This is a genomic window from Roseibium limicola (assembly GCF_017313085.1).
Taxonomy (GTDB): Bacteria; Pseudomonadota; Alphaproteobacteria; order Rhizobiales; family Stappiaceae; genus Roseibium; species Roseibium limicola.
In genome coordinates, this window is record NZ_JAFLNF010000001.1 from 173014 (window position 1) to 864887 (window position 691874).

Here is a 691874-nt window from a genome sequence, read left to right on the forward strand (position 1 = left end):
ATCCCGTCGACTTCCGACTTGGCCGCCCCGACGCAGGTCAGATGCGCTGCCGGAAGCATCCCCGTTTCCTTCAGGATCCGGTCCACGGTCCTATGGGTCCGCTCACGCGTCGACCCGCCCGCACCATAGGTGACGGAGACGAAAGAAGGCTTGAGAGCCTCCAGACGCTGAACGGTCGCCCATAGCGTCTCAGCCATTTTGTCCGACTTCGGAGGGAAGAATTCAAAGGAGGCAGTGATATCGGGCCCGGTCTTCTCACGGGAGCGGCGACGGGTGTGTGCTTCGCTCATGGCTCAGGCAACCTCTCGGTTCGGATCGACCACGGGCATGTCGGTGATGACACGCTGATCTCGGGCCAACCACAATGTGACTGTCAGTTTTTGGGTTTCTTGCGCCGTAGGCGCCAAATCGGTGACCTGTTCCAATTCCAGGTCTAGTCCTTCAAGCCAGCGTTGCATCTGCTCATGGGCAAAGCCCAATCGCCGATGCGCGTGCTCATCGCGCAGGAACTCCAGTCCATGCGGCGCAAAATCAATGATCAGAAGCCGCCCACCGGGACGCAGCGCGCGTGCTGCCTCAGCCAAAGCACGAGCAGGCTCATCGAGGAAATGCAGCACCTGATGCACCGCCACGACATCGAAAGAACGTGGCGGCACGCTCAAGGCATAGATATCGCCGTGACGCACCTGCGCCTTGCTCAGGCCGTTGCGCGCCAGATTGGCACGTGCCACGGCCAGCATGTCATGCGACGCGTCGATGCCAAGAGCCGTCTCGTAACGACTGGAAAGCAACTCCAGCAGACGTCCAGTTCCTGTTCCAAGATCAAGGAACGAACGGAAGTCCGCATCCCCAAGCGCCCGTAGCATGGCCTCCTCAACTTCGTGATCCGCCGCATGAAGGGAGCGTTCCTGATCCCAGGTCTGGGCTTTTGAAGCAAAATAAGTCGCGGCCTCTTCGGCCTTGGCTTTCCGCAGAGCCTCAAAACGCGCCTGATCGGCAATCAGCACCTCATCGTGCTCGCTCAACCGGGCGACCAGATCCCGGGCGAACGCACCTTCAGCACCTTCCGACAGCCGGTAATAGACCCAGGAGCCTTCCGGATAACGCTTGATCAGCTGCGCTTCGGCAAGAAGCTTCAAATGCCGGGAGATGCGCGGTTGGCTCTGACCGAGGATCGCCGTCGCATCTTTCACCGTCAGCTCGCTCTTCGCCAGCAAGGCCACCAGCCGCAAACGGGTTTCCTCCCCCACAGCCCTGAGGGCTGCGAGGCCGGTCTCCATGGAAAATGTTCCTTGCTCTGCCATTGAGCGTCGCGCCATCCGTGTGTTCGAAATTCGATATAAAGATATCTTTATACGAAGACAAATCACACTTCAAGCCCATCTCCCAACTCTTCGTCCAAAGCTCCTTCGGAAGACGCCGCTCAGTCAGACGCTGCTTGTCGGCCCAACCAGTCCAGCAGCACTTGCACCTTTGCCTTGCCTCGCCCGCGCTCTGTCACGATGGCCCCAAACCCTTTATCGACGGTGTGAAAGCCAAAAGGCGCTACAAGTCCCCCTGTCGCCAACTCCTCAGCCACCAGGCGCCGTTCGCTCATGGCCGCGCCAAGTCCGGCGACGGCCCCCTCCAATGCCAGAAAGGTATGCGGATAGGTTTGCTCCTGATCAGCAGACACCTGCACTCCGGTCAGCGCGCTCCAGGCATCCCACGTCCCCGGCGCCACCTGTTGCAAATAACGCTTGGCGCAATGATAACCCACGCCATCCTGCACAAGCTCAAAGCCCGGTGCATGCACCGGGCCGAACGCCACGTCTCCAAGCCGCACAATATCAGAACGGGTATAATATCCCTCGATCCAGCTGAGCCTATCAAAGGTCAATGCCACGTCGATCTCATGGTCCGGAATGATCTGGGAACCGGTCATGCGGAAGCTCAACTCCATTCCCGGCACTTCGAGGTAAAGGCTCGGCATGCGTGGGATCAGCCACCGCATCGCCAAAGTCGCACTAAGCCCGATCTCAATTACCTGCTCTTGCCCCTTCAGGCGGATCCTATCTCGCGCCTGTGCCAGCCGGTCCAGTGCCCCCGAGACGGATTGAGCGAACTCTTCCCCCTCTCGGGTGAGCCGGATGCCGACCCCTTCCTTGCGAAAAAGCGCGACACCCAGGTCTTCGGCCAGCGTTGCGATCTGCTTGCTGACAGCCCCGTGAGTACGACCCAGCTCTTCCCCTGCCGCTTTCACCGAACCAAGCCGGGCCACGGCTTCAAAAGCCGGCAAAGAAGACAGAGGAGGAAGCCGCCGCATCAATACGTTCCTTTTGCTCACCAATAGGAGGAAATTACTCGATTTCCAGAAAGCCTGAACTGGCGCATTCTGCAAGTCAAAAGGAGACCTGAAATGGCACTACCATTAAGAAAAGAAAACGATTCACAACCAGTCCTTCAACAGGCCAAGATACTTTCATTCCCGATTCGGGCCTTACAGGGCAGATGCGATGAGAAGAGCTTTCCTCACGAAACTCGGCAACCGGACATGCTCGTTGGCCATCTGAAGGTCTGGCGGCAGCGGCATCTGAAACGACGACTTCTCCGGCAAGAACTGCGGGATCAGCCCACCTCGGTGGTGCTGGATGCGGGATACTCTCCCAAAAGCCTCGCACAGGAACTCGCCAAACCGTTCTGGAGGGCCTGAGTAAACAACAAAAAACGGCAACCCGTTTCCAGGTTGCCGCTGTGAATTCATACAGGAAAACAGTCAGTTAATTGAGATTCCGTTCCAAAGCGCCAACTTTTGGCGCGCGTCGGAAATGCTCATCCGATCGAAGGCTGCCACCGCATTGCGACGCTCAGCCGGTGACAGGCGATGACGCCATGGTCCGATATTCAAAAGCTGATTGACAGTGATAGATGTCAGGCCATTGGCACGCGCCACCACAAGGAACGGTTCCGGATCCGGACGCACCATCCAGTGTCGAACCTCTTCCAACCCGCAATGTGAGATCCAGGCGAAAGCAGCCACAACCTCTGCGAACCGGTCTTCGTTGGCAAAGCGTCGCAAGGCACTCTCGTTGATCATTCCACGTTTCGCCAGAACAAGCACTCGGTTCTGCGCCGTCTCGAAATCGTAACGGCCAAGCCAGTACTCGTTGCTCATGTTCAGTGCCAACGTATCGACAGCTTCGCTCAAGCGGCTTGCTTCTTCAGGACGCCCGCGCTGGAGCAGCTTGCACCGCACCTTGTCTCCCGCCACTGAGATCAGCTGATGGATATGCCCATCGGCAAGATCCAGACGATCGCTCAGGATTTCCTGCATGCTGGCATCGGAGGCTGCATCGTGAATCAGAGCGCAAAGAGTGCCGTCATTAAAGAGAGCGCCAGCATTCTTGGCGACCGTTCGGCGCACCAGGATGTCCCCACGTCGCACCAGAACATCGGTCACTTTCTCGGAAAGAACCTCCCTCTGGGCAATGGCCATCCGATGTCTGTCGCCCTGACGGTCCGCGATCGACACAAGGTCCAGATCACGCAGCATGGGGCTGTCGCGCAAGATCGGAGCCGCAACCTCAATCTGATCGCCTGCCAGCAGTCGCAGTGTCTCTTCCGGTCCACGACGAAGCTGAGACATCTTCTCGGCCACAAACTGTCGAACCTCCACTTCAACCATCCCCACAAGGCGATAGAGCACCTTGTCATAGGTATCGACCTGCTCAGCGGAACAGCGGTCGGATGTATAGGAGAAAAGGGTCGCGACCTGACGCGCCAGCTCGGAGGAGCGAGAAGCATTCTTCTCTGCGTCCAGGGCCTTGAAGTTGACCAATTCGGTTTTCATCGCTTCAGTCATGTTGGCATCCACATTCGATTACTTTGTGCCGAGAATGCCTGCGAGCTTTAAAGAAGCCTTGAACCAGAAAATACGGAATAAAATTAGATTCATTTAAATATTTCATAGAACTGTTCGAAACCCCGATAAAAAAGCCTTAAACTATTGTTTTCGTAATGATAATTCACGAGCAAGAATGCATAGAACGCCCTAATTTCCGTTCGGGAAATCGTTAAAAAATCACGGGAGAACCTTTATGTGAAATCACTCGCCGCAACCGGAGATCGGCATATTTCCTAAGCCAGGAAACAAAAAGGGCGACCTCTCGGCCGCCCTCTCTGATGTCAGTGGATTTGAAGCTTAAGCTTCGAGATCGAAGCGATCGGCGTCCATCACCTTGGTCCAGGCTGCCACGAAGTCGTGTACGAACTTTTCCTTCGCATCATCCTGCGCGTAGACTTCCGCATAGGCTCGCAGTACCGAGTTTGAACCGAACACAAGATCCATCCGGGTCGCCGTGAACTTGACTGCATCCGTCTTGCGATCACGGATTTCATACAGGTTCTTGCCAGCCGGCTTCCAAGTGTAAGCCATGTCAGTCAGCGTCACGAAGAAGTCGGTCGTCAGAGCACCTTCGTTGTCTGTGAACACGCCGTGCTTGGATCCACCGTGGTTGGTGCCGAGCACACGCATGCCACCGACCAGAGCCGTCATTTCATGCGCAGTCAGACCCATTAGCTGGGTGCGGTCCAGCATCAGCTCTTCCGGGCTGACGACATAGTCCTTTTTGACCCAGTTACGGTAACCGTCGTGAATTGGCTCCAGCGAAGCGAAGCTGGCTGCGTCGGTCATCTCGTCGGTGGCATCGCCACGACCCGGAGCGAACGGAACAGTTACCTCGACGCCAGCAGCAGCGGCGGCCTTTTCCACGCCGACGCTCCCCGCCAGAACGATGGTGTCAGCAATGGAAGCACCGAATTCAGCCGCCAACGGCGCCAGAATACCGAGAACCTTCGCCAGACGGGCAGGCTCGTTGCCTTCCCAATCTTTCTGAGGAGCCAGACGGATACGGGCACCATTGGCACCGCCACGCAGATCAGATCCGCGGAATGTACGGGCACTGTCCCATGCCGTGGATACCAGCTCTGAGATCGTCAGACCGCTTTCGGCGATCTTGGTCTTCAGGCCACCAATGTCGTAGGTGGTGGTGCCAGCTGGAACCGGATCCTGCCAGATCAGGGTTTCCGTCGGCGCGTCCGGACCATAGTACCGAACATTCGGCCCCATGTCGCGGTGGGTCAGCTTGAACCAGGCGCGGGCAAAAGTGTCGTTGAAGTAAGCCGGATCAGCCATGAACTTTTCACAGATGGCGCGATAGGCCGGATCCATCTTCATGGCCATGTCGGCATCCGTCATCATCGGCATACGGCGGATCGACGGATCGGTCGCGTCCACCGGCATGTCTTCTTCTTTGATACCGATCGGCTGCCACTGCTGGGCACCTGCAGGGCTCTTGGTCAGCTCCCATTCGTACCCGAACAGCAGCTCGAAATAACCCATGTCGAACTTGGTCGGTTCGGTCGTCCAGGCGCCTTCAATACCGGAAGTCACAGCACCGCTGGCCTTGCCGGCCTGATGCGGGTTGGACCAGCCAAGTCCCTGATCGGTGATGTCCGCAGCTTCTGGCTCAGCGCCGAGAGCTGCAGCATCGCCATTACCATGTGCCTTGCCGACAGTGTGACCACCAGCGGCCAGCGCTGCGGTTTCTTCGTCGTTCATGGCCATACGGGCAAAGGTCTCACGCACCTGAGCAGCCGTTTTCAACGGATCCGGAGTGCCATTGACACCTTCCGGATTCACATAAATCAGACCCATCTGAACGGAAGCCAGCGGGTTTTCCATGGTTTCCGGCTTTTCTACGTCGTCGTAGCGGTTATCGGACGGCGCAAGCCATTCCTTTTCCGCACCCCAGTAGACGTCCTTTTCCGGATGCCAAATGTCTTCACGACCGAAGGCGAAACCAAAGGTCTTCAGACCCATGCTTTCATAAGCAGCTGTCCCGGCCAGGACGATCAGATCGGCCCAGGAGATCTTGTTGCCGTACTTCTTCTTCAGCGGCCACAACAGACGACGCGCCTTGTCGAGGCTGACGTTGTCCGGCCAGGAGTTCAGAGGCGCAAAGCGGATGTTGCCTGTGCCACCGCCACCGCGGCCATCAGCCAAACGGTAGGAGCCGGCAGAGTGCCAGGACAGCCGGATCATCAGGCCGCCGTAATGGCCCCAGTCAGCCGGCCACCATTCCTGGCTCTCGGTCATCAGCGCATGCAGGTCGGTCTTCAGCGCGGCAATGTCGAGCTTCTTCAGCTCATCGCGATAATTGAAGTCTTTGCCCAGCGGGTTGGTCTTGGTGTCGTGCTGGTGCAGAATGTCCAAGTTGAGCGCGTTCGGCCACCATTCGGTGTTTGTCGTGCCGGTCGCAGTCATGCTGCCGTGCATGACCGGGCACTTGCCCGAACTGTCATTCACTTCTTTCAGCTTGGCGTCCATCTCTCTCTCCGATATTCTTTCAAATTGTCTTTTTGGGGCTATAGCCTGCGCGCTCATCTCCCGAACGCATACGCCACCCTCTGCGCGCCGCCAGACCGCACTTCTGTGAGCACCTGTCCCTGGCAAGCGAATCCTATGGACCTTGTAACTGACTTCCGTGTGACGTTGCTATCGGCAGCATCATTGCGGAAGTTCGCAAGGCATCCTGCGTTTCACTGCAGGTTGGGCACACTATGACGAGAGAGATTGATCAGGTCCAATTGTATTGATTCTAAACTGTGATCAGTTTTTCTGATTACGAGCAGTCCGCCTGAAATGAGGCTTTTATCGCAGTGGCCATTCAAAGAACGTGAATCGGAGAAATCACGCCAGAGGCAATTCGCAAAAGAAGGGCGATCATGCCGCCCCTCCTCTTGATCCAATACCAGCCTTATTCGGAGGCAATTGTGGGTTCGTGCGGGGTCTCGTCCCCGGCCTCATGCGGTGTATCACCCGTGATCGGCAGCCCGTTCGGATCGTAGCCCGCCTCAGCGGACTTCTCTTCCCACTTGGCCCGCACACCGGCTTCATAATCCGGATGCACCTGTTTCAGGTGTCCCATCCAGCGCTCGACGATCTCGGTTGGCACGCCAACAAGAGCGCCACCCATATTGCCGTGCAGCCGGTCACGTTCATCCTGGGTCATGACCTTTTCATACAGCGCCCTTGGCTGACTGTAGTCATCATGACCAGTGCGGTGATCGTAACGCTCCGCATCACCGGAAACGCGCAGCGGCGGCTCCTGAGCATCGCGCTGCTCGACCGGACCATTGAACGAGTTAGGCTCATAGTAGGCGTTCGGATTTCCCGTCTTCATGCCGCCATAAACATTCATCTCTCCATCCTTGTGGTAGTGATGGACGGGACATTTCGGCCGGTTCACTGGAATCTGGTCATAGTGCGTGCCCAAACGATGGCGATGGGCATCTGCATACGAGAAGATACGCGCTTGCAGCATCTTGTCAGGCGACCAGGAAATACCCGGCACAATATTCGATGGCGCAAAAGCAGCGGTCTCCACCTCAGCGAAATAGTTTTCCGGATTGCGATTCAGCTCAAAATAGCCAACGTCCATCAACGGAAAATCCGCATGCGGCCACACCTTGGTCAGGTCAAACGGATTGAACGCGCAGTTCTCCGCCTCCAGTTCCTCCATCACCTGGATCTGCATTTTCCAGCGTGGAAAATAGCCATCCTTGATAGAATTGAACAACTGCTCCTGATAGCCTTCGCGCGTGCGCCCGACGATCCGTTCGGCCTGCTCGTTTGTATAGGTTTTGTTGCCCTGCTCGGTCTTGAAGTGGAATTTCACCCAGTAGCGCTCGCCCTTGTCATTCCACAGCGAATAGGTGTGCGATCCATAGCCGTTCATATGCATCGGCGATACTGGCAAGCCACGATCCGACATGAGGATCGTCACCTGATGCAGGCTCTCCGGCGATAGTGACCAAAAGTCCCACATGGCCGTCGGCGAGCGCATGTTTGTCTTCGGATGCCGCTTCTGTGTGTGAATGAAATCCGGGAACTTGTAGGCATCGCGAATGAAGAACACTGGCGTGTTGTTTCCCACCAGATCCCAGTTGCCCTCTTCTGTATAGAACTTCAGCGCAAAGCCACGCACGTCGCGCTCATGATCGGCTGCGCCGGATTCGCCGGCAACCGTTGAAAACCGCGCCAACATTGGCGTTTCAGCGCCTGCCTGCAAGGCCTTGGCCTTGGTGTATTTGGACAGATCGGCGGTGATCTTCAGTACCCCGTGGGCGCCCCATCCTTTGGCGTGGACTGTTCGTTCTGGAATACGCTCGCGATTTTGATGCGCCAGCTTTTCCAGAAGCTGATAATCCTGCATGAGGAGCGGGCCACGCTCCCCTGCAGTCACGGAATCCTGATTGTTTGGCCACGGCGCTCCGGACGTCGTCGTCAATTTTGGATTGTTGCTCATGAAGGTCTCCTTTCCCATTCTCTCAACAGAAAGACGGCTGGGCGGAGCAATCGTTCCTATAACAATTGATTGTATTGATTTACCAACTTGATCAGTTATTCTGATGATCATGATCTCCTTGCGCCAACTTCGCTATCTCGATGCCCTCGCCTCGCATTTGCACTTCCGCAAGGCAGCGGAGGCTGTCGCTGTGTCACAGCCCGCCTTGTCCATGCAGATCAAGGATCTGGAGCAAGACCTCGGGGTAAAACTGTTTGAGCGCTTGCCCAACATGGTACGGCTGACCCGCGAGGGTGAGGAAATTGCAGCCCGTGCCCGCGCCATTCTCACAGACGTTCAGGATCTGACGGATTTTGCCCGCCAGGCGGCAAAGCCACTCTCGGGCCCATTGCGCCTCGGTATCATTCCGTCCATCGCCCCCTATTTGCTGCCGCGTATCCTGCCTGTGTTGACCAGTGCACATCCTGACTTGCGCCTTACTATTCGCGAGACCATGACCCAGGCCCTGACCGGCGAACTGCAGGAGGGTAAGCTCGACGCCGTCATCATCGCCCTGCCGACGGAAAACGCCGGTTTCATTTCCGAACCCCTGTTTATCGATCGCTTTCTGCTGGCCCGCGAAGCGACGCCCGGCAGGGATCCTGCCCACCGAGTTCATCCCAAAGAGCTGGAGAGTGAAAACATCCTGCTGTTGGAAGAAGGCCACTGCCTGCGCGATCAGGCCTTGAACTACTGTCAGAACATTTCGACCGCCGGTGGCAACACGCTCGGCGCCACATCGCTTGCCACGGTCATGCAGATGGTTGCCGCCGGCTACGGCGTCACTCTACTTCCAGAGATTTGCGCCGACTTCGAAGTTCGCGACGACCGCGTCGCCCTGCAGCGCTTCGCAGACCCTCAGCCTGCCCGCACAGTTGGCCTCGTTTGGCGCAAATCCTCCCCCCGCGCTCAGGATTTTTCGATCCTGCTGGACACCTTGCGGGAAACAGTCGGCAAGGCTGGCTGTCGTTTGGCAGGGTAATGTAGCGATGCAAGCTCGCGGCCTCTGAAATCTCTCGCTACAAGCACCACACCACCTTTCTCGACATCACCACCATTCCAACAAAGCACCCAGGCCGAAAGACCCCGCCAATGTCCCAAGACGCCATCACAGGCTATGAGCAAGTTGATGAAAGCTGGATCAAGGCAACGGAAGCCATCGATCCAACAAAGCTTTACGCGTATGTGCTCGACCTGTTTCCAATAAACTTCAAGGGATTGAAGATACTGGATCTGGGGGCTGCGTCCGGGCGGGATGCAGCCTGGCTCGCGGCACAGGGGGCTCGCGTGACGGCAGTGGAACCAGCTGAGAACCTCCGCTCTGCCGGACAGAAGCTTCACCGGGGCATCCCAATCACCTGGCTCGACGACCGCCTGCCGGATCTGGAAAGTCTCGAAGATGGCAACCTGTTTAACCTGATCCTGGTCACCGGCGTCTGGCAACATCTCGATGAAGCTGACCAGGCCTTAGGATTCCAGCGGCTTGCCCAGCTGCTGCGGTCCGGTGGACGGATCATCATGGCTTTGCGCCACGGTGCACCGGCCAATCATCACATCAATTTCCCAATCGAAACAGACGCTTTGCTGAGCTGGGCCAACGCACTTGGACTAAGAGTTTTACGCGCCAAGGCCGCCCCATCTCAAGGTGACTGGAACAAGGCAAACGGCGTCTCCTGGACCTGGCTCGTTCTGGAAAAACCCGCAGCCTCCTGATTTTCGCGTTTACCACCAGCCCGAAGAGCAAGGCCTCAAACGTACGGAACAAACGAGCTTACATACCTGCATGGCTTCAGGCTCACCGATCCCGCATCTCCGCTTTCGTTGCGTGCGGAATAACGGTCGAGGATCTCGTGTCTGAGAGCATCATCAGCCACTGTCTACCTGCCCACTCTTCGTTATCCCGTCAAAGCGCAGCGCTGAGTTGGGATCGGTGAGCCGAAGGGCCGCTTGGTGGGCCCGCAATGCGATGCGACACGACTACGCGTCACCATCAATAGTTCAGGCGGCAGCCAGGTTCTTCTGGCGCACCTTATAGACACAGCGATGGTTGCCGCTGAGAAGATGCTCGGTGCGTTGCAGCTCAACGCCGTCGCCCAGAACATCCTGAAAGAGGCGCATCTCGGACCTGCAGAAGCCTTGGCAAGCACTGGCGGCAGCGCAGATGGAGCAATGGTTTTCAATCAACAGGAAGCTTGATGCCTCCCCTTCCACCGGCAGCACCTCGGCCATATAGCCTTCGCTGGAACGAAGCTCAGCCAGCGCCTGAAGCTTGGCCTCAAGGTCGGGCTGATCGGAGACCGCCTGTGTATAGGCCACCTGCATCTCCCTCTCCCGGTGTGTAATCAGCGCTTCGACCCCCGCCTCCCCGTGCTGGGAGCGCAGACCGTCCAGCAAACTGAGGATCAAGCGTGAATGGTTGTCGGGAAACTGCTGATGACCGGCTGATGTCAGCCGCCAGATGCGCTTGGGGCGCCCGACCCCCGACTTCACGTCCCGAAATTCCACCACACCTTCTTGCTGCAAGCTGTCGAGATGTTGGCGGGCTGCCACAGCTGTAACGGACTGGCCCTTCGCCAGATCCGCAGCAGTTTGTGGTCCGGAGGTTTTGAGGGCCGTCAAAAGGCGCGTTTTGGTTCGATCAGACATGAGCTCTTGTAGCATGCACGCCCTCATAAAAAAAGTTTTTGCTTTTCATATTGCCAGGCACGGAGAAGCCTGCGCAGAATTAGAAAAGAAAAAACTTATCTAATAGGAGAACGTCATGCCCTGCCCGTCATCAGCAGGAAGCGAGTTCAAGTCGCTCTGCGGTCATCTGCGCCCTGGTGGCACTTTGGGCTGGAGCGCCCGTCTCTTTAAGATCATCAGGGCATACCTGAGAGCCCGTACAGGTCGCAGGGCCTTTCAGTCTCTGCCGCCAGATCTGCTGGAGGACGTGTTGGGGCAGGATGCTGCGCGACACTATCTTCAACAGCGGAAAAACACCCTGGCACACTGGACATCAATCCACGGCCGGTCGAGGCTGACGCTCAGAAATACCAATTTGAAACGGATAAGATGAGCGGAACCAAACGTCAGAAGGACATGCGCAAGGCCCTGCGAGCCCTTCTTCCCCGCGTGCCCATGGCTGACGCGGAGCCTATTCTGGAAAAAGCCTTGGCAGCACATTTGCGCCATTTGCCCCCGTCTATCGCCATCTGGCAGGCAACGACGTCCTACATCCGCCATGTCCATACCGATTATGACCAGCTTCTGGACGATGACTATGACCGGGACTCAGCCCGATTCTTCGTCGTCGACGACATGAATGATGTGCTGCTGGGGTGGGGCAGCTCTCGACAGTTGGAGCTGGAAGAAGAGCCTGGAAGTTGACCTGCCCCCCAACCCGCTCCACTGGCATACCAAGGAGCCTAGGACTCCGGCTGATATATCCATTGCTCGGGAATGTGCGCCGTCACCTCTTCACCAGGTAAAATCGTACCCGGTTTTTCCACATAGCCGACAAGCCCGCGCAGGCGCCGGGCGAGCTTTGGAAAAGCAAGGTCCAAACCACTTCGGTCGGCAAACTGGGCCGCAATCGACTTCCCGGCACTGCGGCAAGGGACATTGTCACCATCGACCCGCACAACAGCACCGCCGGCAAACACTAGGCGTGTCCGCGGCGGGATCAGACTCAGATGCGGCATTCCTTCAATGACGATGTTTCCACCAATCCACCCCGCTTCCAGCCGGTCGATATCCATCCGTTCAGCAATAAGCCCAAGTTCGTCTGGTGCCAGAATCGAAAGTTGACGCTCGTTGCACATCTCCGTACCGCGCGGATAGTAGGGCTCGCGTCCGCCAGAAAAGCGTGAGAATCCGCCATGCCGATCCCCGGTTATGCCCTCCAGCCCCAGCTCAAGGCTATCGCACGCAAAGGTGTTGAAATCATCAGGCTTGGCTGTTTGCAACACCTCCGCCACGCGCCCGACGAGGCGCCACGCCGGAATAATATTCAACGCACCCAGCGCGGCATCCATATCTTTGGAAGACGCATCGACAACACTCATTCGGGAGGCTCCTCAGTCGGCTGACTTTTGCCTGTTCTACCCCCTTGTTCCTCCGTCTGAAAAGCCAAACCTCGAAATAGCCACATCATCACCCTGAACTAAGAGATGTATTTTCAAGAACAGTCGCATCACCGATCACGCCAAACCCTGCTGAAGCGTCCTATCGAGGATGTAATGCTGGACAAGGAGCTTCTCGGATGACGATCACCATTTCCCTCAAGGATGATAGCGGCCTCGGCGACGTCGCCTCAGCCTGGGTTGCCGGCTGGATCAACGCCTCTTCGGACAATTTTGCCGTCCTCCAGCCCGACGGCACATTCGTGGTGAAAACCCCGCTCGCCACGACCGTACCGTTTCTCAAGGTCTCAACGCTTCCCAACCTCACGCTGAACGTTGCAACCAATGGCAATGATCGACTGCTTTTTGTTATTGCTCCAAACCAGCCGACGGCTCTGACAGTCAGCAGCAAAGCACCCGTCGCCTACACGCAATATCCCTCGCTTGTGACACCTGGCGTTGCCGCTCCCGGTCCATTTGATGTCTTTGAATTCGGGATGAATGCCCAACTCGACCTGAGCGCCGTCAGCGGCTTCGGCCTAAACCTGCGTTTCTCGACATCCGACACGGAAGGGGCTGGAGCTTCAGCAGGCGAGGAGAACCCATCAACCGACTATGGCGTTCGAGAAAGCGTCTCGAGGGCGCAGATAGCAAAGGCGTTCAAGGCATTTGTCGCTCAGGAAGCGGAGGCCTACCCGCAAGCTGCAGGTTACAGTGAATTGCTTTATGACAAGGCCCTGTCCGGCGGGAGTTACACCCCGCCATTGATCGACAAACAGTATTTTGCCATCTGCGATCCCAACGACATGCTGGCAAGCAAGTCGCAGAATTATACCGTGACGACGGATGACCCGCTGGAAGCATTCTGGGACAGCACCTTGGCTGACGTCTTCAAGGCCGGCAACATGCTCAGCATCAATCTGGGTTCAGCCGCCGTCCCGAATATTTATTCAGGAAGCTGTGCGCCCGCAACCAATCCCATGACAAATTTCACCACGACAGCATTCAGCCTGAGCAACGGCGTCGACAGCTATCAGTTCTATTGCCCGATCCCAGGACTTCAGAGTGCGCAATATGTCTTCCAACAAGCCTTTGGCGACCTGACACCGGCAGGCAGCAGCGGCGACGCCGGACTTCTGCAGGATTGCATCTGGGAAGCGATCTGCCGCGGTGTTGCCCTGGCCGGAGTGGCTGTCGCAGACATCAGCCTGACGGGCGACAGCGGCTTCAGCACCACCGCCTGGAACGATGCCTCAAGCTGGTATCCGGCCGGAGCGCCAACCCATGTCTACGCCAAGTTCCTGCATTGCAGCGATGCACAGGGCAACGACTCGCGCCTGTCCGGACAACAACCGATCTTTTATGGTGGGGCAGCCTACGGTTTCAGCATGGATGAGAACCCCATCGGCCCCTACTCAGGCCCCAATGTACCGTCCAAGACGATTGGCAACATTTCAAGCGGAACGGTTACAGTAACTCTGGGCGCCTGGAGTTCATCCTGAGCTCTGTTCGGTTCTCTGGTCGAGCTTGAGAGCCCGCGTTTATGACGCGGGCTGGCTTTAGCTGTCTTCAAACATACCGCTCGGAAATCCATCGAGACTGGTCTGGTTATTGAGTCTTTGGTAGGCTTCAAGTTCCTCCGCCGACTTCGCGTTTGACCAGTTCTCAAGGGACGCGCGCTCGTTCTGGTAGTCAAAAAGCGGCACGCCATAGCCACAGGACGTCTGCACCAGATCAAAATCAATCCGGACAATCTGTCGGGCGCCCGAGGGCTCTTCGCCGCCATAGGCCGATGCCAACAGATCCTCATAAGCGGCACTGCCCCTCGACAGAACCTCCGCCGTCCCGAACAGTCGAAGGATCGACGGCGGACCTTCAACAGCGCAAAACATGATCGTTATCCGATTGAGCTGGCGAATGTGAGCGGCCGTTTCGTTGCCGCTGCCGGTGCGATCCAGATAGGCCGCCTGATTGGGACCGAGTACGCGAAATGAAGTTGTTGGTCGTGGCGAAATATTCACGCGTCCGGAAGGCGCCGCCGTAGCCGTGAAAAAGATATGCTGCCGTTCGATCCAGTCACGCAAGCCGTCCGACAGGGTCTCAAACCGTTTGGCCATAAAATGTCTCCCTCTTGAGGCCCACAGAGTGCTCCGGAGGAATGTCCTGGTCAATTTCCAAAAACTCAACTGATCAAAAACAAAAACCCCGAAGCGCTGCTCCGGGGTTTTCAAATCGCTCAACTTTCAAGCCATTACCGTGTCAGCGGCTTGTACTTGATGCGACGCGGATCGGCGGCATGGGCACCGAGGCGACGGACCTTGTCCTTCTCGTAGTCTTCGAAGTTGCCCTCGAACCATTCAACATGGCTGTCGCCTTCAAAAGCGAGCATGTGTGTGGCGAGGCGATCGAGGAACATACGGTCATGCGAGATGACCACGGCGCAACCGGCGTAGTTTTCCAAGGCGTCTTCGAGAGCCGCCAGGGTTTCCGTATCCAGATCGTTTGTCGGCTCATCGAGCAACAGCACGTTTGCGCCCTGTTTGAGAACCTTGGCCAGATGCACACGGTTACGTTGACCACCGGAGAGATCGCCCACCTTCGCCTGCTGGGCTGGGCCCTTGAAGTTGAAGGATGAGCAATAGGCCCGGGAGTTGATTTCCTTGTCGTCGAGGTAGATCACCTCTGCGCCACCGGAAATTTCCTCCCAGACGTTGTTGTCTGGGTTGAGAGCATCGCGCGACTGGTCAACATAGCCCAGACGCACACTCTCACCGACGATGACCTCGCCTGAATCCGGCTTTTCCCGGCCAGTCAGCATCTTGAACAGGGTCGACTTACCGGCACCGTTCGGGCCAATCACGCCAACAATGCCACCACGTGGCAGCTTGAATGACAAGTCGTCGATCAGCAGGCGGTCTTCGAAGCCCTTGGAAACACCTTTTACCTCGATGACGTTGGCGCCAAGACGCTCGCCGACCGGGATCAGAATCTGTTCGATGGACGGTACCCGCTCTTCCTGAGCCGACAGAAGATCATCAAACGCCTTGATACGTGCCTTGGACTTGGTCTGACGGCCTTTCGGCGACATGCCCATCCACTCGCGCTCGCGGGCGATAGCCCGGTTCCGGGCCATGTCTTCGCGGCCTTCCTGGATCATGCGCTTGGACTTCTTCTCCAGATAGGCGGAGTAGTTGCCCTCGTAAGGAATACCCGACCCACGGTCGAGTTCGAGGATCCAGCCGGTGACGTTGTCAAGGAAGTAGCGATCATGGGTGATGATCAGTACGGAGCCCTTGAACTCGCGCAGGTGGCGCTCCAGCCAATGCACGGTTTCAGCGTCCAGGTGGTTGGTCGGCTCATCGAGCAACAGAAGGTCCGGCTCGGACAGCAGCAGCTGACACAGCGCGACACGGCGGCGTTCACCACCAGAGAGGTTGGCGACGCCTGAATCGGACGGCGGGCAGCGCAGAGCTTCCATCGCCATCTCAACCTTGCTGTCGAGGTTCCACAGGTCTTCGCTGTCGATGATATCCTGAAGCTTCGCGCCTTCATCGGCGGTCTCATCAGAATAGTTCATCATCAGTTCATTGTAGCGATCGACGATGGCCTGCTTGTGGGCAACGCCCTCCATGCAGTTTTCGAGAACCGTCTTGCTCTCGTCCAGCTTCGGCTCCTGCGGCAGGTAGCCCACGCGGGCACCTTCGGCAGCCCAAGCTTCACCCTGGAAGTCCGTGTCGAGACCGGCCATGATCTTGAGCAGGGTCGATTTACCGGCGCCGTTCGGGCCCAGAATACCGATCTTGGCGTCCGGATAGAACGACAGATGAACGTTATCGAGGACCTTCTTGCCCCCGGTGTAGGACTTGGACAGTCCGTGCATGTGATAGATGAATTGGCGCGCCATGGGGCTCCGCGTCTCCGTCGTTTGAAACTGTCGGGATTCTTAGGATTTCTGGCCGGAGTTTTAGGCGAGTTTGGATGCCGGGGCAATGGCAGCCGACAATATTTGCATCGGCATCCAAAATGACTCTTCAGCCACCGGACCTGTTTCATCAGACCCACCCCGGCGCCAACCTTTTGCACATCTTCGAAACAGAGCGTGTCACTGCCAATCCCGATGGCGCTTGTGCCCGCCACCGGCTTCCAGGCGCAGGTTAGACAGCCAACTGAAACACATTCTCTTCGCCAGCAGGATGACGCGCCGGACCTGATAGGCTAGCCATAGAAGCAGAGGAAACCGAGGAAGGACAAGGCAATGACTGATCAAAGCATTTCAATGAAGGGCGCTTGTCGTTGCGGCGCGACCACTTTTGAGGTTTCCGCCCCGCCAATGGTGACGTCGGCCTGTCACTGCAAGGGCTGTCAAAAGATGGCGTCGAGCGCCTATTCCCTGACTGCAATCTTCCCCGCACCGGCCTTTCAGGTCACACAAGGCACGCCGGTCAAGGGCGGCATGAAGAGCGACGAAAACGCGCATTTCTTCTGTCCGGACTGCATGACATGGATGTTCACCCGCATCAGCGCCATGCCGGAAATCATCAATGTTCGCTCGACGTTGCTGGAAACTCCCGAGTGGACCAAGCCATATATGGAAACAATGACCTCGGAAAAACTTGGCTGGGTGCAGCTGCCTGTCGAACGTAGTTTCGAGGGTTTCCCTGGACAGGACGACATTCCCTCCCTGCTGGAAGGTTTTGCGACCTCTCGCTAAAGTCTGTTTCAAGACATTTCCTTTACCTTCAGACACAGTTCGCACCAACCAGCCCTTGCGGCAGCCAAGACACATCCGTAGATTTCCGGAGACTCATGTCGGGCCGACAAAAAATTACGGGAAGAAACACCATGACCAACCACACCGGCGCCCCCCTTACCGCCTCCGATATACTGCCGTTGGATGAGAATGCCCTTCTGATTGGTCGCGTCTGGCGCAAGGATGTGGACGGCCCCTCGCCGGTTCTGGTTGACGGCCTTTCCCTGCGGGATCTCAGCGGTCTTGCCCTGACGACCTCGCAGTTACTGGAGCTGCCAGACCTGGCAGTGACACTCACAGACATGAACCGGTTCCCGGTCATCGGCACACTGGACGATTTCATCTCTGGCAAAGCTGGCAGTCTGCTGGCTCCCTGCGACCTGCAGGCCGTGAAAGCTGCTGGCGTAACCTTCGCTGATAGCATGGTGGAACGGGTGATCGAGGAACAGGCCAAGGGAGACCCGGCACGCGCCGAGGAAATCCGTGGCAAACTGAAGCCCATCATCGGGGAAAACCTGAAGGGGGTTCAGGCTGGCTCGGAACAGGCAGCCGAAGTGAAGCGCCTGCTTCAAGATCTGGACCTCTGGTCACAATACCTGGAAGTCGGCATCGGCCCAGATGCGGAAGTTTTCACCAAAGCGCTCCCGATGTCTTCGGTTGGCTGTGGAGCAGAAGTCGGCATCCACCCGATCTCCGACTGGAACAACCCGGAGCCGGAAGTGGTTCTGGCCATTCGCTCAGACAGCACCATCGTCGGTGCGACCTTGGGCAACGACGTCAACCTGCGCGACGTCGAAGGACGTTCGGCTCTGCTTCTTGGCAAGGCGAAGGACAATAATGCGTCTTGCGCCATCGGTCCCTTCATCCGTCTGTTCGATGCCAACTTCACACTGGAAGATGTTGGCAAGATCGAAGTCTCTCTGAAGGTCACCGGTGAGAGCGACGGCTTCGAAATGGAAGGCGTGTCGCAGATGTCGGCGATCAGCCGCAGCCCGGCAGATCTGGCCTCGCAAACCCTGAACATTCATCACCAGTATCCGGACGGGGCAATGCTCTTCCTCGGCACGATGTTTGCGCCGGTAAAGGATCGGCGCGCTCCCGGCCAGGGCTTCACCCACGAGATCGGCGATCAGGTCAACATCTCATCGCCAGCGCTTGGCACCTTGGTTAACTGGGTCGACCACACAAATGCGATTGCACCCTGGACATTCGGCACTGCCGCATTGTTTACCAATCTCGCAAAGCGTGGCCTGCTCTCTTAGCAGTCCAGAAAATGCCGTCTGTTGGCGCCAGGACCCTTGAAAATGCCTCATGTTCTCGACCGTCCCGTCTGGAGCGCCCTGGAAAGTCGACAATTTGGCCTTTCCACCGGCGGTACGGCGGCAAAACGCTTTCTCGCTGAAGTCTCACCATTTGCCGCGACTTCGGACGATGCGCCGGAAAGCTATGCAGCGCTCGGCGATCTGCTCGACCCCAAGGATCCAGATGATCAAATCTTCCTGATGCAAGTACCAACCTGCCTGATCCCGGAATGCTGCCATATATCCTTGCAAGCCCAAGGCGTCCAGATGCTCAAGTCCCGCCCCGCAGTGGGTGTGAGTCCGCGCACCGACATCGCCGCACTCGGCCTAGATGATCGGGCTGAGATGACCGCATTGGCCGCGCTGACAAAGCCTGGCCCATTCCGTGCGCGCACGCCGGAGATGGGGCAATTCTGGGGTGTGCGAATTGATGGGCGTCTGGCCGCAATGGCGGGCCAACGCTTGGCCTTGCCGGGGTACGTGGAAGTCAGCGGCGTTTGCACTCATCCAGATTTTCGCGGACAGGGACTGGCAGCCGCCCTGTCCGACTATGTCGCAGCGCAGATCCTGGCACACGGTGACAGGCCTTTCCTGCATGCCTGGGCCGACAACGACGGCGCCATCAAGTTGTACAAGCGTCTGGGGTTCGACCTGCGCACCAAGCTGACAGTGACCGTTCTGACGTCAGTTCAGGCTGCCGAGTAGGTCAGCTGCTAGCGGTCTTTCCAACCGTAGTACCAGTAAGCCCCTTGCAGGTAGAGCTGACGCAGAGCTGGGAACGGGAACTTGGAAAACGGCTTGCTGATCACACCCGGCAAATCGTCGGCGCGGATCTTGCCAAGGATCATGTCAGCTACTTTTTCGCCGGAGAGCGAGGCCATAGCCACGCCGCTACCGTGATAGGCCATCGCGCCAAAGACGCCAGCCATCTCCGGGATCGGCCCAACGTAGGCTGTGAGATCCTTGGCCAGACAGACATGCCCATGCCAGGCATGCTCCGTCTCCACATCCGCCCAGGACGGGAACATCCTCTCGAAATCAGCCCGTCCACGCTTTTGCATCGTCTTCATCGCTTCCGGCGTCTCGAAGATGCCCCCACGTGTACCGAAGAGAAACCGGTTGTCAGGCATCAGACGGAAGTAATGCAGCAGGATTCGGCTATCGGCAGACATCATGTCACTGGTCCAGCCCTGGGCTGCCAGTTCATCATCACTCATAGGCCGGGTCACCATCACCGAAGACATGACCGGCATCAGCCGTCCGCCCAGCCACTCCGGCACCTGTTCGCGCGAATAGCCGTTGCCGGCCAGCACCACCCGTGTGGCGCGCACCCCGCCGAAGCGCGTAGACACCCGCCACTCGTCGCGCTCTTCCGCCAGCCCCAGAACCTCCGTGTGAGAATAGATCCGCCCCCCCGCATCGCGCACGGCCTGCGCCAGAGCCTGAACGTATTTCATTGGATTCAAGGCAAACCCATGCGGCATATGCATCCCGCCATGGAATTCCGGACCGCAGATCCCCTCCTCGTTCAGCTCATCGACGCCGAGAACCCGCACCCCAAGCCCAAAGGTCTTGTTGAGATAGTCCGCATCATCCTGAAACCCGGCAGCGTCCCGAGGCCGGTGCGCCAAGATCATCTCTCCGGATGAGTGGCGGTCGACATCCATGCCAAACCGGTTGAGCCGGTCTGATACAGTCTCGATGGCTTCCAGCTGATAGGCGACGAAACGTTTCGCTTCGTCCTCGCCGAATTTACGCACCATCTCTTGTTCGGAGAGTTTGGTGCCGCCGAAACAGCAAAAGCCGCCATTGCGACCTGACGCACCCCAGCCAACGCGACGCGCTTCAAGCACGCAAACGGATGCTCCGGCTTCTGCCAGCTTCAGGGCAGCGCTCAGCCCGGTGATACCTGCACCGATAACCGCCACATCAAACACCGCCTCGCCAACCAGCTGACGATCTTCCTTGATCTGCCCGACGCTTGCTTCCCAGAAGCTGCCGATGGAAATGTCTTCACGTTCACCGACCGTCATGCATTCAAATCCCAAGCTTGTCGCGCAGGGCAAACCAGCTCATCGCCAACATCAAGATAGGATGGCGAAGGTTTGAACCGCCTGGGAAGGACGGCAGTTTCAGATCTGCAAAGGCATCGAAGCGCGACGCCGTCCCGTCAATGGCTTCAGCCAGGACCTTGCCGGCAAACGTCGCCATCGCCACGCCGTGCCCGGAGTAGCCTCCGGCGCTCAGAACGTTTGGTGCGACGCGTGAAAAATACGGCATACGCTTCACGGTAATCGCCAGGGTTCCGCCCCAACCATAGTCGAGGCGAACATCCTTCAACTGCGGATAAATCTCGCACATCGGCTTGCGCACGAAGGAGCGTATGTCATCGGGGAACTTGTAGCCATAGCTTTCTCCACCACCGAAAAGCATGCGTCTGTCCGCAGACAGGCGGAAATAATTGATCACGAACTTGCTGTCGGCAACTGCAACATTATCCCGGATCAATGCCTTGGCATCGTCTTCCGACAAGGGTTCGCTGGCCACGATAAAATTGTTGATCGGCATCACATGGGCAGCAGTCTTACGGTCCAGCTTTCCCAGGTACCCATTGCAGGCCAAGACCAAATGTTTCGCTTTCACCGTCCCGCCTGCAGCCGTCACCATGACGCCATCGCTAGAGGTTTCATAGCCCTCAACCCGCGTCATCTCATGCAGGGTTGCCCCGGCTTTCTCTGCTGCAGCCCCCAGACCCAGCGCAAGATTGAGCGGATGAACATGGCCTGAGCCCATATCGAGAGATCCACCGTGATAAGCCGGGCTCCCGACCATCTGATGCATCTCGTTTTCGTCGATGAAACGAATCTTGTCGTAGCCATAGACGCTCTGCAGGCGCTCAACATAGTCGCGAGTCTCGGGAACGAAATCCTTGCGGTGGTCCGCATGCAACACACCCGGAGTGTAATCACAGGCGATGCCATGACGCTTGATCAGGTCCATGGTCACATCCATGGAGTCCAGTCCGAGCTGCCACAACACCTTTGCCTGGTCCAGGCCGTGGCGTTTCTCCAGAACCGTCTGATCGACGCGCTGTCCCGTCCCGACCTGACCGCCATTGCGCCCGGACGCGCCCCAGCCGATGCGGTTTGCCTCGAGCAACACCACCTTATATCCCCGCTCGGCAAGATGCAGCGCGCTGGACAATCCCGTATAGCCCCCACCAATCACGCAGACATCACAAACGGTGTCTCCGGCAAGCGCAGGGTGATCAGTTTGGCGGGTGGCGGTTGCCGCATAGTAGGAGGCAGCGTGCTGCCCCTTGCGGTCATTGGCAGTGAGAAGATCTAGGGACAAGGACATGGATTGAGTAACTCAAGAAGAAGCTAGGGTTTCCGACCAACGCAACAGGGCCCGACAATCGACGGAAAGCTTTGATGTTTCAAGACCAAAACATAAAAATTAGGCACTTAGCCAAGTGACTAAAATTTTGCCATAAAGGTGACGCAGCGGCTTTCTAGGTGAAGCTTTGGGGGGCCTTGCAATCTGGTGGTCCAGAATGCAAGCTCGCGCCCCTTGCGATCAGCAGTAGCGCTCGCGAATTCAACGATCAGGAACCGGAACGTCCATGAAAGACAGCGAACACCCCTTCTTCCGTCCGCTCTGGCGCCGAATTGCCGTGGTTGTTATTTGCGCCGGTTGGGCCTCGTTCGAGTTCTATATGGGAAACACCACCTGGGGCTGGATCACAGCGGCCATCGGAGGCTATGCGATTTGGACGTTCCTGATCACATACACCGGACCTGTCGAGCCGAAGCAAGAGCGCATCTCCTCCCCCGAAACCGACACGACGAAACCTGAGTGAGGTCCAGGGTCTGTCGCGCACTCAGCGGTTCAGACGAAAAGCCTTGTGACAGCCTGAGCAAGAACTTGCCGCTTGGCCGAAGGCGGCTTTGACGTCATCGGGCAACGATGTTGCATTCGGCTGCAGCGCAGCAGCCGCGGCAATTCCCTTACCGGCAGCCTGAAGCTGATCGGCGAACTGTGCAAAGCGATCCCAATCGGTCCAGATCTCCTCCCGGGCTTCACTGGGTCCTTCAAGACTGCCTTCCGGGAACAGATCGGTCAAAGCATTCCCGCCATGCGCATTAAGGCTTTCGCCGGCGATCATGGCCTCCTCGGCATTATAGCTTGTCTTACCGCGTGCCATGCCGCCAAGGCTCTTCATCGCCTTGCCCAGGTCTCCCATCAGGTCCATGCGTGCCTTGACGACACCTGTTGCGCCGCCATGAGCAAAACCCGGTGCAGACAGCAGCGCAAGACTGCCACCCAGAACAGTGGCACAGCAGCAGGCTCCTGCGATCCAATTCGCAAATTTCATTTCAGATGCTCTCCCTCAAGCAAATACGTCCGATTTCGCGACCAACGATGCCTCAGAGCTTCACCCGTCGCAACCGCAACGCATTGGAGATGACCGAGACCGAAGACAGGCTCATCGCCCCGGCCGCCAACATGGGCGAGAGCAGAGAGCCCGTGAACGGATAAAGGACCCCTGCAGCGATTGGCACCCCGATAGAGTTGTAGACAAAAGCCAGAAACAGGTTCTGACGAATGTTGCGGATCGTCGCCTCTGCCAGATGACGCGCTTTCAAAAGGCCCGTCAGATCGCCTTTGAGAAGCGTCAGCCCAGCACTTTCCACAGCTACATCCGCTCCGGTCCCCATCGCCAGCCCGACATCAGCAGCAGCCAGTGCAGGTGCATCGTTCACCCCGTCGCCAGCCATGGCAACAATCCTGCCCTGCCCTTTCAACTCGTCGATCAGTGCCTTCTTGTCTGCAGGCAGCACACCCGCACGCACATCATCCAGCCCCAGCTGATCCGCAACGGCCTGAGCCGTCCGCTGCGTATCGCCGGTCGCCATGACCATCCGAATACCGGACTTTTGCAATTCACGAATAACCTCGACCGCGGTCTCCTTGATACGGTCCTGCACCGCAACCACCCCGGCCAGCTGCCCATCGACAGCCAGATACATGGCTGTCTTGCCGGCCTGCGCCAGATCATCCGCAGCACCTTCCAGCGCACTGGCGTTAATGCCGAGATCCCGCATCAAGGTTGCGTTGCCCAGCGCCACGGACTGTACTCCGATGCGACCTCGTACGCCCTTGCCGGTCAGCGCTTCAAAATCCTCGACCTTGCTGAGATCCACACCCCGCGCTTTCGCTCCACTGACGATGGCCTCGGCCAGCGGATGCTCGGAGGCAGCCTCCAGAGAGGCCGCCAATCCGAGGATTCTCGCTTCATTCTGCCCGGAAACCGTGACGACGTCCGTCAACTCCGGGCGGCCTTCGGTCAGCGTTCCCGTCTTGTCGACCACAAGCGTATCAACGGCCGCAAAGCGCTCCAAAGCGGCTGCATCCTTGATCAGAACGCCTGCCCTTGCCCCACGCCCCGTCGCCGTCATGATCGACATGGGTGTCGCCAGACCGAGCGCACATGGACAGGCAATGATCAAAACCGAGACAGCAGCAAGAATGCCGTGGGTCAAGGCAGGCTCCGGCCCCACCAGCACCCAGATCAAAAATGCCAGGACTGCGACACCGACGACAGTGGGCACAAAATAGCCCGCGACCTTGTCTGCCAGCCCCTGGATCGGCGCGCGAGAGCGCTGCGCGGCCGATACCATGGCGACGATCTGCGACAACAGGGTTTCCTCGCCGACTTTTTCTGCTGCCATGACGAAAGCGCCGCTCTTGTTCAGTGTACCGCCAGTCACTTTGTCACCCGGTGACTTTTCGACGGGCAGCGGCTCTCCCGTCACCAGACTTTCGTCGACGGAGGATCCCCCTTCCAGCACACATCCATCCACCGGAACACGATCTCCCGGCCGGACCCGCAGATGATCCCCAGTGATGATATTTTCCAGCGGAGCGTCATATTCGTCGCCTTCAGGCGTCACCCGCCGAGCGGTCTTCGGCGCAAGGTCCATCAAGGCCTTGAGCGCGTCACCGGTTTTTTCGCGGGCGCGCAATTCCAGCACCTGCCCGACGAACACGAGAGCAATGATCACCACCGCCGCTTCGAAATAGACAGGCACATGCCCGCCCTGCGAACGCAGCGTTTCAGGGAAGAGGCCCGGCAGAAAAGTTGCCACAGTGCTATAGGCATAGCCTACCCCGACCCCAAGCATGATCAGGGTCCACATATTGAAGTGCCGGGTTTTCAGCGACGTCCAACCGCGCTGAAAGAACGGTGCTGCGGCCCACAACACAACAGGCGTCGCCAACAGGAATTCGGCGATAATGGCCGCTCGCTCGCCCATCCACTCGCGCACAGGCAGACCGATCATCGGCCCCATGGTCAGAAGAAGCAACGGAACGGCCGCTGCAACACTGACCCAAAAGCGGCGGGTAAAATCAATCAACTCGTGATTTGGCTCATCGGAGACACCACTCATCGGCTCCAGCGCCATACCACAGATGGGACAAGTGCCGGGCCCTTCCTGCACGATCTCCGGATCCATCGGGCAGGTAAACAACGCATTGTCCGGTGCCTTCTTGACCACCCTCTTGCTGTTCCCCGAAAGATAGAACCATGGGTCCGCGTCAAACCGGTCGTGGCAACCAGAGCTGCAGAAATGATAATCTTCGCCTTTGTAGGTCAGGCTTGGCTTGCCGATACCAAGTTTGACCGTCATGCCACACACCGGATCGGTCGCGGCATCTGCGCCTTCAGGCAAGCTACCCTTACCGTGACCTCCACAACATGGGCCGCCAGTAACGTTAGAGGAAGAAGCGGGCGATTGGCTGGAAACGGTCATTTAACCACCGGTCGGTTTCTGGGACACCACAGGATCATGACGCATGGCACGTCAGGCGTCAGAGGATCATTATCTATCTAGGTTTTAATACCCTAGACGCAACCAATACCAGCTCCCCGTTGTCGCAGCCTCCGCGCTTGAAGGCGGGGTGACAGGAGCTGTCTGTGACCAAGACAATCGAGCAGGCCAATTCAGCCCATCGCGAAAATCCAATAAGAACCAAACGTGTTACGGTGCAACGCCAGCAGCATGCAATGCGTTCACTTTTTAGGAAAAGGCCTTTTCGGGCGTCCGCCTGTCCAATGTCTCACGTGAGCACTGCCGAACGCCTAGTTGCAATTTCGCAGCGCGAAACAGATGGAACATCATGCGCATAGATATTGAAGTCACCATGGACTATCAGCTCTCCGGTGGGGAAGCCGTTCTGCTGACCTTGGAAGCCGCCCAGACAGACGAGCAATTTATCCATCTGAGCGAACTGGAAATAGAGACTGCCGTACTGCAGCGGATCGACGGAGAAGGCATGGTAGGCCAGAGAGTCTGGGCCTTCGTCACCAGCGAACGGCTTAAACTCCACTACCGCGCCAAGGTCGATGTAACCCGCTCCACCTCCGTGCTGGAGTCCCTTCCAGCAATGCCTTGGCATTCCCTTACAAGCGACGTCCTGACGTATTTGCGTCCCTCGCGCTTCTGCCCGTCGGACCTGTTCACGGAATTTGTCGAACAACAGTTCAGCCATCTCAGCGGTGGCGCCAAGGTGGCTGCGATGGTCGATTGGGTGGCCACGGAACTTACTTATGTCCCCGGGAGCTCAAACTCCGAGACGACCGCGATTGATACCTTCGCGACCCGCCAGGGGGTCTGTCGCGATTATGCCCATTTGGTTTGCGCTCTGGCGCGCGCAGCCAGCATTCCGGCCCGCTACACCTCCGTTTACGCTGCCGAAGTCAGCCCGCCGGATTTTCATGCGGTCGCCCAGGTTTGGCTGGACGGGGCATGGCATCTGCTGGACGCCACGCGGATGAGCTCTGCTGCAGGGCTGGTGGTAATCGGAGCAGGCAGGGACGCTGGTGACGTCGCCTTCATGGAGACTGATCGACGGGCAGATACGATTTACCAGAGCGTCAGGGTTTCTCAAGAATAGCCAGAAACGCTCAGGAAACTCGCCCCAAAACCAAGAGAAAAACACCTACAAATACCAAGTAAAACTAATTAAACGATTTATCGAAAATATAATTTATTAAAAAATAGACATTCGCACATTTTTACACCATTGTGGAATTGAGAATTAGCATGTAATTTTCAAATAATAACGCCACCTAAATTTAGTTAAGAACTAAATTTCCCGTCAGTTCAAATATTTTTACTGACGGGAACAAAAAGGCGTTCGTGAAAATTTCGAACATACTTCAAGACATCACAGCATCTCGCCTCTGACAGGAATGCCTGCAGATGCGTGTTCAGCTGTATCCGCTGGTTTGAAACGGCATTCAGCTCAGATGCAAAACCGCGTCTTCCGGCAAGTAACCTTGGAGCAACGGGTCATTAGGGCCGCGTTACCAACTGCCTGACGGCGAACTCGCAAGTTCACGAAATTTACTTCAAAAGCCCCTTCGCAGTGTCCTCCAGACACGCCAAGGCGCCAGTGGTCCTTCGCAAGCCTCTCAGGCTGAAGACCCTCATTCAGGAGAAGTCATGACGAAAGTTCAAAACATCATGTCCGAAGGCTCCAGCAAGGTCATCAACCTCCCCTTCACGAAGGTCGTTGATCCGGCGTCCAGGACCGCACTTCGCCCAGAAAAGCCCGCCACGACAGCAATTGTCTATTGTGAAGCCAACTTCGGTTTGCCAGACGGCAAGACAGCCAATGGGCTCGTGCGCCATTCAGAAAAATACAAGATCCTGTCGATTATCGACAGCCAGAACGCTGGCCTGGACGCTGGCAGCGTTCTCGACGACAAGCCCAACGCAATCCCAATTCTTCACGATCTCAATGCAGCACTTGAGCATGCTGGCAGCGTGCCGGACTACTTCATCTATGGAATGGCGCCAGCAACAGGACGCCTGTCCACAGCTGAACGTGCAATCGTCCTGGACGCGATCAGCCGCGGCATGAACATCGTCAACGGCCTGCATGAATTCCTCAATGACGACCCGGAGTTTGTCGCAGCATCCGAAGCCGCGGACGTCAAGATCCTGGATATTCGCAAGCCACGCCCCAAGAACGACCTGCGCCTGTTCACCGGTCGGATCAAAGATATCACCTGCCGCCGCATTGCGGTGCTGGGGACAGACTGCGCCATTGGCAAACGGACCACGGCAAACATTTTGACCACGGCTCTGAACGAACAGGGCATCAAAGCCGTTTTGGTCACCACCGGGCAAACCGGAAAAATCCAGGGATCGCTATACGGTGTAGCACTTGATGCCGTGCCGTCTCAGTTCTGCTGCGGCGAACTGGAAGCAACCATCATCGAGGCTTTTGAAGGGGAAAGCCCGGACGTCATTGTCATCGAAGGACAAGGCGCGTTGAGCCATCCTGCTTTCTGCACATCGGCATTCATCCTGAGAGGCAGCGTGCCTGACGGGGTCATTTTACAGCATGCGCCGCGCCGGTCACATCGCTGCGACTTTGAAGAAATGGCGATGCCGACACCGCGGTCCGAAATCGATTTGATCGAAGCATTTTCCGACACAAAGGTCATTGGTCTGACGATCAACCATGAACACATGCTGGACATGGAAGTAACCGCCGCCATAACCGCCTATGAAGCCGAGCTCGGCATTCCGGTGAGCGACGCCCTGACCCGCCCCACAGACCATCTCGTGGACATGGTCCTTGCGTCCTTTCCTGAGCTTGCAAGAACGCAAGTTGCGGCGACCAAGTGACGTCGCCAAGGCTGGAAATTGATCTCGACAAAATCCAGTACAATGCGTCAGCCTTGGTTTCACGACTTGGACATCGTGGCATCTCCGTCACTGGGGTTACCAAGGCTTGCATGGGGGAGCCTCGGTTCGCCAGAGCATTACTCTCCGCTGGCGTTAAAACCCTGGGCGACTCTCGTATTGAAAATATCGAGACACTGCGCCTCAGCGGCATAGCCACGCCGGCGGTTCTGATGCGGTCGCCCATGCTCAGCCAGGTCGAGCGAGTCGTCAGGCACGCAACTATGAGTTTCAATTCCGAACTCGATGTGATCAGCGCACTTTCGACCGCAGCCCGAAAGGCCAACCGAAGACACGGTGTCCTGCTGATGGTGGAGCTGGGAGACCTCAGAGACGGTATCATGCCGGCAGAGTTGGTCGAAACCGTGCGCCAGACACTGCGTTTCCCGAACATCGACCTCAACGGGATCAGTACGAATCTCGCCTGCCGAAGCGGAGTATCGCCCGACAGCAGAAACATGGGCGTGCTATCACGGTTGGCCGACGTGATCGAAACAGAATGCGGTTCAGCCATGCGCATGGTCTCAGGCGGCAACTCTAGCAATCTCCAATGGGCATTATCAGGAGCAAGCATCGGCCGCATCAACAACATACGGCTGGGCGAGGCAATCTTACTCGGACTTGACCCGCTCCAACGACAACCTATCCCCGGCCTCTACACCGATGCCATCGCTCTGGTCGCAGAAGTCATCGAGTCCAAGAAAAAGCCCTCTCAGCCCTGGGGAACAATCGCACAAACCACCTTTGGCAGCAGCGCCACTTTCCAGGACATCGGCACAATCACCCAATCGATTGTAGCGATTGGCCACCAGGATGTTGACCCACAGGGCCTCACGCCCCCTCCGGACATCGACATACTGGCCGCCAGTAGCGATCACCTCATGCTGAACACCAGCAAACATGAAGTAAAGATCGGCTCAGAAATCAGCTTCCAACCCAACTACAGCACATTGCTCCGAGCCATGACATCACCCTTCGTCGCCAAGGCCTATACAGAAACCAAGCAACAGACGATACCCTGCCCGGATTTCAGAGACCAGCACCAGCCGAAGGGCGAAGCCCCGAGATGGCATTAGGCGTTAGTTTGCAGCCCTGATGCGGCCTCTGTCATCGGCACTCGATCCCCGATATGGGTAACCCGCCCCCTGCTGAGTCAAGGTTGCGGTCAACAGAATCGCGCTCACCCATGCAGGGCCCAGCAAGGTAGAAATGGTGTTGCATTGGTGAAGTGTGCGAACCCGCCAGAGGCTATCGCCGTTTGCCACGAAACTCGGGGGTCTTGTTGCCGCGAGGGCCGGATTTCGTCACGGTGTTATCGCGGTTTTCCTCGACGAGTTTTCGCCATCTGGACAGGCGCTCCGCATCGAGCGTGCCAGCCGCGACCGCAGCCTGGACGGCACAGCCCGGCTCCTGCGTGTGACTGCAATCTCTGAAGCGGCACTGGGGCGCAAGTTCCGTGATCTCTGCGAACAGAATATCCAGACCGACCGCGATTTCACCGACATGCAGTGTGCGCATTCCTGGCGTGTCAATCAGCCAGCCGCCTCCGACGATCGGGTGCAGCGAGCGCGCTGTTGTTGTGTGACGGCCTTTGTCGTCGCCCTTGCGAATGCCGCCCGTGGCCTGTGCTGCCTCCGGCGACTTGGCTGCCAGGGTGTTCAGCAGCGTTGATTTGCCCACCCCTGAGGATCCGACCAACGCAACTGTCTGCCCTGCGCCGCACCACGGCGCCAAGGCGGTCATCGCCTCATCCGATTTCGCGTTCAATGCCACCACGGGAAGCGCGCGTTGCAGTTCTGCAGCCTTTTGCAGAAATGGCGCCGCATCATCTATTTGGTCGGCCTTGGTCAGAACAATGACCGGCGTCGTTCCGGCCTCATTCGCCAGCACGAGATAGCGCTCCAGCCGGGCGTGATTGAAATCTTCGTTGCAAGACGTGACGATGAAAAGCGTGTCCACATTCGCAGCAATCAACTGCGGCGTATGGGAGCCCTCAGTCTGGCGCTGCAGCAGCGTTTGGCGCTCCAGCCGGCGCACCAGCATGTGCGTCCCCGGCTCAATCAGCACCCAGTCCCCGACAGCAAAGCCCGTTGTGTTTCTCTGGACAGGAAGACCCAGCTTCACAAGGCCGATTTCCGATTGAGCCGTCATGCGAGACCGATGGACGGTCGCGACACGCGCCCGGGCAAGGCCCGTTTCGTCAGGCCCAATCTGTTCGTCAAAGAACGCGGACCAACCGAGTTCGGTCAGAGACAGGGGCGAATGATTGAATGAATTTGACACAAAGCCTTCATGCCCACTCCTTCAGCAGAGTGCAAGACATTCCGCCCGATCCCTGAGAATTGCCCACGGACCCGAGCAAAGGCCGACCCTCACCTTAATGGCCACAAGCCCGAGCCGCGAACGGATCGGGCTCCATCACGAAAATCTCACCGGCCTGTCCGGTGCCAGTGTCGATACGTCGATCGTAATTCCAAACCGGGCCATCATCTTCGGCGTCTCGACCCTAACCACGACGACCATTACAGGTGCCAGCTCTTACGACTGCGGGGTCTCGGGTGAGACATCCAAGTTCGGCGGATCACTCGAGATTGCGGAAGGCTCCAACAATGCAGGGGTGATCGGGCCGCAGGCGTTCTATTCGGATACGCAGGTCAGGCTGACGGCCAATAGCGGGAACTTTACCGGCGACGCCGTGAAAGTGGTGCTGCACTATTTTCTGCCGATAGTGCCGCAGGAGAAAGAAATTAGGTATTGGCGCGACAGCTGTCCTTGGTGCATGCCACAGCTAATGACTGCTTCGAGCCCAATGCCGACGTTGGCAGGATTTGGCAAACAAGAAGTCAAATACAAGGGCTGTATTGCACCCCATTGCGGTGCATGCAGGGATGCCGATGACCGCGCTCGGAATCGCGGCCAGGTAATCAAGTCTAGCCATTCTCTTGCTAGGTGTTCTCTCGGCAGAGTTTGTATAGCGCAGCAAGTTTAGAAAATTGCTCGTCAGTCGGATCTGTTATCCACTTCACTATGTTTTGGCCAATGGCTTCAACCACCCGTCCTTCTTGCGACATCCGATTGTAGGATTCTGCCAGATCGTTCACTTGACTTGCGGCGTCTTGCCCGAGAAGGTCGATTATCACTATGCTCGACACCATCTCGAACTGCGCGCCTATCATGTATGAAACATGATTGCTGACTACGAAGGCAAATATTCCCGCTACAAAATTGTCATCTTCGTTGCCATTGACGCCAATTGGAACGCCTGCTTCTTTTGCAATGAGACGCACGATGGCGGCTGAAGCATGAATGGAATATTGGTGATTGTCTTCTTTTGGAGTTAATTGAACTCCTTCACTCCCCAACGCACGGTTTATTTTGGCGCGACTGTCGCCTTCAGCAGCGGCACGTATGAGGCCTTCCATGAATTCGAGTTCTTGCTGCTTTCGCCGTTTAAGAAACCCAAACATGTTTCACCTGTCCCTAGTTGAACGCCCTAACAGCTTACCAAGCCAAGTTCGATTGTCGACCAGTGTTAACGTCATGATGCGAAGGAGGTCTACGGTTTCGTTGTTTAGGCGCTCTCACAGGTCACCTAGGCATATCGTGGGCGGAAAAATCGAGCTTATCAAAAAGGCGCGTTGTCTGGCCCGAGGCGCGCCTTCGTTTTATCGCAGCGAATATCTTTTGTCCGTATTCATCTGATGCTTCAAATAGCGATTTAGCGTGGTTTAAAGAATCTTCAAGCGCTGTTCGAAAAACGCCTCAGCAACGGCCCTAAGGCCGGAAAATGGGTAGTGAAAGGCTGATTTCACCGCCCAGCGCAGTTAAACCACCCAAAAAAGTGAAAATTCCAGTTCGCCGTGTCAAACATTCCAGTTTTGCGTGGCGAGCTACAGGCAAATAAGGCATTGATTTTAAAGGAAATGGTGGGCCCGGAGGGACTCGAACCCCCAACCAATCCGTTATGAGCGGACGGCTCTAACCAGTTGAGCTACAGGCCCTGAGCGCAGTTGCGGCGCATTGCGCGCACGGCGGTCAGAAAAGTCCCTACACCAAAGCCGCAATTGCCTGCAAGGGATTTGCCGGAAAGAGGCTGCGAAGATCCGTCGGAGCTCACAACAAACTGCCTCAACAAGGGCAATTCTCCATATAGGCGCCCTCCATGAAACCGGACGGGCCCTTCGATTGCCCCCCACTTGTTTTCTTGTCTCTAGTGTCGCTGACCGTTGCTCGCGGGTTCATGATGAAAAGGCACTGGAAAAGACGGCAGGGATCGACGGCGATTGCGCAGCACCCAACTGCACAGCGCCCCCTGCCCGCCAGTCTCAATGCCACCACGGCTCTGCCGGATCGGGGCAAACGTCATCCAACTACCTGATCCACGCCCCTGAACCGGGGACTGAGCACCGGATGCAGCCCCCGCCACGGGCTTGCCGCAATCATCAGAATAAGGTGAGGTCACTCTTTTGAATTTAGGCTTTAGACCCCGCGAGGCAAAATGCAGGTCCGCTTTCCCTACTCCCCCCCGCCACAAAAACAGCCCACGGCCGCCGCAGAGACCACGCTGGAGCGCATACGCGCTCGGATCACGCCATTCGCCGTGGCAACGGGCCTGACCGTCATCGCCTTCGCCGGCCTTCTCAATCAGGCACAAGCCGAAGCAGCAACTGCAACAGCCAGCCCGAGCATCCTCGTCACCGGTCAGGGAACCGCCAGCCTGGTGCCCGATATTGCAGCCCTCAACCTGCGTGTCGTCACGCCTGGAGACAGCGCCCCGGAAGCACTCGATGCCAACTCCGAGCAGCTTTCGAAAATCATCGCCAGTCTGACGAAAATCGGACTGGAAGAGCGCGATCTGCAGACCAGTGGCTTTTCCATCAACCCACGCTATGCCGACCGCCGTGAGACCCCCGATGCGCCGCTGAAGATCATCGGATACGAAGTGCGCAATGGCCTGACCGTCAAGGTGCGCGACCTTGCCAAGTTGAGTTCTGTGCTGGATCAGGTGGTCAAGGCCGGCGCCAATGAGATGGGCGGCATTTCGTTTGAAGTGTCCAACCCGGAAGCACCGCTGAATGACGCCAGAAAGGCCGCCGTCAAGGACGCACGTGCCAAGGCGGAGCTCTATGCGGAAGCCGCAGGCGCGCAACTGGGCAAGATCCTGTTGATCACCGAGCAGAGCGCAGGCGGTGGCCCGGCCCCCATGTACAAAGCCGAAATGGCCATGATGCGGGCAGATGTTCCCATCCAGGCCGGCGAGGAAACCCTCTCTGCCAGTGTCACCATACGGTTCGAGTTGATCCAGCCCAAATAAGACCGGGCATCACACCAAGTCATAAAAAAGGCGGCTCCTTTGAGGGCCGCCTTTTCTGATAGGTCCAGCCTGTTTGACTGCTCTAGAGTTCCCGCATCCAGACCTGCATCGGCTTCTCGGTTTCGTCCGCTTCCCCGACATCCTTCCAGGGGAAATGAACCCGAACGCCATTCAGTTTGTCATAGCCACGTTTTTTCCAGAACGGATCAAGCGGCTGATAGTCATCCGGCTTCAGAGGATGATTATCCGGGCGAATGACGGCGCAGAAGGCTGCTTCGGTGAACCCCAGCTTGCGCGCATGCGCCTCCCGCTCATCAAAGAAGCGATGCCCTATACCCTGGCCACGAAAATCGGGTAGCAAAACGGATTCCGCCATATAGAAGATGGTCGCCGGGTTCAGCCCCTTGTCCTCAAACGGGCCACGGAACTGAATGACTTCCGCCTCCAGCGGTTCGCCCGTCGCAGCCCCAACCAGCCGCCCATCGCTGAAGGCCCCGACGATAACCGCGCCTGAGGTCTTCTCATAGCGCTCAATGTAGCCCTTTTCGTAGTCCATCGAGCCCTCATAGAGGTAGGGCCAGGCGCGGAAGACCTCGATGCGAAGGCGAGCCAGATCCTCGAGAGCCTCGCTCAGCGCATCGCCGGTCAGGATCCTGATTTCCACTGACATGATCTTACATACTCCCAAACTCCTAGCTTTGAGCGAGGGGCATAAAAAATCAAGTCGTCAGAGGGCAGAAATCAATGAAACCAAAGTCTTCCGTCGAAAACCTGCCCTTAAATACCAGATCGAGAGCTTTTCCGAAAAGGATCAGTCTCGCGCTTCAAGCCAGATACGCGTGGTTTCCAAGTCATTGTCCAACAGGCCACGTGCCACCTTCTGGCCGACAACAGCGCCAAACTTGTAGCCATGACCGGAACAGGCAGAAACAACACTCAGGCGGGCGCCGGGACGCATGAAGAAATGCTCATCACTGGTAAAAGTGTAGGCGCAGGTCACCACGTCCAGAGACTTGTACTCCTGAATGCGAGCAACTGGCGGCGCAAAGAGATCACGCACCACGTTGCCCTCCCCGGGGGTCGGCGCGCGGTTGTCGTTCGGGCCAGAGGCGAATTTATGATACCCGGCACCGAACTTGAGACCCGTGCCGGAAACCGGCGGCAGAATGTAGCCATCGACCTTGCCTCCGATGTCGAGCACAACAGGCGCAACCTCCCAGTGGGCTTTAAGGTCCGCCGGCGGCTCCAGATAGACAACAGCCGTGCGATAGGTCGTCAGGGTCGTAGCAAGCTCCGGCAGAAACCCCAGAACCCAGGCGCCAGCCGTAACAACCACATGATCGCCACGGAACTCTTCGCCGGTTTCCGTGCGCACTGCGCCAGCGTCTGCATCAAGAGAAACGACCCTTGTGTGCTCACGCACATCAGCGCCTTTGGCCATCAACCAGTCACGCAAACCTCTGGCAATCTGCTGACACAGCAGCACGCCACCTTCTGGATGATAGGCACCAAAACGCAGTGACGCAGCCTCCAGGAACGGATAGCGCTCAGCCGTCTCTGTGGCAGTCATTTCATCCAGCTTGTAGCCTTCGGCCAGCAAGCCATCACGGTATTCTTCGCCCTCGTCGCCCGCAACCTGAGAAAGTAGCAGAAAGCCCGTGTCGACCAGGTGACGGGCCCCCAGATCGTGCCACATCTCGTCCCAGGCTTCATAAGCCGACGAGATGCGCCGCTGATAGCCGCCCTGCCCGCCATAGGCTCGACGGATGATCCGGTGCTGATCACCGGAAGCCGACAGCGGGTTCGGAATTGGCCCCTGCTCGAGCAACGTGACGTCCACGCCCTGTTTGACAAGAGACCAGGCGGTGGACAGGCCGGAGATCCCGGCGCCGACGACAACGACTTTCATGAAGATGCCCAAATGATAGAATGTGAAGTGGAGAACAGGCTAACGCTTTCGCCTCAACTGGCAAGCGCCATCCTGTCACCACGTCATTCTGTCACGGGGGTCTTCAACAGCCTTCAACCCTTCACCTGCCCAATCCAGTCCTCCAGATTGTAATAGGTGGTGATGCGGGAAATCTTGCTACCGGATATCTCAAAGAAGGAGCCCGCCGGCAATTGATAAGTCTGGCCATCGGCCTCCGGCAAGCCTTCATCCGTGGCAAGATAAGCCCCATTAACGGTAAACTCAGCCGCTGCACGTGACCCGTCTTCGGCAACCATCGTGACGATGTCAGTCAGGTTTTCCTTGTAGCAGCGGGTCATATGCGCGTTGAACTCAACAAACTTCGCCTTGCCTGTTCGGCGATCACCCTGATTGACATCATGAGCGATATCATCGGTGACCAGGGCTTCCATGGCGGCAACGTCACCGGCATTGAAGGCCGCGTAATATTGATCGAGAAGGCGGCGCGCATCATTCTGTGACATCTATTTCAGGGCTCCAGGGAGAGGTTTCAATTCGGCAAAGTGCCGGTTTGGGAAGCCAAAGAGTGCCCTCAACCGTGCCGGCAGACAAGCACAGTGCTGCGGCATTCCTGATGTTCTTTTGGGCGGCGTTCTGATCTTTAGAGACGCCTCTCGGTCGGCTGACCGGGCAATCAGCTTTGCCGGGCGAAAGGCTGATGCATAAACCCTTCCGTCATCTGAATGGTCAGACCATCTCCGCCAACGCGGCTCATCAGGCCATCATCGCCGACCCAGACCGGCTCCGCGAGAAGCTTTGTATCGCTTACGCCAAGCTTCTTGAAACTCAATCCCATTGAATGAAACAGCGCCACCCGGCAGCCGGGCTTCGGATTCAATCCAGCCACCACGGGGCTCTTTCCCAGTTTCAGATGATGCGCGATGTCCCATTCCTGAACCACGCCGTTGAAGCGGCTGACCACCCAGCAATGCATGTCGACGCAAGTCCCGGATTTCTCCGCTGGAAAAAAGTACCCGGTGACATAGCCCGCCTCAATACCTGCCGCACGCAGGCACGCCACCAGATAGGTGTTAATGTCGACACACGATCCTTCGGTCACCCCACAAGCCAAATAAGGGATCTCGTCAAGGCCATCGTTAAAACGCACCTCGGGGTGGCCATACACAAACCGCGCATGGACTGCAGCCACGACCTTGGCCACCGCCTCCTGGCCCGCATTGCGCACTGCCTTCTCGGTTGCCTGCAAAAGATCTGCTGCCACGCGCGAGAATCGGCTGTCGTGGGCGCGAAAGAGGCTCTCGGGATACTGCGATGGGTGACATCCGAAGCGGTAGTCCAGCGTGACTGCCGTTGCATCTGGTGCTGGTCGGATCAAGCCAACCCGCTGCCCGGTATTGCCTTCCGTCGTCAGCGACAAATGACCATCTGAAACTTCCAGCCCAAGCGGCTGTTGATCAGGCGTAGAAATCCCCAGAGGTACCAGGAGGTTTCGGGTTTCACCCGGCGCTACATTCACTTTGACCCGGACTGCAGCACCTGAGGTCAAGTCGGTCTGGATGTTCATCGCTCACACTACCATTTGAAAAACAATACCGGACAGAACCGCCCCGACCACGCCAAGGCCCAGGTATGCCGCAAACACCGAAGGGCGCACCAGAGACCAGACCGCCGCCATGGCAGGGATGGAGCTGACAGCCCCCGCAATCATGAACGCCATGGCGGCCCCGACACCCATCCCTTGATCGATGAGACCCGACAGCAATGGCGGCGCGACATAGGAGTTCAGATAGGCCGGCATCCCGACAAGAGCCGCAATCACGATGGTGCCGAACCCCTCACCGCCCACAACCTGCGCAATCAGGTCAGCCGGAACATAGGCGACCAGCAGCGCTTCCAACACGTAGGCGAAGGCCAACCATTTGATCAGGAACGCCGCATTGCTGCGAATTTCAGTGCCAAACGTACGACGACGCACTGCGTCGCTCCAAAAGCCCCAGACAGGACGGCCTGTAATCGGCGAGGCACCACATCCGCAAGCACTGTGCGTGGTATTGCGTGATGGAGAGGCAAACGCCCCTGCCCGCGTCCCGAAGGCGATAATCGCCCCGCCAAAAAGGCCAAGGGTAACGGCAAAGATTGCCTTCCCAATTGCGAACGACCAGCCCAATGCCCCAGCGGTGATCAACAGTGTCGGAGGATCAATCAGCGGAGACGACAACCAGAATGCCATGATCGCCGACAGAGGAGCCCCGACGGCCAGAAGTCCGGCAACAAACGGAATGACCTCGCACGAACAGAATGGCGCAAGGCCGCCAAAAAGCGCTGCCAGCACAATTGCCTGCGTCTCGCGCCCTTCGAAGGCCCTGGCGATATAAGCCTCAGCACCGGCGGCCTTCAGCCAGCCAATCAACGCCACCGCAAACACCACATAGGGCAGCGTGCCAAGAAAAGCATTTACGGCAAATTGCCCAATGTCAGGAAAGCGCGGAGCATCGAGGATTAAGACGGCGACCAGAATGACAACGATCAGCCCCCACGGCGAGCGTGCCATCCGCAGTGCCGTGCGTAGTGACGTAGCAAGCATAGAATGCAGCGATCGATCTGCACTGGCCTCAGCTTGCGCAGCCCCTGTTGAAGCGCCGCAACACGGCGTCTCGGCTCTTGCCGAAATCGAGACCGGGGATTTCTCAGCACAACAGGCGTTTCCATTCGACGCGATACTCATTGATCGTCTCCATGCTCTGTCTCGCCGCACTTCTGCTCGTCGGCGCAGCATTCCTTCAGCAGGTACCCGCCCAGCGCCGCCAGGTGATCAAACGACGCCCTGTTCACAACTGACCGCCCCTGCTTTTCCTGCAGGATCAAGCCACCCTGAGAAAGAAAGCGAAGGTGATGCGCCAGAGTTGAAGGCGCCATCCCGGTGCGTTCTTGAATATCCCCGATGGTCAATCCCCCAGTGCCGGCTTTCACCAGACAGAGAACAACTGCCAATCGCGCTTCCGACCCAAGGGCAGCAAACCCTTGCGCCACTTCTTCAAGGCTCAAATCAACGGGGATAGCCAGAGGGTCAACCAGAACATTTGCTTCTGCGCTCACAACCAGAACCCCCACTTATAATCGATAAAACTAGTTTTATAGTTATATATGAAATTCTGCAAGCTCTCATTTGCTCCTCAGGCCTCAGCAGGCATCACCCAAACAAAAAACCCCGCGTTCCCGCGGGGCTTTGAGACCTCTTATATTCGGCAGTTCAGACTGCCAGTTTGTTCATGGTTCTGGAGCCTTAGGCGCGACCCAACATCCGATCAAGGCTTACCGGACCTGGGCCCGCAGCGGAGATGTAGAGGAAGGCAAAGCAATAAACCAAAGCCAGCTCGCCACCGTTCAGGATTGGATAGAAGTTCTGCGGAAAATGAGCGATGAAATAAGCAGCCGCCATGGTTCCGCTGGCCAGAAACGCCGCTGGACGCGTCAGCAGTCCGAGCACGATCAAGGCACCACAGACAAGCTCGATCATTCCGGCCACGCCACCCATGGAGAACGGATCAATGCCGGACATTTTCGTCGGCGGCAAGCTGAGATACTTACTCGTTCCATGCTGCAGGAATGCAGCCCCGACGACAATGCGGAACACACTGAGAATGAGAGCAGAATGGGGTTTCAAGAAGGTCACGACATTATACCTCAGGCAAAGAGAATCAGACCGGCCTCACGGCCACCAAGTGGAAACATCCCACATGGAACAAAGCCAGCCAATCCATATGATGTCAGGCATCCATCCTGCCCCGGCACTTGCCTCGCCTGAGGCTTTTCTTCTAACTGCAGGCAGAACAGTCCTGGATAGAGACCGATGCCCCTTTCATCTGCCAACCTCTCAGCGCTTGTCGCACTCCGCCACGATCTTCATCAGCATCCCGAGGTTTCAGGCCAAGAAGAGCAGACGGCTCAGCGCATTCGCGCATTCCTGACAACCCTCACCCCCAACAGGCTCGTCGGCCAACTGGGCGGGCACGGTTTGGCAGCGGTCTTTGAAGGCAGCGCGCCTGGCCCGACCATTTTGCTGCGCTGTGAGCTGGACGCCCTGCCGATCCAGGAAAAGTCAGATGTTGCCCATCGATCCACGATCTCTGGAAAGGGTCATCTCTGTGGCCACGATGGCCATATGGCGATACTGGCAGCAGTCGCGATGACCCTCGCCGAAAGACGCCCTGCCAAGGGCCGTACGGTCCTGCTGTTTCAGCCAGCGGAAGAGGATGGCTCTGGCGCCGCAAAAGTCTTGTCCGACGAGGCTTTCGCGCTTCTCGCGCCAGACCTTGCCCTCTCTCTGCACAATTGCCCCGGATTGCCGATTGGAAGAGCCGCCTTGAAGAGCGGCCCGGTCAACTGCGCATCTCGCGGGCTGAAGATCGAATTCACGGGCAAGACGGCACATGCCTCGCAACCCGAGACCGGTCTTTCTCCGATGCCGGCGGTCTCAGCCCTAATGCCAATTCTCAGCGGGTGTTCCAAAGGCACGCAAGCGGATCCGGATTTTCGCCTGGTGACCATCACCCACGCCCAGCTCGGCGAACCGGCCTTCGGAATTGCCCCGGGCGATGGGCAAGTCTGGGCAACCTTGCGCACGCTCACCGATGACCAGATGGAAGCTCTGTGCCAGGAGGCAGAGGCAGCAGCCCGCAAACAAGCCGAGATCTCAAACCTTGAAGTATCCTTCAGTTATCACGACGTTTTTCATCACTGTGAGAACGCTCCAGAGGCCACAGCCGTGCTGGCACGTGCCATGGACGCCTGCGGCGTAAACTGGGACAGCACCGGCCTCCCTTGGCGCCCATCAGAGGACTTCGGTCGCTTCCGGCGCCTCTGCCCATCTGCCATGCTGTTTCTTGGTGCTGGAGTGTCCTGTCCGGCTCTGCACAATCCAGACTACGACTTCCCGGATGAACTGATCCCCCTCGGCGCAGAGATTTTCCTCAATGCCCTGCGCGAGCTACTAGGCTGAGTAAAGAAAGACTCAGTTCGCAGGAAGCCCACGCTCGACCCATTCGGACGGATGGATCGGTGGGCCAATTCGAAACGAGAAGGTTTCCACCCGGGTAACGTCCCGATCCGCTTCGCATCGAAACCCCAGATCATACCAGGTGCCACGCGAGCGATAAGCCGCGCGTATCGGTTCCAGTACATTTCCTCCTTGCGGACGGAACGAGGGCAGCATGTCCGGCGGGCGAGAAGGGTCAAAGCTTTTTAGCTGGGCCTGAAGCTCGGTCATGCAGAGAAGGTTTAATCGTTGCTCCGGGGACATGCCGCGCATCGCGGTCTGGGTGCGAATATCGCCGAGAATCTGATTGGAGAACAATTCCCGTGCCCGCGCCAACGGTGGTTGCCCGCCACGGTCCTGCCTGCCGGCAGTCTGCCCTTCTGACGTCCCGGCCGAGCCCGAGGCGTTCTGCGCTGTTCCAGAAACAGACTTAGGCCGCTCTGAGACCACCGGCTTTTTCGGCGGGCTAATCCCAATGAGCTTAGCCGCAAGCTCTTCGGAAATCTGCGACTCCCCTAGCGGCACCGGCGTCTCAGAGGTGCCATCCATCGCTGCTTCGTCTGGCATTTCTGGCACTTCAAGCGTCTCGACGCCCTCCTCTACCTTGGCCTCCTCGGCTTCAGCTGTAGCGACGTCTTCAGCTGGCTCTACCTCGGCCAGCTCAGGCTCCACTTCAGCGTCGAGATCGCCCTCCACCTCAGCAGGGCTTCCCGGCGCCTCATCGGTCTCAGTGCCTTCTTCCGTCGATTCCTCAAGCGGCTCATCGGACGGGTTCTCTGGCGCATCTTCTGCAAAGTCCTCTGCAGGGATCTCCTCACCCTGCGGATCCACACCCTCAGTCACCGCATCCGCTGCAAGATCTTCCTCGCCAAATTCCATCACTGGTTGGAAGACGCGTTCTGACTGCGGCGGGGCACTTGCAGCTTCTGCCGGCGCGGCTTGTGGTTCTGAGACAGTATCAGGCTCTGGCTCTTCAGGAGCAGGGGCCGGCTCTTCTTGCACGTCAGGCGGCACTTGCTCGGTTGTCTCTTCCGGCGTTGGCTCTTCCGGAATTGGCTCAGGCGTAACAAGTTCTTCCGGCCGCTCTTCTGGCAGCACTTCTGCTTCAGATGGAACCGGAGGCTCTACCAGTTCGACCACAAGAGATTTCGGAGCCCGGTGGGACATAGGCTCCGCCACATCATTCATCAGCGCGAAACCAACGACAGTGTGCAAAAGCAGGGACACGCCAAGCGCCACCGGAAACAGCCACCGGTTTGCAGACGCTGGCTGCGGAGTATGTTCCTCCGGCTCGAGACTGACAGTCGACAAGGATGCCTCGGAGGACAAGTTGGCCATTCTCTCTTTCGTGCCATTCCGGGCCAGCTACGCGTTTGTTCCATGCGTTCGACACCCGGATGGTCAGCAGCCCCCGCTGTTCCCATCCACATAGACCTAAACGAAAAACCCGGCGAAATCGCCGGGTTTTTCTAACTTTTCTATGGCTGACCGACAGATCGCTTAGCTATCGAGGAACGACCGCAGCTTGCGGGACCGGCTCGGGTGCTTAAGCTTGCGCAATGCCTTGGCTTCGATCTGACGAATACGCTCGCGGGTCACGGAGAACTGCTGACCAACCTCTTCCAAGGTGTGGTCGGTGTTCATGCCGATACCGAAGCGCATGCGCAGAACGCGCTCTTCACGCGGGGTCAACGAGGCAAGCACGCGGGTCGTGGTCTCGCGCAGATTCGACTGAATCGCTGCATCGATGGGCAGAACTGCGTTCTTGTCCTCGATGAAGTCGCCCAGATGGCTGTCTTCCTCGTCGCCGATTGGCGTTTCGAGAGAGATAGGTTCCTTGGCAATCTTCAGGACCTTGCGAACCTTTTCCAGCGGCATCTGCAGCTTTTCAGCCAGCTCTTCCGGGGTAGGTTCACGACCGATCTCGTGCAGCATCTGGCGTGATGTCCGGACGATCTTGTTGATCGTCTCGATCATGTGCACCGGAATACGGATTGTACGCGCCTGATCAGCGATCGAACGAGTGATCGCCTGCCGGATCCACCACGTAGCATAGGTGGAGAACTTGTAACCGCGACGATACTCGAACTTGTCGACCGCCTTCATCAGACCGATGTTGCCTTCCTGAATGAGATCCAGGAATTGCAGACCACGGTTCGTGTACTTCTTGGCGATTGAAATCACGAGACGCAAGTTGGCCTCGACCATTTCCTTCTTGGCGATACGTGCCTCGCGCTCGCCCTTCTGCACCATGGCAACAATGCGACGGAACTCGATGATTTCGAGACCTGTCTCGGTTGCCAGCGTCTGGATATCCTGACGCAGATCCCGGATGTTATCCTTTTCCTTGGCAACGAAGTTCTTCCACCCACGCGAGGAAAGATTCGCAACCTTGCGCAGCCAGTTTGGATCAAGCTCCGAGCCCTGGTACTGCTTCAGGAAGTCGGTGCGGTCGACCTTGTAGCTATCAGCCAAACGCAGCAGACGGCCTTCGTAGCCCATCAGACGCTTGTTGATGTCATAAAGCTGAGCCACCAGGGCATCGATACGATTCTGGTTCAGCGACAGGCTCTTCACATCAATAACGATGTCGTCCTTGAGCTTCTTGTAGCGACGCTCTTGAGAAGGAGACAGGCTCTTGTTGGCCAACTTGTTTTCGACCAGCTGGTCCTGCAACTTGCGCAGCTTCTTGTAATTATCGGCGATGTTGTCGAAGGTTTCGAGAACCTGCGGCTTCAGTTCCGCTTCCATCGCGGACAAGGAGACATTGGCTTCGAACTCGTCGTCGTCCTCGTCGTCGTCGCTGTCCTCGCCAGAGGTCTGGTCTTCGCCATCCTCGGACTTCTTGCCTTCGGAGAACTCACCGTCTTCGCTGTTTTCTTCATCGTCGTTGGCGCTTGGGCCGGCCTTTGCATCAGGTCCGGCATAAGTCGCTTCAAGATCAATGATGTCACGCAGAAGAACCTGAGCTTCATTCAGCTCATCGCGCCAAATGATGATGGCCTGGAACGTCAGGGGACTTTCGCAAAGCCCGGCGATCATCGCCTCTCGACCGGCCTCGATCCGCTTGGCGATGGCGATTTCGCCCTCGCGCGACAGCAATTCCACAGATCCCATCTCGCGCAAATACATGCGCACGGGATCGTCCGTCCGGTCAGCCGGTTCTTTTGTCGTCGTCGTTTTCGCTACCGCGGTCGGACCCGCCGTCGCCAACTCGCCACCGTCAACTTCCTCGGCAGCGTTCTCGTCAACTTCGTCGGAATCGATCACGTTGATGCCCATGTCGGACAGCATCGACATCGTGTCTTCAATTTTCTCGGAAGAAACCTGCTCGGAGGGAAGAACTTCGTTGAGCTCGTCATAGGTGACGTACCCACGCTTCTTCGCCGCCTTGATCATCTTCTTGACGGCTGCATCAGACAGATCCAGAAGCGGACCATCTGGACCGTCCGCAGCATTTTCCGGGGTGTCTTCCGACTGCGTCGCCTTCGATACCATATTTTGCTCCAACTCGCGGCCCGCGCCGCCGCGTCGCGTCAAAAATTCTGCTCAAAACCCTGGCCGTCAGCGCGCACGCATCATTAAGCTGCGCAAGCCGTACGGACCGTCTCGTCAAGTCAGGTCTGAGAATGGGTTGTAAGCCGTGTCCCTTAAGTCCCAATTAACCGTGAAAATTTTTCCTACCAGATACAGATCACCCGGATGCTCACACGGTTTCGCTTCCCAAGCGTGCCAATTGGCAATGCCTGGTCGTTCTTCTATGGGTTTGCAGCCTGGTCAAGACTTCTGGCCGGGGGCTCTATAGCCTGTCCTCGGCGCAATGTGCTGCAAATGTCTATTTAGCTCGCCTTTCGGGATTCGCAAGGGCGATTCGCGATTCGTCAATCAGATTGGCTCAAAAACTTCCTCAATTGGGTATATTTACCTGCCTAAGGACCCTCAAGACGGGAAATCTCGCTCCACTCAACGTGAGCGTCTCAGGCCAGCTTCAAGAAATCAGTAGAGAATCTATCGCCGCCGACCCACGCACGACGATCACCAACCCGGTTTTTGTGTCCCTCAAAATGGGGGGGGGATATCGGCAAAAGCCGGACCGACGCTCTCGTTGGACTTGGTATCCCCTTCACCAGAAGCGTTTGGGCGCGGCGCAGCCCCCTCCTCCTGAGAATCGGGGAAATATTCAGCTGGATAATCCCCTGCATAATCACCGTACTGATCAGCCGGATAGTCTCCAGAATAAGCTTCCGGGTAGTCACCTGAATAATCTCCAGGATATTCTCCTGCAGGCGCGACGGCACGACCTTGTTGGGCGTCGGAGGGATGCCCAACCGTTGCAGCGTGAACGTTAAGCCCCCCATGACTGCTGGCTTGCGCGCGGCTAGCTAAGTTTACGGACTGCTGCATCGGCGCAGCAGCAGCCGGTTTCTGCCGCAGCTTCTTGCCCCGTTCTGCCAGCTCGCCTTCGTCACGAGTACATTCCTCGCGACTTCGATTAAGGTCCTGAGACAAGCCCTGAATGCGCAGCCAACCCGTCTCATCAAGATCGGCCTCGGCCGCCTGCATTTCCTCTTCCAAGACCTTCTCCAGACGCTTCAGCTCCAGAACGTCCAGAAAATGCAGGAAGACAGCTTCAACGAAATCTTCCGGCGGATCATTTTTCAACAGTGGAAACCGTTGCACGAGAGCAGAGAAGCCAGTCGGGCGGGCGCGTCCGTCTTCAGCTGAAACTTCCGTCACCTCCGCCAGCAATTGCTGCAGTGGCTCATCGAACTCGCGCAAGGCTGCTTCGGCACTCAATGCCTGCGCTGGATCGGCCATTCGACACAAGACATCCCGAAACCGAGCGTGGAGTTGGTCTGAGAACCCGATCCCGGCCACGCGCTCCAAATGTTGATCGAGCAGATACGGGTACTTGAGGCACAAGCCACAAATCATCCGTTCCGTGCCGTGATGCGGCCCAAGCGGGACCTGCACACGCCCACCACCTGGCAGATGAGAACCGCCCACAGCCTGGCCGGTGCCATATGGTTTGCCCTGACCAAACGACTTGTTCTGTCCGTAGCCCTGCTTGCCGCCGCCATTGCCGCCAGTTCCACCGAACTGCCGCTGTGCTCGCGCAGCCTGAAAGAACAGGTTCGACAGCTTGAACTTGATGTCGAGCTGATAGCCACGACGCACCAAAGGATCATTTATCGCGCCGGTCAGCTCCCCGAAACGCTTTTCCAGAGCCGCCTTGCGCTCGGGCGTATCAAGGCGTGCAACGGAAACCTCCCTCTCCCATACCGCTTCAAACAGCGACTGAGCCCCGGCCAGTTCTGCTTCAAAGCCTGCGAGCCCCTTTTCCTTGATCAAATCATCAGGATCCATTCCATCCGGCAAAAAGCTGAACTGGAACGAATGCCCGCTGGAGAGAACAGGTAAAATGCGGTCGATCGCACGATGAGCTGCAGACACGCCTGCAGCATCTCCGTCAAAACAGACGATAGGTTCGGGCGCAAATTTCCAAAGACGCAGAATCTGATCTTCGGTAAAAGCCGTGCCCAGACTGGCCACCACCTCGTGGACCCCTGCCTGATGCAATGCGATGGCGTCCAGATAGCCTTCCACCACAACCGCCCGGCCAGACTTGTAGGCAGGTTCCCGCGCCCTGTGGGCATTGAACAGCATGACCCCCTTGTGAAACAGCGGCGTTTCGGGAGAATTCAAATACTTGGGCTGGCCATCGGGCTGCAGCGTCCGGCCACCGAAGGCGACCACACGACCGCGCTCATCCTGGATAGGGATCATCAAACGGCCACGAAACCGATCATAAGACGGGCGCCCGCCTTCCGGCTTGATCGCAAGCCCGGCCTCAATGATCATCTCCTCAGGAACATTCTTTCCCAGCAGGTATTTTTTCAGGCCATCACGACTATCCGGCGCAAGACCGAAGCGGAATTCCGATAGGGTTTGCGGTGTAAGCCCGCGCTTGTTGACGTAAGTCCGCGCCTCCACACCTCTCGGTCCGGCCAGCTGCTCCTGAAAATAACGGGCCGCCAGTTCGCAAACGTCAACAAGGCTCGCTCGCTTGTGCTCACGTCGAGCCGCCTGCGGATCGGGTGCCGGCATGGCAACACCAGCCTGCTCAGCCAGCCGCTCAACCGTTTCCGGAAAGCTCAGCCCTTCCGTTTCCATGACAAAGCGAAAGTGGTCACCAGACGCCCCGCAACCAAAACACTTGTAACGGTTGCGTCGATCATCGACGTGGAAGCTCGGGCTCTTTTCCTCATGAAACGGACAACACGCCCAATAGTCGCCCTTGCCCGGTTGAGTTTTACGCCGATCCCAGCTCACCCGGCGACCGACCAGATCTGACAAGGTCAATCTGGCGCGAATGTCATCGAGAAGGCGGTTATCAAAGCGCATAAGGTCGGTCTCGGCAGCCGAAGCCGCAATCATGGATCTAGGGACAAGGTGCGAAGGGCTGCTTATAGATGCGATGATCGCACCAACACCAGCCCCCTCGCAACCACTCTGGACAAACAGCCAAAGCAGAGCCACCCAATCAAGAGGCGGTTATTGTCAAAAAGAAGGAGAAAGGCTGGTATAATCCACGAGTTGAGACCCGTGGTGAATAACTTGGCAGGAATTTTAAGAGAGTTTTCCACTCTCGTCGCCATCCCCTGCCGGACGGGTGTCTGCGGCTCCATTTGAAGCGAGGGCAGACCCATTACTTCCCACACGCAACAGATCCCGCACGACGCAGGACGCCTTGACGAAATCCATCTGGCCTGGATATCGGGTTTTCAGCGCGCTCATGCAGCGCCCTATATCTCGTAGGCCGTGAGCGTCCAGATCAGTAACGGTTTCCGCACAGAGCGCCTGCATGGCATCTCCCTCGACTTGTCGGGGCAGAAACTCACGAATGATCTGGCTTTCACGCTTTTCTTGCTCAGCAAGATCCAGCTGCCCCATTTCCTCGAATTCGCGCGCGGAAACATCACGCTGCCGAACCATGGTCTGGAGCATTTCAACGATATCACTGTCCGCGACGCCATCACCTCCATGGGCTTTGGCCGCCTCGTCACGATCTCGAATTGCGGCCTGGATCAGCCGCAAAGTCGTCAAACGGCACTTGTCCGTACCGACCAGCGCTTGCTTGAGCGCACTGCTAATTGTATCGCGCTTCAACATATTTCCACCCAGCCGCATATCGCGACACTAGTGTGCAATTCGCTGCACCGCAACCCGCAATATAACAAGTTATTGAAAGTAAAAAGCTAATTTTAAATCAGCCAATGTTGACGATTTGCCTGCATTCCAATAAAGTCCGGCACTTAATGCAGACGGCATCCTTGGACGGGCTTTTAAGGCCCGAGCGCTCCCGCCTCTCTGCAGCGCATGATGTCACCAACAAATATCGGAAACAAGACATGACGACTGCCGACGCATGGTCCGTGAAACCAGCGACCGCCCTGCTTGTGCTCGCCGATGGAAGCGTTATTGAAGGCGAAGGCCTCGGCGCCACGGGCGACGCGGTCGGGGAAGTCTGCTTCAACACCGCAATTACCGGTTATCAGGAAATCCTGACCGATCCGTCTTATGCCGGTCAGATCATTACCTTCACTTTTCCGCATATCGGAAATGTAGGGACCAATGATGAAGACGTTGAAACCGTCGATATGGCTGCACAGACCGGCGTACGCGGCTGCGTCATCTGCGCCAGTATCACCGATCCATCCAACTATCGCTCCGCAAGTCATCTGGACGCTTGGCTCAAGGCACGCGGCCTGGTCGGCATTTCCGGCGTTGACACCCGCGCACTGACCAAGCTGATCCGTGAGAAAGGGATGCCCCATGCGGTCATCGCTCATTCACCAGATGGAAAGTTCGACATCGACGCCTTGAAACAGAAAGCCGCCGGGTGGGCTGGCCTGGAAGGCCTCGACCTTGCGAAAGACGTGACGGCCAAGGGCGCCCATGGCTGGACCGAGACCCCCTGGGTCTGGGATGCAGGCTACGGCCAGTCAGAAGCCGCCGAGTTCAACGTCGTCGCGCTGGACTTCGGCGTGAAGCGGAACATCCTGCGGCTCTTGTCGAACGCCGGCTGTAAAGTCACCGTCATGCCAGCAAGCTCTTCTGCAGATGAAGTTCTGGCCCAGAAGCCGGATGGCGTCTTCCTGTCCAACGGCCCGGGAGATCCGGCTGCGACGGGCGCTTATGCCGCCCACACGATCCGTGGCGTTGTCGATGCTGGTGTCCCCACCTTCGGCATTTGCCTCGGACACCAGATGCTTGCCCTGGCGCTCGGCGCCAAGACGATCAAGATGCATCAGGGACACCATGGCGCCAACCACCCGGTGCATGACTTCACAACAGGCAAGGTGGAAATCACCTCGATGAACCACGGCTTTGCGGTCGACACCGAGACACTGCCCGCCAACGTGGAAGAGACCCACAAATCCCTGTTTGATGGCACCAACTGCGGCCTGAAGGTCAAAGACAAGCCGGCCTTTTCGGTCCAGTACCACCCGGAAGCATCCCCAGGACCGCGCGACAGTCATTACCTGTTCCAGCGGTTCACCGACATGATGCGCGAGCACAAGACCAACGCTTGAGGCAGACCAACAAGCCCGGTCACTGATTGAACGACAAAAAAGCCCGGCTTCCTGAGAGGCCGGGCTTTTTTGTCTGAGCGCACCACCACCTAAGAGGATGGGCTACGCTTTTCGTACTCTACGGTGCCGGTATGCGACACTTCAGGAGGCAGCGCTCTTGCTGGCGGTTCCCCGGCAACGCCCCCCGACCGAAGCTGGCCTGGAAAGCGCCCCCCCCCAAACAGCCGATCAGCCAGCGTGAACCAACCGGTCCAGAGAGACCAGAAGCTCATCAACTTCCGACACCTGCTCATCGAGCAGAACCTTCTGTTCATGCAGCAAACTTTGCTGAGTTTCGCAGATCGTTTTCAATTCTTCGAACTGAGACTGACGCGGCTTTTCACCTTCTACCAGGCTGATCACCTTGCGGATTTCAACCAGCGTCAACCCGATCTTTTTTGCCTGCAGAATGATCCGCATACGCGATACTTCAGTCGCCCCGTAGAAGCGACGTGCGCCACGACGAATAGGGGTCAGAAGCCCCTTCTCCTCATAGAAGCGTAACGCCCGCAGCGTCACGTCAAAGAGGTCCGACATTTCAGAGATGGACAGAACCTGTCCCTCTTCCGGCCGATCGATGACAGGGCCTGCAATATCAGGCACCACCACCATGTTGGTTGCTATAGAGTTCATATTTTTATTGCCCGAGTTTTTTCGTTTTGGTGACGCGACGATCTGAGCATCTCCCGCTCATCAACAAGGGCCCACCTCCCCATTGACGAGCTCCCACCGGGAACATCGCCTCAATCACACTCCCGCCACGTTTTCATCAGCGGAAGTTTGACCGAAACATTCAGCCATCACGTAAAGTTTATTATGCCACTACCTTACTACCTTGTGGTTCTCAATCCACGCCATTTTTTGTGCATTTCGTTCGTAGAGAGCTAAAAACGCGGCTAAATTGCAATATTCGCGCAACCCAACTTTGCTAAAAAGTAATATTTATATAATCCTTTGCCAACCTAACGCGACGGATAATACAAGAGAAACATACAGAAATATTAATTATCAATATTATTGAAGGTCATTCTATTAAATTATACTAAGTAATAAAGAGGAAATCACAAAACAAACCTGAAGGAAATCAGCACCTCCGGATAAATATCACGAGGAGAATACTCAGGATTTATAGGGTTAGATTGTCGCCAAACCCAGCTTTATTCATAAAAATTGAATACAATCTAAGCCGCCAGCATGCTGTGTCAACTGACCTCAGTGCGTAACTGGCGCCTGAGCCTGCCGCCACCGCTTCGGAGACTGTCCAAACCACCGTTTGGCTGCGCGCGTAAAGTTCCCGACCGCAGAGAAGCCAACACGATATGAAATTTCAGAGATCGGCACCTCTGTATTGCGCAACAGCTCACTTGCCAACTCTCGACGCATGCGATCGTAGAGCCCCTGGAACGTCGCCCCGTTCTCCGCAAGTCTGCGCTGCAAGACACGTGGGCTCATTCCGATTTCCCGGGCCACCCATTCCAGGTTCAGATCCACATTCTCGATCTGCGCCAGGATCACATCACATACCTGCGTGACGAAATCCTTGTGCTGCTGCATGTCAGCAAGCCGACGAACCACAAGCTCTGTCAGAGCATCGAACAGCAACGCATCCGCACCGGCGCGTGGACGCGAGACCACCTCCAAATCAAAGACCACACGATTGCCACGAGTGCCAAACTGCACTGGAGCCCCCAGGACATTCGCATAGTAGCCACGCGGTTCCGGCCTCGCACGACACACTTCAACTCTCAGCGGCCCAAAGCCCGAACGCGCACCTTCACTGCGAAAACAGTTAGCGATCTCCGTTGCCACGCAATCGCTCAGATGCTCCGGACGAACCACAAGCGGAGAAAAGGACCAGACGAACGAGACCTCCCGCCCCTCCACCTGCACCTCACACTGCTTGAGATCGAGAGCTGCCGACATGAAATGCGCGATCAGCTGAAGGGAATCGAGCGGTGTCTGCGCATATCGAGCCGCCAGCCCAATCAACCGACCACGAAAAACCGGACTGCGCGTGCACCAGTGCAAACCCACATAAGGGTCATGCAGGCGTCGCGAGATGAAATCGAGAAGTTGAGAGAAATCAATCAGGGAAATGAATTGCTGCTGCCACTGGGAGGGAGCTCCAAAGCTCAAACCCAACTCATTGACGAGATCGTTCAGATCAAATCCCAACGGCCTGACATACGCATCAAGAGCCAACAGAACGCCGCCGTGGATTCGAGCCCCGGCGGAGCCGCCGCCACAACCTGCTGTGCTCTCTATGCGGGAAAGCTCTTGAAGCCCTTGCAGCATTTTCGTTATTTCGCTTTATAAGACAGCGCGTTAAGCCAATCCCTAACCGCAACCACTTGAACTTTTAGTCCTGAAAACTCGAAAAGAAAACCACAATTTACGATGTGCTAACCAAATCATTTCCTATGGTTAGCAGAGCGGGTCTTCATCGGGATTTATGACAATGATAATTCTAATAATGTCCTTGGCAATCTTTTTTCCCCATCGGCCTGACGTAGCCTGCACTCGCCCTCCCGTTGCGACGCCTACTTGCACACCGCAGGAGCTTGACCTCAAATACAGAGCCGACGAAATGAGCCAAAACACCACGTCCGATGAAAGATGCCATGCCTTCAATTGCCGACACTGTCATGACACCGGAACAATTTCGAACCTGGCGTAAATCACTTGGATTGAAGCAAAAAGATGCAGCCGATCTTCTGGGACTGAAAAAACGGATGATCCAGTATTATGAAAAAGGCCGACGAGATGGTCGCCCGGTGGAAATCCCCAAACCAGTTCGCCTGGCATGTTTCGCCTTGAGTGAGGGAATCGGAGATTTCGATGGAAAGCAGCCTCTCCCGCTAAACTTCTCGGGGTAAGGCCTCTGAAAAGCGGGCCTTGAAACAGCGTTTTTGAGCGAAGCGGCGCCCTTTAAGCGGACTTTTTGCCAGCAACCCGAGTTCTAGACAAAATATCCGCCTCCTTGGGGTTCCTTCCCGGGACTTCTTTGCATATAAGACGCGCTCAGCCAACAGTGTCACTCATCCAAGAACTGCGCCGATCCCTACAGGGGGCTCCTGTAAGGTGCCGGCCGCTGCGAGCCTCTATGCCCAAACGCACAGACATCTCCTCCATTCTCATCATCGGCGCCGGACCTATCGTTATTGGTCAGGCCTGCGAGTTTGACTATTCCGGGACCCAGGCCTGCAAGGCTCTGCGCGAGGAAGGCTACCGCATCATTCTGGTGAATTCGAACCCCGCGACGATCATGACTGATCCGGACTTGGCCGATGCCACCTACATCGAACCGATCACGCCGGAAATCGTCGCCAAGATCATCGAAAAGGAGCGCCCTGACGCGCTGCTCCCGACGATGGGCGGCCAGACGGCTTTGAACTGCGCCCTCGATTTGGAAGAAATGGGCGTACTGGAAGAGTTCGGCGTCGAGATGATCGGTGCCCGCGCTGATGTCATCGAAAAGGCAGAGGATCGCGAAAAGTTCCGCGCCGCGATGGATGCCATCGGATTGGAAAACCCACGAGCGACCATCGCCTCTTCGCCGGCCATCCGGAATGAGCAGGGCAAGATCACCGGTTACGATCGCGCCACCGGCATTATGGAAGCGCTGAAGGCCATTGACGACATCGGATTGCCAGCAATTATTCGCCCCGCGTTTACACTCGGCGGCACCGGTGGTGGCGTGGCTTATAACCGGGAAGAGTTCGAGACCATCGTACGCTCCGGCATCGAGGCCTCCCCTGTCGGTCAGGTGCTCATCGATGAAAGTCTACTCGGCTGGAAGGAATATGAGATGGAAGTGGTCCGCGACAAAGCGGACAACTGCATCATCATCTGCTCCATCGAAAACGTCGACCCGATGGGCGTTCACACCGGCGACTCGATCACCGTCGCACCAGCGCTCACCCTGACCGACAAAGAATACCAGATGATGCGCGACGCCTCGATCGCGGTTCTGCGTGAAATCGGTGTCGAGACCGGTGGTTCCAACGTCCAGTTCGCAGTGAACCCGGACGACGGACGACTCGTCGTCATCGAAATGAACCCACGCGTCTCGCGATCATCTGCGCTTGCTTCCAAGGCCACAGGCTTCCCGATCGCCAAAATCGCCGCCAAGCTCGCGGTCGGTTACACCTTGGACGAGCTGGAAAACGACATCACCGGCGGCGCCACTCCGGCATCCTTCGAGCCATCCATCGATTATGTCGTCACCAAGATCCCACGCTTTGCTTTCGAAAAGTTCCCGGGATCCGAACCGACGCTAACCACGGCCATGAAGTCTGTCGGCGAAGTCATGGCCATCGGTCGAAACTTTTCTGAGAGCCTGCAGAAGGCCCTGCGCGGTCTCGAAACTGGCCTGTCCGGCCTCGATGAAGTCGAAATTCCGGGACTCGGCCAAGGCGACGATTCCAACGCGATCCGCGCGGCTATCGCGACCCCGACCCCCACCCGTCTGCTCAACGTGGCGCAAGCCATGCGCCTTGGCATGAGTCTGGAAGAAATTCACGAGGCCAGCGCAATCAACCCATGGTTCCTGGAAGCCATGGCGCATATCGTCGAGATGGAAGAAAAGGTTCGCCAGCACGGCCTGCCGACAAATCAGACCGCCCTGCGCGAGCTGAAATCCATGGGCTTCTCCGATGTTCGCCTGGCTTCACTGGCAGATACGGACGAAAGCAAGGTAGCCAAGCTGCGGGCGGACATGGATGTGCACCCGGTTTACAAGCGCATTGATACCTGCGCTGCCGAATTCGCATCGCCGACGGCCTATATGTACTCGACTTATGAGACGCCATTCATGGGCGTCCTCAGCTGTGAATCCGAGCCGACCGACAAGAAGAAGGTTGTCATTCTCGGTGGTGGCCCGAACCGCATCGGTCAGGGCATCGAATTCGATTACTGCTGCTGTCATGCCGCCTTCGCTCTGGAAGAGGCCGGCTATGAGACCATCATGGTCAACTGCAACCCGGAGACCGTCTCCACCGACTATGACACGTCCGACCGTCTGTACTTTGAACCACTAACGAGCGAAGACGTGCTGGAAGTCCTGCGCAAGGAACAACAGAACGGCACCCTGCACGGCGTCATCGTTCAGTTCGGTGGACAGACGCCGCTCAAGCTGGCCCAGGCTCTGATGGATGCCGGCGTTCCGATCCTCGGCACATCACCGGACATGATCGATCTGGCAGAAGACCGCGACCGGTTCCAAAAACTCCTGGTCCGCAAGGGCCTGAAGCAACCTGAAAACGGAATCGCTTATTCGGTTGAACAAGGTCGTCTGATCGCCGGCCAACTCGGTTTGCCACTTGTGGTACGCCCCTCATATGTTCTGGGTGGCCGTGCCATGCAGATCATCCGCGACGAGGAAGCCCTGAACTCCTACCTGCTCGGCACGCTGCCAGAGCTGGTACCGGGTGACATTCGGGCCAAGTACCCGAACGACAAGACCGGCCAGATCAATACTCTGCTCGGTACCAACCCGCTGCTCTTCGACCGTTACCTTGAGGGAGCCACGGAAATCGACGTGGATGCCCTGTGCGACGGCAAGGACGTCTTCATCTGCGGCATTATGGAGCACATCGAGGAAGCCGGCATTCACTCCGGTGACAGCGCCTGTTCCTTGCCGCCCTTCTCACTGTCGGCGGAGATGATTGCAGAACTGAAGCGTCAGACCGAGATCCTCGCTCTTTCGCTGGAAGTCGGCGGTCTGATGAACGTGCAATACGCCATCAAGGATGGTGAGATCTACGTGCTGGAAGTCAACCCGCGCGCCTCGCGGACAGTGCCTTTTGTTGCCAAGACCATCGGCCAGCCAGTTGCAAAGATTGCCAGCCGCATCATGGCCGGCGAGAGCCTGGCATCCTTCGGTTTGACGGAGCCAAAGCTGAACCACATCGCCGTCAAGGAAGCCGTTTTCCCCTTCGCGCGGTTCCCGGGTGTCGACACGATCCTCGGCCCAGAAATGCGCTCTACCGGCGAAGTCATGGGCCTGGACAGCAAGTTCTCCACCGCCTTCGCCAAGTCGCAGATTGCTTGCGGCACAGGTGTGCCGGAATCCGGCACCGTCTTCGTCTCGATGCGAGATCAGGACAAGGAAGGCGTGGTCGAAGCTGTCCGCTCGCTCGAAGATGCAGGCTTCATGATCATTGCCACCAGCGGAACCCAGAAGTTCCTGAAGGAACAGGGCATTGACTGCGCCAAGATCAACAAGGTTCTGGAAGGCCGTCCGCACATCGTGGATGCCATCAAGAACGGCCAGGTCTCCCTGGTTCTGAACACGACGGAAGGTGCTCAGGCATTGGCCGATAGCCGCTCCATGCGACGTGCCGCCCTCTTGCAAAAAGTTCCGTATTATACGACGCTTGCCGGGTCGGTAGCCGCCGCCAAGGGAATTGTCGCCTATAAAGCCGGGTCCCTTGAAGTGAGGCCTTTGCAATCTTACTTCGGCTAAGGTTATTATCATCCAACTCCGGTCAGGAAAGTGCGTCTTTCCCGGCTGGGTTGTTTTTTGTTGAGCGGTCCTTTTGAAAAGCAGGACCCAAGGAACTGAAGGTCTGTGACCAATGGAAAAAATTCCGATGACCGCTGCCGGATATGCAAATCTTCAGACTGAGCTGAAGGAACGCACATCTGCAGAGCGCCCGCGCATCGTGGAAGCTATCTCCGAAGCGCGTGCCCATGGCGACCTGTCGGAAAACGCTGAATACCACGCAGCCAAGGAAGCGCAGAGCCACAACGAAGGCCGCATCGTTGAGCTGGAAGACAAGCTCTCGCGCGCCGAGATCATCGACGTGAGCAAGCTCTCCGGTGATGTTGTGAAGTTCGGCGCCACCGTGACCCTCATTGATGAGGACACGGAAGAAGCGAAGAAGTACACGATCGTTGGTGACGTGGAATCCGACGTGAAGCAGAACCGGATCTCTATCTCTTCCCCGATTGCCCGTGCCCTCATCGGCAAGTCCATCGGCGATAGCGTGGAAGTCTCGGCACCAGGCGGTGCACGCTCCTACGAAATCGAAGACGTTCAGTTCACCTGATTTTTGAATCTTCTCGTTCGAAGAAATCATTCTAATCAGCCAAGCCAAATGTCTGAAAAACGCAAAAGCGCCGCTCTATAGCGGCGCTTTTATGCATACAAGGGACACGATTGGCTAGATGTAAGCCTTCAACTGCTCAGCAAGAGCTGTCGGGTTGAAAGGCTTGTTAATCGCGCCCTGGGCGCCGATAGAGCGAAGGTAGTCAAACTCCCGCTCGCCCTTGGCTGTCAGGAAAACAACCGGAACATCAGCCATTCTGGCCTTTTTCCTCAGCATCTTCAGCGTTGTCGGGCCGTCCATCTCGGGCATCATGACATCGAGAATGATGAGGTTGGGAACCCACTCCTCGACCACATCCAGCGCTTCTTTGCCACTATCGACCCAGCGCACTTCATAGTCCCCAGACATCTCCAAGCCCATCTGGACCAAAAAACCGATATCCTCATCGTCGTCGACATGCAGCGCTTTAATAGCCATAAACTTACACCTTGACCCTAAATATTAGCTACCCCCCCCTGACTACTAGAAACAAAAACATCAAACCAAGCGCAATGCAACTTAGCGCAATTACTTACAAAAAAACGTTGTTGCCCCTGAGTTATATTTAAAGTTATTTTACCCCTTAGAAACAAATCTGCGGTTTAGATAGCAAGAAGAGCAGGTATAGCTTGCGCTTTGAATGGCAAGCGAACAGGGGCGCAGAGCGTGCAAAGTCAACGGAAGCCGACAATTACCATCGCAAACGGCGACCATCTAACCCTTCTGTCGCCGCTCTTCCGGTTACCCCTCTGGGGTCGATTGCTGCTCGTCGGCGGAGGGTTCTGTCTTCTTGCAATGTCAGGCATTCTGCTGACCCGCGAAAGCGGTCGCATTGCCATGATCTGGTTTCCGAACGCCCTTTTGCTCGGCGTTATTCTGCAAGCACCGCTCAAAGACTGGCGGAACTATTTCCTCGCCGCATATGTCGGAAATCTTGCCGCCAACCTGCTGTCGGGAGATACCCTCTTGATCGGCATAGGCCTGTCCTTGATGAACACGCTGGAGATTTTGGTCGCAGCCGCGGTCATATGGCGTATCAAACCAGCTCTAGATATCGGCAAAACTCTAGAAACACTCATATTTGTCGGAAGCGCCGGAATCCTGGCCCCTGCCATCTCGGCCATGGCCGCCTCCGTTTTCCTGCACTTCGCGGTTGGTGCCTCGATACCTGACGTCCTCAAGATCTGGTATTGCGCCGATGCTTTGGGGCTTCTGGTTTTTACCCCCTTCCTGATTGCGCAATTTCCGGCAAACACGTCGGACGAGGAATTTCTCTCGATCAAACAACCAGTATTCTGGGGCCTGCAGACCTTCAATCTGGCTGTCTCCATCGCGATCTTCAGCCAGCAAGGGTTGCCGCTTCTGTTCCTGGCATTCCCCCCCCTGCTCATCGCGTCATTTTATTCAGGTATACTGGGCGCTGCGATCTCCAGTCTGACAGTCGCCGCTGTTGCGATCGCTTTCTCCATCAAGGGAACCGGGCCAGTCAATCTGGTTGACGGCAGCCTGCCGGAACGCATCTATGTGCTGCAGGCGTTTATCGCAACCTGCGTGCTGTTCGCCCTTCACAGTGCGTCTGCCGTCACGGAACAACGTCGCCTGCAGGCCCGCCTCAAGCGTCTCAGCATAGAAGCGGAGCGCGCCGGCAGGGCCAAAACCGAGTTCCTGTCGACAATGAGCCACGAGCTCAGAACGCCCTTGACGGCAATTACCGGAGCACTTGAGCTGCTTCAATACAACTTCCGGGATAGCCTGCCCCCGCCAGCCCAGCAGCTCGTCGGCATTGCTTCCAACAATTCCGAACGTCTGTTGAAAATGATCGAAGATATCCTGGATCATGAGCGCATCGATTCCGGGAAACTGAAAATCTCGATGGTAGCGACCAGACTGTCACCAGTCATCGATATGGCCATCGAGTCCCTGCGAAGCTACAAGCCGGAAAAAGGCATTACGCTCGAGTTCGCTGACGATGTGCCAAAGGCCAAGGGGCATATCGACCCTCTTCGCCTGGAGCAGGTACTTTCGAACCTGTTATCGAACGCCATCAAGGCGTCCTCCGATGGCAGCAAGGTTCGCATTACGTCTAGTCGCTCTGGTGAGGGCCTACTCCGGATCGAAGTCAAAGACACCGGACCCGGAATTTCCGAAGATCTGGAGCCGCGCTTGTTCAAGAAATTTGAACAAGGTGACACGGGAAACACACGCAAGTCCACTGGCTCCGGCCTTGGCCTTAGCATTTCCAAAGCCCTTATCGAAGCTATGGACGGCAAGATCGGCTATGAGCGTCGCGGCGGTCAAACAACCGTCTTTTTCGTCGAGATCAATGAGGTCTAGAAGGCGATGACAGGCCCCATGCGAAACACACAGCAAAGGGCATTCAGCTTCAGCCCGGTGTCCCGTGACACCGAAAACCAAACTAGTCCTTGATCGGAACGAGGGCTTCGTCCTTCGTCCGGCGGATCGTCAAGGCGGTACGAACGCTATCGACATTGGCGGTCGCAGTCAGCTCACGAATGATGAAGTTCTGAAAAGTCTGCAGGTCGGGAGCCACGCACTTCAGCAAAAAGTCCACTTCCCCTGAAAGCATGTAGCTCTCACGTACGATCGGCCAACTGTTGACCTGACCTTCAAACGCCTGCAGATCAGCCTCCGTCTGTGAGTGCAACCCAACCATGGCAAAAGCCGTGACATCGTAGCCCAGCTCTTTCTCGTCAAGCAGCGTGCGATATCCCCGAATAAGGCCTGCCTCTTCCAGCGCGCGAACACGGCGCAGGCATGGAGGGGCCGAGATACCGACCCGGCGCGCCAGCTCGACGTTTGTCATGCGCCCATCCTGTTGCAACTCTTTCAAGATATGCCAGTCGATGGTATCGAGCCGTGCTTTCACGGATGGTACTCCTCTTGAGTTCCTCGGCGACGGGTTCGTCACACGAGGCAGTAATTCCCGTCTGCTAGGGCGTGAGGACATCTCACGCACAAAGAAGACAAACGGCGCTCAGGATTTAACTCCGACAAGGAACTGAAGACCGATTGACAAAGATCAGTTATGGTTTTTTGCGTCTTTGTGCAAGAGTCTAACAAAATTGCGCACGAAATGGAAAGATCGCATGCTTTTTCGTCTGACCGATGCCCAGACACCCCCGGCCGGAAACGGATGGGCCACCCCCGCCCTCACTTCAGCTGCAGCGTGGGGTCGCGCGTGACGGAAGCAAGTACCTCCAGCCGCCGTTCGCTAACCTGCTGGGTCGTGACCGATGGAAAAGCCGGTGACGAGGGCCAGTGCATCGGCGTCGCCCAGGCACTTCATTCCGACTATGCGCTGAAGCACGTGTCTCCCCGCCCGCCATTTTCCTGGTGGTTGCCGTTCGGACCGATTGATCCGCGCGAACGTCCAGGCAGCGTCAACAGCCCGTTTCAGCCACCCTGGCCGGATGTTGCGATCGCCTCTGGTCGACGTGCTGTAAGATATTTGAAGGTGATCAAGCAGGCCAGCCGTGAACACACATTCACGGTCTGCCTCAAGGATCCACGCATTGGCACGAAAACCGCAGACCTGATCTGGGTTCCGGCGCATGATCCGCTGCGCGGGCTCAATGTGCTTGTCACACCCACAGCACCGCACAGGTTCACCGCCGAAAATCTGAAGACCTTGCGGACCTCCGCTCCTCCGGAAATCGCGGCACTGAAAGCTCCTCGTGTCGCAGTTCTGGTCGGTGGAGACAGCCGACATCACCAATTCCCGCTGGAGGTTCAAAGGGCGCTGCTCGAGGCCCTGACACGACTAGGAGCCTTGGAAAGCACCGGACTGATGATCACCACATCACGGCGCACACCGCCGGCGCTGCACACAGCACTGGTACAGTTTGCCCATGAAAACGGTCATCTGTTCTGGGACGGAACTGGCACCAACCCCCTGCCCCACTATCTGGCCAATGCCGATGCCATCGTCGCCACGGCGGACAGCACCAATATGATTGGCGAGGCCGCCGCCACGGGGAAACCAATTCATGTGTTTCACCCCACCGGCGGCCATCCGAAAATCGACCGGTTTCTGGGGACTTTACGTGATTTAGGCGTTATACACCCCTTTCCGGGGCCCATTAAAACCACTACCTACGACCCAATGGATTCAACACCGCTGATCGCAGCGGCCATAAGAACCGCCATGCCCGGCAAGCGCTGATCCCTCAGCAGGCCCGCTGGCAGCTCCCTTGACCGTTTGCGCAAGCGCGCGGACTGACGACAAAAAGGCTTGAACGCATGACGACCGAACACTCCAGGCTCCTTATTATCGGGTCCGGCCCGGCCGGCTACACTGCTGCTGTTTATGCAGCTCGCGCCATGCTCAAGCCGACACTCGTGGCCGGCATCCAGCCCGGCGGTCAGCTGACCATCACCACGGACGTCGAAAACTACCCGGGCTTTGCTGACCCAATCCAGGGCCCATGGCTGATGGAGCAGATGCAGAAGCAGGCGGAAAACGTCGGCACCAACATTGTCTATGACACCATCACCAAGGCGGACCTGTCGAAGCGCCCTTTCACATTCCAAAGTGACAGCGGCACCATCTTCACCGCCGATTCTGTCATCATCTGCACCGGCGCACAGGCGCGCTGGCTCGGATTGCCTTCAGAAGAAGAGTTCATGGGCGCCGGCGTTTCAGCCTGCGCAACTTGCGACGGTTTTTTCTACCGGAAGCGTGATGTTGTCGTCGTCGGCGGTGGCAATACGGCCGTTGAAGAAGCCCTGTATTTAGCCAACCTCGCCTCAAAGGTGACCCTTGTTCACCGTCGAGACAGTCTTCGGGCAGAGCGCATTCTGCAGGACCGCTTGTTCAAGCACCCCAACATCGAGGTTGTCTGGGATAACGCTCTCGACGAGATCCTCGGCGGCGGCATGCCGAAAGGGGTGACAGGCGTGCGCTTGAAGAACACCAAGACCGGCGAATTGAGCGAGCTGAAAACCGACGGCGTCTTCATCGCCATCGGCCACGCGCCCTCCGTAGACCTGTTCCGCGATCAGCTCACCCTGAAGTCAAATGGCTATCTGGAAACAGCGCCGGATTCCACCCGGACCAACATTCCAGGCGTGTTTGCTGCCGGCGATGTCACCGACGACATCTACCGTCAGGCCGTCACAGCAGCGGGCATGGGATGCATGGCCGCGTTGGAGGCCGAGAAATATCTGGCCGAACATGACCTTGAGAGCCAGACTGCGGCTGAATAAGGTAAGATACCCCTCGGGCGCGGTCACATTCGCAACAGTACGCGCCCGATTAACGCCCGACTGACAGGGACCTCACGATGGACTGGGACAAACTGCGAATTTTCCATGCCGCAGCGCAAGCCGGCAGCTTCACCCATGCTGGTGATACGCTGAACATGAGCCAGTCCGCCGTGTCCCGCCAGGTCAGCTCCCTGGAGATGGACCTCGGCGTTCCGCTGTTCTACAGGCATGCGCGTGGGCTGCTACTGACCGAGCAAGGCGAACTTCTGTATCGCACCGCGCGCGATGTCCTGATGAAGCTTGAGGCCGTTCAGGGCCGCCTGACTGACAGCAAGGAAAAGCCCTCGGGGATTTTGCGTGTCACAACGACAGTCGGCCTAGGGTCAACCTGGCTGACTTCGCGGATCAAGGATTTCGTCGATCTCTTCCCCGATGTCGAGTTGCAATTAATCTTCGACGATGACGAACTCGACTTGGGCATGCGGGAAGCCGACGTGGCAATTCGCCTGCGTCAACCGACACAGCCTGACCTGATCCAGCGCAAGCTCTTCACCGTGCACTTTCACGTCTTTGCCTCTCCGAGCTATCTCAAGGCCTTCGGAACGCCCTCCGACATGGAGGACCTGGACAAGAACCACCGCGTCGTCACCTTTGGCGAGCAGGCCCCCGCCTATCTGAGAGAAATGAACTGGCTGGAAAAGGCCGGGCGTCCGGCTCTCGATCCGCGCCGCTCGGCCCTGAAGGTCAACAACCTGGTGGCCATCAGGCGCGCCGTTCAGGAAGGCGTCGGCGTCGCTATTCTTCCCGATTATATCATCGAGAAGGACAGTCAGCTGGTGCAGGTTCTGACCAATGTGAAAGAAAAGGTCCCATCCTTCGATACCTACTTCGTCTATCCCTCAGAGCTGAAAAACACGGCCCGGATTACCGCCTTTCGCGATTTCCTCGTCAGCGCTGCTGAAAACTGGTCCTACTGACCCCGCGCTTTGACAAAGCCCACCGTTCAATGCTTTCCACCTCAAGACTTGCGCTGGGCGCGCACCTGCGGGCTTGTACCGGTCGCGGAACATCAAGTCATCTGACAAAGACGATTCGCTCTTTGAAGCCTTGAAACTTGACGACTTTCGATTGCCCACACCCGGATTCGACCTGAAAAGACCGTAAGGCGTTAATTTAAACACGCCCATTTCGTAAGCATTTTGCTTTGCACAAATAGGCAATTCAGACACTGAAATCGGCACAAATTGTTGAAATTACTGATACGGCTACATCACATAACCGTTACAAATCGGCCATTTCGCATACCTCCCAACGAGCTATTAACTTTTTGCATAGCAGGATTGCGTGGGTGCCTCTTGTTTGCACAGCTTGTGCACCGCATATAGGCATCACTGTTGGTTCACAGGCAACACACCTCCTCCCAGTGTTGCCTTACCAGCTGTTCCCCTCTGGAAGGTGATTCCTCTGCTTCGGCAGAGAATCAATTCAAACTGCCGGACCCTCGGGTCCGGCTTTTTTTTTGCAAATACACCTCTGGCTCGCAAGCACCATGACCGAACCAACAGACGACGCGGCAATCGCCGCGCGGGCAGGTTCGGACATTCCTGCACACGACCTCATGCGCACCATGCACCCACCTCCCCTGCGGACATAGCCCATCGCACAACACCTCCTTCCCGGGAAGCATGACGCTAAACCTTGCCGATATTTAATCTTGAGACCACTGGAAGTGAGCGGGTGAAACACCCAGATCATGGGAGCACGGCAAGACGTGCACATCCCCCGATGCGAGGCAGGTACGCCCCCCTCCCTGCACTCGCTCAAGAAGGCCGGTTCCCCCAGGAGCCGGCCTTTCTTTTTAGCTCTTAAATCACCAGACAGATTTGCTGCGCTTCCACCTCAACGGTACAGGCTCATGTCCGTCTTCCATTCAGGATAAAGCGCCGTCACCTGTTCTGCGTAGCCATTGAACATCAGCGTGTCGCGACGCTCGCTGGTACCCAACAGACGTTCAGAGGCCTGGCTCCAGCGCGGATGCGGAACGCCTGGGTTCACATTGGCCCAGAAGCCATATTCGGACGCCTGAATAGCCTCCCACATGCCCACAGGCTGCTCCTCGACAAAGGAGAGCCTGACGATCGACTTGATGGACTTGAAGCCGTACTTCCAAGGCAGAGCAAGCCGCAGCGGCGCGCCATACTGCTTTTGCAATGGCTTGCCGTAGATCCCAGTGGCCATGAAGGCCAACTCATTGGTCGCCTCTGCCAGTGTCAGACCTTCCACATAGGGCCACGGATACCAGCCCTGGGTTTGCCCCGGCGCCATCTCCGGGTCCATGAAGGTTTCAAAGCGCAGATACTTCGCACTCGCCTTCGGGGACGCCATTTTCACCAATTCCGCCAGCGGAAAGCCGGACCATGGCACAGCCATCGACCAGGCCTCGACGCAGCGATGACGATACAGCCGCTCTTCCAGCGGCATCTTTTTCAACAGATCATCCATGTCCAGCGTCATTGGATTGTCCGCCAAACCATCAATGGTAACCGTCCAGGGGCGCGTCTCCAGCGCCTGCGCAGCGCGGTAGATTTCCTTGTGCGTCCCGAACTCATAAAAATTATTGTACTGGGACGTAATGCCTTCCGGCGTGATCTCACGGTCCAGGGTAAAGCCCTCATTACGTGGCACCGGATACAGTCCTGCGCTCGGGTCTTCCGCGGCCAGCCCACGCCTTGGTGTAAAGCCAATGCCTGCTCCGAAGGCCCCCACTCCCAACAGCCCTGCCGCGGCGCCCTTCATGAACGAACGGCGGTTGTGGAAGACATGTTCCGGGGTCGCTTCGCTTTCAGGAATTTGCCACGACGGCTTTTGGATCACATTCATCGGATAGAGCTCCTTGTTCAGGGCACAGGAAAAAGCAAAGTGATTTCAACTGCAAATAACGCGCTGGTGATCAACGTCCAGAGTGCCCCAGCATTTGGTGTCAGCCACATGCGGACACAAATCTCTCTTATCCGCGCCCCATTTTACAAGTACCTTCTGCCGAGTTGAGATAAATGGAGCTTGAATATGCGCCCCTCGCACCAAGCAAAGGTCCTAATGGCGCTAATCCTAGGGGTCGCTGCGATCATTGCCGGTCTGTCACTGGGGCTGGAGAGTGGTCAGGCCCAGAACACCTCAAAGGCGCGCGAGCTGTGGGGCATGACCTCGGACCCACGCACTCTGCTGCCAGACCCACGCAAACAGCTGGATGCAAACAAGCAACGGCAGATCGATAGTCTCAAGACCCGTCAGCTTGAGAATCAAAACGAGCGGCTCCAGCGGCAACAGAAAATCCAGTCCGACGCCACCACCTGCGACACGCACCAAGGCGCGTCTTGCTCACCTCAAAGATAGCTCAGTTCGTAACAAAAAAAGCCGGTCCATAAGGACCGGCCAAGTTGGACGGGAAACCCGGAACACTGTTCCGAGTTTCGGTCGTATAGGAAGTCCCAACAGGGTGGCTCGACCGGCACACGACCAAACCAACCTGCCTGGGAGCCGGATCGTTTTAGCTTACCGGCGTCAGCGACAGCTGACTGATACCGGCTGTGAGGTTCACACCCGTCTGAGTCTCGATACTTAGCGGGTTCAGAGCGATAGACTTGTCAAAGCCGCCGATCAGCGCATTGGCCTTCAGGCCCGCACCGATGCTTGCGCCTGCGGTCACGCCGCCGTACTTGCCGGCCAGAGCACCCGTTTCCATATCAGCGGACGGAGCAAGGACGCCCCAGACAAGGGTCGCTGAGTTTGTCGTGCCAATGTCGATGCCGAACTCATTCACGGTGCCGGTGTAGTATTCGACCGGACCGTTGACCGGCTGATAGCTGCAGCCCAGCGTGGCGCTGGAACCGATAACGAAATTGCTTTCGCCTTTAACGTCACAGGTCAGTTTGCCAACCTGAACGCCTGGAGCGCTGTCGGCAGCCATCGCCGGAACGGTGAGAGCGGAGGCTGCAGCCATGGCCGAGCCAGCCGTAAGGGTCAACGCAATCTTTGCGAAGCGGGTCATGATGTAATCTCCGGGTTGATTGGCCGGTTTTAGAATTGCCAAAATCAAATCCGACCAGATCTGACCTCGGCTTTGACACGAGACCTGTTCGATCCGCCGTGTCGTTGGTTGGAAAACCCAAACACCGGTTTTTAGTTCCGCATTTTTTTGAGATTGGCTTTCAGCTCGATCCGCACACAAAAAGGGGCGGATTGCTCCGCCCCTTTAAAACCATAGCGACTGAGGCCGCGATTATTTCAGATTACCGCAGAACCGCTGGATGCGTGTGCAAGCCTCTTCCAGCGCTTCGGTCGAAGTCGCATAGGAGATACGGAAGTTCGGACCAAGACCGAAAGCCGACCCGTGAACCACGGCAACGCCTTCGGTTTCCAGGAGCTCTGTGACGAAATCCTCATCGGATTCGATTTTCTTTCCGGATGGTGAGGTCTTGCCAATTGTGCCTGCACAGGACGGAAACACGTAGAACGCGCCTTCCGGTACAGGGCACGAGATGCCATTGGCCTGGTTCAACATCGAGACGACCAGATCGCGGCGCCCTTTGAAGATCTCGTTGTTCTTCGCGATGAAGTCCTGTGGACCATTCAGCGCTTCCACAGCAGCCCACTGCGAGATTGAACTCGGGTTGGACGTGGACTGAGACTGAACCTTGGCCATTGCCTTGATCAGCTCCGCAGGACCGCCCGCATAGCCGATCCGCCATCCGGTCATGGAATAGGCCTTGGAGACCCCGTTGATGGTCAATGTGCGGTCATACAGGCTTGGCTCCACCTGGGCCGGTGTGGTGAATTCGAAGTCGTCATAGACGAGATGCTCGTACATGTCGTCAGTCATGACCCAGACATTCGGATGCCGGAGCAGAACCTCGCAGAGCGCCTTCAGTTCGTCACGGCTATAGGCAGCACCGGACGGGTTGGAGGGTGAGTTGAACACCAGCCACTTGGTCCGCGGCGTGATCGCAGCTTCCAACGATGCCGGCGTAATCTTGAAGGTCTTTTGATCGGCCTCGACAATCACCGGCTCACCACCCGCCAGCAGCACCATGTCCGGGTAGGACACCCAATACGGGGTCGGAATGATGACTTCATCGCCCGGATTGATGGTCGCCACCAGAGCGTTGTAGATCACCTGTTTGCCGCCAGTGCCCACACTGATCTGGTTCGGCTGATAAGTGAGACCGTTTTCGCGGCTGAACTTGGCGCAGATTGCGTCCTTCAGTTCCGGGATCCCGTCCACTGCAGTGTATTTGGTCTTGCCGTCGTTGATCGCTGCAATCGCGGCGGTCTTGATGTTGTCCGGCGTATCGAAATCCGGCTCACCAGCCCCCAGGCCGATGACATCACGCCCAGCAGACTTCAGCTCGCGGGCCTTGTTGGTGACTGCGATGGTCGCGGAAGGTTTCACGCGCGCCAGCGCGTCGGCGATAAAGCCCATTTTATCCTCCATGGGAGACGGGAAATTCCAAGCGCGCGGACCGTAGTCCCACGGGACGGGGCTTGCAAGGGCAACAGATGGTGAACCGGCAAAAAGAGGACGCCGAGGCCTACCGCCGCGACGTCTCGTTTTCATCAAAAGAAACCTGAAGTTTGGCTTTTCGTCTGTCGAACCGTCAGGAGCGCGCCTCAAGCATCAGTTTCGGCACCTTGTCATCGTCTAGAAGAACCGCCTTGAGGCGCTTCTTCTTGGACTGACCGTTAAGCGCATTGACCACCACCGACTGCGGCACATCCGAGTTCTGCTGCGCCGTCTGCAACAACGTCGCATAGCTTTTGGGATGCAGCAGGGTTTCGGTGATCGGCTTGCCGTCCATCACCTCCTGGCTCAGATGGTAGGCCTTCATTGCAGATTGATTGGCCGCAATGATCATCCGGGTCTGGGTGTTGATCACCAACATAGGGGCGCTTGCAACATTAAAGACCTTGGCAAAGTCCATGTCTCCGCCGACTTGACCGGCCGAAAACAGCACGCCACCGAAACTGCCACCGATCCGGAAATGCATGGCGTTGTAGGAAAGCTCAAGCGTGTCGCCAGCCGGGAGCAGAAACTTGCCTCTCCCCGTCGCACTTGCACGGCGGGTCAGAGACGCCAGGCACAGCGAAACGATGGTTCGCCCTACCCGCTTCTGCACGTGAGCGATGTTGCGCCCCAGGATCAACTTGGCATCACCAACCCCGAAAGCCCGGATAAAGCCTTCGCTGGCATAGCGGACATACCCGAAATTATCGACCAGACAGACAATCCTGTTGGTACTGGCCACGAAGTGCTGAAGGATTGGTGCCAACCCAAGTGCGATATGTCCCGGATTTCCATCACTCTCACCGATCGATGGAAAGCAGATGGCCAACACCCGTCCGTCCGCAACCTGATAGCGATAGGCCATCAAGGGAATGCCGGGGATGCGATGATCCGCCCCGCCGCCAACGTCGAATGGTCCGGCACTGCCCTCACGGATAGCCCCTTGCACCAAACGCAAGATGGTTCGTTTGTCTTCCGGAGTCAGCAATCCCAGCGCCTCAGACAAAGGCGCTTCCTGCAGATCGCGTACTTCGCTGTCAAAGCTCTGAGATCCGATCTCATGCCAAATCAGCGACTTCCGGTTGATGTCTGCGATAAAGAATTGAAGACCAGCCAGCGTCAGGCCATGAGGCCGTTTTGATTGCGGCACGGCGACTTCAGCCGCTTCTTCTTCGTCAGCCTCGGTCTGCGGCAGACTGTTAGGCACCAATTGCATGGCTTTCCACTATTCCGATTGGGCGATCACCAGATCATTTTCCGATGTACAACTGTCTGCTGGAAAAGCAAAAAAGTTATGAATGCCACGCTCTCTTTTGTCCCAATTTGGAAAATTTCCACCGCAGATGCAGCCCTCCTGTCGTGCAAGCCGTTTTGCCGAAAGGTGAATTGCCAAAAAGCCAGCATTTACCTTTTAAAAACCAAGATGAAGACCGCCACATTGCGACCACAAAATGACACAGGTCCTGCCTGAAAGCGGTCTCTCAGCAGGCCAACTCCTCGCTCAATTTCCTATCTGTTCGATGCGACTTTCAAGTCCCCGTTCCCCGACCGACCCAAGGGGCGGCAGGAACTGGAGAGGCGATCAGAAAGGGAGCCACCATGAAAGAGAATTTACACGTCAGCCACACTGACACATCCCTCCGGCGCTCGCCCACATCCGGCGCGCGTCGGTTCGAGATCATTCTGGCCAGCGCCACATGTTGCGCGCTTCTCGCGCTTGCTCCTCTCACGATCTCGGTCAGTAACATGGAGACACCGCTTCTTCTCTCACTGGCTGCCGTTTTCGCGCTGATGTGCATCACAACATTTGTCCTCGCTTCAAAGGTCTTCCACGACCTGAGCCAGGCCGAAGCCAAAAGTGCCGAGATTGCCCGCAGCCGGCCGGCCCCACTACCCGAAGAAAGCCGGGCCGGAGCCCTGTAATGAGCCCGCGAACCGCTGCCAGAGCAACATCCTTCGAGGATCACGCCTGGGACACTCCGCTTCCACTCCGGGAAACCGATTTCCCAGAGGAGGCGCCTGAACAACCATCAGAAGATGCTTTAAGCAACATGACAGCAGCAGCCACCTTCCCGTCTGTCCTCAATTCCCAGGACGTTGACCTGACATCCAGCGCCGAGCGATGGATGCCAAAATCAGAAAGCGGCAAGCACAAGCCCGCACGTTCCAGACAGGCAACCGCTGAAATCGCCGACGCCCGCAAGCTCGTGGCAGCGATCGCACTAGGTCTGCTGATGGCTCTGGGTCTTACGTTGGCAGCAGCTTGGGGCACCGAGCCAGAAATGAGCCGACTCTCCTCGTCACCCGATCAACTGACCCCGGCTGCGATAACAGCGCATCTCAACGGCTAAACGCCTCGCGGAAAATCCACACAGTGTCTTGCATCTTTCAAGCGCTCAGCGAAGAAAAACGCGCTGGGTGGACTTTCCCCAACCTGCAGCCCCCCTATTCGCCCGGCCACCTTGAGACACGGCCCCACCAAAACGTGCGGTGGGGCAACCGTCCTGCAGTCGTGTCCATGTGGTGATGTTCAGATTCATCTCGCAACGGGCCATGAAATCCTGACCGTTGATCCGCAGACAGATCACCTGACCCAGCCCGTAGCGCTGCCCATCAGTTCCGCGGCACGTGCAGTCAGGCCCGGCAACAGCAGGCGATTCCGCCATCAGCAATGCAGCGGCGACAAGAGAAGCACCCCTCAGGGTGACATAAGACCAGCGTGCCGAACCCCTTTTCATGAGCTATAGTGTAGGCCTTGGTCGACTTTTGTAAATGCAGCCGTAAAAACCCAAGAATTCGAAAGCATTATGATTGGGAACCGACTTCTAACCCAATCATTTCAGCAGGGCAGAACCTTGAAACCCACTCGGGAGCAGACGATGGACATCACCCTCACCCTGTCTGCGGATTCCATCCGCTTCATGATCGAGAAGATCCGTATGGCCGCATCGAGCATCGATGACAGCTATGAAGACGGCCATGAAGGTGAAGTCGAATTCGATGCAGAAACTCTGACAGGAGCGCATCATCACGAAGGGCTGGCAGAAGAAGAAAACGATGACATGTCGGACGCGGAAGCGCGCGAGCTGATCGGGGACCTCAACGTTGATGAAGCTTCAGAGCTCATCGCAATTGTCTGGGTCGGGCGTGGCGATTACGAAGCCGAAGACTTCGCGCAAGCAGTTCTGGATGCGCAGGAACACCGTCAGGCCAATCGCAAACACAAGACGGCCGATTACCTTCTTGGCATGCCCCTACTTGCCGACCACCTCGAAGCCGGGTTGGACAGCCTTGATCTCTAGTCCTGCGGCAACGGGTCTTTAATCTCTGGAAAACTACTTAACTTTCCATTTACCATCTTTCACCGCCCAGCCCTTCAATCCACTCTTCCCTTAATGGTCGCATCTGGGCACTGTCCTTCAGGATCGGCCTGTCATCCCGCACGGACATTGATCAGGCTTCGCCTGGATCCGCCGTGTAATCGAAAGACGGAAGATTGAAGGAGCGGTGCTATCCATGCTTCAGGATCCGGCAAGACATGACGTTCTCTCCGCACGACGCGCCTCTCCCTGGCCGATGGTCATTGCGATCATCGGATGCATTGGGTTTCTCAGTATTCTCGTGTCCGCCTTCAACGGTTAGGACACCTCACAGCGCGCCTATCTCCAAGGGCCCACGCTGATGACGCATGTTAGCGATGGCAAGGCATTGCCCCCCCCTCACGGTGCGGACAACCGCTCCGGCAGGCTGGCGATTTTTGATGGTCTTCGCGGCTTCGCAATCCTGGCGATGATCGTCTATCACCTGTCGTGGGATCTCTCCTGGTTTGCTTATGTCAATTGGCAGGTCTCCAGCGATGCCAGCTGGCGCGCGTTTGCCGCTTCAATCGCCGGATCGTTTCTGTTCCTCTCTGGCGTTTCCCTGTCGCTGGCCAATGACGGCGGTATTCGCTGGCACAGCTTTTGGAAACGCGAAGTCGTTCTTGTCGTGGCTGCAAGCGCCGTCTCGGCCATCACCTGGTTCACCTTCGATCAGAATTTCGTACGATTCGGGATCCTGCATTGCTTGGCCGCAGGCAGCCTTCTGGCCGTTGTCTTCACCAGATTGCCCGCGTTCGTTACCCTGGTTGCTGCTGCGCTTGCCGGGCTTCTGCCACTTCTCATCGACACGCCACAGCTCGACGGGGATCTCTGGCTTTGGACAGGTCTGGGCACACCGGATCATGGCGCTGTCGACTACGTACCTTTGAGCCCCTGGCTGGGGCTGATCCTACTCGGCATTGGCTTGACCAGACTGCTGCGCGCCACAGATCTGTGGATCAGGCTTGCCGACATAAAACTTCAAGGCATCGCAGGCCGCCTGCTGATCTTCTTGGGTCAAAAATCCCTGATCATCTATCTCGTCCACCAGCCAATGCTTTACGGGGCGGTTTGGCTGATTGCTGCAACATTTGGAGCTCCGGACAGATCGGTCGAGAGCTTCATCGGCAGCTGCACGGCCAATTGCGCCGATCTTTATGGCGACGCGAAAACCTGCGAGGCTGCCTGTCGCTGCACTCAGACCGATCTGGCTGACGCCGGTCGCTGGCAACCGCTTGTCCAAACACCCAATGACCCGGCCTTGCGCGGCGCCCTGAACGACGCCTACGAGATGTGCCTGCGTCAACATCCGCCTGCTCTCACGCCTCTGCCTGAATAGACACCATTCAGGATACCGGCAATTGCTTCAGTCGGCTTTGCGCACGATCCCTCCGCGCTTCCGCGAATGCCAGAAAATCATCTGCATCGCTCCCCGCCTTGTGCTGCCCCAGCGCCCAGAGCATGGAAACAGTGTCGCAAACCACCTTGTAACGCTCGACCTCCTCAATCGGCGGCAACGGCGCCCGCACCGCGTAGGCTTGAAGAAACTGCATCTCCTCCTGCCGCGACATCTCATGTTCCAGCACGGCATAGGCGAGATCCCAGCCAGCCGGCGCCATGGCCGCATATTCAAAATCGATAAGGTAGAGGTCATCTCCACTGACCAGCACGTTGCCGGGTGACGGATCGAAGTGAGACGGCACCAGCGGGCATGTGTCCAGTTCAGCCAACAGCGCCTCGACCTGCCCACACAAAGGGGCACTCAAAGCCTGCAACTCCTCCGCTCCCGACAAGGCTGCTGCACGCTCTCTCAAATAGGAAAAAAGATCCCGCTCAAAGGCAAAGCTCACCGAACTGGCATGAAGCGCTGCGAGCAATCCCCCCAACGCTTCGGCTGTAGCATCTCCTTGCGTCTGGATGGCAGGCAGCAGCAAGCGTCCTGTTGTAGGGTCACAATACAACGGACGCGGCGTGACACCCAGGTCTGCAGCCGCCTGCAGATTGGCGCATTCAGCGTGTCTGTCGATTATTCCGGCCGCTTCCTGCCGAGGAAGCCGCAGCACAAACTCCCCATTCTCCGAAGAAATCCAAAACACCAGATTTGTCAGTCCTGCCAAGCGCTGAGCACTTAGAAGCGGCCCAAGATGTTGGCGCAACGGCATGTCATCAGACACGACTTTCCTGCAAAAAACGAGAAGGTCGTCGGCGTCTGCACTGACAGGAGCGTCAAAATATGCCAATCACATTCACCTTTCTATATTCCCCTCGAGGAGAACCCACATGGACAAGCTTGCCGGGCCCCATATCATTATCACCTACTGTCGCCAATGCGGATGGCTGCTCCGTTCCGCCTGGATGGCACAAGAAGCGTTGTCCACTTTCTCAGAGGAGATCGGAGCCGTGACGCTGATCCCCGGCACCGGGGGTGTTTTCACCATCACCTGTGACGGAACACCGGTCTGGGATCGCACGATCGACGGCGGATTTCCGGAAGCCAAAGTGTTGAAGCAGCGCCTGCGTGACCTTGTCTGGCCGGAGAAGGACCTCGGCCATTCGGATGGACACAAGACCAAGGGAGACCCAGCCGGCGGCGCAACCTGAGCTCACCCATCCTGCCCAAACAGGAAGTCGAGATGTCACTCCTTGAGATCTAAGCATTTTCATTGATCGGTTGATCAATAATGCTGTACTGCGTGGAGACGCCTTTCCACCCGCACGGAGCTTTCATGCACCAGCCCAGGAACATCCTCATTCTCATGGTCGATCAGCTGAACGGCACATTCTTTCCGGATGGCCCCGCTGAGTTTCTCCATGCACCAAACCTCAAGCGCCTGGCTGAGCGATCCACTCGCTTTCGCAATGCCTACACAGCTTCGCCCCTCTGTGCACCAGGCCGCGCCAGCTACATGTCGGGCCAGCTGCCACACCGCACCCGTGTCTATGACAATGCTGCTGAATTTGCATCAGACATACCGACCTATGCGCACCATCTGCGCAGAGCCGGATACACAACGTGTCTGTCGGGCAAGATGCATTTTGTCGGTCCTGACCAGATGCATGGGTTCGAAGAACGTCTCACCACCGACATCTATCCGGCCGACTTCGGCTGGACCCCAGACTACCGCAAGCCCGGCGAACGTATCGACTGGTGGTATCACAACATGGGGTCTGTCACCGGTTCCGGGGTCGCCGAGATTTCCAATCAGATGGAGTATGACGATGATGTCGCGTTTCAGGCCATTCGCAAGATCCACGACTATGGCCGAGGCAAGGACGAGCGTCCGTTCTGCCTGACTGTCAGCTTCACCCATCCGCATGATCCATATGTCGCGCGCAAGAAGTATTGGGATCTCTATAAGGACTGCGAGCACCTGCTACCGGAAATCCCGGCGATGGACTATGAGGCCCACGACCCACATTCCAAGCGGATCTTTGATGCCAACGACTGGCGCAGCTTCGACATCACCGAAGAAAACATCCGCAAGTCACGCCAGGCCTATTTCGCCAACATCTCTTATCTCGACGACAAGATCGGGGAAATCCTTGATGCTCTCACAGCCATGGACCTCGACGAGAACACCTCGATCTTGCTGGTTTCCGATCACGGCGACATGCTCGGCGAGCGCGGTCTCTGGTTCAAGATGAGCTTCTTCGAAGGATCGTCCCGGGTGCCTCTGATGATTGCCGCGCCGCAAATGCCGGCAGGTTTGGTGGAAGCTCCGGTCAGCACCCTCGACGTTCTACCGACATTGGCCGAGCTTGCTGGCATCGACATGAGCGAAATCATGCCCTGGACGGACGGTGAAAGCTTGGTTCCTCTGGCCAATGGCACCGTCCGCGAGACACCGGTACGGATGGAGTATGCTGCCGAGGCGTCCTACGCGCCTTTGGTCGGTCTGCGCCACGGGCCTTTCAAATACATCCATTGCGACCTTGATCCACCATTGCTTTTCAACCTTGATCAGGACCCGCAAGAACTCAACAATCTGATCGGAGACCCGGCTCATCTTGAGGTCGCCACCCGTATGGCTGCGGATGTGGAACACACATGGGATATGAAAGCCTACGACGCCGACGTTCGTCAGAGCCAGGCGCGCCGTTGGGTGGTTTATGAAGCACTACGCAACGGCGCCTATTTCCCCTGGGACTACCAGCCGCTTCAAAAAGCTTCCGAACGCTACATGCGCAATCACATGGACCTGAACGACGTGGAACACCGCCAGAGGTATCCTCGCGGCGATTAATCTTAGGGCACACTGTCTTTCAGCCCCAAAGCCAAGCCATGAAGCAAATTGTCTGCTGCCAAGCTTACATGTGCCCGGAATGCGGAAGTCCCCATTCCGGGCACACCTCCCCACGTCATCAACGTTCGGGCCCAGCATGACCGCTTCCAAATAGGTTATTTTACCTTACGTCAGCCTGAAAAATCAGCAAATTGACCAATGAAGCCTAAAAAATCGGCGAACTTTCAACGTTTTATCTTCGAAAGCTCCGAAACCTTTGGCGTTTCCTTTAGACTTTCAGCGCACCTTCTAAACCGGGAGAAGTCACACCTGTCTGCCGTAAGTGGGGAAGTAAAGTGCTATTCAAACGAAAGTCACGCGAAGTAGCCGTCGCCAAGTCGCACACGCCACCCGCTGTCGCCCAGTCTGGCTCAAAAGGCAAGTTTCAGCTTTCAGTGAGAACTCAGTTTCTGGGTGGTCTGGGGATCATGTTCCTGTGTGCGGCCGGCGTAGGAGCCAGCGGACTTTTCGCGGCCAGCCAGGTGCAAAATACGGTCCGCACCGCAAAAGAGGCCAGCGAAATCCAGGGGCAGTTGCCCGGCTTGCTGACGGACGTGAGCGACTTCGAACTGACCGGAACTCAAGCGTCAGCTGAAGCTGTCCGCACCAACATTTCCAAAATCACCAGTCAGACCGAAAACCTGGCGATCATTTCGCCCGACCAGACCTCCAGTCTGGCGGACCTGACCAGCGGCCTGAACACCTCCTTTGAAAACCTCGCCAGAACACGGCAGGAACGGGATCAGGCCGTAGCCGACCTAAACACCTTGACCTCCAACTTGGTGACCCACGCCAACACTGCCTTTGACCGCATCGGCAAGTTGCTGGAACGACGCAAGGCCGTCGCTATGGTCAACGAGGGAAGCCTGCACAAGCTGTCCGGTGTTGTTCCCCGCATGAGTAATCTGCGCGTTGGCGTCGTGATGTTGCAGAAGGACCTGCCCATTCTCGCCCTCCAGCCTGACGCCGCAATCGCCAAGACGGTTTTGGATCAGATCAGCCAGGTCGAGAAGGACGCCAAAGCCATTCGTCGTGCGGTAAAGACCGATGAAACCAAGGCCCTGGTCAAGGAATTGCAGACAACCACAAAGTCCCTGACGAAGGCCATTGCAGCCCATTCCAAAGCAGGCACCTCGTCCGCAGATGCCAACATGTTTGCGCGCGAACTTGCAACTCTGTCAGGACATATCAAGCAGCTTGCCACGGCGGTCGGTACGCCGATGAAGGAAATGTCGATCGATCTCAAGTCCTTCAATGACGAAAGCTCTGCGCTCGCCTACCTCTCGACCAACACCCAGACCTTGGCGCGCAGTGCCTTTTCCATGAAGAGCCTCTACGCCAATTACCTCAAGCAGCAGAATGCGACGACCGCCGAAGAGCTGGCCCAAGAAGCAGCCCTGATCAGCACGGTTAGTGAAAACATGGCCACGACCAAGTCGGCGACGCAGGTTGTCACCCATGACAGGGAAGTCGAAAACGCCCTAAAGGAAGCTGTCACCCCGTTGCTCGAAACCGCCAATCTGGTGTCGCAACAGCTTGGGGGGACCTTCGCACGGGTGGCTGAAGTGGAAACCCATCTGCAGAACGCCGATGAAGCCTTTACCAGCGCCGTCACCGGTCTGGCCGAAACAGCCCGTTTGATCAGTTCTCGGTCCGGTGAACTCGCTGTCAACTCCGGCCAGAAGGCACAGATTGAGATCGTCGCAGCCTTGATTGCAGCAGTCGTCATCAGTGCGCTGCTGGCCTACATGCTCTCCCGCAGCATTATATCTCCCCTGCGCAGCCTGACCACCGCCATGGGCCTTCTCCGCGATGGGCAGACAGATCTGACAATCCCGGCAGAACACCGCCAGGATGAGATCGGCGACATGGCCCGCGCTGTCGGCACCTTCTGTAAGCGCGAACACGAGCGCCATCGTCTGGAAGCTGAACAACACAAAACCGATGCCGCAGCAACAGCGCGTCAGGCTCGGATCGATGCGCTGATCACGTCCTTCCGCAGTGACATTGAACAGGGACTTTCCAGCGTTTCCAGCAACATGTCTCAGCTGGAAGCCACAGCTGAGACGTTGAGTGGCATCGCCACCAGCACATCGTCCAAAAGCGAGGAAGTCTCTGGAGCCTCACAGGAGGCGACCAGCAACGTTCAGACCGTAGCTGCTGCCACCGAAGAGTTGACCGCCTCCGTGCAGGAAGTTGGGCGCCAGGTGCACGACACACTGGATCAGGTTGAAAAAGCCACCGGCGCCACCCGCACCTCGACCGAGCAGGTACGTGGCCTGTCTGTTGCCGCCGACAAGATCGGCAGCGTCGTCTCCCTCATTCAGGAGATCGCCGAGCAGACCAACTTGCTGGCACTGAACGCCACCATCGAAGCGGCTCGTGCCGGCGAAGCAGGACGCGGCTTTGCAGTCGTCGCGTCTGAGGTAAAGGAACTGGCCACTCAGACCTCGAAGGCAACAGAGGAAATTTCCTCGCATATTACAGAGATCCAGTCCTCCACCCGCGGCGCCGTTGAAGCCATCTCAGCCATTATGAGCATGATGGACAGGGTCAACGAAACAGCCACTGCCATGGCCGCTTCCGTCGAGCAGCAGACAAGTGCCACCGCCGAGATCTCCGGCAGCATCACCCACGCTGCAGCACGCACCGCGAATGTGACCGACAACATCGGCATTGTGTCCCAGCAATCCGATGAGACACGCAAGTCAGCTGCACAGGTTGAACAAATCACCGATGATGCCAACGAACAGCTCAACGGTCTGACCCGAAGCATCGAAACCTTCCTGAAGGACGTTGCCGCCGCTTGAGGTCGAACAGTCATTCAAGGCGTCTCTTACCATCAAAACAACAAGGGCCCTTCGCGGGGCGCTTTTTTCCAACGCATAAGTCTTTGACACAGAAAGGTATTTACGTAGGCTATGTGATCTATTTTTCTAAGGTGCTCGATTTTTTATGGCAAACGCAGTTTTTTACCACAAGCCAGACAGCATTTATGATGACGACCCGGCTACCCAATATCATTTCCCGAAGCAATATCTCTCTCGTGTAGAAAAAACCGTCAACGACTGGATCATTTACGATGGTCCAATTCGGGAAAAAAGGTCGATATTATTCGGCAGTAGCACGAGTTACGTCGATCTATCGTGATCCGAACAAGATCAATCATTTCTATGCGAAACTTTCTGACTTTCTCGACTTCGATCAGCCAGTGGCTTGTTCGTTTAATGGTGGGTTCGAACCCAATTTCGTTTTGCCAAGTGGAGAAATTAACCCCGGATATCGAGTCCAAGCTGTTCGCATTATTGATACAGATGTTTTCACTGCGGTTTGCTCGGCCGGGCTCACAGAAAAAGAGCACTGGCCAGATCGACGAGACGATATTGATTTAGATGGTCAAGCGAACGAGGGCACCTTCTCCGGGTTTGGGGATCAACCGCAAGCGAAATTTGAAGAGTTGTCCGCGTACGAAGAAAATCTTCCGCTGGAAAGAATTACGATATCTCACCTGACGAACCGAAGGTTTCGAGATATCCGGTTTCGCAAACATATTCGTGAACTTTATGATCGGCGATGTGCCCTGATAGGGCTTCGACTCATCAATGGAAAAGGTCGTCCAGAAGTAGAGGCTGCACATATACGCCCCATCTCAGACGGCGGTAGTGATTCCGTCCAAAATGGCATTGCATTATCGGGGACGGTGCACTGGATGTTCGACCGAGGACTACTGTCACTATCCAATTCTTTTGATATCCTAAAATCGAGATATCTCAATTATGATGTTACTCATATTTTAAACAAGGACATGAAAGCTATCGTACCCTCCGAACCTTCGCTGCAGCCTCATTCAGAATATTTAGCTTGGCACAGAGAACGTATTTTCAAGCAATAATAACTTACGAAAAGAATTCGGATCAGAAAGATTAACCGCCCAAATTTCGCCTTAATTCAGGCGCTTCTTCTGTTTCAAGCGGATCAAACGCGTCCAGCGTAAGCCACTCTCCGGCAACCTCTTTTTTGATGCCCCCGCCATCGGAAAGGAAACCGTCAGAGGGACCCAAGCCGCTGCCATAGCCCCTCCCCTGAGATTCTCAGGGCAAGCTTGGCAGCCGCGCCCGAGACCGCCCTCCTGAAAAGCCATATCCTCCCGAACCAATCCTAAGGATTTCGGACATGACCCTTCGTGCGTTCTCGCAAGTCGGCCTGGTTGCCGCTGCTCTGCTCGTCTCTGGCCTGGCTCAGGCCGCAGACTTTGTAACCTCCCGCGTCAAGAGCTGGGATCCAGTCTCCCGCACGCTCGTGCTGACCGACAAGACCCAATTCCAGGCGATCCCATCCGACATCATCCTTCCGGACGCAATTCAGGCCGGGCAGACCGTCACAGTCAGCTACATCGGATCTGAAGACGGGGTCTCCAAGCTCTTGTCGATCCGTATTCAACCATAATCGGAGCCCGTCCCTCTTGGGGAGCACACGCCCTGAGCCTGCGCTTCCCAGCCCCCTTTACTTCTCTCGGCCCCACCTGCCCCTGTCCCATGCGGGATAGCTCCCGCGCACTCTTTCCTGGTTTGATCATGCCACTAGCTTCTCTTCATCAATCCGCCTTCGCACTGAAAAGCCTCATCACGTCTACCGCTTTGGCTTTAGTACTGGCCGTATCCGCAACAAGCGTCGCCCAGGCGGAAGAAATCACCGGCATCGTCGCCTCCGTCGACTATGAAGACGCAATCATCGTGCTGGAAGATGGCTCAACCCTCATCCTGCCGGAAGACACTGACACCGAAGCCTATGAACCTGGTCAGATGATCCAGGCCACCTATGAAATGGATTCTGACGGCAACCTCATCGTTCTCGAACTGGCGATTGCCGAATAACCCCCATCGATACCCATGCCAGTCTGCCTGCAGGCTTTAAAACCGCACGCACCCTTTGCCCGAGGGTCGACCAGGCGCCTGTGGACATTGCCTACAACTTGCCTCCTGACAGTCCGCTGTCAGGAGGCCTTTTCTGTTCAGGGAACAAAGGCGCAACACCCCCTTTTCTCCTGACACCTCATGTCCCATATTGCATTGCATGAGCAATAAGACCTCCTCCCCATCCAAGCCCAAGTCCGAAACGCCAGAGCCCAAGGGTTTCGGCGAAGCCCCACAGCCCCCCTTTGAGGGCGCCCCCTTGTCGGGCAGCATTTCCGATTGGGCGAAGGAATTGGAAGTAGACGCACAAAAGCCGGCCCCGAAGGCTGCCAAAAAAAACAGCCCGACAAAGACGAAGCCGGTTAAATCGGCCAGGGGCACATCCATGGGCAAGGCCGACACGGCCCGCGAGCGGGCCTCAGGGGGCCTCAACCCGGTCGCCGGCATGGATATGACCCTTGAAGAGGCCGAAGAGCTTGAGGACAAGCTCAAGGCCCACAAGAAAGAAACCAAGAAGAAGAGCCGAGCAGAATCGAAGTTCGGTGAATTGACCGGCAACCAGGGCGCGACAGCAACCGTCGAAGCCCTGTCTGCGCTGATTGAATCCGGCAACCCCCTACACAAGAACGGCAAAATCTGGACACCACACCGCCCCGAGCGACCGGAGAAGTCCGAAGGCGGTGTCACGATCCAGCTGAAATCGCAGTATGAACCTGCCGGTGATCAGCCAACAGCCATCGCCGAGCTTGTAGAAGGTATCACCACCGGCGAGCAAACACAGGTGCTTCTGGGTGTCACCGGCTCGGGCAAGACCTACACCATGGCGCAGGTGATTGAACGGACCCAGCGCCCGGCATTGATCCTTGCTCCCAACAAGACCTTGGCGGCTCAGCTCTACGGCGAGTTCAAATCCTTTTTCCCCGACAACGCGGTGGAATATTTCGTTTCCTACTACGACTATTATCAGCCGGAAGCCTATGTTCCGCGCACGGACACCTACATCGAGAAGGAATCCTCGATCAACGAGCAGATCGACAGGATGCGCCACTCCGCCACACGCTCACTGCTCGAGCGCGATGACTGCATCATCGTCGCCTCCGTCTCCTGCATCTACGGCATTGGCTCGGTCGAAACCTACACCGCCATGACCTTCGCCATCGAAGTCGGCGAACGCATTGACCAGCGCCAGCTCATAGCCGATCTCGTGGCTCTGCAGTACAAGCGCAATGATGCCGCCTTCCAGCGCGGCACCTTCCGCGTTCGTGGCGATACCATCGAGCTTTTTCCGGCCCACTATGAGGACCAGGCTTGGCGCATTTCCATGTTCGGCGACGAGATCGAGGCGATCACTGAATTCGATCCCTTGACCGGCAACAAGTCCGGTGAGCTGAAGCAGGTCAAGGTCTACGCCAACTCGCACTATGTCACCCCCAAGCCGACCCTGGATCAGGCCATCAAGTCGATCAAGAAAGAGCTGAAGGAGCGCCTGGTCGAGCTGAACAACCATGGCCGCCTGTTGGAAGCCCAAAGGCTCGAGCAGCGGACCCAGTTCGACCTTGAGATGTTGGAAGCGACAGGTTCCTGTCAGGGTATCGAAAACTATTCACGCTACCTCACAGGCCGCGCACCGGGCGATCCGCCGCCCACACTGTTCGAATATTTGCCGGACAACGCCATTGTCTTCGCAGACGAGAGCCATGTCACCATCCCTCAAATCGGCGGCATGTACCGAGGCGATTTTCGACGCAAGGCGACGCTGGCCGAATATGGTTTCCGCCTGCCGTCCTGCATGGACAACCGTCCACTACGGTTTGAGGAATGGAACGCCATGCGGCCCCAGTCCGTCGCTGTCTCGGCAACACCTGGCAGTTGGGAGTTGGAAGAAGCCGGCGGCGTTTTCGCCGAACAGGTTATCCGCCCCACAGGTCTGGTTGATCCGGAGATCGAGATCCGTCCTGCGACGTCCCAGGTCGATGATCTGCTGGGCGAAGTGCGCGAGACCGCAGCAAAGGGTTATCGCACACTTGTCACCACACTGACCAAGCGCATGGCAGAGGATCTGACCGAATACCTGCATGAAAACGACGTCCGCGTCCGTTACATGCACTCCGACATCGACACGCTGGAACGGATTGAAATCTTGCGAGATCTCCGGCTAGGTGCCTTCGATGTGTTGGTCGGTATCAACCTGTTGCGGGAGGGTCTCGACATTCCCGAGTGTGCGTTGGTCGCCATCCTGGATGCGGACAAGGAAGGCTTCCTGCGCTCGGAAACATCGCTGATCCAGACCATCGGCCGTGCGGCCCGTAACGTCGACGGAAAGGTCATCCTGTACGCTGACCGCATGACCGGATCGATGGAGCGCGCCATCGCCGAAACCAACCGGCGTCGTGAAAAACAGCAGGCCTATAACGACGAGCACGGCATCACACCTGAGAGCGTCAAGCGCAACATCGGCGACATACTGGAGAGCGTTTACGAGCAGGACCACGTCACAGTCGAGGCGGGCTTCGCCGACGGCGGCAACCTGGTCGGCCACAATCTCAAGGCCCATATCGACGACCTGGAGCGCCAGATGCGCGAAGCCGCCAGCGATCTCGACTTCGAAACCGCGGCCCGATTGCGAGACGAGGTCAAGCGTCTGCGTCAAACCGAGCTGGTAGTTGCCGATGATGCCATGGCACGACAGTCATCCATAGACAGTCAGACCGGCGGCTATCAGGGCGACAAGAAATTCGGCGCCGGTGGGACAAAATCAGGCGCTTCGGGCAAGAAGAAAGAAACGGCTGCGGACCGGGCAAAAGCAGCCAAGGCCAAGAACGCTGGCCTCGCGCCAAGCTCCAAGGTTCGCAAGAACTCCCTCGACGAAATGACTGTTGGCCGTACGGAAGTGCCTCTTTCCGACAAACCCATGCCGACCAAGCCGATCACCGTCATCCAGTCCGACGAAGACGTACAACCCTTGCGCCGCGGCAAGATCGGTACCGGCTCCTACGAAGACCCCGCAGACGAAAAGAAACGGCGGGGACGGCCGAAGAAGTCAGGAAGACCCGGGCAGTAGAGTTCGACCAGACTTTGGTTCACCCCTCTACTGCCCACTCTGATCAGCGCCTAACTCAACCAATGCCAGTCGCCTCTCCCGTCCCCCTCGTGTTAGACCAGTGCTGTTCGGGGATCCATGCCAATACAGCGCCGCGCACGTAGCCTTTCGATGTCGCATGGGAACGGTATGGATGCCATAGTCGAGCCATGGCATGACGGCGGGCTCGATTGGTAGCGAGGGGAGTAAACCCTTTAAAGATGATCACCTGTCCCGGCTGCGTCTTCAGATCAGAGTCTTCCGATCGTGCAATGGTCTCTCAGGCTTCCGGTTCGACCGTGAAATGCAGGGGGAAGCCTAATCGGCGAGCCGAGTTGATCGCGCGATCGGCCTTGGTTTCAGCCACATCGCGTGGATAGACAGAGACCATGCAGGCCCCCTTCTGGTGAGCCGTGACCATCACCATTTCAGCCTGTGAAGAATCCAGCCGAAACTCCAGCTTCAACACCGAGACAACAAAATCCCGGGGCGTGAAGTCGTCGTTCAACAAGACCACACGATACAGCTTTGGCCGGTCTGTCTTGATCTTCGCCTTCAGGCGAGGTTTGAGATTGATGTCGCTCATAGTGAGGTCACCTAATACTGCAGGGTTGCTATGGCCCGCACCGGCATAAGGCGGAGCGACAGCACCAACGATCAGCCAGTATGGCAAATTTGATGTCAGTCTTTCAATCAGTCTCATCACGGACGCCATGTTCGGCGTCAGTGGTTCGTGAGCTCGCAAAACGTCCACCACGCCTCGCAACTGAATTGCAAGTCACCGCGATGTCATCACGCCATTGCTCGAGCGATCCATTGCACCCTTGCGCCAATCAGCCCCCATCAGGGTGCCACCACTTCCGCGTCAAGGGCACCTGCTCAGCATGCGAGCTTTCGCTTATGCGATCAGAATGAAACACCTTGGACCAAATAAAACGTGATCGGTCCAATCGGCAACCAAACGCGTAGAAAAACATATTGTCCAAGACGCCCTGACATGAAACCAACAAGGAGCATTTCATGATGCAGTCTGTAAAACGCGTCTCCTCGCCGTCACAAACCACAGCGTATCCGAAACACCACAGAAGCTGGACAAGGTTGAGGGCCATACTGATCAGCCTGACCCTTGGTGCTTTCGCGGCGATTACGCCCGCGTCGGCAGATATCGGCTCCGCGGGCAAGAAGATCGTACCGTCGGCCCAACTGGTTGGCTCGGGCACCATGACGTTTCTCGGATTTCGCGTGTTCAAGGCCGAACTCTATGCGCCCGATGGCAGCTATGATCCGCAAAGCCCTTTTGCTTTGAAGCTGATCTATCAGCGAAATTTCAAAGGCAAGGATATTGTCGAACGATCCATCGATGAGATCCGCAGCCAGGGTGTCACCAATCAGGCCAAGCTGAACAGCTGGCGACAGAAAATGGAGGCCATCTTTCCAAATATCCAGAAGGGCCAGTCCATAACTGGGCTCAGAACCGGGAATGGCAGCGCACTGTTTTATTCCGGGAATCGCAAGCTTGGAGAAATCCGTGACCGGGAGTTTACACGCTACTTCTTTTCCATCTGGCTGGGGTCCCACACTCAGGATCAGCGACTGAGAAACAAGCTGATCGGGAAAAGCTCCTGACCCAAACTCATCCTAGAAGCCTGGAAAATCGGCATTTGAAACCTTCTCCAGTGCAGCTGGCCCTTCATGGAGCAATGGCTTTTCCGTTGGCCTTTGCCGGTTTACCAATCTATCTCCACGCACCAGACTTTTACGCCACCGCACTCGGGGTGCCATTGACAACCTTGGGCTTGGTGCTTCTGGTGCTGCGCCTGATCGACGCCGTGCAGGACCCACTGATTGGTCTGATTGGCGATCGCTATCCGCAACACCGCCAGCTTTTGCTGCTGAGTGGCGTCGTCGGGCTGGGCGCAGGCCTCACGATGCTGTTTCATCCGCATCACAGTGCGCCTATCACCTGGTTTGCGCTCTCCGTACTACTTTGCACGACTGGTTTTTCCATTGTCACCATTTTCCTGCAAACGCTTGGCGGCCTGTGGGATGTCGCAGAAGTCGAACGCTCACGGATTACCAGCTGGCGTGAGGCGATCGGGCTTCTGGGGCTTTTGACTGCTGCTGCAGGTCCAGCGCTGTTAGGGGTAAGCAGCAACCCTCAACGCGCCTTTCACCTCTACTCTCTGTACTATTTGCCCATTCTGGCTGTCGCGACAGCGGCATTGCTCTACTGGACGACACAGGTTCGTCTGCTCTCTCAGCAGCAGGATAAGAACGACCATGCCAAGAAGCTCCTTCGATGGCGGGACATCTTCAGTCATCCCTGGCGCCGTCGCTTCTTTGCCCTTTATGGCTTGAACACCCTGGCCAGTGCCATCCCTGCCGTACTGGTGTTGTTCTTCATACGCGACAGGCTGGAGGCAGAAGCGGCGACCGGCACATTTCTGATGATCTATTTTCTTTCCGGCGCTGGCTCGATGCCGATTTGGCACTTTGTCGCAACCCGGCTTGGCAAATATCGAGCCTGGGGTGGTTCCATGGGCGTTGCCATCGTCACTTTCATATGGGCCAGCTTCCTTGGCCCGGGCGATCTCTTCGCTTACGGCGTGATTTGCGCCCTATCAGGCCTGGCTCTTGGGGCAGACCTGGCATTGCCGCCCGCCATACTTGCGGATCACATCAATGACAGCGCCGGAAGCAGGGAAGCCTCACGGCTTTTTTCGGTTACCACGCTCACAACCAAAACTTCTCTGGCCTGTGCGACGGGCCTTGTTCTGCCGCTCCTCGGCTTCGCGGGCTATCAACCAGGCGAGGCCTTGCCAATGGGACTTGGCCCTTTGCTGAATATCACCTACGCGACACTTCCCTGCTGCCTGAAAATCCTTTGCCTCGTTATGCTACTGCGCTGGCAAGGCGGAGGCACAGCAAGAAGCGCGCTTTTCGACACACCGGTTTAGGCCGGGGAGCGGTTTGGCCAACCACCCTGTCTTCTCCAATTTCGAGTCTGTTTCCAGGGACCACGCCTTCGCGCAGGCCTTGCAGCAGCGCTCCGGTTGCAGCAATCCTTGTAATTCCGCCACAGGCTCCGGGCTTTCTCTCAACAGCCCTTTGTCATTCCCACTATCCCCAGAAGCCTTGCCATAAGCTGAGCCTTCTCCATGAGAGAGCTTGAAACGACCCTTGGGGAATGCTCTCTTTGCGCGGAATTTCTGTGAATCGAAAAAATGGGAGCATGGCATTGCCTTATCCGTGTCCCAGAACAAATACATGAGACAGCTGCCAGAGCAGATATGCAAGGCAGCATCCGGTCCACGCGGTAGAACGAACCGGCCCTTTGCCAACCATTGAACCCGCCGCCCTGGTCTAGTCAGGGTCAGGAGGAGTAATAATGCCTGCAGTGCGGAATTTCTTCGGTGCCATCTCGGCCCACATGTTTGTTGCACCAACCCGCCTTTTCGCAAGACGGTCCAAACGCCATCTGGTCTCAGGGCTTGCGATACTCTTTGGCGTCACCATGCTAACGATGGGCATACCAGGCGACTTCACTGTGGTTACGCCGGCGAGTGCTGCGGGAGAACGCATGGTCCCGGAGGGTAACCGCTATCGCTCCCAACCCAACATTCCCTCTGCCTCGGCGCGCCGCACCCAGGCCTTTGCCTCGAGCTACGATGCAAAATTCGAGAAAGTGGTCGCTGTCCTGCGCCGCGATCGCGGCCTGATCAACTCTATCAAGCGGGTCGCCCGCAAATACGGCATTGATCCAATTCACATGATTGGTGCCATCGTTGGCGAGCACACCTACAATTACAACACACTCGATAGCGCCCAGTCCTACTACATCAAGGCACTGTCCTACGCCGGACTGAACATCGAATTCGAGTATAATGGCGAGCACGTGCTCGATTTCGTTGAGAAATCCGAGTTTGACGGTTGCCGCAAAGGATCACCGGACAGCGATGGTCTCTGGAGCTGCTACGAAAGAACCTGGGACAGCAGCTTCCGTCGCCGCAAGGTGGGCGGGGAGCGCTACCCCAACAAAAGCTTCAACGAGACCTTCTTTCAGCCGCTGTTTGCCGGTCAGAGCTTTGGCCTGGGACAGCTCAGCCCGCTGACCGTTCTGAAGATGAGCGATCGCGTCAACAAAACCTCCGGCCTGCGCAAGCTGGACGCCCGCAACGCCTCTGATGTTTACAGTGCAACGATGGACCCGAGCAAATCGCTGCACTACATGGCAGCCATCATCAAGGATTCCATCGACGCTTATAAAAGCGTTGCCCGCGTGGATATCTCCGAAAACCCAGGTCTGACCGCCACTTTGTATAATCTTGGTGATCCATGGAGCAGAGCCCGCAAGTTCCGCAGCTCCGGCCGTCCCTGGCCGCGCGAGAATTATTACGGCTGGTTGGTCAACGAACGGATCAAGGACCTGGAAGAAATCCTTTGAACCGGCCGGGTCCTCAATCACCCATACGAAGAAGTTAGGACGAACTCGACCTAACGCAAAAACGGGTTGGTTTGGCGCTCTTCGCCGATCGTCGAAGCCGGTCCGTGGCCGGGCAGGAAGCTGACGTCATCGCCCAACGGCAACATTTTCTCCTTGATCGAACGGATCAGAGTATCGTGATCCCCTCCCGGCAAATCCGTCCGACCAACAGAGCCCTTGAAGAGCACGTCGCCGGAAATCGCCAGGCGCAATTCCTCATCAAAGAAAATGACGTGCCCCGGTGCATGGCCGGGGCAATGCAGTACCTGAAAGACCCGACCTGCCATTTCCAGGGTGTCGCCGTCCTTCAGCCACAGGTCCGGCTCTACAGTGCGCACATCTGGCATGCCGAACTGTTTTGCCTGATCGCTGACCCGCGCGAGCAACATTCGGTCAGCTTCATGCGGACCTTCCACAGGCACCTTGAGGGCCTCGGCCAGTTCTGCGGCACCACCAACATGGTCGATATGGCCATGGGTAATGACGATCTTCTCCACCTTGACACAATGTTCTCGGATCGCATCCTGGATCAACGGCACATCGCCACCAGGATCAACGACGGCCCCAAGCATCGTTTCCGGGTTCCAGATCAGGGAACAGTTTTGCTGAAAGGCGGAAACCGGGATCACAAGGATCTGAACCGGCGGCAAGGTCTCCTGCGACGGAGTGCCTTCTCCCTTGTTGGAATTCGACATTGAGAACGCTTCCTTTCGACAATAGACGTTGGCAGATCGACAGTAGCTGAGGGTAAAGACAGAAACCGCTCACCCTCTGACCGATCTGTCCTTTTCCTTCCGTGCTGGGTTTCGTACAAGAAGAAACGCTCGAACAATAGCCGCGAGCGATAGAAGGTTGCCAAACACCAATGTCACTCTGTCTCTTCCGCTCACTGATCCTCCTGGCCGCAATTGTTTGCGGGCCTGTGATCGTGGCCGCGGAGGAGACGACGGCTTCCCCTGTCAATCCCCCAGCCGCCAATCCCAAGCCGACCGCTTCAAAGTCAGCGCCCCCTCCTCCTGTCTCGGAACAGGGACAAGTAGCGACGTCCGGGACTGACGAACCGACCAACAAGCTTCGCCCACGCACTCCGCCAACGTTTGAGCGTTGGAGCGTTCACTGCACCAATTCTGGTCTATGCACTGCATCGACCTTCCTGCGTGACCAGTCCGTCTGGGTTGATCTGCGCATCGTCCGCGATTGGCCTGCCGAGGCACCGCCGCTTCTGCGCATCACGGCAAATGCCGCACTCAACGGCGAAAAGTCGATAAGCCTGTCCGTCGACGATCAACAAATTGACGAGATCCAAATCGCTCAACTCCGCGAGAGCCAGCAGGCCATATCAGCCCCGGCAGGATTTCGACCACTGGGCGGTGAAGGCTTCTGGTATCCGGCAGGCCCCACCACAAGCAGTCTGATCCGCGCCATGCTTTCGGGCACCACTCTGAGCATGGATTTGCCGATCGGCGACCAGAATGTCACCGTCAGGCTTCCACTTGCCGGGCTACATCATTCCTTGACCTGGTTGGATGAGCAGCAAAACCGTCAAAACACGCGCAATGCCATCATTCTGACAGGCAACTCAGCCGCAAAAAACGCACCCCACGCCTTGCCAGTTCTCGATCCTGCGAGCTTGCCTGCAGCCGTTAGCGAAGCCTGGGACGCCAACCGCTTCTGCTCCGACATAGATCCGACAATCTTTACCAATCTCGATGCAGTGATTGCCCCCATTGATGAAAAGACCAAGCTCTATCTGCTGCCTTGTGGCGCCCCCAACGCCTATAATACCCCATACGTCGCTTTGCATTCTGTCGCCGACGGCAAAACCCGGCAACTGCCGGTCGCACGCATGTCCGACCAAGGCCCCATCGCCACAGAGCTGATCTACAACCTTCGATGGAACGCCGCGACGCGCGAGCTGGATGGGCTTTACCGTGGCTCAGGCATCGGCGACTGCGGTGTCTGGAACCGTTGGCGCTGGACAAGCAGCGGCTTCGCCCTGATCGAGGAAGCCAGCCGTACCACCTGTGACGGCAAGGAAACTCCACTGCAAGACTGGCCGCTCACCTGGCCTGCCGTAACGGCAAGTAAATAGCGCCATTCTTGAGGATTCACTTGCGATTTTGACCAAGCCGCCGTTATTATAAAAGTGCAGTGGACTGGAGTGGGAGTTGCGGTGACGTATTGGCACCTAATCCTGTTTTCATGTGGGCGAGTGTGAGACTGCGCACGAGCCGGGGACACCCGTAATTTCCGGGTGAATTTCGACTTATTGTGCCGATGAGCGGAAGGCACACAGTTAAGGTGATTTGGTAATGCACGATGGTGATTCGGACCGGCGTTCGCGCGGACGTCGCGGCGGCAAGCGCGAGTTCGGTGGTCCGCAAGACTTCGGCAGTGATTTTGGCGGCGGTTTCCCTGACTGGAACAGCGGCAATCAAAGCGGTTACAACGACGGTGGCCGGGACGGCGGTTACGGCAGTGACCGTCGCGGCGGTCGGCGCGAAGGTGCCGGCGGTTATGGTGGCGACAGCCGAGACGGCGGCTACGGTGGCGGCAACCGTGAAGGCGGTGGCGGCTACGGCGGCCAGCGACGCGAAGGCGGCTATGGCGGTGGTGCTTCGGGTGGCGGTCGTGAAAGTGGCGGCGGTTACGGTGGTGGCAACCGCGAAGGCGGTGGCGGCTACGGCGGCCAGCGACGCGAAGGCGGCTATGGCGGCGGTGCTCCGGGTGGCGGTCGTGAAGGTGGCGGCGGTTACGGTGGCGGCAACCGCGAAGGCGGTGGCGGCTACGGCGGCCAGCGACGCGAAGGCGGCTATGGTGGCGGCGATCGCGAAGGTGGCTTCCGTCCACGGCCACCACGTCCCGAATTCGATACCCCTGCTGAACGTGGCCCGCGTCAGGCCGGAACGGTCAAATTCTTCAAGTCCGACAAGGGTTTTGGCTTCATCACCCCGGACAACGGAGAAAACGACGTTTTCGTTCATATTTCCGCGGTGGAACGCTCCGGCATGACGACGCTCGAAAGCGGCCAAAGGATCTCCTTTGAAACCGAGCCGGATCGGCGCGGCAAGGGCCCTAAGGCAGTCGACCTGCAGGTCGTTGAAGACGATGGCGCAGCTCCGGCAAGCGAAGCTTTCAGCAACGACGGCAGCGACGACGCAGCCTGAGTGTTGCCAATGCTGTTGCGGTCTTAAATCACATCCTTCCCGGACTGGCCTGCTCCGCAGGCTCCCCGGGAAGGATACCTGATTGATTTATTGAACCGTACGGAACCGGTTTCACCTTCCTTCAATTCGAACGCATCCATCCCCCAACACCCCAAGGCCTGACTTCCCCCTGGAGTGTCATGGTGCAAAAAAGCGCTGCGGTGTTCTTGAGCATATTCGCGATCAATCGCCTGAGACAGGTCTCGAAGCCACCGAGGCACCTCCTTCAGGACGGCAGCCGGTTGCGTGTCCTGTCGCTACCTTTGGCAAGCTCCCTCTTACGAAATCACTGGCCTTGAGCTGCCAGCCTGTGTAAACGGGACATTCTACAGCTCAACCAGCCAATATCGTGGCCGCAGCACTCTCCGCTCTGGGTGCGCACCCGCACCGGCAAGGCCGACTGTAGGACACCATGACCAGTCACCCGACCAGAGACACCTTCATGAGCCCGGCCTCTTCCGATCCGTCGTCCCCTGTTGCCGCACCTGCCGAGGGACTGTCCATCCGCGAGTATCGCACCGGCGACCTCGCCAGCCTGATCAGCATGAACAACAAGGCTGTTCCCGCCGTCAACGACCTTTCCGCCGAAGAGTTGGTCGACCAGATCGCGCAAGCCCGAACCTGTCTCGTCGCTGCCGAAGGAGAAGCCCTGCTAGGTTTTCTCCTGTGCTACGCCGAAAAAATGGACTACGACAGTCGCAATTATCTCTGGCTGAATGAACGACTGGACCGCTTTTTCTACACCGACCGCATTTGCGTCGATGAAGATCAGCGCGGCCGCCGCATCGGCGAAAAGCTCTATCAAGCTCTCTTCGCCAAGTTCGAGACCGAAGCTGTGCCGTTCTGCTGTGAAGTCAACACCCGCCCGGCCAACCCCGGCTCCCTGCGCTTTCACAAGCGCTTGGGCTTTGAGGAAATCGGCGAGGCGGAAATGGGCGACAAAGCCGTTGTCTATCTGAAACGCTGACGCCACAAATACAGCAAGTCGCCCCGACCATACAGGCCGCTGACCCGGACTTCATCCGGGCCCTGGAGACAACCATGAATTACCGCCACGCCTATCATGTTGGCAACATCGGCGACGTCCTCAAGCACGCGGTTCTAACCCGGCTCATCCTCTATTTTCAGCGCAAGGAAAAAGGCTTCCGTGTGCTGGATACTCACGCCGGTATCGGTCGCTATGACTTGACGTCCGTGGAGACAAGAAAGACCGGGGAATGGCAGCAGGGCATCGACAAAGTGATGGCCGCCGACTTTTCTTCCGCAGCGCAGGAGCTTCTGGCGCCTTGGTTGGACGTGATCCAGGCCGAAAACCCGAATGGTGAACTGAAAGTCTACCCGGGATCGCCCCTGCTTGCCCGCCGCCTGATGCGCAATCAGGACCGCCTGACACTGACGGAACTCCACCCCGCAGACTATGCAACTCTAGCGAAGGTTTTCGCGGATGACTTCCAGGTCAAGACGATCCATCTCGATGCCTGGCTCGCCCTCAACAGCTTTTTACCGCCAAAAGAAAAGCGCGGCCTGGTCATTATCGACCCTGCCTATGAAGAGACCGATGAGTTCGAACAGATTGCCAATGCCGTCGTCAAAGGCTGGCGCAAGTGGACAACGGGGACCTTCGCCATATGGTACCCGCTGAAGGACCTGCGCTCCATCCGACGTATGCATCAGACCTTCAAGGACGAAGGCCTGAAAGACGTTCTGCGGTTCGATCTGAGGGTCGCCCCGAGTAATCCGGACTCGACAATGATGGGCTCTGGAATGACGATCATCAATCCGCCCTTCACCCTGGCTAACGAGATGAACATCCTGCTGCCTGAACTTTGCGAAGTCCTCCGTACCACTCCAGGGGCGGGATGGTCGCTCGAGCAGATCATCGACGAATAGTCAAACCGGGCGCTGAGGCATCCCTGTTACACTCGGGGAATTTCCGACTCTCAACCGTACACACAGCACGAGGGTCGCCTTGACCGGCTCAATCCGGTGCGCCATCGTTGCGATCAATTCAGACCCTTGTCCGGTGCCCCTGCCGAAGCATTTTGTGGTCTATGGACAGCGCTCAGCAAGGCGCGACCGAAGTGATCCGAATTGGAGCGTATCGCATGTTCACTGCTGATTTTTCCGCAACACTGACGACAAAAGCCCTGCGAGCTGCAGCCCTAGCGGCATGTACGGCCATCGCCTTTGCCTTCCCCGCAGCGGCACACGCCGACTTGCCAGCGTGCGATACACCGTCTGTGATGTCGAAGGTCGAAGCGCAGCTCGCGCGCGCAGAACGCACCTACAGGGACACCAACACCCTGACCGTTCTTGAAAGCCCTTACGAGATGAGCATGGACGACAACAATCAGGCGAGCACTTTGAATCGCCGGTATTGCAGCGCCCGCATCGAAACAACGGCCAGTCGCAGCCGCACCGTTTACTATATGGTCGAGGAAAATGCCGGGTTCCTGGGGCTAACCTGGGGTGTTGAAGCCTGTCAGCCTGGCATGGATGATTGGCGTGTCTATGGTCGTCATTGCCAAACTGTCCGCCCGGACTGAGTTGCCATTCACAAACCCGATTTCAGGAAAGCAATCATATGCTCGTCGTGCGTTCATCCGCCGCCTCCCCTTTTGGCCGCAAGGTCAAAATCGCAGCTGACATCCTGAACCTGAAGCCCCTGCTTCAGGTGGAAGATACGAAAACCGCAGATCCCAATGATCAGATTCGTCAGCAGAACCCGCTTGGCAAGATACCAGCACTCATCCTGGAAGACGGCAGCGTGCTCTACGACAGCCGCGTTATCCTGGAATATCTTGACCACCGGGCTGGTGGGAACAAGATCCTGCCCGTCGGCGAAGCGCGCTTCCCGGTCTTGACCCTCCAGGCACTTGCCGATGGCATCATGGATGCCGGCATCCTGCAGGTGTACGAGAAACGCTTCCGCCCGGCAGACAAGCGCTTTGAAGATTGGCAGGTCTACCAGGCAGCCAAGGTCACCCGTGCGCTTGACGCGCTGGAAGCGTCTCCCCCGACACCGCTGAGCCGACAGTCCGATGCAAACATCGGCACGATCACGCTGGCCTGCGCGCTCGGCTATCTCGACGTTCGCTTTGCCGGTGAATGGCGCCAGAGTTATCCCAAGCTGGTCTCCTGGCTTGAGAGCTTCGAAGAGAACGTTCCGTCTTACGCTGCGACCAGAGTGCCGCCAGCACCGGTGGGAGATACCCCGGAAGCCTTGAAATAAGGCAAGATCAGCGATGGGCAAGATCTTTTGGATTGCCGCCCCCCTGAGAATTAAAAAGGCCAGATCCTCACGGATCTGGCCTTTTGCATTTCACCTGCGACATCAATCGGTTGGCTTACTCTGCCGGAACAGAATTGCCTTTGCGAGATCGACGGAACGGTATCTTGGCAAGCCTCCGACCAGATCGCAGCATCCGGCTGAAGTCATTCTGGATCGCCAACATCGCCGGCGTCACCAGGATCACCAGAAACAGACCAAAACCCAGACCATAGGCCAGGGTAATCACTGTCGGCAGCAAGAACTGAGCTTGTCGGCTGGTCTCGAAAAGCAAAGGCGCCAAACCGAAGACCGTCGTTGCGCTGGTCAGGATCACTGCTCGCAAACGATCACTGACCCCATCCACCACCGCAGCATGGAAGGGCTTTGTCTCGGCATATTCGTCAATGGTCGTTACAAGCACAATGCTGTCGTTGATAATGATCCCCGCCATGCCGATAAAGCCGACGATAGAGAACATGCTCAGCGGCAAACCATGGAAGTAATGCCCCCACAACATGCCAATCGCGCCAAATGGAATGATCAGCAAAATTACGAGTGGCCGACTCCACGAGGCGAAAATCCAGCAGAGGGTCAAGTAAATCCCACCAAGGCACATACCGAAACCCAGCAAGGCGTCAGACAGGAAGTCCCTCTCCTGCTCCGCCAGGCCACGCACCGCGCTATCGACATCAAAGCGGGCTTTGACTTCCGGCAGGATCGTGTCCTGTAACCGCGCAAGGATCCGGTTGGCTGCTTCCGGATCGTCTTCCGACACGCTTCCAGTCACTTTCAGCGTCCGTAAGCCATTCTGACGACGGACCGAAGCGAAGCCAAAACTGCTTTCGACACTAACGATCTCATTCAGAGCGACATAAGTGCCCGAGGGGGCACGTACGCGCGTTTCATAAATGAAGGCGCTGTCTGTTTCCTCGTCCGGTAGACTGACCTTCACCGTCGCTGTGCGCCGACCAACAGGGAATTCAGCCACCTCGATCCCCGACAGCCGATCGCGTAAAACACGGGCAACATTATCCGTCGTGAAACCCAGAGCCTCACCGCGAGGTGTCAGCTTCAGGTTCAACTCGGTCTTGTCGTAGGACAGGGTGTCTTCAAGTGCGCTGACACCATCGTAGGCACCAAGCACTTGCTTCAGATACTCCGCAGCGGCCTTCAGGTTCTCGGTTGAAGGACCATAAAGTTCGACATCGATCCCATCGCCACCAGGACCGGAACGTTCACCGCGCAGGGCCAGCGTTTCCAGCAAGGGAGACTGATGGATCTCCCGCTGCCAATCGCCAATCAGCTGAAAAGCCGAGTAGCTTCGCAGGTCCGGATCGATCAGCTCGATGGAAAAGCCGCCAAGCTGGTCCGTGTCCTTGCTTTCGGCAACCTTCAGGCCACGCCCCTCGTTGCCGCCAACCGTAGACAACGAGAAGATGACCGGCGACTGCCCGTAACGCTCTGTGTACTCGGCATCCACCGCATCCAGTGCACGCTGCATCTCCGTCACCATCGCCTTGGTATCTTCACGGGTAGCACCTGGAAGCATGGCGATATTGGCGGTGATCACACTGCGCTCGGGCGAGTTGAAGAACCGCCACTGCACCGTGCCATCGAGATACAGCAGGGAAGAGAGCAGCAACGACATGATCGCCAGCCCCATCACCAGATAGCGCACCCGGATCACCACCCCCATCAGTGGGCGAAAGCATTTACGGACAAACCAGTTGAAGCCGATGTTGAAGTATTTGTTCGGGAAATCGTACCAGTGGGTCTTGTGAGATTCCGACAAGGCATGGCGCATATGCGCTGGCAAAATGAGAAAGCTCTCCACCAGACTTGCAATCAGCACGACCGACACCACCCAGGGGATCGACGCAATCAATGTGCCAAAGAAACCGCCGATGGTGGTCAGACCGGAAAAGGCAATGACCGTGGTGATAGAGGCTGAAAACACCGGCGCCGCCATTCGCTTGGCCGACAAGGCTGCTGCTTCAGCCGGCGGATAGCCTTTGCGCGCCAGAAAGTCGGCATGCTCGCCCACCACAATCGCATCATCAACGACGATACCAAGACAGATGATCAAGGCGAAAACCGAGATCATGTTGAGGGTCAATCCGAATGCGAACATCAGCCCGACTGTCGCCGCCATCGCAACGGGTATGCCCATTGCCACCCAAAAAGCAGTTCTTGCAGACAGAAACAGAAAGAGAAAGCCAAGGACCAGAACCAGACCGAAAAGCCCGTTTTCGATCAGAATATCGAGCCGGTCGATAATACCTTGTGAGCGGGTTTCCGTCAGCCTGGAGACAACCCCTCGCGGCAACACTGTCTGGAAGTCGGCTACGACCTTTTCGACCTGGCGCTGGATGGAGATGGTGTCACCAGTCGCATTGCGGTCGACCCTCAGGACAACGGCAGGCATGCCCTTATGAAAATAAGCGCGTCCGGATTCCACACCTTCGGTATCCAGCGTGGCAACGTCTCGAAGTAGCAGCTTTTCACCCTGCGCTGGCGTACGGATCACGATATCACCAAGATCCTCTTCCGAGCGCCGTTCAAGCCCCGTGCGCAGACGCGCAGCACCGTTGTTGACCTCGCCGGCCGGAGTGGTGTCCATCTCGTTGGCCAGAACATTGGCGATATCTTGAAGCTGAAGGTCATGCCGGATCAGATCGCCTTCACGCGCCATCACCCGGATCACCGGATCAGCCGTGCCATAGATGCTGACGCGGGTTACACCTTCCTGAAACAGGCGGGTCTGCAGATCTTCAGCAAATTGCGACAACTGCTCCTCATCGACGGGGCCATAAATGACCACATTGGTCACCCGGTCGCGGAAGCTGCTGCGGGTAACCTCTGGTTCTTCCGCTCCTTCCGGCAGATTGGACTTGGCCTGATCAACCAGAGCTTTCACCTCGTCGGTGGCCTGGCCCATATCCCAGTCGGCTTCGAACTCCAGCTCGATGGAAGCCCGTCCCTCACGGGCAACCGAGGTCGCCTCACTTACACCTTCGACGCTGAGAAGTTGCGGCGCCAGAATCTCGATAACGGCGCGATCCATATCTTCCGGTCCGGCACCTGGCCAGGTCACGGAGACATCAACTTCCTCGCGAACGATATCGGGAAAGTATTGAGTACGAATGTTGAGACCGGCAGTAATTCCGCCAAAAAGCATGATGCAGAGCAGCAGGTTCGCCGCAGTGCGATGGTTGACCATATAGTCCAGAATGCCGGACCAGGATTTAGAGCTCTGCATGGTCGTCTCCTTAACCTGGCTGGCCACGACCACCACTTTCGAGGCGATCAATCAGGCTTTGGGGCACCATCGGACGGTTCAGCATTTGGAGGATTTCAGTCTTGCGCTCCGCCGGCATGTTCCGTCGGTTGACCTTGGAAATCAGTTCGTCTCGACGTGGAGCCTCCAGCGCAACCATCTGTTGTCCAGCAGAGCTCGTGTCGGACACCGCGGCAACGGGTCGGCGTCCACCCTCCCGTGAGGGCACGTCCTGTGTGTCTTCCGTACCGCGCGGCGCGACCTTCAGGCCTGGCCCAAGTTGCGGCAGGCGCTCGGAAACGTAGGTCGTTCCAAACGGCACATCGGCCAGCAGCACTTCATCACCAAGACGGCGTAGCAATTTTGCCTGAACGATGACCAGCCGTTGCTCGTCATCCAGGGTCAGCAGTTCCCCGGCAGCATTGATAGCCGCAGCCGGCACGCGGGCCACCTGCGTCAACTCAGGCTCTTGCAGGCGAACCGTCACGAAATCGCCTGGACGCAGGATGGTCCCGGCTTCCACAGTCAGACTTGCGAACATCTGACGCCCCGCATCCCCTTCGGCCACGACGGCAGCTGCCCGTTCCAGATGCCCAGAGACCTTGATGGATTTGCCCCCCAGATCCAGCTCAACTGTCACTGGCGCGTGGATCAACTTGCCCTGATCATCAAGAAAGCGGGAAAACTCGGAGGTGGAAAGAGTGAAGCTGGCTTCCAAAGCAGTCGAATCGATGAGAACAGCAAGAGCGTCATTGGTGCTGACGCGTCGACCAAGGGTGGCATTGACCTGATCGAGCGTGCCGGAAAACGGTGCACGGATTTCGGTTTCTTCCAAAGTTCTTTCCGCATCGCGCAGCACGTTATCGGCACGTTCCACAGTCAGATCCATCCGCCCGATGCGTTTGCGGGCCGTGATGATCGACTGCATGCGATTACTAAGAGACTGTTCCATGGCCGCCAGGGAAAGCTCCTCCTGCTCGACCTGCACCATGGTCGCATAGCCTTTCTTCAGAAGCTGGCGCTGGCGATCCAGTGACTGACGCCGAAGGTCCAACTGTTTGCGGGTCGCCTCCAGCTCTTGCTCGGCGGCAATAACGGCTTCTTCAGCTTCGGCTTTCTGAGAATCTGCATCGGCAAGCGCGGCTTTGGCGTCGAGCAGGCCAGACTTGGCATCGGCTGGATCGATCTTCACCAGAAGATCGCCTTCCTTCACCGCCTGACCGTCACGGAAATCTTCATCCACCTCGACAAGCCGGCCTTCGGAACTAGCGCGAACTTCGAGCTTCCGCCAGCTGCGGATCTGTCCGTACACCACTGTTGTCGGGGCAACGTCCTCAGCTGTCAGCTTGGCGACATTGACGGAATAGGAACGCTCCTGCACAGGCGGTCGGCGACGCACCTCGTCCCTGGAGACGCTCTCGACCACCCGATAGACACCAAACCCGATCGCGGCGAATGTCGCCGCGAAAAGCATCAGACCAATCAGGCCTCTCGCCAAAAACCGCATTCCTAACTCCCTCGGCCTCGCGGTCCGGAGATCTCCGGCAAATTGATCCGCTCAGGCATAGCCCTCAAGCCCGATGCACTTCTGTTTCCGGCTGCAACCAGAGTGTCTGCAGCAACACCGCTTAACAAGTGAAAATACATAGGGCTCTAGGCAACTTGTACCATTGGTGCGGCGCGAAAGTGGAGTGGAGTTGTGTATCTGAATGTAACAAGGCCCGGCGCTTCCGCACCGGGCCTTGTTACCACCTAAGTGGTTCATGATTTGTGGCTAGGGCGGTGCCCCGCCCTGCCCGCAAATATGCTTAGAATTTGTAGCTCATCCCGAAGCGAACGATATTGTCGTCCAGCTCGGACTGATACTGCGTTCCGCTGATGTTGAAATCCTCGGAACCGAAGTTCTGGTGAACGTATTCCAGACGCGCTGTAATGTTATTCGTCACAGCCCCTTCGACACCACCACCGAGTGTCCACCCGATTGCAGTCGCGTCGTCAGAGCTTCCTCCGACCTTCAGCGACTGGTCGGCGACAGCCAGACCACCAGCACCGTAGACGAGGAAACGGTCGAAGGTGAAACCAAGTCGACCGCGGATGCTCGCGTTCCAGTCAGAGCTGGTTTCGGCAGTCACGCCACCCAGTGTGCCCGTGTCCGAAAGGTCGGAAAGCTGGAAGTCAGCTTCGACACCCGCCAGAAAGTTCGGGGTGATCATGTAGTTGTAGCCAGCGTGTACGCCGCCCTGAACGCCATTGGCTTCAGTGTCGGCTGCGCCGGAATTTTCAAAGTTTCCCCAACCCCAGCCGACGTTACCGCCGACGTATGCGCCGGTCCAATCGAACCGCGCAGCCGCGACCGGGTCAGAATAGGTAGTCGGCGCCGGATCGGACGCATAGGGCAGATCAGCAGCAAGCGCCTGTGCGCTCAGCCCGCTGACAAGAGCCGTCATTCCTACAAGGGCAAGACGCTTCATATCGATTACTCCAGATGTACCAGTGTTCAGTTTGAGAGCAGGACAGCCATCTGGCATGTCCCCAACCTCACCCAACTTCGAGGTATGATCCGACTTTGTGGCGGATCCAGACTGGAATTAAGGAGTTTTAGTGATGAAATGTGGAGTTTCGTCGGCAGGATGAACAGCGGGTTAAGGTTTCGCAAGTTGCAAGGAAACAAAGTGAGAAATTCGCTCAACGATCTTTCGCTCTGCCCCTTGTCGGCGCCTTCCCCTCCTCCAATCTATTGCGTATAAGGCCAGCAACCATCCGGCCTCGCTTAAAAGACGGAAAGTCGGCGCTTTTCACCTCTAACCCTAATCGGATCCCGGAATGCTGTTAGACTATTTGAGCCTCGCAGGCGGCCTCGTTGCATTGATCTTCGCGGGCGACCTTCTTGTAAGGGGCTCTGTTTCTGTCGCGCAAAAACTCGGGATTCCGAATCTGGTGATTGGTCTGACGATCGTGGCCTTCGGCACATCCGCACCCGAGCTGGTCATTTCCCTCGGGGCTGGGCTCGAAGGTGCCGGCGGCATCGCCATCGGCAATGTGGTGGGATCCAACATCGCCAACGTCTTGCTGGTTCTCGGCATGCCCGCACTGATCGCCGCCACGCCCTGCGGGGAAAATGGCGCCACACGCAATGCCATTTTCATGGTTTTCGTCTCCGGCGTTTTCATCGCTCTTTGCTATCTTGGCACTTTGAACTGGGTTGCCAGCATCGTTCTGCTCGCGCTGCTCGCGCTGTTCCTGCTGGATTCAGCCCGCGTAACCCTATGCCATCGCCGCGAGATGAAGAACAGCGAAGCCAAGGCCTGTTCGCTCTCCAGTCCAGATACAGAATTGGAGGACGTCGACGGGGTACCGGAAAACACACTGCTTGCCGCTGTCTATATTGTCATCGGTCTGATTGGTCTGCCGATCGGCGCCCATTTCAGCATTGAAGGCGCGACCGGCATTGCCTCGGCCTGGGGCGTCAGTGACGCTGTCATCGCACTGACCGTAATTGCCCTGGGAACGTCTTTGCCCGAGTTGGCCACAACAGTCATGGCAGCAATCCGCCAACAGGGCGCAGTGGCGATTGGCAATGTCATCGGCTCCAACATCTTCAATCTGCTGGCAATTATCGGCATTACAACGGCCATCGTTCCGCTCGAAGTCCCTCGCGAAATTCTGAATTTCGACGTCTGGGTCATGCTGGCCTGTGCCGTGCTGTTGCTGGGTTTGGCCAACTGGCGGATCTGTCTGGGCAAGGCGACCGGCGCCGTCCTTTGCATCTGCTATGGTCTCTATATCTACGCGGTCTATTGCATGGGTCTGGCCAGCTGATCTGGCGCCCGACCAAACTGATCCAGCCTCTGCCGCGTAAGAAACGGCAGGTGTCCAACGTCGTGACAAACAGGACGTCGAACCCATTTGCCAAAATCGGGGCAATCAAGCCCCATGAGGTCGCATCCAAGAGTTTGCACGCATGAGCTCCAGTTCTGTCACTGCCGTTCTGACCGGCGCTTCCAGTCGTATTGGCAAAGTCATTGCCGAGGATCTTGCCGCACACGGTTGGCGCCTCGTCCTGCATGCCCACAAGGGCAGCGATCGGGTCGAAAGGCTGGCGCATCAAATCAAAGCAGACGGCGGCGACTGCCTCATCCAGATTGCCGACCTTACCGATGTTGATGCTCTGACAAGCTTCATGGACGTCACAACTGCGAAATTCGGGCCGGCAGATGTCCTCATCAATAATGCCTCGATTTTCGAAGACGACAGTCTGGGCTCGCTCAACCCGACGCTTTTCGACCAGCATTTTGCCATTCACACGCGCGCGCCGGTATTTCTGAGCGAAGGCTTGGCACGTCATCTGCCAACAGACCGCCGAGGCCTTGTGGTGAACCTGATCGACCAGAGGGTCTGGAAGCCGACGCCGCAAGCCCTGTCTTACTCGCTCTCCAAGGCTGCATTGTGGGATGCAACACAGCGCATGGCTCAAGCCCTGGCGCCGGCCGTCCGCGTCAATGCCATCGGCCCCGGCCCAAGCTTCAAGAATGAACGCCAATCGGACGTCGAATTCGACAAGCAGTCACGCTCCGTGCTTTTGCAAAGCGGTCCTTCTCCCTCCGAGTTCGGCCAGACCATCCGGTATTTCTGGGCCAGCACCTCCGTCACCGGACAGATGATCGCTCTTGACGGTGGCCAACATCTGGCATGGCGTACGCCGGATGTGACCGACGTCGGGGAATAATTCGGATAACTTCGTCCACGCGTCACCTCCCCGCATAGAATCGCCTACCTTGGCCAGGCCATAGCCACTCCCCATATTGGGGAGACGGCCGGACTGCCAACTCAGAAAAGCATGACAGAAGAAACCGACATCCCACAGACCACTTCGCTCGAAAGCCCCGGGACGGAAATGCCCGCGCCGGTGCCCAAGGGCGTAGAAGTGATCGCCGATCAGGTAAAACGCCTGCCGCTTGGGCCGGGCGTCTACCGGATGCTGGATGAAAATGGCGACGTTCTCTATGTCGGCAAGGCACGCAGCCTGAAGAAACGTGTAACCAGCTATACCCGGCTGCAGGGGCAATCGAACCGGATCATCCGGATGATCCTCTCGACTGCGAGCATGGAATTTGTGGTCACGCGAACGGAGACGGAAGCGCTTCTTCTGGAAGCCAATCTGATCAAACGCCTGCGCCCCCGCTTCAATGTGCTCCTGCGCGACGACAAGTCGTTTCCCTATATCCTGATCACGGGTGATCATGATGCGCCAGCAATCATCAAGCATCGCGGCGCCCGCAAGAGAAAGGGCGATTACTTCGGCCCGTTCGCCTCTGCGGGCGCTGTCGACCGGACCATCAATGCGTTGCAAAAGGCATTTCTGATCCGCAATTGCGCCGACAGCTATTACGAGAACCGCTCCCGCCCCTGCCTGCTTTATCAAATCAAGCGATGTGCCGGCCCCTGTACCAACGAGATCGATCCCGCCGACTACAGCGGCCTGGTGGCAGAAGCGAAATCATTCCTTTCCGGTCGCAGCGGCTTAATCAAGACCGATCTCGTCAAACAGATGGAGGCCGCCTCCGAAAACTTGGATTTCGAGCGGGCTGCGATCTACCGCGATCGTCTTTCGGCCCTTTCTCATGTCCAATCCCAGCAGGGCATCAACCCGCAGAAAGTGGAAGAAGCCGACGTTTTTGCCGTTCATCAGGAGGGCGGCCAAACCTGCATTCAGGTGTTCTTTTTCCGAACGGGCCAAAACTGGGGCAACCGCGCCTACTATCCCAAGGCCGACAAGTCCTTGGAGGAGGTTTCTGTACTGGAGAGCTTCCTCGCCCAATTCTATGACGACAAGCCTGCGCCTCGATTGATCCTTCTGTCCCACACTCTTGAGGAACAGGAGCTGCTTGCAACTGCGCTGAGCGAAAAGACAGAACGCAAGGTCGCCGTGCAAACCCCCCAGCGCGGCGAAAAGCGGGAACTGGTGGAACACGCCTTGACCAATGCGCGCGAAGCGCTTGGCCGCCGTCTGGCCGAAACCTCAAGTCAAACCCGGCTATTGGAGGGCGTTGCCGAAGCCTTCGGACTTGCAAAGACACCACGCCGGATCGAGGTCTACGATAACTCCCACATCATGGGTACCAATGCTGTCGGCGGAATGATTGTTGCCGGGCCGGAGGGCTTCGCCAAGGGCCACTACCGGAAGTTCAACATCAAGTCTCAGGACATCGTTCCCGGTGATGACTATGGCATGATGCGTGAGGTGCTGACCCGTCGCTTCTCGCGGCTATTGAAGGAGAACTCCGACGAGGCACCAGGGGCCATCCAGCCAGAGCAGATGACCGAGGGCACAGAGAAAGATGCAAGCGATGTTCCCGCATGGCCCGACCTGGTCTTTATCGACGGTGGCCTGGGACAGTTGAACGCAGTGCGCGAGACCCTGAAAGAGCTCGGCATTACCGGGGTTCCTCTCGTCGGCATCGCCAAAGGGCCTGACCGCGATGCCGGCCGGGAAAAGTTTTTCATCCCAGGCAAAGACAGCTTCATGCTGCCCGAGCGCGATCCTGTACTCTACTTCGTCCAACGTCTGCGTGATGAGGCACACCGCTTTGCCATCGGCACGCATCGCGCTCGACGCAAGAAGGACATAACCAAGAACCCTCTTGATGACATCGCCGGTATTGGCCCGACGCGAAAGCGGGCACTTTTACGCCACTTCGGCACCGCGAAAGCCGTGTCAAAGGCTGGTGTCGATGATTTGTCCAGCGTGCCTGGTATCTCCGAGGCAATCGCCAAACTTGTCTATGACCACTTCCACGAGTGAGCGTGGCGACTGCGCGCCCAAGACATGAACAGGACGACGTGCTAGGAACCCGAAAATACGGCCTTCATCGGCCAGACCGCCAGCCCTAGAGACAGCGCGCCGGAAATATGAAACAGCGAGCCCAAACTCCTTCTCTGAAAAGCTTTGTCGGCGCTGTGCTCGCGCTGTTGAGTTGGTTCTGCGTGCTTGGAGGGCTGGCGTCGATCGGCCTTGGACTCGCGCCCTTCATTTGGCCGCATGTTTGGTTGGCGGACAATCTCAGCTTCTTTCAGCCTTTATGGATGGCCATGGCCGTTTGCGGCTTCGGCGCCGGACTTCTGGGGCTGCTGGCGCCGCACAGGTTCGCGACGATCTACCGGACCGCTGTCACACTCATGGCCGCCGGCCTGATCGTATGGGCAGGCACCAGCGGATGGTGGATCTATTCACTCCCCAAAGCGTCGATAGCGACCCCATCCTCTGAACGAAAGCTCCGTGTTGTCAGCATCAATCTGGAACGCACCTATCTGAGAAGCCCTGCCTTGACGCAATTCCTGGGAGAAACCTTGCCTGATGTGCTCCTGCTTCAGGAAAGCGCCTGGGGTTTGCAGCGAAAAATGCTCGGCAACGACACGGGAAGAAACGACATTGCCGGCGAACCTCCCTACCCGCCCTTTCGCTATTCCGGCGCACTTGGCGACCTCACAGTCTTTTCAAGATATCCCTTGCAAGACCTGTCTGAGACACGGGTCTCCGGCGAGACTAGGAATCACTGGGAAACATCTGACCGGGAATACGTTAGTTTCAAGGTCGCCACAGGCAACGGGACGGTTCGACTGGTCACGGTCCATCCAACAAGCCCACGAACCCGCAGCCAGTTCCGTGATCGCCAGACCTATTTCGAGATGCTTTCTGGCGAACTTGAAGCGTTTGCCCTGGCCGGCGATAACACCCCGCTCCTGGTGATGGGAGACTGGAACACCGCGCCTTGGTCAGCTTTTTTCGTGGATTTTCTTGCTCGTCACGATCTCGGGACACGCTTTCCCGGCGGCTTTCCCCAAACCACGCGCTTTTTTTATGACTACCGCCTGCGCTGGCTCTTCGGAGCGAATGTCGACCACATTGCCACCAGCAGGGGCCTGAGCGTTTCCAACGTGAGGCTGGGACCCAATATCGGCTCCGATCACTTGCCTCTGATCGTCGATCTATTGCCCTGAAGATACGCGCCCGCTCGCCAGCCTGAACACCTGACGGCCCCAATTACCCTTGAATAACCCAAGACGACGATTGAGCCCTTCCCGTGAACGGGAAACACTCATGCCGTCTCGAATCTCAGGAATGCGCAAGGCTGATGGGCAAGCTCTACTTCAACTATTCCACCATGAATGCAGGCAAGTCGACCACCCTGCTTCAGGCCGCCTACAACTATCAGGAACGTGGCATGACCACGCTTCTGCTGATCGCTTCATTTGACGAGCGAGCCGGCCGTGGCCGCATCGGTTCTCGGATCGGCCTGACTGCAGAGGCGGATATCTTCCGCTCTGAGGATGACCTCTTCACCCATGTTCGCACCGCGCATTCAGATAGGTCTCTGGACGCCGTTTTCGTCGATGAAGCCCAATTCCTGACCGACAGCCAGGTGCGTCAGCTGGCGCGTGTGGCCGACGAGCTCAACATCCCCGTCATGTGCTACGGTCTGAGAACCGATTTTCAGGGTAAGCTCTTCCCCGGCAGTGCCGCGCTCCTTGCCCTCGCGGATAATCTCAAAGAGATCAAAACGATCTGCTGGTGCGGTCGGAAAGCTACCATGGTGGCCCGCCTCGACCAAAGCGGCCGCATTGTCGCCGAGGGTAAACAGGTCGTTATCGGCGGCAATGAAACTTACGTCTCCCTCTGCCGCAATCATTGGACCCAGGGCGATCTCGGTAAGTAAACCTGACAGTTGCAACGACATGAGAGGCATGCCCCCAGGGACTCTATGGGAACCATCCACATCACATTTTTGTGCTCGACGGTTCGCAGAGGCCTTAACCTGTACATTAAGACGACATAATTAAATTGATATTTTTCAATAAGTTAAATTAATACCGTAACGACATCTCATTGCATTTATTACAAAACTCCATCTTTTCGACACAATTTCACCCGAAGTACGCCATATTGTAAACCATACCGTTTACATTACTGTTTATCCGAAGGCCTGCCCCCGGCTTACCAATTCATACGGCGATCATATGACGAACCCTTCCGCACGCCTTGCAGATCAGGCCCTTGCGCTTCAGCACTCCGGTCAAATTGAGCAGGCCGCTGAACTGTTTCGGGAGGTTCTGCAGATCGACCCAAGGCATCCGCAGGCCAACTTTTCGCTTGGAATCGTGACGTATCAGGCTGGTGAACTGGGCCAGGCAATCAATCATTTCAGAACGGCAGCGGCGAAAGCTAAAAAGCACCCGCAGATCTTTCAATTGCTCGGACTGAGCCTGCTCCACGCCGGAGACTATGAAGAAGCTCAACGCGCTCTGCAGAAGGCCATTTCGCTCGCTCCGAAAATGGCCGAACTTTATGCCCAATTGGGCGAAGTGCATCGCATGCGCCGCAAACCAGTCATGGCACGCGCCAATTTCGAGACAGCCCTCAAGATGGACCCAAGCCAGGGCCATGCCCTCATCGGCCTGGGTCACCTAGAAGTCTCCCTTGGCAATCTTGAAACGTCCTACAAATACTACGAGAAGGCCATCGAGGTTGGCAGTGAATGGGGCGCCGCCTATCACCGCCTCGCGTTCCATCGGTCGCACAAGGAACGCCCGGATTTTCTCGACGACATCGAGAAGCATCTGGACAAGCCCGTCCCCCAACCTCCCCAGCAGCTTGCCGACTTGAATTGGGCCGCGGCCAAAATCCATTCCGACCTTGGTGATGTCCCGAAAGCCGTCGATCACTTCCGCGCTGCCCGGAAATTGCATTATGACGCATTCGATATCGGCGAATACCGCGAGCGCGTCGCCTTCATGAAAGAGCTCTTCACGCCGGAGTTCTTTCAGGAGCGCCAGGAAGCCGCCGCCAACGACAGCGACCGTCCGGTGTTCATTTTCGGCATGCCGCGTTCCGGAACCACCCTCGTCGAACAAATCATTGCTCGTCACTCCCAGGTGACCGCCGGTGGAGAACTGGGTTATTTCCGCCACGCTCAGGAAAGCCTTGGTCTCAAGGGTCGCCCCTCCGCAGCCCTTGCCCAAAACATCCGCAACTTGGGCCCACGCGAATTTCGCAAACTCGCTCGAGACTACCTGAAGGAACTCGATAGCATCGACAAACGCACCCGCCGCGTCACCGACAAGATGCCTCATAACTTCGAGATGCTATGGCTGATGACGTTGCTGTTCCCCAAGGCAACCTTCATTCACACGTTGCGCAGCCCCGCCGACATCTGCATTTCACTGCTGTCACATGCAATGTCGAAAGCTCACAACTATGCCCGGGATGAAAAATCAGCCGGCGAATACGTGCTGGAATATGCCAAGCTCGTCAGTCACTGGCAGAAGGTGCTTCCAACCCCGCCCAATAGCCTTGTCTATGAAAAGCTGGTCTATAATCAGGAGGAGGAAAGCCGCCGCCTGATCGACCTCTCCGGACTTGAGTGGCAGGAGGAGTGTCTGGCATTCTACCGGGGAGAAACGCCAGTCAACACCTTCTCCGATGTGCAGGTACGCCGACCGATTTTCCGCTCTTCTATTGGCCGCTGGAAAAAGTACCAACATCACATGGAAAGCTTATTCGAGGCGCTCGGACCATTGGCTCCGCGGGAAGTCCGCAGCGGTGATTTCACCTGCGACGGTTCTATCGACCTGCCCCCTTTTCCCGATATTAGCGCCGCCAACGATGGTCAGGACCTGACCTCTAGCGAGGCGCTGCAAGGAAGCTGAGCCAGCAAGACGGGTTCTTGCATGCAGCGCCCTTGAAGTGCCATCCTTGCCGGGATACATCACCCTGTAAGAAGTCGCATGGGTGCGACGCCTCGGCCAAAGGACCTGACCGACGATGTTGAAGAAGCTGCTCAAAGGGCTGTTTTCCTCTTCCGCTCCTACCGCGGAAAAACAGGACGTTAAGCCGGAAGTCCATAACGGTTTTCAGATCTTCGTGGAACCGCGCCAGAACGGCAGCCAGTGGCAGATCGCCGGCCGAATTGAAAAGGCCTTCGACGACGAAACCCGCAGCCATGCCTTTCTACGCGCTGACACTATGGGGAGCCGTGACGAGGCCGCAGAGCACACCTTGCGCAAGGCGAAACTGCTGATCGATCAGCAGGGTGACGCCATTTTCAACTAGTCTGGAGTGTCTCGCGACAGCCACGCCCCGCAGCGTTGACAGCCTCACCGCCTCATGCTTGTGTCCCCTTTAACCACACGACAACCGAGCTTGCCCCATAAAAGGCCTTCATGAAAAAGAGCGTCGTTCTCAGTCTGCCGAACATCCTGACCTACGGCCGGATCGCTGCTGTACCGGCTGTCGCAGCGTGTTTCTATTTTGAGGGTCACACGGCGCGCTGGATCGCCCTGGCCATCTTCATCATCGCCGCCATCACTGACTTTTTCGACGGATATCTGGCGCGCGCTTGGCAACAACAGTCTGCGCTCGGGCGAATGCTGGATCCGATCGCCGACAAGCTTCTGGTCTCGGTCTGCCTGCTGATCCTTGCTTCCGACGGCACGATCGGCGGCTGGTCTCTGGCCGCTGCAATTATCATTCTGTGCCGCGAAATACTGGTATCTGGTTTGCGTGAGTTCCTTGCTGAATTGCAGGTAAGCGTTCCGGTCACGCAGCTCGCAAAGTGGAAGACCACCGTGCAGCTGATTGCTATCGCCCTGCTGCTTGCGGGGCCTTCAGGTGAAGCTGTTCTGCCTGGCACCGTAATCGCCGGTCTGGTTGCTCTCTGGATTGCCGCGCTGCTGACCCTATATACAGGCTATGACTATTTCCGTGCCGGCATCGGCCATTTGATCGAGAACGACCAGTAAAGCGCCCTGGGTGCCTGAGGTCGTACAACCGGGTCTACTGGACTTGGAGGGAAAGACATGCAGATCAAATATTTCGCCTCAATCCGTGAAAGAGTCGGGCGCAATGATGAAACGCGCGAGCTGCCTCGCTCCATAACCACTGTCGCCGACCTTCTTGACCATCTGAGCGCCGAGGACGAAAGCTACGCCATTGCTTTTGCCGATCGTGAGACGCTTCGCGCTGCCCTGGATCAGGAACATGTGGAACTTGACGCCCCCCTGGGCGCAGCCCGGGAAATTGCACTGTTTCCACCGATGACCGGTGGGTAAAATGACGCAACAAATTCTCCCGGTCACTCCGGTGGTCCGTGTTCAACTCGAAGACTTCGATGCTGCCGCTGAAGCCCGGATACTGAGTGACGGACGCACAGACGTCGGCGCGCTGGTGAGCTTTGTTGGCCTGTGCCGCGATGAAGCCGGACGCCTGGACGCCCTTGAACTCGAGCATTATCCAGGGATGGCGGAAGCCGAACTCAGACGCTTGGCCGGAGAAGCGCTTGAGCGCTGGCCACTTACCGGGCTAACTGTTGTGCACCGACACGGAAAGATTCGTCCGGGAGAGCAGATTGTTCTCGTTGTCGCCGCCTCGAGCCATCGTCGCGCCGCGTTTGAAGCTTCTGATTTTCTTATGGATTTCCTGAAGACCAAGGCCCCTTTCTGGAAAAAGGAGCACTTGAAGGATGGAGCCGATGGAAGCTGGGTGAATGCCCGTTCGGTGGACCAAAAAGACGCTGACCGCTGGGTCGAACAGTAACGCTTCAGTCACAAAAGCCTCCTAATATTCGACAGTAGAAAAACTTATAAAAACAGCTCTGGGTTGGCCTGCGGCTTTAGCGCCTCAGTCTCGGCTCTTCGCTGATTGTGGGCCACTTCGAATCTGATTTCCGAACTAGTCCGTTTATCCAAACGTGTGCCCCAGGAGTAGGAATGTCCGCGCAGTCTGCACAGCCAGCCTCAACAAAAATGGCACTGCCGTTTGCCGAGTTCGTCGTGATGATTGCTGCGCTCATGGCTTTGAACGCCCTCGCGATGGATGTCATGTTGCCCGCCCTGCCAAATATTGGCCAGGCCCTGAACATCGTCGACCACAACGACCGTCAACAAATTCTCGTTGCCTATCTGATCGGTTTCGGCGTCGCTCAGCTGTTCTATGGACCCATTTCCGATGCCTACGGTCGCAGAACATTGCTGTTGGCCGGGCTGGCGCTCTACGCTCTTGCCAGTGTCGGATCACTTCTCTCCAATACGCTGGATCAGCTCCTGCTCTCGCGCCTCATTCAGGGCATTGGCTGTGCAGCGACCCGCGTGATCGCCGTTTCCGTGGTGCGTGACTGCTACAGCGGCCGACGCATGGGCCAGGTCATGTCTCTGGTCATGATGATCTTCATGGCGGTTCCGGTCATTGCACCGTCAATTGGTCAGGCCATTTTGCTGGCCTTCAGTTGGCACTGGATTTTCTCGCTGTTACTGGGTGCCGGCCTCATCATGCTCGTCTGGTGCTGGATCCGCCTGCCGGAAACCCTTCTGCCGGAGAACAGGCAACCGTTAAAGGTCCGCTCGATTGGCAGCGCTTATCTGAAGACAGTCTCCAGCCGCACCAGCCTTGGCTACATGCTGGCCATGACCTTCGTCTTCGGTGGCCTGTTTTCATTCATCACCATGTCCCAGCAGATCTTTGTCGATGTCTATGGACTCGGTGTCTGGTTCCCGCTGGTATTCGCATCGATTGCCTTGACCATGTCGGCAGCCTCATTCCTGAATTCACGGCTGGTGGGCGCAATTGGCATGCGCCGTCTTTCCCATGCGGCGACATGCGCGTTCACCCTGCTTGGCTTTGCCTTGCTGGCGACCTCCGTCACCGGTCAGGACAACCTGATCCTGTTCGTCATCATCTCAGCTCTTCTGATGTCCTGCTTTGGCTTCATCGGCGCCAACTTCAATACCATGGCGATGGAACCACTTGGCTCGATTGCCGGAACCGCGTCCTCCGTTCTGGGCTTCGTCACCACCCTCGGCGGAGCGATCCTCGGTTACATCATGGGCAAGCAGTTCGACGGCACGACGCTCTACCTGGGAATCGCTTTCTCGCTCTATGGTATGATCGCTCTCGGCTTTATCCTGATTGCCGAAAAGGGCCGCTTGTTCAATGCGCATCACGACGACGAAGATTCAGTCGCCGTAGAAGCAGTCCATTGATGCCCACGCCAAAGAGGCTGGGTGCGCACAAAAAAGGCGAGCCAGATGGCTCGCCCTTTGTCATTTCAAGCAAAGTCCGCCGTTCCGATAATCAGACAGCTGCAACCTGCTGTGCCGCGACACCGCCGCGAACTGTGGCATCATAAGCTTCCATCAGCGACTGAGTAATCGCGCCAACCTGGAAGTTATATGGCCCGATTTCTGAGACCGGGGTCACTTCAGCAGCGGTTCCTGTTAGAAAGCACTGTTCAAAGTCGGACAGTTCTTCCGGCATGATTACCCGTTCGATCACTTCCAGCCCCTGAGCCTTGGCCAAGCCGATCACCGTACGGCGGGTAATCCCATCAAGGAAACAGTCCGGCGTTGGCGTATGGATCTTGCCGTCCTTGATGAAGAACACGTTGGCCCCCGTTGCTTCTGCCACCTGGCCACGCCAGTCGAGCATCAGCGCATCGGCATATCCCTTGGATTCAGCCTCATGCTTGGACAGCGTGCAAATCATGTAGAGACCAGCTGCCTTCGCCTTGTACGGTGCTGTCCGCGGATCAGGCCGACGGTACGTCGCCATGTCCAGGCGGATACCCTTCAAACGCTCCTCGGGCTTGAAGTAGCTCGGCCAGTCCCATGCGGCAATCGCCGTGTGGATGGTGTTGTGCTGAGCTGAGACGCCCATCATTTCGCTGCCACGCCACGCGAAGGCACGCACATAGGCGTTGGTCAGGTTCTGACGCTTCAGCAGCGCTTCCTTGGCCTCGTTGATCTGCGCTTCGGTGAAGGGAATCTCGAAGCCCAAAACCGAGGCGGATGCATGCAGGCGGGTGGTATGTTCAGCCGACTTGAAGATCTTGCCTTCATAGGCGCGCTCGCCTTCGAAGACACAGCTTGCGTAATGCAAACCGTGGCTCAACACATGAAGCTTAGCATCGCCCCACGGCACGAAATTTCCGTCCAACCAGATGTCGCCATCCCGCTGATCAAAAGGCACGCCAGCCATTATCGTCTCTCCTGCCGGTATAAATCCGGTCTTGTTCATAAATCAGGCTGCGCTTCTTCCTCCAGGCCCGCTAAAAAGCTCAACACGGGTTTTGCACGGCGCAGCAAGTATCGGTATCGTGTCCCGACGCAATTGATTGAATGATTGGATTCGGCTCTGTTTCAAGGCCTAAATAGCCTGTAGCCGATCAAACATTTCGTTCAGGGCGTCACCGGAGTAACAATCGACCAGAAATAAGTCAATATGACTGACGTAAATTTCAAAGACTCACCGGACGCAGGGCTAGGCGTGCGAAACGGCTCAAACGTTTTCCCCAGAGAAGACGACAGTGAGATGCCTCACTGCGACCTGATTGAGTTGCTGTTTTATGCCTACCGTGATTTCACGTCGGATCCGGACGCGAAGCTTGACGCCTATGGCTTCGGCCGTGCGCACCACCGCGTGCTGCACTTTGTCGACCGCAATCCGGGCATGATGGTGACCGATCTGCTGGCAATCCTGCGCATCACCAAACAAAGCCTCGGGCGTGTCCTGAAGCAGTTGATCGACTCGGACTTCATTGAACAGAAGCCAGGACCGCTCGATCGGCGTCAGCGGCTGCTTTACACAACCGAAAGCGGTCATCACATCGTCAGCGCTCTGGCGGCCCCCCAGTCGGTGCGTCTTGAAAAAGCTCTTGCCTCCCTGCCCCAGGGCGGCAGCGACATTGTCCGCCAGTTTCTCTATGCCATGATCAATGATGATGTGCGCGACGAAGTCGCCAATATGATCTATAAGACGGATCGATATGCACGGCCGGGACAGGCGGCCCCATCCGAACAAAAGTGACGTCATGCGGCCCGACGACAATGCAAACCACATCCTGCTGGTCGATGACGACCAGCGCATCCGCGACCTTCTGAGCCGGGTCCTTATCGACGAAGGCTTTCGTGTAACAGCTGCAGCCAATGCTGGCGAAGCTCGCCAGTTCATGGAAGGGCTGAGCTTCGACCTGTTGATCCTCGACATCATGATGCCGGGTGAGACCGGGCTGGAGCTGGCCGCAGGGTTACGCAAATCCTCCCAGGTCCCGATCATCATGCTAACCGCTCGCTCAGAAGCAGGTGACCGCATTGCAGGACTGGAGGTCGGAGCTGATGACTATCTTGCGAAGCCGTTCGAACCGCGCGAATTGATGCTGCGCATCTCCGCCATCCTTCGGCGCGGTGGCCCGCAGAGGGCTGAGCCGCCAGCGGAAATCCACTTTGGCCCCTATGTTTACAATGCCGCGCGAGGCGAGTTGAAGAACGGCGAAACCCCCGTACGCCTGACCGACCGGGAAAAACAGATCCTATCGATCTTCGCAGAACTTCCCGGAGCTACGGTACCACGCCACAAGATAGTCGGTGACGACAGCGGCATGGGCGAACGAACTGTCGATGTGCAGATCAACCGACTGCGCCGCAAGATCGAGGATGATCCCGGCAACCCGCTATATCTTCAGACCGTGCGCGGCATCGGCTATCGGCTCGCTTGCGACTAGGCGAAAGGCCTTCATAGCCCATGGCGAACCTCAATCGCATTTTTCATGCCCTGCCCCGGCCGCTGAAGCCCATCGCTCTGCCATATCAGCTGATCGCCCGGGCTCTGCATGCAATTGGACCGAAGCGGCTATATACCCGTGCCCTGCTGATCATCCTGCTGCCAATCATCATTCTGCAGTCCGTGTTGGTCTTCGTGTTCATGGAGCGTCACTACGAACTGGTATCCCAACGGATGTCCGAAGCTGTGGTTCGCGAGATAGCGGCCATGGTCTATGTTCTGGAGAATTATCCGCAGGACGAGAACTACGCCCTTATCGAAAACATGGGGTCACGCGTGCTTGGCCTGTCGGTTTCAATCCTGCCATTGGAACCCCTGCCCTCCCCAGCACCCAAACCCTATTTCGACGTTATAGACTTCGGCCTCAGCCGGGCGATCAGCACCTCGATAGGCAAACCATTCTGGATAGATACGGTCGGCAACTCCCGGTTTGTCGAAATCCGGATCCAGCTGAAAGAGAATATCCTGCGGATTTTCGCCCGCCGCAGCCAGACATATGCCTCGAACTCGCACATTTTCCTGGTTTGGATGTTCACCACATCATTGGTGCTTGTCTCCATCGCAATGCTGTTCCTGCGCAATCAGATCAAACCTGTGGTTCGACTGGCCGAAGCCGCCGAGAGTTTCGGAAAAGGTCGCCCAACAGAGCGGCTACGCCCCTCCGGCGCTCGCGAGATCCGTCAGGCGTCGCAAGCCTTCATTGAAATGCGTCGGCGTATTGAACGGCAGATCGAGCAGCGAACGACCATGCTTGCCGGCGTCAGTCACGATCTGCGAACGATCCTCACCCGGTTCCGTCTCCAACTGGCTTTGCTGGAAGCAAATCCGGAAACTGACGGCCTACGCCGCGACGTCGACGAGATGAGCCACATGCTGGAAGACTATCTGGCCTTTGCCCGTGGAGACGGTGACGAAGAAGTTCAGGAAGTTGATGTGGCATTGATGCTGGAAGAGCTGGAAGAGGAAGCGGAAATTTCAGGGGTCGACATTCAGGCACGCTACGAGGGAGAACCGATGGTCCAGCTGCGTCGCAATGCCATCAAGCGCTGCCTCGCCAATCTGGCCACCAATGCAGCCAAATTCGGCGAAAAGGTTCAGGTCAACGGCGCCTTGAAACAGGGCTGGCTGACCATCACCGTCGACGATGATGGCCCGGGCATTCCTGCCGAACAGCGGGAAGATGCCTTCCGCCCTTTCCACCGGCTGGATCTGTCACGCAATCAGGATATGCCCGGCAGCGGGCTGGGATTGGCCATTGCTCGCGACATTGCGCGCGGACATGGCGGAGAAATCTACCTCGAGGACAGCCCACTTGGTGGCTTGCGGGCCCGTCTCAGATTGCCGATGTAAAGCCGACGCTTCAAATCTCCCCTAAACAACCCGAGGGTGACGGTAGACCAGATCCTTCGGGTCGTTTCTCTTAGCTGCAGGATCCAGAACTGCGCCAAGCCGCTCGGCAAGCCGTATCGATGGGCCATTGTCCTTGTCGACATAGCTCACCAACGTCAACAGTCCCAACGTTTCAAACGCCCATTGGCGCAACGTCTCCGCTGCCTCGGAGGCATAGCCTTTACCCTCATGTGGCTCATAAACCATCCAGCCGAGCTCTTTTTCCGGAAACAGCGGGCCGTGATTGATGCCGACCTGACCAACGCATGTTCCGCCGTCTTTCAGCGCAACCATAAGAGCGCCATGGCCAAACAGCTGCCATTGCGCCAGATCATGGCAAAACAGCGCCCATGATCCGAATTGATCAAATGGCCCGCCCATGAAGCGTGCCCGCTCCGATGTCATAAGCTCGAAATAAGCTGGCCAGTCGTCTGCCGTCTGAGGCCGCAGCACCAGACGCTCCGACTGGAGCGTGGGGATCAAGCTCATTCAAAACATCCTGCCGCCGATCGGAACATCCTTGTCCGGCACCAGCAGGACAACCTCGCCATCGTCATCCGGCACGCCCAGTGTCAAAACTTCCGACTGGATCGGGCCGATCTGGCGTGGCGGAAAGTTCACCACAGCCACGACGCGCCGACCGATAAGCTCTTCCGGTTCGTAGTGTTTGGTAATCTGGGCGGAAGATTTCTTGACGCCGAAATCCGGTCCGAAATCGATCATCATCTTGTAGGCGGGCTTGCGGGCTTCCTTGAAAACCTCAGCTTCGACGATCTGCCCCACCCGAATATCGACCTTCATGAACTCATCAAAAGTAATCGTCTCGCTCACTGTTCGCTCCGCAGTTGCCCATTTGCTCGGAGCAGACAATGACAAGGGCGCCCTGTGGTGACAAGACGCCCTTTCAAATAGCAGTTTGTGAGTGTGTCGAATGACAGCTAGACCGCAGGGGCTGCCTCGCCATCACCGGGAACGCCAGACCCCATGCCCGGGTTCGTTCCGGCTGCCATATCATCTTCTGCCCAGTCGGAACGTCGGCGTTGGCGCCATCGATCACCGGCTTTCTGCAACCGGCACCCAAGCGCCTGCAGCTTGCAGGCAAACTTCTCGGCGCGGCTGATCCGGCCGAGCCAGTCTTCCCCTTTGTCCAACTCGCGGTCCAGCTTGGCCATCGTCCGGGCAAGCCCCGGATCTGCATCATCCAGCCAGCTGCACAGAACCTTGGCAAAGGAGATGGCCAATCCTTGAGACACCAGCCTTGCGCGAACGCCGTTAAAATCGATCCCCGCGGCCGTCAGCATCCAGGTTTGAGAGCGTACAGCCACACTGTTGAGCTCCAGCGCCAAGGCAGGATCAGCGCGCACGGCAGCCATCAGCGTCTTCAGACCTGCTTTGTAAGCCTCCAGCTTATCCAGACGGGTCATCAGCACGTCGAACAGGCGGTCGCGCGCTGGCTGGTCCGCCATTTCCGGATCTCTTTCGTCCAGAACCTGCTGGTCGATCATCGAAGCGAAACCCGCAATCAGGTCGGCTCGCGAAGCAAAGTTTTCACGCACAGTGGCCAGAGATACATCTGCTGTTTCAGCAAGCCGCGACAGGGTGACATCGTTGTAATCATGCTCTCCGAGAAGAGCCATGTAAGCTGTCAGGATTTTCTGAGCTGTTTTGGCATTGGCCATTGCACGAACCTCCTTATTACACCCGGGAAAGGCCCGAGAAGCCTTGTAAAACAATAGGCCGCTCATCCTCGAAGGGAAGAGCGGCCTGAATAAGGCAAAAATCCGGCACCCGAAGATCTCAGTCGGCGGCCAGTTCTCTGGCACGACGCTGAGCTGCTTCTGCTGCCTTTTGCATCAAAGGCTTAAGGCCGTCTTCCGCCATGAGAACCTCAAGCGCAGCGGCTGTTGTGCCATTTGGCGAAGTGACGTTCTGCCGCAGGGTTGTTGGCGTGTCATCGGACTGATGCATCAGCTCACCTGCCCCGGATACCGTGGCATCAGCCAACGCGCGTGCGACTTCATTGGACAGGCCCAGTGCCTTGCCGGCTTCCGCCATGCACTCTGCCATCCAGAAAACATAGGCTGGCCCCGAGCCGCTGACCGCAGTCACGCTGTCGATCTGGTCTTCGTTGTCGAGCCAGACAACCTTTCCGACTGCCGCCAGCAACTCGTCGATGGTCTCCTTTTGAGCCTTCGTCACACGGTCGGTCGGATAGACTGCAGTGATGCCGCGCCCAACCATTGCCGGCGTGTTCGGCATAGCCCTCGCCACCGGGACCTGCCCGAAGGCCGTCTCGAAGACCGAGATCGGAGTGCCTGCTGCAACCGACAAAATAACCGTGTCGGATTTCACCACTGACTTGAGGCCCGGGAGAACCTTGCTCATCAACTGCGGCTTCACCGCAACCAGAATGATGGCCGGCTCCAGTCCCTCAGGAACGGAAGTGACGTGACCGATCCCCTTGTCGGACAGAAAAGCTGCCATCTCGGGCGCCGGCTGGGGATCACTGACAAGAATGGAGGCCGGATCGACGCCTTGCTTGATCCAACCCGCCAACATCGCTCCTCCCATTCGACCTGCACCAACCAGGAGGAACGGACGCTGTTTATTAAAAATCATGCTTCGCCTGCTGTTTCAAATAGTGCTGCTTCCAACGCTTCTGTAGCACTATTTCCAGCCCAGACCACAAATTGAAAAGATTGGTAGAAGCGTTCGCAGCTGTCCAGAGTGTTGCCCAAGAGGCCTTCAATCTGTGACGGATTAGCCTCGGCACCGCCCGCGAGCAGCAGAGATTGGCGGAACATCACCACCGATTCCTGGCTCCAGAGATCGAAGTGCCCCATCCACAGCTGTTCATTGACCAGCGCCATCAACGCCAATACTTCAGCCTTGCGCTGCTCGGTGACCTTCAAGTCAAAGGCCGCTGCCAGATGCAGGGCTTCAACATCTTCCATCCAGGAAAAGGAGACGTGATAGTCGCACCAGACGCCGCCCATCGATATGGTGATTTCATCATCGTCGGACCGCTCGAAGGTCCAGTCGTTGATGGTTGCGACGGTCTCAATGGTATCGACGGGATTGCCAGGTCGCTCGAAATCTAACTCGATGAGGCTCATACGGACCTCTCCTCTCGCGATCCGCTACCCTTTGGACACGGGGAGTGTCGTCCAAATGGCGGGCAGCCGGAAGTATCCCCTCGGCAGTCCGGCGGTGAACCCTGTGGCATTTCCCGCCGCGACGAATCCCTGTTGATTTTGAGTATAGGGCCAATTTTGAGCACCGAGATACGGCTCTGCAGAAATTAATTTGTGCAGAGCTGTGGAGGACGCGAGGTCGAATGGACATTCATGCGCACGACCGATTCTGCATTTCCTCACCACAAAGCTCTCTCGTGGCACTCTCCCTCTTTGCCACAACGCCAAAGGCCGCGACGGTTACGCGGCCCTTACAATTCAGCAAAGCGTCTAGGCAGATCAGCCGGCAGACTTATCTGCTGGCTTGGAGACGCGCCCAGCTGGTTTCTTCTCCAGAGCTTCCAGACGGGCTTCCAGGGCCTCGACCCGATCCAACGCCCGGACGGCCATGTCCTTGACGGCTTCATGCTCTTCCCGCGTTACCAGGTCCATGTCGGACATGAAACGCTCGGCCTGCGCCCGGAAGGCAGTTTCGACTTCGCGCCGGGCGCCTTGCGCAACACCTGCAGCATCCGTCATCAGCTTGGCAAAATCATCGAACATGCGGTTGGGTCCCTGTGTCATGGCACACTCCTCGCGAACAGGTCGGTTGAAGCCCCGCAACAGGGCCTTTCTTTCAGTAGAACACCTATGTGCGTTTGCAGCCAACTTCAAGCAGGCTTCGCCCTTGCAATCGCCTTCTTGCCAATTTATCGCAAGGTGAACTGATGTGGCCAGCGTCTCCCGGCATCTTCAAGGGGGACGCCAGTCGACGCCCCTAACCGCATCCGGCTGATGTCAACACTGCAGGAGCTCTTCCCACATGCCGCTCTACGTGCTCCCTTTCCCAATGATCGATCCGGCCATTTTCGAAATTGGCCCGTTTGCCCTGCGCTGGTATGCGCTGGCTTATATTGTCGGCATCGTTCTGGCTTGGCGGTACATGCGTTCGCTTGTGCTTAACGAGCGCTTGTGGGACACACGGCCTCGGCCAACTCCGCTGCATCTGGATGACTTCGTCGTCTGGGGCACTCTGGGCATCATCCTGGGAGGGCGTCTAGGATATGTTCTGTTCTACAATCCAGCCTATTACCTTGCCAATCCAATGCAAATTCCGGCGGTCTGGAGCGGTGGCATGTCCTTCCACGGCGGCTTCCTCGGAACCGTCGCAGCGATGACCTTGTTTGCCTACACCCGCAAGCTATCGCTCTGGCGACTGTTCGATCTTGCAGCAGCTGCCGCGCCGATCGGACTGTTTTTTGGCAGGATCGCAAACTTCATCAACTCCGAACTCTGGGGGCGCCCCTCTGACGTGGCATGGGCCATCGTCTTCCCCACCGGTGGACCCGAAGCCCGCCATCCAAGTCAGCTGTATGAAGCAGCACTGGAAGGTATCCTTCTGTTTCTCGTCATCCGGCTGCTGACGCACCGCTTTCAGACGTTGAAGTCACCAGGGTTCACAGCTGGGGCATTTGCATGCGGATATGGTTTGGCCCGCACCTTCGTCGAACTCTACCGCGTCCCCGACGAACAGATCGGTTATCTCTCCGGCTTCCTGACCATGGGGATGCTTTTGTCCCTGCCTATGGTTCTGGCCGGAGCAGCACTGATGATCTGGTCAAAGCGCCGTGCCGCTCAGGCAGCGTAACCCACCGCAAGAGTTCATTTCAGCCGCATGACCGATACACCGCTCAAAAAACGCCTGAAGGCCCGTCTGAAAGCCCACGGCCCGATGACCGTGGCCGACTATATGGCGACCTGCCTGGCAGACCCTGCCGACGGCTACTACATGACTCGACCGCCCTTCGGGCGCGACGGTGACTTCATCACCGCACCTGAAGTCAGTCAGATGTTTGGTGAACTAATCGGCGCCTTCCTCCTGTCGGCCTGGGAAGCCATGGGATCCCCCACTTCCTTCCAGCTTGTTGAACTTGGCCCCGGCCGCGGCACCCTGATGGCCGACGTGCTGCGCACCGCCCGCTTACGGCCTGCTTTCATGGCCGCCGCAAACCTGTGCCTGGTCGAAACCAGCGAAGAGCTGCGCCAGACCCAACGTCAGACGCTAGCCGATGCAGCCCGCTCACCGACCCACTACGATACGCTCGAAGCTCTGCCGGACGGACCGTTGCTGCTGGTTGCCAATGAGTTCTTTGATGCCCTGCCCATTCACCAGTTCATCAAGACCCCGGATGGCTGGCGGGAACGTTTGGTCGGGCTGAATGATAAAGATGAGCTGAGCTTCGGCGCAGGCACCTCGACACTGGACCAGAACTTTCTGCCGCCAATGCTGCGCACCTGCCCGCTCGGCACAATCGTTGAAACCCAGCCCAGCGCCAACGCCATTGCGCAGTCGATTGGGGAACGCATCTCTCTTTATGGGGGCACCGCACTCCTCATTGACTACGGCTATCTGCGAACTGCCCCAGGCGACACATTGCAGGCCCTGCACAAGCATCAGTTTGACGATATCTTCGCCCGCCCCGGGGAAGCGGACCTGACCGCACATGTCAACTTCGAGGCCTTGCAGCACGCGGCAACAGTGGGCGGCGCCCATGCGCAGCTACCTTTGGAGCAGGGAGAATTTCTCCTGCGTCTCGGACTGCTGGAGCGGGCTGGGGCGCTCGGCGCCAATCTTCCGCTTGAGGAGCAAGACGCCATTCGAGACGCTGTGGAACGCCTTGCGGCGCCGGAGCAAATGGGACGGCTTTTCAAAGTCCTGGCAATCAGTCAGACTGCCACCCGACTTGACCCGTTTTGATCAGCTGCTGAAGTAGCCGCATCATCCGGGTCGACCAGAGAGCAACGGCAGAACACCGTGCCGGTGAGACAAGATCAGGGAGACCGCACCAGAATGATTGTCGCTGAAGAGCTCGATCACCCTGGCATTCGCCATGCCTTTTTCACCCGTCAGGGCGGGGTTTCGAACGGACTCTATGCCGGCTTGAACATTGGCCTCGGATCCGATGATGTCCGTGAGCATGTTCTGGAAAACCGGTCCCGCGCCGCCGATCATTTTTCCCTGCCAGTTTCGCGGCTCATCACGCCTCATCAAATCCATTCTGCCGATGTCCTGACGGTCACCGCCCCCTTCGGCAGGGACGACAGCCGTCACGGAGATGCATTGGTGACCGACCGCCCCGGCCTGCTGCTCGGCATCGCAACTGCCGACTGCGGCCCGGTGCTCTTTGCCGACCCGAAAGCCCGCGTCATTGGCGCTGCACACTCTGGCTGGAAGGGCGCCATCGGCGGCATTGTTGAAAACACACTGACCGCGATGGAAGCCCTCGGAGCCCATCGAAGCGACGTAACTGCGGTTCTTGGACCCACGATTTCCAAAAAGGCTTATGAGGTCGGGCCAGAGTTCAGGGCCAGATTCCTGACTGACAACCTGATATTCGAACGCTTCTTTTCCCCTTCCGACAAAGCCGGACATTTCATGTTCGACCTTCCCGGTTTCATCCTCCATCAGCTACAGGAAGCTGGTGTCGGAGCGGCACGTGCACTCGGCCGTTGCACCTATGCAGAAGAGACCCAGTTCTTTTCCTACCGCCGCACCACCCATCGGGGTGAGCCGGATTACGGCCGACTGCTGTCTGCCATCACGCTGACAGGCAGTTAGTTCAGACACCCAGCCGACCCTATCGACACAGCGAGGCGCAATGGCACTGCATTTCTCCGATGAAGAATTTGCTGACCGGTTGGCCCGCCTGCGGGCTCGCATGCAAAGGGACAAGCTGGATTGTCTGCTGCTCTTCGCTCAGGAGAGCATGTACTGGCTGACCGGCTATGACACGTTTGGTTTCTGCTTCTTCCAATCCCTTGTCGTCACTCGCGACGGCAGTATGGTCCTACTGACGCGCTCTGCCGATCAGCGGCAGGCCCGTCACACCTCCACGTTGTCCGATATCCGCATATGGGTAGACCTTGGCGATGCCAATCCGGTCAGTCAGCTGAAGGATCTGTTGTTTGAACTGGACATGCTCGGCGGTCGCATTGGTGTTGAGTTCGACACCCATGGGATGACCGGATCTGTCGGCATCGCGCTGGCAGAACAGCTGAACAGTTTCGCAGAGTTGTGTGATTGCTCACCGCTGGTCCCAAGCCTGCGGGCAATCAAATCGCCAGAAGAACTTGTCTACATCCGCAAGGCCGCTGAACTCGCCGATCTGGCTTTCGAGAAAGCCCTCCCCGAAATTCACGGCGGCGCCGACGAAGCCCGCATACTCTCCATTCTCCAGGGCACAGTTCTTGAAGGTGGTGGCGATTACCCCGCGAATGAATTCGTCATCGGCTCGGGTCGCGATGCCCTGCTGGTGCGGTATCAGTCCGGCCGCCGTATCCTCAAGGAAACCGACCAGCTGACCCTGGAGTGGGCCGGATGTTATCGGCACTATCATGCGGCTCTGATGCGCACAGTTCCCATTGGCAGACCATCAGCCCGTTTTCAGGAAATGGAAGCGGTTGCCTGGAAGGCTCTGGCCGCTGTAGAGCAAGCCATGAAGCCTGGAAACACGTTTGGGGATCTGTTCAAAGCCCATGCCGACGTGATCGATGAGCATGACATGATGCCGCATCGATTGAACTCCTGTGGCTATTCGCTCGGGGCACGCTTTGCACCCAGCTGGATGGATCCGCCGATGGCCTACCGTGATAACAATGAGCTGATCGAACCCAACATGGTGCTCTTCCAGCATATGGTTTTGATGGATTCGTCTAGCGATACTGCCGTCACTCTCGGCCGCAGCTACCTGACCACGAATGGTAATGCGGAATGTCTTTCCCGACTTCCTCTCGACCTGCCGCTCAACTCGGGCTAAAGCTTTTAATGATTTCGCCAAGCTGCTGCCGATTCCCACGGCATCGGAACATGTTTTACTTGATCGGACCGGACCATTCGCGTGGCCTTGCCTAATACGACTCTCCTTCGCTGGACGGCTCTTGCCGCGACCGCTTTCGTTCTTGTTGCCTGTCAAAACCGGCCAGAGCCGCCCAAGCTGATCGGCACTCCGGCTCCGGCACTGCAGCCAGCCGGAGCGACGCCTCGTGCTTCGGACGGTCGCATGACCTTCGCCTTTGAACCCTTCACCGGCGCGCCCGGCAACATCGCCGATGAGCTGTCGCAAGAGATCGGGGAAGAAGCCCATCGCCAGGGCCTTGTTCTGGTTCGTCGCGTCGGAGCGAGTTCGACCTTCCGGGTCAACGGCTATCTCTCCGCCACCGGCGCCCCCTCCTACGCCACGCTGTTCTACGTCTTTGACGTGGTTGATGGCAGCGGCAAGAGACTGAAACGGATTTCGGGAACGGAAGTCGCCGACGGCGTTTCAGGCGATCCATGGCAAGCGGCCGACGGAGATGCTCTCCGGCGAATCGCAAAGCGTACTGTTGTGGAAATCAGCGCCTGGTTGAACAGCAGGTAGACTTAAAACGGTTCGTATGAACAGCGGATGGCCTTTGAGCCAGCTAACTGAGGTCTTCCGTTAATTAAAATCGTAATTCCGCCAATTCCGGCAAGACTCATGGTTGTCGGAGTGAGGCTGGGTTGTTAAAACGCGCCGCCCCACCAAGGCAGACCGGCGCAACAAAACGACGCACGGCATTAACTCATCAGGGATCCGGTCCGGCCGCCATCCGATCAAGCACGATTTAGGCGCCCGGTGTCGCACCAGAAGGACATGCGGCCAATGAAAATCGTCGCGGGCAATTCCAATCGCGCCCTCGCTGAAGAAATCTCGAAATATCTCGAAGTGCCGCTGGCCAAATGTCAGGTCCGTCGCTTCGCCGATCAGGAGATTTTCGTCGAGATTCAGGAAAACGTACGCGGCGAAGATGTCTTCGTCGTGCAACCAACCAGCTACCCGGCGAATGACCACTTGATGGAGCTGCTCATCATCATAGATGCGCTGCGCCGTTCTTCCGCTCGCCGGATTACCGCCGTCATCCCTTATTTCGGCTACGCCCGTCAGGATCGCCGCGCTTCCGGTCGAACTCCGATTTCCGCCAAACTGGTGGCAAATCTGATCACCGAAGCCGGTGCAGACCGTATTTTGACCCTGGATCTCCACGCTGGACAGATTCAGGGTTTTTTCGATATCCCGACCGACAACCTGTTTGCCGCCCCGGTGATGACACGCGACATCAAGGAGCGCTACGCTTCCGACAATGTCATGGTCGTCTCCCCGGATGTCGGCGGCGTGGTTCGCGCGCGTGCGCTGGCAAAGCGCATCGAGGCTCCACTGTCCATCGTCGACAAGCGTCGTGACAAGCCCGGAGAATCGGAAGTCATGAACATCATCGGTGAGGTCAGCGGTTTCGACTGTATCCTCGTCGATGACATCGTCGACAGCGGCGGCACGCTCTGCAACGCCGCTGAAGCCCTGCTCAAGCAGGGCGCCAAATCGGTGACGGCCTATATCACCCACGGCGTTCTCTCCGGGGGCGCAGTCGCACGCGTCTCGGCCTCCAAGCTGAAGGAATTGGTGATCACCAATTCCATCGAACCGACGGCTGCGATCTCGGCGGCTCCCAACATCCGGGCGGTCTCCATTGCCCCCCTGATTGGCGAAGCCATCAACCGGACGGCTCTCGAAAAGTCGGTTTCCAGCCTTTTCAGCTGAGACTGACAGCCCCACTTCGACGACAAAAAGCCGGCCCCAGTGGCCGGCTTTTTTTGTCCGTGTGGCGCTCAGGGCTCACGGATAGAGATAATATTGGTCCCATGAAGATCGCGGCACCTGTTTGCCCACTTCCAGCTCGAACTTCACTACCTTCTGATGATCGGGATCGGTCAAGCAATTGTAGGACAGCCGGAACCACTTCTGCTTTCGACGGAACGCCGCTCCTGGAGCCGTGACCGAATGGTCACTATAGACCGGATCCTCGAACGTATAGGCGATCACCTTGTCCGCGTTCAGCCGCGTCATGGCCTCAACATCGCATCGCTGTTCAAGCTGCTGCTGAGGCGTAATCAGCTCCATCCCCGAACTTGCATGCGCAGCAAGTATGCCCCCTGAGGGGATTATTACGGCAAAAGAAACCGCCAAACCAATTCCACTTGCTCGTTTCATGATGGCCCCTGTTTTAAGACGCTTCGCCCAGAGGTATGCGTCAGTTTCTATCAGATACCCAACGTGTCGTAGAAAAAGCGGGCCAGAAATGGGCAAGGATGCCCGCGCCCGTTTTTTTCGACCTTATTCCCCACTCACGGACGCAATCCTGACGATACAAGCGACAATAGATGGCAAGTCATCCGCAATTCTCTATCTTCATGCGCAAAAGTCGAACCGACCGAGCGCGTCCAAGCCAGTCCTTTTCCGAAAGATCACAGAGCAGCGCGGATCCCCAGAAGCTTGCACTCTCTCGGAGTTTCCGCTATAGGACCGCCTGCGTCTGCACCCCTGGAGGAGGCGCATCTGGACCGATTCCGGATCCGTGGCCTTTGGCCCACAGGATACGCCGGTCCATGTTTTATACATCCGAAGGAGTTTTGCCATGGCTAACGGCTACGAGCTGAAAGCAACGGCACGAGACCGGGTGGGCAAGGGGGCCGCTCGTGCATTACGTCGCGAAGGTCTTATTCCCGCTGTCATCTATGGTGACAAAAAGCCGGCACTGCCGATTACGATTCCTGCGAAGGAAACCACCCTTGCTCTGCATAAGGGCGGATTCCTGACGCATATCGCAACCATTGAGGTTGACGGTAAGAAGCACCAGGTTATCGCCAAGGATTTCCAGCTGCATCCAGTTCGTGACGAACTGGTTCACGTTGATTTCCTGCGCGTTACCAAGGGCTCTACCCTGACCGTTGAAATCCCGGTTCACTTCCTCAACGAAGAAACCTGCCCGGGTATCAAGAAGGGTGGCGTGCTGAACATCGTACGTCACACTGTGGAAATGAACGTTCCAGCAACGTCCATTCCGGAATCAATCGACTTTGACCTCTCGGCGTTCAATCTCGGCGATTCGATCCACATCTCTGCAACGACCCTGCCGAAGGGCTGTGAGCCAACCATTACCGATCGCGACTTCACTGTTGCAACGATCGCGTCTCCGGCTGGCCTGAAGTCCGACGACAATGACGACGCAGAAGAAACAGAAGCCGAAGGCGAGAGCGAAGCTTAATAGTGCGCTCCCCAAACGCTTTTCGTGGGAAGACGGTTCTCCGCCTTCCCACTTCCAGACCGCTGACCCGTCAGCGGTTTTTGTGTATTTGAAGACCTGCAAGAGGCATTGGGATGAAGCTGATTGTCGGCCTGGGTAACCCGGGCGCCAAATATGAGCACAATCGGCACAACATCGGCTTCCTCGCCGTCGATGAAATTCATCGGCGCAATTCCGGCTTCCCCCCCTGGCGGCCACGCTTTCAGGGCCAGGTCAGCGAAGGTCGTCTCGGATCTGACAAAGTTCTTCTTCTGAAACCATCAACCTTCATGAATGACAGCGGGCGCTCGGTCGGAGAAGCCATGCGCTTCTTCAAGCTTGAGCCGGCCGACATCGTCGTGATCCACGACGAACTGGACCTTCCGGCTGCAAAATTCCGCATGAAAGCCGGGGGCGGCCACGGCGGGCAAAATGGCCTGCGGTCGATCACCGCGCACATCGGCGCCGACTTCCGGCGTCTTCGCCTTGGTATTGGCCATCCAGGCGATAAAAAGCTGGTCTCCAACTATGTCCTCGGTGATTTCGCCAAGGGTGACCGGGAGTGGCTTGAACCGCTCCTGATGGAGATTGCCGACAACGCCGGGCTCCTCGCTGACGGTCAGGACAGCCAGTTTGCCAACAAGCTGACGCTGGTGCTGACACCGGAAAAAACCCGCCGCGAGAAAAAGCCATCCACCGACGAGCAACCCAAAACCGCTGAGAAGACGGCCACAGCAGCTGTCCCAAGCGCCACGCCGAAAAAGCCAAAAGCCCAGAGCCACATCCGGCAGGCACGGCAGCAGGTCACGTCCAACCTGCCAAAGTCCGGCCCTATGGCAGAGATGCTGAAAAAGCTGCTCAACAAGGATTGAACCCAGCTTCGTCTCGCCATTACGACACGTATGGCACACACTCCCGAAGGCCTAAAGCGGGGCTTTCGGAAATCAGTCGCAGGGAACTGCCATGACCTTCAAATCCACTTACTTGCTGAAGTGCCTCACCTTCGCCTGCGCTGTAGCCGCCCTCAGTGTGTCCCCGGGCCTGGCTCAGGTCAAAATGGACGGTTACATCCTGGCCAGCAAATCCTGCGAGGCCTATCAGTCCGCCAAGCGACGCAGCAACCCCGGCAAGGTGGAAACGGTTGAGGGCCAAATTTACCCTCTCCTCGCGCTCAACAAGCCTCAGGGCGAATTTTACCTCATCCGGATCCCCGGTGCGCCAGGAGAGGAGAAACGCTGGATCAGCACCGTCTGCGGGACGCCTCAAGCCTCACGCAAGGCAAGCATCACACCTGACACGAAGCGTCCCAGCAAGCAGGCCACCCCCGCGCGTGAATCGACCAACAATGTGCTCGTGTTGAACTGGTTGCCAGCATTCTGCGAGGACCGACCGCGCAAGCGTGAATGTAAGGCCCTGAACAACAACCGCCTTCCCAATGCTGCCCGTCGCTTTTCCATCCATGGACTGTGGCCACAGCCGCGCGACAAAGAGTATTGTAACGTTTCTTCTCGCGACAAGGCCCTTGATCGCTCGTCCTGGCGCAACCTGCCTGCGCCCGACATTGACCGAGCCACCGCAAAGAAGCTGGCCCAGCTCATGCCTGGTGCAGCCAGCGATTTACATAGGCACGAGTGGATCAAGCATGGCACCTGCTATCTTGCCGCAGGAGGGGCGGACGAGTATTTCGACGACATGATCCAACTCACCGAAGAGATAAACCATTCTGCGGTTGTGGATCTGCTCACCTCCAACATCGGCCGTGAGCTTTCAACCTCCACGATCCGCACAGCCTTCGACAAGGCATTTGGCCCAGGCACCGGTGATCGCGTCAGCATCAAGTGTGCAAATGATGGCAGAAGAGTTCTGCTGAGCGAGCTCTGGATCAACCTCAATGGCCATATTTCACCCGAAAGCGGTCTCGGCACGTTGACACGGAATGCGCGAAAAGCCCGCGGCGGCTGCAGAAGCGCGATCATCGACCCAGCCGGACAGCAGTAGCGCCCGCAGTCATCGCAAACTGGTCGCGAATCCAAGTTAACGCAAAGCAACGCCTTTAACTTGCACACGCGTCGCACTACAATCCAAGGTGTGTTACGTCGACAAACACGCGCTGGAAGGCAAAGTCATGCGATATATGGTGTTGTCCGTTAAGGTTTTTTTGGGACTGGTCACAGCCCTCAGTACTCTCGCAAACGCTCCAGCAACTGCCCAGTTCAAACTGGAAGGCCACTTCATTGCCTTCGAACCATGCGAAGCCTACCAGTCTAAAAACAAACTGACCAACCCCGGCAATGTCCTCACCATACCTCGCCACGCATACGACGCCGTGGGCCAGAACAAATCCAATGGCGACTTCTTTCTCGTCAGAATTCCCGGCGCGCCTGTCACTGAGGATCGATGGATCAGCGCGTCCTGCGGCAAGCATGTCGTCGCCTCGCAATTCAATCCAGCTCAGCCGGAAAGCCCAATCCCGTCTTCCGCTCTCCCCATAACAAATGGCGGAACGGAGTCGACGCAAAATCTGCTGACGTTGAGCTGGCAACCTGCCTTCTGCGAAACCCGCCCCTCCAAGACAGAATGTTTGGACCTCAACGCTGGCCTACTTCCTGCGGCAAGCCAACAGCTTTCAATCCACGGTCTCTGGCCGCAGCCGCGCGGCAAGGAGTATTGCGGCGTAAGCTCTCCTGTACGCGCCAGGGATACGCCCGCAACCTGGCACCAGTTGCCTGCCCCACAACTTGATCTTGATACGGCGGACGAACTGAGCGTGCTTATGCCAGGCACTGCCAGTCATCTGCATCACCACGAGTGGATCAAGCACGGCACGTGCTACTTCGGTGCGGGTGGCAGCGATGAATACTACGATGACACCCTCTATCTGACGAGCCTTATCAATGGATCAGCCGCCGTCGATCTGCTGACAGCCAACGTCGGACGCCAACTAACAGCCACCGCCATTCGCAACGCTTTTGATGAAGCCTTTGGGGGAGGTGCAGGGGAGCGGGTCACAATCAAATGCACCAACGACGGATCCCGCATCCTTCTGACAGAACTTTGGTTCTACCTGTCCGGCGAGATCGACGAAGAAAGCAGTCTGGGTGACTTACTACGCGCAGCCCCCACGGCACCTGCCGGATGCCTGGATGTTCTGATCGACCCCGCCGGCTTGCAATAGCCCCAGGATCGGCATTTTCACGTAACGATTACACTGATTTATCTCTTGTGATCCACAACGAGCAGGCTATCCTTTCGAAGAGTTTAACGAAACTCTGCCGCCGCCCTCCCAAGAACCTGATCAAGCTGGCAGAGACCGAACATCTGAAGGATTTTCCATGGACACAATGGATAGCGCAGTCGCGCAAGTCACCGTCTATTTGCCCTTGATCATCAGCGCCGTGAAAGCTGTCGTCGTTCTGGCCGTCGGCTGGATTCTGGCAGGCTTTGTCAGTCGCTTGATCAAGTCACGCGTCAATGCCAGCCCGAGGATCGACGATACGCTCGGGTCCTTTGCGTCTTCGGTCGCGAAGTATCTCATTCTCGTAATCACTGTCATTGCGGTGCTGCAGCTATTTGGTATCCAGGCAACGTCCCTCGTTGCCATTCTCGGTGCTGCGTCTCTGGCCATAGGTCTGGCGCTCCAGGGCACCCTCGGCGATCTCGCTGCCGGCGTCATGCTAATCCTGTTTCGGCCTTACAAGGTTGGTCAGTTTGTCGATATCGGCGGCACCACGGGCACGGTAAAGGACATCAACCTGTTCATGACCGAGCTTGCGACTGCAGACAACGTCCAGATCCTGATGCCAAACGGCAAGGCCTGGGGGTCGGTGATCACCAACTATGCTGTCCACCCGACCCGCCGCTGCGATCTCGTCTTCGGTATCGATTACAGCGATAACATCAACGAGGCTATGGAGATCATCCGCAAGCTTGCCGCAGAAGACGAGCGCGTCCATGACGACCCCGCTCCGTGGATCGGCGTCACCAATCTGGGTGACAGCTCGGTCGACATCTCGGTGCGCCTGTGGTGTGCCTCCGGCGATCTCTGGGGCCTGAAGACGGACATGATCAAAAAAGTGAAGGAAGCTTTCGACGCCGGTGGCGTTTCTATTCCCTTCCCGCACATGGTGCAGGTCCCCTCCAGCTGAGGCGGGTCACCTTGCCATCGCATACAATGTTGTCAGAGCCGCCTTCGGGCGGCTCTTTGCGTATCAGACCCCAAGCGATGCTTGACCTTGTCCCTTCCATCCGGCACATAGCGGCAAAGAAAAGCCCTCGAACCGAAAGCGATTACCCATGGGTTTCCAGTGCGGCATCGTTGGACTACCGAATGTCGGCAAGTCCACGCTCTTCAACGCGCTCACCAAGACCGCGGCTGCTCAGGCGGCAAACTATCCTTTCTGCACCATTGAACCGAACACCGGCGAAGTGGGCGTTCCGGATTCCCGCATGAACGCCATCGCCAAGATTGCAGGCTCCAAGGAAATCATTCCGACCCGTATCACCTTCGTTGATATTGCCGGGCTGGTTCGTGGTGCGTCGAAGGGCGAAGGGCTGGGCAACCAGTTTCTTGCTAATATCCGTGAAGTAGACGCGATTGCCCATGTGCTGCGCTGCTTCGAAGATGACGACATCACCCACGTCGAGGGTTCCATCGACCCTCTGGCCGATGCAGAAACCGTCGAGACCGAGCTGATGGTCGCCGACATGGAAAGCCTTGAGCGTCGCATTGCGCCGCTGAAGAAAAAAGCCAGCTCCGGTGACAAGGAAGCCAAGGCCACAGTGCCGATCATGGAAGCCGCTCTTGAGCTGCTGCAGGATGGCAAGCCGGTTCGCACCATGAAGCTGAGCGATCCGGACGAGCGCAAGATCCTCAACGGCCTCAACCTGCTGACATCCAAGCCAGTGCTCTATGTCTGCAACGTTGAAGAAGCGTCTGCCGACAAGGGCAACGCGCTTTCAGACAAGGTCAAGGCACGGGCTGAGGAAGAAGGCGCAGTTGCCGTCGTGATTTCTGCAGCGATTGAAGCCGAAGTCTCACAGCTCGATCAGGCAGAGCAGGAAGAGTTCCTGGAAACTCTCGGCTTGGAAGAACCCGGCCTGGACCGTCTGATCCGCGCAGGTTACGAGCTGCTGGGCCTGATCACCTACTTCACGGCGGGCCCGAAGGAAACCAGAGCCTGGACCATCACCGATGGCACGAAGGCACCTGGCGCTGCCGGCGTGATCCATACCGACTTCGAACGCGGCTTCATCCGCGCTCAGACCATTGCCTATGACGACTACGTCACTCTGGGCGGTGAAGGCCCGGCGAAGGAAGCTGGCAAGGCACGCGACGAAGGCAAGGAATATGTGGTGAAGGACGGCGATGTCCTGCTGTTCAAGTTCAACACCTAAGCTCTGCCAAAGCCTCAATATTTTTAAAACCGGCCGGGATACATCCCGGCCGGTTTTCTTTTGGCTCAGCGGCTGGCCGCGTAATAGGCGACCCTGCGTTCCATGTAGGCAAGGATCTCTGACACCGAGAAAGCCAAGGCAAAGAGCACGATCAGCACAGCCCAGAAATGTGACATCAGGAAGTTGCTCGCATAAAGCTCGAACAGTGCTCCGAAGCCGACAATCGAGATTAGAAGCTGACCGATGATCACGCCTTTCACCGCGCGGATGATCCCGATCCGAACCCCACCAAGGATCTCCGGCAACGCTGCCCAGAAATAGATCTTGTAGAAGGCAGCCAACGGCTTTGCGCCATAGCTATGCGCCATTTCCACCAGGGACCGGTTGATCTGCAGCACGCCTGCGCGTGTGTTCAGGATGATGATCCAGATCGCGAACAGTGTGGTCGTGATGATGATCGACTTCATGCCGAAGCCGAACAGCACCATGAGCACGGGCACCAGCGCCGTCAGAGGCGCGCTGAGGAACATGTTGACCCAAGGCAACAGCAACTCGTCCGTTAGCCTGTTCTTGCCCATCAGGATGCCGACAGGAATGCCGATCACCACCGCAAAGAACACCCCCATAGCAAAGGCATAGGCCGTTTCCGACAAGGCCTTGAGAAAGGAACTGGTGCCAATGACGCCTGTAAGCGTGACCACCACCTCGCTCAGCGGCGGGATGAAGAAGGTCAGGTCGAGCTGCCCGACGATCTCCCACAACAGCGCCCACAGAATGAGCGAGGACATGGCTGGCAGGCGAATACCAAAGACTGTCATGCTACCCTCCTATTCCACGTAGGAGCGCAAGGACGCCCAAATGCGATCAACGATATCCAGATACTCCGGATTACGGCGAATGGTGTCTGCATCCATTGACCTGAACCCGGTCGGGCGGATGATCTCCGACACCCGGCTCGGGCGCGGCAGCAGAATGGCAATCTGGTCGGAGACATAGACCGCTTCTTCGATCGAATGGGTGACGAAGATGAACGTCTTGTTCTCATTCTGAACCAGACGCAGCAGGTCCTCCTGGAACTTGCGCCGGGTCTGCTCGTCGACTGCCGAAAACGGCTCATCCATCAACAAGACATCCGCATCAACGGAGAGCGCCCTTGCCAGACCGACACGCTGACGCATGCCGCCGGACAGCTCATGCGGATAGCTTTTCTCGAAGCCTTTCAGGCCCACATCCGCAATATATTTCTCTGCAATGGCTTCGCGTTCCGACTTGGCAACACCGCGCAATTCCAACCCGAAGGCCACATTACGAATGACGTTGGCCCAAGGCATCAGTGCAAAGTCCTGAAACACAAACGCCCGGTCAGGACCCGGCGCGTTCACCGGCTTGCCGTTGACCTCGATCTCACCGGACGTCGGCTGCAGCAGCCCCCCGATGATCTTGAGCAATGTCGTCTTGCCACAGCCAGACGGCCCCAGCAGCGAAGTGAGCTGTCCTCGCGGAAACTCAAGAGACATGTTCTTGAGAGCTTCTACCTTGCCATAGTTCTTCGAAACGTTACGTGCGACCACCGCATTCTCGGTGCCGGACACGTCCAGCTGCATCACAGCTTCCTTAATCTGAGGCATAACCACGGACATTTCCTTCAAACAGATAAACCTCGATCCGTTCCAGCAGATTGAGGAACAGGACAGCGAGCATGATGATGGAGAAGATTGCCGCATACATCGCCGGATAGTCGGCAATCGAACGGCTGTAGGTGATGATGTCGCCCACCCCGGTTGGGGTAATCTTGAGCTCGGCCAGAATGGCCCCGATGAAGCCGGCAGAGACCCCAAGCCGAAGACCTGAGAAGATGACGGGCGAGGCCGACGGCAAGATGATCTTCGTAATGATATCCATGTCCGACCCCAGGTAGGACTTGCCCATCTCTTTGATCGACGCTGGTGTATTGCGCACAGCCCCCGCAGTGTTCAGCACGATCACCGGCATGGCCATGATGCAGACGACGAAAACCTTGGACGTGAGGCCAATGCCATAGGCCATCACCAGGATCGGGATCAGAGCCGCAAGCGGCGCGGCCTGCATCACGATGAAGATCGGCGAAAACAGCCAGTCGAACTTTTCGCTCAGCCCGATCCACAGACCGATGCCAATGCCGAAAATGGAAGAGATGAGGATCCCCACAACGAGCGGCTTGAGTGTCTCTCCGTAGGCCACAAGGAGCGTGCCGTCGAAGGCCATGCGCACCAACGCCACCATGGAATCTATAAAAGTCGGGAATGCATAGCTGACCGGGATGCGTCCGGCGATTTCCCAGGCGCCGAATACGATGATCGCGGACAGGATCTTGAGTTGCAGCGAACGGCTGACCATTGTGTTTCTATCCCTCCAGAACCGAATGCGGCCGGGGGCAACGCGCCCCCGGCGGTGAGGTTTACTGGGCCGCTGCGTCAAGCGGCGCGAGGTACCAGAAATCTTCGATATTCAAGGAAGCGGGATCGCCCTCCAGCTGTCCGGCTTGTGAATACCATTCCATGTCAGCCTGAGCTGCCTTGCGCCCACCACCATTGGGGTCATAGAGACCACCAGCGACAGCATCGGCATAGAAGGCATCCAGATCTCCGAGGATTTCAGGCGGTAGCTGGCCAATCGGCCCTTCAGGGTCGACCTCCTTGGCAATGATCGTCGGATCCTCGCTCATGTCCCGCCAGACGCTGGACAGCGCATCTACGAAGATCTGAACTTCCTTCTCGTTCTCCTGGATCCAGTTGAGATTGGCGAACAGCGCCTCGTCGCTCGCATCGACTTCGAACATCGGCAGAACATTGAAACGGTCGCCCGCCTGCTTCATCAGCTTGTTCTTGTTCGACAGATCGACAATCGTGGCGTCCGTCTGGCCAGCCATCAGGGCAACGATCCGGTTCGACGATCCCGGCACATAAGAGCGGTCGCCGAAAGTGATGCCGACCTTGTCCTCGATGACGTTGGCAATGGAATCCGTTCCGCCGCCACGTGAGTGCAGCATGATCGGTTCTCCATTCAGGTCCTCAAGTGCCTCGTACTTCTTGGAAGTGACCGGAAAGAACTTCAATTTGGAAAGCTGGAAGATGATGCGCAGCGGTGCCTTGGAGCGCTGCATGGCCGCATAGGGCGTGCCGAAACCGATATCCATCTGACCGCTTAACACGGCCTGGATTGCCAGTTCTTCATCGGAAAAGGCTGTCCATTCGTAGTCCAGACCCTGCTCCTTGGCTCGGTCCAGAGCTACGAAGAAGGCCGCCATTTCAGCAGATGGCGTTTCAGCAAGTGCAATATTAATCTTCGCGGCCTGCGAGGCCGTCCCCAGGCCGCAGGCAAGCGTAAGGGTTCCCAGCGCAAGGCCGAGTCGTTTAAGCAAGCTCGTCATAGTTTCCTCCCATGTTGCGGGTGCAGCCACCCGCGGGCTTTCAGAAAGGCCTCGGCTTTTCGCTCTTTCGGCTCTTTCCAAAACTGGTCGGGAAGTCAGTCCTCCCCGAAAAGCCGCGCAGACACCGAGCCGATGTGGCGGCGCATGGCGTCATAGGCAGCTTTTGAATTGTGAGCCTCAATCGCCTCTGCAATTGCGATATGTTCGGCAAAACTCGTGTGATCACGCGCAGGACGGACCGAAGACCTAACGACATTCGAAATGGCGACGGCCCGACGTACCCGGTTCAGTTGATCAAACAAGGACAGCAGCAGAATATTATCGGCGGCTTCGGCAATGGCCCTGTGAAACAGATCATCCTGAGTTTCATAGTCCTCCCAGGTTTCCGCTGCTTCAGAGCGCTCCATCGCCGTGCGAATACGAATGATTGCTTCGCGAGACGCGTTGAAGGCCGCCTCGCCCGCAAGAGCCGGCTCAATCGAAAGTCGTGCGCGGATCATCTTGACCGGCGACACCTGCTGCGCGAGACCGGAAAAGCTGTCAGGCCCTTCCGCACCAGCCTGAGAAGCGACAAACGTCCCCTTTCCTACATGGCGCCAGATCGCCCCTTCCCGCTCCAGACTATCGAGTGCCTTTCGCAGGGTTGTCCGCGTCATGCCAAGGTCGACAATCAGCTCCCGTTCCGCAGGCAAGCGATCGCCCGGCTTGAAGCTTCTTTCGACAATAAAGTCCCTGAGCGCGGTGATCGCTTCTTCTCGATCTGACTGTTCCGGTCGGGTTAGCACAAGCAATTTCCTCTATTGGTTGACCAATGTTAGGCATATGAGTCGATCAATTGCAAATAATAATCAGAAAATGGCAAAATCTGCTCATTTTAAAAAATTGGTTGCGATTGGTTTATAACTGACTAGAGTGCAAGAGCACCTGACAACTCGTATAAAAGGACAGGGGGAGACGTCTGTAATGAACGTAATTGAAAGCCCAAAGATTCCAGAATTGAATGTGATCGACGAGGGCGGCACCTTCCCGGTCCGTCGTGTCTATTGCATCGGTCGGAACTATGCCGCGCATGCAATTGAAATGGGTCATGACCCGGATCGTGACCCGCCGTTTTTCTTCCAGAAGAACCCTGACAACCTGGATCAGTCCGGTGAGTTTCCCTATCCGGAAAAATCCGAGGACGTTCATCACGAAGTTGAATTGCTGGTCGCCTTGAAATCCGGCGGCACCAACATTCCGGTCGAGAGCGCCCTGGACCATGTCTATGGCTACGCCGCATGCCTCGACATGACCCGCCGCGACCTGCAGGGCATCGCCAAGAAGATGGGTCGTCCGTGGGAGATCGGCAAAGCCTTTGAACGCTCAGCGCCCACCGGCCCGCTTTTACCAGTCGACAAGATTGGCCATCCGGATCACGGTCGCATCGCGCTAAACGTCAACGGCGAGCTGCGTCAGGAAGGCGACATGAACCAGATGATCTGGAAGGTACAGGAGATGATCTCCTATCTCTCGGATTACTTCGAACTGGCCGCTGGCGACGTCATCCTCTCCGGCACGCCCTCCGGCGTAGGCCCGGTTTCCCGCGGCGACAAGATGGAAGTTCAGATTGACGGTTTCCCGCCACTTGTCGTCAATGTCACCTGAGTGGCCGACGATCTGAAACCAAAGGGGCAGCGAAAACGCTGCCCTTTTTGTTACGATCCTGCGCGTCGGGCAATTGCCTTCAGATGAACGCCTTGGCGCCATCCCAGAACAGGCGCAAGCCGGCACTCGACCCTTGTGTCCAGACCACATTGCCACGCACCGGTCGCTCGAAACTGTCCACGTAGACGAGAACCTCCTCCGGCAGCGCCTCGAGCCCCTCCCCCTCAATACGGCAACCTGAGCGACTTGCATCCGTGATGACGCACTTCAGGCTCAATGTCCGCGACAGATCGCAAACTGTCGCGGTTGCCGTCACCGCATATCGCCGCTCAGCACGCTTTTCATGTTGAGGATGAACATCCTTGCGGAAGATAACGGTGATATACCCGTGCTTGCGCCCGGTCACCTTGCCCTTCTGAAACTCGTCCGCGCCCTCAAGCTTGACCGCAATATTCCGATTGAGAACACCGAGCCCAATTCCCGAGAGCCGGCATCCCCAGTCGGAGAAATTCTCCGCAGTCGTCTCGACACACTTCAGCGTGTCGAGGTCCATCGCAAGTACGGACAAAGCGCCTGCCTCAATCGGCTCTGCAATTTTCGCTTGCCTCATCGTCTCGCCATCGGTTCAGATAATCTCATCCCGCACCCTATACGGGAGAGGATGAAAATTACCTTACGTCGCATCCGCATTTTTACCGAGATCGAAGCCTGCAACGGACGACATTCGCTGACCACGCTCTAATCGGCAAGAGATGGAGCGGGAACGAAACGGCCATTAGAGAATTCACACAAGGGGCTAACTTCCTCAACACCAGACAACGGCGCTATGTTTCTCTGAAGCGCCGTGCCTTATCGCCTCGCAAACGCATTTCTTCCCCCTCAACTTCTTCCCATCCGGAGTTCGGCACACCGTGACATTCGACCAGATTGCTCTTTTCAGCCTCTTTGGCACGGTATTCGCTCTCCTTGTCTGGGGACGCATACGTTTCGACCTCGTTGCCTTTGCCGCTCTCATCGTGGCGGCATTGCTCGGCCTCGTTCCCGAGGAGGAGATGTTCTCCGGCTTTTCCAATCCGGCGGTCATCATCATTGCATTGGTGCTGATTGTCTCACGCGGCTTGATGAACTCCGGCGCAGTGGAATTTGCAGCTAAGTATCTGCTGGCCTTTTCCGGACGCCTGTCACTACATCTTGGCGCTCTTGGTCTCTTCGGCGCAGCACTTTCCGCCGTCATCAACAATGTCGCCGCATTAGCCCTCTTGCTCCCTCTGGATCTGGAGGCCTCAAAGAAGAACGGTCGTGCGCCGGGTGTCAGCCTGATGCCGCTGTCATTTGCAACGATTCTTGGCGGCATGATCACCATGATTGGTACGCCCCCCAACATCGTCATAGCCCAATATCGTCAGAGTTCGCTTGGTGAGTCGTTTTCGATGTTCGACTTTGCGCCAGTCGGCTTGATCGTTTGCGCGGCAGGCCTTCTCTATCTGACATTCATCGGCTGGCGCCTGTTGCCGAGCCGTTTGCACACAGCACCGGAAACCTTGGAAAAGTCAGACAGCCTCTATTTGGCCGAACTCAAGGTTGGCGAAGCTGCAAGTGAAGGCGACATCACGGTGCAGGATCTTTATCCTGCAGCCGACGAGAATGACCTCAATATCCTGGGTGTCATCCGGCATGGGCGCCGTCTGCGCGGCTTCGCCCGCCGCGAGGTCCTTCAGCCCGGAGATTATCTCGTGGTCGAAGGCAACCCGAAAGGCATCGAAGCTTTCATGGGCGCAGCAAAGCTTGATTTTGCCGGTTCTGAGCAGCACAAGGCGGGCTTGACAGGCAACAGCTTGTCCCTGCAGGAGGCCATTGTCCCCGACAGTGCCCGAATTGCGCACCAGAGCGCGCTCGACCTGTCCCTGCTCTACGGTCATGGCGTGACGCTCCTCGGTATCTCACGTCAGGGCCGCACGTTGCACAGCCGGGTGCGGCATATGCCCATCCTGCCCGGTGACGTACTTCTGCTTCTGGGGCCATCCGAACGGCTCGCTTCCGCCATCACATGGCTTGGCGTTCTGCCGCTCGAGGGCCGCACCACTGATGTTCTTCAACGTAACAAGGCCTTCCTGGCCATCGGCAGCTTCGCGGCGGCGATTGCAGCTTCGATAATGGGCTGGATGCACCTGGAGCTCGCGCTGGCCATCTGTGTCGGCGTCTTCGCCCTGTCGAAGCTGGTAAGCGGTCGTGAGGTCTATGAAGCGGTCGAGTGGAAGGTGATCGTCTTGCTTGGCTCTCTCATTCCTCTGGGGCTCGCCTTTGAGCAGTCAGGCAGCGCCCAGCTTGTGGCCAACTCCATTGTGCAGGCAACCGATGGCATGCCCAGCTGGGTCGCGCTTGCAGCTCTCATGGTCGTGACGATGACCCTCTCGGACTTCCTTAACAACGTCGCAACATGTCTTATCGCGGCACCAATCGCCGTGCAGGTCGCTACCGCATTGAATGTGAACCCCGACGCCTTCCTGATGGGTGTCGCCGTTGCCGCCTCCTGCGCCTTCCTCACGCCAATCGGCCACAAGAACAACACCATCATCATGGGGCCGGGAGGCTATCGATTCGGCGACTACTGGCGAATGGGGCTGCCACTGGAACTTTTGGTTCTGACCCTTTCCATTCCAGCCATCCTTGTCGTCTGGCCGCTTTGAGCACGGTCCACAGGGCTAAACACTTTCGCGTCCGAACGAGGCAACGCAGGTAGATATCTCCGCAGAATTACGCATGATGTACGCTCATCAAGGAGGAAACCGATTCATGTCAGGCCAAATCCGGCAGTCACCCAAACGCATTCTTTTTACTGGCGGTAGCGGCAAGGCCGGTCGTCATGTGGTGCCCTATCTGCTGGAGCAGGGCCACCGGGTCGTCAATGTCGACCTGACGCCTCTCGATCATCCTGGCGTCGACAATCTGACTGCCGACATCACTCAGTCGGGCGAGATGTTCAACGTGATGACCAGCTACGCCAATTTTGACGAATTGGAGCCGGGAACAGGCGTGCCGACGTTTGACGCTGTGGTGCATTTCGCAGCCGTGCCACGCATCCTCATCAATCCGGATAACAAGACCTTCCAGGTCAACACAGTCGGCACTTACAACGTCATAGAAGCCGCCGTGAAGCTCGGCATCAAGAAGATCATCATCGCGTCTTCCGAAACCACCTATGGCGTCTGCTTCTCAGATGGAACGACAGACCCGAAAGTCCTGCCGGTCGAGGAGGATTACGATGTCGATCCGATGGACAGCTACGGGCTTTCCAAAGTGTGCAACGAGGTCACCGCCCGCGCCTTCCAGAGGCGCTCCGGCTTTGACATCTACGCTCTCAGGATTGGCAACGTGATAGAGCCGCACGAATACGACATGTTCCCGAGCTTCTTCGAAAATCCGGAAGTCCGTCGCCGTAACATCTTCTGCTACATTGATGCCCGTGACCTCGGCCAAATCGTCGATCTATGCCTGGAGAAGGACGGTCTCGGTTTCCAGATCTTCAACGCTGGCAATGACACCAACTCAGTCAACATTCCCAACACGGAAATCCTCAAGCGCTTTTTCCCCGATGTGCCGCTGTCGCGCGAGTTGGGCGAACACGAGGCGCTGTTTTCAAACAAGAAGATCAAGGACGTCCTTGGTTTTGAGGAAGAACACGACTGGCGCAAATACGTGAAGGGCTGAACGGGCACCAAACAGACCAACGCGTACTCGGGAGGAGAAAACGCAATGACCAAACCTGTGATCGGCTTCATCGGCGTCGGACTGATGGGCCACGGCATGGCCAAGAACATCGTAGAGAAGGGCTATCCGCTCATTGTCATGGGGCACCGCAACCGCAAGCCCGTCGAGAACCTGATCTCCCTTGGAGCGAAGGAAGCCGCGTCGGCCAGAGAGTTGGCACAGGCCTGCGATATCCTGCATATTTGCGTAACGGGAACGCCTCAGGTTGAGGCTCTTGTGCGTGGCCCGGAAGGCATTCTCGCCTCGGGAAAGGCCGGACTGACAGTGATCGACTGCTCTACATCGGATCCCGTTTCCACGCTTCAACTGGCACAGGAGTTTTCGCAAGCAGGCATGCACTTTGCGGATGCGCCCCTATCCCGCACCCCGAAGGAAGCTGAACTCGGCACCCTCGACACAATGGTCGGGGCGGACGAAGAGACCTTTGCCCGGATCAAGCCTGTTCTGGAATGCTGGGCCGGGGTAATCAATCACCTGGGAGAAGTCGGCCTGGGCCACAAGATGAAGCTGATCAACAACTTCATCGCCATGGGTTATGCCTCGCTCTATTCCGAAGCCTTGGCCATTGCCCGCAAATCCGGCTTGAGCCCGGAGCAGGTGAACGCCGTGATTGCCCCAAGCCGGATGGCCAATGGCTTCTACGAAACTTTCATGAAGTGGACCCTGGAGCAGGATGAGAACGCACATAAGTTCTCGATCAGCAATGCCCACAAGGACATGCGCTATCTGTCAAGCATGGCCAATGCAGCCGGTGCTCTGAACCCCATGCAGGCGGTCATCAAGAACAACTTCGCCGCAATGGAAGCCATCGGCGAAGGCGATCGCTACGTCCCGATGCTGGCGGATTTCGTTGCCGCCCAAAGCGGTCTCACCCTATCTGCTGACAAGAACGACTAGGCGTCTTTTCTGACGGTGAGCAGACAACAAAAAAGGCCGGATTTCCGGCCTTTTTTTACGTTTCCAAGCTGTGCCCACCCGAACCGATCAAAGCTCGCGAGCGAACAGGATCTCGTCATGCAGCGGAATGCCATACTCTCCGCGTGTCGGGATCTCCGGCTTTAATTCACGCTCTTCGTCAATCACGCCCTGCGCGATCTTTTCAAAGCGGAAACCGCGACGCTGATAGAAGCGGAAAGCATCGAGGTTGTCATTGGAAAGACGCACCGTCAGCCGGGTAATACCGGCCTCGCGGGCATCGGCCACAAGCGCCTCCAGAAGCTCGGTGCCCGTGCCCGCCCAACGGCTGACGGAATCGAGCGTCAGGATTTCCCATTCCCCGTCCCTCTTGACCACTGTGACAAGACCCGCGATCTCGTCCTTGTTCAGGCCGATAAAGCCAGGCAACTGGGAAGCATCGACAGTTTCTCCTCCCAGAAGAATTTCGGGACCCGCCCACCGTTCCGTCAGGAACGAGTACATCAGGGAACGGTCTTCCGACGTCAGCGCTCTGATCAGAATGCTCATGAGATCTTCAAATTCCTCCACTGGGCTCGCCGGACATACCAAGGAACTGCCGATGCAAGCGCGTCAGCATACCGCGCTGTCCTTGTTCGGCAAGTTGTCAGATAGGTCAGCCCTAACCGTCCCTGACCAGACACGTGCCTAATCGAATTAGTGCCCGTCAAAGGCGACGAGTGTGCGAACCGGCACGTTGAGAGCTTCCAGCTTGGAGCGCCCACCGAGCTCCGGAAGATCGACTATGAAACACGCGGCAACAATGTCCGCTCCCATAGACTGCAACAGCTTGCAAGCGGCCTCGGCCGTGCCACCGGTCGCAATCAGGTCATCCACCACGATTACCTTGTCCCCCGGCTTGATCGCATCCTTGTGCATTTCCATCTCGTCGATCCCGTATTCCAGGGAATAGGCAATTCGGACCGTTTCATACGGCAACTTGCCCTTCTTTCGGATCGGCACGAAACCGCCGGAGAGCTGGTGTGCGACAGCGCCGCCCAGAATGAACCCACGGGCCTCGATGCCGGCAATCTGATCCACCTTGGAGCCTGCCCACGGCTGCACCAAAGCATCAACCGCACGGCGGAATGCCCGAGCATCGCCTAGCAGAGTAGAGATGTCGCGGAAAAGAATCCCTTCCTTCGGATAGTCCGGGATGGTGCGGATGGCGTCCTTGAGTTCGTCCTGGATGCTTTTGTCACTCATGGCTTCGCTCTCTATCGTTGGCGCGAAATGGCCTGAAACGACCATAACGCGCAATTTTCTCATGGCATCTGCTTTAGCGGCTTAGGCCATGGGCTGCAATCACATCGGACAGTTGGCAAGCGGCCGCCACATTCGTTCAGAGAGCAACCCGGGCCTGGCGGCTAGGGTCACATGCCCGCAGAACGCAAAAAGGCCGCCGGATTTCGGCGGCCTCTTCACATTTCACCCCGATCCGGAGATCGGCTTAATGTTCCACGTTCTTCCAGAGCTTCTTCTTTGTGAAATACAGAAGACCTGCAAAGAAGATCAGGAAGACCATCACGCGGAAGCCAATCTTTTTACGGGCTTCCATGTGCGGCTCTGCAGCCCACATCATGAACGCAGAAACATCCTTGGAATATTGCTCAAGGGTCTCTGGCGTACCGTCTTCATACTCCACCAGCTCGTCAGAGAGCGGCGGAGCCATGCCGATGGCGTTTCCGCTGAGATAATGCGGGTTGTAGTACTTGCCAGCCGGCACTTCCACGCCTTCCGGCGCTTCTTCGTACCCGGTCAGAAGACCGTAGATATAGTCCGGGCCGAGTTCCTGGTACTGCGTGAAGGCGTCGAAAACGAACCATGGAAAACCACGGTGTGCCGCACGGGCCTTCGCCAGCAACGAGAAATCAGGCGGATAGGCACCACCGTTGGATGCACGCGCAGCATTCTCGTTCGGGAACGGTGACGGGAATGCATCCGAGGAGACAGCCGGACGTTCGAACATGTCACCGGCATCATCCGGGCCATCTTCAACCGTGTACTCGGCGGCAATCGCCTTCACCTGGTCTTCGGAGTAGCCGAGGCCACCCTCTTCAGCCAGGTTGCGGAATTTCACCAGACGCAGCGAATGACAGGAAGAACAGACTTCACGATAAATCTTGAAGCCGCGTTGCAACTGCGCACGGTCGAAGGTGCCAAAGGGTCCAGCGAAGCTCCAGGACTGGCGCTCCACATGCGGGCCTTCGCCAGCGGCGAAGGCCGGGGCAGCAACAGCCAAGGCTGCTGCTGCTGTAAGAACCCGAACCATTTTGATCATGGTGCTCATCTTTTCAATAACTCCTGATCCAGCTCGAGGTCACTTGATTTCCGGGGCGGCAACCGCTCCGGCTGGCTTGCCCGATCCGCCTTTCAAGACAGCTTCGGATATCGAAGCCGGTAGCGGCAGCGGTTTTTCCAGAAGTCCAAGCAAGGGCAGGATGATCAGGAAGTGCGCAAAGTAGTAGGCGGTGAAGATACGCGACAGGATCACGTAGATGCCTTCCGCCGGCATTGCGCCCAGGTATCCGAGAGCAACAGCGCAAATGGCGAAGAGCCAGAAGAACTGCTTGAACAACGGACGGTAAGAACCCGAACGAACCTTTGAAGTGTCCAGCCAAGGCAGAATGAACAGCACCGCAATGGCACCGAACATGGCCAGAACGCCACCCAGCTTGTCCGGGATTGCGCGCAGGATCGCGTAGAACGGCAGGAAGTACCATTCAGGCACGATGTGCGCCGGCGTGACCATCGGGTTTGCCTCGATGTAGTTATCCGGATGGCCCATGTAGTTCGGCGCGTAGAAAGCGAACCAGGAGAACAGGATCATGAACACGATAATCGCGAACAGGTCCTTGATCGTATAATATGGGTGGAACGGAACCGTATCCTGCTTGGACTTCGGCTGCACACCGGTCGGGTTGTTATTACCCGTGGTGTGGAATGCCCACACATGCAGGATAACAATGCCGACGAGCATGAACGGCAGCAGATAATGCAGCGAGAAGAACCGGTTCAGCGTCGGATTGTCGACCGCAAAACCACCCCACAACCAGGTGCGGATAGCTTCGCCCACCAGCGGAATGGCGGAGAACAGGTTGGTGATCACGGTGGCGCCCCAGAAGGACATCTGACCCCAAGGCAGAACGTAGCCCATGAAGGCAGTTCCCATCATGATCAGGAAGATGATCACGCCGAGGATCCACGAGATTTCGCGCGGAGCCTTGTAGGAGCCATAGTACATCCCGCGGAAGATATGGATGTAGACGGCGATGAAGAACATCGACGCTCCGTTGGCATGCAGATAGCGCAACATCCAGCCGAAGTTCACATCACGCATGATGTGCTCAACGCTATCGAAAGCCGCTGCAGTGCTCGGCGTGTAGTGCATCACCAGCACCACCCCGGTTAGGATCTGCGCCACCAGCATGACAGCGAGAATGCCGCCGAAGGTCCACCAGTAGTTCAGGTTCTTCGGGGTCGGGAAATCCACGAAGGATCCGCGAATAAGGGAAATGACCGGCAGGCGGCTCTCAAGCCACTTGGCTCCAGCGCTCTGCGGTACGTAAGTTGAATGTCCAGCCATGGCTGTCTCCTCTCAGTCCTGCCGTCAGCCGATTTTGATCGTCGTGTCAGACACGAACTCAAACGGCGGGATGAGCAGATTCTCCGGTGCCGGACCCTTTCGGATACGGCCAGCAGTGTCATAGTGCGAGCCATGACATGGGCAAAACCAACCACCGAAGTCGCCACTTTCGCCAAGCGGCACACAACCAAGGTGGGTACAGATGCCAACCATCACCAGCCAAGGCTCTTTGCCTTCGGCAGATCGGTTCACGTCGGTCGCTTCTGCGCCTTCTGGAAGATTGGAATTTCGTGCCTCGGGATCGGGAAGATCTCCGATAGGCACACTGTTTGCCGACTCGATTTCATCCGCATTACGATAGCGGATGAAAACCGGCTTACCGCGCCACTGCACGGTAATCGACTGTCCCTCTTCGACAGCAGCCACATCGACCTCGATGGACGCCAAAGCCAAAGCAGAGGCATCCGGGTTCATCTGATCAATAAAGGGCCATGCCAGCGCGCCTGCGCCCACGACGCCGGCGGCGCCGGTCGCTATATAGAGGAATTCGCGGCGAGTGGGTTCCGCCGTATCCGTATGTGCCAAGGTCGCGTCCTCTCGAAACCTGTTAACCCGTACCGAAAGCCCGCCATCGCTCGGCGGACCATTCCAGCTTCGCCGGAATGATCGTGCAGAACCATGCAGGTCTCAACGGTCACCAGGTGCGGCATCTTCCCGCACCGGCTTGAAAGCAGCTCGTTTTTCCTCTCACCTGCCTACGCTCGTCTACAAAGCCAGACGGGCACGACTCCTCAGTCGTGTGAAAAAGACAGCCACTCGTCTTGTTTCTGCCCTTTTTTCCCCTCGGAACGCAAGTCAGCAATTTCGCGAAAGTTTGATTTGCCCCAGCTGGTGGCAGCGGCGCGACACTTTTTACTGGCCGCGCCGCTCGACTCTTGCGCCTTTAGGGGTGTTTTAGCGATGAATCGAGGAATCCACCTGACTGATGACTCCACAGCTGTGCGTAAAGTTCGCCACGGCCCAGAAGCTCCTCGTGACTGCCTTCCTCAATGATTCGCCCCTTATCGAGAACGATCAACCGATCCATCGCCGAGATGGTCGACAACCGATGCGCAATGGCGATGACCGTTTTGCCCTTCATCAACTCGAACAGACTTTCCTGAATGGCCGATTCCACCTCCGAGTCCAGTGCCGAGGTAGCCTCGTCCAGCACGAGAATTGGCGCATCCTTCAAAAGCACTCGGGCAATGGCGATACGCTGACGCTGACCGCCGGAAAGCTTGACACCTCTTTCACCAACATGCGCCTCCAGCCCGATGCGCCCGACCTGATCGCTCAGGCCTTCGACAAAGTCCCAGGCATGCGCCCGCTTGAGGGCCACAACCACCTCTTCGCGTGTGGCATCGGGCTTGCCATAGGCCACGTTTTCGAAAATAGAGCGATGCAGCAACGACGTGTCCTGGGTGACCACACCAACATTCTGGCGAATCAAGTCCTGTTTGACCTGCGAAATCACCTGACCGTCGATCGTAATCTGCCCCCCTTCCAGATCATAAAAACGCAAAAGCAGGTTGACCAAGGTCGACTTGCCCGCACCTGAGCGCCCGATCAGGCCAATCTTTTCCCCCGGACGGATCTTCAGGCTGAGATTATCGATCACCCCACTGCTCTTGCCATAGTGGAAACGAATGCCCTCAAAGGCGACTTCCCCATTGGACACGATCAAGTCCTCTGCGGCCGGCTGGTCCTGCACTTCACGTTCCCGCGCAATCGTACCGATGCCGTCCTGGACAGTTCCGATATTCTCAAACAGTCCCGCCAGCTCCCACAAGATCCAGTGCGACATGCCCTGCAGACGCAGGACCAACGCAATCGCAATGGCAATCTGTCCGGTACCGACCGCATCCTGATGCCACAAGGCGATAGACAAGGCCCCTGTGCCGAACAGCAAGGCCATGTTGATTGCCACCAGAACGATATTCAGCTTGGTCACCAAACGCATTTGCCCAAAGACAGTCTGTAGAAAACGGTCCATGGACGACTTGGCATAATCCTCCTCGCGCGCGGTATGCGCGAAAAGCTTCACCGTGGTGATGTTCGTATAGGCATCCACCACATGCCCGGTCATCAAAGAACGGGCGTCCGCCTGATCCTTGGAGATCACACGCAACTTCGGAATGAAGTAGCGAAGGGTCACAAGATAGGCAGCAAACCACCCCATGAACGCAACCCCAAGCCACAAATCTGCCCGAGTCACGACGATCACCGCCGCAGTAAAGTAAACGCAGACATACACCAGGATATCGGCGAACTTGCTCACCACCTCTCGCACCGCGAGAGAGGTCTGCATCAGCTTGTTGGCAATCCGCCCGGCGAAATCATCCTGATAGAATGACACGCTCTGACGCAGGAGATACCGGTGCGCCCGATAGCGCACCGACATTGGAAAAGTTCCCATCAACCCCTGATGAAAGAGCAACTGCCAAAGCACTTCGACTGCCGGCCGCAAGATCAACAGCACAAGTGACATGCCAAGCAGCTGCGGCCAGTTCTCCTCCAGGAAGGTCGCTTTGTCCGCCCCCTCCAGCCAGGTCACCAGATCGCCGATGAACGTGAAGATATAGACCTCAAGCACGGCAATGATGGCGCCCAGGCAAGCAACGCCAGCAAGGATCGGCCAGACCGGTTTTGTGTAGTACCAGCAGAACGCCGCAAAGCCCGACGGCGGCACTTCAAGCGGTGTTTCCTCGAAGGGATCCATCAGCTTCTCGAAACGTTCAAACATGTCTCACCTTCTCCAGCGTCTCGTGATGCGATGGCTCGCCAAGCGCAAACCTGTCAGGACTGCGATTTCCATAGGTCCAATGATGCAGCACAACGTCCATATCGCGACCGGCCACCGCAGCAGCCGCCAGGAAACTGACCAGTGCAGCTCCAATAATCAAGCTGCCCATGAACAATGCTTCAAGGCTGGCGGCAAACTCTGTCGCAGACTGCTCGCGACCTTCAATGGTGAGAGTTTCAATCCGGGCAAACTCTGACACCAGCACGGGGATAAAGATCAGTATCCCCACCCCCAGGGCCGCAGCAATGGAACCCAGAACGGTGACACCCGCACGACGCAGACGTTGCGCCTTGGAATAAGTAACTTTATCGCGCCGAACTTTGCTCGGCGGAAATGGGATATCTGGCCGCTCGCTCAGGGCAAACGGATCAAAAGGATAGTGCGCCGACATGGCACTGCCTCCGTATAAGGCAAGAAATTTACGGCCTCGAGACGCCCGGGATTCAGACGCAGCTGTGGCAATGCGCGGACTGCCTACGAGCTTAACGAGTGCCTACGAAATAAGTGCAGATAGGAAAAGGACTCAGTCAGGACTGGCGAGAGAAGCCGGTCAGCACGCAATCTGGTGCGCGGAGAGAAGAGCCACGGTGATACATCGCGATTGTCGTATGCATTCAAACTCTCCTCTCAGGTTCTGGAGCGAGCGCTCCATGGTGACTGCCCAACCGCACACCAATCCGATGCGCGGACATCGCTGGAGATCAGCGAATAGAGGGATGCTACAGAATGCCGCAGCGCGCGCAAGATTTGATTTCCTGCAAAATGCCCCTCTCCCCGTCGCGTGACAATTCAGCCACACTCCTGAGGCCAGCACATCACAGCGGTAATCTGCGCGTATTGGTCCTATCTCATTGATCGCTCAGAGTTCTAATGGCTGGTCACAGCGCGGGTCACAATAGTCCCAAGACCTGCCGCCACACACGTCAGCATCGTTCCCCAGATTACATCCACCACCACAACGACCACAGGCCACCCGCGCAGGGTCGCGTAGTTCGTCATGTCATAGGTCGCATAGGCGAAGAAACCGAAGAGAGCACCATAGATCAGGGCAGTGCTGATCGTGCCACTGCGCAGTGCCGGGACAACTGCGAAGACCAGAATGCCAACGATATAGAGTGCGTAAAATCCGCCCGCTGCAACGAAGTTGGGCTTGTCCAGCATCAGATGGCCGATGTTGGAGGAATAGAAATTGGTGGCCACTTTTCCAAGCCATACAAAGTCAATTGCGAAAAAAATGACCGCGGTCACTATATAGGCGATGACATATTGCAGCATACTGGACCTCGGATCCGTCGACACCCAGATATGTCAGGCGTCATGGTGGCATTTACCACTCTACGGAATCGGCCCAAAGACAGATCACCGCATTTGGCAGTCGCCCATTCTAGCCGCCAGGACCACCGGTCATCTGATCAACCGCCAGAAACCCGCCCGACTGGCGCTGCCAAAGCCGTGCATAAAGGCTGCCCGCCTGCTGCAAGAGCTCATCATGAGTGCCAGTCTGAACAATACGCCCGTCCTCCATCACGACCAACCGGTCAAGGCGGGAAATGGTTGAAAGCCGATGGGCGATGGCAATGACCGTCTTGCCCTCCATCAGCTCAAGCAGGTTCTCCTGGATCACCGCCTCAACTTCCGAATCCAGAGCCGAAGTCGCCTCATCCAGCACAAGAACCGGCGCATTTTTCAAAAGCACCCGGGCAATGGCAATCCGCTGACGCTGCCCCCCAGAGAGTTTAACACCCCGCTCTCCAACCTTCGCCTCGAGCGCTTTGCGGCCCTGAACATCCTCCAGCCCCTCAATGAAGCGAAGTGCCTGGGTTCTCCGAGCCGCCTCTACGATTTCCTCCTCACTCGCTCCTGGACGGCCATATCCGATATTCTCGCGAATTGAGCGATGCATCAGTGAGGTATCTTGGGTGACCATGCCGATCTGGCGGCGCAGACTTTCCTGCGTCACTTCACGAATATCGACGCCATCGATTTTAATTCGGCCGTGCTCCACGTCGTAGAAACGCAGCAACAGATTGACCAGCGTCGACTTCCCGGCTCCCGACGGCCCGATCAGACCGATGCGTTCGCCCGGAGCAATCTCGAGACTTAGGTCATCGATCACGCCACCCTTCTTGCCATAGTGAAAGCCGACATTGCCGAAGGAGATCGCGCCCGTTGCCACCTTGAGCTCAGGCGCTCCCGGCTGGTCCTGAACCGCGATCGGCTTGATCACTGTCTCCATGCTGTCCTGAAACGTGCCTATATTGCGGAACAAACCATTCAGCTGTCCCAGCAAGCGGTTGAGCAACATTGCCAGCCGAAAGACGAGCCCGAGCGTGAAAGCCACATCGCCAGTCGTCAGGGCGCCTGCCTGCCAATAATACAGCGCGCTTCCACCGATCAGCACCATCATTGTGCCGCTGACAAAACTCATCAGACTGCGCACCGAGGTCAGGAGCCGGGTGAAAACACGTGTCTTGCCGATACTGTTCTCAAAGGCCGCCCGCGCCCCGCTGTCTTCGCCTCGACGCGACCCGAACAGCTTCACGGATTGAATATTTGTGTAGGTGTCGACGAGATGCCCGGAAACGCCTGAAGCCGCATTCGCCGTGGCTTTTGCCGCCAAACGTACTCGCGGTACAAAATACCAGGCAATCGCTGAAACCGTTACCAGCCAGGCAGCGACCAGAACCGCAATTCCGACATCCAATTGCCCCAACAGCACCAGGGCACTCAAGGCATAAATCAGGATGAACCAGACTGTCTGCAGCAGGTTGACCATGAATTCATTCGCCGCCATCCCGCTTTGGGTCACCTTTTGGGCCAGTCTCCCGGAAAAGTCATTCTGGAAATAGCTGATACTCTGGCGCATGACCTGTTGATGGGACTGCCAGCGCACCAGGTTTATGAAATGCGGCACGGCTGTCTGCTCTTCCACCAGGGCTGTCAGCGACGTTGCCAGAGTGCGCAACACAATGATGACAAAGGCCATCCCCGCCAACAGCCTCCAATGCGTGACAAAAAAGCCCTCGCGGTCCGCCGTTGCGATCAGATCGACGATCCATCCCAGGAACACGTAAAGCGAGGTTTCCACTGCAGCGGTCACACCACCCAGGACCAACATCAGAACAAAAGCCCAGCGCGCCTGAGTGATAAAATAATATAGCATCGAAAACACGCCGGCTCTAACCGGCTGGGTCTCTGGGCTCCGGAAAGGGTCCAGCCAGTTTTCGAACCAGCGAAACGGGAGAGGCAAACGCACGGGGGAAGGAACTCCTGACTACCAATCCGGCCTATATCACCAACCGGCAAACTTGCTGAGCTCTGCAGGCGCGATTTGCAGCGCGGCCTGGCAGTACCTTGCTTTCAAAGGCAGCTCATGCGACCTGCTCAGTCAGACGACAATGTGACACAGAAGAGTTATTTATGCCGGATCTCGTGCTTTACCAACCGGATATTCCCCAGAACACAGGCACACTGCTCAGGCTGGCCGCCTGCCTCGACAAGACTGTCCACCTGATCGAGCCGGCCGGGTTTGTCCTTTCAGACAAGGGCATGAAGCGGGCTGGGATGGATTATCTGGCACAGGCAGCACTCGTCCGCCATCGAAGTCATGAGCAGTTTGATGCCTGGCGCCGGGAGACCGGTAGGCGAATCGTCCTGCTGACCACCAAGTCCGATAGATTCTACACCGACTTTGAATTCCAGAGTGACGACCTGCTTCTGCTGGGGCGTGAATCTCTCGGGGTACCAGACGATGTTCACGATGCGGCAGATGCCCGCATCACGATCCCCATGCGCCCAGATACCCGATCCCTGAATGTGGCAATCGCCGGGGCGATCGTGCTGGCGGAAGCGCTGCGTCAAACCAAGGGCTTTCCGAATTAGGCGCAGCAGCATCTTCCGCCACATTTCCAACATGGGTGGCCTCCGTTGGAAAAACCGCTTAAAACCTCAGCAAAATATCCTGGCGCGAGATACACAGGTCAGAAGCTGACTTGCGATCAGGCGAACCCACAGGCGACAACATGAGTGCAGACGACAAGTCCACGCGCGGCGGCCCAGTCCCCGCAGATATCGAGACCAAGAAAGAAACAGCCACGACCTGGTTTGCAAGTCTGCGCGACCAGATCTGTGCGGCCTTCGAAGGCCTAGAGGATGAAATCGGCGCAAAAGACGGCCCCTATGCCGACAGATCCGCCGGCCGGTTTGAGCGCACCCCCTGGGAACGCACAGATTCCAGTGGCGCCAAAGGCGGCGGCGGCGTCATGTCGATGATGAAGGGCCGTGTCTTTGAAAAAGTCGGCGTCCATATATCCAGCGTACACGGCGAATTTTCGCCGGAGTTTCGCGGTCAGATCCCTGGAGCCAACGAGGATCCACGGTTCTGGGCGTCAGGCATCAGCCTCATCGCCCATCCCCACAATCCGCATGTCCCGGCAGTGCATATGAACACCCGCATGGTGGTGACCACGCGCCAGTGGTTTGGCGGTGGAGCCGACCTGACACCCGTACTGGCCGCCAGACGCACACAGGAAGATCCGGACACCGTTGCATTTCACGCCGCCATGCAAAATGTCTGTGATGCCCATGAGGTCGCCGATTACCCCGCCTACAAGGCCTGGTGCGAGGATTACTTTTTTCTGAAGCACCGGAATGAAGCGCGCGGCGTCGGCGGCATCTTCTATGATTATCTCCACAGCGGAAATTGGGACGCGGATTTCGCCTATACTCAGGATGTCGGCAGGACATTTCTCGACATCTATCCGAAGCTAGTCCGAGGCAATTTCGAAAAGCCCTGGACGGAGGATGAGCGGGAAGAACAGCTGGTGCGCCGCGGCCGCTATGTGGAATACAATCTGCTTTACGACCGTGGAACGATATTCGGCCTGAAAACTGGCGGCAACGTCTCGTCGATCCTGTCGTCCATGCCGCCTGTCGTGAAGTGGCCGTAAGACAGCAGAAAAGCCAAGCCCATAAAACGGAAGGCCGCGCCAGACAGATTTTCTAGGCGCGCGCCCGTTTGGCATAGAGCAAGGCTGGAGACGACGTTTCCGGGACAGACAGTATAAAATCCCTGAAGCGTCCCAATAGATCCATATCCAGCTTGCCCTTCCCCTGCGACAAGGACTCAAGCGCCTGCTCTGGAGACAGCCCCTCCTTGCCTGAATGGGTATCAATCAGATTGGCGTATGCGTTGCAGATGGAAAGCAAGCGGACCCAGCGAGAAATCTCGTCGCCTTTCAGGCCGTAAGGATATCCCGTGCCGTCAAGATTCTCATGATGATAGACCGCCATATCCCGCACGATGTGGGGCAGTTCCGGATACTCGTCGAGGATCGCCTGAGCATATTCAGGATGCAGGCTAACAAGGTTTTGTTCCATCTCCGACAGCGGTCCAGGCTTGTCCAGAATCGACAGGGGAAGTTTTACTTTGCCGAGATCATGCAAGAGAGCCCCGACACCCAGAAGGTTCTGCTCCCCTTCAGGAATGTCTAGAAACTCTGCAAACTGAACCACCAAGCCACTCACCATAAGACAGTGACAGAACGTGGCGCTGTGATGATCCTGAATGGCGCTGAGCCACACGCTCAACCCGTCCATTCGGAGAGCTTCCGCAATGCCGAAAGCAGCATCTCTCACCTGACGAAAAGGCAAAGCTCGGCTTAATGCATTGGCAAGAACGACGCCCTCATAGGCGATGCACGCCTCCATCACTCCTTTGCGCGTAGCGTCAGGCACGTTGGCATGGAGTTCCGGTGCACCATAGGCCTTAAGGCTGGAGCGAAGCTTCCTCAGGATGATGTGACCTGAAGTCGACTTGTCCCAGTGCTCTGTCAGCCCGAGAGACCCTGCCTGAACAACCTGTTGCGACTTGTAGGGGTCGACCAACGCAGCCCGTGGGACATCATGGACCTGACTGAACACCTCTCGGAGGCGTTCGGCGTCGTCCCTCTCCACCAAAGCCATGCTCACGACCACGAAGGCGCAGTCTGACACAAGTTCAGGAGTAAAACCGGCAAAGCCAACTGTGTCCAGTTTAAAGGCAACGCCAACTTCTTCCAGACACCTGGGCAAGGGTGTGTCGGCCTGGGAAACGAATAGTATGGGCTTCATGGCAGCAGCATAAGTTCCATTTAGACAGAAAAGGAACTTACAACAACAATGTAAAAATTAGTTTTACAGGCGCAAAATTAATGTATAGGCAGATTTATCAATAATAATACTAACCATTCAAAAAGTAACGGCATACAATCCACTCAAATCGACTACGCCTAATCAGACAGCCTCATAACTCTGATTTTTAACGGCGCCTACATCGACGCTCAGAATAAGATCTTTAAAAGCAGAGAGCAGCGACCGATCCAGTTTATCGCCCATTTCCCACAATATCCCAAAGGCCTGACGCGGTGACATTGGTTCCTTGTACGAGCGTTTTTCGCTGAGAGCCGAAAAGATGTCGCAGATGGTCAGCAAGCGGACAGGTCGAGAAATCGCATCACCAGACAGCCCGTTCGGATAGCCTGTGCCATCCAGGAATTCGTGGTGGTTGAGCGTCATGGCTCTCACGACCGGAGGAACCTCCGGATGTTGTTCCAGAATCTCTTCGCCGTACTTCGGGTGCATGTTGATCAGAGCCCGCTCGTCCGGCGTCAGTGCCCCGGGTTTGTCAAGCACAGCCAACGGTATCTTGAGCTTGCCGAGATCATGATACAGCGCGCCCAGCCCCAGCAGAAGTCGCTCGACATCCGTCAGGGCCAGCATTTTACTGAACTGCACAACCAGCCCCATGACGCTCAAGCTATGGCAGATGGTCTGACTATGGTGACCTTCAACAGCATCGAGCCACGCGGCAAGGCCATCCATGTTGATCGCCCCGATCACCGATTCAATCGCATTGCCGGCCGCCTTTAGCGGCAAAGGCTTTCCGAGTGCATAGGCGATTGAAAGCCGCTCATACACCTGGCAAACATCTTCGATGGCTTTGGCCGTCGCTTCGGGAACAGAAGGCTCAAGCTGCGGCATTCCGTAGCTGCCAAACTGCTTCTTGATATCTGCGATGATAGTTTCTTCAGACGTGCCGCGATCCCAGAAAGTCGGAATTCCGAGTGCCTTCATCTGAACCACCTCTTGACGCTTGAACACATTGATCAAGGCAGCAGAGGGCGTGTCAGGATTAAAAGGGAGAAGCGCGCGCAAGCGGTCGAGAGAGCTTTCGCGCATCTCCGCAAGGTCGATCAAAAGGAACCCGGACTGTTTCAGATCATCCGCAGTCACTTTCGCAACGCTTATTTCTTCAATCACGTAAAGAGAGTTCAGGGCCTGGAGAACCCGTGACCCAGCCCCTTGAGACTCCGTGAGATAGACGAGTGATTTCATGCTTTTCCGGCAATGCGATGTACGTAGAAGATGCATTATCAAAGAGCGCTGATTAAACTAATATTAAAAAAATTATTGTTAACTGAAATGTAACTAGTGGAAAATACATAGTAAATTTGATAATCTACTTAATATTTAGCAGCTTAGCTTTTTCGGTCAAAAAATCGCTTTTTATCCACTCGGCTTCCAGGATTTTCAGCCTGCGCCCCACTTCGGGTCCAGCAGCAAGCCCCTCGGCAAGCAGGTCCCTGCCTGAGAGCGGCATCACCGGTACCTGCGTTTCTTTCACAAGCTTCAGCATCCCGGCAAAAATTGACGTGTCACCACTGATTTTGGCCAGAATCAGTCCGTCCGCCGAAGCCTGCCGCCCATAACGATACAGGCTCAGCTTCACCCCATGCGCAAAGGCGTTGGCATTCTCAGCCTGTCGCAGGACGTCTGAGGCCTCCACAGCCAATCGGGCGCGCTTTTCGAACGCATTCGAAAGCCTTAGCCGTTCAGCCAACCGCCCAGCCTCGCCGGGCTTGTCGATGGCCAAGACGATCAGGCCGAGCTCCGGGTCACAAGGGAACGATGTGCCCTCAAGAAGACGGCTCGCACATTCCAGTTCAGCGACCCGCAAACGTCGGCCGAAAAGCGCCTGCAGAATGCCATCCTCCTCCATCATTGTGAGACACGCCACAGCTCCTGCTCCAGACAGCAGCTTCAGAATCTCCTTGGAGATCCGCTCCGCCGACAGCTGTTCAAGGCCGTCCTTCAGTTTTGCGCATGCAGAACGCCCCTCCGCGTCAGGCGCGCCTGCCCCGTAATGTGCATGAAACCGATAGAACCGAAGAATCCGCAGATAGTCTTCGCGAATGCGGGTTTCCGCGTTTCCAATGAAGGTCACCCGCCGGGCCAGACAATCATCCAGCCCGCCCAGCGGATCGTGCAGCTGGCCGTGGCGATCGAGATAGAGGGCATTGAGTGTGAAATCGCGCCGCTGTGCGTCATGGCTCCAATCGCGGCCAAAGCGGACCGTCGCCTTGCGGCCAAAGGTTTCAACGTCCTCTCGCAAGGTGGTCACTTCAAATGGCCGGCCCTCGATGACCAGCGTCACAGTGCCATGCTCAACTCCTGTACCGACGGCCTTGACGCTATGCTCTGCCGCCTGTGCCATGACCATCTGCGGCGTCGCAGTCGTGGCTATATCAATATCATCAACAGGCTCGCCAAGGAGACTGTTGCGCACGGCGCCCCCCACAACACGGGCCTCCTGCCCGGCCTGCTCCAACACATCAAAGACACGCTGCACCGACGACAGACGCAACCAGCTTCGGTCAAACTCCGGGTGAACCATTATTCAAATCCGCCGGGCACGAAAACCCCGTTCTCCAGTCGTGAGGGGCGATAATCTGCGTCTTTCGACGCTTGCTCGAAGCTGGAGAAAAACACCAGGCTAACAATCACCATGACCGTTCCGGCAAGGGCAAGATGCAGCATCGGCCCTTGTCTCCAGGTTTCTGAGGTCTGCGTCTTGTTCTTTATCCATAGCCAGATCGCATAGCCGATGAAGGGGAGAAGAAAGAGAGCAGCGTGAGATAGAATAACCCTAAGCATCAACCGTATACCGTTTCAAAAAGAGAGCGGAGAATTCCAGCGGTTACGCCCCAGATGTACCTGTTCTCAAAGGGCATGGCATAGAAATAGCGCTCCTGCCCTTCCCATGGGCGACTTTTCTTTTGGTGGTTCTCTGGATTCATCAGAAAACTCAGCGGGACTTCGAAGACATCCGCCACCTCGGCAGGATTGGCGACAAGCCGCACATCGCTGACAACTTCGCCAAGAACCGGAACAATGTGATAGCCGGACCCGGTGCGATAAGGCGCCAGCTCACCCAAGACCGCGACCCGTGCCGGCGCCAGTCCGATCTCCTCATGCGCCTCGCGCAAGGCAGCCGCCGTCGGGTTGGCATCCTCTGGATCGATTTTGCCACCGGGAAAGGCAATCTGCCCCGCATGAGAGCGCAGATGCGGCGTGCGAAGGGTCAGGATGACATACGCCTCGTTTCGGCGCTCGATTAACGGAATCAAAACGGCCGCTCGTCGAGGTTCCCCTTTCCATGCCGCATAGGGCGGCAAGTCGGGATTGAACACATGATCTCCCGTGTCGCGCTCAAGCTGCAAAGACGCACGCTCGACAAACCGCCGTTTAAACCCCTGATAAGAGACCGTACCGTCAGGCCCATTTTCCCTCACCATGGCAAGCCTATCGTCCAGATGGTCAGACACCGGCCAAAACCTCCTCAGGAAGCGCGAAGAACGTTCCGTCGCTCCACACGCCTTCTTGCTGGACAGTGTCTGTCTGTCGCTCTTCGAAGAGTTCGGCCAGATCGTAAAGCAACGGGCGGGACAATTTTGCTAGAAGGCGGCCCCGAACCAGAACATAGGGCTTCAGACCGTTGTTTTCCGGATCGAGATGAAAACTCAAGGGATGCCCCTTTCCCGCGTCGACCACGTCACCGACATTCGTTCGAAACGTAAGTTGCTGCGCCTCACCGGAACCCTCCACATGCATTTCCACAGCTAGAAATGGTGCGTCATCGACCCGAATTCTGATTTTTTCCACAGGGGTCACGAGATAGTGAGATCCGTCCTCGTCCTTGCGCAGAACCGTGGAGAACAATTGCACAAGCTTTTCCCGACCAATCGGCGAGCCCAGATAGGACCAGCGCGCTTCGGCATCGATGTGAATATCCAGGTCCCCGCAAAACGGTGGATTCCAGCGCTCGACCGGCGGAATCCCACGCGAAATCGGCTCGGCGCGCTTCATAAGTGCAGCCAAGCCTTCCGGCATGGATGTCATGTCCGTTTCCGACACAAAAGCCTCCCAATTGATCGTGGTTATCCTGTTATGTCGTCCCGCCCGGCTGTGAATCAAGCGATAGTCTGGATAAAGACCCCTGACCGGGTTCAAGATTACCTATGGACATATTTTCCGGCTTATCTAGCTCTCCCAGACCTGCCACACTGAATGTGGGTGTCCTTCATTTGGCCAAAGTACCTTGAAAAGCTGAAGGACATGAGACGCGAACACAGGGCTCGAGGAACTTGAAAACTTATGTTTTTCAGAACCTTGAGGGAGAAGATATCGCAGACCGGAGCCACGCCTATATCTTGGCATGTGATTCTGACGCAGTGATGCCCTTTGGTGCCGCGCCTGAATAGATGGTTTTAACGGAAGCGAAGGTGAAGAATGAGCATCATCAGCCCTCCCCCAACCAGCCCGGGCGAAACGGACCTGGAAGCCATCGCCGAACTGGCTGAAAAGGCACTTGAACGCATCACGGCTGCGAAGGCAGACGTTGCCCGCATCATCTTCGGTCAGGAAAAAGTCGTTGATCTGACTTTGGTCACCGTACTCGCTGGCGGCCACGGCCTGCTCGTCGGCGTCCCGGGCCTGGCCAAGACCAAACTGGTGGAGACACTCGGCACAGTGCTTGGACTGGACGCACGGCGCATTCAGTTCACGCCCGACCTGATGCCCTCCGATATTCTCGGCGCTGAAGTGATGGAACAGTCTGCAGACGGCGGTCGGGCCTTTCGCTTTATCCAGGGGCCAATCTTCTCCCAGCTGCTGATGGCAGACGAAATCAACCGCGCCAGCCCACGCACTCAGTCCGCTCTGCTGCAAGCCATGCAGGAATATCATGTGACCGTTGCTGGTCAGGCCTACAATCTGCCGCGTCCTTTCCACGTCCTGGCAACACAGAACCCGTTGGAGCAGGAAGGCACTTACCCGCTGCCCGAGGCTCAGCTTGACCGGTTTCTGATGCAGATCGACGTGCATTATCCGGACATGGAGGCGGAACGGCGCATTTTGCTGGAAACAACAGGCGCTCATCAGGCCGAACCGCAGACCACGATGACACCGGACGAGCTGATCAAATATCAGCAACTGGTTCGGCAGATGCCGATCGGTGAATCCGTCGTTGATGCCATCCTCAAGCTGGTTCGGGCCGCACGTCCTGATCCGGTAAGTGCAGGTGATCCGGTCAAGGACATGATTGCCTGGGGCCCAGGGCCTCGCGCCAGTCAGGCCCTGATGCTGACCGTCAGGGCCCGTGCCCTCGTTGAAGGGCGTCTGGCGCCCTCTGTTGATGACGTTCTGGCTCTGGCTGAGCCGATCCTGCAGCACCGCATGGCGCTGACGTTTGCCGCACGTGCCGATGGGCACACCGTCCGCGACATCATCCGTCGGGTGAAGGAGACCCTGGCCTGACGCTGAAGGGAGCGCCTGCCTATGACTGCACCTGAAAGCAAGCCGGGGGCCGCTCCGGAAACATTTGGCGGCAATGCTTCCATACAGTCCGATGCCTGGCCGACGATTGTTGGCGAGGCGCGTACGGTTTCCGATGCACTGCCGGATCTACTGGTCGCCGCCAGTCATATCGCAGCCTCCATCACCTCAGGTTGGCATGGTCGTCGTCGCGCCGGTCCGGGCGAAAGCTTCTGGCAATTCCGCCCTTTCAACATGGGAGAACCCGCCAAGCGCATCGACTGGCGTCGATCTGCCCGCGACGATCATCTCTATGTTCGCGAACGTGAATGGGAAGCAGCGCACACGGTCTGGCTCTGGGCAGACCTGTCCGCCTCCATGGCCTACCGCTCCCGGCTCGCCCCCAGTTCCAAGAGAGACCGCGCCCTGATACTGCTTTTGGCCTTGGCTGAGTTGCTGGCCTATTCCGGCGAGCGCATCGGCTTGCCCGGCATAACGCGGCCATTTTCGGATCGCCAGGCTGCCGAGCGTCTGGCAGATTCGCTTGCGCATATGTCTTCAGCCGAGCCATTCCCAGACACCACTGGCGTCAAGCGTTTCTCTGACGTGGTGCTGTTCGCCGATTTGCTCGATCCGGCCGACGACCTGCGAAGTTGGGTTGCCAGTGTCGCCAGCACCGGTGCGCGTGGTCACATCGTTCAAATCCTAGACCCTATCGAAGAGACCTTTCCATTTGGCGGCCGTGTCGAGTTCAACGACCCGGAAAGCGGTATGAAACTGACCGCCGGACGAGCGGAAAGCTGGCGTGCCGCATATCAGGACAGACTCGAGCGGCACAAGGCGGAAATCCGCGACATCGCCCGCAAGGCTGGCTGGACTTACACCTTGCACCATACGGATCAATCGGCCTCCACGCCCCTGTTGGTGCTCCACGCCGCCCTAAGCACCTCACAAGAAGCTCTAGGTTTTGGAGGTGTTGTGTGAGCAGCCTTCTGCCTCTCGCCTTCACCGCACCCTGGGTGCTCACGGGCCTGCTACTTTTGCCGGGTATCTGGTGGCTCTTGCGGCTGACACCGCCGCGCCCTCAGGAAATCTCTTTCCCGCCGCTACGCTTGCTGTTCGATATCAACAAGCACGAGGAGATGCCACAGCGCAGCCCCTGGTGGCTGACATTGCTGCGTCTGCTGCTGGCAGCTCTGATCATTCTCGCCGTCTCTGGGCCTGTCTGGCACCCTGCCAACAGCCTGCCGGAGAGCGACGAGACACTTTATCTGGTCATCGACAATGGCTGGACCAGTGCCGCAGGATGGGACGGCCAAAGAGAACTCGCGACCGACCTGCTGCAGCAAGCTGAGCGCATCGGGCAACCTGTGGTTTTTGCCGCCACCGCGGAGGGCACCGCTCAGCCTTTGGCCCCCTCTTCTGCGGGAGAGGCTCTGGAGCGCCTGCGGGCGCTCGAGCCCCGCCCCTGGTCACCCGATCGTACAGAGCTTCTGGAAGGGCTTGCTAAGACCGCTTCGTCCAATCCTCCAGGCACAGTGATCTGGCTTTCCGACAACACTACTCCGCAGGGCCTGTTGGATGCCGCCGATACGTCATCTTTTGCCCAAAGCCTTGTAGAGCTTGGCGCGGCAACGCCGCTGCGGGTCTATACGGGGCTTGAGGTCCCACTCGGCCTGAAGGGCATCAACAACAATGCAGAAGCGCTCAGCGTCACGGTCGTTCGCCATCCGGACCGCGCAATCACCAATGCCCGCATTCGCGCAAGCGATCTCAAGGGCCTGGTACTTGGCGAGGCAGAAGTCAGTTTTTCACCCGGAGCAACCGAGGCGATTGCAACCTTCAACCTGCCTAGCGAACTGCGCAATGACATTGCCCGTTTGGACATCTTGGGCGAACGGGCAGCAGGCGCCGTGCAACTGGTTGACGACAGCTGGCGCCGTCGGGTCGTAGGGTTGGTATCAGGTCAGTCTTCAAGCGCCCGAGCGCAACCTCTGTTATCGCCTTTGTATTATCTCCGAAGGGCCCTCGGCCCCTTCGCCGATTTACGCGAGCCCAGAGAGGCCGATCTGGATGACGCCATCCCGAATCTGATTGACCAGGGGATTTCGGTACTGGTTCTGGCTGATGTTGGCCGCCTCCCTCCTGATTCTGTCGAGAAGATCGGCGAATGGGTTCGCAATGGAGGAACGCTGTTGCGCTTCTCCGGCCCCCGCACTGCTGGCGGAACGGACGACCTGATCCCGGTGCGCCTGCGCAGCGGTGGTCGCTCCCTCGGTGGAGCCCTGTCGTGGAAGCAACCGCAAAAACTGGCGCCTTTTTTGCCTGACAGTCCGTTTGCCGGAATTCCGATCCCCGATGAGGCAACAGTCACCCGCCAGGTGCTGGCCGAACCCTCCACTGACCTGCCGGACCGGACCTGGGCCATGCTGGAAGATGGCACCCCATTGGTGACCGCCCGCGCACTCGGCCTGGGCAGCGTGGTGCTCTTCCATGTCACAGCAGGCACCGAATGGTCCAACCTGCCGTTGTCCGGCGTCTTCCTCGACATGCTGCGCCGGGTGCTGAATGTATCCAATGCCTTTGCAGCGGCAACCGCATCCAACGAGACGATCGAAGATCCAACCAACCTGACGACAGAGCGCAATGTCCTTCCGCCCCTGCGCCTGCTCGATGGTCGGGGCAGTTTTGCCAGCCCGCCTGCCGACATCTCGCCGGTTCAGGCTGTCCGCTTCGATCTCATCCAGGCTTCGCGCATTTCCCCACCCGGACTTTACGGCACCGATGATGGTTTCCGCGCTCTGAACCTGCTCAGGCCCGAGGCTACTTTGTCACCACTGGAGCTGGAAGCGCTTGGTTCTCAGGTCGAAAGACTGTCTTACCCAACACAGGAAAGTACGGATTTGTGCGCGTCGATTTTCACCATCGCCTTCCTGCTTGCCTGTCTCGATGCTCTGGCAATCATTCTCCTTGCCGGTGGACTAAGCCGTTTGAAGCAGCGCAGCAGCGCGGCGCAACGCCTGGTTCCGGTGTTCTTGATCGGTATGCTTGCCCTGTCACCTCTCTGGCAGGCGCAACCAGCCTTCGCTCAAGCCTCCTCAACCGAGCTGCGGGACATGGAAGCCAGCCTGGAAACCCATCTGGCCTATGTGGTCACCGGCAAGCCCGAGATCGACACAACCAGCGATTCCGGCCTTTACGGCCTCAGCCGTTATCTCTCCGACAGAACCGCGCTGGAGCCCGGCGCGCCAATCGGCGTAGACATCACACGGGATGAACTGGCGTTTTATTCACTGCTCTACTGGCCGATCGATCCCACGGCCCAGAAACCTGACGCCAGGACCATGTCACGCATTGATACCTTTATGCGCAATGGCGGCACCATCCTGTTCGATACCAAGGACCAGATCACCGCCGGAACCAACCTTGGCACCTCGCCTGCGACCCTGAAGCTGCGGGAAATCCTCGATGGCCTGGACATTCCACCGCTGCAACCGGTGCCGCCAGACCATGTTCTGACGAAAGCCTTTTACATCCTCGACAGTTTTCCCGGACGCTACGCCTCAAGCCCGCTCTGGGTGGAAAGTCTGGAAGAGACTGGCACCGGTCGTCCGGTACGCGCCGGCGATGGAGTGACCCCGTTGTTGATCAGCGGGAACGATTTCGCTGCGGCCTGGGCGATGGATCAGGAGGGGCGCTATCTGTATCCCACCGTGCCCGACGACCCCATGCAGCGTGAATATGCCTTCCGCTCTGGCGTCAACATGGTGATGTACTCCCTGACCGGGAACTACAAGGCCGATCAGGTGCACATTCCGGCTTTGCTCGAGCGGCTCGGCCAATAAACGGAAAGGGATACTGACAAGATGACATGGTCTCTTTCCTTCGACCCGCTCGTTCCCCTCTGGGCTCTGGGTTTATGCGGTGGCGTCATCGTTCTCGTGGCCATCATCACCGGAATGATGGGATTGCGCGGCTGGCCGCTGCGGGTCCTTACCATGCTTGCCTTGACGGCCGCACTTGCCAACCCGGCGGTCGAGCGTGAGGACAAAGAACCACTTTCCTCCGTCGTGGCACTGGTGACGGACAGAAGCCAAAGTCAGACATTCGGCGACAGAGCAGAGCTGACGGAAACCGCGACAGAGCAACTGGCCACCCGTCTCGCCGGCCTGCCTGGATTTGAAATCCGCCGCATTGAGGTTCGAAACGACGGATCCGGCAATGGCACAGAGCTGTTTCGCGCGCTCAGCGATGGCTTGTCCGACGTACCGCCTGACCGGGTAGGCGGCGCGGTCGTGATTACCGACGGTCAAGTGCATGACGTGCCGGAGAAGGCAGCCAATCTCGGCTTTGATGCACCTGTGCATGCCCTAATCACCGGACACTCTGTCGAGGTTGACCGGCGGCTGATCCTGCACAAAACCCCACGTTTCGGTCTGGTTGGCTCCGAACAGATGATCCGCATTGAAGTCCGCGACCAGGGACCGTCGACCCGGGCTGGAGCCCAGGTCGCATTGGAGGTTCACCGGGACGGAACACTCGTTTCCAAACGCAATGTGGTTGCAGGAGAGAAGCTGGATCTACCTGTCGAGATCGACCACGGTGGCGACAATATCTTTGAGATTTCTGCTGCTCCGCTTGAAGACGAGCTAACCCTTTTGAACAATCGTGCGGTCGTGACCATCGATGGCATTCGCGAAAACCTGCGCGTCCTGCTGGTGTCCGGTTCGCCTCATGCGGGCGAGCGGACCTGGAGAAATCTGCTGAAGTCCGACGCCTCTGTCGATCTGGTGCATTTTACCATCCTGCGTCCGCCGGAAAAGCAGGATGGAACCCCGATCAATGAGCTCTCGCTGATCGCCTTCCCGACCCGTGAACTTTTCTCCGTCAAGATCGACGAGTTCGACCTCATTATCTTCGACCGCTATGAGCGGCGCGGTGTTTTGCCGATGCTCTACTTCGACAACATTGCTCGCTATGTCGAGGATGGCGGCGCTGTTCTGCTTGCCGGCGGCCCGGATTACGCTCAGGGCGGCAGCCTTTATCGCACGCCCCTGGCGCAAATCCTTCCGGCCGAACCCACCGGAAATATTCTGGAAACCCCGTTTCGGGCAGAACTCGCAGAACTGGGCAAGCGCCACCCGGTCACACGAGGTCTGCCCGGGGCAGAAAGCGAACCGCCAAACTGGAGCCGATGGTTCCGCCTGGTGGAAACAGAATTGACCGCCGGTCAGACTCTCATGTCTGGTCCACAAGACATGCCCCTCCTCGTTCTCAACCGCGAGGGAAAGGGTCGTGTGGCACTGTTCCTGTCTGACCATGTCTGGTTGTGGGCGCGCGGTTTTGAAGGTGGAGGTCCTCATGTCCCGCTGCTGCGGCGTTTGGCCCACTGGTTGATGCAAGAACCCGATCTGGAAGAAGAAGCGCTCAGGCTGTCCCAGCGCGGTGACGTTCTCACTGTGGAACGTCAAACCCTGAATGAGACCATTTCTGACGTCACACTGACGGCGCCGTCCGGAGAAAGCCAAAACCTGACACTCGGTGAAAGCGATCCAGGCCTGTGGCGAGGCGAAGTTAAAACCGACCAGACCGGCCTTTACACCGCAACTGAGGGGGACAAGACCGCTCTCATTCACATCGGTCCGCAGAACCCACGCGAATTCCAGGATGTTCTGTCCACCACTGCCAAGATCGAGCCACTAGTTGCCCAGACCGGCGGAACCGCACGCCGGCTATCCGATACCGCTGGGGACATATCCCTGCCTCGCGTGTCGGCCTTGAAAAATGCTGCAACCTACGCCGGAAATGGCTGGATAGGATTGAAACAGACGGATGCCAGCATCCTCAATGGCATAGATCGATATCCGTTGCTGACCGGCCTGCTGGGACTGGCTCTGCTGCTCGGTGTCTTGTCTCTGACCTGGTACAGGGAGGGCCGCTAAGGCTCTTTGCTGCCGCTATAAAGGACACCTACCGAGCAGCGCTTGGCTCAAGACCGACCGCCAGCCCGAACCATGCCTGACGGCATGTCGCTGTCATCCAGTTGCAGAATGAGAAGCCGCGCCGGATCAACGGGGCCAGGAAGCCTGATCCGTCCAAATGGCACTGGTTTGTAGCCGGAGGAGGCATAATAGGGCGCATCGCCAACCAGCAGGATGGCGGTTTCCCCCTGCGACCGGGCCATGTCGGAAACCGTCTGCAACAACAATTTTCCAAGGCCCCGGTTCTTGAAAGCAGGATCGACCGTCAAAGGACCAAGCAATTGCGCTTGCGTCTCACCGATCATAACCGGGGTCAGCCGAACAGATCCTGCGATCTTTTCGCCCGACAGTCCGACCAGGCTGAGATTGGAACAATGGGCGACGCCCTCGCGCACCTTGAATGCAGTCCGCGCAAAACGGCCAGGCCCGAAGGCCTCCGCCTGCATGACTTCAACCACCGCAGCATCCGCAGCGTTTTCCAGACGAACAAACCAATTGGAGGGTTTCATATCAGGCATCCTGTCAAGCGTGTATTTCGAGCGCTTGACCAAATCCCATTGTCTTTCAATCTTTCAGGGAAACATCAATCATGCGCGTGCAAGCAGACGAGAGATTTCTCGTCGGATGCTTCGTCGTCGCAATGTGACCGGCAGAGCCATGCTCATTCATACCCTGGAAGGTGGACAAAGATCCTGGTTCGACTGTCTGTCGACAAGACCTGCTAAGGCGATAGCAGGCTTGATTAAAAAGGTAAAGTCGGTTTTTCCGCTCATCGGCCTTCTGCACTTGAGTACCTCCAACCGGGCCGAAACTGTCAAACTGAGGTGAACAGTGCATTCAGGCGATTGCTCTGGTGTCCGGAACGCCCATCTGCTGAAGAGAGTTGAAAAACAAAGGCCTGTCTCTTTCCGACACGATGCGGGAACCATACGCAGGCCTGCAAAGCAAAATGCAAGGAGAAACCCATGGGACTTCTGGTCGACGGAAAATGGCAGGACAAATGGTACGACACGGAAGGTAATGGCGGAAAGTTCAAGCGTGAGGATGCCGCATTTCGCAACTGGATTACCGCCGACGGGTCGGCAGGGCCGTCCGGCATGGACGGTTTCAAGGCTGAAGCCGACCGCTATCATCTCTATGTTTCCTATGCCTGTCCCTGGGCCCACCGCAGCCTGATCTTTCGCAAGTTGAAGAAGCTGGAGGACATCATTCCCGTCACTGCAGTCGAGCCGCTCATGCTGGAGAACGGCTGGGAGTTTAGTGATCCCGATCCGGTGAATGGCGCCAACTATGCCTGGCATCTCTACAAAAAGGCCAAGGGCGACTACACCGGTCGCGCGACTGTTCCGATCCTCTGGGACAAGAAACGCGAGACCATCGTCAGCAATGAGTCTGCCGAAATCATCCGGATGTTCAACTCGGCCTTTGACCAGCTGACCGGTTCAAAACTGGACTTCTACCCGGAAGAGCTGCGCCCCGAGATCGACGAGATCAACGAGCGCGTCTACCACACGGTGAACAATGGCGTTTACAAGTCCGGCTTTGCCACAACGCAAAAAGCCTACGAAGAGGCTGTCACGGCCCTGTTTGAAACCCTCGATGATCTGGAAGAACGTCTCGCTGCCAATCGCTACTTGCTCGGCGCAAGCTTGACGGAAGCAGACTGGCGTCTGTTCACCACACTGATCCGGTTTGATCCGGTCTATTTCGGCCACTTCAAGTGCAACATCCGCCGCATTGCCGACTTTCCGAACCTTCACGGCTTCATGCGCGAGCTCTACCAGATGCCCGGGATTGCCGAAACCGTACAGTTCAACACGATCAAGACCCACTACTACGGGTCTCACGCCGAGGTTAACCCGACAAGGATCATCCCTGTCGGGCCGGAGCAGGATCTCTGGCAAGACCATGGCAGGGAGCGCCTGACGTCCACCGGATGAGCGCACCAACGTCAGGAAACACTCAAGGCGCCCTGTCCACTGCTGGATTCCATTCTCCCATCTTCGTCTGCCCACCTGCAAAGGCCCCGGATCGATAAGCTTCGATCCGGGCACGGCTTGCTGGAGACAAATCCTCCGGCAGACCATTCAAAGAGAAAACGCGTGCTTCGGCGATTTCCTCGTTGGCTTCGAGATACTTGTTTCCCGACGCCCAGGAGGATGCCAAGAGCAAGGCAACATGATCCCGGCCCAGGCCCTTGCGGTTGAGATATATCCCCATCAGGTCAGGAGCCCCGCTCAGGTTGACACCCAGTTCTTCGCGCACTTCACGCACTGCCGCCTCGGCAATTGTCTCACCGCGCTCAACACCACCTCCGGGAAGATACCAGCCTCTCAGATAAGTGTGCCTCACCAGCAGGATCTCCTGTCGCTCAGAATCAACCACCAGCACACGCACGCCCAGAGTGTGGCCGTTTCGTACCAGCGCCAGCATCTGCGACAGGCCATGCACCAAACCTGTGGGGAGTATGGAGAACAGCTTCAATAGAAAACCCTGCATCGTAGCCCGCTCACAATTGCTCAAAAATAGGTCACGCCATCATTTCACCCACCCCTGCTCCTAACGCAGGGCTGCCAAGCCAAAACAACACTCCTCAATCACATGGAGAAGATCTATATCCTGACTGCCTAGCTGAATTGCACAAATATGCGCCTGTGTTTGACGCAAAAATATGCAGTCCCTGGTGCATTCAAATCGGCCTGTCGGTCAGTCCGGTGCAGAATCAGATCTCTAGATATCGAGTAAATCCATGTTCAAGTCCTTCTTTGCACGTCGCCTGCGTCCCAGCTTTCAGTGGAAGCCTGCTCTGGACCTCAGCAACCCTCGCGTTGTCGCTACCCTGACCACCTTTGCTGGCAACTAAGGGCACATTGCCCCTTCCAGACTTCCATCGACATTCGACAAGGCGCCGCAATTTCACTTGACGCGGCGCTTTTTCATTTGATGATGCCGCCATGTTTAAGCTCGCACATCTTTCCGACCCTCATCTCGGCCCCCTTCCCTCCCCGAAGTTTCTTCAGCTGCTTTCCAAGCGCTTCATCGGGTATCTGAACTGGAAGCGAAATCGCTCCGGCGACATGAAGGGCACAATTCTCGATCAGCTTGTCGACGACATGAAGGCGAATTCCCCTGATCATGTCGCCGTCACCGGGGACCTGGTCAATATCGCTCTTCCATTGGAAATCATCGGTGCCCGCCAGTGGCTCGACGACGTCGGCAGCCCCGACTGGGTTTCCCTGGTTCCCGGCAATCACGATGCCTATGTTCCAGGCGCGCTCAAGAAGGCCCGGCAGGCCTGGCGGCCCTATATGATCGGTGACCACGCAGCACAGCGCGAAGGGACCTCCCCGACCGATGACGACCCGACATTCCCTTATGTGCGTCGGCGCGGGAATATCGCCTTGGTCGGCGTTTCCACCGCCCGTGCGTCTGGTCCCTGGTTTGCCACAGGCCGCGTAGGCAGCAAACAGACCAAAAGGCTCCGCCGCGTGCTTGAAGAGTTGGGAAAAGAAGACCTCTTTCGGGTCGTGATGATCCATCATCCCCCTTTCCATCGCGCTACACACTGGAACAAGCGTCTCTCAGATGCCTCTCGCTTTCGTGCCGCAATCAAATGGGCCGGGGCGGAACTTATCCTGCATGGGCACACGCACATCGACAGTCGCGCCCAGGTCGAAGGCCCAAACGGCCCTGTGCCGGTTATCGGCGTCCCCTCGGCCACCAATTCTCCAGGCGGCAAAAAGCCTGGCGCACGCTACAATCTCTTTTCAATCGCCAGGAAAGACGACGGCTGGACGTGTGAACTGGAGGAACGTGGTTTTACCGAAGCCGACCAGCCACCGGAAACCATAAACCGCGCGTCCATTGTCATTCCTGCGGGCTGACAAAGCAATCCAGACAGGGAACCATCGGCATCGCAAAAAAAGGGGGCTCAGCGAATTGGCTGCAGCGCCTTTTTGAATTTCAAGCACGAAATCCGGCGGTTTTAGAGAGGGTTTGCGAACCAGGCATAGCCAAGCAGCCCAAGTGCCCCGGTCAGCAGACCAACCAAAAAGGTCGCGAAGAAAGACAGCCAAAAACTACCGCTTTCGCCGCGCGATGATGTTCGCTGGGTTTCGGCACCAGCCTGGCTCAAACGCGCATTGAGCCAATCGCCTTCCATCGCCTTTTCACGCTCCAGAATGCGCTCGGCAATATACTCGGTCAGACAATCGGCCATGTCATCCACCTCGGCCGTCTCCAGAATGACAACCCGACCGAGCCGGGTATCCTTGAGAAAGCGATAGGTGCGACGGTCCCCGCCCACGACAACATGACTGGTCACATCGATCCAGAACCGGGAAGTCGAGCCCTTGGCAATCTGCAGAGTAAACTGGTCATCATCATCCGGAATCTCACGGAAGACGTCCTTCATCTCCTCGGCAAGCAGTTCAAGGCGCGCCTTTTCGGTATCTTGCAGCTCAATCACCACATCGGTCCGCTCGACTTCACCCAGCTGCACCTTGCGGATGGCGTCACGCAGCGAACGCATCTTGGTGTGGGGCACAATATTGTCAGGCATCTCAGACATAGGTCTCAGGCTCCTCAATCTTCTCCGAGTCGGGGCTGCGCGCCACCGACAGTGGACTCAGACCCGTCAGCTTGGCTGATCGAATCAAGCCTGCGCGCGCAAAAAGAACGTTAATCAAATCTTACTCCGAACACATCCCGGACCGACCGCGCGATGCCGATCATCCACCAGGATTCCAAGAGCGATGGTTAACGAAGGTTAAGACAAACAGTTAAAGGTTTCCAGATCTCTCTTGAAAATCGCCTGAGATTGGCCGGCGGAACCTTAACGCCGAAAGCAGGACTGCGACCGCCCATGCAAAAAGCACACTGGGCAGTCGCAACAAGGGCTGCATCAGACTCCCAGATAGGGAACATGACGTGCTGTTTCCGTAGAGAAGAGCCCGTCGTTGCGCGGATCATCGACCACCTCGATCGCTCGCTTGTATGGCTTGAAGCCACAAGCTTGATAGAAGTGAACGGCCTGCGGACTATCGCCTGTACAAGTGTGCAACCAGACACGTTCGATACCCGGGCGAGACCAGGCCATTTCCAACCCGGTCATCATGAGCCAGCGGCCCAGCCCATCACCGATGGCATCGGGAACCAGACCGAAGAAAGAAATCTCAATCTCGCCATCCACCGCAGTATTGATCTCGAGGATCCCAAGGCGTCGCCCGTCGCGAACCGGGGAATAGATCTCCGTCACTGGCGCATCCAGGATGGTGTGAAGCTTCTCAGAAGACAGCTGAAGCCGCGAAAACCAAAGCCACTCGGCGCCGATCTCCCGATAGAGGCTGCGGTAAGCAGCAATGTCCACCTCGTCCCATCGCTCCATGGTGATGTCACCACGCGGCTTGGCCGCAACTTTCGGCGGCTCCAGCATCTCCAGATAGGTGACCACATAGGCGACCTTCTCGTTCGGAATATCTGTGTAACCGTTAAGGGAAAGGCTGATCATCGAGAGTCCATCCATGACTGTTTTCCCTCAGCTACCCGGTCCGCATGATGCCCGTCAATCACTGCTGCCGAAAACCCGTACCCCGGCTTTCCAAATTGCGACAAATTTACCTTACGTTAACCGTCTTGACACAGAATATTTTCATCATGGCAGCAGTTGGCAATTATCGATCCCGAGAAGAGCGAACGTCGTTGAAGGACTTCAACGAGAACTGGTCGGCACGCCGGCGTCAGGCAATCGATAATGGCAAAGCCCTGCGGCAAAACGCAGTTCAGGGTGTTTTCGGAACCAATATGTTTGCGGTTCAGCGACAGGTGGTCAATTCCATCCAGAATGGAGCAGGCGCCTATAGCTCCAACGCCTCGGCCATGGCACGGATCAATCTGCTGGTTTGATCCCGAGCATCATCCTTTGATGCTCAAAGTCAGATTGACCCGACCGTCTTCAGCTTGACCCGCGGATGCACTTCCGACTGGCTCATCACCGTGGTGTGGGCGCGGAACCGCTCGACGATCGACCGTACGAAGGGCCGGGTCTGCGGCGACGTCAAAAGCACAGGAACCTCGCCCTTCTGAGCGGCGGATTCAAATCCGTCGCGGACTTTCGTGACAAACTCCTGCAGCTTGCTAGGCTGCATCGCGAGCTGCTTGTCATCGCCTTCCCCGACAATCGATTCCAGGAATGCCTGCTCCCATTGCGGTGACAAGGCGATCAACGGCAGATAGCCACCCGGTGCGAGATTGGCGGCGCAAATCTGACGCCCCAGTCGCGAACGAACATGCTCGGCAATCGTATTGGTGTTGCGGGTAAAGCCGGACGCCTCCGAAACACCCTCCAGGATGGTTCCGAGATCGCGCACGGAAACCCGTTCAGCAAGCAGCGTTTGCAAGACGCGCTGTATCCCGGAAACGGAAATTTGCGACGGAATAAGATCGTCGACCAGCTTGGCTTGCTCACCCTCCAGTTCCTTCAGCAACTTCTGAACATCGCCGTATGTCAGGAGCTCAGATACATTTGCCTTGATCGTTTCGGTCAGGTGGGTCGATAGAACCGTCGCCGGGTCCACCACCGTGTAGCCGCGCAGGGATGCATCTTCGCGATACTGGGCATCCACCCAGGTCGCGGGCAAGCCAAAGGTCGGCTCAGTCGTATGCGTGCCCGGCAGTTTGACCTGCCCGCCCGCCGGATCCATCACCATGAAGTGGTTCGGGTAGAGGATCCCCTTACCGGCTTCGACTTCCTTGACCTTGATGATGTAATCGTTGGCACCAAGCTGAATGTTATCGAGGATGCGCACTGGCGGCATGATAACACCCATATCTCCGGCAATCTGGCGCCGCAACGCCTTGATCTGCTCGGTGAGCTGATCGCCGCCGCTCGGATCCTTGCCGTTGATCAACGGTAGAAGCGCGTAGCCCAGCTCAATGCGCAATTCATCCATTTTCAGCGCATCGGTGATAGGCGGTTCGGACGGCGGTTTCGGCGCATCCTTAACCGCTTGCTTCTGTGCAACGACTGCAGCCTCGCCCTGCTTGCGATCATCAGCCCGATAAGCAAGCCAACCGGCGATTCCGGCCAGACCGAGAAACGGAACCATCGGAATACCAGGCAGGAACGACAGGACCACCATGACGGCCGAAGACATGCCCAGTGCTTTGGGGTAGCCGGTAAACTGGGCAGCCAGGGCTTTGTCAGCAGCCCCTTGAACACCAGCCTTCGACACAAGAATACCGGCGGCCGTGGAGACAATCAGCGCAGGGATCTGGGAGACCAGACCATCCCCGATGGTCAGCAAAGTGTAATTGTTGGCGGCTTCCATGAAGCTGAGCTCCATCTGCGCCACGCCGATAATGATACCCGCAAGGATGTTGATGAAGGTGATCAGCAGCCCGGCGATCGCATCGCCCCGAACGAACTTCGACGCACCATCCATGGCCCCGAAGAAGGCACTTTCGCCTTCAAGCTCCTTGCGTCGTGCTCGCGCCGTGTCCTCGTCGATCAGTCCGGCCGACAGATCGGCATCAATCGCCATCTGCTTGCCCGGCATTGCATCAAGCGTAAATCGGGCTGCGACCTCCGCAATACGGCCAGAACCTTTTGTAATAACAATGAAATTCACGATCACAAGGATGGCGAAAACGATAATTCCAATGACAAAGTTGCCCCCCATCACCAGATTTCCGAAGGACTGAATGACATTGCCGGCGGCGGCAGTCCCCTCATGCCCGCGTGACAGGATCAGCCGGGTCGAGGAGATGTTCAGCCCCAACCGCAACATGGTGGAAATCAGCAAGACCGTCGGAAAGGACGAGAACTCCAGAGGTTTCTGGATGAACAGTCCGGTCATCAGGATCAACACCGAGAAGATGATCGAGAACGCCAGAAAAACGTCCAGAAGCACTGCCGGCATCGGCAGGATCATGAGGGTCAGAATGACCAGAACGCCGACGGCAAGCCCCGTATCGCCCCGCCGCAGCGAGTCGAGCAGACTTTGGAACGTCGGCTTGGTGCTACTCCCAGCCGCAGATGCGCCTGCCCCCCCTACGGGAACGGGAACGCCACCTGTTTCCGAATTATCGACTGCCGTATCCGCCATAATTGACCTTCAAGACCTAACTCACGGCTTAAGCCGAGCGCACTTCACCCGGACCAGGCACGACAACACCCTCGTCCGTATACTGGTTCAGCTTGTTGCGTAGCGTGCGAATGGAGATACCAAGGATCTTGGCCGCGTGCGTCCGATTTCCCAGGCAGTGATCAAGCGTGTCGAGAATGAGATCCTGCTCAACATCCGCCACAGTACGCCCGACGAAGGCGCGCGTTACTGCTTCAGCTGCAGCAGCGGCACGTTCAGCAGGCCCCTTGCCTGACGTAATAGGCGACCCATCCGGCATCAGGATGGCTTCCACCCCGATCTCATCTCCCTGTGCCAGCAGCACAGCCCGGTGCATGGTGTTTTCCAGCTCCCGCACATTGCCAGGCCAAGGATTGACAGTAAGCGCTTGCCGCGCAGCCACCGAGAGCATTCGAGAGGCCATGCCATTGGCCTCAGAATAATGCTCGATAAAGAAACTCGCGAGCTCAAGAATGTCTGCCGGGCGTTCCCGCAGAGGCGGCAGCTTCAAATTGACCACGTTAAGGCGGAAGAGCAGATCCTCCCGGAAATGTCCCTGTCGGACACTTTCGGCCAGATCCCGGTTGGAGGTCGCCAGAATACGGATATTCACCGGAACGGGACGAGAGCCTCCGACCCGGTCGATCACCCGCTCCTGAATGGCCCGCAGAAGCTTGGCCTGCAGGCGCACTTCCATTTCCGAAATTTCGTCCAACAGCAACGTGCCGCCGTCCGCTTCCTCGAACTTGCCGATACGGCGGGCAACAGCGCCAGTGAACGCGCCTTTCTCGTGACCAAAAAGCTCTGACTCCAGCAGGTGCTCGGGGATCGCGGCGCAATTGATGGAAATGAACGGCTTGTTGGCCCGGCTGGAACTCCGATGCACGTGCCGTGCAATCACTTCCTTACCGGTTCCCGATTCACCGGTAATCAGAACACTGGCATCGGACGGCGCCACCTGCTCCGCCAGTTTGACGACTGCCGCCATGGAATCATCACGGTAGATCAGATCTCCGCGTTCCAGAGCTACCGCAGACAGAACCGCCGCGATCAGCTCAGGATCAGGCGGAAGCGGAATATATTCTTTTGCACCGGCACGAATGGCTGCAACGGCGGCCTGCGCGTCGGCCTCCACCCCGCAGGCCACGATGGGTACATGTATCCGTTCGCTCTGCAACTGATCGAGGAAAGCACTGATGTCCAGGGAGACATCAACCATAACCAGGTCCGCACCCCGACCGGAGCGCAACACCTTCATCCCACCTTCGATATCCTCCGCGTGAGTTACCTGCGCGCCGCGCTGCATGGCAATTTTGGAGGCGGTGATTAGCTGTCCGCCGAGAGAACCAACAATCAAGAGTCTCATGGCCGTGTCCTACTTTCCTAGCGATCCGTCTTGATGATTTCCGTCATGGTCACCCCAAGCTTGTCCTCTACCAGGACAACCTCCCCACGGGCGACCAGACGGTCATTCACATATATATCAATGGCTTCGCCGACTTTTCGGTCGAGTTCCAGAACCGTGCCCGAGGCCAGTTTCAACAGATCGGATACATGCATTTTTGAATGGCCGAGAATGGCGGAGATCCGCACCGGCACATCGAAGACAGCCTCAAGATCTGCCGCAGACTGAGCCACATGCTGTTCGTCCTGTTCGCTCGCATGGCCCGGCGCCTCGAGTTCATCGAGAGGAATACCACCGCGTCCCTTTTCTTCACTCATTGTGCCTTATCCTCTTTGTCGGCACCGGCAGGCTCTGTGGCCGGGCGGGTCTGCGCGCGTCCCTGAGAACGGGCCTGCAGATATCCGCGAATACTGGTATCGATCTGTTTTTCCAAAGCCTTTCGGTCCCGCAGGATACCGCCTTCAGCCCATTCAATCCGGCAATCTCCGCGGGCGATTTCCGCCTCGCCCAGGATCACCAGTTTACCCTCGAAGCCCTTCTCCAGAACGATCGGATCGACCTTCGCCTTCAAGGGGTCCACATCCTGAGGCGCCACACGCACCACCAGATGCGGCGCCCGCCGCAAAGGACCCAGACACTCAGAGAACAGGGCGACAGTTTCAGCCAGAGGCTGCCGGGCCAACAGATGCGCACACAACCGCCGAGCAACCAGGAAAGCCAGACTGATGGCATCATTTTCCTGGGCATCCATTTGGGTCTGTGCGTCCGACAAGATCTGCTCGCTCATGGCAACGAGCTCATGCACTGCTTCTGTCAGCCGCAGTTCCTGCGAGCTGCCAAGCTCCTTGGCAGCAGCAGCCCGCCCGTCTTCAAAGGCAATCTTCTTTGCGGTTGCCAGCGCCGCCTTGTGATCGGCAACCGACATCATGGGAATTTCCGGCTCCATCGGCACCTCGACTTCCGGTACATCCGGTTCAGTGAAGTCCGTATCAAACAGGAATTTGGATGGACTTGTCATATGCCCCATGGAGTTTGCTCTAAGGTCTTGCCACATCAATAGATGATCTCGTCATCGCCCTTGGACTTGGTGATCATGATTTCACCCTTGGCCGCCAGGTCCTTGGCCATATTTACCATTCCGGTTTGCGCATCATCCACATCGCGCAGTCGTACCGGCCCCAATGCATCCATGTCATCCTGCAGCATCTTTGCCGCACGCGATGACATGTTGCCGAAGAAAAACTCGCGCGCAGCATCTGTCGAGCCCTTGAGCGCGATCGCAAGGCGATCCTTCTCCACGCTCCGCAGAAGGGTCTGACAGCTGGCTGCATCAAGCTTCAACAGATCGTCGAAGGTGAACATCAGTGTCTTGATGCGATCAGCGGCTTCGCGATTGTCTTCTTCCAGTGCAGCCAGGAACCGTGCTTCGGTCTGACGGTCAAAGTTATTGAAGATATCAGCCATCATCTCATGGCTGTCGCGGCGCGACGTGTTTGTCAGGTTCGACATGAATTCAACACGCAGGGTCTGCTCGACTTTCTCCAGAACTTCCTTCTGTACCGCATCCATCCGAAGCATGCGGCTCACTACTTCCAGCGCCAGTTCTTCCGGCAAGATACCCAAAACCTTGGCGGCGTGATTGGAATCGATTTTGGACAAAACCACGGCCACCGTCTGCGGATACTCGTTCTTCAAGTAGTTAGCGAGAACGTTCTCCTGCACGTTCGACAGCTTTTCCCACATGTTGCGGCCCGCAGGACCGCGGATCTCTTCCATGATGATCGCAACGCGGTCACCGGGAAGGAAATTGGTCAGCAGGCGTTCAGTCGCATCCACATTCCCGGTCAAAGAACCGCGAGACGAAATCTTGCGAACGAAATCAACAAACAGTCCCTCGAGCATGCCTGGCGTAACCGGCCCAAGATTGGCCATAGCGGTCGAGACCTGCCGAACTTCAATTTCATCCAGCCGTTCCCAGATCGCCTTCCCATGCTCTTCACCCAACGCAAGCAGCAGAACGGCGGCCCGTTCTGCTCCCTTAAGCTCGCGCTCTTGACCGTTCTCCTGAACGCTCAGTTGTGTCTGTAGTTTGTCTGCCGCCATGTCTTACGCTGCCTCGTCCAGCCAACCGCGGACAATCGTCGCGGCTTCGGTCGGATGGTCATTGATCATTGCCCCGACTTTCGAGATTGAGCTCGCCTGCATCGCCCCTGCGGCTTTCGCCTCTTCAAGCCATTCGATATGGATCTCGTCTTCTACATCGTCAGCATCGACCGAGGCTTCGCTATCGGCGATCAGGGTCCCATCCGGACCAATCACGAGTTCCTGTGCCACCTGTTCTTCAGGCGTCACGATCCGGCGAAGGAGCGGGCGAACCACGAAGAACAGCAGCAGGACCGAGATCAGAAGCAACACGCCCAATTCAGCGAAGCGCATGATATCGGCACGGGTAAACTCGAACAGCCCATTGCCCTGAACATCCAGTTCTGGCTGCGGAGCTGTTGCGAACTGGAGGTTTACGACTTCCACCACGTCACCGCGGGTCTCATCGAAGCCGACAGCCGAGCGAACCAGGAGCGCGATTCGATCCAATGCTTCCTGCGCACGAGGAGTGTATATCATATCCCCATCCTCATTGGGGACATAGGTACCATCCACCAGCACCGCCACTGACAAGCGCTTGACGGCTCCGGCTTCAATAATCTGGGTGCGGGTAGCACGAGAGATTTCGTAGTTCACGACTTCTTCGGTCAGGCTGCTGTCATCACGATCACCTTGACCGGGGTTGTTCTGCTGCGCGTTCGGCAGCTGGTTTCCAACGGTAACTTCATCCTGATTGTCAATGCTTGAGGTAACCTCTTCCTTCGACTGGGTCGACCGCACGACCTGCCCATCAGGATCAAAGGTTTCCGTGGTTTCCGTGATCTTGTTGTGGTCCAGATCAGCAGCAACACGAACACGAGCACGGCCCGGACCAACGATGCTGTTGAGGATTTCCTCAACCTGGTTGCGCAGACGGCTCTCGATAGCAACTTCACGCGCCTGCATGGAGGCGGAGATCACGCCTTCTTCGCCAGCATCTGATCCTGAAGCCAGCAACCGGCCGCTTTCGTCGACAATTGAAACATGATCCGGCGTAAGGCCATCCACTGCAGCAGCCACAAGATGCTGGACAGAACGAATTTCACCCTCGCCAAGCGCCCCGCGCACATTCAGCACGATCGAGGCTGACGGCGGACGCTGGTCTCTCTGAAACAACTGGCGTTCGGGAATGACGAGATGCACACGGGCAGAGCGAATGCGCGAGATCGAGGAAATCGTACGAGCCAGCTCCCCTTCCATTGCGCGCAGCTTGTTGATGTTCTGAACGAAGCTGGTAGCACCCAGCGTATCAGAACGGTCAAAGATCTCGTAACCGATGGAGCCGCCGGTCGGCAGACCTTCCTCAGCAAGCCGCATTCTCAATCGGGCGACCTGATCACTCGGAACCAGAACAGCTGCACCGTCATTGCGCAATTCATACTGGACACCCAGAGATTCCAGCTGGTTCACGATTGCCCCGGAATCCTCCAGGGTCAATTCGCTGTAGAGCTGCGTCATCTGCGGCGCGGTTACTCGGAAGATAATGAAGGCAAAGGCCCCAACGAGGATTGCCGCCACAGCACCCATGGCCGCTATCCGCGTTGGTCCCATGGTCTTGATGAATTCGATTAGCCCGTTCACGAGTGCCCGCTCATTTTTGCCCCTGGTTCCGGCACGGTCTTCGAAAAGCCGTAGAACCAAATTTAGTCACTGGGCAAAATTTGCCGCCCTGAGGGTTAACAAGTGGTTAATGACTTATTAACAATCTGGTGGATACCGCTGAATTCCGCCATTCTTGGCAATGCAAATTGCAACGAAGGTGGGGAAAAGCTGCCCAAGACGTTAACCCTTTAAGCACGATATGTGAGTCACCACGGAACCGCACCCGGCGTTATTGCGTTAACCCCAGCCAATTTGACTCGGTTGAAGGCGCCAGCGGGCGCAAGAGCCTTCCAAAAACGAAAAAGGGGCGGCTACCAGCCACCCCAGCCCGGATTACCGGTCTGATCAAGATAATCAGTAAAGCATTTCAGGCATCAGTTACGATACTGTTGAACCCGAGTTGCTCGCAGACCTGCAAGTCCGTGCTTCTCAATAGAACTCTGCCACGAGAGGAATTCTTCAACGGTCAACGTATAACGCTGACACGCCTCCTCCAGGGACAAGAGACCCCCTCGAACCGCTGCAACGACTTCCGCCTTTCGGCGAATGACCCACCGCTTCGTAGAAGTCGGCGGCAGATCGGCAATCGTTAAAGGGCTCCCATCGGGGCCGATGACATATTTAACGCGCGAACGAATTTGTTCGGTCATTGTACTCTCACACTAACCATGACCAAGGCTGATTTTGAGAGTACTGGTACCTGCTTAAAATTTAACTAAGCCACTAGTGACGTTACATTAACTATAAAAGCCCTTGAATCTGAATTCAAATTAAGAAAATGCGACGTGAATACTGACAATTTGCAAAAGTTTTCTCAATTTCCATTAACCATCTGCGATATCCGAGGCAAAATGCGAATTTGAGACAGGAGAACACTCACGTGCTTCCCATCCTCACCCGGAAATACGGGTAATCGCCTTATTTTTATCGCTTTTTCGCTCAGGAAGGGGTTCGGACTGACGTTACAGAGGTAACAGGCACCTCAACATCGCCGATTTTCAACGATGCCGACGTCTCCCCCATGTTGACCTTGTCGACCACACCGGTGATCTCCGTGGTCACTCGCTCAGCGTTCCCGGCAGCATCAAACACTTCAAAGGAAAGCGTATAGGCCCCTTCAGGCGCAGTTCCGCCGCCGTTGGTTGTGCCATTCCACGCCCAGGAGCCTTTTCCGGCAGTCAGTGAGACATCTTCGCCATAAACAACGGCACCTAGCGCGTTGCGCACTTCCACACGCCCACCTGCCCCTTCCTGGACTGAGTACTGCCAATTGGCATTGCCATCGCGCAGCATGGTCGTCGCGCCGGACGCAGTTACCTCCTCGCCCAGATAGCTAACGTAGGACGATGCCCGGCTGCTCTCAAAGCTGGCGAGCAAATCCTCCAGGTACGAATTCGTTTGGATAGACTGTTCAACTGCAGAATATTGCACCAGCTGGTTGGTGTATTCAGCTGAGTCCAAGGGATCCAGAGGGTCCTGATGGGTCACCTGCGTGGTCAGAAGAGACAAAAACAACTCATAGTTTGCCGTCAGACCCGTTGTGGCCGCATTTGGCTTACTGGCGGAGTTCGTCGAAGAGGTCGCTGTTACTTCAGTCATTTTACTCAAGGCTCCTTAATCGCCCTAAATTGCTGCCGGCTGATGCCGGTCCAGCCCCGCTTCTGGTGACGTCCCCGCCCGAATTCCCCAAATTCCAGAATTTATACATTCACTGACATGCGGCACTGCGTCGTGCCGCTGCGCATTAGATGCGGATATCCAACCCGCTGGAGGCCGCCCCCGAATAACGGGCAGCCATTTCTGCCGATGCGTCGATTTCGGCACTTTCGTCCCCGGAGCCGCCACTCCAACCGCCACCGAACTGCCCTTCATCTTCGTTGCGACCCTCGGCAAAGCCTTGCCCGCCCTGGTCCTGAAGCGAGAACTGAAGGTTATCCATATCAGCCTTCAAACCAGCCTCCTGAAAAGCCCGCTCCAGCCCACGCTGATCGCGAAGGAACATATCCAGTGTCTCTGGGCGATCGACGACAAGATGCGCCTGCACTGACCCATCGGATGCCACTTTAAGGTGCACATCAACGCGCCCCAGCTCTGGTGGATCGAACCGCATCTGGAAGCTTGTGCTTCCATTGCTCAGGTTTCGTGCCATTGCAGTGGCGACCTGTGTTGCCACCTGGCCAGAATGCGCCTGGCTTGGAGATGGCAGATTGACGGTCTTTCCGCTGGCCAAGGCTTCACCGCTCGTCACGGGCTGAGCTGACAGCGAGAACGGCAGCTCGCCGTCACTGTCATCAGTGTGGGCTTTCGCCGCACCTACGGCCGCAGCAGCACCCGCCACACCAGCAGCACCAGATGTTTCGGCAGAAGCAGGCGCCCCACCACCGGTCAACGCCTCAACGCCAGCCCCCAGGCCTGTGGTTTGAGTGCCAGCTGCCGAGCCGCCGTTGACGGCCCCGCCAGCAATACCCGCGGTTGCGCCCGGCCTGTTATCCTCAATCAAGGGAGCCACCGGGATAAGTCCCTCATTCGTCCTGCGAAGCACCACACCATCATCAGATGAAACGTCACCCTCATCGGCCTGTCCAACGACGGAGGCTGGCGAAGTGGCCTGATCGGACCTCGTGGTTCCGGTTTGCGACTGCAAAGTCTTTCCCTGCCCCGCCCCAGCGACAGCAACCTGTGCAGCTGCTTGCGGCTGGTCCGTCACAGTGAGCACCGCAGACTGCTGATTAATCGATTGATTGATTGCTGCCGATGCACTGTCACGATGCATGACAATCTTTTCCAGACCAGCCGCATCGGCAGCGTCAGCCAGATCAGAAAGAGTTGCTGTAGCGCCCGCAGGCCTGGAAACAGCAACCTCTGTTGTGTGATTATCCCCTGTGCCCTGCAGGACCGCAGTCGCAGCAGAGGCGCGAACTTGCGCATCAGCGCCATTGCCCGCCAACTGCCCAACTGCCGCAGCACCTGCTTCATTGGCGCCAGCAGCGCTAACGGCTGAACCATCAACAGCCGACACAAGTGGCAACGGCAACTCGGGAGTCTGCCCCTTAACGGGGACCGGAGCGTCTTCAGATGCAATGGGAGAAGCAGCTGGAGCAACGTTTAGAGAAGCCGATGCAACCGCACTGACAGCCCCACCAGCCTGCGCATCACCAACGACAGGCTCAGCCCCCAGGAGCTCACCAGAAGCACGACCGACCCCGGCCTGCGCTGAACCAGCACGTGCCTCGACAGGCAAACCTGCACGCCAGCGGCGCTCACCACCGGCCGGATCCGTGACAGAGGCCGTCGAAAGCGCACCAACACCGGACACAGCACCTGCCGAAGTCACTTCAGCAGCTGGCGCAGCCTTAGGAGATGAGCCCGAGGCAGCTTCAGTCGCAGACGATTTCAGCTCTGCCGAATCCATGCCAATCGATGAGCCATTAACTGGAGCACCTGAACCCGAAGCAGCCGCCTGCACCGAAACCGAACCAGCAGCCGGAACCTCATCCTGCCCGCCAGCAGCACCAGTCGACAGACCAGCGCCAGGCACCGGGGCCCCTGCGGCCCGACCGAGACCCGAAGGAGGAACATCACCCGCCTCACCTTGCTCCGGAGAAAAAGCCGGCACATCAGAACCATCAACAGAGCCAGCTGAGGCACCAAGCAAGGCCGAGGACTGAGCCGAGGCAACCGGCGGCGTGACGGACACAGCCACGACACCGGCAAGCATTGCCGCAGCTTCTTGCGCAGCAGCGTCGCCCTGCAGAGCCGCCTCTGCGTCGTCCAGACCCGGAACCCCGGAACCTTCAACACCTTCCAGCTCGACAGACGATCCTGCCGAACCAGCAGCTAAATCACCAGGTACGACTGGCTGAGCGTCAGAACCTGCTCCCTTGCCCCCCTGCCCTGCACTTAGATCAAGAGCCGGCGCACCACCTTGGTTGACAGCAACAGGTGCCGACGCGTCTGCTGCTGTCACCACGCCAAGCGCAGCCTGAAAAGCCCCAGACACAGCAGAACCACCGCTGGCGGCCAAACCACCACCTGCATTCAAGCCCGCTCCAGATACTCCTGACAAAAGACTGACCGGCACCACGTTTGCATTCCTCACAGAAAGCCACCATTCAGGAGGCACAAAATCTCCCTGTAGTTTAGCAATCAACGGGCCAAACCCCATGCAATTGAAAAGTCAGGGCATTTCGAAGCCCACACAGGCAAATGCGGAATCTGATTCCGCCCAAACCCGGCACAGTTTACCGCTTCGGCAAAACCTGCCGGGCAACCCCTAGCAATGATTGGCGCTGCGAGGTGATTTCTGTATAGTGCCACCAAATTTGAACACAGCCTGCGCAAAAGCTCTTTCACGGCACACCAGCCGCAATGACCGAAGCTGAGCAGCAAGTCCCCCCTACAGCCGTCTCCCCTCCCGGAAACACGGCTCAGGGCCTGGTCCATCGGACCTGCAGGCAAGACGCACCCAAGGTGAATAGAATGCTGAACAGCCTCGGCCTGCCGGGCCGCCCGCAAGATACCCGTGTCGTTGTCGCCATGTCCGGCGGCGTCGACAGCTCGGTGGTCGCCGCACTTCTCGCCGATCAAGGCTATGAAGTGATTGGTGTGACACTGCAGCTCTACGATCATGGCGCCATGGTCTCCAAGGCAAAGTCCTGCTGCGCCGGCGTCGACATTCACGATGCCCGCAGCGCTGCAGAGAAGATCGGCATTCCACATTATGTCCTGGACTACGAAAGCCGCTTCAAGGAGCAGGTAATGGACCGTTTCGCCGACAGCTATATGGCTGGCGAAACCCCGATCCCATGTGTCTCCTGCAATCAGACCGTCAAGTTCAAGGACCTGCTGCAGACCGCCAAGGATCTCGGCGCCGACGTTCTGGCAACAGGCCACTATGTGCGCTCGGAGGCGACCGGCAACAAGCGCGGCCTGTATCGCCCTGTAGATCAGGACCGCGATCAGAGCTATTTCCTTTTCGCCACCACCCAGGAGCAGTTGGACTTCATCCGCTTTCCGCTGGGCGCGATGTCGAAGCCTGAAGTGCGGGAGATGGCCGCCCATTATGGCCTGTCCGTCGCCAACAAGCCTGACAGTCAGGATATTTGCTTCGTTCCCAATGGCGACTATGCCGAGGTGATCAAGAAGCTGCGACCCAACGCCGCCGCACCGGGCGACATTGTTCATATGGATGGCCAGGTTCTCGGCCGTCATGAAGGCATCATCCACTACACCATCGGCCAGCGCCGTGGCCTGGGCGTGGCGACCGGCGAACCGCTTTATGTCGTCCGCCTTGATCCTGACCTGAAGCGCGTGATTGTCGGTTCGCGAGAAGCTCTCGCCACACGCAGCGTCGTTCTCCGGGAAGTCAACTGGATCGGAGACCTCCCTCTGGATGAAAACGACACGCTGGAGATCTTTGCCAAGGTGCGTTCCACCCGCCCTCCAGCTCCGGCTAGACTGACTTGCAAAGACGGCACGGTGACTGTCGAACTAACGTCCGGCGAACGAGGCGTCGCTCCCGGACAGGCCTGCGTCTTCTTTGACAACGACGGCGCCAATGCACGGGTTTTGGGAGGTGGCTGGATCGCCCGCACCGAGCGCGACGGCACATGGGCAGTCGACCAGGTACAGTCTCACGACACACCGGCAGCGCGCACGGCCCCAGCAAGCGCCTGATCGCCAACAACACGAAACCGGTCAGTCAGGTTCGCCAGCAGGCTCGACACGACCCAATCACCCGCAACAAAGGCCCGGGCTCCAGCTGGCAGCCCGGGCCCTTGTATTTGAAGCCCTCAACGCCAGTCGGCTCCGTTCTGCAACATCCGGATGCCGGCTCGTCCCGGCCAGGCGCCCCCCTCTCCATCGTCTGACAAAACTTTTTCCGCAAGCCATCAGACCGGGGCTGATCCGCACTGAAAATTCAGGCGGCAACGCTCAGCCCTCAGGTCCTATCCACAGCCAGCGCAAGGCATTTCAGCGGGTTTGAAAAATTTCCACACCACTGCGGGAAAGGCCGCTTGACAGCCCGCCCGTCCGCTCCCTATAAGCACCCCACATTCGCCGCAGCCAAGCGCTGCAGGCCAACGGATGGCGGAGTAGCTCAGCCGGTTAGAGCAGCGGAATCATAATCCGCGTGTCGGGGGTTCGAGTCCCTCCTCCGCTACCATTTTTCTTTCTTCAATAAAATCAGCATGTTACGCAAGATGGGATACCCTCGTTTTGTGATACGTCTCACGCCCTTGTACGCGGAGAGACCATGGCACGTGCATCCTATATCCAGCGCCGCGACGGCCGTTATCACCTGCAAATCCGGCTTTCGAAAAGCCTCGGCCATATGCTTGGCAAGTCTACCTATAGAAAGTCTTTAGGGACCAGCCAGTACGGTGTCGCCCAATACCGACTACGGGAATGCCTTGGCTGGATCTACAGTATGAACGAGAGCACCGATTACCCTCACCTCATCGAGATGAACCTGTTCACTCTTCGAGAGTACGTGTCAGACACCTGGCCGCTCTCCGACGAACGCCTGTTCTCGCGCAGAACCTACGAGGAGATGTTCAAAAACTTCAAGCATCGCGCGATCGCCGCAGGCTTCGATCCGACGGTGTACGCTCCGGACATCAATGCGCTCTTTGCGGCATTCGTTCAGCAGAACCTTGATGCCGAAGCTCACGAGCAAAACATCATTCGACAACAGCACTATGAGCGTGGGCGGCAGGACGCCCTGAGCAGTATGGCAAACGCGAGTGCGCCTTCAAGCTTTCAGATGAATATGCCAGTCGTTGGGTTCGCTACATCCGAGAGCCTTGAAATGGAAACTCAAGGCAATGATATGGGCTCCGAGTCTGCACCCGATGAGCAGCAGTTCCAGCACGGGCATCAATCGCTCTTGCCCAGCTCCTCCGGCGGGGTCACGCTACAATCTAAAACTTCACATCCAGAGCTGGTGAAGCAAGCAAAACCAGTCCGGTTTTCGAATGCTCTCAGCCGTTTCCTGGACGAGACCGGCGGCAACAAGGACGCCAAATCAACTACCCGCCTGATCGTGAATTTCCTGATCGACAAGCTGAACGATCCAATTGTTGCCGACTTCGACGCCGAGGCTGTCAGAACATTGGACAGGATGATCCCGGACATCCCGAACAAGAAAGGTGTCCCCGGAGTCCACTCTACATCGTTGGCTGCACGCCACGATTATGCGCAGCAATTCGGTTGGGACAATCTGACCCGCCTTACGGCTGCCCGGATCCAGAACGGTTATCACAACGAGCTTTCCAAGTTCTTCGGCTGGATGATCGATGAGGGAATTTACCCGCACGAAAAGCCCGTCTTCAAAACCCTCAGTCCGAAAAATCTCGTATCCATTTCAAGAGACGCATTCGACGACGATGAGGTAACCAGAATTTTCGCGCAGCCGCTCTTTACCGGATGCAGCAGCGTCAAACGCATCTGGCGGCCGGGCGACTATCTGATCCAGAACCACCTCTATTGGGCGTACCTCATTCTGCTTCTGACTGGAACCAGGCCGGGAGAGCTGGGTCAGCTCGATCTGAATGACATTCAGGAACGCGACGGTATCTCCTACCTGTTTCTACGCCCGTTCGACCCTCGAAACGGTCAAGTCGCGCTAGAGGATGTCAAACGCTTCAAGACCGAAAGCTCGCAGCGCGTTATCCCCCTGCACCCACTACTCTTCGATCTTGGCCTTCAGGAACGCATCGAAGAACTCCGCGAGATCGACTGCCCAGTCCTATTTCCGGAATGGGAACCCTATCCCAAACCTGACGGGGAAATCCGTTGGGGTCAGCCGATCACCAAGAGCTGGCAATATCTCAAGAAAAACATCGAGATCGACCGTTCGGACGTCACTCTTTATTCAACCCGCCACTGGTTTGCTGACCTCATCGACAACACCGACATCAAGCACGCAACCCGTACGCGCGTGATGGGGCATAAGAACAAGGATGACATCCCCTCCCGCTACGGCTCGAAGAGCCGGCTGACAACTCGGGATCTGGAGCTCCTCACCGATATCCGCTCCCCGGTTATCGACAAGATTTCTGGGCCGCTCATCGCTGCCAAAGCGCTTGCCGATCAGGGCAAGCTGAAGGTTGTCAAACCCTGGCTGCAACAGACGAACTGGTCGAAATACTACCGGAACAAGTTTCTCGGAAAGTCGGCCGGGAAAGCGAGCCTACCTTAAAGAGGTTTGACCGGAACTCCATGGAACCACACCCTGTCTAATGTCAGATTCGAGTCCCAATTACGGCCATCCCAAGGCTCGTTGCCTTCGCCCGGAAGCAGACATCCCGCTTCATCACTTCCCCGTTGCGCAAGATGGGGCCATCAAATGCATGCAGTGCCCTATGGCAGTGCCGTCCACCCAAGGTCGGCTTCGATCCTCCGCCTGTACGGGGTGTCGATCTGCCGGGGCGCATGGCGGATATAGCGTTCGGCCTCGTCTTTCTTTGCACCTTTGAGCCCCTGTAAGTAGGAGACGACCTGTTCAATGGTCGGGACCACCACTTGTCCGTCGAACTGCGGGGGCAGTGCCGTCCACACCACGCCTTCCACGCCATGCGCCAAGGCCCAGCCCGGTAGGCCCGGCAGCGCCTCCGGCGCGGCTCCCCCCTGCGACCAGGTCGCCACCCAGTCAACGTTCTTCGTCCCCTCGCGCACCATCAGCTGTCGTTTCGCGAGCCCCAAATCGTCCGTGTCCATAATGGCCCAGAACGATCGCACCTCTGGTGCTGTCGGCTCCAGCACCAGAGTTATGCGCCCGTTTTGCGACTGGCGCGTGAGTTCCACCCTCAGTAGCGGCCCATCGTCAAACCACTCGCGGCGGATAGGAAGCTCGCGTGGATCCCAGATCAACGATCCCCAACCTAAGCATGCAATCGCCATTTCTCTTGCCCTCTCCTCAACGCCCCTGAATATGTCCCACATTCCAACCTTGCCTACCCCCCAAAGGCAGCGGCGGTACTGCTGCGAGCTGTAAAGTATTACCCAAATACCTTTGAGGTTCGCTGATATATTTAAGGTTTCTGTTGCGCAAAATACGCTTTTCCCGCTAATTTCTCAGTGAAACAACCGGGGGGTAGGGACGTGGCGGTTACGGCAGCCTTTGGCTTCGATGAAAACGCTGACCTGGAGAGCAACCTCACCAAGCTAAAAACGCATCTCGGGTTGCATGACGCGGCCCTGAGCGCACAGCTCGCGACCTTCTACCCGGTCCTCCGCGATGAAACCTATACGCCCTCGCCCGTTTGGAATGCTATGTTCCAAGCGATCCATGATGCGGAAGCCGCCGCCGCACAGCAAACCACTGCGCCCACGCCTGCGGCAACTGGCCCAACCGCAGCTGCGGCAGTTCCGCCGGTTGCCGGTCCCACTGGCTGGTTTTTGGAAGGTCTGAGCATTGAGGGTTTCCGTGGCATAAACAATGAGGGTAAGCCGCTTCAATTGAAGTTCAAGTCCGACAAGGTCAACAGCGTCTCCGCCGTAAACGGCGTAGGCAAAACATCCGTTTATGATGCCATTCGGTATGCGATATCCGGGAGGCTGCCGTGGTTAGAAGAACTCCCTCTGGGTGATCGTGACGGTGAGTATTACCTCAACCGGTTCCATCCTGCCCAGGCGGCGACTATCAAGCTCTCGCTCCGCGAAATGGTGACGAACCAATCTTGTGAAATCGAGGTCAAGCGGGACAGCTTGGGAACTCGAACGGTATCCGCATCCGGCACTTGGGATGGCAACGCCATCCTCCAGTCCCTCAATCGTGAGTTTGTGCTGCTCGACGGGCCGACCTTCCAAAATTTCATCGCGGCCAAACCCCAAGCGCGGGGTCGCACGTTCGCGGGTCTGCTGGGACTCTCAGATTATAGCAGGATGCGCCAAGCCCTTGCGGCACTGTCAAATACGCGGGCGTTCAACAACCACTTCGGCTTGCAAGCCCATACACAAGCCCAAGCCCACGCGCAGAAAGGAGTCAATGACGCGAGGGATGCCCTGAAACGCGACTATCTGATCCTGACGAGCGACGAATGGGGCATGATGCCGCTCGCCGATGGCCTCGCCAAGTGTTTCTCGGCGCTGGAGCAGATCGGCCCGCTGACGGCACTCTGCGCAGGCAGGACGTTCCGCGAGATCGACGTGGACGCCTGTATCGAGGCCGTCAAGGCTGCCGAGGGCGGCCCGCAACGAGAGCGCCTCGGGGAATGTGTCCGGCTCCGGCAGGAGCTGGTCACGCTGAACGTGCAGGTTCCCGATGCTGAGCGCACGAATCAGCTGGCGAATGTCGCGAAGAACCGCGAAGAGGCCGTCGTCAAGACGGCCGGCGATGTCATCCTCCAGCTCTATCAGGCAGGGGCCAAGGCTCTTGAGCTGCCTGAGTGGGCGAACGCTGGTATATGCCCGCTGTGTGACAGTGCAGTTGCCCATGACCTTCACAGCCATGTCGGCACAAAGCTCTCCGCATTCACCGCACTCGACGAAGCAACCCAGGCGGTGGGCCTCGAATGGAACGAGGGGGGCTGGGCTGACCTGACAGGACTTGAGAAGCTGTTGGAGCCCGATGCCACCAAGCGCCCGATCGCTGCCCTGTCGGATACGGCGCAAAAGGGGGTGCTTACCGAGGCGCAGGCCAAGGACCTTGCCGTCTGGCTGCGGACGTTGCGCGAGCGCGCGGCCGCCCGGGACAAGGCGCTGGAGAAAGAGCAGCGTGAGCTGGAGAAGATCCTTCCCCAGTCTTCAGTTGAGGTGACGAAGAAGGTTGAGGCGGCCCGCCGGATGCAAGAGAGCCTTGGCAAACTCGACGCCGCACAGACTGACCTTGACCGGGAGAAGGTCCGCGCCGACCGCGTGTCGCGCTTGAAGACATTTCTGGACCGGGCCTCGGACGATTTCGGGGTTGCAGAGGCGGGAATCAGCAAGGCCCGTCTGGCCGCGGTGGAACCCGTATTCAAGACCAACTTCGCGGAAATGTCGTTTTTCGGTGTCACGCCGGAGGTCGTCAAACGGGCTAATAGTGAGGATCTTCAGCTCCGCTTGCAGGAGTTCCACGGGCTGGCCGACCTGTCACCTCAGGCGCTGTTGTCGGAAAGCTACCGCAATGCCTTCGCCATCGCGCTCTACCTCGCCGCAGCGTCACTTTACGGCGGGATGCCCAAGTTTATCGTGCTCGATGATGTGACCTCCAGCTTTGATGCAGGCCACCAGCTCTATCTCGTGGAATTGCTCCGGAAAAGCTTTGCCCGGCCGGCCAACCCGAACGGGCTGCAGGTGATCCTGCTGAGCCACGACACCATGTTGGAAAAACTCTTCAACAAGCACACTGGTTCGGGTGTCTGGTGGCACCAGCGGCTCGAAGGCAACCCTCAGTTTGCGGTGCTGCCGCAAGCCGGCGCGGTGAACAAGGTGCGTGATCTTACAATTTCAATGCTGCAGGCCGGACAAGCTGACTTCGCCAAAGAGGGAGTCCGGCAGTATCTCGAATACCGGCTGAGCGATCTCATTAGCAAGCTGCGCATCCCCGTTCCTGTGGACGTCGCCTTCAATGACAACAAGCAGCTGGCGGGGGAATTCCTCGGTGCGATCGACGCCGCCGTGAAACTCCACAAGGCGGGGGGATCTCTTATTCTCGAACCCGCTCAGGAGGCAGGCTTGAACGCCAACATGGCGACGATCGTTGGTAACTTCACCAGTCACTGGGGAACAGGCCAGGCTCTGGCCTTCACAGCGCCGGCGCTGCTCGGCATCATGAACGCGATCGACCAGTATTGCGACTGCTTTACTTTCATCCCGAATCCCGGGGATCCTCGGAAATTCTACAAATCTCTTAGCCAGAAGCTGTGACGAGGACCGTAGCGTCTAGTACTGACCGTCAAACAGGTCGACCAGCGCCCGGGTCATGAGGAAGACCAGTCGTCGGCGCCGCAAATGCTCGGGCCGTTCATAGATGTGGCACCGCTGGCAGAGCGCCCGGAGATTCCGCTGGTCATTATAAGCGAGCGAGCACGTATCGTCGGGATGGTAGCAAACGGCAAGGATTGAGCTGCTGCCGGTTTCGTGGACACCGAGTTAAGGTGCTTGCAATGAAGGAAGTTCAGCCGCGAATACAAGCTTGAGGCGGTGAAATTGGTGCGGGAGCGCGGCGTCAGTGTTGCGCAAGCAGCCCGCGATCTGGATGTCCATGAGAATGTGCTGCGCAAGTGGGTTAAGGACTATGGCTCTGACCCGGCGCAGGCTTTTCCTGGCCACGGGCAGATGAAGCCTGAGCAGCTCGAAATCGTGAGGTTGCGCAAGGAAATCGCCAAACTTAAGGCGGAGCGTGACATCCTAAAAAAGGCCGCCGCCTACTTTGCCAAGGACGTGATATGAAGTTCGCGTTCCGGCTTCCATGCCTGGCTTAATGGTTCTCCGAGCCAACATGCCCGGTATGACGAGGTTCTGCTCGACAAGATCAAAGGCAGATTCAAGGACAGTGACCGCACCTACGGCGCCCGGCGTGTCTGGCATGACCTCCTTGCCGAAGGGCTCTTCTGTGGTCTGCATCGTGTCGAGCAGCTCATGCGCGGCAATGCATTGAGAGCAAGGCCGAGACGGCGTGGCTTGCCGAAGGATGGTGGTGAGCGTTCGCTCATTATACCGAATATTCTGGATCGTCAGTTTGCAGCAGACCGACCGAACCAGAAGTGGGTGGCCGACTTTACCTATCTATGGACGGCTGAGGGCTGGCTCTATGTGGCCGCCGTCATCGACCTGTTCTCTCGCCGTGTCGTGGGTTGGTCAATGAACAACAGCATGACCTCTCAGCTCGTGACCGACGCGCTGATCATGGCCATCTGGCGCAGAGGCAAGCCGGATGCGCTGCTGCATCACTCGGATCAGGGCACCCAATACACCAGCGAGCAATTCCAGCGCCTCATGGCCGACCATGGTATCGCCTGCTCGATGAGCCGGTCTGACAATGTCTGGGATAACGCTGCGATGGAAAGCTTCTTCTCATCTCTGAAAACTGAAAGGACAGCCCGCAAGATCTACAGAACTCGAGACCACGCCAGGGCAGACGTGTTCGACTACATCGAGCGCTTCTACAATCCAAAGCGTCGACACTCGACACTGGGGTATCTCAGCCAGATGGAATTTGAAAACAAGGTCGGATTAGCTTAACTCGGTGTCCGAAAAACCGGCAGCAGCTCAACACCGCCAATAACGTTAGCTGCAAGCTCAAAGAGCGAGATAACGCCAACGGTACGAGCATATCTTCAGTCGCGTGAACAGGTACGCCTCGCCCGCAACCCGGCACCTTGACATGCTGGGGCAACGGCGGTTTCATTTTTTGATGATTGGACCTCGCAGACTCAAACATGACCACCAAACAAAACGCTATCGAGTATCTAAAAGACCACATCGGCATTCTTGCCACTGATGAGAAGCGATTTGGGCCTCACCGAGCTATGCAACAATTCGGCTCTGAGTTTCGCCCCAGATTGGATGCTTCGTCTCGGCTACCTCGCGGCGCGACCAAGTCATGTTACGCCAACGCCACTGCTTATGCCGTCACTCATCGCAATCTGTTCTATTCTGAGGGATATGCCCTCGATCCCGAATTCTCACTACCGTTTCAGCATGCTTGGCTTGTTGATGAAGCCGGCGAAGTGATTGACCCGACTTGGAAGGACGCAGAACAACACGTCTATTTCGGCATCACGTTCAGAGCGGACTTTCTTACCGAAATGCTGAAACACAGTGAGGACGAGTGCGGACTACTCGCGAACCAGAGGCTTATGCGAAAGCATTATTCCACCCCAGAGCTCCTGAGCGCTGGTGTGCTGCCGAAGTCTGAACTGCCTATCGCTGGTTCTTCTTGCCCCAATTTAAAAGCACCACTCTCGCTTCAGAATCTGAGCCAGCGCTAGAAAGATTTCGGGGACACTCCCCGTCGCGGAGTAGATGGGAGAAAGGCGGGCAGAAACGTTTTCGCGGTCTGCAGGAATGACAGGAATGCGCCGGAAACAGACTGTAGGCTACGCGACGCCGAACATCACAGTTCTTAACGTCTAGGTCTGAGTTCCAAAGCAGCGGTCCACCATGCAGAGCGGTACAAGTGCGGTGCGGAAGAGGTGTTGCTCGAGATCATCCGAGAGCGGTAACCCACCCGCAGGCATGTGCGCAAACACCAATAAAAAGAGCGCCTGAATGGTCAAGACTTCCGGCTGTGGCTATTCATCTCGGGAAACGGATCGAAGCGGCTGGTTTGGATAACGTTCTGTTGATCCGAGCTCCGATGCCGGTCGCAAAAAAATTGTAACAACAACCCTAAGCTGCTATGTGTCCGGTTTAATAATCGCATGTTTCACGGATATTGCGGGTAGGCCATGAGCGGAAAGTCGCGGGTCGATACGACAAATGCAGCTGATAAATCTATCGGTTTCGATTACCAATACTATTACTTTCTCAATGAACTGTTGAACCTCAAAACCGGTCAAATGGTAGGTCTGGAGTTCCTGGACGACGTCCACGTTCGACGCCCCGATGGCTCAAATATGCTTATCCAGGTCAAGCACACCGTCCAGAAAAACGCACAGGGTCAGGCCATCAATCTTACGACGATGGATCATGATCTCTGGAAGTCGATTTCGAACTGGTGCAAGCTCATCACCGACCCTTTGGACGGGCGCAAGGACGTTGCGCCGCAACTGGCCTTCCTCAAGCAGACCAGCTTTCTCCTCGCATCCAACAAGTTGGGGAACGGCAACAACACCTTCCTGGCTTCATTCGAGGCCTTCTCGGCCAGCACCAAAAGCCACGCCGAGCTCGTGGCTGATATCGAGACGCTAAAAGGCAAAAGCAAGGACATTGTGCTTCAAGCCTACATGGCCGAGTTGCTGCTACTCGATGTAAATGTTTCCAAGGCATTTTTCGAGCGTTTAGCGTTTGCTTTGGGGAAGGACGAGATCATCGACCTGTGCAAGGCCTCCATCGCTGAAAAGCAGATACATCCGAAACGCGTCGACGACGTTTTCAGCGTCGTCGACTCCGAGGTCCGACAGCACTCCTTCGCCACGGTCAAGGCGGGGGACAAGATCGAGATTAGTTTCGACGAATTCAACCGGAGATACCGGCGTCATTTCGACAGGGGCCGGAGCGGCGAACTGATCTTTAGAGACTTCAATCCGGTCCTGCCGGACCATCTATCTGACCAGACTTTCATTAGGCAACTTGTTGACATCGAGGACATCGACGCGGACGCCATCGAGTCCCATTCTGCGTTCACTACGCGTCGATTGAATTTCCGTAACAACCTCGAACGACTTCGCAATGACGGAGAGATTGGGCAGCCGGACATCGACGCCATGGAGGATGAAGCAGGTCTCATGTGGGAAAACCAGTTCCGGCATGCGCATTCTGGTCAATTAGCTCCCCCTGACGAACGTGTGCCTGCCCGCGCTATTCTAGGTGACCTACGCTCGAGAAAGCTGAAGCTCGCATCGCAAGAACTTCCACTCGCCTTGAGCAACGGCGGGTTCTACGAGCTCTCCGACCGCCCGGTGATCGGCTGGCTGAAGAACTGGAAAGATCGCTACAAGTGAAATTGGATTCGCATTACAACAACCTGGCAATCAATGCGTTCGCCATCTCTTCCATACTGAACGAAGCCCGCTTCCTGACCATTCCAGAGATCGCGCTGATCCTTCCCATTGTCGCCCATCGCGATACGATGAGGAAGCTTTCCAACCGCTCCTTTCGCTTCGTGAGCTTCGAGCAATACCTGATCGACAACATCGACCATTTCTACAATTTCAACGATAGGTTTTTGGCCGCCCTCACGCCGACGATTAACGCCCTGCAGTTCTTGCTTGAAATTGAAGTTCTCCAATTGGAGGAGAACGGTGCGGCAATCGTGTCCGCATTGCCATTTGATGCTTCCATGGGGAGGCGCGCCAAACGCGTTCATCGGGCGTCGGCGAACATCGCTGCCATGATTTCCGGCAATGCCAAGGTTTTCTACCTCAATGCGAGGATCGAATTATGAAATTCTACATCGAAAGCCTTCAGCTCTGGCTGAAGAGCGGTCGACGGCGCACCGTTTCATTTCTGCCGAACAAGGTCAACGTTATCACTGGCGACAGCCACACCGGCAAGACGGCGATCTTGGACATCTTCGACTACTGCTTCTTCGCTAGCAAGCATCGGATCTCCGAGAGCATCATCAACGAGAACGTCGCTTGGTATGGCCTGCGTATCCATCTGGACGACAAGGTCTACCTAATTGCGAGACGTGCGCCGACCGGGACGACACCGTCTACCAACTACCATTTCTCGGCAACGGGCGAAATACCTGAAACTCAGCCAAGCGCGAATATCAGCGAAAGCGTATTGAAGAAGTTGTTGAGCGCCGATTTCGGTATCGACCAAGACGTGAAAATCCCGTTTGGCGGAAGGACACTCAGGGCGAATTCCCGGGTTTCGCTCAGATACTTCCTGCTCTTCAACACGATCTCTCAGGACATCATCACGCATAGCGACCAGTTCTTCGACAAACAGAACCAGTCCCGCTACCAGGAAGCGTTGCCACGCATCTTCGACATGGCTGTGGGAATCGACACTGTCGAGAACATATTAAAACGGGAGAAACGGACAGAACTGGAGCGTAGTCTCGCCCGCCAACAAAGACTGCTGGCGAAAACGGAGGAAAAGCGGGTGCAGTTCAACGCGCAGTTAACCGAAACAGTCGCCCGAGCCAAAGGTTTCGGTTTGATAGCCGACGATCCTGACGTCGATGCGTCAGTCGTTGCCTTGCGGCATATCGTGAGAGATGGCGATAGCGGCAGTGACTTGCATGTGTCGGCGAAACACGAGGAGCTTTCCTCCGAGATTTATCGCATCGCCCGAAAGATCAAAGGGCTCACACGGTTCATTGCGGAATATGAGAGCCACAAGTCGACCCTTAAGGAGACAGAGGACAGCCTGCGGCCCGTTGAATACCTGATCAGTAATTTCGAGGAGACGGTTAGGACGTCGGTATTCGATGAAATCCTCGCAAACCTCTCCCTGGGACTCAGGGAAATTAAAGCAGCAACTGTCGCGAAGACGCCCCTGGACAGCAATATTACCGAGATCCTGAAGGGGCTGAGAGCTCAGCACGATAACCTGATAAATCAGCTAAAAGCCCTGCCTGCCGAGATGGAAGGCTTAGAGAACGATAAGGCGAAATATCTCTTCATTGGCGAGACAAAGGCAAAGCTAGAGCTCTACGGCGACGTAGAGGCCGATGCGATCTCCGACAACAGCGATCTGATCGCAAGCTTGGAATCTCAAATCGAAGACCTGATTGTCGAATCCGTCGAGGAACGGAAAGAGCTGTTTATCAAGGCCTTGGATGAAGCGATTCAGGACTACATTTCTTTGACTAAGGCGGCGCTCGGGAACTACGGAAACTATCGTTCCGCATTCAACTACTCGGAAAAGAAGCTTCACCTTCGCAAACCCAAGACAACTTCGACCGAAAATGTTGGTAGTAGCTCTAACCATATGTTCCTCCACCTCTTCCTGTTCCTGGGTTTGCATGAACTGATATTACGGAATGGTGGAAGCCACGTGGCTCCGTTTCTTATCATCGACCAGTTCTCCCGACCTTACTGGGGCGAGGATGATCAGGCAGAGCAGGCCGCGAAAGAGGATGTTGCCGAAAGTGACGTTGCGAAGGTCAAGCTCGCATTGGAGCTTCTGGACAGCTTCATCGGCGTCGCGAACGAAATGGACAAAGAATTCCAGATGATCGTTTTCGAGCACATCAAACCGCGATACTGGGATGGTTTGGAGAATGTACACCTTGTTGAAGTCTTTCGTGACGGAAACGCCTTGCTCCCCCTCTCTGAGCTGGGCTAGCGAAAATGACGCGGCCACTCCTTTGCGGACGCCAAAGACCACACTCGGATCAGTCCTCAATACGCCTCTATTGGTTTAGCCAGGTAAGCGAAGTTGAGTTCCCGGGCTATCCGGGACTACTGCATGGCTTCGGACCCAGCACTCGCAAGGCCGCCAACGGATAGGTGGCGAATTCGGTTGACTTCTGGGCGAGGCAATGAAGCGAGAACCCAAAGGATATCCCCGCACACCTCCTTTTGGCCACCGGCGACGAGGCCCCACCACGAGGAAGGTCTGCTCTTGGGTGCACGCCACGACGGCATTCACGTCTGAATGAGGGCGCTTAGGGGGAATAATGTCGGCTGTGCGCGCCGGAGATTCAATCATCTTCAACCCGGATGTGTTCGCGACTTCGACGACGAATCTCGATGGGCGAGTGGATGAAAACATCAGGTGGATCTCCGAGTTTGCGCGGGTGAAGCCCACTTAGAAAAGGCGATGGTGTTCGATGATGTCCCTTGGTGTCGGATTGGATCAAACAAAGTCCCACCAATATTAACCTGGCGGCACAGCAACGATTGGCTTTGGTCGTGAACGATGCTAGCCGATGTCCGCTCCTGGGAGGCGACTAGGATGCGAGCAATGACCAGATTGGGAACGCAAAGAGGTTACTCGCTTGGCGAAGAACATACGACGGAACCCAGTCGCAATTGGGCACTCTATCCGAATTGTTTTGAACCGAAGCCTTCCCCGCCCGGGTTTCTCATAACGTACCATTCGGAACCTGCCTAGCACCTGGATTTATTTGTCCAAGTGGCCGACCAGCGGTCTATAAGAGGTTTTTACTCTGCCGAGGCTAAACTGATGCAAGGAACTTTGCATTCACACCGCCTTCTGAAGGTCTTGGCCGTTCGCGGAAATAATCTCCAGCACCTCCCTACCCTCAAGTTTGTGTTTTTGCATCAGGGCGTCGGCGAGCGCGTGATGTGCAGATACGTTCTCCTCCAGAACCGCGCGTGCATCTTCGTAAGCCGTTACCAGCGTATTCTCGACCCGTCGGCGCAGGGCGTGATCCGTGAGCAGGATTTCACGAACTTGTCGGGACCCACTCGAAACCAGGTGCAAAAGGTTGCCTCCAAAACCGAAGCTGGCTTCCATCTCGGTCGCGACCTTCGTAGCTGAAGCCAGATCGGACCCTATGGATCCACCACCCCCGTCAGCGATTTCACCTAAGATCAACTCTTCGGCAGCAAGACCCGCCAGATGCACCATCAGCTGTGCCTCATAGTCACTGCGTGTCCGAGCCTTCAACGTCGAGCTCAACACCTCCAGAGCTCCAGCCTCACGCCGCGCTTTAGATTCTGAAAGCTTTGGTTCAATCCGGAGCCGCACAATTTCGCCATCTCCGACCTTGGCTTGCAGGATGGCATGTCCTGCTTCGTGGACAGCAATTCGCCGTAGGTCTTCCTGTCTGAATGCAAATTGTTTGGGAAGTCTGGAGGCAAGGTCACCAAATTTAAGGTGCCTTTTTTCCTTACGAGCTGCCCGGCGGGCATCACGCACAAACTTTTCGATGTCCGCTCCCGAAAATCCTTCTAGACGGCCAGCGATGTCAGACAGGCAATCGTCCGCCAGCGCACCCTTCAAATGCCAACGCAAAATCTGCTCGCACGCCGAACGGTCGGGCAGCGGGATGTAGATTGTCTGTTCCAAACGTCCCGGTCTCAGGAAAGCGGGGTCGATAAGCTCTGGGTGATTGCACGCGGCAATGACAACGATGCCTTCCCGGCCCTCAACACCGTCGAGGCACTCAAGCAGTCCGTTGATTTTCTCTACGACGTAAAGAGCATTATCTCCACGGACGGTCCCGCGATCACCGACAGAATCGAATTCATCGAGAAACAGAATGCACGGCGCTTTTTTTCGTGCGTCGGAAAATGTTCGTCGCATGGCTTTCAGAAGGTCCCCCAAATGACCCGCCGCCTGCCATTGAGCAAGTGAGGTGGCTACAAGCTCTATGCCGCAGCTGCGAGCAAGCGCCTTGGCATACGTTGTCTTGCCTGTCCCCGGAGGTCCGGCGACGAGTACTCCGCGATTCACCTCCGACCATGGCAGCTCTCCAGCGCTCCAATCTTTAAGATCAGCCGCAAGCTCTCTGCCCCAGTCTCCAGCTTCGCCAAGACCTGCAAGGCTTTCAAGCGAGAACATGTCACCAGACTGACTGCGATTGCACTTGGAGTCGTCTGAGGAGATAGCGTCCAGAACCCTTCTCCAAGACTTGCCTCGAGAAGCAGCCAAGGACAGGTCTAACAGACTGTAGCTCGTCAAGTGCTCGGCTTCTTGAATACTGATGTCTATGCCGACACAGTAATCAAAAGCGGCTTGGATTTGCCGTGGTGTCGGACCTTCCAGATAAATAATCGCATCAGCGATCTTACGGAGGAGATCAGGAAGATCTTCTTCTGCCTTCGCAACTGCAAAGATCGCCTTCTTGCCTTGGAGAGCCACTAAAAAACTATCATCGGTGCGTTCACGCTGTCTGTACCTTCCGGCCCCTACCGGCTCACACTCAAGGACGACTGTGACGGCATTAGAGAACCGGTCTCTTAGCCCTCTCAGGTCAGGGAGACGTAGAAGTGTAAGAGCCTCATCAATTTCATCGACAGATGCTTTCTGACCAGAAACGATACCGACCACGGGCGGGAAGGACAGCTTCATCTCTGGCACTTTACGCAAAGCACGGCGAACGATGCAGTGCGTAAGAAACTGATTGAAACTTGGCTTTTTCTGCCGGAAATAGCAGCGTAGGACGTTGGACATAACTCTCCTGCTCCCGCTGAAGGATCTCCAGGCGGGATTAAATGGTTCAAAATATTTTGGGCTATTGGCCTACCGAGTTTCGTCCGGCGTCAGGCCGTTTGATCATTCCAGCGTTCTCAAACTAGAAACATTCGTCACGCCCAGAATAGCGGCTTTTAGCCGCGAGCTCCTCAGCTTAGGCGCCGACGCTTTGCATCTGACGGCCTTGACGCCGAAGCGGAAGAACCGACAAACACTCGGCAAGTGAAGGCCGTACATCGGCGGTTTCAGCAGAAGCCTCAGCTCTGACTTCGGGAAGAGAGCCAGTGTTCTCAACCTGTCCATCGGTGTCCGCCTGGCGGCAGTTATTGCCGATTGCCGCCAGAAGGCGCGGCACCATACGCTCTGCGATGCCGGACTTCATATAAGCGGACATCACCTCGACAGTTTCGGCGATCGGAAGCCCAAAATAAGCGTCTACCGTTTCACGCGTGACGGTCTTTCGGGCAACAATTCCGGAACGTCCATACCAATCGATGAGCACCTTCTTGACGGAAAGCACGGGAAGACCTTTTCGTAGCATTAGGTTCTTCAGCATGAGACCGGCTGCGGTGAGATCCTTACGCGCATCTCGCGCCGCCTGTCCGCCTTGTGCACCGCCTCCTCGTTTGACGGAAATAACATGCAAGTCACCGGTAGTATGATCAAAGGCCAAAATGTCGATAATCACGCGCTTTCCATGAGAGCCGCCGACTGGAAGATTCAGATCGTCAAGCTTGTCGATTTGGTTGCTCTCAACCAGCGCCATAGCTTCCTTGGAAACAACCAACGAGACCTGAGTCGACACTTCGTAGCGGTCTCCGGCAGCGGCAAATGCGTGCGCAATGGCATCTTCCAGCAGCAGACCGTGGCGCTTGGACAGGCTGTCGAGTGGTCCTCTCAATTGCGTGAGCTTGTTTCCCAATAGCTCGTCCGAACAGTAGATCTTGTCAAAGCACTCCTGCAACGCGGCATCAACCGCTTCGCGGAGCTCCACGGGGAGATGTGTGGTTTCAGGTGTATAAGTGCTTTGGGCGCTAGCACATGTGGCTGATACGCTAGAAATGGAATTGTGGTTATGCATGAGTGATCCTTATCGTTAGATGACGAGAACCAAAAGCGCACTTTTAATGCACACATGCAATCTGATTCATCAATTATGGTTAACTAATGATAAATGCAAAGCAATGTCGCGCTACCCGAGCTTGGCTATCTTGGTCACAAGATGAGCTTGCCAGAAGGTCTCAGGTGTCCAAGAGAGCGATAGCTGGATTCGAGCTGGAAAAAACAGTTCCGCACGACCGTACCCTGCGTGATCTACAGCGGGCTTTTGAAGACGCCGGGATTACGTTCCTCATGGAAGGGGCAAAAGGAATTGGGTTGAGAGAAAGTCAGGAAAACTCGGCGAGCGACTAAACCCGGTTACCGGAGAGACAACGCTTTACGTTCTGGGTTGCCTGCGCCGAGTATTGCGGTCGCTCGGGTTAAGCTTTGTTGATTCAGCCACTCAATTTTGCTTCTCAAGCGACTAGACCGGAGACGACGGTTTGCATATCCCCTAATAAGCGTTGGTTTCCCTTTGAACCACTTACTGACCTCGCGTCGGACCTTCCTCTTAACCACAATCCGCGAATACTGATGTAGCCCAAGCTTGCGGTAGGTTACGCACCTCGTATGCGACCTTCGCTCAGCAGCCGCTCCAAGCGGAGCGGTGCACAAGAAAACAGGGCGTCGTCACCGTCAAAAGTCGTGAAGCCCTCATCCTCCTCGGCATCCTGATCTAGCTGCAGGATCCAGCACTCGCGTTCAGCCGCAGCGAGAACAAGTTCGCAGAATTCGCGCGAAAAACCTTCCGCGAGCCGTTCCTTAATCCACCCTCTTTGCTGCGTATCTGGATCATCTCCCCATGGCCAGGCCCACACCATGTAAATGACAATGGTATGTTCGGTCGCATGAACCCGAAACGACGTCTCTTTGCCGTCAAAAACGTCGTGAGCCATGTCTTGGAGGAGATGATAATCGCTCATTTTGATATGGCAAAAGGCAGTATCGAACATCGAAACAACGGGCATTAATGTCTTCCTTTATCAAACAGCTGGAGAGGTCCGCCGATCTGAAACGTTAGTGTCAGCCAACAAGTCGGCGCAAACGGTCGAATGGCTTCGATACCGACACCTCAGTACCCGCATAACAAGACAAGTCCGGGCAGATACCGCCATCAGCAGCAAGAGCAACGGCTTCGACACCCATATCGCCGGCAAAAAGCAGTACCTCGCAGAAAGCCTCCGAGTACCCTTCGTCAAGGCGCTGCCGGATCTGCTCCTCCGAAAAGAGCTCTTGCGCATTCGTGGGAATGACGAACGCTGTCTCTTTGGCGCTCACGTGAAAGGCTTTGCCGAAGACGGCTTCTTCTAACAGGAGCTCTAGATCCATTGGCGCAACATGGGCAGTCGACAGGTTCAACTGTCGCCGATTATCGGATCTTTGGGTTTCTTCAACAACAAGCGCCTGCACATCAAAACCGTGTTTCTGAACATCACGCCGTGATATTGAGTAATGGGGGGACATCGATAAATTTGGCAGATAACTGCTGATGTCCACACCACCGCTCAGATTGTTTGGCCCGCGGGTTAGTGCTTCGCCGTTTTCGTATCGCTCGACAAGATCGTCAAACGCCATTCGACTGGCAACTGGATTAAACCCGAGCGCGACGAGCTTCTTCAGAATACGTTCTGACAGGATCTCAAAATTGCGTTTGGCTTCGTCGCTGGTGCCCTCGGTTACAACAAAATGCAAATAGACAATGGCGATGTCTTCAGTGGTTGGCCTACGATTGATCTTTTGACGCGCGCGGTATGCACGCTGGCGTGAAGCCGCTGCGGATCGACGGCACTGGGCCGCGCGAGTAAGCTTTCTCATATGAATTTCCGCTCTCTGCTGATCTGTGAGCGCGATTTGCACTCCGCATATTCAGGCTTGTTCGGAAATTTCTTCGGCGCAATGGCGAAAAACTATAATTATTAGAGCGGCTTACAAAATTTGTTGACGCACTTTGATATTCACTCACTTTGCCACTCGAATTATTTTTGAGCTTTTCACCGACCTCGTCGCTCGAGGCCGGTTCGAGGACATGGCTACAGAGAATCTGATCTATTCAGTGCCGGTCAGATGCAACGCTTGGTGGAGTACACTATGGCCCTCTCCTCTCACCCATCCTCGTCAAGGCGTTTTGGCGTGAATCATCTGCGTGAGGGTCTGTAGCGATATCATGCGTCATACCGTGACGGCCTGAATCGAATTGCTGGAGAACGGAATCGAAAGACCGTAACTTGATCTGAATTGAGCTGCGTTGCTCGCAAGTGTTCGAAAATCGATTAAAAGCAAGGCGATTGACCTGCAAATCAATCGCTAGCTTTTTAACATTTTCGAAGCTCAGTTTCTCTCAATTGGTAATCCAGGGGCTTAAAGCTAGCTGCTATAATCAAAAACCAGATGTCGCGCGCACTAAGGTCCTTAGGCAGGGAAACTCATAGTCAATTCTGCGATTCTGGAAAACGACAAGCCTGACGGAAGCGGCCTAGGCTTAGATAACCTCACCGTTCAATGGGCGGTCAAACATCTCAGCAGCCAATGCAGGTCGCTCCGGCTTATGAATGCTCTCTCCGATTTAGTCCCGTCTCCCTCACCTGCCCATCCTTAGCAAGGTGCTGACCTGCCGCTGAACTTTCATCTAGCGATGACTTGTGAATAGCCCCTGGAGTTGAGGCAAGGAGGTGTCTACAGAACGCGGGGCTATTCAATCCGACGTTGATCCATCGGAAATCCGCGGTCGTCTGTCGGCCCATCGGCATCTCGCGGGAAATAATCGAGATTGAACCTGTAAAGGATCCTTACAGGTTGCCGATATCGAACTTGGCGGAGAAGCCGCCAGGTTGGATGACAATCCAGAATGGAAAGGCTAGACGTAATGCTCGTTGAGGCTTTAACTCGAGGCATAAGTCAGGCGCGAATCATGGACAAACCCAACCGATCTTTTTCTGAACGCTTTGGCTATCGCGATCCTGATGCCCCGATAAAAGTTCGCGAAGGCGCTCCCGAAGCCGTCCGCGATGGGATCTAGATGCTTGGATATGACGCCGACTTAGGGCCAATTGGGATGCGAGGTCTTCTTTGTGCCGCATTGCTCAAACGTCCGGATCCTAACAATTGGTCGCCCGGCAATGTTGAGCACGAGGTATCAGGGCTGATTGATGCCGCCCCTTGGTATAAGGTCTACGATTTTGCAGAACGACTGTATCAGAGTATCGGGGAGCCTGACCAAGACGGTGATAAGCGGCAACGGTTTCAAGAGCAACTGAACCAGCTCTTTCGCGAGCAAGGCGTTGGCTGGGAGATGAAAGAAGGCATTCTCATCGCCCGCGGTTCTAAGGCTTTTGCCATGGCAACAGACCACGCGACAGAAGTGATGGCGAGATCCGGAGCACCTACCGCCGCCAATGAGATCCATGAGGCTCTTCGTGATATCTCCCGCCGTCCGAAGGCGGATATTACCGGAGCCGTCCAGCACGCAATGGCCGCGCTCGAATGCGTTGCCCGTGAAGTCGATGGAAGCAACGATACGCTCGGCCAAATCATTAAGCGGCTTGAGCTGCCAGCACCAATGGACGGCGCTCTCCATAAACTTTGGGGATTCGCCTCTGAACAGGGACGGCATATTCAGGAAGGACGGGATCCGGCATTCGAAGAGGCCGAGCTCGTTGTGACGGTTGCAAGCGCTGTTAGCGTTGATTTGCTTCGTCGTCGAGACGACACCGCCATTTAAATCCAAGGTGGTATTTTTGACGACCTTCGGAAAAGTTATTGAACTCTTAACCTAGGCGGACTATCTTCCAAATTAACAACACCCCCCAGGCGACCGGTCTTCGGACCGAGCTCAATACCGGGGGGTTACTTTTTTCTGAGAGGCCGCGTGCGATTTTCGAAGGCCGCTACATCAATTGACGAACAACTCAATCTGATCCTAGAGCGCGGGATGCAGGTCGATGACATCGATGCCGCTAAGAGATGGTTGGAAGGTGTCGGATACTATCGTATGAGCGCCTATTGGCTCCCATTTGAAGAGCCACCCGTCGAAGGCCAGACACGAAGTAAAAAGTTCAAGCCCGACACGACCTTCACAAAAATCCACGACCTTTATGTCTTCGACCGTCGCCTGCGGGTTCTGCTCCTTGAGGCGATAGAGCGGATAGAAATCCATGTCCGGTCCCGCTGGACCTATCGCATGTCGCACGCTTATGGATCGCACGCCCATCTGGATCACAATCTGTTCTCAGGAGCAACCAACCACGCCGAACAGCTTGTCCGACTGGCGCGTGCCGTCGAGAAATCCGAGGAAACTTTCATCCAACATTATCGTGGCAAATACACGGAGCCGTTCTCCCCGCCGCTTTGGGCATCGACAGAATTGATGACGATGGGCGAGCTTTCCAAATGGGTTCAGGCTACCAAGGACAACGCGATCAAGTCTGCGGTTGCTCGGGATATCGGCCTGCCAACGCGTGAAACTCTTGAAGGCACCCTACAGGCACTCGCCTACGTCAGGAATATCTGCGCTCATCATGGTCGTTTATGGAATCGCAAGCTGGTGAAACGGTTGCCATACATCAAGCGATATCGAGGCGATCTGGTAATCGCTGACGATCAAGGGCAACGGCAACCCGACAACAGGATCTACAACGTCATCGTTGTTTTGTTGCAGCTTCTTCATTCGCAGGCGACCGACAGCACCTACCTCGCTCGCCTGCGCGCCCTTATTGAGGATATCGAGGATCAAGACAGGACGTCGATGGGTTTCCCCGACGACTGGCGTGATAGGCCAACCTGGAAGCTTTGATCGACATGGCTGATACGATACCAAGAAGCCTTCTTTCGACATTACCCCTCCTTCAAGTCTCCCAAAACCCAACGAGCGAAGACAGGCAAAGCCATCGCGTTCGATGTGATCGACTTGTCGAACATGACTTCAAAGAGGCAGCTTCGGTCGCCTTTTGATGGCCGATCGAACCTGAAAGGATTTATTGCACGTTGGATACAGGAAAGCCTCAATTATCATTGGCCTGAATAGCCCCATATTTCGTAGACACCTTTCAGTTCATGATTGGTGTCTGTTCTCGAAGTCGACGGGTCACAGCATGCCGTTCCGGGCGTGCTTGCGTGTTGGATTGTAGAACAACTCGATCTAGTCGAATATGTCCTGACGTGCTTCGTCCCGAGTTCGTTAGGTCCGTCGCCGTATTCTCTCGCGCTTGAGCAGGTTGAAGAAACTCTCAGCCAAAGCATTGTCATGGCAGTTGCCGCGTCGGCTAACGGAGCGCGTGAACGCGGAACTAGAATCAAAAAAGCGCTCGTTCGGGCGCTTTCAGGTTTCGTTAGTTGCGGGAGCGGAATTTGAACCTGTCCAACGAGCTATTTTCGCAGTAAGCGGCACTTAATTCTAACCGCCCCTATCAGCTCTGTTGATCACTGTGCGATGAACAACGCTCAAGCCCCACGACCCGGCCCTTGGCATCTTGCGATCATGAGGATTATTGCATACCGCACAAAAAACGTGTACCCACGGACATGTGAGACAGTGATACACGCCGACTTTTATCGATGAAAAGTCAATAGGTTATCAGGAATGGGGGTTCGAGTCCCTCCTCCGCTACCAAATTCCCCTAAAAAATCAGATAGTTATCGACTACGGCGACCTGCGTAGCGTCTCAGACTTTGCCGACTTCGCGATTTGTACCGACTCTGTACCGACCAAACGAGTCCTTTAGTACCCGGTTCGGTGGTTCCTTGAAACCGCGATACCGCCCGAAAAATGGGAAGACGCTTTTCGGGATCGACCTCGCGCAAAAATGCGGTCACCCTATTTCGTGACTCACGAAAAGGAGATCGGATTGGCAAAATATCCTGTGACGAAAAAGAAGCCCGGCAGAAAACCACTTCACCGTGGGATGGCTATGAGTACCGCCGAACGACAACAGCGTGTACGATCCCGTCGCAATGCGCATTCAGAAACCGACCGGGTGGAGTCGACTGCCTTCGCCGATGCGCTTGACGACCTGATTGGAACGCTCGACAACTTCCTTGAGAACGCCTCGATAGACACCGATCAGGTTCAAAGCGACAAGATTGCCGAGCTCCAAGCGATCGTAGAAGAGAGCAAGAAGGTACGCCGCTTCATTGAAAGGTTGACCTGCCACTGAACTTTCATCCAGCTGCCACTTGAGCATGGCGTTTGATGTGAACTCGGTCCCGTCCAGTTCACGCGCCACGACTGAAGTCGTCAATGACACACCGGATCCGGAACCTGCGCCCATCGATCAGGGCATCGGAGACGAAGTCGAGGGACCAACGCTGATTGGCGGCTTGCGGCACTGCCATCGGCGCTCGTGTTCCCAAAGCCCGTTTCCGGCCGCCACGCTTGCGCACCGTCAGACGCTCTTCCCGGTAAATCCGGTAGATCTTCTTCCAGTTGGCCTCGACGCCTTCACGCTTCAGCAGAATGTGCAGCCGGCGATAGCCAAAGCGCCTGAGCTCCGAGGCCAGTGCTCTGAGCCTCTCGCGTAGGTCAGCATCATCGGGTGGCATAGACTGATACCGATAGACACGCGGAATTCAGAAACCTCCATGCCGCCGTACTTCGAGCGCCACTTGTAAAAAGTCGCATCGCTGACGCCATGCTTGCGGCAAAGCTCGGCGGCCGAAACGCCCGCCTGATGCTCTTTCAAAATGCCGATGATCTGTTCTTCAGTGAACCTGGATCGCTTCATCGTCTGTATCCTTCAATTGGGACCAGACTAACCTCAAAACGACGAACTTTCTGGGGAGCAGGTCACGAACGATCTCATCCTGCCCTTGAGCACAAAACTCCAAAGGACGCATATTGCACCGGCAGAAACCTGAAACTGGCGGCATGACAACGAAACCGGATACAGCTTAACTTAGCCGCTGACCTGTTCGGAAAACCGGGACCACTTCATTCCAGCTTGCGACGCTCCTGCGCCAGATCTTCAGGCGATAACGGCACATAGCCTTCCGCAGTATCCGTCATGGCCGCGACCATCGCCTGCCCCTCATCCGACAAGGCAAGCCGGAGATAATCCTTCAGATCTCCCTGAAGTTGCGTGTTCGGTGCAAGATCGAAATAGAGGCTTGTAAAGGCTGAAAGCGGATATACGCCTGCACGAACGCTCTCAAGCGCCGGCGTATGTGTCTGTCCGCCGCGTTCACGAGAGAGAGGAAGCACCCGAACTTCCTTCGAGACACTTGCCGCGTCGAACCAGCCGACACAACCGATCCCGAAAGGGTCCTTCGCCACCGCTTCAATAACCGCGCGACGATCGGCGAGGGCTTCATAATGCAACGCGTAAGCCTGACCCGACAGATGTGCATCTTTGAAAGCAGATGCATATTTGCCGTCATCGCGCAAACCATAAAGATGAATACGCCGATCGGCCCATTCTCCTGCCAATCCCAGCTGATGCCAGAAATTGATATCGCCACCCGGCGATCCGGACGAGAAGATCCCTGCCACCTCTGCCATTGCAAGCCCCCCCAGCGGGTTCGTCTTGTGAACATAAAGGGAAGGAGGCGTTTTAGCGCCGGCTCGTGGGCCGTGTCCGGTGTACCCGATATGAATACCAGTTGGCGCGTAGCCCTTGGCAGAGCGAAAGGCCGCCAACTCGCCTGCCCAGGGGGCACGCGACATCGGTGCAACCCGGGCTGCGTCACAAGCTAGCGCGCGAATGGCAGTCGACGAGCCACGCAGCGTTAAGTCAAACCGGGTGTCAGGGTGGATCTGCAGGTACCGTTCGCACAACGCACGGACCAAAGGCTCCATGCCATCATTGCCGACAATGGCAATTTCACGCTTCAACGTGATGGGATCCGTGGAACGCGGCAGATGGGACGGTGCCACAGTTGCGCTCAATATCATATCAGTTACCTTCCTGAACAAGAACTCGATCAAGCTTGGCGCGTTCCACCGCGGCCTCCTCTTGCGACAGTGGGATATAGCCGCCTGGCTGTGCCGCGATGATTGCCTGCCCCTCGGCCGACAGGACGAAACGCAAATATTCACGCAGCACCGGGTCAAGCGGCATGCTCGGTTTCTGCGGCACGTAAAAATAGAGAAACCGACCAAAGAGATAGCTATTGCTCCGCACATCACCGGTGCTGCCGAGCGACGTGGGCGCTTGCGGGTTCATGGAAACAGGAACCTGCCGAATATCGGCGGTTTCACATCCCAGAGCGGCAACCGCGACCCCCGCACGATCCTGCGCGAGACGGCCAAGCACAGCCCCCGTTCCGACATAGTGCTCATAAAGCGGACTGAGTGGCCGACCATTTAGAAGGTGTGCCTGCATATAAGTGCCGAAACCTGTGAACTCCGGCGTGCCGATCGGGTGGATCAGCCGATTGCTCCATTGGCCATGCAACCCGAGCTGGCTCCAACGTGAATAATCGCCACTCGGATTGCCAATAGAAAAGATCTTCGAAATCTGCGTCCGGTCCAGCCGTTCGAGCGGATTATCACGGTGAACATAAACAGCAAGGGAAGTTGCCAGATGCTGCGACGTCTCCTCCGCTGTATGTGCTACTCGAACAGCCATCGCCGGCGCTCCGATCAGCTTGGTATAAGGCACAGTTTCCACTGGAGTGATCTCGCGCCCCATGACGCTGAACATCGCCTGACCATTCATCAAGAAAGCCATAGCCGAAGGCGTTCCGCGCAAGTCGATATCGAACGCAATCTGAGGATGGATCTCGCAAAAGGCGGCACACGCACGTTCGATAATCCAACGGCCGTGCTCTGAACCCGAAATACGTGCCCTGCCGTCACACGTCATCCAAGCAGCATCGTGCGGCACCTCGAAAGTGCACGGCTCATAAGGCTTGAGCAATGGATCTGTTTTCCGCGGCACCCAGGTCTCAGTGCCAGCGACTTCTATCCCCGCGGACGAACTTCCAGTGTCATTTTGGTGATTCAAATTCATATCCTTTCAAAGCCGGGGCGGGGAACCTGGGAGAGATCGAAGAGCCATGCCGTCAACGCATCGATTTGGCGCGACGACGCCTCACGAAAAGCAGCAGGCCGGTGAGGGTGAACAGCGGCAAACACAAACTGGCCAGAAACACCAGCACACGCGAGGTTAGACCAAATACCGCGCCCGTATGGATTGGATCCATATTGGCCAGAATCCAAGGCCCCGCCGGCAAATCCGCATAGAGCGTTTTCCCGACGAGCACGCCGGATCGTGGATAGATCCTCAATTCATCAAAAGCACGATCATGCGACGCATCCTTCGGCAAGACCCGGGCTCGGGCCGGCCCGTCGCCGCGCGGCAACAGGATCTCCACGCTATCCAGTCGCGCGCCATAGCGCGCGGCGACAGTGGTCCACACAGTGTCGACAGATGCAGTATTTAAGGTTCTGGCCCGTGCCACGGGCATAGTTCTCGGCCTGCTCTTATCGGAGAGAGCATCTGCCGCTTGAGGCGCCAGGAGGCTCACCATGCCTTGACGGTACCAATCGTATGACCACCAAAGCCCAGTCAGTGCGCTGCTTAGATAAAATAGCAATACCATCCCACCCATTCCCCTATGCAGCGCGCGATAAAGGGATCCCCCGCGCAAGGACAAGTCGATGCACAGCCAGGAACGCCAATCGAATGGGTGCTTGGGCCATCTCAAGTAAAGACCGGATAGCGCAAAGAAAATCAGACAGATGGCGGAAACGCCCGTGACGTGGCGGCCAATCTCGCTCTTGGCGCCAGAAAGCGTCAAATAGCGATGAAAGGAGCGAACGCGCGCAAAGACCCCCGCTCCTGTAGATTCACCAAGAAGCTTCCCGGTATAGGGATCGAGATAGATCCGCGGATTGCGACCGCCATCCGCGGGGCGACGCTTGAGAGTGACGGTATACGCGCGCTCACGATCACTTTCTATTTTGAGTGCCGTAATCAGTTCCTGCGGCCTTTGCTCGTGCACTCTGGCGAGCAATGCGTCGGGCGCCAACAGTGCGCGCGTGGAGACGGCAACCCGGGCTTGTGGGCTAAGCGCCGCCATGATTTCATCTTCGAAGCTCATCATCGCGCCGCTCAGCCCCATAAGAGCCAGAACCAGCCCGGCGCTGAGACCAAGAAGTCCGTGCAGCCGGAACAAGGCCCGGCGCAGCTGGAGGCGCTCCTTGAATGGACGCCGACCCGGCGATTGCTTCATGACTATGCGTAGCATCGCAGCGGCCGCGGCTACTTGCGTTCAGGCAACGGTCTACCAGAAATATGCGACTGCACCTGGGAGACCATTAGCGCCAACGCAGCAAAGGAATTCGAGATCGTTTCCTCACGCGCAAGAATGATATAGCGCCCTTCGCGGCAGGCTTTCAAAAAAGCGCAATAGCCGGGCATCACCTTTTCCATCGCAGCAATTTCGTCGGCCGGCCCGCCTCCTGAATCAGAACGGAATGTGTCAAAAACGAAATCCGCATCGAGTTCCGGCAAACGTTCAGCGCTGACGTTGATCCGCTCTCCATCAGGTATGGCATCGATGATTTGCGGAAAGTGAAAGCCAGCATCGCGCAAAACCCGACCAAGAGCCCGATACGTATGATGAACGGTAATCTTGCCCTTGTTGGCCTGGATGACAGAGACAGTAATGTCCCTCGTATTCACCACACGTTTGAGGCCATCCAGTTGTTCCTTGTAGCGACGCTCCAGGATCGCCAGACGTGTTTCCGTACCGGTCAATTCGGCTAGTTTGGCGTAGATACGCGGCGCGCTGCCAATCAAGTGATCGATGCTGACAGTCGGAGCGATCTTTTCCAACTGCTCAACAGGTGTATCGCGCGACGGCTCCGTAATGATCAGGTCAGGCTTTGCAGCAACCACCGCCTCCATGTCGATATTGGACGAGCCGATAAACCGGATATCGGAATTGTCAAAATCGAAACCGGTCAAAAGACCGCCCGACCGCAAAAAGTGCCGTCCGTCGAGCGCTGTACGGCCATGACTTGCGACCGGCGGCACGCCCAGTTCAATCAAGGGAATTGTAATATCGAGATCATGCAGCGACACAATCCGCTTTGGATGAACCGGCACGGCCACAGTGCGACCGAGATCATCTGTGAAGTTGCGGGTTTCCTGCGCTTGTGCAACGCCAAGGCACAGTGACAGGATGAGGGCCGCAGTCGAAACCGCGATACCTGGGTGCAGCATAATTGTCTCCATCGATCTTTTATTGCAGCTGGCCCGCTAGAGACGGTGCCTGCGTCGCCACAACAACATGAGAAAGAACGGCACGCCGAGCACCGCCATGACGATGCCTGCCGGGATTTGCAACGGAGCAAAGGCCAAGCGCCCAACGCTGTCAGCAATCAGCACCAGGCCGGCACCCATCAGCGCACTGGACGTCAGCAGTGCGACTTGATTGCCACCAATGGCGAAGCGCGCCATGTGTGGCGCTATCAGCCCGACGAACCCGAGATTGCCGACACACGACACGCTGGCCGATGTCAGCAACACAGGGCCTGCAAATCTCGCAAAGCTCAGAATTTTCAACCGAACGCCGAGCCCGCATGCGGTCTGATCGCCTAACAACGCCACATCGGACGCTCGTGCGGTTGTGTAAAGTATGGCGCTTCCCACAAGGCTCCATAGCGTGGCCACAAGCACCAACGGCCAGACCGAGGCGTGAAGACTGCCTGTCAACCAGACAAGAGCCGTCTGCACATCTCGGATATTGGCCGTGGTCATGAACAACGAAATCGCTGCGGAAAAGAACCACGAAACACCGATACCAATCAGAATGAAACGCACCCGAGCCATATCGCGAGCGATGGCAACAACAAGCAGCGCCACGGCGAGGCCGCCGGCCATGCCCACCACCGGTCGCCACGCCACTCCGACGGTGGGAAAAAAGACGATCAGCGACAGCACCATCACCCCCGCTCCCTCCTTCACACCGATAAGGCCCGGATCGGCAAGACCGTTTCGGGTAATCGATTGCATGGCGGCTCCCGACAGCCCGAGCATGGCGCCGCTCAACACGGCCATTAAGATGCGGGGCAGACGAATATCCCACACGATGTAGCGCTGGTCGTTTGTCGCGGTTTGCGGATGTAACAACGTCTTCAGGACATCAGGCAATGGTATATGGTAGCTGCCCGCCGGAAGCGCTCCGATGGCAATCGCAAGAACGGCGGCGGCAAGAACGCAACATAAAATTGCGGTGTAGGGCCGCAAGAGCAGAGAAACGCGCCCGCAGGACAGGATCCTGTAGCCGTGTTTTTCCATCAGCCGCATCATCGGAATCTCCGAGCAGCAATGAAAATAAAGACCGGCGCTCCGGCAAGCGCAGTCAGCAAGCCAGTCGCGAGTTCCTGTGGTGCGACGATTGTTCGCGCAGCAATATCCGCCGCCAGCAGCAATACGCCACCGCCGATGGCCGAAAGCGGAAACAACAGTCGCAGATCGTCACTGACCAGGCGTCGCACCATATGCGGCACGACAAGACCGATGAAAGCAATCGGCCCCGCGATGGAAACGGCGGCCCCGCAGAAAAGGGCCGCTGCCAATAGGCTGGCAGCACGCACAGCCATGACGTTGACGCCCAGGCCCTTCGCCACCGCATCACCGAGGGCAAGTACATTGAGATACGGCGCCAGCACCAGAGCGACGGCACACCCCGCGCTGACCACATAGGCCGCATTAACAAGCGCCAGATAGGTAAGCCCCGCCAAATCGCCCGCCAGCCAAATCCTCAAGTCATCGAGCGTCTGTTCATCAAGGATCAGAATTGCCGCCGTCAACGACGACGCGAATGCGGAGAAGGCAACGCCGAACAACGTCGCCTTCATCGGCGTGAGGCCGTTCTTTCCCGCCGATGCCAAGCCCAGAACCACGCCGAACAATGCCGCCGCCCCGACGGCGGCAATCAATGGCCTCCCCAGCGGTTCCGCAAGCCAAGAGCTTCCTGTCGCAGTCGCGAGAACGACGGCCAGGGCCGCGCCGGCATTGAGCCCGAGAATATGCGGCTCCCCGAGGGGGTTGCGCGTCACCGATTGAAGCAGCGCACCGGCAACCCCAAGTGCCGCGCCGCATACAATGGCCGATAGGAGCCGCAACAAGCGCAGATCAACGACGATCTTGTGATCGAAATTCGTCGGATCATAGGAAAGCAACGCTGTTATCACCGTTTGCGGACCGACAAAGCGCGCACCGATACCAAGATGGATGACAGCAAGCGCCAAAAGCAGGAACAACCCAAGCGTCATCGCCGGAAGTGCCTTGCCGCGAGGCCGGTGAAACTGAGCGGGCGCGGAAACCGAACTCACGCGCCACCCGCCTGCCTGCCGCTGACCGGCAGAAAAACCGGCCTGTCAGATTGCGGATGAGCCGCAGCCAACACGTCGATATCAAAAATTTCGGAGACCAGCTCCGGCGTACAATTTCGCGGCTCGACGGGATCTGCTGCCAACGCGCCATTTTTCAAAAAGAAGATCGTATCCGCATAGCTCATGACGCAATTCAAATCGTGCAATACAACGACAATGGTTCTGCCATGGTTGCGGCTCAAGTCATGCAGGAGGTCGAGGATTTCTATCTGATAGCGCAGATCGAGGAACGCGGTCGGCTCATCCAACAACATGATCCGCGTTTCCTGCGCGATCGCCATGGCGATCCAGCATCTTTGTCGCTGTCCGCCGGAGAGTTGATCGACCTGTCTGTCCGCAAATTCCAGCGTACCCGTCAGGCGCATGGCCTCTTCTATCGCGTGATCGTCTCCCGGCGTCCACTGGCGCAATACTCCTTGGTGGGGAAAGCGTCCGCGAGATACAAGATCGAGGGCTGTGATCGCTTCCGGTAGCAGCGGGTTTTGCGGCAGGATACCAAGATTGCGGGCGAGTTCTCGCGACGAAATCCTGTGTATGGACTTCCCATCGAGACAAACCTGCCCGGAATTCGGCTTCAAAAGGCGAGCCATCGCGGACAAAAGCGTCGATTTCCCGGACCCATTGGGCCCGGCTAAAGCGATCAACCGGCCTTCCGGAACAATCGCATCGATCTGCTTCAGGATATTTTCCGCACCATAGTCGACGCAAACCTTCGCGAGACGCAGGCCTTGCGTTCCCCGATCAACAGCCTTGCGCCCGCTGTTAGCATCTGGGTCTGACATTGCCCTTCATCACTCCACGCATCGAAAATCATGCTGACACACCTGGAAGGCTCCAAAGCCTTGGGATACAGGCGAGCATCGCCGCTACATTCATTTATTGAATGTAGTAGTCAAGTTTGGACGACATCATTTTTCTTGCGTATGCCTGCCGCACTCCTCTGTCTCTCCCCTCACAGCTGCACCCAAAGAGCCCTCGACCCGTCTTTTATCGCCGCAATTTCGACCTCATACCAGAAATCGCCACCTGAGCTCGCGACAGCGCAGGGTTAAATCGGTACCGGAAAAATCAAAAAGTTGACTACTACATTCAAGTTTGAATGATCGCCGGATAATCTTTTTACGGCGTATCTATCTGAACTCAGGACCACTCTCATGACGGCAGCCCCAAAAATCGGCCGCGATTTTCGACCAATCTTTCTGTCCATTCTGCTGACAGGCACCTTCTTGAGCACGGGAACTTACGCTCAAACGATTGAAAAGAAGGATAAAAAATCAGAACAAGAACAAGCGATAAGCACTCCAGACAATGGTGATACCGTGCTGCTGGGAACGATTACCGTGCAGGGGGCGGACGGTAGTGAGACCGATGGCTATCAGCCGGTGACGAACAGTTCGGCAACTCTCACCAACATGCCGATCCTCGACATTCCCCAGGCCGTCAACGTCGTAAGCGATCAAGTGATTGTGGACCAGGACCTCAAAACCTTGGATGACGTCCTGAACAATGTCAGCGGCATCACTCAGACCAACACCCTGGCTGGCACTCAGGATGCATTTATCCGCCGTGGTTTCGGCAACAATCGTGACGGTTCGATACTCACCGACGGCCTGCGCACGGTTCTGCCGAAAAGCTTCACGGCAACCACGGATCGGGTGGAAGTCCTCAAAGGACCGACCTCGGCGCTTTACGGTATTCAGGAACCCGGCGGCATCATCAACGTCATCACGAAAAAGCCGCAGCAGACCTTCGGCGGTTCTGTTTCCGCCTCAGCCTCCAGTTTTGGCGGTGGCGGCGCGGAGTTCGACGTGACAGGACCAATCGCCGGAACGAACCTTGCTTACCGGTTGGTCGGTTCCTATGAAGATATCGATTCCTGGAGAAACTACGGCAACAGCAAGCTCTGGCAAGTGGCCCCTTCCGTCGCCTGGTATGGTGAGGACACCACGATCAACCTGTCCTACACGCACCGCGACTATGCGGTTCCCTTTGACCGCGGGACCATCTTCGACCTAACCACTGGCAAAGCTGTAACAACCGATCCTGAAATTCAGTTCACCGAACAATACACCAAAACCAAGGGACAATCCGATCTCGTCAGCCTGAATATCGAGCACGATATTTCCGACAATTGGCAAGCGCGCTTCGCCTACAATTTCTCCCAGGATGTCTATTCCGATAACCAGGCGCGGATCATTTCCTACGACCCGGCAACGGGCGATCTGGAACGGCGAGCGGATTCGACAGACGGCTCGACACAAAAGCAACATTCAGCACGCGCCGATATTCTCGGCGATATCGATATCGCCGGCTACCAGAACGAAGTCCTGCTAGGCGTGAACTACAGCGATTACAATCTACTGCGCACTGACATGCTGCGTTGTTCGACGGTTCAGGATTTCAACATCTACAATCCTGTCTACGGGACGCTACCCGAGTGCGACACTGTAGTCGCATCGGCAAGTGACCAGACCATCCAGCAGAAGTCGGTTACCGGTTATGCCCAGGATGCATTCCATCTCAACGATCAGTGGATCATGATCGGCGGCCTGAGCTTCCAGCATTACTCGCAATATGCAGGGCGTGGACGTCCGTTCAAGGTCAATACGGACGCGGAAGGCAGCCAGTTGACCCCGCGGGGAGGCCTTGTCTTCAAGGCGACGCCGACATGGTCTCTCTATGGCAATGTGGCGACGTCCTACAAGCCGCAATCCTCGATCGCGAAATATATCGGCGCGCTGGATCCCGAGACCGGCATCTCTTATGAGGTCGGTACGAAGTTCGAGCTGTTTAATGGCCTGACGGCCACCGCTGCGCTGTACAATATCGACAAGGAGAACGTTCTCTACAATGAGACGATTGCAGGCGTAAACTACGCCCGCACCGCCGGTCGCGTCCGCTCCAGGGGCTTTGAGTTCGATGTTGCCGGATCGCTAACCGAAAACCTCAGCCTGATCGCAAGCTACGGCTACACCGATGCGGCGATCCTCGAGGATGTCGACTATTCAGGCAAAACGCCTGCGAACGTGGCCCGCCATACAGGATCCCTTTATCTAGCCTACGATTTTGGTGAAGTCTGGGGCGAGAATACGCTTAAGGTGGGCGGCGGCATTCGGGGGCGCTCCAAGCGTCCGGGTGTGAACAGCAACGCCTATTATCTGCCGGGCTATATCGTGGCGGATGCTTTCGCCTCTTATACGGTACAGACAGAAAAACCTGTAACCTTCCAACTCAATCTAAAGAACCTGTTCGACCAGACCTACTACACCTCTTCCATCGCCTCCAACAATCTCGGCAACGCAATCGGCGAGCCATTCCAAGCGACCTTGGGCGTTAGCATGAATTTCTAAAAGCAACCGCAATACGGCAGGTACAGCCCGCGGCCGCAGATCCAGAAGGATTTGCGGCCGTTGCATTTTCGCCAATATATTTTTCACCGTCTTTGCTTACGATCCATCCTGCGGATGACGGTTCGAAGCGTTTGGGAATTGATGCCAAGCCCCGGGACTGAAGCCCCATACACAGTCGGGAAAGCGATCTTGAAGGCCATGAAAAAAGCAAAGAAGAATGATCGTTTCAGCCAACGGATGGCGACGCGACTGGCCAGTTTGTCGCCCGGCCTGAAAACGGTTCTAACTTATATCGATGAAAATCGGCGCGCCGCGCTGGATCTGTCGGCGTTGGAAATCGCCGCCCAGACAGGTACCTCCGACGCTACCGTTATCAGGGCCGTTCAAGCTTTGGGGTTTGAAGGCTTGCTGGATTTGAAGCTGACGCTCAAGGATTCAGTCGAAGGTGTGATGTCGTCAGCCGATAAGATGGCAGTAACCACGCGTGTCCTGAGCGATGACCTCGACTCCACCATTGATTACGTGCTCGAAAGTCACATTGAAAGCGCGAACCGCCTCGGCGAGGCAAGTAACCGCCGGGCAATTGCGGACGCTGTCGCCATTTTGAAAAATGCTGGGAAAATCGCTGTATTCGGTATCGGCGCTTCAAGCATCCTCGCCGATTATGCCGCCAGGCTGTTTACCCGAAATGGTTATCCCTCCTATGTGCTCAATCGCACCGGCATTGCACTTGGCGAGCAACTCCTCGCCATGGAGAAAGACGATGTCCTGATTATGATGGGACAGGCCAACTCCCATCGAGAAGGCGTCACCGCACTCGAGGAGGCTTCGCGCCTCGGCGTACCGGTCATTTTGCTGACCGCAACCCCCAAAGCAGCGTTCCGCGATAATGCCGATGTGGTCATCCTAATTCCCCGTGGTGAGGCCGACCGCGTCCCACAGCACGGCACAGTGTTGATGTGTTTAGAAGCCGTTATTCTAGGATTGGCTGCAATGACGGCGGAAAAATCAAACGCATCACTCGAGCGGCTCCATGGCTTCTACAGCACAATCCGAAAAAAACCGCGTAAATTCCAGTAACTTGCTCGCCAAGCCACAGAGCAAAGCCGCATCGCGGAACAACAATGCGAGACAGTGCTCGCGCGGCTCTGTGCCGCCGCTCCGCCCGAACGTCGCCTCATCCAGATTTCGGCGACCAGGTTCTCCCCAGAGGCCTCGACGGAGTTTTTCCGGAGCAAGGCCCGCGGCGACGCACATGTTGCGGCCGCGATCTGCGGCTGGGTAAACCTGCGACCGAGCCTAGTGTTCGCATCCGAGGCCAATGGTGGCATGGAACTCCTGCGCGGCGCGGCCGCCATACCCGGCATTCTGCCAGACAGCCTGGTCCAGACCGTTTATATCGAAAATTTGGCCAGCACCGTCGTTGCAGCCGCGCGCAGGGAGACCACCTCCGGCACGATTGCCTATATCACAGAGAAGGAAGCCCGACCTCTTCCCGAACTCATCTGCGAAGTCCGCCACTGGCAGGGAATTGCCCAGCCACGTTTGTGCTTTCGCATGCCGGACGCGATCCTCACACTCACCGGATTCGCCACGGATATCACGGGTCGTCTGGGCTGGCGTTCGCCGCTCCGATCTATAATGATCGCCGTGCTACGCAACGGCGTCCATGGTGACCCGCCCCTGGATCACGGCCGGCCCGCGGCCTCCGCATCGGCGCTCGCCCTCATCGTCTGGTTGGGGTTGAGGACCGGTGACCTACGATATTATTCTCTTCCTTCATGTCATTGGCTCCACGGTCCAGCTCGGCACGGGGGCGGGCATCGCCTTCTTCATGGTTGTTTCGAAACGGACGAGAGACCCTGCTCTGATCAAGCACGTTTCCGGCATTGTCGTTCTCTCCGACACGGTCCTCACGGCGACCGCGGCTCTGTTTCAGCCATCACCGGATTCATGCTCGCACGCGAAGCTGGCTGGCCATCCTTGAAGGTTGAGTCGCGCTGTCTCTTGCTCTCTACATCGCTGTTGGCCTGTTCTGGTTACCCGTGGTTTGGATGCAAATATGCATGCGAAACTTTGCGCGAACCGCTAGGGATACCGGCCAGGATCTACCTGATGCCTACCATCGCCTCTATCGATGGTGGTTTGCCTTCGGGTTCCCAGCCTTAGCCGCAGTTCTGGTGATCTTTTGGTTGATGCTCACAAAGCCTGCCATCGGCTGGTGAGGGCTCCTATCGCGCCTGCCGCCTCTTTTTCTGGTGGAGAAGCGGGTTCAAGTTTTATTGCGAGTGTAATTTCGCAAATGGCCATGCTGGGTTGCTTGTTGTTTTAAGTTCAGAGCTATTCCGTCCCTGCTCTTGTGCCTCCTCGATGGTTTCAAAGATGTATTGCCCCGACCATTCGCCGCGACCGGTGCGATTGCAACGCTCAACATTGGCATTCTGCTGCGGTTTGTCGGGTTGGAAATAGACAAGCAGGATGTTGCGCAGCTACAAAAAGCATAACCCAAAGCCCCCGCTGCGCTTGTTCGCGGTCAAGGCGTGTCAGCCAATCAGCGATCTCCGCGTTCTCATCGCTCAACAGGGCTGTAGCGAAAACACACCTCGCTTTCGAGACGGCCTCAGCGTGCAAGTCAATTGTCCTCGCCCCACTGGCAGCAAAATGAAGTGCTTCCAAGCACATTCTTCGGCAATTCGTTCTTCATGCAAATTTCCTCAGTCATCTTGCCGAGAAAGCGCTACTTTTAAATTCAAAGAGGATTACCGAAGATCGTTTCTACGTGTCGCACGTTGTTTCCCTTCAGTTTATTTGCAAGGCAGCAGCTTTCTGCCTCTGCGGCATATCCGGCGAGATCTGCCACTGCTATGTTTCCGTAGAAATTTTGATCCGCCTCGGTGGAAACAATGCACCGACCGACTATTTTGATATTTGTTTTCAGTGAGGGAGAGACGGCATTTGGCCCAGGAATGGCAATCGAGACCAGCGGCATCTGCGCAGCTGAAGGCCCAGCCGCATATGCAGCCTGTGGTGTCGCAATACCCCGCCCTGTCGCGCGTGCTTCATTGGCTGATCGCGGCTCTTGTCTTCGCGACCTGGCCACTCGGCATCATGATCGGCTTCGTCAAGAAAGATGTCGCTCTCGATTTCTATCTGCTGCATGAGAGTTTCGGGTTTCTGGTTCTCTGGCTGATGCTCCTGCGGGTCGGCAGCAAGCTTGTCGCCGGAGCCCCGCCGATTGAGGGTTCCGCGCTGGAGCGTAAGGCCGCCCATGCCGTCCATGGACTGCTGTATGTCTTTCTGATCGTCATGCCGGTCAGCGGATTTCTGGCCACCAACGCCCATGGCTTTCCGCTCAAGTGGTTCGGTCTGGTGACAGTCTGGAGCCCACTTGGAAAGTCTCCGGATATTGCCTGGACCCTTTCCGGCATTCATGGCTGGAGCGCATGGATCCTTCTGGGACTTTTCGGGTTACATTTTGCAGCTGTCCTGTTTCATCACGTTGTCAAACGCGACGGCACGCTTTTCCGGATGCTTTAGGACCAACGATGCGCCACGTTGAGATCGACGACACCACCTGGAACCGAATACTGGCTGTAAAGCACAACGGAAAACCTACGCCTGCTCTGTCATCGATGGAGAGGCTATACGGCCCCATCGCGGTCACGGGTCATCCCTTCGTCATGGCACAAGTCGGGCAGTCTCTTGATGGACGTGTGGCAACACCGACCGGCGATGCTCGCGACATTTCCGGAGCTGACGGCCTCGCCCATCTTCACCGCTGCCGCGCACTGGTCGATGCCGTCATCGTCGGATACGGAACAGTGGAAGCCGACGACCCGCAGCTTTCCGTCCGACTGGCCAAGGGCCGCTCGCCGGTTCGCGTTATCATCGATTGTCGCGGAGAACTCACGGGCCGCGAAGGACTCTTCCACGACGGTGGCGCTCCGATCATCGTCTTCCAAAGCACCGAGGCTGCCCAAAACCCGACTTTAAAGGCGGAGGTCATCCGCCTGCGTCCCAGCGCAACGGGCCTCAGCCCGCATCACATCCTGAAGGAACTCAGACAGCGCTCGTTGCAAAGCATTCTGGTGGAAGGCGGGGCTCGAACAATTGCCCGCTTCATAAATGAAGACCTGATCAACCGCCTGCATGTGATCATTTCCCCGATCATCATCGGATCCGGGCCAGCAGGCATTCATCTGCCGCCGATCACCCATCTCTGCGATGCCAGACGGCCTGAAACGCAGGTCTATTCGCTTGGCACAGATGTGCTGTTTGACTGTGTTCTCGCCCCGTCTATCTCAGCTGGCAGCCTCAGTCGTGCAGAGCCAAAAGATCTGTATGACCAACCACGCATGAGCTGTCCGGTCGACTGATCGCCGCCACTCTGAATGCCAGCCAGCGTTCAATTTCCGTGGCGCTCAAAGTGCCTATTTCCAGAAGCGGTTGCCGGAAGCCATCCAGAAAGCGCGACTGCAACTCGGCATGTTCTGCATCAAGCGTCCAGGGGCTGTCTTCCAGCGTAACCTCATAGCCACGCGCTCGCAGGCCTTCCGCCAAAAACGCGGAAGCTGCCGGGCCGAGTGCGGGACCGAACCCCTTGTCCGTGCGCTGATGCCGGTTGAAATCGTCGACGACTGCAGCATCAAGCTCATGCGGCACGGACCACTCCATGATGCCGTTGTAGTTCAGGGCGGCGTAAAGCCCGCAACCCTGCGGTCGGATATGATCAATCAGCCGACTGCAAAAGCCTTCCGAGCACAGATCGAAAAAGGCCGAGGCCGTCACCAGAGAGACGTCGCAAAGGTCAACATCTTCGATCGCATTCAGGTCCTGTTGGCACGTCGTGATCCGACCTCTGGCGCCAATCCGCATTTCTGCCTCAACCAGTAGCGCCGCATCATTGTCCATCAACAGCCAATGGCTGTCCTGAGGCAGATCGCTTGCCAAGGCACGCCATGTTGCCCCACTTCCACACCCCAGATCTGCGACCCAGGTGACTTTGTCGGTACAGGATTGCCGCTCGCCAATTTGAGAGGTCAGATGATTACATAACTTATGAACCAGATCAGAATTTCGCGCGGCGCGATCGGCTGGCTCCCTTAAGCTCAGCCAGGTCTTGTCAAATCCACTCATGATCTTCTCTGCTTAAACTGAGCCTCAAGACACTCGGCTATAATGCGCGCAGTGACATCCCATCCCGGCAAGGCTCTCCCATGACGGCGGGAGGCATCCGCATAGGACCTGCGAATCTCGGGCGATCCCAGCAAGGTGCGCAGCGCTCCGGCAAAACCGCCCGCGTCATCGACAGCAACGAGAAGACCTGCGTCTTCCGGCACCACGTCCGGCACCGCACCGGCATGACATGCGACGATGGGCAGGCCGTGAGCAAGGGCTTCCGCGAAGACCATCCCGTAGCCCTCATATCGACTGGCCAGGGCGAAAATATCGGCTGTCGCCAACAAGGCTGTCGCATCTTCCACTTCGCCCGTGAGAACAACCCGATGCTGCAAGCCCAGCTCTTCCACCAGACTCTGCAGATACGCACTGGTGTGCGGATCGAATGCCGTGCTGCCAACGATGGTCGCCGACCAAGGCAAATCCTCAATCTGCTTCAAGGCGGCCAGAAGTACATCATGCCCTTTGCGCGCAGTCAGTGATCCAATCGACAGAATTCGCGGAACCGCATTGCTGTTGCGTGCGGCCGGCGCCGGATTGGTTCCCGGGACGGCGACCGTGATCAAGCTGGCCGGAACGCTATAATTTTCCGTCAGTTCTCGCGCCGTCATAGGCGACGTCACGATCACCGCCGCGACTTGGGACAACGCCCGGTGTTCCTGAGCCTCAAGGCGACGTCTCTGGTTGCCGTCCAGCCCGGTTTCGAGCGCCAGGGGATGATGCACCAGAGCGATAATCTGCAAGCGCTGCGCATCGCGCGCAGCCCACACATCTAGAACCCCGAAAGCCAACCCATCCACGAGGACGCACGCGCCATCGGGCAAGGCAGAAAGCAATCGTTCCGCTCCAGTCAAACTTTCCTCGTCTGGAAACGGAAATCCGGCTCCGAGCGGCAACAACTCGACGTCCCATCCCAATTCCAGCAGCCCAGCGATGACACGACGGTCATAGCCATAGCCGCCAGTCTTCGTCTCCAGTGCACCAGGAAAGGCGAAGGTCAGCTTGCGTCGGGGCGAAGCCGTCAAAGATCAGCCTCGTACCATCCACGCGCCGCATGAGATTCTTGCAGTGTGACCTTGATCCTGCAGACGCGTGCACTTCCTGTCCCCAGGCGCTCCGCAGCAACACCTGCCGCGAGCTGATCAAAGATGTGTTTGGCCACGACCTCAGTCGTTGTGACCTTGCCATTGAAGACATCAACCTCATCGAGGTTCTTGTATTTCAACGGCTCCAGCACCGCCGACAACAACTCTGTGGCTGCACCGATATCAACTGCCAGACCATCTTCATCGACGTCTTTTGTAAAGAAGGCCGCATCGACAACAAAGGTGGCACCGTGCATCCCCTGGGCGGGGCCGAACACCGGGCGGGGCAAACTATGGGCGATCATGATGTGATCGCGAACTTCAACTGCAAACATCGGTCAATTTCCTCAATACAGTATGCGATGGCAAAGGGTATCCGGATCCGAGAGAATGCTTGGGTAAACCGTAGCAAGGTCTTCGAATTTGGTTTCGCCAGAGATCAGGACATCAAGTCTGCCATCCAACAGAAGTTCCAGCGCCTTGGCCATGCGTCGGCTGAAATCCCAACGCGCCCGGCGCGAGGCAGGGATAGCTCCGACCTGAGAGCTGACGAGTTTGAGCCTGCGTGCATGGAAAGCGCCGCCCAGCATCAGCGCTATGGACGTTTCCCCATACCAGCTCGCCTCGACAATCCGGGCTTCCTGTCCCGCCATGTCGAGAGCCGCCGCCAAGGCCTCTCCGGAAGCAGAGGCATTGATGAGAATATCGAACGCACCAAAGCCGTCCACTTCGTGGCCAGCACCGGCAAATATGACATCGAGCTCCTCGGCAATGACCTGCCGCGATGACCTTGGATCAATCAGGATGACCTCTGAACCCGGGATCTGCGAAGCGAGATAAGCCACCAACGCGCCGACAACTCCAGCCCCGAAAACGGCAACACGGTCTCCCGGCAGAATTTCAGCATCCCAGACAATATTGAGCGCCGTTTCCATGTTCGCTGCCAACACAGCGCGCGCGGGTGTCAGCCCTTCAGGCAACGGCGTCACCTGAGTGGCGTCGACAACGAACCGATCCTGATGGGGATGCAGACAGAAAACATCACGCCCAACCAGCTCACGCGGTCCGGCCTCGACCTGCCCGACAACCGCATAGCCGTATTTGACGGGAAATCCGAAGTCACCTTCCATGTTCGGCCCGCGCATCCGCGCCCATTCGCTTTGCGGAACCTTTCCATTAAAAACAAGCGCCTCTGTCCCCCGGCTTATGCCGCTAAAATGCGTGCAGACCTGCACCTGGCCTGCAATCACCCGTCCCAACGGCTCAGCGCGCAGTTCACAGTCTTGAGCAGCAGGAAACCACAGGGCCGTTGCAGTCAGTCCCTCAGCAGCATGGATCATAACGGCAAGACCTACTCTCGTGTTTCATAAGGCTTTTCTTGAAATTAGGTCATTTGCTCGACGATGCCATGCCTTACCAGCACCACAGGCACAGAAAATTTCACGGTGTTCAATTTTACCTGCCCTGCATCAACAGGTCATACCTCACATGTCATCCAGACGATGTGCTTTGCCGTAAAAACCGTCGAGACGTGATCACCAAATCATGAGAAGCGAACCAACCGCTTGAAAACTCAATGTGAGAAGCTGCAGAGTGGCCCAATGACACAAGCGGAAGATTATCTGCCGACACTTGGCAAAAGCTCCTCTAAGACGCCCCCTTCCCCAGCGCTGCCTGCCTTGCGGCGCAATGCGATTGGCTGGCTCGGAGCCATTTTCCTTCTGGCCATCGGGGGCTATATCTATGTCGGCACGCACATGGCGCTCGGCACGCAGGTGATCCTCGCCGCAACAGCCGTGCTTGCCGTGATTTACGCGGTTGTGCTTTATGCCTTGCCACATCATCGTCACAGACGTTTCGGCGCGGCCAATCTTGTTACGGCCATCCGCGCAGCTCTTGTTTCGATGATTGGTGCGGCTTTCTTCTTCGCTGACGGCCTTCATCCAGCAGACCCGGCGATGTGGCCGCTATTGATGATGATCGCCTGTGCCCTGATCCTGGATGGCGTGGATGGCTATCTAGCCCGTGAGACCCGGCAAGTCTCGGACTTTGGCGCGCGCTTCGACATGGAACTCGACGCGCTTTTCATCCTGTTTCTGGCCGCTGCCGTCTATCTCATGGGCAAAGCCGGCATCTGGGTGCTGCTCATCGGCGTGATGCGCTATCTCTTTGTGCTCACCAGCTGCTTCGCCGCACGGCTCCGCAATCCACTTCCGCCGTCTTTCCGACGCAAGCTTGTCTGCGTGATCCAGGTCGCTGCGCTGTGCTTTGCGCTTGTTCCCTTTGTCACCTCACCCGTCAGCGACTTGATCTCGGCAACTGCCCTCGTCTTGCTGAGCTATTCCTTTGCCGTCGACATCACCAGTCTGCTGACCCGTCAGGCCGCGCAGGCATGACCCATCTGAACCGGCTTTCACAGACCTTCGGTCTTCTACGATCAGTGCTGATCTACTATGGACAGCCCTGGCGACGGCGTGATTTGAAGCGCTTCTACCGCAACTTGATTTCCCCCGGAGACCTGGTCTTCGATATCGGGGCGCATGTCGGAAGCCGCAGCAAAACCCTTCTCAGCCTTGGAGCAGATGTTGTAGCCATCGAGCCCCAACCCGTCTTTGCCGCCTTTCTGAAGCGGCATTTCTCTGGCCAGCTCAAGGCACTGGAACAAGTCGCCGTCGGCCCTTGCTCTGGAAACGTCACGCTGCAGATCTCCTCGAGACATCCGACCGTCACCAGCATATCTCGTGAGTTTGTCTCGACCGTAAGCCAGTCCTCCGACTTTCGAAAAGTCGTCTGGGACCGTGAGATAAACGTTCCGATGGTCACACTCTCCCAGTTGATCACCCGCCATGGCAAACCTGCCTTTTGCAAGATCGACGTCGAAGGTGCAGAAGCCCACATCCTCCAAGGATTGGACCAGCCCTTGAAGCTTATCGCCTTTGAGTATGTGCCCGCTGCGAAGTCTATCGCCGTCGACTGCATTCAACGTCTTGAAGCCCTCGGCCCCTATCGCTTCAACCGGGTGACTGGAGAACGACACAAGTTTGCTCAAGCCGACTGGGTTGATGGTAGCCAAATCCGGGATTTCCTGTCAGCCCTGCGCGAGCAAGATCCGTCCGGTGACATTTATGCCCAGCTGGAGGCGTGAATTCATGCCCCGCTCAAGTCTTGCCGAGACGCCCTCGCCAAACATCGCATATCATCAACACGAGCGCCGGAAAACCGCCGCTTACGAGCGAAAAAATGCCGTAAAGCAGACTTGCCGCCACCCCTTGCTCCGGCGAATAGCCGAAGATTGGCCAAAGCGCTGCCGCCGCCATTTCACGTGTTCCCCATCCGCCAACGCTGGCCGGGATCAACATGGTCAGCAAGCTCAAGGGCACGATGGTTATGCAGGCTATGACGGAAAGCGGCGCCCCGACTGCATGAGATGCAATTGCGAACGTCATCACATAGGTCAGGACAATGAGGCTGCTCAGCCCAACCTGAACCGCCAAGGCTTTTCGATGCCAGAAAACTTCCAGCAAGTCTTCCCGCATTCCAGACAACCGAGAGCTTGTAGACTTTCGAAACACGGCGAAGCAGGCGCCAGACGCGACGCTCAAAAAACCGGCGACGATCAAGGCGATTTCCGTCGCCCCAACAGGCAGTCTCTCGGCAAGCACCAACGGCCAGGCGAAAAGACCCAAGCCGATCAGAAGCACGAAGGCGAGTTGACCGGAGACACGCTCCAGGACAATCGCAGAGGCCGGACGTTTCCAGCCACTTGGCCCAGCCTGCCTCTGGCGGTAGGCCCGCACAACGTCGCCAGCGACACCTCCTGGCAAGATCTGGTTCAAGCTGCTGCCGATGTAATATTCGTGCAGGGCTTCTCCCAACGGCAGATCCAGATTAAGCCGTCTCGCCGTAAACCGCCAACGCAGAGCGGAGAGCAAGATTTGAAGCTGAACAACCACGAAGGCAGCGCCAAGTGCGCGTATCGAAACAGCCGAAAGCGCGGTCCAGACGGCGCCAATATCGACAAACGCCGCGATTGCCGCCAGCAGCCCGAGACTGAGAGCAATCGGAAGAACCCCAAGTTTCAGCAAAGACACGTCGTCCTTTTCTTCGCGCCCTCGGGCCATCAGATCCGAGCAGAGCTCGAACCTACATGACCATTTGGATTGATGACAGCAAGGCCCATCGCAAGCCTTATTGGAAGCTTGTTAGCGCGGTTCTTCTTTATCTACTCATCGGAATAAGCGCACTGAACCTGCCAGATCACCCGGCAGGCTTAAGCTGGAGTGCTTTTTTGCGGCTCCCCCTTGAGATTCCACTAATCGCGCTCGCCTTGCTATTCTTTCCGCGTCCTGGGGCGAAGCTGCTTAGCATTCTTTTCGCGCTGGTGGTTTTCACTTTGCTCTTCCTGAAACTCGCCGATTACGGGGCACAAGCCGCGCTGCAGCGAGATGTGAACCCTTATCTGGACTTTCACCTGATCAGGAACGGCTGGAACTTCGCCTCCGGCGCCTTCGGACGCATTGCGGCGGGCCTTGGTATCGCAGCAGTTCTCGGGCTTTTTCTCTCGCTATTCGCGAGCTTTGTCTGGGCCCAACGGCAGATTTCGGACTTTCCAAGCCCAAGACGAAATCTTGCCATCGGTATCGTCACGGTGCTTCTCGCCCTTGGACTGGCACTCTGGGCGATAGGTCCCGGCGGCTTGGCTCCAGGCAACGCCCACGCCCGAACATATGATTATCTCGACCGACGGCTGACCCTCATTACCCGATCGATTGTCGATCTGCATAGCTTCGAAACCACTCTGGAAAGCCGAAGTGATGTGGCAAGCCGTCCAGATCTGTTCCAGGCGATCAAGGGCCGCGATGTGGTGCTGATCTTCGTGGAATCATATGGGCGCAGCGCAGTCGAGGATCCTGCCTATGCAGGACTGATCCGCCCCAGGTTGGCGCGAGCCGAAGCTCAGCTGGCGCAGGCTGGATTTTCCAGCGCCACCACCTGGCTGACGTCACCAACCGTCGGCGGCATGAGCTGGCTCGCACATGGCACCTTGCTCTCCGGGCTGAATGTCGACAGTCAGGCGCGCTACGACCTCTTGATGCGCAGCACCCGCCCCAGTCTCAATCGGATCTTCGCCGATGCCGGCTGGCAAACTTCAGCCGTGATGCCGGCGATCACCATGGAGTGGCCGGAAGCCGCCTATTTCGGCTATGATCAGATCTTCGCGTCCGACGACCTCGGGTATCGTGGCAAGCCCTTCAACTGGGTGACAATGCCCGATCAATATACCTTGAGTGCCTTCGAAACCCGCGTCCGCAGGCTAGCACACGCCAGATCCCAAGCGGTCATGAGCGAGATCGCCTTGATCTCCAGCCACGCCCCCTGGACGCCTATTCCCGAGCTGATCGACTGGCAGCATGTCGGCGATGGCACGATCTTCAATAGTCAGGCGGAACGTGGCGACCCGCCAGCGGTGGTCTGGTCTGACCCGGCAAGGGTTCAGCGTCAGTACATTAAGGCCGTCGACTATTCGCTGCAGACCATCGCGGACTATATCGCCCGCTTTGGGGAAGATGCGATTTTCATTGTGCTCGGCGACCATCAGCCGGCCGCGATCATCACCGGCCTGCACGCTTCCCGTGCCGTGCCGCTTCATATCATCAGCCAGGACAAGGCGTTGGTTGACCGCTTTCAGTCGACCGGTTTCACCTCCGGCATGACCCCAGACCGCGACACACCAGAGCATCCCATGCACTCCATGCGCGACCGGCTGATCACCGCGTTCAGCAAGAACGGTGAGCCGGAAACGCTGAACGCGGAATCAGAAGCTGAATGAACGACATCAGCTCTGCGCCACCAGGTGACGGTCTCCGAGGTCGAGAAACTGTACCCGTTCGACATCATGACCCAGCGGCATGATCGGGGACGGGATTTCACCGCTCGGGACCTCGAACACCCCCCGGCGTAGCGCCGGATCAGGGATCGGAACGGCCTTCATCAACTTGCGCGTATAGGGATGTTGGGGGTTTTCGAAGATCTGTCGGCGTGTGCCCATCTCGACGATCTGGCCGATATACATGACCGCAACCCGGTGCGAGACCTGTTCCACAACAGCCATGTCGTGCGAGATGAAGAGATAGGCCAGCCCCATCTCCTCCTGAAGCTCTTTCAGAAGATCCAGCACTTGCGCCTGCACCGAGACATCCAGGGCCGAGACGCTTTCATCCGCAATGATCACCTTCGGCGACAAGGCCAGTGCGCGGGCAATACAGATGCGCTGCCGCTGACCGCCGGAGAACTCATGCGGGTGCCGTCTCATCTGATCCGGTGTCAGGCCGACACGGTGGAACAGTCCGGCCACCCGGTCTTGCAATTCCTGTCCCTTTGCCAAACCGTGAATGATCAGCGGTTCGCCGACCAGATCCCCGACAGTCATCCGCGGATCAAGCGAGGCGTAGGGATCCTGAAACACCATCTGCAGGTTTCGTCGGTAAGCACGATCCGCTGCCGCCGTCTTGGCTTTCACCACATGCTCGCCAGAAACCCTGATGGAGCCCTCCCAGGGCACCAGGTTCATCAGCGCCTTGCCGATGGTCGACTTGCCACAACCGCTTTCTCCGACCAGCCCGAGCGTTTCACCGCGCGCCAGCTCGAAGCTGACGCCTTCGACCGCGTGAACGCGCGAGACAACCCGGTTGAGAACGCCGCCCTTCAGATCGAAACGCACCGTCAGGTCATCAACCTCCAGCACCTTTGCAGAAAGCATGTCACCGGCATGGACATTGGCCGGGTCCTTCCCTGCCATCGCACCGAGTTTGGGCACAGCAGCGAGAAGCTCCGCCGTATAAGGATCGCGCGGATTCTCAAACAACGGCAGCACGTCATTGTCTTCGACGATCTTGCCGTGCTGCATGACAATCACCCGGTCGGCCATTTCGGCGACAACACCCATGTCATGGGTGATCAGAATGATCGCGGTGCCGGTTTCCTTCTGCAGGTCCCGCATCAGCTGCAGGATCTGTGCCTGGATGGTCACATCGAGCGCTGTGGTTGGCTCATCGGCAATCAGCACCTTCGGATGGCAGGCGAGCGCCATCGCGATCATCACCCGCTGACGCATGCCACCGGACAACTCATGCGGATACTGCGTCATGCGGCGCTCGGGCTCAGACAGGCGCACGGCTTTCATGGCGTCCAAAGCCCGCCGATCCGCCTCCCGGCGCGAGACGCTTTCATGCGCCAGAACCGCTTCACGCAGTTGCCGTCCTATGGTCAGAACCGGATTGAGCGAGGTCATCGGCTCCTGAAAGATCATGGCAATATCATCACCACGCACGGAGCGCATCTCGCTCTCTCTCAACCCGGTCAGCTCACGCTCCCCCAGATGGATCGATCCACCGGCGACCCGCGCCATCGGCTCCGGCAAAAGCCCCATGATCGACAACGCCGTCATCGACTTGCCCGACCCGGACTCGCCGGCAATGCAGATGGTCTCGCCTTCATGCAGGTCAAAGCTCAAGCCGTCGACGACGATCTTCTGGCCGTTCGGCGTTGCCACGGCGGTCTTGAGCTCGCGAACGCTCAAAACGGTCTTGGCGGTCGTGCTGGCGGCGGACATTGACTGGCTCATGCGGGAGAACATCTCTGAATTTCAAAACAAAAAAGGCCGGGCCGCAGCCCGGCCAGTTGGGGTTAGTTCAACACCACTTTCGGGAAATAGAACGACACCACCCAATTGGGCGCATCGACGATTTCCGAAATGCGTAGGTCACCACAGACCGAGCAGAGCATGTAAGCTTCCACTGCAGAATAGTTGTGACGCGCGCACAGCAGGTCGATCATGTTGGAGACAGCCGCCTGGGCCCCCTCATACAGATCGGACCCGATGCCTGTCGTGACTTCGTAGCCCATCTCGTCGAGGTGGCGCGTCACGGGACCAGGGGTCTCGAAACGCGGCATCTTGAGATTGGCACCCTTGATCAGGTCCAGCTCGACAACCGTGTTCATCGGGCTTTCAATCGCCGTTCCACAGACTTCGCCGTCGCCCTGCGCAGCATGGGTGTCACCGATGGAAAACAGGGCGCCCGCCACTTCCACCGGAAGATACAGGGTTGTTCCCGCGGCAAGATCACGAATGTCGAGGTTCCCGCCAACGCGCCGTGGCGGCACGATGGAGTGCAAACCCGCTTCAGCAGGCGCAACACCAATGGTCCCGGCAAATGGCTTCAACGGCACCTTGCCGAACGGGGCAAAGGCCGATGTTCCCAGCTTGTCCTTGTCGTAGGACCAGACATGGAGCGCAGGCTCCTTGAACTGATCCGCCAACAGGCCGAAACCGGGTATATTCGCCGTCCAGCCAAAGCCGGAGGGCTTGAACTCGTGGATCTTCACCACAAGCGCATCCCCCGGTTCCGCCCCATCCACATAGATGGGGCCATTGACCGGATTGATCTTGCCGAAGTCCATGTCGGCAACGTCCTGAACGGTGCTGTCCGGGGTCAATTGACCGGCGGAGCTGTCCAGACATTCAAACTCCAGGACGGTGCCCGGAGCCACCTTTTCGGTCGGGGCAAACGAGTTGTCCCAACCGAAATGGTGCTGAGCCGCATGGATCGTATATGCGGCGGCCTTGCAGTTACTGCACATCTTTCGCCCAAACGTAGTCGTAGTTGACAGGGATGTGGACCGGATCGACGAAGATGGCATCGGGGCCACCCAGACGTTCGGACCGCATGGTGTATCGCTGCTCGTGGAAGACCGGAGCCCAAGCGGCGTCATCCATCACGGAGATGAAAATCTTCCGCCACATTTCCTCACGCTCGGCTTTCTTGGCCGGGTCGGTGATGCTGTCGGCTTCGGTCGCCATCGCGTCCAGCTCTTCGTTGCAATACCAGGACCAGTTCCAGCCGCCCTTGACCGCGCCCGAACAGCCCAAGATCGGACCGTAGAAGTTGGACGGATCCGGGAAGTCGGCGATCCAGGCCATGCCACCCGACCAGATCATCGGAGCCTGATCCGGCTCACCACCGGCAGCAATGACGTTGGCCTGTGCCAGTGCCTTGATCTCTGCCTTGATGCCGATGGCGGCAAGGTCAGCCTGTATGGCCTGTGTAATCCGCGGGTTCGGATCGGTGTTGTAGACGTAGATTTCCGTCTCGAAGCCATCCGGCAGTCCAGCTTCAGCCAGAAGCGCCTTGGCCGCTTCCGGATCGAACGGATAGCCTTCGTAGTTGTTGTCGTAGCCCGGCATGGACGGCGGCAGCGGCTGGTTGGCAGCAACGGCACGGCCATTGATGATGCGGATGATGCGGTCCTTGTTGATCGCCATGTTGACGGCCTTGCGGACCTCAACCTTGTCGAACGGCGGCATCTTGACGTTCATGGTGACGTAGCCCGTGTGCAGCTGACCACCCTCGATGATCAGGTCCTTGTATTGATCGTCCTGGGTCACTTCGAGGAACTTTGCCGGAGGGATACCATCGCCCGGAATGTCGGCTTCACCGCGCTGCAAGCGCAGCAGGGCAACAATCGGCTCCTGACCGACCTCAAAGGTGATCTGGTCGAGCTTCGGAACACCTGCCCGCCAATAATCTTCGTTGCGCTTGAAGATCAGGTGCTGACCGAGTGTCCAGTCTTCCAGGGAGAAGGCGCCCGTGCCGACAGGATGCTTGCCGAAATCTGCGCCGAATTCCTCAACCGTTTCCTTCGGAACGATGGACGAGAAGTTGATCGCCATCACATGCAGGAAGGTCGCGTCCGGACGGGACAGCTCAATCTTCACTGTATAAGGATCGACCACAGTCACACCGGACAGACCTTCGGCCTCACCGGCTGCAACCTCGTCAAAGCCCTTGATCGAACCGAAGAAGCCGGCGCCTGGGCTCTGGGTCTTCGGATTGGTGACACGGTCGAGGGAATACTTTACGTCTTCCGCGGTCATTTCGCGGCCGTTGTGAAACTTGACGCCCTCGCGCAGCTTGAACGTGAAAACCGTGCCATCGTCGGAAATGGTGTAGTCTTCCGCCAGATCCTTCATCAGGTTGGTGGTTCCCGGCTCGTAGTCCATCAGACCATCGAACAGGCTCTTGATCATCGACCAGTTCTGCCAGTCGTAACCAATGGCGGGGTCAAGGGTGGAGACGTCATCCTTGTAGGTGACGATCATCGAGCCGCCCTGTTTGATGTCGTCCGCGAGCGCCGGCGTCACCACCGATGTCAGGGCTGTCGCGGTCAGGAGAGCAGCTGCTCCTGCCAAAAATGCTTTTTTCATACGAAGTACCTCCGGTTCAGGTGAAGTCCGCCGGGCCGCTCTGTTGACGGCTTGTCCGGCAGGTTTTGCGCATCAGCGCAGTTTGATCCTTGGATCAATGAGAGGCGCGATCAAGTCGGCGACGAAGTTGCCAAGAACGATCGCGAATGCGGAAACAAGGGTGACGCCCATGATGATCGGAATATCGACCCGCTGAATGGCCTGCCAAGCGAGTTGGCCGATACCCGGCCAACCGAAGACGCTTTCCACCACGACAATGCCGCTCATGAAGAGACCGATATCGATGCCGATCATCGCAATGATTGGCAGCATGGCGTTGGGCATGGCGTGGCCGAACAGCACCTGCCAGCGCTTCAGGCCCTTGGCACGGGCTGTGCGGATGAAGTCCTGGCGCAGAACATCGATCATGGAAGAGCGCATCATGCGCGAGTACCAGCCGGCACCGAGAAACCCCAGGGTCAGGGACGGCAGAACCATGTGCATGAAGGTGCCGTAGCCGCCAATGGGGAACCAGCCGAGCTGCACGGCGAACACGTAGAGCAGCAGGATTCCAATCACGAACTGCGGCGAGGACACGCCGACGAAGGACAGGACCATCAAGCCATTATCCACGGCCGTATTACGCTTCAGTGCCGCGAGCAGCCCCATGGAAAGCCCGATGATCAACTCACTGACGATTGCCCCCAACATCAGCAGAAGCGTTGCCGGCAGACGTGAGACAATCAGCTCCCCGACTTCCGTCTTCTGCAGGTACGAGCGCCCAAGGTCACCCTGAACCAGCCCGGTCAGATAGCGGAAATACTGCTGGTAGAACGGCAAGTTCAGACCAAGCTGCTCACGAATGTTCTCGACTGTTTGAACCGTCGCACTGCGTCCGGCGATCTGACGAGCCGGATCGGCCGGGATCAGATAAAGCAGCACAAACGTCAGGAAGGAAATGCCGAGCAGGATCAGCAGAGACTGCAGGATACGGCGCGCAATATAGCTGCCCATGGCTCAGTGCCTCCCTTTCTGGGTCGGGTCCAGAACTTCGCGCAAGGCATCCCCCAACAGGTTGAACCCAAGCGCCAGTGCGATGATCGCAATGCCAGGGATGAACACCAGCCAGGGCGCAGAAGTGAAATAGGTCTGGTTCTCGTAGATGATGTTGCCCCATGAGGGCGTCGGCGGCTGAACGCCAATGCCGAGATAGCTAAGCGTTGCCTCGAGCAGCACTGTTGTCGAAATTCCCAGCGTGCCAAACACGACGATGGATGAGAGCAGGTGCGGCAGGATGTGCTTGAACAGAATGCGGAACGTCCCTGCCCCCATCGAGCGTTCGGCCACGATGAACTCACGCTCTGACAGGGAGCGCGTCTCGGTGTAGACAACTCGCGCCATCTGCACCCAGTTGACCATCGCAATCACCATCGCGACGATCCACAAGGACGGGCGAAACAGAGCAGCAAGCGTGATCGCCAGAAGAAGCGCGGGAAACGCCATCATCAGATCGGTGAAGCGCATCAGGATGGTCTCAACCCAGCCCCGGAAGAACCCGGCGAGAATGCCGACAAGTGCACCGACCGCAACCGCAATGCCGTTGGCGACGATACCGATGATGAGCGAGGTCTGCGCGCCGTAGATCAGGCGGGACAGCAGGTCGCGGCCGAGCAGATCCGTTCCGAGCCAGAATTCCGCCCCCGGTGGCAAAGGCGCCCCTTCCAGTGTCAGCCCCTCGAAAAACTGCTCGTTCGGATCAAACGGCGCGACCAGCGGCGCAAACAGGGCGGCACCGACGATCACCACAATCAGGACCAAGGCAAACAGCGCCAGTTTGCGCGCAAGAAGTCGACGCAAGACGCTTCTCTCCTGCGGCTCGACGACGGCCTGCTGCACCACGGTTTCACTCACACTCATTCCCTTCCCTGCTTCCATTCCGGACCCTGACCGGCAGCCTGCGCAACCAGCGCGTCGGCGGCATCTTCAATCGACACACGGCCGGCCATCGACAGCGACCTCAGGTGTCCATAGGCCTCGGTCGAGTCGCACTTGTGCACGTCCATCAAAAACAGCACGGCCTCGACCACATTCGGCCGCCGCGTCAGACGCGATTCCAGATCGGCGATGCGGTTGGCGGAGTCCCAATGGGTCTGAAAGGAGCGCACGGCAACGACCAGCGCCCCGAAGACCCCGGTCGATCCAATCGGCTTGCTGAGGTGTGCGCCGGCTCCGCGCTGAATGGCCCACTCAACCCGGCCCGGAGCTTCCGAGCCGATCAGCGCAACCATCGGCATCGGCAGATCCGACTGCGGCCAAGGGAATTGCTCCTCGTGCCCCATATCCGCGTCAAACAACACAATGTCGGCATTGCGGTGCTCGGCTGACAGCTCCGGCCAGACGCACGTCACGTCCATGCCAAGGCGTTCAAGCTGGCGTGTCAACCGCTCCACATCCTGATGCGGGCGGTGCAGTACCACGGCCTTCCAGCCGCGAAAATTTGGTGTCTTGAAGGCCTTCAGTCTCATTTGACCACCCTCAGAAACCCAGCGTCACCGGCAAGCGGATCTTCCACCTCTGACGTCAGAACAACAGCGTCGCGCAAGCGCTCGTTTCGTTCACTGTTTAGATTGACCAGATAGGGATCTGGTGCGAGGCGTCGAGCCTGCGGGTTGATGACCCGAAACGCCGCACGGCCCGCAGCTCCTTGTGCAGCACCTTCAACGACACCAATGAACGGCGTCAGTGTCGCATGCTGGGTCGACCTATCGATATGCAAATCGCCTACCGGTGTCGGCAACGGCATTTTCGTCAGAACGTCGCGCACTTCATCCGGATCGGCCGAACCGCATGCCTTGATCGCCTGGGCCAATGCCCAAACCGCCTGATAGGGTCCGGTGAACATGGCCGAAACGCCCCGCTCCTCTCCGTGCAGCTGATGCATGCGGCGAACGAAGTCGACGTTCTTCGGATAGTCGGCGGTCTCAAAGTAGGAGGCGGTGGAAATGACCCCATCGGCCGCGGCCCCGATGATCGGCAGTTCAGCTTCCGTCAGGTTGCAGCTCAGAACCGGCATCACGTCGGGACGGAACGCCGGATCACGCTCGCCCAGGTCCCGCAATGCCCGGAGAAAGGCATAGCTGCTGTCGCCGATCAGGTTGTTGAAGATGAAGTCAGGCCGGGTTTCGACAATCTCTGTGATCAGATGATCAATGTCGACATCCCCCAACGCCACATAACGCTCGCCCAGAACAGCACCGTCCTCGGCAGCCAGTAGCTCCCGCGCGATGCGGTTCATTTCCCAGCCCCAGATATAGTTCGAGCCGATGAGGAAGGCGCGCTTTCCAAATTGCGGCAAAATATGCTGGAACAGCGGGACGACATTCTGGTTCGGGCAGGCACCCGAATAGATCACCCGGTCGTGGCTCTCGAAGCCTTCGTAAGGCACCGAGTACCAGAGCAAACCCTGGTGCCTTTCCAGCACCGGAAGAAGCTCCTTGCGGCTCCAGGACGTCTGGCAACCAATAATATGACCACAGTCATTTTTTGCCATCATCTGATTGGCAAGCACTGCATAGGTCTCGGCCCGACAAGCCGGATCGGCTGTGATCGCCTTGAAGCTGAAGTCGAACAGGTCGGAGGCATTGACCTCAGAGATCGCCGTCATCGCACCGTGGTAGCCCTCTCGCCCGATAACAGAATAGGAGCCGGTGCTTGAAAACAGCACACCTACGGGGATTTCAATCCCAGCCATCGCCTCAACCCACTTGCTGCGCCCTGGTGCTGAATTCCCGCACCAGAACATAAAAAAACCCCGACCCGCAGCCGGTTACAGCTTGCGAAAGATCGGGGCCCAATTGCCGAACGGAACATCGTGTCCGCTATGTAGCACTAACAATCGCGATGCCAGCGGTTCTTGTCAATCTTGTGAACGCACAAAGAAACGGCATGCATACAAACCAAACAGGCAAACCTTAAACAGACTGATGCTTTTCCAAACGTTGGATTGTACACAATTTCTATGTAAATTCAGCGCCGAAACCCAGTTCGCACTCAATCGACCTTGTGCACAATAAATAGTCACATTTCGGTACTGGTTCAGAGAAGCTGCAGCTTTTTCAACGGGGAAAGCAGAAGCTCGACACAAAACCTGCCGGATGAATGAGTTCGAGAACTCAAACAGACGCCTTCATAGGCGCCGTCCCAGAGGAGATCGCGGCCCTCTCCGCACTGGCAACTTCACGCTCGCATTGAGTGAAACCGTAGGCCGGTACGATATCGCCACCCCGCGCGCCGATCTGCTCCCATTCAGAAACCACCTGCTCAGGCGCATCCGCGCCCGACCCGACATAAACGCCCTCGGTCAGTGTCACATGGGCCTGAGCGAAATGCCCCGCCCCCGCGCACAGGATCTGACGGGTCGGTGCCGCCTCCCCCACAAGAGCTAACAGGCCAGCACTGACTTTCGCCGGAGCCAATTGCTCAAGAGCCTCATTCTGAAGGATGCCGTCGGTCATCTGTGTTGCAGCCGTCGGCGCCAGCGCATTGACCTTTATGTTGTACTTGTCACCTTCCAGCGCCAGCGTCTGCATCAAACCGACCAACGCCATTTTGGCTGCGCCATAGTTGGACTGACCAAAGTTACCATACAGCCCCGACGACGAGGTGGTCATCACGATGCGGCCATAGCCCTGCCGCCGCATGATCTCCCAGACAGCCTTGGTGCAGATGACAGATCCCATCAGGTGAACGTCGACCACCAGTCGGAAATCATCCAGGCTCATCTTGGCGAAGGACTTGTCGCGCAGAATGCCGGCGTTGTTGATCAGGATATCTACCTGACCCCAGGTCTCCAGCGATTTGGAAACCATGGCCGCAACCGCAGCTTCATCCGTCACCGATGCGCCAAAGCCAAAGGCCTCACCACCGGCTGCAATGATCTCATCCGCGACAGCTACAGCGGCATCCCCATTCATGTCATTGACGACGACCTTTGCGCCGAGGCGCGCCAGTTGCAAGGCGTGGCAACGCCCCAGTCCACCACCGGCCCCTGTCACAATCGCCACGCGCCCGTTCAAAGTCATTCCAAGTTTCCTCTTGATCCAGTCCATCTGCAGCAAAGACCACAGCACGGCAACGCGCCGGACATTTCTAATTCCCAGCGCGCTTAAGCACCTACACCTCTTTACCCAATTTAAAAACCAACCTGATCGCCGCCCTTCAAATCCAGCATCTGGCGCGCCTCTTGCGGCGAGGCGACTTCAAGACCGAGCCCCTCGATCACCTTGCGCACGCGGCGCACCTGATCGGCATTTGTCTTGGCCAGTGTACCAGGTCCATCCCAAAGGGAATCTTCCAGCCCGACGCGGACGTTGCCGCCCATCGATGCTGCCATCGTGGTGATCGGCATCTGATGTCGCCCAGCCCCAAGAACCGACCAGACATAATCATCTCCAAACAGCCGATCCGCCGTGCGACGCATATGCGCGATATCTTCCGGATGCGTACCGATACCACCCAGAATGCCGAACACCGTCTGGATGAACAGCGGCCCCTTGACCAGACCACGGTCACGGAAATGCGCAAGGTTATAAAGGTGACTGGTATCGTAGCATTCGAATTCAAAGCGGGTGCCGTTGCCGGAACAAGATTCCAGGATGAACTCAATGTCCTTGAAGGTATTCTTGAAGACCGTGTCACGGGTCTTTTCCAGATACGCCGGCTCCCATTCATGCTGGAATTCCTTGTAGCGGTCCAGCATCGGATACAAGCCGAAATTCATCGACCCCATATTGAGGGAGGCGACCTCCGGTGCAAAGTGTGTGGCCGGGCGCAGGCGCTCTTCTACAGTCATCGTCGGACTGCCACCGGTCGTCAGGTTCAAAACCGCATCAGTCGACTGCTTGACCCTCGGCAGGAATTCCGCGAATGCCGCGGGGTCTTGCGTCGGGCGTCCGTCTTCCGCTGTCCTTGCATGCAGGTGCAGGATCGAAGCGCCTGCAGCCGCCGCTTCAATCGCATGCGTCGCAATCTGGTCGGAATTGACCGGCAGGTGCGGTGACATGCTCGGAGTGTGAATGCCCCCGGTGATTGCACAGGTGATGATGATTTTACGGCTCGGCTTTGCCATGAGTAGTCTCTCCTCCCGACGCTTTCGTCGTTTTGTTCCTTATGCATTCAGATCGTTTCGACGTTGCCACACACACTGATCGCCTGCCCGGATATGTTGGCTCCGGCCGGGGAACAAAGAAACAGCGCCATGGAAGCAATATCTTCCGGGTCGACCATGCGTCGCAGGGAGATATTAGCCAGATATTGCTGTTCCATATCAGCGTAGGACACGCCTTCTGCTTCTGCCCGCGAGCGGATGACATTCTCCATGCGCGGACCGCGAACGATTCCTGGAAGGATAGCATTGACCCGGATGCCATCGGGACCCATTTCCTTGGCCAGACTCTGCGTCAAACCAACAATGCCCCATTTGGTCGCGGCGTAGGGCGTTCGCAGGCCATAGCCCAGCCGCCCGGCGACCGAAGACACATTGATAATCGCTCCGGCGTCGCTTTCCCGTAGCATCGCCGCCGACTTTTGCACAACGAGAAACTGGCCGAGCAAGTTGATGTCGAGGGTGGCGCGGATCTCGTCCAGCTCCAGCGCATCGATCGCCCCCGTTGGACCTGAGATGCCGGCATTGTTGACCAGTACATCCAGCCCGCCGAAGCGTTCGCGTGCCAGATCCAGCATTCGCGCAACATCCGCCTCGCTTGCAACATCTGCCTTCACCGTCTGAATACCCGGATAGGCCAGCTCCGCCCGCTGCAGAGAGGCTTCGTCAATATCGCAGATCAGAACCTTGGCGCCGGTTTCAAGGAAGGCGCTCGCAATGGCCTCGCCAATTCCTGAAGCACCTGCTGTCACGAGCACCCGCAAACCGGCCCGCGGCTGCATTTTTTCGATCATCTTCATTTTCTACCGATCCCGGCCCGGCTTGGTCCGAACCGTCCTTCCAAACCCGCTGATGCTCAGGCGACTTCTAGCCAATTGCGACGTATTTCAGGTGCCTGCACCAGATCATCCGGCGTTCCACGGAACACCAGCTCGCCATGTCCCATCACCAGAACCTCCCGAGCCACTTTCAGTGCAATCGTCAGCTTCTGCTCAACCAGCATGACAGCGACCCCGCGCTTGCCGATATCAAGGATGAATTCCATCACAACCTCGACGATCCGTGGCGCCAGACCTTCGGTCGGTTCATCGATCAGAAGAAGACGTGGGTTGCCGAGCAGCGACCGACAGATCGTCAGCATCTGCTGCTCTCCGCCCGACAGATAGCCGGCGTTGATGTCGCGACGTTCCTTGAGGCGGGGAAAATAGCCGTACATTTCCTCGACCGACCATTGATGCGCTCCCGGCGGCGGGGTCTGTACGCCCATCGCAAGGTTTTCGCCGACCGTCAGGTTGGGAAAGACCAAGCGCTCTTCAGGTACGTAGCCGATACCATGCCGGCAGATATCAAAAGAGCGCTTGCCCGCAAGTTCTTCTCCGTTGAGCTGTACCGATCCGGATGTGGGGGGAACGAGCCCCATCATAGCTTTGAGTAAAGTCGAGCGTCCGGAGCCATTTCGACCCAGAAGCGAGACAATCGTGCCATCTTCGATATCCAGATCGACACCATGCAGAATATGGCTCTTGCCATAATGGGCGTGCAGCCCCTTGATCTCCAAAAGGCTCATGATGCGGTCTCCTCACCCAGATAAGCTTCCTGAACCTCTCGGTTCTCGCTGATGGCCTTGGGTGTATCCGTGGCGAGAATGTTGCCATAGACCAGCACCGAAACCCGGTCGCACAGACTGAAGACCACGCTCATGTCATGCTCCACCATCAACAGCGTCTTACCCTCCGTGACAGATCGGATCAGCTCCACGGCTTGAGCTGTTTCCTCGCGTGACATTCCAGCGGTCGGTTCATCCAGAAGGATCACATCGGCACCGGTTGTCAGCGTCATGCCGATCTCCAGAGCACGTTGTTCCGAGTAGGTCAGATCTCCCGCCATATCTGCGGCACGGGCATCAAGCCCGACCTCAGCCAGAATGGCGCGAGCTTCATCATTGATACGCCGCATGCGCGACACCGGCTGAAATAGCCCGAAGCGCACGTTGTGACGGGCCAAAACGCCGATGCGCAGGTTTTCAAAGACACTCAGGCGCGGAAAGATGTTGGTGATCTGAAACGAGCGCGCCAGGCCGCTGCGGTTGATCTGATACGGCGGCAGACCAACAATGCTGCGACCGTTGAGCGCGATGTCACCGCTGGTCACGGGGAACATGCCCGAGATCAGATTGAACAGGGTCGACTTGCCGGCGCCATTCGGCCCGATCACCGCATGACGTTCCCCGGCCTTGATGGCGAGATTAACGCCTTTCATAACCGAGATCTCGCCGAACGACTTGGTGACATCTGTCAGTTGAAGTGCAAAACCCGTTTGCGAATGCAGCGTGCTCATGCAGCACCTCCTTTCAACTTCGCAGCATCCGGGGCCTTAGTACTTTCCGTTTCAGGCCGTCCCATAGCCTCCCATTTGGCAGCAATGGTCCCGCGCACCTTGAACAGCAACACAGCGCCGACACCTGCCAGCACCAATGGTACCAGCCACGTAAGCGGGGACACCGGGCTCCAGGAGAGACCAAACAGATGGTACCCAGGATAGGCCCCCGCAGCATTGCGCAAGTTCACGGAATACTCCTCGCCGAACAGCACGGCGACCGTTTCCGTCAGATAGATCACCGCAGAACCGACCAGCAGCGCCCCTAGAGCGGCCAAGGCATAAGGCTTAGCCAATCCTGTCCAATCCGCACGACGCAGGCTGCGCATGTGGTGCTGAACCACGCCGCCGATGCCTGCCGGTGCATAGAGCATCACCAGCACGAAAATCAGCCCCTGATAAAACAGCCACGACCTTGTGAGATCAGACACCAGATAGGCAAACAGCGTGAAGGAAACGGCACCAACGACTGGACCGAAGAAGATGGTAGCACCACCGACGAACGTTTGCAGGACCACCTGGGCGGAAATCTGGGAGCCGAACAGCGCATAGTTGGCCGTCTCGTTGGAAATCGCCTGCAAGGCACCCGCAACACCTGTGAACATGGCCGAGATCGCGAAGATCACCATTTTCGCCGTGTGGGCATTATAGCCGAGAAAACGAACACGCTGCTCGTTATCCCGGATCGCCAGGGTCAGTCGACCGAACGGTGTCCGTGTGTAGGCCCAGAGCACCAAAATTGATAACATTACCCAGCCAAGCGTCAGGTAATAGACCTCAAGAACCGATCCGAAGATGATCCCCTGCCATGGCATGCGCATGGATGAAATGCCGGATTCTCCGCCGAACAGCCCTTGCAGATGCGGTGTCAGCGAATGAAACAGTTCGGCAAACGCCAGCGTCACAAGCGCAAAGTAAACGCCGGACCGCATTGTCGAGAAGTACCCGGCGACCAGCCCAACCACCAGGCCCGCAAGAGCGCCCGCAAGAGGCAGCAGCGGGGTGGGAAAGCCCAGGCCATCTTCAACTGCAAGCATCAAATGCAAAGTAGCGAAGGCACCCATGCCGAAGTAGGCGGCGTGCCCGAAGGACAGCAAACCAGCCTGACCGGAGAGAAGATTGAAGGCCAACGCGAACAGGCTTGCTATCAGAATGTTGACCAAAGCGTTCTGCCATCCAAGGCCGAGAAACGGCGGCACGATGAGCAGGACTGCCAGAACGGCAGCCATCAGAATGAGATTTCTCATGGAAGCCATATCAGTTGCGCTCCCCCATCAGTCCGGCAGGGCGGACAAGGAGAACGATCAGCATCAGGGCAAAGGGAATGGTCGCACTGACGGAAGACAGTTCCAGTGTCAGAAGCCCGCCGATTGAATGCGCCCATCCACCCAGACCGACCAGATCAAGGATGGATGCCACCGACCAGTCGAGCCCGACGGCGAAAGATGAAAACAGGCCGATGATAAGTGAGGCCAGCAGCGATCCCTTCAGCGATCCGAGCCCCCCGACCACGACGACCACGAAAACGATCACCCCGAGCTCGAGGCCCATGTTCGGGTTGGTCGGATAAAAAGCACCTGCGACCGCACCGGCCAGTCCGGCAAGAGCCGCCCCGGCTCCAAAGACGCACATGAAGACAATCGGGATATTGTGGCCCAGCGCTTCGGCCATCGACGGCAATCTCTCGGCGGCACGCACCACGATGCCGGTACGCGTCCGAGTGAGCAGCCCCCACAGTAGCGCGAACATCACCACGGCCGTTGCCCCGATGAACAACCGGAAAAAAGGATAGTCGGTTCCATAGACGCTGAAGGCTGAAAAGCGCAGATAGTCCGGCATCTGATAGTTCACCGGGAAGTCACCGAAGAACAGCTTGATCATCTCTTCGATGATCATTGCCAGACCGAAAGTCAGCAGCAACTCATGCGCATGTCCATGTGCATGAACCCGCCGCAACAGGTACCGTTCAACGACCATACCGGTCAGGCCAACAACAATCGGAGCGACAATTAACCCGGCCCAAAAACCGAAGATGGATGACACCGCGTAGGCGACATAAGCGCCAAGCATGTAGAAGGAGGCATGGGCGAAGTTCAAAACGCCCATCATGCCAAAGATGAGTGTTAGCCCGGCCGAGACCATGAACAGCAACAAGCCGTAGGTCACGCCGTTCAGCGTGGAAATAATCGCAAATTCCATGGAGGGGTCTCCGGCGTCGGCGCATTCTGATCAGATACGCCCGCACCCGGCCGGAGAAGCTCCGGCCGGATAGGTTGATCTTATCAGTTAGGGCGCTTCATCTGGCAGCTGTCCTGCACCGGATAAATCGCGTCTTCACCGGAGACGACACCGACGGACTGGAAGCCCATGCTGGTGTCGTCAGCTGGATACTTGGCGTCCTTGACGACCTTGGACACGACAACCGGACGGATTGTCTGATGGTCTTCCTTGCGCACAGTGATCGGGCCAACCGGGCTTTCATAGGTCACGTCTTCAAGCGCCAGGGCAATCTTGGTGACGTCAACAGCACCGCCGCCGAAGTCCAGACCTTCCAGAGCCTGACCCAGCGCGCCGATCGCGAAGATTGTCTGCGGCTCCACAAAAATCGGATTTTGACCAGTGACGGCCTTGTAGTCCTCGGCAAAGGAAGCATCGCCAGCGGTGTTGTCATAATTGTTGGCGATGTAGTGCCCCAGCGCGGTCTCGCCAGCGTTGGCAATATTGCCCGGCTGATCCAGATAGGCAGTGCCGAAGGTCACATCGAGACCGGCGTCACCCGTGGCCTTCATCAGGAGCAGCAGATCGTTCGACCAGTTGCCCGTCATGACGGTTGTCGCGCCGGAGCTCTTGATACGTGCAACGAAGGGTGCAAAGTCCTGGATCTTGTTGACGTCATGCAGGACGGCATCAACCACCTCGAAGCCACCATCTTGTGCAGCGGATTCAATCGCAGACTGCATATCCTGGCCCCAGGAATAATTCTGGTTGATCGAGAACACCTTGGTGCCCAGATCTCCGGCTTCCTTCATCGCACTGACGAGCGCGTTGACGCGCATAGGCGCAGTTGTCGTATAGCGGAAATGATAGAACTGGCACTTGTCGCCCGTCAGCTCCATGGCTTCACCACCAACGTTGATGAAGATCATCTCATTGCCGGGATTGCGCAAATTGTGCTTGCGAACATCTTCCGTGATTTGACCGCCGATTGCGGACGATGCCCCCTGGATGACAATATCGACGCCATCAGCAACTGCCTGCTTGAACTTGTCCGCAGCGCCAGTCGCGCCGCCCGCGTTGTCGTATTCGACAACCTGAATGTCCTCGCCGTTAAAGCCACCAGCCGCATTGATCTTATCGACGCTGTACTGAACAGCAGTCGCATAGAGCCGGCCAGACGAGGTCTGTGCGCCAGAAAGGCTTTCGATGATACCGATTTTCAGGGGATCCGCCTGAGCTGCGTTTGCGCAAAACGCAAGAGTCGAGACGGCCGCCAGAGCAGCAAACTTGTTCACTTGAGTGTCCTCCACACTGTGTTCTCTCCACGCAACATCTTCGACGATCGGCTGTGCCTTGATCTGCCCTTCAGGTGCGCCCGCTCCTCCCACGGAGCAAGGACACATAAACACAGATCATTCTCAGCGTAAAGATATGTGATGTGTGATCACACATCGAAACACCTAACTTCTTGCATTGCCGCTTTCAAAGGGGCTCAGTATAGTCTGGGGCTCAAAGCAACCGGGCTCTCAACCAACCGCAAGCATCCCGGCACTTCAAAATGACAGCGCCATGCCTCCTGCGTTTTTGATCAATTCACGCAACTTACAATGCGAATTGGTCACCTCAATGCCGGAAGTCACCAGGCAAACGGATCGGCAGACGCTTAAGTGAGCAGCAAGGAATTTCAGATCAAGAAGCCCGGCATTTCTCCCATAGATGTCTCCACCGTTCAGGAGCGCGTCTACCAAAGTCTGCGCCTTGCACTCCTCAAGGGTGAGTTCATGCCGGGCGAACAGGTCTCGACCCGCGGCCTCGCCCAGGCGTTTGGAACCAGCCCGATGCCCGTGCGCGACGCTCTCGCCCGTCTTGTTGCGGAAAAGGCCCTGGAACAGCCTTCTCCCCGCGTTCTGCGGGTTCCGCCTTACGAGGCCGCCGATCATGAGGAATACATCCGCATCAGGATGCAGCTTGAAGGCTATGCAACCGAGCGCGCCAGCCGTGCCAACCCGCCCGGCCTGATTGGGACCCTGAAGTCCCACAACGAACAGTTCCGGGCCGCACTTGATGACAACAATATCGAGCAGGCGCTCGCGGAAAACCACGCATTGCATTTCGCCATTTACAACGCCAGCGGATACACACAGCTCGTCGACATGATCTCCAGCTTATGGCTGCGCACCGGACCGATTCTCGCTTCAGCGCAGAAAAACAGCGCCTTGTTCGAGAGATTGTTCCGGATCGGCTACGACATTCACAACGACGTCATAGCCGGCATTGAGTGTCGCAACCACGACGCAGTACGCCGGGCAATGCTGCTCGACATACGCTCCACCCATTTTTCTATCCGGCACTATTTCAAGACGTTGCAGGAACAAGAAGGCTCCTGAAAATCACGCTCGCCCGGCGGCACTGACAACTTTACTGCTGAATGTGCAGGCTGATAATTGCTTTCAGCTTTTCAGCGTTGCGCGCCTCGAGAGCGTCGACCATTTCCAGATGCTCCTGACCTGATTGCTCTATCCGCGCTCGTGTCGACCATTGAGACGCAGGCGCCGGCGGTGTACGCAGACGCAGATCCCGAACCAGCTCGACCAGCGCGCGATTGCCCGACGCCACCAGAAGCGCCGTGTGGAAAGCCAGGTTGGCCTCATAGATATCCATGATTGTTCCAGTCGGCAGCAACTTCAAAAACTGCTCTGCGAGCTGCCGCAACGAGGCGATATCAGCGACCGTGGCCTTGGCGACGATATAATCCGCCGCAGCGGTCTCAAGCATCACACGCAGGTCGCGGATCTCGTCTGAGAGCGCATCGTCCTCGTGGTGGACGTAATAACCACGGTTGGGCTCATATTGAATGAGCCGCTTGGTGGCGAGACTAACCAACGCTTTGCGCACTTCTGAGCGGTTGGCTGCATATCGATTTTGCAGGTCAATCTGCTTCAACCAGCTGCCTGCGGAAAAGCGCCCGGCCTGAATATCTGCTGCGAGACGATCCGCCACGCCGACACTCGGCCCCAATGTTTCTATGACTTCTGCGGCTTCTGGCGCCTCTTGCGATCCGCTCACGTTTTACCCCACCCCATAACGGTCTGCCCGATAGCTATGCGTCTCTGACTGAAATTTAGCCGCGATCAGAGATTGCGCAACTTTTCAAATCGTGCACTATATTGGTGCCAATTTTGGTGAATGTACAGATCTGACAAGCTTGAAGCGCAACTTTGTTGCTTTTTGTTTCCAGACCGACATCCCGCCAGCGACACGCGAAACTCACGAGAAACCCGATCAGGGTCACAGCACAAAAGGAACGTCTTCCCCATGAGCAACGGCGAACAAATCTGGTCCCATGTCGACACTCTGTCGGAGGACTTCTGCGGCCTGGCCGACAGGGTCTGGGAAACGCCTGAGCTGAACTACAACGAGAAGCGTTCCTCTGCCGAACATCTGGCCATGCTGGAAGCCCAGGGCTTCAAGACGACCTCCGGCGTCGCAGGCCTGCCCACCGCCGTGATGGGCGAAGCCGGTGAAGGTGGTCCGGTCATCGCGATCCTCGGTGAGTATGACGCACTGCCCGGCCTGAGCCAGGAACACGGCGTCGCCGAAAAGCGCCCCATCGAGAATGGCGGCAACGGTCATGGCTGCGGCCATAACCTGCTCGGCTCCGCCTCCATGCTCGCAGCCGCTGCCGTCAAGGATTGGCTCGCCGCCAACAACGTCAAAGGCCGCGTGCGCTATTATGGCTGCCCGGCAGAAGAAGGCGGCTCAGCCAAGGGCTTCATGGTGCGCGACGGTGTCTTTGACGATGTCGATATCGCCATCTGCTGGCACCCGGCCCCTTTTGCCGGCGTTAACAAGCCGATTTCCCTTGCCTGTAACGAACTCATCTTTACCTTCCACGGTCGCGCCTCCCATGCCGCCGCCTCGCCGGAACTCGGCCGCAGCGCTCTGGATGCCGTCGAGCTGATGAGCGTTGGCGTCAACTACATGCGGGAGCACATGCCCTCGACCGCACGGATTCACTATGCTGTCATCGACGCCGGTGGAGTTGCGCCAAACGTGGTTCAGCCACGGGCCGTTGTGCGCTATCTGGTGCGCGACCGCGAACTCCCAGCCATGCAAACACTAGTACGCCGGGTCGAGAAGATCGCCGAGGGGGCCGCCCTGATGACCGAGACCCGTGTGGAAAGCAAGATCGTGAGTGGCGATGCCAATCTGATCGGCAACACACCTTTGGAAGCCTTGATGCACCAGTGTCTGGAACGCCTTGGCCCGCCGGAATTCGACGAAGCCGACCGCGCCTTCGCCCGTGAAATCCAGAGCACATTGAGTCAGGAAGATATTGAGGCTGCCTACAAGCGCTTCGGGCTAAAGCCGCGCCTCGATGTGCCACTGTGCGACAGCATAACCCCGCTTGATGCCGGTGATGGAACTCATGTCGGCTCCACCGATGTCGGCACGGTCAGCTGGGTTGTCCCTACGGTTCAGATGCGTGGTGCGACCTACGCCATCGGCACGCCTGGACATTCCTGGCAGCTGGTCGCACAGGGCAAGATGCCGGTCGCCCACAAGGGCATGACCCACGCGGCGAAAGTCATGGCAGCAACGGTCACCGAACTCTTTACCGATCCAGCCAAGATCAATGAAGCCAAGGCTGACTTTAAGGAGCGGCTGAGTGACCGTCCCTTCATCAACCCGATCCCGGACGATTGCGAACCCGAGCTTCCTGAAGCCGACCGAAAGGCAGCGGCCGAGTGAGCCGGTTCACACTCCTTCACACCGGTCTTTCGTGCGCGACTTCGGTCTCCCGGAAAGCCGGCCACATCCACACCGCCCCTTCCGGCGTGACAGACTGACGGACAGGTTATGCAACAACCCGGCTTTTTCGAGCTGATGAGTTTTGGGGAAGGTGGCTGGGGCCCGGTCATGGTGATGGGTGCGCTCGTCACGGTGATCCTCGCCATCTGCGGCTTCACCATCGGCGCCGTTTTTGGGGCGTTTGCCGCCTGGGCCAAGATTGCCGGAAACCGCACTCTGCGCGTCACGGCAGATGTCTACACGACGGTCCTGCGCGGCATCCCCGATCTGCTTGTCATCTATCTCTTCTATTTCGGCGGCAGTGCCTTCCTCACCTGGGTCGGGCGGCTCTTCGGTTCCGATGGTTTTATCGGCCTGCCCGGCTTTGCCGCAGGCGCGTTGGCCATCGGCATCACCTCCGGCGCGCAGCACACGGAAGTGTTTCGTGGTGCTTACCGGGCAGTCGCCGCCGGCGAGATCGAGGCGGCAATTGCCACCGGCATGCCACGCACGACGCGCTTTCGCCGCATTATTGCACCGCTGGTATTGCGCCATGCCCTGCCAGGCCTTGGCAACGTCTGGCAGATCGTGCTGAAGGAATCCGCCCTGGTCTCCGTCACCGGAGTGGTTGAACTTCTACGTCAGGCCCAGGTTGGCGCGGGCTCAACCCGTCATCCGTTCGAATTCTATCTTGCCGCCGCCATGCTCTATCTGGTCATCACCAGCATCTCCAGCGCCACGTTCCGCTCAGCTGAGACCTATTTCAACCGCGGCGTGAGGAGAGGCTGATGGACTTCGCATTCTTCTGGGAAGCGCTGCTCACCTTGCTACCCGGTGTCCCAAAGACACTGCAACTGGCCTTTCTCTCCACCGGTCTTGGCGCGATCATTGCTCTGTTTCTCGCAATGATGCGTCTCTCTGGCATAAAACCTCTCGACTGGTTTGCCAGAGCCTATCTCTTTGTCTTCCGTGGCTCGCCGCTTCTGGTGCAAATCTTCCTGATTTATTATGGCCTCAGCCAGTTTCCGGAAGTGCGCAATTCGATCTTCTGGCCATTGCTACGGGATCCGTTCTGGTGCGCCATCATTGCCCTGACCCTCAACACCGCAGCCTACGGCAGTGAGGTCATACGTGGCGGGTTGCTCTCCGTGCCGCATGGCCAGGTGGAAGCAGCCAAGGCCTGCGGCATGTCCGGCTTCCGGCTTTTCCGTCGGATCATTCTGCCTCTCGCCATTCGTCAGGGACTTCCTGCCTACGGCACAGAGCTGATCCTTATGGTGAAGGCCACCTCTCTTGCCTCCATCATCACCATCATGGAAATCACTGGTCTGGCCGCAAGACTGGTCTCCGAGACCTATCTGGTCATCGAGGTCTTTGTCGTTGCCGGTGCCATCTATCTTGCCATCAACTTCATCCTCACCCGGCTCGTACAGGGCCTGGAATATCGGCTGACGCCCCATCTGCGGGAACGGCCGGACGCCGGCATCGTGATGCCGACCCGGGAAACAGCAGGAGAACGCGCGTGAGCGACCTCAATCCGTCCACTCAAAAGGTCGCCGTCAGCCTGACCGATCTGCATAAATCCTTCGGCTCTCTGGAAGTGCTCAAGGGTGTCAATCTGGAGGCCCGCGAAGGCGAGGTCGTCTCGATCCTCGGCGCATCCGGCTCGGGCAAGTCCACCATGCTGCGCTGCATCAACATGCTGGAGGTCCCCTCCTCCGGTCTGGTCACCGTCGGAGATGAGGCCATAACGCTCAAGACCGACCGCAAGGGCAAGATCAAGCCCGCCGACCAGCGTCAGGTCGACCGCGTCCGTTCCCGCGTCGGCATGGTCTTCCAGTCGTTCAACCTGTGGTCCCACAAGACCATTCTGGAGAACGTCATCGAGGCACCGATCCACGTGCAGGGCCGCCCGAAAGCCGAATGCATCGAGGAAGCCGAGGATCTGCTCGACAAGGTTGGCATCGCCGACAAGCGCGACTTCTATCCAGCCCACTTGTCCGGCGGCCAACAGCAGCGCGCAGCCATCGCCCGGGCGCTCGCTCAGCACCCCGATGTCATGCTTTTTGACGAGCCGACCTCGGCCCTCGATCCAGAGCTGGTGGGGGAAGTCTTGAAGGTTATGCGCCGTCTGGCAGATGAAGGCCGGACGATGCTCGTCGTCACCCACGAGATGGGCTTTGCCCGGGATGTCTCCAACCGCGTGGTCTTCCTGCATCAGGGCCAGATCGACGCGGAAGGTAGCCCAGCCGACCTGTTCAATGGCAAGGGCAGCGAACGTTTTCAAAAGTTCATTGCCGGCTAGCCCGGCAATCGAAATCCCGGTTCCAGCCGGGCACCTAAAGAAACAGCAAGGGGAAATACAAAGATGAACACCTGGACCCGTATTGCAGGCGCCGCGCTGACCGCGGTTGCCCTGATGACTGCCCCGGCAGTCGCCAAGGAATGGACCACCGTCAAGCTCGGCACGGAAGGCGCCTTCCCGCCCTGGAACTCCACCAAGGCAGACGGCACACTCGAAGGTTTCGAGATCGAACTGGCAGACGACCTGTGCGCGCGCATGGAAGTCAAATGCGAGTGGGTTGTCCAGGCCTGGAAGGGCATCATTCCCGCACTTCAGGCTGGCAAGTTCGACGCCATCATGTCCGGCATGTCGGCAACCGCCAAGCGTGAGAAAGTCATCGACTTCTCTCAGCCCTACGGCTCCACCGGCCAGACCTTTGGCGTCCTGAAGGACAACGACCTGGCAGCTTTGCCACTCCAGGGCATCGTCTTCCCGCTCGCATCCAAGCCTGAAGAAGCCGAGAAGGCCATCGCGGAAATCCTGCCTTACTTCAAGGGCAAGGTCATCGGCGTTCAGGCGTCTTCCATTGCTCAGGGCTTCCTGCAGAAGTATTTCGCCAACACCGCAGAAATCCGCGAGTACGGCAAGACCCAGGAACATGACCTCGACCTGTTGTCCGGTCGCGTCGACGCAATCGTCGCCTCCATGGCCTATGTCTCGACAGCCGCCAAGGACCCGGCGAACGAAGGCCTCGTTCAGGCCGGCCCGCGCTTCCAGGGTGGCATGCTGGGCCGCGGGTCCTCCATCGGCCTGCGCAAAGGCTCCGACGACCTGAAGGCCATGTTCGACAAGGCAATCACCGCAGCCAAGGAAGACGGCACAATCAAGAAGCTGTCTGAAAAATGGTTCGGCTTCGACGTAACCGTCTACTAAGAACCACCCGACAACAACCTGACATCAAGTGCCCGGGACCTCATTCCCGGGCATTTTTGTTTGGAGTCCCGACATGGAAAAGCAAGAAGGCATATCTACCCTGAAATCAGTTCAGCTTGTATGTTTCGTCAAGCTGGCTGGCCAGTAAGCGCATCTCCTGCCTTAATTCCCCCTCCAATAAAACATCGTTTGAATTAGCCGGTGCTTCCGGTTTAAGAACAGGGGTAGTGAATGAGGTGACACCGATGAAATCAATGTCGACCCGAGAACGGCTGATGATCAATGCAGAGCGGCTGATGGCGAAGAACGGCATTGCCGCGACATCCGTGCGCGAGATCACCGACGCTTCGGACGCCAATGTCGCCGCGATCAATTACTACTTCGGCAGCAAGAACGAATTGCTCCTGCAGCTCCTGAAAGCACGGTTCGATCAATTGGATGCAAACCTTCTTGCCCGCCTAAAAGCAGCAGAAGAGAGCGCCGGTGAGACCCCGGTGCGCGTCGCCTCACTTGCTGGCGCCTATACGGATGCCCTGACCAGCCTGGGAACGGACAGCACAGCGGAGCCTGCAAACCCGACCATCCTGCTGATTGAGAGAGCTGCAGCCGAGCAAGAGCCGATCCTGTCACAGGCGCAGGACTACAATGCGCCCGGCATCACCAAACTCATTCAGCTTTTTTTGGCCGCAGCCCCGACCCTGAAACGCCAGGACCTCGGCGTTTCTCGGCTGATTGGCCTGATGTTTTCCGCCTCCGTCGACTACATGCAAGTCATGAATGCCTCAGGTCCGGACAGCATCAAGGCAACCGCCATTCGCAACTATATCGCAGCTGGCGCAACTGCTTATCTGGAGACGGTCTCGCAAGCCGCTCGCGCCGACGCCTGAAGTTCCGTAAACTCATACGCTCAGCCATTCCTTCCGGATAGCCAGGCACCTTACATTGGAGGAAAGGCATGCGCGCAGTCCGCCTGTCGATACTGGCTTTCGCATTTTCACTCATCGCATTCGGCGCCCATGCCGAAGACGTTGCAATTGAAACCGCTCGAGGCACCGTCACGCTTGAGAGCAATCCCGAGACCCTCGCGGTGCTCGATATTGCCGCACTCGATACCCTGACAGCCCTCGGGGTTGAGGTTGGTGGCATCCCCGACAACGTGTTCGTTGACTATCTGCGCGATAGCTTGGGTGAGACAAACGTCGTCGGCTCGCTGTTCGAACCCGACTTTGAAGCGATTAACGCCCTTCAGCCTGACCTGATCATTGCTGGCGGCCGCTCTTCAACCCGGGTAGAGGAGCTGTCAGCCCTCGCCCCGACGATCGACATGACCATCTGGGGCGATGGCTTGATCGAACAGGGACGCAAGCGGCTCAAGGCCTATGGCGAGCTTTTCGGAAAACAGCCGCGCGCCGCCGACCTGGATGCCAAACTGCTGCAGGCTGTCGAACACCTTCGGCAGACGACTGAAGCTGCAGGAACCGCGCTCATCGTTCTAACCAACGGCCCCAAGATCAGTGTTTACGGTCCCAGTTCACGCTTTGGCTGGATCCACACGGAACTTGGCATTCGCGCCGCGGCCAGCAACATCAGCGCATCGACACACGGCGAGGCCGTCTCGTTTGAGTTCCTGCGGAAGGTCGACCCGGATTGGCTGATCGTCATTGATCGGGCGGCCGCCATCGGCGCTGAATCTGAACTGGCCGCCCAGACACTCGACAACAAACTCGTGCAGGAAACCAAGGCCTGGAAGACCCACCAGATCATCTATTTGAACGCCGCCAACGTCTACATCTCCGCAGGCGGATATCAGTCGCTCATGGGAACATTGAGCGAACTGCAAACGTCGTTCTCAGCTGATCGGTGATCTCACCATCCATGCCGCGTGAAACACCACCTCAAAGGCCATGGATCCGGGTCACGCTCACGACCTCCATCGTTGCCATTCTCCTCTGCCTGATCTTGATCAGCCTGTCTATCGGGGTGATCGAGACCAGCCTGGCTGATCTGTTTTCGCAGGCAGCGGATGGCGAGGGCCTGCTGCTGCTCAGCCGCCTGCCACGCACCCTGGCGACGCTGCTTGCCGGCGCATCCCTGGCCGTGGCGGGTTTCATCCTGCAGACCCTCGTGCAGAACCGCTTTGTCGAACCGGCAACTGTCGGAACGGCTGATTCTGCCGCCCTCGGGCTGATCGGCGTCTCCATTGTTCTGCCCGACGCCGGCATCTTTTCCAAGATGCTGGTCGGCAGTCTTGCAGCCTTCGTCGGCGCGCTCGGCTTTCTTGCGCTGGTCAAGCGCCTGCCCCGCACACAACCGCTTCTTGTGCCTCTTTGCGGCATCTTCTACGGCGGTGTCATCTCTTCGGTCGCAACCTTTCTCGCCTATGAAAATGACCTGATGCAGTACATCGGCATCTGGATGAACGGGGAGTTCTCCGGCGTGCTGCAAGGACGTTATGAACTTCTCTGGGCCTCGGGCCTCATTGCGCTCGCCGGCTATGCCTATGCAGACAAATTCACCATTGCAGGCCTGGGCCGCGACACCGCATCGGGACTTGGCCTGAACTACTCACAGACCATCCACCTGGGTCTGGCAATTGTCGCCATGGTCACGGCGTTCACCGTCATCACCGTCGGCATGCTGCCGTTTGTCGGGCTGGTCGTGCCGAATATCGTCAGCCGTTTCGTCGGCGACAATTCACGAAAGGTTCTGCCGCTTGTCGCATTGGTCGGCGGCACCTTCGTACTGGGCAGCGACATTCTCGGACGCGTCCTGCGCTTTCCATATGAGATCCCCGCCGGGGCCATATTTGGCGTGATCGGTACTTTCGTCTTTCTCTGGCTGTTGTTGGCGAGGCCAAGTCGTGCCTGACAAGCGTTTGATTTTTCTGTTCTTATCCGCTCTCGCCGCTTGCCTTGCCTTCATGCTCGTTGGCGCGAGAGGCAGTTGGGACTTCCTGCTGGTCTTCAGAGGCACCAAGCTTTTGACGTTGATTGCCATCTCCGTGGCCGTCGCCGTCGCCACCATCCTGTTCCAGACGCTCTCCGCCAACCGCATCCTCACTCCGTCGATCATGGGGTTGGATGCCCTGTATGTACTGTTGCAAACGATACTTGTGTTCGTGCTCGGGGGGGCGGGATTGGCGAGCCTTTCGGCGGAAGTGAAATTCCTGGCCTCCTTCCTGCTGCTCATGTTTGCCTCGGTTCTGCTCTTCGGAGTTCTCCTCAACCGCCAGCGTGAAGATCTGTTTCGGTTGCTGTTGATCGGAGTGATCTTCGGGATCCTGTTCAGAAGCGTGAGCGCCCTGATCAGCAGGTTGATCGACCCGAGCGAGTTCATGATCCTGCAGGGCGAGCTTTTCGCCAGCTTCAACAAGACCAACACATCGCTTCTGGCGATTTCAGCCCTCATGATCGGCCTGTGTTGCATCGTTGTCTGGCGGAGGCGTCGCGTCCTTGACGTCATGGCTCTGGGACGCGAGACGGCAATCGGATTGGGCGTCGACACCGGTCGGGAGCTGTTCATCGGGCTTGTCATCGTCAGCGCGCTGGTCGCGACGTCCACCGCGCTTGTCGGGCCAGTCGGCTTCTTCGGCTTGCTCGTCAGTGCTTTGGCTTATGAGCTGATGAAGACCAGCGGACATGGGCCCGTCTTCATTGCAGCAGCCCTGATTTCCATCACAATAATCGTTGGAGGTCAGACGTTGTTTGAGCGGGTGCTGCACATGGGAGCGACCTTGAGCGTCGTCATTGAATTCCTGGGCGGCATCACCTTTTTGCTCATCGTCTTCAGAAAGTACAAGGCATGATCGACATTCAGAACGTGACCTACCACCACGGGCGAAGTCTGATCCTGGACGACGTGTCGCTCCGCCTCAAAAAGGGTGGGATCACCGCGCTTGTCGGACCCAACGGTGCCGGAAAATCGACACTCTTTGCCCTGATGGCCCGGTTGTTGCCGCTGCAGTCCGGTTCCATTCGCTTCGATGAGATGGAGGTCGGAAAAACCGGCACGCAGAGCCTCGCCCGGAAACTGGCGATCTTGCGTCAGGAGGCCAATGTCGCCTCCCGCATCACGGTCAGGGATCTCGTTGGCTTTGGCCGGTTTCCACATCACCAGGGGCGTGCGAGCGAAGCAGATGAGGCTTTTGTCCAAAAATCGCTCCATGAGTTCGACCTTGCATCCATAGCCGACCGCTTCATCGATGAGCTGTCAGGCGGCCAGAGGCAACGGGCGCTCGTGGCAATGGCCTTCGCTCAGGATACGGACTATCTGCTGCTGGACGAACCGTTGAACAATCTCGACATGTATTTCGCCCGCAGCCTGATGCAGCAGCTGCGCGCCCTTGCCGACGCTTATGGCAAGACCATCGTCATCGTGCTGCATGAGATCAACTATGCCTCAGGCCACGCCGATGAAATCATCGCCCTCAAACAAGGACGCGTGGCTCTGCAGGCCCCGCCCGAGAGCTTCATGACGGCGGAAAACCTCTTCGCCATCTATGGCATGGACGTGCAGGTCGAAACCTTTGGAAATCGCAAGATCGCCCTGCACCAGGTCTAGGCGCATCCAAGCTCCGTGGACGGTGCAACACCAGTCCCAAAAAAGCCGGCGGATTGCATCCGCCGGCTGAATTTCACATCATCATCAGGGACTGATCAGTACCTCAGAGTGCCTGACAGGCGGAACGACCGGCCCGGCTCATACATGGGTGTAATGGTCGCATATTCCTGCCCGTAAGTTGCACGATCGGCATAGGTTTCATCAAAAATATTGTCGACCCCAAGCCGGAGAGACAAGGCTTCGAACTGCTTAGGCTTATACTCTGCGTAAGCATTGACGACAGCAAAGCCAGCGATCGGCTCAGAGCCGCTGGATGCGAAGGCATCATTTTCGAGAGCCGCGTCCAGAGACGCCCCGATGGTCAGATCGATTTTCTGGAAGGTGTGCGCAATCTCAGCTGAAATCACCTGGCCGACCGCAGCACCGATGTTGATCAGCGCATAGGAACTGACCGCACCATTCGACAGGGTCTGCTTGGTGTCGGAGAAAGAAACCCGCGCAAAGCCGTCCGCCCAGCTGTAACCTGCAGCCAGATTGAAGCCGTAGCTGCTGAAGTCGACATTCGACACGTTTTCCCGGTAGTCGAAGAAGCGCGTGTTGAAGACATTCCCTTCTGCGAACCAGCCATTCCGCTCGAACTTCACGCCGGCGGTGACATTGTCTGAACGGACAGGATCGAGGTTGGCGTAGTTCCAGGTCGGAACGAATACGAAGGTCTCTTCCAGATCGGTGCCGCCAAAGACGTTGGAATATCCGGCGTTGATCGACAGGCCATCAAGCAGCATGAATTCGCCGTAGGCATTGCCGCTCAAACCGAAATTGTCGAGTTCCGTTCCGTCGATCCCCTCAAAGTTGTTGCTGTCGGCACGGCCCCCAAAGGAAACCTTCAGCCTGTCGAAAGGCTGCAAACGCGCCTGAACGTAAGCGCCGTAGTTCTGGCTGCTCTCTTCATAGAACTGGCCTGGCCCCACATATTCAGCCTGCTCCGAAAGGAGATCCAGACCCGCGGTGATTGTGTTGCCTTCACTCAGCTTGAAGACATTCTCGACCTTGGCCGTCCAGGTCCCTGCCGTGGATTCGCTGTTGTAGGGAACAGGAATACTATAATCGTTCTCGCTGTATCCGACGACGACCTTCGGGTTCCAGTAGCCTTCAAGGTCTTCCTTGCCGAAATTGAAGCTGAAATTACGACGGGTGATGTCGTATTGACGGGTCGTGAAAGCGCCACGCAGGGCAGCGAGGTTTGCGCGGTAAGGGCGCATGGAATCATCAGTCAGCTGCTGACCCTTCAGCTCGAAACGATAGCCGCTCTGGGTTTCATAAGCGATCTTTCCAAGCAGCGACAGGGAATCCGCACCAGTCCCAGGAATGGCGAAGCCGTTGCCGTCTTCATAGTCATCGCCCTTGGCAAACTTTGCATAGCCAAGCAGCTCAAAGCCTTCATGACGCCCATAGGCTGCGGCACTTTCAGAAAATGTCGAGCCGTTGGTTTCATATGCAGTCGTCGAAAACGCGCCGAAGTTGCGATCATGCAGCAGCAGGTCCGGAACATCGACGGTTTCATAGACAATGGAGCCGCCAAGCGCCCCGAACCCGGCATCTGCAGGAGCCACGCCCGGATCAACCCGCGCCGCTTTCAGCAGCTCCGGATCAATGTGGTTGGTGCTGGTGTGGTGGAACACCCGGTTGCCTTGCTTCACCCCATCAATGCTGACGGACAGGTTGTTCTCGTCAACACCGTTGACGTAAACTTTTTGCGCGATCGAATGACCGCCCCCGACAGTGATAGCCGCATTTCCGGCAAACAGATCCCGCGTGGACTGTGGTTGGGTGCGCTCGATTTCGCTGCGATCAATATATTCAGACAGCGCACGATCAGCACTCTCGGCATGTTCATCCGATTGAGTGGCTTTTTCCGTCTCAACGACAACATCGTCCAGTACCGTCGCGCCTTGCGACAAGCCCCCAGTCCCGTCCTGCGCTTCTGCAACACCCGCCAGCATGACCGACTGCAACAGTGTTCCGGTTAGCAGCAATGAAAGACGCACGCGATCCAGCATGGCCAATTCCTCTATTTCTGAATGCAATAAATGGCTTAATTCCGGTGATTACCGAGATCTAGCTGGCTCTAGCCCCCCGAGCTGAAGCGTCGAACTCATCAATATATGATAAATTTACTCATGTAAAACACTGTTTGAAATATCGTTTCACGCATCTTCAAATTCTTACACGCGAACGCTCACGACAAACAAACACTGCTCCGTCAGAGCCGGTGCAGTGTCACGTTGCAAGGATGGATAAAGTAGAAAATCGTTGAGGCAGGCTCAGCCAGTGATCGCCGTGGCAGCAGGCCGCCCTTCAGCCCTCATCCGCATCAAGGCAGAAGACCGCATCGGCAAGTCCGGCCGCCGGTTCCGTATCGCGCACATGCGGTAGCAGAACAACCACCGGCCCGACGGCAAGATCCGCCAGCTGCGCTGGTGTGCCATGCCCGAACTCCAGGTGCCCGCGACCAATAATCCCCGCGACCAGTGGCGGAGTGGCCCCTTCTCTCAAACCTGCAATGCGGCAAGCAAACGAGCGGTCCCAAACCTGCTGGGCCCGCACAAACCGGTCAAAAGCCGGATCGTCGGGCGACTGGGCTTTCCGGCTCGGCGATCCACCTCCGGTGATCTCGAACAGGTACCGACGATAGTCCGCAGTCGCCGCCCGCGCCGGTGTCAGACCATCGCGGTCGTCCTCGGCAACGCCTTCCCATCCAAGTTTTCCAACTTCGCTGACTAGGGTGCGGCGACAGTTCAAACCATGCATCGGAACACGAAACTGTCGGCAAAAGCGGAAGATCGGCAGGTACAGCTCGGCAGGAAAGCCCCAGACCTTGCCCCACTCCGCAGCCTCCAGGAAAGCCTCCTCGGCTGCGAACTCGCCCGCGACCCAACGCGCCAGAACCGGATCCAGGCGCGCCGGAAACATCTCGAAGCCACACACCAAATCGCTGCGCAAGGCGCGTAAGGCAGCGAGAACATGCAGCTGCCACCGGTGCTGCGCCGCCTTGTCGTGCTGCTCGCCAAGCAGCACGACACCCGCCCTGGAAGCGGTCGCAATAACCGCCTCGTGAGACAGCTCCTTGCCACTCGCGGGCTCAATCCACTGCCCCGCCTTCATCGTCCGGAACCAATCGTCAAAGAACTTCGGCAACCGTCGAGCAGGATACCGGTATGACGTCCGTTGTCTTCGCTCCAGCCGGAGAAGCACTCCGCAGGTAGGTGAAGATGGAAATCCTTGGTCAGGATGTTGAAACATCCACCGACCGCCCGGATATCTTCGATCTTGCCCGTCCAGCGTTGGGTAATGGCTGCTACAGCGACCTCAACGGTGACTTCATCGCCGCCGATCAAGCCATCCAGGAACGGCCGGGCCGGATCATTTTCGAGGTCTGGAGCCGCGTCTTCCACGCTTGGACGCGGACGCAGATCAATCGCCTCGCGTTCAAAAGACACGAGCGCTGCTGCAAAGACCTCCAGCCCTTCCAGTCCGACAACGGAGAAGAGAATCTCGTCTTCCTGCCCGAGAAAATCCAGACGCGGATAGACCTTGCCGCGCATTTCCGAAAACGTGTCCAGCTCGACGGCGACCAGCAGCGAATCATTGATTTCGGAGCTGTGGCACTTGCCGGAAATCTTCACCGGACCTGTCCCGACCTCGACCTGCTCGACCAGCCCGATGCGTTCATGCACTAAGCCATTGGCGCGGACCACCATCATGACCCGGTCCATACCCGGCAGTCGCTTCAGAACCTCAACAGGGGCAGCATGCAGTTTGTGGCGTTTCGCGTCAGCGCTCATAGTCAGTTTCCAAAAGTTGCAAAAGTCGGCGAGCTTTCAAAGCTCATGATCGTTTCGGATGATGGTGTCTCTGCAAGGGAGCCTCCCAGCTCCAGGACCTTGAAGGAACCAAGCGCTTCAGGCGGTCGGTGAGCGGCACAAATGATCATCGCGTCCGGCAACTCACAGCGCAGAAGCGTTAGAAGCTCTGCTTCACTGCGCGCATCCAGAGCGCTGGTGGCCTCGTCAAGGATCAAGATATCCGGACGGTTGAGGAGCACCCGAGCCAGAGCCAACCGCTGGCGTTCGCCTACGGAAAGCCCGGCGTAGCCTTCCTCGTCGGACTGGTTCAGCGCCGCCACCCGGTGAGACAACCCAACCTTTTGAAGGGCATTTTCGATGTCAGCCTTACCGACCGCGCCCGGGTCCTGCGGATAGGTTGCTGCATGGGCGAGCCCTTCCGGGAAGACGCGCGGCACCTGAGGCAGGGCCAAAAGCTTGACCTCAGGCAGAGAGACCGTACCCGCTCCATAGGGCCAAAGCCCGGAAATGGCAGACAACAGCGTGCTCTTGCCAACGCCCGAAGCGCCCTTCACCCAAACAGTCTCCCCAGGGTTCAGCTTCAAATCGGGGACCGGTGCCAAAGCCTTTCCCTGTGGCGTCGTCAGAGCCAGGCCGTAAAGCTGCAATGGGCCATTTGGCAAGCGCGGTCGCTCAATATCGCATACCGCATCAGGCGATGACCACGGTGCCTGCGTCGCCTTGATCAGCAGATCAAGGCGTTCGGCCACGGCCGCAAACTCTGCCAGGTCGCGATAGGAAAAGATGAACCAGCTCAAACTGGTCGTCACCTGTGAAAAGGCGGAGGCAAGCTGCATCAACCCGCCTAAAGTCACACTGCCTGCGAAATAGGCTGGCAACGCGAGAAACGTCGGAATTCGCAGCACGGTCTGAAAATAGGGACGTACGAACAGCCCCAGAAGCAGCTCCGCATTGATAAGCTGAAACCAGTTTTTGCGGATGGCATCGAAACGCCTATTTAGCCTGCGTCGCTCGGCCTCTTCACCTGACGCTTGAGCGATCTCGTCGGCCCCATCCCGCAATTGAATCAGCGCATGCCGAAAATTCGCTTCTTGCCGCTCTTGCGAAAAAACCAGTCCCTTGATCGGTCGCCCAAGCAGGTGGGTAATGAGGCTGGAGAGTGCGACATACAGAAAAGCCGCCCAGACCATGTAGTGCGAGATGAGGATGTCCACGCCGAACAGTGACAGTGCCAATGGAAACGACGACAACGACCAGAGGACAGCCAAATAGGACGTCAGCCCAACAATCCGGGAAATCAGGTCCAGCGTTTCTTTCAGCAATCGATCTACTAACTGGCGGCAGTCCTCGGCGATTCTCTGATCAGGATTATCCACCGGGAGCGCAGAATAGCCTGGGCGCAGATGCCAATAGGCCTTGTTCGACAGCCACATGTCCTGCACGCGCTCTGTCAGCCTTTGGCGGAGAAACAGCATCAGCCGCTTTTTCAACCAATTTCCCGCCAGATAGAAAGTGGCGCTGGCCCCGACCAACAGGCCAAAATGCCCTATTTCGGTCAGAGCAGCCCCTGCATCCCGATTTTCAAGAGCGTCATAAAACGCCTTGCTCCAGGCAATTTGCTGCACTGAGATCCACACCCCGGCAAACTGGAACCCGAGTGCTGCGGAATAAAGCAGATAGGCGAACCAGGACCCGGGCCCTGACACGGCGTACCGTGTCAGGATGAAGATACGTCTGAGGACCACACCCATCGCCTTAGAACGTTAGGTTCAGGCTGGCAGAAAAGGTGCGCCCCGCACCTGTCTGCAGTTCCAGCGGGCTTTGTGCTGCAACCGCGGTCGAGGGGGACATGGTCCGCCCCGCAGCGCCAAAGTCGAAGTAGCGCGTGTCAAAGACATTCTTCACGCCAAAGTTCAGACGCGCCTTTTCAGTGAACTGCCATTGTCCGAAGACATCCAGAAGTGCATAGCCTCCGGGTTTGAACCCATCATCCGAGGAGACTTCCGACACGGGCGCCGCCAGGGTTGTGACAGCCTCCAGGCTCAGATTGTACTCCGGGATCAGATAGCTCACCCCGAGGATGGCCGTCAGCGGAGGCAATGTGTGTGCCTTGGTATCCGCATCAGCAGAGGCTTTTTGAACGCCTCGCTGCCAGGCAAGGCTCCCGGTCAGATGCAGGTTGTCATTGACTGCATAGGCGCCTTCCAACTCGACACCCCATACCTCGACGGAGGACAGGTTGCGATAGGTGTAATCGCTGGTGCCCGGTGGGTTGTAAAAGCTCTGAATGAAGTTGGTGTAATCCGCATAGAACCCGGTCAGAGAGACATAACCAGCGGCCGTCTGCGCACGAATACCCGCTTCATAATTGGCAACTTCTTCCGGATCGAGATCCGGGGCTGGTGTCAAGTTGAAGAAGCTTCCCGGCAGAGACGTGTAAAGTTGCTGGGCAGTCGGCATCTTGAAGCCTTCGCCATACTTGCCCCAGACCGACCAGGTATCGTTGAACCGGTACAGTGCTCCCAGACTTTTCAACAGTGCTGTGTCCTCCCGCACACGAGGTTCGGATCCAGTAACAACTTTGTAGTCCGCATCCGGATGTGGCTCGAGACGATAGGTCGCGAAACGCACACCGGGTGTGATTTCCAGGGAATTGTTGAACAACCCGACGGTGTCTTGCAGATACACGTCGGCGCGTCGATTGTCAGAGTTGGCAAAATTGAAACCACCAGCGCGGGTCTCTGTCGAGGCGCCGGTTGTCAAATTCGTCGTCTGGTCAATGCGGGTGTAGTCAAGAACCGAATAGTCTCCATCAAAGCCGAAGATTACGTCATGGCCAGCGGGTCCGGTTTCAAAGAACTTGCTCGCCTGAATGTCCAGCTCGAAGAAGTCCTCCGTATAGGTCAACGTATCATCAGTTATGTAGCTGTCCCCGGTCGAGGTCACCCCATATTCGCGGCCCGAACGATCGTATGTGTTCGGAGCATAGGCAAAGACGGTCTTCAGCTGATCCAGCAGACCAGTCTCCGGCGTCCAGGTGTGCTCGAGCGCAAACCGGCTGCGGTCGAGATCCAGATTGCGATCATAATCATTGACGTAGTCACCGTTGGACTGAGTGCCTCTGTTGCCGGTGTAGTCCACCTCTGTCGAGCGCTTCATCATGTCGGCTGAAAGCTCAAGCCGATGCGCGGTGGTCGGCGTCCAGACGACCTTGGCCAAACCACGATAGGTCTGCGTATCGGTGTCATCGAACTGGCCACACCCCAGCTGGCCCGCAGAAAAGTCACGTGGACAGCCATAACTGCCGCCGTCGTCGCGCGCGTTGCTCAATTCCGGCTCACTCGCAGCATGCCGCGAAAAGGCGAACATTGCCGAAATCGTGTCGGTGAGCTGATAGGCGACGGCACCAGAGCCTGTGCCTGATTGTGTGAAGCTGTCATAGGACAACCCGGCCTGTCCGCCCATCCTGCGGCCTTTGAGAAGATCTTCCGGATCAAGCGTTTCTAGCGCCACAACACCGCCAAGGGCATCCGCACCCCAAAGAACGGACGCAGGGCCTCGCACCACTTCAACCTGCTTGACGAAATTGAAGTCCAGATAGTCCCGTGTCCCGTCGGTGATACGCTCCGGCACCCGCGACCCATCAGACAGCATCAGCACCCGGTTTCCACTCACGCCACGGATGGTAAAGCCACCAAAGGTGTTGAAAGGGTCGGTCGAGTTGCTCTGTCTGGCGACATCAACGCCGGGAATGTAGCGAATGACCTGCTGCATGTCGGAGATGCCATATTTCTCCAGGTCTTCTTCATCAACGACGCTGACATTGGCCGGGATTTCAAGCAGAGATGCCGGCGCTCGCCCAGCAACGATGGTAACCCCGTCCAGCAGAACAACCGGCTGCGGCTCCGCCGCCGTGATCGAGCCATCGGAGCTGGTTTGCTGAAGGTCGGCGTCGGTTTCAGTGTCTGTGTTTACGGCCGCCTGCTGCGCCTGCGCATAAGGCGCGGCGCACAGGAAGGCACAGCCAGCGATAGCCGCTAGCTTGGGGGCCCCAAGCCCCTTGTATAACTGCATGGATGTGCTCCGTCGGCGCCCTGAAAGAAATTCAGGGCGGGATCAAAAAATGGATCGCTTGCGGATAGCTGGCTGTGAAGTGTCAGCGACTATTTGCGCTGCTAGGGAAATAATACGAAATTATGAATTTTGAAGTCAAGTATTATTAATCAAATTATTCAAAGGAATTCGGTGCGTTAGCATCAGCGCGCTTTACAATAAGCACCTGCGGGAGCAAAGCCCGGATCAGACAATCAACGGATAAGCTTATGTAGATCAAGCGAGCTCAACCCGAACTCGTCGGGGCCGGTTTCGCTCAGCTGAGGGGAGCCAAGCTGCACTTGAACCACGTCACCCGGGCGTACCTGCGAGCGAACAACAGCCTGCAAGGTTTCATCGCCGCGTTGTCCGGAGCGGATAATCGTGATCTCGTTCTCGCGGCCCAATCGGCCATTCGCCGCCAGCGCGGCCGGGCTCCAGGCTTTCAGCTTGCGGGAGGAAACGTCAACACGCCGACGCAACTCTTCAATCTGGGTCGACAGGTCGGCGCGCTTGGCCTCCAGAGTGACATCACGCTCGGCCTGCATCGCGTAAAGCTCATGTTCCGCATCCGCCAGCACCGACTGCGCCTGAAGAAATCGAACTTTGGATTCCACTTCTTGCTGCGCAACCTGCAGCGAGGCAAAGCGATCCAACTCGCGTTTCTTGCTCGCCGCCTCGGATTTCTGAAAAAACTTGGGCAGATAGACATCGTCCCAGGCCTGCAGCTTGCCATCGACCTGCTCGCGGTTTGCGCCAGCTGCAGAAACAGCCTGTTGCGCGGCCTGCACACCACCACGGCGCAAAGCCACCTTTTCCCGGGCTGCCTCGACACGCATGGTCCAGACAGCCAGGTTGCGGTGGAAGACAGCCTCTTCGTCGCGCAGGAAGTCACGCTGACGTTGCGCGTCGACCAGCCCGTCGAAGGCCTCTGGGTCTGTTACAGCCCAATGCCCCTTCAGCTCCGCCTCGACGCGGATCTTCTCAGCCACGGCCTTGGCAAGCCGCAACTGCGACAGTGAATGATCTTCACGTGCTTCCAGGATAGTAGGAACAAGACCGATATCTGACGCCGAGGACTTCAATCCTGAAGCCAGGGCGATCAACTTGGCGACGCTCATGCCCGGAATATATTCGTAAGCACCCGGAATTTTCACGTTGCCGGTCACGTAGACCGGTGGCCGCTTGGTAAAATGCGCACGCACAATCATTTGCCGCGAGCTCAGACTTTCAGTCGCCGATGCAAGCTGGTCAGACAAGGTTACCAGCGACGTTCCCTTAACCTCAAACTCTCCGAGCAGCGGAATGGAAATATTGCCTCCGGCAGAGACCTGGTAATCCCCCGAAAGGTCATCGCGGCGATAGGTGGCGCCGACGCGGCCATCCTGCCCTTCGGAAGCCTCAAAGAAGGAAATATTGATGGAATCACCGACCATCACGCCCGCATCCGACATGACATCGCTCGCCACCTCATCGGCCAGAGACGGGGATATCCCGCCGCTTGGCAGGCTGCCGCCGGACATATGCTCTGTCGTCGATCCGGACGGTTGCACGCCAAAGTTGGCCAGGGAAAAGAAGGCTCCGACGATGACAATCTGCAATACGCGAAACATTGCACGGTCTCCCTGATCTCCAGCAGTGCCGGAGCGAGCCCCACGCAAGGGAATTCAATTTTCCAAATGCGAGGCTATCGATGAATCGAATGTCTTTAATTCCGTGCTGCGCATTTGAATGGCGCGGACTTGCACGTAATTTTAATTAATTTTTTCTTAACTCCTAACGACCAACACCGCAATTCTAACTAGTTATTAAGGTTAACAGGAGATTACTCCTTGTCAAAATGCGATAATGGAAAATATTCTGCCTAAATTATCAGGCTGAGTATTTATCATGAGAACCCATACCAGAAAGCCATTTGCGTCAATTATAGAATACTCGTTAATTTTTTTCGCTTTTTCTATATTTGATATAGTATTTCCATCAGCAAACCTATTTTCACTGCAGCCGCATCCATTCTGGATCCCGGTTTTACTCGCGACAATTCAGTTCGGCCGCCTGCCCGGTGTCACCACCGCGGTCATCGCTATCGGTCTCTACGCGGCCCTTTTCTCACCCGACCGACGCCTGGACGAGAGCCTCTTTCAGTACACTTCCATGCTCTGGGCAACGCCCGCCATGTGGCTTGTAAGCGCCATTTTTCTCGGCGGGCTGCGGGACCGGCAGGTTTCTGACCTGGTCTCTCTGGAAGAAAAGCTATCGCGTTTCGAAGAAGAAAGAGCCGCCGTTGGCGACTACCTGCTGGATCTGGAGACCACGATCGACGAGCTTCAACGCGAGACCGTGCTGAGTGAAGAAGTCGCCGAGCCTGATGTCCTCAAGATGTTGCTTGAGTTGAAGCGCATCGACTATCAATCGCCGTCCGGTGTAGAATTGCACACGGCAATCACCCGCATCCTGGGGGATTGCACAATCCGCCTGTACTTGCTGAACCCCGACTGGGCGAAGGTCCTGACCACTTATCGTCGTCTGGACGGCACGAATTCCGGGACCGATGACATTCTTGTCGATTGGGACGATGTGGATCAGTTGCCGATCGGGCTGCGCCGGAGTGATGCGTCCGATACACCGCCGGCCGGAAGCTTGAAACTCATCCGCAGTGCCGTAAACGGCAAGCTGTCGGGTATCCTGGAAATTCAAGATCTCACACCGGTGAACCCGCCAGCAGAAAGCACGGTTTTGCTCGACGCCATTGCCAGCGCGATTGCATCATCCATCGACCGGCAGTCCAGACCGGCCTCAGCCAAAAGCAAGAGCAACTCGCCCCGTCTCCAAGTGGTGACATGATGCTCGCCGCCAAGCGTCCCAAGCTCCGCAATCTTGGTCAGCCTGATCAGAAGATCGCTCCCGCATTCAGTCTTTCGGTTGGGTTGATTGCGCTTGTGGGCAGCGGCTTGTGGGGCCTTGGGCATCACCAGACCCTGAGCCTCACTCAGCTTCTGCTTGGGCATGCCATCTTCAACGCCTGTGCAATCTTATGGTGCTGGACCCTGCGGCCTGGCGGACGCTTCGACTCGCTGGCCATCCTGCTTTTTGCATGCCTGGGGCCCATTGGTGGCCTCGGAATTCTGATCATCGCAATCACCTGCGCCTGTTCGCCGATGGCACCGCCAAACCGGGAAAAATGGTATGCAGAGCTGAACCAGAGCCAAACCGACGATCTTTACGCCGACATACACCGCAAGGTCGTGAACAACCGCATGTACCCGCGTGATCTGGCACATAATCTCTCCAACTTTCGCGACGTGATGAAGCGGGGAGACATCGGCGACAAGCAACGCCTTCTGGGGGTCGTCGCCCTGAAGTACGACCGAAGGTTTCTCCCCGTGATCCTGTCTGCACTCAACGATCCCGCGCCTTCCGTGCGAGTTCAGGCGGCTGCGGCCTATACCAAGCTGCAGAACCAGTTTCGGGCACAGCGCATGACGCTGGAGGCGGAACCCTTTCCTGAAACACATGCTCAGGCCAAGCGTCAGATCAGGCAATGTTGTGAGGTTCTGGAATCCGGCTTTCAGGATCACTCAGTCTGTGAAGCTCTGATCGAGAAGCTGGAGATCCTGTGGGCTCACTTCGGCGCCTCCATTCAGGATCCGCTCATTCGTGCCGCCTGCAAGCGCCTGCAGACGCAAATCCCGAAGCTCAGTTCTCCGCGGGAGGAAAGCAGCGGATCGCAGGACCTTACAACGATGTTCCTTGCGGATAGAAAGCTGGGGGTCTCCCATGAGTAATCCGCTTTGGGCCTCAGTTCGCACCCTCGGAAAGCCGCTCAGCAGCCTCACAGTACCGACCAATGCCAAAGCGTGGAATGCGCTGCGACACAGCAAACGCTCCGCAGACGTTTGCCTCATCGTGGAGGGTTGCTACCCCTTCGTCAGAGGCGGTGTTTCCAGCTGGATCGACTGGCTCATCCGGTCCCAGCCGGAACTCACGTTTAGCGTGGTCTCGCTTTTCCCCGATGATGAGGCACGCCCTGTCCCCTACAAGGTGCCAGACAACCTGGTGAGCTTCCAGCATGTCGCCCTGCAGGAGTTTGGCGGGGGAACCGACTACCAGGGCAACGGCAAGAACCTTGGCGAAAACCTGGCCGACAGGCTGTTTTCATTTTTTGAAAAAGGCGACCTCGAGACCTTTCGCGAGATCAATGATCTCGTCAATGACCCGAACAATCGCCTTCCGAAAACCGGCTACATGAACAGCCCAGATGCCTGGAACCTGATCTGCCGACTCTTCGACAAGAGGGTTCCGCAAGCCTCTTTCATCCAGTTTTACTGGGCATCGCGAGCCCTGCTGGGGGGCTTGTTCAATGTCCTGACGTGTCCCCTGCCCGAAGCGCGCATCTACCACACGATCTCAACCGGCTATGCCGGGCTGTTTGCAGCACGTGCCAAGATTGAAACCGGCCGGCCCGTGATCATTTCCGAACACGGCATTTACACCAACGAACGCCGCATCGAGATCCTCATGGCAGATTGGATCGCCGACACCATCAACAAGGGCCTGGCTCTGCAGGACCGACGCTACGATCTCAGGGATTTGTGGCTTGGGGCATTCGACACTTACGCCAGAGCTTGCTACGCCGCCTGCGATGAGATCACCACGCTGTTTTCCGGTAACCAGCAACTGCAACAACTGCAAGGCGCGCCGAGACACAAGATGTCGGTCATCGCAAATGGCATTGACCTGGAAAGGTTCAAGATCAGCGACCTCAAACCCTCCGACGGACGGACTGTCGCCCTGATTGGCCGGGTCGTCCCCATCAAGGATATTGTCACCTTTATCCGCGCAGTCGGGCTTGCCGCTCAAGACACCGCCGGACTGTCTGCACTGATTGTCGGCCCCATGGACGAAGACCCGCTGTATTTCGAAGAATGCCGGGCACTGGTCGACGAATTGGATCTGGCCAAGGTGATCACCTTCACCGGCAATGTCGATCTGAAGGAGTATTTTCCGAAAATCGACGTGGTGGTTCTGAGCAGCCTCAGCGAAGCGCAACCGCTGGTTCTTCTGGAAGCCGGCGCGGCCGGCATTCCATGCATCGCGACCGATGTCGGCGCCTGCAGAGAAATCCTTGAAGGTGCCGCCGATGAGTGTCCGCCGCTGGGTCTTGGAGGGCTTGTCACCGGGCTCGTCTCGCCTCAGTCCATCGCCACCGCGATCACCGACTTGATATCCGATCCAACGAAGCGAGAAGCTCTGGGTAAAACCCTGTGCGCCCGCGTCCAGAAATACTATTCTTCGGCTACATCTGCCGCAAAATACAATGACCTCTATATGAGAAATCTGACCTCCACACCGGCGGCTTCCCAGTTGGAAGTACGCGCAAGAGTGGAGGCCTGACGCTCGTGGCAGGGATTACATTCGAGCTTCAGAAACTCGCCAAGGCACCGAGCATTCTCGGTGGCCTGTCTGCCTATGGCCATTCTGCGGTGATCGTTGCCGGACCATGGCTCTTCACCGTTTTGGCAATCGCCTTCATCACCATTGCCACAGAGCAATACCTGGGTCTGGATGCGCTGGCGAATTTCAGAATTGTGCTTATCTACGGGTTTGCAATTTCCCTCGTCACGACCGCACCGGTCGTCATCGTCACGACGAGAATGCTATCCGACATGATCTTCGCGCAGGTCTACACCGCCGTCAGCCAGCTGCTCTTCACATCACTCGTCGCCGGAACATTGATCGCCGTTCTCTGCGCCTTCCCCATTTTCACTGTCGTGTTTCCGCTTGACCCGTCGATGCTTCCAGGAGCGCTGTTTTGCGTTGCCATCACCGCAATGATCTGGATCGCTCTGGTGTTTTGCGGGGCCATCAAGGACTTCATGGCCATCACCCTTGGATTCCTGATCGGTCTGGTTCTGGGCATCTTCCTCGGTCTTCAAGCAACCAAGGCCGGCTATGGCACCCACGGGCTGCTATGGTCCTTCAACCTTGGCCTGAGCCTGACGGTGTTTATTCTTCTATCCCGCATTCTGGTGACATTTCCAACGGCGATGGACAGCGGCTTGTCCTCGATCCGGATGCTCCTATCCGCCAGCCGTTCCCATGTCATTCTGGCCGTTGGTGCGACACTCGCCGTCACCGGAATCTGGATCGACAAATGGGTGATGTGGACATCTTCAAGCGGCGAACGCCTACCCGTCGGGCTGATCCACGCGCCTTTCTATGACAGCGCCATGTTCGTCGCCAATCTGGCCATCATTCCAGGCCTAGCCGCCTTTGTTCTACACTTGGAGACCGGCTTCTATCGACACTTCAAGGTCTTCAACCACAACATCGAAACCCATGCCACGCTGAACAATATCAAGAGCGCCGCTGCAAACCTGCAACGCGCCACCATCAACACCCTCATGCAGATCGTTCTATTGCAGGCAATCGTTTGCGCAATCGCCATCTGGCTGAGCCCGGCCATCGCCGATTCTCTGAACCTGCAATTCCGCCAAATCGGCGTCTTGCGCATCGGCTTTCTCGGCGTGCTCTTTCACTTCGCGTTTCTGGCCAGCTCATCTCTACTGCTGTTCATGAACCAGAGCCTGAAGTACTTCAAACTTCAGGCTATCTTCCTGCTTCTGAACGGGGTCCTAACCTATGCAGCAGTCATGCTGGGTCCCGACTTCTGGGGATACGGTTACATGGTCGGAGCCATGATCAGCAGCCTTCTGGCGGTGCAGAGCCTCTATCAGGAGCTCAGCCGTTTGCCCTATACAATGTTCACCATGGCCGCGACCCGCAGCGCTGAGAACGACTGGCTCATGCCGTTTCTCAAGGACAGGAACAAATCATGACGACCGCCCCTTCTCTCTGGTCCTCAAACCGGAGGTCCCATCGGCTTTTCACAGTCCTTGCTTGCGTCTTCCTGCTCAGCACCGCCACCAAAGCAGCAGAACCGACATCTGCGCGCAAGGCCCTGCAAGACATCAGCACCTGGGGCTACCAATTGCAGGGCGCCTCACTGAACGGGATTGCCGCAAGCCCCTATCAACTGGTGGTGATCGATCACTCACGCGATGGCTCCAGCGCGGGAGCCTACAGCCGCGAGAGCATTGCCGGCCTCAAGAAAATGCCGGATGGACGCCGGCGCTTGGTGGTCTCCTACTTCTCCATCGGCGAAGCGGAAGACTACCGCGGCTACTGGCAGCCGGAGTGGTTCAATACACCGCCGCAGTGGCTAGAGGAAGAAAACCCCAACTGGCCGGGCAACTACGTCGTCAAGTTCTGGGATCCGCAATGGCAGGACGTGATGATTGCCCAGCTGGATCGGATCATTGCCGCCGGATTTGACGGGGTTTACCTCGACCGCGTCGACATCTTCCAGGAGTTCACCTCCGACCCTGACATCGAGCAGAAGATGATCGAGTTCGTTCAACGCCTGAGCGATCATGCTCGGGAGAAAAACCCGGATTTCATCGTGATCGGCCAGAATGCAGAAGGCCTGCTACGCTATGCGAATTATATCTCGGTGATCGACGGTGTCGGCAAGGAAGATCTACTGTTCGGCGTCCACGGCGACGAAATCCGCAACTCCGATGAAGAGATCTACTGGTCCTCGAAATATCTGCGAATGGGCGCCGACGCAGGCGTGCCGATTTTCATCATCGAATATCTGAATGACCCCGACCTCAAGGCACAGGCTGCAAAGGAAATATCGAAGCTCGGATACGTCGTGACCTGTGCTGACCGTGCCCTCGAATTGCCGTCCACCGATTGCCGTTGACCCACGGCCCGGCGCCTTCCAGAGACCGGGAGTTCAAGGAGAGACGACCGGGCAGCAGGTTAACCAAAGCAGCGCTTTTGGTTTGATCCGCCTCCGGAAAATTGCAGTAAATGCTTTCTCAACAGCCAACTCTAGCGGAAACACCATGAAGCGTCGGTTTCAGTTAAAACTCGGGTTTCCTGTCGTTCTGCTTGTCGTATTTTGCGTCTCAATGGCAGCGGTGAGCACAAGCCGTGCGGCTCCACTTCCGCTCAACCGCACGCTCCTGATCCTCTACGATAGCAAGGTCTCGGCCGATCCAACGGCAACCATGGCGCATCGTTTTCTCGAGCTGCCCTTCAATCACAAAGGCTACCAGTTTCACTTTCACGATGTGCGCACCGGCTTGCCTCAGCTCGAGCAAGGCGAATATGCGGCCATCCTGACCTGGTTCCGACAGCCATTAGAGGATTCGAAGAGCTATTTTACATGGGCAATCAATGCCAGTGAACGCGGCTACAGGTTTTTGATCATCGGCGACATCGGACTCTCAAACACCCTTGAATCCTTCTACCTCGCCAATGAGTTTGTCGGCCATCTCGGCATAAAGTTGATGCCGCGCTATCACGCAGGCCCCCTTTCAGCCGACTACGAGATCATCGACAAAGAGCTCACCGGTTTCGAGCGTCCTCTGCCAACACTTCTGCCGAGTTTTGAGCATGTGACCGCGCGCGATGCAGCGACCGAAGTCCATTTAAGTGCGCGCTTCAACATAGGTTCCGACTGGTACACATCCGCTCTCTACACCAGCCATCCTGGTGGTGTTTTCATCCAAAGCGGCTTCGCCTTCTACTACGACGAATACCTGAACCTGTCCAAATGGATCATTGACCCGTTCGCCCTCGTCGATCTGCTGATGGACGATGCAGAGTTCCCAATTCCGGACACAACCACCCTGACCGGCCGACGTATCTTTTTCTCCCATGTGGATGGGGACGGCTGGAATAATGTCTCCCTCATCGACCGGTTTCGTGACCAGGGAACGATTGCTGCAGAAATCATGCTGAAGGAGCTCGTCGAGCCCTTCCCCGATCTACCGGTCACCGTTGGGCTTGTAACAGGGGATCTTGACCCGGAAATAGGCGGAGCCAAGGTCGCAGGAAAGATTGCTCGCGAACTCTATGCGAAAGATCAGGTCGAATTGGCCAGCCATACCCATACCCACCCATTCTACTGGTCATTCTTCAAGAAGTACGACCGGAAGAGGGAGCAAGGCAAGATTGATGAAAACAAGCGTCTGAAGGACGACAAGGCACCGGAAAGGCTCGTCTCTCGGGTCATTCCAGTGATGAAGCCCCAGACCGGGCGCGAACATTATTCGGAATTCATCGCAGGCGGTGCAGGTGAAATGCCCCGCGCCTACATGCGTCATCCCTTCGATCTGAACCGCGAAATTCCACAGTCCCTCAAATTGGTCGAGAGCCTCGCTCCAGAAGGCCGAAAAGCCAAAATCGTGCTTTGGAGCGGCGATACATCCCCCTTCGAGAGTGCCGTCAAGGCAACGCGCGACGCAGGCGTTGAAAATCTCAACGGCGGCGACACCCGGCTCGATCTGATGAACCCGTCCCTCCTCTACGTCTCCCCGATCTCACGAACTGTCGGGAACCAACGCCAGATCTATACGGCTGCTAGCAACGAAAATACCTATACGGAGAACTGGACCGGCTACCACTACGCCTTCGCCAATTTGAAAGCGACGGTGAAAAACACTGGCGCCCCCCGACGCGTAAAGCCCTACAATCTCTACTATCACATGTTTGCAGTGGAGCGGGAAAGCACGCTGAAGTCCCTCAAGTCCCACTTGGACGACGCACGCTATGGGGAATACATCCCGATCACCGCATCCCACTATGCGAAAATTGCAGACGCTTTCTTTGACGTGTCCCTCACACCTCTTGGCAAGTTCAAATGGTTGGTCGAAAACCATCACGAACTGAGCACCTTCCGCTTCGATGATGCAGACAATATCACCATCGACTGGGGCGAGAGCCAGTCGGTCATCGGCCAGACACGCGCCAACGGTTCGCTCTACATCTTGGTCGACCCTGCCAAGCCAACGGCTGTCATCGCCCTTAAACCAACCCGCCCAAAGGAAACACCACCTCCTGCCCCTTATCTGGATAATGCGCGTTGGGAAATCTCAAGCGTCGAACCGTTGCGCTCCTGCGGGCTGAGCTTCTCAGCCGAAGGGTTCGGCAAAGGCGACATGCTATGGAAAGGCCTTGCGCCCGGGGACTATACCATCCACGCCACGCCGGTTCGCGGCAGCATCTGGGAGCACCACGTTTCAGTCGCAGATGAAGGAGTGCTCAAACTGTCAATCGACGCAGAAGCCCAGCATGGAGCCACCGTTTCCATCACCTGTGAGACCGGGGCAGACACGACCGAATGACGGATAAACACACCCTATCTAGGACTCAATGGAATGTTCTGCTCGGACTGGCCGGTTTGATCGGGATCGTTGCGGCCTATGCACTTATCCCGTCCCAAACGGAAAAGGTCGAGATGCTGATTGCCGACCGGCAGTATTCAGCGGCACATCGCGCTTTGAAGGACATGTATGATCAAGGGTCACGCGACCCAACGCTCTTGGCAAATCTCGTGAAAACCGCGAAGCAATTCGGCGACATGGATCTCTATGAAACAGCCCTGATCCTTCTCGTCGAGGGGCGCCCCAAAGACCCGACGCTGCGCGATGAACTTCTGGAGTTTTACAAGCGCATGGACCGACACGCGGCCTATTTCGCGCTTCTCGAGGACAGCCTGAAGAAGATCGGCAAACCGACTTACTTCAATGACCTGGTTGCCTATCACCGCCTGGCTGGCAGAACGGACATTGAGGTCGAAATCCTGCACGATCACATGAACGCCTCGAATGTCTCTGCGGACAATCTGCGCCGCCTGATCCTCTTGCTGGCAAAATCCCGACGCAACGCCGAGGCGCTGGAAGCCTACCGGAGGTTTGCAGATCAACCGGTGACTGAAACCCTCAGCTGGGATGTCAAAGCCACAGTTTTCAAGCTTATGATCATCGAAGGTTCCCCTGACACCGCGATGGCACAGGCTCTCGGTTGGCTTGAAACCTCACGCGACAGCAGCCTTCTGCGTGCTGCCCTATTCAACATGTCCGACAGCCTGCTGACGGCCGGGCGGGCTGATCTAATGCGCAACTTCGCAGAGGCAAGCTACCGGCACCTGCCCGTTTTGTCTCTGTCAACCGGCTATGCGCTGACGCAGTTCGGGCTCGGCGCGCTCGCGCTGCAACAGACACAGCAATTGATTGCCAGCGGCTATGTTCTGAACTCCCTGGAGATTGGGTCCTATGTCTCGATCCTGATCAACCAGAACGAGATCGACGCCGCAGCCAATTACCTGCTCGCCCAGGCGCCGGAAAGCGTGCTGCAGGAAGACTGGGTCGCCCTTCTGGAAAATGCAATTGCCAACGACAGGTGGGACATTTCATCGGCGATCGCTCCGAACCTGACGGATGTGACGCTTACCTATTTTCCGCTGATAGAGGCCCAACTTGCCTATTCCAGGCTCGACCATGACCGGGCAAGGGAGATCCTGAATGCTGTCGATCTGCAGGAGCAGAGCTCCGAGGTGCGCAGGGCCTGGTTCTACCTTTCAAAAGATATCCTGTCCCTGCCCGATCTGATCGCGCGAATGCAATCCGCCGGCCCCCTCTCCCTCTTCCCTCAGGACGTTCTCATCGCCTACACGAAGCAGGTCGAGCCCGTCGATCCCCAAGAGTTCGCCCGCGTCTGGCGTCACATGGGCGGAACGCAAGACCTCAAAGCCTCACAAAGCCCGAACAAATAGGGGCAATTTCAAAGCTCTCTTGCGTTGAAATCAACGCACGTGCGAACCACCCGCCCGAAGATAAATGCACGGGCACACCCCGAAATTGACCATGGAAAATGCGTTAGCGACCATTAAGAGCAATTCACGTGATGAACCGTTGCATTGTGTCGCAAAAGACTGCTGAACACCTCAATGTTCAATAAAGTATTGCGCCAAGCTCAAGCCAGCATCAACAACACCTTGAAGTTCGGAATGTTCCAGAAGATATGCCTCTGAATCAAACGTCGTCTCCCTTTCTTCGAAACGCCCATACTCGATGTAGTGACGCGCCCCCGCCTCAATATCCGCGCCAAAGGCATCGATAAGATCTTGATGAGATGCAATGTAGTCCATGGCAGAAAATTCGACGGAGCGCTCTTCGTCGATCCCATAGGTTACAAGATGCTGATATATCTGATCTACGTCGGTGCCAAATGTATCCGCGATATCATCGTAACTGGCGGCGTACTCAAGAAGTGAATGCGTTTCAGCGCCTCCCAATGAAAGGTCAACATCGACGAACGACACAACCTCTATATTCACCAATTGGTCCACGCCCTGTTCGCTCGCAACAACGATCCGCCCATCCGTAAACAGAAATGCCTTGGCGTCCTTTTCAAGGAGATCAAGGCAGAAGGCGTCAATGCCTGTGCCGCCATCCACCCGATTGGAAGCTTCATTTCCGATGATGATGTCGTCGCCAGCGCCCGTCACGGCGTTCTCAATGGTGGCGCCATAGGCAATCGAAATGTTGGAAACCATGCCAGCCGCACTGGAAAAGGCTCCGGCGTTGAGGTTGACGATCGAACTTGTCGCAAACCCCGAAAGATCAAGCGTGTCATTTCCGCCAGCGTCCCAGATACACAGGACTGGATGACCATTTTGATCGAAGTCGAATATCGGAGAGTTTGTATTGGAGTTGAAGCCGTACACAGTATCACCGACACGCACTGAAATGTCAGCGCCGTATTTCTCTTGAATGGCAAGTACATCGTGCAACATTGGCGTTTGAGGGCTGTAGCCGTCAAAATCAGCGCCTGTGTTGCTCTCATCCCAATAGGACATGATCGTGTATTGCTGGCTGTCTTCTGCATACGCGGCATTATTCGCATAAGATAAGGGTGTGTAGCCGGCATTATAACTGCCGGGATGCGGCTGCCCGATCGCATGACCAATCTCATGTACCAGCACCTTGAAGCCATAACCGCCAATCTCAGGCGTCATATTGTAGTCGAGAGCACTATTGACCCAGACATCCCCTCCCCATGAGCCGTAACTCGGCATATAGGCATGGGCGGCAGAGTATTCCGCCAAAGTCGATGAATTCGCGAAGGTCACCTTGGAGGAACTCGAAGTTACTTCCCAAAAGGTAATATCCGCGACATCGCTCCAGGTTGAGAGTGCAAGATGAGCCAATTCAACCTGACTGGTATTAAAGGCTTCAAATCCAGCATATTCACGTGAGCCTACCGCGTAGTTGGGCAATTCTTCGTAGAAAGAAAAAGTAATCGGCGAGGCTGAATTCCAAGAGGAATTGCCGCGGTTGAGTTGAGTAATGATCTCGTTGAGGGAGCTGTTCGCGAGGGAACTTGATCCAAGCGCGCTTTCAACCCCTGTATCCTGTAAATGGCTCACTGCATCGCAAGTCGGATCGTAACAAAGTCCGCACATGAGTTATCAATCGAAGGCTACCACCTTCGCCCCTGCTATAATTAACGCCTCTTAAGTAGATTTTTAGTTTCTACTTTAGATTTCATTATGCAGAGCTGGATTCAATTAGTTATGAACAAAAGTAGATTTAAAATCTTTTCATTAGGCTATGATTAAAGCAAAATAAATATCAAATTTACATGAAATTAACCTACAAATCGGGATTTAATATTCACAAATTAGTAATGTTAATGATCTGAATATTATAAGCTAATAACTTGGTAATGATTATTAAGGTGCGCATACGCTTCAGCATGCAGCGCAATCGATCAGTGCTCTCAAGCCACACCCTGTTAGATTGTCTTGGAAATGTGAGACGGCCGCGAAAAACACAGCGGCACACCCTTAGGGTTAACCCTAATAGAATCAATTATCGGAAATAAATTGAAAATATTCTTCAATAATTTCAGTATCTTAAATGTTTCAACGGAAAAATTACCGTAATTTGTAATGTTAAAAAGTATTGATAAAGCGTTAAATTACGGTCTATCGAAGAGGCTGAACGCAATTTTAGGTCGCATCTATTTTCTGGGCAATTTACGTAGGGGAGCAGTCAAATGGCATACGCATTTGATGAAGTTTTTTACCTTAATCAAAATCCTGACGTCGCTGAGGCGGTCCAAAAGGGCCTGATTGCCAGCGGAGAAGCACACTACGACGCTTACGGTTGGAAAGAAGGCAGAGACCCTGCTCCGCTTTTCGACACCTCTTTTTACCTGCAGGAGAACCCGGACGTCGCGGCTGCAGGGATCAATCCCTTTACACACTACAATACGTATGGCGCTGTAGAAGGTCGCAACCCGAGCCTTTACTTCGATGCACAGTTCTACCTGAGTGCCAACGGGGACGTTGCAGCTGCAGGGGTCAATCCGCTGCAACACTGGATTGAATACGGAGTAACGGAAGGGCGCGACCCGAGTGCTTACTTCGATGCGTCCTTCTACCTGCAGGCCAACCCGGATGTTGCGCAAGCCGGACTTAACCCGCTCGCGCATTTCCTGCAGTACGGCGCCAGTGAAACCCGCGCTCCGAATGCGACGATTGCAGCAGAAGTGGCCGCCGGCTTCGATGAACAAAGCTACCTCGGCCTCAATGGCGACGTTGCTGCGGCCGTTGCGGACGGTGCTTATACTTCCGGCTACCACCATTGGTTGCTGTTCGGCTTCAACGAAAGCCGGGGTGGTGCACAGAGTACAACGGGCACACCTTTGTCTTCGCCTTATGCTCCGTCCTCCCCCTCCACGCCAGCCCCCTCAGGCTCGGTCACCGACGGCAAGGTCGCAGGCGCCACTGTTGGCATTGACGTGAATGGCGACGGCGTCATCAGTGCCGATGAGCCGACCGTGACGACAGACGACGCCGGCAACTTCGTCTTTCCGGACGGAACTCCGCAAGGCGCAATTATCGCAACAGGTGGCACGGATATCGCGACTGGCCTCGCCTTCGAAGGCAGGATGGAAGCCCCAGCCGGCTCAACCGTGGTCAACCCACTGACGACGGTCATCAAGAAGATGGCGGACGCCGACACGGACAGCACCAAATCTGCGACACAGAAGCTTGCTGATGCTCAGACGAAACTCAAGGCGCTTCTCGGCCTGGACAACATTGATGCCGATATTACCAAGATTGATTTCGTTGCGGAGTCCACGGAAGGTGACGTCGACAACACCAAGGATCAGGTCTCGGACAAGGATGCTGCGGCACTCTACGCTGCCAGCTCCAAGCTTTTGAACATCGTTGCCCAGGGCTCTGCGGCGATTACCGGAACAGACGGCACGGTGAGTGGCCAGAACGCCAGCGACGCCGTCTTCAAGGCGCTAGCCGAAAAGCTCGGCGCCTCGAACAGCTCTTCACCAATCGACCTGGGCGCCACATCCGGCGCTGACGACGACTTCCTGACGACAGTCATCAAGACTGCTGCAACCAGCAGCCTGTCTCCTGAGAACGCCGCCAAGGCCGGCCAGATCGCAGACAGTGCTGCCACAATTGCAGCTGCTGCGAATAAAGGCATCAGCAACACCTTCGACAGCATTCCCGATGGGGCCACAGGCACCGACATCCAGAATGCCCTGGTCAACATAGTCCAGACCCAGAAGGTCGTTCAGGGCACCGCATCGGATCAGATCAAGCAGGCAGCAGGGTCCGCCGACCCGGACGCAGCCGCCAAGGCTGCATCTGACGGCCTGACCTCAGACGGTGACGGAACGATCAATGATGACGTGGTGGCCGACCAGACTGTTGGTGATGTCAACGGCGACGGAACACCTGACGAAGCCCCGGAAGGCGACCAGAATCCGACGACGCCAACACCAACGCCAGATACAACCGCACCGACGATCACGTCCGCGACGGCCTTCGACGTTGCTGAAAACAGCACGACCGTCGCAACAATCACAGCAAATGAAGGCGCCAACTTCGCCATTTCCGGTGGAGCAGACGCAGATCTGTTTACAATCAATACAGGCACAGGCGCGCTCGAGTTCATCGCGGCACCTGATTTTGAAACCCCCCGCGATGTAGGCGCAGACAACACCTACGAAGTTGAAGTGACCGCGACGGACGGCTCCGGCAATATCTCTACGGCTTCAGAGATTGCTGTATCCGTAAATAACGTTGTGGAGGATGGTCAAACGCTGCAGGAAGCGATCGATGCCGCTCAAGACGGAGATACAATTGTTCTCCAATCGGGCACTTACACAGGGCAGTTCAAAATTGACAGCAAGTCCAACTTGCACATCACTGCGGCAGCTGGCGCTGACGTCAAGATCCAAGCTTCAGCCGATCTTACCGAGACTGCAGTCTCGTCTTCGGGCCGCAGCATCAACGCGGTCGTTACTGTCCTGAACTCAGAAAACATAACATTTTCGGGAATCGAGGTAGATGGCGCAGGCGCAGGGGATACGGTCGACAACGTAACTGGGAACCGTGCGAACTTCATCGGCGTCTACTATCAAGAATCTTCTGGCGGCCTCGAGAACGTAGATGTTACCGGCGTTCGAGATGCCTACACTGGCGGGAAAACGCTCGGCGGAAAAGACGTTGTCAAAGGCAATCAGCGTGGCGTCGGTGTACAGGTCGATAACACCAGCCTTCTGGATTTCTCGATGGAAGGTGGATCAATTTCCGACTTCCAGAAGAATGCTACCGTCTTCAGTTTCACCAATTTGGCAGTTTCGGGTGTCACCATCGTCGGCGGCGGCGCGCAGACGATTATCGCCCAGAACGGGTTTCAGGTTACCAATTCGACCGGAAGCATTAGCGGCAACGATGTAACCGAAGTTGGCTATGCAGGAACCGGAAATTGGGCATCTTCGTCAATTCTTGCGTATGAAAATAGTGATCTTTCGATCTCCGACAACACTATCGTCGGAACCAACTCTGAAGATCTGACCACCAAGTCCTATGGGGTCATAGTTTACTCTTACGGTGGGCAAAACAGTGGTGGGGAGATCTCTGGCAATTTCATAGATGGATTTGACAACCCCATCTATGTCGGAGGTGATTTCGATAGCAGACCGCTAACGCTCGGTGATAATCAGATTATCAACGTTGATGAAGTCAACGACGGCGACGGCCTTGTGTGGGCACCGAACTTCCTTACAAGTCCATCTGAACCAATCAACATAAGCGGAACAGAATTCTCCGATTACTTCTTTGGAAGCGACAACAGCGACACCTTTACCGGTCTCGCCGGTGACGATGAGTTTGAAGGCGGTGCCGGAGATGACATTTTGATCGGCGGCGAGGGAATTGACACTGCTTACTACGATGGCTCCATCCAGGACTATAAGTTCACTGAGCTCCCCGATGGCAGCTTCACTATCGAAGATACGCGAATCGATAGCCCAAATGGCACAGACACTCTGACTGGTATCGAAACGCTTGTTTTCGGTCGCGGAAACGATGACCCCAAGGATGATCATATATTCTCACTTCCGGAAGATTTCCTCTTGGTCGATCTCCAGGATGGAATTGGTGTCGGCGAAGTAACTTGGGTACAGGACCGTACCGAGCCCCTGTCCTATACAACGGATATTGACCCGGAAGATGCGACAAATCAGGTTATCAATTTCACTGTCAACGGCGCAGGAACGCAAGAGTCATTCTATCGTTACCAGGGCGTCAAAATTAAAAGCGACGATGGCGACCATTGGGTCAATGCTGCAGAGAGTTCGAAGCTCTCAGTTGACTTCTATATCGATCCCACTTGGGCCGGAGATAGCGCCGTCCAACAAACCGGTGTTTGGCTAACTCTGAAAGGTGAATATGACGATGGTGCAGGTGGCAACACAACCTTCAGCCATTGGCCAATCGCTGAATACCTCGATCCAGACGCTGTAACGAAACTGCTTAATGAGAATAGTACTATAGCAACTGAGTTCGACATCAACGCCGATAGTGGCCTCTTCAGATTCTGGAACTCTGAGTTTGGTTGGGAAGAGTATGTCCAGGTCGATCTCGAGGGCTGGAACAACCTGACATTCTCACTCGAAGAAGGGAAAGAGACGTGGTTTATCAATGGCGATGAATTGTACACTTACGAAGGTGACTACACAGAAGCCGATGAAGTGATTGAGACCGTCATATTCAACAGTCTGAACCATGGAACAAATGAGTCATATCTCTTTGACAATCTTCAGATATCCGGTGTCTCCACCGATGACTACTTCTACGACGGCGCAGTCGCCTAGGCTAAACAGAAGGGCGTCCCGTGGACGCCCTTCTGTACATGGTTCCCCGCATTAACCACGTTGCCAACTTCCGGTTGAGCTCTCACCTTAGGGAATGTTAATACTCTTTTAAGGTTAGCGTTTCTTAACCGAGTAGCAATGTGGCGGGGCTACTAATGTCATATAGTACAGTTTTGCAGTCGTATTTTGATGCCGACTTCTATCTGGGCAGCAACCCTCAGGTTGCCTCCTCCGGCATGTCTCCTCTTCAGCATTTTGTTGAAGTCGGCCAAGCGGCAGGGCTCGATCCTCATCCGTTCTTCGACACCTCCTACTACCTTGCGTCCAATCCGGATGTGGCGGAGGCTGGCGTCGATCCTTTCGAGCATTTTCTGCAATACGGCCTTTCGGAGGGCCGCATTCCGACCGAGAACTTCGATGCCGCGTATTACCTCAGCGTCAACACCGATGTGGTGGACGAGGGTCTGCCGGCGTTCCAGCACTTCTTTGTGTACGGATTTTCCGAAGGGCGTTCTCCGATCAATACGACCTCTGCCTCAGAGGCTGGCAAGGACGCATTGCCCCCCACTGACGCCCCTCTACAACTGCTTGGCACAGATCAGGCAGATGACCTGCAGGGCGGCGCCGGTGACGATGTTCTGGCCGGTCTTGCAGGCGATGACAGCCTGACTGGTGGCCTGGGCAAGGACATTTTCGTCTTCGAGCCTGGCTTTGGCAGCGACGTCGTGCAGGACTTCACTCTTGCCGATGATATCCTGATGCTGAAAGCCTTCGGCATCGACACCATTGAGGAACTGCAGGCAGTCGCAGAGCTGAAAAACGAGGATGGCAACCTGCTGATCGACTTCGCCGATGGCTCGCATTTGACCCTGGTTGGCGTGACCGACCTGAGCTCTGCAGAGTTCTTCCCCGACCCGCTCAGCTAGGCCCTTGCGGACGCGCCTTACAGGTTCGTCGCAAGAAGCACTTCGATGCGGATTTTTTCCTGGGAGATCAGCGTTCGGCGCTGGTCTGTCATGGCGCGCAGTTTGCGAATGGCACTGCGGGCCAGGTGGCCGGGATCCTGGGCAATCACCGCGTCCAGGTGCCCTGCCCGAAGCGCTTCTTCCGTATAAGGCGTGCGCTCATGAGCAATGGTCACCATCGCTCTCCCCCTCCCCTGATCCAGCCCGCGCAGCACCGTCAGCGGCGCTCGCGCCTCCGATGACAGGATATAGGTGGCGACGATGTCCTGCCGGCTTACAGTTTCGCGGAGGATGGCCGCCGCCCGTTCTTCCGACCCATAGGTCTCCAGCGACGGCAGCGCGTGCAGATGCGGAAACGCCTCGTTGAGCACCCGGTCGAACCCGTGACGCCGCTCCAGACTATCGCGGGACTTCATGGTCTCCGAGACCACAAGCACGTTGCCTTTCGAGCCCTGTACGAACCTGCCGAGCAGTGTGGCAGCGGTCGCGCCCGCCGCCTCATTGTCGATACCGACCCAATTGTCGCCAGTCCTTGTCTGATTGGATATGAACGAAAGAGCCCGCACACCGCGCTCATGCAGCCGCAGAATGGCGTCACGTACCTGGGGTGTTTCCGGTGCCATGATGGCAACACCATCGACAGTCTTCGGCGTCAACTCGCCCAGATAGTCGGCAATGCGGTGCGGGTCGTTCTCGTCTAAATGCGTCACCTGGATCGCCATGCTGTCATTGACCAGCAGGCTTTCCGCCTCGCCAATGTGACGGACGATCTCCCGCAGAAACAGGTCTCCCGAGCGCGGCAGGACGAAGATGAAGCGATAGCTCTTGTTCTTGGCCAGATTGGCCGCCGAAAGATTACGCTCGAAACCCAGCTCCTGGATCGCCTGATTGACCTTGTCGATGGTCTTCTGCTTGACGCCCTCGCGGCCATTCAACACGCGATCCACCGTGGCACGACTGACACCGGCAAATTTCGCCAGGTCTTTGGTCGTTGGCCTCAGCCCGTGAAATTCGGCTGAAAGTGGGGGGATTTTCTTCATGACGTCAGACACTTAAATCTTCGCAATCCAATCTGCACATCGCCTCTGATCAGAGGCCTTGACTCAGTGAATAGCACAAAATGAGACACGTGCATCAAATTTTACTTGTTTTGAGGCACGTGTCTCATTTAGGCTGATGCCAACGGAGACATCCTGTCGAGGAGGGCAGGAGCGATCTGTTTTTGGGAGGATTGAAATTATGCATTCCAGACATTTTCTGATGGCGGGCACCTGTGCCTTGCTGCTCTCCGGCCTTGCCACAAATGCCGAGGCCGATGACTTGACCCTGTGCTGGGCGTCCTGGGATCCGGCCAATGCGCTGGTGGAACTCAGCAAGGACTTCGAGGCTCAGTCGGGCCATTCGATGAACTTCGAATTCGTGCCATGGCCAAACTTTGCCGACCGCATGCTCAACGAGCTGAACTCCGGCGGCAAGCTGTGCGATCTGATGATCGGCGACAGTCAGTGGATCGGCGGATCAGCGGAAAATGGCCACTATGTCAAGCTGAACGACTTCTTTGAAGCCGAAGACATCAAGATGAGCGATTTCATCGATGCCACGGTTGCCGGCTACTCGGAATGGCCAAAGAACACCCCGAACTATTGGGCCCTGCCCGCCTTCGGCGACGTGGTCGGCTGGACCTACCGCAAGGACTGGTTCGAGCGGCCGGAACTACAGGCCGAATTCCAGGAAAAATACGGCCGGGACCTGGACGCCCCGGAGACCTTTGCCGAGCTCAAGGACATCGCCGAATTCTTCCAGGGTCGCGACATTGACGGCACCACGGTCTACGGCGCCTCGATCTATACCGAGCGCGGTTCTGAAGGCATCACGATGGGCGCGATGGACGTGCTCTACAGCTATGGCTTTCTGTATGAAAACCCGGAGCAAGCCTATGACATGGAAGGCTTTGTCAACTCTGAAGGCGCCGTCGCCGGGCTGGAGTACTACAAGGAGCTCTACGACTGCTGCACCCCTCCGGGATCGTCCAACGGCTACATGAGCGAAGGCATCGACGCCTTCAAGTCCGGCCAGGTCGCCATGCAGATGAACTTCGCCTTCACCTGGCCCGGTTTCGAGAATGATGCCAACGTCGGCAACGGCAAGACCGGTTACTTCGTCAACCCGAAAGGCCCAAATGGCGACCAGTTCGCACAGCTCGGCGGACAGGGTATCTCGGTCGTGTCCTACTCCGAAAAGCAGGATGCAGCGCTTGAGTACATCAAGTGGTTCGCCAAGCCGGAGGTCCAGGCCAAGTGGTGGGAAATGGGCGGGTTTTCCTGCCTGAAGTCCGTCACCCTGGCACCCGACTTCCCCCAAAGCCAGCCCTATGCGCAGACCTTCCTCGACTCCATGGCGGTGGTGAAGGACTTTTGGGCTGAGCCGAGCTACGCCATCCTGCTGCAGGACACCCAGCGCCGCTTCCACGACTATGTGGTTGCCGGCAATGGCACGGCGAAGGAAGCCCTCGATGGCTTGGTGAGAGACTGGACCGAAACCTTCGAGGATGACGGCAAGCTCTGACCTGCCAGCCCTCCTCCGGGCGTGGCCGCCTTGTCGGCGGTCGCGTCCGGACCCTCAGAATGACGCTTTCGGACAAAAACCATGACCGATGAAACGACTGCCCGCACGTCCGCTGCTTCGCGGCGCCCCCCAGCGCGCGCGATCAAGGGGTTGAGCGACCGCGCGGTAGGCTGGATCTTCGTCGCCCCGACAATATTTCTGTTGCTGGCGATCAATATCTTTCCGCTGATCTGGACGATCCGGCTCAGCCTGACGAACTACCGCGCCAATCGCACCACGGCTGAGGTGTCGTGGGTGGGACTGCGCAACTACGAGAGGATCCTCACGGACCCCGACATCTGGAACGCCATGCAGGCGACCGCGCATTTCGTCATATGGACGCTGGTGCTGCAGGTCCTCATCGGCTTTACCCTGGCCTATCTGATCAACAAAAAGTTCAAGGGCAACGACCTCTGGACGACGATTATCGTGCTGCCGATGATGCTCAGCCCCGCCGTCGTCGGCAACTTCTGGACCTTCCTGTACCAGCCGCAGATCGGCCTTTTCAATTACTTCGTCGGCTTCCTGACCGGCGCCGATCCTTCATCCTTTTCAATGATCGGCGATGTGGCGCTTGCGCCCTGGGCGATCGTCATCGTCGACACCTGGATGTGGACGCCCTTCGTCATGCTGATCTGCCTGGCGGGCTTGCGGTCCATTCCCGACAGTATTTATGAGGCGGCGGAATGTGACCGGGCAAGCAAATGGCGGCAATTCTGGACCATCACCATCCCAATGGCCCTGCCCTTCCTGATGCTGGCCGTGCTGTTTCGCGGCATCGAGAACTTCAAGATGTTCGACCTCGTGGTCCAGCTGACCGGTGGCGGCCCTGGAAGCGTCACGGAACTGACGTCTATCAACCTCAAGCGCGAAGCCTTTGAGAAGTGGCGCACCGGCTATGCCAGCGCCTATGCCGTCATCCTGTTCGTGACCGTCTTCGGGCTCGCATCGATCTACGTCAAGGCCCTGAACAAGGTGAAGGAAAGATGAGTTTTTCTGTAACCCAACCGACCAGCCGTCAAAAGTGGTTCGCCGGGATCCTGGTCATCGGCTATGCGCTCCTGACCATCCTGCCGCTGCTCTGGATCATCGCTACCGGCTTCAAGTCGCCCTCCGATGCTATCGCCTATCCACCGAAAGTCGTTTTTGAGCCGACGCTGGAAGGCTATGTGAACCTGTTCACCACGCGCACCCGACTGTCACCGGAGGCACTGTCTGAAGCCGGTGCGCCCCAGACCTGGTATGACCGGATTGTCCGGCAATACGGCATGGTGATCTCCGGCCCGAGCCGCTATGGCGAGCGTTTCCTGAACTCCGTCATCATCGGCTTTGGCTCTACCTTCCTGTCGATTTTCCTCGGCACACTGGCAGCCTATGGATTCTCCCGTTTCCGAGTGCCGCTGAAGGATGATCTGATGTTCTTCATCCTGTCGACCAGAATGATGCCCCCGATTGCCGTCGCCATACCGATCTTCCTGATGTTCCGGCAACTCGGCCTGTCCGACACCCATCTGGGCATGATCCTGCTCTACACGGCCGTCAACCTGTCGCTTTCCGTCTGGTTGCTGAAAGGCTTCATCGACGAGATCCCCATAGAGTATGAGGAAGCGGCCCTCATCGACGGCTACACTCGCTTTCAGGCGTTCTACAAGGTGGTCCTGCCTCAGGCGGCGACAGGCATTGCCTCCACCGCGATCTTCTGCCTGATCTTCTCATGGAATGAGTATGCCTTCGCGGTTCTGCTCACCTCCGGAACGGCACAAACGGCACCGCCCTTCATTCCGACCATCATCGGCGTCGGCAAGGATTGGCCGGCAGTTGCCGCCGGTGCGACCCTGTTCCTCGTGCCGGTCATGGTCTTCACTGTTCTGCTGCGCAAGCATCTGCTCCGCGGGATCACATTCGGAGCTGTGCGCAAATGAAAACCATCCTTCACGACCTCACCCGTCTGCGCCGTGGCCCCTGGGAGATGGTGGCAACACTGCTGATTGCCCTTGGCGTCTTCATGCTGATGCAGCCCTTCGCTTTGTGGCTCTACAGCTACTCGTTTCTTGTCACGCTTGTCGGCACGGTGATGTTCATCGTCGTCAGCCATTTTCCGGAGTAGCCGATGGCCCAGATCAGAATTGACAATCTGCGCAAGGAATTCGGAGCTTTCACCGCGGTCCAGTCCTCGACATTCACAATCGAGGACGGCGAGTTCTTCATGCTGCTCGGCCCCTCTGGCTGCGGCAAGACCACGACACTGCGGATGATGGCCGGTCTGGAGCTACCAACGGGCGGCCAGATTTACATCGACAACGAGGAAGTCGGGCAGAAGCCGGCCAGCCAGCGCGATATTGCCTTTGTCTTCCAGATGTTCGCCCTCTATCCGCATATGAATGTCCGCAAGAACATCAGCTATCCGTTGATCAGTCAGGGGACGCCCCGGGCCAAGGTTCGCGAGAAAGTCGCCGAGGTCGTAAAGATCCTGAAGATCGAGGAGCTTCTTGACCGCCCGGTCGGCGGGCTTTCCGGCGGTGACCGGCAGAGGGTTGCGCTTGGCCGCGCCATCGTCCGCGAACCGAAGGCCTTTTTCATGGATGAGCCGTTGGGGGCTCTCGATGCGGAGTTTCGCGAGCATATGGCGGAAGAACTGCGCGCCCTGCACGACCGCATGGGCGCCACCACCGTCTATGTTACCCACGATCAGCTGGAAGCCATGCAAATGGGCGACAAGATCGTCGTGATGAACCACGGCGTCGTCGAGCAGTTTGGTGTACCTCAAAAGATATATGACTGGCCGGCAACCAAGTTCGTCGCCCAGTTCATTGGCTCACCGCCAATGAATTTTCTCGACTTCGATGGCACGGTTGAAAGGGGCGCGACCGGTGTTTGTCTTGGCAACGCGGACTTCACTGTTCCCGAGCAGCTTCAAAGCCACCAAGGCAAACTTTCGCTGGGCGTTCGGCCCGAGCACGTCAAACTCAGCGATGCTGCCCCCTATCGCGGCGAAATTCTCGCCAAAGAATATCTTGGGACCACCCAGATCATCACGTTGGCAACCGCGAACGGGTCACTGAAAGCGCGTATTTCCTCAGCTGACCCCGCCACCGTCGGCGAGACCGTCGGCATCGAACTTGATGCCCGCAAACTCAGCCTGTTCGACGCCACCTCCGGCCGCGCTCTTCTATCGACCGCAAACAAGGAGACCTTGCAAAATGGCTGAAGTCAGGCTCTCCGGCCTTTCCAAGATGTTCGGCACCACTGCCGCACTCGACAACATCGACCTGACCGTTCCCGATGGCTCTTTTGTCGTTTTGCTGGGGCCAACCGGCGCTGGCAAGACCACCATCCTGCGGATGGTCTCCGGCCTCGATACGCCGGATAATGGCGATGTCTATATCGGCGGGAAACCAATGGCAGGGCTGACACCAGCCCAGCGCGACGTCACAATGGTGTTCCAGCAATACTCGCTCTATCCGCACATGAATGTGCGTCAAAACCTTGAGTTTCCGCTGAAGTCACCCTTGCTCCGCACACCTCAGGCCGAGATTGACCGGAAGGTCAACGAGGTCGCTGAGATCCTGCAGATCTCGCACAAGCTGGACAACAAGGCGACAGCTCTTTCGGGTGGTGAAATGCAACGGGTGTCCATTGGCCGGGCCCTGGTCCGCAATCCGTCAGTCTATCTGATGGATGAGCCCTTGAGCTCTCTGGATGCGAAACTGCGGTCCGACCTGCGTATTGAACTCAAGAACATCCAGGCGAACTCCGGCGCCACATTGATCTACGTCACTCACGACCAAGTGGAAGCCATGACCATGGCAACCCATGTCGGAGTTCTGGACCATGGCCGTCTGGTCCAGTTTGGAACCCCACGCCAGATCTATGAGGATCCGGTCAGCATCTATGCCGCCAGCCGTCTTGGCCAGCCGCGGATAAACGTCGTTCCAGCCGACCTTTTCGGCGGAGCCCCGACAGCTGCCAGATCGATTGGCCTGCGACCCGAGCACATCCTGCAAGGGGAAGGCGAGGATAGCACCGTCAACCGAGTCGAACACCTGGGTGACCAGACCCGGCTACATCTCGATTACAAGGGGCATGATCTCATCACCGTGACCGACCCCCACACCGAATTGCAGCGCGGCGACCGGCTGCCCATCAGACCCAACAACCCCCTTTATTTTGACGCCTCCGGCGCAAGACTCGCCTGAGGGAGGGCCCCATGACACACTTCATGAACCGAAAAGAAAACCTCGTCACGGAAGCGATCGACGGCACGATTGCAGCAGCCGGAGGCGCCTTGTCCCGACTGGACGGGTATCCGCATATCCGGGTGGTCGTCCGGTCCGACTGGACCAAGTCCAAGGTAGCTTTAATCTCCGGCGGCGGATCCGGCCACGAGCCGGCACACGCAGGCTTTGTCGGAGCGGGAATGCTGACCGCCGCTGTCTGTGGCGATGTCTTCGCCTCGCCATCGGTTGATGCCGTCCTTGCCGCCATACTGGCTGTCACGGGACCAGCAGGCTGCTTGCTGATCGTCAAGAATTACACAGGCGATCGCCTGAACTTCGGGCTGGCGGCAGAACGCGCCCGCGCCTTCGGTCACCAGGTTTCGATGGTCGTGGTCGATGATGACGTGGCGCTGCCCGATGTACCGCAGGCACGCGGTGTTGCCGGAACCCTGTTCGTTCACAAGGTTGCCGGTGCGGTTGCCGAAAGCGGATCGGACCTGGAAACAGTCACAGCCGCTGCAGAAAAGATCATCGACAAGACCAGCAGCATCGGCATGTCGCTGGACACCTGCACTGTTCCCGGCTCACCCAAGGAGCACCGGATCCCAGAAGGCAAGGCTGAACTCGGGCTCGGAATCCATGGCGAAGCCGGCTTTGAACAGGTTTCCATTGATAGTGCCAGACAGGCCATGGCCGCCGTTGTCGACAAGCTCAAGTCGCATATTTCTGACAAACCGCACGTGGCGCTGCTGAACAACCTTGGAGCTGCTTCTGTTCTCGAAATGTGCGTTCTTGCCAATGAACTCACCCGGTCCACGATTGGCGACCGCATCAACTGGCTCGTCGGCCCGGCTTCGCTAATGACCTCGCTGGACATGCACGGGTTCTCAGTTTCATTGCTGGAAGTCGACAAGGACGATCTTGACCTGCTGAAGGCACCGACCAGCGTTGGGGCTTGGCCGGTTTGCACGGAACTCAAGCAGCCAAACATTCTTCCGCTACCAGATGGCCTTGCTCCGATCCGAGCCATGCCTTCGCCCCACGAGCCGACCCGTGCCTTCCTGACTTCCTGTTGCGAAGTGCTGATTGCCGCAGAAACCGACCTGAACGCGCTCGACGCAAAGTCTGGTGATGGCGACACCGGATCAACTCTGGCCAATGCCTCGCGGGCGCTCATCGACGCCATGGAGACCTTGCCACTATCCGATGCGACACAGCTCTACCGGGCCATCGGTCAGGAGCTGAGCCAGACCATGGGCGGCTCGTCCGGGGTGTTGCTGGCGATTTTCTTTGCGGCGGCTGGCGATGCATCCTCATCCGGCTTGCCCATGCGCGATGCGCTGATGGCAGGACTGGAGCGTATGCAGCAAATCGGCGGCGCAAATCTAGGCGACCGAACAATGGTCGATGCGCTTCATCCGGCATTGGAAACACTGGATCAGGGAATGGCGGTAGCAGCTGCCGCTGCTCGTAAGGGCGCTGATCACACTGCAACTTTGTCTCGGGCCAATGCCGGTCGCGCTTCCTATCTCAATGCCGATCAACTGGTCGGCCACAATGACCCGGGAGCGGAAGCGGTCGCACGCCTATTTGAGCATCTGGCAAGCTACGGGAAATAGGCTCTGCAGCGAAGATTTTCGGACTTTGGCCTGACGCCGTATCCCTGACCGGGAGGGCAACAAATACGCGCTCCCGGTCAGGCTAATTGTTCTGTTTGGCCCGGAGAATATCTTCCGGGCCGGATGACAGCTTACAGCTTGATCGGCGCCCGGACCTTCAGCTCCTGAAAGTCCTCAAGACCGAACCTGCCGCCTTCGCGCCCGTTGCCGGACTGCTTGTAGCCACCAAACGGCGAGCCATAGCCGGCATCCTGCCCATTGATGTGAATGCCCCCGGCTCGCAACTGGCTCGCAACCCGCTCCGCACGCTCGAGACTGCCGGTCTGCAGGTAGGCTGCAAGACCATAATCGGTGTCATTCGCCAGACGAATGCCCTCTTCTTCCGTATCAAACGGAATGATTACCAGGACGGGGCCGAAGATTTCCTCGCGCGCAATGCGCATCTCGTTGGTTACGTCAGCAAAGATAGTCGGCTTCACGTACCAGCCATCTTCCAAACCTTCCGGCTTGCCGAGCCCGCCAACCAGAACCTTCGCCCCTTCGTCGATGCCAACCTGGATCAACTTTTGAACCCGGTCATACTGGATCTGATCGAACAGCGGTCCAATGTGGTCGCCGATCTGCGTTGGTTCACCAACCGCTTGAGCCTTTCCGGCTTCGGCAGCAATTTCCAGAACTTTGTCGTAGCAGCTGCTTTCCACCAGCATGCGCGTCGGCGCGTTGCAGGACTGGCCAGAGTTGTGAAAACACTCTGCAATGCTCTCCGCCACACGGGTTTCCAGATCACAATCGGCAAAGACCAGGTTCGGCGACTTGCCGCCCAACTCCAGAGTGACGCGTTTGACGGTATCAGCAGCATCCTTGGTTACCAGAATGCCTGCGCGGGTCGAACCGGTGAAGGACATCATCGCAACGTCCTTGTGACGCGACAAGGCAGAGCCAACGGTCGGACCGTCGCCGAAGACGAGGTTGAACACCCCAGCCGGATAGCCCGCTTCATGCACCATTTCGGCATAGATCTGCGCCGATAGCGGCGTGTGCTCTGATGGCTTCAAAACGCAGGTGGAGCCGGTCGCCAGGGCAGGAATGACCTTCAGCGCGATCTGGTTGATCGGCCAGTTCCATGGTGTGATCAGACCGCAAACGCCAATTGGCTCGCGCGACAGGATATCGCCATTGGCAAGCGTCTCACGCTCTTCCGAGCTTTCAAGAGCTGCAATGAAGCCTTTGAGATGCCCGACAGCACAGTCGGCCTGCGACGCACGCGACATGGAAATCGGCGCGCCCATTTCCGTCGTGATGGCCTGAGCGAGATCTTCCTGACGCGCCTTGGAAACTGCCAGAAGCCGCTTTAACAGCTCGAGTCGCTCGGCTTTCGATGTCTTGGAAAAGCTCTCAAAAGCCTTTTTTGCAGCTGCTACAGCTGCGTTGACGTCATCCCCATTACCGAGGGACAGAACGCCAATCTGCGAATTGCTCGCAGGGTTCATCACCGGCATGGTTTCCGTCGCACTCGGGTCGACCCAGGCGCCGTCGATGTAAAATTTGTTGAGCGTGAACATGCTTTTCCTTCTTGATGTCACTGAACGACAGGAGTTTGCGCCATGGAGAGGTGCAGCTCCGTGCCGGTATACGGGTTTTTCGAGATGGCTTCATCATCCAGTTCAATGCCCAGCCCCGGAATCACAGGCGGAATGACATACCCGTCTTCCCAACGGAACGAACTCTTGACCACTGACATATAGGGACCCTCGAAGGTGCCTATGCTTTCGAGGATCAAAAAATTCGGGCAGCAGGTGCCAATCTGGATATTCGCAGCCGCAACCACTGGCCCACAGTAAAGGTGGGGAGCAATCTGCGCCTGTCGCGTTTCGGCCATTCCGGCAATCTTCTTGGCTTCCAGAAGACCGCCGACACGTCCCAGGTTCATCTGCAGGATCGACGCTCCACCGGCCTCCAGAACGCGGGCAAACTCATGCTTGGTACAAAGCCGCTCGCCGGTCGCAACCGGGATCGAGGTGAAGCGGGCGATCTCCGCCATATCCTGCGGGTTTTCGGGGGTGGTCGGCTCCTCGAACCAGAGCGGATCATATTTCTCCAGACGCCGCGCCATGCGCTTGGCGCCGGAAACCGTGAACTGACCATGGGTGCCGAACAGCAAATCCGCGCGGGTCCCAACCGCTTCCCGGATCCTCTTGCAGAATTGCTCACCGCGTTCCAGGTCCTCCAGGCGCGGCTGGTGCCCATCATAGATCGAATAGGGCCCGGCCGGATCGAACTTGACCGCTGTAAAGCCCTTCTCGACAGCCTGCAAAGCAACTTCGGCCGCCATGTCCGGATCATTGTAGACATTCGGCTGGGCCGGGTCCGGATAGACGTCACCTGCCTGAGGGTAGAGATAGGTGTAGCTGCGCAGTCGCTCGTGAACCTTGCCGCCAAGCAGTTCATAGACAGGCTTGTCCGCAGCCTTGCCTATGATATCCCAGCAAGCCATCTCCAGCCCGCTGAGCACCCCCATCACGGTAACATCCGGCCGCTGGGTGAACCCGGCGCCATAGGTCTGCCGCCACATCCGCTCGATATGGTGCGGATCGTTCCCCTCGAACTGCCGAGTAAAGACGTCGACCGCCATTGCCGCACAAAGATCCGGGCCAAAGGTGGCATTGTAGATCTCTCCCACCCCGGTGATCCCGCAGGCTGTCGTCAGGCGCAGGAAGATAAAGTACTGCCCCCCATGGCGCGGCGGCGGGTTGCCCACCACGAAAGTTTCGATTTTGTCCAAACGCATGGCACGTTTCCTTCCTGGTTGCGGCAGCGCTAGGCGCGCGCACTGCGGAGAATGTGTTGAACCGCACGAGCCGCCAACATCATCGTCGGGGCATTTGTGTTGCCGGATGTGATATTCGGAAAAGCCGACGCATCGACCACCCTCAAGCCTTTGACGCCGTGAACCTTCAGTTCGCTGTCCAGCACCGAATCCGCCGCATTTCGCCCCATCCGGCAGGTGCATGTTGGATGAAACACGGTCGACGCCCGTGCCTTGAAGTCTTCCATCAGCGCGTCGTCGCTCATCGTGATCGGGTCTGGTGTCCCTCGCCCCCTTGTCACATCGCGCAGGCTTTTCGTTTCAGCCAGCATCCGCACTGCCTTGGTCGCTTGCAAGGCTGCGTGGCGATCCTCTTCGGTTGCCAGCGAGTTGGGCACGATCAAAGGTGCGTCTGCAGGTGAGGAGGACGCAATCCTGATCTCGCCCCGACTGGTTGGACGGCACGGCTGAGCAGAGAGAATATAGCCCGGTGCGCTTGCGAGAATTGTCTTTCCCTCGGCGTTCACATGATAGTTCGCCGGATTGCAGAAGATCTGCACATTCGGCACGCCCTCGCCTTCGCCTGTGCGCACGAACCCGCCGACCTGGTTGACAGGCACGCTCAACGGCCCGCGCCGCATAAGCGCATACTGAACTCCAGCCATCATCCGCTGCAGAGGACTCCTGAAAATGTTGTTCAGCGTCGGCTCGGTTGCCCCGAACTGATAGGAAACTGCCAGATGATCCTGCAGTCCCTTGCCAACTTGCGGTAGTTCCTCCTGCACTTTCACACCGGCGGCCCGCAACACGTCAACAGGTCCAAGACCAGACAATTGCAGGATCTGCGGCGAGTTGATGGCCCCCGCGCTGACGATGACTTCCCCTTCTGCGCGTGCGGTCAGAGCCTTGTCGCCAACCCGGTAACGCACGCCAATCGCCCGGCCATCCGCCACCACCAGTTTTTCAACCAGTGCATTCGAGACCACCGTGAGGTTGGGGCGTTTGAGTGCCGGTCTGAGGAAGGCATCCGCCGCTGAGAACCGAAGCCCGTTACGAACGGTGCTTCTGTAGTAGGAGAGCCCGTTGACAGCGGAGCCGTTGAGGTTGGCAAGAACCGGCCAGCCCGCCTCTTCAGCTGCTTGCAGGAAGTGCCTGGAAAACGGGTTCATCTGATCGCTGAGATCACTCACCCACAGCGGCCCACTCCCGCGCTGAACCCGCCTGCCGTGTTCTGTCAACTCACTGTGGGTCTCAAGCGCCTCATAGGCGGATTTGACGCTGGTCCAGCCCCAGCCGGCCGCACCGGCATTTTCCCAATCGTCAAAGTCCTGCGGCAGGCCCCGGACATAAGCCATCGCATTGATTGAGCTGGACCCTCCGATCACCCGACCGCGCGGCCAATAGACGGACCTGGCGTTCAACTGTGGGTCCGGTTGCGCATGGTAGCCCCAGTTGATGCGAGCGTTCTTGAAATTGACGCCATAGCCGATCGGGACTTTGATCCAGAATTGCGCGTCGGAGCCACCAGCTTCCAACAGCAGAACCTTGAACTTCCCGCTCGCGCTGAGGCCCTCAGCCAGGACGCAGCCAGCGGATCCTGCACCAACAATGATGTAGTCGAAGCTCGCGTCGTCCATCTTTCCGCCCAAGCCTGAGAGTGAATTCCAGCTTAGAAAACGACGATTGCCCCACCTATCGCAAACAATCGCTCTTGGGTCTAAGGGGTGATTAATTTTGCAACTTACCCCACTTGATACGGCTGGAGTTAGGCTCCAGTCTGCGTAAAGATCTAATTTCCGGGCCCGGTCCGGCACTCTCGGTACAGGTCCATGACAAAACTCCCGCATGTCATTTGGCTCAGATCTTTTGAAGCCGCCGCCCGGCACAGCAGCTTTTCGGCGGCAGCGGAAGAGCTGAACCTCACGCCGGCTGCCGTCAGCCATCAGATACGCCTGCTGGAAGACCATTTGGGGGTGCAACTGTTCAAGCGACGTGCTCGCGGTGTGTCTCTAACGGATCTCGGTCAGGCCTATTCCCAGCCGATCCGCAAGTCCTTCCAGGAAATGCAGCACGCCACGCAAGGACTGTTTCAGGTCAACCGCAAGAAGCGGCTGCGGGTGCGTGCCTCGATCTCTTATGCCGCCCTCATTCTGGCGCCACGACTGCATGAATTTCAGAAGCTTCACCCTGACATCGAGGTAGAGTTGTCCACCGCCGTCTGGTCGGACCCGATGACCGAAAGCACGATTGATGCCGATATTCGGTATGGAATGGGAGACTGGGATAATCAGACCTGCTGGAAACTCAGTCATGAGTTCGCGACCGTCGTGTGTCACCCGGATTTTGCCAAGTCTCTCGGCTCGCCGCTGACGATCGAGAAGGTCGCCGCATCAGATGTTGTGCAGGTCATCGGATCGGAAATCGAATGGGTGCGCCTATCCGAGCACTTCGGGCTGAACCTGCCGCTTCCCGCCAGCAGCACAAAGGCTGATTCCGCTCTCATCGCGCTGCAATTGATTGCCAGTGGCACCGGCGCCGCGATCATCCATGAAAGCTTCGCCCAGCAATACATCGATAGCGGCCTGCTGGTTTCCCCCTTCGAGTACCGACTGCCCATGCGGCAATCCTACTTTCTGGCAATCAAGCACAACGACCTGGACCGCGAAGAGCTTGTCAAATTCCAGACCTGGATGACGTCCTTCCAGTAGCAGCTCGCATACTTCTCGGTACCCCCCAGAAACAACGAATGCCTCGCCGCAAAAGCGGGAGGCATCAGTGTGTTTCATAGCATTGATTTGGCTCTGTGACCCAAATTGAAGGTCAACATTACGGCATGAACTGGCCGCCATTGACCTCAATTGTCTGGCCGGTCAGATAGCCCGCCAACTCATCGGATGCCAGGAACAGATAAGCACCAGCACAGTCTTCCGGCGTGCCCAGTCGGCCCAGTGGAATGGTCTTGGCAATCCCCTCCAGCACTTCCGGCTTCGTATGCTTCTGGTGGAACAGGGTGTAGATGGTTCCCGGCGATACGATGTTGAAGCGGATACCCTTGCCCGCGTGCTCCTTGGCATATGTCTTGACCAGGTTCTGCACAGCCGCTTTCGACGCGGCATAAAGACTAGCCCCTGCACCACCGCCAAGCTGTGCTGCAACCGAGCCGGTCACGATCACATTGCCCTTGGATTTTTCAAGATGCGGAATGGCTGCAGCACATGTCGCGACGACAGACCGGACATTGAGGTCAATCACTTCATCGTAAAAAGCGTCCGTGATCTCGACCAGCCCCTTACGTCCGACAAGTCCGCCCGCATTGCAGACCAGCACATCAAGCTTGCCAAAGCGGGCAACAACAGCCTCAACCAGACCGCCTGCATTTGCCGTTGTGCTGACGTCCGACTGAAACAACTCGGCTTCGCCGTTGGCTGCGAGAATGTCGGCTCGCACTTCTTCGGCCTTGTTGGCGCTGCTGGCGTAGTTGATTGCAACCTTTGCCCCACGCGCGGCAAACGCCTTTGCTGCGGCAGCGCCAATGCCGGTGCTGGCGCCGGTGATCAGAACGACTTTGTCTTTCATGGAGATATCCATACTCGAACCCTTTGTGTCGATGTGTTCAAACTTTTGACTGTGCTTCGAAACGTGCCCTGGTTTCCGCATTCGGCGGATAGAGCCCGATGATACTCGCGCCGTTGGCAACCTCGTCCAGCACGAAGGCCTCGAAGGCCTCCATGCCCTGGATTTCCGCGGCGATTTCCTCCGCCAGGTGTAACGGGATGACGATCACCCCATCTGCGTCGCCGACCATCAGATCACCTGGAAAGACCGGTGCCGTGCCGCATCCGATCGGCACGTTCAGATCGATGGCGTGGTGCTTGGTCAGATTGGTGGGTGCCGAGGCGGCCGCACAATAGGCCGGCATCGACAGGCCACTGATCTCACGCGTATCGCGCAGCCCCCCATCTGTCACGATCCCGGCACAACCACGGTACTCGAGGCGTTTGGCCAGAATGCCCCCCGCGGAGGCCGCAGTCGCATCCCCGCGGCAGTCCATCACCAGAACATGGCCCGGAGGCACGGTTTCCACCGCAACCCGCTGAGGATGGCCCGGGTCACGGAAGACCTCCAGCTGATTCAGATCTTCCCGTGCCGGAATATAGCGCAGGGTGAAGGCCTGGCCGACCATGTTGGGCCTGTCGCCCCCCAACCGCCCAACCCCTTGGACGAAGTTGGTGCGAAGCCCACGCTTGTAGAGAAGAGTAGCAATGCTCGGCGTGGAAGCTGCCTTGAAGACATTCAAAATATCCTCAGACAGGTTTTCGACGGATGTCCGCATTTTGAATTCCTTCTTCTTAGAAATTTCAGTCAAAAAGAGCGGGCAATGTCAGAGAGATTGCCGGCACATAGGTGACGAGCAGCAAGGCCATTAACAGTGCCAGATAAAACGGCCAGATGGTCTTCAGGGCCTGCTCTATCTTCACCTTGCCGACAGCACAGCCGACAAACAGGCAGCTTCCCACCGGCGGCGTACACAAGCCCAGCCCCAGATTGACCAGCATCATTATGCCGAACTGGATCGGATCCATTCCGATCTCCCTGGCAATCGGCAGGAAAATAGGCGTGCAGATCAGGATCAGCGCCGCCATGTCCATGATCATGCCCAGCATCAAAAGCATGACATTGATCATCAGCAGAATGATGATGGGATTATCGGAAATTGTGACAAGCAGATTGGTCAGAAGCGTCGGCACCTGATACAGCGCCAGAAGATAGGCGAAGGCGCTTGCGAACCCGATGAGGATCATCACCATCGAGGTTGTGCGCACCGCCGAGGTTACCGCCGTAACGAAGGCCCGCCACGACAGCGACCGATAGGCAAAGACCGTCAGCAGCAATGCGTAAATTGCGCCGAACGCACCGGACTCAGTCACCGTGAAGATGCCGGAGAGGACACCGCCAACGATGATGACAGCCGTGATCAACCCTGGGATGGCGGCAGCACCTGCGACAACTACCGCACGCCACCCCGGAAACGGCTCCGCAGGATATTTCCGTTTGATCGCAACCGCATAAGCCGCGATCGCCAGACAGACGCACATCAGAATTCCCGGAACCACACCTGCGAGGAAAAGCTTGGAGATGGAGATCCCACCGCCGGCCGCCACCGCAAAGATGATCATGTTGTGGCTTGGCGGAATAACGATACCGGCAATCGATGAGGTCACGGTTACGTTGACCGCATAGTCGCCACTATAGCCTTTTTCCTTCATCACCGGGATAAGCAGCGAGCCGAGCGCAGAAATGTCAGCCACTGCGGACCCGGAAATGCCGCCGAACAGCATGCTGGAGAAAATGTTGACCGACGCCAATCCGCCACGGGCATGTCCGACCAGCGTCGAGGCAAAGCGAACCAGCCGCGCCGCGATGCCGCCGTGCAGCATGATCTCACCGGCAAAAACAAAGAAGGGAATGGCGAGCAGTGAGAAAACCGAAATTCCGGAGATGGTCCGCTGAAAGGTGATCAGCAGCGGAAAGCCTTCATAAAAGAAAGCGGAAGCAGCTGCGATCCCCATGGCGAAAGCGACGGGCACACCGAGAAACAGGCAGCCACTGAAAATGCCGAGCAGAATGGCAAGTCCCATGATCAAAGGCTCCTATTTTCGTGTGTGTCAGATGACGACAGCAGGAGAAGAATTTGCCGTCCGCCGCGCGCTCCGGCGAAAACAAAGGTGAAGGCGCCGCACAGAAATGCCGGCAAGGTTCTGAGGCTCTCCGGCACGTTGAGCATCGGCAGCTTCGTTGACCAGCCGAACTGCATCAGGTCGATGCAGGCAAACGCCATCACCAGACCGAACCCGGCCAAAATGAAATCGGCGAGCGCCGTTGCAATTTCGCGCCCAGGGCTCCCCAGCATGTCGCGAAAGAGTGTCACCCCGAGATGACTGTCCTCATGGACGACCGTCGCACTGCCGACAAACGTTATGTAGCCGACGAGCAGAAGCGACAATTGCTCGACCCAGGTCGGCGTTACGTTGAGAACGTAGCGTCCGAAAACCAGCCATCCGAAGACGACCACGAGCAAAACCAGTGAACAAGAGCTTGCGAGAAGGCAGAGATTGCTCAACGCGTTCAGAGCTCGAGCCACAGCACCAGTGGAATGAGACATTTTGGATATGTTCCCTACATGATACCGGCAAATGACCTGTGGCGCGCGCACTCGCCACAGGTCGCCTCAACCGACTTGGCTAACGGGAGCCTCAGTCCGCGTTACGGATGAGATTAACCAGGTCAGTCAGGTCGGGGTTCTCGGCCAGGAACTTGTCGTAAACCGGCGCCATGGCTGCCTGAAACGGAGCCTTGTCTGCGATCTGGTTGACCTGCGTACCACCAGCCAGAACGGTTTCCATGCTCTTCTTCTCACGCTCGCCCCACAGCTGACGCTCGAGCTCCGCGCTCGCCTTGCCAGCTGCCAGGACGATCGCTTGATCTTCCTCAGACAGGCTGTCGAAGGTCTTCTTGCTCATGCACAAACACTCTGGAATGATCAGGTGCTCGGAGATGGAGTAGTACTTCGCCACTTCGTAGTGATTTGTGGACTCATAGGATGGCGGATTGTTTTCCGCGCCGTCGACAACGCCCGTCTTCAGCGATTGATAGACTTCCGCAAAGGCCATCGGCGTGGCGTTTCCGCCCAGGGATTCGATCATGCCAACAAAGAGATCGTTGTTCATGACCCGGACCTTGAGTCCTTCGACATCCGCAGGCGTGTTGATCGGCTGCCGCGAGTTGTAGAATGACCGTGCGCCGGCGTCATACCAGCCAAGGGCCACAATTCCCTTTTTCTGCAATCCGGCGTCGATTGCCGCACCTGCGTCGCCGTCCATCAGCCGATACATCTGATCGACACTTTTAAAGATGAACGGAAGCGACACCACATTGGCTTCCGGCACAGCCTGACCCATCGGCCCGAGACTGAAGACGCCGAAATTAATGATCCCCAAGCGGACTTGCTCAATGGCATCCGGCTGCGAGCCCAGAACACCGGCATGATAGACCTTGCCCGCAATGCGGCCTTCGGTCTTCTCGCTGACCTCGGCCATGAACTGCTCCATGCCATGCGACACCGGATAGTCCTCGACATGGATGTTCCATCCGCGCCAGTCAGCGGCTTGCGCAACACTTGTGAAGCTCGACGGCAACGCCAGAGCCAGAGCTACGGCACTGACCCGGGCCAGGCCGGAGAGTGATGAAATCGAAGTCATAGGTTCCTCCCAGAAAAAACAACGCGCCCTCCAAAAGCGCAAAGAGATATAATCTCATTTTGATTTCTTCATCAAGAGATATTATATCTAAAAATGCGCAAGGGACTTTCAGGCTTCCTTTTTCTGGCCCGTTTGTCTTATTCTGCAGCCAGCGTCGGGAGTGACTCGATAAAGACTAAGGAGGATGGGCGCCTCAGGGAAATGACGGAGATGGTTCTCCGTTGTTTGACATGACCCGGATGAGCGCTCCACAAAACATGTCGTTGACGGAAAAAATTCAAACAAATCTTGGCGATAAGATCCGTGGCGGTGCTTACCACGTTGGCGAAAAACTGCCTCGTGAGAAGGACCTCGTTTCCACATATGGTGTAAGCCGCACGGTCGTACGCGAGGCACTGGCCCAATTGCGCGCTGAGGGGCTGATTGAGATCAAGCACGGCGTGGGCGCCTTTGTCTGTTCACAGACAACACCTGAAATGAAGATCCCTTTCCTGCCAGATAACCTTCAGAAGAGATCTGATCTCTTAGAGCTTCTGGAACTGCGAAAAGGGGTTGAAATTGAGGCGGCTGGACTGGCGGCCCTACGACGCTCGCCCGCACAGAACGAGCGCATTCAGGAAGCCTTTCACGATTTCAAGGAAGCCCTCCGCAACAACAGTGGCGCATCTGAAAAGGACTTCGAACTCCATCGAAGGATTGCTGAGGCGACGAATAACCGCTTTTACCTGGAATTCCTGGATTACATATCGCGCCAGGTCACCGTTAACGCTCCGCGATCCCTCTACGGTGGGGAGCAGTCGCGTCGGCTCGACCAATTGAATGCCCTTGAAGACGAGCACCGACAGCTGGTCGAAGCAATCCGCGAGCAGGACCCGGAAAAATCCCGATCCGCCATGCGCCAGCACCTCAAGGCCAGTGAAGACCGGTTCATGATCCTCAAGGAATAGCCCTGCCCAACGGATCAGAGGCTGAAAGCTTTGACGAAAGCGTCAACAGCGGCATCGCTGTCTGCCTGGGCCCAGGATTCCAGGGCCACCGGCCCGGCATAGCCCATGTTGGCCAGCCTCTTGGCAATGCCGGGGTAGTTGATCTCCCCAGTGCCCGGTTCAAGCCGACCCGGATTGTCGGCGACCTGAACTTCTCCAATCCACGGCAGGCACTTCTCGCACCAGCGCAGCAGGTCCCCGTCGCCGATCTGAGTGTGATACAGATCCAGATTGATCCGCAAGTGGGCCCGGTCAATGGACGAAACCAGCGCCAGAACATCGGCTGTAGACCCGAATGGGCAGCCCGGATGATCCATCGGGTTGAGGTTTTCAAGCACGAAGACCACACCTTCCTCCTCAGCCAGATCACAGATCCGGTTGAGGGTGTCGCGGGCTCTCAGCCACATCTCACCTGTCACCACCTGATGTTGCCAGATGGGGATCCCGCCGTCGCCCAGCCCCGTTCCGTGAAGGTTGAGCCGATCGACCCCCAGCCGCTTTCCGACCTGCGCGGTCTCACGCGCCGATTTCAGAAGCATCGCCGCGCCATCCGCATCGGCGAGCCGACCTTCAAGGTAGCCATTCATGATCGTGTAATCTGCCCCGACCTTCTCAAGCTTGCCGAGGTCATGAGCGGGAAAATTCCACAGACCGACCCCGAGCCCTTGTTCAGTCAAACGGGCCGCTCGCCACTCGATAGGCTTGTCGAGCCACAGCATTTCAGCACAGACGGCGAGTTGAAAAGCCTGAGGCATTCTGGTCTCCGATTTGCGGGCGTCGCGCCCTACATCATGTGTTCGACATTTGGCGCGGCAACGAACCGCCATTTGCGCAAGGGCCCGGCCATCACATTGAGATAGTACATCTCAAACCCGTGAGGCGCGCCGCAGGGGTGATGTCCACGTGGCACGCAGACCACGTCATGGTCGTGCACCGTCATCGTTTCATTCAGCTGGAGATCATCGGTGTAGACGCGCTGAATGCCGAAACCATTGGCCGGGTTCAGTCGGTGATAATAGGTCTCTTCCAGATAGGTGATCCGGGGGAAATCATCCTCATCGTGGCGGTGGCTCGGATAAGACGACCAATTCCCTGCCGGCGTAAAAACTTCTGTCACCAGAAGTGCGTCGCAATAGTCTTCATTCTCCATCGCGATGTTGTTGATGAAACGGGTGTTGCTCCCCTCGCCGCGCTGGGTCAGGGAAATGCCATCCGGTCCGATCCGCCGGGCTTCGTGTCCGGATTTTCCAGGTGCCTTGCAGACCGCCAACGTACAATCCGTTGTGGCGCTGGCAGTCCACTCCTGATCATTCGGCACATACAGACAATGCGGCGGTGTCTTTTCAAACACGTTCATCCGCTCACCCAATTCCCCCCACTGCTGTCCAGCGGCATCGAACGTCGCCTTGCCCTCAACCATCACCAGGATCACTTCATTGGTGCCGGTCACATCGGAAACGCTCTCGCCTGCCCTCAGTCTGTGAAGGTCAAAACCGACATAGCGCCATCCAGCACTTTCAGGTGTGATCTGATGCACTTTTCCATGGGTGCCAAAGGGACGTTTCAAGAGATCGGGCATGAGAAATTTCCTCAGTTCAAACCGGTTTCACGGGCGATGCGTTTCAAAGTGTGCAGTCCAAGCGTCTGGTATAAAAGCGGGTTGCGCGCGTCCGGGTCCTGTTCCGCCTCGATAACGATCCAGCCTTCGTAGCCATTGTCAGCCAGGATCTTCAGCAGAGGCGAGAAGTCCACCGTTCCTTCCTGATCTCCTGGAACCGTGAACACACCGGCGCGCACGCCGTCCATGAAGGACAGCCCCTCCCGCTCGACACGCGTACGGATCTCATTTCGGACGTTCTTGGCGTGGAAATGCCGAACCCGATCAATATGCTTTGCCAGAACGGTGGCCGGTTCGCCACCAGCGAAATAACAATGGCCTGCATCGAAAAGCAGCTTGGTCGCCGGGCCGGTTGCTGCCATGAAGGCGTCAATATCCTCAGAGCTCTGAACCACAGTGCCCATGTGATGGTGATACACCAGATCAATACCTTGATCGGCGCAAAACTGGGCGACCTCCTCGACCTTTTTGCCAAAGGCCTTCATGCCCTCGGCAGCCAGCGTTGGTCGCGTCGACAATGGCTTTGCCAATCCCTGGACCGAGTTGGACGTCTCGCAGACGATACAGACCTTGCAACCGTTGTGCTTCAACTTGTCGAGATGCGGTTGAATCGCCCGCTTTTCATCTTCAACGAAATGCGCCAGCAGATTCAGCGAATGCCAGCCCGAGATGAACTTCAAGCCATGGCTCGCCAGCAGTTGCTTCAGCGCTTCCGGGTCATCCTGCGGCCAGCGGTGGCCGTTCTCGATGCCGTCAAAACCGATCAGGCGGCCGGCTTCATCTAGAATACGCTCTGTCGGAATATCAACGCCAAGCGACTGGTCATCGTCATTCGCCCAGGCAATGGGGTTCGTGCCGAATTGAATCATTGTTTTTCTCTCCGAATGCGAAGGCTCAGTTCACCAATTGCTGGCGCTGCTTGTTGTCGAGATAGGCTGCATAAGCAGCCTTGAGCTTGCTGGTTTCACCGACCTCTGGCACCGCAACATCCCACCAGTGCCCGGCCGTGCCAAAGCCCGGACCTTCACTCGGGTCTGTCTCGATGACGATCACCGTGGGGATATCCCGGCCTTTAGCCAGCCTGATCTGAGTTTCCAGATCCGCGATGCTTTCGGCCTTGACCGCCTGCGCACCCATCGACGCCGCATGCGCGACATAGTCTATTTGCGGCTGTTGCTCGACGTTGCAATCCTTGTAGAGGTTGTTGAATTCCTCACCGCCGCATCCCTGCTGCAACCGGTTGATGCACCCATATCCACGGTTGTCCGTCAGCACCACCGTGAAAGGCACCTTGCGCATCACAGCCGTCGCCAGTTCCGAGTTGGCCATCATGTAGGAGCCATCACCGACGAAACAGATCACCTCACGGTCCGGCAACGCCAGTTTGACCCCCATGGCCCCGGCAATTTCATAGCCCATGCAGCTGAAGCCGTATTCCATGTGGTAGCCACCTTGCGACGGCTGCCACAAAAGCTTCAGCGCACCGGGCATGGTGCCGGCCGCACACATCGCGATGGCATCTTCGCCAGTCGCGCGTTGAACGGCACCGATCACCTCGCAATCCATCGGGCGTTCGCCCTCCGACACCTTGCGATCCCGGCAATGCTCGGTGACCGCTGCAAGCCAGTCCGCCCGTACCTGCGCATCGAAACCAGCCGCTTGATGATCGCCCAAGGCTGACGAAATCGCTTCCAGCGTGACCTTGGCATCGCCCATCACCGGCACGGCGCCGTGCTTCATGGCGTCGTAGGCAGCAACATTGATCGACACCAGCCTGCGGGTCGGATGTTTGAACAGGGCCCATGAGCCGGTGGTGAAATCCTGAAACCGTGTGCCAACACCAATGATCAGATCGGCCGCTTCCGCGACTGCATTCGCCGCCGCAGATCCATCAACACCGGCAGCCCCGAAATTCATCGGATGTGCTTGGGCCAGTGCCGACTTGCCCGCCTGGGTTTCGATCACCGGAATACCATGCTTGGAAGCAAAGGCCGCAAGCACCTCTTCAGCCTGAGAATAGATCACGCCACCACCGGCGACGATCACGGGTGATTTGGCCGCCTTCAACAGGCCGACAACCGCCTCCAGCTCCCGCGCATCGGCATGTGGGCGTCGGATGAACCAGGTTCTCGGCTCGAAAAACGCCACCGGATAATCGAAAGCCTCGGTCTGGACATCCTGGCAGAAGGACAGCGTTACGGGTCCGCAAGTCGCCGGGTCGGTCATGGTCGCTAGTGCGCGCGGAAGACAGGTCAGCAAGTGCTCAGGCCGAGTGATCCGGTCAAAGTATCGCGATACTGGCCGGAAACAGTCGTTGGCAGAAACCGTGCCGTCCTCGACATGCTCCACCTGCTGCAGCACCGGGTCCGGACGTCGGTTGGCAAAGATATCCCCGGGAATAAGAAGAATTGGAAGCCGGTTCACATGCGCCAGAGCGGCGGCCGTAATCATGTTGGTTGCACCAGGACCGATGGAGGAGGTGATCGCCATGGCGCGGGTGCGTTTCTTGGCCTTGGCATAGGCAATGGCGGCATGGGCCATAGTCTGCTCATTCTGACCGCGCCAGGTGGGGAAGTCCTGCTGCGCCTTTTCAAGCGCCTCGCCCAGACCCGCCACATTTCCGTGTCCGAAAATACCCCAGATACCGTCGATGAAGCGATCGCCTTCTTCGGTCAATTGCGCTGCAAGCCATTTGACCATGGCTTGAGCCGCTGTCAGTCGGACCGTTTCGGTCATCACAATCCCCCTTGATTACGTGGCCACTCAGCCTTTGCCCGTGCCGTATCCCAAAGCGAGCTTAGCCGTGCAAAGCGCTCCGCCATCAGGTCGACAGCAGCAGCATCGTTCATCTCGCCCTTGAGCCAGGCCCGCGCCGCATCGCCGAAGATCGTCCGCCCGACCGCAAACCCCTTGACCAAGGGAAAGCCTGCAGCGACCTCAAACGAGGCTGCCAGTTCGTCTTCCGGCGCATCAAGTCCCAGTACGACGATGCCGCGAGTGTTCGGATCATTTTCCTCAATGGCGTTGATTGTCTGCTGCCACGCCTCGGCACTGACCGACGGCTCGAGCTTCCACCAGTCCGGATAGACCCCCGCTGCATAAAACTGCCGAATGAGCTTGGCATTGGTGTGGTTGTCGACATGTCCCACCTTGGAAGGAATGATTTCGAGCAGAAACTCCAGCCTGTTGCGGCGCGCCGCCGTGAACAGCCGGTGAACCGTCTGTTCCTGCTGTTGCCGGGTTTCGTCATCGTCCTCCGGGTGACAGAACACCAGAAGCTTCACCACATTCTCACGAGCCCACTCCTTCAGCTGGCCACAGTCTGGGCCGAGCTCAGGCTCAAGTTCGATCGGCCGCGATCCCGGCAGCTCCGTTGGACGGCCGATCCACAGGCCCGACCCGGAAGCCCGATGCAACGCCGCTCGGCCAATGCGGTTGTCGCAGAGAATTCCATAGCCGGAGCGGCCGTCCTGCACACGCAGCGCAGCATCCAGACAGAGTTCCTTGAACCGCCCGGCTTTTTCCAGGGTATAGCCGTCCATCTGCTCCAGTTGGACCCGGTGGTCGAAGGCAAAGGTACGAACGCTCGACCAATCCCCATGGCGGTTGGTTGCCCAGTGGATCTGCTCAAGTTCTGTATCATTGCGCAGGTCCTTGCGGACGACACCACGCTTGAAAAAGAATTGGAGCTCCTTCCAGCTGGGGTAAGCGGGCGTACAGCCATGTCGCGACACCGCGAAGGCGCCACAGGCGTTGGCGTATTTCAGCGTGACAGGCCAGTCTTCTCCATCCAGCCAGCCTTTCAAAAGACCGGACATGAAGCCATCTCCAGCTCCCAGAACATTGAACACTTCGATCGGGAACCCCGGACCACTAACGCCCTGATCAAGATCGTCCGGGATGGCCCCTTCAAAGGCCGCAGCCCCCATCGGTCCGCGCTTGCACACCAACGTCGCTTTCGAGACCTGACGCACAGCCCGCAGGGCCGTCAGCGTATCCGTGGATCCGCCAGCGATGTGAAACTCTTCTTCGGTCCCGACGATCACATCGAAATAATGCAGCGTCTCTTGCAATTTTGACGTTACTTTTTGAGAGGCGACAAAGCGGCTTTCGCCGTCACCATGGCCGGCCACGCCCCAAAGGTTTGGACGGTAATCGATATCGAGCGCGGTCTTCAGGCCGCTTTCCCGCGCGATGCGCAGCGCCTTAAGTACGGCCTTCTCTGTCTTGGGATGGCTGAGGTGTGTGCCAGTCGCCACGACCGAGCGGGCCGACCGGATGAAGTCCGCATCTATGTCGTCTTCGCAGAGCGCCATGTCGGCGCAATTTTCCCGGTAGAAAATCAGCGGAAACTTCTCCTCGTCACGGATGCCGAGGATGACCAGCGCCGTCAGCCGCTCCGGGTCGGTCTTCACACCGGAGACATTCACCCCGTGGCGTTGCAGCTCCTCCAAAATGAAGCGCCCCATATGCTCGTCGCCGACGCGGCTGATGAGCCCGGACTTGAGGCCAAGCCGTGCCGTGCCGCAGGCCATGTTCGTCGGAGAGCCGCCGATATACTTGTCAAAGGACCCCATGTCCTCCAGACGGCCACCGACCTGTGAGCCATAAAGGTCCACTCCGGCGCGCCCAATGGTGATGACGTCGAGTGTTTTACCGGTCATTGTCCTGTCCAATCGTCACCGGCATCCCATTGGATCCGGCCATTGCGTGAATGATCCGCTCGATCTCGTAGCCTTGCGCAAAGTCGGGCCCTACAGCCTTCCCTCCGGCAATGGCTGAGCACAGGTCGCGCGCCTCAATTGTCTTTTGTTCGTTGAAACCGAAGTTATGCCCCGGAGCGGGACAAAAGGCTGCAAAGTCAGGCTGCTCAGGCCCGGACAGGTGACGTGTAAAGCCCGCCTCCCCTGCCTTGTGAACCCACAGCTCGTTCATGTTCTCCTGGTCGAACACCAGCGTGCCCTCCGTTCCATGAACCTCCCATTGCAGGCGGCACTTGCGCCCCCGCGCCACCCGCGACGTCGCGAAAGACCCTTGTGCACCGGAGACAAACCGCAGGAGGGCAAGTGCACTGTCTTCATTCTCAACCGCCTTGACGCCTTGCGGGGAAGGCCGATGAGGCACGGCAATCTGCGTCATAGCGGTCAGCTCTTGCACGGGCCCCATCAGGGCCAGCATATGACTCACGAGGTGGCAGCCCAGATCGCCCAAGGCCCCCAGGCCGCCTGCCTCGTGGGTCATCCGCCAACTCCAGGGGAGGGAAGGGTCAGCGGAATAGTCTTCGTCGTACACTCCACGAAAGGAGAGAAGCTTGCCGATGTCCCCGTCCCTCACCATCCTGCAGGCGGACTGAAATGCCGGATTGCGCAGATAATTGTAGCCAAGCATTGTCGCCTGCCCCCGGCACTCGGAAGCAAGGTCAGACATCGCCTTGGCATCTGAAAGCGTCAGAGCCATCGGCTTTTCCAACCAGACGTGCTTGCCGGCCTTCAGAGCGGCTTCTGCCATCTCCCGATGCAAACCATTTGGCGTGGTGATCGACACAACATCCACGGCCCGATCTGTGACCGCAGCTTGCCAATCTGAGCTGGCCCGCGAAAATCCAAACTGATTGGCGTGCGTGCGCGCCGCCTCATCGCTGACATCACACAGCACTTCGAGGCGCGGCCGCGCCCCACCGAAGACAGTGGCGATGTTGTTCCAGGCCATGGCGTGACACTTGCCCATAAAGCCAGTGCCGATCAGGGCCACGCCAAGGGAGGATTGGGGCATCTTGTACATGTGCGAACCAGGTTTGCGTTTTGTCAGAGGCCAGGTCAGACTTTTGAGCTGGAGATGGACCGCCAAGGCACGGCGGGCCTTCTCGATATCAGACCGTTCCGCCGAGGGAACCCCCGAGCTGCGCAAGCTCCTGACCACCGGCCATCAGATCTTGCAACTCGGAAGGCGTGATCTCGCCGCGCTTGGCAGTGCCCAGTGTTTTGCCGCGATTGAGAACCGTAAACCGGTCCCCCACGGCCAAGGCATGCCGAACGTTGTGAGAAATGAAGACCACACCGATCCCCTGCTTGCGTACGCGGTCGATGGTCGCCAGAACGTTGGAGGTTTGCCGAACTCCGAGAGCCGACGTCGGTTCATCCAGGATGAGGACCTTGGCGCCGAAGAAAACCGCACGCGCAATGGCAACAGTTTGCCTTTCTCCACCCGACAGTGTGCCGACTGCCTGATCAGGCCCGCGAAGGTTGATGCCCATCTTCCGCATCTCTTCGATGGTGATCTCATTCGCCCGTTGAGTGTCGAAACGCTTCAGTAAGCCCCGTCCCCTGGTCGGCTCTCGTCCCATGAAGAAGTTGCGGGTGACACTCATCAGCGGGATCATCGCCAGATCCTGGAACACGGTGGCAATCCCCGCTTCCATGGCGTCGCGCGGGCTGTCAAAGGATAAGGGTTTGCCCTCAAAGGTAATCGTACCTTTGGTTGGCTTGTGGACGCCGGACATAGTCTTGATGAACGTCGATTTTCCGGCGCCATTATCGCCCAGAAGGCAGTGGCACTCGCCGGGGCGAACATCGAAGCTAACCCCCGCGAGAGCGATGATGTTGCCGAAATGCTTCTCGATCCCGTTCATCTGAATGATCGGTGCAGTTTTGGGAGCATCCCCGTGGTGGAACGTGCTGTCATTGCTCATCTCAACGCTCCCCTGTCACGCGCTTGCGAATAGCGTTGTTGAAGAGAACGGCGATCAACAGCATTCCCCCAAGGAACACCTGGAACCAGTCCTGATCGAAATTCGTGTAGGTCAGGCCGATCACAACCATGCCGAAGATGATCGCACCGAAGAAAGCACCGATTGCCGAGCCATAACCGCCAGTCAGAAGACATCCGCCGATGACCGCTGCAATGATCGCTTCGAACTCTTTCTGAAAACCTCGGCGGGCATCCGTGGAGCCCGCATCCATTACGGTGATGATTGCGACCAGCGCCGCGCAGCAGGCGGTCAGCACGAAGAGCGAGATCTTCACCCGAGCAACAGGCACACCGGAGTTTGATGCCGCGTTGGAATCTCCACCAGCCGCGAAGATCCAGTTTCCGGCAGGCGTGCGCAACAAGACATAAGTGGCCAGCGCTGCGATCACCAGGAACCACAGGATTTCCACCGGAATGCCGGGCACCTTCGGGGATCCATTCTTGAAACTGTCGATGAGGCCGCTGGACGCAAGGCTGGCAAACAGCCCCTGAAATGCGTCGCCGGAGAAGAACGGCGCAAGCCAGTCCCCCTCGACGGCATCACGAACACCGCGCAACTGCGTGGAGCCACCGGTGGCCAACTTCAGGCCAACCAAGGAGAGGCCGCGGAGAATGAACAGAAACGCCAGCGTCACGATGAAAGACGGCAGGCCGGAGCGGATTACGATCACCCCGTTGATCGCGCCAACCATCCCGGCAAAAACCAGCGTCATGGGAATGGCAATGATCAGCGGCAGGCCCCAGGTCACACTGCAGACACCGAAAAACAACCCAGCAAATGCCACCATGGAGCCAATGGATAGATCGAACTCACCGCCAATCATCAGCATGGCCGCACCAATGGCCAGAATGCCGAGTTGCGCTGCAGGGGTCATGAAGTTCATCACCCCGGCGAGCGTGAACATTGAGCTGTCGGCGGTCGCCAGAAAGAACAGGGTCACCAAAACCGCACCAGCGATAGCGCCCAATTCGGGCCGCTTCATCAGACGTGCAATGAATGGTTCGGGCTTGAGCCGTTCGTCGGCTACGAATTCCGGGGTATCGTTCACGTTTGCCTCCCTTTTTTAATCGGAGTGGCGCTTGGTTGCGCCACTCCGATCATTGTCCCTCAATTCAACCGATCAACGGATGCCCTGAGCGGAAAGCTCGACCACCTGAGCAGCCTTTTCAGCTGTGATCAGGTTCGGACCGGACGCCACGTTGCCACCCGGCATCAGCCCATACTCGGCATGCAACGCGAGGAAGTTCACAGCGAGATAGCCCTGCAGGAACTGCTGCTGATCGAGTGCAAAGGCGGCATCGCCATCAACAATCGACTGCAGGAAGCCAGCCGACATGTCGAAAGTTCCGACGTGAATGTCGCGGCCGATGGCCTTGACGGCTGCGACAGACGGCTCGCCGGCCGTCGATGCGCCAAGTGCCATAACGGTGTCGATTTCTTCGTCGGCATCGAGTGCTGCACGGACCTTGGACTCCACTTCTGCCGGGTCATTGGATGTTGGCAGAACGCTGGAACTGCCGCCAAAACCTTCCGCGAAGCCTTCACAGCGCAGATCGAGAGAGACGTTGCCAACCTCCTGGTTGACGCAGATGCCCTTGGTGCCTCCCATGGAAGCAAGCTTTTCTCCGGCTGCTTTACCGGCATCAAACTCATCCTGTCCGACATGCAGCAGAGCACCCAGCTGCTTGGAGACATCGGAGCCCGAGTTGATCGAGATGACCGGAATACCCGCTGCAACTGCACGCTCGATTGACGGCCCGAGTGCGTCAGCATCCGGAATGGAGACGACAAGGCCATCCGGCTCCTGGTTGACGGCAGCATCAATCAGCTGGGACATGGCAACCATGTCGAAAGTCTCGGGCGACCGATAATCGACATTGGCACCGGTATGCTCCGCAGCCTTTTCTACGCCGTTCTTGACGACGGACCAGAATGGATCATTCGCCTGCCCATGGGCCACGACGATAATGTCCGTGGCCATTGCCGGGGTCGCTACAGCCACCATCGCAGCAGTCGCAATACCTGCTAGAAAGTTCTTCATAAATTCCTCCCAAAGTTTTCAGTCATCAGCACGGCTCAACGCCGCACCGGTTCGCCGGCACGCTTGCGTGCCGGACTTGATCCCGCCCCGAAACCTCCTCCGCTTTGGGGTGGGAATTCCAAATCTCAATAAGCGACCTCAACCGCTTCGCCAGTGCGCGCCGAAGAGGTCGCGGCCTCGGCCATGGCCAGGGCGGCAATACCATCCTCAAGCGTAACAGGCATAGGACGCCCCTCCAGCACGGCGGAGACGAAAGCCTCCCACTCGGCCGCATAGGCGGTCATGTAGCGTTCAAGAAAGAAGTAGGTCGGCTTTGCTGACATAACCCCGGCGGCAGTGGACTTCACCACCGTGTTCTCCAGCATGTTCTGCGCCTGCAACAAGCCCTCGGAACCCAACAGCTCAACCCGCTGGTCGTAGCCGTACACTGCCCGGCGACTGTTCTTGATCACCGCGATGCGGCCATCCTCAAAGGTCATCGTCACCACAGCGGTATCGACATCCCCCGCCCGACCAATCTCAGGATCGACAATGGAGCTGCCCACGGCCCGCACCGTCACCGGGCGCGCTCCCATCAGAAAGTTCGACATATCGAAGTCGTGGATCATCATGTCGCGGAACAACCCGCCCGAAACCTTGATGTAGGCCACTGGCGGCGGAGACGGATCGAAGGATGTCACCGACAACAATTCCGGCTTGCCGATCTCGCCCTGCTCCGCGGCCTTGCGCACAGAAGCGAAGTTAGGGTCAAAGCGTCGGTTGAAGCCGATCATCACGGGACTGCGTGTTGCAGATGCCTTGGCCAGACAGGCACGTGCACGCTCCAGCGACAGATCGACCGGCTTCTCACACAACACCGCTTTACCTGCTGCAGTGGCAGACTCGATAAGCTCGGAATGCGTGTCGGTGGAGGTCGCAATCAGCACGACGTCAATCGCCGGATCATCCAGAATGTCCCGGGAACTACGCACAGCTGCACCGTAGTTCGAAGCAAGCTTTTGGGCAGCGTCCGCATTCACATCGGCAACGGCAGCCAGGCTCGATCTGGCATTCCCCGCGATGTTGACAGCATGCACCAACCCGATGCGGCCAGCGCCAAGCAGACCAACCTTTAGCATTGTAACCTCCCAAAACTGCAACGTTTGCCGCTGCCTTGTAACTATGAAAACCGACTTTGCACGCGCGTGCAAGACGATTTTTGCACGCGCGTGCAAAAATATGCCAAGATGGAGAGCGTCGAACTTCAGAAACTTGGTAAAAAGGATATGAATTTCAGGGCTTTCGCCTTACACACAAAAAACGGAGATAGAGGAACGGCATTTTGAAAAAAATCGATCTGCCAGAAAACGTGACTGCTGACGACGTGGCAGCTGAGGCTGGCGTGTCACGTTGGACGGTCAACCGCGCCTTTAAAAAGGCGGCTTCGATCTCACCTGCGACACGTGATAAAGTGATGGCTGCCGCCCAGTCTCTCGGCTACGTCCCTGATTTGCGCGCCGCCGCTCTCGCCTCAGATCGGTCCAACCTCGTCGCCTTGTTGGTCGACGACTTCGCCAACCCACACAAGTTGGTCATGATGGAGCGCCTGACGCGCGCTCTGCGCAGCCGTGGATGGGACACGCTTCTGGTCAACACGCTTGATCGCGACGACGCCGGGTCCGCCATGTTGAATGCCAGCCAACGACGGGTTGATGCGACCATCCTGATCGGCATCCAATTCGATGACGAAGTCCTGAAGGCCGCCCACAAGGCGCGGCGTTTCAAGAAGCTGATCATCTTTGCCCGTACCTCGGAAAATCCGAATACGATTTCAATTGCCGTCGATGATCAGGCCGCCACCCGCGAGATCGCGCGATATGTCATGGAGCGGGGCTACAAGAACCCGCTTTACCTGGCTGGTCCTCGCACGGTTTCCGCGCATCTACTGCGCAAGGAAACCTTTCTAGAATTCTGGAAGAACCATACCGGTCATGTTCCAGGTTCTATCGGCGTAGACGCCTACGACCCGATACTCGCCAGCGATATTATCCGGCAAACCCTCGCGGGCTACCAAGGCCAGGAACGACCGGACATTATTGTCTGCGAGAATGACGCTCTTGCGCTTGGCACCATCGACAGCATCCGTCACCACCTGCATCTCAGGGTCCCGGAAGACATCGCCGTCATCGGGTTTGACGACGTGCCCCAGGCCGACAGTCCCAACTACCGACTGACGACCTATCGCCAGCCGTTGACCGCCATGGCAAATTATCTGGTCGACGTTCTGGAAAGCGCCGATACGTCCGACATGGACCGTACCTTCATGGGAAGTCTTGTTGTTCGCGAAAGCGCCTAGACAGACGTCGCAAGCAACACGTCCCTGTCAGAGAACCAGAATAGCCCTAAAATCGTTGACGTTGGTCAGCGTCGGGCCGGTCTTGATGAGATCATCCAAGCCATCAAACAGGCTGTAACTGTCGTGTGCCCGCAAAAAAGCCTTGGGATCGAGCGCTTTCTCGTCGGCACGCGGCAAAGTGTTGGGGGCAACCCAAGCACCAGCAGCGTCCTCAGTTCCATCAATCCCATCCGTATCTGCAGCAAGAGCATAGACCCTCGGGTGACCATTCAACGCAATGGCAAGTGACAACAACAACTCGGTGTTGCGGCCACCTCGTCCGGGCTTTTCCTGACCGATTGAGACGGTCGTCTCGCCACCAGACAGCAAAACCAGCGGAGGTTGAAACGGCGTGCCATGGGTCGCCGCGCCGAGAGCAATGCCGGCAAGCACCTTACCAACCTCACGTGCCTCTCCTTCAAGCGCATCTCCGAGAATGACCGGCGTGATCCCGGCTGCCTGCGCCACACGTCCTGCCGCCTCAAGCGAAAGCTGCGGCGCTGCAATCATCCGGTAATCCGGCTCAAAACCTTCCGACTCTTCCGGCACGTCGGCCAGCAGCTGCCGGGCGACTTCGGGAAGCTCCGACCCAAGCCGCTCGATTAGATACGTCAAATCGTCATGGCCAGAAGGATCCGGAACCGTTGGACCGGACGCAATGGCAGCCGGATCGTCGCCGGGCACATCGGAGATGGCCAGCGTCACCAATCGCGCCTTGCCGTTGATCGCCCTCGCCAGCCCTCCGCCCTTGACCAGCGACAACCGCCGCCGCACCCGGTTCATCTCATCAATCGCAAGGCCTGATTTCAACAGAAGGCGATTGACCGCTATCTTGTCCTCCAGCGACAGCGGAGATTTGGGGGCCGTCAACAGGGCAGACCCTCCCCCAGAAATAAGCGCCAGAACCAGATCATCCGGGCCGGCAGAACCAGCAACCTCAAGGATCTCTCGGGTGGCTGCTTCCCCTGCAGCATCCGGAACCGGATGGGATGCCTCCCGAACCGTGATCCGCTTGGTTGGAACCGAATGCCCATAGCGCGTCACCACGACACCGAACATCTCGACGTCGGGCCAAGCAGCCTCCAAAGCCTGCGCCATGGCCGCTGCAGATTTCCCCGCTCCGACGACAATGCATTTGCCCTTCGGCTTTTCAGGCAAGTGTTCTGCAAGCACGTTCGTCGGATCGGCCGCCGAAATTGCACTGTCCAGCAGACACCGCAGAAAGGCACGGGCTCTCGCATTTTCCATCGTCAAACCTACTCAATCATTGCTGCCGCGACCGACTTCACGGGCTCGCCGGCACATCTAGGATATTCGCATATTTACCAAGAGAGAACGTCATAATAGCGCCTTCCAAAAGCTTTTCCACCTCGTCGATCAAGGTTCAGGCGCAGGCCGCTGAGAAGATCAGGCGTTTCAGAAAATCCGTTCGGTAAGCTGCAGCTGAACTTAAAATACTGCATCCAGAAACATCTTAGCTCGAGCCTTTGCTCGTGGGCACAACACCCATCTTGCATCGCGAGCAAGCCTCGCCAGCCCGGTCAAACCGCCTATCCCAGCACACAACGCACAAGTGTTTGACCACATCGCTAACCTCCCCAAACCGAAAGCTTGCGCTTGCTGTCGTTCAGTTTTCTTGACGGTGTCGCAGTGATACCGCCGACATGACGCAAGTGTGCTATTTCACGTCAGCATTTCTCGCCATACTCTTAATCTTCGAATCCGAGAACCTGGGCCAGTTCGACAGGCAACGGGCATGTCGCTCCCGCTCCTTTGCAAAGAGGTCAAGATGTCAGCATTTCCTGGCAAGGCAAAAGTCGTCATCGTAGGCTTGGGCGGCATCGTCGGCGCCTCGGTCGCTCACCACCTCATTGAGCGTGGCTGGGACGACATCGTCGGCATCGACAAGTCGGGAATTCCCACCGACATTGGCTCCACTGCTCATGCCTCAGACTTCTGCTACACGACGAGCCACGACTATCTCTCCGTCTGGACCACTCAATACTCGATCGATTTCTTCGAGAAAATGGGGCACTACGCCCGCATCGGCGGTCTCGAAGTCGTCCGCACCGGCGACGACGCCTGGATGGAAGAGATCAAGCGCAAGGTAACCTCAGGCAAAGCCTTCGGCACCAATGTGCGCATGGTGGATCCAGCCGAGATCAAGCAGATGTTCCCGCTGATCGAGGAAGATCAAGTCCAGGGTGGAATGTATGATCCCGATGCAGGACTTGTCATTCCTCGCTCGCAGACTGTTGCCGGAAAGCTGGTCGATGAAGGCGAAAAAAGCGGAAAACTCAAGGTTTTCGCCAACACGCCAGCGCAATCTCTGATCGTTGAAGATGGTCGTATCAAGGGCGTTAAAACCCATCGCGGCACTATTCTGGCCGACCACGTCATCGTTTGCGCCGGCCTCTGGGGACGCATGATCGCCGAGATGGTGGGCGAAGACCTGCCGGTCATGCCGGTTGATCACCCGTTGACATTCTTCGGCCCGTACAATGAATTTGAAGGCACCGGAAAGGAAATCGGCTTTCCGCTAATGCGCGACCAGGGCAATTCCGCCTACATGCGCGATACGGGCGACCCGAAGACGACCGAAGGTGGCCAGATCGAGTGGGGCTACTACGAGACCACCAATCCACGCATGTGCCATCCGCGCGACCTGCAGTCCAAGGAAGAGGCTCGTCTTTCACCGTCACAGCGCGATCTGGAAATGGAACAGGTTATTGAGCCGCTGGAGCGCGCCATGGAACTGACGCCGATGCTCGGTGAGCTCGGCTACAACGAAGGCCATTCCTTCAACGGTCTGCTTCAGGTATCAGCTGCCGGCGGCCCGTCCTGTGGCGAGAGCCAGAAAGTACGTGGCCTGTGGTACTGCGTTGCCATTTGGGTCAAGGATGGTCCGGGATACGGCAAGCTGATCGCCGACTGGATCACCGATGGTCGGACCGAAATCGACCACGCCTCCATCGACTATTCGCGCTTCTATCCGCATCAGTTGACCGAGGATTACATCGAGAGCCGAAGCTATGAAGCGGCCCAGAAGATCTACTACCCGGCCATTCACCCGCGTGAGCCCTATCTCTCCAGCCGTTCCGTCAAGCAGTCGCCATTCTATGAGCGGGAAAAGGAACTCGGCGGCTATTTCATGGAGCTTGGTGGCTGGGAACGCGCCCATGGCTATGCTGCCAACGAGCATCTGCTGGAAAAATACGGCGACAGCGTCCCTGTTCGCCAGAACGAATGGGACAGCCGCCACTTCTGGCGCGTGTCAAATGCCGAGCACCTGGCGCTGAGTGAGGATTGCGGCCTCATCAACCTGTCGCACTTCTACATGTTCGATATAGAAGGCCCGGATCACGTCGAACTGATGGAATGGCTCTGCGCCGCCAAGATCGGCGGCGACAACATGATCGGCAAAGGCATCTACACTCATTTCCTCGATGACGAGGGCATGGTTCGCGCCGACCTGACGGTGATCCGCATGGAAGACCGTTGCCGGGTGATCGACGGGGCCGACGCTGGCCCGCGCGATTTCCATTACGTCAAGCGTATGGCTGCCGACAAGGGCTTCAACGTCACGGTGACAGACGTCAACGAGAAGTACACCACTATCGGCATCTGGGGCCCCAACGCCCGCGAAAATCTCAAGAAGGTTGTCGCCGATCCGGCTGCACTCGATCCGGAAAACTTCGCTTTCGCCGCGATCAAGCCAGTCCAGATTGCCGGCAAGACGGTCACCGCCTTCCGCCTGTCCTACGTCGGCGAACAGGGTTGGGAACTTCACATGAAGTATGAAGACGGCCTCGCCGTCTGGGATGCTCTACGTGACATCGGCGTCATGGCGGTCGGCGTAGAGACCTATGCCAATTCCCGCCGACTGGAAAAGAGCCTGCGACTGCAGAACGCCGACCTGTTGACCCAATACAATCTGATTGAGAGCGACCTGGCACGTCCGAAGGTCAAACAGGCCGACTTCCGCGGCAAGGACAAGCACGTCGAGTACAAGGACCGGGAGTACCAGCCAGCCATGCTGTGCACCCTGGTGATGACCGAAAACACAGACGCCACTGGCGTCAAACGGTATCCGGTCGGCGCCATGCCGGTCATGGATCCCGATACGGGCAAGACCCTCGTCGATGAGCTGGGGCGCCTGTCCTACACCACTTCGGTAGCTTACGGACCGACCATCGGCAAGAACATCGCCTTGGCCTATCTGCCGCAAAAATATTGCGAAGTCGGGCGCAAGCTGAACGTCGAGTATTTCTCGGAAACCTATCCGGTCGAAGTCGTCGCCGTCGGCTACAAGCCGCTCTACGATCCGGAAAACCTGAAGCCACGTTCCTGAATGAGAAAACGCCGCGACAGAGCCTTCTGCCGCGGCGTTTTTTCATTTAAGTATTCGCGAAATCACAGGTCGATAAAGTCTCAGACGATCTCGATCACAGCCTTGATCAACCCGTCCTTCGCATGCGCCCATTTCGGCAGATTTTCGACCGCCTCATGAAGGCTGGTGCGATGGGTGATCAACCTCTCCACCGGCACTTGCCCGGAGCGAATGCACGCAATCACATGCGCAAAGTCTTCCGATGTGGCATTGCGGCTGCCGATCAGCGTCATCTCCTTGCGGTGGAAATCCGGATCGGAAAAGGAAATGCTGGAGGTCACCACGCTGACCAACACTAAGCGTCCACCGTGAGCGACATAGTCGAAGCCTGCTTCCATCGAGCGACCGTTGCCTGTCGCATCAAATACGACATCGAACCCGTTGCCTTCAGTCAAGCACTGCACGACGTCCTTCGGCGCGCTTCCCGAAGGAAGAACCAGGGGAGCTGCGCCTGCAATCCCGCAGACCGAACTGAGCCGCTCAGCATCCAGATCCAGCATGGTGACATCCGCACCGGCAATCCGGGCGAAAAGTGCGGCACCAAGCCCGATGGGCCCAGCCCCGACGACCAGAACCTTCTCGCCGCGTTGCACAGCGCCACGCCGGACAGCATGGGCCCCGATGGCAAGAAATTCGACCGTGGCGCAAGCGTCTGTCGACAGCCCCTCGGCCCGCACGAGATTCTCGACAGGCAGGCACAACATCTCCGTCATGCCGCCGTCGCCATGCACACCCAGAACGGAAATGCTCATGCAGCAATTCGGTTTCCCAGCCGAACACGCGTGACAAGTGCCACAAGAGAGATACGGATTGACCGCGCAGATCTCACCCACCTGAAAACCGCTGCCATCCGGTGCCTCGACAACCTCCACTGCAAGCTCATGGCCCATAATGCGCGGATACTGCAAAAACGGGTGCTTACCCTCAAAGATGTGGTAATCCGTACCGCAAATCCCGACCCGTTTCGGGTGCACCAAAACCTGCCCCGTCGCTTTGCCCGGCGCGGCAACATCCCGCACTTCCAGCCTCCCCGGTTCAACACAGACAAGCGCATCCATTTTGAATTCCTTTTGGCAGACCTGATCTCCAGGCCGGCTGCATTCCATCACAGCCGACCTGCCTCATTGGTTTAACCTGAAACAGCCGATTTCGCATTGACGGCAATCATGTAGATCGACGTCGTTCCTGCGATGAAGATCCTGTTGCCGCGTGGACCGCCAAAGCACAAATTCGCCACGACCTCCGGCACGAGGATCTTTCCGAGGCGGGTCCCATCCGGATGGAAACAATGAATGCCATCCGCCGCCGAGCTCCAGACATGCCCTTGCGCATCAACCCGCATACCATCCGGCAAGCCTTGATCAATGGTCGCAAAAACCTTGTTCGACAGAACCTCACCATCATCGTTCAACTGGAACGCCCGAATGACGGAAGGAACCTCCAGATTATGGCTGGAGCCGGATTCCGCCACATAAAGCGTTTTCTCATCCGGAGAGAATGCCAGCCCGTTCGGCTGTACAAAATCGATGATCATCGCCCGCAAGTCGCCTGTGACAGGATCGAGCCGGTAGACACCATGGCAGCCCTGCTCCGGATCCGCTTCATAGCCCTCATAGTCGCTGAGGATCCCATAAGTCGGGTCGGTGAACCACACTGCACCATTCGACTGAACCACGACGTCATTCGGCGAGTTCAGACGTTTGCCCTCAAAGCTGTCGGCCAGAACAGTAATGCTTCCATCCACCTCTGTTCGGGTAACGGATCGACTGCCGTGCTGACAGGTCACAAGCCGCCCCTCGACATCGCGCGTGTTGCCGTTGGCATAATTGGAGGGGCCCCGAAACTCGCTGACGTGTCCATCCAAGGTCATCCGCATCATCCGGTTGGCCGGAATATCCGAGAACAGCAGCAACAGATGATCGGCAAACCACACCGGACCTTCCGTCCATTCAAAGCCGGTCGCGACCCTCTGCAGCCGGGCATTTTGCTGGATCAACGCCCGAAAGCGCGGATCGTCGATCTGATAACATGATGTGATCTGGTTCATACGGCCCTGCCCTTTCCAGACGCGGCGGCGACGATCCCGATGATGATCGTGCCGGTCATGATCAGACGCACACCAGCGCCCAATCCATAAGAATTCAACATTGAAACAATCAGGAACATCAGCAGGGCACCGCCCCAGATGCCCGGCACATTGGAATTGCCACCGGCAATGGAACTGCCGCCAATCACGACCACAGCGATGGAAATCAGCAGATACTCCGCCCCCATGTTGAGCGCCGCGCCGCCTGAAAAACTGGCGAGGAAATAGCCCGTCAACGACGCCAGCACCGCCGACGAAATATAGGTGACCGCTCTGACGACCTCGACCGGCACACCGCTAAGGCGGGCTGCCCGGGTATTCTGGCCAAAGGCGGATACCCAGCGCCCGAAAATCGAACGCTCCAGAACGATCCAGCTGAGAACCGCAATCAGAAGGCCGATAAGGGTCATGTTCGGAATTCCGAAGAACGAGCCGGTCGTAAAGTCTGCCAGGACTTCTGGCGGCTTAATCCTCAAACCTCGGTTCGACCAGATTGCCAGCGACTGATAAAGAAAGGAAGCGGAGAGGGTCGCAATGATCGGCGGAATGCGCAGCAGACGGATGAGCGCATAATTGAAGCCGCCCGCTCCGAGGCCGACCAGCAGCGCAACCCCCAGACCGGGCAGCACCAAAGCGGTTTCACCATGCATGAACTTCAAGGCCAGTGTAGCAGCCAGTGTCATCGTCGCGGGGATCGACAGATCAACGTTCCCCGGACCCAGAGTGATGACGAACATCTGCCCCAATCCGACGATCGCAGAAAAAGCCGCGAAGGTCAGTGCAGCGGACAACAGCCCGGCCCCGCCCCGCCCATCAGTGAGATAAGTTGTGGCGCCGAAAGCCAACACGCTGGCGGCAAAGGCCCAGAACCACGGACGACGCGGCAGGTCAGTCAGTTTCAAGACGAAGGACTTATCCATTTTGGGCCGCCTCTTTCCATTTCCGATTGCGACGCGAAAACAGCAGACGCACAGCCAGAACAAGGATCAGGATTGCTCCCTGCGCCCCGATCTGCCAATCCGGTGAAAGCCGCATGAACGAGAGAAAGCTGCCGGCAAGCGCCAGGGTCAGCGCCCCGATCACCGCACCCACCGGGGATATCTTCCCCCCGGTAAACTCACCACCTCCAAGGATCACACCGGCAATCGATAGCAGCGTGTAGCGCAAGGCAATATTGGCATCAGCCGATGTGGTCAGGCCGACCAGACACACCCCGGACAGCACGCCGAAGAACCCGGCCAGTGCATAAGCGCCTGCCTTGAGCTTTGCGACCGACCAGCCAGAGCGGGCAACGGCTTGAGCATTTCCTCCCACCGCCCTGAGCAACGTTCCGGTTGACGACCGCATGATCAGGAAATGACTGATACCGGCAATCAACACGCAGGCGACAACCGCCATCGGCACCAGTGGTGGTTTGACGGTCATCAAACTGCGGATCCAGACCGGGGCAGTCCCACCAGGAGACGGCAGAAGCAAAACTGCAAGACCGCCCCAGACGAACGACATGCCCAGCGTCACCACAATCGCCGGCAGTTGCCGTATGTGTATGAGCGCTCCAAGCCCAGCATAGGCAAGGATGGCCGCCAGGAGGATTGCCACGCCAAGAACCGGTGTGTCATGCAGAAACGTCGCGGTGACACAAGCGACAAAACTGACGAATGTACCAATCGACAGGTCAATATCATTGACCATCATGATCATCATCTGGGCGATGGTCGCCAGCGCAATCGGCACCGCCAGATTGAAGAGCAAATTCAATCCGAAGTAGCTCATCGCACGCGGCTGCAGATAAAAGACTGCAGCCAGCAGAAATGCTAATGAGAGCACCGGCAGCAGGATCCTGTATTTTCCGTTCATGTGCCCACCCCCTGCATTTCGAAGGAGGCCGCCAGGATATTTTCCTCATTGATGTTGTCGCCGGTAAGTTCGGCAGAGATCCGGCCGTTGCGGAAGACAAAGACGCGATCGCACTGGCAAACTTCTTCCGTCTCGGTGGAGTACCAGAGGAAGGAACGCCCACCCGCCGCTTCATTGCGGATCAGCTGATAGGCCTCTTGCTTTGTGCCGACGTCCACACCCCGCATGGGATCATCCATCACGACGATCGGTGCAGAAGACGCAAGCGCTCGGGCAAACAGAACCTTTTGCTGGTTTCCGCCCGAAAGGGACAGGATGAGATTGTCCATATTGTCTGTTCTAATTCCAATTCGAGAACGCCAGTCCGCGGCCAGCCGACGCTCGCCGTCCCGGTCGACCAGCCCGCGATTTGTGAGGCTGGGAAGATGGGTCAATGTCAGATTGCGAAGGATAGACCAGATCGGCATGACGCCGTCCCGACCTCGGTCACCGGCCACAAAAGCCACTTCAGGCTGTTTCACCTGACCCAGCTTGCCGGATCGTGACATGTAGAACCGCGCAAGCGCTTCCGCCTGGCCATGTCCGGCAAGACCGGCAAGACCGACGATCTCGCCCTTGCGGGCAGACAGGCCTTCCGGGGTTTTCAAGATTTCTTCGCCGAGCTCTGTTTTGGCACTGCCGGGAGCACGTGCTGCGGATTTCTCTGCTGCGACATGCCCCATGGCGTCAATCAGGCCCTGCTGGGTAAATTCTGACGTCGGCTTGCTGGCAATGATCCTGCCGTCCTTCATCACGTCGATGCGCGTCGCAACGTCAAAGACTTCGCCAAGCATGTGCGAAATGAAGATGACCGCACCGCCCTTTGCGCAGAATGTGTTGATGTGGCTCAGCAACTGACGCGCGATCGCCGCATCCAGAGACGAGGTCGGCTCATCGAGAATGACGAGCCGGGCCGGCATCCTACCATCTGAGAAACCCGCCGCAATCTCAACCATCTGGCGTTCGGCAAGGGTGAGTTCACCAACGGTCATGCCCGGTTCGATCTGATGTCCGGGAAAAATCTCTGCAAGCGCCTTCGCAATCCGGCCCTGGGCGACCTTGCGCCAGCCAATACCCGTCAGGTCGCGATGTATAACCCTGAGGCTCTCCAGAACCGTCAGATTGGGGCACAAGGAAAGTTCCTGGAACACGCTGCGGATCCCGCAGGCCTGCGCATCCGCCAATCCTGAGCCGTCTCGCCCGTCAGCCAGCAAATAGCGTACCTGCCCGCCGGTCGGCGTAAGCCCTCCGTTGATGACATTGACCGCTGTGGATTTACCTGCACCGTTATGGCCAATCAGTCCGAGGCACTCTCCCGGACTGATGGTCAAGCTCACCCCGTCGAGCGCACGCACTGCACCGAAGTGCACGCGTGCGTCCGTCAGGGCAACCAACGGGGCATCCGGGGCTGAAACCCCGGCGCCGGTTGCCTGTTGCAATTCCGCGTCTCCTTTAATTCGCGTCCGAGATGACAGCCTTGGCATCAGCCTGACTGTATTCCACGTTCGCGACGGAGCCTTCCGGGGTTGCTTCCAGAGTTTCGTCCAGCGTGTCCTGTGTAACTTTCAGGAACGGCACAGTCAGATCTTTCGGAACTTCGGCCCCATCAAAGATCTGCTGTGCAACCCAGAACGCCAATGTGCCAACGCCCGGCGCGATAGATAGCGACAGGGTTTCATAGCCATCAGCATCACGGGCTTCGGCCCACCACTTCATTTCATCCTGACGGTTGCCCATCACAATAACCGGCACGTCGCGGCCAGCTGCCTTGATCGCCTGGGCAGCGCCATAGCCATCACCGCCCTGGGTGACCACACCAACGATTTCCGGCAAACTTGGCAGAATGCCGGCAACCGCTTTTTGCGAAACATCCTGGGCCCAGTCTCCATGCACCGAGCCAACGATCTTAAAGCTGGCGTTTTCCGACACGCCCTGCTCGATACCGGCATGGATTTCATCGTCGACGAAAACGCCGGCAAGACCACGGATTTCGAGAAGATTGCCGCCGTCAGGCAACCGCGAAGCCAGATACTCGACTTGCTGACGCCCCATTTCCTTGAAGTCGACAGCAATTCGCCAGGCGCAAGGCTCAGTGACGATACCATCGAAAGAAACGACGATAATTCCGGCATCACAAGCTTCTTTGACAGCGCCGTTCAACGCTGTCGGAGAAGCTGCATTGATGACGATAGCGTCATACCCCTGCAGGATCATGTTCTGGATCTGCGCCGCCTGTTCGGTCGCCTGGTTTTCCGAGGTCGTGAAGGCATCAGCTGCAGCCACGATCCCATCGGATACAGCTTTGCTGCCAACCTTCTCCCAGCTTTCCAGCATGGCTTGGCGCCAGGAGTTGCCGGCATAATTGTTGGACAGCGCAATTCGTTTGTCTGTCGTGTCAGCAATCGCATGACCCGGCAAGGCAACGGCAACAAGGGCAGCAGCCCCCAAGAGCTTGGCTTTGATATTCATTTTTCCTCCCTGGCGCGGACATGCGCCTTACACTCGGAACGCAGTTCTCCCAAAACGCATCCCAACGTCAGCTTGCGCAGTCCCTGTCGCTTGGTAAAGCCTTAGTTACGCACATCAGTTGCGGGTTCCCGCATGTGCATTGCGCGACAGCCCTCATCAGAGCGCTTGCCGGGGAGACATCCCTCGCCCAAACTGCAGCTCAACTTGGGAGGAGCTTGTTGTTGCCATGCGACAGGGGGCCAATAAGACTGGAGAGGCGCCGGATCAGAATCCGCTCGTCTCCCTACTGCGCATTTCACGTCACCTTGCGGGTCAGGTCGAAATCCGGGCAGCGCTGCGTTCTGTGAAGACGGAAATCGAAAATCTGCTGCCGATCGATCACCTTGATGTCTGTCTGGTGGACGACAAGGTCGCCTGGAACACCAGCTACGAAGTCGGGTTCAAGACCCGGTGGAGCTTGTCGCGCACGCCGGTAGCCATATCGCCCGTGCGCAGCATTCTGCTGGGCGAAGCGGACTTCATGTTGACCGGCAACGCCATGGAAGACCCGCGCTATACATTTGAAGGCGCGTTGGCCCAGCCGATCATCAAGCACAAGATGCGCAGCCGGGTGAACGTCGCAATGAAGGTTCTGGGGCGGACCGTCGGCGCGCTGAATTGCTCCTCCTGTACTCCCAATCTTTACGACGAGGAAACCGTCACCCGCGTACGTCAGATCGCCGATGTGCTCGCCCCCTACTTCTATTCGCTGAGGGCCAACGACAAGGCCAAACGCGCAGCCATCGTCCGGGCTGAAGCCCAGGCGCGCGAAGAAGGCTTGCGGCAAGGCGCACTCGAACTGACCCGTGTTCTGGAGCAGGAACGCCAACGCATCGGCATGGACCTGCACGACCAGACCCTGGCCGATCTGACCCGCATCATGCGCGACCTGGAAAAGGCCGAGGGGTCGCAAGACAGAGTGCGCGTCATTGGCAGCATTCAGGATTGCATTCAGGACCTGCGCGGGATTATCGACACCGCCGTTCCGACCCTGCTCGACATGTTCGGCTTTGCCCACGCCTTGCGCATTCACCTGGAGCGCGCCGTCGAGAATGTCGAGACCACGACGCTTCAGGTCGTCGATGAAACCAACGGTCTTATCGATCGTCAGGATTCCACAACCCGCATTTCACTCTTCCGCATTGCCCAAGAGGCGATCAACAACGCCGCTCGTCACGCACAGGCGGACAGGATCAGCGTCTCAATCAGCAGTCAGGAAAACCAGATGACACTCAAGATTGCCGACAACGGGCTCGGTGTGTCAAAGACGCGCCCCGGTCGAAAGGGGCCCAAAATAACCGGAGGTATCGCCCATATGCGGACCCGGGCACGCTTGATCGCAGCCGACTTCTCCATGTCAGGCAAGGGCGGCACCCAGATCATCGTCACCTTGCCAATCGTCAAGGAAACCTTTGATCAGGATGCGGCGACGTCCCCTTCTGGAGGCGTCGCATGAAGGTTCTGCTTGTCGAGGACGACCAGTTCCACGCGGATTTCATGAGTGATGCCCTGCATCGGGCATTGCCGGAAGTCGATGAGATTTTGCACGCAGTGAATGGCAGCGAGGGCGAAACGCTTGCCCGGCAGCATGCCATACCGGCAGTGGTAATGGACCTCCAGATGAAGGAGCGCAATGGCATAGATGCCGCACGCACCATTTGGCGCGAACGTCCGACCACGCGGATTCTCTTTTGGTCGAACTACTCTGACGAAGCCTATATGCGCGGCATTGCCAGGATTGTTCCCACCGAGTCATCTTATGGCTACGTATTGAAAACGGCCACACAAGACCGCTTGCAACTGGCTCTACGGGCCGTATTTCTGGAATCGCAGATCATCGTCGATCAGGAAATCCATCGCGTACAGCAGCGCAATGTCCATACCCACGACGCCCTCACCGACAGCGAGTATGCCGTCTTGTTGGATATGGCGCTCGGCCTGTCCGACAAGTTGATTGCCAAACGTCAGGGTCTGTCGCTGCGCACTGTTCAAAACCGTCTGTTGTCGCTCTATGACAAGCTCGGCGTCGACAGTTTGAATGTCGGGCAGAGCGAGTTCGCCATCAACAAACGCACGCGCGCCATTACGCGTGCCCTGAACCTGCGGGCCATCAATGCGGAAAGTCTAGAGAGCGCCGAACGGGACCTGCAAAAATGGCTGAGCAAACAGTAAGGTATAGCCCGGGCCTCAGACCACGTTGCGCTCGCGATAGGTCTGCAGGAAAGCCCGCACCCGTGGATCTTCCGGCACTTGGCCAAAGATCTCCGCCGGCGGCACGCAGGTCACCAGACGACCACTGTCGAGGAAGGCAACCCGATCCGCCACATGGGCGGCAAAGCCCATTTCATGGGTAACCACGACCATGGTCATGCCTTCGTTGGCCATTTCCTTCATGACGGAAAGCACTTCGCCGACCAACTCCGGATCGAGCGCCGACGTCGGTTCATCGAACAACATGACGCTCGGTTCCATGGCAATTGCACGGGCGATTGCCACCCGCTGCTGCTGACCGCCAGAGAGATTGGCCGGATAGTTCTTTTCCTTGTCGGATAGATTGACCTTGGCCAGCGCAGCCCGCGCCTTCTCGTGCGCTTGCTTCTTGCCCAGCCCTTTGACGTGAATCAGCGCTTCGGCAACATTTTCCAGAGCGGTCAAATGCGGCCAGAGATTGAACTGCTGAAACACCATGCCGATGTGTTGCCGCTGACGACGCAACGCTTCGCCTGACAAAGCTTTGCGCGGCGACGCCCCGGCCGACTTCCAGCCGATCAGCTCACCTTCCAGCAGAACCTCGCCGCCGTCATAGGCTTCAAGGAAATTCAGGCAGCGCAGAAGCGTGCTCTTGCCTGAACCCGACGGACCGATCAGGCAGAGCACTTCGGAGCGATGAACATCCAGCGTCACATCTCGCAAGGCTTCGAACTCATCGAAGTATTTGCTCATGTTCCGAACCTGGATGATCGGCTGGTCTGTCAGGTTGTCACCCATATGTCAGGTCTCACTCATCACGAATATCAGGTCAGGTTCCAAGTCAGAATTACACACGGCGCAGATGGCGGGTTACTCGCGCCTCCACCCTTTCGCCGACCCAGCTCGTGCCGATCACCAGCACCCAGTAGAACAAGGAAAGAACTAGGAAGGGCTCGACAAAGGTGAATGTCTCTGCCGCCATCGTCTGCGTTTCATAAAGCAGCTCAGGCACGGTCACCACCGAGAGGATCGCCGTTTCCTTGGTCAGGATAATGAAAAAGTTGGTCAGCGGCGCCGTCGTCGGCACCAGCATTTGCGGCAGGATGATCCGCATCAAAATCCTGCGCTCGCTTAACCCGACACACCGTGCCGCCTCAATCTGCCCCTTTGGGATGGCATTGAAACCAGACCGAAAGATCTCGGAGAAATACGGGCTTCCGTAAATGATGAAGCTCAGTATCCCCGCCTGCATTGGAGACAGAACCAACCCAACGTACGGTCCGCCATAATAGAGAATGAACAGCTGGATCATGAACGGCGTGCCGCGGATGATTTCCACGTAGATGTAGATCAGCCACCCGAGAGCCTTCGGGCCAAAGCGATAGAGGCAGGCAAGCAGGAACCCGAGAACCAACCCACCTATCGAGCCGACAAGCCAGCACAAAATAGTGACGCCGAAACCGGAGAGAAGCGCAGGGCCGTAGCGAATGAAGAGATCAAGTTCCATGGCTCAGCCCACCTCCAGCCGCTTTTCGGCCAACCGACCGAGGCCAGATATGACCAGATTGATCAGGAAGTAGATGACCGCCGCCGCAATGAAGATCTCCAGAGGCCGGTAGGTCTCGCCGGTGATGTTCTGGGAAATGCGGGTCAACTCGCCGATGCCTACGACTGACGCCAGCGAGGACACCTTCACCAGAAGGATCAACTCGTTCACCAGTGAGGGCAGGCCAATGCGGATAGCCTGCGGCACCAGAATACGCCGCCACAACGACAAGGTCGGAATGCCAAGGGCTTGCGCGGCCTCGGTTTGCCCTGCTGGGATCGTCTGCAAGGCGCCGCGCAGGATCTCGGCCGTATAGGCGGCTGAACACATGCCTACCGCGAGAATGGCAGCAGCAATCGCCGGCAGATCAAGCCCCACGTAAGGCAGCATGTAATAGAACATCAACAGCTGAACGAGCAGCGGAACGCCGCGAAAAAAGGAGATGTACAGTCGCGCCAATGACCGGATGACAGACCCGCGCGAAATCCGGCCTGCACACAGAAAGATGCCCCAAACCAGGCTGATCGCCATGCCACCAAGCGAAATCAGCAGCGTCCACCGCGCCGCAGCCAGCAGATAGGGCAGATTGTGCCAGATTACTTCAAAGGAAAAATTCACCCGTCACGTCCCCATCTCGACGGCCTCTGATAAGGCATCCTGCGCCCGGCAGAAAGTCACCGGGCGCAAGTTTAGCAGGAGGTTACTTGACGTCCGGCATGGTGGTCGGCAGTTCCGGGTTGGAACCGAGCCACTTTTCGTTGATCGCCTGCAAGCGGCCATCTTCATGCATCTTCAAGATGGCGTCGTTGATGGCTGCGACCAGCGTCTTGCTGTCTTCGCCGCCCGGAGCAACCCAGCCGAAGAACTTAGGATCGCCAAACGGAGGCATGACCATTTCGAAGAGACCGGCACGCTGGACGGCAGCGTAGCCCATCAGCGGCGCGGAGTTAGCAACCGCCTGAATGCGGCCAGCAGCCAGATCGGACAGAGCTTCATCAATGTTGACGTACTCACGCACGTCAGCCGGTGTGTCGAGGCTTTCGGAGAAGGCCTTCAGCTGCTCCAGCTGGGCAGAGCCCTTCTGCGAACCAACGGCCTTGCCAGCGATATCGGACGGAGCAGAAATGCTGTCATCACCGGCCTTCTTGGCCAGCGCTACAGTGGCGTTACCGATCGGCAGGGTAAAGTTGTAGCGGCTCATGCGTTCCGCCGTGATTGTCACAGGTGCGTTGACGAAATCAAACTTGCCGGCTTCGAGGCCCGGCAGGATCGACTGCCAAGGCAGATCGAGAAATTCGACTTCAACGCCGAGTTCCTTGGCAACCTCGGTGAAGAGGTCATGACAGATACCCTGATACTCACCGTCCTTGAGGATGTCGAACGGCGCATAGTGCATTTCCGTGGCGGCGACGATCTTGCCCTTGGCCTTGATGTCGGAAAGCATATCTGCCTGTGCCGCAGTGGCCAGACCGAAGCTGACGCCAACGGCGGCAACGAGTCCGAGAAGCTTCTTGTTCATGATTGCAAGTCTCCTGTTGTTACAACTGTTCCGGGAAGGTTAGTTATTGTTATAATTATATTATTTCAGGATCCCAGGGAGATTGAGATCCTGTTCTCTAGCGCAATCAAGCGCTATTTCGTAGCCCGCATCTGCATGACGCATGACGCCCGTTGCCGGGTCATTCCACAAGACCCGGCCGACACGTTCTTTCGCGTCGTCTGTACCATCGCAACAGATCACCATGCCTGAATGTTGCGAGAAGCCCATACCGACGCCTCCACCGTGGTGCAGCGACACCCAGGTCGCCCCCGAAGCAGTGTTGAGCAGGGCATTCAGAAGCGGCCAATCCGACACGGCATCGGAGCCGTCTTTCATCGCTTCGGTCTCACGATTGGGCGAAGCAACGGAGCCAGAGTCCAGGTGGTCGCGACCAATCACAATCGGTGCCTTCAGTTCACCGGTGCGAACCATTTCATTGAACGCCAAACCCAGACGGTGGCGCTGACCCAATCCAACCCAGCAGATGCGTGCCGGCAGTCCCTGGAACGAAATCCGCTCGCGCGCCATATCGAGCCAATTGTGCAGGTGCGGATCGTCCGGGATCAGTTCCTTGACCTTCTGATCGGTCTTGTAGATGTCTTCCGGATCGCCGGAGAGTGCGCACCAGCGGAACGGGCCGATGCCACGGCAGAACAGCGGTCGAATATAAGCTGGCACGAAACCCGGGAAAGCAAAGGCATTTTCAAGGCCTTCATCCTTGGCAACCTGACGAATGTTGTTGCCATAGTCGAGCGTCGGAACGCCGGCATCCCAGAAGGCAACCATGGCCTCAACATGCTCGCGCATGGATGCACAGGCTGCCTTTTCGACGGCCTTTGGATCGCTTTCACGCTTCTCACGCCATTGCGCGACGGTCCAGCCCTTCGGCAGGTAACCGTTGATCGGATCATGAGCAGACGTCTGATCGGTGACGATGTCCGGGCGCGCGCCGCCCGCCTTCATCCGCTCAACCAGCTCCGGGAAGATATCGGCGGCATTGCCGAGAAGTCCGACGGACTTGGCTTCGCCGGCTTTCGTCCACCTGTCGATCATCGCCAGCGCTTCATCCAGCGAAGTCGCCTTTTCGTCGACGTAGCCCGTGCGAAGACGAAAATCGATCCGGGTCTCATCGCACTCGACCGCCAGACAGCAGGCACCCGCCATGACAGCCGCCAGAGGCTGTGCGCCCCCCATACCACCAAGACCACCTGTCAGGATCCATTTTCCGGTCAGGTCGCCATCAAAGTGCTGGCGTCCTGCTTCGACGAAGGTCTCGTAAGTGCCCTGCACGATCCCTTGCGTACCAATGTAGATCCACGACCCGGCAGTCATCTGGCCGTACATGGCCAGTCCCTTCTTGTCGAGTTCGTTGAAATGGTCCCAGTTGGCCCAGTGTGGCACCAGATTGGAGTTGGCAATCAGGACGCGCGGAGCATCCTTGTGGGTGCGGAAAACACCGACTGGCTTGCCGGATTGCACCAGCAGCGTCTCGTTTTCTTCCAGATCCTTCAGCGCCGCAACAATACGGTCGAAGTCTTCCCAGGTGCGGGCTGCCCGGCCAATCCCGCCGTAGACCACCAGCTCATGCGGATTTTCGGCCACATCCGGATGAAGATTGTTCATCAACATGCGCAGTGGCGCTTCCGTCAACCAGGACTTGGCGTTCAGCTCGGTACCGGTGGGCGCAAAAACATCGCGGGCATTGTGACGGCGATCAACCATGGTGGTCTCCTCGGGTAGTCTTCTTGTCAGTTGAATTGAGTGCGCCAGCCAGGTCAGCGAGGTCCGACAGGATCAAGCCAAGGTGCGGCCGCAGCCGGGCGGATCGCTCTTCGCTATAGTCAAACGGCAAGGCTTCGGTCGCCAGATGGGTGCACTGGGCCAGTTCCATCTGGATCGCGTGTACATTCGCCTCTGGCTTGCCATAGTGACGGGTTGTCCAGCCGCCTTTGAAGCGTCCGTTCAGGATGCTGTCGTATCCTTCAGCAGCCTTCGTGCGGGCCAAAACGGCAGCTTCGATCTGCGGCGCGCAAGTGGTGCCGCCGTTGGTCCCAATGTTGAAATCGGGCAGCTTGCCTTCAAACAGAAAAGGAATATGCGAACGGATCGAATGGCAGTCATAAAGGATCGCCACACCGTGGATCGCCTTGACCCTCTCGATTTCGGCCGCAAGTGCTGCGTGATAAACCGCATGCCACGCAATCCGACGCTCTTCGATTTCCGCCGGATCCGGTGCCTGACCCTCCAGATAAATCGGCAAGCCATCAAAATCTGTCGTTGGGCACAGACCCGTGGTGTTCTGCCCCGGATAAAGGCTTGCGCCCGCCGGATCCCGATTGGCATCGATGACATAGCGGTGAAAGTTCGCGCAGACCATCGTCGCGCCCGGCAAAAGATCACGGTAAAGACGGTCGACATGCCAATCGGTGTCGGCCAGCGCCTTGCCGGTGTCATTCAAGCGCATAAAGATCTCGTCCGGCACATAGGTTCCCGCATGAGGAACGCCGAGAATGACCGGACTGTTTCCGGCAAAGACATCAACCGGCTGCATGGCTGGCCTCCAGGCGGATCAGCGGCGCTGCCGAAATCGAGGCGACAAGCGTGCGGTTCAAGACCAACTGGGCTGCAGCGCGTAAGTCAGGCGCCATATAGCGATCGGCCTCAAGAGTTGGCACCACGGCACGCAGACCGTCCAGAGCCAACTGCAAGGCTGGACTGGTCTTCAGCGGCGCCCGGCACTCGATACCCAGAGCGCCACAAAGCAGTTCGACACCGAGAATATTTGCCAGATTTGCCGTCATCCGACCAAGGCGACGGGCGCCATGGGCGGCCATGGAAACATGGTCTTCCTGATTGGCGCTGGTCGGAGTGGAATCTGTCGAGCACGGATTGGCGAGGTGCTTGTTCTCGCTCATGAGTGCTGCCGTCGTCACTTCCGCGATCATCAGCCCGGAATTGAGGCCCGGATCCTTGGCAAGGAACGGCGGCAGATCAAAAGAGAGCGTCGGATCGACCATAAGCGCGACGCGACGCTGGGCGATGGAGCCGATTTCAGCCACGGCCAGCGCGATCTGATCGGCCGCAAAGGCCACAGGCTCCGCGTGGAAGTTGCCGCCCGACACGATCAATCCGGCTTCGGTCAGGACAAGTGGATTGTCGGTCGCCGCATTGGCTTCGATTTCCAGCGTGTTCGCTGCCATCCGCAGAAGGTCGACACACGCACCGGCGACCTGCGGCTGGCAACGAATGCAATAGGGATCCTGTACACGGCTGTCGCCTTCGCGGTGACTTTCCCGGATTTCGGAGCCGTCCATCAGCTTGCGCATGGCGGCAGCCACTTCAATCTGACCACGATGGCCGCGCAGCGCATGGATTTCCGGCAACAACGGAGCCGTCGATCCCATGATGGCATCGGTGGACAGGCTCGCCGTCAGCAGGCAGGCCTCCGCCATACGCCAGGCCTGAAACAAGCCGATCAGCGCATAGGCGGTCGAAAACTGCGTGCCGTTGATCAGTCCAAGACCTTCCTTCGGCCCAAGCACGACAGGTGTCAGCCCGGCCTTTGCCAGAGCATCAGCACCGCTCAGACGCTCGCCGTCAAACTCGGCTTCGCCTTCGCCGATCATCGCAGCGGTCATATGCGCCAGAGGCGCCAGATCACCGGAGGCCCCAACCGAGCCTTGCGCCGGAACAACGGGCGTGACGCCCTTCGCCAGCATATTCTCGATCAGTTCCAGCACCTCGAAGCGCACACCGGAGGCGCCGCGCGCCAGCGACATCAGCTTGAGTGCCATCATCAGACGCACAGTGGCCGGCTCCATGTCGTCGCCGACACCGCAGCAATGAGACAGAATCAGATTCCGCTGAAGCGTCTCTGTGTCTTCGGCTGCGATCTTGACGCTGGCCAGCTTGCCGAAGCCTGTATTGACGCCATAGACGGCCTCATTCCCCATCGCGGCCTGACGGACGCGCTCAGCGGCGGCATCAATGGCAGGACGGGCGGCACGGTCAATGGTGACGGCCAGCCCTTCACGGTAGATGCGCTCGAGCGCGTCAAGAGTGACTTTGCCCGGTGTCAGCACCAAGGCGTTTGCCGGTGCGGTCATTCGGAACCTCCGAAAATACGTTCTTGAAGGGGATTAAAGCCGATGCGATAGGCAAGTTCGGCAGGCGTCTGGAGATCCCAGATGGCGATGTCGGCCCTTAGGCCCTCACGCAAGGTTCCGCAATCCGCCAGGCCCAGCGCCTTTGCGGCTTCGCGGGTGACGCCTGCAAGTGCCTCTTCGGGCGTCATGCGGAACAGTGTGCAGGCCATGTTGAGGGTGAGAAGCAGGCTGGTCAGGGGCGACGAGCCCGGATTGCAGTCGGTCGCCAATGCTATGGAGACATCATGCTTGCGCAGAAGCCCGACCGGCGGGAGCTGCTTTTCGCGCAGGGTGTAGAAGGCACCCGGAAGAAGAACCGCCACAGTGCCGGCGGCCGCCATCTCCTTCACACCGGCCTCATCCAGATATTCCAGATGGTCGGCGGACATGGCTCCACGTCGGGCAGCTAATGCGGCGCCGCCAAGGTTCGACAACTGTTCGGCGTGGAGCTTGATCGGCAGGCCCAGCTCCGCCGCCTTGTCGAACACCCGCGCCATCTGGTTCGGAGAAAAAGCAATCCCTTCGCAAAAGCCGTCAACCGCGTCGACCAGCCCCTGCGCATGGGCTTCCTCAAGGGTCGGCAGGCAGATCTCGTTGAGATAGCGGTCTTCTTCACCCTTGAACTCGACCGGCACGGCATGAGCGCCGAGGAAACTGGTCAGCACCCGAACCGGACGCTGCTCACCGACCTTGCGGGCAACACGCAGCATGCGCAACTCGGTCTCCCGGTCAAGACCGTAGCCGGACTTGATCTCAAGGGTGGCGACGCCCTCCGCCAACAGCGCATCGACACGTTTCAGCGCATCGATCAGTAGCGCATCTTCGCCGGCTTTACGGGTTGCCTCAACCGTTGAAACGATGCCACCGCCAGCCTTGGCAACTTCCTCATAAGAGGCCCCATTCAGGCGCATCTCGAATTCCATCGCCCGGTTGCCACCGAACACCACGTGGGTGTGGCAGTCGATCAGCGCTGGCGTGACCAAAGCTCCTTCAAGATCTTGAGAAGAAAGCGAGGCAAGCTCAGCCGGCAGGCTAGCCTCCGGCCCGCAATAGCGGATGACGCCATCTTCAATCGCAATCGCACCCTGCTCGACCAGACCATAGGGGCTGGTGCCGGGTTGCATGGTGGCAAGGGTGGCATTTCGTAAAATCTGGCTCGACACGATGACCATTCCGCGCTTGAATAAATTGCGTTAGATGAGAATATGCATGCACATAATAACGTGTCAACGAGGATTCTGTCAGTGACCCAAGACCGGACAACCCAGCTTCTGGCAAACCAGGCCCTGACACCCGACGGGTGGAAGTCGAACGTTCTGGTGAGCGTCGAGAATGGCCGGATTTCTTCGGTTACACCAAATGCCACCGCGCTTCCCGCGTCGGTGGAAAGGCTGGAAACCTTGCTCCCGGCCCCAGCAAACCTGCATTCCCATGCCTTCCAGCGCGCCATGGCGGGCATGAGCGAGCGCCGCGGTCCGGAAGCCCGCGACACGTTCTGGACATGGCGTCAGATCATGTATCGGTTCCTCGATGTGCTGACCCCCGACGACATCGAATCCATTGCCGCCTTCGTGCAGATGGAAATGCTCGAGGCTGGCTATGCCTGTAATGTCGAGTTCCACTATGTTCACCATCAACCCGGCGGTGCGCCTTACGCCAATTTGGCCGAGCTTTCAGAGCGGATCGCGGCCGCGACTGACCAGAGCGGCATCGGCCTGACGCTTTTGCCGGTGCTTTACAGTCAGGGCGGTTGTGACGGCGGCCCGCTCGGGCCTGGACAGATCCGGTTTGGCAATGACATTGAGCGCTATCTCCGTCTGCATGAGGGTGCCACCCGCGCAGTTTCCTCCCTGACCGACGATTGCCGGATGGGCGTTGCCCCGCACTCCCTGCGCGCTGTGCGCCGCGAAGACATTGCCCCCTGCATTGAGCTTGCGGGCACATCGCCTCTGCACATGCATCTGGCCGAACAGGTGAAGGAAGTCGAAGAAGTCGAAGCCGCCTATGGCCGCCGCCCTGTCAACTGGCTCCTGGAAAATCATGACGTCAGTGAAAACTGGTGCCTGATCCACTGCACCCAGATGACAGCCTCAGAGACAACAGCCCTGGCACGCACAGGCGCCGTCGCCGGTCTCTGTCCCATCACCGAATCAAGTCTGGGTGACGGTATCTTCAACGGCGTCGACTACCTGGCTGCCGGTGGGCGGCTAGGCATTGGATCGGATTCCAACGTCCGCATTTCCCTGTCTGAAGAACTCCGTACCCTGGAATATTCCCAGCGCCTGCGGGACAGATGTCGTGCCAGCGTTGCAACGCCCGAGCGCTCGACCGGTCGCGTGCTGTTTGACGCAGCCCTCCAAGGCGGCGCCCGCGCTGCGAATCGCGACAGCGGCGCTCTCGCGCCAGGCTCACTCGCGGATTTTCTCGCCCTTGATGGCAATGCAGTGGACCTTGCCGGCTGCAAAAGCGATGACACACTGGATACCTGGATCTTTGCCGGAAACGACCGGATGGTCACAGACGTCTGGTCCGCTGGGCGGCATCTGGTTAAAGAGGGCGTCCATATTCGCGGCGACGACATACGCACCCGCTATCGCGCAACGATGAAGGCACTGAGGCAGAGACTTTGACAGTCAAGGAAAGCAATAGCTGGATCCGCATTCGCGAAGAGCTTCTGCGCCGCATCAACGAACGCGTCTGGCAGCCGGGAGAAACCATTCCCGGTGAGGCCGAATTGGCGGAAGAGTTCGGCTGCGCCCGGACCACCGTCAACCGGGCCCTGCGGGATCTGGCGGAAGCAGGTCTTGTCACCCGAAGGCGCAAGGCGGGAACCCGTGTAGCCGTCAATCCGCCGCACAAGGCCACCTTTACCATTCCGATCATTCGGGAGGAGGTTGAAGCTCGTGGCTCCAGCTACAGCCATTCTCTGCTGAAACGTGAGAAGCGTCCTCTTCCGACCTCCCTGCACGCTGCATTTCCAGTCGGGGACGAAGCCTTTCTGCTTTACACGGAAACCGTCTATTTTGCCGACGACCGCCCGTTCATGTTCGAGGAACGCTACACCAACATTGATGCCACGCCGGCGTTCGCCGAAGCCGCTTTCGATCTGATCAGCCCGAACGAATGGCTGGTTCAAAACGCGCCCTTCACCACCGGAGATCTGACCTGCTACGCGGCAAACGCTGGTCCCGCCCTGTCCGGCCTGTACGAATGCCAGGACAACACACCGCTTTTCGTGATGGAACGCGTGACGTTTAATCAGACCCAGCCTATCACCCACGTACGCATGACCTACTCACCCGGCTATCGCTTGCGCACCGGCTTCTGAGGAGCCTATCGGGCATCGTTGCTGCTTTAGGCCCAGCCTTTGAGCGCCCGCCCCGAATAATAGCTGGGTGTCGTGGCCCGGTAGAGCGGAATGGTGGCAGCGCCCAGATGCGGCTTGTCACTCATCGCGGAAAGGCGGATTTCCGGCGGTTCAACATGAAAATCCTCCCCCAGGATTTCCAGTGAACCCAGATGCTCAACGAAATGCCGGATAATCCAGTCGGGCAAGGAACCGCCAAACACGATGGCTGTCGGATCAAGCGTACGCGCCACTGTCAGTGATAGGACCCGCAACTGATCCGTTGCCCGGTCAAGCCAGCCGCGAATAGCCGGATGATCGCTGTAGCTCTCGTCGATCTCACGCAGGCGCCGAACGTTGATACCCTGCGTTGACAGAAGATTGCACAGGTCCTGACCAGATGGACGCGGGTGCGACTTGGGAAACAGCCCGCCAAACTCCCCGGCGTTGCGGTTGGTCCCGCGGTAAAGCTGGCGCTGCACGACGACGGCGCCACCGATGCCATAGGTCAGCCAGATCAGCGCAAAATTCCGGAGGTTACGCCCAGCGCCATAATAGAGTTCGGACAGAACCACGGCCTTACCGTCGTTCTCGTGAAACACCGGCATGTCGAAATAGTCGTCAAAGTCCTTGTTGACGTCGATGTCATGCCAGCTGGAAAACTGCTGGATCTGAAAAACATGACCGGGATTGCGCGAGAAATGCCCGGGAAACGACAGGCCACATCCAAGCACTCGGCTCCTGTCGATGCCGGCTTGCTTGATCACGGCTTCAACGGCCGGAGACGCCACACCCATGATGTGATCGAAGCTGTGATCATCCAGCTCCTGAACATGCTCAGCCCTGATTTTTCCCTCAAGATCCGCCACACAGATCCGGATATCGTCGGGGTTGAAATACACCCCAACAGTAAACAGGCCCTCCGGATTAAGCTTCACAGCCGTCGAGGGCTTGCCACGACCTGTCGGGGGCCGGCTTTCACTGTCTTCCACTATAAGGGCGCCCTCAAGAAGGCTAGACGTCAAACGGGTAAGCGTAGGCGCAGAAACCGCCATCTCTCTGGCAAGCTCGATCCGGGACATGCCGCCGCGCCCGCGAAGCAGTTCAATAACCCGCCGCTCATTATACCCCAGATTGATCAACCCGTTCCCCGCACGCTCTTGACTGACCTTAGACCCTCTACCCGAGAACCGCCAGATAAGCACCAAAAAACGCGATTCTCTCTTCGTCTCTCGATTTCACGGCAGTCTCTATAGATAAATTTTATTGATAAAAATCATAGCCTTATTCTGTTTGTGACAGAATTGTGAAATTCGTCTTGACTTATTTATTTACGTAATAAAACTTAATAGCTGTCCTCATCCGTCCGAACAATAACCAAACAAGAAAAGTTCAAACGGGCGATGAGACGCTGGGAACTAACAGTGATGGAGGCTCTATTGAGAATTTCAAATAAACTACGGACGGCGCTCACCGCCGGTGCCGCAATTCTGGGTGCAATATCCGTCGCACATGCTGATGGCACGGTTGTCGTCTACTCCGCAGCACCACAGCAGCTCGTTGACGAGTTGGTGCCGATGTTCGAAAAACAGACCGGCACAACGGTCGAAGTTATCAAAGCCGGCTCCGGCGAACTGATGAACCGTCTGAAAGCCGAAGCTGAAAAGCCGGCAGGCGACGTGATCTGGAGTGTTGACGGCACGGTCATCGATTTCTCCGCAGAACTTTTCGAGCCCTACAAGCCGGTGGAAGCCGATGCGATCAACCCGAAGTTCACCCCGAGTGAAAACTGGGTTCCGTTTACGGCAGTCGTCACGGCCTTCATCGTCAACGAAGAAGCCCTGAAAGGCGCACCGGTTCCGACATCCTGGAAAGACCTGACCAAGCCGGAATACAAGGGCCTGATCTCGTCCGCACGCGCTGACAAGTCTGGCTCCGCCTATATCCAGCTGGCAACCGTTCTGCAGGATTTCGACACCGAGGAAGCTGGCTGGGATGTCTACAAGGGCATTCTCTCCAACGCCGTGCTTTCCGCTTCGTCCGGCGCTGTTCCGCGTTTCGTCAATGATGGCGAACAGGGTATCGGCATCACCTTGGAAGATGCAGCACTACGCTACAAGGTCGGTGGCGCTGACGTTCAGATCGTCTACCCGAGCGAAGGTACGGCCATCGCTCCAGACGGAATGGCACTCGTGAAGGGCGCTCCGAACGCAGAAAACGGCAAAGCCTTCATCGACTTCATCGTCTCGAAGGAAGCTCAGGAAGCTGTTGCCGGCATCGGCCGTCGCCCGATCCGCACAGATGTTGCGTCCAACCCGGAACTGATCTCCATCAACGATGTTCCGGATGCAAACTACGACTTTGCGTGGGCTGCGGAAAACCGCGCCCGTCTGGTCGAAACCTGGACCGATCTGCTGCTCGACCTCGAGTAGGATCTGCTTTCCGGAGGGCGACACCACTCGCCCTCCGGCTTTTCCCTAATTCCCTGAAGTCTGAATTTATTGCTGCCCCTGCCGCGGGCGCACGGAGTCCCTTTCATGGCCGATGTCGAGATCTCGAACATTCGTAAAAGCTATGGCGATGTCGTCGCCCTGTCCGGCATCAACATTTCCATTCCCTCGGGATCTTTCTTCACGCTCTTGGGCCCGAGCGGCTGTGGCAAGACCACCCTGCTGCGCACCATTGCCGGTTTTCACCAGCAAGACAGCGGTGGCATCGGCATCCAGGGGCAGGCGATTGAACACACGCCAGCGCACAAGCGCGACGTCGGCATGGTGTTTCAGGATTACGCCGTTTTCCCGCACATCAGCGTCTACGACAATATTGCCTTTGGCCTGAAGCAGCGAAAAATCTCCAAGTCGGAGATTTCCGAGCGCGTTGCAAAGATCCTCGACATCGTGCAGCTCACTGACTACGCCGACCGCATGCCACATGAGCTTTCCGGCGGCCAGCAGCAGCGTGTCGGCCTCGCCCGCGCCCTGGTCATCAATCCGAAAGTTCTGCTCATGGATGAGCCGCTTTCCAATCTCGACGCAAAACTGCGTGTTGATCTGCGCCGCGAACTGCGCGCGATCCAGCAGTCGATGAACATCACCACTGTCTACGTTACCCACGATCAGGAAGAAGCTCTGGCGATGTCCGACATTGTCTGTGTGATGTATGGCGGTGTCATCCAGCAGGCCGCGCCGCCCTGGGAAGTCTACAACAGCCCGTCGAACAAGTTCGTGGCGTCGTTTGTCGGTGCCAACAACTTCCTGACGCTAGAATGGGATGGCGGGCAGCCCTCCCTTGCGGGCACGCCTGTCGCCCTGCCCCAGGCCAAGCCCCTGCCGAATGCAGACAAGGTTGTTGCAGCCATCCGGCCAGAATTCATCTCGGTCAACCCGACAATATCCTCCCCCGACACGATCACTCTCTCTGCCAAGATCCGCCTCGTGAGTTTTACCGGGCGTGAAATGAATGTCGCCGCTGTCCTTGCATCTGGCGAAGAGATAGAGGCGATCACAGCTCCTTCTCCCGCAATCCTCGCGCTCAAGACAGACGACGACATCACGCTCGCCTTCCCAGCCAGCGACGTGCAGATCTTTGCAGACGCGGTGACAGGAGAGCGTTTGTCATGAGCTCACTTGCCACCCTCTTGCCAGGTTCCCGGCTGAGAATGCCGGGATTTTGGACCGTCATCACAGCGCTCGCCGTGCTGCTTCTGGCCGTGTTTCTTCTACTACCGATCCTCAACGTCTTCGCCATCAGCTTTTTCGATGCCAAGACCGGCGACTTCGGCGTGTCGAACTACATCCAGGTTCTGACCCGACGCTATTACACAACGGCACTTTGGAACACGATCATCATCGGCGCGCTGGGAATGCTCGGCGCCTGCCTCATCGGTATTCCGCTCGCCTTCTGCACCTCCCGCTACCGGATCCGTGGACGCGCAGTCATCGCGACCTTTGCGGTTCTCGTGCTTTGCGCCCCGCCTTTCATTGGCGCCTATGCCTGGATCATGCTGTTCGGCTCCAACGGCGCCGTCACCAACATCCTGAAGAGCATCGGCATCGACATGCCGACGATCTACGGTATTCCCGGAATCGTTCTGGTCTTCAGCCTCAAGTTCTTTCCTTACATCTACCTGATGACGGAAAACGCGCTGAACACGATCAACAAGTCCTATGAAGATGCGGCGGAAAACCTCGGTTGCACGGCTTTTCAGCGGTTCATGAAAGTCACTCTTCCGTTGGTTTTCCCGGCTGTCAGCACCGGGGCAATCATCTGCTTCGTGCTGTCGATTGCCGACTTCGGAACACCCGCCATTCTGGGCCGTGGTGTCCGGACGCTCTCGACGATCGCCTATTCGCAATACACCTCAGAAATGGCTGGAACGCCGACCATGGCCGTGACAATCTCCATGTTGATGATCGCAATCTCCATGGCGGCCCTTCTTCTGCAGCGCCGTATTCTGGCAAAGCGTCGCTATGCCAGCGCCCTGACCAACCGTCCGGTAAAACAGTCGCTGACAGGCTCGAAGTCGCTCCTCGTGCATGGGTTCTGCTACGCGGTTGTCTTCCTCGCCATGCTGCCGTCGCTGACCGTCGTCTACACATCCTTTCTCGCCACCAGCGGCCCGGTCTTCACCGGCGGCTTTGGCTTGGGAAGCTATGAACGTGTCCTACACAACTCGCCGACCGCTATTGCCAACAGCTTCATGTTTGCCTTTGGAGCGGTCGTGTTGATCGCCATTGTCTCCGGGTTGTTGTCCTTCATCGTCGTCCGCAAAGACAATGTCGTCGCAGGCTCTCTCGACCTGCTGCTGATGGTGCCGTATCTGATCCCCGGCGTGGTGATGGCCATCGGCTATGTGGCGACCTTCCGCAATCCTCCCTTCGACATCACCGGCACGGCGCTGATCATCATCTTGATCGTCTTCATCCGGCGACTGCCCTACGGCGTGCGATCGACGACGTCGATCCTCCGTCAGATCAAGCCTTCCATTGAGGAAGCTGCGGTCAATCTCGGCGCCTCACCGGCCAAGACCTTCACATCGATCACCGTGCCTCTGATGACGCCCGGTTTGATAATCGGATCGCTCATGAGTTTCATCACGGCGATCAACGAGCTGTCTTCAACGCTGATCCTCTACACGTCCCGAACCATCACCATGCCCGTGCTGATCTACATTCAGGTCATTGACGGCGAGTTCGGGACGGCGGCGGCTCTCTCCACATTGCTCCTCCTCAGCACCGGCATCTGCGTCTTCGCGGTGTTCCGAATGTCGGAGAGCAAGGAATCCGCCTTCGTCTGACCGGCCACGGGCCACTCGATCTCAAAATACGCGCACCGGCCCCGGCCGGAGCGACCCCGTATGTCCAAAGGAACGTCCATGAACATCGAGGCCTTCTCGCGTTCGAAGTATAAAAACAGCACCAAGCCTGGTGACGATGTCATCCTGATCGAACCCGACCAGGTTCTGGCGGTCTTCGACGGTGCGACTGATCCGACTGGCGCATTTTACAACGGAGAGAGTTCGGGGCGGATTGCAGCCCGAAGCGCCGCACGGTGTGTCGCCGACATGCTGGTGCGTGGAACGCTGGATGAAGCGCCGGCGGAAATGATCTTTCAGGAAATCAGCACCTCTGTGAAAACCGCAGCGCAGGAACGCAACGTCGCGCACCCCGCCTCAACGACGGCGGCCCTTGCAGTCAAATGCGGTGACATGTACCGAATTCTTGCCTTGGGCGACACCGGGGTGCGCCTCAACGGCACGAAAATCCTGCAGCACCACAAGATCATCGACACCGTCAGCACTGCCGCGCGCATTCAGGTTCACAAGACGCTCAGCCAAAGAATGGACGAGAGCGATGACGTCGAATTTGCGACCCGGCAGACGATCTTTCTGGGACTAGAGGCCGCCATCGAAACCGGCAAGCTGACCCGGCAAGAGACCGAGCTCGCAATTCAGGCCGCGACCCAGGCCTCAGGCTTGCCGCAAAGTGTGGTGGCAGAGTTTCTCTCTGGCGGCATTCGCACCCAGTTTCACTATGCCAATGCTGATCACCTGCTTGGCTTTGCATCCCTCAATGGCGGCCAGGTGATTGCGAACGGCCTGACAGATCTCACCATTCCAGCCTCTGAGCTTGAAAGCATCGAGATCTTCTCAGACGGCTATATTTCCATTCCAACCTCCGGCATTCGCTGTGCCGATTGGGAAGCGGAATTTACCCGCGTAGAAACCGAAGACTTTCACAAGACCGGCGCCTTCCCTGCGGTCAAGGGTTCGACCTCCAGCGAAACTTGCGACGACCGCACTGTCATCTCCGCCGGAATTTAAGACCTAAAAGCCAATGGAACCCGAGTAATAACACCGGCGCATGGGCATGTGCCGGTGTCTTGGTGTGCAAGGCCGTGGACACTATCGCCCCAGTGCCGCGGCCGTTAACTGAGAAAGCGCCGTGCGCTGCATCCCCTCAGCATCGAAGTTTTCCGGTGCCAGCCAGCTCTCGTAAGCGGGCTTCAACACCGCCCATTCACTGTCGATAATGGCGAACCAGGCCGTATCCCGATTCAGGCCTTTCTGAATCATGTGCTGACGGAAAATGCCTTCAAAATTGAAGCCAAAGCGTCCTGCGGCAACTTTTGACGGTTGGTTTTCATTGTTGCACTTCCATTCAAAGCGGCGATATTTCAACTCTTCGAACACGTATGTCAGACAGAGATACATCACCTCTGTTGCTGCCCGACTGCGTGCCATCGCTGGGCCCCAGTAGATGTGCCCCACCTCGATGACCCCATTAGCGGCATCAATGCGCAGGAACGCCTGACGCCCGACCGCCTTGCCCGTCCGCTTGTCAACAATGGCATAAAACAGCGGATCCGCGCTGCGAGAGGCCGCTTCGGCCCATTCGGTCACATCCTGGAGTTCCTCCGGGGCGGCCTCAGCGAGGTAGCGATACTTCTCCGCCCGGTCTTCAACGCTTGCAGCAACAAACAGATCTTCGCTATGCGCCGCAACGTTCAAAGGCTCCAGCCGCACGAATGTGCCCTCAAGGACAGTCTTCTTTGGGGTAACAGGGTGATAGCTGATCATGATCTTTCTTCATCATTCAATTGGCTTAGACATAGGCCACCCTATAACTGTGGCAGCGACCGCCGACAGGCTAAAACCCACTGGTATAATGAGATTTTCAAATACCCCATACCACTCACCCGCAACAGAACAGTCCCCGCACCAGCTTAACGATCCGGCACTGCAAGCAACGGCATGAACAGTGAAAAAAGCTCTGCCTGAGAGGAGATGCTGCATTTCCGGTAAAGCTGCTTGCGGATCACCTTCACCGTCTGGAAGCTGATCCCCAGCCGCAACCCGATCGATACCGACGAGTGCCCGCGCAAGATCAACAGCGCGACTTCCGCTTGGCGCGGGCTAAGCTTGACGCCCAGCAATCGCTCCCCGGACGCAATCAGCAGATTGGTGACTTTCTCTTCGGAATAATCACCACTCGACGTGAGTCCCGACCAGCGCTGCTGGATCAGCCCACAGACAATCGGTGCCAACCGCTCAGCCATCAGAAGGTCACGACCCGAAAAGCGCCGTCCAGACGACAAGTCACGCCCCAGGCAGACATGCACCGACACACCATCTGACGGATAAGCGATGAAGGCGATCTCATCGATCAGTGTGGTGCGCTGATAGTAGGACGCAAAATACTCGTTCCGCTGGAAGTGATCCGGCGCGATGTCCTTCAATCGGTACAGACCCGCCGGCGCCTTCTCCACATGTAGAGCATGGTAGGGATCGAGTAGATAGATCCCGGAGACATAGTCGCTCTCCAGCTTCTCATGGACGTATTTTTCCACCGCCTGAGCGAAAAGCACCTCCGGCCGACCACTTTGGAAATAGGCCAGCATCGTCGTATTATCGATCTGAAAGCAGCGGCTCAGCCACTGAAACAGAGCATTTTCGAACTGCTCGGAGGCCAGAGAAGCAATGGTCTCGCCAAGTTTCTTTTCCGCAGAATTGGGCAGATTCAACCCCATACCTCCTTGGGGGTATATACCCCCTCAAAACATCATTTTACCATTCGGACACCTAAGCAAGGGGTATCAGTAAAGGGGTGTCCATGACCAGTTTCGATATTGCAGTCGCCGTCGAAAAGGTGATCAAGCGATATGGGTCCGTCACCGCATTGCACGGTGTCTCGCTCGACATCCGCGAGAATGAATTCTTCACGCTTCTCGGCCCGTCCGGCTGCGGCAAGACAACCTTGTTGCGTGCCATTGCCGGATTCGAAGACGTCAGCGAAGGACGGATCCTGCTCAAGGGTCAGGACCTCACAGGCCTTCCCCCCCACAAGCGCCCGGTCAACACCGTCTTTCAGCAGTACGCCCTGTTCCCGCACATGACAGTGACCGAGAATGTCCTCTTTGGTCTGCTGCGCAAGGGATGGTCCAGGCAGGACGCCGTGCGCCGCGCCCAGGACGTTCTGGCCCTCGTGCAACTGTCAGACTTCGCCAACCGCAAGCCAACGCAGATGTCAGGCGGTCAGCAGCAGCGTGTCGCCCTGGCCCGTGCCCTTGCCCCGCGTCCTGAAGTGCTGTTGCTCGATGAACCGCTCTCCGCACTCGACCTCAAGCTTCGCCAAGCCGTCCGACTGGAACTGAAAGCGCTTCAGCGCGAGACCGGCATCGCCTTCATCTTCGTCACCCATGACCAGGAAGAAGCGCTGACCATGTCGGACCGCATCGCAGTCATGTCCAATGGGCATGTGCAGCAGGTCGGCAGCCCCAAGGAAATCTACGAAGCGCCGACAAATCGCTTCGTCGCGGACTTCATTGGCGAAACCAATCTGCTCGACGTCACGGTGCAATCAATTTCAGACGGCGTCGCGACCGTTCTTCTGCCCGGCGATAAACCATTTACCTGCCCGGCTGCTGCGGTCCTTGATGCAGGTTCCGGCCATTTGTCCGTCCGTCCCGAGCGCATTTCGCTCTGTGCAGAGCCTCTTGCCCATTTGAGCGCAACAGTCACCGGCCATACCTATCTCGGCACCGACATCCAGCTGCATGTGCGACTGGTCGATGGCGAGGCCATGACGGTTCGCTTGCAGAACGCGGAAAGCACCGTGGTTCCGGCGACGGGCGCTCATATCGGACTGAACCTGGAGGCAGGCGCTGCACGCCTGTTAGCTGACTGATGGCCGCCGGACCAAGCATGGGCGGAGGCTCCTCGCGGATCTACCGCGGCAATGGCGTCAAACTGATGCTGCCGTCCTGGCTGATCATCGGCAGCTTCCTGCTGCTCCCGGTGATGATGATGGCCGTCTATTCCTTCCTGACGAAGGAATTCCGCGGCGGTGTTATCTGGGAGTTTTCCCTGGCCGCCTATGATCAGTTCTTCTTTGATCGTGGCCTTTTCGGCGATGAGCCCCCCAAACTCGAATGGACCTACATCGGCATTTTCTGGCGCTCCATCTGGCAGGCCGGTCTGGCCACCATCGCCTGTCTGCTGATCGGATTCCCCACCGCCTGGTTCATTGCAACACGAGATCCGAAAAGCCGTTCGATCTGGCTGTTTCTGGTGACTATTCCCTATTGGGTCAACCTGCTCATCCGCACGGTCTCGATGAAGTTCCTGATCCGCGACACGGGCCCGTTGAACGAGTTTCTGATGGCCAGCGGCATCATCAGCGAGCCGTTGGGTCTGATCAACACCAACTTCGCCGTCCAGCTTGGGCTTTTTTATTCCTATCTGCCGTTCATGGTCCTGCCGATCTATGCCGCCGTCGAGCGCTATGATTTTGCGCTCTCGGAGGCGGCAGCCGACCTCTATGCCGGAACATGGACAATACTACGTCTGGTGATCCTTCCTGTCGTCAAGCCCGGCATTATCGCTGGCTGCATCCTGGTGTTCGTGCCGTCTCTCGGCGCCTTCCTCGCACCGGATCTGCTTGGCGGCGCCAAGACCTTCATGATTGGCTCGCTGATCGAGGAACAGTTCAAGGGAAGTGCCGGAAACTGGCCATTTGGCGCCGCCGCTTCCATGATCCTGCTGACCATCGTCATGTGCGTGTTGCTTGTTTATGCCCGCAGCCAGAACAAGGGAGAGGCACGCTGATGGCCGCCAAACTCGACCTACGTCGTTTCCCCGGTTTCCTGGCAATCACGATCCTCTGCCTGGTGGTGCTTTATGCCCCCCTGGCCGTGGTTGCCGTCTATTCCTTCAATGCCTCCACCTCGATCACCAACTGGGGCGGCACGTCCCTCACCTGGTATGTTGATGTCTTCACAGGTCCGGAAGCGCCGAAGTTTCAGAAAGCCGCGTTGAACTCATTCGTCATCGCAGTGTGTGCGGCATCAATCGCCACGATCATCGCCACAGCCGCCGCCGTTGCCATGACCCGCGCCGGTCGATTCCGCGGCAAGACCCTGGGCTTTGCCCTCATCAATCTGCCCCTGATGGTTCCCGAGGTCGTCACCGCTGTCGCCAGCCTGGTGTTTTTCTCCGCCATCGGTTTCACCACTGGGCTAATGACAATTCTGGTGGCCCATACGGTCTTCTGCATCCCGTTTGCCTACCTGCCGATTGCTGCGCGAATGCAGAGCATTCCCGATCAGTATGAACAGGCAGCAATGGATCTCTATGCCACGCCTAGCGAAGCCTTCAGGCTGGTTCTTCTGCCGCTGATGACGCCTGGAGTGCTCTCCGGCTTCCTGCTCGCCTTCATCATCTCACTGGACGATTTTCTGATCACCAATTTCGTCAAGGGGGCTGGCATTGAAACCCTGCCGACCGCCATTTTCGGGTCGGTCAAGCAGGGCATCAAACCCAACATCATGGCCATTTCCACCCTCATGCTCGGCGTGTCGGTGGTCTTCGTTTCCCTGTCCTGGCTGATCGGCCGGATGGGGCAAGACAAAAAACAAGCAAGCTGAAAAAGCACCAACCAGAGTGGAGACTTTCATGAAGAAACTACTTGCATCAACCGCCGTCGCACTTCTCAGCCTTACGGCAGCAGCTCAGGCCGAGGGCAAGCTCTCGATCTACCATTGGTTCGAATACATTCCGCAGACGCTTCTCGACAAGTTTGCTGCCGAATATGACGTCGAAGTCACCATGGATACCTTCGACAGCAACGAAGCCCTGCTCGCCTCCCTCAAGGCCGGCAAGCTCGGCAGCTACGACGTGGCTGTTCCCGGCGACTACATGGTCAAGATCATGAACGGCGAAGGCATGCTCGACACATTCGAGCCGTCCGAGCTGTCCAACTTCGGCAACATCGAAAAGCAGTGGGTCGACGTCGCGTTCGATTCGGGCCGCAAGAGCTCCATCCCCTACCAGTGGGGCTCCACGTCCTACTCCGTTAATCGTGACGTCTATACAGGCCCAATTGACAGCCTCTCCGTGATCTTCGATCCACCGGCTGAGCTGAAGGGCAAGATTAACGTTCTCGATACCGCTGGCGAAACCCTCACCCTCGCCTCTCTCTACCTCGGCATTCCGCAGTGCTCCGCGGACCGTGAGCAGCTGAAGGAACTCAATGCACTGGTTCAGAAGGCTAAGGCCGACTGGGCATCCTTCGGCTCTGATGTTGCCAAGGACGTTCTCGTCTCCGGTGATGCGGCAGCCGGCATGATCTGGTCCGGTTTCTCAGCCAAGGCACGGGCTGAAGGCGCCAACATCGAATACGCCTTCCCGAAAGAGGGCTACATCGTCTGGATGGACAATGTCGTTCTGCTGAAGGATGCGCCGAACCGCGACAATGCTCTGAAGTTCATGAACTTCCTGCTTGAGCCGGAAAACGCCGCAGCTGTCACCAACTACGCCCAGTACACAGCTGGCGTCACCGGCACAGCCGAGTTCTTGGACCCGGAAGTTGCCAACTCTCCGGAATCCAACCCGCCGGCAGGCCCGAAGGGCGCATTCGTCGAGGCTTGTTCTGAAGACGTTCAGGTCCTCTACGACGCGATCTGGACCAACCTGAAAAAGTAAGCTCAAGGAACAGACGGCCATGAAACTCGCTCTCTATCAGGGTCCTGCAATCGGCGGGGACATCGAGGCAGGATTTGAACGCCTCGAAACCCAGCTTGTCGCAGCGGCCACAGCTGGAGCAGACATGGCCGTCTTTCCGGAGCTTTTCCTGCCTGGCTACAACAGGCCGGATTTGCATCAAAACCTCGCCCAACCCATGGGCGGGAACTGGACCACACGACTTGCAGACATGGCCCGGCAGACGGGCTGCGGCTTGACCCTGGGATGGGCTGAGCGCGACGGCGAACGTGTTTTCAACGCGACCACGGCATTTGGCACAAATGGCGAGATCCTCGGGCACTACCGCAAGATCCAACTGTTTGGCCCAATGGAAAAAGCCAGCTTTTCAGCGGGAGAGAGCTACGCCTTCTTCGAACTCGGCGGGCACAAGGTGGCGCTGCTCATTTGCTACGACATCGAATTCCCCCAGCATTGCCGCGCCCTTGCTGATCACGGGGTGACATTGCTGCTTGTGCCGACCGCCAATCCGGAACGGTTCGAGCACGTGCCCAGAACATTCGTTCCCGCACGCGCTGCCGAGATGGGTATGACGATCGCCTACGCCAATTTCTGCGGATCGGAAGGCAACCTGACATTTGGGGGCAATTCCCTGATCGTTGGGCCCGACGCCCAGATCATCGCCAGCGCAGGGCGGGGAGAGACCCTGCTTGTGGCCGATCTCGCTCCAGTTTCAGACATCGCGCCGGACATCATGTCCATGCAGCTTCAGGATTATCGGGAGGGAAAATTCCTATGACGATCAAACCAGACATGACCACTGATGGCGTTCTCACCGCAGATACCCATCTCATTCAATCGTTTGCCGACTTAAACTTGCTGAAGCAGGATGGAGCCCGCACGGTCATCGTTGGCGCCGAAGGCTCCATGGTACGCGACAGCGAAGGCAACGAGCTCATCGACGGGATCGGCGGCCTGTGGTGTGTAAATGTCGGCCATGGTCGCAAGGAAATCATTGATGCGATCGCCCAACAGCTGAACCAGCTGGACTTCTACTCGACCTTCTACAACTTCACGCACCCGACTGCTGCAGCTTTGGCGGAGAAGATCGCCAGCCTGGCGCCCGGCCCGTTGAACAAGGTCTATTTCGCCAATTCCGGATCTGTCGCCAACGACAGCGCAATTCGTATTCTGCACCACTACAACAACCGGCTTGGGCGGCCGAAAAAGAAGAAGATCCTCAGCCGCATCGGCGCCTACCACGGCTCGACACATCTCTCCATCGCGATGACAACGCCAGCCTATTCTGATGGCTGGGATCACGCAGAAGGTCTGGTGCATCACCTCAAGAGCCCGCACTTCTGGCGCGAAGGTGACGGGATGACCGAAGCCGAGTTCTGCGACAGTCTGGTGCAGGACCTGAAGGACACCATCGAAAACATCGGCGCGGAAAACATTGCCACATTCATCGCCGAGCCCGTCCAGGGTGCCGGCGGCGTGGTCATGGCGCCGGACGGATATCATCGCCGGATGGCTGCCGTCTGCGAAGACTATGACATCAAGTACATTGCTGATGAAGTCGTCACTGCCTTCGGTCGCCTTGGCCACTTCTTCGCCTCGCAGGACATCTTCGGCTACACGCCGGATATCATAACCACCGCCAAGGGGCTCACCTCCGGTTATCAGCCGCTGTCGGCAACCATCGTCTCGGACGAGATCCATGAGGTCATTTCCCGCCCTGGCGGCATGTTCCTGCATGGTATGACCTACTCCGGTCACCCGGCAGCTGCCGCCGCAGGCCTTGCCAACATCGCACTGATGGAAAAAGAGCAGATCCCGGAGCGCGTTCGCACCACTGGCAAGCTTTTCGAAAACACTCTCAAAGGCCTGTCCGACCTCCACATCGTTGGGGAAGTTCGCGGCAGCCACTTCATGATGGGGATCGAGTTCGTCAAAGACAAAGCCACCAAGCAAGGCTTTGCCCCGGAAGATGCCATTGGGCTGAAGCTGGCCCGCGCCGCTCAGAAGCGTGGCTTGATTGCTCGTCCGCTTGGCAACATCCTCATTCTGTCGCCCACTCTGATCCTCACTGAACAACAGATCGGCCAGATCGGTAACATTCTGCGCGACAGCATCGAAGAGGTCACACGCAGCCTGTGATCCTCTCAGGAACGCTTGTTGAAGGGCGCGGCATTGCTGCGCCCTTTCTCGTTTGCTTTTGTTGATTTTGTTTTTCAGAATCAAAAGCTCAAAAAGTAAGATTTTACCTAATCAACTTCCGCTGCCACCATCACTTGGAATGAAATCCTCAAAAGGGTGCGAGAGACATGCCGGTTGAAAAAGTGGAAGCATTGGTCGTTGGCGCTGGCCAGGCGGGTGTCGCAATGAGCGAACACCTCGGAAAGGCCGGCCTTTCCCATCTGGTGCTTGAGCGCAGCCGAATTGCCGAACGCTGGCGCTCAGAGCGTTGGGACTCACTCGTCGCCAATGGTCCCGCTTGGCACGATCGCTTTCCCGGCATGGAATTTCCCGGAAAGGATCCCGAAGCCTTCGTTCCGAAGGAACAAGTCGCCGACTATTTCGCCGCCTACGCCGCGTTGATCAAGGCACCAATCCGCTGTGGGATCTCAGTCAACTCCGTCACGCGCATCGCCGGTCAACGCGGCTTTCAGGTGGAAACATCTGACGGCGTCGTCGAAGCCAACTACGTGATCGCCGCGACCGGAGCGTTTCAGACCCCCGTGATACCCAAGCTCGTGCCGTCCGAGGCGGCCGTGATGCAGATGCACTCCACCGCCTACCGCAATCCGGAGCAACTGCCCGAGGGTGCTGTCCTCGTGGTCGGCGCCGGATCCTCCGGCACGCAAATCGCCGAAGAGCTGATGCTGTCCGGCCGCAAGGTATACCTCTCCGTCGGCCCTCATGGACGCCCGCCCCGCCGCTACCGCGGCCGTGATTTTGTCTGGTGGCTCGGTGTCTTGAACATGTGGGATGCAGAAGCCAAGCCCGGAGATGAGCACGTTACCATCGCGGTCAGCGGCGCCCAGGGTGGCCACACGGTCGACTTCCGGCGCCTCGCCGCGCAAGGGATGACCCTGTTGGGACGCACGCAGGCCTATCGCGATGGCACCTTGCAGATCGCGGAAGACCTGAAAAGCAATATTGAGGCCGGAGACGCCAATTACCTCGCCCTGCTTCAGGAAGCGGATGCCTATGTCACCCGCAACGGCCTCGACCTTCCCGAAGAACCGGAAGCACATGTGATTGGCGCGGACCCGGATTGCGTCGCCGATCCGCTCCGCAACCTCAATCTGGAGGAAGCCGGCATTTCCAGCATCATCTGGGCAACCGGCTTCACCAATGATTACAGCTGGCTGAAGGTCGACACCTTCGATGATGCGGGCGCACCGATCCACCAACGCGGCGTCAGTGAAGAACCCGGCATCTACTTCCTCGGGCTTCCCTGGCAGACCAGACGCGGCTCCTCCTTCATCTGGGGCGTCTGGTACGATGCCAAATACCTGAGCGACCACATCGTCAAGCAAAGTGAATACATGACGTACGTGCCGAAGGGCTGACCGTACCGAAATTTCTGACCAGGAAACCGGAGCGCCATATGGCTCACACACGCATTCGCAAGTTCAACACCAAGGACACTTATCCCGAGCAGAAGCTCGACAATGATCTCTGTCAGGTCGTCGTCGCGCGCGGGTCCATGATCTTTGTCCGGGGACAGATCGGCCAGAACCTCGACACCGCTGAGAACGTCGCCATCGGCGATGCTTCGGGTCAGGCGGAACAAGCGATGGCCAACATCAAGATGCTGGTGGAAGAAGCCGGCGGCCAGCTCGACCACATCACCAAGATCACGATCTATCTTGTTGATCCGCGCTACCGGGAAGACGTCTACCGCGTCGTAGGCAAATGGTTGAAGGGCGTGTTTCCGGTCTCGACCGGCATCGTGGTCTCTGCGCTCGCTCGGCCTGAGTGGCTTGTCGAGATCGACGCGATCGCCGTCATACCCGACGAAGCCTGAGCCGCCCCTCCCTTCCAGAACCCCGTGAGACCGATATGACCTTTTCCATCTCCGCGCGATGCCCGAAGACAGGCGCCATGGGTATTGCCATTTCCTCGTCGTCGCCAGCCGTTGCGGCCCGCTGTGCTCATGCTCGCGCCGGAGCCGGGGTTGTGGCCTCCCAGAACATCACCGATCCCTCGCTCGGGTCAAAAGGTCTTGACTTGCTGCAGCAGGGGCTAAACGCAGACGCCGCACTTGCCGCCTTGCTCAAAGACTATCCAACCGCAGACTGGCGTCAGATTGTCGTTCTGGATCAATCAGGAAACGCCGCCCTGCATTCGGGTTCGGAAACCCTTGGCATCAACGCCGTGGCTCGCGGGACTGATTGCGCCGCCGCAGGCAATTTGCTGGCCAATGACCGCGTGCCCACAGCCATGGTCGAGGCCTTCGTGGCGTCCACCGGTGATCTGGGCGACCGGCTGATTGCTGCAATGGAAGCAGGACAGGCAGCCGGGGGTGAAGCAGGCCCCGTGCATTCCGCCGGCCTTTATATGGTCCGCGATGTCAGTTGGCCCATTTCCGACCTTCGCGTTGACTGGACCGATGGCGACACCATCCAGGAGCTCAAGGCGCTCTGGCTTCTCTACAAGCCGCAACTTGAAGACTATGTCACCCGCGCAACCAACCCGACCGCCGCACCCAGCTACGGCGTGCCCGGCGACGAATGACGAACAAGGACTGACCACCGTGGACCTCTCTTATTCCGACTGGGTCGCGCACTCAAAGGCGCTCCGTTTCCCCACCAAGGCATTCATCGGCGGACAGCACGTCGATGCGGTCTCCGGCAAGACCTTCGACACGATCAATCCGGCCACTGGCAACATTCTGACAACGCTCCCGTCTTGCGATGCTGCCGATGTCGATGTTGCCGTGAAAGCAGCAAGAGAAGCCTTCGAGGACGGCCGCTGGTCCGGTCAATCACCCGCCGAACGCAAAGCCATTCTGCTGAAGCTCGCCGGGTTGATCCGCGAAAACAGCGTCGAACTGGCCCTGCTTGATAGTCTCGACATGGGCAAGCTGGTGAACGACGCTGCCACCATTGACGTGCCCGGCGCGGCTGCCATCTTCCAGTGGTATGCGGAAGCCATCGACAAGGTCTACGACGAAGTTGCGCCGACCGGTGCCGGCGATCTGGCGCTTGTCCGAAGAGAAGCCCTGGGGGTTGTTGCTGCCGTTGTGCCCTGGAACTTCCCGCTCGACATGGCGACCTGGAAGTGTGCGCCTGCGCTCGCGATGGGCAACAGCGTGATCTTGAAACCCGCCGAACAGTCCCCCCTGTCTGCCCTGCGGCTGGCGGAGTTGGCGATTGAAGCCGGGCTGCCGGAAGGCGTGCTGAACGTTGTCACCGGCTACGGTGAAACTGCTGGCAAGGCCATCGGCCTGCACCCCGACATCGACTGCGTCACCTTCACCGGTTCAACAGAAGTGGGCAAATACTTCCTGGAATATTCCGGGCAGTCCAACATGAAACAGGTCTGGCTGGAGTGCGGCGGCAAGAGCCCCAATCTGATCTTTGCCGACTGCGATGATCTGGACAAGGCCGCAGAATTTGCAGCACTCGGCATCTTCTTCAACCAAGGCGAAGTCTGCACGGCAAACTCCCGCCTCCTGGTTGAAGCTTCCATTGCCGAGGAGTTCACCGCTAAGCTGCTTGCCAAGGCACAGGCCTATGTGCCCGGTGATCCGCTGAACCCTGCCTCGACCATGGGCGCCATGGTCGACCAGACCCAAACACAACGCGTGATGGCGTTCGTCGAGCACGGCAAACAGACCGCAAAGCTGCTGCACGGCGGCGAACAGGTCTCTGTTGAAGGCAAGGGATGCTTCATTCAGCCGACAATCTTCGCGGTGGAGGCTGACAACCGATTGGCGCACGAAGAAATCTTCGGGCCGGTGCTTGCCATCGTCACCTTTGAAACCGAGGAAGATGCTATCCGGATTGCCAATGACAGCATCTATGGTCTGGCGGCCTCAGTCTGGACATCCAACCTTTCGCGGGCTCATCGCGTGTCCGCGAAGCTCAGAGCCGGCACCGTTTCGGTTAATACCGTTGATGCGATCTCGCCGATGACGCCTTTCGGCGGTTTCAAGCAATCCGGCATCGGGCGAGATCTGTCCCTGCACGCATTCGACAAGTTCAGTGGTTTGAAAACCACCTGGATCAAGTACTAAAGCCAAAACGGAACGAGACCTGAATGCGCTTCACGCTGAAACAGCTTGAGTACTTCGTGGCCGCGGGTGAAGCCGGAAGCATTGCCCGCGCCTCGGAACGCATTCATGTCTCCCAACCGGCCATTTCAACGGCAATTGCACAGCTGGAAAAAGAGCTGAACGTGCAGCTTTTTCTGCGTCACCATGCCCAGGGGCTGTCGCTTACGCCCTCCGGCACCAGCCTGTTTGCAGAAGCCAGACGGGTTTTGGAACAAGCAGGCGACCTCTATGCGGTCGCCTCAGCCTCCGTCGAGGAAGTTCGTGGTCAGTTGCGACTCGGGTGCCTGTCCACCCTCGCGCCAATGATCGTGCCGGAGCTGACACTCTCCTTCACGACCGCTTTTCCTGCTGGCAGAATAGCACCAGTGACCGCTCATCAGGAGCATCTCCTGGCCGGGTTGCGCCGCGCCGAGATCGACGTTGCGATCACTTACGATCTCCAACTTTCTGAAGACATCGCCTTCCGGCCCTTGGTTGCCTTGCCGGTGCATGCGCTGGTGGGCGAAGGACATCCGTTGGCGCGCCGCCCCTCAACCACCTTGCAGGAACTGGCCAGTCTGCCCTGCGTGCTTCTGGATCTGCCATTTTCGCGGGAGTATTTTCTCTCCCTATTCAATCAGGAAAAGCTTTCGCCCAACGTCGCCTACCGCTTCTCGCAAATCGATGTGATCCGGACCATGGTCGCCAACGGCTATGGCTACACTCTGATGAATGCCGTTCCCCGCTCAGACAGGGCGCTCGATGGGCGCAAGCTTGTGCCGATCAGGATCGAGGGCGAGCATCGCCCGATGATCCTGGGCCTTGCAACCGCAACGGCGCTCAACCAGACCAAGCTGCTTCAGGCCTTCATCCAACACGCAGCAACCTGCATCTCGACCGGGTACATTCCCGGCATGGCCAGAGACATCGTGAAAAACCTCTAGCGCTCCTTGGACTTGCCTTGCCTCCTCACAAAAGAGCAAAGTCCGCAACCCTGGCCTGCCATGCAGCCGCATAGGGCTGAAAGCTAGGGGCAACCTCAGGATCTCTTGGAGCCTGCCCCGCGCCGGCGCCAAGATCCGGCAAGGCCGGTGCGAGTAGCATTGCAGCTCCCGCACTAGTGCCGGTACTGGACCCGTCGCTTGAGACCACAGGACGCCCGGTCGCACTCGCAAGCATGTCCAGATAAAGCTGATTTTGTGAGAATGGGCCTTCAACGATCGTTTTCCCACGTCCGCCAGCCATCTTCAGACACTCGGCAGTCATCAGCGCCAAATAGAACGAGACGGCGGCAAAACGCTGTCCGTCACTCAGCGTCGCCTCTTCTACCGTCCAGCAAGACTGACGGCCCCTGAAGGGACCAGAGCGTGTTTCAACGGCGGGAAACAGCATGACATGGCGGTGAAGGACCTCGTCGATTTCCTTCCGTGTGGCTCCTGACACCCGACCGGACATCACCATATCGAACTCCCGCCCGCCCATGAAACGAGCCGATGGCACCTGATCTCCCAAGGCGTTCACATTCATCAGCGTGTCGCGGGCAGGATCAAGATCGACAGAAGCCCCTCCCAATGCCAGAACGATCACCCAAGTGCCGGAAGACACCACGGAGAATGGCGGCTTGCGCCTCAACAAATGCGGATAGAGCGATGCATTGGAATCATGGATCCCGCAGACAACGGGAAGGTCATCGGGCACGCCGAGAGTTGCCCCGAGCTCGGGCGTGACTGTGCCCAGAACTTGGGTCGCGGGCTGGACTGGCGCCATCTTTGTTTTCAAGCCCAGCCGATCGACCAGAGCGGAGAATGTTCCGCTCTCCGGACACCAAAGGTCGGTGTGGCAGCCGAGGGAGGTGACCTCATTTGCCTGCACGCCCGTCAGACGATAGGCCCAGTATTGCGGATACGTGAGAACACAGGCGGTTCGCGCGAGAAGTCCCGGATCGGTCTGAAACTGCCAATGAAGTTGCGCGCCGACATTCAAGCCCATGCCCAGCCGCGGCGACCCGGTCTCCGCAAACGCGGGGCGGATGCTGTCATAGGCCGGGCCCAGCGCGTCAGGGCCGGTGAACTCATAATCTAGCACAGGCGCGGCCAGATTGCCGTCGTCATCCAGCAAGACGATGGAGGCGCCATGGGTGGTGACCGAAATTGCATCGATGTGATGAGCAGCGTGCATGTCGCGCAGGCCATCCAGAATAAAGGCCCAGAGCCCGTCTATGTCATAGTGCGGGTAAGGCCCCGAGGCCAAGACGGCGTTGTCCTGCTTGCGGACACCGATCTCCCGACCGGTTTCCAGCTCGACCGCCGCCACCTTTGCATTGGTCTTGCCAATGTCGATCACCCCCACATGCCGAATATCAGGCAAGCGCTTCACTCCAGATGAAAGACGGTGGAGAGCGGTTTGACCACCGGCGCATTGTCAGGACCGGTCGCCATTAGATCAGCCATATGGTTCCACCACTTGCGCATGACCGGGTGAGACGGCAGATCCTCCATGCCATGGTCATCCTCGCGCCATAGAACCGCAAAGAGACTGTGTGTCTCCTCGTCCAGATGGATGGAATAATCCCGAACTCCCGCCTGCTTTAACAGGTCGACGAGCTCCGGCCAGATGTCATCATGCCGCTTCTGGTACTCGGCTTTCATCCCCGGGTTGAGCTGCATCTTGAAGGCGATCTTTTCCATGACTCAAGCCTTTCTGCGGGCCAGATAGCGCCCCACGAGGCGCGGCAAGGCAATGACTAGGATCAGCAGCAACCCGATGAAGATCGACATGACAATACCGGGCACATTGAGCAGGCCGAAGCCGAAGGTCACCATACCCATGACGAAGGCTGCAATGACCACACCGGGAATGCTGCCCGATCCGCCAAGGATATTGACCCCGCCAAGAACCACCATCGTGACCACTTCAAGCTCCCAGCCAAAGGCAATCGAAGGGCGTGTCGCTCCGAGCCGTGAAGTCAGACAGATGGCGGCGACGCCAGACATCAGGCCCGTCAGCAAGAAGAGTGTGAATTTGACCCGCGGCACGCGAATACCGGAGAACAACGATCCGACCGGATTATTGCCGATTGCATAGACCATCCGACCAAAGTTCGTGGCATGCAGGAGAATTGCGAAAATCACTGCCAGCGCTGCAAACAGCACCATCTCGAAGGAAATAACCCATCCCACGTATCCCTGTCCGAAAAAGGCAAAGTCGGATGGGTAGCCGGTATAGGCCTTGTCCCCCAGAACGATATACGAGATCCCGCGAAACAGGCTCATGGTGCCGATGGTGACGACAATTGAGGGCAACCCCATGCCTGTGACCAGAAAACCGTTGAAGGCGCCGCAGAGCAGCCCGACGGTCAGGCCGACGAGCACCAATGTTGGCGTATCTGCCCCCATCTGCACGGCGGCCCCCATGGCCGTGGAAGCCAGGGCAATGATCGAGGCAACTGACAGATCGATCTCACCGGAAATGATCAACAATCCCATAGCGAAGGCAATCATCGCCTTTTCGGTGAAGTTGAAGGTGGCGTCCGACAAGTTCCACGGATCGAGGAAATACGGGGAGGCAAAGGAATTGGTGATAAACACCATCACCGCAACCACCAACAGCAGAAGCTCCCAGCTGGTCAAAAACCGCCTCACCGGGGACTTCAACCGGTTGGGAAGCACGCGTCCCAAGGTCTGTGGGTCAAGAGAGGTCACGGTCATATGGCATGCTCCGCTTTCTTCAGGATGACCCGGCCCTTGGTCCGGCTCGATGCCGCGTTGAATGCCACCGCAATGATGATGGCACTGCCCGAAATCGCCAGCTGCCAGAAGGGCGAGATATTGATGACAGGCAAGGCGTTCTTGACGATGCCCAGGAACAGCGCGCCCATCAGCGCACCACCGACCGATCCGACGCCGCCGGCGATCGAGATCCCGCCGATGACGCAGGCCGCCACGACTTCCAGTTCAAAGCCTCCGGCGATGTCAACATAGGCAACGGCATAGCGAGCTACCCATAGATAACCGGTCAAACCGGCCAGCATCCCCGACAAAACGAAGGCCGCACACTGAGTGCTGCCGACATCGATGCCCGTGTAGACAGCAGCATGCGGGTTGCCTCCAACGGCGAAAAAGGCACGGCCAAGCGGCGTCCGGCTAATGAGAAGCAGAAAGGCCACAACACAGACGATGGCGATCCACGACAGCACCGGGAGCCCCAGAAAGCTGGCGCGTGGGAAGGCCTTGAAGCTGTCGCTCATTTCATGAGCGTTGATCCACTCACCGCCAGAAATCACGAAGATGATGCCGCGATAGATAGTCATCGTCCCGAGTGTCACGACAATCGGCGGGATATCCAGTTTCCAGACCAGAAGCCCATTGACCAGCCCCATCATCGCGCCAAGGCTCAGGGCAATCGCCAGAATGAGAGGAATGGGCAGACCGGGAACGGCTGTGTTGATCATGGCCACGATCATGCCCGTCAACGCTAGATTGGCCGCAACAGACAGATCAATGCAGCGCGTGACGATCACCACCATCTGCCCCAAAGCCAGAATGATCAGTGGGGCCGTGTCATTAAAAACATTGGCGAGATTGGCCGGCGCGACAAACGCCGGAAACCGGCTGGCAACGCCGATCAGCAGGGCCAGAATGGCGCCTGCCAGAATGGCCTCGCGAGATTTCAAGAACCCGGTCATGCCCGTGCCTCCTCAATGCCGGCTGCTGCACGCACCAGACTTTCCGGCGTCAGGGCTTCCCCCTCATATTCGGCGACGATACGACCTTCGCGCATGACGATCACCCGGTCCGACATGCCAAGCACCTCGGGAATTTCGGAGGAAACCATGATCACTGCGAGCCCTTGGGCGGCCAGTTCCGCCATGAACTCGTGCACCGCTGCTTTCGAGCCGATATCGATGCCTTTGGTCGGCTCATCAAGAATGATCACGCGCGGCTTCGTCGCCAACCATTTGGCAATCACGACCTTCTGCTGGTTACCACCAGACAGCTCACCAATGTCCTGATCGAGTGCTGCCGCCCGCAAATCCAGCCGCTGCGTGTACTCCCGCGCCATCTCGAACTCTTGCGCGAGTTTCAAGAACCCTTTGCGGGATGTTTGCGAAAGGGAAGCCAGCGTCACATTTTGAAAGATCGGCAGCCCCTTGATGGCCCCCTGCTTGCCCCGATCTTCCGGCACATACACAATGCCGCGATGGATCGCCTCATTGGGCGAGCGCACGACAGCCACTTTTCCGTCAATCCGGATCGCGCCCTTGGAGGGTTTGGTAATACCGAAAAGCGCCTGCATGAATTCACTGCGCCCGGCTCCCACCAGACCATAAAAGCCCAGGATCTCGCCGGCGCGCAGAGAAAAGCCGATATCCTCGAATTCGGTAGGGTGGCTGTAGCCCACCACCTTCAGCACTTCCTCACCCAAATCCGGCGCCCGGTTCGGGAAAACCTGATCGACAGCGCGGCCGACCATCATCTTGACCAGAGATTGCTCATTCACGTCGGCGATCTTGCCCGCCCCGACCTTCTCGCCATCGCGAAAAACCGTGTAGCGGTCGGCTATCCGGAAGATTTCGTCGAACTTGTGGCTGATGAACAGGATCGCCTTGCCTTCGGCTTTCAACCGCTCAACCAGCTCGTAGGTTTCTTCAATTTCCTTGTAGGAGAGCGACGCGGTCGGCTCATCCATTATGACGATCTTGGCATCGATCGAAAGCGCCCGTGCAATGGCGACGAGATGCTTGTTGGCAATGCCGAGGTCTTTCAGTGTGACATCGGGGTCGATCTGCGCGCCAATACGGTCCAGCAACTCCTTGGCGCGACGACGCAGCGTCTTCTTGTCGATCAGCCCAAATCGCCCACGTGGCGCATGGCCGATAAAGATGTTTTCCGCGACAGTCAGCTCATCAAACAGCACGGTTTCCTGATGGATCGCCGTGACCCCGGCCTTGCCCGCATCCTGGGCCGTTGGAAAGTTCAAGGGCTCTCCGCTGACCGTTATGGTGCCCTCTTCCGGCTGATAGATGCCGGTCAAGATCTTGACGATTGTGGATTTCCCCGCGCCGTTCTCACCGACAAGTGCGGTGACTTCGCCAGGGTAGAGATCAAGATCGACGCCCGACAGCGCCTTGACGCCCGGAAAGGATTTGGAGATCCCCTTGAGCGACAGGATTGGGGCCCCATCGATATGCGATTGAAGATGCACGTCTTCTCTGTCCTGCAGCTGCGCAAGCACGACCATTTTCCGGGCCTCTGGCGGTAGATTTCAGTTCAATCCGGTCCGGCTGGTGCCGGACCGGAGGCGTCAGCTCAGACTGATCGGGACTTAGAAGATGTCCTTGAAGTCATCAACGTTGGACGCGTCGTAGACGAACGGATCGGCCATGGCGCCTTCGCTGTTGTCGTCGAGCGTCAATGTACCCATGCGACCCATCGGGATTTCCGCACCGGCTTTTGCTTCGGCCACACCGGTTGCCAGATTATAGGCCAGAACGGTCGCCGAGTAGCCAAGGTCGATCGGGTTCCAGATGGCGAAGGACTTGGATGCTCCGGAGTGCACGTGACCAGCCATTTCAGATGGCAGGCCAAGACCGGTGACATTCACCTGGCCAACCTTTTCTGCATCCGACACAGCCTGGGCAGCCGCCACGATCCCGACAGAGGTCGGCGCGATGATCGCCTTCAGGTCTGGATAGGTCTGCATGAGGCCCTGAGCTTCGCGGTAAGACTTGTCGGCCAAGTCGTCCCCATAGACCGTCGCAACCACGTTGATGCCAGGATAGTTGTCCTGGACCTTAGTCATCTCTTCGATCCAGATGTTCTGGTTTGTCGCGGTGGCTGACGCGGAGAGCACGGCCACATCGCCACCATCCGGCAGGTGATCAGCGGCAAGCTTGATGATCATATTGCCGATCAGCGGGTTGGACGACGGGTTGAGATGAAGCTGACGCCCTTCAGCCGCAACGCCGGAATCCCAGGAGATCACGGTGATGCCACGCTGCATGGCCTTCTTCAACGCAGGAACCAGTGCATCCGTGTCATTGGCGGAGATCGCGATGGCATCAACCTTCTGAGCAATCAGCGCATTGATCACTTCAATCTGGCCTTCTGCCGTCGTGTCGGTCGGGCCGGTGTAGATGACTTCCACATCCCCCAACTCGGCAGCGGCTTCCTTGGCACCTTCAGCGGCAGCCTCAAAGAAGCCGATGCCCAGCGCCTTGACCACCAGTGCGATGCGCTTGGTTTCCGCCTGAGCCGGACCGGCCATGCAGACGGCTGCAACAGCCGTTGCAGCGAGAAGCTTGTTCAAGAATTTCATGTCTTCCTCCCAATTTGATCCCCCGACGCGCCTCCACACCCCGGGTCAACCTCGCTAACCGCTTCGAGCGGCCTGCGTTTGTGCCGCGCTTGACGGCGCCACAATCAATTTGACGTCTGCCTGCTCCATCATCTGGGCGGCTGCGTCTGAAATGCCTTCATCTGTAATCACGGTGCTGATCCGGCCCAATGGACACAGAATCAGACTGGAGCGGTTCTCGAACTTTGAGCTGTCTGCCAGCACAACCAATTCATCCGCCTGACCGATGAGTTTCTGCTCTGCCTGGATCAACAACGGATCTGCTTCCATCAACCCTAGCGGCCCCAAGCCCTGCGCCCCCATGAACATGCGCTTGGCATAGAAATTTCGGGTCACGTCGTTTTCGAACGGACTGAGAATAATGTTCTGCTCGCGGTAGATCGTCCCGCCAGACAACATGATCGTGTTTTTGGAATGCTTCAGGAGATGCTCAGCGATGGGGAATGAGTTGGTAAAGACTTGCAGGCGTTTGCTCGCCAGCGGGTGCACCATCTGAAAGGTGGTTGTCCCGCCATTGATGATGATGCTGTCGCCATCCTCACACAACTCCACGGCAGCGCGCGCTATAGCGCGCTTCTGAACGCCGTGCATGGTCTCGTTGACACTGAAGGGGCGCCCCGCCAACCCGACGAATTGCGGCGGATGAATGCTCTCGGCGCCACCACGAACCCGACGCAGCTTCTTTTGAACATGCAGTTGCGCGATATCGCGCCGGATCGTTGCTTCCGAGGAATCGGTCAGGGCAACCAGTTCCGCAACGGTCACCACGGGCCGCTCCTGTACCGCTGATAATATGATCCTGTGCCGTTCTTTCTCGTGCATTCCAATCCTCCAAGCCCCTCTACGCTTCCACCATCACCACTCATTGTCAATCAAAATTCGTCATAAATGATTTATATGCGCTGCAATATGATTGAACTTGATCGATTGTGATTGACAAACCGAGTGGTTCCGGCATGCTTTAGCAAAGATCGGCGTCAGTCGGTCAATACCTTGGGAGGAAGACATGTTGAACGCTGCCGCCGCACCCCGGCTTGAGAGCCTGTGGGACGATGCAAGAGTTGAGGGGATGAGCCAACCCGACCTATTGCTATATCGCTCAAACCTGCTCGGATCGGACAAGCGCATCACCAATTACGGTGGCGGCAACACCTCGGCGAAAGTCATGCAGCTTGATCCCTTGTCTGCCAAAGAAGTCGAGGTTCTCTGGGTCAAGGGCTCCGGCGGCGATGTCGGGACCATCAAGATGGACGGCTTCGCAACTCTTTACATGGACAAGCTTCGCGCACTCAAGGACATCTACCGTGGCGTTGAGTTCGAAGATGACATGGTTGGTTTCCTGCCCCATTGCACCTTCAACCTGAACCCGCGCGCTGCCTCCATCGACACCCCCCTGCATGCCTATGTACCGAAGTCCCATGTCGATCACATGCATCCGGACGCGATCATCGCCATTGCCGCGGCAAAAGACAGCAAGGCCCTGACTTCGGAGATCTTCGGTAATGACATCGGCTGGCTGCCCTGGAAACGGCCGGGATATGAGCTGGGCCTGTGGTTGGAAAAATTCTGCCTGGAAAACCCGAACGCACGCGGTGTGGTTCTGGAAAGCCATGGGCTCTTTACCTGGGCCGACGATGCCAGAACCTGCTACGAAACCACTCTGGAAATCATCAACAAGGCGATGAGTTGGTTCGAGACAAAGCTGGACGGCAAGGACGCTTTCGGCGGACCGAAACACACAGCCCTATCGCCATCTGAGCGCCAAACAGTCGCCGCGGCGCTGATGCCGGAAATTCGCGGAATGGTTTCCGCCATGCAGCCGATGGTCGGGCATTTTGAAGACAGCGATGCAGTTCTGGAATTTGTGTGCGCGCGCGATATGGAAGCACTGGCCCGCCTCGGCACCAGCTGCCCCGACCATTTCCTGCGCACGAAAATCCGCCCCCTGGTGGTCGACTTCAATCCCCAGTCCCCCGATCTCCCTGCGACGCTTGCAAGCCTGAAGCCTGCTGTTGAGGCCTACCGCGATGACTATGCCGCCTACTATGAGCGATGCAAGCATGCTGACAGCCCGGCGCTTCGAGATCCCAATGCGGTTGCCTACCTGATCCCCGGCGTTGGTATGATTACCTTCGCCAAGGACAAGGCAACGGCCCGCATCTCCGGCGAGTTCTACACCAATGCCATCAATGTAATGCGCGGGGCAGATGGCGTTTCGACCTATCAGGGTCTGCCTGAACAGGAAGCCTTCGATATCGAGTACTGGCTGCTCGAAGAAGCCAAACTTCAGCGCATGCCCAAGCCAAAGGCTCTTGCCGGCAAGGTCGCCCTCGTCACCGGCGGCGCCGGTGGCATCGGCTCCGCCACAGCAGAACGCTTTTTGCGCGAAGGCGCCTGCGTCGTTCTCGCGGACATTGATGCAACGGCGCTCGACGCCACAGCCGAACGCTTGATATCGACCTACTCAAAGGATGTCGTGCGGACCGTCACCATGGATGTCACCAGCGAAGAGGCAGTCGCAAGCTCCTTTGCCAAAGCCTCCGCCGAGTTCGGAGGCCTGGACATTCTGGTTTCAAACGCCGGCATTGCCTCTTCTGCACCAGTGGAAGAAACCTCGCTGGAGCTGTGGAACCGCAACATGTCGATCCTCTCGACCGGCTATTTTCTGGTCTCCCGTGAAGCTTTCAAACTTATGAAAAAACAAGGGATGGGCGGCTCCATAGTCTTTATTGGCTCAAAGAACGGGCTGGCTGCCTCCCCCGGCGCCAGCGCCTATTGCACGGCCAAGGCGTCCGAGCTGCATCTGGCCCGCTGTCTCGCGCTGGAAGGTGCACCAGAAGGCATCCGCGTCAATGTGGTCAACCCGGACGCCGTGCTGCGCGGCTCGAAGATCTGGTCAGGTGACTGGTTGAAGGAGCGCGCCAGCGCCTACGGCAAGGACACCACCGAACTGGAAGAGCATTATCGTCAGCGTTCCCTGCTGAAACGCTCCGTTCTGCCGGAAGACATTGCCGAAGCCAGCTATTTCTTTGCCTCGGAATTATCAGCCAAATCCACTGGTAACATCATCAATGTGGATGCCGGAAACGTCCAGGCCTTCACCCGCTAACGGGAGCTGCGATATGACCATGATCGATAGCGCTGTGGTGGCGCAGACAAATGACCTGCGAGCAAAAAACCTTAAGGCCGATTATGACGCTCTTGGGGAGCAGCTCAACCGGTGCGGCATTCCGATTGATGCCATCAAGGCGAAAGTCGCAGCTTACGGGGTTGCCGTGCCGTCCTGGGGTGTTGGAACCGGGGGAACCCGATTTGCCCGCTTTCCAGGTGAAGGCGAACCGCGGCATATCTTCGACAAGCTGGAAGATTGCGGCGTCATCCAGCAACTGACCCGTGCGACGCCTGACGTCTCCTTACATATTCCATGGGACAAGGCTGATCCTTCCGAGTTGAAAGCCAAGGCCCAGGCGCTTGGCCTCGGCTTTGATGCCATGAACTCCAACACCTTTCAGGATCAGGAAGGTCAGCCCCACTCCTACAAGTTCGGCTCACTCTCCCACACTGATGCCGCCACTCGCCAACAGGCGGTCGAACATAACCTGGAATGCATCGAGATCGGCAGGGCCATCGGCTCCAAGGCCCTCACGGTCTGGATCGGCGACGGGTCGAACTTTCCCGGTCAGAGCAACTTCACCCGACAGTTCGAGCGCTATCTCGATGCGGCCAAGCAGATCTACGCTCAGTTGCCGGGCGACTGGCGGCTCTTCACCGAGCACAAGATGTATGAGCCTGCCTTCTATTCCACGGTCGTGCAGGACTGGGGCACCAACTACATGATCGCCCAGGAGCTGGGGGAGCAAGCCTATTGCCTCGTCGATCTCGGCCACCATGCGCCCAACGTCAACATCGAGATGATCGTTGCCCGACTGGTGCAATTCGGAAAGCTCGGTGGTTTCCACTTCAACGACAGCAAATACGGCGACGACGACCTCGACACCGGATCCATCGATCCCTATCGCCTGTTCCTGGTGTTCAATGAGCTGGTCGATGCGGAAAAGCGCCAGGCACCGGGCTTCGACCCGGCCCACATGCTCGATCAATCCCACAACGTCACCGATCCGATTGAAAGCCTGATGGTCTCGGCCATGGAAGTGCAAAGAGCCTATGCTCAGGCGCTGATTGTTGACCGGCCTGCATTGGAAGGCTTCCAGCAGGAAAATGATGCCTTGATGGCGACCACCACCCTCAAGAAAGCATTCCGCACCGACGTTGAGCCGATATTGGCAATGGCTCGGGTGGAAAACGGCGGTGCGATTGATCCGGTCGCGACCTATCGTTCTTCGGGATATCGCAAGAAGGTCGCGGGGATTCGCCCGGCAGTCAGCGGGGCTGGCGGCGGGATCGTCTGAACAACAAGCAATGACATGAATCGCAAAAGCAGAAGCTTGACCTCAAGCTTCCGCTTTTGGCATTTCCAAAGCCTGCTCAAGCCGTTGAAAACCCAAAATGGCGGCGCCGATCAGTCCGGGCTCAACGCGGGCCTGCGCCGGAACCACCAAAGGCCAGCGGAATTTACGCAATGTACGCGCTCGGGTCTGTTCATCCAGCCGTTTGATCAGACCGCTCGCGTTGGATAAGCCACCGCCCACAGGAATGAGCGACGCTCCGGTCAAATTCACCAGGACAGCCAATGGGCCGGTCAGCAGGTCCACATAAACTGAAATTGTTTTTTCCGCCTGTTCATTCCCCTGCTCCCAGCAGTCGATGATCTCCAGGCTGGTCAGATTCCGGCTATGCAGATGATGGTGAATGCGCTCCAGTCCGCGAGCGCTGCAAATGGCATCAAGACACCCGGTCTGCCCGCACCCGCAGGCAAACTGCGGTACGCTTCGAGCAGGTACACCGGCCTGAATGGCGGATATGGGCCCATGACCCCATTCACCGGCATACCCACCATTTTGATTGATGAGCTCTCCCCGAACCACCAGTCCTCCGCCCACACCGGACCCCAGAATAGCGCCGAAGACGATGTCGTGCCCTTTGCCAGCGCCATACGTCGCCTCTGTCAGCGCAAAGCAGTCCGCGTCATTCGCGACCACGACTGGGAGCTTGAGGAGGCGTTCCAGATCGGCGACCAGATTCCGCCCGTGAATGCATGGGATATTCGCAACGATCATTGTGTTGATGTCCGGATCGACGATCCCGGCAATGGAAAGTGCGACGCAACTCGGCTTTTGCGGAGCCGCCTTAATCACCGCAGCCAACTGACGGACAAATTCATCGAAGTCGTCTATCGGAGTTGGTACCCGTGGGACGGGTACAACCTCTTGAGGACCATGCGCATAGGCCCCCTTGATGGTCGTGCCGCCGATATCGAAGCAGACGATCACGCCACCAGCTCCCGATGATCCAGCCATTCGCCACCGATCACGCTCGCCTGTATGTCCATGTCCTTGTTCAGAACCAGAAAGTCTGCCCGATTACCGGAGGCAAGCAGGCCGAAACCATCCAGTCCGCATGCTTCTGCGGGATAGCGCGTCGCCATGCGAACCGCTTCGTCAAGACCCATCCCGATGGTTTTGATCATGAACCTGACGCAGGACAGCATGTCGATATCAGCTCCGGCAAGTGTGCCGTCGGCCAGGGTCAGGCGACCACCTCGGCGGAAAACTTCGCGGCCATTCAGCTGGAAGCTCTGTTCAGTCGAGCCGATGGAAGACATGGCATCGGTCACCAGAAACACGTGCCCCGGGCCTCGCTTTGCATCCAGCGCAATCTGGATGGCCAACGGGTCAACGTGGTGACCATCCGCAATCAGACCACAGCTTAATTCTCCCAACCCGATAGCAGCCCCGACCAGACCCGGATCCCGGTGATGAAGCGGGCTCATGGCATTGAACAGATGCGTGACCATCGTCGCCCCGGCGGCAACGAACTTTCGGATGTCATCCAGCCCTGCATTCGAATGCCCAAGACTGACGACGACCTCGGCTTCGACCAGCGCCCGCACCTGATCCGGCGTGGTGCTTTCAGGTGCCAAAGTAACCAGCAGTTTCGGCAAGAGCAAAGCTGCTTCCACGAGGCGTTGCACGTCGTCTTCGGTCATCGGTCGAATAAGATCGGGGGAATGAGTGCCCTTGCGTGCCACTGACAAGTGTGGCCCTTCCAGATGCAACCCCGCAAAACCGGAAACTTTCGCCTGGGTTGCAGCCACACCGGCAGCAATAGCGCGCTCCGTGATCTCGGCCGTGTCCGTGATCAATGTTGGCAACAAGGCTGTCGTGCCAAATGCCCTATGCGCAGAACAGATCTTCTGAATACCAGCCAGGGATGGGTCGTTGTTCAGGAGCACTCCGCCACCGCCGTTCACCTGTAAATCGACAAAGCCCGGAACAATGAGACAGCCTTCGCAGTCGTGACGTTGCGATGCGCGTTGAAACGCCGCTTCGTCGCCAATACCCGCAACCACACTGCCACTCACAGCAAGAGCACGATCTTCATGCCACGCATGGCCGTCGAAAATGCGCGCTCCGGTAACAAGCACCGGAGAGATTTCGGTTTGAGCCGTCGGCATCATAGGGTCTCAGTCACCTTCTGCAGGACAGCCGGGGAATCCGGATTGAAATTGCGGTCTCGGGAAAGCTGTTCCACCATCTTGTAGTAGGGAATGATCTGCAAGAGAGCATCAGTCAAAGGATGCGCGCCCTCAACACACGGCAACACATGCGCAGCTTTGGCCTTGGACGACGTGACAAAGACCTCATTGCTCCTGCCAGCCAGCTGATCGGCAACGTCAACGGCAGTCATCTCGGCTTCGTCGCCAGCTGCAAAGACCAGAACCGGAAACCCATTGCCTACAAGTGAAACCGGACCATGCAGAACTTCGGCGGAAGAATAGGCCTCAGCGTGCAGTTCGCAGGTTTCCTTGCATTTCAAAGCCGCTTCGCCGGCAATCGCCAGCGAGGGACCCCGCCCGAGGAAATACAGCGACTGCGCATCCGTCAACCGATTACCAAGCGCCGACCAGTCGAGCTTCAAGGCCTGCTCTGCCTGCTCCGGCAACAGCGCCAATGCCTTTTTCAACTCCTCGTCTTCCGTCCACTCGGCCAGAATGAACAGACCAGCCACAATCGAATTGAAGTAGGTCTTTGTTGCCGCGACGGCCAACTCAGGTCCCGCAGCAAGGGAGATCGCGGCTGCGCTGGCATCTGCCAGCGGTGATGGGATCGTGTTGATCAGACCAACCGAGTAGGCACCCGACTTTGTCACCATCTCGGCGAGCGCGACGATGTCAGGGCTCTTTCCGGATTGGGAAATTGCCAGAGCCGCACTTCCCTTCAGTTTCAGGGTGCGGTTGTAAATCGAGGCGAGAGACGGCCCCAGGGAGGCGACCGGAACCCCGGCCTGCAACTCCACCGCATACTTCAGAAAGCTCGCGGCATGATCCGATGTCCCTCTGGCGACGGTTACCAGAACAGAAGGATCAAGCGATTTCAACTTGCTGCCAGCAGCCCGCATGTCTCCATCGGACTGCGACAGAAGACGAGAAATCGCTTCGGGTATCTCGCAGATCTCTTTGTACATATTGGACGGCATGTTTTCGCTTTCACTTCAGGCTGGACCGATTGCCTGCTCGGCAACCAGGTCATACAAATCACTACGGTAGAGTGTCTTGGTCACTTCGGCGACGCGGCCAGACGCCAGATAGGCGACACGCTGAACAAGCAGAGCCGCCGCGCCAGTCGGCACACATAAAAGTTGGGTTTCTTCGTCTGTCAAAAGCTGCGCTGAGATCCGGTGAATCGCGCGGACAGGTCGCGCCCCACGTACTTCCAGATGCGCGTAAAGAGAGTTGCTGACTGATTCCGGGTCCGGCAAAATAGTCTCGGGCAGAGACGCATATTCCAGCGCCATGGGAATGCCATCGGCCAGCCGCACCCGGTGAAGGCGGGCCACCCGATTGTTGCCGCTGATGCCCAATGCCATCATCTCGTCCGAATTCGGCATAAACACCCCCCGCAACAGCCATTGCGAAGACGCCACCAGGCCGCGACGTGCCATGTCCTCGGTAAAGGTTGTCGCCCGCGACAAGGGTTGATCCATACGCTGCACAGGCGCGGCCACGAATGTTCCTGACCCATGGCGCCGCACCAGAACCCCGTCTTCGACCAGAGTATCGATGGCCTTGCGAACCGTCACGCGGGACACACCGCAAATTTCCGAAATATCACGCTCCGCTGGGAGCGCATCGCCTTGAGCAAGCTGCTCAGACAGAATGGCGGCTTCGAATGCAAGTTTCAGCTTCACATAGAGAGGGCCCTCATAGCGCTCCTGAAATCCGCTCAAGCTCGGTATTCCACCCATGGCAGCCAGTCGCCCCTTGATACCTTGCCGAATGCCCCAGAGGCGAACGGCGTATTGATACCAAATAAATACCAATTTTGAGTTTGTCGAACTTTTTTTCACTCTCTCTGGCAAATCTCATCTGAGCGTTGCGCTAGGCAGCCGATTTTTCTCGCGATCCATGTTCCAAATCCAAATTATGCGTAAATTTTCTCTAATTTGGTATTGCATTGGTATCATAATTGGTTTTGAATTTTCAAAATGATATCAGATCTCAAAGACGGAAACAGGAGAACCTGCCAATTCTGACGAGACACGAGCTGTGCAGCCCATAATCATGAAATTTATTTTCATGTGACAGCCAAATTTTGGTTTTGTGTTGACCAGAACGCGCATTCGTCGCAGTTTGAAGAAAATAAATTACGTAACTGGTTTACAGATCAGAGGGTCGACAGGAATGAAAGTTGGGATCATTGGACTCGGATTCCGGCTCGGATATCTCGGGTATATCTTCAATCAGATCGATCCGGATTTCGAGATTGTCGGTTACACGGACCCCGCGCCGGCTGGCATGCCTGTTCTTGAAGAACATGGGCTCACAGCCGGGCAATCCTACGCGACACCCGAAGAGCTGATTGCAGGTCAGGAGATGGATCTCCTGATGATCGGCTCTCCCAACCATATGCACCTTGACCACATTCGCCTTGGGCTTGAAGCGGGTCTGAAAGTCTTCAGCGAAAAGCCGATTGTCATGAGCATCGAGCAGAGCTACGCGCTTGCCGAGCTGTTGAACACCCATGGTCACGACCGCCTGCTGGTCGGCCTCGTACTGCGCTACTCCCCGCTCTACAAGGATCTTCGCAAGGCTCAGGAAGACGGTCGCCTTGGCGAGGTCGTCTCCATCGAGGCTTCAGAGCACATCCAGCCCTATCACGGCGCATTCTTCATGCGCGACTGGCGGCGTTACTCGGAATACGCCGGCAGCTTCATACTGGAAAAATGTTGCCACGATCTGGATCTCTACAACGGCGTCGTTGGCGCCCGCCCACGCTTCGTCGCCAGCTTCGGCGGACGCAAGAGCTTCACCCCGGCCAATGCACCTCAAAACGCCGGGGTCAACGACCTGGAAGTCTACCATCGCAAGCCGAGCGGCTGGCAAGGCGCAGACAAGGTTTTCGACAGCGACGGTGATATCATCGACTACCAGACAGCCATCGTGGAATACGAAAACGGCGTCTCCATGACCTTCCACACCAACCTCAACGTCCCCGATGAATTCCGTCGGTTCTGCGTTGTCGGCGCGAAAGGCATGGCGGAAGGCGATTTCGTCCGTGGTTTCCTCGACGTGCATCGCGCTCATGACAATGAGAAGGTCATCGCCAACAAGTATCAGGCCCCATCAGCAACCTCGCATCACTATGGTGCGGATGAACAGATGGCCGAGGACGTATTCAAGCACATCAAGGACGGCGCGCCACTTCCGGTTTCCGCGTTGGACGCACTGGAGGCCGGTATTCTGGCTCTTGCAATGGACGAAGCCCGACTGTCGCGCAAGGTGGTCGATCTCGCCCCTGTCTGGCAACAATATGACGCTGCCCTGCACGGCGGCCAAGCCGCCGCTCTTCCCTTGAAGTCGGCATAAGGGGCTCCCAGATGAACGCCAAGAAAAGCGCTGTCATATTCGCCTGGATGTTGCTGCTGCCCTCGCTGCTCTACATCTCGGTAATCGTCATTTACCCACTTATCGACACCGTCCATCTGTCGTTCACCAACGCTTCCCTGAAAAAAACCTACAGCTACGTAGGCTGGATCAACTACGACAAGATTTTCAACGAGACCTTTGCGGCGGTGGTGATCCGGACATTTGTCTGGACCTTCTTCTCGGTGCTGATCAAAATGGTCATCGGCACCTTCGGCGCCATCATGCTGAACACCGCCGTGCCGGGACGCACCCTCTTCCGCATCCTCACAATGCCGCCCTGGATAGTCCCGATGGCAATCGGCATCTTCATGTGGGGCTGGATGTACAACGGTCAGTTCGGAATGATTTCCGGCGTCCTGCAGAATTGGGGCGTTGTCGACGGCCCGGTTGCTTTCCTCGCCTACGGATCATCCGCCTTCTGGGCCACCATCGTGACCGACGTCTGGATTGGCGTTCCGATGGTCACACTCTACATGCTGGCAGCCATCCAGTCGGTGCCTCAGGATCTTTATGAAGCCGCATGGACCGATGGCGCGGGGCGCATGTACCGCTTTCGCCGTATCACCCTGCCACTGATCATCCCGGCGCTCATCACCATGTCGATGATCTCGCTGATCTCGACCTTCAACTCCTTCGACATCATCTGGATCCTCACCCAGGGGGGACCGAGCGGCTCCACCACCACGATGATCATCGACACCTACAAGACGGCAATCGGATCCTACAAATATGGAGAAGGCGCTGCACGTGCCGTCCTGATCTGTATCTTCCTGTCGATCTTCTGCTTCTTCTACTTCCGCGTCACAAGTCGGATTTCACCGGAGACGGCACGATGAGCAACAAGAATGCCATGATCAATCGCTACGCTTGGTACGAGACGATCGCGATTTACGCCGGAATTGCCGTCTTCATGATCTTCGTCCTGGCACCCTTCGTCGAAGGCTTCCTGGTCTCCTTGAAGCCTCTCAGCCGGCTGTTCTCTTCGCCCTACAAGTTCTGGCCTGAGAACGGCTCCTTCGATGCCTATTTCACCATGTGGGATAGCGTGCCGGGGTTTGGACGATACGTCTTCAACTCGATCTTCATCTCCACCGTCGCGACTGTCATCGTCTTGCTGTTGGTGGTGCCAGCCGCCTACGCTTTCGCCCGGTTCCGCTTTACCGGTCGTGGCCCGCTTCTGGGCGCGTTCCTCGCCGTCAACATGTTCTCCGGTGCGGTGCTAATCATTCCACTGTTCCGTCTGATGCGCTCCATGGGCATTCTGAATACCTATGCGGCCATGATTGTCCCTGGCGTTGCCTTTCTCATTCCGACAGCCATCTGGCTTCTGCGCACCTACATGCTGCGGATCCCGAAAGAGCTTGAGGAAGCCGCTTATGCGGATGGCGCATCACGCATTTACACATTCCGCCGCGTGATCCTGCCTCTCGCCATGCCCGGCATCACCGTCGTGGCGATTACCACCTTCATCGGGGCCTATGCGCAGCAGTTCATCTATGCGCTGACCTTCAATTCCAAAACGGAATACATGCCTTTGCCGATTGGGCTTTTCGCCTACTTCGGCCGCCAGGAAGTGATCTGGAACGAACTCATGGCAGCCAGCTTTGTCGGCATTGCGCCTGCCATGATCGTGATTTTCTTTCTGCAACGCTATCTCGTCAACGGGCTCACCGCTGGCGCGGTCAAATAATAAAAAACCGTCCTTCCACAAGAGTTAGGGAAATCAGATGACTATGAAAGCATTGAAGTTTGGGGTTTGCGCCCTTGCCCTTGCAGGTTCCTCTGCATTCGGTGTTACGACAGCGGTTCAGGCAGAAGAAATCAGCTGGATCTACTGCGGCGACAAGATCGACCCGATCCACGAGAAGTACATTGCGGAATGGGAAGCCGCCAACGAAGGCTGGACCATCGCACCTGAAGTTGTTGGCTGGGCCCAGTGCCAGGACAAGGCAACCACACTTGCCGCAGCCGGGTCCCCGGTCGGCATGGCCTATGTCGGCTCGCGTACTCTGAAGCAGTTCGCAGAAAACGACCTCATCGTCCCGGTCCCGATGACCGATGACGAAAAAGCCAGCTACTATCCGAACATCGTCGACACAGTGACTTTCGACGGCACCCAGTGGGGCGTGCCGATCGCTTTCTCCACCAAGGCTCTCTACTGGAACAAGGACCTCTTCAAGGAAGCCGGTCTGGATCCGGAAACACCGCCGAAGACCTGGGCTGAAGAGATCGAGTTCTCCAAGATCATCTTGGAAAAGACCGGCATTCCGGGCTACGGCCTTCCAGCGAAGACATTCGACAACACCATGCACCAGTTCATGCATTGGGTTTATACAAACCAGGGCAAGATCATCGACGCCGATGGCAACATCGTGATGGACAGCCCTGAAGTTCTCGCAGCCCTTCAGGCCTACAAGGACATCACGCCTTACTCCGTCGAAGGCCCGACCGCCTACGAGCAGAACGAAATCCGTGCCGTTTGGCTGGATGGCAAGGTTGCCATGATCCAGTCCGCGTCCGGCGCCGCCGTTCGTGCAGCAGGCACCGACATGAACTGGGGTGTCACCACCTTGCCACTCGGCCCGTCGGCAAAAGGCCCAGGCACTCTGCTGATCACCGACAGCCTCGCAGTCTTCTCAGGCACAGGCGTTGAAGAAAAGGCAATCGAGTTTGCCAAGTACATCACGTCCCCAGAGCCTCAGGGCGAGTACGAGCTGCAGGGCGGCGCTGGCCTGACTCCATTGCGTCCGTCTGCCAAGGTTGATGCCTTCGTTGAAAAGGACCCATATTGGAAGCCGTTCATCGACGGCATTGCGAACGCTGGTCCCGAGCCGCTCTTCACCGACTACAAGGGCTTCCAGAACGTCATGATCGAACTGGTTCAGTCCGTTGTCACCGGTCAGGCAGAGCCGCAGGCAGCTCTTACCAAAGCCGCTGCCGATCTCGAGCAGTACAAATAAGTCACGTTGATTTCCGCCGCAGCCACTCGGTTGCGGCGGATCTTTCATTGTCTACGTTTGAAGTGCTTTGCCGCCGGGCAATGGCAATATGAGGTCAGTCTTGGGTCAGCTCTATCTCAACAAGGTGACGAAGTCCTTCGGGGATGTCGAAGTCATCAAGGGCGTTACGCTCGACATCAAGAATGGTGAATTCGTTGTATTCGTCGGCCCGTCGGGCTGTGGCAAGTCCACACTGCTGCGCATGATCGCCGGCCTCGACGACGTTTCGAAGGGCGATATCGTCATCGATGGCGAAAAGGTCAACGAACTTCCCCCCGTCAAGCGCGGCATCGCCATGGTCTTTCAGTCCTACGCGCTCTATCCGCACATGTCGGTTTTCGAGAACATCGCCTTCCCCTTGCGGGTAGAAAAAATGCCGGAAGACGAACTGAAGGCAAAGGTGGACGGCGTCGCCAAGGTTCTGCAGCTGGATCAACGCCTGCAACAGAAACCCGGCGCCCTGTCCGGTGGTCAGCGCCAGCGTGTTGCCATCGGCCGTGCCATTGTGCGCGAACCGAAGATCTTCCTGTTCGACGAGCCTCTTTCCAATCTGGACGCCGCCCTGCGGGCCGATATGCGCCTGGAATTGACCAAGCTGCATCACGATCTGGCCGCGACCATGATCTACGTCACCCACGATCAGGTGGAAGCCATGACAATGGCAGACCGCATCGTGGTGCTGAATGGTGGTTTCATCGCACAGACCGGGCGCCCGCTGGAGCTTTACCACAAGCCTCAGAACAAATTCGTTGCCAGCTTCATCGGCAATCCGAAGATGAATTTCCTCCCCGCCACCTGCACCTCCGTCGGGGATGACGGGGCCACGGTCACATGTGAGGGCCAGACCCTGACTGTGCCGGTCGAGACGCGCGCCAATCTGGTTGGCAAGCAGCTGACTTTAGGAATCCGCCCGGAGCACTGCCATCTGGCCAAGGGCGAAGTGAAGCTGAAGATCACCCCGTCCGTCGTCGAGCGCTTGGGCATCAACACGATTGTCTACTACAACGAGGGCACGGACGATGCCTTTAGCGCTCTGCTGCCAGGCGCGGCACCTGTTGCTGTCGATCAACCCGCCACCATCGGTTTCAACGCCGAGGATTGTCACCTCTTCATGGGCAATGGCGAAGCTCTCGAACGCCGCACAGAGCTGCATGAGATCGACCTGTCCCAACTCACTGGCGAATAAGCGCCTGAAACAAAAAAGCCCGCCCCGGATCCCGGAGCGGGCTGTTCTTTTACAATTGAAGACCGCTCTTACCAGACGCGGCCGCGGGCAGCGACCGGTTCCACGCGCGTCACGATGCCATTGCGCTGAAACACCATCTGATCGAACAGGTTCGACACTACACAGGTGTGGTTCGGGATGATGCGGATCCTGTCTCCAATCTGCGGCCGCGCATCTGGTGCACTTCCGGAAAGATCCACCACCCCGTGTTCCTCGGACAGGATCGTGATCACCGCTTCCGGATAATCCACCACATGCCCATAGTCCTGGAACCCCAGCAGGTCAGAAGTCAGCGCCTTTGAGCCAGCGTCGATCACCGCCCGCGTCTCGGTCGGTCGCGAAACCACCGTCGCAAGAATGGTCATCGCGCAGTCATCCAGCGTGCAATGCCCGGAACGCGCCATGGCGCGGTCGTTGTAGACATATGTACCGGCACGGTGTTCTGTTGCAGAGGGTACTTTTTCAGCATCGAACAAGCTGGGCGTGCCACCATTGCTGACAATCGGGCATGCAATGCCTTTTGCCTGCAGACCGCTCAAAGCTTCCGTGAAAAAGGCTTCTGTTTCAACCTCTCCAAATGCCTTGGGATAGGTCAGCAGCCCGGCAAAGGCCAAACCTTCACTATTGGCAATCACCTCAGCCAGCGAGATCGCATCTGCAGCAGATTGAACACCGCAGCGCCCTGCCCCTGTATCACATTCAACCAGCACCTTCAGCGACTTCTCACGTTGGCCAAAAGCTGCTGCGAGACCGTTCACGGTCGTGGCACTGTCTGCCACAACTTTCAGATCGGCAATCTGCTCATTTAGAGCCGCCAGCTCTTCCAACTTGTCCAGACCGAGAATGTTGAACGTAATCAGAATGTCCTCAAAGCCCGCGTCGGCAAAGACCTGCGCTTCAGTCACCTTCTGGCAGTTGATCCCCTTCGCCCCGGCCTTCACCTGCGCTTGCGCCACCGCCGGGATCTTGTGGGTCTTGATATGGGGACGGAAGGCCTTGCCGATCTTGTCCATATAGGACTGAACCCGATCGATATTGGCCTCAAGTCGCGTCTCGTCGATCACCGGGAGGGGCGTCGAGAGCTGCGAAACAGGCTTGCCGACCAGCGAGGCTTGCGGCGCCAACTCAGACAGCTTCTGTTCCATGGGGTGTCTCCATCATTGGCCAGATGTCCCGCCGCACATGTCTGTAGGGCGTCTGGGCGGGGGAATTCGGATAAGGCGTACCAGCCGAGCAGTACAGGATTTCTGCAGCAATCTTGCTGAAAGACGCATGGAAATGATTTGTCGACTTGATAACCAGAATCTTCTGCTGGACCGGATCGATGCCCATGACAGAAAACAATGACGGATCGAAACTCTGAGCCCGCACGGAGTTCAAAATGACATCGATCCCGTTGAGGCGAATATGAGCAGCATCCCCGAATGGCGCATAGCTTTCCCCGAAACGCATCTCGGCGTTACGCTGCAATTTGACGATTGTCACGCGACCGTCGATTGGATCTCCAGTACCCGGCGCTGACTTGGCACCGAAACGCAGTGGGATTTCCGCACCCTCGCCGGCAGCAAAACAGATCTGCACGGCGATAGGGTCCCAAATTGTGCCGACGGCAACGCCATCAGCCCCGCGCTTGAGCAGTTCAGCCAGGATGAGCGTCGCATCGCCCGCCGTCCCACCACCCGGATTGTCCCACATATCGGCAATCACGACAGGCCCGGCAGCAGACACCATCGCTTGAGACACAGCGGCATCAACAGTCAGTTGCTCCATCATGTGACACCCGCGATTGGCGAAAAGCTGCAACCCCAGCATGCGCGCCAGCTGAGCCCCCTTTTCCGGCACCCCATTGGTCACCGCGATCATCTTGGTGCCCATCTCCGGCACGTCCCCGGCCATGAAGCCGTGAATGACAGACAGGGAGAGAATGTCGTCATCCTCTTCTTCCAGTTTGTGCAACCCGTCGACGAAGGAGCGCATCGGCTCGCGGGACGTGGGAAACACATCAATCATCTTGCAGTCGAACACCGACATGACCGGCTTGATCTTCCCTTCCAGCGTATCCACTGCGATGCGCCAGAGATCTTCTGCCCTGTCGACAAAATCCGTATGGGGGAACTCCTTGAAGACCACAAAGAAGTCCGTGGCCTCGACACGCTTCGCTGTCAGATGCGAATGCGGGTCCAGCTCGGCGCAAACCAGTATGTCCGGTCCGACAATCTCGCGAACCCGTCCGAGGAAGTCGCCCTCCGGATCCAGGTAGCCATCGGCTACCATGGCGCCATGCAGACCGAGCACGACGCCGTCCACCGGCATGGCAGCCCGCAACTGATCGAGGATCTCGTCCCTCAGCCCTTCGTACGTTGCCTTATTGATCAGCCCCGCCGGATCCGCCCATGTCGCGGTGCCCTCGATCAGTGTCCAGCCCTTCTCCGCACAGACCCTTCTGCCAACCGTCAGCGGTGCCGAGCACAGCGTAGGCGTGGCCGGGTGCTCGCCGGGGGCAGCATAAAGCGAGACCTCAAAGGCCCGGCGATCGATGCAGATCGGGGAGAAGGTATTGGTTTCCGTGGCAAGAACGGCGGTGAAGAGCTGCAAGGGATATTCCTGACGTGGAAGCGGCGACGGATCTCAAGTTTCAGACTGGGTAAGGAAGATAGCCGGTGAAACCAGAAATTTTCCAGCGCCCCCCGTGAAACCGGCAGTAGTAAAGCGTCTGCCAGTTCATCGCGTCGAACCCGCCGTCGGCCTTGCGGATGCCGCCGTTGAATTTCTTGCGTACAAGCGCTGTATTTCCCTGGATATCGATTTCCTCCAACCGTGTCGCCGTGTGGATGGCGGTGCTGGCGTCTTCCGCAAGCTCCATTTTGGCGAACTCGCGCGCCTGGTTCAGCCACTCGTCGCGGTAATGAACAAGCGTCGGAAAGGCCAAAGTCCAGTCATCCGGATCCTTTGTCTTGTTCCCGCTGATGCCGAGGAATCCCTCTTCGATGAAGTCGTGTTCCACCATCGACCAATCAGCCGCCAGAAAGGCAGCAATGTCGCGTGTCACCAGCATCTCCCAGATGGCGCGGCGGCCTTCATCAACAGATGGGAAAGGATTGAGGAAAGGGTCCCGCATATCCGTACTTTCTAAATTATTTTCACAAATGGCTATTTTTCCTAGTCAAATTCGGCACATTATGGTTTCTTGTCAATCTATAAAGAAAATTTTTTGCACCAACTGCAAAGGTTAATCAACGTGAGCATCAAGAGATATGGCGCTGAAAAGGCTGGCGCCGGCGGTCAGAACCTGCCATTCGCCCGCGCCGTCGAAGCTGACGGATGGCTGCATGTCTCCGGCCAGGTGGCAATGGAAGACGGCGAAGTCATCGAAGGCGGCATCATCCCGCAGACCCACAAGGCGATCCAGAACCTGATCGCCATCCTGGAAGAAGCAAACTACTCCACTGCGGATGTGGTGCGCTGCGGCGTCTGGATCGACGATCCGCGCGATTTCTGGACATTCAACAAGATCTACCAGAGCTACTTTGGTGAAAACCCGCCGGCCCGTGCCTGCGTGCAGTCCTCCATGATGGTCGATTGCAAGGTTGAGGTCGATTGCATAGCCTACAAATCAAAGGCTTAACTGCAAACAAGATCGGCTCACGATGGACATTCTGGCAAGACTTCAAGCGGAACACGAACAGCTGTCGCAGGCGGAAAAACGTATTGCCGACATTCTGCTAAATGATTTCGACTTCGCCGTGAATGCGTCCATCGTCGAGCTGGCGGAACGTGCGGAAGTCTCGCCGCCCACAGTGACCCGCTTCTGCCGCCGGATGGGTTGCCAGAACTTCGCCGATTTCAAGGTGCAGCTGGCCAAGACCACCTTCGTCGGAGCCCGCTACCTCAACCCGGAAGCCAAGAGCACCGCACCTGCAGATGTCGCAGAAGACATTATCACCAAGGCCCAGAATGCCCTGTTCCTGTTTCACCGGTCCTTCGATGCGGATCTGGCACAGACGGTAGCCCATATTCTGTCCAACGCCGAGATGGTCTATGCCTTCGGCTCCGGCGGCAACTCTTCGCTGATTGCAGAAGAACTGCAAAACCGGCTCTTCCGCCTGGGTCTGCGCATTTCCGCCTGTTCCGACCACGGCATGCAGATGATGCTGGCAGCCGCTGCCCGCCAGCAGGATGTGGTGATCGGCTCTTCCTTTTCGGGAAGAAACGAGGAGCTCGTGAAAGTCTTCACGTTGGCGCGCGAGGCCGGCGCTACCACCGTTGCCCTGACACAAGGCGGCAGTCCGGTTGCCCGGTCCGCCGATCATGTCATTCCGGTCGACATGCCAGAGGGAAACAACATTTTCCGTCCCACCTCGACCCGCTTCGCCTATCTGGCCCTCGTCGACATTCTGGCCAATCTGACCGCCTACCAAGACAAGACGCGGGCGACAGTCACCCTGCGCCAGATCAAACAACAACTGGTTGCCTATCGGGATGAAGACGACAGGCAACTTCTCGGAGACTAACTCCCCACCCTGCGGGTTGGTCTCATTGCCAAATAGGACACGATATGTCTGGAACCGTTGCCGTCGTCACCGGCGCTGCTGGTGATATTGGCCTGGCCATCGCCCAGCGCCTTTCTCAAACGCACGACAAGATCCTTCTCGTTGACCTGAATGAAGAGGCGCTCGCCTCGATATCCAGAGACCTGGGGAATGCCTTCACGCCGCATGTGTGTGATGTCACCGATCCAACGGCTTGCAAAGCCATGGCGGCAAGTGCCATGGCCCTGGGCGGAGTGACCACGCTCGTCAACAACGCCGGCGCCGCACGGGCCGTCAGTCTCGGCGACACCACGCCAGAGATCTTCAAGCAGGACATGGTCCTCAACCTGGAGGCTTGTTATCTGACGTTTCAGGCGTTGGAATCCGCATTACGGGAAACCTCCGGCAGCGTTGTGAATATTGCATCGGTCAACGGTCTCGGTGTTTTTGGGCATCCAGCCTACAGCGCTGCGAAAGCCGGCATGGTGCATCTGACGAAGCTGATTGCCGTCGAGTATGGCAAATACGGCATTCGCAGCAATGCCGTCGCACCAGGAACTGTGCGCACCCAGGCCTGGGAAGAGCGTGCCGCCGCAAATCCCAACGTGTTCGAAGAAGCCAAGCGCTGGTATCCGCTGCAGCGTGTCGCCAGACCGCTCGACGTTGCAAACGCTGTGGCGTTTCTCTCCGGCCCCGAAGCGAGCGCCATTAGCGGCGTTTGCCTGCCCGTCGACTGCGGTCTTCTCGCCGGTCAGGCAGAACTCGCCCGAACCTTCAGCCAATCCGATCATTACTAAGACCAAGATTTCCAGAGGACGCCTTGATGAACTCCCCCGTATTCGTGCTCGAAAACAGCTGGCACCCTCTTGAGGGCAAATTGACCGGCGGTTTCTGTATGGTCCTTCACAATATGTCTGATGAAGCGATCAGCGGCTTCCGTCTGGTTTTCACCAGCCTGACCCGGGTGACCGAAGACGCTGTTTGCAACAACGCGATTTTCTCGCGCCGCAACGCCAACTTTCATGAAGTTACCCCGCCGGAGGGTTTTTCGCTCGCCCCGGGCGCCTCCTGGTCATTCCGCATCGACGGTCTGCATCGACCCGCCAAACACCGGACGGATGGGGCAAAGTCCGCCTATGTCACGCTGGCCGATGGAAGCCACCACACCTGCGCTGTGGGCGATCTGATGCTGGAAGGTCGACACAGCGAGCCCGCCCCCAAACTGCTGCCAGAAGGCAAGGTGAGCGAACCCTACTTCCTACAGCCTTGGCCGAAATCATCGAAGCTGTCGGCGGGCGAAACCTACCCGGTTGCTCTTTGCCTGGCCAATGAAGCCAGCCCGGAAGCCGCCAAGGCTGTGTATGGGGTTCAGACTCTGTTCCAGCGCCTCTTTCCCTCCGCACACGTTCCCTTCGCCCTGAAGCCTGTGAACGAGGGCCGTACACTTTCACTTGTTACTGATAGCACGCTCGAAGATGTCGCCTACAAGCTGACTTTCAGCCCGGAAGAAGTGGTTCTGACGTACTCCGCCAGCGCGGGCTTGCAATACGGACTGACGACGCTTGCCCAATTGCTGCACGGTGCGCGCATCGATCCCGATACTTTCAGCTTTCCGGTGGAAGGCACCATTGAGGATAGCCCACGCTACGGCTGGCGAGGGTGCCATCTCGACGTGTCACGGCAGTTCTTCCCGACAACGGATGTCACCCGACTTATCGACATCCTCGCCTGGTTCAAGTTGAACATCTTCCATTGGCACCTCAGCGACGACGAAGCCTGGCGCCTGGAGATCAAGGCCTATCCACAGCTCACGACACTCGGTGCAACCCGCGGCCCGGACGAAATTCTATTGCCGCAGCTCGGCAATGCGGCTGAACCAGTCGCAGGCTTCTACTCCCAGGAAGAGGTCAAGGCAATCGTCGCGCATGCCGCCTCGCTCAGCATTGAGGTCATTCCGGAAATAGACATTCCAGGCCATAATGCGGCTACGCTAGCCGTACTGCAGCATCTTACCGATGGTCAGGAAGCGCCCGACAGCTATCATTCGGTCCAGGGTTTTCCCAACAATGCACTTAATCCGGCGATCGAAGAAACCTATGAATTCCTCGCCAAGGTCTTCGATGAAATCGTCCCTCTCTTCCCGAGCAAGTATCTCCACATAGGGGGCGACGAAGTGGCGGACGGATCCTGGATGACCTCGCCTCTCGCCAAAAAGCTGATGCAGGAAGAGGGGCTGGATGGCACCTTCGGACTTCAGTCCTATTTCATGAAACGCATTCAACAAATGTTGGCCGAGCGCGGGCGCCAGCTGGCCGGTTGGGATGAGGTTGCTCACGGTGGCGGGGTAGATCCTACTGGCACCCTGCTCATGGCCTGGCAAAAGCCGGAGGTCGGAATTGCCTTGGCGAAACAGGGCTATGATGTGGTCATGACCCCTGGTCAGGCCTATTACCTTGACATGGTCCAGGACGACGCCTGGCAAGAACCGGGCGCCAGTTGGGCGGGCACCGTTCCCCCTGCCCACAGCTATGCCTATGAGGCGGAGGGCGACTTCCCCGAGGAGCTGCGCCCTCACATGAAAGGTGTCCAGGCCTGCATCTGGTGCGAGCACTTCCTCTCGACCGCCTATTTCAATCGCCTGGTCTTCCCGCGTCTGTGTGCCGTAGCTGAAGCAGGCTGGACACCAAAAGCCAACAAGGACTGGTTGCGCTTTGCCGCCATCGCTCCACATGCCCCGCAACTCTGAGGTCACAACTCATGCGTATCGCAGTTGGCGGCATTCATACAGAATGCAGCACCTACTCCCCTGTTCTGATGCAACCACAGGACTTTTTTGTCCTGCGGGGCGCAGATCTGTTTTCCGCGGATTACTTCTCGTTTCTCCTCACTCCGGGCAAAGACCTGCCCACGCCGGAGATCGCACCGCTCCTTCACGCCCGCGCTGTCCCGGGCGGTCCTCTGGCGCGCACGACATACGAAGGCTTCAAGGTGGAGTTTCTTGACCGCCTCCGTCAGGCACTTCCGGTGGATGCCGTCTATCTGGCGATGCATGGCGCCATGCATGTGGATGGCATTTTCGACGCAGAAGGCGACTGGATCTCTGCGGTACGTGAAGTCGTTGGGCCGGAAATGACGATAGCCGTCAGCTATGATCTGCATGGCAACGTCAGCCAGAAGATCATCGATCAGATCGATATCTTTGCAGCCTATCGCACGGCCCCGCACATCGACGTGCGCGAAACCATGATCCGCTCTTACGAAATGCTGCTAACGAGCCTGGAAACAGGCATCCGTCCGGGCGTTGCATGGGCAAAGATCCCCGTTCTTCTTCCCGGCGAACGCACCTCGACGGAAGACGCGCCAGCAGACGGACTTTATGACAAGCTGCCTCACCTCGACAAACTCGACGGCGTGCTGGACGCCAATCTTATGGTTGGCTACGTCTGGGCCGACGAGCCCCGCGCCACGGCCTGCGCTGTGGTGACTGGCACAGACCGGGCAGCTGCAGCAAAAGCGGCGGAAGCCATAGCAGCCTCCTATTGGGCAGCCCGCGAAGACTTCCGCTTTGGACCTGTGACAGGCCCGCTGGATGAGATGTTGGATATCGCCCAAAAGACCCAAACCAAACCTCTGATCCTTGCCGATTCCGGCGACAACCCGACAGGTGGCGGGGTTGGCGACAGAGCTGATGTTCTCAATGCCGTTCTGGAGCGTGGCATGCGCGATGTCCTCTTTGCAGGGATCACCGACAAACCTGCCGTCGACGCCTGCTTTGCTGCAGGTGAAGGCGCGAGGTTGACGCTTTCGATCGGCGCCTCCCTGGATCCGGCAGGAGGCTCCGTCAAAGTCGAGGCTAAGGTGATCCGTCTGGACAATCAGGCAGACAGCGCCCGTGATGAACGTCAGGCGGTGGTCGATGTGAAAGGCAACACCGTGGTGCTCGCGGCACGTCGCCGTCCCTATCACAATTTTGTCGACTTCGAGCGCCTCGACCTCGACCCACGTAGTGTTCCGATGCTGGTGGTAAAGTCCGGCTATCTTTCGCCGGATCTGGCTCCGATCTCAAACCCGAACCTGATGGCCCTCACCCAGGGTGTGGTCAATCAGGATATTGAGACACTGGCTAACGAACGGCGCGACGGTCCGGCCTATCCTTTCAACAAGGATTTCGAGTACAAACCCGAAGCTCGTTTCTCTGCTCGCTGGGCGGAGTAACCGTTTCCTATTCGATCAGCAGTTCAAATTCGGGCAACTGATCGCCCCACCCCCTGTCGGCTTTAGACACATGCTTGAAATGTATACGGCTGCCTGGCGCAATCCCCCTATCCGGGTTTGCGCCTTTGCCATTTTCTTCTTCGGCTTTTCCGGGGCGGCCATCGCCCCGTTTCAATCTGTCATTGCCATTCAGGAATTCGGCCTGAGCGATGCGGCTTATTCGGCGATTATCTTCACAGCAGCCATCGTCAATGTCGCTGCCAGCGTCCTCATCGGCATTCTGTCCGACCGCCTGGGCGAATACCGCAAAGCACTTTTGGTCGTCACCATGTTTGGCATAGTCGGCAACGGGCTGGTCTTCTTTGGCGCAAATAGCACTGCCTTTGTCATCGCTCTGCTTTTTCTGCTGCCGATTTTCGGGGCACTGAACTCACTCATATTCGCCAACGTCAAGGCTTTCTCCATCGGCCTCCCCTCCCGCGAACTCAGCGGCGTGAACTCCGCCGTCAGAGCCATGATCTCTCTGTCCTGGGTTCTGGTCCCCGGATTGATCGGCATTTTGCTGGCCAAGTCCGACAGCATGTTGCCCGCCTTCCTGGTTGCTGCTCTTGCCTGTGTTGTCTGCCTGGGTTTGTTCTTGTTTGCACTTCCCCCAGCACCGGCAGTCCACGAATCCCTGCGCCAGAATGTACGCTTTCGCGCTTCGCTGAAACGCATTGCCAAACCGGCTGTCTTCATACGATTGCTGGCGATTGCCCTGATCACCTCAACTCTTCACGTCAATGCAGCAGTCTTGCCGCTCGTCACGACAAAAATCGCTGGCGGCACGCTCGCGGATGTCGGTGTCGTCATCGGCATCGTCGCGGTGCTGGAGATCGTCTTCATTCTGTTCTGGGCGCGGCTTGAGCCAAAATTCGGTCCGGTCACGACGATCTGCGGGGGCTCATTGCTTTACGTTGCCTATCTTGTGCTGCTTGGACAGGCTTCGGCTCCATGGCATGTCTACGCGCTCTGTCTGCTAAGCGGCTTCGGCGCTGCGGCCATTATCAGTCTGCCGATAACCTATCTGCAGGAGTTGATCCCCGATCTTGCCGGCCTGGGAAGCTCGCTGATATCGGTCAACATGTTCCTCAGTGCCGGTCTCGGCTCGCTGATCTTTGGTCTCGGCACCTGGATCTCCGGATACGGTGGAACGTCAATCCTTGGTGGTCTGGCCGGTCTTACCGGAATTGCTCTTGTCTATGGTCTGGATAGAAAAAGATCTCACCCCACGCTCTAGGGAGTTGCTTCGATGCAGAATAAGCCCGTCTCTTCCGTCCTGCTTGAGGTCTGCGTTGACAGCACCGATGGGCTTGCTCAGGCCATCGCCGGCGGGGCTGACCGCATTGAACTGTGCTCGGCACTCTCCGTCGGCGGGCTAACTCCGTCAGCCGGGTTCATGAAAGAAGCAGCCAATAGCTCCATCCCTGTCTATCCACTGCTGCGGCCACGTGATGGAGACTTCTGTTACTCGGACGCCGAGCTGGATTGTCTGAAGGTCGATATCGACACCGTCCGCGCCAATGAACTCCCAGGCGTTGTGATCGGTGCCTCACGCGAAGATGGATCACTCGATGTCGGTGCCCTGAAATTGTTGGCAGATCACGCTCACGGTTTGGACATGACCCTTCACAGGGCATTCGACCTCGTCCCCGACATGAGAGAAGCTCTTGAAATTGCGATTGAACTAGGATTTTCGCGAATTCTGACGTCAGGCGGAGAGTCCTCCGCTGCTGATGGTCTAGAAACGCTTCAGCGCCTGCAGAAAGCTGCCAAAGGCCGGATCACGATCATGCCAGGGAGCGGTGTGAAACTTTCGAACATCGCAAAATTTCAGACGGGCCTAAAGCTGACGGAGATCCACTCATCCTGCTCCGTAAGTACAGCAGGAGCTGGCGGAAAAGTTCGCCAGCTCGGTTTTGAAACGGCAAATCCGAAAAAGACGGATGCTGCATTTGTTGCAAAGCTGAAGGCAGCGCTTTCGACGAACCGTTAAAGGTCGATGGAATTACGCGTGCGCGCCAGATGTTCACGTTCCTCGCGCAAACGCGCCAGGATCTTGGCATTGGACTTGAAACCGAAGTCGAACAAGTCACCGACCAGCGGCACGGTCCCAAGCAAGGAATCCACGACGACGTAGGACGCCATTTTGGCGATGGCTCGCTTTCGCGCACCACGTCTCACAGCTTCTGAAATGAGAAAGCACGAAAACGCAGCACCGGCCATGTCACCTACGAAGGGCACCAGCCCGACCAGGCCATCCAGACCGATATGAAAGGATGTGCCCGGCAATGCAAAACGCCGATCAAGCCAAAGTTCAAGCGTGTCGAGCTGCTCATCACTGAGCAGCCCGCGCTTACCGTCTTTGGCAACTGAGAAATCAGCTTGGGTCATCGTTTTGCAATGATCCAGACGGCATGAACAATCCCCGGAATGTATCCGCAAATCGTAAGAAGAATATTCAGCCAAAAGTGAAGACCAAGCCCGACCTGAAGGAACACACCGACAGGCGGAAGAAGGATGGCAAAAATAATGCGGATGATATCCATTTGATTACTGTCTCCTGATTACTGGTCTGGTAACGTCACAGTGGTATCTAGGTTCCAATAAATCCGCTGTTTTCATCATTTGAAATTCAGGCAGGCTTGGCAGACGCGCGTATAGCCTCACCACTGCAGCCCGCAGAAATCCCCGATGCGTTCAAGCGCAGGCGTGGCCACCATTCCGGATGGTTTTCCCGTACCCAGTCGCCCATGCGCTCAGCAAGCCGGGCATTCATCATCCACGCCTCAGTCGGACTGTCGGCCGTCGCGTAGAACATGATTTTTTGGGTGACGCTGGAATATTCATCGACGGTCACAAGAAGCAGTTCGTCCTCCAGCAGATGCTCCTCGTCCTTGACGATCTTCTCAAACACCTCACGTAGGACGCTTGGCTTGGCGGCGGGATCCAGCTCCAGCGAAAAAGTACGCGTTGTCTTGGCATCGGTCATCGTCCAATTCTCAAACGGGTGAGAAATGAAGTACTTCACCGGCACCACCAGTCGCCGACTGTCCCAGGCCCGCAAGGTGATGAAGGTGTAATAGATTGCCTCGACGTAACACCACTTGCCCTCATACTGGATGGCGTCGCCAATACGGATTGGCTTGGCGATCGCGATCTGGAGGCTGGCCAACAGATTTCCCAGAACCGTTTGACCGGCAATCCCCAGAACCACCGTGGCAACACCGGCGGAAGCCAGCAGCGACATACCCAGACTATCGAACAGGTTGAGCTGCATCAGCACCAACACCAGTGTCACGACCACAGCCACCAACAGGACATAGCGTCGGGCCGCATAGATGTTCGTGTAGAAATGTCGGCGGTCGGAATCACCTTCGCTATCCAGATCTCCGACGTATCTCTCCGTCACCAGCTCAAGCGTCGCATCGATCGCCCGCAAAACGGCCAGCGTCAGACAAAAAATAATGGTGGCCAGCAGCGTTGGCGTCAAAAACGATGTGATCGGCCCGGAGAAGCTGAGGAGAGTTTCAAGCAGGTTCTGCAGCAGAAGTGCCGTCAGCGCCATCGCCAACGGCGTCCGCACTTTGTGCGAGGCGCGTTTGACCCAATTGATTGGCGTGCGGCGTGCTACAGCCTCGATAACCCGCTGCATAACAAGAAAACAGCCAACGGCCAGCGACAGAAGGATAGGCAGCACCAGCAACTCCCAAACCCGAACGTTGCCGATAGCTTCTCCTCTGAGCGGCTCTGGAATATGGCGAATAAGCCAGGCAGGGCCATACAGCTCATAGAGTTTCGGGATATTGGCGACAGTCTGCGGAGAAAAAAGCCAGACTGCTTCTCCTTCCTCGGGCTTGAACCGCGAAATGCTGATGGTTCTCGGACGGCCGCGCACTGCAAGTTCTGCAATGGACAGCGTCCTGCGCGGTTTGCCTGCAAAAGGATGACTGGACGCCAGATTGACATTCATCCCGTCCGGACGCTCGGGCAAGGAAGACCAGTCAATCACAACGCGACGTTGAAGCACATCCGCCAGCTTATGCGCCAGCTCCGCTCCAAGCGCCGCCTGCTGCTTCTCGTCCAGATCGTTCAGGTTGAGATGCTGAGCCGCTTCAGCGAAGCGTTCGTTTTCAGTCAGATTCAGGAACTGCTTGATCAGATCCCGTGGCGTCTGGGCACGCGCGGCCAGTGCGTCATCGAGACCAGGGTTCAAGCCCTCAACTTCATACCAGACGTCGGCGGAGTTTTCTTGTGCTTCCACGGTCGGAGCAAACAAGGAGGCCAGCCCGATGAACACAAGCATCGCAACCCGAAGCAGCCACCAGCGCTTTGGAGCTCCGACCCAACCATCCTCGCGCAACGCCTTGATCACCCTGATTGCCCCCGCAAAGTCTGAATACCGTTTGAAACTTACCGGGCGAATGCCTCGCCAGATTAAAGGTTCCAATAAACCCGGGCCCAAAAACAAATGCCCCACTTTCAAAAAAGCGGGGCATTCATGGATTTCAGAGCATCATAACTGTCAGATCTAAAAATCAGCCGACGATCATCTGCTTCATCTGCAGGCTTTCATATTCAAGTTCGAGCAAGCGCTGATTGACCACATCGCCGATACTGATCATGCCAGCCAGCTTCCCGGCTTCGATCACAGGCATATGGCGGAAACGCCCGTCATTCATGCCCTTGAGGACAGAATCCAGCGTATCAGCCGGATCACAGGTCACCACGTCACGGGTCATCAGCCCCTCGACCAGCTGCGGCAAGGTCTGCCCAGGTGTCTCGGCAAGTTTGCGCACAATGTCACGCTCCGACAAAATGCCGATCAGCGCGCCTGCTTCGTCGACGACCAGAAGCGCGCCAATATGCTTTTCGCGAAGAATGCCGACTGCGGTCGCTACGGTATCTCCCGGACGAACAGAGATAACCACCTTGCCTTTCCTCTCCAGGATTTTGGCAACTGTGCTGGTTTCAGACGGCATGTTGGTATCAACCGACTGGCTGACCGTCTTGCCCGGTTTTTTGTCGCCTCGTGAAGGCTGCTGATAGGAACTGGGTGCCATCAGGTGATCTCCCTTTATTCTGCTTCAGCTAAATGACGCTTGAGCTTACGTCAGGTTTCACGGAGACGGAATTTAATTTGACCTTGCGGGAAGTTTTTTCGCACGTCTAGCTTTCCGACAGCCGCCTTTCCAAGCAAAAACGGAGATGGCGTTGTCGCCATCCCCGTTCAAACGTCTTACTGGAATGAGGGAATTCTTCCCGCTCAGACCGTCTTTTTATCGCGGTAGTGCAGCACAGTCAGCGCGACCAGCGTTACCAGCGCCCCAGACAAAAGATAATATCCAGCTGAGGCCAATCCGAATTCAAGCGTCAATGACATTGCCACCAGCGGTGCAAAGGCTGCGCCGAAAATCCACGACAGATTGGTTGCCAGCGCACTGCCTGTGTAGCGATAAGCTTTCTGGAAGCGGTTCGGCAGGATGGCACTCGCCTGACCATAAGACAGCCCCAGCAGGAAGAACCCGATGAACAGGTAGGCTTGCCCGGTCTCGAACAGATTGGTGATCAGAAAGCTGTAAGCCCCGATGAGCACGGAAGTCACAGCCAGCATCCGACGGCGCCCGAAGCGGTCGGAAAGAACGCCCGACAAGACCACACCGGGAAGAAACACTGCTCCACCGATCAACACCAGAAGCAGGAATTCCGAGATCGGCTGTCCCGCTTCCAGATAGGCATAAGCCAGAGGAAACACAGAGACCATATGCATCAGCGCGTAGCTTGCCAGGGGCAGGAAAGTCGCCAGCAGCACGTCACGCCAATGCACGGACAGCATTTCGAAGAATGGGCTCGGCTTCATTTCCTGATCCACCTTCATGACCGCATGGTCATCGGAATGGATCAGCTGAAGGCGAGCAAAAAGCGATACGACATTCACCGCCAAAACTGCGAAGAATGGCCAACGCCAGCCCCATTGAACAAACTCTTCTTCCGTCAGAAAGCCAGTCAGAACGTAAAAGATCGCCACAGCCACACACATGCCAATAGGTGCGCCAAGCTGCGGGATCATCGCATACCAGCCGCGCCGATTTTCCGGAGCATTGTTCTGCAGCATCAAGGTCAGACCATCCCAGGACCCACCCAGTCCAATGCCCTGCCCGATCCGCAGAAGAACAAGCAACACCGGCGCCGTTATGCCGACAGAGGCGTAGCTCGGCAGCAAGCCGATCGCCATTGTCGAGGCGCATAGAACAACCAGAGCCACGGTGATCTTGCCCGATCGCCCAATGCTTCTTTCCAGATACTTGAACCCCTGGCTGGCGATAGGACGCACCAGAAAGGCCAGCGGGAAGATCATGAAGGAATAAAGGATCCCCATTTCCCGCGAGACTTCCGGAAAGAACACCTGCGGGAACACAAGAACCGAAGCAAAGGCGTAGACGAAAAAGCCGAAGTGATCGGTCACCCGCGCCATGATGACGGTGACAAGAAGCTCATCCAACACCTGACGGCGCTCGCCGTCCGTGACTGGCTTTTCGTTATAGGCGACTTCCATTGGTTTCCTCCCTTACGGGCGCACAGAGTTGCAAGGCAAATGCCGGTTGGTTGGTATCCTGACCGGCCACTTGTGCAGCGCCGAGTACTGTGTCGAACAGCAGCTTCAAAGCGCAACGTTAGAACTGATAATAGCGCCATATCTCACGGACGCCGACAAGTTCCAAATCATTTCCTGCAGATTTTGCTGCGACGCAATAGCACGTTGCGTCGTTGTGGCTGTTCTTATAAAAGCGAAAGAATGGCAACGTGATAAGAAATTTATACGTTGTTTACCAATGGTTTACAGAAAAAACTAACCGCTTCTCCCATAAGCCCTTGTGCAAGATCTGATCCCATGAAGTTTGTGAAACACGCCCTCCTCCTCACCGTGGCGTCACTGCTTAGCGGCTGCAACATGGTTGTGATGTCCCCCTCCGGCGACATCGCGCAGCAACAAAGCGATCTGATCGTCTACGCAACGATTCTCATGTTGATTGTCGTTCTGCCGGTCATGGCCCTGACGGTTTTCTTCGCCATCAAATACCGGTCTTCCAACAAGGAAGCAGCCTATGAGCCTGATTGGCATCATTCGACCAGTCTCGAGATCGTCATTTGGGCAGTCCCGATGGCAATCATCTTGTGTCTGGCAGGCCTGACCTGGGTCGCCACACACCGACTTGACCCCTACCAGCCTCTCTCGCGGATCTCCGTCGACAAGTCCATTGACGAGACGGTTGAGCCCCTTGTCATCCAGGCCGTCGCCATGGATTGGAAATGGCTGTTTATCTATCCTGAATATGGCATTGCCACAGTCAATGAGGCAGCAGCCCCCGTCGACCGGCCGATCAGGTTCGAGATCACCTCCTCCACAGTGATGAACTCGCTCTATATTCCCGCGCTCGCTGGACAGATTTACGCCATGGCCGGAATGCAGACGGAACTCAACGCCGTCCTCAACCATCCGGGTGAGTTCAAGGGCTTCGGTGCCAATTACAGTGGCCTCGGCTTCACGCACATGAACTTCAAGTTTCACGGTATCGACGATGCCGGGTTCGAAAAGTGGGTCGACAAGGTGCGTGACGGCGCTGAGCAGGATCTCGGCAGGCACGAGTTCCTGGTACTTGATCAGCCGACGATCTCCCACCCGGTGACCTATTACGGATCCGTCGACCCGGAGCTGTGGACTGCGGTCATCAACCAATGTGTTGACGAAAATGAGCTCTGCCAGAACGACATGATGATGGTGGACGCCCTGGGCGGCGGCGGTCTGAAAGGTCTGACCATGCGCGAGCTTTTCGCCGGCATCTGCACTTCCGACAATCCTGCTGGTCTTCTGACTGGCCTGCAGGGCACGGAAAATGCAGCAGTCTCCGAAACCGGGACGCGCAAACTTTCTCTGGTCAAACTTGATCTGAATGCCTTCGGACTGCCCGACGCTTCGCAGCGCCGACACGCGACTGAAAAGAACTGAAGAACAAACCTCTGTCGGACTGCCGAGACGGCGTGCTGAGCACCCCCGGCGTCCGCGAAGCATATTGAGGACAATATGGCAGGTGCACATCTCTCCGAGGGAGTGGATTACTCCCGTTGGGATCCAATTTTCGGGAAACTGGGGTGGGACGTCTTCCCGTTTCAGGAGCCCGTGGTTCTCGTAACTTTCATTGCTGTTGTCCTGGGCGGCCTCGCCGTTCTCGGGATCCTGACCTACTTCCGCGTCTGGCGGTATTTGTGGAGCGAATGGTTCACCAGCATCGACCACAAGAAAATCGGCATCATGTATATGGTGCTCGCACTTGTGATGCTGCTGCGCGGCTTTGCCGATGCGCTGCTTATGCGCATTCAGCAGGCCTGGACGGCGAGCGGCGGTGCTGGCTATCTAGAGCCGCACCACTACGATCAGATCTTCACCGCACACGGCATGATCATGATCTTCTTCGTGGCCATGCCATTCATCACGGGCTTGATGAACTTCGTCATGCCCCTGCAGATTGGCGCCCGAGACGTCGCCTTCCCGTTCCTGAACAACTTCAGCTTCTGGCTGACAACATCAGGCGCGGTCCTCGTGATGATCTCGCTGTTCGTCGGTGAATTTGCAACAACCGGCTGGCTGGCGTATCCGCCTCTCTCAGGCATCCAGTTCAGTCCCAGCGTCGGTGTCGACTATTACATCTGGGCTCTGCAAATCGCAGGCATCGGGACAACACTGAGCGGCATCAATCTGGTGGTCACCCTCGTCAAGATGCGTGCGCCGGGAATGGACTACATGAAGATGCCGATCTTCTGTTGGACCGCTCTGTGCACCAACATCCTGATCGTCGCCACCTTCCCGATTCTGACGGCAACACTGGTTCTGTTGTCCCTCGACCGCTATCTCGGCACCCATTTCTTCACCAATGATCTCGGCGGCAACCCGATGATGTATGTGAACCTGATCTGGATCTGGGGGCACCCGGAAGTCTACATTCTCACCTTGCCGGTCTTCGGCGTCTATTCCGAGATCGTCGCGACCTTCTGCGGCAAGCGTCTGTTTGGCTACACTTCCATGGTCTATGCGACCCTGGTGATCACCATTCTGTCCTATCTGGTCTGGCTGCACCATTTCTTCACGATGGGAGCCGGAGCCGATGTCAACTCGTTCTTCGGCATCACCACCATGGTGATCTCGATCCCGACGGGTGCGAAGCTCTTCAACTGGCTGTTCACCCTCTATAAGGGGCGCATCCGGTTCGAACTGCCGATGATGTGGACCATCGCTTTCATGCTGACATTCGTGATCGGCGGAATGACCGGCGTACTGCTCGCCGTACCACCGGCAGACTATGTGCTGCACAACAGCCTGTTCCTGGTCGCTCACTTCCACAACGTGATCATCGGCGGCGTTGTTTTCGGTGTCTTTGCCGCCATGAGCTACTGGTTCCCGAAGGCCTTCGGTTTCACACTGGAACCATTCTGGGGCAAAGTCTCCTTCTGGTGCTGGGTTGTCGGTTTCTACCTGGCCTTCATGCCGCTCTACGTCCTCGGCCTGATGGGCGTCACACGCCGCCTCAGTCAGTTTGAGGACACGTTCTACTCCGGATACTTCATCACCGCTCTGCTTGGAGCGCTGCTGATTGCCGCCGGTATCGGTGCGTTCCTGATCCAGCTCTTCGTCAGCATCCGCAACAAGGATGCCTTGCGCGATACCACAGGCGATCCCTGGGGTGGCCGGACGCTGGAATGGTCAACATCATCTCCGCCGCCGTATTACAATTTCGCCTTTACGCCGAAGGTGCATCAGATCGATGCCTGGTGGCATATGAAGTCGGCAGGCTATGAACGTCCCACGGAGAACTTCGAGCCCATCCATATGCCCCGTTACACGGCGACTGGCATCATTATGGCAGGCATCATCACCGTGATGGGCTTCGCACTGATCTGGCACATCTGGTGGCTGGCGCTCGTGACATTGATCGTCACCGTCGCTTACGCCATCGACCACACCTTCAACTACAATCGCGACTACTACGTCCAGGCGGACGAAGTGGCCAAGATCGAAGGCGGGCGGTCCCAACTTCTGATTGCGGGAGCGAAAGAGTCATGAGCACTGAACAATCCGCTGACGCCGTCGAGTTCTATGTCCGCTCCGAGCAGCATGACGGCGAAGAGCATCATCATGAAACCGGAACCATGCTTGGGTTCTGGGTCTACCTGATGAGCGATTGCCTGATCTTCGGGTCGCTCTTCGCAGTCTATGCCGTGCTGGGTCAGAACTACGCTGCGGGCCCCTCCCCGGCAGACCTGTTTGAGATCGAGATGATCCTCGTCTCGACCTTCATGTTGCTGTTTTCCTCCATCACCTACGGCTTCTCCGTTCTGCGAATGGAGAAAGGCGACTTGAAGGGAATGCAGCTCTGGCTGATCGTCACCGGGCTTTTCGGACTGGCCTTCCTCGGCCTTGAAGTGAAGGAATTCACCCATCTGTGGCACCTCGGTGCGACACCGATGGCGAGTGCCTTCCTGTCGTCCTTCTATGCTCTGGTCGGCACCCATGGCCTGCACGTCACCGTTGGCTGCATCTGGCTCGTGGTTCTCATGACTCAGTTGCAGTTGCATGGGATCACGCCGGAGAACAAGCGTCGAGTGCTGTGCCTGAGCATGTTCTGGCACTTCCTGGACCTGATCTGGATCGGGGTGTTTTCCTTTGTCTATCTCGCAGGAGTTCTCGTATGAGCGCCTCGTCCAACTCCACCCATGACAACCACCATGGCGGGGGTCATGGGACCCTTCGGTCCTACATGGTCGGCTTCATCCTGTCGGTCGTCCTGACCGTCATCCCGTTCTGGCTCGTTCTGGGCGATGTCTTTGACAACAAGACCTTGGCCATCGGCATTGTCTTCGCGCTTGGCGCTGTCCAGATGATCGTGCACATCTTCTACTTCCTGCATGTCACCTTTCGTGCAGAAGAAGGATGGCTGGTCATGTCCCTGTCGTTCACGGTCCTGCTGGTCGTGATCGTACTGTCAGGCTCGGTCTGGGTGATGTACCACCTGGATGAAAACATGATGCCGTCGCACGACCAGATCGAACAGGTCAAGCAACTGCCATAAACAGCGGAATGCGAGGAGAAACACATGACGGATTGGCGGAAACGCCGGCGGACAAACCTGTTTCTCCTCGCCCTTGGCGCGCTGTCCATCGCGTGCCTTATACTTCTGGGCAATTGGCAGATGCGCCGGCTGACCTGGAAAAACGCTCTCGTCACGGCTGTTGAAACCCGGGCGCATGGCGCCCCCGAAACAGCGCCCACACGGGACCGCTGGCCTACTGTCAGCGCAGAGACCCACGCCTATTTGCGGGTCAGGGCGACCGGTCGCTTTCTGCCAAACATGGATATCTCGGTAAAGGCCGTCACTGACCTGGGTCCGGGCTACTGGATCATGTCCCCGTTGCAGCGGCAAAACGGCGAAATCATCTGGATCAACCGTGGCTTCCTGCCCCCACCGCGCCGAGACCTGAAAAACCAGGCACCTCGCCCGACGGGCAAGGTTACCATCATCGGCCTTTTGCGCTTGAGTGAACCTGTTGGGACGCTGCTTCAGGACAATGACCCAGCTCAGAACCACTGGTTCTCGCGCGATGTCGATGCGTTCTCGCAAGACAAGGGTCTGGCCGCCCCGGCACCCTATTTCATCGACGCCGAACGGGATGCTTCATCCGCAGACGGCCCACGCGGCGGGCTGACAAAGATCAGTTTCCGCAACAACCATCTGCAATATGCGCTGACGTGGTATGCGATGGCACTCGGGCTGACTGCGGCTATCGGCTACATCATCTGGCTGGCGCGTTCCAGGCGCGGCAGCGATGCCGAATGATGAAATTCGGGGAAAAAGAAACGTCGAAACGGCCTATGCAGGCTGATCGATATTGTTCAGCATCTTCCGGGCGCGCGGACATTGCAGTTTCTCGATCAAGGGGCTGTCCGGATCAATGTCCTTCTTGCACACGACGCATTTGTCAGTGCCCGAGATGGCATTCAAGCCGCCGCAGCTGCCCTTGATCGTCCGTCCCTTGAAAATGACGCCAAGCGCCATTCCGGCGACAACCAAAACCAGAAGAACAAATGCGAGGAGGAAGGTAGCCATTGATCCTGAAGGTCCCTTTGCGACCGCTTCCAAGCTGCGCTGTGACGCGAAAAGCCGGGAATTTATTTGGTGTTCAGAAGCGCCTCAAAAGCGGTGCTTGCCTGTGTAATATAGGACCCATTTGTGCCGCTGCCATCATGTGAGATGAAATAGACGGCAAGTCCCTGCTCCTCGGCGACTTCCAGACCCTTCTCGTTTCCGAGCGCCAGCATCGCTGTCGCCCAGGCATCGGCCATCATGGCGTTGTCTGTGACAACACTGACCGAGGTGGTCCAATGGGTAATCGGCCGTCCCGTGGTCGGATCGATGATGTGGGAATAGCGTTTGCCTTCAAATTCGACAAAGTTACGATAATCGCCGGACGTCGCCAGTCCTTTATCCATCACCGGAACAATCAACTCAATTGCCTTTTCGCCCGGTTCCGGCTTTTCAATGCCGATACGCCAGGCCTCGGCCTTTTCGTTTTCACCGGCCGTGACGAGGTCGCCACCGATTTCAACCATGTAGCTGTCGATACCCAGCGACTTCAGCTTCGCCGCGACAGCATCAATGCCAAAGCCCTTGGCAATGGCCGACAGATTGATCCCGACCTCAGGTGCAGATTTTGTCACCGTCGATGCGGTTTCATCCAGAGAAAGCAGCTTCGACTGCCCGACAAAGGCGAGAGCTTCTTCGATTGCAGCATCTTGAGGAACCGGATCTTCAGGCTGGCGCGGGCCGAAGCCCCACAGGCTGATCAGCGGCCCGAGCGTCACGTCGAATTTGCCGTCACTTAGCTCATGAACTTGATTCGCTGCCCGCATGACCGTAACGAAGTCGCCGGATACCTTGAACGGCTCGGTGCTCTCAGACGCAGAGAAACGGGAAACTTCCGAGGCCTTATCCCAGTTGGACATCTTGGCGTTTACATCCGCCAGCACAGCTTCCACCTCAGCGGACAGCTTTTCTTCCGTTACACCGGAAGGAACCGCCAATGCGGTAATATTGAAAGTCGTCCCCATGGTCTTTCCAGAGAGACGAACAGTCTTCGCAGGTTCTTCACCCGAACAAGCGACCAGGGACAGTGTAAGCAGAGCGGCGGATAGTATACGCATGGTGCGGCATCTTTTGAATTGCTGCAGGGCCACAAAGATTTATGGCCGGTTCAAACGAATGGTAATTTCGCGTGAAATCTAACGGGGACCATGATAGGCATCAAATCTGATGCACTGGCATCTTTGATGGCTGGATATCTTCATTTTCTCAAAAACGCTAGTTGTTTTTTAAGGTGGAAATGCGCTTTATGCCCCATAAATGGGTAATGGTGACAACCAGCAAACAGCTTCAGCCAGTTGCTCCCTCCAACATCGCGTGACGAGAACCTAATCCCGCGCTCTCCAGAGGACCGTCTTGGCCTAGAGATGAATGTAATCAGAATTAAAAAGGGTCTGGATCTGCCCATTACGGGAGCTCCGGAGCAAAAGATACACAAGGGCCGCCCGGTTCGCTCCGTCGGCCTTCTCGGCGCTGACTATGTCAGTCTCAAGCCGAAGATGCTGGTTCAGGAACAAGACGCCGTTCAGCGTGGCGCCCCGTTGTTCTGCCAGAAGGACGATCCGGAAGCGGTCATCGTCTCTCCGGTTACCGGTCGTGTACGCGCAATCAACCGTGGCGCTCGCCGAGTCTTGCAGAGCATCGTCATTGATGTCGAAGACGCGGCCGACAAGGGCATCGACTTTGGCACAATCGCGGCTGATGCCAGTGCTGCCGACATTGCCGACAAGCTGTGTGCAGCAGGCCTTTGGGGTGCGTTCCGCACGCGGCCCTATTCAAAGATTCCGCACCACACATCTCGCCCTCTGGCGATCTATGTCAATGCGCTCGACAGTGAACCTCTGGCAGGCGACCCGGATCTGATCATTTCAGCCCGGAAGGACGACTTCGAGGCTGGCCTTTCCGTTGTCTCCCGGTTGACCGACGGCCCGACCTATCTATGCCAGTCGGAAAGCCTGCAGGTGAACCTTGGCAACGCCTCCCAGGTGACACAGGTCGGTTTTACCGGTCCGCATCCATCAGGCCTCGCCGGTACGCATCTGCATTTTCTGACGCCGCCAAAGGGCGACACTCCGGTCTGGACAATTTCCTATCAGGATGTCCTGTCGATCGGCGCTCTCACCCGCACGGGGTACCTGGATCCGACCAAGGTCATCGCGCTGAGCGGTCCGCTCGCTTCACAGCCGCGTTTGGTGGAAACAATCACAGGCGCTTCGACCGAAGATCTGATTGCCGACGAAGCCGAGGGCACGGCGCCTCTGCGGGTCGTTTCCGGATCGGTCCTGAGCGGCCGCGCTGCTGAAGGCCCTAATGCTTACCTCGGCCGGTACCATCGTCAGATTACACTCATCGAAGAAGACAAGGAACAGATCCCGCTTGGCTGGATCCGTCCGATGCCCGGTAAATTCGCCATTCAACCCGTGCTTGGCTCCGCATTCAGCAAGAAGCTCTATGCGCTGACCAGCAACCTGAACGGTGGCCGCCGCGCAATGGTTCCTTTGGGCACCTTCGAAGAACTCATGCCGCAGGACTATCTGCCAACCCAACTGCTGCGGGCCTTGCTCGTCAAGGACACCGATACCGCACAGGCATTGGGCGCACTTGAGCTGGATGAAGAAGACCTCGGACTCATCGGCTTTGCATGCCCTGCGAAGTATGAATATGGGCAAGCCCTTCGGGAATGCCTTGAAAAAATTGAGAAGGAGGGCTGATCCGGTGGGGCTTCGCAAGTTCTTCGACCGTATTGAGCCGCATTTCGTAAAAGGCGCAAAATACGAGCGTTTCTTCCCTCTCTACGAGATGGTCGAATCCTTCATCTACACGCCGAAGACGGTTACGACTGCCGCACCGCATGTGCGCAGCTACGTCGACATGAAGCGGATCATGACCTACGTGGTCATCGCCACCATTCCGGCGATCCTCTTCGGCTGGTACAACACAGGCATGCAGGCCAACTCTGCATTGGCCGTACTCGGACCAGAAGCGGCAACGGGTTGGCGCATCGCGCTGATCCAGATGCTGGGGATCGGTCTGAACCCGGACAGCATTCTGGCCAGTGCCTTCCATGGTGCGCTGTATTTCCTCCCAATCTACGTCACCACGCTTGTGGCGGGCGGCATCTGGGAAGTCGTCTTTGCCACCATTCGCCGGCATGAAGTGAACGAGGGTTTCCTCGTCACATCGATGCTCTACACGCTGATCCTCCCGGCGGATATTCCGCTCTGGCAGGTCGCGCTTGGTATTTCCTTCGGTGTCGTCATCGGCAAGGAAGTGTTCGGCGGTACGGGCAAGAACTTCCTGAACCCGGCCCTCACCGGCCGTGCATTCCTGTATTTTGCCTACCCTGCCTATATGTCGGGCGACAGCATCTGGACGCCGGTCGATGGCTTCTCTGGCGCAACCGCGCTGGCAGTCTCCGCAGCCGATGGCTATCAGATGCTTCCGGCAGCCGGGATCACCTGGATCGATGCCTTCATCGGCACCATCCAGGGAAGCTTCGGTGAAACATCGACCCTCGCCTGCCTGATCGGCCTGGCCTTCCTGCTCGCCACAAAGATCGCCAACTGGCGCCTCATCGTCGGATGCCTCGCTGGAATGATCGGCTTCTCGCTGCTGCTGAACACCGTCGGCTCGGACTCGAACCCGATGTTCGCCATGCCGTGGTACTGGCATCTCGTGATTGGGGGCTATGCCTTCGGTCTGGCCTTCATGGTGACGGAGCCTGTTTCTGCTTCCCACACCAACCTGGGACGCTATTTCTATGGCGCACTGGTCGGTGTGATGGTGGTGATGATCCGTGTCATCAACCCGGCTTTCCCGGAAGGAATGATGCTGGCAATCCTCTTCGCCAACGTCTTTGCTCCGCTCATTGACTATTTCGTCGTACAGGCGAACATCAAACGGAGGGTGCGTCGCCATGGTTGACGGCTCCGCTAATACTGGAACCCCGAAGGGTCCGTTGAGGAGATTCCTGGATCTCCCGCCGGATTCCACGCCCAAAACGCTTTTCGTCGCGGTCACCCTGTGTCTGTTCGCAAGCATGGTGGTGTCTATCGCCGCTGTGTCCCTGCGACCGATCCAGGAAGAAAACAAGCTTCGCGACAAGCGGATCAACATTCTGCAGGTCGCAGGTGTCTACGATCCGAGCGTTGACGTTGCAGAGGCTTTCGAAGCGTTTGAACCACAGGTTCTCGATCTCGCAACAGGCCAGTTCACCGGCCAGTTCGACCCGCGGACGTTTGATGATCGTGCTGCTTCCGACAATCCGGAGATCAGCCACGCTCTGACGGATGATCCCGCCTCGATCGGACGTCAGGCGAACTTCAAGACCGTCTACCTGCTGCGCGACGACAGCGGAGCGATCGACAAGGTCATTCTGCCGATCCATGGATATGGTCTGTGGTCCACGCTGTATGGCTTCATTGCCGTTGAAGAAGACGGCAATGAAATCTACGGCCTGCAGTTTTACGAGCATGCTGAAACACCGGGTCTCGGCGCAGAGGTGGACAACCCGCGCTGGAAAGCCTTGTGGCGTGGCAAAAAGCTGCGCGACGACGACGGCACCTTGCAGATCACCGTGGCCAAGGCCCCCCCGGCTGCAGGCAAGGACTTCTACGTCGACGCCCTCGCCGGTGCGACGCTCACCTCCCGTGGTGTCGACAACCTCGTGAATTTCTGGATGGGGAGCGAAGGTTATGAACCCTTCCTGGCAAACCTCAAAGCAGGAGAGATCTGATGGCCCAGAAGCATAGAGAGCTCCTGGTCGATCCACTGGTCGACAACAACCCGATTACCTTCCAGGTTCTCGGTATCTGTTCAGCCCTCGCCGTCACCTCGTCGCTTCAAGTGGCGTTCGTGATGGCGCTTGCCGTGACATCCGTCACGGCCTTCTCCTCGATGTTCATCTCGATGCTGCGGAACCAGATCCCCAGTTCGATCCGCATCATCGTGCAGATGGTGATCATTGCGTCTCTGGTAATTCTCGTCGATCAGGTTTTGAAAGCTTTTGCTTTCGAGATCTCCAAGACCCTGTCAGTCTTCGTCGGGCTGATCATCACCAACTGCATCGTGATGGGCCGCGCGGAAGCCTTCGCCATGAAGAACCCGCCAATTGCCTCCTTCATCGATGGCATCGGCAACGGCCTCGGCTATGGCTTCATCCTGATGCTCGTTGGCGTGATCCGTGAGCTCTTCGGCTCCGGCTCGCTGTTTGGCATCACCATTCTGAAAACCGTCAACAACGGTGGCTGGTACGTGCCGAACGGCCTGCTTCTGCTGCCCCCATCCGCCTTCTTTGTGATCGGTCTTCTGATCTGGGCCTTCCGCACATGGAAGACCGCGCAGGTTGAAGAGCGTGAATTCAAGATCCAAACCGTTGAGGCTCACTGATGGAAGGCTTGATCGCACTCGCTGTCAAAGCAGTCTTCGTTGAAAACCTGGCTCTCTCCTTCTTCCTCGGCATGTGTACCTTCATCGCCGTTTCAAAGAAGATCGGAACAGCCATTGGTCTTGGCATTTCCGTGATGATCGTTCAGGCCATCACCGTACCGGCCAACAACCTGCTGCTGACTTACCTGCTGAAGCCGGGCGCGCTGGCCTGGGCTGGATTCCCCGATGTGGATCTGACTTTTCTGGGTCTGATCTCCTACATCGGCGTGATCGCAGCCATCGTGCAGATCCTGGAAATGTTCCTCGATAAGTACATGCCGGCTCTCTACAACGCCCTCGGCATCTTCCTGCCGCTGATCACCGTGAACTGCGCCATCCTTGGTGGCTCGCTCTTCATGGTGGAACGCGACTACAATTTTGCCGAGGCAACCACTTATGGCGTCTCATCCGGCTTTGGCTGGGCGCTTGCCATTACCGCAATGGCCGGTGTTCGCGAAAAGCTGAAGTACTCGGATGTGCCAGACGGGCTGCAGGGCCTCGGCATCACCTTCATCACCGCAGGACTGATGGCCATGGCCTTCATGTCCTTCAGTGGCGTCAAGCTTTAAGGGAGGCCGCTCATCATGGAAACATTTAGCCTGGGCGTCGCCCTCTTCACGGTCATCGTTCTCGGCCTCGTTACGATCATTCTGCTGGCCCGCAGCCAGCTGGTGTCGACCGGCAACGTCAACATCACCATCAACGGTGAAAAGACGATTGCAGTCCCAGCCGGCGGCAAGTTGCTGCAGACCCTGGCGGAACAGAAGCTCTTCGTGCCTTCCGCCTGTGGCGGCGGCGGCACCTGCGCGCAGTGTCGCGTTCGCATCAAATCCGGCGGCGGCTCCATTCTGCCAACGGAAGAATCGCACATCACCAAGCGTGAAGCTGCCTGTGGCGACCGACTGTCCTGTCAGGTGGCTGTCAAGCAGGACATGGACATTGTCGTTCCCGAAGAAGTCTTCGGCGTGAAGAAGTGGGAGTGCACCGTGCGCTCCAACGAAAACGTCGCGACCTTCATCAAGGCCCTGATCCTGGACCTGCCGGAAGGCGAAGACGTCAACTTTCGTGCTGGTGGCTACATTCAGATCGAAGCTCCCGCACACAAGCTCTCCTATAAGGAGTTCGATGTCGAGGAAGAGTACCGCGAGGACTGGGACAAGTTTAACCTGTGGCAGTACAACTCCACAGTCGATGTTCCGATCGAACGCGCCTACTCGATGGCCAACTACCCGGATGAAAAGGGCATGATCATGCTCAACGTCCGCGTGGCCTCCCCGCCGCCGCGTTCCGAGGGCATTCCTCCGGGTCAGATGTCATCTTACATCTTCAACCTGAAGCCAGGTGACAAGGTCACCATCTCCGGCCCCTTCGGCGAGTTCTTCGCCCGCGAAACCGAGAGAGAAATGGTCTTCATCGGCGGCGGTGCCGGCATGGCACCGATGCGCAGTCACATCTTTGATCAGCTCAAGCGGCTCGAAAACCGCAACCGGAAGATCACCTTCTGGTACGGCGCCCGGTCGAAGCGTGAAATGTTCTTCGTCGAGGATTTCGATCAGCTCGCTGCCGAATTCCCGAACTTCGAATGGCACGTCGCGCTTTCCGACCCGCTGCCTGACGATGATTGGGACGGTTACACCGGCTTCATCCACAATGTGCTCTTCAACGAGTATCTGAAGGATCATGCTGCGCCGGAAGACTGTGAATACTACATGTGTGGCCCTCCGATCATGAACCAATCGGTCATCAACATGCTGGTCGACCTCGGCGTCGATCGCGAAGACATCATGCTGGATGACTTCGGCGGCTGATAAGGCCCGATTACGAAACAAAAAACCGGCGAACTTCGCCGGTTTTTTTATGTTCAGAATTTGAGCGGGATGAACGCCAGCATCAGCAGGCCAACCCCGGCAGGCACACCGAACAGCCAGGAACGCAGCCGCCATCCCTCCGATTCCTTCTTCCAGTTGTCGCGGTACAGATGTCCGCAGCTGACAACCAGAAAAAGAAGCAATGATCCCGTTATCGGGGTGAGATACAAACCGTCGAACACGTGTCTATCCATTTGCTATGCCGTATCGGCACTGTTTGCGGTCAGGCCACATTGTGCCTGCCAATTGGCCTAAGGCGCCGGGAACGTTGACCGCCAACGCTGCAAAAAGGCCTTGCGAGTCTGCGCGTCTAGACTGACCAGCAGGGCGGGAGACAACCCGATTGTCCGTTGCGCTGTCGACGGCAAGCCTTCGCCCGTCTCGTTTTCACCATCGAACAAAGGCGAGATCAGCAAGGACTTTCGCAGAGCAATGACCCCATCGTTCGACAGCAGATACTCCAGCAAAGCCGTCGCTTCTCCAAAGTGTGTCGTGCCCTTCGGGATCATCATTGCCCGTGAGAGCACCAACGTATAATCGCTGGGAAGGGTGATACCAATCCTGTCGTCCGTCTGCTGGTATCCCTGCGCATAAGACCCGAGAACATTGTACGCCATGAGGTACTGCCCCTCTGCGACGGCCCGAATGATATCCGTCGAGCAGCAGGTCGAAATAGCACCGGTTCTACTGAAGGATTCCTGCAGCGCCCCAAAGGTTGTCGCCTCAAGAGAGTCAGCGAATGCAAAAAGATAGCCGAGCCCCGAAGCCTCGATGTCATAGGTCGCGACGCGGCCGGTAAAGCGGTTTCTTGACGGGCGCAGCAAATCCAATAGGTCAAACCTGGTCTTCGGTATATCCTGCTGGTCCACCAATTCTTTGTTGTAAACGATCACCGCAGGTTCTCGAGTGATCCCCCAGAGCTCATTTCTCCAACGTAGATCTTCCGGCAAAGCTTCGGTGCGGCTCGAGCGATAAGACTGCGCGCAGGCGTCATTGACCAGTTTGACCATCTGATGGACGCCGGAACTGATCACCACATCCGCGACTGCCCCCCCCTCCCGACAGGCCTTGAGGGTTTGCCGGAAAAGTTCGTTCGAGCCCCATTGCTCGTAGCGCACGAACACGCCCGGCGTTTCTGCGGCAAAGGCCTCCAGAACCGGACCGAAGATGCTGATATCCGTAGTGGAGCGGATCAGCAACTGGCGGCCGATCCTCTCCTCACCATAAAAACTGACCGCCTCCTGAGCCCCCGCATGCCCGACAAGACAGAGGACGACGAGAAGTGCCCCGCCCCAACTGGAGAAAAATCTGCGCGGCATCACGCTTTCTCCTTCTCGGCCAGTGCAAAAACCATCGCGACACGAAAACCCGCAGGTTTAACAGACCCCATCCGCAAAGCACCTCCAAAAGCATCAGCCACCGACTGCACAATGGCCAAGCCCAGACCAGACCCGCTGTTGCTTTCAGGTCGTGAAGACAGATTAAACCGTTCCCCAATCTGAGTGAGAACATTGGAATCCGGCCCCGGCCCAGCGTCCTGAACCCACAGGACCGCTTGCCCCGCTTCAATCGACGCCCCGAGGGTCACAGGCGCCTTTCCGTGTTTCAACGCATTGTTCAGAAGGTTCTTGAGGCCCTCTCGCAAGGAGAGACTGTCAGCCAGAACGAGCACCGGGCCATCATCAACCTGCAGGTGGACATCGGCCTGTGGGGCGAGGACCGAATAGTCCCCCTCCTCATAGATATCGACCGCAATATCGCGCAGATCCAGCATTTCCCGTTTGACGCTGTCCACGCGATGCACCACCAGCGCCCGGCTCAAAAGCTGATCAAGCAGCCGACCCAGATTGATCGACCGATCGTGGATCCGTTGAACAATGCGCTTCTTGCGGATTTCATCCTCTTCTTCTTCCAACAAGTCTGCCTGAGCCCGCATCGCCGCAACCGGCGTTCGGAGCTGATGTGCCGTGTCTGAAATCAAATGCCGCATCGAGCCCATCTGTCGGTCCAGCCGCTCCATGAACCGGTTCACGGCGGTGACCATCATCGCTACTTCGCGCGGCACGCGGGTGTCCATGGGCGTCAGATCGTGCGGGTCGCGGCGAGACAGCTGATCCGCAAGCCGCTCCAGCGGCTTCAGCGCCGAGCGAACGGCGACGGCTGCCAAAAGCAGCATCGCAATTGCGGAGGCCGCGACGACGTAGAGCGCCTTGCGCGTAATATCGAAAGCCAGCGCATTGCGGGCCTTCAACGTATGGCCAACGATCACCTTTACCGTGCCATTCAGAGTGCGTTCGGCAAACCTGCGTGAGACAACTGCATAGCGCGCCGGTTCCCCATAAAACTCCGCATCGAAATAATCGGACACGGCCGCACGGCTCCGGCTCTCCGGCAGCGTAATTTCCGAATAGCCAGTCAGGGTCTGACTGTCGACGCCGATCACCCGATATCCAATCCGGTCATCCGGTGCCAGAGCCAGAAGCTCAAACGCCGATATCGGCAAAATGACGCGCGGAATGCCATTCTGAACCGTGATGGATGAGGCAATGTCATTTGCGGCGCCCAGCAGCAGTCGATCATACGCTTCCTGCGCTGCTTGCCGGCCATAGGCAAAGGCTGCCACAGACACCAGTAGCCCACCCACCAGCAGCAATGACAGAACGCCAATTGCCACACGCGCGGTCAAGGACATGGTGGTCAGGGATGTTCTTAGATCAACCATCGACCTCTAGCCTGTAGCCGAGGCCACGCTGGGTCGCGATCCTGATGCCGCTTTCGCCAAGCTTCTTGCGCAAGCGCGCGACGTATAATTCGACAGCATTCATTCCGACATCTGTATCGTCGAAGCTGAAAATCCCCTCGAACAGACGTTCCTTGCTGACCACCTTGCCGCGGTTTCTCACCAGAACTTCCAGAAGCGTAAACTCACGACGCGTCAAAGGCAGCGGCGTTCCGTCTTTTCGCACGACACGCGCCGTCGCGTTGAAGCTCAGCTGCCCGAGCAGGATGTCTTCCGCCTTGTCGCCAGCTTCCCTGCGGTACAGCGCCCGCACCCGGGCTTCCAGCTCACGGTGATCGAAAGGTTTGACAAGATAGTCATCAGCCCCGGAATTTAGAGTGGACACCCTGTCATCGACGGAAAACTCTGCCGTCAGGACAAGGATTGGTGTCCGGTCGCCCCGCGCACGCATTTCTTTCAGAAGCTCGGTGCCGCGCCCGTCGGGGAGATTGATGTCGAGAACAACAACGTCATAACTCTGCACTGCCAGAAACTCTCTGGCTTGCGACAGGTCCCTACCCAGGTCACAGGCAATACCGGACCTTTCAAGGCGGATCATGATCGCTTCCGCCATGTCAAAGGTATCTTCCACGAGCAACAGACGCACTGTTTTCTCCTCCAGCTCTTTCTAGTGCCAAGACTGAACTCGCCTTGCAAGCAGATTAGCCCGCGGTGACAGCTTGGTGACAGGCTAAGAAGCTAAAGTTCCTCCCACCCCCGCCGGGAGGACACCACCTTCAAGTGGTCTGGCGGAAAAATCCGGCCCAATCAAGGGTCGCACCATGTGGAGGAAACACATCATGGCATTCAAAATCAGCCGCGCATTTCTCGCGGCCGCTTTCCTTGGCGCGTCTGCATTCACCGCATCCGCAGCCGACTACAAGCCGGAGAACCCGGAATGTATTGCTCCTGCGAACCCGGGCGGCGGCTGGGACTTCACCTGCCGCCAGGTTGGCAAATCCCTGCAGGATCTCGGCCTGATCGACACCACGATGCAGGTCGTGAACCTGGCTGGTGGCGGTGGTGGCGTTGCCTATGCTGCAGTCATCAACAAGCGCAACGATGACAATGACCTGATCGTTGCAGCTTCTTCCGCAACGGCCACACGTCTTGCTCAGGGTGCATTCCCGGGAAACACGATGGATCAGGTCCGCTGGCTCGCAGCCGTCGGCGCTGACTACGGCGTCATTGCAGTTGCTGCCGACAGCCCGGTCAACACGCTGACCGAACTGCTTGACCAGATCAAGAACGACCCGACGTCCGTTTCTGTCGCCGGCGGTTCAGCCGTTGGTGGTTGGGATCACCTGAAGGTTCTCATCGCAGCCAATGCCTATGGCATCGAAGACGTGCGCAAGGTCAAGTACATCGCATTTGATGGTGGCGGAGAAGCTGTGACCCAGCTCCTGGCCGGATCCGTTCAGGCTTTCACCGGCGACATCTCCGAGGCCAAAGGCTTCGTTGACAGCGGCGACATCAAGGTAATCGCTGTTCTTTCGCCGGACCGTTTGCCGGGCGAATTCTCCAAGTTCCCGACTGCCAAGGAACAGGGCGTTGACGCCGTCGGCGCAAACTGGCGCGGCTTTTACGCACCGGGCAACATGTCCGACGACGCATACGAAGCATGGGTTTCCAAGATTGGCGAGCTCTATGCGAGTGATCAGTGGAAAGAGACCATGGCTGCAAACGGCCTGGCACCACTCGACCTGCAGGGAGCCGAATTCCAGGAATTCGTCTCTAACTCCGTGGCTCAGATCCAGTCGATCTCCCGCGAAATCGGCATCATCAAGTAAGCCGACCTGCTAACCTTCAGGGCCGGAAACCGCACGAGTGGCGTGTTCCGGCCCTTTTTTCGCAAAATAATGGGGAGGTTCCCGCCAGAGGAACCCCGGGGGATGGAGAACGTCCAATGAGTGACCGCATATTCGGGGTGATCGGACTTGCCTTGGCCATTGGCTATGCCTGGGCCGCGCTGATCATCGAAGAAAGCTTCCTGTCTGACGCTGTCGGCCCGAAAGCTTTTCCGCTGATCATCGCTGCCGTGCTTGCCATGGCATCCATTGTCATCCTCTTGAAGCCGGACCCCGAACCACGCTGGCCGGAGCTCCCGCGCCTGCTTGAGATTGGCGCGGCCGTTCTCGTCATGGTCCTTTATGCGAATGTTCTGCCGGAAATCGGCTTTGTCATCGCCACCGCCGTTGCTGCCAGCTATCTGACCTGGCGCCTTGGCACCGCGCCCCTGTCATCGCTTGTCACTGGCATCGCCACGTCTCTCGGCATCTATGTCGTCTTCCACCTCGTGCTTGGTCTTTCGCTGGCCAAGGGCCCTCTTGGCTTCTGACGGAGTTTTATCGCATGGAAACGCTCAATTCCCTTGCCGACGGCTTCGTCATCGCCCTGACGTGGCAAAACCTGTTGCTTGCCCTACTCGGCTGCTTCCTCGGCACAATCATGGGCGCACTGCCCGGCCTTGGCCCATCAAATGGCGTGGCGATCCTCATTCCCCTGGCCTTCACCCTCGGTCTTGGTGCAACGCCTTCCCTCATTCTGCTCACCTCGGTTTATTACGGCGCCATGTACGGCGGCCGCATCTCGTCGATTCTGCTCAATATTCCCGGTGATGAACCGGCGATGATGACCTGCCTCGACGGTTATCCGATGGCGCAGCAAGGGCGCGCCGGAGAAGCGCTCTCCCTCTCCGGGATTGCCTCGTTCGTCGGTGCCTTCATCGCCACCTGGGGCCTGATCCTGCTCGCTCCGCAGCTGGTCAAGATTGCCCTGCTGTTTGGTCCTGCTGAGTATTTCGCACTCTTCACCCTCGCCTTCGCCACCCTTGGCGGTGTTGCCTCCACCAATCAGGCCAAGACCGCCTTTGCGGCAGCCATCGGCATTGGCCTTGCGATGGTTGGCGTCGACACACAGACAGGCGTACCGCGCTTCACCTTCGGAGAAGTTCATCTCTACGATGGCATCGACTTCCTCGTCGCTATTGTTGGCTTGTTTGCCCTATCGGAAGTCTTCATCTTCCTTGAGAACAAGCACGGCTCGTCAGATGCAGCCGGCAAGAAAGTCGTCATTGGTCGCCTGATGCCATCCTGGGCCGTGCTGAAGCAATGTACACCGACTATGCTCCGCACCAGCTTCCTCGGCTTTCTCGCCGGTGTTCTTCCCGGTGCGGGGGCCTCGCTGGGGTCCTTTATTTCCTATTCCATGGAAAAGCGCCTCGTCGACAAGGAAGGGACCTTCGGCAAGGGCGATCCGCGTGGTGTTGCAGCCCCCGAGGCAGGCAACAACGCGGCTGCCGGTGGCGCACTGGTTCCGATGCTGGCCCTCGGCGTTCCGGGTTCCGGAACGACAGCGGTGCTTCTGGCAGTCCTTCTGTCCCTCAACATCACGCCCGGACCGCTGCTCTTCTCGCAGCAGCCCGACGTGGTCTGGGGACTGATCGCCGCGCTTTTCATTGCCAACTTCATGCTGCTGGCGCTGAACATTCCGATGATCGGCATCTTCACCCGCGTGTTGCTGGTGCCGCCGCGCATTCTCATGCCGATTGTCGCCATGGTCAGCTTCGTCGGCATCTACGGCATTTCCGGATCGTCGTTTGACCTTCAGGTCATGATCGCTTTCGGTGTCGCCGGTTGGGTCTTGCGCAAACTGGATGTTCCGCTGGTTCCGGTGATCCTTGGCACGCTGCTTGGCAATGCCATGGAAAACAACCTGCGCCGCGCCATCACCATCGACAATGGCGACTGGTTCGCACTCATCGACAGCCCCCTGTCACTGACCCTCTGGGCCATCGCCATTACCGGCTTCCTGCTGCCGATCATCATCGGCAAAGTCTTCAAGCGCCGCATGAAAATGTCCAGGGACCAAGAAAGCTCGACCACGGATTGAGGTGCCCAATCGCACAAAAAAGCCCGCCGAAATTCGGCGGGCTTGACCATCTTGAACCGCCTATGGGCGGCTTTTTTTGTCTGAACGGCTTTGGCATTAGCCTTTGAGGACAACACCCGGGTTCATGATCTGCTTCGGATCTACGGCTGCCTTGATCTGAACCATCAGGTCACGCTCCGTCGCAGAGCGCAGATGATCCGCCAGTGCAATCTTGGACCGGCCCAGACCATGTTCGGCCGCAAAGCTGCCTTGCAGCCGAGAGGCAAGCGCACCCAACTCTTCGGCAAACTCCTTGGCTTTGTCGCCAAAGTCGGTCTGGCCGTCGGCTGGAGAGAGATTGTAATGCACATTACCGTCACCGAGATGGCCAAACGGATTGATCCGAACGCCCGGTAGGATCCCTTCGCACACCTCAGCCCCCTCGGAGAGGAAGCTGGCAAGCTTTCCGGGAGGCACGGAAATGTCGTGTTTCAGCTGGGCACCCTCCAGCCGTTGGCCTTCCGGTTGTTCCTCGCGCAGGCGCCAGAACGCCGCGCGCTGCGCTTCGGACATGGCAAGCGCCCCATCGGTGACCTGACCGTTTTCCATACCCACTGTCAGTGCCCCTTCAAGGATTTCGTCCAGTGGCACCATGGCCGAGCTCGTGGTCAATTCGACAAGCAGATAAAACGGGCTGCGGCTTTCCAGCGGAAACTCCATCCCGTCGACATGGCGCAACGCCAGATCCAGTCCCAGATCGCAGAAGAACTCCAGCCCGCTGATGAACTCGCCGGCATCTCCACGCAGATACGTTCCATAGTCGACGAGCGTCTGAATGTCCGGAAGTGCCAGCAGCGCGGTCGCCTTCTGCTTCGGAGCAGGATAGAGCTTCAGAACCGCCCGCGTCACGATGCCAAGCGTGCCTTCCGCCCCGCAGAACAGCCGACGCAACTGGTATCCGGCGTTGTCCTTCTGCACGGCCCGCAGACCGTCCCAAACCGTGCCGTCAGCCAGAACCACTTCCATCCCGACGACGAGATCCTGCATCATACCGTAACGCAGAGCATGACTGCCACCCGCATTGGTGCCGATCAGCCCGCCGATCTGAGCAGAGCCTTCGGCCCCGAGATGCATCGGAAAGATCAGGTCCTGCGCTTCAACGTGATCATGCAAACGGGCCAGGACAGTCCCCGCTTCGACTACAATTGTGCCAGCCGCGCGGTCCACATCACCAATCGCATTCATCCGGGACAACGACAAGATAACCCCGCCGCTGCGACCGCTGACCGCCCCACCGCACAAGCTGGTATTGCCACCCTGAGGCGTAATCGAAACACCCGCTTCTTGGCAGGCAGCGACAACTTGAGAGACTTCCTCGGTAGAACCAGGACGCGCGACCCCCAACGGTGTTTCACCATAGCGGTTCAACCAGTCCCGACTGTAAGGCGCAGCGTCATCTCCTGCCAACCAGCCCTTAGGCCCGAGGATCTGTTCAAGTTCTGCGGCGAGAGACGTCATCTGGTCTACCTGTCATCAAGCGGGGCAGCTGTCTTGACCGCAAAGCTTGAGCTTTAGGTCAGAGCTGTATCCATTTTCAGTAAGTGGGTTGCTGTCGGAGTGTCTGACATGACACGGCCGCACGAAGCCCGGAAACATGCGCTAGCGGGTAGCATGTTTCTCCAAGGCGGTGCAATTGCTGCAAGCCGTGAAACGGTTCGGTACGTTGGCCTAGCCGCGATACCGCAACGCATCGACCAGAAGTTCAAAGGCCGGAGTGATTTGCCGCCGGCTCGGGTAATACAGGTGATACCCCGGAAAAGGTGGACACCAGTCTTCCAGCACCCGCACCAGTTCACCATCGCCGGATTGCTCCTCCAGCAAATCGGCAGGCAAAGCCGCCAACCCAATGCCTGCCTTGGCAGCTGCGATGATCATGTCACCGTCATTGCAGACAAACTGCCCATCAACCCGAATATTCAATGGACGACCGTTCTGTTCGAATTCCCAGACATAAAGTCCGCCCATGGTCGGCATGCGAAAGTTGATGCAACGGTGTTCGATCAGCTCGTAGGGAGTTTTCGGCTGCGCATGTCTCTCGAAGTACTCCGGCGACCCGACAACGGCCATGCTGATCTCCGGACCGATCCGCACCGCAACCATGTCCTTCTCCACCATTTCGCCAAACCGCACGCCCGCATCAAAACGCTCGGCGACAATGTCCGTCAGCCTTTGGTCAATCGCGATCTCGATGTTCACTTCCGGGTATTCACGCATCAGCCTCAGCACCACAGGCATCAGAATGCGGTCGGCCACATATTTGCTGCTAGTGATCCGGATCAAACCTGCAGGTCGTTCCCGCAACGCATTGATGGAACTGAGTCTTCCCTTGATATCGTCAAAAGCCGGGCGCAACGTTTCAGCCAGTTGCTCACCCGCAGCCGTTGGCGAGACCTTGCGCGTTGTTCGGGTCAACAGACGTACACCCAGACGCTCTTCAAGCCGCCGCACCGTGTGGCTCAAGGACGATTGGGAGGTGCCCAATCGTGCCGCAGCACGGGTAAAGCTTTGTTCCTCCGCAACCGCCAGAAAAGCGACCAGATCCCCCAACTCATCCCGCTTCATTCAGATCCCCTGTGCATGCCAGACCCCACTGCATGTCAGGTCTCTGCGCATGCGCGCCCGTTTCATACCCGTTCTGCATGGATTATTCCCCCATTTAGGGCTGACCGGACCACAGCACAAGCAGCGCACACGAACAATAAGCGCCACAAGTCGCAGAAATCCCTCCCTCCGAGTGCGATCGCTTCCAACCGTTAACTCATGAATGAAACAGATAAGCTTATACGGCTTCCAGCCTCTAATGTTCGGTCCCGAATGCCCTATCTATTGTCTTAGGCAATGACGCGACCGGACGCTCCTCTACTTGACTGAATGTCCGGATTGCCTGAACTGAGGGACATTCATGACAAAATTTACGATCAACGGCACGGAGCACGCCTTTGAAGGCGATCCGTATATGCCGCTCCTGTGGTATCTGCGCGATTTTGCCCAGATGACAGGGACCAAATTCGGCTGCGGCGTAGGCTCCTGCGGGGCCTGTACGGTTCACCTGGATGGCGAGCCGGTCCGCTCCTGCCAAACCTTCATGAGCGACATTGAAGGCAGCAGCATAACCACCATTGAAGGTCTTGAGAGCAAGGCCTCCAAGGCGGTGCAGCAAGCCTGGGACGAAATGAACGTCGTCCAATGCGGTTATTGCCAATCCGGCCAGATCATGCAGGCCGTCGGTCTTCTGGTCAGCAATCCGAAGCCCGAGTTGTCCGAGATTGATGAGTATATGGCCGGCAACGCTTGCCGTTGCGCCACCTATCAGCGAATTCGGGGAGCCATCGTGCGTGCTTCCGAATTGATGGAGGCCTGATATGACATTGACCACATCACGACGAAATTTCCTGATTGGCGCAGGCGCGTCGGCGACTGCTCTGGTCATTGGCTTGAAGGCCAGCGGTGCTTTGGCCGCAACGCCTGAAGCCGCAGCAGCGGCAGAAACCAGCTTCACCCCCTTCGTCCGGATCTCCGCCGAAGGCAAGATCACTGCGGTCATCAAGCACTTCGAGATGGGACAGGGCACAACCACCGGCCTGACCTCCCTTATCGCGGAAGAGCTCAATGCCGACTTGCAGGATGTAGACGTTGCCTTCGCTCCGTCGAACAACGACCTCTACAAGAACCTTGCCATGGGTATGCAGGGCACGGGTGGCTCGACCGCCATGGCCAACAGCTATCAGCAGTATCGCCGGGCTGGCGCTGCCGCCCGTGAAATGCTGATTGCAGCTGCAGCCGAAAAATGGAACGTCTCCGCGGCCGACCTCACACTAAGTGATGGTGTCATCTCAGGTGCCGGCAAGTCTGCCCCGATTGCCGACTTTGTCACAGCGGCGGCCGAGATGCCCGTACCAGCAGAACCCAAGCTGAAGGATCCGTCCGATTTCCGTATCATCGGAAAAACCGGCATTCGTCGGCGCGACACTTCGGGCAAGATCAACGGCACGGCCCAGTTCGGTATGGATCTCCACTTGCCGGGTCAGATCATCGTCGCCGTGCTTCACGCCCCACGCACCGGCGCCAAGGTTGCAAGCTTCGACGCCTCTGGCGCAGAGGAAGTTGCCGGTTTCATCGAAGCCAAGGCCAAGCAGGACAACTCCGGCGTCTTCGTTTATGCAACAGACACCTGGAGCGCCTTTCAGGCACGCGAAGCCCTGTCGGTCGAGTGGAACTTCGACGCAGCCGAGAGCCGCGGAACGGACGACATCCGCGCCGAAATGATGACCATGGTCAATTCTGACCCGGAATTCACGGTGAAGGCCGACCTCTCCCAGCAGGAAGCAGCAGATGCCCTCGCCTCAGCCGATCAGGTGATCGAGGCAGAGTTCTGGTTCCCGAACCTCGCTCATGCGGCCATGGAACCTCTCAACTGCACCATCTCCCCGCGTGAAGACGGCGGCATCATCCTCCACGATGGATGTCAGTTCCCGGCCCTCGTTCATCCCACCATTGCCGGTGTGCTCAACCTTGATCCATCCAAGGTCGAGATCCGCACGTTGCTGGCAGGCGGGTCGTTCGGTCGGCGCGCCAATGCGGAAAGCGACTACAACGTCGAGGCCGCCCTCGCCTATGCGCTCACCGATCGCACCAAACCTGTAAAAATGGTCTGGTCGCGTGAAGATGACGTGCGCGGTGGATATTATCGGCCGGCTTTCGCCCACAAGGTGCGCGTCGGCCTCGATGCCTCCGGTACCATTGTCGCCTGGGATCATCGCATTGCCGGTCAATCGATTGCCAAAGGCACCATGTTCGAAAACTTCATGGTTCACGAAGGCGTCGACCACACTTCGGTCGAAGGCATCCCCGACACGCCTTACGCCATCCCAGGCCTGCATGTCGGCCTGACCGACAGCAAGCCCCTGTCCAAGGTCTTGTGGTGGCGCTCCGTGGGCAACACTCACACGGCCTATGTGATGGAAACCATGCTCGACATGGTCGCCAAGGCCGCAGGCCAGGATCCCGTCGACTACCGCCTCAAGCTTTTGGCCGGCGGAACTGCGGACCAAAATCGTCTGGCCGGTGTTCTCCGCGAAGTGGCTGACAAATCAGGGTGGAGCAACAAGGCACCGGAAGGTCATGCGCGCGGCGTCGCCGTTCACAAGTCTTTCGGCAGCTACGTTGCGGAGATCGTCGAGGTTTCCGGCACAGTCGAGGACGGCGTGAAGATCGAGAAGGTCACCTGCGCAGTCGACTGTGGCATCGTGATCAATCCGGATGTCGTGATTGCCCAGATGGAAGGCGGAATCGGCTATGGCATCGGCCACGTGATGCGCAACGCCATCACCTTTGATGGCGGCGAAGTGGTTCAGTCCAACTTCTACGACTACGAGCCGCTGCGTATGCCGGACATTGCCGCCATCGACGTTCATATCGTCGCCTCGACGGATGAGCCGACCGGTGTCGGCGAACCCGGCGTACCGCCTTCAGGTCCGGCACTGGCCAACGCCATTGCCGGCCTCGGAAAACGCGTTACGCATCTGCCAATGGTGGAAAACGGTGTGACGTTCCTCTGATCTAACTTTGGGCAGCGGAGAAATATTTCCGCTGCCCAATCTCTTTACCAGTGCTTTTTCCTCAATGAAGCCGAATAACCGCCCGCTTACGGCCAGCTCAACCCTTGTGCCGGCCCCTCCCAATCCTATCTTCAAGAATACGCCGCCTTACGGAGACCCCCATGAAGATCACTCGTGCTGGCACGGCCCCCTCCTCAGCGGGACCCGCAGACTATTTTTCCGGCAAGGTCAGGATCGACAGCCCCTTCAAAGGTGAGGCCCCAGCGCGCGTCAGCGGCGCGACCGTCACCTTCGATCCCGGCGCACGCACAGCCTGGCACACCCACCCTTACGGACAGACAATCATCGTGACCGCAGGGTCTGGTTGGGTTCAACGCAAGGGCAGTGTCAAGGAAGAGGTCTATCCAGGCGATATCGTCTGGTTCGCACCTGATGAAAAACACTGGCACGGCGCCACCGACACCACCGGCCTGACCCACATCGCTATTGCCGAAGAAAAAGACGGTTCTCCAGTGACATGGCTGGAACAGGTTAGCGATGAAGACTACCTCGCCTGATCAGACCCTTCCGTCGGCACGTCCCCAGCACGCAAACACTCTTCTCACAGTATAGCCCCGCCTTTTCGACTGCTCAGCTCTCTCAGACTGTTCAGCAGAAGGTTCGCGCCCTTCTCAATATCTTCCCACGCACTATACTCCTCCGGCGCATGACTGATCCCGTTACGGCTTGGAATGAAAACAAGCGCAGATGGGCATACTGACTGCATGGTCTGGGCGTCGTGCCCGGCTCCAGAGACCATCGCCGTCGCTGGCAACTCCAGCTGTTTCGCAACGTCGAGAAGATGCTGCGCCAGCCCCTTATCCAGTTCGACTGGCGGCAGCCAGCTGCGTTGTACAGACGTCAGTTCCAGCCTGTGCTTGCCCGCAATGGCATGTGCGGTTTCCTCGATACGCTCTTTCAGGCGCATCATCACCACTTCGGAAGTGTCGCGCAGGATCACTGAGAAATTGGCCTTGCCCGGAATGGTATGCGGGTGGTTTGGCGTCAGAGACACATGGCCAATGGTGATGCGGCTTTGATCTGTTCCACTGGAGCCGACGATTTCCGGCACGAAGGTTCCCAGTTCGGCCAGCCCGCCGAACGCATCCGCGCGATGGGTCATCGGCGTTGTGCCTGAATGGTTGGCAACACCGGTGAATGTCATGTCCAGATAGCACACGCCAGAAACATGCTCCGCCACGCCGATGGGAATGCCTTCCGCTTCCAGAACCGGCCCCTGCTCAATGTGAAGCTCAAGAAAAGCTGCCAGCTCATGGGGAGACCGCACCGACGCGAGGATTCCCTCGCTGGTCAACCCTTGCGCCTTCAAGGCATCGACCAGACGGATGCCATCTGCATCAGTGGCCTGCTCGATCCAGCTGCGATTGACCCCGCCCGCGATTGCCTGAGATCCGAGCATACCGCCAAAGCGCCCTTCTTCTTCCGCCGTCGCCACAACCTCGATGGCCATCTCGGGTGCGAAACCCTGGTCCTGTAGGCTGCGAACACATTCCAGTGCCACGCAAACGCCCAGAGACCCATCGTAGGCGCCGCCGTCGGCAACCGTGTCGAGGTGAGAGCCGATCAGGATCGCCGGCCCGTCTTCCGGCCCGAAACGGCCGAAAAGATTGGCCGCTCCATCCCTTGATACGTCCAGCCCATCCGCGCGCATGACGTTCTCAAACCACGCTCTGCAGGCCATGTCCTCATCGGAGTAGCCCTGCCGGTTGTAACCGCCGGTGACCGCATTGAGTCCAAACTGGTTGACGCCGTCCAGCAGCTTTTTCAGCCGATCCAGATCAATCTTCGCACCCTGCAGGCTCATACGTTTCCCCTTTGATTTCTTTGGGTTGGGGTCACCCCACCAGACAGCAGTAGCGCCTGACCCAAAATTATTATGAATTAATTATTGCTCGATTTCAATTTATCATGATTAATAGACCTCAGAAATAACAGGGGAACAGACAATGAGAAAATTCCTAGCCGCAGCGATTGCTTCGGCCTATCTGGCCTTCTCACCAGGTGTTCAGGCGCAAACCCCGCCGAATGTTCTGGTCGTCGGTCAGATCGCCGAACCTAAAGCACTTGATCCGCAAGCCGTTACCGCTGTGAACGACTTCCGGATCCTGATGAACATCTACGACGGGCTCGTCCGCTACAAAGACGGAACACTGGAGGTGGAACCTGCTCTGGCGGAGAGTTGGACAATCTCCGACGATGGTACTGCCTACACATTCAAGCTGCGCGAAGGCGTCACCTTTCATGATGGCACACCCTTCGATGCAGCAGCCGTCAAATTCAACTTCGACCGGATGCTTAAGGAAGATCACCCCTTCCACGACACTGGCCCCTTCCCGCTGGCCTTCTTCTTCTCCTCGGTTGAGGAAGTCGTTGTCGATGATCCGACCACCGTCACCTTCAAGCTGAACGCGCCTTACGCGCCTTTCCTTTCCAACCTGGCCTACCCGACCGGTCTGATCGTTTCGCCTTCAGCCGTGGAGGCAAACGGTAAGGACTTCGGACGGCATCCGATTGGAACCGGGGCCTACAAGTTCGCCGAATGGGATGCCAACACCAAGGTCGTCGCTGTACGTAATGACGACTATTGGGATGGTACCCCGGAGCTGGAAGCCATCATATTCCGCCCCATTACCGACGCCAACACCCGCATTGCCGAGATGCTCTCCGGCGGTCTGGATGTGATGGTCGAAGTTCCGCCCGACAGCCTGCAGCAGTTCAAGTCTGACGACAACTTCGAGGTTCTGGAGCAAGCCGGACCACACGTCTGGTTCCTGATCCTCAATGCCAAGGAAGCGCCGTTCAACAACAAGGCTGCGCGCCAGGCAGCCAACTACGCGATCAACAAGACTGCGCTGGTGGAAAATATCCTGCAGGGCACCGCGGATGTCGCGGCAGGCCCGACACCGCCGGCTTTCGCCTGGGCCTACAACGAAGGCCTGGAGCCCTATCCGTACGACCCGGAAAAGGCCAAGGAATTGCTGAAGGATGCCGGTTACGATGGTGAAGAGATCACCTTCTACGTCACAGAAGGCGGTTCCGGCATGCTGGACCCGATTGCCATGGGCACCGCGATCCAGGCAGATCTTCAGGCTGTTGGCATGAACGTCAAGATCGAGACCTACGAGTGGAACACCTTCCTTGGCAAGGTCAACCCGGGTCTGGAAGGCAAGGCTGCCATGGCTGAAATGGCCTGGATGACCAACGATCCGGACACGCTGCCATTCCTGGCACTGCGCACCGAAGCTTTCCCCGACAAGGGTGGCTTCAACTCGGGTTACTACTCCAACCCGAAGGTCGATGATCTGTTGGACAAGGCGCGTCAAGTCACTGATCAGGCTGAGCGTGCCAAGCTTTATCAGGAAATGCAGACCATCGTTCAGGAAGACGCACCGTGGGTCTTTGTCGCCAACTGGAAGCAGAATGCCGTGACCAAATTGTCCGTAGGAGACTTCAAGTTGCAGCCATCCTTCTTCCTGATGCTGCAGGACGTCAAAAAGCCGAACTGATCGTTCGGTAGACGCCACGACGGCCCGGCGAGGCATCCCCCGCCGGGCCCCATCCAGACTTCATGCCAAGGAGGGAGAGACCGTTGGCTTATTACATCGCCAAGCGCCTGTTGGCGGCGATCCCGGTCCTGTTCGGCCTCACCATCATCGTCTTTCTGATCATGGCAATGATTCCAGGTGATCCCGCGACAGCCATCCTCGGCTCCTATGCCACCCCTGAAAACGTCGCAAAGCTCAACAGGGACCTCGGTCTCGACAAGACTCTGTTCGAGCAATACGTGATCTGGATCGGCAACCTGATTCACGGCGACCTTGGTCGGTCTTACACACTGAACCGCCCGGTTCTAGATGAAGTTCTCGAGCGCTTCTCAGCGACGCTCATCCTCTCGGGCACCTCACTTGTCCTGTGCTCGGTCCTAGGACTTCTGGCCGGCATTATTTCTGCCGTGCGCCAATACGGCTGGGCGGACAAAGCCATCACGCTGATCGTCCTCATTGGGATCTCGACGCCCTCCTTCTGGCTCGGCTTGCTGCTGATCCTGATCTTTGCCGTCAATCTGAAGCTGTTTCCGGCATCGGGCATGTACGCCATCTACGGCGGCGGTGACCTAGCCGATCTGATTCACCACCTCACGCTTCCCGCGCTCACATTGTCCATCGTGGCAACCGGCGTCATCGCCCGCCTAACCCGCACCGCCATGCTGGAAGTCCTGCGCCAGGATTATATCCGCACCGCGCGCGCGAAAGGCCTGAGTGAAAGCAAGGTGATCTACAAGCACGCCTTCAAGGCTGCACTGGTCAATGTCGTTCCGGTCATCGGCATCCAGGCAGGCTTCGTCATTGGAGGCGCGGTCTATATCGAGACCGTGTTCCAGTGGCCGGGCATCGGTTCCATGCTGGTGACCGCCATTTCCACCCGCGACCTGCTGCTTGTGCAAGGCGGTGTTCTCATAGTGGCCTCCGCCTACGTGCTCTTCAACCTGCTCGCCGATGTCGTCCAGACCATTCTAGATCCGAGGTTGCGCTGATGACGGAGGCCACCCTGACCACGCCACGCAAACAACCCGCCAAGACCTCGCGCCCCAGTACGCTGGGCCTGCTGCTCAACAACACACTTGCCACCACCGGACTGATCATCCTGGGCATCATCTGCCTGCTCGCGCTGGCCGCCCCTTTGCTGCCGCTGCCCAATCCAGATGCCACTGCGCCCGCTGATCGGTTGATGCGCCCCTTCACTGATGGTCACCTGCTTGGGACGGATCATCTTGGGCGGGACCTCTTGTCCCGACTGATCTGGGGCACTCGGGTTTCGCTGGCCGTTGGCCTCTCCGCAACGGCCATTGCCGCCTTCTTTGGCTCTCTGTTGGGGTTGCTGGCCGGATATGCCGGCAAGCGCGTCGACACGATCATCATGCGCGGCATCGATATGGTCATGGCGTTTCCCTACATCCTGCTGGCACTGGCCATCGTCGCCGTGCTTGGACCGGGCCTGCTGAATGCACTCTACGCCATCGCCCTTGTCAACATTCCGTTCTTCGCCCGCAACATCCGTGGCATCACGCTTGGACTGTCACGGCGCGAGTTCGTCGACGCTGCACGGCTGGCTGGAAAATCGCCACCACAGATCCTGTTTCTCGAAATCCTGCCCAACGTTCTGCCGGTGATCATCATCACCATGTCCACCACAGTCGGCTGGATGGTGCTGGAAACAGCAGGCCTGTCTTTCCTCGGCCTGGGCGCACAACCACCACAGGCAGACCTCGGCTCGATGCTGGGCGAAGGCCGCAAGATCCTCTTCACCGCGCCACATGTGTCGATCATTCCCGGCCTGATGATCTTCGCCCTGGTGATGAGCATCAATCTCTTTGGCGACGGTATCCGCGATATTCTGGATCCCCGCCTGCGCTCCGGCTCGCTGACACGGCCGGTCGCCCGGACAGCTGTGGAACGCAACGAGGCGGATAAACCTGCCCCGACACGCCCAGACGCTCTGTTCGAGATGATTGGCCTGCGTACAGAGTTCAAGATCGGCACTTCGGTCTACAAGGCTGTTGGCGGCGTTGACCTTGCCCTGAAACACGGCGAATGCCTCGGCCTCGTTGGGGAATCCGGGTCAGGCAAATCCGTCACCGCCATGTCAGTCATGGGGCTGGTCCCGACACCTCCGGGCAAGATCGCCGGCGGTGCCGCCTATCTGGAGGGCGAAGACCTGTTTGCCGCCAGCGACAGGCGGATCAGAGACCTGCGCGGCGGATCCGTCTCCTATGTCTTTCAGGATCCACTCTCGACCCTGCATCCCCTGTTCACAGTGGGACAGCAGCTTTCAGAGGCCATCAGTGCCCACGCGCCTCTGGGCAGATCCGAGACACAGGCACGCGCCCTGGAGTTACTGTCGCTGGTTCGCATTCCCAATCCTGCAGAGCGACTGAAGGCCTATCCGCACGAACTCTCCGGCGGCATGCGCCAGAGGGTCTGCATCGCCATGGCTTTGGCCAACGACGCAAAGCTGCTGATTGCCGACGAGCCCACGACGGCCCTTGATGTGACCGTACAATCCCAGATCCTGACCCTGATGAACCAGCTAAGGCAGGAGCGCGACGCAGCCATCCTGTTTATCACCCACGACTTCGGCGTTGTGTCCGCGCTGTGCGACCGGGTCGCCGTGATGTACGCCGGGCGCATCGTCGAAACAGGGACAACCGAGGACATTCTCAATAATCCGAAACACCCCTACACGGCCAAATTGATCGAATGCGTGCCTGTTCTGGGGGATCCCGGACGTCGCCTGGACGCCATTGAAGGACGTCCGCCAGTTGTCAATCATCTGCCGGACGGCTGCGCCTTTGCAGATCGCTGCCCGCATGTTCAACCGGTCTGCCGCTCAGGAGATATTGCCCTGGAAATGACAGGCCCCGAGCGCGGCGTCCGCTGCTTGTTTCCCCTCACACAGGGAGAAGACACATGAACGCGACGCTCTCCGCGTCCCCCCTTCTCACCTTGGAAGACGTCGCCAAGACGTTTGGCGGCGAGAAGAAGCTTTTCGGCAAAAAAACACCCGCAGTGCATGCCGTACAAGGGCTCTCTGTCAATGTCCGCAAGGGCGAGATCCTCGGCGTTGTCGGAGAATCCGGTTGTGGAAAGTCGACGCTCGCCCGATTGATCGTCGGCCTTGATCTACCGACGTCGGGCACAATCAGCTTTGATGGCGAAGACCTGACTGCACTCGCCCGCAAGGATCGCCGCGCCCTGTCCCGAAAGGTCCAATATGTCTTTCAGGATCCGGTCGCATCCCTCAATCCGCGCAAGACCATCCGCACCATTCTGGAAGCACCGCTAAAGCATCTGACCGACCTGGATGCTCACGGTCGCGAGGATCGCCTGCAGGAGCTTCTGAGCGCCGTCAATCTGGCGCCCGAGTTTCTGGAGCGCTATCCGCATGAGTTCTCCGGCGGCCAGGCCCAGCGCATCGGCATTGCCCGCGCGCTTGCAGCCAGTCCCGAGCTGATCGTGCTGGACGAACCCGTGTCAGCCCTGGATGTCTCTGTACAAGCTCAAGTGCTGAACCTGCTCGACACGCTGAAAGACAAGTTCGGCCTGACTTACATCTTCATCAGCCATGATCTTTCGGTGGTTGAAAGCGTCAGCGACCGGGTCGCGGTGATGTACTTCGGGCGGTTGGCAGAACTTGGACCCTCAGCGCAGATCTTTCAGTCAGCCTTGCACCCCTACACCGACCTGCTGATGCGCTCAGCCCCCGCACCGGGGCGCAAGGAACTCTTTGCCGAGGATGCCAATGCCAGTCTGCCGGACCCTTACAATCCACCGCAGGGCTGTGCCTTCGCTGCCCGCTGCCCTGCTGCAAGTAAGCTGTGCAGCACACAACGCCCGGCATCAGACGAGGCCTCGAGAACAGCCGGAAATCATATTGCAGCTTGCCATCACCCACTCTCGTAGGCATAGGCCTGAGACAACAAACAACCAACCAAGAACAGGCAATGACAGTATCAGTCGGGGCACAGGACCAGAAAGCACGCAAACGCCTGCGTCGGCCAGACATGCTGGCCGTGCAACTGCGCGAGCGGATCGTCGAGGCCGGACTGCGGCCAGGTGACCGCATCCCCACAGACTGGATCCAGCCCGAAGAAGTAAAAGTTGCCCGAGGCACCCTCAGGGAAGCTTTGAAAATTCTTGAATACCAAGGCCTTATCAAAAGCAGAAGCGGTCCGGGAGGCGGTGTTTTCGTCGATCAGGTCAACCCAAGCGAGGCCATTCGCTTGCTTGACAACCTCTTTCTGTTTTCGCCCCCCTCGATTGCTGACATCTACACCATGCGCAAACAACTGGAGCCGGAGCTTGCAGCCTCTGTCGCTGGCCATCTGTCGGACGAGGGTTTCAAGTCGCTGCAAGCTTGTATCCGCCTTTATGAAGACGAGCCAAAGACCGCCGAGGAAGAATATGCCCAGCGCCTGGCCGAACTGGACTTCCATGAAGAGCTGGCCCGCCACAGCCCCAATCCGCTGCTGGCATTCTCCTGCACGTTTCTTCTCAGCCTGCTGCACGACATGACTGTCTGCCGCTCAATCTACAAGGAGCCCAATCCCGGTTTGCGCGAAACCGGGCTGCACTATCAGGTCAGGCTATTGAGATCGATCCGTGCCGGCGATGTGGAGCTCAGTCGGATGATCATGCGTGGTCACATGATGGAAGCCGAGAAATACATGCTGGAGCGTGCCGCCTTGCGCACCAATGAGCCCGACAAGCGTCATCGCGAGCCAGCTCCCACCACATGACAACCGTGGGGAATTGAGGTACTGGAGTTAAAACATGAGAAATCATCTCCAATTTAATTCCCCTCTCTAGCGGCCTCAATGGCACTGCCGGTCCCCATGAAAAACATCTTTTTGCTCATCGCTCTCCTGACGACTCAAACGGCTCTGGCCGGAGAAATGACTGTTACCGATAGCACTGGCCGCGAAATCACATTTACCGCTCCTGCGGAGCGCATCGTGGTGATGCACGAGCCATTGCTTGGTCTGCCGCTGATGGATCTCGGCATCACCCCGGTCGCCAGTTACGGCCGAGCGGATGATGGCACATCACTGACGACGGTTGATTTCGTTACCACCGTCCTCGGAGACGAGACCCCGAGCCCTGAAACCGGGATCGGCCCATTCGGAAACATCGATCTGGAGAAATTGCGCAGCCTCAAGCCAGACCTGATCATTGGGACCGAGCATGACGCCTCCAAGGTCGCCCAGCTTGCGACAGTAGCGCCACTCTATCTTCAGAATGTCAGTACCGGACGGGTCGAAGGGTTTGGTGTTGAACGGGATCTGGCCGCACTGCTGGGCCTGCAGGACGGCCTGGCAAAACGGCTTGCGCTCTATCAGGAGACCGTCGGATCTGTGAAAGCCAAACTCGGGCACCCGGAAGACGAAACCTATCTCGCAATCATTCTGACCGATCAGCTCAATCTCGTCGGTGCCATGTCAGGCATGGTTCAGGCGGTGGAAGACCTCGGCTATACCCGAGCAGAAGTCAGAAATCTTGGGGCCACTTCGGGGTATGGCAAGACAATCTTCGTGCCGATTAGCCCGGAGGTCTTTGCCCGGGTAAATCCGGACCTCTTGGTGATAATGCGAAGCTTCACAGAGACGGAGCGCGATGAAGCGGCGACCCGCAAGCAGCTCGATCGCATCGTGCCTGGCTGGGACAAGTTCTTGAAACCGGCTCGCGAGGACAGAGTGGTCTTTCTGGATTCCGCAAAGGTTTCCACCCCGACGATTGCCAGCGCACTCAACACGCTGAACGCTCTGAGCATTTGGGCCGCGCGCTAGGCAATCACCTTACGCCCGCACCTGCACCGACAGCGCGCCCCAAACCCAAGAAAAGCAGCGTCAATCTCCCAGCGCCAGACGCAGGGCGCGCAGGCGCAAACTAACAATGAACAACGGAACACCCACCAACGTCAGGCTCAAACCGATCGGCAGGCTGAGATCGCTGGCCAATCCCCGACTGACAACATCTGCTGCAACCACCAAAGCACCGCCCATCAACCCAGACAGGATCAGCTTCGCCCGCCCGCTCGCGGGGGAAAGGAAGGTGGCGAGATGCGGCGCCATAACTCCCAGAAAGCTCAGTGGCCCAACAGCGGTAACAGAGGCGGAGCTCAAAAGAACCGCCACGAACAGCAAGGCTGGACGAGACATCTTCAGCGGCTCTCCAAGCGCCATCGCCATCTCGTTGCCCAGATCAAAAACCTTCAGTGCCCGTCCCAAAACAAGCACTGCCGGGAAGCTCAGAAGGAACCAGGGCAGCAAGGCCAGTATCCCGGACCAATTGGCTTGAAACAGAGACCCGGCCAGCCAACTGGAAAGCGCATAGGACGTTTCATCCGGGGTGTAGAGCACCAGAATGGAAGTGATCGCCGACAGCACGGTTTCCAGCGCGATGCCCATCAACAGGATCGCCAGCCCACTCGACTGCTCTCCTCCAACAAGCCAGATCAACACAAGAGCGACGCCCAGACCGCCTGCCATCGCAGCCAGCGGCAAATAGGCCAGAGGCACTGAAGGCAGGAAAACCAGGACCAGCATGATCATCACCATTGATCCCTGGCTGAGCCCAAATAGTCCAGGATCCGCTAATGGATTTCGCGCCAGCGATTGCAGCATGCCGCCCGTAATGGCAACCAGCCAGCCAGCCATGAAGCCCAGCAGAATACGCGGCATCCGAACGATCCAGAGGGCAAAGGCTTCATCTCCCTCGAGCTTTCCGCCCAACATGCCAGCCAACAGATCGCCCAGCCCGGTTTGCGTGAAACCAACCGACAGGGAAAGCAGCGTCAGCGCCAAAACGGCAAGCAGCAGAACGCATCCACCAGCCACATTGTGCAAACGGACCTGGAGCCCGCCCTTCAACCTGATCACACGACGCCCGTCGAGCGCTTTTGCCAGCCTCATCATGCGGTCTGGCCCCCCGGCGACAGATAGAAGCGTTTGACAATCACCGCGAAGACAGTCCCGCCGATCAGATCAAGCAGAATACCCGTATGCAGGACGTAAGGGGCGAAGGCCTGTCGGGCAAGGATATCGGCCAAAAGACACGCGCAGGCGCCAAAAAGCGCTGCAGCTGGCAAGGCGAACCGCATGTTCACCCCAACCAGTGGGCGCACCACATGGGGCACGACGAGACCGACGAACCCCACTGGTCCGCAAATCGCCACCGCAGAACCCGAACCGATCACCACACACAGCAAGGCCAATCGGGGAACCCGCCTGACACTCACCCCGACCGAAGCAGCCTTCTCCTCACCAAGGGTCAGCAGGGTCAGAGGGCGCGCAAGGAAGAACAAGCCGGCGAGCGCTAAAACGCCCAACGGCCAGAAAAAGACAAGTCGGTCGAAATAGACATGATTGATGTTGCCCGTCACCCACCCGAGAAAATCACTGCGCCTTGCCGGATCAGACAGGAGGAAGGCATTGGCCAGCCCGATCAGCAGCATTGATACCAGCGCGCCAGACAAGATCAACGAAAGTCCACGCGGGTCCTTGTCGCCCCCAGCCAGCCGCGCAACGCTCAGAACGCATATGAACCCGAACGCTGCCCCGGCCATTGCGGCAAGCCCCTGTGCTTCCGTCCCGAGATCGAAAACATAGGCGCCGGCAACCACAAAGAACGCCGCGCCCGAATTGATGCCCAGTGTCGACGGGGAAGCCAGCGGGTTTCGGGTCAGGCCTTGAAGGACGACGCCCCCACAGGCCATCAGCGCCCCGGCATGGATCGCCATCAGGGCACGCGGCAGCCGTTGATACAGGATGACATAGTGGTCGTAATTCTCGGCATCAAAGGCGAAGAAGGCGGCGAAAACCGCATCGAGTGGAATCGACGTCGCACCGCTGGAGAGATTGGCGATGAATGCACCAAGACTGCCCAGAAGGATCACGCAGAGGGCAAGCGCCTTTCCAGTCATGCCCGCCTTGCATCCTGATCGAGGCTTTCCAGAGATTGATGCGGCAGGAAGACCAAGCGACCGTTGCGCTCAAAAATGTCGGCGGACAGGTCGAAGACCTCTTCCACATGTGCACTGTTAATGGTTGTTCGAACCGGCCCACTGGCAACAACCCGTCCTTGCTTCAGCATCACCACATCATCGGAAAAGCTTGCAGCCAGATTCAGATCATGCAGAACCACAATGACTGTCTTCCTGAAAGACCTCGTCAGCCCCCGCACCAGTTTCAAGATCGAATATTGATACTTCACATCCAGATGGTTGACCGGTTCGTCCATCAGAATGACCTCGGCATCCTGCGCCAGAACCATGGCAATCCAAGCCCGTTGCCGCTGCCCGCCCGACAGGGTCGACATCCGCCGTCCCGCCTGATCCGCCAGGCCGACCGTCTCCAGAGCGGAATGAAACAGCTTCCGATCTGTTTCAGACGGACCACCGGCGAGCGTGAAGCGCGAATACCCCGCCAGCTCCACCAGTTCACCAAGCGTCATGTAATCCGGGCAATGGCTTTCCTGCGGCAAGTAGGCAATGCGTCGCGCCAAGGCACGCCGTCCGAGCCGTGACCGATCCTCGCCACCAATCGCGATCTCACCTGACGACTGAGGCAGAAATCCCATGATCGATTTGAGGAGCGTTGACTTCCCGCAGCCGTTAGGTCCGACCAAGGCGGTCAACCGTGCCGGGGCAAAACGAACAGAAACCCGGTCCAGGACCACGTGCTTGCCATAAGCCGCTGTGACATTTTTTGCCTCAAGCAAGTTAGAAATCCTTGAAATCTCTCAGTGAAGCAGTGTTTAAACTATACTCTTAAATTCAGCAATTCCCTCAAACCACCTTCCGACAAACAGACGGGAGCTGGGGCGCAGGCTTCACTCTCTCGACAAAGGTTCTCCATGACATCCAGAAAGCTGCACATCGGCATGTCCCTGGCACCGACCTGGTTGAGCGGCGATGCCTGGAGACGAGGGGACAGCCGGGCTGAGGACCTGTTCAACATTGACTATTTTGTTGAGATCGCGCGGCGTTCCGAGTCAGCAAAACTGGACTTCCTGTTTCGACCGGACACGCTTTTTCTGCAAACCGCAGCTTTGGAAGGGGGAAACGGATTTGCCGCTCTTGATCCCACCATATTGCTGGCTGCAATAGCCCGCGACACCCAGAAAATAGGCCTTCTCTCCACCGTCTCGACCACGTTCTATCCACCCTATGTTGTGGCCCGTCAGCTCCAGAGTCTGAACGTCATCAGCAGAGGGCGTGCAGGTTGGAACATCGTGACCGCCTTGGACGGGAACGAGAACTTCGGGCTGGATGAAATGCCCTCCCCGGAAGACCGCTATGGGCGCGCTGCCGAGTTCACCAAAGTCGTTCGCAAACTGTGGGAAAGTTTTCCGGGAGAGGCGCTGTTGGTCGACAAGGCATCGGGCCGATATGCCGACACGTCGAAAATTCAGCCGATTGATCACGCAGGAGACCATTTCTCCGTGAAAGGGCCGCTCAACGTGCCTTCAACCGCTCCTTCCCGTATCCCTCTGATACAGGCAGGCGCCTCGCCCACCGGGCGGGATTTCGCCGCCTCTGTTGCTGATGCCATTTTCGCCGCAACCCCGGACAAGGAAGCTGCAGCCGCCCTGCGCTCGGACCTGAGGCAGCGGGCCAGTTGCCACGGGCGATCCCCTGACTCCATAAAGATGCTTCCCGGCCTCAGTCTCTATCTGGCCGACACGCAAGCGGAAGCCGATGACCTCTTCGCCGCGACCCATCAACGCATGGATACTGCACGCAAGCTGGGCTCCATCAAGGAAATGATCGGCCTCGATCTGACACACTGGGAGATGGACAAGCCTATCATGGCCAAAGACCTTCCAGCACCACCGCAAAATGTCCGCAGCCGAACACATGCAAATCTTTTGCACAGGATGATCGTGCGAGATGCGCCGACGCCCTCAGAACTGCTGAAACGTCCGGAAGTGATTGGTTCGGCGCATTGGCAGATCATCGGAACAGTGGAGGAGGCCCTCGATCAAATTCGCGACTGGCGCGCCTGCGACGCCATGGACGGCTTCATTGCAGTGCCCGGCGGCTCCGCCACCTCACTCTCCCTGACCCTTGAGGCGCTTGTTCCAGCCCTCGCAGCGGAAGGGCTCTTTCGCCTGGATTATAGCGGTGAAACGTTCCTGGACCACCTGAACGAATAAGCGCAAGCCACCTCAAACTGTTGGTCAGTCCACTTCCACGCCAAGCACCGCGACACAATCTCCGACCTTGATCAGACCCGGAAAATGGCGGCCTGCCAGCAAACCGGCGCGCTTCGCCCGGATTTCGACAGGCTCCTGACCTGTCCGGTCAAGAGGCCAGACCCGGGCAATCACATCCCCAGCCTTCACCTCGTCCCCAAGGTCAACCATCGGCTCGTGCATCCCGTCATATTCGCAGAAGCTGTAGCAATCCCCGTCCGGCATATCGAGATTGATCGTTGCTGCAAGTGTCAGTGGTTCTTTCAGGATACCGGCATGAACCAGAAGATTACGGACACCCTTGCGGGCAATGGCATTCGACCGCCCCGTTGAACTTCCACCGCCACCAAGCTCGGTGGAGACGAACACCTTGCCCATATCCTCGACCGTGGTGTCGTACATGCCAACGCTGTCAATCTCCAGAAGCTTCATCGAATAGGGTGCGTTGAAAGCTTGCATAGCCGCAACGCATGCCGCTTCCTGGGCTTTGTCTTCCAGAATGTGAACAGCAGCAAACGGGATGAAATCCAGTGTTCTGCCGCCAGAGTGAAAGTCCAGCACGACATCCGCCATTGGAACAAGAACGCATGAAAAATAATCGGCGATCTTCTGCGTCACTGTTCCGGTGGGCGACCCTGGAAAACTCCGGTTGAGGTTGCCGCTATCCACCGGAGACGTTCGCGTTCCGTTGCGGAAAGCGGGCTGGTTCATCGCCGGAACGATGATGACCCGCCCCTGGACTTCATCAGCTGTCAGACGCACCGCCAGTTCCTGAAGGACCACAGGCCCTTCATACTCGTCACCATGGTTGCCACCGGTTAGCAGCGCGGTTGGTCCCTCGCCATTCCTGATAACCGTGACGGGGATCATCACGGCCCCCCAGGCGCTGTCATCGCGGCTGTAGGGCAGCCGCAAAAACCCGTGATGGACACCATCCTCATCAAAAGGGACGGTGGAAGTGATCGGTGAAGAATGCATGCTGTCAGTCCATGACCACGAGTTTGCGCGGCACATTGGCCAGGCATTCAGGAGCACTATCGGTGATCCGGATGCTTTCGGTAATCTCGAAGCCCCAGTCGTCCATCCAGAGACCCGTCATGAAATGGAAGGTCATGTTTTCTTCCAGAACGGTCTTGTCTCCTGGACGCAGGGACATGGTCCGCTCGCCCCAGTCTGGCGGATAGGACACGCCAATCGGATATCCCGCGCGGTTGTCCTTTTCCAGACCGTGTTTCTTCAGAACCTTGAAGAAGGCAATGGCGATATCTTCGCAAAGGTTGCCAGCTTTCGCAGCTTCCAGTCCGGCTTCCATGCCCTCAAGCACAGCCTTTTCTGCATCCAGAAAGGTTTGCGTCGGCTTGCCAAGGAAAATCGTCCGCGACAAGGGACAGTGATAGCGATTGAAGACACCGGCGATTTCAAAGAACGTGCCCTCGCCCGTCTTCATCGGCAAGTCGTCCCACGTCAGATGCGGTGCGGCGGCATCCGACCCGGACGGCAAGAGCGGAACAATGGCAGGATAGCCTCCACCGGCCCCCAGTTCCGGGTCAAATCGCAGACTTGCATCATAAATCTCGGCGACGAGGTCACACTTAGGGATCCCTGGTCGAATGATGTCACAGATCCGCTTGTGCATCTTGCCGACGATTTGACCTGCTTTGCGCAAGTAGGCGATTTCTGTCTCGGACTTCACCGCACGCTGCCAGTTGACCAAACCCTTGGCATCGACAAAGCGGGCATTGGGCAGATGACTTGTCAGAGAGGCGAAGGCTGCCGCTGTGAACCAGTAATTGTCCATCTCAACGGCAATCGAGCCCCTGTCCCACCCCTTGTCAATCAGACGCTCCGACAGATAATCCATCGGGTGGCAAACTTCAGACTGAACGTAATGATCCGGGTACCCGATGATATTCGCCGGATCCATGAAACAGGTTCGCAGAGCACCATTTGCATCCTGTCCCCGCCCGTACCAGACCGGCTCGCCTGAAAGCGGAACAATCACGCACTGATGGACATAAAACGACCAGCCATCGTAGCCGGTCAGCCAATTCATGTTCGAAGGATCGGTAACAATCAGCAGGTCAATATTTCGAGCCGCCATCGCGCGCCGCGTTTTTTCGAGGCGGGCGGCGTATTCTTCAAAGCCAAAATAAAGTTTGGACGTCGGGACTTGTCCGGAAGCCAAGGGCGCCACTCCCTGAGTGCGTGATGGAAAGGGTCAAGGAGAGAAACCACCGGAAAATTGGACTGGTCAGCTCTACCCAAGAGCGAGTTTTTCAGCGTGGAATCGCGAATACCTCAAGTCAATCAAATTAGTGCAGCGACACAGGAATTCCTTCCTGAAGATGAAACGCGCATCACCCTGCCACCATGGTCCGCCCAAGTTTTCAGCATCACCATCACTCTTTCCTCAGGAGGAACACGATCCAGTCGCCTCCTGATTCTCTGATTGCGTCCCCAGATTTAACGCTGGCAACTTTTTCCTTCCCGTGAGACACTTTGAACAACACGTGACCACGCACAAAATTTGACCAAATTAACAATTGTCAAATCCGCGTCGTCTCTGGGCAGAAAGCGTGCTTCAAAGGGCCAAAACGGCAAGGGTAACGCCTCACAAAGGTGAAGAATCCTCGCTGACAAATAACTTTCAGATTTCCACCCCAAGCCCGCTGAATTGCGGAGCTCTAAAACAGCCAATTTCGAGAACTTCCATAATTTTTTTTCACACCCCCCTTTAAAGCACTGCGCTTTTTTGCTTTGCTACTGACATCAACACGGCGTTCAACCACGGCTCCATTTTGGAGGCGCGGAAATATTGCTGTGAGCATAATAATTGCGTTCGGGAAATTTGGGGTGAGTATGGCAGACTCTCTAGGAGCTGCTGTTCGCTATGACGGCGTTCAGAAAAGTTATGATGGGGAAACGCTGGTTGTAAAAAACCTGAATCTGGATATCCCACCCGGCGAGTTTCTCACCATGCTTGGCCCTTCGGGCTCCGGAAAAACCACCTGCCTGATGATGCTCGCTGGTTTTGAGCCGGCGACACATGGTGAGATTTATCTGAACGACAGGCCGATCAACAACGTCCCGCCGCACAAGCGCGGAATCGGCATGGTCTTTCAGAACTACGCCCTTTTCCCGCATATGACGGTGGCCGAGAATCTGGCGTTTCCGCTTCAGGTTCGCAAGATTGGCAAGTCCGAACAGCAGGAGAAGGTCCAGCGGGCGCTTGAAATGGTCGAGCTTGGTTCTTTCGGGAACCGCCGTCCGGCTCAGCTCTCCGGCGGTCAGCAGCAGCGTGTGGCGGTTGCCCGCGCGCTGGTGTTCGAACCCGACCTCATCCTGATGGATGAGCCACTTGGTGCGCTCGACAAGCAGCTGCGCGAGCAGATGCAGTATGAGATCAAGCACATTCACGAAAACCTCGGCGTCACGGTTGTCTACGTGACCCACGATCAGACCGAAGCCCTGACGATGTCGGACCGGGTCGCCGTCTTCAACGACGGTGTGATCCAGCAGCTGTCCACTCCGGATTCTCTCTACGAAGATCCGCAGAATTCCTTCGTTGCCCAGTTCATCGGCGAGAACAACAAGCTCAACGGAAAAGTCATTGACGTTTCCGGCAGCGAATGCCTCGTCGAGCTGCAGGACGGGACCAAGCTGAAGGCGGACAAGGTCAACGTCACCAACATCGGCGATCAAACCACCATCTCTCTTCGCCCGGAACGGGTCGAATTCGATCCAGCGACCGATATGGACAATCTGGTCAAGGGCAAGATCGAGGAACTGATTTATCTCGGCGATCACATCCGGGTTCGGATGAATGTTGCCGGGAACGACGAATTCGTCGTGAAAGTAAGAAATCGCGGCGAGAAGCGGAGCCTGAAGAACGGGGACATCGTCCCCATCGGTTGGGCCCGCAATGACTGCAAGGCGCTCGACGCCGTTGTATGACCAAATTCATCGGCGCGGCCTCAGGGCCGCGACCGGAATTCAGATGGGTTCCCACCCGTCTAGACCAGAAAGAGGGAAATACCAGATGAAGCTCAAGACAGCTATTCTGGCCACTTCTGCTATCGCCATGATGAGCGGTACAGCGGTCGCCAAAGACATGACCATCGTCTCCTGGGGCGGCGCGTATCAGTCTTCTCAGAAGAAGGCCTATGCCGAGCCTTATGCTGCGGATCATTCCGACATCAATATTATCTGGGATGAGTCTTCGAACGAGGCTGTTGCCAAGCTGCGCGCCATGAACGAAGCCGGCAACATCACCTGGGATCTTGTTGACGTTGTGGCTTCCGATGCCATCCGTCTGTGTGACGAAGGCCTCGCGCTGGAAATCGATCCGGATGAAGACCTGGCAGCCGCTCCGGACGGAACGTCTGCTGCAGACGATTTCGGCGACCTGCTGGTCTCCGAGTGCTTCATTCCGCAGATCGTTTACTCCACCACGTTCGGTTACCGCTCTGACATTGAAGCCTGGAATGGTAAAGAGCCGGAAACTGTTTGTGATGTCTTCGACACGGAAACATTCCCGGGCAAGCGCTCCCTCGAGAAGCGTCCGATCAACAACATGGAATGGGCTCTTCTTTGCGACGGCGTCGCCAAGGATGAAGTCTATGACGTGCTGGAGACCGAAGAAGGCCAGGAACGCGCTTTCGCCAAGCTCGACACCATCAAGGACGACGTGATCTGGTGGTCTGCTGGTGCGGAAACTCCTCAGCTCCTCGCCGACAAGGAAGTCGTTATTGGCTCCACATACAACGGCCGTCTGTTCTCTCTGATCGAAGAGCAGGACCAGCCGGTTAAGATGTTGTGGGACGCGCAGGTCTTTGACCTTGACGGCTGGATCATCCCGGCTGGTCTTCCGGAAGATCGTCTGGCAGCGGTTAAGGACTTCGTGAAGTTCGCAACCGACACACAGCGTCTTGCGGATCAGGCCAAGTACATCTCCTACGGCCCGGCACGTGCGTCTTCCGCACCGCTCGTCGGCAAGCATGCCGATCTCGGCATCGAGATGGCGCCGCATATGCCAACCGATCCGGCAAACGCCAAGAACACCTTCCTGTACAACTACGAATGGTGGGCCGATTACCGTGACGACCTGGACGCAAAGTTCCAGGCATGGCTTTCCCAGTAAGCTGAGCGCTTTTTGTCGGGCGGGGATTATTCCCCGCCCGATGCCCTGTAATTTTGGAAAGACCTACATTCATGAGTGAGACCGCTGATCAGCTCCTTACGACCAAGGACGGGAAGCCACTCAAGGCGGCCCTCGCTAAAGCGCTTCGCCGCGATAAACTTCGTGCCCTTGCGCTGATCGCTCCCCTATTGATTTTCGTTCTCCTGACCTTTGTCGCACCGATTGTCGACATGCTCTTCCGGTCGGTCGAGAATGACATTGTCTCCGAAACGCTGCCGCGCACCGTCATCGAATTGCAAGACTGGGATGCTGAGAGCGGCGTTGTCCCGGGAGACGCGACCTACAATGCCCTGCACTACGATCTGATGATCGCTGCAGAAAAAAAGAAGCACACTCAGCTTGGCACACGTCTGAACTATGAGGAAACCGGCATTTCATCGGCTTTCCGCAAGACAGGCCGACGCGTCGACGATTTCGGTGAAGGTTATACCGATCAGTTCGTTGCTCTGAACGAAGCATGGGAAGCTCCGGCAACCTGGGTTGATCTTCTCGCCTCCCCGGACTGGGTGAAATCCCAGGCCACATGGGCCGCAGGCGATCAGAAAGCCACGGCGGAGCCGAGTTTCGTTATCAACGATACGGCACGCAAGGCCCTGCCTCAGACATCAGAAATCTACGGTGCCTTTGCCAGGACTATTCAGGTCGAAGATCAGGACAGCCCGACTGAGGAAGAACCGTGGAATGCGGTCTATTCCGCACTCTATGAGGATCTGACAGCCAACCCGGCGGCTGCAGACGCCTTTTCTGGCGCGAATGAAGCACTGTTGAGCGAAGCCGCCGCCGCTGTTGCGACCTTCACGCCAGTCGACATCAAGGCGCTGTTCGTCAAGGCTGACAAGGATTGGGGCGAGCCCTCGATCTGGCAGACCATCAAGACCTTTGCCCCGGCTTATACCAGTGGTTACTTTCTCAATTCCGTCGATGCCCAGCTGACAGCTGATGGCGTTCAGATGAAGCCGGAAGACGAGCGGATTTATCTGTTCCTTTTCGGACGCACGCTGATGCTGTCGATGGCCATCACCATCTCCTGCCTGCTGCTGGGTTACCCGATTGCATTCCTTTTGGCCCACCTGCCGCTGCGCACGTCCAACCTGCTGATGATCCTGGTGCTCCTGCCCTTCTGGACATCATTGTTGGTGCGGACATCGGCTTGGAAGGTTCTGCTGCAGCAACAAGGGGTCATCAACGACTTCCTGGTCTGGATAGGCGTCATCAGCGACGCCGGACGACTGGTGATGATCAACAACCAGACAGGCACCATCATCGCCATGACGCACATCCTGCTGCCGTTCATGATCCTGCCGCTGTTTTCGGTGATGAAGACCATCTCTCCAAACTATGTCCGGGCCGCAAAGAGCCTCGGCGCCACCAACTGGACAGCCTTCTGGCGGGTTTACTTCCCGCAGTCGGTTCCAGGCATCGGCGCCGGCGCGGTTCTCGCCTTCATTTTGTCGATCGGCTACTACATCACTCCGGAGCTTGTCGGTGGCACCTCCGGTATCTTCATCTCGAACCGGATCGCCTATCATATCTCCAGTTCCCTGAACTGGGGTCTGGCTGCTGCCCTTGGCACCATGCTGCTGGCAGCCGTGATGATCCTGTTCCTCGTCTATGACCGCATCGTCGGCATCGACAATGTGAAACTCGGATAAGAGGACAAACCCATGAGCTCTTTGCCCCCTTATGCCTCAACGGGTCAGCGCGTCTGGCACTACAGTTATCTTGCCATCTGCGCGGCGATCTTCTTTTTCCTGATCTTCCCGATCATCGTGATCCTGCCGCTCAGCTTCAACGCGGAGAACTTCTTCACGTTCACGCCGGCCATGCTGGCGCTGGATCCGGAAGGTTATTCGCTGAAGCATTATTATGACTTCTTCACCAACCCGGACTGGCAACAAGCTCTGAAGAATTCAGTGATGATTGCCCCCGTGGCAACCATTCTGGCAACGTCTTTCGGAACCTTGGCTGCCATCGGCCTGTCCCAGTCGCATGTGCCCTACAAGCCGGCGATCATGGCAGTGCTTATTTCGCCGATGATTGTGCCGCTGATCATCTCGGCTGCCGGCATGTACTTCTTCTATTCCCGCATCGGCCTTCAGGGCACATATTGGGGTGTTGTGATGGCCCATGCGGCCCTGGGCACACCGTTCGTGATCATCACGGTGACGGCGACCCTGGTCGGGTTTGATCGCAGTCTTGTGCGTGCGGCTGCCAATCTGGGCGCCAACCCGGTTACAACCTTCTTCAAGATCCAGATGCCGCTGATCGTCCCCGGTGTCGTATCGGGTGCTCTTTTCGCCTTCATCACTTCCTTTGATGAAGTGGTTGTGGTCCTGTTCCTCGGTTCGGCAGCCCAGAAGACACTGCCGTGGCAGATGTTCACCGGCTTGCGGGAGCAGATCTCGCCGACGATCTTGGCAGTTGCCTCGCTGATGGTGGCCATCTCCATCGTGCTTCTGACCATTCTGGAGTTGCTGCGCCGTCGCTCCGAGCGTTTGCGTGGTCTTTCCCCGGGCTAAGCTCGATCCTTTCGTTCCCACTTTGGTGGGCGGTGACGGAACGCCAGTCACCGGGAGCAGACCGCAAGAGCGGTTTGATGACGAAACCCAAAATCAAATCATGGCCTGGCGGGCCGGCTTCTTTTCAAGAGGCCGGCCCGTTTTGCGTTTCAAGGCCTCATTGACCCAAGAAAGGAGTTTGAAATGACTGAAGAACGACTTCGCATTTATGAAATGAACAATGGCGAAAAAGCCTTCTCACCGTTCTCATCAACCGAGATGGACAGCCGTCAGACAAAGCTTCGGCAGCTGATGAGCGCCCGAGACATCGATGCCTGCCTTTTCACGTCCTATCACGGCATCTGCTATTACTCCGGCTTCGTCTATTGCTCGTTTGGCCGCAAGTATGGCTTTGTTGTCACCCAGGACAAGGCCACGACGATTGCTGCAGGCATCGACGGTGGCCAGCCTTGGCGCCGCACCCATGGCGACGCTCTGATCTATACGGACTGGCGCCGCGACAACTTCCTCCACGCCGTCCAGACACTGCTATCTCAGGGGAAAAGCAGGGTTCTGCGCGTCGGCATCGAATTCGATCACGTCACACTGGACATGATGAAGCTTTTGAAAGATGCCCTGCCCGACGTGGAGCTGGTCGACATCGCGCACGACGCCATGGCCCAACGTACCATCAAGAGCGCCGAGGAGCACAAGCTCATCCGCGAAAGCGCCCGCATCGCCGATCTGGGTGGCACCGCCGTTGCAGAAGCCGTCGCAGCAGGTGTGGGAGAACACGAAGTCGCGCTGGCCTCAACTCAGACGATGATCCGTGAGATTGCCCGCAGCTTTCCTTCGGTTGAACTGATGGACACCTGGACCTGGTTCCAGTCCGGCATCAACACGGATGGCGCCCACAACCCGGTCACCAACCGCAAGATTGAGGCTGGTAACATTCTGAGCCTCAACTGCTTTCCGATGATCTTCGGCTACTACACGGCTCTGGAGCGGACCATGTTCTGCGAACATGCCTCCGATGCGCATCTTCGGATGTGGCAGATCAATTGCGACGTTCATGAAGCCGGCCTTGAGCTCATCAAGCCGGGTGCTCGGTGCTGCGACATTGCGCTGGAACTGAACGAGATCTACCGCAGCCATGACCTGCTCCAATATCGCAGCTTCGGCTACGGTCATTCCTTTGGCGTGCTAAGCCACTATTACGGGCGCGAGGCCTCAGTCGAATTGCGCGAAGACGTCGAGACGGCTCTGGAACCCGGCATGGTTGTCTCCATGGAGCCGATGATCATGATCCCGGAGGGACAACCCGGCGCTGGCGGCTACCGCGAGCACGACATTCTGATCGTTGAGGCGACGGGTGCAGAGAACATCACCGGTTACCCTTACGGCCCGGAGCACAACATCATCCCGGCACGCTGATGACCTGCCTGAGGCTCCGGAAAATTCCGGAGCCTCAGGCAGAATTGCAAAAACTATCTCCAGAGATTGCCTAAAAGCTGATCACTCCGCCCCACGAAGACAGACAGGAATCAATTAGGATTCAGAGCACATTTCGCAGCGGTGACCGGTCAAAACGACCAGAAATTCAGAGGTGCCTTTGGAAGTCGTCGTCTTCACCGACCTGGATGGCACATTGCTCGACCACGCAGACTATGCGTGGGATGCCGCGTGGCCTGCCCTGCAGCGGCTCAAGCAACTCAAAATTCCGCTCGTTCTTGCCAGCAGCAAGACTGCAGCCGAAATCATACCGCTTCATCAACAACTTGACCTCGCCCCAGCGCCCGCCATCGTTGAAAATGGCGCAGGGATATACCGGCCCGATGCAGGCATCGACACCACACCCAGCGACTACCAGAGGCTTCGTGAAAGGCTGTCCAAGATTGATCCCGGTCTGCGAGCCCACTTCACCGGTTTCGGCGACATGACACCTTTCGAGATCGCAGCAGCAACAGGGCTTTCCTTGCAGCAAGCCGTACGCGCAGGAAACAGACAATTTACTGAACCTGGGGTTTGGGCTGGATCCGAAAGTGCGTTGGCTGGTTTTATCGAGAACCTGGACGCCCAGGGCATCAAGGCACGCTTTGGAGGCCGGTTTCTGACGCTGTCCTTTGGACGCACCAAGGCGATGGCGATGGCGGAGGTTCTGAAAGATCTCAAAGCAGACATCACGATTGCACTTGGCGATGCGCCCAATGATCGCGAAATGCTGGAGGCGGCGACCTACGGAGTGATTGTCCGCAACACCAAGGCAAAACCACTCCCCCAGCTAAGGGGCGAGCAAGCAGGCCAGATCAGACGAACTGCAGAAGAAGGCCCGAAAGGCTGGAACACCGCAGTTTCCCGGCTATTAGGGGAACTCGGACTGGACAGGGAACAGGATACCCATGGCTGACTTTCATCAGAACGGCAACATTGCCCAGTTCCACAACTTGCGCACGCGGCCCATCGAAGAACTGATCTACGAACTTGAAACCTTCGCCCAGACCCGCAAGATTACGCTCATCCTGCCCGCACTCTACTCGGAGCTGGAAGGACCTGCTCTTTCCAACATCATCGCCGAGTTGTCGAAGGTCAGCTACCTGCACCGGATCATCATCGGGCTGGACCGGGCGACGGAAGAGCAATACCGCAAGGCGCAGTCCTTCTTCATGGATCTGCCCCAGGACCATGTGGTGCTGTGGAACGACTCGCCGCGCATGAAGGCCTTTGAAGCCAAAATGCGGGATCTTGGTTTCACCGACATCGAACTCGGCAAGGGCAAGAACGTCTGGACCTGCATCGGCTATCTGATAGCCTGCGCCGATAGCTCCGTCATGGCGATCCACGACTGCGACATCCTCACCTACAACCGGGAAATGCTGGCACGGCTGGTCTATCCGGTGGCCAACCCCAGCTTTCCCTATCAGCTTTCCAAGGGCTTCTATCCTCGCGTTGGCGGCGGAAAGCTCAACGGTCGCGTCACCCGTCTTCTGGTCAGTCCATTACTGATCGCCTTGAAGAAAGTCATCGGCGACCGCGATTACATCGACTACCTGCGCGCTTTCCGCTACCCACTTTCCGGCGAGTTTGCCCTGCGTGTTCAAACCCTGCCCGACCTGAGAATTCCGTCGGACTGGGGTCTGGAGATCGGCGTACTGTCGGAGGCATGGCGCAACATGGGGCCGAATTCCGTCTGCCAGGTCGAGATCGCCGACACCTATGACCACAAGCATCAGGATGTCAGCCGCGAAGAAGCCAGCGCCGGGCTCAATCGCATGTCGACCGACATCTGCAAATCGATCTTCCGCAAGTTGGCGGCAGATGGCACCGTCTTCACCCCCAACATCTTCCGCACGCTCAAGGCGACCTACTATCGCCGCGCGCTGGATTTGCTGGAAGTCTATGCGGCTGATGCCAAGATGAACGGTCTCAATATTGACCGCCATGCCGAAGAACAGACCATCGAGCTGTTTGCGGAAAACATCATGCGGGCCGGCCAGATCTTCCTGGACACACCGCATGAGACGCCGTTCATCGCCAACTGGAACCGGGTGAACGCAGCAGATCCCAACCTGCTCAGCGATCTGAAATCGCTTGTGGCAGCCGATGAGCGCGAGTTCGCGCCAGTGCCTTTTGCGACGGCCTGACTAAGACGACCGAGCCGCGTCACGATCAGAAACAGTTGATCCAGCCGGAAGGGGTCTACCCTTCCGGCTGTTTTTTGCGATATGCAAAGAGCCAAACTAGGGAAGAACACCAAGAAGGCACTCCATGTCCCATCCGCTCGATCAGAACGATCCGCTTGCCGTCAAGCGCCAGGCTTTCCAGGTCCCGGACGGGGTCATTTATCTGGACGGGAATTCTCTCGGCGTCCTGCCGGCCCATGTTCCGGCGCGACTACAACAGGTTGTTGCGCAAGAGTGGGGCAACAGCCTGATCCGCGGATGGAACGACCACGGCTGGTTTGATCTTCCCGCAAAAGTCGGCAACCGGATCGCCCGCCTGATCGGCGCAGAAGAGAACACGGTCGTCGCCGCAGACAGTACCTCGATCAACGTCTTCAAGGTCCTTGCCGCAGCATTACAGCTGCGCCCTGATCGCAAGATCATTCTTTCCGACAACGGCAACTTCCCGACCGACCTCTATATGGCCCAGGGCCTGCGCGACCTGCTGGACCGTGGCCACGAGCTTCATGTCGTCTCACCAGATGAGGTCGAAGCCAATATCACCGACGAAATCGCAGTGATGATGCTGACGGAAGTCGACTACCGCACCGGCCGCCGCTACGACATGAGCGCCCTGACAGAAAAGGCTCATGCGTCTGGTGCCCTCGCCTTTTGGGACCTTGCCCATTCCGCCGGAGCATTCCCCGTCGACCTGGCCGGCGCAAAGGCCGATTTCGCCGTCGGATGCGGTTATAAATATCTCAATGGTGGACCAGGTGCCCCGGCGTTTCTTTACGTCGCGCCGAAGCATCAGGACCAGATCACGCCCCCGCTGACGGGCTGGATGGGACATGACGCGCCTTTTGCCTTCGATCTCGATTATCGCCCGGGCACCGGCATCGACCGCATGCGCGTTGGCACGCCACCGATCCTGGCCCTGTCGGCTCTCGATGCCGCACTCGATGTCTTTGATGACGTCAGCATGAATGACATCCGGACAAAGTCCCTGTCACTTTGCGAGTTGTTTCTAAGTGAAGTCGAGGCCCGCTGCCCGAACCTTGAGCTCGCCAGTCCGCGTGATCCCAATGTCAGAGGCAGCCAGATCTCCTTCCGGTTCAAGGAAGGCTATGCCCTGATGCAGGCGCTGATCGCAAAGGGTGTCATCGGCGATTTCCGTGCGCCCGATGTTGTCCGGTTCGGCTTCACACCACTCTATCTGTCCCATGCCGATGTGATGCGCGCTGTCGATATCATGGAGGAGATCCTGCGTGACCGCCTGTGGGATAGCGAAGAGTACAAGACCCGCCAGAAGGTGACGTAAGCCATGGCGCTGATCGACATTACCCCAACTGTGCGGGCAGGCATGGCAGTGTTTCCCGGAGACGCTGCCTGCACAATCAAACAGACCTTCGCCATTGGCCCGGAATGCCCGGTCAATGTGACTGCCTTCTCCATGTCGACCCATTGCGGGGCACATGCCGACGCGCCGCTGCATTATGATGCGCAAGGAAAGTCCATCGACCAGCTGGATCTCGAAGACTTCATCGGTCCCGCCCGCGTGGTCGATGCAAGGGGGACCGGGCCTCAGTGTCATCCGGAGGACATTGCGACCCAGCTGGAAAATGCACCGCCACGGCTTCTCCTGCGTCTGGAAGATAAACTTGACCCGATGGTATGGCCGAAAGACTTTCGAACCCTCGCACCGGAAACTGTCGAGTTTATCGCCGCACGAGGTGTCCGGTTAATCGGCGTTGATGTGCCTTCTGTTGACTCTGCAACATCAAAAGAACTGCCAGCGCATATGAAGTGCCGACAGTTTGACCTGCGAATCCTCGAAAATCTGGTTCTAAGTGACGTTACGCCTGGTGATTATGACTTGATCGCTTTGCCAATGAAGCTAGAAGGGTTGGATGCGGCACCGGTGCGGGCGGTCCTGCGAACTCTCGATAGCGCACGCACATAAAAGAATAACAGCAGACCGGTCGCCTTCAATAAGGCCAACGGCAAGGAGCTTCGATGCTGGAGCTGGATCAGCTCGTAATGGATTTCAGCGGCTTTCGGGCCGTGAATGGTTGCAGTTTCAAGGTTGAGAAGGGCAGCATCACCGGCTTGATCGGTCCGAACGGAGCTGGCAAGACCACCTTGTTCAACCTGATCGCTGGCGCCCTGAAACCAACCAGTGGGTGCATCCGTTTTCTCGATCAGAACGTCACCGGACTGTCGAGCGACGCACTGTTCCACCGAGGGCTGGTCCGGACCTTCCAGATCCCCCATGAGTTTGCACGGCTGACCACGCTGGAAAACCTGATGATGGTTCCACCGCAGCAGGCTGGTGAAAATCTGTTCGCCAACTGGCTATCGTGGGGCAAGGTCAAGACCGGTGAAGCCCTGGTCGAAAAGAAGGCGTGGGAGACGCTTGAGTTTCTCGAGCTGACCCATGTCGCGAACGAGCGTGCCGGCAACCTGTCCGGTGGCCAGAAGAAGCTGCTGGAACTCGGTCGCACCATGATGACCGACGCGAAGCTGGTGTTGCTGGATGAACCTGCTGCCGGGGTAAACCGCACCCTGCTGCGCAAGCTGGAAGAGAAGATCCAGATCCTCAATCGCGATCGCGGCTACACCTTCATTCTCATTGAGCACGACATGGAAATGATCGAAAAGCTCTGCCATCCGGTGGTCTGCATGGCCGAAGGCGCCGTTCTGATCCAGGGCGACTTCCAGACCGTGCGCTCGGACAGCCGCGTGCTCGAAGCCTATCTCGGTGAAACCACAGGAGATGCCGCATGACCTCGCTTCTGAGACTGCAAGGCGTCACCGGTGGTTATGGCGACGCCGATATTCTCCAGGACGTCACCCTGCATGTCGACGACAAGGAAATCGTCGTCATCGTCGGTCCGAATGGCGCGGGAAAGTCGACGGCCATGAAAGCCGTGTTCGGCATGCTGAACGTGCGCGCCGGTTCCATAGTCTTTGATGGCGACACCATCACCAAATGGGCGACCGACCGCATTGTCCAGCGCGGCATTTCCTACGTGCCACAGGTCGACAACATCTTCCGCGAGATGTCGATCCACGAGAACCTGGAAATGGGCGCCTTTCTGAAGAAGGGCGACCTTTCTGCAGCCTACGACCGGGTCTACAGCCTGTTCCCCGATCTAAAAGAGCGGCGCAAGACGGCAGCAGGCACCTTATCCGGTGGCCAACGCCAGATGGTGGCCATGGGCCGCGCCCTGATGCTCAACCCCAAGCTACTTCTGCTCGATGAGCCGACAGCTGGTCTATCACCCCGCTACATGGAACAGATCTTCCAGATCTGTCGCGATGTGCGCGACACCGACGTGGCGATCCTGCTGGTGGAACAACACGCGAAACAGGCCCTCGCCTTTGCCGACCGGGGTTACGTTCTGGCTGCTGGTCAGAACCGGCACGAAGGCAGTGGCGCCGATCTCCTTGCCGACCGTGAGGTCGCCGAAATGTTTCTCGGCGGGTAAGGAATATCAGGATGGATATGCTCGAACTTCTGAATTTCTACATCATTCCGGGCCTCGTGCTGGGATCGATCTACGCCCTCGGCGCGGTCGGCATCACGCTTGCCTTCGCGATCCTGCGCTATGCCCATCTGGCCCATGGCGATCTGGCAACGCTTGGCGCCTTCATCGCACTCGCAATCGTTCAGGCCAGTGGCATGCCGCCGCTAGCCGCCCTGCCCTTTGCGATGATCGCCACCGCAGTTGTGGCCGTCGGCATTGACAAGGGCTTCTATGAACACCTGCGCGAAAAGCCGAAGATCATCACTGTCATGGCATCGCTCGGCATCGCCTTGATGGTGCGTGCTGTCGTTCAGGTCGTCTGGGGCGTTGACGCCGAAAGCTACGTCCGCGGGATTGTGCGTCCTGAAACCTATTGGGGCCTACGGATCAAGGATCGTGAGATCTGGACCGTTGTCTTCATGATCGTCCTTGTCGCCGCCCTGCAGATCTTCCTGGCGCGGTCCAAGTGGGGCAAGGCGATGCGCGCCATGTCCGACAACCCGTCTCTGGCGCTGCTGTCGGGCATCGACAACCGCAAGGTGGTTGTGCTGACCTGGATTATCGCGGGCGGACTGTGCGCCGCTGCCGGCGTCTTCCTCGGTATCAACACCGAGCTGAAGTCGATGATGGGCTGGCAGATGCTTCTTCCGATGTTTGCCGCAGCCATTCTGGGTGGCGTTGGCCGGGTCGAAGGCGCGGTCCTCGGCGGCCTGATCGTCGGTGTCGCCGAGGAGCTTTCGGTTCTGGTGCTGCCAAGCGAGTACAAGGCGGCGATGGCCTTCGCCATTCTTCTCTTCATGCTGCTCGTGCGCCCGACAGGGCTGCTGCGTGGCAAGGTGCTTTAAGGGAGTATCAGCGGACATGGAACTTATCGGTCTCGCCAATTACGCCCTGTTCATGGGTATCTTCATCGGCATCTATGCGCTTCTCGCGCTTGGTCTCAACATTCAGTGGGGCTTTGCCGGATTGTTCAACGCAGGCATCGCAGGCTTTTTTGCTGTCGGCGCCTATGCATCAGCCATCGTCACCGGCCCGGCAGCCGAAGGTCGCCTGGGCGGATTCGATATGCCCTTCTTTGTCGGCTGGCTCATGGCGATGGTGGCTGCCGCGCTGATTGCCTGGCCAATCGGCAAGATCTGTCTTCGATTCCGGTCCGATTATCTCGCCATTGCCTCCATCGGTGTGGCCGAAATCATCCGGCTTGTCGTCAAGTCGGAACCGGCGTTAACCAATGGCGCGCGCGGCATCACCTCGCTTCCACGTCCTTTCGGCGATCTGCCATATGTCCAGTCGCAGATGGCCTATTTGGCCATTGTCGCTATCGTCCTGCTCGGGGCTTATTCCCTGGTTGAGCGACAGTTCAACGCCCCCTGGGGTCGAATGATGCGCGCCATCCGCGACAATGAACTGGCCGCCCGTGCCATGGGCAAGAACATCGAACGTCGCCGGCTCGAGGCGTTCATCTTCGGCTCGGCCCTGATGGGCCTGGGTGGCGCGCTGTTTGCCCACTTCAACCGGTCCATAACGCCGGAAGCCATTGACCCGATGGTCGCCACATTCCTAGTGTGGATCATGTTGATCCTGGGTGGATCCGGCAACAATCGCGGCGCTATTCTCGGTGCGGCGATGGTCTGGATCATCTGGTCCATGTCCGAGATCGCAACGGATCAGCTCCCCGCAGAATATGCGGTGAAGGCAAAATATATCCGGTTGTTCCTGATCGGCCTGATGTTGCAGCTTGTCTTGAGGTTCCGTCCTGAAGGCCTGTTGCCCGAGCCTCAACGAGGCAAGGCCGTAGCAGACAGCAACCGCGAGTAATACCAAGCCCTTCTGAAGGGGCCGTATCAAAAACGAAAAGTGGAGGTAAGTTTGACAATGAATTCCAAAGCTCTCGCCCTCGTCGGTGGCCTTATGGCTGCAACCGCCCTAGCTGCCGCACCGGCGAAAGCCGATGTGAAGATCGGTTTGCTCGGCGGCGTGTCCGGCCCGATCGCCGCAATGGCACCGTCCATGGTTGAGGCAGCTCAGCTGGCCATCAGCCAAGTCAATGCACAGGGCGGTATTTTGGACGGCGAACAGCTGGTCGGTGTTGTCGGCGACAGTGCCTGTAATCCGCAGGGTGGCACCGATGCAGCGACCAAGGCCGTCAACATCGAAGGCGTGACCGCCATCGTTGGCCCGCATTGCTCGGGCGCTGTGCTGGCTGCAGCTGGCTCCGTCACCATTCCGGCCGGCGTTGTCCTTGTGACACCGTCCGGCACTTCACCGGAAATCACCGGTCTGGATGACAACGACACCGTGTTCCGCACCGTGCCGTCTGATGACTATCAGGGCCGCGCGCTCGCGCGTACCTTGAAAGAACAGGGCTACGACAAAGTCGCAGTTGCTTACATCAACAACGACTACGGCACCGGTCTGGCCAATTCATTCAAGTCCGAGTTCGAAGCTCAGGGCGGAGAAATCGCTGGCTATGCCGCGCATGAAGAAGGCAAGGCATCCTACCGTTCCAACCTGGCGGAGCTGTCTTCCGGTGGCGCAGAAACCCTGGTGATCTTCGACTACGGCGACGGCACCGGCCTGACCCTGCTGCGTCAGGCACTGGAAAATGGCTTCTTCACCAACTTCATCGGCGGTGACGGCATGAAGTCCGACGCTCCAATCAAGGAACTTGGTGCAGAAAACCTGACCACATTCTTCGCCTCCTCCCCGGTTGGCGAGAAGTCTGACGCCCTCGACACCTTCAACGAAGCTTTCAAGGGCGCTGGCGGCGATCCGGATGCGATTTTCGTGACCACATCCTACGACGCAGCATTCCTGCTGGCTCTGGCCGTTGAAAAGGCTGGCGGCGACAAGGCCGGTGTTGCAGCTGCGTTGCGTGAAGTCTCCAACGGCGAAGGTGAAGCCATTCTGCCGGGCGAGTGGGAAAAGGCCAAGAAGCTCATCGCTGACGGCACTGCAATCGACTACAAGGGCGCAGCTGGCGACCAGAACTTCGACGAAGCTGGCGATGTTCCAGGCACCTACGCCCTGTTCAAGGTCGAAGGCGATGCTTTCGCAGTCGTCTCTGAAATGAAGTAAGCTTCGCGCTTGCAAGGAAAACCAAAGCCGGCGGTCTCTAGCGAGGTCGCCGGTTTTTTAGTCTTTCAGGCTGCCGACGGCAGTCTCAGATCGCGCAGGTAGACAACTTCACCGGTCACGGCAGCGCGCTGTGCTGCCATACCCATCAAGACAGCCATTCGGCCATCTTCCAGCGAGACTTCCGGCGCCAACCTCTCACCGCGCACAAGTTCCAGAAAACGGGCATGCTGATAGAAGGTCGAGCCGTTGTGATCTCCAGCATCCAGAAGGGTCGGATCAACTGGGATGGGCAGGACCTGCGGGCCTTTAGGTGCACGCGGGCTAACAATCACCTGAGGCACCGGCGGTTCACCCAGATGCTCCGGCCAGAACCGGCCCGGTCCGGGAACAAGCGCCTCGATTTTGCCATCCGACCCAACGGCAGAGATCTCTTCCTGATAGCGGGATCCTTCAGCGAACATGCAAAGTTCAAGCATCGCCCGGGCACCATTCTCGAAATCGACGATCACATAGCCATGATCAAAAATGTCTGGCACTTCGCCGTCATAGCACTCGTCCATGTGGTTCACTGCCTGTCCGGCGGAGGCGCTCACCCGAACAGGCTCCGATTTCAGCACCAGTCGCATCAGATCAAAGAAGTGACAGCACTTTTCGACAAAGGTCCCTCCGGTGTTGCGGTTGAAGCGGTTCCAATGCCCGACTTTCTCAAGGAACGGGAAACGGTGCTCCTTGATCGTCAGCATACGGATACCACCTGTGACCCCATCGGCCTGCGCCAACAGCTCGGCAATCGGCGGCATATAGCGATACTCCATCGCCACCCAGACTGGCGCTGGATACGACTGACGAAACGCCTCAAGCGCGTCCATGTCTGTCGGATCGGTGAACAGCGGTTTTTCAACCAGCAACGGCAGCGGCCGGATCCGCGCAATCTCCTCCATCTGAGCGATATGAAAATTGTTCGGGCTGACGATCAGCAGACAGTCGAGCGCCTCAATCTTTAAAAGCTCTGAAATCGAGGAGGCGAATGTCGCATTTGGCGCCAAAATCCGAGCGCGCTCAGCCATTTCCGCATCCGGTTCAAAGATCGCCGCAACGCGGGCACCGGACAGAAGAGCGATGTTGCGCAGATGCTCCTGCCCCATCATGCCACATCCAATCACGCCATAGCTGGTGACTTCAGACATTTCAAACTCCCTCGTACGACCCGGTTCGCTGCGGGCTCTATTTGAGAGCGCTGCACATAAAGCGCCTTCGTGGTGTCAAACCACGTTTTGGAAAACTCGACCGGCGCGACATCACCATCGCGCCAGCTGAAGCGTTCGATGTAGCCGCAGGGCTGCCCGACCGCCATATCGAAGGCCGGTGGTCGCCACGCGGGCACAGAGCTCAGACCGACGCGATCTTCCGCCCGCGCAATGCGAAACCCCAGATGACGCTGGTAGTAACGATAAAGACTGTCGGAAACCCTCAGCGCGTCGACCGCGCCCGCGGCTCCGTCCAGCCAGATCTCCTCGACCGCCACCAGCGTCTCGTTCAGATACCGCAGTCGACGGATCCGCGTCCCGGTCTCAGATTGCCCGAATGCCGGCAGGTCTTCAGGCTTCGTCATGTCGTCGAGTGAGACAATCTCAGCGCGCGGCAGCCCGCCTCCCGCGATCAACTCAAGGCGAAACATCGAGTAGACGCTGGCTACATCCGGCTGTTGGCGGATGTAGTTGCCAGACCCTTGAACCCGCTCCAAAAGCCCGCGTTTTTCCAGCTCCCTAAGCGCTTTGCGCAGGGTGCCAACAGAAACTCCATGCTGGCTCGACATCTCGCGTTCCGGCTGAAGTCTCTCGCCATCGACCAATCGTCCAGCAGCGATATCGCGGATCAGGTTTTCGCTGATCTGCAGGTAGATCGGCAGGGCCGTAGGGGATTGGATACGAGTTGTCATCGCGCTGAGGCATGCGTCCGAGTAAAATTGATACACTATTGATCTACATCATGACGAGTGATACGCAAGAGGAAATCAAAACAAACACTGCAGGGAGAACAATGACCGTCGTTCCGGTAACATCCGCCGATCTGAAGGCTGCAGAGATTTCCTGGTTCTCGGCATTATGCTCCGATGACTACCAGTTCCTCGGCGTTCCCGACGGTACACTGCGGTCGTCCTGGGAGCATTGCTCCCACATCGTGAAGACCGCTGAAGACCTCGGCTTCCGCAACATTCTCTGCCCCTCATCCTATCAGGTCGGACAGGACACGCTGTCTTTCGTCGCGGGTTGCGCGCCGATCACCGACAGGATCAACATGCTGGCCGCGGTCCGCTGTGGCGAGATGCAACCGATCATGCTGGCGCGAACCCTCGCGACGCTCGATCACATGCTGAAGGGTCGGTTGACGATCAACATCATCTCATCCGATTTTCCCGGCGAAAAGGCCGAAAGCAACTTCCGCTACCAGCGCTCGCGCGAAGTCGTGGAGGTCCTGAAGCAGGCCTGGACCCAGGACGAGATCAACTACGCCGGCGAGGTTTATAATTTCCAGAACCTCACCACCGACCCGGTCAAGCCATATCAGACCGGTGGACCGCTGCTCTACTTCGGCGGTTACTCTCCGCCGGCACTTGAACTCTGCGGTCAGCATTGCGACGTCTATCTAATGTGGCCGGAAAAGATCGAAGAACTGGAAGGCCGCATGAAAGCGGTGAATGCGGTCGCTGAACGCTATGACCGCACGCTGGACTACGGCTTGCGCGTCCACATGATTGTCCGCGATACCGAGGCTGAAGCCCGCGAATATGCCGACTACATCGTCTCCAAGCTGGATGACGAGTACGGCCAGATGATCCGCGCCCGGGCGCTGGATTCGGGCTCTCTCGGCGTCAGCCACCAGGCCCGAAACAGGGAACTGGCCGACAAGTTCGGCTATGTGGAGCCCAACCTGTGGACCGGTGTCGGCCGCGCACGTTCGGGCTGCGGTGCAGCACTCGTCGGATCAACAGACCAAGTGCTGTCGAAAATTGAAGACTACAAGAAAATGGGCATTCGGGCTTTCATCTTCTCCGGGTACCCCCATATCGAAGAAGCCCGGCATTTCGGCACAAAAGTTCTGCCACAGCTGGAAACCTGCAGCCTGCCGCATGAATATGGCCGGGTGCCTGCCACAACACCAAACACGCCGCTCGGCCAGGGAGAACGTCGCTGATGCAACGGATCAAACTCAACTCGGATCTGGACTTCAGCCGTCTGGTCTATGGCATGTGGCGCCTCGGCGACGATGCCGACACCTCGTCGGCTTTCGTCGAAAAGAAGATCCAGACCTGTCTTGACCAAGGCATCACCACCTTCGATCAGGCCGACATTTACGGCGGCTATCGGGCCGAAGCCGTTCTCGGCGGCGCTCTCAAGGCCAACAAGGCTCTGCGCTCGAAGATGGAAATCGTCACCAAATGCGACATCGTCGCGCCTGCGGGACGACACTCGGCTGCAAAGGTGAAGCACTATGACACTTCACGGGCACACATCGAGGCATCCGTCGAAAGCTCCTTGAGCGATATGGGCATCGACCACATCGACCTGCTTCTGATCCACCGCCCGGACCCTTTCATGGACCATCATGAAACCGGTGCAACGCTCGATGATCTGGTGAAGAGCGGCAAGGTGCGCCATGTCGGCGTCTCAAACTTCCGTCCCTGGGATTGGGAACTTCTACAATCGGCCATGGCGACGCAGCTGGCGACCAACCAGATTGAAATCAGCCTGGGTGAACTCGGCCCGTTTATCAACGGTGACCTTGCCTTCCACCAACGGCTTGGCACCAAACTTATGGCCTGGTCCCCACTGGGTGGAGGCGCCTTGATGACCGGCGCGGGTCCGCTGGCCGGCGTACTGGACGAGATCGCGGCCGAACAGAATGTGGATCGCGCAGCCGTTGCTGTCGCCTTCCTGCTCGCCCACCCGGCCGGCTTGTTGCCGGTTCTCGGCACCAACAATCCGGAGCGCATTGCGCGGATCTCAGACAGCCTCATGGTGAAGCTCGACCGCCAGACCTGGTTCCGCCTTTACGAAGCTGCGCTGGGAAAAGAGGTGCCTTGATGAACATGCAGACACGCCCTCCTGCAATCAGCTTCCAACCCGACGACCAGAACACCCGCCTGTTGCGTGATGCCTTCGGTCGGTTTGCGACCGGCGTCACCGTGGTCACGGCCGCCTCTGAGGATGGTCCGGTTGGCATGACGGTGAACAGCTTTTCATCTGTTTCTCTGTCGCCGCCGCTGGTTCTATGGGCGGCTGACAAGAGCTCGCGGCGGTCGTCCTATTTCGAAACGGCAGAATATTTCGCCATTCATGTGCTGAGCAACGAGCAGGCCGACCTGTGCAAGGGCTTTGCCAAGGAGGCACAGGCTTTCGAAGGACTTGATGTGACAACCAATGCGCAGGGCGTACCACTGATTGAGAACTGCCTGGCGCGGTTCGAATGCAGCCGCTTCGCTGCCTACGATGGCGGCGATCACGTCATCCTGCTGGGACAGGTTATCAATGCGGAAATGCGGGAGGGAGAGGCCCTGACATTTTTTGCAGGCAAGTTGGGGCAAATCGGGCAATCATAAGTGACGGTAAGCGGCGGCCGAAACGCCGGATAAAAGACTGGGAGGAAATACATGGGGCTATTGCTCGCGGCCCTGCGCCCCTTGGCGGTGATGAACGAAAACGTTCTCACCCTGGGCCGTACCGTCGGATGCCTGGCCATGGCATTGATGGTGGTCGCCATTCTGGTGCAGGTGTTCTTTCGCTATGTCTTGAACAATGCCTTGCCCTGGCCGGATGAAGCTGCACGCTTTGCAATGCTCTGGATGACGGGCCTGATGGCGCCGACGGCGCTACGCAGAGGTGGCTTTGTTGCAATCGACATGCTGCACCGCTTCATTCCCCATTTCCTTGCCCAACTGCTCAATCTATTTTTGCTGACCATCAGCCTGCTTGTTCTTTGCGTTGCCGTGAAAATCGGCTGCAATGAGGTCACCGGTTTCGGTGGTCGTTTTGCCACTGCGTCCCTGCATATTCCCTTCAGCCTCGACTTTAGCCAATGGCACCGGGTACCGCGTTCATGGATGATGGCATCGCTTCTGGTCGGCTGTACCTTGCTGGTCATGGTCAACATTGAGCTGATCATACGATCCCTCATCGGGCTATTGGGCGGATATTCGAAGCTTCCACCCATTCCGGAAGCCGAAACCGATGAACTTCCGGCAGGGGCTGAGTGATGCTGATCTGGTTCCTCCCCGTCTTCCTGGTCTTTTTGCTGGTCGGCCTGCCGGTGTTTTTCGGCCTGCTCGCCGCACCGGGGCTGCTGCTCTGGATGAATGGCCAGGAGCGAGACATCACGCTGTTATATCGAAACGTCTACAATGGGATGGACAGCTTCCCCCTGATGGCGATCCCGTTTTTCATGTTGGCAGGCGAATTGATGAACCGGGGCGGTATCACGCTTCGACTGGTGGAATTCTCGCAAGCGCTCATGGGCCACCTGCGCGGCGGACTGGCGCATGTCAACGTGCTGTCTTCCATGCTGTTTGCCGGGCTCTCGGGATCGGCTGTCGCTGACACCTCAGCCCTTGGGTCCATGCTGATCCCGGCGATGGAAAAGCAGGGCTACAGCCGCCGCTTCGCAGCTGCCATCACCGCAGCAAGTTCCGTCATCGGTCCAATCATCCCGCCGTCCGGTATCATGATCATCTATGCCTATGTGATGGGCGAGAGCGTCGCAGCCCTCTTCCTCGCCGGCATCGTACCTGGCGTGCTCGTAGGTCTGGGCTTGATGGGCATGGTCAAGCTGATGGCAGATCGCTACGACTTCCCTGTCGCCTCACGCAAGCAGACTTGGGGTGAGCGTGGGCAGGCGGGCCTGAAAGCTTTCTTCCCACTCCTCACGCCAGTGATCATCCTCGGCGGCATCTTGGGCGGCGTCTTTACGCCAACAGAAGCTGCAGCCGTGGCCGTGGCCTATGCGTTGCTCATCGGCCTGTTTGTCCTGCGCACCCTGACGCTCAAGGAGATTCCGGACGTATTGAACCGCGCCGGCATCACCTCTGCAGTGGTGCTGCTGCTGGTTGGCGCAGCCATGGCCTTCAAGACAGTCGTCAGCCTGTCCCACGCACCGGAGATCATGGCTGAGACCATTCTGGCTCTCTCGGACAATCCGCTTGTTCTGCTGTTCCTGATCAATCTGCTGCTCTTCGTCGTCGGCATGTTTCTCGACGCAGGCCCAGCCATCATCATTCTGGGGCCCATTCTGGGGCCGATCTTCACCAACCTGGGTGTTGACCCGATCCATTTCGCCATCATCATGAGCGTCAATCTGACGATCGGATTGGCCACGCCGCCCATGGGGCTGGTGTTGTTTGTGGCCGCATCCGTTTCGCGGGAGAAAGTAGAGAACATTGCGCGGGCCATCCTGCCTTTTCTCGCCGTCGAGATCGCAGTCATCTTCCTGGTGACCTACATCCCGGCCCTGTCCATGACCATTCCGCGACTAACCGGGTTTGCTGACTGACTTTTTATAAAAAGGGAGGACTATATGCTGAAATCAACTCTGAAGACCCTGACCGTGGCGGCCATGCTGGCCAGCTCTACCCTGGGGGCCATGGCGGCGGATTACACGCTCCGCGCCACGGCAAACTCCAACGAAAACGATGAAGACTACGACGGACTTGTCGTCTTCAAAAACTACGTCGAAGCTGCCAGCAACGGTGCCATCGAAGTCGAGCTTTTCATCGGCACACAGCTTTGCTCCAATGGTGCAGAGTGCCTGCAGGGCGTTGCTGAAGGTACCATCGATATCTACATATCCACGTCGGGCGGAGCCTCGGGTATTTTCCCATATGTGCAGGTTCTTGACCTGCCCTATCTGATGGCCGATGACCGGATTGCCGAGCATGTGCTCTCCGGCGACTTCACCCGCAAAATGCGCGAGATGGCACTCGAAGACAGTGACAACTCAATTCGCCTGATGACCATCGGCAACACCGGTGGCTGGCGCAACTTCGCCAACACCAAGCACCGCATCGCTTCGCCGTCAGATATGGAAGGCCTGAAGATCCGCACGGTTGTCGCTGATCTGCCGCAGGAGCTGGTCAAGGCACTTGGTGCCTCCCCGACCCCGATCCCGTGGCCGGAACTTTTCACCTCCTTCCAGACAGGTGTCGTCGAAGGCTCCAAGAACGGCATCACCGACATCATGAACATGAAGTTCCCCGATGCCGGCCTGAAGTATGTCACCCTCGACGGTCATGCCTATATGGGCGCTCTGTGGTGGATGAACAATCAGAAGTTCCTCGACATGCCGGAAGACCAGCGTCGAGTCGTCGTCGACGGCTTCTATGCCCTTCAGCAGGCAACCTTCGCCTCGCCGAAGCGCAAGTCCATCGCAGCCTATGAAGAGTTCGTGGCCGATGGCGGCGACCTTTACGTTCCGACCCCGGAGGAAAAAGCCGCTTTCAAGGAAGCAGCGACCCCGGTATTCGACTGGTTCAAGGGTAATGTGAACCGCGGCGATGAAATCCTAAGCGCGCTGGAAACCTCGGTTGCAGCAGCTGAGGAAGACATCAATGCAGCCCGCGATGCCGACATGAAGTAAACACCTCATCTGAGCGTTGAAACCAAAAGAGCCCGGGAGACTGATCTCCCGGGCTCTTTTTTATCTGGCTGAAGAAACCCTGTTATCGAGGCTCTTCCCTTAGTCCCTTGTAGATGGCGTAGCACGCCAGCAGCAGCACGATCGTAAACGGAAGGCCCGTCGACACGGCCATGGCCTGCAGCGCTCCAAGTCCACCACCGAGCAGCAGCGCAATTGCGACCAGCCCCTCGAAAACGCACCAGAACACGCGCTGTGGCAGCGGGGAATCCACCTTGCCGCCAGCGGTAATCGTATCAATCACCATTGAACCGGAATCCGACGAGGTCACGAAGAACACAATCACCAGAACGATTGCGATGAATGATGTGATCTGGCTCAACGGCAGCTGCTCCAGCATCAGGAACAGCTTGAGTTCCAGAGTGGCCTCACTGACGGAGGAGATCCCGCCCTGCACGATCTGTTCAATTGCGGTTCCACCGAAAACGCTCATCCAGAAGACACAGACCAGCGACGGGATCAGCAGCACGCAGATGATGAATTCACGCACTGTCCGGCCACGGCTGACACGCGCGATGAACATGCCCACGAAAGGCGACCAGGAGATCCACCAGGCCCAATAGAACGCCGTCCACCCTTGCGAGAAGTTGACATCCTCACGACCAAACGGATTGGCCAGAGCCGGCAGGTTTTCGACATAGGCGAAAAGGTAATCAACGAAGCCGGTGACGATAGCCATGGTCGGCCCGACAATGACAACAAAAGCCAGAAGCAAGGCCGCAAGGCCCATGTTGATTTCCGACAGCATCTTAACGCCGCCGTCGAGGCCACGCAGCACCGAGAAGGTCGCAATGCCGGTGATCGCTGAAATCAGCAGCACCCGAGAGACTTCATTGTTCGGGATGCCGAAGAGGTATTCCAGACCAGCGTTGGCCTGCTCCGCACCGAAGCCCAACGATGTTGCCAAACCAAAGAGCGTTGCAAACACCGCAACAATATCAATGATGTGGCCTGGCCAACCCCAGATGCGCTCACCGAAGATCGGATAGAACACCGACCGCATGGTCAGCGGCAAGCCCTTGTTGTAGGAAAACAACGCCAGAGCCAGAGCGACAACTGCGTAGATCGCCCAAGGATGAAGCCCCCAGTGAAAAATCGTCGCGGCCATGCCCAGACGCGCAGCCTCGACAGGATCCCCCACGGCTGCCCCGAGAGGCGCCCAGTCGGTGCGCGCAGCACCTTCCGTCGCAATGCCCCCCAATGAGGAGTTGAAGTGGGAAATCGGCTCACTGACACCGAAGAACATCAGGCCGATGCCCATGCCAGCGGCAAACAGCATGGCGAACCATCCTGTATAACCGTAGTCCGGCGTCGCGTCCTTGCCACCCAGGCGCACTTTGCCCAGCGGAGTGAAGACCAGCACAACGCAGAAAATGACGAAAATATTTGCAGATCCGATAAAGAACCAGTCGAGATTGCCGGTCAGCCAATCCCGCATGCCGTTAAAGACACCAGCGGCGCGGTCCTGAAGCGCCAGCGTCAGAATAACAAAGGCGGCAATCGAAAGTCCGGAAATCAGAAAGACCGGATTGTGGACATCCACCCCAAAAGGGCCCCACTTCGTTTCAATGTTATCCTGACCGATCTCGTAATCGGTCTCGATCATGTTTACCGGCCCCTCGGGCTCGGGAATGCCGGTGCCGTTGTCTGTTGAACTCATGTTTTCATCCCATTTTTCGTGGTCTTTCTGGCAGGCTGCACAGGCCTCAAAACACCCTGTACACACTCTTCCAACAGGATGAGTGTGCAAAACAGGCTTTCGAAACACGCAGCAAGACGCCCCCCATTGGACGGCCAGAAACGCACGGGAGAGTGTGTCGGCATTACGACAAAATCTGTGCCCCCGTCTGATCAATTGTTTCGCCGGGTTTCGGTTCCAAAATCAGGGCATTCGAACTGCGAAAAGTCTGCCGCGGAAAGGAATACCTGACCATGAGCTTCGCTGAGCGCGCCCTAGGCGTTTCGTCAAAACGCGAAAGCCACATGCCGGAAGTCAGTCAAAACAGCTGCCGCACGTGCCAGCAACCCGCAAAAGCAATTCCGGCCATCGTGCATATTTCGGTCCCCTCGGTAAACAGCTGACGCAGAATTAGTTTTGGTAACTCTTAGGACCAATTGAATATTGCCGTGCATTTCAAAAACAAGACGCCGTCAAAGTTGAAAGATTTTTTGTATTTCACGACGAGAAAATCAAATGTTCCGATACAAAATTAAAATGCATCGTGAAAATTCCAAATAAAAACCCGCTGCGAGAGACTCACAGCGGGCAGGTTTGATCATGAAACTTCTGTTTCACAGAAGAAAACAGGTCAATCAGTCAGTCCAGATCATTCGCATCATGACGCTCTGCAACCTGTTCGCTTTCCTCACCAAAGACGCGGTTCACACGACGGCCGCGCTTGACCGCCGGACGCTCGTCCAGTTCTTTAGCCCAGCGTATGAGGTTCGGGTACTCATGGACAGAGAGGAATTCGGCAGCATCGTAGAGACGCCCAAGCACCAGCTGACCATACCAGGGCCAGATCGCAATATCGGCAATGGTATACTCGTCACCGGCAACGTACTTGTTCTTGGTCAAAGCCTTTTCAAGCACATCGAGCTGACGCTTTGTTTCCATCGTAAACCGGTTGATTGGATACTCGTACTTCTCCGGTGCGTAGGCATAAAAATGCCCGAAGCCACCACCGAGATAGGGCGCGGAGCCCATCTGCCAAAACAGCCAGTTAAGCGTTTCCGCCCGTGCTGCGCCATCCTTTGGCAGAAATGCCCCGAATTTCTCCGCCAGATGCATCAGGATTGAACCGGATTCAAACACCCGAATCGGCTTTTCACCGCTATGATCCATCATGGCCGGGATCTTCGAGTTCGGGTTGACGTCAACAAAGCCGCTGCCGAACTGGTCGCCTTCGTTGATACGGATCAGCCAGGCGTCATACTCGGCACCCTTGTGGCCGGCAGCCAGAAGCTCTTCCAGCATCACCGTCACTTTGACGCCATTCGGCGTTGCCAAGGAATAAACCTGGAACGGGTGCTTGCCGACCGGCAGCTCCTTGTCATGAGTGGCCCCGGACACCGGCCGATTGATATTGGCGAACTTTCCGCCGCTCGGGGCTTCCTGGGTCCAAACTTTGGGCGGTGTGTAGCTGCTGGTCTCGGTCATGATAAATCACTTCCCCTGGGCTGAATTCAATTGCGTCGGCGGACTGAAGCCGCAAATGTCCTGTCAGATATGTAAGGTAGCCTGATCGGTTTCAACGGGTATCAACGCAAAAGGACACACTTTGCGTCCGCAAAATGTGTCCTCTCGTCTCATCACGTCAAACGCCTATCAGGCTTTGACGACTTTCTGTGTCTGGCTGCCAAGCTTGTCGATACCAAGCGTCATGACTTCACCACCCTTCAGATAGACAGGCGGCTTCTGCCCCATACCGACGCCCGGAGGGGTGCCCGTGGAGATCACGTCACCTGGCTGCAGGCTCATGAACTTGCTCAGGTAGGACACCAGGAAAGGCACCTTGTAAACCATCGTCGAGGAGGAGCCGTTCTGATAGCGTTTGCCATCAACTTCCAGCCACATGTCAAGATTGTTGAAATCGCCGACTTCATCCTTGGTCACCAGCCACGGGCCAAGCGGGCCGAAGGTGTCACAGCCTTTGCCCTTGTCCCAGGTGCCGGAACGCTCGATCTGATATTCACGCTCGGACACATCGTTGACTACGCAGAAGCCTGCCACATGGTCCATGGCATCAGCTTCTTCAATGTAGCGACCGCCTTTGCCGATCACGATGGCAAGTTCAACTTCCCAATCCGTCTTCTGCGAGCCACGTGGAATTTCAACGTCATCGTCCGGGCCGACAATGGCCGAGGTCCACTTGTTGAAGACAACCGGCTCAGGCGGAACTTCCAGACCGGACTCCGCAGCATGGTCGGAGTAGTTCAGACCGATACAAATGAACTTGCCAACGCTGCCGACGCAGGGCCCGAGGCGCAAGTCTTCCTGCGGCGTACCCGCCACAACCGGCAACGCCGCTATGTCCGCCTTGGAAAGTTTGTCCAGAGCTTCCGGCAGCAAAGACTCACCAGCAATATCCGACACCAGAGAGGACAGGTCACGCACCAGGTTCGTGTCGTCAAGAAGTCCGGGCTTTTCCTGTCCCGGAGCGCCATACCGCAGCAGTTTCATGAAGTTTCTTCCCTTGGAATTGGCGACCCGGCACCACAGGGATGCCGGGCCGATTGGATCTCGTCAAAAAAGATCAGTCGTAAAGAACAGCAGCGATCTTCGGATCGTCAATGTTCGATTTGTCGTAGTAGTAGAAGCCGGTGTCAATGTGCGCCGGAACTTCCTTGCCATTGGCTGCGTCAAGGGCGGCTTTGACGGTTTCATAGCCAATGCCGACCGGGTTCTGAGTGATGGCACCTGCCATCACGCCGGAACGCACAGCATCCTTCTGAGCCTTGCCAGAATCGTAGCCGATGACGACAAGATCGCTCTTGCCCATTTCACTGACGCCATTAACAACACCGATTGCAGAACCTTCGTTCGTGCCAAAGATACCCTTGAGATCAGGATTGGCCGTCAAAATTGCCTTGGTGACTTCAGTCGACTTGAGGTGATCACCACCACCATACTGAACTGTCACCACTTCGATGTCCGGGTATTTTTCCTTGATCTGGTTCAGGAAACCGTCGCGACGGTCGATGCCGGTACGGCTGGTCTGATCGTGAGCCACGACGGCAACCTGGCCCGAGCCGCCGATGAGTTCGGCCATCTTGTCGGCAGCCAGTGCGGCAGCTGCAATGTTGTCGGTCGAGGCTGTTGCAACAGGGATATCGCTGTCGACGCCACTATCGAAGGCAACAATCGGAATTCCGGCTTCCTGTGCCTGACGCAGCAGCGGAATAGCTGCCTGGCTGTCCAGGGCTGCAAAGCCGATTGCGGTCGGGTTCTTGGCCAGCGCTGCAGACAGCATGTCGATCTGACGATCAACCATGGTCTCATTGTCCGGACCCTCGAAGGTGATCGTCACTCCGAATTCCTTCGCAGCCTGATCCGCACCAGCTTTCACAGCCTGCCAGAACTGGTGCTGGAAACCTTTCGAAATCATCGGGATGTAAACTTCCTGCGCCATAGCCATGGTGCCGGAGAACATAAGGCCAAGTGCTGTTGTCGCACCGAGTAGTCCACGTCTTGTAATCATAGTCCGCTCCTTAGGATTTCCCCCGTTATCGGGGTTGTGTTCCGGGGTGTGATTCACCCTCTTTTGGTTGGATAACTTTGGGTGGTTTGTGCTGCCTCAGGCTTTCTTCCTGCGCACCATGTCGGCATAGACCGCGAGAATGATGATCGCGCCGGTAACAACCGTCTGCCACTCCTGAGCAACTGACAGCACGCGCAAACCATTGGTCAGAACTGCCATGATCAGGGCGCCGATAATCGTGCCGAGTACGCTGCCCCGCCCACCCGACAACGACGTTCCGCCGATCACCACCGCAGCGATGGCTTCCAGCTCATAGCCAAGCCCAAGGGCCGGCTGAGCCGAATTCAAACGCGAGGCAATGAGCAATCCGGCAATGCCGCAGATAGCCCCAGCCAGCGCATAAACCGCCATTTTCCAGCGATCCGTATTGACGCCGGACAAACGAACGGCTTCCTCGTTGGAGCCCAGCGCGAAGGTGTATCGACCAAGGACCGTACGCCCCAGAACGTAAGAGGCAGCCAGCGCAACCAGGAAAAGGATCAAGACGCCATTGGGGATTGGCAACATCGGAAGTACATCGCCGATCAGCGACCCACGGGAAATCTGATCAAAACCGGGTGTATCGTTGAAGTAGATCGGCCGGGTGCCGGAAATCACCAGCGACAATCCCTTGAGGATCAGCATCATGCCGAGCGTCGCAATGAACGGCGGGATCTTCATCTTCGCAATGAAAGTCCCCGAGCACAGTCCGCACAGCGCACCAGTCCCGATGGCGGCGATAATGCCGATCGGCAAGGGCATGCCGAAATTTGTCAGAACGATGCCGGTAATCACCGCACAAAAGGTCATCAGCGTTCCAACAGACAGGTCGATCCCGCCGGTGATGATGACCAATGTCGCAGCGACCGCCAGCACGCCGTTGACCGACGTCGCCTGCAGAATGGCGATCATGTTGGAAGTCTGCATGAAGTTCGGCGAGGCGATCGAGAAGCCGATCAGCAACAGGATCAGACTGGCGAAGGCCAGCAGTTTCTGGTGCGCTCCAGTGTTCACCATCCGGGCAAGAAACGATGGTGTGGAAGTCGTGTTGGCCAGGCTCATGCGGGTTCTCCCTCAGGCTGCATTACCGGCGCGCGCAGGGTTGCCAGATGCATGATCTCTTCTTGTGTAGTCTCGTCGCCGCCCGGCAGAATGCCGGTCAGGCGCCCCTCGCACATGACGGCAATCCGATGGCTCAGCCGCATGACCTCCGGCAACTCGGAGGAAATGACGATGATGGCCCGCCCTTCTGAGGCCAGCTTCTTCATCAGCTTGTAAATCTCGGATTTCGCACCGACATCGATGCCACGTGTAGGCTCATCGAAAATCAGAATGTCGCAATCGCGGTAAAGCCATTTGGCAATAACCACCTTCTGCTGATTGCCGCCCGACAGCAGACGGACTTCCTGAGTATCGGAGGGCGTCCGGATGCCCAGCTTGTCGATATACTCGACAGCCGTGACCCGCATTGCTTCGTCGTCCAGAACGCCCGCCTTGCTGGCAAACCTGTCCAGGCTGGCCAAGGCAACATTGTTGCGAACGTCCATGCCGGTTGCCAATCCGAAGTGCTTCCTGTCTTCCGAAAGGTAGCCGATACCGGCTTTAACGGCATCTGATGGCGACGAGATCGAACACAGCTGGCCGCGGACGCGAATGTCTCCGCTGTCTTTTGGATCAGCCCCGAATATGGCACGCGCAACCTCGGTCCGCCCGGCCCCCATCAAGCCGGCGAATCCGAGGATTTCGCCTTTTTTGATGGAGAAACTGACATCGCGGATCTCACGACCACGATTCAGGTCCTTGACGTCCAGGAGAACATCGGCGTCCGAGAGATCCGGAATGACAACGGCTTCACTGATGACTTCACGACCCACCATCATCGAGATGATCTTGGAAACCGGCGTATCGGAGGCTGCGACAGTTCCCACATAAGCGCCATCGCGCATGACCGTGACGCGATCTGAAATCTGCTTCAGCTCATCCATCTTGTGGCTGATGTAGATGACGCCCACGCCATCCGCCTTAAGTCGGCGAATGATGGCAAACAATTCGGCGATTTCCGCATCATTCAGAGCGGCGGTCGGCTCATCCATGATCAGGATGCGCGATTTATAAGAGAGCGCCTTGGCGATCTCGACCATCTGCTGCTTGGCAATCGTCAGCTCCCCGACAACCGTCTTCGGGTCGAGGGCGAGGTTCATCGATGCAAAGATCTCCTGCGCCTGACGGTTCAGAGCAGCTTCATCCAGGCGACCGAAGCTCAACCGTGGCTCACGTCCGATAAAGATATTCTGCGCCACCGTCAGATCATTCATCAGGCTGAGTTCCTGATGAATGATGCCGACACCGAGATCCTGAGCCGCACGCGGGCCGCCCAGCTCCACAGCTTGACCATTGATCGCCAGCTCTCCGCCATCCTTTGGATAGATGCCAGAAAGAACCTTCATCAGTGTCGACTTGCCCGCGCCGTTTTCTCCCATCAGCGCGTGAACTTCGCCGGATTTCAGATCGAAGCTGACATTCTTCAGTGCATGAACACCGGGGAACCGCTTCTCGATCCCCGTCATACGGACCAGATCTGTCATGAATGCAGTCCTCCCAAACCGCCGGCGGTTTCCCGCCTAGATGGTTACGCCTCCATCCACCAAAAGGGCTTGTCCGGAGACAAAGCGGCTCTCATCGCTGAGCAGATAGACCACCATCGGTGTCATATCGTCGACAGTGGCAAGACGCCCCATCGGCTGGCGCGCAATGAACTGCTTCTCAGCCGCTACCGGATCTGCCGCTGAGGCGATCCGGCCGCGCAGGGAAGGCGTATCCACCGTACCGGGACAGAGTGAATTGCACCGCAAGCCCTTGGCAACAAAGTCTGCCGCCACGCCCTTTGTCAGCCCGATGACCGCAGCCTTGGACGTGCCGTAGGCGGTGCGCATCGGAAAGCCTTTGAGCGATGATGCCATCGACGCCATGTTGAGAATGGAACATGTGCCCGTCGCCTCGGCCCGCCGCAGCATTCCCGGCAAAAACGCCTGGGTCATGCGGAACATCGAGGTGACATTCAGGTCCATGCTGAAGGCCCAGTCGTCTTCCGAGATATCCAGAACCGTTCCATTGTGAACGAAGCCTGCACAGTTGAAGAGACCGTCGAGATCCGGCAACTCTGATGCCAGCGCATCAATGGCAGACCGGTCCCGAACATCGAGCTTACGAACCTCAATGCCGGCTTGCTCTCCGGGCAAGGTCGCCAGTGTCTCTTCATTGATGTCCACCGCAATGACCTTCGCCCCTTCCCGAGCGCAGGCTATCGCGCTTGCTCGGCCAATACCTTGACCGGCAGCGGACACCAGGATGGTTTTTCCTCCCAAACGCACCAAATTCACTCCCCGTTGCCGCCATATATGAAGCGGCATTTCCTGAACTGACTAACTTTACATAACCGCGCCGATTTGCCACGGCACGAATTCCACCCCGCCAAACCCGAGATCTTCGCTCTTGGATGGCGCGCCCGAGGCAACAGCTATAATCTTCTCGAAAATCTCTGCGCCCTTGTCTTCCAGGCTTACGCCTTCAGAAATGATGTCACCACAGTTGATGTCCATGTCCTCCGACATGCGGCCGTACATCTCGCTGTTGGTTGCCAGCTTGATACAGGGTGTCGGCATGTAGCCTGACACCGAACCGCGACCCGTAGTGAAAACGATGATGTTTGCCCCGGACGCAATCTGCCCCGTCACGGAACAAGGATCGAAGCCCGGACTGTCCATAAAGACGAAGCCATGCTTGTCGACAGGCTCGGCAAACTTGTAGACATCGACCAGCGGCGCCGACCCTCCTTTGGCAGCCGCTCCCAGCGACTTCTCGAGAATGGTCGTCAGACCGCCACGCTTGTTTCCCGGCGACGGATTGTTGTCCATCTCGCCGCCATTGCGCGCTGTGTAGTCCTCCCACCAGCGCACACGGTCAATTAGCTTCTCCCCCACGTCGACCGAGACCGCACGGCGGGTCAACAAATGCTCGGCGCCATAGATTTCCGAGGTCTCGGACAGAATTGTCGTACCGCCGTGGCGCACCAGCATATCGGAGGCAACTCCAAGCGCCGGGTTGGCCGTGATCCCGGAGTAGCCATCCGACCCCCCGCACTGCATGCCGACCATGATATGAGAGATTGGCGCCGGGCTGCGGGTTGCCTTGTTGGCGATTTCTGCCAACTCGCGGATTTCCTTGAGACCGGCTTCGATGGTCTTGCGGGTACCACCGGTCTGCTGAATGGTCATGTAGCGCAGGTCGCCGCCCGGACGGATCTTGCGATCCCCGACCAGATCGGCAATTTGCATCACCTCACACCCCAGCCCGATCAGCAGGATAGCCGCGAAATTCGGATGCTGCGCATAGCCGGAGAGCGTCCGGAACAACGTCGCATAGCCTTCGTCCTTGCCCGACATACCGCAGCCTGTGCCATGCACGATGGGCACGATGCCGTCGACGTTCGGAAATTCCTTGAGCAACCCGGATTTCTCGGCCGCCTCGGCGACAAACTTCGCCACGGATCCGGAGCAATTCACCGAGGTCAGAATGCCGATGTAATTCCGGGTCCCGACCTTGCCGGTCGGACGCACATATCCCTGGAAGGTGCGCTCTGTCTCTGCAGGCACAATCGGCACATAGGCTTCCGCATGACCATAGTCCTGCGAATGCTCACCCATACCCAGGTTCTGCACATGCACATGCTCGCCTGGCTCAATGTCTCGCTTGGCCTGACCAATGATCTGGCCATAGCGAATGACCTGCTCTCCGGCTGCAATAGCGCGACGGGCAATCTTGTGACCTCTGCCAACTTGTCCCAGAACCGGCTGCTCCACATGTGCAACCTTGGCGCCTGCATCGATGTCCTGCAGTGCGATCACCACATTGTCGTCCGCATGCAACAGGATCGAATTTGACTGAAGTTTCAGCACGAAATCACTCCCTCCCTGGCCACGATGTGCAGCCGCCTCGCTTTAACGACTAGCTTGACATCAACAGCATGTCAACTAACATGTTAGTATTCAATTTAGAGAAAACAATGCCACAATCAGACGTTCCTTCCCCGCAGGAAAAACTGAATCAAGCCGCCCCCAGAATGCCTTTGCTGGATATCAGCAAGCAATCAGGCTCGCTTGCCCAAAGGGTTTATGAGTCCCTGCGGGGGGCAATCGTGGCCATGGAGCTGCCCCCAGGCACGATGCTGCGCAAGCAGATCATCTGCGAACAACTGGGCGTTTCCCGCTCGCCGGTGACGGAAGCAATCACGCGTCTTGCCAGTGAGGGGCTGGTGGAAGTCGTGCCGCAGTCAGGTTCGCGCGTCACTCGGTTTTCCATGTCGGATATCCGTGAGGGCGCATTTCTGCGTGAGGCCGTCGAATTGGCTGCTGTCGCCAAGGTTGCCGCCGAGCGTACCGAAGAACAGCTGGGGGAGCTGACCCGAAACCTGCGGCTGCAGGCGCTCTATCTGGAAGACGGTGACGCCGACGGTTTTTACCGCGAAGACGAACGGATGCACGAACTCATCCTGTCCTTCACCGGCTTTCCGAAGATCCAGACTCTGGCCGACACCGGCTGGATTCAGGTAAACCGCGCACGCCAGCTATTGCTACCTTTGGAAGACCGGGCAGACGGCGCTTTCGAAGAACACAAACCAATCATTGCGGCCATCCAGGCGAAAGATCCGATTGCAGCCCGCAAAGCCATGCAAAAACACCTCAACCGACTGGTTGAGCGTCTGGAACCGCTCGTCGTTCAAAGGCCGGACCTGTTCGAGTGACCCCATCGGGGCACTAGCAGCAAAGAAAAGCCGACATATGCAGAGGGAGGAAACGCATATGACAGAGCTTGCCCTACGCCTGCTCAACAACCGCACCAGCCGGGATGTTCGGCTCACTGAAATGGGCTTTGGAGGGGCCCCGCTTGGGAATCTCTATCGAAAGGTCGAAGAGGAGGATGCCCAGGCCGCGCTGCAAGCCGCTTATGATGCTGGCATCCGCTACTTCGATACCGCCCCGCAATATGGTCTGGGACGATCAGAAGAGCGTTTTGGTACAGCCATTCGGCGCTTCGGCCGCGACAATATCGAACTTTCGACCAAGATCGGCCGACTGCTGCTGGACTGTGAGCCCGACGAGGTCACACCTGAAGCCTTTGTCGATGTTCCCCAGAAACGCATTGTCTTCGATTACAGCTACGATGGCGTAATGCGCTCTTACGAGGCCAGCCGAGAGCGGCTTGGTGTAAGACGCGCCGATATTCTCCTTATTCATGACGTCTGCGCCTTTTCTCAAGGCTCGCAGGAGGCCAGCGACGCCAAGGTCCGCGAACTCTTTGACAAGGGCGGCTACCGAGCTCTCAGCGAGTTACGCGAAGCCGGTGAAATCGCGGCCATCGGTGCGGGCGTCAACGAGTGGCAGGTCTGTCAGCGTTTGCTGGAAATGGCCGACTTCGATTGCTTCCTACTCGCAGGCCGTTACACCCTGCTGGAACAGGACGCGCTGGAAACCTTTCTGCCGCTCTGTGAAAAGCGGGATGTCGGCATCATCCTGGGCGGGCCTTACAATTCGGGCATCCTGGCGACAGGTGCCGTGGAAGGGGCCAAATACAATTACGCCGATGCGCCACCTGAAATTCTGGACCGCGTCCGCAAGATCGAAAACGTCTGCATCGATCATCAGGTTCGCTTGATTGCTGCTGCCTTGCAATTCGTGCTCGGCCATCCAAGCATCAAAACCGTCATCCCTGGCGCGGTCAATGCGGCTCAGGTGACAGCTAATCTTCAGTTGCTACACACGCCAATCCCGGCAGCCTTCTGGCGAGACCTACGCGCCAGCGACCTGATTCACCCGGATGCGCCATTGCCCGAGGAGCACGCCTGATGCTGCGTGGCTTGAACCCACTTCTGTCTCCTGACCTGCTCCACACACTGGCTGCAATGGGCCACGGCGACGAGATCGTCATTGCTGACGCCAACTTCCCCGGCACAAGCAATGCCAAGCGATTAATCCGCCTGGATGGCATCAGCGCGACTGACACCCTCGAAGCCGTGTTGCAGGTCATGCCGCTGGACACCTTCGTTGCGGACCCGGCCCTGACCATGCAGGTCGTCGGCAACCCGGACGAGGTTCCGCCTGTTGTCGACAAATTCCAGTGGCTGATTGAAACCACTGCCGACACCCCTTCGCCGATCCAAACGCTTGAGCGACATGCTTTTTATGAGCGCGCACGCGATGCCTTTGCCATCGTTCAGACGGGCGAAACCCGCCTCTACGGCAACATCATCCTGAAGAAAGGGGTGATCGCGCCATGACTGCAACGTCCGCCAACGACCTCAGGATCGATGCACACCAGCATTTCTGGCAGGTTGCCCGGGGGGATTATGGCTGGCTGACACCGGCTCTCGGTCACCTCTATGCCGACTATGTCCCCGAAGATCTTGCCCCGATGCTGAAAAAACACGGCATTACAGGCACGGTTCTCGTGCAAGCGGCCCCCACCGAGGCAGAAACGACTTTCATGCTCTCGCTTGCTGATAAGCTGGACTTCATCAAGGGAGTGGTCGGCTGGACGGACTTGGAGGCGGAAGATGCGTCCGCTCGCATTGCCCGGATGGCCCGCCACCCGAAGCTCGTTGGCCTTCGTCCCATGATTCAAGACATTGCCGACGACCGGTGGATGCTGTCACCCAAGCTGGATCCGGCTTTCCAGGCAATGATTGAGCATGACCTCACGTTCGATGCTCTCACTCTCCCGCGGCACCTGCAGCATCTGCTAAGCGTGCTGCGAAGTCACGCCACCCTGACAACCGTCATCGATCACGGCTCCAAACCGGAGATCGCCAACGGGAATTTCAATGGATGGGCAAAGGATATGAAGGCTCTCGCCGAAGAAACAAGCGCCTTCTGCAAACTCTCCGGACTGGTGACTGAGGCGGCGCGCAATTGGAAACGCGACGATCTCACACCCTATGTCGACCACCTGCTGGCGTGCTTCGGCCCCAGCCGATTGATCTGGGGCAGCGACTGGCCGGTCTGCACCTTGGCAGCAAGCTATGACCAATGGATCGAGACAACCGATTGGCTGCTCCGGGATCTTTCCCAAGCCGACAAGGACAAGATCCTCGGAGCCAATGCCCTGAGGGCATACCGGTTAAGTTAAATAGAAGAGCCCAGCGAGGCTCCTCGCCGAACTTTTGTCATGCCGGTGCAGTGGATGACCTAATCAATGTCTTTCGTTGCTCACCGATCCCGGATAAAGCCCATCGGCTTTTCCGGGATGACAATCGATGGTCTTCGGTAGAGACGCCACCAAAGAAGTAGCCCTCCCCCGTCATCCTCGCGTAGTCGGGGATCCAGACTTTTGCCCGCACGAAGACTAGATCCTCGGGACAGGCCCGAGGATGACGAAGGATAAGGGGGAAAGGCGACGTGGCATATGCCGCCCCGCCTCTCCAAACACCGCCTCCAACGTCATCCCGGCCAAGCACAGCGCAGAGCCGGGGTCGGTGAGCCGAGAGCCTATCGCCTCTCCCTCAGCGCTTACATGAAATTACGTTTCACCCGTTTTTCAAAGGTTTTCTGGAAGATCTGCTTGCCGTCCTCGAAAGCCTTCAAGGTGGCAGAAATGACCCATTCGTCCCTGGTACAGGTCATGACGGAGGTGGTCTTCGTCCCCACGTCCCAACCATTACGGGCGTTGCGTGTTTCCCAGGTGCACTCGCCCCGCAGGGACAGTGGGTCGGTCGGATCGATGGACCAGCACTCTTCCCGTACTTCCGACGTCCTCAAACCATTGCCCGGATGTTCTTCCAGACCAGTATCTTCGGAAATCCGATAATGCGTCAGACCGGAGGTCATGTCCTTTTCAACCCAGCGCCTGGTCTTGCCATCGCTGTGCATCGGATAAGACGGCAACGGATCCGGATTGTCCGGCTCCTTCACTTCGATCCGCTCATGCACGCCAAGCAGCGGCAGGCTGAGGCGGAGCGAGGCCGTGTCGATGGTCACACCCGGTGCCTCGGGCGACGGCATGATCAGCGGCCAGCTGGCTGTGGCGAGCGCGATGCGAATGCGATGACCCGGCTGGAAGCGATATCCGAAGGCGTCCAGCTGCATCTTGACGGCAACGGTTTCTCCCTGCGGCAAGGCCGACGGCGTGGCATTGCTTTCCCGGTGCGCCAGGTTCAGAACGCCGTAGGAGGCGCGGGTCGAGGTGCCATCGGGATGCACATCGACGATGCGCACGACCAGGTTCTCCCAATCCGCCTCACACGACAGATCCAGGGACAGCTCAGGGGCACCAAGGAACACGGCTTCGTCGCTCAATGGCGCAGTTTCGAACACCAGCGCCCCGGCGTCATCCTGACGCTGATCGCCGGCCATTTCGGCATCCGGCTTCAGTGTGAACCACTCGCCTGATGCCGTCCCGCAATCCAGCGGCGTCTTGACGAAGACCGACCCGATGCCAGCCGCATCGCCGTCAGACGTCAGCTTGCCCTTCGCATTGACCGCAAAGACCTGCGTTTCCGGTTTGGACCATTCCTGCTTGGCGACCCAGAACCCCGGATCGGATTCCCGACGCAGGGCCGGACGAGGCCCGTCAAGGATGTAGGCGCGCATCTGCGGAATGTGTTCAGCGCCATTTTCTTCATCCCGCAGCCAGCGGTTCCACCAGGTGATGGCCTCACCGTGGAAATCGGCACGCGGCTTGGGGAAAGCAAAATGCGGGTATTTGTGCACCCAGGGACCGACAAGCGCCTTGGCCTTTTTCGGCATGCCCTCGATGGCCTTCAGCGGCGTGTTGCGATAGCCGTCGGCCCATCCTGCGATGACCATAGCTTCTGCCGGGAAACTGTCGAAATCCTCGCAGATGGAGCCATGCGCCCAGAAAGCATCGCGCGTCTGGTGGTCAATCCACTCTTCCATGAAGAAGGGCTCGCCTTCCAGGCGTTCCATCCACATGTCCTTCCACTTGTCACCGACAAGGGCCTTGTCCGGCGTGCGGGATGAATAGGCCAGCATGGTCGCTGCCCAGGACAGTTGCGCATACAGATGGCAACCGTTCTTGTAGTGAATGTCGTCGTTGTAGCGGTCGACGGTCGAGGCGATTGAAATCACTGCTTTCAACGGTTCAGGCTTGAGAGCTGCCACCTGAAGGCAGTTGAACCCGCCCCAGGAAATGCCCATCATGCCGACCTTGCCGTTGGACCAGGATTGCGCCGCGATCCAATCGATGACTTCAACAGCGTCCGACAATTCGCGCGGGGTATATTCGCCGTCGATCACACCATCGGACTCACCCGAACCACGGATGTCAACGCGCACACCGGCAATGCCGGCTGCGGCAAATACCGGATAGGTGCTTTCATCACGCGGGTCCGTGCCACCGCGCTTGCGATACGGCAGAAACTCCAGAACCGTCGGCACCTTGTCGGCTTCTGCACCCTCGGGCATCCAGATGCGGGTGGCCAGACGCGTGCCGTCTTTCAGCGTGATATATGTCTCTTCCGAAACGGTGAAGGCGCGATTGGACATGAAAGGTCCTTGGGGTTCGTGTGTCGTTTTGAAAGGATGCCTTCTGCGGGCACCCCCTGATTTTGGGTAAGGAAACTCAGTTGCCGCCGGCTGACATCTTACGGCTGGCCAGAACCTCTTCCAGCCATCCCAGACGCATTTCCGGAACTGACTTGAGAAGCAGGTCGGTGTAATCATCAAACGGCGGAGACAGCACCTCAGACTTGGGACCGAACCGCACCAGCTCGCCCTGGAACATCACCGCGACGCTGTCGGCGATGGCCCGCACGATGGCGATGTCATGGGTAATGAAGACATAGGCCAGATCCTTTTGCTTCTGCAGATCCAGCAAAAGCTTCAGGATGCCGTCGGCCACCAGAGGATCGAGCGCGGATGTCGGCTCGTCGCAGATGATGACCTCGGGACCAGCTGCCAACGCACGGGCGATTGCCACGCGCTGCTTCTGGCCACCCGACAACTCCGCCGGATAGCGGTCATGAAACCCGGAGCCCATCTCGATCTGATCCAGCAGTTCCTGAACCCGCTTCTTGCGGGCGGATCCACGCAGGCCTTCGTAAAACGTCAAAGGACGGCCAATGATATTGCCTACCGTCTGGCGCGGGTTCATCGCCGTGTCGGCCATCTGATAGATCAGCTGCAGCTTGCGAAGCTGGTCCCGGGACCGTTGCTTCAACGCCGGAGGAAGCACCTCCCCGCCAAGAGAGACAGAACCGGCAGACGGCGGTAGCAGACCTGTCGCCACGCGCGCCATTGTCGACTTTCCAGAGCCCGATTCCCCGACGATCGCCAGCGTCTGACCTTTCGGCACATGCAAGGAGACATCGCTCAGCACCTTCACGCCGCCGGAATAGGCAGCATCAATGCCCGCCATCTCAAAAAAGTGTTCGGACTGGTCCTGCTTTTCCTCGTGACGGATGGAGCGCACATTGACCAGCGCCCGCGTGTAGTCCTCGCGCGGCGCCTCGATCACTTGGGCGACCGATCCGTGTTCAACGGTCTTGCCGCTTTTCAGCACCATGATGTCGTCGGAGATCTGCGCCACAACCGCCAGGTCATGGGTGATATAGAGCGCTGCGGTATCGGTCTCTTCGATGGCATGTTTGATCGCTGCCAGCACATCGATCTGAGTGGTCACGTCAAGCGCCGTCGTCGGCTCGTCAAAGACGATCAGATCCGGATTGGAGCACAATGCCATGGCGGTCATCGCCCGCTGCAACTGCCCGCCGGAAACCTGATGCGGATAGCGCTTGCCGAAAGTCTTTGGCTCAGGAAGCCCAAGAACGTCAAAAAGATGGTCTGCCCTTCGGCGTGCGTCCTCGCGGCTCATCAGCCCATGACGGACAGTGGCTTCGATCACCTGATCGCCAAGCTTGTGTGCCGGGTTGAAGGAGGCTGCAGCCGATTGCGACACATAGCAAACCCGGGCACCCCGGACCTTGCGAATGCCGGACTTCGACAGGGACAACAGATCTTCGCCGTTCAGTTCCACCTTGCCGCCGGTGATTTCCACACCGCCCCTGCCATAGGCCAAAGCTGCAAGCCCGATGGTCGACTTGCCCGCACCGGACTCGCCGATCAAACCGAGAACCTTGCCCTTTTCGAGCGTGAAATTCACCTCTTCGACGATGGTCACGCGTTGCGGATCCTCGCCCGGAGGGTAAACCGTCGCTTCGATTTTCAGGCCGGATACTTTGAGAAGATCAGGCATCGCCACGCCCTCCCTTAAGGCTGGAGGTTCGCTTCAGCAGCCAGTCCACGACCAGATTCACGCAGATGGTCAGGAAGGCAATAGCCCCTCCCGGCACCAGAGCTGCGGCCACGCCGAAGATGATGCCGTCCTTGTTGTCCTTGACCATGCCACCCCAGTCCGCATCCGGCGGCTGAATGCCCAGCCCGAGAAACGACAGGGTCGACAGAAACAGGATGGCGAAGGCAAAGCGCAGGCCGAATTCTGCCAGAAGCGGTGACAGCGTGTTGGGCAGGATTTCGCGGAAGATGATCCAGGGCGTTCCTTCGCCACGCAGTCGGGCTGCCTCGACGAAATCCATCACGGCGACGTCCAGCGCGACTGCACGCCCCAGGCGGAAGACGCGCGTGCTGTCGAGCACCGCCATCACCAGGATCAGCGTCGTCAGGGTCTGTGGCAGGGCCGCCAGCACCACCAGCGCAAAGATCAGCGTCGGGATCGACATCATCAGATCGTTGAGACGCGAAAGCCCGGTATCAACCCAGCCGCGTGTCGTTGCCGCGATGAAGGACAGGATGATCCCCAGCGCAAACGATAGAACGGTGGAGGCCAGCGAGACGAAGACGGTCGTCTGAGCACCGAAGATCAGGCGGGAGAGAATATCACGGCCCAAGTTGTCGAGACCGAAGGGATAGGCGCTGCTGGCCGGAGCCCAGACATCGCCAACGACTTCTGTCTCCCCATAGGGCGCAATCCACGGCGCAAACAGCGCGCAGAAGAGTGTCAGGACGATCCCGAAGATGCCGACCCACGCGGTGAGAGGAATTTCATTTAATCTCATCGTGGGTGCCTCAAGCGCGGATTGGCAAGGATGGCGAGAATGTCGGCCGTCATGTTCAGCCCGATGTAGATCGCCGCGAAGATCAGCCCGCAGGCCTGCACCACCGGCAGATCACGCACGGTCACGGCATCGACCATGTACTGGCCCATGCCCGGATAGACGAAGACCACTTCGACCACCACGACCCCGACAATGAGATAGGCCAGATTAAGCGCCACCACATTGATGATCGGCGCCAGAGCGTTGGGGGCGGCATGCTTGATGATCGCACGCAAGGCGCCAAGGCCCTTGAGCTCTGCCGTCTCCATGTAGGCCGAGGACATCACCTGTATGATAGCAGCCCGCGTCATGCGCATCATGTGCGCCAGCACCACCAGAACCAAGGTTGCAACCGGCAAGACAATGGCGTTCAACCGGTCAAGTAAGCTCATGCTGTCATAGACTGTGGACGGAAACACAGCCGCGCCATAAGTCACGACAAAGATCAGGATCAGCAGGTAGCCGACGAAGAACTCTGGCAGGGAAACTGCCGCGAGCGACAGGATGTTGATCAGTTTATCCGGCAACTTGTTGCGAAACCGCACGGCAAGCAACCCCAGCCCAACGGCCAGGGGCACCGCAACGATGGCTGCAAAAAAGGCAAGAAACAAAGAATTGCCAAGACGCTTCCCGATCTGCTCTCCGACCGATTGACCACTCGCCCAGGAGTTTCCGAAATCACCGGTCATCGCCCCACCGAGCCAGTCGACATAACGGGTGACGATGGACTGGTCCAAGCCGAGTTCGGAGCGAATCCTGGCGACAGCTTCAGGCGTCGCCGACTGGCCAAGGTAGGTGCTGGCAAAGTCGCCGGGCAGCGCTTCAATGCCGCCGAAGATCATGACCGACACGGCAAACAGCAGCAGCAGCGACAGCAGCAGGCGCTCGAGGATCCTGCTTGCTAGCGGAAAGCGGGCAGAAAACCGCCGGATCCCGGCAAAAGATGTTGTCTCTGGAGTGGTCATTTGTGACCCTTGTCCTTTTTTTGATTGGAGACCGTGGCGTACCACGGTCTCTATTTTCACATGACCTGCTGTTTCTGCAGATCAGAGCGCTAGGTTCAGGCGTCCAGCCATACACGGCTTGCAATGTAGCCGTTGGAGATGTCGTTACCGATGTCGTGGACGTAGCCCTTCAGCGACTTGGAGCCGGCGTTCAGATAGTCGTTGAAGACCGGCAGGATGAGCCCGCCTTCATCGCGAACGATAACGGCCATATCCTGGTAGATCGCCTTGCGCTTGGCATCGTCCAGCTCGGCCCGCGCGGTCAGCAGCATCTTGTCGAAGTCATCCCGCTTGAAGCGGGTGTCGTTCCAGTCGGCACTCGACAGGTAGGATGTTGCATAGCGGAGATCCTGGGTCGGCCGGCCGCCCCAATAGGACGCACAGAACGGCTTCACATTCCAGACGTTGGACCAGTAGCCATCGGCTGGCTCGCGCTTCACATCGATCTCAATACCGGCTTTCTTGGCGCTCTCCTGGAAGAGGACAGCTGCATCAACAGCACCCGGGAAAGCTGCATCGGAGGTGCGCAGCAGAACCGAACCGTCATGGCCGGACTTCTTGAAGTGGAAGGCCGCCTTGTCAGGATCATAGGCGCGCTGTTCGATGCCTTCCGGCGCCAGCGCATAGTTCGAGTTGACCGGATAGTCGTTGCCCAGAGTGCCGTAGCCGCCAACGACACGGTCGAGAATGGCTTGACGGTCGATGGCATATTTCAACGCCAGACGCAGATCGTTGTTGTCGAACGGCGCGGTGTCGCAATGCATCAGGAAGGAATAGAAGCCCTTGCCCGAGGTCTGCAGGATCTGGACGGTCGGCGCACGCTCCAGCAGTTTCACCGTCTTCGGCTCAACGAAGTTGATGTAATGCACCTGACCGGACGACAGCGCCGCGATGCGAGCTGTGTTGTCGTTCATGACGATGATTTCGACGCTGTCGACGTGACCGCGGTCATCGCGCCAATCGTTTTCGTTCTTCGTGAATGTGCTGCGGACGCCAGCTTCAAAGTTGTCCAACTTGTAAGGGCCGGTGCCGATAGCCGTATTCGGCGCATCGATGCCGCCATTCGGCTGCACCACCAGGTGATAGTCGGTCAGAAGCAGCGGAAGATCCGCATTGCCCTGATCCAGCGTGATGACGAGATCGCCGGCCTTTTCCTCAATGCCGGTGATGGACTTCAACAGGCCCAGTGCACCAGACTTGGAGGCTTCATCCGAGTGACGCTTCAAGGTGGCAACCGCATCGGCAACGGTCATTTTGGATCCGTCGTGGAAGACGACATCCTTGCGAATCTTGAAGGTCCATACCGATGCATCATCGGAGGCCGTCCAGCTCTCGGCCAGACCCGGCAGCGGATCGCCGGTCAACGGATCGGACTCGACCAGTGTATCGCCCCAGCAATGGTTGACGACAAACATCACCGAACCGGACGCCAGAGCCGGATCCAGAGCATCAGTGGCCGCGCCACCCTTCAGACCCAGTTTCAGATTACCGCCGGTTTTTGGTGTATCGGCGAGCGCGTCTTCCGGCATAAACAGACCTGAAGCCGTCACAGCAAAACCAGCAGCTGCGGTTGATGCCAGGAAATTGCGGCGGCTAAGGCCATTCTGGAGAGGGGGGCGGTTTGTCATGTATCGTTTGTCCTTAGTTCTGGTGAAGCCAGAGGCGGGCGAGCGGTCTTAAGCCTGAACAGGATGTCCGCTCGTGCATTGCTCCACCGAAAATCGCGAGGAGCAGAATGCGATTTTCGTGAATTTCGGTCCTGAAACGGGCCTGATGGCCTAAAGGGGTACCCAGCCGGCTGAGGAAAACAACTTCGCGAGTTTAAACGCTATTACGCGCCTTTACGCGCCCCTCCGGGTCAGCTAGGCTTGCCAGCATGCTGCTTCCTGCCCTCGCCCAGAACCTCAAAACAGCCTGTGCCCAACGTCGTTCAATCTCTGAAGTGTGTCGCGACATTGGCCTCAATCGCCAGCAATTTAATCGCTATGTGAACGGCAAGGCGACTCCGTCGCCATACAACATGCAGCGCATTGCCGATTACTTCGGGCTGGCGCCTGACGACTTCCATCTCCTCCCGGGACAATTCCTGCAAAAGCTGGCTTCTCCGCCAGAATCCGCCCCGCCGTCCGCCGGCCTTCTCAGCGATGGATTTCCAGGCGAGCTTGCGCCGCTCCGCCGCCATCTCGGGTTTTACCAGACCTATCATCTGTCCCTCTCCTGGCCGGGCAAGGTTGTCTGTTCCTGTGCGCAGATGTCGGAGGTCGCAGGTTCTGTCCATGTGAAAAGCATTGAGCGCATTAGGGACCGACAAGCCGAGATCAGCCAGTTCTCGAAATACATTGGTCTCGCCGCCTATTGGCGCGGAAAAATTTTCGTCGTGGAGCGCACCGTCGGCGAGTTTCCGCTGATTGCGCAGACAATTCTCTCCCCCTTTGCCGAACATCAGAAAACCTATCTGAAAGGCATCACGGTCGGCGTTTCATGGCGTCAGAACAACATGCCCTATGCCTCCAGAATGATCTGGCGCTACGTCGGTGCCAACCCGGACTTGCGAGCCCTTCTAGGACGTTGCGACATGCTGGACCCTCGATCCCGACGCCTCCCTCCAATGGTAAGAAACTATCTGCAGGAAGACGGAACGTTCGGCGGCCCCTTGGCTGCAGGCTGAGCATCTCGAAGCTGCAATCGATTGACATTCTTTTGAAAAGACAAGCAAAGATAAGAACTTGATTTCGTCGCGCAGGAAACTTCGACCTTCATGTCTGATCCAATGGCCCAGTCCACCCATCAAATTTCCAGGCCGACACTTGATCTCTCACGCCCGATTGATCTGGTCATTTTCGATTGCGACGGCGTGCTGATCGACAGCGAGATCATCAGTGCCCGTGTATTGTTGAAGGCGCTTGCCGAGCTTGGCGTCGAGGTCGATTACAGCTACTTCAAGCGAAATTTCCTGGGGCGGAGCTTTCCGAAAGTACTGGACGCGGTCCAAAGAGACTTCGGCCTCAAGGTACCCGAGGGCTTCGAGCAGCTTTATCGAACGAAACTACTGGCAACGTTTGATCGAGAACTCCAACCCGTGACCGGGATTGAAAGCATTCTGGAAAAGCTCAGTGTCCCAAAATGCGTTGCCACCAGCAGCACGCCCATGCGTGCCGCCCACTCGCTGACGATCACCGGCCTTCGACACCACTTCCCGGACCGAATCTTCACGGCTTCCGAGGTCGTAAATGGCAAGCCGGCTCCAGACCTGTTTCTGCACGCCGCACAGCGCTGCGGGATCTCTCCGGAGAATTGTCTGGTGATCGAAGATAGCATTCCCGGCCTCACCGCAGCCCAGGCAGCAGAGATGCAAGTTCTTCATTTTATTGGCGGAAGTCATCTTGATGAGACCGATGCCCTGGCCGCCGACCTAAAACAGCCCGTGCCATTTTTTGACACATGGACAAAGTTTTTTGATATGGCCCCAGTCTTGGAAAACAAGAACACTCCTGATTGAGGCGCACCCTATGGCGGCAAAGCAAGACCTTGAGACCAGCCGTTTGGACGACGCTGCCCGCGCCGGCTGGCTCTACTATGTCGCCGGTAACACCCAGGATGAAATCGCCCGCAAGCTTGGCGTGTCCCGTCAATCCGCTCAGCGTCTTGTGTCGCTTGCCGTCAGTGAAAGATTGATCAAGGTCCGGCTCGATCACCCGATCGCCCACTGCATGGAACTGGCACAGGCACTTCAGGCAACCTACGGCCTGCGCACCTGCGACGTCGTGCCGAGCGATCCGGCGGATCCATACTCCATGGTTGGTCTTGCACAGACGGCCGCTGCCGAAATAGAGCGCCACCTCAAGTCTGATACGCCGAAGATCATCACCCTGGGTACAGGCCGCGCCCTGCGGGCCACAGTCGACCAGCTCCCCATCATGAACTGCCCGCAGCACAAGATCGTCTCGCTGCTCGGCAACATGATGTCAGATGGTTCGGCCTCCGCCTACAACGTGGTCATCCGCCTGGCCGACCGGATCAATGCGCGCCACTACCCAATGCCTCTTCCGGTTTTCGCCGGATCGAGAGACGAGCGCACTCTGCTGCATGACCAGCCGCCGGTGCGCAATATCCTCGATCTGACGCGACAGGCTGACGCGGCCTTCGTCGGAGTTGGCAACATCGGCGACACTGCTCCGCTGTTCGTCGACGGGTTTATCAGCGAAACCGAAATGAGGGATCTCCAGGCCGTTGGCGCCACGGGGGAGATCACCAGCTGGGTCTACAACGAGGCCGGCGAAGTCATTGAAGGCCTCACCAACGACCGGGTGGCCAGCGCTCCTCTGCTGGCGGACAGCCCGCGGCCGATCACTGGAATTGCCTCCGGGGAACAGAAAATCCCGGCCATACGCGCTGCCTTGCGCGGCAAGCTGATCAACGGCCTCATTACCAATGAAGCGACCGCCGAACGGCTCCTGCCCTGACAGGAACCGCCCGGTGAGGCGGCTGATTTTCGTGCACGAAATAATCTTATGCCAACTTTTGCATCGCAGCATTTCTGAGTGCAGTAGCGGCAATAGACTGGATTCCGTCTTACAAACGGTATCAGCCGGCAAAATTGCGCGATTCAGTTGTCGGTTAAGTAACTGAAATACAGTCATTTATTGCGCTGCAATAACGAATTATGCTGGAGTCACCTCTCCCCCTTCTTGACGCCCCGCGCCAGTTTTGTGAATATTTGCCCGCTCACGTAGCAAATGCTCAATATGCGCTCGTTCGAGCAAACGGGAGGAAATCATGACCTTTTTTGCACGCGCCCTGATGGGCGCGACGGCCCTTACGCTGGCCGCCAGCCCGGCTCTCGCCGAGAAACTCACCATCGCCACCGTGAACAACGGCGATATGATCCGTATGCAGAAGCTTACGGACGACTTCACATCCGCCAATCCGGACATCGAACTGGAATGGGTGACCCTGGAAGAAAACGTTCTTCGCCAGCGCGTCACAACTGACATCGCCACCAAGGGCGGTCAGTACGACATCATGACCATCGGCACCTATGAAGCCCCGATCTGGGCCAAACAGGGCTGGTTGGTTGCACTTGAAGGCCTCGGCGACGATTACGATGCCGACGATCTGCTGCCGGCTATCCGTGGCGGCCTGACTGTTGACGGCAAGCTCTATGCAGCTCCGTTCTACGGCGAAAGCTCGATGGTCATGTACCGCAAGGACCTGATGGAAAAGGCCGGTCTGGAAATGCCGGACGCTCCGACCTGGGACCAGATCAAAGAAGCCGCAGCGGCAATGACCGACAAGGACAATGAAGTCTACGGCATCTGTCTGCGCGGCAAGGCTGGCTGGGGCGAGAACATGGCGTTCTTGTCCGCGATGGCCAACTCTTACGGTGCCAAGTGGTTCGACATGGACTGGAAGCCCCAGTTCGACGGCGAAGCTTGGAAGGCAACACTTACCGATTACCTGGACCTGATGAACAACTATGGCCCTCCAGGAGCCTCTTCCAACGGCTTCAACGAGAACCTGTCCCTGTTCCAGACCGGCAAGTGCGGCATGTGGATCGATGCCACAGTGGCAGCATCCTTCGTGACCAACGCGGACGACAGCCAGGTTGCTGACCAGGTCGGCTTCGCTCTGGCTCCGGACAAAGGCCTCGGCAAGCGCGGCAACTGGCTTTGGGCCTGGAACCTGGCCATCCCGGCCGGCTCCCAGAAGGTCGATGCAGCCAAGAAGTTCATCGCTTGGGCAACATCCAAGGATTACCTCTCGCTCGTAGCCGAGAACGAAGGTTGGGCAAACGTTCCTCCTGGAACGCGCACCTCTCTCTATGAGAACCAGGCTTACCTGGATGCAGCCCCTTTCGCCAAGATGACACTGGAAAGCATCAACGCAGCTGATCCGCAGTCCCCGACTGTTGATGAAGTCCCATACGTTGGTGTCCAGTTCGTCGCCATCCCTGAGTTCCAGGGCATTGGTACGGCAGTTGGTCAGCAGTTCTCTGCAGCCCTGGCTGGTTCGATCACCACCGAACAGGCTCTGGCCAATGCACAGAACGTGACTGAGCGCACAATGAAAAAGGCCGGCTATATTAAATAATTAGCCAGCCTCACTGGACCGGTCCGCCCGAGGACCGGTCCTCCTTTTTTCAAACACTCTAAGGTTGGGTGTTGCCATGGCTACCGCTCATTCACGTTCCGCGGCACGGCTCATGCTCTCCCCGGCAGTAATCCTACTGCTTGGCTGGATGATCGTACCGCTTTCTATGACGATCTATTTCTCCTTCCTGAGCTACAACCTGCTCATGCCTGGAATGGAAGAATATGTCGGTTTTCTCAACTATGAATACTTTCTGACTGACCCGGCATTCTTCGCCGCCCTTTTCAACACCCTCATGCTGGTTGGCGGTGTTCTGGTCATCACGATTGTCGGCGGCGTTGCGCTCGGCCTGCTGCTTGACCAGCCCATATGGGGACAGGGGATCGTCCGCATTCTGGTGATTGCCCCGTTCTTCGTCATGCCCACGGTATCTGCCCTAGTGTGGAAGAACATGTTCATGAACCCAGTCAATGGATTGTTCGCCTACCTTGCAAAAGCAGTCGGGCTTCAGCCCTTCGACTTTCTGGCACATGCTCCGCTGCTTTCGATCATTCTAATCGTTGCTTGGCAGTGGTTGCCTTTCGCCACGCTCATTCTTCTGACCGCACTTCAGTCCCTCGATCAGGAACAGCTTGAAGCTGCGGAAATGGATGGCGCCAGTTTCGGCAATCGCTTCATCTACATCGTGCTGCCGCACCTGTCGCGCGCCATCACAGTCGTGGTTCTGATCCAGACCATCTTCCTGCTGTCGGTCTTCGCTGAAATTCTGGTCACCACCAATGGCGGCCCTGGCTATGCATCGACCAACATCACTTACCTCGTCTACGCGCAGTCTCTGCTGCAGTTCGACGTCGGCGGAGGCTCCGCCGGAGGTATCGTCGCGGTCATTTTGGCCAACATCGTCGCGGTCTTCCTGATGCGGATGATCGGCAAGAACCTGGAGGCGTAGAAATGGCACGCAATGTTTCAAATACGCGGAAGGCTCTTGTCACGGCGGTCGCCTGGACCATCGGGATCCTGATTTTCTTCCCCATTCTCTGGACGATCCTGACAAGCTTCAAGACAGAGGCGGAGGCCATTGCCTCCCCCCCTTCTTTCTTGTTCTTCGACTGGACGGTTGAGAACTACGTGGAAGTCAATTCACGGTCCAACTACCCGCTGCACTTCATGAACTCCGTAATCATCTCCATCGGCTCCACGCTGCTGGGCCTGTTGATCGCGATTCCTGCAGCCTGGTCCATGGCATTCGTTCCGGCCAAGCGGACCAAGGACATTCTGATGTGGATGCTTTCCACAAAGATGCTCCCGCCGGTGGGCGTGCTGATCCCAATCTACCTGCTGTTCAGGGATTTCGGATTGCTCGACACCCGCATCGGTCTTGTCGTGGTGCTGACCTTGATCAACCTGCCGATCATCGTCTGGATGCTCTACACCTACTTCAAGGAAATCCCGGGCGAAATCCTGGAAGCTGCCCGTATGGACGGCGCAGGTCTCTGGGATGAAGTGGTGCACGTGCTGACCCCGATGGCCATTCCAGGCATTGCCTCGACACTTCTGTTGAACGTGATCCTGTCCTGGAACGAAGCCTTCTGGACCTTGAACCTCACCGCGGCCAAGGCCGCTCCGCTCACCGCCTTCATCGCAAGCTACTCCAGCCCGGAAGGCCTGTTCTACGCAAAATTGTCGGCAGCCTCGACGCTGGCCATCGCACCGATCCTGATCCTTGGCTGGTTCAGCCAGAAACAGCTGGTGCGCGGTCTGACCTTTGGCGCCGTGAAATAGGATTTTGAAAGATGGGCAATATCGTACTCAAGCAGATTACCAAGTCCTTCGGGGACGTTCAGGTAATCCCGCCACTTGACCTGGAAATCAACGAAGGCGAGTTCGTCGTTTTCGTCGGCCCTTCAGGCTGTGGCAAGTCCACACTTCTACGGCTGATCGCTGGACTGGAAGACGTCACAAGTGGAGAGATCTCCATTGACGGAACCAATGCCACTGAAGTGCCACCCGCCAAACGCGGTCTGGCCATGGTATTCCAGTCCTATGCGCTCTACCCGCATATGTCGGTCAAGAAAAACATCACCTTTCCGCTGAAAATGGCCAAGATGGATCCGGCCGAACAGGAGCGGCGGGTTGCAGCGGCTGCAAAGGTCTTGAACCTGACAGACTACCTGCATCGTCGCCCAGGCCAGTTGTCCGGTGGCCAGCGTCAGCGCGTTGCGATTGGCCGTGCCATCGTCCGCGAACCCGCTGCCTTCCTCTTCGATGAGCCGCTCTCCAATCTCGATGCCGCGTTGCGTGTCAACATGCGCCTTGAGATCTCCGAGCTGCATCAGACATTGAAGACGACCATGATCTACGTCACCCACGATCAGGTCGAAGCCATGACCATGGCAGACAAGATCGTTGTGCTTCAGGCTGGCTTCATCGAGCAGGTCGGGTCTCCGCTGGAGCTCTATCACAACCCACGCAACAAATTCGTGGCTGGCTTCATCGGGTCGCCGAAGATGAATTTCATCGAAGGTGCCGACGCTCAGAAGTTCGATGCGCACACCATCGGCATCCGTCCCGAGCACCTCACCCTATCCACCACCGAGGGCATGTGGAAGGGCGTCGTCACAGTCGCCGAACATCTTGGTTCCGACACCTTCCTCTATGTGAACGTCGAGGGCTTCGATGCGATGACGGTTCGCGTCAACGGTGAGTTCAGCGTCAAACACGGTGACACTGTCTACTTGTCGCCAGACCCAGAGAAGCTGCATCGTTTCGATCAGCAGGGTCTGCGGATCGCATAATGCGTCTCCAAGGCAAATCCGCACTGATTACTGGATCTGCCCGCGGCATAGGCAAGGCATTCGCACTTGCCTATGCCCGCGAGGGAGCGACTGTTGCCATTGCAGACATCAATCTTGACGCAGCGAAGACAACAGCCGAGGAAATCGGCCCTAATGCCTATGCAGTCAAACTTGATGTAACCGATCAGGCCTCAATTGAGGCCTCCATCAAGGCCGTTGAAGACAAGACCGGCGGCCTGGACATCCTGATAAACAACGCAGCCCTGTTCGACCTCGCCCCCATCGTCGAGATCACGCGGGAAAGCTACGACCGTCTCTTCCAGATCAACGTCGCCGGCACTCTCTTCATGTTGCAGGCAGCAGCGAAATCCATGATTGCCCGCGGCGAAGGCGGCAAGATCATCAACATGGCCAGCCAGGCCGGACGCCGCGGTGAAGCCCTCGTCGGGGTCTATTGCGCGACAAAAGCCGCCATCATCAGCCTGACCCAATCGGCAGGACTCGACCTCATCAAGCATGGCATCAATGTCAATGCCATCGCCCCTGGCGTTGTCGACGGCGAGCACTGGGAGGGCGTCGACGCCCTCTTTGCAAAGCACGAGAACCGGCCGCGCGGTGAAAAGAAGCGCCTTGTGGGCGAACAAGTGCCCTATGGCCGCATGGGAACCGCAGAAGACCTGACCGGCATGGCAATCTTCCTGGCCTCCTCCGAGGCCGATTACATCCTCGCCCAGACATACAATGTCGACGGCGGAAACTGGATGAGTTGAGTAATGACAATCAAGCTAAAACAAGACGTACTCGCCTCCCTCCCAAATGGCGTCGCAGCCCCAGGCTATGATCGCGACGCCCTCAGCGCCGGTATTGTGCACATCGGCGTCGGCAACTTTCATCGCGCCCATCAGGCTGTCTATCTGGACCGCCTGTTCTCCAAGGGGCTGGATCATGATTGGGCGCTGATCGGCGCCGGAGTGAAACCCTATGACAATGTCATGCGGGAAAAGCTCAAGGGCCAGGATTGGCTCACGACCGTGATCGAACTCGACCCGAGCGGCTTCTCCGCCCAGGCTGTGGGCTCGATGATCGACTTCACCGAGGTCGACACACAGGCGCTTATTGAAGTTCTGCTGCGTCCGGAAATCCGCATTGTCTCTCTGACAATTACGGAAGGCGGCTACTACGTTGATGCCAAGTCCGGCGGCTTTGATGCCAACCACCCGGAAGTTCGTGCCGATATCGACAACCCAGGTGCACCGAAGACCGTCTTTGGCATCCTGATCCTGGCGCTTGGTCTGCGTCGCGACAACGGTATCCCTCCCTTTACCGTTCTGTCTTGCGACAACCTGCCGGAAAACGGCCATGTGGCGAAACAAACCGTCGTCGGCCTCGCGCGCCTGATGACGCCTGACCTGGCTGGTTGGATCGAGGCTGATGTCGCCTTCCCGAATTCCATGGTCGACTGCATTACACCGGCGACTTCAGACCGCGAAAAAGCCATGGTGCGCGAAAAATTCGGCATCGACGACATGGCGCCCGTGGTTTGCGAACCGTTCCGCCAATGGGTGATGGAAGACAATTTCCCTGCCGGACGCCCGCGTCTTGAAGAAGTTGGCGTCGAGTTCGTTTCCGACGTAGCGCCTTATGAGCTGATGAAGCTGCGGCTTCTGAACGGCGGACACGCGGCCATTGCCTATCCCTCAGCTCTGCTTGGCCATCATTTCGTCCATGACGCCATGGCCGATCCGGACATCGAAGCATGGCTCAAGACCCTGATCGGTCGCGATGTCATTCCGCTGATCCCGGAAATTCCAGGCATCGACTTCAAGGCCTATCTGAAGACATGCGCCGAGCGCTTTGCCAATCCGGCTGTCGGTGACACTATTGGCCGCCTGTGCCTTGACGGATCAAACCGCCAGCCGAAGTTCGTTCTGCCGAGCGTGCGCGATGCCCTTAATCAGGGAAGTCGGGTTGATGCACTGGCGCTTGAAGTCGCCTTCTGGTGCCGCTATTGCGCCGCCACAGCAGATCCAGGATTTGGTCAACCGCTGGAGGATGAACGTAAGGATCAGCTGCAGGCAGCAGGGCTGAAGGCACGGGATAATCCGCAGGTCTTCCTTGCGCAGACGGATATTTTCGGCAATCTGGGGGAACATGCGGAGTTTGCCGAAGCCTTTGCGCATCATCTCAATGCGCTCTGGACAGATGGCACCCGCGCTACTTTGCAAGCGTTCCTAGCCAAGAGTTGAGCCTTCCATGCTGCTTTGTTGCGGTGAAGCCCTTATCGACATGATACCCACCGCCCTGCCTCAGGGCGGTGATGCGTTTGTGCCCCATAGTGGCGGCGCAATCTTCAACACTGCCATCGCTTTGGGCCGGCTCGGCCATGCTGCCGGGCTACTGACCGGACTATCGACGGATCTGTTTGGCCAACAATTGGAACAAACCCTGACGGACAGCGGCGTTGATACCCGCTACGCCATCCGGTCCGGACGCCCGACGACCATGGCCTTCGTCTTCCTCAATGACGGTCATGCCACCTATTGCTTCTATGATGAGAACACCGCCGGTCGGATGATCACAGTGAGTGAGCTTCCCGACCTGCCGGAAAACGTTTCGACGCTGTACTTTGGCGGCATCAGTCTGGCAGTCGAGCCATGCGCAGAGACCTATGCGGCGCTGATGCACCGCGAGGCGGCAAGTCGCGTGATCATGATGGATCCCAACATCCGTCCCGGTTTCATCGCTGATGAAGATCGCTATCGAACCCGCCTGGCGGGCATGATTGCCGACACGGATATCCTCAAGGTGTCCGATGAGGACCTCAACTGGATCGATCCAAGCGACAGCTCTCTGGATGACAAGATGGCCGGGCTGCTCAAGCAGGGCCCGCAAGCCGTCATCATCACGCGTGGCAAGGATGGCGCGACCGTCACGACATCCAACGGCCTGCAGCTGACCGTCAAGGGCGAAACCGTTCAGGTGGTTGATACGGTCGGCGCCGGCGACACCTTCAACGCAGGCGTGCTGGCTTCGCTCGAAGATCAGGGACTTCTGACAAAAGACGCAGTTGCTTCACTGGACGAGAATGCCTGGCGCGCAGCCCTTTCACTTGGCGCGAAAGTCGCGGCGGTTACCGTCTCCCGTGCCGGGGCCAATCCGCCCTGGGCAGACGAGCTCAGCTGATATTCCTCCCAAATAGAAGCGGCGCCTTCCAAACTGGAAAGCGCCGCTTCTATTTTATCAGTCATGATCCGACCGTACGCTCTAGCCAGCTTCGGCTCGCTATGCTCCCCGGTTCAGATCGGCTGCAGAAACCTCAACCAACGCCCCGCGCTGGGTGACAACCTGGCCAGCCAGCCGGCACCCCAAACGAACCGCATCAGCCAAAGAACCGCCTTCAGCCAGGGAGGCAAGAAAACCGCCATTGAAGGAATCCCCTGCAGCCGTTGTGTCGACGATATTCGACACTGGCTCCGGCGCGACCTCGAATGCGGCGCTGTCCACCGCTTTGACGAGAACACTGCCGGGTCCGTCCTTGACCACCGCCAATCTGGAACCTGCCTGTAAATACCGCTCGGCAGTTGCCTGCTTGTCAGCATCTGAAAACCATTCGGCTTCGTCTTCGAACGACGGCAAAACGATTTCCGAGACACTGGCACCAGCCATGGTCGCTGCGCACATGTCTTCGGCGCTGTCCCAGAGACGCCGCCGCAGGTTGGGATCGAACACCACCCGCACACCGCGCTCAGCCGCTGCCTTCAAGCAATCCAGAAGCACCTGACGGCCCTCCGGGGGAAGAATTGCCAGCGTGATCCCGGAGAAATAAGCGAAGTCGCCCTGCCCCAGCCCCGGCAGTTCTTTCAGGTCTTCCGCCAAACGCCGCGCTGCAGACTGTGAACGCCAGTACTGGAAACTGCGCTCACCATTCGCCAGAAAGATCATATAGAGGCCGACCGTCGCACCGGGAATGACCTTCAGCGCCGGCTCTATCTTCTGAGCGCGCATGAAATCGGCCATCCGGCGCGACAATTCATCATCACCAACCGCGCTGAAATAAGCGACAGACAGAGTTTCCGGGCTGCTGACCTGCCGCGCATACCAGGCAGTGTTCAGCGTGTCGCCGGCAAACCCTATTGCGCAGTTGTCTTCCCCCCGTGGAGACAACTCGACCATACATTCACCGATTGCCAGAAGGCGGCAGGTCATCGGCTTACTCCTCAAAATAGTCAGCGTGTTCGGCCCGGATCTGCCCCAGGATGAGCGCAATGCGACCCAGATGACTGGTCAGAAGCTGTTCCGCCTTCAAACTGTCGCTCTCCCTCAAGGCCTGAACAATCTTGCGATGATCGTCGAGCGCGATCTGCGCCCCGGAGGCCAGCGACAGAAACCGGACACGATCCATATGGGCCTTCTGCTCGCGGATCAAGGTCCAGGCGTAGTCATGATCAGCGATCTGGCAGATGCGCAAGTGGAAGGCGTCGTCCAGCTGATGGAATTTCTGGCGCAGATCCGCTGAGACCGCCGCCTGCTGCTCTTCAAGCATAGCTTCAAGTTCATTGAGCTGGTCTGCGGTGATCACGTCCATTGCCGCCCGCAGGCAGGCGATCTCAAGCGCAGTACGGATAAAACGGGCCCGCAGCACGGCGGCTTCCGACACCTTGGAAATCTCTGTCGCGCGTTGCGGACGGATCAAAATGAACCCCAGTTGCGACAACCGGAAAAACGCATCGCGCACTGGTTGCCGGGAAACACCCAGGGCCTTGGCGACGTCCAGCTCTGACATTCTCGTACCAGGCGGCAGCTCCAGCGACAGAATCTGCTGATGTAACTCCTCGAAGACCGTGTCTGCGATCGACCTGATCTTCAAGGGTTCGAGCGCTTTCAACGCGCTGGGACCTGACATGAATTGCTGCTCCGTTGACTCCGAATTTCAACTAGCATATTACTAAACTAGATTTAAAGAAAGCCCGCCAGCTGCGTGATCGAGCACAAAGCCGTGTGCGGGCCAGCTTTAAGAGACCAAAGACACATCCATCGGGAGGGGATCGTGGCACCGGAAAATCTCGCAAGAGCGCAACAAACTGATCAGAGTCGACTAAATCCGGACCGTCTTTTTCCGGCTGAGTTGGCGACGCGTACTCTGGCGCGCGCGCTCTATGAGACTGTCTGCGACTTGCCGATCATCAGCCCGCACGGCCATACCGACCCGCGCTGGTATGCCGAAAACGAGGCTTTTCCGGATCCGGCACAGCTGTTCATCACGCCAGACCATTACGTCTTTCGCATGCTTTGTTCCCAAGGCGTTTCGCTGGATGACCTGGGCGTACCACGTGCAGATGGCAGCCGGAAAGAAACTGATGGCCGCAAGATCTGGCGCATTTTCGCTGAAAACTTTCATCTGTTCCGCGGCACCCCATCACGGATGTGGCTGGACCATTCGTTTGAGCATGTCTTCGGTTGGACCAAGAAAATCTCGGCTGAAACCGCCGACGAATCCTATGACCACATCGCCGATTGCCTGACCCGGCCAGAGTTCAGACCCCGGGCGCTGTTTGAGCGCTTCAACATCGAGGCAATCGCAACAACAGAGTCCGCCCTTGACGATCTCAAGTGGCACCAGCAGATCCGCGACAGCGGCTGGTCCGGCAAGGTCGTCACGGCCTACCGCCCCGATGCGGTCATTGATCCCGAGTTCGAGGGCTTCGCCGCCAACATCGAGCAGCTTGGCGAGATCTCCGGCGAAGCGGCCACGACATGGGCGGGCTATCTCGCCGCCCATCGCGACCGCCGTGCCTACTTCAAGGACTTCGGTGCCACATCATCCGACCACGGCCACCCCACGGCCCGGACGGAAAACCTGAGCCAGTCCGAAGCTGAAGCGCTGTTTCAGAAGGCTTTGAAAGGCGCGTGCTCTGCGGAGGAGGCCGATGCGTTCCGAGGCCATATGCTGACGGAAATGGCGCGGATGTCGCTGGATGACGGCCTGGTTCTGCAGATCCATCCCGGCAGCTTCCGCAATCACAATGGTCCGGTGCTGACGGATTTCGGTCGCGACAAGGGCTTCGACATCCCGACCCGCACCGACTATGTGCGCGCACTCAAGCCATTGCTTGATGCAGTCGGCATGGAAAAAGGTCTCAGCGTCATCGCCTTTACGCTGGATGAGACATCCTATGCCCGCGAGCTCGCTCCGCTGGCCGGTGCCTATCCTGCGCTCAGGCTCGGCCCGGCCTGGTGGTTCTACGACAGTCCGGAAGGCATGCGGCGTTTCCGCGAAGCCACAACCGAGACTGCCGGTTTCTACAACACAGTCGGGTTCAACGATGACACCCGTGCTTTCTGTTCCATTCCCGCCCGCCACGATGTGGCGCGTCGGGTGGATTGCGCTTATCTCGCCACCCTCGTGATCACGGGTCGGTTGGATGAAGATGAAGCGTTCGAGGTCGCGCACGATCTCGCTTACAGGCTTGCCAAGCAAGCCTATCGGCTCTGAGGAGCCATGCTTTGGGAGGAGTATGAAATGAAACTATTGAAGACACTGGCCGGCGCACTGCTGGCAAGCGCTGCCCTGGCGACTGCCGCCTCGGCTTGTGAAATCACCCTGAAATCATCCGACACTCATCCGGATGGATACCCGACCGTCGAGGCGGTCAAGCACATGGGTACGCTCCTTGAAGAGCGCACCAACGGCCGCATCTGCGTCGAGGTTTTCCATTCCGCCCAGCTGGGTCAGGAAAAGGACACCATCGAACAGACCAAGTTCGGCGTCATTGACCTGAACCGTGTCTCCATGGGCCCCTTCAACAACCTCGTTGAAGAAACCAAGGTTGTTTCCCTGCCCTACATCTTCAAGGGCGCTGATCACATGCACCGTGTCATGGACGGCCCTGTCGGCCAGGACATTCTCGCAGCCTTCGAACCGCATGGTTACGTTGGCCTTGCCTTCTTCGATGGCGGCTCTCGCTCGTTCTACAACAAGGTCAAGCCGATCAAGTCCATCGACGACCTCGAAGGCATGAAGGTCCGCGTCATGCAGTCCGACATCTTCGTCGACATGATGTCCGCTCTCGGCGCCAACGCAACCCCGATGCCTTATGGCGAGGTCTATTCCTCGATCCAGACCGGCGTTATCGACGGAGCCGAAAACAACTGGCCGTCCTACGAAAGCTCCGGTCACTATGAAGTCGCGGGCTACTACACTCTGGACGAGCATCTGATCGTTCCGGAAGTTCTGGTGATGTCCAAGCTGAGCTGGGACAAGCTCTCCGAGGAAGATCAGAATGCCGTACGTCAGGCAGCCAAGGATTCCGTTCCGGTGATGCGTGAACAGTGGCAGCAGCGTGAAAAGGCCTCGGAAGAAAAGGTCCGCGCTGCAGGCGTGGAAGTGATCACCGAGATCGACAAGGAGCCGTTCATGGCGGCGATGGACAGTGTCTATGAAAAGCATGTCACGTCCGACAAGCTGAAGGATCTCGTCGCTCGCATTCGCGCGACGGATTAATTCCGGTCGGCCCTGCGGGTGCATAGCGCTTCCGCAGGGCCACTGCTTCTATCGACTTTCCTAAGGCTTCCGCCGTGAAAAATCTGATGACTACCGTCGCGCTGGTCCTGGGCCAGATCGCGAAAGCCGCCCTGTGGCTGGCCGGTGCAGGTCTGCTGCTGATGACCGTCTTCATTACCGCGCAGGTCTTCATGCGCTATGTCATGAACAGCAGTCTCGTCTGGAGTGAACCCGCTGCGGTCATCCTCATGGGCTGGTTCATCTTCCTCGGAGCCGCCGTCGGTATCCGCGAAGGCTATCACCTGAGCTTCGACGTGCTGCTCTACTTCCTGCCGAAGGGCGCCAAACTCTGGCTCTACAGCATCTCGGATCTTGTCGTCACCGCCTTTGGCGTCGGCATGGCCTGGTATGGGTCCCAGCTCGCGCTTTCAGCCTGGGACGTCAAACTGCCGTCTCTCGGCATTTCCGGTGCTGTCGACTTCATGCCCCTCGTCGTGGGCGGCTGCCTGTTGACCCTATTCTCCCTGGAGCGTCTGGCGCGTCGCGCTGCCGGCCTGCCCACTGCCCGCTTTGGCGATGCCGAGCCGGAGGCCGCATAACATGGAAACCTTCATCCTCTTTGCCACGTTCACCGTGCTGCTATTGATCGGCACGCCAGTGGCTTTCTGTCTGGGCGCATCTGCCCTCGCAACTGTCCTCTACATGGGCCTGCCGCCCATGATCGTTTTCCAGCGCCTGAACTCCGGCGTCTCGGTTTTCGCCTTGATGGCCATTCCGTTTTTCATCTTCGCCGGCGAGCTGATGGTGCGGGGTGATATCGCCCGGCGACTTGTCGCGCTGGCGGGTGCCGCCGTTGGCCAGCTGCGTGGCGGCCTCGGCCAGGTGAACATCGCCGCTTCCGTGCTTTTCGGTGGCATTTCCGGCTCAGCCGCGGCCGACGCCACAGCCATCGGCGGACTGATGATCCCGCAGATGAAGGAAAAGGGCTATTCGGTGCAATACGGCGTCAACATCACCGTGATGTCGTCGATCATTGCGCTGATGCTGCCACCTTCGCACAACATGATCATCTACTCGATCGCAGCCGGTGGGCGCCTGTCCATTGCGGATCTTTTCACCGCTGGTATCCTGCCCGGCCTTCTGCTTGCCGGATCGCTGATGGTGACCGCCTGGTTCGTCGCCCGCAAAGCAGGCTATCCAACAGAAGCCTTTCCCGGCTGGTCGGCACTTGGTGCGCTGTTCCTCAATGCAATCCCGGGCCTGCTGCTCATTGGCATCATTTTCGGCGGTGTCCGCTCCGGTATATTCACAGCCTCGGAAAGCTCCTGTATCGCTGCTGTCTACGCTCTTCTGGTGACTGTCCTTGCCTATCGCACGATGAACTTCGAGTCGTTCGTGGCCGCCACAAAGGCAGCTGTGCGAACCACCGCAATGGTGCTTTTGGTCATTGGGTCTGCCGCCTCGTTCGGCTGGTTGCTGGCGTTCCTGCGCATTCCCGCCGAGCTCGTCACCATCTTGAAGGCGCTGTCAGACAATCCGATTGTCATCCTGTTGATGATCAATATTGTGCTGCTGATGCTTGGCACTTTCATGGACATGTCGCCGCTGATCGTCATTACCACGCCGATCTTTCTGCCAGTGGCAACCGCCTTCGGAGTCGATCCCGTCCACTTCGGCGTCATCCTCGTACTCAACCTGGGCATCGGGCTTTGTACGCCACCGGTGGGAACGGTACTGTTTGTCGGTTGCGCAGTAGGCCGAATATCGGTCTGGGATGCGATCCGCACCATCTGGCCCTTCTACGGCGCGGCGATCTTCACCCTCATTCTCGTCACCTACGTTCCGGGGCTTTCGCTCTGGCTACCATCCCTGTTCCGTTGAGGCACTGAACCATGTTTGTGAAATCATTTCCCACCGTTAATGCGGATCCGGGTGTCACGCGTCAGGTGCTGGCAGACAGTCCCGACCTGATGGTTGTGGCCTTCCGCTTCGGCCACGAAGGCGCTCAGGGCAAGTTGCACAACCATCCGCATGTCCAATCCACCTATGTGGAAAGTGGACGCTTCCGCTTCACCATCGCCGACGCTGACTTCGAGGTCGGGCCGGGGGACAGCTTCGTCATCCCGTCCGAGGCCATACATGGCTGCCTTTGCCTCGAACCCGGCACCTTGATCGACACGTTCACACCGCGCCGCGACGATTTTCTTTGAAGCCTTTGCACTGAAGGACCTGTTCCATGCTTACTGTTGAAACCCGCTACGCCATCGACCCGACCACTGCAAAAGGTCTCGACACAGAGGGCCTACGCCAGAACTTTCACGCTTCCGGCCTGTTTGCCGAGGGGGAGATCCGTCTGGTCTACACTCATTACGATCGCCTCATCGTCGGCGGTGCAGTCCCTGGCAACGGCTCCCTGACGCTGGACCACGTCAAGGAAGCCGGCACCCCGTCCCTGCTCGACCGTCGCGAGCTGGGTATTCTAAACATCGGCGATGCCGGTGAAGTCACAGTCGAGGGCAAGACCCATACCGTGGGACAGGGCGACGTTCTCTACGTCGGCATGGGCGCTGGCCCGATCACCCTGTCCGGTGCCGGTCGCTTCTATATTCTATCGGCACCGGCGCACCGCACTTGCCCGACCCGCCTGATCACCGTCAATGATGCACGCCGCGTCGAACTCGGCTCGGCAGCGACATCGAACGAGCGCGTCATCCTGCAGTTCCTGCATCCGGAAGTCGCCGACAGCTGCCAGCTGCTGATGGGCTACACCCAATTCGCGCCGGGTTCCGTCTGGAACACCATGCCGGCTCACCTGCATGATCGCCGTATGGAAGCCTATCTCTACTTCGAACTGGGCCCGGACCAGCGGGTGTTCCACTTCATGGGGCAACCGCAGGAAACCCGTCATCTGGTAATGGCAAATGAAGACGTTGTGATCTCCCCACCGTGGTCGATCCATTGCGGTGCCGGCACAGGCGCATATACCTTCTGCTGGGCGATGGCCGGCGACAACGTCGACTTCACAGACATGGACATGGTTGCGATGGAGGATTTGCGGTGAACCCGTTTTCACTGGAAGGCAAGAAGGCCCTGGTTACAGGCGCCAACACCGGTATTGGCCAAGCTATCGCCATTTCCATGAGCGTGGCAGGAGCAGAAGTTCTCTGCGCTGCCCGCCGGGATTGCGATGAAACGCTGGAGAAAGTCAGCAAGGGACGCCATGTCCCGCTCGATTTTGCCGACCCGATGGCTGCTGCCAGCTTGTTCGACAATGAGCAGATCGACATCCTGATCAACAACGCCGGCATTATCCGCCGCGCCGACTCCGTCGACTTTTCAGAGGCCGACTGGGACGACGTGATGGACGTCAATTTGAAGGCGGTGTTTTTCACATGTCAGGCGTTTGGCAAGGCCGTTCTGGCGCGCAATGGCGCCGGCGCAATCGTCAATGTGGCCTCTCTGCTGTCGTTTCAGGGCGGCATCCGTGTTCCCTCCTATACGGCCGCCAAACATGGTGTCGCAGGGCTGACCAAGATTCTCGCCAACGAATGGGCCGCCAAGGGCATCAATATCAACGCCATTGCCCCCGGCTACATCGCCACCAACAACACCGAAGCGCTGCGCAACGATCCGGACCGCAATCAGGCGATCCTCGAACGCATTCCCGCCGGTCGCTGGGGTGAACCTTCCGATATTGCGGAAACAGCAGTGTTCTTGTCTTCGCCTGCAGCAAAATATATCAACGGCGCCATACTCAATGTTGATGGAGGCTGGCTTGCCCGCTGAATTGCCGCGTCTGACCCGCAAGGCCGCGAAACCCGTTCCCGGCATCGTCCATCTGGGACTTGGTGCCTTCTTCCGCGCCCACGGTGCGCTCTACATCGAAGAGGCCATGCAAGCTTCCGGCGGCGACTGGGGCATTATCGGTGTCAGCCTGCAAAGCTCCGCCATGCACGACCGGCTGGCCCCGCAGGACTTCGTCTATACCGCGCAGGAACTTGGGCCCAACGGGGAACAGCTGCATCAGGTCGGCGTTGTCACCGATGTTCTTGTTGCGCGACAGGACCCGGACGCCGTGCTGGCGACACTTGCCGACCCGGGCATTCGGCTGGTCACGCTGACCATCACCGAAAAGGGCTATTGCCACGATCCGGCAACCGGGCGCCTGAACATGGCCCATCCGGACATCAGCCACGACCTCGACAGTGAGCATCCCGTCTCGTCAATCGGCTTCCTAGTGCAGGCTCTGGCCCGGCGTCGTGATGCCGGGCTGCCGCCTTTCACCGTGCTGAGCTGCGACAACCTCCCTGACAACGGCCGTCTTTTGCGCGGCATCGTCCTGGAGTTCGCCGGTAAGCTCGATGCGGATCTGGCACACTGGATTGCCGAGGAAGGACGCTTCCCCTCGTCTATGGTCGACCGCATCGTGCCGGCCACCAAGCCGGAAGACATCGACGCGCTCGCAACCAAGACCGGCGTTCTCGATGAAGCCCCCGTGCTGCACGAGCCGTTTCGTCAGTGGGTCATCGAGGATGATTTCGTCGAAGCCTACGGCGCAGATGCACGGCCCGACTTTGGCGCTGTCGGCGTCGAGCTTGTCGCCAACATCACGCCATATGAAGACATGAAGATCCGGATGCTCAATGGCACCCATTCATCTCTTGCCTATCTCGGCTATCTCGCAGGCTACGAAACCATCTCCGAGACGGTTGCCGATCCGGTGTTTGCCGAATTTGTCACGCATCTGTGGCGGCATGAAATCATGCCCTCCTTCACGCCGCCTCCCGGTGTCGATCTGAAAGCTTATGCGGAAGCTCTGTTCCAGCGCTATGCCAACCCGGCGATCCGTCACCGCACCTGGCAGATCGCCATGGACGGCAGTCAAAAACTTCCGCAACGACTGCTCGGCACTGTCCGTGACAACCTGGCCGACAGACGCGATTGCCTCGGACTGTCAACGGCAATTGCCGCCTGGATGATTTACGTTGGCGGCACCGATCTGGACGGCAAGCCCATCGATGTGCGAGATCCCCTCGCCGACAAGCTGAAGGCCCTGTCCGACAGCGGGACAACGCCCGGCGAAAAAGTCGTCGCGCTCTTGTCGGTTGAGGAAATCTTCGACCCGCAGTTGGTAAAAGGTCTGCGCCTGCATGTGGAATCTGCCTACATCCTGCTCAGCATGGACGGCGTTCGACCAGTTCTGGAGCATATGGCATGATCGAAGGATGGCGGTGGTACGGTGATTTCGACCGGATTTCCCTGGGCGAGATTGCCCAGACAGGCGCCTCCAGCATCGTCACGGCGCTACATGAAGTGCCTTACGGCGAAGTCTGGACCCGCGATGTCATCGCAACACGACGCAATCAGATCCAGCGCGCAGGTTTCAGCTGGCAGGTGACCGAAAGCCTGCCCATCCACGAGCGCATCAAACGCGGTGACGGCGATCTGACGGAACTTTTCGCCAACTATCGCCAGTCGATGGCCAACCTGTCAGACTGCGGCATCAAGGTGATCTGCTACAACTTCATGCCGCTGCTCGACTGGACGCGCACCGACCTCAACGCCCCTGTCGCAACGGGCGCGACATGCTTGCGGTTTTCGCTGCCGAAAATGGCGGCGTTCGATGTCTATATGGTCGAACGCCCCGGCGCCGAGAAAGATTTCACCCCACAGGATCTCGCAGCCGCCAAGGTCTGGATCGATCAAAGCACGCCGGAAAGCCGTGAAGTGCTGACCAACGCCATCATGGCCGGGCTCCCAGGAGCCTATGAGCGTTATGACGCGCCGGGATTACGCGAAGCCCTCAAGCCGTATGAGGGCATGACCCACAGCGACTTGCGGGCGAACTACAGCCGTTTTCTCTCTGAGGTCATTGCAACAGCCGAAGAGCTGGGACTGGTCTTCGCGGTGCATCCCGATGATCCGCCTCGCGACATTCTCGGGCTGCCACGCATTGTCTCCTGCGCAGACGACATCCGGTGGAACCTTGCCGCAGTCGACAGCCCTGCCAACGGGCTGACCCTGTGTGCGGGATCCCTAGGTGCCAACCCGGCCAACGACGTGCCCGCGATTGCCCGTGAATTCGCAGATAAAATCCACTTTGCCCATCTTCGCAACGTGCGCAAGGATCCGGATGGGTCATTTGAAGAAGCCGCGCATCTGGAAGGGGACACCGACATGGTCGACCTCATTCGCGCCCTTCTGGCTGAAGAAAAGCGCCGCACGACCGAAGGGCGCAAGGATTGCAGCATCGTCTTCCGCCCGGACCATGGTCACGAGATGCTCGGAGATGCGGCAAAGCAAACCCATCCCGGCTACCCGTTGATCGGACGGCTTCGCGGCTTGTGCGAACTGCGCGGTGTGATCGCCGGTCAGGCCTGAAGGACCTATCCCGAGACTTTTCCCTGGCGTGAAATCTGAACTTCGACACCCCACTCCCGGCACTTCTGCGCAAGTTTCGCCGGGAGGGGATCGTCGATGAAGAACATGTCGACTTCCTGCAAGGAGGCGATACGCGCCGGGGCGTTGCGTTGCAGCTTTGACTGATCGGCGACCAGATAAATCTTCCGCGACTGTGCAATGATCGTCTGGCTGACGCCAACTTCCTGAATATCGTAATCCAGCAACCAGCCATCTTCGTCCATCGCCGAGCAACCGATGACCGCCAGGTCGAACTTGAACTGTTCGATGGTCTTCATCGTCAACGTGCCAATCAGCCCGCCATCTGCGCGCCGCACCATGCCCCCGGCCACGATTATGTCGCAGTCAGGGTTATCGACCAGGATGTTGGCAATGTTCATGTTGTTGGTGACCACCAGCAAATCCTTGTGGTTCAACAACTCCCGCGCCACTGCCTCGGTCGATGTTCCAATATTCATGAAGATAGAGGCTCCGTCCGGGATCGCCTGGGCACATGTCCGCGCAATCGACGCCTTGGCCGAATGGTTCAGGCCGCGTCGTTCCTCATAGCCGATGTTCGAAACGCCTGACGGCAGCACCGCGCCGCCATGCACCCGCTCGAGACGACCAAGCTCGGCAAGCTCAGCCAAATCACGCCGGATCGTCTGAACTGTCACCTTGAAGCGATCAGCCAGATCATCCACCGTGACCTTGCCTTCGGCCCGGGCAATTTCGAGTATTTCCGGCAATCTGAACGCTTGCGACATTTAATGTTCCTTTTTACGCGTTTTAGAATGCCGAACTTTCCTTTTGCGAACAAGCCTCGTGAAAATTGCCCTTAGGTGCAGCGCAAAACGCTCGCTCGCAAATGCGAAAGGGATGCAAATCAGCGGATTTTCACTTCACGCTCGATTTAAGCCATTGATTTCACATCAAAAGAAACCAAACGAAAATAAACGAACAATTCATTTGACTGTTAACCGCCAATTATGTTCGTATGTCTGCAGGAAATTCAGGCGGGAGGCCGGGGTGGAACGTCGTTCAGACGCAAATGACATTGTAGACCTGCTCATCATCGGCGGCGGCATCAACGGATGCGGCATTGCTCGCGATGCAGCCGGGCGTGGCATGTCCGTTCTGCTTGCAGAGATGAACGATCTGGCTTCAGCGACGTCATCAAGCTCCACCAAGCTGTTCCACGGCGGCCTGCGCTATCTGGAGTATTTTGAGTTCCGGCTTGTCCGCGAAGCCCTGATCGAGCGTGAAGTTCTACTGAGCGCCATGCCGCACATCAGCTGGCCGATGCGCTTTGTCCTGCCCTACCACGAGGACATGCGTTTCGAAGGCGCAACGCCAACTTCGAAGCTGCTCAACACGTTCATGCCCTGGATGAAGGGACGCCGGCCAGCCTGGCTGATCCGCCTCGGGCTCTTTCTTTATGACAACCTCGGCGGACGCAAGATCCTGCCCGGTACGGCCACGCTGAAGCTGTCCGGATCCGTAGAAGGCGATCCTCTGCAAGACAGGTTCGCCAAGGCCTATGAGTATTCCGATTGCTGGATCGAGGATTCGCGCCTCGTCGTTCTGAACGCCCGCGATGCGGTCAATCGTGGCGCCGACATCCGAACCCGCACAAGGGTCACGGCAGCGACGCAAACCGACGGCATCTGGTCGATCGAAATGGTGGACGAAGCCAGCGGCGAAACCTCGACTGTTCAAGCCCGTATGGTCGTGAATGCCGGAGGTCCCTGGGTTGGCAACATCCTGCGCCAGACGATCCATTCCAACACCCGCGAGGATGTTCGTCTGGTGCGTGGATCCCATATTGTGACCCGCAAACTCTATGAGCACGACAAATGCTATTTCCTGCAGGGCACTGACGGACGCATCATCTTCACCATCCCTTATGAGCGCGATTTCACCCTCATCGGCACCACGGATTCAGATCATCCGGATCCCGCCACCCCCCCCGTGTGCACCGATGAGGAAAAGCAGTACCTGATCGACTTCGCCAGCCAATACCTGAAGACACCTGTCACGCAGGACGACATCATCTGGAGCTACTCCGGCGTTCGCCCGCTTTATGATGACGGCGCCTCTTCAGCGACGGCGGCAACCCGCGACTACACACTCAAGGTCGAGAAGATCTCTGGCGCGCCGCTGTTGAACATTTTCGGTGGCAAGATCACCACCTACCGTCGCTTGGCTGAAAGCGCCCTGGAAGCGATAGGCGAGTTCTTTCCCGATCTGCCAGATCCATGGACCGCCGGCGTCGCGCTGCCGGGCGGGGATTTCGCAGTCGGGGATTTTGACAAGCTTGTCGCGAAGCTGAAGACTGACTTTCCGTTTCTAACCGACCGGTGGGCCTGGCGCCTGGTGCGGGCCTACGGAACCGATGCCTGGAATATTCTTGCAGGCGCTGCCCGTGCAGAGGATCTTGGCCAGGACTTCGGCGCAACCCTGAGCGAACGGGAAGTCGACTGGCTGATAAAAACCGAATTCGCCAAGTCCGCTGAGGATGTGGTCTGGCGCCGAAACAAGCTGGGCTTGCGTCTGGACGCCAGCCAAATTCAGCATTTGAATCAGTGGATGATGGACTACGCGGCCTAAGGGAGAATGGTCGCACTTCGGTAGTCTGGGAGGACAAAATGACACTTCAACTTGAGGGCGTGTCGAAAGGGACGGGTCGCGAGACCCACATTCACCCCATCGACCTCACCCTGCAGGGCGGCACGATGAACGTGCTTCTCGGCCCGACACTTTCGGGCAAAACCACACTGATGCGCTTGATGGCCGGTCTCGACAGACCGACAGAAGGTCGTGTTCTGTGGAACGGGGAAGATGTGACTGCGGTGCCGGTGCAAAAACGCAACGTCGCGATGGTCTATCAGCAATTCATCAACTATCCGTCGATCACCGTCTTCGAGAACATTGCCAGCCCTCTCCGGCTGATGGGAAAATCCAAGTCGGATATCCATACGGCCGTCCACGAAGCCGCCGACATGATGAAGCTTGGCGCAATGCTGGACCGCAAGCCGCTGGAACTGTCCGGTGGCCAGCAGCAGCGTTGCGCGCTCGCCCGTGCGCTGGTGAAAAACGCCGGACTGGTGCTTCTCGATGAGCCGCTCGCCAATCTGGATTACAAGCTGCGCGAGGAATTGCGCGCTGAAATTCCGCGGATCTTCGAAAAAGCCGGGTCAATCTTCGTTTATGCCACCACCGAGCCAGAAGAAGCCCTGCTGCTGGGCGGCAACACTGCAACTCTGTGGGAAGGTCGCGTAACCCAGTTCGGCAACACACCGACTGTCTACCGCAAGCCGGTTGATGCGACCACAGCACGAGTTTTCTCTGACCCGCCGATGAACTTCCTCCAGGTTTCCAAGACCGGTGCCAAGCTAATGTTCGGCGATGGCCAGTCCGCCTCGGCATCTGGGTCTTTGGCACATCTGCCCGACGGCCGCTACATGGCTGGCTTCCGCCCCAACCATCTGGAAGTCAGTCGGCACGCCGCCGACGCAATGGAGTTTCACCCCCAACTGTCGGTCACCGAAATCACGGGGTCAGAAACCTTCATTCACCTCGACCACAACGGTGAACGCTGGGTCGGGCTGATCCATGGCGTCCACAATCTGCCGCTGGACAAGCCCCTGCCGGTCTACCTTGACCCGGCGCATGTCTACATCTTCGACACCGACGGTGGCCTGGTCGCTCCGGCGTCCTACGCCGCAGCCGCTTGAGGAGAGTTGAGACATGGCAAGAATAACACTCGATAATCTGGCGCATTCCTACAGCCCCAATCCCAAGAAAGAGGCCGACTACGCCCTGAAGGAGCTGAACCACGTCTGGAACGATGGCGAGGCCTATGCGCTGCTCGGAGCGTCCGGCTGCGGAAAATCCACACTGCTGAACATCATTTCAGGCCTTCTGCAACCCAGTCAGGGCCGCATCCTGTTTGGCGACAGCGATGTCACCTTCGCACCAACGACAGACCGAAACATCGCTCAGGTGTTTCAATTCCCGGTGGTCTACGACACGATGACTGTCCGTCAGAACTTGGCATTCCCGCTGCGCAATCGCGGTGAGAGACCGGCCTACATCGCCTCGCGCGTTCAAGCCATCGCCGCGATGATCGGCATGGAAGCCCAGCTGGATCGCAAGGCCCAGGGCTTGACCGCCGACGCCAAACAGAAAATCAGCCTCGGACGCGGCATGGTGCGTGAAGACGTCAACGCCCTGCTGTTCGACGAGCCACTCACGGTGATCGACCCGCATATGAAGTGGGAGTTGCGGACGCAGCTAAAGTCTCTGCACCGGGAATTCGGCCACACGATGATCTATGTCACTCATGATCAGACCGAAGCGCTGACATTTGCCGACAAGGTCGTCGTCATGCACGAAGGCAGGGTTGTGCAAATGGGCACGCCGGAAGAGCTGTTCGAGCGGCCGGAACACACCTTCGTCGGCTACTTCATTGGCTCCCCGGGCATGAACATCATCCCAGCGCGGGTCGAAGGCAATCAAGCCTACATAAATGGCTCCCAGCTCTCGCTTGCGGAAGCCTATACGGGCCTGTCGGGCAATGTCGCCATCGGTGTCCGCCCGGACTACGCCCGCCTGTCCGAAACCGACGGTTTGCCGGTCAACATTCGGCGCGTCGAGGACGTCGGTCGCCACAAGATCATTCGCGCCGACTTCTTCGGCACCGATATCAGCATCATCGCACGGGAAGACGAAACCATTTCCCCGGACATGAACAGGGTCACTTTCGACCCGGCTCATATCAATGTCTACCACGACGACTGGCGTGTGCAGGGGGAGGCCGCGTGATGGAAAAGACCGTCAATCAGAAAGCCTGGTTCCTCGTTTTGCCCGTTCTGGTGCTGGTGGCATTTTCTGCCGTCATTCCTCTAATGACCGTGGTCAATTATTCAGTTCAGGATACGTTCGGCAACAATGAGTTCTACTGGGCCGGCCTTGAATGGTTCAGTGAAATGCTGGACTCCGAGCGGATGTGGAACGCGCTTTCGCGTCAGCTCGTCTTCTCGGCCATCATCCTGGCGATCGAAGTTCCGCTCGGTATCTTTGTTGCCCTGAATATGCCGAAAAAAGGCTTCTGGGCCTCACTCTGCCTGGTGCTGATGGCCCTGCCCCTGCTCGTGCCGTGGAATGTCGTTGGCACGATCTGGCAGATCTTCGGCCGTGTCGACATCGGCCTGCTCGGCTACACCCTGGACAAGATCGGTATCCCCTACAACTACACGCAGGACTTTTTCGCCGCCTGGGCCACCGTCATCATCATGGATGTCTGGCACTGGACCTCGCTTGTCGCACTGCTTGCCTACGCCGGTCTGCAGTCGATCCCGGATGCCTATTATCAGGCCGCCAAGATCGATCAGGCCAGCCGCTTGGCTGTGTTCCGCTTCATCGAGCTGCCGAAGATGCAGGGCGTGTTGATGATCGCCATCCTGCTGCGCTTCATGGACAGCTTCATGATCTACACCGAGCCTTTCGTGGTCACCGGCGGCGGACCGGGCAATTCCACGACCTTCCTCTCCATCGATCTGGTGAAGATGGCGCTTGGACAGTTCGACCTTGGACCGGCAGCCGCCTTCTCGATCATGTACTTCCTGGTCATCCTGCTGATTTCCTGGGTGTTCTACACAGTGATGACCAACCTTGAGAAAAGGGAGGGTGCATAAATGACCCTTGCTGCGACCGAGATTTCCCGGCCGAAAAGCCGCGTCCTTCCCTGGGTCAACGGCAGTGCCGTGGTGATGACCCTGTATCTGGTCTTCCTGCTGCTGCCAATCTACTGGCTGCTCAACATGAGCCTCAAGACCAACACCGAGATCCTGTCGACCTTCTCTCTCTGGCCGCAAGATCTGACGTTCGACAACTATCGGACGATCCTGACCGATCCGAGTTGGTACATGGGTTACGTCAACTCGCTGATCTATGTGGTCATCAACACGGTAATCTCGATTTCCGTTGCACTGCCAGCAGCCTACGCTTTCTCGCGCTATCACTTCATGGGCGACAAGCACCTTTTCTTCTGGCTTCTGACCAATCGGATGGCGCCACCGGCAGTTTTCGCCCTGCCGTTCTTCCAGCTCTATTCGTCCGTCGGGCTGTTCGACACCCACATCGCCGTTGCTCTGGCCCATTGCCTGTTCAACGTTCCACTGGCCGTCTGGATCCTCGAAGGCTTCATGCGCGGCGTGCCGAAGGAAATCGATGAGACCGCCTATATCGACGGTTACTCGTTCGGCCGCTTCTTCATGAAGATCTTCATGCCCCTGATTGCCAGTGGCATCGGCGTCGCGGCGTTCTTCTGCTTCATGTTTTCCTGGGTCGAGCTGTTGCTGTCGCGCACACTGACCTCAGTCGACGCGAAGTCGATCGCCGCCACCATGACCCGCACCGTTTCGGCCTCCGGCATGGACTGGGGCGTGCTCGCCGCAGCTGGTGTTCTCACCATCGTGCCGGGCGCTCTGGTGATCTATTTCGTGCGCAATTACATCGCCAAGGGCTTTGCCCTCGGGCGGGTCTGACAGAAAGGAGACATCGACATGGCCTGGATGGCTTGGACAGTTCCGACCGCGATCTTCTTCTGCGTGATCGCCCTTGCTTTGCTGACGTTCACCGTGCTCGCAATCCGTTATCCCGAGACCCCGCGCCTCGGGGTCCTGCGGATCGAGACAACGCGCGGTGACCGCCTGTTCATTACCCTTCTCGGCTCGGCCTTCATCAATCTGGCCTGGCTTGGAACAATGAGTGACCCACAATGGTGGGCTCTCATTCTCTGCCTCGTTTATGCAACAGCCGTTTTTCGCTGGGTGTGACGAGGAATTTAAGCCCGTTCCTGGGAGGAACCGGTCGGGCTTCTGAACTGAAAGAACTCAACCTTGGGAGGAGTGGAATGATACGTTCACTTAAAACCGGCACAGCCCTCGCGCTTGTGCTCGGAACGCTCGGAACTCCGGCTTTTGCCGGGATGGACGAAGCGAAACAATTCCTGGATGCGGAAATCGTTGACCAGTCAGCCCTGTCCCGTGCCGATCAGGAAAAGGAAATGCAGTGGTTCATCGATGCTGCAGCTCCGATGTCCGGCATGGAAATCAAGGTGGTTTCGGAAAACATTGCCACCCACGAATATGAGTCCAAGGTTCTGGCTCCGGCCTTTACCGCCATCACCGGCATCAAGGTCACACACGACCTGATCGGCGAAGGGGACGTGGTTGAAAAACTGCAGACCCAGATGCAGTCGGGCGAGAATATCTATGATGGTTACGTCAACGACAGTGATCTGATCGGTACGCATTGGCGCTATCAGCAAGTGCGCAATCTGACCGACTGGATGGCCAACGAAGCTGCTGACGTCACCAATCCGGGCCTCGATCTGGACGATTTCATCGGAACCCAGTTCACCACTGCTCCGGACGGCAAGCTTTACCAGCTTCCCGACCAGCAGTTCGCCAACCTTTACTGGTTCCGGTATGATTGGTTCACCGATCCGGACATCAAGGCCGAGTTCAAGGAAAAATACGGCTACGAACTAGGCGTTCCGGTCAACTGGACGGCCTATGAAGACATCGCGGAATTCTTCACCGGCAAGAACATTGACGGTCAGGAAATCTTCGGCAGCATGGACTACGGCAAGAAGGATCCGTCCCTCGGCTGGCGTTACACTGATGCCTGGATGTCGATGGCTGGAATGGGCGACAAAGGCGAGCCGAATGGCCTGCCTGTCGACGAGTGGGGCATCCGCGTCAACGACAAGTCTCAGCCGGTAGGCGCCTGTATGGCACGTGGCGGGGCAACCAACTCGCCTGCGGCCGTCTATGCCGTGGACAAGGCCATTGACTGGCTGAACAAGTACTCCCCCCCGGCCGCCATGGGCATGACCTTCTCTGAAGCTGGACCTGTTCCGGCCCAGGGCAACATCGCCCAGCAGATGTTCATGTACACCACCTTTGTGGCGTCACTCGTTGAGCCGGGCCTTCCGGTCATGAACGAAGATGGCACTCCTAAGTGGCGTCTGGCTCCGTCGCCGCATGGCGCATACTGGGAAGAAGGCATGAAGGTCGGCTATCAGGACGTTGGGTCCTGGACGCTGATGAAGTCAACTCCGGTCGACAATGCAAAGGCTGCTTGGCTCTACGCCCAGTTTGTCACTTCCAAGACAGTGGACGTGAAGAAGGCCCACGTCGGCCTGACATTCATCCGCCAGTCGACAGTGGAGCATGAGAGCTTCACCGAGCGTGCTCCGAAGCTCGGCGGTCTGGTCGAGTTCTACCGTTCGCCGGCCCGCACACAGTGGTCCCCGACCGGTACCAACGTTCCTGACTACCCGAAGCTGGCTCAGCTCTGGTGGCAGAACATTGGCGATGCCATGGCCGGTGCCAAGAGCTCGCAGGAGGCCCTCGACAGCCTGTGTTCCGACATGGAGCGCGTGCTGCAGCGTCTTGAACGCGCTGGCGTCCAGGGCGACCTTGGTCCGAAGCTGAACGAAGAAGAAAGCGCAGAAGCCTGGCTTGAGCGTGACGGCGCACCGAAGGCAGCTCTTGCCAACGACAAGCCGGACCCGATCACAGTCGACTACGACAGCCTGGTCGCAAGCTGGAACTAAGCTTAGCCACTTTAACACCATGGAAAGGCGGGGCTTCGGCTCCGCCTTTTTCTTTGACACTCTGTTCAAACCACCCGGTCTCGTATTGCCGGGCATCACACCCTAGAGTCAATCTCAACCGAAAAGGGCTGACATCATGAGCTGGAATCCGAACCAGGGCCCTGATGCATTTGCACCAGGCTCATCCGACAGTATCGAAACATTGATCATTCCTCGCGCCCGCGACATCGGCGGGTTTGAAGTTCGGCGCGCGCTTCCCTCGCCGAAACGCCAGATGGTCGGGCCCTTCATCTTCTTCGATCAGGTTGGCCCTGCCGAATTTCTGACCGACAGCGGTATCGATGTGCGCCCACATCCTCATATCGGGCTGGGGACCGTGACCTATCTGTTTCAGGGAGAGTTTCAGCATCGCGACAGCCTTGGCACCAGCCAGATGATCCACCCCGGTGAAGTCAACTGGATGCTCGCCGGCCGCGGGGTCACCCATTCAGAGCGCACCAGTCCTGAGACCCGCACAACAGGGCATTCACTTTACGGCGTACAGACCTGGGTCGCCTTGCCGGAAGACAAGGAAGAGATGGCCCCGGCCTTTGAACACCACAAACAGGCAGACTTACCGTTTCTCGAGGCCGAAGGCGCCACCGCGCGTTTGATCCTCGGCACGGCCTGGGGCGAGCAGGCCCCTGTCACCATGCAGAGCGAGATTTTCTACGCCGACGTGACGTTGCAGTCAGGCGCCCATGTACCCCTGCCCGACAATCACGAAGACCGTGGCGTCTACATCACCCAGGGCTCGGTGGAAATCGCCGGTGAGACTTTTGAGGCCGGGCGCATGATGATCTTCCGCCCCGGCGACGCCATCAGCATCCGCGCAGGGGCTGCCGGGGCGCGCCTGTTGGCTTTGGGCGGCGAAACCCTGAACGGCCCGCGCTACATCTGGTGGAATTTCGTCTCGTCATCGCCTGAGAAGATCGAAGAAGCCAAGTCAGCCTGGAAAGCCGCTGACTGGTCCAACGGCCCCTTCTCTCTGCCGCCCGGCGATGACGACGAGTTCATCCCGATCACGCCGGACATGGACCGCCTGAAGCTGAAGAAACCGAAGGTTTGAACATAAAGCGAGCGAGCATCAGCTTTGTCACCCCGGCCAAGGGAGCAGCCCAAAGATCCGGTGCCGATGGGCCCCCTATACCAACGAAAATCCTCGTCTCACCGATCCCGGCTCTGACGGCGGAGATGACGGCTATGCAAAGACCAGTCTACCCATTCAAGACATTCATGACGCTTTGCCGCAGTTCATCCGCCCCCATCAACTCCAGCCCAAGCCCTTTGAGACTGCCAGCCAAAATCTCGACCAGCTCTGCGTTCGAGCCCGCGATCTTGCCCGAGGGCAGGGCTGTGTTGTTTTCAAAGCCGGTGCGACAGTGCCCGCCCAGCAAGCCCGTTGTCGTCAGACAGGCAGTCTCATACTGGCCGAAAGCGCAGACGCTCCAGTGCCGGAACACCGGCTGACCCTCTGCCAGAAACGGCAGCAAATCGGCAGGCACGGAAGTTTGCGTCTTGGTGTAACGGCCCAGAACATACAGCACGGGAACATCAGCAAACGGCAGGTTTCCTGCTTGCCGCATCTGCTCCAGCAGCAAAGCCTCCTCAGGTGAAAACAGGATGATCTGAGGCAGAACCTTTTCCTTGCGAATCCACTCAAGAAGGCGAAAGAACGCCGCTTCGTCCGCCGGTTCGCGCACCAGTTCCCGCAGCGCCAATGACACCGCCTCCGGCCGTGTCGCCTTCACCACCTCGATCTGCTCCGAAGCTGAATAGACCCCCAGTGCCTCACTGGTGACCTGAACCACGATGCGGTCCCCGAGCTTCTCCCGAATAGCGTCGATCACACCCCGGTAGGCGTCCGCATCAAGCAGATGAGATCCATCCGCCTTGCGCACATGAACGTGGATCATGGCCGCTCCTTCGGCCAGGCAATCGGCGGCGGTGGCGGCCAGCTCGGCAGCGCCAAGCGGCAGGTTCGGATGCTCTGTCTTGGTCTTGCGTCCGCCATTGGGCGCAACGGCAATGGCGGTTGTCTGCAGAGGGCAAGTTGATGTCATATCGGTCACTCAATGATTCATTTGAACATAACTGTTCATCGTTGAAACAAATGTTGCAAGCCGCAAATTTTCCGGTTTAGGATGCCGCCCATGGTTCACCATCCTTTCACCAACGACCTGATTGCGCGTTTCGATGATTTGACGACAGAACTGCAAAAGGCAGCCCGTTACGTCATCGACAACCCGCGCGACGTGGCGTTGCTGTCGATGCGTGAGCAGGCGCGCCGTGCCGGGGTCCAGCCTGCGACGATGATGCGCCTGGCAAAGCAGCACGGCTATGAGGGCTACGACGATGTCCGCGCCCACTATGCCGATGCCATGCGTGAATTCACAGGTGGCTTTGCCACACGTGGGTCCGCCCATGCCAAGCGTCAGAAGCTGGAAGGTGACCAGGCGTTAGCCTCCAACCTGCTATCTGCGATCACCCGTCAGATCGAAGCCCTGGCGGCCCCCGATGTTCTTGCAGAGATCACATCCGCCGCCCGATTGCTTGCAGATGCCCGTCGTGTCTATTGCCTCGGCATGCGTGCCAGCCACCCGATTTCCTGGCAGATGCACTACATCCTGTCGCTGATCAGCGATAAATCCGTGTTGCTGGACGCCATCGCTGGAACTGGCTCTGATCCGATCCGTCATGCAGGCCCGGAAGATGTGCTCTTCGCCTCCAGTGTCTCGCCGTATACCCAGCGGACCCTCGACATTGCGACCTACGCAAAGTCACGCAATGTCCGGCTTGTGGTTCTCAGCGACAGCCCCGTCTCGCCGCTGGCCAAGCTGTCCGCCCATGCATTAATCGCCGCTACTGAAAGCCCCGGTTTCTATCACACGATGACGCCGGCCTTTGCGCTGGCAGAAGTGCTCGCGGTGCTGGTCGCCGGCTATGGCGGCGACCAGACCCTGCAGGCGCTCCAGAGCCTCGACACATATCACAGCGACTTCAACACCCACGCCACGACACGGCGCGTGAGCCTCGCCTCTGAGGGACGAAAAATACCATGACCCATCTGCTCCACAGATCCATCAACACCCAGTTGCCTGTCGCTGTTGGCGGCAAGGGTGCCTACGTCATGGATCAATCCGGCAAGGCCTATCTGGATGCGTCTGGCGGTGCCGCCGTCTCCTGCCTCGGTCATGGTCACCCGGATGTGCTCAGTGCGCTGCACGCACAGCTCGACAAGCTGGCCTACGCCCACACAGGCTTTTTCACCACTGATGTTGCCGAGGAATTGGCGGATCGACTGATTGCAGACGCCCCGGCAGGTCTCGACCATGTTTATCTGGTCAGTGGCGGATCCGAAGCTGTAGAGGCCGCGCTGAAGATGGCGCGGCAGTATTTCGTCGAAGTCGGCAAGCCGCAGCGGCGGCATGTCATTGCCCGTCGTCAGAGCTACCATGGAAACACCCTTGGGGCGCTGGCCGCCGGTGGCAACGAGTGGCGCCGCAGCCAGTTCAGTCCGCTGTTGATCGAGACCCACCACATTGCGCCGTGCTTTGCCTATCGCGAGCAAAGAGAAGACGAAACGCTCGAAGACTATGGCCAGCGCGCAGCCGAGGAGCTTGAGACCAAGATCCTGGAGCTCGGGCCGGATGACGTCATGGCTTTCGTTGCCGAGCCGGTTGTCGGCGCAACGGCAGGCGCTGTTCCACCAGCTCCCGGATATTTCAAGAAAATCCGCGAGATTTGTGATCGCTACGGCGTGCTGCTGATCCTCGACGAAGTGATGTGCGGCATGGGCCGGACCGGCACACTGCATGCCTGTGAGCAAGACGGCATAAGCCCTGACCTGCTGACCATCGCCAAAGGGCTGGGAGGCGGCTATCAGCCCATCGGTGCAACCTTGATGAGTACCGGCATCTTTGAAGCTTTCAAAACCGGCAGCGGGTTCTTCCAGCACGGCCACACCTATATGGGGCACCCGATGGCGGCCGCGGCCGGACTGGCAGTGCAAAACATCATCCGACGCGATGACCTCCTGCAGAATGTCTTCGCCATGGGCGAACTGCTTGCCGAAAGACTGACGGAACGTTTTGGTCAGAACCCGCACGTCGGCGACATTCGCGGTCGCGGCCTCTTCCGCGGCATCGAACTGGTTCAGAACCGGGAGACCAAGACACCCTTCGATCCCGCGCTGAAGCTTCATGCCAGGATAAAGCGCGAGGCGATGAGCCAGGGTCTGATGGTCTATCCGATGGGCGGAACGATTGATGGCCGCGTCGGCGACCATGTTCTCATCGCACCGCCTTTTATCATTTCACCTGAAGAGGTTGAAATCATCTGTGATCGCTTGGGAGCAGCTGTTGAAACCTCTCTGGCTTCGTTGACTGAGACCTGAAAACGGGGAAAAACGCACCAACACAAACCGGTTTTGGAACACAGACACCTTTTAAAGACTTTCGCAGGCTACCCAGCCTGTGTTTGACTGGGCGCGGACTTGTTCCACCGCCCACAATTAGACAGGGGAACGACAATGAAACTGATGCAAACCGCAATTGCCGGGGTCTTTGCCCTCGGCCTGACTGCCTCCGCAGCAACTGCCGACGAGTTCATCTCCATCGGCACCGGCGGCGTGACCGGCGTTTATTATCCGACCGGTGGCGCCATCTGCCGTCTCGTCAACAAGGATCGCAAAGAGCACGGCATTCGCTGTTCGGCTGAATCCACAGGCGGCTCGGTCTACAACATCAACACGGTTCGCGCTGGCGAACTGGAGTTCGGTGTTGCCCAGTCCGATTGGCAGTACCACGCCTACAAGGGCACTTCGAAGTTCGAAGATCAGGGCCCGTTCGAAAAAGAACGTTCCGTTTTTTCCGTTCACCCGGAGCCATTCACCCTGATCGCTCGCCAGGGCTCAGGCATTGCCGGCTTTGAAGACATCAAGGGCAAGAAGGTCAACGTCGGCAACCCGGGGTCCGGCCAGCGCGCCACCATGGAAGTTGTCATGGACGCTTTCGGCATGACCATGGACGATCTGGCTCTGGCCGCAGAACTCAAGGGCTCCGAAATGGCCCAGGCTCTGTGTGACGGCAAGATCGACGCCATGATCTACACCGTTGGTCACCCGGCTGCAGCCGTGACCGAGGCCGCAACCACCTGCGACGTTGAAATCGTCTCCGTGGCTGGCGCGCCGATCGACAAGCTGATCGCCGACAATCCTTACTACCGCGTCGCGACGGTTCCGGGCGGCATGTACAAGGGCACCGACGACGACGTAACCACCTTTGGTGTTGGCGCGACCTTCATCTCCTCGGCCGATGTGTCCGACAAGGTTGTCTACACTGTCGTCAAAGCTGTCTTCGACAACTTCGATGCCTTCAAGAAGCTGCATCCGGCTTTCGCCAACCTGAAGGAAGAGCAGATGATCAAGGACGGCCTCTCCGCTCCTCTGCATCCGGGCGCTGTGAAGTACTACAAGGAACGCGGCTGGATGTAAGTCCAACCCGATTTGAAAGGCCGGGCGCCACGCGGTGCTCGGCCTTTTTCTATTCTGCTTTACATTCAAAAGATTATCGACGACCAAGCGCGCTTTTTTTAATGGCGGCGATGGACGGATGGCTGGGGACGGGGCACACTTCTCTAGGTGCCTATGGGGAATTTGTGGGGTTCAAGCATGTCGATGGAAACCAATCAGACTGAAAAGCGAAAACAAAATGTCGATGTCGACATGATGGTGGCTGAAGTCGAAACCGGCGCACGCTCGGCAACGGGACTGGTCGGAAAGTTTATCCTCGCAGTGGCTTTCATCTGGTCGAGCTTCCAACTCTATATTGCGTCCAACATTCCCTATGTGCTGACCGAGACTTTCGGCGTCAACGTCGTCTACAACAGCCAGGAAGCCCGCCAGGTCCATCTGGCCTTTGCCCTGGTATTGGCCATGCTGGCCTATCCGTTGTTCAAATCCAGTCCGCGCAATCGCGTGCCCTGGTATGACTGGATACTCGCCATTCTAGGCGCATCATCCTGTCTTTATTTGCTGTTTTTCAAGGAAGATATCGCCAACCGCGCAGGCTTGCCGACGACGGCTGACATCACCTTCTCGATCATTGGCATGCTCTCTCTCGGCATCGCGGTCTATCGCGCTCTTGGCTTGCCTCTCGTGATTGTCGCCAGCGTTTTCGTCTTCTACGTCTTCTTCGGACACCTCTCCTTCATGCCGGAGGCCATCCAGTGGAAGGGCGCTTCTCTCGGCAAGGCCATGTGGCACTTCTGGATGCAGACGGAGGGTGTCTTCGGCGTCGCCCTTGGCGTCTCTGCCTCGATGATCTTCCTGTTCGTGCTCTTCGGCTCACTGCTGGAAAAAGCCGGTGCCGGAAATTATTTCATCAAGCTCGCATTCGCGCTGCTCGGCCATCTGCGTGGTGGCCCTGCAAAGGCCGCTGTCATCGCCTCCGCCCTCTCCGGTCTTTATTCCGGTTCATCCATCGCCAATGTGGTCACCACGGGCACCTTCACAATTCCGCTGATGAAGCGCACCGGGTTCTCGCCCGAAAAAGCTGGTGCCGTTGAAGTCGCATCCTCGACCAACGGTCAGCTGACCCCGCCGGTGATGGGTGCCGCCGCCTTCCTGATTTCCGAATTCACCGGAATTTCCTATCCCGAGCTGATCAAGCATGCCTTCCTGCCTGCCATCATTTCCTACATTGCGCTGGTCTACATCGTTCACCTGGAAGCCCTGAAACTCGGTCTCGAGGGCATGAAGCGCCCGACAGTCACCGCGACCGTCGCCCAGCGCCTTTCCGGCGTTCTCTTTGGCTTCATCGCGATGGGCGTGCTCGCCGCTGCTGTCTACTACGGCCTCGGCTGGATCAAGGTCGTTTTCCCCGACCTCACTTTCAGCGCTGCCGTCCTGATCTTCCTGGCAGCCTACTTCACTCTGTTGACGGTTGCGGCCCGTCATCCGGATCTCGAAATGGATGATCCGAATGCCCCGATTGACGAACTTCCCCGCCCCTGGGACGTGGCCGTCACCGGCTTTTATTTCCTGCTGCCGATCGTCGTTCTGATCTGGAGCATTCTGGTCGAACGTCTGTCGCCGACGACCTCCGCCTATTGGGCGACCATCTCGATGATCTTCATCGTGCTGACACAGCACCCGTTGAAGTCCATTCTGCGCAAAACCGGCACCATTGCCGACGGCCTGCGTCAGGGCGGACAGGACTTCCTGAATGGGATGATATCCGGCGCCCGCGCCATGATCGCCATTGGAGTTGCCACTGGCGCTGCCGGCATCATCGTTGGCACAGTTTCGCTAACCGGTGCGCATCAGGTCGTCGGTGAGTTCGTCGAATATCTTTCCGGTGGCAACCTCATTCTGATGTTGCTTCTCGTCGCCGTCATGAGCCTCGTTCTCGGCATGGGCCTGCCGACAACTGCGAACTACATCGTCGTATCGTCCCTCATGGCGCCGGTCATTGTCACGGTTGGTGCCCAGTCCGGGCTGATCGTTCCACTGATCGCCGTGCATCTGTTTGTCTTCTACTTCGGCATTCTGGCAGATGACACGCCGCCGGTCGGCCTTGCGGCCTTTGCCGCAGCGGCGATATCAGGTGGCGATCCGATCAAGACCGGTATCCAGGGCTTCTCCTACGATATCCGGACAGCGCTGTTACCCTTCCTCTTCATCTTCAACACCGAGTTGCTGCTGATTGATGTCGGCCCGTTCAAGGCCGTCTTCATCTTCATTGTCGCGGTCGCGGCGATGATGCTGTTTGCGGCGGCGACGCAAGGCTACTTCCTGGCCCGCAGCAAGATTTGGGAGACCGCAGCCCTCTTGCTCATTGCCTTCACCCTGTTCCGACCAGGTTTCTGGCTCGACTATGCGCAAGAGCCTTTCGTCAATCATCCGGGAACCGACATTGTCGAGCTCGCCGGTCAGGCACCAGCCAACAGCACCCTGCGAGTTCAGATCGCCGGTCCGGATTTCGATAATCCGGATCAGATCGACAACCTGACGATGCTGCTCGAAATGGGCGAACCGGCAGACGGCGAAACCCGCCTCTCCAACATTGGGCTGGCTGTCATGGAAGACGGCGACAAAATGCTGCTGGAAGAGCCATTCCCGGGGACCCGCTACTTCACCGATCTTCAGGGCTATGACTATTACGCCGACGAAAGCGTCGTCGTTGCCATGGTTCAGACCCCGGCAGAGCGGATGCCGAAGGAAGTCTTCTACATCCCGGCCCTCCTGCTTCTTGGTGTGGTGGTCATGATGCAGCGTCGCCGTCAGACCGTACCGGCCTTTTAACCGCACATGAGGAGACCGACATGATCACCAAGATACTGGTTGCCCTCGATATCGCCGATGAGGCTTCATCGGAGCATCTGTTGAAGACCGCAAGCGATCTCAGCAAGCTGCATTCGGCTGAGCTTCATGCACTTATGGTCGTTCCCACCTACCGCATGCCACTCGTCGGGTCGTATTTCGAACCCAAGGACGAGGAAGCCATGCTGCGGCGGGCCAAGGAAGCGTTCCTGAGTTTCTTGCAGGACAAGGCTCCCGAAGAGCAACAGGTCAAAGGCCACATTGCCCATGGCACGATCTATGATGAGATCAACCGCGTAGCGGAAAGTCTGGGCTGCCAGCTCATCGTGCTGGGGGCGCATCGACCTGAGCTGAGCGATTATCTGCTCGGCCCCAATGCGGCACGCGTCGTCCGCCACGCTCGCCAGTCGGTCTACGTGGTGCGCGACGATACCGAGTAGTTCTGGACACACCTGCGAACGCCAAAAAGCCCCGGTCAGTTGAACCGGGGCTTTTTTTTACACTCAACGTCATCCTGCCGCCAGACAGGTGATCTAGGCCTCGTATGTCACCCGCCCACCGGCAATCGTGGCGACACACGACGCGGTGGTGATCTCGGCAGGTGCCAATGCCTGTAGATCGTGTGACATCACCGCGATATCCGCCAGCATTCCAGGCATCAGCCGACCCTTCTTGCCTTCATTGAACTCCACCCAGGCATTCATCGCCGTATAGCTCTCCAGGGTATCAAGAAGGCTCTGGGTTTGATCGCGCCACGGCGCGCCGAGCTGTACAGGCGCAATCGCCGCCTTGACGCTCGGCATCACTTCAACACCGATCACCGGCCAGTCGGTCGAGAAGATCACCGGCACGCCACTGTCTCGCAGGTCCTGCCAGGCATAAGCGGTCGGGATCTGCGCCGGATGCAGCATCTTTTCAACGCCCTCGGACGGAAAGACACCCCCAAAGGGGGCATGGCCGGGCTGAATGGAGGCCACGACATCCAGCTGCTTGAACCGAGGCAAGTCATCCGAGTGCAGCACTTCTATGTGCTCGATCCGATGACGGCTGTCGCGGACCCCATTGGTCGTACGTGCCAGTTCATAGGCATCCAGGGTCCAGCGGATGCCCCGATCTCCGATGGCATGAACCGCAACCTGAAGGCCCAGTTCATCCGCCTTTACAATCGCCGCGTTGAAGTGAGCCTGCTCAAACACCGCATCGCCGATTGTGTCCAGCCCCGGATAAGGCTCCAGCATCAGCGCGGTAGAACTCTCCACCACCCCATCGATGAACATCTTGACCCGGCTGCACCAGATCCAGTCCCCCTGATACTTCGCCCGCATTTCGACGGCTTCTTCAAAACGCGAGATCTGATCGAAATTCTTAAAGTGGAAGGGCACTTCGACACGGCACAGCAAATCGCCATCGGCTTCCAGCTCGCTCAACAGCTCAAGCTGATAGAAATTGCCATCCATATTGTGCAGACCCGTGATGCCTTGTGCCGCGCAATGACGCAAACCCTTGGCGATCGCTGCCTTGTCCAGCGCCCGCTGTTCCGGCGTTGCCGGTGGCACCGGATCAGCACCCGTCACCATGCCGAGAAGGTCGCGCCCACCAAACCGGGTCAGCGCCAGAACCGGACCATAGGCAGCCGGCTCACGCAACTCACCCGAGGCCGTACCGTCGGCGGCCATCATGATCTCGGAACCCTTGTCGACCTGTTTGCCGTGCAGAAAGCCCACCAGCTCCAGCGCTTTCGTATTCGCCCACATGGTGTGATGGTCCGGCGCGAACATTGCAAACGGTCGATCCGGCAGCACCAGATCAAGTGCCTGACGGGTCGTGACCTGGCCTGGCCCGAGGATCGAATAATCCGCCTGCACTGCAAACACCACCGCATCATCCGGGCAATCAGCGGCCCATGCCTGCACCTTGGCGGCGAGCTCGTCGAGCCCTTGGACGCCGTAAAGGTTGAGGTAGTCCAGTTCGACCGAGCCACCGAACAAATGCACATGGCTGTCGATGAAGCCCGGCAACACCGTTCCGCCTGCGGCATCGATGATCTTGGTCTCGGGCCCGGCAAGGGCTTTAATCTCGGGGTTTTTCCCAACTGCCAGAATCTTGCCGGTTTTCACCGCGAGAGCGGAGGCGGAAGGCTGATCCGGATCAAAGGTGATCAGGTGGCCATTTAGAATTATGAGATCGGCGGTCATCTCGAAGTCCTGAAAATGTCTGCGCAGCCTGCCATCGGGCAGCCGCCCCTGGAATAAGCAAACAGCAATGCGCGACACGTCACTTGCCGCGCATTGCCTTGGCCATGTTACTTCTGCAGTTCGGTCCAGATCGCAGTGTAGATCTTGCGAACCGCTGGCGAGCAGGTTTCGGTGAGGAAACCGGCAGCCTTCAGGTCGTCCGGAATGATGACCTCAGGTGCCGCCGCCATGACCGGGTCCATGAACTCTTCCGAACCTTTGACGCCATTGGCATAACGGGCAAAGTTGGAAATCAGCGCCGCGTTTTCCGGGTCCATGATGAAGTTCATGAAGGCCCTGGCGTTGTCGACGTTGTTCGCATCGGCCAGCACGGCAGCATTGTCCATCCAGACCGGGAAGCCTGTCTGCGGATAGCCGAAGGCGATATCTTCATTCTGCAAACGCGAGCGCAGGCTCGAGCCGTTCCAGTTCACACCGGCGGCATAGTCACCCTTCACGTATTTTTCGATTGTGCCATATTCCAGCGACAGCCAGTTTTTCTTGGCTTCAACCAGCTTGTCGCGCACCTTCAGCAGCAGATCCTTGTCCTCGGTGCATTGCTCGCCGCCGAAGTACTTGATGGTCGTCTTCATGATGTCCATCATTTCCGGAACGACGGAGATCTTGCCCTTCAGCTCTTCCGGCGGATCGAGAAAGATCGCAGCCGTGTTGATGTCGCCGCCATATACCGACGTGTTGACGGTCACGCCGACCGTTCCCCACTGCCACGGCACCGTGTAGTTACGGCCCGGATCAAACGCCACATCCACCCACTGCGGGTCGACATTGGAGAAGTTTTCCATCTCGTTGGGCTTGGATTCCAGCAGCAGGCCTTCATTGATGAAGATCGGCACATAGGTACCCGACGGAACGACGATGTCGAAGCCATGGCCACCGGCCTTGATCTTGGCCAACGCGGTATCGTTGCTGTCGTAGTCCGTCAGCGTCACTTTGACGTCGAATTCCTTTTCGAATTTCTCGATCAGCTCCGGGTTGGTGTAGTTGCCCCAGTTGTAGATATTAAGCTCACCGGCCGCATAGGCCGGAACACTCGTCATGACGACGGCAAGTGCTGTAAGTGTCTTCCCAAGTCTGGTCATATTGACCTCCTGTTGGTTCAGATCGTCCTCTAGAACGGAAGGCTTCCTCGTTTATTTTTTCGTTTTGCTGAGGAAGAAAAACGCCACCACCATCACGACGGAAATTGCCAGAAGCATCGTCGCGATCGCGTTGACCTCCGGTGTCACGACACGCCGCAACTGACCCAACATGTAGGTGGGCAACGTGTCCTGACCCGCGGATTTCACAAATTCGGTAATGACCACGTCATCCAGCGAGATGACGAAGGCCAGCATCGCTCCGGCCAGGATTCCCGGCCAGAGCTGCGGCAAGGTGATCCGGCGAAACACCCGCCACGGCGTGCCGTAAAGGTCCTGCCCCGCCTGCTCCAACTGCTTGTCCATGCCTTCCAGACGCGCCTTGATCGGCATGTAGGCAAACGGAATACAGAAAGCCGCATGCGCAAGAATGAGGAACCCCATCCCGGTGTAGCCGGTGGCCACCTTGACGGCGGCAAAAACAATCAACAGCGCCACCGCCGTGACAATTTCCGGCACCATCAACGGTTGGTTGATCATCGCGAAGATCAGCCCCTGCCCCTTGAACCGTCTGGCGCGAGACATGGCCAGCGCAGCAGGCACCGCACAGGCTGTTGCCAGCGCCGTTGCAGACAGGGCAAGAACCAGCGACCGCATCGTGGCCGAGCGTACTTGGTCATTGTCCCAAGCAGAGGCGTACCAGCGCCAGCTGAAGCCCTCCCACACTGCAAGGGACATTCCGGAATTGAAAGAATAAACCACCAGCAGAACGATAGGCAGGTAGAGCAGGACAAAACACGCCATGGCGATACCTGCAAATCCGGTCTGATGACGAACGTCGAAGGCTTTAGCCATGCCCCCTCTCCTCCGTCCCCACCGCCCGCACATAGATGAACAGTGCGATCATGACGATTGCCAGCAGGGTCAGCGACAAGGCAGCCCCCAGCGGCCAATTGCGTCCCTGCCCGAACTGCAGCTCAATCAGATTGCCGAGCATCAACTGCTTGCCACCGCCCAGAACACGCGGCGTGACATAGGCCCCGAGTGAAGGAACGAACACCAGAATGGATCCTGCGATCACGCCTGGCTTGGCAAGCGGAAAGATCACGCGCTTCAGCACCTGCCAGCGGGTCGCATAGAGATCATAGCCCGCTTCGATCAGCCGAAAATCCAACCGTTCCAGCGACGCATAGATCGGTAGCACCATCAACGGCAGGTAGACGTAGGCCATACCTGTGAGCACCGCAAACTCCGTGAACAGCATCTGGATCGGCTCATCGATAATCCCCAGCCACAACAGAACCAGATTGATCGTCCCCTCCGCGCGGATCAGCTCCAGAATGGCGAAGGTGCGGATCAGCAGATTCGTCCAGAACGGGATGATGATCAGCAGCATCCAGATATCGCGTTGCCGCTTGGGCCGGGTTGCAATGAAATACGCCGTTGGAAAGCCGATCAGAAAGGTGATCAGCGCCGTCAGAAACGACAGTTTCAACGACCGCCAGAAGATCGACAGATGGGCATCGGCCAACATCAACTCGCCAGAGAAGAAATCCCGCTGCAAGACAACGGAAAACCACCCATCTGAGGAGAAGGACCAGACGATCCCACCGTAATCCCCTGCCGTCAGGAAGGAGTAGATAACAACGATGATCAACGGTCCGGAGGCGGCAAGAAACAGAACGATCAGCGCTGGCGCCAGCAGAAGCCAACGGCTCCTGCGTTCCTGGCTGACATGAGAGAGTGTCGCATTTGCCATGAGGGTCAATCTCTCAGCACTTGGCCGGCGCCACGGCCGATCTGAAGGCCGACCCGATCACCGACAGCAAGATGCTGCATCTGGCCAGGCTGGTTCTGATGCCGCAGCACGAACAGATCACCACCATCCACAATGACGTGGAAGTGGGTGTCCGTACCGAAGTAGACGACGTTCTCGACCTTGCCCTTCAGCAAGCCTTGCGCCTCCTCGACCAGCCAGGCGTGTTCCGGACGGATTGCCAGTGTCACCGGGCCATTGGCAACAGGTCCGGACGGCGCCTGGACATGGGCTTCAATGCCGCTTGACAATCGCACACGGGCAAAGCCTTCGCCCTCGCCTTCAATTTCCAGAAGCTCAGCTCCGACGAAATTCGTCTCGCCGATGAAGTCGGCCACAAACCGTTCTGCCGGGTGGTCGTAAATCTCGCGCGGCGGCCCGATCTGCCGCACGCTGCCGGCATTCATCACCGCGATACGGTCGGACATGGTCAGCGCTTCTTCCTGATCATGGGTCACGAAGATGAAGGTAATACCGGTTTCCGCCTGCAGCCGCTTGAGTTCCAGCTGCATGTCCTTGCGCAACTTGTAGTCAAGTGCAGACAGCGGTTCATCCAGCAGCAGCACCTTGGGGCGCGGTGCAAGCGCCCGTGCCAGCGCGACACGCTGCTGCTGCCCACCGGAAATCTCCGAGGTCTTGCGGTCCGCCATTTCGGTCATCCGCACCAGATCGAGCATTTCATCGACTGTCTTGCGAACCTCCTTCTTCGGCCGGTTCAGCATCTCCAGGCCGAACCCGATATTCTCAGCCACCGTCATATGCGGAAACAGGGCGTAGGACTGGAACACGGTGTTGACCGGTCGCCGGTACGGCGGCAGGGAGAGAAGGTCCATCCCGTCCAGATGCACGGATCCGCTTGTTGGATATTCAAAGCCGGCAATGACACGCAGAAGGGTAGTCTTGCCGCAGCCCGAAGGCCCCAGAAGCGTGAAAAACTCATTGTCTTTCACCGTGATGGAAACCCCGCCAAGGGCGGTAAAGTCCATCGAAGGTCCTGGAAAAATCTTGGTGACGCTATCGACTTCAATCATGATGAGTGGCTAAGCGCTCCGTTGAAACTTCAGACTTGATCACAAATCCCTATGAAGAAAATTGCAAGTGAGAATTTCAAAACCCGCGCATAAACGAGCGGCAGTTGGCGTGTATTTTACAGGCAAGGCGTTCGCAGGTCGTACGCGAGCTCCATCCCCAACACTTCTGACGAAAAATCAACGAAAACAGCTTCTTGAGAAAAGGCCCCACGCGACCTCTAATCGAAAAGCCGTGACTTTCCCGCCCGATCCCCTTGCGTTTCCCCGCTTGGAAAAGAAACCTTCCGAAAGCATGTGAGGTCCCAGCCCCAAGGGCAAGAGTGTACCGTACGTTCGGTTCCATAGGCAAATTTTGTGATCACAAAATTTGCAGCCACGTCAAAACCACTGACGGATATTTCAGCACCGCTACCAGATCTACCGCCCCAAAACCGATGCGACACAAAAGTCTTTGCCAACGGACGTAAACCACACTACTCGAGAAGCAGACGGGGGATGCAGGGCTTGCGCATATCACAGCTGCGAAAAGATGCGACCGAGGCGACATGGAGCGATAGGCATCTTTCCGCTCTCCTTGCGCTCGTGCTGTTTCTCGCCGCACTGCTCCCCCCTGGCATGATGCCCGGGCGAACGGACGCAGGCGTGATGTCAGTCGTTTTGTGTACGGCCCAGGGCTTGCGGACGGTCTACCTCGACACCGCAGGCCGAGAGATTCCACCAACCGCGCTTCCCGCCAAAGATCAAGACCACGACGAAGCTCGCAAGCTTCTCTGCCTGTTCGGCACCGGTCTGGCGGCAGTCCTTGGGGGCGATGCTCCCGCACTCGCAGCCCCGGGCGAGCGGCAGAAAATCACTGTGCAGGCCTTCCGGGAGTTCCTGCTTGCGCGTGCAGCTCCGCTGCCGCTTGGTGCCCGCGCCCCTCCACGTCCGCTCCAGATCTGAACCTCATTTCTGATTTCGCGCATCCGACACATCGCCGGGCCTGAGTTGGCTCGCGATCTGTCTGCGCCTTGGCCTGGAGCCTTTTCATATGTCTATCTCAGCGTCCTCTGATGCCACACCTGCGACTGGTCTCGACCGTCGTTTCTATCTCGCCGCCTGGCGCTGGCACTTTTATGCCGGCCTGTTTGTCGCGCCCTTTCTGCTGATCCTCGCCGTTACCGGCATGACCATGATGCTCATCGGCTACTTCGATGGGCGCGAAGGCGAAAGGATCACCGTTGACGTTCCTGCATCCGCGCAAGCGCTGCCTCTGACCGAGCAATCTCAGGTCGTCCTCAACTCTTTCCCCGGATCAAAGCTGGTGGAATGGATTCGCGCGCGCCAGCCTGATCGCGTGAACGTTTTTCGCATCGCACGAGCGGATGGAGGGCAGAGCATGGTCGCCGTCGACCCCTACGCCGGAAACGTCGTGGACAGCTGGAACCGCCGCGATGGCTGGTATGATTTCGCCGACAATGTTCACGGCGAACTTCTGCTGGGCACCACCGGTGACACAATCATCGAGATTGCGGCAGGCTTCGCCATCGTTCTCGTCATCACCGGACTATACATGTGGTGGCCGCGTGAACGCTCGTTCCTCAGAACGATCATTCCTGATCTGAGGGGGCAGGCAAGAGACAAGCTGAAAAGCCTGCACCTCAGCGTCGGCGCGATTTTGTCGGTGATTCTGGTGCTCTTCCTGATTTCCGGCATGTCTTGGACCGGTGTCTGGGGCGGCAAGATAATACAGGCCTGGAGCACTTTTCCAACCGCCAAATGGGACAATGTTCCGCTGTCCGACGACACCCATGCAGCTTTGAACCACGATCACAAGGAAGACATGCCCTGGGCGCTGGAGCAGACACCATTGCCGGCCTCCGGGTCGGACGTTGGCGCTGCGGGCATACCTGAGGGGAAGCCGATTGACCTGAACAGCATCGCAGAACTGGCAACCCGGCTCGGGTTTGACAGCCGCTACCGGGTGTCCTTCCCGCGTGGAGAAGCCGGGGTCTGGACGATGAACCAGGACACCATGAGCGCCGATGCAGAAGATCCCTTTGCCGACAAGACTGTCCATGTGGATCAGTTCACCGGCAAGGTGCTCGCCGACGTTCGCTTTGCCGATTACTCGCTGGCAGGCAAAGCCATGGCCGTCTCCATTCCCCTTCATATGGGACTGGTAACAGTCTGGAACCTGCTGCTGAACGTGATCGTCTGCCTGGGAGTGATCGGTCTGTCACTGACCGGGGTCATCATGTGGTGGCTGCGTCGCCCAAAGAAGATGAGCGCCCGGCTGTTCGCCCCGCAACTGCCGCAGGACATGCCGCACTGGAAAAACGCCATGCTTGTCATGCTGATCGTGTCGCTCGCCTTCCCACTGGTCGGCGCGACCCTGATCGGTCTGCTTGTCCTGGATGTTCTGCTTTTGTCACGTCTTCCAGCACTGCGCAGGATCTACGCCTAGCCAAACATCTGCAGCCCGGTCATCAGGCCGGGCTGTAGCCATGGCGGGCATAAAAACGCGCCAGCTCACTTTCACTGGGACGCATTCCGGTGAAGGTCTCGACATAAGCAGGCACCCGCTTCATACGCATCTCCAGGTTCTCCTCCACCTTCATGGTGATATAACCGATCTGCGTCAGGTAGATCGTTCGCGCCCGGACGTCCGCAGGCTCTTCTGCAAAGCCAAACCGCTGAAACAGGTCGACAAGTGCTTTAAGCCGTGCCGCATCGGCTTCCTCGATGGCCTGAGACACGTCCGGTGACTGCAACCCCCATCCCCTCATCGCGAATTCAAGACGGGAATCAAACAGGCTCTCGTCGAACCAGCAGTCGTGCAGGTTTAGCGCCGCCTCGGCGATGGTCTCGGCGTAAGCCTCGGTCCGACCAATCAGATTGCCGGTGTTCTTCACTCGCCACTGCCCGATCAAGGCGTCCAGCAGCGCGTTCCGGTCTTTGAAGAACCAATAGAAACTGGTGCGCGACAGGTTCATCCGCTGAGCCAGCTTCTGAATGCGCACGCCGTCGATGCCGGCCTCGATCAGGGCGTCATGTGCCGCTTGAAGCCACACGTCCTCGGAACCACGCCAGCCCGTTTCATTGGCAATATCTGTCATCATTCGCCTCTTGTATCAGCAGGGTGATGCTGCACCAACTCGAAAAATGTACATCATCGTCAATTTTGTTGACGGATCTGAACATTTCCTCTTACGCTCTCTCCAAAAGGAAGAAAAAGCAGAGACACAGCCAAGACCCAATCAGAGAACAGCCATGTCCAATGACCCCTTGTTGCAGCCATTTCAACTCAAGCATCTGACCTTGAAAAACAGGATCATGATCACCTCGCATGAACCGGCCTACACCGAAGACGGGATGCCCAAGGCCCGCTATCGCGCCTACCATCAGGAGCGCGCCAAAGCCGGTGTTGCTCTTACCATGACGGCAGGATCCGCTGTCGTCTCACGCGACAGCGCCCCGGCCTTCAACAACATCCTCACCTATAAGGATGAGGTTGTGCCCTACATGCGCGACATGGCGGACGCCTGCCACGAGCACGGCTGCGCGATCATGATCCAGCTAACGCACATGGGGCGCCGTACGCGCTGGGATGGCGCTGACTGGCTGCCGACGATTTCCGCCACTCGCCGCCGCGAACCCGCGCATCGTCTGTCGCCAAAGCTGGCCGAGGACTGGGACATCGAGAGGGTCATCGCGGACTATGCGGATGCTGCCGAGCGAATGAAATTCGCCGGACTGGATGGCATCGAACTGAATGCCTACAACCACCTGACCGACCAGTTCATGTCACCGCTGACCAACGAACTCGACGGGCCTTACGGTGGCGCGACGCTGGAAAGCCGAATGAAGTTCCTGATGGACGTGCTCGGCGCGATCCGCGAGCGCTGCGGCTCAGAGTTCATCCTCGGTGTGCGCAACGTTGCCGATGAATGCCTGGAAGGCGGCATCACCAAGCAGGAGGGCATCGAGATTGCCACGCGTCTACGTGACTGTGGCCTGGTGGATTTTCTTGATATCATTCGTGGCCATATCGAGACCGATGCCGGCCTGACCGATGTGATCCCGATCCAGGGCATGCCCAGCGCACCCCACCTGGATTTCGCCGGCGAAGTCCGGCAGGCCACAAAAGTTCCGGTCTTCCACGCCGCCAAGATCTCAGATGTCGCGACGGCCCGTCACGCGATTGCTTCGGGCAAATTGGACATGGTGGGTCTGACACGCCCGCATATGGCCGACCCCCACATTGTGCGCAAGATCGTTGAGGGACGCGAGGAGGAGATCCGCCCCTGTGTCGGCGCCAACTATTGCCTCGACCGGATCTATCTCGGCGCCGATGCCTTCTGCATCCACAATGCCGCCACCGGGCGTGAGCTTGAGATGCCTCAGGACATCACCAAGGCCACAGACAAGAAGAAAGTCGTCGTGGTTGGCGCCGGGCCCGGAGGGCTGGAAGCTGCACGTGTGGCGGCCGAACGCGGCCACGACGTCGTCGTGATGGAAGTAGCCGCCCGGGCCGGTGGTCAGATCTTGCTGACGAGCCAAAGCACGCGACGCAAGGAAATGATCTCCATCATCGACTGGCGGCTGGCGCAGTGCGAGCGGCTCGGTGTGACGATCCACTTCAACACTTGGGCGGAAGTTGACACAGTGACGAAAGAAGACCCGGACGTGGTGATCATCGCCACCGGCGGTTATCCCGACACTGAAATCCTCAAGTCTGGGAATGAGCTGGTGGTCTCGACATGGGATATCATTTCTGGCGATGTGAAGCCGGGGCGCAATGTTCTGGTCTTCGATGAAGCGGGCGACAATGCAGGCCTTCAGGCGGCAGAAGTCATTGCCAAGGCCGGCGCAAAGGTCGAGGTCATGACACCGGACCGCAACTTTGCGCCGGAAGTCATGGGCATGAACCTGGTGCCTTACATGCGCTCCATGCAAAAGCTCGATACCACCTTCACCGTGACATACCGACTGGAGGCCGTGAAACGCGATGGCAATGGACTGATTGCGGTCATCGGCAGCGACTACGGCGGCATTTCAAGGGAAGTCCCCTTCGATCAGATCATCGTCAACGCCGGCACCGTGCCGATGGCGGAGCTGTATTTCGATCTCAAACCCCTGTCGAAGAACCTCGGCGCGGTGGATTATCTCGCGCTTACAGCAGGACGGCCCCAACAGATGGACACCAATGCGGACGGGTCGTTCCACCTGTACCGGATCGGCGATGCGGTTTCCTCGCGCAATACGCACGCCGCCATTTATGATGCGTTGCGGCTGGTCAAGGACATCTGACAGCCGTTGCCGACAACCGAACAGAAGCAGGCGAGACAGCTCAGCGGTCCCGCCTTACTTTTATATAAAGAGAGAGAGCGAAACCTACTCGGCTGACAGTTCGCGGCAGCCGGTGACCAACAGGCCGAGCAGATGCGGCATGAAGGAGCGCCAGCCGTTCAACCTCCAACTTGTTTCACTGTCATGCCAGATGACAACGCTTGCTCCATCAAAAACGGTCCGACGGGCTTCACCGATCGGAACACTGAGCGGATTACGCGGCCAACCCAGTGTCAGCAGATCTGTCGCCTTGTCACCGAATATTTCGACTGTGATTTCGCGATCGGACACGTCCACCAGACTATGCGGATGCTCTTTATATATAGCGTCCATTGCAGCCGTGATCGTACCAACCTGCTCGACGTCAGTCAGCAGCACCCACTCGTCCGGTCCCAAGCAGAGGATTTCAGTCTCCGCATTAGCCCCTTCGCCAGAAGCGCGTTGGCCGATCTTTTCAGGAACAGCAACGCCAAGCGCCCGAGAGATGGCCGGGACAGCAGCGGTTCGCGCCCGCAGCGACAGCCGGGTCTTGGGCATCAGAATGCGGATCGAGACACCGGCGCTTTCAACCAGTGTTCCGGGACGGAAATCAAAAGGAATGACAGTCATGGTCTTGTCTCCGCCCTTACATCTTCAACCGGTCGCCGGCAGGGTCATAAAAGACCGTACCGGTGATCGTTGCAGCAATGGTTCGGTCCGGCATCGGGATGTGGACCGTCTCGCCGATCTTGTCGAACCCGCCTTCAATCACAGCAAAGGCAATTGGTTTGCCGACGGCGTCTGATTCATAGGACGACGTGACGTGGCCAACCATTTTCATCGGGATCGGCTGGTTCGGATCCAGAACAATCTGAGCGCCTTCTTCCAGCTTGGAGCCGTCCTGCGTCAACAGACCGACAAGCTGCTTGCGACCGGGTGCCACGATATCCGGCCGCTCCAGTGAGCGTTTGCCGACGAAGTCCGGCTTCTTCTTGCCGATGGCCCAGGAGATGCCGGCATCATGCGGCGTCACCGTGCCGTCCGTATCTTGCCCGACGATGATGTAGCCCTTCTCGGCGCGCAGGACGTGCATGGTCTCCGTGCCATAGGCGCATATATCATATTGTTGCCCGGCGTCCCAGAGCTTTTCCCAAAGCGCCTGGCCGTGGCGAGCCGGTACGTTGATCTCGAAACCAAGCTCACCGGTAAAGCTGACGCGGAACAGACGTGCCGGGAATCCGGCAACGGTGCAGATTGCATTCGACATGTGCGGGAAGGCTTCCGCTGAAAGATCCAGCCCTTCGACGAATGGCTCCAGAAGCTTGCGCGCGTTTGGCCCATTCAGCGCAATCGTCGCCCACTGCTCTGTGGTCGAGGTCAGCCAGACATTCAGATCCGGCCATTCGGTCTGGAGGTAATCCTCCATCATGTCCATTACCCGCGCCGCACCACCGGTGGTGGTCGTCACATGGAACCTGTCGTCAGACAGACGCCCGATGACGCCATCGTCACGAATGAACCCATCTTCGCCCAACAACAGGCCATAGCGGCACTTGCCCGGTGCCAGCTTGGTCCACGGGTTGGTGTACATGCGGTTCATGAACTCGACAGCATCCGGTCCGACAACTTCAATCTTGCCCAAGGTGGACGCGTCAAACATGCCGACGCTTGCACGGGTCGCGATGCATTCACGCATCACTGCGGTGTCCATGTCTTCCCCGGTATTCGGGAAATAGCGCGCACGCCGCCACTGAGCCACAGGCTCGAACACCGCACCATTTTCCTCGGCCCAAGGGTCGATTGGTGTTTTCCGCGTAACGTCGAAATGAGCGCCTTTGTGATAGCCGCAGAGCGCGCCAAAGGTCGTCGGGGTATAGGGCGGCCGGAACGTCGTCAGTCCGACTTCCGGCGCCGGTTTCCCCAGCGCGTCGGCGGCAATGTTCAGGCCGTTGATGTTCGACATCTTGCCCTGATCGGTTGCCATGCCGTTCGTCGTATAGCGCTTGACGTGCTCGATCGAGCGCATGCCTTCGCGCACGGCCAGACGCAGATCCTTGGCAGTCACATCGTTCTGGAAATCAACAAAGGCGCGGGTGCTCGTCAGGTCCTTGTCTGTCGGCAGCTCTTTCTGTGCTTCGCCGGTTCCGGTCCGATCAGAGGCAACGCTATAAGTGGCAGACGCAGCCGCCTTGCCGAGAGCACTTGCTGCCTTGGCCCCCATCTCGGCGCCATCGACCAGAGCAGCTTCAATGCCCCAGAGACCTCGACCGGCCCCGGCGATCTGGCAATCTTCCAGTGTTTCGGCAGGCAGGAAGGTCTTGCCTTCCGCATCCCAGGCCAGCTTGCTCTTGGTGTGGGAGAACAGATGCAGGGTCGGCGTCCAACCGCCGCTCATCAGCACGCAATCGCAGGCAATGTCACGGCCCTGCCCGACTGTGCTGCCGGTGATCGGATTGACCCGGATGCTGTTGACCCGCAGCCGCCCGGAGGTTCCGGTGACCGTATGCCCTGTCAGCACCTCGATGCCGAGCGCTGCGGCTTGCGCCAGCAGGTCTTCCCGAACCGCCTCACGCGTATCGACGATGGCATTGATCGTCGTACCGACAGCAGCCAGATCGAAGGCAGTGAACCACGCACTGTCATGGCTGGTCACAACCACTGCCGCATTTCCAACCCGCACACCGTAGCGATTGAGATACGTCAGTGCGGATCCCGCCAGAACGATCCCTGGACGGTCATTGCCGTCAAAAACCAACGGCTTTTCCAGAGCGCCCTGCGCCAGAACCACATGCTCGGCCCGCACACGCCATAGGCGTTCACGCGGCTGATCGTCTTGTGGTGCCGCCAGGTGATCCGTGACCCGCTGGCACAGCCCAACCATGTTCTGGTGGTAATAGCCAATCGCCGTGGTGCGGGTCATCACCGTGACGCCAAGCGCTGTCAGTGACGCCAGCTCGCTTTCCAGCCAGGACCATGCCGGCTGGCCATTGATCTCGACACCCGGCTCCGACAGCAGGCTGCCACCGGCCTCGGTGTTTTCATCCACCAGGGTCACCTTGGCACCAGCCTCTGCCGCAGAGCGGGCAGCCGCCAATCCGGCAGGCCCACCACCGACGATCAGCACATCCGTATGCAAATAGCGCGAGGCGTAGTGATCCGGATCTTCCACACTTGGCGAGACTCCAAGGCCTGCGGCAGAGCGGATGACGGGCTCATAAACCTTGTCCCAGAAGCTCTTCGGCCACATGAATGTCTTGTAGTAGAACCCGGCCGGAAACAGCTTGTGCATCCGGTCATTGACGGCGCCAATGTCAAATTCCAGGCTCGGCCAGCGGTTTTGGCTTGTGGCTGTCAGTCCCGGCCAGATTTCGGCCATAGTGGCACGGGTGTTCGGTTCGAACCGACCCGGACCACGGCTGGTGCCGATCAAGGCGTTCGGTTCTTCAGAACCAGCCGTCACCACGCCCCGCGGACGATGGTACTTGAACGACCGCCCCATCAGGTGCGTGCCTTGCGCCAACAGAGCCGAGGCCACTGTGTCGCCTCCCAGTCCCGTGACGGTCTTGCCGTCGAAGCTGAACGAAACCGGCTTGCCGTGAGAAACCCGACCCTTGCCCTGAACCCGATACTGGCTCATTCCGCATCCTCCAGCAGCTTGGCAAGATCCGGCTTCGGCTCGCCCGCCTTGTAGACGGTCAGAAAGCGGTCCGTCACCGTGTCGCGCACCGCGTTGAAGAAACGACCACAGCCGTGAAAATGGCGCCAACGCTCGAAGTGCGCTCCTTTGACGTTAGAGCGAACAAAAAGGAAATCGCGCCATGCTTCGTCGGAGTAGCTCGACGGATCGGCGGGCCGCGCAATATGCGCCTCACCGGCGTAGGTGAACTCGGCTTCCGGCAGGGTTTCCTGGCAATAGGGGCAAGTGATCAGCAGCATCGCAAGGTCCTCAGTGCGCCACAGCGGCCGCAGCCGCCTCGTCGATCAGGCGACCGGTGGTGAAACGTTCAAGCGTGAAAGGCGCATTCGCGGCATGTGGTTCGTCCTTGGCCACAGTCCAGGCCAGCGTGTGCGCTGCACCTGGCGTTGCCTTGAAGCCGCCCGTGCCCCAGCCGCAATTCACATACAGCCCGGACACCGGTGTCTTGCCCAGGATCGCCGAGCGATCCGGCGTTACGTCTACGATGCCGCCCCATTTGCGCAACATCCGCATGCGGTTGAAGATCGGGAAGATCTCGCAGATCGCCGCAACCGTGTGCTCGATCAATGGCAGGCCACCGCGCTGGGAGTAGCTGGTGTATTGATCCGTGCCCGAACCGATGACCAGCTCGCCCTTGTCGGATTGAGAGATATAGGCATGCACGGTGTTCGACATGACCACACACGGAAAGATCGGCTTGATCGGCTCGCTGACCAGCGCCTGCAACGGATAGCTCTCCAGCGGCAGACGAACACCGGCGGTTTCCATCACCACGGACGTGTGCCCGGCGGCGGAAACAGCAACCTTCTTCGTCTTGATGAAGCCGCGCGCAGTCTCGACACCGGAAACAGCGCCGTCCGCACCGCGTCGAATGGCTGTTACCGGGCAATTCTGGATGATATCGACGCCGAGTTTGGCAGCAGCACGGGCATAGCCCCAGGCCACCGCATCGTGACGCGCAGTCCCGGCACGGCGCTGCAGCGCAGCGCCCAGCACCGGGTAGCGAGCGTTCGGATCAATGCTAAGCGGCGGGCAGAATTCCTTCGCCTCTTCCGGCGTCAGCCATGTGTTGTCGACGCCGTTGAGCCGGTTGGAATGGATGTGACGTTTGGTGCTTTGAACGTCGTGCACATTGTGCGCCAGCATCATCACGCCACGCTGCGAATACATCACGTTGTAGTTCAGCTCTTGCGACAGCCCGTCCCACAGATCGAGGGCATGGTCGTAAAGCTTGGCGCTCTCGTCGTAGAGATAGTTCGAGCGGATGATGGTCGTGTTGCGGCCCGTATTGCCGCCACCAAGCCATCCCTTGTCGATCACCGCGATGTTCCGCAGCCCGTGCTCCTTGGCCAGGTAATAGGCGCATCCCAGACCATGCCCACCGGCACCGACGACAATGACGTCGTACTCGGCTTTCGGTTCCTTGTCCGGCCATTGCTCAGGCCAGTTCTTGTGGCCGCTCAAACTGTTTTTCAGGAGCGACAAGGCGGAGAAATGCGTCATAGCGCGGATCCGATAAATTTCCTGCGATTGAAAAACCCTAGTCTCATTCGACTTGGCGCGAGCGTATAGATGCGTCATAAATTTTGTAAATTCACGTCAGAGCGGAAATCGACCGATGCCCAGCCTATCCTCCTCCAGAGCCCGTCCTGCCGTATCGGTCAAGAAACTGCGGGTTGGGTTCATTCTCGCGCATCAGTTCACCCTGTCCGCCTTTGCCAATTTCGTCGACGTGCTGCGCCTGGCCGCCGACGAAGGGGATCGCTCCCGCCCGATCAATTGCGAATGGCACGTGCTGTCGAAGGACATGACGCCGATCCGCTCCTCGTCCGGCCTGCACATCCATCCGGACGCCCGGCTGGGCCGATCAAACGACTACGACTATATCGTCGTGGTCGGGGGGTTGCTCGACGAGGTCAGCCCGATCAGTGCCGAATACATCCGGTTTCTGCAGGAGGCTGCGAACGCCAAGGTCGGACTGGTCGGCATCTGCACTGGCGCCTTCATCCTGCACCGTGCCGGGTTGATGGAAGACTATCAGTGCTGCGTCAGCTGGTTTCATCACGAGGACTTCCTCGAGCAATTCGACGGCCTGACGCCGATCTCCGACCAGATCTTCGTCGTTGACCGCAACCGCCTGACCTGCTCAGGCGGCGTCAGCTCCGCCCATCTCGCGGCGTTCCTGGTCGACCGGCACGTTGGCAGTGCCGCCGCCCAGAAAAGCCTTCACATCATGATCATCGACGCCTTGCACCAGGGCGAGGCGCCCCAACCCGGCTTGCCACTGGAACTGACGACGAAAGACCCCCTGGTCCGCAAGGCACTCGTGCGCATGCAGCATACGCTTCACACGCCGCAATCCGTGCAGCAAATCGCCGATGGGCTGGGCGTCAGCCGCCGCAAGCTGGAACGTCATTTTGCCAACAGTCTCGACCTGTCGCCGCTGGCTGCCGCGACCCGGATCCGCATCGCTCAGGCCAAGCTGCTGCTGCGGGAGCCCGACACGAGCCTGACCGAGGTCGCTGCGCAAACAGGTTTTTGCGATACCTCGCATCTACTGCGCGTCTTTCGCAAGCACGAGGGCATGACGCCATCAGTCTTCCGGAACATGCCGGAAAACCGCCAATGACAGAGCCATTTGGCGCGCCACCGATCACGAACACGTGCACATTACTATATAACCCCTGTGCAATATTTGATTGGTAAACAACCTCCTTCTGAGCAAAGTATAATCGCGCGATGGCCAAATATTATGCTTGCGCACTGCTTGCCTCGAACTTAGGCTCCGAATTCAAGCACACCCGTTTGGCGACTCGCACCTGCAGCCGACCGTGACGAGGAGCGAGGGAAAAACGGGGTAAGTCAGTGGCTTAGGATGGGAATTGCACCACATCCTGGCTCCGATGAGTCCTTTTTTAGTCATTTCACCAGGCCAGCACTGTTGTGTGCAGCATGGAGACCGATGATGGACGCGTCCGCTTCTTTGCAGGAACTTCTGGCGAGGCACCGCCCGGGCCATTCGCTCGAGCAAGCCTTCTATACAGATCCTGAGATTTTCCAGACTGACCTGGAACAGCTTTTCTACCGGGATTGGCTCTTCGCAATTCCCGCCTGTCTGCTGCCTAAAAAAGGCAGTTACGTCACCCATAAGGTCGGCGCCTACGGGCTGATCATCGTGAGGGGACAGGACGGTGAAATTCGCGCATTGCACAATACCTGCCGACACCGCGGATCGACCCTGTGCCATGCGTCCAGCGGTCATGTCCCGAAGCTTGTGTGCCCTTATCACCAATGGACCTACGAGCTTGACGGCAAACTGCTCTGGGCGCGGGACATGGGTACCGACTTCGATCCCTCAAAGCATGGATTGAAAACGGTTCATTGCCGCGAGCTCGAAGGTCTCGTCTACATCTGCCTGGCCGATCAGGCGCCCGACTTCGACGCTTTTGCCGCGACTGCGACCCGCTATCTCCTGCCCCATGATCTGACGAATGCGAAGGTTGCCCATCAGAGCTCCATCGTCGAGAACGGCAACTGGAAACTGGTCTGGGAAAACAATCGCGAGTGTTATCACTGCGCCGGAAATCACCCATCCCTCTGCCGGACATTTCCCGAGGATCCACGCGTGACCGGCATGTCCGAGGACATCAGCCAGTTGCCACCAGTGGTCGCCGACCATGTCAAGCGCATGGAAGCGGCCGGCATCCCATCGGTCTACAAGGTTGCGGAAAGCGGACAGTTTCGTCTGGCCCGCATGCCGCTCCTCGACGGCGCACAGAGTTACACGATGGATGGCAAGATTGCCGTTCAGAAGCGCCTCGGACGCATTCCTTACCTGGACGCCGGCACCTTGCTGAAGTTCCACTACCCGACGACCTGGAACCACTTTCTGTCAGATCACTCCATCTTGTTCCGGGTCACGCCGATCAGCCCGATGGAGACCGAGGTGACCACCTTCTGGCTGGTCAACAAGGATGCTCAGGAAGGCGTCGATTACGACATCGACAATCTCACCAAGGTGTGGATCCACACCAATGATGAGGACCGGGAAGTCGTTGAAAACAATCAGAATGGCATCAATTCGCCGGCCTATGAGCCCGGCCCTTATTCTGCTGTGCAGGAAAGCGGCGTAATCCAGTTCATCGACTGGTATCGCACCACCCTGGGGCAGCGCCTCAGCCCGGTTTTAATGGCCGCCGAATAACGATAAAATAACGAGCTGATCGAGACGACATGCCGACCATTTGGAATGATAGCCTTGAGTTGGAATGCGTTTCGGTTTTGCCCGAAATGCAAAACGTTGCGACCTTTTGCTTTCGGGGGCCCGACGATGTGTCCTTCGAGTTTCAGCCAGGTCAATTCCTGACGCTGGAACTTCCCTGGCCGGGAGGTGTGCTCTATCGCACCTTCACGATTTCCTCGTCGCCTTCACGCCCCCGGTCACTGACGATCACGGTGAAGGCCCAGCCAAGTTCCATCGGCGCACGCTGGATGATTGATCATCTGAAGCCTGGCATGCACATTCGCGCCAAGGGACCGACCGGCAGCTTCACCAGCTCGATGTTCCCGGCGAAAAAGCACCTGTTCATCTCGGCCGGTTCCGGCATTACCCCGATGATGTCGATGGTCACCAACATGTACGACATCGGCAAGGACATCGACGTCGTCTTCGTCAATTGCGCCAAGCGTCCATCGGAAATCATATTCCGCGAGCGCCTGGAACACATGGCAAGCCGTGTCGAAGGAATCGACCTGAAATGGGTGGTCGAGGAGAAAGACCGCTTCAAGCCCTGGACCGGCTATCTCGGCATGTTCAACCAGCTTATGCTGGGCCTGATGGCACCCGATTATCTGGAGCGGGAAGTCTTCTGCTGCGGTCCCGAGCCATTCATGCAGGCTGTCCGCGATGCTTTGGCCGGTCTCGGCTATGATATGGACCGCTATCACCAGGAAAGCTTTCAGGCACCGACAGCTGGCCCCATCGAGATCGAAGACGATGTGGTTCTCGATGACGATGCCCTGTCTGAAGTCGAGTTCACCGTGTCTGGCGTCACCGCAAAGTGCACCGAGACCGACACACTCCTCACCGTGGCGAAGAACGCGGGCCTGAACATTCCCTCAGGCTGTACATTCGGCGTCTGCGGCACCTGCAAGGTGAAAAAGAACCACGGCGAAGTCCACATGGTCCACAACGGCGGTATCACCGACGAAGACATCGAAGCCGGTTACGTTCTCGCCTGCTGTTCGCATCCCAAGGGCCACGTCTCGCTGGAAGTGTAAGGTCAGCCTCAGCTGCTGAAGCCACACGGCTCCGACGCGGATCACTTCCAATCGCCTGCAATCTGGATAAGCACCACCCGCATCTAGGCGGGCCCCAGCTTTCGTGGCAGAAAGAAGGGCTTTAATCTGAATGAACAGGCGGTGCTCATGTCTCAGTCCCTTCGTGGAAAAACCGTGCTCGCCTCCGGGTTTGACGCTCCGGCTCGTGGCGAAATCCGCCGCTTCGAACAGCTGCTGATCATACTGGATGATGCAGGCGTCATCCAGGAAACCCACGCCGAAGGCAGCGCACGCTATGAGCAGCTGCTGTCGCACGCCAGGCAAGCCGGGGATCTGGTCGCCCAACCCGCAGGGACATATCTCCTGCCCGGCTTTGTCGACCTTCACATTCACGCGCCGCAATATCCACAGCTGGGCAGCGCCCTGGACCAACCGCTTGATGTCTGGCTGAAAACCTACACATTTCCACTTGAGGCAAAATACAGGGACGAGGCCTTCGCAGAGCGTGCCTATGGCATTCTGATCGAGGACCTGATTGCAAGCGGGACGACCACGGCCCTTTATTTCGGCACCATTCACCCGGCCGCCAATCGGATTCTAGCAGACAAATGTCTGGAGAAAGGGCAGCGGGCCCTGATCGGCAAAGTCGCGATGGACCACAAGGAGCTTTGCCCGCCGGAGTATCGCGACGCCTCCGTGGACGAAGCCCTGGCGGGCACCCAGGATCTGATCGACTACATCACCCGCCATCCGGACAATAGCGAAAACCGGGTCAAGCCGGTTGTGACACCGCGCTTCATTCCGGCCTGCACAGACGAACTGCTTGGCGAACTCGGCCAGCTTGCCGGAGCACATAACTGCCACATCCAGACCCATGCTTCAGAAGGCGACTGGGAGCACAATCATGTGCTGGACCGCCATGGTATGAGCGACACGGAAAGCCTAGATCGCTTTGGCCTTTTGCGGGAACATACTGTTCTCGCTCACGGCAATTTCCTCTCACTTGTCGACATGGAACGGATCAAGACCCGCAAGGCCGCAGTGGCGCACTGCCCCCTCTCCAACGCCTATTTCGCCGATGCGATTTTCCCGCTTGCGGTCGCTTTGGAGAAAGGCGTTCGCGTGGGGTTGGGCACGGACATTTCTGCCGGCCCCTCATCCAGCCTTGCCAACAGCCTACGCTCCAGCCTGTGGTCTGGCCGCCTGCTGGAAAGCGGAACCGACCCAGCCATGGCACCTGGCGAGCGTTCCAGCCGGGCCGGTCAGAGGATCGGCATGCACACGGCCTTCCATCTGGCGACCGCGGGCGGCGCCGAAGCCCTCGGCCTGCCCGTCGGCAGCTTTCAGCCCGGCATGATCTTTGATGCCATTCTGGTCGATCCGGAGGCCAAGGCAGCCCCGATCCGGCTCTGGCAAGACCTATACGGCGGCGATGAAATTCTGGAAAAGCTGCTATACGGCGTGACCCGCGCCAATATTGCTCAGGTCTGGATCGGTGCAGAGTTATGTGCAGGCGAGGCAGTGTGAGGCCTCATCACCCATAGTCTGGCCAGGGGGCCTGGCAGAAAACGCCACCATCGACATTCAGCGTTTGCCCGGTGATGAAACTCGCCTGTTCCGAGGCCAGAAACAGCACCGCATCTGCAATATCCTGTGGCACACCAACACGTCGCAACGGCGTCATACGGGACCATTTTCCAGCGTAATCACCGGCCTCTTGACGCGTACGCGCGGTCTCAATGGCGCCGGGAGCAACGCAATTGACCCTGATCCCATGCGGCCCGAGCTCCAGCGCGGACACCTTGGTGAATTGCTCGATTCCGCCCTTGGAGGCGGTGTAATCCACCAGTTTCGGGAAAGCGAGCTTGTTGCAGCCCGAACCAAGATTGACGATTGCCCCCGAGGTTATCCCAGTATCGATCATCGCCTTGGCGCCAATGCGAGTGTTGAGAAAACAGCCGCGCAAGTTGGTGTGCATCACACGGTCCCAGTCTTCGGTCTTGAGATCCAGAAGCGAAGACCAGGTCTGAATGCCGGCGTTGTTGATGATCAAGGACGGCGCCTTGCCGAAGTCCTTCTGAACCTCAGCGAAAAACACCTCAACTTGAGCCTCGTCTCCCGCATCACAGGCGTAAGCCCGGGCCCCCTCGACAGCCGGTACGTCAGCTGGGTCCCCGTCCGCACTGGGCGGATAGGTCACGGCAACCGCGCAGCCCTTGGCCAGCAGCGCCTCCGCGATGACTTTGCCTATTCCCGCCGTCGCACCCGTTACCACCGCAAGTTCGTTCATCACCATTCTCCCAAAAGCCGTGTTTGGGGCTTGATAGCCGAAATACCCCTACGGAACGAGGTCAATCAGATGACGAAGTGACCTCTTCAGGTCTTCCGGACGACCAATTCCACCGGCAGGATTTGAACTTGCGGCGCCAGCAAAGGGTCGTCGATGCGCCGCACCAGAAGCTCGACAGCCATCGCACTCAGATCCTGTCGAGATTGCCGGATGGTGGTCAGGTCATAGGCAGCCCAGGCCGCCTGCTGGATATCATCAAAGCCGATAAGACGCAGATCTTCGGGCACCCGAAGGCCGTGATCCTGACGCAAGCCGTCAAGCAGACCCAACGCCATATAGTCGCCAGTGCAGAAAACCCCATCCAGATCATTCCACCTGTCGGCAACCTGAGCCGCAACCGTGCGCCCTGCATCATAGTGCTGGCGACCCTGCTTGAAGACTTCGACAGGAAGGCCGCCACCCTTGCAATGCGCCAGAAAGGCCTTGCCTCGACCAGCGACAGTGAAGCTCGCCGCTTCCGGTGTCACCAGCGCGAGCCGCTCACAGCCTTGCGTCCGCAAATGCTCGTAAGCCAGACGGCCACCCATTTCAAAATCACATTGAACCCGGTCAACCGGACTGCCCGGATCCTGTTTGTTGATCGTCACCAGCGGCACGCCGCAGGCATGGCATTCGTCACAGATCTGCTGCGGCGGCGTGTCCGACGTGACGATCACCCCGGCGACGCTATATTGCAGAAGCTGGCCGATGATCGCCGAGACATCCGCGCTCGGATCCCCACGCAGCAGGATCGGCCGAAACCCCTGTTGCAGCAGCAAGCGGCTCAAATAGTCCACCTGCTCCGCCCGGAAAGGATTGTCCATATCCGCAGCAACCACGCCGACCAGATCGGAACGACGCCTGTTCAGCGAGCGCGCCAGTACATTCACCCGGTACCCCAAATCACGCGCCGCGGCGATAACCTTCTCCCGAGTTTCCTTTGACACACTCGCGCCATCGGTGAACGTGCGTGACACGGCAGAGCGTGACACCCCAGCCTTTTGCGCAACTTCGAATGAGGTCACTTTAGGTTTGGTCGAGAAACTTTCGCTCATTCACTCTCACATAAACGCTGGTCAGCGCTCATCAAGGAACGCGCCAGAAACGGCTCGTCCAGATTGAGGATATCCGGTTTGAGTGCAATCATCTCCCCCATTAACCGAAGATCACGTCCCATATAGGCAATCATCGACTGCAGACCCGCTGACCGGATCTCTGACAGATTTTCTGCCGTCGCATTCTCGACATTGAACTCCAGAATTTGCGGCTGATAATCAGCGAGGCATGCGTCGATGGAGGCGTAGTCCTGAGGACGGGCCATCAACTGTGCATCCGGGAAGGCCTGCCGCAATGCGCGCATGTGGGAGGACTCGAAGGACCAGAAGAACACTCTATCCAAAGTCATATGGTCAAGAACCAGGCGCGCCACCTTCAAGGGATCGGCCTGTTTCAACTCCACATAAAGCCTGCCGCCCCACTGTTCTGCCAGCTCAAGCACCTGACGCAAATGCGGTACGCGTTCCTTGGCAAAGAAGCTGCCGTGGTGACTTCCGGCATCGGCTGCGGAGACCTCGGCAAACTGCCGTTGAGCGACCAGCCCGCTGAGGCTCGTTGTTCGGTCCAGCGTGTCATCATGTAGGACCACGATCTCGCCATCAGCGGTCTCATGCACGTCGATCTCGGCAAACTGAAAGCCAGCGGAGAAAGCAGCCCGAACGGATGCCAGGGTGTTTTCCGGTGCAATGCTGCGCAAGCCGCGATGACAGACAATCACAGGGCCGTCAGGGAACAGGTCATGATAGGGCCTGAGCAACTCCGGTGCATCCGAGCAGATGCCGAAAACCGGTAAGGAACAGAGTGCAGCTGCCACATCCGGACGTTCTTCGTGCCAGGTAACCACAGGCAGGCCCCGCATGTCCGCCTTGGCAAAAAATGCCGCGTCCAGAAGCCTGTCCGGCCGGGCCCCTGCCCTTTCCCAGCATGGATGAATGAGGTCTGGCTTGGCTTGATCGGCAAGTACAAAAGGATCCTGCCCGACACCAACCAGCAACGACACCGCAAACGGGCACCCTGCCTGCTTCAAGTGGCGGCAGAATTCAGGATCAGAAGTGCCGATGATAACTCTCTCGAACTCTCTCGCGCCAAGCACCTCAATTGCCGCACGCGCCGCCGGCTGCACTTTGGCATCCACATAGATCCCGGCGTTGAGCTGCGTCGCCAGATCGATCACAGCCTCGAAACGCGGGATCTCGCGCCCTGCGTTCGCAGACAGGCGCACAACCTCCTCATAGTCGAGATCGGCGACGGCTCTGCGATCACCACACACGGCCCTCAGATCCGCATCATGGCAGGCCACGACCACGCCATCGCGGGTCAGATGAACGTCAACCTCCCAGAGATCAGCCTCAAGATGATGCGCCAGACGGTAGGCCTCCAACGTGTTGTCGAAGCCGTAAGCGCTCGCCCCCCGATGAGCAATCGACAGCGGTCGCGCCCGCGGTTTCCGGATCCAGTCCTGACTGATCAACATGCCGCGATCCTCAAATGCGCCGACCGGACGGATCGAACGTCAGCACTTTATCGGCGGCAAGGCCCCAGCTCACCTCGTCGCCCAGACGAAAGGCGCCGCCATTGGCTTGAACCGACCGCAGACGCATGCCGTTGGAAAGGGTCACATCAAACAGCTCTTCACGGCCCTGCTCTTCGATAAAGCTTATCTTGCCGCTGATTTTCACCGGATGCTCCGGCTGAAAATGCTCTGGACGCACTCCGATACGGATCGGCGTTCCATTGCCTTGCTTGGCGGCCTGGGCGTCCAGTGGCAGAACAATGTCGGAGTTCTCAAGGCGGATCGTCTTGCCTTCGACAGTCCCCTGCAGAAACGCAATCGGCGGGTTGCCAAGGAAGGAGGCAACGAAGTCCGTCACTGGCTCGTCGTACATATCCTTGGGCGCAGCCAACTGAACAATCTGTCCCTGATCCATGATCGCGATACGGTCGGCCATCGACATGGCTTCCACCTGATCGTGGGTGACGAGAACTGCAGAAATGCCGGTTTCCTGCTGGATCCGACGGATTTCAGAGCGCATTTCCAGCCGAAGTTTGGCATCCAGGTTGGCCAGTGGCTCATCCAGAAGCAGAATATCCGGCTCCCGCACCAGCGCACGCGCCAAAGCCACCCGCTGCTGCTGCCCACCGGAAAGCTGCGCCGGTTTACGCTTCAGTAAACCCTCAATGTGTACGAGCTCGGCGATGGCCAACACCTTCCGCTCGATTTCGGGCTTGGCCATTTTGCGGATCATCAGCGGAAAGGCGATGTTGTCGAAGGCGTTCATATGCGGATAGAGCGCATAGTTCTGAAAAACAACGCCGACGTTCCGCATTTGCGAGGGAAGATGGGTCACATCCCTCTCTCCGAACAGCAGTCGCCCGCCGTTCATCCGATGGATGCCACAGATGGCGAACAAGGTCGTCGACTTGCCACAGCCCGAAGGCCCGAGCAGGGCCAGCATTTCGCCGCTTTCAATGTCCAGCGACATCTTGTCGATGACGGTGGTAGCGCCGAAAGTTTTGGTGAATTGATCGAGAAGGATACGCATCAGCCCTTGGTGCCCCCGCCATAGATATTCATGAGTTTCTGGTTGAAAATCAGATAGATGATCATGACCGGCATGGCATAGAACAGCCCAACCGACTTGAACATGTTGAAGTCCGGCGCCCTGTCATCCTTGATCAGGTTCTGCAGATAGGTCGCCAGAACCTGTGAAGCACCGTCCGGAGCCAGAACCTGCGGCAGGATGTACTCGCTCCATGCGGCAAGGAAGGAGAACAACCCCAGTGCGGCAAGTCCCGGGTGAACCTGTGGCAACACCAGCCGACGCCAAACCGTGAAGCGGCTTGCCCCATCGGTCAGGCCCGCCATCTCGATCTCCCAAGGGACAGTGTCGTAAAAGCCCTTCATCACCCAGATGCCCAGCGGCAGCTCCAGCGCAGTCTTCACCAAGATGACCCCGAGCAACGAATTATAAAGCCCGGTCATCTGCAGCATCAAGAAGATCGAGATGATCAGCGTGACCGTCGGAAAGGCATGCAGTGTCAGCACACCACCCAGAAGCAGCCGACGATAGGGCATGTTGAGTCGCGACAGCGCATAGCCGGAAGTCAGCGACGTCATCACCACAATCGCGCTGGTCGAGCAGGCGAAGATGAAGGTGTTTAGCGTCACCGACCAGATGTTCGAACGTCCCGCCTGAGGCGCGTCAAACAGAAAACGCCAATGCTCAAGCGTGAACCTGTCGGGGATCAGAGATCCTGCGGTCGTGTCGGTAACGGTGTCGACAAAGAGATAGACCATCATGACGATGATCGGCAGCGACAAGAAACCGAGGAGCAAGGTCATCGGCCAGCTGCGGAAGTTGGAAGACATCGTGTCCCTCACTGTTCGATACGCGGCTGGGAGACCAGCTCGTTAAATTTGAAGAGCCGGAGATAAAACAGCGATGCGGCGATGCCGATAACCACCAGAACCAGCGCCAGGGCGGCACCCAGTCCGTATTGCAGAACGCCACCGTAATTGTTCAGCGCCGTGTGGAAGGTGTAGAGCGCCCAGACCTCCGTCGATCGTCCCGGCCCGCCATCCGTCGACAGGTAGATGTAGTCAAAGGACGTCAGCAGGGAGAGCGTTTGGTACGAGGTGGTGAAGAGGATGGGCCACTGCAGTTGTGGCAAGAGGATGTGGCGGATCTGCTGCCAGCGGTTGGCACCATCCACTTCGCTGGCCGCCAGCATTGAGGGCGGAATGGCGCGCAGGGCGGAAGAGAACAGGATCATCCCGAGAGACGCCCCGACGAAGCCGTTGATCAGCACGATGCAGACCCAGGCATTGATGTCGGAATTCAGCATCCAGTTGCGCGGTTCAACGCCGAAATTGCTCAGGAAGATCGAGAGGAATCCGGTATCCCACGTCAGCCACTTCCACATCATGACATAAAGGACCGGTGGCAAGATACGCGGCAGAATCCAGATGGCCCGGAAGATCGCCGCTTGCCCCTTTGGCAGATAAAACGTCGTAATCGCCAAAAAGAGACCGAAGCCGACATTGAACGACAGCGTCAGCAACACGTAAAACGCGGTGTTCTTGGCAGCGCGCCAAGTGGAGGCCATCGAGGTAATGAGTTCGTAATTGGCTGTGGTCCAGGACCAACCTGTATAAGCCGTCTTTACCAGAACGGCCTGATCATCTGCGGTCAGTTCGACGCCCGTTTCCCCCACTCCGTCGAGGAAGGCAGTTTCGCTTTCAAAGCGGGTATTGAGTACGGAACGTTTGAAGAGATCCGCGGCCTTTTTCAGGTCCCGGATCGAGCGCGGCCGGCTGCGCAGCTTCTTCAGCTCCCGCTCCAGGTCTCGCCGCCCCTCAAAGAGCTCGCCCGATAATTCGGCGCGGATCTCATCAGCAAAAGCCTTGCCGAAGTCAGCCTCGACGGCGCCGAGCCCCTCCTCGCCAATTCGGTAAAGGTCATGACCAAGCTTTTCTGATTTGGCTTTGGGGAACCCACGATCCGTCAGACTGCGAAGTGTCTGTTCGTTGATCTCATAGGCACCACCGGAGATCCCCGTGCCGGAACTCATGCTGGTGAACGAGAAGACCGCCGTGAGAACAACAGGCGCCAGAAAGAACAGAAAGACGATGATCAGGGCGGGCGTCATGAAGCCGAGCCCGAGCAGATGCGCGCGTCGCATGAATTACCTCTTGCGGGAGAAAGCGGCAGTCCGGACCAACCCGGTCCGGACTGCACTGAGGTCAGTGATGCTTAGCGAACGATGAGATCGTCGCCGAGAACAGCTGTCAGCTCGGCCTCGACTTCGGCCACGGCTTCAGCCGGTGTCTTCGTGCCGGTCCAGGCTGTTTCCAGACCCTTGAACATGGCTTCGGAGAACTTGCCGTAGTTCAAGTGGTTCGGCTGAGCATTGGCATGCGGCAGCAGACGCTCGGTTGCCTCGGCGGCCCAACGGTCATTGGCATAAAGCTCGATGTTGGACTGCTCATGGGAGATGCCCAGGTGAGCGGACTTGATCGCATGCAGCGTGTTGATGCGCGGCTCAGAGGCGATCTTGATCAGCTGTGCGGCAATCTCGATGGCTTCTTCATCTTCCTGAGCAGTCAGGAGATAGGCGAGCGGATGTGTGATCGTGTTGGCACGACCATTTTCATTGCCAGCTGGGATCAGCGAAAACTGGATGTTGCCGAAGAAGTCATCCAGGCCTTCCTTGCCGGTGTAGCGAGCGTAGTGCCAGGTGCCGCCGTGCCACATGGCAGCCTTGCCGCTTGCAACTTCCGCATACCACTGGTCCCACTCGGTACCGATGTGGTTCTTGCGGGTGAGACCGGCTTCCACGGCATCTGCGAAGAACTGATAGAAATCAGTCATGGCCTGCTTGTCGAGAACCAGCTTGCCGGTTTCGCTGTCCTGCAGCTGACCGCCAAAGGACTGATAGAACTGGGCGTAATCCGGGCCGTTGCTCGGACGCGGATAGAAACCGTATCCCGGCTGCACCAGTTCCATCTCGAGTGCCTTCTTGCCGTCTTCGAGGATGTTGGCAAAGGTATATTCGCCAGCTTCGACCTTCGCCGGCAGAGCATCGATTTCCTCATCGGAATAGCCGATGGCCTTCATCGTATCCCGCCAGAAGAAGAACGGGCGGGATTCAGCATCCTGCGGCAAGCCATAGACGATGCCGTTGTAGGAGGTGATCTCCATCAGGTTGTCGTAAATGTTGTTCAGCGGCCAGCTGTCCATGTCGACATAATCCTCGACAGGAACGATCAGACCAGCCTGGCTCCACGGTGCGATGTCCAGATGGCTGGTGACAACGATGTTAGGGGCGGAGCCGGATTCCGCGGCCAGCGTCACGGCCTGCTTGAATTCGGCCCAACCGGCGAAGTCACGCTTCTTGTCGACCGTGATGTTCAGGTCTTCGCCGCGGATTTCCCATTCGCGCGACAGAATGTCTGCTGCCATTTCGATGGCGTCAAGACGGTAGATGTCGGCGTCATTGGTGCCGCCAGCCCAAACGGTGATCGTCAGGTCCTTGGCTAGGGCCTGGCCGGAAAGTGCGCTCGCCAGACCCAGAACAGCAACGGCCGTTGTCTGACGGAGAAAATGCGTAAATTTGGTCATCTGAATTGCCCGCTCTCTAAAAGCTTTGCCCGGGAGGCAAGGCCCCCGAACATCGCCGTCGTTGCAAGGATCTTCCCGAAGGTGGGGTGGGGAAGATTGCACACGATTGAAGACTGTTGCACACGTGTGCAAAGCGGGTTCTAGTGGATTTTAACAACAGCTGTATGACAGAGAAATCAAAGTCGAAAAAAGCCGCCTATCCGGCAGGGGCACGACGTCCGGCGAGGATGACTGTCCGCATGGCAGCAGACGCTTCCTCCGGCGCACCGGTGGCGATTGCTTTCACCACCGCCCGGTGGCGGTCCAGAAAGGCGTCGGTTTCACTATCGCTGCGCTCCCGCGCCTCTTCTATGAAGAGCGAATACAGAGCGGCTTGCACAAGATCGCCGAGGGACTGAAGGAAACGATTGCCCGAAAGGTTCAGCACCATCTTGTGAAATTCCAGATCGGCCACCGCGACAGCCGCTCGGTCCGGACCCTTTGCCAGATTTTCGCAGAGCTCCGACAGAGCAGCGCAATCGGCTTCATTGGCGCAGGCCGCCGCCTTGCCAGCTGCAGCGGGTTCGAAAATCAGCCGGATCTCGAACAGTTCGTCCATAAACACGCCGACATTGCGCAGGCTTGCATGCCAGCGCAAAACGTCCGGATCGAACATGTTCCATTGCTCGGCGGGACGCACATGCGTCCCCACCTTCGCCTTGGACTGGATCAATCCCTTGCCGATGAGGGTCTTCTTGGCTTCCCGCACCACCGTCCGGGAGACGTTGAACATTTCCGAGATATCGGGATCCAACGGTATCATGGTTTCAGGGGGATATTCCCCTGCCACAATCGCCCTGCCCAATTGCTCTACCACCTGACTGGTGTGGTTGCCTACTCGGCTGCCCAACTCCCCCTTAGCAACGAAGGTCATCAGGGCGCGGCGAAGTCTGTCAGTGGTTTTCTGCGCGCTGTCGTTGCCCAAGTCAGACCCTTTTGCAGCAAGATAAATGCGAATAGCAGGCCGCCGATCACGATCTTGGTCCACCAGCTCGACAACGTCCCGTCGAAGACGATGTAGGTTTGTATCAAGCCCATGATCAAAATTCCAAAGAAAGTACCGGCAACAAACCCGGTTCCCCCAGTCAGAAGCGTTCCCCCGATCACCACGGCAGCAATCGCATCCAGTTCCACCCCTACTGTCGCCAGAGAGTACCCGGCAGAGGTGTAAAGCGAAAAGACGATTCCGGCCAGACCGGCAAGGCCACCCGACAGGGCGTAGATACGGATGGTGGTCTGCGCCAGCGGAACGCCCATCAGCTTGGCTGTCTGTGCCCCCCCACCCAGGGCATAGACGTTCTGTCCGAAGCGCGTGCGATGTGCCATGATCATGCCGATAAGGAACGTCAGCAGCATGATGACGCCGGTCAGCCGAAAGCGGCCCCCGCCCGGAGCTTTCCAGTAAAGCGACTGCAGAAAATCATAGAATTCATGAGTGATCGGCACACTGTCCGTCGACAGCACATAGGCCAGCCCTCGCGCCAGAAACATCCCTGCCAACGTCACGATGAAAGCCGGCATGTCGAGATAGTGGATAATTGCCCCCATCGCAGCCCCAAACGCCACCGTCAGAGACAACACCAGAGCAAAGGCCGCCAGCGGATGCAGACTTGTGTCACGCAGCACCACGGCGAGAAAGACACCGGTAAACGCGATGACCGATCCGACCGACAAGTCGATACCGCCCGAAATGATCACAAACGTCATGCCGACAGCGACAATACCCAAAAAGGCATTGTCAGTCAGCAAGTTGGCGACCACCCGAGTGGTCAACATGGATGGGTACTGACTGCCGCACAAGGCAAAGGCCACCAGAAATGTGAGAACAGTCACCAGAAGCGGAAGGTGTGTGGAACGGATCATTGTGCTGTCTCCTTGGGCGGCGTCAGCTGCGCAGCTCGGGCAGGCTCCAACGCTTCGCTCTCCGCCGAGGCCCTCAAGATGTACAGGGCGTGTTTCACGGTTGGCGACTGAATCACAAGGATGGCAATGATGATCAGCGCCTTGATCACCAAATTGAACTCCGGCGGCAGGCCGGACAGAAGAATAACCGAATTGACCGACTGGATAATCAGTGCACCGATAAGCGAAGCGGTAATCGAGAAGCGGCCACCGAGTAGCGAATTCCCCCCGATGACCACCGCCAGAATGGCGTCCAGTTCCAGCCAAAGACCGGCATTATTGGCATCGGCGCCCTTGATATCCGCAGCAACGATCACCCCGGCGATCGCGGCGCAAAATCCCGACACCAAATAGACCGAAACCAGCAGCACCCGGCTGTTGATCCCGGCGACCCGCGAAGACGCCTCATTGATGCCAATGGCTTCCACCAGCATGCCAAGCGCAGTCCGTCGAACCCCGAGAGTGACAATGGCCCCAAGCCCGATCCAGATCAGGATCGGCGTGGGGATACCCAGCACCGTGCCCGCGCCGAGATGGATCAACCCTTCGTTGAGGAAGGTCAGAATGGTGCCTTCGGTGATCAGCTGGGCAATTCCACGCCCGGCAACCATCAGCACCAGAGTGGCGACAATCGGCTGAATGCGCAGGAAGGCGACAAGAACCCCGTTCCACAACCCACACATCAGGCCGACGGAAATCGCGCCGATGAGCGCCGTTCCCCAACCATATCCGGAGACCACCAGATCGGCAGCTGTCGCGCCGGCAATCGCCATCACGGCTCCGACAGACAGATCGATGCCTTTCGTTGCGATCACCAGTGTCATGCCAATGCACAGAAGCGCCGTTGGCGCGCCGCGATTGAACACATCCACCAGGTTGCCAAACAGGCGGTCGTTCTGGAACTCGATCTTGAAGAAGTCCGGGAAGACCAGGAAGTTCAAGAGCAAGACCACAGCTAGAATGATCAACTGGGGGGCGATACGGCGCAAGGTCGCCTGAAATCCATGAACCATCACGCCACCTCCCTGTTGGTCTCAGCCGCAATCGCCTTGACGATATTGCCCGTGCTGATTTGGCCGCCGGTCAGCTCATCAACCTGACGCCGGTCTTTCAGAACGATCACACGGGTGGAATAGGCCACCAGCTCTTCCAGCTCCGACGATGCCACCAGAAGCGCCATCCCCTTCTCCCGAAGCCGTTCGATCAGGGCAATGATCTCGGCGTGCGCACCCACGTCGATCCCCCGCGTCGGTTCATCAAGGATGAGGAAATCCGGATTGGTCGCCAGCCAACGGGCCAGCAGCGCTTTCTGCTGATTGCCACCGGACAAGAACCGGATCGGCATATCGAGGCTAGCCAGACGAATATCGAGCGTCTTCACATAGGCTTCGGCCAACTCGTTGACCTTTGCCCGTGCCAGTGGCCGAAACCAGCCCTGTCGGGCTTGCAACGCCAGAATGATGTTTTCGCGCACGGAAAGGTCGCCCACAATACCTTCGGTCTTTCGGTCTTCCGGACACAGCCCGAACCGATGACCAACGGCTTGGCGCGGGTTGGCCAGCGAAATCGTTTTGCCGCGCAGCTTTGCCTCGCCCTGATCCGCAGGCACGACGCCAAAGATCAGATTGGCGGTTTCGGTTCGCCCGGAACCGAGCAAACCCGCCAGACCAACAACCTCGCCCTCGTGAATGGTCAGATTGAACGGATCGACGGTGCCTTTCCGTCCAAAGTTGTTCAGCTCCAGCAAAGGTTTGCCGGATTTTGCCGGCGCGCGCTCCTGTATCCGGCTCTCAAGTTGACGGCCGAGCATCAGGTGAATGATATCGGTCTGTGACGCCTGAGCCAGCTCACGCGTGCCGACAACCCGGCCATTGCGCAGAACCGTCGCCCGGTCCGAGATCTCGAAGACCTGATCAAGAAAATGCGTAATGAAGACGATGGCTAGTCCACGCGCCTTCAGTTTGTTGATGACCGAGAAAAGGAGCTCGACTTCCTCGCGGTCAAGACTGGCGGTCGGCTCATCAAGAATGAGCACCTTGCCGGACAACTCGACGGCGCGTGCAATTGCCACCACCTGTTGTACTGCAACCGAATACGAACTGAGCGGTTCAGCCGGATTGATGGCCAGCCCATAGTCTTTCAGGATCCGCGCGGTTTCCGTCTGCATCCGGGAATAGGAGACCAGGCCAAAGCGTGTCGGCTGACGCCCCAGAAAGAGGTTTTCTGCAACGGTCAGGTTCGGCAGGAGATTGACCTCCTGATAGACCGTTCCGATGCCCAGCGCCTGACTTTCCTTGGTGCTCGTCGGGGACACGGCTTGCCCCTGAAGATGGATCGTCCCGGCGTCTCTGCGGTACGCACCCGTGATGCATTTGATCAGCGTGGACTTGCCCGCGCCATTCTCCCCCAATAGTGCATGCACTTCTCCGGAATATAACGTGAGATCAACCTCATCCAGTGCGATCGCACCAGGAAAAAACTTCGAAATGCCCGTGCAAGACAGCACCGGACGAGTGCCTTCGGTCATCGACCAACTCCCCCCGGGGCCGGCTCCCTCTCGGCCCCTTCACCACACAAGCGACAGGCAGCCGAAACCGCCTGTCACATCTTTACAAGACCCGGATCAGTAACCCAGATCTTTCTTCAGCTCGTAGATGGCCTGATTGTCATCCTTCAGCGTGTAAAGCTTGGACTCTGTCTGGATCCACTTCGGAGGAACGGTTCCATCGGCGAGATAGGCTTCCAGCGCATCAAGCGCCGGGCCTGCCATGTTCGGGGTCAGTTCGATCGTGGCATTGGCTTCGCCAGATGCCATCGCCAGATGGATATCCGGAACGGAATCGATAGAGACGATCTTGATGTCCTCACCTGGCTTCAGTCCGGCTTCCTTGATCGCCTGAATTGCGCCAACGGCCATGTCATCATTGTGGGCATAAAGCGCACAGATATTCGCGCCGCCTTCCGCCTTGAGGAAGCTTTCCATCACGACCTTGCCCTGGCTGCGGGTGAAGTCGCCGGTCTGGCTGCGAATGATCTTCAGGTTGCTCGCATCGGAAATGCCTTCTTCAAAGCCTTTCTTGCGATCGATGGCCGGAGACGACCCGGTTGTACCCTGAAGCTCAACAATGCTGCAGTCTGCCCCAGCCATTTCGTCCTGCAGCCAGTCACCGGCCACCTTGCCTTCATGCACGAGATCGGATGTAACCGCAGTCATGTAGAGATCTTCTGGTGCGTCGACCGTACGATCGAGAAGCATCACAGGAATTTCAGCCTCTTTGGCTTCTTCCAGAACTTCGTCCCACCCGGTCGCGACAACCGGTGCCAGAAGAATGGCGTCCACACCCTGCGCAATGAACGACCGGAGCGCTTTGATCTGGTTTTCCTGCTTCTGCTGAGCATCGGCAAACTTCAGATCGATACCGCGCTTCTCGGCTTCCTGCTTTGTCACTGTGGTTTCCGCTGCGCGCCAACCGGATTCAGATCCGATCTGTGAAAAGCCGATGGTCAGATCGGCGGCCATGACGGATGCGGGCGCAAGCATCATGGCGCTGGCAATAAGCAATGATTTCAATTTCATGATTTTCCTCCACTAAAGCACAACCGGCCCCCCATTTCCTCCTTGGGCAGCCAATCACAAATGCGCGATTTCCTCCTCGCAAAAGTTATTAAGTATTACTTTATTACTTTTGTAAAGACGGCTTACACTGCGTCTTATGTTGCCTTGCAAACGTCAAGCCCGGACCTAAGATTCCTCATAAAAATAAATTATATCAATATGTTAAACTAAATTCCAAGTCAGGCGTCACCAAACAGGGCATCGCTCCACGGCCTCAGACAGCTTTTCTCTGGCGATGCAGCAAACTGAGCCACTGCTGAAAACCCGACCCGCCGCCATCAACAGCGTCATACAATCAGGCGATCGCTGCCTCATGCAACTCGCGTCGCAAACCGGGTGTCTCACCACATCTGAAGCAAATGCAGCAGCAAGAAGCCAAATCCTTGCATTCTGTCAGCAGTTTGCCAGAACTTGCCAAGGCCTGGAAAAATGGTCTCCACCCGCCTGACAGGGGCAAAAAAGCCTTGCAGCGGGCGCCACAATCTCCAATGTGTGACAACGCAATGTCCGAACTTGGAAAGAGCCGCTTGATATGTCCTCTGCCCTGCCTGAAGTAACGCCTCCGCAATTCGCTCTGACGGTCTCCTGCCCCTCCGCCCGTGGCATTGTTGCAGCCATCGCCACGTTCCTGGCAGACAAGGGCTGCAACATTGTCGACAGCCAGCAATTCGACGACGCCTACACCGGCAAGTTCTTCATGCGGATCAGCTTCGAAAGCCAGGAAGGCAAGAGCCTGAGCGTGCTCAGTGACGATTTCACCAGCGTCGCCGAGGGGCTGCAGATGTCCTACGATTTTCATGACATTTCACAGAAAATGAAAGTCGTTCTGATGGTGTCGCGCTTTGGCCATTGCCTCAACGACCTGCTTTATCGGTCGCGCATTGGCGCTGTGCCGATCGACATTGTAGCCGTGATTTCCAATCACCTCGACTACCAGAAGCTGGTCGTCAATCATGACATCCCCTTCCACTACATCAAGGTCACCAAGGCCAACAAGGTGGAAGCGGAAGCCCGTCAGATGCAGATCATCGAGGAAACAGGCGCTGAGCTCGTCGTGCTGGCGCGCTACATGCAGGTCTTGTCCGATGAGATGTGTCAGAAAATGACCGGGCGGATCATCAATATCCACCACTCATTCCTGCCAAGTTTCAAAGGCGCCAACCCCTACAAGCAGGCTTATGAGCGCGGCGTGAAACTGATCGGCGCCACGGCTCATTATGTCACCACGGACCTGGATGAAGGCCCGATCATCGAGCAGGACACAGTGCGCATCACCCACGCCCAGTCGCCAGAGGATTACGTCTCTCTTGGCCGCGATGTGGAAGCTCAAGTACTCTCCCGTGCTGTCCACGCGCATATTCATCGACGCTCATTCCTCAACGGCGCGCGCACCATCGTTTTCCCGGCTTCACCGGGAAGCTATGCCTCTGAACGCATGGGATAAGGCCTATCGATTGTAGAGACTGATTGCGTAGATCCAGAAGACGATGTGCGTGATCAGTCCAAAGACCATCACATAAAAGAAGACGCTCCCCAATTCGGTGGAGAGAACTTGCCGGAATGTCAGAGATTGCAGAACAAGCCGCACGCCCGACGTCGGCGGCTCTTTTTCGCCGGACCGAGTGACCGACCCGTCTGCATCGCCAAATGAAGAGATCCGCCGCCCGACAAACACCAGCTGAAGCACGACACCTGCGATCAGACCAAACAGGAAGACCCCGGCCGAACCCACCGCCCACCAGGTTGCCAATGGCCAATTTTGTGGGGGCAGCTCCAGCCCGATCATGCCGTTATTCCTTTGAAACCGGCCTTAAAATTCAGCCGTTGCATGGAGCCTCAACACCGGACCCAAGCCACACTTGAGCGGCTTTGCTTCTACAGGAAGGCTAGTGCGCGGACAGAGCCTTGAAAAGCCCATAAAAGCCTCACACGGTGACGAAACTGCGCTCACCCTAGCAGATAGCAGGTCTCATCCCGGTCAAAGTCAACAATGCGTAAACCGCGCGTAAACGCCGCACGCAAGCTCTCGCGCACTCTGATGCGTTCAGCCAGAGCTTCATTCAGATCGCCACTCGCCAGCGACGAAAAGTCACCGGGAATACGCACCCGCTCTGGCGCGCCGTTTACTCCGGCGCCGACATCAACCTGTTCGCCTCTTGCCTTGGCGGCAACACTCTCGCTGTCGAGCTTCCAGTCCGCCAGAACACGATCGGAAGGCACACCGGCATTGATCCCTTCCATGGCGCCATAATAGTCGTCGTAATAGATATTGGCCTGAGCCCCCAGGCGCGCAATGTTCAAACTGGCGTTGACGCTGCGGATCGGGTCGTAGGTCCAGCGTACGCAGGTAATGCCTTGCTCCAGGCACCAGTCCCGCTGAAACCACTTGAGCTTTGCGCCCAGTCCTCGTCCCTGCGCCTTCGGATGCACCGCCAGCCGATGCGAATGCTGTACCTGTGGATCCCTCGTCGGGAACGCAAAAACAAAGGCCAGCAACCGCTCATCCTCAAAGGCACCTGCAACAAGCCCCCCCTCGGACTGCAGCGCCAGAAGCAGGTCGGCATTGTCCGGAATATCGCCTTCCCCCCACGCTGCCCGCTGAAGGTCCTCTGCCTGCTTGAACTCTTTCAAGCCTTGGAACTCACGGATTTCGACAGCCGAAGGCCAATCTCCGCTGCAAACACTCATGCCATCACCTCCACTGCAAGATCGCTGACTTGATCCAAATAGGGGCGATCCAGTGTCACTCCGATCCCAGGTCCATTTTCAGGGACCGACATCCGCCCTTGTGTCGCGTCCAGGGGTTCCCGCACCAGATCCCGCTTGAAATACCGGCTGGCGCTTGAGGTGTCGCCCGGCTTGGTAAAATTCGGCAAGGTCGCCAGATGGATGTTATGGGCCCGTCCTACACCGCTTTCCAGCATGCCGCCACACCAGACCGGCGCACCGAAGGCTGCGCAGACATCGTGAATGGCCTGCGCCTCCCGATACCCGCCGACCCGCCCCACCTTGATGTTGATGACCCGTGCCGCCCGCGCTTCCAGCGCCTTGCGCGCATCGACCGCGCTGCGAATGCTCTCATCCAGACAGATGGCGGTCTTCAGCACCGCCTGAACCTGTGCGTGATCGTGAATGTCGTCAAAGGCCAGCGGCTGCTCGATATAGTCGAGCTGAAAGTCATCCAGCGCTTGCAGCATCGCCAGGTCCTGCACCCCGTAATCCGTGTTGGCATCGACAGTCAGCTTGATATCCGGGAAGGCGGCCCGCACAGCCCTCACCAGCGCCACATCGTGCCCGCGTTTGACCTTCAGCTTCACCCGTTTGTAGCCCTCGTCCACGGCTTGCTCGACACGCTCCAGCGTGGTGTCGATGGAGGCAATGCCGAGGCTGACGCCCACGTCGACCGCATCTGCTGCGCCGCCGAGCATGGCCTGCAACGGTTGGTTCAGGCTTTTTGCCCAGAGATCCCAAAACGCCATTTCCAGCGTGGCCTTCGCCATCCGGTTGCCGCGCCACGGGGCCAGAACGCCCAGCAAGGCGGCCGGCGACGCAAATCGCTTTCCCACCACCTGCGGCAGGATCAGATTGGCCAGAAAGTCGATGGCGCCGGCCAAAGTTTCCTCCAAATAATCCGGCAGCGGATCCATTACCCCTTCGGCAACCCCTTGCAGGCCTTGCCCCTTCAGGATCAACAGCGGAAAGACCTTTTCGGTCATCGTGCCGGTGGAAATGACAAAGGGGGTCAGCAGGGGCAGGCGCACGATCCGCAGTTCGGCAGCCTCAATCAGCAGGCCGACTGATCGATCTGAGCGCGGGGAATTCGGATCTTCGGACATCAACAGCCTTTTGCAAACTCTTGCCACGCGACACCAGTGGCGGACAACGGTCGTCAGCCGACAGGATTCGCCCAGACGGCCAGTTCGCAGAGCCTATCGTCAGAAATCTCGTCTGTGGGCGCTATGCATAAAATATTTATTGCGTGTCTACAAACGGATGACCTTTAGCACTTCCTGAAGCGATCAGGTGCTTGCGCGCGGACTACTGTGCCCGATGAAGGTTGCCCCAATGCCGCAAATCCGCCGTTCTTCCCAGCCCATGATAAAAAGACGTAGTACCAGACCAATAAGTGTGAAACCCTTGTCTGCAACAAGTTCTATCCGGATTGGGCCATGTCGATACAAGCAAGCATCTATCATCTGACCCATTACAAATACGACCGACCTGTCACCTTGAGCCCGCAGATCATCCGTCTGCGCCCGGCCCCGCACAGTCGGACGAAAGTCCTTTCCCACAGTCTCAAGGTCGGACCACAACCGCATTTCGTCAATCATCAGCAGGACCCTTACGGAAACTGGCTGTCACGCTTCGTTTTTCCCGAACCCGTCCGGGAGCTGAAGATCGAAGTCGACCTGGTGGCCGACATGTCGATCTACAATCCCTTCGACTTTTTCGTCGAGGATTTCGCCGCAGAGTTTCCCTTTGACTATCCCGAAGACATCCGCGCCGATCTGAACATTTACCGGCAAGAACAGCCAGTTGGGCCGGACTTCGAAGCCTTCATGCACTCGATCCCCAGAAACACCAGCGGAACGGTGGATTTCGTCGTCGAGTTGAATGCTTTTCTGTCGAGCCAAATCAACTACATCATCCGCATGGAGCCCGGTGTCCAGACCCCGGATGAGACACTGAGCCTGAAGAAAGGCTCTTGCCGCGACACCAGCTGGCTCCTGGTTCAGGTGCTCCGCCGCCTTGGCTTTGCCGCCCGCTTTGTCTCCGGTTATCTCATTCAGCTGAAGCCCGACCTGGAAGCCCTCGACGGCCCCTCCGGGACAGACCACGACTTCACCGATCTGCATGCCTGGGCCGAGGTCTATCTGCCTGGCGCGGGCTGGATTGGCCTTGACCCAACATCCGGCCTGCTGACCGGCGAGAGCCACATCCCGCTGTCCGCCACTCCGCATTTCCGCAATGCCGCGCCGCTCTCTGGCCTGGCCAGTCCGGCCGAAGTCGAATTCAACTTCCATATGGAGGTCAAGCGCGTTGCAGAGCACCCACGCATCACCATGCCCTTTTCCACAGAGGCTTGGACCGATCTGAATGCGCTGGGCCACAAGGTCGACGCCTTCCTGAAGGAAGAAGACGTTCGGCTGACGATGGGCGGCGAACCCACCTTTGTCTCGATCGATGACTTCGAGAGCCCTGAATGGAGCACCGATGCGGTTGGTCCGACCAAGCGGAACAAGGCCGATCAGTTAATCCGCCGTCTGCGCAAGCGTTTCGCTCCTGGCGGCTTTCTGCATTATGGCCAAGGCAAGTGGTACCCGGGAGAAACTCTGCCGCGCTGGACGTTCTCCCTGTATTGGCGCCGCGACGGCAAGCCGATCTGGAAGAACCCTGACTTGGTTGCAGAAGAAGGCAGCCAAACCGGCGCTGATGCGAAAAAGGCGCAGAGCCTGCTGCGCAACATCGCTGAAACGCTCGAGCTCGAACCTGAATTCGTCGTGCCGGCGTATGAAGATCCTGGCGAGTGGATGCTGAAGGAACAGCGGCTTCCAGAGAACGTCACCCCTGAAAACTCCAAGCTTGAGGACGCTGAAGCCCGCCATCGGATCGCACGTGTCTTTGACCGTGGCCTGACCACGCCTGCCGGTTTCGCCCTGCCTGTCCAGCGCTGGCAGTCCCAGGCGAAGCCGTCTGGCCCACGTTGGCGCTCAGAACAGTGGAAGCTTCGCCGCAAGGCCCTCTTCCTAGTTCCCGGTGACAGCCCGGTCGGCTATCGCCTGCCGCTGGAAAGCCTGCCCCACGTTCCGCCGGCACGCTATCCCTATACCAATGTGGCCGACCCGACTGTGCCGAAGGAACCTTTGCCGGACTTCCCGGTTGGCAAAGCTGCACAGCGCAAGCAGCCAACGTCCAGCTTCCGGGCAGCCGGCAGAACGCAGGACGTCTCCGAGCAGGTTCTTGCCAGCGAAAGCGATGACGATGATGCCGTGCGCACTGCACTGGCAGTCGAGGCGCGTGATGGGCGCCTGTGTGTGTTCATGCCCCCGGTTGAAGCTCTCGAAGATTACCTAGAGTTGCTCGCGGCGGCTGAAACCGCAGCCGAAAAGCTCAATCTACCGATCCACATCGAAGGCTATGCCCCCCCGACGGATCCACGGATCAACGTCATCCGGGTGGCACCGGACCCTGGCGTCATCGAAGTGAACATTCATCCGGCAGCCTCATGGGACGAATGTGTCGCCACCACCGAGGCAGTCTATGATGAAGCCCGGCAGACCCGTCTCGGGGCCGAGAAGTTCATGATCGACGGCAAGCACATCGGGACCGGCGGCGGCAACCATGTCGTTGTCGGCGGGGAAACACCGCTCGACAGCCCATTCTTGCGTCGTCCGGATCTACTGCGCAGCCTGATCCTCTACTGGCAGCGCCACCCCAGCTTGTCTTATCTCTTCTCCGGCCTGTTCATTGGGCCGACATCCCAGGCTCCGCGTGTCGACGAAGGTCGAGCCGACAATCTCTATGAGATGGAAGTCGCCCTCGCGCAGATCAATGCGCCGGAAGACGGTCCAACGCCATTTCCATGGCTGGTCGACCGTTTGCTGCGCAACCTCCTGGTGGATGTCACCGGCAACACCCACCGGTCGGAAATCTGCATCGACAAGCTCTACTCGCCCGACAGCACGACCGGGCGTCTTGGACTGGTCGAATTCCGTGGCTTCGAGATGCCGCCCGATCCGCGTATGAGCCTGGCGCAGCAGTTGCTGATCCGTGCCATCATCGCCCGCATGTGGAAGGCGCCACTCAAAGGCAATCTCACGCGCTGGGGTACGACGCTGCATGACCGTTTCATGTTGCCGCACTTCCTGTGGGCCGACTTCATGGACATTTTGAGCGATCTGCAGGAACACGGTTTCCCGCTACAGCCCGATTGGTTCGTGGCCCAGGCTGAATTCCGCTTCCCATTCTACGGCGAAACGGAAGTGAACGGCACGCAACTGGAACTGCGTCAGGCGCTTGAGCCCTGGCATGTCCTGGGTGAAACCGGCGCCATCGGCGGCACCGTGCGCTATACAGACAGTTCAACCGAGCGATTGCAGGTCAAGCTGACAACCACCGACCCGAGCCGCTATACAGTCGCCTGCAACGGTCGTCTTGTGCCCCTGCAGCGGACCGCCGAAAATGGCGTCGCCGTTGCTGGCATCCGGTTCAAGGCTTGGCAGCCAGCCATGGCGATGCACCCGGTCCACCCCGTAGACGCACCGCTGACGCTCGATATATTCGACCGTTGGTCGGGACGGGCGATCGGCGGATGCGTTTATCATGTTGCGCATCCCGGCGGACGGAATTATGACACATTCCCTGTGAACGGAAACGAGGCTCAAGCGCGCCTGCTGTCCAGGTTTGAACCGCACGGTCACCGTCCAGGAGCATACCAACCCGTTCCGGAGCAACCTCATCCCGAGTTTCCATCAACCCTGGATTTGCGTCGCCCTCCCGGCCTGTAGAAAATGAACGTGCCTGTGTCCCATGCTATTGATCCCGCCGCCTTCGGCAAGCTTCTGGCCGATTACACCCCGGCGAAAGGATCTTCTGACGAGCTGCTGGATGCAAACGGCCATGTGCGCCCCGTCTGGGGACCTTTTCTGAAACACCTCGCCGGCCTTTCGGCCGACGAGGTCGCCCAGCGCTTTGCGCGTGGGAGCCAGTACCTGAACGACGCAGGTGTCTACTTTCGCTACTATGAGGAAGAAGGCACCAGCGAGCGTGCCTGGCCACTCAGCCACATTCCGCTCCTCATCGACAGAGATGACTGGCAAACCATCACGGAAGGCCTCGTACAACGCGCCGACCTGCTGGAAGAGGTTGTTGCCGACCTTTATGGACAGAACCGGCTGATTGCCGACGGCCATCTCCCGGCCAGCTTGATCGCCAAAAGCCCAGAATGGCTGCGGCCGATGGTCGGCGTCCAGCCGCGCACCGGCAAGTATCTCCACTTCCTCGCTTTCGAAATCGGACGCGGCCCCGATGGCAAGTGGTGGGTTCTGGGAGACCGGACACAGGCCCCCTCCGGTGCAGGCTTTGCGCTGGAAAACCGGGTCGCCACCGCCAAAACTTTCAGTGATTTTTACGCCAAGGCCCATGTTCACCGTCTCGCTGGTTTCTTCCGACGTTTCCGCGAGACGCTATTGAACCTGAGAGGCGAAACCGATAGCCGGGTGGCCATTCTCACCCCCGGTCTGATGAATGACACATATTTCGAGCATGCCTACATCGCCCGCTATCTCGGCTTCATGCTGCTGGACGGGGAAGATCTGGTCGTCTCCAACGGCAGCTTGATGGTGCGCACCATTGCCGGTCTGCGCCCGATCAGCGTGCTTTGGCGTCGCCTTGATGCCAACTGGGCAGATCCGCTGGAACTGAACGAACAATCCCAAATCGGCACCCCCGGAATGGTTGAAGCCCTGCGCGGCGGCGGTCTGACAATGATCAATGCGCTTGGCGCCGGCGTTCTCGAAACCCGTGCCTTGCTTGCCTTCTTGCCTCGCATCTGCCGGCATCTGCGCGGTGAACCACTGAAACTGCCCAACATTGCCACCTGGTGGTGCGGCGACCAGCGCACCCGGAACTATGTCAGCGACAACTTCGGGAAGATGACGATCAGCCGCTCGCTGTCCACCGGGCTGCCGTTCACCATCGGTCCCAACGACGTACTTGGCGGTAATCTGAACAGCTCCAATCGTGCCGACTTCAGCGCCTGGCTGGAAACCGAGCAGGACGCGCTTGTCGGCCAGGAAGCGGTCACCCTGTCAACCACACCAGCCTATGCCGATGGAAAGCTGGTGCCACGGCCAATGAGTTTGCGCGTGTTCCTTGCTCGTACTGAGAGCGGCTGGGAAGTCATGTCAGGTGGTTTCGCACGCATTGGCGGCAGCGACGACGCCAGCGCTCTCGCCATGCAATCAGGCGGGCGGGCTGCCGATGTCTGGATCCTTGGTGGCAGTCCGACCAACAGCGAAACCCTCATTCCCAAGCAGGACGGCCCCTATGTGCGCAGCCGCCCCAGTCTGCTGCCGGCACGTGCCGCCGACAATCTGTTCTGGCTTGGCCGCTATGTGGAGCGGGCGGAAGGTGCCTTGCGACTGCTGCGGGCTTTCCACGCAAGAGTTGCCGAAACCGGTGAGCCCGAAGCGCCGATGACTGCCGCCATTGCGGCGCATCTGGCACAGCTCGGCCTCGACCTCGAACAGCCGATCCCACCGGGATTGCAGGCAACGCTGAACTCTGCACTGGCCAGCGCCAGCAAGGTGCGCGATCGCTTCTCGATCGATGGCTGGCTCGCCCTCAACGATCTTGCCCACACGCTTGCGGCAGAACGCGCCCGGCCCGGCCTCGACAGCGAGGATGCGACCCTCGTGATGGGTGCCCTCCTGCGCAAGATCACTGGCTTCTCCGGGCTTGTGCATGAGAACATGTACCGCTTTGCTGGATGGCGCTTCCTCAGCATAGGGCGCGCTCTGGAACGGGCTCAGGTCATGTGCGGTCTGCTGTCGGAGTTTGCCGATGCAGAAGCACCCGACGGCGCGCTGGATCTGCTGCTTGAAGTCGGCGACAGCACCCTGTCGTTGAACCAGCGCTATGCCGTAACCCTTAGCCGCGATCCCGTAATGGACTTGCTGGGTCTCGACACCTTCAACCCCCGCTCCATTCTTTACCAGCTGAAGGAATTGCGGTCCCACGTCGAGGCATTGCCGGGGGCGGACTTCAACGGCCAGCCTTCACCGCTCGCCAGGGCAACACTGGAGCTATACGCCCAATTGGCAGTTCAGACGCCGGACAGCCTAACCAGCGAGAAGCTGGAAGACCTGCGCGGCAAGATCCTGAGCCTGTCCGAAGGTCTCTTCACCGCTTACATCCGATAGCGAGGGCAAGTGCTTTACGATATCTCCCTCACCATCAAGTATGACTATGCTGCACCGGTTCACTCCGGCCGCCAGTCACTGAGACTGGAGCCGCGCTCCCTGCCTGAAGTTCAAACGGTTCTGTCGCGCCGCCTCACCCTGGAACCGACAGCCAACGAGCGCTCAGAGTTTGACGACTTTTTCGGGAATCGTCGCTGCGACGTCAGTTTTACCACCCCGCACTCGCACTTGATCTATCAGGTAAATTCCAGGGTACAGCGACACCCAAGTGGCCCGACCCTCGACTTCTCGCCGCCTCTGGCACGTCTGCCCGACGAATTGGCAGCGATCCGTGCCATGGATGGAAATCAGCCTCTGCACTTTCTCAGTCCGTCCCTCCGCGTGCCGCTGGATGAGATATTTACCACCTATGCCCGCAAGGTTGTGTCACCCGTGATGAGCGCGCAGCAAGCGATCATCTCCGTCGGACAAGCTCTGCACCAGGACATGACGTTTGATGCAAGAGCCACTGACGTCAACACACCGGTGCTTGACGCCTTTCAGCGTCGCAAGGGCGTCTGCCAGGATTTCTCGCACATGATGATCGCGTGTCTGCGCGGCATCGGCATTCCAGCAGGCTACGTCAGTGGCTATTTGCGGACGAAACCGCCCGAGGGTGCCGAGCGTCTGGAAGGCGCCGATGCGATGCACGCCTGGGTGCGGGCTTGGTGCGGTCGCGAGGCTGGCTGGATTGAATATGATCCTACCAACGCTCTCATCGTAGAACAGGACCACATCGTCGTCGCCTACGGCCGCGATTATGCCGACGTCGCGCCTGTGAAAGGCGTACTGCGCTCAGCCGGTGGTCAGACCACCAGCCATGCCGTCGATGTCGTGCCGCTCTGACTGTAAATTTAATGGTCTGGGCCCGGCCTTAATGAGCGATGTACCAGTCCTTGCGGTGATTGAAGGCAATAATCACATTCAGCACCAGCGCTCCGAAAAGTGACGCGCCAACGGCGCTCGGCGCCAGAACAAGAAAACTGGCCGCGAAGATGCAAACGTCGACCGACAGCTGCACCCAGCCAGCCCGAAAGCCTGTCCGGTCCTGAATGTAAAGCGCCAGGATCCCCAGTCCGCCGGCACTGGCCCCATGGCGGAACAACGCGATCAACCCTACACCCGCAGTGGCTCCTGCCAGCAGCCCTGCGGCATAGATATTCAGCTCCGCAAACGAAATGACCTGCGGGGCAAAGTCCGCCAGGATAGAAATCAGCGTAGCGGAGATCAGCGAGCGTAGGGTAAAGCCTGGCCCCATCCGCATCCAGGCGAAGATGTAGAACGGAATGTTGATCAGAAAGAAGATGACGCCAAAGCTGTAACCCGAAGCATAGGAAATCAGCAGCGCCATCCCCGCCGTCTGCCCCGTCACCAGCCCCGCAGCCCGCAACAGCGTGACACCGAACGCCGTCATCACAATGCCGAAAACCTGCCCCTGAAGGTTGTCGAGCAAAGTATGCGTCGGGCTTACTTTTTCTGGGGTGAGGTGATCTGGTGATGACATGTGGTTATGCTTTCTGTGGGAGACGAGCTGCCGTGCCGATCGCCCACGAGAGGGCTGCGCGCTTATGTCCAGTAGAAAGCTTGGGTCACCTCTGCAAGACCTATGCGAGACTTTCTGCGAATAAACATCCCCTGGACCGTTCATTGCGTTTCGGCAAGAGCGCCAGGGATCTTCCCAAAGGGGAAGCTTTAGGAAAACAGCATGTGCCAGAGCCATCAGGACGACGCCGCCTATCCGCCACTCTCCCCCATTCGCGCCGGGTGGAAGGGCGCCTGCCCGCGGTGCGGCGAAGGTAAGCTCTTCAATGGCTTTCTGACCCTACGCGACCATTGTGACGTTTGTGGTCTGGACTACAGCTTTGCCGATCCCGCAGATGGGCCGGCATTCTTTATCATCTGCTTCGGCTGTGTGCCCTGCGTGGCATTCGCCATCTGGCTGGAAATCGCCTTTCAAGCCCCTTACTGGGTTCATGTGGTGACGACACTCCCGATCCTGCTTCTGACCTGCATTCCACCACTGCGCCCACTGAAGGGTTGGCTTGTCGCCAGCCAGTTCTTCTACAAGGCTGAAGAAGGCAAGCTTGCCACCCCGGACGAACCGTAAGCCTGCAAGCTCAGGCGTGCGGCACAGCCGAGGTGCTTGCGCGCACGACAAGATCCACATCAATCGTCTGCACTGGCCCCGTGGCCTCATTCAGGAAGCCAGCATCCGGGCCAAGTCCATCCAGCAACAGTTGGGCCGCAGCCTGACCGAGCTGCCTGCGGTTCTGCCGGATCGTGGTCAGGGCAGGAACGTAAAACGCCGAAAGCTCGATGTCGTCAAATCCGATGACTGAAATGTCTTCCGGTACGCGCAAGCCCCCGGCATGCAGCGCCGATATCAATCCGAAAGCCACCTGATCGGAACAACAGAACACGGCAGTCGGCCGGTCTTCCATAGCCAGAATGCGCGCGCCGGCATCCTGCCCCGACTCCAGCGAAAAATCGCCACGCACAATCCATTCGTCCCGCGCAGGCAAACCCAAACGCGCCCGTTCCTCCAGCATTCCTTCCCGCCGGGCATGGGTCAATACATTGTCTTGCGGACCGGTAATATGGGCAATCTTACGGTGTCCCAGTTCATGCAGATGCTGGACGGCCAGTCGCGCGCCCTCCAGATTGTCGCTGCGTACAGATGGCAACTTGGCCCCTTGCACCCACTCGCAGGCAAAGACCACTCGGCCATTGCCCGCCTGCCCGCGCAACAACTCAAGTTCATCATCGTCCAGGCCACCATCCAGCGAAATCATCCCATCGACCCGAGCATCGCGGAAGTAATCCAGCAGTTGACGCTCGTCAGCACCTGAACCTTTCGTGTCGGTGATCAGGACGGAGTAATCCGCCCCCCCCAGCACTGCAGTCATGCCGGCCAGAATTTCCGAGAAGAACGGGTTGCCGAGATTAGGCACCAGAACCAGAACAGCCCGCGCCTCTTGTCGGCGCAGCGAACGCGCCGCCCTGTTTACCCTGTAGCCGGTTGTACGAATTGCACTTAAAACCGCGTCGCGAGTGCTCTCACTCAACAGCTCCGGGTTGCTCAAGGCTCTGCTGACGGTGGCCGTCGACACCCCAGCCACCTTAGCAACATCTTGAATTTTAACAGACTTCTGAACCAACCCGGCCCCCTATCTTACTTTAGGATAATTTGCGCAATATCCGGGTTGACACAAAGACGATCAGCGCAAATGATGATTGTAATCGTTTACATAACTCCAGACTTAATCGCAAGAAATTAACGATGCAAACGATTACAACTTCCCCCGGCATCTCCGGGAGAAGGCACAGGATCCGGTGGAGGCCGGGTCCGTCGACCGGGATCAGTCTCATGTGCCGATATGGCCGAAGGTTGAACCGGTACAAGGGAGGAAACCATGAAATCAATTCGCATGACCCTGGTCGCAGCGACAGCCCTTTGTGGCGCAACTGCAGCCTATGCCACTGATTTGGAAGTAACCCATTGGTGGACATCTGGCGGCGAGGCAGCAGCCGTTGCCGAATTCGCCAAAGCCTTTGATGCCACCGGAAACAAGTGGGTCGATGGCGCCATCGCCGGCTCCGGCGGCACGGCCCGTCCGATCATGATCAGCCGCATCACCGGCGGCGATCCGATGGGCGCCACCCAGTTCAATCATGGCCGCCAGGCAGAAGAGCTGGTGGAGGCCGGCCTGATGCGCGACCTCAGCGACATTGCCGAGAAAAATCACTGGAAAGACCTCGTCAGTCCGAGCAGCCTGCTCGACAGCTGCACCCTCGACGGCAAGATCTACTGCGTCCCGGTCAACATCCATTCCCAGCAATGGCTCTGGTTGAACAACGCCGTTTTCACAGACAACGGCATGGAAGTTCCCACGAACTGGGACGAGTACGCCGCTGCCGCACCCAAGTTGAAAGAAGCTGGCGTCGTTCCACTCGCATTGGGACAACAGCCCTGGCAGACAACACTTGCATTCCAGGTGCTTCTCGTCGCCCTCGCTGGCCCGGAAGCCTATACGCAGGTGTTCGGTGGACATGACGCTGAAGTTGCCGCCAGCCCGGAACTTGCGAAAGTCTTCCAGGCAGCTGCGACAGCACGTGAAATGTCCCAGGATTCAAACATCCAGAACTGGAACGATGCCACGAATATGGTCATCACCGGCAAGGCTGCCGGTCAGATCATGGGCGATTGGGCACAGGGTGAGTTCCAGGTGGCCAATCAGGTCGCCGGCAAAGACTACACCTGCCTCCCAGGGCTTGGCGTCAACGAAGTGATCCAGACAGGCGGCGACGCCTTCTACTTCCCTGCCGTTGACGATGCGGAAATCACCGAGGCCCAGGGAATCTTGGCCGAGGTCATGATGTCCGCCGAAACTCAGGTGGCCTTCAACCTGAAAAAGGGCTCCCTGCCGGTTCGCGGCGATGTCGACCTGAACGCAGCCAATGACTGCATGCGCAAGGGCCTCGACATTCTCGCCAAGGGCAACATCATTCAAAGCCCTGATCAGCTGATGTCCGCGGACAGCCTGACCCAGGTGAATGATCTCTTCGTTGAGTTCTTCAACACGCCCTCGATGACCGCCGAAGATGCTCAGGCGCGCTTCGTTTCTCTCATCGAAGACGCGGAATAAACCGCCAATCCTCCTGCAGCTTCCGCCCTCTCCCGTCATGGGAGACGGCGGGAGCTGGTGTCCTGCCCCCGGGTTCCGACCTGGATGAAAACGCTCGCCTTCCTTTTGGCAGGCGCGGGACCCCCGAACTCGAAATCACAGGGTAGAGGTATGGTTGCTGTCACGGCCCGCCCCGCAAGGTGGCATCGAAACATGAGTGCCAAGGTGGCTGCGATCCCGATGATCGCCACCGCCTTATGCGTCTTCGTCGGAGGGACTGTCTGGACGGTAGTCTATTCCTTCACGTCCTCAAAACTTCTCCCGAAGGAGAAATTCGTCGGCCTCAGCCAGTATGAGCGCCTGTGGGGCAGCAGCAAGTGGCTGATCTCTATTGAAAACCTGGCAATCTACGGCGTTCTGTCGTTGATCTTCGCCCTTGTCATCGGCTTTGTTTTGGCCGCGTTGCTCGATCAGAAGATCCGCTTTGAGGATACCTTTCGGACAATCCTGCTTTATCCGTTCGCGTTGAGCTTCATCGTGACGGGCCTGGCCTGGCAGTGGATTCTCAACCCGGACTTCGGCGTGCAGCACGTAGTGCGCAGCATGGGTTTCGAGAGCTTCGCCTTCGACCCACTCTACAATTCCGACATTGTCATCTACGGGGTTCTGATCGCCGGCCTCTGGCATGAAACAGGCCTGATCATGTGTCTGATGCTGGCTGGCCTGCGCGGCATAGACGAGGACATCTGGAAAGCCGCACGCATCGACGGCATCCCGATGTGGAAGACCTATCTGTACATCGTCATCCCCATGATGCGTGGCATCTTCATCACGGCCATCGTTCTGATCGCCTCGGGTATCATCAAGGTCTACGACCTGATCATCGCCCAGACAGGTGGCGGGCCAGGCATCTCCTCCGAAGTGCCCGCGAAATACGTCTACGACGCCATGTTCCTGTCGCAAAACCTAGGACAGGGCTTTGCCGCCTCCACCATGATGCTGCTGACGGTGATCATCATTGTCGTGCCCTGGGCCTATCTCGAATTCGGAGGCAAGCGCCGTGGGTAATCCGATCAAAAATGCTTCTGTCGTCAACCTCGACACACGCCGCATGACAGCTTTCCCGACAAGCACCACAACGCAGCCACTCAATGCCCAAGAAGAGATGGTAGGGCCTCAAGGTCGCAAGCCTGGCAAGATCCTCTCACGGCGCAATATTTTTATCTACGGCACGCTCACTCTGGTGGCGCTCTACTACCTGCTACCACTCTACGTGATGGTCGTCACCTCGCTGAAAGGCATGCCGGAGATCCGACTGGGCAACATCTTCTCACCACCTCTGGAAGTGACCTTTCAACCCTGGGTCAAGGCTTGGTCGGAAGCCTGCACCGGCCTCAACTGCGATGGACTTTCGAGAGGATTCTGGAACTCCGTCAAGATCCTGATCCCATCGGTTATCCTGTCCATTTCCATTGCCTCGGTGAATGGCTATGCCCTCGCCAACTGGCGCTTCAAGGGGGCAGAAACCTTCTTCACCATCCTGATCGTCGGCGCCTTCATTCCCTATCAGGTGATGATCTACCCGATTGTCATCATGCTCCGTGAAGTCGGTCTTTACGGGAGTCTGACGGGCTTGGTGTTGGTGCACTCGGTCTTCGGCATGCCGATCCTGACCCTGCTGTTTCGCAACTACTTCTCTTCTGTACCGCAGGAACTGTTCAAGGCAGCGCGTGTCGATGGCGCAGGTTTCTGGGCGATCTACTTCCGCATCATGGTGCCGATGAGCCTGCCGATCTTCGTGGTCGCAATGATCCTGCAGGTCACCGGCATCTGGAACGACTTCCTGTTTGGCGTGATCTACACCAAGCCGGACCTCTATCCGATGACGGTTCAGCTGAACAACATCGTCAATTCCACGCAAGGGGTGAAGGAATACAACGTCAACATGGCCGCCACCATTCTGACCGGCCTTGTCCCCCTGACGATCTACTTCATCTCCGGAAAACTCTTCGTCCGCGGCATCGCCGCCGGAGCAGTAAAAGGCTGAGGGCTGACGCCATGGAACCGAGTATCTCAATCAACCAACTGTCCTTGAACTTCGGCGCGCTGAATGTCCTGCGGGACCTCAACCTGGAAGTCGGTCAAGGGGAATTTCTCGTCCTTCTCGGCTCGTCCGGATGCGGCAAGTCGACCCTGCTTAACTGCATCGCCGGACTGCTCGATATCAGCGGCGGACAGATTTTCATCGGCGGGCGAAACGTCACCTGGGAAGAGCCGTCAAAACGCGGCATCGGCATGGTGTTCCAGAGCTACGCGCTCTACCCGCAAATGACTGTCGCCGGCAATTTGAGTTTCGGTCTGAAAAACGCCGGACTGCCTAAAGACGAGATCAAGGCCCGCGTCGACCGCACCGCCAAGGTGCTGCAGATCGAGCCACTGCTCGACCGCAAGCCAGCAGCCTTGTCGGGTGGCCAACGCCAACGCGCAGCCATTGGCCGAGCGTTGGTGCGCGATGCCGACGTCTTTCTTTTTGACGAGCCGCTATCAAATCTCGATGCCAAACTGCGCGCCGATCTGCGTGTGGAGATCAAGCAGCTTCATCAAAAGCTCAAGAACACGATGATCTATGTGACCCACGATCAGATCGAGGCCATGACCCTGGCAGACCGTATCGCCATCATGCGCGGCGGCAACATCCTCCAGCTGGCGTCACCACACGAGATCTACAATCGTCCAGCCAACAAGTATGTCGCCAAGTTTATCGGCTCTCCGTCGATGAACTTTTTCGATGGTCAGGTTGGCGGCGGCGACAGTCTGCATTTCTCAAACAACGACCTTTCATTGCCGCTCACCGGATATGACTTCGTCGACCCCGCAGCCCCGTACGGCAATGCCTACCTCGGCGTCCGTCCTGAGCATGTCATGACCGGTCCTGAGGCCAGTCAGGCGCCAGTGCAGATAGAAGCCGAGATCGAGTTGGTCGAGCCACTCGGGTCAGACACATTCGCCCGTGTTCTCGCCAGAGAAATGGTCCTCTGGGTCCGTCTCGACGGCCAGGCCACACCGCATCCCGGCGACCAGATCCTTCTCGGGATCGATCCATCCCGGGTTCACCTTTTCGACAAGACAACGGAAGAACGGCTGTAGCGCCAGCCTCTCCCATCTCACAAACAGGATTTCTAGAATGGATATTTCCTTTCAGCTTTATTCCGCCCGCGAGTTCACACCCTGGGATGGTGTCCTCAAGCAACTATCAGAACTCGGGTACACCCAGGTCGAAGGCTTCGCTGGCAACTATGAGGATCCGGCCACCTTCCGCGCCATGCTCAACACATACGGACTCACCATGCCTTCGGGGCATTTCTTCCCCATGGAGCAGTTCGAGGAGGACATCGCCAAGGTCATCGCCACCGCCAAGACGCTCGGTATGTCCCGGGTTTTCGTTCCTGCCGTTCCACCGGCGCAACGCTCTGCCAGCAAGGAAGACTGGAGCGCAGTCGCCAAGCGTCTGGAGGCGATTGCCGCCCAAATGAAGGCTGCCGGTCTGCGCTTTGGTTGGCACAACCATGATTTCGAGTTCAAGGCCTTCGACGACGGCAGTTTCCCGATGGAAATCATCTTGCGGGATGCGCCCTCTCTTGAGTGGGAAATGGACGTTGCGTGGGTTGCACGCGGTGGAGAAGATCCGCTTGCATGGATTGAACGCTACAAGGATCGCATCACCACGGCCCACGTGAAGGACATCGCCCCAGAGGGGGAATGTACCGACGAGGACGGCTGGGCTGACGTCGGTCAGGGCATCATGGACTGGAAGGCCATCATGGGGGCGCTACGCGCGATTGGCGTCGACCTCTTCGTCATGGAACACGACAAGCCCAGCAATGCCGGCCGTTTTGCCTCCCGCTCCATCGAAGCTTTCCGCACCTACTGAGGACACCCCCACATGACCAAGACACTTGGAATTGGCATTCTCGGCTGCGGCAACATCTCCGCCGCCTACATGCGCCTCTCGCCACTGTTTCGTGGCATCGAAGTGCGCGCCTGCGCCGACATCAACGAAGCTGCGGCCAAGGCCCGAGCGGAGGAATTCTCCCTGCGCGCCGAAACCGTCGAAGGACTGCTGGCGGCAGATGATATCGATATTGTCGTCAATCTGACCGTACCCAATGCCCACTTCGAGGTTTCAAAGAAGGTTCTCGAAGCCGGGAAGCACGTCTATTCGGAAAAACCCTTTGTCCTGAGCGTTGAGGAAGGTCAAGAGCTGGCACGTATCGCCAAGGCAAAAGGCCTGCGCGTTGGCTCGGCTCCCGACACCTTCCTCGGCGGATCACATCAGTTGGCGCGACACCTGATCGACAGCGATGCAGTCGGCAAAATCACCTCCGGCACCTGCTTCGTGCAGAGCCCCGGCATGGAAATGTGGCACCCAAACCCGGACTTCTTCTTTCAACCCGGTGGCGGCCCGATCCTTGACCTCGGCCCCTATTACGTTTCCAATCTGGTGCAGTTGCTCGGCCCGGTGAAGCGTGTTGTCGCCATGTGCTCAAAAGGTTCGCCCGAACGCACGATCACCTCGCAGCCGCGCTTCGGCGAAAAAATTCCAGTTGGAACACCCACGACCATTCACGCCGTTCTGCAATTCCACTCCGGCGCTCAGATCACCTATTGCGCCAGCTGGGACGTCTGGCAGCATGGCCACTCCAACATGGAACTCTACGGTCGCAACGGCACATTGCATGTGCCAGACCCGAACTTCTTCGGTGGTGAGGTTCGCATGACCGAGCTGGGAAGTTTCGTCAATATCAACGGATCCTGGGATCACCCCTTCTCCAAAGCCAACGACCGGACCCACGCCAATTACCGTACGGCAGGGCTGGCAGACATGGCTCAGGGAATTCTGGAAAATCGTCCACACCGTTGCTCTCTGGAGTTCTCTCTGCATGTTGTCGATGTGATGACAGCGATTCTCGCATCCGGTGAGCAAGGCGCCTTCATCGATATCAAGACCACCTGCGACCGGCCCGAGGCCTTGGACCCGCAGGCCGCACAAGGGCTTCTGGCCTAACTGGAGTTTTTAATGACCTGGACTGCAGCGCCCACACGCTACGACGACATGGTGTACCGCCGCTGTGGGAAATCAGGGCTCAAACTGCCCGCGATTTCCCTCGGCCTCTGGCACAACTTTGGCGATGACACGCCCCATGACACAAAACGCGACATCGCCCGAACTGCCTTCGATCTGGGCATCACCCATTTCGATCTGGCCAACAACTACGGCCCGAAACCCGGTTCCGCAGAAACCGCCTTTGGCGAGCTGCTCCGCACCGACTTTGCGCCTTACCGCGATGAGATGATCATCTCGTCCAAGGCCGGCTACGAAATGTGGCCCGGTCCGTATGGCGAATGGGGAAGCCGCAAATATCTGATCTCCTCCTGTGATCAATCTCTGAAGCGGATGGGGCTCGACTACGTCGATATATTCTATTCCCACCGCTTTGATCCGGAGACACCGCTGGAAGAAACGATGATGGCCCTGGATCACATCGTTCGCTCCGGACGCGCGCTCTATGTCGGGATCTCCTCTTACAACTCGCAGCGCACGCGCGAAGCGATCAAGATCCTCAATGAGCTGGGCACGCCCTGCCTTATTCACCAGCCAAGCTACTCCATGATCAACCGCTGGGTTGAAGAAGACGGCCTGCTCGACACTTTGGAAGACCTCGGCGTCGGTTCCATCGCCTTCTCGCCGCTGGCACAGGGCATGCTGACCGGCAAATACCTGAAGGAGATCCCGGAAGGCAGCCGTGCGACCCAGGGCAAATCCCTGCGCAAGGACTTTCTCAGCGATGAAAACCTGGCGACCATCCGTGCACTGAACAGCATTGCCGAAAAGCGCGGCCAGACCCTGGCTCAGCTCGCCCTTGCCTGGGTGCTGCGCAAGGAACGTGTCACCACGGCCCTGATCGGCGCCAGCCGGCCTGAGCAGGTGCGTGACTGCGTCGGCGCCATCGGCAACCTCGACTTCTCCGAAGCAGAACTGAAAGAGATCGAGGACACCACACGCGAGGCTGACATCAACCTCTGGGCGGCATCGGCGGAACGCAAAGGCCCACAGCGCAAATGATCCGCAACCCCATCCTGCCAGGCTTCAATCCGGATCCCTCGATCTGTCGGGCCGGCGATGAGTATTTCATCGCCACCTCCACCTTCGAGTGGTTCCCCGGCGTTCAGATCCATCGCTCCAGCGATCTGGTCAGTTGGGATCTGGCCTGCCGTCCGCTGTCGCGGGCAAGCCAGCTCGACATGCGTGGCAATCCGGACAGCGGCGGCATCTGGGCGCCCTGTCTGAGCCACGCGGACGGGCGCTTCTGGCTGGTCTACACGGACGTCAAGCGGCTGGATGGGAACTTCAAGGACGCGCATAACTACATCGTGACTGCTCCGGGGATCGAAGGTCCCTGGAGCGATCCGATCTATGTCTCGTCTCACGGGTTTGACCCGTCACTGTTCCATGATGACGATGGCCGCAAGTGGTTCCTGGTCCTGCAGTGGAACCACATCTCAAATTCCATCGGTGGCCACCCCAAACATCCCGCCTTTGATGGCATTCTTCTTCAGGAATGGTCGGAAACGGATGGACTGATCGGCAAGCCGACGAAAATCTTCTCAGGCAGCTCCCATGGCCTCAGCGAAGGCCCGCATCTGTCGAAGCGCAACGGCTGGTATTATCTCACCATCGCGGAAGGCGGCACCGGCTATGGACATGCGGTCACCATGGCGCGCTCTCGCCGGATCGACGGACCTTACGAGATCCACCCGGATACCCACCTGATCACAGCCAAAGACACGCCGGACAATCCTCTGCAACGTGCCGGGCATGGCCAGATCATAGAGACGCCGACCGGTGAGACCTATCATACCCACCTCTGTTCACGTCCGATCGACGGACCGCAAGGAGGGCGCTTTTCGCCTCTGGGTCGCGAAACGGCCATTCAGAAATGCGTCTGGCGCGATGACTGGCTCTACCTTGAGCATGGGTCATCCTTGCCTCTGCTCGACGTCCCTTCGCCCGGAAATGCAGACCCCCGCCCCGCAAAACGCGTGGAGCGCACCTTCGATGGTGAAGAACTGCCCGAGGAATTCCAATGGCTGCGCACCCCCTACCCCGATCGGCTCTTTCAGTTGACCGGATCATCCCTTCAATTGATCGGGCGCGAAAGCCTCGGCAGCTGGTTTGAGCAATCTCTGGTCGCACGTCGCCAGGAACACCTGACCTACCGCGCCGAAACCACGCTGACAGCCTTTGATCCCGACACCTATCAGCAGGCTGCCGGCCTCACGACCTACTACAACCGGCACAAGCTGCATTTCATGGCCGTCAGCTGGGATGCCCGACTGGGACGTTGTCTGACCCTGATGTCTTGCCCCGGCAGTTGGCCCGATGCCCAGCTTTCCTACCCGGCTGAGCCGATCGCGCTCGCCGATGGCCCGGTCGACCTTGCCGTTGAAGTTGACCATGCGCGCCAACAGTTCTTCTGGCGACAAGACAACGCCCAATGGCAGACCTTTGGTCCGGTGCTCGACGCCAGCGTGATTTCCGATGAAGGCGGGCGCGGCGAACACGGATCCTTCACCGGCGCTTTCATCGGCATGCTGGCTTTCGATGTGACCGGCCTTGGCAGGACCGCCGACTTCAATCGATTTTCCTATGCGCCCGAAGGCACTTGAGGCTGGCGCTTTACTGACCGACTGTTTGACAAAGGAGTTCCCCATGGCCGGATTGATCAAGGGTCCCGCGCTGTTTCTGGCGCAATTCGCCGGTGATGAAGCCCCCTTCAACTCCTTGCAGAACATCGCCGAATGGGCCGCCAGCCTTGGCTACAGGGGCGTCCAGATCCCCACTTTCGACGCCCGCTTCTTCGATCTCGACAAGGCCGCGGAAAGCGATGGCTATTGCGACGAGATCAAAGGCATCTGCGCTGAAGCCGGCGTCGAGATCACCGAGCTGTCGAGCCATCTTCAGGGCCAGCTGGTGGCCGTGCATCCCGCCTATGACATTGCCTTCGACGGCTTCGCCCCTGCCAGTGTTCACGGCAATCCCAAGGCGCGTCAGGAATGGGCCGTCGACCAGATGAAGAAGGCTGCTATCGCCTCGCGCCGTCTTGGCCTTGATACCTCCGTCAGCTTCACAGGTTCCCTTGCCTTCCCCTATCTTTATCCTTGGCCACAACGCCCGGCAGGTCTTATCGACGAAGCCTTCGGCGAACTGGCCAAACGTTGGAAGCCGATCCTCGATGTCTATGAAGACAATGGTGTCGACATCGGCTACGAGATCCACCCTGGTGAGGACGTCTTTGACGGCGCCACCTTCGAGATGTTCCTGGAGGCGCTTGACGGCCACTCCCGCTGCCAGATCAACTATGATCCGTCGCACTTCCTGCTGCAGCAGATGGACTACCTCGCCTTCATCGACATCTACCATGAGCGCATCTGCGCCTTTCATGTGAAGGATGCGGAGTTCAATCCGGATGGCCGTCAGGGCGTCTACTCCGGCTATCAGAGCTGGACCCAACGGGCCGGCCGGTTCCGCTCTCTCGGCGACGGTCAGGTCGACTTCGGCGGCATCTTTTCCAAGCTTGCCCAGTATGACTATGACAGCTGGGCCGTGCTGGAATGGGAGTGCTGCCTCAAGTCGCCGCAACAAGGCGCTGCAGAAGGCGCACCCTTTATCGAAAGCCACATCATCGACGTCACCGACAAGGCATTCGATGATTTTGCCGGAGCAGAAACGGACAAGGCGCAGCTGCGCGCAATGCTGGGACTTGCACAATGAAACCTTTGAAACTGGGAATGGTCGGCGGCGGTCAAGGCGCCTTTATCGGTGCAGTTCACCGTATCGCCTCGCGCATTGATGGGCACTGGGATCTGGTTGCCGGCGCCCTGAGCTCCGATCCTGTCCGCGCCCGAGCCTCTGCCAGTGAGCTCAATATCGCACCTGAACGGGCCTATACCGATTTCATCGATATGGCTGCTCGTGAAGCGGCCCGCGCCGATGGCATTGACGCAGTCGCCATCGTCACACCCAACCACATGCATGCGGCCCCGGCAATTGCCTTTCTGGAAGCTGGCATCAACGTGATCTGCGACAAGCCTCTGGCCTCCACCCTGCAGGAAGCAGAGGCCATCGCGACGGCAGTCAGCCGCAGCAATGCCCGCTTTTTCCTGACCCACAATTACACCGCCTATCCGCTGATCCGCCAGGCAAGGGAGATGATCGCTCGCGGCGACCTCGGCAAACTTCGCCTCATCCAGGTTGAATATGTCCAGGACTGGCTGACTCAAGAACTGCACAACAAGCAGGCCGACTGGCGCACCGATCCGGCACGTTCAGGTGCCGGCGGCTGCGTTGGTGATATCGGCACCCACGCCTACAACCTCGCCACTTACGTCTCCGGCCTAAGCGCGACAGAACTCGCAGCCGATCTCGACAGTTTTGTCCCCGGCCGGCAGGTCGATGACAACGTCCACGTGATGATGCGCTATGAAAATGGCGCCAAGGGACTGCTCTGGTCCTCGCAGGTCGCGCCGGGCAATGAAAACGGCTTGCGCTTGCGTATCTTCGGCGAGAAAGCCGGCATCGAATGGGGACAGGAAGCCCCCAACCAGATGCGGTTCACCCCATTCGGTGAACCGACACGCATTCTGACCAGAGCCGGCGCCGAGGCGACCCCGGCAGGAAGCCGCAACATCCGCGCGCCCGGCGGCCATCCGGAAGGATATCTGGAAGCCTTCGCAACACTTTACGCAGAGGCCGCACAGATCATCCGGGCAGATCGCGGACAGGCAACACCAGATCTGGAAAGCCATACGCCAGACATCGATGACGGGCTGAACGGCATGAGATTTATTGCAGCTTGTATTGCATCCTCCCGCGACAATGCTGCATGGAAAGCCCTCCTTGGCGAGCAGGTCACATGAACCAAACCTGGTGGGCGCGATCGCATTCCTCAGGCTGACTTTGCCCCCATTCTGTCTGAAGTTGGGAACGATCTGCCACCCAGTGGGTTTGCAGATCAGACACAGCGAACAGAAAGGACGAAGACATGAGCAAGATCGACGTCAAGGAAGAAGCTGAAAAGATCCGCCAGAAGGCCGACAAGCAGAGCGCTGGCGACCAGCTCGGTGGTACCTTCCATGGCCAGGAACGAGATGCCGGAATGACGGCAACCTCAGGCCGGAAAACTGCCAACGGCTGAGCCACCGCTTAAGGCGATGTTTTGCCCGGTGGCCCCCGCCCACCCGAGCAGGAACATGCAGCCTCCACAGCAACTGACCTCCTAAGTCACAAAAGCCCGTCCGGATCCCTCCGGCGGGCTTTTTGCTGCCTTGCCTTAATTGCCGAAGATTGTTTCTAATAGGCTAGAACTTTGATTCTTTGACGGAAGGTTATGGAAATGGCTGGGAAGTTTGAACTTTACAAGGACAAAGCGGGTGAATTTCGGTTTCGCCTGAAAGCCGGCAACGGCGAGATTATTCTCGTTGGCGAAGGCTACAAGCGCAAAGCCAGTGCCTTGAATGGCATTGAATCCATTCGCAAAAATTCTGTCATCGATCAACGCTATGAGCGCAAAGCAACCTCATCCGGCAAGCCGATGTTCAACCTGAAGGCCAGCAATGGCCAGACGATCGGCACAAGCGAAGCCTACAGCAGCGACTCCGCCCGCGACAACGGTATTGAATCCGTCAAACGCAACGCCCCCGAAGCCAGCCTCGACGACCAGATCGCCTGATACAGCCGCCCGGTTCAACGCATAAGGAAGAGCCTTGAACTTACAAAAGCCCGCCGGATATTTCACCGAGCGGGCTTTTCTTTGATTGTCAGTACTGCGGCCTATTCAATCCAATCCTTACACTGCATGACTTTTGGCTCTCACTCAGTGCTCTGACGTTGCGGCAGCTCCTGCGGACCGGATCCGGGCGGCGGAGAACTTGAACTCGGGGATCTTGCCAAAAGGATCCAGCTGAGGATTGGTCAGGAAGTTCGCCGGTGCTTCGACGAAGCAGAAGGGAATAAACAGCATCCCTTGCGTCACATCGCGATCAGCACGCAGAGTCAGCGTAACTTCGCCACGCCGGGTTTCAACAACCACCTGCTGACCGCGTGTCAGCCCTCGACGCCCGATATCCTTCGGATGCATCGAGACGACAGCCTCGCTTTCCTGCGCATTCAAATGCGTGGCCCGCCGGGTCATGGCGCCCGTGTGCCAATGCTCCAGCATCCGCCCCGTGGTCAACACCATGGGGAAGGCATCGTCCGGCAATTCGTCCGGCGGCACCAGGTCGGTCGGCACCAGCTTTGCGCGACCACTCTCGGTGGGAAACCCGGAGTAGAAGATGATTTCCTCACCCGGTCCATCCTCAGTCTTGGCCGGATAGCAAACCATGCCTTCGCGCTCCAGCCGGTTCCAGGAGATATTGTCAAGCGACGACATATGCGCTGCCATCTCCGTATAGACTTCGCCAACACCCGAGTAGTTCCAGTCGAGCCCGGAACGCCGTGCCATGTCGACCATAATCTCCCAATCCTGCCGCGCCTCTCCCGGAGGCTGCCTGACTGGAAGGGCCAGCTGAACCTGACGGTTGGAGTTGGTATAGGTCCCTGGTTTTTCGGGTTGAGCAGAGGCCGGCAGAATGACGTCGGCAAACCATGCAGTTTCAGTCAGGAAAATATCCTGCACGACGAGATGCTCAAGCGTTGCCAGCGCCTTGCGGGCGTGGTTCTGGTCCGGATCCGACATGGCAGGGTTTTCCCCTTGCACATACATCGCCTTGATGTTGCCAGCCTCGACCTCCCCCATAATCTCGACCACGGTCAATCCCTTGGCCGGATCGAGACTGCGGCCCCAGGCATCTTCGTATTTGCCGCGAATGTCAGGATCCTCGACGGACTTGTAGTTCGGATAGACCATCGGAATGAGACCTGCGTCCGAGGCGCCCTGAACATTGTTCTGGCCACGCAACGGGTGCAGCCCGGTGCCTGGTCGCCCGATCTGGCCGGTGATCAGGCTCAGTGCGATCAGGCAACGGGCATTGTCTGTGCCATGGACATGCTGGCTGATGCCCATGCCCCAGAAGATGATCGACTTGCTGGATCGGGCGAAGGTCCGGGCCAACTCGCGCAGATACTCGGCCTCCACACCGCACATCTCCGCCATGGCTTCCGGACTGAAGTCCTTGACCTTTTCCTTCAGCGCTTCAAAGCCCTCGGTATTCGCCTGAATGTACTGAATATCGTAAAGCTTCTCGAAAATGATCGTATGGATCATGGCGTTTAGCATCGGCACGTCGGTGCCGGGCTTGAAGACCACGGGATGCGTGGCGTGTCGCATCAATCCCTGACGACGCGGATCGAACACCATCAGGTTGGCACCGCGTTTGGCTGCCTGCTTCAGATAAGTCGCCGCAACCGGATGGTTCTGTTCGGGTCGGGCCCCGATCACCATGATGCAGTCGCTGTCATCGGCCGCCGTGAAAGGCGCTGACACCGCGCCGGACCCGACACCTTCCATCAGGGCAGCCACCGAAGACGCATGGCAAAGGCGTGTGCAGTGATCGACATTGTTTGTGCCGAACCCCTGCCGAATGTATTTCTGGAACAGATAGGCTTCCTCGTTGGTGCCCTTGGCGCTGCCGAAACCGGCAATCGCATGGCCACCATCCCGGTCGCGCACCGTGTTGAAACCGCCGGCCGCCAATGCCATCGCCTCCTCCCAGGAGGCTTCCCGGAAGACATCAGAAATATCGCTGAACGTCATGCGGGCGTGCGCGTCCTTGGGCACGTCCGAACGTCGGATCAGCGGGCGGGTCAGGCGCTCCGGGCTCATGACATAGTCCATGCCAAAGCGGCCCTTGACGCAAAGCTTGCCCCGGTTCGCCGGTCCCTGTCGGCCATCAACCTTGATGATGTCGTTGCCTTTAACACTGACCTCGGTCTGACAACCCACGCCACAGAACGGGCAAACAGACGGCTTGACCGCGTCCGCATACGTCTCTCGCCGGGTGGCGGTGTCGTCCAGCAAGGTTTTTTCCATCAGCGCACCCGTCGGGCAGGCCTGAACACACTCACCGCAGGCGACACAGGTGGAGAGGCCCATCGGATCACCGATGTCGAACACCGGGATGGCGGCGGTGCCGCGATCGGCCATACCAATGACATCGTTGACCTGGACTTCCCGGCAGGCGCGCTCGCACAATCCGCAGGAAATACAGGCATCCAGATTGACCGCAATCGACGGATGCGAGGCGTCATGGAAGATACTGTCGACCGGTATATCCTTGCCAGCACCCGGCCGTCCGCTCGGAAAGCGGGGGGGGTTATCCAATCCGACCTGTTCGACCTGCTTCCAGAAATGGCTCTCAGGATCCGGACTGACCTCTCGATTTGGCATGTCGGACGCCAGCAGCTCAAACACCATTTCGCGGTTCTTGTTCACCCGCTCATTGGCTGTAGTGACAACCATCCCTGGGGTCGGTTTGCGATTACAGGAAGCCGCAAGGACCCGTTCACCCTCGATCTCGACCATGCAGGCCCGGCAGTTGCCATCCGAGCGGTAGCCCGGCGCGTCCTTCCAGCACAGATGTGGGATCGTCGTGCCGTGACGTTTAGCGATCTGCCAGATGGTTTCGTCTTCACCGGCGGTAACGGTCTCACCGTCAAGCGTGAAAACGACTGTCTGGGTTTCGATGTCTGCCAGGCTCATGACGTGAACTCCTCGGGGAAGTGTTTCATCAGATGTTTGACGCAATTGCCCGCCGCCTGACCCAGGCCGCAGATCGAGCTGTCACCCATGACCATCAGAAGGTCATTGAACAGGCGCTCGTCCTGCTCATGGGCTTCCAGCATCCGCACCATCTTGTCCGTCCCTGATCGGCAGGGCGTACACTGGCCGCAGCTTTCGTGTTTGAAAAAGCGCATGGTGTTGAGAACCGCATCCCGGACGCTATCTTCCTGGGACAGGATGACGACGGCATGAGAGCCGAGAAATCCGCCCTCTTTCTCCCATGTTCCAAAGTCCATGGCCCTGTCTGCCATATGAGCCGGGAAAATACCGCCGGATGCACCACCCGGCAGGAAAGCCTTGAACTCATGCCCGGGGGTCATTCCCCCGCAGTGGTCCTCGATCAACCGGATCAGAGGAATGCCCGCAGGGGCGATCTTGACGCCCGGGCGCGCGACGCGTCCAGACACGGAGAAAGAGCGCAGGCCACTGTGAGCCTCGTTCCAGCCTTTGGCTTTGAACCAGTCTGGGCCATTGCGCAGAATATCGGGAATCCACGACACGGTTTCGATATTGTGATTCAGCGTCGGCAGGCCGAACAGACCCTTTTGCGCAATGAAGGGCGGCTTGTGGCGGGGCAACCCGCGCTTGCCCTCGATCGACTCGATCATCGCGCTTTCTTCGCCACAGATATAGGCGCCGGCACCCCGGCGCACTTCCATGGGCACAAGGGCAAGGCCAGAGGCCTCAAGCGCAGCCAGCTCACGGGACAGGATTTCATGCACCGCAGGATATTCGTCCCGCATGTAGATATAGATCCGCTCGCAGCCGACAACGCGAGCCGCAATCTGGGCGCCTTCAAGCATGCGGTGCGGCTTGCTTTCCAGCCACCACCGGTCCTTGAAGGTACCCGGCTCACCTTCGTCGCCATTGATCGTCATCAGACGTGGACCAGGATAGCCGCGCACGAAGCCCCACTTGCGGCCAGCGGGAAATCCCGCGCCACCGAGGCCGCGCAGATTGGCATCCGACATGGTGGCTGTTGCAGCGTCGGGCGAGATAGTCCCGTCCAGCACCTGCTGCAGCACTTCGTATCCACCGTTGCTGCGGTAATCGGCGTATGTTTCATAATCGGGGACAAGGGGTGCCACTGGCTGAGTGGCCGCGTGCGACAGGATTTCGACCGTGGCCTTGTGAACCGAACGCTTGCCGACCTGAGCCGCGGGCGCAAAATCGCAACGTCCGAGACAGGGCACCGGCTGGATCCGGATATCCTCGCCCATGGTTTGCTGCAGACTTTCGATGAGGCTTTTCGCGCCAGCCATTTCGCACGACAGTCCGTCACAGACCCGTATGGTCAGCGGTGCGGGCGGCGTCTGGTTTTCCTTCACCACATCAAAGTGATGGTAGAAGCTCGCGACTTCATAGACCTCGACCTGGGACAGGCGGAAAAACTCTGCAAGAGCTGCCATCGACGTCGCCGACACGTGGCCGTAAGTGTCCTGAACGATATGCAAGGCCTCAATCAGCAAGTCCTTGCGCGGCAGAAGGTCGCCGAGCAACTCGGTAATCCGTTCGACCTCGTCGTCGCTGATCTGGCGGCCTTTGGGTAGCGACGGGTCACGCCGCTTGAATTTTTCTGGAGTAATCTGATCCATCGGAGCGGGTCTCGCGAACTCTCACTGGCACTGAAAGAACCCTCAGGTCCCTGGGATATACGCGGTCGGGACGTGCCCCGACCGCGCTGGCTTCTTACTCGGCTGCAACCGCATCCGGGTGGGTTTTTTCTACATGGTGTCTTTCGCCAACCGGGCGGACCATCAGGTTCGCGAAGAAGGCTATGACCAGCAGTGCCGCCATGCAATACATCGTCGTATTGTAGAGCGAAGACGTCGGGTCGACCGTACCTGCGGGTACGATATCCATCAAGCCTGCAATCGTCACCGTTTTAGCTGCGACCAGCTCATTCAGCTGGGTCAGCGGAGCGCCGAATTTCTCTGCAAATGCGGCCGGGTCAACCTTGGAAGCAAGGTCCGCGATGGCATTGTCCTTGGACAGATTGCGCAGATAGGTGATGGCAAACGGTCCGAGAACCCCAGCTGTGGACCAGGCGGTCAGCAACCGTCCATGGATACCACCGACATGCATCGTGCCGAAGATATCGGCCAGATAGGCCGGGATCGTGGCGAAGCCGCCGCCATACATCGTGAAGATGACCATGGTTGCGACATAGAAGCCGAACAAGGCCCCTGTCCCGCCCATGCCGGCCCAGTAAGGGATCGACACATACAACAGCGTGCCCAGCACAAAGAAGCAGTGATAGGTGTTCTTGCGCCCGATAAAGTCCGACGTGGAGGCCCAGATAAAACGGCCAACCATGTTGAAGACGGAAATCATCAAAACATAAGTCCCGGCAAAGGCTGCGGTGACGAGCGCCAGATCTCCGAAAATCTCGTTGATCATCGTCTTGGCAACGCCGATCACGCCGATGCCGGCCGTCACGTTGAAACACAGCACAATCCACAACAGCCAGAACTGCGGTGTCCGCAAAGCCTGATCGATGTGAACGTTGTTGCGTGTCACCAGCCCGGATGTGGAAGGTTTCGGCACCCATCCCGCCGGCTTCCAGCCTTCGCGCGGAACCCGATACTGGAAGGCAGCGATCATCATGACGATGAAATAGCCGATGCCCAGCGCCATGAACGTCGATGCTGCACCTGTGTTGCCGGATCCGACCACGTAAACGCCAGCCTCTCCGCCGAAGGTTGCTGCCTGCTCAACGGTTGCCACGACAACTTCGATCTTGCCCGACGCGGTTTCCGCAAAGCGTTTTCCGCCTTCCGTAACCAGCGCCACTGCGCCTTCCGCTCCGAGGAAAGTCGGTGCTTTTTGAAAAAGCTCCAACAACCACTGGATCAGGGGCGCTCCGATCATGGCTCCGCCACCAAAGCCCATGATCGCCATCCCCGTGGCCATGCCTCGTCGATCAGGGAACCATCGGATCAGCGTTGAGACCGGGGAGACATAGCCCAGACCTAGACCTGCCCCGCCGAGAACACCGTAGCCCAAATAGACAAGCCAGAGCTGATGGGAAGAGATCCCGAGCGAGCCGATCAAGAAGCCACCGCCCCAAAGGGTGGCAGCGACCACACCAACATAGCGCGGTCCGACCTTTTCCAGCCATTTTCCGCCGAAGGCCGCCGCAAGCCCCAACGAAACGATAGCCACGGAGAAAATCCAAACCACGGAGGACAAGGACCAATCTTCCGCCGCAGATGCGACAACACCGAGCTCGCGGGTCAGAGGTGGATTGAAGACAGACCAGGCATAAACAGACCCAATGCAAAGATGGATCGCGATAGAAGCCGGTGGCACACGCCAGCGGTTGTACCCTTCTGGAGCAATGATGTTTTCCTTTTTCAGGAAATCCAGAGCGCCCCCCGATGAATTAGACATTTAACTCCTCCCATGTGCCGCAGGGAATTCAGCTTGGTCCGAGCCAGTCAGGCGGCCCTGGGCTATATGCGGCATTTCAACGAGGAGATCACGCCTTGCCGGACATTCTGTGTCAACCTTTATTTACTTTATAAATCAATGACTTAATCTAGCTTTCTTGCATCGCAAAAAGGTCAGATAGTCCCAGGAAACCTCAATTCCTCCGAGTGCGAGGGACAAAATGTCCAAACTGGAGGCTGCTTCCCTTCAAGCGGCGGACAAATTGACCGCAGCAGGAAGCCACACAGAAAAATGTGAGCCTTCCCCCTTTATGCTCTCCACAGAGATCAATCCACCGGCGCGGGTAATCAGCGCCTGACTGATCGACAGGCCCAATCCCGTGCCTTCTGCAAGTTTCGTGGTGAAAAACGGGTCGAAGACATTGCCGAGTTTGTCGGCGCTAATCCCCTCGCCCGTGTCGCGAATCGAAATCTCGACGCCCGAAAGCCCCTCTCGTGTCTTGGGCCCGGTATTGATCGTCAGCAGACCTCCATTCTTCATTGCCTGTGCCGCGTTTATCATCAGGTTCACCAGAACTTGCTGCAATTCGGTTTCAACGATCTGAATGATTGGCGCCGGCTCATGGTGCGTTAGCGTCTCGATAAAATGCTTTCGCAGATCCGCAGTGACCAGCACGAGCGCATCCTCGATGGCCTGACGCGCATCGACGAGGGCATCCGCCTCCGACATTTCTCCTGACCGGGTAAAGTCCAGCAACTTGCCAACGATGATGTTGATCCTGTGGGTCTGCGCATCAATCAGATCGAGTTCCGTTCGGTGCTCTGCCGCGATTGGCCCAAGACCAGCCTTCAGCACCTCAAGATTGCCCTGAATGACCGCCACAGGATTGTTGATTTCATGCGCAACACCGGCGGTAATTTCGCCGATCGAGGCCAGCTTTTCCGAGATGACAAGTTGCGCGAATGTCGCCTCGAGCTTGCGGTTGGCCTCCCGCAGTTCTTCCGTTCTCTGGTCGACAAGCTCGTTCAGATTGTCGGCATATCCCCGCAACTCCTCGTCGCGTTCCTGGACCTGATCGAGCAGCCGGTCCAGATGGCGAGCCACCGTCCCGATCTCGTCGCGAGCCTTCACCGGTCCGATCCGCGCGTCCAGCCCACCCAACTCGGCCAGCTCCATCGTTTTGGTCATTTGCTCAAGCGGCGCAAAGATCCCGCGCGCCAGATGCAGAAACAGCGGAATCGTCAAACCGGCCACAACGATGAAGGCCGCGATCAGCGACAGGACCATCTCGTTGCGTTGGGTGGTAAACGGTGCATCCAGAAACCCGGTGTAGAGCATGCCGATCCTGCTTCCGCTGATGTCGCTGATTGGCTCATAGCCAGAAACGTACCAGTCGTTGACCACGAAAGCCCGGTCCAGCCAGATCTCGCCCCCTTGCATGACCTTCTGCCAGACAGCCTCCGATACGCGTGTTCCCAAGGCCCTGTTTCCGGCGAACAGCCTGACATTGGTGCTGATGCGAACATCGTCCAGAAACAGCGTGGTCGTTCCTTGCCGCACATCGGCACCATGCGCGTTGCGGTAAATCAGATCATTCATCGTATCGATGAAATCGAGGTTCTGGTTGAGCAACCGTCCCCCGACGAGAACCGATCCGTCTTCGCTGTCACGATGGGCGGCCAGCAGAACCATCCCGCGCGTTTCCACGTCTCGGTCGATCTCCCGGGCCGCTTCGGTCGGCACCAGGGCAATCCGCGCCCTCTCCGCCAACTCGGGCGACAGAGCCTGCAAGTCGCTCTCCGAAAACAGAACCAGCGAGGCGCTCGGTTGTTCGGGTCTTGCTGCGGCTGCCACTGCCGCAAAGGAGACCGGCAGATCACCGACACCGTTGCCGGCGAACAGCAGAAAATCGACACCCATATCGTCCTGAGCATCGCGCAAGAAACGCGCAAACTCATCATTCTGCGTGTGCCGTGCGGCGGCGAAACCGACCGACCGTGCCAAAGCAGAAATATCGGAAGCCAGGCCGTCCTCCAGTCGCCCCAGATATTGCCCGGCAATGCGCAGATCACTTTCGACCTTGGCAATCAACAATTCGTCGAACTTGTCGATCCAGCGCATCATTGTCACGCCGAGCAGCAGCGGCAACAGAACGACAAGCGGTGAAAGCGCCAACAGCAGAAGTTTCAGGCGAACGGAGCGCATCGTCTAAACGCCCCAGGCCTGACATTTCCTGTCGATCGTCTTGCGCGCCACACCCAGACGCCGGGCGGCTTCCGAACGGTTACCACCGCAGGATTCCAACACACTCAAGATATGCCGTCGTTCCACCGTGGCCAGGGTTTCATTTTCATCCGTGAGGGCAAATCCGCCCAGCGCCGAGGCAAAATCTCGCTGAATGAGAGCCCGTTCAACGTAGTTCCCCAACTCCAGAACATTGCCCGGCCAGGGATGCGCCATGATCTTGCGCCTGACAGCAGGGCTCATTTCAGGAGCAGAACTGCCCATACGAGCGGCGAAGCTTTCCGTGAAGAAGTCGAGGATCGTCAGAATATCTTCCGGACGTTCACGCAACGGCGGCAAATAGATTTCGGCGACATTGAGAAGATAAAAAAGGTCCGCCCGAAAACTGCGTTCCTCGACTGCCTGACGCAAGGGGCGGACATTCGAACAGATGATCCGCATGTCCAGCGGCAGGCTTCGCTCGGCCCCCAGAGGCCGGAACTTTCCGGTGGTCAGCATCTCGACGAGCATGTTCTGGCAATTGGAAGAGAGCAACTCCACATCATCGAGAAACAACGTCCCCCCCATGGCGTTCAGCAACATGCCGTCGATCGACTGATCCCCGTCGACGGTGGCCTCAACCCGCCCAAACAGCCGGTTCTGGAATAACTCGTCGTTCATTCCGGAACATTGCAGCCAGATGAAAGGCCGTTCTGCCCGCGGCGAGTGGGAATGCAGCATGCGGGCAGCAATCTGTTTGCCCGAGCCGACCTCGCCACGAATGACCGCATGCGCCGGTGTCGCCGCCGCCCGCTTGATCAACTCACGCACGGCCTGGATTTCCGGGGATGTCCCAAGCAAAGCCTCGCGATGCCGCACCAGATCCTTGCCGGCCTCCAGCTCGTAACTCAGAATCGCGTTTTGCCGGCGCAAGCGTGCCCGCTTGAGGCTTTGCGAAATGGCATTGATGATCTGGTTTGAGCGAAAGGGCTTCAGAAGAAAGTCGGAGGCACCGGCCCTGATCGCAGCAATTGCCGTATCCAGATCGGCATAGGCCGTCATCAGGATTGCGTCGGCGAAGAACCCGATACGCTGCTGTTCGCCAAGCCAGTTCACACCGCTCTGGCGCGGCATGATGTTGTCAAGCACCACGACGTCATAGGTGTAGAGGTCCAAAAGGCGCGAACTTTCCTCTGCGTCCGCGGCGACATCGACCCGCGCACAACGCCCCTGCAGCGTCTTTTGCAGAAAGTTTCGCATGCCAATCTCATCGTCGACAATCAGCACGCGTGCCTCGGCCAGGTCCGCCTCGAAATGATCCGGCGCGTCATGGCCGGTTTGAACGCTCGGTGAAGCTTGCATCGTCAGCCCCACCAACCGTCGACCCACGCCGAATGCGACACGCGACCACGAATAAACCTTGAGCAGGCTACTCCGCCCTCGTGCTTACTGCCCAATAATACCACCGTCATGAACTGCATCTTCTCCTCCCAATGCAAATCTCTGTCAGTATTGTTTGCTGGCATAGCCAGTTTTTTGAACAATCTATATTTCCATCGCGCCTCCAATCATCCTGAGGTTGTGCTGGTATCAACCTTGGCAAAGATGACCAGGCGGCAGTCTATGTGCATCTGACATTCACCTTAAAAAAAACCAGGAGGCCTCCACCCCCAGCTCGCCTCTGGCTGTTCCATCAGCACATTGCGCTGCGTTGAAAATACTTGTTCAGCATAAACTTGACAATTATATTCATGTATTTGATACGTATCGCAGGGGGCAGATGACTTCAGGGTCTCCCCGCTACCTGCGCAGCAGTTCCAATCGCCGCGCAAAAGCCAGGCGGAAACAGAAGTCCGCTCAGCCAAACTCGTTCCCCACCGCAGGCTTTGCTTACTCAGCTCCGCTGTGAATAGAGATTATTGGCAGGCCGACAAAGGCTTAGGACAAGACAGTGGCGACAGGCAGACATCCGCAGAACAACCCGCAACCCGGCCCTCAGTCGCCTCATGGCGACCGAAATCGCGTGCCCGTTCAGGCAGTGGGCCTGAATCCCGACGAGCTTAAGGTGCTCGAAACCTTGCGACTTTTCTGCATTGCCTACGCCGACCCCGCCAGCATGGCCTGGGAACAGGCCTTTGAGACATGCACGCACGAATTCGGCCCAACCTGCGGGCCCAGAATCGGTATGGCGACGATGCAGGTTATGAGCGCTTTGCGGATCAGCCGCAGGACAACCTACAGCTTCACAAATCCAGCCTGCTCTTGCTGCCGGCACACATTGTCGGATCATGAACTGCAGATGATGAGCCTGCTCAAGGCGCAACGCCGGGGCGACGGACTCGCCCGCCAGACCCATGCCGTCATCCTCTGCGAAGGACAACGGCCCGAGCGTTTTCTGGCGAGCATGGAAAGCCTTGCGGATTGCCTGAACGACTTGGCCAAGCCCACACATCCCAAGCAAACATCCCTGCAGAAGAAACGCATCAGGTTCTCCCACTAGCGAGAAGACATTCAAAACAAGCGATCACTGCCTCTGCGGCCCCTCCAAACTGCCTACTGAAGCAATTCGCGGAATTCTTCGGTTATAAAGTCAATGAAAAGGCGAATCTTGAGTGGGAGGTGCCGGCTCTTCTGGAAGACGGCATAGACGCCATTTTCGAATTCGCTGAAGCTCACCTTGTAGTCGTCAAAAATGTGCACAAGGCTGCCATCTTTCAGGTGTTTCTGGACAGACCATTCGTTCATCATAGCGATACCCAGACCATCCAGCGCTGCGCGCAAGATTGCCTGCCCGTTGTCCGACTGAAAGCAGCCCTGCACCGGAATTTCCGTGTCGGCCTGACCATCCTTACGAAACCGCCAGACGGGCATGCCCATATTCAACCGATAGGTCAGGCAGCTGTGCTCGTAGAGATCTTCGGGTTTTTCGGCGACGCCAGAGGCCGCCAGGTAGCTGGGCGACGCAACGAGAATGCGATCCGAATTGGCAAGCTTTCGCGCCACAAGGGAGGAATCTTCCAGCTTGCCCATGCGGATATCGATATCGATACCCTGGGCAATAATATCAACCGGAAAGTTTGACATTTGGAGGTCGATCTTGATTTCCGGATACTTGTCGAAAAACTTCTTCAGCGACGGCACGAGATATTGGTGACCGAAGACCATTCTCGAATGGACGCGCAAGGTGCCCCGAGGGACCGTGTGCAGTTGAACGACAGAGCGCTCGGCTTCATCGATTTGGCCGAGAATGTTCTCCACCTTGTCGCAATAAAGTTGGCCTGCTTCTGTCAGGCTCAGGCGACGACTGGTTCTGTTCAGCAGCCGGATTCCCAGCCCGTTTTCAAGATCATTGATGTGCCGCGAGACAGACGCCGGAGAAAGGCCCAGCTGACGCCCTGCCGCAGACAAGGATCCATACTCCACGACGCTCGTGAATACCTTGACCGACTTTAGCCATTCCACTGCCAAATTCCTTCTTTCCGATCCTTATCCCTTACCCTACTTCATTTGCGCGATCTTTTCATTTTACAAAAAGATGCTGCTTAGAACCGCTTCTATCCATCGTTTGATGGCAACTGTACCCTCGGCTTCAAGATCAAGACCATACGGGGGAAGCCATGGCCACGGGCCGATTTGTCAGCGATTTGGACAAGGGTGACCAGCTCGGTCCGGTAGACTACGTCGTCTCTGCCTTCACTGTGCGCGAGTACTGTCATTCGGTGGAAATCACGGAGGAGGCATTTCTGGGGACTGACCAACCGATCGCTCCCCCGACGCTGGTTCATCTGGACAAGCTGAAGCTTTATGAGGCCGCCTGTCCTGAAGGGACGGGCCCTTCGGCGCGCCTGCATGTAGAGTTCGATGCTGACTTTCACGACTACATCCATGTCGATACGGAAGTTGAGGTCGCCGGCAAGGTCACGGACCGCTTTGAGAAGCGGGGACGGACTTACGTGATTACCGAGATCGATCTGCGCGAAAAGGCGACGGGCAAACGCCTGATAACCTACCGCGACACGGTCATTCTCGCCTATCGCCAGGCCGAGGAACATGGAGGCCAGACCCAATGACACTACATCCACGCCTCCCCGGGATCGCCAAGACAGACCTTGCCGTTGGCCGGACAATCCACTCGCCATTCCGTTCGATGACACGTGAGCGCATGCGCTGGTATGTCGATGCTCAGGAGACTGCCGTCAAAAGTGATGGCAAGCCGCACTTTGGCGGCCCGACGATCCACGACGATGATGAGTATGCGCTCAAACAAGGCCTGCCAGGGATCATCGCCGACGGCATGGTTTCTACCAATTGGCTGCTGGCGTTGATGACCGACATCTTCGGGCCTCAGTTTGCCCAAAAAGGACGGCTGCGCACCAAATACATCGCGCCTGTTTATGAGGACATGCAGCTACGATCATGTGCGCTCATCACGACGTTAGAGACACAGCCGGATGGCCTTTTGTGCAAGATGGACATCTGGTGCGAAACCCCCGAAGGCCAGAAAGTCACAATTGGCGAAGCCCACACCCTGATCACCGAATGAGCGGAACCACCATGACCACTGAGATCCTCAAGGGCATTCGTGTTGCTGATTTCTCACGCGTTTTCGCGGTTCCTGCCTGTGCCCAGATTCTTGCTGACCTTGGTGCAGAGGTCATCAAGATCGAGGAACCCGAACGCGGCGACGAAGCGCGCTACTACGGTTGCAATGCCGAAGAGTTGGAGGCCTGTGGGGGTGTCAGCCCTTCCTTCCACGCTCTCAATCGAAACAAGCTGTCGGTTGGCATCAACCTGGCCCTCGAAGAAGGCCGTGAAGCCGCACGTCAGATCGTGTCCACCTGCGACGTGGTGCTGCATAATTTCCGTGTCGGAACTATGGAGAAGTTCGGTCTTGGCTATGAGGATCTCAGGGTCTTACAGCCGAGTCTGATCTACGGTGAATTTTCCGCCTATGGCCCCGTCGGCGATCTGGCCAAGATCGGCGCGAACGATCTCGCGCTTCAGGCTCACTCTGGCTTGCTGCATCTGACGGGAGAAGCCGACCGCCCCCCTGTACGTGTTGGCACCGCCGCGATTGACCTGCATGCGGGAATGGCGCTTTCGACAGCCATCATGTCTGCTCTTTTTCATCGAGAGCGGACTGGTCGTGGTCAGTTTGTCGAGACCTCACTGTTACGCAGCTCCGCCCACCTGATGAACTACTTCTACTCGGAGTACTGGCTGACGGGCAAACAACGCAGCCGCATGGGCACCGCCAATCATCTGTCGGTCCCCAATCAAGTTTTTCCTGCAAGGGACGGCTATGCTGTCATCATCGCTCCAAGTGATCAGATGTGGGACCGCTGCGCCAAAGCGCTGAACGCGGACCGGTTGGTGCGGCCGGAGTTCGACACCATCGCGAACCGACAAAAGCACCGTGATCTGCTGGTCGGGCTTTTGAGTGGTGTCACTCAACAGTGGCCGGTCGACAAGCTGGTGCAGGTTCTGGGCGATGCCAAGGTCAATGTCGCCAAGGTCAACTCAGTCGGCGAAGCTGCCGATGATGCCCAACTCGAGGCAATTGGCGGCTTCCTGACCCAACCGGAGGAGGATGGTGGCCGCAAATCCGTCGGCATGCCGTTCAGCATGTCTGAAGTGGACGAGATCCCGTTCCGGTCAGCCCCTGCCCTTGGCGCCCATACCCGCACCGTCCTTGTGGCGAGCGGCCTGCCCCCGCAAGACTTTGATCGAATGGCGTCGCAGGGCGCCTTCGGCTCCGCATTTCAGAAAAACTCATAAAGAGCAGGGTCACGAACCTTGCCACGATATACCGAAAAGGACTGTTCATGCCGGGACCGCTTTCCCATCTCAAGGTTCTTGATCTCTCCCGCGTCATGGCGGGTCCATGGGCCAGTCAGGTGCTGGCCGATCTCGGAGCAGAAGTCATCAAGGTTGAACAACCTGGAACCGGGGATGACACCCGCGGTTGGGGCCCTCCGTTTCTCAAAGACAAGGAAGGCAACGCCACCCGGGAATCTGGATACTTCCTGGCCTGTAACCGGGGAAAGAAGTCGATCACGGTGAATCTCAAGACACCGGAGGGTCAGGAACTCGTCCGGCGTCTGACCAAGCAATCAGACATCCTTCTGGAAAACTTCAAGGTCGGCACCCTGGAGCGCTTCGGGCTCGACTACGACAGTCTCAAGGAACTCAATCCCGGTTTGATTTATTGCTCGATCACCGGCTTCGGACAAACCGGCCCGCGCAGCAAGCAGGTAGCCTACGATTTCCTCATTCAGGCCATGGGCGGTTTGATGAGCATCACCGGCGAGGCTGACGGCAAACCTGGCGCAGGGCCGCAGAAAATCGGCGTTCCGATGGTCGACCTGACCACCGGTCTCTATTCCGTCATCGGAATTCTGGCTGCGGTAGCAAACCGTAATGTCACGGGCAAGGGCGACTATGTCGACGTCGGCATGCTGGATGTCCAGACAAGCCTGCTGGCCAATCAGGCAATGAACCACCTGCTTACCGGCAACACGCCCAAACGCTATGGCAATGGCCATCCCAACATCATGCCGCAACAGGTCTTTGCCTGTAAGGACGGATACATGGTGCTCGCGGTCGGCAATGATGGCCAGTTCCGCAGGCTGTGCGAAGCCTTGGGCGACAATGAAATGCTCAAGGACGACCGACTGACCTACAACAAGGGACGAGTTGAGCATCGCGATGAGTTGCTGGGCCGGTTGGCCAATCATTTCGGCAAATACGACCGTGCAGATCTGCTCGCCCGTCTGAACGACAAAGACGTTCCCTCCGGTCCCATCAACACAGTCCCTGAGGTGTTTGAAGAACCTCAGATCAAAGCCCGTGAAATGCAGGGCAACCTGGATCATCCGCTGTCCGGGAGTGTCCCTCAGGTCTTCGGACCCATTCGGATGGCCGGCAGCAAGACCCGTGCCACCAAGGCTCCTCCATTACTTGGTGCTGACACGACTGATGTGCTGAAGGAGGCAGGATACTCCGACGAGGACATTGCGGCGATGCAGTCGGCCGGCGTTCTTTAAGTCGGATGCCCATACGCAAAAAAAGCCCGCCAATTCGGCGGGCTTTTTGTTACCAGACCCCTCAGGCGTCAGACATTATCGACCTGATCCAGAACGATTGCCAGGTTTGCAGCCGGCTCAATGCCGTATCCGCTGGCGTTTGCCATCTCCTCGATGCTGGCTAGAACCTCTTCACGTGGCTGCGCTGCGGCCCAATGCAAAGGCCCGCCCTTGAGCTTTGGAAAACCGTAGCCGTGAGCCATCACCACATCAACATCCGAGGGTCGCTGGGCGACGCCTTCGCCCAACAGAAGAGCCGCTTCGTTGACAATTGCTGCCAAGAGCCGCTGCTGGATGGTCTCAGTAGTCTTGACCGGATCGACAACACCTCTTGCCTTCGCGGCGGCTGCAATCAACGCCGAAACCAACGGATCCGGCTCGGCCTTGCCACTGGCATAATTGTACCATCCCGCGCCCGCTCGCTTGCCGAAGCGCTGTAGTTCACACAGCTGATCTGCAATATCAACGTAACGCGCCCGAGGATCACGGGTCGGAGCCAGACGCTTGCGCTGTGCCCAGGCAATATCCAACCCAGCGAGGTCAAAGACCTCGAACGGCCCCATAGCAAACCCGAACGAACGCATCGCCTGATCGATGTCGTCTGGCAAGGCACCTTCTTCCAGTAGAAACTCACATTGTTGACGGTAGGCAGCGAAAATCCTGTTGCCGATGAACCCATCACCAACCCGCGCAACCACAGGCAACTTGCCAAGCTTGCGACCCAGATTGAGCAACGCAGCAATCGTGCTGTCGGTAGTCTTTTCCGCGCGCACCACTTCTACCAGCCGCATCACATTGGCCGGATTAAAGAAATGCAAACCCGCAACGCGTCCCGGAAGACGTGTGCCTGAGGCCATTTCATCGATATCGAGATAGGAAGTATTCGTGGCAATGATAGCCTCGTCACGCAGCAAGGCTTCGAGATCTGAAAACAGTTTTTTCTTGACCTGCATGTCTTCAAAGATCGCCTCAACAACGAGGTCACAGCTGGCCATGCCTGCCAGGCTTACGCCGATGACCCTAGCTCGAAGTTCACTTGCAGAGTCAATCCGACCCTTGGCTTCCAGGCTTTTCGCGGTCTCAGCAATTGCCCGAAGACCAAGCTCAAGGCCCTCCGGATCCTTTTCTGCAAGAAGAACCTTAAAGCCACGCTGGGCAAAGGCCACCGCAATGCCCTGCCCCATACGCCCGGCGCCAACGACGCCAACCTCCGAGATCTTGGCGGGCGTTACGCTTGCCGGTAGCTTCATTGCCGCCTTCTCGGCAAAGAACAGGTGACGCAGTGCCTTGGATTGCGGCTCGCGTCGCAAGCGCAATGAAGTATGTCGCTCTTTTGTCAGGGCTTCGTCCGATGGCAGTATGGCAGAATCCCGAATGGCTGCAATCGCCTCCGCAACTGCATTGGCGCCGCGTGCTTTTCGCAGCGCTGATTGGCAGGCCACCTCAAAATCTTCAGCTCCTGCCAGGATGACGGGCAGATCCTTGAGCTTGCGTTTGGCTCCGCCCATGCTCTGCAGCTGTCTTATCGCACCTTCCAGAAGGTCTTCACCGTCAACCACCACATCAACCAGGCCCATCGAAAGCGCCTCATTGGCTTTCACCCGACGACCTGAGGTGACGAGCTCCACGGTCGCAGCCGTGTCGATCAGGCGTGATGTCCTCAGTGTGCCACCTGCACCCGGGATCAGCCCCAAGGTTACTTCTGGCAGGCCGACAAGCGCCGCTGGCCTCGCCACCCGCGCATCGCAGCCCAGCGCCAGTTCGAAACCACCACCAAGCGCAGCACCATCAATGGCAGCGACGATCGGCACGGGGCAGGCTTCCATGGCCGCGATGACATCCGGCAAATGGGGGGCCTGAGCCGGGGCATCGAACTCACGAATGTCTGCGCCGCCGACAAAGTTATTTCCCGCTCCTCTCAGGATCACACCTGCCAGGTCGCTGTTTTGCGCCAGCTTTTGAAAACACTTCAGTACTGCCGTTCGTTGCGCCAGAGATCCTGCGTTGATCGGCGGGAAGTCAATCGTTGCGATGGCGATCTTCCGGCCATCTTCCAACATCCTGTGCGATACCTCGACCTGACCACCCGGTGCCGAATTCGTCATGTCACTCATACTCAAGTGCCTTCTCGTGATGCTCCGCCTGTAGCGGTCTTTCGTTTTCTGCGCCGACGCGACACCGGACGCTCACATGGCGCGGCACCGCGACAAAACGCATGCGCCTTGAGGCCCAACGCCGGTGTGATGCTTTTGGATGGCTAAACAATCGCCTAGGAGTTCAGAACCCGGATCGGTTCACCGTCCAGATAGGCTGCAACAGCCTCGACGGCACCTCGGTAGTAGATTTCGTAGGTCTCTTGCGTCACGTAACCGATGTGCGGTGTGGCCACGACATTGGGCAGCGCGCGAAACGGATGATCCGTCGGCAGCGGCTCGATCTCGAAAACGTCGAGCCCTGCCCCACCCAATTGCCCGGACTTCAGCGCCTCGATCATCGCTGTTTCATCGACAATTGGACCGCGTGCCGTGTTGATCAGATATGATCCCGGCTTCATCAGACCCAATTCGCGGGTACCGATCATTCCACGTGTTGTCTTGGCAAGCGGAAGGTGGAGGCTCAGGACATCGCTCTTTGCCAACAGGACATCCAGATTCTCTGCACGCTGAACGTTAAGTGGAGCTGCGATCTCCTCGGTGAGACTGCGGCTCCAGGCAACCACGTCCATGTCAAACGCCAATGCGAAGCGCGCCATCCGCTGGCCGAGATTGCCGAAGCCGGCAATCCCAAGGGTCTTGCCACGCAGCTCAAAGCCAATGGTTTTCTGCCAGGCAGGATCACCTGACCGCAGCCCCTCAACTTCCGTAGGGATATGACGCGCCAGTGCCATCACCAACGCCCAGGCATGCTCCGCCGCAGCGCCACGCGATCCGGGCGTACCGCAAACGGTGATGCCGCGCGCTTTGGCTGCGTCCATATCAATGGAAGCATTGACCATTCCGGTGGTGATCAGCAGCTTCAGATCCGGCAACTGATCCAGCAGGGCCGCGTCAAAGACCGACCTCTCGCGCATTGCGAGGGCTATCTCAGCCCCCGCCAGCTTCGCGACCGTGGCACTCTGATCGTCCAGCGGATGGGTCACCTGAGTGATGTTGATCCTTTCGGATACCGACGACCAGTCGGCCATTTTCAGACCGACACCTTGGTAATCATCCAGCAGGACCATGCTCGGTTTGCTATTCGCCATACGGCCGTTCCTTTTTGTGAGGAAGCATTTACTTTCCCTTAAAGACCGGCTTGCGCTTTTCCACGAAGGCCCGTTGAGCTTCCTTTGCATCTTCTGTGTGGGACAAGGCGACCGTCAGGCTCTGCTCGTAACGATAGGCGTCGCGCACTGGCATCTCCCCAACCGTCCCGAATGCGCGCTTTGCGGTGCGCAGGGCGACCGGCGACTTTGCGGCGATCTCGCGCGCATAGGCCATGGCTTCTTCCAGTAATTGCTCTGGCGGCAGAACCGCTTCGATGATGCCAAGACGATAAAGTTCAGAAGCGGGATAGCGACGGCCGGTGAAATACATGGCCCGCGCCCGCGACTTGGAGAAATGCTCCATCAGGAAGGCCGACCCGCCGGCCAACCCGACATCGACTTCAGGCATGACGAAGTATGCGGTTTCGGAGGCCAGCATGATATCGCAGGCGAGCATCAGGGCGAACCCGGCACCGATCGCAGGCCCGTTGACAGCGGCGATGACCGGTTTTTCGCAGTCACTGACCGCGTAGAAGAATTCGCGTGTCAGCCGGTTGTGTCGAACATAGTCACCGTGCTGGGCTTCCATCCCAACGCGTTCCTTGATGTCTGCACCGGCGGAAAAGGTCTTGCCCGCCCCGGTCAGCACAACGACATTGACATCATCCCGGTCGCTCAGCATATCGAAGATTTCGATCAGTTCTTCGCGTGAGCCCCTGTTTTGAGCGTTGACCGGTGGCCGGTCGCAGGTGACCACAGCGATTTTGTCCGTGATCTCGACGCCGTGATGTTTGTACTCTTCCGACACTTTATGCTCCTGAATTGACGAAAGTCTTGGCGATATCAGCAAGGTATTGCTCGCCGATAAGCCGATAATGGTCCGATGCAGTGCCCTGTCTGAGCGACAGGCTCTTGATGCGTTTCAAGCCGAAATGCAGACCAAATTCCCAAGTAAAACCGACAGCACCGTGATGCTGGATTGCATTTTCAGCGACTACCGGCCCGGCGTGACTGGCCGTGGCTTTGGCAATCCGTGCCGCCTGCAGGATTTCTCCCGGCTCCGCTGCGCTGTCGAAAAGAACTGCCGCATAATCGATGGCGGCGCGCATGTCCTCCAGCAGCACCCAATCGTCAGCAGCGCGATGGCGCAGCGCCTGGTAACTGGAAAGAGGTTGACCGAACTGATGTCGCTCCCCCATGAACCCCAGGGATTTGTCAAACATCGCCTGGGCACTTCCGAGAATATCAGCAGCCATCAAGACCCAGAGGAGAGGTCGGAGATCGAGGTCGACCTCAACTTTCTGACCTGCCGCTCCCTCCTTGAATTGCCCGTTGCAGGCGTTGGCATCAATCGCGCCCGGATGAAGCACCCAGTCGACTTCGGAATTCACATGAGAGAAGGGCGCCACACCGACCTTCTCGTCACCATTCAGTAGGCCGTCGCCAACAACTGTTCCGGCCGCTGTGAGCGCCGAAACGAGAACCAAGCTCTCGCTCAACGCAAAGGGAACCTGAGACATCCCCGCAGCCTCGACGATCGCGCTGGCCTCGATCAGGCTGACGCCTTCGGCAGAGCGTCCGGGCATATTGACCGGTTGGATCAAGCCCTGTCTGCCGATTGTCATTGCTGCACGGCTTTCCGCATCGGGCGCATCGGGCTCACATTCCTGGCGGTCAGCGGAAAATGCATTGCTCACGGCATCGAAAAGCAACCGATCGTCGGCGGTCCGGAAAAATTCCAGAGGCATCAGACCCCTTCCTTTCTGGCGCGTGGGAGTTTCAGAACCCGGTCGGCAATGATCGATCTTTGGATTTCCGAGGTGCCGGCATAGATAGTTTCTGCTCTGGCCTGCAGGTAGGTCTCGCGGAACCGCTCAGCCGCAGGATGTTCCAGAAAAGCGTCGCCCAGCAGCTCTCCCGCATCGGCCATTATATCCTGATGGAGGATCGACCAGTTGAGCTTCTGGAGACTGGCCTCAGGCCCGATGGCCTCACCTGCGGCAATTCGGCTGACGATGCGCAGATTATGCTGTCGCAAAATACCAAGGCGGGCACTCAACCTGCCAAATAGCAATGCCTTGTCAGCACGCTTGTTGCCTGCACCGGAAAGCACCAGACGAGCCAGGCCGCGCAGTTCATGCGCAAAACGTGCCTGACGATAAAGCCGGGTTGTCCCCCGTTCAAAAGCGAGAACCCGGTTTGCGACCTGCCAACCTTCGTTGACCGGACCCAACCTGAGGCTATCGGGAATCCGCATTTCCGTCAGAAACAGCTCGTTGAACTCCCTCCGGCCAGTGATCTGACGAAGTGAGCGGATTTCCAACCCGTCCTGTGCCGTCGGAACCAGAAAGAGGGTCATGCCCTTATGCTTCGGCACGGTTCTGTCGGTACGACAAAGCAGGATGCACCAGTTGGAAAACTGGGCGTAGCTGGTCCAGACCTTCTGGCCGTTGATCACCCAGCCATCATCCGTACGCGATGCAAAGGTTTGAACAGAGGCGAGGTCGGAGCCTGAATTCGGCTCGGAGAACCCCTGACACCAGATGTCATCGGCCGAAATGATGCGTGGGATAAAACGGCGCTTTTGCGCTTCCGTACCGGCGTCCAGAATAATCGGACCAACCAGCTCACGGCCGATGGAATTGATCCCCTCCGGTGCTGCGACTCGACCGAGTTCTTCCATCAGAACAAAGTATTCAACGATCCCCAGGCCTCGCCCGCCATAGGCCGTCGGCCAATGAAGTCCACCGTATCCGCCCTCGTGCAACTTGCGTTCCCAGGCATGCTGGAGCGCAAAGTTCTCAACGTCATCTGTCGGGCCCCGGTACCGGTCTCCATCCCAATCTTGCTCCAGGTTGGAGCTCAGCCAGATGCGCAGCCCGTCGCGGAACGCCTCCTGCTCTGGTGTCAATCTGATATCCATGGCCCCTCAGCGTCCCCTCACTAAATGCGGCGCGGTCGCAGCTGAATGCCCTGACCCGCCAAGATAAAGTGCAGAAATTGCCTCACGACCGCCGATACCGTCCGGAGTTCCTTCCAGAACGATGCGTCCATTTTCGAGAATGTAGGCGTACTCAGCGTGTTTCAGGGACAGGTTGACATTCTGTTCCACGACCAAAATTGAGAGCCCCGTTTCCCGATTGATCTGCGCGAGGATCGTGAAGATATCTTCAGCAATCATGGGGGCCAGCCCTAGAGACGCCTCATCGACGAGCATCAGCTTGGGCCGAGAGATCATCGCCCGTCCGATGGCCAGCATTTGCTGCTCCCCACCGGAGAGGAAACCGGCCAGTCCGCCCTGACGTTCTCCCAGCCGGGGGAAGAAGTCATAGATCCGCTCGATGTCTTTCTTGCCCGGAACAGGGTGGCGTTTTCCGACAGCAAACCCGGCGGCCTTGAGATTGTCCTCGACCGTCATGCTGGCAAAAACATGCCGCCCTTCACGCACATGCATCACGCCGCTGCGGGCACGTTGATGAGCGCGAATGGAAACAACGGACTGTCCTTCAAATTGAACATCGCCGCTGGTAATCGCGCCGCTTTCAAACTCGAGAATGCCGGAAATCGCCTTCAGAATGGTCGACTTACCCGCACCATTTGATCCGAGGAGGGCGACCAATGCGCCCTCCTCGACTTTCAACGAGACATCGCTGACGGCATCGATTGCACCGCCATAGACTACGCTCAGGCCTTCGATGTTCAGCAATGCCATCTTGCTCACTCAGCCACAGTTACGAGGTCGGTAGCAGGCTCCATCGAGAAGCTGTCGGCACTTACATTGTACTTGTAGATAATGGCCTTCGGCAGACGCTGGTTGACGAAGGTCACGTCGCCAACGATGCCCTTACTGTCCCAATCCTTCAGGTCATTGATTGCCCCAATCAGGTTCGGTCCATTCAGATCCTTGCCAGCGTCCAGCGTAGAGCCGATTGCCTCACGCAAGACCAAGGCTGTCAGCCAGCTCTGGACATAGCCCATATTGGCATATCCGCTGTAAGGCTTGCCCTCCCACGATTGCAGCGATGTGCGGACCGCATTGAGGTACTCGCCTTCAACAGCATCAACATTCAACATGTAGGGAACAACGCCGAGATAGCCATCGACGTATTCCCCAACGCTTTTGACCATCTCCGGGTCCGAGTTGTAGGCCGTTCCCATGAACTTGGCCTGGACGCCATAGTCCTTGGCGGTCTTCAGGATCTCTGGCCAGACATTCCCGGCATAGCCGTGGAAGATGACATAGTCAGGAGCTGCATTGCGCAGCTTGATGGCGGAAGACGTCACATCAACGCCTGACCATTTGGTCTCTTCCTCGAGAACTATATCGATGTTGAGCTCGGCGGCATGTGACCTGAAATGTTCAAGCGGATCACGCCCGAACTCGGTCGCCGAATAGACCAGGGCCACCTTGGGCGCAGCATCGCCAGACTTGTTGTCGTCGATATAGTTCAGCAGAGCGCCAATCATGTCGGAATAAGTCGGACCCGGCAGGAAGTGGTAAGCGTATTTGTCGGTTTCCACCAGATCGGACGCAAAGCCGGTGGCAGACATCAAAATGCGGTAGGTGTCGTTGTTTTCCGGGGAGATAGCCCGGACGAATGGAGTGCCATCACCCGCAGCAAAAACCAGGTCGCCGGCAGAAGCCGCCTTCTTGAAGCCGGCAACACCGAGATCGACCTTATATTCATCATCATAAAAATCGGCGACCATCGGACGACCATCGACACCACCTTGCTCATTGATCCAGGCAAGTGCGGTCTGCCACCCGGCCTGCTGCACCTGTCCACTAAAGGCCAGCGGGCCGGACAGGGGCAAGGCGATCGAGAACTTGAGCGGCTCGCCCTGTGCCTCTTCCGCCTTGGCGGGTGTAAGTGCGGAAAGGCCCATAAGCCCGCCCGCCAGAATGCTCTTAAACAATGTCATTTCACTTTCCTCCCAAGCGATGCGATTCGGTAGCCGTGCTGCCCGATCAATCCCCGCTGGCCTCCGATCCAACGAGTTCTTTTCGTCCGCGCAGTCTTTCGACCAAGCCCATGAGCCCGCGCGGTTCGAACATCAGGAAGCCGACAATCAGCGCCCCGAAGATGATTTCCCTCAGCGGCGAGAGCAGGCCTGCGACATTCGCCGTTCCACCGGGCGACGTCAGCGACAGGATCTCGCGCAAGGCGTCGGGAATAAGTGTCATGAAAGCCGCACCCAGGACTGAACCGATGATGGAGCTGCGCCCACCGACGACGACTGCCGCCAGAAAGAAGACAGAAACCATGAGCGTGAACTGGTCCGGGTTGACGAGGCGCAAAAAGGAAGCCGTCAATGCACCGGCCACACCGGCGAAGGCTGCCCCGATCCCGAAAGCCAGAAGCTTTGCTCGAACGATGTTGATACCGAGAACTTCGGCGGCGTAATCGCGCTCACGCACTGCGATGAGCGATCGACCAACCCGCGTGCGGAACAGATTGCGCGCCGCGACACAAGCAAGAACCGCAAGAATCAATGCGCCGTAATAAAACCCGGTATCGCCGAGGTAGAAGAGGTTCGTCGCCGGCAGGTTCAGCCCGCGATCTCCACCGGTCACCGAAGTCCAGTTCTGGAAAACGAAGTAGAGCGAATACTGGGCAGCCAGGGTCGCGATGGCCAGATAGACTCCCTTGATGCGCAAGGACGGAATGCCGAAAACCAGACCGACCAGAAACGCTGAGACGCCGCCAATCAGGACATTGACCGGCAAAGGCGTGTTCAGATGCACCATGGCCAGACCAGCGGCATAAGCGCCGACGCCAATGAACGCCGAGTGGCCGATCGAGAGCAATCCCGTATAGCCCACGGTAATGTTCAGACCGACGGTGGCAATGACGTTGATGGCCACCAGACACGCCATGTACAGCACATAGACGGAGGCATAGGCCGGGAGCGTGATCGCAACCGCTGCAAAGACCACCAACGAGACGGTTTCAAGCGTGATCCAGCTGTTTGTGTCAGGCGCAGAGGGAACCATACGGGCGGAAGCGTTGGAAGAAACGGACATCAGATGCGCTCCACTCGGGCTTCACCGAACAACCCGTTCGGCTTTATCAACATCACGGCAAGTACGACGACATAAGGCAGGAAACTCTGCCAGGAGGCGCCGAGGTAAGCGCCGACGATCGTCTCCAGCCAACCAATGAAAATACCGGCAATCACGACGCCGCCGACGCTGCTAAGCCCGGCAAGCATGATGACGGCAAGCACGTTCAGCGCGACAAAGCCCAATTGTGGCGACACCCCATTGACCGAGGCGGCGGCAATGCCCGCACCTGCGGCGAGCAGACCAGCCAGAACCCACGCCATGGTGAAGACACCACGCACGTTGATGCCAAGGACTTCTGCGGTTACCAAATCCGCCGAAGTGGCACGAATGGCTATTCCTGCACGGGAATAGCGATAGTAGGCAATGAACCCGACCGCGATGACCGCCACTCCAAGGAAACTCCAGGCGAGCTTTCCAGGAATGAGTACATCGCCCATGAAAATCGGTGCGCGTGGCAGAAAGTCCGGCAACTGGAAGATCTCATGCCCCCAGATCAATCCCGCCAACCCGCGTAGGATCGATCCCAGTCCCAGCGTGACCATCACCAGCACCACGACAGGCCGGCCAATCATTCGACGCAGCACGAACCGTTCCATGAGAAACGCCAGAACGGCGCTCAAGCCCAGGGTCGCCAGCAAAGCCAGTCCCCAGTGAAGGCCAAATGTCTTGCTCGCAGTCAGGAACAGGAAGGCGGACACCATCATCATCTCGCCCATGGCAAAATTGAAAACACGCGTCGCCTTGAAGATGATGACGAAGCCGAGAGCCGACAGAACGTACATGCCGCCTGAGGCAATGCCGATGATGGAGAATTCAATGAACTGACGCAGCATGGTTCAATTCTCCCCCAGATAGGCAGCAATCACGGCGGGATCTTCCTGCATCTGGGCAGGCGCGCCGCTGGCAATGACTTTGCCGAAGTTCACCACCACCACGTGATCGGACAGACCCATGACCATGGTCATGTCATGATCGATCAGCAGCACGGTCGTTGACCACTCATCGACGCAGCGGCGGATGTAGCCCGCCATTTCCTGTTTTTCGGACGAGGTCATGCCGGCTACCGGCTCATCGAGCATTAGCAGCTTGGGACGGCCAACAAGGGCTCTCGCCAGCTCGACGCGCTTCTGCAAGCCATAGGGCAGCCCGGCGATTGGCCGGTCACGAATTTCTCTTAGGTCGAGGAGGTCGATAATTTCCTCATCGATGCGTCGGGACAGGGCAGCTTCCTCCCGCTGCGCCTTCCCCCACCACAGCGCGGAGGACAGCAACCCGGACGACAATTGGCAGTGAGCACCTAGCTTGATGTTCTCCAGAACAGTCAGACCAGAAAAGAGGGCGATGTTCTGGAATGTGCGGGAGATCCCCACCGGCGACCGCTGATAAGGCGCTTGATCGGAAAGCTCTTGTTTCTCGAAGCGAATTGACCCGGATTGCGGCGTGTAGAAGCCGGAGATGACGTTAAACAGGCTGGTCTTCCCCGCGCCATTCGGCCCGATGATAGATGTTACCCGACCCTTTTCCACGTCCAGCGAAACGCCGCTGAGCGCATGCACCCCGCCAAATGACAAGTTCACGTCATCAATGGCTAACAGAACGCCCATCTTGCGCCGTTCCTCCCACTGCCAGCCAATGCTTTCCACGCCACCCGCTTCAGACGGAGAGACGCTGCATGGTCTTCATTCGTTTATTTTGTGCCTAGACGGTACGGGCTGGCGGGAGCTCCGGAAACAGGGGCGATCGCAAAGTATGTTTCCATATTACGAAAAGACGAGGGCATTTTTTTACCCTACCCTATGGATCACAAGAAGATACAGAGCGCGACATAACGCGCGATGACGACTAGGGAGGACGTTAGTGATCAAGATCGGCCGATACGAAATTCACCGGATCGAGGAAGTCGTCGTAAGGGAGCACAAGTCTCTCTTCGCCGACTGGGATGAAGCCAGGGTTGAGCCGATCAAGGATTGGTTTGTCGGCGACTATTACGATACCGCGGACGACAGCTTTGCCACTTCAATCCACACCTGGTTGGTCAAGGGACCGGACCTGACCATCCTCATCGACACCGGAAGTGGCAACACTAAGGATCGCCCGCTTTCTCCACGATTTGCCGGATTGGATACACCCTATCTGGAGCGACTGAAGGCAGCTGGCGTGGCTCCGGAAGATGTTGACTATGTGCTTTTGACCCACCTGCACATTGACCACGTGGGCTGGAACACAGTGCTAAGCGACGGGAAATGGGTTCCGACGTTCCCGAACGCAACCTATGTGATGACCCGCACGGATCGTGAGGCAAAGGATCCTCTCATCGGCGCAAAGGAAAAGCCTGCTGGTGCGGTTCTTCCGTTTGTCGACAGCGTGAAGCCACTGCTGGAACAGGCAACGGTGAAGCTGGTAGAAGGGGATGAGCAGAACTTCCTGCCGGGCATTGATTTCATCAAGACCCCCGGCCACGCAGTTGGCCAGATGGCAATCCGACTGAGAGATGAAGGTGAAGAGGCACTGTTCATCGCCGATGTCATGCATCAACCGATCCAGGTCTATAATCCGGAGTGGTCGAGCAAGTTCTGTGAAGACGGCGTCCTCGCGCGTGAAACGCGCAAGTCCATCCTCTCCTATGCCGCAGAAAATGGTTGCCTGATTCTTCCAGCACACTTTGGCGGCACCCATTGCGGCTACATCGAAAAAACCGCTGAGGGCTATGCCTATCGCCCGTCAGACGTCATGCCCTGACAGCCCTGACCCGCCCGCCCACCGGACGGGATAGGCTCTGTCGGCATCTCAAGTGGCCGCGGTTCCCTTGGAAGCGCGGCCATTTTGTTTTTCGCCCCACCTGTTCGATCAGGACACCGGCTGAACGAGAAAGGCCGGGGGGTCATCCCGGCCTTTCTCGTTTCTTTTGCCATAGACCTAACCATTCATTAGGGATGGTAACCAGGTTGCAATCGGCGGGAAGATCGCCACAAGCACCATCAGCAGGATGAAAAGCCCCACAAACGGCCAGGAAGCCTTGTAGACATCGCTGAGCGAGACCTGTGGCGCAGTCGCCTTGAAAGCGAACATCGTATAGCCGAAGGGCGGTGTCATCCCCCCCACGGTGAGGTTCAACAACACCAGCAACCAGAACCAGATCGGATCGAACCCAGTCGATTGCACCAACGGCTGATAGATTGGCACTAGAATGAGCATCAGGGCGATCTGGTCGATAAACATACACATGATGAACACAATGCCCAACAACACGGCCAGAACCATGTATGGCTGACCAGCGAACACTTCGCCAAGCTCAACCAGATGGCGGGTCGCGCCGGTGAAAGCGAGCAACTGGCCGAACAGGTTTGAGCTGAAGACAATCGCCATGATCATCGCCGTGATGAAAACCGCGTTTTCCAGTGCCTCCAGCAGCATCTTGATGCTGAAGCTTCGGTACACCATCGACACCACGATCGAGCCGAGCACACCTGTTGCAGCCGCCTCGGAAGGGGTCGCGATACCAAGCAGGATCAAACCCATCACCGAAAAGACGATGATCGAGAACGGCAGCATCAGAATGACCGAACGCAGTTTGCCACCCCAGCCCTTGGCGTCCTCCGCGATGTCTGCATCCGGTGACAGTGCCGGGTTCCGCATCACACGGAACCCGATGTAGCCAAGAAACAGAACAGCTGCGACCAGGCCTGGGCCAACTCCGGAAATCAGCAACTTGCCGATGGAAACGTCGGCCAGTGTGGCAACGATCACGATCAGGACGCTGGGAGGGATGATAGGTGCCAGCGATGCTCCCGCCATGATCGCGCCGATTGACAGCTTGAGATCATAATTGCGCGCCATCATCGTGGGGAATAGAGAACGCCCCAGCATGGCGGCAACCGCCATCGCAGCGCCCGAGAGTGCTCCAAAGATGACCGAGACGAGAATTGTCAGGACGTACTGGCGCCCGCGCACTTTGCCGATAAGTCCGTCCATTGCCCTGAAAAGGTTCTCAACCGAGCCAGACCGGGTCAGGATTTCCCCCATCAGGATGAACAGCGGAATCGCCGACAAGGCACCGATGTTGACAGAATCGAAGATAGAATTCGAAACAAGGATAAAGCCGCGCGGCCCGACAATTGTCAGTACAGTCGCGATATTGATTACCAGAAAGCCAATGAACATCGGCACGCCAGACAGAAAGGCGGCCAGAAGAAGTATCAGGCTTCCGGAGAGAATTGCCCACCATTCCATCAGTAGTTTTCTTTCGTTTTTCCGACAGCAGAGCGCTCAAATGACTGACGCAGGAAATACAGCCCCGAGCTGAAAAACCCGTAGGTCATGAAGACCGACAGCCAGACCTTGGGAATGGGTTTGACGCGGACAAGAAGTTCCTCGCGCACATATTGCTGAATATTTGCCTTGAGGCAGATCCAAGCCACCAGCAGGCAGGTCGCAGCGCTTACCAGCGTCAACACAACCCGTGCAACTTCGGCTGAGCGCGGTGAAAGGCTTTCTGTCACAAAGGTAATCGTGATGTGCCCGCTCTTTCGGCTGACCTGCGGAAACGCCAGGAATGTGCCGATGCAAAGCGCATAGGCAACGATCTCATTGGACCACCAGGTCGGAGAGGCGAAGAAGTAACGAGCGACGGTTTCGAAGCCGTAGGCGAAGACAATCACACACAGGCAAAACTGGGCCAGCTTGAAGCCGACGGTCGTGACCGCGTCATGAGTTCGGTTGAGAGCGGACAAGGTATGTCGCATGATTTTACAGCCAGACAGGAAAGGCAAAGACCAGGGCGAGAAACGACTGAGCCGCCTCGGTTGGGTAGCACGTATCCAACCGAGGCAGGGCCGATCAGCCCTTATTTCGTAAGCCCAGCCTCAATTGCCTTGGAACGGAGATCTTTTGCAAGCTCGACTCCACAGCAATCTTCCGCAAGTTTCCAGACACCGTCGTAATAGGCCTTTCTGACCTTATCATAGGATTCGCCTGGCAATTCAGTTACCTGAACGCCTGCTTCTTCGAGGGTTTTGAGATCATTGCCAATATTCTCATTGCCAATCCGGATGGTATCTTTCTCGGTCTGGATCGAAGCTGCTTCCACAGCCTTTTTTTCCTCGTCGGAAAGATCATTCCAGCTGTCCAGGTTCATCGCGATGTAGGACACGAGCTGTCCAAACGTTGGCTCGGTGCGGTACTTCGCCACTTCAAAGTGTTTCGTCGCGAGGAAGACGCTCTGAGGTGCACAGGCACCATCAACGACACCACGCTCCAGCGCAGAATAGACCTCCCCCATGTCGGTGTTGACAGCTACGCCGCCCAGCGCTTCGATCACCGGGACATAGGTTGAAACACCCCGGATCTTGCGGCCGGCCCAATCGCCGTTTTCAGAGACAGCTTCGCGCAGATAGCAGTGATACCCTGCAGAACCGACAGCCACGTTGGCCAACAGCTTCAGGTTATGGTTTTCCTGAAAATACCTATCAATGACCTCGAAAACACCAGACGAGCGGATCTTGTCCATATCCGGCTCCATCGCGTTGGTCACGACGGTCAAGGCCTTCGAATGGTAGGCCGGGTAGGTATAGATGAGGTCCATCACGCCTGCCGATACAGGAGTGATCTGCTCAAAAGCAGGAATGGCTTCGGGTCCAGTTATCTCGACGTCGAGACCAACCTTCTGAGCTTCTAGGTTCTGCTTGAACTGGACGGCCGGCATATAGGCCATCTTGTTGCTTTCCGGCCAGCTTTCGATCATGCGCAGCGTCTTTGCTTGCGCAAACTGCGCGCCCGGTGTCAGGACAGCGCAGGCAATCGCCGCGCTCACCACGAATTTCTTGAACATGTTTCACTCCCATTGTCGAAGTCGGCGTGCTCTTGCGGCACGTCACTTGCGATTGTTTCGTCCAGCCCGGAGCCCGCACTCCACGGACACCCCCCACCTTCAACGCGGCGTTGAAGTTCGGTTGAGAATTGCCTTAGTTTCGATCGAAAGCAAACGACACACGACGCCTAGAAGGCTGTATATATTTTATATATTCTTTTACGATGCTTTATAATAAGTATTAATATAATTATATTATGTATTTATAATAAAAATTAATAATTAAAATTTTAAATATACTAAAAATTATATAGATTTTATATTAAAAAATACAAAATAATATTTTAAACTACAATTATATCAGAATAAAAATATAAATCATTCCAATTAAATATTTAAAAAATTCAAAAATAATCTTATCGTTGCGTAATTCAAAAAGATGGTTTCCAATCGATGCGGAAAATAACAAAAAATCGCAAACCTAGAAACAACCCTAAGAAAAATCGTCAATTTATTAGAATTTTATAGATTACAATCCGAAATAATTGATTAGTGCTTTAAATAATACTATAAATACTATTTATTTATTTTAAAATTTAAATTTATGCCAGAAATTCAACCCTAATACTGAATTTTATTACTTTCATTGCGCCTCTGCACTCCCTTGACAAGCAAGGAGCAACTGTAGACCTATCTGGCGAGCCCACCCAGGGGCACTCTGAACTCCACAAATACGGAAAACCAATGTTCTTCGAGCCACGTACTGGTCACTCACTTCCGCACGATCCCTTTCGCGCGATTGTCGCACCGCGGCCGATCGGATGGATTTCCTCAGTTTCCGCTGACGGCGTTGTTAATCTGGCGCCTTACAGTTTCTTCAATGCGATCGCCGGAAATCCACCGATGGTGATGTTCGCTTCCGAAGGCATCAAGGATTCAATTACCAACGTTCAGGCAAGTGGAGAATTTGTCGTCAATCTGGCGACCAAGGCGCTTGCCGACCGCATGAACGAGACATCGCGCGCCCACCCCGCCAACGTGAACGAGTTCGAAGCTGCGGGACTGACGATGGTTGAAAGCCGCATGATATCAGCTCCCCGCGTCGCCGAAACTCCCGCCGCCCTGGAATGCAAGGTTACTCAAATTCTTCCACTCAAGGATCTAAACGGCGATGCTGGCGAGCGCGTCATGGCGATTGCCGAAGTCGTCGGCGTTCACATCGATGAGGCCTATCTCACCGAAGGTTTGTTCGACATGGTCAAAGCTGGAACAATTGCACGATGTGGCTATTGGGATTACCAGCTAACGACCGAGTTGTTCAACATGCCCCGCCCCGATCTGCCAAATCATTAAGGCCTCGCCCACCCGGATCAACTGCAGTTTACAAAAGCCCGCCGGAGTTCTCTTGGCGGGCTTTTTCTTCTGTTATTTTGAATGATCGCAAACCTCTATTGAATGCGCGTTCTCGCATTGGGCCTCCCCCCATATTGACCATTTGTTGTGAAATTTTCTGCACTTGAGCCGTCTTGTCCTTGCGGCTCGCATGTTCGGTAGAAAGTTGACAATTCCAGTTCACACAGGATCTGTCGCCGAGAGCTTTTTGAACTGACAAAGAATCTCGCTTGCGTCCTTGAAAAGTATTGTGTTAAACGTTTAACCGTAAAACGTTTAACAGTGTTGGGAGGCGCTGCGAAATGTCGAGGAAAAAGCCGTCCATCAAAGAAGTTGCAGCACTGGCAGGCGTCTCGATAGCCACCGTCTCGAACGTCTTTTCCGGGCGCAAACCTGTCAACGATGAGCTGAAAGAAAGCGTTCGCCAGGCAGCGCATGAGCTTGGCTATCAGCTTGACCGGGCAGCTTCCCAGCTTCGGTCCGGCCGCACGCGCATTATCGCCGTTCTGGTACCGGACCTCACCGACACCTTCTTTGCCACGATCATCTCGCGCCTGGAAACGGCAGCCTATGCCGAGGGCTACGATGTCATCGTTGCCAGTTCCCATAATGACCGTGAGGTGGAGTCTTCCCGCCTGAAGGCCCTGCTCTCATGGCGTCCCGAGGGACTGATTGCTGTACCCTGTTCGGCAACAATCCCCCAGGAACTGAAGGACGCCAGACATACATTGCCAATGGTGCTGGTTGACCGGGTGGCGACCCGCAATGCCATCGCCGACACTGTGTCTATCGACAATCGCGAAGCCGGCGAAATTGCAGCGCGGCACTTGCTGGAACGCGGCCATCGCAACATTGCAATCGGGGTATCCAGCCTCGACCATCCGCCCATCGTCGAACGCAAAGACGGAGCTGCGGCGATTATTTCAGAAGCCACAGGCTTCCCGCCAACCATCCTCAATCTTGGCACCGACATTGCAGCAGGCACCAGAGCCTTTCTGGACTGGATGGAACGCAATCCGCAGCCAGAAGCCATCATTGCCCTGACCAACGTGACAGCCCTCAGTGTGCTGTCGGCTTTGGCCGAGCACAAAATCGACATTCCCGCCCGTGCGTCCGTCATCGCATTTGATGATTACGCCTGGATGTCGGCAAGAAACACCGGCCTGACTGCTATCCGCCAGCCAGCCGACGAGATCGCGGAAACCGCCTGGGCCCGCCTGAAGATTCGTATTGGGCACGGACCTCACGAACCGGTGACCCCGACGGTTCTCAATGCCAGCCTCATCGTGCGCGCCTCAGTGCGCGACCTGACCCCTGTTATCGAGGAGGACAGCAGGGATCAGGGAGGACTGGAGCTCGCAAAGCCTGGCAAGGACGTGAGGCCAACGAAGAAAGTCCACTGATGCCGGATCGCCAGCAATAAAGGCAACGGGCAGACAGGCGGCAAAAGCCGCAAGGAACACACCGGGAGGAAGAGGAGGAAACAAGGTCGAGAACGCAAACGCGCGGGCGCCGTAAACAGCCCCGCGCGTCAGCAAGATCGTCCTGAAAAACCCACTGGCAGAAGCGGCAGGTAGATCCCTGTTCATCCGACGGCCCATTGAAACACATTCGCCGATGCAACGGCTGATGCGTGAGGGCCGCGACCGGATTCGATCGTGCTTGCTCAACTCTAACAGTGGTCTTTCAGGAAACCAACAAGTTCGGCCATCGCATCGAAGTCAGATGGTCCAGGACTGTTTCAATGGAGGAACTGAAATGTACCCTAAAAACAAGACATTCGTCGGCGCCCTCGCCGTCACCGCCGTCCTTTTGACGAGCGCTGCACAAGCCGCATCAGGCACAGTTGCCTTTCTGATGCCTGACCAGGCATCCACACGCTACGAAGAGCATGACTTCCCGGGCTTCAAGACCGAAATGGAAAAGCTCTGCCCCGAGTGCACTGTGATCTACCAGAACGCCGACGCTGATGTGGCCCGTCAGCAGCAGCAGTTCAACTCCGTCATCACCCAGGGCGCCAAGGTCATCGTCCTCGATCCCGTGGATTCCAGCGCCGCGGCGTCTCTCGTCGCGCTCGCTCAGAGCCAGGGGGTAAAAGTCATTGCCTATGATCGCCCGATCCCTGACAAGACCGCCGATTTCTATGTTTCGTTTGACAATGAAGGCATCGGCAAGGCGATCGCTGAATCCCTGGTTGTCCATCTGGAAGAACAGGGTGTTTCGCCAGAAGCTGGCGGCCTGCTGCAGATCAATGGATCGCCAACCGACGCAGCCGCTGGCCTGATAAAGGACGGAATCCACGCTGGTATTGCCACAGGACAGTACAAGACCTTGGCTGAGTTCGACACGCCAGACTGGGCCCCGCCCAAGGCTCAGGAATGGGCCAGTGGTCAGTTCACACGCTTCGGGGACCAGATCATTGGCATTGTTGCTGCCAATGACGGCACTGGCGGCGGCGCAATCGCCGCCTTAAAGGCGAACGGGGTAGACCCACTTCCGCCAGTAACCGGCAATGACGCAACCATCGCAGCCTTGCAGTTGATCATTGCTGGCGATCAGTACAACACGATCTCCAAACCTTCCGAGATCGTCGCTGCAGCGGCAGCACGTGTCGCCGTTCAGTTCCTTAACGGTGAAACTCCTGAAGCCAAGACAACGCTTTATGACACACCATCAGAGTTGTTCGTTCCTGCTGTCGTCACCCGACAGAACCTGAAAGCCGAAATCATCGACAAGGACATTCAGACTGCGGAAACGCTTTGCACCGGCCGGTATGCGGAAGGCTGCGCGGAGCTGGGGATCCAGTAACACCGCCCGAGCTGGCCGCTCGACCTTAGGGCCGGGCGGCTTCCCAGCAGGTACAAGCAGGAACGAGCCGGATATGACGACCGCCCCCCTTTCCCAATCCGAAGCGAAGAGCCAACCGATCTTGAGCCTTCGCGGTATTTCAAAAAACTTCGGCGCAGTTCAAGCGCTGACCGATATCGAACTGGACGTCAGCCCTGGTGAAGTTGTGGCCCTGGTGGGAGACAACGGAGCGGGCAAATCGACGTTGATCAAGGTGCTCTCCGGCGTTCATGCGCCAACCTCCGGAACCATCCATTTTGAAAACAAACAAGTCGACATGCAGTCACCCAGCGATGCGCTCGACCTGGGCATTGCCACTGTTTTTCAAGACCTCGCCCTGTGCGAGAACCTCGATGTTGTCTCGAATATCTTTCTCGGGCAGGAGCGCAATCCATGGCATCTGGATGAGGTGTCCATGGAAGTTCGTTCCTGGGAGCTTCTAAACGAGCTGGCCGCACGCATTCCAAGTGTCAGGGAACCGATTGCTTCACTTTCCGGCGGGCAACGGCAGACCGTGGCGATTGCCCGTTCTCTTCTCCTAAATCCGAAGATCATCATGCTCGACGAGCCGACGGCAGCCCTCGGCGTCGCTCAGACAGCCGAGGTGCTGAACCTTGTCGAACGGGTTCGGGACAAGGGCCTCGGTGTCATCATGATTTCCCACAACATGGAAGACGTTCGTGCGGTTGCAGACCGAGTCATTGTTCTCCGCCTAGGCCGCAACAACGGCGTTTTCTCACCCGACTCCAGCAATGAAGAACTGGTCGGCGCCATCACCGGCGCAACGGACAATGCCGTCACCCGTCGCGCTAGCAAGCGTGCAGCGGCAATGCAGATTCAGGGGTAATGGCATGCACAACGAAACCAACATGAACAGTCCCGCTCCGCAATCCGGATTACTGGATCGCAGCGACACGCGCGTAAAGCACGCCAACAACCTTGGTGACGTCATCCGCGCCTTCTTCGACCGCGTCAAGTCTGGTGACTTGGGTTCGTCCCCTGTCATCGTTGGCCTGATCGTCATTTGGAGCGTCTTTACCTTTCTCAACCCGCTGTTTGTGACCCCAAACAACCTGGTTAACCTGCTGTTTGATTGTTCGACTGTCGGTGTCATTTCTCTTGGCGTTGTCTGCGTGCTCATGCTTGGTGAAATCGATCTGTCAGTTGGATCGATGAGTGGCGTCGGATCTGCTTTAATCGGCGTGCTTTGGGTCAACCAGGGCATGCCTCTGCCACTCGCAAACCTTGCCGCACTCAGCGTTGGCGCGGTTATCGGATCCGTTTACGCCTTGCTGCGCACCCAACTAGGCATGCCGAGCTTCGTCTCGACGCTGGCAGGACTGCTCGCACTGCTGGGGCTGCAGCTCTACATGCTCGGTTCAACCGGCTCCATCAACCTACCGTATGGCTCCTCGATGGTGGACTTCGGCCAGCTATTGATGATGCCTGCCTGGTTCTCGCATGCAATTGCGTTGCTGCCCGGTGCCGCCATCCTGCTGATGGGTCTTCGCACCCGTGCGCACCGCAGCGCCGCCAACCTTTCAGCTGGGTCGGTTTCCGGCCTGGTTTTGAAGGCTGTTGCAACCACTATCGCCTTCGAAGCAGCAATCTTCTATCTGAACATCGGTCGCGGCGTGCCGTGGATGTTCGGACTGTTCGCACTGCTCGTCGTTGGCATGAACTATGTCTTCACCCGAACCAAATGGGGCCGTTCCGTCAAGGCCGTCGGCGGCAATGCTGAAGCAGCGCGTCGCGCCGGCATCAACGTCACCTACACCTACCTCACGTCCTTCGCGCTCTGCTCGCTGCTTGCCTCCCTTGGCGGCATCCTGTCTTCAGCCCGTCTGGCTTCCGCCAGCCAGCAGGCAGGCACCGGTGACGTCAACCTGAATGCGATCGCGGCAGCCGTTATTGGGGGCACGAGTTTGTTCGGTGGGCGTGGATCAGCCTGGTCGGCACTTTTGGGGATCATTGTCATCCAGTCGATTTCCAACGGATTGACGCTGCTCAACATGTCGTCTTCGCTTCGCTACATGATCACCGGCTGCGTGCTGGCAATCGCTGTCATCGTCGACAGCCTTGCCCGACAGAGCCGCGTCTCGCATGGCCGCGCCTGATCCTGCCACCCTTGGGAAACCGAACATGACCGATGAACTGAACGGAAAGGTCGCAGCCATCACAGGCGCGGCTTCGGGAATTGGACTTGAATGCGCCAGGAGCCTGCTTGAAGCCGGGTGCAGAGTGGTACTAATCGACCGCGCTGAAGATCGGCTGACAACACTCTGCGAGGCACTTGGGCCGCATGCGCTCCCGTTGGTTGTAGACCTCATGGACGGGTCTGCGGTGGACGGAATGCTCGATCAGATCCTGAAAAAAACCGGGCAGCTGGATATCTTTCACGCCAATGCGGGTGCCTATGTTGGCGGGAGTATTCTTGACGGCGACCCCAACGTCTGGGACCAAGTGCTCAATCTCAACATCAATGCGGCTTTCCGCTCAATCCATGCGGTTCTGCCGCACATGGTGGAGCGGAAGACCGGAGACATTATCGTCACGAGCTCCATCGCCGGGATCGTGCCCGTCGTCTGGGAGCCAATCTACACGGCGTCCAAATTCGCGGTTCAGGCCTTCGTCCATACGGCGCGCAGACAAATCGCCGAACATGGCATTCGTATCGGTGCGGTCTGTCCCGGCCCGGTGGTGACAGCCCTTCTTGACGACTGGCCTAAAGCCAAGATGGAAGAGGCACTCGCCAATGGCAGCCTAATGCAGCCGAAAGAAGTTTCCGACGCGGTGCTTTTCATGCTGTCACGCCCCCGCAATGTCACCATTCGCGACCTTGTCATTCTCCCCTCAACTGTGGACCTATAAGGCATGAGCAAATATCTGATTGGCATCGACGTGGGCACAAGAAGCGCCCGAGCCGGGGTTTTCGACGAGGCCGGCACGTTGATCTCCTCCGCCAAACGCGATATCGCCCTGATCAATCGCGGATCCAACCTCTATGAGCAATCGTCTGGAGAAATCTGGGCAGCGGTCTGTGCGGTCACGCGAGAGTCCCTTCAAAACGCCAGCGTAGATGCCGCTTCGATTGCAGGGATTGGCATGGACGCCACGTGTTCCCTCGTGGTGATCGGTCCCGAAGGACAGCCTCTTCCAGTGGGCGATGCGGACCATCCTGAGCGCAACATCATTGTCTGGATGGACCACCGGGCACTCGATCAGGCAGCGCGTATCAACGCCACCGGGCACGAAGTTCTGCGCTATGTCGGCAACCAGATCTCCCCTGAAATGGAGACGCCCAAACTGCTTTGGCTGAAGGAAAACCAGCCAGAAGTCTTCGCCAAGGCTGAGCATTTCTTTGATTTGACCGACTTCCTGACGTGGCGGGCGACAGGCTGCCTGGATCGCTCAATCTGCACGGTGACCTGCAAATGGACCTATCTGGGCCACGAACGTCGCTGGGATGAAAGTTATTTCAAGACAATCGGCCTGCCCGAACTCTGCAACAACCATTTTGCACGTATCGGCGAGACCGTCATCGATGCTGGAACAGCCATCGGAACCGGCCTGACAGCCGAAGCAGCAACCGACCTCGGCCTGCCCCAAGGCACGCCGGTGGCAGCAGGCCTGATTGATGCCCATGCGGGTGGCATCGGAACCGTTGGTTGGCTAGACGCGAAAAACACCGGTTCAGCCACCAGCCGCATGGCCTATGTCTTCGGCACATCCGCCTGCACGATGACTTCAACCACTGAACCAGCTTTCGTGCCGGGCGTCTGGGGTCCCTACTATTCCGCAATGATCCCCGGCCTCTGGCTCAACGAAGCTGGACAATCTGCGGCAGGCGCTGCAATCGACCACCTGGTCCACCTTCACCCGGCCGCTAACGAAGCAACTGAGAAAGCCGAGAGTGCCGGGATCGGTCTGACGCTCTGGCTCTCAAAGCAGGCGGAAAACCTGGTATCCGAGGGCGTCGACCTGGCGCAATGCGTTGGCGGCTTGCATGTAGTACCCGAGTTTCTCGGCAATCGTGCGCCTTTCGCCGACCCCCACGCCAAAGCCTTGATTGCCGGCCTCGACATGGATACGTCCATCTCGGCGCTTATCAGACTTTACATCGCAGGAGTGTATGGCCTCGGATACGGCCTGCGACAGATCATTCTTACTCAAAGCGCGAAGGGTATCGTTCTCGATACAATCGTCGTCAGCGGGGGAGCCGCACAGAGCCCGACCGTTCGCCAGATGCTGGCCGATGCGACCAATCTCAAGATTGCCGCCCCAAGAACGACGGAACCAGTCCTTCTCGGCTCTGCAATACTTGGTGCCGTCGCCGGTAAATTGCAGCCTGATATTCAGTCCGCGATGGCCGCCATGACAGCCGCAGGCGAGACCTACTTTCCCAATGTGAACACCAAAGAGCATCATCAACAACGGTTTGATGCCTTTGAGCTTCTTCAAGCAACCGGGCGTCAACTGCGCACCTGAATGTAAGCTAAGATTCACGGCCCATCCCAAGCATCCCCCGAAAGCCTGATGGCTTTCTCCTGGTTGGCCTTTGGTTCATCCCCCCACACCTGAACACCGCCGAAAATTTCGACTACCTCCGCCCCCCTCTGAAATGCCTTGACGCGTCGAAGGGCCCCCGCTCATGAAAGCTTACCTGCGGATGCTACCGCGCCAGACCATCTGGGAGGCGAGCGTGACGGTTTGCGGTGTGTCGTTTGGCGCTTCGGACAGATAATTGACCGCGGCCTCAGAGATGTCCTCGACCGGCTGGCGGAATGTCGTCAGGCTGTAGCTTTCCCATGCCGCTTGCTCGATATCATCGAAGCCGATAACCGAAACGTCCTCAGGCACGCGGAGTTTAAACCGCTGACGAGCGGCATCTATGACCCCGCAGGCAATAAGGTCTGTCGCGCAAAAGATGCCATCCGGACGTTCCGGAGCGGTGAGCAGCTGCGTGCCGACATCCAGGCCTGTACCATAGGATGTCATCCCGCTGGCTGCTTCAAGAATTGGCACCCCGGCCTTCTCAGCCATGCCACGAAAGCCTTGCCCCCTGTCTTCGAGACTTGGCGTTCCTGCCCGTGAGGATGCAAAGGCAAGGCGCTTGCAGCCAGCTGCGCTCAAAGAGGCAAAGGCCTGGCGACCTGCGGCCGCATCATCAAGACGAATGCGCAAGGTGCCTGGGCGTTCTTCGTTCCGGTTGATGAAGACAAGACGCATGCCGTTGCGCAGGCACATTTCTGCGAGGGAGGAATCCGGCATGCCCGACAAGATGATCGCCGCCTCGGTGCGGTATGAAATCGCCTGCCGCAGGGCTTGTGCGACGCTTTCATCCGAGCGGTCCGTATTGATGAGCAAGCCGACCTTGCCGGCTGCCTGCAGCTTGTTGGAAAGCGCTGCGAGCAAGGACGAGCGGTAGGGAGTCTGGATCTCGGCCGCAATCAGTGCAACCAGCCCCGTCCGGGATGTGAGCAGGCCCCGCGCGAGGTTGTTGACCTGATAACCCAGCTTCTCGGCAGCCGCATAGACCTTCGCTCGGGTCTCCGCCGAAACGGAAGCCCCTGGCGTGAAGGCCCGTGAAACGGCTGTACGGGAAACTCCTGCCAGTTCCGCAACATCTTTTGCGCTTACTTGTTGCCTAATCATTCCAATACCTTGCAAAGGTGTGCACTGCACATTTAGCAGGAAAATAGGCTATTTTCATAACAGTTTATTGACAAGAAGCGAAACGAATCTCAATCTAATGCACAGGTGTGCAATTCACCTGTCCCTGGTTTCAGGGAATATGGGAGGAAATCATGAAACTTTTCAAATGCGCTCTTTTGGGCGGCGCGATGCTATTGCCCAGCGCTGCGTTTGCCGACGAATTGAACCTGATCTGCTCGGCCGATGTGGTGATCTGCGAGAAGCTGGTCAGCGAGTTTGAAGCCAGCCATTCCGACATTGACGTCAACATGGTTCGTCTCTCCTCCGGGGAGGCCTTTGCCAAGGTTCGGGCGGAAGCCCGCAACCCGCAGACAGATCTATGGTGGGGCGGTACGGGAGATCCGCATCTTCAGGCCGGTCAGGATGGCCTAAGCGCTGAATACAAATCACCGATGCTGGACGAGCTGCAGGATTGGGCCAAGGGCCAGGCCGAGGTTTCGAATTATCACACCGTTGGTGTTTATTCCGGCGCGCTCGGCTGGGGCTACAACATCGATCTGTTCAAGGAAAAAGGCATCGAAGCCCCCAAGTGCTGGGCTGACCTGCTGGATCCGGCTCTCAAGGGCGAAATCCAGATCGCCGACCCCAACTCTTCCGGCACCGCCTACACCACGCTGGCCACATTGGTTCAGCTGATGGGCGAGGATGAAGCCTTCGACTTCCTCAAGAAGATGCACGCCAACGTCTCGCAATACACCAAGTCCGGCAGCGCGCCGGTCAAGGCTGCTGCACGCGGCGAAACCGGGCTGGGCATCGTCTTCCAGCATGACGCGGTTGCTCAGGCCGTCGCCGGCTTCCCCGTCGGCGTTGTCGCACCGTGCGAAGGAACCGGCTACGAAATCGGCTCCATGTCGCTGATCGAGGGCGCACAGAACCCTGAAGCCGCCAAGACCTTCTATGACTGGGTGCTGACGGCAGAGGTGCAGAACATGATGCCGGACGCAGGCTCGTTCCAGATCCCCTCCAATGCCTCGGCAACTCCGCCGAAGGAAGCACCGGACCTGTCGACGATCAAGCTGATTGACTACGACTTTGCCGAATACGGCAGTGCCGAACGGCGCAAGGCGCTTCTGTCGCGCTGGGATGACGAAGTCGGCTCGATGCCACTTCAGTAATGATGCTCGCGGCGGACGGCCTTCGGGCCGCCCGTCCCTGCCTTTCCTTTCCCATCGGACAGACACATGACCTCCAGAGACAACCACAGGCTCGATCTGATCCTGGCGGCCAGCATCTTCGCGCTTGTCGCGCTTCCCTGGTATCGCATTCGATCCGGCTTCTTCAGCTTTGAATGGCTGACCGACGTTTTTTCGTCCGAGAAGCTCTGGCCCGGTCTTGTTCAGGCCATGAGTGGCAAGTGGCAACTCTGGCCGATTCTTGCGCTGGTGGCCGCCACACTTTATCTGCGTGTGATCCGCTCCCCCGGCGAGCGCGGCAAGGCCTTGATCGCAATTGGTGTCGCCGGTCTCATCTGGATGGTGAGCGAAGGCCTTGCAATCGGTTTGCGCGGCTGGAACTGGGGTCTGCTCGAAACCGCATTCGGCGATGTCACCGGCCAACAGGCTTTTGGTGCCGGAGCTGTCGTTCTGGGAACTGTTTTTGCGCTGCTGATTGCATTCGGAGCAGCCGAACGTGGCGCCTTGAAGGGCGACGCCTTTGTGCTCGGGTCCATCACACTTCTGGCCCTGCTTGTTTCCGTTTTCGTCCTGTACCCGCTGGTCTCCATGTTCACCGGTGCGTTCCAGGAATTCGATGGTTCCTTCACCACGGAAGGCGTGAGCCGAAACATCATAGATCCGAAGATCTGGTCGCTCTCCTGCCTCGTCGGCGGCAACTGCGGAGTTGCCTGGCGCACGTTTTTCCTTGCTATCTGCACCGCCACCGGATCGACCTTCCTCGGGCTGGTGTTCGCGCTTGTGGCAACCCGCACAGGATTCCGCTTCAAGAAATCCCTGCGCCTTCTGACAGTCCTGCCGATCATTACCCCGCCCTTCGTGGTCGGCCTCGCCCTGACCATGCTCCTGGGGCGTTCCGGATCTCTGACCCACGTAATCGAGAGTGCGACCGGCTGGGAGCTGGGCCGCTGGCTTTATGGGCTGACCGGCATCTGGATCGCCCAGATGCTCAGCTTCACACCAATTTCCTTCCTTGTCCTGATCGGTGTGGTGGATGGCATCAGCCCTTCCATGGAAGAAGCCAGCCAGACCCTTCGATCCGATCGCTGGCGGACCTTTCGCAAGGTCTCCTTGCCGTTGATGGCTCCCGGCCTTGCCAATGCGTTCCTGATCGGCTTCATCGAGTCGATGGCCGATTTCGGCAATCCGCTTGTCCTCGGCGGCTCCGGTGGTGTGCTGTCGACTGAAATTTTCTTCGCTGTGGTCGGCGCACAGAACGACCCGGCGCGCGCTGCCGTCCTGGCCACAGTGCTTCTGGTTTTCACCCTGTCTGCATTCCTGGCGCAGCGACTTTGGCTCACCGGCCGCAACTTTGCGACCGTGACCGGCAAGGGCGATGGCGGACGCCACATCAGCCTGCCGCGCCGCGTCGCCTATCCCGTCATCACCATTGCAGTTGCCTGGGCTGTGTTCACGCTGACGGTGTACGCCATGATCCTGTTCGGCGGTTTCGTGAAGGTCTGGGGCCTGGATCACTCCCTGACCCTGCAGCACTACATCCGCGCCTTCGGCATCAGCTGGGAAGACGGCCTTCGCTGGACCGGTGTGGCCTGGGACAGCTTCTGGACGACCATGGAAATCGCCCTGATTGCGGCGCCTTTGACCGCCGCCGTCGGCCTGTTGACCGCCTGGCTGATCGTGCGTCAGAACTTCCCCGGCCGGTCGGTGTTCGAGTTCGCCCTGATGATGAGCTTCGCCATTCCCGGCACGGTCATCGGCATCAGCTACATCATGGCCTTCAACCTGCCGCCCCTGCAGATGACAGGAACCGCCGCGATTCTGATTGCCTGTTTCGTCTTCCGCAACATGCCGGTGGGTGTGCGAGGAGGTGTGGCGGCCATGAGCCAGCTTGACGGGTCCCTGGATGAAGCCTCCCTGACGCTTGGCGCCGGGTCTGCCAGAACCATGCGCAAGGTGATCCTGCCACTCATGCGCCCGGCCATTCTCGCGGCTCTGGTCTACAGCTTCGTCCGGGCCATCACCTCGATTTCCGCGGTGATCTTTCTGGTCAGTGCCAAATACAACATGGCGACGGCCTATATCGTCGGGCTGGTCGAAAACGGCGAGTACGGCATCGCCATCGCCTACTCTTCAGTGCTCATTCTTGTGATGATCACGGTCATCGGCGGCTTTCAGCTGCTTGTCGGCGAGCGCCGCCTCCGCCGCAGGGAGGGCTTCGGGTCCTCCGCTTCCCCAACCAAAAAAAAGGTAGCCCAGGCATGACCCAGACAAGAGGGGCCGTCGCATTTCGCAATGTGCAGAAGCGCTTCGGCAGTTTCACCGCAATTCCGGATCTCACCCTGGACATCACGCCGGGCCAGCTTGTGACCCTGCTTGGGCCATCGGGCTGCGGCAAGACCACCACCCTGCGCATGCTGGCGGGGCTGGAAAGCCCGAGCCAGGGGCAAATCCTCATCGGCGGTGAAGACGTGACACGTCTGCCTGCCGACCGACGCGATGTCTCGATGGTGTTTCAGAGCTACGCCCTTTTTCCGCACATGCTTGTCGGCCAGAATGTCGCCTACGGGCTGGAAGCTGGCGGCATGCGCGCGGCCGAAGCCCGCAAACGTGCCGACGAGGCCCTGGATCTTGTTGGGCTGGCGGGGCTTGGCGATCGGCTTCCCGCAGAACTTTCCGGTGGGCAGCAGCAGCGCGTGGCGGTTGCCCGTGCGCTTGTGCTTGAGCCACAGATCCTTCTGCTGGATGAGCCGCTCTCCAACCTTGATGCCCGCTTGCGCCGCAAGGTGCGCACCGACATTCGCGAGCTGCAGCAAAGGCTCGGCTTCACGGCGGTCTATGTCACCCACGACCAGGAAGAGGCGCTCGCCGTATCCGACACGATCGTGGTGATGAAGGACGGACGGGTCGCGCAGATCGGAACGCCGCGAGAACTCTATGAGGCGCCGGCCTCGGAATTCATTGCCGACTTCATCGGCGAAGCCTGCGTGGTGGATGGCCGCGTCCTTTCAGTCGCAAATGAAATCGCGCAGGTCGAAATGGGCGGGGTCACCTTTCCTTTGCCGGCGCGGGGCGCGGCTCCCGGCCCTGCCCGTCTGTCCCTGCGCTCGAACGCCCTGAAGGTGAAGACGAGCGGCGAAGGCGTAGCCGGAACGGTCGCTTCTGCAGCCTACCTCGGCGATCATATTGAGTATGAGATCGACAGCTCCATCGGGCGCATCTTCGTGGTCGACGACGAAAGCGACACCTTGCTGGCCACCGGTTCAGCAGTCTGCCTCGAAGTCCGCACCCGTGGCGTCGCCCTCATCCCGGGGGCAGCATGACCAAAGCCCTCTCTCCTGACGACAGGCTGAGCGTTGCCGTCGAAGTCGCGCAACGCGCCGGAGCCCTCGCCCTCGACTATTTTAAGAAACGCGACGCTCTGGTGATCGAACAGAAGCGCCACGTCACGGATCTCGTGTCGGAGGCTGACCGTAACGTCGAAACCCTGATCCGCGACGCCCTGAAAGCGGCCTTTCCCGAAGATGCCCAACTGGGCGAAGAGCACGGCCTGAGCCAGGGCACCTCGGGGCTGACCTGGGTCATCGATCCGATCGACGGCACCGCGCCCTATCTGAACGGGTTGCCCGGCTGGTGTGTCTCCATCGGCGCTTGCGATGACCAAGGGCCTGCGATCGGGATCATTTACGCCCCTGTTTTGGACGAGCTTTACGTCTCATCGCGCGGTCAGGGCGCTTTTCTGAATGGCGTTTCGCTCAGCGTTCTCCCGGGCGACCTGAGATCGGGTCTGTTGGGCGTCGGCGCCAATGACCGGGTCAAGAGCGCACAAGTTGGTCAGATGCTCGCCGAACTGATGGAGGCAGGCGCTGCCTGGGTGCGCTACGGCTCCGGGGCATTGATGCTGGCCTGGGTCGCAGCCGGGCGTCTGGTTGGATATGCCGAGCCTCGTATGAACGCCTGGGACTGCATGGCAGGATATGCCCTCATCAAGGAAGCTGGCGGATGCGTCATGCCCTTTCCTTCCGGAGAGGCGATGGCCCTTCCCGCCCCTGTTCTGGGGGCCTCCGCGGGCGCCTTCGATGAGCTCGACAGGATCTGTGCCTTCGGCAAATCAGCCGACTGGTAGACAACGAGGCGATGGAGATGTTTCCCGGCGTTCTCTCCCAAAGAGCACGATAGGTGAGAACAGCACCTGCCGACCGGGAAGCCCTGTTTTCCGCTTAGGGACCCTGCGTGGGAAAAGCTTCTTGGCCGGCTTGCGCAGAAGGCGGTCTGTCGAACTGGGGCGTGGCAGCCGGGGGCAACATCTGCCCGAGGGAATGTGATACCGTTAGCGTCTTGCATCGGATGACCAATCTCCAACAGCCGATGCGACAAGTCCTCCACGTGATCTGCGACAAGGTGGAACAACGATACCTGCTCGCTCCAGCCATCCGCTGGCGCATAGTCCTCAACTACCTCCTTCCCCAGACCCATTGGAGCAAAGAGGCCTTTGGCTCGCGCCCTCCTCCAACATCCATCGGGTCAGAGTGCCCCGAGTGCCAGCCCGTCAGAAACCAAAGACTTTCAGGGTCAGTGCAGCGTGTAAATTGCCGTATGGCCCGGATGATCGGCCTTCTATTTCACATAGTTGCACGCTATTGCCGGTGGAAAGCCCGCGCACTGCGCGACGCAGACATGGTAAATTGGTAAATCTTTGTTAAGCTTTTCCTTGCGTTATCTGAAAACCAAGGCGGCTTGAGATATGGGTGGACCGATTGTCACCATCGCATCCCTGAAGGGAGGCAGCGGAAAGACCACGCTGGCCTGCTGCCTTGCCGTACAGTGGAAGCTTCAGGGTTCCAATCCCCTGCTGATCGACGCCGATCCACAACGCTCGGTCATCCGGCTTGCAGAGCGTGAGCAAGCGCTTGGCGGGATTGACCTGCTTGAAAAAGCGGACAAGGCCCTCTGGAAAACCACACAACAGGCTGCAGCGAACCACGGCATCACGATCATCGACACGCCAGGCTTTGACAGCGAAATTACGGTTTCCGCCCTGGCCATTGCAGATCTTGTGCTCATCCCGGTGAAAGCTTCCCCTCTCGACGTTGATCGGATGATGGATACGGTCAGGACACTCATGGACGGTGTCAAAGGCTGGGCGCCGACATTTCGCTGTGTTTTGACGCAGACCATACGCGGCAGCGTCATATCAAGGCATGTGCGCAATGAATTGCAAGAGAGCGGGTTTCCTCTGCTTGGAAGCGACATGCCCAATCGGGTCGCCTACGCGGAAGCCGGCCTCTATGGCGCGACCCCTAGCTTGACCGCACCAGATGGATCTGCGGCCCGCGACATAGCTTCCATTGCCGGTGAAGTCGAAGCGCTCCTTGCAACCAAATCCAGGTTGTCCGCATGACGAAACAGCTGCCCAAAACATCCACCCGCACACTGGATGATCTTCGCAGGGCGGCAAACCTGACGTTTTCTGCCGAGCAGCAGGCTCGTCGTCCGGTTGCGTCGCCTCTGCAGGATGTGGGAACTCCGAAAAACAAGCCGGATCAAACCACTGGCAATGCTCCAAGAGAGGAAGCTGACGCCTCGCCCCAGGAGGAACAGAGCAGCCGCTCCAAGGAACAGCCAGCCCTGACCGCCAGACAATCACCTCCCGGGAAAAACGAGTTTCGCAGGAATGCCGGGCAGCTTGTCATCGACAGGCACGTGCACTTCGCGACAATCGCTGGTCTTGTTCCGATGCCATGGGTTGATCTGGCCGCAATTGCAGCAATTGTCGAGCGTATGCTGCGCAAGCTTTCCCGCTTGTATGGGCAACCCATCAGCACTCACCGCAGCAAACGTCTGGCCGCAGGCTTGGTGACGGGCATGGCAGCTCCTGGAATAGCCAGCTTCACCTTAACCGGGTTGTTGAGAATTGCACCTGGCCCACATTTGCTGGGCATGGCAATCACATCCGTCTCGGCAGCAGTTCTGATCCGTGTGGTTGGAGAGGTTTATTTATCGCGCCTCGACGCGGGCGCAGAGGCAAGCTCGTAAGACGCTCGGCCTTTATCCTTCGGATACGCGGCAAAAAAAGCGGCCTTGCCGCTGCGAAGCCTTTTCTTTCAATAGATGAGAGAGTAACCTTTTTCGGACGCGAAATTCCTTAAGTTACAAGCATGAATTTTAATCTACCGGTTGAATTATCGCAGCCCGGCAGACGCTCAGGAGATCATCAATGGTGACCAAGACCACCGAGACCAAAGCCGAGAAGCTCGATGAACCGGAGATTGAAGAGGACGCCATCTCAATCGAGGATGACGCGGAATTTTCCGCAACTCGGGAACTGACAGCAGACAACGTCATCAAAGATTATGTCATCGCATCGGTCGCGGCCAGCATTGTGCCCGTTGCTTTCTTCGATATTGCCGCCGTTATCGCGATCCAGCTTCGCATGATCCAGAAGCTGTCGAACCTTTACGGCAAGCCCTTTTCAGAACGCCTTGGCCGCAAGGTAATTTACGCGCTTGTCGGTGGCGTATTGGGCTATGGCGCCGGATATGTTGTTGCCGCAAGCGCTGCAAAAATGATCCCCGGCATCGGCTGGATGGTCGGCATGGTGTCCTTGCCGGTGGTCGCGGGCGGGGCAACCTACGCTGTGGGCCGGTCCATCGTGAAGCATTACGAAGAGGGCGGCACTCTTATGGACTTCAATGCCGGAAAAATGCGCGAGTTCTATAACGAACAGTTCGAAAAAGGCAAAACCGTCGCTCGCAAAATGAAGGACAAGGTCAAGTCCGAAGCGAAAGACGTCGAAGACGAAGTAGCTGCATAAAAAGCTTGCCTTCAAAAACAAATCAAGCCGCCTCGGAGAGACCTCTGGGGCGGCTTTTTCCATTTCCGGAACCAGGTCATTTCGCGTCAGAGCGCTCTGAGACCCTTTTAGACTTTGAATTTCCTGCGCAGCTCTGGCGGCACCCGTCTTCTACGGTCGGATGCCAGTAAGACAATCAAGCCAACCAGGGGGCTAAACAGGAAAGCCACCAGAAAGTTGCCTGCAAATCCAAATCTGGTCTCACGGCCCAGCATTCCGATTATCCAGCTGCCAACAGCCCAAAACAGAAACATCCAGGGATTGAATAAGAGTGTCATTGGCCTGCTTGCTCCTTGGCGGGTGCGATTGCCGGATTGCTATTCGGTTGGTTTGAAGGATCCTCAGTGCCAGTCTGAAGAGTAGCCCAGTCCACCGGGATCTGATAGCTCTCCATCGTGCGAAATTGGGTCCCGTCGTGTTGCACGATAAAAACCTTGGTGTCAGTGATCAATCCGGTGCGATCAAAGATCAACGGCCCCGTAATCCCGGTAACCGGCGTTTTGTACCGCGAAATTTTTATCGTATCAGCGATCTTGTTGGAATCCGTTGTGCCGGCAGTGTTCGCCGCACTTTGAATAAGCATCATCGCATCATAGCCCAGTGCTGCGTCCAGATCGGGCAAATGACCATTCTGCGCCTTGAAATCCGCCACGAAGTCTTGGGCCTCTTTCGAGAAATCCTCACGGTCATACAACGAAACCCCCGCGACGCCTTTCATGTCTTTTGTCCCGACACGCTTCTCCAAGGCTGATGAGAAAATATACTCCATCCCGAGAATGGGGATTTCAAGACCAAGGCTCCGGGCACTTTTCACAAACTCTGCCGTTTCCTCGGTCGATGAGGAGACAAGAAAAAAGGCGTCGAAATCCGAGCGGCTGAACAACTTGTTGTCCAGAACGAACATCAGCAATTGTTCAACCGATTGATGACTGCTGGAAAGATAGCCGCGGTAGACAACATCTGCGTCGGCGCTCGTCACCGAGGCCATGAAGAAATTGGCGCTCTCCTTGCCATAGTCTGTCTTGTCGGAAAGAACGATAAACCGGCGAAGTCCCGATTTCAGAGCGTATGCCGCAATAACGGCAGCGTTGGTGGAATTGTCCGGCTGCAGGGCAAAGACTGTATTGAACTCATGGTTGGTCAGGGAGTCTGCGGTTGCGTGCGTCGCAAAATAAAGGACATTGTTCAGACTATAGATGGAACTGGCAGCAACCGCCGTATCGGACCATTCATGCCCGACAACAGCCAGAAGGTTTTCCGTTTTGGCAATACTGCCGGACAGTTTCAGCGTTCGCTCGACGGTCGTCTCCAAAGCCGTATCTTCGGAATAGGCCGCTTCCGTCAGGACCTCCAATTTGACCTGACGGCCCAGTATCCCGCCGCCCGCGTCATTGATCCGATCAATGGCCATCTTGGCACCGTCGAGGAAGCTGTTTTCTTCTTCATCCTTGGCATAGACAGCGGCGATAATCAGGGTGTTGTCAGTCTCCCCCAACATCGCCCGTACCGTTTCCGGGATGCGGCTGAAAGTTGCTGCAGTGCCCGTGATGTCCAGCAAGCCAAGGCCCAACGCAATGACGAGGGGAACAATGGCCGCCCAAAACAATAACTTTCGCTTCGGTGTTTTCGCGTCGACAGCAGGCTGATGTTCGGCATTATCCTGTGCCATGGTGATTACCTGTCACCCCCCAGAATAATCGGCAACCCGTCTTTCCCGCCGCCAATCACCACCGTTTTCGAATTGGGAGACATCGCCAGATCACGAGTGGCCTGAACACCCTGCCATCTCAAGAGATCTTCATTCAGGCTTTTCTTGATGATGTCCTGATAGCGCGTGATCCCCTCGGCTTCGATCTCCTTGCGCTTGGCTTCCTGACGTTCGATGCCGAGCTTGTATTGATAGGACTTCTCTTCCTCCGACAAGGTCAGCTTGCGCTCGACGGCCAGGCGCACAGCAGCAGGCAACTCAACGCTTCGCACAAGAACATCATCGACGATCACATATCGATCTTCAACATTGGTCAGACTGCTGACCACGATCGATTCCAGAAAGCCGCGCTTGCTGGTGTAAACCTGCTCCGGCGTGTACTGCCCCACTTCGCGGCGTAGTACGGCTTCGGTTTCGGGAAAGACGATCTTGTTCAAATATTCCGGGCCGACCGTCACATGCAGCAGCGGAAGAAGCCTGAGATCCGGCTGGTAGCGAACTGCGATCTGGATTTCGATCGGAAGTCCGCCCTTCGTCAGCATCGTGTAATTGCGTTCTTTTGTCTGAAGCCGGACGTTGTAGACATACATCCGGTTCCACGGCCAAATCACATGGAGGCCCTCGCCGTAGATCCGGTTCATTTCCGTTCCGGACACCCAGTGATAGAGAACTCCGGATTCACCAGACTGAATTGTTATGACAATCCGGTTCCACAAAAGCGCCAGACCGACGCCGAACAAAATAATAAAGATGAGGGCATACAGTTGAATACGCTTTTGGCGCTCACTTCTCAGCGCGTCTTCGTAGTCGTCGAATTCATCATCAAAAGCCATTCGGCCGACTCACCTTTGCGGAACCTGAGCAGACTGGGACTATACGCCTAGCCCTGCCCGCTTTCCAGTACGTAACCTGTTTGGATCAAACCACTTTATGCCTTGGCACACCAATAGCTCGAGCCGATTTCCCTCGTAAAACGACGAGATTTTGGATCAACGAACACCAACTGCGTCAACACGAGTCGCCGTCTCGCCCTTGATCAAACGCCTGAGAAAGCCAGGACCCGAGCGCCGGATGCCTCAAAAGGCTGTAATGATCCCCAGCGACATGAATTTCCTCCACCGCTCCGCTCGTCACAACACCCCACCCGGCAACATGACCTGCGGAGAGACTTTCGGTAGCCCGGACAAGTGTCAGGGGAACATCCGAGGGGCGGAGTCTATGCCTATGAAAAGCCCGAAAATGTTCTTCAAACACCCGATAAAGGCGGTTCAGCTCACCGCTCTGTATGCCAGGAAGCATCACATCCAGTTGAGGCAAAATCATTGCTTTCTCGACGACATCCTCACCGGGCAGCAATGCGACATCCACGCCAAAAAGGTCACGCAAGAAAGCCGATTTACAGTCCTCGATAAGAGCGGCTTCCGAGCGGCCTGAGGTATTCTCGGCCCTCCGCACGTCAGCAGGAGTAAAACTGTCAATCAAGACAAGGGAGGCCACCTCAGCTCCAAGCGAGATCAGTTTGCACGCGACTTCATAGGCAACGACGCCCCCAAAAGACCAACCGCACAAAGTGTAAGGGCCTTGCGGTTGGGCCACTCGAATTTGACCGCAATACGCCTCGGCAAGATCGTCGATTGATCGGGCTGAAATGTCTTCTTCCGCCTCCAGTCCCATAGCTCTTAGGCCAAGAACGGATCGGTGCGCACTCAGAACCTCGACCATCTCCTGATAACAGCCAAGCATCCCGCTGACTGGATGAAACAGACAAATTGGTCGAGCGTTTGCCCCTCCGACTTCAGGCGCCGTCTGGCTCAACGATACGACAAGCGAAGAAGACGCGTTGCCTGACGCTAGGGAAACCCGCTGCCTGCCACTGGCCACCGCACCACGTGCACGCAACAGCTGCGCCTGCGCAGTGATGGTTCTGGCATGTGCCAGGTCCCGCACCGAAAGGCTGCAATTGAAGCTCTCCTTAAGACCGTTCAACAGCCGGATCGTCAGAAGGCTGTGGCCTCCGGCGTCCGCAAAGTCGCTGTCGATGGCAAGATGTTCTTCCGCCGCAAGATCCAGAACCTCACGCCAGAGTACCAGAACATCTTGTTCATGCTGGTCTCTCGGTGCAGGGCCTTGAGTCCTTAACTGCGGGGCAGGAGCTTTTGATGCGCTCAAGGATTTGCGGTCAATCTTGCCACTCGCCGTTTTGGGCAGATTGTCGAGACGAACCCAATTGGACGGCATCATGTGTTCAGGTAGGCGTGCTGCCAGATGCTGACGCAACCGGTCTTCGTCATATGAGAGCTCAGGCTCGCCAACATAGGCCGTTAGAGCAATTTCGCCGGATCTCTTGCGTTTGCCGACAACGGCTGCTTCCGCAACACCACCAGCCTGAACTGCCGCCTCGATTTCAGCAAGTTCAACTCTGTGTCCGCGGATCTTGACCTGATCATCGACCCTGCCCCGAAAGGCAATGACGCCGCCGCTGTTGTAAAGATAACAGGCCAGATCTCCGGTGCCGTACAACCGCACAGTCTTATGCCCGATCTTATGATCCCTGAATTTTTCGGCGGTCACATCCCTGCGCTCATGATAGCCGATTGCCAGTCGATCACCGCCAAGGTGCAGCTCCCCGACAATACCATCGGGCACGATATTACCATCTGGATCAAGGATATAGACCTCGGTTCCAGGCAGAGGGCGGCCAATCGGAATGGTTTGCCCCCGACTGACGGAGGGGGCCAGATCAAGAGGCTTTACAGTGTGGACCAGCGCGGTGATCGTCGCTTCGGTTGGTCCGTAGGCATTGACCAGTCTGATGCGACTTAGTCCGCTCGTGTGCCATTCCTTGGCGAGTTCCGGCGTCAGGACCTCACCACCGACAATCATCAGCCGTAGATCCAGTTCTGAAAGATCGGTGCGACTGCGTGTCCACGACCGCAAGACCTCATACAGATAGACCGGGGGGAGATCTGCGACTGTTATCGCAGCGTCTCTCAGGAACTTCAGAAAGCCGTCAGCCGATAACAGTTCAGTCGGCCGGAGCACCAGCCTTCCACCTGTCACCAGAACAGGCAGGATCTGCTCAATTGCCGTGTCGACAGCCGTCGGTGCGAATTGCAGCACGACATCGCTGATGCTGAGGCCATATTCCGTTGAGATGACCCTGACATGGCCGGACAAGGCGCCATGTGAGACCACAACGCCTTTCGGAGCTCCGGTCGAGCCCGACGTATAGATGATATAGGCAGGGTCTGTGCTGAGAACCGCACGTTTAGGGTGCCCGGCAAAACGGTCCAGCAACCCGGACTGGTTCTTCTCCAGATCGATGATCTTTGTGCTGGTGCTCGCCAGTCCCTCAAGCCGTTTTGCAAGTTGGCCGCTTGAAACGACGGTCGTGCATCCGGCGTCTTTCAAGATGTAGCCGATGCGTTCGTCAGGATAGTCCGTATCAATCGGCACCCAAACCGCACCCATGCTGAGCACCGCCAGCATAGTGGCAATCCCATCAGTCTCCCGGCCGAGGACAACGCCCACCCGGTCCCCGGGCTGCACATGCGCCTTGTTGAGCACCAACGCGATTTTTTTGCATCGTGCAGCTAACGCCTTGTAACTAAGGTTTTTCTGACCATCTGCGACCGCAAGCGATGATCCCATCTTTCTGGCGTTTGCAAAAATCAGTTCATGAACCGCTGGACCTGCCTCTTCACCCCGACCACTGGTGTTCCAGTAGTTCATTGCCCGCTCGGCTTCGGCCTTGGTCAGCAATGGCAGTTTGGACAGAGGCATTTCAGACTGTTCAAGCGCCCCTTCCAGAAGCTGGTTGAAATGCCCAAACAACCGTCTGATGAACTCGCGCGAATAACGATTGGAATCGTAGGTGGCGATAAGAAGCGAACCTTCAGAATTATGCTGAACTTCAAGTCCGAGGTCTTCCCCACCTACCTGACGAATTTCAGGGATAAGCACGACCTTGCCCTCTGAAAACACCGCAGGTTCGTCGTTTCCCTGTGCGAAATTCTGATAGGCGAAGGTGACTTGATAGGGCACGGCACCGGTCTCAGTCCCACCAATCTCTCTGGCAATTGCCGCAAAGGGGAAATCACTCTGTTTCAGGCCGTCGGCAAAATCCGTGGCGATGGACCTACAGAACTCATTGAAGGTTTTCTCTGGGTCAACGCCGATGCGCATCGCAATCATGTTGGCGCAGTAACCGACTGTCTCGGCAAAACGACCTGCCGGGCGGCGCAGCGTTGGAACACCAATGACAAGGTCCTCATCGCCCGAGTAGCGATAGAGCAACACCGAAAAGACGGTCAGATAAAATGCAGCCGGACTGATCCCCAGCGTCCTTGCGGCTTCAAGCACACGGACACTGACGCTGGATGACAACTTGTGTTCTGCAGTCTGTCCATGTGGCAGCTTGTCCGCCCCCACCGCACTCGCGTCGGCGATCCGGAGATCGCGGGTGTAACCTGAAAGTTTTTCAAGCCAATACTGCTTCTGCGCCTGCCCGTCTTCTGACCTGATGAAACTGGTTTCCCACGCGACAAAATCGGCATAATCCGCGCCAGCCGGTGACGTTGGCACCGCCGCCGAGTCGGCATAGTGACGATAAGCATCCCAAAACTTGCGAGAGATGACCGCTGAAGAGACACCGTCGATAACAAGATGATGGGCCGTCAGAACGACAATGCTCTCGTTGGGAGCCAATGAACCGCCGAAAAAGCGTTCGATCCTGAAGACATTTGTACTTAGATCGAATGGCATTTGCACCCGTTGGCTCACGAACTCGCGCGCTTCAACTTCCTTGGGCAGCGCTACGGTCTCGAGTGCGGAGCAGCCGAGCCCGGATGACAGGACGGGCTCTTCTCCGTCGTCGACCACCTGGGCACCAAGGATTGGATAGGCACCGATCAGCCAGTCCGCAGCCTTTTGCAAGGCAATATTGTCCAAAGCCTGACATTTGAAAGCCAACGGAACATTGTAGGTGCTGTCCTCGGGATACAGCGATTGAAGAACCCACAGCCCCTTCTGGGTTTCGCTCATGGGAGCCCGGAACTCCCCCGAAGGACACTGCCTTTCAACGACCACCTCTTCAGGACGGCAGGGTTGGTCAACGCTGATGTCAATGAACGCCGCCAGCGATTGAAGGGTGGTTTGCGCATCGAATGGTTGCTCAGACAAGCTCAGACCGAACTTCTCCTCGATCGCATAAGCCAACCGCATGTGACCCATGGATTCCAGACCGAGATTGGCCAGAGAGGCATCGACGTCGAATTCATCCGGCCTGCATCCAAGTTCTCCCGCAAGCAGCCCCTTGATAAACGGCAGAGTTTCGCCTGCATCGACCGGCCCCGGTTGGCCGTCTACCACCTGCTCGCTTAAGTCTTTGACCGCGTGAGGTGAAGGCAGGGTTGGCTTGCCGTCGGACGATTGCGGCAGCCAATGTCTCTCGCGGGCGAAGGGATATTCCGGCAGGATCAGCATTGCCCCGGAGCCGTCATCCTCGTCCGCCCAGTCCGCTGCGATACAAGACTGGTCCGCCAAAAGATCGTTATCTTCCAGCTTCACCAACAACTCTTCACGTGTGGAGGCGACGATCATGAGAGCGCAGGCAAAAGGCTCTCGACCTGTTCGCAGCGTGCGCGATAAAGCAGCCATCGAAAGCGGTTCAGCTGAACGCACATAGGCTGCCAGACGCTCACGCAATAGCAAAAGCTGCTCTGGCGTCCTGGCGGAGACCGGAAACTGCCTTGGCCGGGCCTCTTCTGAGTGCCGTTCCGTCTGCGGCGCAACCGGGCCTTCCTCCAGGATCAAATGAACATTCGACCCGCCAGCACCGAACGAGCTGATGGCGGCCCGACGTGGGATCATCTGTCCCGCAACCTCCTGCACCCTCCAAGGGGCCAAGTGAGCTTGGGGCCGAAATGGCGTTCCATGGAACAGACCAAGGGTTGCTGCGGATCCAAATCCAGTTGAGGGAAACAGCTCCTGATGTTCGAACTGCAACAACACCTTGATGAGTTGAGCCAGTCCTGATGCGGCTTCCGCGTGACCGATCTGGGTTTTGACTGAACCGATCGAAGGCAATGTTTGTCGTTTCGTCTGGTCGGCATACACCTTTGTGAGCGCCCGCAGCTCAATAGCATCGCCAATCCGGGAGCCCGTCGCAGCCGCCTCGACATATCCAATCGTCGCAGGGTCGATACCGGACGCTGCGAAAGCCTCCTCCAGCAACCCGACCTGAGCATCGACATTGGGAACGCCGTAGCCAGCCGAATGACCGCCGTGATTTGCAAGACTGCCCTTGATGACGCCAAGGATTTGATCCCCGTCCTTCAAGGCATCCGCCAAGGGCTTCAAGAGAACCGCACCGACGGCCTCTGCCGGCAGATACCCGTCACCGCCTGAAAAAGCTCGGCTGTCTGGGTGACTTCCGACAAGTCCTGCTCGGCTCAGAACTTCGTATTTTGCCGGGTGAAGCGTCAGGTTGACCCCACCAGCAATGGCCAGCTTGCATTCGCCGCTTTTGAGACTTTGGCACGCCTGGTGAACCGCCTGCAGACCGGAAGAACACATGCTGTCCACAGCGACGCTGGGTCCCTGCAAATCAAAGAAGAACGAGACCCGATTGACGACGCTGGAATAAGAAGTCAGGGCCAGCTGCTTTCTGGTTCCCTCATCGTCGGTAACGCCGGAATACTGCTGATACATCGCCCCGGCGAACACACCAATGCGCTTGCCATAATGCTTGGCCAGATGCTTGCGTGTATGCCCAGCGCGCTCCAGAAGGTGCCAGGTCGTTTCCAGAAAGAGCCGTTCTTGTGGATCAGCCAGATCTGCCGCTTTGGGGGCGTAGCCAAAGAACTCTGCATCAAAGCGATCAACATCCGAAAGGAAGCCGCCCCACTTGCAGTAACTGCTGTCAGGCTCGCCTTTGCGGGGCGAAAACCGTGGCATCAGTTCGGCTCGCTCGGCCGGGATCTCTGTAATGCAATCCCGACCTTGCTTCAGAACGTCAGCAAAGTCTTCGATGGTATCGGCGCCCGGAAATCGGCCGGCAGCCGCAATGATCGCGATATCGCCGACACTGCCTCCAGACGGCTGCGGTGTGATCGTCTCAGGGGCAGAGATCTGCGTCATGGCAGCATTTGTCGGGGAATCCGGAGCTTCGGGCGAGACAGCTGCGGCAGCCGCACCGCGTTCGATCAGCTCATCCGCCAGCCCACCGAGCGTCTGCACTTCAAACAGGATGGTCTGTGGCAACGACCCAAAGAACTCTTCAAGCGCCTCAATGACTTCCAATGCCGAGACGGAATCCACTCCGAAGCGGTCAATCGTGTCGTCGGTCGTCAGCTGGGTGACGGGAACGCCAAGACATCTGGAAAAACAGACTTTGATCTTGGCGAGGATCTCCTCGCGATGTCCGCTGGCACTCTGCAGTTCGGACCTTTTGACAAGATCTGATGCTTGCTGCGTAACGGCAGGCTTGGAGATTGGCAATGGTGAAACGGGCTGCACCATCTCCCGCAGTCTCTGGTGATCCCCTTCGAGCACCAGAACCTGAGGGTCGCGCCTTGCCAGAATGGTGTTCAACGCGGCCAGCCCAGGCCCGGTGTCGAGCGGACGAACACCGGCTTGACGCTCCATCATACTGATCGTGCGGGCATCCATCTCCATGCCGCCATCGCGCCAGTAAGGCCAGTCAACGGCAATCGTAGTGCCACCACAACGACCGGCCTGAAGACGCGTGTTCCGTTCAACCGCGAACCGATCAAGAAACGCGTTTGCGGCTGCGTAGTCGGACTGGCCCGGATTGCCGAGTGCCCCTGCAGCGGACGCAAACAACAGCAGGAAATCCAGACGCCGGTTGCCAAGTGCTTCATCGAGCACACAGACTCCGGTGACTTTCGGAGCCAGGACCTCTCGCAGCGTTTGCTCAGTCTTCGTCTGGATCAGTCCGTCTCGCGTCAGCCCCGCTCCGTGAATGACGCCATTCAGAGCCCCATCGGCGGTTTCGATTTCGTCCAGAAGGTCTGAGACCGCAGCAAGGTTGGTAACATCCACCTGCCGATATCTGACGGTTGCGCCAAGTCCTTCAAGCTCGACCAACAGATCATGGGTTTCTGCCTTCAATGCAGAGCGACCTGAAAGCCACAGTTTCGGATGATGAGCAGCTTCAGCGATTGCCCGCGCCACATGCAGGCCGAGCCCCCCCGCGCCGCCGGTCAGAAGATAAACGCCGTTATCGCTCCACTGCGATGCCGTCGCTGGGCGACGGGTCACAAGCTCTTGCCAGCGCCTGATATGCCGATGGTTGTCTCTGTAGAGGACAGTCTGCTCGTCACGAGCATGCATTGCATCTTGCGCAATCTTGTCGGCCAGCGCGTCCTGTGTGCCCTCAGCCACAATGATCTGGCAGGAGAGTTCCCCCTGCTCCAGTGCGGCACAGCGCAACAGTCCGCCCAGCCCTTCCAGCAAGGCATCGTCGCCCTGCCCTGAAACAACGACCTGGAAAGTTCGGCTCTGCGAAGGCTGGGCTGCTGGTTGCTTCAGAAGATCCAGCAGTCTGACCGCATAATATGCGTACTGTTTGTCGACGGTCTCATCTGGTGCAGTCAGACGAACAACATCTACGCCAGAAGCTGACAATTGCCCCGCCAGATGGCCGTTACGCGACAAGCACCCGCACAGGACCACCGTCCGCTGACCAGCCGTAACAGGGTCAGGTGTCATGATCGGCTTGTCCTGCCAGACAGGCGTCAATATGAGCGGCAACTGTATATCTGAAGCCTTGGCCGGCGGCGTTGAGGTCGGCTGTGCGTCCATTTCCGGCAGCCAACAATAGTCTTCGGCAAAGGGGTATGTCGGCAGGCTGACCGGTTGAGGCTTGGGTCCTTTTCGCAAAGCGGCCCAATCGACGCTCGCCCCCTGCACCCAAGCGTCAGCTATGGTGCCGAGCGGCCCGGCAAGGTTTGCCAATGGTCGTTTATGCGGCGCGGTTCCCTTGAAAACGCCCGAGACACCCGTCTGCTCCGCCAACACACGCTCAAGCTTGGCAATGAGATCCAAGCGACCATCTGCGATGATCGCCAGGCGTTCTTCGAAGGCCTCACGTCCCTGCTGCAACGTATGGGCGACGGAAGGCAGTTGTGCAGCATCCAGTCCCAGCAAAGCTTGGTGGACATTCCGGAGAACCGCCTGCAACTGCTCGGCGCTGCGGGCAGAGAATGGGAAAATCTCGGTCCGTGGTGGCAGAGCTGCAGATGACGTCCCTTCGTATTCGCCAAGAATAAAGTGAGCATTGGAGCCCCCTGCTCCGAAAGACGATAGCCCTGCGATCCGCTGTGACGACTGGCCCGAACGCTCTTCCCTCGCCCAGGGCTCAAGCTGCTGCTGGACCTTGAAGGGTGTCGCCTCAAAATCAATGTTCGGATTGGTCGTTCCGGAGTGCAGCGATGGCACGAGGCGCCCATGCTTCATCTGCAACAAAACTTTGGTCAGTCCCACAATCCCGGCTGCGCTCTCCGCATGTCCGATGTTCGATTTGACCGATCCGATGGAACAGCGGCGCTCGGTTTGTGGCCCATGTGCGAAAACACTCTTCAGCGCAGCGATCTCTATGGGGTCACCCAGACTTGTGCCCGTGCCATGTGCTTCAATGTAACTGATATCATGCGGCTGAACGCCAGCGTGTCTGATGGCTTTCTCAATCACCGATGCTTGCGCCGCCGGATTGGGAACCGTGTAACCGTTGGTTTTGCCGCCATGATTAAGCGCAGACCCGAGGATAACGCCATAGATCCGGTCACCATCCGCTTCAGCCTGGCTCAGGGGCTTCAACAGAACCGCGCCCACGCCTTCTGCCGGAACATACCCATCCCCGCCCTCGCCAAAACTTTCACAACGGCCTGTCGATGACAGAAAACGGCTCTGGGAAAGGGCAACATACTTGTTGGGGTGCGGCGTCAGATTGACCCCGCCTGCCAAAGCCACGGAACAGCCACCCGCTCTCAGGCTTTCGCAGGCAAGATGGATCGCCGTCAGGGATGATGAACACATGCTGTCGACGGCAATGCTCGGCCCATGAAAATTGAGAAAGTAGGAAACGCGGTTGGCAATGGAGGCTGGATTACCAGTGATCGACAGCGATTGTCCCTGAGCGCTGCGTTCAGGGCCGTAAAGTTGATATTCTTCCCACATGACACCGGCGAAAACACCGACATCACCGCCACTCAGTCCATCTGCTGCGCTGGGCGCCACATTGGACCTTGTGTAGCCAGAATCTTCCAGCACTTCCCAGGCGCATTGCAGGAACAGACGCTCCTGCGGGTCCATGAACTGGGCTTCGCGCGGAGCAATGTTGAAAAACAACGGGTCGAAACGATCGTGCCCGTCGACAAAGCCCCCCCATTTGCTGGTCGTCTTGCCGGGTTTACGCTCAGGATCAAAGTAGAGACTGTGGTCCCATCGATCGCCAGGAATCTCGGAGATGCTGTCAGCCCCGTTTGCCAGGTTCTGCCAGAACTCGTCCAGCGTTCGCCCCCCCGGATAGCGCCCCGCCAGGCCGATGATCGCGATTGGCTCGTTCATGGCTGCGCGTTCGGTCTTTTGCGGAACCCGGACAGCAGCAGGCAGCGCTGGTGACGATCCTTCCGTCCCTGATCCGAGGAGAGACGTCAGCGCGTCGGCATGATGGGCACTGAAATGATCAATCAGGGAGCCAAGTGTCTGGTGTTCGAAAAACAGCGTTTTCGGCAAGGTCCCAAAGTCGCGCTCCAGTTCGTCGGTCATGCGCGTGATCAGGATGGAGTCGATGCCGTAATCTTCAAGCGGCGCTGCGAGCGAAATGACGGAAGCCTCAATCTCGGTCTCCCGCGCCACCAGAGTGACGAAATACCGCTCGACCGCTGCTTTGTCCGGCGTTTTAGGTGCCGAAGTAATAGACCTTGAGCGATCAGACGCCGGGCCCTGTTGCTTGAGGAGACGCAGGCTGAAACCCTCAATGCGCACGAGGACTTTGCCGGTCTCATCGGCCAGATCAATATCCAGCTTGCGCAGTCCGCTGCCCGAGGGGCGCGCCCTGAGATGCGCCCACATCGTCTCAACCGTCTCACCGAACACCACGATGTTCTCGATGCCATAAGGCAGAGCCAGAACACTCTCATCATCTTCGGAAAACAGCACCAGAGCAGCATGAAACGCCGCATCCATCAGGCTGGGGTGAAGCCCATAGGAGTGGTTCTCCCGCACGGCTGCCTGAGGGAGCTGAAGCTTCGCCAGAACGCCCTGCACGCCGGATGTCACCTGCCGGATTGCCCGGAAGGCCGGCCCATACTCAATGCCGAGAACCGAATAGCTGGCATAGAGCCAATCAGGATCGTGTTCGGTCTGACAATCCTGCTGCAAATCATCGAGCAGAATCTGTGGTTGCTCCGAGGCCGGCTCCTCCGTGCGCAGCTCGCAACGCATATGCTCGGTCTGTGCCTCATCTCCCGACATCAGGCTGAGCGACCAGGCTTCCTCAGCGATCTGCATGAGAGGAATCTGAACACGCATCTTGCCGGCATCGAGTTCAACTGGCGTGCGCCATGTCAGATTTGAAAACCTCAGAACCGGATTGGCCTTGCTTGTCTTCTCCAGCCCAGCCTCGCACGCCAGTGCCAGGCTCATGGCGCCGGGTAGAATGCGTTCGCCATGGATCCTGTGATCGCGCAGATAGAAAGCGTCTGCATCAAGAACGGTCTGGAAACAGTTGTTTGCAGATGCATCAGAAGGCCGCTCTGAAGCGGTTTTTTCGGCCAGACCGGGTCCAACCCGGTAAACATCCCGTGCGAATGGATATGTTGGCAGGCGAAGACGCTTGTGTGGTCCGGCTGTCAGCTTGCCCCAAGCAACTTGGCCGCCAATCACCCAACGTCTTGCCAGATCCGCCAGGCTCGCTGAAGTCTCGTTATCCTTCTGTCCTTCCCGGCCTGGAGCAACCCTTCCCTGCCAGATGCCAGATGCAGAACCTGTTCCAGATCCCTGCACCAGAAACGTCCTCAGGCGTTCGGCGAACTCCTCAACCGATCCGGCAACGATCGCCAGCCGCTCGTTCAGGGGCGCGCGTCCGACCTGAAGCGTGAATGCCAGATCTTCCGGATCGATAGACCCTGCTGCCGCATCTTCCAGAAACGCCACCAGATTACCTGCGACGTCCCGCAACCGCGTCGCATCCCTGGCTGACAGGGGATAAAGCAACGGCCCAACAGATGGCATTTTTGTAGAAGCAGGCGTGTCACCTGAATTCGGTTGGTGCTCCTCAAGCACTGCATGCGCATTCACCCCGCCGAAGCCAAAGCTGCTAACCCCGGCTCGAAGCGGCACAATGCTACCTCTGCTGTCGCGGACAGGCTCCCAGGTCTGTGCATTGCGAACAATCCGGAACGGCGTTCCGTTCAGATCAATATAAGGATTGATCTTTTCACAGTGCAGGCTTGGGGCAAGTTGTTTGTGTTGCAGCTGCATAAGGACCTTGATAATCCCGGCAACGCCTGCGGCCAGTTCCAAGTGCCCAATATTGGTTTTGACCGATCCAAGGCCTATGCCCTGTCCTGCAAACTCAATCGTGGTTTCAGGCAGATTCGCCAAGGCTGACTTCAGAGCATTGATCTCAACCGGATCCCCCAGCGCCGTTCCCGTGCCATGCACCTCAATATAGCCAATGGTGCGAGGGTCGATCCCGGCTTTTTTGTAAGCCGCTATCAGCAAATCAGCCTGTGCCTGGGTGTTGGGAGCCGTCAGCGAATTGGCATGGCCACCATGGTTGATCGCCGTTGCAAGCACATTGGCCAGAATTGGGTCACCGTCCTTGACTGCGTCCGACCGGCGGCGCAGGAACAACATGCCAGCGCCCTCGCCGCGCACATAGCCATTCGCCTTATCCGAGAAGGTCTTGCAGCGTCCATCCGGTGACAACATCCCGGCCTTGGCAAAATTGATATGAGCATCTGGTGTGAGGATCGTATTGACCCCGCCGACCAGTGCCATGTCACAGTCGCCAGCTTCAATCGCCTGAATGGCCCGGTGCAGCGCGACCAGAGAACTCGAGCAAGCCGTTTCCACCGGCTCACTCGGTCCGTGCAAATCCAGAAAATAACTGATCCGGTTCGGGCCGACTGACGCAACCGACCCCGTCGCAACATACCCTTCACTTCCCGTATCGTCGCCAAAAGCTCCGTCATATCCACTCGAAGAAGTTCCGACGAAAACCCCGACTTTCTGGCCAGCAAGGCTCTTTGGAGAATGACCTGCATCTTCAATCGCCTTCCAGGCGTGGAGCAGCATAAGCCGCTGCTGCGGGTCCATCAGCTTTGCTTCACGCGGCGATATATTGAAGAAGAGCGGATCGAATTCGAAAACCCCTTCGTTAAATCCACCCCAATGGATATTGGTTTTGCCCGAGTGTTGCTTCGGGTCACCGTCAATTGCCCGCCAGTTCCAGCGGTCCTCAGGTATGCGGCTGATACAGTCCCGCCCAGCAATCAGGTTCGCCCAGAACGCGTCCAGGTCACGAGCCAGAGGGAACGCACCGCTGTAGCCCACAATAACGATAGGATCGTCATTCCCAGGCGCCCGGTTTTCCAGTTGCTCGCCAGATGCAGGGCTTTCAGTCCAAACACGTTCAGCGCTGCGTGACGCTGCGACAGTCGTCTTGCCAACAAACGGGTGGGCGGAGGCTGTCGTCACCCCCAGCTGCTCATCCGTCAGGTCATCGGCAATGTGATCTGCCAACCTGGAAAGAGAGGAGAATTCAAAGAAGTCCGCCGGGGTCAGGGCAAGGCCCAACCCGGCGTTAATGCGGGATGAAAAGGCGGTCATCGTGATGGAATCGAAGCCGAAGTCACCCAGTTCCGCCTCAACGTCCAATTCTGACGGTTCAACCTCCAGCGTCTGTGCCGCAATGTCCGTCACCAGCTCAAGTGTTTTGGCTGTTCGGTCCACAGCGCTCAAGGCCTGGCTTTGCCCCGAGGCGATGCCGGAACTGTGCGCCTCCACATTTCTGGCTGTGAAATCCTCGAGGCGAACCTTTACCCACCCCTGTTCATCGCAGATATCGACAGAAATGCCGCTGTCTCCTGCCACAAGAACCGCCCACATATCACCAACAGTCTTGCCGAACACCTGAACCCGACGCACTGAGAAAGGCAGAGCCAACGAGCCGGCGATATCATCCTGCAAAGCCAGAACCGCCTGCAGCGCGCCATCCAGTATCGCCGGATTCAAGGCCAAGTCTCGATCCGCCGCCTCGGGTAAGGTCAGGCGCGCAACAACACGGTCTGTTCCTTGCCACAGCCCGCTAATAGACTGCTGAGCCGGTCCATACTGCAGTCCCATATCGGCGAAGCGGCGATACAGCGTTGCCGTGGCAACTTCGTTGCGTGCCATTTGCCGTGCACGATCAAGCTCGACCCGTGGCACATCATTGACCTGAAGAGGCCGGGCCACGCCTTGCGCAAGCTGCATCGCCCCGCCGACCCCGGATGCCGCAATCCTGTATTGCCGATCATCGCCATGCCCGATCTGGAACGTGACTTCGATATTCACCGGGCCATTTTCGACCCGCAGGGCTTCAGTCCAGCCATGTCCGATCAGCTCGAATGCCTCTGAATGCCCTTCTGCAAGTGAAAGCGCAGCACTCAACAACTCAAAGCACATCACACCTGGCAGGACCTTGTCGCCCAAAACCAGATGATCTCGCAGAAAACTCTCTGTCCCGAAGACAGTGGTGTGAAAGTGATGGCTCGACTTATCGGGTGTCCGGGGCGCTGCACCGGCTTTTTGTCCAACCCAGAAGGAGGTCTTCGCAAACGGATATCCGGGAAGGGCAATGCGCTTTCCGGACAGGTTACGACGAACGGATTTCCAGTCGACGCCAAAACCGCCGACCCAGAGCGCCAGCAGATCATCGGCACGGCCACGAGATGCCAGTCCGGCAGCAGCTTCCCGTAATGGGTTATCGGTCTCCAGAACCGTGATGGTCTTCCGGTTCGAAGCGACACGTCCGATGTGAAGTGTGGCGGCCGGTTTACCGTCAGCAAAGGATCGAAGACGCTCGCGCAGCTGGTCGTGTGTTTCAGCCAGGAAACCCAGGCGGAACTCCATCGGATCACGGGCGAGTTGCAGCGTATGGGCAATGTCGCTCAGGGCTAATTCAGTTTCCGAACTGGCAAGGACTGTCGCCAACTGAGCAGCAGCTTCCTTCAACTGCGCTTCAGATTTTGCAGAAAGAACGATCAGTTCCGGGCCCGCCATCAAAGTTGCCGGAGGAGTATAGGGTTGTGCGGGCACATATTCTTCCACAACGATATGCGCATTACTGCCCCCGAAGCCAAAACTGCTGACCCCTGCGCGTCTCGGCAAGGTCGCGCCATCGCCATCCGTAGGTCGATCCCAGGTCTGGCCCGATTGAGCGACCCGAAACGGACTATCTTTTAATTTCAGATAAGGGTTCAGGACGTCGCAATGCAGGCTGCGGGCAATCTCGCCGTGGCGGATCTGAAGCAGAACCTTGATCAGTCCTGCAGCCCCTGCGGCCAATTCCAGATGGCCGATGTTGGATTTGACCGACCCGAGCGTACAAACCTGCTCAGGTGCCGGGCCAAATGCCATTTCCGCATCCCGTGCCAAATCAGCGAAGGCGGCTTTCAGCGCTTCCACTTCAATGGGGTCGCCTAGCGGTGTGCCGGTGCCATGGGCTTCCAGATAGGTGACCGAGCGGGGATCGAAACCAGCCTGCGCATAGGCTGTCCGCAGAAGATCGGCCTGGGCTTTCGGGTTCGGCGCCGTCAAAGACGCAGCGTGGCCGCCATGGTTTTCAGCACTGGCACGAATGACCGCCAGAACCCGATCGCCGTCACGCTCCGCTTCGGCCAGAGGCTTCAGGAAAACCAGCCCCACACCTTCTCCGCGCGCGTATCCGTCGGCATCGGCTGAAAAAGATTTGCACTTGCCGCCGGGCGACAACATGCCGGCTTTCGAGAACCCAACAAAGGCCTCCGGCAAAAGCAGCGCATTGATGCCGCCAGCAATGGCCGCCCGACAATGTCCGGACCGAATGGCTTCCACCGCCCGGTGAACGGCAATCAGGGCACTGGAGCAGGCCGTCTCGACGGCAACACTGGGGCCGTGAAAATCATAGTAATAGCTGATGCGGTTGGGCCCGAGAGACGGGGCAAGACCCGTCATCGAATAGCCCTCAATCTCTGTTCCGGCATCCGAAATCAACCGACTGTATCCCGTATCCGCCGTGCCGATAAAGACCCCGGTTCTCGACCCGCCGAGGGAGGAAGGCGCATAGCCAGCATCTTCCATCACCCGCCAGGCCTGTGTCAGCAACAGCCGTTGCTGCGGGTCCATCATCCGGGCTTCAGGGGCAGATATTCCAAAGAACGACGCATCAAACTCGGCCATCCCCTCGATAAAGCCGCCCCATTTGACATTGCCACGTCCAGGCTCGGACAACGGATCTCCCCAGTAGTCCCGCCAGTTCCATCGCTCAGCCGGTATTTCACCAATGCAGTCGCGCCCTTCCTTGAGAACATCCCAGAACGCATCGGCATCGGGCGCACCGGGGAACTGGCAACTCATTCCGATAATGGCAACCGCCTCATCCTGCCGGACGGAAGACGCATCAGAAATCTGCACGCCATCGGTCGCAACTGAACCTGAAATCTCAGCAGCGTGCTTCGAAGTTTTCAAAGGAAGAGCAGTGTCCGTTGCAGGCGTGGCAGCTTGCGGCACAACACCAAGCGCCTTGGCCATATGCTCCGTTTGCTCTTCACTCAGATATCGCGCCAGACCATCGAGAGTTGGGAATTCGAAGAAAAGTGTCGGCGTCAGATCAAGGTCGAATCGATCATTCAGGTGATTGGCGAACTGAGTGAAGCCGATGGAGTCGAAACCGTATTCGGTCAGCTCTACATCAGGATCAAGTTCATCAGAGGGGACCTTGAGCTGCGCACCGGTTTCTTCAAACAACCGCACAAGGACATGTCTGTACAGATCAGCTGCATTCACCGGTGAAGTCTGCACTGCGGTTTCCGTGATCGCCGCCACTGCAGGATTATTAGGCCTGTTCGCAACCCGTACTCTGGGAAGAGATACATTGATAAAGCTTCGGATTTTCGCAGCATTGCCGACAGCGATCAACATACGCGATGCGTCGCCACTCACTGCTGCATAAAGAGCTTCAAGACCGGCTCGGGTTTCCATCGGCACCAGTCCGGTTGTCTTCTGCATGAGTTTTTGCTGGTCTTCATCCAGCCCCATGCCACCATCGCGCCAGAGTGGCCAGGCAATCGAAACGGTTTTGCCTTGGCAATGACCTTCTTCCCGTCGCCTTTCGCGTTCGGCTGCAAATCCATCCAGAAAACTGTTGGCCGCAGCATAATCCGCCTGTCCCGCATTGCCGACGGCACCTGAAATCGAGGAAAAAAGGACGAAGAAGTCCAGGGGATCCTTACCCAACGCCTTGTCGAGCGCGACGACACCACTGACTTTGGGGGCCAGCACGGCCGCAAGCTGTGCGGGCGTCTTGGAGGCAAAAGCCCCATCTTGCAGTGCCCCGGCGGCGTGAATGACACCATCAATCTTGCCGTGAGCTCGACGGATATCCGAGACTGCGCGCGACACGGCGGCATCATCGCTCAGATCGAGGCAGAGGTGCTTCAAATTGCGATGTCGCTCGATCCATTGTGCAAGATCTGAGCCCGGCGCCCTTCGTCCGGCAAGCACCATCGTGGCGTTCGGCACCTGTTTCAGGATGTCTCCAGCCAACAGTCGGCCCAGTTTTCCGGCGCCTCCGGTAATCAGGTAGACGCCGTCAGAGACCCACGGCATCTGAGACGGGGCCCGCGCTGCAGCCGTTTCCTGCCAAAGCTCCATCGACAATCCTTCGGCACGAACCTGAAGCACGGCACCAGAAGGCGCTTTGGCTGCCTGGCGAAGGGCATGGGCCACTTCTGTTGCCGCGAAGGCGTCCTTCAGACAGACAATCTGGCCCGAGATTTTCGGGTGTTCTTTGGCGATGCTGCGCAGCATGCCGGCGAGACCGCTGAGCGGCTGATCCCGGTCATCATTCTCAAAGACAAGCTGCAGAAGAAGTGGACTTCCCTTCAACTCCTTCTGGGCAATCGCCATCACCTGACGCGCCAGATTGGAATAGCGCTGTGAACCGGACTGGCCCCGATTGTCATCCAGCGCCCTGCAATCCCAACCATCAAGGTCCCTTTGCAGTTGCTCAGGATCGGTTTGCGCTGCCGCCAACAACACAATCTTTCTGCGGTCATCTCCGGCAATAGGAGCAATCTCAAGCGGATGCCAGACAGGATAAAAGCGCAGGACTTCATTTTCCACGGGCTCAGCCAACGTCCGTGTGCTGAAGCCTTTCAGCGATGCACGGACGCTGCCATCACCTGCAACAACATCAATATCCATCTTGCGCAATTTGGAAGCACTGACGCCCTCTGCCTGCGGGCGCACATGGGCCCACATCACCGCTTCACAGGCGCCCGAAACGTCAACACTCTCGATGGCAAACGGCAGGGCTGCAGTCTCGGGCCCACTGGCTTTTTCATCCAGCGTCAAACCAATCGCGGCTTGCAGAGCGCCATCCAACAGGCTCGGATGAAGATCAAATGCGCCGAGGCTAGAAATCAGGTGATCCGGCAACTCCAAGCGTGCGAGAATTTCGGTTTCACCTGTTACTCCGGGAAGCAAGAACAGCTCTTTCAGCACGCGGTGACTGCCGCCGTAGTCCAGCCCCATCGTATCGAAGGCCGCGTAAATGTCCCGCATTCCGATCTGGCGTTTGGCCGCATTACGCAGAGCAGCGAGGTCCCGGTTTTGCACCTGTGACTCCACGCCAGAGCTCACCCGCATCTGAGCATGAAGCAAGCGTTCGCCATCGGCCGTCTGAGTTGAAATCTCGACCCGGGCAGTCCCTTGAAGGCCACTGATGACGTCACAATGAACGCACAGCGTCTCTTCAACGATGAGAGGCGCCATCCAGACAACTTGCTGCAGACGCGGTTGAAGGAAGCCTTCGCCCTCAGCAGCCTTCCGCGCGATCTCGAGATAGGCAACGCCCGGCAAGGTCGCTTTGCCCGCAACCTTGTGATCGGCCAGAAAGTGTTCCTGCCCCGTGAAAGTTATCGCGTAGCAGCCGTTGCCTTGTCGAACAGGCTGCAGTGTTGGCGCGGGAACAACCGCTGCCACGGCGTCGTCCGGCAGCCAGAAGCGTTTGCGCTGGAAAGCATAGCCAGGAAGCGCGATGCGGTGAGGCTTATTGGGCCCATAGAGTTTGGACCAGTCCACATCACCCCCAACAACCCAATGTTCGGCGAGGCTCTGAGCTGAGCTTCCTGTGGGATCAAGTGCATCGCGCTTTTCGCGCCGTCCAGCAGGAGCTTGGCCCTGAGAGGCAATCTTCTGGTCTCCTGCCAGAAACGCCTGCATCTTCGCAACCAGTTCTGCAGTGGTCTCCGCGACGAAGGCCACGCGAACCCGCATGGCATCCCGGCCAATCTGCAAGGTACAAGCTATGTTTGGCAGGTGTTCCGCCCGCACAGCTTCCAGCAAGAGGGCAATGGTTTCCTGAAGGGCGGCATCCGACTTGGCAGACACTGGCACGACCATTGGCGTTGGCCCAGGCGATGGCCGGTTCGTTCCAGCCTGCCGATACTCTTCAACGACCAGATGCACATTGGTGCCACCTGCCCCAAAAGAGCTTAAGCCTGCACGGCGCGGCTGTTCGATGCCATCCACGACGGGCTGCGGCCAGGCAGTTGCTGCCTGCAGCAAATGAAAAGGGCTCTCATCCAGATCCAGAAGCGGATTGGGATCTGCGCAATGCAGCGTTTGGAAGCGGGTCGCAGCTTTCAGGGAAAGCAGCACCTTGATCAGGCCCGCAACGCCGGCGGCTGTTTCCGCGTGACCAATATTGGATTTCACTGAGCCGAGGCCTATCAGAGGCTCTGCTGGCTGATCCAGCTTGTGGTCTTGGTAAAGCTCTTCAAAGGCGAGCTTCAGGCCTTCAATTTCAACCGGGTCCCCCAGAGGCGTTCCGGTGCCATGACATTCGATCAACCCAATCGTGCGTGGATCGCCTCCGGCCTGCCGGTGCGCATCAACAATCAGGCGGGCCTGCGCCCTGGGGTTGGGCGCCGTCAGGGACGTTGCGCCACCGCCATGATGTTCGGCAGATCCGGTGATCACCCCTAGGATCGGATCTCCGTCCCGTTCGGCCAGATCAAGCCGTTTGAGCAGCACAGCGCCCACGCCATCAGCACGGGCGTAGCCATCCGCATCTTTGGAGAACGTCTTGCAGCGGCCCTCAGGCGTAATCATCCCGACCTTGGAGAACATGATGTGCTGCTTGGGCGACAACATCAGGTTGGAGCCTCCGGCAATCGCCATCTCGCAGCCTTCATGCCGGATGCTCATCACCGCACGATGGATCGCCACAAGGGAGCTGGAGCAGGCAGTATCAATCACCTCGCTCGGGCCATGAATATCCAGCAGGAACGACAGCCGGTTGGGGCAGAAAGCATGACCGATACCGGTCAGTTGCTGCGCTTCCATGATCCCGGCCTGGTTGACCATGTTGGTATAATCAAGAAGGTTCAGGCCAACGAAAAGGCCGACCTTCCTGCCCGAAAGCGAGCCGGGCGCATATCCGCCTTTTTCAACCAGATGCCAGACGCACTCCATGAAGAGCCGGTGCTGCGGATCCATCAACTCGGCTTCACGCGGAGAGATGTTGAAGAAGGCGGCATCGAACATGTCGACATGCGGAACGAACCCGCCGTATTTCACATCCGTGAATGCGCCTTTCTTGGGATCGCCATGAACCGCGCGCCAGTCCCAGCGGTCTGCCGGAATCTCTTCAATGCAATCATTGCCTGCCGCCAAATGAGCTTCAAACGACTTCAGATCCGGGCTCTTGGGGAACATCCCTTCCATGGAAAGAATGGCGATGGGGGCTGCCGTCGGCACATCCGGTGCTTGTTGGAGCAATCCGCTTGTGACCGCTGAAACCTCAGCCATGTGAGCGGGATCTTTTGTGCCTTGCGCTGCAACCTTTCTGGATTGCTGCGCAGCGCGCTGATGCCTTGACAGCCAGGCGGTTTCCGGATCGGAGGTGACCGCGGGCTGTGTCGCCGGCGCGGTCTCCAGGCTCGCCGGTGCCTCGATGCCTTCGCTCAACACTTGCGTCTTGGCAGTTGACGCGTCCAGAGCTTCATAATGCGCTGTAATCGCCCCGCCATGACGCCCAAACAGGATCTCGCTCAAGTCATCTATGTTCTTGGCTTCAAAGAAGATTGTCGGGGCAACGGAAAGTGACAGATGCCTGGAAATCTGAACCATCACTTCGGTGATGGCGATGGAGTCGATACCGAGATTGGCAAGGTTTTCCTGCGGATCCAGCTGGTCTTGAGGCAGACGGAGGGCCGCAGCGGTGATTTTCCAGACGTCTTGAGCAAGCCGCTCCGCAATAGGAAATTCGGTCATGGTCTCACGGTGATTGTCTGGGTCCGGCTTGTTCCGTACGTCCGCCGACAGGCGAGCACCGGCTCTCTCCATCAGTTCCTTGTCGAGAAGTCTTGCCATGCGGGCGCGCAGGTCGCTGGGGCCTCCCGAGGTCATTCGGCCGGTTCCTCTTCTTTCGCAGGCATTCCCTCAGCCAGCATGTCCCGATATCGGCGCATATGGCTGAGCAACTTCCACAGATCCGCCTCCCACTGGTGCCGGTAGGAGTCGATGAAGTAGGTTTGGCCAAGATCCGGCGTATCGGACTTTTTGGCTGCCAGAAAACGCTTCAGCCCCGACGTTTTGCCAAAATAGGCCCTCGCATAGTTCAGGACGAAAAGGCCCTGTGTCTTCAAGCCATCGCCCAAGCCACCGGCAGCGTTGATAAACCCCATGAAGAGGATGTTATCGAGGTTGCGCGGCGTTGAGTGCAGGAAGAGGTCGGGAATGTCGCCTTTCCACTCAAGAGCCTGCTTGTCGAGGAATGGAAAATCGCGCCGGTATCCGGTCGCGTAGAGGATCGTATCCACGCCTTCCGAACTGCCGTCTGTGAAGTGAACAGTGTTCCCATCGAAGCGCTCGATATCGGGCTTGGGCGTGATGTCGCCATGACCGATGTGATAGAGCAGCAGTGAGTTCATCACCGGATGGGCACCATCCAGCGGATAATCCGGACGCGGCAGGCCGTAGTCCGCGCCATCGTATCCCGCCAGCCGGAAAACCTCGGTGATATAGGCAAGCGTTTCTTCCTTGCTGTCGAACTTGTTACCAAGCTCCATCATCCATTGCGGTGTGGGTTTTCCATCGATGAACTTCGGCTGATAGTAATAACCGCGCCGTGTGCTGTGCAGGACGGTTTCCGCGGTGCGGATCGCATCGACAGCGATGTCGCAGCCAGAATTTCCGCCACCCACGACGAGGACCCTCTGACCTTCAAGCTGTTCGGCTGACTTGTAGTCGTTTGCATGCATCACCTTGCCCGCAAACTGCCCCGGGCAGCCCGGTTCGGGAAAGCGTGGCACCCGCTGCAGGCCGTTGCACACGATGACCATGGGATAGAACGCATCATGCCCCTGGCTGGTCCGGAGGCGCCATCCATCCCCTTCAGGTTTCAGATCTTCAACTTTCGAGTTGAAATGCGTCCGCTCATAAAGCCCGAAAGCTTTTGCGTAAGATCGGATGTAGGCCAGCATCTGCCGATGGTTGGGATAGGGCGGATACGCCTCCGGCATCGGAAAGTCGGGGACCTGTGTGTTGAACTTTGGCGATATCAGATGCAGGGACTTATAAGCGCGGCCGCAGGCTGCCTCAGCGTTCCAGACACCACCAAAGTCAGCTTCAGCCTCGAAGAGTTTGACCGAAATGCCACCGTCGATCAATTCTCGGGCGACACCAATACCGGTAGGTCCGCCACCGATGATGGCGACAGTCTTCTGAGTGCCGCTCATGCTTGAGCCCCTTCGCTTGTGGTGAACACGATGTCCCGGATTTGCTGTTGCTTGGTCAAGCGAAGGCCTTCCAACCTGAGGCATTCCAGCCCGTCTGAATTGAAGAGTTCAATCTTTGCACCACGCACGCCATCAGCACTGCAGTCGCCCGATATCCGCAACAGCGAATTTTGACTGACAGGCGCAAAACTTTGAAGTGTCTCAAGACTGAGCGGGAAAGCCAGCGCGTTTTCGTCTCCCGCGTCAGCTCTCCATCCGGCCATCCGGAAGGTCACCAATCGCCAGACCGCATCCAGAACGAAGGGATCGAACACCATGCCCTGCCGGTCTGTCTCCGTGCCTCGCGGCAGCGCGAGCCGCCCAAGCAAAACTTCGCCATCGCGGTAGACCCTATCGACCTGAGCAGCCTCAGGAACAGGTTGCCCGGAATAAACCGCGCAATGACCGGAAAAGGCCTCAAATGTCGAGGTAATATCCACTCCAGTTGGCGTGCCTGAGAAGCCTTCATATCGGCTTCGGTTGGCCTCCGCCACAGAAGGCCCGACCGAACCCAGATGACAGGGGGAGGCGTCGGCACCGTCAATCTCCAGCCGGTACAGCATTCCTTCCGGATCAGACATGACGCTGACCTGCAGGTTGCGTGGTTTGCCATTGATTGCGACCGGCCGTCCCCAGAGCAGGTGTTCAAGGGACCGTATCGGTGTGCCGGTAAGCCGCTCCATTGCGGACCGCGCCACCTCCGGCAACAGCAACGCCGTGATCAGACGCTCCTCCCCACTGGTGTGCGTGGTGAGATAGGGCTCGTTTCCAGTCAACCGAATTGCAAGGTTCCCGATCTCCCCCGCTTCAGGGAGAGACGCCAGCATCGGATGAGCAGTGGTGTCAGGCGTGGGCGTTGAAGCAGTTTGCGCCCTCTCAGAAGGCTCTATCCAATACAGCGTCTTCTCAAAAGGATAGGCCGGGATGTGGATGCGAGGTGCATTCGAGACAGGCCAGTCGATGCTCAGACCCTTTGTCCAAAGCTCTGCTGCCTTGGTCAACTGCTCTGGCCTGCCGGAGTGCAGCCACTTCTCGACAAGAGCTCTGGCATCTTCATCCGTCTCGAAAACCGCAACCGTATCAGGTTCGCCGGGTGAGCGATGAACGTCTGCAAGCGCAACATCCGCTTCGATGGCAGCCAGTTTCCGCAACAGTTCGTCACGACTTCTGAAGACAAAAGCCAGGCGTTCGTTGAAAGTCGTCCGACCGTTCTGCAGCGTGGTTGCCAGCGCAGCGAGGTCAAGATCCTGGTTGGAGGCAACGAACCTCTCCATCTCGGACGCGTAGGCGCTTAGGCGGTCCTTGTTTCGTGCAGACAAGACAAACATCAACGGCTCGGCGGTTTTCGCAACTGCGGGAGCGTTTCGATACTCCTCCAGCACCACATGCGCGTTGGTGCCACTGAACCCGAACGAACTCACGCCAGCGCGACGAGGAGCATGCCCCCCCTGCGCCCACGGCTTCAGATCCCGGCTAACGACAAACGGCGTCTTGTCGAATGGAATATGGCTGTTGAGGTTTTCCAGGTTGATTGACGGCGGAATTTCCCGGTTCTCCAAAGCCAGCTGTGCCTTCAGAACCCCGGCGATCCCGGCGGACGCCAGCAGATGCCCGATATTGCTCTTGACCGATCCAAGGGCGCAGCTTGTCTCGGTCGGCACATCAGCAAAGGCATCGGTCAGGCCTTCTACTTCTATCGGGTCACCGAGTGGTGTGCCCGTGCCATGACATTCGATTAGGCCGATGCTGGCAGGATCGATCTCGAACCGATCGTAGACACCTTTCAGCAACGCGGTTTGCGCCTTTGGATTGGGCGCCGTGATGCCATTCGTCCGGCCATCCTGATTGGTTCCCCACCCCCTGATGACAGCATGGATCGGGTCGCCATCGCGCTCGGCATCGGACAATCGTTTCAACAGAACCGCGCCAACACCTTCTCCGGGCACGAAACCATTGGCTCTCTCATCGAAAGAGAAACAGCGTCCATCCGCCGACAACATGCTGACCTTGGCTGTGTCGATGAACATGTTCGGGCCGACCAGAACACAGACGCCACCAGCCAGAGCCATGTCACATGTGTGGTTGATCAGGCTTTCGCAGGCTTGCGCCAGAGCAACGAGAGAACTGGAGCACGCCGTATCGATGGACAGGCTCGGGCCCCGTAAATCCAGCAGATAGGAAATCCGGGACGCAAGAATTGAACCGGAATTGCCCAGAAGGCTGTAGGTATTGCGTTCTTCGACTAGATCCTGATAGCCGCTCGGGCCGGATGAAACATAGACACCACAACGGCTCCCTGCGAGCTGTGAGGGATCAAGTCCGGCATCTTCAATCGTATGCCAGGCTGTTTCCAGAAACAGCCTCTGTTGCGGATCCATCAGCTCGGCTTCGCGCGGTGTGATGTTGAAGAACCGCGCATCAAAGGCGCCAGCCGCCTCAAGCGCCCCCATCCACTTGCAATAGGTTTTGCCCGGCGCTTGCGGATCGGGATCATAGTGATCCTCGATCTTCCATCGCGATGCAGGCACTTCCTCGATGCAATCCCTGCCAGAGCGAATATTGCTCCAGTATTCGGCAAGCGTATTTGCCTTCGGAAACTGACCAGCAGACCCGATGATGGCAATCGGTTCGTTTGCCGTTTGTACAGGCTTCATACGCGCCTCGGCGATTGCCAAGACAGGCATTGGAACCCGCGTTTCAGGCTCCTCAATAGACAGGGCTTCGGCCTCATCCTCGTGAGGAACGCTGGCCTCCGCCAGCCATCCTGAAGCTTCGCACAGCTCTGTCATGTGTTCGACCAATGCGCCAACCGTTGGATAGGCGTAAACGGCCGTCGCCGGCAGGCTGATATCAAACGCCCGGTTCAGGTTACGGATCCAGGTGACCGCCAGGATGGAATCGAGACCCAAGTCCAGAAAGCTGTCACCCTCGCCAATATCAGAAACATCAATCATCAGATCCGTTGCCAGGGACGCAATGACTTTGCTTTTCAGCGCACGAGGCTGAACGGGTGTTTCCGTCGGCCTCTGCGTTTGTGGGCTGGCGACGGGTTCAGGAGAGGTCGGATCCTGTGGCTTGGTCTCCGGCAGAGAAACACCAGCCAATTGCACCACATGATCCGCAAGCGCGCCGACTGTTGGATACGCGTAGACAACAGTCGCTGGCAGATCGATCTGAAATTGCTTGTTCAGATTGCGGATCCAGGTGACGGCAAGAATGGAATCCAGACCCAACTCCAGAAAGCTGCCGCCTTCGTTGATATCCTCTGCAGCAATCATCAGGTCTTCGGCCAGCGAAGCGATGACGGCTGCCTTCACCCCCTGGCCTGCTGGACTGTTTGCGCTCGCCTCCACTGGTGCCGGACCGAACTTTTCGGCGATGCGTTCATTCACGACTTGATTTCCAATAAGGGTTTTCTGATGCATCACGAATTCCCGGCTCAAAACCGCATCTAGACTGTCCCGCAAGGATTGGCTCTGAGAGGCCTTCAGATCCAGAAGCTCTGCCTTCGACTTGCGCGCAAGGTTGTGCGCAGCCGTCATTGCTTTGGAAAGGACGTCCCGCGATGGCAAAACAGTGAGATGAGTGGCGCGTTGCGCCAGTTCCTTGCCGCGATATTCACGCGCGGTGAACAGGACTTCCCGACCGAGAGCATCGCCAAGCCGGTGCGGGAAGATCATCGTTGCGCCCGCACCCGGCGTGAAGCCATACCAGAGGTAATTGCTGTGATAGCTGCCTTCAGAGGCGAAAACCGCCTGATCGCAATACATCCCCAGCGACCAGCCAGCGCCGATCCCATGACCCTGCATGGCTGCAATCACCGGCAGCGGACAGCTCAGCGGCAATGAATAGATGCACCGGTCTGTGAACTTTCCTTCTCCGCGCTGCAGCTCCGCCAGCCCGTCGGCTGTGCCTCCGCAGGCGAAATAGGACGCATGTCCGGTCAGAACCACGACCTTGGCATCAGAAAGCTCGCCAATCTTCGCAAAAGCCTCTTCCAACCCATCCATGAAGGCTGGCGTGAACATGTTGCACCCGTCCCGCTCGTTCATGGTCAAACAGGCAACACCATCCTCCAGCAGCGAAAGCTCCATGACCTTGGTGGCCAGCGGCACCTTACGAGCAGCTCCCATGGAAGACGCATCAGCGTTGTCAGCAAAGTTCAGGTCCCAAACTGCAGGCTTGGGTCCCTTCAACAGCGGAGGCAGTTCGTGCCGCATGTGGTGTTTCAAAAGCGTAAGCGAGAGATGTGGTGCCGCTGCTATCTGCCGACCGATTTCGAGCGCTTTGGCCTCAACCTTTTCTGGAAGAACGCAGATCGCCCCGGCCAACAGGTCAGGGCCTCTGCCGTTAGCGTCAGAAAACACCACAAAATCAGCCTGAGTTGCGAGTGCGGCGACCGCCTCGGTTACCTCTCCGTTCAACGAGAGAACAACGGGGACTGCGCATTGTTTGAGGGGCGCCAGATCGCCGCTTTGCAGGGCGGACAGTTCGGTCAGCGGGTGGAGGTCGAGCGAGAGGACAAAAGCCCGGACGGTTTCACTCCCGCTTGCTGAAGCGAATTCCGCTGTCAGACTGCTGACAAGTGAACGGCTTCCGCCGCGCTGAAGTTGCAAGACACGGACGCCATCCTCGTCCGATTTCAGATCAAGCCTGTAGTTTGACGCCTGCGCCAAGGCAGAATGTGGCTTCAGCGGAGCAAGATTCACTTTCTGGGAGCGGACAACATCACGCGCTCCAACCGCTGCAGCCATCGCTGCTGGCCGTTTAAGTGAAACCCTCTTCGGCATCGTCGCGCATTGGCGCTCGCCAGATGCGGCAGCATCTGTTGATGCCGGAGTGTCATCTGAAACGGCTTGTACGAGGGCGGTGTCAGACCGCGTTGCGGCAGGAGGCGCCTCGCCCACCCAATAGCTCTTGCGAGCAAAGGGATAAGACGGCAACGGCACTCTTTTACGAGGTGACACGAACAGGTCGCCCGGAACAGGCTGGCCGCCCGCGACATAAGCCTTGGCAAGTCTCGCCAGAACCAACGCCCGAGCCGTTTCACCAGACCCTGTCGCGATCCCGGCTGGCTCTGTTGTTTCCGTCGACGCGGAGCCGCCATTGATCACATGTCCGGTTTCGAGGTCTTCTGTTGCTTGACCGGACATCCAGCTTTTCAGCTTGAACTGCAGCTCCTGCAGATCACGGGCAACGACCGCCAGCCGATGCGCGAGATGCCGACGCCCGGCAATCAGGGTAAAGGCAACATCTTCAGGCAGAAGGTTCGAATGCCGTTCCAGGTGCAGGTTCAGGCGTTTGGCCTGGTGGCCGAGCTGGTCTTCCGTTCTGGCCGACAGGACGAACAGCTGACCGGAAGCGGGTTCGGAGATAGAGGCTTCTTCAGGGCCATCTTCGATCACCACATGCGCATTGGTTCCGCTGAAGCCAAAAGAGCTGATGGCAGCGCGGCGCTTCGTTCCAGTGACCTTTGACCAAGCAACGGGCTGCTCATTGACTGTGAACGGCCCCTTGTTGAAATCGATGGCAGAATTTCCCCCGGCGAAATGCAGGGTTGGTGGAATACTGCCCTGCTTCAGGCTCCAAAGCACCTTGGCGAGCCCGACTATGCCGGCCGCGGTTGTCGCGTGCCCAATGTTTGACTTCACAGATCCCAGATGGATCTTCCCGCCATCGGGTTCTGCGTCGGAGAATGCGCGCAGCAGGGCTGCATGCTCAATCGGATCCCCCAGAACCGTTCCGGTTCCATGCGCCTCAACAAAGCCAATCGAAGAAGCATCGATGCCCGCCTGCTCATAGACCTGACGGATCAGCCGTTCCTGGGACAAGGCACTCGGCGCGGTGATACCATTTGTCGTCCCGTCCTGATTGGTGCCCGAGGCAGCAATCACACCAAGGATCGTATCGCCGTCGGAGAGAGCGTCCGACAGCGGGCGCAGCAAGACCGCGCCGACAGCTTCGCCCGGCACAATTCCATCAGCGCCCTTACCAAAGGCGGCACAGCGACCTGAAGGCGACAGCATTTGTGCCGCATTCGCATAGCGGAAGAAACGCGACGAACATTGAACAAACACACCGCCTGCCAAGGCCATGTCGCATTCGCCGTTCCGGATGCTCTGGCAAGCCATGTGCAGAGCGACAAGCGAACTGGAACAAGCCGTATCGACCGCAACCGCAGGCCCCTTCAGATCCAGCCAATAGGAAATGCGTGCAGGGATCAGAGAGGTTGTATTGCCCCAGAAAGCCTGACCCGGCGGTTGTTCTGTGAACAGGTCCTGATAATCGCCATGCGCACAGCCAACAAAGACACCGCAGCGGCTGCCGATAATGTCCTCTCCGGCGTGCCCGGCATTTTCCAGCGTGCTCCAGGCCTCCTCCAGAAACAGCCGTTGTTGCGGGTCCATATAGGTTGCTTCAGTGCCCGAAATGCCGAAGAAGACAGGATCAAACTGATCAATGCCGGCCAGGAAGCTGCCATGTCGGCCATAGCTGCCCTCTTCCTGATCCTTGTAGAAGCGCGTCAGGTCGAAACGGCTGACCGGCTCGACAAGATCTCGCCCTGAAATCAGGTGTTGCCACAGCTCATCAATCGTTTCCGACTTCGCAAACCGGCCACTCGCGCCGACAATCGCAATTGCCTCGTGCTCGCCTTGTGCCATCACTGGCGCGGTCGTTGACCTTGGCTCTGGAGTGGCGACCGCAGGCCGATCCACGATCTCCTCCCCAACAATAATGGAATGATCGTCTCGCAGATGGGCCTCAAGCCGTTGTGCATTGGTGAAATCATAAAGCACTGTCTGGTCCAGATCGATGCCAAGCACCTTGCGCAAGCGGTGCACAAATTCCGCACCGAGGATCGAGTCCAGACCATAATCTGCGAAACTGCGCTTTTCATCGATCAACGAAGCAGCAACGTTCAGCGTATCGGCAAGCGCCTGCCGCAAGACAGCGCGCAACCGAGGCACCCCTGCAGGCTTGGTGCTGATGGCGCTGCTCACGACCCCAGTGGGAGCAACAAGAGCAGCGACAGAGGCAGGCATTGACTCGGATCGACTTTGCCCGACGCTCCGAAGTGTTTCCTGCGGATCGTGTGGCGTTGCCGTGTCAGCCCGCGCAACGATGATTTGCTGACCAAGATCCTGTTCCTCAGCCGACGAGGCAGCAATCCAGTCGAAGCCGGTCTCGCCCAGCGCCTTGCGCCAGTTTTCAGTATCAAGAGAGGGGGTGCCCGAAATCCGGCGCTCCGGATCGGTAAAACGCCACCAGCCCTCCAGCAGCCCAAAGGTCACATGGGTGAAAAATGTCGCCTTGCTGGTTTCGTTCAGCAGTAGAACGCCACCGGGGACCATCATCTGACGCACATTTTCCAGCGTGTCTCGGATGTCCGCCGTTGCATGCAAGACATTTGCTGCAATCACCAGATCATAGCTTCCAGCTGCAATTTTCTGGTCTGCTATTGGCTTTTCAACGTTGAGAAGTGCCGTCTTGAGCCCAGGAATACGATCCGCATAAGACCGCTCCGCATGAATGAGGAAGGCTCTTGAAAGATCAGTATAGAGGTATTCGCCAATCCTGTTCGCGAACGGTATTAAAGCGTCCAGAACCGGTTCTGTTGTCCCACCGGTCCCGGCGCCGATTTCAAGAATGCGCAGCTTGGCTTGAGAGGCCGTTACAGCTTTCACGGCCTGCGCAGCCACATTGGCTGCGGCTCTGCTGAACCGGGCTGCGACCGCATTTTCCTTATAGACTGCCTCAACCAATGACTGACGGCCATCCGGAAACAGAACCTCAGTGGCTTTCGTCTGGCCGGTCAGAATATCCGGCAAAGCGCGTAAGGCAGCTTCCGCAAGCTGCATTTGGGCACTCGAGCGTCCTTCGGCTTTCTGTTTTTCCCAGTGCGCCCAGGCATCGCCGTCAGAAGCCTTCAGCTGATGTGCTCTGGAGGCCACCAATGGCTTCACAGATTCAAACCAGCGCCTGTAGGCTGGTGCGATGTCCCGTACCGACAGACTTGGCAGCATAGCGTACAACACGCCGGCAATTGCGATATCCAGTGCGTCCTGCTCATCTCTGAGAACCGTATCGCCTGCCCCCGCCTCAACCTCCCGGCGCAGCTCAGAAAAGCTTGTTGGCTGGGTTTGAGTGTGACGTGACGCCCGTTGCTGTTCTGGTATCCAGAATCTTGTCCGATCAAATGGATAGGTTGGCAGCGAGATAATCCGCGCGGGCGTCGATTTGCGAAGCGCCAACCACGGAACAGTCAATCCTTCGACCCACAACCGCAGAACCGTTTCATAGCGCCCGCTATCCCAAGCTCTGCTGATGACTTCCTCAATAACATCATCCGCACCAAGGGCAGAAAGCTTGGCTTTCTGACCTTGAGCCTCGCCAACGAAGACAGGGGGTTCGGGTTCACTGCCCGCCAGCCAGCTTGCAAGCGTTTCGACAAGTTCGGCCCCATCGCGAACAAGCAGCCCAAGGCGCGCGTCCATGTCCTCGCGTCCAACTTGCAACGTATAAGCAATATCCTGAAGTCTGGGGCTCGCTCCAACGGCAAGGCTTTCGCAAGGTGTCGAAGCGATGGACTGCGACAGTCTTTCAACCGACCCGGCCATCTCGATATCTGCAATCGATCTGTGAAGGCCGAAGGTTTCCTTCAGCCAGCGCACCAGCTGATAGGCATGAGCGACGTCGAGGCCGAGAGCATCGAAGGTGTCTTCCGGATCGATGTCCCGAGAATGGACATTAAGAAGCCGACCAAGTTCGGCACAAAGACTGTCCGAAACTTGAGCAAGGTCTGGCAGCTTGTCGGAGACTTGGCCGTCTGCTGTCGCGTGCAGATATGCCAAAAGCTGCTCTGCCTGTTCCCTCAATTTTTCCGGGGTACGCCCCGACAAGATGATTGCATGGGGCCCGCCCCCATCAGCTTCCTCATGGGTACCGGATCCGGCGTCCAACCATTCCTCGATGATCACATGGGCGTTGGCACCGCCTGCGCCGAAAGACGAGATCCCGGCGATCCTCGAAGCGACCGTTTCCCAGCTTCGCGTCTCGCGGCATAGCACAAACGGTGATTTTTCCAGATCGATATTCGGATTGATCTGCTGCGCATGAAGGCTCGGGACAAAGCGCCTTCTCTTCAGTTGTAAAATGGCCTTGGTCACCCCGGCAATACCGGCTGCGGCCTCCAGATGGCCAATGTTGGATTTGACAGATCCCAGCACACAGAAGCCGCTCGCATCGGTATCAAGAGCAAAGGCCTGCGTCAGACCGTCAACTTCAATCGGATCCCCAAGTTCAGTCCCTGTCCCATGAGCCTCGATATAGCCAATATCCGAGGCCTGAAGCCCGGCCTGATCCAGAGCTTTACGAATGACATTCCGCTGCGCTTGCGGGTTGGGCACTGTGAAGCCATTTGTTCGACCGCCATGATTGACGGCACTCCCCCGGATGACCGCATGAATGCGGTCACCATCGGCGACCGCTTTCGAAAGCGGTTTCAGAACGACACATCCGACGCCCTCGCCAGGGACAAAGCCATCCGCCTCACTGCCGAAACTGTGGCAGCGGCCGGACGGGCTGAGCATATGCGCTGCACTCAGCTCGACGTAGTTGGAGGGATGCAGGTAGAGGTTGACCCCGCCAGCAATGGCGATCGCGCAACTGCCAGACCGCAGCGCGCTGCAAGCTTCATGGATAGCCGTCAAGGACGACGAACACATCGTGTCAACGGGAAGGCTGGGGCCGGACAGGTCAAGGAATTGCGAGACCCGATTGGCCAGGCCGGAAAAGGATGTTGACGGACGGATAACGGCTCCGCCATCGGTCCTGAACGGCCCATGCAGCGCATAGCCGGTTTTGGTGACACCGGCAAAAACACCGACCTCAGCACTGCCATGGCTGGTGCCAGCAACCGCCTTCAGGCGATCCCGCGTGTATCCGCCGTCTTCCAGCGCCTGCCAGGCGCTCATCAGGAACAGGCGTTCCTGTGGATCCATCGCAGCGGCCTCACGCGGTGAGATCTTGAAGAAGGCCGGATCGAAATCCGCAAAACCTTCCAAAAACGCACCCCATTTCGAATAGCTCTTCGCACCGGCTGCCGCTTCGTCCTGGTCTGGCTCGAAGAACCCTTCTATCTCCCATCGGTCCGCCGGGATTTCACGCACGGAATCCCGGCCGGTCTCAAGATTGCGCCAGAATGCGGTGAGGTCGGGAGCATCAGGATAGGTGCCGCTCAATCCGATGATTGCAATTGGCTCGTCCTGACTTGCCGGGCGTATCTCCTGTTTTGCGGCATCCGCTGCACCTACAGAATTGGACCGTTGGGAGCCAATCTTATGGGAAGGCCCGGACATGGCGCTGGGCATGGAGCCGGAAAAACCGGTCCAGCTTCTGCAGGCCTGGGTTTGCTCGCCCACCAGATAGACGCTGATGGCCGCGAGAGTGCGAAACCGGAAGAACAGCGTCTTCGGCAAGGCCTCAAACAGGCCAGCAAGCTCCGTATTGAGCCGGGTAATCATGAGAGAGTCGATGCCATAGTCTTCCAGCAAGGCATCAGGGTCGATCGCTTGTTCGCTCACACCGCTGACCTTGGCGAAAAGCTTGCGCAAGCTGGACCTTGTTGCCGAAAGCAAGGCCGGATCCAGAGCTGTGCTGGATGCGACTTCAGAAGCTGTGTGACTTCCACCCAGCCCTGCGTCAGTCGCTGCAGCCGCAAAGAATGTCTTGATGCTGCTGTGTGCTCCCGCAACCACTGCAACCTGGGACTTGCCGGACGCCAGGCAGCGATGCAGGGCTTCAAGTCCGGCTGCCGTTTCAAGCGGCCGCTGGCCCATCCGGCGGAACAAGGCTTCTTTGGTCGTCACATCGACCGCCATGCCACCATCCAGCCATAACGGCCAGTTTATCGACGTGATCTTGCCATTGGACGTCGCAGCAAGGGCGTCGAGAAAGCCGTTTGCAGCTGCGTAGTCAGCTTGCCCCACATTCCCGAAGGGCGAGGCCAGCGACGAGAAGAGAACAAAAACGTCGAGATCCAAAGCCGCGCAGGCATCGCGCAAAGCGAGCGCGCCGTAACTTTTCGGTGCCAGAACGGCTTTCAGATCTTCGCTGGACTTGGTCGCAATATAGCCGTCTCTCAGGACGCCACTGCAATGGACGACACCATTCAAGTGGCCATGAACTTCAAGGATATGTCGAACCAACCGATCAACAGCCGCAAAATCGGCAACGTTTGCCTGCCGATATCCGGCAACGGCGCCAAGCTCCCTCAGACGCTCCAGAAACGCTGACCGTTCCTCATCAAGCGGCTTCGATCCGGTCAAGACCAGAACCGGGTTGATGGCCGTCCTGGCGATGTCTTCGGCAACCAGCCTTCCCAGACCGCCCATGCCGCCAGTCACCAGATACACGCCGCCGTCGTTCCAGTTAAAGCGGCTTTCCGGCCCGTTCAGCTCCTGCCACTGCCTGATGTAGCAGCCACCGTTTTCATACCTGATATGCGTGACACCTGCGTGCTGGGCATTTTCCTCAAGCCAGTCTGCCACGGCTTCGGGCGTTGTTGTGACAGGCGTCTCAATGACCTGAGCGACAACCCTCGGATCTTCCACCATTGCCGTGCGCAACATGGCGCCCAATCCGCCGAAAACGGCGCCCTCACCGTCTGCAGGCACGGCAAGCTGGATCAACACCGCTTCGTCATCCATCGCTGTCATCTGCACGCGCAGCATCTCGAGCAGTTGGCTGGCCGCACCGGCGTATTGCGTGGCAATGTCTCCATCCACCAGCGACAGGCTGCGGACGGACGCGTTTCGGCCTACGGCAATGCGGATCCCGCAGCCAATTGCAATGCGTCGCCCGGTAAATGGCGTACCGCTGCCTGCAGCCTTTTTCCAATCCGTCGAAAAAAGCAAAGCACGTTGATCTTCGCAGCGACTTGATGCCGCTTCCTGTGGCTCGACACCTGGAATCCAGAACCTGGTGTTTGCAAATTCATGCCGGGCAAGCGGCGAACGAACATGGCCTGATGGCTTGTCATAGCTTTCGAGCACGACATGAGCATTCGCCCCGCCAAATCCGAAGCTGCTTACACCCGCGCGTCGCGGCGCTCCGCTTGCCTGCGGTTCCCAGACCTGCTGACGTGTCAGGACCTTGAACGGAGTGCCGTCCAGGTCGATATGCGGATTGAGGGGCTCACTGAAGAGCGTTGCGGGTAACAGACCCCGGTCCATCGCCATCAGGACCTTGATCACGCCAGCCAGTCCAGCAACAGCTTCCAGATGGCCGATATTGGATTTCACCGACCCAAGGCCGATCTGCAATGAGGCATGCTGGTCTGCGACACTCAACTGCGCGAATGCAGACCGCAGCCCGTTGATTTCGACCGGATCCCCTAGCTCCGTTCCAGTGCCATGAGCTTCGATATAAGAAATGGATGCGGGATCAAGACCCGCCATGGCCTCAACGATCAGACGTGCCTGAACCTTGGCATTCGGAGCCGTCAATGCGCCGGAACGCCCACCGTGATTTTCAGCCCCCCCGGCGAGAACGCCAAGAATACGATCACCGTCACGTTCCGCTTCTGCGAGAGGCTTGAGCAGCAATGCCGCGACACCTTCGCCGCGTGTATATCCGTCAGCCGCAGCTCCAAAAGTGTGGCAATGCCCCGTTGGAGACAGCATTCCTGCCTTGTGCGGCCCTTCAAAACCTTCCAGCGACAGGCATAGATTGACCCCACCCACAATCGCCGCAGAGCATTGGCCCATGCGCAGCGCATCGCGGGCGCGCAACAAGGCAATCAGAGAACTGGAACACGCCGTATCAATTGCCTGGCTTGGCCCGTTGAGATTGAACTGATGCGACAGCCGATTTGCGGCCATTGCCAGTGAATTGCCCGTCGCCAGATATCCATCGGTCTCCAGCCCTTCCGAGCGCCAGACATCTGCATAATCCAGCGATGTGATCCCGACGAAGACGCCTGTCTGACGGGGAAGCTCTTCAGGCGTGTAGCCAGCATTCTCGAGCGCCCGCCATGAGGTTTCCAGCAGCAGTCGCTGTTGCGGATCCAGACGTTCAGCCTCGACCGGCGAGATTTTGAAAAAGCCAGCGTCAAAACGGTCAATATCCTCGAGGAAGCCCCCCTTCCCCGAGAAATCCAGCTTCCGGAAGCGCTCCGCATAAGAAGGCGAATACCGCGCCAACGGAATGCCGGATGTCAGGTCCTGACCCGCCAGAAGGTTGTCGAAATAGGTCTCAACATCCGGGCTTCCCGGAAACCGCCCTGCCATGCCGATGATGGCAATGCGGGCGTCCGGTTCCGCGTCCCGGCTCTCGGAAGGCAGCGGATGATCGCCCTGGGCTCCGCCGCCGGATATCTTGACGTCGTCAAAGGCGCTGCTGGCCTTGGTCTCAACCGGCGTAACCGTCTTTTCTGTCTGGGCTGACATCACCCCATGACGCGTGACAAGATGCTCAGCCAGTGCTTCGATGTGTTCGTACTCGAAGAACACAGCCGGTGAGAGATCGATACCAAAGGCTTCGCTGATGTCATTGGCATAACCTGTCAGCGAAATGGAGTCGAAGCCGAGATCATGGAACGCTTCGCGCGCGCCCAGATCCGCGGGCGTGAACTTCAAGATGGCTGCCGCCATCTCCCGCAGCTTGGAGTGCAAGACTTCAGAAGACGCGCCGGGAGAGGACACCGCACTTTTGTCTTTCCGGGGCGGAGACTGCTCAGCGCCTGCGCGCGATCTCAGAGTGACGCCGGACATGCTGGCTGAAACAGAACCATCTGCCTCACAAAACGCTAGGTCAAATCCGCCGTCGGCTCTTTTCTGGCAAAGGATATAGGAAACGTCGGAGCCCCGAAGCTCAATTGTCTCAATGGCATCGATATCCGCATTGTCGCCAGTCACGATCTGCAGCACTTGCAAGGCAGCCCCAAGCGCTGGGGCGGGAAGGTGCGTCTGCCTCTTGAAAAAGTCTTGCTGCGGCTGGTCCTCGCGCAGATGACACAGATGAGCGCCATCTGGCAGATGCCAGATCTGCTGGATGCTTTCCAGATACGGGCCGAAATTCACGCGCCTCTTTTGGAAATTAGCATAAACCTCGGCAGTCTCCTGCACACGAAGGGCGGCTTTGCGCAGACCGGAAATGTCTATTGACCGGTCACCGGCACTCGCCACGTCAGCAACAAGTGCGCTGAGCCAAGGGCTGCACTGACCTGTGTGGGTCACAACGGAGACCGTTACCGCGCTGCGATCCGAGCCCGGTTTCACCTCCAGTTCCAGGTCTTTGACGTCCTGCCACACCGGTGCCTGCAGGATCTCCAGACTGGAGATGCCAGGATGTGACGCTACGCCCGAGATTTGCGCCGCGGCTGCGATAATGTCGACAGCGACCGTTGCAATGACCGTGTCCTTTCCGGCGATGGCAAAAACATAGTCACGCAATTCCTTCAGATGCAGCGTCGTCTTGTAGCGGAGCCCTGTCGCGTCGGAACAATTGAGCCCGATAAACGGATGGAGTTTCGACCGGGCGCCCAGCGGATTGACGACTGAGGGCACGTCCGGCTCTTCCTGATACCAACAGCGGATTTTTTCAAACGGATAAGCTGGCAGCGATATGCGTCTGACATCGCGACCGCTTCTCAGCAGGTCCCAATCGATAGAAGCCCCGGCGGACCAGGCAGCAGCAACCTTTTTCAGATCTCGCGCAACGCAAGCGGCCTGAATCTGCTGCACATCGCTTGGCGGATCACAATCCAGGATCGACGCCGTATACTGCAGAAAACCGGCAGCCGGCTCCCCACCCAAAAACGCTTTGATCGCATCAAGCGCTTCGAGCCGACTGTCAGCAACAAGAGCCAAACGGCTGGTAAGTTCGTTCCTGCCCACCTGAAGTGTAAAGGCAATATCGGCGAGCGCTGCGTCGGAATTGTCCTGAAGATAGGCGCAAAAGCGCGTCAGAACGGCCCGAAGCTGATTGGCTCCTAGCGCTGAGAATACCAGCAGCTCAGAACCCTCAGTCATCAGTCTGCCGAGCGGCTCAGCTGCTTCCTCAATGATGATGTGGGAGTTCATGCCACCCGCACCGATGGACGTTACACCGGCCCGCAACGGCAGCTCTTGTCCGTCTTCGCCACTCAGCCTTTGCCAGGGAGCAAGATCACGCTGGACATAGAACGGCGACGCCGCAAACGGAATATCCGGGTTGAGTGTTTCGGCATGAAGTGATGGCGCCAGCTGCTTGTGCTTCAGCTGCGACAGAACCTTGACGATTCCAGCCAGCCCCGAAGCCCCCAAAAGGTGGGCTACATTGCTTTTGACCGTTCCGATCGGACACGTCTGCACCGCGTCAGTGTGTTTGCGAAAGACCTGCGTGAGAGCCTTGATCTCGATTGGATCTCCAAGCGCTGTGCCCGAGCCATGCCCCTCGATATAGCCGATGGTCGCCGGGCTAATACCCGCGTCATCCAGCGCCTGCTCGATGGCGACCGCCTGCTGGTTGGGGCTGGGAACGGTGAAGCCGTTTCGGACACCGGCATTGCTGATGCCAGAGCCCGTGATGACCCCGTAGATATGGTCGCCATCGCGCTGCGCATCCACAAGAGGTTTCAGCACCAAAGCACCGACGCCCTCACCCAGGATCGTGCCCTCTGCACCAAGCCCATAGCCGCGAATGACGTCTGCCGACTTGGTGGTGAAATGCTCCTGCGAGGTTGCAATCAGTTTTTGCGGGTGCAGGAGCAGACTGACGCCGCCTGCAAGCGCCATCTTGCAGCGTCCGGCGCGCAACATATGCACCGCTTCATGCACACAGGTCGAAGAGGCCGAGCACATGGTGTCGAGAAAATACGACGGGCCGGTGAAGCCATAATAGTAGGACACCATATTCGGCACGGTGCCGGTGTAGCTGCCACTTGCGAGGGATCCCCGCATCAGCATGTTCTGGAAGCCATACAGATCGTATTCGTTGGTCATGGACCCGACGATCACGGCGACATCTCCGGAGAGCTTCCGGGCCATGGTTTCTCGTGAGTAGCCAGCATCCTCAAACGCTTCGACGCTCGCCTGCAGAAACAGACGAACTTCCGGAGACATCAACTCTGCTTCGGCCTGGGAAATTCTGAAGTAGCGGGGATCGAACTTGTCGATGTCCGGCAAGAACGCACCGGTCTTGACCACGGTCTTGCCCAGTATGTCGCGCTCACCATGCAGCAACGCGCCATTGTTCCAACGCTCAGCAGGAACCGGCTCAAACCCATCGATTCCCTCAGACAACATTGTCCAGAAAGCGTCCTGGCTATCGGCATTTGAAACATGCAACGACAGGCCAACGATTGCGATGTCGTGCAGCGCTCTTTCATCGCCTGTTGGCGCCTTGTCAGACTGGACGCCTTTTTCAGGAGCAGATGCCACGAAGTCAACAGATGCAGCCTCTGCAGCAATCGCCCTTGGGGCCGACAGGTCCTGCAATGCGGCCTCTGTAGCGTTGGTGGCCTTTATCGCAGCGAGATCATCGGCAAACAGCGCCTCAAGTGCTGCCCGGTGCTCAGCCACCAGATGGTTTCCGACCCCGTCCAGATCCACGAACTCGAAAAACAGGGTCTTTGACAGCGGCCCCAACACCTCTTCCAGCCGATTTGTACTTTCAACGATTGCAATGGAATCCAGGCCGTACTCATCCAGCTTGCGATTTGAGCGGATGCGGCCGGCCTCCAACTCAAGCACATCGGACAGGATGGTGCGGACAAGATCTATTGTCTTGGGCAGAAGAGCCGCATCATCGAAACCACCCTTCGGTTCGCTGTTATCGATAGTCGCGTTGTTGGTGGTCTGCTCATTCAGCTCAGCCGTCTGGCCATAGTCTGCTAGCACCGCATCAATTCGATCGAGATCACCATACAGCACGGTGCTGCGTGGCGAAGCGGGTCCCTGGAGAATGGCCTCGAGCGCCGCAAGGCCTGCATCGGTCGGCAGAGGGGTCAGGCCCAACCTGCGTTTCATCGCTGCCTGGGTTGACGCGTCAACCGTCATGCCACCGTCCTGCCAGAGCGGCCAGGCAATCGCTACGGTTTTACCAAAGCGATCACCACGGGCAACCAGGGCTGCGCGCTCTTCGGCAAATGCATCCATGAAGGCGTTTGCCGCCGCGTATCCGGCCTGTCCGGCATTGCCAAAGACCGACGCGATGGAGGAGCATAGAATGTAAAAATCAATCGGCAGGCTTCTGGTTGCCTGATCCAGATGGACGGATCCAATCACTTTCGGTGCGAGCACATCAACAACATCGGCCGCATCCCGTGTCAGGATGTATCCATCATCGAGAATACCGGCGGCATGAATGATCCCCTTGAGATCTCCAACCGTGCCCTGGATCGTCCTGACAACCCGGTCAACATCTGCAAGGTCCGCAACATTACAGGCAGTATAGACAACCTCGACGCCGTCCTTGCGAAGAGCGTCAAGCCTTGCCCTGCCAGCATCATCGGCCTCTTGCCTGCGTCCGCTCAAGACCAAGCGGCGTGCGCCGCGCGTGATTATCCATCGCGCAAAAATCTGCCCCAGTTCCCCGAGGCCTCCGGTGATCCAATAGACCCCATCGGGATCAATCGTCAGTGCCTCGGTATCAGCCGTATCAGTCTCGGAAACCGGCAACCAGGCACTGCGCAGACCGCCAGCGTCGTACCTCAATTCCGTCAGGCTGTCACCACCGACGCTTTCTGAGCTTGCAATAGCAACCAACCGGTCAACGGTCATGTCACCGTCCAGCGTCACAACACGGCCGGACAGCTTGGGATTTTCAATGACTGCCGTCTTAAAAAGGCCAGCCAAGGGCGCGGTGACCGAGGACGGAAGGCTTGTCGGTGCAAACACCAGTATATGCCCAGGCAGAGCCGCACGGGAGGCCAGCGTGTCACGGACAACGTCATAGGTCGCCAGAAACACAGCTTTCGCTGCGCTCGCATTATCCAGTCCCGACAGGTCCGGCAGAAGATCAACCACACACCCGGTGCGTGCTCGCAGCGATGACGCCAGAGCAGCATCCATCCCCGCCAGAAGAAGTCTGATTTTGCCCTTGGTCCTGCCTGCTGTGATCTGAAGCGGAGCAGGATGCCAACCGCCATCCATCACGACCAGTGGCATATCGACAGGCTCAAGCGCTGTGTTTTCCTCCGCCACATCTGTGGAAACCGTATCTTCCGCCGGGCTGAGGATACGTAGGACGAGGTCTCGGATGACGGCAGTCTGGTGCCCCTCTTTGTCGAATAAATCGATATCAAGATGACGAACAGAGCTGGCAACGCTTTGGGTTTTTCTCATGCGCACATGGGCCCACATGACCACCGTGCACGGCGCGAGAACCTCGATCCGGCCACAGGAAAACGGAACCCCCGCTCCACTCGGCGCATCCTTGTCGATGGCGACCCAAGCCTGGATGCCGGCATCTAGAAGAACAGGGTGCAACGGCATGGCATCAAGCGATTGCTGCAGGCGACGCGGCAGCTTGAGCAGTGCCAGGGCTTCATTCTCGCCGCGATAGACCTGAGACATCGCCCGAAAGGCTGGCCCGTGGTTGACGCCACTTTGCAGCAAACGCTCATAGCAGGCCTGCGGGTCAAGTCTCTCGCCGCAACGACGCTTGAGGCCTTCCAGATCCGCAGTGACTGGTTCTATCGCCTGCCCGGTTTCAATGCGTCCCTGCATGTTTGCAGCGGCGGACTGAGGACCGGCCGCATCGCGCGTTCTCACACTGAAATCGAGGCGCTGCGCACTCTTGCGCTCAATCAACGTCTCGACAAAAACGGGCTGTGCATCCAGCAACTGGATGGGTTTGCTCCAGACAACATTGGTGATCGCAAAGCCTGACGACGGTAAACCGCCAGCCAGTTTTGCCGCCGCACGCCCCATCTCCAGAGAGGCAACACCAGGAAGCACCTTCGTGTCTCCAACATGGTGATCGGACAAAACAAACTCATCACCGGTCAACCGTGTTTCAAAGCGGCATCCATCAATCAGCGAGGTATTTCTATGCAACAGCGGATGCGGGACCGGCCTTTGATCCTTGGCGCCGAGCGACAGATCCATCCAGTGGCGTTCCCGCGTGAACGGGTACAGCGGCGCGTGGATCGCCCGTCTCGGGGCCGTGGCGCCGTCACCCCATGAAACATCCTCGCCGGCAACCCACCGCAGAGCTGTTGCGACGTCCTCGGAGACCTTGCCCGACTTCGGCGCACTCGCAGTTTCAGGCAGAACACATCCAGCCCGCTCACTCCCGTTCAGGTAGCTGCGTAAAGCATCTGCGAGCTCCTCTGTCGTCCTTGCGGCAAAAGCGCAGCGCATCTCCAGTGGGGCGCGCGCCATTTGGAACGTATGAGCAAGATCGGCCAAGATTGCGTCGCGACCTTTCGTTCGCTTAACGAAAGCCAGAAGCCTCTCGGCATAATCCGTCAGGCCTTCTTCAGATGCTGCCGAAAGTGGAATGACATGAAGCACAGCCGTTTTGACGACGCCGGATGAGCGTTGCTCCGGTGCCTCTTCCATCAGCACATGAGCATTGCTGCCACCAAACCCGAAGGAACTGACGCAAGCCCGCCGGATATGATCATGGCTGCGTGGCCAATCGGTGCAAGCGCTTTGGATGCGGAACGGCGATCCGGATAAATCAATCAGGCGGTTCAGCTTGTTGAAGCCAGCGTTTGCCGGAATCTGCTCGTGCTTCAGGGCCGCCAGAACCTTGACGATCCCCGCCACCCCGGCAGCACCTTCCAGATGGCCAATATTCGTTTTGACCGATCCGATGCCGCAGGTCTGCTCTTCCAGAACGACGTCGTTTTCGTCACAAAGCGTCTCGAAAGCCTGTTTCAGACCAGAAATTTCAATCGGGTCTCCAAGCGGCGTTCCCGGACCGTGCGCCTCGATGTAATCGATCGTGTCCGGGCTTGCGCCCGCCTCACGGTGAACCTTTCGGATCAACTCCGCTTGGGCATTCGGGTTGGTCACAGTCAGAGAATTTGTGCGCCCGCCGTGATTGATACCGATGCCGCGGATTACCGCATGGATGGCATCGCCATCTTCCAAAGCCTTTGACAAAGGTTTCAAAAGAACAACTGCACCACCTTCCCCGCGCACGTATCCATCGGCCGCATCATCAAAGGCCTTGCCGCGCCCGTCTTTCGACAACATTCCGGCTTTTGAAAACGCCACAAAATGATTAGGCGACCAGATGAGGTTGACCCCACCCGCCAGCGCCATCTCGCAGGTGCCGTCCTGGATGGCACGAACCGCCTCATAAACCGAAGTCAGAGAGGCAGCGCAAGCCGTGTCGTTGGTAATGCTGGGGCCTTGAAAGTCGAAGAAATGCGAAACGCGGTTGGCGATGATCGAAAAGGCGATGCCTGTCGGCATATAGGCGTCAATCTGCGCCAGGTGCTTCTCCAGCAGCTCAGCGTAATCCCAATGGCAGACCCCCATGAAAACGCCGGTGTTGCTGCCCGCTAGGTCGGACGCACGGTATCCGGCGTCTTCAATCGCATGCCATGCCATTTCCAGAGCAAAGCGCTGCTGCGGGTCCATCCATGCGGCTTCCCTCGGAGAGATCCCGAAAAACGCCGCATCAAAGCAGTCGGCATCCTCGACAAAACCGCCCCAGATGCTGTTGGTCTTGTTGCCTTTGGAGGGATCCCCCTTGAGATCGCCTGCGTTCCAGCGGTCAGCCGGCACTTCCCTGATGAGCGAGCGTTCTGCAGCCAGGTGATCCCAGAATTCATCAAGGTTGTCCGCACCTGGAAGCCTGAGCCCAAGTCCGACAATTGCGACCGGTTCGCGCTGGAGTTTCTGTGCCATGCCTGATCCTTATCGCGTCATGACAGAAAAACGTCGGTTCAACAGACTGGCCGTTTCTTCAAGAAGCGCAAGTCCGATCTCGTCAGCGTGGCGTTGGCGCCAGGACTGAAAAGCCGTTCCCACCGCAGACTGATTGAACGCCCCCTGGGCAGGGCCGCAATGAACCTGAAAATCCACCTTGTAATCCATATCTCCGGCAAGGGCCCAATTGGTGGTGTCCTTGAAATAACGCTTGAACACCAGCGCCATGCGGTGCTTCGGCAAGCGCTCAGCCCGCTCAACCTCACTCGCAGCGTAAGACCGGGCAACCTCGGCAAAAACGTCATCAAAGCTGCGCCGGAAATAGCGGTCTTCGAGCTGTGATCTCAGCTTGGGGTCGATCTGATCGAGACTGTCGTGCTGACGGTAGATGCCGACCAGCTTTTCTGCGCGCGCCGGGAAGAAGACCCCCTTCTTCAGCACCTGGACTTTTGAACCGAGTTCGAACATCTCACCTGATGGGGCATAGGCCGTGTCATAGACGTTGATGCTCTCCAGCAGATCCTTGACAGCCTCGCTGGTGCCCGCTTCCACCGTGCACTGATTGATCGATCCAGTGACGATGAAGTCCGCACCCAGAATGAAGACTGCGGCGGCAGCCTCTGCTGTTCCGATCCCGCCGGCTGACCCGACGAAAATCGGCCCGAAAGACCCAAACTGCTCTTGAGCCTGATCCCGCAGCTTCAGCACCGGTGGAACCAGCGCGAACGGCATGCCCTGATCTGTATGACCGCCGGAATCTGATTCCACGCAGATCGCATCGGCCATCGGTACGCAGCGCAGCATGTCGGCTTCATCCGTGGTGATCCCACCACTTTTCAAAAGCGAGGCAATCAGTTTTTCGGGCGCTGCGGCCAGGAATTGTGCGGCGACATCGGGGCGAGAGATCTTTGCAATAATCCGGTTTGAGGCGCGCACCACGCCATTTTCCCGTCGCAGTCCTTTGGCTCGGTAGCGAACGAGTGCCGACGTCACCTCCATGAAGGCTGAGGCTTCAATGATGGTGACGCCCTCCTCCAACAGAAGGTCCGTCAACTCATCTTCCAGGTAGGGGCGATTGACGTGGGCGATAAAATTGACGCCGAATGGAGCGCCATCTGAAATACCCGCCTTGATCATGCTGATCGCCGTTTTGACCGCATCCGTTTGCAAGCCGGCGGCCCCAAAGAACCCAAGCAGCCCAGCGCGCGCCATGCGCACCACCAACTCCGTGGATGCAATTCCCTGGTACATGGATCCGCTGACGTAAGGGTAGCGAACACCGAACGTGTCACAAAAACCGCGGGAGCCGAGATTTTCGACCGTAATCCGACCTGGGGCCGAAACCACGCCATTCAGTCTGGTGACTTCAAGTCTCAGGGGGCCATCCGTTGCGGGAGTGGAGGTTTTGAGAATGATCGTAGCTTCCTGCTGAGGTGCCTCAGCCGCTGTGTCGGTTGCTTTTTCTGCGACTTCTTCGGCGACAAGCTGCGCAAGATCGAGCGGGCCGGCTTCCAATTCGGTGCGTTTGAACATAGGCCGGACAACCGGCGGGCCATCCGGGCCAAGCTCGACCGTGTCGGAAAACGCGACCCCCTTCGCCATGAGATAACGCAAGCTCTCACTCCAGCGCACGGGCGCTGTGATCTGTTCGATCATCCGCGCGCGAATGTCTGCATCAACATGCGGCCGGGCTGTCACATTGGAAAGGACCGGGATCTGTTGCACACAGAAGTCCACCCCCCTGGCCAATTCGGCAAACCGTTCCTTGGCGACCTGCATGAACGGGGTGTGGAATGCGCCACTCACAGGCAGCACTTTGTAGTAGCTCGCACCCGCCGCCAGAAAAATGGCCTCGGCCTCAACAATTGCATCCTTGCGACCAGAGACGACAATCTGCTTTGGCGTGTTGTAATTGGCCGGAAATATGTCGGTCAGATTTTTGGTTTGAATCAGATCTTCGATGACGTCCGCTTCCAGTCCAAGGACTGCAGCCATGCCGCCTCCCCGCGCTTCGGCCATCAAGCCGCCGCGCTTTGCCACGAGGCGCAACCCGGACCCAAAATCAAGGACACCCGCTGCGAACAAGGCAACATATTCCGCAACACTGTGACCAAGAAGGATGCCCGGACGCGCCTCCCCATCTTCCAATGAGCTGAGGTATTTCAGGCTGTTGACGACATAAAGCGCAGGCTGCGTAAACTGGGTTTGGCTCAGCTTCTCGATTGGGCCCTCAAGACACAATTGGGCAACGCTATACCCCAGAATGTCATCAGCTTGCTCAACCTGGTTCGAAAAACGGGCAAACAGCTCCTGGCCCATGCCAAGCCGTTGTGCACCTTGTCCGGGAAACATGACAGCTTTCATTGATCCGCCCACTCAGCAGCCGTTTTGATCCATTCGATTTTACCGAGGTCCAGCTTGACTATCCGGTCTGCGGCTTTCCAATATTTTTCGTCGTGGCTCGTCGCAATGACCAGTTTCCCCTCGCTTCTGAGTTTCGGGATAAATGAATTGTAGAAGAACTCGCGAAAATGCACGTCTTGTTCCGCAGACCATTCATCCAGCAGATAAACTGGCCGATCTTCAAGAATAGCTGCGATAAGCGCCAGGCGCTTTCGTTGTCCGGTCGACAGATGCAGCTGGTTGAACTTTCCGTCCTCAAAAGTGACCTTGTCCGCCAAGCCCATCTCAGCAATCAGACTGTTGACCCTGCCTGGCTCAATGTCCTCAAGGCCATAAAGGCGGTCAAACAAGTGAAAATCGACAAAAACGGACGAAAACAATTCGCGGTAACCAGCAACCGCCTTGCCGGAAGCAGCGACTTTGTCGACACCAATCCATCCTGATTGCAGCGGATAGAGCCCGCTCATCATTCTCAGTGCGGTTGACTTTCCGCTGCCGTTTCCACCGACCAGGAAAATGACCTCACCACGCGAAACGGAAAGATTGATAGGGCCGACGGTGTAGGAATCCGGGTCCGTTCTATCGTAGCTGAACTTGATGTCATTGAAGGAGAGCGTCGAAAAATCCAGAAAGGGTTTTGAATAGGCACGGGCCTCTTCCGGCGAAATGCTGGAGCTCTCCGACAACTCCCGATCAACCTTCAGGATCGACTGCAATCCAACCTCTGCCCGGATGAACATTGGCGATTGGGCGACCGTCTTCCACAAGGTGCCCATGCCAAACAGAAGCACCGGAATGAGCTGAAAGATGATGGTCTTGTGGCCGGTCACATAAGTTGGAAAGAGGAACGCCACGGCCCCCAAGAGCAGGAAGGTCGACAGGCTCCCCAGCAGGATCAGTGCAACCCAATGCTCAATGGTTCGCACGAGCAGCCTTTCCAAGACATCGGAGCGTTTGCGATAGGCCACTGCAACAGCGTTGCTGCGAGCAGTGTTAAGGCGCAATTCCTTGGAGCCGTGGATGATATCGACAATCGCATCGAGCATTTGCGCCTGCATTTTTTCAACCAGCAGCAGAATGTTTCGAAAGCGGTTGTCGATCACCTTGTACCCAAGATACCCCATAGCGATCGCGGCGATGAAGACCAGAAAAGCAGCCGGAGATAGGTAGAGAAGATAAAGAAGCGACATTCCGAGCAGCACCATTTGCTGGACGGCATCGACAATGAGCGGAAACGTCACGGAAAGGTGGTTGGTTTCCTTCGCCACCAGATTGTAGAGGCGCCCTCTTCCCAGCTGGTCAACGACAAGAAGCTCGGATTTGCGCAACTTGTCGGCGATCTCCAACCGCTTCCGGTTGAGCAGGGTTTCGATGATTTTCATCGACCGGACCAGCGCCAGCTGGTTGGCACCATAATAAAACCCGAAGGCCGTCAGGAAAATCGCCCAGCTGACGAGGCTGGGATGCAGCCCCTTTGAAACCGTTTCGGCTACATTCGTGATCACGATGATCAGGCTGGCATTCGCGACCCCCGCAACGAGGGTCAGGATCATCATCAGCCGAAGCTGCCGTGGCTCTGTTTGTTTAATGAAATCGACAATCACCATCGTCAATTCACCCCAGCCATGGTGATCATGCCAAGATCAAGAGTGACCTGACGGTCACAACAGTCCCAATACTTGTCATCATGGGTCACGGCGATGACGGTTTTTCCCCGGGCTTTGAAGTCGGGAAGCATTTCGCGATAGAAAACATCGCGGAAGTGGCCGTCCTGATCCGCAGCCCATTCGTCAAATATATAGACTTCCCGGTCTTCCAGCAGGCACGAGATCATCGCCAGGCGCTTGCGCTGCCCCGTCGAAAGCTCCCGTGTGGTGAAACGGCCTTTTTCGAAGCGGACCTTGTCACTCAGCTCCATTTTGGCGATCAGCCGTTCGACCTCCTCCGTGGAAACGTTCTCCATGCCATATGGCCGGTCAAACAGATGGAAGTCGGTAAAAATCGCCGAGTAGATTTCCCGGTACTGCTGCCGCGTTGTGTCAGTGACCTCTTCCCCGTCGCATAGGACGCGGCCACTTTCGGGAAGATACAGGCCGCAAAGAAGTTTCAGTGCAGTCGACTTGCCACTGCCGTTGCCACCGGTCATGAAAACAATCTCACCTCTGTTCAAGGTGAGGTTCAAAGGCCCCGCAGCAAACGTTATCGCGTTCTCTCTATCGACATATCTGAACATTGCCTCAGACAGTTCAATTTTTGAGAAGTTTCTGAATGGGGAGTTCTGCCGTGGTGATTTGGGGCCGGATGGCGACAGACCCTCATCGAGGCGCCGCTCCAGATCATAGACATGCCCCAGCCCCACCTCTGCCCGACCAAGAAGACGTATGACCGAGGTCAGGGCGGCCATCGGCCCAACGGCAAAAACCGAGACCGCCATGATCTTGTAAATCGTGTCTGTATAGCCGCCAAAGAATATGGGAAGCACAAAGACCACCAACCCAGCCAGAAGAAACACAAAGGCATTGCTGAACTGCAGCAACGTCACCCAGCGCCCCCCGTCTCGCAGAACCGCGTCCTTCAAATCGCTCGTCAAATTTGTGAAATGCTCGAACAGCGCGTCGTTCTTGTTGGCATTCAGTCGAATTTCCTGAAACCCGAGGGTGAAGTGGGACAGGTTGTCGATCAGCTCTGCCTCCTTGTAATGCACCTCGCCCAGATAGCCCGTCAGAGCCTTTTGGCGATTCAGAAAGAACAGAATGCCGAGCACAGTAAAGCCGGCCACGACAAAGAATGAGATCAGCGACAGGGTGGCGATATAAAGGATCAGGAAAACAAGCAGGAATGCGCTCTGCGCCGCACCGATGATAAGCGGCAAGGTCTGAGACAGATGGTCGGTTTCCTGAGCAACGGTGAGATACACATCGCCCTGCCCCATTCTCTCCAGCGTCCGCAGATCGACTTTTCCGATTTTATTGACCACACGCCGGCGCATTGTCTCCAGGCGAGACTGAACAAACCTGTTGGCATGCAGCAAGGAGGAGCGGTTTGAGACAATGAAGAAAAACAGGGTCAGCAGATAAACGATCATCAGCTGCACGCTGATTGCCTCATCGAGCAAGGACCGCTCGGCCGCCTGGTTGATCAGGCCCACCAGGCCGGCGTTTCCAAGTCCGGACAGGCTGGTAACAATAATGATGAACTGACGGTTGCCTGAGGTGCCACTTCTGAGCAGTCGGAGTATATTCATTCAAAACTCAGCATGGCAGCTTCCCTGGAAAGAGGCCTTCAGGTTGAAAATCCGGCGCGTCTCAAAAAATGTGGTTTTTCAACTGCCCTGGGGCTGCACGCCAATGCCCCCATCAATAATTCTTTCCAAGGTGTCACTTCAAAACAATCTCCGATAGATGCTATTAGCGGCAGCAACACCACGCAAGCGCACGCTCTGCAACATATGATAAGAATCAGGATTTTTTGATAAAAATCCGTATTTTAGCGAAAAGTCACTGTTCCTTTATCTTACGTTTGGCTACCGTATTCCCTCATTGATCGGACGCATAAGCTCCGCAGCTGCGCTCAAGCCTCGTCCGAGGGCTCTGTCGCTCACCCTAGAAGTTTAGGCACCATGAGTAAAATTCGTGATTTCATGGAAGATCAATTTCTGATTGAGTTCGACGAGACGTTTCCCGCCTCGTCAGATCTGTTCAAGGAGGGCGTGATGGACTCCTTTGGCTACATCCAGCTGATCCGCTTTCTGGAAGAAGAATTTGAAATCAAGTTCACGGAAAAAGAGATGACCGGCGGCGTCATGGTGAGCCTTGAGCAGATCGAACAGACAGTTGCGCAAAAGACAGCTGACCGTTCAACTTCCTGAGTTCGTATAGGTTCAAGACTTCATGTGCGGTATCGTCGGCATTTCAAATCCCGCCATTTCGGCAGAAGCCCTTACTGACGATATTCAAACAATGTTGGCCTATATCGGCCACCGTGGCCCCGATGGCGCCGGGTATGTTGTCGACAATGGCTTTGCAATGGGCTCTGTTCGCCTGGCAATCCTTGACCCGGCTTCCGGCGTTCAGCCTTTCACCGACAAATCCGGCCGTTTCTGGCTGTGCTACAACGGTGAAATCTACAATTACCGAGAGCTCAAGACGACGCTGGAAGCCGCCGGATGCGTTTTCCAGACACAGTGCGATACGGAAGTCGTTCTGAATGCCTGGATCACCTGGGGGGCCGACTGTCTACGCCGGTTCAACGGGGGTTTCGCCTTCTCGCTATATGACAGTGAAACAGGCGACCTCTTCCTGGCCCGCGACCGGTTTGGCAAGCGCCCGCTGTTTTACGCCAAACGTGGCAAAAGCGTTCTGTTCGCCTCGGAAATGAAGGCCTTTCTGACATTTCCCGACTTTGCCTTTGAGCAGGATCCGGCCCAGCTGTCATCGATCCTTGGGCAATGGACTCCGCTTCCCCACCAATCCGGTTTTCAAGGCATCGAAAGCCTGCCGATGGGACAATGGTTGGCGGTCAGGAATGGCAACATCAGCACGCATACCTATACCGACCTGCAGTTCGACACAGGGCCCGAGGTCACGTCGGAAGCAGAGGCACTTGACCTCGTTCGGGATCGTTTGACGCGCAGCGTCGAATTACGCCTACGCAGTGATGTGGAAGTCGGCGTTTACCTGAGCGGTGGCGTTGATTCTGCTATTGTTGCGACCCTGGCGAAAGATTTCTCGCAAAAACCGCTCTCGACCTTCTCTGTCGAGTTCGAAGACACTGAATTTGACGAGACACCCGAGCAACGTCTGGTTTCGGAGCATCTGGGCACGCGGCATTTTTCCCAGCGCATTAGCCATGCCGACATTGCCGACAGCACGCCTGATGCGATCTACCATGCAGAAATGCCTGCGTTCCGAAGTGCCTTCATTCCGATGTACCTGCTGTCGAAACGCACCCAGGAGGAAGGCATCAAGGTCATTCTAAGTGGGGAAGGGGCCGATGAAGCCTTCCTTGGCTATGACCTGTTCAAGGAAACACGCTTGCGAGAAGCCTGGGACAGGCTTCCTGAAGACCAGCGTCGCAGCCAGCTTGAGAAACTCTATCCGCACTTGTCGCACTATGGGCCGAAGGATATCGCAGCGGTCACCGGGCTCTATCACCAGTTTTCGACCGAGAAAATGCCCGGCCTGTTCTCACATGAGTTGCGGTTTCAGAACGGTCAGTTCTCCGCCCGACTGTTGAACGATGCAGCGCCTCCCTTCGAGGAGATCCTCCTCTATGTCGCAGCACAGGACGGATACGCGAATTTCTCATCGGTCGAAAAGGCACAATGGCTTGAGTACAAGACACTCTTGCCGGGGTATCTCCTGTCGACGCAAGGCGAGCGGATGAGCTTCTCGCATGGCGTTGAAAATCGTTGTCCGTTCCTGGATCCGGATGTCTTTGCGCTGGCAACCTCCATCAACCTGAAGTTCGACGACGGCCTGACTGAAAAACGTCTGTTGCGCGAGGCGTTTCGCGGGCGCCTTCCCGATCAGATCATCGACAAGCGCAAGTTTCCTTACCGCGCTCCGGACTCTGCGGCTTTTGCAGCCCGACGCCCCGATTATCTGGACGTCCTCCTGAGCTCCGGCGAGCTCTCGAAAATACCTTTTGTGAATGCGAAATTTGCCCAGCGCCTTGCCAACAAGGTGCTGACAAGACCGGCAGGCGAGATCAGTACGAAAGAAAACCAGACCTTCATGTACCTGCTGTCCATCTGCCTGTTGCATCGGACTTTTGTCCTGCGCGAAGGATTGCAGAGCCCGGTCCTCCCCCCGCTTCAACGAGCCGTCAACCTGACGCAAACCGGCAAGGCTCACGCTTCCCAGGGGAACTTCAGTTCGCTGACATAGCGCTGAATGCCTGCAACAACGCTCGGGTCCGAAAAGAAGGTGCGGTTTGCTGTCAGCGCCGCTACTTTGTCGCGCTCCGGATTGCCCGAACACGAGGCCATGTAGCATTTGTAACTGGCGATCGCTTGCCGGTTCAAATGCTGCAATCGCGTCAGATGTTGGCGCAAGGCAGCATCGGCATTTTCCGCGACAACATCCACCAGGCCAGAGGCTGCGGCATCATGAGCGGAGACAGGTTTGGTCATCAAGGTCATGTAATGGGCTTTCTGATGCCCAATCCGCCTGACCAGAAACGGCAACACACAGGCCGGAAAAAGCCCGAACAGCAATTCGGACAAGCCGAAAGTGGCACGCTGCTCTGCAATCACGATGTCGCACGCAGCTACGAACCCAACGCCTCCCGCGTTCACACGGCCTTTCACAACGCTGATTGTGATGAACGGCCCTTCCGACAACAGCCGCCAGATTTCGTAAAGGGGCTCCGGGTCTCCAGCTGCCCCAGAGTCTGAAACCGCCTGGAAATCCCCCCCGGCACAAAAGATCTCGGCATTGCCTTCCAGCACGACAATGCTGACAGGCTTGCCATCTGACCCGGCATCGCAAACGCAGATATTGAGAACCTGGGTCAGCTCCCTGATCATCTGGTCATTGATCGCGTTGCCCGCTTCAGGCCGGTCGAAGCTGATCCGGCAAAGACCCTTGCCAATCGTCACGGCGAGCGTGTCATAGGTCATCCCGGTCTCCCGATCACAAGGGCTGCATTCATGCCGCCAAATCCAAATGAGAATTTCAGGGCCGTCTGAAGAGCATGGGTTTCGGCTTTGGCACCGACCCAGCGCAGGTTCGGATCCAGCGGATGCTGCAGATTACGCATTGGGTGCAAACGCCCCGCTTCGATTTGCATCAGGGTTGCGGCAACCTCAACTGTACCGGCAGCACTCAATCCATGACCGATTATCGACTTGGTCGCATTGATCCGGGCATGACCGAGGCCCAAAGCCCGATAGGTCTCGAGTTCCACCATGTCACCCGTCGGCGTTCCGGTCGCATGACCGTTCACGTAGTCAATGTCTTCGGCTTTCAGACCGGCTTCTGCCAAGGCCTTTTTCGCAGCCCGGATCTGGCCGGCTGAGTTCGGCTCCGGCCCACGTGTACCGTCACTCACAAAGCCAGCACCGAGCAGGGTTCCATAGCTTGAAAGCCCAGCCAGCTTGTCAGTCCGAGTGAGGACAAGCGCCGCACAAGCCTCACCATAGATGAAACCATCGTGGTCCCGATCCATCGGACGGCACGCCTCAGACGGGGCGGTCGCGTATTTGCTCGAACCCATGGCCCCCAATGCGCGCATAGCCTGGAGATCATGCCCGGAAACATCCTGAAAGGCCCCAAGCGCGATGCAGACGTCGACCTTGCCAGCCCGGATCGCATCCATGGCCTGAACAATTGCTAGCGTTCCACTGGCTGATGCAGCACCGGTCGTATAGGCAAAACCTCGGATCGCAAATATCGAGGTGCACAGGCCACAGATATCCGTATCGAGAAACATATGCCCGTGCCGCGGCGGAATGTAGGCGCGCCTATCGGCGTAGCCTTTGAACGCCAGCGCTTGTTCACGCGACATCAGGTTGCTGCCACCAACCACAAGACCGATACGGTCCGGGTCGATCGCATCCAGATTGGCTTCTTGCCAGGCTTCAGTCACGACGGACACTGCAGTCGCTCCGCTCAGACTGGCGGTTCTGGCGATGCGCCTTGGCAGAATGTCTGGCGGCGGCGGCATCTCAATGCCGATAAAAGGGCTCTCCCCGTCTGCCGCCTCACGCGTTTCGCGCTGCAAATAGGAAAACAGGTTGGGTGCCTCGAACAAGCCTTCCCGGAAAAGCGCCTTCCCATGGCCAAATCCAGACGCGATACCTATTCCGGAGACAGCAATACCCACCTGATCAGCCAGCAGTTTTGGTGGCAAGAAGCGCGGCCAGTTCACCAATGTTGCGCGGGCCGTGCAACTGAACCATCGGGATTTTCAGACCAAGCTTTTCCATGGTCGCGATGATGACTTCACTGCGCTCGATGGAATCAACACCCAGCTCCGCCATGGCATCAGAGGCGGAAATCTCTTGGTCGGCCAGCTCAGGGACCGTCTCGCGGATTTCCGCAATGATGATCTGGGTAATCTTGTTTGCGTCCTGCATTGTAATCCTGTTTCGGCCAGTCGTTGTCGGCGCCCGAAAGCCCGGTTAGATCCAGATGTAATTGCGATGATAGCCGTCGATACGGTCCAGAACCAACGTGTCCCCCTTGCCAGAAGATGACCAGGCTCCGGGAATAATGTCGCGGTCCAGTTCGCAATCCTTCGTTCCAAAGCGAACGGTGGAACTGCCGGTCAGCAGCTTTTCATATTCCTCGATGGACAGCTGATAGCGTTCATCGAGTTTTCGGGAAATCTCCATGGCGCCCAATCGTCTGGTGCCTTCAGCACCAACCACACCGCTGAAAAACTCAGAACAGCAGCCTGATCCATACGAGAACAAGCCCAGACGGATCGGCGCATCCGGTTTTATCGCGTCAATTGTTCCGGCCAAGGCCACGAACACCGAGGCGCCTGCCGTGTTGCCCACCCGTTTTCCATAAGCAAGGCTGGGCGTGAGACGTTTCTCAAAATCTGCAGAGATCGCATCGGGCTTCGCCTTGTAAAGCTTGCGCATCAATTGCCGATGCGCGCCCTTTACCATGCCGCCAAACGGTGTATGGAAGCACAACTGATCGAATGTCGTTTGAAAGTCGGCCCCTTCAACGCGGCGCGCATAGTCCCCGAAAGCCCCACTGCAACAATCGAGATACGCCATCAGGGAAAGGTCTGCATCGCCGGCCTCTGTGTCTGGTCCCGGGCGACATGTGTCCATGACCTCGAAAGCATGATTGCCATAGGCGCCCTGATCAATCTGAAACACATGCGGCGTATCGGAGACCAGCATGGCCACGGCCCCGGCCCCCGAACTCGGCTCCGAGTATGCCCATTCCTGAACGGCCTTGGAATCCGCCAGCGCAAACCGCGAAATGTCAGTGGCAACCACAAGGGCCTTTGCCCCCGGCGAGGTTCCTGACATCACGAAATTGAGCGCCATCTGCAATCCGGCAGTTCCCGAATAACAGGCCTGCTTCAATTCAAAGAGGCGGCAGTTGGAGGGCAGATCCAGATATTTGAGCAGATAGGTGCTGATTGATTTGCCAAAATCGATCCCGGATTCGGTACAGGTTATCACCATCTCGATCTGGCTACGCTCTTCGGCGCTCAGACCTTCAACTATCGGCCGTGCCGCGTTCACCGCGAATGTGACCGGATCCTCATAAGGCAGCGCGACACTTTTTTCCTGGATCAGCAAATTTTCAAATCGCGGCAGGTCCAGACCGCGATGATCGCATAACTCGCGCACGTCGAGGTAAGCCATGCCGCCATAAACGTTCATGGCCTCTATACCGGCAGCCATCGTCATCAAGTCCGCTCCAACCGTACTGGCAAGCGGCCGAGGCCACGTGCATTCATTCTGTCAAGGCGCCACTCCGGAGCTCCGGCAAGCTCGATCGTGCCATATTTTTCCAGCACGGCCGAAAAAGCCAGCTGCGCTTCAAGGCGAGCCAGAGGCGCGCCGATGCAAAAGTGTTTGCCGCCACCAAAGGTGAACTGGGCATTGGCCGACCTGCCGATATCCAGTGTGTCGGGATCTGAGAACCGCTCCGGGTCTCTGTTGATTGCCCCAACGAGGCCGATAACAGGAGCCCCCTTCGGAATACACGTCCCTTCCACCTCAAAGTCTTCAAGCGCGATACGCAAGATCATGTTGCCGCCGGGCTCCATGCGCATGAATTCCTCGACCGCGGTTCTCATGAGATTCATGTCCGACCGCAACCGTGCCATTTGGTCGGGTTCCCGCAACAGCAGCAGCATGCCGTTCCCAATCAGGGTCACGGTTGTTTCATGACCTGCAACCAGCATGGAAACAAGGTTGGTGAGGGTTTCTTCCTCATCAAGTGTCCCATCCTTACAAGCTTTTATCGCCATTCCCATCAGATTGTCTTCATCTGAGTCTTTTCGCATGGCGATCTGCTCACGCAGAAAATTCTTGAAATCGTTCAAGGCTTGCAAGGCTTCGGTCTTTTGCTCCGGGGTCATCAGAATGTCGCCGATACGGATCAGAGAAGCGCTCCATTGCCCAATTTGCCCATCCAGACTTTCCGGGATATCGAACAGCTTGCACAGAACGCGCAGAGGCAACGGGCCGGCAAAAGCCTCAATAAAATCGACCTCCCCTCGCTCTGGCATGGCATCCAGAAGGATTCTGGTCTGCTGTTCGATCAACGGGACCATTGAGCTCATTGCCTGCGATCGAAACGCAGGTTCGTAGACCTTGCGCATCCGTTTGTGGTCTTCCCCGTCGCAGTTGATCATCTGCCATTGGAATTCACTGAAGAGCCTGTATCCGGTCGGATCCTGAAGGCGATAATCGTCAGAGGTCCAGCCACCGATCCATTTGCGCGTGTCCCGCCCCATGCCCGTTGATTTCGAGATCTTCGCAAAGGCACGATGTCCCAGAACGAAATAAATCCCGCTGGCCTTATCCAGATGAACGCTTCCCAGCTTCTGCAAGCGCCGCAATTCGGGATAGGGATGTTCCAGAAACTCCAGATCCGATAGCAAGGGCCACCAGTCGATGTCATAGCCGTCAGATCCGTGGGCTTCGGTCATCTGCTTCTCTTTTGCGGCTGTAACTTGGATCAAAATCCAAGCAAAAACGGGACGATAGCTAAAAACGCAATGCGATCTGAATTCAAGTTTTCACTGTGAAGGCATGCCCGGCGTCTTACAACCGTGAATCGCACCGACTATGGCAGGTTACTGGCCAGCGGTGTCGCCCTGCAAGCTGGACAGAGCCCACTGAATGCGAGAAGTAGTTGAGAGCTCGCACATCATGACAAGAAAAGGAAACATAGATCTCTGAGCACAAAACCCTCAAGGCGATCAGCGATCTCCATCTCGCCAGTGAAGCCAATCGAGACGCCCTTCATGCGCTGCCATCCTTCCGCAATGACTGGTTGATTGTCGCCGGCGATGTTGGTGAAAAATTCGAACACATACGGCTGGCATTCGAGACCCTGACCCAGAAATTCGAGAAGGTGTTCTGGGTTCCCGGAAATCATGATTTATGGGCCATCCCGGAAACACGGGATGCGCGCCCCCTTGCTGGTGAGGCGCGCTACAGTGCCCTGATTGACTGCGCCCGCGCGTATGGGGTCTCCACGCCCGAAGACCCGTTCGAAATCTGGAACGGGGCCGGTGGACCGTGTGTCATCGCGCCGCTTTTCCTGCTCTATGATTACAGCTTCCGGCCGGACGCCATTGCGCGCGACGAGGTCGTCTCCTGGGCAAGCGAACAAGGCTCTGTCTGTGCTGACGAATTTTTCCTGGACCCTGCGCCATGGCAAAGCCGTGAGGACTGGTGCGCAGCACGCTGTGCGGAAACCGAGCGCCGGCTGCAAGATATTCCCGTGGGAATGCAAACCATTCTCGTCAATCACTACCCGTTGCGCAGCGACTTGATTCATATCCCGAGAGTGCCGCGCTTCACCCCCTGGTGTGGCACACGCCGAACAGAGAACTGGCACCAGCGCTACAACGCAAAGGTCGTCATTTCGGGGCATCTGCACACACGCCGAACCGATTGGCGGGATGCAACGCGCTTTGAAGAGGTGTCCCTCGGATATCCACGCCAGTGGGATCAGACCAAGGGAATGTCCCATTATCTACGAGACATTCTGCCCGCTTAAGCGCTGAGCAAGTCTCAGTTCTAAGTGCGATTATCTGGCTGCCTGGGCATCACCGGCACAGGATTTCAGATTGCAGCCAGACACCGCAAATACTCAAGTGGAGCAGGTGTGGCATCAATCTTCAGACGGACGGGGTCCGGATGGCGGACCGCGAGTGCCATCAGATGGTCCGGCCCCGGGCGATAGCGTTCAAACCACCAATTCTCCGGATCGTCCCTCACGGTATCGTCAAAATGAATGCGCAAGGTCTCCAGATCAAAGGAAAAGGCAGCCAAAGGTTGGGAAAGCCCTTTGCCGATCGCTTTGACATAGGCTTCCTTCAACGTCCAGAAAGACAGGAACGTCTCGATTTTTTGTGAGTCTGGGACAGCAGCCAGGATCTCGCACTCCCGCGCAGCAAACACACTTTCGGCAAGTTTCTCCGTAGGCGCACTGCGCTGCAACCATTCAACATCGACGCCGATGTCGCGGTCTACCGTCAAAGCAACCGCCGCCAGCCCGCGCGTGTGGGAAATATTGATCCTCAGGCGCGGCCCATCAGGGGGACAGACAAGCTCAGGTTTTCCGTAGTCTTCAGCAGCGAATTGCCAGCTCTGTGGCGCGTGCCCCGTGCAATAGGTCAAAAGCCCCCGGCAGCTCGCGTGGGCTGCGACGTAAACCTGTTTGTCGCGTTCGAAATGAAATCGCTCCGAGCGGGATCGTTCTTCTTCGTTGAGGAGGGATGCCAGACGACCCCAGTCGCCTTCGCCAATCTCGGCAAGATCCAGCCACCACAGCGCAACTCGCTCTGACGTGATCAGCGGCTTGCCGTTTGCAACCGGCCCATGCAACAAGAAACGGTCTGCCGCCCGATTTTCCGTCAAGGTCATTTGAATGCCTTCATTGTCCCCGTCCCTGCCCACGGTTTTCTGCTTCGCGGGGCAAGGGTCACAGTATTACCATATGGCAGCCGATCTGATGCAGGCCCATCCCGTTTTCAAACGGTGGATGGATATCGGTGACCGCATAATCAGGGATACCCAGGGGTTTTCACCTCTGGAAAAGATTTATGCAGCCGACTGCAAGGCGAGTGATCCCTTTGATCATCTTGAACATTCGCATCCAGCACTGTTCATGACCCAGTTTGCAACAGCCAAGCTGGTGCAACATCTGGGAATCAAGCCGGACATGCTTCTGGGTGTCAGCCTTGGGGAGTTTGTGGCGATGAGTGTCGCCGGAATGGTGCCCTTTGAAACCGCGCTGAAAGCCATTGCCAGTCAACCCGCCATCTTCCGCAAGAATGCCCCGGCCGGCTGCCTCATCGCGGTTCTGGCGTCGGAGAACATATGCAAGACATCGCCGGTCTTGACCGCAAGCACCGAAGTTGCCGGCGTCACTGCAAGGGCGCATTGTGTGCTGGCCTGTTTGGCCAATGACAAGGTCGAAGTCCTAGCCGAATTACGCCGTCTGGATGTGGCGTTTCAGGTGCTGCCAGTGCCATTTGCATTCCACTCGACGTGGATCGAGAACGCAAAAGAGGATTATCTGCGGGCCGCGCGAGGTCTCTCGTTTGAGACGCCTTTCTGGCCGGTTTGGTCAGCCTGTTCCGGACAGAGGGTCGAAGATCTCGACACCGTCGCCGCCTGGCAGATCGTCAGAAACCCGATGCAGCTGCGCCAGGCCTTTTCCAGGATCGAGGCAGACGGCGGGGCGCATTATGTTGATTTGAGCCCAACGGGAAGTCTGGCGGCGATCCAGCGCCAGGAACTCGACAAAACGTCTGCATCGACCGTTACAAATCTATTGTCCCCCTTCGGTGGAAATCTGCAACGCCTGGCTGAGTTTTGTGAAGCAAGCCCAGCTTGAACGTTCGCGCTCCTTCCTGGATACAGCAGACACTTGGCCGAAGCCCGCCCCCTCCTGACATCATCTCTGTTTGCTCGACCTTTAAGTCCTGGACCACCGACCAAGAGTATTTTTGCAAGCGCCGAAACCCAAAAGATGTAGTACAGTCAACCACAACCATAAGCGCCTTTGCTGAAAGCGGGAAAATACATGCAAATATCACAGCGGATCCGCTTGTTGCGTGAACACACACCAGGCACTTTTGCAGCCGTTTTTGCAGGCCTCATTGTCGCTTTCGGGTTGGCGACGCCTGCCACGGCAGACGGCTTGCCCCCGGTAACTGACGCTGTTGTTCCGCCTCCGCCAGACTATGAGAAGGCGGCGAGCTGGTTGGCGAAACCAGACAATCCGAACCAATTTGCCGTGGACATACTCTGGCTATACCCAACTGTTCTTTATGATCAGACAGAGTGGTTGATGGATATCACCCGCAAGGATCTCGTCGCCGGGGCGCTTGAAAGCGTCGACACGGAGGCACTGGTCTTCTCGGGTCAGGCCAATCTCTATGCGCCTTTGTACCGGCAGATGAATCTGGCCGGGTTCGATCTGCCCGAAGACCAGCGTGACCACCTGATTTCCTACGGTGAAGACGATGCCCGCCGCGCCCTGACCTATTATATGCAGCATCACAACAATGGCCGGCCATTTATTGTCGCAGCACACAGCCAGGGCTCTTATGTCCTCACGCAGCTGCTTGTCGACCATTGGGGCAAGCTCGGGATCGAAGACCAACTCATCGCCGGCTACCTGATCGGCTGGTCGATCACACAGGAAGACCTGACGGACAACACAGCCATCAAGATTTGCGATACACCCTCGGAAACCGGGTGTTTTGTAACCTACAATTCGGTTGCGCCCGGCAGGCAAAGCGCAGCTCCGATGATCCTCAAGGGTGCTGCGGTTGTTAATCCGCTCACCTGGACGCGTGAACCGACATTGGCGCGCGCCGACCTCAACGCCGGCACAACCTTCTTCGACCAACAGGGCAACCGGCAGACTTATCCGGGCTTGGCCTCGGCGCAAATCGTCGACGATGGCCTTGTGGTGACCGCCGAAGGCCCTTTCGAGCTCGACAGCACGTTCTTCCCCAAAGGCGTCTATCACAGCTACGATTATTCGCTGTTTTTCGAGAACCTCAAGTCCAACGCCTCTCAACGAATTCAGGCGTATTTGTCCAACAAGCCAGACAACTAGGAGATCCATCGCCACCCCGGCTCAAATCGCAGCTGGATGAAAGGTCAGCTTGCCGTCCCATTTTTCCTGTTTCAGAACGCAAGAAAGCCCGCAGGATTTCTCCGTGCGGGCTTTTTTGTGTTTTGTATTTGGTTGCGGGAGCAGGATTTGAACCTGCGACCTTCAGGTTATGAGCCTGACGAGCTACCGGACTGCTCCATCCCGCGTTGTTTTGAGGTTTTTTTTTGCGCTATCGGCTGTTGGCTTTTTGAGCGCTTTATCGTTTGAAGAGTTTATTATCTGCGTTTTGCAGGCCTGGCGGCGACCTACTCTCCCACACCTTAAGATGCAGTACCATTGGCGCTGG

567 protein-coding genes, 3 tRNA genes and 7 pseudogenes (1 of these 577 running past the window's edge) are annotated in these 691874 nt (G+C 57.6%); 298 read left to right on the top strand and 279 right to left on the bottom strand.

The window, feature by feature from the left end; all coding sequences use genetic code 11:
* The 3 genes from metF to J0X15_RS00745 form a co-directional block, all read right to left on the bottom strand.
* A protein-coding gene (gene metF, locus J0X15_RS00735) for a methylenetetrahydrofolate reductase [NAD(P)H] (RefSeq protein ID WP_206937360.1) crosses the window boundary here: on the bottom strand, positions 1-290 show its 5' end (the start). The gene continues 625 nt to the left of window position 1, outside the view; only the first 290 of its 915 coding nucleotides appear in the window; the start codon lies at positions 288-290; the stop codon falls past the left edge of the window.
* 3 nt (positions 291-293) lie between these two features.
* Complete coding sequence (locus J0X15_RS00740) at positions 294-1304, bottom strand: ArsR/SmtB family transcription factor (protein ID WP_206938253.1); 1011 nt, start codon at positions 1302-1304, stop codon at positions 294-296.
* Between the two features lie 119 nt (positions 1305-1423).
* Complete coding sequence (locus J0X15_RS00745) at positions 1424-2305, bottom strand: LysR family transcriptional regulator (protein ID WP_206937363.1); 882 nt, start codon at positions 2303-2305, stop codon at positions 1424-1426.
* Positions 2306-2398: 93 nt separating this feature from the next.
* On the opposite strand from J0X15_RS00745, the gene J0X15_RS00750 reads away from it, so the two are divergent.
* A complete protein-coding gene (locus J0X15_RS00750; RefSeq protein ID WP_206937366.1) occupies positions 2399-2692 on the top strand; it encodes a hypothetical protein in 294 nt (97 codons plus the stop codon).
* A gap of 63 nt (positions 2693-2755) precedes the next feature.
* Here J0X15_RS00750 and J0X15_RS00755 read toward each other — a convergent pair whose 3' ends face one another.
* From J0X15_RS00755 to J0X15_RS00765, 3 genes are all read right to left on the bottom strand, one after another.
* Positions 2756-3841, bottom strand: coding sequence for a DUF2336 domain-containing protein (locus J0X15_RS00755; RefSeq protein ID WP_206937368.1), 1086 nt, complete (start codon positions 3839-3841; stop codon positions 2756-2758).
* Positions 3842-4180: 339 nt separating this feature from the next.
* Positions 4181-6367: a catalase/peroxidase HPI gene (gene katG / locus J0X15_RS00760; protein WP_206937371.1), complete on the bottom strand. Its 2187-nt coding sequence runs from the start codon at positions 6365-6367 to the stop codon at positions 4181-4183.
* Between the two features lie 430 nt (positions 6368-6797).
* Complete coding sequence (locus J0X15_RS00765; protein ID WP_206937373.1) at positions 6798-8348, bottom strand: catalase; 1551 nt, start codon at positions 8346-8348, stop codon at positions 6798-6800.
* Positions 8349-8451: 103 nt separating this feature from the next.
* On the opposite strand from J0X15_RS00765, the gene J0X15_RS00770 reads away from it, so the two are divergent.
* Positions 8452-9369, top strand: coding sequence for a LysR substrate-binding domain-containing protein (locus tag J0X15_RS00770; protein ID WP_331461855.1), 918 nt, complete (start codon positions 8452-8454; stop codon positions 9367-9369).
* 110 nt (positions 9370-9479) lie between these two features.
* Positions 9480-10100, top strand: coding sequence for a class I SAM-dependent methyltransferase (locus tag J0X15_RS00775; RefSeq protein WP_206937376.1), 621 nt, complete (start codon positions 9480-9482; stop codon positions 10098-10100).
* Between the two features lie 285 nt (positions 10101-10385).
* Here the strand turns inward: J0X15_RS00775 and J0X15_RS00780 are convergent, their stop codons facing one another.
* Positions 10386-11033 (bottom strand): helix-turn-helix transcriptional regulator, encoded by a 648-nt coding sequence (locus tag J0X15_RS00780; RefSeq protein ID WP_206937378.1) that lies wholly within the window; start codon positions 11031-11033, stop codon positions 10386-10388.
* A 408-nt stretch (positions 11034-11441) separates the two neighbouring features.
* On the opposite strand from J0X15_RS00780, the gene J0X15_RS00785 reads away from it, so the two are divergent.
* Positions 11442-11756: a DUF2293 domain-containing protein gene (locus tag J0X15_RS00785; RefSeq protein ID WP_206937380.1), complete on the top strand. Its 315-nt coding sequence runs from the start codon at positions 11442-11444 to the stop codon at positions 11754-11756.
* 38 nt (positions 11757-11794) lie between these two features.
* Here the strand turns inward: J0X15_RS00785 and J0X15_RS00790 are convergent, their stop codons facing one another.
* Entirely contained in the window at positions 11795-12433 is a 639-nt protein-coding gene (locus J0X15_RS00790) for an MOSC domain-containing protein (protein WP_231710230.1), read from the bottom strand.
* Positions 12434-12630: 197 nt separating this feature from the next.
* On the opposite strand from J0X15_RS00790, the gene J0X15_RS00795 reads away from it, so the two are divergent.
* Positions 12631-13992 (top strand): hypothetical protein, encoded by a 1362-nt coding sequence (locus tag J0X15_RS00795; protein WP_206937383.1) that lies wholly within the window; start codon positions 12631-12633, stop codon positions 13990-13992.
* A gap of 57 nt (positions 13993-14049) precedes the next feature.
* Here J0X15_RS00795 and J0X15_RS00800 read toward each other — a convergent pair whose 3' ends face one another.
* Complete coding sequence (locus tag J0X15_RS00800) at positions 14050-14607, bottom strand: pyridoxamine 5'-phosphate oxidase family protein (protein WP_206937385.1); 558 nt, start codon at positions 14605-14607, stop codon at positions 14050-14052.
* Positions 14608-14741: 134 nt separating this feature from the next.
* Positions 14742-16394, bottom strand: a complete 1653-nt coding sequence (gene ettA, locus J0X15_RS00805) for an energy-dependent translational throttle protein EttA (RefSeq protein WP_206937388.1) — start codon at positions 16392-16394, stop codon at positions 14742-14744.
* Between the two features lie 351 nt (positions 16395-16745).
* Between ettA and J0X15_RS00810 the strand changes: the two genes are divergently transcribed.
* The 3 genes from J0X15_RS00810 (at position 16746) to J0X15_RS00820 (ending at position 19246) form a co-directional block, all read left to right on the top strand.
* Entirely contained in the window at positions 16746-17201 is a 456-nt protein-coding gene (locus tag J0X15_RS00810) for a GFA family protein (RefSeq protein ID WP_209014980.1), read from the top strand.
* 131 nt (positions 17202-17332) lie between these two features.
* Complete coding sequence (locus J0X15_RS00815) at positions 17333-18502, top strand: fumarylacetoacetate hydrolase family protein (RefSeq protein WP_206937390.1); 1170 nt, start codon at positions 17333-17335, stop codon at positions 18500-18502.
* 42 nt (positions 18503-18544) lie between these two features.
* A complete protein-coding gene (locus tag J0X15_RS00820) occupies positions 18545-19246 on the top strand; it encodes a GNAT family N-acetyltransferase (protein ID WP_206937392.1) in 702 nt (233 codons plus the stop codon).
* 8 nt (positions 19247-19254) lie between these two features.
* Here the strand turns inward: J0X15_RS00820 and J0X15_RS00825 are convergent, their stop codons facing one another.
* On the bottom strand, positions 19255-20574 hold the full coding sequence (locus tag J0X15_RS00825; protein WP_206937394.1) for an NAD(P)/FAD-dependent oxidoreductase: 1320 nt from the start codon (positions 20572-20574) through the stop codon (positions 19255-19257).
* 4 nt (positions 20575-20578) lie between these two features.
* Entirely contained in the window at positions 20579-21901 is a 1323-nt protein-coding gene (locus J0X15_RS00830) for an NAD(P)/FAD-dependent oxidoreductase (protein ID WP_206937395.1), read from the bottom strand.
* Between the two features lie 265 nt (positions 21902-22166).
* On the opposite strand from J0X15_RS00830, the gene J0X15_RS00835 reads away from it, so the two are divergent.
* The gene (locus tag J0X15_RS00835; protein ID WP_206937397.1) at positions 22167-22403 is read left to right on the top strand and encodes a hypothetical protein; all 237 of its coding nucleotides are present in this window, start codon (positions 22167-22169) and stop codon (positions 22401-22403) included.
* Positions 22404-22424: 21 nt separating this feature from the next.
* On the opposite strand, the gene J0X15_RS00840 is transcribed toward J0X15_RS00835, so the two are convergent.
* Entirely contained in the window at positions 22425-22919 is a 495-nt protein-coding gene (locus J0X15_RS00840; protein ID WP_206937399.1) for a c-type cytochrome, read from the bottom strand.
* A gap of 52 nt (positions 22920-22971) precedes the next feature.
* Positions 22972-25359, bottom strand: a complete 2388-nt coding sequence (locus J0X15_RS00845; protein ID WP_206937401.1) for a heavy metal translocating P-type ATPase — start codon at positions 25357-25359, stop codon at positions 22972-22974.
* Positions 25360-25726: 367 nt separating this feature from the next.
* Between J0X15_RS00845 and J0X15_RS00850 the strand changes: the two genes are divergently transcribed.
* The 3 genes from J0X15_RS00850 to J0X15_RS00860 all read left to right on the top strand — a co-directional run bounded on the left by J0X15_RS00850 (position 25727) and on the right by J0X15_RS00860 (position 29381).
* On the top strand, positions 25727-26503 hold the full coding sequence (locus tag J0X15_RS00850) for a transglutaminase-like domain-containing protein (protein WP_206937403.1): 777 nt from the start codon (positions 25727-25729) through the stop codon (positions 26501-26503).
* A 551-nt stretch (positions 26504-27054) separates the two neighbouring features.
* The gene (locus J0X15_RS00855) at positions 27055-28248 is read left to right on the top strand and encodes a DUF1611 domain-containing protein (protein ID WP_209014981.1); all 1194 of its coding nucleotides are present in this window, start codon (positions 27055-27057) and stop codon (positions 28246-28248) included.
* Positions 28245-29381: an alanine/ornithine racemase family PLP-dependent enzyme gene (locus J0X15_RS00860; RefSeq protein ID WP_206937405.1), complete on the top strand. Its 1137-nt coding sequence runs from the start codon at positions 28245-28247 to the stop codon at positions 29379-29381. Before J0X15_RS00855 ends, J0X15_RS00860 begins: the two co-directional genes overlap by 4 nt.
* 172 nt (positions 29382-29553) lie before the next feature.
* Here the strand turns inward: J0X15_RS00860 and rsgA are convergent, their stop codons facing one another.
* From rsgA to J0X15_RS00875, 3 genes are all read right to left on the bottom strand, one after another.
* Entirely contained in the window at positions 29554-30588 is a 1035-nt protein-coding gene (rsgA, locus tag J0X15_RS00865; protein WP_331461856.1) for a ribosome small subunit-dependent GTPase A, read from the bottom strand.
* A 662-nt stretch (positions 30589-31250) separates the two neighbouring features.
* On the bottom strand, positions 31251-31772 hold the full coding sequence (locus J0X15_RS00870) for a hypothetical protein (protein ID WP_206937406.1): 522 nt from the start codon (positions 31770-31772) through the stop codon (positions 31251-31253).
* A gap of 457 nt (positions 31773-32229) precedes the next feature.
* A tRNA-Ile gene (locus tag J0X15_RS00875) sits at positions 32230-32306 on the bottom strand.
* Between the two features lie 497 nt (positions 32307-32803).
* Here J0X15_RS00875 and J0X15_RS00880 point away from each other — a divergent pair.
* A complete protein-coding gene (locus tag J0X15_RS00880) occupies positions 32804-33619 on the top strand; it encodes an SIMPL domain-containing protein (protein ID WP_206937408.1) in 816 nt (271 codons plus the stop codon).
* Between the two features lie 82 nt (positions 33620-33701).
* On the opposite strand, the gene J0X15_RS00885 is transcribed toward J0X15_RS00880, so the two are convergent.
* From J0X15_RS00885 to J0X15_RS00915, 7 genes are all read right to left on the bottom strand, one after another.
* Positions 33702-34289, bottom strand: a complete 588-nt coding sequence (locus tag J0X15_RS00885; RefSeq protein ID WP_206937409.1) for a GNAT family N-acetyltransferase — start codon at positions 34287-34289, stop codon at positions 33702-33704.
* 141 nt (positions 34290-34430) lie between these two features.
* Complete coding sequence (locus J0X15_RS00890) at positions 34431-35528, bottom strand: NAD(P)/FAD-dependent oxidoreductase (protein ID WP_206937411.1); 1098 nt, start codon at positions 35526-35528, stop codon at positions 34431-34433.
* Positions 35529-35641: 113 nt separating this feature from the next.
* Complete coding sequence (locus tag J0X15_RS00895; RefSeq protein WP_206937413.1) at positions 35642-36052, bottom strand: ketosteroid isomerase-related protein; 411 nt, start codon at positions 36050-36052, stop codon at positions 35642-35644.
* A gap of 170 nt (positions 36053-36222) precedes the next feature.
* A complete protein-coding gene (locus tag J0X15_RS00900) occupies positions 36223-36966 on the bottom strand; it encodes a transglutaminase-like domain-containing protein (protein ID WP_209014982.1) in 744 nt (247 codons plus the stop codon).
* A gap of 150 nt (positions 36967-37116) precedes the next feature.
* The gene (locus J0X15_RS00905; RefSeq protein WP_231710231.1) at positions 37117-38100 is read right to left on the bottom strand and encodes a permease; all 984 of its coding nucleotides are present in this window, start codon (positions 38098-38100) and stop codon (positions 37117-37119) included.
* A gap of 170 nt (positions 38101-38270) precedes the next feature.
* Positions 38271-38645, bottom strand: coding sequence for an ArsR/SmtB family transcription factor (locus J0X15_RS00910; protein ID WP_331461857.1), 375 nt, complete (start codon positions 38643-38645; stop codon positions 38271-38273).
* Positions 38646-38832: 187 nt separating this feature from the next.
* A complete protein-coding gene (locus tag J0X15_RS00915; RefSeq protein ID WP_206937416.1) occupies positions 38833-39222 on the bottom strand; it encodes a DoxX family protein in 390 nt (129 codons plus the stop codon).
* 177 nt (positions 39223-39399) lie between these two features.
* Here J0X15_RS00915 and J0X15_RS00920 point away from each other — a divergent pair, with 177 nt between their 5' ends.
* On the top strand, positions 39400-40548 hold the full coding sequence (locus J0X15_RS00920; protein WP_206937418.1) for an amidohydrolase: 1149 nt from the start codon (positions 39400-39402) through the stop codon (positions 40546-40548).
* Positions 40549-40560: 12 nt separating this feature from the next.
* Here J0X15_RS00920 and J0X15_RS00925 read toward each other — a convergent pair whose 3' ends face one another.
* The 4 genes from J0X15_RS00925 to J0X15_RS00940 all read right to left on the bottom strand — a co-directional run bounded on the left by J0X15_RS00925 (position 40561) and on the right by J0X15_RS00940 (position 47757).
* Positions 40561-41922 (bottom strand): DUF930 domain-containing protein, encoded by a 1362-nt coding sequence (locus tag J0X15_RS00925; protein WP_206937419.1) that lies wholly within the window; start codon positions 41920-41922, stop codon positions 40561-40563.
* Positions 41923-42084: 162 nt separating this feature from the next.
* On the bottom strand, positions 42085-44082 hold the full coding sequence (gene rpoD / locus J0X15_RS00930; protein WP_206937421.1) for an RNA polymerase sigma factor RpoD: 1998 nt from the start codon (positions 44080-44082) through the stop codon (positions 42085-42087).
* A 561-nt stretch (positions 44083-44643) separates the two neighbouring features.
* On the bottom strand, positions 44644-46989 hold the full coding sequence (gene dnaG, locus J0X15_RS00935) for a DNA primase (RefSeq protein ID WP_206937424.1): 2346 nt from the start codon (positions 46987-46989) through the stop codon (positions 44644-44646).
* A 225-nt stretch (positions 46990-47214) separates the two neighbouring features.
* Positions 47215-47757 (bottom strand): GatB/YqeY domain-containing protein, encoded by a 543-nt coding sequence (locus tag J0X15_RS00940; RefSeq protein ID WP_206937426.1) that lies wholly within the window; start codon positions 47755-47757, stop codon positions 47215-47217.
* Between the two features lie 239 nt (positions 47758-47996).
* On the opposite strand from J0X15_RS00940, the gene carA reads away from it, so the two are divergent.
* Entirely contained in the window at positions 47997-49181 is a 1185-nt protein-coding gene (gene carA / locus J0X15_RS00945; protein WP_206937434.1) for a glutamine-hydrolyzing carbamoyl-phosphate synthase small subunit, read from the top strand.
* 228 nt (positions 49182-49409) lie between these two features.
* On the opposite strand, the gene J0X15_RS00950 is transcribed toward carA, so the two are convergent.
* Positions 49410-49853: a MerR family transcriptional regulator gene (locus tag J0X15_RS00950; RefSeq protein ID WP_209014983.1), complete on the bottom strand. Its 444-nt coding sequence runs from the start codon at positions 49851-49853 to the stop codon at positions 49410-49412.
* A 579-nt stretch (positions 49854-50432) separates the two neighbouring features.
* The gene (locus J0X15_RS00955; protein ID WP_206937438.1) at positions 50433-51515 is read right to left on the bottom strand and encodes a helix-turn-helix transcriptional regulator; all 1083 of its coding nucleotides are present in this window, start codon (positions 51513-51515) and stop codon (positions 50433-50435) included.
* Between the two features lie 314 nt (positions 51516-51829).
* On the opposite strand from J0X15_RS00955, the gene J0X15_RS00960 reads away from it, so the two are divergent.
* From J0X15_RS00960 to greA, 3 genes are all read left to right on the top strand, one after another.
* Entirely contained in the window at positions 51830-52096 is a 267-nt protein-coding gene (locus J0X15_RS00960; RefSeq protein WP_231710232.1) for a helix-turn-helix domain-containing protein, read from the top strand.
* A 227-nt stretch (positions 52097-52323) separates the two neighbouring features.
* A complete protein-coding gene (gene carB, locus J0X15_RS00965) occupies positions 52324-55686 on the top strand; it encodes a carbamoyl-phosphate synthase large subunit (RefSeq protein ID WP_206937450.1) in 3363 nt (1120 codons plus the stop codon).
* 112 nt (positions 55687-55798) lie between these two features.
* Positions 55799-56272 (top strand): transcription elongation factor GreA, encoded by a 474-nt coding sequence (gene greA, locus J0X15_RS00970; protein ID WP_206937451.1) that lies wholly within the window; start codon positions 55799-55801, stop codon positions 56270-56272.
* 114 nt (positions 56273-56386) lie between these two features.
* Here greA and J0X15_RS00975 read toward each other — a convergent pair whose 3' ends face one another.
* Positions 56387-56749 carry a response regulator gene (locus tag J0X15_RS00975; RefSeq protein ID WP_206937454.1) on the bottom strand — a complete coding sequence of 121 codons (363 nt, stop codon included), beginning with the start codon at positions 56747-56749 and terminating at the stop codon, positions 56387-56389.
* Positions 56750-56977: 228 nt separating this feature from the next.
* On the opposite strand from J0X15_RS00975, the gene J0X15_RS00980 reads away from it, so the two are divergent.
* Positions 56978-58645: a sensor histidine kinase gene (locus J0X15_RS00980; RefSeq protein WP_206937457.1), complete on the top strand. Its 1668-nt coding sequence runs from the start codon at positions 56978-56980 to the stop codon at positions 58643-58645.
* 82 nt (positions 58646-58727) lie between these two features.
* On the opposite strand, the gene J0X15_RS00985 is transcribed toward J0X15_RS00980, so the two are convergent.
* Positions 58728-59198, bottom strand: coding sequence for an Lrp/AsnC family transcriptional regulator (locus tag J0X15_RS00985; protein ID WP_206937459.1), 471 nt, complete (start codon positions 59196-59198; stop codon positions 58728-58730).
* A 312-nt stretch (positions 59199-59510) separates the two neighbouring features.
* Between J0X15_RS00985 and J0X15_RS00990 the strand changes: the two genes are divergently transcribed.
* The 3 genes from J0X15_RS00990 to J0X15_RS01000 all read left to right on the top strand — a co-directional run bounded on the left by J0X15_RS00990 (position 59511) and on the right by J0X15_RS01000 (position 62514).
* Complete coding sequence (locus J0X15_RS00990; protein WP_331461858.1) at positions 59511-60494, top strand: mitochondrial fission ELM1 family protein; 984 nt, start codon at positions 59511-59513, stop codon at positions 60492-60494.
* A gap of 77 nt (positions 60495-60571) precedes the next feature.
* Positions 60572-61537 (top strand): thioredoxin-disulfide reductase, encoded by a 966-nt coding sequence (gene trxB / locus J0X15_RS00995; protein ID WP_206937465.1) that lies wholly within the window; start codon positions 60572-60574, stop codon positions 61535-61537.
* 77 nt (positions 61538-61614) lie between these two features.
* Positions 61615-62514, top strand: a complete 900-nt coding sequence (locus J0X15_RS01000; protein ID WP_206937468.1) for a LysR family transcriptional regulator — start codon at positions 61615-61617, stop codon at positions 62512-62514.
* A 922-nt stretch (positions 62515-63436) separates the two neighbouring features.
* Here the strand turns inward: J0X15_RS01000 and msrP are convergent.
* Positions 63437-64417: a protein-methionine-sulfoxide reductase catalytic subunit MsrP gene (gene msrP, locus J0X15_RS01005; RefSeq protein WP_206937472.1), complete on the bottom strand. Its 981-nt coding sequence runs from the start codon at positions 64415-64417 to the stop codon at positions 63437-63439.
* 216 nt (positions 64418-64633) lie between these two features.
* Between msrP and J0X15_RS01010 the strand changes: the two genes are divergently transcribed.
* The gene (locus J0X15_RS01010) at positions 64634-64930 is read left to right on the top strand and encodes a hypothetical protein (protein WP_206937475.1); all 297 of its coding nucleotides are present in this window, start codon (positions 64634-64636) and stop codon (positions 64928-64930) included.
* A gap of 154 nt (positions 64931-65084) precedes the next feature.
* Here J0X15_RS01010 and J0X15_RS01015 read toward each other — a convergent pair whose 3' ends face one another.
* The 3 genes from J0X15_RS01015 to J0X15_RS01025 all read right to left on the bottom strand — a co-directional run bounded on the left by J0X15_RS01015 (position 65085) and on the right by J0X15_RS01025 (position 68313).
* Entirely contained in the window at positions 65085-65585 is a 501-nt protein-coding gene (locus J0X15_RS01015; protein ID WP_231710233.1) for a DUF992 domain-containing protein, read from the bottom strand.
* Between the two features lie 231 nt (positions 65586-65816).
* Positions 65817-67016 carry a pyridoxal phosphate-dependent aminotransferase gene (locus tag J0X15_RS01020; RefSeq protein WP_206937477.1) on the bottom strand — a complete coding sequence of 400 codons (1200 nt, stop codon included), beginning with the start codon at positions 67014-67016 and terminating at the stop codon, positions 65817-65819.
* 175 nt (positions 67017-67191) lie between these two features.
* Positions 67192-68313, bottom strand: coding sequence for a PAS domain-containing protein (locus J0X15_RS01025; protein WP_206937480.1), 1122 nt, complete (start codon positions 68311-68313; stop codon positions 67192-67194).
* 383 nt (positions 68314-68696) lie between these two features.
* Here J0X15_RS01025 and J0X15_RS01030 point away from each other — a divergent pair, with 383 nt between their 5' ends.
* From J0X15_RS01030 to J0X15_RS01045, 5 genes are all read left to right on the top strand, one after another.
* A complete protein-coding gene (locus J0X15_RS01030) occupies positions 68697-69020 on the top strand; it encodes a hypothetical protein (protein ID WP_206937483.1) in 324 nt (107 codons plus the stop codon).
* Positions 69020-69448 carry a hypothetical protein gene (locus J0X15_RS01035; protein ID WP_206937486.1) on the top strand — a complete coding sequence of 143 codons (429 nt, stop codon included), beginning with the start codon at positions 69020-69022 and terminating at the stop codon, positions 69446-69448. Before J0X15_RS01030 ends, J0X15_RS01035 begins: the two co-directional genes overlap by 1 nt.
* Before the next feature lie 528 nt (positions 69449-69976).
* Positions 69977-70399 (top strand): DUF3775 domain-containing protein, encoded by a 423-nt coding sequence (locus tag J0X15_RS01040; RefSeq protein WP_206937488.1) that lies wholly within the window; start codon positions 69977-69979, stop codon positions 70397-70399.
* Positions 70400-70613: 214 nt separating this feature from the next.
* A complete protein-coding gene (locus J0X15_RS20240) occupies positions 70614-70739 on the top strand; it encodes a hypothetical protein (RefSeq protein ID WP_269439371.1) in 126 nt (41 codons plus the stop codon).
* A gap of 39 nt (positions 70740-70778) precedes the next feature.
* Entirely contained in the window at positions 70779-71795 is a 1017-nt protein-coding gene (locus J0X15_RS01045; protein WP_206937491.1) for a heparan-alpha-glucosaminide N-acetyltransferase, read from the top strand.
* Positions 71796-71802: 7 nt separating this feature from the next.
* Here J0X15_RS01045 and J0X15_RS01050 read toward each other — a convergent pair whose 3' ends face one another.
* Positions 71803-72630 carry a phosphotransferase gene (locus J0X15_RS01050; RefSeq protein WP_206937492.1) on the bottom strand — a complete coding sequence of 276 codons (828 nt, stop codon included), beginning with the start codon at positions 72628-72630 and terminating at the stop codon, positions 71803-71805.
* Positions 72631-72736: 106 nt separating this feature from the next.
* Between J0X15_RS01050 and J0X15_RS01055 the strand changes: the two genes are divergently transcribed.
* The 7 genes from J0X15_RS01055 to uvrB all read left to right on the top strand — a co-directional run bounded on the left by J0X15_RS01055 (position 72737) and on the right by uvrB (position 82713).
* Complete coding sequence (locus tag J0X15_RS01055; protein WP_206937494.1) at positions 72737-73057, top strand: SelT/SelW/SelH family protein; 321 nt, start codon at positions 72737-72739, stop codon at positions 73055-73057.
* A gap of 125 nt (positions 73058-73182) precedes the next feature.
* Positions 73183-74700: a choline-sulfatase gene (gene betC, locus J0X15_RS01060; RefSeq protein ID WP_206937496.1), complete on the top strand. Its 1518-nt coding sequence runs from the start codon at positions 73183-73185 to the stop codon at positions 74698-74700.
* Between the two features lie 335 nt (positions 74701-75035).
* A complete protein-coding gene (locus tag J0X15_RS20320) occupies positions 75036-77549 on the top strand; it encodes a methyl-accepting chemotaxis protein (protein WP_206937498.1) in 2514 nt (837 codons plus the stop codon).
* A gap of 272 nt (positions 77550-77821) precedes the next feature.
* Positions 77822-78631 (top strand): HNH endonuclease, encoded by an 810-nt coding sequence (locus J0X15_RS01070; RefSeq protein ID WP_206937500.1) that lies wholly within the window; start codon positions 77822-77824, stop codon positions 78629-78631.
* Positions 78632-78912: 281 nt separating this feature from the next.
* Entirely contained in the window at positions 78913-79185 is a 273-nt protein-coding gene (locus J0X15_RS01075; protein ID WP_206937502.1) for a hypothetical protein, read from the top strand.
* Between the two features lie 128 nt (positions 79186-79313).
* Positions 79314-79613, top strand: coding sequence for a DUF1344 domain-containing protein (locus J0X15_RS01080; protein WP_206937504.1), 300 nt, complete (start codon positions 79314-79316; stop codon positions 79611-79613).
* Positions 79614-79812: 199 nt separating this feature from the next.
* Positions 79813-82713, top strand: a complete 2901-nt coding sequence (gene uvrB, locus J0X15_RS01085; RefSeq protein WP_206937506.1) for an excinuclease ABC subunit UvrB — start codon at positions 79813-79815, stop codon at positions 82711-82713.
* Positions 82714-83011: 298 nt separating this feature from the next.
* Here the strand turns inward: uvrB and clpS are convergent, their stop codons facing one another.
* Positions 83012-83317, bottom strand: a complete 306-nt coding sequence (clpS, locus tag J0X15_RS01090; RefSeq protein WP_206937509.1) for an ATP-dependent Clp protease adapter ClpS — start codon at positions 83315-83317, stop codon at positions 83012-83014.
* A 434-nt stretch (positions 83318-83751) separates the two neighbouring features.
* Between clpS and J0X15_RS01095 the strand changes: the two genes are divergently transcribed.
* From J0X15_RS01095 to J0X15_RS01105, 3 genes are all read left to right on the top strand, one after another.
* A complete protein-coding gene (locus J0X15_RS01095) occupies positions 83752-84357 on the top strand; it encodes a chalcone isomerase family protein (RefSeq protein WP_209014985.1) in 606 nt (201 codons plus the stop codon).
* Positions 84354-85688 carry an MFS transporter gene (locus J0X15_RS01100; RefSeq protein WP_331461870.1) on the top strand — a complete coding sequence of 445 codons (1335 nt, stop codon included), beginning with the start codon at positions 84354-84356 and terminating at the stop codon, positions 85686-85688. The genes J0X15_RS01095 and J0X15_RS01100 overlap by 4 nt, the downstream gene beginning before the upstream one ends.
* 557 nt (positions 85689-86245) lie before the next feature.
* A complete protein-coding gene (locus J0X15_RS01105; protein WP_206938267.1) occupies positions 86246-87175 on the top strand; it encodes a DUF1402 family protein in 930 nt (309 codons plus the stop codon).
* A 50-nt stretch (positions 87176-87225) separates the two neighbouring features.
* Here the strand turns inward: J0X15_RS01105 and J0X15_RS01110 are convergent, their stop codons facing one another.
* Positions 87226-87909 (bottom strand): MBL fold metallo-hydrolase, encoded by a 684-nt coding sequence (locus tag J0X15_RS01110; protein WP_206937512.1) that lies wholly within the window; start codon positions 87907-87909, stop codon positions 87226-87228.
* Between the two features lie 170 nt (positions 87910-88079).
* On the opposite strand from J0X15_RS01110, the gene J0X15_RS01115 reads away from it, so the two are divergent.
* From J0X15_RS01115 to J0X15_RS01140, 6 genes are all read left to right on the top strand, one after another.
* Positions 88080-89306, top strand: a complete 1227-nt coding sequence (locus J0X15_RS01115) for a DUF1176 domain-containing protein (protein ID WP_206937513.1) — start codon at positions 88080-88082, stop codon at positions 89304-89306.
* Between the two features lie 220 nt (positions 89307-89526).
* The gene (locus tag J0X15_RS20245) at positions 89527-90381 is read left to right on the top strand and encodes a cold-shock protein (protein WP_206937515.1); all 855 of its coding nucleotides are present in this window, start codon (positions 89527-89529) and stop codon (positions 90379-90381) included.
* 451 nt (positions 90382-90832) lie between these two features.
* Positions 90833-91387, top strand: coding sequence for a GNAT family N-acetyltransferase (locus J0X15_RS01125; RefSeq protein WP_209014987.1), 555 nt, complete (start codon positions 90833-90835; stop codon positions 91385-91387).
* Between the two features lie 74 nt (positions 91388-91461).
* Positions 91462-92310: a 23S rRNA (adenine(2030)-N(6))-methyltransferase RlmJ gene (locus J0X15_RS01130; protein ID WP_206937517.1), complete on the top strand. Its 849-nt coding sequence runs from the start codon at positions 91462-91464 to the stop codon at positions 92308-92310.
* Between the two features lie 215 nt (positions 92311-92525).
* Positions 92526-92966: a cytoplasmic protein gene (locus J0X15_RS01135; RefSeq protein WP_206937518.1), complete on the top strand. Its 441-nt coding sequence runs from the start codon at positions 92526-92528 to the stop codon at positions 92964-92966.
* A gap of 38 nt (positions 92967-93004) precedes the next feature.
* The gene (locus tag J0X15_RS01140) at positions 93005-93652 is read left to right on the top strand and encodes a glutathione S-transferase family protein (protein ID WP_206937520.1); all 648 of its coding nucleotides are present in this window, start codon (positions 93005-93007) and stop codon (positions 93650-93652) included.
* A gap of 115 nt (positions 93653-93767) precedes the next feature.
* On the opposite strand, the gene J0X15_RS01145 is transcribed toward J0X15_RS01140, so the two are convergent.
* From J0X15_RS01145 to J0X15_RS01155, 3 genes are all read right to left on the bottom strand, one after another.
* A complete protein-coding gene (locus tag J0X15_RS01145; RefSeq protein WP_206937522.1) occupies positions 93768-96950 on the bottom strand; it encodes an efflux RND transporter permease subunit in 3183 nt (1060 codons plus the stop codon).
* A 10-nt stretch (positions 96951-96960) separates the two neighbouring features.
* A complete protein-coding gene (locus J0X15_RS01150) occupies positions 96961-98475 on the bottom strand; it encodes an efflux RND transporter periplasmic adaptor subunit (protein ID WP_206937524.1) in 1515 nt (504 codons plus the stop codon).
* Positions 98476-98776: 301 nt separating this feature from the next.
* Complete coding sequence (locus J0X15_RS01155) at positions 98777-99439, bottom strand: outer membrane protein (RefSeq protein ID WP_206937526.1); 663 nt, start codon at positions 99437-99439, stop codon at positions 98777-98779.
* A gap of 352 nt (positions 99440-99791) precedes the next feature.
* Here J0X15_RS01155 and J0X15_RS01160 point away from each other — a divergent pair, with 352 nt between their 5' ends.
* From J0X15_RS01160 to J0X15_RS01210, 11 genes and pseudogenes are all read left to right on the top strand, one after another.
* The gene (locus tag J0X15_RS01160) at positions 99792-100787 is read left to right on the top strand and encodes a calcium/sodium antiporter (RefSeq protein ID WP_206937529.1); all 996 of its coding nucleotides are present in this window, start codon (positions 99792-99794) and stop codon (positions 100785-100787) included.
* 142 nt (positions 100788-100929) lie between these two features.
* Complete coding sequence (locus J0X15_RS01165; protein ID WP_206937532.1) at positions 100930-101694, top strand: SDR family oxidoreductase; 765 nt, start codon at positions 100930-100932, stop codon at positions 101692-101694.
* Positions 101695-101895: 201 nt separating this feature from the next.
* Positions 101896-103770: pseudogene (gene uvrC / locus J0X15_RS01170) on the top strand (excinuclease ABC subunit UvrC); the annotation flags it as partial.
* A 287-nt stretch (positions 103771-104057) separates the two neighbouring features.
* Positions 104058-104966: an endonuclease/exonuclease/phosphatase family protein gene (locus J0X15_RS01175; RefSeq protein WP_206937538.1), complete on the top strand. Its 909-nt coding sequence runs from the start codon at positions 104058-104060 to the stop codon at positions 104964-104966.
* A gap of 134 nt (positions 104967-105100) precedes the next feature.
* Positions 105101-105682, top strand: coding sequence for a thymidine kinase (locus J0X15_RS01180; RefSeq protein WP_206937541.1), 582 nt, complete (start codon positions 105101-105103; stop codon positions 105680-105682).
* A 301-nt stretch (positions 105683-105983) separates the two neighbouring features.
* Complete coding sequence (locus J0X15_RS01185; RefSeq protein WP_206937544.1) at positions 105984-107672, top strand: tetratricopeptide repeat-containing sulfotransferase family protein; 1689 nt, start codon at positions 105984-105986, stop codon at positions 107670-107672.
* A 115-nt stretch (positions 107673-107787) separates the two neighbouring features.
* Positions 107788-108075 (top strand): HlyU family transcriptional regulator, encoded by a 288-nt coding sequence (locus tag J0X15_RS01190; RefSeq protein ID WP_206937545.1) that lies wholly within the window; start codon positions 107788-107790, stop codon positions 108073-108075.
* Positions 108076-108185: 110 nt separating this feature from the next.
* The gene (pgsA, locus tag J0X15_RS01195) at positions 108186-108764 is read left to right on the top strand and encodes a CDP-diacylglycerol--glycerol-3-phosphate 3-phosphatidyltransferase (protein WP_206937547.1); all 579 of its coding nucleotides are present in this window, start codon (positions 108186-108188) and stop codon (positions 108762-108764) included.
* A gap of 57 nt (positions 108765-108821) precedes the next feature.
* Positions 108822-109073, top strand: a complete 252-nt coding sequence (gene moaD / locus J0X15_RS01200; protein WP_206937549.1) for a molybdopterin converting factor subunit 1 — start codon at positions 108822-108824, stop codon at positions 109071-109073.
* Between the two features lies 1 nt (position 109074).
* Positions 109075-109557, top strand: a complete 483-nt coding sequence (locus J0X15_RS01205; protein ID WP_206937551.1) for a molybdenum cofactor biosynthesis protein MoaE — start codon at positions 109075-109077, stop codon at positions 109555-109557.
* A gap of 173 nt (positions 109558-109730) precedes the next feature.
* A complete protein-coding gene (locus tag J0X15_RS01210) occupies positions 109731-110999 on the top strand; it encodes a multidrug effflux MFS transporter (protein WP_206937552.1) in 1269 nt (422 codons plus the stop codon).
* A gap of 91 nt (positions 111000-111090) precedes the next feature.
* Here the strand turns inward: J0X15_RS01210 and J0X15_RS01215 are convergent, their stop codons facing one another.
* Positions 111091-111993, bottom strand: a complete 903-nt coding sequence (locus J0X15_RS01215) for a branched-chain amino acid aminotransferase (RefSeq protein ID WP_206937554.1) — start codon at positions 111991-111993, stop codon at positions 111091-111093.
* A 243-nt stretch (positions 111994-112236) separates the two neighbouring features.
* On the opposite strand from J0X15_RS01215, the gene J0X15_RS01220 reads away from it, so the two are divergent.
* Genes J0X15_RS01220 through J0X15_RS01230 form a run of 3 tightly spaced genes read left to right on the top strand, consistent with a single transcriptional unit; the run spans position 112237 to position 114924 of the window.
* The gene (locus J0X15_RS01220; RefSeq protein WP_206937556.1) at positions 112237-112821 is read left to right on the top strand and encodes a MarR family winged helix-turn-helix transcriptional regulator; all 585 of its coding nucleotides are present in this window, start codon (positions 112237-112239) and stop codon (positions 112819-112821) included.
* Between the two features lie 4 nt (positions 112822-112825).
* Positions 112826-113515 carry a response regulator gene (locus J0X15_RS01225; protein WP_206937560.1) on the top strand — a complete coding sequence of 230 codons (690 nt, stop codon included), beginning with the start codon at positions 112826-112828 and terminating at the stop codon, positions 113513-113515.
* 20 nt (positions 113516-113535) lie between these two features.
* Positions 113536-114924, top strand: a complete 1389-nt coding sequence (locus J0X15_RS01230; RefSeq protein WP_206937562.1) for an ATP-binding protein — start codon at positions 113536-113538, stop codon at positions 114922-114924.
* A gap of 21 nt (positions 114925-114945) precedes the next feature.
* On the opposite strand, the gene J0X15_RS01235 is transcribed toward J0X15_RS01230, so the two are convergent.
* The 6 genes from J0X15_RS01235 to J0X15_RS01260 all read right to left on the bottom strand — a co-directional run bounded on the left by J0X15_RS01235 (position 114946) and on the right by J0X15_RS01260 (position 118721).
* On the bottom strand, positions 114946-115452 hold the full coding sequence (locus tag J0X15_RS01235) for a GNAT family N-acetyltransferase (RefSeq protein WP_206937563.1): 507 nt from the start codon (positions 115450-115452) through the stop codon (positions 114946-114948).
* Positions 115453-115794, bottom strand: coding sequence for a tRNA-binding protein (locus tag J0X15_RS01240; protein ID WP_206937565.1), 342 nt, complete (start codon positions 115792-115794; stop codon positions 115453-115455).
* A 107-nt stretch (positions 115795-115901) separates the two neighbouring features.
* The gene (locus J0X15_RS01245) at positions 115902-116642 is read right to left on the bottom strand and encodes a TetR family transcriptional regulator (RefSeq protein WP_206937568.1); all 741 of its coding nucleotides are present in this window, start codon (positions 116640-116642) and stop codon (positions 115902-115904) included.
* A gap of 118 nt (positions 116643-116760) precedes the next feature.
* Positions 116761-117582: a pyrroline-5-carboxylate reductase gene (gene proC / locus J0X15_RS01250; protein ID WP_206937569.1), complete on the bottom strand. Its 822-nt coding sequence runs from the start codon at positions 117580-117582 to the stop codon at positions 116761-116763.
* Positions 117579-118079 (bottom strand): type III secretion system chaperone family protein, encoded by a 501-nt coding sequence (locus tag J0X15_RS01255; protein ID WP_206937571.1) that lies wholly within the window; start codon positions 118077-118079, stop codon positions 117579-117581. The genes proC and J0X15_RS01255 overlap by 4 nt, the downstream gene beginning before the upstream one ends.
* Positions 118080-118436: 357 nt before the next feature.
* Positions 118437-118721: an accessory factor UbiK family protein gene (locus J0X15_RS01260; protein ID WP_206937572.1), complete on the bottom strand. Its 285-nt coding sequence runs from the start codon at positions 118719-118721 to the stop codon at positions 118437-118439.
* A gap of 238 nt (positions 118722-118959) precedes the next feature.
* Here J0X15_RS01260 and lgt point away from each other — a divergent pair, with 238 nt between their 5' ends.
* The 6 genes from lgt (at position 118960) to J0X15_RS01290 (ending at position 124750) form a co-directional block, all read left to right on the top strand.
* Positions 118960-119784, top strand: a complete 825-nt coding sequence (gene lgt, locus J0X15_RS01265) for a prolipoprotein diacylglyceryl transferase (RefSeq protein ID WP_206937574.1) — start codon at positions 118960-118962, stop codon at positions 119782-119784.
* Between the two features lie 27 nt (positions 119785-119811).
* Entirely contained in the window at positions 119812-120894 is a 1083-nt protein-coding gene (locus J0X15_RS01270) for a class I SAM-dependent methyltransferase (RefSeq protein ID WP_206937576.1), read from the top strand.
* Between the two features lie 93 nt (positions 120895-120987).
* Complete coding sequence (gene pgeF / locus J0X15_RS01275; protein WP_206937578.1) at positions 120988-121755, top strand: peptidoglycan editing factor PgeF; 768 nt, start codon at positions 120988-120990, stop codon at positions 121753-121755.
* Between the two features lie 40 nt (positions 121756-121795).
* On the top strand, positions 121796-122953 hold the full coding sequence (locus tag J0X15_RS01280; protein ID WP_206937579.1) for a M24 family metallopeptidase: 1158 nt from the start codon (positions 121796-121798) through the stop codon (positions 122951-122953).
* Positions 122954-123196: 243 nt separating this feature from the next.
* On the top strand, positions 123197-123553 hold the full coding sequence (locus J0X15_RS01285) for a hypothetical protein (protein ID WP_206937580.1): 357 nt from the start codon (positions 123197-123199) through the stop codon (positions 123551-123553).
* A 264-nt stretch (positions 123554-123817) separates the two neighbouring features.
* Positions 123818-124750, top strand: coding sequence for a ribose-phosphate pyrophosphokinase (locus tag J0X15_RS01290; RefSeq protein WP_206937581.1), 933 nt, complete (start codon positions 123818-123820; stop codon positions 124748-124750).
* Positions 124751-124825: 75 nt separating this feature from the next.
* On the opposite strand, the gene J0X15_RS01295 is transcribed toward J0X15_RS01290, so the two are convergent.
* A complete protein-coding gene (locus J0X15_RS01295) occupies positions 124826-125200 on the bottom strand; it encodes a DUF930 domain-containing protein (protein WP_206937582.1) in 375 nt (124 codons plus the stop codon).
* A 424-nt stretch (positions 125201-125624) separates the two neighbouring features.
* On the opposite strand from J0X15_RS01295, the gene J0X15_RS01300 reads away from it, so the two are divergent.
* The 6 genes from J0X15_RS01300 (at position 125625) to ychF (ending at position 131666) form a co-directional block, all read left to right on the top strand.
* Positions 125625-126254 (top strand): 50S ribosomal protein L25/general stress protein Ctc, encoded by a 630-nt coding sequence (locus J0X15_RS01300; RefSeq protein ID WP_206937583.1) that lies wholly within the window; start codon positions 125625-125627, stop codon positions 126252-126254.
* Between the two features lie 113 nt (positions 126255-126367).
* Positions 126368-127144 (top strand): aminoacyl-tRNA hydrolase, encoded by a 777-nt coding sequence (pth, locus tag J0X15_RS01305; RefSeq protein WP_206937584.1) that lies wholly within the window; start codon positions 126368-126370, stop codon positions 127142-127144.
* Positions 127145-127235: 91 nt separating this feature from the next.
* Positions 127236-128270 (top strand): ribonuclease T2 family protein, encoded by a 1035-nt coding sequence (locus J0X15_RS01310; protein ID WP_206937585.1) that lies wholly within the window; start codon positions 127236-127238, stop codon positions 128268-128270.
* Between the two features lie 127 nt (positions 128271-128397).
* Complete coding sequence (locus J0X15_RS01315) at positions 128398-129447, top strand: ribonuclease T2 family protein (protein ID WP_206937587.1); 1050 nt, start codon at positions 128398-128400, stop codon at positions 129445-129447.
* A 157-nt stretch (positions 129448-129604) separates the two neighbouring features.
* A complete protein-coding gene (locus J0X15_RS01320; protein WP_209014989.1) occupies positions 129605-130417 on the top strand; it encodes a mechanosensitive ion channel family protein in 813 nt (270 codons plus the stop codon).
* A gap of 148 nt (positions 130418-130565) precedes the next feature.
* Complete coding sequence (ychF, locus tag J0X15_RS01325; RefSeq protein WP_206937589.1) at positions 130566-131666, top strand: redox-regulated ATPase YchF; 1101 nt, start codon at positions 130566-130568, stop codon at positions 131664-131666.
* Between the two features lie 65 nt (positions 131667-131731).
* Here the strand turns inward: ychF and J0X15_RS01330 are convergent, their stop codons facing one another.
* From J0X15_RS01330 to J0X15_RS01350, 5 genes are all read right to left on the bottom strand, one after another.
* Positions 131732-132484 carry an ABC transporter permease gene (locus tag J0X15_RS01330; protein ID WP_206937592.1) on the bottom strand — a complete coding sequence of 251 codons (753 nt, stop codon included), beginning with the start codon at positions 132482-132484 and terminating at the stop codon, positions 131732-131734.
* A 9-nt stretch (positions 132485-132493) separates the two neighbouring features.
* The gene (locus J0X15_RS01335) at positions 132494-133270 is read right to left on the bottom strand and encodes an ABC transporter ATP-binding protein (RefSeq protein WP_408015315.1); all 777 of its coding nucleotides are present in this window, start codon (positions 133268-133270) and stop codon (positions 132494-132496) included.
* A 10-nt stretch (positions 133271-133280) separates the two neighbouring features.
* Entirely contained in the window at positions 133281-134042 is a 762-nt protein-coding gene (locus J0X15_RS01340; RefSeq protein WP_206937596.1) for an ABC transporter permease, read from the bottom strand.
* A 61-nt stretch (positions 134043-134103) separates the two neighbouring features.
* Positions 134104-135075 carry an ABC transporter substrate-binding protein gene (locus J0X15_RS01345; RefSeq protein ID WP_206937598.1) on the bottom strand — a complete coding sequence of 324 codons (972 nt, stop codon included), beginning with the start codon at positions 135073-135075 and terminating at the stop codon, positions 134104-134106.
* 95 nt (positions 135076-135170) lie between these two features.
* On the bottom strand, positions 135171-135860 hold the full coding sequence (locus J0X15_RS01350) for a FadR/GntR family transcriptional regulator (protein ID WP_206937600.1): 690 nt from the start codon (positions 135858-135860) through the stop codon (positions 135171-135173).
* A 178-nt stretch (positions 135861-136038) separates the two neighbouring features.
* On the opposite strand from J0X15_RS01350, the gene J0X15_RS01355 reads away from it, so the two are divergent.
* On the top strand, positions 136039-136719 hold the full coding sequence (locus J0X15_RS01355; RefSeq protein WP_206937601.1) for a fumarylacetoacetate hydrolase family protein: 681 nt from the start codon (positions 136039-136041) through the stop codon (positions 136717-136719).
* Between the two features lie 79 nt (positions 136720-136798).
* On the opposite strand, the gene J0X15_RS01360 is transcribed toward J0X15_RS01355, so the two are convergent.
* Positions 136799-137329, bottom strand: a complete 531-nt coding sequence (locus J0X15_RS01360) for a PilZ domain-containing protein (RefSeq protein WP_206937603.1) — start codon at positions 137327-137329, stop codon at positions 136799-136801.
* 301 nt (positions 137330-137630) lie between these two features.
* Here J0X15_RS01360 and J0X15_RS01365 point away from each other — a divergent pair, with 301 nt between their 5' ends.
* The 3 genes from J0X15_RS01365 (at position 137631) to J0X15_RS01375 (ending at position 141384) form a co-directional block, all read left to right on the top strand.
* Entirely contained in the window at positions 137631-139406 is a 1776-nt protein-coding gene (locus tag J0X15_RS01365; RefSeq protein WP_206937604.1) for an SLC13 family permease, read from the top strand.
* Positions 139407-139512: 106 nt separating this feature from the next.
* Entirely contained in the window at positions 139513-140427 is a 915-nt protein-coding gene (locus J0X15_RS01370) for an NAD-dependent epimerase/dehydratase family protein (protein ID WP_206937608.1), read from the top strand.
* 45 nt (positions 140428-140472) lie between these two features.
* The gene (locus J0X15_RS01375) at positions 140473-141384 is read left to right on the top strand and encodes an NAD(P)-dependent oxidoreductase (protein WP_206937610.1); all 912 of its coding nucleotides are present in this window, start codon (positions 140473-140475) and stop codon (positions 141382-141384) included.
* Between the two features lie 87 nt (positions 141385-141471).
* Here J0X15_RS01375 and J0X15_RS01380 read toward each other — a convergent pair whose 3' ends face one another.
* The 9 genes from J0X15_RS01380 to J0X15_RS01420 form a co-directional block, all read right to left on the bottom strand.
* Positions 141472-141951 (bottom strand): GNAT family N-acetyltransferase, encoded by a 480-nt coding sequence (locus J0X15_RS01380; protein WP_206937612.1) that lies wholly within the window; start codon positions 141949-141951, stop codon positions 141472-141474.
* 147 nt (positions 141952-142098) lie between these two features.
* Positions 142099-142647: an adenine phosphoribosyltransferase gene (locus J0X15_RS01385; RefSeq protein WP_206937614.1), complete on the bottom strand. Its 549-nt coding sequence runs from the start codon at positions 142645-142647 to the stop codon at positions 142099-142101.
* A gap of 244 nt (positions 142648-142891) precedes the next feature.
* Positions 142892-143731, bottom strand: a complete 840-nt coding sequence (locus J0X15_RS01390; RefSeq protein WP_206937615.1) for a cytochrome c1 — start codon at positions 143729-143731, stop codon at positions 142892-142894.
* Positions 143732-143761: 30 nt separating this feature from the next.
* Positions 143762-145027, bottom strand: coding sequence for a cytochrome b (locus J0X15_RS01395; RefSeq protein ID WP_206937617.1), 1266 nt, complete (start codon positions 145025-145027; stop codon positions 143762-143764).
* A gap of 24 nt (positions 145028-145051) precedes the next feature.
* Positions 145052-145612 (bottom strand): ubiquinol-cytochrome c reductase iron-sulfur subunit, encoded by a 561-nt coding sequence (petA, locus tag J0X15_RS01400; protein ID WP_206937619.1) that lies wholly within the window; start codon positions 145610-145612, stop codon positions 145052-145054.
* Positions 145613-145970: 358 nt separating this feature from the next.
* The gene (locus J0X15_RS01405) at positions 145971-147812 is read right to left on the bottom strand and encodes an ABC transporter ATP-binding protein (protein ID WP_206937620.1); all 1842 of its coding nucleotides are present in this window, start codon (positions 147810-147812) and stop codon (positions 145971-145973) included.
* On the bottom strand, positions 147805-148263 hold the full coding sequence (locus J0X15_RS01410) for a hypothetical protein (protein ID WP_206937622.1): 459 nt from the start codon (positions 148261-148263) through the stop codon (positions 147805-147807). Before J0X15_RS01410 ends, J0X15_RS01405 begins: the two co-directional genes overlap by 8 nt.
* Before the next feature lie 476 nt (positions 148264-148739).
* Positions 148740-149147: a DUF2177 family protein gene (locus J0X15_RS01415; protein WP_206937623.1), complete on the bottom strand. Its 408-nt coding sequence runs from the start codon at positions 149145-149147 to the stop codon at positions 148740-148742.
* Positions 149148-149256: 109 nt separating this feature from the next.
* The gene (locus J0X15_RS01420; protein ID WP_206937625.1) at positions 149257-151035 is read right to left on the bottom strand and encodes an ABC transporter ATP-binding protein; all 1779 of its coding nucleotides are present in this window, start codon (positions 151033-151035) and stop codon (positions 149257-149259) included.
* A 257-nt stretch (positions 151036-151292) separates the two neighbouring features.
* Between J0X15_RS01420 and J0X15_RS01425 the strand changes: the two genes are divergently transcribed.
* On the top strand, positions 151293-151754 hold the full coding sequence (locus tag J0X15_RS01425) for a tRNA (cytidine(34)-2'-O)-methyltransferase (RefSeq protein WP_206937627.1): 462 nt from the start codon (positions 151293-151295) through the stop codon (positions 151752-151754).
* Between the two features lie 140 nt (positions 151755-151894).
* Positions 151895-152821 (top strand): oxygen-dependent coproporphyrinogen oxidase, encoded by a 927-nt coding sequence (gene hemF / locus J0X15_RS01430; RefSeq protein ID WP_206937629.1) that lies wholly within the window; start codon positions 151895-151897, stop codon positions 152819-152821.
* A gap of 52 nt (positions 152822-152873) precedes the next feature.
* Here hemF and J0X15_RS01435 read toward each other — a convergent pair whose 3' ends face one another.
* From J0X15_RS01435 to J0X15_RS01460, 6 genes are all read right to left on the bottom strand, one after another.
* Positions 152874-153983 (bottom strand): HD-GYP domain-containing protein, encoded by a 1110-nt coding sequence (locus tag J0X15_RS01435; RefSeq protein WP_206937631.1) that lies wholly within the window; start codon positions 153981-153983, stop codon positions 152874-152876.
* 162 nt (positions 153984-154145) lie between these two features.
* Positions 154146-155246, bottom strand: a complete 1101-nt coding sequence (locus J0X15_RS01440) for an HD-GYP domain-containing protein (RefSeq protein ID WP_206937632.1) — start codon at positions 155244-155246, stop codon at positions 154146-154148.
* Between the two features lie 124 nt (positions 155247-155370).
* Complete coding sequence (locus J0X15_RS01445; protein ID WP_206937634.1) at positions 155371-156585, bottom strand: CCA tRNA nucleotidyltransferase; 1215 nt, start codon at positions 156583-156585, stop codon at positions 155371-155373.
* Positions 156585-156845 carry a DUF6111 family protein gene (locus tag J0X15_RS20085; RefSeq protein WP_206937636.1) on the bottom strand — a complete coding sequence of 87 codons (261 nt, stop codon included), beginning with the start codon at positions 156843-156845 and terminating at the stop codon, positions 156585-156587. Before J0X15_RS20085 ends, J0X15_RS01445 begins: the two co-directional genes overlap by 1 nt.
* Complete coding sequence (locus J0X15_RS01455; protein ID WP_331461859.1) at positions 156845-157516, bottom strand: CoA pyrophosphatase; 672 nt, start codon at positions 157514-157516, stop codon at positions 156845-156847. Before J0X15_RS01455 ends, J0X15_RS20085 begins: the two co-directional genes overlap by 1 nt.
* On the bottom strand, positions 157509-158090 hold the full coding sequence (locus J0X15_RS01460) for a DUF1285 domain-containing protein (RefSeq protein WP_206937638.1): 582 nt from the start codon (positions 158088-158090) through the stop codon (positions 157509-157511). Before J0X15_RS01460 ends, J0X15_RS01455 begins: the two co-directional genes overlap by 8 nt.
* A 390-nt stretch (positions 158091-158480) precedes the next feature.
* Between J0X15_RS01460 and J0X15_RS01465 the strand changes: the two genes are divergently transcribed.
* The 4 genes from J0X15_RS01465 to J0X15_RS01480 are packed head-to-tail and all read left to right on the top strand — an operon-like array spanning position 158481 to position 165445.
* Entirely contained in the window at positions 158481-159506 is a 1026-nt protein-coding gene (locus tag J0X15_RS01465; protein WP_206937640.1) for an AAA family ATPase, read from the top strand.
* A gap of 21 nt (positions 159507-159527) precedes the next feature.
* The gene (locus tag J0X15_RS01470) at positions 159528-160487 is read left to right on the top strand and encodes a DUF58 domain-containing protein (protein WP_206937642.1); all 960 of its coding nucleotides are present in this window, start codon (positions 159528-159530) and stop codon (positions 160485-160487) included.
* Positions 160484-163348: a DUF4159 domain-containing protein gene (locus tag J0X15_RS01475; protein WP_206937644.1), complete on the top strand. Its 2865-nt coding sequence runs from the start codon at positions 160484-160486 to the stop codon at positions 163346-163348. Before J0X15_RS01470 ends, J0X15_RS01475 begins: the two co-directional genes overlap by 4 nt.
* Before the next feature lie 21 nt (positions 163349-163369).
* On the top strand, positions 163370-165445 hold the full coding sequence (locus tag J0X15_RS01480) for a hypothetical protein (RefSeq protein ID WP_206937646.1): 2076 nt from the start codon (positions 163370-163372) through the stop codon (positions 165443-165445).
* 47 nt (positions 165446-165492) lie between these two features.
* Here the strand turns inward: J0X15_RS01480 and J0X15_RS01485 are convergent, their stop codons facing one another.
* Positions 165493-165993 (bottom strand): GNAT family N-acetyltransferase, encoded by a 501-nt coding sequence (locus tag J0X15_RS01485; protein WP_206937648.1) that lies wholly within the window; start codon positions 165991-165993, stop codon positions 165493-165495.
* Between the two features lie 456 nt (positions 165994-166449).
* On the opposite strand from J0X15_RS01485, the gene J0X15_RS01490 reads away from it, so the two are divergent.
* Positions 166450-167424 carry a glutathione S-transferase family protein gene (locus tag J0X15_RS01490; RefSeq protein ID WP_206937650.1) on the top strand — a complete coding sequence of 325 codons (975 nt, stop codon included), beginning with the start codon at positions 166450-166452 and terminating at the stop codon, positions 167422-167424.
* A 22-nt stretch (positions 167425-167446) separates the two neighbouring features.
* Here J0X15_RS01490 and J0X15_RS01495 read toward each other — a convergent pair whose 3' ends face one another.
* Positions 167447-167983 (bottom strand): NUDIX domain-containing protein, encoded by a 537-nt coding sequence (locus J0X15_RS01495; RefSeq protein WP_206937652.1) that lies wholly within the window; start codon positions 167981-167983, stop codon positions 167447-167449.
* A 455-nt stretch (positions 167984-168438) separates the two neighbouring features.
* On the opposite strand from J0X15_RS01495, the gene J0X15_RS01500 reads away from it, so the two are divergent.
* Positions 168439-169368 (top strand): metallophosphoesterase family protein, encoded by a 930-nt coding sequence (locus tag J0X15_RS01500; RefSeq protein WP_206937654.1) that lies wholly within the window; start codon positions 168439-168441, stop codon positions 169366-169368.
* A gap of 101 nt (positions 169369-169469) precedes the next feature.
* On the opposite strand, the gene J0X15_RS01505 is transcribed toward J0X15_RS01500, so the two are convergent.
* Positions 169470-170054, bottom strand: coding sequence for a hypothetical protein (locus J0X15_RS01505; RefSeq protein WP_206937656.1), 585 nt, complete (start codon positions 170052-170054; stop codon positions 169470-169472).
* Positions 170055-170387: 333 nt separating this feature from the next.
* Positions 170388-171008, bottom strand: coding sequence for a GNAT family N-acetyltransferase (locus J0X15_RS01510; protein ID WP_231710236.1), 621 nt, complete (start codon positions 171006-171008; stop codon positions 170388-170390).
* 131 nt (positions 171009-171139) lie between these two features.
* Here J0X15_RS01510 and J0X15_RS01515 point away from each other — a divergent pair, with 131 nt between their 5' ends.
* Complete coding sequence (locus J0X15_RS01515) at positions 171140-171388, top strand: hypothetical protein (RefSeq protein WP_206937658.1); 249 nt, start codon at positions 171140-171142, stop codon at positions 171386-171388.
* 29 nt (positions 171389-171417) lie between these two features.
* Here J0X15_RS01515 and flhA read toward each other — a convergent pair whose 3' ends face one another.
* The 9 genes from flhA to J0X15_RS01560 all read right to left on the bottom strand — a co-directional run bounded on the left by flhA (position 171418) and on the right by J0X15_RS01560 (position 182798).
* Complete coding sequence (flhA, locus tag J0X15_RS01520; RefSeq protein WP_206937660.1) at positions 171418-173589, bottom strand: flagellar biosynthesis protein FlhA; 2172 nt, start codon at positions 173587-173589, stop codon at positions 171418-171420.
* 28 nt (positions 173590-173617) lie between these two features.
* Positions 173618-174973, bottom strand: coding sequence for a sigma-54-dependent transcriptional regulator FlbD (gene flbD, locus J0X15_RS01525; RefSeq protein ID WP_206937663.1), 1356 nt, complete (start codon positions 174971-174973; stop codon positions 173618-173620).
* 17 nt (positions 174974-174990) lie between these two features.
* Positions 174991-175329 (bottom strand): flagellar motor switch protein FliN, encoded by a 339-nt coding sequence (gene fliN / locus J0X15_RS01530; protein WP_206937666.1) that lies wholly within the window; start codon positions 175327-175329, stop codon positions 174991-174993.
* Complete coding sequence (locus tag J0X15_RS01535; protein ID WP_206937668.1) at positions 175326-176039, bottom strand: FliH/SctL family protein; 714 nt, start codon at positions 176037-176039, stop codon at positions 175326-175328. The genes fliN and J0X15_RS01535 overlap by 4 nt, the downstream gene beginning before the upstream one ends.
* A gap of 26 nt (positions 176040-176065) precedes the next feature.
* On the bottom strand, positions 176066-177115 hold the full coding sequence (fliG, locus tag J0X15_RS01540) for a flagellar motor switch protein FliG (protein ID WP_206937670.1): 1050 nt from the start codon (positions 177113-177115) through the stop codon (positions 176066-176068).
* Positions 177116-177118: 3 nt separating this feature from the next.
* Positions 177119-178735, bottom strand: a complete 1617-nt coding sequence (gene fliF / locus J0X15_RS01545) for a flagellar basal-body MS-ring/collar protein FliF (protein WP_206937672.1) — start codon at positions 178733-178735, stop codon at positions 177119-177121.
* A gap of 395 nt (positions 178736-179130) precedes the next feature.
* Positions 179131-179406, bottom strand: coding sequence for a CtrA inhibitor SciP (gene sciP, locus J0X15_RS01550; protein WP_068412649.1), 276 nt, complete (start codon positions 179404-179406; stop codon positions 179131-179133).
* 289 nt (positions 179407-179695) lie between these two features.
* A complete protein-coding gene (locus tag J0X15_RS01555) occupies positions 179696-180355 on the bottom strand; it encodes a flagellar hook assembly protein FlgD (RefSeq protein ID WP_206937674.1) in 660 nt (219 codons plus the stop codon).
* 145 nt (positions 180356-180500) lie between these two features.
* Entirely contained in the window at positions 180501-182798 is a 2298-nt protein-coding gene (locus J0X15_RS01560) for a flagellar hook-length control protein FliK (RefSeq protein WP_206937676.1), read from the bottom strand.
* Positions 182799-183235: 437 nt separating this feature from the next.
* On the opposite strand from J0X15_RS01560, the gene mnmA reads away from it, so the two are divergent.
* From mnmA to J0X15_RS01575, 3 genes are all read left to right on the top strand, one after another.
* Positions 183236-184432: a tRNA 2-thiouridine(34) synthase MnmA gene (gene mnmA / locus J0X15_RS01565; protein WP_206937680.1), complete on the top strand. Its 1197-nt coding sequence runs from the start codon at positions 183236-183238 to the stop codon at positions 184430-184432.
* A gap of 413 nt (positions 184433-184845) precedes the next feature.
* Positions 184846-184922: transfer RNA gene (locus J0X15_RS01570), tRNA-Met, on the top strand.
* 90 nt (positions 184923-185012) lie between these two features.
* Positions 185013-186959, top strand: a complete 1947-nt coding sequence (locus J0X15_RS01575) for a site-specific integrase (protein WP_206937682.1) — start codon at positions 185013-185015, stop codon at positions 186957-186959.
* A gap of 161 nt (positions 186960-187120) precedes the next feature.
* On the opposite strand, the gene J0X15_RS01580 is transcribed toward J0X15_RS01575, so the two are convergent.
* Positions 187121-187660, bottom strand: coding sequence for a hypothetical protein (locus J0X15_RS01580; RefSeq protein ID WP_206937684.1), 540 nt, complete (start codon positions 187658-187660; stop codon positions 187121-187123).
* 201 nt (positions 187661-187861) lie between these two features.
* Here J0X15_RS01580 and J0X15_RS01585 point away from each other — a divergent pair, with 201 nt between their 5' ends.
* From J0X15_RS01585 to J0X15_RS01610, 6 genes and pseudogenes are all read left to right on the top strand, one after another.
* Complete coding sequence (locus tag J0X15_RS01585) at positions 187862-190609, top strand: ATP-binding protein (protein WP_206937686.1); 2748 nt, start codon at positions 187862-187864, stop codon at positions 190607-190609.
* A 276-nt stretch (positions 190610-190885) separates the two neighbouring features.
* A pseudogene (locus J0X15_RS01590) lies at positions 190886-191926 on the top strand (IS3 family transposase).
* Positions 191927-192123: 197 nt separating this feature from the next.
* Positions 192124-192675, top strand: coding sequence for a hypothetical protein (locus J0X15_RS01595; protein WP_206937688.1), 552 nt, complete (start codon positions 192124-192126; stop codon positions 192673-192675).
* A gap of 459 nt (positions 192676-193134) precedes the next feature.
* Positions 193135-194349, top strand: a complete 1215-nt coding sequence (locus J0X15_RS01600) for a hypothetical protein (protein ID WP_206937690.1) — start codon at positions 193135-193137, stop codon at positions 194347-194349.
* Entirely contained in the window at positions 194346-194792 is a 447-nt protein-coding gene (locus J0X15_RS01605; protein WP_206937691.1) for a three component ABC system middle component, read from the top strand. The genes J0X15_RS01600 and J0X15_RS01605 overlap by 4 nt, the downstream gene beginning before the upstream one ends.
* The gene (locus J0X15_RS01610; protein ID WP_206937693.1) at positions 194789-196648 is read left to right on the top strand and encodes a DUF3732 domain-containing protein; all 1860 of its coding nucleotides are present in this window, start codon (positions 194789-194791) and stop codon (positions 196646-196648) included. Before J0X15_RS01605 ends, J0X15_RS01610 begins: the two co-directional genes overlap by 4 nt.
* An 861-nt stretch (positions 196649-197509) precedes the next feature.
* Here J0X15_RS01610 and J0X15_RS01615 read toward each other — a convergent pair.
* Together J0X15_RS01615 and J0X15_RS01620 are read right to left on the bottom strand one after the other, a co-directional pair.
* Complete coding sequence (locus J0X15_RS01615; protein ID WP_206937696.1) at positions 197510-199447, bottom strand: AAA family ATPase; 1938 nt, start codon at positions 199445-199447, stop codon at positions 197510-197512.
* A 175-nt stretch (positions 199448-199622) separates the two neighbouring features.
* Positions 199623-200549 carry a hypothetical protein gene (locus tag J0X15_RS01620; protein WP_206937698.1) on the bottom strand — a complete coding sequence of 309 codons (927 nt, stop codon included), beginning with the start codon at positions 200547-200549 and terminating at the stop codon, positions 199623-199625.
* An 86-nt stretch (positions 200550-200635) separates the two neighbouring features.
* Here J0X15_RS01620 and J0X15_RS01625 point away from each other — a divergent pair, with 86 nt between their 5' ends.
* Complete coding sequence (locus J0X15_RS01625) at positions 200636-200881, top strand: helix-turn-helix domain-containing protein (protein WP_206937700.1); 246 nt, start codon at positions 200636-200638, stop codon at positions 200879-200881.
* Between the two features lie 245 nt (positions 200882-201126).
* Here J0X15_RS01625 and J0X15_RS01630 read toward each other — a convergent pair whose 3' ends face one another.
* Both J0X15_RS01630 and J0X15_RS01635 read right to left on the bottom strand, forming a co-directional pair.
* Positions 201127-201537 carry a DUF5983 family protein gene (locus J0X15_RS01630; protein ID WP_206937702.1) on the bottom strand — a complete coding sequence of 137 codons (411 nt, stop codon included), beginning with the start codon at positions 201535-201537 and terminating at the stop codon, positions 201127-201129.
* Positions 201538-201592: 55 nt separating this feature from the next.
* Positions 201593-202384 (bottom strand): DUF5983 family protein, encoded by a 792-nt coding sequence (locus J0X15_RS01635; protein ID WP_206937705.1) that lies wholly within the window; start codon positions 202382-202384, stop codon positions 201593-201595.
* A gap of 1201 nt (positions 202385-203585) precedes the next feature.
* Between J0X15_RS01635 and J0X15_RS01640 the strand changes: the two genes are divergently transcribed.
* Positions 203586-204287: an AbiJ-NTD4 domain-containing protein gene (locus J0X15_RS01640; protein WP_206937707.1), complete on the top strand. Its 702-nt coding sequence runs from the start codon at positions 203586-203588 to the stop codon at positions 204285-204287.
* Between the two features lie 147 nt (positions 204288-204434).
* Positions 204435-205358 (top strand): Abi family protein, encoded by a 924-nt coding sequence (locus J0X15_RS01645; RefSeq protein ID WP_206937710.1) that lies wholly within the window; start codon positions 204435-204437, stop codon positions 205356-205358.
* Positions 205359-205649: 291 nt separating this feature from the next.
* On the opposite strand, the pseudogene J0X15_RS01650 reads toward J0X15_RS01645, so the two are convergent.
* The 9 genes and pseudogenes from J0X15_RS01650 to J0X15_RS01690 form a co-directional block, all read right to left on the bottom strand.
* Positions 205650-205835 (bottom strand): annotated as a pseudogene (locus J0X15_RS01650) (IS3 family transposase); the annotation flags it as partial.
* 895 nt (positions 205836-206730) lie between these two features.
* Positions 206731-207285 (bottom strand): annotated as a pseudogene (locus J0X15_RS01655) (transposase); the annotation flags it as partial.
* 206 nt (positions 207286-207491) lie between these two features.
* Positions 207492-208451 (bottom strand): PstS family phosphate ABC transporter substrate-binding protein, encoded by a 960-nt coding sequence (locus J0X15_RS01660; RefSeq protein WP_206937712.1) that lies wholly within the window; start codon positions 208449-208451, stop codon positions 207492-207494.
* Between the two features lies 1 nt (position 208452).
* Complete coding sequence (locus tag J0X15_RS01665; protein WP_331461860.1) at positions 208453-209511, bottom strand: PstS family phosphate ABC transporter substrate-binding protein; 1059 nt, start codon at positions 209509-209511, stop codon at positions 208453-208455.
* A 52-nt stretch (positions 209512-209563) separates the two neighbouring features.
* On the bottom strand, positions 209564-210736 hold the full coding sequence (locus J0X15_RS01670) for a PepSY-associated TM helix domain-containing protein (RefSeq protein WP_206937718.1): 1173 nt from the start codon (positions 210734-210736) through the stop codon (positions 209564-209566).
* Between the two features lie 29 nt (positions 210737-210765).
* Positions 210766-211731 (bottom strand): ABC transporter substrate-binding protein, encoded by a 966-nt coding sequence (locus J0X15_RS01675; RefSeq protein WP_206937720.1) that lies wholly within the window; start codon positions 211729-211731, stop codon positions 210766-210768.
* 36 nt (positions 211732-211767) lie between these two features.
* Positions 211768-212820: a FecCD family ABC transporter permease gene (locus J0X15_RS01680; protein ID WP_231710237.1), complete on the bottom strand. Its 1053-nt coding sequence runs from the start codon at positions 212818-212820 to the stop codon at positions 211768-211770.
* Positions 212817-213848, bottom strand: a complete 1032-nt coding sequence (locus tag J0X15_RS01685) for a FecCD family ABC transporter permease (protein ID WP_206937723.1) — start codon at positions 213846-213848, stop codon at positions 212817-212819. The genes J0X15_RS01680 and J0X15_RS01685 overlap by 4 nt, the downstream gene beginning before the upstream one ends.
* Positions 213845-214690 carry an ABC transporter ATP-binding protein gene (locus tag J0X15_RS01690; protein ID WP_206937726.1) on the bottom strand — a complete coding sequence of 282 codons (846 nt, stop codon included), beginning with the start codon at positions 214688-214690 and terminating at the stop codon, positions 213845-213847. Before J0X15_RS01690 ends, J0X15_RS01685 begins: the two co-directional genes overlap by 4 nt.
* A 372-nt stretch (positions 214691-215062) precedes the next feature.
* Between J0X15_RS01690 and J0X15_RS01695 the strand changes: the two genes are divergently transcribed.
* The 3 genes and pseudogenes from J0X15_RS01695 (at position 215063) to J0X15_RS01705 (ending at position 219483) form a co-directional block, all read left to right on the top strand.
* Positions 215063-217258, top strand: a complete 2196-nt coding sequence (locus tag J0X15_RS01695) for a TonB-dependent siderophore receptor (protein ID WP_206937728.1) — start codon at positions 215063-215065, stop codon at positions 217256-217258.
* A 198-nt stretch (positions 217259-217456) separates the two neighbouring features.
* Positions 217457-218338 carry a MurR/RpiR family transcriptional regulator gene (locus J0X15_RS01700; protein WP_209015030.1) on the top strand — a complete coding sequence of 294 codons (882 nt, stop codon included), beginning with the start codon at positions 217457-217459 and terminating at the stop codon, positions 218336-218338.
* A 673-nt stretch (positions 218339-219011) separates the two neighbouring features.
* Positions 219012-219483, top strand: a pseudogene (locus J0X15_RS01705) (DUF2269 family protein).
* A gap of 54 nt (positions 219484-219537) precedes the next feature.
* Here J0X15_RS01705 and J0X15_RS20390 read toward each other — a convergent pair.
* A complete protein-coding gene (locus tag J0X15_RS20390; protein ID WP_206938273.1) occupies positions 219538-219747 on the bottom strand; it encodes an integrase core domain-containing protein in 210 nt (69 codons plus the stop codon).
* 3 nt (positions 219748-219750) lie between these two features.
* A pseudogene (locus J0X15_RS20395) lies at positions 219751-219866 on the bottom strand (IS3 family transposase); the annotation flags it as partial.
* A 407-nt stretch (positions 219867-220273) separates the two neighbouring features.
* Here J0X15_RS20395 and J0X15_RS01715 point away from each other — a divergent pair.
* Entirely contained in the window at positions 220274-220795 is a 522-nt protein-coding gene (locus J0X15_RS01715; RefSeq protein ID WP_206938274.1) for a cytochrome b, read from the top strand.
* An 8-nt stretch (positions 220796-220803) separates the two neighbouring features.
* The gene (locus tag J0X15_RS01720) at positions 220804-221634 is read left to right on the top strand and encodes a RibD family protein (RefSeq protein WP_206937732.1); all 831 of its coding nucleotides are present in this window, start codon (positions 220804-220806) and stop codon (positions 221632-221634) included.
* On the opposite strand, the gene J0X15_RS01725 is transcribed toward J0X15_RS01720, so the two are convergent.
* The 4 genes from J0X15_RS01725 to J0X15_RS01740 are packed head-to-tail and all read right to left on the bottom strand — an operon-like array spanning position 221573 to position 224861.
* Positions 221573-222394: a methyltransferase domain-containing protein gene (locus J0X15_RS01725; RefSeq protein WP_206937734.1), complete on the bottom strand. Its 822-nt coding sequence runs from the start codon at positions 222392-222394 to the stop codon at positions 221573-221575. The genes J0X15_RS01720 and J0X15_RS01725 overlap by 62 nt on opposite strands.
* Complete coding sequence (locus J0X15_RS01730) at positions 222391-223461, bottom strand: glycosyltransferase family 4 protein (protein ID WP_209014992.1); 1071 nt, start codon at positions 223459-223461, stop codon at positions 222391-222393. Before J0X15_RS01730 ends, J0X15_RS01725 begins: the two co-directional genes overlap by 4 nt.
* Entirely contained in the window at positions 223458-223856 is a 399-nt protein-coding gene (locus J0X15_RS01735; protein ID WP_206937736.1) for a 6-pyruvoyl trahydropterin synthase family protein, read from the bottom strand. Before J0X15_RS01735 ends, J0X15_RS01730 begins: the two co-directional genes overlap by 4 nt.
* Before the next feature lie 12 nt (positions 223857-223868).
* The gene (locus J0X15_RS01740) at positions 223869-224861 is read right to left on the bottom strand and encodes a zinc-dependent alcohol dehydrogenase (RefSeq protein ID WP_206937738.1); all 993 of its coding nucleotides are present in this window, start codon (positions 224859-224861) and stop codon (positions 223869-223871) included.
* Between the two features lie 261 nt (positions 224862-225122).
* Here J0X15_RS01740 and J0X15_RS01745 point away from each other — a divergent pair, with 261 nt between their 5' ends.
* Positions 225123-225917, top strand: a complete 795-nt coding sequence (locus tag J0X15_RS01745) for a CDP-alcohol phosphatidyltransferase family protein (RefSeq protein ID WP_209014993.1) — start codon at positions 225123-225125, stop codon at positions 225915-225917.
* The gene (locus J0X15_RS01750) at positions 225914-226666 is read left to right on the top strand and encodes an FkbM family methyltransferase (protein ID WP_209014994.1); all 753 of its coding nucleotides are present in this window, start codon (positions 225914-225916) and stop codon (positions 226664-226666) included. The genes J0X15_RS01745 and J0X15_RS01750 overlap by 4 nt, the downstream gene beginning before the upstream one ends.
* 13 nt (positions 226667-226679) lie before the next feature.
* On the opposite strand, the gene J0X15_RS01755 is transcribed toward J0X15_RS01750, so the two are convergent.
* A complete protein-coding gene (locus J0X15_RS01755) occupies positions 226680-227612 on the bottom strand; it encodes a lysylphosphatidylglycerol synthase transmembrane domain-containing protein (RefSeq protein ID WP_206937740.1) in 933 nt (310 codons plus the stop codon).
* 197 nt (positions 227613-227809) lie between these two features.
* Between J0X15_RS01755 and J0X15_RS01760 the strand changes: the two genes are divergently transcribed.
* Positions 227810-229351 carry an alkaline phosphatase family protein gene (locus J0X15_RS01760; protein WP_206937741.1) on the top strand — a complete coding sequence of 514 codons (1542 nt, stop codon included), beginning with the start codon at positions 227810-227812 and terminating at the stop codon, positions 229349-229351.
* Positions 229352-229357: 6 nt separating this feature from the next.
* On the opposite strand, the gene J0X15_RS01765 is transcribed toward J0X15_RS01760, so the two are convergent.
* The 15 genes from J0X15_RS01765 to J0X15_RS01835 form a co-directional block, all read right to left on the bottom strand.
* Positions 229358-231145 (bottom strand): ABC transporter ATP-binding protein, encoded by a 1788-nt coding sequence (locus tag J0X15_RS01765; protein WP_206937744.1) that lies wholly within the window; start codon positions 231143-231145, stop codon positions 229358-229360.
* Between the two features lie 62 nt (positions 231146-231207).
* On the bottom strand, positions 231208-232161 hold the full coding sequence (locus tag J0X15_RS01770; RefSeq protein WP_206937747.1) for an acetamidase/formamidase family protein: 954 nt from the start codon (positions 232159-232161) through the stop codon (positions 231208-231210).
* Positions 232151-233785 carry an ABC transporter substrate-binding protein gene (locus J0X15_RS01775; RefSeq protein ID WP_206937750.1) on the bottom strand — a complete coding sequence of 545 codons (1635 nt, stop codon included), beginning with the start codon at positions 233783-233785 and terminating at the stop codon, positions 232151-232153. The genes J0X15_RS01770 and J0X15_RS01775 overlap by 11 nt, the downstream gene beginning before the upstream one ends.
* Positions 233786-233857: 72 nt before the next feature.
* Positions 233858-234778: an ABC transporter permease gene (locus tag J0X15_RS01780; RefSeq protein ID WP_206937753.1), complete on the bottom strand. Its 921-nt coding sequence runs from the start codon at positions 234776-234778 to the stop codon at positions 233858-233860.
* Between the two features lie 3 nt (positions 234779-234781).
* Positions 234782-235681, bottom strand: a complete 900-nt coding sequence (locus J0X15_RS01785) for an ABC transporter permease (RefSeq protein ID WP_209014997.1) — start codon at positions 235679-235681, stop codon at positions 234782-234784.
* Positions 235678-236289: an ANTAR domain-containing response regulator gene (locus J0X15_RS01790; protein WP_206937757.1), complete on the bottom strand. Its 612-nt coding sequence runs from the start codon at positions 236287-236289 to the stop codon at positions 235678-235680. The genes J0X15_RS01785 and J0X15_RS01790 overlap by 4 nt, the downstream gene beginning before the upstream one ends.
* On the bottom strand, positions 236286-237515 hold the full coding sequence (locus J0X15_RS01795) for a transporter substrate-binding domain-containing protein (protein WP_206937758.1): 1230 nt from the start codon (positions 237513-237515) through the stop codon (positions 236286-236288). The genes J0X15_RS01790 and J0X15_RS01795 overlap by 4 nt, the downstream gene beginning before the upstream one ends.
* A gap of 421 nt (positions 237516-237936) precedes the next feature.
* Entirely contained in the window at positions 237937-238845 is a 909-nt protein-coding gene (locus tag J0X15_RS01800) for an SDR family NAD(P)-dependent oxidoreductase (RefSeq protein ID WP_231710238.1), read from the bottom strand.
* 110 nt (positions 238846-238955) lie between these two features.
* Positions 238956-239891: a BKACE family enzyme gene (locus tag J0X15_RS01805; protein WP_206937759.1), complete on the bottom strand. Its 936-nt coding sequence runs from the start codon at positions 239889-239891 to the stop codon at positions 238956-238958.
* 47 nt (positions 239892-239938) lie between these two features.
* Entirely contained in the window at positions 239939-240727 is a 789-nt protein-coding gene (locus tag J0X15_RS01810) for an SDR family oxidoreductase (protein WP_206937760.1), read from the bottom strand.
* Between the two features lie 56 nt (positions 240728-240783).
* Positions 240784-241494, bottom strand: coding sequence for an ABC transporter ATP-binding protein (locus J0X15_RS01815; protein WP_206937761.1), 711 nt, complete (start codon positions 241492-241494; stop codon positions 240784-240786).
* Positions 241491-242264: an ABC transporter ATP-binding protein gene (locus J0X15_RS01820; protein WP_206937763.1), complete on the bottom strand. Its 774-nt coding sequence runs from the start codon at positions 242262-242264 to the stop codon at positions 241491-241493. Before J0X15_RS01820 ends, J0X15_RS01815 begins: the two co-directional genes overlap by 4 nt.
* Positions 242261-243559 (bottom strand): branched-chain amino acid ABC transporter permease, encoded by a 1299-nt coding sequence (locus tag J0X15_RS01825; RefSeq protein WP_206937765.1) that lies wholly within the window; start codon positions 243557-243559, stop codon positions 242261-242263. Before J0X15_RS01825 ends, J0X15_RS01820 begins: the two co-directional genes overlap by 4 nt.
* A gap of 1 nt (position 243560) precedes the next feature.
* A complete protein-coding gene (locus J0X15_RS01830) occupies positions 243561-244502 on the bottom strand; it encodes a branched-chain amino acid ABC transporter permease (protein ID WP_206937767.1) in 942 nt (313 codons plus the stop codon).
* Between the two features lie 83 nt (positions 244503-244585).
* The gene (locus tag J0X15_RS01835; RefSeq protein ID WP_206937769.1) at positions 244586-245815 is read right to left on the bottom strand and encodes a branched-chain amino acid ABC transporter substrate-binding protein; all 1230 of its coding nucleotides are present in this window, start codon (positions 245813-245815) and stop codon (positions 244586-244588) included.
* Between the two features lie 372 nt (positions 245816-246187).
* Here J0X15_RS01835 and J0X15_RS20325 point away from each other — a divergent pair, with 372 nt between their 5' ends.
* Complete coding sequence (locus J0X15_RS20325; protein WP_206937771.1) at positions 246188-246907, top strand: GntR family transcriptional regulator; 720 nt, start codon at positions 246188-246190, stop codon at positions 246905-246907.
* 31 nt (positions 246908-246938) lie between these two features.
* On the opposite strand, the gene J0X15_RS01845 is transcribed toward J0X15_RS20325, so the two are convergent.
* Positions 246939-247586 (bottom strand): GntR family transcriptional regulator, encoded by a 648-nt coding sequence (locus J0X15_RS01845; protein WP_206937773.1) that lies wholly within the window; start codon positions 247584-247586, stop codon positions 246939-246941.
* A gap of 249 nt (positions 247587-247835) precedes the next feature.
* Between J0X15_RS01845 and J0X15_RS01850 the strand changes: the two genes are divergently transcribed.
* The 10 genes from J0X15_RS01850 (at position 247836) to J0X15_RS01895 (ending at position 257088) form a co-directional block, all read left to right on the top strand.
* Complete coding sequence (locus J0X15_RS01850; protein WP_206937775.1) at positions 247836-249272, top strand: M20 family metallopeptidase; 1437 nt, start codon at positions 247836-247838, stop codon at positions 249270-249272.
* A gap of 108 nt (positions 249273-249380) precedes the next feature.
* Complete coding sequence (locus J0X15_RS01855) at positions 249381-250100, top strand: ABC transporter permease (RefSeq protein WP_206937777.1); 720 nt, start codon at positions 249381-249383, stop codon at positions 250098-250100.
* Positions 250100-250837 carry an ABC transporter permease gene (locus J0X15_RS01860; protein WP_206937779.1) on the top strand — a complete coding sequence of 246 codons (738 nt, stop codon included), beginning with the start codon at positions 250100-250102 and terminating at the stop codon, positions 250835-250837. The genes J0X15_RS01855 and J0X15_RS01860 overlap by 1 nt, the downstream gene beginning before the upstream one ends.
* Positions 250834-251616, top strand: coding sequence for an ABC transporter ATP-binding protein (locus J0X15_RS01865; protein ID WP_206937780.1), 783 nt, complete (start codon positions 250834-250836; stop codon positions 251614-251616). Before J0X15_RS01860 ends, J0X15_RS01865 begins: the two co-directional genes overlap by 4 nt.
* 63 nt (positions 251617-251679) lie before the next feature.
* Positions 251680-252528, top strand: coding sequence for a transporter substrate-binding domain-containing protein (locus J0X15_RS01870; protein ID WP_206937781.1), 849 nt, complete (start codon positions 251680-251682; stop codon positions 252526-252528).
* 245 nt (positions 252529-252773) lie between these two features.
* Positions 252774-253415, top strand: a complete 642-nt coding sequence (locus J0X15_RS01875; protein ID WP_206937782.1) for a TetR/AcrR family transcriptional regulator — start codon at positions 252774-252776, stop codon at positions 253413-253415.
* Positions 253416-253483: 68 nt separating this feature from the next.
* Positions 253484-254392, top strand: coding sequence for a siderophore ABC transporter substrate-binding protein (locus J0X15_RS01880; RefSeq protein WP_206937783.1), 909 nt, complete (start codon positions 253484-253486; stop codon positions 254390-254392).
* A gap of 11 nt (positions 254393-254403) precedes the next feature.
* Entirely contained in the window at positions 254404-255396 is a 993-nt protein-coding gene (locus J0X15_RS01885) for an ABC transporter permease (RefSeq protein WP_206937784.1), read from the top strand.
* A complete protein-coding gene (locus J0X15_RS01890; RefSeq protein ID WP_331461861.1) occupies positions 255389-256333 on the top strand; it encodes an iron chelate uptake ABC transporter family permease subunit in 945 nt (314 codons plus the stop codon). The genes J0X15_RS01885 and J0X15_RS01890 overlap by 8 nt, the downstream gene beginning before the upstream one ends.
* Entirely contained in the window at positions 256330-257088 is a 759-nt protein-coding gene (locus tag J0X15_RS01895) for an iron ABC transporter ATP-binding protein (protein WP_206937785.1), read from the top strand. Before J0X15_RS01890 ends, J0X15_RS01895 begins: the two co-directional genes overlap by 4 nt.
* A gap of 95 nt (positions 257089-257183) precedes the next feature.
* Here J0X15_RS01895 and J0X15_RS01900 read toward each other — a convergent pair whose 3' ends face one another.
* The 6 genes from J0X15_RS01900 to J0X15_RS01925 all read right to left on the bottom strand — a co-directional run bounded on the left by J0X15_RS01900 (position 257184) and on the right by J0X15_RS01925 (position 266659).
* Entirely contained in the window at positions 257184-259148 is a 1965-nt protein-coding gene (locus J0X15_RS01900) for a TonB-dependent receptor plug domain-containing protein (protein ID WP_206937787.1), read from the bottom strand.
* Between the two features lie 298 nt (positions 259149-259446).
* The gene (locus J0X15_RS01905; protein ID WP_206937789.1) at positions 259447-260253 is read right to left on the bottom strand and encodes a ChaN family lipoprotein; all 807 of its coding nucleotides are present in this window, start codon (positions 260251-260253) and stop codon (positions 259447-259449) included.
* A complete protein-coding gene (locus tag J0X15_RS01910; RefSeq protein WP_206937792.1) occupies positions 260250-260933 on the bottom strand; it encodes a ChuX/HutX family heme-like substrate-binding protein in 684 nt (227 codons plus the stop codon). Before J0X15_RS01910 ends, J0X15_RS01905 begins: the two co-directional genes overlap by 4 nt.
* Before the next feature lie 2 nt (positions 260934-260935).
* Positions 260936-262705 (bottom strand): ABC transporter ATP-binding protein/permease, encoded by a 1770-nt coding sequence (locus J0X15_RS01915; RefSeq protein WP_206937794.1) that lies wholly within the window; start codon positions 262703-262705, stop codon positions 260936-260938.
* Between the two features lie 4 nt (positions 262706-262709).
* Entirely contained in the window at positions 262710-265028 is a 2319-nt protein-coding gene (locus tag J0X15_RS01920) for a TonB-dependent receptor domain-containing protein (RefSeq protein ID WP_206937795.1), read from the bottom strand.
* 233 nt (positions 265029-265261) lie between these two features.
* Positions 265262-266659, bottom strand: a complete 1398-nt coding sequence (locus J0X15_RS01925; protein WP_206937796.1) for a polysaccharide biosynthesis/export family protein — start codon at positions 266657-266659, stop codon at positions 265262-265264.
* 277 nt (positions 266660-266936) lie between these two features.
* Here J0X15_RS01925 and J0X15_RS01930 point away from each other — a divergent pair, with 277 nt between their 5' ends.
* From J0X15_RS01930 to J0X15_RS01960, 7 genes are all read left to right on the top strand, one after another.
* Positions 266937-267890: a DUF4118 domain-containing protein gene (locus J0X15_RS01930; protein WP_206937797.1), complete on the top strand. Its 954-nt coding sequence runs from the start codon at positions 266937-266939 to the stop codon at positions 267888-267890.
* Positions 267887-268831: a hypothetical protein gene (locus J0X15_RS01935; RefSeq protein WP_206937798.1), complete on the top strand. Its 945-nt coding sequence runs from the start codon at positions 267887-267889 to the stop codon at positions 268829-268831. The genes J0X15_RS01930 and J0X15_RS01935 overlap by 4 nt, the downstream gene beginning before the upstream one ends.
* Positions 268824-270440, top strand: a complete 1617-nt coding sequence (gene pelF / locus J0X15_RS01940) for a GT4 family glycosyltransferase PelF (protein ID WP_206937799.1) — start codon at positions 268824-268826, stop codon at positions 270438-270440. Before J0X15_RS01935 ends, pelF begins: the two co-directional genes overlap by 8 nt.
* Positions 270441-270445: 5 nt before the next feature.
* The gene (pelG, locus tag J0X15_RS01945) at positions 270446-271885 is read left to right on the top strand and encodes an exopolysaccharide Pel transporter PelG (RefSeq protein ID WP_206937800.1); all 1440 of its coding nucleotides are present in this window, start codon (positions 270446-270448) and stop codon (positions 271883-271885) included.
* Positions 271882-272814 carry an MJ1477/TM1410 family putative glycoside hydrolase gene (locus J0X15_RS01950; protein ID WP_206937801.1) on the top strand — a complete coding sequence of 311 codons (933 nt, stop codon included), beginning with the start codon at positions 271882-271884 and terminating at the stop codon, positions 272812-272814. The genes pelG and J0X15_RS01950 overlap by 4 nt, the downstream gene beginning before the upstream one ends.
* 145 nt (positions 272815-272959) lie before the next feature.
* The gene (locus tag J0X15_RS01955; protein ID WP_206937802.1) at positions 272960-275245 is read left to right on the top strand and encodes a polysaccharide deacetylase family protein; all 2286 of its coding nucleotides are present in this window, start codon (positions 272960-272962) and stop codon (positions 275243-275245) included.
* On the top strand, positions 275242-276675 hold the full coding sequence (locus J0X15_RS01960; RefSeq protein ID WP_206937803.1) for a hypothetical protein: 1434 nt from the start codon (positions 275242-275244) through the stop codon (positions 276673-276675). Before J0X15_RS01955 ends, J0X15_RS01960 begins: the two co-directional genes overlap by 4 nt.
* A gap of 171 nt (positions 276676-276846) precedes the next feature.
* Here J0X15_RS01960 and J0X15_RS01965 read toward each other — a convergent pair whose 3' ends face one another.
* On the bottom strand, positions 276847-278331 hold the full coding sequence (locus J0X15_RS01965) for a M10 family metallopeptidase C-terminal domain-containing protein (RefSeq protein ID WP_206937804.1): 1485 nt from the start codon (positions 278329-278331) through the stop codon (positions 276847-276849).
* 632 nt (positions 278332-278963) lie between these two features.
* Between J0X15_RS01965 and J0X15_RS01970 the strand changes: the two genes are divergently transcribed.
* On the top strand, positions 278964-283097 hold the full coding sequence (locus J0X15_RS01970) for a hypothetical protein (protein ID WP_206937805.1): 4134 nt from the start codon (positions 278964-278966) through the stop codon (positions 283095-283097).
* Between the two features lie 155 nt (positions 283098-283252).
* Positions 283253-284023 carry a calcium-binding protein gene (locus tag J0X15_RS20255; protein ID WP_269439373.1) on the top strand — a complete coding sequence of 257 codons (771 nt, stop codon included), beginning with the start codon at positions 283253-283255 and terminating at the stop codon, positions 284021-284023.
* 17 nt (positions 284024-284040) lie between these two features.
* Here the strand turns inward: J0X15_RS20255 and J0X15_RS01980 are convergent, their stop codons facing one another.
* Entirely contained in the window at positions 284041-285102 is a 1062-nt protein-coding gene (locus J0X15_RS01980) for a LacI family DNA-binding transcriptional regulator (protein WP_206937806.1), read from the bottom strand.
* A 220-nt stretch (positions 285103-285322) separates the two neighbouring features.
* Between J0X15_RS01980 and J0X15_RS01985 the strand changes: the two genes are divergently transcribed.
* The 7 genes from J0X15_RS01985 to J0X15_RS02015 all read left to right on the top strand — a co-directional run bounded on the left by J0X15_RS01985 (position 285323) and on the right by J0X15_RS02015 (position 292502).
* Positions 285323-286627 carry an ABC transporter substrate-binding protein gene (locus tag J0X15_RS01985; protein ID WP_209015037.1) on the top strand — a complete coding sequence of 435 codons (1305 nt, stop codon included), beginning with the start codon at positions 285323-285325 and terminating at the stop codon, positions 286625-286627.
* Between the two features lie 81 nt (positions 286628-286708).
* Positions 286709-287656, top strand: a complete 948-nt coding sequence (locus tag J0X15_RS01990; RefSeq protein WP_206937808.1) for a carbohydrate ABC transporter permease — start codon at positions 286709-286711, stop codon at positions 287654-287656.
* Positions 287653-288588 (top strand): carbohydrate ABC transporter permease, encoded by a 936-nt coding sequence (locus J0X15_RS01995; RefSeq protein ID WP_206937809.1) that lies wholly within the window; start codon positions 287653-287655, stop codon positions 288586-288588. The genes J0X15_RS01990 and J0X15_RS01995 overlap by 4 nt, the downstream gene beginning before the upstream one ends.
* Positions 288585-288773, top strand: a complete 189-nt coding sequence (locus J0X15_RS02000; protein WP_206937811.1) for a hypothetical protein — start codon at positions 288585-288587, stop codon at positions 288771-288773. Before J0X15_RS01995 ends, J0X15_RS02000 begins: the two co-directional genes overlap by 4 nt.
* 3 nt (positions 288774-288776) lie before the next feature.
* Positions 288777-289874 (top strand): ABC transporter ATP-binding protein, encoded by a 1098-nt coding sequence (locus J0X15_RS02005; RefSeq protein ID WP_206937813.1) that lies wholly within the window; start codon positions 288777-288779, stop codon positions 289872-289874.
* Positions 289867-290862 (top strand): ABC transporter ATP-binding protein, encoded by a 996-nt coding sequence (locus tag J0X15_RS02010; protein ID WP_206937815.1) that lies wholly within the window; start codon positions 289867-289869, stop codon positions 290860-290862. Before J0X15_RS02005 ends, J0X15_RS02010 begins: the two co-directional genes overlap by 8 nt.
* 11 nt (positions 290863-290873) lie before the next feature.
* Positions 290874-292502 carry a dihydroxyacetone kinase subunit DhaK gene (locus tag J0X15_RS02015; RefSeq protein WP_206937817.1) on the top strand — a complete coding sequence of 543 codons (1629 nt, stop codon included), beginning with the start codon at positions 290874-290876 and terminating at the stop codon, positions 292500-292502.
* 131 nt (positions 292503-292633) lie between these two features.
* On the opposite strand, the gene J0X15_RS02020 is transcribed toward J0X15_RS02015, so the two are convergent.
* Genes J0X15_RS02020 through J0X15_RS02030 form a run of 3 tightly spaced genes read right to left on the bottom strand, consistent with a single transcriptional unit; the run spans position 292634 to position 296945 of the window.
* Positions 292634-294064 (bottom strand): aldehyde dehydrogenase family protein, encoded by a 1431-nt coding sequence (locus J0X15_RS02020; protein WP_206937819.1) that lies wholly within the window; start codon positions 294062-294064, stop codon positions 292634-292636.
* 17 nt (positions 294065-294081) lie between these two features.
* On the bottom strand, positions 294082-295290 hold the full coding sequence (locus J0X15_RS02025) for a mandelate racemase/muconate lactonizing enzyme family protein (RefSeq protein WP_206937820.1): 1209 nt from the start codon (positions 295288-295290) through the stop codon (positions 294082-294084).
* A gap of 29 nt (positions 295291-295319) precedes the next feature.
* Positions 295320-296945, bottom strand: a complete 1626-nt coding sequence (locus J0X15_RS02030) for a GMC family oxidoreductase (RefSeq protein WP_206937821.1) — start codon at positions 296943-296945, stop codon at positions 295320-295322.
* A 192-nt stretch (positions 296946-297137) separates the two neighbouring features.
* On the opposite strand from J0X15_RS02030, the gene J0X15_RS02035 reads away from it, so the two are divergent.
* Positions 297138-298016: a LysR family transcriptional regulator gene (locus tag J0X15_RS02035; protein ID WP_206937823.1), complete on the top strand. Its 879-nt coding sequence runs from the start codon at positions 297138-297140 to the stop codon at positions 298014-298016.
* 118 nt (positions 298017-298134) lie between these two features.
* Here J0X15_RS02035 and J0X15_RS02040 read toward each other — a convergent pair whose 3' ends face one another.
* From J0X15_RS02040 to J0X15_RS02060, 5 genes are all read right to left on the bottom strand, one after another.
* Positions 298135-298884: an SDR family NAD(P)-dependent oxidoreductase gene (locus tag J0X15_RS02040; protein ID WP_231710240.1), complete on the bottom strand. Its 750-nt coding sequence runs from the start codon at positions 298882-298884 to the stop codon at positions 298135-298137.
* Between the two features lie 37 nt (positions 298885-298921).
* Positions 298922-299641, bottom strand: a complete 720-nt coding sequence (locus tag J0X15_RS02045; protein WP_206937827.1) for a ribonuclease activity regulator RraA — start codon at positions 299639-299641, stop codon at positions 298922-298924.
* Between the two features lie 25 nt (positions 299642-299666).
* Positions 299667-300947 (bottom strand): TRAP transporter large permease, encoded by a 1281-nt coding sequence (locus J0X15_RS02050; protein ID WP_206937829.1) that lies wholly within the window; start codon positions 300945-300947, stop codon positions 299667-299669.
* Between the two features lie 2 nt (positions 300948-300949).
* Positions 300950-301471: a TRAP transporter small permease gene (locus J0X15_RS02055; RefSeq protein ID WP_206937831.1), complete on the bottom strand. Its 522-nt coding sequence runs from the start codon at positions 301469-301471 to the stop codon at positions 300950-300952.
* 91 nt (positions 301472-301562) lie between these two features.
* Positions 301563-302567 carry a TRAP transporter substrate-binding protein gene (locus J0X15_RS02060; RefSeq protein WP_206937833.1) on the bottom strand — a complete coding sequence of 335 codons (1005 nt, stop codon included), beginning with the start codon at positions 302565-302567 and terminating at the stop codon, positions 301563-301565.
* Between the two features lie 239 nt (positions 302568-302806).
* On the opposite strand from J0X15_RS02060, the gene J0X15_RS02065 reads away from it, so the two are divergent.
* Positions 302807-303514 carry a FadR/GntR family transcriptional regulator gene (locus tag J0X15_RS02065; RefSeq protein ID WP_206937835.1) on the top strand — a complete coding sequence of 236 codons (708 nt, stop codon included), beginning with the start codon at positions 302807-302809 and terminating at the stop codon, positions 303512-303514.
* 14 nt (positions 303515-303528) lie between these two features.
* Here the strand turns inward: J0X15_RS02065 and J0X15_RS02070 are convergent, their stop codons facing one another.
* The 10 genes from J0X15_RS02070 to iolG form a co-directional block, all read right to left on the bottom strand.
* Positions 303529-304308: a TIM barrel protein gene (locus J0X15_RS02070; RefSeq protein ID WP_206937836.1), complete on the bottom strand. Its 780-nt coding sequence runs from the start codon at positions 304306-304308 to the stop codon at positions 303529-303531.
* A 29-nt stretch (positions 304309-304337) separates the two neighbouring features.
* The gene (gene iolB / locus J0X15_RS02075; protein WP_206937837.1) at positions 304338-305132 is read right to left on the bottom strand and encodes a 5-deoxy-glucuronate isomerase; all 795 of its coding nucleotides are present in this window, start codon (positions 305130-305132) and stop codon (positions 304338-304340) included.
* Between the two features lie 11 nt (positions 305133-305143).
* On the bottom strand, positions 305144-306040 hold the full coding sequence (gene iolE / locus J0X15_RS02080; protein ID WP_206937838.1) for a myo-inosose-2 dehydratase: 897 nt from the start codon (positions 306038-306040) through the stop codon (positions 305144-305146).
* Between the two features lie 25 nt (positions 306041-306065).
* Complete coding sequence (gene iolD, locus J0X15_RS02085; RefSeq protein WP_206937839.1) at positions 306066-307907, bottom strand: 3D-(3,5/4)-trihydroxycyclohexane-1,2-dione acylhydrolase (decyclizing); 1842 nt, start codon at positions 307905-307907, stop codon at positions 306066-306068.
* Positions 307907-309835 carry a bifunctional 5-dehydro-2-deoxygluconokinase/5-dehydro-2-deoxyphosphogluconate aldolase gene (locus J0X15_RS02090; protein WP_206937840.1) on the bottom strand — a complete coding sequence of 643 codons (1929 nt, stop codon included), beginning with the start codon at positions 309833-309835 and terminating at the stop codon, positions 307907-307909. The genes iolD and J0X15_RS02090 overlap by 1 nt, the downstream gene beginning before the upstream one ends.
* On the bottom strand, positions 309825-310943 hold the full coding sequence (locus J0X15_RS02095; RefSeq protein WP_331461862.1) for a Gfo/Idh/MocA family protein: 1119 nt from the start codon (positions 310941-310943) through the stop codon (positions 309825-309827). The genes J0X15_RS02090 and J0X15_RS02095 overlap by 11 nt, the downstream gene beginning before the upstream one ends.
* A gap of 97 nt (positions 310944-311040) precedes the next feature.
* Positions 311041-311799 (bottom strand): ATP-binding cassette domain-containing protein, encoded by a 759-nt coding sequence (locus J0X15_RS02100; protein WP_231710272.1) that lies wholly within the window; start codon positions 311797-311799, stop codon positions 311041-311043.
* Positions 311800-311860: 61 nt separating this feature from the next.
* The gene (locus tag J0X15_RS02105; RefSeq protein WP_331461863.1) at positions 311861-312967 is read right to left on the bottom strand and encodes an ABC transporter permease; all 1107 of its coding nucleotides are present in this window, start codon (positions 312965-312967) and stop codon (positions 311861-311863) included.
* A gap of 72 nt (positions 312968-313039) precedes the next feature.
* Entirely contained in the window at positions 313040-313960 is a 921-nt protein-coding gene (locus J0X15_RS02110; RefSeq protein WP_206937844.1) for a sugar ABC transporter substrate-binding protein, read from the bottom strand.
* A gap of 125 nt (positions 313961-314085) precedes the next feature.
* A complete protein-coding gene (gene iolG, locus J0X15_RS02115) occupies positions 314086-315078 on the bottom strand; it encodes an inositol 2-dehydrogenase (protein ID WP_206937846.1) in 993 nt (330 codons plus the stop codon).
* Between the two features lie 203 nt (positions 315079-315281).
* On the opposite strand from iolG, the gene J0X15_RS02120 reads away from it, so the two are divergent.
* The gene (locus J0X15_RS02120) at positions 315282-316295 is read left to right on the top strand and encodes a LacI family DNA-binding transcriptional regulator (protein WP_209014999.1); all 1014 of its coding nucleotides are present in this window, start codon (positions 315282-315284) and stop codon (positions 316293-316295) included.
* A gap of 27 nt (positions 316296-316322) precedes the next feature.
* Here the strand turns inward: J0X15_RS02120 and J0X15_RS02125 are convergent, their stop codons facing one another.
* Positions 316323-317588, bottom strand: coding sequence for a glycerate kinase type-2 family protein (locus tag J0X15_RS02125; protein WP_209015000.1), 1266 nt, complete (start codon positions 317586-317588; stop codon positions 316323-316325).
* Positions 317589-318123: 535 nt separating this feature from the next.
* Between J0X15_RS02125 and J0X15_RS02130 the strand changes: the two genes are divergently transcribed.
* Complete coding sequence (locus J0X15_RS02130) at positions 318124-320685, top strand: GcvT family protein (protein WP_206937850.1); 2562 nt, start codon at positions 318124-318126, stop codon at positions 320683-320685.
* Positions 320686-320765: 80 nt separating this feature from the next.
* Here the strand turns inward: J0X15_RS02130 and J0X15_RS02135 are convergent, their stop codons facing one another.
* The 6 genes from J0X15_RS02135 to J0X15_RS02160 all read right to left on the bottom strand — a co-directional run bounded on the left by J0X15_RS02135 (position 320766) and on the right by J0X15_RS02160 (position 327175).
* Positions 320766-321782 (bottom strand): zinc-binding alcohol dehydrogenase family protein, encoded by a 1017-nt coding sequence (locus tag J0X15_RS02135; RefSeq protein WP_206937852.1) that lies wholly within the window; start codon positions 321780-321782, stop codon positions 320766-320768.
* Positions 321783-321853: 71 nt separating this feature from the next.
* On the bottom strand, positions 321854-322771 hold the full coding sequence (locus J0X15_RS02140) for an SMP-30/gluconolactonase/LRE family protein (protein ID WP_206937854.1): 918 nt from the start codon (positions 322769-322771) through the stop codon (positions 321854-321856).
* Positions 322768-323730: an ABC transporter permease gene (locus J0X15_RS02145; protein WP_206937856.1), complete on the bottom strand. Its 963-nt coding sequence runs from the start codon at positions 323728-323730 to the stop codon at positions 322768-322770. The genes J0X15_RS02140 and J0X15_RS02145 overlap by 4 nt, the downstream gene beginning before the upstream one ends.
* On the bottom strand, positions 323723-324667 hold the full coding sequence (locus J0X15_RS02150) for an ABC transporter permease (RefSeq protein WP_206937857.1): 945 nt from the start codon (positions 324665-324667) through the stop codon (positions 323723-323725). Before J0X15_RS02150 ends, J0X15_RS02145 begins: the two co-directional genes overlap by 8 nt.
* Complete coding sequence (locus J0X15_RS02155) at positions 324664-326145, bottom strand: sugar ABC transporter ATP-binding protein (protein WP_231710241.1); 1482 nt, start codon at positions 326143-326145, stop codon at positions 324664-324666. Before J0X15_RS02155 ends, J0X15_RS02150 begins: the two co-directional genes overlap by 4 nt.
* Before the next feature lie 13 nt (positions 326146-326158).
* Positions 326159-327175, bottom strand: a complete 1017-nt coding sequence (locus J0X15_RS02160; protein WP_206937862.1) for an ABC transporter substrate-binding protein — start codon at positions 327173-327175, stop codon at positions 326159-326161.
* A 226-nt stretch (positions 327176-327401) separates the two neighbouring features.
* Here J0X15_RS02160 and J0X15_RS02165 point away from each other — a divergent pair, with 226 nt between their 5' ends.
* Both J0X15_RS02165 and J0X15_RS02170 read left to right on the top strand, forming a co-directional pair.
* Complete coding sequence (locus J0X15_RS02165; protein WP_206937863.1) at positions 327402-328670, top strand: GAF domain-containing sensor histidine kinase; 1269 nt, start codon at positions 327402-327404, stop codon at positions 328668-328670.
* Positions 328667-329386 (top strand): response regulator transcription factor, encoded by a 720-nt coding sequence (locus tag J0X15_RS02170; RefSeq protein WP_206937864.1) that lies wholly within the window; start codon positions 328667-328669, stop codon positions 329384-329386. The genes J0X15_RS02165 and J0X15_RS02170 overlap by 4 nt, the downstream gene beginning before the upstream one ends.
* A 15-nt stretch (positions 329387-329401) precedes the next feature.
* On the opposite strand, the gene J0X15_RS02175 is transcribed toward J0X15_RS02170, so the two are convergent.
* The 8 genes from J0X15_RS02175 to hutI form a co-directional block, all read right to left on the bottom strand.
* Complete coding sequence (locus tag J0X15_RS02175; protein ID WP_209015001.1) at positions 329402-330202, bottom strand: amino acid ABC transporter ATP-binding protein; 801 nt, start codon at positions 330200-330202, stop codon at positions 329402-329404.
* 49 nt (positions 330203-330251) lie between these two features.
* A complete protein-coding gene (locus tag J0X15_RS02180; RefSeq protein ID WP_206937865.1) occupies positions 330252-330911 on the bottom strand; it encodes an amino acid ABC transporter permease in 660 nt (219 codons plus the stop codon).
* Positions 330912-330914: 3 nt separating this feature from the next.
* Positions 330915-331568, bottom strand: coding sequence for an amino acid ABC transporter permease (locus J0X15_RS02185; RefSeq protein WP_331461865.1), 654 nt, complete (start codon positions 331566-331568; stop codon positions 330915-330917).
* An 82-nt stretch (positions 331569-331650) separates the two neighbouring features.
* Positions 331651-332469, bottom strand: coding sequence for a transporter substrate-binding domain-containing protein (locus J0X15_RS02190; RefSeq protein WP_206937866.1), 819 nt, complete (start codon positions 332467-332469; stop codon positions 331651-331653).
* 60 nt (positions 332470-332529) lie between these two features.
* A complete protein-coding gene (gene hutU, locus J0X15_RS02195; RefSeq protein WP_206937867.1) occupies positions 332530-334212 on the bottom strand; it encodes a urocanate hydratase in 1683 nt (560 codons plus the stop codon).
* The gene (gene hutG, locus J0X15_RS02200) at positions 334205-335041 is read right to left on the bottom strand and encodes an N-formylglutamate deformylase (RefSeq protein ID WP_206937868.1); all 837 of its coding nucleotides are present in this window, start codon (positions 335039-335041) and stop codon (positions 334205-334207) included. The genes hutU and hutG overlap by 8 nt, the downstream gene beginning before the upstream one ends.
* A complete protein-coding gene (gene hutH / locus J0X15_RS02205) occupies positions 335028-336596 on the bottom strand; it encodes a histidine ammonia-lyase (protein WP_206937869.1) in 1569 nt (522 codons plus the stop codon). Before hutH ends, hutG begins: the two co-directional genes overlap by 14 nt.
* The gene (gene hutI, locus J0X15_RS02210; RefSeq protein WP_206937871.1) at positions 336593-337807 is read right to left on the bottom strand and encodes an imidazolonepropionase; all 1215 of its coding nucleotides are present in this window, start codon (positions 337805-337807) and stop codon (positions 336593-336595) included. Before hutI ends, hutH begins: the two co-directional genes overlap by 4 nt.
* Positions 337808-337879: 72 nt before the next feature.
* Here hutI and J0X15_RS02215 point away from each other — a divergent pair, with 72 nt between their 5' ends.
* Together J0X15_RS02215 and J0X15_RS02220 are read left to right on the top strand one after the other, a co-directional pair.
* Positions 337880-339265, top strand: coding sequence for a formimidoylglutamate deiminase (locus J0X15_RS02215; protein ID WP_408015310.1), 1386 nt, complete (start codon positions 337880-337882; stop codon positions 339263-339265).
* Positions 339262-339963, top strand: coding sequence for a GntR family transcriptional regulator (locus tag J0X15_RS02220; protein WP_206937875.1), 702 nt, complete (start codon positions 339262-339264; stop codon positions 339961-339963). Before J0X15_RS02215 ends, J0X15_RS02220 begins: the two co-directional genes overlap by 4 nt.
* A 26-nt stretch (positions 339964-339989) precedes the next feature.
* On the opposite strand, the gene J0X15_RS02225 is transcribed toward J0X15_RS02220, so the two are convergent.
* On the bottom strand, positions 339990-341123 hold the full coding sequence (locus J0X15_RS02225; protein ID WP_209015002.1) for an ROK family transcriptional regulator: 1134 nt from the start codon (positions 341121-341123) through the stop codon (positions 339990-339992).
* 297 nt (positions 341124-341420) lie between these two features.
* Here J0X15_RS02225 and J0X15_RS02230 point away from each other — a divergent pair, with 297 nt between their 5' ends.
* The 4 genes from J0X15_RS02230 to J0X15_RS02245 all read left to right on the top strand — a co-directional run bounded on the left by J0X15_RS02230 (position 341421) and on the right by J0X15_RS02245 (position 346303).
* Positions 341421-342413 (top strand): ABC transporter substrate-binding protein, encoded by a 993-nt coding sequence (locus J0X15_RS02230; protein ID WP_231710242.1) that lies wholly within the window; start codon positions 341421-341423, stop codon positions 342411-342413.
* Between the two features lie 105 nt (positions 342414-342518).
* Entirely contained in the window at positions 342519-343601 is a 1083-nt protein-coding gene (locus J0X15_RS02235) for an ABC transporter ATP-binding protein (RefSeq protein ID WP_206937879.1), read from the top strand.
* Entirely contained in the window at positions 343598-345277 is a 1680-nt protein-coding gene (locus J0X15_RS02240) for an ABC transporter permease (protein ID WP_209015003.1), read from the top strand. Before J0X15_RS02235 ends, J0X15_RS02240 begins: the two co-directional genes overlap by 4 nt.
* 60 nt (positions 345278-345337) lie before the next feature.
* The gene (locus J0X15_RS02245) at positions 345338-346303 is read left to right on the top strand and encodes a protein phosphatase 2C domain-containing protein (protein ID WP_206937881.1); all 966 of its coding nucleotides are present in this window, start codon (positions 345338-345340) and stop codon (positions 346301-346303) included.
* Positions 346304-346384: 81 nt separating this feature from the next.
* Here the strand turns inward: J0X15_RS02245 and J0X15_RS02250 are convergent, their stop codons facing one another.
* Positions 346385-347059, bottom strand: coding sequence for a GNAT family N-acetyltransferase (locus J0X15_RS02250; RefSeq protein WP_206937884.1), 675 nt, complete (start codon positions 347057-347059; stop codon positions 346385-346387).
* A gap of 146 nt (positions 347060-347205) precedes the next feature.
* Positions 347206-348003: a helix-turn-helix transcriptional regulator gene (locus J0X15_RS02255; protein ID WP_209015004.1), complete on the bottom strand. Its 798-nt coding sequence runs from the start codon at positions 348001-348003 to the stop codon at positions 347206-347208.
* An 89-nt stretch (positions 348004-348092) separates the two neighbouring features.
* Between J0X15_RS02255 and J0X15_RS02260 the strand changes: the two genes are divergently transcribed.
* The 11 genes from J0X15_RS02260 (at position 348093) to J0X15_RS02310 (ending at position 359170) form a co-directional block, all read left to right on the top strand.
* Positions 348093-349166 carry an ABC transporter ATP-binding protein gene (locus J0X15_RS02260; protein ID WP_206937888.1) on the top strand — a complete coding sequence of 358 codons (1074 nt, stop codon included), beginning with the start codon at positions 348093-348095 and terminating at the stop codon, positions 349164-349166.
* A 17-nt stretch (positions 349167-349183) separates the two neighbouring features.
* Positions 349184-350086, top strand: coding sequence for an ABC transporter permease (locus J0X15_RS02265; protein WP_209015005.1), 903 nt, complete (start codon positions 349184-349186; stop codon positions 350084-350086).
* Complete coding sequence (locus tag J0X15_RS02270; RefSeq protein WP_206937890.1) at positions 350086-350904, top strand: ABC transporter permease; 819 nt, start codon at positions 350086-350088, stop codon at positions 350902-350904. The genes J0X15_RS02265 and J0X15_RS02270 overlap by 1 nt, the downstream gene beginning before the upstream one ends.
* A gap of 28 nt (positions 350905-350932) precedes the next feature.
* Positions 350933-351961: an extracellular solute-binding protein gene (locus tag J0X15_RS02275; RefSeq protein ID WP_206937891.1), complete on the top strand. Its 1029-nt coding sequence runs from the start codon at positions 350933-350935 to the stop codon at positions 351959-351961.
* 19 nt (positions 351962-351980) lie between these two features.
* Positions 351981-352757 (top strand): carbon-nitrogen hydrolase family protein, encoded by a 777-nt coding sequence (locus tag J0X15_RS02280; RefSeq protein ID WP_206937892.1) that lies wholly within the window; start codon positions 351981-351983, stop codon positions 352755-352757.
* Positions 352754-354118, top strand: a complete 1365-nt coding sequence (locus tag J0X15_RS02285; protein ID WP_206937893.1) for an aminotransferase class III-fold pyridoxal phosphate-dependent enzyme — start codon at positions 352754-352756, stop codon at positions 354116-354118. Before J0X15_RS02280 ends, J0X15_RS02285 begins: the two co-directional genes overlap by 4 nt.
* Positions 354119-354285: 167 nt before the next feature.
* A complete protein-coding gene (locus J0X15_RS02290) occupies positions 354286-355536 on the top strand; it encodes a flavin-containing monooxygenase (RefSeq protein WP_206937894.1) in 1251 nt (416 codons plus the stop codon).
* Positions 355537-355574: 38 nt separating this feature from the next.
* Positions 355575-355994, top strand: coding sequence for a RidA family protein (locus tag J0X15_RS02295; protein ID WP_206937895.1), 420 nt, complete (start codon positions 355575-355577; stop codon positions 355992-355994).
* Positions 355995-356029: 35 nt separating this feature from the next.
* A complete protein-coding gene (locus J0X15_RS02300) occupies positions 356030-356704 on the top strand; it encodes a DUF1028 domain-containing protein (RefSeq protein ID WP_206937896.1) in 675 nt (224 codons plus the stop codon).
* A 19-nt stretch (positions 356705-356723) separates the two neighbouring features.
* Positions 356724-358208, top strand: coding sequence for an aldehyde dehydrogenase (locus tag J0X15_RS02305; RefSeq protein ID WP_331461866.1), 1485 nt, complete (start codon positions 356724-356726; stop codon positions 358206-358208).
* A 23-nt stretch (positions 358209-358231) separates the two neighbouring features.
* Positions 358232-359170 carry a LysR family transcriptional regulator gene (locus J0X15_RS02310; protein WP_206937899.1) on the top strand — a complete coding sequence of 313 codons (939 nt, stop codon included), beginning with the start codon at positions 358232-358234 and terminating at the stop codon, positions 359168-359170.
* 25 nt (positions 359171-359195) lie between these two features.
* On the opposite strand, the gene J0X15_RS02315 is transcribed toward J0X15_RS02310, so the two are convergent.
* The 7 genes from J0X15_RS02315 to J0X15_RS02345 form a co-directional block, all read right to left on the bottom strand.
* A complete protein-coding gene (locus tag J0X15_RS02315) occupies positions 359196-360593 on the bottom strand; it encodes an FGGY-family carbohydrate kinase (RefSeq protein ID WP_206937901.1) in 1398 nt (465 codons plus the stop codon).
* A gap of 5 nt (positions 360594-360598) precedes the next feature.
* Positions 360599-360913 carry an L-rhamnose mutarotase gene (gene rhaM, locus J0X15_RS02320; protein WP_206937903.1) on the bottom strand — a complete coding sequence of 105 codons (315 nt, stop codon included), beginning with the start codon at positions 360911-360913 and terminating at the stop codon, positions 360599-360601.
* Between the two features lie 3 nt (positions 360914-360916).
* The gene (locus J0X15_RS02325) at positions 360917-361933 is read right to left on the bottom strand and encodes an ABC transporter permease (RefSeq protein ID WP_206937905.1); all 1017 of its coding nucleotides are present in this window, start codon (positions 361931-361933) and stop codon (positions 360917-360919) included.
* On the bottom strand, positions 361930-362910 hold the full coding sequence (locus J0X15_RS02330; RefSeq protein ID WP_206937907.1) for an ABC transporter permease: 981 nt from the start codon (positions 362908-362910) through the stop codon (positions 361930-361932). Before J0X15_RS02330 ends, J0X15_RS02325 begins: the two co-directional genes overlap by 4 nt.
* Entirely contained in the window at positions 362907-364466 is a 1560-nt protein-coding gene (locus tag J0X15_RS02335; protein WP_206937908.1) for a sugar ABC transporter ATP-binding protein, read from the bottom strand. The genes J0X15_RS02330 and J0X15_RS02335 overlap by 4 nt, the downstream gene beginning before the upstream one ends.
* An 84-nt stretch (positions 364467-364550) precedes the next feature.
* Entirely contained in the window at positions 364551-365543 is a 993-nt protein-coding gene (gene rhaS / locus J0X15_RS02340) for a rhamnose ABC transporter substrate-binding protein (RefSeq protein WP_206937910.1), read from the bottom strand.
* 54 nt (positions 365544-365597) lie between these two features.
* Complete coding sequence (locus J0X15_RS02345; protein ID WP_206937911.1) at positions 365598-366404, bottom strand: DeoR/GlpR family DNA-binding transcription regulator; 807 nt, start codon at positions 366402-366404, stop codon at positions 365598-365600.
* Between the two features lie 184 nt (positions 366405-366588).
* Here J0X15_RS02345 and J0X15_RS02350 point away from each other — a divergent pair, with 184 nt between their 5' ends.
* Positions 366589-368691, top strand: coding sequence for a bifunctional rhamnulose-1-phosphate aldolase/short-chain dehydrogenase (locus tag J0X15_RS02350; protein WP_206937912.1), 2103 nt, complete (start codon positions 366589-366591; stop codon positions 368689-368691).
* Between the two features lie 13 nt (positions 368692-368704).
* Positions 368705-369991, top strand: coding sequence for an L-rhamnose catabolism isomerase (rhaI, locus tag J0X15_RS02355; protein ID WP_209015006.1), 1287 nt, complete (start codon positions 368705-368707; stop codon positions 369989-369991).
* Between the two features lie 42 nt (positions 369992-370033).
* Here rhaI and J0X15_RS02360 read toward each other — a convergent pair whose 3' ends face one another.
* The 4 genes from J0X15_RS02360 to J0X15_RS02375 are packed head-to-tail and all read right to left on the bottom strand — an operon-like array spanning position 370034 to position 373946.
* Positions 370034-370999 (bottom strand): ROK family protein, encoded by a 966-nt coding sequence (locus tag J0X15_RS02360; RefSeq protein ID WP_206937913.1) that lies wholly within the window; start codon positions 370997-370999, stop codon positions 370034-370036.
* Positions 370969-372156: an N-acetylglucosamine-6-phosphate deacetylase gene (gene nagA / locus J0X15_RS02365; protein WP_209015007.1), complete on the bottom strand. Its 1188-nt coding sequence runs from the start codon at positions 372154-372156 to the stop codon at positions 370969-370971. The genes J0X15_RS02360 and nagA overlap by 31 nt, the downstream gene beginning before the upstream one ends.
* Complete coding sequence (locus tag J0X15_RS02370; protein ID WP_206937914.1) at positions 372156-373178, bottom strand: SIS domain-containing protein; 1023 nt, start codon at positions 373176-373178, stop codon at positions 372156-372158. Before J0X15_RS02370 ends, nagA begins: the two co-directional genes overlap by 1 nt.
* Positions 373179-373193: 15 nt before the next feature.
* A complete protein-coding gene (locus J0X15_RS02375; RefSeq protein ID WP_206937915.1) occupies positions 373194-373946 on the bottom strand; it encodes a GntR family transcriptional regulator in 753 nt (250 codons plus the stop codon).
* A 436-nt stretch (positions 373947-374382) separates the two neighbouring features.
* On the opposite strand from J0X15_RS02375, the gene J0X15_RS02380 reads away from it, so the two are divergent.
* The 5 genes from J0X15_RS02380 to J0X15_RS02400 all read left to right on the top strand — a co-directional run bounded on the left by J0X15_RS02380 (position 374383) and on the right by J0X15_RS02400 (position 379812).
* Positions 374383-375567, top strand: coding sequence for a Gfo/Idh/MocA family protein (locus tag J0X15_RS02380; protein WP_206937916.1), 1185 nt, complete (start codon positions 374383-374385; stop codon positions 375565-375567).
* Between the two features lie 11 nt (positions 375568-375578).
* Positions 375579-376463 carry a carbohydrate ABC transporter permease gene (locus J0X15_RS02385; protein WP_206937917.1) on the top strand — a complete coding sequence of 295 codons (885 nt, stop codon included), beginning with the start codon at positions 375579-375581 and terminating at the stop codon, positions 376461-376463.
* Complete coding sequence (locus tag J0X15_RS02390; protein ID WP_206937919.1) at positions 376460-377317, top strand: carbohydrate ABC transporter permease; 858 nt, start codon at positions 376460-376462, stop codon at positions 377315-377317. Before J0X15_RS02385 ends, J0X15_RS02390 begins: the two co-directional genes overlap by 4 nt.
* A gap of 43 nt (positions 377318-377360) precedes the next feature.
* On the top strand, positions 377361-378587 hold the full coding sequence (locus tag J0X15_RS02395; RefSeq protein ID WP_408015316.1) for an extracellular solute-binding protein: 1227 nt from the start codon (positions 377361-377363) through the stop codon (positions 378585-378587).
* Positions 378588-378687: 100 nt separating this feature from the next.
* Positions 378688-379812: an ABC transporter ATP-binding protein gene (locus J0X15_RS02400; protein WP_209015042.1), complete on the top strand. Its 1125-nt coding sequence runs from the start codon at positions 378688-378690 to the stop codon at positions 379810-379812.
* A gap of 68 nt (positions 379813-379880) precedes the next feature.
* Here J0X15_RS02400 and J0X15_RS02405 read toward each other — a convergent pair whose 3' ends face one another.
* From J0X15_RS02405 to J0X15_RS02415, 3 genes are read right to left on the bottom strand one after another with little or no spacing between them, the layout of a single operon-like run.
* Entirely contained in the window at positions 379881-380996 is a 1116-nt protein-coding gene (locus tag J0X15_RS02405; RefSeq protein ID WP_206937924.1) for a D-TA family PLP-dependent enzyme, read from the bottom strand.
* A complete protein-coding gene (locus tag J0X15_RS02410) occupies positions 380977-382446 on the bottom strand; it encodes a M81 family metallopeptidase (protein ID WP_206937925.1) in 1470 nt (489 codons plus the stop codon). The genes J0X15_RS02405 and J0X15_RS02410 overlap by 20 nt, the downstream gene beginning before the upstream one ends.
* Before the next feature lie 40 nt (positions 382447-382486).
* Entirely contained in the window at positions 382487-382969 is a 483-nt protein-coding gene (locus J0X15_RS02415) for a hypothetical protein (RefSeq protein WP_206937926.1), read from the bottom strand.
* Between the two features lie 120 nt (positions 382970-383089).
* On the opposite strand from J0X15_RS02415, the gene J0X15_RS02420 reads away from it, so the two are divergent.
* From J0X15_RS02420 to J0X15_RS02450, 7 genes are all read left to right on the top strand, one after another.
* The gene (locus J0X15_RS02420) at positions 383090-383476 is read left to right on the top strand and encodes a RidA family protein (protein WP_206937927.1); all 387 of its coding nucleotides are present in this window, start codon (positions 383090-383092) and stop codon (positions 383474-383476) included.
* Between the two features lie 22 nt (positions 383477-383498).
* Positions 383499-384362 (top strand): MurR/RpiR family transcriptional regulator, encoded by an 864-nt coding sequence (locus J0X15_RS02425; protein ID WP_206937928.1) that lies wholly within the window; start codon positions 383499-383501, stop codon positions 384360-384362.
* 44 nt (positions 384363-384406) lie between these two features.
* A complete protein-coding gene (locus tag J0X15_RS02430) occupies positions 384407-385177 on the top strand; it encodes an SDR family oxidoreductase (protein WP_206937929.1) in 771 nt (256 codons plus the stop codon).
* 26 nt (positions 385178-385203) lie between these two features.
* The gene (locus J0X15_RS02435) at positions 385204-387126 is read left to right on the top strand and encodes a beta-N-acetylhexosaminidase (protein WP_206937930.1); all 1923 of its coding nucleotides are present in this window, start codon (positions 385204-385206) and stop codon (positions 387124-387126) included.
* A gap of 11 nt (positions 387127-387137) precedes the next feature.
* The gene (locus tag J0X15_RS02440; protein WP_206937931.1) at positions 387138-388595 is read left to right on the top strand and encodes a M81 family metallopeptidase; all 1458 of its coding nucleotides are present in this window, start codon (positions 387138-387140) and stop codon (positions 388593-388595) included.
* Positions 388596-388665: 70 nt separating this feature from the next.
* A complete protein-coding gene (locus tag J0X15_RS02445; RefSeq protein WP_206937933.1) occupies positions 388666-389874 on the top strand; it encodes an MFS transporter in 1209 nt (402 codons plus the stop codon).
* Between the two features lie 12 nt (positions 389875-389886).
* Positions 389887-390630 (top strand): copper homeostasis protein CutC, encoded by a 744-nt coding sequence (locus J0X15_RS02450; RefSeq protein ID WP_206937935.1) that lies wholly within the window; start codon positions 389887-389889, stop codon positions 390628-390630.
* Here J0X15_RS02450 and J0X15_RS02455 read toward each other — a convergent pair.
* The 5 genes from J0X15_RS02455 to J0X15_RS02475 form a co-directional block, all read right to left on the bottom strand.
* The gene (locus J0X15_RS02455; protein WP_206937936.1) at positions 390627-391028 is read right to left on the bottom strand and encodes a DUF4112 domain-containing protein; all 402 of its coding nucleotides are present in this window, start codon (positions 391026-391028) and stop codon (positions 390627-390629) included. The genes J0X15_RS02450 and J0X15_RS02455 overlap by 4 nt on opposite strands.
* Positions 391025-391183 carry a YqaE/Pmp3 family membrane protein gene (locus J0X15_RS02460; protein ID WP_206937938.1) on the bottom strand — a complete coding sequence of 53 codons (159 nt, stop codon included), beginning with the start codon at positions 391181-391183 and terminating at the stop codon, positions 391025-391027. Before J0X15_RS02460 ends, J0X15_RS02455 begins: the two co-directional genes overlap by 4 nt.
* Positions 391184-391269: 86 nt before the next feature.
* Positions 391270-393009, bottom strand: a complete 1740-nt coding sequence (locus J0X15_RS20330) for a mechanosensitive ion channel family protein (RefSeq protein WP_206937940.1) — start codon at positions 393007-393009, stop codon at positions 391270-391272.
* 163 nt (positions 393010-393172) lie between these two features.
* Entirely contained in the window at positions 393173-393697 is a 525-nt protein-coding gene (locus J0X15_RS02470; RefSeq protein ID WP_206937941.1) for a CBS domain-containing protein, read from the bottom strand.
* Positions 393698-393900: 203 nt separating this feature from the next.
* Positions 393901-395190, bottom strand: coding sequence for an MFS transporter (locus J0X15_RS02475; protein ID WP_206937942.1), 1290 nt, complete (start codon positions 395188-395190; stop codon positions 393901-393903).
* Positions 395191-395526: 336 nt separating this feature from the next.
* Here J0X15_RS02475 and cyoA point away from each other — a divergent pair, with 336 nt between their 5' ends.
* The 5 genes from cyoA (at position 395527) to J0X15_RS02500 (ending at position 400522) form a co-directional block, all read left to right on the top strand.
* The gene (gene cyoA, locus J0X15_RS02480) at positions 395527-396642 is read left to right on the top strand and encodes a ubiquinol oxidase subunit II (protein ID WP_206937943.1); all 1116 of its coding nucleotides are present in this window, start codon (positions 395527-395529) and stop codon (positions 396640-396642) included.
* Positions 396643-396717: 75 nt separating this feature from the next.
* A complete protein-coding gene (gene cyoB, locus J0X15_RS02485) occupies positions 396718-398751 on the top strand; it encodes a cytochrome o ubiquinol oxidase subunit I (protein ID WP_206937944.1) in 2034 nt (677 codons plus the stop codon).
* Positions 398748-399380, top strand: coding sequence for a cytochrome o ubiquinol oxidase subunit III (gene cyoC, locus J0X15_RS02490; protein ID WP_206937945.1), 633 nt, complete (start codon positions 398748-398750; stop codon positions 399378-399380). The genes cyoB and cyoC overlap by 4 nt, the downstream gene beginning before the upstream one ends.
* Positions 399377-399757: a cytochrome o ubiquinol oxidase subunit IV gene (gene cyoD / locus J0X15_RS02495; protein WP_206937946.1), complete on the top strand. Its 381-nt coding sequence runs from the start codon at positions 399377-399379 to the stop codon at positions 399755-399757. Before cyoC ends, cyoD begins: the two co-directional genes overlap by 4 nt.
* Before the next feature lie 24 nt (positions 399758-399781).
* Positions 399782-400522, top strand: coding sequence for an SURF1 family protein (locus tag J0X15_RS02500; protein ID WP_206937947.1), 741 nt, complete (start codon positions 399782-399784; stop codon positions 400520-400522).
* 33 nt (positions 400523-400555) lie between these two features.
* On the opposite strand, the gene nqrM is transcribed toward J0X15_RS02500, so the two are convergent.
* Both nqrM and J0X15_RS02510 read right to left on the bottom strand, forming a co-directional pair.
* Positions 400556-400792 carry a (Na+)-NQR maturation NqrM gene (gene nqrM / locus J0X15_RS02505; RefSeq protein ID WP_206937948.1) on the bottom strand — a complete coding sequence of 79 codons (237 nt, stop codon included), beginning with the start codon at positions 400790-400792 and terminating at the stop codon, positions 400556-400558.
* 62 nt (positions 400793-400854) lie between these two features.
* A complete protein-coding gene (locus tag J0X15_RS02510; protein ID WP_206937949.1) occupies positions 400855-401886 on the bottom strand; it encodes an FAD:protein FMN transferase in 1032 nt (343 codons plus the stop codon).
* A gap of 306 nt (positions 401887-402192) precedes the next feature.
* Here J0X15_RS02510 and J0X15_RS02515 point away from each other — a divergent pair, with 306 nt between their 5' ends.
* From J0X15_RS02515 to nqrF, 6 genes are read left to right on the top strand one after another with little or no spacing between them, the layout of a single operon-like run.
* Complete coding sequence (locus J0X15_RS02515) at positions 402193-403536, top strand: Na(+)-translocating NADH-quinone reductase subunit A (RefSeq protein WP_206937951.1); 1344 nt, start codon at positions 402193-402195, stop codon at positions 403534-403536.
* 4 nt (positions 403537-403540) lie between these two features.
* Positions 403541-404749 (top strand): NADH:ubiquinone reductase (Na(+)-transporting) subunit B, encoded by a 1209-nt coding sequence (locus tag J0X15_RS02520; RefSeq protein ID WP_206937952.1) that lies wholly within the window; start codon positions 403541-403543, stop codon positions 404747-404749.
* Complete coding sequence (locus tag J0X15_RS02525) at positions 404742-405560, top strand: Na(+)-translocating NADH-quinone reductase subunit C (RefSeq protein ID WP_206937953.1); 819 nt, start codon at positions 404742-404744, stop codon at positions 405558-405560. Before J0X15_RS02520 ends, J0X15_RS02525 begins: the two co-directional genes overlap by 8 nt.
* Positions 405560-406213 (top strand): NADH:ubiquinone reductase (Na(+)-transporting) subunit D, encoded by a 654-nt coding sequence (locus J0X15_RS02530; protein WP_206937954.1) that lies wholly within the window; start codon positions 405560-405562, stop codon positions 406211-406213. Before J0X15_RS02525 ends, J0X15_RS02530 begins: the two co-directional genes overlap by 1 nt.
* Positions 406213-406821 (top strand): NADH:ubiquinone reductase (Na(+)-transporting) subunit E, encoded by a 609-nt coding sequence (gene nqrE / locus J0X15_RS02535; RefSeq protein ID WP_206937955.1) that lies wholly within the window; start codon positions 406213-406215, stop codon positions 406819-406821. Before J0X15_RS02530 ends, nqrE begins: the two co-directional genes overlap by 1 nt.
* A 15-nt stretch (positions 406822-406836) precedes the next feature.
* The gene (nqrF, locus tag J0X15_RS02540; RefSeq protein WP_206937956.1) at positions 406837-408060 is read left to right on the top strand and encodes an NADH:ubiquinone reductase (Na(+)-transporting) subunit F; all 1224 of its coding nucleotides are present in this window, start codon (positions 406837-406839) and stop codon (positions 408058-408060) included.
* Positions 408061-408113: 53 nt separating this feature from the next.
* Here nqrF and J0X15_RS02545 read toward each other — a convergent pair whose 3' ends face one another.
* The 4 genes from J0X15_RS02545 to J0X15_RS02560 all read right to left on the bottom strand — a co-directional run bounded on the left by J0X15_RS02545 (position 408114) and on the right by J0X15_RS02560 (position 411506).
* Complete coding sequence (locus J0X15_RS02545) at positions 408114-408302, bottom strand: hypothetical protein (RefSeq protein WP_206937957.1); 189 nt, start codon at positions 408300-408302, stop codon at positions 408114-408116.
* 69 nt (positions 408303-408371) lie between these two features.
* Positions 408372-409439, bottom strand: coding sequence for an ABC transporter substrate-binding protein (locus J0X15_RS02550; protein WP_206937958.1), 1068 nt, complete (start codon positions 409437-409439; stop codon positions 408372-408374).
* Positions 409439-410842, bottom strand: coding sequence for a sensor histidine kinase (locus J0X15_RS02555; RefSeq protein WP_206937960.1), 1404 nt, complete (start codon positions 410840-410842; stop codon positions 409439-409441). The genes J0X15_RS02550 and J0X15_RS02555 overlap by 1 nt, the downstream gene beginning before the upstream one ends.
* Positions 410835-411506: a response regulator gene (locus J0X15_RS02560; protein WP_206937962.1), complete on the bottom strand. Its 672-nt coding sequence runs from the start codon at positions 411504-411506 to the stop codon at positions 410835-410837. The genes J0X15_RS02555 and J0X15_RS02560 overlap by 8 nt, the downstream gene beginning before the upstream one ends.
* Before the next feature lie 193 nt (positions 411507-411699).
* Here J0X15_RS02560 and J0X15_RS02565 point away from each other — a divergent pair, with 193 nt between their 5' ends.
* The 3 genes from J0X15_RS02565 (at position 411700) to J0X15_RS02575 (ending at position 414790) form a co-directional block, all read left to right on the top strand.
* Positions 411700-412689 (top strand): Bug family tripartite tricarboxylate transporter substrate binding protein, encoded by a 990-nt coding sequence (locus J0X15_RS02565; RefSeq protein WP_206937963.1) that lies wholly within the window; start codon positions 411700-411702, stop codon positions 412687-412689.
* Between the two features lie 116 nt (positions 412690-412805).
* On the top strand, positions 412806-413237 hold the full coding sequence (locus J0X15_RS02570; RefSeq protein ID WP_206937964.1) for a tripartite tricarboxylate transporter TctB family protein: 432 nt from the start codon (positions 412806-412808) through the stop codon (positions 413235-413237).
* 14 nt (positions 413238-413251) lie between these two features.
* Positions 413252-414790 (top strand): tripartite tricarboxylate transporter permease, encoded by a 1539-nt coding sequence (locus J0X15_RS02575; protein ID WP_206937965.1) that lies wholly within the window; start codon positions 413252-413254, stop codon positions 414788-414790.
* A gap of 96 nt (positions 414791-414886) precedes the next feature.
* Here J0X15_RS02575 and J0X15_RS02580 read toward each other — a convergent pair whose 3' ends face one another.
* Positions 414887-416287 (bottom strand): FAD-binding oxidoreductase, encoded by a 1401-nt coding sequence (locus tag J0X15_RS02580; RefSeq protein WP_206937966.1) that lies wholly within the window; start codon positions 416285-416287, stop codon positions 414887-414889.
* A 210-nt stretch (positions 416288-416497) separates the two neighbouring features.
* Positions 416498-417391, bottom strand: coding sequence for a LysR family transcriptional regulator (locus tag J0X15_RS02585; RefSeq protein ID WP_206937967.1), 894 nt, complete (start codon positions 417389-417391; stop codon positions 416498-416500).
* Positions 417392-417731: 340 nt separating this feature from the next.
* Here J0X15_RS02585 and J0X15_RS02590 point away from each other — a divergent pair, with 340 nt between their 5' ends.
* The 3 genes from J0X15_RS02590 to J0X15_RS02600 all read left to right on the top strand — a co-directional run bounded on the left by J0X15_RS02590 (position 417732) and on the right by J0X15_RS02600 (position 420944).
* The gene (locus J0X15_RS02590; RefSeq protein ID WP_206937968.1) at positions 417732-418190 is read left to right on the top strand and encodes a (2Fe-2S)-binding protein; all 459 of its coding nucleotides are present in this window, start codon (positions 417732-417734) and stop codon (positions 418188-418190) included.
* A gap of 1 nt (position 418191) precedes the next feature.
* A complete protein-coding gene (locus tag J0X15_RS02595) occupies positions 418192-420387 on the top strand; it encodes a xanthine dehydrogenase family protein molybdopterin-binding subunit (protein ID WP_206937969.1) in 2196 nt (731 codons plus the stop codon).
* A 161-nt stretch (positions 420388-420548) separates the two neighbouring features.
* Complete coding sequence (locus tag J0X15_RS02600) at positions 420549-420944, top strand: (R)-mandelonitrile lyase (protein WP_206937971.1); 396 nt, start codon at positions 420549-420551, stop codon at positions 420942-420944.
* Positions 420945-420988: 44 nt separating this feature from the next.
* Here J0X15_RS02600 and J0X15_RS02605 read toward each other — a convergent pair whose 3' ends face one another.
* On the bottom strand, positions 420989-422251 hold the full coding sequence (locus J0X15_RS02605; protein ID WP_206937973.1) for a Zn-dependent hydrolase: 1263 nt from the start codon (positions 422249-422251) through the stop codon (positions 420989-420991).
* A 142-nt stretch (positions 422252-422393) separates the two neighbouring features.
* On the opposite strand from J0X15_RS02605, the gene J0X15_RS02610 reads away from it, so the two are divergent.
* From J0X15_RS02610 to J0X15_RS02635, 6 genes are all read left to right on the top strand, one after another.
* Positions 422394-423953 (top strand): ABC transporter substrate-binding protein, encoded by a 1560-nt coding sequence (locus J0X15_RS02610; RefSeq protein ID WP_206937974.1) that lies wholly within the window; start codon positions 422394-422396, stop codon positions 423951-423953.
* 83 nt (positions 423954-424036) lie between these two features.
* Complete coding sequence (locus J0X15_RS02615) at positions 424037-424981, top strand: ABC transporter permease (protein ID WP_206937975.1); 945 nt, start codon at positions 424037-424039, stop codon at positions 424979-424981.
* The gene (locus J0X15_RS02620) at positions 424981-426918 is read left to right on the top strand and encodes a dipeptide/oligopeptide/nickel ABC transporter permease/ATP-binding protein (RefSeq protein ID WP_206937976.1); all 1938 of its coding nucleotides are present in this window, start codon (positions 424981-424983) and stop codon (positions 426916-426918) included. The genes J0X15_RS02615 and J0X15_RS02620 overlap by 1 nt, the downstream gene beginning before the upstream one ends.
* Positions 426915-427907, top strand: a complete 993-nt coding sequence (locus tag J0X15_RS02625; protein WP_206937977.1) for an ABC transporter ATP-binding protein — start codon at positions 426915-426917, stop codon at positions 427905-427907. The genes J0X15_RS02620 and J0X15_RS02625 overlap by 4 nt, the downstream gene beginning before the upstream one ends.
* A 41-nt stretch (positions 427908-427948) precedes the next feature.
* A complete protein-coding gene (locus tag J0X15_RS02630) occupies positions 427949-428743 on the top strand; it encodes a FadR/GntR family transcriptional regulator (RefSeq protein WP_206937978.1) in 795 nt (264 codons plus the stop codon).
* Between the two features lie 156 nt (positions 428744-428899).
* A complete protein-coding gene (locus J0X15_RS02635) occupies positions 428900-429790 on the top strand; it encodes an ABC transporter substrate-binding protein (RefSeq protein ID WP_206937979.1) in 891 nt (296 codons plus the stop codon).
* Positions 429791-429850: 60 nt separating this feature from the next.
* Here the strand turns inward: J0X15_RS02635 and J0X15_RS02640 are convergent, their stop codons facing one another.
* From J0X15_RS02640 to J0X15_RS02650, 3 genes are read right to left on the bottom strand one after another with little or no spacing between them, the layout of a single operon-like run.
* Positions 429851-430915 carry a FecCD family ABC transporter permease gene (locus J0X15_RS02640; RefSeq protein WP_206938295.1) on the bottom strand — a complete coding sequence of 355 codons (1065 nt, stop codon included), beginning with the start codon at positions 430913-430915 and terminating at the stop codon, positions 429851-429853.
* Positions 430915-431925, bottom strand: coding sequence for a FecCD family ABC transporter permease (locus tag J0X15_RS02645; RefSeq protein ID WP_206937981.1), 1011 nt, complete (start codon positions 431923-431925; stop codon positions 430915-430917). The genes J0X15_RS02640 and J0X15_RS02645 overlap by 1 nt, the downstream gene beginning before the upstream one ends.
* A complete protein-coding gene (locus J0X15_RS02650) occupies positions 431922-432731 on the bottom strand; it encodes an ABC transporter ATP-binding protein (RefSeq protein ID WP_331461871.1) in 810 nt (269 codons plus the stop codon). Before J0X15_RS02650 ends, J0X15_RS02645 begins: the two co-directional genes overlap by 4 nt.
* A 126-nt stretch (positions 432732-432857) precedes the next feature.
* Between J0X15_RS02650 and J0X15_RS02655 the strand changes: the two genes are divergently transcribed.
* Positions 432858-434159 (top strand): NtaA/DmoA family FMN-dependent monooxygenase, encoded by a 1302-nt coding sequence (locus tag J0X15_RS02655; RefSeq protein ID WP_206937985.1) that lies wholly within the window; start codon positions 432858-432860, stop codon positions 434157-434159.
* A gap of 24 nt (positions 434160-434183) precedes the next feature.
* On the opposite strand, the gene doeB is transcribed toward J0X15_RS02655, so the two are convergent.
* A complete protein-coding gene (gene doeB, locus J0X15_RS02660) occupies positions 434184-435176 on the bottom strand; it encodes a N(2)-acetyl-L-2,4-diaminobutanoate deacetylase DoeB (RefSeq protein ID WP_206937987.1) in 993 nt (330 codons plus the stop codon).
* Positions 435177-435180: 4 nt separating this feature from the next.
* Positions 435181-436383 (bottom strand): ectoine hydrolase DoeA, encoded by a 1203-nt coding sequence (gene doeA, locus J0X15_RS02665; RefSeq protein ID WP_206937989.1) that lies wholly within the window; start codon positions 436381-436383, stop codon positions 435181-435183.
* Positions 436384-437057: 674 nt separating this feature from the next.
* On the opposite strand from doeA, the gene J0X15_RS02670 reads away from it, so the two are divergent.
* From J0X15_RS02670 to J0X15_RS02735, 14 genes are all read left to right on the top strand, one after another.
* The gene (locus J0X15_RS02670; RefSeq protein WP_206937991.1) at positions 437058-438152 is read left to right on the top strand and encodes an ABC transporter ATP-binding protein; all 1095 of its coding nucleotides are present in this window, start codon (positions 437058-437060) and stop codon (positions 438150-438152) included.
* An 85-nt stretch (positions 438153-438237) separates the two neighbouring features.
* Entirely contained in the window at positions 438238-439338 is a 1101-nt protein-coding gene (locus tag J0X15_RS02675; protein WP_206937993.1) for an extracellular solute-binding protein, read from the top strand.
* A 71-nt stretch (positions 439339-439409) separates the two neighbouring features.
* Positions 439410-441050 (top strand): ABC transporter permease, encoded by a 1641-nt coding sequence (locus J0X15_RS20100; protein WP_206937994.1) that lies wholly within the window; start codon positions 439410-439412, stop codon positions 441048-441050.
* Between the two features lie 12 nt (positions 441051-441062).
* Positions 441063-441917, top strand: a complete 855-nt coding sequence (locus J0X15_RS02685; protein ID WP_206937995.1) for an ABC transporter permease — start codon at positions 441063-441065, stop codon at positions 441915-441917.
* 183 nt (positions 441918-442100) lie between these two features.
* Positions 442101-443330, top strand: a complete 1230-nt coding sequence (locus J0X15_RS02690; protein ID WP_206937996.1) for an aminopeptidase P family protein — start codon at positions 442101-442103, stop codon at positions 443328-443330.
* Positions 443331-443502: 172 nt separating this feature from the next.
* Complete coding sequence (locus J0X15_RS02695) at positions 443503-444303, top strand: HAD-IIB family hydrolase (RefSeq protein WP_209015010.1); 801 nt, start codon at positions 443503-443505, stop codon at positions 444301-444303.
* Positions 444296-445537 (top strand): glycosyltransferase family protein, encoded by a 1242-nt coding sequence (locus J0X15_RS02700; protein WP_206937997.1) that lies wholly within the window; start codon positions 444296-444298, stop codon positions 445535-445537. Before J0X15_RS02695 ends, J0X15_RS02700 begins: the two co-directional genes overlap by 8 nt.
* A 124-nt stretch (positions 445538-445661) precedes the next feature.
* Positions 445662-446876: a kynureninase gene (kynU, locus tag J0X15_RS02705; protein WP_206937998.1), complete on the top strand. Its 1215-nt coding sequence runs from the start codon at positions 445662-445664 to the stop codon at positions 446874-446876.
* A gap of 3 nt (positions 446877-446879) precedes the next feature.
* The gene (kynB, locus tag J0X15_RS02710; protein WP_206937999.1) at positions 446880-447518 is read left to right on the top strand and encodes an arylformamidase; all 639 of its coding nucleotides are present in this window, start codon (positions 446880-446882) and stop codon (positions 447516-447518) included.
* Between the two features lie 53 nt (positions 447519-447571).
* On the top strand, positions 447572-448342 hold the full coding sequence (locus J0X15_RS02715) for an ABC transporter ATP-binding protein (protein WP_206938000.1): 771 nt from the start codon (positions 447572-447574) through the stop codon (positions 448340-448342).
* Positions 448339-449046 carry an ABC transporter ATP-binding protein gene (locus tag J0X15_RS02720; RefSeq protein ID WP_206938001.1) on the top strand — a complete coding sequence of 236 codons (708 nt, stop codon included), beginning with the start codon at positions 448339-448341 and terminating at the stop codon, positions 449044-449046. The genes J0X15_RS02715 and J0X15_RS02720 overlap by 4 nt, the downstream gene beginning before the upstream one ends.
* Positions 449047-449057: 11 nt before the next feature.
* Complete coding sequence (locus tag J0X15_RS02725) at positions 449058-449930, top strand: branched-chain amino acid ABC transporter permease (RefSeq protein ID WP_206938003.1); 873 nt, start codon at positions 449058-449060, stop codon at positions 449928-449930.
* Between the two features lie 16 nt (positions 449931-449946).
* Positions 449947-450903 carry a branched-chain amino acid ABC transporter permease gene (locus J0X15_RS02730; RefSeq protein WP_206938005.1) on the top strand — a complete coding sequence of 319 codons (957 nt, stop codon included), beginning with the start codon at positions 449947-449949 and terminating at the stop codon, positions 450901-450903.
* A 57-nt stretch (positions 450904-450960) separates the two neighbouring features.
* Positions 450961-452163 carry an ABC transporter substrate-binding protein gene (locus J0X15_RS02735; RefSeq protein WP_206938007.1) on the top strand — a complete coding sequence of 401 codons (1203 nt, stop codon included), beginning with the start codon at positions 450961-450963 and terminating at the stop codon, positions 452161-452163.
* 65 nt (positions 452164-452228) lie between these two features.
* Here J0X15_RS02735 and J0X15_RS02740 read toward each other — a convergent pair whose 3' ends face one another.
* Together J0X15_RS02740 and J0X15_RS02745 are read right to left on the bottom strand one after the other, a co-directional pair.
* Positions 452229-453350 (bottom strand): Gfo/Idh/MocA family protein, encoded by a 1122-nt coding sequence (locus tag J0X15_RS02740; protein WP_206938009.1) that lies wholly within the window; start codon positions 453348-453350, stop codon positions 452229-452231.
* Positions 453323-454102, bottom strand: a complete 780-nt coding sequence (locus J0X15_RS02745; RefSeq protein ID WP_206938011.1) for a GntR family transcriptional regulator — start codon at positions 454100-454102, stop codon at positions 453323-453325. The genes J0X15_RS02740 and J0X15_RS02745 overlap by 28 nt, the downstream gene beginning before the upstream one ends.
* A gap of 101 nt (positions 454103-454203) precedes the next feature.
* On the opposite strand from J0X15_RS02745, the gene J0X15_RS02750 reads away from it, so the two are divergent.
* The 6 genes from J0X15_RS02750 to J0X15_RS02775 are packed head-to-tail and all read left to right on the top strand — an operon-like array spanning position 454204 to position 459789.
* Positions 454204-455358, top strand: coding sequence for an LLM class flavin-dependent oxidoreductase (locus J0X15_RS02750; protein WP_206938013.1), 1155 nt, complete (start codon positions 454204-454206; stop codon positions 455356-455358).
* Positions 455358-456248, top strand: coding sequence for an aldo/keto reductase (locus tag J0X15_RS02755; protein WP_206938015.1), 891 nt, complete (start codon positions 455358-455360; stop codon positions 456246-456248). Before J0X15_RS02750 ends, J0X15_RS02755 begins: the two co-directional genes overlap by 1 nt.
* The gene (locus tag J0X15_RS02760) at positions 456248-456763 is read left to right on the top strand and encodes a flavin reductase family protein (RefSeq protein ID WP_206938017.1); all 516 of its coding nucleotides are present in this window, start codon (positions 456248-456250) and stop codon (positions 456761-456763) included. Before J0X15_RS02755 ends, J0X15_RS02760 begins: the two co-directional genes overlap by 1 nt.
* Before the next feature lie 51 nt (positions 456764-456814).
* Complete coding sequence (locus J0X15_RS02765; RefSeq protein WP_206938020.1) at positions 456815-457417, top strand: TRAP transporter small permease; 603 nt, start codon at positions 456815-456817, stop codon at positions 457415-457417.
* Positions 457417-458706 (top strand): TRAP transporter large permease, encoded by a 1290-nt coding sequence (locus J0X15_RS02770; protein WP_206938022.1) that lies wholly within the window; start codon positions 457417-457419, stop codon positions 458704-458706. The genes J0X15_RS02765 and J0X15_RS02770 overlap by 1 nt, the downstream gene beginning before the upstream one ends.
* A gap of 24 nt (positions 458707-458730) precedes the next feature.
* Entirely contained in the window at positions 458731-459789 is a 1059-nt protein-coding gene (locus tag J0X15_RS02775; RefSeq protein ID WP_206938024.1) for a TRAP transporter substrate-binding protein, read from the top strand.
* A gap of 82 nt (positions 459790-459871) precedes the next feature.
* On the opposite strand, the gene J0X15_RS02780 is transcribed toward J0X15_RS02775, so the two are convergent.
* The 8 genes from J0X15_RS02780 to J0X15_RS02815 all read right to left on the bottom strand — a co-directional run bounded on the left by J0X15_RS02780 (position 459872) and on the right by J0X15_RS02815 (position 470041).
* Positions 459872-461506 carry a BCCT family transporter gene (locus J0X15_RS02780; protein ID WP_206938026.1) on the bottom strand — a complete coding sequence of 545 codons (1635 nt, stop codon included), beginning with the start codon at positions 461504-461506 and terminating at the stop codon, positions 459872-459874.
* A 657-nt stretch (positions 461507-462163) separates the two neighbouring features.
* On the bottom strand, positions 462164-463006 hold the full coding sequence (gene yghU / locus J0X15_RS02785) for a glutathione-dependent disulfide-bond oxidoreductase (RefSeq protein WP_206938029.1): 843 nt from the start codon (positions 463004-463006) through the stop codon (positions 462164-462166).
* 168 nt (positions 463007-463174) lie between these two features.
* Entirely contained in the window at positions 463175-464029 is an 855-nt protein-coding gene (locus J0X15_RS02790) for a fumarylacetoacetate hydrolase family protein (RefSeq protein ID WP_206938030.1), read from the bottom strand.
* 73 nt (positions 464030-464102) lie between these two features.
* On the bottom strand, positions 464103-465047 hold the full coding sequence (locus J0X15_RS02795) for an ABC transporter substrate-binding protein (protein WP_206938031.1): 945 nt from the start codon (positions 465045-465047) through the stop codon (positions 464103-464105).
* 96 nt (positions 465048-465143) lie between these two features.
* Entirely contained in the window at positions 465144-466148 is a 1005-nt protein-coding gene (locus tag J0X15_RS02800; RefSeq protein WP_206938032.1) for an ABC transporter permease, read from the bottom strand.
* Positions 466145-467671: a sugar ABC transporter ATP-binding protein gene (locus tag J0X15_RS02805; protein WP_206938033.1), complete on the bottom strand. Its 1527-nt coding sequence runs from the start codon at positions 467669-467671 to the stop codon at positions 466145-466147. Before J0X15_RS02805 ends, J0X15_RS02800 begins: the two co-directional genes overlap by 4 nt.
* Before the next feature lie 36 nt (positions 467672-467707).
* Positions 467708-468457, bottom strand: a complete 750-nt coding sequence (locus J0X15_RS02810; protein ID WP_408015311.1) for an SDR family oxidoreductase — start codon at positions 468455-468457, stop codon at positions 467708-467710.
* Positions 468458-468514: 57 nt separating this feature from the next.
* Positions 468515-470041, bottom strand: a complete 1527-nt coding sequence (locus J0X15_RS02815) for a UxaA family hydrolase (RefSeq protein ID WP_206938035.1) — start codon at positions 470039-470041, stop codon at positions 468515-468517.
* A gap of 164 nt (positions 470042-470205) precedes the next feature.
* On the opposite strand from J0X15_RS02815, the gene J0X15_RS02820 reads away from it, so the two are divergent.
* The 4 genes from J0X15_RS02820 to J0X15_RS02835 are packed head-to-tail and all read left to right on the top strand — an operon-like array spanning position 470206 to position 473267.
* Positions 470206-470886 carry a GntR family transcriptional regulator gene (locus J0X15_RS02820; RefSeq protein WP_206938036.1) on the top strand — a complete coding sequence of 227 codons (681 nt, stop codon included), beginning with the start codon at positions 470206-470208 and terminating at the stop codon, positions 470884-470886.
* Positions 470887-470944: 58 nt separating this feature from the next.
* Entirely contained in the window at positions 470945-471988 is a 1044-nt protein-coding gene (locus J0X15_RS02825; RefSeq protein ID WP_206938038.1) for an aldo/keto reductase, read from the top strand.
* Positions 471988-472419 (top strand): RbsD/FucU family protein, encoded by a 432-nt coding sequence (locus J0X15_RS02830; RefSeq protein WP_206938039.1) that lies wholly within the window; start codon positions 471988-471990, stop codon positions 472417-472419. Before J0X15_RS02825 ends, J0X15_RS02830 begins: the two co-directional genes overlap by 1 nt.
* Positions 472416-473267, top strand: a complete 852-nt coding sequence (locus J0X15_RS02835; RefSeq protein WP_206938040.1) for an amidohydrolase family protein — start codon at positions 472416-472418, stop codon at positions 473265-473267. Before J0X15_RS02830 ends, J0X15_RS02835 begins: the two co-directional genes overlap by 4 nt.
* Before the next feature lie 380 nt (positions 473268-473647).
* Here J0X15_RS02835 and J0X15_RS02840 read toward each other — a convergent pair whose 3' ends face one another.
* The 5 genes from J0X15_RS02840 to J0X15_RS02860 form a co-directional block, all read right to left on the bottom strand.
* Positions 473648-475642 carry a CocE/NonD family hydrolase gene (locus tag J0X15_RS02840; protein WP_206938041.1) on the bottom strand — a complete coding sequence of 665 codons (1995 nt, stop codon included), beginning with the start codon at positions 475640-475642 and terminating at the stop codon, positions 473648-473650.
* A 76-nt stretch (positions 475643-475718) separates the two neighbouring features.
* Entirely contained in the window at positions 475719-477350 is a 1632-nt protein-coding gene (locus J0X15_RS02845; protein WP_206938042.1) for an ABC transporter ATP-binding protein, read from the bottom strand.
* On the bottom strand, positions 477343-478170 hold the full coding sequence (locus J0X15_RS02850; RefSeq protein WP_206938043.1) for an ABC transporter permease: 828 nt from the start codon (positions 478168-478170) through the stop codon (positions 477343-477345). The genes J0X15_RS02845 and J0X15_RS02850 overlap by 8 nt, the downstream gene beginning before the upstream one ends.
* Positions 478167-479174 carry an ABC transporter permease gene (locus J0X15_RS02855; protein WP_206938044.1) on the bottom strand — a complete coding sequence of 336 codons (1008 nt, stop codon included), beginning with the start codon at positions 479172-479174 and terminating at the stop codon, positions 478167-478169. Before J0X15_RS02855 ends, J0X15_RS02850 begins: the two co-directional genes overlap by 4 nt.
* A 95-nt stretch (positions 479175-479269) precedes the next feature.
* Entirely contained in the window at positions 479270-480841 is a 1572-nt protein-coding gene (locus J0X15_RS02860; protein WP_206938045.1) for an ABC transporter substrate-binding protein, read from the bottom strand.
* 248 nt (positions 480842-481089) lie between these two features.
* Here J0X15_RS02860 and J0X15_RS02865 point away from each other — a divergent pair, with 248 nt between their 5' ends.
* From J0X15_RS02865 to J0X15_RS02910, 10 genes are all read left to right on the top strand, one after another.
* Entirely contained in the window at positions 481090-481881 is a 792-nt protein-coding gene (locus J0X15_RS02865) for a helix-turn-helix domain-containing protein (RefSeq protein WP_206938047.1), read from the top strand.
* Positions 481882-481983: 102 nt separating this feature from the next.
* Complete coding sequence (locus J0X15_RS02870) at positions 481984-482712, top strand: HAD family hydrolase (protein ID WP_206938297.1); 729 nt, start codon at positions 481984-481986, stop codon at positions 482710-482712.
* Between the two features lie 10 nt (positions 482713-482722).
* Positions 482723-483676 carry a sugar-binding transcriptional regulator gene (locus J0X15_RS02875; protein WP_206938049.1) on the top strand — a complete coding sequence of 318 codons (954 nt, stop codon included), beginning with the start codon at positions 482723-482725 and terminating at the stop codon, positions 483674-483676.
* 337 nt (positions 483677-484013) lie between these two features.
* Positions 484014-485303, top strand: a complete 1290-nt coding sequence (locus J0X15_RS02880; RefSeq protein WP_209015052.1) for an ABC transporter substrate-binding protein — start codon at positions 484014-484016, stop codon at positions 485301-485303.
* A 76-nt stretch (positions 485304-485379) separates the two neighbouring features.
* The gene (locus J0X15_RS02885; RefSeq protein WP_206938053.1) at positions 485380-486252 is read left to right on the top strand and encodes a carbohydrate ABC transporter permease; all 873 of its coding nucleotides are present in this window, start codon (positions 485380-485382) and stop codon (positions 486250-486252) included.
* 2 nt (positions 486253-486254) lie between these two features.
* The gene (locus J0X15_RS02890) at positions 486255-487085 is read left to right on the top strand and encodes a carbohydrate ABC transporter permease (RefSeq protein WP_206938054.1); all 831 of its coding nucleotides are present in this window, start codon (positions 486255-486257) and stop codon (positions 487083-487085) included.
* A gap of 11 nt (positions 487086-487096) precedes the next feature.
* Positions 487097-488098, top strand: coding sequence for an ABC transporter ATP-binding protein (locus J0X15_RS02895; protein ID WP_206938056.1), 1002 nt, complete (start codon positions 487097-487099; stop codon positions 488096-488098).
* Positions 488095-488868 carry an L-iditol 2-dehydrogenase gene (locus tag J0X15_RS02900; RefSeq protein WP_331461872.1) on the top strand — a complete coding sequence of 258 codons (774 nt, stop codon included), beginning with the start codon at positions 488095-488097 and terminating at the stop codon, positions 488866-488868. Before J0X15_RS02895 ends, J0X15_RS02900 begins: the two co-directional genes overlap by 4 nt.
* A gap of 3 nt (positions 488869-488871) precedes the next feature.
* Positions 488872-490344, top strand: a complete 1473-nt coding sequence (locus J0X15_RS02905; RefSeq protein WP_206938059.1) for a mannitol dehydrogenase family protein — start codon at positions 488872-488874, stop codon at positions 490342-490344.
* A 7-nt stretch (positions 490345-490351) separates the two neighbouring features.
* Positions 490352-491281 (top strand): carbohydrate kinase family protein, encoded by a 930-nt coding sequence (locus tag J0X15_RS02910; protein ID WP_206938060.1) that lies wholly within the window; start codon positions 490352-490354, stop codon positions 491279-491281.
* Between the two features lie 99 nt (positions 491282-491380).
* Here J0X15_RS02910 and J0X15_RS02915 read toward each other — a convergent pair whose 3' ends face one another.
* Both J0X15_RS02915 and J0X15_RS02920 read right to left on the bottom strand, forming a co-directional pair.
* Positions 491381-492304, bottom strand: coding sequence for a sugar kinase (locus J0X15_RS02915; protein WP_206938061.1), 924 nt, complete (start codon positions 492302-492304; stop codon positions 491381-491383).
* Positions 492305-492308: 4 nt separating this feature from the next.
* The gene (locus J0X15_RS02920; RefSeq protein WP_206938062.1) at positions 492309-493001 is read right to left on the bottom strand and encodes a GntR family transcriptional regulator; all 693 of its coding nucleotides are present in this window, start codon (positions 492999-493001) and stop codon (positions 492309-492311) included.
* Between the two features lie 144 nt (positions 493002-493145).
* Here J0X15_RS02920 and uxaC point away from each other — a divergent pair, with 144 nt between their 5' ends.
* The 9 genes from uxaC to uxuA all read left to right on the top strand — a co-directional run bounded on the left by uxaC (position 493146) and on the right by uxuA (position 501980).
* The gene (uxaC, locus tag J0X15_RS02925; protein WP_206938063.1) at positions 493146-494591 is read left to right on the top strand and encodes a glucuronate isomerase; all 1446 of its coding nucleotides are present in this window, start codon (positions 493146-493148) and stop codon (positions 494589-494591) included.
* A 27-nt stretch (positions 494592-494618) separates the two neighbouring features.
* On the top strand, positions 494619-495599 hold the full coding sequence (locus J0X15_RS02930; protein ID WP_206938064.1) for a TRAP transporter substrate-binding protein: 981 nt from the start codon (positions 494619-494621) through the stop codon (positions 495597-495599).
* An 86-nt stretch (positions 495600-495685) separates the two neighbouring features.
* Positions 495686-496198 (top strand): TRAP transporter small permease, encoded by a 513-nt coding sequence (locus J0X15_RS02935; protein ID WP_209015012.1) that lies wholly within the window; start codon positions 495686-495688, stop codon positions 496196-496198.
* A 1-nt stretch (position 496199) separates the two neighbouring features.
* Positions 496200-497480, top strand: a complete 1281-nt coding sequence (locus tag J0X15_RS02940) for a TRAP transporter large permease (protein WP_206938067.1) — start codon at positions 496200-496202, stop codon at positions 497478-497480.
* A gap of 11 nt (positions 497481-497491) precedes the next feature.
* On the top strand, positions 497492-497809 hold the full coding sequence (locus J0X15_RS02945; protein ID WP_206938069.1) for a cupin domain-containing protein: 318 nt from the start codon (positions 497492-497494) through the stop codon (positions 497807-497809).
* A gap of 26 nt (positions 497810-497835) precedes the next feature.
* Complete coding sequence (gene kduI / locus J0X15_RS02950; protein WP_206938070.1) at positions 497836-498660, top strand: 5-dehydro-4-deoxy-D-glucuronate isomerase; 825 nt, start codon at positions 497836-497838, stop codon at positions 498658-498660.
* Entirely contained in the window at positions 498657-499385 is a 729-nt protein-coding gene (kduD, locus tag J0X15_RS02955) for a 2-dehydro-3-deoxy-D-gluconate 5-dehydrogenase KduD (RefSeq protein WP_206938073.1), read from the top strand. Before kduI ends, kduD begins: the two co-directional genes overlap by 4 nt.
* Positions 499375-500817 (top strand): mannitol dehydrogenase family protein, encoded by a 1443-nt coding sequence (locus J0X15_RS02960; RefSeq protein WP_231710244.1) that lies wholly within the window; start codon positions 499375-499377, stop codon positions 500815-500817. Before kduD ends, J0X15_RS02960 begins: the two co-directional genes overlap by 11 nt.
* Positions 500814-501980 (top strand): mannonate dehydratase, encoded by a 1167-nt coding sequence (uxuA, locus tag J0X15_RS02965; RefSeq protein ID WP_206938075.1) that lies wholly within the window; start codon positions 500814-500816, stop codon positions 501978-501980. The genes J0X15_RS02960 and uxuA overlap by 4 nt, the downstream gene beginning before the upstream one ends.
* Before the next feature lie 5 nt (positions 501981-501985).
* On the opposite strand, the gene J0X15_RS02970 is transcribed toward uxuA, so the two are convergent.
* The gene (locus tag J0X15_RS02970; protein ID WP_206938076.1) at positions 501986-502765 is read right to left on the bottom strand and encodes a DeoR/GlpR family DNA-binding transcription regulator; all 780 of its coding nucleotides are present in this window, start codon (positions 502763-502765) and stop codon (positions 501986-501988) included.
* Between the two features lie 262 nt (positions 502766-503027).
* Here J0X15_RS02970 and glpD point away from each other — a divergent pair, with 262 nt between their 5' ends.
* The 8 genes from glpD to J0X15_RS03010 all read left to right on the top strand — a co-directional run bounded on the left by glpD (position 503028) and on the right by J0X15_RS03010 (position 511735).
* Entirely contained in the window at positions 503028-504608 is a 1581-nt protein-coding gene (gene glpD / locus J0X15_RS02975; protein WP_331461867.1) for a glycerol-3-phosphate dehydrogenase, read from the top strand.
* Positions 504609-504646: 38 nt separating this feature from the next.
* Positions 504647-505735, top strand: coding sequence for an ABC transporter ATP-binding protein (locus J0X15_RS02980; protein ID WP_206938078.1), 1089 nt, complete (start codon positions 504647-504649; stop codon positions 505733-505735).
* Between the two features lie 13 nt (positions 505736-505748).
* Positions 505749-506825 carry an ABC transporter ATP-binding protein gene (locus J0X15_RS02985; protein ID WP_206938079.1) on the top strand — a complete coding sequence of 359 codons (1077 nt, stop codon included), beginning with the start codon at positions 505749-505751 and terminating at the stop codon, positions 506823-506825.
* Positions 506825-507697, top strand: coding sequence for a carbohydrate ABC transporter permease (locus J0X15_RS02990; RefSeq protein ID WP_206938080.1), 873 nt, complete (start codon positions 506825-506827; stop codon positions 507695-507697). The genes J0X15_RS02985 and J0X15_RS02990 overlap by 1 nt, the downstream gene beginning before the upstream one ends.
* Positions 507698-508549 carry a carbohydrate ABC transporter permease gene (locus tag J0X15_RS02995; RefSeq protein ID WP_206938081.1) on the top strand — a complete coding sequence of 284 codons (852 nt, stop codon included), beginning with the start codon at positions 507698-507700 and terminating at the stop codon, positions 508547-508549.
* Between the two features lie 18 nt (positions 508550-508567).
* A complete protein-coding gene (locus J0X15_RS03000; RefSeq protein WP_206938082.1) occupies positions 508568-508840 on the top strand; it encodes a DUF2160 domain-containing protein in 273 nt (90 codons plus the stop codon).
* Between the two features lie 77 nt (positions 508841-508917).
* Positions 508918-510627 (top strand): ABC transporter substrate-binding protein, encoded by a 1710-nt coding sequence (locus tag J0X15_RS03005; RefSeq protein ID WP_206938084.1) that lies wholly within the window; start codon positions 508918-508920, stop codon positions 510625-510627.
* A gap of 136 nt (positions 510628-510763) precedes the next feature.
* Entirely contained in the window at positions 510764-511735 is a 972-nt protein-coding gene (locus J0X15_RS03010; RefSeq protein WP_206938085.1) for a pirin family protein, read from the top strand.
* Positions 511736-511883: 148 nt separating this feature from the next.
* Here the strand turns inward: J0X15_RS03010 and J0X15_RS03015 are convergent, their stop codons facing one another.
* A complete protein-coding gene (locus J0X15_RS03015; protein WP_209015058.1) occupies positions 511884-512729 on the bottom strand; it encodes a BKACE family enzyme in 846 nt (281 codons plus the stop codon).
* Positions 512730-512819: 90 nt separating this feature from the next.
* Between J0X15_RS03015 and J0X15_RS03020 the strand changes: the two genes are divergently transcribed.
* The 5 genes from J0X15_RS03020 (at position 512820) to J0X15_RS03040 (ending at position 519429) form a co-directional block, all read left to right on the top strand.
* Entirely contained in the window at positions 512820-513728 is a 909-nt protein-coding gene (locus J0X15_RS03020; RefSeq protein WP_206938087.1) for a MurR/RpiR family transcriptional regulator, read from the top strand.
* The gene (locus J0X15_RS03025; protein ID WP_206938088.1) at positions 513725-515062 is read left to right on the top strand and encodes an aspartate aminotransferase family protein; all 1338 of its coding nucleotides are present in this window, start codon (positions 513725-513727) and stop codon (positions 515060-515062) included. Before J0X15_RS03020 ends, J0X15_RS03025 begins: the two co-directional genes overlap by 4 nt.
* Before the next feature lie 135 nt (positions 515063-515197).
* On the top strand, positions 515198-516160 hold the full coding sequence (locus J0X15_RS03030) for a TAXI family TRAP transporter solute-binding subunit (RefSeq protein WP_209015013.1): 963 nt from the start codon (positions 515198-515200) through the stop codon (positions 516158-516160).
* 177 nt (positions 516161-516337) lie between these two features.
* Complete coding sequence (locus J0X15_RS03035; RefSeq protein ID WP_206938089.1) at positions 516338-518971, top strand: TRAP transporter permease; 2634 nt, start codon at positions 516338-516340, stop codon at positions 518969-518971.
* A 20-nt stretch (positions 518972-518991) separates the two neighbouring features.
* Positions 518992-519429 (top strand): universal stress protein, encoded by a 438-nt coding sequence (locus J0X15_RS03040; RefSeq protein WP_206938090.1) that lies wholly within the window; start codon positions 518992-518994, stop codon positions 519427-519429.
* 93 nt (positions 519430-519522) lie between these two features.
* Here the strand turns inward: J0X15_RS03040 and J0X15_RS03045 are convergent, their stop codons facing one another.
* From J0X15_RS03045 to J0X15_RS03065, 5 genes are all read right to left on the bottom strand, one after another.
* The gene (locus tag J0X15_RS03045; RefSeq protein WP_206938091.1) at positions 519523-521184 is read right to left on the bottom strand and encodes an amidohydrolase; all 1662 of its coding nucleotides are present in this window, start codon (positions 521182-521184) and stop codon (positions 519523-519525) included.
* 107 nt (positions 521185-521291) lie between these two features.
* The gene (locus tag J0X15_RS03050) at positions 521292-522323 is read right to left on the bottom strand and encodes an extracellular solute-binding protein (RefSeq protein ID WP_206938092.1); all 1032 of its coding nucleotides are present in this window, start codon (positions 522321-522323) and stop codon (positions 521292-521294) included.
* A 51-nt stretch (positions 522324-522374) separates the two neighbouring features.
* Positions 522375-523175 (bottom strand): ABC transporter permease, encoded by an 801-nt coding sequence (locus tag J0X15_RS03055; protein WP_206938093.1) that lies wholly within the window; start codon positions 523173-523175, stop codon positions 522375-522377.
* Positions 523168-524079: an ABC transporter permease gene (locus J0X15_RS03060; RefSeq protein WP_206938094.1), complete on the bottom strand. Its 912-nt coding sequence runs from the start codon at positions 524077-524079 to the stop codon at positions 523168-523170. Before J0X15_RS03060 ends, J0X15_RS03055 begins: the two co-directional genes overlap by 8 nt.
* Positions 524080-524084: 5 nt before the next feature.
* Positions 524085-525167: an ABC transporter ATP-binding protein gene (locus J0X15_RS03065; protein WP_206938095.1), complete on the bottom strand. Its 1083-nt coding sequence runs from the start codon at positions 525165-525167 to the stop codon at positions 524085-524087.
* Between the two features lie 504 nt (positions 525168-525671).
* Between J0X15_RS03065 and J0X15_RS03070 the strand changes: the two genes are divergently transcribed.
* Entirely contained in the window at positions 525672-526109 is a 438-nt protein-coding gene (locus J0X15_RS03070; RefSeq protein ID WP_206938096.1) for a DUF2946 family protein, read from the top strand.
* 88 nt (positions 526110-526197) lie between these two features.
* Complete coding sequence (locus tag J0X15_RS03075; protein ID WP_206938097.1) at positions 526198-527613, top strand: PepSY-associated TM helix domain-containing protein; 1416 nt, start codon at positions 526198-526200, stop codon at positions 527611-527613.
* 22 nt (positions 527614-527635) lie between these two features.
* Here J0X15_RS03075 and J0X15_RS03080 read toward each other — a convergent pair whose 3' ends face one another.
* Positions 527636-528265: a TetR/AcrR family transcriptional regulator gene (locus tag J0X15_RS03080; RefSeq protein ID WP_206938300.1), complete on the bottom strand. Its 630-nt coding sequence runs from the start codon at positions 528263-528265 to the stop codon at positions 527636-527638.
* Positions 528266-528419: 154 nt separating this feature from the next.
* Here J0X15_RS03080 and J0X15_RS03085 point away from each other — a divergent pair, with 154 nt between their 5' ends.
* A complete protein-coding gene (locus tag J0X15_RS03085; RefSeq protein WP_206938098.1) occupies positions 528420-530459 on the top strand; it encodes an NADH:flavin oxidoreductase in 2040 nt (679 codons plus the stop codon).
* An 84-nt stretch (positions 530460-530543) separates the two neighbouring features.
* Here J0X15_RS03085 and J0X15_RS03090 read toward each other — a convergent pair whose 3' ends face one another.
* From J0X15_RS03090 to J0X15_RS03105, 4 genes are read right to left on the bottom strand one after another with little or no spacing between them, the layout of a single operon-like run.
* Positions 530544-531107, bottom strand: coding sequence for a sarcosine oxidase subunit gamma (locus J0X15_RS03090; RefSeq protein WP_206938099.1), 564 nt, complete (start codon positions 531105-531107; stop codon positions 530544-530546).
* A 16-nt stretch (positions 531108-531123) separates the two neighbouring features.
* Positions 531124-534114 carry a sarcosine oxidase subunit alpha gene (locus tag J0X15_RS03095; protein WP_206938100.1) on the bottom strand — a complete coding sequence of 997 codons (2991 nt, stop codon included), beginning with the start codon at positions 534112-534114 and terminating at the stop codon, positions 531124-531126.
* Complete coding sequence (locus J0X15_RS03100) at positions 534111-534413, bottom strand: sarcosine oxidase subunit delta (RefSeq protein ID WP_206938102.1); 303 nt, start codon at positions 534411-534413, stop codon at positions 534111-534113. Before J0X15_RS03100 ends, J0X15_RS03095 begins: the two co-directional genes overlap by 4 nt.
* 10 nt (positions 534414-534423) lie before the next feature.
* Positions 534424-535677, bottom strand: coding sequence for a sarcosine oxidase subunit beta family protein (locus J0X15_RS03105; protein WP_206938104.1), 1254 nt, complete (start codon positions 535675-535677; stop codon positions 534424-534426).
* Positions 535678-535792: 115 nt separating this feature from the next.
* Between J0X15_RS03105 and J0X15_RS03110 the strand changes: the two genes are divergently transcribed.
* From J0X15_RS03110 to guaD, 4 genes are all read left to right on the top strand, one after another.
* The gene (locus tag J0X15_RS03110) at positions 535793-536803 is read left to right on the top strand and encodes a GlxA family transcriptional regulator (RefSeq protein ID WP_206938105.1); all 1011 of its coding nucleotides are present in this window, start codon (positions 535793-535795) and stop codon (positions 536801-536803) included.
* Positions 536804-537139: 336 nt separating this feature from the next.
* Complete coding sequence (locus tag J0X15_RS03115) at positions 537140-538378, top strand: aromatic ring-hydroxylating oxygenase subunit alpha (RefSeq protein ID WP_408015317.1); 1239 nt, start codon at positions 537140-537142, stop codon at positions 538376-538378.
* Between the two features lie 29 nt (positions 538379-538407).
* Positions 538408-539454 carry a hybrid-cluster NAD(P)-dependent oxidoreductase gene (locus J0X15_RS03120; protein ID WP_206938107.1) on the top strand — a complete coding sequence of 349 codons (1047 nt, stop codon included), beginning with the start codon at positions 538408-538410 and terminating at the stop codon, positions 539452-539454.
* 147 nt (positions 539455-539601) lie between these two features.
* Entirely contained in the window at positions 539602-540981 is a 1380-nt protein-coding gene (gene guaD, locus J0X15_RS03125; RefSeq protein WP_206938108.1) for a guanine deaminase, read from the top strand.
* Between the two features lie 7 nt (positions 540982-540988).
* Here guaD and J0X15_RS03130 read toward each other — a convergent pair whose 3' ends face one another.
* The 12 genes from J0X15_RS03130 to ytfQ all read right to left on the bottom strand — a co-directional run bounded on the left by J0X15_RS03130 (position 540989) and on the right by ytfQ (position 554479).
* Positions 540989-541744, bottom strand: coding sequence for an SDR family NAD(P)-dependent oxidoreductase (locus J0X15_RS03130; RefSeq protein WP_206938109.1), 756 nt, complete (start codon positions 541742-541744; stop codon positions 540989-540991).
* An 86-nt stretch (positions 541745-541830) separates the two neighbouring features.
* Positions 541831-542838 carry a LacI family DNA-binding transcriptional regulator gene (locus tag J0X15_RS03135; RefSeq protein WP_206938110.1) on the bottom strand — a complete coding sequence of 336 codons (1008 nt, stop codon included), beginning with the start codon at positions 542836-542838 and terminating at the stop codon, positions 541831-541833.
* Positions 542835-544313, bottom strand: coding sequence for a glycerophosphodiester phosphodiesterase (locus J0X15_RS03140; protein WP_206938111.1), 1479 nt, complete (start codon positions 544311-544313; stop codon positions 542835-542837). The genes J0X15_RS03135 and J0X15_RS03140 overlap by 4 nt, the downstream gene beginning before the upstream one ends.
* A gap of 10 nt (positions 544314-544323) precedes the next feature.
* Positions 544324-545382, bottom strand: a complete 1059-nt coding sequence (locus J0X15_RS03145; protein ID WP_206938113.1) for an ABC transporter ATP-binding protein — start codon at positions 545380-545382, stop codon at positions 544324-544326.
* Complete coding sequence (locus J0X15_RS03150) at positions 545382-546209, bottom strand: carbohydrate ABC transporter permease (RefSeq protein WP_206938114.1); 828 nt, start codon at positions 546207-546209, stop codon at positions 545382-545384. Before J0X15_RS03150 ends, J0X15_RS03145 begins: the two co-directional genes overlap by 1 nt.
* Positions 546210-546217: 8 nt before the next feature.
* Complete coding sequence (locus J0X15_RS03155) at positions 546218-547522, bottom strand: carbohydrate ABC transporter permease (protein WP_206938115.1); 1305 nt, start codon at positions 547520-547522, stop codon at positions 546218-546220.
* Positions 547523-547593: 71 nt separating this feature from the next.
* Complete coding sequence (locus J0X15_RS03160; RefSeq protein WP_206938117.1) at positions 547594-548961, bottom strand: ABC transporter substrate-binding protein; 1368 nt, start codon at positions 548959-548961, stop codon at positions 547594-547596.
* A 196-nt stretch (positions 548962-549157) separates the two neighbouring features.
* Positions 549158-549874, bottom strand: a complete 717-nt coding sequence (locus J0X15_RS03165; protein WP_206938118.1) for a FadR/GntR family transcriptional regulator — start codon at positions 549872-549874, stop codon at positions 549158-549160.
* Positions 549874-550860, bottom strand: coding sequence for a galactofuranose ABC transporter, permease protein YjfF (yjfF, locus tag J0X15_RS03170; RefSeq protein WP_331461873.1), 987 nt, complete (start codon positions 550858-550860; stop codon positions 549874-549876). The genes J0X15_RS03165 and yjfF overlap by 1 nt, the downstream gene beginning before the upstream one ends.
* Positions 550860-551915 carry an ABC transporter permease gene (locus J0X15_RS03175; RefSeq protein WP_206938120.1) on the bottom strand — a complete coding sequence of 352 codons (1056 nt, stop codon included), beginning with the start codon at positions 551913-551915 and terminating at the stop codon, positions 550860-550862. The genes yjfF and J0X15_RS03175 overlap by 1 nt, the downstream gene beginning before the upstream one ends.
* Positions 551915-553429, bottom strand: a complete 1515-nt coding sequence (locus tag J0X15_RS03180) for a sugar ABC transporter ATP-binding protein (RefSeq protein ID WP_206938121.1) — start codon at positions 553427-553429, stop codon at positions 551915-551917. The genes J0X15_RS03175 and J0X15_RS03180 overlap by 1 nt, the downstream gene beginning before the upstream one ends.
* A gap of 96 nt (positions 553430-553525) precedes the next feature.
* The gene (ytfQ, locus tag J0X15_RS03185; RefSeq protein WP_206938122.1) at positions 553526-554479 is read right to left on the bottom strand and encodes a galactofuranose ABC transporter, galactofuranose-binding protein YtfQ; all 954 of its coding nucleotides are present in this window, start codon (positions 554477-554479) and stop codon (positions 553526-553528) included.
* A 571-nt stretch (positions 554480-555050) separates the two neighbouring features.
* On the opposite strand from ytfQ, the gene purU reads away from it, so the two are divergent.
* Positions 555051-555962, top strand: coding sequence for a formyltetrahydrofolate deformylase (gene purU, locus J0X15_RS03190; RefSeq protein WP_206938123.1), 912 nt, complete (start codon positions 555051-555053; stop codon positions 555960-555962).
* Positions 555963-555965: 3 nt separating this feature from the next.
* On the opposite strand, the gene J0X15_RS03195 is transcribed toward purU, so the two are convergent.
* From J0X15_RS03195 to menC, 3 genes are all read right to left on the bottom strand, one after another.
* Entirely contained in the window at positions 555966-556304 is a 339-nt protein-coding gene (locus J0X15_RS03195; RefSeq protein ID WP_206938125.1) for a hypothetical protein, read from the bottom strand.
* 161 nt (positions 556305-556465) lie between these two features.
* On the bottom strand, positions 556466-557206 hold the full coding sequence (locus tag J0X15_RS03200) for a GNAT family N-acetyltransferase (protein WP_206938127.1): 741 nt from the start codon (positions 557204-557206) through the stop codon (positions 556466-556468).
* Complete coding sequence (gene menC / locus J0X15_RS03205) at positions 557203-558354, bottom strand: o-succinylbenzoate synthase (protein WP_206938129.1); 1152 nt, start codon at positions 558352-558354, stop codon at positions 557203-557205. The genes J0X15_RS03200 and menC overlap by 4 nt, the downstream gene beginning before the upstream one ends.
* A gap of 333 nt (positions 558355-558687) precedes the next feature.
* Between menC and J0X15_RS03210 the strand changes: the two genes are divergently transcribed.
* The 3 genes from J0X15_RS03210 to J0X15_RS03220 are packed head-to-tail and all read left to right on the top strand — an operon-like array spanning position 558688 to position 565326.
* Positions 558688-562026, top strand: a complete 3339-nt coding sequence (locus J0X15_RS03210; protein WP_206938131.1) for a transglutaminase family protein — start codon at positions 558688-558690, stop codon at positions 562024-562026.
* Positions 562027-562041: 15 nt separating this feature from the next.
* The gene (locus J0X15_RS03215; RefSeq protein WP_209015014.1) at positions 562042-564441 is read left to right on the top strand and encodes a circularly permuted type 2 ATP-grasp protein; all 2400 of its coding nucleotides are present in this window, start codon (positions 562042-562044) and stop codon (positions 564439-564441) included.
* A gap of 9 nt (positions 564442-564450) precedes the next feature.
* A complete protein-coding gene (locus J0X15_RS03220) occupies positions 564451-565326 on the top strand; it encodes a transglutaminase family protein (RefSeq protein ID WP_206938135.1) in 876 nt (291 codons plus the stop codon).
* Positions 565327-565354: 28 nt separating this feature from the next.
* Here J0X15_RS03220 and J0X15_RS03225 read toward each other — a convergent pair whose 3' ends face one another.
* Positions 565355-565984 carry a YitT family protein gene (locus J0X15_RS03225; RefSeq protein ID WP_206938137.1) on the bottom strand — a complete coding sequence of 210 codons (630 nt, stop codon included), beginning with the start codon at positions 565982-565984 and terminating at the stop codon, positions 565355-565357.
* A 201-nt stretch (positions 565985-566185) separates the two neighbouring features.
* Between J0X15_RS03225 and J0X15_RS03230 the strand changes: the two genes are divergently transcribed.
* Positions 566186-566587 (top strand): DUF983 domain-containing protein, encoded by a 402-nt coding sequence (locus J0X15_RS03230; RefSeq protein ID WP_206938139.1) that lies wholly within the window; start codon positions 566186-566188, stop codon positions 566585-566587.
* 10 nt (positions 566588-566597) lie between these two features.
* Here the strand turns inward: J0X15_RS03230 and J0X15_RS03235 are convergent, their stop codons facing one another.
* A complete protein-coding gene (locus tag J0X15_RS03235; RefSeq protein ID WP_206938141.1) occupies positions 566598-567638 on the bottom strand; it encodes a LacI family DNA-binding transcriptional regulator in 1041 nt (346 codons plus the stop codon).
* A gap of 255 nt (positions 567639-567893) precedes the next feature.
* Here J0X15_RS03235 and J0X15_RS03240 point away from each other — a divergent pair, with 255 nt between their 5' ends.
* The 13 genes and pseudogenes from J0X15_RS03240 (at position 567894) to J0X15_RS20450 (ending at position 579895) form a co-directional block, all read left to right on the top strand.
* On the top strand, positions 567894-569126 hold the full coding sequence (locus J0X15_RS03240; protein WP_206938143.1) for an ABC transporter substrate-binding protein: 1233 nt from the start codon (positions 567894-567896) through the stop codon (positions 569124-569126).
* A 150-nt stretch (positions 569127-569276) separates the two neighbouring features.
* Entirely contained in the window at positions 569277-570173 is an 897-nt protein-coding gene (locus J0X15_RS03245) for a carbohydrate ABC transporter permease (RefSeq protein ID WP_206938144.1), read from the top strand.
* Between the two features lie 97 nt (positions 570174-570270).
* Positions 570271-571152 carry a carbohydrate ABC transporter permease gene (locus tag J0X15_RS03250; protein ID WP_206938301.1) on the top strand — a complete coding sequence of 294 codons (882 nt, stop codon included), beginning with the start codon at positions 570271-570273 and terminating at the stop codon, positions 571150-571152.
* 11 nt (positions 571153-571163) lie between these two features.
* A complete protein-coding gene (locus J0X15_RS03255) occupies positions 571164-572252 on the top strand; it encodes an ABC transporter ATP-binding protein (RefSeq protein WP_206938146.1) in 1089 nt (362 codons plus the stop codon).
* A 37-nt stretch (positions 572253-572289) separates the two neighbouring features.
* Positions 572290-573036 carry a sugar phosphate isomerase/epimerase family protein gene (locus J0X15_RS03260; RefSeq protein ID WP_206938148.1) on the top strand — a complete coding sequence of 249 codons (747 nt, stop codon included), beginning with the start codon at positions 572290-572292 and terminating at the stop codon, positions 573034-573036.
* A gap of 12 nt (positions 573037-573048) precedes the next feature.
* Positions 573049-574170, top strand: coding sequence for a Gfo/Idh/MocA family protein (locus J0X15_RS03265; RefSeq protein WP_206938149.1), 1122 nt, complete (start codon positions 573049-573051; stop codon positions 574168-574170).
* A 12-nt stretch (positions 574171-574182) separates the two neighbouring features.
* Entirely contained in the window at positions 574183-575229 is a 1047-nt protein-coding gene (gene mgrA, locus J0X15_RS03270) for an L-glyceraldehyde 3-phosphate reductase (RefSeq protein ID WP_206938150.1), read from the top strand.
* On the top strand, positions 575226-576833 hold the full coding sequence (locus J0X15_RS03275; protein WP_206938151.1) for a glycoside hydrolase family 43 protein: 1608 nt from the start codon (positions 575226-575228) through the stop codon (positions 576831-576833). The genes mgrA and J0X15_RS03275 overlap by 4 nt, the downstream gene beginning before the upstream one ends.
* 43 nt (positions 576834-576876) lie before the next feature.
* Positions 576877-577938, top strand: coding sequence for a sugar phosphate isomerase/epimerase family protein (locus J0X15_RS03280; RefSeq protein ID WP_206938152.1), 1062 nt, complete (start codon positions 576877-576879; stop codon positions 577936-577938).
* Positions 577935-579083: a Gfo/Idh/MocA family protein gene (locus J0X15_RS03285; protein ID WP_206938153.1), complete on the top strand. Its 1149-nt coding sequence runs from the start codon at positions 577935-577937 to the stop codon at positions 579081-579083. The genes J0X15_RS03280 and J0X15_RS03285 overlap by 4 nt, the downstream gene beginning before the upstream one ends.
* A gap of 125 nt (positions 579084-579208) precedes the next feature.
* Positions 579209-579361 (top strand): hypothetical protein, encoded by a 153-nt coding sequence (locus J0X15_RS03290; protein WP_206938154.1) that lies wholly within the window; start codon positions 579209-579211, stop codon positions 579359-579361.
* Positions 579362-579559: 198 nt separating this feature from the next.
* A pseudogene (locus J0X15_RS20445) lies at positions 579560-579721 on the top strand (YegP family protein); the annotation flags it as partial.
* Entirely contained in the window at positions 579713-579895 is a 183-nt protein-coding gene (locus J0X15_RS20450) for a YegP family protein (protein WP_331461874.1), read from the top strand. The pseudogene J0X15_RS20445 and the gene J0X15_RS20450, both read left to right, overlap by 9 nt.
* A gap of 144 nt (positions 579896-580039) precedes the next feature.
* On the opposite strand, the gene fdhF is transcribed toward J0X15_RS20450, so the two are convergent.
* The 5 genes from fdhF to J0X15_RS03320 all read right to left on the bottom strand — a co-directional run bounded on the left by fdhF (position 580040) and on the right by J0X15_RS03320 (position 589924).
* Positions 580040-582865 carry a formate dehydrogenase subunit alpha gene (fdhF, locus tag J0X15_RS03300; RefSeq protein WP_206938157.1) on the bottom strand — a complete coding sequence of 942 codons (2826 nt, stop codon included), beginning with the start codon at positions 582863-582865 and terminating at the stop codon, positions 580040-580042.
* Complete coding sequence (locus tag J0X15_RS03305) at positions 582862-584541, bottom strand: NAD(P)H-dependent oxidoreductase subunit E (protein WP_206938159.1); 1680 nt, start codon at positions 584539-584541, stop codon at positions 582862-582864. The genes fdhF and J0X15_RS03305 overlap by 4 nt, the downstream gene beginning before the upstream one ends.
* Positions 584542-584635: 94 nt before the next feature.
* Complete coding sequence (locus J0X15_RS03310) at positions 584636-586339, bottom strand: OFA family MFS transporter (protein WP_206938161.1); 1704 nt, start codon at positions 586337-586339, stop codon at positions 584636-584638.
* 246 nt (positions 586340-586585) lie between these two features.
* Entirely contained in the window at positions 586586-588544 is a 1959-nt protein-coding gene (locus tag J0X15_RS03315) for a sensor histidine kinase (protein WP_206938163.1), read from the bottom strand.
* Positions 588545-588547: 3 nt separating this feature from the next.
* The gene (locus J0X15_RS03320; protein WP_206938165.1) at positions 588548-589924 is read right to left on the bottom strand and encodes a sigma-54-dependent transcriptional regulator; all 1377 of its coding nucleotides are present in this window, start codon (positions 589922-589924) and stop codon (positions 588548-588550) included.
* 661 nt (positions 589925-590585) lie between these two features.
* Between J0X15_RS03320 and J0X15_RS03325 the strand changes: the two genes are divergently transcribed.
* Entirely contained in the window at positions 590586-591062 is a 477-nt protein-coding gene (locus J0X15_RS03325) for a hypothetical protein (RefSeq protein WP_206938167.1), read from the top strand.
* Positions 591063-591115: 53 nt separating this feature from the next.
* Here J0X15_RS03325 and J0X15_RS03330 read toward each other — a convergent pair whose 3' ends face one another.
* Positions 591116-592024, bottom strand: a complete 909-nt coding sequence (locus tag J0X15_RS03330) for a LysR family transcriptional regulator (protein ID WP_206938169.1) — start codon at positions 592022-592024, stop codon at positions 591116-591118.
* Positions 592025-592179: 155 nt separating this feature from the next.
* On the opposite strand from J0X15_RS03330, the gene J0X15_RS03335 reads away from it, so the two are divergent.
* Genes J0X15_RS03335 through J0X15_RS03350 form a run of 4 tightly spaced genes read left to right on the top strand, consistent with a single transcriptional unit; the run spans position 592180 to position 595608 of the window.
* Complete coding sequence (locus tag J0X15_RS03335) at positions 592180-592632, top strand: MaoC family dehydratase N-terminal domain-containing protein (RefSeq protein ID WP_206938170.1); 453 nt, start codon at positions 592180-592182, stop codon at positions 592630-592632.
* Positions 592629-593105, top strand: a complete 477-nt coding sequence (locus tag J0X15_RS03340) for a MaoC family dehydratase (protein ID WP_206938171.1) — start codon at positions 592629-592631, stop codon at positions 593103-593105. The genes J0X15_RS03335 and J0X15_RS03340 overlap by 4 nt, the downstream gene beginning before the upstream one ends.
* An 11-nt stretch (positions 593106-593116) precedes the next feature.
* Positions 593117-594340, top strand: coding sequence for a CaiB/BaiF CoA transferase family protein (locus J0X15_RS03345; RefSeq protein WP_206938172.1), 1224 nt, complete (start codon positions 593117-593119; stop codon positions 594338-594340).
* Positions 594341-594387: 47 nt separating this feature from the next.
* Positions 594388-595608: a CaiB/BaiF CoA transferase family protein gene (locus J0X15_RS03350; RefSeq protein ID WP_206938173.1), complete on the top strand. Its 1221-nt coding sequence runs from the start codon at positions 594388-594390 to the stop codon at positions 595606-595608.
* 68 nt (positions 595609-595676) lie between these two features.
* On the opposite strand, the gene J0X15_RS03355 is transcribed toward J0X15_RS03350, so the two are convergent.
* From J0X15_RS03355 to J0X15_RS03400, 10 genes are all read right to left on the bottom strand, one after another.
* On the bottom strand, positions 595677-597761 hold the full coding sequence (locus J0X15_RS03355) for a 3-hydroxyacyl-CoA dehydrogenase NAD-binding domain-containing protein (protein WP_206938174.1): 2085 nt from the start codon (positions 597759-597761) through the stop codon (positions 595677-595679).
* Between the two features lie 155 nt (positions 597762-597916).
* Positions 597917-598891, bottom strand: coding sequence for a D-2-hydroxyacid dehydrogenase family protein (locus J0X15_RS03360; protein WP_209015015.1), 975 nt, complete (start codon positions 598889-598891; stop codon positions 597917-597919).
* A 28-nt stretch (positions 598892-598919) separates the two neighbouring features.
* On the bottom strand, positions 598920-599699 hold the full coding sequence (locus J0X15_RS03365; protein ID WP_206938175.1) for an enoyl-CoA hydratase/isomerase family protein: 780 nt from the start codon (positions 599697-599699) through the stop codon (positions 598920-598922).
* Position 599700: 1 nt separating this feature from the next.
* Positions 599701-600639: an acyl-CoA dehydrogenase family protein gene (locus tag J0X15_RS03370; protein ID WP_206938176.1), complete on the bottom strand. Its 939-nt coding sequence runs from the start codon at positions 600637-600639 to the stop codon at positions 599701-599703.
* Entirely contained in the window at positions 600639-601814 is a 1176-nt protein-coding gene (locus J0X15_RS03375) for an acyl-CoA dehydrogenase family protein (RefSeq protein ID WP_206938177.1), read from the bottom strand. Before J0X15_RS03375 ends, J0X15_RS03370 begins: the two co-directional genes overlap by 1 nt.
* 6 nt (positions 601815-601820) lie before the next feature.
* Complete coding sequence (locus tag J0X15_RS03380; RefSeq protein WP_206938178.1) at positions 601821-602603, bottom strand: ABC transporter ATP-binding protein; 783 nt, start codon at positions 602601-602603, stop codon at positions 601821-601823.
* A 5-nt stretch (positions 602604-602608) separates the two neighbouring features.
* Positions 602609-603814: an ABC transporter substrate-binding protein gene (locus J0X15_RS03385; protein ID WP_206938180.1), complete on the bottom strand. Its 1206-nt coding sequence runs from the start codon at positions 603812-603814 to the stop codon at positions 602609-602611.
* Between the two features lie 46 nt (positions 603815-603860).
* Positions 603861-604916 carry a branched-chain amino acid ABC transporter permease gene (locus J0X15_RS03390; RefSeq protein ID WP_206938182.1) on the bottom strand — a complete coding sequence of 352 codons (1056 nt, stop codon included), beginning with the start codon at positions 604914-604916 and terminating at the stop codon, positions 603861-603863.
* On the bottom strand, positions 604916-605791 hold the full coding sequence (locus J0X15_RS03395; RefSeq protein ID WP_206938184.1) for a branched-chain amino acid ABC transporter permease: 876 nt from the start codon (positions 605789-605791) through the stop codon (positions 604916-604918). Before J0X15_RS03395 ends, J0X15_RS03390 begins: the two co-directional genes overlap by 1 nt.
* Before the next feature lie 3 nt (positions 605792-605794).
* Entirely contained in the window at positions 605795-606562 is a 768-nt protein-coding gene (locus J0X15_RS03400; RefSeq protein ID WP_206938186.1) for an ABC transporter ATP-binding protein, read from the bottom strand.
* Between the two features lie 253 nt (positions 606563-606815).
* Between J0X15_RS03400 and J0X15_RS03405 the strand changes: the two genes are divergently transcribed.
* Positions 606816-607697, top strand: a complete 882-nt coding sequence (locus J0X15_RS03405; protein ID WP_206938188.1) for an MBL fold metallo-hydrolase — start codon at positions 606816-606818, stop codon at positions 607695-607697.
* A gap of 177 nt (positions 607698-607874) precedes the next feature.
* On the opposite strand, the gene J0X15_RS03410 is transcribed toward J0X15_RS03405, so the two are convergent.
* The 3 genes from J0X15_RS03410 to dctP form a co-directional block, all read right to left on the bottom strand.
* Positions 607875-609188: a TRAP transporter large permease gene (locus J0X15_RS03410; RefSeq protein ID WP_231710246.1), complete on the bottom strand. Its 1314-nt coding sequence runs from the start codon at positions 609186-609188 to the stop codon at positions 607875-607877.
* Positions 609188-609700, bottom strand: coding sequence for a TRAP transporter small permease (locus J0X15_RS03415; RefSeq protein WP_206938190.1), 513 nt, complete (start codon positions 609698-609700; stop codon positions 609188-609190). Before J0X15_RS03415 ends, J0X15_RS03410 begins: the two co-directional genes overlap by 1 nt.
* Positions 609701-609801: 101 nt before the next feature.
* Entirely contained in the window at positions 609802-610785 is a 984-nt protein-coding gene (gene dctP, locus J0X15_RS03420; protein ID WP_206938192.1) for a TRAP transporter substrate-binding protein DctP, read from the bottom strand.
* Positions 610786-611508: 723 nt separating this feature from the next.
* On the opposite strand from dctP, the gene J0X15_RS03425 reads away from it, so the two are divergent.
* The 7 genes from J0X15_RS03425 (at position 611509) to J0X15_RS03455 (ending at position 619491) form a co-directional block, all read left to right on the top strand.
* Positions 611509-612117 (top strand): flavin reductase family protein, encoded by a 609-nt coding sequence (locus tag J0X15_RS03425; protein WP_206938194.1) that lies wholly within the window; start codon positions 611509-611511, stop codon positions 612115-612117.
* 341 nt (positions 612118-612458) lie between these two features.
* The gene (locus J0X15_RS03430; protein ID WP_206938196.1) at positions 612459-613559 is read left to right on the top strand and encodes a LacI family DNA-binding transcriptional regulator; all 1101 of its coding nucleotides are present in this window, start codon (positions 612459-612461) and stop codon (positions 613557-613559) included.
* A gap of 355 nt (positions 613560-613914) precedes the next feature.
* Entirely contained in the window at positions 613915-614964 is a 1050-nt protein-coding gene (locus J0X15_RS03435; protein WP_206938198.1) for an ABC transporter substrate-binding protein, read from the top strand.
* Positions 614965-615037: 73 nt separating this feature from the next.
* Positions 615038-615850 (top strand): ATP-binding cassette domain-containing protein, encoded by an 813-nt coding sequence (locus J0X15_RS03440; RefSeq protein ID WP_206938200.1) that lies wholly within the window; start codon positions 615038-615040, stop codon positions 615848-615850.
* A 4-nt stretch (positions 615851-615854) separates the two neighbouring features.
* Entirely contained in the window at positions 615855-617120 is a 1266-nt protein-coding gene (locus tag J0X15_RS03445; protein ID WP_209015017.1) for a sugar ABC transporter permease, read from the top strand.
* A 25-nt stretch (positions 617121-617145) separates the two neighbouring features.
* Entirely contained in the window at positions 617146-617874 is a 729-nt protein-coding gene (locus tag J0X15_RS03450; RefSeq protein WP_206938201.1) for an SDR family oxidoreductase, read from the top strand.
* A 3-nt stretch (positions 617875-617877) separates the two neighbouring features.
* A complete protein-coding gene (locus tag J0X15_RS03455; RefSeq protein ID WP_206938203.1) occupies positions 617878-619491 on the top strand; it encodes an FGGY-family carbohydrate kinase in 1614 nt (537 codons plus the stop codon).
* A gap of 171 nt (positions 619492-619662) precedes the next feature.
* Here J0X15_RS03455 and J0X15_RS03460 read toward each other — a convergent pair whose 3' ends face one another.
* Positions 619663-620658 carry a LacI family DNA-binding transcriptional regulator gene (locus tag J0X15_RS03460; RefSeq protein ID WP_206938205.1) on the bottom strand — a complete coding sequence of 332 codons (996 nt, stop codon included), beginning with the start codon at positions 620656-620658 and terminating at the stop codon, positions 619663-619665.
* A gap of 152 nt (positions 620659-620810) precedes the next feature.
* Here J0X15_RS03460 and J0X15_RS03465 point away from each other — a divergent pair, with 152 nt between their 5' ends.
* From J0X15_RS03465 to J0X15_RS03495, 7 genes are all read left to right on the top strand, one after another.
* Complete coding sequence (locus J0X15_RS03465; RefSeq protein ID WP_206938207.1) at positions 620811-621833, top strand: ABC transporter substrate-binding protein; 1023 nt, start codon at positions 620811-620813, stop codon at positions 621831-621833.
* Positions 621834-621899: 66 nt separating this feature from the next.
* Positions 621900-624113 (top strand): ABC transporter permease, encoded by a 2214-nt coding sequence (locus J0X15_RS03470; RefSeq protein ID WP_206938209.1) that lies wholly within the window; start codon positions 621900-621902, stop codon positions 624111-624113.
* A complete protein-coding gene (locus J0X15_RS03475; RefSeq protein WP_206938211.1) occupies positions 624110-625171 on the top strand; it encodes an ABC transporter ATP-binding protein in 1062 nt (353 codons plus the stop codon). Before J0X15_RS03470 ends, J0X15_RS03475 begins: the two co-directional genes overlap by 4 nt.
* Positions 625168-625974 (top strand): inositol monophosphatase family protein, encoded by an 807-nt coding sequence (locus J0X15_RS03480; RefSeq protein WP_206938212.1) that lies wholly within the window; start codon positions 625168-625170, stop codon positions 625972-625974. The genes J0X15_RS03475 and J0X15_RS03480 overlap by 4 nt, the downstream gene beginning before the upstream one ends.
* A gap of 618 nt (positions 625975-626592) precedes the next feature.
* A complete protein-coding gene (locus tag J0X15_RS03485) occupies positions 626593-627249 on the top strand; it encodes a ParA family protein (RefSeq protein WP_206938213.1) in 657 nt (218 codons plus the stop codon).
* Positions 627246-627884 carry a YcjF family protein gene (locus tag J0X15_RS03490; protein ID WP_206938214.1) on the top strand — a complete coding sequence of 213 codons (639 nt, stop codon included), beginning with the start codon at positions 627246-627248 and terminating at the stop codon, positions 627882-627884. The genes J0X15_RS03485 and J0X15_RS03490 overlap by 4 nt, the downstream gene beginning before the upstream one ends.
* Before the next feature lie 181 nt (positions 627885-628065).
* Positions 628066-628662: a YcjF family protein gene (locus tag J0X15_RS03495; protein WP_206938215.1), complete on the top strand. Its 597-nt coding sequence runs from the start codon at positions 628066-628068 to the stop codon at positions 628660-628662.
* Between the two features lie 313 nt (positions 628663-628975).
* On the opposite strand, the gene J0X15_RS03500 is transcribed toward J0X15_RS03495, so the two are convergent.
* The 8 genes from J0X15_RS03500 to J0X15_RS03535 form a co-directional block, all read right to left on the bottom strand.
* Positions 628976-630370 carry an ABC transporter substrate-binding protein gene (locus J0X15_RS03500; protein ID WP_206938216.1) on the bottom strand — a complete coding sequence of 465 codons (1395 nt, stop codon included), beginning with the start codon at positions 630368-630370 and terminating at the stop codon, positions 628976-628978.
* Between the two features lie 5 nt (positions 630371-630375).
* The gene (locus J0X15_RS03505; RefSeq protein ID WP_206938217.1) at positions 630376-631242 is read right to left on the bottom strand and encodes a prohibitin family protein; all 867 of its coding nucleotides are present in this window, start codon (positions 631240-631242) and stop codon (positions 630376-630378) included.
* 175 nt (positions 631243-631417) lie between these two features.
* Complete coding sequence (locus tag J0X15_RS03510) at positions 631418-652096, bottom strand: non-ribosomal peptide synthetase (protein ID WP_206938218.1); 20679 nt, start codon at positions 652094-652096, stop codon at positions 631418-631420.
* Positions 652093-653427, bottom strand: coding sequence for a flavin-containing monooxygenase (locus J0X15_RS03515; protein WP_206938219.1), 1335 nt, complete (start codon positions 653425-653427; stop codon positions 652093-652095). Before J0X15_RS03515 ends, J0X15_RS03510 begins: the two co-directional genes overlap by 4 nt.
* Positions 653424-674315: an SDR family NAD(P)-dependent oxidoreductase gene (locus J0X15_RS03520; protein ID WP_206938220.1), complete on the bottom strand. Its 20892-nt coding sequence runs from the start codon at positions 674313-674315 to the stop codon at positions 653424-653426. The genes J0X15_RS03515 and J0X15_RS03520 overlap by 4 nt, the downstream gene beginning before the upstream one ends.
* A gap of 9 nt (positions 674316-674324) precedes the next feature.
* The gene (gene fabD, locus J0X15_RS03525; RefSeq protein WP_206938221.1) at positions 674325-676688 is read right to left on the bottom strand and encodes an ACP S-malonyltransferase; all 2364 of its coding nucleotides are present in this window, start codon (positions 676686-676688) and stop codon (positions 674325-674327) included.
* A gap of 8 nt (positions 676689-676696) precedes the next feature.
* On the bottom strand, positions 676697-678295 hold the full coding sequence (locus J0X15_RS03530) for an ATP-binding cassette domain-containing protein (RefSeq protein ID WP_206938222.1): 1599 nt from the start codon (positions 678293-678295) through the stop codon (positions 676697-676699).
* Between the two features lie 53 nt (positions 678296-678348).
* On the bottom strand, positions 678349-679983 hold the full coding sequence (locus J0X15_RS03535) for a cyclic peptide export ABC transporter (protein ID WP_206938223.1): 1635 nt from the start codon (positions 679981-679983) through the stop codon (positions 678349-678351).
* Positions 679984-679995: 12 nt separating this feature from the next.
* Here J0X15_RS03535 and J0X15_RS03540 point away from each other — a divergent pair, with 12 nt between their 5' ends.
* From J0X15_RS03540 to asnB, 3 genes are all read left to right on the top strand, one after another.
* Positions 679996-680211: a hypothetical protein gene (locus tag J0X15_RS03540; protein WP_206938224.1), complete on the top strand. Its 216-nt coding sequence runs from the start codon at positions 679996-679998 to the stop codon at positions 680209-680211.
* A gap of 147 nt (positions 680212-680358) precedes the next feature.
* On the top strand, positions 680359-680607 hold the full coding sequence (locus J0X15_RS03545; protein ID WP_206938225.1) for an acyl carrier protein: 249 nt from the start codon (positions 680359-680361) through the stop codon (positions 680605-680607).
* A gap of 22 nt (positions 680608-680629) precedes the next feature.
* The gene (gene asnB / locus J0X15_RS03550) at positions 680630-682627 is read left to right on the top strand and encodes an asparagine synthase (glutamine-hydrolyzing) (protein ID WP_206938227.1); all 1998 of its coding nucleotides are present in this window, start codon (positions 680630-680632) and stop codon (positions 682625-682627) included.
* Here asnB and J0X15_RS03555 read toward each other — a convergent pair.
* The 5 genes from J0X15_RS03555 to J0X15_RS03575 are packed head-to-tail and all read right to left on the bottom strand — an operon-like array spanning position 682591 to position 687371.
* Entirely contained in the window at positions 682591-683361 is a 771-nt protein-coding gene (locus J0X15_RS03555) for an enoyl-CoA hydratase/isomerase (protein ID WP_206938228.1), read from the bottom strand. The genes asnB and J0X15_RS03555 overlap by 37 nt on opposite strands.
* Positions 683358-684593, bottom strand: a complete 1236-nt coding sequence (locus tag J0X15_RS03560; protein WP_206938229.1) for a beta-ketoacyl synthase N-terminal-like domain-containing protein — start codon at positions 684591-684593, stop codon at positions 683358-683360. The genes J0X15_RS03555 and J0X15_RS03560 overlap by 4 nt, the downstream gene beginning before the upstream one ends.
* A complete protein-coding gene (locus J0X15_RS03565; RefSeq protein WP_206938230.1) occupies positions 684571-684819 on the bottom strand; it encodes an acyl carrier protein in 249 nt (82 codons plus the stop codon). The genes J0X15_RS03560 and J0X15_RS03565 overlap by 23 nt, the downstream gene beginning before the upstream one ends.
* A 45-nt stretch (positions 684820-684864) precedes the next feature.
* Entirely contained in the window at positions 684865-686121 is a 1257-nt protein-coding gene (locus J0X15_RS03570; protein WP_231710247.1) for a hydroxymethylglutaryl-CoA synthase family protein, read from the bottom strand.
* Complete coding sequence (locus J0X15_RS03575) at positions 686121-687371, bottom strand: cytochrome P450 (RefSeq protein WP_206938231.1); 1251 nt, start codon at positions 687369-687371, stop codon at positions 686121-686123. Before J0X15_RS03575 ends, J0X15_RS03570 begins: the two co-directional genes overlap by 1 nt.
* A gap of 272 nt (positions 687372-687643) precedes the next feature.
* Between J0X15_RS03575 and J0X15_RS03580 the strand changes: the two genes are divergently transcribed.
* Positions 687644-688450 (top strand): metallophosphoesterase family protein, encoded by an 807-nt coding sequence (locus J0X15_RS03580; RefSeq protein ID WP_331461875.1) that lies wholly within the window; start codon positions 687644-687646, stop codon positions 688448-688450.
* Positions 688451-688515: 65 nt separating this feature from the next.
* Here J0X15_RS03580 and J0X15_RS03585 read toward each other — a convergent pair whose 3' ends face one another.
* Complete coding sequence (locus tag J0X15_RS03585) at positions 688516-689319, bottom strand: 4'-phosphopantetheinyl transferase family protein (RefSeq protein ID WP_206938232.1); 804 nt, start codon at positions 689317-689319, stop codon at positions 688516-688518.
* A 4-nt stretch (positions 689320-689323) separates the two neighbouring features.
* Between J0X15_RS03585 and J0X15_RS03590 the strand changes: the two genes are divergently transcribed.
* Positions 689324-690295 carry an acyltransferase domain-containing protein gene (locus J0X15_RS03590; RefSeq protein ID WP_206938233.1) on the top strand — a complete coding sequence of 324 codons (972 nt, stop codon included), beginning with the start codon at positions 689324-689326 and terminating at the stop codon, positions 690293-690295.
* 189 nt (positions 690296-690484) lie between these two features.
* The gene (locus tag J0X15_RS03595) at positions 690485-691528 is read left to right on the top strand and encodes a DUF3089 domain-containing protein (RefSeq protein WP_206938234.1); all 1044 of its coding nucleotides are present in this window, start codon (positions 690485-690487) and stop codon (positions 691526-691528) included.
* 129 nt (positions 691529-691657) lie between these two features.
* On the opposite strand, the gene J0X15_RS03600 is transcribed toward J0X15_RS03595, so the two are convergent.
* Positions 691658-691734 (bottom strand) — tRNA-Met (locus tag J0X15_RS03600).
* Positions 691735-691874 lie beyond the last annotated feature (140 nt).

Coding starts and splice junctions, on each gene's coding strand:
- J0X15_RS00740 (WP_206938253.1), bottom strand. CDS start 1,304: ATGGCAGAGCAAGGAACATTTTCCATGGAGACCGGCCTCGCAGCCCTC.
- J0X15_RS00745 (WP_206937363.1), bottom strand. CDS start 2,305: ATGCGGCGGCTTCCTCCTCTGTCTTCTTTGCCGGCTTTTGAAGCCGTG.
- J0X15_RS00750 (WP_206937366.1), top strand. CDS start 2,399: ATGGCACTACCATTAAGAAAAGAAAACGATTCACAACCAGTCCTTCAA.
- J0X15_RS00755 (WP_206937368.1), bottom strand. CDS start 3,841: ATGACTGAAGCGATGAAAACCGAATTGGTCAACTTCAAGGCCCTGGAC.
- katG (WP_206937371.1), bottom strand. CDS start 6,367: ATGGACGCCAAGCTGAAAGAAGTGAATGACAGTTCGGGCAAGTGCCCG.
- J0X15_RS00765 (WP_206937373.1), bottom strand. CDS start 8,348: ATGAGCAACAATCCAAAATTGACGACGACGTCCGGAGCGCCGTGGCCA.
- J0X15_RS00770 (WP_331461855.1), top strand. CDS start 8,452: ATGATCATGATCTCCTTGCGCCAACTTCGCTATCTCGATGCCCTCGCC.
- J0X15_RS00775 (WP_206937376.1), top strand. CDS start 9,480: ATGTCCCAAGACGCCATCACAGGCTATGAGCAAGTTGATGAAAGCTGG.
- J0X15_RS00780 (WP_206937378.1), bottom strand. CDS start 11,033: ATGTCTGATCGAACCAAAACGCGCCTTTTGACGGCCCTCAAAACCTCC.
- J0X15_RS00785 (WP_206937380.1), top strand. CDS start 11,442: ATGAGCGGAACCAAACGTCAGAAGGACATGCGCAAGGCCCTGCGAGCC.
- J0X15_RS00790 (WP_231710230.1), bottom strand. CDS start 12,433: ATGAGTGTTGTCGATGCGTCTTCCAAAGATATGGATGCCGCGCTGGGT.
- J0X15_RS00795 (WP_206937383.1), top strand. CDS start 12,631: ATGACGATCACCATTTCCCTCAAGGATGATAGCGGCCTCGGCGACGTC.
- J0X15_RS00800 (WP_206937385.1), bottom strand. CDS start 14,607: ATGGCCAAACGGTTTGAGACCCTGTCGGACGGCTTGCGTGACTGGATC.
- ettA (WP_206937388.1), bottom strand. CDS start 16,394: ATGGCGCGCCAATTCATCTATCACATGCACGGACTGTCCAAGTCCTAC.
- J0X15_RS00810 (WP_209014980.1), top strand. CDS start 16,746: ATGACTGATCAAAGCATTTCAATGAAGGGCGCTTGTCGTTGCGGCGCG.
- J0X15_RS00815 (WP_206937390.1), top strand. CDS start 17,333: ATGACCAACCACACCGGCGCCCCCCTTACCGCCTCCGATATACTGCCG.
- J0X15_RS00820 (WP_206937392.1), top strand. CDS start 18,545: ATGCCTCATGTTCTCGACCGTCCCGTCTGGAGCGCCCTGGAAAGTCGA.
- J0X15_RS00825 (WP_206937394.1), bottom strand. CDS start 20,574: ATGACGGTCGGTGAACGTGAAGACATTTCCATCGGCAGCTTCTGGGAA.
- J0X15_RS00830 (WP_206937395.1), bottom strand. CDS start 21,901: ATGTCCTTGTCCCTAGATCTTCTCACTGCCAATGACCGCAAGGGGCAG.
- J0X15_RS00835 (WP_206937397.1), top strand. CDS start 22,167: ATGAAAGACAGCGAACACCCCTTCTTCCGTCCGCTCTGGCGCCGAATT.
- J0X15_RS00840 (WP_206937399.1), bottom strand. CDS start 22,919: ATGAAATTTGCGAATTGGATCGCAGGAGCCTGCTGCTGTGCCACTGTT.
- J0X15_RS00845 (WP_206937401.1), bottom strand. CDS start 25,359: ATGACCGTTTCCAGCCAATCGCCCGCTTCTTCCTCTAACGTTACTGGC.
- J0X15_RS00850 (WP_206937403.1), top strand. CDS start 25,727: ATGCGCATAGATATTGAAGTCACCATGGACTATCAGCTCTCCGGTGGG.
- J0X15_RS00855 (WP_209014981.1), top strand. CDS start 27,055: ATGACGAAAGTTCAAAACATCATGTCCGAAGGCTCCAGCAAGGTCATC.
- J0X15_RS00870 (WP_206937406.1), bottom strand. CDS start 31,772: ATGTTTGGGTTTCTTAAACGGCGAAAGCAGCAAGAACTCGAATTCATG.
- J0X15_RS00880 (WP_206937408.1), top strand. CDS start 32,804: ATGCAGGTCCGCTTTCCCTACTCCCCCCCGCCACAAAAACAGCCCACG.
- J0X15_RS00885 (WP_206937409.1), bottom strand. CDS start 34,289: ATGTCAGTGGAAATCAGGATCCTGACCGGCGATGCGCTGAGCGAGGCT.
- J0X15_RS00890 (WP_206937411.1), bottom strand. CDS start 35,528: ATGAAAGTCGTTGTCGTCGGCGCCGGGATCTCCGGCCTGTCCACCGCC.
- J0X15_RS00895 (WP_206937413.1), bottom strand. CDS start 36,052: ATGTCACAGAATGATGCGCGCCGCCTTCTCGATCAATATTACGCGGCC.
- J0X15_RS00905 (WP_231710231.1), bottom strand. CDS start 38,100: ATGGCACGCTCGCCGTGGGGGCTGATCGTTGTCATTCTGGTCGCCGTC.
- J0X15_RS00920 (WP_206937418.1), top strand. CDS start 39,400: ATGCCCCTTTCATCTGCCAACCTCTCAGCGCTTGTCGCACTCCGCCAC.
- J0X15_RS00925 (WP_206937419.1), bottom strand. CDS start 41,922: ATGGCCAACTTGTCCTCCGAGGCATCCTTGTCGACTGTCAGTCTCGAG.
- rpoD (WP_206937421.1), bottom strand. CDS start 44,082: ATGGTATCGAAGGCGACGCAGTCGGAAGACACCCCGGAAAATGCTGCG.
- dnaG (WP_206937424.1), bottom strand. CDS start 46,989: ATGCGCTTTGATAACCGCCTTCTCGATGACATTCGCGCCAGATTGACC.
- J0X15_RS00940 (WP_206937426.1), bottom strand. CDS start 47,757: ATGTTGAAGCGCGATACAATTAGCAGTGCGCTCAAGCAAGCGCTGGTC.
- carA (WP_206937434.1), top strand. CDS start 47,997: ATGACGACTGCCGACGCATGGTCCGTGAAACCAGCGACCGCCCTGCTT.
- J0X15_RS00950 (WP_209014983.1), bottom strand. CDS start 49,853: ATGAACTCTATAGCAACCAACATGGTGGTGGTGCCTGATATTGCAGGC.
- J0X15_RS00955 (WP_206937438.1), bottom strand. CDS start 51,515: ATGCTGCAAGGGCTTCAAGAGCTTTCCCGCATAGAGAGCACAGCAGGT.
- J0X15_RS00960 (WP_231710232.1), top strand. CDS start 51,830: ATGAAAGATGCCATGCCTTCAATTGCCGACACTGTCATGACACCGGAA.
- carB (WP_206937450.1), top strand. CDS start 52,324: ATGCCCAAACGCACAGACATCTCCTCCATTCTCATCATCGGCGCCGGA.
- greA (WP_206937451.1), top strand. CDS start 55,799: ATGGAAAAAATTCCGATGACCGCTGCCGGATATGCAAATCTTCAGACT.
- J0X15_RS00975 (WP_206937454.1), bottom strand. CDS start 56,749: ATGGCTATTAAAGCGCTGCATGTCGACGACGATGAGGATATCGGTTTT.
- trxB (WP_206937465.1), top strand. CDS start 60,572: ATGACGACCGAACACTCCAGGCTCCTTATTATCGGGTCCGGCCCGGCC.
- J0X15_RS01000 (WP_206937468.1), top strand. CDS start 61,615: ATGGACTGGGACAAACTGCGAATTTTCCATGCCGCAGCGCAAGCCGGC.
- msrP (WP_206937472.1), bottom strand. CDS start 64,417: ATGAATGTGATCCAAAAGCCGTCGTGGCAAATTCCTGAAAGCGAAGCG.
- J0X15_RS01010 (WP_206937475.1), top strand. CDS start 64,634: ATGGCGCTAATCCTAGGGGTCGCTGCGATCATTGCCGGTCTGTCACTG.
- J0X15_RS01015 (WP_231710233.1), bottom strand. CDS start 65,585: ATGACCCGCTTCGCAAAGATTGCGTTGACCCTTACGGCTGGCTCGGCC.
- J0X15_RS01020 (WP_206937477.1), bottom strand. CDS start 67,016: ATGGGCTTTATCGCCGACGCGCTGGCGCGCGTGAAACCTTCCGCGACC.
- J0X15_RS01025 (WP_206937480.1), bottom strand. CDS start 68,313: ATGCAATTGGTGCCTAACAGTCTGCCGCAGACCGAGGCTGACGAAGAA.
- J0X15_RS01030 (WP_206937483.1), top strand. CDS start 68,697: ATGAAAGAGAATTTACACGTCAGCCACACTGACACATCCCTCCGGCGC.
- J0X15_RS01035 (WP_206937486.1), top strand. CDS start 69,020: ATGAGCCCGCGAACCGCTGCCAGAGCAACATCCTTCGAGGATCACGCC.
- J0X15_RS01040 (WP_206937488.1), top strand. CDS start 69,977: ATGGACATCACCCTCACCCTGTCTGCGGATTCCATCCGCTTCATGATC.
- J0X15_RS20240 (WP_269439371.1), top strand. CDS start 70,614: ATGCTTCAGGATCCGGCAAGACATGACGTTCTCTCCGCACGACGCGCC.
- J0X15_RS01045 (WP_206937491.1), top strand. CDS start 70,779: ATGACGCATGTTAGCGATGGCAAGGCATTGCCCCCCCCTCACGGTGCG.
- J0X15_RS01055 (WP_206937494.1), top strand. CDS start 72,737: ATGGACAAGCTTGCCGGGCCCCATATCATTATCACCTACTGTCGCCAA.
- betC (WP_206937496.1), top strand. CDS start 73,183: ATGCACCAGCCCAGGAACATCCTCATTCTCATGGTCGATCAGCTGAAC.
- J0X15_RS01070 (WP_206937500.1), top strand. CDS start 77,822: ATGGTCCAATTCGGGAAAAAAGGTCGATATTATTCGGCAGTAGCACGA.
- J0X15_RS01075 (WP_206937502.1), top strand. CDS start 78,913: ATGACCCTTCGTGCGTTCTCGCAAGTCGGCCTGGTTGCCGCTGCTCTG.
- J0X15_RS01080 (WP_206937504.1), top strand. CDS start 79,314: ATGCCACTAGCTTCTCTTCATCAATCCGCCTTCGCACTGAAAAGCCTC.
- uvrB (WP_206937506.1), top strand. CDS start 79,813: ATGAGCAATAAGACCTCCTCCCCATCCAAGCCCAAGTCCGAAACGCCA.
- clpS (WP_206937509.1), bottom strand. CDS start 83,317: ATGAGCGACATCAATCTCAAACCTCGCCTGAAGGCGAAGATCAAGACA.
- J0X15_RS01095 (WP_209014985.1), top strand. CDS start 83,752: ATGATGCAGTCTGTAAAACGCGTCTCCTCGCCGTCACAAACCACAGCG.
- J0X15_RS01105 (WP_206938267.1), top strand. CDS start 86,246: ATGCTAACGATGGGCATACCAGGCGACTTCACTGTGGTTACGCCGGCG.
- J0X15_RS01110 (WP_206937512.1), bottom strand. CDS start 87,909: ATGTCGAATTCCAACAAGGGAGAAGGCACTCCGTCGCAGGAGACCTTG.
- J0X15_RS01115 (WP_206937513.1), top strand. CDS start 88,080: ATGTCACTCTGTCTCTTCCGCTCACTGATCCTCCTGGCCGCAATTGTT.
- J0X15_RS20245 (WP_206937515.1), top strand. CDS start 89,527: ATGCACGATGGTGATTCGGACCGGCGTTCGCGCGGACGTCGCGGCGGC.
- J0X15_RS01125 (WP_209014987.1), top strand. CDS start 90,833: ATGACCAGTCACCCGACCAGAGACACCTTCATGAGCCCGGCCTCTTCC.
- J0X15_RS01130 (WP_206937517.1), top strand. CDS start 91,462: ATGAATTACCGCCACGCCTATCATGTTGGCAACATCGGCGACGTCCTC.
- J0X15_RS01135 (WP_206937518.1), top strand. CDS start 92,526: ATGTTCACTGCTGATTTTTCCGCAACACTGACGACAAAAGCCCTGCGA.
- J0X15_RS01140 (WP_206937520.1), top strand. CDS start 93,005: ATGCTCGTCGTGCGTTCATCCGCCGCCTCCCCTTTTGGCCGCAAGGTC.
- J0X15_RS01145 (WP_206937522.1), bottom strand. CDS start 96,950: ATGCAGAGCTCTAAATCCTGGTCCGGCATTCTGGACTATATGGTCAAC.
- J0X15_RS01150 (WP_206937524.1), bottom strand. CDS start 98,475: ATGCGGTTTTTGGCGAGAGGCCTGATTGGTCTGATGCTTTTCGCGGCG.
- J0X15_RS01155 (WP_206937526.1), bottom strand. CDS start 99,439: ATGAAGCGTCTTGCCCTTGTAGGAATGACGGCTCTTGTCAGCGGGCTG.
- J0X15_RS01160 (WP_206937529.1), top strand. CDS start 99,792: ATGCTGTTAGACTATTTGAGCCTCGCAGGCGGCCTCGTTGCATTGATC.
- J0X15_RS01165 (WP_206937532.1), top strand. CDS start 100,930: ATGAGCTCCAGTTCTGTCACTGCCGTTCTGACCGGCGCTTCCAGTCGT.
- J0X15_RS01175 (WP_206937538.1), top strand. CDS start 104,058: ATGGCCGTTTGCGGCTTCGGCGCCGGACTTCTGGGGCTGCTGGCGCCG.
- J0X15_RS01180 (WP_206937541.1), top strand. CDS start 105,101: ATGGGCAAGCTCTACTTCAACTATTCCACCATGAATGCAGGCAAGTCG.
- J0X15_RS01185 (WP_206937544.1), top strand. CDS start 105,984: ATGACGAACCCTTCCGCACGCCTTGCAGATCAGGCCCTTGCGCTTCAG.
- J0X15_RS01190 (WP_206937545.1), top strand. CDS start 107,788: ATGTTGAAGAAGCTGCTCAAAGGGCTGTTTTCCTCTTCCGCTCCTACC.
- pgsA (WP_206937547.1), top strand. CDS start 108,186: ATGAAAAAGAGCGTCGTTCTCAGTCTGCCGAACATCCTGACCTACGGC.
- moaD (WP_206937549.1), top strand. CDS start 108,822: ATGCAGATCAAATATTTCGCCTCAATCCGTGAAAGAGTCGGGCGCAAT.
- J0X15_RS01205 (WP_206937551.1), top strand. CDS start 109,075: ATGACGCAACAAATTCTCCCGGTCACTCCGGTGGTCCGTGTTCAACTC.
- J0X15_RS01210 (WP_206937552.1), top strand. CDS start 109,731: ATGTCCGCGCAGTCTGCACAGCCAGCCTCAACAAAAATGGCACTGCCG.
- J0X15_RS01215 (WP_206937554.1), bottom strand. CDS start 111,993: ATGGCTGGCGTGCCTTTTGATCAGCGGGATGGCGACATCTGGTTGGAC.
- J0X15_RS01220 (WP_206937556.1), top strand. CDS start 112,237: ATGACTGACGTAAATTTCAAAGACTCACCGGACGCAGGGCTAGGCGTG.
- J0X15_RS01225 (WP_206937560.1), top strand. CDS start 112,826: ATGCGGCCCGACGACAATGCAAACCACATCCTGCTGGTCGATGACGAC.
- J0X15_RS01230 (WP_206937562.1), top strand. CDS start 113,536: ATGGCGAACCTCAATCGCATTTTTCATGCCCTGCCCCGGCCGCTGAAG.
- J0X15_RS01235 (WP_206937563.1), bottom strand. CDS start 115,452: ATGAGCTTGATCCCCACGCTCCAGTCGGAGCGTCTGGTGCTGCGGCCT.
- J0X15_RS01245 (WP_206937568.1), bottom strand. CDS start 116,642: ATGGCCAATGCCAAAACAGCTCAGAAAATCCTGACAGCTTACATGGCT.
- proC (WP_206937569.1), bottom strand. CDS start 117,582: ATGATTTTTAATAAACAGCGTCCGTTCCTCCTGGTTGGTGCAGGTCGA.
- J0X15_RS01255 (WP_206937571.1), bottom strand. CDS start 118,079: ATGAGCCTCATCGAGTTAGATTTCGAGCGACCTGGCAATCCCGTCGAT.
- J0X15_RS01260 (WP_206937572.1), bottom strand. CDS start 118,721: ATGACACAGGGACCCAACCGCATGTTCGATGATTTTGCCAAGCTGATG.
- lgt (WP_206937574.1), top strand. CDS start 118,960: ATGCCGCTCTACGTGCTCCCTTTCCCAATGATCGATCCGGCCATTTTC.
- J0X15_RS01270 (WP_206937576.1), top strand. CDS start 119,812: ATGACCGATACACCGCTCAAAAAACGCCTGAAGGCCCGTCTGAAAGCC.
- pgeF (WP_206937578.1), top strand. CDS start 120,988: ATGATTGTCGCTGAAGAGCTCGATCACCCTGGCATTCGCCATGCCTTT.
- J0X15_RS01280 (WP_206937579.1), top strand. CDS start 121,796: ATGGCACTGCATTTCTCCGATGAAGAATTTGCTGACCGGTTGGCCCGC.
- J0X15_RS01285 (WP_206937580.1), top strand. CDS start 123,197: ATGACCTTCGCCTTTGAACCCTTCACCGGCGCGCCCGGCAACATCGCC.
- J0X15_RS01290 (WP_206937581.1), top strand. CDS start 123,818: ATGAAAATCGTCGCGGGCAATTCCAATCGCGCCCTCGCTGAAGAAATC.
- J0X15_RS01295 (WP_206937582.1), bottom strand. CDS start 125,200: ATGAAACGAGCAAGTGGAATTGGTTTGGCGGTTTCTTTTGCCGTAATA.
- J0X15_RS01300 (WP_206937583.1), top strand. CDS start 125,625: ATGGCTAACGGCTACGAGCTGAAAGCAACGGCACGAGACCGGGTGGGC.
- pth (WP_206937584.1), top strand. CDS start 126,368: ATGAAGCTGATTGTCGGCCTGGGTAACCCGGGCGCCAAATATGAGCAC.
- J0X15_RS01310 (WP_206937585.1), top strand. CDS start 127,236: ATGACCTTCAAATCCACTTACTTGCTGAAGTGCCTCACCTTCGCCTGC.
- J0X15_RS01315 (WP_206937587.1), top strand. CDS start 128,398: ATGCGATATATGGTGTTGTCCGTTAAGGTTTTTTTGGGACTGGTCACA.
- J0X15_RS01320 (WP_209014989.1), top strand. CDS start 129,605: ATGGACACAATGGATAGCGCAGTCGCGCAAGTCACCGTCTATTTGCCC.
- ychF (WP_206937589.1), top strand. CDS start 130,566: ATGGGTTTCCAGTGCGGCATCGTTGGACTACCGAATGTCGGCAAGTCC.
- J0X15_RS01330 (WP_206937592.1), bottom strand. CDS start 132,484: ATGACAGTCTTTGGTATTCGCCTGCCAGCCATGTCCTCGCTCATTCTG.
- J0X15_RS01335 (WP_408015315.1), bottom strand. CDS start 133,270: ATGCAGCTGGACGTGTCCGGCACCGAGAATGCGGTGGTCGCACGTAAC.
- J0X15_RS01340 (WP_206937596.1), bottom strand. CDS start 134,042: ATGGTCAGCCGTTCGCTGCAACTCAAGATCCTGTCCGCGATCATCGTA.
- J0X15_RS01345 (WP_206937598.1), bottom strand. CDS start 135,075: ATGACGAGCTTGCTTAAACGACTCGGCCTTGCGCTGGGAACCCTTACG.
- J0X15_RS01355 (WP_206937601.1), top strand. CDS start 136,039: ATGAACGTAATTGAAAGCCCAAAGATTCCAGAATTGAATGTGATCGAC.
- J0X15_RS01360 (WP_206937603.1), bottom strand. CDS start 137,329: ATGAGGCAAGCGAAAATTGCAGAGCCGATTGAGGCAGGCGCTTTGTCC.
- J0X15_RS01370 (WP_206937608.1), top strand. CDS start 139,513: ATGTCAGGCCAAATCCGGCAGTCACCCAAACGCATTCTTTTTACTGGC.
- J0X15_RS01375 (WP_206937610.1), top strand. CDS start 140,473: ATGACCAAACCTGTGATCGGCTTCATCGGCGTCGGACTGATGGGCCAC.
- J0X15_RS01380 (WP_206937612.1), bottom strand. CDS start 141,951: ATGAGCATTCTGATCAGAGCGCTGACGTCGGAAGACCGTTCCCTGATG.
- J0X15_RS01385 (WP_206937614.1), bottom strand. CDS start 142,647: ATGAGTGACAAAAGCATCCAGGACGAACTCAAGGACGCCATCCGCACC.
- J0X15_RS01390 (WP_206937615.1), bottom strand. CDS start 143,731: ATGAGCACCATGATCAAAATGGTTCGGGTTCTTACAGCAGCAGCAGCC.
- J0X15_RS01395 (WP_206937617.1), bottom strand. CDS start 145,027: ATGGCTGGACATTCAACTTACGTACCGCAGAGCGCTGGAGCCAAGTGG.
- J0X15_RS01405 (WP_206937620.1), bottom strand. CDS start 147,812: ATGTTTGAACGTTTCGAGAAGCTGATGGATCCCTTCGAGGAAACACCG.
- J0X15_RS01410 (WP_206937622.1), bottom strand. CDS start 148,263: ATGTCGGCGCACTATCCTTTTGATCCGTTTGCCCTGAGCGAGCGGCCA.
- J0X15_RS01415 (WP_206937623.1), bottom strand. CDS start 149,147: ATGCTGCAATATGTCATCGCCTATATAGTGACCGCGGTCATTTTTTTC.
- J0X15_RS01420 (WP_206937625.1), bottom strand. CDS start 151,035: ATGCTATATTATTTTATCACTCAGGCGCGCTGGGCTTTTGTTCTGATG.
- J0X15_RS01425 (WP_206937627.1), top strand. CDS start 151,293: ATGCCGGATCTCGTGCTTTACCAACCGGATATTCCCCAGAACACAGGC.
- hemF (WP_206937629.1), top strand. CDS start 151,895: ATGAGTGCAGACGACAAGTCCACGCGCGGCGGCCCAGTCCCCGCAGAT.
- J0X15_RS01435 (WP_206937631.1), bottom strand. CDS start 153,983: ATGAAGCCCATACTATTCGTTTCCCAGGCCGACACACCCTTGCCCAGG.
- J0X15_RS01440 (WP_206937632.1), bottom strand. CDS start 155,246: ATGAAATCACTCGTCTATCTCACGGAGTCTCAAGGGGCTGGGTCACGG.
- J0X15_RS01445 (WP_206937634.1), bottom strand. CDS start 156,585: ATGGTTCACCCGGAGTTTGACCGAAGCTGGTTGCGTCTGTCGTCGGTG.
- J0X15_RS20085 (WP_206937636.1), bottom strand. CDS start 156,845: ATGCTTAGGGTTATTCTATCTCACGCTGCTCTCTTTCTTCTCCCCTTC.
- J0X15_RS01460 (WP_206937638.1), bottom strand. CDS start 158,090: ATGACATCCATGCCGGAAGGCTTGGCTGCACTTATGAAGCGCGCCGAG.
- J0X15_RS01465 (WP_206937640.1), top strand. CDS start 158,481: ATGAGCATCATCAGCCCTCCCCCAACCAGCCCGGGCGAAACGGACCTG.
- J0X15_RS01470 (WP_206937642.1), top strand. CDS start 159,528: ATGACTGCACCTGAAAGCAAGCCGGGGGCCGCTCCGGAAACATTTGGC.
- J0X15_RS01480 (WP_206937646.1), top strand. CDS start 163,370: ATGACATGGTCTCTTTCCTTCGACCCGCTCGTTCCCCTCTGGGCTCTG.
- J0X15_RS01485 (WP_206937648.1), bottom strand. CDS start 165,993: ATGAAACCCTCCAATTGGTTTGTTCGTCTGGAAAACGCTGCGGATGCT.
- J0X15_RS01490 (WP_206937650.1), top strand. CDS start 166,450: ATGGGACTTCTGGTCGACGGAAAATGGCAGGACAAATGGTACGACACG.
- J0X15_RS01495 (WP_206937652.1), bottom strand. CDS start 167,983: ATGCAGGGTTTTCTATTGAAGCTGTTCTCCATACTCCCCACAGGTTTG.
- J0X15_RS01500 (WP_206937654.1), top strand. CDS start 168,439: ATGTTTAAGCTCGCACATCTTTCCGACCCTCATCTCGGCCCCCTTCCC.
- J0X15_RS01505 (WP_206937656.1), bottom strand. CDS start 170,054: ATGTCTGAGATGCCTGACAATATTGTGCCCCACACCAAGATGCGTTCG.
- J0X15_RS01510 (WP_231710236.1), bottom strand. CDS start 171,008: ATGGATGGACTCTCGATGATCAGCCTTTCCCTTAACGGTTACACAGAT.
- J0X15_RS01515 (WP_206937658.1), top strand. CDS start 171,140: ATGGCAGCAGTTGGCAATTATCGATCCCGAGAAGAGCGAACGTCGTTG.
- flhA (WP_206937660.1), bottom strand. CDS start 173,589: ATGGCGGATACGGCAGTCGATAATTCGGAAACAGGTGGCGTTCCCGTT.
- flbD (WP_206937663.1), bottom strand. CDS start 174,973: ATGAGACTCTTGATTGTTGGTTCTCTCGGCGGACAGCTAATCACCGCC.
- fliN (WP_206937666.1), bottom strand. CDS start 175,329: ATGAGTGAAGAAAAGGGACGCGGTGGTATTCCTCTCGATGAACTCGAG.
- J0X15_RS01535 (WP_206937668.1), bottom strand. CDS start 176,039: ATGGGGCATATGACAAGTCCATCCAAATTCCTGTTTGATACGGACTTC.
- fliG (WP_206937670.1), bottom strand. CDS start 177,115: ATGGCGGCAGACAAACTACAGACACAACTGAGCGTTCAGGAGAACGGT.
- sciP (WP_068412649.1), bottom strand. CDS start 179,406: ATGACCGAACAAATTCGTTCGCGCGTTAAATATGTCATCGGCCCCGAT.
- J0X15_RS01555 (WP_206937674.1), bottom strand. CDS start 180,355: ATGACTGAAGTAACAGCGACCTCTTCGACGAACTCCGCCAGTAAGCCA.
- mnmA (WP_206937680.1), top strand. CDS start 183,236: ATGCTGAACAGCCTCGGCCTGCCGGGCCGCCCGCAAGATACCCGTGTC.
- J0X15_RS01575 (WP_206937682.1), top strand. CDS start 185,013: ATGGCACGTGCATCCTATATCCAGCGCCGCGACGGCCGTTATCACCTG.
- J0X15_RS01580 (WP_206937684.1), bottom strand. CDS start 187,660: ATGGCGATTGCATGCTTAGGTTGGGGATCGTTGATCTGGGATCCACGC.
- J0X15_RS01595 (WP_206937688.1), top strand. CDS start 192,124: ATGACCACCAAACAAAACGCTATCGAGTATCTAAAAGACCACATCGGC.
- J0X15_RS01600 (WP_206937690.1), top strand. CDS start 193,135: ATGAGCGGAAAGTCGCGGGTCGATACGACAAATGCAGCTGATAAATCT.
- J0X15_RS01610 (WP_206937693.1), top strand. CDS start 194,789: ATGAAATTCTACATCGAAAGCCTTCAGCTCTGGCTGAAGAGCGGTCGA.
- J0X15_RS01615 (WP_206937696.1), bottom strand. CDS start 199,447: ATGTCCAACGTCCTACGCTGCTATTTCCGGCAGAAAAAGCCAAGTTTC.
- J0X15_RS01620 (WP_206937698.1), bottom strand. CDS start 200,549: ATGCATAACCACAATTCCATTTCTAGCGTATCAGCCACATGTGCTAGC.
- J0X15_RS01625 (WP_206937700.1), top strand. CDS start 200,636: ATGATAAATGCAAAGCAATGTCGCGCTACCCGAGCTTGGCTATCTTGG.
- J0X15_RS01630 (WP_206937702.1), bottom strand. CDS start 201,537: ATGCCCGTTGTTTCGATGTTCGATACTGCCTTTTGCCATATCAAAATG.
- J0X15_RS01635 (WP_206937705.1), bottom strand. CDS start 202,384: ATGAGAAAGCTTACTCGCGCGGCCCAGTGCCGTCGATCCGCAGCGGCT.
- J0X15_RS01640 (WP_206937707.1), top strand. CDS start 203,586: ATGCTTGGATATGACGCCGACTTAGGGCCAATTGGGATGCGAGGTCTT.
- J0X15_RS01660 (WP_206937712.1), bottom strand. CDS start 208,451: ATGATATTGAGCGCAACTGTGGCACCGTCCCATCTGCCGCGTTCCACG.
- J0X15_RS01665 (WP_331461860.1), bottom strand. CDS start 209,511: ATGAATTTGAATCACCAAAATGACACTGGAAGTTCGTCCGCGGGGATA.
- J0X15_RS01670 (WP_206937718.1), bottom strand. CDS start 210,736: ATGAAGCAATCGCCGGGTCGGCGTCCATTCAAGGAGCGCCTCCAGCTG.
- J0X15_RS01675 (WP_206937720.1), bottom strand. CDS start 211,731: ATGCTGCACCCAGGTATCGCGGTTTCGACTGCGGCCCTCATCCTGTCA.
- J0X15_RS01680 (WP_231710237.1), bottom strand. CDS start 212,820: ATGATGCGGCTGATGGAAAAACACGGCTACAGGATCCTGTCCTGCGGG.
- J0X15_RS01690 (WP_206937726.1), bottom strand. CDS start 214,690: ATGTCAGACCCAGATGCTAACAGCGGGCGCAAGGCTGTTGATCGGGGA.
- J0X15_RS01695 (WP_206937728.1), top strand. CDS start 215,063: ATGACGGCAGCCCCAAAAATCGGCCGCGATTTTCGACCAATCTTTCTG.
- J0X15_RS01700 (WP_209015030.1), top strand. CDS start 217,457: ATGAAAAAAGCAAAGAAGAATGATCGTTTCAGCCAACGGATGGCGACG.
- J0X15_RS01715 (WP_206938274.1), top strand. CDS start 220,274: ATGCAGCCTGTGGTGTCGCAATACCCCGCCCTGTCGCGCGTGCTTCAT.
- J0X15_RS01720 (WP_206937732.1), top strand. CDS start 220,804: ATGCGCCACGTTGAGATCGACGACACCACCTGGAACCGAATACTGGCT.
- J0X15_RS01725 (WP_206937734.1), bottom strand. CDS start 222,394: ATGAGTGGATTTGACAAGACCTGGCTGAGCTTAAGGGAGCCAGCCGAT.
- J0X15_RS01735 (WP_206937736.1), bottom strand. CDS start 223,856: ATGTTTGCAGTTGAAGTTCGCGATCACATCATGATCGCCCATAGTTTG.
- J0X15_RS01740 (WP_206937738.1), bottom strand. CDS start 224,861: ATGATCCATGCTGCTGAGGGACTGACTGCAACGGCCCTGTGGTTTCCT.
- J0X15_RS01745 (WP_209014993.1), top strand. CDS start 225,123: ATGACACAAGCGGAAGATTATCTGCCGACACTTGGCAAAAGCTCCTCT.
- J0X15_RS01750 (WP_209014994.1), top strand. CDS start 225,914: ATGACCCATCTGAACCGGCTTTCACAGACCTTCGGTCTTCTACGATCA.
- J0X15_RS01765 (WP_206937744.1), bottom strand. CDS start 231,145: ATGAGCCAGTCAATGTCCGCCGCCAGCACGACCGCCAAGACCGTTTTG.
- J0X15_RS01770 (WP_206937747.1), bottom strand. CDS start 232,161: ATGTGCAGTAACTGCAAGGCCGCCGCATATACGATCCATGCGGCTCAG.
- J0X15_RS01775 (WP_206937750.1), bottom strand. CDS start 233,785: ATGAAAAAAGCATTTTTGGCAGGAGCAGCTGCTCTCCTGACCGCGACA.
- J0X15_RS01780 (WP_206937753.1), bottom strand. CDS start 234,778: ATGGGCAGCTATATTGCGCGCCGTATCCTGCAGTCTCTGCTGATCCTG.
- J0X15_RS01785 (WP_209014997.1), bottom strand. CDS start 235,681: ATGAGTGTGAGTGAAACCGTGGTGCAGCAGGCCGTCGTCGAGCCGCAG.
- J0X15_RS01790 (WP_206937757.1), bottom strand. CDS start 236,289: ATGAGACTGAAGGCCTTCAAGACACCAAATTTTCGCGGCTGGAAGGCC.
- J0X15_RS01795 (WP_206937758.1), bottom strand. CDS start 237,515: ATGGCTGGGATTGAAATCCCCGTAGGTGTGCTGTTTTCAAGCACCGGC.
- J0X15_RS01800 (WP_231710238.1), bottom strand. CDS start 238,845: ATGACTTTGAACGGGCGCGTGGCGATTGTGACAGGGGCCGGTGGTGGA.
- J0X15_RS01805 (WP_206937759.1), bottom strand. CDS start 239,891: ATGGCAAAGCCGAGCCGTAAAATCATCATCACCTGTGCAATCACCGGG.
- J0X15_RS01810 (WP_206937760.1), bottom strand. CDS start 240,727: ATGAAGATGATCGAAAAAATGCAGCCGCGGGCCGGTTTGCGGGTGCTC.
- J0X15_RS01815 (WP_206937761.1), bottom strand. CDS start 241,494: ATGAGCCTTTTGGAGATCAAGGGGCTGCACGCCCATTATGGCAAGAGC.
- J0X15_RS01820 (WP_206937763.1), bottom strand. CDS start 242,264: ATGAGCACGCTGCATTCGCAAACGGGTTTTGCACTTCAACTGACAGAT.
- J0X15_RS01825 (WP_206937765.1), bottom strand. CDS start 243,559: ATGGCTTCCATGAGAAATCTCATTCTGATGGCTGCCGTTCTGGCAGTC.
- J0X15_RS01830 (WP_206937767.1), bottom strand. CDS start 244,502: ATGGAATTTGCGATTATTTCCACGCTGAACGGCGTGACCTACGGCTTG.
- J0X15_RS01850 (WP_206937775.1), top strand. CDS start 247,836: ATGAGCAACGGCGAACAAATCTGGTCCCATGTCGACACTCTGTCGGAG.
- J0X15_RS01855 (WP_206937777.1), top strand. CDS start 249,381: ATGCAACAACCCGGCTTTTTCGAGCTGATGAGTTTTGGGGAAGGTGGC.
- J0X15_RS01860 (WP_206937779.1), top strand. CDS start 250,100: ATGGACTTCGCATTCTTCTGGGAAGCGCTGCTCACCTTGCTACCCGGT.
- J0X15_RS01870 (WP_206937781.1), top strand. CDS start 251,680: ATGAACACCTGGACCCGTATTGCAGGCGCCGCGCTGACCGCGGTTGCC.
- J0X15_RS01875 (WP_206937782.1), top strand. CDS start 252,774: ATGAAATCAATGTCGACCCGAGAACGGCTGATGATCAATGCAGAGCGG.
- J0X15_RS01880 (WP_206937783.1), top strand. CDS start 253,484: ATGCGCGCAGTCCGCCTGTCGATACTGGCTTTCGCATTTTCACTCATC.
- J0X15_RS01885 (WP_206937784.1), top strand. CDS start 254,404: ATGCCGCGTGAAACACCACCTCAAAGGCCATGGATCCGGGTCACGCTC.
- J0X15_RS01895 (WP_206937785.1), top strand. CDS start 256,330: ATGATCGACATTCAGAACGTGACCTACCACCACGGGCGAAGTCTGATC.
- J0X15_RS01900 (WP_206937787.1), bottom strand. CDS start 259,148: ATGCTGGATCGCGTGCGTCTTTCATTGCTGCTAACCGGAACACTGTTG.
- J0X15_RS01905 (WP_206937789.1), bottom strand. CDS start 260,253: ATGAAGGCGGGGCAGTGGATTGAGCCCGCGAGTGGCAAGGAGCTGTCT.
- J0X15_RS01910 (WP_206937792.1), bottom strand. CDS start 260,933: ATGAGCGCTGACGCGAAACGCCACAAACTGCATGCTGCCCCTGTTGAG.
- J0X15_RS01915 (WP_206937794.1), bottom strand. CDS start 262,705: ATGGGTGTGGTCCTCAGACGTATCTTCATCCTGACACGGTACGCCGTG.
- J0X15_RS01920 (WP_206937795.1), bottom strand. CDS start 265,028: ATGCAGTTATACAAGGGGCTTGGGGCCCCCAAGCTAGCGGCTATCGCT.
- J0X15_RS01925 (WP_206937796.1), bottom strand. CDS start 266,659: ATGTTTCGCGTATTGCAGATTGTCATCGTCGGAGCCTTCTTTTCCCTG.
- J0X15_RS01930 (WP_206937797.1), top strand. CDS start 266,937: ATGAGAACCCATACCAGAAAGCCATTTGCGTCAATTATAGAATACTCG.
- J0X15_RS01935 (WP_206937798.1), top strand. CDS start 267,887: ATGATGCTCGCCGCCAAGCGTCCCAAGCTCCGCAATCTTGGTCAGCCT.
- pelF (WP_206937799.1), top strand. CDS start 268,824: ATGAGTAATCCGCTTTGGGCCTCAGTTCGCACCCTCGGAAAGCCGCTC.
- J0X15_RS01950 (WP_206937801.1), top strand. CDS start 271,882: ATGACGACCGCCCCTTCTCTCTGGTCCTCAAACCGGAGGTCCCATCGG.
- J0X15_RS01955 (WP_206937802.1), top strand. CDS start 272,960: ATGAAGCGTCGGTTTCAGTTAAAACTCGGGTTTCCTGTCGTTCTGCTT.
- J0X15_RS01960 (WP_206937803.1), top strand. CDS start 275,242: ATGACGGATAAACACACCCTATCTAGGACTCAATGGAATGTTCTGCTC.
- J0X15_RS01970 (WP_206937805.1), top strand. CDS start 278,964: ATGGCATACGCATTTGATGAAGTTTTTTACCTTAATCAAAATCCTGAC.
- J0X15_RS20255 (WP_269439373.1), top strand. CDS start 283,253: ATGTCATATAGTACAGTTTTGCAGTCGTATTTTGATGCCGACTTCTAT.
- J0X15_RS01980 (WP_206937806.1), bottom strand. CDS start 285,102: ATGAAGAAAATCCCCCCACTTTCAGCCGAATTTCACGGGCTGAGGCCA.
- J0X15_RS01985 (WP_209015037.1), top strand. CDS start 285,323: ATGGCGGGCACCTGTGCCTTGCTGCTCTCCGGCCTTGCCACAAATGCC.
- J0X15_RS01990 (WP_206937808.1), top strand. CDS start 286,709: ATGACCGATGAAACGACTGCCCGCACGTCCGCTGCTTCGCGGCGCCCC.
- J0X15_RS01995 (WP_206937809.1), top strand. CDS start 287,653: ATGAGTTTTTCTGTAACCCAACCGACCAGCCGTCAAAAGTGGTTCGCC.
- J0X15_RS02000 (WP_206937811.1), top strand. CDS start 288,585: ATGAAAACCATCCTTCACGACCTCACCCGTCTGCGCCGTGGCCCCTGG.
- J0X15_RS02005 (WP_206937813.1), top strand. CDS start 288,777: ATGGCCCAGATCAGAATTGACAATCTGCGCAAGGAATTCGGAGCTTTC.
- J0X15_RS02010 (WP_206937815.1), top strand. CDS start 289,867: ATGGCTGAAGTCAGGCTCTCCGGCCTTTCCAAGATGTTCGGCACCACT.
- J0X15_RS02015 (WP_206937817.1), top strand. CDS start 290,874: ATGACACACTTCATGAACCGAAAAGAAAACCTCGTCACGGAAGCGATC.
- J0X15_RS02020 (WP_206937819.1), bottom strand. CDS start 294,064: ATGTTCACGCTCAACAAATTTTACATCGACGGCGCCTGGGTCGACCCG.
- J0X15_RS02025 (WP_206937820.1), bottom strand. CDS start 295,290: ATGCGTTTGGACAAAATCGAAACTTTCGTGGTGGGCAACCCGCCGCCG.
- J0X15_RS02030 (WP_206937821.1), bottom strand. CDS start 296,945: ATGGACGACGCGAGCTTCGACTACATCATTGTTGGTGCAGGATCCGCT.
- J0X15_RS02035 (WP_206937823.1), top strand. CDS start 297,138: ATGACAAAACTCCCGCATGTCATTTGGCTCAGATCTTTTGAAGCCGCC.
- J0X15_RS02040 (WP_231710240.1), bottom strand. CDS start 298,884: ATGAAAGACAAAGTCGTTCTGATCACCGGCGCCAGCACCGGCATTGGC.
- J0X15_RS02045 (WP_206937827.1), bottom strand. CDS start 299,641: ATGCGGACATCCGTCGAAAACCTGTCTGAGGATATTTTGAATGTCTTC.
- J0X15_RS02050 (WP_206937829.1), bottom strand. CDS start 300,947: ATGGGACTTGCCATTCTGCTCGGCATTTTCAGTGGCTGCCTGTTTCTC.
- J0X15_RS02055 (WP_206937831.1), bottom strand. CDS start 301,471: ATGTCTCATTCCACTGGTGCTGTGGCTCGAGCTCTGAACGCGTTGAGC.
- J0X15_RS02060 (WP_206937833.1), bottom strand. CDS start 302,567: ATGACTTCGATTTCATCACTCTCCGGCCTGGCCCGGGTCAGTGCCGTA.
- J0X15_RS02065 (WP_206937835.1), top strand. CDS start 302,807: ATGAGCGCTCCACAAAACATGTCGTTGACGGAAAAAATTCAAACAAAT.
- J0X15_RS02070 (WP_206937836.1), bottom strand. CDS start 304,308: ATGCCTCAGGCTTTTCAACTCGCCGTCTGTGCTGAAATGCTGTGGCTC.
- iolB (WP_206937837.1), bottom strand. CDS start 305,132: ATGCCCGATCTCTTGAAACGTCCCTTTGGCACCCATGGAAAAGTGCAT.
- iolE (WP_206937838.1), bottom strand. CDS start 306,040: ATGATTCAATTCGGCACGAACCCCATTGCCTGGGCGAATGACGATGAC.
- iolD (WP_206937839.1), bottom strand. CDS start 307,907: ATGACCGAAACGGTCCGACTGACAGCGGCTCAAGCCATGGTCAAATGG.
- J0X15_RS02090 (WP_206937840.1), bottom strand. CDS start 309,835: ATGACCGGTAAAACACTCGACGTCATCACCATTGGGCGCGCCGGAGTG.
- J0X15_RS02095 (WP_331461862.1), bottom strand. CDS start 310,943: ATGCCCCAATCCTCCCTTGGCGTGGCCCTGATCGGCACTGGCTTTATG.
- J0X15_RS02100 (WP_231710272.1), bottom strand. CDS start 311,799: ATGAACGGGATCGAGAAGCATTTCGGCAACATCATCGCTCTCGCGGGG.
- J0X15_RS02110 (WP_206937844.1), bottom strand. CDS start 313,960: ATGAAGAACTTTCTAGCAGGTATTGCGACTGCTGCGATGGTGGCTGTA.
- iolG (WP_206937846.1), bottom strand. CDS start 315,078: ATGCTAAAGGTTGGTCTGCTTGGCGCTGGCCGCATCGGGTTGGTGCAT.
- J0X15_RS02130 (WP_206937850.1), top strand. CDS start 318,124: ATGTCAGCATTTCCTGGCAAGGCAAAAGTCGTCATCGTAGGCTTGGGC.
- J0X15_RS02135 (WP_206937852.1), bottom strand. CDS start 321,782: ATGGATGCGCTTGTCTGTGTTGAACCGGGGAGGCTGGAAGTGCGGGAT.
- J0X15_RS02140 (WP_206937854.1), bottom strand. CDS start 322,771: ATGAACCAGATCACATCATGTTATCAGATCGACGATCCGCGCTTTCGG.
- J0X15_RS02145 (WP_206937856.1), bottom strand. CDS start 323,730: ATGGATAAGTCCTTCGTCTTGAAACTGACTGACCTGCCGCGTCGTCCG.
- J0X15_RS02150 (WP_206937857.1), bottom strand. CDS start 324,667: ATGAACGGAAAATACAGGATCCTGCTGCCGGTGCTCTCATTAGCATTT.
- J0X15_RS02160 (WP_206937862.1), bottom strand. CDS start 327,175: ATGAATATCAAAGCCAAGCTCTTGGGGGCTGCTGCCCTTGTTGCCGTT.
- J0X15_RS02165 (WP_206937863.1), top strand. CDS start 327,402: ATGCGACAGGGGGCCAATAAGACTGGAGAGGCGCCGGATCAGAATCCG.
- J0X15_RS02170 (WP_206937864.1), top strand. CDS start 328,667: ATGAAGGTTCTGCTTGTCGAGGACGACCAGTTCCACGCGGATTTCATG.
- J0X15_RS02175 (WP_209015001.1), bottom strand. CDS start 330,202: ATGGGTGACAACCTGACAGACCAGCCGATCATCCAGGTTCGGAACATG.
- J0X15_RS02180 (WP_206937865.1), bottom strand. CDS start 330,911: ATGGAACTTGATCTCTTCATTCGCTACGGCCCTGCGCTTCTCTCCGGT.
- J0X15_RS02190 (WP_206937866.1), bottom strand. CDS start 332,469: ATGAACAAGAAGCTTCTCGGACTCGTTGCCGCCGTTGGCGTCAGCTTC.
- hutU (WP_206937867.1), bottom strand. CDS start 334,212: ATGGTTGATCGCCGTCACAATGCCCGCGATGTTTTTGCGCCCACCGGT.
- hutG (WP_206937868.1), bottom strand. CDS start 335,041: ATGCAGCCGGTTGATGTCTTTGCCGGAAACAGTCCGGTCATTCTCGGC.
- hutH (WP_206937869.1), bottom strand. CDS start 336,596: ATGACCGCACCGGCAAACGCCTTGGTGCTGACACCGGGCAAAGTCACT.
- hutI (WP_206937871.1), bottom strand. CDS start 337,807: ATGGTCATCGTGTCGAGCCAGATTTTACGAAATGCCACCCTTGCCACC.
- J0X15_RS02235 (WP_206937879.1), top strand. CDS start 342,519: ATGGCCGATGTCGAGATCTCGAACATTCGTAAAAGCTATGGCGATGTC.
- J0X15_RS02240 (WP_209015003.1), top strand. CDS start 343,598: ATGAGCTCACTTGCCACCCTCTTGCCAGGTTCCCGGCTGAGAATGCCG.
- J0X15_RS02245 (WP_206937881.1), top strand. CDS start 345,338: ATGTCCAAAGGAACGTCCATGAACATCGAGGCCTTCTCGCGTTCGAAG.
- J0X15_RS02250 (WP_206937884.1), bottom strand. CDS start 347,059: ATGATCAGCTATCACCCTGTTACCCCAAAGAAGACTGTCCTTGAGGGC.
- J0X15_RS02260 (WP_206937888.1), top strand. CDS start 348,093: ATGACCAGTTTCGATATTGCAGTCGCCGTCGAAAAGGTGATCAAGCGA.
- J0X15_RS02265 (WP_209015005.1), top strand. CDS start 349,184: ATGGGCGGAGGCTCCTCGCGGATCTACCGCGGCAATGGCGTCAAACTG.
- J0X15_RS02270 (WP_206937890.1), top strand. CDS start 350,086: ATGGCCGCCAAACTCGACCTACGTCGTTTCCCCGGTTTCCTGGCAATC.
- J0X15_RS02275 (WP_206937891.1), top strand. CDS start 350,933: ATGAAGAAACTACTTGCATCAACCGCCGTCGCACTTCTCAGCCTTACG.
- J0X15_RS02280 (WP_206937892.1), top strand. CDS start 351,981: ATGAAACTCGCTCTCTATCAGGGTCCTGCAATCGGCGGGGACATCGAG.
- J0X15_RS02285 (WP_206937893.1), top strand. CDS start 352,754: ATGACGATCAAACCAGACATGACCACTGATGGCGTTCTCACCGCAGAT.
- J0X15_RS02290 (WP_206937894.1), top strand. CDS start 354,286: ATGCCGGTTGAAAAAGTGGAAGCATTGGTCGTTGGCGCTGGCCAGGCG.
- J0X15_RS02295 (WP_206937895.1), top strand. CDS start 355,575: ATGGCTCACACACGCATTCGCAAGTTCAACACCAAGGACACTTATCCC.
- J0X15_RS02300 (WP_206937896.1), top strand. CDS start 356,030: ATGACCTTTTCCATCTCCGCGCGATGCCCGAAGACAGGCGCCATGGGT.
- J0X15_RS02310 (WP_206937899.1), top strand. CDS start 358,232: ATGCGCTTCACGCTGAAACAGCTTGAGTACTTCGTGGCCGCGGGTGAA.
- rhaM (WP_206937903.1), bottom strand. CDS start 360,913: ATGGAAAAGATCGCCTTCAAGATGCAGCTCAACCCGGGGATGAAAGCC.
- J0X15_RS02325 (WP_206937905.1), bottom strand. CDS start 361,933: ATGACCGTGACCTCTCTTGACCCACAGACCTTGGGACGCGTGCTTCCC.
- J0X15_RS02330 (WP_206937907.1), bottom strand. CDS start 362,910: ATGACCGGGTTCTTGAAATCTCGCGAGGCCATTCTGGCAGGCGCCATT.
- J0X15_RS02335 (WP_206937908.1), bottom strand. CDS start 364,466: ATGGTCGTGCTTGCGCAGCTGCAGGACAGAGAAGACGTGCATCTTCAA.
- rhaS (WP_206937910.1), bottom strand. CDS start 365,543: ATGAAATTCTTGAACAAGCTTCTCGCTGCAACGGCTGTTGCAGCCGTC.
- J0X15_RS02345 (WP_206937911.1), bottom strand. CDS start 366,404: ATGCACGAGAAAGAACGGCACAGGATCATATTATCAGCGGTACAGGAG.
- J0X15_RS02350 (WP_206937912.1), top strand. CDS start 366,589: ATGTTGAACGCTGCCGCCGCACCCCGGCTTGAGAGCCTGTGGGACGAT.
- rhaI (WP_209015006.1), top strand. CDS start 368,705: ATGACCATGATCGATAGCGCTGTGGTGGCGCAGACAAATGACCTGCGA.
- J0X15_RS02360 (WP_206937913.1), bottom strand. CDS start 370,999: ATGGCTGGATCATCGGGAGCTGGTGGCGTGATCGTCTGCTTCGATATC.
- nagA (WP_209015007.1), bottom strand. CDS start 372,156: ATGCCGACGGCTCAAACCGAAATCTCTCCGGTGCTTGTTACCGGAGCG.
- J0X15_RS02370 (WP_206937914.1), bottom strand. CDS start 373,178: ATGCCGTCCAATATGTACAAAGAGATCTGCGAGATACCCGAAGCGATT.
- J0X15_RS02375 (WP_206937915.1), bottom strand. CDS start 373,946: ATGGGTGGAATACCGAGCTTGAGCGGATTTCAGGAGCGCTATGAGGGC.
- J0X15_RS02380 (WP_206937916.1), top strand. CDS start 374,383: ATGAAAGTTGGGATCATTGGACTCGGATTCCGGCTCGGATATCTCGGG.
- J0X15_RS02385 (WP_206937917.1), top strand. CDS start 375,579: ATGAACGCCAAGAAAAGCGCTGTCATATTCGCCTGGATGTTGCTGCTG.
- J0X15_RS02390 (WP_206937919.1), top strand. CDS start 376,460: ATGAGCAACAAGAATGCCATGATCAATCGCTACGCTTGGTACGAGACG.
- J0X15_RS02395 (WP_408015316.1), top strand. CDS start 377,361: ATGAAAGCATTGAAGTTTGGGGTTTGCGCCCTTGCCCTTGCAGGTTCC.
- J0X15_RS02405 (WP_206937924.1), bottom strand. CDS start 380,996: ATGGAACAGAAGCTGTCTGAGTTGGCGCCGCAAGCCTCGCTGGTCGGC.
- J0X15_RS02415 (WP_206937926.1), bottom strand. CDS start 382,969: ATGCGGGACCCTTTCCTCAATCCTTTCCCATCTGTTGATGAAGGCCGC.
- J0X15_RS02425 (WP_206937928.1), top strand. CDS start 383,499: ATGGACATTCTGGCAAGACTTCAAGCGGAACACGAACAGCTGTCGCAG.
- J0X15_RS02430 (WP_206937929.1), top strand. CDS start 384,407: ATGTCTGGAACCGTTGCCGTCGTCACCGGCGCTGCTGGTGATATTGGC.
- J0X15_RS02435 (WP_206937930.1), top strand. CDS start 385,204: ATGAACTCCCCCGTATTCGTGCTCGAAAACAGCTGGCACCCTCTTGAG.
- J0X15_RS02440 (WP_206937931.1), top strand. CDS start 387,138: ATGCGTATCGCAGTTGGCGGCATTCATACAGAATGCAGCACCTACTCC.
- J0X15_RS02445 (WP_206937933.1), top strand. CDS start 388,666: ATGCTTGAAATGTATACGGCTGCCTGGCGCAATCCCCCTATCCGGGTT.
- J0X15_RS02450 (WP_206937935.1), top strand. CDS start 389,887: ATGCAGAATAAGCCCGTCTCTTCCGTCCTGCTTGAGGTCTGCGTTGAC.
- J0X15_RS02455 (WP_206937936.1), bottom strand. CDS start 391,028: ATGACCCAAGCTGATTTCTCAGTTGCCAAAGACGGTAAGCGCGGGCTG.
- J0X15_RS02460 (WP_206937938.1), bottom strand. CDS start 391,183: ATGGATATCATCCGCATTATTTTTGCCATCCTTCTTCCGCCTGTCGGT.
- J0X15_RS02470 (WP_206937941.1), bottom strand. CDS start 393,697: ATGGCACCCAGTTCCTATCAGCAGCCTTCACGAGGCGACAAAAAACCG.
- J0X15_RS02475 (WP_206937942.1), bottom strand. CDS start 395,190: ATGGAAGTCGCCTATAACGAAAAGCCAGTCACGGACGGCGAGCGCCGT.
- cyoA (WP_206937943.1), top strand. CDS start 395,527: ATGAAGTTTGTGAAACACGCCCTCCTCCTCACCGTGGCGTCACTGCTT.
- cyoB (WP_206937944.1), top strand. CDS start 396,718: ATGGCAGGTGCACATCTCTCCGAGGGAGTGGATTACTCCCGTTGGGAT.
- cyoC (WP_206937945.1), top strand. CDS start 398,748: ATGAGCACTGAACAATCCGCTGACGCCGTCGAGTTCTATGTCCGCTCC.
- cyoD (WP_206937946.1), top strand. CDS start 399,377: ATGAGCGCCTCGTCCAACTCCACCCATGACAACCACCATGGCGGGGGT.
- J0X15_RS02500 (WP_206937947.1), top strand. CDS start 399,782: ATGACGGATTGGCGGAAACGCCGGCGGACAAACCTGTTTCTCCTCGCC.
- nqrM (WP_206937948.1), bottom strand. CDS start 400,792: ATGGCTACCTTCCTCCTCGCATTTGTTCTTCTGGTTTTGGTTGTCGCC.
- J0X15_RS02510 (WP_206937949.1), bottom strand. CDS start 401,886: ATGCGTATACTATCCGCCGCTCTGCTTACACTGTCCCTGGTCGCTTGT.
- J0X15_RS02515 (WP_206937951.1), top strand. CDS start 402,193: ATGAATGTAATCAGAATTAAAAAGGGTCTGGATCTGCCCATTACGGGA.
- J0X15_RS02525 (WP_206937953.1), top strand. CDS start 404,742: ATGGTTGACGGCTCCGCTAATACTGGAACCCCGAAGGGTCCGTTGAGG.
- J0X15_RS02530 (WP_206937954.1), top strand. CDS start 405,560: ATGGCCCAGAAGCATAGAGAGCTCCTGGTCGATCCACTGGTCGACAAC.
- nqrE (WP_206937955.1), top strand. CDS start 406,213: ATGGAAGGCTTGATCGCACTCGCTGTCAAAGCAGTCTTCGTTGAAAAC.
- nqrF (WP_206937956.1), top strand. CDS start 406,837: ATGGAAACATTTAGCCTGGGCGTCGCCCTCTTCACGGTCATCGTTCTC.
- J0X15_RS02550 (WP_206937958.1), bottom strand. CDS start 409,439: ATGCCGCGCAGATTTTTCTCCAGTTGGGGCGGGGCACTTCTCGTCGTC.
- J0X15_RS02555 (WP_206937960.1), bottom strand. CDS start 410,842: ATGGTTGATCTAAGAACATCCCTGACCACCATGTCCTTGACCGCGCGT.
- J0X15_RS02565 (WP_206937963.1), top strand. CDS start 411,700: ATGGCATTCAAAATCAGCCGCGCATTTCTCGCGGCCGCTTTCCTTGGC.
- J0X15_RS02570 (WP_206937964.1), top strand. CDS start 412,806: ATGAGTGACCGCATATTCGGGGTGATCGGACTTGCCTTGGCCATTGGC.
- J0X15_RS02575 (WP_206937965.1), top strand. CDS start 413,252: ATGGAAACGCTCAATTCCCTTGCCGACGGCTTCGTCATCGCCCTGACG.
- J0X15_RS02580 (WP_206937966.1), bottom strand. CDS start 416,287: ATGACGTCTCTCGCCGCAGAACTTGAACAGATCCTCGGGCCTAAGGGC.
- J0X15_RS02585 (WP_206937967.1), bottom strand. CDS start 417,391: ATGAAGCGGGATGAGTTGGGGGATCTGGTCGCTTTTCTGGCGGTTGCG.
- J0X15_RS02590 (WP_206937968.1), top strand. CDS start 417,732: ATGACAAAATTTACGATCAACGGCACGGAGCACGCCTTTGAAGGCGAT.
- J0X15_RS02595 (WP_206937969.1), top strand. CDS start 418,192: ATGACATTGACCACATCACGACGAAATTTCCTGATTGGCGCAGGCGCG.
- J0X15_RS02600 (WP_206937971.1), top strand. CDS start 420,549: ATGAAGATCACTCGTGCTGGCACGGCCCCCTCCTCAGCGGGACCCGCA.
- J0X15_RS02605 (WP_206937973.1), bottom strand. CDS start 422,251: ATGAGCCTGCAGGGTGCGAAGATTGATCTGGATCGGCTGAAAAAGCTG.
- J0X15_RS02610 (WP_206937974.1), top strand. CDS start 422,394: ATGAGAAAATTCCTAGCCGCAGCGATTGCTTCGGCCTATCTGGCCTTC.
- J0X15_RS02620 (WP_206937976.1), top strand. CDS start 424,981: ATGACGGAGGCCACCCTGACCACGCCACGCAAACAACCCGCCAAGACC.
- J0X15_RS02625 (WP_206937977.1), top strand. CDS start 426,915: ATGAACGCGACGCTCTCCGCGTCCCCCCTTCTCACCTTGGAAGACGTC.
- J0X15_RS02630 (WP_206937978.1), top strand. CDS start 427,949: ATGACAGTATCAGTCGGGGCACAGGACCAGAAAGCACGCAAACGCCTG.
- J0X15_RS02635 (WP_206937979.1), top strand. CDS start 428,900: ATGACTGTTACCGATAGCACTGGCCGCGAAATCACATTTACCGCTCCT.
- J0X15_RS02640 (WP_206938295.1), bottom strand. CDS start 430,915: ATGAGGCTGGCAAAAGCGCTCGACGGGCGTCGTGTGATCAGGTTGAAG.
- J0X15_RS02645 (WP_206937981.1), bottom strand. CDS start 431,925: ATGACTGGAAAGGCGCTTGCCCTCTGCGTGATCCTTCTGGGCAGTCTT.
- J0X15_RS02655 (WP_206937985.1), top strand. CDS start 432,858: ATGACATCCAGAAAGCTGCACATCGGCATGTCCCTGGCACCGACCTGG.
- doeB (WP_206937987.1), bottom strand. CDS start 435,176: ATGCATTCTTCACCGATCACTTCCACCGTCCCTTTTGATGAGGATGGT.
- J0X15_RS02670 (WP_206937991.1), top strand. CDS start 437,058: ATGGCAGACTCTCTAGGAGCTGCTGTTCGCTATGACGGCGTTCAGAAA.
- J0X15_RS02675 (WP_206937993.1), top strand. CDS start 438,238: ATGAAGCTCAAGACAGCTATTCTGGCCACTTCTGCTATCGCCATGATG.
- J0X15_RS20100 (WP_206937994.1), top strand. CDS start 439,410: ATGAGTGAGACCGCTGATCAGCTCCTTACGACCAAGGACGGGAAGCCA.
- J0X15_RS02685 (WP_206937995.1), top strand. CDS start 441,063: ATGAGCTCTTTGCCCCCTTATGCCTCAACGGGTCAGCGCGTCTGGCAC.
- J0X15_RS02690 (WP_206937996.1), top strand. CDS start 442,101: ATGACTGAAGAACGACTTCGCATTTATGAAATGAACAATGGCGAAAAA.
- J0X15_RS02700 (WP_206937997.1), top strand. CDS start 444,296: ATGGCTGACTTTCATCAGAACGGCAACATTGCCCAGTTCCACAACTTG.
- kynU (WP_206937998.1), top strand. CDS start 445,662: ATGTCCCATCCGCTCGATCAGAACGATCCGCTTGCCGTCAAGCGCCAG.
- kynB (WP_206937999.1), top strand. CDS start 446,880: ATGGCGCTGATCGACATTACCCCAACTGTGCGGGCAGGCATGGCAGTG.
- J0X15_RS02715 (WP_206938000.1), top strand. CDS start 447,572: ATGCTGGAGCTGGATCAGCTCGTAATGGATTTCAGCGGCTTTCGGGCC.
- J0X15_RS02720 (WP_206938001.1), top strand. CDS start 448,339: ATGACCTCGCTTCTGAGACTGCAAGGCGTCACCGGTGGTTATGGCGAC.
- J0X15_RS02725 (WP_206938003.1), top strand. CDS start 449,058: ATGGATATGCTCGAACTTCTGAATTTCTACATCATTCCGGGCCTCGTG.
- J0X15_RS02730 (WP_206938005.1), top strand. CDS start 449,947: ATGGAACTTATCGGTCTCGCCAATTACGCCCTGTTCATGGGTATCTTC.
- J0X15_RS02735 (WP_206938007.1), top strand. CDS start 450,961: ATGAATTCCAAAGCTCTCGCCCTCGTCGGTGGCCTTATGGCTGCAACC.
- J0X15_RS02740 (WP_206938009.1), bottom strand. CDS start 453,350: ATGTCTGAAGTCACCAGCTATGGCGTGATTGGATGTGGCATGATGGGG.
- J0X15_RS02745 (WP_206938011.1), bottom strand. CDS start 454,102: ATGACAACTCGTATCCAATCCCCTACGGCCCTGCCGATCTACCTGCAG.
- J0X15_RS02750 (WP_206938013.1), top strand. CDS start 454,204: ATGACCGTCGTTCCGGTAACATCCGCCGATCTGAAGGCTGCAGAGATT.
- J0X15_RS02755 (WP_206938015.1), top strand. CDS start 455,358: ATGCAACGGATCAAACTCAACTCGGATCTGGACTTCAGCCGTCTGGTC.
- J0X15_RS02760 (WP_206938017.1), top strand. CDS start 456,248: ATGAACATGCAGACACGCCCTCCTGCAATCAGCTTCCAACCCGACGAC.
- J0X15_RS02765 (WP_206938020.1), top strand. CDS start 456,815: ATGGGGCTATTGCTCGCGGCCCTGCGCCCCTTGGCGGTGATGAACGAA.
- J0X15_RS02770 (WP_206938022.1), top strand. CDS start 457,417: ATGCTGATCTGGTTCCTCCCCGTCTTCCTGGTCTTTTTGCTGGTCGGC.
- J0X15_RS02775 (WP_206938024.1), top strand. CDS start 458,731: ATGCTGAAATCAACTCTGAAGACCCTGACCGTGGCGGCCATGCTGGCC.
- J0X15_RS02780 (WP_206938026.1), bottom strand. CDS start 461,506: ATGAGTTCAACAGACAACGGCACCGGCATTCCCGAGCCCGAGGGGCCG.
- yghU (WP_206938029.1), bottom strand. CDS start 463,006: ATGACCGAGACCAGCAGCTACACACCGCCCAAAGTTTGGACCCAGGAA.
- J0X15_RS02790 (WP_206938030.1), bottom strand. CDS start 464,029: ATGAAACTGCTGCGGTATGGCGCTCCGGGACAGGAAAAGCCCGGACTT.
- J0X15_RS02795 (WP_206938031.1), bottom strand. CDS start 465,047: ATGATTACAAGACGTGGACTACTCGGTGCGACAACAGCACTTGGCCTT.
- J0X15_RS02800 (WP_206938032.1), bottom strand. CDS start 466,148: ATGAGCCTGGCCAACACGACTTCCACACCATCGTTTCTTGCCCGGATG.
- J0X15_RS02805 (WP_206938033.1), bottom strand. CDS start 467,671: ATGACAGATCTGGTCCGTATGACGGGGATCGAGAAGCGGTTCCCCGGT.
- J0X15_RS02820 (WP_206938036.1), top strand. CDS start 470,206: ATGCCTTTGCTGGATATCAGCAAGCAATCAGGCTCGCTTGCCCAAAGG.
- J0X15_RS02825 (WP_206938038.1), top strand. CDS start 470,945: ATGACAGAGCTTGCCCTACGCCTGCTCAACAACCGCACCAGCCGGGAT.
- J0X15_RS02830 (WP_206938039.1), top strand. CDS start 471,988: ATGCTGCGTGGCTTGAACCCACTTCTGTCTCCTGACCTGCTCCACACA.
- J0X15_RS02835 (WP_206938040.1), top strand. CDS start 472,416: ATGACTGCAACGTCCGCCAACGACCTCAGGATCGATGCACACCAGCAT.
- J0X15_RS02840 (WP_206938041.1), bottom strand. CDS start 475,642: ATGTCCAATCGCGCCTTCACCGTTTCGGAAGAGACATATATCACGCTG.
- J0X15_RS02845 (WP_206938042.1), bottom strand. CDS start 477,350: ATGCCTGATCTTCTCAAAGTATCCGGCCTGAAAATCGAAGCGACGGTT.
- J0X15_RS02850 (WP_206938043.1), bottom strand. CDS start 478,170: ATGAGATTAAATGAAATTCCTCTCACCGCGTGGGTCGGCATCTTCGGG.
- J0X15_RS02855 (WP_206938044.1), bottom strand. CDS start 479,174: ATGACCACTCCAGAGACAACATCTTTTGCCGGGATCCGGCGGTTTTCT.
- J0X15_RS02860 (WP_206938045.1), bottom strand. CDS start 480,841: ATGACAAACCGCCCCCCTCTCCAGAATGGCCTTAGCCGCCGCAATTTC.
- J0X15_RS02865 (WP_206938047.1), top strand. CDS start 481,090: ATGCTGCTTCCTGCCCTCGCCCAGAACCTCAAAACAGCCTGTGCCCAA.
- J0X15_RS02870 (WP_206938297.1), top strand. CDS start 481,984: ATGGCCCAGTCCACCCATCAAATTTCCAGGCCGACACTTGATCTCTCA.
- J0X15_RS02875 (WP_206938049.1), top strand. CDS start 482,723: ATGGCGGCAAAGCAAGACCTTGAGACCAGCCGTTTGGACGACGCTGCC.
- J0X15_RS02880 (WP_209015052.1), top strand. CDS start 484,014: ATGGGCGCGACGGCCCTTACGCTGGCCGCCAGCCCGGCTCTCGCCGAG.
- J0X15_RS02885 (WP_206938053.1), top strand. CDS start 485,380: ATGGCTACCGCTCATTCACGTTCCGCGGCACGGCTCATGCTCTCCCCG.
- J0X15_RS02890 (WP_206938054.1), top strand. CDS start 486,255: ATGGCACGCAATGTTTCAAATACGCGGAAGGCTCTTGTCACGGCGGTC.
- J0X15_RS02895 (WP_206938056.1), top strand. CDS start 487,097: ATGGGCAATATCGTACTCAAGCAGATTACCAAGTCCTTCGGGGACGTT.
- J0X15_RS02905 (WP_206938059.1), top strand. CDS start 488,872: ATGACAATCAAGCTAAAACAAGACGTACTCGCCTCCCTCCCAAATGGC.
- J0X15_RS02910 (WP_206938060.1), top strand. CDS start 490,352: ATGCTGCTTTGTTGCGGTGAAGCCCTTATCGACATGATACCCACCGCC.
- J0X15_RS02915 (WP_206938061.1), bottom strand. CDS start 492,304: ATGACCTGCCGCCTTCTGGCAATCGGTGAATGTATGGTCGAGTTGTCT.
- J0X15_RS02920 (WP_206938062.1), bottom strand. CDS start 493,001: ATGTCAGGTCCCAGCGCGTTGAAAGCGCTCGAACCCTTGAAGATCAGG.
- J0X15_RS02930 (WP_206938064.1), top strand. CDS start 494,619: ATGAAACTATTGAAGACACTGGCCGGCGCACTGCTGGCAAGCGCTGCC.
- J0X15_RS02935 (WP_209015012.1), top strand. CDS start 495,686: ATGACTACCGTCGCGCTGGTCCTGGGCCAGATCGCGAAAGCCGCCCTG.
- J0X15_RS02940 (WP_206938067.1), top strand. CDS start 496,200: ATGGAAACCTTCATCCTCTTTGCCACGTTCACCGTGCTGCTATTGATC.
- J0X15_RS02945 (WP_206938069.1), top strand. CDS start 497,492: ATGTTTGTGAAATCATTTCCCACCGTTAATGCGGATCCGGGTGTCACG.
- kduI (WP_206938070.1), top strand. CDS start 497,836: ATGCTTACTGTTGAAACCCGCTACGCCATCGACCCGACCACTGCAAAA.
- uxuA (WP_206938075.1), top strand. CDS start 500,814: ATGATCGAAGGATGGCGGTGGTACGGTGATTTCGACCGGATTTCCCTG.
- J0X15_RS02970 (WP_206938076.1), bottom strand. CDS start 502,765: ATGTCGCAAGCGTTCAGATTGCCGGAAATACTCGAAATTGCCCGGGCC.
- J0X15_RS02980 (WP_206938078.1), top strand. CDS start 504,647: ATGACACTTCAACTTGAGGGCGTGTCGAAAGGGACGGGTCGCGAGACC.
- J0X15_RS02985 (WP_206938079.1), top strand. CDS start 505,749: ATGGCAAGAATAACACTCGATAATCTGGCGCATTCCTACAGCCCCAAT.
- J0X15_RS02990 (WP_206938080.1), top strand. CDS start 506,825: ATGGAAAAGACCGTCAATCAGAAAGCCTGGTTCCTCGTTTTGCCCGTT.
- J0X15_RS02995 (WP_206938081.1), top strand. CDS start 507,698: ATGACCCTTGCTGCGACCGAGATTTCCCGGCCGAAAAGCCGCGTCCTT.
- J0X15_RS03000 (WP_206938082.1), top strand. CDS start 508,568: ATGGCCTGGATGGCTTGGACAGTTCCGACCGCGATCTTCTTCTGCGTG.
- J0X15_RS03005 (WP_206938084.1), top strand. CDS start 508,918: ATGATACGTTCACTTAAAACCGGCACAGCCCTCGCGCTTGTGCTCGGA.
- J0X15_RS03010 (WP_206938085.1), top strand. CDS start 510,764: ATGAGCTGGAATCCGAACCAGGGCCCTGATGCATTTGCACCAGGCTCA.
- J0X15_RS03015 (WP_209015058.1), bottom strand. CDS start 512,729: ATGACATCAACTTGCCCTCTGCAGACAACCGCCATTGCCGTTGCGCCC.
- J0X15_RS03020 (WP_206938087.1), top strand. CDS start 512,820: ATGGTTCACCATCCTTTCACCAACGACCTGATTGCGCGTTTCGATGAT.
- J0X15_RS03025 (WP_206938088.1), top strand. CDS start 513,725: ATGACCCATCTGCTCCACAGATCCATCAACACCCAGTTGCCTGTCGCT.
- J0X15_RS03030 (WP_209015013.1), top strand. CDS start 515,198: ATGAAACTGATGCAAACCGCAATTGCCGGGGTCTTTGCCCTCGGCCTG.
- J0X15_RS03035 (WP_206938089.1), top strand. CDS start 516,338: ATGTCGATGGAAACCAATCAGACTGAAAAGCGAAAACAAAATGTCGAT.
- J0X15_RS03040 (WP_206938090.1), top strand. CDS start 518,992: ATGATCACCAAGATACTGGTTGCCCTCGATATCGCCGATGAGGCTTCA.
- J0X15_RS03045 (WP_206938091.1), bottom strand. CDS start 521,184: ATGACCGCCGATCTCATAATTCTAAATGGCCACCTGATCACCTTTGAT.
- J0X15_RS03050 (WP_206938092.1), bottom strand. CDS start 522,323: ATGACCAGACTTGGGAAGACACTTACAGCACTTGCCGTCGTCATGACG.
- J0X15_RS03055 (WP_206938093.1), bottom strand. CDS start 523,175: ATGGCTAAAGCCTTCGACGTTCGTCATCAGACCGGATTTGCAGGTATC.
- J0X15_RS03060 (WP_206938094.1), bottom strand. CDS start 524,079: ATGGCAAATGCGACACTCTCTCATGTCAGCCAGGAACGCAGGAGCCGT.
- J0X15_RS03065 (WP_206938095.1), bottom strand. CDS start 525,167: ATGATTGAAGTCGATAGCGTCACCAAGATTTTTCCAGGACCTTCGATG.
- J0X15_RS03075 (WP_206938097.1), top strand. CDS start 526,198: ATGTCTATCTCAGCGTCCTCTGATGCCACACCTGCGACTGGTCTCGAC.
- J0X15_RS03080 (WP_206938300.1), bottom strand. CDS start 528,265: ATGACAGATATTGCCAATGAAACGGGCTGGCGTGGTTCCGAGGACGTG.
- J0X15_RS03085 (WP_206938098.1), top strand. CDS start 528,420: ATGTCCAATGACCCCTTGTTGCAGCCATTTCAACTCAAGCATCTGACC.
- J0X15_RS03090 (WP_206938099.1), bottom strand. CDS start 531,107: ATGACTGTCATTCCTTTTGATTTCCGTCCCGGAACACTGGTTGAAAGC.
- J0X15_RS03095 (WP_206938100.1), bottom strand. CDS start 534,114: ATGAGCCAGTATCGGGTTCAGGGCAAGGGTCGGGTTTCTCACGGCAAG.
- J0X15_RS03100 (WP_206938102.1), bottom strand. CDS start 534,413: ATGCTGCTGATCACTTGCCCCTATTGCCAGGAAACCCTGCCGGAAGCC.
- J0X15_RS03105 (WP_206938104.1), bottom strand. CDS start 535,677: ATGACGCATTTCTCCGCCTTGTCGCTCCTGAAAAACAGTTTGAGCGGC.
- J0X15_RS03110 (WP_206938105.1), top strand. CDS start 535,793: ATGCCCAGCCTATCCTCCTCCAGAGCCCGTCCTGCCGTATCGGTCAAG.
- J0X15_RS03115 (WP_408015317.1), top strand. CDS start 537,140: ATGGACGCGTCCGCTTCTTTGCAGGAACTTCTGGCGAGGCACCGCCCG.
- J0X15_RS03120 (WP_206938107.1), top strand. CDS start 538,408: ATGCCGACCATTTGGAATGATAGCCTTGAGTTGGAATGCGTTTCGGTT.
- guaD (WP_206938108.1), top strand. CDS start 539,602: ATGTCTCAGTCCCTTCGTGGAAAAACCGTGCTCGCCTCCGGGTTTGAC.
- J0X15_RS03130 (WP_206938109.1), bottom strand. CDS start 541,744: ATGAACGAACTTGCGGTGGTAACGGGTGCGACGGCGGGAATAGGCAAA.
- J0X15_RS03135 (WP_206938110.1), bottom strand. CDS start 542,838: ATGAGCGAAAGTTTCTCGACCAAACCTAAAGTGACCTCATTCGAAGTT.
- J0X15_RS03140 (WP_206938111.1), bottom strand. CDS start 544,313: ATGTTGATCAGTCAGGACTGGATCCGGAAACCGCGGGCGCGACCGCTG.
- J0X15_RS03145 (WP_206938113.1), bottom strand. CDS start 545,382: ATGCGTATCCTTCTCGATCAATTCACCAAAACTTTCGGCGCTACCACC.
- J0X15_RS03150 (WP_206938114.1), bottom strand. CDS start 546,209: ATGTCTTCCAACTTCCGCAGCTGGCCGATGACCTTGCTCCTCGGTTTC.
- J0X15_RS03155 (WP_206938115.1), bottom strand. CDS start 547,522: ATGCGACGCGCGCATCTGCTCGGGCTCGGCTTCATGACGCCCGCCCTG.
- J0X15_RS03160 (WP_206938117.1), bottom strand. CDS start 548,961: ATGACCAAATTTACGCATTTTCTCCGTCAGACAACGGCCGTTGCTGTT.
- J0X15_RS03165 (WP_206938118.1), bottom strand. CDS start 549,874: ATGACCTTCGTTGCTAAGGGGGAGTTGGGCAGCCGAGTAGGCAACCAC.
- J0X15_RS03175 (WP_206938120.1), bottom strand. CDS start 551,915: ATGGTTCATGGATTTCAGGCGACCTTGCGCCGTATCGCCCCCCAGTTG.
- J0X15_RS03180 (WP_206938121.1), bottom strand. CDS start 553,429: ATGACCGAAGGCACTCGTCCGGTGCTGTCTTGCACGGGCATTTCGAAG.
- ytfQ (WP_206938122.1), bottom strand. CDS start 554,479: ATGAAATTGAAATCATTGCTTATTGCCAGCGCCATGATGCTTGCGCCC.
- purU (WP_206938123.1), top strand. CDS start 555,051: ATGTCCTCTGCCCTGCCTGAAGTAACGCCTCCGCAATTCGCTCTGACG.
- J0X15_RS03195 (WP_206938125.1), bottom strand. CDS start 556,304: ATGATCGGGCTGGAGCTGCCCCCACAAAATTGGCCATTGGCAACCTGG.
- J0X15_RS03200 (WP_206938127.1), bottom strand. CDS start 557,206: ATGAGTGTTTGCAGCGGAGATTGGCCTTCGGCTGTCGAAATCCGTGAG.
- menC (WP_206938129.1), bottom strand. CDS start 558,354: ATGTCCGAAGATCCGAATTCCCCGCGCTCAGATCGATCAGTCGGCCTG.
- J0X15_RS03210 (WP_206938131.1), top strand. CDS start 558,688: ATGTCGATACAAGCAAGCATCTATCATCTGACCCATTACAAATACGAC.
- J0X15_RS03225 (WP_206938137.1), bottom strand. CDS start 565,984: ATGTCATCACCAGATCACCTCACCCCAGAAAAAGTAAGCCCGACGCAT.
- J0X15_RS03230 (WP_206938139.1), top strand. CDS start 566,186: ATGTGCCAGAGCCATCAGGACGACGCCGCCTATCCGCCACTCTCCCCC.
- J0X15_RS03240 (WP_206938143.1), top strand. CDS start 567,894: ATGAAATCAATTCGCATGACCCTGGTCGCAGCGACAGCCCTTTGTGGC.
- J0X15_RS03245 (WP_206938144.1), top strand. CDS start 569,277: ATGGTTGCTGTCACGGCCCGCCCCGCAAGGTGGCATCGAAACATGAGT.
- J0X15_RS03250 (WP_206938301.1), top strand. CDS start 570,271: ATGGTAGGGCCTCAAGGTCGCAAGCCTGGCAAGATCCTCTCACGGCGC.
- J0X15_RS03255 (WP_206938146.1), top strand. CDS start 571,164: ATGGAACCGAGTATCTCAATCAACCAACTGTCCTTGAACTTCGGCGCG.
- J0X15_RS03260 (WP_206938148.1), top strand. CDS start 572,290: ATGGATATTTCCTTTCAGCTTTATTCCGCCCGCGAGTTCACACCCTGG.
- J0X15_RS03265 (WP_206938149.1), top strand. CDS start 573,049: ATGACCAAGACACTTGGAATTGGCATTCTCGGCTGCGGCAACATCTCC.
- mgrA (WP_206938150.1), top strand. CDS start 574,183: ATGACCTGGACTGCAGCGCCCACACGCTACGACGACATGGTGTACCGC.
- J0X15_RS03275 (WP_206938151.1), top strand. CDS start 575,226: ATGATCCGCAACCCCATCCTGCCAGGCTTCAATCCGGATCCCTCGATC.
- J0X15_RS03280 (WP_206938152.1), top strand. CDS start 576,877: ATGGCCGGATTGATCAAGGGTCCCGCGCTGTTTCTGGCGCAATTCGCC.
- J0X15_RS03285 (WP_206938153.1), top strand. CDS start 577,935: ATGAAACCTTTGAAACTGGGAATGGTCGGCGGCGGTCAAGGCGCCTTT.
- J0X15_RS03290 (WP_206938154.1), top strand. CDS start 579,209: ATGAGCAAGATCGACGTCAAGGAAGAAGCTGAAAAGATCCGCCAGAAG.
- fdhF (WP_206938157.1), bottom strand. CDS start 582,865: ATGAGCCTGGCAGACATCGAAACCCAGACAGTCGTTTTCACGCTTGAC.
- J0X15_RS03305 (WP_206938159.1), bottom strand. CDS start 584,541: ATGGATCAGATTACTCCAGAAAAATTCAAGCGGCGTGACCCGTCGCTA.
- J0X15_RS03310 (WP_206938161.1), bottom strand. CDS start 586,339: ATGTCTAATTCATCGGGGGGCGCTCTGGATTTCCTGAAAAAGGAAAAC.
- J0X15_RS03315 (WP_206938163.1), bottom strand. CDS start 588,544: ATGCGCTCCGTTCGCCTGAAACTTCTGCTGTTGGCGCTTTCACCGCTT.
- J0X15_RS03320 (WP_206938165.1), bottom strand. CDS start 589,924: ATGCAAGCTTCACCGAGCGTTCAAACCGGCCATGACGCGCCGGATCAT.
- J0X15_RS03335 (WP_206938170.1), top strand. CDS start 592,180: ATGGCCACGGGCCGATTTGTCAGCGATTTGGACAAGGGTGACCAGCTC.
- J0X15_RS03340 (WP_206938171.1), top strand. CDS start 592,629: ATGACACTACATCCACGCCTCCCCGGGATCGCCAAGACAGACCTTGCC.
- J0X15_RS03345 (WP_206938172.1), top strand. CDS start 593,117: ATGACCACTGAGATCCTCAAGGGCATTCGTGTTGCTGATTTCTCACGC.
- J0X15_RS03350 (WP_206938173.1), top strand. CDS start 594,388: ATGCCGGGACCGCTTTCCCATCTCAAGGTTCTTGATCTCTCCCGCGTC.
- J0X15_RS03355 (WP_206938174.1), bottom strand. CDS start 597,761: ATGAGTGACATGACGAATTCGGCACCGGGTGGTCAGGTCGAGGTATCG.
- J0X15_RS03360 (WP_209015015.1), bottom strand. CDS start 598,891: ATGGCGAATAGCAAACCGAGCATGGTCCTGCTGGATGATTACCAAGGT.
- J0X15_RS03370 (WP_206938176.1), bottom strand. CDS start 600,639: ATGCCTCTGGAATTTTTCCGGACCGCCGACGATCGGTTGCTTTTCGAT.
- J0X15_RS03375 (WP_206938177.1), bottom strand. CDS start 601,814: ATGGATATCAGATTGACACCAGAGCAGGAGGCGTTCCGCGACGGGCTG.
- J0X15_RS03380 (WP_206938178.1), bottom strand. CDS start 602,603: ATGGCATTGCTGAACATCGAAGGCCTGAGCGTAGTCTATGGCGGTGCA.
- J0X15_RS03385 (WP_206938180.1), bottom strand. CDS start 603,814: ATGACATTGTTTAAGAGCATTCTGGCGGGCGGGCTTATGGGCCTTTCC.
- J0X15_RS03390 (WP_206938182.1), bottom strand. CDS start 604,916: ATGTCCGTTTCTTCCAACGCTTCCGCCCGTATGGTTCCCTCTGCGCCT.
- J0X15_RS03395 (WP_206938184.1), bottom strand. CDS start 605,791: ATGCTGCGTCAGTTCATTGAATTCTCCATCATCGGCATTGCCTCAGGC.
- J0X15_RS03400 (WP_206938186.1), bottom strand. CDS start 606,562: ATGGGCGTTCTGTTAGCCATTGATGACGTGAACTTGTCATTTGGCGGG.
- J0X15_RS03410 (WP_231710246.1), bottom strand. CDS start 609,188: ATGGAATGGTGGGCAATTCTCTCCGGAAGCCTGATACTTCTTCTGGCC.
- J0X15_RS03415 (WP_206938190.1), bottom strand. CDS start 609,700: ATGCGACATACCTTGTCCGCTCTCAACCGAACTCATGACGCGGTCACG.
- dctP (WP_206938192.1), bottom strand. CDS start 610,785: ATGTTCAAGAAATTCGTGGTGAGCGCGGCGATTGCCTGCGCTGTCCTG.
- J0X15_RS03425 (WP_206938194.1), top strand. CDS start 611,509: ATGTTCTTCGAGCCACGTACTGGTCACTCACTTCCGCACGATCCCTTT.
- J0X15_RS03430 (WP_206938196.1), top strand. CDS start 612,459: ATGTCGAGGAAAAAGCCGTCCATCAAAGAAGTTGCAGCACTGGCAGGC.
- J0X15_RS03435 (WP_206938198.1), top strand. CDS start 613,915: ATGTACCCTAAAAACAAGACATTCGTCGGCGCCCTCGCCGTCACCGCC.
- J0X15_RS03440 (WP_206938200.1), top strand. CDS start 615,038: ATGACGACCGCCCCCCTTTCCCAATCCGAAGCGAAGAGCCAACCGATC.
- J0X15_RS03445 (WP_209015017.1), top strand. CDS start 615,855: ATGCACAACGAAACCAACATGAACAGTCCCGCTCCGCAATCCGGATTA.
- J0X15_RS03450 (WP_206938201.1), top strand. CDS start 617,146: ATGACCGATGAACTGAACGGAAAGGTCGCAGCCATCACAGGCGCGGCT.
- J0X15_RS03455 (WP_206938203.1), top strand. CDS start 617,878: ATGAGCAAATATCTGATTGGCATCGACGTGGGCACAAGAAGCGCCCGA.
- J0X15_RS03460 (WP_206938205.1), bottom strand. CDS start 620,658: ATGATTAGGCAACAAGTAAGCGCAAAAGATGTTGCGGAACTGGCAGGA.
- J0X15_RS03465 (WP_206938207.1), top strand. CDS start 620,811: ATGAAACTTTTCAAATGCGCTCTTTTGGGCGGCGCGATGCTATTGCCC.
- J0X15_RS03470 (WP_206938209.1), top strand. CDS start 621,900: ATGACCTCCAGAGACAACCACAGGCTCGATCTGATCCTGGCGGCCAGC.
- J0X15_RS03475 (WP_206938211.1), top strand. CDS start 624,110: ATGACCCAGACAAGAGGGGCCGTCGCATTTCGCAATGTGCAGAAGCGC.
- J0X15_RS03480 (WP_206938212.1), top strand. CDS start 625,168: ATGACCAAAGCCCTCTCTCCTGACGACAGGCTGAGCGTTGCCGTCGAA.
- J0X15_RS03485 (WP_206938213.1), top strand. CDS start 626,593: ATGGGTGGACCGATTGTCACCATCGCATCCCTGAAGGGAGGCAGCGGA.
- J0X15_RS03490 (WP_206938214.1), top strand. CDS start 627,246: ATGACGAAACAGCTGCCCAAAACATCCACCCGCACACTGGATGATCTT.
- J0X15_RS03495 (WP_206938215.1), top strand. CDS start 628,066: ATGGTGACCAAGACCACCGAGACCAAAGCCGAGAAGCTCGATGAACCG.
- J0X15_RS03500 (WP_206938216.1), bottom strand. CDS start 630,370: ATGGCACAGGATAATGCCGAACATCAGCCTGCTGTCGACGCGAAAACA.
- J0X15_RS03505 (WP_206938217.1), bottom strand. CDS start 631,242: ATGGCTTTTGATGATGAATTCGACGACTACGAAGACGCGCTGAGAAGT.
- J0X15_RS03510 (WP_206938218.1), bottom strand. CDS start 652,096: ATGACCTCGGGAGGCCCCAGCGACCTGCGCGCCCGCATGGCAAGACTT.
- J0X15_RS03515 (WP_206938219.1), bottom strand. CDS start 653,427: ATGAGCGGCACTCAGAAGACTGTCGCCATCATCGGTGGCGGACCTACC.
- J0X15_RS03520 (WP_206938220.1), bottom strand. CDS start 674,315: ATGGCACAGAAACTCCAGCGCGAACCGGTCGCAATTGTCGGACTTGGG.
- fabD (WP_206938221.1), bottom strand. CDS start 676,688: ATGTTTCCCGGACAAGGTGCACAACGGCTTGGCATGGGCCAGGAGCTG.
- J0X15_RS03530 (WP_206938222.1), bottom strand. CDS start 678,295: ATGATGATCCTGACCCTCGTTGCGGGGGTCGCGAATGCCAGCCTGATC.
- J0X15_RS03535 (WP_206938223.1), bottom strand. CDS start 679,983: ATGAATATACTCCGACTGCTCAGAAGTGGCACCTCAGGCAACCGTCAG.
- J0X15_RS03540 (WP_206938224.1), top strand. CDS start 679,996: ATGGCAGCTTCCCTGGAAAGAGGCCTTCAGGTTGAAAATCCGGCGCGT.
- J0X15_RS03545 (WP_206938225.1), top strand. CDS start 680,359: ATGAGTAAAATTCGTGATTTCATGGAAGATCAATTTCTGATTGAGTTC.
- asnB (WP_206938227.1), top strand. CDS start 680,630: ATGTGCGGTATCGTCGGCATTTCAAATCCCGCCATTTCGGCAGAAGCC.
- J0X15_RS03555 (WP_206938228.1), bottom strand. CDS start 683,361: ATGACCTATGACACGCTCGCCGTGACGATTGGCAAGGGTCTTTGCCGG.
- J0X15_RS03565 (WP_206938230.1), bottom strand. CDS start 684,819: ATGCAGGACGCAAACAAGATTACCCAGATCATCATTGCGGAAATCCGC.
- J0X15_RS03570 (WP_231710247.1), bottom strand. CDS start 686,121: ATGACGATGGCTGCCGGTATAGAGGCCATGAACGTTTATGGCGGCATG.
- J0X15_RS03575 (WP_206938231.1), bottom strand. CDS start 687,371: ATGACCGAAGCCCACGGATCTGACGGCTATGACATCGACTGGTGGCCC.
- J0X15_RS03585 (WP_206938232.1), bottom strand. CDS start 689,319: ATGACCTTGACGGAAAATCGGGCGGCAGACCGTTTCTTGTTGCATGGG.
- J0X15_RS03590 (WP_206938233.1), top strand. CDS start 689,324: ATGCCTTCATTGTCCCCGTCCCTGCCCACGGTTTTCTGCTTCGCGGGG.
- J0X15_RS03595 (WP_206938234.1), top strand. CDS start 690,485: ATGCAAATATCACAGCGGATCCGCTTGTTGCGTGAACACACACCAGGC.